Source organism: Pedobacter sp. WC2501 (genome assembly GCF_052682415.1).
Window position 1 is genome coordinate 343,463 of sequence record NZ_JBQZFI010000001.1, and the last position, 922,746, is coordinate 1,266,208.

The following is a 922,746-nucleotide window of genomic DNA, read 5'->3' on the forward strand; positions in this document are numbered from 1 at the left end:
CAGCATATTTTTAAGTTCGAGTTCTTCTACAGCAGTTTTGGCGATTTCGAACTGATCCTGAAGTTCAGCTTCTGAAGCATCTCCGGATTGAAAAAACTCAAACATCACCACTGCATCCTCAACCGCGTTGCTGGTTTGGTTAAAGCCATCTGTCCATTTTTTCTTTGAACTGATTTCGGCAAGAATTTTTTCTGCTTTTTTAGGGTCGTCCCAGAAATCGGGCGCCATTGTTAATTTTTCTTCTTCGCGAATGGCGTAAAGTAGCTCATCAACGTCAAAGATACCTCCTCAGCGACGTTACTCTGTCCCTTAAATCCTGAATATTTTCTTTGGTCATGGAACAAATATATAAAATCGCTTTGAGCATAGCGCATGGCGGAAAGCAATTTCAATTAAAACTGATCCTTTACTGTTTGTTAACCAATTTTATTTCTTTATTCATGCACCATGACTAATAAACCAATGACAAATGAACTCATGAACCTCTTATTTTTTCATCGACATATAATCCAGCGTTAGACTGGAGAGTAATTTAACCCCTAAAACAAAACCGCTTTCATCAAGGTAAAAATCCGGTGTATGGTGAGATGCCGCTTTCAAAGGATCTTTACCTTTTGGCATGCCTCCTAAAAACACAAATAAACCAGGTACTTTTTCCTGGAAAAAAGAGAAATCTTCTGCACCGGTAACCGGTGGTTTTAATTTCACGTGATTTTTACCTGCTGTTAATTCCATGCTTGGCAACATCTTTTCGGTTAGTGCAATATTATTAAAGGTAACCGGATAGTGATTACTGTAAGGAATTTTCACTTCGGCTGTTGCCCCACCTGCCTCAGCTGTTTTCGTAGCGATGGTTTTAATCCTTTCGATAAACATGGCCTCATCTTCCTTACTAAAGTTGCGCACTGTACCTAACATCTCTACCTTTTCGGGGATAATGTTCGATCGCACACCACCATTAATGGCACCAATGGTCACTACTCCAGGGTTTTCGGTCACATTTAAATTTCTACTTACGATAGTTTGCAGGCTATTAATAATCTGTGCAGAAATCACCACGGGATCTATACTACTCCATGGGTATGCCCCATGTGCCTGCCTTCCGGTAACCGTAATTTTCATATCGTTTACGGCGGCCATGGTTCCACCCGGGCGATAGGTTACATCGCCAACCTCAGTTTGAGAGTTGATGTGTAAACCGAAAATCACATCAACTTTAGGGTTTTCGAGCACACCTTCCTTAATCATCAATGCTGCGCCACCTTCATCTCCCGCAGGTACGCCTTCCTCAGCAGGTTGAAATATAAATTTCACCGTCCCTTGAATATCTTTTTGCATAGACGCCAGCACTTCTGCTACCCCCATTAAAATAGCCACATGACTATCATGTCCACAGGCATGCATTACACCAACCTCTTGCCCGTTATACTGTGTTTTCACTTTCGAGGCAAATGGAACATCTACCCGCTCGGTAACCTGTAAGCCATCCATATCAGCACGTAAAGCCACTACTGGCCCGGGTTTACCTCCTTTTAACACACCAACTACTCCTGTTTTGGCAACACCTGTTTTTATTTTTATGCCTAAAGATTCTAAATGTTTTGCAATAATACCGGCTGTTCTTACTTCGGTATTTCCCAACTCTGGATGTTCGTGAAAGTCACGTCGCCAGGCAATTACTTTTTGTTCAATGGCATCCGCTTTTTTTGAAACCAATGGCCTTAAATCTGATTTTTGTGCAAAAGAATTTAACGCCAGTAGCGAAAAACCGATCAGGGATATTTTCTTCATAAATGAATGGTTTAGTTTAGGTTGCCCTAAGATAATCATTTTTAGGAAGAGATGGGGTTGGTTTTACCTGAACAGATAAAAACAGTAGTCTGCAGGTATCGGTGCTAAATTTTCCAAAATGGATTTTAGAGTTGTCAACTTTAATGGCAGGTTTGCTATTAAAGTTGACAACTCTTCTTAGTTTAATCAACATTAAAAATTCTTATTGATTTAGAACATTAAAAAGGCCATTTTAAATTTTTGCTTTATTACTTTTACAAAAAAACAAAGATTATGTTACCTAAAGTAAATTTCACAGAAACTGAGGCCTATAAGTATTTAGCCGATCATTTTATAGATATTAATCAAAAAAGCATTAAAGATCTTTTTGCTGAAGATGTAGATCGTTTCAATAAGTTTTCTGTTTTTTTTGAGGATATCATGCTGGATTACAGCAAAAACCGCATCAGCGATGAAACATTAGCACTATTGATTCAACTGGCACGCGAGTGTAAACTGGATGAAGCGATAAAATCAATGTATAACGGTGATAAGATTAATGAAACCGAAGACCGTTCGGTACTTCATATTGCCTTACGTAATTTAAGCAATACGCCAATTTTAGTTGATGGCAAAGATGTAATGCCTGAAGTAAATGCAGTATTGGCTAAAATGGAGAAATTTAGCAACAGTATCATCAGCGGTGAATGGAAAGGTTATACTGGTAAAGCCATTACTGATATCGTAAATATTGGAATTGGAGGCTCTGATTTAGGCCCTGTAATGGTTACCGAAGCTTTAAAACACTATAAAAACCACTTAAATATTCACTTTGTTTCGAATATTGATGGTACACACATCGCCGAAACATTAGCGGGTCTGAATGCCGAAACAACGTTATTCCTGGTAGCATCAAAAACATTTACTACACAAGAAACCATGACGAATGCACATTCTGCACGTACCTGGTTTTTAGAAAAAGGCGGCAAAGAAAGTGATATTGCTAAACACTTTGCAGCATTATCGACCAATGCCAAAGACGTTTCTGCTTTTGGCATCGATACAGAGAACATGTTTGAGTTTTGGGATTGGGTTGGCGGTCGTTACTCTTTATGGAGTGCTATCGGCTTATCCATTTCATTAAGTATAGGCTTCGATAATTTTAAACAACTGCTGGCTGGTGCACATGCAACTGATAACCACTTTAAAACTGCCGAATTTGAAAGTAACCTACCTGTAATATTAGGTTTGTTAGGTGTTTGGTATATCAATTTCTACAATGCAGAAACGCAGGTTATCTTACCTTACGACCAATATATGCACCGTTTTGCTGCTTATTTCCAACAGGGAGATATGGAGAGTAATGGTAAACATGTTGATAGAAACGGCAACGAGGTTGATTATGAAACCGGACCGATTATCTGGGGCGAACCAGGTACAAATGGTCAGCATGCCTTTTATCAGTTAATTCATCAAGGTACCCGGATTATTCCTGCCGATTTTATTGCTCCGGCGCAGAGCTTAAACCCACTGGGCGATCATCACCCTATCTTATTATCGAACTTTTTTGCCCAAACAGAAGCATTAATGAACGGTAAAACCGAAGAAGAAGTAACAGCCGAATTAAAGAAGGAAGGTAAATCTGATTCAGAAATTGAAAAAATTGCTCCATTTAAAGTATTCGAAGGCAATCGTCCAACAAACTCAATATTGTTGAAAAAAGTAACTCCATATACTTTAGGTAGCTTAGTAGCCATGTACGAGCATAAAATATTTGTTCAGGGAATTATCTGGAACATCTTTAGTTTCGATCAGTGGGGAGTAGAACTTGGCAAACAATTGGCCAAAAAGATTCTTCCTGAACTGACTGACAACGAAAAAGTTTCGAGCCACGATAGTTCAACCAATGGCTTAATTAACCAATACAAAGCCTGGAGATAAAATAAACAAAAAAGCGAGTATAAATGCTCGCTTTTTTTGTTTAAATCCATAATTTAGGTCCGTTCTTATAATTGTTTCACGCTAGTAAAAAATCCAAATTAACTTATTAATAAAATAATTGCTCGCTTTCGCTTTTGATTATTTTTAATCATTTTAAAAAAACTACTAATGAAAAAAAGAATTCTCTTTGCTTTGGCCATTTCCGGTCTGTGCTTAAGTGCTTCTGCCCAAAAAGTACAGTTTACGGAATTCAACCTGGACAATGGTCTCCATGTCATCCTACACCAAGACAAAACCGCTCCCGTTGTTGCCGTTTCGGTAATGTATCATGTTGGTTCTAAAGATGAAGAAACCCAACGTACAGGCTTTGCCCACTTTTTTGAACATTTATTATTTGAAGGCTCCGACAACATTAAACGCGGTGAGTTTATGAAACTGGTCAGCAGTAATGGCGGCCAGAACAATGCCAATACTTCTCAAGACCGTACTTTTTATTATGAACTTTTTCCATCAAACCAATTAGAACTCGGTTTATGGCTAGAAAGTGAAAGAATGTTACACCCGGTAATTAACGAAGGTGGCGTAAAAACACAAAATGAAGTAGTAAAAGAAGAAAAACGTTTACGCATAGACAATGCGCCTTATGGAAAATTTACAGAGAAAATTTTCGGCCATTTGTTTGATGGTCATCCATACCGTTGGCAACCGATTGGTTCAATGGAGCACTTAGACGCTGCAAAACTGAGCGAGTTTATTGCTTTCTTTAAGAAATACTACGTGCCTAACAATGCCGTTTTAACCATTGCCGGCGATTTAGATGTAGAGAAGACCAAAGCTTTGGTAAAATCATATTTTACTGAAGTACCTAAAGGTGCCCCCATTGTTCGTCAAGAATACAAATTGCCAGAAATTACCAAAGAAATTATCGATACCGCTTACGATGCCAATATCCAGATCCCAGCCATCTTTGCAGCTTATCGCGTACCGGGTATGAAGAGTAGAGAGAGCAAGGTGTTGGGCATGATTAGCTCTATTTTATCAGAAGGTGGAAGCTCAAGATTAAGCACTAAAATGGTCGATCAAAAGAAAACAGCTTTACAGGTTGCTGCTTTTAACTATTCACTTGAAGATTATGGTGCTTATATCACCCTGGCATTACCCAATAGTAATACACCCCTTAACGATTTATTAAAAGACATTGATGAAGAAGTTTTACGCCTTCAAACCGATTTAATCAGCGAAAGTGACTATAAAAAACTGCAGAATAAATTCGAAAACAACTATGTAAGTGCAAATAGTAAAATGTTGGGTGTTGCCGAAAATTTGGCCAATGGCTATACTTTCCATGATAAGGATACAAATGATATCAATAAGGAATTAGAGGTAATCAGGTCCATCACCCGCGAGGAGATCAGGGATGTTGCTAAAAAGTACCTGAACAAAAACCAAAGAGTTGTATTGTATTACTTACCTAAGAAATAAGCTGACCGCTTTTCATTTTAATTATTAAAAACATGAAAAAATTATTCATTATAGCTGCAGTTTCCTTATTGGCTCAAGGTATTTCAGCACAAACTATAGATCGAAGCCATAAACCAAAAGCAGGTCCGGCACCCGTGATTACTGTTGGCGATCCTGTTATTTATAAATTAGCAAACGGCATCACCGTCCTGGTGGTAGAAAACCATAAGCTACCTAAAGTATCAGCAAGTTACAGTATAGATGCAGGCCCCATTACCGAAGGTGCAAAAGCCGGCGTAGTGAGCTTAATGGGTAGTATGCTAAATGAGGGAACCACAACTAAAACGAAGGCACAATTTGATGAAGCGGTAGATCAGCTGGGTGCTGATGTAAGCGCAGGTGCAAGTGGTGGTTCGGTATCGGCCTTAACCCGTTACTTCCCTCAGGCATTTACCCTAATGACCGAAAGCATCCGTAAACCTGCTTTTCCAGCAGAATCTTTTGAAAAATTAAAGTCGCAGGCCATCACTGGATTAAAATCCAACGAGAAAAGTGCAAAAGCCATTTCGGCCCGTGTGGTAAATGCTTTAGCTTATGGCAAAAACCACCCTTATGGCGAGTTCGAAACCGAAGCTTCTTTAAATGGAATTACTTTAGATGATGTTAAAACAGCTTATAAAAAATACATTACCCCATCAAGAGGTTACTTAACCTTGGTTGGCGATATTAAGCCTGAAGCAGCAAAAGCATTGGCAGAGAAAGCTTTTGGCGATTGGAAAGGAACAGCTTTAAGCTTACCGGCATTGACCAAAGTTGCTAATCCTGCCAAAACAGAAGTGGATATCATCAATGTAAGCAACGCTGTTCAATCTGAAATTACACTGGTAAACCTAATCGACCTGCCAATGAGCAGTCCTGATTATTTCCCGGTTTTATTGGCAAACCAGATTTTAGGTGGCGGTTCTGAATCGAGATTATTTGGCAACCTTCGTGAGAAACATGGCTTTACTTATGGTGCATATTCAAGCACTGGATCAGGCCGTTTCCAATCCAAATTTTCAGCTAATGCAGCAGTCAGAAATGAAAAAGTGGATAGTGCAGTAGTAGAATTTTTAAGAGAAATTAACACCATCCGTACCACAAAGGTTACTGCTGATGAATTACAGAATGCAAAAAATCTTTTCAATGGATCATTTGCACTAGGCTTGGAAAATCCGGCGCGTACAGCAGGCTTCGCAAGCAATATCTTAATTAATAACTTACCTAAAGATTTTTACCGCACTTATTTACAAAAGATTAATGCGGTAACTACAGATGATATTTTAAGGGTAGCCAAAAAATATTATAACCATGATAATACCCGCATTGTTATTGTAGGTAAAAGTGAAGCTTTTGTACCGGGATTATTAAGGGCTAAATTTAACCCACAAGTATTCGACAATTATGCAAATCCCGTTAAAGCACTTGATGTTACACTTGCCCCTCCTCCTCCGGTACCAGCCCAGATTATCAGCAACTATATTAAAGCCATTGGCGGTGCAGAAGCAATCAAAAAAATTACTTCATTACAACAAAATGGTGAAATGGATATGCAAGGTCAAAAGCTTGCGGTTACCATTAAAAATATGGCGCCTAACTTAAGCAGCATGGAAATTTCTATGGGTGGCCAGACTGCGATGAAACAGGTTTACAATGGTAAAACAGGATATGCAATGCAAATGGGCCAGAAAGCTGAATTAACCGGCGATGATCTGACTGAAAGGAAAGATGATAAAGGTTACGGTGCTCAACTGTACTATGCAACTGACGGAACGAAAATTGAAACAGCTGGGACAGCGAGGGTAGGTACAGCCGATGCTTTTAAATTAAATATCACCACTCCATCTGGCAAAAAGAAAACTGAATACTACGACACCAAATCGGGTTTGCTTTTAAAAGACGAAAGCACCACGACCAAAGGCGGTGCTGAAATTAATCAGTCTACGGAATATTCAAACTACAAAAAAGTAGGCGATGTATTATTTCCGTTTACCTTAACTCAATCGGTATCAAGCCCACAAGGTACCCAGGAGTTTTCAGTTGTAATTAAAGACATTAAAATCAATCCACCTTTAAAGGCCGAAGATTTTAACTAGGTTTTAGATAGAATTTATCTCGAAAGCCGTTCCAATGTAAAATCGGAACGGCTTTTTTTATTTTTTTTATTCCCGCAGGCAACCAATCCTTAGAAAGCTACGTAACGATTAAGATTTCAGCAGAAATTACATAAAACCGTGCTTATTATCAATAATAGTTATGCTTTTCAAACAAACAGAACATAAATTTTAAAAAAAATCGGCCGTTCCCGTAAAATTCCATTGAGCCGCAATCATAAATGAATATATAGAAATGAATCTTCCAACAATTTTAATCTTAAATAAACACCTATGAAAAAACAAAATTCAATCTTTTTATTAGCCGCAATTACGGCCTTACTATTTGCCTGCTCAAAAAGGCAGGCTGAGGAATTAAAACCAGCAGCTCCTACAGGTCCGACAGCGGTAACCACTTCCAATGTAACCTACAACAATTTTGCCGGCGCACTATTTCAAACTAAATGTAATAGCTGCCATGGCCCTAATGGGGGATTGAAAGGCGTATGGGCCTTAAATGGTTTAGCCTCTATAAAAAATGATGCACGAGTAGCAAATGCTGTTCTGGTTACCAAAACAATGCCACAAGGTGGATCCCTAACAGCCAGTGAAAGAGAGTTATTACAAGCCTGGGTTGATAAAGGTATGCCAGAATAACAAATAAACATTAACGCTAAATCAAGATGTTTCCATTAAAAATTTAAACAAAACACCGATGCAAAAACTATTTTTCACCCTAATAGCCTTGTTATTATGTACAGGTATAAAAGCGCAGATCTGGGTAAGTAAAAGCGTAACTTCTTCATTTTTCTCTTCAACACCTGTAGAAGATATCGATGCACAGAGTAAAACAGGTGCTTCGGCACTTAATACCAAAACCAACGATATCATTTTCAAAATCAACAATACTTCTTTTCAGTTTAAGAAAAAACTGATGCAGGAGCATTTTAACGAAAATTATATGGAGAGCGATAAGTTCCCAACTTCTGATTTTAAAGGAAAAATTCTAGAACAGATCGATTTTTCAAAACCTGGTACTTATCCCGTTACGGTTAAGGGTAACCTGCAAATCCATGGCGTAACCAAAGAATATACAACAAAAGGATCGTTAGTAATTACCGGCGATGAGGCAAAAGCTACTTCTACATTTAATGTAAAACTGGCCGATCATGGTATCAAAATCCCAACGATCGTTTTTAAACAGATTGCAGAAACCATACAGGTAAAAATGACCGCTATTTATCAACCCAAAAAATAAAACTTATGAAAGTTCGTCTAAAATCTCTTTTATACCTATCTATTACCCTCTTGCCTACTTTGGCTTTTGCACAAGATTCGCTCGAAAAAGCATTGCAGATACCTGCTGAAAAAAAGAATGTACAGGCTACTTTTAAGGCAACCAAACTGATCAATATCCAGACCAATGAAACCATTTATAAAAATGAACTGGATTTTAGGGTAGATCACCGTTTTGGCGATATTGCAGGTAGTGCAGGTGGTACCAAAAACTTTTTTGGGCTGGATCAATCAACAGATATCCGAATTGGCTTCGAATACGGGCTCAGCGACAGGCTTTCCGTTGGTTTATCAAGGGCAAAAGGAGCCGGTGTAGTTACACAGCTTTACGAAGGGAATTTAAAATACCGTTTAATGGAACAAACCGCTGATGACAAAGTGCCCGTTGCAGTAACGTTATTCGGCAGCACTACTCTTTCGGCAGCGAAAGCTTCAACCGACCCCACCGCGGCAAATGCATTTGGCGAATTCCAGGATCGCTTAACCTACGTGGTGCAAGCCGTAATTGCGCGTAAGTTTAATTCAAACTTTTCAATGCTGGTAATGCCATCGTATGTACACCGCAATTTTACCGTTTTTGGTGACCAGAACGATATGCTTGCCTTGTCGGTTGGTGGTCGTATCAAAATTACCAAACGCATGGCTTTTGTAGCCGATTATACCATTCCATTCAGGGATAAAAATAAAGAGGCTTATCTCGAAAGTACATTGGGAACCAAATATTACAAAACGCTTGGTGCCGGACTTGAGTTTGAAACCGGAGGACATATTTTTCACCTCAATTTCACCAATGCCACCGCAATACAGGAATCGCAATTTATTACCGATACGAATACTTCGTGGCTTAAAGGGCAATACCGCTGGGGCTTTAGTATAGCACGTAGGTTTTCTTTTGATAAGAAAAAAGCAAAATAGATCAGATTCAACCAAAGTTTATCCGCTTACTGTTTTAGGAAACACATTGACCGCAACAGCTTAAGCTTTTGTTTTAAGAATTAAGCAGTGCCAATTGGTACTGCTTTTTTTATGATTATGATTAAACGGTTACGTTTTGTCCTTTTACATCAAAGGCATCACGTAAACCTATGGCAAGTACATTAAAGGCATATACCGTAAACATAATGGCTAAACCGGGCAAAACGGCGAGATAAGCTGCATCCATAATGATATAACCATAATGTTCTTTAATCATGCTCCCCCAGCTTGGCATGGGTGGTTGCGCACCAAAGCCTAAAAAGCTCAAGCCGGTTTCTAACAATATAGCAGATGCAAAATTGGATGAAGCCACAACTAAAATCGGACCGGCGATGTTTGGCAATATGTGTTTGATAATGGTTCGGCTGGTGCTAAAACCTAAGGCTCTGGCAGCTTCAACAAACTCTACCTCTTTTAAAGCCATCACCTGCCCACGCACCAATCGGGCTACATCTACCCAGGTTGATAAACCAACTGCAATAAAGATCTGCCAAAAACCTTTCCCCAAAGCAAAAGATATCGCAATAACGAGTAGTAATGATGGTAGCGACCAAACCACATTCATAAACCAACTGATTGCGGCATCTATCCTGCCACCAAAATAACCCGCAATGGCTCCTAAACTCACGCCTATAAAAAGTGAAATGAGCACCGCCATTAAGCCCACAGATAATGAAACGCGAATGCCTAAAATCAACCGGCTTAATAAATCACGTCCATAAATATCAGTCCCTAAAATATAGGTGCGTGTATAAATGTTATTTTCTTCAAAGAGCGCTTGTGGTGTTCCTATTTTTGAAGGTAAAACACAATTTAGACATAAATCTTTCAGTTCATATCTGGTTTCCTTAGCTTTTTCATCCTCGCCAATATATTCCTGTACAAAAACATCTTTATCTTTTATCTTGTAAGAAGTAATCGGGATGCTTTTAAAATTAGGCGTTTGCCCATTGAGCATTCTCTCGAAAAGGTTAACTTTTTCTACTTTAGGGTTCCTGCTGATGATTAAAAACGTAAAGGTGCTTCCGGGTTTCTTTTTGTTTAATTGAAGTGTTTGCACATTTGCATCTGGAGAATGATCGGGCATAATTAAATAACCCAAAATACCCATCAGCATTAATAGCAGGATAAAGACCAGCCCGCTGAAGGCCAGCTTATTCCGCTTAAACTTTAACCATACTTTTTTTGATGGGCTATTATCCATTATCGAACCATTCTGCCTTTCCAATTGTATTTTCCGCTGTTTCCGGCAATACCAATGTACACCATGTAAATTACATGAAGTACATTTAAAACAGGTATTAAAATGAGTAAACTGCGCCTTTTGGCAAAGCCAGTTACGTCCCATAAAAATAGTGTTTCTAAAATCATTTTAACCAATAATTGATAAAATGTAATGGTTAAAAACCCTGGAATAAAGAGTCCGGTGATAAAATTTGCAAGAATAGATAGGTTGAAGATCCAAATCAACACACCCAACACGATAATAGCCTTGTTTTTATAACGGGTACTCTTTGAAGCCCAACGTTTGCGCTGCTGTATAAACGAGCCTAAGGTTTCTTTTGCATGGGTGTATACAATGGCTTCTCTATTTTTAAGGAAACCAATCTGATCTGGATATTTGGCCGCAATTTTATGCAACAGCAACTCATCATCGCCTGATGCCAGATCATCTATTCCCTGAAAGCCACCAACTTCATAAAAAGTTGTTTTTTCATAGGCCAAATTTGCACCGTTACAAGTAGATGGCTGTTTGTTTCCTATAGTAGATGCCCCTAAGCCAATAAGATAAAGAAATTCTAAGGACTGTAATCGCTCAAAGAAACTTTTCTCCTGAAAATAAGCTACAGGCGAAGAGATCATTTTATAGTTCTTTTGCTCGTATAAATTTACAATGGTAACCAGCCAATTATGTTCCATCCTGCAATCAGCATCAGTAGTAATGATCAGATCGCCGGAGCAGGTGCCGATAGCTGTTTGTATTGCTTTCTTCTTATATGAGTTTAATGCCCTATCCTCATTTAACTTAATTAGTTTCACATTACTGTCGGCATAGCTCAACACAATTTCTGCCGTTCTATCAGTAGAATGGTCATCAATAATAATAATCTCCGTTAAAGCTTTAGGATATTGTTGAGCAATCAGATCATTAATCGTTTTGGCGATATTCGCTTCCTCATCCCTTGCAGCAACTATAATAGAAACTTTGGTTCGGGGATCAGATTTTTGTGGCGTGAAATAGATCAGGTTATGCCACCCCCTGATAAAATTAAGCACCAAAAAACCATAAATTAAAGTTAAAGCAGCAGAAAATAGACTAGTTAGATTTAAGATTTCCAAAAAAATTGAGTTTAAAAACGAAATAAGTGCCTAAGATAGCAGGAATTATAATATTTATGAGCCAAATACTGGCAGTACATGCAATAACAGCTACGTGCTGATCCGTTACATGTTTAAATAGCTCAACCGCAGTGACACTTCTAATACCAACATCAAAAAGATCCAGTGAAGGCAGTGCCGACTGTACCAAAAATAGCAAACAGGTCATCATCACAATATCTGCATAATGTAATCCAGGTACCAGCCAGATAAAAAGGATGAAATATTGCGAACTGAATATCAGGTAACGGGCAAAACAATAAGTGATAATTCTGAATAGTTCCCTCTTTTTGTACCTAGCTAAAATGCTATAAAATTTCTTGTATTTCCTGGTGAATTTGAAGGATAATAAAATCCCATTTAACCAACGGATGTTAAAGTAAAAAATCAGAAAAAACAGGCAAAAAATTACCGCAAAAAAAACCAATGCAATAAATAGTACCCTATCGATCGGGATAAAGCGGTACACGAAAAAGCAGGCTGCAATGGCTCCAAAAACATTGGTCAGCACCAATTGACCAATACTGCCCACACTCATAGCCACTATCCCAACAATTCTTCTCCGTGGAGAGAGGAAAAATACACGGCCACCATATTCTCCTAATCTGTTTGGCGTGAAAATAGCAAGCGTTAAACCACAGAAAACAGATTCGATGGCCTTGTAAAAACTGATGGGTTCGATATGGCTCATTAAGTATTGCCATTTACCTGCCTCTAAAAACCAGTTTACAAACATCAGAAGTACCACTATACCGATTATCGTGATTATTTCTGTTTGAGGGATATCTTTTAATAGTGTACTGAAATCGTGCAGATTTTTATTCGCAACGAGTTTATGGTAAATAAACCAAAAGGCAAACATTACAATTGCGACTTTGATAAAAAGCGATAATATTTTTTTGTTCTTGCCTGTCAAGATTATCTTTTTAGTTTGCAAATATGCTTAATATTGCTGTAATGTTGAACGAAAAAAAGGAGCGGGTTATAATGGGCATTGATCCAGGAACGGCGGTGATGGGTTATGGCGTAATTTTAGAGAAGGGAAATAAAACGGAATTGATCAGTTTGGGAGTGGTTAAAATGACCCACTTAGACGATCCATTCCTCAAACTTCAACGGATATTTGAAAAAACAGTGGTTTTAATCGATCAATATAAACCTGATGTCCTAGCTATCGAGGCACCATTTTATGGTAAAAATATTCAGGTTTTATTAAAACTCGGCCGTGCGCAAGGTATTGCTATTGCAGCCGCGTTGTCCAGAAATATTTCAGTTACCGAATATTCTCCACGTAAGATCAAACAATCCATTACCGGTAGTGGTAATGCCACGAAAGAACAGGTAGCAGCCATGCTGCAGCGCTTACTCAATTTTAAGGAAACACCAGAGTTTTTAGATGCTACCGATGGTTTGGCTGTTGCTGTTTGCCATTCTTTTCAGAAAATTACCACAGGTGGTAAATCAAAAACCTATTCGGGCTGGGAATCTTTTGTAAGTGATAATAAAACTAAGGTTAAAGGTATAGCAGTTAAGGCAAAGAAGTAATCTTAAATGAATTCGATGAGGCTGTCTCATAAATGTAGAATTGTCATCCTGAGGGCTAATTAATTGTTTAAAATCAATATGAGTGACGTATAATTGTCTTCTCTTGTCCCAAGGCGCGGTCTTGCCTCGGCTCGCCGCCGCCGAACGGCTCTTTCTTTTTGGCATCAAAAAGACCAGCGCAGCTAGCTTGAACACAATTGAAAAAATAAAAGCAAGTGAAAAAACAAAAACTGCCGGCTGAAAATTTTTCTTTCAAAGCTAGTAGGTTGGCTTGGACAGTGCAGCCCGAAAAATTTGTTAGGCCGGATTTAAGTAGAACGGAGATATGGTGCTATGGCCTAGCTGGGCGGAAATACTAAAGTAATTAAGGTATTGATTAATAATAATTTGTAAAATAACGTCAATGGTAGCTTGTCGAAGGACCTGTTTTTAAATGTTTTACAAGGCGTTTCGATACATTGGTCAAGCTCAGTACAAGTTGAGCTCAACGTGACAAATTCGATTGAATTACAATTATGATCCAGCCTCATTAAAACAATATAGTCCATCGTTATCAACGATTTCATGGTCGGTGACTCACCGATCATCAGAGTGAAGCAATCCTTTTTTGTTAAAGCATAAATGGTCCGTACTGACACGAACCATGGCGCAGTAATGAAATAAGCTATTTATTGTTGGCAGCCTGATCAATCCTATTTTTAGTCGCTTCTTCGATTTTTAATTTATTCCTGCGAATAAAATATTTTATAGTGAAGAAGATTGCAAAACCAACCAATATCAACATCCATAAATTGGAAATTGCGATGATGATTTCTTTAAAAATCGTCCACCCGTTTACAATACCCAACCAAAGTCTGTTTACAAATGCCGGGCGGTAGTCGTACAGATTATCATTGGCCACAATCATGGTTTTTACTGTATTGTCCTGATAAAAATTAAGGGTAATGGTACTGAATTTCACACGGCTATCAATCTGCATGTTCTCAATTTTCTTATCTACATAATCATCTTTGATGTAAAGTGACGATTCTACATTGGCGCTTTTTTTCGAGGCTACTTTATTAATTTTTTCAATCGCATCTACTCTGTTCTGCGCCTTTAGTTTATTGGCTAAATAAGCAATACTTTGATCATCCATCTTCATTGATTGGTGATCGACAAAAACAGCCATTCTTGCAATGGTATTGGTAAATTCATCCAGCTTCTCTGACGGAACTTTTGCCACTAGATAACCCTGGGTGCGATAGGAAGTAATTTCTTTTAGTGAATCGGTAGATTGTTTAACCTTATCGGTTTCCTGGATGGTACTTTCGATCGAAAACTCTGCAACAGTTCCCCCTTCCGCTTTAATGGTTTTGCTCAGCTGTTCTTTCGTGTTTTGAACGTCTTTCACCCTAAACCGCATATCAGCAGTTTTGATGATTTTCTCAGCGGCAGTACTATCCGCAGATTCTTTGCTCAACGGCTCCAGCACCGCGGTATCAGCGCTTGCATACTTTTCATTCGATTTCTGGCAGCCAAAAATTGTTAAAACTATGGCTATAGCAATAATATTCCTTTTCATGATTGTGTGGTTCTAAATAATAATCATTTTAAATATTTGCTTCAAATGGCCATAAGAAGTGTAGCGTAATTGGTTAGTTTTAACGCTGTATTTACCCTTAATACAAAAATTATATTTAGGTAACCCAATGTTGGTTTTAGCGCTGTGGGAAGGGTGTTTTGAGGAGGGAATTATTAAAAATTCTTAGGAATTGAAAGCAGTTTTTTTCGTTGTAACACAGAACTGTTGTTATTAAACCTGATAAAGCGAAAAGACCACAGCGAGGTACGAGCGAGGACTTGAAGCGATAGCAGGACTGCGCTCTGCCATTAAAACAGAACTGCTCATTAAAAAAAAAATTGACAACCTAAATCAACTTACTACAAGCCAGCTGAGATTCATAGCAGTCTTTTTTTGAAAAGCAGGTTACTGTGCACATCGGTCCCGAAAGCCCTGCCATCCACTTTATCCCGATGAAAAATCGGGATGTCCGCTCCTGTCAGGTTTAGATTATATGGTTCTACCTTCCTATTCTAAACCCGAAAGGCGCGCTAAATTTTATTTAAACCTGTCAGTTGGGCGATGAAACAAAAAAGCCGGTCATGAATGAACATGACCGGCTTTATATTTTGATAATAGAACGCTTATGCGTCTAATATTTTGAATACACCTTTAATGGCAATAATTGCACCAATGAACAAAACAATCCAGGATGCTAATGATACTTGCCACGAATCGTAAGCGAAACGTGCGTAAGTACCCACCATGCAAACCAGTACACCAAAAATCATTAATTTATAAATTCCTGGCTGGTTAGCCGTTTTCATACTTTCTGTATTGTGCTTTAATTCGTTGTTCTCCATAATGTTTATTTTTATGATGCTGCAAAAGTAATACTTATTGCTGAATAATTATAAAACTTAGTAACTTTTTAATCGTTCTAATCTTTGTTTCGCTTTATCCTTATCACTAAGTTTTTCTCCCTGATACAAAGGCTTTTCCCAATCGCCGTACATTGGGTTGGGCAACACAATATACTTTGTTCCAAATAGGTGCTGATTTGTGTTTACCTGCTCGAAGGTATTTTTATTTTCGCGATAAAAAATGTTACTGAAATCGCTTAAATTATCGCCACATAGCAATAGAATATTGTGCGTTTCTGTAATTTTTTGGCGGCGCGGTTCTTTATTTGAGGTTCCTTTTGAAACCACTAAATGTGCATCATCTGCATAAGGAAAGCCAAAGTGCTGCAAATTTTTTAGCGTAGCTGCATAATCTTTTTCATCGCGGTTGCTTACATAAAAGGTTTCGATGTTCTTTGATGCTGCAAACTTTAAAAAAGCCAATGCACCCGGAACAGTGTCGGCCTGGGCCAGACTTGTCCATTCGGTCCAGTCTTCAGATACATAACTTAGTCCTTTTTTAATTTCGTGCCCCTGGAAAGCAGAATTATCCAAAACGGTTTCATCAATATCGACAATTACACAATTTGGTTTTTTACTGGTATCGGCCCATAAAGCTTCTTTTAACGATAAATGGGCAAAGTTATAAGCCTGGAAACATAAGGCCCTATACTCGCCCGAAGTTTGCTGCCAAAGCACTGCATTGGTATAATCACGGGCAGGATTTTGAGCTTTAACAAAAAACGGAACAGTCAATAAGATAATGAGGATGTATTTTTTCATAACCTGATATTAGGCTACAAAGATATTAAACTCCTGTGATGCAGCATTCATTTAACCGTTCAAAAAAATTCCCCTATCAGCTTTCGATATTAATGATGTTTCCGCATCGGGGTAAGCATGCGTAAAAGTAAGTGGAATTTTATTTTTCCCTCTTTCGCTCCATTTAAACTCAACAGCCAAAAGTTTTTCTTTTGTTTTTTCTATATAATCAATTTCCTGTTGTTGCGTAGTACGCCAGAAAAAACATTCTGCTTCTATCTGGTTCTGGTGCAAAAACTTAATCCGTTCAGCAATCATATAATTTTCAAATAGTGCACCAACATCATTCCTGTTTGCTATCGGATTAAAATTCCGCGTAATGGCATTTACAATACCTGTATCATAAAAATAAATCTTTTTGTTTTTTTTAATTTCGTTGCGCACATTACCCGAAAAGGCAGGTAAGCTAAAAACCACGAAAGATTTTTCGAGTAGACTGATGTACTTATCTACGGTTTTTTGATCCGCCTTTACCAGTTGTGCCAGTTCAGAAAAGTTAACTTCGCTCCCAACCTGCAAAGCCAGTGCCTTCACAATTTTTTCGAAAAGTAGCGGCTTTTTAACATCTTCCAAAGTAAAAAGATCTTTATATAGATAACTATCTGCGAGTAATTTTAAATGCTCCTCTGCGTTCTGCGGGTCGTTAATAATCTCGGGATAGGAACCATAAATTAAACGTCGCTCCAGCGATCTTTCTTCGGTAATAAAGTCAGTATCATTTACCAGCTCTGCGTATGAAAATGGCAAAAGCATCATTTCATATTTTCTACCGGTTAAGGGCTCGTTTATTTTCCCTGATAACTCAAATGCTGATGAACCCGTAGCAATAACCTGAACAGGCTTAAAGCGATCCACAATAATTTTAATGAGCAAACCTACATCATTGATTCTTTGGGCCTCGTCTATAAAAAGCACTTCGTAGCCAGCGAGCATTTGTGCTATTTGTGCCGCATTGGGTTTAGCCAAAGCTTCGCGTACGTCTGCATCATCCCCATTAAGGTACAGGGTCTTTTTAGCCACCTTAGCTAATAACTGTTCAACAAAAGTTGTTTTACCGGTTTGGCGTGGTCCAAAGATGATAAAGGCTTTCCCTTTAAAAAGCCTTGCAAAAGCATAATCCAACTGTTTACGAACAATCATAATAAAAGATTCTTACACAAAAGTATAATAATTTTGGATTACAATCCATAAAAAATATAATAATTTTGGATTACAATCCGTAAAAAATATAATAATTTTGGATTATGATTCAATTACTTATAAAAAAACCCATCTCAATTAAGAAATGGGCTTTGTATTATTTGACTGAAGACTAAAGACTTCCGACTATAGACTAACTTATCCGTTCAATGCTGCTGCACCACTTACAATCTCAGTTAACTCAGTTGTAATTGCTGCCTGACGTGCCTGGTTGTATGAAAGTTTTAAAGCTTTCAATAACTCACCCGCATTTTCAGTTGCTTTATCCATTGATGTCATACGTGCGCCGTGCTCAGAAGCATGAGAATCTAAAACAGCTTTATATAACTGAATTTTTACTGATTTAGGAATTAACTGCTCTACAATTTCTTCTTGAGAAGGCTCTAAAATATAATCAACGTTTGTTGTTTTCTTATCAGCTTTCTGATCCACTGCTGTTTCTTCTGCTTTAGGCAAAGGCAACAACTGCTCAGAAGTAATAATTTGAACTGCCGCATTTTTAAAACGGTTGTAAACAACCTCTACCTTATCAAAGTCTCCTTTAACAAAGCCCGCCATAATTGCATCGGTAATCTTAGTTACGTTTTCGAAAGTTAGAGCAGCATACACTTCATTATTATTACCAATTACGTTATAGTTACGTTTTTCGTAAAAATCCTGAGTTTTCTTACCAATAGAAATAATGCTCACATTACCGTTTTTCAACTGTTCGCTATATTTCTCAGCAATTAAATTGTTGGCCGCTTTAATTACGTTCATGTTAAAAGCACCAGCCAAACCACGGTTTGAAGATACAGTAACAATTAAAACCTTATTGGGCTCACGCTCCTGGATAAAAGGCGATGACGATCCCTCTAAACTTGCTGACAGATTACCTAAAATCTCTTTCAGTTTAGTTGCATAAGGACGTAAAGCGATAATTGCATTGGTAGCACGTTTCAACTTTGCTGCCGAAACCATTTTCATAGCCTTGGTAATCTGCTGTGTTGACTGTACCGATGCAATCCGGTTTCTTACTTCTTTTAAATTAGCCATTCTTTAAGTATCGAGTATTAAGTATCAAGTATCAAGATTGGATTCATTTATCTGTCTTGCTACTTGATACTCGCTACTTGTATCTAATTAATATTTACTTGAAATCTCTTTTGCTACGGTATCTAATACACCAGTAATGGTATCATCAAATTTACCAGCTTTTAATGCCGCTAAAGTTTCTGGATGACGCATCTCCAATTGAGTTAAATATTCTGTTTCGAATTCCTTTACTTTATCTACTGGTACACTACGCATTAGGTTTTTAGTACCTGCATAAACGATAGCTACCTGTTTTTCAACTGTAAAAGGTGTAAACTGAGCTTGCTTTAACATTTGTACGTTACGTGCACCTTTATCCAATACCGATTTCGTTGCAGCATCCAAATCAGAACCGAATTTAGAGAAAGCCTCTAACTCGCGGTATTGAGCCTGATCTAACTTTAAAGTACCTGCTACTTTTTTCATCGATTTAATCTGCGCATTACCACCTACACGTGATACTGAGATACCTACGTTAATTGCCGGACGGATACCTGAGTTGAACAAGTTCGACTCTAAGAAGATCTGACCATCAGTAATCGAAATTACGTTGGTTGGAATATATGCAGAAACGTCACCCGCTTGTGTTTCGATAATTGGAAGTGCAGTTAATGAACCACCACCTTTAACGATATGTTTAATCGACTCAGGTAAATCGTTCATTGCTTTAGCGATATCATCGTTAGCGTTGATTTTCGCAGCTCTTTCTAATAAACGACTGTGTAAGTAGAAAACGTCACCTGGATAAGCTTCACGGCCCGGTGGACGACGAAGTAATAAAGATACCTCACGGTAAGCAACTGCCTGTTTAGATAAATCATCATAAACAATTAAAGCTGGTCTACCTGTATCACGGAAAAACTCACCAATCGCAGCACCTGCAAACGGAGCATAAAACTGCATTGGAGCAGGATCTGCAGCCGAAGCAGCAACAACAACTGTATATGGTAAAGCGCCGTTTTCTTCTAGTGTACGTACAATATTGGCAACAGTAGAGTTTTTCTGACCGATAGCAACATAAATACAGAACACAGGCTGGCCTGCTTCATAAAATTCTTTTTGGTTAATAATGGTATCGATACAAACGGCAGTTTTACCAATCTGACGGTCGCCGATAACCAACTCACGTTGACCACGACCGATTGGAATCATTGCATCGATTGCTTTAATACCAGTTTGTAAAGGCTCATTTACCGGTTGACGGTAAATTACACCTGGTGCTTTACGCTCTAAAGGCATTTCGTAAGTTTCACCTAAGATCGGACCTTTACCATCTAAAGGCTCACCTAAAGTGTTCACTACGCGGCCAAGCATACCTTCACCAACTTTAATAGAGGCAATTTTTTTGGTACGTTTAATCGTATCACCTTCTTTGATCTCGTCTGAAGCACCCAAAAGTACCACACCAACGTTATCTTCTTCAAGGTTTAATACAATACCTTGTAAGCCGTTTGCAAATTCAACTAACTCTCCCGATTGAACTTTAGTTAAACCGTAAACACGGGCAATACCGTCGCCCACTTGCAACACGGTACCAACTTCTTCCAGTTCGGTTTCTGATTTGAAGCCCGCCAATTGCTGTCTGATAATTGCCGATACTTCGTCTGGTCTTACCTCTACCATAATTTTACTTTATATCTTTTTATAAATGTTTAGTGCTTAGCGCATGGCGCTTGGCGTTTTCCGTGCCATACGCTTATCGCAATATTCTTTCTGTTTGGCGGTTTGCGCCTGGCGTTTTACCACCTACACTTACGCTTCACTTTATTTTTTTTAGACATTTTGCGAATCAACGCTAAACGCCTTACGCAAAACGCTATTGCGCAAATTCTTTTTTAAGTTTACTTAAACCGCTGGCAATACTTGCATCAAATTGCTTATCGCCAACTTTTAATATAAAACCACCAATTAGCTTCTCGTTAATTTTTTCGTTAACAATCACCTGGTTGGCACCTAATTCTTTTTTTACAATCGCTATAATCTGTTCTTTAGCGTCCGGGCTTAAAGTAGATGCAGTAGTTACATCAGCAGTAACAATACCCTTAATTAAATTATATTGTTGTATAAACTGTTTTGCTGTTGCAAATAAAATCGCCGAACGACCTTTGCTTACCACAATCTTGAAAAACGAGATGGTTAGTTTGCTTACTTTATCTGCAAAAATTCCGTTTAAAATACCAGTTTTTTTATCTAAAGGTACAATCGGGTTTTTTAATATTGCTTCTAGTTCGGGGGTTTCATCAACCACTTTTTCAAACAAAACCATATCATTATAAGAAGTTTCTAAGTCGTTGTTTTCAACGGCTAAGTCTATTAATGATTTGGCGTATCTGCCTGCAACTTTAATTTCTGACATATTCTTAGGTGTGAGATGTGAGATGTGAGATGGAAGATGTGAGAACGAGTCTCCTATCTAATATCTATTGTCTCAAATCTATTTTCTCAAACTAGTTTAATTCAACGTCTTTTAATAAATTAGCTACTAAAGCCTCCTGTTTGGTTTTATCATCTAACTGAGTACGTAATACACGTTCTGCAATTTCTAATGATAAAGAAGAAACCTGGTCTTTAACTTCAGCTAAAGCTGCTTTCTTTTGGTTTTCGATTTCGATTTTAGCTTTCTCGATCAATTTAGTACCTTCAACCTGAGCTTGTTTTTTAGCTTCGTTCAAGATACCATCTTTCAAGGTTTTAGCTTCCTTTAAAATCTCATCACGTTCAGCACGTGCCTGTTGCATCAAATCTTGATTCTGACTGGTTAAACGAGCCATTTCTTGTTTAGCCAATTCAGCTTTATTAAGGGCTTCATCAATGCTTTGCTCACGTTCATGAATGGCACCTAAAATAGGTTTCCATGCAAATCGTCTAAGTAATATCAATAGACACAGAAACGATATTCCAGTCCAAAAAACTAATCCTATGCTTGGGGTTACTAAATCCATCTTATCTAATTTTTTTAATCTTAATCTTGTTAATAAGGCGGGGTAAATAACCAATCGTTAAATACCCTGCCTAAATCTTCAGTTTGAATTATTTAAGGCTGTTACCTAATAATGCAACTACCACACCGAATAAGGCAACACCCTCAATAAGGGCAGCAGCGATAATCATTGCAGTCTGAATTTTTGACGCAGCTTCTGGTTGACGAGCAATACCTTCCATTGCTTTACCACCTACTTGACCGATACCGATACCTGCACCGATTACTGCTAAACCGGCACCAATTGCCGCGATTGAACCTACCATAACTAATTTAATTTATATTAATTGTAAAAAATAGTTTTCTATTAATGATGTTCTTCTACTGCCATACCAATAAACAAAGCAGTAAGTAATGTAAAAATAAAGGCCTGTAAAAATGCTACCAGCAATTCCAATATATCCATAAATATTACGAATGCTACTGAAACCGGAGCAATAGCCAGAGTTTCGAAAATAAAGATTAACGAGATTAAACTCAATACGATAATGTGACCCGCAGTAATGTTTGCGAACAAACGTACCATTAATGCAAATGGCTTAGAGATGATACCAACAACTTCTACAACAACCATTAATGGCCACAACCAAAATGGAACATCAGGTAAAAAGATGTGTTTCCAATAATACTTGTTACCGTTCAAATTTACAATAAGTAATGTACCTAAAGCCATTACAAATGTTAGGGCAATGTTACCTGTTACGTTAGCACCACCTGGAAAAATCGGCACCAAACCCAATAAGTTGTTAAATAAGATAAAGAAGAATATGGTTAACAAATAAGGCATGAATTTAGCATACTTGTGACCAATATTTGGTTTAGCAATATCGTCTCTAACAAAAACAATAACTGGCTCAATGAAAGATTGCAAACCTTTTGGTGCTTTACCAACACGTCTTTTATAGGCGCCTGCCACTGATATAAACACAATAAGAATCAACAGGATAGCCACAAACATTGCTGCAATATTCTTAGTAATAGAGAAATCTAAAACAGTTTTACTTGCCTCTTCGTCAATTTTTCCATTTGCACCAACCACTTTGATGTGATCTTCTTCCAAACGGTAATTATTAAATTTACCATTATAATCGTGCTCACCATGATGAAAATTAGCAGAAGAGAAAAGCTCTAAACCACTAGGCGTATATAAAATTACTGGAAGAGGAAACGAAGTGTGTCCCCAAAGATGCCACATGTGCGAATCAGCAATGTGTTCCATAATTACAGCTGTAGGTTCGAATTTCTTTTCTTCATGCCCAGCAGCACCATGCTCACCAACAGCTGCATGAGCAGAGTCGGCTAAAACACTATCAACAGGAACAACAGCGCTATCAACCTGAGCGAAAGTATCAATTTTGATAGATAAAAACGCGATTAAAAGCGTAAAAACAATAGTTAGCCTTTTAACTTTAGACACAAAAACTCGGTTACAATCCATTTATTGGCAGTTTTTTACTTTAAATTTTGGTGGCGCAAGTTACGTAACAAACAGTAAATTTCAAAGGCCGTAAACAATAAATATAAAGAAAAAAAATTAAGCAGAAATACAAGCCCGATTCCCTTTGCTTTTATACTGTAAATCAACACAAAAGCCATACAAAAAATCATCTTTACCGCGATCGATCCCATAATGGCCATAACACCCACTTCGGGATCCCGTTTTACACCAATATCAACAAGCATATAAGCGATATAAGTGATACCGGCCAAAAACCCAAACATCACCCAAAAGTTGTTTATAAATAATTGTTGTTCAGGAAAAATTAGGGGTAAAACAGCAACAACACCTATTAATAGGCCTACAAAAATGAAATAGATACTGGTAAATTTGGCTAGAGTCAAGGTATAAATTCTTAGCAGATAAAAACTTTTGCAAAGATAAGGTTTTTAGTATCAAGTAAGTAGTGAGAAAAGAATTATTGTTAGATTGGTGAAGTGTTTAAATCGGTTAATTGAGGTAAATACCCTATTGCTGAATTGTTAAATTGATTAATTGTTGGCTGCATCTTGTTCAACAATCTAACAATACAGCCATTTAGCAATTATTTTGTCGCCTGCCTGATGGCCTGATATAACGCAATCCCTACACCAGCTAAAGCAAAAGCAGCAGTAATTAAGTTAGTTTTACTGTTTCTGTGTTCATCAATCTTATAACCAATAAAAGTAAGCAGGCCAATGGTGGCGATCATCTGGAAGCCGATAGCAGAATATTTAGCAGCTGCATTTACCTTCTTTTTTGTATTTTCTTCTTTCGGATTTTCCATTTTTTAATGCAATAATTAAATTAACTTTGAATAATTAAAATTTGTTGCCAAATAAAATATTTTTCTACATATATTGTTAATTGTATACCCCACTTAAGAGATTTATCATACTTGAAAAATTACGCTAACAAAAACTTAAATCCCTTCTTCATCCTCATAAGTATCTTTATTTATGGCTGTGTAGCAAATAAAGATACAGCAGTAGATCGCAGGTTTCAGAACTTGACAGCAAAATACAACTATATATATAACTCAAATGTTTTACTAAACGAGTACAATGAGAGCCTGTTACAAAGTTATGCGGATAATTATGAAAAAATCCTGCCTGTTTACCTCGATCCTGAGCCGCAAATAAATCTGGTTTTAACACCTGGCGTTGCCAATAAACAATTGGACGATGTGATCACAAAAGGACAAACCATTATCAACGACAAAAGTTTTAGCAATTATATTGACGATGCTTATATGCTTTTAGGCAAGGCAAATTACCTGAAAGGCAATTATTTTATCGCTTCTGAATACTTCGATTATACGGCAAAAACCTATAACAACGACCTGAAAACGTTCATTACGGCGATGAACTGGAAAGCGCGTAGCCAAATGCAGCTGAACAATATGGTACTGGCTGATAAAATTATCGATACCATGTTACGTGCTTCTGATGAGTTGAAGAAAGATTTGGCAGAACCATTGGCTACAGCCGCCCAAATGCGTATTTATCAGAACCATAATAAAGAAGCAATCCTATTTTTAGGATCGGCAATTGCACTTCCAGCTGAAAAACAGCTTCGTATCCGCTGGCGTTTTATATTGGCGCAGTTGCAGGAAAAAGAGAAAAATCTTCAGGATGCATATGCCAATTTTACCAAGGTTGAAAAAAGCAATGCCCCTTTTGAAATGTATTTTCATGCCAATTTAAACTGCATTAAGCTGAAAGCATTATTAAGTGGCGTTAAGCTAAATAAAGAGGAACAGCTTTTAGCATTACTTAAGGACGATAAAAATTTTGACTATACCGATCAGATTTATTATCAGGTTGGAGAACTTTTTTCTGCAGAAGGCAACTTTGTAAAAGCTGAAGAGAATTACCACAAATCAGTTGCAAAAAGTACCAGGAACCAAACTCAAAAGGCGTTATCTTACTTAAGAATTGCCGATTTAAACTTTAAAGAGTTTAACAACTATATTAAAGCAAAACTGTACTATGATAGTACCGTGATGATTTTACCCAAAAACTTTCCTGATTACGGCAATATCGTTAAAAAGGCCGACAATCTTCAATATTTGACAGATAGGTATACTATTATCACCAAAGAAGATACCGCTCAGGCCATTGCCAAACTTCCTGCCAACCAACGCGAGGCAAAGGTAAAGGCTTATTTAACACCAAAAGTGGAGGTGGTAAATACTGGAGTTGTAATTAGCAACCAGTATTTAAACGACCCAGATTTTCCTAATCAAACGCTAAATGCTTCGAACAATGTTGCTGGAAATACCTTTTATTTCAATAATAATGCTGCAATAAGCAATGGCTTTGGTGACTTTAAAAAACGTTGGGGCACTAGACAGCTGGAAGATAACTGGCGCCAGAGTGTACGTTCATCTGCACAGGAAACCAACCAGGTTTTAGCGGGCGGAAAGGTAGCTATAGAAATTATACCTGCAAATGGCCAAACCAATGTGGCAGCCACCGACCAAACTTCATTAGAAAAGCAGTTTCTGGATGCTTTACCTACTACGCAGGCGCTATTGGCTATATCCGATCAAAAAATTATAGATGCCTATTTCGAAATCGCCAGTTTTTACCAACAGGAACTGAACGATAAACCAGAGGCCAATAAAATATACCTGGAACTGATCAAAAGATATCCTGAGAATAATCACCTCGTAGCCATTTACTACAGTCTTTATCTCAATTATAAAGGTTTAGATGAAGTAAAATCTGATCAGTATAAACAATTGGTACTTACAAAATTCCCTGAATCTAATTTTGCGAAAAATATTTTAGACCCAACCTATTCTGCCAAGCAAACACAGATGGAAAACATGGTCATCAACAATTACAATGCAGCTTTTGATGCTTATGCAAAAAAAGAGTATGCCAATGTAGTTAAACAGGCTGATGATAATATTTCAGCTTTCCCAAATAACGATCTGGCACCGCAGTATGCTTATCTAAAAGCAATAGCAATTGGCCGTACCGCAAAAGTTGATGCCTTATTGACTGAATTTAACCTGATCACTACCAATTATCCAAACGATAAAATTATTACGCCATTGGTTCGTGATCATTTAAAATATATTGAGGCAAATCTGGATGAATTTAAACAAAGGCCGGTTGCCCTTATTGATTTTGATGCAAATGAACCCCGTTTTGTAAGTCAGGCCGCCCCGGTTGCTGTTCCAACAAAACCTTTGGTAGTTGAAAATCCTGTAGCAAAAAAGGCTGAACCAACTCCTGTCGCCAAACTTGTTGAGGTTAAACCAGTTGATCCAACTAAACCTGTTAGCATTTTCAGTGCTGCAAAATCAGAAGAGTATTATTATGTAATCGATGTGGCCGATGCCACTTTAACCTTAAGTTCATCGCGTTTCGGGATCGGTCAGTTTAACCGCGGAAATTATCCCGACAACGATTTGGAACATAAATTGGTAGAACTGGATAACGATCAGTTGATTTACATTACAAGTTTTATCGACCTTGAAGATGCTAAACTTTACGAATCGAGCATTACAGGCCAGCTAAAGAACATTATGAAGGTTCCGGCCAACCTGTATAAGGCTTTTATCATTAGTAAAGAGAATTTTGGTAAGCTTACCGATAGACAGCGGATTAATGAATATCTGGAGTTTTTAAAAGACAATTAAAAAAAACAACATGAAACTGTTTTTTATTTCAGTGCTGCTCGTTACGGTTGTTTGCTCTTGTAAGTTTGCTGAAGATGGAAAAAACAGCGGGAATAAAAGTGTAAAACCAACATTAAAGATTAGGTACCTCCACGAAAAAGACCCGGATTTTAACCTGCTTAATAATGCCATTGTAAATATTAGCAAAGGAAAAACAAAATTATTGATCGATGTTAGGACTAAGTCTTTGGAGCATTATATTTTTGCATTCAAAGAAAATATCATCAAAATAAGTAATCATGGTGGCGATAGTGTGGATGTATATGGTTTAGATAATAAACCGGTGAGAAAGGATTACGTTGAGCCGGTTTCCGATACCACAAAAATGCTAAGTGCGTTTATAATTAAAGAACAAAACAATAAATACATAAAAAAATCCACTTTCCAAGATTCGGGTAGCGAACTTTATTATCCTACCTTTGAATATAAATATTGCCTGGTAGATGATATAGACAATGACGGACAACCCGAATTCTATTTAACTTATTTTGGTGAAAGCGACGGATTAGATGCAAAACCGTTAAAAGTGATTACCTATTATCAATTCAAGAAGGTAAAAGCAACAGCATATTACCCGGCAGGGAATGAAGAAGATGAATATTACGTAGATTACGACAAAAACTGGAAAACACTGCCAAAAATAATTCAGAAAAAAGTAAACCATATTTTGGAATCGCGGAAGAGTGAAACCAAACTATGACTTAATGAATTATAACAACAAATATATTAACCTGATTTATTAAAATGAACAAATCCCTTTCTGCACAAGAAACAAAAAGATATAGTTTACTCATCTGGAAAATACTGATCGGCGGAATTGCGCTCTTCGCTATTTTCATTTCGATGATCGGATTAGGTCTTTTTGGTGCACTGCCCTCTTTCAGAGACATAGAACACCCGAAAAGCAATCAGGCTTCCGAAATTATTGCCGAAGATGGCCGTCCATTAGGCACTTATTTTGTTCAGAACAGATCAAATGTTACTTATAAAGACATTTCTGAAAATGTAATTAACGGATTAATTGCGACAGAAGATACACGTTTTAAAGAGCATTCGGGCATAGATTTTAAACGTACTTTCACCATTATCGGTTATAATTTAATCGGTAAAAAACAAGGTGCAAGTACCATTACTCAACAATTGGCTAAAAATCTCTTTCCAAGAGAATCAAACTTAAATTTTTTTTCCCTGGTATTAACCAAATTTAAAGAATGGATTGTTGCCGTTAAACTGGAACGCAACTATACCAAAGAAGAAATTATAACCATGTATTTAAATACGGTCGATTTTGGTAACCAGGCTTATGGCATTAAATCGGCAGCCAGGGTTTATTTCAATACCACTCCTGATAAGTTAACCTTAACACAGGCCGCAACTTTAGTGGGCATGCAAAAAGGGATTACCATGTATTCACCAACCCGCCATCCTGAACGTTCAAGAGACCGTAGAAATACTGTAATGGCTTTGATGGTCAAAGCTGAGCTCTTAACCCAATCGGAATTTGATGAACAAAAAGATAAACCGCTCAACCTGCATTTTAATGCCGCAACTGTTAATGATGGTATTGCACCATACTTCCGTTCGGTATTGAAAAATGATATCAGAAACATTTTCCAGGAGCAGTCGATTACCAAACCGGATGGTACCCCTTACGATTTAGACCGCGATGGTTTGAAAATTTATACCACATTAAATTATGACATGCAGGTATATGCCGAGGAAGCACAAAAAGAATATATGAAAGTGCTACAAGCACAGTTTATCGCCAGCTGGAAAGGCAGAAATCCTTTTAAGGACAAAGCTTTACAGATTGAGCAGGGCGTTAAAAGATCAGACCGTTATAAATCGTTAAAACTGGAAGGTAAATCTGATGATGAAATTAAAGATGATTTCAATACCAAAACAGAAATGACTATTTTTACCTGGAAAGGTAACATCGATACCGTAATGAAACCGATCGATTCGGTACGTTATTACAAAATGCTTTTGCGGAATGCCATGATGACGATGGATCCAACCAATGGACATGTGAAAGCATGGGTTGGTGGAATTAATTACGAACACTTTAAATACGATCAGGTTAAAATGGGAACCCGCCAAGTCGGTTCAACAGCAAAACCATTTACTTATGCGGTTGCGATTGAAAATGGTTATTCACCTTGTTACACCGTACCAAATGTTCCGGTAACTATAGACGGTTATGGTGAACCATGGACGCCAAGAAACTCGGGTAAACCACTACCAGGCAGCATTACCTTACAAAAAGCACTGGCTTACTCACAAAACTTTGTTACCGCTTATTTAATGAAACAGGTTGGTCCTGTGGCAGTATCTACATTAGCCACGAAAATGGGGATCCCTAATGTTCCGGCATTCCCATCTATTTGTTTAGGTACGTTCGATTCTTCAGTTTATAATATGGTGGGCGCTTATGGTGCTTTTGCCAATAAGGGCACTTATACCAAGCCCATTTATTTATTGAGAATTGAAGATAAAAACGGTGTGGTACTATTTTCTCAAAAGGAAATACCAAAACCTGTAATGAGTGAAGAGGTTGCTTATGTAATGACCAGAATGCTGAAAGGTGTGGTTACGAACGGAACCGGATCAAGATTGAATTATAAATACAAGGTAAATGCACCGATCGGAGCAAAAACAGGTACTACCCAAAATAACTCTGATGGTTGGTTTATGGCTATTACCCCACAACTGGTAACCGGTATCTGGACAGGTTGCGAGGACAGGGCTTTCCATTTCATTAGCACCAGCCAGGGTGAGGGTGCAAATACTGCTTTGCCAATTTTTGCAGGTTTTATCAAAAGAGTATATGCCAATCCGGCCTTAAAAATTAGTCATGCTGATTTTGAAGCGCCAAAATCTGGTGTTTCGATTACCTACGATTGCAACCAATACCAGCAACAGGAAGAAGGTGCAACCGAATTGGATGAGAAGTTGGGTTTTTAACGTTTTGTGGTTGCGTGAAGGATAGCAGTGGAAATCCTTTTGTTGCCGCCTCGAGCGCGGCCGAAAGGCAACAAAAGATTGTAACGGATAGCCTGACCCTTTGCGCAGCTTAGGGACAGGCCCAAATTGTAAAATGTTTCCCTTTGGTTCATTTTAATCAAAATTATCCCTCTCGAATCCTATTTTTGTAAATAATGAGCAGTTTCGACCATAAAACAGCATTAACAGCTATTCCACATAAACCCGGCGTATACCAGTATTGGGACGCAGATGGAAAGCTCATGTACATTGGTAAAGCGAAAGACCTGCGCAACCGTGTAGGTTCATATTTTAACAGCGACAGAAACCAGTTTAATGGCAAAACAAGGGTATTGGTATCCAAGATCCGGAAAATTACCTTTACGATTGTTGATACAGAGATTGATGCCTGGCTACTCGAAAATAGCTTAATTAAAAAACATCAGCCTAAATTTAACATCAACCTAAAGGACGACAAAACATATCCCTGGATTATTGTTAAAAACGAGAACTTTCCCCGCATTTACTGGACACGTAAGGTAATAAAAGATGGATCCACCTATTTCGGTCCTTACGGCTCGATAGGCATGATGCACACCATTTTGGACCTGATTAAGGAAACCTACCCCCTTCGTACCTGCAGCTTGCCCTTAACGGAAAAAAATATAACTGAAGGAAAATTTAAAGTTTGCCTGGAATATCAAATTGGCAACTGTAAAGGTCCTTGTCAGAATTACCAGACCGAAACTGATTACGATAAAAACATAGGTGAGATTAAAGAAATCCTGAATGGTAAAATCGGGAATGTAATCAGGGATGTTAAAGGGGTTATTAAATCGGCATCAGAAAATCTGAACTTTGAACTGGCGCATCAATATGCAAGGAGATTAGAAGTACTGGAAAAATACCAGAGCAAATCGACAGTGGTAAACAGTGCCATAACTAATGTGGATGTGGTGAGTATTGCTTCAGATGAACGTTATGCTTTTGTGAACTACCTAAAGGTGATGAACGGAACAATTATCCAAACACAAACCATTGAGGTTAAAAAGCAGTTGGATGAAAGCGATGACGAGATTCTAACCTTGGCGATGTTGGAGTTCAGAACAAAATTTAACAGTACCTCGAAAGAAATTATTGTTCCTTTCGAGCCCTCATTAGAGGATGAAAGTTTAAAGTTTACCGTTCCTAAACTGGGCGAAAAGAAGAAACTTTTAGAACTCTCGCAAAAGAATGTACTGTTCTTTAAAAAAGAGAAACTTAACCAATATGAAAAGCTGAATCCAGATTTACGTACTGACCGGATTTTAAGCACCATGCAGAAAGACCTGCGTTTAACCCAGCTTCCAAAACATATTGAATGTTTTGATAACTCCAACTTTCAGGGGAAGTATCCGGTTTCAGCAATTGTGGTATTTAAAGATGCCAAACCATCTAAAAAAGACTATCGCCATTTTAATGTGAAAACGGTTGAAGGTCCCAACGATTTTGCGACGATGGAAGAGGCTGTTTTCCGCCGCTACAGGCGAATGTTGGATGAAAACCAGACTTTGCCACAACTCATCATTATTGATGGCGGTAAAGGGCAGCTTTCGTCGGCTGTTAAGAGCTTAAAGTTATTGGGAATAGAAAATAAAGTGACGGTGATCGGTATTGCCAAACGTTTGGAAGAACTGTTCTATCCAGGTGATTCTTACCCCTTGTATTTAGATAAAAAATCGGAAACACTGAAAGTTATTCAACAGCTTCGTGATGAAGCCCACCGCTTCGGAATTACCTTTCACCGCAAGAAACGCGATCAGGGTACACTTAAAACGGAACTGGAGCAAATTGGAGGCATTGGTAAAACAACAGCTGATAAATTACTTACCCATTTTAAATCAGTTAAAAAGATTAAAGAAGCTACAGAAAAAGAATTGGCAGAAGTGCTAAACAAAAAACAGATGATTACCCTTCAAGCTTATTTTAATCAGGGATAACGTTTTAATCCTATTTTTTTGAGGAAGAATTAAGATTTCTCCTAAAATGAAATAATTGGAACGGACGTCGAAATGATGATATCTCAAAAAAGGCTCCGATTTTCATCGAAGCCTTTTATTATAAGATTAATATTCCCAAAGTCCTTGTTCGTAATCCAGAACAGATTTTTTAATCCTTTCTGATTCGTACAACCTTTCCCTGGGATCGCTAATAATGTCTCTGATTTTATTGTCTCCTGGATTTGATTCTTTAACAATATAACTACTGAATAAGCGGCGAATAAAGAAATCATCGAAACTTAATGATGAAGCATCATTATTGGTATTAATTAAACGTTTCTTTGTTAAAATTTCTCGGGCTTCCGGATAGTATACCCAAAATACAGGTTGCCATTGTTTGGAAACCTCGTTGTATTTTAATGGCGCTATCCCCACAATACGCGGTTCGAAAATAGAACGTTTGGTATCGAAAATCCAGTCTTCTTTTATTCTGAATTTCAGGAATAACTCTGGGTTAAAATCATTAACAACCGTAGTAACGGTTCCGGTTTTATTGTTCGAAACCTCTGCTGTTCCTAAAGCTGATTTAGCCGCAGAATCTGCAGACATTGGATTAAGGAAAGCATCGTCTTCGTTTAAAGCACTATCAATTGGGGAGTATGCTGTTAGTTCGTCTTTTTTAATTGCTGCAATCAAAACATCAATTAGGCGTGATTTAGGCGATTTTAAGGCCGAGTTAACCGTATCACGTAAATCAATTTCTCTCCATATCCGTTTTGCATAAAAAACATCCTCCTCCCTCACATCAGCCAAAGGAACCATTTCAGTACTGTCAATGTCCTTACGGGCATAGAAACCATCTTTAGGTGGTACCTTTAGTTTCTTCTTAGCTGTTTTCAAGGGAGCTTTCACCGTATCTGCTACAGGAGCAGCAACTACTGGCGCAGCCTTCTTTGGCGCTAATTTGGTTGGCTTTTTTTGTGCAAAAGCAAACGCGGTTAACAAAACTAAAATAGCAATACTTAAAGTCCTTTTCATCTTCTTTTTATTTTACACTAAACGCTAATGAAGGCAAAATTCTTTGACGGCCATCTGGTCCTACAGAAACAATATCTTCAAAAAATACCCTTGTTCCAGGCGTAATTGAATTTATGGCACCTTTAACTGCACCAGCGAAATTCCCACCACTACCAGCAATGGTAACAGCATCGGAACGTGGTTTAATAATTGTTAATTTATAACGTTGTATTTTAAACTTAACGTCAAAAGGAAAATCATCCAGATCTGCTTCAATTTCAGTTTCACTTTTTAACTGTACTGAAGCGATATCGCCACCTGCGCGTCCACCAACTTTGGCAATCGGTGCCGGAATAGCTTTCACCCTGAATTTTTGTGAGCCTAAGCTAATGGTTTTGCCAGCGTTGTTTGCAGATACGTTGATTGATACTTCCTGGCCAACCATGCTTCCTGGAACATTCACGTTATAATTTCCGTTACTACCAGACATTGAACCTCCTGAAATTGAAGCACGCACACTTTCTAATGGAAAGCCAGCTGCTGAAACTGTAAATGGGTTCGCAATACCTGCATAAATTACATTCAATTTAGTTGAAGAAACGGATGCTGATGGTTTTGCTACCTGATAGGTTTGCGGTTGAGTTTTATATTCCTTTACCTGGCCATCAGTTTGACGAACGCGAACAGTACCCACCCAGGTAAACTGACCAACGCTACTGGTACCACCTGTATAAGTTCCTTTACCATCTTTAACGGATAATTTACTTCCATTAACGGTAATATCGGGAGTTGATCTGGAATCGCTCGCTGTTAAAAATACTTCAGCAGTATAGGGTTGACCCTGGATTACGTAAGAAGTAGGTGCTACTGCAACTGCTGCAAACTGATCCAAATTAACCTGTGCTTTATCCATATTTCCAAACAATTTCTTCACAACTTCTGCTTCAGCATTTTTAGTATCCGTTTGCAGTTTAGTTAAAATAGTCATAGCAGCGGTTAATGGTGTTCCCTCACCGAAATAAGTTTCTTGCCAATTACCCTTTCTTTTTCTTGCCGGATCTTTAGCTTCAAGTGAGAAAGAAACATTCGCTCTATCTGCAGGATCTAATAAAGAGATTAATTTCTCTCTGGTAGCATTAATTCTCTTTTTTAACTCATCTGCTTTCTTTTGGTTAATCATGATATTCTGTGCAATATCCTGATTAGATCTATTTACCAAATCTTCAGTTTCAGGATCGATCCCGTCACCTGCCTGAGTAAATTCTTTTTTAATGCTTTCAATATAATTGTTTAAGTCATCAGCTGCTTTCTGAGCTTGTTTAGCCTTATCATAAATAGGCTGAGCACGCGCAGGCTCTTCTTTCAACTTCGAATTTTCGAAGGCAGAAAACAGCTGATTAATACTTGTATTTACATTGTTTTTAGAAGTATCCAAACTATCGTTGATATTTTTGAATGCGTCTAAAATGGTATCTGATACGTTTAAGGCGAGCATGGCCAACAATACCAAATACATGATATTGATCATCCGCTGCCTTGTTGTTTCTTTTCCGCCTGCCATATTTGATGTAGCTTTTCTTTAAAAATTAAAAACTAAACAAATTATATACGTGGGCCGTTCATAGCCGATAACATATTGCCATAAATTGCATTAAGCGATGATAGGTTTTTAGCCAGCTTATTCACCTCTTCTTTAAACTGTTTCGAATCTTCCATCGATTCGCTAAAGTTCTGCATGGTTAATGATAAGTTTGAATAGAATTCGTTCATCGATTTTAGATGTGCGCTCGAATCTCTTAATTCCACTTCGTAAACGGCATTTAAAGCCGACAGGTTCTTAGCCAAATTATTCACCTGATCGTGGTAAGCCTGAGAATCTACGTTGCTTTCGCCCATTGCTTTTAAATTAGCCGTAGCTTTTTCAAAAGATGCACTCAAATTATCAAAACCAGCTGATGCGGTTTTAATCTTACCTGTAAATTCATTTGTTGCAGTAGATGCATCTGCAACGTTAGAAATTGTTGCTACCTTATCACCAAACGTACGCAAACCAGCACCCAGGCTTTCGATCAATTCCGGGCCAATTTTAGCATCAGATAACATTTTATCTAAAGCTGCTGTATTTGCTGGCGCAACGGCTGCAGCAGGCCTTGCTGAAGCCGTTGGTAATTCCCCTTTAAAATCTGCTTTTAGTTCAGGATAAACTCTTTCCCATGCTGGTTCTGGTTCTGGTGGAAAAAACCCCGTTAAGAAGAATAAAAATGCCTCTACACCAAGACCAATACCGATCATATAGTTACCCATAATCCCACCAATATGTAGAATTTTAAATAACGCTCCGATAATTACAATACTTGCTCCCCATGAAATCGCTACGTGTAACCAGCCTGGTTGTTTCTTTGCTGCCATAAATTTTGATATTTTTCTTTAGTTTTTAGTTTGTTCGGTTTAACGTCTTAAATCGGTACCAGGGTAAGATGAAACGCATCTGAAACCAATATATGACCTTTGTGTATCCTGATATTCGTATGTTGCTACAGCGTTTTGAAGAAAATAGCCCGTATCTTTCCACGAACCGCCTTTAACAACTTTACGTTTTTTATATTTGCTGTCGGTTGCACCAGCATCATAAGTAAAATTTGGATTCAGGTCATGCAATAGTGGGCTGGCACCTTTATTATATGCAGTTAAAGTCCATTCGGAAACATTACCTGCCATGTTGTATAAGCCATAATCGTTAGGAAAATATGATCTTACGCCTACTGTATAAATACCACCATCGCTAGAATAATCACCACGGCCTGGTTTAAAGTTAGCCTGTAAACATCCTTTTGTATTCCTGATGTAAGGACCTCCCCAAGGATATTTGGTCTTGGTATTACCACCTCTTGCAGCATATTCGAATTCTGTTTCAGCCGGCAATCTATAATCCGATCTTGATCCTACAGGTAGTTTCCTTGCTGTTGCAACACCATCGTATAATTTGGTTCTCCAGTGTGAGAATGCTTTTGCCTGCTCCCAGCTTACACCCACTACAGGATAATCATCGTAAGAAGGGTGGTTGTAGTAACCACGCACCATAGGGTCATTTTGTGAGTAAGAATAATCTGTTTTCCAAACCATTGTATCAGGATATATAGCAACGGTATAGCGATCAATATAATCCTGGCGTTTGCTGTTTGGGTCTTTATGCCCTAAAGCAGCTTTTTCCATATTTAATTCTGCATAAGAATATTCGAATTTACGAACATCTAATTCTTTTTTTCCCGGAAGGGCGTCCAAACCTGAGTAATACATACCGTCTAATTGGCTCACCTGGGCTGCTGCTGCACCCCTGCCCTTATTACGCCAAATATTGGCACCATTTGGCCCAACCTTTTTCCAGTCGATATATTTCTCTCCACCTACAGCTGCTGCTGCATTCCCCCTTGGGGTAACCATAAATTGTTGCGGGTTACCCATCATCACAATTGCAATCGAATCACGCACCCAGTTAGTAAACTGACGGTATTCTGCATTGGAAATCTCGGTCTGATCCATGAAGAATGCGCTGATGGTAACCATTTTACTCGGCCCATTCTGAGAGAAAGTGATATCTTCATCCGAACCTCCCAGTGGTGTATGCCCTGGTGGTACATAAACCATTCCTAATGGGATTCTATCGTTTTTAAATTTTCGGTTATAAGCGCCAACCAGCTCGCCTTGGCCACCATGACCACAGCTTGCTAGCATTACAGTTATACCTAAAATAGCTAGAAGGTAGATTTTCTTCATATTTTTATATTGTGCATAGCACGATTAGGAGCAATTTTATCAAAAATCACTGAAATTATCTATAAAAGCAAATATTTTATATTAAATCCTTACCTAAAGGCGATTAAAGTTAGATTAACAATTATCCAACACCCTTGTGTATTATTCAAAAATATGCGTAACTCTCTTATTAACAGTAAAGTTACGCATTTGTTTTGTCGACTTATAATAAATTATTTATCGTATTATTTGTTAGATATTTTAATATAATTTTCAATGGCCATCGTCATTGATGGAACGCCGGGGGTTGGCGCAGCAATATCCACTATCAAATCCATATCGGCACAGGCTTTACTGGTATTGGTTCCAAAAGCAGCAATCCGGGTGTTATTCTGTTTAAAATCGGGGAAATTTTTAAACAAAGACTGAATACTTGATGGGCTAAAAAACGCGATAACATCGTAGAATACTTCAGCTAAATCAGATAGATCGCTTACTACCGTTCTAAATAAAACTGCAGGTGTAAAATTATACCCGCTTTTTTCCAAAAACTTCATTGTGTCTTCGGTAGCCATATCAGAGCAAGGATATAAAAACTTTTCATTTGCATGCTTCTTTAACACCTCTGCTAAATCGGCTGCAGTTTGTTTACCAAAAAAGATTTTACGCTTTCTGTATTGGATATACTTCTGCAAATACAAAGCAATGGTTTCAGAAAGACAGAAATATTTTAATTCTGCCGGCACCTCATAACGCATTTCTTCACAGATTCTAAAAAAATGATCTGCTGCATTACGGCTGGTAAAAATTACTGCCGTAAAATCGGCCAGGTTAATCTTATCCTTTCTGAAGTCTCTTGCTGGTACACCTTCAACATGAATAAAAGACCTGAAATCAACTTTTAAGTTGTGTTTTTTGGCCAAATCGTAGTAAGGAGATTTTTCTGTTTCAGGTTTTGGTAAAGTAACCAAAATACTTTTTACTTTGCGGATTCTAGAGTCGTTCTTTTCTTGCATTTTCCTTTTCCTGCTACAGTCCTATCGTTTTAATTAGTATTAGGACGGGACATATTTCGAGGGCGCAAAAGTACAAAAATAAATGCATTTTAGAAAACTTATTATTAGAAAGTATCGTTATACCTGCCCGCAAAAGCTGAAAAGTAAAAATGATGCCTAACAACAAGAATGCCAATACGATATAAACTGCACCGTATTTAAGTGGTGACAGGGCAAAAGCAACCACTAAAGGAATAAACAGCAACGATGCATTGAAGTAGCTGAGGTACAAAATTGAGATATATTCACCTACCGGTTTCTGCACATTAAATAGATAACCTAAAAAGCGCAAGAGGATTAATTTTAGCGCATAAAAAACAATTATAGTTATGGATATGCTAAAGAAAAATTTAAACCCATCTTTAGCCTGATACATATCATTCCACTGCGCCACCAGAAAAAAGAACATCCCAAAAACGAAACCAAACTGTACAAAAAGCAACAAAAATGGCCATGAGCTAAAGAGGTTATCTTCTTTGTTAATATTATTCAAAATCCTGTTACTAAAAAACGATTGAACGATTGCCGATAGCTGCTTCGAAAAAGCATTTTTCAGAATCGCAAAAATGATAAGCATTCCAAAAATAAAGCCCAGCAAACCTACGTTTCCCTTAGGGATTTTTGTACCCAGTTGGTAAGGATTAGCTTTTTTCTTTAAATGCTGGTATTTCTGGTGCCATGCCCATAAATCCAGCTTTGGAGAAAGATATTCCTTTTCAATAGTATCTAAAAGTGCGCTTTTATTAATTAAACGATCAGGAAGTACCCAGGTGTGGCGAATTAATGAATCGGTAGTAAACTTCTGTTTGGCCAATGTTGCAGAATCAGGCCGGTATCTTTTATATTGGTATTGATTTGCAGCTACACTATCAGTTTGAACAGGAATTTCTTGTGCTGCTACAAAATGAGCAGCGTATACAAACGCAAACAAAAAGAAAATAAATTTCGGCATGCTGTAAATCAAAACTTAAGAATGCAAAAGTAGTCGAATAATCATTGTTTACCTAAAGAAAATAAATGGATTGATGAAGAACTTATTTAGGAACAATGACTACACACCTAATAAGCATCTAAAAAGTAAAGCTATTACTTGACAAAAACAATTAAAAAGCAAAGCTATTACTTTACTTTATTAGGATTTGGTAATTTCAATACGTAATCACCGATCATATATTATGACAATAAAGAAAACTTAACTTCGCTATCTTTGCATCAATGTCTGGTATCTATATTCATATCCCTTTCTGTAAAAAGGCTTGTCACTATTGCGATTTCCATTTTAGCACCTCTTTAAAATATGCTGACGAAATGGTGGAGGCAATTTGCAAGGAAATAAAAATGAAAAAAGACCGGATTAGCGGTCAGGTGGGAAGCATTTATTTGGGTGGCGGCACCCCCTCAATTTTATCTCAGGTGGATTTGCAAAAAATTTTTGACGCCATTAACCACACTTTTTCGGTTGACGCAAACGCTGAAATTACCATCGAAACCAATCCTGATGATTTAACCGCTCAGAAGTTAAAAGAACTCAAACAATTGCCGGTTAACCGCTTTAGTGTGGGCATTCAATCTTTTTACGATGAAGACCTGACCTGGATGAATCGGGCACACCAGGCCCAAGAAGCGGAAGACTGCATCAGGAGAAGTCAGGATGCTGGTTTTGAAAACTTAACACTTGATCTGATTTACGGATATCCTTTATTAACGGATCAAAAATGGTTAAACAATATCCAAAAGGCAATTGAGCTTGAGGTTCCGCATATTTCGGCCTACGCCTTAACGGTTGAACCCCGGACAGCTTTAGCCCATGCCATTAAAAATAAAAAACAAACACCCGTAAGCGATAACCAAAGTGCAGCTCAGTTTGTAATTTTAATGGATAAACTGGTTGACGCCGGATTTGAACACTACGAAATTTCAAATTTTGCTAAGCCAAACCACTATGCTGTGCACAACACCAATTATTGGAAAGGCGTAGATTATATTGGCATCGGTCCATCGGCACATGGCTTTAATGGACAGAACCGTTATATGAACCCTGCTAATAATGCCTTGTACATGGAAACATTGGGTCATGGCAAGCTTCCTGAAATTGTTGAAGAACTGAGTTTAAACGACAGGTTTAATGAATACATCATGACTTCGTTAAGAACGATGTGGGGAACTGATTTACAAAAAATAAATACCGATTTCGGTAAAGATTTTTTAGAAGAGACAAAACATAATCTTAAAAATTTCGAAGATAAAGACTGGCTGATGATTGATGGCGATAAGATTTGTTTAAGTCAGAACGGGAAATTATTTGCCGATCATATTGCTTCGGAATTATTTGTTGTAGGAGATGAATGAGTGAATTGAGAAGGATTGAATTAGAGAATGACTGATTTAGCGATCAAAACAACATTCACTCATTCAAAACTCAATCATTCAATAATTAATTAAAATATATGTCAAAAATTGTATGGATTACAGGCGCATCATCAGGTATTGGCGAAGCCTTGGTATATGAATATTTTAAAGCAGGCAACAAACTGATTATTTCAGGAAGAAACCGCGACGAATTGTTCCGCGTTAAAGGAAACTGCCAAAATTCATTTAATGTCCACGTTCTACCATTCGATTTAAGCGAAACAACTACACTCGAAAACAAAGCTGCCGATGCCATCCGTATTTTTGGTAAGATAGATCTATTGATCAATAGCGGAGGTGTGAGCCAGCGAAGTTTAGCCTTAGAAACCAACCTGGAAACTGAACAACAAATTATGAATACCAATTTTTGGGGAACGGTAGCATTGAGCAAAGCAGTTTTACCCTCAATGATTGCAAATGGTGGTGGACAAATTGCCGTCATCAGCAGTTTGGTTGGAAAATTCGGCACAAAATTCCGTTCTACTTATGCTGCTTCTAAACATGCATTACATGGGTATTTTGATTCGCTCAGATCAGAAGTTTACGACAAAAACATTGATATTACGATTATCTGCCCAGGATTTATTAAAACCAATGTAACCTACAATGCGCTCACCGAAGATGGCAAGCCACTAAATATCATGGGCGAAGCACATGAAAATGCGATGACACCTGCCGATTGTGCCAAACAGATTGTACAGGCCATCCGTAATAAAAAAGAAGAAGTTTACATTGGTGGAAAAGAAACGAAAGCGGTCTTATTGAAACGCTTTTTTCCAAAGCTTTTTTCTAAAAAGGTGAGAACGGCGAAGGTGAATTAACCAGGCGTTTTGCGGTTGGCGTTAAGCGTAAATCGCGGATTTCAAAAAGCAAGCGAATAGAAATAAAACCAACTTAACTAAACCCGGTTGAAGCGATATACTTTTGGTGTTATTCTGAGCGTAGTCGAAGAATAGCCAAAAGATTAAGCGAAAAACGGGAACCGCCTACCCGAAGAACCACTAACTCATTTTTACAAATCAAAAAAAATAAAAATTAAACAACTAATAATCAATTACTTAAATAATAATTTTCATTTCTAAAAACCAAGTATCTGTAAGCCGTCGTAAATGGAATCAAATAACAGAAACTTAAAATTAGAAATAATGAAAAATTTAATCTTATCCGTATTTGCCGTAATTACAATGGCATTCACAACACAAGTTTACGCTCAGAAAAATCCAATGGTTGGTGGCGCAGCAATGTATGCAACTAAAGATATTGTAGACAATGCGGTAAATTCAAAAGACCACACTACTTTGGTGGCAGCAGTTAAAGCTGCAGGTTTAGTTGAAACTTTAAAAAGTGCTGGTCCTTTTACTGTTTTTGCACCAACAAACGCTGCGTTTGATAAACTTCCTGCAGGAACTGTAGACAAGCTGGTTAAACCAGAAAACAAAGCAACCCTGACTAAAATTTTAACTTACCACGTTGTTGCCGGTAAAATGGATAGCAAAGCAATTGCAAAAGCAATTAAAGCTGGCGGTGGCAAAGCCGAACTTACAACAGTAGAAGGTGGTAAACTTTGGGCTTGGATGGAAGGTAAAAAACTAGTTCTAAAAGACGAAAAAGGTGGAATGAGCACTGTAACCATTGCAGATGTTTACCAGAAAAATGGTGTAATCCATGTTGTTGATACTGTTTTAATGCCGAAATAATATTTAATATATCCTTATCATCAACACAAACGTTCTGGCGAAAGTCAGAACGTTTGTGCTTTTATATAAAAGAGAAGACTGAGCCAAGCCTCTTTTTAATTTAGAAAAAATATTGACTAAATTTTTCATCATTAATTACTCGGGATAAAAGGTTGTATAACTTAATTTTACCGCGTAAATTCGCAGACTTTTTGGTAGCTACTATCAATATAAGTACCTACAGCAAAAAGAATAGAAGCGAACGATTAAATTGGGTGATGAGGTTTGGATTCCAAACTCAACACTCCATACACCAAACTTAAGTATGCATTCCAATATTATAAAAATCCAAAAAGAAATAGAGCCACTTAGGCAAGAGATTATTAACCATAAGGTTTATTCGGCAATTAGTGAACTGGAAGACCTCCGCATTTTTATGGAACACCATATTTTCGCAGTTTGGGATTTTATGTCGCTGCTTAAGGCTTTACAGATTAACCTTACCTGCACCAGCTTGCCTTGGTTCCCGGTTGGTGATCCGGTTACGCGACAATTGATCAATGAAATTGTTGCGGGAGAAGAATCAGATGTAGATGCTGGTGGCGCTATTAAAAGCCATTTCGAACTTTATTTGGATGCCATGGATCAATGCAGAGCAAATACAAAACCCATTAATGATTTTTTAAATGCCTTAAAAAATGGCAAAAATTTTAATGAAGCGTTTGAAATTGCCGAAGTACCTGCAACTGCAAAAGATTTCGTGAATGCTACTTTCGAAACCATTAATAGTGGAAAAACACATTTACAGGCATCAAGTTTTACTTTTGGCCGCGAAGATTTAATTCCAAACATGTTTTTTAGTTTGGTAAATGACTTGAATAGCACTCAAGCTGACAAAGTTTCAATCTTTAAATATTACCTGGAGCGCCATATAGAAGTGGATGGCGATCACCATAGCCATTTAGCACTCTCCATGACGGAAAAGCTTTGTGAAAAAGATGAAGCCTTTTGGATCGAGGCAGAAGAAACCGCAAAACAGGCATTACAAAAAAGGATAGACCTTTGGGATGCTGCTTATGCTGAAATTGTTAAAAATAAAGTTGAAGCCTAATTATTAAATTGTTAAGTATTTGCTAATTTAGATTACGTGATTTTAGTCACATTTACCTGTTAACATCAATTTTGTAAAATAAAATTTACACATTTGTTGTTCGGCACAAATAACCGATTTTAAGCGCATGAGTTTCATTTTAAAACCTGTTGATATCGTTGAGAGCATCACTCCCGAAGATTTTAAGAAAAATTATCTGAAAACCAAACGTCCGTTAGTAATCAAAGGCCTAACTAAAGATTGGCCTGCCAGAGAAAAATGGACAACTGAATATCTAAAAGAAATTGGTGGCGAGCTTGAAGTTCCACTTTACGACAACTCCAAAGCCGATCCGTCAAAACCAATTAACGCCGCTACGGCACACATGAAATTTGGCGATTACCTTGACTTAATCAAACGTGAGCCAACCGAACTGCGTATATTCTTTTTTAACCTGTTTAAAAAAGTACCTAGTTTAATCAATGATGTAAAAATCCCTAAAGATTTAATGGGTGGCTTTATTGAAAGTATGCCTGCCATGTTTTTTGGTGGTTCTAACTCGGTAACGTTTTTACATTACGATATCGATTTACCACATATTTTCCATACCCACTTCGGCGGTAGAAAACATATTGTCTTATTTGATAATAAATGGAAAGACAGATTGTATTGCCTTCCAAATGCAACTTATGCTTTGGAAGATTATGATGTAGCCAACCCTGATTTCGAAAAATTTCCGGCACTAAATGGTGTTGAAGGTTATGAAGTTTTTTTAGAGCATGGCGATACTTTATTTATGCCAACCGGAATGTGGCACTGGATGAAATATCTTGATGGTTCATTCTCACTTAGTTTAAGGGCTTGGGATCAATCAATTACACGTAAGGTAGCCAGCGTTTGGAGCTTATTTACACATGGTGCAATTGACAGCTTGATTAAAATGACTTTCAAAGAAAAATACGCCCATTGGAGAGAGAAAAAAGCAGTTAAAATAGCTGAAAAGGCTTTAGCCAAAGGCAGACCGTAAAAACACTAATAATTAAAATACAACGGGGCATTGGTAACGATAGCCCCGTTTTTGTTATTATTGCAACTCACAGTGCAAATTAAAAATCAGATTACGAATGGATACCAATATACTTACTGAAAAACAAAAAATGCTGGCAGGCAAAGCTTATCAGGCTGGAGGCGAAGAACTTTCGAAAGAAAGATTAAAAGCACGTGAAATTGTTTTCGAGTTTAATAACCTTGCACCAAAATTTATCAAGCAGCGAAAAGAATTATTAAAAAGATTGTTCGGAAAAACAGAAAGAATGTTTTATGTAGAACCCCCGTTCAGATGCGATTATGGGTATAATATCGAAATTGGCGATAACTTTTATGCAAACTTTAACCTTGTTATTTTAGATTGTGCCAAGGTAAGTATTGGTAACAGCGTTTTTATTGCACCAAATGTAGCCATTTATACTGCCGGTCATCCAATGCATGCGCATTTAAGAGATCAGGAATACGAATGGGCACAAGAAGTTACTATAGGCAACAGTGTTTGGATCGGTGGAAACGTAGTGATTAACCCCGGCGTAAAAATCGGATCGAATGTGGTTATCGGATCAGGAAGTGTGGTTACGAGGGATATTCCTGATAATGTTTTTGCTGCAGGAAACCCATGCAGGGTTATCCGCCAGTTAACAGATGCGGATAAAGATTATTACTATAAGGATTTTAGGTTGGGCGAGTAAATAATCGTCACCGTTTGCAACGGGGATGCATGAGAAGGGCGATTTTATCGCCCTTAAATACTGCTACAGCATTAAAATACTCAACTTGCCAGTCGCAGTTAAAAATAAGGACATATTTAGATTAATTGTCCAACTTTAATTATTAATAACCTCTCAATAATCTACCTTAAAAGAGCTGATCATCGAATCGACTAGCTTTTGATGATTCTTAGCTTCTATTGCTTCGCCAAAGAACATGAAAGAATAGGTTTTACCTTTGAGTTTAAAAAGCGTGATACTCCCAATATTTCTATTTGCTATGATTGAGGTTTCAAAACCGATCCTAAGCACGTCTTTATTTCCAATTTTAATACCACGGGCGGTATCGAGTAATACAAATGCTATCTTTCTTTGCTGATAACTACTTCTGCAAGAACGAATAGTTTTTTCCAGGAATGAGTTTAGATTAAGGTCTTTATTAATTTCCGTCAAAATCAGATAAGCATCCTTGCTTAAGGGCTCATCATTTTCCGCGGAGATCAGGCGGATACCTTTTGCTCCTTCAACCGCCCTGTCTTTTTTTATTTTCCAATATTTGTTAGGTAACATGAAACTCAGCCCGCTTTTTTTATAAAGTACAGGTTGATCTTTACGACTTGAAGAGTAATTGCACGAAGCAAACAGTAGCAAAGAGATGATGACTCCAAATATATTTTTCACTTGTAAATACTGCTTATGAACTATGATCGGCAACTACTTTCCATTCACCTTTAATCTTTTTAATTAAAAGGGTAAAATAACCTTTAAGTTCGTCTTTTTCTCGTTTAACATTCCAGCTGCCCAATACAAAAGCCAGATCAGGATTTAAAAAATCGACTTTTTTAATTCCAAACACTAAAAAACCCATTGCCGATTTATCCGGATAGCCTTTTTTATAATTATCAAGCGTTTTTTGCCAGCCATAAGTTGCTCCGCTTTTACCTACAAAAAGTAAACTATCCGATTTTTCATAGCCCTGCATAAAGGCTTCAACATCTCCTTTGTTCCAATCTGTACGTTGCTTTTCTAGTAAATTAAGTATGGCCTGTTTATCTTTCGCATTTTGAGCAAAAGCGCTAAAGGAAGCTAAAAACAATGCAATTACAAGTATTTTTTTCATGGTTAATTGAGTTGAGGTAAAAATTAAAGATATGAAACAAATTATTTTGTTCAATGCGTAAAAATTCTTTATTTACGTATCTATAAATCTTCTATGCAAAATAAAGTAATCACGATTGGCGAAATACTCTGGGATGTTTTTCCAGAAGGCAAAAAAGCTGGCGGCTCGAGCATGAACGTTGCGCTTAATTTACACAAACAAGGGATAGAGAGCCGCTTTATTAGTGCCATAGGAAATGATGAAAACGGCAAGGAACTATTCAATTTTCTAGCCAGCAATCATTTTGCAACAGATTTGATTCAAGTTAACCATGAATTACCAACCAGTACAGTGGTGGTACAGCTGGACGAAAATCATCAGGCTACTTATACCATTAAACAACCCGTGGCATGGGATGAGATTAAAATCACCGAGGAAAACACATCAGCTGTAAAACAGGCAGATGCATTGGTATATTGTAGTTTAACCTGCAGGGAAGAAAAATCTAAAAAAACCATTCTGGCACTTTTAGAAAATGCCAACACTAAAATATTCGACATCAACCTCCGGGCTCCTTTTTATTCAAAAGAATTAATTGGGAAGCTGTTGGCAAAAGCAGATATCCTTAAAATAAACGAGGATGAAATTGTTTGGGTAAAAGAATCGTTTGGTTTAACGGGCAATACTGATGAACAGTTGTTAAAACAGCTATCCAGTCAGTTCAATATTGAAATCATCTGCCTGACATTAGGTGATAAGGGTGCTTGTGTTTTAAAAGATGGTAAATTGTTTAAACATGCTGGTTACAAGGTACAGGTGGCCGATACTGTTGGTGCAGGAGATGCCTTTTTAGCCACATTTATTGCCTGCTACCTGCAAGGTTATCCCATGGAAACCACTTTGGATAATGCCTGCAAAGTTGGCGCATTTGTAGCATCGCAGCCTGGTGCAAATCCTGAATATAATAAAAAGATTTACCACATGGCGCTGGGATAAGCTTTTATAAGACCTTATAGGTTTTGAAAACCTATAAGGTCCCTGTCTATTAAAGCGGTGGGTTTTGCGTTAGGGATTGTAAGGGTTTAGTACCGATCCTTCATCGGTACCGGAGCGAAGCGCAGCCCTGCAAAACCCGCCCCCTTGCGCAGCTTGGGGAACGCCCTGATCAGTTTGACAGTTTCCAGTTGGCAGTTTTCAGCTTTTACCTTTCTTCTTGCCTCCAAATATGACACCGCGCTTAAATTAATGCAAAGCGAAACTTTTATCTTCGATAAATCGTTAATATAAGCACATGAGAGGTTTTCGTTTTTCTGATTATAAGCCGGGCGATGCGCCAAAGGGTGGGTTTGATGAGTTGCTGAAATTATTCAGCGAACTGCTGAATTATACAGCCGGAGATGCGGCGGAGGCTTTAAGCTGGCTGAACGAACTCGACAAACAATATAAATTAACCAATAATGATTATGGCATCGGTAATTTTATCGACGATCTGAAAGACAAAGGTTATCTTACGGAAGACAATCAATCCGGAGAGTTTAAAATTACAGCCAAAACAGAACAGACCATCCGCAAGTCTGCCTTAGACGAAATTTTTGGCAAACTGAAAAAATCTGGTCGCGGTAACCACAACAGTAACCAATCTGGTATTGGCGAGGAGAAAAATGCGGACAGGCGTGAGTATAGTTTTGGCGATAGTCTGGATCAGATAGATATGACTGCTTCTATTCAAAACGCTCAGATTAATCACGGAATTGGCGATTTCACTTTAACAGACCGCGATCTGGAAGTAGAAGAAAAGGATTTTAAAACCCTAACTTCTACGGTATTGATGATCGACATTTCGCACTCCATGATATTATATGGCGAAGACCGCATTACCCCGGCAAAAAAGGTTGCCATGGCTTTGGCTGAGCTCATTAAAACGAAGTATCCAAAAGATACTTTAGATATTGTAGTTTTCGGAAATGACGCCTGGCCGATTAGTGTTAAAGACCTGCCTTATTTACAGGTTGGCCCTTACCACACCAATACTTATGCAGGATTAGAATTGGCTGCAGATTTACTCCGTAGAAGAAAAACCCATAATAAACAGATTTTCATGATTACGGATGGAAAACCAACCTGCTTAAAGGAAAATGGCAAATACTATAAAAACAGTATGGGTCTGGATAGAAAAGTAATTAACAAAACCCTGAACATGGCGGCGCAATGTAAGCGTTTAAAGATTCCAATTACTACATTTATGATTGCGAAAGACCCTTACCTGCAACAGTTTGTGCGCCAGTTTACCGAAATTAATGGTGGCAGGGCTTTTTATAGCTCGTTAAATGGCTTGGGAGAGTACATCTTTGAAGATTACATTAAAAATAGAAGAAAAACTGTAAAATAGTCGAAATTCTTTAGTCCGAAGGCGGAAGATATAGTGCAAACGCTAATTATCCAAACTTTGGACATCGGAATCTCAGATAAATAAAAAAAAATGCAAGAAAAAACATTAGGCGAATTAAAAACTACAGGATATAAATCGAGATCTGTAAAAGAAGAGCTCAGAGAAAATCTGATTAAAGTCCTGCGTGATAAGAAAACAGAGTTTGAGGGCATTATCGGTTATGATGAAACGGTAATTCCTGAGCTGCAAACGGCCATTTTGTCGCGTCATAATATTTTACTTTTAGGCTTACGCGGGCAGGCAAAAACACGTATTGCCCGTTTAATTGTAAACTTACTGGACGAATATGTACCTTACGTTGCCGGAAGTGAAATTTTTGATGACCCGTTGAACCCAATTTCATGGTATGCTAAAAACGAAATTGCCACTAAGGGTGACGACACCGAAATTGCCTGGTTGCACCGCAGCGAAAGGTATACTGAAAAACTGGCAACCCCAGACGTTACGGTTGCCGATTTAATTGGCGATGTTGACCCTATAAAGGCCGCTACCCTAAAGTTAACCTATAATGATGAACGTGTAATCCACTTTGGTTTAATTCCACGTGCACACCGCAGCATTTTCGTGATTAATGAGCTACCCGATCTACAGGCACGAATCCAGGTGGCATTATTTAACATGTTACAGGAAAAAGATATCCAGATCCGCGGTTTCAAATTGCGTTTGCCTTTGGATATTCAATTTGTATTTACTGCAAACCCTGAGGATTATACCAATCGCGGAAGTATTGTTACCCCGCTAAAAGATAGGATTGAAAGTCAGATTTTAACCCATTACCCAAAGACTGTCGAAATTTCGCGCAAAATCACTTTCCAGGAAGCCAAATTAACAGCTGATCAGAAAGCCAATATTGAGGCTGATGGGTTGGTGAAAGATTTGATAGAGCAGATTGCTTTCGAAGCCCGTAAAAGTGAATATATCGACCAAAAATCGGGTGTATCGGCGAGATTAACGATCTCTGCTTATGAAAATTTAATCAGCACCGCCGAAAGAAGAATGCTGATCTCAGGCGAGAAAAATACTTTTGTACGTTTATCTGATCTTGCAGGAATTATTCCAGCCATAACGGGTAAAATAGAACTGGTGTACGAGGGAGAACTTGAAGGACCAGCTCACGTAGCAACGACCTTAATAGGTAAGGCAGTTAAAACCTTATTTGCCCGTTATTTCCCCGACCCTGAAAAGGCAAAGAAAAGTAAAACGGCAAATCCTTATACTGAAGTAACCGAATGGTTTACTGAAGGCAATAATGTTGATGTTACAGATACTTTAACCAATTCGCAATACAAGAAAGCATTAATGCTGGTACCGGGCTTATACGATCTCGTCAGGAAATTTCATCCCAAACTGAGCGAAAACCAGACGCTGCTCTTAATGGAATTTGTATTACATGGTTTAGCCGAATATTCACAACTGAGCAAAAACTTTTTAAATGGTGGCTTCGGCTTTTCTGATATGTTTGGCAGTTTATTTAACGCCGAATTTGACGAAGAAGAGGATGAAGACGATTTTAGGTAGATATTTTTAGCTTCGCTACAAATAATAATAATTAATGGAGTTTAACGGATATCTTTTATCGCTGAGGTTAAAACAAGAGAACCTTCCTAATGGATATCCGTTTAATATTCCATGCTTAAAATCCTTTGAAAAATTAGACTTCCATCCTAATGTTACATTTTTTACCGGTGAAAATGGGGTTGGAAAATCGACTCTGATTGAAGCCATTGCGGTAAGCTTAGGTTTTAATGCCGAGGGTGGAAGTAAAAATTTCAATTTTACAAGTAAGGCAACACACTCAGAATTACATCATTATTTAACCATTAGCAAAAGTTTCAGAAAACCCAAAGATGGTTTTTTCTTACGGGGCGAAAGTTTTTATAATGTTGCAAGTGAGATTGACAAACTTGATGAAGAACCATCCTTCGGACCAAAACTTATAGAATCATACGGAGGTGTTTCTTTGCATGAACAATCTCACGGGCAATCATTTTGGTCACTATTTATGAACCGATTTGGCGGTAGCGGTGTTTATATTCTGGATGAACCCGAATCTGCCTTATCAGCCACGAAACAAATTGCAATGCTATCAAAACTTGACAATTTGATTGATAAAAATGCACAGTTCATTATCACAACTCATTCCCCGATTTTGCTCGCTTATCCAAATGCAACGATTTACGAAATGGCAGATGGTAAAATAACGAAAGTAAAATATGAGGAATCTGAGATCTACAGGGTTTATAAATCCTTTTTAGACCATCCGAAGCGAATTTTAGATAATTTATTTAGTTCAAATACTTAATTTAGACGGATCATAAAAACCTGCCTTATTTTTTAATTTAAATCGAATAACCCGATATATGGGAAGATTACCTTTCATCATTGCAGCCTGCATACTCATTACAGCTTTTGATATTTATTTTTTTAAAGCCATTGTTTCAGTTTTTAAATGGAAACCAAGAACGAAAAAAATCTTCGGTATTTTATACTGGAGTTATAGCATTCTGTTAATTATTGGCGTTTTCGCAGGAATTTACCTTAATCTTTTCCTTACGCTTAGAGCCATCATTCTAGTCGCTTTCTTTTTAACAGTAGCCTGTAAAATGGCGATGCTGCCATTTCTGATTCTGGATGATTTACGAAGATTATTCATCAAACTTTTTAGAAAAAAACAGATCATAGAAGATCAGCCAATTAGCGCGGCAGAACCCATATCACGTTCACAATTTTTGGTAAAAGCAGGCTTAGTTGCTGCTGCCGTTCCTTTAACCTCATTAAGCTGGGGCATTATTTCTGGTGCTTATGATTACCAGGTGAGAAGGGTTAACTTAATTCTTCCTAATCTGCCAAAGGCATTTGATGGCATTACCATGGGGCAAATTTCTGACATTCACTCGGGCAGTTTCTACAACAAAACCGCAGTAAAAGGCGGTGTGGAAATGTTATTGGGAGAAAAGCCTGATTTTATCTTTTTTACCGGCGATTTAGTAAACAACCTCACCAACGAAGTAAGAGATTACCAGGATATTTTCTCGAAAGTAAAAGCACCACTAGGCGTTTATTCATCTTTAGGAAACCACGATTATGGTGATTATTATTTCGGCAAGGAGTCATCGCCAGCTAAAGTAAAAAACCTGAAAGACATGGTTGATGTCCACAAAATAATGGGTTACGACTTATTGATGAACGAAAACCGCAGACTGAAGGTTGACGGAGAAGAAATCGGCATTTTAGGTATCGAAAACTGGGGAATGGGTCGCTTTCCAAAATATGGAAAAATGGAACTTGCCGTTCAAAATACGGATGATTTACCTGTTAAACTTTTGTTAAGTCACGACCCATCGCACTGGCGCGGAGAGGTTTTACAGAAGTACCCTCAAATCGACGCCATGTTCAGTGGCCACACGCACGGCATGCAGTTTGGCGTTCGATTAAAGGAGATGCAATGGAGCCCGGTGCAATACATTTACAAAGAATGGGCTGGTTTATATCAGGAGCAAAAACAACAGCTTTATGTTAACGTTGGCTACGGCTTTTTAGGTTATCCGGGCAGGGTTGGGATTTTACCTGAGATAACTATTTTTACTTTGAAAAGAGCTTAGACTAAAAATGATTGAATTTCGAATGAGTGAATGATTGAATATTTTGGTATGACGCCTAAACATTCTCTCATTCAAAACTCAATCATTCAATCTTTTTCTTATCCCGCGTTAAAGCGATAACCTACTCCCCTAACAGTTTGTAACAACTGCGGATTATCAGGATTCAATTCTATTTTTTTACGCAAGCGCACAATATGCATATCAAGCGTTCTGGTATTCACATCAGAGTTGTAGCCCCACACCACCAACATTAATTCATCACGGTTGATTACTTTGCCTGGATTACGCAGGAAATAAAGGAGGATGCGGTTTTCCAATATCGTTAATTCGATTTTCTTTCCATCCCTAAACAATGTATGGATGTTAGGGTGATGTTCCATATTGCCAAAACGGTGAATTTCAGCAGAATCTTTGTTTACAATAAACTTCACCTTGCTCTCCAACATGGCTACCAAAACATCCATATTAAATGGCTTGGTAATATAATCAGATGCACCAAAATTATAAGCATCAATTTTATCTACATCCTGAGCCTTTGCGGTCATCATAATCACCAGGTTTTCGAAACCTTGCTTGCGCACATTCTCACAAACCTCTGCACCCTGTTTGCCAGGCATCATCCAATCTAATAAAACAATATCAGGCTGATCGGCTAAAATCATTCTTTCACCAGCTTCGCCATCATTTGCTTCGAGCATAGTATAACCTTCAGCCTTTAAACGGTGGGCGACCAGAAAGCGAAGATTTTCATCATCTTCTACGATTAATATTTTTACTTCTTTAGACATTTATGTGTGTTTATATTGTAATATTGAAATGTTGCCATGCTTGAAGGTTAATTCAACTTTACACCTTCCAACCTTTAACTCTTCAACCTCTAAAATTTAACTATTGTATGGCAACACGATTTTAAACTCCGTACCGCTTCCTACTTTACTTTTTACAGAGATTTCTCCCTCCATAAAGTTAACCAGTTCTTTGCAGAATGCCAAACCCAGGCCTACGCTACCCATCTGGTTATATTCATTCTGTATCCTGAAAAACTTCTTAAATATATTGTTTAATTCTGACGATGCGATCCCTATCCCTTTATCGGCAAAGCGGAAAACCAATACTCCTTTAATCAGCTTTGCGCTAATGTGTAATTTTTTCTGTTCTGGTTTTGAATATTTGTAGGCGTTCTCCGCCAGGTTATCGAATAAACTCCCTAATAACACCGGGTCGGTAATAAAGGTTTTAAAGCCAACCACCTCGTATGTCATTTTAAAATCAGGGTGTTTTAACGTATGCGATTCAATCGTACTTTCAATAAAATCCACAATATTAACTTCTTCCTGGTTCAGTTTAATTGCCTTATTTTCAATCTGGGTAAAGGCCAGTAATTTATTCATTAAACCATTCAGTTTGTCGGCTTCTTCGTCCAGAATCTTGCCGTAGAGCTGCTGCTCTTTTTGACTTAATATAGCAGCACTTTTAATATTGTTTCCCGCAATCTTAATTACGCTAACGGGCGTTTTAAATTCATGCGTAAGGTTATTCACAAAATCGTACTGCAACTTAAACATTTTACTATTGATGTTCAGATTACGGTAAATCAAAAAAGCAACCAATAAAAGCACCCCATATACCAGCAACAACACCAGGGCAATTGGCATGAAGTAAATAAAAATTTCTTTCTTGATGTAAGATTTTGATGAAATGAGGTATAACTTAAAATCAGAAAATGCACCCGGCAGCGCTATTTCAGTATTAATATTTTCGTCTGAGGTATCAATCGGATCATACGTTAGCGGTTCAATCCTGATCGTTTGGTACAACAATGGCCTGGTATTGATGATTTTAATTTTATGTGCATCAAGATTAAAAACCAGTACATCCTGTTGATAAACAGGTGCCGGATTTAACTTCCGCCTGATCATCTCTTTATAAACCCTTAAATCCTCCCGTCGGGGAATATTTAAGTAAGTGATTTTATTTTCATTAGAATTAACAATAGAAAAGTTGGTAAACAGTTCTTCTTGTGTAGGTACTGATACGGTATCAAGATCTTCAACAAAAGTGGCAAGTTTAATTGCGATTGCATTAAAATCACTTCCCACATTAAAAGATCTCGTATCATCTTCTGAATACAACTTTACCGAATCGGGCTTTACCCCTTTCCCAAACTGCAAAATAGCTTTTGGACCAATACCCAGATGATTTGCATTGATCCCATCTTTAACAGGAATATTCTTTACTTCTGTATCGTAAAAAGTAACCTTCGAGATAAAAGGATATTTTAACATCACAGTATCTACAAATTTTGCTGCAGTAGAAGAATCCAAATAGCCATTGTAATAAGAAATCTCAGGCATTTTATTCTGGAAAAAATCATTATAAGGCTTAATACTCTGTTCAAGCACATTTACCTTTTCGGAAACAAAATCATTCTCTATTGATTTTTTGCTATAGTTGAACGCAAGGAAAAGCGATAGGATAAAAAGAATGGAGATGAGTACAATGAAGGTTATACCCAAGGAGAAATTTTTACGGTAACTGCTTTTTTTATCTAAGGCCATACCTATTTCTTACCTAGATTTTCTTTTAAAAACTCTTCCAGGGCTTTGTACAAAGCCGTTCTGCTTTGCTGGCGCACTACAGGATCAGGACCTTCCTCTTTCTCGATATAAGTAACCTGAACATTTCTTTTTTTAAGTTCTTTGATAAACTGTACCCCTTCTGCTACATTAACACTTGGGTCTTTAGGGTTTTGGGCAATAAAAACAGGAGACCTGAACCGGTCTGCATGAAACACAGGTGAAGCAAAACGCATATAATCGGTTTCGGTTATCGGATTGCCTACAATTTCATAATACATCTGTAATTTGGCCTTTAAAAATGGAGGAAAAGTTTTCAGGTAACTAAACAGGTTAATCACGCCAGAATTTGATCCGCCACACTTATAAAGATCGGGATTTTTATACAAACAATTTAAAGCAATATAGCCCCCAAAACCATTACCGTAAATGGCAATTTTTTTAGGATTGGCAATTTTTTCCGTAACCAGCCATTTAACACCGTCGTTAACATCTTCCTGTATTTTATCGCTCCATTGTTTAAAACCTGCTGCAAAAAATGATTTTCCATAACCGGTAGATCCGCGGTAATTTACCTGCAAAACGGCATAGCCACGGTTGGCTAAAAATTGTACTTCAGCATTGTAGCCCCAGCTATTTCTCGATTTAGGACCATTATGTGGCAGCACAACTACAGGTAAGTTAACCGCCTTTTTATTTTTAGGTAGGGTTAAATAGCCATTAATTGTTAAACCATCGCGGCTTTTGAAACTGATCGGCTTCATGGCATTCATATCTTCCGGTTTAATGGAAGGACTCACATCGGTAAGCTTTTTAAGCCTTTTGTCAACGGCCGTATACAAATAATAAGAACCTGGATTTTTATCGGTAAAGGTGCGTATCACAAAAACTTTATCCGTTTTATCCCTATCAGTAATTATCCATTCGGTACCGGGTAAAAGTTTATCAATCCTTGAGTAAGCCACTTTTGTACTGTCATCAAGGTAAAATTTTTCTCTTTTCCAGGTTTCGCAAGTTGCAAAAAGCATTTTTTTCCGGAAACGGGAGTAGGTTGCATCTACTACGTTTAAGGTATCGTTTGCAAAAAGAACCTGTTTTTCTTTACCGTTTTTTAAATCAAGCGCTACCAATGCATTTTTATCGCGGTTAACACTTGAGATCGCATAAAGCACATTGGGTTGATCTTCTGAAAAGGCAATTGGCTGAAAAGTAGTTTCGAAATTATTGGTAATTACGGGTGCAAAAGCCTGATTTTCCTTTTCGCGGTACAGCAAGGTTTCGTTCACCCCATCGCTGGCAATGGCAATTTTAAGAACACCTTTACTATCGGTCATCCATTTAGTAATATTACCAGGATTTTTTGCAGCGATCTCCATTTTCCCATCACGCACGTTTAAACGGTACACATCAAAAACGGTCGAATCGCGTTTATTGGAAGCTACAATAATATATTTATCGTCAATCAGTTGATCCTCTATCACCCTCAGCCTGTTTTTTTCATTAGCACTCAACTGCACCTGCTTGCTCCCATCTTTATTGATCACAAAAATATCAGACTTGCGTTCTTTAGATCCATCCTCGGTATAATAAATCAGTTCATTGTTACTGGTCCAGAAATGGAAACTGATATTCTTGCCATTCAGATGGGTTAGCTGAATGCTATTTCCAGTAGCTATATCCTCAGCAAAAAGATCAAGTTTTTTATCATGAAGCTTTAAATAAGATAAACTTTTCCCATCCGGAGAAATGCGATAGTAGGCTTTATCCTGCGTTTTAAAAAAATCGTCCACAGGAATAGTATCATGGTTTGTGCCTTTACAAGCCCAAATCAATGCAACCATTAACAAGAGAAAAATCCTTTTTAGCATAAATAAATTCCTTATGGGATGGCAAAAATAAGCATCACAACTACTTAACCCCGATTTACACCAACAATGTTACCTTATGCAATCAATAATAAGTCGTGGTTCAATTTAGTATTTATAAAATATCTACAAAATAAAATACAGGTAACATTTAAAATACGTTTAATATCAATTGGCGGTTTAGCTAAAGAAGTATTAAAATGTTACATTTAAAACTTATAATTTAGGGTTTATGAACCGCTTGTTTTTCATCGTAGTCTTATTTCTATCGCTTGGGGCCAATGCGCAGATCTTTCGTCCCAATCAGCAGGTTGCACCAGATGAAAGTAGTCTGGCTATTCAATATTATCAGGATGGAGAATATGAAAAAGCAGTAGTGCTGCTCGAAAAACTTTATGCTATCCCTAATAATGAGGCTTATTTCGACATTTATTTTAATACGCTATTAAAATTAAAGCGTTATGATGTTGCCGAAAAAGTAGTTAAACGTGAGGTTAAAAAAAATCCACAAAGCGAGCTTTATCCCATAGCCCTGGGCAAACTTTACCAGGAAAAAGGCGATGTACAGGCAGCCAACAAAATTTTTAATGAGGTAATTTCAAAACTGCCAAAAGAAGAATTCAGGATCAGAAACCTGGCCAACAGCTTTTATCGTTTCGAAAATTATGATTTTGCTGTTCAAACCTTTAAACAAGGACGAAAATTGCTGGGTAACGAGCAGGCTTTCACTTTCGAACTGTTGAATATTTATCGTTTTAAAAAGGATAAACCAATGCTCATGCAAGAGTATCTTGATGTACTTGCAGCGATGCCACAGCTTTTACCACAGGCAGAAGCTGTACTATCTTCTATTTTTGAAGATAAAAACGATTATCAAACTTTTCAGACAGCCATTTTAAAAAAAGTACAGAAAGAGCCTGATGCCGAAATTTATATCCAGTTACTTACCTGGAACTATATTCAACAACAGGAATTTGACATGGCCCTGCGCCAGCTTATCGCATACGATAAACGTACCAAAGCTGACGGGGGTACCCTGTTTAACGCCATTTATACCTTTGTTGATAATGGCGCTTATGAAACAGCGATTAAAGCCTACGATTATCTGCTAACCAAAGGGAAAGATAATCAGTATTATCTTCCTTCAAAAATAGAAATGCTGAATACCAGGTACAACTTACGTACTACAGGGAAATATACAGTTGCGGATCTTGATCTGCTGGCGAAAGACTATCAGGCATTGTTAAGCGAAAACGGCAAGAACAGGAACACACTTTTTGCCATAAAAAAACTGGCAAACTTGCAGGCTTATTATTTAAATCAACCCGGCAGTGCTGAAAAAGAACTGGAAGAAGCAATAAAAATGCCTGGGATTAACGATCAGGACTTAGGCCAGCTAAAACTCGATTTAGGCGACATTTACATTTTAACCAACCAACCCTGGGAAGCTTTTTTAGTGTACGAGCAGGTAAGCAAACAGTTTGAAGGTCAGCCTGTAGGCAACGAAGCCCGTTTCCGCAGCGCCAAACTCTCCTTTTATCAGGGCAATTTCGAATACAGCAATGGTCAGTGTTTGGTTTTAAAGGCCGCTACTTCACAACTGATTGCCAATGATGCATTAAACCTGAGTTTATTGATTAGCGATAATATCCAAACACCAGCTGATAGCAATGCCTTAAAAATGTATGCTGATGCAGAGATGCTTTTATTTAGAAATCTACCCGAAAAAGCAGTAAAAAAAATGGATAGCATTGCGATTGCCTATCCTCAAAATAGCTTAACTGATGCTATAATGATGAGTAAAGCGCGGATTTTTATTAAAGCGAACGATTTTCAAAAAGCTGCTGATATCCTCAAAAAAGTAACCGAAGATTTTAAAGAAGGGATCTGGACAGATGATGCACTATTTACACTAGGTGATCTGTACGAAAAGAAACTGAACGATATTGCACAAGCGAAAATATATTTCCAAAAGCTGATTACAGATTATCCTGGAAGCATGTTCAGCGCTGAGGCGAGAAAAAGATTTAGGAATTTACGGGGAGATGGGGTTTAATTAGTTCAGTGGTTCATTAGTCATTGGCTCATTCGTAATGGTTAATGAACTCCAACGCCTATCTCTATTAGTGTTTCCAATTCCAAACCACTACATTCCATTCTACATCGCTACTATCTGTATAAGTGTAAATCACTTCAAATCCGATACGCTTGTGAGCATTCATCGACCGTAAATTAATACTGGCAATTTCAGTGATTGCGAAATCGTACTTCTTTTTAAAGTAATCTTTATAGGCGTTGTAGCATTTATCAAATAAGCCTTTCCCTCTATAATCGTGCGCTACGCAAACCTGCCCAACTACAATATAATGGTAATTAGAAATGGGTTTCTCCTGATACATGATGTGATCGAAACTTTCGTACATTTCAACCAGTTTTGGAATGTCATTTTTAGATTGTTCGGTCATGGCCAACACATAAGCAACAAGCAATTCACCATCTTTTGCAATAATATTGGGTTCATGCTGATGCATTTTTTCCAGATCATCAAGCGAGTGCGAAACCGTAACAAAGCCTTGCGCTTTAATTTGCTCTGGTGTTAAATCCTGCTTTAGGTTTTGCTTTTGAAGTTCAAGAATTCCTTGAAGATCTTTAGTTAAAGATGTGGTGATGGTAATCATTATGATACTGCAGATAACTTATGCTTCCATTACAATGATAGTTAACATTAACAACAAAATGAAGCAATTTCCGGCTAAAATTAAAACCCTGGTACGGTAATTAGCCCATGTAAATGTAATTGCGCCTTGAGTTATCTGTTTTTGAGCGGCGTTATTTCGTATCACTAAATAAGGATACTATGAATTTAACTGGATAATAACACTTGAAGAATAAAATCTGCTTTACTCAATTTTTTAACATTTATATATTATCTACCTTTGTTGCATGTTTTTATATAATGTTACGCTCATCCTCGAAGATGCAGCAGCCGAAGAATGGTTACAATGGATGCAGGATATTCACATCCCTGAAGTGATGGCAACAGGTCTGTTTGTTTCTAACCGTTTATTAAAGGTTGTTGATTCACCTAATGAAGGGGTTACTTACTGTACACAGTACGTTGTAGAAACACTAGATAACTACAATAAATACCAGGAAACATTTGCACCAGCTTTACAGGCCGGATTAAACGAAAAGTTTAAAAACCGTTTTGTTGCCTATAGAAGTTTGATGGAGTTCGTCGCTTAGACTTCGGACTCCCGACTAAGGACTCCGGACTTATTTAAGCTTCTCGTTATTCTTATGCCTATCCGCATCTCGAATACTCTTTTTCTCCAGGTTCTTCTCTAAAGCATCGGTTAAGTTTATACCGGTCTGATTGGCTAAACAGATTAATACAAACATTACATCAGCCATTTCATCGGCCAGGTTTACGGCTTCATCACTCTTTTTAAACGACTGTTCGCCGTATTTACGGGCCATAATCCGTGCAACCTCCCCAACTTCTTCCATTAAAATGGCGGTGTTGGTTAATTCATTAAAATAACGGATCCCTGTGGTATTAATCCAACGGTCTACTGTTTCCTGTGCTTCGTTAATAGTCATTTTTTTCTTCTTCTATTTCTGATTTTATGATACCTGTAACTTCTTTTTTTGCGCCTTCCAGTAAAAAAACTGCCGCACCTTTTTCTCTGGCATAAGGATTTTTCAATTCGCCAATTTTAGTGATTTTATCAAATAATGGTTGCTCTCTCTTCCTTTGAGGATCTTCATCACCAACCCATTCTATTAAAATTAAATCTTTAACCGGCTTATCCATTTTAAACCAATACAGGTAATCGGCATTGTACGATACCGCATTGATGTTTTTATATTTTGAATAATAATTGATTGCACCGGCCTGTCCATAATTATCGGCACGTATCAACAGAGTAGATTTATCTTTAACCTTTCTGTAAGCAATATCAACAAGTGCGGCCAATTCTTTCCAGCCCTGCATATCCGCATAATCCTGCGGCAGGTCGTGATTTTTTCCATCTTCCCAGCGCAATGCCCCTACCCGCTCGAACCTTTTATGGTGTGCAATAATTTCGTCAGGGCTATAAACCGGCATCAAAAGCGGTAACAGGTAAATAAACGTGCCTATATTAAAAGCGAAAAGCAAGCCCGTAAGTATAGGTTTCTTCGCTAAAACCCGACTTAAATAAACAGCACCAAAAGCCAATAAAACCGGGTATAAACCCAGGGCATAATAATCTTTTGCTTTAAAATAGCTAAATACGATTAGGGTAATGATGTAGGTCGAAATAATCCAGCTGTATTTCCTGAAATCTTTATAAAAAATCAAACTTCCGATCCCCGCCAGAAGGATAAAAATTGAACTGATAAAAAAGAGAAACTGCCCGATAAAAAAATCGATCCGGTTTACATGCACCAATTGCGTGGCCCGCAAAAGTTTCATGTGGGTTAACACGGGGAAGTGATGGTTAATCTGCCAGATTATATTGGGAAAAATAATTAAAAGCGCCAGTAAAACTGATAGGTAAAGGTGTTTATCAGCAAATATTTTTCGATTTGAGGAAATAACTATAGCTGGTAACAAACCAATTATCAGAAAAAGAACATTATACTTGTTTAAAAATCCCAAAGCCACAAAAACAGCAAAAGCATACAGATATTTTGCTTCTTTTTTATCGAAATATTTCAGTAAATAATAAAATACGGCTGTCCAGGATAAAACATCGAAAGAGTTGGGCTGGTAAAGGGTATTTAGCCTAAGCAGAGAAGAACATATACAGGCTACGGCAACCAAACATTTGGCCAATAAATTCCCTTTTAAAAAATCGACAATTTTCCAGCAATACAATATGGTTGTGGCTCCTATTAATGCAGGCACTAGCTTTACCATAAAAACACCGTTGCCAAAAGCTTTAATCAGCCATGAAAAAAGCGAGGTTAAAGGCGGAACTGAGGTAAAACCTGCAGCCAGGTGATTCGCCTGATCTAAATGCAGGAATTCATCACGTTGTAATTCGTAAACCGAATTAACCAATACAAAAGATAAAATTAGTTTTAGCCCTAAAAAAAATACCAGACAACCATATTCAGTTAAACGGCTTAGGTTTTTATCCTTCATATTAGCTTAGGTTAAAAGTTTTGGAATAATTAATATTGTTTTTTGACCATTCAAGGCTTAATAAGTTACGCCATAATGTTCAAAATTATTCCTTATCTTTAGTATCAATCAATATCGTAACCGGACCATCATTCAACAAAGCTATTTTCATATCGGCACCAAAAATTCCCGTTTTTACTTTTTTACCCAATAAAGCCGATAGTTTTTCGATCATTTTCTCATATAGCGGAATGGCTACATCTGGTCGCGCGGCCCTTGTAAAACCTGGACGGTTCCCTTTTTTGGTCGAGGCGAATAATGTAAACTGACTAATTAGTAAAATATCTCCGCTCACGTCGGCAAGTGCTTTGTTCATCATGCCATTTTCATCACCAAAAACACGCATGCCGATAATTTTCTGTGCTAACCAATCCAGATCTTCCGCTGTATCGGCATCCTCAATCCCCAATAACACTAAAAATCCAGTTTCAATTGCTCCTGTAATCTCACCATTAACGGTGCAACTTGCTTGTGTAACTCTTTGTAAAACTGCCCGCATTTTATAGTACTTTTGCTAACAAAATTGATATGCGCAAGATAAGTATTTTAGTGATTTTTATATTTCTCTTCTTTGGCTGCAAACAAAAAACAGTTGTTAACCCTACTTTTTATTACTGGAAAACAGATTACCAGGACAAGAAAGTAGAAACTGCTTATCTCAATCAGTTTAAATCAAAATCTTTGTATGTACGGATCATGGATGTAGATTTTAATCCCGATCTGCAACTTCCCGTACCTGTTTCACCTATTAAATTTTCGGATCCTATACCTAAAGAAACCGATATTATACCTGTAGTATTTATTGTTAACCAGGTTTTTAATAAGATTGACACCATGCAAACTATCGTAATGGCCGATCGAATTGCCAAATTTGTAGCTGCAAAGGTAAAACAGGCCGGAAAGCCAAGCTATCGTGAACTTCAGATTGATTGCGATTGGACCAAGGGCACCAGAAACAGGTATTTTAAATTTCTCGAACAATTAAAGGCAAATCCGCTTTTAAAGGGAAAGACCATTTCGGTAACCCTACGCTTGCATCAGGTTAAAAATATTGTATCAAGCGGTGTGCCGCCAGTAGAAAAGGCTATTTTAATGTGTTACAACATGGGTAACCTGCGTAAATACGGTGATCAAAATTCGATATTGGACCAGCATGAAATGGATCTATACCTCAAAGATTACCTTGAACAATACCCCTTGCCACTTGATGTTGCCTTACCTCTTTTTGAATGGGCGGTGGTATTCAGGAACGGACAATATGCAGGTATTTCTAAGCGGATCAGCAAAACTCAGATCGATGATAAGAAGCTTTTTAAACAGCGCGAAAATTCCATTCTATACGATTTACTGACTGATTATCCTGCCGCCGGGCTGAAAAAAGGAGATGTGGTAAGATGGGAACAGGTTTCCGCTAAAGATTTACTTGCTACCTCCAAATTTTTATCCCGATATTTGGCTCCAAGAGACCGGAATCTCGTTTTCTACCATTTAGACACCGACCTTTTAAAACATTTTACCAATGAAGACCTTCAAAAAGTTATCGCTAGTTTTTAGTGTATTCCTGATTACCTTTTTCGGCGAAATTGCCGTAAATCTTGCCTGTGGTGGTGAAATAGATCCTTACGATTATTATGTCACTTATTTTCACAACAATGTTGATGGTGATGAATATTCACCTTTTGCCTACAATCAGATGGCTTACCTGAATAGCGAAACGGACATAGAAAGTGAGCCAGATATCAATAGCCGCGAATGGGCTAAATACCTTAATGTTAAAAAAGAGGATGTATTAAAGGTAATGTATAAAACAGATAGTGCTACTGATGTAAAGCTGGTAAATTTTGACGGCAACATTTCACAACTACCTGATAGTTTACAACAGAACAGTTTTATTCAAGCGTTAAGCAAGCGCAAGGAACCCTTAAAGTATTACCTTTTCGCCAAGAGTTGCGAACCTTTAGCCAATGTAAATTTCAACCTTTGGGATTCAAAACCACGCGATACCACATCAATGGAATCAAAAGCCAAAGAAGCTTTAAAATTAACCGAAGCTGCAAAAGACGATTTTCTGAAATTACGTTATGCTTACCAGTCTGAACGTATGTTTCATTTTGCAGGTCTGCATACGGAGAGCAAATCAACTTACGAAACGTATATTAAAACCAGTAAGGTAAACAGTGCAATTAAGGGTTGGGCATTGGCATTATATGCCGGATCGATTCGCAGGTTGGGCAATCCGGATGAATCTGCCTTTTTATTCTCCAAAGTTTTTGCCAGCAATCCTGAGCGGAGAATACAGGCTTATAAAAATTATTACTATACAAGTTCGCCTGTTCAAGGTGCTTTAAAATATGCCAAAACCAATAACGAAAAAGCCAATATCTGGGCCATAAACGGATTCGGAAATGCCGATTCGGGAATAGAAAGTTTGAATAAAGTTTATCAATACGAACCGAAAAGCCAGCTGAACGGAACATTACTGGTACGCGAAGTAAATAAGTTAGAGCAAGATCTTATTGAAGCAAATGACATTGCCAAAATTGGTTATAACTATTACTTTTCGGATAACGGCAATCCTAAATATAAGGACAGTTTAAAAACGGTTAATCTAAAATACCTAAATGAAATCAGGAATTTTGCCGTAAAACTGTCCACAGAGAAGAAATATCCACAGCCGGAATTGGGTACATTAACAGCTGCCTACTTATCGTGGATGGAGAATAAAGATTTCATGGCTTCAAATTACCTTGCGCTATTAAAACCTGATAAATTACCAGAAAGATTGCGCGACCAATATCGCATTACCGATTTATTAATTAAGGCTAAAAACATCAAAAAAGGCAATCCTTTTAATGAAAATGACCTATTGCCTACTTTAAAATGGCTGGATGAAAAACGTTTCGCAGAAAACAAAAGTCAGTCAAACGGACAGTATTATGATAGCGATCAGGCTGAAAAGCGCTTTAGCAGAACGACCAGGAATTTCTACCAACAAATACTGGCACCAGCTTATTTGAATATGGGCGATACGGCAAAAGCAGCACTAGCAATGGTTAAAGGTGATCTAACATTTAAAACCCTGAAAGAGAACTCTCTTTTCCAGAATATGAGCTACCAGAGCATCGCTTTTTGGCAGAAAAACTTAAGTCCGAAAAGTATGCAGGGCTTAGCTGTTTATAAAACCAAGTCCACAGGCAACGATGTTACCGGTTTATTGGCTTCGGCTTTAAACCAGCTTAAAAACGATGATTTTTATGAGCTTTATGGTACAACTTATCTGCGTACGCATCAATATGATAAAGCAGTACAAATGTTTGCAAAAGTTTCAGCAGGCTACAAATATTTTAATCCAGATAATTGGTATGCAGATGAAGCCAATACTAAATTATATGCCAATCCTTTTATTGAGACCATTAACGATTTCCCTAAAAAATATGTAACAGCCAAAGCATCTATTACCAAAAAGGCTTTTGCTGCAGAAATGCTTCGCTTGCAGAAATTAACAATTAGCGATAAAAAGAATGCTGCGCTTTACTATTATAAAATGGCTAATGCCGTTTACCAAACTGGTTACTTTGGCAACAGTTGGTTTTTAATCAGTTACGATTGGTCGTCTTACGACAACAGCAACCCAGCGAAATATGTGTACGATGGCGATTACAAAAAAGCACAGACTGCAAAAGCATGGTATTTAAAGGCCAGGGCACTAAGTACCAATGTCGATTTTAAAGCAAAATGCACCTTTATGCTGGCAAAATGTTTGCAAAAACAAATCATCATGAATGCAAACCCGCTTTCATTTTATTATTACGATAAAAAGGATGTAAAATGGAGAAACTTTATCAAGGCAAATTACAACAACCCTTACCTAAAAGAATTAAGATTTAATTATGCAAAAACGCCTTTTTATGCTGTTGCAGCAGGAGAATGCAGTTATTTAGGAGATTTTATTATGCCAAAAACTCAATAAGCACGTTTGACCATTAAGAAGTTCAGGTAGTTAAGAACCATGCGATAAAACCTTAATGACCTTAACTCCTTAATGGTAAAAAACCTAAAACAGTGAAACTTTGCAGCACAACACTTATCTATTTTAATAGATTTCTCGGCTTCCTTGCACTTCGCTCGAAATGACGAACCTATGGTTACCACCTAATCAGCGCACTGGCCCAGGTAAAGCCCGAACCAAATGCAGCGAGGCAAACCAGATCGCCATCTTTAATTTTACCCGCTTCCCAGGCTTCGCATAAAGCAATCGGTACGGAAGCCGCTGTGGTATTGCCATATTTCTGGATATTATTAAAAACCTGATCATCACTTAGCCCCAGCAACTGCTGCACGTACTGGCTGATACGCAGGTTTGCCTGATGTGGCACCAATAGATCAATATCCTTCTCGGTTAAATGATTAGCTGCCAAAGCCTCTTTAATCACTTCTGGGAATTTTACCACTGCCTTTTTGAAAACTGAGGGGCCATCCATGTAAGGCAAAGCGGCTCCGCTATCCAAAATTTCCTGTGTCATAAACAAACCGCCCAATTCCTGTTCGGGATAGGCAGGCTTATCTTTCAACCATTTATTGGCATGAGAACCTGGATAATACATGGCCAAAATTTCGGCATCGGCACCATCACTATGTAAATGTGTACTTAAAATTCCTTTTCCCGGCTCGTCCGTAGGCTGTAACACCACTGCGCCAGCACCATCGCCAAAAATTACCGATACATTACGACTCCTGGTTTCGAAATCCATCGCAAATGAGTGTTTTTCGCTTCCCACTACCAAAACATTTTTATACATGCCGGTTTTTACAAACTGATCAGCCACAGAAAGGGCATAAACAAAGCCCGAACATTGGTTGCGGATATCTAAAGCTCCGATCTCGCCCATTCCCATTTCACGCTGCAACAATACACCACAGCCAGGAAAATAATAGTCCGGACTTAACGTAGCAAAAACAATAAAATCGACATCCTCAGCGGTAATTCCTGCCCTTTCGATTGAGATTTTGGCGGCCTCAATACCCATTGTAGTAGTGGTTTCCTCGTTACGATCTGCAAAACGGCGCTCTTTAATACCGGTACGCTCCTGGATCCACGCATCGTTGGTATCCATAAAACGGCTTAAATCATCGTTGGTATATACATTTTTCGGAACGTAGTAACCTATTCCGGCTATTTTAGACTGGTGCATGCTATTATTTATATTTTGGTTAAACAAAGTTAGTTAATTAAAAAAGATATGAGAGGTGCGATTTGAGACGTGAGATTTCATTGCAATATTCTAAAATCTAATATCTCAAATCTAATATCTCAAATCTTCTAAATTATTGTTTATTTTTGCACCATGTCTACAGAAACCAAAGAAGAGACCTTTACGCTCGAAGAAATTTTAACTTCCCTAAAAACCGTACATCGCCTTATTTTGTGGAATGATGATATCAACACTTTTGATCATGTGATTTACTGCATGATGAAATACCTGGATTATAACGAATCGCAGGCCGAAAAAATTGCATGGAAAGTGCATAATGATGGGAAATGTCCGGTTTTAGAAGGCTCATTTACCGAAATGGAAGTTTATCGCAAAATTTTACAGCAGGAAGGCTTAACTGTTTCTGTTGATTAAGGCTACTTCTTTTGCGAACAATCCTCGCAACAACGTCATTTCGAGCGGAGTGCAACGCAGTCGAGAAATCTATCTAGGCAGATCTCTCCATTTCGCTTCGCTACAGTCGAGATGACGACTTATTCTGTAAAATTAACTCTCTAATCTTTTTAAAACCTCATTTAACCCAGCCTGTGTGGTCTGCGTTTTATCTTTAGCGTACCAGCCATGAAGTTTTTCTGCCAAAATTGGCATTTCAGTGCTTTCTTTTCTCCACTCTTTTAAAAGCTCCTGCAAAATTTGTGGTCGTGGACCCCAGGTCGCTAAAACCTGGTCTGCTGATTCATTTAACACAATTAAAACCGGGATTGCTCTCCCACCGTTGGTTAAATGCGCATCTATCAATGGAAGGTTTTTATCTCGAAGAACAAATTTCAGATCAATTTTACCTAATGAAGCAGTCGCGATTTTATTGAACACCGGAACAATCTGGGCAGCATCTCCACACCAGCCTTCGGTAATCACTAAAAATTTATAATTTTCTTTGAGATGATCAATGGTTGAAGTCAACTCATCGGTTAAGCTAACTGTTTTATCCACGCGACTCATTCTTTGCACATTCATTTTAGTATAGTGCAAATCGTAAGTTACATCACCTGTAGCTTTTCCCTCCAACAGAAGTTGATCAATCAATGCACGATAGGTTTGATAATCCATTCCTTGTTCGCTGAAAATTTCGCTGTAATTAACCATGATATTTAAAATTATGTCGCAAAGGAAAGGAGAAAATCAATCAAAATAATCACGGATTTGCAAGAATCGCTTCGCGGATAATTACACAAATTTTAGGATTACAGTGATATTTTTTCACTCCTGTCATGCTGAGGTACGAAGCATCTGCATCCGATGAAACAGATGCTTCGTGCCTCAGCATGACAAAAAAATTGCTAAGCCTCCATCAACTTACTCACATGCTGCGTTAAGGCCACAAAATCTGCCACGGCTAACTGCTCGGCACGTTTCTCGAAGTAGATATGATCGTCCATTTTATCTTTAGGCATCACAGCAGAAACAGCATTACGCAAAGTTTTTCTCCGTTGGTTGAAACCTGCCTTAACCACACGCCAGAATAATTTTTCATCGCAATCTAAAGTCTCCACTTCATTTCTGGTTAAACGGATTACTGCAGAGTGTACTTTGGGTGGTGGATTAAATGTACCCGGTTTAACCGTAAACAGGTATTCGATTTTATAATAGGCCTGAAGAAACACACTTAAAATCCCATACTCTTTGTTACCTGCAGGTGCTGCACAGCGTTGGGCAACTTCTTTTTGAAACATCCCAACCATTTCAACAACCTTGTGGCGGTTATCTAATATTTTAAATAAAATCTGTGATGAGATATTATATGGAAAGTTACCGATAATGGCGAACTGGCCAGGAAAAATAGCATCGAAATCAAGTTTCAGAAAATCGCCATTAATCAACCGATCGCCAAGCTGAGGGTATTTTTCATTTAAAAAATGGAAAGATTCGGTATCAATATCGATAAGATAGGTTTCCAGATCTGTACGCTGCAGCAAAAAATCAGATAAGATTCCCATTCCCGGCCCTACCTCTAAAACCTGATTGTATTTATTGGTATTTACCAAAGCCTCTACAATGCGGTTGGCAATGCCTTTATCGGTTAAAAAATGTTGTCCTAAATGTTTTTTCGCTTTTACTAAACTCATACCTTAAAATTAATCGAATATTTTAACCGCAAAGGGGTGCTAAGATTCGGCGCTACAGACGCAAAGATAGACTTATTATTTCTTTGCGAATCAATCTCTGTTCTTTGAGGTTTCATTTTTTTTAAAGGGTTTAAACGAAAATCAGTAATTTGCGCTAAAATTTTCCAGTAATTATGAGCGATAAACTTAAAATTGGCATCAGTATAGGCGACGTAAACGGTATAGGTTTAGAGGTAATCATTAAAACATTATCCAACCCTGCTATTTTAAATTATTGCACTCCAATTGTTTATGGCCATACCAAGGTTTCATCTTTTCACAGAAAGGCGAATAATCTGGGCGATTTCAGTTTTAATGTAGTGAACCATGCCAACCAGGCACAGCCAAAAAAGGCAAACATGATTAATTGCTGGGAAGAAGATGTAAAAATCGAATTGGGTCAGGTTACGGGTACAGGCGGAAAATATGCCCTTTTATCTCTTGAACGCGCAACAGCCGATCTGGTAAATGGCGATATCGATGCCTTGGTTACTGCGCCAATCAATAAACACAACATTCAATCAGAAACTTTTGCTTTTCCGGGACATACAGAATATCTTCAGGAAAAAAGCGGAAGTAAAGATGTGCTGATGTTTTTGATCAGCGAAAATTTACGCGTGGGTGTAGTTACTGGCCACATTCCTGTAAAAGATGTTCCAACCTCGATTACAAAAGAGAAAATCATCAGTAAATTAAAGCTGATTAACGAAAGTCTGAAAAAAGATTTCTGGATAGAAAAACCAAAAATCGCCGTTCTGGGTTTAAATCCACACGCTAGCGACAATGGTTTATTAGGCGCTGAGGAAGCTGAGATTATTACACCAGCCATTCAGGAAGCCTACGATAAAGGTATTGTTTGTTTTGGACCATACCCTGCTGATGGCTTTTTCGGCAATGGCAGCTACAAACAGTTCGATGCCGTTTTAGCCATGTACCACGATCAGGGTTTAATTCCTTTTAAAACGTTAGCTTTTCACAATGGTGTAAACTATACCGCTGGTTTGAACTTCGTGCGTACCTCTCCCGATCATGGAACAGGCTACGATATTGCAGGTAAAGATTTAGCGGATTCCACTTCATTTACAGAGGCTTTGTTTTCAGCCATCCACATTGTAAAAAACCGTCGGGAGCAGGAAGAAATGTTAGCTAACCAGTTGCGTTCAGGCGGAAAGGTTGTAGAAACCCAGTTCGATATTAAAGATGATGCTTCTTAAGGAGTAGAAGGTTGAGGGTAGAAAGGTTGAAGGTTAGCTGAAAGACCAAAGCAAATAAACGTTAGGATATAATAACCATGTCTGCCGACTTCGGACACCCGACCCCGGACTTAAAAGGAGTAGAAAGACTAAAGCTGAAAGACCAAAGATACATTAAACTCAGATGCACTAACGTGGCTTAGGTGGTCAACATTTTTTTTTACAATCACTTTTTTTGCAAAGCAAGGTCTTGTGTTACATCGGTTCCGAAAGTCCTGCTTTTCCTACAAGCCCAATGAAGAATTGGGGCTTTTCGTCCAATCAGGTTTATTTTAGTTAAAATTGTGCATCAAATTAAAAATGAGCGGCACTAAAAAAACCAATTCCATTCTCCCTACAATTGTTATTGCGCAGTTTCTCTGTACATCTTTGTGGTTTGCTGGCAATGCGGTATTACCCGACATTGTTAAAAACTTCCCAACCGAAACCAACCTTTTGGCCAACCTCACCAGTATGGTGCAGTTCGGTTTTATAAGCGGAACTTTAGTATTTGCCTTTTTTGCCATTTCTGATATTTTTTCACCCTCAAAAGTGTTCTTTATCTGTGGAATTGCAGCTGCCTTGTTTAATCTTGGCATCTGTTTAGAACTACCAGATGTGCATTTATTACTGCTCTTTCGCTTTTTAACTGGTTTTATGCTAGCTGGAATTTACCCCGTTGGCATGAAAATAGCATCCGATTATTTTAAAGACGGACTAGGAAAATCCTTAGGTTTTTTAGTTGGTGCTTTGGTTTTGGGTACTGCTTTCCCTCATTTATTAAAAACATTTACAGCAAATTTTGCCTGGCAATATGTAATCTTTGCTACTTCGTGTTTATCTCTAACTGGAGCAATTGCTATTTTATGGTTTGTGCCAAACGGCCCATTTAGAACTGCCGGACAAAAGTTTGATTTCCGTTCTTGTTTCAATGGCTTTAAAAATCCAGGTTTTCGGTCTGCCGCTTTCGGCTATTTCGGGCACATGTGGGAACTGTATACCTTTTGGGCTTTTTTACCAGGCATACTGTTGCTTTACAATACTAAACATGCTCATACAACTTTAAATATCCCGCTGTTTTCGTTCTTAATTATCGCATCAGGAGGTTTATCCTGCATGATTGGCGGTTTGCTCTCACAAAAATTTGGTGCAAAACGAGTTGCCACCATTGCCCTTTCCATTTCGGGGTTATGCTGCCTGCTCTCGCCTCTTTTCCTATTCAGCGGCTCAGTCTATTCTTTTCTTATATTTTTATTCTGCTGGGGTTTATCCAGCACAGCCGATTCGCCACTATTTTCTTCCTTAATTGCTAAAAATGCGCCAGAAAGTTTAAGGGGAACTTCATTAACGCTGGTCAATTGTATTGGCTTTGCGATTACGATTATTAGTATCCAGGCAGTCAACTTATTATCAAAACAGCTAAATGTTCAATATCTTTATATGGTATTGGCTATTGGACCTGTTTTGGGATTGGTTGCTTTAGTAGGTAAAAAACGAATTAGGCACAATTTCCAAAATCTCTTATATTGCAGAAAATTGAAATAAAAGCTGCTTATGGGACTTGACATTCATCTAATTACCGATAATCAGGAAGAATTATTCTCTCTACAAAACTCATACAGCCATACCGATTATTTCAATCAACATAGCTTAAGCAGAACTTTTTGTAACCTAATGTTGAGGGAAAACGTTATTAGCGGGGAAACTGAGCTTGATCAAATAAGTCGAATGATCAAAATAGACATTTCAGCTCTTTACGATATGGAACAATACTGGAACGAAGAGTATATAGATTACAGATTATCTGTTGCTGAAACTGAAAAAGAAAAACAAGTGGTTTTTGAGCAAATCGCTTCAAGTAAAGAAAAACTTAATGGAAACATAGATCTCGTTTTGGAAACTATAAAGACGATGATCGAAAAGCTTTCACAATTTTGTAACCTAAGCGAGAAATTAAATAGTTATGGTAACGATACTTTGGGCTATGAATATTATTTTACCGACTTTGATCTTGATAAAGGAGAAGGATATATTGGTAATAATTTTGGTCAGGATTTAAGAAATTTTAGAAAATTCTTAGAATATGCAAAAGCCAATGGTGCCAATACAGTTTGGTTTAATTACGGATAAAAGAATATAGATATGGAAATTAAATTATCACCTATTATAAAACCCGAAGAATTAACCTGGTTAAACCAGGATGATGAGATCGTAATCATCGATGCCAGTGCTGGTTCAAAAGCCAGATACGATGAACAACATCTAGCCGGAGCCCTTTTTGCTGATGTAAATGAAGATTTAGCCAGCATTGGCGATTTTGCAATTGGCGGACGTCATCCTTTACCAACTCCTGAACAGTTTTCCACTGTGTTACAAAAACTCGGGATCACTGAACATAGCCACGTTATTGTATACGATGATAAAAACGCTGGTAACGCAGCGGCGAGGCTCTGGTGGATGCTGAAAGCAATCGGTCATAAAAAAGTACAGGTTATTGATGGTGGATTCCAGGCGGCTGTTAAAGCTGGTTTCCCAACTACCGACAAAGTGGAGATCCCAAAATCGGTTGAACCATACGAAGTAAAAGAATGGGCTTTGCCTTTATCCGTCATCAATGAAGTTGAAAAAGTAGCCAAAACCGACGATTACATTGTGATTGACGTACGCGATGCCAACCGTTTTGCAGGCCTTACCGAGCCTATCGACTTGATTGCCGGACATATTCCGGGCGCAGCCAATATTCCTTATACCGAAAATTTAGACGCAAACGGTGCTTTCCTTGCTCCTGAAGTATTAAAAGAAAAATACGAAGAAGCCCTTGCGCATGTAAAACCCGAAAATGTGATTGTACATTGTGGCTCGGGCATTACCGCCTGCCATACACTACTGGCTATGGATTATGCAGGCCTACATATTCCAAAACTTTATGTAGGCTCATGGAGTGAATGGAGCAGGAATAATAAGGAAATGGTTTTGGCAAACTAGCCATCTTACAGACCTTACAGGTTTCAGAAACCTGTAAGGTCTTTCAATTGACTTTTTGTTGGTCGAGATTTGCAATCCCGGCTAAATGAACTGTGGATTTACAATCCACTTAATGAGTAAAAATCCTCTATTCTATGTCGGGATTACAAATCCCGACTAGCAAGAAACCTTTAAGGTCTCTCAGTATTTGGATTAACTTTCTGAAAACCTGTCCGATTAACGCCAACAATTTTTAAAAAACATTTTTAATCTAATTTTTTTATCCCTACATTTGCAGGCTAAAATTTTACAGTACTTTGAACCCACTAAAACAATTTTCATTACCGTTTACCGGATTAAAATTGGGAGCCCATCAGTTTGATTATGAGCTCGATGACACCTTTTTTAATGCATTTGAGTATTCGTTAATTAAAAGTGGAAATTTAAAAGTAGACCTGGAACTTGAGAAACAAGAGACCATGTTACTTCTAAAATTTAAAGTTATTGGTACCGTAAATTTAGATTGCGATAAATGTTTATCTGAGTTTTCATTCCCGGTAAATCTTTACGAACGTCAGATCGTAAAGTTTGCAGAAGCCGAAATGGAAAGTGATGATGAAGAAATTATCTCATTAAGCCGTAAAGATACCGAGATTGATATATCGGGTCCTTTGTACGAAATGATTAACGTAGCGGTACCTTATATCAAAAACTGCGAGCAGGCAGGTAAAGATTGCGATCAGGAAATGATTGATCGCTTAAATCAGTTATCTATCCAAAAGCAGGCTGAAGAAAATGAACAAACAAGCGACCCACGTTGGGAAGCCCTTAATAAGTTAAAAAAATAATTAGATTATACAGCAATGGCACATCCAAAACGGAAAATCTCGAAACAGAGAAAAAATAAAAGAAGAACGCACTATAAAGCTGTTACTCCTTCTTTAGCAACATGCTCGGCAACAGGTGCTATCCACGTACCTCACCGTGCTTACAACGTTGATGGTAACTTATACTACAACGGCAAACTGGTTATCGAAAATACTCAGATAGGGTAATTTTCTTAAAAAATTGTTTGTGTTTTCAGCGGCTTTAGTCATACCTTAGTCAACTGAAAAATTCAGGATTACACCTGACTTAACACAAACAGATTTTTTCTATGAAAATAGGCCTCGACATAATGGGCGGAGACTATGCTCCCAAAGCAATTGTTTTGGGAGCAATAGCTGCTCATCAATCGCTTAACGCTGGAGAGCATTTAGTTCTTATTGGCGATACCGAACAGATTAAACCCATTCTTTCAGAAGAAGGTTTTAATCCAGATCATTTTGAATACGTTCATACTGATGAAGTAATTGGTATGGGCGAACATCCCACCAAAGCAATCGTTCAGAAACCGAATTCGAGCATAGCTGTTGGTTTTAACCTTTTAAAAGAAGGTAAAATCGATTCTTTCGCAAGCGCTGGTAACTCTGGAGCTATGTTGGTTGGCGCAGTCTTTAGCGTTAAAACCATCCCTGGCATTATCCGCCCTTGTTTATGTACAATTCTTCCAAAAATTAAAGGCGGTACCGGCTTACTGTTAGATGTAGGTGCAAATGCCGACTGTAAACCTGATATTTTATTACAATTTGGCGTTTTAGGCAGTTTATATGCAGAAAATCTGTTGCAGATCAATGATCCGAAAGTTGCCCTGATAAATATTGGTGAAGAAGATGAAAAAGGGAATATGCTAAGCATGGCTACTTTCCCGTTAATGAAAGAAACCAGCCTGTTCAACTTTGTTGGAAATGTGGAAGGTAGGGATTTATTTAATGATAAAGCCGATGTGATTGTTTGCGATGGCTTTACCGGAAATATAATGCTAAAATTAGCAGAATCATTTTACGTACTTACCATCAAAAAAGGACTTAAAGATGAGTTCTTCGATCGTTTTAATTATGAACAGTACGGTGGAAGCCCGGTTCTGGGTGTTAACGCTCCTGTTGTTATCGGACATGGAATTTCCAGTCCGCTAGCTGTTAAAAATATGGTTCTCCAATCCAGGGAAATGATTACTACCGGATTGGTAGAAAAAATTAGAATGGCATTTAAATAATTTATTAAATTCTTAAAATGAGTAAAATTCACGCTGCTATTACAGCAGTAAATGGTTACGTTCCCGACTATGTGCTTACAAACACAGAGTTAGAAACCATGGTTGACACTTCGGATGAATGGATTACCAGCAGAACGGGAATTAAAGAACGTAGAATTTTAAAGGGAGAAGGTTTAGGTACTTCTGATATGGCTGTTCATGCTGTAAATGGCTTACTTAAAAAGAGGGGAATTGATGCAAGTGAAATTGAACTGATTATCTTTTGCACCACTACTCCTGATTTCACTTTCCCTGCAACAGCAAACGTCTTAGCAGATAAAATCGGCGCTAAAAATGCATGGGGTTACGATTTACAGGCCGCTTGTTCTGGCTTTATTTTCGGACTTGCTACCGGTGCATCATTTATCGAATCAGGTAGACATAAAAAAGTTTTAGTAGTTGGCGGCGATAAAATGTCATCAATCATTAACTATGAAGACCGTACAACCTGCATTATTTTTGGTGACGGTTGTGGCTGTGCCCTATTAGAGCCAAATGAAGAAGGATTCGGTATCCAGGATTCTATTTTAAGAACAGATGGTTCCGGAAGAGATTTCTTAGGCATGAAAGCTGGTGGTTCAGTCAAACCTGCAACCCACGAAACCATTGATGCCAGAGAGCATTTTGCTCACCAGGAAGGACCAACGGTATTTAAATTTGCGGTAACCAATATGGCTGATGTAGCTGCCGAAATTATGGAGCGCAATGGACTAACCGCTGATGATGTGGCATGGTTAGTACCGCACCAGGCCAACAAGCGCATTATCGATGCTACTGCAAACCGCATGGGCGTTACAACTGATAAGGTGATGATCAACATTGAACGTTACGGAAATACAACCAATGGAACAATTCCTTTATGTTTATGGGAATGGGAAAGCAGGTTGAAAAAAGGTGACAACATCGTTTTAGCTGCATTCGGTGGCGGCTTTACCTGGGGTTCAGTATACCTTAAATGGGCTTACGACACCAAGTAATTGAGTTGGGAGTTTGGAGCTTAGAGTTGATTAACTGCTTGATAAAGCATCATGGCCATCAACTATTAAACCATCAACCTTAAGCGGTTGCAAAGAAAAATAAAACAAAAAAAGTATAACTTAGTTAATTCAATAAACACTATTTTTTACATAAAAGCCTAAAAAATGGATATCAAACAAATACAGGAACTGATTAAATTTGTTTCTCGTTCTGGAGTAAATGAAGTTGCTATTGAGCAAGAAAACTTCAAAATCACGATCAAAACAAACCAGGCACCAACAGTTGTGCATGCTACCGTACCGCAAGCTCCGCTTGTACAGGCTGCTGCCCCTGTTGCTACAGCTCCTACTGCTCCAAATGCAGCAACACCTGCTGTACCTGCCGCAGAAGACACTTCAAAATATATTACTATTAAATCCCCAATGATCGGTACTTTCTATCGTTCAGCTAGTCCGGAAAAACCAATGTTTGTTAACGTTGGCGATGAGGTTAGCACAGGTAAAGTAGTTTGTATTATTGAGGCAATGAAACTTTTTAACGAGATTGAAAGTGAAGTTTCAGGCCGTATTGTCAAAATATTGGTTGATAATGCATCACCTGTAGAATACGACCAACCGTTATTTTTAGTAGAACCTATTTAATAATAACGTTACCTTACGCCTCGGTCTGTGTCCTCACTGACCGGAATACCGTAAAATTATGATGATCTTCAGTTTTGCATTTAACAAACTGAAAAATATAAATGGTTCGTGGCGACACGAACCATGGCATTTAATTTAAAATTTGATTATATCGGTTTACATTACGCTAAATGATCAGTGTAATCATATCATCGGTGTAATCATCAATTAAAAAATTATGTTTAAAAAAATACTAATTGCCAACAGGGGTGAAATCGCTTTGCGTATTATCCGTACCTGTAAGGAAATGGGCATCAAAACGGTTGCTGTTTACTCTACCGCAGATCGCGAGAGTTTACATGTACGTTTTGCTGATGAGGCTGTTTGTATTGGCCCCCCACCTAGTAAAGATTCTTATTTAAATATCCCAAATATTATCTCGGCTGCAGAATTAACTAACGCCGATGCCATACACCCAGGTTATGGTTTTTTATCAGAAAATGCTAAGTTTTCTAACATTTGCCGCGAGTACAACATCAAATTTATTGGTGCTACCCCAGAGCAGATTAATGGAATGGGCGATAAAGCTTCGGCGAAAGAAACCATGAAAATTGCGGGTGTTCCAACAATCCCGGGATCTGAAGGCTTACTTAACAGTGTTAAAGAAGGTATTGCAATTGCCAATGAAATGGGATACCCTGTAATCCTGAAAGCAACTGCCGGTGGTGGTGGTCGTGGTATGCGGGTAGTTTGGAAAGATGAAGATTTCGAAAATGCCTGGGATAGTGCCCGTCAGGAATCTGGTGCTGCTTTTGGTAATGATGGTTTATATTTAGAGAAATATATCGAAGATCCACGCCACATTGAAATCCAGATTATAGGAGACCAGTTTGGTAAAGCCTGCCACTTATCGGAACGCGATTGTTCAATTCAACGCCGCCACCAGAAATTGGTTGAGGAATCTCCTTCTCCATTTATGACTGATGAACTTCGTGTTAGAATGGGTGAAGCCGCCATTAAAGGCGCTATGGCTGTAAATTATGAAGGAGCAGGTACAATCGAATTTTTGGTTGATAAACACCGTAATTTCTACTTCATGGAAATGAACACCCGTATCCAGGTAGAGCACCCGGTTACTGAAGAGGTAATCAACTTCGATTTAATTAAAGAACAGATTAAAGTTGCTGCGGGAATCCCGATTTCAGGCAAAAACTATACACCGGAAATGCATGCCATTGAGTGTCGTATCAATGCAGAAGATCCAGCGAACAACTTCCGTCCTTCACCAGGTAGAATTACTAATTTCCACTCTCCGGGTGGCCATGGTGTTCGTGTTGACACACATGTTTATGCAGGATATTCGATTCCTTCTAACTACGATTCAATGATCGCCAAGTTGATCTGTGTAGCGCAGACACGGGAAGAGGCTATTTGTACGATGGAGCGTGCATTAAGCGAATTCGTAATTGAAGGTATTAAAACTACCATTCCTTTCCATTTACAATTGATGAAAGATCCTAACTTCAGGGCAGGAAATTTCACCACAAAGTTTATGGAAACTTTCGAGTTTACGGAATAATATAAACGATTATAAAAATTTAAATCCCATTTTGGTAAAACAGAATGGGATTTTTTCTTTATTAAAAATTTTAGAACTATTTCAGTAATTTGAATTATGGAAACATTAATTGTACATCCGGAAAACAAGGCTCAATTAAATGCTGTAAAGCAGGTTTTAAAAGCCATGAGGATTCCTTTTGAAAAAGAGGATAAACCTTACAATCCAGAATTTGTTGCTAAAATAAAAAAATCAGAGCAAAACTTTAAAGAGGGAAAATTTACTAAGATAGCTATAGATGATTTATGGAAATAGCTTTTGATGAGATAGCCAAAGAGAACCTAAGTTACTGGAAAAAAGTGGCAATATCGCTATTCAAAAGAAAATAGAATCTCTTCTTATTGCCATACTAGAATCACCATTTAAGGGTATCGGAAAACCTGAACAACTTAAATATGATTTTTTAGGGATGTGGTCGAGGAGGATAAATTCAGAGCACAGAATTATCTATCAGGTTATGGAAGTTGAACAAATTATTAAAATTCACTCCCTAAGAGGACATTATAAATGATTAAGATATTGATCTACACAATATATTAAAGCATTTCTCATAATAATATAAACTATTTCTATATTTAACACGTAAATACCATTCTATTCAAATAGAATGGTATTTTTGTTTTCAACATGAGCGACACTAAAAAAAATCTACTTACAAAAGCTATCGGGCAAAAGAGCACCACATTAGAGGCAGAAATGTCTTTCTTCGATCACCTGGATGTTCTCCGTAAACACTTAATCAGAGCCGTAATTGCCATTGCCGTTTTTACGGGTATCGCTTTCTATTTCAATGAGGAAATCCTTGATAAAATTATTTTCGGGCCTAAAAAACCAGATTTTTGGACCTACCGCATGATGTGTAAACTGGTAGAGCATTTTCCATCATTGGGTAAGGATATGTGCATCAAGAAAATCAATGGTGAAATCATCAATACCGAAATGGCAGGTCAGTTTAACCTGCAGTTAAATGTTTGTGTAATGTGTGGCATTGTGGTTGGTTTTCCTTATTTATTATGGGAAATCTGGCGTTTTATTAAACCAGCACTACACGAAAATGAGCGTAAATCGGCAAGTGGCTTTGTATTTTTCGCTTCGGTACTTTTTATTATTGGTATCTTTTTCGGATACTTTGTCGTATGTCCACTATCGGTTAACTTCTTAACAGGTTATACCGTAAGTGCCGAAATCAAAAACACCTTCACAGTCGACTCATATCTGTCATCTGTGGCAACTTTAACTTTAGGCACCGGAATTATCTTCGAACTTCCGGTTATTATTTTCATCCTGTCGAAACTTGGATTGATGACACCAAAGCTGATGAGATCGAGCAGAAGGTATGCCGCAGTTATTATCTTAATCATTGCAGCTATTGTTACGCCAACACCTGATATTATGACGATGCTGATTGTAGCTACACCATTGTTCTTACTTTATGAGCTGAGTATTTTTGTATCGGCCTACATCGAAAAAAAGAAGAAAAAGGCTGATGCTGCTTTCTACGCTAACTAACAAAAACATTACGAATAGATTTTATAATTCTCTATAAATTTGACAATGTCTGATACAAAAATCAAAATTGCTATTGGAGCGGATCACGCTGGGTTTGAATACAAAGAAATATTAAAAGATTTTTTACAGGATTACGAAGTAAAAGATTTTGGTACTTACTCAGAAAATTCTGTTGATTATCCTGATTTTGCACATCCTGTTGCCAGCGCTGTTGAAAGTGGAGAATTTACCTATGGTATTTTACTTTGTGGATCGGCAAACGGTGTAGCCATCACCGCGAACAAACATCAGCATATCAGAGCGGGTTTATGCTGGGAAAATGAAGTTGCCTCTTTGGTACGCAAGCATAATAATGCCAATGTGTTGTGTATTCCAGCAAGGTTTGTTTCAGAAGAACTGGCAAAAGAAATAACGACAACTTTTTTAACCACTGCATTTGAAGGTGGTCGCCATCAGAACAGGGTAGAGAAAATTTCGTGTTAACAACAAACTCAACTAACTATTATCATAATGAACAAAAAGTTTTTAACCCTTGGTTTGGTATCACTTGTTTCCGCAAGTTCCTTTAGCCAGATAAAGCCTCTTATACCGAATAAGGATGCGATAAAATTCAGCAAGGCAATTAGTACGGAAAATGCTTACAAGCACCTTTCGGTTTTAGCGTCTGATGAATATGAAGGCCGTGAAACAGGTACTAAAGGCGCCTGGATGGCAGCAGATTATATCCGCAATTATTTCAAATCTTTAGGCCTAAAAGCACCTGTAAATGGCAGCTATTTCCAAAAGATCGATCTGGTTAACGTTACGCTAAAAGAAAGCCATGTAACAGTTAACGGTCAGCCGAAAGAATACCAGAAAGATTATATCGTTTCGCCAAGCTTAATCAGCGATAAGGGTTTCACTTTTTCTACCGATCAGATTGTATTTATTGGTTACGGAATCAAAAAAGACAATTATAATGATTTTGCCGGAACTGATATTAAAGGCAAGGTAGTGATGATGTTTAACGGCGGTGATCCGACCATTAAACCAGGTGCCAGAATTGACAGGGCAACTTACCGCGCTATGCTGGAAGGAAGAGCAAAATATTTTGCAGAGAATAATGTTAAAGCCATTATCCTGATCGATCCGAGTGTTGATAGAATTACCGAAAATAGCAAGCAAGCTCAAAATAACGGTCGTGTAATGGTGAAAACCAATGCAGCTATTGAGGCTCAGAAGCAAAACGAAATTCCGCGCATCTCGATATCTGTTGCTTTAGCAGACGATTTGTTAAAAGCATCGAACACTACAGTAGTCGATTTGCAAAAGAAAATAGTAGATAGTCAGTCGCCTTCCTCTCAAGTTTTAGATGTTCCTTTTTCAGCAAGTGCCGCTAAAAATGAGGCATCAGTTAGGTGTGAAAATGTTTTGGGTTATTTAGAAGGTTCTGATCCGATACTTAAAAAAGAAGTATTAATTCTAACAGGTCACTATGATCATATTGGTTTGGAAACCGACCCAAACGCAAAAGACAAAATAAACAATGGGGCAGATGATGATGGATCGGGTACTACCGGTGTATTATTGATGGCTAAAGCCTTTGCCGATGCCAAAAAAGCAGGTAAGGGTGCTAAACGCAGTATCCTTTTCATGACTGTTGTTGGAGAAGAAAAAGGCCTTTGGGGTTCTGAATGGTACTCCGAGCATCCTGTTTTCCCGGTAGCCAATACCATTGCTGATTTAAATACTGATATGATTGGCCGTACTGGTGAAGAGTATTTGGGCAAACCAGATTCAGCAAACTACATTTACTCAGTGGGTTCTAGAATGTTAAGCAGCGACCTGGCTAATTTAAGCGAGCAGGTTAATGCTACTTATACCAAAATGAAACTGGATTATAAATATGATGATCCAAAAGATCCTGAGCAGATTTATTACCGTTCAGATCATTATAACTTTGCTAAATTAGGCATTCCGATCATCTTCTATTATGATGGCATGTTACAACAGGATTACCACAAACCTGGTGATGAAGTAAGCAAAATTAACTTCCCACTTTTGGCTAAAAGAGCAAAACTGACCTACTTTACCGCATGGGAATTGGCAAATAGACCTAAACGCCCGGTAGTAGATATGGACGGAAAAGGAAATCCAAAGAAATAATGATTAAAAATAGAGTCCCGGTTTTACACCGGGACTTTTTTATGCACAGTGATTTGCAACTTTATATTTCAAGATTAAAATGTTATTTTTGATAAAAGCTTGTTTATGGATCAGTTGAATATTTTAGAAAAAATTAAAATGATTCCTGTTGCGTATCAGCAAGAGGTAGAAGACTTTATTGATTTTATTTTACAAAAAAAAGCAAATAAAAAAGAGGAGGAGAATAGCCCCAGAAAACTCGGTTTACTTAAGGGGAAGATGAAGATGAGTGATGATTTTAATGCACCATTGGATGATTTCAAAGATTATATGTAGTGAATAAGTATTTGCTTGATACTCATGTTTTACTGTGGATGCAAGACGATAATATTGCATTATCTAAAGAAGCAAGAAAAATTTTAGAAGATTCAACCACACAACTTTACTTAAGCATTGCAAGTTTATGGGAGATTACCATAAAGCAATCTCTTGGCAAATTGCAATTACAATATTCTCTTGAAGAATTAATAGATTCGTGTAATGCTAATAAAATCAATACCCTCCCAATTGATTTTGAGACATTAAAAATCCTTAAGACGCTTCCTTTTATTCACCGCGATCCATTTGACAGAATTATTATTGCAACAAGCATGGAATTAGATTTAGATCTTATATCAAGCGACGAAATAGCTAAAAAATATATTACTGGTGTAATTTGGTAAAAACCTCTCTCTCCGCAATAATCGCCTTTGTTTCAATTTTCTAAAAATAAACTCAACAGGGTTTCCTATCTTTGGTTTTTAACAGAGTAGCCTGAAACTAAAAGCAGCTATTCTTCGTTACCCCTATAATGAAATTGCCATTGATGAAAACTGCCGAGGAATTTTTAGAGAAGTCTGATGAGAAAGCTTTCGATTTACCGCACCGTAAAACCATAAATTATAATATTGGCAAATACAATGCGGCAGTTGAACGCGGTTTATCAAAATTCGAAAACCTCGAAGCCTCGAAAAAAAAGGCGCATGTAATTAAATGGCGTGTGATGGAAAACCTTGATAAATTCCTGCCAGAATTCGAATCAAATTTTCAACGCCGTGGCGGCAAGGTAATCTGGGCCAGTGATGCCGAAGAAGCCCAACAGGAAATCCTCAACATCATCAAAAGAAACAATGGTAAAACGGTCATCAAATCCAAATCGATGACTACCGAGGAGATCCATCTAAACGACTTCCTTGAAAAGAACAACATCGAATCTTTAGAAAGTGACCTGGGCGAATATATTGTCCAATTGCTTGGCCAGGCGCCATACCATATTGTTACCCCGGCCATGCACCTAAGTGCAACAGATATAGCGCAGTTATTTCACGATAAATTTGGCACCCCTATTGATGCCACTCCTCCGCAGCTGGTACAGAAAGCAAGAGAATTACTTCGCGATAAATACCTGAATGCTGATATTGGCATTAGTGGCGGTAATTTCCTAATTGCTGATACCGGCAGTATTGCCTTAACAGAGAATGAAGGGAATGCTCGTTTAAGTACCACTTTCCCTAAAATCCACATTGCTATTGTGGGTATTGAGAAAGTAATTCCTTCGATGGCAGATCTTGATCTGTTCTGGCCTTTACTGGCATCGCATGGAACGGGGCAAAACTTAACGGTTTATAATACCATTTTAAGTGGCCCGCGTCAGCCGAATGAAACGGATGGACCGGAGGAAATGTATGTAATTTTATTAGATAATGGCCGCACCAATTTATTGGCACAAAAAGACCAGAGACAAGGCTTGTACTGCATCCGTTGTGGTGCCTGCTTAAATGCTTGCCCGGTTTATAAAAACATTGGCGGTCACACTTATAACACCACCTATAGTGGCCCAATCGGTTCGGTAATTACGCCTCATTTAAAGGGTATGGAAGAGTTTAAACACTTAAGCTATGCTTCCAGCCTTTGTGGTAAATGTTCTGAGGTATGCCCGGTAAAAATCGATATTCATAAAATGCTCTTACTTAACCGTAGAGATGCCGCAGCAGGTCACGACAATGGCAAAAAAGAAGAAATTGGCTGGAGCATGTTCAGCAAAATGATGCAAAAACGCAAATGGATGGATTTCTTCGGTGGAAAGTTTAAAAATTTTATGCTCAAAAGTTTTTTCAAAAAGAGCTGGGGCAAATACCGGGAGATGCCTAAAGTTGCCGATAAATCTTTTGCTAAACAGTGGGAAGAGCTGAAGAAAAGTCGGGAGTCCTGAGTCCAGAGTCACTAGTCAAAATAACCAGATATGCAATTTAACAGAGGTGATAAAGACGACAAGTTCTTACTGAACTTATACAGAAGATTGCTTTACCCCCGGATGGTTGAAGACAAAATGCTCAAGCTGCTGCGTCAGGGTAGAATTGGCAAATGGTTTTCGGGCATTGGCCAGGAAGCCATTGCAGTTGGCAGCACTTTAGCCATGCACACTGATGAATACATTTTGCCTATGCACCGCAATCTGGGCGTTTTTACCTCCCGCGATATTCCTTTAAAAAAATTAATGGCCCAATGGCAGGGCAAAATTACCGGCTTTACCAAAGGCCGCGACCGCTCCTTCCATTTCGGCACACAAGAATATAAAATCATTGGGATGATATCTCACTTGGGGCCGCAAATGGCCTTGGCTGATGGTATTGCACTGGCTGATGTTTTAGCCAATAAACAACACGCTACTTTAGTTTACACCGGTGAAGGTGCCACGAGTGAAGGCGATTTCCATGAAGCCGTAAATGTTGCGGCAGTTTGGAATCTGCCCGTTATTTTTTTAATCGAAAATAATGGCTATGGCCTTTCCACTCCAAAATCGGAGCAATTCAGGTGCAAAAACCTGGTAGATAAAGCCATTGGTTATGGTGTAGAGGGCATTCAAATAGATGGAAATAATATTCTGGAAGTTTATAATACCATTGATCAACTGGCGAAGGAAATCAGAAAAGATCCCAGACCCGTTTTAGTAGAGTGCCTGACTTTCAGGATGCGTGGTCATGAAGAAGCATCCGGCACTAAATATGTTCCGCAGGAACTGTTGGATGAGTGGGGGAAGAAAGATCCTTTGAGTAATTATGAAGCCTATTTAATTGAGCAGGGTATTTTAACCTCAGATTCCATTATCGACATCAAAATTCAGGTTAAAAGAGATATAGAACTGGAAATTGAAGAAGCTTTTAACGAAGGGGAGCCGATTGCAAATGCCAACCAGGAAGAGGCAGACATGTATTTTCCCTACACACAGCAGGTTATTGCACCCAATCCATCTTCTACTGAAAAAAGATATCTTGATGCAATAACAGATGGCTTGGACCTGGCCATGCAGAAATACCCAAATCTGGTTTTAATGGGGCAAGATATTGCAGATTATGGAGGGGCTTTTAAAATTACGGATGGTTTTACTGTTAAATATGGAAAAGGCAGGGTGCGTAATACCCCTATTTGCGAATCTGCCATTGTGGGTGCAGGCTTGGGCTTATCTATAAATGGTTATAAAGCTGTTGTAGAAATGCAGTTCGCCGATTTTGTAACCGTCGGCTTTAATCAGATCGTTAATAACCTGGCCAAAACGCATTACCGTTGGGGCGAAAAGGCTGATGTAGTGGTGCGTATGCCTACAGGTGCAGGTACAGGGGCAGGTCCATTTCATTCACAAAGTAATGAAGCGTGGTTTACCAAAACACCAGGTTTAAAAATCGTTTATCCGGCTTTCCCTGAAGATGCAAAAGGTTTGCTATTGGCGGCGATTGAAGATCCAAATCCTGTATTATATTTTGAGCATAAATACCTCTACCGAAGTTTAACAGCTCCTGTTCCGGATGGTTCTTATACCACAGAGATCGGTAAAGCAGTCAGGCTTGCCGAAGGAAGCAAGTTCGCGATCATTACTTACGGACTAGGTGTACACTGGGCGTTAGATTACCTAAAGCAATATCCTGAAAGCAGCGCAACATTAATTGACCTGCGCACACTACAGCCCTGGGATAAAGAAGCTGTAAGGGCAGCAGTTAAAGCAACAGGAAGGGTTTTAATTTTGCATGAGGATACCTTAACAAATGGTTTTGGCGCCGAACTGTCTGCCTGGATTGGAGAACATTGCTTTTCTCATCTTGATGCCCCGGTAATGCGCTGTGCAAGTTTGGATACCGCCATTCCAATGAATAAAGTATTAGAAGAAGATTTTTTGGCTAAAGCAAGATTAGCAGAAACGATTGATAAATTATTAAAATATTAAGAGCGGTTTAGTACCCTATCGTCATGTTGATCCGATAGCTATCGGATTTATTTGAGTTTCATTAAAGACCCTGAAATAAATTCAGGGCACGACATCAAAAAACAGAAAAATGAGCAATTTCAAAGTCGAAGGGAATATCATTAACATCACAAAGCGGAATATTTTCTTTGGCGAAGTAGCCGTTGAGGATGGAAAAATAAAATCTATCTCAAAAATTTCTGAACAGAAAGAAGGAGCACATTTTATCTCACCAGGTTTTATAGATAGCCATGTGCACATCGAAAGCAGTATGTTAATTCCAAGTGAATTTGCACGATTGGCGGTTGTTCATGGAACGGTTTCTACGATTAGCGATCCACACGAAATTGCCAACGTATGTGGTATGAAAGGTGTTGAATTTATGATCGAAAACGGAAATATCGTTCCTTTTAAATTCAACTTCGGCGCTCCAAGCTGTGTCCCTGCTACCATTTTTGAAACCGCTGGCGCAGAACTGAATCATGATGATGTAAAATCACTTTTAGAGCGACCGGAAATAAAATACCTGAGCGAAATGATGAATTTCCCTGGTGTACTTTATAAAGATGAAGAAGTTTTAAAAAAGATTGCTGCGGCTCATGCGCTCGGTAAACCTGTTGATGGGCATGCTCCTGGTTTACGCGGTGATATGGTTCAGCAATATATAGATGCCGGAATTTCTACTGATCACGAATGTTTTACTGCCGAAGAAGCTTTAGACAAATTACAGCGTGGCATGAAAATCCTCATCCGTGAAGGAAGTGCAGCCAAAAATTTTGAAGCGCTGATCGATTTGCTTAATGATTGGCCGGAAATGATGATGTTTTGCAGTGATGATAAACATCCCGACAGTTTAGTAGAAAGCCACATCAATCAGCTTTGTGCAAGAGCAGTAGAAAAGGGAATTGATATTTTCAATATACTACAGGCAGCCTGCATTAACCCTATTCTTCACTATAAATTAGATGTTGGAACATTACAACATAACGATCCGGCAGATTTTATTGTAATCGAGGATCTAAAAAACTTCAAAATTAAACAAACCTATATTGATGGATTATTGCTTGCCGAAAATGGCAAAACCGTGGGCGATTGGGTAAAACATGTAGAAGATAAAGCATCGGTAAATCATTTCAATTGCAGTTTGAAAAAGGAAGAAGATTTTATTTATTCCTTTACCGGACAAGAAGAAATCCCTGTTATCGAAGCTTTAGACGGACAATTGATTACAAACAGGTTATCTGCTAAACCAAAAGTTTTAAACCAAAATATTATTAGTGATCTGGAAAATGATGTCTTGAAAATGGTGGTGGTAAACCGCTACCATGATGCTACTGTTGCTGTATCTTTTGTAAAAAACTTTGGCTTAAAACAGGGAGCCATTGCTTCAAGCGTTGCTCATGATAGTCATAATATTATTGCGGTTGGTGTAGATGATAAAAGTATCTGTGAAGCCGTAAATCTGGTGATTAACGAAACTGGTGGTGTAGTGGTACTGGGGAATAGAAAACAAAAAGTTTTAGCTTTACCGGTAGCAGGCTTAATGAGTAACCAGAATGGTTACCAGGTTGCAGAAAGTTATACCTTAATAGATCGATTTGCGAAAGATTTGGGTTCTACTTTGCTTGCACCTTTCATGACGCTTTCTTTTATGGCTTTATTGGTGATCCCGCGCTTAAAATTAAGCGATAAGGGTTTATTTGATGGCGATGAGTTTAAGTTTGTATAGATAAACTATTGAAAATCGTCATCTCGACTGAAACGCAGTGGAATGGAGAGATCTATCGAGGCAGATTTCTCGACTGCGTTGCACTTCGCTCGAAATGACGATTTTTGAGAATTCTAATTGCATTCAGAATGACAGCAATTCAATCTTATTCTACCACAAAAACCTCGGCCAAAGGATTAAACAGATACAACCGCTTATCATCTAAACAAACACAACGGTACCGTTTCCTAATTTGCTCGCCTTTGGTAAAACGCCGGCCATCTTTGATTTTAAAGTTGGTATTAATGGGAAGCTGCTCTAAATGTAAAGTCTCCGTTTTATTACTGTCGTATTTTTTTAAAGCACGCGATAAATGCAGATCAGAACAACTCGACGCTGCCGGGTTCGACATGTAGTTATCTATTGCTTTATGGATATCGGCAGGAAAGATATTCAGCTCAAAAAAGGGAACCATCATCCGTTGGAAATTCTTTTTCCATTCTGATCCATGTGGTTTTACTTTATTTTTAAAATCGTTCCAGGTGAGTAAATGTGCAAATTCGTGAACAGTAGTAACCAGGAAAGCATAATGATTCAGGTTAAAATTAACCGAGATGCGATGGCCTTTGCCCTGATAAGGATGGCGGTAATCGCCTAGTTTGGTAGAACGGGTTTTAGCGATTTTAAATTCGCACTGAAAATAATCGATCCATTTTGCAATTAGCGGTGCCGCTGGTTCCGGCATGTACTGCGCTAAAACTTTAACCTTTTCCATTTAACCGCAAAGTTCGCAAAGTTTTCCGCAAAGAAACAAAGAAAAGTTATAAGCCATTCACTACACGTTTTAATCCATCCTTTAACCTAATTACGTTAAAATTCATCAAAAGACCTAATTTGTAATTACCTAACTTCATATAAGTTAATGTTTGTGCCAAATGAATCTCATTAAAGGCTTCTATACTTTTCAATTCTAAAACCAATTTGCGCTCAACCAAAATATCAATTCGATATCCACAGTCTAGTTTTACTTCTTCGAAAATTAAAGGCATTATCTTTTCCTTTTCAACAAATAACCCTGCCTTGAGAATTTTATAATACAGACACTCTTTATAAGCGCTTTCCAACAGACCAGGACCTAAAACACTATGAACTTCTATTGCCAATCCGATTACAATTCTTGATAATTCATTCTCATCCATATCTTTGAATTTGCTTTTGCGCCCTCTGCGTTTTTGTCCTTAGCGATCTTTGCGGTTAGATTTCGATCTATTCCTCCGATGGGAACAACGATGCCAGCACCAACTTAATCTCTCCAAAGGAATAATCCTTTCCTAAAAACTCCCTTATCGTAGCCATCGACTTTGTTTTCTGGCTTTCCACCGCATCACTGATGTTTCTGATCTTATTGGCTTTTACCAATTTGGTTACATCCAATTGTTGTGTAGAAACATAATAGGCTAAATGGCCTTCAATTGTACCAACGGAAAAGCCTCGCTCCTTTGCAATTTCGTCAATGGTTTTACCCTGCTCATAAAGTTCGAAGCTGACCAGTTTAGTGTCGATTTTTGGTTCTTTTTTCTTCTTCTCAGCTGCAGATTTTACTTTCAGTGTTTCTCCTTTTAACTGGATTGCCTTTTGAAGCTGGTTGTTTCTTTCAACCGTATTCAACAGCGCATCGGTATCAGCTTTACTAAACTCTTTACCTGCAATGAGCGCTTGCAACAATGCTTTACTTTTATGCATTTTTTTCAATTGCTCATACACTAAAATTTCGAGTTCTAACAGCTCTGTAACATAGGTTTTTATCTGTTTTTCTTCTTTTATCACTTCGATTTGAGCCAGAAAACGATCAGAAATCTCTTTAACCAATGGATTAAAATATTTTAATGCGGCCTCTACCCTCTTCGATACATTAAATAAAGTATGTTCGGTTTGCTGCGCGAAAAGATTTTTCAGCTGATTAACGAATGTATCGGCCGTAGCAGTTATTTTTTGAAAATCCGTATAAACTACATCAGTCCAATCTTCGTGTCTTTGCTTGGCCGATTTTTCGCTTTTATCAAAGGTTTGACGGTGTTCTTTTAAGTAGTAGCGGATCAGGTTGAGATCGAATGCCGCGAGCAGATAACTACGAATAAAGGTATAACTTTCTATACTAATCTGCTCATTCAGCACTTCCGAAGGTTGTTTTGTTTTAGAAAAGTAGTGCACATTCTTGTCTTGTTGCAAACCACTATCGCGAAGATGAGAAGTTAAAACCAACCCCTTTAATGAGCGTAAACGCGATAAGGCGACATAGGCCTGACCAGGTGCAAAAGCATCACCTACATCAATAATGGCCTTATCGAAAGTCAAACCCTGACTTTTATGCACGGTGATGGCCCAGGCCAATTTAATTGGATATTGGATAAATGAACCAGCTACATTTTCTTTGATCTCGTTGGTTGCTTCGTCCAGTTTATATTTAACATTCTCCCAGGTGTAGGGCGAAATCTGGATCACCACTTTATCTTCCGGTAGCTCAATTTCAACTACATCTTTTTCGATATGATGTACCACACCGATTTTACCGTTGTAATACCTTTTCTCGGCTGTCATATCATTTTTAATAAACATTACCTGCGCGCCAACCTTTAGCTCTAAACTTTTATCATTTGGATAAGCATATTCATTAAACTCTCCCTGAACTTTTGCTTCGAAAAAATATGATTTTGTTTTCAGTTGGGTCAACCTTTCGCGGTTAATGTTATCTGCTTTATTATTATGGGTGGTTAAAGTGATGTAATTTTCATCGGCAGAAGGTTTAAAATCCTGCTTAAAATGTTGCCTGAGCAATGCGGTATCTTCAGCAGTAATTTTATTGTTCCGCAGGTTGTTGAGCAGATCAATAAAAACCGAATCATCCTGACGGTAAATTTTATCCAGTTCGATATAAACCGGCGCATTATCCTGCAGAGCCAAGGCATCGAAGAAATAAATGCTTTTATAAAATTTGGCCATAATACGCCATTCATCATTTTTTACCACGGGCGGCAACTGGTGTAAATCGCCAATGAATAATAACTGTACCCCACCGAATGGAAGATTCCTGTTACGGCGTACATAACGCAAAGCGAAATCAATGGCATCGAGCATATCTGCCCGCAACATACTTACCTCATCTATAACAAGTAACTCCAGTTCCTGCAACATGCGCCGCTTATTGCCCTGCATGTTTAAGTGTTTTACTAAAGTTTTGGGCGTATTAAAGTTGAAATTAATATTTTCGTTAATCAGCGCTCCCGCAGCATCAGGGAAAAATGCTCCAAAAGGAAGCTGAAAAAGCGAGTGGATAGTTACTCCAGCAGCATTAATGGCTGCAATACCCGTAGGTGCTACAATTAAAGCCTTTTTATGCGTAAGCTGGATCAGTTTCCGCAAAAAAGTTGTTTTACCTGTTCCGGCTTTTCCGGTCAAAAAAACATGTTTCGAGGTATAATTAACAAATTTAGCCGCAATTTCTGCGGGCATAGAAGTTTCTTCCAAAGTAGGCATCGGCAGTAAAATTTTAGTTAGCAATAAACGGAGGGATGAATAAAGCTAAACATTTTAGCACAAAACTAAAGAATGATTGATGAGAAATTTTAATTTTAAGTGGATATTTTTCGTCACCACCTTTATTTAATCAATAATTTCTTGATTAGCGGAATAAAAAACCTTAATATTTTTCTGCCGCTCTATGCCGCGGAGGCATAGGTACTTTGGAGCGCCAAAGTACCCAAAGCGCTTTGTCAATCCAGCAATGAGCCTTTTGCACAATCCCATGCACATCAAAAAAACAGTGGCACTTCGTTTTGCGTTCAATATTTTTTTGAAAAAATTAAATCATAGTTTATGAACACAAAACCACTGCGTTTCAGGTTTGTTAGTGCCAATTTACCTGAACTGCAACTGTTTTTTTGATTTCCCGGCTCTTGGGATTGACAGGCGTTCTTCGGTAAAACCTGTTTACTTTCAAAGCAAGCTAGCGTAACGCCTTAAAAAGATGGAGCCACACAGAAGGAAGAAAGGTCGGGATTAGAGTGTATGGCAGGACTGCAATAACGAAAGAACAGCTGTCACTACTTTTCCAAATCATTTTCTAAATCTATTCACCACAACAATAAAACAATACAACAACCTAACAATTAATGATAAAGCTTTTTATTATCTTTGCGTCCTGATGAAACAACAATATTCAAATCTTATCGCTGTTAAATTCCTTTAACCAGGTTTCATCATCTTTTACACCCAAAATTTTATTATGCTTAACCCTGAAATAGAAAAACGTAAAACCTTTGCCATTATTAGTCACCCCGATGCAGGTAAAACCACGCTGACAGAAAAATTTCTGCTTTTTGGTGGTGCCATTAACACTGCAGGTGCGGTAAAAAGAAATAAGGCGAACCAGAGCAATACCTCCGATTTTATGGAGATTGAAAAACAGCGTGGGATCTCGGTAGCAACTTCGGTGATGGGTTTCGAATACAGCGGTAAACGTATCAATATTCTGGATACGCCTGGTCACAAGGATTTCGCGGAAGATACTTACAGAACTTTATCTGCGGTAGATAGTGTGATTTTGGTGGTAGATTGTGTAAAGGGCGTGGAGGAACAGACTGAAAAACTGATGTCGGTTTGCCGGATGCGTAACACCCCGGTAATCATTTTCATCAACAAAATGGATCGCGAAGGTAAAGAGGCATACGATTTATTGGATGAAATTGAAGAAAAACTAAACATTAGCCTATGCCCGCTTTCATGGCCTATTGGCCAAGGACATACCTTTAAAGGCGTTTACAGCATTTACAACAAACATTTAAATTTATTTAATTCGGATAAAACCAAAGTAACCGATTCGGTTGTGGCGGCAAGCGATTTAAATGACCCTTCTTTATTAAATTACCTGAAAGAAAACGAGATCAATACGTTGAAAGACGACGTGGAACTGGTTGACGGCATTTACGGCAAAATTGATAAAGATTTATATACCGATGGTCTGGTTGCCCCTGTCTTTTTTGGCAGTGCGATTAACAACTTCGGGATCAAAGAACTTCTGGATACATTTATCGATATTGCACCAAGCCCACGTCATAGAGAAGCGGAAGAACGTGATGTACTGGTAGATGAGAAAAATTTCAGCGGCTTTGTATTTAAGATCCACGCCAATTTAGACCCAAAACACCGCGATAGGATTGCTTTCTTAAGGATCTGTTCCGGCAAGTTTGAACGCAATAAATTCTATTACCACACCCGTCAGGATAAGAAATTAAAATTCTCTAATCCGATGGATTTCATGGCTAACGAAAAAAGTATTGTAGAAGAGGCTTGGCCAGGCGATGTGGTAGGTTTATACGATAGTGGAAACTTTAAAATCGGTGATACTTTAACCGAAGGTGAAAAACTGCAGTTTAAAGGCATCCCTAGTTTCTCTCCATCTATCTTCAAAGAGGTAGAAAATATGGACCCAATGCGTACCAAACAATTGGAAAAGGGTATTGAACAGCTAACCGATGAAGGAGTTGCACAGTTATTTGTGATGCAACCTGGAAACCGAAAAGTAATCGGTGCAGTTGGTGAACTTCAGTTTGAGGTAATCAACTTCAGGTTAGAGCATGAGTATGGCGCAAAATGTCGTTTCCGTACCTTGAGTTATACACGTTCAAGTTGGGTAACCTCTACCGACAGAAAGAAACTGGATGAATTTGTAAAACGTAAACAACAGCACATTGGTTTTGATAAAGAAGCCAACCCGGTTTATCTGGCCGATAGTGAGTATATGATTAATTTAACAAAACAGGACTATCCTGATATCGAATTCCATAAAACGAGCGAGTTTAAAAGCTAATTCAAGATTGCCGGAAGAGCTTTTAATAACAACATAAACCTTGCTGGTTTTTCAAAACCTGCGAGGTTTATTTGTTTACGCAATGGCAACACAATCATAACCTAAAAACAACTTCCCGAACCTAAAAACTGTGTAGATTCGGGCATTTACACTTACCTTGAATGAAAAATAAAATAAATTACTTTTTGGTTGTCTCTACGCTTTTATTTGCTGTTTCCTGTAAGAAAACTAACGATACAATTCCTGCTCCTGTTCCCGATCCTGTCATCCCTACCGAAATAGACAAAACAGAAAGTTTAACCTGGGAGTTCAATTCTTTTATTGTTGATGACAGTAATGTAGCACAGATATTTCCCGGGGCAATATTTAACATCAAAAAAAACGGGAACGATCTTCAATTCGTTTCCCTAAAAGATAAATATACTCAATTACCCATAACGGCATCAACCTCAATTACTGGCACGGCAAACAAATTCTTTAACGATATTCCGTCTGCCGAAAAGATTTCTGCTTATACGAAAAATCTGGTCTTCAAAAATACCTCTGAAAGCCAGGCTTATTCGGAACAAGAATTTAAGGATTATAATGTAGTAAAATACTTCCTTTCAAACAATGAAGATGTAAAAGCAATCTTTGAAAAAATCGGAATCACTACATCCACCAGGATTGCCAAAAAGCATGCTACTTATTTTTTCTCCAATAATGGAAAATTTTCGCTTGATATGAACCTTCCCGGTAAAACAGAATTGTTATCTGTAGAAGATGCAGCCAAAATTAATGAAACGAACAATGCATATTACATTAATAGTGTTGTATATGGCAATAACACCTTGATTTTAGCAGAAGCCGATGCCGATTTTGCCGCATTGAAAACTGCACTAAAAGCCGTGCTCTTAAAACAAGAGTTAACATCCGCACAAATTCAATCTTTAAGCACAGCAAAAGTTACTTTTTATGCCAGGGGAGGAAGCGAAAAATCGTTTATCAGGATTGCTAAAAATCTGAACGAGATCAAAGCACTGGTGCAGGAATTTGAGGCATTTAACAATACAGCTATTGCTTATCCCGTATCTTATTCATTACACTCGGTGAAGGATTTTACTCTGTTTAAACATCAGATTACGGTTAACATTATTAATTAACGGTTAATGTCCAAATCTTAGGGGTTCAATATTTCGGCATTGGTACTTTCTTTCATTGCGTATTGCTTATAAGTTTGCGCCAATCTTCTTTTAATTTTTGAAATCAACAATCTTGGCGAAAGCACCTTAACACACTCACCAAAGCCCAGAATTTCACGCTCCAGTTCGTAGTTCAAAACCACATCAATCCTAAACGTTGTTGTTTTATCGTTTTTACTTAACACCACCTGCGAAGAATGTAAAGGTTTGGTAACTACATAAGGCGCATGGTCATTGGTAAATTCCAGAATGACCTTTTGAGCCCGGTCGCTTTCATTTTTGGTTACCCCGATTAAATCATCGTAATAGCGGTCGAAATCTATCCCCTGGTAAGCAACGAATTCTTCATTGGGCAGTTCCTGAAATTCTATGATTCGATCTAAAGCTAAGTTCAAAATTCCTGATCTTTTTTTTGCTTTACAGATCAAAAACCATCTGTTTCTGTACTCTTTTAACAGATACGGATAATAAATTCCCTGTTGCGATTGTTGCGCCCTGAACGATTTATATTCAATCAATAAAGAACGCTTATTTAAAACTGCCTGGTACAATGGTGGAATACATTCCAATCCTTTTACCAACTTATTACTTTCCAACTGGATGTTATTACCGCTTTGTTTGGTCGATTTATAAAGGTTATTTTCCAAACGGGCAATCATATCGCTCATTTCGTCGAAATAATTAAAGGCATTAAACTGTTTCAGCACACCGACAATTTCCTTCATTTTATCTACATCAGCGTTATTGATCGGCGCTTTGGTAATACTGAAACCAGCATCTTCGTATGCATAAAAGCGTTTATCCTTCACTACAATCGGCGCATTGTAGCCCAACTTATCGCTTCGCATCAGTTGGATATCCGCCTGGATGGTTCGCTTGCTTACTCCTGAGGTAATGCCTTCGAGTTCGTAAAGGGTTTCGGAAACCTTTTCAATGAGATCATCGAGCGTCCATTTTCTGAAACGGTTTTTCAAACAATCGTCGATGGTTTTATACCGGATAAGTGCTAATTTATTTACTGCCATTTTTAATCAATTTGAGTGTCAGGCTAAAAATCTGATCGGAAAACTTAACTAAATATAGCAAAGCATTCATCATCTACGCAATACAATTGCGTAATTGGAGGATAAAAGAAATAATATAATGGAAAAATTAAAATTATCACCCTAACTATCAACCAATTGACACATTACAGGCAAAATAAATTTTACTACGCAAATCTGTCGCGCAGTGGTGGTGGCATCTTTGTAATGTCGCAAGTCGATAATGAGGTTCTTTGAAAAATATAAATAATAAATAACTGATTTACAATACAATTAAACTGTTTCAATAATACGCGCTCGCCGCCATGCTGATCATTAGAACAGCAAAATATGAAGCCCCTGTTCCGGATACGCGGAACGGGGTTAACAGCGGCAATTAAATAGTTTAGGTAAATCAGTACATATAAAGAAATTCCGATGAATAATCGGAATGGCAATACTAAATAAAACTTATCCATTGTTGTGGGTTTCAGAATAGCCCCAAAGTATTCGGGCAATTGCGTAGAATATACTGATAAGAATTATGATAGATTGTCTGAAACACGTTGTGTGTCGTGGGTTCGAATCCCACTTCCGAGCAATCGGAATAGCTCAGGGGTTAGAGTAACAACACCAAAATGCAGGTTCGAATCCTGCTTCCAACCGTCACTTGGAATAGCAAAATGGTAATGCAATGGATTAGGGTTCCATCTAAAAAGAAGGGCAACTTTTCAAACCGCCCACCAGAATAAGCGTTGCGCAACCGCATTTGGCTTTAGGATTTTTCGAAATTCAAAAAGCAAATCTGCATTTGCTCAGTGAGAATCAGTGCAACAAGAAGAGATTTAAAAATCAAATGGGGTAAATCGGGAAGGAAAAATGCTCCAGGGGAGTATAAAACCTATAAGACAAGCCTCCTTTCATTTTTGAACAAAGCTTGATAAACTTTTACTTCCGCAAAAAACAGGTAAATGTTCTTGTGCAACGCTTTTAAAAGAATAAATAATTAACCATACTCATTTAAGTCCTCCCTTTTTAGGAAAGGATTTAGGTGGGATTAACATCAGAAAACATGAAAAGAGTAACCATTAACACCAATTATGTTGGATTGGTGTTTAAAAAAGGAAAATTAAAAAACGTTTTAACCGCAGGAACTTACTGGTTAGGTTTCGGCGAAGACATGACTTTGTACGACATGGCCAAGGAGTACCATTACTCGGTTGCCGAATTGGATATTTTGTTGGAAAATGCAGATTTTGTGAATTTGATTCACCTGGTAAGCGTTGCCGACAACGAATTGGCCTTGGTTTACCAAAACAAAAACTTCAAATCTGTTTTAACCGCTGGCAGACATGCCATCTGGAAAGGTTTATCAGAATATAACTTTGTTAAGGTAACCATCAGTAACATTAATATTGACCAAGCAATTGATAAAAATTTATTGGAGAAAGCACCATTATTAAACTACATCAGAGCTTATAAAGTAGAATCATTCGAAAAGGCCTTGTTATTTATCGATGGTAAATTTGAAAGTATATTGGAGGCGGGAAACTATGTTTACTGGAAAAACAGTACCACCATTCAAGTTTTAAAAACCGATATGAGGCAATTGAATATGGAAATCATCGGACAAGAAATCTTAACCAAAGATAAAGCACAATTGAGGGTGAATTTCAGCACTCAATATAAAGTTGATGACATCATCAAAGCCTTATTGGAGAACAAAGAATTCGAAAAACAATTGTATATCACTATGCAATTGGCATTAAGAGAATCTATTGGCCTTATGACTTTTGACGAATTGATGGAAAGCAAAGAAAAAATTGCCGAAATGGTAATGGCCATCACTTTGGATAAAGTTGAAAACCTGGGTGTAAAATTAACGAACTGTGGTGTTAAAGATATTGTTTTACCTGGTGACGTTAAGGAGATTATGAACCAGGTTTTAGTTGCCGAAAAAAGGGCACAAGCCAATATCATTACCCGAAGAGAAGAAACGGCCTCGACCAGAAGTTTGCTGAATACTGCTAAATTGATGGAAGACAATAACATCTTGTATAAGTTGAAAGAGATGGAATACGTTGAGAAAATCGCGGAGAAAATCAATAACATCAGCTTATCGGGCAGTGGACAAATTGTAGATCAATTGAAACAGATCTTCGTAAAATAAATTAAATTTAGAAACCCCTCGGTCAGGTGAATGTTGCCTGCCGGGGACTAATTAAGAATGAAATGAAAACTACCATAATAAACAGGCTTGCAGAAATCGAACGATCAAATGATATCAAAATATTATTTGCCTGCGAATCGGGAAGTCGCGGATGGGAATTTCCATCACCGGACAGCGATTTTGATGTTCGCTTTATTTATGTTCGCCCGCTTAACTACTATCTTTCTGTTTCAGAAAAGGATGATCAATTGGGTTTTCCGATCAACGACGAACTTGATATTTATGGTTGGGATATAAAAAAGGTACTTAAACTGATCCGGAAATCGAACACTACTCCATTCGAATGGCTGCAATCGCCTATTATATACGGAGAACAAGATGATTTTAGAAACAAGCTATGGACATTGTGCCAGTCTTATTTTTATAGAAAAACGAATATTAATCATTATTTAGGAATAGCACATAGTGCATTGGATACGATAATAAATGGTGACGAAATTAAGATCAAAAAACTTTTTTACGTACTGCGACCTTTACTTTCGGCAAAATGGTGTTTAGAGAAAAATACAATTGCTCCAATGACCATTGATCCACTTTTAACCTTAATGCCAGAGTACCTTCAAACATTGGTTAAAGATCTGATTGTGCTAAAATCTACTTCTGCAGAGGCTTTTATCATCAAAATAGACCCCAACTTGCGAAGGTATATTGATGATGAATTTAAAAACTGTACTGAAGGGGCTAAAGATTTGCCGAAAGAAAGTTTTGATACCGAAATGCTCGATACCTTTTTTAGAAATACAATAAACCATTATGACGATTAAAGATTTAAAAGATCAGAACCTACTTTTGTTTGAATGTTTAAGCGGTAGCAAAGCTTACGGATTGGATACGCCGCAGTCAGACACTGATCTTAAAGGAATATATTATATGCCAAAAGACATGTTTTTTGGGTTGAGATATATCCCTCAGATAAGCAATGAAAGCAACGACGAAGTATATTATGAAATCGGACGGTTTGTTGAGTTATTGATCAAGAACAACCCGAACATCGTAGAAATTTTAGCTACTCCAGAAGAATGCATTTTATACAAGCATCCCATAATGAATAGGCTAAATATCGATATGATTTTGTCGAAACTATGCAAAGATACCTTTGGTGGATATGCATTAACACAAATCAGAAAAGCAAAGGGCTTGAACAAGAAAATATTAAACCCGATGCCAAAAAAGAGAAAAACGGTCTTGGATTTTTGTTTCATTACAGAGAATTATTCATCGGTTAAAGCAAATACGTGGCTTAAAAAACATAATATTTCTAAGGTGGATTGCGGCTTATCTAAAATTCCAAATGCTAAAAACCTTTATGCGCTATTTTATGATGCAGAAAAGAAATTTGGTTACAAAGGGATTGCAAATAAGGAAAACGCTAATGATGTCTCAGTATCCTCTATACCTAACGGAGAAAAAGAAATTGGGTATTTGTTTTTCAATCAGGATAGTTATTCTTCCTATTGCAAGGAACATAACGAATATTGGGAATGGGTAGAAAAGCGGAATGAAGAACGCTATAAGTTAAATAAGACACATGGCAAAGATTATGACGCGAAAAACATGATGCATACCATAAGGCTTTTGCAAGTGGCACTAGAAATTGTGCGTGATGGAAAACTTACTGTGAAACGGCAAAACAGAGATGAACTTCTTTCGATAAAAAGAGGCGACTTTGATTATGATGAAGTATTAAAAATGGCAGAACAACTGATGCTAAAAATTGAGCAAGAAACGCTTACAAGTAAACTTCAGGATAAACCAGATGAGCGACAAATTGAATGTTTACTTGTAGAAATGCGAGCAGCACTTTATGCCAATTAAAAAAACAAAACAATGAACAACAACATAACAGGTAATAACCTGATCGAAATAGGTTATACCGAAGGAAAAATAGTAGGCCTGGCTTTAGCTATCGTGAAAGAAAATTTTGCGGATATTGAAGAAAAAGAATTATTGGCCTTATTTAAAAAAGTAAAAGATTATCCGGAAAGTTTTTTGGATGACGAAGTATTAAACACTTTAGCAACAGCCGTGATTGAGGAAGCCAATCCAAAATCAGACGGAACTATTGAACTGATTAACAATGCTAAAGATTATTCAATTTTCGGCGCTGATTACATTGAAGAAGGCGCAAGAAACCAAATGGATATTGCCATGAAATTACCGGTTACGATAGCAGGTGCATTAATGCCTGATGCCCACCAAGGCTATGGTTTGCCCATCGGCGGCGTATTGGCTACCAGAAATGCGATTATTCCATACGGTGTTGGGGTAGATATCGGTTGCCGAATGGCTTTGAGTATTTTCGATATTCCAGAGAAACATTATTTCGGGAAAGATGCGATGTACAAACGCGAATTGATTGCTTTTACGAAATTTGGCGCAGGTCAAAATTTTAAAGGGACTGAAAAAGCAGATCATGAGGTTTTAGAAAACGAAGCTTTCAATTCCACTCCTTTTCTTAAAAACTTACATGGAAAAGCCTGGGCTCAATTGGGTACTTCGGGTGGTGGAAACCACTTTGTAGAATGGGGAATTATTGACTTTGCGGAACGTGATGAGGTTTTAAATATCGATAAGGGCCGTTATGTGGCTTTATTAACCCACTCTGGTTCCCGTGGATTTGGTGCGACTGTTGCAGGACATTATACCAAGCTGGCAAAAGATATCTGTAAACTTCCTAAAGAGGCTGCAAACCTGGCTTATTTGGATTTAAATTCTGCCGAAGGACAAGAGTATTGGATTGCCATGAATTTAGCTGGTGATTATGCTTCAGCCTGTCATGAGGTGATCCATAAAAGGTTGACTAAAGCCATTGGCGCTAAAGTTTTGGCCAAAGTGGAAAACCACCATAATTTTGCCTGGAAAGAAATGTTTAATGGTGAAGAAGTGATTGTTCACCGTAAAGGAGCTACACCGGCTGGTAAAGGCGTAATGGGGATTATTCCAGGGAGTATGACCGCACCAGGATTTCTGGTTAGGGGAAAAGGCGAAATGAGCGCGATAAATTCAGCATCCCATGGTGCAGGACGCCAAATAAGCCGAACCAAAGCGATTCAATCGATTACCAAATCGGATATGAAAGCCATTTTAAAGGATCATAATGTTACTTTAATTGGAGCCGGCTTAGATGAGGCACCAATGGCTTATAAAGACATCCACCAAGTAATGGCCGCACAAACTGAACTTGTTGATGTAGTGGCCAAATTTGAGCCTAAAATGGTGAGGATGGCTGATGATGGAAGCAGGGAGGATTAGTTTGGAGTCCTTAGTCAAAATTCTAAATTAACCTCGTTGGTTTTAAAACCTGCGAGGTTTTTTTATGTGATTTCGAATAAAAAAATTAGAAGAACATTGGTTCTTGTCTATTGTCCCAAAAGAAAAGAACTTCAATTCTATCGGGTTTAACCTCATAAAATACAGAAGAAAGCTTTTTAATTAATCCTTGTCGGATATTAGGATCAAATTCAGTCTCTTTATAGATGAATGGCGAATTGCCAATTAACTCCAATGTTTTAATGGTATTCTTTTTAAAATCACTTAATACTTTTGCCCCTAGTCTTTCATCTATCTGAGCACATATTGACTCAAAAGTTTTTAATGCTGTTTCTGATATGACTACAGGCAGAGGCGCCATTAGATTGTAGAGATTTTCTCTTTAAATTCTGCTAAAGAAAAGCTTTTCCCTGCTTTGATATCATCTTGTCCTTGCCTTATTCCTGACTTAACATGCTCAGGCAAGGCATCGTTCTTTTTTATTTCATAAGGAACATCAAAAGCTTTAAGAAATGCCTTTAAAGCCTTTTCTTGTATTTTATCCGGGCGTACAAGGTAAGTTTCCATATCAATGTGATTTTAAACTAATATACAAATTTAAAGATTATTAAATAAACGTATCGAACTTAAATAGTCGCTGTCAGAGGATTCAAAATAAATTATGCTGTCTCAAAGTCATTTTTGATAAAAAAGAAAAAGCCTGAAAATTTAATCCTGTTTGAGAATTATGGTTTTGACCTGAAATAGCCTTGTTTAAATATTCGCATTCTGCAGCGGATAATATTTAACTACACTTTTCACTTTTTTATCTTTTGCTTTACCCGTTAGGTTGGTCACGTTAATTATATTGATATACTTTGTCGGATCTCCTGTTGATTCGAAAATAATTACTTCTGCATAATTTGTTTCACTATGCAAGGAAGGATGATCATTCAAGACCGTAAAATCTCTTTTACCAAGCACATTTAAAATCTCTTCTTTATTTACAACTACAGGAATACGGTTATGGATTTTACGTCTTTTCATCCACTGGTCATTTATTTCCGAGTATGGCATGCTTGCCTGACCATTCAGAACGGCAAAAATGGCGCCCCCAAGAATAACGACAAACTCTCCAGCCCAGATAATCCACAACAATACGCCACTAATGGTACCTGTACTTTCGATGCGAAATGTGCCTATTTTATTCAGATTAATAATTTCCTGAATCAAAATATTAGGATGGGTAAAAAGGAAAAAGAAATCAGAAGCCAAAACCGTTAAATCTGCACGATCCAGGTTAAAAGTAAAACCCTTATTACTGTAGGCTAAAGTATCGAAGAATACCCATTGAATATAAAAGGCGAATAGTCCACAGAAGATTGCAATGATGGTAACGATCTTTTTATTCCTGAGTTTTCCGATTCTGACACCAATATCAATACTAAAACCCAATCCCATTCCCAAAAACACAGCGATAATAGCGATGAACCAAATATTGGGAATCAGCCTGCCAAGAATAATATAAAAAAGAGGCAGGATAAAAGATGCCAAAATACCGATGGCAAGTGAAGTAAGAATAGCTGATGGCGAAGCGTATCCTTGAGGCGTGTATTTGGGTTCCATAAAGCGTAAAATGAGATTTTTATTTGAACACCCATCTCCCGTAATTGTTTGAATGAGTGTCCAATTTTATCTATTTTAACTTGCTTAATGCTTTTTTAATCCTTGGCAACATATCTTTAATATCTTGTAAAGTACAAGCCCCTACCGATGCCCTGAACCAAGGCATTCTATCTTCATTCCCAAATGCAGAGAAAGGTACCAAAGCTGCTCCTGCTTCTTTGATCAGGTAAAAATTAACATCCGCACTGTCTTTTAAAAACTGCCCCTCTTCAGTAGTTTTCCCGATATAATCGATTTTAATAGTTAAATAAATCGCGCCCATTGGCTCAACAGCATCAACATTAAAACCCTCAGATTTTAATTCGTTAAAACCATTATACAGTGCATTTAAGCTATCCTGAATTTGACCTTTAAAACTGGTTAAGAAAGTATCAACCTGTGCTTTATCATTAAAGTAATTAGACATGGCCACCTGCTCGGCTTTTGGTGCCCAGGCACCCATGTGACCGACCAAAGCTTTCATTCTATTGATAATATCCTCCGGACCAAAGCCCCAACCCACACGTACACCCGTTGCAGCTAAACATTTCGAACTGCCATCAACAAAAACGGTAAACGGTCTCATCTCCGGGCGCAAAGAAACTGGATTTACATGCTCTTTTCCGAAAGTTAAAAGTGAATAAATCTGATCGTACATCATGTACAATGGCTTTTCGTCGGCACCCCGTGAAGCATTTTCTGCCAATACCGCATCACAGATTTCAGCAAGCGAATCTGCATCGAACATCGTTCCGGTTGGATTTAATGGAGAACATAAAGCCAATAAAGTTGCTCCCTTTAAATGCGGTTTTAATTGTGCAGCTGTTGGCATAAAATTATGCGCAGCATCGGTTTCTACTGCGATGGTTTTGGCAGATGTTAAATGAGAATAATGGTTGTTGTTCCAGGATGGAGCAGGAAAAACCACGGTATCTCCCGGATCAACCAACGCCAGATAAGTAGCATAAATTAAAGGACGTGAACCACCAGAAACTAAAATGCTATTGGTGTTGTACTCCAATCCGAATCTATCCTTCAATAATTCTGAAACCGTTTCGCGTAAAGGCAAAACTCCATCAGCTGGTGGATAATTGGTTTGGTTGGCATGGTAAGCATCAACGATTCCAGCCTTTAATTCGGTTGGGATCGGATAAATGTTTGCATCAAAATCGCCTATGGTTAAATTAGCGATTGAAGCACCTTTGCGCTTCATTTCGTTAACTTCATTACCGATTTTTATAATTTCTGAGCCGATTAATGAACTGGCCAATACTGAAACTTTCATTTGTTTATATTTTATTTCTCTGGTGGTGAAACAATCATAATTCGTAAATTATTCCTTGTGGAATCATGATGGCTTCATGTATATTAAAACTGCTATTAGGAGATTATAATGCCTTAATTATTTTCTGAAGTTCTTTTTTATCAATAGTACTTTCTTCTGATTTATCATATAGGGTAAGCATATTGATAATGACGCCATCAGGCATATTTGAAACTAAATAAGTTATTATCCTAAATCCTCCACTTTTACCTTTTCCTTTGCTTTTTACGGCTAGCCTGATTTTGTACAGCCCTGCGCCCAGATCATTTCCCTGTTCAGGATTTTCTAAAAGTTTTTCTTCTAGTTCGTAGAGATCGTCTACTAAAGAAAGATATTTCTTTTTGTAAATTTTAGCTTTTTTGATAAAAACGTCTGAATAAATAACTTCATTAGCCATTAAATATCTTTTAGGCTTAAAGGCTTACGTTTTCCTTGCTGCATTTCCTTAATTTCTTTTAAAGCCTGAGCAACTTCAGAAGTAATCTGACTTGTTGGTTCTACTTTAACTTTAGCACCAATTTTGCTGAGGAACTCTTTTACGAAACCTTCGTCTTTATCCTTAATTTCTATTGTTAAAGTTGTCATAATTACAAAATTAGCAAAATTTATTTAACCAAATCTTCAATAGCTTTATTCACTTTTCCGAAACCAAATTGAGACAAAACATCCTGCATTGCTGCAGTAATCTGCTCATTACAAAGGTTGCCGATGCTTCCTTCGTGTGTATGATGTATCTGGCCAGAAGGTGCAAAAGTACCATTTTCTATCTGTTCGCCAACAATTTTATAAGCTTCTCTGAATGGAACACCTTGCAGCGCCAAATCATTCACTACTTCAACGCTAAACAGGTAGTCATATTTTTTGTCTTTCAAAATATCATCCTTGATGGTGATGTTCTGGAACATAAAAGTGGCAATTTCCAAACATTCGTTTAAAGAAGTAATCGCCGGGAACAAATTTTCTTTCAACAGTTGTAAATCGCGGTGATAACCTGACGGCAAATTGGTAATCATCATTGCTATTTCATTTGGCAAAGCCTGAATTTTATTACAACGCGAACGGATCAGTTCGAAAACATCCGGATTTTTTTTGTGCGGCATAATGCTCGAACCTGTGGTTAGTTCTGCCGGAAAACTGATGAAGCCAAAATTCTGGTTGATGAATAAACAAACATCCATGGCCATTTTAGCCAGCGTTGCGGCCACAGCACTCATGGCCTGAGCTAAAATTCTTTCGGTTTTACCACGGCCCATCTGTGCATAAACCACATTGTAGTTTAAACTTTCAAAGCCTAATAATTCGGTTGTTAAAGTTCTGTTTAAAGGAAATGATGAGCCATAACCAGCAGCAGAACCCAATGGATTTTTATTGGTGATTTTCCAGGCGGCAAGCATCAATTCCATATCATCGGCAAGGCTTTCAGCATAAGCACCAAACCATAAACCGAAAGATGATGGCATGGCAATCTGCAAATGCGTATAACCCGGCACTAATTTGTCTTTATGTGTATTGCTCAGTTCGATCAATTGCGTAAACAAAGTTGAAGTTTGGTTAACCATATCTTCAATACACGCCCTGAAGAACAATTTTAAATCAACCAGAACCTGATCATTACGCGAACGGCCACTGTGAATTTTTTTGCCCGCTTCGCCAATACGTTGGGTAAGCAGCCATTCTACCTGCGAGTGTACATCTTCTACACTGTCTTCGATGGTAAAATTTCCAGCTTCAATTTCAGCGTAAATATTTTTCAGCTCTTGTTGAACGGTTTTCAATTCCTCAGCAGTTAACAAATTAATGGTTTCGAGCATTTGCGTATGTGCCAAAGAACCCAAAACATCAAATTTTGCCATTTGCAGATCCAGTTCGCGGTCTTTTCCTACCGTAAAGCTTTCTACAAACTGATTAACATCTATATTTTTTTGCCAAATTTTCATTATAATCTATTTAACCGCGAAGGGCGCTAAGTTTTCGCAAAGTGCGCCAAGCATTTATTGTAATTCCAAACAAGAAAATTCATCCTGTTTTATAAAATCACTTATTAATTCTCTTTTTTCTATTAAAGTCTCTGCAATCCCGCTCGTTGTATTGTTTCCGAAACGAAGCCAAATAATTTTAGGTGGATGACCATACAGATTTGAAAACTCATAGAAATCTGCGTCGAAAGTTACAATTACATAGTCATTTTGACCAGCAAAAGTCCAGATTTCCTTGTCTGATTTGTTTTCTAATTTCAAACGTCTTATTTGATCACAAGCTGGGAAATCGGCTTCTAAAATTTTTTTTATCCTATGAGAAATGTTTTGATCGAACAATAATTTCACTAGGCAACTCTTATATTATGTTCCCTATCTGCAGAGTAGGCAAGACAGGCCAATACTTCCTCTTCTTTAATTTCGGGGAAATCATCTAAAATGCCCTGAATGGTCATTCCGTTTGATAACCAACTTAAAACATCATAAACAGCAATCCGGGTCCCTTTAATACATGGCCTGCCAAAGCGTTTATTCGAATCAATCTCTATGAAATTAGAATAAGTTTTCATAATGTAAAGATAAACAATATTATAAGAATTTTTATTTAACCGCGAAGGGTGCTAAGTTTTTTGCAAAGCACACAAAGCTATTTAATAATTTTACCACAGCGTTCACGGAGTTTTTCACAGAGAACACAAGGCTATTTTTACCACAAAGACACTAAACACAAAGGTTTTTGAATCTTTCAAAGATAAAGGGGCTTTTAAGTTACACATCAGAACCTTCCGCCCTCAACCTTAAAACCCTAAACCTTGAATAACCGGTTTGAGCATATTTACATATCCTTCAACACCTTCAGCTACTTCGCGTACATATAAAAATTCATCAGCCATGTGCGAGCGGCCAGAAAAACCCGGTCCACATTTTACGGAAGGAATATCCAACAAAGCTTGATCGGATGTAGTTGGCGAACCATAAGTGGTTCTTCCCAATGCAACACCAGCCTGAACAACCGGATGGTTTTTATCAATCGACGATGGTTTTAAACGGATAGAACGCGGGGTAACATCGCAATCAACATTTGCCCGGATAATCTCTAAAACTTCTTCGTTGGTGTAAGCATCAGTTACACGTACATCAACTGTGAAAGTACAGTTTGCCGGTACAACATTATGCTGCGAACCTGCATTGATAATCGTTACCGTCATCTTCAACGGACCAAAAACCTCAGATACTTTAGGAAACTGATAGTTTCTAAACCATTCGATATCTTTTAATGCTTTGTAAATGGCATTTTCGCCTTCTTCACGGGCAGCATGACCGGCTTTTCCATGCGATACACAGTCCAAGACCAATAAACCCCGTTCAGCAATGGCCAGATTCATTTCTGTTGGTTCGCCTACAATACCAAATTCCAGCTCGCCTAAATCAGGCAGAACCAATTCTAATCCATTGTTACCAGAAATTTCCTCCTCGGCAGTTGCGGCCAAACAGATGTTATATTTTAAATTTTCGTGCTCGTAGTAGTATAAAAACGTACCAATTAAGGAAACCAGGCAACCACCAGCGTCATTGCTTCCGAGGCCGAATAATTTATCGCCTTCAATTGCCGCATCATAAGGATCGCGGGTATAACCAGAATTTGGCTTAACCGTATCATGATGAGAGTTTAAAAGTAAAGTTGGTTTAGCTGCATCGAAATGTTTGTTGTAAGCCCAAACATTGTTCATTTTACGCTGGGTCTTAACCCCTCTCTCCTCCAAAAACTGGGCAATTAAATTCGCCGTCCTATCTTCTTCCTTACTGAAAGACTGGATGCGGATCAATTGGCGCAACAAATCCAGGCTTTCTTTTTGTATATTTTCTAGTAACATAGTATCAAGTAATTGGTAGCAATATCAAGAATAAACCCATCTTTAAACTTTCTACCTTTTATTTTGCTTTCAATTTTACATTTGCGATTAAGACCTTATGTCCTAAACCTTACACCTCTAACCTTCTTTAGTGTACAAATTTCCAGCTTTTAAGGCCGAAAGTTTAATACCCTTTATCAGCGATGAGCTAAAACCGTTATGTTCCATTTCGTTTAAACCGGCAATGGTACAACCTTTCGGCGAAGTTACCTTATCTATTTCTGATTCCGGGTGTGTTCCGTGCAATAAAAGCAAATCGGCTGCTCCTTTAGCCGTTTGAACGGCCATTTTCAAAGCCTCATCGGCATGAAAACCAATTTCTACACCACCTTGTGATGCTGCTCTGATTGCCCTTAAGAAAAACGCGATCCCACAAGCGCATAATGCCGTTGCAGAAGTCATTAAATCTTCATTAATTTTAACAACAGAACCAACCGTTTCAAACATTTTGGTCACATCAGTAATATGCTCTGCTGATGCATTATCGCTGGCCATACAAGTCATGGATTGCCCGATGGCAATTGCCGTATTAGGCATTACACGAATCACTTCAACATTTTCGCCTAATTTTTCCCTAACCGCAGCGCAGCTTACACCCGAAATTACCGAAATAACCAAATGTTTAGCGGGAATAATTGAAGGCTGGATTTCGTCTAAAACAGTATTTAATTGTTGGGGTAGAACGGCTAAAATTACAACATCAGCATCAACCACAGCTTGTTTATTGTTATTGCTGATATTAAAACCCGCTTCTGCAAATGATTTTAAATGATCGACATTTCTACGGGTAAGCGTAATGTCGCCTGCTTGAGCAAAGTCGGCTTTCACCAAACCTTTTGCTAAAGATAAACCAATATTTCCGCTACCAATTATGGCTATTTTCTTCATGTGGTTCGTTTTATGTTATTTCAGTTGGTTATTGATTTATTTCTTTCGAAAAGCAATTGCAGTAATGTTATTGACGTTCAGTCCTGCTATCCGTTACAAGTCCCGATGAAAAATCGGGAGCTTTCCACTACTATCAGGTTTAGTTTGCAAAAAGCAGTGTTTAATTGGTTTCTTTTCCCCTCTAAATGCCTATAAATCTACATTCATAAAGTTAGCAAAACAAAGAATTACAAATGCAATTCGGTGTCTTTGTATCTTGGTGGTTAAAATATTTTAGCGATGAGTTTATGCACTTCACTAAAAACCTTACACCCTCAGCCTTCCTACCTTTAACCTCTTTTCCCTTCCACCTTATTTCAGCATTTTGGTTCCAAAAGTGCCTCCTGCAAGTTCAGAAAGTTCATCGGCTTTACCGATATATACTGCTGAAACTCCTTTTTTAATTGCTTCAAAAGCGTTATGTAATTTGGGGATCATTCCACCCTGCACCGTTCCATCTGCTTTTAAACCGTCAAACTCATTAGCTTTGATTTCTCTAACTACAGAACCGTCATCATTCACATCTTTAAGTACACCTTTTTTCTCAAAGCAATATACCAAACGTGTTTCATATAAAGCAGACATTGCCACAGCAACAGAAGATGCAATAGTATCGGCATTGGTATTTAAAAGTTGTGTAGCACCGTCGTGTGTAATGGCACATAAAACAGGAACCAATCCGGCCTTCAGCAAACTATCTAAAGTTGTTGAAGAAACAGAATTTTCATCCAAATCACCCACAAAGCCATAATCAATTACGGCTCCTGCCACTGGTCCCGCATCCGCACCATAAGTTTTGGCACTAACCGGCCGTTTTTTTGCTTTGATCACATTACCATCAGCACCGCTTAAACCAATAGCATTACTACCCTTGGCCTGTAGCTGGGCAACCATATTTTTATTGATCAGTCCGGCATAAACCATGGTCACAACCCGCAATGTTTCAATATCGGTAATTCTTCTACCCTCAACCATCTTTGCTTCGATGCCGAGCGATTCGCCTAATTCAGTTGCAATTTTACCACCACCATGAACCAGAATTTTATCTCCCGGCAATGCAGTAAAGTCCAGCAAAAACTGATGCAAGTTTGCTGAGTTATCGATTACGTTTCCGCCGATTTTAATGATTGTGAGTTGTTTATTCTTCATTTTTATAGAAAATTTCTGAAAGCTGGTGTAGTTTTTCTACAAGCAACTTTTTATCAATGAGTTTAGTTTCATAATCTGCAATTAAAGAAGGTGACAAATTTCTGGCTAGCGCATATTCCACAACTTCAACATCTTTGCCTTTGCACAATAAAATGCCAATACTCGGATTTTCATGCTGACGTTTAACATTCCTATCTAATGCTTCCAGATAAAAGTTCAATTTCCCCAAAAATTCAGGTTGAAATTCTTCAATTTTAAGCTCGAATAAAACCATGCATTGCAAATCACGGTGGTAAAATAATAAATCTGTATAGTAATCTTTATTCCCTACCTGCAGCCTGTATTCACTCCCCATATACGTAAAACCCTTTCCCATTTCTAATATGAAATTTTGGAGATTTTTAATCAGCGCTTGCTGTAAATCACTTTCAGAGTGTATTTCTGGCAGCGCTAAAAACTCGAAAATATAAGGATCTTTAAAAATGCCCGCTGGTAATTTTGAAGTAACCGCCGTACTAAACTTATTGCCGAGCATGGTTCGCTCAAAAGTAGCTGTATTTAACTGGCGTTCCAGTTCTCTGGTGGATAATTTATCTTTTATACTTTGATAAAGGTAAAATAGTTTTTCTTCGCTTGTTTTTGTTTTAGCTAAAATTAGTAAATGGTTTGTCCAACTAATTTGTGTCAGCAGTGCTGACACAAATTTATCTTGCTCATTTACAACACCTTGAAATTGTGTCATCAGTGGCGACACAATTTCCGGATCACTGTAAACTTCATAAAATTGTTTCATTCTATAAAGTCCGCGACGGTTAAATCCTTTTAACAAAGGTTGTTTCTCAGCAATGTAATTCGCTAAATCATCTACAGTTCCATCACCCCATCTGCCGTTCGCAACTTTTTCGGAAACAATTTGTCCAATACTAAAATATAACATTACGAGTTCTGCATTTGCTTTACTGTAGACCCTATTCCGGGCTTCAGTAATAAGCAAAATGACCTGCTCAAAATCTGATGTTATACTTTTTATTGGCTTATTCATTTAGTAATAATAATTACAACTTTTCCAGCATCGCTTTTATTACCGCCTGTGCTGCCCATAAACGGTTTCCGGCTTCATGTATTACTAAGGAGTTTAGTCCGTCCAAAATCTCTGATGATAATTCTAAATCACGACGAACCGGCAAACAGTGCATTACTTTAGCATCGTTTGTAAATTTCAGCTTTTCGTTGTTCATCATCCAGCCATCAGGATAAGTTAATACTTTTCCATACTCTTTATAACTACTCCAGTTTTTCACATACACATAATCAGCACCGGCTAAAGCTTGTTCTAAATTATACTGAATATCGGCATTAGGCGTAAAATCTTCCGAAAGTTCATAACCTTCTGGCTGTGCGATTGTAAAATCGATCATACCTTCTGCCTGGGCTTTGCACATCCATTCTGCAAAAGAATTTGGCACCGCCTGAGGTAATGCCTTAACGTGGGGTGCCCAGGCTAAAACTACCTTAGGTTTTCGGCCATCGGGTTTCTTTGTCCAGGTTTCGTGAATGGTAATAATATCGGCGAAGCTTTGTAAAGGGTGACGTGTTGCGCTTTCTAAACTCACTACAGGTACTGCACAATATTTCACAAATTTATTGAAGAAATCTTCGCTATAATCCTCTTCACGGTTATTCAGTTTTGGAAAAGAACGCAAGCCCAAAATATCGCAATACTGGCCCATTACCGCAGCAGCTTCACGAATATGTTCAACGGTAGAACCATTCATTACCACTCCATCCTGCGTTTCTAATGCCCAACCTTCTTTATCCATGTTCATTACCATCACATTCATACCTAAGTTTAAGGCCGCTTTTTGTGTACTTAAGCGGGTACGTAAACTGGGGTTCATAAAAACCAAACCTAAGGTTTTGTTTTTACCTAAATCCTGGTGAGCATAAGGATTAGCCTTCAATGCCAATGCATCATTTACAAACTGTTTGATGCTTGGGACATCGTGTACGGAAGTGAAAAGTTTCATTTTTAGTATAAATTAATTTATCCCGATCCGTCACCCTGAATTTATTTCAGGGTCTTTCTATAAAATAGATGCTGAAATAAATTCAGCATGACGATCGACCAGATACATAGTTTTATTTTACCAATTGTTTAAAAGCCACTAAAAACTCATCAGCATGTACTTTAGTTAAATTTAATGCCGGCAATAAGCGGATTACATTGGGTTTTGCCTCCCCAGTAAAAATAAAATGCTTAAACAAAAGTTCCTTTTTAACATGGGCAAGTTCTTCTGGCAATTCGATACCAATCATTAAGCCACGACCACGAACTTCTTTCACTTGCTCAAATTTCTTTAATTCAGTGATAAGATAGTTCCCAACTTCTTCAGCATTTTTGATCAGGTTATCTTTTTCCATCACTTCCAAAACAGCTAAAGCCGCAGCGCAAGCTAAATGGTTACCACCAAAAGTTGTACCCAACTCTCCGTGCCAAGATTTAAATTTCGGCGCTATAGAGATTCCCGCTACCGGAAATCCATTACCCATTCCTTTTGCCATCGTATACACATCTGCTTCAACTCCTGAGTAATCATGCGAGTAAAACGAGCCTGTACGTCCGTAACCGCACTGCACACTATCAGCAATATAAACTGCATTATATTCATCACAAAGCGAACGTATTTTTTGCAAGAAACTTTTAGAGGCTTCTTTAATGCCGCCAACACCTTGGATACCTTCAATAATTACCGCTGAAATATCATTACCCTGTGATTTGAAAGTTTCTTCTAAAGCGACTTCATTATTGAAAGGCAAAAAGATTACATTTTCGGTCTGATTAACCGGTGCTACAATTTTAGGATTATCGGTTACGGCAACCGCTAAAGAGGTACGTCCGTGGAAAGCGCCTGTAAAAGCAATTACCTTTTTTCTTCCGTTATAAAATGAAGCCAGTTTTAAAGCGTTTTCATTTGCCTCAGCTCCCGAATTACATAGGAACAATTGGAAATCTTTTTTGCCTGATACTTCGCCCAGTTTCTCAGCAAGTTGAACCTGTAAAGGAATTTTCACCGAATTAGAGTAAAATCCAACTTTGTTCAACTGCTCAGTTAAACGGCTTACATAGTGCGGATGGGTATGACCAATTGAAATCACGGCATGACCGCCATATAAATCTAAATATTGTTGTCCGTTAGCATCCCAAACATTGCTGCCGGCTGCTTTGGTAATTTCTATATCGTTAAGTGGGTAAACGTCGAATAGTTGCATTTTTATTAAGGTTAAAGACTAAAGACCAAAGACCAAAGCTTTCTGTAATTTTTCATATAGCAGTAAGCCAAGATCCATAACATCTAATCTTGGTTATTGACGAAGGTGTTTAATTAAGCCAATTAACATTGCTTTAACTTCACCGGCCATTTTATAAATTTCTAAATATTTACTTTCTTCAAGATAATCTAAATCTTTTGCAAGAAAACAGGCATACTCCATTTCTTGTACTGAGCCCAATGCATTGTCAAGAAAGTGAGCAAAATCTTTTTCGGTCCGCCGTCCTGCTCCCTCTACAATGTTTAGTGGAACAGAATATGCAGCTCTTTTAACCTGACTTTGCAAATCATATTTTTCATGAGCAGGAAAATCAGGCAAAATAAATTTATAGACATGTAAAACCATTAAATGTGATTTTTTCCAAACGTCTAATTTTTGATAGTCTCTCATTTGATGTTTTAGTTATTCTTCATGCTACCTTCGCTTTAGACTTTAGTCTTTCAGCTTTGGTCTCTTCTACTTAGAAATTGGCTGCTTTTAACCTAAGTCCCGCTGTTTCATCTAAGCCGAACATTAAGTTCATATTCTGAACCGCTTGTCCGCTGGCGCCTTTTAACAGATTATCAATAATACTGATGATGAATGATTTACCACCATGTTTTTCGATGTGTACCAATGCCTTATTGGTATTCACAACCTGTTTTAAATCGATGTTTTTCCGGCTTACGTGCGTAAAGGGATGAGCACTATAATAGTCTTCGTAAATGTTTTGTGCTTCTTCTAAACTTAAATCACTTTCCAGGTACATGGCAGCTAAAATACCTCTGGTAAATGCACCACGCTGCGGGATAAAACTTAAAGCTTCAGAAAGTGACGGTTGCAACTGCAACAAACTCTCACTAATCTCATTTAAATGCTGATGTTCAAAAGCCTTATAAATAGAAAGGTTATTAGTTCTCCAGCTGAAGTGCGAAGTAGTAGATAAACTCTGTCCCGCACCGGTAGATCCGGTAGTAGCATTGATGTGAACCTCATTTCGAATTAACCCTTTAGCGGCCAATGGCAACAAGCCCAATTGGATACAAGTTGCAAAACAACCCGGGTTTGCAATATTTTTAGCTGCTTTAATTTTATCACGGTTCAGTTCTGGCAATCCATAAACAAATTCGCGGTTTTCGAATTTAGCTTTTTCATGTAACCTAAAGTCCTGAGATAAATCTATAATCTTGATGTTATCGTTAATAGGGTTAGCGGTCAAAAACTTCTTCGCATCACCATGGCCAACGCATAAAAACAATACGTCAATATCTTGTGGAATATCGCTTACAAATTTTAAATCCGTATCACCGATCAAGTCAGTATGTACATCTGAGATCAGGTTTCCGGCGTTACTGGTACTATTTACGAAAGCAATTTCAACATTTGGATGGTTAACCAAAATACGCAGCATTTCGCCGCCAGTGTAACCCGCTCCGCCAATTATTCCTGCTTTAATTTTATTCATCACTATGAGTTTAGTACTATTTTATAAAGAAAAAAATCTTCGTCGTTTGCCTGTTTTACAAAACCTATGTTCTCATACAAATGCTGTGCGGTATAATTATCTACAGCAGTTTCCAATTGTACAAACGTAGATCCATTGGCTTTGGCAAACTCCATGGCGGTTTTAATCAATTTTTCACCGATTCCCTGCTTGCGGTAAACCTCATCAACATACAGATCGTTCAAAATCCAGTTTTTGCTTAATTTTGCCGACGAGAATTTCGGGTATAACTGCGTGAAACCCGCCGGTTTTTCAGTATCCAGGTCTATCGCTACAAAAATGACCGATTCGTTATGTTGCAAACGCTCATCAATAAAAGCTTTGGCCATTCCGATATCTGAAAACTGCCTATAAAACATGCGGTACTGGTTAAACAGTCCAACTACGAGGTGGGATTCTGTTAATCCTATTTGTTTTATCGTTATATTATTCACAATCAGTTCTGTCATTTTGGGTTGATGGATAGGAAAAAAGTATAAATTCTAAATCATCTATACCATCATTCATAATTTTATGTTTATCGCCAGCTTTAATCTGTAAACCTTTGTTGGTATCAACAGTAAATGTTTCGCCTTCAATTAAAAATGTTGCCTGCCCTTTCAATATAAAGAAAACCTGTTCTGCATAAGTATGAAAATGTAATTTCTCAGCAGTTTGAGGCGGCATTAATTCTTGTTTAATTGCTGCATCTGGCTTGCTTACAAAATTCCATCCATCACAATTATCGCCCCATTTATAGTGACTTAAACAATTATCTTTAGAAAGGATTTCGCTCATTTTTTAAGGATCAAGTATCAAGAAAGAGCAAAATGCATTTTACCTCTTCCATCATACATCTTACATAAAACTAGGCTTCTTCACCATTCACCTTGTGCCAGATCATTACCTGGTTACCAAATATTTTAGAGAAACCTTTAACATCTTCTCCGCTCCAGGCATTGTTCATTTCACCGTAGCTACCAAATTTATTACTCATTAAATCGTGGTTAGATTCAATACCAATAATCTGGAAACGGTATGGCAACAATTCAACAAACACTTTACCGCTCACAAATTTCTGGGTATCAGCTAAAAAAGCCTCAATATTCCGCATAATCGGATCGTGGAACTGACCTTCGTGTAACCAGTTGCCATAGAAAGATGATAATTGTTCTTTCCAGCTTAACTGCCATTTGGTTAAGGTGTGTTTCTCTAACGTATGGTGTGCTTTGATAATGATAATGGGACCAGCAGCCTCAAAACCTACGCGACCTTTAATACCAATGATGGTATCACCTACGTGGATATCACGACCAATGCCAAAAGGTTGAGCAATGGCCTGTAATTTTTGAATTGCCCTTACAGGTGCTAATGTTTCACCATCAATCGCTACCAGTTCACCTTTTTCGAAAGTAAGTTCAATTTTACGCAATTCGGTTTCCGAAACCTGGGTTGGCCAAGCGCTTTCCGGCAACGTTTCGTGAGAAGTTAAAGTTTCCTTTCCTCCTACTGAAGTTCCCCATAAACCTTTATTGATCGAATATCTTGCTTTTTCAGCGCTATACTCTACACCATGTTGTGCTAAATATTCAATTTCCGCTTCGCGGGATAATTTTAAATCTCTGATTGGCGTAATGATTTCAACCTCTGGAATAAGGATATTGAAAATCATATCGAAACGTACCTGGTCGTTACCTGCACCGGTACTTCCGTGAGCCACATAATCTGCACCAATTTTTTTTACATAATTGGCAATAGCTGTTGCCTGACTTACGCGTTCAGCACTAACAGATAATGGATAAGTTGCATTTTTTAGTACGTTACCAAAAACCAGGTATTTAATACAACCTTCATAATAACTTTCAGTTTCATCTACAACAGCATGCGATTTTACGCCCAAAGCATATGCTCTTTTCTCTATTTCCTGCAGTTCTTCATCAGAGAAGCCACCGGTGTTTACAATTACCGAGTGAACTTCCAATCCGCGATCCTGTGCCAGGTAAATACAACAAAATGAGGTATCCAATCCTCCGCTAAATGCTAAAACAACTTTTTTCATGCTATTTATTAAATAAAAAGGTAAATAAAAATAAAAGGGCTTTTAAGCCAGTTTTGGGCTTAGGTTTAACAACTAAACGTTGTTTAATACGCATAAAGCGCTCGTATAACTTGGGTTTCTTTTGCAGTTCTTCAGCAAATTGCTTGGCTACTTCGTGTTTTTTCTCAGCCGGATCGTAAAGCATGGCAGTACACATGCAGTTTTTACGTTCTTTCATTTTTAAAATTTCGAAGTTTACGCAACTCTGGCAGCCTTTCCAAAATTCTTCATCTTGGGTAAGTTCGCTGTAAGTTACTGGTTCGTAACCCAGGTCTGAATTTATTTTCATCACCGCTAAACCAGTTGTTAAACCAAAGATTTTTGCTTTGGGATACAACTTTCTCGATAAACCGAAAATTTCATTTTTAATGGCTTTTGCTAATCCGGCTTTACGGTATTTAGGGCTTACTACCAAACCACTATTGGCTACAAACTGGCCGTGGCTCCAGGTTTCTATATAGCAAAATCCTGCCCAGGAACCATCTTTGTGGAAAGCAATAACCGATTTACCTTCTTGCATTTTATTGGAAATGTATTCAGGCGAGCGCTTGGCAATGCCCGTTCCACGAGCTTTTGCCGATTCGGCCATCTCGGTTACTATTTCTTCTGCAAATACACGATGTTCAGGAAGTGCAACCTGCACTATAAATTCGTTAATATCCATTCGTTTTCTAACGAAAAATTATAAGTATTCTTGTTAATTGGGTTTTTAGAGAGGATCAATTCCTCGTTACGTTTAGCGTAGGTACTAAATACGTGGAGTGAAATTTTGCCGGCTTGCGGGACAATAAAATACGGGTTGAAAATGATTAATAAACAAACCCTTCCCAGACACCATTTGTGTTGAGGAAACTGAAAGTTTATGTAAAATCTGTTTAATCATTTCTTGCGTATTAAAACGGCTTTAACTCTATTGAGGTGCAAAGGTTTAAATAAAAATCGAGTTACACAATATTTTTTAACTTTTTTACACTTTTATAATTATTACGGGAAAAGAAAAAGCCCCGAAATTTCGGGGCTTGGATCTGTTATTTTTTGGATAGGCCGACTGAAACCCTCGTTCCGTCTAAAAAGAAATTTAATTTCTTTGGTACTGTTGCTGCAGGGAGTTGAAATTTCCAGATGGTTTCTGTTGAAGCTTCAGCATCCGGTTCAGCACTACCGCTTTCCTTATGACCAGGAACTGATGTTCCATTATCTAACTCCAACCTTGAATCGGATGCAGAGATAGAAAAATATTTCTTTGCATCCAAAGTACTTTTGTTCGTTATTTGAAGTTTAACAGTAAGCTCAGAACCTGTAGATTTCCCTTCAGCATCTTGTAGGGCTACAGCACTGGCACCTGTTACCTTTACCAGAGCTTCTTTGGATTTACCAAGTATTGCACTATCAGGGCTAACCGTATAATCAGCACTTTCTGGCGCATTTTCTTCTTTCGCCGGAACACTAACTGTTGTTTCTGTCTTAGTAATTGTTGTATCCGCCGGTTTATCTTTTGACGAATTGCTACAGGAAGAAAATGCAAATACGCCAGCAGAGATGATTGCTAATTTTGAGATGTTCTTTATCATTTTTAAAAGGTTTAGTGGTTAATCAAAATTAAACTTATAAGTGTTATTTAACATTAAAATTATTAAACGTTTATGTAAACTCCATATAAACAGTTAATTCCATTTTTTGTTTTCATCTCCCCTTCATCATTCCGTTAATAATTTTAACATCTGTTTAACAACATTTAACATCCTTCTATGCTGCTTAAATCCAATATTTACATACCTGTAGCGAATGCGATGTGGCTATCGTTTTATGGGTACTCCTTAAATATTAAATAAATTTTAAACGTATGAAGAATTTTACACCATTTCATTTTAAATCGATCCCTTTATTTGTTCTAATTGCTTTTACAGCACTAACTTCATGTAAAAAAACCGAAACTACCGATCCTACCATCTCTTATTTAAGGGTAATCAATGTATCTCCATCTTTGGCTACCTACAATGCTTACTTTAACGGTAATATGGTTAATCCAGCAGCTTTGCCATTTGGAGGCGCTGTTAATTATCTTTCATACGCAGCTGGCGCTTACAGTTTAAAATTTACAACGGCCAGCAGTACGGAGAGCCTGTTAACCAAAACCATTACCTTGAATGCAAGTACCTATTACTCTTCTTATTTGATTAATAAACCTGCTGCATTAGATGTTTATACCATTGGTGATGACCTTTCTATCCCATCAACTGATAAAGCTTACATCCGTTTTATTAACTTATCGCCTGATGCCCCTGCCCTGGATCTGGCAAAAACCAGCGCAACTACCATGTTGGTTACCAATAAAGCTTACAAAAACGCAAGCGGTTTCGTTGCTGTAGATGCTGGAACTTACACATTGGATGCAAAAGAAAATTCATCGGGAGCAGTTAAAGCGACTTCCGAGAGTACCAGTTTTATAGCAGGTTATCATTATGACATTATTTGTGGTGGTTTGGCAGCACCTGCAAATGATACGGAACGACCACTGAGTTTGCAGGTTATTCTGATCAAATAAAAATGATTTCTGTAGTATTCGCCTTTCATAAAAACGGCAATTTTCACATCGAAAATTGCCGTTTTTAGTTTGTATTTAACAGGAAGCTATCTTCCTATCAGGAAAAACGATATTCTTCTCTATTTTTTAGTTACATCAGGGAATTTAACTTCCACAATATAAGTACCTTCCATTTTAAGTCTCCAAGACCACCTTAGGTTTACAGAAAAAACTGGCGATGAAGGAAAACCATCAACAGTTACAAATTGGCTTGGAATACGGTAATACATTAAAAATCCCCAATCTGTTGTTGATGTTACATATTTAATAGGTGGTTAACATTTAGCTTTTAAATACATGACTTTTGCAATTTAAAATACTCTTCTATTGACCCAAATCTCACATTCAAGCCAAATGATCCATATTTTTAGTCATTTTTGGAATATATTAAGCTAATTAGTTAGCTGATAGATTTTGATAAGAAAATATCAAAGGAAAATCCACGGAAAATAGCATCTAAAACGTTAAACTAATCTTTTAGTACAAAAAGATACAGAACTAAAACTTTCCATAAACACCTACTAGCGCACCCTATTTAGAATAGTTCAAAATAATTTGGATTATACAATTTTCTAACGTTATTTTGCAGTTGTTTAGAATTAATCCAAATAAATATTATCATGTTTAAAATCAAACTATCCTGTTTAGTATTTCTATTAACCTTTACCAGTATAATCTCATTTGCCCAGCAGTTTTCGACAATTAGGGGTACGGTTACCACCTCTAACGGAAAACCAGCGCCCTATATTTCAATTGGATTAAAGGGCAGAGGGCAGGGCACTATATCAGATGATAATGGCTTATACACCATTCACCGTGTTAAAGCCGGCACTTATATAATTAAAGCTTCAGCAGTTGGTATCGATGCCTCAGAAAAAAGCGTTACAATCGCGGCAGGAGAAACGAAAGTTATCGATTTCGTTTTGAAAGAAAATGACCAGGCGCTGGAGGAAATTACAATAGCAGGTATTAATCAAAAATACAAAGTAAGTTTACCTTCTGCTACACTTAGGTTAAACGAGCCGTTACTAGAGGCGCCACAAAATATTCAGATCGTAAGTAATCAAATCCTTAAAGACCAGCAGATCATTAGCATGAGCGATGGGTTGATTAGAAATGTAAGTGGTGCAGTTCGCCTTGAACACTGGGGAGATATGTACACCAATATTTTAATGCGCGGATCGCAAATTCAGGCCATGCGTAATGGTTTTAATGTGGTTTCTTCTTACTGGGGGCCACTGACGGAAGATATGAGCTTTGTTGACCATATTGAGTTTGTTAAAGGTCCTGCCGGATTTATGCTGGGCAATGGCGATCCAAGCGGAATGTATAATGTGGTAACCAAAAAGCCTACTGGTTTAAACCAGGGAGAGGTTTCGTTTACTGCCGGAAGCTTCGATTTATACCGTACAACAATTGATCTTGACCATAAGCTAACAGCAGATGGTAAATTCTTATTCCGTTTAAACGCTGCGGCGCAAAACAAAGCTTCATTTAGACCATACGAAAAAAATGACCGTTATAGTTTTGCACCTGTACTGAGCTATCAGATCACGCCAAGCACTAAGCTAACAGCAGAATATACTTTGCAAAATGCAAAAATGACTGAAGTGGGTTCTTATTACATTTTTAATACCGCCGGGTATGCCAGCTTACCAAGAGAATTTACCTTAACACAACCTGGGGTACAACCCACCCGAATCAACGATCACAGTATAACATTGAACCTAACACAACAATTAGGTCAAAATTGGAAATTAACTGCTCAGGCAGCTTATTACAAATATTTACAAAATGGTTCAAGCTCATGGCCATCGGCGGTATATCCAAATGGCACTATCATTCGTAATGTTGGTATTTGGGATGCTGAAAGCAGCATGAAGTTAGCTCAGTTGTTTGTGAACGGAACAGTTAAAACCGGAGGTATTGTACACCGTATTTTAGCTGGTTTTGATGGGGGTAAGAAAAATTATATAGCCGATTGGGGTCAATCTCACGATTTAGACCTGGCCAGTTCTCCATTTAATTTATACAACCCTAATTATGGCTTCCCATCAAATGGTTATCCAAATTTCGACCGTACTACTCCGTTAGAAGAAAGGGCAATTGCAGCAGGCGGTTTAATGGATCAAAAATACCTGAGCGGTTATGTGCAGGATGAATTAGGATTTTTCGATAATATTGTTCGTTTAACACTTGCTGGCCGTTACACCTATGTTAATCAATCAGCCTATGGCAGCCCTGCAGACAAAGCAAAACACGTTACCCCTAGGGTTGGTTTAAGTGTATCGGTTGATAAAAACACCTCTGTTTACGCCGTTTATGATGAGGCCTTTACTCCACAGACCGGCTTTTTCCGGGATGGTGGTACCGCAAAACCCATTACCGGTAACAATAAAGAATTTGGCATCAAAAAAGACTGGTTTGATGGCCGCTGGAATACTACCCTATCTCTTTACAGGATTACCAAACAAAACGAGATTACAGGCGATCCTAGTAATAAGGCAGGAGAAACTTTTAGCATCGTAATTGGCGAAAAAAGAGCCCAGGGCGTAGAATTTGATATTCGTGGCGAATTGGCCAAAGGATTAAACTTAATTGCAAACTATGCCTATACCGATGCGAAAGTAACAAAGGTAACAGATGGCGTTGAAGGCGTTTATGTTGGTCAGGTGGTACCGGGTTTTTCAAAACATACCACTAACGCATGGTTAACCTACTCATTACAGAACGGAGCGCTTAAAGGATTCGGCATCTCAGGAGGCTTTACCTATCTTGTCGACAGGGCTGTTGGCACCTACAGTGGTGAAAATGCAAATGAGAATCTTCCCGACTATTTTAAACTTGATGGAGGTTTATTCTGGTCGAATAAAAAAATAAAAGTCACTGCAAATGTATTTAACATTCTGGATAAGTATTTATACAGCGGCGCGTATTATACCAACTATTGGAACGCACCAACTTACAGCCAACCGGTTTACTCATGGCAGGCCGAAGCTCCAAGAAACTACAGAGTAAGCGTAGCCTATAAATTTTAAATTAAATTAATCAGGAGAAGCTGGATCAGATCAGTTTCTCCTGGTTTTAAAACCCAACCAGAAAACATGAAAACTAAAATCTCATTACTATTTTTATTTCTAGCCTTTAGCATTTCGAGTGCATTTGCACATGCTTTATGGATAGAAACAGCTTCAACAGGCAAAAAAGGGCAGGTACAGGAAGTGAAAGTTTTCTTCGGAGAATACGAAAGCAATGAACCTGATTCTGCCGCAAAATGGTTTAGCAACTTAAAAGATTTTAAACTGGTTCTAACTGCTCCAAACGGAACAACGAAAGTTTTAGCTTCTGCTGCCGATGTAAGTTTCTTTAAAGCAAGCTTCACTCCAGATCAGGAAGGTACTTATAAACTTTCTGTGGTTCATGAAGTTGCTGACATATATGAAAAAGCTAAAATTGAATATTATGCTTTTGCAGATGTTGCAGTAGGAAACGCAAAAATTAACAGCGCTTTCCCCGCTACCGCAGCATTAACCATCAGACCAGATAAGCATGCTTTAAGTGTAGGTGAAACATCAATTCATCAGGTAATTTATAACAAAACACCTTTTGCAAAACAGAAGTTAACGGTTGTAAATGCTGAAAGAAAAGCACAGCCTACCGAAACCGATGCAGAAGGAAAATTCACTTTCAAGCCAGAACAAAAGGGAAATTATTTTCTGGAAGCCTTTACAGAAGATAAAACACCTGGAAAATTAAATGGAAAAGATTACGATAAAGTTTGGCATTTAGTAACCTATACTACTAAGGTTAAGTAGTCGTAAATTTTAAAAAAATTTAAAGCCAATTAGTCTCGAAAAAGACTAATTGGTTCTTTTATTCATACAGCTTACTAAATGACATCAATAAAACCATCAATAAATTCAAAAAACAAAAAATCGCGACTACGACGGATTAGTGACTGGCTGCACCTGTGGTTAGGCATCATATCCGGCCTGATCGTATTGATGTTGGGCGTTACCGGATGTATGTATGTTTTTCAAAAGGAAATTACTGAGCTGATCCACCGCAAAGCATATTTTGTTGATGTTCCATCAAACCTTAAAACCCTGCCATTAAGTTTGCTGCAAACCAATGCCGAAAAAGCATTGGGAAATAAAAAGAAAATTGATTTTATTTCTACTTATAAAGCCCCAGAAAGGGCATGGGAATTTGGCACTTATAAAGCTGGTGATCCTAAGGCTTTCTGGTACTTCGATTCAGTTGATTATTACGATCTGGTACTGGTAAACCCTTACACAGGAAAAGTAACCTTGGTGGCCGATCATAAATATGAGTTTTTTGCAGTGGTTAAAATGATTCATTGGAGTTTGCTGATCAATCATCCCATTGGCCAACAAATTATCGGTTGGTCTACTTTTATTTTTGTGTTCCTGCTCATTTCAGGCATGGTGATGTGGTGGCCTAAAAACCTCAAAAAATCAAACTTCGATAAGAGTTTTAAAGTAAAGTGGAAAGCCAAATTTAAACGTATTAATTACGACATGCACAATGTACTGGGCTTTTATGTCATGATTATATGCCTGATGCTGGCTTTAACGGGCTTGGTGTGGGCTTTTCAATGGTTTCAGGGAGCAGTTTATGTTGTCGCATCAGGAACCACTACCCCACCAAAAGTGGTAGAAATAAAATCTGACTCAACAAAAACCAGTAATGCTGTTCCATTCGATATTGCCTTTGATCAGGCCAAAAAGATTTTTAAAAACGAAGATCGTATTGGTATGTCACCAGCGGGAGGCGGTACAGCAACTATTTATGCCACAGGTTACCGTGGTGAAGAAACTTACTGGAATTATGATATTTTACAGTTCGATCAGTACTCGGGCAAATTATTACATAGAACAAATCAATCAGAAAAAAACGGAGGTGAAACAGTAATTGGCATGAACTACGATATCCACGTTGGAGCTATTTTAGGCCTTCCCGGAAAAATAATGGCATTTTTTGCCAGTCTTATTGCAGCAAGTTTACCTATAACCGGATTTATTATCTGGTGGGGAAAAGGAAAAAAGAAAAAAAATCCCGCAATGGCGGAAAAACAAGTACATCCTAATTAATAATAAACATGAAATTTTTAAATCTATTTTTAGTCTTAAGCGGTTTAATTACCCTTAATACTAATGCGCAAACAAAAGTTGACTCGCCGGAAGAAAAGCTAGAGAAGGATCGGAAAGCAATAAAATCTTTAGCCGGTTTTTATGAGGTGAATTTCAATTATGGCGAAGTAACCGCACCTGATCCAAATTACAAATTCAGCAAACCTTACGAAAGCCATGGTAACGAATGGGCCGAAATTATTGTTGACGAACCTAAAAGAATTGTGATACAACACATGCTGGCCATTAACGATACTACGGTTATTAAACACTGGCGTCAGGACTGGACTTATGAAGATACCGACATTATGCTTTATACAGAAGGTAATGCATGGAAAAAAGGCAATTTAACACCAGCAGATGTAAAAGGCAAATGGACCCAAAAAGTTTATCAGGTTGATGATAGTCCACGTTACCAAGGTTACGGTACCTGGAGCCATGTTGGCGGTCACGATTCTTGGTCGAGCGAAACCGATTCTCCACTTCCGAGAAGAGAATCTACCGTACGTAAAGATTACAATGTATTAAACCGCGGCAGCAGAATAACGATTACCAAAGATGGTTGGATGTTTGAGCAGGACAATAAAAAAATTGTGCGCTCTGCCAGTGGCGATAAACTTTTAGCCGTTGAAAAAGGCTATGAGGAATTCACCAAAATAGACCCTAAAACTTTCGCTAATGCACAAAAATGGTGGGCCAGCCAAAAATCTTACTGGGCTGATGTGCGTGGCGTTTGGGCCAATATTATCGGATCTCAAAACACTTTCAAAGTACAAACCATGGCCAATGGCAAATTGCTTTACGAAACACTTTTTAGCTTGGGCGATCAATCTATTAAAGAAAAATGGTCAGCAAACCAGAACAAAGAAAAAATTAAAACCGCTTTACAGCCTTATCTGGTAAAGTAAAGCAGTTAAATTATAATGAATTGTTGATGGTTAATGGCAATGGTCTATTAACTGTCAACCATTTTTTGTTAAACGATATCCCCAGTTAGAGGTACTAAAGTGGCTTAGGTGGTCAATATTATTGTGAAAATTAAAGTTTGGCGCGCTTCGGTTGCTAAAGACCTGCTATCGCTTCAAGTCCTCACTCGTGGCTCGCTCTGGGCTTTACGCTTGATCAGGTTTATTTAACTTAGGCCTGTAATTGTCGGTACTAAACACACTATGTTAGTCAAGCTTTACAAGCAGGTTTTACCTATCATAAAGCCAGAAGGCTTGTAAAAATCTCAATTATGCTCTATATTTAGCAAATATCTAATATTAATCTCATGAACTTTTTCAAAAACTATTTTCTGGCGGCTGGCATTGTTTGGACACTATGTGCATTGTCAATTCTATTTTTAAATTTTAACTTCCAGGCAAAGGAAATTACCATAACACTTATTATTCCGCTTTCATATGCTATTTTCAGGTTGTTTGATCAACCAAAACAATTACCCAAAACAGAGTAATACCCAATACGATTCAATATTTGATATGAGATTTTTCTTCTTAATTGTATTTTTTCTCTTTTCAAAGTACAGTTTCGCACAAGATTCTACCTATACCAGAAGGATAATCAACACCCTTACTTCAAAAGAATTTTGGGGCAGAGGATATACGCGGGATGGGATGAAAAAATCTGCAGATTACCTCGTAGCGGCTTATCAAAAAATTGGGCTATTACCGATGGGTATAGCATATAAACAGTCTTTTAATTTCCCTGTAAATACTTTTCCCGGAAAAATGATGGTAGCCATTAACGGCAAAAAACTTATTCCTGGCAAAGATTTCATCGTAAACAATGAGAGTCCTGGCATTAAACAAACGGCACGTTTAACTCCGATTGATAGTCTTAATTACCAGGCTACACCTTCATTAAATGTTTCACTAAAAGATAAATTAACCTGGTCTGTAGCTACCGAAGTTGGAGAAGTAACCACCATTCAGCTCAATAAAAAGACCTTTACCGCAATACCGAAAGAAATCAGTGTTGATATTGAAAACAAATTCATTCCAAACTTTGAGGCGGCAAACGTTTGCGGCTTAGTAAAGGGTACTAAATTCCCCGATTCCATTTTAATCATTACCGCACATTACGATCATTTGGGTGGTATGGGGGCTGATACCTTTTTCCCTGGAGCAAATGATAACGCGGCTGGCGTGGCTACCCTATTAAGTTTAGCCAAATATTACGCTGCCAATCCCCAACCCTTTTCTATTGGCTTTATCTGTTTTGCTGGCGAAGAAGCTGGATTATTGGGCTCAAGATATTTTGTAGAAAATCCTTTGGTTCCCTTAAGTAAGATAAAATTCCTCCTCAACCTCGATCTGGTTGGAACAGGCGAAGCTGGGATGACCGTTGTTAATGCATCTGTTTACCCTAAAGCATTTGCTATGCTCAACGCCATTAACAATAAAAATCAGTATATCTCCAAAATAAACCCGAGAGGTAAAGCAGCCAACAGTGATCATTATTTCTTTACTGAAAAAGGTGTTCCTGCATTTTTTATCTACACCCAGGGTGGCCCATCTGCCTATCATGACATATTCGATAAACCCGAAACATTGCCCCTTACCGAGTACAAAGATTTATTTAAATTGATCGTTGGCTTTAATCAAAAACTAATGGAATAGCTGCCCTTTTTTGGATTAGTCAATGTAATTTCTCGTTTAGTATCTGCAGAAGCCTAAAGAATTAGTTTTTTGATTATGCCGTTAAAGTTAGTTTTACCAAATACTGATCTTCTCCATCATCAAAAATCAATTCAGCATTCCATCCAGTTTCGTTTGCAGTACGTTTGATAGTTTCTTCATCTATATAAATCCAGTTGAACCAGTTGCCTTTTTCGCCTTTATATTCGTACTGATAAGATACCTCGCCATAATATTGGTTTTCTGGTTTAGGCATATCTTCGTATAAATAAGCAATATCAGAAGAATCGAAAATTACCTGTCCATTTGGGTTGATGAGGTCTTTTAATTTGATCAGAAAATTTTTAAACCCAGGTAAAGTTCCAGTGAGGCCGATACCGTTCATGAGCATGATAATGGTATCGAACTTCTCCTCATAGGTAAAAACATCCTGTACGAATGCTTTTTTCACACCACGGTCTTTCATAATGCTCACCGCTGCTTCAGAAATATCAATAGCCGTAACATCAATATTAAATGCCTGTAGAAGCAGGGCATGACTACCTACACCAGCACCAATATCCAACACCTTGCCACTGCACATGTGCAAAGCCTGAAGTTCTAAAACAGGCATATCTTCATCATCACGAAAGAAAAATTCTAAAGGCATTTCTTCTGGCTCACCATACGAATTGTGCAGCCAAAGAGTTTCTGCCTCTCCCGTTCTATAAATATCTGTTAGCGCTTTACCAAAAACATCCATGGGAGCAAAGATAAGGAAAATGGAAGAGGTATGAGGGAAGATGGAAAATTGCCATGCTGTGCATTGTCCGCAGTTGGTCGGGATTTGTAATCCCGACTAGGAGATTTGTTACTCTTATAAAATCAAATTGAAATCTCAAACGGTCTGGATTATAAATCCAGACCAACGATTAATCGTTACTCCAACTCAAACACCTGATGGTATTCTGGTATGGCTACATGTTTAAAACCATTATCTTTTAACCTCGTGGCAAAATGCTGTTGTACCTCATACTCCCCATGTACCAGAAACAATTGTTTCACTTTCGCCGGATCCTGGCAAGATAAAAAGTGTAATAAATCTTCATAATCGCCATGTGCACTCATCGATTTTATCGATTGTACTTCAGCTTTAACATCATATTCATCACGGAAAATTTCAACTACTTTTTGTCCGGCAATTAACCTGCCACCGAGTGAATTTGGTTCACAATAACCCACCATTAAAATGGTATTTTTCTGGTTACCAATATTGTTTCTGATGTGGTGTTTTACCCGACCAGCCTCTGCCATGCCCGATGCCGAAATAATTACACATGGCCTTGGATCTTCATTTAAAGCTTTCGATTCTTCTACACTCTCAATAAAACGCAAGCCCTTAAATCCGAATACATCATGGTCTATTTTTAAGGTTTCTTTAACCCCGTTATTATATACTTCAGGATGGCTTTTAAGGATTTCTGTTGCTTTTGACGATAACGGACTATCTACATAATAAGGAATATCAGGTAATTTACCTTTTAGTTCCAATCCGTTTAAGGCATAAAGCAGTTCCTGTGTGCGGCCTACGGCGAATGCCGGAATAATTACTTTACCCTTTTTTACTTTGCAGGTATTGTTGATGATCTCCAACAGCAGATCTTCGATCGGATCGAGATCTTTATGCAGTGAATCGCCATAAGTAGATTCCATTAGAATATAATCGGCCTGATCAAACTGCTGGGGATTTTTTAAAAGCAGATCACCATAGCGGCCAACATCGCCCGAAAATGTAATCCGGGTTGGTTTGCCATCTTCGGTAATCGTAAGGTGGACTGCAGCACTGCCCAAAATATGACCAGCATCTGTAAATTTCAAGTGTATTCCCTGTTCAATTTCAAAATCTTCTTCATACTCCACAATCTTCATCAGACTAAGTGTTTTAATAACATCATCTTCTGTATAAAGCGCTTCTTCCATTTCTTCGCCGTGGCGGAGGTGGCGGTTTGCATATTCAGCGTCCTGCATCTGGATTTTGGCAGAATCCATCATTAAAATGCGGGCAAGATCCATTGTAGCCGGGGTACAGAAAATTTTACCTTCAAAACCTTCGGCAACCAGTTTGGGCAATAAACCGCAATGATCAATATGGGCGTGTGATAAAACGAGGTAGGTAACTTTTTTGGCATCGAAACCAAAGTAATCGTTTAATTTATCGGTAACATGACCCATTCCCTGGAATAAGCCACAATCTAATAATATCTGGGTACCGTTTTTTAAGGTAATAAGGTGCTTACTCCCCGTAACCGTACGGGCGGCACCATGAAAAGCAATGTTCATCAAGATGTTGGTTAGAAAATATATAGAATAAAAATGCCGGATATTTCCGGCACTTCCAATTCTTTACGCATTTATTTCTGCTACTTTATCTTTAACCTTATCTGCAACGCTTGTGGCTTTATCTGCCAAACCTGCTAATTTATCTTTAGAAGCATCTAAAAGATCAGCAAAAAAATCTGATACTTTATTTTTCAGATCGCTGCTCGAATCTGATGATAATGCCAATGCGATGGTTGCTCCTAATGCTGCTCCGGCTAATACGCCTACTATAATTTTTGTCTCTTTTTTCATGATCTTAGTAATTTACTTATTAAACATATTTAACCCACAGGTGTTTTTATTTTTTTTATCTTACAAAAACCAAACCACAATGAAGCGCATATTTTTTATAGACCTGGACAATACCATTTATTTTACCAAGCCGAACGAAGAACAGTTGATGGCCGAATTATACCGTTTCTTGGAAAGTGTGGATTTAGGCATTAGCAAAGACCATTTTCAACTTGCCAAACAGGAAATGTTAAAAACGCCGTTTCTGAAAGTGGCTAAAAAATACGGTTTTAAAGAAGAAGTAATGCCTGATGTGATTTCTTATCTCCAAAACAGAGAAGTAACCAAGCCTTTAAAACCGAGCGACGATTATCACCATATCAAAAGTTTAATCGGACGGAAATTTATTGTAACGGCCGGTTTTCCAAAACAACAGCTTTCAAAAATAAAGATGCTGGGCATTGCAGATGATTTTGAAGAAGTGCATGTAGTAGATGTTTCTATAGCTAACAAGAAAAAAACTTTTCAAACATTGATCGATCAACATCAACTTGACAAAAATGATATTTTAATTATTGGCGATGATGCCGAATCGGAAACTAAATTCGGACTGGAACTGGGAATCAGCACTTTTTTACTCGATCCAGAAAACCTGTACCCAAATGCCAAAAGCACTTTTAGGGGGAATGATTTAAGTAATTTGCATGCAGCGGCAGGTCAAGCTTAGTTACGTCAATTCGAGCGGAGTGCAACGTAGCCGAGAAATCTAAATATCGGAAGCTAACTTATATAAATCCCTCATTAAGCTGTACTCAAAGGATGACAATCGTACTTAAAACTTAAATGTTCTAAGGTGACTCAGGTGGTCAACATTAAAATGAAATGCTTAAAAACCAGATATTACTAAAACAGTTTCTAATTGTTATGACCACTTTAGGTATCTAAGCACACTTCAGAAAAGTTAATCAATAAAAAAGTCCCGATTTTCATCGGGACTTTCCATTTATCCTCTACCACCTCTTGATGGTCTTCCACTTTCACCTCCACCTCTTTGTTGTTGAGGCGGAGCTTCTCTTCTTTGTTCTTGTCTTTGTTGCTGCTGTTGAGCTCTTTGTTGTTGAGCCTGAGCATCACGTTGTGCACGCTCTTGTTGCTGTTGTTGTGCTTGCTGGGCACGTTGCTGTTGTGCCTGTTCATTACGTTGTTGTTGAGCCTGTGCATCGCGCTGTGCTCTTTCTTGTTGTTGCTGCTGGGCTTGTTGCGCACGCTGCTGCTGCATTTGCTCATTACGTTGTTGTTGAGCTTGAGCATCGCGTTGAACCCTTTCTTGCTGTTGTTGTTGAGCCTGTTGAGTACGTTGCTGCTGCACCTGTTCGTTACGTTGTGCTCTTTGCTGATCCATTTGAGCACGTTGCTGATCATTCTGACCTTGCTGCTGTGGCTGCATATTACGTTGGTTACGTTGTTGATCGACGCTCATGCGGTCTTGATTACGCTGCTGTCTGATCTGATCTAAACGTTGCTGATCCTGGCCACGATTTGCATTATCCTGCCTGTTCCCGTTATCAATTCCGTTAGTGCCACCACGACTAATACGTCCGTTTGCATCCCTGTTATAAGCCTCGCCCCTGTTATTAGGCTGATTATTATTATCTCTGCCTACCGTGCCATTATTTCTATCTGGTTGTGTAGAAGTACGATTATCTCTTGATCCAAAACGGTTGTCGTTATTGCCTGGATTACCGCCTCTTTGATCGCGATTGGTATACCCTTCGTTTCTTCCGCCTCTGCTAATACCAGCATTACCTTGTTCAAATCTTCTTGGTGCAGCATTACGATTATCTACCGCATTACGTTCAGGTCTTGGTCTGTAAATAGAAACCTCTCTACCACCAACCCTGCTTGCGCCCGGTCTTGAACTTTGCGCATAACGGTAAACTGTTACATCCCTATTGGTGGCACGTCTGATATCTTCAACCCTTGGACCGCCATAATAAGTTCTTCTGTTATATACATAAGTATTATTGATGATGGTGGTGTTGCGGATATATACATTATTGCGACCGTAATCATATCTTGGGAAAGTATTGATATAAATATTACGTTGTGGAATAAAGTTCCAGCAAAATTCTGGTACCGCATAACGGCGGCCAAAGCTTAAATTAATGCTGATACTTGGTGCCATAGGTGCCCATCCGTAATAACCATCGCCACTTCTCCAATCTACCCAGGCTGGCCCCCAATTGGTATCAGGTAACCAGATCCATTGCCTGTAACTGTTAATTACCCAACGGCCATAGTGGAAAGGTGCCCAGCCCCAATCGTAATTAGAAACCCAGGTATTGCCATATTCTGTCATTGCCCAACGCCCGTTTGTGTAATATGGACGAAAATCGCTTTGATTTACATCCGGACGCCAAACATAACCATATTGTGGATCCTGAATCCAGGTACCATAAGGCGAAAGTTCATCGTAAAAAGTCTGTAAAGAGATATTGCCAGTACTGTAACCATCATTCTGGTAATCGTTTTGATAGTCTTGTGCCCTGACAAGGGTTGTGGTTCCGGCAAGGAGCGCAAAGAGCCCCAGCACAAGTGCCGTAGATTTCAGTGTTTTCATTTGTGTGTTTATTTTTAATAACCTAATGTGTGTGTATCAATTAGAGAACCAAAATTAAAGAAGGTTTAATATGCAAGCATAGTTTTAGCGTTTTCCTTCAAATATTGCGTTGCAGGGCATATTTAACTAATATTTAACGTTTTAAGTGAAGTTTAATTGTGCAGAAAATTAGTCAGTTAGAAATAAAATTTGCTACACCTTTGCTTACAAAAGAGATTATATTGCTAATACAGCAAACTTTAGAACTTAAATTCTATTTATTGTGAGTATTTTTGTAGCATGCAAAAAGGCACTTTATACCTTATTCCCGTACCATTGGCTGAAGAGGTAGCACACAAAACGTTTACTCCTTATTTGGTTGATACCATTAACCAGATTGATACCTACATTGTAGAAAACAGTAAAACAGCCCGTAAGTTTTTAAAGGAAGCTGGATTAAAAACTCCTCAAAAAGATCTGATCGTACACGATTACGGTAAACATAACCGCACCGATTTAGGTCAGTTTTTTGCAGAGCTTAATGCCGGAAAAGATGTAGGTTTGATGAGCGAAGCGGGTTGCCCTGGCATTGCCGATCCAGGAGCCGATATTGTTGCCGAAGCACATAAACGCGGTATTAAAGTAGTTCCTTTGGTTGGTCCAAGCTCGATTTTACTGGCCTTAATGGCATCGGGTTTTAACGGACAAAGTTTTGCCTTTTGGGGATATTTACCAATCGATAAAGAGCAACGAACCAAACGGATTAAAGACCTGGATTTATCAGCAAGTCGCTATAAACAAACACAGATATTCATCGAAACACCTTTCCGCAATAACCAGCTTTTTGAAGAAGTGCTGAAAAGCTGCAAGCCCAATACACAGGTATGTGTAGCTAGCAATCTTACCTCAGCAGATGAATTTATTAAGACCCAAAGTGTTTACAATTGGCGAAAAGAGGAAATAGACCTGCATAAACAGCCAACTATATTTTTGTTGTACTAAGTTGTTCATTCGTTCAGTAGCCATTGGCTCATTGGTCAATGGGTGATAGTTTAATAGTTCATAGCCAAATCGCCATTGCGAGAGAGCCCTTCAACCGACAAAGCAATCCTACTACTATGGGTTATCGCAACCGCATTAACTAACGACTTTGAAAAAATCAAAACATATCCCGCACCAGATTGGTTGTTAATGTAGCGTTCTGTAATATTATTCACTAAATTTTATAATTATGAAAAATACGGGCACACCAAAAAACAACCCCACAGTTCAGGGCAGTTCAATAGCAGATCGGGCAAATCATGATGTTAAAACCGATAAAAAAATCCAGGGCATTACCAACGGCGGGGGACAACGATCTGATCAGACTTCGAACAAGGACAATCAGCGGAAATACGATAATAAGAAATAATGAAAAAAGGTGATGATCTTGCAAGATCATCACCTTTTTTGTTATTCATAAATCCCTAATCCATGGGATGCCCGGGATAATAGCCCTCTGTAGCAATGATATATATTGCATCTTCTACCAACGGAAGTTTAGGCAGGGCAAAATTCGACCTGCCATAATCTACTTCGCGCAATACCAATCTTATCTGATCACCCTGTCAGGAGAAAAGGCAATAAAATATTCAGATCCGGTTTCGATACTAACATTAAGGTTGGGCACATTAACTTTGGGCTGCTCTTTAAGCTGCGATAATACACTCGCTGTAAAATCGTGTATCTTTTTGGGATCTATATGACAGGAAACTGTAGGGAAGAAATCGTGCTCTATCGCGGCCTTTCCCTCCTCACTTACCTGGCTAAATTTCCACGATTCTGTAGCCCGAAAACCATTTTCGTTGTTAGCATTATTTAAATGGTATAAAAACACTTTTGCCTGTAAGGCTATACTCTCATTTTGCATACTATAAAATTTTGGGCTTTTTGGCCATAATTTGGTAAGGTAAGAAGAATTAACTGGTAGTACACTTTTTTTGATTGGTAAGCGATATGGGAATTAACCTTGTTTTTCTGTAAAATCCCTTATTCAACTCAAATATTATAAATAAAACAGACCTTAGTGTAAATTTTCAAATACATATATCACTTTAGAACATTACAGAGCATATTACTTAAGTTTTCGTGTAAAATTATCCTGCAGGCAAAAAATAATGTAACACGTTCTGTTACATTTGTTTAATCAGCGCTTAACGGACTAACTAAACTTAAACCTTATGAAAAAAAATCTAAAACAGATCGCCATCGTTGCATTGGTTGTAATGGTAATTGCAGCCTGTAAAAAAAATCAAGAATCATCAACCACCGAACCACAAGAAACAGTAAAAAATACCGACAAAGTTTTGCAGTACATTAAAGACCTGGGCTTCCCTTCAACAAGTATTGTTGATAATGGAAATGAATATGTTGTTGAGGAAGATATTACCTTCCCTAAAAACATGGAAATCCCTGCAAATACGGGGCTAAAAACCGAACAGTATTATACCGGAAGTATCGTAAATGCAACGAAAAAATTGAATATCAGGATTTTTGTAGATGCATCTATGACCTCTATGAGCAGTGAGATCAATAGTGCTATTGCGCAATGGAATGCTGTTCCAAATTCGACCTTACGCTTTAGCGTTGTAACAACTGCACCTTATGACATTCTGATCAAAAATGAAAATTTAGGAAATGGTGTTTGCGGCCAGGGACAGTTCCCTTCGGGAGGAAGTGCAGGCGCTTTGGTTAAAATCAATAAAAATTACATTGCAGGTAATTCTTTTGCACAACGTGCCAGAACAATTTGTCACGAGTTTGGTCACTGTATCTCATTCAGACATACTAACTGGGCTGCTATCGGTGAATCAAGTGCAACAAATGTACCTGGCGTAACCGGAACCGATGCATCATCGATCATGAATGGTGGTCAATGCGGATCAGGCGCCACAGTATTATCACAAAAAGATAAAGATGCTACTGCCGTATTATATTAAAATTTGCTAAAAACAACTAAACAAACCTAAACTAGTTTTTAAGGAGCTGATCATTAACAAGCCCGGGAGCTCATTTTAGCATCCGGGCTTATTCTTTTGATAAGGCAATAATGTCTCTTCCCTCTAAAATCCGCCTTTCGTCGTTATGGCTCAAGGTATTGATCATCGCCTGTCCCAGTTCAGCCATGGTACAGAAACCACTGGGGTAAACCGCCCTACCAATCGGAAATAACCAGTTAATATATTTATAGAATTTATGTGCATATTTCTGGCCTGGCAAAGGCTTGATAAAACCCGGACGAAAATTAAAAACCTGTTCGAAAGGTAATTTTGTTAAATCGCTTTCTGTTTTGCCTTTTACCTGTGCCCATTTCAAACGGCTATGCGCATTAGTTCCCCCACCAGAAACATAACAAAAAGTCATATCACTATTGAGTTTGCTCAATGTTTGCGCAACATGCATAGTGAGTGTATAGGTCATTTTATAATAGGTTTCCTGATCAGCACCTACTGAAGTAATGCCTAAACAAAAGAAACAGGCATTATAACCCGTTAACTGACTTTCTATCTTCGAGAAATCGAAAAAATCAGGATGGATAATCTCTTTCAGCTTTGGATGGCTATAACCACAAGGTTTGCGGTTAATCACTAAAACGCTATTAATTTCGGGACTGTTTAGGCATTGCATCAATACCCCTTCTCCAACCATCCCAGTAGCACCGGTAATAATAACGTTGTTTTGATCTCTGGTTTTTCCCATGATTAATGATTTACAAATTAAACCGCTTAAAAGTGGCATTGTTTAGCACAATATACAAAAAGAGCAAACTGTTAATTTGCTCTTATAATATTATCTTGCTGTTGGACCTTTCATCTGGTAATCTTTAGGTGGTTCTGCACCTAAAAGGTTTTGTACAAAGTAATCCCAACGGCGGCGCATCATATAAGGAGAATAAGTACCATAACCATGTGCACTGTTTGGAAAAATCACAAGGTCGAAAGATTTATTTGCTTTTTCGAGTGCCTCTACTACCAGTAGCGTATTGTATGGCGGCACGTTATCATCCATCATACCATGTACTAACATCAATTTTCCTTTCAGGTTTTTAGCATAGTTCTGGTTGGCCTGCGCTTCATAATCCGAATTTTCGACCAAACCATTGTAACGTTCGCCCCAATCGTCTTCGTAGTTTCTATTGTCATGGTTACCTGATTCTGAAATTCCTACTTTGAAGAAATCGGGATAACGGAACATCGCAGCAGCAGTAGCAAAACCACCACCAGAATGACCCCAGATACCTACTTTTGTAGTGTCAATAGGATATTTTGCTGAAAGCTGCCTGATGGCTGCAATCTGATCTGGCAAGGTATTCTCTGCCATGTTGCCGTAGCTCATGTCGTGGAAACTTTTAGAACGGTCAGGGTTACTGGTTCCCTCTATTACCACAACGATAAAACCCAGTTCGGCCAAGGCCTGGTTATCGCCACGCGAAGCCGCAAATGCCCAACTGCCTACACTACCGCCCTGCGGACCTGGATAAATATAATCGATAACGGGATATTTCTGGCTGGCATCCATTTTTGTTGGTGTAAAAACCAGACCATAGATATCTGTTTTACCATCTTTTGCTTTCACTAAAACCGGAGTTGGTGCTTTCCAACCTGTGGCGCTTAATCTCGAAACATCAGTTTTTTCTAAAGTATTGATCAGTTTTCCGTCAATGCTTCTTAAAACGGTAACTGCTGGTACATCTGGCTGCGAGTAACTATCTACAAAATAGTTGAAAGATGGAGAAAATACTACCTGGTGATTACCGGCTTCTGGCGTTAAAAGGGTTAAATTTTTCCCATCGAAACCAATTTTATACAGGTAACTGAAATAAGGATTACCTTTTTCGCGGCCATTGGCAAAGAAATAAAGGGTACGTGCTTTTTCGTCTACTTTAACCAATCGCGTAACTACGAAATCGCCCTTAGTGATCTGGTTTTTCAATTTTCCGTTACCGGAATCGTATAAATACAAATGTCCCCAGTTATCTCTTTCCGAATACCAGATGATTTCCTTCGATGCCGGAAGATAACGCCAGTTAATGGCGCCCTGACCCGATTCGAACTGTGTTTTTACCGTTTCTTCGAAAACTTCCCTCACAGCACCGGTTGTTGCATTGGCAATACGGAATTTTTCGTTTTTATGGTCGCGGGAGGTAGACACAAATGCCACCTCAGATCCATCAGCTTTCCAATCGATATCATCAAAAGTACCGCTGCTCGAAATGTCATCGCTTAAAGTTGCACGATGTTGATCTGCAGGAATGTTAAGCGAAATTACTTTTGGATTTTCTACATCAACGATCACCCTTCTGATAGTCGCGATCTCTTTATCACCAGGCAAAGGATATTTCCATGCTTTTAATACTGGTGCGCCCACATTAGTGGTTACAAGATACATATCTTTTGAATTTCTTTGATCTTGCTGAAAAGTAGCTATCTTTTTCGAATCAGGCGACCAACGCAAAATTGGCGCATCGCTGTGTTTCCAACCTGCATTATCGGTAGCATAACCATAATCTTTAATGCCATCGGTGGTGAGTTGTGTTAATTTGCCAGAGGCCAAATCTTTCACAAAAAGATTATAATCTTTAATTAAAATAGCTTTTTTTCCATCAGGTGATACTACCTCATTTCGGCCGCCCATACGTCGCGATGGCATTTCGCCACCTTTATAATCAGTAGTGGGTGTTTTAGTTTTCTTTGCAGGATCTACCAGAAAAGTCTGTTCGGTACCATTGGTTTTTGTGCTGTACCAAAATTTATCGCCTTCAAGCCAGTTCGGCTGCACGTTGGCATGGTCGATATACTTTGCGGTGTTGTAGCTCATAAAACTTTCCGCTCTTTCATAATCGCTAACGGTTAAAGCTTTTTGCTGAGCATTTGCTGTTATGGCCAAAGTACAAGCCGTTACAGTAAGCCAATATTTATTTATCATGTTAGTTAATCTTGCGATAAAAATAATACTGTTTTGGCAAATGATTGGTATTAATCGTGATACAAAATGGGCATAGGGCGCAGAGGAACGTGCAAAGAACCAGATAAATTACTTCAGACTTTCAGATAACTGACCTGGGGACTAAACTACACTTTCTCTTAACCGAAGAATGCTAAGAGAACGCGCATGCGGACACAACGCTAGCCGTCTATCTTCATACATTAACTTCCAACATCGAACTTCCGAATAATCCTATCGTTTATTAAATTTCCAGTATCTCAACGTAACCATCTATTCCATTAACCCTGATCTGTTGTCCGTCTTTGATCAGTTTAGTCGCGTTTTCCACCCCCACTACTGCTGGCAAGCCATATTCTCTTGCAATTACAGCTCCATGCGTCATTAATCCACCAACCTCGGTAATCAGGCCTTTTATGGAAACGAATAAGGGCGTCCAACTAGGATCGGTAAATGGGGTAACGAGTATATCTCCATCCTCCAGATTGGCATCTTCCATGTTTAAGATAACGCGAGCCCGCCCTTCAATCACACCGGAGGAAACAGCTAAACCTATAATGGCGTCGTCAGGAAGATTTTCGCGTTTGTATTTACCCCTTATAATTTCTCCGTCGGATGTAATTACCCTGGGTGGAATTAATTTTTCTTCCTGTTTAAATACTTCTTTTCGTTTATTTAAAAGCTGAATATCTAATTTATTGGTGCTTACCGTTTCATGTAATTCATGAAAGTTGAGATAATAAACATCTTCTCTCTCATTAATTACTTCGGCTTTTAAGAGCTGTTCACCTTCTTTCATTAAGGCTTGCTTATAAATGAAAAAACGGTTAACGATTCCGTATTTTGGATACTCGCGATAACCAGCAAAATTCCGGAGCAAGCCAATCATTTGTTTTGTTTCCCTTACTTTTTGTTCGCCGTCTGGCAATAACGCCAATTTATACAATAATTCATTTTCCTTTTTTAAAGCTTCCTGTTGCCCCTGCTCAAATTTTCGTTTGCTGGCATTGGTCTCAAAATTTTTGATATTACTAAGGATCAAGGGAATGAGTATTGATGGTTTTTCGCTCCAACGTGTATTCGTAATATCAATCTCTCCGGCACACCGCATTCCATACTTTTCGAGATAAGCATAAATAGCATCCTGAGCTTCCTTTCCGCCATCCAATTGAATCAGTCCATCTAAAAAATCATCTTCCTTTGCCTCTTTTAAGTAATTAATTAGCTCGGGATAAGGGCGAATTATATCTGCAACATCCAATAGTGCCAAACCCATTTCTGAAGTAATATTGTTGGGCGCCGACTGAGACAGTGTGTCTGCAGGATTCTTTTCGCCTAACCACTCATTCATCTTTTCATTGATCCAGGATGCGGCGTTCATTGCAGCGATGATTACATTAATATGTTTCGAATCAAAGGTCATCTTTTTCGATAGCTCAATGTCTTCCAGAATAAAGTCAAATAGCTCCGTTCCTGATTTCGTTTGGATATTTTTCTTCAGTGCCTCTACTGATGTCTGATTATGTTTAATCAGGTCGGCGACAATAGCGGGGTCATTTCCTATTTGTGCCAAAATAGCAGCAGCCGACATGCCCTTAGTGCTTTTAACCAGCATCGGTTCGTTTCCATCGTCTGGTAACGGTTTAATGAAATCACCACGTTCTGTAATGGTGATCAATGCATCTTTAATAAGCGGATCATGTTGGCCCATCGCATCTAATAAACTTTCCCTACCAACTGGTGTAGCCAAATTATCCGTTACATCAACAAACAACCTTCCGCCGGCACTAAACATGGGCCTGGCCGCTCTTAATTGCCATAATGATAGCCCTAATGGTTTCATGGCATCTGTCATCATTTGCTGATGACCCACAGATATAAATACACGATTTTCAGCATCATTTGTTTCAGGGATGGGGTATAATGTGGTAATTGGCCTGCTCTGAACAATATAAAAGATTTCATCAAGCAAACACCATTCGATATCCTGTGGTTGGCCGAAATGTACTTCGATTTTTCGGCCCAATTGCTCCATCTGTAAAATCTGTTCGTCTGTTAGCACTTGCTTATTTTGAGCTTCTGCCGAAAGCTTGTGAGATTCAGTACCTCCATCTTTTAAAGCATAAATGGCAAGTTTTTTGGCTGATATTTTTTTATGGATAAGCGTACCATTGCTTACCTGATAATTATCGGCATTAACCAGGCCTGAAACCAGTGCCTCACCCAACCCAAAACTGGCATCAATAGATAACATTTTTCGATTTCCAGAAACAGGATCTGCTGTAAATAAAATTCCTGCAGCCTGCGGAAAAACCATTTTCTGCACAATGACAGACAATTGAACTTTACGGTGATCAAATCCGTTCTGAATGCGATAAATTACAGCTCTATCCGTAAATAATGATGCCCAGCACTTGCTGATATGCTTAAGAATATTTGTTTTCCCGATGATATTCAAATAGGTATCCTGTTGCCCTGCAAAAGATGCTGTTGGTAAGTCTTCTGCAGTCGAACTCGATCTGACAGCAAAAGATTCCTGTTCGTAAAAATTAGTAAGATAACTTTCAATCTCTTTCCTTACATCGTCCGGAATGGATATGTTTTCGATAAGTGTACGTATTTCTGCACTCGTTTTACCAATCGAATCCAGGTCTCTTGTTTTAAGCTGACTCAATTCATCCAATAAACCAGTAAGCTGCTCATTGTTTGCTGTTATTTTTTTATAAGCTTCGATTGTTATACAAAATCCATCGGGCACTTGTACCCCCTCAATTCTGGATAGTTTGACAAGATTTGCAGCCTTACTCCCTACGCCTGAAATATCAGACCTGTCGATTTCCTGAAAACAAATTGCGTATGTACTCATTTATTTTGTTGTTCTTATTTGGTAGAAATTTTGTTCTTCCTTCATATTTCGAAAACAATTAAACCTTGTTTATCAATGCCTTAAACTCAATTAAAAGAAAGTAAAAAGCCAAAAATATAAGCTATAAAATGCGGAAACAACCTTTTTAAACTATATTTTTCAAAGCGCAATAATGCTTGCGGGATCTGCGTTATCCTTACAACGAATGGGTTACAAAAAGTCGTTTTAGAGTGGGGGTTTTGACCAAAAAAGACTCAACTTATTTGTCGGGCTTCTTTCATTTTAAGACAGTGTCTTAGTGAAAAATCCGGAAAACAAAAAGCCCGACTATCATTGGGCTTTGTTTTTGCTGGCGGAGAGGGCGGGATTCGAACCCGCGGTACCTTGCAGTACACACGCTTTCCAAGCGTGCTCGATCGACCACTCTGACACCTCTCCGTGTTGGATTGCAAAAGTATATTTTTTATTGATAAAAAAAATGCTCCCGATTAAAATCAGGAGCATTTTATAAAAATTATATTAGAAATTAATCTATAACCGTAATTTTCAACATATTGGTTTTTCCTTTTGCTTCCATTGGGATAGCAGCAGTATTGATTACGATATCGCCTTGTTTAACCAATTTTTTGCTTTTTAAGAATTCGTTCACCTCAATGATGGTATTGTCGGTGCTTTCCCACTTATCGTAGTAGAAACCTCTAACGCCCCAAAGCAAACTTACTGCATTTAATAAAGCCCTGTTACTGGTAAAAATAAACGTTAAAGCTTCCGGACGGTGACTCGAAATTTCGAAAGCAGTATAACCGCTTAAAGTCATCGATACAATACCTACTGCATTGGTCTGTTTCGCTAAGAAACAAGCCGAATCGCAAATTGCATCGCTTAAGAAAGATGGAGATTTTGGTTTTAAAAACTTATCAGGATTGAAAGGATAGTTGTTTTGCTCAATGTTCTGGATGATTTTTTGCATGGTTTCGATAACAATCAGCGGGAATTCACCAACTGAAGTTTCGCCACTTAACATTACCGCATCAGCACCATCCAAAACAGAGTTAGCTACATCATTCACTTCTGCACGTGTTGGGCGAGGTGTAGTGATCATACTTTCTAACATCTGTGTAGCCACAATTACCGGTTTAGAAGCTGCCCTACATTTAGCAACAATCATTTTTTGTAACAATGGAACTTCTTCCATCGGACATTCAACACCTAGATCACCACGGGCAACCATAATTCCATCAGAAACAGCGATAATTTCATCGATGTTAGCGATAGCTTCCGGCTTTTCTATTTTAGCAATTACACGGGCAGTTTTGCCACGCTCTGCAATAATCTTTTTAAGTTCGATAATGTCATCAGCCTTGCGCACAAAAGATAAACCGATCCATTCTACATCGTTTTCTAGAACAAATTCTAAGTTTTCACGGTCTTCTGGTGTTAATGAAGGGATAGAAACTTTAGTATTTGGCAGGTTTACACCTTTTCTTGAAGTTAAGATACCACCGTGAACGATTTCGCAAACAACTTCATCTTTCAAGTTGGTAGAAATTACTTTCATTTGAAGCTTTCCATCATCCAAAAGGATAATTTCGCCAGCCTGAACATCCTGGGGGAAGCTTTGGTAAGTGATGTAAATCCGTTCTTCGTTACCAATACATTCGGTAGTGGTAATTACGGTAGTTTTACCATTAATCAGGTTAATACCACCTTCTTTTACTAAACCGATACGGATTTTAGGCCCTTGTAAATCGGCAAGGATACCTACATTATATTCGTATTTTTTATTTAAATCGCGGATAGTATCCAAAACAGCCTGATGATCTGCTTGTGATCCATGTGAAAAATTTAGACGGCAAACATCTAAACCTGCGTTAAACATACTATATAATACATCTGGTTTTGCTGATGCAGGCCCAAGCGTGGCAACAATTTTAGTTCTCGAATGAAAAGGTTTCATTTATTAATTGATTTTAGCAATGCAGTTTAAGAAAGCAAATTATTATCTAAAATAATCAAACTGCATTAAATTTTATATATTTTGTTTTTTTGTTCTTTGTTTTGTAACCATCAAATATAGTGTATTTAATACACCATGTATATAATTTTTATATTACCAAATTCTCGCGACTCTTTAACTTGGCTGGATCTATCTTTGCAGCCACCTGTATATCAGGCAGTTTATTCAATCCGTTAATTAAATAATCCAAATCTTCCTTGTCAATAAATTCTTTAATAATAATAAAAAAATCCACTTTGCTCATCTCCGGAATTAGAAAACCATCGCTGCTTTTATTGCAAATTAAGTAGTATTCTACCTCACCTTGCTCTACAAAAAAGTAATATTTGGAGAAAGACCAGGCCGGTTCGTCGATATTAAAAAATATTTCGTGGTCTTCTATTTTTTCAAATTGTGTATTTAACCGGGTATTAATTTTGTGGCAAAGCACATAGTCTTTTAGGGGTGCTGTGATCGCAATTAGTATAAAATCAAGGTCTAAGGTAAGTTTTAGGTAAGTCTTATTCAAAGCGAAATAAATTATTTACAGAACGAAATTAAAAAACTAATTCTATATTCGCTGTGTTATTGAGGTACCAAAATTACGTATCGAAATAAAAACATTTGAAAATTGTAAGAATTTATTTTTCTTTGCACAGAATTATTTAACCATTAAATTATAAAATTATGTCTGATATTGCTTCAAGAGTTAAGGCTATTATCGTAGAAAAACTAGGTGTTGACGAAAGCGAAGTTACGCCAGAGGCTTCATTCACCAACGATTTAGGTGCAGATTCTTTAGATACCGTAGAGTTGATTATGGAATTTGAAAAAGAATTCAATGTAGCTATTCCTGATGATCAGGCTGAAACCATCGGTACAGTTGGCCAGGCGATTGCTTATTTGGAAAAAAACGTTAAATAGAATTACGCTTTTTCAGTATAAATGGAATTAAAAAGAGTAGTAGTAACAGGGTTGGGTGCGCTCACTCCTATAGGCAATAATGTTCCTGATTTTTGGGAAGGATTGACTAACGGGGTGAGTGGCGCTGCTCCTATTAAGGGTTTTGATACTGAAAAGTTCAAGACCAAATTCGCATGTGAGGTTAAAAATTTTAATCCTGAAGATTTTCTGGAGAAAAAAGAAGCCCGCAAGCTAGATCCGTTTGTACAATATGCTCTTGTAGCAACAGATGAGGCTGTGAAAGATGGTGGTTTTGATTTTGAAAAATTAGATACCAACCGGATCGGAGTTATCTGGGGCGCAGGCATAGGTGGATTGAAAACTTTTTTGGATGAGATTTCGAATTTCGCCAAGGGAGATGGTACACCAAGATACAATCCATTTTTTATCCCTAAAATGATCGTAGATATCGCCCCAGGGCATATCTCTATCAAATACGGCCTGCGTGGGCCAAATTTTGCAACTGTCTCGGCATGTGCTTCTTCTACAAACGCAATGATAGATGCATTTAACTATATCCGTTTGGGTATGGCTGATGTAATTATCAGTGGTGGTTCTGAAGCAATTATCAATGAGGCAGGTATGGGTGGTTTTAATGCCATGCATGCATTATCAACACGTAACGATGATCCGGCAACGGCATCACGTCCTTTTGATAAAGATCGTGATGGCTTCGTAGCTGGTGAAGGTGCAGGAACCATTATTTTAGAAGAACTTGAACACGCAAAAGCAAGGGGTGCAAAAATTTATGCAGAACTTGTAGGCGGTGGAATGAGTGCAGATGCAAATCACATCACAGCACCTCATCCTGAAGGTTTGGGCGCTAGAATGGTAATGACTAATGCACTGAAAGATGCTGGTTTAACAACTGCTGATATAGATTATATCAATGTACACGGCACTTCTACTCCACTAGGTGATATTAGTGAAACCAAAGCCATTGGTACATTATTTGGTGAGGATGCTTATCGCTTAAACATTAGCTCAACCAAATCAATGACTGGCCACCTTTTGGGTGCTGCCGGAGCTATTGAGGCTATTGCAGCAATTCTTTCTGTTAAAAATGATATTGTTCCTCCAACAATCAATCACTTTACAGATGATCCTGCATTTGATCCTAAATTGAATTTTACTTTTAACAAAGCGCAAAAACGTACTGTCAGAGCTGCTTTAAGTAATACATTCGGTTTTGGTGGCCATAATGCCTCTGTTATTTTCAAGAAATACGAAGATTAATTTAGAACAGCATTGCTATATAATTTTGTATGCTAATTAAAAATAGATAACTTAGTTAAATATGCTAGTTAGCCGTTAATTGTGTTATTTATTTAATGCCGATATTAAAATTATATAAACTTTATCTCTCTCCTGAAAAGGAGTTTGTTAAAAAGCTGAAAAACATTTTAGGCTTTGTTCCAGGCAATGTTACGCTCTATAAAATGGCGTTCAGACATCGTTCTGCGGCAAAAATTCTAAAAAATGGAAGCAGGAGCAGCAACGAGCGTCTGGAATTTTTAGGCGACGCTGTTCTGGGCTCTGTAATAGCAGAGCTGCTTTTTAAACATTATCCCTACAAAGAAGAAGGTTTTTTAACCGAAATGCGCTCGAAGATTGTAAACCGGGCTAATTTAAACCAGCTGGCGAAAAAAATTGGTTTTGATAAACTTATTCAGTTTGATCAACGATCGGTTAGCATACAAACCAAACACAATTCGATGTTGGGCGATGCTTTTGAAGCCATTATAGGTGCCATTTATATGGACAAGGGGTACAATTTCACGAAAGAGTTTTTATTGCGCAGAATTGTAAAACCACATATCGATATTCATACCCTTGAACTCACCGAAACCAATTTTAAAAGTAAATTAATTGAGTGGTGCCAGCGCCATGGTAAGGATGTATTGTTCGAACTGGCAGAAAATGGTGAAGGCGAAAGTGCCAAACTATTTACCATTAGCGCGGTAGTAGAAGGCGAAAAAGTGGGTACCGGAAGAGATTATAACAAGAAAAACGCAGAAAAATTAGCAGCTGAAAAAGCTTGCGAAACATTAAGTATATAAAATTTCACTGGTTCACTTGCCATTAGTTTAGCTGTTTACGATCTTTAGCTTAATTGTTTTATTGCTGGGATTGTTAAATTGTTGGGAATAATCAATTAATTTTCGATACGGGTTAAAACTTCAGACCTCCGACTTCGGACTTTATTCTATACACCCAAAACTCCAAACGCCCAACTCAAAACTCAGGACTAACCCCTACTTTCCTTTCCCCAGCGTATCTGTAAATTTCTTTGAGGATTCTTTAATATATTTAATATAATCGTAACTGTTCCAGTATTGCGCTTTATCAAATTCGGGCCGGCAGTTTAGCATGTACTTTTCCAATGTATCGCCTCTTAATTCGGTATTGTTTTTAATAATGCTCTGGTTAAAGTACACATCAATCTGCGATTGTTTGATTTCATTATCTGCATATCTGCCAAATCTCCGTGCATTTTTAGGGTCGGTGCCAATTAAGTTGTATAGCGCATTTAACGGACTGAATATAGCAGACAAAATTGTTGTTTTTCCACCATTGTACACTCCCTTGTTTTTAAACTCCTGCTTAATTTCATCCAGATCCTGTTTTTTGGTATTTCCTCTGATGGTTACATCATCCAGGGTGGTGCTTCCTCTAACCAGGTAAATTACCAGATCTTTTTCGCTGTTTACCACTACACGCTGATCGATCAGATCTCTTTTGATTACCAGCAGCGTATCGCCGATTCTCGCTTTTAACTGGAACAAACCAATATCATTGCTACCAACACCAATTCCCGTTCGCAGGTTAGTAATTTCTGATAATGCAATCCTGATATTTGAGCCTTTTTCGATCACCACACCTTTCACAATAAAATCCTGTGCTTTTGCGAAGAAGCTGACCGAGGTAAAAACGAAGAGTATAAAGGCAAATTTAAAGTTTCTCATGGTGTGTTAATTTGTATGTTTCAAAGTATCGGTATATTTCTTCGCCGATTCTTTGATATATTTAACAGCATCGTAATTGCTCCAATTAAGAGTCATGCTGCGCGTTGGGTAATAATCAAGCAAAAACTTGTCCAGATCTTTCCCGGTTAAGGAAGTATTATTCGACACCAAAGTTTTATTAAAAAATTTATCTACTTCGATCAAACTTAGCTCCTTTTTATAATAACGGTTAAAATTACGTGCTCTGGCTGGCGTTTTTCCAAAAAGCTCATAAAAAAATGTTATCGGATTTCCTCCAAATGGGTTTAGCAGAATTAATGGCGGTTTACCTGCATAAAAAGAGCCGTTGTGCTTCAAATCGCGTTTAATATTTTCCATCTCCTGCTTCCTGGTCTATCCTTTAACTGTAACCTCCTCTAACATTGTGCTTTCCCGAACCAAAAAAACAACCATGTCATCATCTGTTTTAACCACCACTTTTAGCTCAATCAAGTTTCTCTTTTGAATAAATAGCGTATCGCCAATCCGGGCACTTAACTGAAACATTCCAATATCGTTACTGGTTGCGCCCGTCTTACTACGGATGTTCGTAATACTGGCCAGAGCAATTCGCACATTTGAGCCTTTTTCAATCACCACACCTTTGAGCACAAAATCCTGGGCCTTTATTTTTAGACCTTGCATTAAGATAATTGATAGAAGAATAATTTTTAAAATGCTTCATTGTGTAAAATAATGGCAAGTTAAATTATCTGATAGCGCAGATTAGGTTTCTATTTTAACAGCAGATAGGTTTTTGTTGTTTGTTTCCAGCCTTACTTGTTACATCTTGACCATGAAACTAATATATTCCTTAATGAAGATTAAAAAATACAACCCTATCTACCAATATTTTTGTAAAATTAACATTTGTTAACCTTGCAAACTGTTAAATAAACGTTAATAATCATAAGAAATGAGCAGGTAGATTTTTATTCATTTATTCAACATTATATTCTTTATGCCCATAATTATCGTTTTCCACATTCAGGGACAAAGGTTCTGCATCCTTTAGTTAACAGGCCCTGCCAAAAACTACTCCAAATTGTACATAACCCGATCGATAACTATCGGATGCAGCAGGCATCCAGATTTTTCATCGGTGTAAAGTGCAATATCATTAAGTTAAGCCATTAGGCATAAGAAATAATTTAACCACAGATAGGAAGGATGCACACAGATATGAAAATCCGTGTTTATCTGTGCTCATCTGTGACTAAAAACCCTTAACTTAATGAAATTGGGATTAAGCATAAGCGGGGCTGCAATTCCAAAAAAACACTGACCGCTGATTTTCTAAATAATAAATGTTTTATTCTACGAGCTATAGCTCTGCTCCTCTCCCATTATTATTTCTCCTTTCGGCTTAAAACCCTATCTTTGCGCATGATAAAATCCATGACAGGATACGGCTTAGCAACAGCCGATTATGCAAACGCAAAGTATAGTGTCGAAATCAAATCGCTCAACAGTAAATTTCTGGAGCTGAATTTAAAATACCCTAAAGCTTTTTCTGATAAAGAGTTGATTCTACGCAACATCTGCAGTAAAGATATCGAAAGAGGAAAAGTAAGTTTAAGCATCAATGTAGAACGCGCCAATGGCGAAGTTACAGGTGCAACAATCAATACCGCACTATTAAGTCATTACTACAAACAGCTTATTGCTGTTAACAACGAATTAGGCGCTGACAGCAGCAATTTATTGCAAACCGCATTAACTTTTCCAGATGTAATCAGTTACAAGGAAGAAAGTGTAAGTGAGGATGAGTGGAACAATTTATTTCAGATTTTCAACTCGGCTTTGGCCAATTTTAACAAATTCAGAGAAGATGAAGGCTCAGTTTTAAAAGCCGATTTAGAACTGAGAATTAAAAACATTCTTTCTTATTTCAAATCAGTTGAGGAATTAGAACCTAAAAGGATTACTGCAATCCGCGATAAATTTACTCAGTTTTTAGACGATGCCGTAGGCAAAGTAAATATAGATCAGAACCGTTTCGAACAGGAACTGATTTATTACATCGATAAAATCGACATCACCGAAGAAAAAACACGTTTAAAAAGCCATTGCGATTATTTCTTGCAAACTTTAGCAAGCAAAGAAGCAAACGGAAAAAAAATGGGTTTCATTTCTCAGGAAATTGGACGGGAAATTAATACCATGGGAGCAAAAGCAAATGACGCCCAGATGCAACAATTTGTTGTAGGTATGAAAGAAGAATTAGAAAAGATAAAAGAACAGTTACTGAATGTGTTGTAGCGTTAGGCGGAAAGCAACAAGCGCTTAACGCCAGACGCCAATCGCAAAATTTTTAAAAATGCAAGGCAAATTAATTATATTTTCGGCACCATCAGGAGCAGGTAAAACCACTATAGTACATCATTTATTAACGAGATTTCCTGAGCTGAGCTTCTCTATTTCTGCGACTACACGCGAATTGAGGGGTGCTGAAACACATGAAAACGATTATTATTTTATTAGTAAGGAAGAGTTTTTACACAAAGTTGCCCGCCAGGAGTTTGTGGAGTTTGAAGAGGTTTATAACGGCACTTTTTATGGCACTTTACGTTCAGAAATTGAGCGCATCTGGAATGATGGCAAACATGTAATTTTCGATATTGATGTAGAAGGCGGTATCCGTTTGAAAAGAAAATATGAGGAAGACGCTTTGGCTATTTTTGTTCAGCCTCCATCTTTAGATGTTTTAAAAGAACGTTTAAGTGGTCGCGGAACAGATAGTCCTGAAAAATTACAGGAACGTTTTATCAAAGCTGAAAAAGAGCTACTTTATGCTGATAAATTTGATGTGATTTTAAAAAATTACGATCTGGCTACAGCCTGTGCAGAAGCGGAGAAGTTGGTCGGAGATTTCTTAAAAAGTTAGCAGTTTATAGTTTCCAATTCTCAGTTTTGGGCGCTTTAAACTATTGTTCAGTTAAATATTAAGTCACTTTATGGGCGATTTTTCTGATTTATTGGTTTATAAGAAGTCATTTGAGTTGGCCATGAACATTTTCGAGCTCAGCAAGTCTTTTCCAAGAGATGAGATGTACTCATTAACAGATCAGATTAGAAGGTCTTCGCGATCTACAAATATTTGTTTAGTTGAAGCTTATAGAAAACGAAGATATAAAGCTCATTTTATTAGTAAACTTTCGGATAGCGATATGGAGAATAGTGAGACCAAAGGCTGGTTAAAGTTTGCATTTGAATGTAAGTACATTGCTGAAGAACAATACGAAAAATTAACATTACAAAGCGACGAGGTTGGAAAACTGTTAAATCATATGATAAATTTCCCCGAGAAATATGGTGTTGTTTAATTTTAATTGGCATATTCAACTGAAAACCGCCAATTGAAAACTGTAAACTAATAAAATGAAAACTGGTCTTTTCTTTGGTTCATATAACCCCATCCACACCGGACATTTAATTATTGCCAATTATATGGCTAACCATACCGAACTTGATGAAGTATGGCTGGTGGTTTCTCCACATAATCCATTAAAAGATAAAAGTGGTTTAACCAATATGTATGACCGCTTGGAAATGGCCAAACTGGCTACTGAAAATGCAGAACATATCCGCGTAAGTGATATTGAATTTGCATTGCCGCAACCTTCTTACACTATTGATACACTTACTTATCTCCATGAAAAATACCCTGAAAAAGAATTTATGCTGATTATGGGTGCTGATAACCTCGTTTCATTTAAAAAATGGAAAAATTACGAGGTGTTATTAAAAAATTACCAAATTTATGTGTACCCCCGTCCTGGAGCAAATGTTAGCGAATGGGAAAACCATCCTGCAATTACTTTTACCAATACCCCTTTAATGGAAATATCCTCCACCTTTATCCGAAAGGCTATAAAGGAGAAAAAAAACGTTCAGTTTTTTCTTCCTGATAAAGTAATCGACTTCATAGAGGGTAAAGGGATGTACAGATAGCAACAATCTTTATTACCATAAATCAACAGGCTTACAACAAATTGTATTAAATCGATTACTTGGATTGGTTTTTGTTTAATTAGGCTTTAGATGATTAATTTAGCAGCTGATACAACAAAACACGTGAGAAAAAATTTATTTATATTTATTGCCCTTTTCGGCACTGCATTTTCTGTAAGTGCGCAACAAAAAACCTATTTAGAATTATTGGCCAACCAACCGAAATGGGTTGATTCGGTTTTTAACAGACTTAATCGCAGAGAGCGTATTGCGCAAATGTTCTTTGTTAGAGCACACACCAATCTGGGAAAAAAATATACCGATTCAGTTGGTCAGGTAATTAAAAAAGAACAATTAGGCGGAGTGATCTTTTTTCAGGGAGGCCCTGGCCGACAGGTTTTAGCCACCAATGCCTATCAGAAACTAAGCAGAGTGCCACTTATTGTAGCAAATGACGGAGAATGGGGCTTGGGCATGCGTTTGGATAGTACCATTTCTTATCCTTATCAAATGACTTTGGGTGCCATTCAAAACAAAGAGTTATTGTATAAAATGGGGCTTGAAGTGGCTAAAGATTACAAGCGGATGGGGATGCAGATGAATTTAGCTCCTGATGCCGATATTAATAATAACCCTAAAAACCCCGTAATCAATTACCGTTCTTTCGGCGAAAACAAATATAACGTGGCCAATAAGGTTGCCGCATATATGAAAGGTATGCAGGATGGCGGTTTATTAACCACGTTGAAACATTTCCCCGGCCATGGCGATACTGATGTAGATTCGCATTATGATTTACCGCAGCTTACTTTCTCCGCTACACGCCTGGATACTTTAGAAATGTATCCTTTTAAAGAGCTGATTAAACAAGGTGCTTCGGGTGTAATGATTGCCCACATGAACATTCCCTCGTTAGATAATACGCCAAATTTACCTTCTACCCTATCCAAACCGATTGTTACTGGCATTTTGAAACAGAAATTAGGCTTTAAAGGATTAATCATCTCCGATGCGATGGATATGAAAGGTGTGGTAAAATACTTTAAAGATGGCGAAGCCGATTTAATGGGCATCATCGCAGGTAATGACATTATTGAGCTGTCTGAAAATAGCGATAGAGCTATAAAACTGGTGCGTAAAGCGGTAAGACAAAATCGCGTGAGCATGGCCGAAATTGACCAAAGCGTGCGTAAGATCTTAACGGCAAAATATTGGGCTGGCTTAGCCAAGCGCGATACCATCGTAACCCAGGGTGTTGTTGCTGGTGTAAACCGCAATGCGAGCAATGCATTGGTACAGGAACTGGCCAATGCATCAGTAACGCTGTTAAAAGGCAAAGATTATATCAAGCGGCTCATCCCCATCAGAAGAACGGCCATTATCAGCATTGGCGTACCTTCGGTTACCACTTTCCAAAAAGAGGTTTCGAAAGGATATTACAACTCTGTTTATTATGTATTGGATAAAGATGCCAGTGCCACACAGATTTCGAACATTGCCCGTGAAATCGGCGCATTTGATCAGGTAATTGTAGGCATCCATGATAACAGATCAAGACCTGCTAATAACATGCCTCTAAATGCAGGTGTAAAGAATTTTATTAAAGAATTATCAGCTAAAAATGCTGTTTTTGCCTTGTTTGCAAATCCATATAACCTCGCTGGCTTATCTGGATTAGAAAATAGCAAAGGTTTAGTGGTAGCCTATCAGAAAGAAGATTTCATGCAAATTTCAGCTGCCGCTGTGATTAATAACAGGTTAGTACCAACAGGTAAATTACCGGTAAGTGTTGCTCCATTTTATAAATTTGGTGAGGGGCTTTAATCCCTCCCTCTTCTAAAAAGGAGGGCTTAATATTTTGTCATTCTGAGCGCAGCGAAGAATCGTTAGAAGCATAGGCATGTTAGCCAAGGATGCGCAAATTTGCAAGGAATATACTTTTCTTTGGTCATTAAGCTTTGGACTTATGCTTTTCAGCTTTTCCCAAAACAATTTCGCCTTCAAAACGATTATTTAATGATAAAACCTCAATGTTATGATAGATCCAGAAGACGATAATTATTCAAATGATCCAAACGATGCTTTACGCAGAGAAGACGGCGTAGAAAATATCAACGAAATTAGTGGCGATGATAGCAGTATTGAGCATGATAAAGATCTACTGGAGCAAGCTGACGAAGCTTCAAGAGCCTCTTATGAGCTAAACCTCGATGATGAAGTGGACGAAGATGAGCTAAACGATTAACAAGAAAGCCGCCCTGATGTAAAAAATCGGGACGGCTTTGTTAATTTTTAGGTTTCAGTTTTATCGCTCGGACTTAAACCTTACAACCTCTACCTTAAACCTTTACTTAGCTTTCGCTTTATAAGTTTCAGGGTTTACCGCCGTGGTGGTCCAGCCTTTTAAAAACGAGGTGATTTTTTTAACGTCATGTCCAACTTTCTTTTTACCATTTGCCGATACTTCATCCGTTTCTAAATAAGATGAATTCTCAATGTGCAATACTTTTCCTTTGCCGTCTAAAATTAAAAATACTGGAAAACCAAAACGTTGTGGGTAACCTAAGCTAGCCAAAACGGTTTCGTTTTTATTCTCCGGGCTATAATTAACCAAAACGGTTTCAAAATTATCGTTAATGTATTTTTTCAGTACAGCGGTGCTGTCAACCAGATTGTGAAATGCGATACACCAGGTACACCAATTGCCTCCAACCTGCAATAAAACATGTTTATTTTCTTTAGCCGCTTTTGCAACAGCAGCAGCAATTTCCGCCCTGGCATCGGCCTTTGGGTTATAAATATGAACACCTTCTTTTTTCGCCTGACTAAATGCTGCAGTCGAAATCAATATAGCAGTTAATAAAATGATTAATTTTTTCATGATTTTCGATGAATAATAATGTCAAATGTAATAAAGGCTAGCAACTTTGTAGATGATTAGCCAATTCTTTACAGAGCGGAAACACTGGTTATTAATGGATTTACATCCTGCAAAGTAGGTTCAATCGGTTTTTAATTTTATATCTGATATTCTCCATCATCCGTCTCACATTTTCCATCTTCCATTTTTACTTATCTTTACCTTGTAATGGATTTTTTAGACATACATACCCACAAAGTTGCCACCCAGCCAGGGGTAATCAGCATTCAAAGTTTGTCGTTAACCAGCGATATCTTTTTAGCGATGCCTAAAACTAAGCCAATTTCTGTTGGACTTCATCCCTGGTTTGCGAAAATTGATCAACTCAAGCTGCAGATGAAATACCTAAGTGTTGTAGCCAATCAAACAAATGTAAAACAGATTGGAGAGTGCGGTTTAGATCGGCTAAGGGGTGAAAACCTAGAAAATCAACTCATTATTCTTGAAAAACAGATCGAATTGGCAGAAAAAATCAATAAACCATTGATTTTACATTGTGTTAAATGCTTTTCAGAGTTAATTGCCATTAAAGAGCGATTAAAAGTTAAAGTGCCCATGGTTATTCACGGCTTTAATAAAAACGAAGAACTTGGCAAACAACTATTAGATAAAGGATTTCTACTTTCTTTTGGTTTGACGGCCTTGAAGGAAACCTCCGGTGCGGCAAAACTGATTCAAAGTACCAATAATTTTTTCCTGGAAACAGATGATGCTGATATTTCGATTAAGGAAATTTACCAGGCCGCAGCCATTTTAAAAAAATGTACAGTTGATGAACTTAAAGCTCGTATTTTTGCAGACTGGAATAAATTGAATTTAATATAATTTTTTTAACACTATTTAAAAACTAACATTTTTAGTAAATTAGTATACAGGTTATTCTCATTACCTAAATTTTATATTAAAGATTACTATAATTCCTTTAAATTGATTTAATGCAACTAAAAAAAGAGCTTTTACAACAAATACAATCCATCATAACCTACTCAAAAGAACGAGCAGTACGTTCAGTTGAAACAGAAAGGATGATTATGTATTGGAAAATCGGTAAAGTTATTTTTGAAGAGGAACAATCGGGTAAAGATAGAGCCGGTTATGGCGAATACCTCATTAAATCTATATCCGATGAGTTTCAGCCACAACTAGGAACAGGATTTTCAATTCGTCAATTGGAAAGAAATAGGCAGTTTTATCGTGCTTTCCCAATTGCGTCTGCACTGCGGACGCAATTCAGTTGGACACACTATAAAATCCTGATAAGCATTGATAATCAAGACAAAAAAGATTTCTACATTGCTGAGGCTGAAAAAAATAATTGGTCAGCAAGACAACTAGAAAGACAGGTAAATAGCCAATTATTTGAACGCTTATTACTGAGCAACGATATTGAATCTGTTTTAGCCATAGCTAGAGCTGAAAAACAGCCAACAGAACCAACGCAGATTATCAAAGACCCAATGGTATTAGAATTTCTGGGTCTGAAAAAAGAAACAGCTTACTACGAAAAGGATTTAGAGACAGCTATTCTTACGCACCTACAAGATTTTCTGTTAGAAATTGGAAACGGCTTCTCATTTGTGGCACGACAGAAACGCATACACATTGATGGAGATGAATTTTTTATTGACCTGGTTTTCTACAATCGGCTTTTACAGTGCTTTGTAATAATTGAGATTAAAACAACCAAGCTTAGCCACCAGGATATGGGGCAATTACAAATGTACGTAAACTACTACGATCGTTTTGAAAAGCAAAATTTCGAGAACCCAACCATTGGTATTCTATTATGCACCGATAAAAACGATGCAGTAGTAAAAATATCACTGCCTGAAAACAATAAAACTATTATAGCAAGTAAATATCAACTTTATCTACCTACAGAGCAGCAATTAATGGATGAAATGAAAAAAGAAATTGAAAAAATAAAGAATTTATAGAATATATTATGTCTGATGTTAGCTGGCTTTCACGCTCTGCCCTCCTTCTTGGGAATGATGGAATAGATAAACTCCAATCGAAACATGTTTTGGTAATCGGTTTAGGTGGAGTGGGTTCTTTTGCTGCCGAATTTATTTGCCGCTCAGGAATTGGAGAAATGACTATTGTTGATGGTGACGTGGTAGATCCAACCAACCGAAACAGGCAGCTACCCGCTTTGGCAACCAATCATGGTGTAAGTAAAGCCGCAATTATGCAGGAACGTTTACTGGCTATTAACCCTGAATTAAAGCTCCATGTGGTTAATACCTTTCTAACACCTGAAAAATGCAGGGAAATTTTAGAATCGAAATTCGATTACATTATGGATTGTATTGATAGTGTGATGCCTAAAATTACTTTATTGGGAACTGCATTGGAAAAAAACATCCCAATCGTGAGTTCGATGGGTGCTGGTGGTAAAATGGATCCGACACGATTGAGAATTACACTTCTTCCTGATACTTATCAATGTGTATTCGCAAGTTATGTACGCAAAAGGTTGAATAAACTTCCTAATGCAGGAAAAATAAAAGCAGTTTTTTCTACAGAAGAAATGGATAAAAATTCTATGATCATGACAGATGGAAGTAATTTCAAACGTTCTGCTTATGGCACAGTTTCTTATCTGCCCGCAGCATTTGGTGGTGCATGTGCATCGGTGGTGATCCGCGATTTGCTCGGCCTGCCCATCGAAATGGCCGAACGTCCGGCAAGGATCAGTCATAAAACACTTAATAAAAGGAAAAATAAAAAATCCACATAGAAATTGAATTGTTGATATCCTGATTTCGTGCAGATTTTAAATTGTTGTAAGTTAGGGTAAAATAATAATGAGTCTATAGTAGCCACCCCGCCCTATGGGCACTCCATAAAATCCAAAGCAAAAAATGCAAAGGAAAACTAACACCCCAGCCGATTTAGGCATCCAGCATTCCCCTCTCCCAGAGGGGTGTCCGCAGGACGGGGTGTTAAAAAAGAATTTGCAAACTGAAATTGTAGTAAACGGCACAACCTTAAGCACAACACCCATTATTGATTTACCTTATCAACCCCGACTAAAAGAACGAGCAAAAGCACTTCGGCAAGCTGGAAATTTACCAGAAGTCTTATTTTGGATGCAGGTGACTAAAAAGCGATTTCATAAAATAGATTTTGACAGGCAGCGTATAATCGGAAATTATATCGTTGATTTTTATATCAAGCGGCTTGGCTTGGTAATAGAAATTGATGGCTGTAGTCACGATGACAAACAAGTTTATGATAAATTGAGAGAAGAATATTTAATTTCATTAGGATTAAAAATATATCGGATTACAGTTGATGATGTGATGAAACAAATGGATTTTGTAATCATGGGCTTGGAAGAGTATATTGTTAAAGAATATGGAACGTAACTATCTTAAACACTAATTAAAAGAGATTAAACCACCCCGCCCTATGGGCACCCCTCCAAAAGAGGGGAATGAATAAAACAATATGCCCCAACCCCTAAAAATTCTTCAAGCCTCCGCAGGTTCTGGTAAAACGTTCAGTTTAACTGCACATTACCTTACGCTGCTTTTCAGCGGCGATAATAAATACCGCGAAATCTTAGCGGTAACCTTTACCAATAAGGCCACGGAGGAAATGAAAACCAGGATTCTGGAGGTATTATTAGGATTGGCAAAGGGTAATCCATCAAAAAAAATTGAAGATTATCGGAAAATCATTTTACTCGCCTATCCGATATTAAACCCTCAGGAACTGCAGTTTAAAGCAGATAAAATTTACCGCAAAATTTTGCACGATTATAGCCGTTTTTCGGTAAGCACCATTGATGGTTTTGTGCAAAAAGTAATCCGGGGTTTTGCCTTCGAACTGGGCCTTAATGCCGATTATAATTTAGAAATGAATTATGATAAGGTGAAAGATGATCTTGTAAATAAACTGGATGAAGCTTTAGACCATAACAAACAGCTTTTGCAATGGATTATCGACCTGGCCATCGAACGCATCAGCGACAATAAAAGCTGGAATTATAAATTCGAACTCTATAACCTGATCGGCGAAATATTTTCGGAACGTTTCCAGATTTTTGAAGATGCGGTTAGCACTTTAGGTTTAGAAAACATCGACGAATTATTTAAAAAATACATCAGTATTACCAAGGCAGAAATCAAGAACTTCGAAGAGGAATTGGTTTCGCTGGCAACAGAAGCAAACGAAGCTTTAAATGTAATCGGGGTAGAAACTGAACACCTAAAAGGAAAATCAAGAAGTCCGCTGGCTAAAATTATTCTGGTTGCCAGGGGCGATTTTTCAAAGATTGAACCACTTTTCAATTTAATTGATGAGCCTGAGGAATGGTTTCAAAAGAATGCGAATTTTCCTGAAGCTTATGATACGGTAAATCCGATACTGCAAAAGTTAAAAGCGCATTATTTAACGCATTTACCGAACTACAGTTTGGCTATCGCTTTTAATAAAAACCTCTATTATTTAAGGTTGATGCAGGAAATTGCTGTGTTATTGAAAGAATACCGGGCCGAAAATGATAACCTGCTGATCAGTGATGCACAAAAACTGATATCGGGAATTACAGAAGATGCCGGCGACAATCCTTCTTTTATCTGGGAGAAAGTTGGTAACCGCTACCGTAATTTTTTATTCGACGAGTTTCAGGATACCTCTACAAGCCAATGGGGAAGTTTTAAATCGCTATTGACCAATGCAATGGCTACGCCTAGTCAGGATTTAATTGATCACTTGATTGTTGGCGACACAAAACAGTCTATTTACCGCTGGCGCAATGGAGATTGGAACATTCTTCATAAACATGCTAAGTTAGATGTTGGTGCTGAAAATGTATTGGAAGAAAGTTTAGAAGAGAATTACCGGAGTGCTGAAAATATCATCACTTTCAATAATTTTCTTTATAAGGCTATCCCATTAACGTTGCAGAACGAACTGAACGAAAACCTCGCTACCAAACCAGAAAGCATTTCCAAATGGTGGCAAGAACAGCACTACCAACAAATTATTACCGATATTTACGGTGGCTCTACCCAAAACTTTGCTACCAATACCTTAAAAGGTGGAACGATTAAGATTAAAAAGTTTGGTAAAGATCATGCACCTCATGAAGCTCGGTTTACAGAAACTGTTTTTAGAGATATAGCCTTAGATGATATTGTTGAAGAAATAAATCACCTCAAAAACGAACAGCAGTATGCGCTAAAAGATATTGCCATTTTGGTTCGTTCGAACAGCGAAGCTTTATTAACTGTTAAAAAATTAATGGAATATAGCTTGCCTGTTTTGTCTGGTGATGCACTATTAATTTCCAACAACTCGGCCATACAGCTCATTATTAACACTTTAAAAGTGCTTATTGGTTTAGAAGCACAAACAGCATTATATAAAGCCAACTGTATTGCACTTTATCATTCTCTGCACGAAAAGGAGATTGATGCCAATTATTACTTCAACCTTAGCAACAAACCTTTAAGTACACTTACCACCATTTTACCGGTTGCGCTATGCGAAAACTGGCAAAGCTGGCTTCAGCTTCCACTGCCCGAGCTGGTAGAGATATTAATTGAAAGTTATGGATTAAAAAACTTAACCGCCAACCTTCCCTATCTGCTGGCATTTAGAGATCTGACTGCTTCTGCCGGAAAACTGGGTGAAAAAGGTATTATTTCATTTTTAACCTGGTGGGAAGAAGACGGCATTAAAAAATCATTGCCTTCACCAGAAGGTGCTGATGCAATACAGATTATCACTATCCACAAATCGAAAGGTTTAGCTTTTAGGGCTGTTTTTGTTCCTTTTTGTAATTGGGAGATCAAAGGCAAAGCCAATAGCACTTTTTGGGTTTCATCAGAAGAAACAGTTTATAAAGAATTGAAAGGTATCCCCTTAAAATACAATGAAGCATTGGCCGATTCGGCAATTGCAAAGGCATATTACGAAGAACTTCTTTATAACAATATGGATGCCCTAAACATGCTTTATGTAGCTACCACACGATCAAAAGATTACCTTTATATTGCTACAATGGCCAAAAAGGAATTGAAATTATCCAATATGGGTGATGCAATCAACTTTACTTTTGATGAGCAGTTTGATGAAAACGGCGTGTACGAAATTGTAGAACCCGTAACTGTTGAAAGTAAAACTGAAGATTCGAATTTCATCAACTTAACTAGTTATCCAACCACAACCCGTTTATCGGAACTCTATGTTCCCTCTGCAGAAAAACATTTAAGACACTTGGTTAACATTGAAAAATCAGGCCGAAATGGATCATTATTACACGATATTCTAGCCAGTGCAAGTAATGCAAAGGAAGTAGAAGATTATACAATAAACCTGGTTTTGCAGGGCATTATCAAAGAAGAAGAAAAGCAGAAATTAACCGATTCTGCACTGGAAGTATTGAACAATCCCGAACTGCAGGCCATTTTTGCTAACGCAAGCGAAAGCATTGTAGAAAAAAACATCATTGATGTCAACGGTAAACTGCACCGTCCTGACCGGGTATTGATCAACGCCGATGAAGTAATAATCCTTGATTATAAATTTACTTTGGAAGAAAGCGATAAACACATCGAACAGATAAATAATTACAGAACCTTACTTAGTGAAATGGGGTATCAGAATATCAAAACCTATCTTTTCTATGCAGTTAAAGGCAAATTGAAATTAGTATAATATGGAAAAAGTAAACGATTTATATGGCAACATATTAAATATACTGAAAAGATATAGGGCCGATGCTTACAAAGCAGTGAATACGGCCATGGTAATTTCTTATTGGCAAATCGGTAAAGAAATAGTTGAAAATGAGCAGGGAGGGAATGTAAAAGCTACTTATGGGAAAGAGATTATTAAAACATTGTCAAAAAAATTATCTTCAGAATTTGGCAAAGGATTCTCTGTTGCAACTCTTGAGAGTTTTAGGAAATTTTACCTTATCTATTCAGATCTTGAAGACACCAATAATCCAATTTCCTACGCACTGCGTAGGAAATTGGAAACAACTGATAATCAAACAAATGAAATATCGTACGCACTGCGTAGCAATTTGAGCTGGACACATCACCGACTAATTATGAGAGTTGATGATGTTCAGGCAAGGACATATTATTTAAGTGAAGCAGAAAGTCAACAATGGAGTTCACGAGAGTTGGAAAGAAATATTAATTCATCTTATTTTCAAAGGTTATTATCCAAGCAAAAAGAAATAGCTCCAACTGATAATAATACGCAGTTTTCTGAAAACTTCATTAAAGATCCTTATGTTCTAGAGTTTCTAAAAATAGAGCAACCCTCCACATTGAACGAGAAAGAAATAGAAACCAGGATAATTAATCACCTACAGCAATTTTTATTAGAGTTAGGTAAAGGATTTTCTTTTGTAGGCAGGCAGTTTAGAATAAGTACCGAAACCAGTCATTTTTATATTGATCTGGTTTTCTATAATTATATTTTAAAATGTTTTGTGCTGTTTGATTTAAAAACCAATAAACTTACCCATCAAGATGTTGGCCAAATGGATATGTATATCAAAATGTTTGATGATTTAAAGAAACAGGAAAACGATAATCCAACAATTGGCATAATCCTTTGTACTGATAAAGAGGAAACGGTTGTTAAATATTCTATGTTGAAGGATAGCAAACAATTGTTTGCCTCAAAATATCAAATGTATTTACCAACGGAGAAACAGTTGGCAGATTGGATCGAAAACGATAAAGCAATTATCGAATTGCAATTAAAAAACCAAGGTAACGATTAAAACGATCTACATGAAACCATTTTTACAGGAAGTTGCCGAAGATTTAGTTACCCGGTTTGGAAATCAGCTGGAAAACTGTGCGATTGTTTTTAACAACAAACGTCCATCTGCGTATTTGCAAAAACACTTTGCTGATATCATCGGCAAACCGTTTTTTAGTCCTTCATTTTTTACCATACAGGAATTCTTTGCCAGTTCTACCAGTTATAAAATAGCCGATTTTTACCTGCAGTTTTTTACCCTTCACAGAATTTATAACCAACTGCTTGCAGAAGAGAAGCTGGAAAACATATCAAGTCACAAATTTTTTCCTTTAGCAAAGATCATCTTAAGCGATTTTAATCAGATTGATGCCGATCTGGTTGATGCTGAAAAATTATACCGTGATCTGGAAGATATATCGGTTATAAACAAGGATTTCGATTATTTAAGTCCCGAACAATATGAATTTCTTTCCCAGTTCTGGACTTCCTATTCAGAAGGAAAACATAAAAAACAACAGGAGCTTTTCATCAAGATGTGGCGAAGGATGCCCAAACTTTACCATAAATTCCATGCAACGCTCAAAGAACAGGGATATTTAACTAATGGTTCCGTTTACCGCCATCTGGCTGATGATATTACGAATCACCAGGAATTTATTTCGAATTTCGATAAAGGTAAGATCATTTTTGTTGGGTTTAATGCATTAAGCAGGGCCGAGGCTAAAATATTTACCCAGCTACAAGATGCTGAAAAGGCATTATTTTATTTTGATGCCGATCCCTATTATTTAGATGATGTTTCGCAGGAAGCAGGTTTGTTTTTACGTAAAAATATCAACCAGCTTGGATTGAAAAATGAATTTGCTGGACAAGAAAGTTTAATGAAATCTGTCCCACACCAGGTCAATATTTTCAAGGTTCAGGGACAATCTGCACAGGCCAAAATCCTGAACAATATTTTAGCTGAAGATTATACAGCAGCTGAAACTGTTGGAAAAACAGTAGTAGTTTTGGCAGATGAAAGCCTGTTGATCCCCACGCTGCAAACCATACCTACAAATCTGAACGGAAAAGAAATCGACCTCAACGTAACCATGGGGTTTGCTTTATCAACCTCAAGCATTTTTGGTTTGGTTGATTTATGGTTAGGGAGTCAGCTGGAAATTTTACAGCGGGACAAAGTAAGTTATAAAAATGTAGAAGCTTTTTTAACGCATCCTTTAACGGGCCTTACCCAGAAAATGCGTGATAAAATTTTAACCGCACTATTGGAAGAAAACAAGGTAGAGATCGATCATAAACGCCTGTTAAGACAAAGCGGACTGTTTGAAACTTTTTATAAGAAAATCGATGATCCGCAGCATGTGGTTACTAATTTACTGGATGTACTGGATTATGTGTTAACCCGCTTATCAAATGCAAAAACACTTAAAAAAATCGATGCGGAACTGTTTGTAAAAACCATACAGGAGTTGAACCGTTTGCACGATACGTTTAGCAACCATATCGGGAAAGAGGAAATTCCTTTTGTAATTTACCTCGTCCAAAAATCGCTTCAGGCCATCGCTGTACCGCTTTCAGGAGATCCGCTAAATGGCATTCAGGTGATGGGATTGCTCGAAACCAGGAATTTAAACTTTGATAAGGTGGTAATTTTAGGTTTTAATGAAGGTATTATTCCAAAATCATCCATTGGCAATAGTTTTATTCCCGATTCTATACGTCGTGTTTACGGCCTTCCTGTTCTTGAAAATCTTGATGCCATTTCCTCGTACATGGTATACCGTCTATTACAACGGGCAAAGAATATCAATTTTGTCTATAACAGCCTAACCGGCGAATCTACTTCGGGTGAAGCCAGTAGAATTTTAAAGCAGCTTGAGTATGAAAGCGGCTTCGATTTTGCCTATAATGAACTTAATCTGGAGGTAAAAACCGAAGCATTTAAAGAAGTTCGTATCGAAAAAACTAATAATGCTTTTATTCAGGAAACCCTCCAAAAGTATCTCGACAAAAAGAAAGTGCTTTCGCCTTCGGCACTCACTCAATACATTTCCAACCCGATAGATTTCTTTTTCAATTATATTGCAGGTATTAAAGAACCTAAAGAGATCAGTGCAGTGGTAGAAGCCAACGAAATTGGTTCGATCCTGCACAAAGTGATGGAATATTTTTACGAGGATTTAAGGTCTACTGAAATTACTGCCGAACGTATTAAAGAGAAACGCAAACAGATTCCTAATCTGATACAAAAAGCGTTTAATGCTGTGATGTTCAAAAATCCAGATATGATAATGGAATACAAAGGCATGCAAAAGGTTATTTTATCTATTGTAGATGCGTATGTGAATATCATTTTAAATCAGGATGAAGCGCAAACCCCTTTTAATATTATTAGTTTAGAACAAAAGGTAGAGGCTGAAATCAGTTTTCCGTTAAGAGGGAATGAAGCCAGCGTTAAAATTTTTGGCTTTATCGATCGTGTTGATGTTAAAGACGGCGTTACTAAAATTATTGATTATAAAACCGGTAGTGACAAGTTAACTTTTAAAGATATTCCAGAATTATTCAACTCTGACGGCAAACATATTAATAAAGCGTTGATCCAAACCTTATTATACACTTATGCGTACGAACAATTTTCGGGCAAAAGTTTTGTAGAGCCAAATTTATATGTAGTAAAAACCATGAGCGCAGATGGCGTTTGGTTTAAATCTGGCAGGCAAAATCTATCGGGAGCCTATTTAGAAGAAATCAAACCAGAATTCCTTGCCGAATTAAGAAAAAAACTGACCGAACTTTTTGAAGCCCCGTATTTTGTGGCCAGCGCAGTTGAGGATAATTACAAATACTCTATTTATAAAACCTTGTTTGGGAAATAGTTAAAAGCAAAAAAATGTCTAAATAGAACTTTTTTCAACAACTTTCTGGGAGGAACCTAAGGTAGTATAAATAGGGGTATTTTTTAAATGGCACGTTGGTTTATAAAAATTCCCAGTAATTATCCCTATTTATTACATGTGCCGCCTCAGGAACATATTTTTCCATAAAAGCATTAGGAAACTTTACTTTTACTTTAGGATTCCATTTTAGCTCAAAAACTGTTATTTTGTTATCCTGTTCCTCAATATAATCTATTTCTGTTTTACTTACGGTTCGCCAAAAATAAGTATTTCCATAAAATCCACTATAGGCCAGGTTTTTTTTTCGTTCACTTATAATAAAGTTTTCCCACAAGGCACCTATATCATTACGTTGAGCAATCGGCGCAAAATTATTGATGATGCTGTTTCTGATCCCATTATCATAAAAGTAGATTTTCCGGGAAGAGCTAATCTCATTTCTTAAATTTCGGGCCAAAGGATTTAAGCGAAAGACCACAAATGATTTTTCAAGCAGATCGATGTAATTGTTAACCGTTGCCTTGTCAATACCTACAGTTTGCGCAAGCTCATTATAAGAAACCTCATTTCCCACCTGCCAGGCAAGGGCCTGCAAAAGTTTTAAAAGCGCATCCGGTCGACGAATACCACCCGCTTCTAAAATATCCTTATATAGATAACTTCCAGCAAGATTATTTAATATTTCTATCGCATTTTCAGTATGATTAATTACATCAGGATACATGCCAGTTATCAAAAATTCCTCCAAACGTGGGTGAATTTTAGCAAAGGAATATTGATCCTTCAATTCCCGCCAAGACAAGGGGTATAATCTGTACTCCCACTTACGACCTGTAAGGGGTTCATTAATCTGACTTGCAATTTCCAACGCTGAAGAACCAGATATGAAGAGTTGGACATCTTTGTTAGCATCAATGATCATCTTTGCAGTTAAACCTATATTTTCAAGTCGCTGTGCCTCATCAAATACAACAACCTTAGCATCGCCGATAAAAGTATTAATAAAGGCTTGTGTTGGATTGTTCCATAATAGTCTTACGCCAGGGTCATCTCCATTGATGTAGAGATAATCACTAGTTAAAGAGCCAGCGATTTTATTAATCAACGTAGTTTTACCTACCTGTCTTGGGCCAAGTACAACTATTGCTTTTTTAAAATCAACCTTGCTTTCTAAAGTTGGTTGTAATGTTCTTTTAATCATAAATTCTCAACTCCCCAAATATAGCTATATTTGGGGAATATAATCTCCAAATATAGCTATATTTGGGGATTACAATTAATTTAATTCAAATGTAACCTAAGGATAGTAAAAGAATATGTTTTTTAATAAAGAAAAGACATTTATATTTTCGTTGTAAAAAATATTTTTTTTGCTTTTATCTTTAATCTTATCTTTAAAAATGCTAACCTTAAATTTCACAAAATTCCCGGTTCTTGAAACTGAACGTTTAATTCTCCGTGAGCATGATCTTGCTGATGCCGAAGCACTTTTTGCCATGCGCACAGACGAAAATGTAATGAAATACATCGACAGGGAAAGACCAAAAGACATTTTTGAAATTAAAGATTTTATCTCCCGTTTCAGAAATGGTTATGAAAATGGCGATAACCTGGCCTGGGTAATTTCTTTAAAAGAAAAGCCTGAAAAAATGATCGGCTCTGTTGGTTATTGGCGCACCGATTTTGCCAACCACCGTGCCGAGATCGGCTACATGCTGCACCCCAATTATTGGCGACAAGGAATTATCTCCGAAGCACTGAAAAAATCAATTGCTTTTGGTTTCGAAGAAGTGAACTTGCATACCATTAGTGCCAATATTAACATAGAAAATGATGCTTCTAGACAGATGCTGCTCAAACATGGCTTTGTAAAAGAGGCTCTTTTTAAACAGGATTATTATTTTAGGGGCCAATTTCTTGATAGTGAAATTTATGGATTATTAAATCCTAATCATTAAGTTTAGATATAATCGGAGCCAAATGTTTTTAATGAAGATATTTCGGAAAAAGCAAAAGCTTTGATACAATAAGCTTATCAAAAACACAATCGCCCAATATTATTTCTTCTTTTGACAAATAAACAAAAAACACCGCTTCAAAAAGGCTAAATAATTAAGAGAATTACCTATAATTATTACAAAACATAGGCATTATAGCCTTTGGTTTCAAAGCGATTAATAATTATATTTGCCACCGTTATTAAAATTTACAATGAGAGAAATCCAATTTAGAGAAGCACTACGCGAAGCCATGAGCGAAGAAATGCGTAAAGATGACCGCGTTTTTTTATTAGGTGAAGAAGTAGCAGAATATAACGGTGCGTACAAAGTAAGTCAGGGTATGCTTGACGAATTTGGTGCGAAACGCATTATCGATACCCCGATTGCCGAACTAGGTTTCGCAGGTATTGCAACTGGTGCAGCAACAGCAGGCCTTATTCCAATTGTGGAATTTATGACCTTTAACTTCTCATTAGTAGCTATTGATCAGATTATCAATGGTGCTGCTAAAATTTTATCAATGAGTGGTGGTCAGTTCTCATGCCCTATGGTTTTCCGCGGCCCAACAGGTAACGCAGGTCAATTAGGTGCACAACACTCTCAAAACTTCGAAAACTGGTTTGCAAATACACCAGGGCTAAAAGTAGTAGTTCCGGCTACACCTTACGATGCAAAAGGATTATTAAAACAATCAATTATAGATCAGGATCCGGTTATTTTCATGGAATCTGAAGTAATGTACGGCGATAAAGGCGATGTTCCTGCAGAGGAATACTATATCGAACTTGGTAAAGCTAAAGTAACTAAAGAAGGTACTGATGTAACCATCGTAACTTTTGGTAAAATGTTAACCCGCGTTGTAAACCCAGCTGTAGAAGAATTAACTAAAGAAGGAATTAATGTTGAGGTGATCGATTTACGTACTGTACGTCCTATCGATTATGATACCATTATCAACTCGGTTAAGAAAACAAACCGTTTGGTTGTGGTAGAAGAGGCCTGGCCATTGGCATCTCTTTCCGGAGAGATTGCTTTCATGGTACAAAAACATGCATTCGATTATTTAGATGCACCAGTTTTACGTATCACTTGTGCAGATGTTCCACTTCCATACTCACCAACTTTAATTGCAGCAAGCTTACCAAATGCTGAGCGTGTAGTTAAGGCGGTAAAAGAAGTAATGTACGTTAAAAAATAACTATTAGTCGAAGACCAAAACATATAAAATCCTCCAAAGCAATTTGGGGGATTTTTTTTTATTGGATCTGTTTAACAGGGGTATTTACATCTTGTAGTACAAAACCTAGCGGTTTTCTAAAGGCAAGCTAAAATTGGCAGTAAGGATAATTTTATATAATTTGATCCCAGCATGTGGAAAAAATTTAACGCTATTATAATTTTTATCATCTTAGCTACAATCGGGCTGATGTTATTCTTAATTTTATCACCGCTGATTATTTTATCACTGGTCAGCGATCATAAAGCAAACAAAAAAAATGAAAAATTATATCTCGATTATCTTTTGGAGATAGATGGGCATAAACTTTTTTGCTACAATAACAGAAAAGATTGTCGCAAATTTATTGAGAAAGAGATCATTCCATACTTACCTGCTGATGTAAAACTGATTTTTCTTGACGGAAGATTTCCAGTATCAGAATATTCGCATCAATTTGCTTCAACCGTATTATATAAAATTCAAAATCAGGTAGGTTTTCCCTATCTTTTAAAAGTTCAGGGCGGTACACTTATTGAAAAATCAATCAATAATGAAGTCTACAACAGTTTAAATCAAGTGCATGATATCCAAGTATTATATACTGCAATTAATAAATTTTATCAATAATTTCGCCTAAAATTCAATCACACCATGTCAGAATACACAGCCGATCAAACATTCGAAAAAGCCAGTTTTACCATACGCTCACTCCCAAAAGCAGAGTATGAAAACTGTAAATTCATCAATTGCGATTTTTCCAGTTCAGATTTAAGCGGTGTAAAATTTTTAGACTGCCAATTCATTTCCTGCAATTTAAGTTTGACGGGCTTAACTAAAACATCATTTATCGATGCTGATTTCCAGGATTGTAAAATGCTTGGTTTAAGGTTTGATAACTGTAACGATTTCGGCCTCGCATTTAGTTTTACCAACTGCAAATTAGATCATTCCTCGTTTTATAAATTAAAATTAAAAAAAACCAATTTCAAAAACTCACAATTACATGAGGTCGACTTCTCTGAATGTGACTTAAGCAGTGCAATATTATACAATTGCGATTTATTAAATGCTACTTTTGACAGAACAATATTAGAAAAGGCAGATTTTAAAACGGCTTACAATTACTCCATAGACCCTGATAACAACAGGATCAAAAAAGCAAGATTTTCAAAATCCGGCCTTGCGGGCTTATTGCATAAATACGACATCCTAATCAGCGAATAACTTCTGATAAATTTTGTAAATTTAGCTTACAAAACTACCGAGGATGGAACAGCCTAAACCAGAGAACATCGATAAATACATCGCTATTATCCCTGTTGAAACACAAAAACTGTTACAGCAAATCCGTGAAGCAATAAACAAAGCCATACCAGAAGCCAAAGAAAATAATCAGTTATGGTATGCCTGGCTTTAAACATAAGTACGCCGAGGATTAAATTCACTAAAAACGTTGCTGTTCCCGACGAGCTGGGTAAAATTCAAATTGGAAGACTAGAACTTACTGGACAGATTACAGAAGCTAAAAAGCAAAGACTTATAAAACTCTTTCCCAATAGCTTGCCGGTTATGAATGGAAAAATGATCGAACACAGTGAACATAACCATTCCCATTTTCAAAAACTTACTCACAAATTTCGGTGGATAACTTCGTTCTAAAAATATTAATCCCGCAAATCCTGATTAGCTTTGCTTCTTTTAATTTTCACCTTTAGTAGGTGTTAACCTATCATAAAATAAGTGCAGCTGAATTAAAAGTTGCAGAAAAACAGGCAGAGGCAATCATAAATCCGTCAGATACAATATTCGCCTATAGAGCAAATAAAATGATTCTGTAACCATATATAATCTGCACTGCCAGGTTACCCGATCTTGCGATGCCCGTTTGATATTCATAGTGCAATGAATTATTTATTGCGGAAAGAAGTATTATTTATTTTTCTCTATTCTTTTTCCCGGCAATGTTCTCAGTATGCTCAGTCTCTAAATAATTTTTTCCATTTTCCGACTTTATCCAGGCATATCTGGCAGTCACACAATGGGGACAAAAATATTTTCTAATGGGAAGAAAAAAAAGCACATTTTTGATCAGCCAGGGTCTGGGGATTTGATAGTGGTACTTCGTGTTGCATTTCCAACATCGGGGATATGAATTAGACATTAGTTTATTATTAATTTATCTGGTTAGCCCAATCAAAAAAAATACAAATATTGTGCCAAATAATAAATCATTTTAAGAGGTGTTTATGTCAAAAAAAATAAGACATAAACTACTGGTTAGGTAAATTTTGGAATCTTTCAACGGTTTATAGTGGAAAAATGGTCTTAAAAATCCCATAAATCCTGATTAGCTTTGCTTCCTTTAATTTTTACCTTTAGGATATGTTAACCCACCATAAAATAATTGCAGCCGAATTAAAAGTTGCAGAAAAACAAGTAACCGCAACTGTAGATCTGTTAGATGAAGGCGCAACTGTACCATTTATCTCGCGTTACCGTAAAGAGGCCACAGGTAGTTTAGACGAAGTTGAGGTAGCTGCTATTCGTGACCGGGTTTTGCAACTGCGGGATTTAGATAAGCGCCGGGAAGCAATTTTAAAATCGATGACCGAGCTTGGTAAGCTGACATCCGAACTGGAAAAAAAGATAAACGAAGCAGAAACCATTTCACTTTTAGAAGACATTTACCTGCCGTTTAAACCTAAGCGTAAAACTCGTGCATCAGTTGCAAAAGAAAAAGGATTAGAACCCTTGGCTCTTCAGATATTTGAACAGAATGCTTTTGATTTAGCTGCATCTGCTGAGAAATTTATTAATACAGAGAAAGGTGTAAATTCGCTTGACGAAGCTTTAGCTGGCGCAAGGGATATTATTGCCGAAATGATTTCTGAAAATGCTGAGGCACGCACCAAAATGCGTACTTATTTTCAGGAAAAAGCTGTTTTTAAGTCAGAAGTGATTAAAGGAAAAGAAGAAGAAGGCATTAAATATAAAGATTACTTCGAATGGAGCGAACCGGTTATAACAGCAGCATCACACCGTGTTTTGGCCATGCGCCGTGGCGAAAAGGAACTGATTTTAAGATTAGATGCACTTCCACCAGCGGAAGATGCCATTGCTATTTTAGAGAACCAATTTATTTTAGGCAATAATGCCGCTTCAAAGCAAGTTCAACAAGCTTTAGAAGATGGTTATAAACGCTTGTTGGAACCAGCAATGGAAACCGAGCTTAGGGTTTTCACCAAACAAAAAGCAGATGAGGAGGCCATCCGGGTTTTTGCCGAAAATGCACGTCAATTGTTATTGGCAGCTCCAATGGGGCAAAAAAATGTATTGGCCATTGACCCAGGTTTTCGTACCGGCTGTAAAGTGGTTTGTTTAGATAAACAAGGCCAGTTGTTAGAAAACACTGCAATTTATCCGCATACCGGACAGGGAAATGTTAAAAATGCCGAATTTACAATCCAACAGCTTTGTGAAAAACATAATGTTGAAGCCATTGCAATAGGCAACGGAACTGCAGGTAGAGAAACGGAAGCTTTTGTACGCAGTTTAAATTTGCCACATATAACCATAGTAATGGTAAATGAAAGTGGCGCTTCAATTTATTCAGCGTCGGAAGTGGCCAGAGAAGAATTTCCTACTCAGGATATTACTGTACGTGGAGCAGTTTCAATCGGTCGCCGTTTAATGGATCCGCTAGCAGAACTGGTAAAAATTGATCCAAAATCTATCGGCGTTGGTCAATACCAGCACGATGTTGATCAAAATAAATTACAGGCAAGTTTAGATGATACCGTAATCAGTGCGGTAAATGCTGTTGGAGTTGAATTAAATACGGCATCCAAACAAATTTTAGCTTATGTCTCTGGCCTGGGCCCCACTTTAGCTCAGAATATTGTAGATTATAGAAACACGAATGGTGCTTTTAAAAATCGGGCAAGTTTGAAAAAAGTTCCCCGTTTGGGCGATAAAGCTTATGAGCAGGCAGCGGGTTTCTTACGTATTCGCAATGCCGAAAATGTTTTAGATACCAGTGGTGTTCACCCTGAGCGTTATGCCGTGGTAGATCAAATGGCGAAGGATTTAGGCACAACTATTTCGGCATTAATGAAAGATACACAATTGCAAAAACAGATTAAACCTCAGCAATACGTTACGAATGAAATCGGTTTACCAACTCTGAATGATATCTTAAAGGAATTGGCTAAACCTGGCCGCGACCCGAGAGAGCAATTCGAGGCTTTTAGTTTTACTGATGGTGTAAATGAAATTGCCGATTTAAGAGTGGGTATGAAACTTCCCGGAATTGTAACCAACATTACCAATTTCGGTGCCTTTGTAGATATTGGTGTCCATCAGGATGGACTGGTGCACACCAGTCAGCTGGCTAATCGTTTTGTAGCGAATCCAAATGACATCGTTAAAGTACATCAAAAAGTAGAAGTAACGGTAATGGAAGTTGATGCTGCCCGCAAACGTATTTCCTTATCGATGAAAACAGAAGTTAATCCGAAGTCAGAAGTCCGCAGTCGGGAGTCCAGGGAGCATAAACCTAAGCCGGATTTCAAATCGAACAATAGTAAACAAAACTTCAAGCCTCGTAATGAGCCAAAAGATGCGGATGGCGATCTACAAGATAAATTAGCAAAACTGAAGGGGATGTTCAAATAGTTATTCCATAGTTACTGAACGACACAGAGCTTGGCCTGTGCCGTTCAGTACGGGGATTTAATTATGAGCGATTAATAGTCGAATTGATGGGTATAATCTTTATTAACATCTACTGTAACACCATCATCATTGGTGATCACTTTACCATCTATCTCTGCTTTATAGCTGATCTGGTAACTGGCATTAAAGTTAAGGCACTGCACACTGGTAGTAATTACATCAACCGGTAACACAGTCTCAATTACATAGGTTTTGGTACTTCCAGTGAAATCGTCTTTCCCTAAAGAAATTGCAGCTTCATTATTTCTGGTCACTCCATTTACCTTCCAGATGGTTTTAGTGCCTTTAGTATCACCACCTACAATCACGAAAGAAACATAGTCATCAGATGAATTCACACCGTTTGCGGTGATGGTAAATTTTGCGGTTTTACCACTTGTTGCGGGAGTAGTTTCCGAATCTTTTTTACAAGAAAATAATAACGTCAGAACAAGCGCAAGAGATAATAATTTTGATCCTTTTTTCATAGATTTTTAGTTGTTTTATTACTACGAGAGCCAAAAAAAATGCCAAAACCTGTGGCTATACTCAAAATACTATATTTCAGGTAAAAAGAACTACCTGTTTTTAGGTAGTTTTAGAATACTTTATTTGTTTTGATAGCTGGTATGCTAAAATTATCCTGTTAAGGTGCCTTATCTGCGACACAAATTCCTTTATCGCAGCATCCGGGCGATTAGTTTTCAGAAAGTTATTCGATTAAAAAATCTTTAAGACCAGCTGCTCTTAATTCCAGGATAGTTTGCGGATTACACTTTCTGAAATCTTTACAAACTCTTAAAGATAAAAATCTACTTTTTAGTTTTGAAAATAGTGACCAGAGGAAAAATGACTTAATTGTCTTAGATTGTAAAAACTACAAACCCGCAAACTTATCCCGATGTTCTAACCTTGTTCTAGGTAAACTATCAGGATAATTATTCTGGATAAAAGCTATCATTGCTTCTCTTACATGGCAACGTAAATCAAAAGCCCTGGAAGAATTTGAAGCACTCATTAAAAAACGCACTTCAATAACACCATCTTTTGTACTATCTGTAACTTGTACTACATTTACGCGCTTATCCCAAAGCGGATCAGCATTTAAAAGCCGGGTTAATTCCTGCCGCATCGGTTCAATCGGGATGGTATAGTCAAGATATAAAAATACCGTTCCAAGCAAATCAGCTGAAACACGCGTCCAGTTTTGGAAGGGCTTTTCGATAAAATAGGTAATTGGCAGAATTAACCGTCGTTGATCCCAAATATTGATTACCACATACGTTAGGGTAATTTCTTCTACCTTACCCCATTCGCCTTCTACAATTACAACATCATCTATCCTGATCGGCTGGGTAAAGGCAATCTGGAAACCTGCTAATAAATTCCCAAGCGATTTCTGCGCTGCAAAACCGATGATAATCCCGCCTATTCCAACTCCGGTAAGCAGCCCCGCCCCTATTTTACGCATACTTTCAAAACTTAATAAAATAATAGCAGCAGTAATTAAAATAATAAGCGAAACAATAAACTTTCTAACAAACTCCAACTGCGTTCTGATTTTGCGCTCTTTCAGGTTGTTTTCCTTGTTTAGATCATATTTAAGGTAGAAATAATCTTCCAAAACGTTAATTGTCCTTACCAAAATAAGCGCAAAAGTAATGGTCAGGGCAATCTCTAACATTTTGGCTATGGGAAGACGATATGTTGGCGCCATCTCCATCAGCGTTAAGGAGAAGTTAAGTAACAACAGGGGAATAAAAATAGCTACAGGCCTCCTCAAATGCTTTACTGTAGATTTTATAATGATAAAATCCCACCAACGCGAAAGCAGGATAAAAGTTTTGTGAATGATAAACTTGATTAAAATACCAAGAGATACCGCTATCAAACCAATGATTAGGTTCTTAAAAAATAAAGGGATAGGATAACCGAAAACCTGGTCGAAAAATTGCATAAAAGAATCTGCTGGTTAATAAAAACGGCAATTAGCCATTAGATATTCTTATAACAGCTATATTTTTGGATTGTTTGCCAATGGAAAACCAATAGCCGCAAATAAATTATTTACATTAGCATTTTGTAGATCTCCAAAAAAAGAAAAAGATGGATTTTTTCGATGCCCACAGTATATTTTTCACAGTTCTTGGCTATAAAATGAGCTATTTAGAATTCTTTGCTGTAATTACCGGGATTATTTCCGTTATACTTTCAGCAAAAGCCAGCGTGTGGAGCTGGCCCATGGGTATTGTCAATGTATTTTTATCTGCCTTTCTTTATTACCAAAGCCAGCTTTACCCCGATATGTTTTTAATGATTTTCTTTTTTGTAACCAACATCATGGGCTGGTGGCGATGGACAAATCCAAAGCCTGGAGAAGAAGATAAAAATAAAGAACTCAAAATCAGTTTTATGCCTGTAAGGCAGTTTTTAATCCTATTGGCTATTGGCATTATTGGCACATTATTAATGGGTACATTGGCTAGTCAACTTCACAACTGGCTGCCGCTATTATTTAATTTACCCAGCGCTTATCCTTTTATTGATTCTTTTATTTTTGTAATGAGTGTGATCACCACATTCCTAATGATCCAGAAAAGAGTAGAATGTTGGATTATCTGGCTGATTATAGATATTGTAGCCACTTACCTCTACTTTTTAAAAGGCATAAAGTTTATGGGGGTAGAATATTTCATCTTCACCATTATTGCTGCTTTTGCATTGTGGCATTGGATAAAAGAATATAGAAGCTACGCTAAAACGGCATGAAAAGAGGTTTAGTGATTGGCAAATTTATGCCTATTCATAATGGGCATATTGCGCTTATTAATTTTGCGGCTTCGCAATGCGACGAGCTGATTGTATCAATGAGTTTCACTCCTGCTGACAAGATTGATCCTGTTTTACGTTTTGAATGGATTAAAGAGATTTTTAAGGATCAATTCAAGGTCAAACCCGCTATTATTTCTGATGATTTTGATGATGAAACACTACCATTGAATGAAAGGACAAATAACTGGGCAATCAGGATGCAGGAGGTATATCCAAAAATTGATATTCTTTTTAGCTCCGAGTTTTATGGTGCACCATTTGCCTCAAACTTACAGGCTGAACATATCTTATTTGACGAGCCGAGAAAATCAATCCCTGTTTCGGCAACCCTAATCAGGAATCATCCTTTTCAATATTGGGAATTTATTCCAAAAGAAGTCCGCCCATATTTTGTAAAGAAAATTTGTTTCTATGGGCCAGAGAGTACAGGAAAATCGACAATGGCTGAAAAAATGGCCTTACACTATCAAACGACATTCGCTCCTGAAGTTGCGCGCGAATTAATCAACTCGAACGATATCACAATTGATGACATTATTGAAATCGGAACAGCACAAACCGAAAGAGTCAAAGAAAAAACAAACAGTGCCAACAAGCTTGTTTTCTGTGATACCGATTTAATTACCACGAAAATTTACTCGCAATATTATCTGAACGAAGTTCCACAGATCCTGAATGACCTTGAAAAAGAAATCTTTTATGATTTATATTTCCTATTGGATATTGATGTGGAATGGGTTGCTGATTATCTCCGTGATTTTGGAGATAGGCGGCTGGAAATGTTTAATCTGTTTAAGAGTGAGCTTGAAAAGCGTGGAATAGCCTACATTCAGATCAGCGGAGATTATAAAACTCGGGAAGAAAAGATCAGGAAAATTATAGATTCGATTTTGGTTTAAATAAATCATTTTTTTATCTTTAGATTCAATTCAAAATGATATGACAGCTAAACAAGTGCTTCCTATCATCCCTGACAATACTGTAGTTAATAAAATTTACGAGCTAAGAGGCCTCAAAGTGATGCTTGATAGTGATCTGGCAGAGCTTTATGGTGTAGAGACTAAGGTTTTAAATCAAAGTATCCGCCGAAACATAGAACGTTTTCCCGATGATTTCATGTTCCAACTGACCAGTGAAGAATGGGAATCTTTGAGGTCACAAATTGTGACCTCAAAAGCTAAAAGAGGTGGAAGGACTTATTTACCCAATGTTTTTACCGAACATGGCATATTAATGCTATCAAGTGTATTGAATAGTAAGCAAGCGATTCAAGTGAATATCCAGATTGTAAGGATTTTCTCACGCATACGCCAGTTTATTGTAGATAATGTCGAGCTCAAACTTGAAATCGAAGAGATTAAAAAGACGTTGAATAATCATGATAAAAACATTGAATTGGTTTTTACCTACCTGGATAGACTCATCGATAAGAAAATTGGACCAAGGAAAAGGATTGGTTATATGCCTGATGATTTATGATTTTAATGATATTTAACAAATCTTGAAGTCGCAAATTGCGACCTCAAGATTTGACCAGAGAAATGGTGCCGTAAGTTTAATCATTATATAGTACTACCTACTTAAACTTCTCAACGGAATTGCAGCGGCATCCTTTCAAATTTGCAACGGCTTCGTTTACTATGTCATTCTGAGGCACGAAGAATCTGCAACCGATGAAACAGATTCTTCGTACCTCAGAATGACAAAACCTATTTAAAAGATTTAGTGTAAGCCCGGCTGGAACCAATCAAAGAATTTCTGGTTTTGTTTTTCACAACCTCAAAAACGATACGGCATATTAAATGCCTAAATAAATTAAGCATAACGATAGCGAGGTAAAATCCAAAACTTTTTTCGATCAACTATTTGATAATAAAAGTATTCTATCTATCTTTGCAGTCCCAAATTTAATGGGAATAATAAATTGTTTAATAAATTAAATACAAGCAAGTGAATACGTTAAGTTACAAAACTGTCTCGGCCAATGCGAAAACTGTTAACAAACAGTGGATTGTTGTTGATGCGCAAGGCGAGATTTTGGGGCGCTTGTCATCGAAGATCGCTATGATCATCCGTGGTAAAAACAAGCCTGAGTACACCCCACACGTAGACTGCGGAGATAACGTTATCGTTATTAATGCAGACAAGGTTAAATTGACAGGAAACAAATTCAGCGAAAAGCAATATGTTTCTTATACTGGTTATCCAGGTGGTCAACGTTTTATTTCTCCTAAAGAGTTAATGGCGAAACACCCTCAACGTGTAATCGAGAAAGCGGTACGTGGTATGTTACCGAAAACTAAATTGGGCAAAAAATTGTATACCAATCTTTTTGTGTATGCTGGTGAAACTCATCCGCATTCGGCTCAATCTCCAAAAACCATTAAACTTTAAGAAATGTCAGTTACTAACACTTCAGGAAGAAGAAAAACAGCTGTTGCACGCATCTACTTAAAAGATGGTGCTGGCGCAATTACCGTTAACGGTAAAGATCACAAAGTATATTTCCCTACTTTACCATTGCAATATATCGTAAACCAAAGTTTAGAAGTTTCTGAACTTACCGGCCGTTATGATATCACTGTAAACGTACAAGGTGGTGGAGTAAAAGGACAAGCAGAAGCTGTTCGTTTGGCTATTGCTAAAGCGATTGTTGAACTAGATGCGGAGAAAAAACCTGCTTTACGTGCTAAAGGTTTAATGACACGTGATAACCGTATGGTTGAGCGTAAGAAACCAGGACGTGCTAAAGCTCGTAAGAAATTCCAATTCAGTAAACGTTAATCACAGGAGGCAAAGACAATGGCAAGAACAACTTATCAAGACTTATTGGATGCAGGTGTACACTTTGGTCACCTTACCCGTAAATGGAATCCAAAAATGGCTCCTTATATTTTCATGGAGCGTAATGGAATTCACATTATAGATTTAAATAAAACTTTAACTAAAACTGAAGAAGCTGCGGCTGCGATTAAACAAATCGTAAAATCAGGACGTAAAGTATTATTTGTTTCAACAAAAAAACAAGCAAAAGGAATCGTAGCTGAACAAGCTAAAAAAGTAAACATGCCTTTCGTAACTGAACGTTGGTTAGGTGGTATGTTAACTAACTTTGCTACTGTTCGCAAGTCAATCAAAAAGATGTCTAACATCGATAAAATGACTAAGGACGGTACTTATTCGATCTTATCTAAAAAAGAGCGTTTAATGATTCAACGTGAGCGTATTAAATTAGAGTCACTTTTAGGTGGTATTGCTGATTTAAACCGTTTACCTGCAGCTTTATTCTTAATTGATGTTAAGAAAGAACACATTGCAGTTACTGAAGCGTTAAAATTAAACATCCCTACTTTTGCGATGGTTGATACTAACTCTGATCCTTCTAACATCGATTTTCCTATCCCGGCGAATGATGATGCTACAAAATCAATCTCTTTAATTACTGATGTAATTATCAAAGCTATTGAAGAAGGTTTAGATGAGCGTAAACGCGAAAAAGATGATGAGGCTGAAAAAGAAGCAGTAGCAGCAAAAGTTGCAGCTGATGCTCCTGAAGCAAAAGAGCCAAGAGGAGCTGGTGAAAAAAGACCAACAACTAAAAAGGCAACTGCTGAAGCGGAAGTTGAAGCTCCTTCATCAGAAGAAACTAAAACAGAAGAATAGTAATATTTTTTAATTGCAGGTTACTGGTTTCAGGTTTTAAGTTGGCTTAACATGAGTTTAACTTGGCGCTTGTAACTTGTAACCTGTAATTGTTATAACAAGATTGTAAAATTTAAAAAAGGAAATAAAATGTCTACAGTACAAATTACTGCCGCTGATGTAAATAAACTACGCCAACAAACTGGTGCTGGTATGATGGATTGCAAAAAAGCATTATTAGAAGCTAATGGCGATTTCGAAGCTGCTGTTGATTTATTGCGCAAAAAAGGTCAAAAAGTATCTGCCGCTCGTTCTGGCAATGCTACTTCTGAAGGTCTGGTATCAATTGCTGTTTCAGCGGATGGCACAAATGGCAAATTAGTTGCTTTAGCTTGCGAAACTGAGCCAGTTTCTAAAGTTGAAGATTTCCGTAACTTAGCTCAGGCTGTTTTAGCTGCAGCAGTTGCCAACAATCCTGCTACTACTGAAGAATTATCAGCGATTACTTTGGAAGATGGACGTACAGTTGCAGAAACCATCACTGAACTAACCGGTAAAATCGGAGAGAAAATCGTTATTCAAGAATACGCAAATATATCTGGCGAAAAAATCGTTTCTTATATCCACTCTAATGGTAAAATGGGCGTTTTAGTGGTATTTGAAGGTGCTAATGGCATAGATATTACTGAAGCTGGTAAAGATGTTGCTATGCAAATTGCTGCAATGAACCCAGTTGCTGTTGATAAAGACGGTGTTGATCCTGCTACTATTCAACGTGAAATCGAAATTGCTAAAGACGTTATCCGTCAAGAAGGTAAACCAGAAGAAATGGTTGAGAAAATTGCTGCTGGTAAATTGAATAAATTCTACAAAGACAGCACTTTATTAAACCAGGAGTTTGTTAAAGATAGTTCTGTGGATGTTCGTAAATACTTAGATAACACTGCTAAAGGATTAACAGTATCTGCTTTCAAACGCGTACAATTAGGTGCATAAGCATTTCTAAAATAATTAAAAGCTCCTGGTGAAAATCAGGAGCTTTTTTTATGCCTTTATATCCTGTCCATCACCATGAATTTTTCAGGGTCTAATTTATTGAGAAAAGTGCTGCAGTATATTTACTGCTTAGCTTTCCGCTGCGCTACAGGTCAATATGATGATTGCATTTCCTACTTCCAACCTTTTCCTGATTCAATAGTATTCGAACAGTTTGGAGTATAGTGTTTCGGTCAACGTGCATCATTTTGGAGCACTCAAAGTAGCCGCACTCGGCTTTAAAAAACTTCTTATACCGGGCTGACTTTCATTCATTTGGTTATTTCATCTTATTATCCAAATATATAGTCACAATATTTAACTTTGATCGTTTAAGATTAAATTTACTCAACGTTTGATATGCCTAAAGTAATTTCCAACACCTCCTATTTTCAGGGTAACAATTTAAAAAAGAATCAAGACATCATTATCGATGGTGATATCATTTCAGCTATTAAAGAAAGTGATCATAATGGAAACGACCATTCGATTGTTGTTCCAGGTTTTATAGATTTGCAGATTTATGGAGCAGGCGACAGGTTATTTTCTGCCGAGCCAAGCATCGAATCGTTAAGCATTATGGAAGATGACCTGCTCAAAAAAGGAACGACTGGTTTTTTGGCCTGCATGGCAACAAACTCTCAGGAAGTTTTTAACGAATGTATCAAAGTAGCTAAAGCACATCGCTCAACAGCCAGGAATTGCCTGGGTTTGCATTTAGAAGGGCCATTTTTAAATCCAAAACGTTTAGGCGCGCACGTACCTGCCTTTGTACGAAAGGCTTCCTTAGACGAGATTAAGAAACTAATCGATTTTGGAGATGGTGTTATTAAAATGATGACGATAGCACCGGAAATCCATGATGATGAGGTAATACAATACTTACTGGATCAAGGTATTGTGGTTTCATTAGGACATAGTAATGCAACTTTTGAGGAAGCTACTGCGGCGTATAATAAAGGCATCCAAACCACTACCCACCTCTTTAATGCCATGAGCCCCATCCACCATCGAGAACCTGGAATACCTACAGCTGTTTTTAGTCATGCTAAGGCGATGGCCAGTATTATCGCCGATGGACAACATGTAGATTTTGAGGTGGTTAAATTTGCGCAGAAACTATTAAAAGAGCGTTTATTCCTCATCACCGATGCTGTCACGGCTTGTTCAACCGGTCCTTATCAGCATATCCAAAAAGGAAATAAATATGTAATGCCTGATGGAACACTTTCTGGTTCATCGTTAACCATGTTAGAAGCTGTTAAAAACTGTGTAACATACTGTGGCATCAGTTTAAATGATGCAATTAAAATGGGAACAAGTTATCCTGCCAAATTAATCGGAATTGAAAACTTAACGGCAAATATTGCGGCTGGTGAGCAGGCAAATTTAGTCGTGCTTGATGATGACCTAAACTTAAAAGAGGTTATTTTTAAAGGTAAAAAGGTATAATCAAACCAACATGTTCAAAAGAATTCTTCCCGCAATTATCTTTCTATCCATTTATACCGGTAATTTATGGGCGCAGGAAAAGGGATCTGCATTTACCATCATTCCACTTGGTGTAAAAGGCGGCGATGATGAGAGCAATTTATCATCGTACATGATAACACCAAAAGGAAGCGACAAATATGTTTGCCTTGATGCGGGAACCATAAATGCAGGCATACAAAAAGCAATCGATTTTAAATCTTTAAAAGGCAATAGCGAAGAAATCCAGCGTAAGCAGATTAAAGGTTATCTCATCTCCCATGGTCACCTGGATCATTTAGCTGGTCTGATTATCAATTCGCCCGCAGATACATCCAAAAACATTTATGGTTTACCCTCCGTCCTCAATATTTTAAGGGATAAATATTTTACATGGGATGCATGGGCTAATTTTGCCAACGAAGGCGAAAAACCACAGCTAAAAAAGTATACTTATTTCCCACTGATTGAAGGTAATACTTATCCCTTAGCTGGCACAGAAATGAAAGTAAAAGCTTTTGAACTGAGCCATGGCAAACCTTATAAAAGCACTGCTTTTCTAATCAGCCATGATGATAGTTATGTACTTTATCTGGGAGATACCGGCGCCGATGAAGTTGAAAAATCAGATAAACTAGCCAACCTGTGGCAGGCCATAGCGCCACTGATTAATGCGGGCGAGCTAAAAGCCGTCTTTTTAGAGGTTTCTTTCCCGAACGAACAGCCAGATAAACAATTGTTCGGACACCTTACCCCAAAACTTTTCTTTAGCGAACTGTCGAAACTTGAAGCTTTAATCAATGAGAAAGCATTTAGAAAAGTTTCTTTTATTGTAACCCATACTAAACCACCACTTCAATCTGCAGAAAAAGTAAAACAACAATTGATTTCGGGGAATGTAAAAGGCTTAAAATTAATCTTCCCGGAACAAGGCAGGCGCTTAACAATTAATTAATATAGGCAAAATAAGAACTATAAGGCCTAATTACGCTGTATATTATATGAATTTACAATAACACAATTTTATCTACACAACTGTATTTATTATTCGTCAAACCTATAATAATATAATATTGGCTTAAACTCTACGTAATTTTACATGTATACCTTTGGTGGAGGAAAAGGAACCTTGTAATTTAAAGACTAATGCACCTCCATAATAACACAAAACACATTGCACTTTCATTGTTTTTATGTTTTACTATTCTATCTTGTAAAAAAGAGACAGGTAAGTTCCTCCTAGAAAAAGATAACGAAGAACAACAAATTCTGGATTCGATATACCTATATGCAAACCAGATTTATTTCTGGAATGACCAGCTTCCAAAATACACCAACTTCAATTTTAAAAAATATACCACTGGTTCTTCCATCGCTAAGTATAGCCATGAAATATTTGATCTTACCAGATATGCCTTGAATCCTGAAACAGGAAAATCATTTGAATTTAATCCGGATAATGTCTCTGAAGCTAAATTCTCGACAATAATAAGTAAGTCAAATTCTGGGGACCAAAATAATTACAGCCTCACAGATCTTGGTTATAATTATGGGATTACACTTGTTGCAGTTGGAAACAGCGCCATCTACATAGAATATGTAATTAAGAATTCTCCCGCAGAAACAAATGGTATAAAAAGAGGGATGAAAGTGGAAGAAATTAACGGAAGAAAAAGTGAAAATACTGAAGATTTCTATAAATATGTTAAAACAGCCTTCGATAGTGATAAGGTAGAGCTTATTTTAAACGGTAAGCCTAATGCCTATAAATCTGAGAAATATACGATTAAGCGAATGGCCTACATTGCCGATCCGGTAAACATGGTATCTGTTTTAAAGATAAATAATGTCAATATCGGCTATATTTCTTACCTGAAATTTTCGAGCCCTAAGGGTAGAGATGAAAGTTTAAACAATGCATTCTCTTATTTTAATAACGAAGATGTAAAGGAATTAATTATTGACCTGAGATATAATGGCGGTGGCGATATTTTAACCTGCGAAAATTTCGCCAACCTAGTTGCACCACAAAGTGCAAACGGGAAGGTAATGCGAAAAGAGAAATATAATACCCTTATGCAAAAAGGAGAGGCAACCTTATTAACAAAACAACCTATTTTAAATGATGACGGAAGTCCGGCATTTATTATTAATGGCAGAACCGCTACCCTTGCAGATGGTGATTATTCTATAAATGCAAACACATCGCTTTTTAAAAAAACTGCTGGTCTTAATAATTTAACCAGGGTATATTTCATTGTTAGCAAGAAAACAGCATCGGCAAGTGAGTTATTAATTAATTGCTTAAAGCCCTACATGGATGTAAAGCTGATTGGCACAAGAACAACAGAAAAGCCAGCAGACCCAGTTAAAACTTTCGGAAAACCAATTGGTTTTTTCCCGGTAAAAATAAAATCATATTCTCTATACCTCTCTTTATTTCAAAATCTAAACGCCAACAACGAGGGAAACTATTTTAACGGAATGTCAACGAATATCACTACTGACGATGATGTGGAAACTGATTTTGGCAATATTGAAGAAAAAGGCCTTAGAAGTGCATTGGATGATATGGCTTATTCACCTAAAGTAGCCGCAGTAAAAAATAAAGCACTTGAATCCAAATCAGCAATGGGGAGTAATATCTCGAATGTAAAAAGGGAAGTATTTGGCGCAGGTGAATTACAGGAACTTATTAAATCGCAGTTTAAACTAAGAAAATGAAAAATAAATAAACAATCCAAAAATCAATCTACTATCAAAAAAAAATGAAAAACAATTTAAAAACGCTTATCGCCTTAGCTGCTGTTGCAGTTTTATCGGTAACAGCCTGTAAAAAAAATGTTGAAGAACAAATCTCTTCAAATGGAAAAGAAATTAATACGATTAGAAATCTGTCAAAATTCCCTGACACAATTATTAGCATTACCGGTCAAGGCAATCCTGTTAAGAGCTTAATTAACAGTAATAAAAAAAGCTATACAGAATTGATTAAGGATAGTGTTTGGGCTGGTGATGCAGGCCATAGCCTGGTAATTGAATCTGATGAACAAGTTGTCTTAACAAATTATTCACGCTACATCTATCCGGGTTCCTTACTACAAGGAAATTCAATCTCCGATCTAACCTACAAACCATTAACACAATACCAGAATAAAATTAAGCCCATTACCGTTTCTGTCTCAGCACATGCAGCAAATGTTTCAGGTGTTATTAATAAACCAAGTTTATCAGGTACCCGCTCTTTCCTTGAATCTGTTTATTCAGATAGTTTCTCCGGTAAAGAAATTACAAGCTTTAGTTTCGACATGAACCAGTTTACTTATTACGATGAATTTAAACTTGCATTCGGCGCAAACATTAAAGTAGGCAATATTTTTAATGCGAACGCATCTATAAATAAGACTAAAATTGAGAAGAAAACCGGACTTATAGCAAAGTTTGTTCAGCGCAACTTTACCCTGGATATGGATCTGCCAGATGGAAACTTATTGGATAGTTCAGTAGATCCAAGCCAGCTGGGTCAATATTCCCCTGTTTATGTAAGTTCTATAACTTACGGAAGAATGGGTATGATCAAGGTTGAGTCTGATTATAATTATTCATCATTAACAAGAGCTTTTAAAGCTGCATTTAATGCCGGTATAGTAAGCGGCGGGGCATCTATAGCAGATTCTTTAAAAACTATTATCGATAATTCTTCAATTGAAATTTATAATGTTGGTGGCGAAGGGGAATCTGTGGCACAATCTATTAACGGCTACGATGCATTTAGGCAATACATAATTTCTGGCGGAAATTATACACCGCAAACCCCTGGTCTCCCATTATATTATACATTGAGCTATTTAAGCGATAATTCAATTTTCAGAACCAGGTTCCTGGTTAATTTCCCTAAAAATTAATAACACTGTCCATATCTGATCGCCCTGCCTTGACATAAAATAAATTGCCGGGCATGGCGATCTTTTAAGTTTAGATAACATTTATTTAATGAAAAAATATATACTACTTGTAGCTTGTTTCGCTATCATTCTAGCATCGTGTAGAAAAAACGAAACCATTTTAATACCGAAAACCACATTTAACGGGAAGTTTGCAGATCCGGTTATTGATATCAATATTGAAGGTAGCCCATCTGCTTACGCAGGTCAATCAATAAAGAACATCCTAGACCAAAAAAAACTAAGCGGTGCCGATATTTATAAAGACAGTTTATGGGCTAACGACTTTGGAAGAACATTATTTGTAGAAACGGATGAAATTGCCCTAATGAAAAATTCTGCCTATGAAAGATATATATATGCTGCATCTCTGCTTCAGGGAAACTCAATAGCTGATTTAAATTTTATGCCAATATCCGAATTTCAATCTTCGGTAAAACCTGTTACGGCTTCAGTTTCATTTCAGGCAAAAAGAGTAAGTGGTATAATTACTAACCCTACACTTTCGTCAACAAGAAATTTCGTAAGTGACATTTTAGCCCAAAATGATATAAGTACCCAAGTTGCAGGATTCTCTTATAGTTTAGAAAAATTTACTGCTTATGATGAGTTAAAACTTGCGTTTGGTTCGAATGTAAAAACAGGAACTCTTTTTGGCCATAAAACATCAAACAGTACAGAAACCATTGATAAGATTTCGAAACGAACTGGCATTTATGCTAAATTTATTCAGAAAAACTTTACCTTGGATTTAGACATTCCCGCTGACGGTAAACTAATGAATGACGGTACTAACCTAGATGCACTAAACCAAAAATATCCTACCTATGTTAGCTCAATTACTTATGGGCGTATGGGTATAATGGCCATAGAATCAGATTACACTTATGAGGCTGTTAACAATGCCTATAACTCCGCTTTCAAAGCCCTCTTCGTTTCTGGAAGCAGCTCTACAACGGAAGAAGAAAAAAGAATAATCGACGAATCTTCCATGAAGATTTATATTATAGGTGCCGATGGCAGCGATGCTGTTGAAACAGTTAATGGATTTGATGCCTTTATACAGTTTATTATTAAGGGTGGGACTTTCTCTGCATCAAATCCAGGGGTGCCAATATACTTTAGTTTAAGTCACCTTGCTGATCATTCTGTAGTGAAAACTAAATTCAGGATTAACATCGATACCCAGCCTGTATACGCTAGAATAGAATATCAGAATAAAGATAAATATAGCAATTATAATGGTTGTGATGTCTATCTTTGCTTTTATTCAGATATGACTGGAACTAGCTCAACAGTCCCACAAGATTATGTTAAATTTGAATGGAAAAAAGAAACTACTAATGCTGGCTCAGTGGAGGGGCCATATGATCATCAACCATGGTGTTCTTCAACCACTTACGATAGCTTAACTTTAGTGAATACCTTTAAACAATCAAAAATTCTTATAAAAGAAAATCATACATACCAGAGTTCGTGGGATGACACCTATCAGGAAGATTATGGTTCCGGGGGGAGTGGTACTTTACACCGAGAAGGTTATTATTTATCTAATTATTCCCTTAAAAATGGTTCTTTTTATAAAGTACTAGCTCCTTTAAGATGATACCATCAAAAGTTAAATACACTTGGAAGCACAATGGAACGGAGTTATGTCCTAGTTGCAACTTTTGGCACTAGTGTTGCTTTTGTTGGCGATAGTTCCTCTTCTGATGACGGAACCGGCGATACAAATGATAATTTATTTAATGGTTGGTCTGGTGATGTACCATCCGGATATAACTCCCATCCGGCTTTACATGTAAATGCTTCATTATAGCTTGCTAAAGCCCAATAATTAATCAAATAACAGAAAGGGCGATATGAAAATATTGCCCTTTTTTATTTATATCCTCAACCTAATTAAATATTTACATCAAATATTAAAACGATAGCCCGTAAGTAAAAAATTGTTAATATTTTTGAGGTCATGAAATACAAACGCATCCTATTAAAGCTTAGCGGAGAATCGCTAATGGGCGACAAACAATATGGAATTGATAATGAACGCGTTAAGCAATACGCTGAAGATATCAAAGCCGTACACGATAAAGGTTTAGAAATCGCAATCGTAATTGGAGGAGGAAACATTTTTAGAGGTTTAAGCGCCGAAAAAAGTGGGATGGACAGGGCACAGGCTGATTACATGGGCATGTTGGCTACAGTAATCAACTCTATGGCCTTACAAGATGCTTTAGAAAAAGTGGGTATTAAAACGCGTTTACTTACTGCTATTAAAATGGAACAGATTTGTGAGCCATTTATCCGCAGAAGGGCTGTTCGACATTTAGAAAAAGGCCGTGTAGTTATTTTTGGCGCAGGAACCGGAAACCCATACTTCACCACCGATTCAGCTGCAGCTTTACGTGCTATCGAAATTAAAGCTGATGTTGTTTTAAAAGGAACACGTGTTGATGGAATTTATACCGCAGATCCTGAAAAAGATCCATTAGCAACTAAATACAACGAAATTTCTTTTAGAGAAGTTTACGATAAAGGCCTGAACGTAATGGACATGACAGCCTTTACCCTTTGTGAAGAAAACCAAGTGCCGATTATTGTGTTTGATATGAACAAACATGGCAATTTCATGAAAATCGCTAATGGCGAACCTATCGGAACCCTGGTTAAATAAGAAATAAAAATTATTATTTTTGTAGAAATACACACAATTATGAACGACCTCATACAATTACAATTAATGGATGCTCAATCTGCAATGGATAAAGCAATCGATCATTGTGAATCTGAATTAACTAAAATCAGAGCTGGTAAAGCATCAGCTGGAATGTTGGATGGTATTTTCGTAGATTATTATGGCGCAGCTACAGCACTATCACAGGTAGCCAGCATTAATACGCCTGATGCCAGAACAATCGTAATCCAACCTTGGGAAAAATCTCTTTTAACTGCAATTGAAAAAGCTATTCAGGTAGCTAATATTGGTATCAATCCGCAAAATGACGGTATTGTTATCCGCCTGGTTGTACCGCCTTTAACAGAAGAGCGGAGAAAAGACCTGGTGAAAAAAGTTAAGGAAGAAGCCGAAAGAGGTCGAATTACCGTTCGTAACATCCGTAAGGATGCCAATACCAAAATTCAAAAACTGAAAGGTGAAGGTGTTTCTGATGACGAGATTAAAACAGGTGAAGGCGAAGTGCAAAAATTAACCGATGCCTATATCATCAAGGTTGACAAACATGCCGAAGCCAAAGAAAAAGATGTAATGACAGTTTAATCTGTATAAAATATATCGAGAAAGGGAATGGATTTAAATCTATTCCCTTTTTTATTCTTATTTCTTTGCGCTTGAGCCTCTAACGTTTAAGACGGTAGGTAAAGATACCTGCATGTTTTCGATGGATTTGCCAGACTTTTTAAGCTTATTCAATAAAATCTTCATTACGTTTTCTGCAATGGCCTCAAGGGGCTGTGCAATAGCCGTAACCGGAGGCTCACAAAATTCCAGGATTTCGAAATCATCAAAAGAAACAACAGCTATGTCTTTATGGATCTGAATACCTAATTTTCTAAAAGTTCTTAAACCATCTAAGCAAATGTAATTAGCTGCAAAAACTACCGCATCAAGCTGCTTCTCTTTAAAAAATTTGATCATCTCCTCAATGGAGTCGGCAGAGTTTACATATTTGATCTTCTTTACAATTGACGGCAATTTATATTTTTCGACAGCGCTTTCATAACCGGCCAAACGATCTACCATCTGTTGCTGTAAGGTATCAATGGTTACAAACCCTATTTTTTTGTAATTATTTTTAATGAGGTGTTCAGTAGCTTCGTAGGTACTATTTAGATTATCAATTATTACATAATCTGTTTTAACATCCGGTACATACCGATCAAAAAGCACTACCGGAGCATCTGTTTGAATCAATTTTTTAACTTCTTCTTCCAATCCCTCAGGCAAGGCCATAATATAGCCATCAACATGCCTGTCTTTAAAAATCTGCAACAGTTCTATTGCCTTCTCAGTATCATTTCTGGTACTGCTAAAAAGAATTTTATAACCAAGACTTGAAGCAATTTCATCAATTCGGCGTGCTATACCAGAGAAAAAAGGTTCAGAAATGTCATCAACCAGGAAACCTATGATTTTTGTCTTACCTGTTCTCAAACTTGTAGCAAGGGCATTGGGCTGATAATTTAATTCGGCCACAAGGTCTAAAACCTTTTTAGTAAGCGATTCGCTGATGTTCTTCTCTCTTGCTTTTCCATTAATTACGAACGATACGGTTGTAATGGAAATATTTAATTGTTTAGCGATATCTTTAATTGAAATACGTTTCTTCATCACAGGTATTGAACGAATAAATTTGCTGGTAATATAAGAATATTACTATAAATATATGATGGATATGAAAAAACTCGCCTAAAAAGAAAAAGAGCAACCTATCCAGGATTGCTCGATTAACTAACTTATTATTCATAAAAAATGCTGTTGGGGAAGGAGTCGAACCTTCAAGGGGTAGTTAGCTACAGTTCAAAAAATTAATTTGTGGTCAACCCAATAAACTGCGTTTGTCCCATTATTCCCCACCACCGAGACAAGGAGGCGTGTCTGCCAATTTCACCACCCAACATTTCAAAAGTTAACAGTTCTCAATTTCCAATTTTCAGTTTTAAACTGCTAACTGTAAATTGCCAACTGAACTGGCTGTAGGGGAAGGAATCGAACCTTCAAGGAGTGGTTAGTACCGAAACCGGTATATTCCCATTATTCTCCGCCACCGAGACAAGGAGGTGTGTCTGCCTGTTTCACCACCCTACATTATGTTATGCAATTTTGAAAGAACGTTCCCTTTTTGTTAATTGCTTGATACAAATGTAAAGGAACAAGCAATACCTTGCAAATATTTTAAACATTTAATTTTATTTTTATAATATTGATAAATATTTGTAAATTCGCTTATCATAATTCAAAAATATGCTTAAAAAAGACAATTCCAATTTAGAAATTGACAACCTCGACATCGACATATTAAAACAATTGATGCAGGATGCCACTAAACCCTATACAGAAATCGCTAAAGATCTTATTGTTTCAGGTGGAACGATACACGTTAGGATGAAGAAACTGCAGGAAATGGGCATTATTAAGGGCTCTCATCTTATTATTGATCCACAAAAGGCGGGATATGATATTTGCGCCTTTTTAGGCATTTACCTGGAAAAAGGAATTCAGTACAAAGATGCAGTTGCCCAATTGAGCAAAATTAAAGAGGTGGTAGAATTGCATTATACTACCGGTGCCTATAGTATGTTTGCCAAAATCATCTGCAGGGATACCAATCATTTACGCCATGTTTTAAACGAAGAAATACAGGCTGTGAACGGTATCCAACGTACGGAGACTTTAATATCGCTGGAAGAAAGCATTAAGCGGCAGATTGAACTAGGTTAAGCGGAAAGACTAAAGCAGAAAGATTAAAGGTGAAAGACCACAATCTGTGTAATCATACCTGAGTTCGGATGACCTTATATGTCTTATATGGTAAAAACCTTTAGTGATTTTATTTGAAAATGAACGCTCAGTAAGATTTCGGGAACAGCAGCCCTGTTATCCGCTATAGCCCCGATGAAGAATCGGTGGCTGACGCTTCTCCCGGGTTTGGAAACAAGGGTTGTGCAGGGTAAAATTCCTAACCGAAAATAAAACTACCTAACGCCCCACCCAGACCCGATTGAAGTGAACACGAAGCCGCAGGCAAAGTAAAACGGAAAGCGGGAGGAAACCCAAATAATTATACAGGCCTTGCTCTCCTAATCTTAATAATCATATTTATAAGGGGGCCTTCGACTACGCTCAGGGTGACAAACGCTAGAGTTAAGCTACTATAAAATAGTCGCCTTCTAAGCTCCAGTGAAATTTACATTTAGTCGAGATAGATTTAGCTACGCTGAGCACTGCGTGGTTCTCGACTGCGTTGCACTCCGCTCGAAATGACGAAATTCTTTATTTCAATAGCTGATAAGCAACCAGCGCGGCAACATAGGCCATAGCCGTCATGTAAGCCAATTGGATTACCGGCCATTTCCAGCCTTTGGTTTCGCGGTAAACAATAGCTACTGTGCTCATGCATTGCATGGCAAAAGCATAAAAAAGCATCAAAGAAATACCTGCGGCAAAAGTGTAAACAGGTAAGCCGGTGCGGTTATTAACCGAAGCCGACATGCGCTCTCTAATGGTGCCTGTATCTTCATCACCGCCATCAACACTATAAATAGTGGCCATTGTACCCACAAAGGCTTCGCGGGCAGCAAACGAAGTAATTAAACCAATACCAATCTTCCAGTCGTAACCCAAAGGGCGGATGGCAGGCTCGATCCAACGACCGAGAATACCCACGTAAGAGTTTTCCAATTTCTCGGTAGCCACCAGGGTTTTAATGTGATCTGTATTTTTTGTTGTATCAGTTAGAACAGATTCGTATTTTTTATCAATGTTCTCAAAGCGGTCTCCAGGCCCGAACGAAGCCATTACCCAAAGGATGATGGAAATGGCGATGATTACTTTACCAGCCTCAAATACAAAGGTTTTCGATTTTTCGTACATGGTATAAAACACATTTTTCCACCTGGGCATGCGGTAAATCGGTAACTCCATGATAAAATAAGACCTTTCTTTAGTTTTGATAATGAATTTCATTACCCATGCTACCAATACCGCAGCGATAATACCTACCAGATACATCACCATTAGCGCCAGTCCTTGAAGGTTAAAAACACCTAAAACGGTTTGAGAAGGGATAATTAAGGAAATAATCAGGATATATACCGGAAGCCTTGCTGAGCAACTTACCAAAGGGGTAACCATGATGGTAATCATCCTGTCCTTCCAGTTTTCGATATTTCGGGCAGCCATAATAGATGGAACAGCACAGGCCAAACCACCAATCATCGGTACTACCGATTTACCGTTAAGGCCAACCTTGCTCATAATTTTATCCATCATAAAAGTAACACGAGCCATATAACCCGTATCTTCTAAAATGGATATAAAAGCAAAAAGGATCGCAATCTGTGGAATAAAAACAAAAATGCCACCTAAACCTGCAATTATACCATCCAACAACAAATCGGTAAGCATGCCTGCCGGTAAATATTCGTGCCCAATGCTGGTAATAAAACCAAAACCAGTCTCAATCCAGTCCATTGGATAGGAAGACCAGGCAAATATGGCGTTAAAAATTACAAAAAGAATAAGCAGGAAAATGGCAAATCCCCATATTTTATGGGTTAAAATAGCATCCAATTTATCACTTAAAGAAAATTTCTTTTCTGTACCCCTGTCAATAACCACATCAGATAAAATCGTACCCAGCTGTTTATACCTTGCAATAGTTTCTGCAGCCTGAACCTTCGAAGATTCGAAATGGTGGGCTTGTTCTATTTGTTCAATTTCTTCCTGCTCTTTTTCGGTGAAGAAAGTAAGGTATTCGTGCTGATGAAGCACCTGAAGGGCATAATAATCGTTATCCGAATTCAGTTTCGATTTGATGGCATTAATGGCTTCGGGTGCCAGAAAATTCACATCAACATCCTGAAACTGGGTGGCAATTTTATTGGTATTGGCAATGGCTTGTTTTAACTTATCAATTCCGATGTTGTTTCTTGCTGAAATGGAAACCACCTGAACGCCCAATTTTTGTGAAAGTTTATCAAGGTCGATCTCAATGCCCTGTTTAGTGGAAAGATCGATCATGTTCAATGCTAAAATCATCGGGATGCCTAAATCGGCCACCTGCGAGTACAAAAGCATGTTTCGCTTTAGGTTCGAGGCATCGGCAATCAATACGATTACATCGGGATGGCTGTTGTTATTTTTATCGGCAAGTACCTGAAAAACGATACTTTCATCAGAACTTTTTGGATATAAACTATACGTTCCTGGCAAATCAATGATCTCTGCTTCTTTACCATCAGCAAGTTTAGTAAAACCTGTTTTCTTATCGACAGTGATGCCTGGAAAATTTCCAATTTTTTGATTTAACCCTGTTAAACGATTAAATAAAGTAGATTTACCTGTATTGGGATTACCAACTAACGCAACTTTAATATCCAAACCCAGCTTATTTATTGTATAATGATCACATCGGCTTCGCTTTTACGCAAACAAAGCTGATAACCAGCAACACGTATCGCCATTGGATCGCCCAGAGGAGCAAAACGCTCTACCTCTACTACCTCGCCCGGCAAGCAGCCCATCTCCATTAACTTTACAGACATATCTAAATCTGTAAAAGCTACAATTGTTCCCTTTTCTCCAACTTTTAGGTGCGACAGTTTCATGTGCTAAATTTGGCGCAAGTTAACCTTTCTTTAGATTTATTCCAAATAAGATACAGGGTATGGGATATAAATTACAGCGCTTTTACCCTAAAATGATCTAGTTTCGTTGTCTGCCCCCGCCAAAGCCTCCACCATCGTTACCACCACGGCCTCTGCCCCCTTCCTCATTCCCCCTAATACGATTTTTACCACCCATACGGTTTAAGGAATAGGTAAATGAAAACATAAAATAACGCTTCAATACGTTGTAACTTTCATCACGGATAGTGTTGTTGTTGGCCGTACGACTTACACCCTGGTTTTCGTTCAGCAAATCGTTTACGGCAGCTTTGAAAGTGCCACGGTTTTTAAAAAATTGTTTACTCAGGTACGAATTCACCAAAGTAAAGTAGGTATCGAAATTCTCTCCCCTACCTGTATTCTGGTTGTAATCTGCATCTACTGACCAGCGGATATCGCCCGGGAACATATAGCTGATACTGATATTGGGACTAAAAGTATAATAGCGTGTATTAGAATTAGGTTGAACCGAGTAAGTTGCCCGGTTAATTGAGCCATTAACGCCTGCGGTTAAATCGAGCTTATCCAAATTGGAAACCAAACGGTAACCATTGTTAATCGACCAGCTATTGGTGATATTTTTCAAGGTATTGGTAAAGTTTACATCCCGATCATAGTTGCTACTGATGTTGATATGAAAATTAAGCTTATTTTCTGCCATGATGGGCAAACTTAATGAGGAGGATAACGACCCGGAATAAACACCACTTACGTTTACGGGCAGTACTGCAAATTTACCCTGGTTAACCCCGCTTTCGATTAAACTGCTGCTATTGGCAATTTTATTGGAAGTCTGGGTCAGGTTTATATTAACAAATAACGACCTGTTTTTTCCAACGGTAAAAGTGTTGTATGCAATACGCAGGGTATTGTTAAATTCGGGTTTTAAATTGGGATTTCCCAGTGGGATACTTTGTGTATTGGTATTATTGGGAATGGGCTGCAATTGTTGTATGGTAGGCTGATTGGTACTACCACGGTAATTGAAGACCAAACGCTTACTATTGCTAAAATTATACCTGAACATGGCCGAAGGCGTATAGTTAAATATGTTCTGTTTTAATACGAATCCCTGGGTAATATTATTGTTTTTACGATCGGTATTCTGAATGGCCATCCCCACATTCCAGTTGTATTTTTTGGCCATTTTATTAAAACTGAAACCAGCTGTATTGGTTAAGGTGGTATTTTCATAAACGTTACTTAATGAATCATTTAACAAATCATAGTTCAGCGTAGCCGGGTTAAAATCGTAAGTAAAACGATTAGAAGTATTATGGTTATAGCCGTTCTGGTAGTTAAACTCAAGGCTCAGGGTTTTATTTAGAGGCTCTGTATAAACCAACCGGGTATTCTGACTAATAGATTCACTTTCCTGATCATTGAGCTGGTTAATAACCTTTACCGTTTTAACACTGTCTTTTTCACGCGTTTCGGAATTGTAATTATAATTATCGGCGTCGTTATTATTAATGTTCGTGTTAAAATTCAGCGACAATGTTCTTCCGCGGCGCATAAACTTTTTACGCAACAAAATATTATTACTGATAGCGGGCGCTGTATTATGATTGGTTAATTGCTGGGATCCGCTTGTGTTATAGGTGCCAAAATCGCGGGTATAAATACTGCTGTTTAGGCTCTCGTTATCGGTATAACTTAAATTGGGCTGCACTTTAAGTGAGGTTAACGAATCGATTTTGGTATCGATCATAAAGTTTAAGCGGTGGTTTAAACGGTCTGAAGTATTGGTCTGGTTATTATTAAAAATCGTTGTTACATCGCCCAACAGGTTTTGGGTTACGCTGTTCCTGAGGGTCAGGTCATCAGATTTATTCACAAAATAACTCAAACTCACTTCAGTTTGGTCGGCATATACATCCGAGAAATTAAATCCTCCCGCTTTGGTATCAGTAATTCCGCCACGTCCGCCATTGCTACCCCCATTTCCGCCACCAAAATTTTGTTTGTTCACATTATTAAACTGGGCAACTACACTCAATCGCTTATCCTGATCAAAATGGTTGATATTTGCGTTTACATCATATCGGTCGTTAGAGCCATAACCACCTGTGCTGTTCCCGAAATAGCCGTTTTTCTTTTCTTTTCTGGTCGTGATATTAATAATTTTGGTTCTTGAGCCATCATCAATTCCGGTAAACTGTGCCTGATCGGAAAGTTCATCGATAATCTGGATTTTATCGATCATATCGGCCGGAAGGTTTTTAGTGGCCAATAAAGGATCATTCCCAAAAAACTCTTTGCCATCTACCTTAACTTTGGTAATGGTTTCTCCCTGGGCTTTTACCGTACCGGCTTTATCTACCTCTACTCCTGGTAATTTCTTTAACAAATCTTCTACTACAGCATTCTCTACCACTTTAAATGAACTTGCGTTAAACTCAAGCGTATCCTTTTTTACCACAATGGGTGGAATTTCTGCTTTAATATCTACCGTTTGAAGATCGATTGCTCCTCCTTCTAAAACAATATCGCCCAGGATGACATCAAGTTTATCTGCTGAGATGGTAAAATCTTTAGTGATATTCTTTAAGCCTAAAAACGCAGCATATAACCTGTAAGTGCCGGGTTTTAAACCCTTAAAAACAAACTTCCCATCTTCTGTGGTACTTACAGCGCCTGCCATGCTCGAGTCTGCCAGATTTCTAACAGCCAAAGAAGCATAATCAATTGGTTTTTTATCCTTTGATTGAATAACCCTTCCGCTAACTGAACCCGTTTTCTGGGCATAAACATAAAAAGATGATAAAATAAGCAGGAGCGTAAAAATATGTTTCATTCGGTTAGTTTGCCTTATAATATAGAGACAGCATACTTTTATAAAGGTTTATTTTTACTTTGGTAACATTTGAAATACATAAATGTCAATTGTACATTTAATCCAAAGGATTGAGTAACGGTCGGTGAGACACCGACCGTTATAAAAAGAGTTATAAAACAGAAGAGTCCTGGTTAAAACCAGGACTTTTATTATCATATTGGTGGTCGGTGAGCCACCGGCCATTAGAAAAGATTACATCCTCGGACGGCCACCGCCGCCACCATTACCGCGTTGGCCTGGCATCTGCATATCGCCACTTATGTTTCTACCACCTATACGCGTTAAGGAGTAGGTGAATGAGAACATATAATAACGCTTTAATACATTGGTAGTTAAATCGACAATCGAAGTACCAGTAGCCGTTCTGCTTACACCAGTGTTCTGGTTAAGTGCATCATTTATAGAAAATTTAAATGTTCCTCTGTTTTTAAAAAACTGACGGCTGATGTAAGGATTAAGAATGGTGTATTCCTGGTTAAATTGATCGCCGCCACCAAAGTTCCTGAAATAATCGATATCGATTGCTAACCTGATATTGGCTGGCAATACGTAACTTACATCAAAACTTGGGTTAATGGTGTAATACTGCGTATTGGATGATGGCCTTGCAGAAAAAGTAGAATTGGTATAGCTACCAGTTATACCTCCCGTTAAATCGAATTTATCAACATTGGTAACCAATTTATAACCGTTTGAAATGGTATAACTGTTAGTCACATTTTTTACCAGATCGGTGCTTTCTTGGTCCGCAATAAAATTCACATTTCTGTTATACGATCCATTTCCAGAAATATTCAGCGTTAACTTACGTTCTGCCATTAAAGGCAGAGACCATGTTGCATTGGCATTACCTGCATAAACGCCATCCACATTAATGTAACTTACCTGTTGAACACCACCTGATAAAGGCACTACAGTATTTCCAATGGCATTAAAGGTTTGGGTAAGATTTAAGCCCGCAAAGAAAAACCGGCCATTTTCGATATTAAAGTTGTTAAAGTTGATCCTCAACTGGTTATTGAACGATGGTTTTAATGCAGGATTACCTATATAACGTGTCTGAGAATTTGTATTATCCAGAATCGGCTGAATCTGATCGATAGTTGGTTGTGAGGTAGAGCCTCTATAGTTAATGAACAAACGTTTACGGTTACTAAAATTATACCTGAACTGCGCAGAGGGGGTAATATTAATAAAATTCTGCGTACGTCTTAATCCTGTGGTTAAATTGGTGTTTACCCTGTTGGTCTGCTGTGCAGCAACCCCGATGTTCCAGTTGTATTTTTTCTCGGTAGTGGTTAAGCTTACACCTGCCGCATTGGTTAAGGTACGGTTGTTATAAATATTAGAAAAGGTATTATCTACCAGATCGTATTGCAGGGTTAAGGGATTGTAATTAAACACATCTCTATGCGAATCGCTATTCGAATAACTGTTCTGATAGTTCAGCTCTACACTCAGGGTTTTATTTAATGGTTCGGTATAAACCGCCCTTGTGGTATTATTTATCGAATGGCTATTGGTATTATTCAATTGATTGGTAATGGTGTCTCTTGTTGCTGCCCCTTCCGTAATTTTATCATTTCTATAGTTCAGGTTTGTACCGTCATTATCGTTTATGCTGGTGTTCATATTCAATGATAGCGTACGGCCTCTGCGTTTAAAACTTTTGCGGATCAGTAAATTATTGCTAAAGGTAGGCGTAGCAGCAGTTGTGGTATTCCTTTGCGTACCAACAGTTGAGCCGTCATCAAGCGTCCTGGTATAACTATTAAAATTGTTTCCATCTGTTTCGGTATAAGCTAGGTTCGGCTGAATTTTAATAGATAAAGATGGATTTATCTTGGTATCGACCATGAAATTGAAGCGATGGTTAATCCTGTCGGAAGTATTATTTATATCTTCAGCAATGTTATTCGTACCTCCTGCAAGATTTTGAGTGTTGGAGTTCTGGATATTTTCAGAAATTGCTTTATTAAAGAAATAACTGGCCTGAAACTGGGTGCCGTCTTTATAGGTGTCGGCAAAGTTTAAACCTGCTGCATTGGTAGTGGTGATCCCACCATTTCCGCCGCCGGAACTTGCTCCGCCACCAAATCCACCACGGCCGCCTCCACCTCCAAATCCATTACCTACACCTCCGCCCTGGCCAAAGTTCTGCTTGTTTACATTGTTAAACTGACCGATAAAGCTGATCTGCCTATCATCATCAAATTTGTTTACGTTCAAGCTGGCATCATAACGATCGTCAGAACCATAACCTATGGTACTGTTACCAAAATAACCATGTTTCATGCCATTTTTAGTAGTGATGTTTAAGATCTTGTTTCTTGTTCCATCATCAATACCGGTAAACTGCGCCTGTTCAGAAAGTTCATCAATTACCTGGATTTTATCAACCATATCAGCCGGAAGATTTTTAGTCGCCAATAACGGATCATTGCCAAAAAATTCTTTACCATCAATCTTTACTTTGGTAATGGTTTCGCCCTGGGCTTTAACACTGCCATCTTTTGCTACCTCAACCCCTGGCACCTTTTTCAGGAGATCTTCTACCACGGCATTTTCGCGCACTTTAATCGATTTGGCATCAAACTCTAAAGTATCTTTCTTTACCACAATCGGGATAGTAGCGGTTACGTTAACATCTTTTAAATCAACGCCATCATCATTCATGGCAATTTCGCCGGCATTTACAGCCGCCTTAGCCACTTCTATATCTTTGGTTGCTGTTTTTAAACCTAAAAAAGCGGAATAAATCCTATACTTACCCGGAGCTATGGCTTTAAAGCTAAAACTTCCGTCAGGATCGGTTTGACCGGATGCCACAACACTCGAATCTTTTAAACTCTTAATTGCGATTGTAGCAAAATCAACCGGTTTTTTATCTTTCGCGTTAATTACTTTTCCGCTTATCGAACCAGTATTTTGAGCCTGGGCGATGTAACCACAAAATAGAAGAACAATGAATATTGCCCGCTGAACGTTTCTTTTCATCAAAAAAATTAGATATTATAATATAAAACTAAGCTATCAGACTGTAGAAAAGCCGAAAGGTTTGTTAAGGTGTATTAAAAGCTTGGTAACATTTTAAATACAGCTTGAGGAAGGCAGTCAGATCAAACAGGAAATTGATCGGTAAGAGGATTATTTTTGTGTTAAAGGATAGCTGTTATAATACACTTTCGGGCAATTACAGTTCTTTTTAAAAATACTGCAGCCGCTTAAACCTATAGCCGCGATTAAACAAATGATGCTAACTTTTCTTCTCATTGAAATTTAATTTATGGAGCAATACATAACTAAAAACTGCCATTGATGCGCCTAACATATCACAGCCAAAATCCCACCACTCTGCAGAACGATAGGTAAAAACTTTCCATTGTAATAGTTCAATTCCGCCGCCGATGATAGCACAGACAAGTAAAACCTTAAAAATGGTTAAGGTTCTGAAAGCATAGGTATGCTGGTATTTTATTTTACCATAGAAAAGTAATACGGATAAAACAAAGAAAAAGCCCATGTGGGTCATTTTATCAAAGCCTTCGAAGAAAAAGCCGCTTTTTCCAACAGAATCGGAAATGTGCATATTGCAAAACACCAAAACAACAACTGTCCAAAGAATGGCCCATTTTTGCTGTTTTAGTGTTTTGTACAAAATATTAGAATTAGGCACCTACAAGTTCCTGGTAAGCTTCTGCTGTTAATAAACCATCTACTTCAGCTAAATCAGCTAAAGATACTTTTACCATCCATCCTTGTCCATAAGGATCAGAGTTAACCAATTCTGGGTTATCGTTTAATTCAGCATTAACTTCCAATACTGTTCCGGTAACTGGCATGTATAAATCAGATACCGTTTTAACAGCTTCTACAGTACCAAAAACTTCTTCTTTAGCTACCTCGCTACCTACAGTGTTAATATCAACATAAACGATATCGCCCAATTCGCGTTGTGCAAAATCAGTTACGCCAATATAAGCTTCGTTACCTTCAACTCTAACCCACTCGTGGTCTTTAGTGTACTTCAATTCTGATGGAAAATTCATTATTTATATATTTTTGAAAATAAGTTATTTAGTTCGTTGCTCTATCAGGCTTACACGCATAGTTGCAAACATTTAAACGTTTCCTATCGTTTACGCTCCAAAAATACGATTTACTTTCACATCTCGCAATGCCCGGCAAATTAACTTAAAAATATTAATTGTGTCAGCATTACGCGCTGTAAGCAAAGGGTATGAATTTCTGGCTATGTTAGTTCAAGTGGTTAGTTACATAAGGGAATTCAATACAGGTTGATTGCCAGCTGGTGGTTCTGTTATACTTCGTTAACTTTAAGCTACGTAATTCCACTCAAAACTTTATTCCCCAACCATAGCGTTTCATTCCATCGTAATTATCCACACCAGTAATGAGATGATAAGTAATAGTGTAAATATTGATCCGATTATATTAAAGTTGCTCATAATATTTGGTTAGTTATAGATAACAAATTAATACATACGAAATGTTTTATAAAATGGTTGTCCGCTTTGTTCATTTTTATAATCAGTCGATCTGACCATTAGCATTTTAAATCGATCAGTATAATTTTACTCCTCATAATTCATAGTGGTGGGTAAAGGTATCTTTCTCAACTTCACAGGAAATAAATAGGCCAATCATGAAAAATTTCCTTTTCATATTAATTGGAAGTGTAGGTGTTTGAGGAACTTTTTAAAGCGCAAGCATGTTACTATTGAGTATATGTGACTAACCTATACGACTTTAACAATCAGATTGGGTTTTCGTATTTCTTTATGATCCAAAGACCCAATTCCATAGTCTTTTCCACTTATTATGAAATTACCATACTGATTTTCGGTCAGAAGTTTGAATTCGCTCTGGTGTCTAACTTTTGGGGGCACTATACAACACAGATAGGCATCGTAACTATAGATACGTCACTAGTTCTGATGTGCTATTGTTATCGATTTCTTTCTATCTTGAGTGCGTTTTTTCTGGTAATGGAAATCAAATATCATTAGCATCAGTGCCAAAATCAACAAAGCAATCAATACCCAGTCCACTGTTGGACGGTCTCTCATAAGAAATAATTGGTTAGACTGCAAACATAGTAAAAAACTTAAAGTAACACAAACACCGCAGAAGGTATGGGTTTATTAACCTTCAGGAACTTGTGCAGATACATTTACCTGGAGCAGAACCAAGGGTCGAGAGCAATTTAAAGGAAATGTAGCCGTATTTGTGGAACCGCTCCTAATTTTACCGGCTATAAGAAACTCCAAAGGAGTTATTGTTTTTTTGGACTTGTCTGTTCTGACTGGCCATATCGATTAAAATCATAATTAAAGCACAAATTAATAACGAAATTAACATCCAGTCTGTTGTGAATTGCTTTTTCATAATCTGAGTATTTAAATATGTGCAAATTTAGAAAAAAGTGAACCGCAGTTCAAAAAAAAGTAATTGGACATCATAAATATTAAATCCGGCGAATAAGCCCAAACTCCCATTTCAAACAAAACTCTCAATCGTTTAACGCAAAAATAACCACAACAAAAAACTAATTTTCCCATTAACAATAAGATTTCGTCACTCCTGACTATTTACACATACACATATACTTTACTACAAATCCATATTAATATATTGAAATACAATAAAATAGCACATTTTAAAACGCATGTAAGCTTAAAAAAATAAAAAATTTTATAAAAATAAAACCGGATACATCAAAAATTACGTATATATGTAAATCTAACCATACAAACATCTAACCAAAAACCAAAATATGAGTAAGCTAATTATTATTGCAATTATTTTTTGCACGCTATTTTGGACAGTTCTTCTGTTAGTACAACCTATTATTATGCTTGCTTTTATCCTATTGACCAGCACTGTATTTTGGTTGAATACCAGGCATGCAAAAAACATAGAATAAAACTGGGTCATGAGGCTGTCTAATAGAATGTCATCCTGAGCTTGTCGAAGGAACTGTTTTAAATGTCTTACCAGGCGTTTCGATACTTCGTCAAGCTCTGTACAGGCTGAGCTCAACGCGACAAATTAATTGAATTACGATTTATGATACAGCCTAATGGCTCGAAACAGGCTGCATTTCCGTAGCCGCTATCAATGAACCTTATGTCCGTTGTATATTGCTATATCATGGAAAGAAAAGTATAGCCGATAGCAGTCGTCTCTATAGTGGTGAAAATTGACAGATTAGCAGTACATGTGTATAAAAATATGCATCCCAATACCTATACGAGAAATTCTTTCAGACTATCTGTATGACAGGTATATTTTTAAAAGAAAATTCACATGCAACACCTGATCATTTATGCAGGCTTTACTGCTTCTTAACACCAGGACTATATTTCTAATTTAATGTAAACCTTAAACTAAATCCGAAATTACTGAATGAGGTATTAAAAGTTTGTGAAGTATAGGGTTTGGTAATGTTCGAATCGTAAAATAACTTGATATTAAACTTCTGGTTTAACACATAATCGACACTTGGCCTAAGCGTAATATTTTTTGCACCTGAAGAAACTTCGGCTTCAGTAACATCGGCACGGTAAATCACCGTTTTATTATCGCGGATAGCTACATCTAACTTGAAATCCATGTTGTTATCCATTTTCAGGCTTTTAAACCACCCAAATGGGAAACGGAATTTGTTGGTACGGTAACCCAATCCTAAAACCATATTGTTTTCTGATAACTGTGCCAGCTGACTGTTTGATAAACTCAATCCCAATAAACGCGATCGGTTTAATTCGAAAGAAGCGGTCAGGTTATTTTTAAACCTCGTATCAACACCAACCAAAGGAGAAAAATATTCTGAAATGGTTACCTGAGCAAACTGGTATTCTGGTAAAAAGTTATTATTTACATCCCTACTACTCACGGCACCGTTGGTTTCCTGGTAACGCAATAATGAGTTAAAGCCATTAATATTATAGGCCGAACGATAGCCATGACGGATATCGACAGACGAAAATTTATCGGCAATAAAAGGAATACGTGTCAAACCGCTATAAGTTAAACTCCAGTTTGGAAGCGGTATTTTCGGGAAAGCATTCATTTTCGTCTTACCTGCATCTTTACCCGAATAAGCAGCCATAAAAGCAGAGATAATTACATCCTGGCTCTCCTTACTGTAACCATCAGCATAACCTCCATTGATGCCACCCGAATTTGGGTTTTCAGCGCCAAGCCTTCTGGAAATAATTATCCTATTGGCCATAAACTGATTAAATAGTCCTGAGATAATGGTGGAATTACTTTCTTTAAATGCCGTGCCTAAAGCGATGTACGATACGCTATAATCTCCCGTGGTAATTGCACTCAGATTCTCGAACGAGGATACGCTGGCCACGTACCTGAAATTTGTAGAAAAGTTTCTTGTTTGTGCTTTATTGGCTTTTAACGTGATCCGTAGATCTTTAAAAGGCTCGAGTAGACCAGTAAATTGAAAATCCTCTCTTAAGGTGTTTACGTACAGTTGGTTCTGTAACGTATCGGTTGTTAACCAACCATTATTCAGTGCCATATCCCTGATATCCCGCTGACTACCAAAAGCAAAACCTAAACCTGGTGCTCCTGTTGCATTGTCGATACCGAAATACTTCGTGGTTGGCAAATAACCAGGGAGAAAAATACCTTTAGTTTGTACGAAACTGGCATTAACGTTTTTTAAACTGGTTAAAATGTTGATGAAAAAGTTCTTCGCTTTACTACCGTCCTGATCATTACCAGCATTCCTGATAAAGCCAAATTTGTTGTACAATGTAGTTAGGTTTAATGTTGGGTTAACCTGTACAGTCCTGCTGTTTTGTACGGTATTACCCAAGTTAATATTTGGATCCAATAATGTAGAAAGCGGTTCGGTTTGCCAGTTAAAGTTGGTACCATAACGGGTTTTTACGGTAACCCAGTTTAGCCCTGGTATTTTATCAATTGGCAAATTATAGGTAACGTTTAAATTGTGGTTATAATCGGTTGTGCGCCCTAATCGTTTTAAGTTTTGCCAAACAGTATCGCGTTTCATGCCGTCAATTCTTCCATCCGGTTCGTCAATAATCGAATAATTTGTGGCATTAAAATCTAACTGTAACGAACGGGTAAGGTTCCATGCGATACCATAAACCCGGCTCATGGTAAAGTTTTTGTTAAAGGTGGTACCATAACCACTCTGATAAAGCCCGATGGTGTTATTCGGATCGTTATTCCGTAAGGTATTTTCTGAATATAAGCGGTCTACATCAATCCTGAAATTAATCGCGCTTGGAAAAATACTGAAGTTAAAATCCTTCAATAAGGCCAGCATGTTAGATTTTATGATTTTTTCAAACGGCGCTATCGTTTTCGCTTCTTTACTATAACTGTACTGTAACGATGCCCTATAGGTATTCTGAATACTGCTTTGATTAATAAAATCGCGATGATTATATTGGGTATAAGCATAACTTGCAGCAAAATTCTCAATATCCCAAAGACGGACAGGTTTATTGTTATTGATCCGTTCTTTTCTAACATTGGTAAAGTTTATCCCTCTTCTAACGGTATAATCCTGTGCAAAATTTAAAATCGAATCTTTTTGTTCTTTTGTAGATTGCTCCAAAGCATTTTTAAGCTCGATATCTGGTGTCCTTGGATTGTACTGAGGAGTAGAAACTTGTTTAGAGTAACTCACAAACATCGGGATTTTCACGCCCGATTTTTGCGGCAGAAACCTACCTAATTCCATTGCAGAAGAAACATCAAGCAATACATTATCTGCACGGTTCCGCTCGCTCACTTTCGAATCGATCGAACCAAAACCGATGGTAGATTTACTTCCGGAAATATTTACATCGGCAAAATCGGCTAATTTTAAGTTCAATCTTCCGGTAGCTGCCCAACCACCTCTTTCATCGAATTCAGTTAATCTTAATTCGTTAAACCAAACCAACGCATTTTTATCAAGGCCATCATCATTACGTTCATCATTGGCGGCACGGAGCGGATTTTTAACACCCACCATATATACCCTAACTTTGCTCATATCAGGCTGCCCTTTAACTACGATCGTTCTCGTTCCGTCGGTATAGGTAAATGGTACATTTGTCGGCCATGGTCGTCCGTTAGCTTGTTTGGCAACATTACGGGCTAACTTTGCATTTTGAAAAAGCGTTAAATCAATATCCATTCTGTTGGCTTCCGGCCAAATGGCATCAGGATCGCTTGTACCGGGATTGGTCACCTTTAACGGGATTACATATTCATAATAATTATCCTGGTTATCGGTTCCGATTCTTAAGAATGCAGCAACATCATTATCATTTAAAACCTGGTTATTAACCGCCTCGGCATGAATAAACATTTCCAAATGTTTGTAAGACCTGAAATCGCTATAGGCTGTTTTAAATGCACCTCTACCATAACCATCTCTTAACGATTTTACGATAACGGATAGTGATTGCTCATTTAAACGTGTATCGCCACGATAGTTGCTATAGTCACGCTCACGAAGAATACCAGGAGGGGTAACATATGGAATTGGTGAACGTTTTCCATTTTCTTCGATATTCACTGTCGATACTTCAATAGTAGAATTATCAGGCGTAAGTGCAGGCAAAGATGGCTCGACGATTACTTGCGCAGCCTGGTTCGATGCATTGTACGCTCTCCATTCCCCGCGGATCAATTGTAATTTCGCGAAACGCATTACGGCAGTATCAGCAAAATTGGTCATAAACATCCTAAAGAAACGGATAGATTTAAAATCCTGGATACCACCAACCCGATCCTGGTACTGGCTAATCGGGATCCTGAATTGATACCATGAAACAGCCTGCGTATTTCCATTGGCCAGTTTTACCTGCGAAGTTACTTTATCGGTAATAAAATTCTGTCCAACATTTAAATCTCCCGGGCGCATCGAAACTTTATACTGAAAATACTCATCACTTTGCGTCATGTTATTATCGCGGTTGATGTCTTCCCCATCGGGTAAAGAAGTGGAAGCGGAATTTTCAAGCCCTAATTCTTCTTGCGATTGCTGCGAAGTTTTAGAGTTCCCTTCAGTTCCGTTATACTTTTCGTAACGTTTAAGAATACCTGCATTAATCTGATCTAATGCCGGCCCCCTGAAATAAGTATAATTATCTGATGATGGATCGGCATCAAGAGCAGTTGAAGCTGTTGCGTCTAATTGCGATTTGATCTGAGTGATTGCGGCAGCAAATTTTACTTTTTCATCAGCATCAGATAATCCGTCCAAACCTACATCCTGTGCTCTGCGCGAATTGGCATTGTTATCGAAAGCCTGTACAACGGGTTGTAATTTCGGCACGCGTCCCCAAACGGTTTCATCATATTTGCCCGGATCGTTTGTTGCGGGCAAACCATTTTCTAAAGATTTTCTACCATCTTTAAGAATATCTTCTGAAATATTCCCCAGGTTGAAATAGATATCACCACCTGCCGAATTTGGCTTATAAATAAATGGATCCATTACCCAAAATTCGATGAAACCAACATTTAGCGCTTCAAAATCGTTTGTTTCAATCTTCCGCTGAAAACCTCCCCAATTATTTCTCGGTTGCAACAAACTTCCATCTGGCCTAAAATCAGTGGTACGGAAATTATAAGGTCCCCTAACGGTTGGATAAAAGGCCACATCCAAAGTGGTAAGGTTTAAGGCTTGCCCGGTTGCAGTTTCCTTAAATGGAAAAACCTCCTGCTCAATTACCTCTCTCACATAGTGATTGGAAAGTTCTCCCCGGTTGCCCCTGATATTGGCAGGAGTGGTAGATGCCGCCGAATTATAAAAAGTTGGGTCGATGTTATAAAATGCAATTCGTGCCCGGCGGTAACCATAGGATAAATCGTTGGATTTATCGAATTCCGGAAAAAGCTGTGGCGTACCAGACAGCTGCCAGGCAATGGCACTTTTTAAATCGATCACCGATCTAGATGCTTCGAAATCATCCAAATAACTTACCCCGTTTTTACTGCCGGCAAAATTAAGCGCCCTTGGGTGACCGGGGATCAGTTGAGCAAATTCACCGTAAAACGTTACACTTGATGGTGCTTTAGTTGAAATAAAAGGAAGTTTATCAACCAGTTTTGTTAAAAACCGCGAAGGTGAACTATAGTTAATATCTGCTCCCCAAATGGTATTCGAGATGGGTTCTTCGCCGATGTTTACCTTTTGGGTTAAAGGTTTTTCGGTCAGGTTCATGATCGTACCCCCCAGGTTTAGTTTATTGTTTACACGGTAATCTAAACGGGTTCCGAAAAGCGACCGCTGTTGCAGACCAAAGGTTTCACTATTTTCTGTGGTAATTCTAATCGGCTGACCAGATACCAAAAGTGCCTGGTTGATGATACTTACACGTCCACCCTGATAATCGACCGTAAAGTCTACTCCTTCTGTCAGCGGCATTGTTCCTGCAAAAACCTTTACCGATCCTTCCGGAACATTGATGGCATTTAAGCTAAATTCAGAAGAAATATCAGATTGGTAATTTACCTTGATGGTATACCGGTTCTGGTTTTGAAACAACTGCCTGGCGATGGTTTGTGTTGAATCGTAAAGCGCGGTAAACGTATATTTATTGATTAATGCCTGTTCGCTTGGCAAAAACTTTGCAGCCAAATCTTTACCAAATGGTTCAATCACAGGGAAAATAATCCTCCCATTTGCCGGATCGATAGTGATATAACCCGAATTGGTATTGGTAACCAATGAGGTCTGCCCATTGCTACCCGTACCAAACATACTGGCCTGGTTGGCATTGCTTGCTGTAGAATAAGATCCAAAGGCATTGTTTGCAGCCACGAAATCGAAAACACCATCTGGTCTCCGCTCATTCTGCTGATTTAAACGATCGAATTCGGTTAGGGCAATCCACTGTTTATTAGCCGTATTCTGACCTTCTGTCATTACCGGATTATCAACACCTGTTTCGTTATCTATACGGTAAATATCAAGTTTAAAATTCTGACTGCTGATCTGATATCCGCCGATAGAATAAATATTTTTCATCATCAGATCCCATGTTGGCAGCTGGATCTTAGTGGTTTCGTTCTTTAACAATTTGGCATAAAGCACTTTTGGATTAGCCGCATCAAAAGAAACATCGGTAGAAAACTCACCCACCTGGTACTCCACCCCGTTATAGGTATAGCGGTAGGCAACTGCTAAAACCTCATCGGCATTTAGCGGATTATTTAACGATAAATAACCCAGTTGTGGCTGAAAAGTAAATTCGCGATCTGTTAACTTCCTCGCATAAACCAATTTAGCAAAATTATCGGTATTACTACTGTTAGCTGGCGTTGTTTGGAAGAAAGAAAGGACAGCATTAGAATTTGTCTGCCTGATAGCCCCACCCTGATAAGCATTTAATTGAGAGATCAAGTTGTTTGATTGCTGTGGAAAGCCAGTAGCGGTAGTTCCTGCAGGCAGACCGGAAGTACCTCCGGTAATTAAATTATTGTTAAAAGGAACGTTTTCACCCAAATCCATCAAACCCAATACATCTCTGGAGTCGGTGGTATTTCCTGCTTTATTGGTAATCCAAACTTCAATTTTGGTAATCTGGATCGGAGAGGTAATAATAGGTGCGTTAGCCAGGTTCTTGTTATAGTTATTTCTAAAATATTGCGAAAGAAAATAGTGTTTATTGGCTTCGTAGCTATCTATATTTACCGTAGTGGTATTTTGCTGTGCCCCATTGGTAATTTTAATCTCTCTAGATTGTGATTTTTGTTGGGTATAAACACTCGTTACGTTTAAACGCCCGAATTTTAGTTGTGTTTTTATCCCAAAAAGCGCCTGTGTTCCGGTAATCAATGAGGTATTTAAAGGCAAACTCACATTACCGGCTTCTATTTTTTGAATAATATCATCTACACCGCCTGTATAATCCAGTTTGATTTGGTTTTCAAAATCAAACTGCGCTTCTGTATTGTAATTACTTTTTATTTTTAGCTTGGTTCCAATATTTCCAACCAGGTCCATCTGGATCCTCTGGTTAAAATCGAAATTGGTTTGTACCCTTTGTCTTTCGTTAAAAAGCGGATTTTCATTTTTATTTACCCTTCCTAAAAAAGTAAGCTCGGCCTCACCGCGGGGCTGAATATCAATCGTTGTGCCTCCAAACAGTTTTTCAAAAGCTTTACTGTTTACCTGAATCTGCGGAATAATGCCGGTGCTTCTATAATCGCTTACTTCCGCATTAGAAATGCTGCGCCAGTTACCCCTTTTTATTTCACTGTTTACCAGCCGTTGGTACTCATCAATGGTAAGGTATTGGGTGTTGAGAACGAAGTTTTCGCCAATAAGTTCTTTAACAACATAACGCCTGTTTTTTGCATCGTATTCTACAACACGCTTTAAATTACTAGGGGATGGATAAAATGGATTAACTGCCGGACTAAGGCCTAACCTTTCTTTTTCCCGCAGGCTAAAATTGTTTTTTGGGGTAATAGTATCTGTTTTGCTTGGAACAACTTGAGCATAAGTGGTTTGAGAAGCAATTATAAAAAGAAGAATGAGAAAAAGAAATGTAGATATTCTCTTCAAAGGCGTTAAATCTATAAAGTTTTCAAAGCTTGTTTAATTAACTGCTCTACCGAAAGGCTTCCCTCTGTCACTTTTAATATTTGGTCTATAGTTTTTTCGGCGGTTTGTTTGGCGAACCCGAGCATTACCAATGCTGATAACGCTTCATCTTTAACGGTATTGTGCTGAGGCATAGAAATTAATGAATCAGCACCTTCTTTTTTTAACTTATCCTGCAGTTCTAAAACCAGGCGTTGTGCGGTTTTTACACCCAAGCCCTTAATCCGCTGTATGAGTGGCAAATCTGCTTTAACAATAGCAGTTTGAATCTCAACGGGAGTGATGGAGGATAAAATCATCCTTCCCGTATTCGGTCCGATACCCGATACCGAAATTAAATGTAAAAATAAACGGCGTTCGCCTTCATCAGCGAAGCCGTATAATGTATGTGCATCTTCTTTTACATGCAGCCAGGTGTATAATTTGCACCTTTCTGCATCGCCCAAAGCGCTGTATGTATTTAACGAAATGTTTATATGATAGCCTATACCTCCGGCTTCAACCACAACATAGGCTGGGTTTTTAAATGTCAATTTACCATCAATATAGGCGTACATGTAATATTACTTTTTAGTTGTTTTCCCAAATATACCTTTTCGTTTCGATGTTGCAATTTCTTCTTTTGCCTGCACATCTACAACAGCTATGGTAACCATATTAACGATTTCACGTACAGAACTACCTAATTGAACAATATGAACAGGTTTATTCAGTCCTAATAAGATCGGGCCAACTGCTTCGGCACCGCCAAGCTCTTGTAACAATTTGTATGCAATGTTTCCCGACTCCAGATTTGGGAACACTAAAGTGTTTGCCGGGGCATCTGCCAATGTGCTAAATGGAAAATTATCCTGCAGCAGTTCGTTGTTAATGGCAAAGTTTCCCTGCATTTCTCCATCCACCACAATTTCTGGGTGATTTTGGTGAAGAAGCCTCACCGTTTCCCTTACTTTGTTTGGGGTTATCCCATCGTTAGAACCAAAATTTGAATAAGATAATAAGGCAATGCGTGGTTTGATGTTAAACTGTTTAACAGATTTATCGATCAACAGCGTGATATCCACCAGCTCTTCTGCAGTTGGATCTACGTTTACAGTGGTATCTCCAAAGAAAACAGGGCCTTTTTTGGTCATCATCATGTACATACCTGCAACGCGTTTAACGCCTGGTTCTACACCGATCACCTGCAGGGCAGGTTTAATAGTAGCACCATAATTTTTGGTCAAACCCGAAATCATGGCATCGGCCTCACCAAATTCAACCATCGAAGCACCGTAATAGTTACGGTCTCTCAATAGTTTTGTAGCATCACGCATCGAAGAAACTCCCTTGCGTTGGCGTTTTTTGAAAAGTGCTTCTGCATATTGATGGGTTTTTTCAGGATTTTGCATCTGATCAATAATCTCTACTCCCACAAGCTCCAGCGCATGCTCATCTATAATGGCTTGTATTTTTTCTTTATTCCCCAAAAGAATGGGAATGGCGATATTCTCATCTTTTACAATCTGGGCAGCTTTTAAAATTTTATAATTATCAGCCTCCGCAAACACCACACGTTTAGGATCCATCTTCGCTTTGGTAGTTACCGCCCTCATGATGGCATCATCCAAACCTAAACGTTTCCTTAATTCTTCATTGTAGGCATCCCAATCGGTAATAATTTTTCTGGCCACGCCACTTTCAATTGCAGCTTTTGCAACTGCAGTTGATACTTCGGTAATTAACCTGAAATCAACAGGTTTTGGAATGATATAATCACGTCCAAATTTTAAATTACGTGCATTGTAGGCCAGATTAACGGCTTCCGGAACCGATTTTTTGGCCAGTTCGGCAATTGCCCTTACCGCAGCAATTTTCATGGCTTCATTAATACTGGTTGCCCTAACATCAAGCGCTCCACGGAAAATATAAGGAAAACCCAGTACATTATTCACTTGGTTCGGATAATCAGAACGACCTGTAGCCATGATCAGATCTTTACGGGTTTTAATTGCCACTTCATAGGCAATTTCAGGATTTGGATTCGCCATCGCGAAAACAATTGGGTTTTTGGCCATCCCCACCAACATATCCGGAGAAATGACGTTTGCTGCCGAAAGTCCGATAAAAACATCAGCCCCTTTCATAGCCTCTCCAATATTAGAAATACCTTTCCTGGTGGTCGCAAAGCTCATGCGGATATCATCCAGATCGGTACGGTGGATATCAATTAATCCATTGATATCGAACATCACCAAATTCTCTTTTTTAACCCCTAAACTCAGGTACATTTTAGAGCAGGAAACTGCAGCAGCACCAGCGCCACTCACCACAACCTGGATTTTATCTATTTTCTTTTTTTGAATTTCGCAGGCATTTAATAATGCTGCACCAGAAATAATGGCTGTTCCATGCTGATCATCGTGCATTACAGGGATATTCATCTCCTGTTTTAAACGCCGCTCAATCTCGAAACACTCTGGTGCCTTAATATCTTCCAGATTGATCCCTCCGAAAGTTGGCTCCAAAGCTTTAACGATTTTTACAAAATCATCTACATTTTCGGTGTCCAGCTCCAAATCAAACACATCGATGTCGGAGAAGATTTTAAATAGAAGGCCTTTGCCTTCCATTACTGGTTTACCTGCTTCAGGACCGATGTTGCCCAGCCCCAAAACGGCTGTTCCATTACTGATTACTGCAACTAAATTACCTTTTGCGGTATATTTATAAACATCCTCTTTATTGTTTGCTATTTTTAAACAAGGCTCAGCAACTCCTGGAGAGTATGCCAGGGTTAAATCCCTTTGCGATGTTGTGGGTTTTGTGGGTACTACTTGTATCTTTCCCGGACGGCCTTGCGAATGGTAATCCAACGCATCTTGCTTTCTATTCGTATTACTCATTAAGTAACTTATTAGTGACGTCGCAAAGGTACAATTCTTTTTATGAGGCTTAAAATAAAAAGCCGTTCAAAAAAGTTAAATAAGACGCGACGTTAAGCAGCTAGTAATGCCAAACAGATTGAGTAGTTGTTACGATAATATTTCATAAACAACTGATCGCCAATAAAGTACTATAATTAAGTTTAATATATTATCCCTTGGTAATCTTCAGTATCATCCCAACTTGCAAACCTGCTTTTGATAAACGGTTATCTCTCCTGATACTTTGAACAGTTGCACCATCAAATTTCTCTGCAATTTCAGAAAGGGTATCGCCGGTTTTAACCTTGTAACTTAAAAACGATGATGGTACTTTTAATGGTGTACGGTTTTTGGCGTAGATCTTTAATCTTTGTCCTGGCACCAGCGTTTTGCTTTTTAAACCATTCCAAACCCTTAAATCCTGTACTTCTACTCCATATTTATCGGCAACAGTTGTTAAGCTTTGTCCTGAAGTAACTTTAAAATACACCACAGCCGATGTAGCTACAGTTTTAGCTTTTTTCTTTCTTAAATCTCTTACATCGTCGGTACTGGCAGCCACCACTTTCATGTTTAAACCCACTTCCTGGTTGTTTAGCACATCATAAATACCTGCGTAGTCGATATCCCTTAACTTGGGCATCACAATACGTTTCGGCTCATCATCGGTACCATTTACAATCTTTTTCTTGTAAGATGGGTTTAAGGCCATAATCGCTGACTCGTCAACATTTAATACTTTTGCAAGTGTAGATAACGACACGAAACGGGTAGTTTGAACGGTGTCGGTCTTCAGGAACATGTTCGAAGCCTGTGCCGTAATCTGATGTTTGTGGGAATAGTTCATCACATAAACCGCAGCAATAAATGCCGGCACATAGTTTCTGGTTTCCTTAGGCAAAAACTGTCTGATTACCCAAAAATCTCTTGATCCCGCTTTTTCAATAGCACGATTAACGTTCCCTTTTCCGCAATTATAGGCTGCAATGGCCAACAACCAATCGCCAAGTTCTTCAAAAGCATCTCTAAAATAGGCTGCCGCAGCATAACTGGCCTGGATCGGATCTTTGCGTTCATCTACAAAATTGTCCATCTTTAGTCCATAGGCCTTACCAGTACCAAACATAAACTGCCAGATCCCTGTTGCCCCTACTCTCGAAATCGCATGCGGATTCATCTGCGATTCGACGATAGTTAAATATTTTATTTCCTGCGGAATGTTATAGTCTTTTAAAGCCTTATCAAAAATCGGGAAGTAATAGCTTGATAAGCCGATCATTTTGCCGAACATATCTTTGCGTTTGGCATAAATATCGATATACTGCTGAACGTATTCGTTGTATGGAAGGGGTACCGTTTTAGCAATAGAATCTAGCCTGAGCTTATAGATAAAGTTCTGCCCCATGGTTAATGGGTTTTCAGAAACAAGCGGTACAGCTACGGTATCGGTATTGATAAAGATGTTGTTATGAATCTTCGGAAGACTATCCAGTTTGAGTGTTTGTTGCGCAGACGAGGAAGAAACGTATCCTAAACAAGCACAAATTGAAGCAAAAAGTAATTTTTTAATCATGGGCTATTGGTTCAAATTTTCATTAACCGTGGTTTGTGTCCTCACAAACCTTTATACAGATTCATTTTTCTTTCCATATCAAGGAAAGTTAAGAACCTGTGAACCTTCCAGATAATGCCTGGAAAACAGTTAATAAAATGCCACTGCCATACTTAACTATAATGCTTTTACATTAAGATTGCTTCGTAATTGCAATGACGATAAAACTATGATAAAAATGCCTGAGAAAAAGCCAGAAGCTTATCTTCCTCAAAATGTTTGGCTGTAAATTGTATACTTAACGGTAAACCTGCCACATTATTGCCTATTGGCAAAGCAATTGCCGGATTTCCGCTTAAAGAAGGCAATACGGTAAAAATATCGGCCATGTACATCACAATTGCATCCTGAACATGATCACCAATTTTAAAAGCTGCTGTTGGCGCCACAGGAGACAGAATAAAATCGTAATCCTGAAACAGAAGATCCATTTTTTCCCTGATCAATCGACGGACCTGCTGTGCTTTTTGATAATATGCATCGTAATATCCTGCACTTAAAACAAAAGTACCCAAAAGGATGCGGCGTTTTACTTCTTCGCCAAAACCTTCGGCACGGGATAATTTATAAAGTTCATTCAGGGATTTCGCTTCCATATTACGATGTCCGTAATGAACACCATCATAACGCGAAAGGTTGGAAGAAGCTTCGGCCGTTGTTAAGATATAATAGGCCGGAACCAGATAATCCAACAGATCAAAAGAAACATACTCAACAGAGTGCCCATCAGCCTTAAGCTGTTCGATTGATTTTAAAATAGCAGATTTGATTTCGGGATTAAGGGCTTCGCTCTCAATAGTTTCCTTTAACACTGCTATTTTTTGTTTTTTACGCTCATTTAAATGAGCAGGATAATCGGGTACTGCAACAGGAGAAACGGTAGAATCATAATCATCAGCACCAGCCAAAACCTGTAAGAGCAAAGCAGCATCTTCTACTGAAGATGTAATGGGACCAACCTGATCGAAAGAGGAAGCATATGCAATCACACCATACCTTGAAATACGTCCGTAGGTTGGTTTAAGTCCAATTTGTCCGCAAAAAGCAGCTGGTTGTCTTACCGAACCACCAGTATCGGTACCCAGGGCCGATAAACACATATCGGCCTGAACAGCAACAGCAGAGCCGCCCGAAGATCCACCCGGAACAAGTTCGGGATTTGCCGCATTTTTAGCAACCCCATAATATGACGTTTCATTGGAGCCGCCCATAGCGAATTCATCACAGTTTAAACGGCCGATAATAACGGCATCTTCCTTTAACAAACGTTGCACAACTGTAGAAGAATATGGAGATACAAAGCCTTCGAGCATCTTTGATGATGCCGTAACGATATGGCCTTCATAACAGATATTATCTTTAATACCAATTACCATCCCTGCAAGTTTACCTGCAGTACCATCTTCTATTTTCTGCTGTATCGCTTTCGCCTGAACTTCGGCCGATAAAAAAAACACCTCATTAAATGCATTGAGGTGTTTATTTTGTTCAATTTGCTTAAAATAATAAGCTAATAAATCGGGTAAAGTTAATTGCTTTTGCGAAATGAGTGTTTGAATCTCCTTAAGAGAGCTGTATTTCTTCAAAACTAAAAATTATTGCAATTAAACAGTTTTATCACGGTTAGACGGATCTACTTGCTCGCCATCAACACCATCTTTACCATCTTTAAATTCTTTAACACCTTTACCTAAACCTCTCATCAGTTCAGGAATTTTTTTACCACCAAATAATAACAATACCACTACCGCAATAATGATAATTTCTGGTGTTCCAAGCATTGCTGCTATTGTTGTATTTAACATAACCTTTTTGTTTAAACTTTTTCTTTGTCAGTTATAATTTTTTCATCCGTAGGCTTTGCCAAATCGATATGTGGCACACTTGACTCAACCTTTTCATCAACAGGTGATTCCTCTGTTGGGTGATGACGTTGACTATGGGTATTTACAGCTGTTTCTTCCGCTTCTTCTTTATCTAAGTCCATAGCATTAATATTTCTATGGATTTCACGCTTAACACCATCAGAGGCATCTTTAAACTCTCTGATCCCTTTCCCTAATCCCCTTGCCAGTTCTGGTAATTTTTTACCTCCGAACAACAATAGAACTACCACTAAAATGAGTACGATCTCCGATCCCCCCATGTTTAAAAACTCTAATAACGTGCCTTGATACATCACTAATATAATTTATACAAATATAGACATTTTAAAAACTATTCTTTTATTTACTGATCCATGCTTCCGGATTTAAAGCTGCCTGTCCCCTTCTGATCTGAAACTTCAGAACCGCATCATCACCAGTGTTGGCAACAACCCCAATGGTTTGTTTGGTATCGACAGAATTACCTACACTCACGCTAACCGATCTCAGGTTCTGATATACTGTAAAGTATTCACCGTGGTTGATTAAAACCACCGTTCTACCCATCATTACCTGAACCGCAGCAACCTTACCTGCAAACACAGCCCTAACCGGCGCCCCGTCGGTAGTAGTAATATCTACCCCATCGTTGGTATAACTTGCCTGGTCTATTTTATGCATACCGAACCTTTCGGTTATTGTTCCTGTTGCTACCGGCCAAGGTAACCTTCCCCTGTTATTTTCAAAACCTGCCGACAATCTCGCTGCCTCTGGTGTTGCGGTAAGCAATTCTCCGGTCGATTTCGCTTTGGCTGTAGGAGCAGCCGGAGCAGTTGGTACCGGCTTGTTTTCAGCCTTGGCTTTTGCTGCCGCAATCCGTGCTTCTTCAGCCGCCTTTCTTCTTGCCTCTTCTGCGGCCTTCCTTCTCGCTTCTTCAATTGCCCGCTGAATTGCAGCACTAATGGCCCTGTCTATCTGCGCTTGTTGTTTTTTACGGCTGGTAATATCCTGTTTATACTGCCTTTCGTCCTTGCTCAGTTTGTTTAACTCTACTGATTGTTTACTTTTATCTTTACTTAAACGCTCACGCTCTCTTTCCTGTTCCTTCAATAAATCACTTTTTTCTCTAAGTGTTTTATCCAGCACTTTAATCTTTCCGTTCAGGTCCTGCTGCGTATTTTCAATGTATCCAGCTTGTTTTTTACGGTATTGACTAAACTGCTGTAAATATTTGATCCGTTTATATGCCTGGTTAAAATCCTTCGCTGCAAAAATGAACATCATTTTATCGTACGAATTTCTGTTGCGCTGGGCAAATCGGATCATGCCTGCATACTCTTTTTTAAGATCGCCTAATTGACCTTGTAATGTATGTACGGTATTTGTGTTCTGAGAGATTTGGTTATCCAGATTTTTTATTTCAGAGTTAATGGTACCAATTTTATCCTGGCGCAACCTAATCTGGGCATTTATGGTATTAATCTGCTGGATAGTAAGCTTTTTACCACTGGCAGTTTTGTTTAAATTCTTCTGAAGCTGTTCGATTTCGCGTTGTATAGCTTCTTTTTTCCTTCTGAGCTGGCTTTCAGTTTGTGCAACTGCAGAAAGAGTTAACACGCTTAAAAAAAGGATAAACAGGAGTTTTTGTAGCTTCATTAAGCCAAAAGTATAAAAATTTTACAGTAAAAAGTATTAAAAATTGAGATACTAAAGTCATAATCACTTATTACAGAAACGTCTTCACTTAATCTTCATATAATACAAAGATTGCCAAACAGACTCTTGCAGTGCAGCAGATCTATTTGGCAAACCATGATATTTAACTGTAATTGAAGTGCTATTTTACAACCTTAAATCTCTTTGGTACATTAAACGGAAAATCGACAGGAACATTGCCATCAATTTTTACAAATTGAAGATCGATATTTATTTTTTTTGCTTTAGATAGCGTTTTAATCTGTAAAGCACTTGGGAATAAAGATTCGTTTAACTTCTGATAATCGGAATAGGTAACTTTTAGTGCCTGTCCGTTTCTAACGTCATTTAAGTTCGTTTCAGATACTTTGAACAGCGTGTTAAAAAGCAGTTTGTAATCTAATTCTGATTTACTTCCAGAAACCACCCAAACACCATTTTCCTGCTTAACATCCGATTGTGCTGTTAAAAATTCGCCCATCGCATTGCCCGTTAAAATGGACTGGAGCGTATTAAAATTCACCTGTTTGTTGGTGAAATTGTAAATATAACTAAACGGCTTTTTTAAGTATTCGCTTTTTATCCGGTTCATGATCTTGATACTATCGGGCGTAATCAAAGCCCTTGCCACCTCTGCCATCCCACCTAAAGCCGTAATGCTTACCCAAATGGTCTCCTTGTCTTTCATTTTGAAATTCATGGTAACATCATTTGCATCGCCGGCAATATCTAAAGTCGCTTTTGCTTTTAGAGAAAGTGTATTGAATTTAAGTTGTTTGCTGTTTAACAAGGTTAAGGCTTCTGCTTTAGAATTATCTGTTTTGGTTTCCGTTTTGGTAGGAGGAGCCACCACAATTTCTTTTTTAGGTTTACATGCCGAAACAAAAATTACAGCTCCTAACAGGACTGCACTATTTAAAATATTTCTTTTCATTTATCTTTTTAATTAATACTTCTGATCCGTTTCCAGCCTCTTTTGCTTTTTGCCATTGGATTAATGCAGCATCCTTTTCACCTTTCATAAAAAGTATATCGCCATATCGCTCCAGGTAAACACCATTTTTACTGCTATTGTTTTGCAAAGCCTTTTCAATCCAGGTTTTCGCCAGGTCGTACTTTTGCTGCTTAAACAGAATGAAAGCATAAGTATCTGCAATTGAGGGATTATTTGGCATTGCATTGGCAGCTGTTTCCGCATATTTCGCCGCTTTTGTTAGTTCATCATTTCTTAACGCCAGATAGTAGGCGTAGTTATTCATAATGAGGTAATTATCGGGTTCCAATGATATGGCTTTTTCGAAAGCTGTTTTAGCCAGGGGAAAATTATTCTGATTGATGTAGATATCGCCCTGAAGTGCATAAATCTGCGCCTGCAGGCTTTTGTTCTCCACATCCAGCTGTAAGGACGTTTTTAAATGGTTTTGAGCAGGTTCATATTTACCGGTTTTAAACAGCGCATAAGCCATATAATAATATAAACTGGCCTGATTGGGATAAATGCTTAAAGCTTCATCGCCAACTTTTATGGCCTCCTCGTAGTGCCCAAGCAGTGTCTGAATATTAATTACCTGTTCCCAAACTACATAAACCTGTTCGTTAAGTTTTAAAGCAGCCTGATATTGAGCCAATGCTTCTTTCAGGTTATTCTGCTGATAAAGCACATCGCCATAAAGCGCCAATGCCTTTGCATCAGCGGGATTTTTTTCGGCTACCAGTTTACTCAGTTCAGTTACATTTTTGGCTACGATGGGTTGGTTAAGATTAGGGAAAAGTGCAGCGATGATTTTCAATTTTTCGCTGAGCGGCATTTCACTGCTTTGAAATGCCAATTTTAAGGAAGAAAATGCGGCCTGGTCGTTTTTCTGCTTGCGGTAAATGTCGGCCAAAGCCAGGTTAATCTCAAAATTATTGGGTTCCAACTGCTGTGCTTTGGTTAATACCTTTAATGCTTCCGGATCATTTCCCTTCTGCAAAAGTAAGCCTGCAGCATATAAATAGTTTTTCACGTCGGCCTGGTTGCCTTCCAATAATTTTACAATATCACTTTCTGTAGCATTTCCATTCGCCTGAAAACGTTTTCTGGCATTCGTCAGATCTCTTGAATCGCCGAATTTAACCTGTATTTCATCATAAGTCTTTTTTGCTGCATCTAACTGATTGGCTAAAAACTGCGCATTGGCTTTGTCAAAATAATAGGCATCGTTTTCAGGATCAAGACGGATCAACTGGTTAAATACCTCAATCAGTTCGGGCATTTTATTGGTGCGTTTATAGATCTCTCCAAGTAAACGCCAATACCACAAATTACCAGTATTTATTTTAATTGCCCGTTTTATGTTTTCTTCAGCTTCCGGGAGTTTATCCAAACGCAGGTTTGCATTGGCCAGTTCAAAATAGGCAGCATGGTTATTAGGATCCAACCCAACAATTTTATTGAAATTGGTAGCAGCAACGACATAATTTTCAGACATTTTCTCCCGCAGGCCTGCAAAAAACAATTGCTTTACCATATTGCTGTCGCGATTGGTAATCGGCATATCCGTTCCCTGCCCAAAAGCCTGGAAGCTCAATAAAGTAGCTCCAACAAGAAAATGTACTTTGTATTTCATCTCATTTATCAATCCAAAAAATTCACTCCAGCCTAAGGACTTTTGACTTAAGACTGTGGACTATTTCCCTGTATGTCCGTAACCGCCTTCGCCGCGTGCAGTTTCGCCTAGTTCTGTAACAGACTGCCAGCTCACAGTTTCGTGTTTGGCCACTACCATTTGGGCAATTCTATCGCCATTAACGATCTTAAAATCTGTATCTGATAAATTTACCAATAAAACTTTTATTTCGCCACGGTAATCGGCATCAATTGTGCCTGGTGAATTTACAATGCTAATACCGTGCTTATAGGCCAGGCCGCTTCTTGGTCTGATCTGCGCCTCATAACCAATCGGCAATTCAATAAACAAACCCGTTGGCACCAATAGGCGCTGCAAAGGCTTAAGTATTATTTCTTCTGTGATAGCTGCCCTTAAATCCATACCAGCTGCATGTGCAGTTTCATATTGTGGAAGAGGATGTTCGGATGTATTGATGATTTTTATTTCCATTTTATTAGATATGAGATTGGAGATACTAGATTTGAGATGATTAATTCTACTGATTTACTTCTTTAGCATTTTCGCTACATTATCCTTCTCAAAATAGAAAATACCCAGAAGAAATAGCACTAAAATTCCGTTTCCAATATAAATATTGCGTTTAAAAACCCAAAAAGATAAGTACACCATAACAATAGAAACCAATATATAGATACTCATTGCTTTGAGTTTATAAGGTATGGGGTAATGCTTTTGTCCAAGTACATAAGAAATAACCATAATGATGAGATAGGCAAACATTGATACCCATGCTGAGCCCATATAACTGAATTTGGGAATCAGGATAATGTTCATGATGATGGTGAAAACAGCGCCGACCAAAGAAATATATAAGCCGTACCTGGTTTGATCGGATAAACGGTACCAGACTGATAAATTCATATAAATACCTAAACAAACATAACCGAACAACAAAAATGGAACTGCGTTGAGCCCCACCCAGTACCTTGAATTGATAAAATATTTGATGATTTCTATATTGGCTGTTAAGCCTACAAAAAGGATGGATAAAGCGAGTACAAAGTAATATAAAATGTTGGCGTAAGTTTGTTTTGCATTTGCATTTTTAGCATGGCTAAAGAAAAATGGTTCGGCACCTAACCTAAAAGCCGTATTAAAAATACTAATGAAGATGGCCAGCTTACATACGGCTCCATAAATACCAACATCATGATTGGCAATACTTTCCGGCAGGTATTTACCCAATAAAATTTTGTCTAAATTTTCATTGATAATAAACGATAAATTGGCCACTAGAACAGGCCAGCTATAGCCCAGCATATTATTGAATAAGCTTTTACTAAACTTAAACTGGATTTCTAAAAACTGTGGAATAAGCATGAGTAGCGTAACAATACTAGCGATTAAATTGGCTACGAATACATAACCCACCCACCGGCCTTTATACCATGAAGTAAACCATCCGCTCATTATATCGTGCTTGATGAGGAATGGGATAACATAAATGAAGACCAGATTTAAGCATACAAATGTACCTATATTGAGAAACTTGATTAAGCTATATTTAAATGGCTTTCCATCGGCCCTTAATTTGGCGAATGGAATTACACTGATGGCATCTACAAATAAAATCCATGCGAAATAATGTATGTAAGATTTTTGATCGGCCAATTCGGCGATGTTTCCGTCTAAAGTATACCTGGCCAGATAATCGGAAAAAATTAATGCGGTGACTAAAAATAGGATTGATATAAAAGCGATTACCAAAAAGCTGTTGTTGTACACTTCCTGCTTCCGGTCTTCATGTTTATTTAAATACCTGAAAAAGGTGGTTTCCATCCCAAAAGCCAATATTGGATTGATAATGGACACATAACTGAACATTTTGGTAAAAACACCATAAACACCAGGAGCGAAAACACCCGTGTAAACAGGCGTTAAAATAAAATTGAACAACCTCGAAAAAATGGTACTGATACCATAAATCATGGTTTGCCCAAGAAACTTTTTATATACAGACATTTAGTATCGAGATAAAAGTATCAGGTATCAAGATTATACAAGGATAGCGATCCTGCTACTTGATACAGAATACTTGTTACTTTTTAAAGATTTCAAAATTACGATAGTTTTTCACTTCGCCATCGCTTACCTCCACATTTTCTACACGTGAGCGGTCTGGCCCTTCATTGCACCAGTTTACAAATTCCTCCAAAAAGATTTCTTCACCTTCTGCTTCTATATAAACCGATCCGTCTTTTTCGTTCCTTACAAAACCATTTACCATCATTTGGTTGGCGATAATTTTAGTCGTTTCTCTAAAGCCAACGCCCTGCACTTTACCTGTTATTTTTATATTGATGTGTTTCATTTATTGTTGTAAAGTTGAAATGTTTACCGGTGCAAAGGTAAATGAATTATCACAATTCTTTAACACATGAATGATGGCACCGAACTGACTTAACGAATCTATATGCGATTATTCGGCTAAGTATTATAAAATCCATCACGTTTTATCTTAGAACTACTAATTCTGCGGGTATGAATTATAAATAAAGTTGAAACTATTTGCCAATACTCTTTTGCATACTGGCTTTGCTTTTTACAATCAGAATCTTTATAAAAAAACAGGTGATTTATCTGAAAAACCAAAAACTATAATTAGACTGGTTATCATTAACACTAATTTTTCCGGAATAGGCTAACATTTAGGTAATTTGAATTTTAAAACGGAGACGATAATGAGTGTACATATAGGATTGATGATCTGGAAGGAAATGAAAACCAAAGAGATTCCTGTTTCCATCTTTGCAGAAAAAATGGCCATTAGCAAAACCAAAGCACAGGAAATCATCAATAGTTCTACATTAGACGTTTCCTTGCTGGCCAATGTGAGTGAAATACTGGGCTACAATTTTTTCAGCTATTACGAAAAAGGTAAATTATTTTCCGAGCTCAGTAAAAAGGAAACACAATCATCAGCAGAAGAGATCAAAAGGCTTAAAAGCCTGCTAAGTGAGAAAAATAAAACCATCGAACTTAAAGATAAAATGATCCAAAACCTCACACACACCGTTTCTTTACTCGAAAAAGTGCAGTACCGTTAAATTAGAAGCATATGATTGTTGTCGCATAAGGCATTCAAATGAACAACAATACTACCAATCGTCAATTTGCCCCAAGACCTAATTTTACACCCTAACTATTTTTAGACCCGGCCTTATGCACGATAAGCTTATTCAACTTATTACACAAAATCACTTTCTGAGACATAAACTGATGCACTTTGCGCATGCAAAATTTTGAGCCTTGCATTCTGGCTAACCACATGCCAAATCCCACATCAATTTTAGAAAATGATGTTTCAGCGAACTAAGCTTTCACCCCGTCTCAAATTTACTTAACATAAAATTCTATAAATTTGATGAATCTGAAACGGACTTTGACAATGAAGATTTATATCAACCGAAAGCATTTATTTAAGGAAATTGATTATCCAGATCGCTACAGCGGGAAAAATCTTTTTAAAACTGTGTTAGTTATTTTTGGTGTTATCTTCGGATTTTTGATCCTTCTGAAGCCTTTTGAAGTAAATGCATCGCAACAGAAAGTTAACTATATCATCATATGCTGTTCCCATGCATTATTACCTTCAATGATCCTGTATTTTTACTTTACTACAGTTAATTATTTACGCGCAAAGGATTCCGAAAATGAAAGCTGGTCTTTGATATGGGAATACACACATATGGGCATTTTACTTCTTTTCACGGGGATATGTAATTTCCTGATCCGCGATTTAATTTACTTAAATGCAAATAATTGGACATGGTATTATTTATGGGAAGAGCTGAGAAACTGTTTTATAGCAGGCATACTTTTGTACTTTTTTATGAGGCAGGCGATATTCTATTTTGATTCAAAAAAAGACTCTTCCCTAATTTTCCAGTTTACACCGCTACCTCCTCTATTAGAAAATAATACAGCCAATACCTTAGTTCACATCAAAACCCAGGTCAGGCAAGATGATTTCAGTTTAGATCTAAATGATTTACTTTTTGCTAAAGCAGACGGGAATTACATCGAAATAACAACCTGCAATAATAACCAACTAAATACAGAGCTAAAAAGAATTTCCCTGACACAATTTGAATCACAGCTTTTAGCAAATCGTAATTTCTTCCGCTGCCACAGAACCTTCCTGGTAAACATGCATTATATAAAAAACGTGTCGGGAAACTCGCAGGGCTACATGCTTTCCTTTGATCATACTGTTGATCAGGTACCCGTTTCAAGGTCGCAGCTTATTACGTTTAATGCACTTTACCAAGAACTCCATCTTACCCCAAAGCACCTAGCCTAGTTGTTAATCACAAAGATTTGCTGCTGGTAACATCGACAATAAACTACTTCGTTTCCATTGTATGTTTGCGTAAGTACTGGGTTAACCAAACCTGATAAACCAAGAAACACATTCTGTTATGTCACCAAAAATATTACTTCAGCAAATCACTCCAGAAAAAGCCAGCAAACTATTTTATATTGATAACCTTAAGATATTTCTAACAGCGTTAGTAATATTACATCATACTATTATCGTGTATTGCGCTCCAGGTGGATGGTACTATACTGAAAAAACAACTCAAATGGCTGCTATTATACCATCAACAATTTTTGTAAGCTTGAACCAATCATTTTTTATGGGCTTTTTTTTCTTACTTGCGGGCTACTTTACGGCACCATCTTACGATAGAAAAGGCGGCTGGCAATTTTTAGGAGACCGCATCTTAAGACTGGGGATCCCATTGTTGTTTTATTCTTTTGTGCTGTCGCCATTATTGGGTTACCTGGTTTATTATTTCGCACAGGATAATCACATTACCTATCTGCAATATCTTTCAGGGTACCACAGCTGGATTGATTTTGGAGTACTTTGGTTTGTCGCTGCCCTATTACTGTTTACACTGCTTTATGTTGGGGCGAAACACCTCATTACCATTAAATTTAAAAATCCTATACCAGCACCTGGTACTGGCACTATTTTAATTTTTGCTGTTTTCCTGGGAATTCTCACCTTTTTAGTTAGGATTGTATTTCCGGTTGGTTGGGTCCTTAAACCATTTGGATTTCAGTTAGGTCACTTTCCACAATACATTGTTATGTTTATTATCGGTTTATTGGCATATAAAAATCAATGGTTTAATGGTTTATCTGTAAAAACCGGTAAAAGCCTCAGGCGATCTGCATGGATAGGTTTGATGTTTTTTCCTTTGTTCTTTCTAATCAGGGCTAAGCTAAATATGCCTATTACCTGGTATTCAGGCGGTTTTCACTGGCAATCGCTGCTTTATGCTGTTTGGGAGCAATGCATAGGATTTTCGATTCTGACAGCGTTATTGAGCTTGGGCAAAAATTCGTGGAATCAATCATCGCCATTATTGAGTAAACTATCCAGATGTGTCTTTTCGACTTATATTTTCCATCCATTGGTAATTACAGGAGTTTCACTTACGTTTAAATACTGGTTGGCAGATCCGGCTATCAAATTTTTAGTTCTGGCCCCATTTATAGTAATGGGAAGCTTTTTATTGGGCTCAATTATGCTGATGATTCCTGGTGTAAAAAGAATTATCTAATTACCAGGCCGGAAACAGAGAGGCATTTGAAAATAACTTAGATGTGTGAAATAAGCCTTATTTTTGCAAAATACGATGTTGATTTAGCTATTCAATTCGTTTTGAAGCTGCCCAAGCTGGACTATTTTTACTTTGAATTCCTGCCATATTTCTTCAAGGATTTCTTTTGCAGGTTTAACTTCATTCAGCATTGCCGAAACCTGACCGATTTCGAGTTCCCCATTTTCCATATCGCCTTCAAACATTCCCAGTTTGGCCCTGGCATGGCCCAATAGATCAGCCAGTTTATTCCGGCTTGCTCCATCCGCTTCGGCATTGGCAATAGCATCGGCAAATTCATTCTTCAGTAATCTTACCGGCACCAGTTTTTTCATTGCAAGTTTAGTATCGCCCTCATTAGCTGCAATAATTTTATGCTTAAATGCCGGATGAGCAGACGATTCTTCAGCCACTGCAAAAGCTGAACCGATTTGAACGGCATCAGCACCTAAGGCAAATGCAGCCAGCATGGCTTTACCACTCCCGATGCCACCAGCTGCGATGACAGGAATATTAACAAGTGCTTTAATTATCGGGATTAAACACATGGTGGTAGTTTCTTCCCTCCCATTATGCCCACCCGCCTCAAAGCCTTCAGCAACAATCGCATCAACACCAGCTTCCTGCGCTTTTATGGCAAATTTTGTATTCGCAATTACGTGAACCACAGTAATACCCTTTTCTTTTAAAAAACTGGTCCATGTTGCAGGGTTACCGGCAGAAGAAAATACAATTTTTACCTTCTCTTCAATTACCACATCTATAATTTCCTGAATATTAGGATAGAGCAATGGAATATTAACACCAAATGGCTGTTGAGTTGCCAATTTGCATTTTTGAATATGCGATCTTAAGACTTCAGGATACATTGAACCTGCTCCAATAATGCCCAGGCCTCCTGCATTAGAAACCGCTGAAGCTAGTCTCCAGCCACTGCACCAAACCATTCCAGCCTGAATAATTGGGTATTTGATATTGAATAGTTTACAGATTGGGTTCATGAGGAATTTTGTTTAGCGTGATGAAAAACTGCGCCATGGTACGTGGCGAAGAGGAGGTATAAATCGCATTTATATTTTATCTAATATCTCGGGATTGGCAATATTTGTAGGCTTTCCGCTGATATAGTTGATGATATTTTCGAATGCTTTGCTAAAATACAATTCATAACTGTTTTTCTCTACATAGCCAAGGTGAGGTGTACAAACCACATTCGGTAGATTAAGGAGCTCAAAACCGATATCATTAATAGGTTCGCTTTCATAAACATCTAAACCTGCAAATCCTGGCCTGCCTGCTTTTAAAGCTTTAATAAGGCTTCCTTTTTCTATAAGTTCTGCACGCGAAGTATTAATCAGCACTGACGAAGTTTTCATTAAATTTAAGTCATCCAATTTTACAATCCCAGTGGTTTCTTTATTTAAACGTAGGTGAAGTGTAATCACATCGGCCGTTTTAAAAAAACTGGTTTTGCTTTCTGCTGCCTCAAAGCCATCATTTATTGCGTTCAATATGGATTGCTCACGACCCCACACCAAAACCTTTGCACCGAAAGCTTTTGCATAACCAGCAATGATTTTACCAATTTTTCCGTAACCCCAAATCCCAATGATTTTTCCATTCACACTTTCGCCGATATTCTCCTGCCAATTGCCTTTTTTCATTTCCTCAATAGCATTGGGAATTTGCCTTAAAACATTCATTAACAAAATCCATGTTAATTCGGCAGGGGCAATTGGAGAACCAACCCCTTCGGCAACTGCTACATTATATTTAGAGCAGGCATTTAAATCTAAATGATTGGAAATTTTCCCTGTTTGACTAATTAGCTTCAGTTTGGGTAATTTAGAAAGTAAGTCATCAGTAACGGCTGTCCGCTCCCTGATCAAAACCAATGCTTCAATGTCTTTTATTTTTTCTGCCAGGACATCGGGATCTTTCTCGGTTTCATTAAAAATGATAACTTCCTGCTGCTGTAATAAATTAAAACAAGACAAGTTTCTAACTACATCCTGATAATCATCCAATATGGCTATTTTCATATTCTTTGTGTATTAGATTAGTTATTCAATTATTGAAAAAGGTTCCCCGATGATCTTGATAATAGTCAGTTGAGACAAGTATAATAGTATAACCAGTTTTCAGCCTAATAATATATATTTGACATTAAAAATATTGGTTTTTTAATATCGAAACCCTAAATCACCTTAAACAACTTAAAATAAGTAGAATTAAACGCAATTCAATCAAATCAACCGCTTTACTTTGTCACTTTCAATTTTAAAATCAGCTGATAGCTGGATTAAATTCAATCCTGGCTTTTTACCAACTTCTATTGTACCAATTTGTTGATCAAGCTCCAGAAATTCGGCCCCGTTTATTGTTGCCCAGCTCAACAGTTTTTCAAAAGTAACCTGTTTACATTTCTGCAAGGTGAGCATTTCTGATAGAATATTAAGTTGATGGTTGCTGGCCAAACTATCTGTTCCCAAGGTGATCTTTAAGTTTTCATCCATTAACAGATCAACATCAGGTAAAGCATTTTCGATATACAAATTGGCCTGAGGGCAAAGGCACCAATATAAATTATTGTGATGTTCTTTTGCAAAGGCAATATCTGCTTTACTTGAAACCGTGTTATGCACCAACAATGTCTTTTGCGCATTAATATAAGGTAGCCAACTCTGTAATGATGTTTTACGGGTTGGCTCGAAGAAAGTGATGTCCAGTCCTAAAAATTCATAGAGATCTAAAAAACCACCTGTTTTATTTTCGAAAAAAGCATTTTCGTTGTCAGTTTCCTGATTGTGAACACTAATAAAGGTATTATCCTTTTCGGCTTCCTCTTTAATCAATTTAAACAATTCTGAAGATACTGAATAAGGTGCATGCGGAACAATAGATGTTGTTAGTGGTTTAAAATCCTGTTTAATTCTCTTCACATTATCCATTATAGCAATGGCCCTATCGGGATTAAAACCCATGGCCTCTATAAAGGTGTGGTAATGGATTTTACTCTTCTCTTTTACTTCTTTAGATGAAATTTGATTGGAAATATCGCCAACGGCTACAATCCCATTTTCGAACATTTCCTGGTCGGCTGCATACATTGCCTGTTTAATCTCCGCTATATCACCCTGTCTACTTTTAATAATATGTTGTACAAATTCTACCAAACCCGTTTGCTCAGGGATTTGATTCAACATATGCGATAATTCTAAATGGCAATGAGTATTAATAAAGCCTGGAACGATTGCTCCTTTATACTTTACGATATCCAAATCAAGGTTTTCGGTATCTTCTCTGGTTAACACTTCCTTGATTTCGCCATCTGAATTTACAACTACCACTCCGTTTTTAATTGGTGGAGTTGAAACAGGAAAGATTAAATCAGCTGAAAAATATTTTAACATATCGCAAATTAGCGGAATAAGCGGAGCAAATAAAATGTTTTTCTATGGCTCTCCCATTTTGACAATAAAATCATTTTTGAAAATTACTATTCTAAAGAAATTAGAAATGTGAGAAAGAAAAAGAGCCTCCTATCGGAATCGAACCAATGACCTACTGATTACAAGTCAGTTGCTCTACCAGCTGAGCTAAGGAGGCTTTTAATCGGGCTGCAATGATAGAAAAAAATCTTCTTTTTTCAAAAATTGAAAATTATTTTTTTGAGAATATTCAGTGTGCTGTCAGATGTTACCATCTAACATCTAATTAACTCGAAGAAATTTTTAAAATCCGTCAGATGGTAACATCTGACGGCAAAAGAGTTTATTAATCATAAATAACGGCGAAACCTGTAGTCATTCACCACAAAGTGTGGACAAACTCCACAACAATAAAACTATGGCACAGTATTAAATACCTGAAAATCAATAGTTTAAATAAAAAAGTATGTTTGGCACCATTATGAAACATTAGCAAGTATTGTTACACAAATTAAATTTTAAAATATATACTATGAAAAAGTTCGTTTTAGCAGCTACAGTATTAGCATTAGCAGGATTCTCAACAGTAAAAGCAAGTGAAGTAAACGATTTTAAAACTAATGCAATTGTTACAGTTCAAGATAGCGCAGTGAAAACTCCGGTTAAATTGGAAGAACTTCCTGAGCCAGTAACAACCGCATTAAAATCTGATGCATACAAAGGCTGGACCGCTACAGAAGCTTGGTCGGTTAAAGAAGGCACTAAAGAGTATTATTTAATTAACGTAAAAAAAGAAACTGAAACCGGTTCGGTAAAAATCGATAAAGACGGTAAACCAGTTCAATAATCAATACAAAATTAACGCTACATAATTAACAAGTATTTAAACAGTAACGAAAGTTACCAGTCATATTCAAAACATAACATCATGAAAAAGATCATTTTAGCCGCTACTTTAGCATTCGCAGGATTCACAGCAGTACAAGCAAACGAAGTAAATACAATCAAAAATGCTGCAATTGTTGCAGTTCAAGATAGTGCAGTGAAAACGCCAGTTAAATTGGAAGAACTTCCTGAGCCGATTACAACAGCATTAAAATCTGACACCTACAAAGGTTGGACAGCAACTGAAGCTTTCTCTGTTAAAGAAGGTACTAAAGAGTATTATTTAGTAAATGTTAAAAAAGAAACAGAAACAGGTTCACTTAAATTTGATAAAGACGGTAAACCAGTTCAATAATCAGAAATAAATACGCCATACAGGCATAATCAATATAAGCGCAGCCTTCGGGTTGCGCATCACTAAAAATATATATACCATGAAAAAATTAATTTTATCAGCTGCGTTCTTAGCTTTTGCAGGATTCTCAGCAGTACAGGCAAGTGAAGTAAATACAATCAAAAACGCTGCAATTGTTGCAGTTCAAGATAGTGCAGTAAAAACGCCAATTAAATTGGAAGAGCTTCCTGAGCCGATTACAACAGCATTAAAATCTGACACATACAAAGGTTGGACAGCAACTGAAGCTTTCACAGTTAAAGAAGGTACTAAAGAGTATTATTTAGTAAATGTTAAAAAAGAAGCAGAAACAGGTTCACTTAAATTTGATAAAGACGGTAAGCCAGTTCAATAATTTAAAATAAATACGCCATAAGGCATAATCAATATAAGCGCAGCCCTCGGGTTGCGCATCACTAAAAAATAATATATACCATGAAAAAATTAATTTTATCAGCTGCGTTCTTAGCTTTTGCAGGATTCTCAGCAGTACAGGCAAGTGAAGTAAATACAATTAAAAATGCTGCTATTGTTGCAGTTCAAGACAGCGCAGTGAAAACTCCGGTTAAATTGGAAGAACTTCCAGCTCCAGTTACAACCGCATTAAAATCTGATGCGTACAAAGGATGGACCGCTACAGAAGCTTGGTCTGTTAAAGAAGGAACAAAGGAATACTACTTGATCAATGTTAAAAAAGAAGCAGAAACTGGTTCTGTTAAAATTGATAAAGACGGTAAGCCCGTACAATAAAACCCAAATAATTACATCTACCTATGATAAGAAAGCCGGATTATGTCCGGCTTTTCTTATTTTTGTTACATGGCGAGAATCCTGATTTTAGAAGACGATACCACATTTGCTCAATTACTTGATGGTTTTTTAACCAAAAACGGTCACGAAATTACCCTTGTAACCCAGGTAAAGCAATCATTTAAGCAAGTTGAAACCAATACATTCGATTTACTTTTAATCGATTACCGCCTGCCAGACGGAACCGGATTTGAAGTGCTTACTCATCTTCGTGATCTGGGTCTTTCCATTCCGGTAATCATCATGACCAGTTTTAATGATGTTCGCACAGCGGTAAAATCTATCCAATTGGGTGCGTTTGATTACATTACCAAGCCAGTTAATCCAGATGAGTTATTAATGGTGATTAAAAATTCTTTAACTAAAAAGGATTTAAAAAGTGTTGAACCAAAAGAAACAAATAGCGATTTTATAAAAGGGAAAAGTGCAATTGCAGATAAACTGTATGAACACATTAATTTGGTAGCCCCTACAGACATGTCGGTAATTATACAGGGTGAAAGCGGCACAGGGAAAGAATTTGCTGCCAGAACCCTGCATCAACAGAGTAAACGTGCTGATAAACCTTTTGTGGCAATAGATTGCGGGGCATTATCTAAAGATTTGGCGGCCAGCGAATTATTCGGACATGTTAAGGGTGCTTTTACCGGTGCTTTAAATGATAAAAAAGGTCAGTTTGAAGCGGCCAACGGAGGAACGTTGTTTCTGGATGAAGTAGGTAACCTGAGTTACGAAGTGCAGATTAAATTGCTTAGGGCTTTACAGGAAAGGATAATCCAGCCTTTAGGCAGTACCAAACAGATTCCAGTTAATGTTCGCATCATCACGGCTACCAATGATGATCTGGCCAATAGCATGCAACAGGGAGAATTTAGAGAAGATTTATATCATCGTTTAAATGAATTCAAAATACAGCTTCCTCCATTGAGAGAGAGGGGTGGAGATTTAGAACTGTTTATCAATCACTTCATACAATTATCAAACCGTGATTTAGACCGGAATGTTAAAAGTGTATCTGCTGAAGCGAAAGCATTGTTGTTGAGCTATGATTGGCCAGGAAACCTGCGCGAACTCAGCAATGTGATTAAACGAATGGTTTTATTGAGCCCGGGTGATATTGCCCAGATTGGTGCATTACCTGATGAAATGATGATTTCTGTCCATCAGCAATCAGCCCCAGGCAATTCATCCGATCTGAAAGCAGTTAACGAACAGAATGAAAAAGCGTTGATTACAGAAACGTTAATTAAAGTGAGACATAACAAATCAAAAGCTGCTAAAATCTTAAACATTGATCGTAAAACACTATATGCCAAAATGGAACGCTACGGGATAGAGTAGTTACCCGGCATTAGCATAGTCCATTTTTTCCATAAAAGCAATTAAACTATCCAGCTTTCCGATCTGTAACAGCACTTCAGACTTAGTGTTCTCTGTTAACCCTTTTTCGGCTATTTCTATTTCTAAAACTCTAAAGGCATTGGCCAATGTCTTCGAACCCATCTGTGCCGTACGCCCTGCAAGGCGATGAACCAATAACCTGCTTTTATCCTGGTCATTTTCATTAAGGTATTTTTTGAGTTCGGCAGCATCATCGATCGAATCTTGCTTAAAGCGGTTTAAGATTTTTTCCAGCATCTCCTGATCACCAAAAGTCATTTTTTCTATGGAAGAAAAATCAAATTCGGGCTGTTCTGTTAATACTTCGGTTTTATCAAATATCGAAAGAATATCGACCGCCCTGAACGGTTTCATAATCAGGCCATCAAAACCCTCACTCAAAACCATCTCACGCTCTTCGGGCAAAACCTGTGCAGTAATGGCATAGAATTTAATATTTTGCGGCAGTTTCTTTTTTAATAAATGGCACAGTTCGAAACCTGTCATTTCAGGCATACGCATATCAACCAAAACATACTTTAAATCGGGTTCAGGTTCAGTATTTAAAATATCTGCTACCTGGGTAAAACTTCTATAAGGAATTTTGTTTTTCTGAAAAATCATTCCACATAAATCGAGAATTAGTTTATCATCATCAATTACCCAAACCGTTCCCGGGTTTACAATTGCATAGTGCTCTAAATCTAAAGCATCATTTACACGCTCAGTGGTATTTTCATATTTCATGTAAATATTAAATGTGGTACCAATGCCCGGTTTACTTTTCACATAAATTCTTCCTCCCTGGGTTTCAATCAAAGATTTAACAATAGGCAGACCCAAACCTGTACCGGCCGGGTTAATAATATATTTTTCAGGAGATTCTATCTGCTCAAATTCATTAAATATTTTAGGAATATCTTTTTCATCAAACCCTATTCCGGTATCCTTTATGTTAAAATGAAAGTGCAGATCCTCACCTTGTTTTTTGTAAGATACAGCAAGTTTAATTTCACCTTTAAGGGTAAATTTTACAGCGTTACCCAATAAGTTAAATAAAATCTGCTTTAGTCTAAAAGCATCCCCCTTTACAAACTCCAAATCGGCAAGATCAAGTGCTGTATTTAACTGAAGTGATTTCTGTTCCGCTAATGGCCGCATTACTGAAACTACTTCATCTAAGGCTTTTTTGATATTAAATACCTGATTATTGAAGCTAAACTCTCCAGAAATAATACGGTTATAATCTAACACCTCGTTAACAATCTGAAGTAAATGGATGGAAGACTGATAGATGGCATCTACATCTTTTTTGTTGGGCACATCCTGCTGGGTAATCAGTTCGGCGTAGCCTAAAATAGACTGCAGCGGGGTTCTGATCTCGTGGCTCATGTTTGAAAGGAACCGCTGCTTCGCTTTACCATGGTATTCTGCTTCATCTTTAGCCAGCTCCAAAGCCTTTCTATACCTGTTGCTTTTTGTAATATCTGCTAAAATTAAATACAGCAGAATAACCGTTAACAGAAAAAAGATAATGATAATGGTAGTGATCTGAGTAATTCCATCATTAACCACTTCTTTAGCCTGTATACCATTCAAATCTATCTGCGCTACCGCTTCACCCTCCACCTCTCTTAAAATCTGCAGCATTTTAGCCGTTAAGGCATTACTTGCACTTGATAAGTCAGCCTCCCGTTTTAAAAATTTCTGGCTTTTCTGACGCTGTTCCAGTTCGATATTCCTTAGCGACCCCGTCATGCTTTTCATGATGCTGTCTTCGGCTTTTGCATTTAAAGTATCACGCTTAACCTTAAATTCTTCATTGATGATTTTATAAACATCGGATTTCTTTTTCCCAAAAAGTTTACTCAGGAAACCCCTCGATTTTTGTTCTTCTTCAGGTGCAACCGTAGTGGTTGATGTGGTCGTTTCGGTAGTTAATACTGCGCTATCTGTTTGCCTGCTGCGTGTAGCCACCAGCTCATTCAATTTCTGGACCTCGTCAGAGAAAGATTTGGTGTTTACCAGTGTTTCCCTTACTTTAAGGTAGTTCACAAATTGTTTATCGCGATCGGAAAGTAAATTTTTGATCGATTTTATCCTCGACAATTGCGCAGAGTCTCCACGATATAATTTACGCAGCGTATCTAAACTTGATCTTAATTTACGTGATTCCTTTAAAAAACTATAGGTGCCCTGCTTATTAAAAGCTTCATCACGTTGCAATTGATCCAGCCTGGCTATCTTATGCGATAGATCATTAACGATCCTTAACCGGTCGTTTGGCGCAGAAATTTCTTCCACGGTATTCAGCATCCTGGTAAAAGCAAACTTGCTGATACCCCATGCCAATAGCAGCGCAAAACAGGCGAACAGAAAACCTATGATCACTTTACTTTTTATTGCCCGGAAGAATCGTTTCTGAATAACAGCCGCCATTAATTAGATTGTATTGGTTTAACCTTTATAATAACGGTTTAACCTTTAAAATTGATATGTATTTATCTTTTACAAATAACGTACCACAAGAAAAATTGATTAAAAAACTTTAATTTTAATCACCTCAAAAAACAAACTATGAATCGTATCGACCGACTGTTCGGAATTTTAATCCTGCTTCAATCCAGAAAATACATTACCGCAGAAAAAATTGCAGAAAGATTTAATATGAGCATACGCACAGTTTATCGTGATATTAAAGCATTAGGCGAACAAGGGATACCGGTAAGTTTTGAGCAGTATAAGGGTTATTACCTGGTGCAGGGCTATTTTCTGCCGCCTGTTTCTTTTAATATGAACGAAGCCAATGCGCTGCTGCTGGTTGAAAGTTTAGTGAATGGATTTGCTGACAATTCTATTCGCTTGCATTATTCTTCAGCTTTGACAAAAGTAAAGGCTGTATTAAAAACGGGTCAGAAAGAAAAGCTCGAAACCTTAAATCAGCATATTAAATTGCAAATCCCGAAAAGGCTAAATTTTAACTTCGAGTACCTGTCGCTTATTCAACACGCCATTGCTGAAAAACACCTGATCGAGCTTGATTATAAAAACAATAAAGACGAGATAAGCAAAAGAGAGGTAGAACCAATCGGATTAATCTTTTATGCTTTTAGCTGGCATTTAATTGCCTGGTGCCATTACCGGAATGAATATCGTGATTTTAATCTTACCCGGATCATCTGCCTCAAAAATTTGGGGATTCCTTTCAGAAAAACGCAACACATGCCATTAAGCGATTACATGCATCTGCTTCCTGTAAATTATTAAGCCCCCGTTTCAATTCAATTAAAAATCCTCGTCATCTCGACTGAAGCGCAGCGAAATGGAGAGATCTATGCTCAATAGATTTCTCGACTCCGCTCGAAAGGACGACCTCATGTAAAATTATTTTTCCACACTGCCATAGGGTTGACAGTGGCCACTATTTCCTTTGTGTAAACAAACATCAAAAATCATGAGCATCGCTAACCTATTACTTATGGAATTACACACAATAGAAAAAACAAACCTGAAAAATATGGACATTATTAAATTATTATTGAAAGAATTAGCAGATGAATTTAATACGACAAAAAAATTCCTGGCTATTGTACCGGTAGAAAAATTTGACTGGGCACCGCACGAAAAAAGTATGAAAATGAAATCGCTCGCCGTTCATATTGCTGATTTGCCGAGCTGGGTTTCAATGGCTTTAACTACTGAGGGACTGGATTTTGAAACAGCACCTTATGTAGAACAACCTGTAGAAAATGCGGATGATCTGGTTAAAATCCTGGAGAAAAATTATGCACTGGGAAAAGCAGAATTAGAAAAAGCAACGGAGCAAGATTTAAATGGCCGCTGGGTATTGAGTATGGGCAAACAGGTTTTGGCCGATTATTCTAAATATGAAACCATCCGCCATTCACTTAGCCAAACCACTCATCACAGGGCACAGCTGGGCGTTTACTTAAGATTACTTGATATTCCTATCCCAGGCAGTTACGGACCAAGTGCGGATGACCAAAATTTTTAGTTTTTAATCATTCAGAATAAGCTATCGAAACCTGCTGCGTTTCGATAGCCTGTTTTGAAATGACTTCGCGATTACCACACTACCTTGATTTTCAATCTGTGCTTTGCTACTTTTAACAATGAAAAAAATATTGGCAATCTCCGGAAGCACGAAAGCAGTATCAACCAATGCACTTTACATCACTGCCATCTCAAGGCTTTTGAACAGCGAGTTCGAGGTAATCAACTTTTCATCCATCGCGTCCATTCCACATTTCAATCCTGATTTAGACCATGAAAATCCACCACAGGCTGTTGAAGCGCTTCGCTCAACCATCAAAAAAGCAGATGGAATCATTATCTCTACACCAGAATACGCAATGGGCTTACCAGGCTCATTAAAAAACCTGCTTGATTGGACGGTAAGCTCAGCATCATTTTCGGGTAAACCCGTTTTAGCACTTGTTGCTTCAACTCAGGGCGAGAAAGCCTATCAATCCATCATCGATATTTTAACAGTAATTGAAGCGAGGGTATCGCCCCAGCTTATTTCATTTGCTAAAGCGAAAATCAATGATGAAGGATCGATTATCGACAAGGAAACTTTAACCGCACTTAAAAGCACAATCGATTCATTTGTTGCCAGCATGAAGAATGGATAACACGATTTATTTCCGTAAAATTGCAGTATGAACAATAACTCTGCAACCCGTTTAAATAAATTCATCAGTGAAAGTGGATTATGTTCACGCCGTGAAGCAGACCGTTATATCGAAAAGGGTACAGTTTTCATCAATGGAAAAAGGGCTAAAGTAGGCGACCAGGTTTTTGCGGGCGATAAAGTGATGGTAAACGGCCATAATATCGAACCAAAAGAAGAAAGTAATTTCATCCTATTGGCCTTTAACAAGCCTGTAGGGATTACCAGTACTACTGAAGGTAGCGTCCGCGATAATATTGTAGATTATGTTAACCATAGCGAAAGGATCTTTCCAATTGGCCGGTTGGATAAAGATTCGTCAGGACTGATTTTCCTGACCAACAATGGCGATATTGTTAACAAAATTTTAAGGGCAGGGAATAAACACGAAAAAGAATACTTGGTTACCGTTAATAAACCAGTTACCGAAGATTTTATTTTCGAAATGAGTAACGGAGTTCCAATCTTAGGCGTAAATACTCGTAAGTGCAAAGTACGCCAGATCAGTACCTTTGTTTTCAATATCATATTAATTCAAGGTTTAAATAGGCAAATTAGAAGAATGTGCGAGCATTTTGGTTACGAAGTAACCAAACTAGAGCGAACACGCATCATGAATATCAGCCTTAAAGGCATCCCAACAGGGGAATTTAGGGAACTTACCGAAGAGGAGATGAAAGCGATTACCAAAAGTGTCGAACATTCGTCTTCTGAAGCTAAACCCAAAACAAAGAGCGCCAGCAAGAAAAAAACCAATGCCTGGGAGGAAATCACTGAACTTAGAGAAGAACAGCCCCAAAAAGCATTCAAGCCGAAAACACCTGCTCACAAATCATCAGGCAAGAAAGCAGCTGGCCACTCAAGCTCAAAACCCACTGGCAAAAATAATAGCACAAATAGAAATTCGAGACCAGCAAAAGGCAAGCCTGCAATCAAGCCAAACTCAAGAGGCAGAGGAAGATAAAGCTAATTAATTGTAAAATTTGGCATCTTGCAGGCCCCCTCAACCTTCTACCTTTCTGCCTTACAGCTTTTTTAAGTACCTTTGCAACAAATGGTAACAGCAAAAAAAACCGATATCCGTGCATTAGATCTACCTCAATTGCAACAACATCTTGTAGCGATGCAACAGCCTGCATTTAGGGCCAAGCAGATCTACCAATGGCTTTGGGAAAAATCGGCTACAAGTTTCGAGCAAATGAGTAATCTTTCTAAAGATCTTCGTAAGGCTTTGGACGATTCTTTTGCCATTAATGCTGTTCAGGTTAACAACTCTCAGTTCAGTAACGACCATACCATTAAAAATACTTTCAGGTTAGCAGATGGTAATATTGTAGAGGGGGTTTTAATTCCTCTGGAAGATCGCATGACTGCTTGTGTGAGTTCGCAGGTGGGCTGCAGTTTAACCTGTAAGTTCTGTGCCACTGGCTATATGGACCGTAAGCGTAATTTAAATGCTGATGAGATTTATGACCAGGTAGTATTGATTGATAAACAAGCCAAGCAGAATTATAACAATCCCCTTACCAATATTGTGTATATGGGCATGGGAGAGCCACTATTAAATTATGCCAATGTATTGAAGTCGATTGAGCGTATTACTGCTCCTGATGGCTTAAACATGAGCTATAAGCGCATTACGGTTTCTACTGCCGGTATTGCTAAAATGATCAAGAAACTAGGTGATGATGGTGCAAAATTTAATCTTGCATTATCCCTACATGCAGCTGATGATAAAAAGCGTAATGAGATTATGCCCATTAATGAAGCCAACTCATTAAAAGCATTGGCAGATGCGCTTAAATACTATTTCGCTAAAACGAAAAATCCGGTAACTTACGAATACATTGTTTTTAATCACTTTAACGATGAAATCTCTGATGCAATGGATTTAGCTAAATTCTGTAAACATATTCCCTGCAAGGTAAATCTGATCGAATACAACCCCATTTCTTTCGCCGATTTCACCAATGCAGAAGGCGACAAGATCGATGCTTTTTCTAATTACTTAAAAAGCCAGGGGATTAATACCAATATCCGCCGTAGCCGTGGTAAAGATATTGATGCCGCTTGTGGGCAATTGGCCGTTAAGGAAGAAGCGAACGCTTAAGCCATTTACTACAATATCATTAATACAATCTCTTTCATTTTTTGGAGCGCAGTTTCCTATGCATTTAGGTTGGGTTCCGTCCTGCTTTACGCTTAATCCTTTTGGGAAACCATTCTAACATAAACAATCATCTTTTCCCAAAAGGGATACCGCTTCCATCAGGGCTATTTAACCCTGGACAGAAGAAGGAAAACAGGTAAGATGTAAAACGGATGATGAAGTGGTCTCTGCGGAGATCAGCATGATCTGCGGGAACAACCCTTAACTTTTCTTAACGCTTTAATGGTGGGAAAATTTTATAGCTCCATTTACCACTAAGAAAATAAGAACATTAAGAAATAGAACATTTGCCTAATCCTTTTTATTTAACGTTTGCTAGAACTGAACAGGTAAGATGTAAAACGGGATGATGAAATGGTCTCTGCGGAGATCTGCGCGATCTGCGGGAACAAACCCTTAACTTTGCTTAACGCCTTAATGGTGAGAAAAGTTTATAGCTCCATTTAACATTAAGAGATTAAGGACATTAAGAAACAGACCTTTGCCTAATCATTTTTAACGCCTTAACAGTTTTAAATAATACACTTCAAAAAGCCCATAAACGAAGAAAACCCTTCAACATTTCTGTTAAAGGGTTTCTTTTTAAGATCTGGCACCGACCTACTCTCCCACGTGTTACCGCAGTACCATCGGCTCTGGTGGGCTTAACTTCTCTGTTCGGAATGGAAAGAGGTGGACACCACCGATATAGGCACCTGAATATTTTTATTTAAGACTAAAGAAGAAAGCTTAAAGAATAAAGCGTAATCCACCTTTGGTCTTTGCTCTTTCAGCTTTTAGCCTTTTAGTATTTTAGTATTCAATTTCGCTGGCCTTAAACACAAGGCCTTGTATATAACAAGAAAACCCTTCAACTTACCGTTAAAGGGTTTCTTTTTAAGATCTGGCACCGACCTACTCTCCCACGTGTTACCGCAGTACCATCGGCTCTGGTGGGCTTAACTTCTCTGTTCGGAATGGGAAGAGGTGGACACCACCGATATAGGCACCTGAATATTTTTATTTAAAGCTTAAAGGAGAAAGCTTAAAGGTTAAAGCATAACCTGCCTTTGGCCTTTGCCCTTTCAGCTATTCAGCTTGAAATGACATATTATTGAAAGAAGTTATTATGAAGAACAAACAACGAATGTTGTTGCTTTGAAAGCTTCGGATGATTAGTACTACTCGACTGTGCTGTCGCCAGCTTTACATCTATAGCCTATCAACGTAGTAGTCTGCTACGGTCCTATATGGAATTCTCATCTCGTGGCTAGTTTCGCACTTAGATGCTTTCAGCGCTTATCTATTCCCAGCGTAGCTACTCTGCAATGCCCCTGGCGGAACAACAGATTCACTAGAGGCTAGTCCAACCCGGTCCTCTCGTACTAAGGTCAGCCCCACTCAAAATTCCTACGCCCACAACAGATAGGGACCGAACTGTCTCGCGACGTTCTGAACCCAGCTCGCGTGCCACTTTAATCGGCGAACAGCCGAACCCTTGGGACCTTCTCCAGCCCCAGGATGTGACGAGCCGACATCGAGGTGCCAAACCTCCCCGTCGATATGAGCTCTTGGGGGAGATCAGCCTGTTATCCCCAGCGTACCTTTTATCCTTTGAGCGATGGCCCTTCCATGCAGAACCACCGGATCACTATATCCGTCTTTCGACCCTGATCGACTTGTCTGTCTCACAGTCAAGCAAGCTTATGCTATTGCACTCCGCGTACGGTTACCAAGCGTACTGAGCTTACCTTTGAAAGCCTCCGTTACCTTTTTGGAGGCGACCACCCCAGTCAAACTACCCATCAAACAATGTCTCCCTCATAAAGGGATTAGACACCGAATACAGAAAGGGTGGTATTTCAACGTTGGCTCCACGACGCCTAGCGACGCCGCTTCAAAGCCTCCCACCTATCCTACACATCCTGTATCCAATGTCAATGTTAAATTGTAGTGAAGGTGCATGGGGTCTTTCCGTCCCGTTGCGGGTACCCGGCGTCTTCACCGGGACCACAATTTCACCGAGCTCATGGCTGAGACAGCGCCCAGATCGTTACACCATTCGTGCAGGTCGGAACTTACCCGACAAGGAATTTCGCTACCTTAGGACCGTTATAGTTACGGCCGCCGTTTACTGGGGCTTCGATTCAATGCTTCTCTTACGATGACATCCCCTCTTAACCTTCCAGCACCGGGCAGGTGTCAGGCCTTATACTTCATCTTTCGATTTTGCAAAGCCATGTGTTTTTGTTAAACAGTCGCCTGGGCCTTTTCACTGCGGCTGACATTGCTGCCAGCGCCCCTTCTCCCGAAGTTACAGGGCCATTTTGCCGAGTTCCTTAGCCATGATTCACTCGAGCACCTTAGAATCCTCTTCCCGGATACCTGTGTCGGTTTGCGGTACGGGTTTTTATAACCTGGAGCTTAGCGGTTTTTCTTGGAAGTCTGATTACCTGCGCTATCCAATCAGCCGAAGCCTCTTGGTACTATCGACTTTCAGCAAGACCGGCGGATTTGCCTACCGGTCCTATACCTACAGCCTTTAACGATCTATTCCGTCAGATCGCGGCAGTGTCACTACTCCGTCCCCACATCGCAGTTATAAAAAGTACTGGAATATTAACCAGTTGTCCATCGAATTTCCCCTTCGGGTTCTCCTTAGGTCCCGACTAACCCTGATCCGATTAGCGTTGATCAGGAAACCTTATCCTTTCGGTGGGCGGGTTTCTCGCCCGCCTTATCGTTACTTATGCCTACATTTGCTTTTCTATAAGCTCCAGCACCCATTACCAGGTACCTTCGCTGCCGATAGAATGCTCCCCTACCGATATATTTCAATCCCATAGCTTCGGTGTACAATTTAATGCCCGTTTATTATCCATGCCCGATCGCTCGACTAGTGAGCTGTTACGCACTCTTTAAATGAATGGCTGCTTCCAAGCCAACATCCTAGCTGTCTGTGCAATCGGACCTCGTTAGTTCAACTTAACTGTAACTTGGGGACCTTAGCTGATGGTCTGGGTTCTTTCCCTCTCGGCGCGTGACCTTAGCACCCCGCGCCTCACTGCCGACTATATTATATAGCATTCGGAGTTTGTCTGGATTTGGTAGGATTTGACTCCCCCGCACCCAATCAGTAGCTCTACCTCTATATAACTCAACGTCGACGCTGTTCCTAAAAACATTTCGGGGAGTACGAGCTATTTCCCAGTTTGATTAGCCTTTCACCCCTACCCACAGATCATCCGGAAACTTTTCAACGTTTATCGGTTCGGTCCTCCAGTACGTGTTACCGCACCTTCAACCTGTCCATGGGTAGATCACAAGGTTTCGCGTCTACCTCCTCTGACTATACGCCCTATTCAGACTCGCTTTCGCTTCGGATCCGTGCCTGAAGCACTTAACCTTGCCAGAGAAGAGTAACTCGTAGGCTCATTATGCAAAAGGCACGCCGTCACGCCACCTGGACGCTCCGACCGCTTGTAAGTACACGGTTTCAGGTTCTATTTCACTCCCCTGTTCGGGGTTCTTTTCACCTTTCCCTCACGGTACTGGTTCACTATCGGTCTCTCAGGAGTATTTAGCCTTACCGGATGGTGCCGGCAGATTCCCACAAGGCGTCTCCGACCTCGCGGTACTCAGGATACTGCTAAGCTAGCATTCTATACGTGTACCGGGCTATCACCGTGTATCGCTGGGCTTCCCATCCCATTCCACTTCTGTTTGCTAATGCCACGTTGCAGTCCTACAACCCCCACTTTGCCGTAACAAAGTAGGTTTGGGCTCTTTCCCTTTCGCTCGCCACTACTTAGGAAATCATTGTTATTTTCTCTTCCTCTGCTTACTTAGATGTTTCAGTTCGGCAGGTTTGCTCATTATATGTGACTAGTCTTCAACTAGCCGGGTTGCCCCATTCGGAAATCTTCGGATTAATTCCTATTTGCAAATACCCGAAGCTTATCGCAGCTTATCACGTCCTTCATCGCCTCTGAGAGCCAAGGCATCCCCCGTGTACTCTTTATTACTTTCTTCTACTCATATGCCTTTTGCGCCATATGGTATGCTTTTTTGCTCTTGTTATGATGTCTCATACTTAATTCCGGCTTGCGCTTTGTTAAGTGAGCACAAACACAACAGTCGCCTATTGTTGTTTGCTCTTCTTTTTTAACTTCTTCCAATATGTCAAAGAACTTTACTAAGACCAGGTAAAGGGTATAAAGTCACAGGTTTCATTGTCTGCTCCTAAGCCTTTAGCTTCGTCTTGTTAGTAAAAACTGCGGTCTCGAACCGTTTCATACTTTTTTCACCGTATGTGCCCCGTGGCGTTTCTTCTTTTCTTAACCTTTATGTCAATGTATATTACCTATCCCGATAATAAGGTGTGTATTTCTGTTTTTTGAAAGCTTTCCTGCTTTGGTCTTTAAGCTTTAATGCCCAAATGTGGAGAATAACGGAGTCGAACCGTTGACCTCCTGCGTGCAAGGCAGGCGCTCTAGCCAGCTGAGCTAATCCCCCAGAGTATTGGTTTCCAGTTTTCAGTCCTTAGTTTCCAGTATGGTAACTGTTAACTCCAAACCGCCAATTGTAAACTTCAATGGTAGTCCCGTCCAGATTTGAACTGGAGACCCCTACATTATCAGTGTAGTGCTCTAACCAGGCTGAGCTACGGGACTGTTTGGTTAAGGTAGGCTTATTTAGTCGCAGTATATAGTATCTTACCGCTACTGCTTCCCTTTTGGCTTACCCTTCTTGTCTCCGTTAAGCTTACCTTATAGTAGCCCACCGTTTTCTTCTGGGTGTTTCTTTTTTCTCTTTTTAGTATAAAGTATCCGGTATCTAGTATCAAGACACGCCTTCCAGCTTTAGTCTTTTTCCTTTAACCTTATACCTTATTTAGAAATATCATGTTGCGTGGCGAGTAGGTGAGTCTACTCCAGAAAGGAGGTATTCCAGCCGCACCTTCCGGTACGGCTACCTTGTTACGACTTAGCCCCAGTTATCGGTTTTACCCTAGGACGCTCCTTGCGGTTACATACTTTAGGTACCCCCAACTTCCATGGCTTGACGGGCGGTGTGTACAAGGCCCGGGAACGTATTCACCGCGTCATTGCTGATACGCGATTACTAGCGAATCCAACTTCATGGGGTCGAGTTGCAGACCCCAATCCGAACTGTGAATGGCTTTGTGAGATTCGCACCATATTGCTATGTAGCTGCCCTCTGTACCATCCATTGTAGCACGTGTGTAGCCCCGGACGTAAGGGCCATGATGACTTGACGTCGTCCCCTCCTTCCTCTCTGTTTGCACAGGCAGTCTGTTTAGAGTCCCCACCATAACGTGCTGGCAACTAAACATAGGGGTTGCGCTCGTTGCGGGACTTAACCCAACACCTCACGGCACGAGCTGACGACAGCCATGCAGCACCTAGTTTCGTGTCCTTGCGGACTGGCCTATCTCTAAACCATTCACTAACTTTCAAGCCCGGGTAAGGTTCCTCGCGTATCATCGAATTAAACCACATGCTCCTCCGCTTGTGCGGGCCCCCGTCAATTCCTTTGAGTTTCAATCTTGCGACCGTACTCCCCAGGTGGAACACTTAACGCTTTCGCTTAGCCGCTGACTGTGTATCGCCAACAGCGAGTGTTCATCGTTTAGGGCGTGGACTACCAGGGTATCTAATCCTGTTTGATCCCCACGCTTTCGTGCCTCAGCGTCAATAAGACCATAGTAAGCTGCCTTCGCAATCGGTGTTCTGAGACATATCTATGCATTTCACCGCTACTTGTCTCATTCCGCCTACCTCTAGTCCATTCAAGCCCATCAGTATCAAGGGCACTGCGATAGTTGAGCTACCGTCTTTCACCCCTGACTTAACAGGCCGCCTACGCACCCTTTAAACCCAATAAATCCGGATAACGCTTGGATCCTCCGTATTACCGCGGCTGCTGGCACGGAGTTAGCCGATCCTTATTCTTCCGGTACATTCAGCTCTTTACACGTAAAGAGGTTTATTCCCGGATAAAAGCAGTTTACAACCCATAGGGCAGTCTTCCTGCACGCGGCATGGCTGGTTCAGAGTTGCCTCCATTGACCAATATTCCTTACTGCTGCCTCCCGTAGGAGTCTGGTCCGTGTCTCAGTACCAGTGTGGGGGGCCATCCTCTCAGATCCCCTAGTCATCGTCGCCTTGGTGGGCCGTTACCCCGCCAACTAGCTAATGACACGCATGCCCATCCCAATCCTATAAATATTTGAACATTGGATAATGCTATCCTGTGTTTTTATGCGGTGTTAATCCGGATTTCTCCGGGCTATCCCCCAGATTAAGGTAGGTTGCATACGCGTTACGCACCCGTGCGCCACTTTCAAATCCAGCAAGCTGGATAATCTCGTTCGACTTGCATGTATTAGGCCTGCCGCTAGCGTTCATCCTGAGCCAGGATCAAACTCTCCATTGTAAAATGTGTTGTAAGATGCTGACCAGTTTTAACTATTGTTAAAAATAGTCTTCTTTTTGTTATGTTGTCTGTTAGACACCACCTTTAAAATAAAGCTACGTAATCATGTACTTTGACCAGTACTCCATTACCTCGCTACGCTACATTGACATCTCTTTTAAGAACTTATTGACCTGTAAACCTCACGGCCGGTCATTTATATATCTTCAAACTTCAGTCCGTTCAAGTCTTGTTAGTCTTAAACGTGCTTACGTCTGTTTCAATCTTTTTTCCTATCTTCCCGACATCCGCCGTTCCGATTTTTTTACCCTTCCTTTCGGTTGGGAGTGCAAAGGTAAGGAACTTTTCCGGACTTCCAAATAAAATAAATTTTATTTTTTCAAGCCTTATTCTTTCCTTGTTTGCTTTTCAATAGGCCAGGCTTAACTGGCTTTCCGTTCTTCCGAACCGGGCTGCAAAGGTAGCAATCTTTTTCTCATCTGCAACATTTATTTAAAATAAATCCTGCTCTCCTCATCCCTATGCCGTCTTTTCAGTTTATTAACCTCTTCCTCCGAAGCGGGATGCAAAAGTAGGAAAATTCTGTACAATGCCAAAGGTTTTTTGTGGAATAACGAAGGGTTTAACGTAAGTTGATGGTTTTCAGCAGGAAAAAGTTTTGCCTCCAGCAAAACTTTTTGGTAAATCGGGTGTTTGCACCTCTTATAAACCTCGCAGGTTTTAAAAACTTGCGAGGTTTGACCTAAAAACTTACGAAGTTCCCTGCACCCTGCCATTAGAAACTTCGTAAGTTACCCCTGCCCTCCGCCACCTAAACCCGCTTTCCGTTTGTAGTGCCGGCTTCACGCCGGCACTACAAACGGAAAGCGGGGACATACCTATATAGTAGCACAACAACTGCTTTGCTAAAAAATAACCATTTAACTATATTTCACCCTAGCCTTAAAAACATAGTATTCCTCGTAAATATTTTATAAATTAGTTAGATGCTTCTGGTTAAACAATGGACTTCTGATTTGTTTGGACTGCTATTTCCAAATTTATGCAATGCATGCGGCACTGCTTTGTTTCGCCATGAAAAGTTGATTTGTTTAAAATGCTTATACGACCTCCCTTTTACCGACTATCATCAATATGCTGATAATAGGGTTGCCAAGCAGCTATGGGGCCGCTTACCACTTAATGCTGCAATGGCCATGTTATATTTTAGAAAAGGAGCGAAAGTTCAAAACTTAATACACAACTTAAAATATAACGGCAGAACAGATGTTGGTGTGTTATTAGGCAATATGCTGGGAGAAAGGCTGAAAACCGCAACGCTTTACCAGGATATTGATCTGGTTATTCCAGTTCCTTTACATCGCAAAAAATATAAGAGCAGGGGATATAACCAAAGTACCTTTATTGCGGGAGGAATTGCGGCGCAGATGGGGATTGGCATTAGCGAAGATCACCTGATCCGGAAGAATGCTACCGAGAGCCAAACTAAAAAAAGCAGGTATATCCGTTACGAAAACATGAGAGATGTGTTTAAGGTAAATTCTCCTGAAGACATCATCGGCAAACATGTTTTACTGGTTGACGATGTAATTACCACCGGGGCAACGCTTGAAGCCTGTGCCAACGTACTCTTAGCTATAGGAGCAATAAAAGTGAGCATAGCAGCACTTGCATTCGCAGAATAATTACCACTATACAATTTAAGTGCTATTGTAAGTAGCCAAACATTTTTCTAAGTTTGATTTATGCGTTTAAATATTGGTTTAGTGCTTTTGATTTCATTCTTTGGTTTAGCTTGCCGGAAAGGAGAGCGTATTACCACAGATTCAAATGCTAAACTCAATATCTCTGATAAAGAAGTATTATTTGATACCGTTTTTACTTCGGTGGGCTCAACAACCAGAAGAATAAAAATTGTAAATAAAAATAATGACGCGGTTAAAGTATCCGAAATCAGATTATCAGGCGGGAATACTTCGGCCTTCAGTATCAATATTAACGGAGAGCAAACGCAGCGTAAAAATGATCTCATCATAAACGGCCAGGATTCTATAAATCTTTTTGTCAAGGTTTCAATCGATCCAAATTCAACCAATCTACCCTTTCTGGTCCAAGATTCTATTCTATTAAATACAAATGGAAATAAACAGGTGATTCAGCTTTTAGCTTATGGACAAAATGCTATATTTATTAATGAATCTACAGTTAATGCGAACACCATCTGGACAAAAGCCTTACCCTATATTATCAATGGGTCATTAACCGTTAAGAGTGGCGCTTCATTAACCATCCAGCCTGGAACTAAAATTTATTTCCATAAGGATGCCAATTTAAACATAGAAGGAAATCTGATCGTTAATGGAAACTTTACTGAGCCTGTACTATTTTGTAGCGACAGGCTTGAACGAATTTATAGCGATGAGCCCGGGCAATGGAAAGGAATTTCCTTAAAACGCACCGGATATGGACTGATTAAAAATGCGATCATTAAAAATGCATCTGTTGGCATTACCTCCGATTCTTTATCTGTTAACAACAACCCCAAATTAATTTTAAGCAATAGCATTATTAAAAACATGCAGGTGGCAGCTTATATTGGCTACCATTCAGAACTGCTCGCATTTAATAATGTGATGTATAACTGCGGCAATTATTTGATATATGGCGTTGGGGGAGGGTATTATAATTTGAAACAGAATACCTTTGTTGGTTACAACATAAACTTTCCCCGTAAAACTGCTTCATTGAGCTTTTCAGATTATTTATCCGTAAATGCTTACAATAAACTTCAAATCGATTTAACTAATAACATCATTTGGGGAAGTTTAACTAATGAACTCGATATCCAAAAGAAAAGTTCTGCAATGGTGCAGCTCAATTTTTGGAGTAATTTAATCCGATGTACCAACAGCACTTATAACAGTAATGGCAATATTTTGAATATTGATCCATTATTCATCAACCAGGAAATGGAAAATTTTGAGCTCTCGGCGAATAGTGTAGCCAGAAAGAAAGGCGCTGATTTGAATACCGATCCTTATTTTACCGGTTATCTTAATAAAGATATCAAAGGCAACACAAGAATTTATCCCTCAACCTTAGGTAGTTACGAAAAATAATCACTTTTTTTTATTTTTCAAAAACAAATCACCTGGAAATCTCGTTTATATATACGAGAGCGTTAATTTAGATGGTAAGGGTCGATATTTCTTCTAAAGAATATCGGCCCTTTACTTTTTTAATAAGATTTTAAATTGCCACTCCCATTATTTTAGTCCATTTTTGCCTCTATCCCGATTATTTTTTTTTTTTGAAAGCTTCCGTTGTTGCAAAATGGCAGCCTGCGGTCCCGCTTTTCCTCCTGCCGTTTTAATTTACCGATATCAAAAATATACGGTTCAAAACGGCATCCGTTCAATCGGGCTTAGTTAACAAAGTCAGTATATAAATACCTCTATAATCAAAAAAGCAGCTACAAATTAATGCAGCTGCTTTATCTGTTGTTATGTTGTAAATTATTCTACGGTTACTGATTTGGCCAGATTTCTTGGCTGGTCTACATTACAACCACGCATTACCGCAATGTGATACGATAATAACTGAAGCGGAATAGTTGCCAAGAGCGGTAAAAAGGCTTCATTGGCATCAGGAATTTCAATACAGTAATCGGCCATTTTTTTCACCTCGGTATCGCCCTGGGTTACAATCGCAATTACTTTGCCTTTCCTTGCTTTTACTTCCTGTATATTGCTGATCACTTTTTCGTATGATGAATTCTGCGTAGCAATAAAAACCACAGGCATTTCTTCATCAATTAAGGCGATAGGACCATGCTTCATTTCTGCTGCAGGATATCCTTCTGCATGGATATAGGAAATTTCTTTAAGTTTTAACGCACCTTCTAAAGCTACAGGGAAACCACTTCCTCTACCTAAAAACAGACAGTTGGTAGAATCTTTAATCTTTTCTGCTACCTCTTTAATCAGGTCGTTCGATTCTAAAGCAATCTGGATTTTATCAGGAATATTATCGAGTTCGGTTAAAAGTTCGATCAGCTTTGAAGTAGTAATGGTTCCTTTTTGTTGTGCCATATAAAAGGCCATCAAAGTTAAAACCGTTACCTGTGCAGTAAATGCCTTTGTAGAAGCGACTCCGATTTCAGGACCAGCGTGAGTGTAAACACCCGCATGCGTTAAACGTGGAATGGAAGCACCCGCAACGTTACAAATTCCGAAAATAGTTGCCCCACGTTCTTTAGCCATCTCTATAGCTGCCATGGTATCAGCTGTTTCTCCAGACTGCGAAATGGCAATTACCACATCTTTTTCAGTAATAATCGGATTTCTATACCTGAATTCTGAAGCATATTCAACTTCAACAGGAATACGGGCATATTCTTCAATCAGGTATTCGCCAACCAAACCTGCATGCCACGATGTTCCACAGGCTACAATAATGATACGATCTATATTTTTTAATTTCTCTGCAAATTCTTTAATGCCGCCAAGCTGAACCTTTCCTTCTTCAGGATAAATACGGCCACGCATACAATCTTTAATCGAACGCGGCTGCTCGTAAATTTCCTTGAGCATAAAATGATCAAAGCCACCTTTCTCCAGCATTTCTAACTTTAACTGCAACTCCTGGATTAATGGCGTTTGCACCACATTATCCAATCTTTTAACTAAAAGATCATCTTTAGTAATCAGCGCAATTTCATTATCATTCAGATAGATTACATTTTTGGTGTATTCAATAATCGGTGTAGCATCAGAAGCGATAAAGTATTCTCCCTGGCCCACACCAATTACCATCGGACTGCCTTTTCTGGCTGCAATTAAACGATCAGGGTGATCCTGATCCATAATTACGATGGCGTAGGCGCCAATCACTTCCTTCAAAGCCAGACGAACGGCTTCCAAAAGATCTATATTTTCAATTTCCTGGATTTCTTCTACCAGATGAATGAGCACCTCCGTATCGGTATCGCTTTTAAATTCGTGCCCGCGGTTAATCAGCTCTTCTTTTAAAGTAGCATAGTTTTCTATAATGCCATTGTGTATAATTGACAGTTTACCATTGTTTGAAGTATGTGGATGGGAGTTACGGTCAGAAGGAACACCATGGGTTGCCCAACGGGTATGGCCCATACCAATAGTACCAGACTTATCCTGGTCTTTAGCAAACTCTTCTAAAACGGCTACTTTACCAGCTTTTTTATATATATGCTCTCCGCTTTCGTTCATTAATGCAATCCCCGCACTATCATAACCACGGTATTCTAATCTTTTTAGGCCTTTAAGTACAATTGGCCAGGCTTCTCTATAGCCAATATAGCCCACTATTCCACACATAATTTATATCTATTAATTTGGGATAAATATATAAAACAAACGTTTGTTTTAAAGCATTAAGCACTAAAGATCTTTTTGTTTAAACAAAAAAGCAGCTACAAATTAATGTAACTGCTTTTTATATATCATCACTAAATCGAATTACCTGTCCCTATTTATAAAGTGGAAATGCACTCACCAATTTAATCACTTCAGCTTTCACTGCATTTAAGTTGGCTTCATCTTCCGGATTAGTTAAAACCCTGTCGATTAATTCAACAATCTGCTCCATTTCGGTTTCTTTTAAACCACGGGTAGTAATGGCGGCAGTACCCACACGGATACCTGAAGTTACAAACGGTGATTTATCATCAAAAGGCACCATGTTTTTATTCACCGTGATTTCTGCTTTCTCTAAAGCATTTTCGGCTACTTTACCGGTGATGTTTTTATTGCGCAAATCAATTAACATCAAATGGTTATCCGTACCTCCAGAAATAATACCATATCCTTTTGCTACAAATGCTTTAGCCATTGCCTGTGCATTAGCAGCTACCTGTTTAATGTATGTTCCGTACTCCTCGCTTAAAGCTTCGCCAAAGGCAATTGCTTTAGCTGCAATAATATGCTCTAAGGGACCGCCCTGCGTACCAGGAAAAACCGCCATATCGAGCAGGTTACTCATTAAACGGATTTCGCCTTTAGGCGTTTTCAATCCCCATGGGTTTTCAAAATCCTGTCCCATCATAATCATACCGCCACGTGGCCCACGTAAAGTTTTGTGGGTGGTAGTGGTTACAATATGGCAATGCGGAAGAGGGTTGGCTAACAATCCTTTTGCGATTAAACCTGCCGGGTGAGAAATATCAGCCAAAACCAAAGCACCAATTTTATCAGCTACTGCACGGATAAAAGCATAATCCCACTCTCGTGAATAGGCAGAGGCACCGCAGATAATCAGTTTTGGCTTTTCAGCTAAAGCAACCTCTTCTAATTTTTTATAATCAATTAATCCAGTTTCTTTTTCTACCCCATAAAATAAAGGTTGATATAATTTACCCGAAAAGTTAACTGGCGAACCATGTGTTAAGTGCCCACCATGAGAAAGATCAAATCCTAATATTTTATCACCTGGTTGCAGAACAGCAAGCATTACCGCTGCATTAGCCTGTGCTCCAGAATGTGGCTGAACATTTACCCAAGCCGCGCCGAACAATTCTTTTGCCCTATCAATAGCAATCTGCTCTACCACATCTACTACCTGGCAACCGCCATAGTAACGTTTTCCTGGTAAGCCTTCCGCATATTTATTGGTCAGTACCGATCCGGCAGCTTCCATTACCTGCTTGCTTACAAAATTTTCTGATGCAATAAGTTCTAAACCATGCTCCTGGCGGTTTAATTCTTTATCGATAAGTTCAAAAATTTGGTTGTCGCGTGTCATTGTATATTTAGGTTTGTATTTTTTCTGCAAAAGTAAGGATTTCAAATTTAATTTAGGCCGTATCAGGATAATGCTTTCACATTAAAGTTGTTAAAGCCACTTCCAATGGTTATCTCTACCACTTGTTGCTGCAACATCTCTAAAATAGCCAGGAAATTATAAACAAAATGCACTTTATTTTCTGAGTTTTTAAGCACGAGGGCAAAATCGATCTGTTTATTGATATCGAGCAAGTTGACAATAAAGTGTTTTTGCTGTTCGATGGTGTAGGGATATTGGACCACAGTATGTTTAACTTCTTCACTGCGCAGCTCATACTTCTGCATGGTCCGGTGATAAACGGTTAACAGCTTATACAGATCCAATGATAAAAGCTCGTCCTGATTTGTAGACGAGGCGGCAGCCAATGTAAGATCGTATGAAATGTTACCCCTGTGGTTTTGCTTTAACCGCTCCTCTTCATAAACCTTCATTTCTTCTGCTGCAGATTTAAACTGTTTATAGGCAATCAGCCGTGCAATAAGGTCCTGCTCTGAGTTGATTTCGTTCCCAACCTCATCTACTTCGATCCTTGGCAATAACATTCTGGATTTAATCCGCATCAGGGTGGCAGCAACCAGAATAAATTCGCTGGCTACTTCTACATTTAAGGCAAGGAGTTGGTGGATATAAGCCAGAAAGTCGTTTGTGATCTTCGCAATCTCCACATCCTGTATATTAAGTTCATCGCGTTCAATAAAGAACAACAACAAATCGAAGGGACCTTCAAATACCGGAAGCTTTATTTCAAAATTTTCTGCCTGCATGTGTAACAACAAACATAATGAAAATTTTTACGCCCTTAAAGGCTAAACCGAATTCAAAACGGCCCATACTCCTCATTATTGGCTCTACCCTAACGCCTTACCGCTAAACGCTAATCACCAAACCCTTACCGCTAAACCCCAGCCGCTTAACCCGCTATAACAAACTGCTATTTTTCTCTTCTATATTAAAACAAATTTACCTTACTTTGTATCTTGTTTTTTCCCCTAAATTTCGAATGCAAGTAAAAGCTGGCCCCCTATTATCTAAAATTAACTATCCTGCTGATTTAAAGCAATATAGTGAAGCTGACTTAGTACAAATAAGCCAGGAATTACGACAATATATTATTGATGTAGTGAGTGTTAATGGTGGCCATTTTGGCGCCAGCTTGGGTGTGGTAGAATTAACCGTAGCCTTACACTATGCCTTAAATACCCCTTACGATAAGTTAGTTTGGGATGTAGGCCATCAGGCATACGGGCATAAGATCTTAACTGGCCGCCGGGATTTATTCCATACCAACCGTGTATATGGTGGCATTAGCGGTTTTCCAAAAATTTCCGAAAGTGAGTACGATACCTTTGGTGTTGGCCACTCTTCTACTTCCATTTCCGCAGCTTTAGGAATGGCGGTGGCTTCACAATTAAAAGGCGAAACCAACAGGCAGCACGTGGCTGTTATTGGCGATGGTGCCATGACAGCTGGTTTAGCTTTTGAAGGATTAAACCATGCAGGGATCGAAAACAGTAATGTACTGGTGATCCTGAATGACAACTGTATGTCTATCGATCCGAATGTTGGCGCGCTTAAAGAATATTTAACCAGCATCACCATTTCAAAATCTTATAATCGTTTTCGCGATGACATTTCTCATGTACTTACTGGGCTTTCTAAGCTTGGGCCCAATGCACATAAGTATGTAAAAAAGATTGAAAAAAGCATCAAAGGAACTCTACTCAAACAAAGTAATTTATTTGAGGCTTTAAACTTTAGGTACTTTGGTCCTGTTGATGGTCATGATGTGACACGTTTGGCGCAAACCATAAAAGATTTGTCTGCTATTCCGGGTCCTAAACTTTTGCATTGTATTACAGTAAAAGGAAAAGGTTTTGCACTGGCAGAAAAGGACCAAACCAAATGGCATGCCCCGGGTTTGTTTGATAAGATTACAGGCGAAATCAAAAAAAGTATTCCAGATAAGCCACAACCACCAAAATATCAGGATGTTTTCGGACATACCATGGTAGAACTGGCTGAGGCTAACGATAAAATTGTAGGCATTACCCCGGCAATGCCGTCGGGTTCGTCATTAAACATTATGATGAAAGCCATGCCAAAACGTGCCTTTGATGTAGGTATTGCAGAACAACATGCGGTAACTTTCTCTGCTGGCCTGGCCACGCAAGGATTGGTTCCTTTCTGTAATATCTATTCAAGTTTCATGCAAAGGGCATACGATCAGGTAATCCACGATGTAGCCATCCAGAAACTAAATGTAGTTTTTTGTCTGGACAGGGCTGGCCTGGCTGGTGCCGATGGTGCAACACATCATGGCGCTTATGATATCGCCTATATGCGCTGTATCCCAAATCTAATTGTCTCTTCTCCCATGAATGAAGAAGAGCTTCGTAACCTGATGTTTACGGCTCAACAAGAAAATATAGGGCCTTTTGTAATCCGTTACCCACGCGGAAATGGGGTAATGCCCGATTGGAAGAGACCTTTTAAAGCGTTGAAAATTGGTGAAGGGCGTAAAATTTGTGATGGTGAAGACGTAGCCATATTAACGATTGGCCACGTAGGTAATTTTGCTGTTGAGGCATGTACAGAATTAAATAGCGAGGGTTTTCATCCGGCGCATTATGATTTACGTTTTGTAAAACCATTAGATGAAGCTTTATTAAATGAGGTATTTTCTAAATACAAAAATGTCATCACTGTTGAAGATGGCTCATTACCAGGGGGAGTAGGTACTGCAGTATTGGAATTTATGGCCGATAATAATTATAATGCCAAGGTAGTCAGACTTGGAATCCCTGATAAGTTTATCGACCACGGAGAACAACCCGAGCTTTGGGCAGAATGTGGCTATGATAAAGACTCCATTGTTAAGGCAGTTAAAGAGGTTGCAGTTAAGCGCGTTACCGATACAATGGCGGGCTAAAGCCCGTTTATATCGGTAACATCAAGCTGATTGAGTGCTGACGGTGCAGAATTGACCAACATATAACTCCAACAGCCAACAGGCTCCAAAAAAAGGTCGTCATTGCGAGGCACGAAGATAACCGAACGATTGAGCTCATGAATACCTTTAAAAACAACTGCAAAAATGAATAATCTTAAAGCATACGCTGTTAGCGATCGTTGTAAGATTGCTTCGTCGGCTGAAAAAGCCTTCTCGCAAAGACGATTCCTCTCCAGAACATAACAATAGAACCCTCTGTCACTCATATTGATTTTAAACAATTAATTAATCCTCAGGATGACAAATCCTATATTTATGAGACAGCCTCATAACGATCGTGCTAGTTTCACAGGCTTAAAATCAGTCAGTATAAATAAATATTAACCGAACTGAGGCCTATAAGTCCTACCAGATTAATCCGCCTAATCCTGATTCCTTCTTTTTATTTCAGTTTGGAGATCCAAAATTACCCGATTGATCACATGATTAACCTGGTCAATCATTGGGATAAGTTCCGAAACCGGGGCATTTTCATCGCTCAGGGATTCAATATCCCTTATCACACGCTGGATTGAGATAATTCCGAGGTGATCAATAGTAGATTTAAGTTTGTGAGCCTGCTTTGAAATAGTTTGAAGTTCTGTATTTTCCAAAGCATTGTTTAGATCATTGAGGGCAATGGGCATCTGATCACAGAACAGCTGAATCATTTTGGTCACAAAATCCTCCCTCCCTTTACTAATAACATACAGGCCATCCAGGTTGTAAAGTGGAAGCGCAGCCTCAGGGTGATCAGGCGTTACTGTTTTTTTCACCATCCATTTATCGATTACCTTAACAAAAAGTTCTTCGTTTATCGGTTTTGTAATATAATCGTCCATTCCCGCAGCAATACATTTTTCCCTTTCCCCGCTTATTGCGGAGGCTGTGAGGGCAATGATAGGCCCTTTATAGCCCCCATCCCTTAATAATCTTGTTGTATCGTAGCCATTTAGGACAGGCATTTGAATATCCATAAGAATGAGGTCAAAATCTTCTTTATCTACCATTTCAAGCGCTACCTCTCCACTCTCGGCAACCATAATCTGGGGACCAAAGTTCAATAGTATAGTTGAAGCAACAAGCCTGTTCATTTCATTATCGTCAACTATGAGAATTCTCTTACCCGAAAACAGGTCATCACTAAGCACTAATTTTGGCTCCACGGGAAGATCGGTATCAATACCTTTCTTCAGCCTGATGACAAAAGAAATGGAAGAACCCCTCCCTTTTTCACTTTTAACATTAAAATATCCTCCCATCTGGCTAACCAGTTTTTTAGATATACTCATTCCCAAACCAGTGCCGCCATATCTCCTGGATACAGATTCGTATTCCTGGCTGAAATTGTCAAAAAGAAGCTTGATGAATTCGGGTTCCATTCCTATTCCTGTATCCTTCACCAGGACCTCAATTTCCTGAGCATCATCGAAATCAGCCAGAAGGCTTAGCGTAAGTGATACAGATCCTTTATCGGTAAATTTTATGGCGTTGCTTAGCAAATTCAATACTACCTGACTAATCCTGAAAGGATCTCCTATCAAAACGGGTATGATATCATCATAATCGGGTTGAAGATAATGGATGACCAAGCCTTTTTTTTCAGCCCTGTGTATAATCACCTGAATAACCTCCCGGAGCACTTTTGAAATATTCAGCCCGATATATTCGAGATTCACTTTACCGGCCTCAATCTTCGAAAGATCTAAAATATCATCAATAATTACCATTAGGTTTTTTGATGCTGTTTGTATGGTCTGGATGCAGTAATCCTGCTCAACAGTAAGATTAGTCCTGGAAAGCTGGTTAACCATGGTGATGATTGCATTCATGGGTGTTCTGATCTCATGACTCATATTCGCCAGAAACATGTCCTTGCTATTGGCCGCTTTTTCAGCCTTTAATTTTGCAGCGTTCAGTTCGAGTTCCTGTCCCTTGTTGCGGGTTATTTCAAAATTGACCAGGAGAGAACCGATTACTTCACTTTTATCGTTAAAATTTATGGTCCTGCATACCAGCCACCATTTCCGCTCGCCTTTCGCATCCAAATACTGGATTTCACTCAATTCTGAAGTGATGCTTTCATAATTTATCGCATCACCCTCGCTTGAGAATAGCTTACCGTTAAACAGTTCTGAGACTGATCTGCCCTTAATATCCTCAAAATCATATCCTGATATTTCACAAAAGCTGTTATTTGCATACACGATCTGCTCTTTCATATCCAGTTCCAGCAAACCAAGCTTCATATTTGCGATAACATTATGGTAACTGCGTTCGTTAACCGAAAACGGAAAGCTTTCTATTTGGGGATCTTTATTGCCATCAAGCTCAAAACTTCCTTTAGCTGGCATCCCCTTATCAAGAGTTGATTGCCCTGATCCCGCGAAAAAAAACAAATTTTGATCAAAGATTTTCTCCCATCTCCCAATGATCTTTAAAGGCTGTTTTTTCATGGTCATCCCGGTGTTCCCTAAATCAGGATATTGATCATCTTCACCGATATGGAGATCTTCGAAATGATCGGAAATCGGCTCACCGATATAGTTACCGATAATTTCTTCCAGGTTATTTCCCAGTTCTACTATATTCATATCTGCATCAACGATGACAAAAAACGGAAATAGCCGGTTAAGCTGGCCGCTGTCTAGGGACAAAAGGTTTCTGTTTATCATTTTTATACTACAATAGCGGTAAATTAGACTATATCATCCAGGCAGGACATAATACCTTACCTTATTTCCCTGCCAATTAGAACAATAACAGTAAGCCAAAGTTCTATGAAAAGAAAAATTATACTTAAGCCATATCAGCTTATCTGATGGATTTTTAATACTCCATAAAAGAATAAAAAAAGTTATTTATTTTTTTTTCTTTATAATTGCATTGAAATGTCGCCGTGCCTAAATTAGATTTATTATTTATCAAAACTAAAATTATTTCGAATTTATTAACGGGTTAACTAAGATAATAATTTATTGAAAATCAATTTTACATTCAAATGGTTGGCCACTACTTTCATACAGGGACTCTGCCAAAGAATTACATAAAAGTCCTATTCCATTAACGCTTCTTCAATAATGAATCAACAGAATAACCCTAAAATACATATTCTCCTTGTTGAGGATGATGAATTTATGCAGGCAATACTTGAAGAGATATTGCAGACTAAATACCGCATAGATATTAGGCCTGACGGAATGACTGCACTCACTTTCTTACAGAACGGAAACCTTCCTGATCTGATTATATCTGATTTAAATACACCCAATATGAGTGGCCTTGAGCTGATCGAACAGCTAAAGACCAGTGACTTTTTCAGTTCCCTGCCAATTATGATATTATCAGGAGAGGAGAGTTCGGATAAACGCATAAAATGCCTGGAAGCTGGTGCCGATGACTTCATGGTTAAACCCTTCAATCCTGCTGAACTGGAAGCCAGAATAAAAATGGTGCTAAGACGGGCCGGAAAAAGCAATTTTTGATGGCAGAGGAAGATATTAACGGCCCGGTTGAGCTCCCCATCATAGCCATGGTAGGCTTCGAGGACTATACACAACGTGCCTTTTTTGAAAACTGTAGATTTGAAGGGGCACGACTTGCCTATTTTGACAATGGCTTGAAGCTGGCGCAGGAATGGGCTGAACAGGAGCTTGAAATCGTAGCCATCATATCTAACAGCGAAATCCTGTCGAACGGTGGCCTTACGCTTATCGAAACCCTCAAAAATATACAGCTGCCAAGCGTACCTTTTTTTCTGGTTGTAAAGTATTTCAATCCGAATTTAAGGATCCTGGCCCTTACAGCAGGGATCTCCGATGTATTCCGCCTGCCTATGCATCAAACCCGTGTAGAAAAACGTATTAATTTTTTTATCCGGAACTGGGCGGCGCTAACCAAAAGCCTTGCCATCAGGCCAAATGTGGTACGCCCAATCGGATTGGCAAAAAGAATCTTTGACATTTTCTTTGCCGGTGCTGCACTAATCATGTTATCTCCTTTACTGCTGCTGGTTATGCTTTTAATATGGCTGGAATCAAAAGGGCCTGTTTTTTACTACTCACGGCGCGCCGGTACGGGATTTAAAGTATTTAAATTTTATAAATTCCGCTCCATGTATATTGATGCAGATAAAAAGATTAAAGATCTGATGCATCTTAATCAGTATGATGTAGACCGGGCTGAACAAAAAACAACAGCCGGCGATACCGTCCTTTGCCAGGACTGCTTACAGGCTGGAAAATGCCAATATCCGTTATATGGCGATGGTGTCCAGTGGTGTGAAAAAGACGGGGGTTATTTTAGTATTGCCAATAGCGGATCTGCATTTTTCAAAATCGCAAATGATCCAAGGATAACAAAGATCGGCAATTTCATCAGAAACACGAGTATCGATGAACTGCCACAGCTCTGGAATGTAATTAAAGGAGACATGAGCATTGTTGGGAACAGGCCATTGCCAATTTATGAAGCTGAAAAACTTACGACAGACAGGTATGTACTGCGATTTGCCGCACCGGCAGGAATAACAGGATTATGGCAAGTAGAGAAACGGGGAAAAGGAGAGATGAGTGAAGAAGAGCGCCTGCTTCTTGACAATACCTATGCAAAGAACCAAAGTTTTTCGAACGATATTAAACTCATCCTAAAGACGATCCCAGCCCTTTTCCAGAAAGAGAGCGTTTAACCTTCAGCGAATCTTTGAGGGAGAAATAAAAACCCTATTGTGGTGGTTCAAATAATTCTGTAAAACTTTCCCATTCCCTGATTTCCAATGCTGTTGGCTGAAGGAAAAGGCAAAACTTCTAAGAAAATCATTTTTCCCCCATTTTTGCTTTTGATATTCAACAACTAATCGTATATTAATAAATACTAAAAAAACTGTAAATTCAGTTAACTTAATTGCCGGGTACATGGCATAAAAATCAGGCTATTAAAATAATTTGTTTTTATTTCTACTTATAATTTAAAGTGAAATAAACAATGATTTACCTGGCAAAAAAATCGAAATGCAAGAAAATGAAAATGCTCGTCTGGAAGCACTTTATAATTACGAAATCATCAACTCTGGACAAGAGAGAGGATTTGACAGGCTTACCGAGATCGCATCGTTAATCTGTGAGTGTGAAATATCATTAATTTCTTTCGCGGAAAAGGATAGGCTCTGGTATAAATCAGCGACCGGTCTTGCCATAGAAGAAGTTCCCAGGGGCTTTGCAATATGTGAGTATGCCTTACTTGGCGAGGAGGCGTTTATCGTCGAGGATACACTCGAAGATGAACGTTTCCGGCACCATGCGCTTACTGAAGACGGCGTGAAAGTGAGGTTTTATGCGGGATATCCTTTAATAGATCCCGACGGCTTTACCCTCGGTTCAATATGCGTAGCAGACCAGGCACCCAAAAAATTAACGGCTACGCAGCAGCGAATATTGTCATTACTGGCCGAAGAGGCCATATCGCTAATCATAGAACGCCGCAAAAAAGAAGAATATAAGAATTTCAGTACACTGTTTAATGACTCTGAAGATCTGATCTGTATTTTGGCTCCGGATGGAAAATTCAAAAAAGTAAATCCAGGCTTTAATAAACTGCTCGGATTCGATGAAACGGAACTGAAACAAAAAACGATCTTTGACTTTATTCCACCCCAGGGTTTGAAAGAGGGAATAGAAGTTTGGGAGCAGCTAAAAAACAGTCAGCCACTTGATGAGCCGACACATACCATGCTCACCAAAGACGGGCAACACAAAACCATTGAATGGACAGTAACTGTTGAAAAGGTAAACGGAAACCTTTTTGCCATTGGGCGTGATGTGACCACCGAGGTCGAAAAAAACAGGGCGCTGAAAGTCAGCGAACAGAAATTCAAGGCTTTCTTTGAAAGCTCACAGGGATTAATGTGCACCCATGATCTTGATGGAAATCTCATCTCACTCAACTCCGCAGCCGCAAAAATACTTGGTTATAAAAGAAAGGAGCTCAAGGACAAGAGCCTTTTTGATATTGTTCCGGCCGAAAGGCATGAAAATTTGCGTCAGTACCTCTTAGAAATTGCAGAACACGGCCATTCGAAAGGACACATGATCGTGAAACAGAAGTCGGGAGAAGAGCGAATCTGGCTATATTCAAATGTGCTACAGAAAGACCTCGACAACACGCCTTACATTGTGGGTAATGCAGTTGATATCACCGCTCAGAAAAAACTTGAGCATGAACTGATCCATACCAGAAACCTTTTGGAGGAAACAAGCAAACTTGCAAAAATAGGCGGATGGGAACTGAACCTGAATCAGGAAAAAGTAAACTGGACGGCAACCACCAGGGAAATACACGGTGTACCAACGGATTTTATACCGACATTGGACAATGCACTTAGTTTTTATAAGGAAGGGGAGAACCGGGAGAAAATACAGCAGGCCGTTACGGAATGCCTGCAGACCGGCAAAGACTGGGATCTTGAACTTGAGCTTAGGGATTTTAGCGGCAAGGAAATCTGGGTAAGGGCTAAGGGGTACGCAAAATCCCCGGAAACTGCAACAGACCGGATCTATGGTACGCTGCAAAATATAGACGAACAGAAGCGTGCAGAACTGGCACTTTTGGAATCCAAAAAACTGCTGGACGATGTACTGTCAGCCTCCACCGCGGTGAGTATCATCGCAACCGATACAGAAGGAATGATTACCGTCTTTAACCGTGCATCAGAACACTTGCTCGAGTATAAGGCAGAGGAAATGATCGGCAGGCAAACACCTGAAATACTCCATGACAAGGAAGAAGTAGAAGAACTTTGTACAAGTTTCTCCTCAACACTCGGCCATGAAGTTAAAGGCTTTGATGTTTTTAAACAATGTGCAGACAGTTCACAACAAGAACGGCCCTTTACTTTTATAACCAAGTCTGGTAAACGCTTGAGGATGTCACTATCCATTACTTCGATAAGGGATTCAGAAGGCAAAATTATTGGATATCTCGGAATATCTACCGATATCAGCCAAAAAGAAGAAACTGAAAAGGCACTTGCGCGGGAAAAAGCAATATTGCTTGCTTTCATTGAAAACGCTCCGGCTTCGGTAGCCATGCTTGATCAGAATATGTATTTCCTTGCAGCCAGCCGCAGATGGGTTAAAGATTATACCCAGATTACAAGTAATATTGAGGGCCTGTGGTATTATGATGTTTTCCCAAACCTTTCCGAAGAACGTATAAATAATCATAAAAAAGTACTCGGTGGCCAAATCCTGAAAAAGGATGAAGATGTATACATTGACATGAGGACCAATACACCACATCAAATCGCGTGGGAAATGCGGCCATGGCACCAGCTGGACGGATCTATTGGCGGGATGATGATTTTCACCCAGGACATATCAGCATCAGTGGAACACAGGGAAGAAATGACCGTCGCGAGGCTGCGTGCCGATCATGCAAACGCCGCTAAGTCCGAATTTCTGGCCAATATGAGCCATGAAATAAGAACGCCGCTGAATGGGGTGATAGGTTTTACCGATCTGGTACTGAAAACGCAGTTAAATGATACGCAAAAACAATACCTCACCATCGTAAATCAGTCTGCAAATGCTTTATTAAGTATTATCAACGATATTTTAGATTTCTCAAAAATCGAGGCCGGCAAATTTGAGCTGGATATCGAAAAATGTGATCTGTACGATATTGCCTGGCAGGCCAGCGACATTACCACTTACCAGATCCAGGCCAGAAACCTGGAGATGCTGTTAAACATCCCTCCCGATCTACCGAGATTTGTCTGGACTGATGCGCTGCGTTTAAAACAGGTTTTAATAAATCTATTGGGGAATGCAGCCAAGTTTACCACGAAAGGAGAAATAGAACTTAGAATAGAGAAGCTCGGCAAGGACGGAGATCATCATTCATTCCGTTTTAGCGTCCGGGATACCGGTATAGGGATCGAAAAAAACAAACAGGCAAAGATTTTTGATGCTTTTTCCCAGGAAGATTCCTCGACCACCAAAAAATATGGAGGAACCGGATTAGGACTTACGATTTCCAACAAGTTACTCAAGATGATGGGGAGCCATCTCGAACTAAAAAGTTCCCCGGGAGAAGGGAGTACTTTTTTCTTCGAAGTAAACCTTAAATCTGAACAGGGAGAACCAATAGAATGGAGAGGAATAGAGAGCATCACAAATGTACTTGTTGTTGATGACAATGATAATAACAGGGCGATATTGGTGAATATGCTCTCCCTTAAAAACATTCAGGCCGACCAAGCCAGAAATGGCTTTGAAGCGCTCCAGTTCCTGGCAGAAGGAAGAGTTTACGACGCGGTATTGATGGACTACCAAATGCAATACATGGATGGATTGGAGACTTCGGCAAAAATCAGGGAAAGTTTCACCCTTGATCAGGGCAAACTGCCATTAATCCTTCTTCATAGTTCCTCAGATGACGAAAAGATTATCAAAGCCTGCAGGGAATTACAGATCGAGCACCGCCTGTTAAAACCGATCAAAATGCATGAGCTTTTCCGGGTGCTATCCAGGCTCAAGACCAATGAAATTGCCGCTGATGATTTAGATCTTCCAAGCCTCCCTGATGAAAACACTAAACATCAGTATAAATTTATGGTTGTAGAGGATAATGAAGTGAACAGGTTTCTGGCTCGCGCACTGATTGAAAAACTTCATCCCAAAGGCATTATACTTGAAGCTGAAAACGGCAGTGTAGCACTAGAGCTATTCCAAAAGGAATCCCCCGATCTTATCTTCATGGATATCCAGATGCCAGAAATGAACGGGTATGAATGTACAGGCAAAATAAGAAAGACCGAAAGTGGCAAAAGAACGCCTATCATAGCCCTTACTGCAGCAAATGTAATGGGAGAGCGGGAGAAAAGCCTGGTAGCAGGAATGGACGACTTCATCACCAAGCCCGTTTTGGAAGAAAATATCGAAACCATATTAAAAAAATGGCTGCCTGATGGTAAAAAGCCTGATGCACATCTCATTGAAATAACCAGGCCTGTACATTTCGATAGTACAAAACTTGAATCCTATCTGAATAATGATAGTGAAAAAATAAAAAAAATAATCGGCATTACCATCACTCAGCTTGAACAGACACTTTTGCAGCTGGACAAAATGCGCGTTCCTGCAGATTCGGAAATGATCATCTCACTTTCACATAAGATTTATGGTATGTCCTCATCAGCAGGGCTCAACAACCTTACAGGAATCAGTTCCAGTATCCAGAAATTGGATATTTCAGACGATATTTCTTTAAAAGCAGGAGTGGAGCTGTTAAAAAAGGAAATTGAAATACTTATTCCGCTATTGAAAAAAAGGTACGCTGTTGACTAATAACCTGAGTTCGATTAATAATATGGCTTTCAGGATTATGCTTTAGCTATTTTAGTATTGGTGTTGTCACCCTGAATTCAGTTCTGGATCTTAATAGCAGAAAAGATGCTGACCACGATTAGCTATTAACCGCAGTCGATTATTAGAGCCTGTTTAAAAATTAAATAAAATTAATTTGTATGTCAGTCTGAGCGTAGTCGAAGACCATTTCAGCGCATTAATAAAAAAAAATCATTAAGCTATCACTTACAGCTTCCAAAAAATTCGTCATTGCGAGGAGGCACGACGAAGCAATCTATCATCCGGTGACCCTTGCTATAAGATTGCTTCGTCGGCTGAAAAAGCCTTCTCGCAATGACGATCCCCGGGGAGATTTATTCCCATTAAATTCTATTGTCATTTATATTGATTTTTATAAAATAAATTATCCTTCAGCGTGAAAGTAAAATGCTATGTAATATTTGCTATAAAAATTTAAACAGGCTCTTAATATTTCTTTAAAGGTCTACTACAGACATTTTTCGTCATAGCCGTCACCCTGACCTGTAGCGAAGCGGAAAGCTACGAGTAAACCGAGCCTTAAGCGAGCTCACCGAAGGTAATTTATTTCAGGGTCTATTAGCAGAAAAGATGCTGACCACGATTAGCTATTAACCGCAGTCGATTATTAGAGCATGTTTAAAAATTAAATAAAATTAATTTGTATGTCAGTCTGAGCGTAGTCGAAGACCATTTCAGCGCATTAATAAAAAAAATTCATTAAGCTATCACTTACAGCCTCCAAAAAATTCGTCATTGCGAGGAGGCACGACGAAGCAATCTATCATCCGGTGACCCTTGCTATAAGATTGCTTCGTCGGCTGAAAAAGCCTTCTCGCAATGACGATCCCCGGGGAGATTTATTCCCATTAAATTCTATTGTCATTTATATTGATTTTATAAAATAAATTATCCTTCAGCGTGAAAGTAAAATGCTATGTAATATTTGCTATAAAAATTTAAACAGGCTCTCAATATTTCTTTAAAGGTCTACTACAGACATTTTTCGTCATAGCCGTCACCCTGACCTGTAGCGCAGCGGAAAGCTACGAGTAAACCGAGCCTTAAGCGAGCTCACCGAAGATAATTTATTTCAGGGTCTATTTAGCAGAAAAGATGCTGAAATAAATTCAGCATGACGATCGCCAAGGAATATGTGCTAAAACAAATACTATTTAATTTAGATGGTCCACACGATAGGCCTACGTGTGATCCGAGAGCTATCGAATGACGGCTGTACTAATGGATTCTGCCTATGGAAGGGTTATAAACAAAGCACTTCAGAACTATAGTTTTGAAGCGCTTTAAAGTATTTTTTTCTTCCGGGAAAAGTATCTTGCCCGCTAAAAATCGTGGTATATGTTTCTGAAACTACTTCTGATGCCGAAGGTTAGCAAGCTACTATTTTCTACAGTAGTACTACTCTCCCGGCGGAATGCCCCGGCCAGTTCCAGGCGGAGGTTATATTTTGGATTAAGCAGATAAGACACCTGAGCACGGGCAAAATAGAGATTGGTCTTTATTCCCTGACCAACTTTACTGCCGTATTGCACAGACCGCGTATCATAACTTTTAAAGATATCGCCACCATAGTTTTGGCCATCAGGGTCTTTCCCGTACCTCGAATAAAGTGCTTCCCCCTGTACATCGAAACGCTTATAACTATAGTTCAATATTCCTAAAAATTCCCTAAAATTAGCCCCAAAAGGGTGTGCAAGAGGTTGGTTGTAATTAGAATAATTTGATACCCTGTCAAAATGGGCGTAAGTATATGGACGGGCAGTATTAAATTCTGCCAGATAATTAAGATGCTTTACCTTAAAAAGATCGGATCCACGTAATCCAAGCTGAACGGCATATTTATTGGCCCAGTATCCATTTCCGGCGAAAAATTCCTTTGCGGTGAACTCATCAAACATAAACTGTCCATAAAGTGCGGTATTCTTCAAAACTTCGTATTTCAGATTAAAACCCAGCCTCATCTTATCAGGCGAAGTTGTATTGGTATTTTCTACTGGTCTTAAAAAGATAAAAGGATGTACGTAATTAAAATCAAAACCCCGTTTGCCTTCAACTTCAGCATCAGCCCAGGTCACAGCCTGAAAAAATCCCACAGAGAACTTTTTGGTAACATTCCAATCCACATAATGGGCTGCCATCCATTTACCCCTATCGCCCAGCCTGCGGTCAGCAGTAAGTTTGGGTGCGCCGGGATCGAGCATATAGGCAAAGATCGTTTGGTATTGGACAGCACCAAGCGTAGCCCTTACCCTAAAAAAAGAATAATTGGAAGACACATCAGAAAGCAGCATGGAGCGGTATCCATCCCCAATGAAGTTCTTATCATATCCTAATGAAAAGTTAAGGTGTGTATTCGGCGTATAAGACAATAATGCCGTAACGTATGACCAGTCCTGTGTATCGGTGCCGAGTTTGCCTGAGCCCTGGCCCGGAACAACCTGATTGGTGACAATGTAACGGTTTACATAATCAACAAATTTACCCTGGTTCTCAAATCCGTTCAGATAAAAAGAAAACTGTTTTCCTACCGATCCACCAACCTGAAACCCTCTGGTGTTCAGCCAGGTATTCCTTTTACCACTAAAGTCCCTGCCAACCTGGAAATCGGGCAGAAAATCAGCATAAACCTTGTAATCCTCACCATTAAATTCTAATAAATGTTCGTTGAATAATTTCCTATGCACCCAGGAACCTTTATTCAGCGTATCCATTCCAATTTTCATTAACGAATCGTAAGATGCCGCAATTTCAACCCCATCGGAGTAGATGCCTTTTATTGAGGAGTGTAACTTGTTATCCTGGCTATAGATCTGCTGATTAAATTTCTGATAAAACTGATAATCATACGGGATATTAACATTTGGAGTAGATTGACCCCATGAGGTGATCACAGAAAAGGCCAGAACAGCCAGGACAAAAATTTTCTTCATTTTATTAATTAACCAAATGGTCAAGCTCTTCAAATATCGAGTTCATACTCTTAAATTCCGGAACCATTTTTTTCATATTCATCACCACCTGCATGTCATCATCCTGCTTAGCAGATCTGATCAGCTCGGCGATGTTACTTGCAACCTCATCAAATACATATTCCCTCACTTTACCTATCATAATTTTCTCATGATGGGTAGGCATTGTATTCTCATTATCATTTAACAGTTCTTCATAAAGTTTTTCTCCCGGACGAAGACCTGAAAATTCTATTTTAACATCTACATTGGGTTCAAGACCGGCTAACTTGATCATCTTTTTCGCAAGGTCTAAAATCCTGACAGATTTGCCCATATCGAAAACAAATATTTCCCCCCCGTTGCCCATACATCCTGCTTCAAGTACCAACCTGCAGGCTTCAGGAATTGTCATAAAGTACCTGGTAATATCAGGATGCGTAACGGTGACAAGACCTTTTTCGATCTGCTGTCTGAAACGCGGAATAACCGAGCCATTCGATCCCAGCACATTGCCGAATCTGCTGGTAATAAACTTGGTGACTGGCCTTTTTTCCAGTCGGTTAATGTAACTCAATCCATTACTGAATAAAAAATCACGTTGGCCAAGCGAATTGTTGAGCGACTGAACATAAATCTCTGCAATTCTTTTAGATGCACCCATGATGTTGGTTGGGTTTACCGCTTTATCGGTCGAAATCATCACAAATTTCTGAACGCCATATTTAACTGCTTTATCCGCAACCGTTTTTGTACCCAATACATTTGCCTTAATCGCTTCGGCAGGATTCTCCTCCATTAAAGGAACATGTTTGTATGCAGCGGCATGATAAACGTAATCCGGACGATACATGTTAAAGAGTTTGTCCATACGCTGTTCATCTCGAACGTCGCCAACAAAAGATTGATAATTTTTAGTACGGTCGCCTTCATCAAGTTCCAGATAAAGATCATGTAATGCCGTTTCTGACTGATCGCATAAGATGATCAGACCAACATCAAACTTGGATAACTGCCTCACAATTTCACTCCCAATAGAACCTGCAGCGCCGGTAATCAGTATTCTTTTTTTGTGCAGCATCTTTCCGATCCCTTCAATATCGATACTTATCGTTTTTCTGTTCAACAGATCTTCGATATTCAATTTTTGAATCTGCGCATGCTGTAATTTTCCGTTGGTCCATGCGTCTGCCGGTGGAATGTTTAACACCTTGATATCATGTTCTAAACACAAGTCAACAATAGCATCTCTTTTTTCAGTAGGAATACTGTAGGACGCAAAAATAATTTCATCTATCTCGTGTTTGACAATTAAATGCGCCAGATTTCGGGCATCCAGAATATTGACACCATCAATTGCCTTACCGATCTTACGCTGGTCGTCATCTACAAAGGCAACAATGTATTTATTCACTTTCTCGTCATGATCAAAAGTTCTTTTGGTAGCCATACCCGCTTCTCCCGCACCATAAATGATGACCTTTTTTTTGTCCAGTTTCAGATTTTTAATGTACATAAAAATATACTTAATGAAAATCCGGTAGGTAATTAAAAAAAGAAAACTGAATAATCCTCCAATGATCAATATCGTGTTTGGTATAAGTGGCTTGGTTAGAAAACTTATAGCGAACAGGTTAAAGATGAAATAAACACCGGTGGAGATCATGACCGAGCATAATATCCTAACTGAGTCCTGAGCACTGGTATATCTGATTATACCAGAATAGCTTTTGGTTAATAAGAATACTATCGAATTGATAAACATTAACAGCAGCAGATTGCTTGACAATCGGGGTATATCCACTGATGTTAGGTTTAAATTAAACTTTAACATGTAGGCGAAAACCATCGCCAATGAACAACAAATCAGATCGAGGGTAAAAATAACCCACCTTGGGACAATATTAATTTGTGTAAACAATTTTTTATAGGCTAAGTGTGTATTTCAAAGACAAACACCATCCGCAATAATCCTGCCATTCTATTGCCAAAGTATTTGCCTACACGCCAAGCGATGAAATATTTTAAAGAATTGCTAAATCAAGCCACTTACGACCACAGGTTTTTTGGATAATCACCGCCGGCAGTTAACTGATCAAGTTCAGACCGCACAATCTCAGCATCTTCTTTAAAAGTCACGCCAAACCACCTGGCATCGGTTTTAACAAGACTAACAACTCCTTTACCCTCATTGATCAGCTTATCTACAACCTCGGGAATCAAAAATTCCGCTTTCAGATCTCCATCATGCTGGTCCAGGAACTTATAAAATTCATCTTCGCTCCACGCTACGAATGATGGTGTAAAACAGAAAAAATTCATACTTACTGGTGTTAGTAAATCCATCTCTACCTCATCTCCCTCATTAACCCTGAATGCCTTACCATCACGTTTGAAAATTTCTTTTCTTTCGGTAATCCCTACAACAAAATCCGCTTGATCTACCCTGATTTCCCCACGAGTCACCGCACCATGCTCACTCAGCGTATTTTTCAACTGGTAACCCAGGCAGGCATACTTTCCGTCTTCAACTGACTCCGTTAAAAACCCATAAGCTTTTTCGAAAGCATCCAGTCCATAGAAATCATCCGCGTTAATTACCGCAAAGGGTGCATCAAGCACATCCTTGCAACACAATAAGGCATGCTGTGTTCCATAAGGCTTAACACGGTCTGCAGGTAAAGCCCGGCCGTTCCTGAATTTATCCAGGCTTTGATAAACATATTCGAGCTTAACCTTACCCAGAAGTTTTGGTTCTATTGCAGCTTTGAAAGATTCGGCAAATTCTTCTCTGATAATAAAGATCACTTTATCGAATCCGGCTTTAATGGCATCAAAAATTGAATACTCCATGATGGTTTCGCCGGATGGGCCGAATGATTCTGTTTGTTTACTTCCGCCGTACCTGCTAGCCATGCCGGCTGCCAAAATTACTAATGATGGTTTGAGATTAGTCATTTAAACTTTTTTTTTAAAATATAAGCGCTAAAATACATTTTTTAACTCAAAAAAGATCAGATAATGCCAAAAAAGTGACACAAGTCACATCTATTATTTCTAAAAAATAACAAATTATTAACATTAATTTAATATTAACGAATAACACAAGAGCAAAATTCTAAAATACTTGACTTAAGTCATTTATAATGATTAAAATCATGAAAAACAATAACAATCATCCCTCTCTATACCTAAAAAGAAGTACTTAATTTCCTTATCTTTGTGCAATATCTGAATCTTTACAGATTTTCACCAAACAACAAGCTATCCTTATTATCATGGCAACATCTGAAGTAGTCAAACAAGAGCATAAATGTCCGAAATGTCAAAATGAATTAAATCGAATCCCAAGAAACTTCATTTTAAAAAAAATACTGCCTTTCATTCCGCTTAAACATTTCATGTGCTATAGATGCAAGCGAAAATTTTATAGAATCAGTTCCTAAAATTGAAACTGTTCAAATTTATTAGGTAATCTAAGTCGATTACCTACTCAGTAATATAGTATATCAAACAGTTTGTAAAATTTGACCCAGGTAAATTTTTTATCTAAAACCCATTAATTAAATAATACTAGGAGCCTGTTTAATTTTTTAAATATTAAATCAAATAGCCTTTTGCTGTCACGCTTAGTATAATGGATTGCTTTTTTTAATGCGCCAAAATAGTCTTCGAGTGCGCTATCAATGACAGATTTAAAAAATCGCCGTCATTTCGATCCGATAGCTAGCTATCGGAAGAAGCGCAGCGAAATGGAGAAATGATACTTCGAGACCATCCACCTTCTTTATCCATCTGTCCATTCATATTGATTTTTATAAAATAAATCATCCCTCATCAGACAGACATACGAAATAAATTTTATTTAATTTTAAACAGACTCTAAGAAATCCTGTATTGGATTTTCAGAAGTCCAATCTGTAAAACAATAACTAACAGGGAAATTTAAATTAACAATCAGCCATTTAACCAATTTAAAGGCTCAACTGATCAATAGGCGTTATCTTCTCCTCTTAAGGCATTAATTACCGTCATAAAAATAATTTTCACATCAAGCATAGCAGTCCAGTTTTCCAGATAAAAGATATCGAATTTTACCCTGTTCTCCATGGCATTATCCTCCTTTGTTTCGCCCCTAAACCCATTAACCTGCGCCCAGCCAGTTATTCCTGGTTTTAAAAAGTGGCGAACCATAAACTGACTGATAATCTTCTTATATTCTTCGGTATGTTTCAGCATATGCGGACGTGGGCCGACAACACTCATTGACCCAACAAAGACATTAAAAAACTGTGGCATTTCATCCAGACTTGTTTTACGAAGGAAGTGCCCAATTTTAGTAATTCGATCGTCATCCTTAGTAGCCTGTTTATGATCACTATCCTTATTGATTTTCATGCTCCTAAACTTCCAACACCAAAAGGGCTCATCATTCCTTCCACTTCGGAGCTGCTTGAACAGTACAGGTCCGGGACTTTGGAGTTTAATCAATATGGCAATTATCGGATAGAGCCAGCTCATTACAAATACAATAACAAAGGCACTAAAAATCACATCAAAAGCACGTTTCTTAAATCGATTACCCATGATCTCTAATGGTTCATTCCGCAAGGTGATCATCGGAAATTCCCCCCCCATATACGATATCGTATAAGGGGCGGCCAATGCTCCACCAATATCAGGAACAAATTTCAACCTAACACACTGCTGATCTGCAACTGATACCAATCTGCTCACGTCATTCATCCTATGTGGTGCTATCGCTACATAGATTTCTTTCACACCAGACTCGACAGCTTTTTTTATTTTATCTGAGATCCTGTCATTACCATCCATCGAATCATAGATATCATCATCATCACCAACAAATCCAAAGAAGTCTAAACTTCTTTGCTTATGAATATAGCCCGACAACCTTGTAGCCGTTTCATTTGACCCCATTACAGCCACTTTTTTTGCTGCATTGAATTTGTTGATCACAACGTACTGAATAAATGTTCCGACGAATCTATTCAGGATAAATGCACCAACCAGTATAATATAAAAAATAATCAAAAAAGTTCTTGAAAATTCATATTCTGCAGAAAACAATAAATAGGATAGGTATAAAACAAAGTGAAAGGCTAGCGTACGATATGTACCCCTATAGATGCGCTCAATTTTTCTAGCTCCATAAGAGGAGTAAAGCCCAAAGATTGCAGATCCGAAGAGCCAAATCAAATTGCAAACCACCACATGGTGTCTATCAATTTCATTGTGCACGGTTTTACCTAAAAGAGGTGTGATATAATAGGCCGAAAAATACACTACATTAAGCATAATTAAGTCCGTAACCGGCAAAATATACTTCAGCAGATATAAGTATCTCGTTGGGGAGTTCATGCTTAGATAATGAGATTAGACAAAATCAAATTTAAACAAATGTTTTGGGACTAAGTGCTATTAGAAGTAAAAAGTAATTGATATTTGTAATGAAAAATATTTGCAAACCGAAATTACGCGCAAAATTTAGCTAATGGTTCATTAACTGTTATTAAATTGATGTTATACGCCAATTCCATTTACCTGAAAACCAATTTCTTTAAGCGATTTGTGGTCTAAAACATTTCTACCGTCGAAAATTTTTGCCGGTTTGAGCATTTTAGAATAGATCCGGTGCCAATCATAGTCCTTAAATTCATCCCACTCTGTTAAAACGGCTATTGCATGTGCCCCATCACAGGCCTCATAAGGATCCTCAAACACAGTTACTCCGCTTGTATTTGATTCGACAGATCTGGTTTCTAAATATTGCAGATCATGATAGATCTGATCTCTTTGTACTTTAGGATCGTAAACCTGAATATATGCTTGTTCGTTCAACAACTCATCGGCTACGTAGATAGCGGCAGATTCCCGTGTATCGTTGGTATCTTTTTTAAATGCCCAACCCAGGAAAGTAATTTTTTTACCAGAAACTGTATTGTACAGGCTCTTCACTATATTTAGGGCAAAACGTTTTCTTTGGTGGTTGTTCATAATGATCACCTGTTCCCAATAATCGGCTACTTCCTGCAAACCAAAAGACCTGGAGATATAAACCAGATTTAGGATATCTTTTTGAAAGCATGATCCCCCAAAACCTACTGATGCCTTTAAAAACTTCGGTCCTATGCGACTATCTGTACCAATAGCCCGGGATACTTCATTGATATTGGCTTCCGTTTTTTCACATAGTTCAGATATGGCGTTAATAGAGGATATTCTTTGCGCCAAGAATGCATTCGCTACCAGCTTAGAAAGCTCGGATGACCAAACATTTGTAGTAAGAATCCGTTCCCTGGGAATCCAGTTAGCATAAACATCCACAAGGGCAGCAATGGCATCCTGGCCTTCTTCGGAGTCGTCCCCTCCGATCAGTACACGATCAGGAGACAATAAGTCTTCTACTGCAGTACCTTCAGCCAGAAATTCCGGATTAGATAAGACCTGAAATTTTACGCCACTCCCTGTGTTATGAAGAATATCACGTACAGCTTCTGCTGTACGAACTGGCAAAGTTGATTTTTCTACAATGATTTTGTCAGAAGTGGATACCCTCGCGATTTGTCTTGCACAAAGCTCTATCCATTTTAAATCAGCGCCCATTCCCTTACCAGAACCATACGTTTTAGTTGGTGTGTTTACGGAGATAAAAATCATCTCGGCCTCAGCAATGGCTTGATCTACATCTGTCGAAAAAAATAGGTTTCTGCCCCTGGCTTCGGCAACAACATCACCTAAACCCGGCTCGTAAACAGGGATATTATTAACATCAGGATCATTCCAGGCAGCAATTCGCGCTTCATTCAAGTCTACAATTGTAACTTTAATATCAGGGCACTGTTTTGCTACCACGGCCATAGTAGGCCCACCAACATATCCTGCACCAATGCAACAAATGGTTTTTATTTTCTTCATTCTTAAAATTGTTATTATTCAGCATACAATTATATAGAAAAGCCGTGATAATTTTATAAATTTTTCTATTATGGCAGTGTAAATTGCATTACAAAAGTCAACATTTTAGAGAATCGAAATAAAAATGGATATATTAACAAGGGGAAAGCATTGAATCTTTTATTAGCAAAAGATATTGGCTACGCTATATTCTTTCACAGGAACATGCAAATGGCAAGCCATTAATCCCATGGTATAAAATGTTAGGTGTGCTTATCCAATCGGCATAGATACAGGAGTTGCCGCCTCGTAAATGAAAAAAAATAAACAAAGACCTTCTGGATAGCACAAAAGAACCAGCTTAAAGATCTCCGCTGACCAAATTATAACTCCTTTCGACAACGAGTAAAGGTGTGGTATTAGCTTACGAAGAAATAATTAAAGAAAAAATGCAGCTGAATAGCTAAAATAATGTTTTTCTAAAAATTAATATCACAAAAATAAGCTCTGCTAAACTATTGCTATTCCAGGTTAAAATTATTGCGTTTATTAATTTCTTTCAATCCGTCATAAACTAATCGTGCTACTTCCTTAGCGCCATCCGGCTGAAAATGAGTATGGTCTTTTAGCCCTTTTGGATAAGCTTCATATTTCCCCGAATCTAAATTCATAAAGTAATTTTTGGTAACAAAATCGCTCCCTTTTGTCATGAAAAATGCTGCAGAAAGTGAAGTTAGGTCTATTATGGGCACATTTAATTCTTTAGCCACATCTTTCATCGCCTGTGGATATTCGCCGTGGGCGTTCCCAAGTTTTCCATCTTTCCATGGGAAATCCATTGCAACTGGGGTAACAAGGACCGGCAAAGCGCCTTTAGTTCTTGCTTCTTTAACGTAAATTCTTAAAAAGTCTTTATATTGGGGAATAGCCACATAACGATCAGGTCTACCTTTTGCTTCATCATTATGACCAAATTGAATCAGTACCAAATCATCCTTTTCCAAAGTAGACATTACATCTTTCCACCAGCCTTCTTCGAAAAAAGTCCTGGTGCTTCTACCGCCTTTGGCTTTATCAATAACAAGCGCACTATCACTTTTTATAAGTTTATTTAATTTTTTTAGGTTATCCTTTTTTAAGAATTGTTGAAAAACCTGCCCCCAGCCCGTCATTGGATATCTCTTTTGCATGTAAGCGTCGTCTAGGGAATAATCTGCAACAGTAGAATCGCCTATGAGATAAACCTTCACAGGTTTTGGTTTTATGCTACTAGACATTAACATAATAGCTACTCCAAGGGAGGCAAGAAAGAATTTATATTTTATCATTAGCTTTATTTTAAAAGTTGTACTCGGAAACAATCATATTCGATAATTCCGGAATCATTGGTTTTCGTATCTGTCTAATATCAGTAATCTCCTCATTGCACTGATTGAAAAAGTTTGCTAAGTCCCAATAGACATGGTTTTTTCACAGAACAGCTAAATGAAATACTTGTTGTTATGGTATGCAACTCCATCATGCTCAAATAATAAACCAATTCAGAATAATTATTTATCTAATTGTAAGATAATTCGCTATTTTTAATGAAAGAACTTCCAAACTGAAAGCAATATGTTAGGACTTTGTAAAACTCAAAATTAGTCCTTTGCCAATTTGGCTTGCTGCCACTCTAATTGTATTGCCCGACCTCAAAACCTCGCTTGTTATATCTTTGTCTTCTACAAACAACTTCGTTGTTGAGAAGGCCTTTAAGAATATACTGCCTTTTGGCATAGTATAAATGCCTTTTGATGTTAAAAACACTATGAAAATTTTATTCGTAGACGGTTGAATAAGGGCAATAAGATCTTCATTAACAACTGCATGCGTACTCGTATAATTGGATCCGTCCCAATTACGATCTGAAATTGCTGTTTTGTTCAAGTTTTCCCAGTTAGTTAACAATCTGATAAGCTTTAGTTCCGGAGGAACTTCACCGATCGACTGATAATTTGGCGCCGAACCGCTACCCCCCATTCTACCAAACCAGCCAAAGCCTGCTCCAACTTTTGCAGCCTGACATGCAATAGATTTACTCTCGGTAAAAGTATAATAGGATGGGCTGGTACACATCACATAACTTTTTCCAATGAGTCCATTTTTATAAATACTGGAATCATTTAAAAAATCAGTTCCTTTGCTCTCCTGACAAAGGATAGTAGGCATTACAGATCGTGGATCTTTAAATTTCTCTATTTTCGAAATCCAATCGGTATAAATCTTCGATGGTTCCATAATAACATCTACATTTTTATACTTTGCTCTTGCCCTTGCGAATAGATTTTTATAAAAAATATAACGCCCCTCTTCGTAGCTAAAGTACTCATTATTTTTGTTGAAGGAAGTTTTATTAGCTGTAGATAGGTCGTCCCAATATACAGATGTTACCTGCTCACGTTTAGAAGTTTTGGGCGATATCGCCCAAAAGTCACCGCTAAGCTGCGGTACGTCCCAGGCAAAACCGCCGAAATAGAATAATGGATTCCTCTCTTGAATAATAGCAATCTTTTGCATAATCGAATCAATAGCCCACTTTACTACTGATTTTTTCTGAAAGTCTAATTCAACAGAAAATTCGTCTGGACTAAATTGCCACCCCGTTGCCATATTCAAAGGGAAACTCTTACCATTTGGTATCAATCTACAAAACTTCTCATAGAAATTAACCTGACTTTTATTGTAGCTTTTAGTTGTATTAATAGCTCGTTTATAAATAGTGTAATCTGGAGATTCAATATAAAATCGGAATCCACTTGACAATGGGTCTTTCTCCATACCAGGCTGATAAAAAACATAATCATACCCCATCTGTTTGGCATACACAAGGTTTTCATGTGCTGTCCCCCTCCATGCTATTCCGTAGAAATTACGAGCATCAATACCAGCACTTTGTGCAAAGCTTGAACTAAAAAAGGACAAGAACAAAAGAAGAAATAGGAACGATTTCATAGAAAAAATTGTTTAAACCTGCTTATAAACCTCAACTGTTTTTGCTGCAATATCTTCCCATTTATATTTATCCATATTGTAGCTGGTAGGCTCACATCCAACTTCATGCCAGTTTTGCAGCTTTTCACAAAGTGCATCTTCGTTTCCAACCGGAAAGTAGCGGTCTGCTGGTAACTCCACCTGCATATTTGCCGGAATGTCGGAGGCCAAAATAGGAAGTCCATACGCCATTCCTTCTAAAAGTGCAATAGGAAGTCCCTCATAAAAAGACGGTAAAATAAATAAAGAACAATTAGAGAACAATTGTGCCAGAGCATCACCCTTAATAAATCCTGGCATAATAATACCAGCTAATTCGGCCTGTTCTTTCAGTGAGCGAGAATATTCACTCTCATGGTCTGCATCTCCCGCTATCACCAATTTATATTTTAAAGATAACCCCGATTTTTCGTATGACCTAATTAAATAATCAAACCCTTTCTCTGGTACAAAACGCCCCAGTGTAAAAAGATAAGGCTGCCCATCGAGACCATATTTCTGAAGGTATTCTGGTTTAACTATAGGCTTACCGATAATTGATACCCCATTAGGAATTAGTTTTGAATCATAACGGCTATATTTATGTTCTATTCCTTTCCGTATTTCTTCTGAAATAACAATAACTTCATTCGCAAATTTAACTCCTGCCCATTCTCCAACTTTTAGAAAAGCTTTAGCTAAACGCCCCCATTTTTTCCTTTCGTAATCAGGCCCATGGTGGGTCATCACAACATTTAAGCCAAGTAAACGAGCAAATGGGGCGACCAGATTAGGCCCTACTGCATGAATATGGAGGACGTCTGGTCGCTTTATGGCAGCCCATAACACAGCAAGGAATGAATGGACTATTGCCTCAAAAGCTTTGCTTTTTGGGGCATAAATTGTTTTGAGTTTAACTCCTTTAAAATTGTCTTTTGCCGATTCAGTTATATAACCACTTCTGCCAATTACGGTCACATCTAAGCCAAAATTATTCACCAAAACAGGGTATAATTCCTCACAATGTGTTTCAACGCCACCTAAAATATGCGGTATGCCACGCGTCCCACAAACAATGATTTTCTTCATTTTCTTTTATAATTTATTCCCAAAAGGAAGCTAAAGACACGAAATCTTGAAACTACCTTTTCTAAGATATAAGGTCCAATGATTCCAACCGCAATTACTAAACACGCTATTATTATAAACGTTAATTCATTTCCAACGTATCTGCCTATTGGCATTCTATTAAATAATGCTTTCGCAAAGCCTTGAAAAGTAGTATGAAACAAATATATGGTGTATGAGCTAATTGACAATTTAAAAAGTAAGCTTGACAGCGAGCCCTCCTTCTTAGATAGCATCGTAGAAATAGTCATCAATATATAAATACCGAGAAGGGCAATGGCCAAATATTGCGTTTTGGACAGGAAAACATTTGCGAGCGGATACCTAAATTTCATAAAAAATAAGACGCCAAACGCACCAAATGCCATTATAAGTAACTTAACAGAAAAATACCTTTTAATATAATCTCCATACATACTTGAAACCATTCCTACAACAAAAAACAAGAAGATTCCCTTAAATTTGTCTAGGCTTAAGTAATCTGTAAAGTGCACCGGAATGAAAAACAAGATCAATGAGATTGCTAAAAGAAATAACCTTTTGTAAGTATTATCAAAAAAAGGCACAATTAAAAAAATCATAAATAATACATAGATAAACCATAAAAAAGCGCCGGCAGTCATGGGCTCGTATATTTGTCTATAAAATGCATCAACCCCTACCGGACTATCTAAAGATAAATTTCCCGGCGACAAAAGCTTGAGTATAATCACTAGAGATGAAACAGTGAAGTAAGGAATCATTAACCTTTTAAACTTTTTACCAATAAACTCAACGTAATTTACTGGTTTGAAAGTAGAAATATATACATACCCGCTTATAAACATAAATGCTGGCATATGAAATGAGTAAATAATTTTATTCATCATCACATACCAATCTGGAGAATTAGCTGGAAGATAATGGCCAATAACCACTAATACAATACATACAGCTTTTACAATGTCAAGTTCAAGAAATCTTTTTTTATTCATTATAAATAATTTAGATGAGCATTTTATATCAGCTATCGATTAAGCCTTTATATCTAATTCGGAATTTGTCTATAGAATAATTTTCTATCAGATGTTCTTTACTTTTGGCGCCCATCACATTTCTTTCAGCGCCACTTTCTAATAAATAAACTAACCTATCAGAAATTTCATCAAAGTTGCCAACACTGACTAAAAACCCACTTTTTTTATCTAAAATTAATTGATAATTGTCTCCGACATTTGTGGCAACTATAGGCAGGTCCGCATTCATTGCCTCCATAATCGAGTTACTTGTACCTTCGAATACTGAAGTCGACAGATAAATATCGGCGACTTCGAGTAATTCAGCAATATTCTTCGGATCAATGTAAATCTCTACATTATTACTTAGGTTCAATTCTACTACTTTTGCCCTGATTTCTTTTTCCATCTCGCCATAACCGACAATCTGATATAAGATATCCGGGTACTTTTTACGCACAATATCTATAGCGCTTAATGCAGTAAAATAATCCTTTTGCTCAACAAATCTCCCTACACTTATAATTGTCAGACGTTCATTCTTATTTTTATTATTATTAGCAGGTCTTATGTTTTCAAAACAATTGGGAATTACAATCATTTTATCCACCAAAAAGTCTTTTTCCCTAAAATATTTCTCTCCTGAATAGCAATTCAAGATGGCTTTACTTGCCAAATGATTGCATAAGAATCTATCGACGATCAATTTTTTAGGTGGTAGATATGCATTCCTAATTCCCGTATAAACTCGTTTTACACCAGTTAAACGGGAAGCGGCTACGGCGTAAAAATTCGCTGCGGTTAAATAGCTAAAAACAAAATCGATCTTGTGTATCTTCAGGTATTTGCAAAACTTGGTGAATCGTGAATACAGACTGCCATTAAAGGCAACTACCCTGATCTGTGGACTTTCAGAAAGAAGCTTTAAATATTTAGGCTCCTGATATTTATCATTTAAAATTACATAATGCACAATATAATCTCCCGCCAGGGCCTTGGCAAGAAGCACAGATTGCTTTTCAGCACCACCACTAGTAAGATTTTTAACAACAATTACTATGCTTTTCATACTTTCATCGATTTTTTCTTATATTACTTTGTTGATGCACCTAAATGACCAAATACCTATGTTAGGTGTTATACTATCACGCCTAGTTAATATGTTTTATAATATCTGAAATTTTCACCTGCTTAATTTCCTTAGCTGGGATACCTCCAATCATCATATTCTCATTGTAAAATGATTTACCAACAGCTGCATTAGCTGCAATAGCACAATTGCTTGCGATGGTAATATTCCCATATATTTTTGCCCCGGGACCTATATATACATTGTCTCCTATAACAGGCGCCTCAGGTTGCCCCCCAGAAGCACCAATGTTTGTACAAGCTTGTATTCTACAATTCATGCCGACCCTCGCATTTGGATTCACTACAATTGTACCTGTATGAACAATTGCTAAACCAGGGCCAAAAACGTTTTCAGGTATAGACAAACCTAGCTTCAAACTATACTCACGAAATTTATACCTCATATAAAAATAAATACACTTATTTAAGAAGCCTTGTTTACAATTTTTATAATACTCTAGCTTCCGAAGCTTCCTCTGGAATTTGTAGGTATAATGTGGAACAAAAAAGTCTAGAATCTTCCTTTTAGCCCCCCAATCAGCAACTCCAAGAGCAATAGCATCCTGTTTTAAATAGTATTGATAATCTTTTCTATTTTTGATCATAGTTATTTCAAAAATTAAGTTAAGGGTCTAAATAATCTTATTAAACAAAGAATGATATTCTAAAGCACATTTCTCGATAGAATAATTTTTATTAAATACATCCTTTAATTTCCCTTTATTGACTTGATCTTTAAATTGGATGTATCTTTCTATTGTCTTAACGTAGCTATCCAGTGCAAAATCTGGTGAGATAAAGCCTGTTATGCCATCATTAATAATATCAACAGAACCACTTACTGGAGTACTTATCGGTGTACAGCCACATGCAAATGCTTCTAATAAGGTTATTGGCATTCCCTCAAAAATCGAGGATAAGCAAAATGCATCACAAAGATTAAAGTAATCTGCTACATTATTCTTTGTCCCAAGAAAATGAACTGATGGTCCTGCTAAAGCGATCAACTCTCGTCCCATATCAGTACTTTGATAATTATCACCAATGACCAATAATTTGAGATGATAATCTCTGGCAGTCAAAGCATTAATAGAATCAATTAATAGCTTAAGGTTTTTCTGCTTCGAACATTTAGCGATTACCAAAAGTATTAGGTCATCCGCATTTGCTTTCAAAGTATCTATCTCAATTTTAGTCTCCTCATATTGTGGTGTCTTTACAGGTACAGCTCTTCCATTATATATCAGGACATCATTTGTGATACCTGAAAATTCATGAAGCGAAGTACGATTGGAGTCTGAAATGGTCACAATCTTTAACCTATTTGATTTTGAAAACAATTGCGCTATTGTTTTCCTTACGCCATTAAGCAGAATATCAGCCCGATTGTGCAATGTATAAACAAAACGGCATTTCCGATTTAAAATAAAAGCAAGAAAAATATAATGAATTTGACAGTGAACATGAACAACATCAGGTTTTAGTTCATTTATTTTCTGACTAAGTTTCAGTAAATAAGAAAATTTTGCTCCATCCCCATAATTCATTTTTATCAAGCGTACGCGATTTGACAACTCATGCTCATAAAAGTCTTCGTTTCTTTCACTCCGATTTTTAAGTGAGATGACAGTAACATGATTTGCATCATTAGCAGAAAGTTCATTACTTAAATCGACTACTAAGCGCTCTGCACCACCTGGATTAAGCGAATGTATAAGTTGTAGAATTTTCATCAATTAAATCAGATTCTTGTTTTTAAAATTCAAAGGTAGTTCTCTTTCCTTTATTAATTTTGCCGGGATTCCACCAACTATCCAATTATCTGGCACATCAGATAATACGACTGAATTTGCTAAGATAGTTACATTGTCTCCTATTGTTATAGGACCAAATACCTTGCTTCCCAGACCCAAAAAACAGTTCTTACCTATTTTAGGAGTGCCGCCTTGCTCGTCCTGGCCCACAACTACGCCTGGGTATATACACGCCCCCTCACCAATTTTAGCTTTATTATTTATAATTATATGCCCAAAATGATAAAAAATTAATCCCGGACCACATGTATTTAATCCAATTTGAAAACCCAACTTATAAGAGAGCCTCCTCATTTGGTACGTATGGTAAGCTTTCAAAATTCTTTTTATTTTTGATCCAATTGTATGATTAGCATAGTATTCGGCTTTTCTTAAATGAATTAGGTAGCGTGCAATCAGAGCATTTTGACGAACCAATATTCTATCAGAAAAACTAGGTTTATAATGCTCCATATCTAGTGTAAGCCAGTTATTCAAATCATTTCTATCTTTAATCATCTCATTCATAATTGTCTAATTTGCTCCAGTTTTTATCCTAAGTAAATAAAAATATAGTCTTAAAAAATAGTCAATCGCAAAGAAATTATTAAATTTCATAAGGGGCTTGACTAAAATGCTATTTATTCTATTATTCAAAAAAAACAATTGGTTATGTCCTTCCACATCCACCATCCTTCGAAAGTAGTTCTTTCTTTCGGAAGTGCTAAATCTTCCCGACGAGTAAATTAGATTAAAGTAGTAAAAGTATATGGTCTGAAGGTTTGCTAGTTTTAAATCGGTGATACTAAAATGGAGTTTAATAAGTACACTCTCAATTTTCAAGAACTTATTGTATATATCCAAAAGTTCTTCAGGGCTACTATTATGCCTATTAACCGTTACAGGAGGCCTGTAGTACAAATAACCTATCTCTTCACTTATGTAGATAGAATTAACATTTGTAATGAACTCAAGAACGAACAGCGTGTCTTCAGCCAATTTTATTGAGGTGTCAAACTTAAGTCCATTTTCAACAATTAAGCTTCTTTTAAAAAGCTTTCCCCAAGCAGTCCTGATAAGACGATGATTTATTACCTCATTGACTGTAGCTTTAAATTGATTGCCAGCATCCAGATGAATAGTTTCTAAAACATCTTGTCCATCCATATAAATGGATCTGTAACCGCAAAGAGCAAAATCAACATCGTCCTTCTTTAAGAGAAGGTCAAGATAATTGGACGTAATTTCATCATCAGCATCAACGAAAGTCACATATTCAGCTATACTACTTGTCAGACCGACGTTCCTTGCATTACTCACTCCTCCATTCGAAATATGGATAGAGTGAAATCGTCTATCAGACATTGAAAAATGATCACATATATCTTTTGACCCATCTTTACTTCCATCGTTGACCAGAATTACTTCAAAATTATGATAGTTTTGCGCCAAAACACTCTTTAAACACCGATCGAGTGTCTTTTTCGCATTGTAAACTGGGATTATGATCGATACCTTAACCATTATGCTTTAAAATGGATTCCTCTATACATCTTACCAACTCAGCATTCTCTTTATTTATTTTTCTGACAAACAGTTTACCTGATCCCATGATTTCATCTAAGTCCTCCAATTGCCATTCATAGGGCTTCCCTCGTCCCCAATCTATTAAGCGCATACAGCTTTTAAATTCGTCGTCAATAGAAAAGACATGTTCACGAAATTTAGAATTATAGGCTAATGTTTGTTTATAATACTCATCTGGTGACTTGCTATATTTCATTTTTGACAAAATTAGGTTTTCATTTTCTAACAAATAGCCTACAAAATCTCTTGTTACACTAACCCAATTGGTGCCATTCTTAATTTCCAAATTTTTATGTGCAGAAAAATGGTTATAACGCAAATACGTTTGGAAAAGAATAAATAATCGCCTAGTATAGTCTATAATTTTATTCGGATTTCGATAGCTTTTGGCAAATAAATGAATATATTTTATCCTTGAAGCTATGGCTTTTTTTGCAAATCCGATGAACTCTTTGCCTTCATTATTTTTAAAAAAACGATGAATTTCATCTTGCGATTTTAAAGGCAAATCCGCTCCTGATAGCAGATGAAAATATTCATATTTTCCTTTTTTATAGGCATCATCAAATAGTATATATTCAGCTTCAACCTGAGAAATATTTGCCCAAATCACATCCACTCGTTTGGATGTAAAATATAATCTTGATTTTTGGACGCAACTAAATATTGTATCTTCAAAATTTAAATCAGTTTTAGTATCAATGTGAATAAAAATATCGTTACGCTCATCATCTAACAGACTAATTAAGGTTCTTAATACTAATGAGTTCTCATGAGCCATTATTAAGTAAGCATGATGGCTCATCTTTTTATTGCTTTAATATTTTCTTTTTCTATCAGAGCAAACAGTAGTGGAAATATCAAAAAGTTACCTGTAGAGTAAAATTCATGTGTAGTAATGGACGACGCGATCAATGAAACCATCCACATTCCAGCGTAATAATAATTTGAATTAACCTTCAGTAATACAGCCTTAATACTCATGAATACCATGCACAATACTGTAAAAATGCCAACTAACCAGCTTAATCCAATAAGCCCCCAATCTTGGTACCAATAACCTAATACCTCTAATTCTTCAACTGACTGAGAATACTGGGAGCCCTTAAAAGGCATACCACTACCGAAAAATCGTTCAACATTGGAGCTAAAATATTCTGTTTCATGATAGACTAAATTAATAGTTCGTATATAATCAGCATTACCAAAATTTTGGTCTGAGTTTCTCTTTTGCATATTTTCTAAAATTGCATTAACCGGTGGAGTTAATGCCAAAATACCGCCGAAAATAACAAATAACACCGCATAGACCATCAATTTTAAGCTAAAGCCATATATCCGAATTAGCAGAATACCAGAAAATAATATAGAAACAAACACCATTGTACGATATCCATTATTAAAATTAATATATAAACATACTACAGCAATAATCAGATAAGTAGCCTTTTTATTAAGTAGGTACTTATTAACTCCATATAAAGTCCCAAGTGAGGCCAATCCCTGGCCTAATAGAGCTATTCTTCGCCCTGCAGCTTGATTATCAACAACCCTTGCTGCCACGAAAATAATCTTTGGATATACAACTAGTTGAATGAGATAACACACAATAAAAATTACAATCAAACCATAAAGCAATTTTTCAATTTTTGCAGAAGATAAATCTATTTTTTGAAAGAAAAAATAGATTACTATACAGAGCAATGGCGCTGAGGAACGTAAGCTTTCTGTAATATTTTGTGATCTATAAACTTGTGATGATATAGCACTTGCAAAAATTCCGATTACTATTAATAAAACATAGATGGTAAACACACCTTTAAAACTGGATTTAAATAACAATAAACATGTTATAACCCCCAGAAACACAGTTCCTCCTATCTCCGTAATTCCAAAAAAATTAAGAAGAAAAAGAAACAATAAAGTCAGTACAAATTGGTTCTGAAAAGGCCTATTAGGTAGTTTATCCATTAATTTAACTAATATTTTGAAATAATCAAAAGTAACTCATTTCTAATTTACTTAAGCAAATAAACTTATTCCGACAATGACTTTTCAAGGAAATTTATTGAGGCTTTTTTTAACGAATCTAACCTCTCTTTACTATCCTCAAAAGAGATTTCCTGATATAAATCAATACTCTTTAACTCCTCGGTTCCTAAAAACCGATTAATTAATCCCAATTGGTTTAAAAGGAAAGTAGCCCTGTTGTCATTCTTGTTATGCATATTACTCTTCACAAACCAAAATTTCTTTTCAAATAAGGTACCAAACACAGTTCCATGAAAGGATGTGGTAAACACCAAATCAGCATGCATCATAAGGTTCATCATTGCAAAGGGTCCAAATCTTTTTGACAATTTAAATCCATATTTAAATTTTCTACCCGGACCCCATGGACCGGCATCAATAATATAAACAGGTAAATTATGCTTTTTGCTAATCTCCTCTACAAACTCATTTACTTGGTCATTGTAATTAAAAGCGTAATAGAATATGTATTTCCCCTTAACCAATGGTTTACTGAGATCGAAAGAATCTTCCCAATCCTTCTTTTCAAGTAATAAGGTTGGATCTAATGTAATCTCTACCGGACGATCATATATTTCCTGAATGAGTTTTTGGGCATTACCCTCTCTAACTGATAATGAAGAAAAATCAGAAACAAGTTTCTTATAATGTGCCCGATCAGCATCCTTTTCTATAATATTCGTCGCTCCTAAACTTGTAGCATAAGCAATTTTTTTTCCTTTTGTTACAAAACTTAAAAAATATGCATCGTCAAAATCGGCTGCCCTGGTATTCCAGACCTGATCACTCCCACAAACATAATAATCATATTTACCATCTATCGCTTTAAGTTCTTCTGTATACTTAAAAGCTTCTTTAGCAACAGGAAGGTGTTTATCAATAAAGTTATTGAAATCTTTTTGTTGTTTTTTAAGAAGGGGATAAAAACTTAATTTTAAAAGATTACCAATAATGTTTCTGGGAGCGTTAACCTTTTTCAGAATGGAGTACATTTCATGCTGGCCCTCGTTAGAAAAATTGATGAACTCGCTATCTAATCCGATTTTCTCATTAATAACTTTTTGAAGGGCATATGCTTGTAAAATGGATCCACAATTATGTGAGGCATGATAGGTAATAAGTCCTACTTTCTTCATACTATATTTATTTTTTAAATTTTATATTAATGAAATTTTTAAGAGTTTTCTTTTCTTCACCATTAATTCCAATAATCAACATTGTTAATAGAGTGATACCACAAGATATTAAGGTGGTTATTATTAAATACGCCCAACCACCTGTATGTATATAATGAATGATTAAAAAGATAATTGGCAAAGAGACAGCTAGAACGACCCCAACCCTTAGCAATACTTCCTTACAATAAATTAAGACTGGCAGGTCCACTCTTTTTGTAACATAGATTATTTTCCATAGATATACCAGAAAGTTGACAACAACCCAAACCGCATATACAATATCAGGCTCATATCCAATTTTGGTTAATAGGTATACTACAGGTACGGCTGCAACGGAAAGTGCGCTATAGATAATCTGGTAATACTTAATCTTTCCGGTTGCATTTATGGCAATGCCAAGTGGAGCAGAAATAGAATCGACTAACAAGTTCAGCATACTTAAGTTACAAAATACAATTAAATGTGCAGGTACGGTATCCAGCCACTTAGTAATTACGAATTCAGAATTAATTAAAAAAGGAATTGCAATTAGATACATCAAAAAGAAGGAATACTTAGATGTTGCAAGCAATAAATTACGAAACCTTCCATGTTCATCAGCGGCATATGATTTTACAATCTGAGGGCTAAAAGCAACCTGAAAATTTGTTAAAAAACTATTGACTGCATTTCTAACCTGATTTGTGAGCCCTAAGGAAGCATTAACGGTTACGCCATAAAAGATATTAAATATAATGTTCATCCCCTGGCTAATGGAAACATTAGCAATACTTCCAAATAACGTCCAGGTAGAAAAACCCAGGATCTGATTGTAATCGGCTTTATGATAGTGAAATTTGAAATCGCAGATCTGAAAATTCCTTTTGCAATAAATCACATACAGGATGAGTACTACGATAGAAACACCCATTACCAGAAACGAATATGTTATAAGTTTATCAAAATGAATAACCAGTAAAAAGTATACGATAAGTAGTTTCAATACAACTTCCAATATGCTTAAATATGCATAAAAAGACATTTTTTCGTAAGCTACTACAGTGGCATTATATGGAACGCGTATAATGTTAAAACAAAAAGCTAAAAGCGAAAATTGAAATACACCCAATGCAGCACCAGCACGTCCAACAGGAATATTCAGCTTGTGGTTTAGAAACCATATTCCTACCGTTTCTGCAAGAATAATAACGATTATACAAAAAATGATATAAATAGACAAGCTAGATTTAAAAATCTTCTTTTGAGCTTCAATATCACCTTTACCAATTTCGAAATTTAAGAACCGTTGAGTGGATCCAAGCAGCGCACCATTCACAAAGGAAAATAGGACAATGATACCGCCAACAACATTATAAATACCGAAATCTGTAACTCCAAGTGTTTTTAGAATAACCCTACTTGCATATAGACTAACAGCCATTGTCATCAGCATCCTAAAGTATAAAAGGAGCGTGTTTTTTGCTATGAGTTTATTAGATTTTTTATTTTCTTCTGACATGAAATACTAAAGATGTAAGTTTTGTTTTAAACCTGATATTTCAATTGAGATAAATCGGCAAGAAGATTTTTAACCCCCTCAAAATTACTCACTTGAGGCTCCCATCCCAAAAGCTTTTTTGCTTTAGAAATGTCAGCCATGGTATATTCCATATCAGCACTATGATTTGGCAAATAATTAATTATGGCTTTCTTACCAATAATTTCTTCCAACCAAAGTATAAATTGATTGATTGTAACAGGTTCATTGCCTCCACCAAGATTTATAATCTCATATCCTAAATCCTTTTCGGCCAAAACTGTTCCGCGGGCAATGTCATCAATGTACGTAAAATCACGTGATTGAGAACCGTCACCAAACAGAGTGATGGGGGTGTCCTCGTGGATCCATTTCGCAAAGCGATAAGGCGCCATATCGGGCCTGCCGCCCGGACCAAAAACAGTAAAATAACGCAAAATAGATACATCTATTCCATATTGTTTATGGTAGGTATAGGCATAAACTTCTGCAGCCTTTTTACTAGCTGCATATGGAGAAATAGGAGTATTTACAGGCAAATCCTCAGTAAACGGCATCGGTAAACCTGCATATAAACTTGATGTAGAGGCCAAAACAATTTTCTTTACACCATGGGTGCGCATTAATTCAAGTAAATTTAAAGTACCCTCAGCATTGGTACGCATATAAATCCATGGATTTTCCATACTGTAACGAACACCGGCTCTGGCTGCCAAACTGAATACTGTACGGAATTCATACTTTTCAAAGATAAATCTTAAATCGTCCAGCGACTCGATGTCAAGTTTATGGAAAATAAATTTGGGATATTTTGCTATTTTAGATAAACGATCCTCCTTCAGCGTAACATCATAATAATCATTCATATTATCAATGCCTACAACAGTCTCGCCTTTTTCTAAAAGCATTTCACATACTTTGGATCCAATAAATCCTGCTGCGCCTGTTACTAAAACTTTGTCTTTCATTAATTGATATATTAGCTTCGTTTCATTAATCGTTTCCAAAAACTATCTTTCTTCTGCGGCTCGTGACCATACGTACCATAGCCATAGCCGTAGCCGTAGCCGTAGCCATAACCATAGCCATAGCCATAGCCTTCATGTACCTGAATATCGTTAACAACTATTCCAATATCCTTCATTTTCTGATCCATTCTTAAATTTTCAACAATACCGATCTGCTCTTTTAAGGTATAATTCTGACGAATCAAATACATACAGAAATCTGCGATATTTGCCAATAATTGGGCATCAGTTACAATACCTACAGGCGGGGCATCAATAATGATGTAATCAAATTCTTTTTTAAGCTCCTCTATCAGGGTAATTGTACGCTCATTCATGATCATTTCTGCAGGATTTGGAGGGACAGGACCTGAACTTACGATAAACAAATTATCATGCAATGCTAAAGGCTTAACAATGTCACCAGTTTGTATAGAATTGTCAATAATGTAATTGGTAAAGCCTATTTGATTTGCAATCCCGACCTTTGCAGACAATCCTGGCTTCCTTAAATCAAGCTCCATTAAAACTACCCGTTTATTGGAAAGTGCCAATATATTTCCAAGATTTATTGCCACAAATGATTTACCCTCTCCTGACATACTTGAAGTAAGTAAAATTACTTTCTGATCAGTATTTTTCAAATAAAATGACAAATTAGTTCTTAAGGCCCGAAACTGCTCTGAAATAGCCGAGCGAGAACTATTGGCTACAACTAAGTTATCGTTACCTTCATCATGACTGATTTCACCAACAATAGGGACTAGTGTCCTCTTTAATATATCATCTTTAGTTTGTATTTTATTATCAAGCAAATCTTTGATATAGATAAAACCTATCGGAATTATTAAGCCTATTACCAAGCCCACCAAATAAATTACTGACCTCTTTGGACTAAATGGAGTCACTTCAGATTTTGGAGGGTCAATGGTTTTAGAATTTGAGATATTCGACGTTTTAGAAATGGCTGTTTCTTCCGATTTCTGCATCAAGAAGATATATAACTCTTGCTTTATTTGCTGTTGCCTTGCCAAATTCAAATAATTCCGTTCTATTTCTGGAACATTTTTAACCTGACTATCAGCCTTACCAATTTCGGCTTTAATTTTATCTCTTGTGATAATTAAGCCATTTAATGTGCTAGCGAGATTTGAAACAATGTTAGCCCTTGAATTTGCAATTTCTTTATCAAGCAAGATAATACTGGGATTAGATTCGGTTACGCCAATTAATTTCCTGGCCCGCTCTTGAGTTAACTGATTATAACTTTCAACTGCACCATTAAACACCATATCCGTAGGGATTAACGAGCTGGGTAATACCCTTTTATTTTTCGACTCATCTCCCATATACTCCTGCAAACTTTTAAAGACACTTATTTGAGTCTCAACCTTTGATAACTCGGAGATATATTGGGAGGTTGATTGCACTAAAACTTTTGATTGCTCAGCCATGTCGGCCAGGGAGTTCTTCTGCTTAAACCCCTGAATGTTCCCTTCAAGATCGCCAAGTTCACGACCAATAGAAATTAATCGGTTTTGAATAAATTTGACAGTACTATCAGCCACTTCATTTTTATCATTTATATTTTGCTCAACATATTTCTGAATCAATTTATTCAAAATGTCTTCGCCTTTTTTAGATATAGGGTGTACCAATGTTAGATCGACAATGGTAACTTGCTTATTCTTCACCTCAACTGTCAGGTCCTGCATTAAAGAGGCCACTTTTGAATCTACCGATTTAATTGTAAAGCTATAATCTCCTGCACCAATTGGGATATTGTGATTTGGAATGATGTTCAGTACCCCAACCCCTTCCAACCTGAAGGACTGACCATAGTTCACTAAAGTATCGATCATGTCGCTTTTTAGTGAAATTTTATTTTTGGAGAAACGAACCTTCACATCCGCACCCTTAACTGTATCTAGTAAAGAAACCACATTCACTTTAAATGGCGAAACATATAATTCCATACTTTTGACTGTACCAGCTTTATAATAGGTGACATTTAAATCCATGTCTCTTACAACCTGTTCCATCAGGTACCGAGTTTTTAAAACTTCCGCTTCATTGTCTACTGTACTTTTACCTCCAAGTATTCCTCCCAAATCACCCAACACAGAGTTCTCCCCTAATAAACCTGCTCCTTTTTTCTCATCATTGACCAAGATTCGTGCAGAAATCTTGTACATTGGAGTTTTGTAACGGCCGTATAAAACTGATAAGGCTAAGCAAATTATCGCAGAAAGTAATATCCAATACCATTTGGACAATATTTTACCAAAAAATTGTTTAAAATCAATTGCGTCTTCCGTCTCTTCTGAAAAATTATCTTTTATATTAATACTCATTATCTATTATAATTGATTAAAGCCTTGTTATTAATGCTATGAGAACAGTTAGTGCTGTACCTATCAATGCAAATGTTTGTGTCCGGGCACTGTTTAATGATGCTGCCTTCCCTTTGTTTGGTTCAATGTAAAGTACATCATTTTGCTTGAGGTAGAAATATGGACTATTGAAAATTTCTTTAGAATTTAAGTTTAAACGGGCAAATTCTTTTTTGCCTAAATTATCCCTGATAAGAGTTACATTTTCCCTTTTACCATAAATGGTCAGATCACCAGCCATACCCAGAGCATCAAGCACACTTACTTTTTCATTCGGAATAACGTAAGAAGCAGGGTGCGCAACCTCTCCTAAAATAGTTACCTTAAAATTTGCAAAACGAACCTGAACGTTAGGATTTGTATATACAATAGCCGCCTTTTCCTTGATTAGATCTCTTGCTTGGAAAGTGGTTAACCCAGTAACAGTTATCTTTCCGATTACTGAAAGATCAATCTGTCCATTTTTATCAACAAGGAAACCGGAAGTTGGCGGAGTAGCACCTAAACCAGTGACAGAGCCAGTGCTAACGCTTATGGCTTGGCTTGCCGCCTGATTGACTACCATACCCGTGGTTGGATCGATAGTAAAGATTGAAATAGATAAAATATCATCAGACTGAATTACTGGATCAGTAAATCTAGCAGTATTGGCCAATTCAGACTGTTTTTCTAAACTAATATCTTGAAAATAAGCTACTTTTTTTGTAGTTCCGCACGACACGATAACTAAAATTGTTAAGAGTAAAAAGCATTTTAATGCCAAGTTGTTTTTCGGACATCTTTTCATAGTAAGAAAGGTGTGTTTTTATTGTTTAGTTATTTGTGAACAAACTTAGTGTTTTATAAATACATTAAATATACCTAATTTAAGGTATTATAATCAGCCATTAAACAATAGCTGATTTTTGAAAGGATAATTACCTATTTTTTCATGAAGATATCCACTTAGTACTGCCTTAGTCAATGCTTCAAGGTGTCTATCATGATGCAAATCCGTCCCAGCCAGATCATACATTTTATGCTCAATCAAATAATCAGCAACTTTTTTCACATCTTTTCCATAGTACCCTGTTATCGAGAGCAAATTCAATTGTAGCAGAACGCCCATGTCATGATAGCGACCAAACCTTTCATAGGCTTTATGGTAAAAATTATACCTTTCAGGATGAGCTAAAATAACAGTGTATCCCTTAATCTGAAGATCGAAGATAATTTGCTCTACATTTGGTGTTTCGTTCAGATAAGACATTTCTACCAGAATATGTCTATTCGGCAAAGACATCATCATATCGCTAATCTCGAAGTTTTCATCTAACATATATTCCGCCGCTGCAGAGATACTGACGTCTAAATTAGCCTTTCGTAATGCAGCTTTGGTTAGCTCCAAAGCGGTATTTATAGTTTCAGCGGTATTTGGATATAGTTCCTTAAATATATGTGGAGTACATATAAACTGATCAATCCCTAATTCATTAAGTTTTGATATTAACGATATTGATTGTGTGAGATCTGGTGATCCATCGTCTATTCCAGGCAAAAGATGTGAGTGCATATCGACACCCAACCACTTCAAATCTCTTACGACAGGTTTTTTATTTTTGAGAAAGCTGAACATCAATTAAGCTAGAAACATGCAAGTAATCGTTATACGGAATAAATTCATCGCAAGTTAACAGTTTTTTTGCAGAAATATTAAAACATATATTTTTTTTAATTATTTCTTAACACTATCAATGACAATTATCACATTTTCACCAATTAATTCAAATTATTTTATAAAAAATAATCATATTGGAAATAATATTAAAAAATATAAGCTAAGCCAAGCTTCATATTGTAGGTTCCCTAGATCCTGCTGATCTCAATTGCAAAATTTATCTGCTGCAAAAGAGACATATTAATAATGATGTGAACGAATATAACCAAGTTCTGAATTCAATACAAATTTTCGATATTCCAATCAAACTTGCCTGAAAGAGATAGGTCGATCCATTTCCTTCTATTGTCTGTCGTGATCGCAGTTTAATACAGGTCGTTGTGATTTACAAGCCTCTCGATTTGCAAACCGATTCTCTTCATGCCTTTTACCCAGCTCACATCTAAAGATTGCGGGTTACTCCCCGGAACAATTCCTGCGCCAGTAACCAAATGTCATTAAGTTAAGGTTTTAACCACAGATGCACACAGATAAACACGGATTTTTATATCTGTGTGCATCCTTTTTATCTGTGGTTAAATTATTTTCACCTACGCCAATGGTTTAAATAATGACATTGACTAAGAACCTGCCCTATATTGGTATAGCCGTATCGGCTTAGCTATAGACCAAAATAACACCAGGGTATGTTTTTCTTTACCTTTTATTTAGCTATTGTTGACCTGCCAGGCGAAAGTAATGCCAATTTGATACATCGCCCACCTATAACGGGGCTTTGATTTAAGTAAAGCGCTTTCGAAGCAGGGGTAAAGTACATACGAAGCAGGGTGCAGGCTGGCCTGGCCGGAAGGTGGCTAAAACGTGGGGTAAATGTGGCGTAAAGGTGGGTTTTTGGATATTTTTTCGGATCATTAATCAGGTAGATTAAATTGAGTGATCATCCTTTTGTTTAACCTAATATACCAAAATTATGAAGATCCAGAATAGAATAATCAAAATAATTGGCGGCCTGGCGATCTTGTTTTTTACAAATGCGGACTAAGGATGTTTAAGATAAAACGGAAGCCGGTAAGAAAAGCATCGCAGGCCTGATTGCCTATTCATTCTTTCCTAAAAAGCCTGCCATTAATGACCAAACCATCAACGCAGATTTTCGCATGCTGATTAATCGAACTCAGGTTTTTAACCTGAGTTCGATTAATATTTGAATCATAGTGAGTGTTTACAGCCGCTTTACCTCACGCGATCGTCATGCTGAATTTATTTCAGCATCTTTCCTGTTAAACCGCCTCGCTATAAAGACCCTGAAACAAGTTCAGGGTGACGACCGTTCATGCAGGGCGCCAAATAACCCAAATTAAAGCAGATTATTAATCGAACTCAAGTTAAAAGGGTCAGGATTGGACGGGATAATCAATATTTATTGTAAATTTTTAACCAAATTTAAAGACATTGACCCTAACAGCTAGTATAGTATTTTTTCTTTTATTTTTTCACAAAGAAAAACATCAGAGCCATCAGTTAAAAGATGGGTTTCATAGGTTGCTTAGGGCCTGAACATCTATCCCCTATTAGGAACATCAGTTCATCGCTTTTAAGCGATAACGTTTACAGAATTTTTGATACCAGCGTTTCGATACGCTCAAGGTGATATTAAAGGGATTGATAAACGCCAGCTCATCGGAATGCGCTAAAAATTATAGAGCACACCTACTTTAATTTGTAAATTATTTGCATCTTTTTTGTTCCACTGCCAATAATCAGGACCGGCCTCCCAATTATACTGATAGTTTAATGATCGAATATAGGTTAGCTGGGAATTGACTACAAGTTTATCGAAATTCCATGCGAATTTGCCCCCAAACGCCAAATCAACCCAATGCCTGTTGATATATTGTGATTTTTCTCCTGATGCCTCTGCGTAACTGTACAATAAATCGTTATTATTAACCACTCTTTCTAATAACAAACCTATTTTTTTAAGGCCCTTTACCCATGCCAAATCCAAAGACTGCATATTGCTACCGGGACCGATGCCTGCACCAAGAACCTGCCCTTCATTGGTGTAACCGTCAATTACCTGATAATGTGTGTACCAGGTTTCGCTCGCTCTGCTTTCTCTGGTGGTGCTTTTTTGCAATTGGGTAAACTCTAACCCAATTTGAATAAACTCATCCTCCTGAACCAATGGTACTAGTTTTCTAAAACCGGCCACGTAGGCCCTGGTATGCTCAGGCTCAACAATCGCATCCCTTAAATTGTAAGCATGGTCATTACGGCCGTATTGCAAGTAAACTTCGGCTTTGCTTTCGGGTAACACGTAACGGGCAGAAAATGAGATATACTGGTCTTGTTTAGATTGATCTTCGGAATTAGTGCGATCGGGATTATCAAAATCTTCCTTAGGCAAGGCCTTAAATATGGGAAAATAATGGGCAAAGCCCTTTCCGATATCCTTACTATTTACTATAAATGACCTGTCTGCACCAAGGTATAAGCCTGGCACCCATTTCGGCTGATAGGTAACTGCAATCGCCGAAAGGTACCTCCAATCGTTAGCTTTGCGCACAAAGCCCGTACCTGTTGGTGGTGCTACGCCAGACTGTTCTAGTTTCCCTGCTATGATTTGCGCTTCAAAATCACCGATATAGGTTTGAATGGGTCTGGTTGTATTTAAACTAAAATGCTTAAAGCCAGATGCATTATTAGTCATTAGTAAGGAATTCCTAACACCTGGTCCCCACCATAGGTTTTCATTAGATAGGCTCAGCGCCACCGGACCAACATTTACGCCTATACTGCTTTGACCCCAGCTTAGCTTACTATATTTCCCATCGCCAAACCGGTCTGGCAAATCGATTTTGTTATAATAATACTGGGCAACTACCTTTTTAAAAACCGGTCCATTGGCATCGCTCAATTTTTGGAAGTTGCTATTCTCTGCAAAGACGTACTCCGGCCTTAATTGAATAGACAAGGGACCAATTTTGGCGAATACACCTGCAGACACCTGAGTTTGGTACCCTTTAGCTTGCACCATAGATCCATCATTTATCCCATAGGGATGGTGCGTATTCAGTTGCTGTTGCACAACTGCAGGCAATAAGTAAAATGCGATCTTACCTTCGTTTGCCACATAAATTTCTTTCCGAAACTGGGTAAGATAGAGTAATTCGCCATTTTTCTGCTGACCCAAAGCAAGGTTATTGGTAGCTGAAATATGCATAGGTCTGATCATGTATGAGGCATTGGAGCTATCAAGTCCTAGCAATTGTTGCCTTCTATATGCATCCTCAACATTCTCTAACAACCCTACAGGAATAGTTTGAGCGTAACTTGGAACCGCGAATAAACAGATGAATGATACAATACTTAAACCGAGAATTCTGACTTTTGAATGATGCATATTTTTTACGAAATGTAGACGAAGTTAGTCAATTTAGGCCATGTTTGAGAATAGTGTAATTAATTTTAATGTTTTGCAAAAAAATAAATTTATAAGACAAAGTTTTAAACTTGATTTAAAGCCATTTTAATTTTTTTACGCAGGCGAAGGAGTAGGTAATACTGTGCAACTGTTGATAACAATCCTACCTTTTTAAAATGATGACGTAGCATAAAGCTAATTAATGTGCGGTTGCTTTGCTTCATTGCAGTTAAAAAACCCGCGATAATCGGTAGGCTGGTTTTGTTGAAATGCGGTTTGTAGGTTTCGAAGAAAACATCCATCATTTGATATTGCTTTGTGAGTGCAGGTAATTGAGTAGTAGTGTACAAGTATCTTTTAAAACGAGAGCCCATCGAGCGGCTGTCTAGGTTCGTACTGAAATTTTTACTATGCTGGCGATAGGCCAATAATTTCTGGGGTAATAATATTGCTTTGCCGAACGAGCAAGCCACCAGCGCAATCCAATAATCATGATAGACTGCATTGCTGGGAATGATATTGATTTGATTGATTAATGCCTTGTTGAGCATCATGGTACAACCATAGGCGTAGTTGCCAAGCAACAACATCGGTAGCGTTAAGGTTGCAGGCATATTCAACTCCTCATTAATTTTGACACCCATCTCATCAACAAACTGAAAGTTAGTGTATACTAATATCGGAAAGCTTTTCAATTCAGCTTGTTCCAGTAGTTGCATGTAGGCGAGGCTTGCCTCTACTTTATTTGCGCACCAAATATCATCCTGGTCGGCAAACATCATATAATCTGTCTCCCGTGCACTAATGTAGTTAAATAACGTGCCAAAATTAAGCACTGGCGATCCATGCTCCCCCTCTAATTCCAATACCTTAATCCGTGGGTCTTTAGCAACGTATTTTGCTAAAAGGTTTCGGGTTTGGTCAGTAGATTGATCATCGCGGATATAGAGTTCCCAATTGGTATACGTTTGAGAAATTATACTCTCCAGCTGTTCGCTTAAAAATGCTGAACCATTGTAAGTGGCCATCAAAATTGTAATTGTAGTTTTCATTATGCCTGCCTCATTTTTTATACAGTCTGACCATCATTTTGAAGCAGCCTTTGCGAAGCAAATGAAAGTTTTGCAAAGGATGACGAATAAAATGTTTCATTATATATCTCATTCCAATATGGAGTTCAAGTGAACGGATATGATGCAAAGCCAATAGGTCTGCATTGTTTTTTTTGAGTTGCCCAACACCATGCCCGTCAGGCTGACTAACAAGTTTAGCTTCCATCTTGTTCCTTACCGCTACTTCGGAAAGGGACATTCGCCGGTGGTTGTTCATCATACTTTTATGGTGGACCCTAACTTTTGTGAAGGAACTTTCCACATGGTCAAAAATAAATTCCGGATTTAATAATGCAATATTAAACCAAAAAAGCCAGTCTTCATTGCTATCCAGGCCGGGATCAAATTCTCCGGCTTTTTTAACAAGGGCAGTATGTACAAGGGCACTACTTACGGGAAAAACATTGTTTTTTATCAGGCAGTTTAAAAGCTTAAACCCCGACAGCGTTTCCTTTGCAAGGTACCCCGGCGGATATTTCTCTACAGAAACGTAACGTCCATCCTCCTCTCTAAAAAAATAGGATTGGGAGAAGACAAGCGCACAATCCTGCATTTGCAGCAAGGGCAGCTGGACAGCAAATTTATCTTTAGAGAGCAGATCATCTGCATCTAAAAATTGAATGTAAATCCCGCGGGCCTTTTTTATACCAACATTACGGCTGGCAGAAAGCCCAGAATTGGATTTATAAACATATTGGAAGTTTTGTTCAGGATGCTGTTTTATATAATCCTGCACCACTTCCGCTGTAGCATCAATTGAGCCGTCATCCACCACAATACATTCCCAGTGTGAATACGTTTGTGCGGATATGCTTTCCAGGGTTTCTGTAATCAGGTGACCATAGTTATAAGCGGGTACGATAACAGAGATCAAGGGATTATTCATGAACTTCCTCTATTTTTTGTTTCATAATTGCCCAACGATGGATCCATTGATGCTTAAGCAGTACTTCCTGATGGTTGCGCTCAATAAGAGGAAAATACATTTCATAATTTTGGATGATTTCCAGGAGCTGATCAGCTGCCCGGTGCATCTCTATTTCTAAGATGGGTGTATAATCAAATAATTCTCCCATATCCGATGGCATCAGTCCGACAATTAAACATTTTGAAGCCATGGCTTGAAGGTATCTTAAGGTCATTGTGGATATATACTCTGCGCGTTCAGGATGGGTAACGTCAGAAGGGACGCAGATCACAATTTTTGTTTGGGCCAGGGCTTGTACAAATGAGGGCTTATCCGGATATAGCACCGGCAGATTTTGTTTTCGGTACTGGTGGTTTTTCCCAGCGTGAGCGAGTGGCATCTGAATTAAATCGTGGTACTCCTGATACATTCGCCCAAACTCCAGTACGTCAATCGTTTTATTTTCATAGGATTCAAAATGGTATTCGGAAGCATGGAGTGCTTCGGGCAGCCACATACTTTTACAGGTACTTTGGGGATCTTTTTCCAGGTGGTCTTGCCAGACTTGTTTGGAGGAGAAAAATACATATCTGATGTTAAAAAAATTGAGCATAGGGAATATCCAGGATTGGAATCTTGGCCAGGCATCGTGCATGTAAATATAATTTTGACGGGAAAAAAAGACGTAAGGTAGCATGAGCCTAAAATCGCCACTGATCATGGCCGAGAAATTAACTTGCTCCCGGTGCTTTAAATTGATACGGAAATGGAACAGGAAAGGCATAATACTGAGTGCACGTACAAGATACGACTTCAGTCGTCCATATCTGACCACTTCCCGACTCACCGCCAAGGCAGGATCCTGCTCAATAACATGGTAAAGTTCCTGAATGCCATCCAGAAAGAAATCTGCTTCTTCGGCCTGCAGGAGCCGCATTTTTTTACAGTTCATACCCATAGGCGCTAATGTGATTTTTCCAGAAGTCCAGGTCATATCTCCACCAGGCATGACAACCAAAAGGAACCCTGTTTCCGTTCATTTGATATAAGCCTCTGGGATTAACTTCAAAGCTAAATGGGATAGCTGCTGAAGCAGGCGGCACCCTGAAGTTTTTAAAAGCTTCAGGGATCAATACCGCCCAAAAAACATCTTCATTAACTACTGGCTGAAATGGATAAAAAGAAAAGTTGCACATAAAATTATACTTGATATCTCTCCACAAATTAATATAAAAAGGTTTTTTGTCAGAAAAAAAAGGATGTTCGAAACTCAGTTTCTTAAACCGCTTTACTACCTTATAGGAACTTGAAATTTTCCGAAGACTGAAACCGCCATTTCCCTGGCCTGCAATAGCAAAAGTTCCATCACTATTTTTTTTCATAAAAGGTGCTCCAATATAATCATAACCACAATTACACCAGTATGCTAATTCATTTTTAAAAACAAATGCGTCTAATTGATAAATAAGCATAAATTCGTAATCCAAAAATGCTTTATAAAAACCTGGTTTTTTCATTAGCAGATTGTATCCGGTTGTACTGAAAAAAAAATGATTGTTAAATGTTTTATATTGCGCTTGCTTCTCTTTGATAAATACGTTATTGGCGATCGTTGCTTCCAGCCGGGCTGGAATAACAAAATAAATATCATACTCGCCCAGCACATTAAAACACTGTTGAAGCGAAATCAACTCAAATGCATTGAGGACTTCCTTGTAAATTGGAATAACTACACATGCTCGCTTCATTTTATTTTATTAAAAATCTTAATCCAGGGTAGCCCGACAACACCTCAATCACATCCTTGTTTCTCCAGATGAACAACTGTACCAGCAAATAAACTATTGCAGAAAGGCCAACGGTAAAGGTAAGGACTAATATGGGGATTATCGTAATTTGCAAAATAAGGTATCTGATTAAAAAAAACGTTAGGCTAGCCAGAACACTCTTCATGAAAACCCGGACAGGCAATACGACCGAAAAATGTTTTCTAACATAAACATACAATACCAATGTAACTGAAAATTCGGCAAAGAGTGAGCTAACAGCAGCGCCTAGTTGCAAGAGTTCGGGAATGAGCAGAAAGTTTAGTGAAAGACTAATTATAACCCCCACAATAGAGGCATACAAAATTTTTTTTTCCTGCATTAATGGCAACAGAATTTGGTTGCTGAACACTTGGGCCAGACCTATTACCACAACAAGAAAGGACAACACCCTTAATGAATTTACGCCAGGCAAATAGGCCTGCCCGGCAAATACGCTAATGATTTCGTTTGCCAGGCAAAAAATACCGATAGCGATCGGTACACTAAGGAAACAGACAAAGCGTAGCGACTTGTTTAATAGACTAGCGGCGGCTGCATTAGCCTCTTGATTAAACAAAAAAGTAAGACGGGGTAGCAAAACAAGAGAAACCGCTCCCAATACCGAAAGTGAAATTTTTGCAACCCGCATGGAAGCTGCATAATAGCCCACAGTAGTATCATTGGTTAAAAAGCTTAAAATAACCGTATCAAACACCAAATATATGGTGGTAACTAAAGCACTTGCCAATAGCAGAAACAGCGGCATAAGGTGTTTCCTGATGGTTAGATTTTTAAAAGAAATATGGATCTTTTTGCGGATGTAATACATATTAAATGCGGCTGAAGCGAGCATAGCAATTAGGTTCAAACCATAATAAATGCTACTATCTTCCGGCCCCTTTACAAATATAAATAATAAAAGAACGGTACATGATCTGATGATAACGGTTCTGATGGTGATATACTTAAATTCTTCTAAACCTTGAAAAAACCATTCTGCAATAAAAACATTTCCTAATACAATAGCCATCCCTATCTGGTATAGCATCAAATTTGAATAAAGTTTATCGATAGAAATGGTTAGAAGAAAAAATAGGATAATTGCAACTATAGCAGTAACCAAATGAATGAAAAGAAGTGATGAAAAGGTTTGCCCCAGAAGTTGACGGTTATGTTTAACCTTTGCCACCTCACGTAAACCATAAAGTGGAATACCAAGACCTGAAAATATCAGAAAGTAAACGGTGAAATTATCTGCCAGACTGACTGCTCCCAGCGCTTTTGGACCTAAAATTCTAGATGCATAAGGAAAGGTAATTAGAGGAAAAGCAAATTGAGTAAGCGACAATAGCACATTATATCCAGCATTTTTTCTTAAGACAGCCATCCCTCAGTTTTTTTAAAAATAAAGCCCCACCATTTAAATAAGTACTTTGCATAAACTAATGGGGTAATATTGAGAAGACCATTACGTTGACAAGAGATGACAATTTCCTTGTTCTGTTTAATGATACTCGCTAATCCAGACGTGCTTATACCCCCTAAACGCTTTTTTATTGCTAATATAGCTAACATTAAATAAATATCCATAGTTATAAGATAATCAGCCTTACAGATTGCCTCAAACACTCTACGCTATTTGCAAATAAAAAAAGTTAAGCTTTAGTAGGTGGCTTCTCTCTGAGAAGCAATCTGCCTTTTCCTTCTAATGCAAACCTTAACGCGACAAATAACAAACCCAGCAATACGACTCCAATTATTGCCCAGGTAAGGCTTGGTTCTGCCATAATGAGTATGGTATTAAAAATCAATTGAATAATAGCATAACCTAATGCTACCATAGGATGAGGGATGCGCCTTTCATTAGCTAGAAATTGATAAAAATGACTTCTATGTGCTTCGAAAATATTTTCTCTACGAACTAAACGAAAAACAATAGTGGAAATGGTATCTAACCCATATAAAAGTAGTAGTAGTAAATAGGTGACCTTGCCTGAGGCGACCATCAAACTTACCATAAAAAAGATAATAATGAAAGCAATTCCCACACTACCAACATCCCCGGCAAAGCTTTTTGCTTTGGTACGAAAATTAAAAAACATAAATACAGTCACCGCTAATATAGCTGTAATCAGTAGGTCCTTTGACACGAAATCCAATGCTACATTAGTATCCAGGTAATACAATGTGAGCAAAGTAACAAAAGAATAAATGCCGGTAAGTCCGTTTATACCATCCATAAAATTAATGGCATTAATGATCCCAATCGCGATTACAAAAGCGATAGGTCCGATATAAACAGGCAATTGAAATAATCCAACTTGATAGAATAATAGAGATACCGCTATAAAATGACAAATAATTCTAAATCTGTTGCTAACTGGTTTGATGTCATCGGCAAAACTAACACTACTAATAATGACCAAACCCATCACAAAAAAAGGATAGCTAAAATCAAAAACGAAGCAATGCAACAGTACGGCGATGGTAAAAATAATTCCTCCGCCACGGATGGTTATCTTACTGTGCGAACTTCTAAAATTGGGCTTATCAATAATGTTATATCGATCTGCTATTCTAAAATAGAATAGTTCAATTAAAAAAAATAATACTAAGAATGTGGCACTTAGGGTAATGGTCATCTGATAAGTAAATATTTACACTATAGTTTTTAAATTAACATTAAAAAAAGCTCTGCTTTCATTCTCATTTTTCGGAAAACTATAAAATTATAGTCAAATGCTGCCGAACATAGTTCCCTAGATACCCATTTCCACCAGTTAGTAAGCAAGTATTAGATACAGTTTCTGTTGAAATATTTACAGCCATTTAATTAAGTTGTAATAACTTTCAAATTACTCAAGGTTTCGTTTTACTTCCATTTGAATGAGCAAATGAATTGGCTGTTTTAACCAGCCCTTCCTCAGCACTTAAAGGAATTGTAACGCCTAAAGCTTTTTTTATTTTAAAGTTGCTAACTACATAATTTTCAGTCAATTTATTCAGCCTTTCAGTATTTATCGGCAACCTTAGCAAGTTGCCAATTCTTGCAACTTTGTTAATGAATGATTTAGAAATATTCCAAAAAGAAGGCTTTTTCCCCATTGACTGCGCCAATAAGTTTACGACCATTGTAGTCGATAATGGTTTGTCATCCGCAACATTATAAATCCCTGACGGAATATCTTTTTCTAGTAAGGATTTGATTACAAAACACAAATTTTCAACACTCAAAAAAGATCTTTTATTTTCAAATGCTGCTAATGGATAGGGTATACCTTTTTGCACAAATTTATATAACAAGTTTAGATTTCCTTTATTACCTGGCCCGTGAATCATACAAGGACGTAAAATGTAATAAGATTTACCATCCGGCAAGGGCTGGCTTTGTATGTATTTTTCGGCCATTAGCTTTGACTTACCATAATGTGTTTTAGGGTTCGGCATTATATCTTCCACTAAAATACCATCAACCTCATCAGCTGCGGCTTTTACAGAACTGATAAAAATAAATTTTTTAGCTTCAGACAATAAGAAAGCATCATAAAGCTTTTTAGTTAGCTCAAAGTTTACCTGATAATATTCACCGGGATTAGAAGTTTTTTTGAGATCGTGTGCTTTTCCTGCCAGATGGACAACCGCTTCATCATCTTGAGCAAAAGAAATGACTGATGCTAATTCTTCCCGACTTACAGCAGTCGTATCGATGCTGTAGTGCTTTAAGTATGAAACCAGGTTATTACCTACAAATCCAGAAGTACCAGTTATCTTAACTTTATTCATTAGTAAAAATTTTTTCCAATTTGTTTAACAGTAATTCACGTTCGAAATTAACATCAAAATAAGCTCTAGAATTTTCTCCCATTTTGTGTATTGCATCAGGAGACATACCCGCCATTTCTATTGCCTTATCTGCTAACAATTGAGGATTTTGAGCATCACTAACTAAACCTGCTTTAGCTTCTATAAGTATTCTTCCACCCTCACCATCTAGTGAGGCAAGAATAGGTTTGCCACAAGCCAAATAAGATTGAATTTTTGAAGGTATTGTTAAACTGAAAATATAATCTTTTTTTAGGCTAACCAGTAAGCAATCTGCGCAAGAAAAATAATTTGGCATTTGCTCAACCGGAAACGAGCCCAGCAGATAAAGCTGATTTTCTAAGTTTAACTCTTTAATTTTTTGTTCTACAAACTCCTTCTTTCTTCCATCCCCAAGAATGATCCATTTTATGGTTGGATTTATCTTCGCAACAATTTTTGCACTCTCAATGATGGTTTCAAAATCTTGTGACTCACCAATATTGCCAGCAAACATAATCTTAAATCCAATTGGAAGGGTTTTTAGAATGTTATGATCAGGTTCAATTACTTTAAAAAAACTTTCTACAGAATTAGGATAATAGATAATTTTACTATCTGCCACTTGTTGCTCAAGCAAAATCTCTCTAAATGCTTCTGACTGGATAAGAACTTTGTCGCTTTTTTTGTAAATCCATCTGGTTAGTTTTTCCAATAACTTTATTATTAATATGTTATTTATTCCTCCAGCAGCGGTTACACTTTGCGGCCATAAATCCTGAACCCAGAAAAAAATGGGTGTGTTCTTTCTGATTTTATATGCAATTGCAGGTAATCCTACGGTAATCGGAGAGGGTTCATAAACTAATATCTTATCAAAATCACCTTTGAGAAAAATAGCCTTAAAAGAACTAAATAATGCAAAAGAAAAATAATTAATCATTAATCTAAAACCACCTGCTGCTCCTCGCGGAATAAGTTTGCTGCGATGAATTTTTATTCCTTCCCATATTTCTTCTTTTTTTGAAAAAAAAGAATAGCCTTTATAAAAATTTCCATTAGGATAATTTGGTTTACCAGTTAAAATCTCCACACTATACCCTCTTTGAGCTAGTCCTAAAGCAATATCATTTATCCTGAAATTTTCTGGCCAAAAATATTGGGTAACAATCAGAATTTTCATCAATTAATAGAACTTATAAAGAGCATGTTTCTCATCAATCCAGACTTTCATTTCATGTAACATCTGTTTATATGATGGAACAGTATAACTAAATGAAGCATTGGTTTTTATCAATGATTTATCTACTTTGTAATCATCATAAGGCTCAACTTCAATATCAGTTTTATCGAATATTTCCTTAAAAAGATTTACTAAATTATATTTATTAATTTTCTCATTATTAACCACATGATGTAAACCTGTAATTCCTTCACTGATTGCAGCGACAATCACCTTTGCCAGTTCAACCGTGGTTATTCCAGTCCAATAAGCATTTGTATAACCTTTAATTTTACCCTGCTGATTCATAAACCAATGAAAAAGACCAATACCATCCTCTTTCAGTTCAGGTCCTATTATAGAAGTACGAATAGTTAAGTTATTCGCATAGGTAACTTCGCCTAAAGCTTTTGTTTCGGCATAAAAACCTTTCCCATCTTTAAAACTATCTTCTGTATAACCACCTTTCTTACCATCAAATACACAATCTGTACTAATATGAATTAATCGGAAGTTAAGCGCCTTACCATTTTTCGCTAAAAAATGAGGAAAATAGCTATTTAATAAAATAGATTTCTCTGGATTATCTTCAGCATCCCTGTTTAAAATACCAATGCAATTGATTACATAATCTGGCATTTCCGTTTTTAACACATCTGTCAAAGATGCCAAATTAGTAACGTCGATCTGATGTGTTGGCAAATGGCCATCACTCCCTCTTGCAATATCTACCACACTAAAATCAGTATTTTCTTTGAAGTAATTATAGATGACGTGACCTGCCATCCCTTTTGAGCCTATTATTAATACTTTTTTCATTTATTCCAGGTTACGCGATTCACAATTGAGGTATAACTTTGTATAGCTTTGATTACTCTATTTGAAGTGTTTTCAACATTATATTCCCAAGGTAATTCATCTCCACTGCCTTGAGTTCCTTTAACCACTTCTATAGCTTGCAAAATTTGATCTTTACTTATGCTACCTAAAACTATCGATCCGGCATCAATAGCTTCTGGTCTTTCTGTACTCGTTCTAATACTTATCGCCGGGAAATTCATCATTGCAGATTCTTCACTAATTGTTCCACTATCCGATAAAACAATATATGACATCTGTTGTAAATGAACATAATCAAAAAAACCTAAAGGCTGCACATTTTTAATAAGAGGATGAAACTTTATGTTTTTTTCTTTTATACGCTTTTGTGTTCTGGGATGAGTAGAAAATATTATTGGCATTTGATACTTCTCTGCGACGGCATTTAAGCTTTCAGAAAGAACATCAAAATGATCTTTTAAATCAATGTTTTCTTCACGATGGGCACTTACAACAATATAATTCCCACTTTGTAATTTAAGTTTTTCAACAACTTTTGAATTTTCAATCTGTAATGCATATTTATTAAGCACTTCCTTAAGAGGTGATCCTGTTACAAATACGTGATCTTTTCTAAATCCTTCACTTAATAAGTATCTTCTGCTATGTTCTGTATAGCACAAATTAATATCACTGATGTGATCTGAAATTTTTCTATTAATTTCTTCCGGCACATTTTGATCAAAACATCTATTACCTGCCTCCATGTGAAAAATTGGGATTTTCAATCGTTTTGCAGCGATGGTAGATAATACGCTATTTGTATCACCAAGAACAAGTAATGCATCTGGCATTTCATCCTGCAATACCTCATAAGATCTGGCAATAACATTCCCTATAGTCTCACCCAAATTTTTACCAGCAACACTTAGAAAATAATCTGGTTTTCTAAGCTCAAGATCCTCAAAGAATATCTCATTTAATTCATAATCATAATTTTGACCTGTGTGAATTAGAATATGCTCGAAAAACTGATCGCATTTTTTTATACATTCGGCCAGTCGTATAATTTCTGGTCTAGTGCCTACAATTGTGGCTACTTTTAATTTCTTCATATCTGAATATTCTATATCCACTTGTTACCATTTATACCATAAACCCTTTGCAAATCTATAGTCATCCGCTATGGATTGTTCAAGAGTTACATCAGAAAAAATCATCAACTTTGAGCATGGTTCTAAAGCCTGAAAGCCTGTAGCTATGCCAGCGCTAATATTCAGGATTTCATTATTATTAGCATGCAAAGCAAATTTTTTATAGGGTAAGTCTTTTGAAGGTTGATCCCAATCATCAGGCTCAACCAGTATTACTTTAAATGATCCTTCCAAAACATAAAACCACTTCTGCTCTTTCTTATGGCCTTGCCAGGCCCTAATTGAATGTGTATCAATAGGTTCAGTAATATAAAAACGTCTAATAGGCGTCATGTCAAAATCATTAAAGAACGTTAAATTGCCTCTATTATCTTTATGATTTTGTCCTTTTATTAATGGTACGTTCATTTTAAAATTCAGTTATCCAGGGTACTGAACGACACTTTTTTCATTAAATACCTCTTTTCTGATCAAAGGGAGTCTGGAAAGCAATTTCTTCATACCTTCAACATTTTCTTGTTTTGTATTGTGTGAGTGATAATCTTCAATTATAGAAATATCTTTTTCGCCTTCAGAAAAATATTGTGCATAATTTAAATCCCTATTATCTGCTGGCACACGATAGAACTCGCCCATATCTTCCGCTTTGAGCATTTCTTCGCGTGTGCAAAGTGTCTCGTAAAGTTTCTCTCCATGTCTTGTGCCTATTACCTTAATCTTAGTATCAGAATTACATAGCTCTTTTAGTGCCTGGGCCAAATCGCCTATAGTACCTGCGGGCGCTTTATTTACAAATAAATCGCCTTGATTACCATGCTCAAAGGCAAATAGCACTAAATCAACGGCTTCATCTAACGACATCAAAAAACGGGTCATATTCGGATCAGTGATTGTAATATTCTCTCCATCCTGTATTTGCTGTAAAAATAATGGGATTACAGATCCCCTGGACGCCATTACATTTCCATATCTGGTTAAACAAACCGTAGTTGTATTATTTGAAATATTACGTGAAGCAGCTATAGCAACTTTTTCCATCAAGGCTTTAGAGATACCCATAGCATTAATTGGATATGCTGCCTTATCGGTACTCAAACAGATTACCTTCGTCACTTTATTGGCAATCGCTGCATCAATAACATTCTGAGTACCAAACACATTAGTCTTTGTAGCTTCCAATGGAAAAAACTCGCAAGAAGGAACTTGTTTTAAAGCCGCCGCGTGAAATACATAGTCAACACCTCTCATCGCATTCTCTACGCTAGTATAATCACGTACATCACCTATATAAAATTTCAGTTTGGGATGGTTTAAAGCAACTCGCATATCATGTTGCTTTTTTTCATCGCGAGAGAAAATACGAATTTCACTGAAGTGGTTCGTGTGTAAAAAACGACTCAAAACTGCATTTCCAAATGAACCCGTTCCTCCTGTTATGAGAAGTGTCTTATTATTTATTTTCATTATCTTTATTATGAATTTAATGATGCTAATTAAAATTAAGGGCTAAAGTACAAAATCTTACCTTTCTTGTAACAACTTTTCAAAGTTTGAGAGCAAAGAAATGAAGCTAGAATTTTAATTAGTTTTTTAAGTTTAGTTAATTGTTCTTTATGAGCTAGCCTTAACCACAATAAATACTTTCTTAATTAAACCATAATTTTAAAAAATCACTTTTAGCAGTAAGTTATTCATTTTAAATATTAACATTTTTCCCTGGTATTTACAAAATTGCACTGGTTAAATATTTACACAAAATTTCCGAAAAACCGGCTTCGTTGATTTTGTACTAATATGTGTAATATACCGCCCCATGATTATTTTAGATCCTTTATATAACCAAAATTTGACAGTTTATGAAATCTTATGATTTTTAGACTTTTAAGAATTGAATTATAAGTTCAAATTGATCTTATTATATACTCGAATCTTAACAATTGGTTATATATTTTCAGCTGAAGTGACAATGTTAATCAATTCCTGAACGTTATTTTTTATTTCCGGAATGGTTTCCCTTATCTCTTCATTCAACGTTTTTTCAAAAGCATTAATAATGCTATTTGTGATTATTGGGTCAAAAATTACAGATGGTTTGCAGATTTCGTATGTATAAGGGAGATCCGCTCCTATTACCTTACATCCACATTCTATTGCTTCAATTAGACCTAGACCAAAACTTTCCGTTAGGGATGGAAAAATAAGAAACTCAGATTTTAAATATTGTTCATGAAGTGTATCTCTGTCGACATAACCAATGTTCTCGATAGGATAACCTTCACGAACTTTTTCTGAGATTAAATTTAATAAATAAGAATAATCACCGGCAAGCGTTAATATCAATTTGCCTTTCTGATTTCTATTATAGAATTGACAAAAAGCATCAATCAATCTTTCATGATTTTTATGTGGAGTACCATTGCTGACATAAATATATGTGAACTTTTCTCTAATAATATCTTCTTTTAAACTTCCAAATTGCTCATAGAAAGGCAGCACTTTAACTTGATCTGGGCGTATATTAAATTTTTTTTGAAGTTTTAGCTTAATCAGAGAAGATTGAACGAACCAAAAAGAAGTATTTACTTTGAAATGGCTTAAAACCATAATCTTGATTTGAAACTTTATTCTATCTAGAGTAGAAAATTCTTTTGGAACATCCAAGTACATAGGATTATGAAAATAAGTATATACAATGGAAGTAAGCTTTATATTGGGGGGTAAATTCCCAAAACAAAATACTTTTGAAAATTGAGCAGTTCTATTTTTATAAAACGAATATCTTCTACTAATACCTGCTTCTAAATAATAAATTTGATTCTCTGATTTAATAGCTTGATGTCTGTCACGTACTCTAGAATCTAGTAGATAAAATATTTTCGTGTCTGTTTTTTCCAATTCATATATCAGATAGTCAAGCAGCACCTTTCCCCCACCATTATTTATATATATCGCATCAATCAAAATCATACCAACTATTGAATTTACCAAACCGTGACCAATTATCTAAAAATTACTGACTTAATCTTCTTGTAAATATTTTCTAATGCTATGATAGGGTTACTATAATATCTTTTGATAAATCTAAAACCCCTTAATAAAAGCGACGGTTTATTATCGACCCAGCTGCCATTACACAAATGAAGTGCGTAGGTTTTTTCAAGTGAAAATTCACCGGAAGGATTTGTAAACGTTACAGGAGAATAGATTTTCATACCATCTTTCAGGTTTTGCTGTATTGGTTCATATTTAAAACCCCAATTTTGCTCTGCAATTTGAGCTATGCGCGAAGTAATCGTGGTTTTATCCATTTTACCATCACTTCCTATGAAAGAAATGGAATCATAAAGCATTAAACACTCTTTTATAAATGGATGATTTGAAACAGCGCCCATTACAGCAGCTTCTATAGCTATATAGTTGGTGGGTTTAAAATATTCAATACAAGAGAAAAAAGAGTTATCTAGAAAGCCGTCAAAACTTTTATAAACCCGCACATCAGAGTCTAGATATATACCACCAAATTTATATAAAGCAAATAACCTTACATAGTCTGCAACGAATGCCCATTTCTTATTTTTCAAGGCTTCCATCGCATAATTACTATTAATCTGCTGTTCAAATCTAATATTATCCCAAAGCATAATTTCGTAATCAGGTAAGAACTCTTTCCATGACCTTATACATCTATCGATATTTTCTGGATATGGGTCACCACTAATCCAGCAAAGGTGAATTATTTTGGGAATTTGTCTCATAAAAAAAAGTTAAATAATACTGTTTTGTAAGGCATATATGCCTCTGCATAAACTGTGACCATTTCATAATGTCTCCACAGAGAAAATAGCGTGTATACCATAAAAATCCATGCTCGATTCTTATTGTTGGCGACATAAAGAATAATTGGCACCAATAAAACTTCAACATATAAAAAATATATAGAACCTCTTATAGCTGCTTGTGGCAAAAAACCTAGGCCTAGATATAAAACAAGCGCAAGGAAATATATATTGATAAAAAGAGGTCCATATTTCGGGAATTCTAAGGCTATTTTATCACGATATCTATAGGCTAATATGAAAGTGAAAAATCGTATTACAATCGCGGTATTGAGCCCAAAATGTATTTCCTTTTCTGTTGCCAGATAAATCTCGAGTTTCCAAGCTATGACCGCTGGCAAATAAGTTACAATTTTCTTAAATATTTCGTATAACAACAAGTTTGAAAAAATTGCCATTACGCCAATTAAAATATATGTGCTCCTCTTATAATAATCATTCCTGAGAAATCTTATTATTATGACTAATATAGCAGTATAATGAAACATAGTTGCTACAAATAATAACCACCAAAATTTCTTGTTATTATGATTAATCATGGCCCATAAACAAATTGCAAGAGCTAAAGACTGACGGATAGACCCCATTATTCCTGAATACAGAAACATTCCTGCAAAAAACAGAAGAGTTACGTACGGATAGGGGGAGTATTTTCGAAAGAAAGGAAATAGTACTGCAATATTGGCCGCTGCCATTACAACTAATAATGTTTGATAAGGTAGACTAGATAAAGTGATATTAAGAACTGTAAAAAACGGTTCAACAAATACTTTTGAGGGGTCAAAAATCTCAATAAAGGAAAGCTTTTTTATAGCATCGAAAATCTCCTCATAACCGTCATAATCATTACCCATAGCACGAAAACCAGCAACAAAAAAAATAAAAATTGCAAATAAAAAATAAAAATAATTATATAAAGTATCTTTTCTTATTATGAAATCAACTAGTGACAACAAAAGTAAATAGATAAAGATTATAATGTAAAGAAGCATTATTTGGTCATGATTTTTCCAGTTACTATTTTAACGAAAACTACGATACGGTAATAAAAATATTTTGAAGCACTACCGTACCCATAACTTTTGAGGTCAGAGGCAAGTTTAAAATGATAAGATAAAAACGACTTTAAATTTAGCAGTCTACGAAATTGATTTTTAAACATTGTACCACTTGAATCCTTGTCAGTAACATTTTCGCCATGTCTACGATATATCAATAAAGGCTGATGAATGGCAAATATTTTACCAAAACGTGCTGTCTGAAATGCTAGCCAACCATCATGAGCATCATGAAATGAAGTTGGTTCAAGGCCATGTTGCTTGCACGCGACATTAAACATCGCAGTAGCCCCACCAACTATACGCAAAGGGACGTGTTCAAATTTCGAAATTGAGTCTGGATTAAAACGGGAATATTTCCAATGTGAAGGAAAAAGTATATTCAAATTGCCATCAGCAATTGCCTTATCCGTATGAACCAAAATCGGTACATTGGGATATTGATTCTCCTTAACCTTAATGAAATTATAGCTAATCTCAATTTTTTCGGGTAACCAATAATCGTCAGCGTCACAGAACATGTAATATTCAGAATCCACAACCTCTAATAATCTAAAAAAATTCTTATAGCAACCTAAATTATGCCCTCCTTTATCAATTTGAACTATATTATCATACTTTTCACAATAATTAGAAATTATTTGATTCGTACCATCGTTAGATCCATCATCACGAATGTATAATGTCCAATCGTGATTTGTTTGTGAAATAAGTGAATCTATTTGTGTTGGGAGATATTTTTCGCCATTATAAACTGCCAATAAAATTGCTATGCTTTTAGTGTTTTTATACATTGTATTAACATTAAAACTATTACCTTTTAAACTTTACTTTAAACATTTCTATAATGCCAATCCTTTCATTCAAAACCTTAAAGCAGTAGCAAATCATTATGATTACGAAAAAGAAAGAAATTGTGTACTGACTCCAACCTTGAAACAATAGAGTTGAAATAAACGGAAGCAATGTTAACATCAATAAAATACCTAGTGTTTTTATAAATTGTTTTTCAAACTTGAACTCATATTTTATAAACACAACCACGTATAATAATATAGCCACGACTACCGAGCCTGTTAAAAATGAAATTCCAAGTCCTTGTAAACCCCATTTTGAATAAGCATATATATTAAAAATAAAAACCAAACCATTACCTAATAATGCATCGTAGATAAAATATGCTTTTTTATCTCCCTTAGATAAAATGATATAAGACATCGTTAGCCAAATACCTCGAACTAAAAGAGAAAGAGACATCCACCGTAGCATTGGTACAATTACCAAAAATTCAGTGGATAACAGAACTCTCACAATTAAAGGCGCAAAAACAATTAAAATTATCATAATTGGAGCTATTATGAGTGATATTAGCTCTGACTGTTGATTAACCAAAATATTAACTTTTTCCTTTTCAGCATGTACCGCTGCCAAACGTGGAAAAAAATCAGATGCTAAAACCGCCGTTACAACGGCAATACTTTGAGCAATAATTGATGAAACGCCCTGAAAAAAGCCAAGATCTTCTATTCTTCCATATCTACCTATATAAATATTTGTAACATACGTAAAAAATGTTATTGTTACTGAGCTAATCATTAAAACAGATCCTAATTTCAAGATAGGTAAGCTCAGATTTACAGTTTCTTTAAATTCCAACTTATCAATTTCCTCCAATTTGATTTTATTCGAAAAATAAAGTTGCACCAAATAAATTAATATGGAACTTGAGATCAAAGAAAGCACTATTCCTAATACACCAAAGAAATACAGTAATGGGATGCTTGTAAGCAAACTCAAAACAGCTCCTAAAATTGATGCTTTCGCTAAATAAGTTAGATTGCGTGTTCCTTGCAAAAAAGTTACCTTTCCAGTAGATAGCGCTGTAAAAAAAACATAAATAGATAGTAATGCGAAATACCATGAATGATCGGTGTCCTGAAAAGCAATTTTACTAAACCAAACTGCTCCAGCCAAAAAAATTAACACCATTAATATGCCAACAAAAAATACAATTTTAGAAAAAACTTGATTGGTTATCGTCAGCCTTTTTAGATCTTTACTTTCAAATGCTTGTGAAAAATCACGCACTGCGCTTTGGAATACACCAAAACTTAATAAGTTAAAAACAACTGCAATTGTAGACTGAAAAATAGCGTTTATTCCCATTCCAGCACTACCTAAAAATATTGCAACAAATTTCGATCTCAAAATAGAAATCAGCATCTGTACAATTTGAGCACCACCAAAAACTGAGGTGGATTTTACCATATTTTTATAAGATGAACTTTCCATCAACAAATTAAATTAATACACGAATAGCACTCAATCATTAATTAAACATGATAAATGATTAATAAAAATATTGTCCCTAAAATTTACTACCCATTTAATGTTACCGCTTTGATTAATTCCGGAATAAAAATGTTCAATATGGACATTTTATAAGATTAAAAAAGTTAGCAGAATCTTTCGTCATATTGGTAATATCCACTAATAATTTCACTCCTAAAAATTAAATATGATTATTAACATAAGCTAGCTAACAATGTCTTTAAATATTTTCATCAATAACAAAGACAAAATAGATAAAAAACAAAAGACAGATACACCCACAAGTATACCTTTAAGCGTACCAATTTTTTGTATATTGAGAGGGTAAATAGGTCTGTCGATTACTTCTAATAGTGGAGCTTCCTTAAGCAAGGACATCTTCGCCATCTCCAAATTTTGCACTACAGAACTTAAAATCGCTTTGTTTGTTTCTGCAGAAAACTGGGCTTTTTGTGCAGGTGCAACTCTTTGAACCTGTTTAGTCGGATTTAAATTTGGAGTGGCATCTGCAACAGCAACTGCAGTATAAATAGCCCCGTTCATTACAGCTCTTACAGAATCTGTTTTACGTTGCATAATCTGTACATTTTTTAATGATTTTTTTGTTTTGGTTTGTAAATAAAAATTGTTTACATTTTTTACAATTGCATCATTGAAAGTTTTAGCAAAAACTTCATCTTTAGCTTTAACGTCCACTTTTATAATATTTAGCTTTTTGTCCAGTTTTGCAACATTTAAATAATTTTTTGAAATGTCATCAACAATTATGGTTACTAAACTATCTCTTAAACGGTTCGACTTTAAATAACTATTCCCTTCTACTAAACTATCAGCCTTAAATCCTAATTTTATTAGCTTCGGATTTTCTACCCACTGTTTATTAAATTGAATATAGCGCTCCATCAAAGTCTGGGTTTTACCATTTACCTCAATCGTCGTCAATAGAGTCTGTTGCAGCATCTTACGCGACTTATACAATTCTAGGATGTTATCCCCCTGAAAAATCCCTCCACCACCGTCACCGAGATCAACTCCGGCCATAGATGCAAGGCCTGCAAGATTACCTAATCCACCTCCACTTTTTTCCTCTTCAATTACAAAAGTAGAAGTAGCCGTATAAATAGGTTTTTTTATAGTTGCATACCAAAAACCTAAAGCACCTCCTAATAAACCAAAAACAAAGATAATTATCCATTTAGATAAAAGATATCTCCCCCATTCTTGAATTTTGAAGATAAGTTCTTTTACGGATGTATCCTCGTTAGGATGACTTGTATCTTTTTGACTTTGTGTAGTCATAACGTTCTTCATGTTTAAAAAAATCCTTATCCGAATTCTGGGATAAAAAGTATTATCTCAACAAACTCACAATAATTGCTCCCAATGAAGCAACAGCCGTGCCAATTCCGATCCAGCTTTGCGCCGTTAACCGTTCTCTTTCTGCTCTTTTTGGAACCAATATTTCTGCACCTGGTTTAACAACAGGATAATTGCTGAAGAACAAAAATTTACTTACCGCAGCCGCAGAGCCGTTAGCATATTTAATATAGGTCCCGCCTTTTCTAGCATTCGAAGTAAAACCGCCCGCACCATTGATATATTGCCTTAAACTTTTTCCCGGAAGATAGACTATACTATTTGGATTAAGTACTTCTCCTGTAATCCGAACGGTCTGTAACGTTCTTGGAACACGAATAATATCCCCGTCTTCGACAATCAAATCATATTTGCCTAGTGGTTTTTCGATTATGCGCTCCAGATTAATACCGACTAAGTCACTTTGAATCAGTTTCTGTTCAATCTCTGCAGATAGGGTATCTTTTGTACCTGCTTCCTGCGCCCGTTTTAAGTTAAGGTATTTCTTTTCTTCTTCTTCTTTATTATTAATTGCATTCTTATCTGTTGGATTTACTTTTTCGGCACCCGGGCGTTTCAAACTAGCACCCTCAGCATAAGCATAAGAAGTGAGTCCACCGGCTCTTTTGATCACATCAGAAATACGCTCATCTTTATTGGTAATGGTATATACGCCAGGATAGAGCACCTCGCCCTCCAACTTGATCTGCTTCTGAACGGAATAACCTTCAGAATTTCTTACGGAAACAATATCAAAAGGCTGCAGCACAAAAGTTGGCCCCTCAATTTTCAGGTTCCGGTCAACCGAAAGGGTAAAGATCTCTGCCGTACGCAAAGTTTTACCTGCGGTATCTGCAGTTTTTACCCTTCTGGAGATTTCAATCCGGCTGGGTGTAGCACCTTCTTTAAAACCGCCAGCCATTTGGATCAAAGCCTCAACACTGATATTATCTGCATACTCAAATGTGCCGGGCTGCCTCACCTCTCCCTGGATACTTAGCTTATATTCATCTCTCAAATCAAACAAAGACGATATGGTTACTTTATCTTCTCTTTGAAGCGGAATATCGGCTTGTGCGCCTGATATGATCTTAGCTACGTCAAAAGAAATCAAACTTGCGGTATTGTCGAAATTCAAACGGTTGATATATCCTCTGTTTAAAAACGCATCTTCTTTCAAGCCGTCAGCTTTCGTAATCAAACCTTTCAAGGTGGCACCATCTTCTAATGAATACATCCCAGGACGAAAAACGGCTCCTTCGATTTGCACCTTATTGGCGAAACGATCTAAAATCGTATCTACGATAAACTTATCGCCGTTTTGAGGAGTATAGCTATTGAATTGCGTGCTGGAAACATCAATGATCTTCCGCTCTCTATTGGTATTTTGCAATACTTTAATATTGGAACTGTAGGCTTCAGTAGAGAAGCCGCCAGCAAAGCGCAAAACATCAGCAAGACTTTCACCAGATACCACTTCGAATAATGCTGGCCTTTTAACCTCTCCTGATACTTCTACCCGCTTATCATACACCGGAATGTTAATCACATCCTGATCCTGCAAGCGGATATTTCCTTTTTGGACACCATTGAGCAGGAAGTCGTACACATCAATAGTGGCTGCCGCTTTGTTCCCCCTGATGACCTGGATTTTACGGAAAGATCCGTTTTCATTAGGCCCCCCTGAAGCATTTAAGGCATTAAATACTGTTGAAAGGGAAGAAAGGGAATAGGAACCCGGTTTCACAACTTCTCCAACAAGCGTAATTTTAATGGTACGGATATTCCCTAAGTTTACAGCTACAGTAGTTCTGCCTGTTCTTAGTGAAGGATAAGTGGATGCAAGACTCGACCGGATTTTACTAATCGCCTGCTCGATAGTCAAACCACCTATAGCGATGTTTCCTACATATTGCAGACGTATGATACCATCAGGGCTAACTTTCAATTTATAACTGGCCTCATTATCGCCGCTTAAATCGACCAAAAGTTCATCATCCGGACCAATTACATATCCTTTTGGAGTGGCCATGCGGAGATTGGGTTCAAATGTGAGATTGGTACTCGCAAAAAGTTCCTTTCCAAAAATTTTGGGCTTCAAACCTTCGAAGATATTGGTCTGCGATTGTGAATAATCTTTATTATTTGTCTTTTTATTACGATCTGTATTTTTTGTTGAATCCCTGTTGATCTTAACCGCTGTTCGTGACCGATCGTCACTTTCTTCTCCATCGCTATTCGACGTGTTATTGCTTTGTGCAGTACCACTGGTTGTCCCATCCTGCTTTCTGATTTTCTCTACCCTTAATCGTAGTTTTTGAATTTCTTCAGCTTTCATCCCTTGTGCTGCAGCCATCTGCTCCAACTGTGCATCGTTATAACCGATAGATTCCGCACGTTGCATTAATTGCCTGATCTGCGTATCAGTGAGGTCATCGACCTTTACATTTGCATAATTGGTCTGAGCCATTGACTGCTGGAATACAGTAAGTATGATCAGAAAGAGTAAGGTTGTAAATATGTTTTTCAACTTCATTAGGTATAGGAAGTATTATTTAATTTATTATGATTATTCGAAATAGTTCAGTGTACTGAACCCGCCTTCTTTTAAATACTGATCTTTTTTCATCACTTGCAAATCTGAATGCACCATTTCTTTCACTAACGCTGGAAGATCATATTTTGGTGTCCAGCCCAACTGCGTTTTTGATTTTGTAGGATCGCCCAGGAGCAAATCGACCTCCGTTGGCCTGAAGTATTTTGCGTCGACCTGGATCACCGTCTGGCCTGGCTTTAAAGTATTTGCATCTAAGCCCAAACTGATCATCTGTTCCTCATCAACACCAATTACTACGCCTTTTTCATATTCGTCTTTTCCGCTGAATTCCACCTCTATTCCCAGTTCTGCAAAACTCATTCTCACAAAATCCCTGACTGTGGTAGTCACCCCTGTTGCAATAACGTAATCTTCGGCTTTTTCTTGTTGCAGAATCAGCCACATGGCCTCAATATAATCTTTAGCATGTCCCCAATCCCTTTGTGCGGATAGATTGCCCAAATAAAGACATTCCTGAAGCCCAAGGGCAATTTTAGCTGCGGCCCTGGTAATCTTACGGGTCACAAAAGTTTCTCCCCTTAACGGGCTTTCGTGGTTAAAGAGAATGCCGTTACAAGCAAACATGCCATAAGCTTCCCGATAATTTACCGTAATCCAATAGGCATACATTTTCGCCACAGCGTATGGTGAACGTGGGTAAAAAGGCGTGGTTTCGCTTTGAGGAACGGCTTGTACGAGTCCGTAAAGTTCAGAAGTAGAAGCCTGGTATATTTTAGTTTTGGTGAGTCCAAGAATCCTGATGGCCTCTAGCAACCTCAGCGTTCCTATTCCGTCTGCATTGGCGGTATATTCGGGCATCTCAAAGCTCACATGCACATGGCTCATCGCTGCGAGGTTATAAATTTCATCCGGCTGGGTCTCCTGGATAATCCTGATCAGGTTTGTAGAATCTGTCAGGTCACCAAAATGTAGTTTGAAATTAACATTGTTTTCGTGCTGATCCTGATAGAGGTGATCGATCCGGTCAGTATTGAATAATGACGACCTTCTCTTTAAGCCGTGAACCATATAGCCTTTCTTCAGCAGAAATTCTGCCAGATATGCTCCATCCTGGCCCGTAACACCTGTTATTAGCGCAACTTTCATAAACTATTTTAATAACTTTTTAAGCGAGCAAACATACATAATTTTTTCTAGCTTAAGGATAGGGTAGGTACGCTCATTTAGAAATAACGGTGTTTTTCCTTACTCTCTTTCCGAGTATTAATTCGTAAATATAAATACCTATCAATGATCTACTTCTGATAAATATCTTTACTTTTGATGTTGATATCCTAATCAAATGAAAAAAATTGTACTCCTTTTAATTCTTCTGGCGCAATCATCGCTCATTTTTTCTCAGACAAGTGCAGACTACAACTACTCCATCGGTTTAAGGGCCTACAGCATTATGCAATTGCCCAAAGTACTCAACCAGACCAACTACCAGGATTTCAACCATACCTTTGCGAACGCACTATTGATGAAATTCAATGATAACCAGATCAGCTACCGGGTTGGGGGAAATTTTTACAGAAAAGACATCACCTTTCCCAATACCTGCGCGAACTGTGAAACTGCAGTAGGGACACTGACCGATTTTGCGTTTAAAGTTGGCTTTGAAAAGAATTTTACCTATTCGCGCATTCAGCCCTATTTTGGCGTGGACCTAGGCTATCGCTCTAATCGGTTTAGTGGAAATACCTATCCGGGCAGCACCATGTTTGCTGGCACAGCGAGGTATGCGGAATCATCAAAAAACGGGTTGGTCATCTCTCCTATAATCGGCGTAAAGGTAAACGTAGTGCCTTTTATGAATATTTTTGCTGAGAGCAGCCTGGACTACTTTTATTCTTACGAACGCCAGGATTTAACAGATGCAAACGGAACTTCCAGAACGGTGAATACCTATCAAAAATCAGAGTTTTTACTCAACCTCTTCTCTGCCGGATTCCAGTTTAACATCAGCAGACGAAACTAGATTTAAAATATAACTAATTAAATACTTCAATAAATGATCGTCATCTCGACTGTAGCGCAGCGAAATGGAGAGATCTATCTAGGCAGATTTTGCTTCGCAGAGCTTTCGGTCTCTTTAACTGCGTTTCACTCCATCCGAAATAACGGTAACTCAAAGAAATTTTACGCGTAGATTAATTGCTGTCGTTATATTGATTTTTACATAATAATTAATCCCTTAGTGTAACAGTTATAAAAATTTAAACAGGCTCTGGGATTGATAGCTATACGTATGGGATAAGCTGATGTACATCTCCTGTTTAGTATCAGAACTTAAATAAGGCTTAAATTTAAAATATTGTGCCATAAGCCCACGAGCTTATTTTCTGACCGCCTTTTCCCAAATCACGGATTGTTTGCCCAAAAAGTAGCGATAAGTTCCTGCAAGTACCGCATAATTCATCATGCAGAAATAATAAGGAACGAATAAGATTTTCAATCGGATTTTCTTTTTCTCCAACCAAAGCCCGGAAAGAGCCATCAGGTAAAACAAGGTTTGCAGCAAAAACAGCATGTAATATACATCGCCACCGCGCTGTGTTACAATTATGATGTTACTGAGATAGCCCGCAATAAGTGCCAGTGGTGCCAACGTCCACCTGAGCACACGGTGACTGATGTACTGGAAAGTAAGTACAGGATGTTTGAAAGGATTCATCAGGGATTTTAACCAGACTACAGATTGAATTCCACCCGCTCCAATCCTGACCTTCCGCTTGAGTTCTTCACCGATATTTGCAGATGAGGTTTCCTGTGCGAAAGCTTTCGGTTCATAAATTATCCTGTAGCCTTTTTCCGCGATCCGCATCGAGATCATAAAGTCATCAAGTACACTCTGTTGTGGAACGGGAACATATAGTGACCTGCGGATACTAAATAGTTCACCAGCCGCGCCCACTACGGTATGCAGTTCTGAATCCCATTCTTTCAATTTCGATTCATATTTCCAATAAATCCCCTCTCCGGCAGTAGCATCGGCGTGTTTATCAGCATATACTTTTTTTTCTCCGGCAACCCCACCGATACGTTCATCTGCATAATGTTTGCAGAGGTGAAACAATGCATCGGCATTGAGGAAGGTATTGGCATCAGTGAAAACGACAAGATCAGTATCAACATGATCCATTGCGCGGTGTACCGCTGCTATTTTTCCTTTACGATCGGAGGAATGCATCAGTTGAATCTGCTCATAACGTGCAACAATTTCTGGCGTACGGTCTGTTGAACCATCTGTAGCAAAAATCAGATGGAGTTTTCCCGGAGGATAATTAAGTTCCAGTGTATTTTTAATCTTTTCCTCAATAAAATCCTGCTCGTTGAAAGCCGCTACAATAAGGGTACAGGTTGGCAGCTCCTGGTAACTAAAAACTTTTGGAACGCCTGGAGCAAATACACGTTTAACCAAAATCATAAAATATAATAAAATCCCGTAGCCGACATAGGTATAGAAGACCAGCAGAATAGAGATAATAAAGAAAATATGCATAAGATAAAATAGATTTGGTATGTGTTACAACTATTGAAATGAATCGGTACTGTTGCTAAGGTTCCAATAAATAGCCCTGCACATCGCAGAGATATGCTTAAGCTTCCCCCTAAACAGAAACTGTAAAAAGTTTCTCGGAAACACAATCAGTCCAAAATAAATGCAGAACAGTACCTGTTTATAAAAAACGAAATGTTTTCTTACCAGCAATATACGGTTTCTGTTCATATAGTAAATTTTCAGGGGGCTATCTGCCCCAACTGAAACGGATTCTTTATGGTAAATCTGGGCAGCCGTATTCACCCTGATTTTAAAACCTGCTTTGCGGATGTTCAGGCTCCAATCCATTTCCTCATAATAGAGAAAAAAGTTTTCCGCCATCAGTCCTGCGCGCTGACAGGCTTTACGGGAAACCATCATGGCAGCACCATGCGCAAAAGCGGTGATAGAGATCCTGTTGTCATACTGCCCTTTGTCATCCTCGAACTGACCCAGGCACTGGTTTCTTGCGGTAATGGAGGTGAGCTCTGTAAAACCAATGTACTGGATTTTGTTAGGCTGGTCGAAATAATTGATCTTTGGACAGACTATGCCCGTATCAGGAAATTCCTGAAAAGTTCCAACCAGTGTTTCCAACAGGCCGGAAGTAAATTCAGTATCATTATTAACCAGGAAAAGGTAATCTCCATCTGCTGCCCCTATCCCCAAATTGTTTCCCCCTGCGAACCCAAGGTTCACCTCCGAGTGAATAAATTTAACCTGAGGATAACGCTCCTTCCAAATGGGAATAAAATTTTCACTGCTGCCGTTATCAACAATGATGATCTCTACGTTGGAATAAGTATTTGTTGTGAAAATGGAGTCCAGTAGTTGCCGGGTTACCGCTGGCTGATTATAATTGACACTGATAATGGAAATTTTTTTGCCTGGCAGATGTTCAGTCAGATTCATAATCGGTTGGTTACGCGTTTGGAAAGTTGTGGCCCATTTTAAATTGCTCTTCTATCTCCCTGTTTAGATCGGTATCTGACAGGTTACCCAGTTTATCTGCCTTCTATTATTAACAATGATCAAATTTATAATATTAATAGCCTCATTTCGATTATTAATACTCCTTTAAAGTATACTACATACATTTTTCGTTCATAGCGTCACCCTGACCTGTAGCGCAGCGGAAAGCTATGCAGTAAACCGAGCCTTAAACGAGCTCACCGAAGGTAATTTATTTCAGGGTCTATTTAGCAGGAAAGATGCTGAAATAAATTCAGCATGACGATCGCACTAGTTTCAAGGGCTTAAAATTAGTCATTATAAATAAATATTAATCGAATTGAGGTTAATAGCACTAAAAAGACTTAAAATTTCAGGAAAGGCAGACTATAGCGCATAGCTGCATTCTGATATCCCGCTTCTCTGATCTTCAAATACAGTCGGCAGCACTGATTTACAACTGAGCGCTCTGCTGAAATGACCCGATTATTTAATAAAAAATTGCATTTATAAGTGTTCATTTATATCTTCGATTTTTTGAAATTTAGAACTGCATGCTCTTTAATTCCCTCAGTTTTTTCCTGTTTTTTTCCACCGTACTCTTACTTTACTATTTTTTGCCAAAAAAATATGTGTGGATGATGTTGCTGGCTGCCAGCCTGTTTTTTTATATGTGCTGGAAATGGGAATACATCTTTCTGCTTTTCTTCCCGGCAACCATAGATTTTTTCGTCGCCAAAAAAATAGAGAAAACCGCACAGCAGCGGCGGAAAAAGCTACTTCTTTGTATCAGTATCATCACCAACCTTGGGCTTCTTTTCTACTTTAAGTATTTTAATTTTTTTCTTGATAGCATTAATGCAACATCGGCAATGTTTGGAGGTTCATTTTTGTTGCACAGTGCAAAGATCCTTCTTCCTGTTGGGATCTCCTTTTACACCTTTCAGAGTATCAGCTACACGGTAGAGGTGTACCGTGGAAATATGCCTGCAGAAAAGAATTTTGGCAGGTTCGCTCTTTTTGTATCCTTTTTCCCGCAGCTGGTAGCGGGTCCGATTAACCGGCCACAGGTACTTCTTCCGCAGGTTAATAACTTAAAGCCTCTTGAGGCAGATAACCTGATTATTGGCGCCAGGAGAATATTGTGGGGGCTGTTTAAAAAAGTAGTGGTAGCAGACCGGTTGGCTTTTTTTGTTAATCTGGTCTATAACAATCCCGAATCATACCATGGCTTATCCATTCTTTTTGCAACAATATTTTTTGCCTTTCAGATTTACTGCGATTTTTCGGGTTATTCTGATATTGCCATAGGCGTTGCCAAAATGATGGGCGTTGACCTGATGAGAAATTTTAACAGGCCTTATTTCTCTTCATCCATACGCGAATTCTGGAGTAAATGGCACATTTCCCTATCTACTTGGTTCAGGGATTATCTTTATATCCCACTAGGGGGCAATAAGGTGGGAATGGGCCGCTGGATATTTAACTTGTTCATTACTTTTCTGGTATCGGGGGTTTGGCACGGGGCGAGCATCAACTTCATTATCTGGGGTGCACTGCATGGCCTGCTGATCTCGCTTGAATCCTTAAATCAGAGAAAGAAGTTCTTCAATTTTAAACTCCCACGATGGATGGGTACAGTCTGGACATTCTCCGTGGTCTGTTTTGCATGGATTTTTTTCAGGGCAAACAACCTCCATGATTCCTTCACCATCATTGCAAATCTTTTTGACTATGGCCATTCCTTTATCGCAGAGGTAAGGCAATCAACAGGGACTGATCTGTACAACTTTGCTGTAGGATTTCCCCTGATCTTCTTACTGCTCATTTTTGAAGGCTTTTGGGGAAACCAGAGGGTACAGTATTATTTCCATGCTTACCGATCGGTACGCTTTTTAAGCTATCTTACCTTGATCCTGCTCATTGCGCTGTTCGGGGTACTCGTATCACAGAGCAGTTTCATTTATTTTCAATTCTAGCCATGAAGAATTTTTTTATTCAGCTATTTAAATTACTCCTGATCTGCTATCTCATCTTCTGGTTGCTGGATGAAGGTTTTACCTATGTATTTCAGAAAGGAAATTACACCAAGATCCAATGGCTGGACAAGATCAGGAATCAGGACTTCGATTTTGCCGTTCATGGAAATTCAAGGGCATATACCTCCCTGGATCTGAAGATGATAGAAGAACAGACCCATAAGAAAGGGATCAATATTTCAGTAGACGGAAGTTCGATTACTGATCAATACCTCATGTTAAAGCTATTTATATTAAAAAATAACAAAATCAAAAAATTATACCTGCAGATCGATCCCTTCTCATCAAATACTGAAGAGATTTTTGATTTTGCTGTTCCTAAATTTTTTCCCTATCTCAAAGAACCTGTAGTATTTGATCATTTTAAACAGTTTGGCGATGAATGGTACGCTTACAGATATATACCCTTTTACAGGTATGCCAAATACAACACGTTATGGGGAATTCATGAGGTAATCAATGACGGGTTTAATCTGCTGCCCCAGGACTTTGACAGCTATGGGGATTTCTTTTATCCTAATGTTAACTATAAAGGCCCTACAAAGCTAAGAGACCTGACTTTCGAATTGAAAGGGAAATACAAATTCCTGAATGACATCATTACACTCTGCAAGGCTAACAAAATTGAACTCATTCTATTCACCGCACCCGTAGCTGATATTAAGATTGATCAAAAGTATGAGCAGAACATCGCAGAATTCACCCTGCAGATGAAAAAGGAGAAAGGCGTTGAGTATTTAAATTTTGGAGACCTTTACAAGCACGATCCAACATTTTTTTATAACGAAATCCATATTAACAGAAAAGGCGCAGAAGATTTCACAAAACGTATGATGCCTGTTTTTGCAAGGTAATCACTATTGTTAGCCTCAATCAATTAACCTTTTAACCTGAGTTCGATTAATCAAAATGCGAAAATCTGTGATGATTGTTTAGTTTGACAATTAATAGCGGGCTTTTTAGGAAAGAATGAGTATGCGATTAGGCCTGCGATGATATTAGCGAATGACCTATGTCTTGAATGTTCTATCTGGCATATGTTTTTAAGCTCATCATTAACGGTTTCTATCACAGACCTTTTACGGAGCATAATTTTGTCGTTCATCTCTATAAATTCTCCTAGCCCATCATTACTATCGCAGTTAAGAAAATATTATATATTTGGACATGAAGTTGGAATGCGCTATTCAAAGGAATAATAACAATTATAATTTGATAAGATTAATAGCTGCATTAATGGTTATATATGGCCATTCTTTTATATTATTCGATCCTAAAGGTTATCCTGAACCCATAGGCGAGATATTAAAAGACGAGTATAGCGGCAGTCTTGCTGTCGCATTATTTTTCTTTTTCGGAGGCCTTTTCGTAACCCAAAGTTATGAACATTCAAAACCAAGATCTTCTTACTTACTAAAGAGACTATTTCGGATCTGGCCTGCATTAATTGTGTGTACAGTAATTACAGTATTTATTGCCGGCCCACTTTTAACTGAATTACCTGTTTATGACTATTTTACATCAAAAGAAACATGGAAATATTTGTTTTTAAATTGCACAATCGCTTATAGGGCTGCGTACGACTTGCCTGGGGTATTTATAAATAACCACTATCCAAATAATGTAAATGGTTCGCTTTGGACTTTAACGGCAGAAGTGAGATATTACGGCCTTATGTTCTTTTTAGGTTTCTTTAACATATTTAAGAAACCCCTGCTGTTGGTGACTTTTATTATTGGCATTGTTTTGTTATTTACTATAGATGGACTTACTGCAATTGGGGTGATGGTCTCAAGTATAACGCTTAAATTACTAATCATCTTTCTTGCTGGATCATTATCTTATGTTTACCGACGATTAATTATTATAGACTATAGAATTGCTCTGCTCTTAGTTTTGATCACCTTAGTCTCCTATTTTACCTATTTCCATATTATTATTTTATATGTTACAATGATTTATGGTGCATTAACCATTGGGATCTCCAAGATTTTTAAGAAATTGAATTTGCCAGGCGATTACTCTTACGGAATTTATATCTATGGTTTTTTGGTACAGCAGATTGTGGCCGACAAAATCCCAGAATTGTCCAGTTATCAAAGTATGCTTATTACCATTCCATTAAGCTTTATTTTGGCGATACTTTCCTGGAATATTATTGAAAAACCCGCAATAACATACCTAAAGAAAAAAGATAATCAGTTTCTGCTGGAAAACGGTATTTGATCACCTACTTTAACCAGATTCTACTTCTACATGTCATTTGTTATAGTCGACAGACAAAATGCTCATCACTAATACATTTGTTATCAATTAACCTATAAACTGGAAGAAATTTCTGAAAGCAGCTAAAATACAGCACATTGATTCCTTATAGAGAGCACGCCCTTTCTGAGTTCAACAAAGCGTTTATAGGATACTGTATTTGGCAATTCGCTTTGCATGTGCTTTGGAATTAACCGCCAAATACCCTCGATATTCTTTTCAAAGAGCCTTTTATCAGTCCGCCGTCAATCTGTATTCTCCTGTCAGTGGTCCATGTTAGCGCCCTGATATCGGTAACGAGGTGGAGTTTGCCAAAACCCTTATTGCGCAGTTTTAGTGCCAGCCATCCATCTTCGTTGGTGCCCTGTGGGTGGTCAAAACCATCTACTGCAATTCCCTGCTCTCTTCTAAAGCCCGAATTGAACCCGTACACATTTACGGCCTCGTCTTTAAAGATCTTGTTGATCCATCGTGAAAACCTTGCCACATGCTCATAAATGAAATAGGTTCCGCGTCCGGTTGCTGCAATTGGCAAAAACGCGAATCTTCCGTAGGTAAGTGAAATCCCTGCATTCTCCAGGGGGCTGGTCATCTGTTCAATCCAGTCAGCAGGATAAATGGTATCAGCATCTGCATTCAGTATGTATTTACCCCTGGCAACTGCAAGACCTGAATTACGTGCAAAAGTTATTCCCTGCCTGCTTTCCAGGATACATTTTACGCCGGTGCTCTTCACAAGCGCTTCAGTGCCATCTGTAGAATTATTGTTCACCACAATTATTTCTACCACTCTTTTTGTTTTGTTGGCAGCCAGAGAGGAAAGGGTAGGTAGGATATTATCCTCCTCATTAAATGCCGGCATCACTACCGACACTTCAGGGATACCATTAGAGATGGTTTTGTAAGCGGCATTAGCCTGAGCGCCCAACTCCTCCAGGGTAAACCTTTTATCAATAAACTGGGTAATATGTTCGGGAACTTTGATTGGCCACATGGTTTGATTTTTAAAACACAATATTAAATAAATACTTCAATAGTTTAATATTGAGGATACATTTGAATAGGCAACAGGTACCAAATTTCAAATTTTAGATCGCTAGGTTGTAAAAAGATGAATAATAATTTTAATTCCCTAAATTTGCATGTTCTACCGAAACAAAAAAGCCTCTAATTCAAACGAATGTCCAAACAAAGAGAAACTATCCATATTGTTATAGCAACAGATAACCACTATGCAATTTTATTGGCACCCCTGATCAGATCGGTACAGAACAACCACAAAACCAGTGAACAGATTGCTTTTGCGATCATTGATAATGGAATTTCCAGGATAAACCTTCAAAAGCTAAGATCAATGGTTGATGGTGATGATTATACCCTCACCTTTCATGATATGCAATCGGTACTTCCTGAAGGTATACACCTTCCCCTTGACGGTACGGGGATGCCGCAGATTACCTATATGCGTATGTTTGCGCCTTATATTGTTGGGAGTAGCGCAAAACGGGTGATCTATCTGGATGTTGATATGATTGTAAACAGGGATATCTCTGAGTTATGGTCGGTGGAACTGGATGGTAGAACCGTCGGCTGTGTACAAGACCATTCGGCAACGGTAAGTTGCGAATGGGCAGGAATACCCAACTACCGGGAACTTGGGCTTGATCCGGAAACGAAATATTTCAATGCAGGCCTGCTGGTAATTGATATTGAAAAATGGAAAAAAGAAAACATCCCGCAAAAAATACTGACCTGCGTTGAGGAAAATAAAGATTCGCTACTTTTAGCAGATCAATATGCCCTTAATGTGGTTTTCGCCAATAGCTGGAAAGAACTCGATCACCGTTGGAACTGTAAGGCTGGTGTAGACGTAAAGGATCCCTTTATTATGCATTTTATTGACATTAAGCCGATATATTCATCTTACAACGGAAGTCAGTTTTACAAAAATGAATTTTTCCGGTATCTTAAAATGACACCCTGGGCAGACTTTAAAATTGTCCCCAATTATGTAAGGATTTTCAGAAAAGGGTTTTACAAAGTAAAAAAAACAGTCAAAAAAATCTTTGCTTTGAAATAATATAATAATTTTATCAATGTTCACCATCCGTTTTCGTCACTGTACCTTTAAAAGGTCAAAAAACGGAAACGGAAATCTTTGCCAGTTAACACGATCAATACATGCAGTCAGAAGAGTTCTATTTTTCACAGGTCACCTTGCTGGTCACCCATTACAACAGGCCCGCATCGCTGGCCCGGTTACTTTCCAGTTTCGCTTCACTGGGCTGCAGGTTTGGGGAAATTATCGTATCCGATGACTGCAGCACAGCGGAAAATCTTATGCTGGTAAAAAAACTCCAGGCAGAATTTGAATTCAAGCTCATCACCACGCCAACTAATGCGGGCCTGGGAAATAATATTAATAAAGGACAGCGGAATGCGACACTTCCCCTGACACTTTATGTACAGGAAGATTTTGTTCCCCTTGCCCTGTTTCCGCAGAAACTCTCTGCATCAATCCGTTTTATGCAGGAAGACAGTTCACTGGATATCGTTCGGTTTTATGCCTATCAGCGTTTTCCATTTCTGAAAACATTTGCCGAAGGGTTTTCTCAAATGTATTTTAATCCTGCTGACATCCTGAGCACCTATAATAAATTCTACCTGTACAGCGACCATCCCCACCTTAGACGAAGTGATTTTTTAAACAAGTTTGGAAACTATAAGGAAGGGGTTAATGTAGAAAAGGCAGAATACAGTATGATGATGTCGTTTCTGAAACGTAAGGGCAAAGGATTATTCTATGAGGACTTTAAAGGTCTTTTTGATCAAAAAAACTCGACTGAAGAGCCCAGCACCTTTAAACGGAACTGGAAGAGGCATCCCTCCAATATTTTGATAGGGGCGGCCAGGCACCTCTACAGGCATATAAAATTCAACCTCAACTATTATTTTTAAGATTGGCCGGCACGGTCTTATCTCTTTGATTAATGTTAACTTTATCCAATAGGTACCGACTAAATACCATGGAACCCTGGCTGGCATTAAAAAAGAAAAATGAGTGGCTACAAAATACCGTTTGACATGCTAAGGAAAATAATCATCAAAATTTTAGGTTTATATACAAAAATCCGGCATCGTAACGTTCCCGCGAGTTACCGCTATTTTTTCAGGGATACCTATCTTTGCCAGGTGACCCAGTGGAAATATTTGATCAGGGATTATGTGATTAAAAAGCCCTATAAAAAAATAAGCTTTAGTGGGGAGTTTACGCCTGACATCGCCTTTGCACTTCCATTTGCCTACTGGCATTTCAAGAACGGGACATTATTGCAGACCGAAGGGGCAAAATATACTTCCGAGTTGTATTTTTTCTCAGCCGAACACCTTGAAACTTTTGCATCCCGGACGACAGCCGGAAACTATAATTTTGAAACCCCGAGGATTCTTTATAGCCACAATTACAACATGTGCAAATGGGCCCAGGTTCCTTTAAAAGAGATATATCATAATGATATTTATCGATATGACAAACCTATACTGATTATCGCCAACCGCTATAATATGGAATGGGATGGCCCACCGATCAGCTTTTTCAGCATGCCACTTTTAGATGAACTGTTTAACAGCTATAAATCTGAATACCAAATTATTTACAACAGGCCCAGACCTGAAAATATTACAAACGACAACAGCGATATTTATGATTTAGACGAATACGACTGGATTGAACAGCAGCACCCTGAGGTACTGTTGATGGAAAATCTGTTTAAACAGAATTTGGGCAAGGCCAATAACTTTAACCATTTCCAGTTTATGGTTTACGCAAATGCAGAACATTTTATATCCACGCATGGCGGAACAGGTGCGCTTGCAAGTTATTTTGGTGGCATTAATATTATTCTGTCCAAAAAAGGTCCCGAACATTATTTTGGTTGTTTCACCAAACTCTATCCTAAGTTTTCAGGCGCGGCGATATACCATGCAAAGAGTGACCAGGATGTACTGGATTTTGCAAAAAAACATTTAAAAGGCAAATCATTATATCCAAATCAGGCTTAAATGAGCGGGACAAAAGATAACTATTGGATTAAATCGGGAATTATCAACATCCTGCAAAACTTTTCAGGCACACTGATCAACCTGGCGATATTTTTCGTATTGGTAAGGCTTCTCACCAAAAATGATTACGGGGTATGGGGAATTTTCCTTCAAACGGTCACCATCCTGGAAATCATCCGCAACGGCCTTATCCAGAGTGCGCTCATTAAATTTATGTCTGGGTCTGAAAAAAAAGAACATTCAGACATCTTTTCGGCAACACTAACCATCAGTGGCAGCCTTACCGTCCTTTGCATTTTGTTGAATCTGATTTTCGCAGGCTATCTCTCCAGGCTGCTCAAAGCACCGGAACTTGAACCCATGTTCCACTTGTATAATATTGTATTTATCTTTTCAGGGATCCTGACACAATTCAACTGCATTGAGCAGGCCAATTTTAAATATACAGGTGTACTTTTCAGTGGCCTGGCAAGGCAATCCGTCCTTTGTGTGTTCCTCTTTATCTGCCTCTTTTTTAACCTTAAAACCGACCTGATCACATTGGTCTATATACAAATCTTTGCTGTACTGGTAAGCATCGCCATATCCTGGTTCTATGTAAAAAAATTCATCAGCTTCACTTATAGGTTTAGTAAGCATTGGATCAGCCGGATTTTCCATTATGGCAAATATGCATTCGCCACATCAGTCAGTTCTATTCTCTCGGGCACGATAGATCAGTGGATGCTCGCAGGTATCATTTCCCCAGCGGCCTCCGGCTCATTTAACATTGCGGTGCGAATCGGAAATCTGATCGATATCCCCACCAATGCTGTGGCCACCATCGTGTTTCCGCAGAGCTCCAAACGTATTGAAACTGAGGGGAAGGAGGCCATTAAATACCTTTACGAAAAATCTGTAGGCACAATCCTTGCCATGGTAATTCCCGCTATCATTTTTATCTACCTATTTGATGGCCTGATCATCAGACTTTTGGCTGGAGACAAGTATGCCGATACCGTTCCTATACTCAACATCACTTTACTTTATTGCATCTTCGGCCCCTTTGGCAGACAATTTGGGGTAATTATTGATTCCATTGGCAAAACGAGGGTCACTTTCATCATTGTAATTGTTAATACCTGCGTAATTTTGACGCTAAACTATTTCCTCATTCATCGATATGGCGTAATTGGAGCTGCATACGCCACCCTTATTGCCAACATTTTCGGTTTTACCGTGTCCCAGATTATTCTCTGGAGAGAGCTTAAGGTAAATGCACTCAATGCATTTGTTTACGCCTATCGCTTTTATCCGGAATTCATCAATAAATATATATTAAAAAAAGCGAAGCTATGATCGGAGTAAAATTTATCGGAAGGCTTGGAAACCAAATTTTCCAATACGCTTTTTTCCAGTACTTAAAAACAAACAACAAAGACAAATCGTTTTTTTTTGTAAATCCCCATCATGCCTACCTGACTAAATATTTTGATCTCGGGACTTATCAGAACCTAACCTTATCATCAAAGCTCTATTCGGTATTTACCCGCGCATTACCAAAAATATTGAGATTCAACGAGATTTACATCGAAAGTATCCAGGTTCCACGACCGGTAGAAGTGAAGGAACAGAGCATCTACAAGGGCTTCTTCCAAACCGATTTTTATGTGAGGAATATCCCGCAGGGACTCAACATACAGATCAAAAAAGAATTCACCGACCGTTTTGAGGCTGAATTTGGAGAGGTTTTCCGGACAAACAAAACCATTGTCGTCCACATCAGGAGAACGGATTACCTGAACTATGGCAAAAGAGATATATCCCTGCCGATGTCCTATTTCAAGACCAGGCTGGATGCCCTGGGCGATACAACAGATTGTGTGATCTATTTCGTTAGTGATGATATCGAATTCGTAAAGACCTACTTTGGCGAACAGCCAAATTATATATTCTCCTCAAATAATGAGATAACAGATTTTCAGATTATAAAAAATGCAGACATCGCCATTATTTCAAACAGTAGTTTTGCCTGGTGGGCTGCTTATCTATCAGAAAAAAATAATACGGTATATGCACCTAAAAACTGGTTAGGCTTCCGCATCGGCAAGGAGCATCCAAAAAGGGTAATGACCGATAAATTTATCTGGTGCGACGTATTAACGGAGCATTAATTTAACAGGAACGGATGAAGATACTTCATATAACGGCTTATATTACCGGTGGGGCAGGAATTGCAGTTATGCGTCTTCATCAGGCGCTTTTAGAACAGGGCATCGAGTCAGAAGTTCTTTGTATGCATGCCCTGAATGAGAATCTCACACCAGGTGTTTACAGGACTGATCAAAAAAGACCATTTATTGACCGTGTTTTTAATAAACTGGGCATAGATAGAAATACAAGAATTAAAGGTGGACGGAAAGGTAAATATGAAATCTTTAGCTTCCCATTTTCCCATTACCGACTGGAGCACGATGCGAGGGTAAAACGTGCCGACCTTATCCACCTCCACTGGATATCTGATTTCGTGGATATCCCAACATTCTTTAAGGCGGTGAAAAAACCAATGGTATGGACCGCCCATGATCTAAACCCCATACTCGGCGGATTCCACTACGAACAGGACGTCCTTCGTAATCCCGACTTCAGGGATGCGGAAGACCTGCTCCGCACAAAAAAACAGGAAAACATTCGCTCGTCCGGCGTCAGATTTATTGCGAGCAGTAAGCTCACCATGCAAAAAATTGAACAATATCTCCCTGGTGTACCATGCAATCTGATCCCCTGTGTCCTTGATATTACCGGTTTTAGGCAAATCGATAAAACGATTTCAAAGGAAGCCCTTGATATCCCCGGAGATTCACTGATCCTTGGAACTGGCGCTGACAATCTCGGAAACTACAGAAAAGGTTATTGGCTTTTGCTTGAGGCCATTGGAGGATTAACACCTGATGAGAAAAAGCTGATCACCATTTTGACATTCGGGGCAGTCAAGGCAAAAGTTGAAGACGACACCGAGCGCAGCATCAATGTAATCCGTTTCGAACCTGTACACGATAAAAGATTCCACTCATTGCTTTATAGCGCAATGGACTTTTTTATCAATCCCTCCCTGGAGGAAACGTTTGGGCTTACCGGCACGGAGGCGATATTGTGCGGCACACCCCTTATTGCATCTGCAACAGGAGGAATGATCGATTATATTGAGCCTGGGGTGAGCGGAAATTTATTCAATCCTGGTGATGCTGCTGAACTTCGTAAACTGATCAGGGCAGCGATAATGTCAAAAAAAGAAAAAGCGGTAACTTTCAATAACTGTAGGGAAAGCCTTCTTGAATGGTACAAACTTAACGATCCGGTAAGCAAGCATATCGACCTGTATAGAGAAATGCTGGAATAAGGCAAAAAGGTTAATCCTGACCTGTTTTTTCGCGATAAAACCCGGCAACCAGACTACTCAGTTCTGCCATACGCCTTGACCAGGTATTATCCGCAGCAATTGATAACCTGTATGCTTTTGCCTCCTCGCTGTCATTTGTCAGATAAAAAGAAATCGCGGCCGAAAATTCATCTGCATTGTGGCAATAGCTGACGGAATCAAAAGTAAATTCCAAAAGATCCATATTAAAATCTGTCGAAACCACAGGCTTGCCGGTTCCCAGGTACTCAAACAGTTTGAGGGGAAAAATTGTTGCGCTCACTTCATCCTTCTTAAAAGGAACCATTGCAATATCGAAGCCCTTCACAACTGCCGGCATCTCGTCGTAGCGCACACTGTCTCGAAAATAAACGTTGTCTAGTTCTTCGAACTTAAGGGGAACGAACTCCCTGGCAGTAGGTCCCACCAGCACGAAACTCTTATCAGGGTTCATCGTCGCGACCTGTATTAACAGATCAAAATCAATGCGGCGTTCAATTGCTCCTAAATAGCCGATCACCGGCTTCGGGATATCAGATACTGATGAGTGGGGCAACAGATCCGGATCCAGCGCCCGTGAAGAAACCGTAAGGTCGGCCGCATTGGGAATAAAGAAGGTCTGCTTTTTCTTTTTGATTTTGTCCTGGTAAAGTGCTTTACTTGTGCAGATCACCAGATCGCTGTTGTTAATGAGCAGATTTTCAGAAAGAAATCCATGTCTTTCATCGTATTCGGTAATGATAGGGTCTACACAGTGGTAAATCTTCAGTATCGCCCTGGATAACATTCTAGAAACACCAGGATAGTGGAAATTAAAAGAATTAATAAAGATAAATTCATCAATGCCCCTCTCTGCCATGATACGGTTAATCCTGGCAGAAATCCTGCGTTCGTTCCACAGCAATAACCAGCGATAAATGCGCCCTTCAGGTAAAAAATTAATAGAGAGCAGCAGTGGCAGAATCAAAATCTTTAAACGGGGAGATCCCGTATCGAGAATACCCCTGGCGCCCTTTTTGAAATGGGGAATCCTTAAGGCGATGTCTGATTGTTGATTTTTTTTAAAGTAATCTTTGAGGGTATAGGGAAAATCCACATAATACACCTCGTTGTTTTGCGCCAGAAACTTTGCTGTATGATAACTGGTGGATTCAAATTTCCAGTCAAACCTGGTTGCACCCAATATCACGATTACCTTATCCTTTAGTTCCATATTATAGTTATTCCTTCATAATTATAGCCTTTTCCAAATAGAGGAGATCCTCTGGCCAACCCTCGAAGGCCAATTTTTATCCATAAAAGGCTTTTCAACACATAGAAAAAATACAGCGCTTAATGCCAATACTACTGGAATAAACAAAGTTAACTGCAAGAGCAGATTAATGGTGTAATAACGCGTGAAGGTCAGGTGTTTACTTAATACAATAAAGAATTCTGCAAAAGGAAGGTGAATGAGGTATATCGTATAACACATGCCTCCAATAGCCATAATCCATCTATTGGTAATCAGGCGGTTAATGAGGTTCCCTTTAAATGCAGCAATAAAAAAAACGAAAAGACAGATGACTACCGCCAATCTGTTGATGAACTCGAAACCCCAGCTCCACAAACCAATAAGCCCTACTAGAGCGAGTAAGGCCACAATATCATAAATCTTGCTTTTCCTGATTGAAGCCCAGTCGCAGGTATAAAGATCTGCAACCATAAAACCGATCAGAAAATAATGCAGATGGCCCAGGATCGAAAGACTGAACGGTGGCAGATACCATTTAAAATACTGCTGCAGTAACATCAATACCAGGATAAAGCTAATATTCAGACCCCGTCTAAGCCCCTTTTTGGGTATGGAGAAGAAAAAATAGGAAAGAAAGGGTGCAAGGATATAGAACTGGATTTCAATTTCAAGGGTCCAGGTAGGGGGATTGAACGGAGACCAGACACCATAAAAAATAGCGTGAGTATAGGTAATGTTGGCAAAATAATGCGGAAGATATTCAAAAAAAGACACATGGCGCTGCAATACATAAACCAGAAAGAAAATACTGATCCAGAAAATGTAGGGAGGTTCAAGCCGGGTCAGCCTTCTCCAGAAATATTCTCCAATGCTGATCTTTTTTCCGCTAGCCAGATGGTAGGAGGCAAATGGGAGTGCTAAAATAAATCCACTAATCACAAAGAAAATGTAAACCCCTAAAAACCCTCTGTAGGCTAAAAAATTGGCAAATGTATCTTCTCTCGGAGTGATAAAATCGACAGTGGTATTTCGCTCGAACCGCTCATTTAAATGTTGTATGAGCACTGGAAGGATCGCAAAAAATCGCAGCCCGTCAATTTCGCTGATGAGTTTCCTTCCAGAGGTAACCCTGGCCAGTTTATCGGGTATTGATTGCAGGAATTTATACATTATTCTTACTTTTCTTATATCCTTTAATAAAACCAAATACAAAAAATACAACTGCGGGGATGACCAGGATTTCAAGTGGCATATGGAAATTAATTAATTTTTTGGGGTTCAATTTTTTTTCCATCCATACTATTGGCCATCAGTACAAATGACCATGACATATAGAGAATGACAACCGATGGGAAGCCGTTCATCACCTCATTGGCATAACTGCAAAAAAACAGGCCCGCTGTGCCTGACGTCAGCGCAATGCACTTCACCTTGAGTCCTTTATCCTGGATATTCCATACGGTGCCACAACACTTTCCAATCATGAACATGATCAGGGAAAACCATATCACAAGTCCCACTGGCCCATACATTACCCAGATCTTAACCCAATAACTGTCAGGCGGAATGTTAGATAAATATTTCTCTGAGTTAAACTTAATTCCGTTCAATCCTATACTGCCCACCCCTGCACCGAAGGGTTTATTCTTCATCAGCTCCTTCAGTTTAGCCTGGTTAATCAGTCTTGCATTAAAAGAGTCGTTTTCGGGGTCTACCGCGGTGCGCAACCTTACAATCTGGTAATTCCCACTTCCAAGAGTCGTATATTTAAGAAAGCAAAACATAGCCAGCACCAGCAAAAGACCCGAAAACAGGACCTTAAAGTTTTTGCTTAATGAAACGGCGAAGATAGCCGCAACCACCAGTGCGAAAAAGGCTCCCCTGGTACCAGAGAGGAGCATCCCATAAAAAAGTATTATCCCGGAAATCCCTAATAGAATCTTTTTCCATCTTTTAAAAGGCCCTAAGGCCATAACAAAGGCTATTGCGGCCATTGCCGCCTGAGAGGCACCAAACTGACCTGCATCGGTATAAAATGAAAATACCCGGAGCCTGCCATCAATGATATGGGTGGTTGCCCCTCCTTCATCAAGCCACCGCTGCTCACCGGCAGAAACACCCAAAAAGTATTGTTTCATCCCATAAAGGGCACCCAGCACAGAAAGGGAAATGATAATCATAAAAAAAATATCAAGGTCGCGCTTGCTATTAAACAGTAGAAAGCCTAGGGGAGCGATTAACAACCAGTTAAGCGCTGTAAAACGCACCTCATTTAACCAGCCTAATAAACTGGCACCCTCAGGGTTGACCAGTTCTAAGATATTGAGCGAAAACCAGATCAGTGCAATGATAAGATGATCATTGTTGATTTCCTTCCATTTGATCTGTTTATAGTTATAAAGCAGCGAGAGCCAGGTGACTCCGAGCAGAACTTCCATTAAGGGTCCAAAAGGTAGCCCCGTATTTTTCAACAGCCCCGCAATAAAGAAACAGTACACCAGGTAAGCGATAAAGCCTACTTTTGGATTGGAAAATAATGCAATAGCAAATATGATGCTCCCTGCAAAAAGCAATGCAAAGAAAATGGCGAAATATTCAAGCTTAACGGTGAGCAAAGCCGAACCGACAGCAAATGAAAGCATAGCAGTAAGGATTACCAGCTTTCTTTTCGTCTCGTATGACAGGCTGGACCACATCATCTGCTATTCTTTTTGAGGCTATGCCTGGTTGCCACGTTTGACTTATCAGAAACGATAGACCTGGCCAGGGAGACAAATTGATAAAACATAAATTTAGGAATGAAAACCAATGCCTTACGAATTTTTTTATCCGTTGTTTTGCTTAAAACCGGAATCAGAAAGCTGATTACATAGATGATCAGCGAAAAGAGAATCACTATAGCCAATACCTGACTGGTAAATATGCTGATGACCATTAATAAAACCGCCAGGGACAGGAATATAAACAGCGGTGGCCTCAACAAAACAGTACCAAAGATAAACTGATTAAGATTAGTGTGTGCGATACCCTGATAGAGGATTGAAAACCCAAACTTAAAGTACTTAAACCAAGTCGTTATCCAACGCGATCGCTGACTGATCAACTGTTTTGGAGCGGAAGTTTTCTGGTCGTAAACAATTGCATGCTGAGCAAAGGCAATCCTTTCGCCGCTTGCAATCAGCCGCGCCTGGAGTACTTTATCAAATCCGGCACCCTTGATATCAATATCTTTTAGCATGCTTACGTAGAGCTGTGAATCAAATGCCATGCCCGAGCCGGCAAGTGTTGCAGATGAACCGAGGTCAAAGATTACCCTCCCATCATAAAAATGATAATAAATATCCCGCGCCGCATCCAGGCATGCAATTGTAGTCTCCAGGTTTTTTGCCGATCTCAAACCCTGTACTGCACGGAAGCCCAGTTCAAAATACCTGTTTAGCTCATTGATCAACTGCGGATGGGCGAGGTTATCGCTATCCATAATTAATATTGTTTCGTGTTGACGCGTAAAATGCTCAATGGCATAAAAGTGAGATGCGGTATTGCTGGCCAAAATACTTTCGGGAAACAGCACCTCAATACGATCATCAGTAAAAATAAGTGCCTCTGATGGCTTACAATTGTCTGCAACCACATAGATCCGAAAATTGACGTAATCCATATCCAGGAGGGACCTAACCGCATCGGCTACAAAATCTACCTGTTCATAGGCCGTTAAGATGATTCCGTAATCCCTTTGATTGGATCCCGGATTGACGGGTTTTGTTGGGTTGACCGAAAGCTTCCAGCATAAAAACAGCATCATTGGAAAAACAAGATAGAAGCAAATGATGATTCCTAGAATGTACAATACTCCATATCCTATTGCAAACCCGTCCATTATCCCATCGTTTTAAAAAACTCCAGTTCGCCCGAACCCATTTCAGCCATATTAAGTATCCATCCCCTAAAAGCGCCGCTTTCTTTAAGCATGGCAAGGTAGGCATTTTGGTCCTCGTTGATCGATTCTCCGGATTTAAACACCGCGATAGCATCATTTGTAAAAGAAAGCCATTCCCTTACAAGGCTACTGCCATTGATAGCTGCAGCATCAATAATGATCAGGTCATAAATTGTTTTTGCCCTATCCAGCTGGTCACTGATCTGCTGGGCGCTTGAAAGTTCAAGAAGAGATCGTTCATTTCCCCTATTGGTTAGCACTGAAATAGACTCTTTTTGCTCCTGTTGTCCAAATTTTTCCTTTCCCTGCAGAAAATCTTCTACATAGTGTCCGCTCACATGATCTGGACTTAGCGATGGATGTGTAAAATTTCCGTCTATTAATAATACCTTTCTGTTTGTTTTTTCCCATGACCTGGCAAGGCACCTGGCAAAAAAGCTTTTCCCCTCAGACGGACCAAGGCTGGATATTACAATTACCTTGTCCTGCATAGCTGACTCCAGCTCATACCTGATCGAACGTATACTGGCCCAAAAATCACGATGGGCCGGATCCTCCCAGGAGCTGTTCAGCGATTCAAGTGGAGCCGGGAGCTTTGGTATTGTTCCAAGTACGGGCACTGAGGTCTTGGCGGCTAGTGTTTTTGCATCAAATATCCGGCTGTCTGCAATGAAAACCACAAATAGTGCCACAATACAGAAAACAAGGCTCACAACGCCACTGAGTACAACCAGCGAAAACTTCTTAGATGGCTGCATAAGCCCGCCAACGCCCATCTGAACAATATTCATCTTAGATTCAACCCCAGATTCCAGGTTACTCTGATTATATTTGTTCAGGATATCCAGGTACTCTTTACTAGCAATATCAACACTCATCTCCAGGGTCTGTACCTCTGCTTCCTGTGGCACTAGATTCCCAAAATCCCTGGTCAGTGAATTAATTTTATTTTCAAGAGAATTGATTCCATAACGGGATAAATCCATCTGTATTTCCAGATTGATCTTTTGATTGACCAACTCTTGTTTAGCATTCAGGGGATTGTTGATGTACTGATCAGAAGATTTGTTGATCTGTTCACTCAACTGATTTCTCAGCGAGTCATAACTGTTTTTATACTTTTCGTCCAAATCATTTTTAAGATAGAGGTCGTAAAGGCTGCTTAACTCTGCCTTCGTTTCAACCAAGCCCTGATTTACTTTAGAAAGCCTAGACTCGATATAACTCCGCTCTTTGGGATTAAACTTTGCATCAATCTCATTAAGCGCACCGGCGTAAGCAGCAGTCTTCTCAACAGCTTCCTGTTTTTTCGTGTCGTAGTCTAAGATTAGGGCATATAACTGCTTTGACTGTTCGGTGAGATTTAAGACCTTGTTTCTGATCTTATAATTCTTCAACCGGGCCATCCTGGCTGCCAGGCTATCCGTTTTTTCGGTTAGCATATTCCTCAAAAAAATATTCGCCTTGATTTGCGAGGCTTTGATGAGCGAAATGTAACCTTTAATAAATTCCGAAGACAGGGTATTTACAATATAGGCTGCAAGTTCAGGGCTTTCCGCTTCTGACTGCACGGTGATGAAATCACTTTCTCCGGAACGGAAAACAGATATTTTGTTTTTAAGTCCGTCAGCATCGTAACCCATTGATTTGAGCACTCTGGAAAGCCCTTCCTGATCTGGAATGGTCAGATCAAGTTCCTCATTCTTTTCGTATTTTTGACGGTAAACCTCAACGGCATGGGTAACGGCATCTTTATTCAGCGTTTCAACAAGGTCACTTTTGGGCTTAAAAGGTTTTTGAGCAGTCAGATCGTGTATCATCAATAGGTAAGAAACCTGATTGAGTACCCTTTTCATACGGATCATTTCGATAAGATTGCTGAACTGCTGACGCACCTGCTCTCCTTGAACCGCCTCAATGATTACAGACTGTTGTTGTGTTTCATCAACAATACCTGTTGAAATCTGTGCCTGGGATACGTACGAACTCTTTAGGTTCCGCACCAAAAATGTAGTGATGATAATGGTAATCAAGGGAACCAATATCAGTGCCAGACGATAGCGTTTGGCAAATTTCAAAAATTTATATCCTTCAGCCATTATTTTATTTCTTCCAACTTTTTGACTGTTAATTCCTCCAGTGATATTTTTGCATTGAGGTAGCTGGCTTCCATCTGGAGCTTGGCCTGCAGGGCATTGCTTAATGAATTTGATGCGCTGTTGTATTCTGCAAAGGTTATCTCAGCCTTTTGATATTTGATTTTCATGTTCTCAAAATTACTCTGTGCGGTGATATACATGTCGTTAATAGGCGCCAGCGATTTTTGAAACTGAAGAAGTGTAACATAGCGGGATTTTACCTGGGCCTCTAACTCAAGATAATATTCTGCCTGATTAGACTGTGCAATTTTTAACTGTTCTTTTGCTTTTTTGATCTGACTTGGCTTGGTGAGCAAAGAGCCGGGGTTTATGGAAATACCAAACTGATACCCGGTAAGCAGATCAGCGGTCTGAAGGTCAACCACGGTATTGGCTGTTGCCTGGTTTGAACGTGCCACATACTGAAAGGACAGGGGCTCCAACCACGAAAGTCGCGCTCCGGAAAGGTCGCTTTTGGCTACATTGATCTGGTTAGTAAGAGAACCAACCCTCGGATAGTTGGCTTTTGCCGTTGCCACAAGTTTCTCCATGTACAGGTAAGAAACTTCGCTTAAAATACTTTCTTGAGCGAGAACAGTGTTTAACTTAAGCAGGGCGCAGATAAAAAACACCAGTAACGGCTTGAGTTGGTTTCTAATCATAAAACGAGTGCAGTGAAGGTCAAATATATGGTTATGATTTAAATTATGCTAATATTGTAAAGATAACCACAACTAAGATTTGCGATGAAATCACTCTTAAAAGTAGTAAAGGGTAATGAAAGACTAAAAAAAATCGTGCACTGGATGATGATCCCGACCGGAGAGGCCCGCCCAAGAACATGGGTAAGTCTTTTTTTAAACCCTTTTTTTCATAAAAAAGGTAAAAATAGCCGCATCAGGTCAAGAACACGGCTGGACGTTTTACCATTTAACAATTTCGAAATGGGCGATAACTCCATAATAGAGGATTTTTGTACCATTAATAATGGGGTTGGGGCTGTCTACATCGGAAACAGGACACTCATTGGGATGAGTAATGTACTTATAGGGCCCGTAAATATTGGGGATGATGTGATTATTGCCCAAAATGTTGTCATTAGCGGCCTTAATCACTCCTACCAGGACATTAATCTTCCCATCTCTAAACAACCGGTAATTACCTCACCTGTAAAAATTGGCGAAGGCAGCTGGATCGCAGCCAATGCGGTGATTACAGCTGGAGTTACCATAGGTGCCCATGTGGTAATTGCGGCAGGCGCGGTGGTTACCAAAGATGTTCCGGATTTTTGTGTTGCGGCTGGCAATCCTGCGAAGGTGATCAAACGCTATGATCCAAAAACAGAATTATGGTCTAGAATAAGTTAAATTATCAGCCTGCTTTATGGCAGGCTTCAATCCTACCTTACCGAAAATCAATGGATTATATTCCTTATTGATTTGAGAATTATCAATAATTTCGGCGAAATGTACTGGAGTGTGAAAATTTGCTTTTAACTTTGCAAGTTAAAGACCAACAAACTATTAATCCAAGTTTATGATAAAAATGTTACGCTCCACGATATCCGTCGTGTTGTTTCTATGTATCTATCAAAATGCCTTTGCCCAATTCCCTTATGTGGAGAGTTTCCGTAACGCTACCTCACAGGGTATCATCTTTGGGGGTTCACCATCAGCTTTTCTTACCGCAGCCGGCAGTGCTTACAATGTAGGTACCTCCAGCCATACAGGCACTCCTCTGGATGCAAATGGAAATGGATACCTAAGGCTAACCAGTAATGTTCAAAACCAGAAAGGCTATGTCATCAATACCACCAATTTCCCTTCAGCGAATGGTATTACTGTTAGCTTCGAATATTATATATACGGGGGCACAGGTGCCGACGGCATCAGTCTCTTTCTTTTCGATGCGAATGCAAATCCCTTCGTTATCGGTGGATTCGGCGGCTCTCTCGGATATGCACAGATCACCACAACAACTCCAGTTTCTCCAGGAGTGAGTAATGGCTACCTGGCCATCGGCCTGGACGAATACGGAAATTTTTCCAATCCAACTGAAGGAAGGCAGGGCGGGACAGGATTTAAGCCAGGCTCGGTAACGCTTAGGGGCAAGGGAAATGGTGCAGCACTGACCTCAGGTAACTATAGCTACCTTACCACTGCCGAAATGGAAAAATTCGGCTTCTCTCTTGTTGGGGACGGGGGGCAACGTCAACCTGATTCAACCAATGCAGGATATAGACGAGTATACATGGATCTGGCCCCACAACCAGCCGGAGGTTATAACATAACGGTAAAAGTTACCCGCGGGGGCGTAAAGCCGATTACCACAACGGTAATCGATAATTACTATTACGCTGAAGCCGCTCCGGATAATCTTCGTTACGGGTTTGCATCCTCAACAGGTGACCAGACGAATTTCCACGAGATCAGGCAGGTGCACATTGATGCGCATGATCAGTTCGGCTTAACCAATCCCCTGGCCAAAAATGATGCCTTAACGCTCTGTCAGGGAAACCAGGCTGTGGTAGACGTAACAGCTAATGATACGACAACCAACACAGGTGCAGTATTGAATAAATCGACAATTGATCTCGATCCGAACCAGAATGGAATACAGACTACCTATACCGTTTCCGGCAAAGGAACTTTTTCAGTAAATTCTCAAGGGAGTGTCCAATTCATACCTGAACAGAATCTCTCTGGTACGGTATCTGCATCCTATACGGTAAAAGATTCATACGGAAGAACATCCAACCCGGCAACTATTTCATTAACTTACGTTGCTGCACCAAATCAACCCGATGCGGGCACTGACCAACTGCTCAATATTTCTATGCCTACCACCACTTATGTACTGCAGGGCAATAGTGCCGGGGCCAACAGTGGAATATGGACACAGTCTTCAGGACCAACCGGGGCATCGCTACTAAATGCCCAGCAGCCGAACACCACTATAAATAACTTAACTGGCGGTATTTATGTATTCAAATGGACGCTAACCTCTCCCGGAGGATGCCAGCGCTCAGACGAGGTTCAGCTTATTGTTAACCATATACCTATAGCCATCAATGATACCATAACGACAAGCAGGGATACCAATATTCCAATCAGCATACTTCGCAATGATACCGACGCCGACGGCAACTATACGATAAATCCCTCAACGATCCTCATCAAAAGCCAACCGATGCACGGAACACTTGTTGTTGATCCTGTTAGTGGCATTGTTACTTACAGACCTGCGGCCAATTATAGTGGCTATGATTCATTTGTATATACCGTAAAAGACAATTATGGTGCCGAATCCAATACGGCAATCGTAAACATCGCCGTAAATATTAAGCCTGTTGGCGTGGCGGATGTTGCCAATACGGTAACTGATCTACCTGTAAATATCCATGTGATGGATAATGATCCTGGTAAAGCGGGATCAATTGTCATCAAAAAAACAGATCCGCTGAAGGGGACGATAGTGCTCAATACTGATGGAACTTTTACCTATTTGCCTAACGCTGGCTTTAGTGGAAAAGACAGTTTTACCTACAGCATACAGAATAAAGAGGGCTTACAGTCTGACCCAATCACTGTGACCATTAATGTGAAGCCCTCCGGCAATCCTGATGTAGCCTCTACTGTAGCGGGCAACCCTATTGCTATTCCGGTAAAGGAAGATGATCCCTCTAAAACAGGCACTACAATCTCCCTACAGCTAGCCCCACCGAATGGCACTGTAAGTTTTAATGCATCAGGAAACCCGGTTTACACTCCCAATCCAGGTTTTTCGGGAAAAGATACGTTCACCTACATCCTTAATACTGCGGATGGACTTTCTTCGGATCCCATTAGCGTAACGGTTTCTGTAAAACCCCTAGGTTCTCCGGATGTTTATACTACTCCTTTTAACCAGCCCGTTGAAATCCCGGTAAAAGAGAATGACATTAGCAAAAACGGCACAAGTATAGTATGGATAACGCCCCCTGCCCACGGCAATGTAAGCTTAAACCCTACTACCGGACTACCCCTTTACACACCTGCCGCAGGTTTTAGCGGTCAGGATGTTTTCACCTATATCTTAAGGACTGGTGACGGCATTGATTCAGACCCAATAACCGTAACAGTTAATGTGAAGCCTTCCGGCAATCCTGATGTGGCCGCTACTGTAACAGGAAGTCCCATTACTATCCCCGTGAAGGAAAACGATCCCGCTAAAACCGGCACCACAATTTCCCTTCAGCTTCCCCCACCGAATGGTACTGTAAGTTTTGATGCATCAGGAAACCCGGTTTACACTCCAAATCCAGGTTTTTCGGGTAAAGATATCTTTACCTATATCCTGAAGACCGCTGACGGACTTTCCTCGGATCCCATCAATGTAACGGTTTCTGTAAAACCCTTAGGTTCTCCGGATGTTTATACTACTCCTTTTAACCAGTCCGTTGAAATCCCGGTAAAAGAGAATGACATTAGCAAAAACGGTACTAGTATAGTATGGATGACGCCTCCTGCCCACGGCAATGTAAGCTTAAACCCTACTACCGGACTACCCCTTTACACACCTGCCACAGGTTTTAGCGGTCAGGATGTTTTCAACTATATCTTAAGGACTGGTGACGGCATTGATTCAGATCCGATAACCGTAACAGTAACTACAGGCCCGGCAGTCGTAATAACTGCACCGGATATTAGCGTGGAAACGCCGGTAAATGGCCCGAAATTGATCAATGTTACCCTGCCTTCAGGTGGAAAGATTACCATAACCGATCCTCCTAAGCATGGCACAATCACTTATGACCCCATCACTGGGCAACCGATTTATACGCCTAACCCAGGCTATTCCGGCCCTGATGAGTTCACCTATATCATCGTCGATAAAGATGGAAACCCATCTACACCAGGCAAGGTTACTGTTGTGGTGCTTATTCCAGGTAAAATCGGACTGGCAAAACGTTTAAAATTAGCACCCGTTCGAAATCAGGATGGAAGTTATACTGTGAGCTACTCATTTGTGCTAACCAACTTCGGTGAGATAGCCATTAGAGATCTTAACGTAACTGACGACCTGTTTGCAACTTTTAGGGGAAATACCATAGCAGTGCAAAAGATCAGCGCAAGCGGCGGACTCTCTGCAAATAGTAGTTTCAACGGCTCGTCTGATAAAAATATGCTAACAGGGAGCAATACCCTCGCTAAATCTGCTTCGGGCACGATTGATCTCGAAGTCAGGGTAGCTCTGGACAAGTATGACGGAAGCTTCAGTAACCTCGCCACTGCTGAAGGGTTTTCAGCAAGTGATAACAGCAAAACTACAGATGTTTCTACAGATGGGGCTAAACCAGATCCCATCACCACAGGAGATGTCAGTCCATCGCAGCCAACCGTAGTTAATCTGATCAGGGAAGATCTTTTCATCCCCGGAGGATTTTCTCCAAACAATGACGGCATCAATGATTATTTTGTTATAGGCAATACCAACGGCAAAAAGATCAACCTGGACATTTTCAACCGCTGGGGAAATCTGATCTACCGGTCGAAAAGCTATCAGAACGACTGGAACGGAAAATCAACAGAAGGTATCCATGTCGGAGAAGAAGTTCCGGCAGGAACCTATTACTATGTTTTGACCATTGATGGAACGGATAGGCGTGTGGGCTACATTACAATTAACAGATAAGATGAAAAGATATATTATAATTTTAATATTGAGCCTGCTTTTTATTAAAAGTTGGGGCCAGCAGGATGCGATGTATACACAATATATGTTCAATACCCTGGCAATAAATCCTGCCTATGCCGGAAGCAGGAACCTGGTGTCGGCAACTGCACTCTACCGTAATCAGTGGACTGGAATAGAGGGAGCACCCAGGACTGGCACCTTTAGTATCGATGCTCCTGTTTTAAATAAAAGATTTGGCGTAGGCCTGCAGGTTTTTAGCGATAAACTGGGTATTACACAGACCACAGGTGGTTCTGCCAGTGCTGCATACCGGATAAGAATGGAAAAAGGAAGTCTGAGTTTTGGCCTGCAAGGTTCTGTTAGCCATTACAGTGCGAGACTCAGTAGCGTTTTATTAAATTCAACTACGGGCTATGATCCTGCGTTTATGAATGATGCAAGTAAAACACTTTTTAACTTTGGAACCGGAATATATTACAATTCGGATAAATTCTACCTGGGTCTGGCTGCGCAAGACCTGCTCAACAATAGCCTCAACAACGCCTCGGGCGGAGACAACTTACAGGCCAGGCAGGTTCCCCATCTTTTTCTGACCGCGGGTTATGTATTTCCACTTGCTACAGACTTCAGGCTGAAACCCTCATTTTTGATCAAAGGAGTTAAAGGTGCCCCTTTAGAAGCTGATGTAAACGCAACGCTATGGATCAAAGATGTACTGGCCATTGGAGCCGGTTATAGGACAAGTGCGGACGTAACCGCTCTGCTCGAAGTGCAGGTTAGCCCCCAGATACGTATTGGCTATAGTTATGACAGAAGCACCACTGAACTGCAAAACTTTAATTCGGGCAGTCATGAGATTATGCTTAGGTATGAATTCGGATTTGAAAAAAACAAAATATTATCACCAAGATTTTTCTAAGTTATGAAACTTGACATTAAAGTAGCGTTATCAATATACCTGGCCCTTACTTTCTTCCTGTGCACCGCAACGCATGCCCAAAACAATCCACCTAATCAGAATGATCTGAATATGGCGCGTAAAAGTTTTAACTCGCTGGAATACGTGTCTGCAATAAACAAACTAAAGAAGGTGCTGGCAAAGGATTCATCCAATCTGGAGGCAATGGAAATGCTAGCTTATAGTTTCAGGATGACAAAAAATTATCCCGGAGCACTAAAAACATATCGGAAACTGACCGGACAACCGGCCATGAAGAACGAATGGGCATTATATTATGCCGAAAGCCTCGCTAACAACCAGCAGTATGAAGAATCGGAGAGGTGGTATAGAAAATACCTCTCATTGGTACCTGTTGATAAAAGAGCAGCGGCCTTCGCATCCACAAACCTGTCTAAGATCAATAAAAACCCCAATCACTGGCAGATAGGTTTTTTGAATATTAACACCCAGGCTTCAGAATATTCGCCTGCTTTCTACAAAGAGGGTCTCCTGTTTTCAAGTAACAGGCAATCAGAAAATTTTTCAAAGCACATCTTTAAATGGGACAATACGCCATTTAGTAAGCTCTATTACGTCAATAAACTCGCAGATTTAAAAGTAATTAACCCGGATAGCCTGATCAATTCAAAAAGTAGCGATAAACAGAAAATCAGATATAATGATGACGATACGCCACAAACCAGTAATGATAACAACATCTTGTCTGCCTACACCGGCACCATAGAGAGAGATACTTTAAACCTGATTTATGGCCATAACAAAATGGTAAAAAAACTGGGAGGAGTATTTAATAACCGATATCACACAGCAGCAGCGGCAGTATTTCCCGATGGATCAATCATTTTTACGGGGAACAATTATTTACATGGGAAAACTTCCAAGAGTGCCGATGGAACCATCAAACTGAAACTTTACACGGCGTATGGGCCTGATCTTAATTCAATCAAAGAATTCCCCTTTAATAGCGATGAATATTCGACCGGCCACCCGGCGTTGAGCCCTGATGGCAATATCCTTGTTTTTTCTTCTGACCGTCCCGGCGGCTTTGGTGGGACAGATTTATATTACTGCGTAAAAGCCGGGCATGGGGAATGGACGAGTCCTGTAAATTTGGGCAAGCTCATCAACACCGAGGGCAATGAAATGTTCCCAAGTTTTGACCACGATGGGAATCTCTTTTTCTCTTCAACCGGACTTGCAGGCCTTGGAGGATTAGACCTGTTCCAGGTGCCTCTCAAAGAAATGAAACCAAGCACTTCGCCTGTCAACATGGGATCTCCCATTAACTCATCTAAAGATGACTTTGCGCTCATTATAACCCCCGATGGCAAAAAAGGATATTTTAGTTCTAACAGGGAAGGAAATGACAATATTTATGACTTCAGGCGATCTACTTATAAAATTATTCTACAGGGAACCCTTACAGATGCAAGGACCCGGGTTCCCCTTGCCGGAGGCCGTATCCTTATGCACCATCTTGATGGTAATGATACCCTTAAAACCGATAATAAAGGGCGATTTAAAAGAGAGCTCCCTGCAGAGACAGACTATGAAATCACTGCTCAAAAACTAGGTTATATCAACAATATCCAGTTTACCACCTCGGTAGGGATACAAAAGGATTCAGTGATTAATCTGGACATCAGACTCAATAGAACGGAAAGCGTTCAACAGTATGTCTTAAACCATTGCGACTCACTGAAGAAGGTCTTTTCTGTAAAAAACATATATTATGACCTGGACAGGTCCGAAGTCAGAAATGATGCCAGGGGCGCACTTAACGAGCTCGCTGAACTGATGAGAAAATACCCGGAAATTACGATTATAACGTCGAGCCACTGTGATAGCAGGGCATCAGAAGAATATAACAGAAACCTGTCTTTGAGGCGTGGCGAATCTGCTAAGCAATATCTGATCGCACGCGGAATCCGCTCAGAGCGGATCAAGGTGGAATACTATGGAAAAACCAGACTGGTCAATCGCTGTTATGATGGAGTCAATTGTTCAGAGGAAGACCAACAGCTCAACAGACGAACCGAATTTGATGTAATTCTCCAGGGCGTTAATATCACCAGAGAGAACTGTGCAGACAGATAAAGCACAAAGGGTGTAACACTGTCTGTAAATATTATAAACCATTGAAAAAGCTTATCAGAAGTGATAGGCTTTTTCTGTTTTATAAATAGGATTGAAAGATTACACATTTTCTTTTTGCTTCATCGCGGGGAATGTCGCGAGAAGGATTACCATGTCCAACCTTAGAGAATATTTTTTGGCGTAAAAATTATCAAGTTTCTTACGCTCTCTCTCAGACATTTCCCTTTTCCCACGCCTGCTTACTTGCCAGAGACCGGTAAGCCCAGCGGGAGCCAGAAAACGTAAAGCCCATTCATCAGAAGTTAGCGACTTTGCCTCGTAAAGTGGCAAAGGACGGTTTCCAACAAGAGACATATCTCCCTTGATCACATTGAAAAGCTGTGGTAGCTCATCTAAGCTATATTTGCGTAAAAAAGCACCCACTTTTGTAACCCTGGGATCATCCTTTATCTTGATGAAGGTGGCTGGAGTACCATCATTGGGAACATACTGATTGAGTTCAGAAAGTTTGACCAAATCATCACTGCTATGGTGGCGCATAGAGCGGAATTTAAAAAAATCAAATATCTTATAGCCTGCCCCCACCCGTTTGCTCCTGTATATGATCGGCCCCCTGGATTCCAACCGGATGAGAAGCGCTATAAGCGTAAATAAAGGAACCAAAAGCAGAAAAAAAAAGCATGATATACAAAGATCGAAAATCCGCTTTTTTATTGGGAACTCTGCCTTTAATCTGATTGCAGCGGCACCACTCACACGAGGCTGAAAAGAGCGTAGCCGGATCAGGAATTTAATTCTGTTGCAAAGGTCATTTACGGGGATTGGTGAAATATACAAATCTCCAACATTAAGCATCAGTGCAATCCGAGATAAATTTGGACTTGGTGTGGCAGATAAAAATATAATGACGATCTCCCTAAGCAAGGTGTTTAGCTTTAGTTTCTCTACAAATCTAAAACATTCACCGCCATCATCCACTTCTATCAAGATTGCATCAGGAAGGCTCAGCAGGGTTTGCTTTGAAATATATTCTCCCAGGGTGGCAATTTCTTTATGCGTTTCGACCCTAAAATGGAGTTGCAGTTCTGAAAAGAGATCAGTTAGAAAGGCTTCTCCAGCATAGATAACGTGGGTATAATCACTATTAACTATGGCATGGGCTTGATCAGCAACTGACTGCATGGTTTGCCAGGATGTTACTCATTGCCATTTCGAGATCGATCGGGTTGAATGGCTTGGAAAAGTATGCATCAACCTTAAAAGGGATCGCACTTATTTGAGCTGAAAGATCTTTGATCCCTGATAGAATGATGATCGGAATATGCCTGTAAAGCCCACTGATCTTTAGATTGCTGATCAGGTCAGGTCCGCTCATGTACGGCATATCGATTTCCGAGATGATGATGTCAGGCATATTTCCCTTATGCAACCATTGCATAGCTTCAACCGATCCCGGTTGCATCGAAAGCTCATATCGATTTCCTAAAATCACTCCTAATAAGTTTAGCATATGAATTTCTGCATCAATTACCAGAATTTTCTTTAATTCCATATTGTTGGTCTAGATTAACCAAATTTAACCAGAACCTGTATAATAAAAAATACATTTGTTTCAATTAATATATTTTTTGACATAGATCAAATAGAATATATCATTTTTGATACGAAATGACATTAGTTTTAATAATATTAGGCGGTTAAAATATCCTGCCAGGTTGAAAGGACTGAATCTAATGTATTTAATCACTCTCAAACAGCAAATATTACATAATATTCATCAACAAGCAGACTCAGATTTCGACAAGTTACATGCTGGATAACTGGAATTTCAGGAATAATGTTTCAAGGAAAGATGAACTAAGAATAGATGTTAAATGAAGGGCTGTATGGAAAACATGTGTCAAAAAACCGCTTCACAAGCTGCAAACAAGTATTGGTATCTTAAGCCTATTGGAGGAGATAATAAACCCAGTAAAGATGTATGCGAAGGCTAATAACCGGTGATTTAGTAGGCTTTCTGTTTCAAAAAGCTCAAATTAAGAAACCCTCAAAGATTTTTAATGGCACCAAAGTATGCAGCTTTGATTTCAACAGCCTGCAGGCAATCTTCAATAAATCTTATCCTGAATTGTACCTCATCTGAGACATTGAGTCCTTGATCAGCGTGTACAATAAAAAAAATTATATCCTGATCATGATCATCTATGATCTCGCCAACCCCATTAGAGAGATCCATTTTTGATATCTTTCCAAACCTTAACATATTCAAATTTACCTATGAAGTGACACATTAAGTAATATTGCCTACAGAAACAATATATAATTTAACCTAAAAGGCAATCAAAATTTAAAAAATAAACAAATATTAACATTAAGTTAACGATACGTAGAAAAATCAGCATCAAAATAAATCAAAAACTTAGAAATTGCCCTGATTCTATATCCGCACCGCTAAAATAATAAATAAAATTGATGCATAAACAGAAAAAAAGTAAAATAACAGTACAACAACAAACACTATATGACAAATATTAGCCATAGATACGGTATAAATTTGACAATCATTAAAACAACAACAGAAATTATCTTGAGTGCTAACTATTTTTCAAGCGGATCAAGTTGATTGTAGAAAACTCATTCAAATGAATTCAAGTATTGTCCATTAAGTCAATCATTCCCCAGTTAGATCTCAACTATAGTCTACCATCAACCAAATTGCGTGGAATAAACGATTTGGTATCAAAAATAACCGCTCCTTCCTTTCTAAATTTCTCATATTCGACACTAATGAACTGATGATGGGAAACTGCCAGAATTAAAGCGTCATACTGATATCCAAACTGCTTTACCAACTGAAAACCATACTCCTTTTCCACTTCCTGTGGATTGGCCCAGGGGTCAAAAACATCAACATCCAGACCGAAAGAAAGAAGTTCCCGATAAATATCGATTGCCCTGGTATTGCGGATATCAGGGCAATTTTCTTTAAAAGCAAAGCCCAGGATCAAAACTTTGGCACCATTGATCCTTTTATCCCTGGTGATCATCATTTTGATCACCTTGTTTGCAACGAACATCCCCATATTGTCGTTAACACGCCTTCCTGAAAGTATCACCTCTGGCTTATACCCTAAGGATTCAGACTTGTAGGCAAGGTAATAAGGATCAACACCAATACAATGACCACCAACCAGTCCAGGTTTATAATTTAGAAAGTTCCATTTTGTAGACGCGGCGGCCAGTACATCAGCGGTATCTATCGCCATTTTATCGAAAATTAATGCCAGTTCATTGACAAATGAAATATTGACGTCGCGTTGTGCATTTTCTATCGCTTTTGAAGCTTCTGCAACTTTAATACTCGGTGCCAGATGTGTACCAGCGGTAATAATGGAAGCATAGAGCTGATCAATCTCAGCAGCAATTGCCGGGGTAGAACCCGAGGTGACCTTTTTTATTTTAGTCAGGGTATTAATTTTATCACCGGGATTAATTCGCTCCGGCGAATAACCACAGAAAAAATCAACATTATATTTTAAGCCTGAAATCTTTTCTAAAACAGGTACGCAATCTTCTTCAGTACATCCGGGATAAACGGTGGATTCATAAATTACAATGTCGCCTGCTTTGAGCACAATGCCCAACATTTTACTGGCAGCAAGCAAAGGTCCTAAATCAGGTCGTTTAAGATGGTCAATAGGTGTAGGTACAGTAACGATGTAGATGGTGCAACTGGCCAGATCAGGGAGGCTGGCACTCAGTGTTAATCCTATTTCAGATGAAGAAAGTACAGACTGCAAATCATCTAAGTTTGCTTCATTTGTTCGGTCCATCAGTTGATTTAACTCAGCTACACGAAGCTCATTCGTATCAAAACCGACAACTTTATACTTTTTAGCAAATTCTATCGCCAGTGGTAGCCCAACATAACCTAAACCAATAATGGCAATCTGCTTTTTTGTATTCATTTTTCTTTCGGTGATTGAGCAAAGATAAGATAATTGGAGAATGCTTTAATCGGATTGAATTAAATGAAAGCAATCTTTTAGAGATAAAGGATGCAAATAAAATGCGCAAACCGTGTTTAAATGAACTTATGGGCTTATATGGTAGGGAATTTACGTATAGGCGAACATCCTTGGCTACACTCAGGACGTCAAAAATCTAAAAAAAAATCACCAATCATGCTATGGGCATTGATTGGTGAATATTAAGGGGATATAAATTACAGTAAACTATTATTTAATCTGTTTTAAGAGATAACTTCCGTAACCACTTTTAACAAGCGGAGTAGCAATAGCTTTAAGCTGCTCAGCATTGATGAAACCCATGCGATAGGCAATCTCTTCAATACAACCTATTTTTAAGCCTTGGCGTTCTTCAATAATCTGCACAAACTGCCCGGCCTGCATTAATGAGGTAAATGTACCCGTATCTAACCAGGCTGTACCACGACTTAATACGCCTACTTTAAGCTTACCCCGTTCTAAATAAATGCGGTTAACATCAGTAATTTCATATTCACCCCGAGGAGAGGGCTTAATGTTCTTTGCGATTTGGACTACCTCATTATCATAAAAATATAAGCCAGGCACTGCATAATCCGATTTGGGCTGGACAGGTTTTTCTTCAATAGAAATAGCCTTTTTATCTGCATCAAACTCTACTACGCCATAACGTTCAGGATCAGATACCTGATAGGCAAATACCACACCTCCGTCCGGATCAGAACTGGCCTGTAATAATTTCGCCATCCCATCACCATGAAAAATATTATCACCTAAAACTAAAGCCACTTTATCTTTACCGATAAATTCTTCGCCGATTACAAAAGCCTGGGCTAAACCATTTGGTTCAGCCTGTACAGCATAACTAAATTTGCAACCTAATGAAGCACCATCACCCAATAACTTCTCGAAATTTGGAAGATCATGCGGGGTAGAGATAATTAAAATTTCTTTTATCCCAGCCAGCATCAAAGTAGATAAAGGATAATAAATCATCGGTTTATCATAAACCGGCATCATTTGTTTACTACAAGCAAGGGTTAAGGGATGCAAACGGGTTCCGCTGCCACCAGCTAAGATTATACCTTTCATTAGTTTAGATTTGAGATTTGAGACATTAGATTTGAGCGAACACTCAAACTAACAACTTATATTATTTATCTATTTATTAATTTGTTTTATACACTCCACCAAACTATCTCTCCAATAAGGGATATCAATATTAAATGTACTTTTTATTTTAGATTTATCCATTACAGAAAACGCCGGCCGGGTAGCTTTAGTTGGGTAAGCAGAACCTGGAATAGGATTTACTTTAACCCTGGTTTCGCTAATGTCAAAAATAGCCTTTGCAAAATCGAACCAGGAGGTTACCCCTTCATTGCTGAAATGATATACCCCATAAGCAGTAGATGAAGAAAGAACAATGTCAAAAATTGCATTTGCCAGATCAATAGCATAAGTTGGTGTTCCCACCTGGTCGGCAATAATATTCAGTTCATCACGTTCTGCACCAAGTTTAAGCATGGTTTTCACAAAGTTGTTGGCATATTCAGAATATAACCAGCTGGTGCGGATGATAAAATGAGCCGGTAACTTAGCTTTTACCGCTAATTCACCATCTAGTTTGGTTACGCCATAAACATTGATAGGTTTTGCTTCGTCATCCTCCTTTAACAATTTCACTTCATTACCTTCGAAAATGAAATCTGTAGAAACATGGATTAAAGTAGCACCGTTTGCCAAGCAGGCAGAAGCCAGATAGGCAGCACCAGTTTCATTAATGGCTTTAGCAAGATCAACTTCATCTTCTGCTTTATCAACAGCAGTATATGCCGCGCAATTGATTACAAAACCTGGTTGCTCTTTCGCCAAAAGATCGTTCAAACCACTTTCATTTAGAATGTTGGCGTCCTGTTCTGCCGGAAAAACAATTTCAGTTATTCCTCTTCGCTCAGCTACAACCTTTAAACACTGGCCTAACTGTCCGCCAGCACCAATTACTAATATCTTACTCATATATGTTGCAATTCGGCAAATGGTTTTAAAAGTAAGTCTTTATCAGAAACAGCCTGATCTTCTTCAGGAATTAACCAATCGATATTCAGATCAGAATCGTTATAGATTACCCCTGTTTCTGATGCTTTATTGAAAAAGTTGTCACATTTATATAAAAACTCTGCGGTTTCAGTTAAAACAGAAAAACCATGTACAAAGCCTCTAGGGATGTATAATTGTAGTTTATTTTCGGCACTTAACCGTACGGCAATGTGTTTTCCATACGTTGGCGAACCTGGGCGTACATCTACCGCAACATCCAACACTTCCCCTTTGGTTACCCGTACGAGTTTGGCTTGGGCAAATTCACCGGTTTGCGCATGCAAACCACGGATAACCCCATAAGAAGAATAAGATTGGTTATCCTGAACAAATCTTCCAGATAAACCCGTTTTATCTTCAAAGGTATGTTGATTGAAACTTTCAAAAAAATATCCTCTCGGATCTTCAAATACCCTTGGTTTGATAATCAGGCAGTCTTTTAATCCTGTTTGTTCAATTTCCATTATTTACTGCTGTACTGTTGTTCGTAATAAGATTGATAATTACCAGAAGTAACATTATTTAACCAGTCTTCATTTTGAAGGTACCAGTCAACTGTTTTGGCCAAGCCCTCTTCAAACTGTAAGCTCGGCACCCAATCTAACTGATTTTGCAGTTTACTGGAATCAATGGCATAACGTAAATCATGACCAGCACGATCGGTAACATAAGTAATTAATTTAGCCGATTCTCCAGTTTCGCGACCAAGTTTTTGATCCATAATGGTACAAAGCAGATTGATCAGATCAATATTTTTCCACTCGTTATGTCCGCCAATATTGTAAGTGTCACCAGTTTTCGAATTATGGAAAATTACATCAATTGCCCTGGCATGATCTTCAACCCATAACCAATCGCGCACATTTTCTCCTTTACCATAAACAGGTACAGGTTTGTTATTTTTAATATTGTTGATGGCCAATGGAATCAATTTCTCCGGAAAATGATGAGACCCATAGTTGTTAGAACAATTTGAAATCACGCAGTCCATACCATAAGTGTCATGATATGCCCTTACAAAATGATCTGAGCTCGCTTTTGATGCAGAATACGGACTATGCGGATCGTAGGCTGTAGTTTCGGTAAACATACCTTCCTCACCTAAGGCGCCATAAACCTCATCCGTACTTACATGGTAAAAACGTTTCTTGTCATAATCACCTTTCCAGTATTCACGGGCAGCATTTAATAAATTTACAGTCCCAATCACATTGGTAATCACAAAAGCAGTTGGATCTGAAATAGAACGGTCTACATGGCTTTCAGCTGCAAGGTGAATTACTGCATCAAAGTTTTCGGCTTTAAACAGATCGAATATTGCAGTAGCATCTGCAATATCTTCTTTTACAAACCTATAATTCGGTTTATTTTCAATATCGGTTAAGTTAGCCAGATTACCTGCGTAAGTAAGTTTGTCTAAATTGACGATTTCGTATTGAGGATAGTTGTTAACAAAACGGCGAACTACATGAGAGCCAATAAAGCCCGCGCCACCAGTGATTAAGATTTTTTTCACAGTTATGATATTATTCAATCCGCTAAAGTAAGTTAGATTTAAGCAAAAAACAATTTAAATATTACATGCCTAATATAAAGTATCCTCGGATGCACAGTAAGAATGATAAAATAAACTTGAGCAAATTATTTTTCATGTTAGCAGACAATCCTGGCTGAATAGCTGATTGGAATATTTAACCCCTTAATTATTCTTTACAATAACATAGTTGAAGTTTACCTGAAGATGTCTTAACTACAATAAAATTGATATACCCATGGCCAAAGTCTCATTAACTGTGATAAGACACATTCCCTTTTTGAACGTATCAAATTAATTGTCAACATTAATATTGATGATTAACGCGAAATATTTGCATCATCATATACAATTTAAGATACCTTAACGTTATAGTTGCACTCAAATAACTATTTAATATGATTAATATGAGCACATTATTTTTAATCACGGCAGCATTTTATATTATTTCCTTTGGATTCATGTTGTACTGCTATTTGTCCGCTGAGCAGATCCCCAGCGATGACGAAAAATTTTAACCATCTTTTTTCCCGTCATCAAAATTAACGTATCCATTTAATGCATCGAATGTTCTCAGGGGCAATGATTCATACGGCCAAAATTTAGCATCATTAATTTTTTAAAACACATCTTTATTTGTTGACTATCCACTAAATTAATTAGGCGTAGTTCATGTTTAAATAGGACAATGCAATTAAAAGAAGATAAGTAAAATCTGATGAAGTATATGTTCAAATAGGATGCTTAGCCTAGGTATGATAAAGCGTATTTAGCATATAATAAATAATTTACCATCTCTCCATATACTTACTAATACAATAAGAAAACCTACATCGCCGCCACCGAACTTTCTAATTCCTTATACCAATCTTCCCCATATTTACGGATTAGTGGCCCCTTTAAAAAACTATATACCGGAACCTTAAGTTCGCGGCCAAAGGTGCAGGCGTCATGGCAGATATGCCAGCGATCGTAATTGAGCACCTCAAATTCTGGATATTTGGTTATCCGGATAGGATACAAGTGGCAGGAAATCGGCTTCTGCCAGTCTACTATACCTTGCTCGTATGCTTTTTCAATAGCGCATTTGGTAATGCCACCTTCAAAAAGCACATAAGCGCATTCTTTATTTTTATCAACACAAGGAGTGGTTAAATCGCCATCTTCATCAACTACATAAACGCCTTGTTCTTCAATCGCTTTAATACCCTTTTCGTTGAGCAGGTGTTTTATTTTTGGATAAATCTCTTCCAAAACAGCCTTTTCATCATGATCCAAGGGTGCACCAGAATCACCTTCCACACAACAGATTCCTTTACATTTGCTTAAATTACAAACAAAGTTTTCTTTCAATACATCTTCGTGCACCAGCACCTGTTCAACTTCTATCATCATTATTCTTTTGCTAAAGCATATTTCAGCCCATTGGCCGATTTTAATTCCATTGTGACTGCTCCGACCAATATTTCCACCTGCGCCTTTACAGGCACCCGATTTCCATCATCGGTTACCCAAAGGTATAATCGGCTATCCTTTTTAAAAATACGTCCAGGCTTAATAGACGGGCTAAATTTCAAACAGCGGATATTGCCCAATTTACTCTTAACCGTTTCTTTGCCTACGTACTCTACTTCAAGCGCTGAAATTTCATCGCCTAAAAAATAGTTCAGTTTAAACTTATCCCCAACTTTGATTTTGCTCATATCCAGGCTCCGGGCAAAGTAATAAGCCGAAACCAGATCAAAAGTCTGATCAGTTGGTGTGGTAAAAGTTCCCCTGTTAGAAACTACTCTTTTAGCACTTTGCGTAAAACGCGCTTTATCCTGCCGCTTGTAACTGGCCTCACGGATATTCTCCTGGTAGAAGTACGGCAAAAGGCTGGTTTTATCAATATACGAATCGTAATGATCCCTTATCTTATAAAAAACATCAAAAGTTCCCGAGGTTTGTGCATCAACGGTAAGTTTGTAGGTAGGTTTGTTATCAAACTTTAAATCAGAATTAGCCACCTTAATAGTAGCTTCTGCCGCTGTGATGAACCCATACCTTAGTTTATATTGCAAAACTTCGCCTTCCTGAAATACAGCTTCTTTCTTTAGGGGAAGTTCCTGAGCCATTGTGAAGAGACTGCATAGGCCGGCCGTAACAGTTAAAAATAATTTTTTCATTGCTTTTGTACTCATTTGTGTGTGTTGCAGGGAAAACCATTTCCTAAAACCAGGATAAGTTCTTTCCTGTATGAAGATATACAAAAAGCAATCCAAAATTTAATCTTTTCTTTTATATACAGGCACAGTAGAGCATGGCTCTCCAAACATAATGCTTTTAACTACCGGGGTAAGCAGATTGGTAACTTCTACATAAGCAGCAACCGGCACATCAATTTCGCCGCATCCTTTTACCACCACACGTTCGTTTGCATAAACCTGCGGATTAATTTTAGCTAATGCCTTGGTAAATAAAACAGCTTCCAATGTGTTTAAGTCCCCGAATACTACTTCATTAGCATAAGGTTTTAGCTTATTGGCCAGCAGCATATATGCCCAGGTAGGTACAATAGCATCAGCAGAGCAGGTGATGGCCACATTCTTATCCTGATACTGTGTCCAATCGTGCTCCTTTATAAATGCCCGGAAATCTTTTTCCCTCAGTATTAAGCCGTGAAACAAATTATCTACGATATCGTAAACTACCCTTTCGCCTTTAGGATAAAAATCTTCGAGGTTTAAAGTAATTAAACCACTATTGGCAACTTTATTTATGATGTTTTCTTGAATTTCCATGGCCTTAAATAAAAAAAACCGTCCCGACTGATCATCGGAACGGTTACAAAATTACGTATTTTCTAATTAATAGAATTTCACACGATTGTCTTTTATCTTGGCATTTTCCTGTAAAGCCTGGAAAGCTGATCCCAATGAACGCTGACCTAAACTTAACAACATGCTTTCTTTTTGTTTAAACATATTTGCAATTGGAGCCGGGTTTGTAAATCCGTCAACAGTAAATACATATACGCCACGCTCACCTTGAACAGGAGCAGATAATTTGCCTGGCTGTGAACCGAATACACTACCTACCAATGCATTTTCCTGGGCAACACCTGGAATTACAGGGTTAGCAAATACTACGTTCTGTACTGGATTAACCGGGCGGGCAACTTTAGCCGCAATCTGATCGATACTTCCCTTACCTGCATTGGCTAATTTTTCTTTCAATTGTTTTGCTTTAACCGCATTGATTACCATCGGTTCGATTTCTTTCTTCACATCAGCTAATGATAAAATACCTTTCGGGCTGATGTTGGTTAAGCGTGCTACCACGTAAGCATTGCTCATGGTATAAATTTCAGGTAAAACATCACCTTTATCTGCTGCGTAAGCATCCTGGATTAGTTTACGAGGGTTATCTAAACCTGCAGCAAATCCCTGTGTTGCGGCTACCTTATCAGCAACAGCTACTTTCAATCCTTTTTGGGCTGCAAATTTACTGAAATCGTTACCTTTTACATCTGTTAAGAAACTGCTCGCAGCTTTATAAGCAGCGGCCTGGGTTTTGCTACTTGCTGCCAATGCTTTTTCTACATAAGCCAATTTAGCTACCTTAGAAGAACCGATCTGTTTTTCGATTTTAAGAATATGGTAACCGAATTGAGATTTTACAACTTTAATATCTCCTGCTTTACCATCAAAAGCGGCATTTTCAAATTCAGGAACCATTGCACCACGTGCAAAAGTACCCAGCTCACCACCTTTATCTTTAGAACCATCTACACTGTAGTTTTTAGCCAGTTCGGCAAAATTACCCCCTTTTAAAATTAATCCTTTTAATGAGTCAGCAAGTTTGATCGCTTTATCTTCGCCGCCAACTTTAGCCGGATCGATTAAGATGTGGCTTGCTTTTACCGAATCAGGAGAGATCCGGGTAGCAACCACTTTCACAATTTTGTATGAGTTACCGCTTAATTTCGGACCATAGAAACTGCCTGCAGGTAAAGCAAATACTGCCGAATCAACAGCCGGATCTAATTTACCTTTTGTGATATAAGTAAACGGAACTTTTACTTCTGAATTAATCGCTGCGAAAAGTGAATCGTTTTTAGCTACCTGGAAATCAGCGGCAATTTTATCTACCTGAGCTTTGATTGCCAATGAATCGGCTTTATTTGGGCTGATACTGAAAGTAACATACTCAAAAGCACGTGTTTCCTGCGGATTGTTGAAACGCGCTTTGTTCTGATCATAATATTCCGAATAATCAGCATCAGTTAATTTAACTGACTTATCAGGAACTGAAGCATAATCCAGGCTTACATATTTAAAGTTAGCCAGTTTGTTACGGTTGTTATACTCATCTGTAGCTTCTAATGAAGTTACATAAACCGAGTTACGGATTAAGTTAGAATATTTAGTTTGTAATGCCTGGTTTTTAATCTCTTCCTGTAACATGGTAGATTGTTGCAAAGCCTGAGGTTCTTTCGATTTCAAAAAATTCATCAGGGTAGCACGGTCCAACTGTCCGGTTTGAGGATTAGAAAAATACTGTTTAATTAACGGGCTAGGATTCTGGCCTTGTAATAAATCCAACAACTCATCTTCTGATACCGTTAAACCTAAACGATCATATTCTTTAGTTAACAAAACTTTTGCCAGCTCTGCATTCCATGCCTGATCAACAGCCATAGCGGTCATCTGTGCATTAGCACTTCCACCGTATTGTTGTTTCATCTGGTTTACACCCTGATCAACCTTTGGTCCGAACTCATCAATATTGATGTCGTTACCATCTATAGACCCTACAACCTTTTGATTTGCCGACCAAAAAGGTTTACCCACGTTAATTGCATCACCTACTAAAAACGCAACAATTGCAAAACCGATTGCAAAGACCAGAATATAGCCTGCACGGTTGCGCAAAAATGTCATTAATCCCATATTGTAATTATAAATTTATTTAGTTCTTTTTTAAGAGGGCGCAAGATACAAATTTGCCTTAAAAAAGAAAACACAAAATTTTATTTATCAAGCGCTTAATTATTAAGGGGATGGAAGAGGTAAAATGGCTAATGGAGGATGGAAGATTTGCCACTAAAATTGACTTCAAAGCTAATGCGAATTCAACAGATGCTTAATCCCTCATCCATCTTATCCCACATTTTACATCAATTAAGGCGCTACGCCTTCTTTCATATTCAATTCACCGTTTCCACTATCCATTTCATAGGTACTAAAATCCTGTGGTGCCTTGAAATTTATCCCTTCTCCTACGCTTCCGTCTACTCCCTTAACATACACACGCTGATTGGAATAGAAAATTTTCTTCGATTCATCCCAGATCAGTTCCTGAGAGGAGAAGGTATCACCTTTACTACTTTTCACCACTACGTTCTTCCTGAATTCGGTTTTGAGCTCGTTATCTCTCCTGATGGCATAATCGCATACCAGATTTCCATCAATGGTCCCGTTAGGATTATAGAAATCAATGTTTACACCTTTAATCATCTCCTGATAAGGGCTTCCATTAGCTGGCGTAACCTTATCAAGTATCGGGGCAGCACCTTTTGCTTTGATCCTTGCAGAATCGCTGTAGATAATATCCACACCTATAGTGCGGTCGCGGGATAGGATGGTCTTATTTATCGAAACTGAGTTTGCTTTTTTTAGATCATCGTCTCCACAGGAAGCCAGAAAAAAAGGCAACACCAGAAACAGACCATATAAAAATGCTTTCAGTTTCATTAATCAACACGGTACTTACGGAACCAGGTATCGTTCAAAGTAAAACCTAAATGGAAATTAATATATTGCTCTTTAACCAGGTTATTGTTTAATGTTCCTCTTTGTCCGAGTTCTGTTGTAAAATTGATTTTATAAAATGCAGTACCGCCATTAGCAGTAGGTAGCGGGAAACCAAAACCTAATGATGCTCCCATTTGTTTGATATCCTGGTTACCGATCTTGATATAAGTTTTATCATAATTAACACCAATGCGGTAATCTATACGTTTCAGGTAACTGTTGTAAGAAAATGCATCTGGTGTCCATTGTCCTCCCAACGAAGCACCCCAGCTATCTTGCAAACCCTGGTTAACATTATTGATACTTGTTGCAGACCATTTACTCATTCTAAAATCGGCACCGATTAACCACTTGTCATTCTGTTGTATAGCGATCCCAAAATTGTGTGTTAAGGGTAAAGTAAGGTTAGATTTACCATTATTCACCGTATTTAATGTATCTGCTGCAGTGCTTTCATTCCCATCCTGATCTCTTGTATACAGCGTAGCGTAAGAAGTTAATGTTGAATTTACTTTCCCAGAAGTGCTTCCAGAGTAACCTAAGGTAACAATCGTTTTCTTACCCAATGTAAAATCGTACTGAATACCATAAGAATAGCTTAACCCCCCAACACTATTTTTGGTCTGAAGTTTTGCATTATAAGAATTTGCACTATTAAATTCAGTGGCACGGCTGGTTTGAAGATTTCCGAAAATATATTCCAGGTTACCACCAATCCTTAAATGGTCGCCAAAACGGTAACCATAGCCCAAATAAGCTTTTGATAAACCACCTTCTCCTTCATAAAGTTGATTTAGGGTTGTGGTATCAACTTTCACGGTGTTCCTGTAATTATAACCCAGATCTGAATAGGGTAAAATACCAAAACTCAATGCCGATCTTCTGGTAACCGGGGCCGCAAATGCCAGGTGACTAAATGTAGAATTGAAACTAGATTCGCTTAAGTTATTGCGTGTTAAGTTGGTTACACTTGCACTCATACCAATATCGATCGTGGTTAATGAGATACCAGCATAAGATGCCGGATTCTGCATATTGATGTTATTAAAACCAGTAACTTTACTTACAGCAGTAGAAATTCCGCCCATTGCCCTAAACTGGGGCAATAAAGATCCTTTTATATTTCCAAGCCCATATCTTGAATATGGTGATGAAGTGGTAACCTGCGCCTGAGCACTTAAACCACAAACTAGAACGAGTATGGCTGCAATATAATTTATTCTTTTGTACATTTTAATCTGCAATAGCTTCATTTAATCCTTTTAATACTAAGTAAGGATCTTTTATAATTTGAGGCGCAAAGATGCTGTTTTGTAATTGTTTATACAAAAAATTAGCATCTCCCCCTGTTATAATTACCTTCAGAGCACTTTCTTTTTTATTATTTAGGGCGATAAAGCCTTCAATTTCGTTTATTATTCCCTGTAAAACGCCGTTCTTAATTGCCGATTGTGTATCAATACCTTCCACAATACCTTCATTTGCATCCCACTCCACCAAAGGCAAACGGCCGGTAAATTCGTGTACAGCCTTAAACCGCATTTTAATACCCGGACTTATGCTACCGCCAAAATACTCCTTAGCGCTGGTTAAAACATCATAAGTAATACAGGTACCCGCATCAACCACTAAACTTGCATTTGCCGGATATAAGCCATTTACAGCTAAAATAGCCGCCCATCTGTCCAGACCTAAAGTAGCTGGCGTTTTATATCTGTTTTGTACTCCAGTCGTCAATAAAGTTGAAAAACGGATATACTCAGTATGCTTTTTTAAAAATACTTCTAATGGTCCGATTTCCTGGTTAACACTACTGATGACCGACTTCGCCGGCGAAAACTTCTCAATCAATTGAGCCAAATCAAGTATCCCAATTTTATTGAAACGCTGATGGTGAACAATTTCTTTATTTGCAAAAACACCAACCTTAACAGCAGAATTTCCAATATCAATGCTTAGCCTACGCATTTAAAATCTCCCACAGCAAATAATGTTTTCTTAGAAATTCCAATGACTCCATTTTTTATCCATCTTGATTAAAACTAAAAAGCTTTAATTCTAAAATCATGCACAAAGCTATTAATCTTTGTTAAGTTTCGTTCTAGTTTTTTGTTAAAAAAGGTTAAACAAACAGAAAATACTGTATTGAAAGCACAAATAAAACGAACAATGTTTCGTAAAACCAACGTTTTTTGGCATTGCTAAAATAGTACGCCAACAGTACCGATCCTGGTGGTACACAAAGCAAAAAATGCCAAGTCCTGAAATCGGGTTTCAGGTAAAAACTAGCTGCAGAAACAATAAACATGAAAAATAACAGCTGAAAACTTTTTCTTGTACTGATAAAACTCCTGAAGAAATTTTCACGCAGTTGTAGTGATGCCAATATGATAATTACCGTAACCGGGATGAGTACCAAATAATCGTTATAGTTAATTTTAAATACCGATGGAAACTTATTACCCAATGGTTTCCAGATTTGATAAAACGAGCTTAAATTATCTTTCCAGTAATAAAATACAGCCAAAAAAAAGAATACGGTGATAAAACCAATTAAGCCCGCTACCCATTCGCGCCAATTAAATGACCTGAAAAGCAACAACGCTAAAAAGATCATCAGCAACATGGCCATAAACGGAAAGTAGATCAGTGTTCCAACCCCTATAATCATCCCAATATCGAAAACAGTGGTAATGGAATTCGCACTCTTACCCAGTTTTAAAAACTTATCTATAATCCAGATCAACAGGAAGTTGCATAACAACGCCGGACTAAGGATCATAAAAGGCATGAACAAGCTCGTTCCGGTGATAAACATCAGTCCTGGCAGGAAACTGGGTTTGGCTAATAAATTATGGTTATTTACAATCCGGTTGAAAATTAATGCTTGCACATAAACCAGAAGTGCCGCAATAAAAATATTGGTATAGGGGGTAAAGGCATTATCTAAATCTACATTGATCAGCAATCGGGCAAAAGGTTCCAAAAAATCAAAGTTCAGCTTATCGTGCGTTTCCTGAAAAATGGCAATACGCAGAAAGAACGTATATGCCAGCAAGAATACGAGGTTAATTGGATTTAGCTTTCTAAACTGATTAATCATGCCTTTTTAAAGAGTAGGCAAAGTAAAGAAAATAATTTAAGAGTAAGGAAGAAAGATGAAGAGCGGAAAGGCTAAAGCTTAAAGCTAAAAGACCAAAGCTTAAAGCGGAAAGAACTAAAGGGAGAATTTATAACCTGAGTTCGATTAATAATTTTTAGAAAAAAATTAGTCAATCAAAGCAATTATGTTTATATTTAAGTGTCTGAAATTCAAATATTTAAACACAAAAAACAGATGATTGACTACTCTAAAATTAGTGATATTTTTTGTCTTGTAGATGAGTTCTGCAAAGATTTTGATCAAACCACCAGTCCTTTTCTTTTGGGCAAGCCCTCCAAGCGTCCTGCGACCATGTCTAAAAGTGAAGTAATCTCTATCTGTCTGCTCTTCCATCTAAGCGGGTTCAGGTGCTTTAAACACTTCTATTTGTTTTATCTCCAAAAGCATATGCAAAGCGAATTCCCAAATACTGTGTCCTATAACCGCTTTGTTGAACTCAGCCAGAGCGTGCTCATGCCAATGACGATCTTCCTTAAAACCTGCTGTTTAGGCCGTTGTACGGGTATTTCATTTGTGGATTCCACCCCCATTCGGGTCTGCAACAATAAGCGTATAAAAAGAAACAAGGTATTTAAGGGGATAGCGGAGGTCGGGAAATCCACAATGGGCTGGTTCTATGGGTTTAAACTACACATCGTAATCAATGACAAGGGAGAGATATTAAATTTTGCCATCACCCAGGCCAATGTGGACGATAGAGAACCACTGAAGAACGAAAGCTTTTTAAAAGCTGTATTCGGAAAGCTTTTCGCCGACAAAGGGTATATATCCGAACATCTAGTCAAAATACTGTTTGTCAGTGATATACATCTGGTTACCAGTATCAGGAACAATATGAAAAATAGCCTGATGACCATGAACGACAAAATTATGCTCCGTAAAAGGTCTGTGATAGAAACCGTTAATGATGAGCTTAAAAACATATGCCAGATAGAACATTCAAGACATAGGTCATTCGCTAATTTTATCTCAAATATTATCGCTGGCCTAATCGCATACTCATTCTTTCCTAAAAAACCCGCTATTAATTATCAAACCAAACAATCATCACAGATTTTCGCGTTTTGATTAATCGAACTCAGGTTTATAGTCAGATAATTATAGAATTGTCAGTCTGAGCGGAGTTGAAGACCATGCGACAAGTGAAGAAGTATATACTGAACAGCGAATGTCTTATTTTTTTTGAAAAGCAGGTTCCTGTTCGTTTCGCTTCCGGTAGCCCTGCCATCTGCTTTACCTCAAGCGTTCGGTGCCCGCTCCTGTCAGGTTTAGGTTACACAGGATTCTGCCACGGATTAAAATAAGCCTAAGACCAAAGCGATAGGTAACGAGGGAAGGTATATGGGCGATGTATAGCTAACCATCCCTAAAAGCGCTGCTTTACATTAAATAAACCCGGGAGTAGCGGCAGCCCCGATCCTTCATCGGGCTATAGCGAATAACGGGGCTGTACAAGCCAAAAGTTACCGTCATTCATTTTCAAAATCAAACAGGTAACTCTAGTGACTAGATTCATTGGAATCCTTCGAATACGCCCAGGATGACAATAGAGGGTAAACTGACTAAAGACTCAAGACTAAAAAATTAAACCCTCGCGTATTTCTTCACCATATCATCTATAATCTGCGCAGTTTCATCCGGAAAATTAAATTCATGCTGTTGAGGATTTTCAACCCAGTTTTTAATAATAGGCAACCAGTTATGTGTACTGCCCCAAATTACAGGCAAACCAAACTGTTTTAAAGCATAGGCGTTGCATTGCTGCTCAAACTGGAAACGCATAGGAGCTACCAATAATTTTTTCTTCAAATAAAGTGCTTCCGCCGGGCCTTCAAAACCGCCGCCCGTAAATAGCCCTTCGCAGGTGGCCAAACTTTTATTAAATTTTTCGTTATTAACAGGCTCTACAAAAACATTCCCTTCCTGGTAGGCAACTTTGCTGTGTTTAGAGAAAACCTGCCAGGTAACTTCAGGCAGTTGTGTAAAAAGCTTTACCAGGCGTTTATCGTCAATGGCAGGAAGATAAACGGTATAATGCCCTAAATTTTCACTTTTCAGATTTCGGATCTCTGCCCTGATTACCGGAGTGTGAATAAAACTATCGTAGCGATCGAAATGAAAACCAATGTGGTACTTGGTAGGTGCATAGCGGCTCAAAATAAGCTTGCCCCAATCCAAAGTTCTCGGGCGCGGTACTTTTTTAGATTTAAATGCTGCCTGATGGCTCAATGAAACACATTCAATTCCTTGCAACTTACAGGCCCAGGCACTCACCGGCTCAAAATCATTAACAATTAAATTGTAATCTTTAAGTGGCAGCTGCTTCATATCTTTCCTGAAACGGAAAAGATTCATGCTCATCCAGGTTTTAAAATGGTCTACACCACCTTTTTTTCCAAAGATAAAACTGAAACCATGTAATTGGTATTTTACGGGCTGACTGAGTTTCACATCGGCCTGGGTACCGCTCACTAAAATATCCAATTCGCCATATTTTTGAAGCAAAGGAATAATTTCCCTGGCCCTGCTGATATGACCGTTACCTGTTCCCTGTATTGCGTAAAGTATCTTCATTTGTGCCCGAATATCTAAAATTATTGGGCAATTTCATATTTTATATTCTGTAAAAGAATATTTATATCAAGTTTACTTTTTAAATCCTCGGCATCCGAAAGAATTCCCTCATCCAACTGATCTTTTGTAAAGTGTTGATGCTCATACTTAAATACCGTCCAGTTTTTATCCTGATATTCTAAAGCCGTTAAACTTTCTACCCAATCACCGCTGTTCAGGTAAGTTACTTTTCCATCTTCAGTGGCAATTTCGCGTTGCTCGGCCTGATGAATGTGGCCACAAACTACATACTGATAACCTTTTTCGATGGCCAGTTCTGCTGCAGTTTGTTCAAAGCTATTAATAAACTTAACGGCATCTTTAAACTTAGCTTTGATTTTTTTCGAAAAGCTCATCTTCTCCCTTCTAAATGCGGTAAGTACCCAGTTTACGAAGCTATTAATGAGGATCAGCGTATCGTAACCAACCGCTCCCAATTTAGCCAGCCATTTAGAATGCTGCATGGTGACATCAAAAACATCACCATGGAAAAACCATGCTTTTTTACCATCCAGTTCTAAAATCAGCTTATTTTGAAGGTGAAAAGTACCCATCTCCATGCCGTCGAATTTGCGGAGCATCTCGTCATGGTTACCGGTCAGGTAATGCACCTGAACACCCTCAGAAACAAATTTCATCAGCTTACGGATCACTTTCATGTGCGACTCAGGCCAGTAACTTTTGCTAAACTGCCAGATATCGATGATATCACCGTTTAGGATCAATGTTTTGGGTTTAATACTTTTCAGATACTTTAAAAGTTCTTTTGCATGACAGCCATAAGTACCTAAATGTACATCGGAGATTACGACTACATCGACATTTCTTTTATCCATAAAAGGGAAATTTTAGGGGGAAGGGTATTGTTACCGCCCGGTTAAAGCAGTTCAGAGATAAATTAGTTGTGTTACCACTCTTCTTCCTCATCGAGTTTTACCTCAAAAGGGCTAAAGAAATAAAGTACAACAATTAATAAGCATACGGCAAAGAATGACTCCAACATATCATCTGATTTATATTATAAAGGTAAGACTCTGTATATCAAACAAATGTTACGACATTGTTAAATTATTATTCTATTTGATAAAGATTGTTAAAATGACCCGCTGAATGTTAATTGTATAAAATTGAGCTTAGAATTAAATCTAACTGGACTAATTAGTAAACGGGTAAAGATTGAGCATTTAGTTCCTTTTCATAGATCCTGAAATGAGGCTGTCTCATAAATATGTCATCCTGAGGGGTAATTTATTTTATAAAAATCAACATGAGTGACGTTTAATTGATTTCTTTTGCCCTAAGGCGTGGTCTTGCCTCGGCTCGCCGCCGCCGAAGGGCTCTTTCTTTTTGGCATCAAAAAGTAACAAAAAATGCCGGCTGAAAATTTTTCTTTCAAAGCCAGTTGTACGGACAGAACAGTGCAGCCCGAAAAATTTGTTAGGCCGGATTTAAGTAGAACGGGAATACCGTGCTATGGCCTAGCTGGATGGAAATACTAAAGCGATTAAAGTGCTGATTATAATATTTTACAAAATGACGTCAATGGTAGCTTGTCGAAGAACCTGTTTTAAACGCCTTTCAAGGCGTTTCGACAGGCTCAACATGACAATTTGATTGAATTACAATTTACGATACAGCCTCCAGGGGGACGAATCCCAGGAGATATTCCGTGTTTCTGTGTTTCCGTAGCAAGAAACCGCTGCAAAAAAATTCTGGCAACAAAAAGCCCCGCAAGATTGAATCCTGCGGGGCGTAAATCTATTTAAAGAAATATTAAGCTTTAACCGCTTTCTTTTTCTTCTTTTCTTCTGAATAAAATCCAAAGCCCAATCCGGCCAATAACAAGATCGATCCTGCTAAAGAGATTTTCTCTCCCGTGTAATACGATGTTGGATGGAAAATAAACTCAAGCTTATGGTTACCTGCCTCTAACTGCGCTGCACGTAAAACATAATCAGCCCTAAAGTATGGCTTCTCAACTTCGTCGATATACATTTTCCAGCCTTTATCATAATAGATCTCTGAAAATACTGCAATCACGTCTTTAGCGGTTGAATATTCGTAAGTTAAATGATCAGGGTTATAGTTCGTTAATTTAATAAAACCCTCCTGGCCAGTTCCTAAACGTTTAGTATCAATCGAATTTTTAAAGCTTTCGTCAACAATAGCCTCTTTCTTCGCATCAAAACTGCTGATTGCTTTCATTTCTTCGTCAGCATTTTTAGCAAACTGAACACTTTGTACAAACCATGCATTACCTGCAGCCGTAGCGTTACGTTGCATTTTATACGATCCGTTCTGCGGATCCTGTGTAATAATGTACTTGGTATTTAACATATCCAGAACGTCCTGGTTAATGCTTTTTGTTAATTGGTTATCAACCAACTCCTGAAAACGTTTTAACCTCGCCGAGTGGAAACCACCAACTGTTTTGTGGAAATAAGAAGTTTCAGCACTTTTAAACGGATCGCCTAACGATAGGTCGAAAACCCTGAAGTTTGGATCTTTATCTGCTGAGATAAAATTATCTACATCCCTTGGCTGGTAGTGGTTATCTAAATCAGATTTGCTTACAAAATTTTGGTTGTTCAAATAACGGCGGTCAACCTGCCATAAATCGATCAGTACAAATAAAGCCAACAAACCGAAAGCCAATTGCATGTTCATTTTTTTGGTGATAAAAGCCCAGGTAATACCAAAACCAATGGCTATAAATAATAACGAACGTAGCGCATCAGTACGTGCTAAACTAACTCTGTCAGCTTTAACTGCTTCCAGGATCTGAGCTGTCAACGCGGTATTATTTTGTGTGATCTGATTTAACCACCCTGTTAACTGCGTTTGCGCAGCATTTGTAAAGCTAAAAAATGCTGTTGGGGCAATGGCAATTAAAAGAGCAAAACCTCCGGTAATTCCAGCCGACCAGGTAAGTCGCTGAACCAGGTACTTTTGATCATATTTGCCATCTTGTGCCTCTTTAACAGCTAAAATTGCCAATAACGGAACTAATAAACCAACTACTGCAAGAATAGATTCTACCGCTCTAAACTTATTGTACATTGGCAGATAATCAAAGAAAATATCAGAGATTAACGGGAAATTCTGCCCAAATGAAAGAAACAATAGCAAAATACTACTTCCCAATATCCACCACTTCCAACGGTGTTTAACAATAAATAAACCAAAAACGAATAAAAAACAGATGATAGCGCCAAAATAGTATGGACCAGCAGTACCAGGTTTATCTCCCCAATAATTAGAGCCTGCATTTTGTGCAATTGCATTTAAGGCTTTCTCCGTTTCCTGCCCATAAATTGGCGCCAGTACATTTGATACGGTCCCATCCTGCAAAATCTTAATAAACTTTCCGTTTGGATCTAGCTGGCCGCCACTGGCACCACCATATAAATTTGGAATCAGGAAAGTGAAACTCTCTCCAACACCCTGACTCCATTGATAAGCATATTCTTTATCCAAACCATTTGCAGGTTCGGCTTTATCAGTAGTTAAATTAGATTTTCCACGAATAGTCTCTTTACCATACTCGTAGGTTGTCCACAGGGTACCTGCATTTACCAGAACTGATAAGAAAATACCTGCGACAATATAAGCAACAGATTTACCAAATGCCGGAAGCTGTTTTGCTTTAAAGGCATGATAAAGTTCTATACAGCCTAGAATAAACAACGCTATAAATAAATAGTAGGTCATTTGGATGTGGTTAGATCGGATCTCTAAAGCCATAAAAAGCGCCAGTAAACTCCCACCAACCAAATACCGGCCTCTTAATGTGAGAATAATGGCGGCTAAAATAGGTGCAAAAAAGCCAATGGCTAATGCCTTATTGCTGTGCCCAGCTGCAATAATGATAAAATTATAAGATGTAAACGCAAAAGCGATTGCCCCCGCCGCAGCAAGCCAAGGGTTTATTTTTAACACACAAAATAGTAAGTATGCGCCTAAAAGGTATAACAAAACTGTTCCAACAGGATCTGGGAAAATACCTTTAATTACATCGATGCCGTATGTTGTAATATTAAGAGGATACTGTACCCAAATTTGATAAGCTGGCATACCACCGAACATCTGATTGGTCCAAAGTGGGCCTTTACCATCTTTCGCCTTAATATCCATAATTTCTTTTTGCATGGCCTTAGCCTGCAAAACATCGCCCTGTTGTGGTGCTTTACCCTGCAAAACAGGACTGAAGTAGGCAAAAGTGATGACTACAAAAAATGCAATAATGGCTAAGTGAATGCCATTTTTATTAAACCAGTTATTCATTAAGGTTTGTTTAAGTTTAAACGAACGTCAAAAATAAAAAATTGGGCGGTATAAAAAAGCAATAAATTAAATGCATGCTGAATAAAAAATTAGATTTGTGATAAAGAATAAAAATTCAACCTATTTATTATGAGAAAGTTTGTCGTTACAGCTGCTCTTGCTTTATTATCTTTTTCTTCGTTTTCGCAGCTGGTCAGTTTAAATAATGATGAAATCAAAAAGCTGAAAACGCAGATCAAAAACGACGGGGAAACCCAGAAACTATACCTGGGCTTTGAAAAATCGGCATTAAATTATTTAACTGCGCAACCCAACCCAATTGATACCATCCGAACTGAAGGATTATTAAAGGGAAATCCAAAAAAAGAAAAAACCAGGTTAGCCCTGGCAGACATGAACAAAATGTTTGCACTGGCCTTACAATACCGGATTACCAGTGATCAAAAATATTTAAACAAATGTGTAGAATTTCTTGGAGCATGGGCCAAAATCAATAAACCAAATGGCGATCCTATTGACGATACCAATCTGGATAAAGCCATTGAAGCTTACGATCTGATTAAAAAAGATATCCCTGCAACTGATAAAAAACAGATTGAACAATGGCTTACCGAAACGGCCTGGGCAGAAATTAACAGCAAACGGATGAAAGCGGGCAGAGCTACTGCCATTAATAACTGGAACGCGCACCGCCTAAAAGAAGTTGGCGAAATCGGTTACACTTTAAACAACCAGGATTTGATCAGATGGGCCATCGACAATTTAAAAAGCCACATCAATATCAATCTATATCCCGACGGAACAAGTTTGGATTTTAAAGAGCGTGATGCCATGCATTACCACATTTACGACCTCGAACCTATGCTAAAGCTGGCCATTATGATCGACAGGGCAAAGGGCGCCAACTTTTATACTTATGAGTCGCCTAAAGGATCTTCGATCAAAAAATCTGTAGAATGGCTGATCCCATACCTCAATGGTGAAAAACAACACGAAGAATACGTAAATACAACCGTTAAATTCGACCGCGACCGGGCCAGGAACAATGAGCCTGGATTTGCTCCCGGGACTATGTTTAAACCAGATTTGGCTTTACCCGTATTAAAACTATCTGTCTATTTCGATAGGACACAGGCTGATCTGTTAAAAAAAATAAATAACAATGAGGCTACCTGGCAGATGGTGCTGGATGAGATTCAACGCGATAGCAAATATTCTCCAAACAAATAAACTTTCAATAATTTTTGAAAGTTTAAAAATAACTTTATATTTGTACATGGAATTAGCAGCAGCAAAATTAAAATTTATAGAAGCCTGGGGCAAATTAGGCTCCGAATGGGGAATTAACCGTACCATGGCCCAGGTACATGCGCTGTTATTAATTTCGCCTGAAGCGTTAACCACCGAAGAAATTATGGAGCAACTCAGTATTTCAAGGGGTAATGCGAACATGACCCTCCGCGACCTGATTGGTTGGGGATTGATTGAAAAGCAACATAAGGCAGGTGAGCGGAAAGAATACTTTTTTGCGGATAAGGATGTTTGGAATATTGCCCGCCAGGTAGCTAAAGAGCGCAAGAAAAGAGAACTGGAGCCTGTTTTAAAAATTTTGAACGAACTCTCTACGGTTAATGGCGATGAGAAAGACCCGGAGTTTATTACCTTCAAAAAATCGGTAAAAGACATTAACAAACTGGCCGGAAACGTAGATAAAACTTTAGAAACGATGCTTAAAGCAGAAGAAAGCTGGTTCTGGGGTTCGGTGCTGAAAGTGTTTAAATAGATTGGAGAGGGGAGACAAGAGTAGCAAGATAGAAGTAGCAAGTATCAAGACAGATAGAAATTCCGTCATTGCGAGGCTCGAAGCAATCTTACAACGGTAGCGTGAAGGTGATGGTAAGAGAGAAGTAGCAAGTATCAAGATAGACTTACCCTAAGCCTTACACCTTAAACCCTAGACCTTAAAAAAGCCTTACCTATTGTTCGGCTTTATTTTTTAATCAAAACTTTCATATTTTACTGAAAGTATTAAAATTTAAATAAAAATGAAACCGCTTAAAAACCACGTAATTTTATTTGACAATGAATGCCCTTTATGTTATGCCTATACTAAGGCTTTTGTAAAAACAGGTATGCTGGCTCAAGATGGTCGTGAAGCTTACCAAGAAATACCCCAAAATATTTGCCCACTGGTAGACCGGCAAAGGGCTGCCAATGAAATTGCACTGGTTAATACAGAAACTGGCGAAGTTACATACGGCATCCAGAGTTTATTCAAAATTATTGCATACGCTATGCCCTTTTTTAAGCCTTTATTTTTGTTTAGTCCATTTGTTTATCTGATGCGTAAATTTTATGCATTTATTTCTTACAACCGTAAAGTAATTATACCAGTTGCAGTAAAAGAAAATAGCTTACAGCCAACTTTCAAACTCCATTACCGCATCATCTTTCTGCTTTTAACCTGGTTTGTTACTGCTTATATATTAACAGATTATGCGCATCTGCTTACCGGTTTTGTGCCCCTCGGCAGTAAATACCGCGAATACTTAATCTGTGGTGGCCAGCTATTTTTCCAGGGTGCAATCATTGGCTTTTATAGAAAAGAAAAGCTTTGGGATTATTTAGGGAATATGATGACCATTTCTTTCTCAGGCTCACTTTTACTTTTGCCCATTATAATTCTGGCAAAATACATCAGCTTTCTGCCCTTATTTTTTCTTTTATACTTTTTAATGGTTGCGGGATTGATGTTTTTAGAACATATCCGTAGAAGTAAATTATTAAAGCTAGGTTGGTTAATGAGCATTACCTGGGCGCTTTACCGCTTAATTGTTTTGGGTTTAATCTTAATTTTATAATCATATCATGAAATACAGAAAAATTGTACTGGCCGGCGGAAATGGTTATTTGGGCAGTGTATTAGCGAAATATTTTAGCAGCCATGCTGATGAAGTGATCATTCTGTCAAGAAAAGTACAAGCCGGAACGGGCAATATTAAAACGTTGGTATGGGATGGTAAAAACATGGGTGAGTGGGCGTACAGCTTACAAGGGGCTGACCTCCTGGTTAACCTTTGCGGTAAAAATGTAAACTGCAGGTATACTGAAAAAAACAAAAAAGAAATTTTTGATTCAAGATTGATTCCCACCCATTTACTGGGCAAAGTGATCGGAGAAATGGAAAAGCCGCCAAAACTCTGGATCAATATTACTTCTGCAACCATTTACCGCCATGCCGAAGACCATCCACAAGATGAGTTTACAGGCGAAATCGGTGAAGGTTTCTCTATTGAAGTTTGCAAAGCCTGGGAAAATAGCTTTTTTGAAACAGACACGCCCAATACCAGAAAAATAGCCCTTAGAATGGGTATTGTTTTAGGCCTGAAAGATGGGGCGTTTCCTCGCTTACTTAACCTGGTGAAATTGGGTATGGGCGGTAAACAGGGCAATGGTGAACAGTACATGAGCTGGATCCACGAAGAGGACGCTGCAGGTAGTATAGCATGGCTCCTTGATCACCCAGAAATTGAAGGAATTGTAAACTGCACGGCACCAGAAGTGATTAAAAACCATGTTTTTATGCGTAGCATCAGAAAGGCCTTTGGTCGCAATTTCGGCCTGCCTGCTCCAGCCTGGTTATTGGCTATTGGTGCAAAAATCATCGGAACGGAAACGGAACTGATTTTAAAAAGCAGGTGGGTTAAGCCAGCAGTGCTACTAAATAGTGGATTTGAGTTTAGATACGCAAAGATTGATGAGGCAATGGCAGCGCTGAGCAGGAAGCGATAAGGTAATTATAGCTAAAACGGAAGTGTATGCCCACAATTATCTTCAAAACGTTGATTAATGCACCGATTAGGCGCTGTTTTGATCTGGCTAGAAGTATTGATCTTCACTTACAGTCGATGAAATCGTCTGAAGAAAAAGCAATAGCTGGAAAAAGTAGTGGTATGATTAACCTGGATGAATCCGTTACCTGGAGCGCCAGGCACTTTGGCATTCCGTTCGAAATGACCAATAAGATTAGTGCGATGGAATATCCAACGTTCTTCATTGACGAGATGATTAAGGGACCTTTTAAAAAACTCCACCACCAACACCAGTTTAAAATTATAGATGCTCAAACAGAGATGACTGATATTTTTGAGTTTCACGCACCGTTTGGCTTATTAGGCCGGCTTCTAGAAAAAATATTTCTTAAAAATTATATGTTGAAGCTTATTGAGAAAAGAAATAAGATGATCAAATTTCAGGCTGAAATGGCATGTTGAATTTTAACAAAAAACCCTGAAACAAGTTCAGGGTTTAATTTTATTTCACTTCTTCGTAGTCTACGAAGTCGCCGAGTTTATCTGTTTTACTTTGATCAGGCTTTGGAGGCATATAATCTATTGAAATAGAGCCTTCTGGTTTTGACCGTCGTTGTTGTTGCTGTCCTGTTGCCTGACTCTGCATTTTACTGGCCAGGTTATTAAACAGCATTGGCAGAATTAACCTGATCAACATCCTGATCAGCCAAAGTACCAATATTGCTATGAAAATAAATTTTACTAAACTTAACATTCTTTAAATTACTGTTGTTACAAATATAGACGTCGTAACATTTATTTTGTTACTTATTTAGCCTTTAATTGCAATCCTATTACAAATATAATACGCAAATCAGCTAAAAAGGTTTTAATATCGCCGATTAATCTTCAACTATTTCTGCTACGCGGCCAACCTGCCCATCCTCGAGCCTCACTTTTATCCCCCTGGAATGAAATGCCGATGAAGTAAGCAGATCTTTCACCACGCCATAAGTGATGTTTCCAGAACGTTGATCTTTCTTCAATATAATCCCGACTTCTAATCCCGGATAAATGTCCTTTCTGTTTTGACCGTCCATTGTGCTTTATTGTTTGATGATGAAAACATCAAAAATCTGTAATTATTTTGAATGTTAAGGTAATTTACTAAAATCTATTCCCGGTTTCTTACCCGGCAATTCTAATTTAAATGATCTAAAAATCAATCTTTAAAACCAAATCGTTACTTGCTGAACTTTTCGTTAAACATTTTCTCCAGCGCAAACATTTCGTCGCGCAACTTTGCAGCTTGTAAAAAGTCCATATCCTTTGCTGCTTTCTGCATATCCTTACGGGTAGTATCAATTGCCCTTTGCAGTTCGGCCTTACCCATATACTGCACAATCGGATCTGCAGCAATACTGATTTCTGCATTTTCTACATAAGCCCTTGCTTTATTGTCGCTTGCTTTTTGAGAGAAATCGAGTACCGATGTTTGCTCTAAAATTGCTTCTCTTGATTTTCCGACAGTTTTTGGTGTAATACCATGTTCAAGGTTGTATGCAATCTGTATGTCTCTACGTCTGTTCGTTTCAGAGATGGTTTTCGACATACTATCTGTAATGCCATCAGCATACATAATTACACGCCCTTTATCGTTACGGGCCGCACGGCCAATGGTTTGGATCAATGATTTTTCAGACCGTAAGAAACCTTCTTTATCTGCATCTAAAATAGCAACCAAAGTAACTTCAGGTAAGTCCAAACCTTCACGTAGCAGGTTAATACCTACTAAAACGTCAAATTCCCCTAAACGTAAACCGCGTAGAATTTCTACCCGCTCTAAAGTTTTAATTTCGGAGTGGATGTACCTGGTTTTAATGTTTAGGCGATCAAGATATTTTGTCAATTCTTCAGCCATGCGTTTGGTTAGCGTAGTAACCAAAATACGTCCGCCATCTTTTATGGTAATGTCTATTTCATCCAAAAGATCATCAACCTGGTTAATGGCAGGTCTGATCTCTATAACAGGATCCAACAATCCGGTTGGCCTGATCACCTGCTCTACTACCACGCCTTCTGATTTTTCCAATTCATATTCAGCCGGAGTTGCACTCACATAAATGGTTTGTGGTGCAAGGGCTTCGAATTCATTAAAATTTAAAGGGCGGTTATCCAATGCGGCCGGTAAACGGAAGCCATATTCAACTAAAGATAATTTTCTCGATCTATCGCCACCATACATGGCCCTGATCTGAGGAACGGTAACATGACTTTCGTCAATGACCATTAAATAATCTTCAGGGAAATAATCCAGCAGACAGAAAGGACGCATACCAGGCTGCCTTCCATCAAAGAAACGCGAATAGTTTTCAATCCCTGAACAATAGCCCAGTTCTTTCATCATTTCAATATCGAAATTGGTCCTTTCTTCCAAACGTTTTGCTTCCAATAAATGCCGATCTGCAATTAACTGGTTCTTACGGATTTCCAGCTCTTCCTGTATTCCCCAAATCGAAGAATTGAATCTATCTTTTGGCGTAACGAAAAGGTTGGCAGGATAAATAGCCATATCTTCCAGTTTTTCGAGTGTTTTGCCTGAAACAGGATCGATTGCCGAAAGTTCTTCAATATCATCGCCGAAAAAAGAAATGCGGTAGGCATGATCCAGATAGGCCGGATAAATATCTACGGTATCGCCCTTTACCCTAAAAGTTCCCCTTTTAAATTCGGTTGTGGTACGCGAGTATAAAATCTCTACCAAACTATGCAAAAATGCATTTCTCGAAATCCGAAGCCCTACACCGAAGCGGAAAACCATCCGGGAAAAATCTTCCGGATTACCCATACCATAAATGCATGATATGGATGACACCACAATAATGTCCCGTCTACCGCTCATTAGTGATGACGTGGTACGTAAGCGCAGTTTCTCAATTTCCTCGTTAATGCTCAGGTCTTTTTCAATATAGGTATTGCTCGAAGCGATAAAGGCTTCTGGCTGATAATAATCATAATAAGAAACAAAGTAATTTACCGAGTTTTCTGGAAAGAAATTTTTGAACTCTCCGTAAAGCTGTGCTGCCAAAGTTTTATTGTGACTTAAAATCAAGGTAGGCTTTTGGGTCTGCTCAATTACATTGGCCACGGTAAACGTTTTTCCAGATCCTGTTACGCCCAATAAGGTTTGATAATGTTCGTTAGCATTTACACCATCCACCAGCTGTTTAATGGCACTAGGCTGATCTCCGGTAGGTTGGTATTCTGAGGTGATTTTAAATTTCATGAGTATATCAAATATACGATTTAGGGACTAAAGAGTAAAACAGGCGAAAGTCAGGAAAGTTGGAGATTGATCGGTTAATAAAAGTTTTAAGATTATACATATGATTTATGATGAAAATTAAATATTATGTTTAGAACGTTTAAATGGCTATCAACCTAGTAAATCGAAAGTTTAACTTTTGATTTACTAGGTTTGTGTGTATATTTGTTTATGCTAATTATTAGAAATCTTGCAGCACAGTTAAAGAATAAGCTTAAAAAGTCTCCCGCAATCGCAATCCTCGGGCCACGGCAGGTTGGAAAAACTACTTTAGCAAAAAGTTTAAGCAGCGATTACATCTATCTTGACATGGAAAATCCCCGGGATGTGGCTAAGCTCTGGGATGCCTATACTTTCTTAGAAAGCTTGCAAGATTATACCGTAATTATTGATGAGGTTCAATTATTGCCGGAATTATTTTCTTTATTACGCCCTTTAATTGATGCAAAAAGAACTCCTGGAAGATTTATATTGCTTGGATCTGCTTCTCCTGAATTGGTTAAGGGAGTTTCTGAAACATTAGCCGGAAGAATTTCTTACAATGAATTATGTTCCATAGGATTAACTGAACTGCCAAATGAATTAAGCTTTGAGCAACATTGGTTTCGTGGTGGGTTTCCAGAATCTATATTGGCAGAAACCGATCTGTTAAGTAAAGAATGGATTGATGATTTTATTGTAAGTTATGTAGAAAGAGACTTGGCTAAGATGTTTAACGTAGAACTAGCGCCAACTTTACTAAGAAACTTCTGGAGTATGCTTGCTCATTTGAATGGAAATTTATTTAATGGAGAGTCTTTCGCTAGATCGTTAGGCGTAAGCGCACCTACTGTTAATAAGTATTTAGATTTTTTAGAGGGAGGATTTTTGATCAGACGTTTGCAGCCATGGTTTGTTAATGCGAAGAAGCGCTTGATTAAGTCGCCTAAGACATATATAAGGGATACGGGAATTCTTCATCGTTTATTAAATATCCCAGGTTATAACGATCTTTTTGGTCACCCAGCTGTAGGCGCATCCTGGGAGGGCTATGTAATTGAGCAGATTTATCAGATGAAAGCAAAGCAGACTGACCTTTTTTTTTACAGGACACAAACCGGAGCAGAATGTGATTTAATCCTCGTTCAAGGCATTACACCAATAGCATGTATTGAAATTAAACTGTCGAATGCTCCAACAGTATCAAAAGGGTTTATTAGCTGCATAAAGGATCTGGAACCGAAGTATAAATATATCATTACGCCAAAAAGCGAAACGTACCTATCATCACATGATATTAAAATAACCAACATTAAAACCTTTTTGTTAGATATTCTACCTCAAATTCAATAAAAACTCCCCGTTGAATTTTCTTCAACAGGGAGTTTAATGAAATCTCGTCATGCAGAAGCTTTAAGATTCCCAATCAAGCTGGGAATGACGATCCGCGATAATGATGACGCTATTATTTTCCTGCGGCGGCCTGCATTGGATTTTTACCAACCGACTGGCCTCTTACAGCACCGCCGGCTTTCATTTTGTAAACTTTGAATTTGCTTTCTTTTGCTTTACCGCCCCAACTATTGTTTGAGGTATCAATATCAGCAGTTTCACGCAATGGGTCGACTAAAATTGAAGCAACTTCTTTGTTTTTCACATAGAATTTCGAAGTTTTCAGTTCATTATGTCTCCAGATCTGTGCCGGGATACGGTCGATCTCTTTGGTGCCATCTTTATAGGTAAACTCCACAATAACAGGCATTACTAAACCACCTTTGTTACTAAAGCTTAATTCATATAAAAACTGGTTGGCATATTTACTTTGATCGGATTCTGCAACAACTTCTAAAGGTGGTGTCATATCCATTTTTGTAGCTACAGTAGTGTCAACAGTTACCAATCCTCTATCGTATTTATAATAAAAATCCTGTGCCGCAGTATTCTTATCAACATAGAAGTTGATTTTTTTATCCTCGCGGTTTCTGATTTTTGAAATATCTTCAAAAGCATTCACCGCAGGTTTATCAATTTTAACCATCCTCGATCTGGCAGCAGGAACTTCTTTAGGGAAATCGGCTTTAGCAAATTTCACACTATCCAATGAGATATCGCATGGATCTGTTCCATAAAACCAACCTCGCCAAAACCAATCTAAATCTTCGCCACTGGCATCTTCCATGGTACGGAAAAGATCTGCCGGTTGCGGATGTTTAAAAGCCCATCTTTTTGCATATTCTTTAAATGCGTAATCAAATAGTTCTCTGCCCATAATGGTCTCGCGAAGTATATTCAGGCCTGTAGCCGGTTTTGAATAAGCATTTGGGCCAAAACGAGCAATGTTTTCAGAGTTGGTCATAATGGGTTCTAACTCATCTTTAGGCAGTTTCATATAATCGACAATGGTGTAGGCAGGCCCTTTTTTGCTTGGGAATTTGTTATCCCAAAGCTCTTCTGTTAAATACTCAACAAACGAGTTCAAACCTTCATCCATCCAGGTCCACTGGCGTTCGTCGCTGTTTACAATCATCGGAAAAAAGTTGTGCCCAACTTCGTGAATAATTACACCAAGCATTCCGTTTTTAGTGCTTTCGCTATAAGTTCCATCTGTATCCGTACGGCCATAGTTAAAACAAATCATCGGATACTCCATTCCATTGGCTGCTTCGATACTTTGCGCAACCGGGTAAGGGTAAGGAATGGTAAAATCTGAATAGGTTTTAATGGTGTGTGCTACTGCACGTGTAGAAAATTTACTGTACAGGTTGTAAGCTTCTTTTCCATAAAAACTCATACACATTACGGTATTGTTGTTGGCCTGGATTTTTTGTGGCATGGCATCCCAGATGAACTTACGGGAAGAAGTCCATGCAAAATCGCGAACATTACTGGCGTTGAAAACCCAGGTTTTTTTAGCAGTTGATTTTTTGGTTTCCGCTGCTTTAGCTTCAGCCAAAGTTTGAATTTCGACAGGTGCAGTCGCCGTTTTTGCAGCATTGTACCTAGTTAATTGCGTAGGGTTTAAAACTGCGCTATAATTGAGACATTCGCCAGTTGAGCCTACAAGGTGATCAGCAGGAACGGTCATCTGGACTTTAAAATCGCCAAAAGTTAAAGCAAACTCGCCTCTTCCTGTAAACTGGTGATTCTGCCAGCCTTGAAAATCGCTGTACACACACAAACGTGGGTACCATTGTGTCATGGTAAACAGGTAATTGCCATCAGCCGGGAAAAACTCGTAACCACCGCGGCCACCAACACTCATTCTGTCGGTAATTTTATAGTTCCAGTCGATATTGAAAATCAATTTCTGTCCGGTTCTTAAAGCTACTGGCAAATCAATCCTCATCATGGTTTTATTAACCGTGTATTTTAGGTTTTTACCTGTTGCATCCGTTAATTTGGTAATGTTGATCCCATCGCCATTGTTCGCAGTTGCACTTATCTGGTCTAAATTTTTGGTTGTGCCCATAAGAGGCATTTTGGTAGCATCCTGATAGTTTGCGTTCTTATCGGTGCTATGCTCGTTTTCATCAAGCTGCAACCAGATGTAAGTTAGAGGATCAGGAGAGTTGTTGGTATAGGTAATGGTTTCAGATCCCGTAAGCAACAGGTTTTTTTCATCCAGTTCACATTTAATGTTATAATCGGCACGTTGCTGCCAGTATTTAACGCCCGGTGCGCCACTGGCGGTACGTTGTTCGTTTGGTGTTGGCAAAATAGTGCCCAACTGCTCAAACTTATTTCCGTGATTGCTCCCAGGGTTATTCTGAATATTTTGAGCCATAGCTAAACTTCCAGAAAGAAATAGCAGGCCGGTTAAAGTAAATAGTTTATTCATTATGTATTTATTAAAAAGGAATTCGTTCTAAAGCCATTTTTAAAGCCAGGCTAAATACAGCTGCTGATATAAATAAAACCCAGCTCATACGTTTTATGCGGGTGTAATTGAAAATTAAAAAAGTAATTAAAAGAATGATAATCACCATAAAAATCTGTCCTGCCTCAAGCCCTACATTAAAGCCAAATAAGCCCCAACCAATGTTCTGGTCTTTTGCCAACATAATCCTTATGGAATTAGCGAAACCCATGCCATGGATCAATCCAAAACCCAATGCCAAAAAGTAATTGATCTTAATTGATTTTAAGGAGAAATTTTTTCTGAACAAATTGCTGATTGCCGTAATTACAATCGTACATGGGATTAAAAATTCTACCCACTTACTATCAAACCTGATGATATCCAATACGCTTAAAAGTAAGGTAAATGAATGACCAATAGTAAAGGCCGTAACCAATATGAGCACCTGCTTTAAATTGACATAACTATAAATAGCCACCAGGGCTAAAACAAACAGCTGGTGATCTAAAGCGTCGGTACTGATAATATGCTCCCAACCCAATTTAAAATAAAAGACAAAATCTTGCAACTGCATGAAATAATAAGCTAACTATTGGATTTAAAATAGTTTATAAAGCTTAAAATTATGTTTTTAATTGCAAAAAGCCCAAACATCCTTAAAACAAAAGCATAAATACCAAATTTGTTACTAATTTTTATGTTATTCGAGGCAATTGCCTGGTTTAAGCTTTAAATCTTAACTTTGCTGGCTATAACACCTTAATACTGATGCATAGATTAAAATATATCCTTTTGTTATTATGCTGTGCTTGCTGTTCGGTCAAAGCAGGTATAAAACACCCACTGCATGTAAGTACTACCGAAGTAAACTTTAATGCAAAGGATAAAACTTTAGAAATAAGCTGTAAAATCTTCTCAGACGATTTCGAGGCAATTTTAGCCAAACTATACAAACAGAAAATCGATCTGAGCAATCCGAATATGAAAGGTACGATGGATGAATTGGTCAAAAAATACCTGCTTTCTCATTTACAGCTAAAAGCCAACGGCAAAGCTGTTGCCATGAACTACATCGGATTTGAGATCGACCATGAGGCCACTAATATTTACCTGGAAGTTGAAAAAGTTGCCGCTATAAAATCTGTTGAGGTTAACGATAGCATTTTATACGATATGTTTGATGATCAGATGAGTATCGTACATGTGGTGAAAGGTAGCACCCGTAAAAGTACTAAAATACTTTACCCTGAAAAGAAATTCACGGCAAACTTTTAATTGTAATTTTTGTATTAGATAATGATTCAGTGTTAAATTACCGTTAATTTTAATGATCAATATTAGTTAAGTTAATATAGGCTGAGAAATATTTCTTGTAATCTTTTTTTAAATACAGCGTTGTTAAAAATAAGTTATGCATCTAATCATCTTCTCCAACATATTAACGCCTCGGATTAAATATATCTTCAATTTCATTTTTAAAGATATCCTTAAAGCAGAATTAGAATTTACGGGCAATAGCACATATTTTCTGCAGAGCGAACACATCAAAATCAGTTATGGCGATGAACCCTTAGGCGAAGAACTTTTCTTTAAAAGTACACCTTTGCTTTTCTCTAATAAATTAGAAGAAATTAAACCCAAAACCGTTTCATTTGGAGAATACCAGGTTCCTTTTCCGGTAGAGCAATCTGCCTTACCATTCGATGTTTTTGCTGCATCCTTTTTTATGATCAGCAGGTACGAAGAATACCTTCATCAGCGAAATACAGAAGAAGAATTTAAGCCCTCAAAAAGTTATCAGCATAAATGGAGGGTGCTTGATAAGCCGATTATTGACGAGTGGGCATTAATCATTAAAAGTATCATCAGGAAAAAGCATCCGGCTTTTAAGTTTCAGGAAAAGAAATTTCAGCACCAGCCTACCATCCATTTTAATATGTTAACCCATCTGCCTGATGGTTTCTTAAACAAGACGAAATTTATTTTCAGTGCTGTATTTAAAAAAGAGAATAACTACCTGGGTTCGAAATTTGACAGGTTAACAGGAGTTGCGATTAATAATGAACAAGTGCTTGAGCAGGTAAAGGAAATCTTTGTTTCAAAAAAAAGCAATCCCCTTTATTTTCTCGATTTTCCTGATGTTCCGATGGATTACATCAGGGCAGACAACATTGCTAAAATCTTGAATAATCAATCAGTTGGATTGTTAAGGCCATGCGCCAGCAACACTCAAAAGATAACTGAAATTAAAGAAGGTTTGGTTAAGCTTAAAAAAATCCATCCAAACCTTACTACATCAACCAGCCAACAGTTAGAAGTATTAAAATTCCCGATCTGTTATTTAAATATTCTTAATTCGGGCATTACTTCCGATTATTCTATGGGTTATAGCAATGCACCAGGATTTAGGGCGGGAACGTGCACTCCATTTAACTGGTATGATCTCCAGCTCGAGAAAGTAACACCTTTGGTAGTCCATTCCTATTGCTTAACCGATCATATCTTTCAATTTTTAACCCATGAAGCGGCAACAGAAAAAATACATCAATATATTGATGCAGTAAAAATGGTAAATGGCACCTTTTATAGCAGCTGGAGCTTGAAAAGTTTATCAGATCATCCTAAATACAAGAAGTTAAAATCACTTTTCAGAGAAATGCTTAATCATGCAGGGAATTGATTTTAGTTTAACATTATTTGACTCAGAATTGCTAATTTTAATTATTAATCCCTAATATTTCAAAAAAACACATAATGATTTTTGATGTAAGCAAGACAAAATCTATCGCCAATACTTTTATTGCCGAACTTCGTGACGAGCATATCCAGAAAGACTCAATGCGTTTCCGCAAAAACCTCGAAAGGCTTGGTGAGTTCTTTGCCTACGAGATCAGCAGATCATTGACATACACTCATCAGGAAATCGTAACGCCTTTAGGGGTATCATCTTGTGAAGTTTTAAGCCAACAGCCTGTTTTAGCTACCATACTCCGGGCAGGATTACCACTTCAACAGGGCCTGCTCAACATCTTCGACAAAGCCGAATGCTGCTTTATTTCTGCTTATCGCAAAGTAGATAAGGGCGGCGATTTTGTAATTCAAATGGATTACATTTCTACTCCGGATTTAGAAGGAAAAGTTTTGATTATGGCCGATCCAATGCTGGCCACCGGGCAAAGCATGGTGATGTGCTGTAAAGAGCTGATGAACCGCTACAAAATTGCCGAGCTTCATATCGTTGCTGCAATAGCGAGTGCAGAAGGTGTTGCCCATGTACGTGCCAATCTGCCTAAAGCAAAACTTTGGCTTGGGGCAATAGATGAGGAAATGACCAGTAAATCTTACATCGTACCGGGTCTTGGCGATGCCGGGGATTTAGCTTATGGAGAGAAGATTTAGGTTAGTTATTAGTCTGAAGTCTTTAGTTCCGAGTCTTGTAACGCTCAATATAAAATGAATATCCTCTTTGTTTGCAGTAGAAATAAATGGCGTAGTGCTACTGCCGAGACCATTTATAAGAATCATCCCGAACACCAGGTACGCTCAGCTGGCACGGAACCATCGGCAAGGATTAAAATCAGTACAAAACTGATTATCTGGGCAGATCTGATCTTTGTGATGGAGAAAAAACATAAACAAAGGATTTTCGAACGTTTTCCTGAAGAAATGCAAGAAAAGGAAATTATTACGCTCGATATTCCGGATGATTATCAGTACATGGATGAGGAGCTTATTGAGGAGCTAAACGCAAAGGTGGCTGAATATTTATAGTAGTTCTTATTTTCTCTTTTAATAAGCAATCGAATAACATACTTTAGTGTCTTCTGAGATTTATATATTTGAAGAAGACTAATTTATATATGTTCTTAAATCAATATGAATATTTTGCTGAAAAAAATTTCCTAACTTATCAATTTACGAGTGAGGGTGTAAATGGTTCGATTCAAAAAATTGTCCAATACTCAAAGTTAAATATTCCAGGAATAGGTACTGTTTACAATCTGGGGTTTGGCGATCTTATGGAGGATGGTAATATAAGCGATATTACAAACAGCAATAATGGAGACATGGAGAAAGTGCTGTCTACCGTTGCAAATACTGTTTATGATTTTTTGGACCATTACCCTGATGAGTTGATTTTGCACATGGGAGTACACCCATAAGAACAAGATTATATCAGCGAAAACTAATGCAAATGCTACAAATAATTAGCACGGAATTTGATGTATATGGTTTAGGAGACGAAGGATGGGAAGAGTTTACAGGAGAGGAAGCATATACAGCTTTCTTGATAAAGAAAAAATAAACTGTTATATTTGGTAACAACAAGGAGAGGAGAGACAATATGCCTACTACAATCAAAAAGGGACATCAAAACATAGATCATGGCAATGCTATTATCAGTACGCATGTGAAAGGATATGAGAATGATCAATACTTTGTTAAAAAGACTGAAGAAGCGCTGGAAATACTAAAGAAATTTGGGCTACCCAACCCAAAGAAAAAATAATTACAATGCCTGGCTTTCAGGCATTTTTTTTGACCGATTAAATCTGGTTCTATTAGGAACCTAAATACTGAGATTTAATTATCAATTTATAGGTGAAGAAACTAAACGCAAAGGTGGCTGATTATTTATAAATCAAAGATCATTAAGCTACCTTTGTGAAAACATCACAAATGAAAAAACATATCTTCTTCGACCTTGACCATACCATTTGGGATTTTGACCGCAATGCCGAAGAAACATTAAACGAGCTTTATCACACTTATAAACTGGATGAACTCGGTCTTAAATCCTGCGCCGATTTTATCTCCACTTACACCGAAAACAACCATCAGTTGTGGGCCGACTATCACCTGGGCAAAATCACAAAAGATTTTTTAAGATCAGAGCGCTTTAGCAAAACGTTTATTCAGTTGGGAATTCATCCTGATGTTGTTCCTCATCAATTTGAAGACGACTATGTAAATATTTCACCAACTAAAACAAATTTATTCGAAGGGGCAGAAAACGTTTTGGGCTATCTTCAGCAAAAGTATACCCTGCATATTATTTCTAATGGGTTTAAGGAAACCACCTTAACCAAAATGAATCTTTCGAATCTTAATCCATATTTCGAAAATGTAATCATTTCGGAAGATGTGGGGGTAAATAAACCAAATCCTGTCATTTTTGAATATGCATTGGATAAAGCAAAGGCTTTGAAGACTGAAAGCATTATGATTGGCGACAGTTTAGAAGCCGATATTTATGGTGCTTTAGGTTTTGGTATGGAGGCCATCTTTTTTAATCCTTTGCAAAAAGAAAAACCTGAAGATGTAAAACAGGAAATCTTTCATTTAGAAGAATTGTTAAAACTTTTTTGATCCTACTCCTTTTTTGTTTGGTTTTGGCATTTGTTTGGCATTAATTCAAAACACACACAAATGAAACCTTAATTAAAATGAAAAAAACCATCTTTTTAGGACTGGCAATGTTATTTGCTACCCTAAGTTTTGCTCAAAACAACCGCAGATCTGCCGAAGTTTTCTTAGAGATCCTTAATCCTGGCAAATACAACGTGTATTTAGACGAAGAACTTGTCTCTTCAGCCACTGGTAGATTTCGCTTTTACGATGTCTACAATTCTACACCAGTACTATCTATTATTCAGGGCAATACGGAAATCTTAAAACAACGCGTAAGAGTGATTCCGGGACAAAGGCTTGTTTTAAGTCTGGAAGGTAAGGAATTAATCACGCTGAAACAGCTCAATATCTTTCAGAACAGGCAATACGCCCTAGACGATTTTGATGGGTACACCGGAGATTATAATACAGGTATTGTTCCGCCAGTGCTGCCGCAGCCAGATCCGAATTACCGTTTATTATCGGCAGAGGCTTTTCAGGAATTTTATACCAGTTATAAAAAATCCGATTTTGATAACGAAAGAGTAAGATTAATTAATGCAGTAAGTAAAAATGCTTCGTTTTCCAGCAGTCAGAGCAAACTTATCCTTAAAACATTCACATTTGATCAAGAACGTTTGAAAATTGCCAAAAGCCTCTATCAAACCGTTGTAGACCCACAAAATTATTTTACAATTGCTGAGACTTTTGAATTCCCTTACTATAAAGATGAATTTTTAAAATATTTGGAGAAACCGTAATTCAGACTATCTTTATTAAATGACGGCTGCAAAAGTGAAGGCATCGATACATCAGGTGGTCGATGCCTACAAATCGAAATTATTGCGTTACCCTGAAGATATTTTCCAAACTACCCCTCCAATTTCTGGCTGGAGTTATAGCGAGGTATACTCACATATATTTGATTCGAGCCTACTTTCAATAATTGCCTTTGCACACGCAGCAAATGGCAAAGGCGAAAACAAATCGACTCATTTTATGGTAAAGCTGATTTTATTACTGGGTACGTTACCTCCTGCAAAAAAGTATAAGGTGCCTAAACGGCTGGCAGAGCGTGTAAAAAAGATCAGTAAAACAGAAGCCCTCGATTTCATTTTAGAGTTTGAAAAAGCTTTGGACGATAACTACCCATTACTTGCACATGCAAAAACCAACAGCAAAACGAAACACCCAAGATTAGGTTATTTAAATGCTAAACAATGGCTTAGGTTTATAGAAATACATTTAAAACACCACCTAAAACAGTTAGAAAGAATAGAAAAGAGCTTTCAGGCCTAAATTAATTTCGCCATATTTGGTTAATCCTAAAATATGTGCTCGTGAAATATATTTTTTATCTCTCCATGCTTACTATACTTTTGCCTGTAAGGCCAGCGAAAAGAAAGAAAGCACTAAGGCTGTTATTCAAACGCGTGAGCTAAAACTGCCAAGACAAAAATGTTAGAAACAAAATTGAAAGCTAACCTCCACATATCCAATAAAAATATTTGAATTTAGGGTACCACACTTAACGCACATTTTTTTACATCTTTGCGGTAATGAAATTACCCGCCATAAAAGGTTTTGATGAAGAAGCATTTAACAAGTATTTAAAAAATACGGGACTGTTAATGCTTGGTAGAGTTGGCAGTTTGGCTATTAAAATGGCTGTTAGCATTATGGTAGCTAACTACTTGCTTGCTTTTAACAATGGCATTTTAACAAGTGCGATTGCTTATACTTATCTTTTTGCATCCATTGCTGGTCTTGGCCTCGATCAGTTCATTGTAAAAGAACTTCATCAGTTTCCGGGAAATAGAGATACCATACTAGGGACTGCATTTTTATTAAAGGTTATTGCTGGTCTGGTCTGCATCCCTGCTATTTTTTTAGCCTGGACCATCCGCCCGCTTTCTGACATTCCATACCATATTATATTAATATTATCTTTTACGGGCTTGTTTCAATCTTTAACCGTAATCGATTCTTATTTCCAGTCCGAAGTCCAGTCGAAATATATTATGCAGGTACAGATTGTTGGAAATGTCATATCAGCGCTTACCAAAGTTGCGCTGATTGTATTTTCTGCGAAATTGATCTATTTTGCTTATTCATTTCTTTTTGATACCGCCCTGCTATCGATAGGTTATTTTTACGTTTACCAACGGAAGGGCAGAACCATTTTTAAGTGGAATTTTAATAAAGAATTAGCCATCAAATTGCTCCACTTTTCGTGGCCGTTAATTATTTCGGGAATCATGGTTTCGGTTTACATGAAGATAGATCTGCTGATGTTAAAAGAAATTATGGGGCAAAAGGGAACTGTAGAGGCCGGAGCTTATGCAACCGCGGTTAGCTTAAGCGAAGCCTTAAACTTTGTACCTGTGGCCATTGTAACCTCGCTTTTTCCTGCAATTTTAAATGCCAGAAGAGATAATTCAGAGCGGTACCAAAAAAGGCTTCAAAATTTATACGATTTAATGGCTTGGCTAAGTCTTGCGTTTGCTTTATTTGTAACCTTTGCTGCACCGTATATTTATTGGTTATTCAACCCTGAATTCGCATTTGCCGCGCCAGCGTTAGCCTTACATGTATGGGGAAGTATTTTTGTTTTCTTAGGTGTAGCGAGTGGTCAGTATCTAATTGCGGAAGGATTTAGCCGTCTTACCTTTATCCGTACGGGTTTTGGAGCAGCCGTTAATATTGTATTAAACTTAATCCTGATCCCAAAAATGGGTATGATCGGTACGGCTATAGCTACGGTAATTGCTTATTTCTGTTCTACTTTTTTTATTCTGCTATTCAAAAAAACGCGGCAACAAGGTTTGATGATGTTAAAATCACTGTTCCTTATTACCGCGTTCCAAAAAATATTTAAAAAATAATTATAGGCGATAAACGCAGGTGCGTAAAGTTTTTGCAAAAAAGGTGTAACCCTTATCCTTTAGAAATTTGTATATCGGCGAATTATTCAACTCATCAACATTAACATTCTCTTCTACCAAAATAACACTTGGTTTATACTTATCCCAGTTATTGGAAAGTAAAACCTGGTAATCCAAACCTTCAACATCAATACTTAAAAAATCAATAGTGGTAGTGGCCGGCAGATATTGATCCAAAACATCAGCTAAAGGCAGTACATCAATATCAAGTTCTTTTATAATTTTATACTTACCGGATTCGGCGTCGATCCTTTTAGAAACTTCTTCAGAAAAACTATTCAATGCAGGTTCGTTAAAACAGTAAAACTTAAGTTTGGTTTTTTCGGGACCTATGCCAATGTTTAAATTAATGTCTCTTTTTCTGAATGTATTAAAAGCGCCAATAGCCGAGGGCGTAGGTTCAATGTTGATCCCCTTCCATCCACGTTTATAAAAGTAATTGGTATTGGAATACCTTACAGGATGATGTGCGCCAACATCTACAAAGAAGCCTTTATACCCTTTTTTCTGCTCATAAATCGCTTTAAGTATCATATCCTCACCATCTTGTGAATATGATTTGCTATATGCGAAATAATTAACTGGCAAATATTTTAATAGGGCTTTCTTTATCGCTTTAATCATGGACAAAAATATAAATATAAACTAAAAAAGCTGTATAGTTTAAATACTGCATAAAGTTTATTAAATCCTAGCTTTTGTCAGGGTTAGGTTTGCGTTCTATAATATATAGTATAATCTTTTCAATTAACTTATAACTTTTTTATACTTCGATAGTATCTACATAAACTTAACAGAATGAACCCGAAATACATCAAGTTCATTCTGTTAATTAAACTTTGCACTATTTTATCTTTGGATAAGATATATTACTGAAAAAAATCAATGATTTAATCCATAGATTTTAGTGGAATCCAATAGTTTAAATCAGTTGATGTTCCAACAGACATTTTATTATCAGAATACCATGCATAAAACCACCCGGAACTAGCTGCAATACCTATATCAACGATTTCATTATAATTTTTTCCTGGAGGAAGCGCATAATTTTGAAGACCAACATATGCGCCAAGGTCTGTAGAGTTTCCTTCAGAAAATGTACCATCACTATAAAATGCAAAGCAGTGATCGTTAGATTTTAAGATTGCAATGCCTATCACATCTAAAGGTGTTTTCCCTGCCGGAAGAATATAACTTTTTGGCAGGATATAATCTCCGAAATTACCAATACTCTGACCTACCGACATGGTACCGTCTTTGTACCACACGTAACTACGGCCTGAGCTAGAAATCGCCATATCTATAACATCACCAAAGTTCTTACCAGAAGGCAGAAAATACTGTTGGGTAGGGCCATTAATTGAAGTTGAATTGCCTTTAGTAACCAAGCCAGATAAACCCCAAAAATATACACCATCATCTACGCCTATGTCTATCCCTGCCATTGTGGTTAATGTTCCTGATGGACCTGAAGTTACTACAGGATATAATGAAGCAATAGCCTGTTTATCTTTAACTGAGAAATAAGCAGCACCGATACCACACTGACCTCCATTCATTATAGAAGATGGATCTGTGCCACCAACATTCGGAACGTCTATCGCACTTGCTGGAGTTCCAATATCATCAGTACCGTTTTGTGGTTCGCCATTTGCAGACCAATTTGTGTGCCTGAATCCAACGCAATGGCCTATCTCATGGGCAATTGTCCGCTGTCTCTGGTCAAAACTATTTCCAGAGATATAAGTCTTGTTAATCTTAATTAATCCTCCGGCATTTCCATTAATAGGAAAACGGGCAACACCGCAATAACCATTTCCTAAATTTTCATCCATAATGAGAATATCATAGCTACCACTTGTTACAAGATTAAAATGAATATTAGAACTTGGTACAGTATTCCATTGGCTAACTGCAGAATTGACTTCCGCACTTAAAGATGCCATAGATGCATCAACAAAAATTCTGATATTGGTTCTGTTAGCAGAACTTACGAGATTTCCAGTATAATACTGTTCTGTTTTTGGCCCTGAAGTTGAAGGGATAATCATATCCTTTGAGAAGGCAATATCCTCTTCTACAAGATATTCTTTGCCGAGATCTTTAATAGCTGATGCTGGGAAACCTAGGCTTCTAATGTAGGAGTAAACAGCATCTGTTTTTTTTACTTCCTCCTGGCTAACATTACTTTCTCCTTTTTTACAGGCGAAAATTGAGATAGAAATAGCTGGGATCATGAGCAACCTCACAATCATTTTTCTGTTTTTCATAATGGTTAATTTAGATTATAGACAATTATCTACTGAGCACTCATTTGGCATCAGAAGAATTTTAATTTTTCCTTATTTTAATTAATCAGATTACAAACGTATACTGTGTTGAAAGAAAATATTACGCTGCAAAAAACTACATACAAATAAAATAAAGTTTTACATAAATACAAATTATTTTTTTTACGTTAAAGTATTATTAATAACACAATAATAAATATACAGCATAAAACTTTTATATTTCTGACTTATTATTACTGATAGGTATTTATTTCTCAAAAGTTATATTTCTGCTTAATAACTCATATGTTAAGCGAAGAAGTAAAAACGGCCTACGATAATTTTATAGCAATAGCGATGTGGCCTGGAGAATGCTTGGTGCAAAATATAAAGCCCAGAACATTGTTGATGTACGCAAAGGAGTAAAACCTAAAAAAGTACCTGAGGTTAGTGCCGGAGATGGAAGTATCTTACATTTTTTAAATGAATGGCATTTCGCACCAGAACTTTATGCTTAGCAATTGCACAAAGTGGTGTAGATATTATAAGGGATCGTAAGCTCGCCAGTTTAAAAGAAGCACAAACTTTCGATGGATATAAAATTCCTTATGGAGATGATACTTTCGACCTGATTATTCTCGCACATGTTTTAGAACACGTAGAACACGAAAGGATCTTGATCCTCGAATTGAAGCGGGTTGCTAAATATATTGTAGTTGAAGTGCCCAAAGATTACCGCTTTGGCTTAGATCAAAGGATGAAACAAACGGTAAAATTTAATGCGTTTATCAATAGAAAAGCACCAAAAACATTTTCTAAAAACTTAAAAATTGAACTGGAATACGGGATTAAAAAAACCTTAGGCAATTTGTTTGTGAAGAAAAAACAAGAGCAGTTTGCCAATGCCTATGCCGTGTTAACCAAAAAATCTGACCATAACCTGCAGATATTTTAGTGATTAAATGTGAATACCGAGGGCAAGATATATCCAAACTTATATGAACTTTAAACTTCTTATATGGTAAAAATACCTAGCCCGTATTGATAAGCTTAATTGATAAATATAAAAATGCAAAGCCTTGCCCAATAGCACTTTTCTTATACAATCGTCCGCAGCATACCGAGCGTACGTTACAATTTCTGCAACAAAATGAGTTGACAACACAAAGCAATTTGTATATTTTTTCTGATGGTGCCAAAACCGGTCTGGATAAAAAAATAGTTACTGCAATAAGAAAAATCATCAAAAAAAATCGTTAGGCCATAATTGAACTGCTATTTTAATTAGTTGTAGATTTGTGTTATTTTTATTTTTTCCCATAATCTAAAAACACTGTTTTACCGCTCTTATAATGCACAATAAAATCCCGCCACTTTATAGGTTATTATATCTTTTGGCATTTTTTATCTTTCCTTTTAACAGTTATGCACAACAGCAGCCCATTCCGGATTGGGTTAAGGATATTGGCGGTTTTGGGGAAAGTAAGGTGACCGGTGTTGCTGTTGATAAATTTGATAATGTTTACATTGCTGGAAATTTCAGAAGTACAATCACTGTAGATTTATCGGGCGTTTCTGCACCGGTTAATCTAACATCGGATGGTGATTATGATGTTTTTATTGCTAAGTATACACCTGATGGAAAATTAATCTGGGCAAAAAGCATTGGCGGATCAGAGCTTGACCAGGTGAATAATTTAACAGTTGATGATGAATCAAATGTAATTTTTGGCGGCCAGTTTAGTTCGTCGAGCATGGATTGTGATCCGGGATCGGGCACCTTCAATCTTAACAATGCCGGCGGAAACGATGCTTTTATTGTAAAGTTAGATCTGGATGGCAATTTTAAGTGGGCAAAAAATGTTGGCAGCTCATCAACCGAATATGGGCATGTTGTTGCCGCTGATCGTTTAGGTAATGTTATCTTTGTAGGCTCCTATTCATCTAGCATAAGCCTCGGCGGTTTTAACCTAACAGCCAAAGCAGGCTTAGATGGCTTTATGGCAAAATATGACAAAAACGGTAATATTCAATGGGCTTATGGTTTCGCTTCGTTCGGTACTGATGAGATCCGGCATGTAATAACCAATACAAACAATGAAATTATCATAATGGGCTATTTTTCGTCCGGCATAGATTTAAACCCCAAAGGTCCGGTCAGCAATATTACAGGTACTTCGCCAAATTACTTTATTGCAAAATACACGGAAACCGGCCAGCTAATATGGTCCGACAAAATTGATGGGGCCTCTGCAGTTGTATCCTCTTTAGCCTCGGGGCCAAACAACGATATTTACCTAACTGGTGTTTATAGCGGTACGGTAACCCTCGGCTCTCCTACAAACAATGTTACCTTAACATCAACAGGAGGGAAAAATCTTTTCGTTGGAAAGTACAGTTCTTCAGGCGCAACATTGTGGGGCAAAAACATCGGTGGCAATAGCCCAATACCTTATAGTTATTATATTACCGCTGATGTAGATGATAACGTATATATTGGAGGTTACTTTGATGGAACCCTGATTTTTGGTGATGCCAGCTTAAATAAAACATTAACCTATCACGGTGGAAGGGATACATTTTTTGGAAAATATACAGGAGCAGGTAATTATGTGTGGGCATTTAATTTTGGCAGTAGCTGCTCGGGAAACTTTGGACATAAAATTGCAGTCGATTCAAAGAAGAATGTTTTACTTGGCGGATCATTTTGTAGCACTGTAGATTTTAACCCCGGAATATGTGATCTAAAGATTACTGCAAAAAACAGCACTTCAGATGGCTACATTTCAAAATACAACCAAATTAAGTTTACCGGTGATGCAAACATTGTTTCATTTGAACTTGCAGAACAAACAACACCTGCATTAATAAACACACAGGATAAAACGATAACCATTAAGGTTAGGGCCGGGACCAATGTTACTGCACTTAAACCAACGGTAACAACCGATATAGGTGTTATTGCGCCACTATCAGGTGTAGCCAATAATTTTACCCAGCCACAAAAATACATCATTACATCTAATTGCCAGGATTATACATGGCTGGTTACCGTACAGGTAGAAGAAACAAACGAAATAACAATTTGCTCAGGAGCTACTCAGATTCTTGCAGGCATTCCGGCCAATACCAAACCCTCAAATACATATCTATGGCAGATTAAGGATCCAGCAGGCAATTGGATAGCCGCACCTAACGCCAGCGCGGGCATTGATTATGAACTGAAAGGGCTTACCAATTTTACCAACCAGGATATTACCTATCAGTTTAGACGGAAGGTGTTTACGGCAAATACCGAACTTATCGAACCGGAAATAAATATTATAACTCACCCTGCTACCACTAACAATTTAATCAGTACAGTACAAAACCTACTATGTAGTGGTCCATCCAATGTAGTAATCACCGGAACAGTTCCACAGGGAGCAGAAAATGAAACAGCGGTTTATAAATGGCAGGAAAGCGACGACGAATTAACCTGGCGGGATATAAATAACGAAACTGGGAAAGACCTTTCGGTTACCATTGCCAAAACAAAATATTTTAAACGCCTTACGTTCTCGGCAAATTGCATTAGTTATAGCAATACGTTAAAAATAGAAGTTCAACCACAGGTTACAGCTTCATTTGCAGGAAATAACTTTGCACTTTGCAATAACAGTACAGTTACCTTAAATGCAAATACAGTTGCCCTGAACGAAACTGGTATATGGCAGGTGGTAAGCCCGGCAGACTACCATCCCTTTAATGCTGCTAATGAGCATAATCCTAACCCGCAGATTAGCAATATACCCAATGATGTTGATGTAGTTTTAAAATGGACAATCAATCAGGATATCTGCTCAACATCCTCATCATCTACTATCACCATCCACAATTACAGTGAAGCTATTTTAACTTTACCCAGTAATTTGACCATTAACGAAGGTCAATCGGTACAGATTCCCGCTACCATAACACCTGTTGTTAATAACTACATATATACATGGAGCCCAGATACTGGCCTCGATCATCCGGATGTACTGGCGCCTATAGCGAAACCTGATAAAACAACTATTTACCACCTCAAAATTACCTACGGAAATAATTGTATTATTGAGAAAGATATTAGAATAGGTTTAGATAAAACAACTAAGCTTGCAATTTGCTCAGGCGAAACCGTGCAGCTTACCGGCGAAGCTTTTATTGGAACCAGCCCTGGCATACAATGGCAGTTTTTTGATTCGGGAGCTTGGGTAAATATCCAGAATGCTAACAATGCAGATTTTTCTTTAAAAACGATTGAGCATTTTGAAAATACGCCCATAGTTATGCTGTACAGAAGAATGATTACCACAAGCGGCACCACCTATTTCGACTCTAAATACGAGATTACCACCACTCCACATACCCAAAATAACATCATTAGTACTGAAACGTTAAATTATTGCGGCAACACAATCGAACGCCTTAGCATTACGGGTTCCGATCCTGTTGGGGCGGCTGGTATGACCATACATTATACCTGGGAATTGAGCAATGATGGGGCAAACTGGGGTACTATCGTAAATGAAACAGCAAAAGATATTGTATTGAATAACCTAACACGCACAGGTTATTTTAGAAGAACAACATATAGCAATTCTTGCCCTGCGCTAAGTAATGTGTTAAAAATCACTGTTAATCCATTACCAACCATTGCAAACGCCGGTGAAAATCTTGATCTATGCGGAAAATCATCTGTTGTTTTAAGCGGAAATAAACCTGGTGAGAATGAGGTGGGTACCTGGTCTGTTATTTCACCTATAAACTTTAATCCATTTACTGATGCAGGTATTAATGATCCAAATGCAGTTATCAATAATCTTCCTTCGGGTCAACAGGTCGTTCTTCAGTGGGAAATTGTAAACAACAATTGTAATACGACTACCAAAGATGAAGTAGAAATCATTTCATATCGGGACATTGCTGTAACTGCACCTACCAAGCTCACCATAGATTACGGTAAAGTAGTTAATTTAAATGTAATTACAGATTTAGGGAACGAGCCTTACAGTTTCGAATGGCTACCCAAAACTGGTTTAAAAAATCCGTTAAGCTTAAGCCCCGATGCCAGCCCAAGAGAAAACACAACCTATACCTTAAAAATTAATTACGGACTTAACTGCAGTAAAATAATTCCGATAGAGGTAATTGTTTTAAACACAATAGAAATTCCGAAAAGCTTTTCACCAAATGGAGATGGCATTAACGATAACTGGAACATTGGGAACATTTTAAACTATCCCGGGTCTAAAATATCAGTTTACAATAGGTATGGAACGCCGATGTATCAGAATGCAAGTAATTTAGCCGCATGGGATGGAACATATAAGGGCAACCTGGTACCTGTTGGTGTATATTATTACGTTATTGAACTTAAAGATAAGTACCATTCCGTTTATAATGGGAGCATTACAGTTTTACGGTAGTATAGTATTGTAAAAAAAACACGGTATTTACTAATTTTGACTATTTTTATCGCAATTAACAATACAAACTGCATGTTAAGCGAAGAAGTAAAAACGGCCTACGATAATTTTTATACCAATAGCGATGTGGCCTGGAGAATGCTCGGTGCTAAATACAAAGCCAAGAATATCGTCGATGTATGCAAAGGACTAAAACCTAAAAAAGTACTTGAGGTAGGTGCCGGAGATGGCAGTATCTTACATTTTTTAGATGAATGGCATTTCGCACCAGAATTATATGCTTTAGAAATTGCACAAAGTGGTGTCGACATTATAAGAGCCCGTAACCTCGCCAGTTTAAAAGAAGCACAAACTTTCGATGGTTATAAAATTCCTTATGAAGATGATACTTTCGATCTGATTATTCTTGCTCACGTTTTAGAACATGTAGAACATGAGCGGATCCTGATCCGTGAATTGAAAAGAGTTGCAAAATATATTGTAGTAGAAGTCCCTAAAGATTATCGCTTTGGTGTAGACGAAAGAATGAAACATTTTTTAGATTATGGACACATTAATATGTATACGCCAACTTCTTTAAGGTTTTTACTGCAGAGTGAGGGTTTACAAATTTTAGAAGATAAGGTATCGATGACTGCGCCGGAAACAGTAAAGTTTAATGAGTTTATCAATAGAAAAGCGCCAAAAACATTTGCTAAAAACTTAAAAATAGAACTGGAATACCGGATTAAAAAAACCTTGGGTAATTTGTTTGGGAAGAAAAAGCAAGAGCAATTTGCCAATGCCTATACTGTGTTAACCAAAAAATCAGATCATAACCTGCAAATATTTTAGGTAACAGTAGGATGCAACTCAGTGATCGTCATTTCGAGCGAAGTGCAACGAAGCCGAGAAATCTATTTTGATAGATCTCTCTATTCCACTACGTTTCATCCGATAGCTATCGGATCGAGATGACGGACACTTTAATTGAAGATCGGTAATTAAAATAAAACAAAAATGCAAAGCCTTGCCCCAATAGCACTTTTCGTATACAACCGTCCGCAGCACACTGAGCGTACATTACAATTTCTGCAACAAAATGAGTTGGCAGCACAAAGCCATTTGTATATTTTTTCTGATGGTGCCAAAACCGATCTGGATAGAGAAAAAGTTACTGCCGTAAGAAAAATCATCAAAAAAGCAGATGGTTTTAAGTCGGTTAAAGTAATCGAAAGTAAGATTAATGCAGGCTTAGCCAATGCGGTAATTGCAGGAGTAACCCAGTTAATAGCAGAATACGATCAGGTAATTGTATTTGAAGATGACCTCATTACCTCTCCACATACCTTATCCTATTTCAACAACGCTTTGAACCATTACCGCGAAGAGGAAAAAGTAATGCACATCGGGGCCTATATGTATCCTTTAAAGTCAGATAACCTTTCACCATCTTTTTTTTACAGGGCAGCCACAAGCTGGGGTTGGGCAACATGGGGAAGAGCATGGAAAAATTTTGAACCAGATATTAACATTCTTATCAAACAGTTTGATAAAAAGAAAAGGACTGCATTTTCCATCGACAATAAAATGAATTTCTGGAAACAGATGCAGGAATTTAAAAAAGGTAAAAACAATAGCTGGGCCATAAGATGGTATGCTTCAATTTTTTTAAAAGGAGGTATTACACTTAATCCATCACAATCACTCGTTAACAATATTGGCCATGATGGCACCGGCGTACACTCTGGAATAAACGACATCTATAACGTAATTATCAATCCCAAACCAATTGTAGAATTCCCTACTGTAATAGCCGAAGACCCCATCGCATACAAAGCCATCAGGAGCTTTTTGATTAAGCGAAAAGGCAATATGGTAACACGGGTCAGGCGTTTTGTAAAAGAAAAGCTGACCCAGTATTTTTCTAAAAAATAATGCCCGGCAGTCTGTCCATCATTAGAAATAGCTGATATAGCTCACCGTTGTAGGCAATTAAAAAAAATTACAAACCTTTTTTAATTGCTCATGTTGCTTTTATACATCGAAACTATAAAAATAAAAAACATGAAAACGACAACAGAAACAGCAGAGGTATTAAACGATTTGATTCAAATTAATAACGATCGTATTGAAGGTTACGAAAAAGCCCGCCAGGAATTAAAAGATGAAGATGCCGATTTAAAGACGTTATTTCTAAATATGATAGGCGAAAGTCAAAAATATAAAATGGCACTGGCAACAGAAGTATCGGCTTTAGGTGAAGATATTGAAACAGGAACAACCAATTCGGGTAAAATCTACAGGGCCTGGATGGATGTTAAAGCGCTTTTTACCGGTCACGACCGTAAAACTGTTTTAAATAATTGTGAGTTTGGCGAAGATGCCGCTCAAAATGCATATAAAATGGCCTTAGAGGAAGAAAATATCCCTTCAAATATCAGAGAACTGATTTCTGAGCAAAAAGCATCATTAAGAACATCTCACGATGAAATTAAAAGATTACGTGATGCTCAGGCATAAATAAATTAAAACATAAAATAAAAACCTCCTTCGAATGATTAATTCGGAGGAGGTTTTTTATTACAGCCGTCATTCCCGCGTAGGCGGGAATCTTAAAGCTTATTGCATTATGCGATTCCCAATCGCCCCGATAACTATCGGGTTGGAGATGACGATTATCGGTGGAAAAACTCAGTCGAGAATCTATGATTCTAATTCCCGGTCTAAATGTTCAGTAACGCGCTGAATCGTATTATCAATAGTGTTACTTAAAATAGTGAGGTAAGAACCCTTCTTAGCGGTTTCAATAGCGATTTGCAAACATTCCGTACTCTTATTGTTTACAATAATCTCTTTATCAGGATCAACCTCTCTGATTCCTTTTATCAGTAAATCGACCAGTTCCTGCTGTTGTCTGCCACGGAGATATTTCTCCTGACAAATGTAGATCTTATCAAACATTTGTGCAGAAATGCGGGCAGTTTCGATAATATCCTCGTCTCTTCTGTCCCCTGTTGCTGAAATAATACCTACTTGTTCTGTAGCTTCAACGCCCTGCAAGAAACCTTTTACACCATTAAATCCATCAGGATTATGCGCAAAATCAACCAGCACTTTAAAATCTTTAAATCTGAAAATATTCATCCTTCCTGGCGTATGTGCTGCTGAAGGAATAAAGGTTTCTAACGACAAACGGATATCTTCAGGTTTGTATCCCCATAAATAGGCTGCTAACGTTGCTGCAAGTACATTCTGAATCATAAAGTTTACAGAACCACCAAAGGTTAAAGGAATATGGGTGGCTTTATCTACCCTTAATTTCCAGTCGCCGGTTTTAATGGTGATGTACCCGTTTTCATAAATGGCAGCAATACCGCCTTTTCTACAATGTTCTTTAACTACAGGATTGTTTTCATCCATGCTGAAGTAAGCAACATTACAACGGGCCTCTTTAGCAATGCGCACGCAATAACCATTATCGGCATTCAATACAGCCCAACCTTTTCGGCGTACCGCACCAATTACAACCGCTTTAACACGGGTTAAATCGTCAAGATTATGAATGTCAGAAAGGCCAAGGTGATCTTCCTGAATGTTGGTCACCACGCCGATGTCGCAGGCATTAAATCCCAATCCTGCCCTTAAAATTCCTCCACGGGCAGTTTCCAATACGGCAAACTCTACTGTCGGGTCTTTTAAAATAAACTCTGCACTTACCGGCCCTGTTGTATCACCCTTCATCAGCATCGTATTGTGCACATAAACGCCATCACTAGTAGTAAAACCTACACGTTTACCGTTGCTGCGGATAATGTGCGCAATTAAACGTGTAGTGGTAGTTTTTCCGTTGGTTCCGGTTACTGCAATAATCGGGATTTGTGATAATTTCCCCTGTGGATATAACATATCAATTACTGGTGCCGCAACATTGCGTGGTAAACCTTCGCTCGGCGCCAGGTGCATCCTAAAACCAGGAGCGGCATTAACTTCTAATACCACACCACCATTTTCGGTTAAGGGTTGGGTAAGATCCTGCGCCATGATATCGATACCGCAGATGTCCAATCCGATTACCCTTGAAATTCTTTCACAAATAAAAATGTTCTGTGGGTGAACAATATCTGTTACATCAATAGATGTTCCTCCTGTACTTAAATTGGCTGTCGATTTTAAATAAACCACCTCTCCTTTTTCCGGGATAGTCTCTAAAGTATATTCTTTTTTTGCTAATAAATCCAGGGTATCACGATCGACAGCGATTTCTGTTAACACATTTTCATGGCCATAACCACGACGTGGATCTTCATTCTCCTTATCAATTAATTCCTGGATGGTATGGATACCATTACCTTTTACATGAGCCGGATCACGTTGTGCCGCGGCAACCACCTTATGGTCGATTACCAGAACCCGGAAGTCAAATCCGGTAATGAATTTTTCTATAATTACCCTTCTCGAATACGTTTTGGCATATTCAAAAGCCGCCACAGCATCTTCCATTGTTTTCACATTAATGGTTGCACCTTTACCGTGGTTGCCATCAAGTGGTTTAAAAACCAGAGGAAATCCAACCTTTTTAACAGATGCTTCGAGATCGTCAGGATTTGAAATGGTTACCCCTGAGGCTACCGGAATGGCAGCTTCGGTGAGCAAACGTTTCGTTTCTTCCTTGTTGCTGGCAAGATCTACAGCAATACTGCTGGTTTTTTCAGTCATGGTGGCCCTAAAACGCACCTGATTTTTACCATAACCCAGTTGTACCAATGAACTTTTATTCAATCTTATCCATGGAATGCTTCTTTTTACCGCTTCTTCCACAATAGATCCTGTACTTGGGCCTAGGGCTTCCAGTTCACGTATTTCCTTCATCCTGCGGATATCGTGTTCTAAATCGTACTCTTCATTATTGATCAAAGCTTCGGCAATTCTCACCGCGGCTTCCGCCGAGTAAACACCTACTTTCTCCTCCAGATAACTGAAAACCACATTATAAATGCCTTCGGTTTTGGTCATGCGCGTTCTGCCAAAACCAGTTTCCATACCAGCGAGTGTCTGAATTTCCAGTGCAATGTGTTCAATCACGTGCCCCATCCAGGTGCCTTCTTTCACTCTTGTAAAAAAACCACCTTCAACACCTTTCGAGCAACGATGGGTAAACATGCTTGGCAACAGTTTCTCAATCCTTTCACTAAATCCTTCTATTACATTTGTTGGTTTTTGCTCTAAATCCTCTAAATCCAGTCGCATCTGAATTAATTTCTTCCGGCTAATAGACCATATGTTTGGTCCTCTTAATACTTGTATATTTAATATCTTCATGTAATGTTTTGTTCGTTTTTTATGTTGCAGAAGGATTTATGAATCGCTCTTTATCCTCAATTTTTAGAATGAAATTGATGACTGTAAATTATGCATTTATTTTGAAAATAGAGGTTCCATTTAGCTAAATCAATTTTAAGGTGTATTTGTTTTATTTTCAAGTACAATCCTGTTAATTTTATGTTATAATATTTCAACTTTTGTTAATAAACTGAATATTCTTTACAAAAAAAGTCGTGTTTTTTATCTTAAGCCTATATATTTGGGTTTTTTGATACAAATATAATACACAAAGAATGGTTCCGAAAGGTAAACTCATCATCATTGGTGGCGCAATAAACACAGGTAGCTTCGCAGAAACGCAATTCGGACTACCTGAGAATATGAATTTTTTTGAACGTGGAATTTTAAAACGGATTACTACAGAATCATTAAGAGATACGCAATCTCGTTTCGAGATCATCACTACAGCATCATTAATGCCCGAAAAAGTGGGTGAAGAATATATTAAGGCTTATGCACAATTAGACGTGCATAATGTTGGTGTTCTTAATATTTCCAACCGTGAAGAAGCCAATTCTGATGAAAATTATGAGCGTATCAAAGCCGCAGAGGTAATTATTTTTACCGGCGGAGATCAGCTCCGTCTTTCTTCAATCTTTGGCGGAACAAAAATCCATCAGATCTTGTTAGAAAAATATAGAAATGAACCTGTTGTTATTGCCGGTACTTCTGCCGGGGCTGCTGCAAGTTCTAAAAATATGATTTACCAAGGCAGCAGTAAAGATGCTTTACTTAAAGGTGAAGTTAAAATTACAGGTGGATTAGGCTTTATTGATGATGTTATTGTAGATACGCATTTTGTTCAGCGCGGAAGAATCGGTCGTTTGTTATATGCCGCTGCCAGTAATCCCGGTATTTTAGGGATCGGTCTTGGTGAAGACACAGGGCTCTTTATCTCTGATGGCCATATAATGGAGGCCATTGGCTCTGGCATGGTAATTTTAGTAGATGGCCGCACTATGGCCGATACCAATTTAACTGATGTAGAAATGGGGCAACCTGTTTCGATTAAAAACATGGTGGTACATGTGATGTGCGATGGCGACGTTTATGACTTAACAGACCATAGCTTAGTAATTCATCACCCAAAGGTAATTCCGATAGCCTAATTCAGTAACAGTTAACAGTGGGCGATTTTCAGCTAGGATTTACCCAATCTTGATACCTGCTACTTAATACTTGATACTAGAATACTCAAAAAAATGAAACTAATCATACATGGCGGCTTCTTCAGCGAATCGTCTACCAACCAGGAAACAAAAAAAGCAAAACAAGATGCTTTGGCTTCAATTGTTGCGCTCGGACATGAATATCTAAAAACGCATACTGCTTTAGAAACTGTTGTTTATACTGTTGCGCTGTTAGAAGATAACGAGCTGTTTAATGCTGGTATTGGTTCGCAGATCCAAAGCGATGGAAAAGTGAGACTGAGCGCAGCGCTAATGGATGGTAAAACTGAAAAATTTAGTGGGGTAATTAATGTTGAAGATGTTAAAAACCCTATACAGATTGCGCAGAACCTACTAACATACGATGACCGGGTGCTTAGTGGTGACGGTGCCCAGCAATTTGCAAGAACAAACGGATTTGAATATTTCAATCCGATTACACCACAGCGCCAGTCAGAGTACGAAGCCAAATTAAATCAAAAGAATAATAAAGGAACTGTAGGCTGTGTAGCACTCGATGCAGATGGAAATTTAGCAGCAGCAACATCTACAGGTGGAAAAGGATTCGAAATCCCTTGCCGGGTGAGCGATTCTGCAACCGTGGCAGGCAACTATGCCAATCAATATGCGGGTATTTCTTGTACCGGAGTAGGCGAAGATATTGTTAGCGGTGCCCTGGCCGCAAAAATTGTAACCCGCGTTACAGATGGTTTTTCTTTAAAGGAAGCTTCTGATAAATCCTTTGCTGAACTTAAAGCTTTTGATGGCTTTGCGGGCATTATAGGCATTTCTGCAGCAGGTGAAGTATACCATTGCGACTCTCACCCTTACATGGTTTGGGCATCTTTTGATGTTAATTTACAGGTATTTAGCTGAAATTGGATTTAAAGTATTATTTTTGTTGCATGACCAAAATTGTATTGGCTTTAATTGGCCTTTTTACATCATTACAACTACAAGCTCAAAATATAGATAAATCTGAGATCCAGGAACCCAATGGTAGTGCGATAAATATAGCAGTATCCAAATTTGAACTGGAGGATGGGAATTCTTTTTTTGAGGAAGCAGAAGATTTTGAGCGAAAAGGTGATTACAACGAAGCGCTCACCTTATTTGGTAAAGCAGCTTTTGAATACAATGCCGTAAAAAACTTCAACAGGTACGGACAAGCGGTTATCAAGATGAGCAGTATGCATTATCAACTCGGCCGTTTTACTGATGCGGAGCAGATTCTCTTAAACGTTGCCCTAAAAAATTATTCTAAAACTGGAAACAGAGCAGGAGTAATGAACACCTACAGTCTCTTAGGCAAAGTTTATCTGGCCAATACCAAGTACACCCAATCAATGTGGTTCTATACCCAGCAAGGTATCCTGGCAAAACAACTAAAAAGCAACAATGCTTATATCGAATCTATTTTAGGCATTGCCCAGGTTAAAATTAAAAAGAAAGATTTTACACTTGCCCTTAGAGATCTGAAATCAGCAGAATGGCTGGCCAACTCCATCAAAACCACTCAGTATAAAACGCAGATTAAAGATGCCAGGGAAACAATTGCGAGCAAAACCACCAGTAAAAAAGTAAACCCGAGCTAGGCAAACGCTTTAATTCTGCTACACATTCCTATCTAAAGTATATTATAGCCCCTCAAAGGTCTGTATTGGTCAAATTTTGCCTTTTCATTAAAACAAAAAATAACGCTCAACGTTCTACGTAAGAAATTGTTAAATAAAAAGCTTTTAGTTAGATTTGATAAAGTTTTAACAAGAGACGGTAATAATGCTGTCTCTTTTTTGTTTTTTTGCTAAAATGGTATCATATTGGCTATATAGAATTGGAAATGGATTTTAAATCATTTAAAGAGATGTTAAAGAGAATATTTTTTGTAATTTTTACTGCAGCAGTACTTGCTTGTCATGCTGCACCTAAAACTCAGCCTATAGTTGAGGGGGTTACCAATGTGAAACCTGATGAGCAGCAACAACTTGTTATAAAAGAGGTTGTAAATTTGATTGAGAGTTACAATTATAAAAAAATTCAGATCAACGATTCTATCTCTTCGATCATTTTAGATAAATACATCAAATCGCTTGATCAGGGAAAAAATTACTTTTTGGCTTCAGATATCAAGGAATTTGAAAAATACAGGTATACTTTGGACGATGACTTCAAAAATGGCGATCTGAGCGGCCCGTTTTTCATTTATAACGTTTATGCCAAAAGGTTAAATGAATATTTTACTTATTCCCTGGCTCAGATTAAAACAAAATTTGATTTTAATCAAACCGACAGTTATCTATATGATAGAGAGAAGCAGCCTTGGGCAACTTCTTCAACAGCATTAAATGATACCTGGAAAAAACGTGTTAAATACGAATTAATCAACTTAAATTTAGCTGGAACAGCTGAAGCAAAGAATGTAGAAACATTAACTAAACGTTACCAAAACCTACAATCGCAAACTTCAAAAACCAATAATCAAGATGTTTTCCAGATTTTGATGGATGCTTTCACCGAATCTATTGATCCGCATACCAATTATTTTAACCCAAGTAACGCAGCAGCATTTAACGAAGATATGTCTCGTTCTTTCGAAGGTATTGGTGCCCGTTTACAATTAGAAAACGAGGTAGTTAAAATCTCTGAAATTATTGCTGGTGGACCTGCATTTAAAGGGAAACAACTGAGTGCTGGCGATCGCATTATTGCTGTAGCCCAGGGTGATGGAGAATTTGTTGATGTGGTAGGTTGGAGACTGGATAACACCGTATCGAAAATTAAAGGTCCGAAAGGAACTAAGGTGCGTTTAAAAGTTATCCCTGCCGGAAAAGAAATGTCATCTAAACCAGTAATTATTGAATTGGTTCGCGATAAAATTGTTTTGGAAGAAACATCTGCCAAGAAAAAAGTTAAAACCATCAACAGCAATGGCAAAGATTATAAAATCGGGATTATTACCCTACCAGCATTCTATGCTGATTTTAAAGCGGCAAATGCAGGTGATAAAAACTACAAAAGCACTACCAGAGATGTTAGAAAATTAATAGACTCGTTAAAAACTTACGATAAGGTAAATGCAATCGTAATGGATTTACGTGGAAACGGTGGAGGCTCATTAGTTGAAGCCATTTCATTAACTGGTTTATTTATCGATAGAGGCCCTGTAGTTCAGGTGAAAGATTTACGCGGTAAAATTGAAGTGGACGAGGATGAAAATAGCGGTGTAACCTGGGACGGTCCTTTTGGTGTAATTGTAGACCGCTTAAGTGCATCTGCATCAGAAATTTTCGCCGGTGCAATACAGGATTATGGCCGTGGAATTATTATGGGTAGCCAAACTTATGGTAAAGGTACCGTTCAATCTTCCATCGATTTAAATAAACTGGTAAACCCAAGCATGTTGCAAAAGATAGCAGGATTAATTTCTAAAGATAAAACCGTTGGCACCTCGCCAAGCGGAACAAGCCCGGCTGACATTAACTTAGGTCAGATTAATTTAACCATGGCTAAATTTTACCGTGTTGCGGGAAGTAGTACTCAACATAAAGGGGTAACACCTGATGTGGTTTTCCCTTCACTTTATCCGATGGATAAAATTGGAGAGGATACTGAATCATCTGCCTTACCATGGGACGTTATTCCAAGCTCAAACTTTAAAGCAGTTGCTAATCTGACTCCGGTTAAAGCGCAATTGGTTAAAAACAGCGAGCAGCGCATCGCAAATTCATTGGATTTTAAATACCTGAAACAAGATATTGCAGACCTTAGAAAACGCGATAGTGAAGTTTCTATAACTTTAAACGAGGCAAAACTTAAAGCTGAGCGCGATGCGCAAGAAGCTAAAACACTTGCCAGACAGAATGAATTAAGAGCATTAAGAGGATTGCCAGCCATTAAAAAAGGAGATAAAATTACCAAGCAAGACGCTTTTGATTTTATCGAAGATGAATCGTTGAAAGTAATGGGCGATTTTATGCAACAATCTGGCAACTATGTGATGAATCTTGGTGTAGCTTCACCTAAACTTTAATAAAAGAAATCTAACAAAAGCGAGCTATCTTATTGAGGTAGCTCGCTTTTTTTTTAAAATCATTTTTCAATTAAACGATTGTCTAAATGCTGAAGGTGTAAGCTTTGTTTTGGATTTGAACAACTTAGTAAAGGATTGTAAATGTTCGAAGCCAAGTGCATAAGCGATCTCACTAACAGAAAGATTTGTTGTAGAAAGTTTTTCTTTTGCTAAATCAATCAGTTTCTGATGTAAGTATTGTTGAGTATTTTGTCCAATAAGTGTTTTTAACAATCCGGATAGGTATCCTGGTGAAACGTTAAGTCTCTCGGCGATGTAAGTTACTGTTGGTAAGCCCCTGTTACCAGGATCATCGTGTTCGAAATAGTCCTTAACAATATGCTCTAATCGATCAAGCAGCTGATGATTGATTGCTTTACGTGTTATAAATTGACGACCATAAAAACGCTGTGCATAATTAAGCAGTAATTCTATTTGCGCGATCACCACATTTTGAGTAAAATGATCGATATTGCTCTTGGTTTCATTTTTCACCAATGTGGCGATCGAATTAAGCACCGCCTCTTCAGTTTCAGAAACATGTAAAGCCTCAAATAGTGCGTAACTAAAAAAGTCATAATCCTTAATTGTTTTAGCTAAATGTGTCTGCCAAAGCAAGTCGGAGTGAAAAAGTATCATCCAGCCAGTTGGCCGATGGGTTTTATCCTGATTAATCTCAACGGTGAAAACCTGTCCAGGAGCCATAAAAAACAACACACCATCATCAAAATCACTCATTTGTTGCCCATATTTAATTTTCGCATCAGGCACACGCTTGAGTGCAATGGAGTAAAAATCAAAAATTATTGTTTTTGACCGGCCATTGACGGGCATATTAACCTCCTCCATATTAACAACACTAACTAAGGGATGACCTGGTTTCGGCAATCCTGCAAGTTTATGATATTCTGATATGGTTTTAAAACGATAGCGGTTCGAAGTTTCCATAATACAATTTACTTAAAATAAATGCCTTGCTCCAAATCTTGAATCAAAGTGGAACATTCAGGTTCCCAATTTAAACGTTCCCTGGTTAAATGCCCGGAAGCCGGTCCATCTATACTTACGAAATGTTCAAACCAACCAAAGTGTGCGGCTGCTTCATTTTTAGATATAGAAACGACAGGTAAACCAAGTTGTTCGCCAATGGCCTCTGCTATTGCTTTAAGGGTTATCGATTCTTCAGCCACCCCGTGAAAACGTGCTCCTGGCATAGCTTGTTCCAAAGCCAGCCTATAAAGTTTCGCGGCATCCAGCCTATGAACACCTGTCCATCGGTTTTCTCCACCACCAATATAAGCCGATGAACCTGTTTTGCGGGCGATATCAATCAGTATGGGTACAAAGCCATGATCATCACCTTCTCCGTGTACAGATGGCGATAAACGAACCACTGATACGCGAATATTTTGAGAAGCGAGTGCATCTACTGCCTTTTCCGAAGCAAGCCTTGGGTTCGCGCCATTATAATTGGGCAGCATATCTTCTGTGGCCAACATGCCCGGATTAACGACAAGAGTCCCGGAAGTTACAATAAAGGGTTTATCGGTCCCTGCAATTGAGTTTCCAATGGTCTCTATTGCAGCCCTATCGATTTCGCAAACCGCTGCAAATCGGGAAAAATCATGGATAAAGCCAGTATGGATAATGCCATCTGCTAATCTGGCGCCCTCCTGCAGACTCGCCAAGTCTTCCAAATCACCTTTATGTACTTCAGCTCCGGCAAGTACTAGTGCTTTTTCAGCCGTTTCATTCCGCGCCAAGCCCAAAACCTCGTGGCCTGCATTAATTAATTCTTTGACTACCGCAGAACCGACAAATCCGGTTGCGCCTGTTACAAAAACTTTCATATTAATTGATTTTAAGTTTTAAATAGTGTATAACAATTACACATTGATTACGATATGAATCGCATCTAATGATCACTCAAAATTCAATCAATTCTATAGAAACAATTTAGGCTAATCAATTCTTCGTTTAGCCAAAACGACTAATTAACGCAAAAAAAAGACCGCTGCTATCCGCAACAGTCTTTTTTGCATGAAATATACCTCTAGTTCTTCTTAGGATTCTGACTCAATTGCATGGCCATCATTTCTTTCATGGTTTTATTCATTCCCTCAGTACTGCCATCTAAAAAGATTACGTTACCATCGCCATTTTCAGCAAAGTGTTTGATCGATTCCGTCCACATGGTGAATAAGATTACCGAAATGTCAAGGTTAGCCTGTTCCATTTCCTGGGCGGCTTTGCTCATACCATGGGCAACCTCTGCACGGAACAACGCAATACCTTGTCCGCGAAGTTGTGCAGCCTCACGTTCTGCCGTAGCAGCAATTTTGATCGCATTACCGTCCGCTTCAGCAGCTTTGGTTTTGGTAATTAATAATGCCTGTCCTTCATTTTCAGCAGCTGCTTTCAAGTTGTTCGAAGCTACTACACGACTCATTGAACGCATAATTTCTTCATCAAAGGTAATATCATTCAATTGAAGATCCTGAAGATGGTAACCCCATCCGTCTAAAACCTGATCGATCTGTTCCTTAACGTGAAGTACAATTTCATTACGTTGTGCCAATACATTTGCCTGCTTTTGCGTAGCCACATAAGCCCTGATAGAACCTTCAATGGTTCTGATTAATGCTTGCATTAAGTTGGTCGCATCTACAAATTTAAAGGCTACGTTTTTTATTGTTTCCTCGTCCTGGTTCACTACGGAATATAAAAGCATGGCCTTAAAATACACATTAGCCTGATCTTGAGTTACTGCTTGAAACGATAGTTCCACGGAGCGGTTTTGAATGGAAATACGAGAATAAATCTGCTCTATTAATGGGATTTTAAAATTTAAACCTGGCCTTAATTGACGGCGGTACTTACCGAAAACCGTTACCACCGCAATGGTTCCCTGTTTAACAGTAACGAATGAGCTGAGTAAGATAATAAATCCTACGACAGCTATAATGTAAATGGTATATTGCATAAATAGATTTTTTTATGAAGTTATAAAAATTCATACAAACTACATCAGGCATTTTGTAGCTTTAAGCTTTCTAACTAACTTATGCATAATGAAAATTAAATTATTTCTTCCCGCAGCAGGTGTTTTGCTAATTGCGGCATGCCAGAATAAGAGCCATCAGGAAACTGATACCGTAAATGCGCGTACTGAATTTTTCGATAAGGCCGGAATGGATACCACCGTAAAACCTGGTGATAACTTTTTCCTGTATGCCAATGGAAAATGGATGAAAAACACAGAGATTCCTAAAACCGAAACAGGCTGGGGTTCTTTTTATACTTTATATAATGATAACCTAAAAAATCTGAACAGCATTCTTGAAAATGCCGCTAAAGCTAATGCGGCGAAAGGAAGTAGCGAACAGAAGGTGGGCGATTTTTATACCAGTGGAATGGATACCCTTACCATTGAGAAGCTGGGTATCGAACCTATAAAACCGCTCTTAAATAAAATAGACGGGATTAAAAACGAGAAGGATTTAATCAATTTTGCTGCTGAAGGCTATAAAAATGGCGAAGGAGATTTATTAGGCTTTGGCGTAGAACCAGATGATAAATTAAGCAGTAAAAATGCTTTATCATTTTCTCAGGCCGGTCTTACCCTGCCAGATCGCAGTTACTATTTAGAACAGGACGATAAAGCAAAAAAAATCAGAGTGGAGTATATCAAATACATCACAAAGATTTTTAACCTTTCAGGCGATTCTGCGAATGCAGCTAAATATGCCGACAATATTTTAAAACTGGAAACAGCAATTGCACAGTCCCATTCAACGCCTGTTCAACTTCGTGATCCACAGAAGAATTATAACAAAATGACGGTGGCTGATTTTCAAAAACAGACCCCAAACATTGAGTGGAAATCTGTTCTGAACAAACTAGGGGCAAACACAGATACCCTTATTGTTAGGCAGCCAAAATACTATCAAACCTTATCAGCCCTGGTAAAAAGCCAGCCTATCGAAATCTGGAAAGAAAAATTAAAGTTTGATGCTTTAAATAGATCAGCCAATGCTTTTACTAAAAAATTCAGGGACGCCAAATTCGACTTTTTCTCTAAAACACTTTATGGTCAACAGGCACCAACAGAAAGATGGAAAGCTATTGTAAATGCTACCGATGATCATTTAGGAGAACTATTAGGTCAACTATATGCTGAAAAGTACTTCAAACCAGAGGCGAAAGAGCGCATGTTAACCCTGGTAAATAATTTGCAGAAAGTATATGCTGAAAGAATCCAGAAGGTAGATTGGATGACACCGGATACCAAGAAGAAAGCTTTAGAAAAACTTAACGCATTTATCAAAAAAATCGGTTATCCTGATAAGTGGAAAAAATATGATGATGTAGAGGTGTCTAAAAATACCTACTACGCCAATCTTCAGTCTGCTAATAAACATGCCTATAAAGAAATGATGTATAAATTGGACAAAAACGTCGATAAAACTGAATGGGGAATGACTCCGCCGACAGTTAATGCCTATTACAATCCGTCTTTCAACGAAATTGTTTTCCCTGCTGGAATTTTACAGTTCCCATTCTTTGATTTTGCAGCAGATGATGCCATTAACTATGGTGCAATTGGTGCCGTAATTGGTCACGAAATGACACATGGTTTTGACGATCAGGGTCGCCAGTACGATGCTGTAGGCAACTTAAAAGAATGGTGGACAAAAGCCGATGCTGATAAATTTAAAGCTAAAGCCGGTAAAGTAGAGACATTTTACAATAACTTCTCGCTATTGGACAATCAGCATGTAAACGGTTCATTAACCTTGGGTGAAAACCTGGCCGATATCGGTGGATTAAACATTGCATACGATGCCTTTAAATTAACCGAACAAGGAAAAGGCGATAAAAAGATTGATGGTTTTACGCCCGATCAACGTTTTTTCTTAAGTTTTGCACAGGTTTGGAGAATCAAAACCCGTGATGAAAGTATGCGTGTAAGATTAAAAACAGATCCACATAGCCCAGAGATGTTCCGTGTGAATGGCCCTGTGTATAATATGGAAGCATTTTATAAAGCATTTAACATTCCTGCAACTGCAAAAATGTATGTTGCACCTGCGAACAGGTTAGGAGTTTGGTAGATTAAGCGCTTAAATTTTTGTTAAAAAGTCCATTTCGATAGCCGAAATGGACTTTTTTTTTGCTTTAAAACAAATAGGGGAAAAATTTGTCTTTATCTTATTAAATAATCACCACATGAACGTAAAACGCACTTTTGGCACCATATTAACTGTACTTGGTATAATTGGATTGATATATGCTGGATATGGCTTTGTAAACCACAATCAAAATACAAGAGGATTGATGGTATATGGAATCATCGGACTGATATTCTTTGTATCGGGTATTGGCTTAGTAAAGAATACGAAGGATGAGAGTTAATTAACTCTTCCTTCTAAACTTCCCCGATAAAATAAAAAGTAAACCTGCTAAGCCAAGATAAATTCCATCTTTAAAGTTTGTGGCGTTTATAGCTTCTTAAATAACAGCAATCATTTTTGTTTCTTTTTGTGTTTAATGATCTGGTATTGGCTAAAAGCCACCAGGCAGCCTGCTAAAATGATAATCCCGGCAGATAGTAGGTTCTTTGGATTTTGCTGAATGTAGTAAGCAGCGGCCAGAACTAAAAGTGCAGCTGCAATGCCAATGATGTAATGAAGTATTAATCCCGTTTTCATAAAGCAAATATTCTGAATTAAATTGAGATTGGTGTCGTAGGAAATTAATCTTTTAAACTGATTCTGTTGTCAGCGAACTTCAACTGGTGACCAACGAAATCAATATCTGTCAACTCTTTAATCCGTTTAAAGGCGCTATGGTTATCATCCAGGGTTAAACGGTTGATCTTATCCTGTTTAACTGATACAATATCGGCATAGAGAAAATCACCCTTTGCATTTATTTTTAGCTGCAGCAAGGGAGCAATACCATTATTACCCTTTAAGCTGAACATTCCATAGGTACAAAAATTACCCAAACTGTAAGCAATGAATTTATTTTTATAAACTTCGACTGCCCGGCTTACATGCGGACCATGCCCCAGCACCACGTCGGCACCTGCATCAATAACTGCATGTGCAAAGGCATAAACATTTCCCCTGTTTTCTTTATAAAAAATCTCATTCTTACGTGGAACATGTTCAAATCTTGCTCCCTCACCTCCGCCGTGAAAAGAAACAATCACAATATCAGCCATTAATTTTAAACGGGCCACCAAAACTTTCGCACTATCAATCTTATTAATCGATACTGTATTCTCATTCGGGGCAAAAGCACAGAACGCATACTTTACACTATCTTTTTCAAAAACTTCAAAAGGTTTATTTATCTGTCCTGCATAATGGATCTTCAGTGAATCTAAAATCCTTGCTGTATTTTTCCTTCCCTTTGCGTCAAAATCACCAACATGGTTATTGGCGATGCTCAAAACATTAAATCCTGCACCCTTATATATCCCGGCGTAGCGCTCCGGCATTCTAAAAGCGTAACAGTTGTTTGGATTAATGCCATTACATTTGTTCGAATTGCCCGAATTAAGAAAACAGCCTTCCAGGTTTCCAAATACAATATCGCCTCTTAATAAACTATCAACCGCCTGGAAACTATTTACTGCATCATCGGGCGGGAGATTGGTTTTGGATGGAAATGCAGAGCCAAGCATAATATCGCCTACAGCGGTAATGGATATCGTATCCTTTATTTTTCTGATGACGGTATCTTGTTTGGCTACAGCCGGAGTAATCTGTGCATTATTGCTGGTGCAGCTAATTAAAATAATTAGCGCAAGAGCGGACATCATTAGCGTATTGATAAACTTCATCAGGTTTTTATGGTTTACAGCAATCGTCATGCTGAATTTATTTCAGCATCTATTCAATTATTAAAATGCTAAATAATAAAAAAATCCTCCAAAATTTCTTTAGGAGGATTATGTATGTTTTTTACTGTCAACCGAAAATGGCCAACTATAATTGAACTATTCTACTGTAAATTCTTTCTTAAACGATTCTAAAACGCGGCCACCTTTGTAAAAATAACGGCTGTAATAAGGTTCGTTAAGGTTGCTGATGACCACACCACGAGAACTCGATGCATGTGCAAACCTGTTATCGCCCAGGTAAATACCAACATGTGAAATACTTCTGCTTTTAATTTTGAAGAAAACCAGATCGCCTTCTTTTAAATCTTCTTTGGATAATGGATCTACCATGCTGAAAATATCGCGTGAATTTCTTCTGATGGTGGTGTTGAAAACTTTGTCGTAAATTGCTTTAGTAAAAGCCGAACAATCAATGCCTCTTTTACTGTTTCCACCATAACTGTATGGTGTTCCAATCCATTCGTATATAAACTTGTACAGTTTTAAATTCGAGGTCGCATCTACCGCAACACCCATTACCTGCGAAAAATATTGTGATGCAAGGTTATCGGGATCATTTAATTCTTTACCGGATTCTTTTGTTTTTGTTTGCGCAAATGCGTTGGAGAGCGTGCAGATAGCGATTAGGGTAGAAAACAAAATTTTTTTAATCATGTTATACAGTTATGTTTGGGTATTCACTTACACATTAACGTACACCACATGGGCTTATTGTTGGTTGTCAAAAGTATTGATTATACAAATGTTATCCAAATGTAATGTTATAAAAAATGAAAGTTATTAACATTTTTGTTTTTTATCCACCAATATTCATTAGAATTTCCGCAGATAAAACATGTTTTACCAAAAGCGGTTTCTTTTTATTTTTCCGTTAATCATTAAAATGCTTTATTTTTAAATTATGGAAATAAGCACGAATACAGAATTAAATTTTAGAATAAATTGATTCCATATTATGATAAAGGGTGTTGATTTAATTATAAGAAATCGCAGTTAAATCGATAATGATAATCAATATTTATATTTAATTGTAAAACAACTGTTAAATCTGATTACAACCCTAATACTATGATGTTTTTACACTAAAAAGTGCCAAAAATTACAATAAAAAAATTAGATTTGCTGTCGCAAAAAACAAATATCCTAAAATGAGTGCAGTAGAAATAAATAAAGATACCTGGTTAAAGTGGTTTGAGTCGATGTTGCTGATGCGCAAATTCGAAGAAAAAACCGGCCAGTTATACGGACAACAAAAAATACGTGGCTTTTGTCATTTATACATTGGACAAGAAGCTGTAGTTGCAGGTGCAATATCTGCGATGCAAAAAGGCGATTCAATGATTACCACTTACCGTGATCACGCCCATGCCTTAGCTTTAGGAGTTAGTGCTGATAGTATTATGGCAGAAATGTACGGTAAGGCTACAGGTTGCTCTAAAGGTAAAGGTGGTTCAATGCACATGTTCAGTAAAGAGCATAACTTCTACGGTGGTCATGCAATTGTTGGCGGTCAGATTCCATTAGGTGCTGGCGTTGCTTTTGCAGAAAAATACAAAGGAACTGATAATGTTAACATTTGTTATATGGGCGATGGTGCTGTGCGCCAGGGTGCATTAAACGAAACTTTTAACATGGCCATGCTTTGGAAATTGCCTGTTATTTTTGTTTGCGAAAACAATGGTTATGCAATGGGTACCTCAGTACAACGTACTACCAACATGACCGATATTTATAAAATAGGTTTAGGTTTCGATATGCCATGTGCACCAGTTGACGGTATGGATCCGGTTGCTGTACACAATGCAATGGACGAAGCAATTCAACGTGCGCGTAAAGGTGAAGGACCTACTTTCTTAGAAATGAGAACTTACCGCTATCGTGGTCACTCTATGTCAGATCCGGCAAAATACCGTACCAAAGAAGAATTAGAAGATTACAAAGCAAAAGATCCGGTTGAACATGCGAGAGAAACGATCCTTAAAGAGAAGTATGCAGATCAAGCCTGGATTGAAGAGGTAGAAGCTAAAGTAAAAGGAATTGTAGATCAGGCAGTAAAATTTGCTGAAGAATCTCCTTGGCCTGATGCATCCGAACTATACAAAGATGTATATATGCAACAGGACTACCCTTACGTAATGGACTAATATTAATAAGATTCAATTAATTAGATATAATGGCTGATGTAATTAAAATGCCCAAAATGAGCGACACCATGACCGAAGGGGTTTTGGCGAAGTGGCATAAAAAAGTGGGCGATAAAGTGAAAAGCGGCGATGTTTTGGCAGAAGTAGAAACTGACAAAGCAACAATGGATATGGAATCTTATTGGGATGGTGTCCTTTTATACGTAGGTATAGAAGAAGGAACAGCTGTTCCTGTTGATGCGATCATGGCCGTTATTGGTAAAGAAGGCGAAGATTATAAAGCTGCATTAGAAGCAGAACAATCTGGAAGTCAGGAGTCGGCAAGCCCGAAGTCTGAAAGCAAAGATGAAGCTCCTAAAGCTGAAGATAAAAAAGAAGAGGCGGCACCTGCTCAGGGTGGTGGCTTAAGTGAAGAAGAATTAGCAGCAAAAGGTGTTACGGTTATCCGCATGCCTTTGTTAAGCGATACCATGACTGAAGGCGTAATTGCTGAATGGCATAAAAAAGTTGGCGATAAAGTAAAAGATGATGATGTTCTTGCTGATGTAGAAACCGATAAGGCTACTATGGAAGTAATGGGCTATGCAACCGGAACTTTACTACACATTGGTGTAGAGAAAGGTGCTGCTGCAAAAGTAAACGGAATTATCGCCATTGTTGGTCCTGAGGGAACTGATGTAAGCGGAATTTTAGCTGGAGGAGCTGAAAGTCCAAAGGCGAAAGACCAAAGCGAAGCACCGAAAGAAGAAAAACAAGCTACAACTGCTGATGCTAGCGCATCTGCTCCAGTTGCAGAAAGTTCATCAGATAGCCGTGTTAAAGCATCTCCTTTAGCTAAAAAAATTGCTAAGGATAAAGGGATCGATTTAGCACAGGTTGCAGGTAGTGCAGAAGGTGGTCGTATCATTAAAAAAGATATCGAAAACTTCAAGCCATCAGCTGCTCCAGCTAAAACTGAATCTGCATCAGCTCCGGTTGCTGAGAAAGCTGCAGCTGCTGCGCCAGTTATCCCTACATTTGTTGGTGAAGTTAAGTACACTGAGCAACCTGTTTCGCAAATGCGTAAAGTAATTGCAAAACGCTTAGCTGAAAGTTTATTTACTGCCCCACATTTTTACCTAACAGTAAGTATCGATATGGACAATGCAATGGCTGCACGTACGGCAATCAACGCAGTTGCTCCTGTTAAGGTTTCTTTCAACGATATCGTAATTAAAGCGGTTGCCGTTGCATTGAAAAAACACCCTGCTGTTAATTCATCATGGGGTGGCGATAAAATCAGATTTAACGAACATACTAACATCGGTGTAGCTATGGCTGTTGAAGATGGTTTATTGGTACCGGTAGTGCGTTTCGCTGATGGCAAATCTTTATCACACATCTCTGCAGAAGTAAAAGATTTTGGTGGTAAAGCAAAAGCTAAAAAATTACAACCTGCAGATTGGGAAGGTTCTACTTTCACTGTTTCTAATTTAGGTATGTTTGGTATTGATGAGTTTACTTCAATTATCAACTCTCCTGATGGTGCAATTTTATCAGTAGGTGCTATACAACAAGTTCCGGTAGTTAAAAACGGTGCTGTTGTTCCTGGTAATGTAATGAAATTGACTTTAGGTTGCGATCACCGTGTAGTTGATGGTGCAACAGGAGCACAATTCTTACAAACTTTAAAAGGTCTATTAGAAGAGCCAATCAGGTTATTAGCTTAGTCAGTTAGCAATTCACAGTTTTCAGTTTATACTGACTACATATTAAAAGCCATCCTTTTCGGATGGCTTTTTTGCGTTTAAGGCTTTTAGTAATTGGCGACTTAATTTCCTATTTTTGATTAGAACCTTAACTTAAAATAAATGAAAAAAATATTTCTTTTTGCTGTCTGCATTACTGCAATGCTTGCCTGTAAGCAAAAAAACAGTTCTGATAATGGCGCAGAAAACAAAACCTTCGCGGCCCTTTGCGAGCAATATTATCAGGATGGATTAAAAATAAATCCTTTAAGTGCTACTTACATCGGAGATGAACGTTATAACGATCTTTTGGCAAATGATGGATCGCAAGCTTATTTGAAAGAGTTTAAAAGCTACAATCAGCGTTATCTGGATAGCCTGGGTAAATATAACCGCGAAAGCCTTGACGCAAACGATAAATTATCTTATGACTACCTGAAAGATCAACTGGAAATTAATCTGGAAGGATTAAAATACCATTCTGAATACCTCCCATTTAATCAAATGTTTGCGCTCCCCTTAACCATCGGCCAATTGGGCTCGGGCACAGGAGCACAACCTTTTAAAACTGTAAAAAATTATGAAGATTGGTTAAAACGGGTCGATGCATTTTCGGTGTGGGCCGATACGGCCATCGGAAATTTTAAAAAAGGTGCGGCAGCAGGCATTGTATTACCAAAAGCATTGGTGATAAAAATGATTCCTCAAATGCAAAGCATGGTGGCAGCCAAACCCGAAGAAAGTTTATTTTACGGACCTATTAAATTAATGCCAGCAAGTTTTTCTGCTTCAGATAAACAAAAGTTGACAGAAGCGTACCGCACATCGATCACCAAAGTAATTATCCCTACCTATAAAAAATTGGCCGACTATCTAAAGAACGAATATCTGCCGAAAACACGAACTACATCTGGCTATTCGGCTATGCCCGGCGGATTGGCCTGGTACACTTATCTGGTAAAACAACAAACTACTACTAACAAAACACCAGAAGAAATCTATCAAACAGGCTTAAAAGAAGTCGCCAGGATTAAAGGCCAAATGGATAGCATCAAAAATCTGGTAGGTTTTAAAGGCGATTTGAAAGCTTTTTTCGAATACATGAAAACGGATAAAAAATTCATGCCTTATAAAACACCAAAAGAAGTTTTAGCCGCCTTTGAGAATATCCATCAACGTATGAAACCCAATTTGAAAAAAATGTTTGAGGTAGAGCCCAAAACACCGTTCGAAATCCGGCAAACAGAAGCTTTCAGGGCTGCATCGGCCAGTGCGGAATATAATCAAGGTTCTGCAGACGGATCACGTCCAGGGATCTTTTATGTGCCCATTTTAGATGCGAAAACATTTAACACCACTTCGGGTATGGAATCGCTGTTTCTACATGAGGCAATTCCAGGCCACCATTACCAGATTTCATTAACGCAGGAAAATAAATCGCTTCCTAATTTTCGCCGTTTTGGTGGACATAATGCCTATGTTGAAGGTTGGGCTTTATACTGCGAATCGTTAGGGAAAGAACTGGGCCTATATCAGGATCCTTATCAACACATGGGTGCACTGGGCGATGAAATGCACCGGGCCATTCGCTTAGTGGTTGATGTAGCCATTCATACCAAAAACATGAGCAGGGAGGAAGCCATAAAATACATGACAGACAATGAAGCGATTAGTACTGAAGGTGCCACCGCAGAAATTGAACGTTACATGGGCATTCCCGCACAAGCTTTAGGTTATAAAACCGGTGCAATGAAAATAAGGGAATTGAGAAGCAGATACGAGAAAGAATTAGGTCCGAAGTTTAAATTAGCAGCTTTTCATACGGCTGTTTTAAAAGATGGATCTTTCCCATTATCTGTTTTTGAAACTAAAATGGATGCTTGGGCCGAGAGCCAGAAGTAGTTTATATCTTTTTATTGATACTGAAAGTGTTTCCCGCAGATTTCGCAAAAAACGCAGATAAACCATTCATCTCAGCGTTTTTCGTAGCGATCGGCAGGAAACACTTATCAAAGACCATTCACTTTTCTCCAGATTGACTGTGATATGTTTGAAGAATTAAAATTAACAAGCAATCCAAGTCGTAAGCCAGAAAGTTTCAGATAAGTAAGTACCTGCTTATGGTGAACTGGCGCAAGTATTTCTACTGATTTTACTTCGATAATGACCAGATCGTTTATTAATAAATCTATCCTATAGCCGGCATCAAGGGTTATGCCTTCAAAAACAACCGGTAATTTTACCTGTTGCTTAACATCTAAGCCATTTTCGGTTAAAACATAAGTCAGGACCGTTTCATAAACAGATTCTAATAAACCGGGGCCTAATGCATTGTAAACTGTAAATATTGCACCTCTTATTTGATAGGAGATATCATTCTCATCCATAGTATAAAAATTTAATGGGTATCTTAAATGAGGATGATTAACTAAAAATATTATAATCTCTGTAATTATCAAAATATAAATTCAGTTTAAGAAAAAGAGCAACTCTGCGTTTATCTTCTTAAATCTGCGGGAGAAAAACCTGATAAACCTAAACCCTTTTCCAATTCCTTTGTTAATTATTAAACACCCAAAAATCATGGACAAAGAAAAACTGATACAAGAAGCTTACTTAGTTGCACATAAAATAGAGGAGAACGGCAATTTCCCTAACAATCCCAAATTACCATTAATGATTTACAAAGGTACGTTCAGGTTACATCCTGATGATACTGAAGAAGTGATCAAAAAAGTTTTTGCGCAGAATGGGTACACCAATGCCTGGGTAGATGGCATTTTCGACTATCACCATTACCATAGCAATACACATGAGGTAATGGGCGTGTTCTGTGGCAAGGCCGATGTACAATTTGGAGGGGATCATGGCGTTTGTATAGAGCTGGATAAAGGTGATGTCATTATCATCCCTGCAGGTGTAGCACACAAAAAACTGAATTCAAGCGACGACTTCACTGTTGTTGGCGCATATCCAAATGGTTCAGATTACGATATGAAATATGGGAAAGCAGAAGAGCGACCTGAAGCAGATGAAACCATTGCCAACGTGAAAAATCCAGACAACGATCCTGTTTATGGAAGTAAAGGTCACTTATTTGAGTGCTGGTACAATCAAAATTGCGAAAATGTGTAAAACTCTTTCGTTTTAACCGTCTAAAATTCTTTAATTTTCGGGTTTTAAATATACTACCCTTATTATAAATGAATTTTAGATATATATGTTCAGTATTAGCCCTCTCTGCAACTTTATTAACTGCTTGTTCAAGCAAAAAATCTGAAGAGAAAAAGGCTGCTGAAAAAAAAATCCGCACGAAAGATGACGATAAAGCGGATAGCCTTTTATTGGTTTATAACCCACAAAAAGGCGACAAATGGATTGCCGATTTTGTAGATAATCTACATAAAAAATATGGTTTTAACGGAAATATGCTGGTGGCAAAAGACGGAAAAATCCTTTACGAAAAAGCGATCGGTTGGGCCGATTACCTCCACAGAGATAGTTTGACTATCAATTCAGAATTCGAATTGGCCTCCATTACCAAAACATTTACCGGCACGGCGATTATGCAATTGGTAGAGGCCGGAAAACTTTCGTTAAACGATAACGTAAAAAAGTTCTATCCTAATTTCCCATACGAAGGCATTACTGTAAAACTATTGCTTTCTCACCGAAGCGGGATGATGAACTACGTTTACTTTATCGATGACATTTGGCGCAAGGAAAAAAGAAATATGAAAAAAGGGGTTACAAATCAGGAAGTAATGAATGTTATCGCCGAGCGAAAACCTAATCCATACACCAAACCTGATAACCGTTTTCACTACAACAACTCAAACTTTATGGTGTTGGGTGCGATTATAGAAAAGGTAACAGGACAGCGTTATTCGCAGTATATGATGGAACATGTATTTAAACCGGCAGGATTAAAGCATACTCACGTATATAGTACAACCGAGTATGAAAAAATCCCGGTTGACGTAGTTGGCCACGACCGCAATAGTTTTAGATACTCTGTTGCACAGAACTTTCTGGATGGGCCAGTTGGAGATAAAGGCATTTATAGTACGGTACACGATTTGGTGCTGTTTGATAAATATTTGAAAAATGGAAGATTATTAAGTAAAAAGAGCCTCGATTCTGCCTACACCGGACACAACAAGCCTATTAATGGCCACTTCAACTATGGTTATGGCTGGAGAATGTTTGATGGCGAAAAAATGGACAAAGTGGTGTACCATACGGGATGGTGGCATGGTTTCCGCCATATTTATGTAAGAGATCTAAACAAAAATATTGTTATTGTGTTTTTAGGCAACCTGACCAACGGAAGTTTAATGCATCTCGACGATCTGTATAAACACTTCGACATGCCGATTATCCGTAAGGGGGCATACCATGGCAACGGCAGTTTGCCAGGTTCAGACGAAGATTAAACTTATGGCAAAAACAAAATGGATTATCGAACCGGGTACATTAACCATCTATCCTAAAAGAAATTTAAGGATAGTTGGGCTTATTTTTTTTGTACTGTTTGCGGCCTTTATTTTCTATTTATCAAGATCAGTACAAGGTTATTCTGCCGGCCTCACTCTTGGGTATTATGGCTTCCTGTTATTAATTCCGTTACTGCTGATTTTTATTGCCGAAACAAAAGTAATTTTTGATGGGAACAGCAGGGTTTTATATAAAAAAATTGCCTTTTTACCAACCGGATCAATCCCTTTTGATGATATCGCTTCAGTAGAACCATACGAAGTATTAGGGAGCGGTTTTAATTATAAACTATTCAAAAAAAGTAACAGACATGGCAGAGGCTTACTTGTTTCTTCCGGATATAGTAAAGCCAACAATGCCAACCTGATCGCTTTTCAGCAGGAGGTTTTACCAAAGATTGATGAGCTTGTGTTCGCCAATGCACCGGTAATTCCCAAGCAGACCATTTACGATTTTAAGTTTTTCAAAGAAGAAGGAGGTGTTTACCTCTTGCGGGATAATAAAATAGGAAGTTTTATTTTTGGGTTGATTTTTATCGGTGCTACTGTTGCTATATTGTTTAGCCCCGATTTTTTATCAAACGAAGGATCTATTCAAAAAATACTCATCACCTATTTCCCAGCGGCGATAGGCTTGGCACTTCTTTTTGCAGCAACCTCCAACATCCGCTTTGATAAAAGCCAAAGGAAAATTATCCGTTCTACTTTTGCTGGCCGTTTTAAAAAAGAATACCCATTTGATGACCTGATCCGTTTTCAGGTGATCCGTAAAACAACCAATCTTATTTATTCAGGTACCGAAGTCAGGGCAGAGATTTTTTTGCCTGCCAAAAATAAAACAACCATTTTAAACCTTAAAAGCTTTATAGGTACTAAAAAGATTGAGCGCTTCCTTGATGAGGCCAATACGATTTTAGGCCGGATTTAGTTTCACTATAAAACAAAACGATTATGTTCGATAAATTATTTGCGGCTCAACAAAAGGCCGAAGAAGTTAAAAAGCGTCTGGATACAATCTCGGTGTTTGGCGAAGTTGAAAATGGTGCAATAAAAATCACCGCTACAGCCAACAAATCCATCACAGGAATTTCCATTGATGAGGAGTTTTTGAAAAATGCCGATAAGGAAGAATTGGAAGAACTTTTATTAACTGCGATTAACAAAGCTATGGCAAGCGCCGAACAGGTTAGTGCTGCCGAAATGCAGGCCTCTGCGCAGGATATGCTTGGAGGCTTAGGCGGTATGTTTGGGCAATAATATATCGTCAAAATCAATCTTGACACTCAAATCAATCTACTTGATACTAAAACTATGAAATACACTTATTATGGCCAATCATGTTTCTTACTCGAAGCAGCTGGCAAAAAATTATTATTCGACCCATTTATATCCCACAATCCACTAGCTAAAAATATAGACATTAAAGCTATTGAGGCTGATTATATCCTGGTAAGTCATGGTCATAGCGATCATGTAGCTGATCTGGTAAGCCTGGCGAAGCAAACCCAGGCAACCGTTATAGCGATGCCAGAAATTATTGATTGGATTTCTAAACAGGGTGTAGAAAAAGTGCACGGAATGAATTTTGGTAAATTTACTTTCGACTGGGGAACTGTACGCATGGTGCCAGCTACGCACTCATCGAGTTTACCAGACGGGAGTTACGGTGGTAACCCTGCAGGTTTTGTACTTGAAGTTGATGGCAAACAGATTTACTTTGCTGGTGATACTGGTTTAACCATCGAAATGAAGGTATTAGCTGATATTTGCAACCTGGATTATGCTATTTTACCGATTGGTGGAAATTACACCATGGATGTTGATGATGCTTTGGTGGCAACGAAATATTTCGATTGCGATAAGGTGATCGGCGTGCACTACAATACTTTTCCGGTAATTGAAATTGATACCAAAGCTGCTTTAGATAAATTTGAGCGCGAAAACAAAACTTTATTGTTGCCAGAAATTGGTGAGACGATAAGTTTATAGTTTCGGCGAACCGTCATTCCCAACTTGATTGGGAATCTTAGTGCAGTAAGCTTTAAGATTCCCGCCTGCGCGGGAATGACGACCTTTTTCATAGATGCAGATCTGAAACTCTTTCAATCTGACGCCATTAAAACAAAAAAGGGCCTCCGATTTTCATTGGAGACCCTTCAAATTATAAACCTGAACCTAATTCTTTTTAGCAGTGGCAGCTTTGTTTGCTTTGTAACGCATATCTGCTGTACCATCTTTTTTAGTTGGACCAGCAACTTTAGTTACTGCTTTTGCTTTATTTTCTTTAAAACGTTTATCTGGCGTACCATCTGCTTTTACTTTAGTAGCTGTAGTAGTGGTTTTAGTCTCTACTTTTTTAGCCTCTTGTTTTTCGCCTGCTTTAACAGGTGCAGTTGTTGTTTTTACTTCTTTTTTGGCAACAGTTTTAGCTTTAGTAGCTGTAGCTGGTGTTTGAGCAAATGCTGTTGTTAAACCAAATGCTGCGATTGCGATTAAACTCAATAACTTTTTCATAATTCTTTGATTTGTTTTTTAGTTGTTATGAAATTTCTTCGTTTAACTCAGAGGTTTCATAACTTTCGATTTTTATTTTACTCGTTTATTTTGTTGATATAAAATTCATAAATCGATATGAAGTTTTAATGAAGATAATAACTATTTTATTTTTTAATGCGCAGCCAGCCAGTTTTCACCCTCACCAATTTCTACAACAATTGGTACAGTTAATTTAATGGCATTGGCCATTTTATCCTGAATAATTGCTTTCATCACTTCTTTTTCAGACCTTAATACATCAAACACCAACTCATCATGCACTTGCATAGTCATGGTAGATTGCAAATTTTGTACTTTCATCTCTTTGTGGATATTGATCATAGCAATCTTGATCATATCGGCAGCAGAGCCCTGAATAGGCGCGTTAATGGCATTTCGTTCAGCAAAACCTCTTACTGTTTGATTGGCTGAGTTAATGTCTCTCAAATAGCGTCTTCTACCCATTATGGTTTCTACAAATCCATTTTCGCGGGCAAAATTCATGGTATCGCTCATGTAACGTTTAATACCAGGATATTGCGCAAAGTATTGTTCAATAATTTCGGCAGCTTCTTTACGTGGAATACCCAGGTTCTGCGACAAACCAAAAGCCGATTGACCGTAAATAATGCCAAAGTTAACGGCTTTTGCATTTCTACGCTGCGTTCCATCTACTTCTTCAATGCTTACACCATATACTTTTGCTGCTGTTGCCGTGTGGATATCGATGCCTTTGCTGAAAGCATCGAGCATATTTTCTTCTTTGCTGATTTCGGCAATAATGCGCAATTCTATCTGCGAATAATCGGCCGATAACAAAATGTGGTTTTCATCTCTTGCAATAAAGGCTTTACGCACTTCTCTTCCACGTTCAGTACGGATCGGGATGTTCTGTAAATTCGGGTTATTGGAACTTAATCTTCCGGTTGCTGCAACGGCCTGATTGTAGGATGTATGTACCCTTCCCGTTTTAGGATTAACCATTAGTGGCAAAGCATCAACATAGGTTGATTTAAGTTTCTGTAACTGGCGGAAATCTAAAATATCCTTCACGATATCACTTTTACTCGCTAGCGCCATTAAAACATCTTCTCCGGTTTGGTACTGACCGGTTTTAGTTTTTTTAGCTTTAGGGTCGAGCTGAAGTTTATCAAATAAAACCTCTCCCAGTTGTTTCGGCGAAGCCAGGTTAAATTTAATTCCGGCTTTGTCATACACATTCTGTTCGAACTTGATAATTTCAGTTTCAAGCTCTTTAGAATAGGCCTGTAAAGTTTCGATATCAATCCGAACGCCTTCCTTTTCTATATCTGCCAATACATAAACCAAAGGATTTTCAATTTCTTCGGCAAGTTTGGCTGCATTTAACTCTTTTAATTTTGGTTCAAAGATGTGTGCTAACTGCAGAGTTACATCGGCATCTTCAGCTGCATAATCTACAACATCTACCACAGGAACATCACGCATGGTGCCCTGGTTTTTACCTTTTGCACCGATTAGTTTAGTAATTGAGATTGGTGAATAACCAAGGTAATTCTCTGATAATACATCCATCCCATGTCGGGTATCGGGATCGATCAAATAATGCGCAAGCATGGTATCGAAAAGTTTGCCTTTTACTTCTACGCCATACCATTTTAAAACCAGGATATCGTATTTGGTATTCTGGCCGATTTTCTCGATGGCCTCATTTTCCAATATCACCCTAAATTCATCAACAATTAATTGTGCTTCTTCCCTTTCTGCAGGCACTGGGATATAATAACCTGTCCCAGGTTTAATGGAGAATGACAAACCTACTAAATCGGCCATGTTTGCATCAGTACCAGTAGTTTCGGTATCAAAGGAAATCCGCTTTTCGGCAAGTAACAATTTGATCAGATCAGCACGCTGCTCAGCAGAGTCGACCAGCTGGTAATCGTGTTCAGTATTTTCAATGGTTTTGGCTGGAAGTTTTTCTGCTGGTTCTTCTTCCAGCGTATTGGTATATTGTATGGTTTCTCCCGATTGATTGCCGAATAAATCTGTTTGCGTACCCTCCTGAAAGCGCGCTGTGGTTACCGAAAATTCATCACCAAATACCCTGCGCCCTAAAGTCCTGAATTCTAATTCGGTAAATAATGGCTCTAATAAATCACGGCTCGGATCGCAGAGCTCTAAACTGGCTTCATCTAATTCAACGGGAACATCCAAGAGAATTGTCGCTAGTTTTTTAGACATTAATCCCTGTTCTGCAAAGTTTTCTACATTTTCGCGTTGTTTCCCTTTTAGCTCGTGGGAGTTTGCAATAATGTTCTCCATAGAGCCATATTGTTTGATCAGGGCTTTTGCGGTTTTTTCGCCGATGCCCGGAATACCTGGGATATTATCTACAGCATCGCCCCATAAGCCCAGGATATCGATCACCTGCAATACATTTTCGATCTCCCATTTAGCCAATACTTCTTTTACACCCAATATTTCCATATCGTTACCCATGCGGGCAGGTTTGTAAATAAAAATATTTTCAGAAACCAGTTGTGCAAAATCCTTATCAGGGGTCATACAGTAAACCTGATAGCCTTTTTGTTCGGCTTTTTTGGCCAGTGTACCAATAATATCATCTGCCTCATACCCATCAGAAGTAATTACGGGGATATTGAAACCAGTAATCAATTTAATTACATAAGGCATTGCTGCTGCCAGATCTTCAGGCATGGCCTGGCGGTGTGCTTTATACGCTTCGAAAGAGGTATGCCTTTCAGTTGGGGCTTCAGTATCAAAAACTACCGCGATATGTGTTGGTTTTTCTTTCTTCAAAACATCTAATAAGGTATTGGTAAACCCCATTACTGCCGATGTATTGATACCTGTGGAGGTAAAACGCGGATTTTTACTTAATGCAAAATGCGCCCTGTACATTAGCGCCATACCATCCAGGAGAAAGAGTTTTTTATTCATGTGATTACACTGATTTAATGATTACACCGACAAATAGATTTATCGGATGATAAAAGTAACCAAAGTTAAAGGTTTAGAAAAGATAAACCCCAATTTAAGAGAAAAAGAACGTCAATAATACCAGGATAAAATTAAAGCATCCATGTAATAACATCGAATAGCCTAAACCATATTTGATGCGTATGAAACCAAGCGATAGGCCTGTAAATATTTGTGAGCTCACGAATAGCGGAAAAGCGGGATCGCTCAGTGTTAAACCTTTAATATTGCCCAGGTGTGTTAAACCAAATATGATAGCAGCATAATAAAAGAGATAACCAAACGATCTCCGTTGAAAAATCAGCCTCTTGCGAATGTCTATTCTTTTAAAATATCCATGAACAATTAATGCTGCAAAAGAAAAAAGATATAAACAGGCCATGTAAGAAAAATGCTCTTTAAAAAGTAATTTGATATCAGGCCCAAGGTAAAACACACAAAATATATTGAAAGATATTTCTTTCTCAGGTGCCATCTGAATAAAAATTCTTCTATAATCGGAGCAAAAATACAGACCAAAACTATTGTTATTGCTAACCCAAACTTTTTCATGATATCAAATACCTGGACATACTCTTTAATCATTTTAAAATATACCAGAATACAATAGGCGCTTAAAATAAGAGTAGCAAATAAGATGTCGAGTAGGAGCAACCATAAGAGATCTCTCCAAAGAGATTTATTATCTTTACTCAGTTTTAGAAGTTTTGGCTTTTTTAAGAAATGCAAAAATGCAGAGAGCGTTTCAATCATTACTGTTTTTGGATATTATTTTTAAATAATTTACGTTGTATCCCGATATTACTAACTTATGAAGATTTTTAACCTTTTTATTTTATTTTTTTCAATAGCGTTCACCACTTATGCACAGGATTTTATCGTTAAAAATAACGACGATGTAATCCGCGGAACGATAAAAGGAACCGATTATTTTTCGGTGTTTATCAGTGCCAATGATGAGGCTGATGTGATTTTGCCGGCAAAGGATGTGAAAAATTTCTTCTGGAATGGCGATAGCTTTGTGAGCAAGGGATTTGCAAATGGGCGCAATTTCGAATATCGTTTTGTTAAAGTAATCGAAATGGGAACTGTTAACCTTTATTCCTTTGGCGGAGGCACCCTGGTTCCTCAGGTGAAAGAGAAGAAGGTAAAATTCAGGCCTTCAATTGGTATTGGAACAGGCACCGGTGGGTACGGCGGCATGGGTATGGGTGGAGGCATCAGCATCGGCGGCGGACGTAATGCAGCACCTGAAAGACCTGCAGGCGCACCTGTTGTGCGCTACTTTATTGAAAAACCTGGCGCCGGACCTTTACAGGAAGTGCCTATGAAAGCGATAACAGAGGACAGCAAAAAGATTGAGGTGAAGAATATTCTATTGCAGAAAATGGGAGACCAACCTGCCTTAAAAGCCAAGGTAGAAGCCGGAACCGATTTTAACAGCAGAGAGGTAATTGAATGGGTTAAGGAATATAATGCAACAAGGAAATAGCGCCAGGATTAATAATAGATTTTTAGGATTCCAGGATTGTCTAAATAATATCTTCATGCTTTAGCTTTACATATATGGCTAAACTGATAAGCTTATCATTTTTAATTTCACAGTTCTCCATTGTTTTGTGATAGTCAAAGTCAAGTTTTTGCAACACTTTTCTGCTGTTTTCATTTTCAGTTTCAACCATAGCCTCGATTTTTCTTAAGCCTAATTTCTCAAAGGCATAATTACAAATGGAATTTGCTACTTCTTTAATGATGCCTTTTCCCCAATGTTCGGGCAACAGCCAAAAACCGATTTCAGCCTTTTGATCCGTTTTACTTAAATCATTAAGTCCAATGGCACCTAAGCAAACAAGGCTTTCTTTATCACAAATTGCCCACCAAATACCTGTTTCATTCTTTTGAAGCTCATTGAACCAGATCAATTGTTCATTGGTTTCCTCCAGGCTTGCATAGCGCACACCATAATAGCGGATCACATCCGGATGGGATAATCCTTCAAAAACAAATGCCAGATCGTCAGAACAAAATTGCCTCAATAAAAATCTATCCGTGTGTATTGTAGCTGAAGCAAACATTATCTGGCGCAGCAGTTTAATAAGTGGTCATTCACCATGCCAGTTGCCTGCATATGCGCATAACAGATGGTGGTGCCAAAAAATTTGAAACCACGTTTTTTCATGTCTTTACTGATGCGGTCGGAGAGTTCAGTTCTTGGTGGAACATCACTCATTTTTTCGATGTAATTTTGGATTGGTTTACCCCCTGGTACAAAACTCCACATATATTTATAGAAACTCCCAAATTCTTTCTGAATCCCGATAAATAATTTAGCATTGGTAATGGCACCGTTAACTTTTAAACGGTTACGAATAATGCCTTCGTCATTCATTAACCTTTCTACATCTTTTTCAGTAAAGGCAGCTACTTTGTTAACCTCAAAATTGGCAAAGGCTTTACGGTAGTTTTCCCGTCTTCGAAGGATAGTAATCCAGCTTAAACCTGCCTGCGCACCTTCGAGGATCAGAAATTCGAATAAAATTTTATCATCGTAAACGGGCTTTCCCCATTCTTCATCGTGGTATTTGATGTAAAGTGGATCGGAAGTGGCCCAGGTGCAGCGGGTTATTGAGTCCTTAGTCGTGAGTCCAGAGTCGTGAGTCATATCATGCGAATTTTGCAGGATTGTTAATCATGAAGTTTAATAATTTGCTTACCTCTTCACATTGACTATCCAGCTGATTGAATTTTTCTTCAGAGATGTAGTTACATGCAAGCACTACATCTAACCAAACCTGCGTTTCACCATTTTCCATATCTGCGTCTGATAGTTTGCTGATAAAATGATTTGGATACCTTCTTTTTTTATATGCTTCACCGATACTGCTACAAACAGACCTATAAGATCTACGCATCTGATCTACTAAGCTGTATTGCTCTGTTTTAGGAAAATCTTTCGTTAAATTAAAGATGTCCATCAAAAGAGCAAACCCTTTTTTATAAGCGATTAATTCTCTAAACTTTCCCATGTTTTTTTAAACTAATATAATAATTTGGGAAGAGAAAGAGACTACAGACTTAGGGCTTAAGACTCTGGACTAGAACTTAACTCATCCCAATACTCCACAGCCCTTCTATAGTGCGGAATTACAATGCTGCCGCCCACAAGATTGGCAATCATAAAAATTTCGTTCATTTCGTCGCTGTTTACACCCGCGTCGAAACATTTGCCCAAATGGTATTTAATGCAGTCATCACAGCGCAAAACCATTGAGGCTACCAGGCCCAACATTTCTTTTGTTTTAACATCCAGAGCACCGTCAGCATAGGAAGTGGTATCTAAAGCGAAAAAACGTTTGATGTTTGTATTCGCCGTTTCCATGATCCTATCGTTCATTTTTTCACGATAACCATTAAATTCTTCTACTAACTTTCCCATGTATACTAATTATTGAATGAATGATTTTTTTAATGAGAGCATGATGTTCATATTAATTTAATTAGTCAAGGTTGATTTCTTCCAGCGGGTTCCAGAAAACCTTTTTAAAGTTAAGCACCTTATCATTTTTAACTTCAACGCCTTCCTTTCTTAACAACTCTTCCATTAGCTCAGGAGGTCTGAAATGAAACTTTCCGGTAAGCAGGCCACTACTGTTTACCACCCTGTGTGCAGGCACTTGAGGATGGGCTGTTCCGGCATAAAGCATGGCATGCCCGACCATTCTTGATGATTTTGCTGCACCCAAACTTTTCGCGATAGCTCCATAAGAAGTAACCCTTCCCTTCGGAATTAAACGGGCAATCTCATAAACCTGTTCGTAAAAGTTGGTATCCATTATTCAAAAGAAAATTGAATATAATTAATATTCTTATCGTGTAGCAAGTATTTTTTCTCGTAATAGGTTTTGATCGACAATACTTCATCAACCAGATCTGAAGTATATAAATGATCGGTATTTTTTTGTACGGGTAAACTTAATTCTGCAACCTTTTCGCAGGTGTAAGCATACAGTTGGTCGTTATCTGTTTTCAGATTAACATGCCCCCCCGGTTTTAAAACAAGTTTATAACGGTTTAAGAATGCGGGAAAAGTTAAACGTTTTTTCTCACGGCTATCCTGTGGTTGCGGATCAGGAAAGGTAATCCAGATCTCATCAATTTCTCCCTCGTTAAAATAATCCAACAAATTTTCAATCTGTATCCTTAAAAAAGCCACATTATCGATCCCGTCTTCAATAGCTGTTTTGGCCCCTCGCCAAATGCGGTTACCTTTATAATCAATGCCGATGAAATTCTTATCCGGAAACAACCTTGCCAGATTTACCGAATACTCTCCTTTTCCACATGCCAATTCGAGCACAATGGGATTCGCATTTTTAAAATGTGCTGAAGCCCAGTTTCCCTTTAAAGCTTTTCCTTGTTCTAATTGATATACGTTTGCAAATGTTTCGATTTCTGCAAAACGCCTAAGTTTATCTTTACCCAAAAGTTTTTTTTCTGCAAAAATACAATTAAATCAATAATCGAAGTTTCTTTTGCCAGAAAGATTAATGGCAATCTTATTTAGGAATCGTATTTTTGCAGCTTATAAAAATTACCGTGGAAAAAAACGCAAAAATATATGTTGCAGGTCATCGTGGTATGGTGGGTTCGGCCATTTACCGTAAACTGCAAAAAGAAGGTTACGAAAATATCATTATTAAAACGTCAGCCGAACTTGACCTGCGCAACCAGCAGGCAGTTACTGATTTCTTTGCAAATGAAAGGCCGGATTATGTATTTCTTGCTGCTGCAAAAGTTGGCGGCATTGTAGCCAATAATACCTACCGGGCCGATTTTCTCTACGAAAATTTAGCCATACAAAATAATGTGATCCATAATGCTTATGTAACCGGCGTTAAGAAACTAATGTTCCTGGGGTCGAGTTGCATTTACCCTAAAATGGCTCCACAACCTTTAAAAGAAGATTATCTTTTAACCGGAACTTTAGAACACACCAACGAACCTTATGCCATTGCAAAAATTGCAGGGATCAAAATGTGTGATGCCTACCGCGATCAGTATGGCTGTAATTTCATCTCAGTGATGCCCACAAATTTATATGGCTTTAATGATAACTATCATCCTCAAAATTCGCATGTTTTACCAGCTCTGATCCGTAAGGTACACGAGGCAAAAGCGAACAACGAAAAGGAAATTATTGTTTGGGGATCCGGATCGCCTATGCGCGAATTTTTGTTTGCAGACGACCTGGCAGATGCCTGTTATTTCCTAATGCAAAACTATAACGAACCGCACCTGATTAACGTGGGAACCGGACACGATTTAACCATTAAAGACCTCGCTTTATTAATTAAAGATGTATTGGGCTTTGAAGGCGAATTAGTATTCGATGCCACTAAGCCGGATGGCACACCACGCAAGCTGATGGACGTAAGCAAACTCCATAACCTGGGCTGGAAACATAAAATTGAGCTTAAAGAAGGTATTGCCCTGGCTTATCAGGATTTCGAAAGCAGATATTAAGAAATGACTGAATAAGAGAAGGATTGAATGACAGAATGTTTTAATCCACCCCCATTCAATCAATCACTAATTCTCTCATTCATTAATTTTATATAGTTAGAATTTATATCTTTGATAAGATAAATAAATTTTAACTATATGACTTTAGTTCAACTAGAATATATCGTTGCTGTAGATACTTACAGAAGTTTTGTTACTGCTGCAGATAAATGTTTTGTAACGCAACCCACCTTAAGTATGCAGGTGCAAAAACTGGAAGAATTAATTAGTGTTAAAATTTTCGACAGGAGCAAGCAACCCGTAAGTCCGACCGAAATCGGTGCCCAGATTATTGCTCAAGCCAGGATTATTTTACAGGAAAGTGGAAAAATAAAAGAACTGATCAGCAGTCAGCAGCAGGATGTTTTAGGAGAATTAAGAATAGGCGTAATCCCAACTGTTGCACCATACCTGCTTCCCGAAGTGATTTCGGCCATGCTGGATAAGTATCCTGAATTAAAACTTTTAATCTGGGAATATACCACCGAAGACATTATTCATCACCTAAAAACAGGAGTACTCGATTGCGGTATTTTAGCTACCCCACTTACCGACCCAAACATTACTGAAATCCCATTATATTACGAAAACTTTGTAAGCTACATCAGCAAAAACAGCAAACTCTATAAAAAGAAGGCCGTTGATGCTGAAGATCTGAACGAAGAAAACATCTGGCTCTTAAACGAAGGCCATTGCATGCGTAATCAGGTATTAAACATTTGCCGCTCCACAAAAAACAACAGATTACAAGGCTTGGAGTATAATACAGGTAGTGTAGAAACCCTGGTGCGTATGGTTGATTTAAATGGAGGTGCAACACTATTGCCCGAACTTGCTATAACAGAATTAAATGCAAAGCAAATCAACAAGGTTCGTCATTTTAAATCGCCTGAACCTGTACGTGAGATCAGTCTGGTCACACATAAAAACTTCATTAAAAAACGGATGCTTAACGCCTTAAAAGATGAGATTCTGGAAATCATCCCAAAAGCAATGAAGCAAAAAAAGAAAAAAGATGTTGTTGGGATTTAGGCTTCTTGCGAAGTTTAAATGGGCAGTGCGCAGGAAAAACTTCGCAAGTCTACCCCCGCGATCGTCATGCTGAATTTATTTCAGCATCTTTGCTATAAAGACCCTGAAATAAATTACCTTCGGTGAGCTCGCTAAAGGCTCGGTTTACTTCGTAGCTTTTCGCTTCGCTACAGGTCAGGGTGACGACTATTGATTAAATAGTACCTATATAGATAATCCCTGCATCTTTTAATTACTTAATCGATTACCAAAGCTAGTTTGAAAAAAATACTACTGATTTTGTTTTTCTACCGGAGGAGCAGATAACAATCCTTTTATATCACTCTCCACTTCTTTTTCTTCGCCTTTTTTCTTTTTCTTGTTTTTAGCTTTTAAGCCTTTGCCGCTTAAACGTTCTTCAATCACTTTATCATACTCCGCCTGCTGCTCTGGTCTTAAAACATTGCGGATATTCTTCGAGGTCTCATTCTGTAATTTATAGAATTTATCCACATCCTCTTCACGTGAGTTGCCTGCCTGTTGCCTTTTAATTAAATCTGCCTGTTCTTTTGCCTGGTTAAAAGTAAAACTGTAGATAACGCTTTTTTGCGTGCCATTTAGTTTTAACCTTTTGTCAAGATCCTCTACATTCTTTTGTGCAATTTCTGAAGGAGTAGGCACTTTATTTTGCTGCGCACTTACCAATCCATTTACACCAATCACAATTAAGAATAAAATTACAAGCCTTTTCATTTCGAATATTTTATATCTGCGAAGTTACTTAATTATCTTAAAACAAGGAAGTCCCGATTTGCACCGGGACTTCTTTTAAATTTTATGGAAGATTTAGCTTACAAAGCTTTTTTGTAAAGTTCAGCAACTGCATCCCAGTTCACTACATTCCAAATTGCCGCTAAATAATCAGGACGTTTGTTTTGGTATTTTAAGTAATATGCGTGTTCCCAAACATCAATACCTAAAATTGGTGTACCTTTTACCTCAGCAACATCCATTAAAGGATTGTCTTGGTTTGGTGTAGAAGAAACCTGAAGTTTTTTATCAGCACCTACCGATAACCAGGCCCAACCAGAACCGAAACGGGTAGCACCAGCTTCTTGTAATTTAGTTTTAAGATCAGCAAACGAACCAAAAGTTTCGTTAATTGCTTTAGCTAAATCGCCAGTTGGCTCACCACCTTTATTTGGACCTAAAATGTTCCAGAATAAAGAGTGATTATAATGACCACCACCATTGTTTCTAACAGCAGCAGGGAATTTTGAAATGTGTTTTACAATTTCCTCGATGCTCGAAGTCGCCTCTGGTTTACCTTCTAACGCTTTGTTTAAGTTGGTAACGTAAGCCTGGTGATGTTTATCATGGTGGATCTCCATCGTAGTTTTATCGATATGCGGTTCTAATGCATCGGTTGCGTAATGTAACGCAGGTAATTCAAAAGCCATAATGTTTATGTTTTAAGATTTAAAAATGTTTCTTGTAGCAAATATAACATTAGAACGTTAAGATTTGTTCATGTTATTATCATCAAATCATTTTCTGGGTTAATGTTGTAATGTTGAAGGTTTTAATATTGGAAGGTTTTTAGAAAAAATTACCATAATCTCGATTTGCAATCAGGATGCATGATAAGGCGGATTGTATCGCCCTTTATACCTTAAACGCATACAAATGCGGGTCTTACTAAGAGGCTGTCTCATAAAACTGTAGTTTAATTGATTTGTCACGTTGAGCCTGTCGAAACGCCTTGTAAGACATTTAAAACAGGTCCTTCGACAAGCTCAGGATGACAATTCTATATTTATGAGACAGCCTCCTATTAGGCTATCAACTACATTACCATGGACCATTAACTCAAACTACCTCTTCTTCGCAAAGAAATCCTTCATTAACGCTCCGCACTCCTCTGCCATTACGCCGCCTTTTAACACGGTTTTAGGATGGAGCAGGTTTGCATTTTTGGAGATGAATCCTCTTTTTTCTTCTCGGGCACCATACACAATGCGGCCAATCTGTGTCCAGTAACTCGCACCAGCGCACATTACACAAGGTTCGATGGTTACATATAAGGTACAATCCCTTAAATATTTCCCTCCGATAGTTTGTGCCGCTGAGGTAAAGGCCTGCATTTCTGCATGTGCAGTTACATCGTTAAAGCGTTCGGTTAAATTATAGCCCCGGCCAATAATCCTGTTTTTACTTACTACTATAGCACCTATCGGAATTTCATCATCAGCTAAAGCTTTTTTTGCTTCTTCCAAGGCTAATTTCATATAATGGATATCTTCTTCTTCAGAATCGGTATTTTCGAAATTGTAAAAACTCATGGTGCAAATATAGGGTAAGACTTCTGAAGTCTCTAAAGTCGAATATCCTTACTTTTGTTTTGGAGCACAGGGTCAGTGCATATAGGCTACTTCAATCAGGGCTATTTGGTAAGGCCGTGCTTAATAAGAGAACTTCGCGGTATAAATAGATACCCTATTCTCCCACAGATCGCCGCAGATAAAAATCACAGATTTAAAAGATTTATATTACTAAAAGGATCTGCGGTTTCTTATCCTTTTAAATCTGCGTGAAATGCCCCCGCGAAACTTCCAAAGTTTACATGGCCAAGGCCTCAGGCAAAACTTCGGAAGCCTCAAATCATTAGATAAGTTTGCTACCGTTAGGCACTTTGCTTTGCACCGTAGTTAATACGATATCGCCATTTTCATCGGCAAAACCTGTAACTAAAAATTCTGACATGAATTTGCCGATCTGTTTTTTCGGAAAGTTAACCACCGCTACAATCTGTTTTCCAGGTAATTCTTCCAAAGTATAATGCTTGGTAATCTGTGCACTACTCATTTTAATGCCAAATTCGCCAAAATCTACTTTAACTTTATATGCCGGCCTTCGGGCTTCAGGAAATTCGAAAGCCTCTAAAATGGTTCCCACCCTTAATTCTACTTTTTCGAAATCGCCCCATGTAATCTGTTCCATAAATAATCAATGTGTTAATGGCAAAAATATAAATTATTAAATAATTCTCCATTAGCTCCAAAATAAAGCTTAATTCAATTCAAAAGATTGCATTTAATTCAAACGATTTTATAAAAAATTTGCGTTTTATATTTTTCCAACTATCTTTATGCAACCGTTTGCATAACCAAATATTAAAATTAGATGAAAGCATGTATTTATTAGGAATTGATTTAGGTACCTCATCCATAAAAGTTGCCATTGTTGACGCAACTACACAAAGAAACATAGCTACCGCTCAATATCCGGAGGAGGAAACAGCTATCAAATCTTTACAGTCTGGCTGGGCAGAACAATCACCTGATGATTGGTGGCAAAATGTTCAACAGGCTATACTGAAATTAAATTCGACAGGTCTTTTTGATCCAAAAGAAATTAAATCCATTGGTATTGCGTACCAAATGCACGGATTGGTTGTTGTAGATAAAAATCAGCAGGTGCTCCGTGATAGTATTATTTGGTGCGACAGCAGAGCAGTTGAACTGGGCAATAGTGCTTTTGAGGCTATTGGGCATGAAAAATCCTTGAAACATTTATTAAACTCTCCTGGAAACTTTACGGCATCAAAACTGGCATGGGTAAAAGCAAATGAGCCAGATATCTATAACCGCATTGATAAGATAATGCTCCCTGGCGATTTTATCGCCATGAAATTAACGGGAGAAATTACAACAAGTATTTCGGCACTATCTGAAGGGATTTTCTGGGATTTTGAAAACCACGAAATTTCTAAAGATGTAATGGAGTATTATGGCATTTCAGACAATCTTATCCCTACTGTAAAGCCCTTATTCTCCGAACATGGTTATTTAAAAGCCGATATTGCCAATTCTTTGAACTTACCAACAGGTATTCCCGTTGCCTATAAATCTGGCGATCAGCCGAATAATGCGCTTTCTCTAAATGTATTAAAACCCGGGGAGGTTGCAGCCACAGCAGGAACATCTGGGGTAATTTACGGCGTAAGCGACGGGCTTACTTACGATAAACAATCAAGAGTGAATACCTTTGCGCACGTAACCTATTCAGAAGAAAAAAAGCACACAGGGGTTTTACTTTGTATTAATGGTACCGGCAGCATGTACCGCTGGGCAAAACATAATTTCGCGCCACAGTCTAGTTATGCCGACCTGAATATCCTGGCGTCGAAAGCGCCAATAGGTAGTAATGGTTTAAAAGTACTTCCTTTCGGTAATGGCGCAGAACGAATGTTAAACAACCAATATACAGGCGCAGAGTTATTGGGCATAGATTTGAACCTCCACAATCAATCAGATATCTTCAGGGCGATACAAGAAGGGATTGCCTTCTCTTTCCGTTATGGATTGGATATCATGCGGGAAAATGGCATGCAGCCTAAAGTCATCCGTGCCGGAAGGGCCAACCTGTTTTTAAGTGATGTATTTGCACAAACTTTTGTAGATGTTACAGGCATTCCGGTAGAACTTTACGAAAACGACGGCAGTGTAGGCGCAGCATTAGGTGCAGGTATAGGCGCCGGAATTTTTAAAAGTGCAGAGGAAGCTTTTAGCAACCACGAAGTAATTAAGACTTTAATACCACAACATTCAGCTGAATATGAAGCAATCTATCAGGATTGGGAAAAAATATTAGAAAAACAATTAGCAATTGGTTAATGGTTCATAGCCATCGGCTATCAACTATGAACCAACAACCACGAATCAAAAACAAAAAACATGACAAAAGTAGTAACAGGAGCAACTGAATTTTTCAAAGGCATTAACCAGATCCAGTTTGAAGGTCTGGAAAGCGATAATCCATTAGCATTTAGATGGTACGACGCCAACAAAGTAGTAGCAGGCAAAACCATGAACGAGCATTTTAAGTTTGCTTGTGCTTACTGGCATTCATTCAACGGTAATGGTGCCGATCCGTTTGGAGGAGCAACGCATATTTTCCCTTGGGATGAAAAGAAAGATGCTGTAGAAAGGGCAAAAGATAAAATGGATGCGGCCTTTGAGTTTATCACCAAAATGCAAATCCCTTATTATTGCTTCCATGATGTAGATGTGGTAGATTATGGCGACGATATCGCAGAAAACGAACGCAGATTACAGGCCCTTGTTGAATATGCAAAGCAAAAACAAGCAGATAGCGGTGTAAAACTATTGTGGGGAACTGCCAATTTATTTAGCCATAAGCGTTATATGAACGGTGCATCTACCAATCCTGATTTTCATGTGCTGGCACACGGAGCTGCCCAGGTTAAAGCAGCTTTAGATGCAACTATTGCTCTTGGTGGCGAAAATTATGTTTTCTGGGGAGGAAGAGAAGGCTATATGAGCTTATTGAATACCAACATGAAACGTGAGCAGGAGCACCTGGCTAAATTTTTACATGCATCTAAAGATTATGCACGCAAACAGGGCTTCAAAGGAACATTCTTTATTGAACCGAAACCATGCGAGCCTTCTAAACACCAATACGATTACGACGCAGCAACAGTAAAAGGCTTTTTACAACAATATGATCTGTTGGCTGACTTTAAATTAAATTTAGAAGTAAACCATGCAACACTTGCAGGTCATACTTTCCAGCATGAATTACAGGTTGCAGTTGATAATGGCCTATTAGGTTCTATTGATGCAAACCGTGGCGATTATCAAAACGGCTGGGATACCGATCAGTTCCCGAACGATATTAACGAACTAACCGAAACCATGTTAATCATTTTAGAAGGTGGTGGCTTACAGGGTGGGGGTGTAAACTTCGACGCGAAAATCCGCCGTAACTCTACTGATCAGAAAGACTTATTCTATGCGCATGTAGGTGGAATGGATATCTTCGCAAGGGCATTAGTTACTGCAGATGCCATTCTTCAAAAATCTGATTACAAAAAAGTAAGGGCCGACCGCTATGCTTCATTTGACAGTGGAAAGGGTGCCGAATTTGAACAAGGCAAACTAAGTTTAGAAGATTTAAGGAATTATGCTGCAGAAAATGGCGAACCAGAGGTACGCAGCGGAAAGCAGGAATATCTTGAAAATCTAATTAACAGGTATATTTAAATTCATCTTTATATATGTATTCTTCGTGGTCTTCACGGATCATGGAGAATACATATATTTTTTTTACAAAATTAAAAATTACTCAACGCCTTTATTGGCAGGCATTCCATTGCACTGCAAATTGAAATGACCATATACATAGCTCACCTGAGCTCAACAAACCTGAATTTTAGGAAGGTCAAATTAATAAACGTCATTTTAACATTTTTTAATTCAAAAAAAGCAGAGATTAATTTATGATTTTACTACATTTAGACTTCAAAACCAAATAAATTAAATGAAAGTCACAGATTACATTATTTTTCTAGCCTACTTTGCCATTGTAGCAATTTATGGTTTCTGGATTTACCATCGTAAAAAGCAAAAACAGATGAGCAGCAAGGATTATTTTCTTGCAGAAGGTTCACTTACCTGGTGGGCAATTGGCACATCTTTAATTGCCTCGAACATTAGTGCCGAGCAATTTGTAGCCATGAGCGGCGATGGATTTAAAATGGGATTAGCTATTTCTACTTACGAATGGATGGCTGCTGCAACATTGGTAATTGTTGCTACATTTTTTATCCCTGTATATCTTAAAAATAAGATCTACACCATGCCCCAATTTCTAAGTCAACGTTACAATGGTACCGTAGCCATGATTATGGCTGTGTTTTGGTTGTTATTGTATGTTGTGGTAAACTTAACCTCAATTTTATATCTGGGTGCTTTAGCGGTAAGCAGTATTTCGGGTATTGGCTTTTGGTATTGTATGATGGGATTAGCCATTTTTTCGGTAATTATAGCATTAGGTGGTATGAAAGTAATTGGTTACACGGATGTAATCCAGGTAGCGTTTTTAATTTTCGGCGGTTTAGCAACTACTTATTTAGCACTTAATTTAGTAAGTGATCATTTTGGTGGCCACGGCGTATTAGATGGTTTAGCATTCTTAAGAGAAAAAGCACCAGACCACTTCCACATGATATTTAAGAAAGACAGTGCGAATTATGCTTCATTACCTGGTATGACGGTATTGCTTGGCGGGATGTGGATTGTAAACTTAAACTATTGGGGTTGTAACCAGTACATCACCCAGCGTGCTTTAGGTGCTGATCTGAAAACAGCCAGAGCAGGTATTTTATTTGCGGCGTTTTTAAAGCTGCTAATGCCACTAATTGTGGTATTGCCGGGTATTGCAGTGTATATGTTATACCAGGAAAAAACAGGTATTGATGTAAATTCAATGATGCCTGGCGGAGAACTTCGCCCAGATAGAGCTTATCCTACTTTATTGAGTATTTTACCAACAGGGCTAAAAGGTTTATCTTTTGCCGCTTTAACTGCAGCAATTGTTGCCTCATTAGCTGGTAAAATTAATAGTATTTCTACTATTTTTACTTTAGATATTTTTAAGAAACACATTAATAAGGAAGCCAGTGAGAAAAAACTGGTAAGTACCGGACGCGTAGTTGTAATTATTGCAATGGCTATCGCAATCGCTATTTCTCCCTTCTTAGGGATCGATAAAAAAGGTGGTTTCGAATTTATTCAGGAGTATACAGGTTTTGTAAGTCCAGGTATTTTTGCCATGTTTATTTTGGGCTTCTTCTGGAAAAAAACCACTTCAAATGCAGCCTTATTTGCTACTATAGGTGGCTTTGGTTTATCGGTATTGTTGAAATTCTTACCAGGAATGATGGATTTGTCTTTCCTTCACGATTTTGGATTCTCGGTAGCCAATGCAGATGGAATTTATGAAATACCTTTCTTAGATAGAATGGGTATTGTATTTGTAGTCTGTATTGTAGTGATGTTTGCCATCAGTATGTTCGAAAACAGTAAAGGCGATAAATCTAATGGTTTAGAAGTAGATTCGAGCATGTTCAAAGTTCATCCTTCGTTTGCCGTTGGATCGATACTTGTGTTCGGAATTTTAATTGCACTTTACTCGACTTTCTGGTAAAATTAAATCAAGAATATGCAAAAGGCTCGCAATGAAAGTTGCGAGCCTTTTTTGTTCGTCCACTTGCTGGTATTCTTAGCAACCATCTTAACTAGAATCTATTTCAGTGACGGAATATAGATAGACTATAGATGGAACAGAGTTCGTGACTTGTTTAGAGGTATAATGTTTAAACTCGATTTCTTCGTTAACCTTAGAGATACTCTGCGCAACGCTAAACAGGCTAGCCTCAAGAAGTAAGTAGCTTAGCAATCTATTCGAGTCGCTTAGACACACCAACCGACAATAAATTCCGCTTCAGGAAATGATTAGAATTAGAACAGCAAATTGGTCTTAGGGCACCAGGGAAAGAAATGAATTATTGTGCGCAAGGTCCATCAGGAATTTCTTTACTGATTTTAAGTACTTTCATCACCACTAAAGTAGAATCAAAATCACTGGAAACTATGCCGGTATCTGACTTTGCAAAATAGCCTTCCAATTCTACATAAACCGGCTCGTATGGTTTTTCGAAGCCTAAGTTGCTATAAGAAAGCTCCAGGTTTTTTACACTGTCTTTAACCCAATATTCACGCCCGTCCTCGCATAAAGTAAAAGATTTAACTTCAGGACCAAAACTATACAAACCTTTAACGGTTTTCAGATTACTTTTTTCTCCTTCGGCTTTATCGTTCCTACAAGCTGTAACGGCTACGCCAAGGAGCACAACGAGTACAATTGCTTGCTTAAATAACTTCATTTTATATAGTTTGATTAATTTGATCTATCTTTTTAACACTTAAATTGGATGACAAAGCAGATGCCAAAAATGAGAAGATACCTACCGTAACGAAAACTAAAACAAAATCTTTCCATTTTAGCGCAATCGGGTAAGAACTTACCAGTGTTTTGTTCACTTCATCGCCCATTTTAATTAAACCATAGGTATGCTGAAAATAGTAAAATATGATACCAATAATTAAACCCAATACGCAGCCAGACATGGTGATCATCATGCCTTCAAATAAAAATATACGTTTGATTAAATTCTTTCCTGCACCTAAACTGCTCAGAATGGCAACATCCTTTACCTTATCGATTACTAACATGGTTAACGACCCTATGATATTAAATATAGCAATAATCAGGATAAAAGTAAGAATAATATATACTGCCCATTTTTCGGTATTTAAAATGTGGTAGAGTGATTTATTTTGTTCGGCCTGATTTCTGACTTCATAATCTTTACCCGCCTTTTCGATTATTTCCTTTTTAAAATCGTCTACGTCGACACCCGGCTGGAGATTGATCTCAATAGCAGACACATTTTGATCTTCTCCGAGCAGTTCACGGGCAAAATCGAGTGGAACAATAATACCATTGTCGAAATCTTGCTGCACCTCAAAAACGCCGCTCACCCGGATATTCTTTACCACAAAATCGTCGGCCGGATTTATCGTATTTGCTGCGATATCTTTCTTTGGCGAATAAATTTCTAACTCTGTAAATGGATCAACAGTATTCACGGCCAGATAACTTTGTAAAGCAGAACCAATTACGGCATTATCGCCGCTTCTGTTGTGTAATACAAAATGACCTTCTTTAATGGTACTATCTAATTTACTGTTCTTCAAATAATCTAAACTTACGCCCTTAACCATTCCAACAGCCTGTTTGTTGTTGTATTTTAGTAAAGCATTTTCTTGCAGCACCTCAGTAAAAGCAGCAACATCTTTATTTTTTCTGAGTTGATTAAAATAGCTTGTATTTGGATCAAAAGTTTTACCCTTAGCTGGTGTAATGGCAATTTGTGGGGTAATGGTATCGAACATATTCAATACCACTGTTTCTAAACCGTTAAATACCGAAAGGATAATAATCAAAGCAGCGCTGCCAACCATTACACCTACCATAGATATGCCCGATATCAGGTTAATGGCATTGGTTGATTTCTTGGCAAAAAGATACCTTTTGGCAATATAAAACGATGTATTCACGCTGGCAAAGATAGGTAAAAGGTTGAGGGTTTAAAGGTAGAAGGTATAGGGTTGTAAGCCTCTACACTTAAAAAAACTTAAAAACAATAATTAATATTAAAAAAACGGATTGTTTTGCTTTTCAAAACCAATGCTTGTAGCTGGTCCATGGCCAGGATAAACTTTGGTTTCATCAGGTAATACAAAAAGTTTATCGGAAATGTTTTGGATTAATTGCTGATGGTTGCCCCCTGGAAGATCGGTACGGCCAATACTGCCATAAAAGAGTACATCGCCACCCACCAAAATATGATCAGCAGCGCTGTAAAAGCATAAATGCGCAGGCGAGTGGCCTGGTGCAAAAATTAAGCTTAAAATACTGTTGCCAAATGATATGGTACCGGTTTCGGGTAAAAAAGTATCAGGTTGCGGAGAAACCTCGTAACGGGTAAAACCCATTGATGGTGCATAACCGGGAACGGCATTTAAAATTGGCAATTCGCCCTGATGAAACTGTGGTTTTAAGCCATAGGTATCGAACACAAATTTATTGCCGAAAACATGATCGAGATGACAATGTGTATTGAGCAATAAAACAGGTTTTAAGTCTTCGTTTTTAATGAAGGCTGCCAATTCATTTTGCTCAAAACCTTCGTACATGCCCGGATCGATAATGACACATTCTTTGGTTTCATCGTAAAGCACATAGGTATTTTCACTATAAGCGTTAAAGGTGAAGGTTTTTATTGTAATCATAAATTTTAGAAAAAACCTGCTTTCAAGGGCAGGATAACAAATAATAAATTAATTTTTCCACCTAAAGGTAGAAATCAGCGTATCGATATCCTTTTTAATAAATTTAACAACGGGCTCAATAGAATCGTATTGTGGGCGTTCATTAAAATATAAAGCTCCTCTAAAATAATGCCTGGCACTATCGGTTAAAAAAAACTGGACGGAAGAAGCCGTATTCCCTTCAATGGCGTAGTAAATACCATAAACTTTGTGATCAGGAAAATTGATGATTTTTTGATCAATTGCGCTTGCTTTTATCGTATGTTTAAAGGCAAGTTTCCGTGCGTCTTCTACCATTTCGTCATATTCGACTTTACCTGAAACATCATAATAGGTTAAATGCAAAAAGCCATTAAACTGTTTAAAGTGTAAATTGTACCAGTTTTTCTGGGCATCACGGCTTTGATCCTGCTCTACAGCAGCATAAGTAGGGTATTTGAACGAAAAGGGAACTGGCCTGGTAAATGTGATGTAGTTCTTTTTAGGAAAAATAATCCTGAAATAAGCTTTTGGCTTCGGACTATAATCATGGTTCTGGCAAGCTGTTATGAATAAAAGCAGTACAAATGGAACACAGATTAGTGGTTTAAGTTTCATAGCATTTTATCGAAGATTGTTTCCCCGAAAAGTCGGGGCAGGCTGTCGTTCCTGCTGCAAAACGGCAAGTTAAATTATTTATTCCAGATTGTCCAGGCTTTTTCTGCTTGTTTGTACAGCATTTCCAAACCGTTTTTAATTGCCGCACCATGTTCGGCAGCTTTAGCCAAAAATGCGGTCTCCAGCGGATTGTACACTAAATCGTAAGCTAAATACTCAGACCCAAGCAAACTGTAATCAATTTCGGGAAAGGTATCTACATCTGGCGACATTCCGAGTGGTGTGGTATTGATCAATAACTGGTGTGATGCTAAAATCTCTTGTGTAATTTCTGAATATAGAATAGCACCAGGAGCCACTGTTCGTACTACAACCTGATATTGGATATTTAACTTTTCTAAAACGTACTTTACCGCCTTCGCGGCGCCGCCATCACCAAAAACAAGTGCTTTTGTGTGTTGCGGCTTTAACAATGGTCTTAGCGATTCTTCAAAGCCATACGCATCGGTATTATAGCCTTTTAAATAGGTCGCACCTTCAAAGGTTTTGATTGAAATACAATTTACGGCACCAATTTTTTCTGCAGCTTCATCTACTTCATTTAAATAACAAAGCACATTAACTTTATGTGGAATAGTTACATTAAGGCCATATAGTGATGGGTTTTCACTCAGCAGATCGGGCAGCGATTTAATATCGGCAATAGGGAAAAGCTCATATTGATGATCGGTTATCCCCTCATTTTGAAATTTTTCTGTGAAATATTTTTTCGAGAAAGAATGAGAAAGTGGGTACCCGATTAAGCCGTATGTTTTCATATTGATATAATAAGCAAACCTTACAGGTTTCAAATACCTGTAAGGTTTATTTAACTATGCGCTTAGCAATGACGAATTTTGTCTTTATTTTACCTGGTTCAGGAAAAAGTCGAAAGTGTCTCCACGTAATCCTAAACGAATGGTTTCTAAAGGAATTACTTCAGCCGGGGCAATATTACCAAGGTTTACATTGCTACCAATTAATTTAATAAACCAAACCTGCTGTTCTTTTTGAGGGGCTTCCCAAATAATGGTTTCTTCAGGAATCTGGGTTAAAATTTCATCAACCAATCCTTCACGTACTTCGCCGCTTCCACGGTAAATACCTACATTACCACCTTCGCGGGCCTCGGCAATTACTTTCCACGAACCTGCCTCAATTTCAGCCTTCATTAATTTAATCCACTTATATGGCGCAAATATCTTAGCAGCATCTTTACTTCCTACTTCAGAAATAACGGTTACCTGTTTAGACAGTTCGCGGATAAACTCACATTTTTTATCGTGCTCAATTTCGATAGAACCATCAGAAACTTCTGCATATTCCATCCCGTATTGATCTAAAACACGTTGATAATCTGAAAACTGATTACGGATAATAAAGGCTTCAAATAATGTTCCACCGAAATAGGTAGGAATGCCTGCACTTTTATATAAAGCTAATTTTTCTTTAAGCTTCGGTGTTACGTGTGATGTTGCCCAACCTAATTTTACGATATCTGTATGTACGCCGGCAACTTCAATAAAATCTTCAACCTGGCGCAGGCTCAATCCCTTATCCATAACCATAGTTAAGCCTTTTTGGCGCGGTTTAGCTGGACGTTCGGGAACGTTTAATAATGGATAATTCATATGCGTACAAAAGTGAAAAAAATTTTGAGATTTATTTGTTAAATTTTTCCCACAAGGTCGTTACCTTATATATCTGTTTATAACGGTCAAAATGGCACTATTATCCTGCAATTGCGGTAAATATTCAAATAGAATATAGTGTTTTTCTGGGTCGGTTGTTAAAGCCGTTTCCAAATATCCCAGTGCATCGCTATAATTCCCCTGGGCAAAAAGATAGGCTACCATCCGGTAATACAGTTCTGCTGCTTCCGGATTATTCTTAATCGCCTCGGCCATTGTTTCCGATGCTTCCAGTAATTTTCCCTGCTCGTAAAGCACGGTACTAAAATCTAACCAGGCTTCAATATCCAAAGGATTATACTCCAATACCTTTTCATAAGCTTCGATCGATTCATCAATCTGCCCTAATTTATAATAAGCATCTGCCATGGCAAACCAGAAATCAGGGTTCTCGGCCTCTAAATCGATCGCCTTTTTATAAAAGTGCAGCGATTCGAAATAACGTTCTTCAAAATTCAGTGTAACACCAATCCCAAACCAGGCATCTGCCATTTTAGGATCCATTTTTACCGACTTTTTATAATAAGAACGTGCTTCGTCCATTTTTTCCAGTTTCTCGCAACATTCGCCAATAGCACAATAAGTATCGGCATTAGGCGGTTCATATTCGAAAGTCTGTTTATAAACCTCTATCGCCTCATCGTATTTATCCAGCTGTACAAGCGCATTTCCTTTGTTAAAATAAGCTGAACTGAAATCTTCTTTGATTAATATTGCATAATCATAAGCGTCAATCGCTTTTTCAAAAAGGTTCAACTTGTGGAAACTATTGCCCAAATTGTACCAGGCGGCATAAGAATACGGATCAGTATCGATATATTGCTGGTAAAACTTAATACTTTCTTCTTGTTTATCTAATACATCATAACAGAAAGCCAACTCATATAAACCATCCTGATTCTCCATATTCTGCTCTAAACTAAGCTTAATATAGGTAATGGCGCTTTCATAATCGCTCATGCTCTGGTAAACATAAGCCATCTGTAATAAAATCTCATCCGTACTCTCGGCCAGTCCCAAAGCTTTTTCATAATTTTCCAAAGCCTCGTCAAAACGTTCGGTATTTTGAAAAATATTACCGCGAAGCAAATAAATATCTGGTTCAGATGGCTCTAAAAGCTCGGCCTTTTGTAAGGCAATAAAAGCCTTTTCGTTGTTGTTGGTTAAGATGTAAAGGTGAGCCTGTTTAATTAAAAATACTGTTGCATAGGGGTGTTGACTGATTGCAAAATCAACTACTTGCAAAGCTTTGACCGGATCATTTTTTTCAATGTAGAAATCTACAATGTATTCGAAGGCTCCTGCATCGAAGAAATACTGATCCTGGTTCCGGAGCATTTCTTCGTAACGTTCAACCGAGCGTTGTGCATCTTCGTTGGATTCAAAAAAGAATTCTTCTTCCATATATTATACTATTAAAGAACCGTGCCAATTAGCAGAAAAACACATGATAAGTTTACCAATTTTAATTATCCGTTTTTAAAATAATTATTAACATAAACCTGTTAAAACAGCGTAAACAGCTGATTATAAAGTGTATTAACTGTGATTAAGATGTGTGGATAATCGATAGATTTTTTGCAACATCGCGGTTCCTTTTCCCTTCTTTTACAAAAATACTATAAATTTATGGCATATACGTAATGAAGAAGTCAGGAAAGGATTAGTCGTTTTTGCCCTGTTTGCTATAAATACCTTTGCACAAAGATTGGCAGATTGTTTATATTCTTGATACAAGGAGAAAAGAGGGGTGCAACTAATGATTGTTTAGGCCTCAAAGATTTTATTGCAGGTCAGGCTATCATAGAATTCGTCATTGCGAAGAGGTACGACGAAGCAATCTTACTACTATGGGTTATAGCGATTGTTGTAAGATTGCTTCGTCGGCTGAAAAAGCCTTCTCGCAATGACGAATTGTTGATATTATTTTTCTTTTTCTAAATCTGTTGCACCTTTTTTAAATAATTCGGCCTGTTTGTCCAGTTTTGCTTTTGCTTCTCCGTTTGCAGCAGCTGCCTGTTTAGCTTTACCCTGTGCAGTTGCAGTATAAGCCCCGGCCAACTGCTTGTTTAAATAGGGTTGTAATTTTAATCTTTCAATGGCCTTACTAATGTTTGTTATACCTTGCTCAGTAACTGCAGGGTTAGTGTTGGCTCTCAGATACTGAAAATACTGACCAACTACACCAAAAACTTTATTCCTATCACCTGTGAGCATAATGTTATCGTAAAATGCCTGATAATCATCCTTTGGTTCGTTGATGTATAAGGATGCGATTGAAGGCGCAATATGCGCTCTTGTATCTTCATCTAAAGAGGCTATGGCTGGAATGGTTTCCTGCGGGGCCAGTTTGGCCAGGCCATCAATACCAGCAGCAATTACCTTGTACGATCTATCTTTCAAACTTTCTAACACTAAATTTTTATAAGCCTGATCGCCAGTTGCTGCTAGTTTCACAATTGCAGCTGATCTTGCTTCGGTATTTTTATCTGTTTTGGCGATCTGAAGTAAAACCGGCAAAGCTGCTGCTTTAATCTGAGCATCTTCTAAGTTAATGCCATCTATACTTAAAGCGCGTAAATCTGCAGATTTATCCTTTAAACCTTCTAACAACACCTGTTGACCGCTGTTGGCTTTGCTTTGCATAATGAATTGTAAGGCTTCAATTCTATTGGCATAACTTGGGGCATTTTTGTACTGGAAATAATAGTTTTCTGCGGTTTTATTGTCGTTGGTTTCGCCAACCAAAATTTTATCTACATCAAAATCGATTAAATCGGGTTTGGCACTTACATCAAAGCTAAAATTTTGCTCACGACTATTAATCAGAATTTCTTTCCTGATTTTTTTACCTCCTGCGTAAATATCAATTTTTATAGGCAACGTAAAGGTCTGCACGCTCGAATCCTGTGTTTGTTTAACTTTAATTGTTGCCTTGCCGTTTTCGTAACCATAATCGATACTTAAAACCGGGTGACCACCATTGTAATACCATTGATTAAAATAAGGGCTCCAATCTTTTCCGGTAACATCTTCCATCGCTAAACGCAATTGATGTGTTTCGCCGTTTTTAAAGGCATTGGTAGTGAGGTAACGGTTAAGCGATTTGTAGAAAGCCTCATCACCCATCTGGTTTTTTAAGGCATACAAAATAATAGATCCTTTAGCATAGCTGATATTATCGAACATATCTTCCTTATCATTATAATAGAAGCGGGCTAAAACAGGACTTTCACCTTTTTTAGTCGAACCGAGGTAAGATTGCAATTTTTCGTAACGCGATTTATCTTCAGCATCCTGGCCTGCATCATGCCCATGCCAGATTACCTCGCCAAAGGTGGCGAAAGATTCGTTCATGGTTAAGTTAGACCACGATTCGGCCGTTACGTAATCGCCAAACCACTGGTGAAAAAGTTCGTGTGCAATGGTTCCTTCTTCATTTTCATCCAATAACTCCCGATCGGTTTTTTGTACCTGTTCGCCGTGCAAAGTAGCGGTAGTATTTTCCATAGCGCCCGAAACATAATCTCTGGCTACTACCTGTGCATATTTGTTCCATGGATAATCCACACCTAACAAATTGCTGTAAAACCGGATCATCTCAGGTGTTTTACCAAAAATCTGTTTGGCGTAAGGCGCGTATTTTGGCTCCAGGTAATAATTTACTTCCTTGCCTTTATAAGTATCTTTTGTGATTTTGAATTCGCCCACAGCCATCATAAACAAATATGGAGCGTGGGGCAAATCCATTTTCCAGGTATCAGTTCTTGTTCCATCTGAATTTGCTTTCTGGCTCACCAATTTTCCGTTAGAAAGCGTTGTATATTTCGATTTTACGGTTATCGAAATCTCTTCGGTTGTTTTCTGATCAGGCTTATCAATAGTGGGAAACCAGGCTGAAGATGATTCCGTTTCACCCTGTGTCCAGATCTGTGTTGGCTTATTTTTATCGGTACCATCCGGATTGATAAAATACAAACCTTTAGCATCGGTTATGGCCGCACTTCCTTTTACTTTTAATTCATCTGGTTTAGCGGTGTAGGCGATATAAACCGTGTACTTTTCGGTATTGGTGTACTTTTTATTTAAGGTGATATAGAGCTTGTTATCTTTATAAACATATTTAAGCGGAGTATTTCCTTTTGCGCCAACCAATGCAACGGTTTTAATATCCATTCCCTGAGCATCAAGGGTTAAAGAGTCTGTAGCATAAAAATGAGGTTTTAAAGTAATCCATTCTTTACCGTTCAGGTATCGCTTAGCATAATCAAAAGATACATCAAGTTTGGTATGTACCAGATCGTTAACTTTGGTTGCAGTTACACGGTAAATATTTAAGTTGTTCGATTTTTCTGCAGGCTGCTCCTGTGCAAAAAGTGGATTAGCCATCAAGGCCGAAGCCAGCATCATACCACAGGCAATAATTTTTTTATTCATTTTTATGTTGTTACGGTTAGTACACTTTAAACAAGCTATTCGTGCCAAAGCTAAAACGCAAATGTAGTTCCCTTTCTTTTGTTTTTACAAACATTAAAAAAATTAATTGGTTGCCACAGGCTGCAAAATGTAACCTTTAAGCTGTAACCCTTTTATTAAACCTTCGACACCTACTAAATGGCCAGCTCCAACAGCTATAAACAGCGACTGGTTTTGCATTAAGGCAGGTAATTGATCTAACCATCTTTTATTCCGGTTTTTCAACAATTCGGTCATAAATTCTTTGGTTTCCTCATCCTGTATTTTGAAAAAATCGGTTAATTTATCGATATCCTGGGCAATATAATTAGTTTTCAGTTCCTCCATTTGTTGTTTGCTTTTATCCGCTTCCCTAATTGATTTTAGCAATGCTTTTTTTTGTTTTTGCAGATCGCTATCAAACAAAAGTGCACCCTGATATTCGGCAGTTTCCAAACCATATAACGACTTCCCGTTTTTCCTGGCATATTTCTGAAAACTGTCATCTATCCCTTCGCTTATACCATTTAACATATCGGGACTTTCAAAAAGCACCATCATTATCGAGATCATTGCAGGTTTAAACTTATTCATCTGCTCTAGTTCAAAACCTGGTTGTTTGGTTTTAAAATAATCTTCAACCTCTTTAAACTCTGCCTTTGTTAATAAATGATCCAGCGTATTATCTTTCATTATTAAAAACGGGGCCATTTTAGATTGCATACTACTATCCATTACAATTTCGCCAACTACTGCGTCAGCCGATTCCAATTTCTCTTGCAAAACCTTCATGGTATCGGCAAATTTTGCACTGATTAAATGATAGGTGCCAAACAAATAGGAGGGCTTTTTTAATCCGTTACCGGAAATTTCCCACAGCAGGGTGTTAGTAGCCTTTTTAGTTTGTGCGTTAAGGCTGAGTCCGAACCCTAAAAGGGCGATGAGTAATAATTTAAAGTTTTTCATTGAATAGTAGCGTTGAGTAAAATTAGGGTAAGATATTAGAATTATGCTAAAGTTAAGCTACTGTAGGCCAATAGAAAAATGCTCCCTGATAAAATATTGTTTTCGCAAATACAAATCCTTATTTTAGTCAAATATGAAAAAGGCGCTTTTATTCCTCATTACAATCTGCATCACTACTCTTGTTTCTGCGCAGCAATATGTTATTAATGCACAAATTACTGGCTTTGAAAGTGGAACTAAGTTTTATTTAAACGACCCTGAGCTTGATACCGACATTGATAGTGCCATAATCGAAAATAACGTTCTAAATTTCAAAGGCACCCTTACAAAAACGCCTCAATCGCTATGGGTAAAAACAATTGTAGCAGATGAGTCTTATTACTTTACCTTACTGATGGGAAATGAAAAAATTAATGTGAAGGGAGACATTAAGGATTTTCCTTTTGATCTGAAGATAACGGGATCAAAAACGCAGGATATGCACAATAAAATGATAGACTTGACTAAAGCAGGCTATAAGCAACGGAATAAATTAGTAGCAGAATATTTTGCCCTGACTAATGATAGTGCGAAATTAAAAGCTAAAGCAATATGGAAGGTTATTGGGAAAATAGATAGTACAGATAAGGTTACGAGAATGAATTTTGTAAGGCAGAATTTAAATAGTTTTGAAGCGCTTGATGCTCTTTTCTATCTTAAAAATGACTTTCCAAGAGATACAATACGTAAATTTTATAATTCACTTCATTCAGATTTTAAGAATACGTTATATGCAAAAAGAATTGATACGTATTTAAAGGTTGGAGACATTATCGATAAAGGAGATAGTTTTTACAATTTTAATGCTTTTGATAAAGATGGGAAGAAACATTCTTTATCTGAAGTATCAGGCAAATATATATTACTAGATTTTTCATCTACATTCTGTGGCCCTTGTATTTCTTCTATTCCAGAGCTAAAGGAGATCTCTCAAAAACTCAGTGATAATTTATCAGTGGTTTCCTTTTCATGCGATGCCGGGAAAGAAACCTGGCTGAAAGGCTTAAATAGAGACCAAACAAAATGGCTAAGCCTCTGGGATGGGAAAGGATTTTATGGTGAAACAATCATCAAATATGGTATATCAGGTTACCCTACTTTTGTACTCATCAATCCACATGGAAAAATCGTCTCCAAATGGTCAGGCTATGAAGAGGGAGCGCTATTTAATAAAGTTCTTGGACAGATCTCTACAAAATCCAATTAATATTTTGTTTTGCACTTAAGCCTAAACCCAATGTAACGGGTAAAAGAGAATCACAAATAATTTAATCTTTCTATTAAGTAAAGGTTTTAAACAAATTGCGATAAGATAAGTGCTAAACATACCTGCTTTCCTTTATTTTTTTGTTTTTTTGTGTAAATCGTTAGATATATGACTACAGATATTCAATCCATTTTAAATAAGTTGGGCGTAAAAGCGGTCAATTCAGCCTATAGTACAGGTAGCCATTGGGGAGGCGAATCGAATACCGATACATTAGAAAGTTTTTCTCCTGTTGACGGTAAACTGATCGCTTCGGCAAAAGTTGCAGGCAAAGCAGACTATGATACTGTTGTTGCGAAGGCACAAGCAGCTTTTGCGGATTGGCGTACGGTTCCTGCTCCAAAAAGAGGCGAAATTATCCGACAGTTTGGCGATGCTTTACGTGAACATAAAGACGCCTTGGGTACTTTGGTTTCTTACGAAATGGGAAAAAGTTTACAGGAAGGATTTGGTGAAGTGCAGGAAATGATCGATATCTGCGATTTTGCAGTGGGTTTATCGAGGCAGCTTTATGGCTTAACGATGCACAGTGAACGCCCGAGCCACCGCATGTACGAACAATGGCATCCATTGGGAATTGTAGGAATTATTTCCGCCTTTAATTTCCCTGTAGCTGTTTGGAGCTGGAACACTGCTTTGGCTTTGGTTTGTGGTAATGTTTGTATCTGGAAACCTTCAGAAAAAACACCCTTAACCGCCATTGCTTGTCAACATATTATTGCAAAGGTTTTTAAAGATAACGATATCGCCGAAGGCGTTTGTAATCTCGTTTTAGGCGATAGGGAAGTTGGCGAACTCATGACAAATGATGGCCGTATTCCTTTAATTTCTGCCACCGGATCTACACGAATGGGCAAGGCAGTTGGAGCTGCTGTTGGTGCGCGGTTAGGAAAAAGCTTGTTGGAGCTTGGCGGTAATAATGCCATTATTATTTCAGAACATGCCGATTTAGACATGAGTTTAATTGGTGCTGTATTTGGTGCAGTTGGTACCGCGGGCCAGCGTTGCACTTCTACAAGAAGGTTAATTATCCACGAAAGTGTATATGATGCTTTTACAGCGAAACTGGTTAAAGCTTACGGACAATTGCGCATTGGCGATCCTTTAGATCAAAATAACCATGTAGGCCCACTGATTGATACCGATGCGGTTGCAGCCTACCTGGATTCTATAGCAAAGTGTAAAGCTGAAGGCGGTACTTTTGTAGTGGAGGGTGGCGTTTTATCTGGCGATGCCTACACAAGCGGGTGTTATGTAAAGCCATGCATTGCGGAGGTTCAGAATGATTTCAAGATTGTTCAACACGAAACGTTTGCGCCAATTTTATACTTAATTAAATACAAAACATTAGACGAGGCCATTGCCTTACAAAATGCTGTTCCGCAGGGATTATCATCGGCCATTATGACCTTGAATTTAAGAGAGGCAGAGCAGTTTTTATCGGCCAAAGGATCTGACTGTGGTATCGCAAATGTAAATATTGGTACTTCAGGTGCAGAAATTGGCGGTGCTTTTGGTGGCGAGAAAGAAACAGGTGGTGGCAGGGAAAGTGGCTCGGATGCCTGGAGAGCTTATATGCGCAGGCAAACCAATACCATCAATTATTCGAATACACTGCCCTTAGCACAGGGGATAAAATTTGATTTGTAAAAGCGACCTTAACGCGATAAACCTATACGAAACGGTATTTGATTTCAAAATGCCGACAAACAATAATGGCCAGTCTGTTTAAACACTGGCCATTTATCGTAATAGTTTTAGCTTAAAGCTTTTTAATGAGCAGATAACTTTTTGCCTCAAACCATGGATTGGCATCATGATCATTTTCGTAATATGTACCCTGCAATGAAGTAACCACAATAGTATAATTATATCCGTTAATGTTTTTAGAAACACGCATCAGCTTTGCCGGGTACAAGTATTCCTGTTTTTTGTTCGAAGCTTTTAAAGTCCCGTTTTTATATACTTTGATCGCTTGAGCAAATAATCCTTTTAAATCGATGTGGAGTACCTGTTGATTATTAACCAATAGCGAAACTTTTGACCCGATTTGGTTTGTCGTTAAATCTGTTCCGTAAAGGCGTGTTACTTTTTCCTTCGGGTATCCGCTTAGTTCGATCATATAATCATAGCCGCTAATATTTAAAACCTGGTTTTCATCATTTTGGAGGGTAATACTCAGTCCCGGGTCATACTCCAGATCGCCCTTAACCTTAAAAATTGCCAATGCTGTATCAACCTTGTTCATCCGCATGCTATAGCGAAAATTATTTGAACCATCTATCTTTTCCTCTATTTTACTCAGGTCTTTTCTGGTAAAAGGTTGGAGCGTTTTTAATCCATGTGTGTACACCAGATACCTGATTACAGCTGGCTTTTCTTTAATATCGTCTTTTTTCTTGCTGTTCATGATCCGCTTTAAACGGCTTAACTGCGAATATTTGGACACAGAAAAAGCACTCTGCGGACCATAAGTAGCCAATAGCGAAATGATGCACAAACTTATTGGGATTACCTTAATGTTCTGCTTTTTACTAAAAAGAAAATATATGGTTATACCTGCAAGCCACAGTGCCAGTGCCGTTAAAATATACCGACTCTCTGTTATACCATAATGACCCACTCTTTTCCAAACGGCGAGCAATAAAAGCACCACCAATGGAATCATCATGACATAAAAGAACCTGGAAAATAATTTAATCCAATTATTTCCTGCTGTTTCTTTAACCGGATAAACCAGTAGTAGCGACAGGATCCCAAAAACTGAATAGCCTAAAATCAGGCTTGATACCAAGCCTTTGGGCAGCTCCCATAAAACAGCAATTTTAATCTCATATACCAACAAAATTGCTAAATAGATCGTTACCAGCGGAATCAGTACAAACTGTGCAAATATTTTTAAACCTTTTGGATAGCTTTGATCTTCTTCGAGCAATTTATAATCCTTTGGGATTCCTGCTAAAAAGAAAATAGTATTAAACCCTGCACTAATAATGGCAAATAGGGTCATGTATGTTTGCCATCTGATGTTGGCATTAAACAACCCATCAATGGCAACCAAGGCAATTGCCAATCCCGCATAAAGTACAGCTGAATAAAGCGCAGAAGTTAGAAACCTTAAAAAAAGTGCTTTGTTAAACTGCCAAAAACCATTCATTTTTTCATGACCGATAAATGGAGCAAATGCCACAAGCAAATGAAAGGCAAAGGCGAATAGGAAAATGCGGTAAAGATCTGCCGAATAGTTTGTAGGATCGAGGCTGAAGTAAAGCAAAACGCCGATCAGTAAGCCTCCTAAACGCAGTAGCATCTTTTTCTTTAATGGGTATTGGTTACGCTCTGAAATTAAATCGAGCGCTAATATGAGCGTAAGTGCCAGATTTAAAATAGCAACGGCCTTTATTAAATGATCTTTAAAATTTTCATGCTGTTCTGAATAGTCCTGATAATTAGAAATATGGATATAATAACACCAGCACAATGTTGCGGCAACCGCAAAAATAAATTGCAATGGGAAACGCTTAATTACGTTTACAAATCCGTTATATAACTGTTGGAGAGAAGGTAATTTCATCTGATTTTTTGATTAAAGATATCATCTTTTATGCTTAATGGCTATACATGAATTTTCAAATTGTTAAAAAAGGTTAAACTATCACAGACAACTAATATATTAGTTATATTCGATAAACAAAACCAAATCCTATCTATGAAACCGCTGTTACTCTCATTGTTCTTTTTTATTTTTACCACTACTTACTCAAAAGCACAGGGTCTTCATACCATTAAGGGCCGAACGATTGACACTGCATCGACAACGCTGTTATCCGGAACCTCCATTGCCATTTTAAATGCAAAAGATTCTACTTTGGTAAAATTTACCCGGACAGCAGAAAATGGTTCATTCGAGCTTAACGGAATTAAAAACGGGAAGTTTATCTTATTGGTTTCTTATCCTAAGTATGCAGATTTTGTAGATCATTTTACGCTCGATTCTACCACTCAGGTTAAAGATTACGGAAAAATTAACCTTACCGGGATGGCCAAAATTCTCGCTGATGTAATTATTAAAGGAAACAGAACAGCCATAAAAATTAAAGGTGATACTACAGAGTTCGATCCAAAAGCATATAATATAGAACCCAATTCGAAAGTAGAGGATCTGATTAAACAGTTTCCGGGCTTTCAGGTAGATAAGGATGGGAAAATTACAGCTCAGGGTAAAACTGTTCCGAAGGTATTGGTAGATGGAGAAGAATTTTTTGGCGACGACCCAACATTGGTCACGAAAAATCTTCGGGCTGATATGGTAGAATCTGTTCAGCTTTATGATAAAGCCAGCGATCAGGCTAGTTTTACAGGCATTGATGATGGCGAAAAAACCAAGACATTGAACATCAAATTAAAAGAAGATAAAAAGAACGGTTATTTCGGTAAGGTGCAGGGTGGTTATGGCACCAAAGATTTTTACCAGGGACAAGGAATGTTTAATAAATTTTGGGGCAAAAAGAAATTTTCGGCCTACGGCATTTTAGGCAATAACGGAACGGTAGGTTTAGGCTGGGATGATCGGGATAAATATAGCGGCTCGAGTGGCTTAACGGTGAGTGATGATGGCGGAATGTATTTCAACTATAGCGGGGGCGATGATTTCGATTCGTATGATGGCAGGTACAATGGTCAGGGTTTACCAATGGCCAGGACAGGTGGTTTGCATTTCGATAACAAATGGAATAAGGATAAAGAATCGTTAAATACGAATTACAAAATTGGATCAATCAGGATAAAAGGTAGCCGGAATTCGATCAGCCAGAATAATTTAGCATCAGGTTCGCAGTTTAGCACTTCAGATGAAGATTTTGATAACGACATGTTCAGGCAAAAACTAGATGCGACCTACGAAATAAAAATCGATACCACCTTAACTATGAAAGTGAGTGTAGATGGCGCTTTGAAAAAAAGCAATACTTCAAACCATTATAAAACGACTACAAATGGAGAAAATGACTATTTCTTAAATTCATCAGATAGAAAGATCACCAACGAGGCAGACGACCAGAATTTCAACATGAATTTGTTGTTAACCAAAAAACTGAAGAAAAAAGGGCGTACATTATCTTTAAACCTCAACCAATCAATTAATAAAAACAGCACTGAAGGCTATTTAAAATCTGAAAATAATACACGTATTATAGAAACAGGGACAATATTGGATAGTCTTACCAACCAGTTAAAGGTAAACGACATCACAAACAATTCGTTTAAATTAAATGCAGCCTATACCGAACCGCTCTCTAAAACCTTAACGGTGATTGTGAACTATGGTTTAACGTTGATGAATGGAAAATCAGACCGAAGATCGTTTAATCAATCAGGAAGTGGCAGGTATGATATGCTGGATACATTATACAGTAACAATTTTGAACTGAACCAGACCATTAACCAGGGTGGTGCCATTTTCAATTATAAAAAGGGTAAAACGGTAATCAATTTCGGTTCGAAATTTAGCGGAGTAAACTTTAAACAGGATGATGTTTACCACAACAGAACATACATCAGAAATTTTGTGAATTATATGCCTCAGGCATCATATCAGTATCGTTTTTCTCAACAGAAATCGCTCCGGATCAATTATGACGGAAATACCAACCAGCCTTCACTCGATCAGCTACAGCCGGTTAGGGTAAACAACGACCCTTTTAATGTAGTTAAAGGAAATCAGGATTTAAGGCCATCATTCAGAAGCAGTATTAATACAAATTACAACTCTTATAAAGTGTTAACCAATCAATCCATTTGGTTGAGTGGTTCTTATAGTTTTACCTCAAACCCGATCATTAGTGATGTGAATACCGATGGTGCTGGTAAGAGTACTTACACTTATATCAATTTTTCAGATAAAATGCAGACAAACTTTTACCTGTACGGACAGATTGGTCGGAAAATTAAGTTTCTGGATATGAATGTTGGTTTAAATGTGAATGCAAACGGAAATTCTAACTATAACTACATCACTACTAACCAGAACAGGGTATTAAATAACACCAAAAATTATACTTATGGTGGAGGTTTAAATATTTCAAAATACAAAGAGAAAAAGTATAATTTTTACGTCCGTTTTGGTCCTACATATAATATTTCGAGGGTAAGCGTAGGCTCCAACAGTGATGGTATAGGATACACTGGATATTTCTATGGAAATGTACAGTTGCCAGCCAAATTCGAAATATCTTCGGATGGAGATTATCAGTATAACGGTAAAACACAGGTGCTTAACAAAAGTTTCGAACGTTTTATCTGGAATGCATCGCTAGGTAAAAAATTCTTTAAATCAGAAAGCTTAAAATTCTCTTTAACGGTGAACGATATTTTAAACCAAAATGTAGGATTCAACCGCATGGCAACCAATACCAGCATCAGCGAAACACGTAACACCACCATCCAACGGTATTTAATGTTCTCGGTATCATGGGACTTCAACAAAATGGGCGGCGGCATTAAAACACAGAAATAATCATGAAAACTACACTAAAATATATCATCCTTTTTGCTGTTATTTTCATCAGCAGCGATCTTTTTGCACAGAATATACACTTCGTACAAAATGGCATAATTGAGTTTGAAAAGAGATCAAATATGTATGCTTTGATCCAAAAGAAGATCAATAAAGACAATGAAAGCTATCTGAATGAGGCTTTTGAGCAGTATAAAAAGAACAATCCTCAATTTAAGGCTGCCAAAAGCACTTTATATTTTACTAAAGATAAAAGTTTATACAAATGGCCAATGGTAGAAGAAACGGTAAACAATAACTGGTTGGCGTCTGATGTGCTGGCGGACCTGAAAAATACCATTGCCACAAATTTTGATCAGCAAAGCAGTATCACACAAAAAAGCGTATATGAAGATACTTACCTGGTTAAAGACAGTATACGTAAAATCAACTGGAAAATTACCGACGAAACAAGAGAAATTGCAGGTTATGAATGTCGTAGGGCAAATGCCATTATTATGGATTCGGTTTACGTGGTGGCTTATTACAGTAATCAGATTGCCGTTTCCGGTGGCCCTGAATCTTTTACCGGATTACCTGGAATGATTTTAGGTTTAGCTTTGCCTCATGAAAATGTAACCTGGTTTGCAACTAAGGTAACTGAAATTACTGTGCCCGAAAAAGATTTAGCAGCCCCTACAAAAGGAAAGCCGACTGATAACAAAGGTTTAAAAGCAATATTACTTGGCGCAATGAAAAACTGGGGCGAATATGCACATCCAATATATAAGGCTTTTTCACTTTAGTGTCATAGATTTCATTCTTATAATTATACCTATTTTAGCTAATCAATTAGTATGGAAATGGGTAGCGCACTTTATAAGCACATTAATAAATTTATTGATCTGAGCAGCGATGAACAGGAAATTCTTGCACCGTTTCTAAAATCTTTTCCTGTTAAAAAGAAGGCTTTTTTATTAGAACAAGGGCAAACCTGCCGGGCAAACTATTTCGTGGTAAAAGGCTGCCTGAGGCTTTATTTCATTGATATAAAGGGTGCTGAACAGACGACTCAATTTGCCATAGAAAACTGGTGGATTACCGATCTAACCAGCTTTCTTTTCCAGGAACAATCTGAATTTTATATCCAGGCGGCTGAAACTACCGAAGTCATCGCTATCGAACATCATCATTATGACGAGATGTTCCATAAACTACCTAAGCTTGAAAGGTACTTCAGATTAATCCTGCAAAAAAACCACCAGGCATCACAACGAAGGATAAAATTTCTTTATAGCCAAACAGCTGAAGAAAGATACCGCCATTTTAACAGTTTATTCCATGAATTTGTACAGCGTGTGCCGCAATACATGCTGGCTTCTTATTTGGGTTTTACTCCAGAGTTTTTGAGTAAAATCAGGGCAAAGAAATAGTTTTTGTATTCTCCCACAGAGGCACATATTAACACTAAGGATTTTTAATGCTGTGTGCCGGCGAGGAATCGTCATTGCGAGGAGGCTTTTCAGCCGACAAAGCAATCTTACAACTATCGCTAGTAGCGAGCGCTTTAAGATTGCTTCGTGCCTCGCAATGACGATCTTTCTATTGGGTCTGTCGATGGTAGCGTAGTCGATTGCTTTATTAATGCGTTGAAATAGTCTTCGACTACGCTCAGACTGACATACGAATTAAATTTTATTAATTTTAAACAGCCTCTAACTTTACGAAAGTCTTTGTGCCTTTGCAGTTAGAAAAGTCTTTTCTTAAACTACATTAAGTTTTTTCAGGATCGGGATGCTGAACTTTACATCGTAATCAAAAAACAAATAAAATGGAAAGTAGAATTGATATCCCAAAAGTAGAACCTGCAGCTTACCAGGCCATGTACGGTTTAGAGAAATATTTATCAACCAGCAAACTTGATCCAATTCTTTTAGAACTGATTAAAATGCGTGCATCGCAAATTAACGGCTGTGCATTTTGTTTAAATATGCACTCAACCGATGCCCGTAAAATAGGGGAAACCGAACAGCGTTTGTATTTATTAAATGCCTGGAGAGAAACCACCTTATTTACGGCACAAGAAGAAGCTGTTTTGGCCTTAACAGAAGAAGTAACCTTAATTAGCCACCATGTTTCTGATGCAACTTATCAAAAAGCGGCAAGCTTTTTTAATGAGCAGGAATTAGCACAGCTAATTATGGCTATAGTTACCATTAATGCCTGGAACAGACTGGCCATTACTGCTAAAGTGATGGTTGGATAATTAGATTTCTCTTTCAGTTTATCACAAAGACACGATAACACCTGGTTAATGTTTAAAATAACCTTGTAATTTGTGTCTTTGTGATTTAAAGTTAAATCCTAAAGGGGCAAATTTACAGCACCCTTAACAATAGTCCTTTTAAGTATTCTCCTTCAGGAAAAGAAATCCGAACCGGATGGTCTTCGGGTTGGCAGAATTGTTTAATAATCTGTACTTCTTTGCCGGCATCAAGCGCTGCCCAGGCAATAATTTGCTTAAACGTTTCAATATCAACTGCCCCTGAGCAAGAGAAAGTAGCCAATAAGCCCCCTTTTTCCAGCAATAGCATCCCTAAACGGTTTAAATCTTTGTAGGCTCTGGCTGCACGATCTAAAGCTGAACGCGAAGGTGCGTATTTAGGCGGATCAAGCACAATCACATCAAACAATTCACCCGATTCTTTAAAAGCCCTGAGTTGTTTATTTACATCCGATTGGATGGCCGTTACTTTATTTACATCAAATTTGTTTAAAGCCACGTTTTGCTTTAATGTCTCTACGGCCAAACCAGAACTATCAACACTAGTAATACTTTTCGCATCATTTGCCAAACTGTTTAGACTAAAACCTCCGCTATAGCTAAAGCAATCCAAAACTTTTTTGCCTTTTGTATAACTGGCTAAAATATTTCTGTTATCCCGCTGATCACAATAAAAGCCTGATTTCTGGCCTTCAACAATATTAATATGATAAATAATGCCATTTTCTTTTACCTCTAAAAATTCCGGCGGATTTTCACCCCAAAGTAATCCGTTTTCAATAGGTAAACCTTCGTGGGTACGTGCGGTTGCATCACTTTTATCGAATATCCCGCTTGGTTTTAATTCTGCTTTTAGTATTTCTACAATCTCTGTTTTAACCTTTTCAATTCCGGAACTTAAAATCTGAAGAGAAAGAAAATCAGCATATTGATCAACAATTAAACCCGGCAGAAAATCGGCTTCACTAAAAACTAAACGACAGGTATTGGTCTGTTCGCTTAAAATAAATTGACGTGAAGCAATGGCTTGTTTTAACCGGTTCTGATACCAGTTGTGATCAATCGTTTGTGTTTCGTCCCATTCTAACAGGCGAACAGCAACACGCGAATTGCTATTGAAATATCCATAGGCCAGAAATTCATTATCGAAAGCAAATACTTTAACTACATCACCATCTTCAGGCTTTCCCTTAACTTTTTCTAATGCGCCGGAAAATACCCATGGATGTCTTTGTAATGCCGCTTTTTCTTTGCCCTTTTTTAATATGATCTCTACCATGCTGCAAAGGTAATAATTTGCAGGGAGTTTGCCGTAGAGCGTTTCATACGAAACGCTTATCAGAACGTCTGTTAAATAGGGTGCTTATTTGAACGTAGCGTTAAACGCTAACCACCACACGCTTAGCGCTGGACACTCAACGTCTTGCGCCACACACAAACCGCTTGTCGCTCAACGCTTCTTCACCAGTTCCGTATCCAAAACCTTGGTTTCGAACTCGGTAACAGGCCTTTTAGCTTCGATCATCGAAATCAATAATTCTGTGGCCACCTGTCCCATTTCGAATGCAGGCTGTTTAACTGAGGTTAAGGATGGCGAAAATAATTCAACGAGATTGGAATTGGTAAAACCTGCAATCGCAATTTTATGTGCCACTTCAGGATTGGTTTTCTTCAGGGCCATAATGCAACCTGTGGTTAAGCGGTCGCTCGAGATAAAAATCCCATCAGGCATAAGCGGCAAAAGCTCTTTCACCGCTTCTTCCAATTCTGCACTGTGCATACCGCCATGCTGGCAATATTTCACCAGTTCGGGCCTAAACTCAATATGATATTTAACCAAAGCTGCTTTATAACCTGCTAACCTTTCTTTCGTTATTGAAAGGTTTTCTGAATTCGTTAAATGGGCAATGGTTCTTTTTCCTGATAAAATAAGGTGTTCTGTGGCATCGAAAGCGCCCTTAAAGTTATTGGCAATTACTTTATGGGTTTCAAAATCGTCGGGCACGCGATCAAAAAACACAATTGGTAAACCCTTAGCGTATAAATGCCTTAAATAATCAATATCCTGAGTTTCCGAAGAAAGCGCAATTAATAAACCATCAATAGAACGAGATGCCAGGTGTTCAACGTTTAGTTTTTCCTGCTCGTACGACTCGTGGCTTTGAGAAATAATTACATGGTAATCTTTATCATAGGCAATTGATTCAATGCCATTTATCACCTGAGAAAAAAAGTTGTTGGCAATTTCACTTACAATAATGCCGATAGAATAGCTACGGCGTTCCTTTAAACTTCTGGCAATCGGATTGGCACGATAATTTACCTTTTCGGCATAGGCTAAAACCAGCTTTTTAGTTTCCTCACTAATTTCGTAACGGTCTCTTAAAGCCCGGGAAACCGTAGATGTAGAGAGTCCTAATGCTTTAGCAATATCTTTTATGGTAGATGTTTCAAATCTCATATTCGTATGCGTACAAGTTACAAAAAATATCTATTAAGGTTTATTTACTCAATAATATTAATAAACGTTAAGACAACGCTTTTGGGAACGATTGCACAGATTTTTAGTTAAAACTGTTTTCAAGCGGTTTTTAGTTCGTAAAATTGTTACCGTATAAAACCAAATATTAACTATGAATATGTTCTTTAAATAAGAATTATATTCTACACGCAAGCTATTGTGTGGTCAAAAAACCAAATTCAAAATGTTATGAGCAGAATTTTACTCTTACTCAGTATTTTTACTTTTTATGCCGGGATAACCAACGCTCAAACCAAGCAGGTAAGCGGAACGGTTTCCGAAAAGGGAGGCGAAACGATTCCAGGTGTTAGTGTTCTCATTAAAGGAACTAAAACCGGAACCCAAACAGACGATAATGGAAAGTTTAACATAACTGTTTCTCCTGGCGCGGTATTGATTTTTAATTACATCGGATACACTTCTAAAGAGGTAGCTGTAGGAAGCCAAACTAATTTAAAAGTATTGCTCGAATCAAATGCTAAAGACCTCGATGAAGTTGTTGCAATTGGTTACGCAACGGTAAACCGCAGGGACCTGACAGGTTCTGTCTCCTCTGTCGGCGCTAAGCAACTGAAAGATATTCCAAATAACTCTCTAGCTGAAGCTATTTCGGGAAGACTTGCAGGTGTTCAAATCACAGTTTCAGAAGGAACTCCAAATGCGAGTGCACAAATCAGAGTGCGCGGTGGTGGTTCTATCACACAAGATAACACACCTTTATATGTTGTTGATGGTGTTCAGGTAGAAAATGCGCTATCTGTTTTATCTCCTCAGGATATTGAAAGCATCGACGTTTTGAAAGATGCTTCGGCAACGGCGATTTATGGATCCCGCGGGGCAAATGGTGTTGTATTGATTACCACAAAAGGCGGTCGGCAAATGAAAACAACCATTAATTACAATGGCCTGGTTGGTTTCAGACAATTGGCAAATAAGCTTGAAGTAATGAATCCTTACGATTTTGTGAAATATCAGTATGAGGCAAGTCGCGGTAATGTAACAAGCGAGAGTTTGTATGCCGGCTACTATGGTACTTTCAATGATCTGGAAAGTTTTAAAAACACGCCATTTGTCGATTGGCAGGAAGAACTATTCGGCCGCAATGCATTAATGCAAACACACAATGTTAGTGTTACCGGTGGTGATGCAAAATCTACATTTAATTTAAGTGTAACTTCCAATACTGAAGATGGTGTAATGCTTGCTTCTGATTTCGACAGAAAGTTAATCAACTTTAAGTTCGACCATAAATTTAATGATCAATTAAAAGTTGGTTTCAATGTTCGCTACAACAACACGGTTGTAAATGGCGCAGGTACCAGTAGTGAGGGATCGTCATCATTAAACAGATTGCGTCAGGCAGTTAAATATCGCCCATTATTAGTAAAAGGTCAGGATGTTTATGCTTATGACCCAGACTACGCTAGTGAAACAAATGGCAACAGTTTATCGCTGGTAAATCCATTATTGTTAAATGATGCAGAGTATAAAAAGGCTTTCACAAACGTAACCAACTTCAATGGCTATTTTAACTACATCATTTACAAAGGCATATCATTTAAAAGTACTTTAGGTGTCGATTTTAACAATAACAGAACTAATGTTTTTAACGATATCATCACAAATGAGTCCAGATTAGTTGGTTCTTCCCAGCCGATAGCATCAATCGCAACAGCAAACCGCCAAACGATTAACAATTCCAATGTGCTTTCTTATACCAATTCTGGTTCGAAAACGGAATTTAGCAAACACCACAGCATCGATGCATTAATTGGCCAGGAGCTTTATCAGGACAAAGTTCAGGCCTATTATACGGAGAACAGGTTATTCCCTATAGGGATAACTGCCGAACGTGCTTTAGCAAACATGGCTTTGGGTACAACGCCGGCAGGTGCTGCAACGTCGAGTGATTTAACGGCCAGATTATTTTCAGTTTTCAGTAGGTTTAATTATTCATTTGATAAAAAATACCTCTTAACCTTGACCATGAGGGCAGATGGTTCATCAAAATTCGCTGAAGGAAACAAATGGGGTTATTTTCCATCGGGTTCAGTTGCATGGAGAATCTCTGATGAAAAATTCATGGAGAACTTTAAAAATTCAATCAGTTTAAATGATTTGAAATTAAGGGTAAGTTATGGAGAAGCCGGGAATAACCGTATTGCTGATTTCTTATACACGACACAGTTTAAACCAAATGCTTTTTACGATATAAACAATACTTTGGTAACAGCTTTAGTTGCTACAGAACTTGCAAACCCTAATTTGAAATGGGAAACTACAGTCTCCAGGAATATAGGCTTGGATGCAGGTTTCTTAAATAACAGGTTACAATTCTCACTGGATTTGTATAGCAATAAAACAAATGGTCTTTTGGTTAATAATCCTTTCCCATCAACCAGTGGTTATGCTTTCCAATTGCAGAACATTGGTTCAACAAGCAATAAAGGGATAGAGCTTCAGATTAATGGCACACCAGTACAAACCAAAAATTTCTCCTGGTCTACCAATTTCAATATTTCCTTTAATAAAAACAGGGTTGAAAGCTTAGGGAATTATCAAAAATCTTTCTTAATTAATTCGGGTTGGGCAGGCACGAATGTACCAGCTGACTATCAGGTTGCAGTTGGCCAGGCAGTAGGTAAAATGTATGGTTTAGTAGCTGACGGTTTTTATAAAATAGAAGATTTTAACTATGCGAACGGTGTTTATACCTTAAAACCTGGTGTTCCAAATAATACCAGCGTAACATCACTAACTCCAAAACCGGGCGTAATTAAATTTAAGGATTTAAACGGGGATGGTATTGTAGACATTACTAACGACAGAACAATTATTGGTGATGCAAATCCGAAATTTACGGGTGGCTTTAATCAATCATTCACTTATAAAAACTTCGACTTAAATGTATTTGTGAATTTCCAGGTTGGCAACGATGTGTTAAACGCAAACAAACTTGAGTTTACAAGTGGTTACACGCCAAATGGTAACTTACTCGCAACGATGAATGGCAGATGGAGAAATGTAAACGATCAGGGTGTTGTAGTTACCGACCCAACAGAATTAGCCGCATTAAATGCTAATGCTACTTTATGGAGCCCGTTAACCAGCAACAGTTCGTTTTTCGTAAACTCTTATGCGGTTGAGGATGGCTCATTCCTGAGAATCAATAACATCACTTTAGGTTATACATTACCAGCTGATTTATTGAAAAAGTTTAAAATAAACAGAATGCGTTTATACGCAACAGTGAACAATCTGGCAGTAATTACAAACTATTCGGGTTACGATCCTGAAGTGAATACCCGTCGTACTACAGGTACAACGCCAGGCGTAGATTATTCGGCATACCCACGTAGCAGAGCATTTATATTCGGTCTAAACTTCACGCTATAACATCTAATTAGAGCAACAATGAAAACTAATTTAAAACTTATTATAAGCGGACTTTTTATGACCGCTACTATCTTCACAATATCTTCCTGCAAGAAGTACTTAGAAATAGAACCTATTTCATCTTTCGGTAACGACTATGTTTTTAGCAATGTTACCAATGCACAAAAAGCACTTTTGGGCGTGTACTCGTCACTAGGTGGAGACCAGGGCTATGGCATTCGCCTGAGCATGTATTACCCTTACGATAACGATGAAATGATGGGTCAGGGTGGAACGCCATACCCTGATAATGAGCGGAGAGATATCGCGCATTATAACGTTCAGCCAGCAAATACACAGTTAGCCGGGCCATTTAACCAGTTATATATTGGTATTGAAAGAGCAAATATTTGTATCGATAACATCCCTAAAATGGATGCTTATACAAACGGAAGCACATCTGATCAAAAGGAGTTGAAAAGATTATATGGTGAAGCTTTGGCATTACGTGCTCAATTTTATTTCGAAGTGGTTAGAAACTGGGGCGATGTTCCGTCTCAATTTACTTCGTCAATCAATGTTTCTGATCCTTATTACTCCAGAACGGATAGGGATACCATTTATAATCGCATCATTAGAGATTTAGCTATCGCGGCACCACTTGTGCCCTGGCGTACAGAATCATCGGTAACGAGCGATAGAATGAGTCAGGGTGCAATTAGGGCACTAAGAGCAAGATATGCCCTTTTCCGTGGCGGATATTCTTTGAGACAAGATAAAACGATGAAGCGTAATGCAGATTACAAAACATTCTATCAGATTGCTAAAGATGAATGCGCTATCATTATGGCAAGAGCCGACCATAAACTTAATCCAAGTTTTCAATCGGTTTTTAAAGATGGTGTAAATGCGCATAAATTCGAAGCTAACGGAGAAGTTCTTTGGGAAGTTGGTATGACTGGAGGAAGCACTGGAGTTGGAGATAGTAAATTAGGTTACTACAATGGCCCACGTCAATTTACTGTTGCAACGCCTGGCACAACTGCTGTTGGTAATGCTGCCTTAACCATTTTGCCAACTTATTTTTATGCTTTCGATGCAAACGATAAAAGACGCGATGTTACCTGTGCGCCTTACGACATCAATCTGGATATGACTTTACGTCCACGTTCTTTGGTAACCATGCTCGATGGAAAGTTTAGAAGAGATTGGCAGGTGCCTGCGGTAACCACGAGTGCTGCACAATACTTTGGCGTTAACTGGCCGGTTATTCGTTTTTCTGATGTGCTGCTCATGTTTGCAGAAGCAGATAATGAATTGAATTCAGGTCCGACTGCTGCTGCAAAAGCAGCTTTTGAACAGGTAAGAACCCGTGGTTTTGGAGGTAATTCGGCCTTAATCGGAACCACACCTTCAGATTATACAGGCTTCTTCAATGCAATTGTTAAAGAACGCCAATTTGAGTTTGGCGGGGAAGGAATTAGAAAATACGATCTAATCAGATGGAATTTACTGGCTTCAAAAATTGCAGAAACCAAAGCGAATTTAGCATTGATGGCAGCAAAAGCAGCACCCTATAATACTTTGCCTGCAACTATGTATTATACACCGAATCAGCCTACAGTTGTGTGGTTAAATTCATTTTACGCACCATCTCCAGCTGCGCCGGCAGGTTCGGCAAGTGTTGCCTGGAATGCCACAACGATTAATACAACTTTATTGGCGTATTATTCGATTGCATTTACACCAAATAAAAGCGAGTTGTTGCCTTTGCCTCAATCGGTTATTGATGCAAACCCTAAATTGGGTGGACAATGGTACGGTTATTAGTATGAATTAAAAAAGTAATTTAAATTGAAAAGGGCGATGTAATTATCGCCCTTTTGCTTGTTAAAAAATTTATAAATTGCCTCAAAACTTAATGTTTATGTTAGCTAAAAAAAAATCGTGTCTTCTTTGGAAGTTTAAGCTTCTCCTGGCTTTCATTACTGTTTTAAGCACGACCACGAATGCTCAAGATAAGGTTTATCCATCCGAAATTACTGTTGATAAAAGTGGAAACGGGAATTACAAAACGATACAGGAAGCGATTAATTCAATTCGCGATTTAGGCGAGAAAGAAGTTAAAATTCAGGTTAAAAATGGCACCTATAAGGAGAAATTAATTATTCCCTCATGGAAAATCAGGATTTCGATTGTTGGAGAAGATACTGAAAATACAATCATCACCTTTGATGATTATTCAGGGAAGGCCAATCCATCAGGTAAGGATGCTTTTGGCAACCCTAAGTTCAGCACTTATACCTCATTTACTGTATTGGTCCAGGGCAATGATATCCATCTCGAAAACTTAACCATTATCAATTCATCCGGAAGAGTTGGTCAGGCTGTTGCCTTACATGTAGAAGGCGATCGATTTATCGCAAAACACTGCAGGTTTCTGGGCAATCAGGATACGCTTTATGCTGCAATCGAAAACAGCCGTCAATTCTTTCAGAACTGCTATATCGAAGGCACAACCGATTTTATTTTCGGCAAGGCCACAGTGGTCTTTCAAAATTGTACCATCAAAAGTTTAAGCGATTCTTATGTTACCGCAGCTTCGACCTCCGCGCAACAGAAATTCGGATTTGTTTTCATAAATTGTAAGCTCATTGCAGATGAAACTGTAACCAAAGCGTATCTGGGCAGACCATGGCGTCCGTATGCAAAAACGGTATTCTTAAACTGTGAAATTGGAAAACACATTTTACCCGAAGGCTGGAATCCATGGAAAGGCGACAAGATGTTCCCAGATAAGGAATTAACGGTTTTTTATGCTGAATATAAAAGTAAAGGTGATGGGGCATCGCCGAAAACAAGATTAGCCTGGACGAAACAGCTTACTGATAAAGAGGCCAAAAGCTATACTTTAAAAAATATACTGAGCGGAATAGATCAATGGAATCCAATCACAAATTAATTAAAATGAAAACGAATTTCCTTAAGATTTTTGCGGCAGGAGCCTTAGTCGTTTTATTCTCTTTTACTTTTGTTCAAAGGAAAACAAAGCTGTACATCATCGGCGATTCTACCGCGGCCAATAAAGAAGAAAAAGCATATCCGGAAACGGGTTGGGGCATGGCTTTACAAGCTTATTTTAAACCTGATGTTACGGTTGATAACCGGGCTTTAAACGGTAGAAGTACCAAATCCTTCAGGGCTGAAAAACGTTGGACCCCAATTTTAGCACAACTAAACCCAGGCGATTATGTTTTTATAGAATTCGGGCATAACGATGAGAAAGTTGATAAACCTACGGTCGGTGTTTCATTGGCTGATTTTAAGACCAACCTGGTGAATTATGTAAAAGAAACCCGGAGCAAAAAAGCATTTCCTGTTTTGCTCACGCCAATCTCCCGCAGAAGTTTTAAAGACGGAGTTTTGATAGATTCGCATGGTGATTACCCGGGCATAACCCGCCAGGTAGCCGATTCGTTAAATGTACCCTTAATTGATATGCTGGCTAAAACAGAAAGTTTGTTAAACCGTTTGGGCGAGGAACCATCCATTAAATTATTCAATTATGTTGATTCAGGAAATGTAAACTATCCTAACGGCAAAAAAGACAATACACATTTAAGCCCGGAGGGAGCCAAACAGGTAGCAGGTTTCGTAGTGCAAGGGATAAAAGAGTTGAAACTGAGTTTGGTAAAGAGTTTGAAGTAAAAAATATAGTTGTCATCCTGAACGCAGCGAAGGATCTTTTTTTACCACAGAGTGCATTAAGAAATTCACTGAGTACACAGAGTTGGGCGTATAAATATGATCATCGTCCTCGTTTGCAACGAGGATGCCTGAGAATGGCGATTGTATCGCCAATAGCATAATACCGCATTGCAAATGCGGATCTCGCTAATCCTCGTTACAAACGAGGACTATAGACAAAAAGCCGCAAATCCATGATTTACGGCTTGCTTTTTATAAACCGGTTCTTTAAAAAACATAATTTGTCATCCTGAACGCTAGTGAAAGATCTTTTAGTTAAGCGTACTAACCTCTCAAATGATCTAATCTTTAAGTGATAACTTAATTTGGGTTCTGCCTTTCATCGTTTGGGGATTCTTCACTGCGTTCAGAATGACAGCTAAGCATACAAAACAAAAAGCCGCAAATCCACAGACTAACATCCATGTTTTTGCGGCTTAGTTTTATAAACTGATCTTTTAAAAAATATACTTCGTACTTAAAAAGTTAGAATCATCTCCCCTCACAATTTCGTTCAGTAACTTTTTATTATCCTCTGTAAACTTAGTGGCTACTAAAGACCGGATTGAGAACGAACGTAAGGCATCCACTACAGAAAGTGTTCCTTCAGCACTGTCTTTACGACCAGTGAAAGGGAATACATCTGGTCCACGCTGACATTGACAATTAATATTGACGCGACTCACCTGGTTAACCAAAGGATCGATCAACGAAGAAATTACCGCAGCATTATTGCTGAAAATACTCACTTGCTGGCCGTGTGGCGAACCGATTAAATACTCGATAGGTTCTTCCAGATCATCAAAAGGCACAACCGGCACAATCGGACCAAACTGCTCTTCACGGTACAGTTTCATGTTGCTGTTTACGGGATAAACAATGGCGGGATAAACAAAAGTTTCTAAAGTCTGCCCACCATTTTTGTTAACCACTTTCGCCCCGTGTGAAACGGCATCGTCAATACATTCTTTTAAATACTCGGGCTTGTTCAGCTCAGGCAGCGGTGTAAGGTTTACCCCTTTTTCCCAAGGCATGCCAAATTTCAGTTTTTCTACTTCTGCAGATAAACGTTTTAAAAATTCCTGCGCTAAACTGCGGTGTACATAAACGATTTTAATGGCTGTACAACGTTGTCCGTTAAAAGAAAGCGAACCTAAAACAGTTTCAGAAACCGCCAGATCAAGATCCGCATCTTTAGTGATAATGGCCGCATTTTTGGCATCTAAACCTAAAATAGCCCTTAAACGGTTTACTTTAGGGTGCAGTTTTTTAAGTTCGTTGGCCACTTTACTCGAACCGATCAAAGTAAGCACATTAATTTTTCCAGATTTCATTAATCCCGGAACGATTGTATTCCCACGACCGTAAATCGTATTTACAACACCCTTAGGAAAACTGGAACGGAAAGCCTCTAATAAAGGATAATGTAATAAAGTACCGTGTTTAGGTGGTTTGAACAAAAGCGTATTGCCCATAATCAAAGCCGGAATCAAAGTAGTAAAAGTCTCGTTTAAAGGATAATTAAACGGCCCCATACAAAGCACAACCCCAAGCGGAGAGCGGCGCACCTGGGCCACAATTCCCTGCTCAATTTCAAAGCGCGACGACTGCCTGTCGATATCTTTCAATGCATCGATAGTTGCGTAGATATATTCAACTGTCCGGTCGAACTCTTTTACCGAATCGGCATAAGATTTTCCGATTTCCCACATAATCAGTTTCGCAACAATTTCCTTTTGCTCAATCATTTTATGGGTAAAGTTTTCCACGCAGCTAATCCGATCAGCAACACTCATGGTTGGCCATTGCCCACGACCATTATCATAAGCGGCTACGGCGGCATCTAAAGCTTCTGTCGACTCTTTCTCCGTGCAAACAGGGAAACTACCGATGCGCTTACGTTTTAAGCCCTCAGGGGTTTTTACGCATACCGGAGAAAAAACCTCATTAAATGGCCCGTTCCATGGTTTCATCTCTCCATTTGATAGAAACTCCTTTTGATTGATTTCTTCCGTGAGCCTAAATTCATCTGGAATCTGGCCCTCTTCAACGAAAATACTTTCGAGGTTTAGCGTTGTACTCAATTTAATTTGTTGTTAGGGTTAAATTAATGTTAAATCTATCGTTTAAGTATAGATTCGTTTGTATAAAAAGGCCGATGATCCAGAAAGCTTTCCTTAACATCAGCCCCTGGTTTATTTTAGTTCGATTACTTTATATTTTGGCACTAAGGATTTCATTACTGTCCAACCGATTAAATAACATACGGCACAGATGGAAAAGATAATGAAATAACCGGCTTCTTCACCTTTAAAACCCATAAAAACGATCTTGTTTTTGCCCGTATAATCGAACAGCAAACCAGAGCCTTTATTGATGATGAAAGAGCCTAAACCGCCGGCCATACCACCAATACCGGTAATGGTTGCAATGGCTTTTTTAGGGAACATATCGCCCACAGTAGAAAATATATTTGCCGACCAAGCCTGGTGGGCTGCACCTGCAATACCAATAATGATTACCGGAATCCAGTAAGTAATGTGGCCTAAAGGTTGCGCCGCTAAAGCCAACAGTGGGAAAAATGCAAAAATCAACATGGCCCTCATCCTACCTTCATAAGGATTCATACCTTTTTTATCAACGAAATAAGTAGGTAACCATCCTCCTATAATCGAAAGCAGCGTAATCATGTAAAGTACAAATAATGGAAGTGCACTTTGAGTAGAATCCATTCCATAAACCGATTTCAGGTAGGCAGGTGTCCAGAATAAAAAGAACCACCAAACCCCATCGGTCATAAATTTACCAAAAGCAAATGCCCAGGTCTGTTTGTATTTAAAACAATCGATAAACGAAACTTTTTCTTTGGTTTCTTCAACGTAATCGGCCAATTTCCGGTCGTTGATTACGTCCTGCTGGATATAAGCCAGTTCCTCTGCGCTAACCCGCTTATGCAACTCTGGTTTATTGTACACAAAAACCCATAATCCCATCCACACAAAACCCAGTGCACCGATAATGATGAACGACATTTCCCAACCATAAGCTTTAGCAATAAAAGGAATGGTAATGGGGGCAGCCAATGCACCAACCGTAGCACCGGCATTGAAAATACTGGTTGCAAATGCCCGGTCTTTTTTAGGAAAATATTCGGCAGTGGCTTTAATTGCTGCAGGAAAGTTCCCTGCCTCACCAACCGCCAGTACAAAACGGGCAAAAATAAAGAGGGTAACACTTACCGAAACCACTAAACCGGTATCGTTAATACGGGCAATAATTTCTTTTGCGCCTTCAAAGCCTACAAACCAGTTACCATTGATAATACCTGCAGTTGCAATACCACAGAAAGCATGTAAACAGGCTCCAATCGACCAAACACCGATGGCCCATAAAAAGCCTTTTTTAGTATCCAGTTTATCAACTAAACGCCCTGCAAAAAGCATCGATATGGCATAAAAAATAGAGAACAGGGCCGTTATATTTCCATAGTCGTTATTGTCCCAATGAAATTCCGGTTTAATAAAATCTGTCCAGGTTAACGAAAGGACCTGTCTATCTAAATAATTTATCGTAGTGGCTAAGAATAACAGCAAACAGATGGTCCATCTATATTTGCTTGTTTTGGGTTGGTTCATTTGGTTAGGTTTGTTAAATTTTATTTGCTCTGCTGAATTAGATCGAGCGCTAATTTGGTATTGTCGAATAACTCTTCGTAAAGCCCTTTACTCATCACATCTTTACTGATTAATTTACTACCCATACCAACCGCACAAACGCCAGATTTAAACCAGGTTTTCAAGTTATCAGCATTAATTTCTACCCCACCGGTAGGCATAAACAGCTGTCCTGCGAAAAGATCTTTAATTGATGAAATAAACTCAGGGCCTAAAATATTGGCAGGGAAAATTTTGATCAACATGGCTTTATGCTCTTGAGCTACACTGATTTCAGTTGGCGTCATACAGCCCGGAATCCACAGCATCCCGATTTTGTTGACAATTTCTGCAACAGCCGGATTTACGATCGGTGCCACAATAAAATCTGTTCCCGCTTCGATAAAAGCATTTGCATCGGCAGGGGTTTTAATGGTTCCTATACCCAGATAAAGATCTGGCATTTCGGCATCGCGTACTTCCTTTAATTTTTTAAAGTTCGACAGGGCTGATTTACCGCGGTTAGTATATTCGAAAACACGTACACCCGCTTTATACAAAGTGCGTAATATTTCAACGCTACCTGCTTCGCTATCCTGATAAAAAAGCGGTAACATGCCTTGCTCTAAAATGGCATCTAAAATTTTGTGCTTGTTGCTAATCATTGTGTATTATTCTTTTTTCTATGTCTGCTACGGTACTGATTGTAGCATCACTTGGAATGTATAATTTATCGTAAGCTGCTGCGGTGGCAAAGTTTAAAGTTTCTTTGACCGGTAACTGGTTGTAAAAACCGTAAATCAAACCTGCCATAAAACAGTCACCACTACCCACTTTATCTAAAATTTCGTCCGAAACATATTCTTCAGAAACCGTTAGTTCACTATCGGTATAAATGGCAGTATAATACCTGATACCTTTGCCATGATCAAACCTGAAGGTATTGGCCACCGCTTTACATGCCGGAAACAAACTTAATATTTCTTTAGAAGTATCTGTTGCCTGTTGTAGTAACGTTTCTTTTGCATAACCCTCAGTTTGTGTTAAATCTTCGTGAAGCGCAGTACCCAACATTTTATTGGCCGCCCAAACATTCCCCATAATCAAGGTACAATATTGAGCCAGTTCTGGTAAAACATCAATGGGATCTTTACCGTATTTCCAAAGTTTGGCGCGATAGTTTAAATCAAGTGAAATGGTAATATTTTTTGCACTTGCCACTTTTAAAGCTTCTAAACAAACATCAGCAATAGATTGGTTGATTGCTGGACATATCGCACTGAAATGGAACCAGCTTACATCTTCAAAAACTTCATCCCAGTTGATCTGGCCAACCTTTAATTCTGCATAGGCCGAATTTGCCCTGTCGTAAATTACACCGGCATTTTTAAGGTCTTTTCCTTTCGGGAGATAATATAAACCCAAACGTTCTCCATGATAAACCATTGGTGTGGTATCGATATTACGGGCATCAAGATAATCTACAATTTCGCGGGTGACCGAATTATCTGGTACAGCCGATAAATAGGCCGAAGGAACATTCCAAAGGGCAAGTGCAGTGGCTACATTCAGCTCTGCACCACCCACATAAAACGGGAGTTTGTTTTCTTTTAACCAGGCACCATCCATATCGGGACAGATGCGTAACAGGATTTCACCAAAGCTTAAAACTTTTTTTCCTTTTTCTGATGAAGCGAATATTTGGGTGCTCATTTTTATATTTATCGGCATATTTCATGCTGTTTTCTGCAACCGCATGAAAATGGAAGGAAAACGATTGAAATGATTTGATTCCAATGAAATACCCTCCTAAAGCCTGATTTTGGGTTAAAATTTAAAGTAATTTTTTGCGTTAAAGTACGAAATATCCTGAACAATTTTGCCCACCCATTCCAAATCGTTAGGCAATTCGCCATTCTCAATATCTTCTCCAAAGAGGTTACAAACAATCCTTCTGAAGTATTCGTGGCGTGGAAAAGAAAGGAAACTGCGCGAATCGGTAAGCATACCTACCAGGCGGCTTAAAAGCCCCATGTTGGATAGTGCGTTTAACTGTTTGATCATACCGTCCTTCTGATCCAAAAACCACCAGGCCGAACCAAACTGAACTTTACCTGCAACCGAACCATCGTTAAAATTACCGATCATGGTGGCAATTAATTCGTTATCTGCTGGATTAAGATTATAAATAATGGTTTTGGCCAGTTTATCCTGATTATCCAAACGGTTCAGGAATTTAGAAAGCATACGGGCCTGGCTAAAATCGCCGATTGAATCCCAACCGGTATCCGGACCTAATTGTCTTAACATCCGGGCATTGTTGTTGCGTAGAGCACCAAGGTGATATTGTTGCACCCAGCCTTTCTCGTGATCCCATTCTGCAAAATAAACCAGCATGGCCGATTTAAATTTCAGGTTTTCCTCGTAAGAGATATCTTGTTTAGCGCGAATTTTATTAAAAATGGATGAAATTTCGGCTTCAGTATAATCCTCGGCATAAATCTGCTCTAAACCATGATCAGAAACTGAACAGCCATTATCAGCAAAGTAATCGTGACGGCTTTTTAAGGCATCGATATAATCCTGAAAACTGCTGATGGTTTTATCGGCAACGCTTTCTAACTTGTTGATATATTCGTTCAATCCTTCAATATCATCGCTGTTCATCGCTTTATCCGGACGGAAAGCAGGTAACATTTTCAAATTTGCACCCTCTCTTGCCAATTGCTGGTGGAAGTTTAAGCTATCCAATGGATCATCGGTTGTACAAACAGCTTCCACATTCATTTTGGCCAATAAACCACGTACAGAGTACTCTGGCGTTTGCAGTTTTGCAGAACATTCATCATAAATTTTCTGTGCCGTTTTGCCCGAAAGTAAATCGGTTACACCAAAATATCTCTGAAGCTCTAAATGTGTCCAGTGGTATAATGGATTACGCAAAGTATAAGGAACAGTTTCAGCCCATTTCTCAAATTTCTCATAATCTGATCCAACACCAGTGATGTATTTTTCATCCACACCATTGGCACGCATGGCCCTCCATTTGTAGTGGTCGCCGGCAAGCCAAACCTGACTGATATTGGCAAACTGGGTATTATTGGCGATCTGCTCCGGAATAAGGTGATTATGGTAATCGATAATCGGCAATGATTTTGCAAAATTGTGGTAAAGCTTTTCTGCTGTTTTGCTTTGCAAAAGAAAATTTTCGTCTAAAAAAGATTTCATACTATATGATTTGAGACACCAGATAATCGGTTTGAGATGATCAAAACGAATATCTATTAATTTTTTATTTAGCCCCGGTCTGTGTCCTCACAGAACGGAATTGAATTTATTATCCCTGGTCTGTGTCCCCATAAACCGGAACTCAATTTATATTTTATCTATTGGTGGTCTGTGAGGACACAGACCACGGCATTTGGACTCATGACTCCGGACTACAAACTCACTCCCCTTTTCCATGGAATAAAGTCATCCTGGTTAAGCAACACTGCCTTAGGGATTACTTCGCCACTAGCCGCTTTAATGCAATATTCCAGGATATCTTCTCCCATTTGTTCTATGGTTTTTTCTCCTTCGATTACCGGACCACAGTTAATATCGATGATATCACCCATGCGTTTTGTCAATGCATTATTGGTTGACACCTTAATGGTCGGGCAAACCGGGTTTCCCGTTGGCGTGCCTAAACCTGTGGTAAATAAGATTAATGTTGCACCCGATGCTGCTTTACCTGTGGTAGCCTCTACATCATTTCCAGGCGTACAAACCAAATTTAACCCTGGTTTAGTGGCGGGTTCGGTATAATCCAACACATCTTCTACTGGTGAGGTTCCGCCTTTTTTAGCTGCTCCGGTACTTTTAATCGCATCGGTAATTAAACCATCTTTGATATTTCCCGGCGATGGGTTCATAAAAAATCCAGAACCTACATTTTCCGCAGCCTGGTTGTAAGCCGTCATTAACTGGATAAATTTGCGGGCAGCAGTTTCGTCTTTTGTTCGGTCGATTAACTGTTGCTCGGCACCGCAAAGCTCAGGGAATTCGGCTAAAAGCACCGTTCCGCCTAAAGCCACCAATAAATCGGAAGTATAACCTACCGCAGGGTTGGCACTAATACCACTAAAACCATCGCTGCCGCCACATTTTACACCCAAAACCAGTTTACTTAACGGCGCTGGCTGACGCTCGATTTTATTGATTTCGGTTAAACCGATAAAGGTTTTACGGATGGCTTCCTTAACTAATTGTTCTTCGCTCTGCGATTGTTGCTGCTCAAAAATGAATAAAGGTTTATCGAAATTTGGACTACGCTGTTTTAAATCATCCATAAAATCCTTAACCTGTAAATTCTGACAGCCCAGGCTCAACACAGTTACACCAGCCACATTCGGGTGATCGGCATAAGCTGCCAATAACTTGCTCAGCACAGCAGCATCCTGACGGGTACCGCCACATCCACCCTGATGGTTTAAAAACTTAATGCCATCAACATTTTTAAAAACGCGGCTGGCCGATGGATTGGCTAATCCGATAGAATTTGGATCGGCCTCTTCTAAAATCTCGCCGTTTTTATAAGCCTCTACCAACTGGTGGGCATACGATTTATATTTATCGGTAACGGCATAACCCAATTCATTGTGCAAAGCCTCACGGATGACATCTAAATTGCGGTTTTCGCAGAAAACAGTAGGGATAAACAACCAGTAATTGGCAGTTCCTACGCGACCATCGCTACGGATATAACCATTAAAGGTTCTGCCTTCAAATTTGGAAACATCGGGCGCATGCCACTCGTAATGGTATGGACGAAATTCGTAAGGATCAGACGCATGTTTGGTGTTTTCGGTATCCATTAAACCACCTTTAAGGATGAAATGTTGTGCCTTTCCTACCAATACGCCGTACATGATAATGTGATCGCCGGTATTCATATCCTGCATAAAAAATTTATGCTTGGCCTGGATATCATCCTGTAAAATATACTCCTGCCCATCGTGAATAACGGTTTCGCCTTTTGCAAGATTTTGCAGGGCAACAAGAACGTTGTCGTTAGGATGGATTTTTAAAATTCTAGTAACCATTTTAAATTGTTCTTTCTGAATGCAAGTTACTTAAAGTTTCTTTTGCACCCTTATTTTGTAATAATTCAACGTATGATTTTACGGCTGCGTTAAAGCCGGGATAATTGTTCAGGTTTTTATCCCAAAGGCGTCTGTCGCCTAAGGTATTATCTACAACGGTTTCAGGATGTTTCCAGTATTCATATAAAACTTCCGCAAATTCATCCTGTATCGGGAAGGTTTTTCCGTTAGCGTTAGCCGTATAAATATCCCCATCTTTGTTTACATTCATAAAGAGAATATAAGCGGCAACACCCAAAGCGGTAAGTTGTGGCACTTCATTTTTTAAGGCATAATATCTTCTGATAAGCGGCATGTTGCGCATCTGCATTTTTGAAGTGAAGTTTAAGGTAATAGCCTGCCATTGGTGCTCTAAAAAAGGATTACTGAAACGGTCGACCACACTTTCAGCAAAGGCAATTGCTTCATCATAGGTAATATCTTCATTTACCACAACAGGGGCTATTTCGTCTTTCATCAGTTTTAACACATTGGCTGAGAAATCTTCATTGGCCATAGCTTCTTTTACCGTATTAAAGCCTGCTAAAATGGCCAAACCGCAGCTAATGGTATGTGTGCCATTAAGTAAACGGAGTTTTAGTTCTTTAAATTTATCCATGGAAGGAACAATGAAAATACCTTTATCTGCTTTTGAGAAGGATAATACCTCTTTTACTTTTTCGCTTGATGATTCGATTGCCCAAAGCCTGAAAGGTTCGGCCATGATCATGAGTTCGTCTTCGTAACCCAATTCGCTTTCGATGGCTTTTTGTTCAGCTTCCGGAAGTTTTCCAGGCACAATACGATCAACTAAAGTTTTACAGAAATGATTGGCGGTTTTCAACCAGTTTTCGAAATCCCAGCCCAATTTATTCTGGATGGCAAGATCCAGTAAAATCTCTTTCAATTTATCGGCGTTATCGCTGATGAGTTCCGTAGGCACGATCACCATTCCGCTTTCTGCTGAACCATTAAAGGCTTTATATCTTTCGTGCAGAAAAGCCAATAATTTGCCCGGGTAAGATTGTGGTGGATTATCGGTGATTTTATCTTCACTTTTAACAATCCCAACTTCAGTGGTATTCGAAATTACGACCTGCATTTCTGGCTGATGGGCGGCTTTCAAAATTTCGGCCCAATCTTGTGAAGCAGACAAAACCCGGCTGATTGAAGCGTTGATTGAGTTTTCTTCAACACTAACACCATCTTCAATACCTTTTACACAAAGGGTATATAAATTGTCTTGCTTCGCAAATTCGTCAGCACCACCTCTTGAAGTAGATTTAACGACCAAGACCCTACCGTTAAAAACACCTTTTTGATTGGCTTTATCGATAAAATAATCTGGCAGACCGCGCAATAAAACACCCGTTCCAAACTGGATTACTTTTTCGGGCAAGGCTAAAATTTCGGCAGTTGGTTTTATAACCCTGTCGCCGTTAATGTTTTTTAAATTTTCTCTGTTTAAAATCATTTTAATGTGATTTAACCACCAAGGCACTAAGGCACTAAGTGGGATTATAATTTTCTTTTGACGAGTTATGATTTATTTATTTCCCATTCGTGCTTAACCACTTCGGGTATTCCTTTTCAATTAATTTTTCTCCCCAGTTGCCATACCAGGCATAACCGTTGCGCCTTTCGGGACTTAACTCTTCCAATTTTGTTTTAATTGTATTGTCACGGTCGCCGAAAATCGGGGTGTTTTTATCAAGGTCGTAAAAACGCGCCCAGGTGTTGGCTGTATGATCCGCAACTAAAGCTGAAATATTTTTGTTCCGATCGAAACGGTAGCCAACTATTTTATAAGTATCAAACCATTTCACTGCTGCTGCAATTGTATTTTTTACTTCTGGTGATGGGTTTTTAAGCCTCATGAGGAAACGCACAATACCCACCGATTCACTTGTGCTTAACGAGGCCGGCTCAAATGCCCTGGCTTTTGCAGGCAACATCGAATCTTTATCGTATTGCGCAGCCCAAATGGTTAACGTCCCGTTCTGTTTTACCTGTGTTTTGATGATACAATTAATGCCTTTTGCAATGGCTTTCTCTGCTTTTTTTACATAATCTGGATTTACAACTTCGAAATCGTTCGTTTGCGTGACAATATCCTGTAAAATGTTCAGAACATTGATCATCGCATCATCATTGTAAGTAATTTCAGATCGGTACGAAGCTTTATCAGGATAATATTGTGGCCAGCCACCATTGGCATACTGAGCAGATAAAATATAATCCAATCCTTTTTCAGCTGCCTTTAAATAAGCCTTATTCTGTGTTTTTTTATAAGCTTTTACCAGGTAAACCACTTCTCTGCTGGTGGCTTTATTATCGAAAGTGGCATGTAAATCTTTCGTCGCTTTTATTTTGGCCAATAACTCAGGGGTTAAAGCAGCACCATAGTTAACCACACTTTTATCATCCAGTTGCTTTGGCCAGCCACCATTGCCTAATTGATAAACGAGCATTTTATCTGCCATAGAATCAGTAGGCTGCTGGGCATAACACGATAGTAATAAAGTGCTGCAGACTAGGGTGAACCATATTTTTATTTTCATCATTTTGTTTGTTCCTTGGTCTGTGAGGACACAGGCCACTAATTTTCTTTTTGTTTCCTGTGCCATGGTTATTGTTTACCACAGAGACACAGAGTATTTTTTCATCCAATATGTCACGTTGAGCTTGTCGAAACGCTGTTTGCAGTAATTTTAACAAGTCCTTCGACAGACTCAGGATGACAGTTCTTCGCCATGGTTCGTGTCTCCAAGAACCATTATTTATCTGTGTGCATCCTTTTCATCTGTGGTTAAATCCTACTTCTTCCTGGGCACCTGTTTAATCAGCCAGTTCACCAAATCATTCGTGGCTTTAAAATTTTCAAATTCAGCAGGTAATTTTCTACCGTCAATATATTCATTATAAAACCAGGGATCGCCCACTGCGAAAACTGTTCCTTTACCATATTTTGCAGTAGCAACAATCACATCTCCTTTATCAGTTAAAGCAGAGACAGCGGGATTTTTCGCCACAATGGTAGAAATTTCCTTGATGTACACTTTTTTGGCCGTCTTGAAAATAGAATTCCCTGCCGGGATTTTTATTGCACCCTGTTCAAAATTTGCGCCCTGAACTTTATTGCGGCTATCTTCATTAAAATGAATTCCAAAGGTTTCAGGTAGTACATTAAATTTCGAAATTTCGCAGTTGCCTACATCGTTCAAGAGCAGTACCAAAACGCCACCAGCTTTAACCCATTCGCTAACCTGTTTGGCATGGGCAGCATTCATGAAATTCGGGTTAGCCGTTTCTTTTTCGGTATCAGGATCTACAATAATGTAAATGTTAGTTCCTTTTAAATTTGAAGTCGTAGGAGCTGCTTTAAGCGTTCTGGTTTTTACACCAGCATTGTTAAATACTTTACCGAATAAAGAGAATCCATTGTTATCATCTTCTTCCCAAAGGTAATGGAAAGGGATTTTATCTCCGGTTGGGCCGGTCATGTATTCGTTGTTGAAGAAATTATCGACCGTAACCGTTAAATTTTTTCCAGGTTTTGGTAAAGCATCAACTTCCATCTCAGCAGCTGCACACACAAATGCACCCATTCCTTTAGGGTCGTTGGTGATTACTTTTTCACTGATATAATAATCGAAGCTGCCATCGCGGTATTTAGGTTTTCCACCTAAACCAGATACAGAAACGGTTTTGGTAAGGTTTACCCTTTCATCGCCTGCTTTTTCTATAAATTCTTTCTTTAAACCTGCATAACCTTTATTAGCTGCTGCCATAAACGAAGGTGCCAACCAACCTTTACGTACTCCTTTGGCTAAGCCGTACACAAACATGCTCGATGCCGAACTTTCCAGGTAATTCCCTTTACGTGCTGGCATATCCAAAATATCAAACCAAACACCCGATTTCGGATCCTGGTATTTTACCGCCGCTGTTGCTGTACGGTTTAAAATGGCCAGTAATTCTTTCCTTTGTGGATGATCGGCCGGAAAATTATCCAACACATCTACCAAGGCCATGATGTACCAGCCCATTGCCCTGGCCCAAAAATTTGGCGAACGCCCGGTTTTTTTATCCGCCCATTGTTCTGTTCTGCTTTCATCATAGCCATGGTAAAGCAAACCTGTTTTTGCATCACGTGAGTTTTTTTCCATGAGGATAAACTGTTTGGCAATGTCATCGAAAGCGGCATCTTTTTTCATCAATTTGGCGTATTCTGCATAGAAAGGTTCGCCCATGTACAAACCATCCAGCCACATTTGGTTTGGATAAATTTTCTTATGCCAAAAGCCACCTTCTTTAGTACGCGGCTGTTTTTGCAGCTGATCGTATAATTTAGTTGCAGCTAACAGGTATTTCTGCTGTCCGGTAACTTTGTACAACAACAATAAAGCGCGACCATTTTTAATGTTATCGATATTAAAATCATCTGGTTTATAGGTGGTGATATTTCCCTCTTTATCCAGATAAGCATCCATAGAACTTTGGATGTATTTGAAATATTTTCCATCACCGGTATTGCGCCAAACCGATGCAGCACCTTCCAAAACCACTCCCATATCGTACGACCATCTAGGGCCTTTGGTCCTTTTAAAACAGTAGTATCCTGCCATAGCTGTTCCATTGCCGTTAGGGTTAACTGCTCCGACAGTTTCTTTTGGGCAAATCCACTTTGTGTTAAAATAGAAAAACCAATAAGTGCAGCGGCTGTATATAAGATTGATTGCTTCATGATGCTGTTATTTTGAAATTTCCAGTGCTTTTTTATCTACCTCAGTGCCCAAAACGGAAGCTGTTTTCGCTTTAGAAACATCGGTTCCGCTAATTTTTACCCCTTTTGATTTTTCGCCTGAAACATCAAATAAAATTTTGCTGTTCATTGGATAGCTGAGCTTGCTGATGTTGATATTAGAACCGTTCTGGATCATCACTACCGGACTGGTATTATCAGTAATTACGTTTACGTTTTTCAGGAAAATTCCTGTTGCCTCGATAATTTCGATACCCTTCTTAGCTTTTATAGTTACGTTTTCCAAATGCACATCTTTGATGTTCATCTCTGGTAATCCCCTGAAAAATATTGCCTTTTCGGCACCATTGGCTACTACATCTTTAATGTAAAAGTTTCTGAACTGCGGAGTGGCTTCTGTAACCGGAACGGTAACCGTTTTAATCGCTTCTCGTTTTTCGCCAGCCAAAGGAACCGGATCAACCGCAGCATAATACATATCGAATAGAATGGCTTCGCCAGGAATATCGACCATGTTGATGTTGTTGATATAAATATTTTCTACCACACCACCTCGGCCACGGGTGGTTTTAAAACGCAGACCGATATCGGTACCGATAAAAGAACAGTCGTACACCCAGATGTTTTTTGCACCACCGCTCATTTCGCTACCGATTACAAAACCGCCATGGGCATGGTAAACGATATTATTTCTTACAATTACATTTTCAGTTGGTACACCACGTTTACGGCCAGCCTCATCACGGCCAGATTTGATGCAGATGCCATCATCACCTACATCAAAAGTGCTGCCTTCAATCAATACATTTTTGCACGATTCTACATCAACGCCATCGCCATTCTGTGCAAACCAGGGATTTTTCACCTGTAAATTTCTTAAGGTTAAATCCTCGCAAAGCAAAGGATGTAAATTCCAAGCTGGTGAATTTTGAAAGGTAACACCTTCTAAAAGAATTTTTTTACAACCCGTTAAAACCAATAAGTTCGGACGGAGAAAATCTTTGATATCTTCATAATCTGCTGCTGTTTTGCCCGCTTCAATTACTCCTGGATTTTTAGTATTGGAGCCTTTAAGTGTTTTTTCAGATGGATACCACATTTTGCCATCTGCTTTAACTATTCCTCCGGATGCAACGAGGTTTTTCCACTGTGTTTCTGTGAGTTTATCTTTTTTAACCATGCGCCAGGCACCACCGTTGCCATCAATGATCCCGCTTCCGGTAATGGCAATATTTTCGAGGTTTACACCCGAAATCGGACTCTGGTTTCGCCATGCAGGCTGACCTTCCCAATTTCCCTGAACGAGTTTATACTGGTTAAAATCGGCCGTAAACTGAAGAATAGCGTCGCGTCTTAAGTGCAGGTTAACATTGCTTTTTAACTCAATAGGCCCGGTTAACCACAAGCCTGACGGAATTAACACCACTCCTCCGCCTTTTTGGCTAACGCTGGCAATGGTTTTATTAATGCTTTCGGTATTTAAGGTAATGCCATCACCTTTTGCCCCGAAACTAACAATGCTCGTGGTATCTTTTTTAAATTTAACCTGCTGAATAATGGGTAAGCTATGCTTTTGTTGAGCCATAGCAGTTGCAGAAGATAAAATTAAGCATGCGAGAGCTACTTTTATATGGCATAAACGACCAGAAATATGTTTCATTATTTGCGCTGTTAAATTATACTTGGTTATCGTAATAACAAGTGTACGTTGTTTGCACTTAAAACAGAAGAGAAATCTATGCAATCGTTACCGGAAAACCAGGTAAAAAACAGCCTTCAGAAATGAATTTAAAAACTGTATACCAGCATGTTACGCTCCTTATTTTATCTCTGGATTCCATCCACGGAAAACGTTTTCTAAAATATAGGTCTGGTATTCTATCTCTGTTAATTGGTGCGACCATTTTACCCTGTTTTTTGGATCGGCGCCTTTCCCCTTGCTTTTATATTCTGCATAATAAGCCGTTTTCTCATTACTTTCTTTCTCCCAGTTGTTCCAACCAGCGGGGTGGATAAAATCAGGCAGTTCGCAATTGAGGTAAACAACTTTAGCATAAGGTCTCCAGGGGCGGCCCAGGTAAAAACTATTGGCAGGGGCATCTCCCTTGATTTTACATTTGTTGAGTACGTAGCCAAATTTTGTGGTATCGGCAGTTGAAGCAGCCGTAATATAACCCGCCTTTTTGCAGAAAATGGTGCAACTTTCAAACCAGGCTGTCGAAGCCCCGAAAATAAAATCGACCGTACCTTCAATATAGCAGTTTTTATAGTATTGGCGGTTGTTGGCTCCGTAAGTGTAAAGTGTATCCTGGAAACCCAAAAAACGGCAGTTGGTGAAAATCAGTTTATCGCCGCCCGCCCAAATGGCCACGGCTTGCCCAACAGGGCCTGACGAATTTTCGAAAGTGATGTTCTCAGCAGAAAAGCCTTCGCCATAAATGTAAAAGCTGGAAGAGCCGGAAGTACCTTTTTCTTCACCAAAAATATTTTTCTTCTGTGCATAATCATCATAGGTTAAAATAGTTTCGTTTAAGTTTTCCCCAATAAACTTTACATTCTTTTTAGAGGCCGCCAAGATAAGTTTTTCTTTATAAATGCCTTTTTTAATAAAAATTACGGTTGTTTTGTTCCTGAAATCCGGCACAGCATGTATCGCTTCCTGCACAGTTTTAAAATTCCCACTTCCATCAGCTGCCACCACAAAATCGGGTTTAACATCCAGTGCATAAACCGCTGATGAAATGATTGTCAGTAAGAATAGGATGATTGCTTTCATATGAATTTGGTTAGGCTTAAATTAAAATCGGCCACGTAAAAGTATAAACTTTGTAACGCAGCCGTGTTTTAAAATATATGATGAACAATTTTAAACATTAATATCGAAGCGGAAGAAGTTTTCAGAAGATTAAACGTTGCAAACGATGTCGGGAACGATTGCACGGTATCAGCTTGTCTAATACTTTCGGCCAAGATAAAAACTATAATTCCTCGGAACGTTCCGGTAAGTGATCGTACTCACCTTTCCATGCATAAAAGCCAAATATCATCAATCCCAAACTAATTGGGAGGAAAATAAACAGGATAATTGCCCATTGCAGGATAGTATTGGTACGTTCGATATCTGTATGGGTCAAGCCCACTTTATCAATCGCCTGTAAAAACAAAAAAGTCATTGCCAATGGCCCTAAAACCATCCAAACCAATCCTAAAAATTTCTTTAACGTATTCATCTTCTTCGTATCTAGTCGTTAATATTTTCGTCTCTTTTATTCGATAAATAAATGGTGCCAATAACCAAACTCAATGTGGCTATGCCTATCGGATACCAAAGGCCAGATAATGGTGTAGAACCAGAAAAGCTTGCAATTAGCGTTGCAATAAAGGGTACTAGCCCGCCAAAAACACCATTACCGATATGATAAGGCAGCGACATAGAGGTATACCTGATTTTTGTCGGGAATAACTCTACCAGGAAAGCAGCAATTGGCCCATACACCATGGTTACGAGCAAAATCTGGAAGAAGATTAAGCCAACAAATTTCCAGAATACTGGCGTAGGCAAAACTTTGTCTTTTATTACTTCCTTACCTAAAAGAATCCCTTTTGTTGTAGAAACCGTATCAGTTTGCACCCTGTTAAAGGACGCACCGTTTCTAAGCATTACTTTAGTAGAAACGGTTCGCAAGCTATCAGTTGAGTTCACAATTAAAACAGCAGTTACCGGAGCCGGCGTATCAGATAAAATATCAGCCTGTTCAATTTTTGTATAATCGGTATCATCTAAAAACATTTGATAGATGGGGCGATAAAAAAGAATGCCTAAAAGCATACCGCTTAACATGATCCATTTCCGGCCAACCTTATCACTCCAGGCACCAAATACCACAAAAAATGGCGTGGCAAAAGCGATTCCCCAAAGTAAAATATACCTCGAATCATTAAAATCCAGCTTACAGGTATTTTCTAAAAACGATTGTGCATAAAACTGACCGGTATACCAGATTACCCCTTGCCCCATGGTAGCGCCAAATAATGCCAGGAGTACCATTTTAAAATTCGCTTTATTGTTAAAGCTTTCTTTAAGTGGATTTTTTGAGATATTTCCTTCAGCTTTCAATTTAGAAAACATAGGTGATTCGTGCATTTTCATGCGGATGTAAATCGAAACCACTACCAGTACAATCGATAACAGAAAAGGAATCCGCCAACCCCAATCGCCAAAAGTTTCTGCACCTAAAATATTTTTCGTGATGACAATAATTCCTAACGAAAGAAACAAACCCAATGTTGCAGTAGTTTGGATCCAGCTGGTAAAAAACCCGCGTTTGTTTTTGGGTGCATGCTCTGCCACATAGGTAGCTGCACCACCATATTCACCACCCAAAGCCAAACCCTGGATTAACCTTAATATTAAAACCAAAATGGGCGCGGCATAACCTATACTTTTATAAGAGGGAATTAAACCGATAAAAAACGTCGAGCCGCCCATGAGTACCAAAGTGAGCAGAAAAGTATATTTCCGGCCGATTAAATCGCCAAGCCTGCCAAAAACCAATGCACCAAATGGGCGAACAATAAAACCAGCTGCGAAAATAGCCAAGGTGTTGATTAAAGCGGATGCCCCGGCATCTTCCGGAAACAGCTGATGGCCAATGATAACCGCAAGGCTGCCAAAAATGTAAAAATCATACCATTCAATCAATGTACCTAAAGATGATGCACCGATAACTTTAAAGATATTGTTCCTGGGTAAAGTGTCGCTCATAAGTGATTAGAATATTTGGTTTCCCAAGATAAACATTTGAATGACAATCGGCAACCTGTACCGTTTGTCATTTAATTTGTTACATTACCAAACATTTCGGCTTTAGTTTTGTATTTTCATCCGTAACGAATTTATTTTCCATTAGATTATATGCTTTTAATACAAAATATTAGATTAAGTAGAATTTTAAGAAATACGTGGCAGATTGATCTGATCATGGTTGCCTCTTGTACTGCAGCTTACTTTGTACGCGAGTATTTAATTGCCCATCATTTCTCCATTCCATCCATTATTCCAACGGTCTTAGGTACAGCTATCGCTTTTTTCATTGGATTTAACAATAATCAGGCTTACGATAGGTGGTGGGAAGCCCGTAAAATATGGGGAGCATTAGTAAATGATTCCCGCTCCTTTGCTAGGGCTTTGATTAACTATGTCGATGAAGATGATGAAAGTGTAAAAAGGATGGTTTGCAGGCACATTGCGTTCTTATATGCTTTAAAGGCCAATTTGAGGGGAACGGTAGATGAAATTTACACCAAATATTTACCTGAGGCGGATTTAAAAGAAATTGGGAGACACAACAATATACATAATGCCATTTTAAATATTCAATCAAGAGATTTGCAAAAATTATCGAAAGCAAATGCTATTGATGGTTTCCGTTTTATTGAGATCAATGAGATGCTTACACGATTTTCCGATTCTATGGGCATGAGCGAACGCATTAAAAACACCATATTCCCTACTACTTATTCCTACCTTACTAAAGTATTTATCTGGTTATTTGTAGTAACGTTTACCCTGGTAATCAGTCAGGATGCAGGGCCTGCAGCCATATTTTTAGGCTGGTTAATCGGTTTTGTATTTGTATCCACGCAGATTAATGGAATGAGCCTGGTTAACCCTTTCGAAAACAATTCGGCAGGTGTTCCGCTTAACCAAATTACCAGGACAATAGAGATCAATCTTTTGCAAATGCTCGAAGAAGACGAGATTCCTGAGCCTGTTAAACCTATAAATAACGAATATGTGCTTTAAGCGATTTGGGAGCTTCCATAATTCCGACTAATTGTTTAACTCAGTTTTTAATTTCTCCTCAAAAAGCATCGATTTCACTTTGAACTGTGCGTCAGAAAAAGAAATATTAGCTGTGGCATAAATAATCTTTCCATCCTTTCCAACCAATACATTCGATGGAAAACCATGGTTAATGTTTAGTTTTCTGATCTCGTCTTTGCTCAATGATACAATTTCGTATTTATAGCCGTTCCGTTTTTGAAATCGCCTGGCACTGGCAGGGCCATCATGTGTAATGCCGATAAACCTTACAGCCTTTTTGCCATATTTGGACACCAAATTATTTAATTCGGGCATTTCAGCAATGCATGGAGGGCATTTTTCAAACCAAAAGTTAATGACAACTACCTGGTTTTTTAAATCGGCATTGGAGAACAGCTTTTTATTGATGGTTAAACCCTTAAATGAGGGTAAGTCTTTACCCGTTAGATCTTCGAAGAAAGTTTCCTGCGTAGCCCATTTAACTGGCACTTCTTGTGCAAGTACTGTAAAAGAAATAGCAGAGAGCAAAATAAAAAGGTAAATCTTCATCAGGGCTAAATATAAAAAAGTCCCACCAATACGGCAGGACTTCAAGATTTGTTTGGTTTAAAAAATCTTATTTAAAGGTAACGGAACCATATTCAGTTTTGATGGATACGTTTGCTGCACCACCGCTACCAATCTTGCCCGAATACTTTTTAGTTTCATCATCTTTACTTACCAAGTTTGATGTTACGTTTGAACCGTATTTAAAGCCAGCATATGAAGTGGAAACATTGAAATTTCCATTGTAACGATCTGCAAAGCCCAATCCAACACTTACATATTCGCCTCCGAAGGTGAAGTTTTTACAGGCAGGGGTAATCTCGCTCACGTTTAAACGGTTGTAATCCATGTTGATATTTGCATCACCATTCAACGTGCCCAAAGTCACATTAGAATATTCTGCATTAACTGCAATTTTACCCGCCGATGCAATATTTAAATCGCCATAAGCTTGTTTAACCACCGAATTTCCTTTAACCGTATTGATATTCACCTTGGCATATTCGGCATTCAAAAGCAAGTTACCACCAATGGTACCGATGGTTAAGCCTTTACCATATTCCACTTTAATATCAGCAGATTTCCTGATGGTATTGATGTTTACAGCAACATACTCTGCATCAAGCTGTAACGTACCCACAGCGCCAATGGTTACCGGGCCATTATATTCATGTTTTACCACTGCAGCATTCAGGTCCTGGATATCGCATTTACCATATTGAACATTGATGTAGTTATTTACGTTGCTTAAATTGCCAGCCACCAGATTTCCATATTCTACCTTTAAAGAAGTCGGACCGGAAAAATTACCCAATTCTACATTGCCATATTCTTGTGAAACCGTTAACGGATTTACTGCTGGCATATACACCACGTAGTTTACTTTTACTTCCCTCCGCCATGTGGTTACTCCATTTTTTACCCCTCGGCCATAACGTCCGTTTCTATCACCCATATTCGTTCTGAAAGTAACTACGTCACCGTTTTTAGTCGCATCAATACTTATCCCATCAATCAGTTTTTGCGCATCATTATCCGAACTGCTGTAAGCTTTAATATCTACATCAACACGCACTTCTTTTTTGTCCCAGGTTTTAATAGTGATCGATCCGTATTGATTGTTTAAATTAATCTTGTCGTTATTGTCTACATTAAAACTCTTGCTAAAAGATTTTGAACGTTCGGCATCGCCCCCCGTTTGTTTATACCTCGAAGTATTAACCATCGCTACCATCGATGACTTTTCTATATTTTCTACAATCACTTTCTCTGAAGGGCTATTTATCACCCCTTCTTGCGCATTGGTTTTTACGGCAATTAAAGCCATAATGGCTAAAAATATTCTTATTGTTTTCATGTTTTAATTGTTTAAACACCTATGCGCTTAAAACCTGCCGGCTGGCCATAAGCTTTCGATGTAGTGAGCGTTCCCCTCTTAGTATCAAGTTGCGTAAATCGGGTATCAAGACGGACTCTGCTATTACTATAATTTCGTTTTTGCTGCTTTCAGCTTAAATCTGGTTAACTCTTTTGTAATCGTCAACCTGGTTAATAATCAATAATTGTTGTTTTAATAATTGCAATTGTATTTCGCGGTTTTTTACCATGGCCTTTACTACAAAAGTTTGGTTAGGCGAGGTTGGCAGTTCTGCTTTTAACCTTTCGTAATCTTCATCAAGCTTTCTCAAATCAGCGGTAAATTTTTTATAAAGTTCCGGATTTGCTGAGGCAAAAATAGCCAGACTATCTCTTTTTTCGGTAATTAAACCAGCAAAATGAATATCTTTCTTGGCGTATGAGCTACTAACATCGGCTATTTCTAAATCTTTGTTTTGTGATTTTCCTACGTACAACCAAGCTAAACCGAAAACGACCACTATTGCTGCTGCAGTACTTATCCATAAATACAGCTTTACCGGCTTTTTTTTCTTCTTATTGTCTAAACCTTGTTCAATTTTTGCCCAAAGTTCTGCCGATGGCTCCATGATATCGAAAGCTTTACGGTTTTCTTTTACAAAGGTTTCTAATCTATTATTCATCTCTCATCCCTTTCGTTTCTAAAATACTTTTTAACTTCTTTTTAGCCCGCATGTACTGTGTACGGCTGGTATTTTCACTTATTTTCAAAATGTGTGCAATCTCTTCATGGTCATAACCTTCTAAAAGATATAAACTTAATACAATCCGGTAGCCATCTGGCAATTGGGTAATGGCTATTCTTATTTCCTCAGCCTGCAATTGCATTTCACTATCATCAAAACTATCTTCATCCGGTACTTCCGATATTTCGTCTGTACTTACAAATTCCATCTTGCGCTTACGCAGGTAATTGATAGATTTGTTGATCACAATCTGCTTTAACCAAAGCCCAAAGGTTGTTTCCTGCCTAAAATCAACAATTCTTGTAAACGCATCTAAAAATGCTTCCTGTAAAACATCTTCTGCCTCTTCCTCATAATTTAAAATGCGCAACGCCACATTATACATGGCCTTTGCATACAGCTTGTACAATTCAAACTGTGCTGCGCGGCTTCCCTGCATGCATTTTTTTACGAGTTCCAGATTTTTATCGATGTATACGGCTTCCAAAATTTCGAATATTCTGATTATAAGACATAAGGGATTTTAAAACGTTGCATCAAGGTAGAAAAAAAGTTATAGAACTTTTAAATCAACCAAGGCAACCATCAAGTGGGGTATTCCTGACTAATGCGAAAACAACTATTAATTGAAAAAAGTGTGGCTGTTTATTCTAATGAAATATTAAAATAGGGTCTTTTTCAAATTACAAGAAAAGTCACGGTAACTGGAATCAATATTTGGTATATACTTTACGAGCCTGTTTAAATTTATTCAGGAACATTTCATCAACTTTTCAACACATAAAAATTATGTATCCATTTTTAAACAGGCTATAAATATGAATCTTTATCCGGATAAATTTACAGATATGATTTATGCCGAGAATTTAGTAATTTACAAGAATGACACAAAGAAATTAATTAACCAATTTAATTTTAATAGATTTTCTGGCTGGTGCTTCAAACCTATACGTTTTTATTTGATATGGGCTAATTTCTACATCAATATTAACAGTATTAAGTCCTGAATAACCTGTATTGTGCGTATTAACTATAATTAAATTTTCTTTGCCATCTTCGATTGTTAAATTGAAAGTGCGGCCAGTGCGGTTAATCACATATTTTTCTACAATGCTTTTATCATTATAAACGATATCAATCTCATCATTATCATCAATATTTCCATCGTAAAAGCGGATACGGACTTTTTTACCATTGCAAATAACTTTATTTACTTCTGTTATAGACAATTCTGTTATTGTATTTAGGCTCTTTTTTATGTTTTCAAGAGTATCACTAACCTTTTTTATGAACTGTGTCATATTTACAGAATCAGCCATTATAGCACTCTTGCGAACTAAGTAAATCTTACCGGTAGCACAAACTTCACCTTTTTCATCTTTGCCAATAAATTTACCATCCAATACATCTATTTTTCCTTTTGTCTTTTTGTTTAAAACAGCGTTAACAAAACAAAATGTTGTCTTTTTATTCTTTATATCAGTTTCAATTATTTTGTGTTCAGAAAACTTAAAAAGACTTCCATTTTTTGAAACTTCACCACTTAAATTTGCTTTTGTTTCATTATTATTTCCCGTGGTGGTAATGGTTGTTCCTATGATTTTATTATCATTTACAGTTATGTTAATTTCGTACGCAAAAGATCCAATATCATTAACTCGAATTACCCCGATATATTTGACATTATTAAAATTTTGAGCAAATGAAAAACTACAATAGAAACTTAAGAAGACAAGAAAAATTATTCTACGCATTTTTTTTGTAAAAAAAGATTTTGTAAATATTTGTTTGCTTAAATGTTTCAAACAAATACTGTAAATACAAAATGGAAATTATTGGAAAAACTATAAAGGCAACTTTATTAAAATTTGCAGCACCTAAAAAATCTAGATGTATAATATGCATACAAGCTCGCGTCATTCCACAACCAAAACAATTCTCTCCGGTTAGTAGTGTAAATAAACATAAGCTTTGTCCTTTATCAAAAAAATTCCTGGGGAGTAAAAATAAAATTAAAGGAATAACAACCAAAACAATTGCTTTGGTTGTTATAAATAATGAACTATCGAAAAACTTATAAAGTTTCGTCATAAGGTCCATCTTTTGGCTCTAAATTACCTGTGGCAATTCTGATAAGGTCTATTAGTGCCCAAATACCGCAACCACCTAAGGTTAGTAATTGAACAATACCCTGCCATGTGTAGCCTAAGTAAAAACGGTGGATACCAAGCGCGCCAACAAGAATTACTAATAACAAAGCAATAACTTGGCTTTTACCTCCATTACGAAGTTTTTTCCAAAAGCTTTGTTTAATTTCTTTCTTCGCAACTTTAGCTGCTTTCTTTTCGTTGGATTTAACTTCACTGGAAATGCCAGTTTCAGTGTCAGTCAACTTTTGAGATACAACCGCAGATTGAGTTTTTACTGTTTTTGTTGTGTTTACCGGGAAGGCAGCCCAAGCCGAGGGCACAGTGATTAAGGCGATAGCCAAAACCACCATTGAGGTTTTAATTTTTGAAAGCATAATTTACTTAATTTGAATGGTTCCTCAAATTAACAATAATTAATTTTTAATAACAACTATTTTTTAGTGATTTGATTCAAGCAGTATTCGTAATTTGCATAACCTCTGTCATTATCGAACCATGCAAAAATCTTTTAGGTCATCTATCTTTGCATGTCGGTTTAAATCCTGTTTGAACCAGATCATAAATAGCATTCCAAATAAACCGTAAACTATGTTTTTGCTTCCGTTCATCTAATTGTAAGGTCTTTTTTATAAATTGCCACTGGATTATTGCTTAAATCTGTCGGATAAGTTTTTATACTAAATTGAGTTTATAGTGATTCACAATTAGTATGTATTTGGCCGATAAGAGATAACCATTTTTTTAAATTTTAACAAGCAACAATCTTATTTATCCATTTTTAAACAGGTTCTAAATTTATGTCATGGAAACCGATTTAATCCTTTCAGCAGTTAATGAGCTTCACCAAAAAGAAAATCAGGCTTTAGAAAGCAAAGATGTTACGGCTTATACCGAGATGTTTGATGATGGCTTAAGCTTCACTCCTTTTGAAAAACCAACCATAAACAAACGCGATTTTACCATCGATTTAAAAAAATATTTTAGTGGAATTAAAGAAATCCATTCCAGTTATTACCGGATAAAATCATCTATGGAAGAGGAAGTTTTTACCGAAAAAATTGCCCGTAAATCTGTTCTTTTAAAACCTAAAATGCTTGTTTTTTCTAAAAAGCAAACCATCCAGACAGAGGAAATATACCACTGGAAAAATATTAAAGGTGAATGGAAGGTAATTGCTCTTGAAATTGTGCTGGAGGAGAAATATTAAAACAAATAAATAGCGAGCACCATAAATAGAATTGTTATCCTGAAAATGCAACATTTCGGCGGGCAGACTAACATTCAAAGTATTTCATCAGGTCACAGATCTAACATTATCTCCTTTTTTGACCTACATCAAAGTTTAAGATTTTTAATCGCTGCACCTTTGCAACATTATAAAATTAAACAGATCAAAAATGAAAAAAGAACATTTCAAATACATCAACACGCTTTTTGTGGTGATTCCGATGACCTTAATTATGGCATTTGTAGGGTTAATGCGCAATTATGGCTTTGGCGAAGACTGGTTTATCAAATTCTTAAAAGCATGGAGTATTATGCTACCTGTAGCCTATTTTGCGGCCTTTATCATTATTCCCAATGCGCGGAAACTGGCCGAAAAGATCGCTTCTAAAAGCTAAACATGTTACATTTGATTAAGCCTAAATTAAATGCATAAACAGCTTTCCGCTTATATCAGAGACAAAATTACGATCAGCGATGAAAATTTGGAGATTGTATTCTCTTTTTTCAAAACCATGCAGGTAAAGAAAAACGAAATCCTGATCAGTCCCGGCGAAACAAGCCAAAGGATTTATTTTGTTGGCAAAGGCTGTTTGCGAATTTTTTTCCTAACCGATGGAGGTACCGAAGCCACCAGGCATTTTGCTTTCGAAAACCAGTTTGCTACGGCTTTGGTCAGTTTTATTACCAGCCAAAGTTCTAAGGAGTTTGTGCAGGCCATAGAAAACACTGAACTGTATTACATCAGGCAAAACGATTTTTACCACTTGCTTAAAATCATCCCCGAATGGGAAAAACTCTACCGCCATTACCTGGAGTATGCCTACGTAACCAACACCAATCGTTTAATGTCGTTTATTACGCTGGATGCTACTGAACGTTACCGCCAGTTACTTGTGCAAAATCCAGGCGTGGTGATGCGTATGCCCAACAAAATGGTAGCCTCTTATTTAAATATTTCTCAGGAAACGTTGAGTAGATTGAAGTCAAAAGCATAGTTTATTCAAGGATAGTATTTTTTAAGCATTAGCAGGTTTGTTAACTTACCTGTCTCTTTGTGATCTTTGCGTCTTTGTGGTCAAAAAAATAATAAAATCATTAGCACAAAATTTCCTTAAATCTTCTATCCTAAACTTTAAAACAAAATCGGTATTTTTGCCGCTCAATTTAGATTATATATATGTTAAGAACAGTAACTTGTGGTGCATTAAACCTAAATAACTTAGGCGAAAGTGTTACGTTATGTGGTTGGGTACAAAAATCAAGAGATTTGGGCGGTATGACTTTTATCGACATCCGCGATCGTTATGGTATTACCCAGTTGGTTTTTAACATGGACGATAATAAAGCGCTTTGCGAAACTGCACGTACTTTGGGTCGCGAGTTTGTAATCAAAGCTGTTGGTACTGTTGTAGAAAGAAGCAACAAAAACCCTAAAATGGCAACCGGTGATGTAGAAATTAAAGTTTCTGCTTTGGAGATTTTAAATGCTGCAAAATTACCTCCGTTTATGATCGATGACGATACCGATGGTGGCGATGAGTTGCGCATGAAATACCGTTATTTAGATTTACGCCGTAACCCGGTTCGTAATAACCTGGTTTTACGTCATAAAATGGCACAATCGGTTCGCCGTTATTTAGATGCTTTAGATTTTATTGAAGTAGAAACACCTGTTTTAATTAAATCAACACCAGAAGGTGCCAGGGATTTCGTAGTGCCTAGCCGCATGAATGAAGGTGAGTTTTATGCTTTGCCTCAATCGCCGCAAACCTTTAAACAATTGTTGATGGTTTCTGGTTTCGACCGTTATTTCCAGATTGTAAAATGTTTCAGGGATGAAGATTTAAGGGCCGACCGTCAGCCTGAGTTTACCCAGATTGATTGTGAAATGTCTTTCATCGAACAAGAAGATATCTTAAATACTTTTGAAGGTTTGATCCGTACTTTATTTAAAGAAGTGCGCAATTACGACTTACCAGAAGTACCACGTATGCAATATGCAGATGCAATGCGTTTATATGGCTCTGATAAGCCTGATACCCGTTTTGCCATGCAGTTTGTAGAGCTTAATGATCTGGTTAAAGGAAAAGGATTTCCCGTTTTCGATAACGCAGAATTGGTAGTGGGGATCAATGCGAAAGGTGCTGCAGGTTATACCCGCAAGCAATTAGATGAATTAACCGATTTTATTAAACGTCCGCAGATTGGTGCTACAGGTTTAATTTATGCCCGTCATAATGATGATGGAACCATTAAATCATCTGTAGATAAATTCTTTAACGAAGAAGATCTTAAACAATGGAGCGAGGCTTTTGAAACAGAAAAAGGTGATTTATTACTAATCTTAGCCGGCTCTACAGACAAAGTGCGTAAACAGTTAAACGAGCTTCGTTTAGAAATGGGTAACCGTTTAGGTTTACGTGATAAAAATACATTCTCTGCACTTTGGGTACTGGATTTCCCACTTTTAGAATGGGATGAAGAAACTGAGCGTTACCATGCTATGCACCATCCGTTCACCTCTCCAAAACCTGAAGATATTGCCTTATTGGATACCGATCCTAAAAACGTAAGGGCAAATGCCTACGATATGGTAATTAACGGGACCGAAGTTGGTGGCGGGTCGATCCGTATTCATGATCGGGCATTGCAGGCTTTAATGTTTAAACATTTAGGCTTCAGTGCAGAAGAAGCACAAAAACAATTTGGTTTCTTAATGGACGCTTTCGAATTTGGTGCACCTCCACATGGCGGAATCGCTTTTGGTTTCGACCGTTTGACTTCAATTTTTGCTGGTTTGGATTCTATCCGAGATGTCATTGCTTTCCCTAAAAATAACTCAGGCAGAGATGTCATGATTGATAGTCCGAGTACAATTGATGAGAAACAATTGAAAGAATTGAAGATTAAGACTGATTTGTAGATTAATTAGTTCACTAGTCATTCGTTCATTTGTCATGGAGTAGAATAGCATGACTCACAAGGCTATGTGTTACATGTCTAAACAAACAAAGCCTCAGGATTTGGAATCCTGGGGCTTTGTTATGATATCATTTTTACGCTTCGCTAACGAATGAACCAATGGCTAATGAACCATTAAACTAATACGTTTCACTATCTGGCGGGATGCCATAATCGATAAACTTCTTGTCCTTTTTTTCTTTCTTTTTGCCAAACCAACCTTTAACCGAGTTAAAAATGGCTGACAAATGTTCTGCGTCTAAAGATTTACCTACTTTACCCGAAATCAATCCTACAGCTGCTTTTGTTAAAAACCCAGCACCTCTGAAAATGGTTTTATTCATCACCATCGGCAAAAGCAATGACATGGCCGTACCACTGATATTTAATTTTTCGTCTGCTTTGAACAGGTTATTAGGGGTAGCATAGCGCTTAATCAATGCACCAAGCGTAAACTGCTTTAAGAAAGTTTTCGTATCCGTTTTAAGCATATTCTGCTTAAGCGTATATTCAACCTTAAGTTCTAATTTTCTTGCCTGCAGGTCTTCTAAGTTTCGGATTTCTTTATAGCTTCTCATCTTCCTCCTTATCTGCAAGTTTATCAAAGTATTTTCTAATCGCTATATTGATAATTGCTTTTTCAATGTATTTGTCTTTGGTTAAATAAACAATTATAGCCAGTAAAATATAAAACAAGGAAACACAGCCAAAGCCTCCTGCATTGCTGCCTAAAAGGTCAGATAAATACAAGGCCAAAGTTACAGAGCCAAATAAAAAGGCTAAAATAAAGCAAACAATAACAGCAGTACTGGTTACCAGATCGGCAAAAATTTTGGATGCTTTTTCTACAATATAAAGCCTGGTGTACTCTACTTTGGCTTCTAAAAAGCCCTTGGCATCGTCTACAAGATCTTCAATGCTTTTATCTTTATTCTCCTGCATAATTCAGATGAGATTTAGCCGGGCAAAATACCCGGCCATGCAATAATTTATTTATTAAGCGTGCTCTACGTCGTCGCTGTATTCTTCTTCTACGCTTCTCAATTTGGTTTTAATCGAGCTTACTACTTTGTCTTTCAGGCTAGCCAGATTATTAATCTCGTCTGCAGCTTTGTCTTTGATAGAATCGCCCAGATCTTTTAAAGATTGGCTTAGTTTATCGCGGGTTTCATCACCTTTATCTGGTGCGAATAAAATTCCTAAGGCTGCACCGGCAGCTAATCCTGCTAAAAGCGCAACTACAACTTTTGAGTTATCATTCATAATCAATTTATTTAAGGGTTAACAATTATGTACAATATAAAGCTACTACATTATTTATTGTTAAGCTATATTATAACTCACTATGCTCATCATTTGTTTTAATTCTTTCCAATCTTTCTGATGCAAGCGTACTGGTTTCGTAAATCTTAACAAGCAATATAAAATAAGACAACAGTAGCGGACCAAATACAAGTCCCAATATTCCGAATAAAGGGATACCAATAATTACGCCAATTACTGTAATTATGGGATGAATATTTCCAACTTTTTTTGCAATAATAAACCTTAGCACATTATCGATATTGATAATGACTACAAAACCAAAAATAAGCATGGCCCAGCCAGCAAAATTATTCCCATTTGCAATCTGCAATATTGCAGCAGGAACAAAAACAACAGGGGGCCCTAAAACAGGTACAAAAGAAATAAATGTTGTAATTACGCCCCAAAAAACCGGGTCTTTATAACCCAAAACATAAAAAGAGACGCTCACAAGCGAACCTTGAACGAGGCAGATCAGACCTTGCCCCAATACATTTGCATAAGTTGTATTTCTCATTTCATCGCCAAAACGAAGAGCGTTCTGCTCCCTGAATGGTGCATATTTAATCAATGAAAATTCGAATCTTTCGCGCTCTATTAACATAAAGTAGAGTAAAAAGTACATCACGAGTAAGCTTAATACAATATTTACTGCACTTGATATTAAAGACGGAAAAAGCTGAGTAGCCCAATTTCCCAAACGGTTTAATCCATCTTGAATAACATCCTGGTTAATTTTAACCGGAATAAGGTGTTGCAATTTAACCAGTAGATTTTTGAAAAAAACCTCATTATTTCTCAGTTCTGAAATTTTGCTGATAACCATACTGCTTAATGCATAAAAAGGCATTACAATAAGTATAATAGAGATGGTGATGAGAAAAATGGCCGTAACTCTTCTGTTCCACCCCTTATTTTCTGCCAAATGGATATAGGCTGGCCGCATTATTGTATAAAGCACTAAAGTACTTAAAATGGCACTAAAAATACTTTGCAAGGAATATGCAATTAACACCCCAAGCGCAATAATAATAACCAGGTTAATGTTATTGCGTTGTTTATAAGAGAATACTGACATTTTTAGACAATAGGATTAATCTTTAAATGCTAAAATGGCTGATTTTGTTTTTCCTTATTTAAAATTTATTGACTATCACCAATCTCAATAAATTTGATTTTATTGTATAATGTTTTTCTGTCGATATTTAAGATTTTTGCCGCTTTGGTTTTATTAAAATTAACCGCTTTCAGCACTTCTAAAATAGCAGAATATTCCGCTTCCTTGGCCGCATTCCGCAAATTAAGGGTCTGATCATGATTTAATGTTGGCGGCAAAAAAGGCACTTTTTTTTCGTGCAGTATTTTAGCATAATCAATCCTTCCAAGCTCCAGCGGTAAAACGTGAGTTTCTATCCAATCACCATCAGTTAATAAAGCAATGCGCCTGATCACATTTTTCAGCTCGCGTACATTACCTGGCCAATTGTATGCTAATAAACATTGCTTCACCTCATCAGAAAAGCCTTTAATATTCTTGTTCAGCTCTTTATTTACTGTAGCCAGAAAGTGCCTGGCAAAAATAAGGATATCATTATCCCGGTGTTTTAGTGATGGTACATGTATAGAAAATTCATTAAAGCGGTGGTATAAATCTTCCCTGAATGCACCCTTTAAAATCGCTTCCTTTAAATTCTCATTTGTAGCTACAATAAGCCGCACATCCAGCTCAATTTCCTTTGTACTTCCAATCCGCTTTATTTTCCGCTCCTGAACCGCCCTGAGTAAAGTTGCCTGGATCTCATAGGACAAATTACCAATCTCATCAAGAAATAATGTGCCACCGTTAGCTTGCTCAAAGTGACCAATTTTAGTAAAAACTGCTCCGGTGAATGCGCCTTTCTCATGTCCAAAAAATTCACTGGCAGCTAAATCTTTGGTTAAAGAGCCGCAATCCATAGCGATGAAAGGCTTTTCGCTACGCGAACTATTTAAGTGAATGGTTTTAGCAACACATTCTTTCCCTGTGCCACTTTTACCTGTTAAAATAACTGTATACCCTGTTTTTGCGATGAGCTGGATTTGTTTTAGCAACAAAGCAGAATTCTCGCTCTCCCCATTTATATACTCGGGGCAATTTAGCGCATCGGAAATGACATTGCCACTAATACCTTCAAAATTTTTAGGTAATTTTATTGCTCCTTGGGTTTCCAGGGCTTTATTTATGGTATTTAAAATTTCATCAGGGTAGAGCGGCTTCACAATATAATCATAAGCCCCCAGTTTTATCAATTCTACGGCAAGTTTAATATCCGAGTAAGCTGTAATAATAATTACACCTGTGTTTGGGTAGTTCTCCTTAATGTGGATTAAAATCTCTTTTCCATCTGTATCATCCAAACGATAATCACACAATACCAAATCGAAATGCTCTTTTTCAAGAGTTTGTAAAACCTTTTTACCAGTTGTTACATTCGAAACTTCAAATCCTTTTTTAGTTAAAAATTTGGAGAGCAATAAGCCAATGCTAATTTCATCGTCAACAATGAGTATCTTTTTCATGAGCAGCGTTGTTATTATAAAAACCCATATGCAACGATAAATACATGAGGGTTAATAATTAATTAACATAATTACTCAAAAAAAATTGCATTGAAAAGCTTTTGCAACATTTTTGCGATACAAAAAGTAAAATTAATACTACACTGATACTACTTTCCAGAAAAAATTGCTTTTCTCTTTTCAACAAATGCTTTGACGCCTTCCTTAAAATCCGCAGTTTCGAAACATTTACCAAATTCTTCAATTTCGGTAGCGTATCCATTGTTATTATTTACTGCTGCAACTACAGCTTTTATTGCAGCCGAGATGGCCAGCGGTGCACGTTGCTTAATCGCATTTAGTATTTCTTCAGCCTTGCTAATCAGATCAGGCTGTGGAACAACATAATTTACAAGGCCTATTTTTTCTGCCTCTGAAGCCGTAATCATATTTGCCGTCGTAATCATTTCTATTGCTTTACCTTTTCCAACCAATTGGGTGAGGCGTTGGGTACCTCCATAACCAGGAATCAATCCTAAAGTAACTTCGGGCAAGCCTAATTTCGCATGATCTGATGCAATACGCATGTGGCAGGCCATAGCCAACTCCAGTCCTCCACCTAAAGCAAATCCATTAATTGCTGCAATAAATGGCTTTGAGGAATTTTCAATGGCATTAAAAACCTGATCGTGACCAAGCTTTGCCAAATCTTCTCCCTGCTTACCGCTATAATCAGAAAACTCTTTAATATCAGCTCCTGCAACAAAGGCTTTTTCACCTGCTCCGGTTAAAATAACACCCTTTACCTGGTCGGTTTTACCTGCGTAAGCAATTACATCCGCTAGTTCAGCCAAAGTATCTTTATTTAAGGCATTTAACGCCCTTTCGCGATTGATGGTCACGTATAAAATGTTTTCTTTTATTTCTGAGATTAAATTCTGGTATGCCATAGCTTAAAAATTTCTGTTTTCTGTAACCCAATTCTGAATATATTCTACAATACTGGCCATTGTTGTGCCTGGGGGAAATAACTCTCCAACACCCATACCTGCCAGTTTCAACCGATCTGCCTCAGGGATAATTCCTCCACCGGTTAACAACACATCATCTAACTGTTTTTCTTTCATAAAATGAATAATCTTTGGAAAAACCGTCATATGTGCTCCCGATAGGATAGAAATCCCGATGGCATCAACATCCTCCTGAAGCGCTGTATTCACCACCATTTCCGGCGTTTGGCGCAGGCCGGTATAAATTACTTCCATGCCGGCATCTCTTAAGGATGTTGCGATTACTTTGGCTCCTCTGTCATGGCCATCCAATCCAACTTTAGCTACTAAAACGCGGATAGGCCGATTTAATACTTTGCTCATCATTCATATTAAGTTGATGTAAATGTATCGATTTTGGCTCTCAAATTAATCATTAACTAAAACAAGTAGAATTGGACTAATCTTTTTACATTTGCATTCCTAATTTACAGGTTTTTATGAGTGAAGAAAAGTCATTGAACTTTATTGAAGAAATTGTTGAGAACGACTTAAATAGTGGTAAGTATGAAACTTTGGTTACGCGTTTCCCGCCTGAACCTAATGGTTATTTACACATCGGCCACGCGAAAGCAATATGCTTAAATTTCGGACTAACACAAAAATACGGCGGCTATACCAATCTGCGTTTTGACGATACCAATCCGGTTACGGAAAAAACAGAATATGTAAACAGTCAGCAGGAAGATATCAGGTGGTTGGGTTTTAACTGGAAAAATGAATTATATGCCTCAGATTATTTTGATGAGTTATATGGTTTTGCCGTTAAACTGATCGAAAAAGGTTTGGCTTATGTTGATGAGAGCACTGCAGATGAAATTGCAGCCTTAAAAGGTACGCCAACTGAACCAGGACAAGACAGCCCATACCGTAACCGCAGCATTGAAGAAAATTTAGGCCTTTTTACGAAAATGAAAAATGGCGAATTTCCTGATGGTGCTTATATTTTGCGGGCTAAAATCGATATGGCGAGTCCAAATATGTTAATGCGCGATCCGATTATCTATCGGATCAAACATGCCGAACATCACCGTACAGGCAACAAATGGTGCATTTACCCGATGTACGATTTTGCCCACGGACAAAGTGATAGTATCGAAAACATCACGCACTCTATCTGTACACTGGAATATGTTTCACACCGTGAACTGTACGATTGGTTTATCGAAAAATTAGAGATTTTCCCTTCAAAACAATATGAATTTGCCCGTTTAAATCTTACCAGCACGGTAATGAGTAAACGCAAGCTTCTTCAACTGGTTAACGAAAATTTAGTAAACGGATGGGATGATCCGCGCATGCCTACGATTAGCGGTTTGCGTAGAAGAGGCTTTACATCAAAAAGCATCCGCGAGTTTTGCGAACGTATTGGCATTGCCAAACGCGAAAACTTAATTGAGCTAAGTTTATTGGAATTTTGTATCCGCGAAGATTTAAACAAAACGGCTAACCGGGTAATGGCGGTTTTAGATCCGATTAAATTGGTGATTACGAATTACGAAAAAGGTACTGAAGATTTAATCGGCGAAAACAACCCTGAGGCTGAAGATGGGGGCGGTACACGTGTGATTCCTTTTAGCAATGAACTTTGGATTGAACGTGAAGATTTCATGGAAGTGCCGGCAAAAAAATGGTTCCGCCTGGCTCCTGGCGCAATGGTGCGCTTAAAATTCGCCTATATTGTTAAATGCGAAGATTTTGTGAAAGATGAAAACGGAAACGTTACTGAAATCCGTTGTACTTACATTCCCGAATCGAAAAGCGGAAATGATACCAGCGGCGTAAACGTTAAAGGAACCATCCATTGGGTAAGTGCTCCACATGCCAAAACTGCCGAAATCCGTTTATATGATCGCTTATTTACTTCAGAAACACCAGATGCAGAAGAAGGCGACTTTAAAGATTATTTAAACCCTGAAAGTTTAACGGTATTGCCTAATGTTTATATCGAGCCAGCATTAGCTGATGCAGATTTGGATGGCCGTTACCAGTTTATCCGTAAAGGTTATTTCTGTTTAGATAAAGATTCTACAACCAATAAATTGGTTTTCAATAGAACAGTAACCTTAAAGGATACGTTTAAGAAACCTAATTAATAAGTATTTTTAAACCACAGATAAACACGGATGAACACAGATTTATCCGTGTTTTTTTTGCTAGAATTTGGCTGCAAATGCATGCATAGAAGAATGTGGCGTAGGAAATATAGTCTTGTTTTTTGCGCTATGAACTTCGGACCTCTGACCAAAGACCTTCGGACTTATTTATTCCTCTCGCCTAATATTTGGTGTAAACATTATAAAGCACCAAAACATCTACAGGCGTTAAAGTTGGCGTAATATCACTCTGGATAAAATGGATTTTGAAAGCAGTAATTGCAGCAGGCAGGTTACTCGTATCATAACCGATATATTTTAGCGCCATTTCGGTATTAAAATCTACCGGTGGGTTTTTCAGCACATCACCATACCAATAACCAAAACCTTTATCAGCCAGTTTTTTCCAGGGGAAGTTTTTTGGATCGTTTTTACGTTTAGGTGCAATATCAGCATGACCGATAAAATTTGCGGTAGGAATCCCGTATGTTTTCTTTAAAGTCGCCAATAACTTTAACAAGCTATTGATCTGAGCATCGGGCCAGGGATCTGTTAAGCCATTATTATCCAATTCAATACCGATCGATGAAGAATTCAGGTCGGTATCTTTTCCCCATTTACTCACACCAGCATGGTTTGCCCGTAAATAATCATTCACCATATGCACTACTTTACCATTACGACTAATCACATAATGCGCGCTGGTACCTGCTTTAGTGGAAAAAAACGTTTTAACAGTTTGTGCCAAACTATCCTGAGCGGTATGATGAATCACTACAAAATTTGGCTTACGTATCCCAAAATTTACAGAACCAATCCATTCCTGATTTGCTGCCTCCAACGAATCGTAAAGTTGACCAACAGGCGGCGTAGTGTTTATTATTTTCGAAAAATCTTTCGCCTTTTCCTTGTAGATCTTTTCCGTTGCAGCGTATTTGCTGCTTCCGCAGGCAGATAAAATGAGTACCAGAGAAAAAGCGGAAATAGATAATGATTTTGATGACTTGGAAAATAACATGGCTTGAACGGTTAGCTAATCGAAGTTACAAAGTTATGTTAAACTTCACCCAATACATCAAACTTTATACAAAGCTTTCAAAATTTACTAATTTAGCGGCCATATACTTTAATATGAAGAATTTACACAAATCAACACTGTTTTTATCAGCAGTAGCTATTTCAGTTGGGGCCTTATCGTCCTGTACTGGTAATAATAAATCTAGTAATGAAAAGGCTGTGGTGGTACAAAAAGATAGTCTTACCAATTATGTTGCTCAACGTTTACCCATTTACGAAAGGGTAAAATTAACCACTAACATTAACGATTTAAGTGTTAACGACCGTAAAATTTTGCCTTTGTTAATTCAGGCAGCAGAAATTATGGATCAGCTATATTGGAAACAAGCCTACCCACAAAGAGATAGCTTGCTGGCCACTATTAAAGATGAAAAAACACGCGATTTTGTTAATATCAATTATGGTCCATGGGATAGATTAAATAACGATAAACCATTTGTCGTAGGTATTGGCCCCAAACCGGAAGGGGCATCCTTTTATCCATACGGAATTACAAAAGAAGCCATAGAGAAATCGGACCTTGCGGATAAGTTCGGCGCGTATTCTGTCATTCAAAAAGACAGCACCGGCAAATTATCAACCGTACCTTATCATGTATTGTATGCTGCAGAGTTACAAAAAGTAAGTTCTTTGTTAAAACAGGCCGCTCTGATTGCTGAGGATGCCGGTTTAAAAAAGTATTTAAACTTAAGGGCAGATGCTTTGGTAACAGATAATTTTACCGCAAGTGATTATGCCTGGCTGGATATGAAAACCAATGGCCTGGATATCATTATCGGCCCGATTGAAAATTACGAGGATAAACTCTTTAATGCCCGTACCAGTTACGAAGCTTATGTTCTAATCAAAGATAAAGAGTGGAGCAAACGCCTGGCGAAGTATGTAAAAATGCTCCCGGAGTTACAGAAGAACCTGCCTGTAGCAGCAAAATATAAAACAGAAACACCTGGAACTGACTCTGAGTTAAATGCTTATGACGTAGTTTATTATGCAGGTGATTGTAATGCCGGATCGAAAACCATTGCTGTTAATCTTCCAAACGACGAAAAAATTCAACAGGAAAAAGGCACGCGCCGTTCGCAGCTGAAAAATGCAATGCAAGCGAAATTTGATAAAATCTTGGTACCGATTTCAAAAGAATTAATAGAAGCAGATCAGCAACAATACATTAAGTTTGATGCTTTTTTTGCAAACGTAATGTTTCACGAAGTAGCGCACGGTTTAGGAATTAAAAAAACCATTACCGGAAAAGGTTTTGTACGTGCCGCATTAAAAGAACAATATAGCTGGCTGGAAGAAGGCAAAGCTGATATTTTAGGTTTATATATGGTAACCGGCTTACTTAAAAAAGGTGAGTTAACAGGTGATATAAAAGATTATTACACCACATTTATGGCTGGTATTTTACGCTCAGTTCGCTTTGGTGTTTCTGAAGCACACGGAAAAGCGAACATGCAGTGCTTTAATTATTTCCAGGAAAAAGGAGCTTTTGAGCGTACGACTAAAGGCACTTACAAAGTAAACTTCGAAAAATTTGCAACGGCCATGAATGATTTAAGCGCATTTATTCTTACACTTCAAGGTAATGGCGACAAAGCCGCGGTAGAAAAAGCACAAAAAGAAAAAGCGGTTATCCATACAGAACTTCAAACAGATCTGGACCGGTTGACCAAAAAAAATATTCCGGTTGATGTTGTTTTCGAACAAGGTGTTGATGTACTTGGCGTAAAATAAAAAATTTCTTTTACGAGGAATTAAAGGCCATAGATATGCAGGCGAAAGCTTGTTTATCTGTGGCTTTTTTTTTGGTTCATTAGCCATTGGTTCATTTGTGAGACCCGGTTAATCGGTTAATTGCATAAGCGGCTTAAAAATAGTTGGGATACCTTTATGATTAACAAGCTCCAGTAGAAAGATCGTCATTGCGAGAAACGAAACAATCTTAATGCGCACGCTAGTAGCGATCGTTTTAAGATTGCTTCGTCGGCTGAAAAAGCCTTCTCGCAATGACGGTGCCTCGCAGCCTACAGTTCGTTAAAAATCATTTATCACTCATGTAGATCTTAAATAAATTATTCCTCAGGGCAACGACCCCATTCTGGTAAGGGCATTTCAATTTTGACTTCTGACGCCCGAACGCAACTTTTTTTAAATCCTTGTAACCTTTTTAAAAAACAGTCGTCTTATCTATAACTAAACAATTGGAACCTTTCGTTTCCAGCTAAACTTTAAAATAAGCAAGCAATTAAACTGAAGCGCATGCAGATGCGGTATAGGAATTTTTTGCCCATTTTTTAAAGAATAAATACCTAAACATGAAAACACTATACAAAATAGCAGTTACTCTTACGCTTCTTTTTATTGTTACAATAGGTTTTGCGCAAACAAATCCTAAACCGAACATGAGTGGGGTAATTTTAGATGAGACCAAAAAACCTGCAGATTATGTTACCGTCGTACTCTTTAAAGCATCTGATTCCAGCGTGGTTAAAACAGCATTTACCGATCAAAACGGGATATTTACTTTTAGTGTTTCGGGCAAGGGAAGCTATTATTATAAAGCCAGTAACATGGGTTATAAAACGCTTAAAAGTAAAACAATTGTTTTAACAGAAGATAATCAAAAAGTAGATTTCGGGACGGCACAGCTTGTTGCAAGCACTCAAAACTTAAAAGAAGTGAATGTAGCGATAACCAAGCCTTTAATCGAAAGGAAAATGGATAAGATCGTAATGAACGTTTCCAATAGTGCTATTATGACAGGTTCTACTGCGCTGGAAGTTTTACAAAAAGCACCGGGCGTAACAGTAGATCAGAACGATAAGATTTCGATGATGGGAAAACAGGGGGTATTAATTCAATTGGATGGCAAACAAACTTACATGAGTAGTGCCGATGTGGCCAACCTGCTACGGAATATGCAGAGTTCTGACATAGAAAGTATTGAGTTGATTACCAATCCATCTTCCAAATACGATGCCTCAGGAAACTCAGGAATTATAAACATCAAAACGAAGAAAAACAAAAATGGCGGAACAAACGGCAGTATAAACGGATCATTAGGATATGGTAAAAACCTAAGGGCAAATGCAGGTTTAAACCTGAACCACCGTACACAGAAACTTAATCTTTTTGGCAACTACAACTATGGTAAGTTTGAGCGTGATAACCTGATCGCTATTGACCGGATTTCGAACGGCACACCCGATATTTACTTTATGCAGGTAGGCGAGAGCAAAAGAAAACAATATAACAATAACCTTAAAGCAGGATTAGATTATTTTATTGATAAGAAAAACACCATTGGTATATTGGTAAATGGTTATTTTAACCATGGTACCGAAGCATCCGCAAACAATACTTTAATTGGTACATCTTTTCAAAAAGCAGATTCAAGTCTGATAACCAAATCATTGCAGGCAAACAAATACAATAATGTTTCTTATAACTTAAATTATAAATCTGTTCTGGATACCGCGGGCTCAGAAATCTCGGCAGATGTAGATTATTCCAAATACAAAGGAAACGATGGTTCTGATTATGAAAACGATTATCGGTTTCAAAACGGAAACAGCATCCGCCCGATCATATATACAAGGAACAACACCCCTTCGATTATTGATATCAAGGCATTTAAAATCGATTATAATGTTTCGCTAAACAAAACGGTTAAACTTGAAGCCGGGGTTAAAAGCAGCTGGGTTAAAACCGATAATGATTTACAGGCAGAAGTGTTAGTAAGCAATGCCTGGCAGAACGATGTAAAACGAAGTAATCAATTTGTTTATGATGAAAATGTAAATGCGGCCTATACCAATCTAAACAAACAGTTTAAAAATACCAGTATACAGATTGGCTTAAGGATTGAGCAAACCAATTCGAAAGGAAATTTGATTACTAAAAATACCGTTGTAGAACGAAATTACTGGGATTTCTTTCCAACATTATTTGTTCAGCAAACGCTTTCTAAAAACAACCAGTTAGGGTTTTCTTATAGCAGAAGGATAGACCGCCCGAGTTATGATGCCTTAAATCCATTTATTTATTACTTAGATGAATTTACTTATAACAAAGGGAATCCATTTTTAAACCCACAGTATACACATAATTTTGAGCTCAGTTATACCCTGTTGCAAAAATATATGCTCTCGATAGGTTATAGCAAGATTAACGATGTAATTGCTGAGGTAATTTTACCAGATGCGGCAAGTAAATCATTGTATCAAACCAATGCAAATATTGCCACAAATATTAGCTATAACGCTAATTTGAACGTACCTGTGCAGCTTACGAAATGGTGGCAGACCAATAATAACTTAAATGTTTTTTACCTGAGTTTTGAAGCACCTGATCTGGCCGGCAGCGCTTTAAAAACCGGTAAAACTTCTTTTCAATTTAAATCTCAACAGACCTTTACCATTATGGATGGTTTTACAGCAGAAATAAATGGCAGCTACGAATCGCCATTAGATTATGGAACCCTAAGTTTAAAAGCCCGTTATTATATTGATGCAGGTTTAAGCAAATCGCTGTTCAACAAAAAAGCAAGTTTGAAGCTAGCCTTATCAGATGTATTTAATATGTCTGAAAATAATTTATCAAGTGCCTATCCGGGTTTAACTTACTCCGTACATCAGAAAAATGAAACTCAAATTGGCAGGATCAGTTTTACCTATCGTTTTGGTAAGAATGAAATCAAACCCGCCCGTCGCCGCTCAACAGGTACCGAGGCAGAACAGGGAAGGATGAAGAATTAGGGTGATTTTACCGTCATTTCGACCGTAGTGGAGAAATCTTTGGGCTATGGTAAAAGATTTCTCCATTTCGCTGCGCTTCAGTCGAAATGACGATCCGACTATGCGTCGCCCTGAATTTATTTCAGGGTCTACCTTGCTGTAAGGATCCTGAAATAAATTCAAGATGACGATAATTGGAGAAGATTTAAAACTTATACTCCATAACATAATCGTCCATAAAGTAGCCCTCACCTATATCTAGCTTTACCGATTCTTTAATGGTGAAACCTCCTTTCAGATAAAAGTCTTTGGCTTTATTATGCTTGTTCACATTCAATTGCAGGGCGCTTCCTCCTGCATCTTTTACCTGGTTAAAAACCTCATTAATTAAGATTTTCCCAACGCCTTTACCATGTGCAGATGGCAGCACATAAAGCTTGTGCAGTTTGTAAATACGCGCATCATGCCCAATAATAGAATATCCTGCAAACCCGAACTGATTTTCGCCTTCCTCCGCAATGAGGAAAATATGCCCTTCCATCAATTGTTTCAGTAGCTCCCCTTTGTTATACATTTTATCCAACATATAATCAATCTGCGCCTGCCCGATAATATCAAGATAGGCTGATGGCCAGGTTGCCGCAGCAATATCCCTGATGATTTCTATATCTTCTTCTTTTGCTTTTCTGAGGGTAATCATAATGGTTCGCTAATAAAAATTGGTTGTCCTGAAAAGGTAAATTCTACAAAGCCATCTTTAACTACAATAAAAATTTCTTCTTCATTCTGCGCGAGGTTGGTTACTTCCATATATCGGTTACCATGGATCAGAAACTCACTTCCCGCAGGTTTCCAAACAGAGAATCCCGATTTTATAGGATAGTGCTTTGCTCTTTCGGTAAATACCACCAGATTAATTTTATCTTCAAATCCTGCAAATTTTTCAAGATCGAATTTCTTCGTAATTACATTTACCGCAGGGTATTTCTCTTCGTACAGATAATTAACGGCTACCATTAAAGCATCAACAGGTCCCTGAACAACTTTTGTATCTTCCTGTGCTTCCTGCCCATTCCCGTTTACCAGCACATCTACCTTTAAACCTAAAGAAAAAATCTTATCGTAATTTTCTCCGTTAACCAAAAGGGTAGGGCTCCATTCGAGCAGTTGGCCCAAAAGCTCTTCGTTAAAATTCCCAAGCTCATCAATATATAAAGCTGGCTCTTGTTTTTCTTTTACAATATGGTGTGAAGACATAATGCGAATATAGAAATTTCGCTTTAAGTACGGTATAGGAAGAATCAGCCGGACGTAAAATGATTAACGATTGTATGGATATTCACTCACCCAATGGAAACCCCTATTAATGAGCTTAAAATCTTTAAGGTCTTTCCGCTTAAAACTTACCGATATAGAATCTTTCTCTGTCAGTCCCGAAAGCATCAGCCTTTCTTTTCCAATAAAATTATAGTTTAAAACATATTTAGTAGGGTCTTTATCAGTTGATTTAAGTATCAATTCTTTTTTCTTCTGATCAAAAACAGTAGTGAAATTAATGGAACTATCGTTCATCTTCTTTATCCTTGCATACCCTGAATAATTAATAATCATCTGTCTCCATCGCGTACTATCCGTAGTTAAAGGCGCTAAGGTTTTACCTTTAACTTTCATGCTTTCAACATTATAAATGCCATACATAAATGGTTTGGGTGCCGCACTCCCATAAGTTTTTCTCTGTTCAATTAATGATGATATCAGGAATACCAGAGAAGCAGTAATATACAGGTATTTTGCTCCATAAGCCGTAAAGTAAAGCCATCTCTTTTTAAACTTTGGACGATACATTTTTTCGAGCTGCTGGCTTTCATATCTGATAAAGAAGCGATATAGTTTTAAGAAATGTGGCGCCAGAATAAATACACACATCACCACAAGTGCGGTTGAGAGTAGTTTTACAGGAACATCGAAAAAATAATTCATCGACATGACATGCGCTGTTGCAGCCAATGATATAAAGGCACCCACAACAACCGTTCTACGGAACAAAAGCATGATGGCAGAAACTTCTATAATACCCATAAAAATATTATAGCCTTTAGAAAAACCGAGGAAGGTCCATGCAAGCCCCATTGGCGACGCATTTCCGAAAGGTTGAAGCAACCTCATTAATGAAGGATCAGGAAACTGGAGTTTGATTACTTTTATAGCGCCGTATAATATCAAAGTAAAGGCTAAATAAAATCTTACCAGTACCACAAGCCAGTAATAGGCTGTATTGTAGCTTTTGCGTTTGCGGTCTAAAACTGACCAAATGACGCTACCAATTACCGATACTAAAAATATAAAGAGTAATAATACCCAATCATAAGAGGTATCGCCACTACCATTGGTGTAAATTGTAAAATCGTAATTATAGTGGATAATGTGTTTAGAGAACCAGGGAATAAGATCATGCAATACCAGGTTCGGCAACTGCAATACACTTGATAGGAACGTAAAGGCTCCATTATTATTCAAGATGATGAAAAGAGACAAGAGCAGGAAAAAGAACCTGAAAGAGATTTTTTTATAAATGTTCCAGGGCGTATTGTTTTGAAGAGCATTTTCAGACATATTTTGTTGGGTTTTAACCAAAACTAAATATTATCTCAAGGGCTTCAAATTATAAAATGTTAATTAACAGCGCTTTCTTTAACAACTGTGTAAAAATCCTGATAAGTTTCAATAAAGTCGTCGGCAAAATTAATGGCTCCGGAAACGGCTATACCATAAATACCGGTTTGCATTAAAGCTTCCACATCGTATGTTTTAATCCCACCCACAGCCAATACCGGAATGCTGATGGCCTGGGTCTTCAATTCTTTTACTACGTGCTGATAGCCCTCAATGCCTAGGAGGTTATAATTGTTGGGTTTGGTTTCAGTTTCTGCAAATGGACCATAACCAGCATAATCGGCACCTTCTTTTGCAAGCCTGATTAAATTATCTACAGTATTCGCCGATCCTCCTAATGTGATATCATCGCCAACCAATTTACGCAATGCAGTAAAATCTGCATCCATATCTTCGATATGAAACCCTTGGATATCGGCCTTTCCATTTAAATGGATATGATCGGTAACGATTAAGGTAGTACCCCAGTCATCACAGATTTCTGCAATGGCATTAATATCCTGCAGAAGTTCTTCATCCGTTTTACTCAGGCAACGGTATTGAATCCATTTTGCACCGGCCTCGCAGGCCTGTTGCACCTGTTCAATGTGGCTTAAATGCGGGATATCGTGCGTAATGTAATGGAGCTTTTCGATGTATTTCATACTAATTTCTTGCTATAGGCAATAAGAGTTGACAACTTTTTAGGCAACTAGCCTGTGTAAGTTGCCAACTCTGAATGACAGATTAAAATTTCACATTCAAACTTAGTAAAAAGTTACGGGTAGCCTGTGGATAGTAATAGTTAGTTCTACTTAATTCGCCGCCAAGTAAATAGGGGTAAGTTCCACCATTGCTTTCATACAAAGTGCTGAATACGTTATTGATGAGCAAACTCAATCCAACATTTTTTACAGCTGCAAACGATGTGTTATAGCTTAAACGGATATCATTAACAAAAAAACTCGATAGTGTGCGGCTATCAGCAGAAGTATTATCCAGGTATTGTTTGCCCACATATTTAGTTAACAAAGCTACACTTGCATTTTTTAATACATTGTAATTGATTTCACTGGAAGCAATAATTGATGGCGAAAAAGCAATGGTGGTATTTTTATAATTGTTAACCACTACCGGATTAACTGCTTTTGGGTCTTCATCATAAATATATTCTTCAAAATTTTTGATCTTGTTTCTGCTTAAAGTTGCAGTTGTAGCCCACGAAAGGTTTTTAAGAATTTGCCATTTTCCATCAAACTCTATACCTGCCCGGTAACTATCGGGAACATTTTGGCGTGTCTGCCCGCCAACATCATTTAATTTTCCGGTATTAATCAGCTGATCTTTATAAAACATTGCAAAACCGTTTATGCCAAAAGAAATAGTAGAAAACTGAGTACGATAACCGGCCTCTACATCTGTTAAATGTTCAGGTTTAGGTCTGCTGTTGATATCTGAATCTGTAAAATCTCTTCTATTGGGCTCCTTATTCCCAACAGCAACTGATGCATAAACATTGCTTTTGTCGGTAAAATTATAGGTTAAACCTGCTTTTGGATTGAAAAAATCTAAGGTTGCATTTTGTTGTGCAGGCGTTCCGTTCGGATCTATTCCAAAATAAGAATAGTAAACCCGCCTGTATTGAAGATCGGCGAATAAATTAAATTGATCAATCTGATAATTTGCCCTGCCAAAAATATTGAAATCAGATTTGAAAGCATCGTTATCATTATATCGGTGGCGAATAGATCCGCTGCCATCGTAATTGGCAAATTGTGCCCAGATTACCTCATCAAAATGCCTCCCTTTATATTCATTGTAAGCACCGCCCAAAACAAAGTTTAAGTTGTTTTTTGGAGTATAGCTTAAGGAGTAAGTGACTCCATAAAAATCATTATCCAACCATAAGCGGCGAACAAGGTCAGATGTTTCTTTCTGTTCGGCACCAACTACAACAGGATTTATTTTATAAAATTTTAAACTATCATTTTTAACAAATTCTTCATAGTAGCCTCTTCCATAAGTATAATGTAAGGCTGCGTTGGCAACTAATTGGCTATTAATGTTTCTGGTATAAAATAACTGATAATGGTCTTGTTGATAATTGTCAGTTTGGTTATCATAAGTGAAATCATTGTGTGTGCGATCAGTTTCCAATGCCTCCTGGCTAATACCGTTCCAAGCCTGGTAGGTTTTTTCAGTCCCACTAAAAACATTGGCACGAAGAATGTCTTTTTTACCATAATAAGCACCAGAAACAAAGAAAGATTTTAGGTTTGATGATGCCCGGTCTACATAACCATCAGACTTTATTCGTGATAAGCGGCCATCAAATGTAAATTTATTATTAATTAAGCCTGTTCCTACACTTACCGTATTTTTCCAGGTATTATAAGAACCATAGGTATTGTTCAGTTCTGCATAGGCAGAATCTCTACGGGTAGTGGTCTGGATGTTTAAACTGCCCCCAAATGCACCTGCGCCATTTGTTGACGTACCCACCCCACGCTGGATCTGGATATTATCAACCGACGATGCTAAATCTGGTAAATTGATAAAAAAACTTCCCTGACTTTCTGCATCATTAAGCGGAATTCCGTTTAAGGTTACGTTAATTCGAGTAGCATCACTACCTCGAATCCGCATTCCGGTATAACCAATTCCCGTTCCACCATCAGAACTTACTACCACAGATGGCGTTTGATTTAATAAATATGGAAGATCCTGGCCTAAATTATTTTTAGCCAACTCTGCTTTATCTAAATTACGAAAAGTCGTTGCCGAATTTTTAGAAGCCCTTGTTGCGCTTACCACAACTTCATCTGCCAAAAAGTTTTGCTGAGCCAATGTGAAATTTAATGTTGTGGCTTGGTTAAGGTCTACAGTCTTTTCTTCTGATTTATAACCTACATAGCTTACTACAATAGTGTATTTTCCATTACCGAGGTTTGTAATGGTATAATTTCCACTAGCATCACTTACAACCGCTGTTTTTTGATTTCTTAATTTAACCGTAGCACCCGGAAGCGCCTGCTGGTTTTGGTCTGTTACTTTACCGGTAATTGTAATTTGCGCCGATGCAAAGAATGGCAACATTGCAACAAGCGCTGCAAAAAGTAAATTTTTCAATGTTTTTGTTTTTAGTTAAACCCATCGGAAAAGGGGCATTGCCGATTTTCAGTTAAACTTCCATAACTCCAATCCCTACGCCGGCATTACCCGGATCAGGTGCATTCGAGGCTGATGGCTGGAAGGTTTTAAGGCTGATGGGATTTACCCTCTACCTTTTTACCCTCTACCTTTTACCTCAAAATGGGTATGATCTCAGCCTGTTTTTGTGTTATATAAACAAGGCACCCCTAATGATGCTGCAAATGTAGAAAATATTTAACAATAAGCATGTTTTTTGATGCTTTCTGAGTTATATAATCTAACAACTGATTAATAAATGTGAATTTTAAGCATTTTAGGTTTAGAAACGGCATGTTCTGCTCGATTGGCATTTTCAGTCCCGTTCCGTTTGTAGTACCGGCGTGAAGCCGGCAGCTGCTATCAGGTTTAGGTGGCCAGGCTGGTATCAATATTAACGGATGATCACCAAACGTTCCTACGGAACGAAAACGCCAATTGTAAATTGGCTACCCGGCAGGCGTCCCGAAGGGACGGCCTGTGATTCTTTTACTTTCCCGTCCCCATGGGGATGACTCCTAGGTAGAAAAAATATTTTATTTTTTCGTTCCGTAGGAACGTTTCGTGTTTAGGCAAACCCTTGTTCAATAAACCCGACAGCAGCGGCAGCCCCAAATTTTTCATGAGGGCTATAGCGAATGGCGGGACAACAGGCCGCCATGAACCACAAGCCATACTTTTCCAAAAAAATAATATCCTTTATTATCTCTCAAGGAAATCATCAATGGCTTTAATCGCATTTGCCAGCCTTTCATCACCGAGTCCGCCAACTACTTTATAATTTGCACTCAATGCTTTCAGCTCCTTATGCCAAACTTGCATAAAGTATTCGCGCTTATCTGGGAAATCGCGCAGCGGATCGTCCTGCCAGGGCAAATCAATATCCATTAACAGGTACAGGTCGTATGGCTTTTTGGGTAATGCATCCAATACAACCTGGGGGGTTTCACCAAGCACTTCATCACTCCATATCTTTACCGTAATAAAAGTGGTATCACAAATAATAAAATCACTTTCGGTAATCACTAAAACTGCGTCTTCTAAAGCTACCTGTCCGTAGTACATGTTCACTTCATCTTGTAGCGTATAATCGGCAACCAGATTTTCACAATAGTAGCGGGCATATTCAGGCACCCACGAAACTTTGTAGTATTTAGCCAGCAGCTGAGATATAGTAGATTTTCCCGTACTTTCCGGGCCAACAATAGCAATCTTTTTTATGTTTCTATTCACGATACGTTTTCTGAATACGATCAAATGTAAAAGAAAAAGCCTTAAAAGAAAAAATCCGGTTGAGGAGGGCTCCTCTAACCGGATAATAAACCAAACAAACTATTTATGAAGAAATCCTCATGGCGGTTAACTACTCCGCGGAGGAAGCTTTAGATCATTGTCTAAAGTATATACAAAACGCATATATGTTCTGCTTATTACAACATCATTGCCAATATTTCGATCATCACAACTTCGTGACTTAATTCTGACGTGTAGCGCCACTTTTACGAAATTCTTTTAACACTAATTAACATTTACAATAAAACCGTACGCACACTCTTTACGTTCGTGTATAATTTATAGTACAATCAGATAAATAGTGTTCATTATTCAAAACTATATGTACTAAACGCTGTTATGTATTTTAGACATTAAGCAACAAAATCATTATATCATGAAAAAATTGTGTGTTGTACTATCTTTTCTTATTGTATTTGCTTTAGGTTCAATTGCCTTTACTCATATTAAATTAGGCGGAATAATCGGAAAAATTACGCCAGGAGATGCGGCTTTTACAGTTTCGCTTGTAGCGGCGACAGATACGCTAAAAGCAGAGATTAGCCAGGGTGTTTTTACGTTTACAAACCTTAAAGAAGGTGTTTATAGTGTTGTGGTAAAAGCCAATGCGCCATATAAAGATGCAATAATAGAAAGGGTTGCCGTAAAAGATAGCGCTACTACAGATTTAGGCGAAATTAAATTACAACAGTAACTCATTTCTCAAAAGAAAAATCTAAAATGAGCACTTAAATAGGGCTCTTTTTTATTTTAAAAAAAACGCCTTAAAATCATATCTAATGATGTATCTTTGCATCCCGACAGAACAGTTGGGATTTTTCTTCTTACAAGCATTAGACCTTCTTGCTTCTTCACCTTCGGGTTCAACACTTTAGAATTTTAATTATTGTTTAAGCTTTATCATGCCTAAAGACACTTCCATACGCTCAGTACTGATTATCGGATCTGGACCAATTATTATTGGCCAAGCCTGTGAATTTGATTACTCAGGTTCGCAAGCGGCGCTTTCTTTAAAAGAAGAAGGGATTACCGTTTCTATTATCAACTCCAATCCGGCTACCATTATGACGGATAAAGTTATCGGCGACCATGTTTACCTGCGTCCGTTAACCGTTGATTCCATAGAGGTTATTTTACAAGAGCATATCGACTCTGCAGATTTACCTAGAATTGATGCTGTACTTCCTACAATGGGAGGCCAAACTGCACTAAACCTTTGTAAAGAAGCGGAAGAACGTGGCGTTTGGGAAAAATATGGTGTAAAAGTGGTTGGTGTAGATGTTGCAGCAATCGAAAAAACAGAAAACCGCGAAGCTTTCCGCCAGTTAATGGTTGATATCGGCGTAGGTGTTGCTGAATCTAAAATTGCCAACTCATTTTTAGAAGGTAAAGAGGCTGCACAAGAAATCGGTTATCCATTGGTAATCCGCCCTTCGTACACTTTAGGTGGTTCTGGTGGTGGTTTCGTACACAAAAAAGAAGAATTCGATGCCGCTTTAAAACGTGGTTTAGAAGCTTCGCCAACACACGAAGTGCTTGTAGAGAAAGCTGTTTTAGGCTGGAAAGAATACGAGTTGGAGTTGTTAAGAGACAGCAATGATAACGTGATCATTATCTGCTCGATCGAAAACTTCGATCCGATGGGTATCCACACGGGAGATTCAATCACTGTTGCTCCGGCAATGACTTTGTCTGATCGTTGTTACCAGGATATGCGTAACCAGGCGATCAAAATGATGCGTGCAATCGGCAACTTTGCCGGCGGCTGTAACGTCCAGTTTTCGGTTAACCCGGCAAACGATGAAATTATCGCTATCGAAATTAACCCACGTGTATCGCGTTCATCAGCTTTGGCAAGTAAGGCAACCGGTTATCCGATTGCGAAAATTGCAGCTAAACTGGCTATCGGTTACAACCTGGATGAAATTGAAAATCAAATTACCAAAACAACTTCAGCATATTTCGAACCTACTTTAGATTACGTAATTGTTAAAGTACCGCGTTGGAACTTCGATAAATTTAAAGGTGCTAACAAAGAGCTTGGCCTGCAGATGAAATCAGTAGGTGAGGTAATGGCAATTGGCCGTACTTTTATCGAGGCATTACAAAAAGCTTGTCAGAGTTTAGAGATCAACCGCGCTGGTTTAGGTGCAGATGGCAGACAGGTACGCAATATTGAAGAGATTATGGACGGCCTGGAGCATGCTTCATGGAACCGTTTATTCTTAATAAAAGACGCCATGACAATGGGTGTACCTTTGGAATCTATCCGTAAGGTAACCAAAATTGATAAATGGTTCTTAAACCAGATTCAGGATCTTGTATTGCTTGAAACTGAATTAAAAAGATATTCGCTTAACAATATCCCTCAGGATTTCTTTATAACACTTAAACAAAAAGGATTCTCTGATATCCAGATCGCCTGGTTGTTAGGCAATGTTACGGAAGATGAAGTTTACGATCGCCGTAAAGCTTTAGGTATAAACAGGGTGTATAAAATGGTTGACACCTGCGCTGCTGAGTTTCCGGCCAAAACACCATATTACTATTCTACTTTCGAAGAAGAGAATGAATCAAAACCTTCTGACAGGAAAAAAGTAATTGTTTTGGGTTCAGGACCTAACCGTATTGGTCAGGGTATCGAATTCGATTATTCATGTGTACATGGTTTATTGGCGGCAAAAGAATCGGGTTTTGAAGCCATCATGATTAACTGTAATCCTGAAACGGTTTCTACCGACTTTAACATGGCCGATAAATTATACTTCGAGCCTGTTTTCTGGGAACATGTTCGCGAAATTATCGAGCTGGAAAAACCTGAAGGTGTAATTGTTCAGCTAGGTGGTCAAACTGCGCTGAAAATGGCAGAAAAATTAACTGAAAAAGGCATCAAAATTATCGGAACATCTTTCGAGAACATGGATATTGCCGAAGACCGCGGCCGTTTCTCTGATCTATTGAAGGAATTAAATATCCCTTATCCAAAATATGGTGTTGCAGAAAATGCCGAAGAGGCAATTGTTGTTGCAAATGAGGTAGGTTATCCGGTATTGGTCCGTCCGAGTTATGTATTAGGTGGCCAGGGTATGAGCATTGTAATCAATGATGAAGACCTTGAAAAAGCGGTAGTAAAATTATTGGGCGATTTACCGGGCAACCGCGTATTGATCGATCACTTTTTAGATAGGGCAGAAGAAGCAGAATCCGATTCAATTTCTGATGGTGAGGATGTACACATTGTGGGAATGATGGAGCATATCGAGCCTGCAGGTATCCACTCAGGAGATTCGTTCGCAGTATTACCTACATTCAGCTTATCCGAAACGGTAACTAAAGCAATGGAAGAATACTCGATCAAAATTGCCAAAGCATTGGATGTAAGAGGTTTATTAAACATTCAGTTCGCTATTAAGGATGAGAAAGTATATGTAATCGAGGCAAACCCAAGGGCATCACGTACGGTTCCTTTCATCGCAAAAGCTTACGATGTTCCATACATCAACATTGCGGCCAAAATTATGTTAGGCGTAGCAAAACTGAAAGATTTTACCATCGTTCGTAAACTTAAAGGTTATGCTATTAAAGAACCGGTTTTCTCTTACGAGAAATTCCCAGAGGTAGCGAAAGAATTAGGTCCTGAAATGAAATCTACAGGTGAGGCTATCCGTTTCATCAAAGATTTAGAAGATCCTTACTTCCGCAAGCTTTACAAAGACAAATCAATGTATTTGAGTAAGTAATCTGCTTATAAAGGTTTATAAAATAGCAATGGCCAGTGAAAAAATCACTGGCCATTTTTTATAATATTGTATTTGGCGACTCGTCATTCCCAACTCGATTGGGAATCTTAAAGCCTATTGCATTAAGATTCCCGCCTGCGCGGGAATGACGACCGTTCTGTTCTATAACAGCCGCTATTATTGCTTCAACTTCGGTATTCTCGTTGGTGTATCTGTTCCGTTTACAATGCTGGTTGCACTCTTAGCAATTGCTTTAATGGTAGAAAGGATATTCTCTACATCTAAAGAGCTGTATTCGTCCTTCACGCTGTGGTACAATTTATCAATATCAATTTTATCAGTACTAATGGTATGTGCCGGTACGCCTAAAGCAGCCAAAGTTGCATTATCGCTTCTATAAAATAAGTTTTGATCCGGATATGGATCTGGATGGAAAGTAAATTCAGTTCCTGCTAAGTTTTTCTGTAAAATCTTACCGAAATCAGATCTTTCGTAACCGGTAATAAAGGCCGTATTCTTGCCAAATTTCGAATCCTTACCAATCATCTCAATGTTAAACATGGCTACAACATCATCAGGATTTAATTTTTCTGAGAAATATCTTGCGCCAAAACCACCAATTTCTTCAGCAGTAAAAGCAACAAAGATCAAGCTCCGTTCGTTATTTTTTTGGGCTTTATAATATTTCGCCAAGGCAATCATTGCTGTTGTACCCGATGCATCATCATCGGCTCCATTGGCAATACTATCGCCATCTACCGGTTTTAAGAAACCCAGGTGATCATAATGACCCGAGAAAATTACAATTTCTTTCGCTTTTGATTTACCCGGAATTACGCCTGCTACATTGAACAATGGCATTTTGGTTACTTTGCTTTTAAAAGTGGCCGAAAAATCTGTCGCGGCATCTTTACCTAAAACAAAAACCTGTACAGCACTGGTAGTTGCTTTTACATCTTTTTCATCAACAGTAGTTGGTTTGCTGAAATGATCTTTGTAACGGTTAAAAAGATCAGCAAACTTATTGTCGACTAAAACGATCTGGTTTTTATCAGTATTCAGCATGGTTCTGAACTGCTCTACAAAAGGCTTTTCAGGATCTAATTTAACAACAGTGGTATTGGATTTATCAAGCGTAACACTTTCTGTGGTAACGCCGGTCACCATTATATTTTCTAGTGCAATTTCCTGTCCGTCTATTTTAACGCTGGTACTTTGGTTAGCAACCTGGTATTTGTTAAAAGTTTGGCGGAAAGTTTTTTCACCAGCCAAAGGCTGCAGACCGATTTTCTTAAATTCTGATTCGATAAATGTTGCGGCTTTATCAATCCCTGGCGTAAAGGTTGCACGCCCCTGCATATCATCTGCACTTAAGGTTTTAATCAGGTGATCGGTGTATTCGCGGGTGATGATTTTATCAATGTTTTGCGCTTTAAGCTGCAAACTTGCCATCCCGACAAGGGTAAGGAGGAATATTTTCTTCATATAATAAGTTATAGAGGTGTGAATTTAGGATTTTTGGTTGATAATTCTGAGGTTTTGTGGTTTGATAGGTTTTTGGTTCATGGCTAATAGCCTAATGGTTTATAGTGTATCGCTTTTGGACATGATCTATGATCCATCTAACTATGAACCATTCGCTACCTCTTCCATTAGCCATCTTCCATACTATTCTCCGTCCCAATCGTATTTTTCGAGATCGCGATATGCTTTTCCTTTTATAATTTCCTTCTTTTTTGACGACTCGGAATCAACCCTCGTTTCGTGAATATTATCGGCCACCTCAAAATGAAAGTCCTTATCTCTTTTCGAATGATAAATAGATACCTCGTCTCCATCCGCTATCGCATAATCATAAGGGCCACGGGCACTCATCAGTTTTACAAATACGGGCAAACATTCAAAAAAGATAAACAGCAGCCCGATAAAAGTAACCGCAATTGCCGTATTGTTATCCCGGGTACCATCTACATTAAATTTAAGCTGACCTAATGCCCAGTTGCGATCAGCAAAACCGGCAATATCCGATAAACTGTCTAACTGTTTTTTGGTGTATAGCTTTTCAGTAAACAGGCCATCAAATTCTTTGCGTTTATCTACAAAACCTTCCGATTTATTGATGTTGGCTTTCAGCGTATCTAATTCTGCCGTGCGTTGTGCAATTTCCGCTTCCTTGCGTTTGGCGTATGGCCCATAGCCCATTACACCCGATGTTTCGGTGGTTTTATTTCCGAAAATCTCGAAATTAAGCTTTTGTCTATCCGCTTTAATTCCTTTCTCAAGTGAATCCCGGGTGGCTTTCTGCTGATTTAACCTGCCAAATTCTACCTGATATTTTTTTTCGAAGGCTTTGTTCAAGGTGTCGATTTTAGCACGCTGGCCATTCAGGTAACTCACCTTTAGACGTTCTTTAATTTCTTTATCGAAAATTTTAAGCTCTATGGGTCTCGAAATAACCATACCGATCATAATGGCCAATAGAATACGCGGTGTAGCCTGTAATAACTGTTTATTGGTGCTGGCACTTTTATTAATGCTCGATACAATATAGCGGTCCATATTAAAAATGGCTGCTCCCCATAAAAAGCCGAAAACAATAGCGAAAATTACGGCCAGATCGTCGCCTTTAAATACAAAATACATGGCATAACCTCCAGAAAGGGCAGCAAATAAGCCTGTAAAAAAGATGGTGGCACCAATGCCAGTATATTTATTTTGTTCTGAAGGATACTTTTCCAGTGTCGGGATATGAGCGCCAGAGCAAAACCAAAAGAAACGGTTCAGTTTGTCCATTTATAACTGTTTATAATTAAACGCCTAAGGGTTAAAGTTGTTACAGTTTAAAACAAAATTTATGGTATTTTTTTGATGGCGACCATAAAGTTGATTTTCCTATATTTGCATAAATACATTTTATAAAATGAAAGAAATATCGGTACAAGAACTAAAAGAGAAAATCGATAACAAAGAAGATTTTCAATTGATTGATGTTCGTGAAACATTCGAATACGAGGTTTCCAATCTCGAAGGTGAGAATATCCCTTTGGGTGGAATTTTAATTGAGGCTGATAAGGTTGCGAAAGATAAGCCGGTAATTATTCAGTGCCGTAGCGGAAAAAGAAGCGCAGCAGCAGTAATGCAGTTGGAGCAGCAATACGGATTTGATAATCTTTATAACTTAAAAGGCGGTATTTTAGCTTGGCAAGAAGCTTTTGATCCGGGCATGCCGGTATATTAATGATAGAATGAATGAGTTTTGAATGAGCGAATGTTAATCACATAACACTTATTCAAAATTCATTCTCTCATTCAATCATTCTCTAATTTTGTCATTCAATCATTTCCACCGTGGGTAAAAAATTTGCTTTAAATATCTTCTATAACTTAGCCATTATCCTTTCTATTTTCGGATTGGTGTGGTGTTACAACAATGCTAAATATCTTCCAGCTGGTTTTTTGGTAGGCACAACGGCCTGTTTGTTTTACTTTAAATACCAACTTACTAAAGACATCAGAAAAAGTTTTAAAGAAAAAGATCAGAAGTAGCAATTTAATGATAGAATGAGTGAGTTTTGAATGAGTGATATCGTGATATAACGCCTATCCAAATTCATCTATCTTATCTCGCTCAAGATCCTCAATCATTCTATAATCCTGTCATTCATTATTTCTACTTAAAGAAAAAGATCAGGAGTAATACCTCCTAAGCCTAAACCTGGCAGATTTTCTAAGATATACTTCCCGTTTTCGAAAGCTGGATCAGTAAATGGGTTATTTTTGGTCAGCCATGGCCCATCTAAATCGGCCCAGTTACATAAAGGAGCCAAAGCAGCGGCAGCCAAAGTGGCGCAACTCGTTTCGCTCATACAACCGATCAGCACTTTCATCCCAAAAGAGCGGGCTTTCAAAATCATCTGATGCCCTTCATACATGCCACAGCTCTTCATCAGTTTTACGTTAATGCCATGATAAGCCCCTTTCAGATTGTCCATGTCGGCTAAGCGCTGTACGGCTTCATCGGCAAGTAATGGAATAGGGCTACGCTCTGTTAACCAGGCATTACCGTCGAGGTTGTTTTTATCCATAGGTTGCTCAATCAATACCACACCCTCGTTATGCAGCCAATAAATTAAATCTATCGCTTTTATCTTATCTGCCCAACCCTGGTTCGCATCTACATATAAGGGTACATTGGTCATGCTCCTTATGGTTTCGATAATTTCCTGATCGTTATCCCTCCCCAGTTTAACCTTAATCACTTTAAAAGCTTCGGCATCTTTCAGTTTTTCGCGGATTACTTCAGGCGTATCAATGCCAATGGTATAAGAAGTTACCGGCATGTTAGCAGGATCTGCGCCGTAAATTTCATAACAGGGTTTATTTAACAGTTTCCCTTTAATATCGTTAAGCGCAATATCTATCGCCGCTTTAATAGCTGGCTGACCTGGAGCAAGGCTGTCCAAATAACTAATAATTTCTTTGAAATCGAATGGATATTGGATTTTGTTCCAATCTACAAGCTGCAGAAAAGCTGCTGCACTTTCGTAGCTCTCGCCCATATATGGCACCATAGAAGCCTCACCATAACCAACCACACCTTCATGCGCTATCTTTAACAACATTAAGGGCGTACTGGTACGGGTAAATTTCGAAATCGAAAAAGGATGTTTTAATTCTAATTCAAATTGCCTGCAACTAATCTTCATTGTCAATCGTCTTCTAAATAAATAAGGTAATTATCGCTTTACAAATTATCTTTGTTTTATTAACGCAACTACCACTGCCATGAAAAACAATTCAAGATTACGGTATTTTATTTATTTATCCTTAATAATTATTGGAGGATGTACCACCGGAAAAAATGCCTTACAAAAAGGTGATTACGATTCATCTGTTGAAAAATCGGTAAGCAGGCTGCAAAACTCACCAAAAAACAGCGAAGCCATGCAAGTATTAAAAACGGCTTACGATTTAGCAGTAAAGGATCATTTAAGAAAAATTGAAGAGGCAAAAGCATCTAACGACCTTTTCAGATGGGAATCGATAATGTACGATTATCAAAAAATCAATCAATTGGCTGATGATATCAATAGTTGTCCGGCCTGTTTAACGGTTGTTCCAGGTCCGACAAAATACATCAATGAACTTGCTGATAGTAAATACAATGCTGCAGCAGCCAGATATAACTCTGGTTTAAGCTATTTAGGGGAAAATAATCGCCAGGCGGCTAAAAAAGCCTATTACGAATTTGAGAAAACACAAAATCTCCAGCCAAACTATAAAGATGTAAAAGCTAAAATGGAAGATGCCTATTGGGCAGCAGTGGCAAGGGTGGTGGTGCAGCCGATTATTGTAAACAGTGGAACGTATAAGTTGAGTGCTGATTATTTTCAACAACAGATTGATCAGTTTATTGGAAGTTACTCCAGGAATAAGTTTGTGATTTTTTACGGCGAATCACAAGCTACCGAGCAAAAAATTGTTCCTGACCAGGTATTGAGTTTAAACTTTGACGATTTTGTGGTAGGCCAGACCTACGTAAAAGAAAGGGTAGAAAAATTAAAACGCGACAGTGTGGTAATTGGCGAAACACGCGATAAAAAACCCGTTTATGGTACAGTAAAAGCAAACTTAAGTATTTTTGAAAAGAATATCTCGTCGTCAGGATTACTGGATATGAGCATTACTGATTGGAAAACAAAAAAATTGGTTCGCCAACAGAAATTCCCTGGTACTTATGTTTGGCGCGATAGCTGGGCTAGTTATAAAGGGGATGACAGGGCTCTAAGCAAACAACAATTGGCCATTACCAGAAGAAAAGAACAATTACCGCCACCACCAAGTGCTTTATTTTTAGAATTTACCAAACCGATTTATACGCAGCTGGTTGATGACATCAGTTATTATTATAATAACTACTAGCTTAACTGCCCCCAACGTTATTAAGTTAAGGGTTTTTAGCCACAGATGAGCACAGATAAACACGGATTTCATATCTGTGTGCATCCTTACTATCTGTGGTTAAATTATTTTCTTCTACCTAATGGCTTAACTTAATAACATTGCTCAGCCATCCTTGAAAAGGAGGGGAGTTAAAATCTTACGCTGTTAATGGATGTAGATTAGTAATGTCTTTAGTTGGGATTGTATCACAAGACCATTTCACCTCAGATGCTGTCATGTTGAGCCTGTCGAAACACCTTAAAGCGTATTATGCAGGTCCTTCGACAAGCTCAGGATGACAAATCTATATTTATGATACAACCTCTGCAGAGGTAATAGGTAAAGCAAGCCCTTAAATAGGGTTGTAATCCCTGCGTTAAAATAAAACATCATTGCTTAGCCCTAAAAATATAATGGCTAATATTGCAGTAATGAACACTGGCTTATACAATCCTTTCCAAAACTTCGATTTTTTATATAAAACCTGCTTTTTAAGCGGAAAAACATTTAATTCCCCTGTAATTCAGGTGCCTTTGCTTCCCAAATGGTTGCTTGAACAGGCGGCTTTAAGTGGTGAAGAGCAGATCCAGTTTTTGGATGAGAGTATCCGTTCGTACAATACGCTGGTTATCCCAGTAAATACTGAGATAAACGAGCAGTTTTTAAACCCTTTGGAAGATAAAATCGAAGCTGCATTTGCAATAGGTTATGATGCCGTTTCTGTATTGCCTGAACTGGATCTTTTCAACTGGATCGGAAAATTTTTATATGGTTTTGTGTATATCGAAATGCATTCGGCTTTACGGAAGGAAATGACTGCCGATGGCTTAAACATGTCGCAATCTTTGATGATGAAATTTGCCAACCTGAATTTCATGATGCAAAACCTGTATACCAGCCTGGAGTTTGAAGATTTTTCACCATGGTCTATCACGGTAGTAAAACTCGAAAACGGAGAAACGCCATTCAGTTTCCGTGATGAGATTAATACTTTAACTTTCTCGTTAAAAATGAAAGATTTTGGCATCATTGCCTGTTTACAGGATAACGGCACCAATAAACGCTATCACCAGGACCTCATTAATGAGATAAAAGGTAAAGCTTTAACCGCCGAACAGTTTGAAGAGCTGAGCGCGCGCTTTTATTATTCAGCCTATCTTTTTAACCGTTTACCAGAATATACTTTTATGCCTGTTGAAGGCACCACTTATATTGAAGCAATGCCTTTACGTGGAAACATGACCAAGCCGCTTTTTGATGTTTGGCAACATAAAGTATATGCGCAGGTACTGGAAAACTTCTGGAAACCCTGGGGTTATGTGGTATTCGAGATCATTAAAAATCCTGATGAACCGATGAGTTTCTTCGAGAAACCTTATTTGCCTACGGCAGGGTAATTTTTTGAGTTTCGTCATACCCAGCTTGACTGGCCATCTTAAAGCAAAAAACATATAGCATTTTGCATTAGGATTCCCGTTTTCACGGGAATGACGATTCTTTCTAATGAATATTATCTCCCACCAGTTAACATCATAATAAAGTTCTGCAAGATCCCAGGAACAAAGATAATCGTAAAAATCAATCCGGTTAGGGCTCCGAAAAAGTGTGCGTCGTGATTGATATGATCTCGTGAATTACGTGAAGCATAAGCACAATAAATTAAATACAAAACCCCAAAAACTACAGCTGGAATCCCGATCGGGATAAACATGATGTAAATTTTAGACATTGGATTAAATAAAATATAACTGAAAAGTACCGCACTGATTGCTCCTGATGCGCCCAAACTATTATAGTTAAAATGATCTTTATGTTTAAAAACCGTCGGCAGATCGCTTAACACCAAACCTAAAAAGTAAAGTATTCCAAAGCGCCAGCTCCCCATTGAACTTTCGAGTGCAAAGGCGAAAGCATAAAAGGTAAACATATTAAAAAACAAGTGCATCCAATCTGCATGCACAAGCCCGCTGGTAATCAAGGTATATACATTCTGTCCTTTTGATACACTAAAAGGATGCAGCATAAACTTTCCGTAAAGGGAATGATCATAGAAAGCGTATAGGCTGGTAATAATGGTAAAAACAAAAATTATTGAAGCAACTGGTGCGATATTGAAGTATTCCATTTTGGGTTATTTTAAATCAAGTTTTACGTCTGTAACCAAACGGGCTACCGGATATCTATTGTGTGTTTTTTCGTAATAATCAGAATTTTTATACACAAAATCAAGCTGTGCAGCTGCATTCTTCGCAAATTCGGCATCTGAAGCCTTTCTAGCTTCGAGTTTATTTTTTAAATCAGGGTTATTTTTTAGGAGTTCTGTAGCCGTATCTTCAAAAACATAGGCCGAATAGTGCTCTTTCATATCCAAAATAGAATCGAAGAAATTCCAGTTGAAATAAGAATCTGTAGCCTGAGGTTCTAAGGTTTCTACAATATACCGGTTACTTGGCTGGTTTACATAAATCACATAATCGCCGGTGTAGTATTGCAGTTTCTGAGGAATAGTAATCACTTTTACACTGCTGTGCAGATAATGACCTTCATAAGGGCGGGTTCCGGTTTTAAAATCACCGATATAATAATTGTCTACCGCAATTTTCTGGTCGCTTTTTAATTCCCTGATTTTAACATGATTTAGCTTAAGCAGCTCAATAACACGATCCCAGGCTTTCGGAATAATGTAGGCAACAGGTTTTTGAACAGATAATGCAGGTTCAAACTTGTTCCATTCTTTAATGGTTTTGGTGTAAGGCTTGCTGCGATCGTAATATAAACGATCAGCGCCACTTACCGTGCTGGGCTTTTGCACGGCCCCAAAGCCCTTAAAGATCAAATCGTTTACCTCAGTCTTATTCAACTTCCATTCTAAAGGAAATTCCTTTTGTGCAGCTACAAATTCATCAGCCTTTCGCTTATTCTTCCCAATAATTTCTGCATCTCGTTCTACAACCTGAATGTAGGTTTGCAAAAGCTTGTAAGTGGCATCCACACGCAAATCGTACGATTTTAACATATGCGTTTCTGGCATAAAACCAATGGTATTGTGCAGTGTGGTATACCCAGTTGAATAACGAGGAGGATCAATAAAACCTGTTATTCCGCTTTCCGGGGTTTCACCTATCGAGTTTACATAAGGAATCATCGGATAACCCAACTTTTCCATACCAGTATATAGATCAGGCACCAAAGTTTTGGTTAAATAATCAGAAAGTATGGGGTTTAGTTTATCTTTTTGTGTTGGGATAAGCGTCATCACATATTGATAATCGGCACCATTGCTGGTGTGGGTATCTACAAATATTTCGGGCTGCCAGGTATTAAAAATGAGTTGAAATGTTGCCGAATTTTTCGAATCAGTTTTAATGAAATCACGGTTCAGATCGAGGTTTTTACTATTCCCTCTAAAGCCATAAGCAACTGGTCCGTTCTGGTTAGCCCTGGATGTTCCGCTACGGTTGAAACTGCCATCTATATTGTAGATGGGAATGATGCAGATCACTACATCTTTTGGCAATTTACGAGCTTTAAGGAGATCGCGGGCCAACATCATTGAGGCGTCAATTCCCTCTGGTTCTCCAGGATGGATTCCATTATTGATCAATAACACCCTTTTGTTGCTTTTCCTGATCAGTACCGGATCGAAAACCTGATCATGCGACAATACCAATACGTGTAAAGGTTTTCCAAAATCAGTACGCCCATAGGAAAATAGTTTGGCTTCGGGATAAGTTTTAGCCAGGTTTTTGTAATAAGATATTGCTTCGGTATATGTTGTGGTTTCGATTTTCCCGCTTAATTCGAAAGGTGTTTTTTGTGCGATAGAAGTTAATGAAAAAGAAAGTATAACAACTGATAATAATATCCTCATGCTAGTGATAAAATAAAGTTTACAGCGTTTTGCGGTAAGCGCGAACGCTTCCGAACATATATCTAAAGCCCACAGTAACCGAATTGTACATATCAGGATAGGTATTATTGGATTTTAGTTTCGACTCGCTATAACCGTCCAACCCTTCACCAAAAGTGATGTTAGACTGAGCATTAACATTGATTACATACCTCATGTAACCGTAGTTGTCTTTTATGTAGTAGTTAAAACCCAAATTTATGGGCAGTAACAGGTTAATGCTTTTATCTTCTCCGTCAAAGCGGCTATTGTCGGAAGTGGAAGTCTCTCCAGGTTGAGATCTTACTATGTAGGAAATATCATTATTTATCGCTCCCAATCCGAAGCCCAGATATAGCCCTCTCATATTATACAGTAATCCTCCCTGGTTATAATTAACAAATTCCCCGAGCATCAATTTTAGATTAGCCGTAAGTGCTGTGTATTTGTTGACAAACCTACGACCGGACGGATCCTTAACTGCAATTCCTCCTTTGATCCTTCCGTATTGCCCTTCCAGACCCATTGTTATGAAAGGGGTCACGTGATAATCAAAAACACCGTATATAATTTTTCCGTAGTCTCCCTGATATACATCAGTATATGATTTATTCATCCCGCCGCCAAAACCATACGACATTTTAAAATAGTTGGATTGGGCAAAAGAAAAACTTCCAATAAAAACAAGCAGAAGGGTTATGTAGATAGTTCTCAGCAAATTAAAAATCATATCTTTTTTTACAAAAATAATATGATTATCGGATATCTATAACTTTTACCTTTGAATTATGAGCACATACAACAACTTTAACAAATCGCTTGAGCAGCGATTTATAAAATATGCAAAGATTGATACCCAATCTGATCCAAATTCTCCTACCTGTCCATCAACCCTAAAACAGAAGAACCTGGGACAAGTGTTGGTTCAGGAATTGTTAGAAATTGGCATTTCTGATGCCGAAATGGATGATAATGGTTATGTGTATGGTACAATTCCATCAAATACCAGCAAGGAGTTACCGGTAATATTTTTCTGTTCACACATGGATACCTCGCCTGATTGTAGCGGAGAAAATGTTAAACCGATTATTCATGAAAATTATCAGGGACAAGACTTAATTCTGCCAGATGATCACCATATTGTAATCAAGCTTTCAGAACACAAAGACCTGAAACATCAGATTGGAAATGATATTATTACCGCTAGCGGAACAACTTTATTGGGTGCGGATAATAAAGCAGGATTAGCAGAAATTATGGAAGCAGCTGCCTTTTTAATGAAAAACCAAGAGGTAAAACATGGAACCATCAAACTTCTTTTTACCCCGGATGAAGAAATTGGCAGGGGTGTAGACAAAGCTGATTTAAAAAAATTAGGTGCCGATTTTGGTTATACGATAGACGGAGAAACATTAGGCTCTATTGAAGATGAAACTTTTTCCGCGGATGGTGCTACCCTTAAAATTTATGGCGTAAGTACACACCCGGGCTTTGCAAAAGGAAAAATGGAAAGCGCTATAAAGATCCTTGCTGAAATTTTAGATTCGCTGCCAAAAGATACACTTACACCAGAAGCTACTTACCAGAAGGAAGGATTTATTCATCCGGTAAGTATAAACGGACAGGTAGAAGAGGCAGAGGCACAGTTTATCATCAGGGATTTTAATGATGAGAAACTAGCCGCACATGGCCAGTTTTTGGAAGAAACCGTAAAAAAAGTAATGGCTAACTATCCAAAATCTACCTACGAGCTCAATATTAAAGCACAATACCGCAACATGAAACAGATTTTAGATCAGCATCCTAAAATTGTTCAATATGGTATTGAAGCCATTGAAAGAGCTGGTGTGGTTGCCAAACAACAAAGTATCCGTGGCGGAACAGATGGCTCGCGACTTTCATTTATGGGTTTACCATGTCCCAATATTTTTGCCGGAGAACATGCCTTTCATAGCAAACAAGAATGGGTAAGCGTACAGGATATGGAAAAAGCTGTACAAACCATTATTAATATTGCGTGTATTTGGGAAGAGAAGGGGTAGTCCTAAGTCTTGAGTCAGTAGTCTTGAGTCTAATCCTTAATTGATAAGGACTCACGACTTTGGACTCAGGACTAATAAGAAGCTTGTCCAATATCCAATCTCGCTATTTTTCCTTCTTTGTTTACCTGAAATTTAAAGCACGTTTTAAAATCGCCCCATTGGTCGGAGTGGAAATGACCATATACTTCCAAACCATTGTTTTCAACTTTATCTATACTGGTAAAATGCTCATGCCCCAGTGCTTTCTTGAAGAAATTATTAAACCTCATCTGGTTCCCGTCATCATAAAAGGCAACTTCGGCAGCAAATAAAGAAAACCAAGTTTTCTCGTCGCCTTTTTGCAACGCAATAATCGCAGCCCTTACTTTTACATTTGATAATTTGGTTAAATCTATCGCCATAGGTTCTGATCTTGTTTTGAGGGAAAGTAAATTTGCGGATAATAAAACAAACGGGGGCATTAAGCTTAGCTTTAAGCCGTGATCAAAATTAATAAAAAAGATATTTTTAAAGCCCATCTTTTTGCTAATTTAGCTTGTAATGATAACTCTCGAAAACGACTATATAAAAGTTAGCCTGGCGGCTAAAGGCGCAGAACTTCAAGGTTTATTTAGTAAAGAAACCAAGCTGGAGTATTTATGGAATGCCAACCCAAAGTATTGGGCAAAACATAGCCCGGTTTTATTCCCCATAGTTGGCTCGTTAAAGAACAATAGTTTTAACTATCAGGGTAAAAATTATGAGTTACCCAGGCATGGGTTTGCCCGCGACCATATATTCAATTTCGAAAAAATAAGTGATAGCGAAGCTGTTTTTACGTTAACTCAAAATGAAGATACCTTAAAAGTATACCCTTTTTATTTCGAGCTGAAACTGAGGTATCGGTTAATCGACAGGAAACTGAATTTAACTTATGAGGTAATAAACACCGGTACTGCCGAACTTTTATTTTCAATTGGTGCACACCCGGCATTTGCGGTGCCCAATACCCCAAATACTGTTTACGAAGATTACTATCTGGCTTTTAATGCTGATGAGAAATTAAGCTATTGGAAACTTGAAGATGGCCTGGTGGCCAACGAAACCAAGAATATTGAGCTTAATGCACATAAGCTAAAGCTTAAACATGATCTGTTTTATAACGATGCCCTGGTTTTCAAAGCCCTGCAAAGCAACTGCATTAGTTTGCTTAATACTAAAAATGATTATGGTCTGCATTTCCATTTTGAAGATTTTCCATTTTTTGGAATATGGGCGGCAACCGATGCGCCGTTTGTATGTTTAGAGCCTTGGTGCGGAGTTGCTGATGGCGTTAACCACGATCAGGAATTAACACACAAAGAGGGTATAATAAAGCTTGATCCAGGCAAAAACTGGTCTCGCTTTTGGGAAGTAGAGTGTTTTTAGATGGTTTATTTGTGCGAAGCAACGTGCAGTTCTTTATGAAAGATTGGCCGTCGTTTTTGCTAACACTTTACCACTCCACACTCATCTTCAAATTAAAGGGCACCTTTAACCATTCTATTTGCGTGGTATATGCCTCAGCTTGTTGTTGGGAACGTCAACATCTTACGAATAGAGTATTGGAGATAATCAAAAAATTAAAAGAGGCTGTATCACAATTATATTCGCTTCGAATTTGTCGCGATGAGCTTGTCGAAATGCCTTGTAAGACATCTAAAACAGGTCCTTCGACAAGTTCACGATGACAACTCCATATTTAGGATACAGCCTCTTCTAAATGTAATGCTTTTACCAGTCAGCATTTAATACTTCAATAGCCTTATCCAGCAGTTCATCTTTTCCTGCTGAAATACCTGCAATGGTTGGATAGATTTTATAATCAATTTTTACACCTACTCTTTGTGTTGGCGTACCATTGGGATAGAAAACGCCTAAACCTGAAATCATTGTGTTTAACCCACCAGGCAACACAATTGATGATACATTCCCGTCGGCACCAGCCGTAGTACTTCCAATTACCTTAACATTAGGTGTACTTTGAAAAGCCATGGTGGTATATTCGGCCTGGCTTTGGCTTGTTGCATTTACAATTACCACTATTTTGCCTTTGTATGCTTCACTTGATGATTGCCCATTCTTTATTGGAGATCCGAAACTAAAAGCCCCAGGATAGCTTGGGCTGCCGGCAGTAAACTTAACAAATACACTTTTCTCATTTTTGATATAATTACCGAATGTAAAGGGCATAAATTCGGAAGGATAACAGCGCATATCAACAATAATTCCTTTGGTATTGGCAAAAAGCTTCTTGATTGAGGGCAATTGATCATTTTTATATTTACCCGGGTAAACATAACCGATATTCTGATTAATCAATTTAAATGCCTCTGCTTTTTCAGCCGCTGGGTTTCTATAGGCTAAGGCCAGTTTTCCCATTGGTACAGTATAATCGAAAAGCTGGTTACCTCTTTGTACACTGATTTTAATGCTGTTATCATTGCTCCTTAGCAGATAGCTCCCCGGCAGATCACGGAGCTGGGTATCATAATTTGATGCAGCCGTTATCGGCAGGTATTCTTTAGTCAGGTATGAAATATCTTTACCGTTGATGGCCGTTATTACATCGCCTACTGCAAGTTTACTTTTTACATCCAGAGTATCGGTATGCAAGGCCGTAATAATTAGCTTGTCTTCTATAAATTTGGCCTGAAAAGGCGCTGCAAGTTTGCCTTTAAAATCTTTCAATGCTTTACTGCCCGACCATAAATTTGCATGTGTATCGTGTACACGTGCAATTAAACTTAATGCAGCTAAACTATAATCCTGCTCATTTTTTGCACCTAAAAAAATCGGCAGGTTTGTGGTAAGTATTTTATTCCAGTCTTCACCAATAACATCTTTATAAGGGAAAAAATAATTGATCATGCCCCAATAACGATAAAGCGACAATAAACGGTAACCCGCATCGGGGTAGGTCATCGAAACATATGCCTTCTCGTTCTTAAAGTTCGGATTTCCAATGCTTGGATCCATTTCAACATAATAATTCGGACCTGTATTCCGGTTATTTTTGATGTAGGTTAATTTGTCGCCAAGCGATTTGCTTAATACTGTACCATTAAGTAATGAACCATAATCTGGTGTAATCTCATATTTTTTAGAAGCTATTTTAGCACAGGTTTTACAGGGTTCTGGTTTCGGTAATTTATCAAGGTATTGCTCTAAAGTTATGCTTAGCTCCTGATTGCTCTTAGCGACGATTACAGATGGTAAAAACCTAAAAAGCTCAGCATCCCAGTTATAATCCCCCTTGGCTATGGATGGGTGATGGTATTTTAAAAATGCCCAAAACTGTCCGGCAATCATCAGGTTCGTTGTTTTTTGCTTATTAAGCTCAAATTGTTTGATACCAGAACTGTTTTGAAAAGCGGTATCCAGTTCTGCCTTCGCTAATTCTATTTTCATGAACTTAGCCAGTTCTATGGGCTTTCCATCTATAAAAAGTTCCAAATGATCAAACCAGGCTTTTCCGTCTCCGATTAATAAACCACCAACATGAATCTCTCTTACCTCATCATTTTTGTAATCGAGTTTAATGCTAAATAATTGCCAATCGGTACTTCCTTTAACGCCTCTGTTGTTCATATTATCGAAGCCCATTGTTTTATGCTCTTTTCCGTCAAGGCGCATCCAAAGGCCAGCATAACCTGTTTTTACATTTTCTGTTTTAATGTAGCCCTTCAATTCGATCACTTTGCCTTCAAAAGCCTGGCTAATCGGAAAGTCGATTGCACCAAAATTGGCTTCCTGGCCAACCTGATTGATAGATAGGCTATATTTTCCCGACTGTTTTATGGTACTGTCTAAAACTACCTGATATGCTTTTTCCTGATTTTGATTAAAGGAAAATAACCATGATAAGGGCTTTTTGGTGCTTGGGTCTATATCTTCAAAATCGCCATTGAACCTGAATTGTGCCTGTACACAACACGTAGAAAAAATGCATAGAAATAAAAGAGCTTGCTTCATAGAACTGATTAAATTAGAGGTCTGTGCAAATTAGGTATTTAAATTATTTTTAAAAATCTTTCTCTAAAATACTAGTAATAATTTCAGTTTATGTATTTATCAAGTAATCGGGACAGTACGAAATAATAAAACTGGAAGTACACCAGGAGCAGCTTTCCAATAAAAAAACGCCTTTAAAAAGAACGCTTTGATTCAAATCTAAAATTGTTGTCGGGAGAATTGAGCGCCAATTCAAATGATTGTTAAACCTATATAAATATGAAAAGCATTACCCGAAGATTTTATTCTGTTTTATCTCTCTGTAAAAATATACTTATCTATTTATCTACTGAATAAAATGTGACTTTCTAATACACCCCGTTCTATGTACTCCGTGCCTTTTCTCTGTGTACTTTGTGGTAAAAAAGGAGACTCAGAATTTTAAAGCGATAACCTGCTTAAAGTTTCTCTGGTTACCCCGAGATAAGATGCAATAAGGGTTTTCGGAATCCTTTGCTGTAAAGATGGATATTGGTTGCGCCATTGTTTGTAACGCTCGCCGGCATTATTACTCAATAAAGCCAATACCCGCTTTTGTAAAGCCATATTGCCTGTTGTATACTTTTTCCTGAAAAAATATTCCATTTTGCGTGAAGAATCGCAAAGCTTTTCCTTGTTTTCAAAAGAGATGGAAAGTGTTTCAGTATCTTCTATACAATCTACATTTAAAGTGGCAGGCATGCTGGTATTAAAAGCATGTGGGTCTGAAAACCACCATTCTTCCATGGCTAACTGTAAAATATATTCTTTTCCTTCATTATCGGTATATGAAGATTTTACAATGCCTTTCACAACAAAATGTTCCTGACTGGCAACATCTCCTGCCTGAATAATATACTGGTGTTTTTTGTATTTCCGTTTGGTAAAAAAAGATGCAGCATGCTCAAATTCCTCATCTGTTAAACAAACGATCTGATGAATATGCGCTCTTAAAAAATCTAATTCCATGTTTCTGATACAAACAAATGTACTCTTTATTCCAGATTTTTAAACCCAATACACTTGTTTTGACCAAATATTGGCGTGATAATCATCACATCAAAATAGTGATATATGTCCTTTACAATAGTTTAACACTGCATTATGTTTGCAATACACAAACACACAATAACCAATTATAACACACAAATGAAACTTAAATTACTAGCCTTAATTTCTATATTATCTTATTTATTTAGTCCAAAGGCCCATGCACAAAGTTTAGCGAAAATGAACTGGTTTAACGAACCCGAAAAATGGGAAATTAAGGATAAAAATACCTTTAGCATGTTCGTTCCTGCCAAAACCGATTATTGGCGCATTTCGCATTATGGTTTTACGGTTGATGATGCACCTTTTTACTATGCTACTTATGGGGACGAGTTTGAAGTGAAGGTAAAAATTACCGGAAATTATGTAACCACTTTCGATCAGATGGGATTGATGCTCCGCATTAATGAAGAAGAGTGGATTAAAGCCGGAGTGGAGTTTGTTAATGGAAAACAGAATGTAAGTGCCGTTGTAACGCATAAAACCAGCGACTGGAGTGTGGTAGAATTGGAAAAAGCACCTGCATCAATCTGGATGAAAGCGATTAGAAAACTGGATGCAGTAGAAATTTTTTATTCATTTGATGATAAAAAATATACCATGCTGCGTACCTGTTATTTTAAAGATAATGCGCCGGTAATGGTTGGCCTTGTGGCTGCCTGCCCTGATGGGAAAGGTTTTAATGCCACATTCGAAAATTTTAAGGTTACGCCCACGCCAGATCAGCGCAGGTTGGATTGGGCAAAAAAACAACAGAATTAATAGTTTTTTCCAATAATGTGGTCGTCATTCCCAACTTGATTGGGAACCACGGAGTGCTCATGAATGCCTTTGAAACAAGGGAAACTTATGAATAATCTTAATGTAAAATGCTTTAAGATTCCCGCATGCGCGAGAATGACGACCTTTCTAGCAATTGTGATTAAATCTGAGCCAACTGATCAACTAATTCCTTAAAGCTTGGTCGCTCTAAAGGCACTGTAGCCAAACAGGCATCTTTAAGTTCGCTGATCATTTGATAAACTTCCTCACTTACTTCTTCGTTTTTTAAGGAAAGTAAATCATCGAGCAGAAAGCCATAAGCACTTACCTCTATCCGTTCCAGTATATCAGCCGTTTCGGTAGAAGTTTTATCGTAAAAACTGGCTGCACCGAAATCGCCGAACAAAGTGCTGCCCTCATCATCGATCAAGGTATTGTGTGCATATAAATCGCCATGCATAATACCTGCATGATGTAGTTGAGCCGCTAGGGAAGCAATGGTTTTAGCGATGCAGATGATCTGTTTTTCGGAAAGTTTCCGATCAGTAGGAAAAACATCCCTGGTACAGCTTTCTAAACTTGGCGGATTGCCAAGATTATAAAAATGATGCGGGATCAAGTCCATTACCAGTCCTTTTTTATCATCCGGATGGTGCGTAATCTGCCCAATCAGGTTAACCAAACCCGGATGGTAGCCTGCAGCAATATAAGCTGTCATTTCATCTTCCGGCAAACCGTCGCTGGTTACATTACCTTTAAATAGTTTAACAGCTACTTCAGTAGTTTCTTCTCCAATGGTTCTGTTGGCTTTCGAAATCACGCCCGAAGCGCCTTCGCCCAACAAATGGCTGATTTCTAAATCATGCCAGTTAATCAATGAAAGTGTTTCTACAGCCGGCGTTTTGCTAAAATTATTCCCTGAAAATGCAATCCACGATAGTTTTGGCAGTTGCATAATCCATTGCGGCAATTCATGCAATTTATTCGCCGCAATCCGCAATAATGCTAAATTCTGGCAATTGCTTAATTCATCGGGCAGTGCTGATAATCGGTTTCCAGAAAGCATCAATTTTTGCATCCTTTTGCAAAGGCCAATTTCTTTCGGCAGTTCAGCAATATTGTTATTGGTTAAAATTAACCATCGTAAATTCGGGTTGATCGACTTTGGAGGTACGATTTCAATCCGGTTGGATTTGAAACCAACAATATCCAGCGAAGGGCAATCGGCCAGTACTTCTGGCAAAACCGTAAAAAGGTTTTCGGAACAGAAAAAAATCCTCAACTTTTTTAAACGGCCAAAATCGGCAGGCAAGGCACTTAGCTTATTACAAGATAAATCCAGCACTTCCAAAGTATCGGCCAACTCGAATATTTCCCTGGGGAATTCCGTTAAATTTTCAGAAAGCTTTAACGATACTGCTCCTTTAAGTCTACCACTTTGAAGTGCTAACAGATTTTGCATAGGTGTACTGGTTTCTAGTTAAGACAACGAAGATAGGGGTTTTTCTTAAGTCGGGACTTGATCAACGCTTAATCCCACATGCGTTCTTAATCCTAAGGAACAATTATTTAATAAAATAAATAACTTTGCAGGGCTTTTAGGTTTTGGAAATGACACCGTGTAGTCGAAGTGAAGAATTATTAATTGAACCATATAAGACATAAAGGTTCATATAAGATGAATATCCTTACATGTTCTTCAATGTCTTATATGGTAAATACGCCCAGCTCTGCGGCTTTTGCGTCTTCTCTCTGTGCACTTTGTGGTTAAAAAAAAATGTAAGACGGATGATGGAATTGATTCTGCTCTACCATTTATTAACCCATTTAAATAATTATCATTCACTCTCTATACAAAAAAAACTAAATAGATTTCATCTATATCTAAACCTCGTCCAATACGCAACAACAATTAAACCCAGCGCATCTTTTTTAACAACATAACCCAATTTATTTTTTTATTTGCATTAGAAATTTAATCGCATATATTTACAAAAAACTTTAGGGGTGCCTACGTGCTGAGAAATACCCTTTGAACCTGATGCAGTTAGTACTGCCGAAGGGAAAAGTGAAAGCAATCTTAATATCGCTTTCTTTTCGACCTCCATTTTGGGGCAATCTCTATAGTTTTTCCAATTTTTAAAAATATGGAAGTAACTATAAACAATCAAAACTACCTGCTTAACGAGGCCTGTTCCATCGAACAGATGCTTGCTGCTGTCATTTCGACCGAAACAAATGGCCTTGCCATAGCCGTTAACCAAACCATCATTTCCAAATCTCTTTGGGATACGTATGTGCTAAATCCCGGCGATCAGATTATACTCATTAAAGCCACTCAGGGGGGGTGATAGAATTATTAAATGAGAGAATGACAGAATGCGCCATGTCTTTCACTCACTCATTCAATCACTCACTCTCTCATTCAAACATTTCAAAATGAAACAAGAAAAAACACCAAACCAGGAAGTCATCAGCCGCAGTCCATTTCCGGCTTCACGCAAAATATTTGTGCCGGGCAAAATTCATAATATCCAGGTGGCCATGCGCGAAATCAGTTTAACTGAAACTAAAATCCACAATGGATTTGGCTTAACTGAACCTAATCCGCCTGTAACTGTTTATGATACCAGCGGGCCATATACCGATCCCAATGCTGTTATTGATGTACGGAAAGGACTTCCAAGATTAAGGGAGCAATGGATTAAAGACAGGGAGGACGTAACGCAACTTGACCAATTATCTTCAGCTTATGGGCAACAGCGCCTTGCAGATGAAAAACTCGATGCTTTGCGTTTTAATTATACCAATAAACCTTACAAAGCCCAGCCGGGTGCCAATGTATCGCAGATGCATTATGCAAAAAAAGGCATCATTACAGCCGAAATGGAATACATTGCCATTAGGGAAAACCAGCAGATCGAATTGCTGAATGCGCAATTGGGCGATCAGCACGAGGTAATGAACCACCAGCACCAGGGCAATAGCTTTGGCGCAAATACACCAAAAGGCTACATCACACCAGAATTTGTAAGGGCAGAGGTAGCCGCCGGACGTGCGGTAATCCCCTGCAACATTAACCACCCTGAACTCGAACCCATGATTATCGGTCGTAATTTCCTGGTAAAAATCAATGCCAATATTGGCAATTCCGCGGTTACCTCCACCATCGAAGAAGAAGTAGAAAAAGCCGTTTGGGCCTGTCGCTGGGGTGCCGATACCATTATGGATTTATCAACAGGGAAAAATATCCACGAAACCCGCGAATGGATTATCCGCAATTCGCCAGTACCCATCGGTACCGTTCCTATTTATCAGGCCTTGGAAAAGGTAAACGGCAAAGCGGAAGACCTCACCTGGGAAATCTTCCGCGATACGTTGATTGAGCAGGCAGAACAGGGCGTCGATTATTTTACCATCCATGCCGGGGTACTGCTTCGTTATGTGCCATTAACGGCGAAAAGAATTACCGGAATTGTTTCGCGTGGCGGATCAATCATGGCGAAATGGTGTTTGGCACATCATAAAGAAAACTTCCTCTACACACATTTCGAAGAAATCTGCGAGATCATGAAAGCTTACGATGTAGCATTTTCTTTAGGTGATGGTTTAAGGCCGGGATGTATTGCCGATGCCAACGATGCCGCACAGTTTTCGGAGCTCGAAACCCTGGGCGAACTCACTAAAATAGCCTGGAAACATGATGTACAGACCATTATTGAAGGCCCCGGACATGTACCCATGCACCTGATTAAAGCGAATATGGAGAAGCAGCTTGAACATTGCGGCGAAGCACCTTTTTATACTTTAGGCCCTTTAACGATAGATATTGCTCCGGGCTATGATCACATTACCTCGGCCATTGGCGCGGCTATGATTGGTTGGTTCGGAACAGCGATGTTGTGTTATGTAACCCCTAAGGAACATTTGGGCTTGCCGAATAAAAAAGATGTGAAAGATGGTGTAATTACCTATAAAATTGCAGCTCATGCGGCCGACCTGGCAAAAGGTCACCCCGGCGCGCAATACCGCGATAATGCTCTGAGTAAAGCGAGGTTCGAATTCAGGTGGGAAGACCAGTTTAATTTGTCGCTCGATCCGGATACGGCAAAAGAATTCCATGATGAAACCTTGCCAGCAGAAGGTGCTAAGATTGCACATTTCTGTTCGATGTGCGGCCCAAATTTTTGCTCGATGAAAATTACACAAGATGTGCGCGAGTATGCTGCAAAACAAGGAGTAGCTGCAAACGAGGCTTTGGCTAAAGGCATGGAAGAAAAATCGAAAGAGTTTACTGAAAAAGGAAGCGAAATTTATTCTTAACCTACCATGGAACTGATTGTAATCGCTAAACCGACCTTTTTTAAAGAAGAAAGTAATCTGATCAACCAGCTTTTCGAAGCCGGTTTACAGGTTTTTCACCTACGCAAAGAAAATGTTGATGAGGCAGCATACCGGAAGATTATTGAAGGAATTTCACCAGAATATCACCCACAAATTGCTTTACATCATTTCCATTCGCTTGCTAACGATTATAATATCCAGCGGATCCACCATAGAGAAAATTTCAGGAAGGAAAGGGATAATGTGGAATTGCCAGAAAATAAGATCTTCAGCACTTCTATCCATCACCTTGCCGATATCGAACAGATAAAGCAATATCAATACAGCTTCTTTGGCCCTGTATTCAATAGCCTTTCCAAACCTGGTTATCAAGGTGTAATTCCATCAGATTTCCGTTTGGAAAAACAACAAGCCATCCCGAAAATCATCGCACTTGGTGGCATCGGTTTAGCAGAAATCGATCAGGTAAAAACAATGAATTTCGATGGTGTTGCACTATTGGGGAACATCTGGAATGATCCTTCCCTAGCCCTAACTAATTTTAAAAAAGCCCGGGCTAAATGCCTTGCTTATGCTCAAAATTTAACAATAAAACAATGATTCAGCACTTACAATATATCTCGCAAGCCCCTAAAACAGGCACCCACATCGATACCATTGAGCAGGTGCTCCAGGCTGGTGGAAAGTGGATCCAGCTCCGCATTAAGAACCAGGCCGAGGCCGAAATTCTGCCATTTGCAAAAGCTGCGCAGGCCTTATGCGAAAGTTATGGAGCCAAACTAATTATAAACGATTATCCGCACCTGGCAAAAGCCGTAAACAGTTACGGCGTGCATTTAGGCCTGCAGGATATGCCTGTTATGGAAGCCAGAAAAATTATCGGTAAACACCAGATCATCGGAGGTACCGCAAATACTTTCGAACATATCCAGCAAAGGGTAGCTGAAGGAGCCGATTATATCGGTTTGGGCCCATTCAGGTTTACCCGTACAAAAGAAAACCTGAGTCCGATTGTAGGGTTGGAAGGTTACCAACAATTGATGGAGCGGGTAAAAAAAGCTGGAATTACCACCCCGATTATAGCCATTGGTGGTATCGAAGCAGCAGATATTCCGGCTATACTCGAAACCGGAATTTACGGAATTGCCATCTCGGCAGCGCTCACCAACCAAACACAAACGGCTGCGGTTCTTGAAGAAATCAGCAGTAAATTCAGTATTCATTCGATTTAAAAATTACAGATATGTTAACCATAGCAGGTCAAACTTTTAGCTCCCGCCTCTTTACCGGAACCGGAAAATTCAGTTCGGCAAGAGAGATGGAAAACGCCTTAATTGCTTCGGCTTCCGAACTCGTTACGGTAGCCCTTAAGCGCGTAGATTTAAAAGGTAAAGATGACGATATCCTTCATCACCTTAAATATCCACACATTAATTTGTTACCCAATACTTCTGGCGTGCGTAATGCAAAAGAAGCCGTTTTTGCCGCACAACTGGCACGCGAAGCCTTAGAAACCAACTGGATCAAGCTGGAAATCCACCCCGATCCAAAATACCTCATGCCCGACCCGATTGAGACCTTAAAAGCCACTGAAGAGTTGGTTAAACTCGGCTTTGTGGTGTTGCCTTATATCCATGCCGACCCGGTTTTATGTAAACGTTTGGAAGATGTGGGTACAGCGGCTGTAATGCCCCTCGGTTCTCCAATTGGCAGTAATAAGGGATTAAGAACAATCGATTTTTTAGAGATTATTATTAGCCAGAGCCGGGTACCGGTAATCGTAGATGCAGGTATTGGAGCGCCATCTGATGCGGCTAAAGCTATGGAAATTGGTGCAGATGCCGTTTTGGTGAATACCGCCATTGCCATAGCTAAAGATCCAACCAATATGGCCATTGCATTCAAATTAGCGGTAGAAGCCGGTAGAATGGCTTTCGAATCCAAACTAGGCGCTCAGCAAAATTATGCTGCGGCAAGCAGTCCACTAACCGCATTTTTAGATGAAGAGTTTTAACGAGGTATTCGAATCCTACAATTGGGATGATACCAAAGCCAGTATTTACGATAAAACGGCTGCTGATGTAGAGCGGGCTTTGCGCAATACACAGCGGAATCTGGAGGATTTTAAAGCGCTGATTTCTCCCGCTGCATTGCCTTATCTTGAGGATATGGCGCAGATCAGTCAGCGTTTAACTTTAGACCGCTTTGGTCGGGTCGTCCAGATGTACATTCCGCTTTACCTCTCTAACGAATGTAATAATATCTGTACCTATTGCGGTTTCAGTTATGACAATAAGGTAAGGCGGAGAACGCTCAACCCAATGGAAATTATGCAGGAAGTAGCCGTAATTAAAGGGATGGGCTACGACCATGTGCTGCTGGTAACTGGAGAAGCCAACCAGACTGTACATACCGATTATTTTAAAAAAGTATTGGATTTGATCAGTCCGCATTTCGCGCACATTTCGATGGAAGTACAGCCATTAGATGTGGCCGATTATGAAACGCTTATCCCGCACGGGCTAAATACGGTACTCGTTTATCAGGAAACCTATCACCAGGACGATTACCGGAAACACCATCCAAAAGGTAAAAAATCTAACTTTTTATACCGTTTAGAAACCCCTGACCGTTTAGGGCAGGCAGGCATCCATAAAATGGGACTAGGCGTATTAATCGGCTTGGAAGACTGGCGGACAGATTCATTTTTTACGGCCCTGCATTTATCTTATCTTGAAAAACAATATTGGCAGAGTAAATTCAGTATTTCTTTCCCCAGGTTGCGGCCTTTTAGCGGTGGTTTGGAGCCAAAAGTGGTGATGAATGACAGAGAATTGGTGCAACTGATCTGTGCTTACCGCCTATTTAACAGCGAAGTAGAATTGTCAATCTCCACCCGCGAAACGCAGGCATTCAGAAATCAGGTAATTAAATTGGGGATTACTGCCATCAGTGCGGGTTCTAAAACCAATCCTGGCGGTTATGAAGTAGAGCCTCAGTCTTTAGAGCAGTTCGAAATATCTGATGAAAGGTCGGCACAGGAAATCGCTGAGATGATCAGAAAACAGGGTTATGAGCCAATTTGGAAAGATTGGGACAGGAGTTTGATCAGTAAATCATGTTAATAAAAGAAGAACTAAACCGCTATAACAGGCAGATGATTTTGCCTGAATTAGGCTTAAAAGGGCAAGAAAAATTAAAAGCCACCAAAGTATTGGTTATTGGTGCCGGTGGTTTGGGCTGTCCGGTATTGCAATATTTGGCCGCAGCCGGTGTCGGAACAATTGGAATTGTAGATGACGATGTGGTAGAACTGAGCAACCTGCACCGGCAGATTTTATATAACCATACGGATATAGGTCAATCTAAAGCTGAAGTGGCAGCTGCAAAACTCAAATTGCTTAATCCGCACATGGCTTTCACTGCTTATCAAGAACGTTTTAAGCGCGATAACGCAATGTCTATCTGCCAGGATTATGGGCTGGTAATTGATTGCTCCGATAATTTTACCACCCGTTACCTGGTTAACGATACCTGTGTAAATTTAAATAAAACACTCGTTTTTGGCTCCATTTTACAGTTTGAAGGTCAGGTTGCGGTATTTAACCATCATGGAGGTGCAAATTACCGGGATCTTTATCCTGCACCACCAAGTGAAAATATAAATTGTGTAGAAGGTGGAGTAATCGGCATTTTACCCGGAATAATTGGTTTGTATATGACCAATGAAGCCATTAAACTAATTTGTGGCATCGGTGAAACTTTAGCCGGCAAATTAATGACCATCGACGCATTGAACAATACTGTAATGGTATTTAAAATTGCACAAGAAAAACAAGTCAAAACAATTAAATCTGAAGCTACAGTTCGTGAAATAAAGGAAATCGATAAAACGACTCTTGATCAATGGCTTTCTGAATCTCCTGATGAAATTTTCCTGATCGATGTACGAGAAGATTATGAACATGAGGAAAATAATATTGGCGGAGTAAATATTTCCTTATATGAATTAACATCATCGCTAAAAAGCATTCCACAGGGCAAAAAAGTAGTTTGTTATTGCCAAACCGGGCAAAGAAGTAAAATGGCGGTTCAGTTGTTGAATGGAGCTTATGAAGGGGAGGTTTATAGTTTGAAAGAGGGGCTTGTTTAGTTCATTAGTTAATGGTTCATTCGGTTAATTGTAGGCCAAACCGAGTATCCCATTCCATATTATTTGACCATATAGGCTTCAGCATCTTTTAATCAGCGCTAATCGCTCCCCGCCAAACGCCTGACTGTTTCCATCATTCATCATCATTTTCCATGTTTTAACCACAAAGGACACGGAGAGCAGGCGCAAATATCACAGAGCAGGGTAAAAAGCAGGCGTCATTCACGCGCAGGCGGGAACCACGAAGTGCTCAGCGAAGCTAATCTTAAAGCACGCCACCATTTAAGGAATATAAAACCCTTGAGCTTATATGAATCTTCTATGTCTTACATGGTTAAAGTAAAAAGACCTTCCTGAGACAGATCTATGCTTGTAGATTTCCCGACAGTATTACACTCCGATCGAAATGATGACACTCCGAAACCCTCAGGATGGCGCTGTGCCCGGGAATAACCTGTTGATCTACTTTGAACCCCAGACTACTAACTTCCGACTAAAAAACGGCTCAATCTTTGCTTCTCCCCAAGCTTAAATTTTATAAGGAAAACCCATTCAGATCATGAACAAATTACAAGCACTATCCCAAAAATCAAGATTCGCTATTTTAATTCTCACTACACTTTTTTTATCTGCCTGCTCCGAAACCCCGGAACGTTTCTTCGACATCGCCATTCTTAACACCAATATGATCAACGATTTTGCCAGCGCCGATCTGGCCCGTCATATCAACGATGAAACGAAAGAATATCCTGATATTCCATCCAGTAAAAAGAAAGGCAACGAAGCTACCACGAGCCTCAACAACAAAATTTTATACCTCGAGCAATCGCTCGAGAAGGTAAAAAAACTCTCTGCCTCTGGCGATGAAGAAAAAGAAATTAAAGCCCTTTCGCAGCAATTATACGAACTCGTAATCCCCGTTTATAAAAACGAGTACCTGGCTTACGCCAAACTGTGCGATAGCAAAGGCAGCCAAAGCGCCAAAGATGAAATCATTAAAAATATCGACCAGAAATATGGCGCCCACTTTGAGCAAAACTTTAATGCCTTAATGGAAAAAGGGAAAACCTATGCAAAAAAAAATAACATCCAGGTAAACTGGGGCCAATAAAACAGGTAATGTTTAACTCAGGTGTGATGCATTTGGGTTAAACCATTATTCAGGCCAAGACTCCCAACCAACTTCTGCAGATGCTACGCACTAGTAGCCTGCAGCTCATTGCTGCGAAACGCTGTTATTTCTCCTTCCTCAATCTTTGTTTCTTCCTTAGAGGACTTAACTTCTTTCTTTAATCTGCTTGCACCAAAGCCGCATAATGTTATAAAAATGACAGCATACAACAACCAAGTTAAACGGGTTTGCAGGTACCTGCTATTGGAGATGTATTTTGATAAAATTATAGGTGTAAGCTTTTTTAGCATCCTTGTCGTGTCAGCAGGATATGTACCCGCAGCCGTAAAAAACTCATGATCCTTTACAAAACCTTTATACCATACTTTACCCAACGAATAGCTGGTTAGGGTATCTGATAGATTAATCTTCCTTTGATGCTGTAACTTTTTAAGATCCAATGGGATTATCGTAGCATTAGCAATTTGTGCATCGCATTTTACCGGTTCGTAGTGATCTTCATTCCAATACATACAGCCCTCATCTGCTTTTGGCATCTTAACTATTGTCGCACTACGCTCCCAAATAGCAAAAGAAGTGGTGCCAACAAATAGTAAAATAATACAAGAGATGATGATATGATGTTGGGAGAAGCGTGGACGATAAGTGGTTTCTTCCCGTGGTGGTTTTGGTTGGAGTATGGGCGGATTTGTTGGGCCTATAACTACAGGAGGAGTTTTATTTCCATTTGCTATTTTCTCAATAATAAGTTCTTTTTCCTCATCACTAAGTTCCATCCATTCATATTGTGTAGGGAAGCCTATTAACCAGGCAAGAAGGTCAGTATTCTCTTCTTTTGTCTTCCCTGTCTCTCCTTTGATATGATTGCATAGGGCCTTGTAATCATCAGGCTCTGAATCATCTATCACTTTCCGAAAATCATCACACTCCATCTTATCTTTTTTAAAGAACATGGAAAGTATATCGGCATCTTTTGGAGTATATCTATCGTCATAAACCCTTAAACAAGCTTTTCTTAATCTTGTAGTAGTTGCTTGGGGCAAAATTGCGCGCAGCTTCCCATTATCCTTCATCTTTTTATAGGCAGCCAATACTATGTCTTGATAATCTTCAGGCATTTTTCAAAAAATTTAAGCGTAAAAATAGAAATGGAATTTTTGGAATCCTTACGGGTTTCCGGAATTCTTTGGAATTTAAAAAGAATTCTTCAGAATCTTTGGAATTATCTGAAAACTAGCGATTTGAAGCTTGGATATTTGTCCCAACAATTAATTCAAGCAACGATTCAAACGATAATCCAAGCAAAGAACTAAATGTTAAAAACGAGTAGAAATCGCGGTAGTTATTAGCCGGTTTGGGAAGCAGTTATTGGCTCCCGCGACAGACACTCAAACACTTCCCAAAAATTTCAGAAGGCCTTCTGATTACAAATCGTAGCAACCTCCAAGTAAGGATCTCGGAGGCCTACATAGTAATTAATTCTAAAAATTTTAAGTCATGTTTTTATATTTTTTTATTGCGATCCTATTGGGATTGGCAACGCCTACAAATACAAATCACAATTGCAACCATAACGGAGGTACAACAGTAACTACTGCAAATGATACCGGTGGGGAAACTGGACAGATCCCTCCACCAAAAATAAATTAATGCAGAAAGCAAGGCGGTATATCTGCCTTGCTTTTTTTTAAAATTAAATTTACACAATCACTCTAAAGCTATATATTCCGATTCCAATAAGCAATCCTTATTGTTTATTTTTTAACTTAGAGGAAAACTAAAATTGTGAAACGCCTCTCCACCTTATTCTTATTGTTGCTCATAGGCTCTTGCATAAAGCCTTCGTTAAATGAGGAAAGTAAAAAAGAAAACCCTTTATACGATAAAGCATTCGAGTACAGAGAATCTGGAAGAATGGATAGTGCATTTAGCTATTTCAATCAGGCTAAAGATTTATTCTTAGCTCAGAAAGATAGTGTTGGCGCTGGAAAATGCCTCATAAATATGGGAATTATCTCCACAGATAAAGGTGATTATTTTGGTGGACAAGAATTATCAATAAATGCACTCCAATATCTTAATGAAGAAAAAAAAGAACAATCGAAATATTTTAGATCTAATTTTAACAATCTAGCTATTGCTACCTTTAAACTGAAGGATTACGCACGCGCACTAAGATTATACGATGATGCCATCAAATTTTCTGATGATTCATTAGATATTCGAATCTGCCTAAACAATAAAGCTAAGGTTTATCAGGATATGAAGGATTATAAAATGTCTTTAGAAATATATGAAGCAATTTTAACTGGAGCACATAAGAACCAAATAGAATACGCCAGAGCATTATCCAACCTCGCTAAAACCAAATGGCTGATCAATTCCAACTATAATGCTGAAACAGAATTTTTAACTGCTTTAAAGATCAGACAGGAAGAAAAAGACCTTTGGGGCCTAAATGCCAGTTATGCACACCTCGCTGATTATTACACCGCAAAGAAACCTGCTATAGCTTTGGCTTATGCTCAGAAAATGTATCAGGTGGCTAAGCAGCTTAAGAGCCCTGCCGATCGGCTACAAGCTTTACAAAAACTGATTACATTAAGTTTGTCTAACAAAACGAAGGAGTATTTCGAAACTTATCAAAAATTAGCTGACAGTCTGGAAACGGCCCGTAATGCAGCCAAAAATCAATTTGCCCTCATCCGCTATGAAACGGAAAAAAATAAAGCTGATTTTCTAAAGGCCAAAGCAGAAAATATTGAAAAACAAAAAGATATACTGCTACGAAATATTGGTATTGCTACTTTGGCACTCTGTTTAATAATGGGATATTTCTTATACCAAAGGAGGCAGAAAAACTTAAGGCAGGAAAAGGAGATAGAAGTTAAGAAAACAGAACTCAAATATGTTAAAAAAGTACATGATGGTGTCGCGAATGGACTCTATCGGATCATGAATAAACTTGATAACCAAGAGGCATTAAAAGACAACCCAATTATCAACGAAATAGAAGAACTTTACGAACAATCGCGTGATATTTCTTACGAAAGGCCTAGATTGAAAAATCAGCCTTTTAACGAAAAAATATCTGAGATATTAAAGTCATTCGCTTCCGAAAATACGAGGGTAATACTGGTCGGGAATTCGGCCCCATTATGGGAAAAAGTTTCCGAACAGGCCAAAGATGAAATAGAGCATATCCTTCAGGAACTGATGGTAAACATGGGCAAGCACAGCCAGGCAAGCGATGTGGTGATTAAATTTGAGCAGGTACAGCAAAAAATAAACATTTTTTATACCGATAACGGTATTGGCATTGCAGGTAAGCCGCAACCTAAAAATGGCTTAACAAATACGGGAACCCGTATTGATGCAATTGGTGGTACAATTACCTTTGATACCAAAGTTGAAAAGGGGCTTAAAATCCAAATCTCTTTTCCGGTTTCCTAATTGTATTAAATATGTTTAAAAGAATACTTATTGCCGAAGATCAAGAAACACAGAATATTTCCCTGCAAAAAACATTGGCCGAAATGGGTGTCGAAAAACCCGAATATGTATATTATTGCGACGATGCACTTACGTGGATCAAAAATGCCGTTAGGGAAGAGCGACCTTATGATCTTTTAATCACCGACCTCTATTTCGAAGAAGATCATAACCTGCAAAAAATCGACGGAGGTGCCGAACTCATCAAAGCCGCAAAAGAGGCGCAACCCAATTTAAAAACCCTGGTATTTTCCGGAGAGAACAGGCCAGCAGTTATCGACATGTTATTTAAAGAAATGCATATTGATGGGTATGTGCGCAAAGCCCGTCGCGATGGGCAGTACTTACGCCTCGCCATATCTGCGATCCATAACCATAAAAAATATCTTTCGCCTGATTTAAAACAGGCCAGAAAAGAAAATAATTCTCACGATTTTACCGACCTCGATATTGCAATCATCTCTCAACTGGTTGATGGAATGCCACAAAAAAACATCCCATACTATCTACAGGAGAACAACATCAAACCCTCAGGCCTGAGCAGTATCGAAAAACGCCTTAACCTGATGAAAGAAGTACTTGGCTTCTCCAAAAATGAGCAGCTTATTGCCTATTGTAAAGACATCGGGATCATTTAATCATCCAACAGCATCTTTCCTCCAACCATGGGTCGATTAACTTCGTTTAGTCACTCACGCGGTTATCCTCCAACAAATTCGTCATTCTGAACTTGTTTCAGAATCTTTCAAGCTGCCATCTTACGCTGCGGTACTCTCCTTGTTTTTGTCTATGCGAAATTATGGTCAAAGAAATCTCGTTTAATGTGGTTAAGGGTTAAGGTTATCAACCAAATGAATTAATCTCGCTACGGTTTCCCGTAAGAAAAACAATCTCAATCGTTCTACTTTTGATCAAAACCCAAAAGTCAAATCAAATGGACCTTAAGCTTAAATTAGAACAACTTCATCAACGGGTGGTAGGATTAAAAGATCAGATCAATACCGAAGAGGCTACGAAAAATGCATTTGTAATGCCATTTATTCAAATTCTAGGTTACGATATTTTTAACCCTACAGAGGTTATACCCGAGCACATTTGCGATATCGGCACTAAAAAAGGCGAAAAGGTAGATTACGTGATTCGCAAAAACAATGAGCCCATCCTCATTTTCGAATGTAAACATTGGAAAGAAAGTGCCGATGCACATAACTCTCAATTGCACCGCTATTACCATGTTTCTAAAGCACGTTTTGGTGTATTAACCAACGGTACTATTTATAACTTTTACGCCGATTTGGAAAAACCGAATATTATGGATGAAAAACCTTTCTTAACAATCGATATTGAAGACCTGAAAGATAATGCGATTAAAATCCTCGAAAGCTTTACCAAAAACGAATACAATTTAGAAACGATTCTTGATTCGGCCGAAGGTTTAAAATACATCAAAGCCATCAGAAAGGAATTTGAAAAAGAAATCGACACCCCTTCTGATGAAATGGTAAAATTACTGGTGAACCGATTTTTTGATAAACCTTTAACGGCAAACCGGATGATCGCCTTTAAAGAATATACCAAAAAGGCCCTGGCCATTTCCATTAACGAATCGATCAGCGATCGTTTGAAATCTGCCTTGAACATCAATGAGAAAATAGAGAAAAAGGAGGAGGACAAAGCAATTCTTGTTATAGAAGATCCTGATACATCAAAAATCGTAACCACGGAAAAAGAGTTGGAAGCCTTCCAGATTGTAAAAGCCATTTTACGCGAGAAGATACCTTCGGCACGGATTGCAGCCCGCGATACCCAATCTTACTTTGGCGTATTACTAGATGACAATAACCGGAAACCCATCTGCAGGTTTCACTTTAATACCGCGAATAAATACATCGAAACTTTTCAGAATGGTAAAGATGCCGGTGAGAAAAAACAGTTGTTTAACCTTGATGAACTTTACGATTACAGGGCTCAATTGCATCAAACTTTAGAAAATTATTAATTGTCGCTCATCAATCAAAAATGCAGGGATTGCTCCACCGTTTGTATTGGGAGCAGGCAGGGCAATCTCTCATTTTTAAACGTATAAAATCCTTCTCTATTTGCCATCAGGAGCGGAGTCGAAGGATCTTTTATAACGATTAACAACTGCAACTTCTTTATTTTAACCATATAAGAAATATAAGATCATTTAAGTTTACGAAACCCTCACCGCTCATCGTCCTTTCAACCGAAGTGGATAAATCTGATAGAAAAGAAATTTATAAATTTTGCTTTACGGTTTCCCTTTGGGAAAAGGTTTCTTGACACGATAGTTTTATAGTCTAAAAATAATTTAAGATGAAAAAGTATTATGTAAACAAAAATGCCCAAAGTAACGGCGATCATGAAGTTCATGATGAAAATTGTACTTACCTACCTTCCAGTGATAACAGAAAGTATTTGGGCGAATTTTCTTCATGTAAAGGTGCGGTAACAGAAGCGAAAAAAACTTACAGCAAATCAAACGGTTGCAGAACATGTTCTATAGACTGCCACACCACTTAAAACTGATATAGCTGCTTCTTTAGTTTTTATACCCCCCGTAAAAACACACAATCAACTGAAAATCAATATGTAAATTTTCTTAAATACTTTGTTTTTTTACGGTTTTCCGTAAGGTTTGGGGTTTAGGCTTGTATACTTTTGAAGTATAAACTTAAAAACAAACTTATCATGGAATATAAAGTAGTGCCATTCACCGCAACACTGAATCAAAAAAATGAAACTACAGCTGCGGTTGCTATTCAATTAGAAAATCTAATCAAGCAATTTACTAATCAAGGTTGGGAATATATCAGATTGGAAAGTGTTTCAACCTATGTGCAGCCTGATCCAGGTTGTTTTGGATTAGGTGCCAAACCTGGTTATTTAGCTTCTTATCAAATGGTTGTTTTCAGCAAAGGAGTATTATGAAAATAATTTTACTCTCTATCATAAGAATATACTGGGCAGTATTCCCTAAAGATAAAAGGCGTAAATGCATTTTCAAATTGAGCTGCTCTAAGCATGTTTATCAGGTTACCAAAAAAGAAGGCCTGCTCGAAGGATTTAATGCATTAAAGTATCGATATAAAAACTGTAGAAATGGGTATCATATTTTCGAAAATCATATCGACGGGAGTAAGATGATGATATTACCCAATGATCAATTGCTTCAAGAAAATGAGATTGCAGTTAGATTTTACTCCTGCAGCTAAGATTTAGTCTCTAACATTAATTGAATTCCTATACTTTTTCATCAATGAAACCATTCCTGATTGTTTGCTCAATCTGCTGTTTTGTAGCAATATTGAAGTTGCCCATTGAATTTTATACCTTTTTAAGAACCATTGTTTCATTGGGAGCGGGATTGCTCATTTACAGTTGGATCAAACAAAAGAACTATTCCTTTGCAATTGTTTTCGTGCTTGTGTTGATTCTTTTTAATCCTCTGTTTCCCATTTACCTGCATCGGAAAAGCATCTGGATTCCACTTGATATCATCACCGGACTATTGTTTTTAATTATTGCCTTTTTTAAGAAAAGTGAGCCTGTAAAACAAGAAGAAAAAGCCACTGAAATTTTACCCGTTCAAAAAACATACTCCAGAGACCGGATTGTTTCGGTGAAAGGAGAAATACAATAATCACATCATAAATCACCTCAAAACTTAATGTTATGATTGCCCAGATAGAAGAATTTTTTAACCCAAAAACAGCCGATCCGTCTCAGGATGAAAATGTGGAGATCAAGGAGCCGGCTACCGAACAAGAGGAGGAAGTAAGAAAAAGAACTTACCACGAAGCAGGCTTTAGGGACGGATCGCGAAACAGTGGTAGCCCACTGGCGCTTTCGATATGTTTGAACGCCATTTACGCCAGATTTCAAAATGAAGAAAAAGAACTGGTAGAAAAGCAGCAACTGGCGAAAGAGCCTTACATCAACGAGCAGAAAACCAAAGAAACCGAAATCAAAACACTGGTAATCAGCAAGGAAAGTAAAGAACAGCAGATTAACAAGGTAGAAACCGATATCAGGGCGGTAAAAGATAATATCGAAGAGCTAAAATTCGAAATCAACGACCTGCCCCGGAATCCTGAAAAATACCACATCAGTGCATCAAAAGGTGCTTCAAGTAAGTTCTGGATCGGTTTAATCATCCTTATGCCTTTAAGCCTGTATTTATTTACTTTTTATATTTCTACCTCTTATTCTGCCTTTTTTAAACCCTTTGATGCCAATAGCACCATCATTATGAATGTGCTCGATTCTAAAGCTTTTGAAAAGGCCTGGCACGATGGTTCACTCGAAGGTGCTTTTGTAACCTTTATCCCTTTTGTGTTTTTAGGACTGGGTTATTTAATCCACATGTTCGGAGAGGTTAAAAGCATTGGGAATTACATTAAAATTGGTCTGTTGTTGCTTACTACCTTTGTTTTCGATGCCATTCTGGCTTACCAGATAGAGGAAAAGATTTACGAGCTAACTAAAACATTTGATACACCTGAATTTAATATCCCTATTGCCTTTGGCAAAATCCAGTTCTGGGGAATCATTTTTGCCGGTTTTGTGGTGTACCTTATCTGGGGAGTAGTATTCGATTTTATCATGAAAGAACACCGGGAGAAAGACAAAATCAAACACGAACAACTGCGGAGAAAAAAAGATATCCAGATCCATCAGGATAGGATAAGCGATATTGAAATCCAGAAAGCAAAATTGATAGAAGAACTTAACGACATTAAGAAAAGTTCGCTGGAGGCACAGGGACGTATTATTACATTACAACGGATAATCGATGCCGTAATTATTCCCACCAAGGAGTATGTGCTTTATGCTTCCGAGTATATGAAAGGCTGGATTACGTTCGTGAGTGAAAAGCTCCATATTTCAATGCACGAAAAAATTGTTCTTCAAACTGAATGTATTGCCTGTTACAACGAAAACCTTAAAAACGTAGGGGCAAGCGAAGATTCGCAAAATTCTATTTACGTCACTACTTTATAACCCGCAGCATCATGAAGTCAACATTACTAAACATATTACTGCCGCTCTTAATTACAACTGCTTTTGCAAAAGAGGGTCAAGCCCAGCAAGCAAAACACAACCTTAACATCAGCTTTTTATTGGATTTATCTGATCGGATCGATCCTAAAAAGAATCCCGGGATTTACCAACGCGATCTTCAATATATAAATTCAGTACAAAAAGCATTTATTAACCATGTAAGAGGAAAAAAGATGCTCCTGTTAAAAGACCAGATGCAGGTTTTCTTTAATCCCCTGCCCAATATCCCCAATATTAATCAGCTTAGTGAACAGCTAAAAGTCGATTTTAACCCCAAAACCAGTAAAAAGGATTTCCTGAACATTGATAAGGTTTATACCAATAATCCTGCTAAAATTTACCAGAGTGCTATTAAAGACCATAATTATGTGGGCTCAGATATCTGGAGGTTTTTTAAAAGCAATGTGCAGCTGTATTGCATTAAACCAGAACATCGGAATATTTTAGTAATACTAACTGATGGCTATATGTACCATAAAGCCAGTATCATGCAGATAGGAGGCAAAAGTTCTTATATCACCCCAGAATTTCTCCGTTCGAAAAAGCTCAACTCTGCCGGTTACCAAAGCATTATGAAGAAAAATAACCTTGGTTTCATTGCTTTCCCTTATAATTTAAAAGAGCTCGAAATTATTGTTTTGGGCATTAATCCATCAGTTAATAACCCTTACGAAGAAGATGTCATTAAACAATATTGGACAGATTGGTTTAAAGCGATGAAAGTGAAGAAATTTGATTTACTAACAAATGATTTGCCGGCTGCGTTGGACCCTGTTATACAGCAGATTATTAAATAGATAAAAATTATAACTATTATTAAATATCCATTCATTTTCTTAAATCATCCCCTCATCATGAAAACCCTCTCCTTATTAATCTTTTTCGTTATCAACATCACTTGTAAAGAAAACACAACCGTGTACATTTGCAACAGTCCCGGTGCTAAAAAATACCATTATAACAGCAACTGCCGTGGATTAGGTAATTGCACTTATCGGGTAGTTTCAATTGAAATAGAAAAAGCCAAAAAAGACGGAAAAACATTATGCAAGTGGGAAAAGTAAGTGTATTGGTTTTATTATTATTAACACTGCAAAGCTGTTTCATCCAGCCAGGCGAGAGCAAACCTTTAAACAATTCTCACCTTTCCTTTACCGCCAAAGTGATCCGCATTATGGATGGCGATACTATGGAAGCATTATACCAAAACCAGCCCATTAAAATCCGTTTGGCCCATATTGATTGCCCCGAGAAACGTGGCCACCAGCCTTTCGGGAATAAAGCCAAACAAGCCCTGTCTGATTTATGCTTCGGACAGCTGGTAACGGTGCAAGGCCAAAAATACGATCGCTATAAAAGGTTAATTGCTGTAGTGATTAACAGCAAAAAACAGGTGGTGAACCAGGAAATGATTAAACAGGGCATGGCCTGGCACTATAAAAAATATTCGAATGATCCGCTTTATGCTCAATTGGAGATAAACGCAAGGAAAAATAAAATAGGTTTATGGCAGGAAGCAGATGCAGTAGCCCCATGGGAGTGGCGGGAAAAAAGGCATGCTTTAGCTCAATAATTAATGCCTCTTTTTTACTAAAAACATTATAAGCTATAATTAAAATACTAACTTATAAGTATTGCTATGCTCAAAAACCAGACCTGGATTCAAAAAAACATCCCTTTTTTAAATAAACAATTATCAAATAAATCTCTTAATATGAACTGTTTTATTACTTGGCGAATCCTACTCCGTAGAAAAGGTGAAGCCATTTACAGAACCACACAACACTCGCTCACTATAGGCTTTGTAGATGTACTGCATAGGGTACCGCCGACTTTTAAAGATTTTATGGCAATTGGAAGGTTTAAATAAAAATAAGCAGCCAATACGAATTGTAATCAATACGGCAACCGATACACCTAGGTAGATTCATGATTTTAAGAATTTCTATAATACTAATGGTAGCTATCATATTTTTATCAGTTCGGTAAGGGATCACGATTTTTTTTGCCAAGAAGGGATTTTTTTGCTATTATGAGTATAAGCCATTCCGCTCATCACATTTTAGAAATACCATTGGGGAAAGTTACTAGAAAAGGCGCAAATTTTACAACAGCTTTAACTTGGTACCAAAATCAACTAGATAATTTAATCGAACATATACTACACAATAATCCATACAATATTAATTATGCCAAAACTGTTGCACGAAGTGATTAGGGATGTATTAATTGATGCCAAGAGAGCTTTAACCACATCAGAAATCGCAAAAATTATAGCTGAGCGCCAGCTATGGGAAAGACCTAGTGATGGGCAGTTTCCCGAATCTTCACAGATAGCAGCAAGGATCAAAAACTATAGTCTGCTGTTTGAAAGAAAGGATAATTTAATAGGGTTAAGGGTTAAGATAGATGACAAGAATATGAGGTTGTTTAGGTTAACCTATAATACTAATGATTGGGTAAAGCCCTCTGGACATAATTGGAAAGTGCAAAATCAAGGTAAGTCAGACGTGGCATACGAACTTCAGTTCGGTTTCGGTGGAGAAGAATGGTTATTAAATCCCAATTTTACATTAAAAGGCTATCAATACGGATACATTAGGGGTGTAGAAGATCTAACAGCCGATACGCGTTTAATTAATAAGGCATACCTATTTACAATAGAACGTACAACTTCTGAACGGTATTTGGTTGCCGAGCTAATACATTTAGAAATACTAAGAATTGGTGCGGCTTTTAATCAAGGCAAAAAGTTGTTCGATCAATACCACACACAGATGGTTAATGACTTAAAAAAGGTTGATGCCGATCTAAAAGGTTTTGGTAATAACTTTTATCCTAATGTAAGGTTTAAGCTTGAGGAAGCCAAGATATACTCAGAGCCTATTTCAGTACCAGGTTTAAAGGGAGATAAATATAATCGCTTTTTGCCTTATCATGTTGATAGCAATTTATTAAAGATTTTAACTGAAAGTTTACCCGAGGATAAATTTGTATTTAAACCAGGTATAGCGAAAAATACTGAAACTTTTACCCGTACACAGGAGGCAAAGGAAAGTACTGTATCCAGGTTACATACAGATATTACCAACGATCTCGTTAATCACCTAAGCCCAGAATATACTGTTTCAATGAAAAATTTATCTGTTGAGATATGTGAATTCGGATCCAATAAAGCAGATGTGGTTTTAAAGGAAAAAAATAATTCTTATACAATAATGGAAGTGAAGACTAGTTCTAATGCCCGAAAGAATATCCGCGAGGCTTTGGGCCAATTGCTGGATTATGCTTACTGGTATGACCATTTTTAAAATTAAGTCTTTAATCATTATAGCACCTAACTCCTTAACAGTTATCGAAAAAGAAGCCTTCGTTCGTTTAAAAGCCGCATTGAATGTTAACCTTCAATATTGGCAATATAGGAAAGGAGAAAAAGAAAAATTCTCTGTGATAAGGTAGATTAGTTGAGAGTTTAGCTTGCAGGCCTATAATTATTTTAAAATTACGCCAAGATAAAAACAGATTTCTCATATTAAAACCAAAAATAAAGTTCGCTATGACTTGTATTAAAATGACAATTAGCGAAGAAAATGCCAACATCACATGCAGGATAAATAAAACAATGTAATAGAACATATTATATCTCAGCTTGTTTTTACCTTATGGGCATAAAAGAATATCCTAAAGGGGAGGACTCCATAAAGGTTCCCCGCTTTGAAGAAGACGCAGGTTTCTATACCACCATCGAGCGGAGTAAAATAATGGCCAACATTAAGGGGAAAAACACCAAAGCCGAGGTGCTTCTTAGAAAAGCATTATGGGCTAATGGCATCCGCTTTCGAATCCACGTTAAAAACATGCCTGGAAAACCTGATATTGTTATCCGAAAATACCGCCTGGCGATATTCGTAGATGGGAGTTTCTGGCATGGTTTCCAATGGCAGAAAAAGAAACTTACAATAAAAAGTAATGCCAAATTCTGGATTCCAAAAATTGAAAGAAATATGCAACGCGATCGGATAAACCAAAAATCGTTAGAAGAAGCAGGATATACAGTAATGCGTTTTTGGGACCATGATATCAAAACTGATCTTAAGAAATGTTTAAATCAGGTTTTCCTTTATATTGAGTCTGCAAAAGATAGGCCGATACCAGAACTATCGTAAATTAAACTGGTACTTCGCTTGTAGGTTTGAAATACAAAGCCCGCAATAATTGGTTTTTAAAAGTAATCTATATCATCTATAATAATTTGTCACCAAAATGTTTGGTTATTTTACAGAAAGCAATAGTTTTGCGGCTCGTTTTTTGTAGAAAGAAAACGAATATCATGTAATTAAAAAAGGAAGTAACAATCCTTATAAAAGAAAAATTATGGACAAATTTAAAAAAGTACAAGACCTAATTGCTTCAGTTGAAGCAGACGTAACTAAATTTTATGATGGCGGTAACGCTGCAGCAGGTACACGTGTACGTAAAGCCATGCAAGACTTAAAAGTTTTAGCCCAAGAAATCAGAGCTGAAGTAACTGAGAAAAAAAATAGCGATAAATAATCTGTTATTGTATTGAAAAAAAGCCTGCGGACTCCGCGGGCTTTCTTGTTTATGCTTAAAAGGCTATTATTTAGTTACTATCAATACCTACGCTTTTTCGATTATGCCCTTTAGGTTTAACTTGGTGCTGTAAAATCTTAATTTAATCACAGGCAATCTTTGATTAAAATTATAAACTAATACAATGTGGAAAACCAATTTTATTAGTATTCTTGTGAAATCTTTAAAAGCAACTATATTTGTAACCATGTATAAGGTTGTGTAGTATGGTTATAAAAGATAAATACTCCTTAAAAGAAGTTTCTAACGTGCTCAATAAAAGTATGGAAACTTTGAGACGGTGGGATAGGGCTAAAAAATTGGTCGCTCACCGCGATCTTATGAGCAATTACCGATATTACTATTTAAGCCAACTGATACAATTCGAAGAATTTCAGGATATGACCAACTCTACAGCCCAAACGAAAAATACAATTATGCCTAAAGCAGATCATCAATATACCGTTCTCGAACTCTTTGCAGGCGCCGGTGGGTTGGCAATAGGACTGGAAAAAGCTGGACTTAAGTGTCTTGCCCTTAATGAACTCGATAAATATGCAGTTAAGACCCTTCAGGTAAACAGGCCGAAATGGAATGTTATTCCTGGCGACATCAGGGATATTTCTTTTACAGAATATCGTGACAAGGTAGACGTAGTAACCGGAGGCTTCCCATGCCAGGCATTTAGCTATGCGGGAAAAAGATTTGGTTTTGATGATGCCAGGGGAACATTGTTTTATGAATTTGCCAGAACGGTCCAGGAGACCAATCCAAAGATATGTATAGGTGAAAATGTTAAAGGGCTTCAAAACCATGATTCTGGAAGGACATTAAAAACAATGATTGCTATTTTGGACGAAATTGGTTACAGAGTGGTAGACCCAAAGGTGCTCCGCGCAATTTTCTATAATGTTCCCCAAAAACGTGAGCGGTTAATATTAGTAGGTATTAGAAAGGATATAGACATTGATTTTGAATACCCGCAAGCTAATAAGAAGGTTTATAACCTGAGAGATGCCCTGAAAGCAGGCTCGCTTTTCGATAGTGATGTTCCTGCAGATTCGCCGGGCACGAAATATCCAGCCTCTAAAAAAGCGGTGTTGGATCTTGTTCCTCCTGGAGGGTATTGGAGAGATCTGCCATTGGAAATCCAAAAGCAATATATGCAGAAAAGTTTTTTCCTGGGAGGTGGAAAGACAGGGATGGCCCGAAGAATAAGTTGGGACGAGCCATCGCTCACTTTAACCTGTAGCCCGGCACAAAAACAGACCGAGCGATGCCACCCAGATCATACCAGGCCTTTTACTGTACGGGAATATGCACGCATACAAACGTTTCCAGATGATTGGGAGTTTCAAGGCCCGGTTTCGGCACAATATAAACAGATCGGCAATGCTGTTCCGGTTAATCTTGCAGCTGCAATCGGGGGATCACTGGTAACCTTTTTAAATAAAGTATATGCTGAACAAGTTGCACAAATAGCTGAATTGGTTTAAACCTCGTCAGGGTCAGGAGTGATTATACTTGCATTTCGGTCGAAAATTTTATCAAGGGAGGCTTCCAGTGTTCTCTCTTGGTTTATCTCTGCAAAAGATTCCTTGATCAAATGGAAGGTACCGGTGTAACCAGAGAGAAAATCCCAAAAATCATCCTCTACCCAAGCTTCCAGCCCAGGAGTTAGGGGTTTGGCTCCAGCTTTGGTCTTATCCCAAAAATCACCATCATAGGGATTGTACGGGAATACTATCCTTCCCCGCGCTTGTCCGTCTGGTTTATTGGAATAATAATAAGCGTACCAATTCATTATCTGATCCAAAAATTTCTTGAAATCACCTACATTAGGTTGAACGGTTTTAGTGTCGAAAAACCAATCCACGCCATCTTTAAAAAGCCAAATATCTACTCCAGAGCCTGTAGGGGCCTTTGAGAATTCGGTTATTCGATTCACTAAAAATGGCTGGCAAACATTTTTGATCGCTTGATGGCTCGATTCGGCATTAAAACTATTGGTATAATTCTGGCGATCGTTGCGGATTAGGCCTAATGTGGCATCTAGAGATGCAGGCATAATTGTTGGCTTCTGTAGCTTTTGGTTAATAACGGTGAAACCATTTGCTTTCGCTATCTCTTTGGCCAACGGTTCCCATAATGTGGTTCCCATAGAAGTTTCCATACCGCCAACAATAGATCTAATTTTCCGCTCTTTAGGCATTAATAAATCTAGGATCTGAAAATTGCTTTTTTTCTTAAGGGTTCTGTCAGTAAAGTTAATAATGCTTTTAATCGTAGCAGTCTTAATAATTGTTTTGAGAGCGTCTTTTTCCATCTTGCAATTTATGCCTTTTTACAAATAAATACAGCATTAAGTTAAACTTAAAAACAAGTATAAAATTAATTACAATAGGTTTTAGCCCGAACGGAATTTAAAACCATTACTGGAGGATAACATATGCAATAGTCCAGGGTATGATAGCTGATCTACAATTAACTTGAATATTATTGGGAATGTTAAACAACTTTTAGTGTTGTTTTGCGCTAAAACTTACAGGTAAAAACCACATTCTCTACCAATTTCAGCCACTTCATGGGTTTGACCAACCGAATAACAGCATAGAAACATCTTCCTGCTAAAATTAGCGAAAGCACCTACAAATTTAAGGTAAAAGATGGCACCTTAAAGCCTGTAAAACTACCGGGCGGCGATCGTTTTTATCTGAAAGATCTGCTGGCTGCCTACCTGGAAAGCCAGCGAAAAGGCCGTACCTGATTACCCCTTCTTTACCTTTTGTTTACCCTTTCTTCGTACCAGGTTAACCCCAGGGTTACCCCACGGTTACCCTGGCTTTACCTTTTGGTTACCTAAAAGGTAAAGCCAGGGCCTTGTTTGGCCGAAGGGTTGCACTAGTTCTGGTTATGCTGCCCTTAATCTGGCTGCCACAAGCAGTCAGGTTCCTGCAATACGGGCCAGCTATAATGGCTCATTTTAGCTCATTATTTGTGTTAATTCGTCGCAAACTGGAAAGCACACAGTTAAAAACGAAGGCGCAACACATTACTAAAAGCAAAAAGCCGTGTTGAGCCATGATGGGCATAGGGCTGGTAGTGGCACTTGGCCTGGCTTACTGGCTAATGAGAAAATGGCGTTTCGCCTGAATGTTATAAATTCCTTGCCTAAATATCCAGGCAAGGAATTTATAATTTTTTACCGGTTTAAAACCAAGGTTGCTGGGTAGAGGTAACAGCAACGACTTATGCCCATTTTTAAAACTTACAATATTATGGTTTCGCATTATACAGGAATATTCTTTAAATCACTCCCTTAAACAAAAAAAGCCGCCCAATGGGCAGCTCAATTCATCTGATTGATAGTTTTATTTTGCTAAAACCATTGCATTTTGATCTGCTTCCATGATCGCTTCAGAAGCATAGGATTCAGATTTAAGACTGGCAAAACCAGTTAATTTTACATTTTTTATATTACTTGCAATCATTGTACTTTGGCCAGCAGTACCATTTAATTTTAATACCGCATCATCTTTAACAAGGGTATATAAACTGCCTGCTGTAGTTTTAATTTTTGCTGTAGCACTTTGGTTCAAAAATAACTGAAGGTATTTTACATCAAAATTATTGCTGGTTACCACCACCGATTGGCCATAAGCTTCAATTCTTTCCAAATCTTTTACGGTAATATTTAGCGTTACCTGGCTTGTTTCTAATGAATTGATAAATAAGGTTTTTCCATCAGTTGATACTGAGGTTTTTGCAGCGTCGTAGTTGCTTGCACCTTCTACATTTTGCTTGTCGCCTTGGGTTAATACGATTTTCACATTCCCGCTCACCCAGATCCGGTTGAATGTTGATAACGAAGAAGTTTTTGTTTCTTCTTTGACAGGCTCAGCGGCAAAAGTTGCCATGGCTGATGAAGTAAATACTACTGCTGTTAATGCTGCTGCGAATAAGGTTTTTGCTAGAGTTTTCATATCTTTTATATTTTAGGTTTTTGCTATTGTTTTGTTATTAAGACGCAGCTATACCTGAAACGTTGCAGCCAAAAAGCCTGTATTATACCAGCATCGGTAACCGCTAGACCAACGCCTGTAATTTCTAGACGAACTGTTCGTAACTTTCCATTACGACTTGCAGAAATCCACTATTTATTCTCATTACTTATCATTTTACAGTCTTTTTAAGAAAAATGCTAATGGTTATTTCAATTGTTTATAGCTCCTTGAACATGGAAAACAGCCCCTTTAGCCTAGATAAGTAAATTAAGTAATTGAATGATTTGGCAAACAGGTTGGCATAACAAATATGGAGGATGTGCATGTAGCCCAGGTTAAAATTATTGTTTGGGATAACGACCAGTTATAAGTAATTCGATCTGACTTTCTTTTGTTATTCCAAAGACCTGACTGTTAAAAGCTGGCCTCCAAATATCAGAAATGCTGTAATTAGCTTGCTGTATTAAGCATATTAGATATTTAAACCTATGCTAAAATGGTATTCATTCATTTAGCGACCACGTAGTTCTACCTGGTTTTACTTTCCCGTATTTTTTCGGTTAAACAGATGTTTCTGATAGTGTTAATTTGAGAAAATTAAGCGGAGCACGAATCGGCTTAATAGAAAAACATGATGAAAACAAAAAACCAGGCAAGCGACTGAACCACCTTATCAGCACAGCTCTTTTAATACAACCGAACCCAATACCGCTGCCTGTAAAGCATCAAAACGCTATGGCCGCAGGTGTGCCATATCCTGAACCTAAAATACAATCAAAACCAACAGATATTTCAAGCCTCTTAAAATCATGGAAAACAAACTCATCTTTAATCAGTATGATATGGTGGTATCTTTTACGGAAGATACGCTAAATCAGGAACTCAAAAAACTCGTTACCGGTGGAACAATCAAGCCAACGGTAGTATTATCAAGAACCGCAGATAATAGCGGTAATTATAACTATACGGTATGGGATAACGAGAGCCAGGTCCCGGCAGGAGCGGAGTACATCAGCGGAAATATTACACCTGCTGTACGTATAGATCAATCTGGCAGCAATATAGTTCTGGTATTAAATTTTGATGCCGGCAAAGCTTCATTTATTGATAAAAATGGCTTTGGCCCCTTGGCCGAACTTAAACAGTATGATATGACGGGATGGAAGTATGGCTTTAACGTTAACCTCGATCTTTCGGAATTTAAGCCCGATGGCACAAAGATACCTTCGCCGGCGGTAGCGGAGCAGCTTAATAACTTTAGTGCTGATAACCTTTCAATCAGCTGCCTTTTTATGGATTTTGTTTCTACAGACCTGAAAAGCACCATACCGGCTGAAACTTCGTGCCCGGCAGAAATGACGGAGTTTATGAGCTTTTATTTTGAACATTTATCAGCCAGCGGCAATCCCTACATATTAGGCTATAATGCCAATGCAAATAATAATAGCACATTTTCGCAAAATATCCCCGCCGAACTAACACCTACCGGAGCCAACTATTCAATGTTTGCTGACCATGTGAACACTGGCACAAGCAACCTGAACTACGCCATGGTTACCAAAGGCGGTTTTGTTAATATACAGGGCAGTTCGCCAACACTTGATAGCAACTGGTTTTCGGCAAACAGCAACCCTGATGGCAAAATAATCATTTCACACCTCCGTTTGCTGGAGGCTTTGATCCTTGTTCCGTTCTATAATAATTTGCAGCAGCAGGTATTTCAACAGGTTTCGCAACATGTAAGTGTTGGTCCCGGTCAGCCCTATAATGCAGCAAAAACCGTGAGCGGCAGCAACTGGAGTTTCAACATGTCAAATGTTAACGGAGGCGATGACCAGTATGTAAACACCTTTACCGTTGGCCTTCAAAATGCCCCTGATTCAATTGTTCTAAGTATGAACGGAGCCATTAATATTTATAAAGAAGTATCTAAAGATGCCTTTTTTTGCACAGCCAGGGCGCATGCAAGCGCCAACATCCAATGGGCCGGAACGGTTACACTAAACATCAGAAACGGGCAGTTGAATTTGGATAAGAGTTTCGGTATTACCAGCAAAAATTCTGACCATGGTACCAATACCTGTGCGGATGCTTTTTCGTGGATGGGCAAAATATTGGGTGGCTTTCTTGACCTGTTTACATTTTGGACCGATGGCGGTGCGCTGTCGAATCTGCTGGATGGCGCGATGAGCGTTGATATACCAGGCATTGGCGATATTTCTATCGGCCTGGACAATTTTTCGAGTGTAATTACAGGCCTCATTATTATGCCAACGGGTTCAAATTATCAGCTGTCAGCATCGCCTGCATCACCAACTATTGATAGCGACGGCAACGTTTACCTCGATCTGTCAAAAACAAATTAATTAACATAGTTAAAACTTAATCGTGATGAAAAACACAAGTATTTTTGAACAATTTGACATGGTTGTATCCATGACTCAACAAACCATTAACGATCAGCTTACGCATCTTTCAAGAGTTGGTACCATCCACCCTTCGTTTATTTTAGTACAAACAATTGAAAAGGGAAAATATGTTTATAAAGTATTGGACGATGCAAGCCAAATTCCGGATGGCTGCTCATATATCAATGCCAATATTCTGCCGCAGATTAATATTTCAAACAGTGGTTTAGATATCACCTTTGTTTTAAACATGGTTTCGGGCACAGCTGCGTTTTGGATCGGACAGGGGCCTATGTCACAACTTACCAATTTTGATATTGCTGATTGGGCTTATGGCATTGATGTGAATATGGACCTGTACAAACTGGAGCAGGATGATATTGGCAAAAAGATAGTTGTACCACCCTTAGTTGAAGCACAGCTAAAAAACTTTACCGATAATATGTTCAGCGTAAACTCATTGCTGATGGATTTTGAATCGGTTGATTTGCTGCAGTTTAACCCAACCCATACCACAGCAGGCAGTTCGGGCGACATAGGCATTGAGCAAATGGTGCTGTTTATGCAATTTTATTTAAAATGGTTAATTGCAACAGGCAATCCTTATGTTTTGGGCTATGCCATAGCCCAGACAGACCAAACCCAGGTTCCGGTTACTGAAGTTGTACCTGACGAGCTTAAGCCGGTAGGCACCACCTATTCGATGTATAGCGATGCGGTAATACCAGGAAAGAGCAACCTGAATTTTGTATTGGCTACCAAAGGCGGTTTCGGCCATATTTCAGGCTCGCCCGGAACTTTTGATACCAACTGGATAGGGGATAATGAGGATATAAATGCCAAAATGATTATCTCGCATAACGACCTGGTTGAAAACCTGATATTAAGACCCTTGTATGAAAACTTTCAGAGCGGCGTATTCGACCAGATAAAAGATAACATAAACGTGACTTCGGGAAATACGTATGAGCAAGGCCGCGCTTTTACAGCAACGGGCATTAGCTATACCATATCAAATGTGAGTTCGGGCAATGACCAATATGTAAATACTATCGACGTGAGCTTTAACAACAACGCTACAAGTGTTGATATTGTATTGAAAGGGCATGTACAGTTGTATAAAGAAGTTGATAAAGACATGGGGCTTTGTACCGCAAAAGCATATGCAGGTGGTACGGTTGACTGGTCGGGCCTGTTTACTATCGAAGCAACAAAAGATGCATCCGGTTACCCTACCTTAAAGGTTACGAACAGCAGTAAGATTGACAACCTCACTTCCGACTCTGATCAGAATACATGCGCTAAGGCTTTTGCCTGGATAGGTAAAATATTGGGTGGAATTCTGGATGCCCTTACAGGCGGCCTCGACCAGGGATTTTTTACCGGCTTGTTTGATGGCCTGTTGGATTTACATATTCCGCAAATCGGCAATATGGGTGTTGCCTTTGGCAATTTATCTAATGCGGTGCGCACTACTATTTTACTGCCCGGCGGACAGGTATTTTATTTCAAAACCCCATCTATCGACTCAGAAGCTAATTTCTACCTGTCATTAACCTACAAAACAGATCATTAATTGCTTGTTTTTAATCTTCTCAACTATTAAAATATGGAAACCCATTTCAATGACATTTTAACATTGCCATCAACTGGTTTACAGGATGTAAAATCAGCACAGATACTTGTTTCATGCGAACTGATGAAAAATCAGGTCAAAGCCTCGCCAATTGAACCCAATGATAATATCCTGGTGGCACAGGACAGCAAAGGGCAGCCCTTAATATTTACCATTGGTACAGATGGTATTTTACGCTTATTGCAATTTTCGGCAGGATCAGTCGATGGCTTTTCGTCCATCAACTTAATGGATGGTTTTAAAGACTATGACAAGGCCATAACCTTTGATATCAGCGAAGATTTAAAAGGCCGGATTTCAATAGCCTTTTCCTTATCACTTAAAACTACTGGTTTTACGGATGTTTTTATTGCTGAAAATATTCCGAATAATGCAGACTGGTCTACATTCGCTACTTTATGCAAAAAGGCGCAGGGTATTGATGCCTCGTTCATTGCCGATCACATTCGGCTGGGAACAACCGACATCAATAATAACGCCATGGTACTGGCAACCGGTAAAATAAACGATAATGAATATTATTACGAGATCAATGGCACCGATTTTACCGCCGTTAAAATGGAGCTACCGGAAAATGTGCACCAGGCCACCGAAATTGAAATTGGTTTTGCCTTCGGCCAGAAAGCCAAGTTTTTTTTATACGGCATAGGCGATTCGCAAACATTGGAATGTACTACCATTGCCGATAAGTTTGAAGGCAGTTTGGTGTATGATTTTAGTCCCGGTAATGCAGAGATACCCCTGCAATACCAAAAAATGACCTATAACTGTATGCAAACTGCCTATGGTACACAAACAAACCCGATGTTGATTTCCTCAGACCTTTATATCGGCACAGCGCAGGGCATATTTCTGTTTAACGGATGTAAAATTAAGGATGGCGGTTTCCAGGTAGTTACTGATAAAATAAAAGATGTACACCAGTTGTATATCACCCAGGATGCATCCAGCATATCTGTTTGGGCAATGGTAAGCCCTAATAACCTCTACTATATTTATGGCAAAAAGAGCAGCGCAGGATATACATGGAACGATCCTATCCTGTTTAATACCGAAACAATCCACATTGCACCAATAAGGAATAAAATTAAACTCAGCAATGAGCTTTACCTGGTTGACCAGAACGAAAACCTTATTCATTGCTGGCAGGACCCCGCGTCAACCATCTGGAATCAAAGAACCATTAATGTAAAAGCAAGCGATTACCTTATCAACCTGGATTCGTTTACTACCAAGGTAAAAATTACCGACCAGGATGGTAAAATCCTTCCCAACCAAAACGTCTTCATCACTTCGTCTGAGTGGCTTTTTGTGAATATCAACGGCAAAATTTATAGCTTGGATATGGACAACCCGGCAATAGTGGCTACAGATGGTCGCGGGATGATCAATATCATCCAGCTGACAGATAATATCGCATCGCCGATTTTTCACCTGGATGCAGCATTTTTGGATAAAATAGTGAACATTTATCCAAATGGTAAAATTCAGCATGGCCTTTCGCAAATAAGCTCTGGCGCCGACTTGCAGAATGCGAAGGACGTTGATGGAAATCCAGTTTTAACGCAAACGCAATCATCAGATACCCTTGATGGCGTTTCGTCCAATTTAAGCCAACTTACCGGCGCCGCGGCAACCCATAAAACAGGTGTGGTAAAGGATGGTGACTTGTTTACTTCGTTAACGGATAAGGGTACGAGGGAAACAGGCAAGCTTAATCTTTCGCATCTGCCGGATAACTTTATAATTGGGATGAAGTTGGAAAACGGAACCTGGAAACCCCATACCGATGCTGGCGGATTTATTAGGGCGGGCGGCATCGGCGACGATTTTTTAACTGCCGTGGGCGATGCTTTTAAATGGCTGGAAACTGCTTTTGTAGACGGAATAAAACTGGTAGAAAAGGGAGTTACCTACCTAAAAGACGGTGTAAGTTTCGTGGTTAAAAAAATAGGGGATGCCCTACACTTTGTGCTGAGCATCGCGGATAAAATATTAACCATTGTACTGGATACCCTGTTAACTGTATTTAAAGCAATAAACTGGGTACTGAAACTGATTGGTATTGATCTGCAGGCCATACTGCGTTGGTTAGGCCATTTGCTGGGTTTAGACGATATCTGGAAAACTCATAAAGTAATTGCTGCGTTAATGAATAATGGAGTTAATTATGGAGCAGGTTTGCTGGAAAGTAAATTGCAGGATCTGGAGTCGTTTTTATCAACAACTTTAAATAATGCCGAAGATATGATCCTGAAACAGGTATTACCTGCCAATATCGCCAGCCAGTCGCTCAGCCAGTCAGGTTCAATAGATAGCCCCTTAAATTCGTCGGCAGGCGATTGGATATTCTCGCAAATATTTAATAATAACTTATTCGGCGGCGGCTCATCAGGTAGTGTTAGCCACAATCCGTTTGAGCAATTTGTTAATGATGTTATACAACCAACCGTTTCTGTTTTGATTAATGACCTGGAACAGTTTTTTAAGGATTTTACAGGTTTATTATCGGGGAATATTGCCGATGCTTATAAATTGATAGCAGATCTGATAAAACTGGTCATCGACCCAATAAAAACCATCATACTGGGAATACTGAAATTTTTAAAAGACCTGGCGGGCGATTTAGCGGCTGCTTTGACAGAGATTGTCGATATTCCGTTCCTTAACACGATGTACAAATTTTTTACATCGTTATTGGGCGAAGAAGAAGACCTGACCATAGTTAATGCAGTAGCCTTCATTATTGCCATTCCATACACCTTTATCTCCAAAACTATATTGGGTCATGCTCCATTTGCCCATGATGATTATGGCATGCAATCACCAGATTATTATAAAAATTTGTTTAGTGAACAAACCTCGCCATTTTTACTGGCAGGGAGTTCATCAGGCGCAATAGCTTATTCAAAAATAGGCGGAAGTATTGCATCCGTGGCAGGCATAGTGGCAAGCATATTAACCCTCATTGGTTTTATGGAAGATGATGACGGTGAAAATCAGGGGTTAAGTACATTAGACAAAATTGCCATGGGGTTTTCGGTGCTTACGGCAGCATTGTCTTTTCCGATAAAGAAAGATGATCAAAACCACGACTCTTATGTCTTAAAAACCTGTACCTGGGTATTGGCCATTATTAAGGATTTGGGGTTTAAGTTTATTCCCAAAAAAGAAATAGCGGCCGGCGCCGAAGCTATTGCAGATGGTGTTATATTTTGTATGGCAATGCCCGCCGATTCGCTCAATGATGAAAATGCGCTAGCTTACTCCCAGGATGTGCTTAGTAATTGCGGTGGCGCAGCAGCAGCCGGTGGCATGGCCTTTAAGAAAACCGAAGCAGGGCTTATAATTGGTGCAGTTGGTGCAGGTATAGCTTACATTGGCGCTATTATCGGGCTGGTAAATTGCCTACAATCTGACGGAATAATTCATAATGTTAACCCAGGCGGCTAATCCAGATGACTGTTTAATACAAAAACCAGGGGCCTGCCAGCTCCTGGTTTTTAATTTACTTGCAAAATGGTTGAATCAATTACTTTTAATATAGACAAGCAACTTAAAAGCAACTGGTGCTGGGCGGCCGCCGCGGAATCTATAGCCCGTTATTACGGGAAAACCGAGTTTCAGGATCAGGTGCAATTAGCATGGCGGGTTTTGGGCAAAGAATGCAAATGTGCAGGCGTAAGCTGTTCGATTTGTAACATACCGCAGTTTATTGGCGAAGTACTTGAAATTGCAGGTTTGCAAAAAAAAGCAATACCGGAAGCAGTATCAAAAGATCAATTAATTGAAGAACTGATCAATCAACGCCCTGTGATTGCTGTTATTAAATGGAATAACTCGGCAACAGGCCACCTGATAGTTGTAAGCGCCGTTAACTGCGACCAACATTTTACTGTTTGGGATTCCCGGCAACCTCAAATGTCCATTTTATCTTATCAAGATCTGTTAAATAATTACCAGGGCAAATCAACATGGGTAAATACTTTTTTTACCAAAGCAGATTAGTATTTAACTGCGAAGGTCAGTAAAGTCGTGAAATACTACAACTCACATTTTTCGTCAAAAATCAACATCGGAAACCAATTAATGAACTCAAGATATAGCTATAAAAGCTATTTAAATTTAGTCAATTTTTTTCGGGATAGGTCCTACAGTAGTTTGTTATAAATACTTGCTATTTCTCAGGCATTTGCTTTCAAGGAGTTGTTGAATTTGGCACTATATATCTGTAACATTATTATTGAATGAAATTTAACTCGTTTCGTAGATAAATATCTCAAATATTTGTAGATTGCTTTGAATTAACCTCAATCTATCAAACAATGACAAACCTGTTTTTTTTAAGTGCCTGATACCTGCTGAAGGAGCCGGCACAATGTAATTTTTTCAGTAAAACAGCGTTCGCGGGTTTTTATTTCAATGCTGCCAGCAATTTATATTTTTACAGCAACCTCTAAACTAACATATACCTAAGCCTATGGTTGATAAAAAAGATTGATAAATATTACAAAATAATTTACTTACATCAATTACGTTTTACTGGCTGGCCGCAAAAAAGGCGAGTGCTAGTAACTGATCCTATAAAAAAATATAACAATCGAAAAAAATGGACAAAATTTATAAAGATTACGTCAGCAATAATGAGATAGAATTGCACAGCATTCATGATAAAACTATTAGCCTAAAAACGGCAAAAAAACGCGTAAAGCGATGGCTGGAAACGATTGGCGGTATGCCTGAATTTAAAGATAACCCTAAAAAAATACCAAGGGCAATACTAATCTCAATGGATGACATCAAACAATTACAAGAAAAATATACCGGTGCAGTTGGAATAAGGGTGTATTTTGGCCTTGGCGGAGAAGCGCAGCCCACCGTTGGCGATCTGGACGGGCTTATAGTTCCAGTATTGTTAAAAGACACAGGTGAAGCAATAGACCCGATTGCAAATGATCCTACCGAAACAGACCTATTGGTATACGACTTTACTACCCCTTGTCCGCCGGTTTGCAATATGTCAAGTGAGTTATATATCCCTTTTCCTACATCCGACTGACCCTGCTGATCAATATTTATGCAGCTATTTTATATTGCTATAATAGTACCGGCACTAGTACTGCTACCCATAGTTGCCGGTTTGATAATAAAAGTCTATAAAACCAGAAGCTTTAAAATAATATTATTCTACCTGGTTTTTAGCGGCATAACTAATGTTGCCGAGCGGCTGCTGGGCATGCGGCATATCAATAACCTGCCATTATTGCACGTTTATACCATAATTGAATTTTTGTTTATCATGCGATTTTTTCAATTAGCCTTAAACCACCCGGCGGCGGTTAGGCTTGCCGGGTGGTTAATGGTTATTTTCCCCGTTTTTGGTATCATTAATTTTGTTTTTATACAGGATATTCATCGGTTTAATTCGTACCCGCGGCCGGTTGCCGCATTAATTATTATTGCATTCTGTTTGTTTTATTTTTTAAAATACAGCGAAACCGAAAATCAAAAATCATGGGTATATTATCCGCTCACCTGGATGGTAAGCGGCTTGCTGGTTTATTTTGGCAGTTCTCTTTTTTATTTTGCGTTTCTGAATGTACTTATTGAAAAGGTGAGCTCAACTGTGGCTTATCTTTTTGTTACCATACACGCTACCCTTGTGATGGTGATGTACCTGTTATTTACCACCGGGTTTTTATATGCAAAAAACGAGCGATAATATTTTTATACTGTTGCTGCTAAGCATCGGCGGAGTTTTTATGCTGGTTGTTTCATTTGTTGTGATTTTCATCAGGCACCAAAACAAGCTGCTGCGGCAGCAAAGGCAAATACAACAGGCCGAAATTGCCCATCAAAAAGAACTGTTGCAAACGGTTATCGAATCGGAGGAGACCGAGCGTAAACGAATAGGACAGGATCTACACGACGATGTGGGCACCGCGCTCTCGAATCTGCGAATCACTATCGAGATGTTTAACCGCAGCACATCCGCAGACCTCGACAGGTTTAAAAACTCGTGTAAATCAATTATTGATAAGGTAATTTTGGATGTGCGTAATATCTCGCACAACTTGTCTCCGGCGGGCATCTTGCTTTATGGTTTTATTGGCGCGCTGGAAGAATTAAGCGAATTTGTAACACTACACAGCGGTCTGCAGGTCAGCATCAGCAATAAAGCCGGTGACCTCCCTGATCGGCTCAATGAAGCCGCAGCTATTTCATTGTACAGGGTAATGGAAGAGTTGCTGAATAACACGATTAAACACGCTGGGGCTAACCGGGCATACATCAGCTTTGAAACCGAGGGCGGTTACATGAGCGTGAGCTATCAGGATGATGGGCGTGGAATGCCAAAGAATATCAAAACAAAAAATGGGATTGGTCTGCAGAATATTGAAAGCAGGCTCGGAATTATAGGAGCTGATTTTACCATGGGCCAAAACCAGCTTAGCGGGTTTAGTATGCTGATCAAAATAATACCCGTTATTTAACATGGAAAATATCAGAATAGCCATTGTGGATGATCAAAATATTTTCAGGCAGAGTTTGGGAATGCTGATTAATAGTATCCCTGGCTTTGAATTGGTTACCGATGCGCATAGTGGGCCTGACTTTCTGGAAAAATTAAAGGGCCTGCACACGCTGCCCGATATCGCCCTGATAGATATGAGCATGCCCGGTATGAATGGTATTGAGCTGAATGAAATTTTACAGAAACAGTACCCCCAAATAAAGATTGTGGTATTATCGGTTCTGATACAGGAAAGGCTTATCTCAAAAATGATAGCCGCCGGCGCCGATGCCTATCTTGAAAAAAACTGCAATAAGGACGAATTGATAACCACTATCAATACGGTGCACACGACCGGTTTTTACATCAATCAGCAAACCATGCAGGCTTTACAGCATACAGCAAATTTCAAGAACAAAAAAAACAGGGAATTGGCGGATATAACTGCAGATATTACAAAGCGAGAAAGGGAAGTGCTTGAGATGATATGTAATGAACTTAGCGCTGCTGAAATTGCCGGAAAATTATATTTAAGCGTACGTACGGTTGAAGGGCACCGCAATAACCTTATTCTTAAAACCGGGTGCCGCAATACCGCCGGCCTTGTGTTGTTTGCTGTAAAAGCAGGTATATTTAGCCTGGATTTATAATTATTGCAAAACCAAAGTTTTGCAATAATTATAAAATGATAAGATACACCAACGAAAATATTTAATCCTGATAGAGCTACTTTAAGGCAAATTTGCTTACAGCAATAGTTTTGAAGTTAATCGCTTAGAAAAAACAATTATTTTCATTCGCTTGCTCCGAAATTGCGATTAAACCGTTGCTATTTCAAGTTTCCGCACAGATCCTTCTACTTTTACCCAATGACCATTTTCAAGATATTCATATACGGCTTTACCACTTTGCCAATCGTCAGTTAAAAGCAATGATGCCTTTAAATTTGGAGCAGGGAGGCCTATCGGCTGAAAGTAAGCATACCCGGTTAAATTTGCCATAATTGATGTTTTATGAGGCATAGTGGTCTGAAAATGGTATTCACCCCTGATTTCGTCGTCAGCATCGATGCCCGGTCCACGAAGAGTGGCCGAACCAGTTATCCTTTTGGACACTGTATTGACGATTAAATTAAATTCGATGATTGGAGCAGTACCTACCGGAGATTCGATTAGATAGATCACATGAAAAGTACCGGTTTTTGTTTTTTGTTCTGACATGACTTTACATTTAAAGTTTTTTAATTTATTTCTTATGTCAAAGTAATGAGGAATGCCTGACCGTTCCCAGCGTAGAAAAACGCGAATGATAAAACAGGTATTTATACTCGTTTTTGCTGTATCTGCTATTAAGTTGGGCATCCCGGATCCTATTTAAATTTAGCACTGAAAACTGATGAATTCTGCAAGATCAAGATAGCTGATGCCTCTGGCATGATCTGCTCCATCTTGCTGTCCCAGTAATGTCATTGCTGAAGCAAAATGAATGCATTTTCAGCTGGGGGCTCTGCCCAATCTCCTATAATAAATTGCATAGTATTTACAGGAGAAATTCCAATAAAAATCCTCGGAAACCTTAATTTTATATTGCTTGGCTAATTGAGTATCCCATGAGGATCAATCACGTCAGATTTGGATGTTGCTTCAAGTTGCTCGTAAGCGGTCATTGGAGGAGCAAACATGTTTTGATCGTAATTTAAATGGACTATCCGGATCAAGCTTAAAACGTATTACACCAATGCGGTGCTGATCGTAAGGATCAAGGATAACCTTAGCCTCAAGTTAACATCATCTCCTCTTGAGATCTCGTCCAACTGAAGCTGCTTCACGTCAATATAAGAAAGTCCGGTATAGCAACTGAAAATACCTTTTTTTATTAAACTACTGTCCTTTAATTCTTTACAAGAGTAAGTGAATTTTCGTCTCACTAAAACCAGTCATTCAGAATGAACAACCAGGGGTCTTAATGTGCTATAAAAACCGAAAAAAGGTCTTGAAAATCAACGACTTCCGCGACAATGTTCTGGTTTATATCTAAGGAAGTGGTTCCGACGAAGCCAGAACAAGCTTTATTTAAACAACCTCCTGACTAACAATTACTTGCAAAACACAATTTCGACTCACTAACGATCCAAAATGACTGTTATTGGGCTCAAATGTTATCACTCAAATTTACGAAATGAATTCGTTTAACACAAGAAAAATCATCTAAACACAACTGGCTACAAAATATCAAGAAAATTAATAAATGGTTTTCGCGAACATTTCAGTAACAACAACACATCCCTAATTCTATTACAATTATTAATTATATTTACCCTAATTCTGTAGCAGAAAATCTATTAATTAACCCTAATTCTGTGACGAAATATTCACTAATTAACCCTAATTTTGTAACAACAAGTAGTTTTGGAATTAAAGTTTTTGTCAAATGTTCGATAGGATAATATTTACAGAGTTAGAAAAATGGCTTACCAAATCAAATCGTAAGCCATTAGTGATACGAGGCGCTAGACAGGTAGGTAAGACGACCGTTGTTGGGCAATTTTCAAAAAAATTTAAGCAGTACATCTATCTCAATCTCGAGCTTGCTGTTGACAGAAAGCCTTTTGAAGAGTTCACAACGATCGAACTACTCGTGCAGTCTTTGTTTTTTATTAAAAATCAGTCACTTACCCAAAGAAACGATACACTTTTGTTTATCGATGAAATACAGGAAGTGCCTGAGGCCTTAAACATTCTACGTTATTTTTATGAAGACCAACCAGGGATTGCAGTAATAGCCGCGGGTAGTATGCTCGAAACGTTATTTGATAAAAACATTAGCTTTCCGGTCGGAAGAGTGGAATATATGGTTTTAAGACCTGTTTCTTTTCCAGAATTTTTGAGTGCTATGGATGAGCGGGAAACGATAAATTATTTACAACAGGTACCCGCACCACCCTTTACACATGATAAACTCATGCAGCTATTTCATACCTATGCACTTATAGGGGGAATGCCAGAAGTTATTAAAGAGTATAGTAAGAACAAAGATCTACTGGAGTTGTCATCAATCTTTGATTCGTTGATTACGGCATATATGGACGATGTAGAGAAATATGCTGGCACAAATGCACAGGCATTACATATAGGTCATGCGATAAGAGCATCATTTGGACAGGCCGGTCAGCGTATTAAATTTGAAGGTTTTGGAAATTCGCCCTACCGGTCCAGGGATATGGGAGAAGCATTAAGAACGCTGGAAAAGGCGCTGTTAATTGAGCTCATTTACCCGTCAAGTGACGTAAAACTGCCTTTGCTGCCAGACTATCGGAAATCTCCAAGGCTTCAGGTGCTGGATACTGGAATGCTTAATTATTTTGCTGGCATACAGACAGAGATTTTAGGAACTGATGATTTAAATAAAGTTTATCAAGGGACCTTAATTGAGCACTTGGTTGGTCAAGAGTTATTAGCTACACAGTTTAAATCCTTAAGTGCACTCCATTTTTGGGTACGGGAGAAGACTACTTCAAGTGCGGAGGTGGACTACGTTGTACCTTTTGAAGGGCAACTAATTCCGGTAGAAGTGAAATCAGGAGCTGAAGGTAAATTAAAATCCTTGCATATGTTTATGGATCTGTCCCCACATAATATGGCCATCCGATTTTATGCAGGCTCGCTGCACATTACCGACGCCGTTACCCCCGGCGGAAAGAAATATAAACTATTGAATCTCCCTTATTATCTGGTATCTCAAATCGAGAATTACCTAACCTGGTTCAAAACACAAATCTAGATTAGCAGTTTACACGATTTTTTTCAAAAGAATTAAAATAGATTAGAGCATAGCATTTATTATCAAATCTTAGGATCATAGCTGTATATTCGAAAAGTAGTACAGAAAGATTATAATCGAATCCTACGTAAATGGAAAATTTGACTCAAGAACAAATTAATTTGTATAAGTCCCTATTTAAGGGAAGAGAAGATGTTTTCGCATTGCGATGGGAAAAAGAAAAGAAAATCGGATACTCACCAGCTTATTCGTATGACCCATATCTGTATAAAATTCACAAAATGAAAGGTGGAAGTTTTCAGAACTATACAGAAAAAACACATCAAGCGCTAGACAATATCCAGATCGCGAATCATCTAAATGGAAAACAATTTGTTGGAATTTATCCTCTTTTACAAAACAACACATCGTGGTTTATAGCTGCAGATTTTGATGAAAAAAATTGGATAAACGATTGTCGCTTATTTATAACTGAATGCAAAAAAAATAAAATCCCTTGTTACCTTGAGAGATCAAGGTCTGGCAATGGCGGGCATGTATGGATTTTTTTTAACAAGCCTTTCCCTGCTTACAAAGCCCGGAAGATTCTGTTAAAACTTCTTGAAAGCAGTAATGTAGTGTCAATTTTCGATAAAAATGCGAGTTTCGACAGGATGTTTCCAAATCAGGACTACCTTTCTGGAAAAGGGATTGGTAATCTCATCGCCCTACCACTTAATCAAACAATTAGTAGCCAAGGAAATAATTGTTTCATAGATCCCGATACCCTACAAAAATATGATGACCAATGGGGGTTTCTAAAAAAGATAGAGCGTATCGACATACAATATTTAGAGGATATATACACATCGCTTTTCAATGAAGCAGCTAATGAAAATGTGTCCCCTACAAAATTGACAATCAGCCTTTCTAATGATGTTAAAATCAGTAGAGAAGGCCTGACACCAGCCTTGACAGAGTTTCTAAGGGAATCATTAAATTTTCCGAATACAGAATTTATCATTAGAAAAAATAGCGGTAAGAGCACATTTGGTTTACCCAGATATTTTAGGTTTATCCGAGAAAATGCCAGTGGTTTTTCAGCTCCTAAGGGCTTCATAGGAAAACTTATCAGATTCTGTTTAGAGCAGAAGATTGATTATGATCTTAAAGATCTAAGAACTCTAAGACCTGAAATAATTTTTTCGTTTTACCCAAAACTCCGAGAGTATCAATTCCCAGTTATTGCGGCAGCGGAAAAGAAAAATATTGGAATTATTGTAGCTCCGCCTGCGACAGGAAAAACTGTAATGGGCTTAAAAATAATTGCATCAAAACAGCAACCTGCGCTTATATTGGTACACAGGAAACAATTGGCAGATCAGTGGGCGGAAAGAATCGAAACATTCTTGGGTATACAAAAACAGGACATAGGCACAATCGGCCAAGGCAAAAGAAAAATCGGCACCCACGTAACGATCGCAATGATCCAGAGCCTGGTTAAAGAGCTTAAAGGCGAAAATGCAGTTAAAATAAAATCCTCATTCGGGACTATAATTGTGGATGAATGTCATCATATCGCGGCTGAAACCTTCAGTGACACGATTGGTCAACTTAATTCATATTATCTTTATGGCCTCACGGCTACGCCATTTCGTAAAAATGATAATGGAAACTTAATCTCTGTACATCTTGGGGAAATAATATCGGAAATAGAAAGCAGTAGCATAAAAAACGAACAATCACCGGAAATAATTATAAGAAATACAGCACTTGATGTACCATATAATGCAAAAACAGATCGTTTTGAAACACTATCAAACATACTGATACATGACAGTTTAAGAAATAATTTAATTATAGAGGATATTACATTACAAATTGGCCGAGGTAAAAAAGTAATTATTCTAACAGAGCGCAAAGAACATATTGAAACTTTGCACCAGCAGCTCAAAAGAAACTTTGAGGTCATCACACTTAGCGGGGATGACTCAGAAGCTAACCGGAAAATGAAATGGGGAGCTTTAAATTCCGGAAATTATCAAGCCCTTATTACCACTGGTCAATTTTTTGGAGAGGGTTCAGATCTGAGTAACGCACAATGTCTGTTCCTTGTATATCCATTCTCATTTGAAGGCAAATTGGTGCAGTATATCGGAAGAGTTCAGAGGTCTGAAATTAAACCAATAATCTATGACTACAGAGATATAAAGATTGAATATCTAAATCGAATGTTTCTTAAAAGAAATGTCTACTACAGAAAATTAGAAAAAACACTAACTCTATTTGATGATTTTGATGAGCAGAAAGAATCACTGAAATCACAGCAAGAATCAATTATAGAAAAATCAATAAATATTCCCATTGAAAAGCTTGATTTCCTATATGGAGCAGTTGCTTTTGATATATCAGTGAAAGATTATGGAAGTGAAATCAATTTTGATATTGAAAATTTGACGATAAGGCCGGAATTTGACGTTTTGAAACCATACTTTGAAAAATTTTTAAAATCAAAGTCTGTTAGAGCCGAAATTTCTTTAGTCCTAAGAAGTGGTGATATCATAGCTAAATCGGCTAGGTCAGATGATATAAATAAATTAAGCAGGGAAATTATTGAGGCGGCCAGATTCCGGTATGTAGAAAATACTTTGTTTAAGCGAAATTCAGGATATAAGATAGATACCACTCAAAATGGGGGAGCAATTTCTGAAGGTAATAATTTGCCTTATGAATCCGGCGAGGAGTTACTTAATGATGTTTTGAATAAAGGAAATTACAGGCACCAAAGACAATTGAGGTATTTGGCTGAATTCCATGCCACTCATATATTAAAAGTTAGATTTGTCTTAAGTCCATTCGCATTCTTGTTTCTCTTGGATGGGAAAGATCACTTCCATATGATAATGGAAACATTAGACAGTGAAGAAGCAACATATATTTGGCGTATCAATAAAAGTGTTGGTGATTTAAAAATCGAACTTGAACGAATAAATGAGTATGTCAGAGTAATAAGAAATCAAGGTAGGCTAGCTTACTTAACTTCTGCGCCATCAAACTTCAGCCGCATCCTACATGACTATTCAGATGAGCGGAAAGGATTTGTAATCTGGAAAGACACTCTTGAAGAACAGATAATTTGATTATCTCGGAAACAATAGCTCATACCCCAAATACAAATGAGTATAATCATGGATAATTAGTTGTTTACATTTGTAAACATTTTAACTGCAATAACCTCATGAAATTTAAAACGCTTCTCACATTGCTTATATTTAATGGCTTGAGTTCCCTTTTTGCCCAGGCGAATGGAGCGCAAACTCCTGCATCATAACCATTTCTTAAATGCCATAAAAAATGATAATAGCTTCGTTATCTCCTTAAAAAGTGAAAAAACATATAACAGCAGTCCGCCTTCTAAGTCCATCCGATAAACATTTAACCCTCTAAAGACAATGTCTCGCAATCAATATATTACAAGGCTTTTGGTTATAAGTTTATTTATATTAACTCACAATCTGACATATGCTCAAAGAGATAAACCCTTTAAAAATGATTGGGCTAGAGATGAATTGAGAGGTAAGGTTAAACAAATTGATCATTACATCGATAAAAAGCTTCAAAAAAGAATAACCTATAACTTATCTGGATTGCAGACGAAATACCAATCTTACAGTCAAAGTATGCCACAAAAGATTTTCTCTTCTTATGAATCATTTTATGATACCAAAGGAAATTTAATTAAGAATATTGGAGGTGATTTCACCACTATTAATAAATACGATGAACTAGGAAATCTAATTGAGAATAGAGTCCTTTTGACGGGTAATCAGAAAACACGCAGTCTACAAACTTTTAAATATGCAAATCGAAATATAATCTATTCTAAGCAGACTAATTTTTTATATAACAGCATTGAAATTGATTTTATAAATGAGATTGAGTATTTATATAATGAAAAAAAGCTCCTGATTGAAGAAATAGTGACTTTTACAAGAGCAAATAAACTACTTCTAAACGAAAAGATTTTATATGGTTATGACAACTTAAACCGCCGGAGTAGTAAAACGAAGTTTAATGGAAGAGGCGATACCACACAGAAATTCGAATATGATAGCGTAGGGCGAACAATATTAATGGGTTCAAGATTTCCAAATAAAATTCAACAAACTAGTTCATCGGATTATAATGAATATTACAAATACGATAAAAATGGTAACCGAGTTGAGATATCCAACTTTAGCACCAAAGGAATTCCAATTTATAAAGGTGAATATAAATTTGATGTGAGTGGAAACTGCATTAATCATGCACATTACATGAAAAATCAACTTACCGGAGAAACTGCTTATTTATATAATAGCAATGGGTGGCTAACTGAGGAGATCAGGTATACTTATGGTGAGCTAAAAGAAAAGATTTTATATACCAGAGATAACCATGGGAATATTATAAAAAGAATACATTTTGATGGAAAACAGAAACAGACCTTATTGCTAGAATATCGTATTATCTATTATTAGTAGACAAGAAAAACTTATGAAACAGGATCTATCTTCGGATACAATTAAATTCCATGCGCAAGCCGTTTCAACACATGATCCCCTTCAAGCCTATGCATGCTGCTCCTAATCGCATCAGCACTACCAATACCTGAAAAGTCGGATGGAAAAAATATCTTTCCGCATTTATTCTTAAATATCATATTAACTGTCTGATTGTGTGCTGAATATCTCTTCTTAAAATAAATTATTTTGTCACAAATTAATGAAATATTTGTGACAGTTTCTACTACCTTTTTTTGGCTCAATTCGCGATTCGCGAATTGAAAATCTTTTAAATTGAACGCTGGAGATAAGATCGTGAAATACCCACTATATGCTGCCTAATTCAAAGCATTCCTGATTTAGTTGTTATCAAAAGGTGTCGTTATAGATTTTCTCCATTTCCGCAAATTCTTCCTCGGTAATTTCCTCAAAATTTTTCTTCCTGCGTTTTGGGAAAACACCCTTATTTTGATGTAAGAAGATGATAATTTCGTTTAATCTTCTATCAGGCATGTCAATTAGGTTTTGCAGTTCCCGCTTTAACTCATCATACCGTTCTAAAAAATGAAGTTCTTCAGATAGGTCCTGCTTAATTGTCGCTTGTATAGTCGTAGCAAGATAAGCACATTGTTGAGTTAGATCAGGGTATCGAAAATACGCACTGACTTCCTTGGGATTAGTGATTATTATTTCCCCTTGTTCGTCCCGTTTGAACTTTATTCTCTGCATTAAAGGTTTGGAATAATTCTCTAGCGCTGCATCATAATCTCTCATATTGTTGACCATATGCGCAGATACAGGTATGATTAACCCATGCTCCGACAGTCCATCACGGGTCAGCATATCATGAATTAAAAACCTATGGATTCTTCCGTTTCCATCCTCAAATGGATGAATAAATACAAACCCAAACGCGATGATAGCCGCCCTCACTACAGCAGGCTCACCAGTTGTTTTTTCTTCCAACTCAATTAGACCCTCCATCATAGATTTAACCATATCAGGCGGAGGACATATATAATGATAAATTTCCTCCATTCGATAGTTGGTTTGCCCAACAAAGTTCTGAAAATTTCGGAAACCTTTCTGAGCATAGCGTTGATCGACAATGGCATTTTGCAATTCAGTTAGGCTTTTGACATCAAGCACTTCAGCGCTCGGAGCAGTTCCAGCTTTATACAAAATAGCTATAAAGCGGTCGATTCTTTCAGGCGACGGCTTTTCACTCTCTATTTCGTATGAGGACTTGGTTTCTTTCCTATATAAATATTGGGTTGCCCTTTTAAGGACTTCAGGGGAAAACTCTTCTTTTAATTCTTCAATCTCTGCTCTATAATCAATATCTAAGACATCCTCTATGGCCTTTGTACGACGGACAATCGGGCAGAATTTTCGTCCTCCTAAGAGGTTATCATTAATTCTCCACCTGCTATTCTTGATCTGCTTTCCTGTAACATACTGTTCTTCATCCAATAAATTCACGTAGTTGCCGCTGGGTTCAGCAGTAAGGTCAAGTTGTTTACCAGTCAACCATTCATAAAGAAACCCTAGCCTCCTGCTGTATTTACCTGAAGGGCTAGCGGATATAAACTTATCCAGTTCTTTTCGATCTGCACGTGCAAATACCGCACTTAGGAAGTCAAGATTAACATCCTCATATTTTAGAAGGAACTCCAGATGGCTCGGTACCGTATTGCCCCCAGGAGCATATTTCGGCCCAAACTGCTGATCGATGGTACCATCAGCTGCCATCTCTATCTTATTTTGAGTTCCGATAAAAGACCGTTTTGTTACTCCGTATCCTTCCAAGTTCAAATGCTCTTTTAACCATTCACTACCTACTTTGTTCCTTGCCATTTTTTTCAGTAAAACGTATATTCTTTCAGTAAATTTAATAAAATACCAATATGATTCAGTAAAACAAATACAAAATCAATAAAAATATTATGAAAGAGTTTCCATTAAGTAAAACAAATCTAGTCTTTGTAAAACGAATAAAATCAATTAGCTATTGAGTAAAACTGATTACAAACAAGTAAAACAGATATATTTAAGATTTCTATAAGTAAAACAATTACACAGACCAAACTCGTGTATGAGGTTAACAATGCTTTATCTGATATTCAATTCCAAAATACGTTTGTTCTAACCAAATATCACCATTTTTCTCCTGCACTTGAAGCGTCTGATGAACTCATTCCGCAAGTGCTGCTCGACCAATAACCTTAATGTTATTTTACTTAACGGTAAGGTTTATAATGGAAGGGCCAATTGACCCGAGTTTTGTGATTCAGAATGGAGAGCCATTTACGTAACCCGTAATGACAACAGCTAAGCTCTCATTAGGTGCACAACACCAACAATGAAACCAATGTTGAACGAACCGGGTACCGGCCATCCAACTATCGTGCATTCATAAAGTTTTAGAGGAACTTTCAACGTTGTTATCCTTAAAAAAAGATACACTACTTTTTGATTTCATGACTGCAAATATTTATCTGTACAAATACACTGCTTTTGTCAATATTAGCAGTATATTTTCACGTAATCAAATGCTGTCTTTTTAAAAGGATCGAATCATAATGGGATCGTATCGATCCATATCGGATCAGAATCTAATCATTTGCCTTTCAACAAGCGAAATCCCAATCTTGATCGAACTGACCGACATCAATGTCGGTCAGTTGTGATACCATATTTCAAAATTTTCTTAATCTGATTGTTACTTCAATCAAATACATCAGAAATGATTTAGGGTTGACAAGACAAATTACAGCCGATTTCCCGTTACCATTACCAGCAATCTATCTAAAAAGCTTCATAACTTTCATATCACCATTATCCCCCTCATCTTCCTTATTTCGTTCCAGAAGTTTCTCCTGTAATGCAGACATCTCAGTACTAACTTTCGTATCGATCACCTTCGCATAATGTTGAGTTGTTTTCAGGCTATTGTGCCCAAGCATCTGGGATACAGTCTCAATCGGAACACCATTTGAAAGCGTAATAGTCGTCGCGAAAGTATGACGAGCCAGATGATAAGTGAGTACTTTAGTGATGGTACAAAGATCTGCGATCTCTTTCAGGTACCCATTCATCCTCTGGTTGGTTAGCACTGGCAACGCCACTTTTCTCCATCGGCATATCCTATGATTTTTATATCTGTCAAGAATTACTTTTGCCTCATCCAACAAGGGGATGTGACAGGGTGTTTCCGTTTTCTGCCGTTTGATGAATATCCATAAATTACCATCATCACCTTTTGTGATCTGATCCGACCGAAGCTGCTTCACATCAATATAAGAAAGGCCTGTATAGCAACTAAAAATAAAAATATCACGAACGATGTTTAAGCGCTCAAGTGGAAATTCCCTGTTTTTAATTCTATCCAACTCTTCCATATTTAGAAAAGTCCTTGCCTTAGCTTTAGCCGTATTGCGATAATTTAAAAACGGATTCACAACAATCCACCCGGCACCAAGGCAATACAGCATGATTTTTTTCAGGTGAACAATATATTTCCGGGCAGACATGGCATTATTTCCTCGCTCTATCCTGAGGAATAATTCATAATCGGTGATAAATTTAAAATCCACCTTTTTGATGTTGATGTCCTGAACCTCATATTTGAGCTGGAGAAATTGTTTAACATATCTGATGGAACTTTGATAGGTTTGAAACGTAGCATAACTGTATCCTTTACCAATCAGTTTTTCCATATTGTCATTGTGCTTCTGATACACTTTCAGCAGGCTATGATTAGACGAATTTTTCCCGGTAAGATGATCGCGTAAAATCAACGCTGTCACCTCATCATCCTTTTCCACAAGAGTGGCATGAAACCGTCGAACTTTTGAGGCGATCGTGTCCAAATAATCATTAAGTTCCCGGATCTCCTCGCGCAGGCCGGTGCCTTTCCCTTTAAGTGCCGACCAGAAGCTGGGAATAATTTCCCTGCCGACAGAATATTCCGAATGTTTCCCTTTCACGGTAATCCGTAAATAGATAGGCATCATCTCGCCCTTGATAAAATTTTTTGGTCTTTTCAGATAGAATAAAAGATGAAAATTGTAACTCATAATGATACATTTAAAATTAAACAAATGTACATTTGAGCCAGTGAGTCATCAAGATGTTCGTCAGTCGAACGGCCTGTAAACCAATATCTTACAAAATAATCCAGCACCCGAACATTTCGGAATAATTCTGGTTTTGATATTTTAATCAATCTACTGACCTACAGCGCTTTACAAGAAATAGCAAATGTTCGTCTCATTAAAACCAGTCATTCAGAATGAACAACTATGAGTCTTAATGTGTTATAAAAACCAAAACAAAGCCTTGAAAATCAACGATTTGCGCGGCAATGTTCTGGTTTATATCTAAGGAAGTGGTCCCGACGAGAATCGAACTCATATCTAAAGTTTAGGAAACTTCTATTCTATCCGTTGAACTACGGGACCATTTGTTGCGCAAATATAACAAAAGTTTTGTCGCAAGAGAATTCATTTTAATAAGCTTTTACCTAAGAAAACTGTCTTTAAAAAAATAAATTATAACAGACGCCCTTTAGGATTATTGCATGGGGTATACAATATAAAGCCATTTGAAATTAATCAAATGGCTTTAAACCTTATTACCGGTAATACTACCTGATTACACTACCTTCTTGGAACTTTTCTACAGGTGCCACAAAAGTGAGTTTGCCTTCGGCATTTTCTGCCATCAGGATCATTCCCTGCGATAGAATTCCTTTGATTTCGCGTGGAGCAAGATTTACGATCATACTTACTTGTTTCCCCACTATATCTTCAGGTTTATAATATTCGGCAATGCCAGAAACCACGGTTCTTTCATCAATGCCTGTATTTACCGTTAACTTTAACAGCTTTTTAGTTTTCTCCACCTTTTCTGCAGCAACAATGGTGGCTACACGGATATCCATTGCCGAGAAATCGTCAAACTGGATATTTTCTTTTGCCGGAATAGCAACGACATTATTAGCAGCATTACTGGCTTTGCTTTGATTCAATTTCTCGATTTGGAAGTCGATTTCTGCATCTTCAATTTTATCAAATAAGAGTACCGCTTCTCCGATATCGTGACCACGTTTTAACAGGCTAACCGTACCAGCATCATCCCAATCATGACCGCCATTTTTAAGCATCTTCATTAACTTTTCTGCTGTAAATGGTAAGAAAGGTTCAATCAGGATCTGAATATTGGCCGCTATTTGAAGTGCAATATGCAAGATCGTTCTAACACGGTCTTCGTCGGTTTTAATGAGCTTCCAGGGCTCTGTTTCCGCCAGGTATTTATTTCCTAAACGGGCAACATTCATTACTTCAGATAGCGCTTCTCTAAAACGGTAGTTTTCGATAGATGCAGAGATTTTTGCCGGGTAACCCGCCAATTCATCAATTACAGCTTGATCTACTTCGGTAATCTCCATGCAGGTTGGCACCGAGCCACCAAAGTATTTATGCGTAAGCACCATAACCCGGTTTACGAAATTCCCAAGTATAGCTACCAGTTCATTGTTGTTTCTTGCCTGAAAATCTTTCCAGGTAAAATCATTGTCTTTAGTCTCAGGCGCTGTTGCAGTTAATACATAGCGCAATACATCTTGTTTCCCTTCAAACTCTCTTAAATATTCATTTAACCAAACTGCCCAGTTTTTAGAAGTTGATATTTTTTGACCTTCCAGGTTTAAGAACTCATTTGCAGGCACATTATCAGCCAGGGTATATTCGCCGTGCGCCATTAACATTGCCGGGAAAATAATGCAGTGGAAAACGATGTTATCTTTACCGATAAAGTGAACCAATTTAGTTTCGTCGCTTTTCCAGTATTCTTCCCAACCACATTTATCGTTTTCGAAACTGCTGATGTAATATTCTTCGGCTTTAGGGTTCCACACATCGAGTTTGGCATAATTACAAAGCTCTTTAGTAGCTGAAATATACCCAATAGGCGCATCAAACCACACATAAAGCACTTTACCCTCAGCATCGCGAAGCGGAACACGAACGCCCCAGTCTAGATCACGTGTCATTGCTCTTGGCTGCAAACCTGCATTTAACCAGCTTTGGCATTGCCCGTATACATTCGGTCGCCATTCTTTGTGGCTTTCGATATAGGTACGTAAACGGTCTTCGTATTTATCAAGCGGTAAAAACCAGTTTTTGGTTTCTTTTAAAATTGGTTTATCGCCTGATAGGGTAGATTTTGGATTGATTAGATCGGTAGCATTAAGGGTAGAACCGCAATTTTCGCATTGATCGCCATAAGCATTTTCATTACCACATTTAGGACAGGTACCTGTAATGTAACGATCGGCCAAAAATTGTTTTGCCGTAGCATCGTAATATTGTTCGGTAATTTCTTCTGTAAAAACCCCTTTTTCATAAAGCGTTTCAAAGAAATCAGCAGCAGTTTGGTGATGCGTAAGCGATGAAGTGCGGTGATAGATATCGAAAGATACGCCAAACTCTTTAAAAGAATCGCCAATAATTTTATGGTACTTGTCTACCACTTCCTGAGGCGTAATTCCTTCTCTTTTGGCTTTTAAAGTAATGGGCACACCATTTTCGTCAGAACCACAGATGAATTTTACATCGCGTTTATTCGACCTTAAATAACGGGCATATATATCTGCAGGGATGTAAACACCAGCCAGGTGCCCAATATGAACTGGCCCATTGGTATATGGAAGCGCTGCAGTTACGGTATATCTTTTTATTTTACTATTATCCAAAACAATTTTTATTAATTTGGCAAAGATAAGTGTTTTGAAGATGATTAAGCAGCCCCCGTATTTAAAAAAAGGAGATAAGATTGCCCTGGTATGCCCGGCAAAGAAATTACCTAAACGTATAGACCATGCCATAGCGTTATTGGAAAGCTGGGGTTTGGAGGTTATTATTGGCGAAAGTGTATACGCCAGTCACCACCAGTTTGCCGGAACCGATGCTTTGAGAACTAAAGACATTCAGCGTTTTTTAGATGATCCGTCTATAAAAGCCATTATTTCAGGCCGTGGGGGGTATGGCACCATCCGGATTATTGATGACCTGGACTTTACAGCGTTTAACAAGAATCCTAAATGGATTGTAGGTTTCAGCGATATTACGGTTCTGCTATCACACCTTATTGCACAATGTAATAGCCAATGTATGCACGCGCAAATGCCCTATACATTTGAGGAATCTACGCCAGAAGCTTTACTTTCTTTACAGAAGGCTTTATTCGGCCAAAAACAGTCGTACGAGTTTGAGAGTACATTTAAAAACAGGGCAGGAGAGGCAACAGGAATTTTGATTGGCGGAAATTTAACTTTATTGGCCATGTTACAGGGTTCGGTATCAGAGATGGACTTTCAAGGTAAAATTCTTTTTATAGAGGACGTGGGAGAACACGAATATAGCATCGACCGCATGTTACGCATGTTAAAGCGAGCAGGTAAACTCAGCCATTTAAAAGGATTAATTGTTGGTGCCTTTAATGAAATTGAAGAAGAAAAGATCTCTTTCGGGCAAACTGCCGATGAGGTAATTTGGAATGTTGTTAAGGAATATGATTTCCCAGTCTGCTTTAATTTCCCAACGGGACATATTAATAATAACCTCAGTATGGTTTTAGGTGCTGAGGTGAATTTAAAAATAGAAACAAATAACGTTCAATTTAAATATTTATAAGATGGCTATTTTAGACAATTTAGGAAAATACCGCAATACAGGCTTGTTACTGATCCGTATTGGCTTAGGTGTAATGTTTATTATTCATGGTTTCCCGAAACTTGCAGGCGGGCCAGACGGCTGGACGGGCTTAGGAGGAAGTATGAAAGTAATTGGCATAAACTTTTTACCAGTATTCTGGGGTTTTATGGCCGCCGTTTCCGAAACCTTTGGTGGTTTCCTTTTGATTGTGGGATTATTCTTCCGTCCGGCATTAATGTTATTAATCTTTACGATGATTATCGCTGCACTGGTTCATTTTGGCAAAGGTGATGGCTTAGATGGCGCTAGTCATGCAATAGAATTGGCTATTGTATTTTTCGGACTGATTTTTATTGGCCCGGGGAAATATAGTGTGGATAAGAAATAATCCGAATATGATATTACAACAAAAGCCAGCATAATGCTGGCTTTTGTTGTAAATAAACTTAGCAATCAAATTAATTAGGAACAGCCAACTTGTTATTTTGAATTTCTGTTGCCGAAATTGGCCAGATATAACCAGCAGTATTGAATGGAATAGCCGGAGCAGTACCTTGAGGGCCACTTTTTGCCACAAAATTTGCACCTAACCGCATCACGTCCGGAGATCGGAAACCTTCTCCCAAAAGCTCAATTCTTCTTTCAGCAAGGATTGTGTTTTTTAAGTTAGCAGGTAATAAATCGTTCGCAGGAAACACATATGTTGGGTTTGAACGCTGTCTCACTGCTGTTAACAGAGAAATAGAACGTGCCGGATCAGAAACTACGGTCGCCTCTGCCAGGTTTAGCAATACCTCGGCATATCTAATTACCGGAACGTAATCGGTATATGGCGATGGTTTTTTAAACTTAGTTAAATAGGTGTTTGCACCTACTGCGGTGGTAAGTCCCTTTCTGGCATCAACTGATGCTGCCGCAAATGCAGCGTTACCAAATATCCCTGCAGTGTTCAAGAAATATTCCTGATTTCCACCAGCACTTTCAATATTGTAATAATAAGCCAATTGATTTTGTGTTCCAGGTGCATCAAGATCAGACATAGGAAAAGTTAAAAGGGCTTCAGGCCCAACGTAATTCCCACTAAATACCGTTGCAATATTGGTTTCCAATTTGTTGGCCACACCGGTTGATGCGGCAAAAGGAGCTGTAGCACTAACAATTTTATTGGCTTCAGTTACAACCGATGACAAATTACCCATTGACAGATATACCCTAGTTTTTAAAGCAATTGCTGTATTTCTAGATGCCCTGGTTGCACCAACTAGTGCCAAAGACAGATCAGGCTCGGCTTCATCTAAATCTTTTAAAATTTGGGTATATACCTCGGCTACCGTGCTTCTTTTTAAATCGTTGCCTGTTAAATCTTTTTCAGCCTTAAGTCTTAACGGCACACCTAAACTAGATCCATTATCTGTAATGTAAGGTTTAGCATAAAGCTGCAATAAACTATAATAAGAAAGCGCACGCATTACTTTAGCCTCAGCAATGTACTGTTTAGCTACCGCTGGAGAAAGTATCGCTGCATTTGCAGTAATTCCTTCCATTACCAGATTTGCCCTATTAATAGCGGTATACATTGCTCCCCATAAACCTGTAACCTCGCTTGTATTTGATGTTACGTTAAATCTCCATGTTTCTAAATTGGTTACCCCATTTGGTTTGTTTACGATAAAATCTTCTCCCCTAATATCGTTATAAATAAGGTAGCGTCCGCCATAAAAGTTACCGTTCTTAACTCCGGCATAAACACCACGAAGTTCAGAAAGAATACGGTCGGGGCTAGCAAAAGCCTCTTCAGTTGGCAATAAAGTTTTTGGAGCTGTATTTAGGAAATCCTTTTTACACGAAGTAGTAAACAACAATGGTGCAACTATAAAAAGGTATTTTATTTTATTATTTATATTAATCTTCATGATTGTCTATTTTTAAAATCCAACATTGATACCAAATGTAAATGTTCTTGCAGATGGAACTGAGTTTCGATCTACCCCAGGCGCTAAACTACCACTGTTACCAGTTACCGTAGAGTTCCCATTAACAGAAACTTCAGGATCTGGTCCTGGATAATCAGAAATGATCCAAAGATTACTCGATTGTGCATACACCCTTACATTAGAAATCCCGTACTTATTTAAAAGTGATTTAGGTAAGGTATAACCTATTGCCAGATTACGAACTTTTAAGAAATTACCAGAAAATACATTCTGAGACTGTGCAAAGGCTGAACCATTTGATACATTATCTCCATAAACAACCCTGGGAATATCAGTAATCTGACCTGGCGTTGTCCATCTGTTCATCATACCTGCTTCATTATTCCAGAAACGTTGATCGCGAAGCCCCGCTAAAGAGCCATAATAAACCTTGTTACCTCCGGAGAATGTTAAACCTAAAGTTAAATCGAAAGCTTTATAACGAAAGTTATTATCTAAACCACCAAACCATTTTGGAATAGCCTGTCCCGTTATCGTTGCATCTAGAGCAGCGTCGATTGCTGGCGCATTGGTACCAGCATTTGGTCCCTCCAGGTATTGATAACGGGCTGCTGCTGCTCGTTGGAAGCTAAATCTTAATTTCTGCCCAAATCTATTTACAAAAATTCGCTCACCTGTAGCTGGGTCAACACCTGCGGTGGGCACCGTATAAATTGATCCGATTGGATAACCGACACGGGTAATATTAGCTGTTTCCAACTGAGTTACGCCAAAAAGATCGGCATTATTATTACCTAATGCAGTTACCTCATTTTTCAGCGTACTGAAGGTAAATGATGTAGACCAGCTAAAGTTATCAGTATCAAAGTTTTTTGAATTAACAGTAAATTCAAAACCCTTATTATACATTTTACCTACGTTTGTTGTAATTGCATTATTCGGTATCCCTTTAGAGGGTGCCTGAGGGGCATTTTGAATTAAATTATCTATGTTATTGTGATAATAATCAACATCTAATGTGAAACGGCCGCCTAAAAACTCCAGGTTCACACCAACATCAGCTTTTTTACTGGTTTCCCATGTTAAATTAGGATTTCCAGCTTGAAAAAAAGACAATGCACCATCTGAGCCGTATAACCCTGGACTATATAAAAACAATGCAGGATAATTGCCAATATTGATATTACCAACTTCGCCATAACTACCCCGAATTTTAAAGCGGGTTAAAATTTTACTGATGCCTGAATTTTTGTAAAAAGATTCTTCTGAAAGCGCCCAACCGGCAGAAGCACCTCCAAAGTTACCATATTTGTTGCCTGCTGATAAACCAGAATATCCATCACGACGGAAAGATCCTGTGAGGTAATATTTCTTTTTGTAATCGTAGTTTACACTACCGAAAAATGAGCGAAAAGCATTATCAAATTGTATTAAGTTAGCGGGTGTAATTGCCCCAAACGATCCCTGATAATCCTGGATGAACGGATCGATAACATTTTGGCGTGTTGCACCATAACCGTACGACTTAGTATACTGATCTTCTGCACCGATAAAAGCGCCGAGGGTATGATCGCCAAAGGTATTGGCATAATTTAAAGTATTCGACCAATTCCATCTGCTATTTTTAACATAATTACTGGTTGCACCACCATTGTATGCAAATCCATCACCCTGTAATCTGTTTACAAAAACATTATTATCAAGTTTTAAATTATCAATGCTATAATTGGTTTTAAATGTTAAGCCCCTTAACAACTGAACAGAGACATATCCGTTTGCAATTAATCGATCGCTTTCTGAAGTGTTTTTATCAAGATTTACCAAAACAGCTGCGTTAGGATAATTTGATGCAATTAGGTTTGCGCCCAAACCTATAGCTGAACCGGCAACGTTAAAGGAGCCATCTTCGTTATATGGTGAAACGTTTGGAGGAAGTACAATAGCCAATCGACCTAAACCACCTGTATTAAATGATGAGCCTGGGGTAGAACCGGTGTTAGGCGCCCGGTTTAAAGTGTTACTATATGAGAAGTTGGTACCAATGGTCACATTTTTGAATAACTTATGGTCAAGATTTACACGTCCATTTTTTCTTTCAAATGAGTTATTGATAATGAAACCTTCCTGATTACTGTATCCTAATGAAACAAAATAAGAGGTTTTATCTGTTGCTCCAGAAAAATTCAAGGCATGATTTTGAGAGGTAGCGGTTCTATAAGCATAGTCATACCAGTTGGTTTCTACCTGGGTACCATCCGATTTTGTTTGCAAAAAGAATGCAGGTGCTAAACCAATGTTGGTTCTCGCCTCATTCTTAATTTGTACATACTCGGCTGCATTTAATAATGGGTTTAGATTCTGTGCTTTGGATGTACCTACCCAGCCTTCATAATTAACTTTTGTTGTTCCTTGCTTGCCTTTTTTAGTTGTGATTACCACAACCCCATTGGCTGCCCTGGAACCATAAATAGCTGATGATGCAGCATCTTTTAAAATATCAATAGATTCGATATCTGCAGGATTAATGTCTCCTAAAGCATTTCCAGCAGCACTGTTTGTTGATTGATCGCCAGTGAACACCGGAATACCATCTACAATAATTAGTGGATAAGAACTTAAAGAGATGGAATTTACCCCACGCACCCTAAAAACCGGAGGGTTATTTAGCAATCCGTTTGGCTGAATAATATTCACACCTGCAGCCTTACCAGCCAGTGCTTGTTCGAAACTCTGTACGGGTTGATTTTTTAATTTTTCTCCGCTCACACTAGCTATTGATCCGGTAACATCCTTTTTTGATTGTGTGGTATAACCTGTTACCACTACATCAGATAATGTTTTAGAATCGCTTTGCAACTGTATATTAATCACATTACTATTACCGATGGCTTTGGTTTGACTTAAGAAACCAATGTAGGAGAATTCTAGAGAGGTAGCTTTGTTAGCGACTTTAAGGGAGTACCTACCATCTGCACCTGTTGTGGTTCCGCCAGTTGCACCTTTGATTTTTACACTTACGCCAGGGAGAGGTAGCCCGTCTTCCTGAGCCGTAACTGTTCCAGTGATTGTTCGATCTTGCGCTATTGCTGAGGTGGCAATAAACAGCAATATGAACAAACTTTGTAGAAGTTTTTTCATAAAAAAGTTTAGTTTAGTTAATAATAATGCAATATAAGTTTTAGTGTTTTGTAATGCAAATTTTACAATAAAAAATATTATTTTTTACCTCAACTAAATCTAGTTAAACAAATTGATTATTAGAAAACAATGCGTAATCCTCCCATTTATATACCCTACGCAACTAATGTGGTTCTCGAAAGCTGCTTTTTAGTTTGATATTTACCTGGAAATGGTTTTATGGGCTTTTAGCACCCATTTATTATTCTATGTTGATACTGATCCGGTGCAATAAATAGCATAGAAAGAATAATCTCTACACGAGTTTTTAATAAAAGTTAATTTAGTTTCGGTTAATAACGCAATATAGCATTTAGAAAAACGACATGCAAATCCAAAAAGACAAAAAATAGTTATTTATTTAACAAAAAATAAGCAAAAGTTAAGTTTTTAAGCCCCCGCCAACAACAAAGCACAATAAACTGATATGGTCATTGGCAATAATTGAAAAAATTCATCCAAAAAGATACAATTAGATTAAAACATTATTAAAAAAGAGTAATAACTTATAAAAAACCTGCTATCGCAGACATTTCTTTGCTAACAATAATATCGTTTATTGAGCATATTACCATTATACAACTTAATACTCTTGCAAAAACTTAATTAAAATAGTATAAGTTTGAAATTATCATACTTTGTCGCCCTCTCACACCTCCGTATGTAGTTTCGTATACGGCGGTTTCGCTAGAGTAACTTCCAATGAAGCTTCTTATACTTCCATCACACTTACTCCACTCTCTCTCCCTGCTTACGAAAATTTGAACATCATCAGCTGAGCATATAAAACTCAAACCACGACGGCTTAATTCCTGATCCAGTTCATCTAATCATATTGGATAGAATTGGACTTAGAAGATCCCTTGGAAAGTAACTTTGGTTCCCTGTTCGTTAAGTCCTCCTTTCATTATACAGCTGTTAAGAACCTATTGATTACACCCAGAACGCTAATGCCTCCGGGTGTTCAGCATCAACATCAATCGATGATGGCTTACCTCATCAAAAAACTTTTCCAGATCAATATCAATTATAGTTCTCTTAACCGATATATAGAGCATAAAGGATTGTTTAAGGGCCTGTCGGGCAATGTGTTTTGGGCGGAATACGTACTGCTGCCACTAAAAATAGCGTCAGATCATGCTAAAGGCTTGGGAAATCGATTGTTGAACCAAATGATCCTTTACATTGGAATACCCAACTGGCAATGACCACAGTTGATCAAGGTTTTCACCTAAGCACTTGCCAAGCGCGCTGACCTGCATGCGATTCGGCCCTGAACTTCCGCCTTTGCAGACAACCTATTTACATGCCTCAATAAGATAATAACCTGAGTTCGATTATTATTATACAGTATTTATCAACTTTATCCATTCTTTGCCAGGCCTCAATTTATTGTGACTTCATTTCAATATCTTGAATATAGGAAAGCCCCTCAAGTGAGCTACTACTTAGCTTCCGCTACACCACTGGTCAGGATAAACAACCCCTTGATACAAAATGGCCAAACAGAAAAAATAAAAGAACATCATTTATTAAGCTCAGTAGGATTGAATGTTCGTAACGTAATTTGAAATAAGGATGTAATATAAAACTTGAATACCTTATCCACAATGAAAGCTCAAGTGAGCATACGTGAATCAAACATAAATCCAGGCACTTTTATACTTTGGGAAGGATTAAGCGCAATAAATAAACTTAGAAATAATGTATACTAACAAAAATAGGGCAATTTATTATCTATAAATTGCCCTATTTTTTTTTAAAAGTTTCCTGATCTATAAATCAAACCAAACCTTATCATAATACTTAGGTTGCGGATTTGGAATATTTGGGTTTGCCGCAGTTTCATCAGAAGATAAGGTGAATCTTCTGAAAAGAGGCCCTGGTGTAGCGTCTTTTGGCAATGTCATTGCAGGAACCTCACTACCTTCAGGCCCAGATCTTCTCCATTGCACGAAAGCTTCTAATGGCCTATCCATTAAATCTAACCATTGTTGAATATGAATCTCTTTAACAGGGTTAGATACCGTAGTTAAATTCGGCAATTGTGTTGTTAAATACGTTTGAATAGCTGTAGGATCTGCCTCATAAAATTTCATAGCTTCTCCAACACCTTCAGTAAAGAGCTGATTCGCTTTAGTTAAGTTAACAGGCACACCTAATCCTCTAGCATAAGCTTCTGCTTCAAGCAAGAGAATTTCTTGATAAGAGAATACTAATGAAGGAGCATCTTTTCTATACAAATATTTACTTATTAAGGATACATTATCATTAGCATCCTCATTTGCTGGTACACCAACATAAGTTGTTGAAGTTGGACCAAGGTCAAAATATTTAGGCAATCTCGGGTCATTCTTAGGCACCATTAGATCTGTCACTAATTTACTTGCATAAGTAAATGGATTTTCACCCAAAAACAATCTGTATTTAGGATTTTCGTTATTTACTGTGGTGGTATAAGTTGTCTTCCAGTTTTCAGCTTTTGATGAAATCATACTATTTGGAGCCAACAACAACTGTCCGATAGCTGCAGCTTTGGTTGGATCTTTGTCTACCATTACCATTAATGTTTTAAACTTAATGGTGTTCGCCAATTTTTTCCAAGAAGCCATAGCTCCTCCATAATAAATATCATAATCAGCTATTTTCAGGGAACTGTTTAAGTCAATCTGTGCATTAGCTTGATCTAAAAGTGCTAAAATACCTTCTAATACATCCTTTTGTGCATCATATTTTGGGTAAGGATATTCTTCTGGTTGCCATGCTTGAGAAAAAGGAACATCTCCATAAAGTGTAGTGGCCTCATACAACAACTGTGCTAATACAATTTTACATTGTGCAGCAGCATTATTATTTACAGGACTTGATGACTCCGCAATTTTTATTGCTTGTTTCAAATTATTCCCTGCAGTGCTATAATAAACCTTCCAAGTATTGCCAACAATATTTGTACTTAAATTATATAAATTAGACGAACCCCAGTTATCAGAAAAATCACCACCAGACGATAAGGTCTGACCTAGAAATCCTAATGCAATGTAAGAATCTCCACTATTTTTACTTACATCCCATGCCGTAACAGCATAGCCAAAAAGTAGTTTTGGATCAACCTTCGTTGCTGTTAATGGGCTCGTATTAATATCCAAATATTTTTTACACGACTGTCCTGCTACTGCAATAAGCAATAGTAAAGAGCCTGCTAGTAATTTATTTTTTAATTTCATAACTCTAATGTTCTTATTTTTTATAAAGTCAATCTTAAATTCATCCCTAAAGATCTTGTAGACGGGATACTATTAAACTCGACACCCTCACCAACACTTCCTGATCCAAAAAAGTTTAATTCCGGATCAACATGTGGTACATGACTCTTTATTAACCATAAATTTCTACCCTCTACCCCAAATTCAATGCCTCTAATAAATGAGGTTTTTAATACTTTAGCAGGTATAGCATATGATAATCTTACTTCTCTTAACTTAACAAATCCTGCATCAAACACATTTGCTTCTGTATTTGTTACGTTGCCTTCCCAAACCCAATAGTTTTGAGCATTTATACCAGTAGTGTTTGGAACATACGCCCCATTTACCAGGTTTACACCAGGAGTAACAATTGGTGCAGATCTATCTCCGGTTTCTTTAGCTAAACCACTAGCTCGTAAGTTAGCTACAGTACCAGAATAAAATACGCCACCTTTACGAATATCGATCAAAGCACTCAAGGAAATACCTTTATAATTAAAAGTGTTGTTGATACCCATAGTCCAATCAGCGTAAATGTTGCCTAATCTTTTGTTAGCAGTAGCTTTCTTTAAACCACTTGTTTTATCAACAATGAATTGCCCGTCTGCCGTTCTATCCCACGTTGAACCATAAAGGCCAAAACTTTGCCCTACATCGGCTTTAATTTGTAAGCCACTATAACCACTTGCAAGGCTATACTGCGTTAATCCAGGAGATAATTCTACAACATTTTGATTGTTCTTTGCAAAATTAGCATCAATTGTCCATTCGAAGTCCTTTGCTTTAAGTGGTACAATATTTAACGCAACTTCAATTCCTGTATTTTTTACAGCTCCAACGTTAACATATTTTGAAAAATAGCCAGTAGATATTGCTACATCAATTGGTATTAACTGATCACGTGTTACAGTATGATAATAGGTAAAATCTAAGCCTATTCTGTTTTTCAAAAACCTTAACTCACCACCTAACTCATAAGAATTCTGTTTTTGAGGCTTTAAAGCATTGTTTGGCAGAATTCTTGGTCCAGTAAATGCTGTTTCAATTGGTCCTGCTGGAAAAACTGTAGCAGTTGAAGATACATATTGTAAAAATACAGTTGATATTGGCGTATATTGATAATCTAGATTATATGCAGCCAAATCACTTCCAACCGAAGCCCAACTTGCTCTTAATTTACCATAACTCAACCAATCCATATTTTTGTCTTTCAACAATTCAGAAAACACAAATGATCCACTTACCGAAGGATAGAAATATGATCTATTCTCTAACGGCAAGGTAGACGTCCAGTCATTTCTTCCAGTTATGTCTAAATAAGCAAAATCCTTGTAATTAATGCTTAAATCACCATAAGCTCCTAAAAGTCGTCTATTGCTATATCCAAGTGTAGGTGTTTTACTAGAAGCATTAGTATAGTTGTACAATTGATCAATTGTTAATCCTACTGCCTCAACATTTGTACTTTGATTTAAGCGTTGATTAATGTTACCCCCCAAAATCAATTTGAACTTGAAATCTTTAATCAAGTTATTCTGTTCGATTGTAGCAATTAAATCGTCGTTGATTTGCTTATTCAACAGGTCAAAATTATTGAACTTACCTGTTAGAAAACCAGCTGTTCCTTTACGAACAAGGGAAGCTCTTTTTTCAGTATAGATATCTGCACCAAAATTGTTACTAATAGTAATCCAATCAACTGGCTTATAAGTTAACAAATAAGTACCTAAAAACCTGTCGACACTGTTACTGTTTCTATTGTAATTCATTATCCAATAAGGATTATTTGCATTACGATTCGGACTTAAGAATATTTGACTTCCTGTTGTCGGATCTTCATAATTATCCCTTAGCTGGTTAATATCAACTGTTCTAGGTAAACCATAAATTGTTGAAATTATTGCATTAGTGTTATTAGAACTTTGTGCAGGTCTTCCGTCAGACTTTAAATTTGTATATGATCCAGTAAACCTCCCTGAAAGTGTTTTACTGAAATCTCTTCCAGCATTTACAGACAACGTGTAACGATCTAGTTTGGATTGAGGAATAATGCCTTTCTCATTTGCGCTTGAAAAACTTACCCTGAAATCAGAATTATCTCCACCTCCAGAAAATGAAATATTATTAATGGCAGAAACACCAGTCTGGAAGTAATCCTTTACATTATCTGGATAAGCTTGTAATGTTACTGACTGACCTAAAAAATTTGTAAATTTTTGGTTGGCTACATCAGAAATTTTAGGACCCCATCCATTAACGCTTGAGCTTTGGGCATTAGGAGTAGGACTATATACCCCTTGATTACCTTGTGCAAATTCATTTTGTAATTCTGGCAAAACCAATGGATTATCAAACCTAACTGATGAATTAATGCTTATTGATGATGCTGCACCTTTTTTACCTTTTTTTGTTGTAATGATAATTGCACCATCCTTAGCTCTAGCTCCGTATAATGCAGTTGCAGCGGCACCTTTTAAAACGGTCATAGATTCGATGTCATCAGAACTTAAATCACCCATTCTATTACCAAAATCCACATTACTAGCTGTGGTACCTCCCGCTGAGGTAGTTTCTGTAACTGTTAAACCATCAATTACATACAATGGATAACCACCGTCCAAAGAGTTTACCCCTCTAATTACGACCTTAGTAGACCCTCCAACTGTTCCAGATTGAGAATTTACCCTAACCCCCGCAGCTTTACCCGCTAATGAATTTAACACATTTGATTCACGGGCTTTTGTCAAATCATCAGATTTTAGCGTTGTCGAGCTGTATCCCAAAGATTTAGAAGTCCTAGTAATACCCAGTGCTGTTACCACCACTTCACTTAATGCTTTTGAATCTGATACCAGAACTACATCTAGAGAATTTCCCGTTGAAATAGATTTACTCTGAAAAACATAGCCAATATAAGTATAATCTAAGGTATTTGAGCCGGAAGGCACCTTAATAGAATACTTTCCATAGGCATCTGTTACGGTACCAACCTGAGTGCCTTTCACTCTTACACTTACTCCCGGAATAGGTAGTTTGTCATCCGCAGAAGTAACCGTACCAGTAATTGTTCTATCTTGAGCCATTGCGGTAGATGCAAAAAACAAAAGTACGAACAAACTTTGTAGAAGTTTTTTCATGAAATTTAAATTAGTTAATGATTAATTATTTAAACCGCTAATATAATAGAGCTGAGCAACAATTTAACAAAATTTAACAAATTCGTTGCATAATGACTTTTTTTTGACAATAATACCGTCTGATTAAAAAGGCGATTTTGGGGAAATTTTCTACAAAAACAACGTAAGCGGTAATAATATATACCATTTTTTAGCCTAAAGCAGGCAAAAATTAACATTTTGAATGTATAAACAGCATGAGTACGACTTAAAAAAACTGTGCCAAAAAAGATCAATATAATGTAAATTACAATTATTACTACGAAGAAAAGGGCTACAGTTTGGCGATAACCTCTTTATTAACAAATGCAATTACGAGGTCTATAATAACAATCGGTATTTAAGGAAGATCTTCTAGAGATCCTGTTTATGAAATCGGCTGCAGGAAAATTTCCTTCATCAGGTGTACCGAAATAAATAAGGGCTGTCCGAAAAGATCGGACAGCCCTCTAGCGTCTTATAAATAAAATTATGGAAAGCCTTCTAAAACGACCGCGATATAGCAGAACCGCTTAAAATTGTATTTCTGTTATCAAAACGTTATTCCCTTTTAAAACTTATCCCAGAATAACTTAGTTGTAACATTGTCACCACCAATCTTTGCAGCCGCTGCAGCCCTGTTGATATTATTTACATTTTGTTCTTTAACAGGATAAGTAAACCTCACTGGAAAATCAGTCAATGCATCAGCGGCTGGTTCCAGCTGAGGAAAATCTAACCTCCTCTGTTCCACCCAGGCATCCATACCCCTGTTGTACAAAGCGATCCATTTTTGTGTGCCAATCTTCTGCTTCCATGTTCCTGTTGCAGTAGAATAGGCCACAGCAGGCTGAGCTAAATAAGTTGCAGCACTGGCTTGTGTTCCGCCCCAATCTAAAATTGATGCCGTAACAGCGTTAGAATAAAATGTTGCAGCCGTTCCGCTTACACTATAACCTCTTTCTACGGCTTCTGCCAATAAAAACTGAACTTCAGCAACATCAATTAATGCTCCTGGAAAATCAGGTTTGGTAATGTTAACAGCGGGTGCCGAAAAATTCGCATAAGGACTACTCTCTCCCGGATTTCCACCAGAATACATACCATTCCCATCTAAAGTAAAAAAGAAAGGTCTTCTTGGGTCAGCCAGGTTATTCATTTCAGTAGTTAGCGTATTGTTTGCTACAAAATCTAAACGGCCACTTTGCACTAAATCGACCCAAATTGGATTTGTGTTGGGTGTGATTGTAGTGTAAGGATATCGCGCATTATCTGTATTCCCGGTTGTAAAAGTAAACACGCCTGAAGCTACAGCACTTTCTGCTGCAGCTTTTGCCGTAGCATTGTCAGCATCTGCTATAGTTAGGGCAATTTTTAATTTCAAAGAATTTGCCATTTTTTTCCAGCTTTGTGCATTTCCTGCGTAAATGGCATCAGCAGAACCTAAAGATGTAGATGATACATCAAGTGCAGTAATGTCTCCATCCAGCCTCCTCAACAAATCTTTGAAAGAGGTAAGTCCATCATCGTATTTCGGAAAGGTATTATCAATTTTTAATGCATCCGCATACGGAACATCACCAAATGTGGTCAAGAGGTAGTACCAGGTATAAACTTCCATGATATCAGTTATGGCCAGTTGATTTTTAAGATCTACAGCAGATTTTCCTTCTGTAGCAGCCACTGTCTTCGATTCGCTGAAATTTTTCAATACATCCCTGTAAAATGCATTCCATAAATTATCAGGTATTGTTCTGGTTTGTAAATCATATTGACTTTCGTCTATATATGTTGTTTCCTGCCATTGCTGTTCAATTAATCTGAATATGTTTAAATTCACACTAGATGAAGTTACGGTATTAACTAATCTGCGCTGGGCATTTGTAAATAGAGAAGCGGAAGATACGGTTAATGGCCGCTTCGGATCTACATTTACAGTAGTTACATCCTTTTTGCAGGCTCCAATCAGCAGCACTGCAACCAAGGCTAAAAATATCTTTTTCATATTGTTGTTCGTTAAAATCTAACTTTTAAATTAAAGGCAAAACTCCTCACACTTGGGTAAGACCCTACCTGGTATCCCTGAACGTTACCAAAGCTTAATCCATCTTCCGGATCAGCATTTGGCAGGTTTTTATGAATAATCCACAGGTTTCTTCCAATCAAAGAAAGATCAACGCCTTTAACCGGACCGAATTTACTTACCAAAGTTTTAGGTAATGAATAGCCCAAAACCACTTCTCTTAGTTTGATAAAACTTGCATCATAAACAAACGCTGCTGCTGGCAAGCGCCTGTAACCGTAAGAACCATATTCAGCGTTTGTAACCCTTGTGGTGTTAGGTGTTCCATCAGCTTTAACACCTGGATTAATAAAACCACCACCCTGACTAATTTCATTACGAGATGGGTTACCAAGATCATTCAAACCTACTGTTTCTACGTAACCACCTGTTGCTAATCCATAATATTGGTCAAGTGAGAACACACTTCCTCCATGCCTCATATCAATTAGGAAGCTTAAATTGAAATCTTTATAACGGAAACTATTATTGATACCACCAATCCATTTAGGATTCATGTTTCCAATCACTTCATTAGAAGTTTCAGACTGTGCATATCTGCCATTTGCTAAAACAACTTTTTCTCCATTAAGATAAACAAAGTTTTTACCTCTTATGGTTCCATATGGCTGATCAAGTGTAGCATTAACACTCACACCACCCTGAAAACTTTGTATTAATAAGTTCTGCGCTTCGTTACCAGTGGCATCTTTAAATAATTCAGTAACCTTATTACTGTTTTTTGTCCAGTTTACATTAATCTTCCATTCAAAGTCGCTTGTTTTAAATGGTGTTCCATTTAATGACAACTCTACACCTTGATTAATAACACTTCCAGAGTTTAAATATTGTGAATTATAGCCTGTTGAAGTAGAAAGACTAACAGGAATGATTTGATTTACCGTTTTCGTATTATAATAGGTGAAGTCAATACCAACTCTGTTATTTAAAAATGAGGCTTCTAGTCCAACTTCTTTACTCTTTGTTTTTTCAGGTTTAAGATTCGGATTATTTTTTGTTGTGGGCACGCCAGTTTGTGCACGTCCGTTAATTGGCGTAATAAGTGAATAGGTATCTAACAAGCTATAAACTGGTGCATCAGATCCAACCTCTGCATAGTTGGCACGCAGCTTTCCATATGATAACCATTTATAATCTTTCAGCATCTCTGAAAAAGTGTAACCCAACGAAACAGAAGGGTAATAATATGCATTGTTTGCTTTTGGTAACGTAGAAGAAACATCTCTTCTGATGGTTGCATCAACCGTCAACATATTTTTATAAGTGAAAGATGCTCCACCAAACAAACCGTGAACTTCTCTATTTTGATCCAATTCTACGGGAGCTTCGATAGGATTAGATGAGTTACTTAAAGAATAAATGCCAGGAATACCTAAACCTCCATTAGTTATTGCATAAGTAGATTGTGTTCTTTGCTTTCTGATGTTCAATCCTAATAATCCTTTAAAATTTAGATCTTTAGAAATATCTTTATCAAAATTGGCTAAGAAATCAATATTACTTTCTTTATAATCTTCCAGATATTTAGAATAAAAAGGTACATCCAAACTTCCTATGGCTTGTCTTTCTTCCTGTATCTGATTATAAGTATCCATTGAATATCGACCTAATAAGTTTAACCAACTTGTTACCTTATAATTTAAGTTAACATTTCCTAAATAGCGGTTACGGGTATCAGTTTCGTAATTCTCATATCTGGCAAAATATGGGTTATCCCAATAAATCGGCTTCGAACCTGTTAAGTCAGACCAATTCCAGGTTACATTTTTACCAGTCCTTTGGTAAGCTTGTTCCAATTCTTTAACATCTACGTTGGTTTGCCACCATTGCCTGAAGTTAGTGGCAGGATTATAAACACCATTTCCGTTATAACCCGTTCCATACCTTCCTTTACCATCAACATTAAAGTAATTTACATCAGCTCCTGCTGTTAATTTATCGGTAATGTTATAAGTTGCACCAAAGTTGAATACATTTTTCTGAATTCTTGAATTTGGAAGTATCCCATTCTGATCATCTCTGTTAAAACCAAGTTTAATACTACCCTTATCATAGCTATTGGTTAACATAATACTTTGATTGTTAGAAACTGGTCTTTCGAAAAAAGTAGTTGGATCATTAGCCGCAGCTACCCATGGTGTAGCTTTTTTATAGTTTGGAGAAGATGGATCGAAGGCGTCCCATTGGTATACCAACAAATTTGGATCAAATTTACCTCCATAAGAAGCATCTTCGGTTAGCGGCGCAACCAAATCAGGGATTCCATCGCCATTAATGTCTGAAGAGTTGAAGTAGGAGTCTCCATTTGGGCCATAATAGGGGCCATAACCACCTCCATATTGTTTTTGATATTTCGGAAAAGTTGTTTTATCGATTACAGAATAATTAACGCCTGCATTAACCGTAATATTCAGACCAGATTTTCCCTTTTTAGTCGTAATTAAAATTACGCCATTACTACCTCTTGAACCATAAAGTGCAGATGCAGCAGCCCCCTTTAATACTGTAATATTTTCTACATCATCAGGGTTGATGTCTGATGCCGGATTACCATAATCATAACCACCACCACCACTTGCCTGACCGGTAGTATTCATATTGTTATTGGCTACCGGAACGCCATCAATTACAAAAAGGGCCTGATTATTACCTGTAATGGATTTTACACCACGTACTACAATATTGGTAGAGCCACCCATCGTATTATTTTGACGAATTTCCAATCCGGATACTTTCCCTGATAAACTGCTTCCAATATTAGGAGACCTGTTTTCACTTACCGCTGTACCATCAAGTGTTTGGGCAGCATAAGCTACTTCATTTCTTTTACGTTGAATTCCCAATGCAGTAACCACTACCTCTCCTAAAATTTTAGCATCAGGTGATAATACAACATTGATAACATCCGCACTTCCGATGGGCTTAGGTTGCGAGGCAAATCCAATGGAGGAAAATTCTAATGTTTTTGCATCTGATGCTACTTTGATGGCATATTTACCACTTGCATCAGTTGAGGTGCCCCCTGTGGCTCCCTGAATTTTTACGCTTACTCCAGGGATTGGCAGTTTGTCTTCTGAAGACGTAACTGTTCCGGTGATAGTTCGATCCTGTGCCAATGCCGCTAGTGCAAAAAACATACAGATGAACAAACTCGGTAAAAGTTTTTTCATAATTAAGAAATAGATTAGTTAATGTTCGACTAATCTAAGCGTTAAGATTCAGTTAAAAAATTTTTTTTTAACAAATTTTAACAAACAAACACCTAAAAAAATCAAACACTTGATATTCAGATCGATAATACACTATAATTTTACTTAAAAAACAAAAATAAAATCATAAATAGTATTTATCATACATAAATAACCTAAAAATGTATGTTTTTTTAAGGTTAAAAAACCATGAAAAACAACAAAACAATATCAAAGCATCAAAAAACCACCCACACACAATGAAAATCAGTAAAAAAAGACATGAATATCATGGGTTTTTCTTCACAAAACACAAAAAACCACCAAAACACTATAAAAAACCAGTAAAAAAACCTAAAACACGCTAATAATTAAAAAAATATTCATGTGAAGTTAAATTCGAGTTACTTTGGCAAAAAAAATGGAAATTCCAATTGACTATTTTCATCGCTAACCGATCCGAGGATAGACCGAACTAAAGAGCATCTTTTAAAAGATATTATTTTCATTAAGATATTAGCCGTTATTTGCTGACCTTAGAATTGGAATGAGATAGCGTCCTGCGGGGAATCAAAACAAGAATGACTCTAAGATTAAAAGCCATTGCCTGCATGGAGAGTATCCGCTACCTCAAAGCTTTACAAACTGAACAAAAGAAATCGATATGATATTCAAGTCTGGATGCCGATGTCTTCAGGATAGCTCGTACGGTTTGTTATCACTGAGGGGATTGAAAAGTCACTGCATAAACTTTTTGATCTTACTTTCCTAAAAGATAGCAGCAGGATAGAGAATGCTGCTAAAAACTTTCTGTAATTTAAAGGATTGCCCTTAACCTGATCAAAAATGACATTATCAATGAGAGAAGCGTTAAAGGGAAAAGACTTATTGCAGGACGGGATAATGACCGTTTACTCAATATTCTCAAAAATTAAATGCGTTTGCCCATACAATAAACCTTATCCTTTATAAAAACAGATTATATATTGCTTGCACTAATAACTACAAAACAGGACATTTCCAAAAAGCGTCTTACCGCCTTCCCAAAAATTCCTGAAAAGAGGATCGTTAGCCAGATAAACTACCTGTCCACGTCCGAAATCTTGTACCCCGATTAAAAGACCGGTTTTAAGCTCTTCCCTTGCTTTTTTACCTACTACACCGGCCATTAAGCTTTTTTCGTTAATTAATCCCACATTCCAACCTTTAACAAAAGGCTCGTAGATCTTACGGTCTGTTTTTAAGCTATAATAGGCTTTACCCAAGCCATAAGAAAACGGGTGACTTGCATCGAGACTGACCCGGTAAATTGCACCCGGTATCGTCGTTTCGAAATCATCTTTATTCTTATTCTTGAAAAGCAGTTTATTTACTTCTGGCTTTTCATCCTTTTTTACAACAGCCTCCTTCTTTTTAATATCAAAACCTTTTTTGTCCAATACACTTTCGATGGCATCTTCCATTAAAATCAACCTTCCTCCCTTATTTAGCCATGCGCTTAAACCATCACCTATAAAAGGACTGTAACTTCCTTCAGGCAAAATCAAGGTATTTACCTTATTAATATCCAGATTATTCAGGTCTTTAGCATTAATAATACTGGGCGAAAGGTTTAAATCGTGTTCAAGAAAAAACCAGGCTTCGCCGAAAGCGAGTGAAGAAACCTCCATACCAGACACAATGGCAATTTTAGGCTGTTTTAACAAAGGGTAAACATTAGAACCAAAATCTTTCCCTTTTTCTACAAAACCACTACTAACAGCCTGTATTGGCATGTTCAAAGTTTTGGAGATAGATACAACCTTATCTTTCATCCCTTTTACCAGTCTTTCGTTTTCAGCCCTCAACACAATTAAGGTTCCGGCAGGATAGTCTTTACCATTTACGGCAAATGCCTGATCGGCTTGCCTCACTTTTATATTTTCTTTTTGTAGCGCTGTTAAAACCTGAACATCTTCGCTTGTTCCCCAACTAAATAACCAGGCCAGCGGTTTGTCAAGCTCATTATTGATTATTCTGGGCTCTTCAATTGCTGAATATTTCCCTTTAATACTTTCTTTACTGGCATAACCTTTTAATCCGTACACATAGGGGAAGGCCCAGGCCGTAATATCATAAGTATTAGAATCGGTTACAAAGGTTTGTGGCTCTAATAAAACGTTAGCCAAAACTGCTCTTGGTTGCTGAATGTTAACAATTAAATCATTTCGGGCAATGGTAAAATTTTCTTCCTTTTGGGTATCGTAATCGTAAGCTTTCCCGGTTTTATCTCCACCATAAGCAAATTCGATTTTATTTTTGGTTAACAGTTCTGCCAGTTTTTTTAAGCGTGACAAATTAGTCGCTTTTATAATATAACTCTTATAAACACCCGGACTACTGGCTAATTCTTGTTGGAAATACTTTTTATACTCTTCTAATAATTTACTATGATTTAAGGAAGTTACTTCAAGCGTCGACATTCCTGTTGTAAAGTGATGTGCGATGCGGTCTTTCAAGGTTAACGTATCGCCATCGTTGGTTACCACTGATAAGCCGGCCCTGATTCCGCCCTGCTCATAGGTCATACCTATTGATCCATTATACAAAGGATAAGTATCGCCATAAGAGGGATAAAGCAGATCGAAACGCTCTTTGGTGAAATATTGCCAGCCTTCGGCATCAAAGTATTTGGCATTGTTTTTACCAACAACTACCTGGAAACTTTTTTGCCATGGTGTAATGTCCTGATGAACTGGCTCTGCTGCTGGTGCAAAATAGTAAGGCTCATTATAACCCTGTTCATGAAAATCAACATGCACTTGCGGCATCCATTGGTTATATAAGGCCAACCTTTGCTGGCTCTCAATTTGTGTTTGCCAGGCCCAGTCGCGGTTTAAATCGAAATAATAATGATTTGGTCTGCCGCCCGGCCATGGCTCAATGTGCTCTCTTGACAATGGGTCGGAATTGGGTGTTTTACCTACCACACTATTAAAATAATTCACATAACGGTCTCTTCCATCTGGATTTAAACAAGGGTCTATTACCACAACTGTATTTTTAAGCCAATCAGTTGCAGGCTTATTATTGCCCGAAACCAAGGTATAGAGCATCTTCATGGCGGTTTCAGTTGAGTTTGCCTCATTACCATGCACATTATAACTTAACCAAAGTATAGCAGGCTGATTGGTTAAATCGACACTATTATTGGTTCCGGTTGCCAGAATTAAATTGTTGTTCCTGATCTGTTCCAGTTTCGTTATGTTTTCTGGCGAAGAAATAAGTGCAACCATTAACGGCCTGCCCTCATTGGTTTTGCCATATTCTATAAGCTTCATGTTTTTAGCAGAAGCCGCAGCAGTTTGCCTAAAATACTCAGCTACTTTATGGTGTGGGGTAAAGTGCGAACCTAATTCGTAACCCAAAAAATCGTCGGGACTTTTTATTTGGCCATAAACACTTATATTAATAAATAAAGCGATGCTGAACAGAACGTATCTCATGAAAAAATAATTGTTTAACCAATAATACACAAAATATTCTTGATTTTGAACAGCTGCATTTATATCATTTTGTGTTCAATTACCGCTTTCTGAATAAAAATAAAGCTCCCATTGCCGGAAGCTTTATTTTATTATACAATCAGATCATACAGCAATGCTAAATGGAACAGCTGTATGAAAGCTAAATCTAATTAGCCCACCAAACTTTTGTTGAAGTAGCAATACTTTGCTGTGGTTGCGGATTTGAGGTGATTTCTTGTGAAGGATAAGGAAAACGTTGTGGGATATATGGCTTAAAGGCATTCGGTACCACAGATAAACTTGGATACCCTGTTCTGCGCCAATCGTTATACACTTCAAGAGATAAAAAATCGGCAATATATTTTTCACTAATTATTGTTTTTAAAGGAGCTGAAGGATCAAGTGTTGCATGGGCAGCAAGATAGGTAGCCTTATCTGCAGCAGGTACCTTTAACATATCCATGTGTGCTGCAATGGCACTGTTATATATTGGCGTTGCAGCAGCTGCTCCCGATTTATAAAGCGTAGCCTCTGCTTTAATAAATAATGCTTCTGCATAAGTAGCCAGATATACTGGGGCTGCCTGTGCTATTTTTTGTTTATTCTCATCTCCATCAACATACCCTCCATAAAAGATACCTACTGTAGCATAAGTGGCCGGATCTGTTGCGGCAGCTGTACCACTTGTTCTTCCAACATAGTCATTACCCGATCCTGGGGTTGCCATTATTTGCAGACGAGGATCGTTATTTAAGTTTAACATATCGACAAAATTTGAAGATAAAACAACGCCACCAGCTCCTGGCAGAGTATTCTGATACCAAGGGTTTTCAGCCTTTGCACCACCAGCATAGGTTATTTTTGCATTATCATCATTTGAAGTAAAACCATTTTGAAGTGCAGTAAGCGCCAAGTCTGCTTGAGTAGCTGCACTATAGCCTGCTGCTTTGCTTAAACGCAGATAATATCTTGCTTTTAGGGTATAGGCAAATTTCTTCCACGCATCTAAATCTCCACCATAAATAAGGTCATCACCTCCCATAGCCTTATTTGTGTTTGGTGTATTTAACTTTACAATAGCGTCATCGAGCGTTGTTTGAATAACCTTATATATACTTTCTTGCGAATCGTAAACTGGCTTAAGTCCATCCAAAGCATTAAATGCCTGCGTGTAAGGTATATCGCCCCATAAGTCAGTACAAACAGCTAAGTTATAAGCCAATAATATTTTGCCTACGCCCGAATAACTGGTGTTATTTTTCTTATCAGCATCACTAATCATGTTACGCAAATTGTAAAAAATTGCAGGATAAAGATCGAAACTCCAGGTATTGTTTACATCTGTTGGGGTAATGCGATAAGTATCAATATTTGGCGATTCTTGGTTTAGTGCCAATTGTTGTGTCCAATAAGCTGTAGTAACCGATGGATAACCAGCGGCAATTTGCGTAGTGGTATAAAGTTCGACTGGGGTTAAGATTAACGATTCCTGTACTTTTAATGGATTATTGGGGTCTTGATTAATATCAAGAAATTTTTTACAGCTGCCGAATGAAAGTAGCAATAAAGTGGCTATTGAATAATATATAATTTTCATGTTCTTCTAGATTAAAAGGTTGCTTTTATTGCAAAATTATAACTCCTGTTTGTTGGGGTAACAAAATTGGTAAAACTTGCGCCATTACCTGTTCCATACAAGCTCACTTCTGGATCCGAACCCGTATAATGAGGGGCGTAAATCCATAAGTTTCTGCCTGTAGCCGCAATGCTCAATCCTTTAAATGGTGTTTTCTTTAAGACTGCTGGATTAAAAGCATAAGATAAGGTTACCTGTCTTAATTTATAATAAGTACCATCTTCAACACCTGTTTCATCAACAACGCTTTCATTGTTTTGGTAATACCCTTGGTCGAGCTTAGCTACAGTTGTATTTACAGCACCATCGCTTTCTCTAATCCCATCAAATATCTTAGTTGCTGTTCTATCTTCAGTTTTTTTGGTTGTACCATAAAAATCTAAATAATGACCATCTAAATTATATACGTCTCCACCATAGCGCATATCAAATACAGCAGATAAACTAAATGCTTTGTAAGTGAAACTTGTTGTTAGCCCTGCATTCCACTTTGGAGTTGTATTTCCAATTACACCAAGTTGATCATCAATGATTGGATAACCTTCATCATCAATCAACATTTTACCATCATTATTTCTTTTATACCTTGAACCGAATATTACTCCATAAGGTTGGTTTTTATAGGCAAAAATACCTGGATTTGTAAATCCGGCAAACTGGATATTATCTAAGTCTTTACCCAGTTCTGTAACTTCATTTTTAATTTTAGAGAAGTTAAGGCCAATATTCCAGGTAATATTTTTTGTTTTAACAGGTGTGCCGTTAAGAATTAATTCAATCCCCCTATTATACATGCTGGCAGCATTAATTGTTGCTGCATTAAAGCCAGAAGAAGGTGTGATTGGTGTAGTAGTAATTAAATCAATACTTTTTTTATCAAAATAAGTAGCCTCGATACTCAATCTACTTTTAAACATCTTTAATTCCAGACCCGTTTCGAATTCCTTTAAACCCTCATTTTTTAAATTAGGATCGCCATAAGTATTAGTCATTAAAAACCCGTTGTTTTTATCGTAAGGGAATTCGATATTCGAAATTATAGGATGTAGATAAGGTGTAGTTAGTGCGTAAGGCCCTACATTATCATTTCCTACATAGGAATACGACACCCGGATTTTACCAAAATTCAAAACAGCATTGTCCTCTAAATGAAGGGGTTCAGTAAAAATAAAGGCTGCAGATGCTGAACCGTAAGGATAATAGTTTTTATCTTGACTTAAGACCGAGGTCCCATCGTATCTACCCGTTAAAGACAAGGATATCATTCTTTTATATTCGGTAGTTAACTGGGCATAATAACCAACTTTTCTATTGGTATAATTATTTATTGATGATAATTGGGTAGAAGCATTGTTAATATTGTAAAAATCAGCCGCTGATAAACCTACTCCCTTATCAAACACAACCCGCTGAGAGTTGCTCAGAATGTTGTTACCAACAAGGATACTACCAAACCAATCCTCATTAAAGTTCTTTTTGGCCTCAACAATAATATCATTGTTAAACTGTTTGTAGTTGATTTCGCGATTATACATCTTGCCATCAGCAGATTCTCCACCCACTATCCCTTGTGCTTCATGGTAGTTACTGGCGTCATTGTAAATATCAGCACCGCCACGCTCGGTTATGGTTAACCATGGTAAAGGATTATAACTTACAGTAAGCACTGGTAAAAAACGGTTAACTGCAGAAACAAACTTGGTATTATCTACCAGCCAGTATGGATTATTTCTGGCCGCCCGGTATACGCGCTGAGAACCATCAGGATTTGTTGTTGGAAAAGGATTCCATGAGATAGGAGCAGCATAAACGGTCCAATATGGGCTAGCAAATCCATTACCTTCAGCCAAACGATCGTTTACAGAATTAACATAGTTAAACTGACCGGTAAGCGTAATGTCTTTTGTAATTTTATTAGAAAACTTTGTAAATAGTGAATGTCGGCCAAAATCCGTTGACGGCACAGTTCCATTCGTTTTTAGATAAGAATAGGAAACCAGGTAAGTAGAATTATCTGTTGAACCATTTACCGCTAAGGTATTATCTGTTGTAAAACCTGTTTTGAAAAATTCTTTCCTAGGATCGTGCTTCTGTACAGGCTGCCCATTTACCATTAGGCCATCAATAAGTGGCCCCCATGAAGATGAACTTAACTCACCATTGTTCCCATCCACATAAACGCCATTACTACCTTGAGCGTACTTATCTTGAAATTCAGGTAAAATCGGATTGTCAAACGTTACGCCAGAACTTAAGGTTACAGATGGCTTTCCTTTTCCTGTTTTTGTGGTAATAATAACAACACCTCTTGCCGCCGCTGCTCCATACAATGCACTTGCTGCGGCTCCTTTTAATATCGTTACGCTTTCAATAATGTTCGGATCGATATCAATGGCACGATTAGATGTCCCTCCGGCGCTTAATGCTCCGTCAGGATTGCCCGCTTCAGAATTATCGATAGGCACACCATCTAGAATAAAAAGTGCTCCATTTTCTCCCGTTAAGGATGTATTCCCACGAATTACAATTTTTGAAGATCCCCCCGCCGCGCCGCTGGAGTTCGTAATCTGAACACCTGCAACTTTACCAGCTAAGGCGTTAACCAGGTTATTTTCTTTCGCATCGACCAAAGCACCACCACTAACTTCCTGTGTAGAATAGGTTAGTGTACGTTTCTCTCTTTTTATGCCTAAAGCCGTAACAACCACCTCGCCTAAAACTTTAGAGTCGGTAGCCAGCATTACATTTATTACATTGGAAGCGCCTATGTTTACGGTTTGCGTGGAAAATCCGATAGATGAAAATTGTAAGCTCTTTGCCTCTAATGAAGTTTTTACGGAAAACTTCCCATCTGCTCCAGTTGACACACCTATATTAGTGCCAATTACTTTAATACTTACCCCAGGAATTGGTGTGCCATCATCTTTAGCAGTAACTTTACCCGTAATGGTTCTCTCTTGTGCTTTCGCAACAGATGCAAATAGCAATAGGACGAACAAACTTTGTAGTAGTTTCTTCATGATATAAATTAGTTTAGTTAAACAATGATTGAAAAGCGATGCTTAAAACAAGTGCAATTCGTTTATAAACAATGAATTTAAGGTGTTTTTGAAGGAAATTGATGAAGAAATAATGAAGATTGGAAAAAGAATGTTTTATTTGGACTTGATTCGTAATTTTACCTGCGCAATTCATTTGAAATGACAAATACAGAAACCCTTTATCAGCATTATTTACAGCATAAAATTATCTCTACCGATACCAGAAACATCACACCCGGTTGTCTCTTTTTTGCATTGAAAGGAGATCTTTTTAACGCTAATGAGTTTGCCGCCCAGGCTATTGAAAAGGGAGCAGCTTATGCAGTTGTAGATGAAGAAAAGTATGCAACGAACAGCCAATGCTTATTAGTAGAAGATGTATTAAGTACCTTGCAAGACCTCGCTCGCCATCACCGCAAACAACTTAACATTCCAGTTATTGGCTTAACAGGTAGCAATGGAAAAACCACGAGCAAAGAACTGGTAAATGCTGTTTTAGCCGAACGATACAAAACCTTTGCAACCTTTGGCAACCTGAATAATCATATTGGTGTTCCATTATCTATCTTATCCATTACCGATGAGGTTCAGGTTGCGGTAATTGAAATGGGTGCAAACCACCAAAAGGAAATAGAATTGCTTTGTACCATTGCACAGCCTACCCATGGCATTATTACCAATGTAGGCATGGCACATTTAGATGGCTTCGGTGGGTTTGAGGGGGTAAAAAAGGGAAAGGCTGAGCTTTACACCTATTTAAAAGAAACCCATGGATACACTTTTATCAATAGAGACAATCTACACTTACTTGAAATGAGCACTGCTGCAGGATTAAATAAACTGATTTATTACGGAACAGAAAACGGCAATACTATTAAAGGTACATTAAAAAGCAGCGACCCTTTTATCGAAGTGGATTGGACTAACCACGAGGTTTCGTCAGCCGTAAAAACCAATTTAACAGGTAGTTATAATTTTGAAAATATACTGGCAGCAATCTGTATAGGCGACTTCTTTGACATGAGTCCTGAAGAAATCAACACCGGTTTATCGAACTACCAGCCAAAAAACAACCGCTCGCAACTCACCAAAACTGAAAAAAATACAGTCATCTGCGATTTTTACAATGCCAATCCAAGCAGCATGACTGCGGCATTGAATAATATTACCGTGTTATCGGCCGATAAAAAAACAGCTATTCTGGGTGATATGTTCGAATTAGGACCAGAATCGGCTGGTCAGCATGAAATTATTGCGAAACAGGCGGCAGAAAGTGGTTTGGATCAGATCATTTTTATCGGAAAAGATTTTTATGCATTTAGAGATGCAATTAAAGGTGTGTTTTTCGAAACTCCAGACGAGGCAGCCACTTACTTGCAGGAAAATCCGGTTGAAGATCATTTGGTATTACTCAAAGGCTCGCGGGGAATGCAACTGGAAAGCCTGTTAAAATACCTATAACTTACTTGGAAAATTGAATTTCATACCTTTCACCAGTAATTTCTAAAAGTTCAGGTTTCATTTTATCCGGATAGCGAATCAGCAATATTCTTTTTAAACTTTTTGAGGTCCTAAAGATGTTTTATTTTTTGCTGGGATTGCAACAACTGTAGCTTGGTATACAAAAGAACCCGGATATTTTACCTTATTTACAAGATCCAATAATGAAACTTCTGAGAAATCTATATCAATGGTTTCGTTTGTTTTATTAGTCACTTTCACCTTTACACTAACAAAAGTATAGCCTTTAGCGACTATTCTGCTGTTTCCCGTGGCTTGCTGGCTTGCAGAACTCATTCCATAAACTTCATATTCAATATTATTTTTGTAATTGAAGTTGTTTTTGACTGGGCTAAGCTGGTAGATTTCTACACATGATGAAAGTGTTTAGATTAAACCCAAAAAGATTAATCTAAAAAGAGATGTTTTCACGAGTTATTAATTTCAATTGCTTAAGGATTCACTTACAGTTAAACCAACATCACTTACCTCTAAGAGTGGATTATCGCGCATATTCTGCTCAATTTCGATTTCAAACTTGCCATTTCTTGGAAAATGATAGTTGGTAAGCATGGGTAAGGTATAACTGAATACATTTCCGGAACCGCTACCCAGCCATTCGCCATCATTTTTGGCGAGTTTATACTGATAACGCCTGGTTATTACCTTTTTACCGTCTTTAAAATGAGCCAAAATAAATATATTGGCATATTTATAATCTGCGGTATGCCTAATCTTGAAGTAAATATTATAGGCTTTGGTATTGTCTTTTATTTCAAATGTAGTCGAAATATGGTTGCGGTAAGTCCATCGACGATCGGCAATCTCAACATTGCTGTCGATTAAGCTGGCCATGCAGCCCACAAATAGGGTAACCATTAATAAAAAGCCAATCGAAATTATCAGCTTTTTATTCAGCAGCAGGTTTATTTTCTGAGCCATTATTGTTGTTTCGGCGGTTATTATTTTTCCTACGGTTATTTCTATTCTTATTTTTGCTCTGTTCTGGCTTAACACCCTCTGCAGCTACATTTCCTTCAGCTTTCACTAATGGCTTTTGCGCTTGTGGCTGCTGTGGTTTTGGTTTATTATTTTGAGGTTTTGGCCCATTAACATGCTGTGGTTTTGGTACTGCCTGTTGCTGCGGCTTCTGCCCGTTAGGCTGTGGTTTCCCGCCTTGTTGGTTCTTCTGGCCGCTTTGCTGGGCTTGCTGTTGCTTAATAGGCGCAACATTCTTATCACCAGCAGGAATTCTTTCCCTCTTATTCTGGCTGTTGCTGCGGTTATTTTTCTGATTGTTGTTCCTGTTCTGGTTATTTTTACCTCGGGAACGTTCGTCCAAGCGGGTTAAACTATCCTGACCAACTACGTTTTCGTAATCAAAAGACTTTTCTACCACAACCGGCGCGGCAATCTGAACGGCCTCTTCTTTTAAGTTAGGTGCTTTTTTACCCGCCTTGTTCATCGCCATGATCTCTTTTACACGCACAGCTTTAACCGGGATCCAGTTTTCATCACCCTGATAACTGAACCACATGATTTTTTTGAAAATATCGGTTTTCTGGTGACGGGCATAACCAGCTTCAGTATCCAGGTTTTCGATTCTATCGGGAATATCTTTTAAAGCATCCAGGTAGGTATCTAACTCATAGTTTAAGCAGCATTTTAATTTACCGCACTGACCAGCAAGCTTTAACGTATTTAATGATAAATTTTGATAACGTGCCGCAGCAGTAGAAACGGTTTTAAAATTGGTTAACCAGGTAGAACAGCATAATTCGCGACCGCAAGAGCCAATTCCGCCTAAGCGGCCAGCTTCCTGGCGCATCCCAATCTGACGCATTTCAATACGGATACGGAAACTCTCGGCCATTTTTTTAATCAGCTCACGGAAATCCACACGTCCATCAGCCGTATAAAAGAAAGTGGCTTTGGTTTTATCGGCCTGATAATCTACATCACTGATTTTCATCTGCAAACGGAGATCCAATGCCAGTTTACGGGCTTTGTGCATAGTTTCCCATTCCATCCCTTTAGCTGCATTCCATTTCTCTACATCAGCTTCAGTAGCTTTACGGTAGATTTTTTTGGTTACCTGATCAAGTGCCGTTTTACGGCGTTTCATCTGGATCCTTACGAGTTCGCCCGTAAGCGAAACGTGCCCTACATCAAAGCCACCGGTTGGCCCTTCAACAGCAACAAGTTCTCCAATTTCCAGATAAATGTTATCGTTATTGAGGAAAAACTCTTTACGTGAGCCTTTAAATTTGATTTCGGTAACCTGAAAAGGTTTATAATTAGAAGGCATATCCAAATTAGACAGCCAATCGTGAACTTCCATTGTTTGGCAACCACCGGTGCCACATGAGCCATTACTTTTGCATCCATTAGGGGTGCAACCACCACCTGTTGAACAACTTCCACATCCCATATTAATTGTATATATATTGAGTCCCCGCAGGGAGCGTTTTAAACTTGATAATTTTTACCAATTGTAAAGATACATCTAAAAACAGAATTTTCGGGTTTGCGTTTCTTTCAATGTGGTAATGTGCCTTTTCCAGTTCGCCAATTATGGCTTCTGCCATAGGTAAGGTAAGCACGTGTGTACTGAGTTTTTTTGCGGTTTCAAAGGTCAGTGGGGGTAATTTCACCAATTCTTCGGCACCACTTAAAATTAAACAGCATTCGCGTAAATAATTTACGCCATATTTTAAAAAATTCTTCTGGTTTTCTCTTCCCCACTTAGCTGCCTCGTCGGTAAAATCGATTAAATCGGGCACTTTATTGCCAAATCCCATTCTTAACCAGGCCGTAAATGTACCAGAACTGTCGCTTTGCGTATCTGCAGCCAGGGCTTTTGCTTCAATTAAATTCCCATCCGCCAAAAAGGAATAATCAATAGCCTGATGCTCGGTTAATCCACTTGCATTTAATAAATATCTGGTTACCTCTTCTGATGAAAGCTTCGGAATCTTTACAATTTGCGTTCTGGATAAAATGGTGGTTAAAATCTGGTCCTGACTTTGGGCGATTAAAATAAACAAGGTATTTGCAGGCGGTTCTTCAATCAATTTAAGCAGCGCATTTCCGGCTTTATCCAGGTATTCGGGTAGCCACATGATTAAAACTTTAGTCTCCGCCTCAAAGGCTTTATAACTTAGTTTTTTAATAATATCATGGCACTCGGCGATGTTAATATTGGCCTGTTTATTGGCTGCATCGAGTTTAGAGCGCCAGATATCCATATCAAAATAAGGATCATGCATTAACATGCCCCGCCATTCTTCCAACACATCTACAGCAGTTTTTACACTGGCAGAAGCAAAAAACGGATAGGAGAAATGCAGATCGGGGTGAATGAGGCGTTCGTATTTTCTACAGCTTGAACACTCGCCACAGCTATCATTTTCACCTTTATTAAGGCAATTGATGTATTGTGCATAGGCAATAGCCAGGGGCACAGCGCCAGAACCAGCAGGCGACAAAAACAGTTGCGCATGGCTAATGCGGTTTTCCTTAACCGTTTGCACCAGTTGTTGCTTCACTCTTTCCTGTCCGATGATTTCTTTAAACTGCATTTGGTGCAAAATAAGAAATAGATATGAGATTCACACATTCGTCATCACGTTCTTACTTTTGAAATACACTTTTTGATGTTCCGGAAACCTTAGGAATTTAGATTGCCGGAATCATTTCAATAGATTTTTTCCGTTAATTGATGTGCCCACATTATTTTGAAAAGCAAGGTCCTGTGCGTTTTGGTTCCGAAGATCCTGCTATCGCTTCAAGTCCTCGCTACGCTGTGGGCTTTACGCTCTATCAGGTTTATTTAACTAAATCAGTAATTCTTCGGAACATCAAATAGCACACGCTGCAACTTTACCCAACCCGCACCGGTCTGCATCAACTAAACCTGATGGAAGCGGCAGCCCAATGTCATTTAGTTAAGGTTTTTAACCACAGATGGACACGGATTTTTATATCTGTGTCAATCCTTTTTTATCTGTAGCTAAATTATTTTCACCTGTGCCAATGGCTTAAATAACGACATTAAGCGGCAGCCCTAAAGCACAAAGGCTAAATCATACAGCAGGACAGGACATATCCAAGTAATACAGGTTTTGCTTTACAAAAAATAGAACAAATCAATTTTAAGTCAATAACACGCAGGTTAACAAAGCATTAACCATCAGTCTTACCGATTATTTCAAAAACCTTACCTTTGGCTTTTATTTTTAAACGGTGATAAACGCTTTGCGCCAAACACCCAACGCTTAACATTGTATGGCAAGGATCCTCGCATTTGATTATGGAACAAAACGCATCGGCATTGCGGTAACCGATCCTTTGCAGATTATTGCAACAGGGTTAGATACGGTGCACCCGAAAGATGTGATCGAATACATTAAAAAATACATGCTTACCGAGCAGGTTGAGGCATTTGTACTCGGCGATCCGAAACAAATGGATGGTTCCCCATCCGATTCTGCACAACATGTAAAGGGCTTTGCCACGCTGTTGAAAAAATCATTCCCCGATATCCCCAGGCATTGGGTTGATGAACGTTTTACCTCTAAACTGGCCCACCAGGCGATTATGCAAAGTGGCCTAAAAAAAATGGACAGAAGGGATAAAGACAGGGTTGATACCATTGCTGCAACCATCATTTTACAATATTTTATGGAAAGTAACCGTTTATAACCAACAAATGAGCCTAATAAACGACGATTTACAGGATTTACTAATTACTTATTGCGAACCTGAAAGCGAACTGCTTCAACAGATAGACCGCGAAACCAACCTTAAAGTTTTAATGCCCCGTATGCTCTCAGGCCATTACCAGGGTAGGGTGTTGAGCATGCTCAGCAAAATGATTTCCCCTAAAAGGATTTTAGAAATCGGCACTTTTACCGGTTATGCTACTTTATGCCTGGCAGAAGGACTAACCAAAGAAGGCCTGCTGTATACCCTGGATATTAATGAAGAACTGGAAGATATGGTTCGTCGAAATTTCGCCAAATCACCATATAACGATCAGATTAGTTACATCCTTGGCGACGCTACCACTACAATAGCAAGTTTAGATGAAGTTTTCGACATTGTTTTTATCGATGCAGACAAGAAAAACAACGGCACCTATTATGATCTCATTTTTGATCGCGTTCGCCCTGGCGGGATTATCATTGTTGATAACGTGTTATGGAGTGGAAAAGTACTGCAGGAGAAACAGGATAAAGACACCAGAAATATTACTAGTTTTAACGATAAAATCGCTGCAGATGAACGGGTTGAGAAACTGATATTGCCTGTTCGGGATGGTTTGTTTGTGATCAGGAAGAAATGATGACGGCATATAGTTAATGGCTCATGGCCTGCTAAGCCAGGGCCATCAACCATTAAACCATGGTATATTAACCAAAAAAGAAATGAAGAAAATCTTTACTTTTTGCCTGTTCCTTTTAACGGGGATTATTGCAAAAGCGCAAGACACAGAAGAATATATTGCAGCGCACGTAGCATATGCACAGGGTTTAATGCATGATCATAAAATTCCGGCCAGCGTTATTTTAGCCGTTGCCATACATGAATCTGCTGCCGGAAACAGTAAAATTGCGCAGCACCTCAATAACCATTTTGGTGTAAAAGGGCCTAACAACAATGCAGATATCCATTCTTCGTACCGTGATTATTTAAATGCGGACGAATCTTACAGCCATTTCGTTGAAATAATGGAAACCCGTGAGCCTTTTAACAATCTATTTGCAAAGTACGATCAGTATGACTACAGAGGTTGGGCTTATGGCATCCGCCGCTGTGGTTATGCAAGCAGTAGAAGATGGGCCAGCCAGGTTATTGGACTCATTAAAAAATATGAGCTTTACCAATACGACGAAAGGCCCGAAGGATACGAAGAACCTGTTTATGCCACCCCGGTACGTCACCGCACCAGAAGCAGAAGAACAACAAAAACCTATACTGTGAAATCAGGCGATAACTTAGGTATCATCGCAAAAAAGAAAGGTACAACAGTAAAAAAACTGATGCAGAAAAACGGAATAAAAAAAGCAAACTTAAGACCAGGACAGAAGATTAAGTTTTAGTCTTAAGTCCGTAGTCATGAGTCCTAAGTCTAATTTCCTATGTGCAATTTACAGTTCACAATTAACCAGTTAACCGATTAAAAAATTAACCCCATATGCGTTCATACCATCATTACCTTCTAATCGCGGCAATCCTTATTTTTTTTAGTTCTTGCGGTTCCAGGAAATTTTCTAAAAACAATAAACAGATCGAAAAAGCAGCCAACAAAGCCAATAACAATTCGTACAGAAGTTACAATACCTTAAGTTATATTGATGAGTTTAAAGGCGTAGCGGTAGAAGAAATGAATGCAAACGGTATTCCAGCAAGTATTACTTTGGCGCAGGGAATTTTAGAATCAGGTAGTGGAAATAGCGATCTGGCTAAGTATGCGAACAATCACTTTGGCATTAAATGCACATCAGATTGGAAGGGAAAAAACTATTTCCGCGATGATGACCAGAAAAACGACTGTTTTAGGGTTTATAAAGATGCCCGAGAATCTTTCAGGGATCATTCTGAATTTTTAAAACGCAAACGTTACAGCTTTCTTTTCCAGCTAGATAAAAACGATTACAAAAGCTGGGCGCAGGGATTAAAAACAGCGGGATATGCAACCAATCCTAAATATCCTGATCTGTTAATTAACACCATCGAAAAATACCAGCTTTACCAGTATGATCAATCAGAAAGCGAAAAGCAGAAGATCGCACGGGAAGATCGTGTCTTTACAGAAATCAATCAAAATATTCCACAAGAGAAAGCTAAGTTTGCACCAGTAGAAACGCCACCAGCAGGCGCTAAACCGATTATTGCCGATGGCACTTATACCGTTGTTAAAGGAGATACGCTGTACAACATTGCAAAACGCTTTAATTTGACCGTTGATCAGTTAAAAATGCTCAACGAAATGAGTACCGACGCCATTAAGCTGGGCCAAACACTTAAGGTTAAATAATGTTAAGTACAAACATAGCCTGCCAGATATTTGTAGTTTTGTAGCTTAATGAAATTTTTTATTCCCTTTATACTTGTTTTCGGCTTCTCTACGTGGCTCCATGCACAGAATAAACCTGTGCAGGGAATAGTTATTGATAAAGAAACCAAGCAACGTTTGGCCAAGGTTTATATCTACAACATTCGTACGGGTGATGGTTTATACAACAATACTAAAGGCGAGTTTAGCACCTTTGCTTTACCTGGCGACACTTTAGTTGCAGCTTTATCCGGCTATGGTGTTGATACTATTGTTTTTAAAGGACAAACGGCCGCATATTTTCAACTCAGGTCGCTTGGAATCAGACTGCGCGATGTCGTAATTCAACAAAAAAGATTAAGTCCACAGCAGCAATACGAAAAAAATGTTCAGGAATACCGCTACCAAACCATGAAGGGAAGCAGTAAAGATTTATTGAATTTAGGCAACGGTGGTGTTGGCTTAGGCATAGATGCCATTTACAACCTGTTAAGCAAACAAGGAAGAAATGCCCGTCATCTTCAAAAAATCCTGGAAAAAGATTATCGTGAAGACCTGATCGATTATCGTTTCAGCGCCAGTCTGGTTAGCCAGGTATTAGGCATAAAAGATGCCGAACTTACCGATTTTATGCAGCAGTATCGCCCTACCTATCAATTTGTTTTAGATGCAACAGATTATTCCTTTAATCTTTTTATCAGGAATGCCTATAAAAGCTACAGGTTAAATCCTAGGGCACTACAATTGCCAGCATTACCTAAAATAACAATTGATAAGCTGTGAAGGCGCCCATCCTGATAGTTAAAAAACTTCCGGCAGCCGGTATGGCAATCTTTCCATTTATTCTTTTAAAATCGGCCAAGCTTAAAAACGATCCGGAGATGATCAACCACGAGAAAATCCATTTGCGCCAGCAGATTGAACTGCTTATTTTACCTTTTTATCTGTTGTATCTTTTTAATTACCTAATCAACCTCTTTAAGTACCAAAACCACGATCTGGCGTACCGGAACATTATTTTTGAAAAGGAAGCTTATGATCATGAAACCGACTTTAATTACTTGAAAAATGGCAATTGGTATGGCTGGATCAGATTAATATAACAGGGCGATTTTCTGTCCAAATTGAATTGCCGATCTGGCAATCATTTTGTTAAATGCTTTTTATCTCTAAATTTTTTCTTTTTCTTTGTAATAATGAAGAACTGTTTAGCTGCCATCATCCTGATTCTAAGTTTCTGCTCTACCCAATTATATGCACAGGAAATTGATACCATTCCCATCAATACCAAAGACCTGAACATTAAGTTGAAACGCAGTCCACTGCCAAGCAGACAGGGCCCGTTAAACTTTGAGCCGGTAAAAATTAAGCCTTTGGTTGTAAACGCCAGGATTAATTACTGGAAAACAAGAACCAACATTGGCATCAATGTTAACCAGGCCCAATTCAGTAACAACTGGAAAGGTGGTGGTACCAACTCGGTAGCCGTTGGCGGTTTGTTAAACTGGAAAGCAGAATACAACAAAGATAGTTATAGCTATGTAAGCGAGCTTGTTTTGCAATATGGCAAAATCAAAAATAAAGATCAGCTGCAAAAGAAAACCAACGACCGTATTTTTTGGGATAATAAAGCTTCTTTCCAACTTTCCAAAAGCTGGTTCTTCTTCGGATCGTTAAGTTTTGAATCCCAATTTGATAATGGTTATTCTTACAGTATGGTAAACGGCCAGGAAACCGCAACGCTGATTTCAAAATTTATGGGCCCGGGTTATTTAACAGAATCTATCGGTTTCGAGTATAAACCCGTTAAATATTTTTCTACCCGTATAGGTACCGGTACTGCGCGCCAAACTTTTGTATTGGATGAAAAACTTTTTCTCGACCCGGTTAATAATGCCAATCCACCAAAAGCCAGTGTTTTTGGGGTAGATTATGGCAAAAAAGTACGTAATGAGCTGGCTTTTCAGATTGTAAGTGCAATTGATAAGGATATATTTACCAATACAAACCTTAAGGCACGTTATCAGATGTTCATTCCGTATCAGGATTTCAAGATGAGCAATATTGATCACCGGTTAGATGTTGCATTAACGGCAAAAATCAATCGTTTTATGAACACAAGTTTAACTGGCGTACTCCTGTTTGATAAAGATACGGGCACCAATAAAATACAGGCCAACCAAACACTGGCCCTTGGTTTTGGCTTTACGTTCCCGAGGTAAGTCTACCCTCAACCAACCTTACCCATTTCCCAATAGGGCATGGTAATAATCTGTCTAAAGCTTACGCCCCTTTGCTTTAGGTAACGTTTAAACTGCTGTACAGATTTCGCCCTGCCCGTTAAATAAAATGTAGCATTTTGCCACATTTCCCAACATAGCGGGTGCATATTATCCATCCAGGTAATGGCATTTTTAGCAGGGGCGTTCAGGTCAGATGGTACGGTATCAATTAACAATTTAACGTGTTTAACCGAATGCAGGTTTTCTTCCTGAAGTTCCAACACCCCAAAATATTCTACATCTTCATCAATCACCTTTTTACCTAACGATTCGTACAAACCAAGGCTGGTTTCATCGCCAAAAAAGAAATGCTGATTGGATGCTTCATTATATTTTACCTTTGCCCGGTCTACAATCAGTTTTAAACGGTCTCCTTTTTGGATGTTTACGGCCAGATGATGACCTGGGCCTTGCCTGTTCAGGTAAAAAATCACTTCACAGGTTTCGTGTGCTTCGTCAAAGCCTGATAATGTATAATGCCTGTACTCGTTGGCGTTAACCCTAAACAGTACCTCCGTTCCGGGAATAAATTTAGCATCGAAAAAATCACCTTTAAATGTAACGCACTTTAAGTTGCTGCTTAACATTTTGGTTTCTGCAACTTCTACTTGATATATTTTATTGCTGATCACTTTTTCCATTGTGTCGGCCAGCCATGAAGGTAATTTAGCCATCGTATTCTTTTGTTTAGTAACTTTGAACAAAAATAATGGTCTAACAAACGGATCTTTTTATACCAAAAGGATTAAAGTTTATATCAAAAGGATTTTATGGCCTTAAACATTTACGACAGTGACGATAAATACTATACTGTTGGTAGCAAGTTCGACAATACAGAATTTAATCAGCCACTGGTAACCGAAAGAAGGGATAAATACAGTTTTCCTTTTGGCGATGCAGAGATCGTACAGATTGCTTTTTCGGGCATTTATATTGTTTACGGCGATATGGTGGTGAAACAGAGCCGCCTGCGCATCAAAGCTTTTGATGAACCTGATTTGGTAGAGCTCCACTTTGCACTCACCGGTGGGGGCATTATGGAAAATTACCTCACCAATAAACGTCTGGATATTAAAGCAAATCAGCATAACATTATTTATAGTCCTGATTTTGACGGGATGGCAGAGTTTGATATGGGAGGTCCGCATAAATTTTTTGAAGTAAATTTCGAAAGATCACGCTTTATTGATTTAACCTGCGAAAGCAGCAACCTGTTAAAGAATTTTGCCGAAAACATCATGAACAGCCGTTCGGTAGAAATTTCATCAGAAAACCTGCCCATTACCCTGGCCATGCATAGCTGCATTAATGATATTATGAACTGCAACTTTACAGGTGGATTAAAATTATTGTTTCTTCAGTCTAAATGTTTGGAACTGCTGGCACTACAGGCCCAGGCTTTTGAAGAAGCGGCTAAAAAGACCGAAAGACCGGCCCTCAAATCCGCTTATGATAAAGAAAGGATTTATTATGCCCGGGAATACCTGCTGGCCAATGCCAATCATCCGCCATCATTAATCGAATTGGCCAAAACCGCAGGCATAAATGAATTTAAGCTGAAACATGGCTTTAAAGAAGTCTTTAAAAATACTGTTTTTGGTTATTTGAGTGACTACAAACTACTGAAGGCCAAAGAGCTACTAGCAGATAGCAGCAAGGACATCAAAAACATTTCAGATGAACTGGGTTATTCTTCGGTACAACATTTCAGTAATGCCTTTAGCAAGAAATTTGGCATAAGCCCGGGGAAAGCGCGTTAAGTTAGTTATTAGCCTAAAAGTGATCGCCACCCTGATCTGTAGCGCAGCGGAAAGCTACGTAGTAAACCGAGCCTTTAGCGAGCTCACCGAAGGTAATTTATTTCAGGGTCCTAACTGCAAGAAAGATGCTGAAATAAATTCAGCATGACGAAAAGGAGTTTAAACCTTTTTCCTTTTTTTCTTAAAGTCCAGATAATCTACATAATACAAAACCTTAACCGAAAGGCTGTTATTTTGCGGGGCGTTTAAAATCCCGCTCAGGTTTTTATTGTATCGCTGGGTGTAATAAGAGTCGTAAGTTTCTGCCGCATCTTTATAGGATACAGATAAAGTGCTGCCTGGCGCAAACTGCCAGGTATAAATTAAGTCAATGTTAAATACATTGTAATTTCTGTCCAATCCATTTAGCGGCGCTCCGGTATAATCGGTTAAATTGCCATCAGGTTTAAGCAAGAAATATTCTTTATTCCTTCTGTCGCTCCAATAATGTCTCAGAACCACCGTAAATCCCATTAAATTGGTAAAAGTATATTTGGCATCGAAAGAGTTTTCTACCGTTCTGCGGTCGTATTTGGAGAAAATGGCTTTATTACCCTGTGCCGTTACCCAGTTTACATAATTATAATTCGGGTTAAAATTAAGGTCTAAACCAAAAGCAATTTTATCGTTTATCCGCAGGTTTTGGAAAAAGTAAAAATTGTACTCTTTGCCCTTAAAAAGTTCCTGTTCCCTGTAACGGATATTTCCACCAAAGTTATAAGCTTTTGCACGATTGGGATTAATATATAAAACGAAACTATAGCTTTCAGGGGCTTTATATACCTGTCCGTTTCTGGATTCGTAGAAATCGTTTTTTGCAGCGGTATAGATCCCGTTTACTTCTGCCGACCAAAGATTTTTAAATTGAACATAAGGTCCGCCTTCTACTGAAAAAGTTTGGAAGCTGCCTGGTGTAGCCCTCCTCGAGTATAAAACATTAAAGTAGCTTAATAACTGATTGTACCAACTGCTTGGTTTATAAACATTATAATGAAAATCCGCCACCTGATCTAAAAAATTGTTATTGGTAAAAAAACCTAAATCAGACGGATCGAATTTATCATCGGCGTATTGCTGTGAATAGCTCCAGGTAAAATTACCACTCTGCTTGCCAAACTTAAGCCCATAACTGTATCCGGCATTGGTTTCATTACCTTTTAAATAGCTCATTTTAGCCGCACCGTTAACAAAATACTTATTGCCTTTATTGTTTAAGTTAAAAAGTAAGGCCGTTACGTTAGCATCGTAGGCAGCGCCCCGCCTTAACACATTGGTATTGATAAATGTTGCCGAACTATTGTTTTTTAGCGATTGATCGAAAACCAGAATATTGTAATTGGTAAGCGGTTGGGTTTCGACCATCCGGAGGTTACCCTGAGCATCTTCCACTTCGGTTTCCATGCCGTTGGTAACCGCATTAAAAATTCCGATACCAAGGCCTTTCGCCGTCCGTCCAGATATTTTTGTAGCATTCAGCACCTTGGCTTCAGTTTGATCTTTCACAATTTTATCGCTGCCTACGCCACTATAATTGTAATAGGACGGAATAGAACCAATCCGTTTCGAATAAAAAAGATCCCCCTTGTTAAAAAGTTCTGTTCCTTCGGTAAAAAACTGGCGGTTTTCGTTAAATTTTACTTCAAAAGGGGTAAGGTTCAGGATCCGGTTATCAGATTGCACCTGACCGAAATCGGGTACCAGCGTCATATCAAGGGTAAAACTGTTGTTGATCCCGTATTTTACATCCATCCCACCATTAAACCGCGAGGTGGTGTTTTTTACCCCTGGCAAATTAACCGGATAATGGTTTACATACGCCGAAATATAAGGCGAAAAAGATAACCTTAATGGCGGTTTAATATCTTTTATCCCTGTCCAAAGGCCTTCCTGATTGATGAAGCCATTTACTTTCGGGTCGACAAAATTCCAAAAAGTTTGCGTATTGCTCCGCTGTATCCTGCGGCTAAAGTTCAATCCCCAATGCTGAACATCTTTACTCGAAAAACGAAGGGCTGAATAGGGAATTTTCATTTCACAGGTCCAGCCTTTATCATCCAATTTAACGGCACTTTCCCATACCGCGTTCCAATTTGCATCTTCATCACCAACCTGCGAATATTTAGCATCAAACTGTACACCGGCAGCGGTTACGAAAAAGCCGTTCCCATTCATTTTATCATAAAAAGGATCAAGAATTATCGAAATAAAATCGGCGTTACCAATATTATCCCTCGAAACCAGTTCGTGCGAAACGCTATCAGGATGATCGTACATCCGCGCATAGACGTAAACCGCCACATCATCGTAAAGCACCTTCATTTCGGTACGCCGGTCGTGGGCTTCTATCTTTCCTGGATCTGGCCTGATCTGAATAAAATCAGTAGCAATGGGAACATTATTCCAGCATTCATCATCTAAAACACCATCTATTTTGGGGCTTTGCAGCGTTCTTTTCGCTTCCAACTGGCGCTGTTTCGAAATATCCTGAGCCTGAGAAAAAGCAAAAGAAAATATAAAAAGAAGGATGATACAGCGTTTCATTCGTTTAGGTTAGTTGGGTATAAGACCATGCCTTAACCAGAATGTTGCACCAAATGAAAAAAACATAAAATTTAAGTCATTCAACGATTTAAATTTTATTGATTTTCAGCGCAATATTTTGTCCGTTATTTCCTTTCCTCCTGACAGGAAACCATTGTGCTTAAACCCGACAGAAACGGAAATACTTTTTGTTGCACCGCTCCCAAACTTAGCTATCGTGTGCACATCTCAGCTAATTCATATTTAGCGCCGTTGTCTAGGTCGATCGTCATGCTGAATTTATTTCAGCATCTTTCCTGGTAAATAACGAGCTTTTATAGCTTAAAGACTTTAGTTTGGAGATAAATTGATTTTTTCCGTTCTATACCTTATCGTATCGACACAATTGAGTAAAATATTCTTCTATCGCTCTATGCCGCGGGGCATGGTACTTTGGAGCGCCAAAGTACCCAAAACGCTTTGTCAATCCAGCAATGAGCCTTTTGCACAGTCTTACACACATCAAAAAAACAGCGACACTTAGTTTTGTGTTCAATATTTTTTTAAAATTAAATCATTGGTTATGAACACAAAACCACTGCGTTTCAGGTTTGTTACTACCATTTTTACTGTTGTGCACCTGTTTTTTTGATTTCTCCGGCTCTTGGGATTGACAGCGTCCTTGGTTAAAATTCGTGCTTTATTAAAGTTGTTAGCAAAACGCCAAAAAAAACTTAAAAAGACGTGTCCACACGATAGCAAACTTAGCTGTGTTGCTGAGGCATAAAAAGATTGAAGTGAATGGCGGGAGTACAGCACCTATGAAAACCAAACTGCTCATTTTCAAAAAAAGATTTTTGACTTTGAGGTGCAGCGATTTACAAGCAAAATTTGATACATTTGCCTTTTATTAAAAACAAGTAGCTTTTTGCCCTTTGGCATGAAGCTTTTAGCTTAAAAAAAGATGTTTGATAATTTACAGGACAAGCTAGACAGAGCGTTTAAAGTATTAAAAGGACAAGGCAGCATTACGGAAATCAACGTGGCAGAAACCATGAAAGAAATCCGCAAAGCATTATTAGATGCCGATGTTAACTATAAAACAGCAAAAACATTTACTGATGATGTGAGGCAAAAAGCCTTGGGGCAAAACGTACTTACTGCGGTTTCTCCAGGTCAGTTGCTTACTAAAATAATGAACGATGAACTTGCAGCCTTAATGGGTGGCGAAGTTACAGAGTTAGATACAAAAGCAAACCCTACCATTATTTTAATTGCAGGTTTAAACGGTGCGGGTAAAACTACTTTTGCAGGTAAACTGGCCTTGCACTTAAAAGGCAAGGGCAAAAAACCTTTGTTGGTAGCAGGCGATATGTACCGTCCGGCGGCTGTAGATCAATTGGAGGTTTTAGGAACTTCTGTTGGCGTATCAGTTTACGCAAACCGTGCATCAAACGATCCTGTTGGCATAGCTTTAGAAGGTATTGCACACGGTAAACAAAATGGAAATAACGTAATCATTATCGATACCGCAGGTCGTTTAGCGATCGACGAATCTTTAATGAACGAAATATCTGAAGTTAAAGCTAAAACTCAACCACACGAGATTTTATTCGTAGTGGATTCAATGACTGGTCAGGATGCGGTAAATACAGCCAAAGTATTTAATGACCGTTTAGATTTTACAGGTGTTGTTTTAACCAAATTGGATGGCGATACCCGTGGTGGTGCGGCCCTTTCCATTAAATCGGTGGTAAACAAGCCGATTAAATTTATAGGTACCGGCGAGAAAATGGAAGCTCTGGATGTTTTCTATCCAGATCGTATGGCATCGCGTATTTTAGGTATGGGTGACGTGGTTTCGCTTGTTGAACGTGCACAAATGCAGTTCGATGAGAAAGAAGCAGCAGAACTGCAGAAGAAAATCCGTAAGAATAAATTTGATTTCAACGATTTCTACAACCAGATTCAGCAGATCAAGAAAATGGGTAACATGAAAGATCTGATGGGTATGATTCCAGGCGTGGGCAAAATGATGAAGAATGTAGATATCCAGGATGATGCTTTTAAATCAATCGAAGCCATCATCAATTCGATGACACCATTTGAGAAAGAAAACCCGGATAGCATTCAGCAAAGTCGTCGTTTACGTATTGCAAAAGGTTCAGGAAGTAAGGTAGAAGAAGTAACCAAGCTGATTAAACAGTTTGAAGATATGCGTAAAATGATGAAGCAGTTTTCTAACCCGGCAGCCGCAGCGGCAATGATGAAAGGTATGCCTAAAATGCCGTTTGGCAGATAGGTTTTTAGCTGAAAGGTTAAAGACCAAGGCTTAAAGCGCAAATAACATATTGCAAATATTAAATCCCGATCAAAAATGGCCGGGATTTTTTGTTTTACGGCGTAGCGTAATCCGACCCTATTAACTGTCATCCTGAGCATAGCGAAGGATCTTTTAAAATTATGTTTTATGAAATGTTGGGTCCCGTTCGTTTGGCTGTCACCTCTCCCGCTTTCCGCTATAGTCCCGACGTGAAGTCGGGAGCTACCGCTCCAATCGGGTTTAGGTACAACAGTTTGATGCCTGTAGTGCCTCGTAGCAACAGACCATTCATGGTAAACCTGACAGTAGCGGGCATCCCGATTTTTCATCGGGATAAAGCGGATGGCAGGGCAAAAGTTGCCAAGAATTACTGTTCATTCATTTCCAAATACCCACATCTAAATAACAGTCATCTCAACCGTAGTGGAGAGATCTATCCGTTTTTTGTTAAGATTTATGTACCTAATTGAATCTAAACTTAATAGAGATACTCCCTTTAGAACGCACTTTTCTGGATTTTAAAGTTGCTGGAATCCACATTTTAGAAGCTCTCAGTAATCTCAATGCCTCTTCATTACACTTAAAATTTAAACCCAGTGTAACTACTGCATCTGTTATTCTACCATCCTTTTCAATTACGAATGACAAATACACCTTTCCAATAGCCCTATCCTTTTTAGGCATTTCAGCATATCTTGAATTAGTTAAAAGATATCTTCTCCATGCGGTTTCTCCATTAGGAAAGTGAGCAGGTGCATCTACTTCATTTAAAGAGTAAACATTGTTTTCCTTTGCTTTTTTAGATCTATTTTAATGGTATCACCCCTCCCTTGTGAAAAAAGTTGTTGACTCGAAATCAGAAAAAGTATAATCAATAAAATTTTCAGCATTGTTAGTATTTAATAGTTAACTAAATTTAAAGATTATTAATTATATTAGCTATATCAATATTCATCCCGAATAATTTACATCCGAATTTATTTAATTAAAATTAAATGCTTGTAAAAACATACGGGAGTGCTGTTTATGGGGTAAATGCACTAACCATAACAATCGAAGTGAATATTAGCGCGGGTACCAAATACTATATGGTAGGCCTGCCCGATAATGCGGTAAAAGAAAGTTTGCAAAGGGTGGCCAGCGCTATTAATGTTTCAGGTTTTCGCATGCCTAAACAAAAAATAGTGGTAAACCTGGCACCTGCCGACATGAAAAAAGAGGGCTCATCATACGATCTGCCAATTGCCATCGGTATTTTAGCGGCTTCAGGTCAAATCCCAGCCGACGAATTAGAAGATTATTTTATTATGGGCGAACTTTCTTTAGATGGAAGCATACAGCCCATAAAAGGAGCTTTACCAATTGCCATACAAGCACAACAGGAAGGTTTTAAAGGATTCATCTTACCGAAGCAAAACGTTCGTGAAGCAGCCATTGTAAACGATTTAGTGGCTTATGGCGTAGAAAACCTGGCCCAGGTAATTGCTTTCTTTAATAAAAGCGAAGCGCTGGAACAAGTTAAAGTGAATACCAAAGAAGAATTCTTAAAGAACATCAATAATTATGAACACGATTTTGCCGACGTTAAAGGCCAGGAAAACATTAAAAGAGCATTGGAAATTGCGGCTGCAGGTGGTCACAATGTTATTTTAATAGGGCCGCCAGGTGCAGGTAAAACCATGCTGGCCAAGCGTCTGCCCACTATATTACCCCCATTAAATTTAAACGAAGCCTTAGAAACCACGAAAATCCATTCTGTTGCCGGAAAACTCTCTGCAAGCGATGCATTAATGACAAGCCGTCCGTACCGCTCACCGCACCATACGATTAGCGATGTCGCCCTGGTAGGCGGCGGAATCAATCCACAACCCGGAGAAATATCGCTGGCCCACAATGGTGTTCTATTTTTAGATGAATTGCCCGAATTTAAACGAACTGTTTTAGAGGTAATGCGTCAACCTTTAGAAGACCGTAAAGTAGCTATTGCAAGGGCAAGGTTTTCGGTAGAATACCCAGCCAGCTTTATGTTGGTAGCCTCAATGAACCCCTGCCCCTGTGGTTTTTACAATCACCCGGAGAAAGATTGCGTTTGTGCACCTGGTGTGGTGCAAAAATACCTGAGTAAAATATCCGGACCGCTTTTAGACCGGATAGATCTTCATGTAGAAGTAACACCCGTTAACTTTACAGAATTAGCCTCCACTGCAGAAACAGAAAGAAGTAACTTTATCAGGGAGCGTGTAATTAAAGCACGGGAAATTCAGGATCTACGTTTTGCAGATAGGGAAGACCTGCATTGCAATGCCCAAATGAGTCCGAAAATGGTTCGCAAAGTTTGTCAGATCAGTGATGAAGGAAACATTCTCCTGAAATCAGCCATGGAAAAATTAGGTCTTTCGGCCCGTGCCTACGACCGGATTTTGAAAGTTGCCCGGACCATTGCCGATTTAGATGGAAGTGAAAACGTAGAAATGGAACACTTAGCAGAATCTATTAATTACAGAAGTTTGGATAGGGATGGCTGGGCGGGCTAAATTTCCTGTTCTTCAAAAATGATGTTAAAATATATTTGTTATCTTGATAAACAGTATGTTTATTAATCTACAGAAACAATGCCATGATAAAATTTATTTTTGCGCTTTTTATATTATTTATTACACTCCATGTTACCAGTCAAACGCTGCCCGATTTTAATCCGCCCAAAAATTATAAATTGGTACTCGAAGCCAGAGGCGATTTAGACAAAGATGGCAAAGAGGAAGTGGTATATGCTTTTGATACCGATAAAACGGATGGGAAAGACGGCTTAAAGAGAATTCTCTATATCTGTAAACAGGTTGATGGTAAAATAAAACTATGGAAAAGCAATGGCACCATTTTATGGAGCAGTAAAGATTGTGGTTTTTGTGTAGATGCGGGCGTAAACCTTTCGATAAAAATTAAAAACAATACCCTGATTACCGAACAGACCTTTAATCACAACACCAGGCATTATAGCACCTGGAAAAACATTTACCGTTATCAAAATAACGATTGGTTTGTAATAGGTTCTACCATGAAAGATTATGATACCTGCGATTTTGATTACCAATATGATATCAATTTTTCTACCAAACAAGTCAATGTGGCTTACACTTACGGAAGTTGTGATGACGACAAAAAAATACCCAAAGATAGTTTTTACAATTTTAAATATCCGTTTACGGCTATCCCCAAAATGGATGGTTTTACCCCTGGTAAAGTAGAATTAAAATTTCCGGCCAACAACAAATATTTCTATTATTGATTATAAATAAATCCACCATGAAAAATAGTTTATTCATCCTGTTTTCGCTGATTTCTATTCAGCTATATGCACAGGCAGATCATCCTCAAATCCCTAAAACAGGCACTAATGCAGATGCCTTTGTTCCAAAAGGATGGAAAGTAATTTATCAGGCCAAAGGCGATTTAAATAAAGATCATTTACCTGATGAAGCAATCATTATTCAGAATACCAATCCAAAAAATATTATCAAAAATGACGGTATGGGCCGTGACACACTGAATGTGAATCCCCGCATGCTTTTGGTACTGATAAAAACATCCGGAAATTACAGCTTACTGGCTCAAAACACCAATTTTATCCCAACTGAAAATGACATAGAGAGCACTTGTCTCGCCGATCCTTTACAGGAAACTGGTGCCATCAGCATAAAAAACGGAGTACTGATTTTAAGTTATCAATACTGGTCAAGCTGTGGTTCTTACGGGGTGAGTAATGTCGCTTATACATTCAGGTTCCAAAATCAAAAAATGGAACTAATCGGCTTTAAAACGGGGGGCTATAGCCGATCTTCAGGAGAAGAAAGCACTACCAGCCTTAATTTCTCTACACGAAGAAAAAGTGAAACCTCTGGCGGCAATATGTTTAGCGACAAAACCAACAAACCAAAAACGGTATGGAAAAAGTTTAATTGGGGCAGATTGTTTACACTTGATGAAATGACGGAAGAACTTGCCGAAAAACTTTCAGAAATTTAACATAAACCTGTTATAAGATACCAAATATGAACAGGATGTTTTTTTTATGCTTTATATTTATTTCCAGTCATTCGTTTGCCCAAAAAGTATTTAATCAGCTAACCGCAACAGGAATCTGGCAATACATTTATCCTTTTAAAAATAAAGACTATGTACTCGCTATACAGTATTTAATTACTGAAAAAGAACCTTCTGGAGAATTATACCATGCCAATATCTATTTTGGTAAAAGAGGCGTAAAAACCGATAAAATCTTTTGGAAAGAAAACATAGAAATGCGCCACATCACTGATAATATCACTTACGAAGACTATAACAACGACGGGATAAAAGATCTGTTAATTTTCGAAGATACAGGTGGAAGGGGAGGAAATTCGTTTTACAATCTTTACCTTGTTAATCCCAAAAACCATACCTTAACCAAGGTCAAAGATTTCGACAATATTGTTAACCCCAGCTATAACAAAAAATACAAAGTGATTGTGAGTTATGGTTTAACAGGTACTAATTATTATCAGTTGTATAGACTTAATAAAAAGTACATACCATATAAAATTGGCAAACCTTTCGACGATACTGACAATTTAGATCTGGATAAACAGATTTCCATGATCTTAAAAAAACAATAACCCAAAACCACAGATCAAAGAGATAAACGATTAACGTATCAATAAATGAACATCAAAAAAATCATTAAATTGCTCTTCTATGCCTTTATTTTGGGTGTTATTGTAGTATTAAGTGTAAACTTGCTCATAAAACACCAGACTAATCCGGCGATTTATTCGAGTGAACAAGATGTACCAAAAACTAAAGTGGGTATTATTTTTGGAGCAGGAATAAACAACAATAAACCCAGTAAATATTTAAAAGACAGGCTTGATGCTGGCATAAAACTTTATGAAAATAATAAAATTGATAAAATCCTGTTATCTGGAGACAACGGGAGTAATGCGCACGACGAATTAACAGTAATGAAACTTTACTGCTATGAACATGGTGTTGATACCAATAAAATTTACCTCGATTACGCTGGTTTTGATAGCTACTCTACGCTGTACAGGTCAAAATTTATTTTCGATATTGATACCGCGATCCTGGTATCGCAAAAATATCATCTAAACAGGTGTATTAATATAGGCGATAAACTGGGTATTAAGTCTTACGGTTTTGCTGCAGACCAGGGAACATACCAGGGTTTCAAATATGCATCCTTTAGAGAGTACTTTGCCGTTGTAAAATCAACAATCGACTTAATAATTGGTAGAAAACCTCATTTTTTAGGCGAAAAAGTTAGCATTAATGGTCCATCAAACTATACCAAAGAATAATATAAAGTACCTTACCATCATTTTTGCTTGTAATCCTATTTTCAAAAAAGATAGCCATCCTAATCACCTTATGTAGCTGATTTGCTAAAAGACAAGACTAAACTTAAAAGGTTTAAATGTTAGACTTTATCTATAGCTAAATTGGAAAAGTTCTTTTAAACTGAACAGTTTTACCATGCTAAAACTTTAACGCAACTCCCAGATTGACGCTTAAAATATTTTCACTTTCTTTCTTTTTCATAAATAACCAAAACGCTGTATTACAGTACTTTAAATTGAAAAATAATTTCATTTCACTATATTTTAAAGACTTATTCAGCCAATAGTCACAACGCTTTGGCACAGTCGTTGTCATAACACTGTTACATTTATGACCTATTTAAAATTAAAAAAGTGAAAGAGATGAAAAAGACAGTTCAAATTTTCAGTATGCTTTTAATAGCATTAACCGTAATGGTATCATGTAAAAAAGATACTGATCCTGCAGATCGGGATTTCTTCGTGGGTACTTACAAAGGAACCGTTTCCTATCGTAGTGGAGAGACTACAACTAACAGTAGCGATGGTAAAGTAACCGTAAGCAAAGTTGGTGAAACGTATAATTTTTACTTTGGTAACGGCATTCCTGACATTACAGGTGTAAAGTTTGAAAAAACAGGAGACAACAGTTATGTAAGTATTGGATCGGGTTTAACCGGTATTAGTATTGATGCCAGTAACCTTAAAATGTTAGTTTCGAAAGATGGGCAAACCTGGACAGCAAATTGCACTAGGTAAACCATTTAACGACACAAGGCCCGATCAGTAAAAAATCGGGCCTTCTTTTTTTTGCCATTCCTCATTCCAAAACCAAAAAACGAGTTTCATGCTTAATTTAATTAAATTTATAGCATGAGTTTTGAATTAAAAACACACCTCGAAGAAATCGTTTCCCTCACCGATCAGGAGTTTGAGCATATAGCAGCACATTTCAAACCTAAAACGCTTAAAAAACACCAGTACCTGATCCAGGAAGACGAATTTGTCAATCACATTTATTTTGTAGTTAAAGGTTTATTAAAGGCCACATTTACAGATGCCAATGGCAAAGAGTATATCATCCAGTTTGCGATGGAAAACTGGTGGCTTTCTGATTTTAGGGCTTTTTATGGTCACGTCAAATCGATTACCAATATCAGCTGCTTAGAAAACTCCGAACTACTCTCCATCAGCAAAGACAATTTAGATCAGCTTTGCAGAGAAAGCCATAAAATGGAGCATTTTTTCAGGATAAAAAACAGTTTGGGCTATGTAGCTTTACAGCAAAGGATTTTATCACTTTTAACCACAAGCCCGAAAGAGCGTTTTGAACAACTCGCTCAACAGTCTCCGCAATTGATGAAAAGGGTTTCAAAAACAATAATCGCAGCATACCTGGGCATTTCCAGGGAAACCTTAAGCAGGCTTTCCGCAAAAGTGTGATTCTGCTCACATTAAATTTGTGATTGAAGTCCTTTGCTGCCTTAATCAACAGCACTAATTTTGTGATACACTTAGCATAAAAAATATGAATAAGAAAGTTTTATTCGTGCTTACAAGCCACGACGAATTAGGAAATACAGGTTTAAAAACAGGTTTTTGGTCAGAAGAATTGGCAGCGCCATATTATGCCTTAGCCGACAAAGGTATTGATATTGTATTGGCCTCACCAAAAGGTGGTCAGCCACCAATTGACCCTAAAAGTGAAGATCCTTCTTTTCAAACCGAAACGACGAAAAGAATGGATAAAGATACGGCTCTTTTGGCCAAATTAAAAAATACCATCCCATTGGCCGATATCGTGATGAATGATTATGATGCAGTTTTCTATCCTGGTGGCCACGGACCACTTTGGGATTTAGCAGAAAGCGCAACTTCACAACAGCTCATTACCGAATTCTATACTGCCGAAAAGCCTGTTGCTTTTGTATGTCATGCTCCGGGAGTGCTTAAAGATGTAAAGATAAATGGTGAATACCTGGTGAACGGAAAAAATGTAACCGGGTTTACCAATACCGAAGAAGAAGCTGTACAATTAACAAACGTAGTGCCTTTCTTAGTAGAGGACATGTTGATAAAAAATGGTGGACATTACAGCAAGATCGCTGATTGGAATCCCTATGCTGTAGTTGATGGCTTATTGATTACCGGACAAAATCCTGCCTCATCAGAAAAAGTTGCAGAAGAATTATTAAAGCTTCTTGCCTAAATTTAAATCCTCAACACGGACTGGTTTAGCCAAACCCTGTTGAGGATTTTTTATTATAGCTCGTCTTCTTCCTCGTCTTCAGGTTCAGGCACATATTTTTCAATCGCCTGGCCAATTGCATTCACCTCTTCATCTTCCTCAAAAATGGGAAGTTCGGTTTTATAATCCATTTTCAACCAGATAGATGAAGTATCTTTTTGAATCTGAATGTATTCTCTTCCATCTTTAAAAATGGTATACGAATCATTTCCCTCCGGGAAAACTGAATAATTAATTGGTCCTATTTCTATATCAAAAGGTTCTTGCATAGCGGATATTTTTCTTCAAAGATAAAAAATCTTTCTTTGGGTTAAGCCAGTTAGATATAATGACATTCTTATCTTTACGGCATAAATTTACATTATGGATTTTTCAAAAGCAGATAACAAAGTTGCCCGAAAATTATTCGAGGTAGCTTTACAACGGGAACTAAAAAAAGAAATGCAGGCCTTTTCTGAAATTTTAGACCAATGGAAAACACAACAACCTGAAGATAATAAAGCCGATTATTATAAAATTTTTACTGCTGTAACAGATTTCGACAAACACATCGCCAGAAGATACGACGGGCTTAGAAATTCATGGTTTTTTGATACCGTCATCGCTATGCTTTTAGACAAAACAATCACAGAATCCGATTTAGAAGGTTTTTCTGAGGAAGCAAAAAGTGGAATATTAATGGTGTTAAAATTTAGACAACAAGACTAATAATAATTTAAAATATTACGCATGATTGTTTAAAAATCCCATCATTTATACTACTTTACGGCTAAAGATTTTACGCGATAGATAAGAAGATGAAGTTAACGTTTTGGGGCGCAGCACAACAAGTAACAGGAAGTATGCACCTGCTCGAAATTGGGCACTATAAAATACTGATAGATTGTGGATTAGATTACGAGAAGGAAACCTACCAGGAAGAAAACCAACAATTCCCCTTCGATCCGGCGAGTATAAACCTGGTAATTTTAACTCATGCACATATTGATCACTCTGGTAATCTGCCTACATTGGTTCGATTGGGTTTTGATGGTCAGGTACTTTGTACACCACCAACTGCGGATTTAACTTCTATATTATTATTCGATTCTGTTGAACTTTTTTTAAGAAAAGCGGGCAGAAAACTCAGAACTAAACGTGGTAATTTTAGCGGACCCAAACCGTTGTACCTGCACAAACATGTAATGGATACAATTGATCGTTTTGTAACCATTGCTTTTAATAAAGCTTTTAAGATTAATGGCGATATCAGCTTAACCTTTGTTCCTGTTGGACATTTACTGGGTGCAGCAGCAGCCATTCTAACCATAAATGATCACGGTATAGAGAAGAAAATTGCTTTTACAGGCGATATCGGCAGAGAGAACTACCCGGTACTAGTGAATCCGGAGCCCTTACCAGAGGTTGACTATCTGGTAAGCGAAGCAACTTATGGAGGGAGAATGCACATCAAAGATCAAACACTGGAAGAAAGATTGGTTCAGGAAATTACCGAAGCCTGTATTAAAAGTCCTGGACGATTGATTATTCCGGCATTTAGTATTGGCCGGACCCAATCGCTGGTATTTGCCTTAAACCAGATATTCACCAAAAAACTATTACCACCTGTTCAGATTTTTGTAGACAGCCCAATGGCGATTCAAGCCACAGAGGTTTACCGCAAACACCATAACCTGGTAAATCAGGAAGCGAAAGATTTTTACCAGACGATGGGCGATGAATTCGAATTTGAGCACCTGGCTTACGTCCAAACCATGAAAGAAAGTAAAGACGTTTCTAATTATTTCGATCCCTGTATCATTATTTCCTCTGCTGGCATGTTAGAAGGTGGAAGAATTCAGGATCACCTGTATTATAACATCCAGAACTATTATTGTACCATACTTTTTATTGGTTACTGCGCAAAAGGAACGCTTGGTTATAAGTTATTAAGCGGAGCACCTATCGTGCGCATTAAAGATCGTGAAATGATGGTTTACGCCACCATCCGCCAGACCGATCTGTTAAGCGGCCACGGCGATCATAACGATTTAGTGAAAACAATTAAACAAACCGGTCAGCCTAAAAAAGTTTTCCTGGTTCATGGTGAAGATAAAAGTCTGCAAAGTTTATCACTGGCATTGCAAGAAGATGGTTTCAATGTGGTGGTACCTGAAAGGGGAGAGGTTTTTGAACTTTAGTTCAGTTGGTCATTAGGTTGATAGCCCATGGTCCTTTGGCCCATAGTTGATGGCCGTTGTGGCTAAAAAACCATGGCCATGAACTATCAACCAAAAAAAGATTCTTCGCTGCGCTCAGAATGACAACAAAACATCATTATCCCCTCACTTGCCCATCACCCCTTACCACCCATTTATAACTGGTTAATTCCTCTAAACCCATTGGCCCGCGGGCATGAAGTTTTTGTGTGCTGATACCGATTTCGGCACCAAGACCAAACTGTGCGCCATCGGTAAAACCTGTAGAGGCATTGGCATATACCGCAGCGGCATCTACTTCATTTAAAAATTGGGCAATATTTTCTGCATCTTCAGAAATAATGGCTTCACTATGTTTGGAGCTATAATCAGCAATATGGTTCAATGCCTCTGCTAAATCCGCGACAACTTTAACTGCTATCTTTAATGATAAAAACTCCGTCCCAAAATGCTCAGGCGTGGCTTGGTTTAGTAAGTGAGCTGGATAAGAAGATTTTAATACTTCATAGCTTTTCTCATCAGCAAATAACTCCACATTACCCTCAGCTAAAGGAGATAAAAGCGCAAGCAGATCATTCATTCTGTTTTCGTTAACCAGTACACAATCTAAAGAATTACAAACGCTCACTCTTCTGGTTTTCGCATTAAAAATAATTGCCTTACCTTTCTCTAAATCGCCCGATTCATCAAAATAAGTGTGCACAATCCCAGCTCCGGTTTCAATTACGGGGATTTTACTATTTTCCCGAACGTAATTAATCAACGATTGGCTTCCTCTCGGAATCAGTACATCTACAAAACCCCGAGCATTTAATAAAGCTTCGGTTGCAGTCCTTTCCGCAGGCAATAAGGTTAAAACATCGCGGTTTATTTTATGATTATCTAGTACCTGATGTATTACATTTGCAATCGCCAGGTTGGAAAATTCAGCATCGCTGCCACCTTTTAATACCGCAACATTCCCTGTTTTAAAGCAAAGCGAAAACACATCGGCAGTAACATTAGGCCGCGCTTCGTAAATTACCCCCACAACACCCAAAGGCACACTAACCTTTTGGATGTGAAGCTGATTTTCCAGCGTTTTATCAGAAAGGATTTTACCCAAAGGACTGTTTAAGCCTGCAACATTTTTAAGATCGTTTGCAATATCTGCAATGCGTGCTGCGCTCAACTTTAGCCTGTCGTATTTGGGATCTTCGACGGGCATTTTAGCTAAATCCTTTGTGTTTTCAGTAAGGATTTCTGCTGTATTAGCCACTAGAGCTTCAGCCAGATCTGTTAGAACTGCATTTGTTTTTTCTTTACCAAGGCTAATCAAAGTACGACTAGCCTGTTTTGCTTTTTCGAAGTATTGTTTGTAATTCATGTTGTTAATTATTAACCGCAAAGAGCGCTAAGTTTTTCGCAGAGAACGCTAAAGTTAATTGCATATTTACAACCTTGTTTACCCTACCTCTGTGTGCCTTCGCGCATCTCTTTGCGTCCTTTGCGGTAAAACCCTTTAAATAGCCGAGTAGAAATAATCATAATGCACCAAAGCCTTTTGCTTCTTCAGTCCAATACGCTCTCTGGCTTTATCAGAACCATATTCTGCTATTCCCAAACCGATCAGGCTATTTTTTTCGTCGATAATTTTAATAATATCACCTTTTAAAAAGTCTGTTTGGATTTCGATGATCCCTATGGGCAATAAACTGGTGGCTTTACCGGAAGTTAATACCGTTTTGGCACCATCGTTTAGCTTTACCACACCGGTTGCTGCTGTTTCAGAATGGGCAATCCATTTTTTCTTGCCTGATTTGATTTTCTCTGGAACAAAGCGTGTATGCACCAGTTGATTGTTTAATAGAGAAATCAGCACATCATCTTTCGTTCCATTGGCAATATGAACAGTTATACCCAGTTTAGCTACTTTTTGTGCCATGGTCGATTTGGTAATCATTCCGCCACGGCCAAACTGCGATTTTCCGGTTTGTATAAATGAAGCCAGGTTAGCAACCGAACCGTTAATTTCCTCAATAACTGCTGAACCTTCAATTTTCGGATCGCCGTTGTAGATGCCGTTTACATTTGACAGAATAATCAGGGCATCCGCGTTTAACATCGAAGCAATTAATCCAGCCAATTCATCATTATCGGTAAACATTAGCTCTGTAACCGAAACCACATCGTTTTCATTCACAACAGGAATTACCTCGTTTTGAAGCAAAATCTGCAAACAGTTTTTCATGTTTAAATAATGTGCCCGGTCGCGGAAATCTTCCTTCGTAACCAAAACCTGAGCGCATTGTATAGCATGTGCTGCAAAGAAATTGGAGTAGGTATTGATCAATTTCACCTGACCAATGGCCGCCAATAGTTGTCGGGTAGTTACGGCATCCTGTTTTTCGGATACTTTAATCAAACTTCTTCCCGATGCCACCGCACCTGAAGAAACCAAAATTACTTCAATACCCTGCTTTTTAATTTCTGCCAGTTGATTTACAAGGTGTTTGATCCTTGCCTCATCCGGCAAACCATTCGCCTGCGTAATTACATTCGAACCAACTTTAACAACTATCTTTTTGTACCCTAATTTCATTATAATTTCAAACTGTTTGGATGTGGCAATTTAACATCAATTTTTCTAATTCGGATGATTATCTATAGGCTTGATGGATTTTTGCGAAAATGGAAATGAGTTTGGGTTGAGCGTTTGGAGTCGATTAACTGTTTTAAGTCCGAAGTCTGAGGACCGAGGTCAGAAGTGTTAGTTGCCTACAACAGTTAACCGATTTAAACAATTAACCGATTAACCCTCCACAACAATTTAAAGGTAACAATCTAGCCATTCAACGATTAAACAATCTCTTTTACAATTAACCAACCACCCCACTAATCAACCAATGGCTAATGAACTATTGAACTAAATTATTAAATTGCATTTGAACCGAAATCAACCCGCTATGAAACGTATCTTACCCGGCCTTATATTGCTTAGCGCAGCTACGGCCTGTAATCACCCTCAAAAGAAAGAAATGAAAGCAATAACGTGGCCTGATGCAAAGGCACCCATAGCGGAAATTATTCCGCACCAAAGAGTTATACACGGTGATACCGTAGTAGATAATTATTATTGGATGATAGATTACTTTAAAAAAGGACCAGACAGTACGAAAGTTGTCGATTATTTAAAAGCCGAAAATGCTTATCTGGATACCATGATGAAGAGTACCGATCAATTTCAGGCTGATTTATTTAAGGAAATGAAAGGCCGGATCAAAGAAAAAGACGAATCGGTTCCGGTTTTTAGAAATGGCTACTACTATTACTCACGCACAGAGGATGGACAGCAATACTTTAAATACTGCCGTAAAAAAGGAAGTTTATCTGCCGCGGAAGAAATCTTGCTGGACGTAGATCAACTGGCAAAAGGCCATTCCTATTACAGCGCAACCGGATTTAGTGTTAGTCCCGATAATAAACTTTTAGCTTTTGGTGTCGATCAGGTTTCGCGCCGCCAATACACCATTAACATTAAAAATTTAGAGACTGGTGAAATGTTAAAAGATGTCATTACCAATACAGAAGGTGGGGTGGCTTGGGCCAATGATAATAAAACATTCTTTTACACCTCAAAAAATCCTGTTACGTTACTTAGTGAAAAAATTAAAAAACATGTACTCGGTTCAGATGCCAAAACAGATGCGGTAGTTTACGATGAGAAAGATAACACCAACTATATCGGTGTAGGTAAATCGAAAAACGGAAAGTATATTTTTATCGCTTCGCAGGGAACGCTTACTTCGGAATATAAAATAGTAGATGCCGACCATCCGGAAAGCCCTTTTAAAGTTTTTGCAGCGCGATCAAAAGATGTATTGTATGATGTAATGCCTGTTGACGGCAAATTTTTGATCTTAACCAACTGGAACGCCAAGAATTTCCGTTTAATGGAATGTCCGCTGGATAAAACCGAAAAAGAAAACTGGAAAGAGGTGATTGCACACCGTGCAGATGTTTTATTGGAAAGTGTTGAAGAGTTTAAAGATTTCACTGTTTTATCTGAACGTAAAAACGGATTAACGGAGATGCACGTGCTTAAAAAAGATAAAAGCGATTATTACATCAAATTTGATGAACCAGTTTATGATGCTGGCGTGGGCTCAAATCCCGAATACAACAGCACCACATTGCGTTATGCTTATACCTCATTAACTACTCCAAACTCTACCTACGATTATGATCTGGTAAAAAAAGACCAGAAACTAATGAAACAACAGGAAGTTCTGGGCGGCTATAATCCGAAAGATTATGTTACTGAGCGCGTTTTTGCCACGGCGAAAGATGGTACCAAAGTGCCAATTGCCCTGGTCTATAAAAAGGGCTTCGAAAAGAATGGGAAATCACCTCTGTTACTTTATGGCTATGGTTCTTATGGCTCAAATTCGGATGTTTATTTCTCTTCGCCACGTTTGAGTTTGTTGAATAGAGGCTTTGTATTTGCCATTGCCAATATCCGTGGTGGACAGGAAATGGGCCGTCGATGGTACGAAGATGGAAAACTGATGAAAAAGAAAAATACCTTCACCGATTTTATTGCTGCAGGAGAATATTTAATTGATCAGAAATATACCTCAAAAGGCCATTTATATGCCCATGGCGGCAGTGCTGGCGGTTTATTAATGGGAGCTGTAGCCAACATGGCGCCCGATTTATGGAACGGTCTTATTGCTGATGTTCCTTTTGTGGATGTAATTAATACCATGCTGGATGAAAGCATTCCACTTACCACAAACGAATTTGATGAGTGGGGTAATCCAAAACAAAAAGCAGCTTACGATTATATGAAAAGCTATTCGCCTTACGAAAACGTAGAGAAAAAAGCTTATCCGAATATGCTGGTTACAACTGGTTTGCACGATAGCCAGGTGCAGTACTTTGAACCGGCAAAATGGGTAGCTAAATTAAGGGCAACCAAAACCGATAAGAATGTTTTACTCCTTAAAACCAACATGGAATTTGGTCATGGGGGTGCCTCCGGCCGTTTTGATTATTTAAAAGATGTTTCCTTACGCTGGGCGTTTTTATTCTCGCTGGAGGGGATAACTAGATAGTTTTTTCTTATTATTTGTCATGTTGAGCTTGTCGAAGAATATTTCGATGGTGTTTCGACAATCTCAACATGACAACCCTATTTAAATTTTGATATATCTTAAACCCACAATGAACACTAAACTAAAAACACTCCAAATCATCCACCTCGCGCTATGCTCAGGTGTTTTCCTCTTCACGTTGGTAACCATTCTCATTAACCGCGAACTCATATTTTTTGATGCGAATCCACAAACTACAGCGCCCTTTAACCCAATATTTCCGATTACGGGACTGATTACCATATCAGGAAGCATTTTCTTTTATAGAAATTTGATCGCTAAAATCGATAAATCTGCCTCTGCCGATACTAAGATCAACATGTACCAAAGTGCCTTTATCATCAGCGCAGCACTTTTAGAAGGTGGGGCACTTTTTAATATTGTAGGCTTTTTTATCACGCAGAACTCTTTCTTTTTAATTTTTGGTCTAGCTAATTTTGCTTTTCTAGTCCTAAAAAGACCAACCAAAGATAAATTGATTTCCGCCTTACAATTGCAATACCCGGATACCGAGTCTTTGTAAGCAATTAGCCTTATCTTTGCCCCTTAATGGAATACAATGTTCACACTTTGCCAAATGGCATACGCATATTGCATGTGCCCGCGGCCTCTGCCATATCTCACGCATGCATCATCGTTAATACAGGATCGCGAGACGAGCCTGAAAGCAAAGCAGGTTTAGCACATTTTATTGAGCACCTGATCTTTAAGCGTACCGAAAAACGAAGTACCAACCAGATTTTAAACCGGCTGGAGAGCGTTGGGGCCGACTTAAACGCCTATACCACAAAAGAATATACCTGCGTACATGCTTCTTTTTTAAATCCTTACTTAGATAGAACTTTAGATCTCTTTAACGACATTATCTTCCATTCTACTTTTCCTGAAGCAGAAATGGATAAAGAAAAAAGTGTAATTCTGGACGAAATTTCATCTTATTTAGATCAGCCCGAAGAAGCTATTAATGATGATTTCGAAGATATGCTTTTCGCAGGGCATGCATTGGGAAACAATATTTTGGGTACAACAGAATCTGTTCAAAACTTTACCCGTGAGGATGTCATCAATTTCAGAAAAGCCAATTATCGTACCAACGAAATTGTGGTGGCTGTTTTAGGAAATTATACTTTAAACAGCGTTGTAAATAAAGGAAGCAAGTATTTTGCTGATGTTGAAGAGAATAATCCGGTTAAAAAAAGAATTAAACCAGGCATACTTCCACAGAGCAATACCACCATTTACAAACCAATTATGCAGGCGCATTGTATTTTAGGTACACAGGCCTATTCTACCTACCAATCGCAAAAAGTTCCTTTAATGCTGCTTAACAATTACTTTGGTGGTAATGGAATGAGCTCTGTCTTAAATTTACAGATCAGGGAGAAATACGGAATTGCTTATACCATCGAATCCAATTTTTCGCCCTTGAGTGATACAGGTATTTTTTCCATTTATTTCGGAACAGATAAAGAAAAACAAGCTAAGGCACTCTCTTTAATCTTTAAGGAGATTAAAAAGCTCAGAGAACATCCTTTAAATGAATTGCAGTTACAAAAAGCCAAGAATAAATTTATCGGACAGATTGCTTTGGGAGAAGAAAATAGGATTGGTTTAATCATTTCAATGGCCAAAAGCCTGATCGATCACAATAAGATCGATTCTCTGGAAACGGTTTTTGAGAAAATAAATGCAGTTACAACCAGCCAAATGGCAGAAGTTACGAATGAGATTTTAAATATTGAGCAACTGAATATCTTTACTTTCTGCCCAATAGAGGAATAATTCTTATTTTTGTAAGTCAAAACCTTCTGTTTTCATCCTGAGCCTGTCGAAGGACTTAACTACGGGTCTTCGACAAGCTCAGACTGACAACAATTTTGCAATAATTAACAAGCTCAGACTGCGGTCTGAAAAAATATAATACAATGAAATTACCAATAGTAGCTTACGGCGATCCGGTTTTAAAAAAGGTGGGTACCGATATCGATAAAGATTATCCGGAATTAAAACAATTAATCAGCGATATGTTCGACACCATGTATTACGCCAATGGGGTAGGTCTTGCTGCACCTCAGATTGGTTTACCGATCCGTTTGTTTATTGTAGATACAGGAGAAGATGAAGAGGGTAATCCAGGCTATAAAAAAGTATTTATCAATGCCAAAATTTTAGAAGAAACAGGCGAAGCCTGGAGTTTTAACGAAGGTTGTTTAAGTATTCCTGATATCCGCGAAAACATTATGCGCAAGCCAAATATCAAGATTACCTATTTCGACGAAAACTGGATAGAGCATACTGATGATGTTGATGGAATGCCTGCACGCGTAATCCAGCACGAATACGACCACATCGAAGGAAAACTCTTTACGGATAAAGTAAGTGTATTGCGTAAAACCATGCTTAAAAGCAAACTGGATGCGATTTCAAAAGGAAATATCAAAACAGATTACAAAATGAAGTTTCCGAATAAGAGTAAGAAAAGATAGGCTTAAAATGGAAGATGTAAGAGGGAAAATGGAAACGTTTTCCCTTTTTTTATTTAAGGTTCGTCGCTATTAATTGCCTTTATGCGTCCTCCTGAACTTGTTTCAGGATCTTTATAGCAGCATAGATCCTGAAATAAATTCAGGATGACGGCTAGCTAAAATAAAATTAGGGTAATAATTATCTTTTGCAATGAACCTCTGTACCAGACTAATTCGTCCGGCTCTTATCACCATCAAAAATCTGCTGCATCAGCTTGCCCCAGGCGAAAGGATTAAGTAGTGGATTGGTTTGAACCATGTTTTTATTAATCATCCTGTCAAAATTATAGCGGTAATTCTGACTGCCGATTTCCTGTCCGTCACGCGGTAGCGTTTGAATCAAGCCATCAATTGACGAACGCGAAAGGTTCTTTTTAGCAATGGCCATATCATCATCCGCCAGTTTCATCGATAAAAACTCGCGGGTAAATTCTTCAGTTGTAGCCCATGGGAAAACACGCACCGAAGGTAAATCGATCACATTAGCTTTCAATTTAACCATAATCGTATACTTGCTATCTGGTGTACTTTCCGGAATCACTGTAGAAAACTTTTTGTAACCAATGGCTGTAAACAAGATCGTATCGCCAGGATTAACAATAAAGGTAAAATATCCTCTGTAATCGGCACCAACCCTTTTACTCTTGGCAGAAAGATTGGTAATGGTAACATAAGGTATCACATTTGAACTATCGATATCGGTAATAATCCCAGAAAATTGGATGAGTTTATCCTGTTCCGGCTTTTGTTGCGCAAAAGCGGTTACAGAAAAAATTAAGCAAATCAGGGCAATACAATATCTCATTAAGACAAAAGTAATTTTATTAATAAAACTTCCTTGTTAAATAGTGTTAAAGCTTAATCTTGCTCGGCCATGTTAACGGCAACTACCGACGTAATCTGCGGAACAGCTTTCATAATCGCTTGTTCGATTCCAGATTTCATAGTCATGAAACTCATCGGGCATGAACCGCAGTTGCCCAAAAGCTTAAGCTTTACTGTTCCTTCAGATGTAATTTCTTCAACAGAAACATCACCTCCGTCAGCCTTTAAATAAGGTCTGATAGTTTCTAATGCCTGTTCTACTTGTTCTGTTAAATTCATTATATATATTTTAATTTATAAAAATAGTAATTTTTTAGCAATTCACCATTTGCGCGTTATTAATGGATATTTGTTGCGCAATTTTACTGGCAATATCTCCAAATACAACATCCAATAATGGGTTTTGATTTAATGCCACTGGTTTCCCCTGATCTCCAGCCTCCGAAATGCTTTGAATAATTGGGATTTCTCCTAAAAACGGCACATCAAAACGTGCTGCAAGTTCGGTGCCACCGCCTTTTCCGAAAATATAATATTTGTTCTCCGGCAATTCTGCTGGTGTAAAATACGACATGTTTTCTATAACCCCTAAAATCGGGATGTTAATTCCCGGCATCCTGAACATGGCCAAACCTTTGTGTGTATCAGCTAGCGCAACCTGTTGCGGCGTAGTAACCACCACCGCCCCTGAAATTGGGAAACTTTGCGTGATGGTGATGTGGATATCGCCTGTTCCTGGTGGAAGATCTACAATCAGATAATCCAGTTCCCCCCAATTGGTATCGTTAAACAATTGTTTTACTGCGTTAGATGCCATTGGTCCACGCCATGGCACGGGTTGTCCGGGATCTGCAAAAAAACCTAAAGACAATAACTTTATCCCGTATTTTTCAATTGGTAAAATTTTGGTTTTACCATCAGCGGTTTCTTCGGCACCAGGCTTGGCATCAACCAGATCGAACATGGTTGGTACCGATGGGCCATAAATATCTGCATCAATAAGGCCAACTTTGGCGCCATCTTTAGCCAATACAACAGCAAGATTGCTCGCTACAGTAGATTTACCAACTCCCCCTTTTCCAGATGAAACCAAAATAATATTTTTGATGTTATCTAACGATGATGAATTGCTGGGTTGAGTAACCCTTGAAGTTACATTGATCACCACTTCTGCCATTGGAGATACAAAATGTTTGATGGCATTTGTACAGGCATTTTTCAGCATTTCCTTCATCGGACATGCCGGCGTAGTAAGCTCTAATGTAAAATTGACCTGGTTATCTGTAATCTGTAAATCTTTAATCATGTTTAAAGTAACCAGATCTTTTTTAAGATCGGGATCTTCAACATTTTTAAGCGCATCTAAAACTTGTTGCGGGCTAATCTGCATGGTATTAATTTAAATTCAAAATTAACAAAACATAGCCACAAATACTTTTATTTAGGCTTTTTAACTGTAATTTTAACACGAAATAAACATTTAATTGTTACGTTTAAGCAATTAACCATTTTAACGACTATATGCAGATACCAAAAATTAAGATCCCCAAAAAATATTTAAAAATCGGAGCCTGGGTTTTAGGTGTTTTTTTAGTTGTTTGTATTGCTCTAGGGGCGGTAGCCTATAGCAAAAGGGAGGCGCTTCTTAAAAAAATGGTGGCTAAAGCAATTGCCAAGGCCAATAAAGATTATGACCTGGAGGTTAAAATCGGATCAGTAGGTTTTACCGGGCTCAGCACAGTTAAAATGACCAATATTTCTGTTGTGCCTAAAGAACGTGATACCCTTTCAAACATTAATGAGCTGAGTGTTAGTGTTAAACTTTTACCGTTAATATTCGGTAACGTAAAACTTTCGGAAGTAAAACTGAAAGACGGTTTTGTTAATGTCGTGCTTAAAGATTCGACTACAAATATCGATTTCATCTTAAAACGGAAGAAAAAAGACAGCACGCAAACCAATCGGAAAGCTAACTTATCAGAAATAGCCAGTAACATTTTAAATCAAGTTTTATATAAAATCCCTGACGATATGGATGTGAAAAACATGGTTTTTAAGTTAAACGATCACGATACGGCCAGGTTAAGTTTTGCAACCAATGCTACGATAGATGGCGGCGACTTAAAATCAACCATTGACGTGAACAACAACGAATCTATCTGGCATGTTAATGGTTATGTTAATCCGGGCAGTAAAAAGTTAAATTTTACGGCCTATGCTGATGGAAAAAAGCTGGAATTACCTTACCTCAATAGTAAACTACATGCCAAGCTTAGTTTCGATACCTTGCAAACCGAATTAAAAAATGCCAAATACAGTGGCGATGATTATAAGATATCTGGCTCGTGGTCAGTTAAAAACATGTTGATTAATCAACACCGCATTGCTTCAAACGATATTATTATCCAAAGCGCAAAACTAGACGCCGATATCTTAGTTGGACCCAATTACATTGCTTTGGACAGTACCTCAACCGCTTATTTGAAAAATGCACAGATCCATCCTTTTGTTAAATATACTTTAGGAAAGAATAAAATATATGAACTAAAGCTAAATGCTGAAGAGCAGGATGCGCAAGGGATTTTAGATGCATTTCCACAAGGCTTGTTCGAATCGCTCGAGGGACTTAAAGTACAAGGCAAAGTTAAATATAACCTTAACTTTTACCTGGACACCAAAATACCTGATAGTGTGCGTTTCAATTCTACACTAACACCTGTTAATTTCAAAATTGTGCAGTGGGGAAAAACCAACCTGCAAAAAATCAACAATACTTTTGTATATACACCTTACGAATATGGCAAACCGATGCGTGATATTACCATTGGGCCATCGAATCCTAATTTCACGCCATTATCAGCCATTTCAAAGAATTTTATCAATGCCGTTTTAACTGCGGAAGATCCTTCATTTTTTACGCACAATGGTTTTGTTGAAGAATCGATCCGAAAATCGATCGCCGTAAATTTTAAGGAAAAGAAATTTAAGCGTGGTGGCAGTACCATCAGCATGCAACTGGTTAAGAATGTATATTTAAGCCGTCAGAAAACTTTAGCCCGTAAAGCCGAGGAGATTTTAATCGTTTGGCTCATCGAACATAACCACCTGATCAGCAAACAACGGATGCTGGAGGTATACTTCAACATCATGGAATTGGGAAAGAATATTTATGGGATAGGGGAAGCATCAAGGTACTATTTTGGAAAACAACCTGCCGATTTAACTATTGGCGATGGGCTGTTCCTGGCCAGTATTGTACCTAAACCGAAAGCGTCGATGTATAAATTTATGGCCGATGGTAGCCTGAAACCTTATATGTTCAACTACTTCAGGTTTATGGGGAATATTATGGCCAGAAAAGGCTTAACACCTGGAGATACCTCGGGTTATGGCTTTTATAATGTACGCCTGAGAGAAGGACTCCGTCGTTACTTAGCACCTGACACCGCCGTGGTTGATACCTCTGCGTTTGACGATGATGGAGATGGGTTACCGGTTATAATTGTACACGATAAAAATAAAAGTTTCTTCGAACGCCTTTTTGGTGGTGGAACTAAAAAAGACACTACGACAAATAAACAGACCACCACACCTGCCGATACCACCAAAACTAAAAAGCAATTGAGGCAGGAGCGAAGGGAAGAACGAAGAAGACAAAAGGAATTGGAAAAGGCCCAGCAGTAACTAGTTTACAGCTGACAGTTTATAGTTCAGCCAAACGATAAACAATTAATAAGTTAACCAATTTATACAATTAACCATCCGATAGCGGCATGCACAAAATAAAAGTAGAGGATAAGGAGTTCGAGATATTTTTAGAAAATGATACCTTAAATAAACGTATCCGTTTATTGGGCATCCAGATGAATGTAGACTACGAAAATAAATGCCCGTTATTTATCGGTGTACTAAATGGCAGTTTCCTATTTATGGCTGATTTGATCAAAGAGATTAATGTACCTTGCGAAATTGCTTTTATGCGTGTAGCTTCTTACGAAGGCACAGCAAGCTCTGGAAATGTAAAAGAACTGATCGGATTGCCGGATAACATCGAGGGCAGAGATATTGTTATTGTAGAAGATATCGTTGATACAGGATTAACCTTAACGCATATTTTAAAAACGATAGAAGAAAAAAATCCAGCTTCAGTAAAAGTTGCATCTCTTTTACTGAAACCTAGTGCTTTAAAATATGAAATTAAAGCCTTAGAATATGTTGGTTTTGAAATACCTAACGAATTTGTGGTGGGCTATGGATTGGATTATAATGGTCTTGGCAGAAACCTGACTGATATTTACAGAGCAACGGGCGCATAATTTTTAAATTGGATTAATTTATTTTTCGCACCTTTGTCCAATAATTTCTAAAACAATGACCATACATAAAGAAGGCTACACTACCATTGCCTTAAGCATATTATTGATCTTCGTAATCAACGCTGTAGTGGATTATAAATACCATGACATCACCTGGTTACGCTGGTTTATTTATATCTTTTCGGCAGCATTACTGATAATCGTATTGCAGTTTTTCCGTAATCCGAGCCGCAGCTTTTCTTCAGGCGATAACTTGGTTATTTGCCCTGCAGATGGTAAAGTAGTGGTAATTGAAGAAACTGAAGAAGGAGAATATTTTAAAGATAAACGTTTACAGGTTTCGATTTTTATGTCGCCAGTAAATGTTCACATTAACCGTAATCCAATTTCGGGAGTGGTAAAATTCTTCAAATATCACCCGGGAAAATATCTTGCAGCGTGGAATCCAAAATCATCTACCGAAAATGAACGTACAACCACTGTTGTCGAGCATAAAAACGGTACACCTGTATTGTTCCGTCAAATTGCAGGCGCTTTGGCCCGCAGGATTGTATGGTATGTAAAAGAAGGCGATCAGGTGATACAAACTGAACAGTTCGGTTTTATCAAATTCGGATCGAGGGTAGATGTTTTTCTTCCGGTAGGCACCAAAGTTAATGTAGAACTTAACCAGGTTGTAAAAGGCGGAATCACCACATTGGCAACTTTAAGCTAAGGATATAATATTTTATAAAAAAGCTGGTTTAGTTAATGCTAAACCAGCTTTTTGTTTTTACTACTATTGGGTTAATGCGTCAGTCTGTTAGGAACACAGACCACGGGAACTAAAAGGATTTTGAAACATTGAAGAATCCACCTAAACCTGATAGCAACGGAAAGCCCGGATCCCGATTTTTCATCGGGAGAGGACTTGTAGGCATAGCAGGAACAAACTTTAATCATTCCTACAGGCTTTGCTTTCCAAAAAAACGCAACTATTTTTCTTTCTGTATGGCAATTTCATTAATTTACGCCGTGGTTTGTGTCTCCACAAACCACGAGATCAGAACTAATCTGTAGCATCATTACCGACTTCTTTTTCTGCGGTATTGCCAATCGGCCTGTCGCTAATTAACCGTTGTGTTGGGTAAGCAAAATCAGATTTATTACGGATCACGATATCCATAATCTCTAGGTTGATTTCCTGTCTGATTTTAAGGAATTCGGTATAATTAAGTACCGTTACAAAATAATTAACCTCAACATTCAAACCCGAATCGCCAAAGCTTTTAAAAGAGGCATTTCCATCATCGCTGGTGCCCTCATGATTATTGATGTAACTTTCAATTTCGGTGATAATTTTTCTTAACGAATCGGAACTGGTTTCATACGTAAGTCCGATTACAAATGATACTTTACGTGAATTTCTCAATGAAAGGTTTTCTAAAACCCCATCTATCATGCCCCTATTGGGTAAGGTGGCCATGGTTTTTTCGGAAGTTCTGATCCTTGTGCTTCTGAAGCCGACTTTTTCTACAGTGCCTTCCACACCGTCAACCTTCACCAGGTCGCCAACGGTAAAAGGTTTATCTAAAAAGATTGTGAACGAACCTATTAAGTTCTCTAAGCTCTCTTTAGCCGCCAATGCAATAGCAATACCACCAATACCCAATCCGGTAATCAGCGTCAATACATTAACCTCGAAAACAAAGCCCAGCAGGGTAAAAAAACCAATAAAGATTACAACCGTTTTTAACAGCTCTTTTAAAAAGGGCACCAGTTGATCGTCGGCCTTATTTTCAGTAAGCGATGCTTTATATAACCAAACGTGGCTAATGAAATCAATTATCCTTAAAATAATCCAAAAAACAGATAGTATGATCCCAAACAAAAATATTCGGTCGATACAATCACCAATGGTTACCGGAATCAACTCTTTAAACTTTCCGATTAATTTACTATAATGGAATACAGCGACCTCTAACGGATGTTTTAACTGGTTAATGGAAAGATAAAGTGTAGTTAAAAGAATAAAAACCTCTATCGGCTTAAGTAAAAGCCCAACAAATGCTTCGTCATGAGATTGATTAGAGAAATTTTTAAAGAGCCTAAACAGCAGTTTACTTAAAAGTTTTGATACAATCCTTTTGAATATTAGGCCTAAAAAAAGAATGCCACCTAAAAGAAAATAGGCTTTTACAGTATTGCCCCAAAAAACCTGGTCGAAAAAAGCAGAATCTAACATTTAACAAAGGTACAAACAAAAAAACCTCCACGAAATGAATCGTGAAGGCTATATCTTATAATAAAGAATATTATTTTCTCAAAGATTTGATACGGGCAGCTTTACCAGTTAAAGCACGTAAATAGAACAATTTCGCTCTACGAACTTTACCATAGCTATTTACTTCTACCTTCTCAATGTTTGGAGAATTGATAGGGAAAATACGCTCAACCCCAATACTGTTGCTCATTTTACGAACTGTGAAAGTTTCGTTAGCACCAGCACTGTTACGTTGTATTACAACACCTTGGTAAATTTGGATACGTTCCTTATTACCTTCGCGAATTTTATAGTGTACGCTCACTGTATCGCCAGACTTGAACGCAGGAAAATCTTTTTTCGCGATGGCCTGCTCTTCAACAAATTTTACTAAATCCATGATTTTAAGCTATTAAATCGATATTTCATCCCGTGAAAATCGGATTGCAATATTAGGGATTATTTTTGATAAAAAAAAACCTAATTTAATTTTTTCCACATTCTTTACGAATTCCACATTCCATTGTGTTAATTGCTTCTATTCCAAAAGGTCAGGACGGCGCGTTTTAGTCCGTTCTAAGGCCTGTTCGTGTCTCCACTCATTCACTTTTGCCTCGTGGCCACTTAATAAAACATCTGGCACTTTATATCCGCGCCAATCTGCCGGCCGCGTATAAACTGGTGCATCAAGCAATTCTCCCTGAAAGCTATCAGATAGGGCAGAGGTCTCATCATTTAAAACACCGGGGATTAAACGCACCACAGCATCTACCACAATCGCAGCAGGAAGCTCACCACCGCTTAAAACATAATCACCCACAGAAATCTCCCTCGTTACAAAGATATCGCGTATACGCTGATCTATGCCTTTATAATGGCCGCATAAAATAATGATGTTCTTTTTAATAGAAAGTTCATTGGCTGTGCTCTGGTTTAAAGTAACGCCGTCGGGACTCATGAAAATAATCTCATCGTATTCGCGCTCAGCCTGAAGTTTTTCGATACAGGCCGCAAAGGGTTCGATACTCATCACCATGCCGCTTCCTCCGCCATATTGGTAATCATCTACACTTTTTTGTTTATTGGTGGCGTAATCCCGCAGGTTATGTACCACGATTTCCGCAATGCCTTTTTTTTGTGCACGTTGCAAAATAGAATGGGCAAACGGGCTTTCTAATAAAGCGGGCAGAACTGTTATAATATCGAAACGCATAACGCAAAGGTAAGGCTTTAGTCTGAAGTCTTTAACCTGAAGTCGAATTTGCTACGCTCAGTATCAATTTTGACTCTTATAGCAACTCATTGCTGTAAATATTAATCCAACGTATTAACCTTTACCAGATCGCTCGCCCACTGCAACGGCTTCCTACCGTTCCGTCCATCAACAACACCGCTTACTTTCATCGTTTTTTGGTCATTGCCTAAGGTATAATAGTTTGCATATTGCCTGCCCTTAAGATCGTAAGTAGCATCGGGCCTTGCATCAGAAATATTTAGCACATACATGTTGCCGGATAAAATTTTAAATGTGCCGCTATGCGTAACGACCTGTACACCACCTTCCTTGGCGAGATTGTAAAAACTTCCATCCGCTTTAAAAACGATTTTACACCCCGGATTACTGGTATCGTTCCAGATACCAACAAAGGGCTTAATTTCTTTTAAATTTGCCTGTTGTACGGTTTTACAAGAAATGATTGTAAGCACGGCGAGAAAAACCATGGCGATTTTTAATGTTCTTTTGAGCATGTTAATTTGATTAGAATGAAATCTAAATTAATAATTTTTCTTCAAAAAACATATACTGTTAATCACCTTCTTCTAGTTCAAATATCTCCTCAACGGGTTTATCAAAAACGCGAGCTATTTTCAAGGCCAATAAAACATATTTCCCTGATTCGATGGCATTTATGGCCTACCTGGAAACCTGAATTAAATATTTTAATCAAATTTTTTACTAAAAGACTGCGTTATTTACAAACAGAGTTAGGAGCAGCAAAAATTAGAAAATATTTTTTGATCTTTTAGCTTTCCAGATAAATATCGAGTAAACCTTCGGGTAAATCGAGGGTTAGTGTTTTTTCATCCTCGTCGTATTCTACAATAAAATCTTCATTTAAAGGGAACAGAATTTCGGTTTCTTTATACATCACTGTAGCCACAAACTGTTGTGGGTACTCGTTTACTTCCAAAATTTCGCCTAGTTCTCCCAAAGTTTCATCTATTGCTAAATAACCTTTAAAATCGGTATAGAAAAATTCTCCTTCTTCGCGTTCTGGCATTTGTGACAGGGGCAGATACAGTTTCTTTTTTAGTAGCGGCTGTACTTTATCGATATGATCAGCATCATCAAAATTAAAATAACCAGTTTTATTGGCTTGTAATTTTGCCGAAGCCACAAAATACGGAACAAGCTTACCATTCATATCGGCAAATACCACATCAAATTCGAGTTGTTCGTATTCATCAAATTCGAAAAATACCTGAACTTCTCCCTTTAAACCCCTCGTTTTAGTAACGTAACCTATATAAAATGCTTCTTCGTGTTTCATAGTATTACATTGTCATCCTGAGGCACGAAGGATCTGTTTCATCGTTATCAGATCCTTCGTGCCTACCATTGACATTATTTTTTAAGTTATTATCAATCAGAATTTTAACTACTTTCTCATTTCCATCCGGCTAGGCCATACCACGGTATTCCCGTTCTACTTAAATCCGGCCTAACAAATTTTTCGGGCAGCACTGTTCTGGCTGCAGAACTGCCTTCAAAAGAAAAATTTTCAGCCGGCATTTTTTGTTTCTTTTTGATGCCAAAAAGAAAGAGCCCTCCGGCGGCGGTGAGCCGAGGCAAGACTGCGCCGTAGGACAAGAGAAAACAATTTTACGTCATTCATATTGATTTTAAACAATTAATTAATCCTCAGGATGACATTTTTAGTTAAAAAAATAGCGTTCCGAATATTCGGAACGCTATTTTATGAAACAAAATAATTAAAATTATTCTGCTCCTTCTTCTTTAGTAGCTTCTGCTGCAGGAGCTTCTTCAGTTGCTTCAGCCTCAACAGCTGGTGCTTCTTCTTCAACAACCTCTTCTGCAACTGGTGCATTTTTAGCTGCGATAGCTGCTGCTTTATCTTCTTTTTTCTTAGCTTCTGCTGCTAATGCTGCTTTACGCACATCTGCTTTAGAAGTAGCTAAACCTTCTGTTTTACCAGAAATTTTACCTGCTTTAGTATCTAACCAAGCAGCAAATTTCTCGTCTGCCTGTTCTTGAGTTAAAGCTCCTTTTTTAACACCACCTTCTAAGTGTTTTTTGTATAAAACACCTTTGTAAGAAAGGATAGCACGAGCAGTATCAGTTGGTTGTGCACCACTGTTTACCCAAGCTAAAGTTTTTTCGAAGTTAATTTCGATGGTAGCAGGATTGGTATTTGGGTTGTAAGAACCTAAACGCTCAATAAATTTACCATCACGTGGAGAGCGAGAATCTGCTACCACAACGTGGAAAAAAGGTTTTCCTTTTTTACCGAATCTTTGCAATCTGATTTTAGTTGCCATTTTCTTTTGTATTTATGTATTCAACATAGTTCCCGGAGCTTCATGCTGCGGGGCTGCAAAGATAACTAAAATACTGTAAATTAAAAACATAGTTTAATTTCTTTGTTTTCAGGATATTTGTGCCCAAATATTTGCAGGTACAGAATGGAAAGAATTGCGATTGATATGGACGAGGTGATTGCCGACGCCGTTGGGAAATTTATTAAATTATATAACCGGGATTTTAATGTTCCGCTCGATTTAAAGATCGATGCAGGAAACGAAATTTTCCACCATGTTCCACAGGATGTTAACCAAAAATGGTTCGAATATATCAATGAACCTGGCTTTTTTCGCGACCTTGAGGTGATTGAAGATAGCCAGCGGGTAATTAAAGCCTTACAAGAAAAATATGATGTGTATATTGTTTCGGCAGCAATGGAGTTCCGCAACTCATTGATCGACAAATACGATTGGATGGCCGAACATTTTCCTTTCATTGATTGGCAGCATATTATGTTCTGCGGAAATAAAATTGTGAATGTTGACATCATCATTGACGACCGCATTAAAAACTTTGTAAATTTTAACGGTCGCCCTTTATTATTTTCCTCGCCCCACAATTTGCTTGTAACAGAATACGAACGTGTGAACAACTGGGAAGAAATAGCGGGTTTGTTGCTATAATATTAATTCATAGGGGTCGACTTAGGTCGACGCCCATGAATGCAATTCATCATTATAATCCTAAAAATTAAATTCACCTACCAGGTTTCCCCCGCTACTATCAGCTGCGAGCGGCAATACAATTACTTTTCTTTGCTGTTTACCAGTAGCGTATCGGGTATAAATCTCAGCGGTAACGGTTGTTGGACCGCTAATATTAATCTGGTTATCGCCATAATAATTCACCTCAATTTTATATTTTCCTTTTATCGCTTTTTTAATCATAAACTGCTCCGGGCCATAACCTGAAGTAAAATCGTTACTAATCCTGCCACCTATTTTTGTTTTTGAATTCCCATAATACCCTTTTTCTCCTGTTGGATCAGTTAACCAAAGGTCGATATCGGTATCATTTTTATTCCAGTTAAGCACTACACGCACATCAACAGGCAACGACTGGATCAAACGTTTATCAATTTCTTTTGTACTGAGTTTATTGCCATGTTTTGCCAGGAGGTTATTCATCTCCGAAATGATGATTTCTTCGATACCCTGGTCTCTATCGGCAATCTGGGCATTATAACTTTGGGTAAGTACCTTATATAAATTATCTAACGCTGGTTGATATTGCCCGTTATCGGCCAGCGCCAGCGCATAATCTCTATAACTCTGTGCATCCATAGGGCGCCATTGCAAAACTTTTTGGGTAATAAAAAGCTCATCTTTATAATTTCCGGTCTGCTTTAATTTATAGGCCAGGGTTTTATATAGATCGGCATTCTCCAAATCTAAATCGGCAATATTGCTTAAAATGGTCAATGCCCTTATACTATCTTTCTGCTGGTAAAACCAATTCGCCACATCAAAATAAAACATCGGTGTTAAAATGTATTTTGAGCGCATTTTTAAATAAGCCTGGTAAGCACTATCTGGTTTACCAACCAAATTTTTCATATAATCCTTATCGCTTTTAAATTCGGGGATGATGATGGCGGGTTGTTGTGCTACTACAGGTGGCGGCATTTTCATTGCATTTACTTTTGTTACTTGCACACCTGCAACCTTACCCTCAAGAAATCCATTTGAGGCAGTCCCCCTAATGGTTGTGACAGATCCCGCTACAGAAGTTTTTCGCTGAGCAGCATAGCCTACAACCACCACTTCATTTAATTGATTCGTTTCTTTATCTCTTCTGGCAGCTCCAGTAGCTGGAGCAGGCGTTACCGCTTGTGGTGTAGGTGGAACTACCATTTCAGCTACTTTCACAGCTTCTCGCCTTGGTGCGTCACCAACTGGTTCGCTCATTACGATATCAGCTGTCGGAATTCCATTTACATCCCTCTGCCCAGGGTCAGGGTATCTCTCTTTCTTCTTTCCTGGTTCTTTATAGTAGAAGTCGGTATTCCACCAGGTTTTCAGTTCTTTGGTCATGGCTACCGCAGCATCGATCAAATCTTGCTTACGTTCCAAAATAGCCGTTCTGCGTTGCTTCAAAACCGCATTATAGGCCTGTTGAAGTTCAATAGGAGGCACAATATCATAACGCAGGTAATCATCAAGATTTTCCAGCACGATGAGGCTGGTATTGCGGGTGACAATACCAAACTGTTTACTTAAAACGCTGATATCATCTTTGTTTTCTTCGTACTGGATATCCATTTCGGTAATTTTCTTCTGCGCCCAAACCCGGCTCAAGTCGATACTGCTAAAAGTATGTTCTGTGGCATTCAAGCGAACTACCTGCTCAGCTACTACGGTATTTCCAAATCCAAACTGCAAGGTAAATTCGGTATTAAAATCGCTCATGATGCCCGCCAATGAAAAATGCCCATTTACATTTACTTTCATTGATGGATAAGTTTGCCGGATGTTGTTTCCATTTTTGATCCCCAGAAACTGAAGATTTTGTTGATTTAATTGTTTAAAAGCATTACTAACTGAAATAGAATTGAGGTTTACAAACTGCCCGCCAGTTTTTAAGGTGATGTATTTTAAAGTGCTGTAATCTGCTTTTAGCGCCGTATTAATACAATGAACAGGTTTATTTAAAGCAATCCTATTGCTTCCGAAGGTAGATAAGCCATCTGTAAATAAAAGATATTCGTCTGCCTGGATGGCCTTTGCATTTATTGCGCTGAAATTTGTGCCGCCATCGTAAACCAGTTTTTTCAGTTTATCTTTTAATGCAGACCAATTGCCATTTGATATGACGAATGTTCCGGCATTTTTAAAACCATTATTTACCAGGCCCAATTGGATAGTTAAGTTTTGTTTTTGCCTGATGATTAAATCAAGCAATTCCATTTCTTTATCGGTATTGCGTTGAAGGCCACTTAATGATACATCCCAGAGCAGGCCAATATGATTGGCCCACTGTCGCTCCCGGCTTTCAATTTTAGGAAAAACATTCACCAGAAAATAGTAGCCAGATGATGCTTTTTGCATTTGTACCTCAGGGAGGTTATTTCGCTTTGGCAGATTAATGGTGAGGCCATTTTTGGGCTGGTAATTGGCTTTATTAATCTCGCCAACATAGGTATTCCCATTGGCCTTTAAATCAAAACTGCCATCAGGCTGTTCGCCAAGCTCTGGTTTGATAACACTTTCAAAAACAGTGGTTTTTAAGCTGAAATTTTCAATGGCCTGATTATAATCTAAGGGCAGGTGATACCTTAAAACATTGGCGTTATTAAAACTTAATTCTTCTTCATAACCCACAATGATGGTCCTACTGCCATTTGCAGGCAAAGGATAAATCCTGGTACGGAAATTATTCCCTTCAACTTTCTCCAGCAACCCCGGATCGACCCGTCTGCGCTCAATGCTTTCGAAAACTTCGGTTGCTTTTGCTTTTTCCACGGGTACGGCTTCGCGCATTTTCCCATTGATATCTAAAGCATAACGGCTAATACTCACTCCCTCCGGCATGGGGAAAGTAAGTTCGCCCTCTAAAACGCGGTTGCTGCTATTATGAAAGGTCATGGTCATCACCGTTGTGGCAATATTTCCTGTTATCTGTACATCGATATTCAGTTTTTTAAGTTTAACGGCTTCTTTCTGTTCTGCAGTTTCGGCCTGTTGTACCTTTAACACTGGCATTTGCGCCTTAGCAAAAAAAACCACCAATAATAAGGGGAGGAGGAGTAAATTTCTAGATGTGCTCATAACATTGATTTTTAATAGTGATGCAAAAGCATTGGCGATTTCATAAATTTATTTTTTAGAAGCGCTTAGCTTCCTTAGATTTAGCAGCACAAAACCATTTTAGAAATGCTAAAAAAGCTTTTCTGAAAATTGTAACATTTTTTAAAAATTTTGTTCTAATGATTAAAAACTGAATCTATGTTAGTAACCACAACGCCTACGGTTGAGGGCAGAAAAATTATAAAATACATCGGTTTAGTAACCGGAGAAACCATCATTGGCGCAAATATTTTTAAAGATTTATTTGCAGGTATAACGGATATAGTAGGGGGCAGATCGAGTTCTTACGAACGCGTTTTAAGAGAGGGTAAAGATACCGCAGTTAACGAAATGCAGCAATACGCAGCCGCTCTTGGTGCAAATGCTATTGTTGGTGTTGATTTAGATTACGAAACAGTAGGCAGCGGCGGAAGCATGCTCATGGTAAGCGCCAATGGTACTGCGGTAATTTTAGCAGATTAAGAAATTGCTTATTGCTAAAACTAAGCAAAAACAAGAAAGTCTTTCCGGTGCGGGAAAGACTTTTCTTTTTTACATTCTGTTTCCGTTTTAAAACGAAAGTATATCGATGAGTTTAAGCCATTTGGCACTCACTTTTTCGGCATTAATATGTTTAATGGCATGATCAAAGGGGGTAAAAATAATTTCGCGGTTTACCTGGCCGGCCATTACACCGCTTTCGCCATTAATTAAACCCTCTACAGCAGCAACACCTAAACGGCTTGCCAATACACGGTCCATACATGTTGGTTTACCTCCACGCTGAATGTGTCCTAAAACCGAAACCTTTGTATCGTAGTGTGGGTATTTTTCCTGCAAAATTTCGCCAACTTTAAATGCACCTCCTGTATCATCGCCTTCAGCAACAATAATAATTTTTGAGGCTTTATCCTTACGGCTATGCTCTAATTTATGTAAAATATCATCGGCGTTCATGTTCGCTTCTGGAATCATGATGGCCTCTGCGCCCACGCCAATTCCACTTCTTAAAGCAATTAATCCGGAGTCACGACCCATCACTTCCACAATAAAAAGCCTGTCGTGCGATTCGGCCGTATCCCTGATCCTGTCTACCGCATCAATAACAGTATTGATGGCAGAATCATAACCGATGGTAAAATCGGTACCTGCCAAATCGTTATCAATTGTTCCTGGTAAACCTACAATCGGAAAATCGAACTCTTTAGAAAAAATATTGGCACCAGTAAATGTTCCGTCACCACCAATTACAACCAAGGCATCAATACCTTTACCTTTCAGGTTTTCATACGCTTTTTTTCTGCCCTCAACGGTTCTAAATGCTTCACTGCGCGCGGTTTTTAAAATGGTTCCTCCGCGTTGGATAATATTTGCTACAGATTTGCGGTCCATAGGTATAAAATCATTGTTTATCAGCCCTTCGTAGCCACGGATAAAACCAGTTACTTCAATATCATAGTAAATAGAACCCCTAACTACAGCTCTAATTGCGGCGTTCATACCCGGCGAATCTCCGCCAGAGGTTAAAACACCAATATTCTTAATCTTATTCATTTGTTTGTTTCTTGGCAAATCCTGATAATCCATTATCCAGATATTGCAAATATTTGTCTATATCAAATTCTACTCCAATAGGAGGCGAAACTAATTCTTTTTCATCAGTACCCAAAAGTACATAATATGGTTGCGAAATGGTATTAAATCTTTCAGCCTGCAAATGTTTGAATTTTTTACCAACGGTATTCACTTTTGTGCCTAAAATTTTAGAGTCAAATTGTTCTGCTTCAGGCAAACTGGTTTTATCATCTGTATAAAGCGATACCACAATATAATCTTCTTTCAATTTTTTAAGCACTCTTGGGTCAGACCAAACACGGGCTTCCATTTCTCTGCAATTTACACATCCATGGCCTGTGAAATCTAAAAACAATGGTTTTTTTACCTCTTTAGCATAAGCAAGGGCTTCCTGGTAATCGAAGAACCCGTCGATATTATGCGGAATGTGCAAGAATTCTGAATATTTTCGTTTAGCATGTGTAATTGCTGGGCTTGAGCCACCGCCACCATCTTGCCCGATTACAAAATCCTGAGTGGATAAAGGCGGCACCAATGCACTCACTGCTTTTAAAGGTGCTCCCCATAAGCCTGGAATGAGATAAATGGCAAATACAAAAGTTGCTGTTGCAATAAATAATCTTGGCACTGAAACATAAGGAAGGTCGCTATCATGAGAAAACTTAATTTTTCCCAATAAATAAACGCCCAAAATTAAGGCGAGTACAATCCAGATGGCTAGGAATATCTCACGGTCCAATATTCCCCAGTGATAGGCCAAATCTGCTGTCGAAAGGAATTTTAATGATAAACCCAATTCCAAGAACCCAAGAAAAACTTTGATTGAGTTTAACCAACCACCTGATTTTGGTAGCCCCGTCATTAAACTTGGGAAAATAGCAAACATGGTAAAAATTAACGCCAATGATAACGAAAAGCCGAACATAACGATAACAGGTGTTAACAGATCGGTATTAATGGCAACCAATGAGGTTCCAATTAAAGGCCCTGTACAAGAAAAGGAAACAACCGCCAGGGTTGCTGCCATAAAAAAGATTCCGCTTAAACCTTTAGCATCCGATTTTGCATCGAGTTTATTTACAAATGAGCTAGGCAGCGTAATTTCAAAAGCGCCTAGAAATGATACACCAAAAACGATTAGAATGAGGAAGATGAAAATATTAAAAAATCCATCGGTCGAGATCTCATTTAATGCACTGGCGCCCCAGATCAAGGTAATAATCACGCCTAAACCCACGTAAATTACAATGATCGATAAACCATAAATAATAGCACTCCTGATTCCTTTTGCCCTGCTTTCGGCTCTTTTGGTAAAGAAACCGACAGTAAGCGGAACCATCGGAAAAATACATGGAAGAAAAAAAGCAGCAATACCGGCCAAAAGGCCTAAACCAAAAGTTACCCAAAGCGATTGTTTTGGAGCATCTTTGCCAGCTACAGTAGCTTTTCCTGCTTTAACCGTATCCTTCTTAAGGGTATCTTTTTCCGTTTTTACCTGCTTATTGGCAGCACTATCCTGTGCTGAACCTACTTCGGTAAAAACAATATCATCAGGAGGAGCGGTTGCTATGGTATCTTGTGTTACGAGGGCGTAACTCTTAATAGCTGGCAATGCAATAAACATTGTAGCCATTAACAACAATAATAAAACCTTTTTCATTTGTGTGTTTTGTGTGTGTGTTTTGAATCCGTGAAATTAAGAATAATTTTAGAAACGATTTTTTTTAAACCACAACACCTTGTAGATTTTACTTTAAAAAGAAACAGTCCCGGATTTTCGGGACTGTTTGCAAATATTTTGAGGTCAACTATTTAACCGGAATACTGAACTCAACTTCTTCTGGCGGAAGACATTGTTTATCGTTACAAACCATAAACTCTACTACACCTTTAACTACTGTAGTGGCTTTGTTTAGCTTAATTTTTTGTTGAAAAATTACTGCTTTTTCAAAATAACTTACATTCATTTTAAAAGTGCTTTCATATTTAACAATAGCTTTAGGCTCAATTGTTTTACCAACAAGACTGAAATCTTTAGAAGGCGTAAAAGTAAAAGTGGTTTTTACCGGCCCTCCGTCTTTCACATTCTGAGAATAAATGTGCCATCTGTCATCAATTGTCGCTTTTAAATAAATTATAGCTTCAGTTTTACTTACTTTCTTTGCAGAGTAAGCCCATGTTACCGGTTTTTCAATTTGAGCGAATGCGCCAGCAATAGTAAAAAGTACCATCGAAAGCACCAGGGTGATTTTTTTCATTTGTGTTTATTTTGTGTGTGTAAATTCAATTTCTTTAAAGTTAAAAACTTTTAAACCTTTTTCAGTATCAACGTTTAGTCTGCCGTTGTCTTCAACTCCTTTAATGATTCCTTCAAAAACCTCGCCGTTATATTTATATAACGCAGAAACCTGATAGTTATATAGCCTCGCAAGGTAATCATTTTGTAAAATACTGTATTTCCCTGCCCTCAAAATTAAGTAGTATTTTTCCATAAAAATGAATATTTTCTCCATAATATCCATTAAAGGCACATCTCTTTGTAAAATTTGAATGACGGAAGTGGCACGCTCACTTATACTTTCAGAAAATTCTGATTGATTTACATTTAAGCCAATGCCAATAACTGATGATTTAAAAGAATTGCCTGTCAGTGTATTTTCGATTAATATCCCCCCTAATTTCTTATTACGGTAATACATATCATTGGGCCATTTTACCTTGATCCCTTCCGGGACAAAATAAGCTAGGGCATCACTAACAGCCAAACTAACGGCAATATTTAAATAAAACTGCTTATCTAGCGGCAAAAAAGAAGGCTTTAAATAAATGCTTGTACTAATATTTTTACCTGCCTGGGTTTGCCAAATGCTTTCCTGCTGCCCTCTTCCGGCAAACTGATTGTCTGCCATAATTACAGTCCCTTCGGCTAATGGCTCGGATTTTGACACCAACTTTTTTAAAAAGTTATTAGTAGAATCAACTTCTTTTAATTTGATTAAATTTTGACCAACAAATAGTGTCGAAAAAGTGTTATTTTGCAAGTGTTGAATTTATAATATTGTAATTCCAAAATTAAAGCATTTTAATGGTAAAAAAGAAAATTGTAGCCCTTTCTACATACCTTTCAGAGTTAGCCGTTCACGGCATACAAGAGAAAAAAGGAGAAGATATAGTGCGGTTAGATCTTAGAAATATTCATACTTCAGTGGCTGATTACTTTATTATAGCGAGTGCCAACTCTGGCACCCAGGTAAAAGCTATTGCCGATAGTGTAGAAAAAGAAATATATAAAGCCACTCAGGCCGATCCGAGACATAAAGAAGGTTTCGAATCAGCAGATTGGATTATTCTTGATTATTTCGATGTGGTTGTGCACATTTTTAAAACCGAAAAGCGCCACTTTTATGGCATAGAAGAACTTTGGGGAGATGCAGAAAGCACAAATTATCAAAGCGCATAACCTAATAGAACCATTTTGACAAAGACAAATGAACGATAATCAAAATACCAACGAAAAACAGGGGAGAAGAATTCCAAACATCCCTAAAAAACCACAAAAAGGATCAAAATTTAATATTTTCTGGGTGTATGCGGCCATTATCATAGCCATTATTGCAGCACAGTTTTTATTTACTACCGATGGCGGTAAAGAAGTAACATACCAAAAGTTTGAACAGCAGATGTTACTTAAAGGTGACGTGCAGAAAGTTGTTGCTTATAAATCCGACGATTTAGTACGTGTAGAGGTTTACATCAAAAAAGATAGTTTAAACAAGAAGAAGCTTTATGATGCTTATAAAAGTAATAGCACTTTTAATGTAAACAGTAACAATGCTAGTCCTGTTGTATATTTCAATGCCGGAACGATGGACGGGCTGGATAAACAACTTGCCGATTCGCAAAAGGATCTTCCTGCCAACCAACCAAGAGTTCTTGCAGAGAAAACCAGCCGCAGCAATCCGTTGGCAAGCTGGTTTTTAAGCATCATTTTACCTGTATTGCTTTTAATCGGTTTCTGGATTTTTATGATGCGCAGAATGGGCGGCGGTGCTGGCGGTGGCGGTCAGATTTTCAGTATCGGAAAATCAAAAGCTACTTTATTTGATAAAGAAAGTCAGGTAAATATTACTTTCAACGATGTTGCAGGTTTAGAAGAAGCAAAAACAGAGGTAATGGAAATTGTAGATTTCCTTAAAAACCCTAAAAAATATACTGATCTGGGTGGAAAAATCCCGAAAGGTGCTTTATTGGTAGGTTCGCCTGGTACTGGTAAAACCTTATTGGCTAAAGCGGTTGCAGGTGAAGCACAGGTTCCATTCTTCTCGCTGTCAGGATCTGATTTTGTAGAGATGTTTGTTGGAGTTGGCGCATCTCGTGTTCGCGACTTGTTTAAACAAGCAAAAGATAAATCTCCTTGTATCATCTTCATTGATGAAATTGATGCTATTGGCCGTGCCCGTGGTAAAAATGGTGTAATGGGAGGAAATGACGAACGCGAAAACACCTTAAACCAGCTTCTGGTTGAAATGGATGGCTTTGGCACCAATACACATGTTATTATCTTAGCTGCAACAAACCGTGCTGATGTTTTAGATAAGGCATTATTAAGAGCTGGTAGGTTTGACAGACAGATTTATGTTGATTTACCGGATGTTATTGAGCGTAAACAAATTTTCGAAGTTCACATCACCCCCCTTAAAAAATCAGAAGAGCTTGACACCGAATTTTTAGCTAAACAAACGCCAGGATTCTCAGGCGCAGATATTGCAAATGTTTGTAACGAAGCGGCACTAATTGCTGCTCGGAAAAATAAATCGGCAGTGGATAAGCAAGATTTCTTAGATGCTGTGGATAGAATTGTAGGTGGTTTAGAAAAGAAAAACAAAATCATCACACCTGCTGAAAAACGCGCTATTGCGATTCACGAGGCTGGTCATGCCACAGTAAGCTGGTTGTTAGAACATGCGGCGCCTTTAGTTAAGGTTACGATTGTGCCACGCGGACAGAGCTTAGGTGCGGCCTGGTACTTACCAGAAGAACGTTTAATTGTTCGTCCACACCAAATGCTCGATGAAATGTGTGCAACTATGGGCGGTAGGGCAGCTGAAAAAGTGATGTTCGATACCATTTCTACAGGTGCATTGAGCGATTTAGAAAAAGTGAATAAACAAGCCAGGGCAATGGTGACCATTTATGGCTTAAACGAAAAATTAGGAAACATTACTTATTATGATTCATCTGGCCAGAACGAGTATAATTTCTCTAAACCATATTCAGAGGATACCGCTTTAACGATCGATAAAGAAATTTCGGCATTAATTGAAGGTCAATACCAGAGAGCAATTTCTTTATTGGAAGAAAATAAAGATAAATTGATTCAATTGGCTGATATTTTAATCGAAAAAGAAGTTTTATTTAAAGATGATTTAGAAGTGATTTTCGGAAAACGTTTATTCGAAAGTCAAGGCGAAAGCGGCACACCGGGACATATTACCCCTGTTGAGGCTTAAATAAATAATTTCTATTATTACATTTGCTACCCTGGTTTAATCATTAGGGTAGCTTTTTTTTATATGAAGGATAATACGACAGCGAAAGAACAAATACTAAAAAAGATAAGGAAAGCACTATTAGAGAAGCGCGAAAACCCATATCCTAATTTAGAAGAAAGTGCATTGTATAAGAAAAATACAGATGAGCTGGAGATATTATTTGCCGAACAGCTAACTGCCATATCAGGTAATTTTATCTTCTGTGAGGATGGGATTGATTTTTTTGAAAACATGTTGCAGCTTGCCGATAAGTTTAAATGGCGTAAAATATATTGCTGGGAACCCGAATTACAACAGTTTCTAAGCAAATACGAATTCCCTTTTTACCAAACAGATAAAGATTTTGAGCAGGCAGAAGTAGGCATTACCCTTTGCGAAGCATTGGTTGCGCGTAACGGAAGTGTAATGGTGAGCAATAGCGGTGCTGCAGGTAGGAGGTTAAGTATTTTCCCACACCACCACATTGTAATTGCAAAAACGAGCCAACTGGTGTTAGATCTTAAAGATGCCTTTCAATTGTTAAAAAACAAATACGGCAACCAGATTCCATCCATGATCAGCAATATTACCGGACCGAGCAGGACTGCCGATATTGAAAAAACATTGGTTTTAGGCGCTCACGGGCCTAAAGAACTTTTTGTGTTTTTAATTGATGATTTTAGTTAATTACCACTCGTAATAGGCTTGGAGGCTTACCCATGTATGCCATCGGGTAAACTCGCTTACGGTATTAAACTCTGGCGATCGTCCAACAGCCATAGCTGAGAGCCTTATTGCCTTTTTTTCACACATTGGTATTTTTGTACCAAAACCTAAATTCCAGTCCAGGGTAGCTTTGTTTAATTGCTTAAAGCTTAAAGTATAGGGACTGTCCCTAAACTGCCCCATCAATAGGGCATTGTAAAGCCATCCATTACCTTTTACACCCGCCAAGAGATATACCTCACCCAAATTCTCATTCAACCTCGTGAATTTTTTTGTTGAATTTGCCATAGGCAAAGTATTTACAGCCCAATTTTTCTTATCAAGCAAACCCAACCTCGCATTAAAACCTAAGCCTGTACTTACATAATAACCTAAACGCAACTCGGCATTAGTACTTAACTGAAAAAAGCCCACATCATTTCCATCTCGCTTACCAATAAGTAACCAATCTTTTTTTCCAGTAACCAAAAGGGTAGGCTCTCCTCCCTTTGATATCTGACCTTCCCATCCATAAGGAATATCGGCTGTATTGCCGAACCAATGATCGCGGTGAATGGTTGTTTGTACTGCTTTAGAAACGTTTAAGCCTATTGCCCCCACATTAATACCTAAAGTAATTAGTTCATTCCCTGCATCATCCTGCAAGCCCAAACTTGTACTAATAACGTTTAAGCTTGCAAATGGCCTATCGTTTTCGCGTTTAAATTCGCTTACTGGATCATGTAAATTACCCAAATATTCTGGCGTAAATGTGGTATTAGCAAGCATTATTGTTGCATCGTAAATGCTGGAATCCTTTATAATAATGTCCAAAACCGTCTTTGCTAAAAATTTATGTGTAGCATAAATCCATGTCTTCCCGAATTTTTTATCTTGATAAATGAACCCAGCGCCCATGGTGTAGTTCCTATCCGTAGCATAAGATGGTTTTACGAACTTTAGAAAATAATCCTGGTCAACTACAATTCCTGCACGGTGCAATGGCTTTTCAGATTCTTGTGCCAAAGAAACATTGTCTATTAAAAGCATTAGAAATAATGATAGAAAGATATTTTTCATAAGAGAGATTACTAATCTATTGTAAAGTTACCCGTGCTTTAACTTATTGTGTCTGATCATTAGAGGCCGACGTTTTACTTTCTCCAAATAAACTGAATCCGAAAGCAAAACCGAGCCATGGTTTTCCCTGATAACCCCAATTTGCTCCTGTAGATTTATCGATAAAATCAAGTCCCGTAAATATCCCGATCTGGAATTTATCATACTGGTACATATAACCAGCTGATAATGATATTGCAGATGCGCTATTATCTTTATCTACTTTAACTCCGCCCACAGATATTCCACCCAATAAATTACTAGCTGAGTATACCGTATTTACATGCTGCCACTTAATGCCAGCAGATATACCAAAGTTAATTTTTTCCTCAAAAGTAAATGGGGCTTTAGAATTACCAAATCTTGCTTTTATAGGTAATGTTAAAAAACCCCAGGTAAAACCTCTCTTATGTGGGTAGATTGATTCGCACTTATTATTAAAATCTTTTAAAGAGATAAAAAATTGAGTATTGTTAGCCCAAAGATCTACGTAAGCAAGATCTCTATACCGGCTTAAAATATCTGCCGTTTCTACACCATTTTCCATACCTAATTGGGCTTTACTTATTTTATAATATTCGCCGGGTTGTGCATCCTGACTGCTTCTTATCTTTTCTGTATCCAAAGATTTATAAAATTTTTGTTTGGTAGCATCAGATTTAAAATCCCATACTGAAATAATATATCCACTATCAGCAATCTCATATATATAAAATTTTGTGTCATCATTAAGCAAAAAAGATAAGTCTTTTACCTCTTTTTTAATTGGGTCATACACCTTTACCAGTACACTTGCTTTAGTTACATAAGATTGGCCGATAAGGTTGGTTCCTTGACCATTGGTTTGACTATATGCTTTAACAAAAGATAAAACAAACACTGTAACAAACATTAAATTTTTCATAATAGCGCTAATTTAGATTTTGAATAATATTTAATATTGTAATTACCTCGAACTCTGAAACCTTTTCACCACCAACTCACCTTCAGCATTTATGCAATAGATGTCTTCATCATAGTTAGAATATCTTCTTGATAGCACCGGTTTTAGCCCTTCATCTTCCAGTTTATGGTGATCAAATGTCAAGTAAAGTTCTACTCTGGAGCGGTCTTTATCCAAAGTGATGGTTTTTTTCGTTTTTACATTGTAAATATCTACTTCCTGAATTCGCCTGTAATTATAGCCCCAGCTAGAATCCTCTCCAAAATCTTTGCTTCTGCCAATCACAAAATAATCGTTCATTAGATGAAAGATGGTACTGATGCTCTTATCATTAAAAAGCCGTTTTCCCTTCAGGTCAACTATATCAGCAACCTTTCTCGTTTTACCATTGGTTAAGGTGTTTTCTTCATTCAAAATCACGATTCCTATATTCTTAGGAAAATTATTTTTATTGTCTCCAAAAGCAGCGAAAGTGCTGTCATAATCCTTGCTTTTTAAAACCGTATCGCCATTTTCGTTCAAAAAATAGTTTAAACTTTTACCACTCATCGACATTGATCCTGGATAGTCGGCAAAAAACAAGATATCTTTTGTGGGTTTAGATGGTACTTTTTTTACGGGCACTTCAGTCTTTTTGCTTGCTGTTACAGGCATTTTTCCCATCGTTACGCGTACTTCCGTCACTTTATTTTTCTCTGCAGTCTCGGCCAGTTTCTTTTTAAAGTCTGCTTCCCTTTCAGCCTTAAGCTTTGCATTTCTAATTTTGCCTGCTTCATAGGCTGCTTTATCATCTGCTATCTTCTTTTTTCTAGCATCCTCATCTTCTTTTGCACAGGCCGGGCACATATTTTTCCCTTCAGAATTGTTCGAGCCTTTGGGTGCGAACCTACAGTTATATCTGTTATATTCACTTTTCGGAACATGAGATTGCGCATTTGCTATCTGTACCATAAAAAGGAATAAAATAGTAGTTAAGAAATTTTTCATTTTAAGTTCGTTTAATTTATTGTAAAAATACCCGATGAACCAAACGATTTATATACCCTTTACTCGGTATATTTAGTATCTGTTTTATATATTATATTTATAAAATATTGATTGCATCTGCTAATTCTCTCATCAATGAATAAAGTTTTCTTCTTATTTCTATTTTTCCTAAATCCACTCCGGGTATGCTTTGCCCAGCAGGGAAACCCAATTTTAATCGATACGGCCAAAAAATTCAATATTAGCAAACATGGGTATTTCTTTGAGGACAAAAATTTAAACCTGAACATCGATTCTGTTATAAAATATAAGCAGGCCGGTAAACTCACCCCATTAACAGCAGGAAAAGTTTTTAGTAAAGGTTATACCCAATCTTATTACTGGGTTGCTTTTGATATCGAAAACACCTTAAATCAATCTGTACACCTGATGTTTAAGGAGCAGAGCTCAAGCATTAATCAACTCCAGCTGTTTAAAGTAGATGAGCAGGGAAAGATTTATCCACTAGGTTTAACAGGCGATCATTTCCCTTTCAAACAACGCCCTTATCGCAACAGAAGCTTCATTTATCCAATGATTCTTTTGCCACATGAAAAAGCCACTTTTTATTTGTGGGCAGATAAACGCGGACAGAATATGTATATGCCGATGTCTATCGGACGCGATGTTGATATTATTCAGGCAGAAATTCCACAGCACACCTTATTTGGATTTTACACAGGCATTTTTGTTTTTGCGGTGATTTTCAACTTATTACTTTTTGTTTCAGTTAGAGATAACATCCATTTATATTATGCCATTTACATTTTTTGCACCCTGATTTTTATCCTGGAAGAAGAGGGCTTGGCCTTTCAATGGTTTTACCCAAACTTGCCTGGACTTCAGGATTATATGCGATTAATTATGGCATCACTGAGCTGTGGCCTGTTAATCCAGGTGATGCAACTGTTTGTAAATCAAAATCGCTCAAACAGTAAGTTATACCGCTTTACAAACTATTACAAAAGATTCTGCTGGGCCATGTCGATCATTCCGGTTTTTATGCTCTTCAAATCATTCATTATTTTAGAAAAAACGGTTTTTTACATCAACAATTTTCTTGCGCTCCTTACGGTAATCATTATTATTATTTGTGTGGTAGAAAGAATAAGATCAGGCTACAAGTTGGGCTGGTATTATTTTATTGCAACCGTGATGTTGTTATTTGGGGTTTTTAATTATGTTTTTAACACTTTAGGACTCACCAACTTTAATTTATTAAAGCCAAATGGTTTGGTTGTAGGTTTAACAGCAGAAATTATTTTCCTTTCTTTTGCACTAACACAACGCTATAACTTTTTAAAGAAGGAAAAAGAAATCCTGCTCGAAGAAAAAAGCAAACACCAGGTAGACCTGGCCGATGGCATTTTTAACGCACAGGAAGATGAACGGACACGTTTGGCCCGCGATCTTCATGATGACCTCGGCGGCACACTTTCCATTATAAAACTAAATATCACCGCTTTTCAGCACAAAATTTTAAAACTTACAGAAAATGACCGCATATTTTACGACCAAACCATTAGCATGATTGAAAAGGCATGTGCCGACTTAAGGGAAATTTCGCACAATTTAATGCCTAAAAACTTTGAGCAACTGGGTTTAATTGAAACCCTGAAAGAAAACTTCATCACCTTAAATCACTCGGGTAAAATTGCTTTCGAATTTGTTTACCAAGTAGAATACCCCATCGAAAGCAGCATGGAAATTACCATCTACCGTATGGTTAACGAACTCGTAAATAATATCAACAGGCACTCATTGGCAACAAAAGCAACCATTCAGATTTTATCTTTTGATGAAAGGATCAATATCATGGCTGAAGACAACGGTATTGGTTTTAGTCAGGAAGAGGATAAAAAGGGATTAGGTATCCAGAATATACGCTCGAGAGTAAGCTATTTGAACGGGAAAATTCAGGTAGACAGTAATCAAAATGGAACCACAATCGTTATTGATATCCCGCTGAAATAATGGACAAAATTGAACAAAAACCGACCACATTAATGATCGCAGATGATCATAAACTATTTGCCGAAGGATTATCGGCCATCCTTTCTGAACAACCTGACTTTAAGATAATCGGCATGGCATCAAACGGAAAGGAAATCCTGCACCTTTTAAACCACCAAATACCGGATATTTTAATCCTAGATCTAAATATGCCTGTTTTAGATGGAGAAATTGCCGCCGAAAAAGTGAGACAATTATTCCCTTCAGTAAAAATTATGGTATTATCAATGTACTATACGGTTAAATTAGCAGCAAAATTAGAAAGTATAGGGGTGAAGGCTTTCGTTCAAAAAGATACCGATGCAGAAACATTGTTTAGAATTATATCAGATTTACAGCTCGGTGAAAAATATTTTCAGAAAATAAAATCTGATGTCCAGCCATCTGTATTTAACGATGGAGATCATTTTCAAAAAAGCCACAACCTAACAGCGAGAGAAATGGAAATCCTTAAATTGATCAGCGAAGACTATTCTTCACAACAAATTGCCCAAAAATTATTTATAGCTTTAAATACCGTTGATACCCACCGTAAAAATATGGCACAAAAGCTAAACGTGAAGGGAAAAGCAGGATTATTAAAGTTTGCCCTTGAAAATAAGCTGCGCTAAAATTAAATTTATTTTCGAATATCGAATATAATTGATATTTTTATACTACATACCGTTTTGGTATGCGGTATTATAATTATGAACAAAGCAATAAATACGGTAATTACCGGTACTGGGAGTTATATTCCACAAAATATTATTTCCGGTAATGAATTCTTAAACTCAACATTTTTTGAGAATGGAAATCTATTAGAGAAGGAGAATTCAGAGATCATTGATAAATTCTCTGAAATTACAGAGATCGTAGAAAGACGCTACGCCAGCCCTGAGCAGTTAAGTAATCATATTGGTGCTAAGGCCGCAGAAAAAGCCATTGAAAATGCAGGAATCGATAAAGAAACCTTAGATTATATTATATTCTGTCATAATTTTGGTGATATCCCTTTAGGTAGCAACCGAATTGACATTTTGCCTTCTTTAGCTTCAAAGGTAAAACAGCAACTGGGCATTGAAAATCCAGACTGCGTTGCTTACGACATCATTTTTGGTTGCCCGGGATGGGTTCAGGGAGCAATACAAGCCGATTATTATATTAAAAGCGGAGATGCAAAACGTGTTATGGTTATTGGTGCAGAAACCTTAAGCCGTATTATCGATCCACATGACCGTGATAGCATGATCTTTTCAGATGGTGCAGGCGCTGTAATCTTCGAAGCAGAAGAATCAGAAGAAAAAAGAGGAATACTGGCACATAAAACAGAAACGCATGCCGTAAATTATGGCAATTTATTAACCATGGGCAAGAGCGCTCATCCTGATGAAACCAATGGAAACCTCTACTTGAAAATGAATGGACGTAAGCTTTACGAGTTTGCAGTTGTTCAGGTACCTCAGGTGATTAAGAAGGCCATTGATAAAGCAGGATTAAGCGTTGAAGATGTAAATATCGTATTTGTTCATCAGGCCAACGGCAAAATGGATACTGCCATAATGAAACGTTTATTTAAGCTATATGGTAAAGATACCGTACCAGAAAACCTGGTTCCAATGACAATTTCATGGTTAGGAAACAGTTCTGTTGCAACTGTACCAACCTTACTGGATCTCGTTTTAAAAGGTGAAGTTAAAGGCTATAAAGTTAAACCTGGTGATGTAGCTGTTTTCGCTTCAGTAGGAGCGGGGATGCATATTAATGCTTTTATTCACCGATTCTAATTTGCCAGCCGTTTTAAACCGGCCCTAGCCTGGCTTTCAATACTGCTTTCAAACTCATGATTTTTCATGGCAATGGCAGTATTGAAAGCCTCTTTTGCTTTCGCAATATTTTTCCTTCTTTCATAAACCTTACCCATCTGCACCGCAGCATTTGCAGCAAAATAATACTTCAGGTTTTTTCCTTCGTTAATTGTTTCCTGGTAAGCTGTTAATGCCTGATCGTCTTTCCCAAAATCATCATAAATTCTACCTAAACGGTAATTCAGTTCTGTTTTGTCTTTATCGTTGTTATAATCCGTTACCTTCTTACCATCAAGTATCTGCAGGGCTCTGCTTAAATAGCCACCATCAAACAATAAGCGGGCCTTTAACAGGTCGATTGTTGGCGTACCTGAAGCCGCTTCGGCTTTCGCCTGTTTGTCTTTTTCCATGTAGGTATAACCATTTTTAATTGCTTTAGCTGCAAATGCCGTATAAGCCACTTTATCTCCCTTTAGAAGAGAGATCCAGCCCAAATGAAGGTAAGCGTCCTTCACAAAGTTAACACCCTTGGTTGTCTGCAAAAAGCGGTTAAAATACATCCCTGAATTAAGATCAAGTTTATTCAGGTGCGCAATGCCCTCCAGATAATCCAGATAAGGAAAAGGCTGATAAACGCCTCCTTCAGGCCGCTTCGCTAAAATAGCAATGGCTTCTTCGCTATGCCCGTTTTTAATGCACACATAACTCTGCAAATAACTTTTTAATAAACTGGTATCGGCAATCCTTACGGTATATTTCATTGTTTTTGCATAGGCCTGCGGGCTATGCGCCACATCGGTTAATACATAGGCATAATAAAACACCACTTCTTCATAAAAAGGCTCGTACGATGATTTTGGTAAGTTATCGGCTAGTTTTTCGAACATATTTAACCCACTCTGCAGATTTCCCTTAATGCCAAAGGTTGAAAGCGCCGTTTTTAAAGCACCATCCGGAAGATTGCCTAGTACGGCATTAATCAATCCTAAGCCTTTTAAGTTTAAGTGAAAATTCGGAAACTTCTTATTGTTCTCTTGCAACAGGCTGTTTGCTTTTTTAACCTCCATAGCTGCGTTAAAATACTCTCCAAAACGTCCGCGGATGAGCGCCCATTGCAAATTAATCTCCGCCTGGGCATACAGGTAGTATGGAGAATTTTTATCATCATCACTTATTTGATCCAGGCGTGCAGATTTATTGCCTTTTAAGCGATCAAAATCAGCTTTGCTCTCTGAAGTTAAAACTGTAAAATAATCTACATAGTTTTCTAAAAGGGGAATAATGGAATTATTGGGATGCTGTTTCTTTTCGGTTGAAATATATGCTCTTGCGTTACCGAGTTTCAATTCGAAAATGCTCTTGTAAGCGTTTAGACAATTGTTGTTAAAATCGAAGTTAGCAAGTGAAAACAAAGGAGAGAAGAGCAGGGCAGAGGTTATAAAAAAACGGAAGCTTTTATTCATTAGGGATTCTATTTCGGATTGGTTCTGTGCTGCCGCAACAGCTTCACATGTTAACAAATATCTACATTAAACGCTTAAAAGTTATTCTTGTTTTGTGTGAGCAAAAAAACAGACCTAAACAAAAAACGTCCCGATTAGATCGGGACGTTTAATTATTTTTTTTGTGATGGATTAACCTTCGGCTACTTCGTGTGTTAAAGCCTCATCAACCAGAATACGACCGCAGTGTTCACAAACGATAATTTTTTTACGTTGACGGATATCTAACTGACGTTGAGGTGGGATCTGGTTAAAACAACCTGAGCAAGAATCACGATCGATGGTTACTACCGCTAAACCATTTACCGCATTTTTGCGTAAACGTTTGTAGGCAACCAATAAACGCTCTTCGATCTGAGGCTCAGCTTTATCAGCTTTCTTTTGTAAATCCTGCTCTTCTTTTTCAGTTTCTGCAGTAATTACATCCAATTCTCCTTTTTTAACTTCTAAATCTTTCTTTCTGCCATCTAACTCTGCTTTTGCTGCTTCGTAAATTTCAGTTTTAGAAGTGATTTCGAAACCGTGTTCTTTAATTTTCTTTTCAGAAACCTGGATATCTAAACCTTGAATCTCAATTTCCTTAGTTAAAGCATCGTATTCACGGTTGTTTTTAACTTCTTTTAATTGAGTATCGTATCTTTTGATGGCAGCTTGCGCATCTTTAATTGTATTTTTACGGGTTACGATCGAATCTTCAAGATCATCAAGTTCGCCTTTGATTTTTGCAATTCTAGTTTCTAATCCTAAAACGTCATCCTCAAGATCGGCAACTTCCATTGGTAATTCACCACGTACCTGGCGGATCTTATCAATTTTTGTGTGGATATTTTGTAATTCGTATAAAGCCTTTAGCTTTTGTTCTACGGTTTGTTCCATTAAAACAAGTAATTTATGGGGTTTGTATTTTGCTCCGTTAAACGGATTGCAAAGTTAGTAAATTTTTTCTGAATAATTTCAAGCAATAAATTTGAGGTAAATTGTTCAGTTTCAAAGTGTCCGATGTCGGCAATGATCAATTTTTCCTCTGCATCAAAAAACTCGTGGTATTTAAAATCTGCGGTAATAAAAGCATCCGCACCGGCAGCAATAGCCTCCCTTAAAAGGAAACTTCCTGAGCCACCGCAAACCGCCACTTTTTTAATCCTTTTGCCAATTACATCAGTATGCCTAACCACTTTAGCCTGCATCCTGTCTTTTACCAGGTGTAAAAAATCGTATGCATCCATGTCGTATTCCAACCAACCCACCATGCCCGAACCAACCAGTTGGTGTTTGTTTTCGAGTTTATAAATATCGTAAGCTACCTCTTCGTAAGGATGGTTTTCGAACAAAGCAAGCAAAATTTTGCGCTCGGCCTGTGTAGGGTACACCATTTCGATCCTTACTTCATTTTCCCGGTGCCGGATACCTTTTTCACCCACAAAAGGGTCTGAATCTTCGTTACCTTTAAAGGTGCCAAAACCATCGGCATTGAAACTGCATTCGCTATAATTGCCAATGTTTCCTGCTCCTGCATAAAACAATGCAGACCGCAGTTGTTCAGCCTGTGCCTGTGGACAATAAGTAACTAGTTTTTTTAACAGTCCGGTTTTTGGCGAAAGTACCTTGGTGCCTGTTAAACCCAAACGTTCACAGATCCTCGCATTTACGCCGGTATGGACACTGTCTAAATTGGTATGAATGGCATAAAGTGCAATGTTGTTTTTTATGGCTTTTAACACTACACGTTCCACGTAGTTTTTGCCGTTTAGCTTTTTTAGTCCTTTAAAAACAATCGGATGATGGGTAATGATGAGGTTACAGCCGGTAGAAATGGCTTCGTCAACAATTTTCTCCACGCAATCTAAAGCCACCAGAGCAGCACGGATTTCCATATTAGGATCGCCCACAATCAAACCGGAGTTGTCATAATCTTCCTGATAATTAAGTGGCGCAATGCTTTCTAAATAATTGGTAATTTCAGCTAATTTCATTCGATAAATATAGAAATTTCATTGTTTTCTTTTTCTGTCATGCTGAGGCACGAAGCATCTTTTTCATCGGCAGCAGATGCTTCGTACCTCAGCATGACAGTTCATTTAACAGAAAAAAATCCGCATTCAATTTATTTGGATACGGATTTAAAGTATTAATATTTAATTCTGCTAAAATTTTCCTGCCTGTTGAAATCCACCACCCATTCTCACCATCTGCAAGCTTTCGAAAACCATTTTCTGGTTGTGTTCAAAAGCTAGTGTTTTGTGGTTTACTACGTCAATAATTGATCCGATGAAGCATAAACCTGCAGTTAAAAGGTACAAAATCCCCATGCCAATTTGGCCAATGATAAACCTTTGCAAACCTGGAACAGCAAATAGCCCGATTAAGCAGAAAATCAACATGTCAGATGGGTTTTTTCTTTTGCTGCTGTAAACCATCAGGAAATTACGCAACTGCTCTTCAGTTAAACCGGTTGTTGCTTGTTGTAAATATGAGTATTCCTCTGGTGTTATACCTGGTAACGACATTAGAGGTGATTGAAATATATCCATGGTTTCTATGTATTTGCGGTTGAAATTTTAAATTTATTTTTATTTTTTATCAATGTGTAAATCCTATAAACTATTGTTAAAAGTGCCGGAAACCCAAACCAGTGTCCGGAAAAGCTTTCGGTAAATTCGCCATGTAAAATATGACTGATTGACCTGCCTATACCACATCCCGGACACCAATCCTTAAAGCCTAAATTAGCTAAAGGACAAAGTGTAAAATGATGCTCGTGGCTATTCGCTGTTGCCAGTAATACTAAAGCCGCTATCCAGAAAAAAAGTTCTAGTGGAAAGCTCTTAACGTATTTCATCAGTTATCATTTATTTTCAATGGTGATGAAGCTATCATGATTTATTTTTAGTGTTAGTGGAAATCATGATGGTTTCACTTTTTATATAATTTAGAGGTTGTAACACCACCTTTGTTACATCAATTTGCCCTTAATCGACGAATGGAGGATATATTTCGACCAAACGAGAAATGGAATCTAACAACAAGAACTTATTTCTTATCCCGATTTAATTTTCACATCGCAACCCTGCCAAAAATAGTTAAAAAAACCTTTACACAAATTGCGGGTTAATATTAAAAGATAAGCTTATTTTTGTGCCTTGAACATTCGCGATTTAATAAACAGATACAAAACCGACGATAGGGTAACTCAATTTACCAAGACGTTAAACAGCACTAAAAACCCAAAGATACAATTAAAGGGATTGGTGGGTTCTGCCGATGCTATTGTTGCCCTTTCTTCTTATTTCCTGTTACACAAACCCATCCTGTTCGTTTTACCGGATAGGGAAGAGGCGGCTTATTTTCAATCCGACCTGGAAAGTGTGTTGGACAAACAGGTTTTACTTTTTCCTTCTTCGTACCGCAAATCTTTCGATTTTACGCAGGTAGATACAGCCAATGTATTGGCCCGTGCAGAGGTGTTGAACGAACTGAACCACGATTCTGAATACGGAAAAATTGTAGTTTCTTATCCAGAAGCTATTGCCGAAAAGGTTATTGATCGCTCTGCATTAGAAAAAAACACTCTGGAAATTAGTTTAGGTGCTAAATTGGGCATCGATTTTATCAATGAGTTTTTAATTGATTACGATTTCGACCGCAGGGATTTTGTTTACGAACCGGGCCAGTTTTCCATCCGTGGGGGTATTGTAGATATCTTTTCTTTTTCATCTGATTTGCCTTACCGCATTGAGTTTTTTGGCGATGAGGTAGAAAGCATCAGAAGTTTCGAAATTGAAAGTCAGCTTTCAGTTGCCGATGTTAAGTCCCTTACCATTGTGCCAAACGTTCAGGCTAAATTTTTAACGGAAAGCAACATCAGCATTCTTGATTATATTGATCAGGACACCCAGCTTTGGTATAAGGATGTCGAGTTTACCCTCGATATTGTTAAAGCGGGATATAAAAAAGCGGTTGAGCTTTGGAAAGCGCTTTCGCTTGATGATAAGAATAAAAACCCAGAATGGATTGATCCGAAATTTGCTTTTAGCGACGAGAAATTATTGGGCGATCATCTTCAGGATTTCCCTTTGGTAGAATTCGGCAAACAGTTCTTTTATAAAACAGATAACCGTTTTGAATTTGAAACCAAACCACAACCATCGTTCAATAAAGATTTCAATCTGCTGATCCATAACCTAAAGGAGAATGAAAAGGCAGGGATTATCAATTTTATTTTTACCGATTCGCCAAAGCAGATTGAGCGTTTATATGCTATTTTAGAGGATATTGATAAAACGGCCAAGTTTACGCCGATCAATAGCATGTTGCGCGAGGGTTTTGTTGATCCACAGATCCAAACGGCATTTTACACCGATCACCAGATCTTTGACCGTTACTATAAATACAAGCTTAAAAAAGGTTATCAGAAAAGTCAGGCCATTACCCTGAAAGATTTAAGAGAACTGAAATCTGGTGATTACGTTACCCATATCGATCATGGCATCGGCAAATATGCCGGACTTGAAAAGGTTGAGGTAAATGGTAAAACCCAGGAGATGATCCGTTTAATTTATGCCGATAACGACCTGCTTTATGTTAACATCAACTCGCTTAACCGCATTGCCAAATACAGCGGTAAGGAAAGTGGCATACCTAAGATGAATAAGCTGGGCACGGATGCCTGGGACAAGCTAAAAAAAACTACTAAAAAAAAAGTTAAAGATATCGCCCGGGATTTGATCAAGCTTTATGCCTTGCGCAAAACCCAGGCCGGAACGGCATTTTCGCCAGATAGCTATTTACAAACTGAACTGGAAGCTTCTTTTATTTACGAGGATACCCCTGATCAGTTAAAAGCGACACAGGATGTGAAAAAGGATATGGAATCGCCACATCCAATGGACCGTTTGGTTTGCGGTGATGTGGGCTTCGGGAAAACTGAGATTGCCGTACGTGCCGCATTTAAAGCAGTAGCAGAGGGTAAACAGGCAGCGATCCTGGTTCCTACAACCATTTTGGCCCTACAGCATTTTAAAACGTTCTCTTCCCGTTTAAAAGATTTCCCGGTTACAGTTGATTACATTAACCGTTTTAAAACCAGTAAACAGATCAAGGATACATTGGCCGAAGCTGCTGCAGGTAAAGTTGATATTTTGATCGGTACACACCGTTTGCTGAGCAAAGATGTAAAATTTAAGGATCTCGGCATCATGATTATTGATGAAGAGCAGAAATTTGGCGTTACTGCAAAAGAAAGGTTAAAGGCTGTAAGGGTAAATGTTGATACCTTAACCCTTACGGCGACTCCAATTCCGAGAACCTTGCATTTTTCTTTAATGGGGGCAAGGGATTTATCGATCATCAGCACACCACCACCAAACCGCCAACCAGTTAGCACCGAATTACATGTTTTTAATGATAAACTGATCCAGGAAGCCGTTCAATTCGAATTAGACCGTGGCGGACAGGTATTTTTTATCCATAACCGGGTTAACGACCTGATGCAATTGGGCGGATTAATCCAGAAGTTGGTTCCAAAAGCAAGAATTGGGATTGCGCACGGACAGTTAGATGGCGATCAACTGGAAGATGTCATGCTCGATTTTATTAATGGCGAAAAAGATGTTTTGGTGGCCACTACCATTATCGAAGCAGGCTTAGATATTCCGAACGCAAATACCATCATCATCAACCACGCACATATGTTTGGTTTGAGCGATTTGCACCAGATGCGCGGCAGAGTAGGCCGGAGCAATAAAAAAGCTTTCTGCTATTTACTTTCGCCACCTTTATCTACTTTAACCTCCGAATCGCGTAAACGTTTAAGCGCTATCGAAGAGTTTTCTGATCTTGGCAGTGGTTTTAATGTAGCCATGCGCGATTTAGATATCCGTGGAAGTGGTAATTTACTGGGTGCAGAGCAAAGTGGTTTCATTGCCGAAATTGGTTTTGAAATGTACCACAAGATCTTGGACGAAGCCATACAAGAACTAAAGGAGGCTGAATTTAAGGGATTGTTCGAAAATGAACCTGCCCGTCCGTTTGTGGGCTTTACGCAGGTAGATACCGATCTCGAACTGTACATTCCGGATGCCTACATTACCAATATTACTGAGCGCTACAATTTATATACAGAACTTTCTAAACTTAATAACGAAGCAGAACTGGCTATTTTTGAAAAGCATCTGGCAGATCGTTTCGGACCAGTTCCTCCACAGGTAAAAACCATGCTGAGTGTAGTACGTTTGCAATGGTTGGGCAAGAAACTAGGCTTCGAGAAAATCAGTTTCAAGAAAAATAGTTTGCGGGGATATTTCTTAAGCGATAAACAATCGGCTTATTTCGATTCGAATACCTTTACCAAGATTTTAACTTTTGCACAAAACCATCCACGGATGTGTAATTTAAAAGAGGTAAAAAATACGTTAAGGATTGCTTTTGATAATGTAAAAACCGTTGAGGAAGCAATAGAAACGTTGGAACTTATCGACTAAAAACGTTAATTCAGTCAGTTCGTTGACTGAATTAACGTTAATTGAGTCAGTCTATTGACTGAATTAACGTTTTTTACTACATTTGACTTAAATGGAAAGTCAAATTGTAAGATCTTTGAAGCCTGTTATCCTCAATAAAATTGGGAAAAATAAGGTCATCTTAATTTTCGGCACAAGAAGGGTAGGCAAAACCTGGTTAGTAGAAAGCATTATTAAAGATGCCAATATCAACCATCTTTCTTTAAATGGAGAAGATCAGGATGTACAGGTGTTGCTGTCAACCCGTACAGCGGCAAATTATAAAAGGGTTTTGGGTGATGCCAAACTGCTTATTATTGATGAAGCCCAGGTTATCCCCGAAATCGGAAAAATATTAAAGTTACTTATCGATACTTTCAAAGACCTCACCATTATTGCAAGTGGTTCATCTACATTTGATCTGTCGAATCAAACTGGTGAACCTTTAACCGGAAGAAGTTTAACCTATTATCTCTACCCAATAGCACAGGTTGAATTGAATAAAAAGGAAAATGCCTTGCAAACTACCCAAAACCTTGAAGAAAGATTAATTTTCGGTTCTTATCCGGAATTGTTTCATCTGAACTCATTGGCTGAAAAAGCGGAATATTTAACTGAATTGGTTAAATCATATTTATTAAAAGACATTTTAATGTATGAGAACATCCAAAATAGCGCTAAACTGCTGGAATTATTAAAGCTTATTGCTTATCAGGTAGGATCGGAAGTTTCTATTGATGAGATTTCCCGTACTTTGGGCATTAGCAAAAATACAGTAGACCGTTATCTTGATTTACTTTCAAAAGTTTTTATCATCTATAAAGTTGGTGGATACAGTAATAATTTACGGAAAGAGGTTACAAAATCATCCAAATGGTATTTTTACGACAATGGCATCCGGAATGCAATCGTTAATGATTTCAGGTTATTAGCATTACGTAATGACCAGGGTATTTTATGGGAAAATTACTGTTTTAGTGAGCGGATCAAAAAAATGGAGTACGAACAGCAAAATTCCACATATTACTTTTGGAGAACTTATGATCAGCAGGAAATAGACCTTATTGAAATTAATAACGGAGAAATTTTAGCTGCTGATTTCAAATGGGGAAACCAAAAGAAGAAGATACCTGGCTTTTTTGCTAAAAACTATCCTCAAGCCACCTTTTCTGTAATTAACAAAGAAAATTATTTAGATTTTATATTATAATGTTAGACCCAACCCTACTGCTCGATTTAGTGAAAATGCAAATGCCTTACGGAAAATATAAAGGTTACCTGATCTGCAATATACCTGAAAGTTATTTGCTTTGGTATAAAGATAAGGGCTTCCCGAAAGGTAAATTGGGCGATTTAATGGCTACGATGTTTGAAATACGGGTGAATGGTTTGGAGTATTTATTAACGCCGTTGAAGAATCAAAATCGGTAGTTAAGAATGATAGTATAGATGAATCGTCATTCCCAACTTGATTGGGAATCGTAACGCCTTAGTAGGGTTGCATTAATATTCCCGCCTGCGCGGGAAAGATGACCGTTCTCTAGAATCTGTCACTATGAGTGGATTCGAAAGATCTGTTACAATTTTCATCCTGAACTAGTTTCAGGATCTAACAGCATAACCATTTAATAGATGCTGAAATAAATTCAGCATGACGAGGAAGGTAAATTCTCCGCAGATCAAAATGACTTTCGCAGAAAAAAATCTGCGTTGATCAGCGTAATCTGCGCGAAACAAATCTATATCTCACAACCATTCTCATCACAAACTGCATCATCATTTTTATTTAATGAAGTAAGTGTGGTTTTAGGCTGGGCGGATTTCCATTCTGTGAAGCTTTGGGTAAGCGCATCGGTAAAAGCCTGAACAGGCTGAGCACCCGAAACACCATATTTGCGGTCCATTACAAAATAAGGAACGCCACGGATGCCTAAATTCTGGCTTTCATAAATATCATAACGCACAGCTTCAGCAAATTGATCGCTATTTAAAACTGCTATAGCTTCATCCTTATCCAAGCCAATTTCTACTGCAAGATCAACTAAAACATCGGTTTCTCCGATATTTTTACTGTTTACAAAATGTGCTTCAAACAGTTTTTCTTCCGCTAAATCTTGTAGACTATGTTTTGCTGCCAAATGGATCAAACGATGTGCGTTAAAGGTATTTGCTGGAATATTAGTATCAAAATCGATGGTTAAACCTGCGTTTGCAGCCATATCAACAACCTGCTTAGTCATTTGTTTGGCTTGCTCAACCGGCATTCCTTTACTTCTCGAAAGGTAATCATACACCGTCTCATTATTGGTATTGTGATACTCCGGATTGAGCTGAAAACTCTTCCAATCTATTTCAATTTCATTTTTGAAGGGCAATTTTTCTATTGCCTGCTCAAAATGTCTTTTTCCAATATAGCAAAACGGACACATTACGTCCGACCAGATTTCTACTTTCATAACACAAAATTAAGTGGATTATAATTGGCTATAGTAAGGCCAAAGTAAAAATAGGCTGAATCATAAATTGTAGTTCTATCGAATTTGTCACGTTGAGCCTGTCGAAACGCCTTGTAAGATATTTAAAACAGACCCTTCGACATGCTCAGGATGACAACAATATTTATGAAACAGCCTCTTCTTAAATTTATTTATACAACTGGTTAAATATCAACTTAAAAGTACCATGTGTTTGTGCTCTAAATGTAATTTCAGGTCCGAAGGCAAGAAATCTACCCTTTCCAACTTTTGCTTCAAAAGCAGTTACACCATCTTGCAGGTAAGCTTGCCCCCAGGCCCAGCCGCTGCGCAAAGGTGTGGAATTTTCGAACCACATTAAAGGTTTAATCTTACCAGAAGCAATGGCGTCGCCAGTGAGTTTAAAAACCGGACTATTATCGAAGTAAACGTCAGCTTCCTTTTCCATGCCCCAATTGGTAGGCAAAGAAGTATCTACACCAACATTTAACACACTTCCCGGAACATAATATTTTTCAGCAGGTAATCGTTTTTCTTCTCCGTTTATAATTTCTACCATTGCATTACGCACAGGAAGGTTTAAGTGATAAGCCAGGTTGGTACTGCTACCAATGGTTACAATATTACCACCAGCCTCTAAAAATTTCTTTAACTCAGGGATTGATTTATTAGTGCTGATCCTGCCTAAACGGTTTCTAAATTCCTGAGGGATTTCTTCCGCCTTTGGCCCAAAAGATCTGTTTCCAAATCCTCCGCCCTGAACTGATGGAATTGCACCACCCACAAAAATGATTACATCATATTTAGATTTTAAATTTCCCGCATCAATGTCCTGCGGATAGATTACCGTAGCATTATAATGGTACTGTTCCATTAAAAAACGGACCCATCCTGAGGCCATAGAACCACCATAAGTATCCCAAAGGGCAATTCTTTTGGGAAAGACTTTAATTTTATCCTTTGGAGCCGCGGCAACTTTTAGCATAATGTTTGCCTTTTCCAATACCGATTTTCCTGCTGATGAAACATAAAAATCGCCATTTTCAGTAGAGCGGTAAACCTCAACTTTGTTTTTCAATAAATCATTAACTGCGGTATAAGAATCATTTTGTGCAGCACTTAATACATAACCTGATCCATTTGGCCGTTTATGCTCTGGTTTTAAGAGTTCCCCATAAGGATTTTTTTCAAACGGTCCTGAAAAATCGTCAAGAATACGGTCGAACTTCACATCCATCAGGTATGCCAAAGTCCATCCGGCGGCATCATAAGGAGGAATTGGTGCACCGCCTTCGTATTTGAAATCATTTGGGTGATCTTGCGGTTCAAACATATCCAAAACGTGCGGACGGAAAGCCTGATCGGTTTTTACCACATAACTTCCGGCAGGGTAATTTTTCCCCGCAACGGTAAATGAAGCCGTTGCTTTTTGCACTACAATTCCCGTTCTGATCAATGCATTCAAAAACTTAATGGCAGAGTTAAAATCGGGCTGATCGGCAATTAAAATGTATCCGCGTGGATCTCTGTTTGCCGGAGCTTTCATCACCGTATCAAAAGCTTTCATGCTCATCTGTTGCCTTTGGCCAAAATCAGCATCTCCACCGGCGATCGGAGCACCTTTTTCGACCTTTGCAGCGTTATTAATGGCTTCTATTTTTTTTGGAGAAAAAGACCAGGTATCTTTTTTACCGCGCTCAATAGAATTTCTTCCCATCTGGTAAATGTTGTACAACAATTCGTCGCGGTAACGTTGTGCATAATTTAAAACAGCATAGTTTAACGATACCGAATAGTCGATAGAGTTTTTAAAGTACCATTTCCTTGGGGTGATCGGGTTTGGCGAATCGCCGTTCGGCAATAATCTCGAAGGAACCAACGGAATTTCAGAAGGGGTGGGATTCCCGATAATTTCTGTCAGGAGTCCGATCATGTTATGAAAATAGGTAGTAGTTCTTAAACCGCCATTGTACCAGGTAGAATAAACCGATCCTCCACGCTGCGTATAACCAGGCTTGTTTTCTACATTCATGCGGTTGTGCATGGCCGCACCAACCGCATCTAAACTGGTTAATAGTGTTGGATCGAAAACATAATTAAACGGATCACGGTAGGGCGGCCCTGCAACAACGGTTCCTGCCGGACCAGCCTGATGATGGTTATACATAATCTGCGGGATCCATTCCACAAAAAGCTGGCGACCGATATTTTGTGTTTCTTTAAGGTTTAACATAAAGAAATCGCGGTTGTTATCATGTCCCGCATATTTTTCGTACAAAACAGGAAGTCCGGAAGTTGTTCTTTTCTTCGGATCTTTATTCCTCATGTACCAATTGCTTACCAGTTCCTGACCATCAGGGTTTGCATGAGTAAATAAGATGATTACATTATCCAGAATACGCAAAGTTTCTGCATCAGTTCTGGAGGCAAATTCATATACCGTTTGGATCAGTTGATGAGTGCCAACTACTTCATTTGCATGTAGTCCGCCATCTATCCATACTACAGCCTTACCTTCCTGCGCCAATGTTTTGGCCTGCTCAGGGGTAATTTCAGCATGAGCCAGTTGTTGCGAAATTTCTTTATAACGATCTAATTTTTTCAGATTTTCAGGTGAAGAAACAATCAGCATATATTGACTTCTGCCTTCTTCGGTTTTCCCAATATCAACTAGTTTAACACGGTTAGAAGCTGTTGCAAGCTTTTTAAAGTATGCTTCTGTCTGGGTGTAATTGGCCAGTTGATAATCGTCGCCGATATCAAAACCAAAATGCGATTTTGGCATGGGCACTTCCTGCGCCAGTACCACACAGCTATTTACCATTAAAAAAGCAATGCAAAGCCCTTTAAAGTAGGTTTTTATCATAAGAAGAAGTTTAGTCAGGTAATCAAATATAATAGAGAATCTGCACCAAAAAGGGCATGCTGTAAATTTGTTACAAGTGATTTAAGATACTTTAGACTTAATATTTATAAAAAATCCGTGTTTATCTGTGTGCATCTGTGGTTAAAGAAATAAATACCATCAATTGGAAGGAGGCGAAATCAATGCTTACAAAAATACCTTAATCTTTAAATCCTAATCCATACATTTGCCTTGATGTAAGTTCTTAACTTTATTTTTCATCAACCGATACAGGTTCCCGGAATTACACCCGGGATTAATAGGGAATCGTGTGCAAATCACGAGCTGTCGCGCAACTGTAAATTCTGTTTTTTAACAAAAAAACAACGGTCTTATCATTCATGCCACTGTTCCGTTTTACCGGGATGGGAAGGCGATAAGATCGGGAATAAGTCAGGAGACCTGCCTATATTGAATTGACGGTACTTTCGCGTTATAAAGTAATTGGTCAGGTCTGATTGTACACGATAAAATTAAAATTTTATATGCCTGCTTTAAGCTTTTTGCCGATGAGTGGGCAGGCTGTGCCATAACCTTTCCTTTTTTATTTTAACAGAAAAGTATAAATACTGATTTGAGCTTTTAAACGATTTATTTACTTAATCTTTAAAAGAGATGCTAACGCAAAATCTGGGCTATCCGCGAATAGGTAGCCAAAGGGAATTAAAGAAAATCTGCGAAAATTACTGGGCAGATAAAACTGGGTACAAAAATGTACTTCAGGTGGGCAAAAACATTCGCCACGAAAACTGGAAACTTCAAAAAGAAGCCGGAATTGATATCATTCCATCGAACGACTTTTCTTTTTATGATCATGTTCTTGATCATTCATTAACCTTTGGGGCAATACCGAAAAGGTACAACGAAGTGATCCTGAAAAAAGGAAATTCTGAACTTGATCTCTATTTTGCTATGGCAAGAGGTTATCAGAAAGAGGGATTGGATGTGGTAGCAATGGAAATGACCAAATGGTTTGATACCAATTACCATTACATTGTGCCCGAGTTTTACAAAGACCAGCCTTTTAAACTTTTCTCTACCAAAATTATCGATGAGTTTTACGAGGCAAAACAATTGGGTATTACCACCAAACCTGTTCTAATCGGCCCGGTTTCTTACCTTTTACTGGGAAAAGAAAAAGAAACCGGCTTTGAAAAAATAGACCTGATCAAAAATCTGCTTCCGGTTTATATCGAGATTTTATCCCGTTTAGATGCTTTGGATGTAGAATATGTTCAGTTTGATGAACCATTTTTGACTTTAGACCTTACCGAAAAAGACAAAAAAGCTTATGAATATGCTTACAAGGAAATTAGAAAGGCTTTCCCAAAATTAAAAATTGTTTTAGCCACTTATTTCGAAGGCTTAGGCAATAATTTAGCCCTTACTACTTCATTACCGGTAAATGTTTTACATATCGATCTGGTACGTGCAGAAGATCAATTGACAGATGTCTTAGCCTCGTTAAAAGAAGACACCATCCTTTCACTAGGTTTGGTAGACGGAAGGAACATCTGGAAAAATGATTTCGAAAAATCCGTATCCATAATTAATCAGGTGGTAGAAAAAAGAGGATTGGATAAAGTGTGGATTGCACCATCCTGCTCATTAATTCACTCACCGGTTGATCTGGACAATGAAACCAACGAGAAAAATTTATCGGCAGAAATTAAACAGTGGCTGGCTTATGCAAAACAAAAAATCGCCGAAGTAGATACCTTAAAAAAACTGATCAACAACGAAAGCCCTGCATCTACCCTGCAAAAACTTGAGGAAAACAAAAAAGCGATCGCTAACCGTAAAGTTTCTAAAATCATCCATAATCCGTTAGTAAAAGCGCGCGTTTTGGCCTTAAAAGAGCAAGATTCGGAACGTTTAAGCCCATTTTCGACTAGAAAAATAAAACAACAGGAGCTTAATTTGCCTATTTATGCCACTACAACCATCGGATCTTTTCCGCAAACGGCAGAGGTAAGAAGCTGGAGAGCAAAGCTTAAAAACGGAACTTTTACTGTCGGGGAATATGACAATCTAATTGCCCAGGAGACCGAAAAAGCGGTAAAATGGCAGGAAGAAATCGACCTGGATGTACTTGTACATGGGGAGTTCGAGCGTAACGATATGGTTGAATACTTCGGTGAGCAACTGGATGGTTTTGCTTTCTCTAAAAATGGCTGGGTACAAAGTTATGGCTCACGCTGTGTAAAACCTCCAATCATTTTTGGTGATGTTTCCCGTCCGAAACCTATGACGGTAAAGTGGACCGCCTATGCACAGTTACTTACCTCAAAATACATGAAAGGGATGTTAACTGGTCCGGTAACGATTTTACAATGGTCATTTGTTCGAAATGATCAACCACGATCACAAACCTGTACACAGATTGCCCTGGCTATCCGTGATGAGGTTTGCGACCTGGAAAATGCAGGCATTAAAATCATTCAAATTGATGAGCCAGCCATTAGAGAAGGTCTACCATTGCGTAAAGCTGATTGGCAAACTTACCTGAACTGGGCGGTTAAAGCCTTTAAAATTTCGGCGAGTGGTGTGAAAGACGATACGCAAATTCACACACATATGTGTTATTCTGAGTTTAACGATATCATCCAGAATATTGCCGATATGGATGCCGATGTGATCACGATCGAAACCTCGCGTTCGCAAATGGAGTTATTGGATGCTTTTGCTGATTTTAAATATCCAAACGAAATTGGTCCGGGTGTGTATGATATCCACTCACCAAGGGTTCCAAAACGCGAAGAAATGGTTCAGTTGCTCAAAAAAGCAAAGGCTGTTATTCCCTCTGAACAACTTTGGGTAAACCCTGATTGTGGCTTAAAAACCCGCGGATGGGACGAAACCAAAAAAGCATTAATCGAAATGGTTGAAGCTGCAAAAGAGATGCGTAAAACTGAAGAAGTATTATCAGCTGATCTTCAGGCAAATTAATTAGCCGCATTTTTTATCCTAGAGCGACGACAGTTTTCTCTGAAGCAAATCCTTACTTTGACAACTTTCTAATCAGAAAGTTGTCAAAGCTTTTTACTCATCATATATTTACCCCATGACATTAGAAGAAAGAATAGAAAATTCAAAAACCAGTATTTTTAAAGCCGTTTTCCCAAATACAACAAATCATTATGATACGCTTTTCGGAGGAACAGCGATGCATTTAATGGACGAAGTTGCTTTTGTCACCGCAACCCGTTTTAGCCGGCAGATTATGGTTACCGTAAGTAGCGACAGGATTGATTTTAAAAAACCGATTCCCGCAGGCACCATCATAGAGCTTATTGGTAAAGTAAGCCATGTGGGTAACACCAGTTTAAAAGTTAATGTAGAAATTTATATCGAACAGATGTATGCCGAAGGAAGACAACTGGCCGTTCATGGCGATTTTACTTTTGTAGCCATTGATGAAAACAAAAAACCAGTGCAGGTAATCAAATAATATTATAAATCATCTCTAAAGTGATATAAAAATCATCAGATTTAAATCTCTAAATTTGATTATGGAGCATCAACATTCGGAAGAAGAATTAAAGAATATTGCGAAACAATTAAGCTGTCCTGAAGGTGAACACGGCATTAAAACAGGAGAGATGATGCATGCCAGTAATATCGGCATGACTACTTCTGCAATTGAGGCATTACATCTAAAAAGCAATGAAACTGTTTTAGAAATCGGTCATGGCAATGGCGGTCATATCGCTAAATTATTATCAAAAGCAGAAAATCTAACGTATTACGGAGCCGATATTTCTGAAACGATGATTGCTGAAGCAAAAGAAATCAATCAGGATTTTGTTGATAAAGGTACTGTCCGTTTTGAACTAACGGATGGAGCTACGCTACCTTTTAAAAATAATCAGTTCGATAAAATTTTTACCGTAAATACCCTCTATTTCTGGAGCAATCCAAGCGAATACCTTAACGAGATTAAGCGCACTTTAAAACCAAATGGCATTTTTGCCTTATGTTTCGCCGATAAAACCTTTATGCAAAATCTTCCTTTTACCTCTTATGGTTTTACGCTTTATGAAGTAGAAAAAGTAATGCAATTATCAGAAGAAGCGGGTTTCACAATTAAAGATACTGCTAAAAAATTAGAGCGGTTGCGAAGTAAAACAGGTGAGCAGATAGAAAGGGAATATTATGTTGTAACGGCTACAGCATAAGAAACACATTATAGTCCTCGTTTATAACGAGGATTAGCGAGAATAGCGATTGTATCGCTAATAACAAAAACTACATTACAAATGTGAATCTCATTCATCCTCGTTACAAACGAGGACGATAGATAAACCTTTAATATAAAATCAGATACAAATAAGCATAAACCACCGGAGCAGCCAATAACAATCCATCAAAACGATCTAATAAGCCGCCATGCCCAGGTAACAATCCACCACTATCTTTTGTATCCAAACTGCGTTTGAGCATCGATTCTACCAAATCGCCCAATGTACCAAAACTTGCAATTAATACAGCCATACCAGCCCAAACCCAGGCCGGGCTTTCAGTAAAGAGAAAAGATAAACCAAAACCAACCAAAACACTAGTGAACATACCCCCAAAAAATCCTTCCCAACTTTTCTTTGGTGAGTGACGTTCGAACAATTTGCGCTTACCATATTTTACACCAAACAGGTAAGCACCTGTATCATTTGCCCAAAGCATCAATAAAAACGCGAGTGGTAAATGAAAGTTATATTCATTCCAGTTTTTTAAAAAGCCCAGGGCGTGGAAAAAACAGAAAGGAATGGTTACATAAACAAACCCAACAAAAGTGTAGGAGATATTGGCGAATGGAATTTTGTTTTTCTTGTACAGCTCAGTAATAAAAACTGAGAAAATGAGAGGAATGCAAAGCAACAGGTATTTAACATCATATGCTAAGTAATGTAAGCCTGCAGCCATTAAAAAGATTAAAGATCCTGCTGCCAAACCAATATTCCGGTGCGGTCTGATACCTGAATTTTTAATCAGCTTATAAAACTCGAACAAGGATAAAACACTTAGAATGAGGTAAAAGACTGTAAATGCATAACTCCCCAAAAAGATAGAGCCAAGCATTACTATGGTAAAAAAGAAAGCGGTTATTGCCCTGGTTTTCATTTAAGGTAATAGGTAAAGGGTGTAAGGTTTAAGGTCATTGTCACTATTCAATTTCGTTTTCAACGATGTATTCTATGGCTTTATCGAAATCTACCTTATTCACCAAAACATTTATTTCGCCAATATTATAAGCCGAGAGCTGTTTATTTATGGTTACTGCCGGGATGCCAGCCTCTGTTAGTCCCTGTTTTAATACCTCTGCCCCAAAGGCATCGCTGGTGGTATATACTTTAACCCAATTTTCGCTCACGTGTTGCGTTATCTTTAAAAAATTTAAACAAAGCTATGGTAATTATTGCACTAATTAAATAGCCATACCATGGAAAACCAATCGGTTCATCAGCTTTATCGAGTGGCATGTGATGTTTTTGCATATAAAAAGCAGCACAAACTGCATAAGCATTGTTTAAAAAATGCGCCAGCATGGCATACCAGATGCTTCCGCTATAATAATATAAATAGCCAAAGCCAGCACCCAGTAACATGCGCGGCAAAAATCCATAAAACTGAAAATGGATCGCACTAAAAATAATGGCCGTACTCCAAATGGTGATGTGATGATTGCCCAGCATTTTTTGCAACGAACCCTGTAGCCCTGCCCTGAAAAAGAGTTCTTCGCCAATAGCAGGCAATACCGCAATCATAATCAGGTTAACCACAAAATCCCAGTTGCTCCTCACCGTGATGAGTTGAATGGTCATTTTCATAGCTTCCTGTTCCTTCATCTTCATCCAATTTTCTACCCCCTTTAAAAACTCCGGCAACACCATTTTTTGATTAAGTACAGCTACCCATTCCATAGCAGGCATACTCACCACCATAATGGCAAAAACCAAAACAAAAGGAAGAAAATTAGGCTTATTAAACCCATAAAAAGTATTTGGTTTTTGTCCTTCTGTATAAGCTAAAACAATAGGAGGTAAAATAAACATTCCTATAGAACTAGAAATCTGGATTATTTTTAAGGCTGTGATAAATTTAGGATCGCCACTCATAATTGATCCAAATTCGCCAAAGATAGAGGTGCCATAAACAATTGCAATGGCTATAAAGCCTAATAATGTGCATATTACCGCACCAGCTGCCCAGTAAACGCAAAGTAAAAATATCTGTAAAAGTGGGTGGCTGCCTTTTCGGATGGGTGTTACAAAATTCATTATTTGTACCTTTGTGTGTTTTATTAATCGTTGAAGATAGAAAATGTCTGTTAAGATAGGAAATATAGATTTAGGTGAGTTCCCCTTATTGCTCGCTCCGATGGAGGATGTAAGCGATCCGCCGTTCCGTTACGTATGCAAAAAAAACGGGGCTGACATGATGTATACCGAGTTTATTTCTTCGGAAGGCTTAATTCGCGACGCGGCAAAAAGCAGACAAAAACTTGACATTTTCGAATACGAAAGACCGATCGGCATCCAGATTTTTGGTGGAGATATCGATCACATGCGCGAAGCCTCAGAAATTGCTTCTGCCGCAGGTCCGGATCTTGTGGATATTAATTATGGCTGTCCGGTAAAAAATGTGGTTTGCAAAGGTGCTGGCTCCAGCTTGCTGCAAGACATTGATAAAATGGTAAAAATGACTGATGCAGTAGTTAAAGCTTCGCATTTGCCTGTTACCGTAAAAACCCGCTTAGGCTGGGATGACAATACCAAAAATGTTTACGAAGTTGCCGAGCGACTTCAGGATGTGGGTATCCAGGCACTTACCATTCATGGCCGAACAAGGGCTCAATTATATAAAGGCGAGGCAGATTGGGCGCTTATCCGCGAAATTAAACGCAATCCACGCATCAAAATCCCGATTTTTGGCAATGGAGATGTAGATAGTCCTGAAAAAGCGGCCAACTGGCGTATGGAATATGAGGTAGATGGCATTATGATCGGTCGCGCAGCCATTGGTTACCCCTGGATTTTTCGCGAGGTAAAACACTTCTTCAAAACCGGCGAACACCTTGCCGGACCAACGATTGAAGAAAGGATTGAAGTTTGCCGTACCCATTTGGATAAATCACTGGAATGGAAAGGTCCAAAAACAGGAATTTTTGAAATGCGCCGCCATTATGCAAACTATTTTAAAGGTCTGCCAGATTTTAAACCTTACCGTATGCGTTTGGTGGCAGAGCCTGATATCAATAACATTTACAGCATTTTAGAAGAAGTGGCAGAAAAATTTGCCAACTATGATGCTACAAAGGTAATGGCTTGATTTTTGAAAGCTTTTTTCATACATTCGTTATCATCATGGTTACAGCTATTACAGACGGGGTTAAAGTTTCAGTTGAAACAGTTTACCAGCCAGAATATTCAAATCCGGCCAACGAGCATTTTATGTTCGCTTATCGCGTAGAAATTTCCAACCTTTCTGATTATGCTGTGCAGTTAATGCGCCGCCAATGGTTAATTTTCGATTCGAATTCCAGCCGCAGGGAAGTAGAAGGTGAGGGTGTTGTAGGTTTGCAGCCTATTATTCAACCTGGCGAAACGCATGTGTACGTTTCAGGTTGTAACCTAAAAACTGATATGGGCAGCATGAAGGGCACTTATCTCATGAAACGCGATATAGATGATTCAGAATTCGATGTCGATATTCCTGAATTTCAATTGGTAGCCCCTTATAAATTGAATTAATATTTCCTTATTTTGGTCACCTTGAGCGTAGTCTAAGGGCGAAACCAGTATTCATTTTTTAGAAAAGCAATTTCAGCATTTCATTTTTAGGGTTAGTCCTGCTTTTGTTTCAAGTCCGCACTCGTTCCTCGCTTACGGGCTTTCCATTTCAATCAGGTTTAAATTGCAATGTTTCTGCCAATATCAAAGGTTTAACAGCATGGCTTAAAAGTCCTTTTTCTGCACCCTGCACCCATAAATATTACAACCTATTGTGCCACCTAAACCCGATCGAAGCGAGATGCCGATATTTTTCTATCGGCAGAAGCGGGAGCGAAGCTCTCCTATTACCACAAAACCTGCTTTCCAAAAACAGCATTTATATCATAGAAAGACGATTTCAGCATTACGTATAAATACTTCCTCTGCACCCTGGAATCCTAAATAGTATAACCTACCGTGCCACCTAAACCCGATCGAAGCGGGATGCCGATATTTTTCTATCGGCAGAAGCGGGAGCGGGACCAGAGGCAACCTAAGAACCACAAAACCTGCTTTCCAAAAAAACTTCATTAAAATACCTTCAAACCAAAAACGGCCAGGATTATTATCCCAGCCGCGTTGTATTTTTCATAATGGGATATTTCTTAATCCCTGCTTCTTCCAAAAAGCATTGATGCATAATATAATAAATTTGCAAGTGCTCCAACCGCTGCTACTACATAAGTCATGGCTGCCCACCAAAGTGCATCTTTAGCCTGCGCATTTTCTTCCTGTGTTTGCATTACACCATTATTATTTTTTAGCCAGGCCAATGCACGGTTACTGGCGTCAAATTCGACTGGTAAGGTAATGATACTAAATATGGTTACCAATGCTAAACCTACTACACCAATGGCCAAAACAATTGGGTTTCCGGTAAAACCTATTAACAATACTCCAATTAATAATACCCATTGTAAAAGATTAGATGATATGCTTACTACCGGCACCATGCTGCTTCTTAACTGTAACCAGTTATAGGATTTCGCCTGTTGCACTGCATGTCCACACTCGTGAGCCGCTACTGCCGCCGCCGCGACGCTGCGGCTATAATATACGTCTGTACTTAAATTAACGGTTTTATCTGATGGATTGTAATGATCTGTTAATTGCCCTTCGGTACTCATCACCTTCACGTCGTATATCCCATTATCATGTAGCATTCTTTCTGCTACCTCCTTGCCCGATAAACCTGAGCTTAATTGCATTTCGGCATACATTGAAAACTTGTTTCTAAAACGCCATTGTACAAACATGCTCAACAATAATACCGGGATGATTAATATTAAATAAACTCCCATTTTCTTATGTATGTTTTTCGTGTAGCCTATATCAAAAAGCGTTCCCATATTATTTTGGTGTTAAAAAATAGTACATTTATGCTATGCCTACCGAGCTTTCATACTGGGAAAAAGAATCATTTTTTTGTAATTATGATGCCATTGTTATTGGTAGCGGCATCGTTGGATTAAACGCAGCCATCCACCTCAAAAAAACAGCTCCTTCCTTAAAAATAGCCATACTCGAAAGGGGATTTTTACCTACAGGTGCCAGTACAAAAAATGCCGGTTTTGCTTGTTTTGGGAGCATTTCTGAACTGATTGAACAAGAAGAAATGATCGGTATCAATCGGCTTGTAACACTCATCGAAAAACGTTGGAAAGGCCTGCTCAAACTTCGCAATTTACTGAGTGATAAAGCCATAGATTACCAACGTTTAGGCGGATACGAATTATTTAAAAATGAAGATGATCTTTTGGCTGAAACAGGTGTATCCAAAATTGAACATTTTAACCGTCTTGTTAACGATGTTGTTGGATCGAACGCTTTTGTTTTAAGCAATAAAAAGATCCGTTCCTTTGGTTTCGAGGGTGTAAGTACTTTAATCGAAAACCGCTATGAAGCACAAATTGATAGTGGTAAAATGATGTTTGCTTTAATTCAATATGCACAGCGGCTCGGCATTAGCATTTTTAATAATTGTAGGGTAGATCGGATTGAAGAAGAATCAAATGGTTCCCGCTTGATCACCAAAAACGGAAACTTTTTCTGTAAACGATTGATTGTTACAACCAATGCCTTTATTAAAGATCTTTATCCTGATATTGATATTAACCCGGGCCGCGGTCAGGTTTTAATTACCAAACCCATTAAAAATTTAAAAGTGGCAGGCACCTTCCATTACGATAAAGGTTATTATTATTTCAGAAATATAAACGGGCGGATTTTACTGGGCGGTGGCCGCAATATTGATTTAAAGGCCGAAGAAACCACTACATTCGGACAAACCGAACCCGTACAGCTGGCCTTGGAAAATTTATTAAAAAACGTAATCTTACCCAAAACCAATTTCGAAATAGATTACCGTTGGAGCGGCATTATGGCCTTTGGTAAAGTACTGGAACCTTTCATATCAGAAATCCGCCCAAATGTATTTTGCGCCACAAGGTGTAACGGCATGGGCGTTGCTATTGGCGCTCAAACAGGAGAAGATGTAGCAAATTTATTGTTGAATAAATTATAGTTGTTTTTTACCACAGAGAACATAGAGTTTGGCTTTTGTTAAAGATCCTTCTAAAAGGCATCGTCATCTCGACTGGAACGCAGTGGAATGGAGAGATCTACCTCGATAGATTTCTCGACTGCGTTGCACTCCGCTCGAAATGACGACTTTTGGAATATAGCCAAACGCTTTACTTGAACACCACCGTTTTATTCCCGCTTACAAAAACACGGTCTTCAAAAATAAGCTCCAGGGCTTCTAATAATACTTTTTTCTCTATCTCTTTACCAGCACGAACCATTTCTTTTACGCCAAAATTATGATCAACGTGATTGGTGTGTTGGGTAATAATCGGACCTTCATCCAAATTATCGGTAACAAAATGTGCAGTAGCCCCGATAATTTTTACCCCACGCTCAAAAGCCTGCCGATAGGGATTGGCACCTATAAAAGCTGGTAAAAAGGAATGATGAATATTGATGATTTTACCAGCAAAGTCTTTTACAAAATCAGTTGAAAGAATCCGCATAAATTTAGCTAACACCAAATAATCTATCTCAAATCGATTGATAATAGTTTTTACTTCAGCCTCGAATTCACTTTTATCCTTATTGTTATGATCCACGAAAAAATAAGGAATGCCTAATTTTTCGGTAAAATCCCTCAGGCTTTCATAATTGCCAATGACACATTGAACGTTGGCACCTAAAGTTTTAAACTGGTTTTTAATCAGTATTTCTCCCAAACAGTGGTACTCCTTCGTTACCAGAACGGCAATCTGTTTCTCCTGTTTGGTAATTAAATTTACCTCTGCAGCATTGGGAAGATTTTCTAAAAGTTTTTCCTTTAATTTTTCCGCATCTTCTAAATCTCTGGTACAGGCAATTCTTGTAAAAAATGCTTTATTGGCTTCATCAACAAACTCGCGCATGGCGATAATATTCAATTGATGTGCAGCCAGCACACGGGTAATATTGGTAACCAAACCAACTTGATCAGGGCAGGAAATTAGGACTGTTAATGCGTTCATTTATAAAATGCTAATGCCCAATTATAGAAAAATTTTACGGTTTTATGTGGTTCAAACTGACTAATTTTTTTTGGTATATCTATTTTAAATCTCCATTTTTGCTAAAATTTTTATCATTATGGAGATTATCGGCATTGCTTTACTAATTGTTATTTTAATTGTCCTGGTCATTTTATTGCTAAAGAAACCACAAACTGCGTTATCGATTGTCTCGGTAGAAGATTTTGAGCGGATGAAAAGCGAAAATGAAGTCTTAAAAATTAGTTTAGCCAAAGCTGATGAACGTGTTTCTAATTTATCTACTGAAAAAGATCACATTACTGCCTTGCTTAAAGAAGAACAGCAACGCTTAATTGATGAATTACAGGCTGAACGGGATCGGCTTGCCGACGCCAACCGTGAGCTGGAAAGCACCAGATCATTCTACCTGGCCGAGAAAGAAAAACTGGTGGAACAAAAATTAAGTTATGAGCAGTCGCAACAAAAATTGAATAAAGATTTCGAATTGATTGCCAATAAAATCCTGGAAGAGAAATCGACCAAATTTATCGAGCAGAACCGTACCAACCTGGATATTATCCTCAATCCTTTAAAAGAAAATATCAAAGCTTTTGAAGATAAGGTAGAAAAGGTTTACAAAGCCGAATCGGACGAAAGAAATATATTGAAAGGTGTAATTTCAGAACTACAGATTCAAAGCAAACTTATTCAGGAAGATGCCAATAATTTAACCAAAGCTTTAAAAGGCGACAGTAAAAAACAGGGAAACTGGGGCGAGATCATTCTGGAAAAGGTGCTGGAGCGCTCTGGTTTAGTTAGGGATCAGGAATACCGCATCCAGGCTTCTCATACCTCCGCCGAAGGCGGCCGCTATCAACCCGACGTGGTAATCGACCTCCCGGATGATAAACACCTTGTTGTTGACGCTAAGGTAAGTTTGGTCGCTTATGAACGATCTGTATCAGCAGACACAGATGAAGAGCGTGAAGGCTATGTAAAACAGCACCTGGCCTCCATTAAGAATCACATCCAGGAACTATCTGCTAAAAACTACCAGGATTTATATAAAATCAATTCTCCGGATTTTGTTTTATTGTTTGTTCCAATCGAATCTTCTTTCAGTATCGCGGTTCAAAAAGATGCAGAACTTTTCAACTTTGCATGGGACAGAAGGGTAGTAATTGTGAGTCCATCTACTCTTTTGGCCACTTTACGCACCATTGCCAGTATGTGGAAACAGGAACGCCAGAACCGCAACGTAATGGAAATTGCCCGTTTAAGTGGAAGTATGTACGATAAATTTGTGGGTTTTGTGGCCGACATGGAAAACATTGGCAAATACATCAAAAACGGACAGGATGCTTACGATAAAGCCATTAACAAATTATCAGTCGGCGCCGGGAATTTAACCAATACTTCTGAAAAGATTAAGAAATTGGGTGCGAAAGCTACTAAACAGATTGATACAAAATATTTGGATATTAACGAAACGCAAGATTTATAATTTTCATAAAAAAAGGCGAAGCCTCCGGATTTCTAGAATTTATACCAAAAAAGCTCTAAAATAACAATGCCGTCATTTCGAGCGATGTGCAACGAGTCGAGAAATCTATGCAGCAGATCTCTCCATTTCGCTACGCTACAGTCGAGATGACGACGTGTCGTTTTTAACTAAAGTCTATTTATTAAAAGCATTCCAGCCCTGGGCTTTCAGCTCATGCACTTTTTCTGATTTAGAAACCATTTTGCAGCCCGAGTTTTTATCGGTAACATGTCCAATTACGGTGATGTCTACATCATGTTTCAGTTTTTTATAATCTTCCTGACTGATGGTAAACAACAATTCATAATCTTCACCACCACTTAAAGCACAAACCGTAGGATCTAAACCTAACTCGCGGGCAGTTTCATAAGTCATTGGGTCTAAAGGAATTTTCTCCTCGTAAATAGTCATTCCTTTATCAGATTGTTCTGCCAGATGCAGTATTTCAGAAGCTAAACCATCAGAAACATCAATCATTGATGTTGGTTTGATATTCATTTCATCTAAAAGTGCAACAATATCCATCCTTGCTTCTGGTTTCAATTGTCTTTCGATGATATAATCTTTACCTTCTAAATCTGGTTGGATCTGTGGGTTTTCCAGGTAAATTAATTTCTCTCTTTCTAAAATTTGCAGCCCTAAATAAGCACCACCCAAATCACCAGAAACACATAACAAATCATGTTCCTGAGCACCATTTCTGTAGACCACCTTATCAGCATCAGCATAACCAATACTGGTAATACTGATCACTAAACCTTGTTTACTTGAGGAAGTATCGCCACCGATTAAATCAATGTTATATTTATTGCAGGCCAGCTCAATGCCCTTATAAATTTCTTCTACAGCTTCAAGTGGAAATTTACTTGATAAACCCAGCGAAACCGTAATCTGACTGGCTTTTCCATTCATCGCATAAATATCACTCAAGTTTACCTGCACTGCTTTATATCCCAGGTGCATTAAAGGCACATAAGCCAAATCGAAATGGATTCCTTCCAACAATAAATCGGTCGAAATCAAGGTCTGTTTTCCTTTTGCATCCAAAACGGCTGCATCATCTCCCACACCTTTTACCGAATAATCGTTTTTAATTTTGAAATTAGTGGTCAGGTGTTTAATTAACCCAAATTCTCCTAATTCATTAATATCTGTACGCTCTTTATTTTCAAACATATACAATAGTTAGAGGCGAAGCCCCATATTTTTATTTTTTAAAATCAATTGTCATTCTGAGCATAGCGAAGAATCTTTAACTGCACCAGCTGGTGTTTCATAACTTGCAGATCCTTCCTGCTTCAGGATGATAAATCCTTATTTTCCATCCAATTTTTACCTTCCGTAAACCTGGCAATTAACATCGCTGCAACATTATCGCCGGTAGCATTCAACAAAGTAGCCATCGGATCAACCAAAGTTCCTATAATCATAGCTGGTGGCAAAGCTTCTGGTGGCAATTGGTAGGCCGAAATCATCAATAATTCTCCAATATAGCCACCATTTGGTATTCCACCCTCTACTATACTCACCAAAACCGTGATACCTAAGGCTAAAATAATGGTATCTACATGTACCAAATCTTTACCAAAAATGGCAAAAACCACCGCAATTTTTATGATTGAACTAATGCTCGAACCATCTTTATGCAAAGTTGATCCCAAAGGAATCGTCACATTGGCGATGTAAGCAGGCACCCCCATTTTTGTTGTTCCTTCTAAATTCGCCGGAATAGTGGCAATACTACTACAGGTACCGATAGAAGTTAAAGAAGGTACAATATTATTTTTCCAAAATACTTTTATGGCTTTAAATCCACCCGCAACGAAAGCATATAAAGTAAAAAAAACGATAAAATAAAATGCCCCAACACCATAATACAAACCTAAAGCTTTTGCATAGGTTCCAAAAAGCTGTGGACCAAAAACACCAACCTGATAGGCAAAATAGGCACCTAAACCTATCGGGCCGAGTTTCATGATTAAAATAATGAGTTTTTTCATCACTTCATTACCAGAAACAAGGAATTTTTTAAAGCCTTCACCTTCCTTATCCGCGTATAAAGTAGAAAATCCCACCAAAACTGAAAAAATAATCAGTGCCAGCATATTTTTTCTACTTCCGATCTCGAAAAATTCACCTACGGTTAAAAGTTGCGTCATTTGTTCGCCAAATGATTGAATTTTTTCAGGTTCTGTCGGTATTGTTGCACTTCCCAATTGTTGATGGATCGGAAAAAGCCATGTAGCTGCCAATGTTAAAATTGCAGAAATCAATATAGTTCCAAGAAAAACCAAAACCATTACGGTTAATAATCTCCCCAGTTTTTTAGTCTTATCTATGTTTGCAATGGCTGATGAAACTGCAAAAAATACCAATGGAATAACCGCAGTAAACAACAAGTTCAAAAATATATCACCAAGGGGTTTTATACTTTCAACACTTTTCCCAAAAATTAAACCCACTATGCTTCCAACAGTAATACCTGCCAAAAGCCATAATAAGCCTGAGTAATTTTTAAGGATGTTGTTTTTTTCCATATACTTATTTTCCGTCATTGCTTCGTCGTTCCTTCTCGCAATGACGATTTATCTTATTACAACCCCAATTCAGCCGAAATATCCAACATCCTTTGGATCGGTTTACGGGCAAGTTCAATAATATGCTCAGGTACAGTTACTTCAGGCAAACCATTTTTAATACATAAATATAGTTTTTCTAAAGTATTTCTTTTCATGTATGGGCAATCGTTACAGGCACAGCTGTTATTCGGCGGAGCCGGTATAAAAGTTTTTGTCGGATTTGCTTTTTCCATCTGGTGGATAATTCCACTTTCGGTAGCTACAATAAATTCGGTAGCAGGATTGGTAATCGTATATTTTAAAAGCCCCGTTGTTGAACCGATATAATCCGCCATTTTCAAAACCACTTCTTCACATTCCGGGTGCGCAATAAATTTCGCGTTCGGGTGACGTTCTTTCAGTTTTGTAATTTTCTCCTGCGAAAAAATTTCATGTACCATGCAGGCACCGTTCCATAATACCAAATCCCTACCTGTTTTTTTCGCAACGTAAGAACCTAAGTTACGATCTGGGCCAAAAATGATTTTTTGATCTTTCGGTAAACTCTCCACAATCTGTACCGCGTTGGTACTTGTACAAACAATATCACTTAAAGCTTTTAATTCGGCCGTGCAGTTTACATAGGTGATGACCAGGTGATCCGGATATTTTTCCTTGAACTTTCTAAATAAATGCGGCGGACAACTATCTGCTAATGAGCATCCTGCCTTTACATCAGGTAATAAAACCGTTTTATTAGGCGATAAAATCTTCGCCGTTTCTGCCATAAAATGCACACCTGCAAAAACAATTACATCTGCATCTGTTTTTGCAGCCTCTTGTGATAACCCCAAACTATCGCCAATATAATCCGCAATATCCTGTATGTCAGGTTCTTGGTAATAATGTGCTAGGATGATGGCATTCTTTTCCTTTTTTAATTTCTCAATCTCTGCAAAAAGATCAAGTGTAGGATCAATTTCTTCTTCTGCGAAACCTTTTTTGTTGATTTCTTCTAAGACATCTATGTTCATTTTAAAATTTTCCTTTTTTGAATTTTGACGTTGGCCAAAGATAAAGCTTTCCACGTCTCAATAATTAATAAGTTATTTTAAATAAATAAATCTTGTTTGTTTATTAGTGTGTTAGTAATGTTGGCAAGTTGATAAAATTCTTTCTTTTATATAAGTTGTTAATCTTTTACTAACATTTAGATTACATTTTTATAATATCATAAGTTTGATTTCCAGGGTTATCGAAAATCGGTTCAATTTTTATCAATACTGGAATGTTAATTGTTTATAAGTGGGTAAAAAGTTAATTACTTGTATAAAGCTGCTTAAAAATAGCGCAAAAGATTGTGGCAAATTGTGTTTTTAGAGTAGCTTTAAACATTCAAATTTATTTGTTAGGATAATTTAGACACAGAGTTAATATTTATTAACTAGTTGTTAACATCGTGGATAAAGTAAATGTTTTTATTAATGAGAAAAGTAGATTTTCTGGTAATCGGTTCAGGTATAGCGGGTTTGAGTTTTGCACTTAAAGCTGCAAAGTTCGGTAAGGTTTTAATTGTTACGAAGTCTAATGAAGACGAATCGAATACAAAATACGCTCAGGGCGGCGTTGCAGTTGTGGTGGATAAAGGTGATTCTTTTGAAAAACATATAGAAGATACACTGATTGCAGGTGACGGATTATGCGATGAAAAAATTGTGGAAATCGTTGTAAGAGAGGGGCCTCAGCGCATTCAGGAGATCATTGACTATGGTATAAATTTCGATAAGGATAACGCTGGTTTTTACGATTTAGCTAAAGAAGGAGGTCACTCAGAACACCGTGTTTTGCACTATAAAGATATCACCGGATATGAGATTGAGCGGGTATTGCTAAGTGAAATTCATGAGAATAACAACATAGAGATATTAACACATTACTTTGCGCTGGAGTTAATTACCCAGCATCACCTTGGTGAGTTTGTGGATAAACGTACCGAAGATATTAACTGTTATGGTATATATGCCTTTAACACAGAGCTTAACGATGTGGAAAAGATTGTGGCAAATGTGACTGTGATGGCTTCGGGCGGTGCCGGACATGTGTATTCGGCCACAACAAATCCGGTTATTGCAACAGGAGATGGTATGGCAATGGTTTACCGGGCAAAAGGAAAAGTGAGGAATATGGAGTTTATTCAGTTCCATCCAACTGCTTTGTATCATCCCGGAGAGTATCCATCGTTCCTAATATCAGAAGCGGTAAGGGGTTTTGGTGGCGTTTTAAGACGTAAGAATGGCGAGGAATTTATGCATGAATATGATGAGCGTAAATCCTTAGCACCACGCGATATTGTTGCACGTGCGGTAGACAATGAAATGAAGAAATCAGGTGATGATTTTGTTTATCTGGATATCACAATGCGTAAGAAGGAAGATATTCTGAAACACTTTCCTAATATATATGCTAAATGTTTATCTATAGGGATTGATATGACAAAAGATTATATACCGGTTACTCCTGCATCTCATTATATGTGTGGTGGTATTCTGGTTGATGAATATGGTCGCTCTTCAATTAAAAATCTGTATGCCTGTGGAGAGTGTTCTTCAACAGGTTTGCATGGTGCTAACCGTTTGGCTTCCAATTCTTTATTAGAAGCAACAGTTTTTGCACACCGTATTTATCAGGATGCTATTGAGAATTTTAAAAATAATGTAATTCCGGATCATATTCCAGAATGGGACTCTAAAGGGGTTACCCAAAGTAATGAAGATGTATTGGTAACACATAACCTAAGAGAACTGCAAAAAGTTATGGGCGATTATGTTGGTATTGTACGTTCTGATTTTCGTTTAGAAAGGGCACATCGCCGTTTGTTTTTAATTTACCAGGAGACAGAAGAATTTTATAAAAAGAATAAGGTTTCGGTTAAACTTTGTGAATTAAGAAATGTAATTCAAACGGCTTATCTCGTGATTAAATCAGCGATGCAAAGAAAAGAGAGTAGGGGATTACATTATACTACAGATTATCCGGAACATGCTAAGGAACTGGTAGATACTGTTTTTTAGTAGAATATCGTCATGCTGAATTTAGTTCAGCATCTAACATGCTATGTAAATAATCCTTTAAAGACCCTGAAATAAATTCAGGGTGACGTAAAATAATATTATGCCTTTAATACTACCCGTAAAAGATAAATATCCTGAAATAGGAAAAGATAATTTCATTGCAGAGAATGCTACCATAGTTGGTGATGTAATAATAGGTGATAGATGTTCAGTATGGTTTAATGCTGTTATTAGAGGCGATGTAAATGCGATTACGATCGGAAATGAATCTAATATACAAGATGGTGCTGTAATCCATGCCACCTACTTAAAAGCATCTACACATATCGGTAATAGGGTGTCTGTAGGTCATAATGCAATCGTGCATGGTTGTACTGTTCAGGATAATGTATTGATCGGCATGGGCGCTATTGTAATGGATCATGCGGTTATAGAAGAGTATTGTATTATTGCTGCTGGATCTGTAGTATTGGAAAATACCATTTGCGAAACAGGCTATTTATATGCCGGTACACCTGCAAAAAAAATAAAGCCCATTACTGATGAGCAAAGGGCTTTGTTGAATAAACTTCCTGATAACTATGTCATGTATTCGGGTTGGTTTACCACCTAGTATCCGTCATGCTGAACTTGTTTCAGCATCTTTGTTGCTTTTTTACTTAGTTGGAGGTGCAGGTATTACCAATGGATCTTCTCTTTCCCAATTAGGTTTTAAATCCATTAATGCTTTTAAGTACCAGACTTTTTCGGGTTGGTAACCTCCTTTAACACTTCCTGTATCCCAGATTCCATTTTTATTGTCATCGTAAATTACCCTGAGCATATACTTACCTGCAGGGTATTTAGAAAAAGTAACTTTAGTATTTTTACTGACCGGAAAAGATTTTATAATATCTTTTTTCTCATTAAGAAATTGAATTACATAGCTTTTCGACGTATCCGGAACAGTTACATTTAATACCAGGGTAGTGTAGGCGTCTGAACTCTCCAGCGTAAATTTTTTGGATAAATCTTTATTTTTTGCATTAAATAAAGCCGTAAATGCACCTGCGCCTAGTTTCAAGTCGTAAGTTCGTTTAGTTTTCCAGGGATATTTCAGGTAATATTTCTGTTGATCTACACTGTCTTTTACCAATTCGAAATTGGTTCTTTTTACAGAATCCTCCAATAGGGTAATCTTGGATGGATCAGCACCTGTCATCGGAAATGGAAAAGTAAGTGTTAATTGCTGAAACGGATTTAATTTACCTCCAGACAGGTTATCTGCTATGGTTACATCGCGTGTATAAGTATCTTTTTTACCCCTGGTAAAGTTTAAGGTCTGCAAAACCTTGCCTTGATCCTGAATAGCAACTTTTACTGAATCAAAACTCATGTCTTTTAACCATATTTTTGCCGTATCATTATTTTTAGTAAAGTGGACGTATTTGCCTACGTCAACCGCAGGAGGATCGGTAACCGTAATTTTAGGGCTTTTAAGCTGCTGATTAAAGATAATAGATATGCTACCATCATTATTTAGTTTCCGGTCTAATACACGGAATTCTGGTGCCAATTCTTTAAAGATCTGCAGATCTATGTTCTCTATATTCTTATCAATTATAACCGGCTCTTTTATAAATCCAACTTCATCTGAAATCTGCTGGTATATTTTATCACCACCACCATTACTTTCTTTAATGGCATAAACTTTATATGTGCCCTTTCTTAAGTTGTTCAGTTTATAAAGTCCGGCGCTATCTGTAGTGGTGTAAATAGAAGGACGTCTTTTTCCGAAAATGGTATCGCGTTCAATGGGTAGTATAAATACGGTAGCTTCTTTTTCGGGTTCATCAGTTAGCGAATTGATTACCTTGCCACTTAATGATAACGAATCTATTTCTGGGCCGGTTGAAAAAACGTAAGATAGATTTTTAACAACATTTCCTTCGTTAACATCGGCAACAGATTTTCCAAAATTTAAAGTGTACGTCGTATTTTTCTCTAAAGAATCTTTAAGGTTAATTTCTAATCTTTTTTGTCGCTTTTTTAATTCTGGAAGTTTTTCCTGATCGGGTGAAATAGAAAATTCTTTAAACTCATCTTTAAGATTAAAATATTCATCAAACTCGATCACAATTTTTTTAGCATTAAAATTCCTCGTTTGATTTTTTGGAGTCATGCTTAAAACTTTTGGTGGCTTTGTATCTTTTGGTCCACCTTGTGGTGTTTGGATACTCGCACAACCAAAAAATAGGAGTGAGGTTAACACAACCGCTAAATTTTTAAAGTTAAAGTATTGATTTTTTAAATTTGGCATATTTTAAACGTTCTGACGAATTTTTATACTTTTTGGAACCGTAACATTAAAAAATATTTTTTTAAGCTTATATCGCTTTATTTTGAGTCTGTTTTAAATTAGTTAAAGCATTGATAATCAATTACTTATTGATATAAACCATTAAAACCGATATATCTGAAGGTGAAACGCCAGAAATTCGTGAAGCTTGACCTAAAGTACGTGGTTTGATTTTAAATAATTTTTCTCTGGCCTCTTTTGAAATGGAAACAATTTTATTGTAGTCGAAATCTGGTTTAATTTCTTTGTCTTCCATCTTCAGCATTTTGGCTACAATTTCATTTTCTTTTTCAAAATAGCTTTCATACTTAATTTTGATTTCGGCTTGTTCAATAGTCTCATTGTCTAAATCTTTTGTCGCTTCTGCAAGCGCTTTGCTTACCTTGATCAGGTCGGGTAAACCAACATGAGGTCTACCAACTAGGCTGTGTATTTTAACATTTTGATTTAAAACACTTGATCCTAAACTTTCGAGCATTGGATTGGCATCGCTCATTTCTATACCTTGGTTTTTGGTGAACTTAACCAAAGCATCAGCATTTGCAATTTTCTGATTTACTTTTTCTAAACGCTCGTCAGAAATTAAACCCAATTCATGTCCGATAGGAGATAGGCGGATATCGGCATTATCTTGCCTTAATAATAAGCGGTGTTCTGCTCTTGAGGTAAACATGCGATAAGGTTCTTCCGTTCCTTTCGTTACCAGGTCATCAATTAAAACACCGATATAACTGTCAGATCTTTTCATGATCAGTTCATGTTTATCAGTGATTTTTTGATGTGCATTTATACCAGCCATGAAACCTTGACAAGCTGCTTCTTCATATCCTGTAGTTCCATTTATTTGTCCAGCTAAAAATAAATTGCTGATCAATTTAGTTTCTAAAGTTAAAGACAATTGGGTAGGTGGAAAGAAATCGTATTCAATGGCATAGCCGGGTCTGAACATTTTTGCCTGCTCAAAACCTGGTATTAATCTCAGTGCTTTAAATTGTACATCTTCCGGAAGTGATGTTGAAAATCCATTTACGTAAATTTCACAGGTGTTCCATCCTTCAGGTTCAACGAAAATCTGATGTCTGTCACGCTCAGCAAAACGATTAATTTTATCTTCAATAGATGGACAATATCTAGGGCCTAAACCTTTAATTCTCCCGGTAAACATTGGTGATTTTTCAAAACCTTCTTTTAAAGTTTCATGAACATCTCCATTGGTATAAGTAATCCAGCAACAACGTTGATCAGTTGAAACTTCGGTATCGGTATAGGAGAATTTACTTGGATTTTCGTCACCCCATTGTTCTTCCATTTTGGTGTAATCCAAACTTCTTCCATCAACACGTGGGGGAGTACCGGTTTTCATCCTGCCTGCTTCCATACCTAGTTCTACCAGTTGTTCGGTAATACCGGTTGATGCTCTTTCAGCTGTTCTACCTCCTCCGAATTTCTTTTCTCCTATATGCATTACCCCGTTCAAAAAGGTTCCGTTGGTAAGTACTACTGCTTTACTTTCTATCTCGATACCCAGAGAAGTCTTAACGCCGTATACCGTATTTTCTTTTACCAATAAACCAACAACACTGTCTTGCCATATATCAAGATTTGGTGTTCGCTCCAATGCTAAACGCCATTCTTCTGCAAAGCGCATTCTATCAATTTGTGCTCTGGGACTCCACATCGCAGGACCCTTAGATTTGTTGAGCATTCTAAATTGAATGGTCGATTTATCAGAGATGATACCTGAGTAACCACCCATTGCATCCACCTCACGAACAATCTGTCCTTTAGCCACACCACCCATAGCAGGGTTACAACTCATTTGGGCAATGGTGCCCATGTTCATTGTAATTAATAAAACAGATGATCCTAAATTGGCAGCAGCAGCAGCAGCTTCACAGCCTGCGTGACCAGCACCAACAACAATCAAATCGTATTTTGCAAACATTTTTATTTATATTTCTTAAATTGTTCCACGTGGAACAATTGGTTTTAATTTTTCATGAGATGCCGAAATAAGTTCAGCATAGTGTATAGACTTCTTTACTTTAATTTTTATAATCATTGTTACTTCAAACCTAGTCAAAGACCCTACCAGTCTATATTTAATATTCAAATAAACTTACAATTTTTTTAACGTTCCACGTGAAACATAACGTGTATATTAAGTTTGAATTGCTTTATTATTTATTCTGAAAGTTCTAGCCAACGCATAGTATACTCATCAAGTTTACTTTGAAGCGTCTCAATTTTATTGGAAATTTCTTGAATTTTTACATAGTCACTTGCATCGATTTTAATTAAACTTTCGTTAAGTAATGCTATTTTTTTCTCTGTTTCCGCAATTCCTTTTTCGCTATCTTCTAATTCTTTTTGCTCTTTGAAACTTAATTTTTTTACTGTTTTTATAGGCGCTTGTTCAACGACAGGAACAGGGCTTTTCTTGGTTTCGACTTTTGTTTTTGGTTGATCTAAACTTAAACGGTATTCAGAATAATTGCCATTATAAATTTTAACTACGCCTTCGCCTTCCATGATAAAGAGTTGATCACTCATTTTATCCAGCAGGTATCTATCATGTGAAACCAGCATTAATATACCTGGAAAGTTTTCTAAGAATTCTTCAAGAACATTCAGCGTGTCAATGTCAAGATCATTGGTTGGCTCATCCAAAATTAAAAAATTTGGATTTTGCATGAGTACCTTCATCAAGTTCAAACGTTTCTTTTCGCCACCACTTAATTTCTCAACCATGCCATGTTGTTTCTTCGGCGGGAAGAGAAATAAGGTTAATAGTGCAGAGGCTGTAATCACAGAACCGTCAGCCATCTTAATATATTCAGCATCTGATTTTACAATATCAATTACCCTTTCCTTCGGATCAAAAGTTAAACCACCTTGTTTGTAATAACCAAAAACAGTTGTATCTCCAGTATCAACTTTACCGGCATCTGGTTTTAATTGACTAGTAATGATATTTAGCAAAGTAGATTTACCAGTACCATTTTTTCCTGCTAAACCAATTCTATCTCCTTTTTTAAAGGTATAACTAAAATCGTTGATGATTGGACGGCCATCAAATGCTTTTTTGATGTGTTGTACCTCAATAATTTTCCCTCCTTGACGAGACATCTTCATTTGGAGGTTAATACTCTGATTATCAGACTTTTTCTTTGATTTTTCCTCTAAATCATAAAAAGCATTGATTCTGGCGTTAGATTTGGTTCCACGTGCCTGTGGCATGCGTCTCATCCATTCCAATTCTTTCTTTAATAGCTGTTGGTTCTTATGTAAAACTGTTGCGTCTAAGGCTTCTCTTTCGCTTTTCTTTTCTAAGAAGTAAGCATAATTTCCATTATAGTTATAAATCTTACCTCTATCTAACTCAACAATGGTATTACAAACATTATCCAAAAAGTACCTGTCGTGCGTAACGAGTAAAATCGTTTTTTGCCCGGTAGTTAATAATTTCTCCAGCCATTCAATGGTGTCAATATCCAAGTGGTTGGTTGGCTCATCAAGCACCAGAATTTCCGGATCTTCAATTAAAAGTTTAGCCAGAGCCAAACGTTTTTTTTGTCCACCAGATAAGGTAGATATTTTCTGTTGAAGATGAGTAATGCCCATTCTGTTTAAAATGGTTTTAATCTCGTGCTCATATTCCCAGGCATTATGTTCACTTAATTCTTCATATAAACGGTTAAGCGTTTTTTCGTCTGGATTAGGGTTTTCGATTAATTCTTCATATTCCTTAATCAACTGTTGTTGTTTATTCTCCAAAGAGAATATATGGTCGCTGATTGAGAAGCCTTCGGTAAACTGCGGCTCCTGATCAAGAAAGCCAATTTTAACAGCTTTATTTTTTACAATTTTACCTTCGAGCGGAGGGAACCTTTCTGCCAGCAATTTCAAAAGTGTACTCTTGCCCGCGCCATTAATTCCTACCAACGCCACGCGCTGACCAGAGTTAATACCTAAGGTTAAATTTTTAAATAGCCATTCGTCATGATAACCATGCCCTAAGCCTTCTGCCGCAATTAGTGTGCTCAATTTTTTTGTATTTCGGATTTATAAAGGAAAATTAGTGCAAAGGTAAGGATAAATTAGTTGCAACGGCATATTCTAAATTTAAAGGACCTTTATACCAGTTAAAATGGCAGAATATTGATGCATTAGTTTATCTATTCAGTGGTTCATTGATATTAGTGAATAGTTTCTTTAAAAGAAAACAGCGGCTGGAATCGCTCCGCCGCTGTCTCAATCATTAACTAAAACTAAACTTTATCTTGATAAATGTCCAGGATATATATCCTAGCATGATGTAATTGTTGTTTTTTGAATATAAGACTGCGGTTGACAGAAAATGTTGCAGGGAATTCAGGTATATTATACCAGTACATACTAATTGTCGACGAACGCCCGTAACTGTTAGACGAACGCCATTAAATATTGAGATGGGATTATTTACTTGTCTTAGCAAGCCATGGAAATTATGGAGTACAAAGTCCAAGAAAGGGTAGGATATGGAAATGGGGTGTTGTGATAATCATTAAAAGATTTGCTTCGCAGAGCCTCCGGGTTCTTCGCTGTGCTCAGAATGACATCATGGGGAAGATAAGGGTATACTAAACTAATCCAACTACCGCTCTATAACCAAGATATTCATCTTCTTTTTCGGTCATCAGGGTTTTGGCAACTTTTCCTTTGTCTTTGTAACCCAGTAAATGTAGGGTTCCATGGATCATAATGCGGCAAACTTCATCAAATTCCACTGTTTTGAAGGTTTTGGCATTTTCTTTAACACGTTCAATACTGATGAAAATATCGCTTACAATCTTTTTTTCTTCTTCAGAATTATCAAAAGTAATAATATCGGTATAGGTATCGTGGTTTAAATATTGTTGGTTGATGCCCAACAGGTATTCGTCGCTACAAAAAATGAAATTAAGTTCCTGCAAATTAAATCCTTCTTTCTCGATGGTAGCTTTAATCCACTTCTTTACTTTTAGTTTCTGAGGAAGATTATAGCTAACTGATTCAGTAAAAAATGATATTGCAGGCATTATTTTTTGGTTTTATGGCTGCAAACTTAAGAAATAGTTGTCGTTATCTCAACCACGCAGCATCCGTTATCAATACAGATTTAAATAAAAAGGTCCGTCATTGCGAGGCACGAAGCAATCTTAATGCACAGGCTATTAGCGATCGTTGTAAGATTGCTTCGTCGGCTAAAAAAGCCTTCTCGCATCATATTAACGCACGATATTCAACGATTTCAAATATTCAGCGATCTTGTTTTTATAGTAATAATTTAAACTAGGAGGTACTTTCTGTAGCATATCATTACCATTTTGTTGCTGTTTTTTAAACTGATCGACCATTTTTTGATAGGATGGGGGGAATACCTTAGCGGCTTTACTTTCTCTTTTTGAATCTTCTTCCTGATCACGTTCAGCTTTTTCTGCTTCTAGTAATTTGGTTAATAATTCTTTTTGCCTGTTTAAGGTTTCTTGCTGCAAACGTTTGTTAACCAGATCGCTTTCAGTCTGTTTCATTTCTTTAATGGCTTCGTTTAGGTTGCCCATTTTACCTGTGCCATCTTTGTTCTCTTCACGGTTGATCTTTTCGAGTGCCTGGCGGATCATCTGTTGTTGCTGTGCCATTTTACCAAACTCCTGGCTCATTTGTCCTTTACCAACTGTACCTTGATTGCCCCCTTGTTTTTGCATCTGTTCCCTGGCTTTTTGCATGCTCTTATTCAGTTGTTCCTGCATTTGAGAGAGCTGCTTCATTCCTTGTTTTTGTTTCTTTCCGCTGCCGCCTTTACCGTTCTTCTGCATATTTTGCAGTTGACTTAATGCTTCGCTCAACATCAAAGTTAAATTATTGATAGAAGTCATGGTAAATTGCTGGAAACGATTAGCCTCAGATGTTCTTCTATCACCCAAATTTTCCAAACTTTTATCCAGGTTGAAGTTAATCTTATTCATCTCCTCGTTAACTGTCGATTCTATCTGGGGAACACGTTTACTTAGGCTGTATAAGCTGTCAGCGATAGTTTTAAGGTTGTCTTTAATGCTGCGCTGTTTCTGAACGTTGCTGGTATAGGAAGGATCTGCCGCGGTCATTTTCTTTAAAGCAAGCATTACTTTTTCCTGATCAAAAGAAGTGGTCAATAAATTTTCCAATAGGCGTCGTAACTCTTTAGCATTCAGGTTATTTTCCATTTCTTCACCCTGCTGCTGCATATCACTCATTTTTTTAGATAGTTTTTCCATCTGCTCACCAGCTTTTTGCTGTTTTTGGCTAGCGTTTTTTGAATCCTTTTTATCTAAAGCATCTTTACTATCCTGCTGTTCTTTTTGTATATCCTGAACATCTTTTTCAGGATTTTCGAAAGGATTGGGCCTTTCAAGCGACTGATTTTTTTCTTGCAGTTTTTTCAGGTCATCTTTCAGGTCTTTCATTTCCTTGTTAAGTGCATCCTGTTTCTGCTTTAACGATTCATTGTCCTGTTTTTTGTCTTTTGTTTGTTCTGCAAGCTCTTTTTGTTCTTTAGCAAGTTCATTTAACCGATCGATATCTGTTTGAAGATTTTGTTCAAATTCCAACTGTTTATAAAGTTCTAAAATCCTGTCGAGTTCATTTTTGAGGGTTTTATTGTCCAATTGCATTTTAGAAAGCTCCTGCTGTGTTTGATCTTTATTTTTCTCATTCATCAGGTTCTGCAGCTTTTGCAAAAGTTCTTTGGTTTTTTCATCCAATACATTATCAAAGAGGTCTTTGATCTGTTTTTGTTTTTCTAAAAGTTCTTCTGTTTGTTTTTGATCTTCCTGCTGCTGAATGTTTTTGTCGTTCTGTTCTTTAATTTCTTTTACAGCTTCATCAAGTTGTTTTTGTTTGTCCAAAAGGGCTTCAATCTGCTTTTTATCTTCGAAAGATATCTGTTTTTTATCAATCAGGCTTTCAGCTACTTTTTTGCTCTCTTTTTCGATGGTATTGGCCAAACGTATGGCTGACTGCACTTTCTTTTTTAGAGCCTGGTTGCTGGCGTTTACCTGTTCTGCAGTTTCTTTTTTTGTAGGCTGTTTAAAGGTTTTAATTTCTGACCGGGTAACTTTTGCGCCATTTACGCCATCATTGTCGGCTACTTCAAAGTAATACTCAATCTCCTGGCCGGGTTTGGCGGTGGCAGTTTTTAAATCCCAGAAATAGAAGAAAGTATTTTCTGTCGCATTGCTTTTAATCGCAATATTTTTGGTAACTGTGCTTACAATCCGGTTGTTTTCTTTAATGTTATACTTAAAACTTAAGTGACTAAAACCATAATCATCAGTCACTTGTCCGCTGAAATATAAAGCCTTATTGCTTACTGAATCGGGTTTTTCTTCAACAGAAATGCCAGGGGATTGATCTTTAATAACCGTAATTTGATGAGAAAGCGAATCTCTGATTGTTACATATTGGTTTTTAGGTGTGATGCTATATTTCGAATTATTCCTGATGGTGGCATTAAAGACCGATTCATTCTCCTCAACTTTTAAAACATTTTCGGTTCCGTTTAAAATAAACAGCATTGAACTGCTCTGACCGGTTTTAAAGTTCCAGGTAACTTTTGTGCCTTCGGGTAGAAGCATATCGCCAGCATTGGCAATCAACTCCTGTTTTTTGCCCAGATAAGCAGGGTAATTTAAAGTTGTGGTTGCATTTAGTAGTTCGGGGCGCGGTTTAACCAAAACGGTAAATGCAGCTGAGCTAAAGCCACCTCCTTTAAAAATCAATTTTTTATCGCTCTGTATATTTTTGATGTTGTAATTAAACTTACTGATGTTCTCTTTTTCGAGTTTATAGGTATTTTTTCCATCTTCAACGTAAATTTCGGCTGGAAGCTCGTCGCCGGTCAGTTTAACATTTAGTGTTAAATCATCACCCTGGGTAACGGTTAAACTCTTATTCAAAACCGTGAAACTGAAAGGCGCTTTAGGTACAATGTATTCATCGTACTTAAAAAAACTGTTTGTACCCTCGCGTAAAATAGCAGGTGCGATAATGGCAATTAACAGAATAATAGAAAGGGGAACAAAAAGATACTTTAAATACTTCCGGTTATCGTTAATACTAACGGCGCTGTAAAACGGAACAGGTTTAAGTTCGAGTATCTTTTGATCGATACTCGCGAGAATGAGGTGGTTATTTTCAGGATGTTTTTCAGATAAATGATGAAGTTGCAGAGTATTGAGTAATTTATCCTTAATATCGGAAAAGTGATTTCCGATGATAACCGATGCTTCGTCAAAAGTGAGGTGCTTACCTAGTTTTAACATGGCCAGCAAAGGTTTAATGATTAAAAAACCAACTAACAATACACTAATCAGTAAATAAGCAAAGAATACAAAGGTTTTAAATCCAGCTGTTGGGTTAAGGTAATAAAGGCTTAAAAAAACAACGAGGTACAGCCCTAAAAGTATGGCAGCGGCATAAATACTGCCACGCAAAATCTTATTTAAATAAAATTTGCGGATAAACTCATCTATCTTTCGTAATAAATCGCTGTAGTTATTGCTCACCATATCACTGTAAATGTAAAAATTGTTCCAGTCAATTGAAAGGAAAGTATATTTAGGTAACGTGTTTATTTCAAATAGTTTATCTGTTTTGCGATGATGAAGATATTATTTTTTATTCTCTGGAAAACAGGAGGAAGTGTTTCATAGCTGTTTTTAGTCCCGCTTTTTGCTGCAACAAAAGCAGAAAAAGCTTTTGGTTTCCGCTTCAATCGGGTTTATTTAACAAAGTATAAAGCCAATGGCCAGATGTACACACTGTGTTTATCTATGTGCGTCTGTGGATTGAAAATATTAATTTAAAAACTTTATCTTGTTTTTATTAATACAAAGGTTACATAGATTTTAAACTAGTGTTCTCATAAAAATCTACTTTTGATTTTTTGTATAATCATACCAAACATGAAACGAGTACTTATTTCTGCACTGATGTTGTTCATTTTTACTGCTTCTTTTGCTCAAAAATTTAACTGGAATAAAAACCAGGTAATTGCACACCGTGGCGCCTGGAAGAAAAATAATTTTCCTCAAAATTCCATCGCTTCTTTAAACGAAGCCATAAAACTGGGCTGTTATGGCTCAGAATTCGACGTATGGATGACGGCGGACGGTGTTCTGGTCATAAACCACGATCCGGAATTTCAGGGTTTAACGATTGAAAAAGTTAGTTATAATGAACTATTGACCAAAACCATGAGCAATGGCGAGAAAATTCCAACGCTTGAAGCTTATTTGCTGGAAGGCAAAAAGCAGAAAAGTACTAAACTGATTTTAGAGATCAAACCATCGCTCATCAGCAAAGAACGCGGTATCGATGTCACCAATAAATCCGTAGAAATGGTGCAGAAGTTAAAAGTTACCGATTGGGTTGAATACATCAGTTTTGATTACGATTACTGCAAGCGCGTTTTAGCATTATTACCAAAAGCAAAAGTGGCTTATTTGAGGGGGGAAATCAGTGCTGAGCAGGTGAAAGCCGATAAGTTAACAGGTGTTGATTATCATTATAGCGTTTACCAAAAGGATAACTGGATAGAAAATGCACAAAAACTGGGCTTAACCGTAAACGCCTGGACGGTAAATGCAGTACCTGAGATGCAGTGGCTTTTAGCCCATAAGGTAGATTACATTACGACTAACGAGCCTGAATTGCTTTTCGAAGAAATAAAAAAAACACCTGTTGCAGAGGGATGGAAGCTAAAATGGGCAGATGAATTTGATGATGCCGGATTGCCTTTAAGCAAAAACTGGAGTTATGATGTTGGTGGAAAGGGTTGGGGCAATAACGAACTTCAATATTACACTGATGCCGATAGTGCAAACGCCGTGGTAAAAAAAGGAAACCTGAGTATTACTGCGATAAAGGCTGATAAAGAGGCCAACCATTATACCTCAGCCAGGCTGGTCACAAAAAACAAATTTGATTTTAAATATGGCAGGGTAGAAGTACGTGCCATGTTACCAAAAGGCAGGGGCTTGTGGCCTGCAATATGGGCTTTACCAACCGATTCAAAATATGGTAGCTGGCCAAAAAGTGGCGAAATTGATATCATGGAACATGTAGGCTACGATCCTGATAGCGTGCATGGAACAGTACATACTGAAAAATTTAACCACGTTATTAAAACACAGGTTGGCAAGGCTTTAAAAGTTAATAATCCTTATACGGAATATCATGTTTATGCGATAGAGTGGTTTGCAGATCATATTGATTTCTTTATTGACGATCAAAAATACCTCACTTTTAACAATACCAAGAAAGGGTCTGGCGATTGGCCTTTCGATCAAAACTTCCACTTAATCTTAAATGTAGCTGTTGGTGGTGGCTGGGGCGGAAAAAAAGGAGTAGATGATGCTGTTTTCCCGGCAGCAATGAAGGTTGATTATGTAAGAGTTTTTCAGAAGTAATGGTTTGTTAGTTCAATAGTCATAATTAAACTAACCAGAACTCCGGATTGATTAGCGCTATAAATTAACTGCCCACTGAAAATTGCGAAGCTATATTGTGTAATTTATGGACTCACGTAGAGAATTTTTAAAAAAAGCGGCCTTGTTTGCCGGAGCCACTGGCATGGCCAACACCTTACCCAGTTCGGTGCTAAAAGCTATGTCCATTAATCCAGAGCCTGGCAGTACATTTTACGATGCGGAGCACATTGTTTTCCTGATGCAGGAAAACAGGTCCTTTGATCACATGTTTGGTAAAATGAAGGGGGTACGCGGCTTTAATGACCCACACGCACATATCCAACCCGATGGGAACAAAGTTTGGCTGCAAAAAGACGGACAGGGCTATACATATGCACCCTTTCATGTCGACATTAACAAAACAAAAATTACCTGGCAGGGCGGCTTACCCCACTCATGGAATGACCAGGTGGCAGCCCGGAACGGCGGACGTTACGATAAATGGTTGCCTGTTAAAAGCCCAATGACGCTGGCTTACTATGACCGGAATGATATTCCTTTTTATTATGCTATGGCCGATGCCTTTACGATCTGTGATCAGCATTTTTGCTCATCGTTAACCGGAACTACGCCAAACAGATTGTTCTTTTTTACAGGAACCGTTCGTGGAGAAAAAAGTGCAAATCAGATTGCGGTAGTTAATAACGATCAGGCTGAATCGCAAAATAATGTATTTGTAGACTGGCCAACTTTTCAGGAAACGTTGGAAGATAATGGTATTGATTGGCGCATTTACCAAAACGAACTGTGGACCTCCAAACTTCCGGAAGGCGAAATAGACGATTGGTTAGGAAATTATGGCGATAATCCTGTTGAATACATCAGCAGGCACAACGTGAAATTATCAGCTTATTTCAGAAAAAATGGCGATAATACGGTTAAACCGGCATTATCTGCTAAAGAAGTTCAGGAGAAATATGATAAATTATCTCAAAAAGAAAAAAATCTGATCGATAAAGCTTTTACCACCAATATTTCTCAAAACGATTACTTAGAACTTGAACCTTTCACGTTTAATAATGATCAAGGCCAATCAGAAACTATAAATGTTCCGAAAGGAGATATTTTTCACCAGTTCAGAAAGGACGTAGATAGTGGAAAATTACCAACGGTTTCATGGTTAGTTGCACCTCAACGTTTTTCAGATCATACCAGTTCGCCTTTATATGGAACATGGTATGTAAGTGAGGCTTTGGATATTTTAACTAAAAACCCTGAGGTTTGGAAAAAAACAATTTTTGTTTTAACCTATGATGAAAATGATGGCTATTTCGATCACCAGCCACCTTTTGTCGTTCCAGATCCTGATGATCCAAACAGTGGGAAGGTATCTTCCGGAATTAATTATGCAACAGATTTCGAGCCTAAGAAGGGGAGTCCGATTGGTTTGGGTTACCGTGTACCTTTGGTCATTGCCTCACCATGGAGTAAGGGTGGTTTCGTCAACTCGCAGGTTTTCGACCATACTTCATCATTAATGTTTATTGAAAAATGGCTGGCTAAAAAAACAGGCAAAACCATTAAAAGTAATAATATAAGTGATTGGAGAAGGAATGTCTGCGGCGATTTAACCTCAGTGTTTAGGCCGTATCATGGAGAAGAAATCAAATCTCCCGAACCCCTAAAACGCGATGTTGTGGTTACCAATATCGGGAATGCAAAAAATAAGCCTTCCCAGGTTGGCCCTACTGCACTCAATAAAACTGAAATTGCAAAAATAAATAAATTCGAAGCCTTTTCTGCTGAAACATCTAACCATGCTCCTAAGCAGGAGAATGGAACGAAACATGCCTGTGCTTTGCCTTATCATTTAACGGTTGATGCAAATTTGATTAACAATGAGATCGTACTTACTTTTCAGTCGGTAAAAACCTTGTTTGGAAGCGAAATAGAGACTGTTGGTGCACCTTTTAACATGAATACCATTGCTAAATTTAAAGGTGTTGCAGGCAAAACATGGGCCTATGCCGTAAAAGCTGGCGATGTATTAAAAGACAGCATTAAACTGGATGATTTTGATAATGAAATTTATGATCTTACAGTAAGTGGTCCGAATGGTTTTTACAGGAATTTCGCTGGCAGCAAAAGAAATCCATCTGTTGTTATTAAAGCATATCCGGAGCAAAGTGGTATGGTAAGCAAAAAACTTACAGGTGCCCTGGTTTTTGCTATCGAGAACAAAGGCGCTGGCATGGTAACACTTCAAATTGTAGATAATAAATACAAATCGGGAAGTAAAACGGTAACCATCAAGGCCAAATCAAGTACAAGGATCTCGTTTAATCTGGCTAAAAATGCCAATTGGTACGATTTCAGTATTGTGCAGCCTGGTAATGTTACATTTAAGCACCGTTATGCTGGTAAAATAGAAACCGGAGAAATTACAAAAACCGACCCGTACATGGGTAATGCATTATAAAATCCCCCTAAAAAGCTATCGTGTGGACACATCTACGTTAGCCTGTATTTGTTTTTAGTAAATATTCCTAAGGAGATCGTCATGCTGAATTTATTTCAGCATCTTTCCTGCTAAATAACCAGCTTTGATATCTAAAAAGCTATAGGTTAGAGATAAATGTAGATTTTTTCTCTCTATGCCTTACTGTGTCAACACAATTGAGTAAAACATTCTTCTATCGCTCTATGCCGCGGGGCATGGTACTTTGGAGCGCCAAAGTACCCAAAGCGCTTTGTCAATCCAGCAATGAGCCTTTTGCACAATCTCACACAGATCAAAAAAACAGCGACACTTTGTTTTGTGTTCAATATTTTTTAAAATTAAATCATCGGTTACGAACACAAAACCACTGCGTTTCAGGTTTGTTAGTGCCATTTTTACTTTTGTGCACCTGTTTTTTTGATTTCCCTGGCTCTTGGGATTGACATCGTCCTTGGTTAAAATCCGTGCTTTATTAAAGTTAGTTAGCAAAACGCCTAAACTAAACTTAAAAAAGATGTGTCCACACAATAGCTTAAAAAGGGGATGGCTTTTGACAGAAACTATGTTATTTGTATGATATGCAGAGTAAACCGTCAATATATCATAAAGACATAATATTGCTAATCAGCGACTTAAAGGACAACTAATTTTTATAGCCTGCTACTGGTTAGGGTCGGGTGATAAAAAAAACGATTTAAACAAAAAAGTCCCGGCAACAACCGGGACTTATATTTTTATTTCTTTTTAACTTAAAAATTAATCGGTAATTCTACCTGCGTTCTGTCCCAGCCAATAACTAGATGAGCACCTCCATTCACATCAATAAAGGTTAACGAAAAATATTCGATCGGTTTAGCCAGGGTTTTTACCGGAACATTTACACGAACAATATCTTTAGCTTGATTGTAGGTAAAAGCCCCCCATTTATCGGTTTCACTATTTACAATAATAGTCCAGGTATCTTTGTTAGGAATAGCGAACAGGCTATAGGTACCTGCTTTGATTTTCTTGCCGCCAATGCTTACTTTTTTGAAGAAACGAACTTCTGTACTTTCGTTCGCACCAAAACGCCAAACATTACCATATTGTTCTAAAACGCCAAAAATATCACGTCCTTTCTTTTGTGGGCGCGAGTAAACAATCTTTATAATCGGTTTTGTTGGATCTCCGGCTTTTGCCTTTGGGACATTAAGCGGAAAATAAACAATGTCTGCAGGACTTGGGTCTGCAGCAGGAAATTTTACTTCAGCGGGAGAGGCTTGTTGGGCCTTGGCGCTAAAACAAAAAAGAGCGAAAACAACAATGAAGATATTTTTCATTTGTAGGTTTTTGTTTTCAGTTGCGATGAGCATTCATGATTTTACAGTCATTTGTAAAATCATAACGGTCTCATTTGCTTTTGGATTAATTTTAAATCCTTGTAAGGATCTAATTGTATAAAAGGGCTAAAAACTAGTATTTTCTTCCTTTTACAATAGCGTTTAAAAATAAGCCTGCTGTTAACAAACCTAAAACACCACCTAATAAAGCGAAAATATAGTTTTGCGTAATGATTGCTCCAGTTAGAACTCCGAAGAATAAACCTAAAGCATAATATAACCAGTTGAAATTATTGCTGCTGTTCTCTTGTACACTCATGTTTTCTGTTATTTGGAGGCAAAGTTAGTATTTATTTTAAATTTTAATTTGTCATTATGTCTAAATTATAATTAATTATCAATTCCAGCCCATCTGTAATAAATATCTCTCTTCTGACGGCTCTCACCTTGATTCGGTATCCATCGGATTTATGACAGAATCCATTAACACGGCCGTCATTCCCGCGCAGGCGGGAATCTTAAAGCACTTGCATTATGATTCCCAATCGAGTTGGGAATGACGATCTCGTGCAGCCTGCCAGGGTTACGAAGATCACATCTAGTAAAAGAGCTTATTTCGTTCTCTAGGGTAATCATTTTAATTAAAAATCGAGGTTTTATCAAGAGAATGTAAAAGAAGTAGATAAACATTTGGAAGTTAATCAATCGTTTGATTAATTTTGTGTCGTTAAAAAGAAATGAAAACAGAAAAAGTAGATAAAAGACAGGCCATTCTTGAGGCAGCTGAAAAGCTGTTTTGCGAGACCGGGTACGAGGGTACTTCCACCCGCCAGATTGCTAAGGAATCTGGAGCGAACATGGCAATGATAAATTATTATTTCGGTTCTAAAGAAGGGGTTTTTGTGGAGATTATGAACGAGCGTATTGCTGGTTTTACTTCTCAGTTAAAAATCATCAATGAAGATAAGATTTCGGCATTAGAAAAATTGCACAGGGTTATAGAGGGCTATGTAAATAGGATATTGAATAACACCGCATTTCATAAAATGATGCACAGAGAATTGTCTTTAACCCAAAGGCCAGAAATGTACGATAAGATTAAAGATGCCATGAGCCACAACATGCAGATTATCGATCGGATTATCACAGATGGGATTGAAGATGGCAGCTTTAACAAGGTAGATGTACGGATGGTAATCGCTACCATTATGGGCACTATAACCAATATTGTTATTTCCCCCCATAAGGTAATGTCATGTTCAAACTTCGACCTGAACAACCCGAAAGACAAAAAAATTATTAAAGACAGGGCGGTTGCCCACTTACAAGATCTAACAACAGTTTATTTAACAACAAAAAGATGATACCCAAATCGATTAGATTAATGCTTGTGGCATCATTAATTCCGGCAGCTTTATTTGCACAGAGCAGCAAGGAATTAAATATCAACCAGGCAATAGAACTTGGCATAGCCAATAGTAAAAACTTAAAACTTTCTCAGAACAAAATTGATCAGGCTGTTGCAAAGTTGGAGGTAGTTAAAGACAATGCTTTACCAACCGGAAATGCAAGTTTTATATACAACCACGCTGAAATCCCTACCACTACTTTTACTTTACCAGGTAGTGAATCTTCTCTTCGCCTGCCTAAAAGAGCCGATGCTTTTGTCGGAACTGCTGCAGTACAGGAACTTGTTTACGGTGGTGGTAAATTGAAATATGCAAAAGAATCGACCAAATTATTGGCAGAGGTTGCACGTTTGGATGCCGATAAGAGTAAGGAAGAGATCACTTACGCAGTTATCAATACCTACTATTCTTTATATAAGGTTTTACAGAGTAGAAAAGTGGTTGATCAGAATTTAGAATCGATCGCTGCTCAGATTAAACAGGCACAACGTTTCTTCGAACAGGGCATTGTAACCAAAAACGATGTACTGCGTTTCCAATTGCAACAGGCAAACGTGACGTTAACACAAATGGATATCGAGAGCAACCGCAAAGTAATCAACTATAATTTAGATATTCTTTTAGGTTTACCAGAAGATACCGAAGTTAAAATTGTTGACCCAACCTTAGGCTTAAAAACACCGGGTTCTTTAAATGAATACATTGGTCAGGCTTTCGCTAACCGCCAGGAATTAAAACAACTTGATATTCAGAACAAAGTGGCCGATTTTAACATCAAAACCATTAAGGCAAATACTTTACCTACTGTTGGAGTTGGCGCAAACCTTTATTACATTAACCCAAGCGGTAACTTTATTCCGCCGGCAAACCAATATTTAATGCCGATTACTTTAGGTGCAACGGTTTCCTGGAATTTCGGAAACCTTTGGACCAATAAAAACAAAGTAAGCCAGGCAAAAATTGAACAAAGCGAAATTACCCTTCAGAAAGATATTTTATCTGATCAGCTAAAAACCGACATCAACAAAAACTTTCAGAATTACCAGGTTGCCATGAACAAAATCCAGGTTCTGGAAACGTCAATTGCACAGGCTACCGAAAACGATAAACTATTGGCATCGAAATATAAAAACAATGTGGCTTCGGTTACTGACCGCATTGATGCTGAAACCTTATTATACCAGGCAAAAATAAACTTGGAGATAGCTAAGGCAGATGCAGGTCTGGCTTACTATACACTATTAAAATCAACAGGAAAAATAACGCAATAAATACAGCAATGACAACTGAAAAGAAAAAAAAGAACATAGTAGTACCCATCATTTTAGGTGTTTTACTAGTAATAGGTGTAATCTTCGGGATTATAGAATGGAATTATTATAGCAAACACGTAGATACGGATGATGCTCAGATTGATGGTGATATCAGTCCTGTTGTTGCGCGTGTTGGTGGTTATGTAAAGGATATTAATTTTGAAGAAAATACACATGTAACTGAAGGACAGGTTTTAGTGAAACTTGACGATAACGATTACAAAGTGAAATTAGAGCAGGCACAATCTGGCCAAAAAGGAGCGAGTGCAGGTGTAGGAGTGGCGCAATCGCAAATTATCGCAACTCAGGCAAATACCAGTACTGCAAAAGCGAACGTAGCTGCGGCAAGGGTTAAATTAAACTTGGCCAATAAGGATTACGAACGTTATGCAAACCTTGTAAAAGACGGATCGATTACCCAACAAGCTTTCGATCAGGCTAAAGCCTCAAAAGAATCTGCGCAGGCAGCTTACCAGGCAGCAACCGATCAATACAATGCTGCAGTTAAACAGGTTGGTACTACACAATCGCAATTGGCTGTAAGCAGCAATGTAATCAGCCAGCGCCAGAGTGATATCGATTTTGCAAAGCTTCAGTTATCTTATACCGATATTAAAGCCCCTGCAACTGGTATCGTTTCTAAAAAGAATGTGCAAAAAGGACAACTGGTTCAGGCAGGCCAATCATTGTTTTCTGTTGTTAACGACGGAAGCATTTATGTAACTGCAAACTTTAAAGAGACGCAGTTAGAGAAAATTAAATCAGGTTCTAAAGTAGAAATAGAAGTAGATGCTTATCCTAAAGAAAAAATTCAGGGAGAGGTTTATAACTTCTCACCAATTACAGGTGCTAAAGGTTCATTATTGCCTCCTGATAATGCTACGGGTAACTTTGTTAAGGTTGTTCAACGTGTTCCGGTAAAAATCAAAATCCATCCATCAAAAGAAATGCAAGCTAAGTTACGCCCAGGAATGAGTGTTAAAGCTTCAGTTTCTACTAACTAATATTTAAAATGGCCGAAGTAGGTTTAAAAAAGTGGATTATTACCTTTACGGTTATCACAGCTTCTTTGTTGGAGCTGATTGATACAACGATCGTAAACGTAGCAATCCCTCAAATACAGGGAAACCTGGGTGCTACCCTTGAGGATATCGCCTGGTTATCTACTGGTTACGCCGTTGCGAACGTAATCATCCTGCCCATGTCGGGATGGTTAGGAAGTCGTTTCGGGCGTAAAAATTATTTCTTAACCTCCATTATCGTTTTTACACTTGTTTCATTTTTGTGCGGTAACGCAACATCACTAAACGAACTGATTCTATTCAGGATATTACAAGGTGTAGCTGGCGGGGGATTAATTTCTACCGCACAGGCAATCTTAATTGAAACCTGGCCACGTGAAGATGTGGGTATTGCAACAGCTCTGTTTGGTTTAGGTGCCGTTGTTGGCCCAACCGTAGGCCCAACCATTGGCGGTTATATTTTAGAGATTGCTGATTGGCCTTGGATTTTCTACGTAAATATTCCCGTCGGGATACTCGCCGCCTACTGTACCTACACTTTTATTCGAGAGACACCGAAAGACGGAAAAGGTAAGCCTGTAGATTGGTGGGGAATTGCATTGTTGGCAGTTGCTGTAGGTAGTTTACAAACCGTATTAGAAAAAGGCGAAAGCGAAGATTGGTTTTCTACACCCTATATCACCGCACTAGCTGTAGCTTCTGTTTTTGGTTTATTGCTGTTTATCTGGCGTGAAACGAGCACTGAATATCCGATTGTAAATCTTCGTATTATGAAAAAAAGAAGCTTTTCAATAGGTATGTTTACCTCTTTTGTTCTAGGTTTCGGATTGTACGGCTCTGTGTTTGTTTTTCCTGTTTTTGCACAAAATCTTTTAGGTTTTACGCCTTTACAAACAGGAAAGCTGTTTATCGCCGGCGGTATTTGTACCATTGCCATGATGCCGTTCATTGGTATTATGCTTAAAAAAGGGGTTCCGGCACAGTTCATGGCTACAGGAGGAATGTTTTTATTCTTCGTGTTCTGTTGGATGTTAAGTAATTCTACTTTAGCATCGGGAACAGGAGATTTCTTCTGGCCTTTGGTGATCAGGGGATTTGGTATGGCTTTATTGTTCGTGCCACTAACAACTTTGGCTATGCAGGATTTGTCAGGTCCTGAAATTGGTCAGGGTTCAGGGTTAAACAATATGAGTAGGCAGTTAGGAGGTTCTTTTGGTATTGCGGCATTAACAACGCTAATCCATCTTCGTTCAGGTTTCCACAGAAGCAGTTTACTCGCTAACATAAACGAATATAACCCTGCTTTTGTCCAGAAACTAAATGCTTTAACTTCAGGTTTTATGGCTAAAGGTTCTTCGTTTATAGATGCAAAACTAATGGCGATGAAAGCTATAGAGGGTTCGGTAATTAAACAAACAATGTTGTTAACTTATAATGATGCTTATTGGGTTGCAGGATTGATTATGTTATTCTCAATACCTTTATTATATCTTCAGAAATTTAAGAAAAATGCAAACATTGTTACGGATGCGCATTAAAATTTGCAAAGAAATGCCGTAAATAATGGCAAAAAATAAAAACAGCCGGTGTGTTTTATTACATCGGCTGTTTTAACCCAAAAAATTAACAATCAATGCAATGCCCTTAAACATTGCAAATGTCTTACTTAACCACATCGTGGCCAAATAAGATTTTAAAATTAAAATTTATTCTACAATTTTCCAAATTGTAAGCATTAGAATTTTAATACCTTATGCATTTTTTGTAGTATTACAGTATACAAAACTATTGCCTAAGCTATGCCCAAACTTCGTTTAACAACGCAACGTGAATCTATTTTTAACAATGAGGTAATCTCAAAATTCGAACTGTTTAACAGTTTATTTCTCACCTTGCCTTTTTACAAAATTAAGGATACCGGAACATTGCTTCCCCTTTTCTTTAAAAGCTGTGAAGAAGGAATTGCGAACGGAGAAAAACCTGCACAGATTATCGAAGAGTTTTTTGCCAAGTACACCAGCTATACCGAGCGTAAAGATATTGTTGACCTTCTTTTCCGGTTTATCCAGTATATAGAGCGTCAGGTTGTGCTTTTTGATGCTGTTGAAGATGCTTCTTTTACCAAGTTAAATACCACTGATGAGCAGAGTACATTGGCTTTTATTTTAAAAAAGAATGCCGATAATAAACCTGCACTGGCTAAAATTGAAAAACTGATTGATGAACTTTCGCTCCGTTTGGTTTTAACCGCACACCCTACCCAGTTTTATCCCGGCAGCGTTTTGGCCATCATTACTGATTTAACCAAGGCCATTAGGGATAACAACATCACCGCAATGAACTCGCTTTTACAACAGTTGGGTAAAACACCGTTTTTTAATAAAAAATCGCCAACACCTGTTGATGAAGCCTTAAACCTGGCCTGGTTCCTCGAAAATACTTTTTATTTTGCTGCGGCAAATATTCAGGAAGAAATAGATCAGAACCTCGATGAATACAACCTCGAAACCAAGAAAATTTTAGAACTTGGTTTCTGGCCGGGAGGTGATAGGGACGGAAATCCGAATATTCATGCCGATACCACTTTGGAGGTTTCTAAAATGTTGCGACAGATCCTTTTCCGCTGTTACTACCGTGATTTTAGGGTAATTAAACGCCGCATTACTTTTAGGGGAGTCGAAGAAAATATTGCAAAACTGCATGATGTGCTTTATCAAAATGCTTTTGATCAAACCTGCGAACTTCATGATATTTCTGATGAATTAAGGGACAACCTGAATAAAATTAAAGAAACCTTATTGGCGGAACATGAAGGTTTATTTGTTGACCTGGTTAACGACCTAATTCGTAAGATAGATCTATACGGTAACTATTTTGCTTCTTTAGATATCCGTCAGGATAGCCGCGTGTTGAGAAGCGTACATGCTTACTGCCGCGAAAATAAGCCGATTTCTTCATTATATCCTGCTGATTACGATAAATTATCAGAAGCTGAAAAACTAAACCTGATTTCTTTTAAAGAAGCAACCGTTGTTTATGCAAGCGAGCCTGATGCTTTAATTAAGGATACCATTGAGGTAATTAAAGAAATAAAGGGAATTCAAAAACGCAATGGCGAAAAAGCTTGTCACCGTTTTATTATCAGCAATTGCCAGCAAGCCAGCGATATTTTACAGTTGATCGAACTTTTCCTTTGGAACGGTTGGAGCAAAGAATCATTAACGATTGATTTTGTGCCGCTTTTTGAAACCGTTAACGATTTAAAAGGCGCTGCTGCTATTATGGATACCTTGTATAGCAATCCTTTTTATAAAGCGCATTTAGCGAGTCGTGGCAATAAACAGGATATTATGCTTGGTTATTCAGACAGTACCAAAGATGGCGGTTATTTAATGGCCAACTGGTCTATTTTTAACGGAAAAACCTCATTGTCGGCTATTTCTGCTAAACACAATATTCAATTGGCATTTTTTGATGGTCGTGGCGGACCTCCTGCACGTGGTGGTGGCAAAACACACCGTTTTTATGCCTCAATGGGTAAAGAAATTGCGAATAAAAACATGCAACTAACCGTTCAGGGGCAAACCATCAGTTCGCAATATGGTTCTGTAGAAAGTGCTGAATTTAACATTGAACAATTGATCAATGCTGGATTAACCTCCGGACTAAAGGAAAAACACAACATTCTTTTAGACCCTGAAAATAAAGCGCTGCTCGATGAAATGGCTGAAGAAAGTTATAAAGCTTTTGTGGATTTGCGTGAGCACCCATTATTTGTGAGTTATTTAGAGAAATTATCCCCTTTAAAATTGTTATCTCAGGCTAATATCAGCAGTCGCCCAGTAAAAAGAAACGGAGGCGGCGAAATGAAACTCGAAGATTTAAGGGCCATTAGTTTTGTAACGGCCTGGAGTATGCTGAAACAAAACGTTCCAGGTTTTTATGGGATGGGAACAGCTTTGAGAACTCAGGAAAAGGCAGGTAATTGGGATAAAGTGGTTAAGGTTTATCAGGATTCTGATTACCTGAAAACCATTGTAGATAACTGTATGATGAGCATGAGCAAATCAGACTTTGTAATTACGGCCCATTTGGCCAACGATAAAGAGTTTGGTGCCTTTTGGACTCAATTACACGAAGAGTTTAAATTAACCAAAGAGATGCTCTTAAAACTCTCAGGACAACCAACATTAATGGCTAATTATCCTGTAGATAAAAAATCGATTGCCACTCGTGAGAAAATTATTCTGCCTTTGGTATTGATTCAGCATTTCGCTTTAGAAAAACTTCAGCACGATCAGAATGAAAAAGACCAGCAAGCTTTAGAAAAGCTAGCGGTAAGAACAGTATTTGGTATTGTAAATGCCGGTAGGAATTTGGCCTAATACTTTCTGCCAGACCTCGAAGGTTTCAAAAACCTGCGAGGTTTAAAAATATAACGTCCAAGGCCTGTGTTCTCACAGACCTTTTTTATTACCTGCTGTCATTCTCAAAGGGTAGTCATTTCGACCGCAGTGGAGAAATCTTTTAACCATAGTTTAGAGATTTCTCCATTTCGCTGCGCTTCAGTCGAAATGACGGTCTTATTATTGGATCAGTTAGAATTACAAGACCCTGCAGCTCAAGCCTGATTGGACGAATACAGATTTTTCTATCGGCAGTAGGGAAAGGTACTGATGTGATCAATGGAAAACAGAACCTTACTTTCCAAAAAATAAGAATTTTTGGTGAATTTGTAATTCTGGAGGAACGAAGAATCTCAAACATAAGAAATAATGGACTCAGTAATGATTCATAAATTCTGTGTCTGCTGCTATGAGGCAGATTCTTCACTGCGTTCAGAATGACAAACCCATTTAAAAACAAAAAATCCCTCGCTGATTTTCATCTACAAGGGATTTTATATTTCGAAAAAGCCAGCTTAAGGCTTAAGACGATTATCGATCAATCGAACCCATCACTTTTTGGCCGAAAGCATTTAATGCGTCCTTTTCTGCTGCACCTTCACTCACCATCTGGTGTACTTCAAGCGCACCACAGATATTGGTAATCATTTCGCCTGCAACATCAACCTCGTGCTCACTAACGCCTCTAAACTCGCAAAAAGCCTCTAAAACTTCCAAAGTGGTCTCCAATTGTGCTGGAGTGGTATTTTGAAATAATTGTCTTATAACCGGAATCTTCATTACTTTATCTTGTTAAATAGTTCAATTAAACCTTCTGCTTTGTTGGTTTGCACCTGATCTACCAAGCTACCGCCTTCAAAAGCTGCAAAAGTTGGTAAATTATCAACGTTCGCAAATTTGCGTGAGTTTGGAAGTTTTTCGGCATCAACAATTAAGAAAGCTACATCTTCATTTTCTGAAGCCAGTTTTTTAAACTTAGGTTTCATGATTCTGCAGTTTCCGCACCAGGATGCAGCATACTGAACCATCACCTTTGAGTTATCGGCCAGATACTGTTGAAGATTATCTTCTGTTAATTCTAAAAACATAACGTTTATTTAATTAGTTAGCGGCTAAATATTCAGCTACGCCAGTTCTGTTTGCATTCATTGCTTCTTTTCCTTCTTCCCAGTTTGCAGGACAAACTTCACCATGTTTCTGCACGTGAGCGTAAGCATCAATTAAACGTAAATATTCTTTAACGTTTCTACCTAGTGGCATATCGTTAACACTTTCGTGGAAAACTTTACCAGTTTCGTCGATTAAATAAGTAGCCCTGAAAGTTACATTAGAACCTGAGAAAGATTCGTTTCCTTCTTCGTCGTAGTTAACTTCCTGATCTAAAATATCTAATATACCTGATAATTGTCTGTGTGTATCTGCTAAAATTGGATAAGTAACACCTTCAATACCACCATTATCTTTTGGGGTATTTAACCATGCGAAGTGAACTTCGTTGGTATCGCAAGATGCACCGATTACAATTGTATTTCTTTTTTCAAACTCAGGTAAAGCAGCTTGGAAAGCATGTAATTCTGTAGGGCAAACAAAGGTGAAATCTTTTGGATACCAGAATAATAACACTTTACTATTTTTGTTTACAGCTTCTTCAAATACATTGATTTTCAAGTCATCACCCATGTCCGACATTGCATCAATACTAACACTCGGGAATTTTTTACCTACTATTGCCATAATTTTTTGTCTTTAATTTTGTTGGTACAAAGGTAAGGCTAAAAGAGGTGTCAATCAACCCCGATCTACTAATAGTTAATTGTATTTATTGATAACGATATAGATGAAAACTATATTGTTTATGTGAAGTATAGCGGGGTTCTATTTTTTATAAAATGTCCATCATCTCGACTGAAACGCAGTGGAATGGAGAGATCCATCTTGATAGATTTAGCTTCGCTGAGCACTTCGTGGTTCTCGGCTACGCCTCTCTTCGCTCGAAATGGAAGGTTACTTCTTCAAAGTATTCTCATATAGCTTAAATATCCTTTTATACTCATCTGTCCAGCTGCTTGGCTCGATAAAACCATGGTCCTCTACCGGATAAACGGCAAGTTCCCAATTGTTTTTACCCAGTTCTATAAAACGCTGTGTAATCCGCACAATATCCTGAAAATGCACATTTACATCCACCATGCCATGTGCCATTAAAAGATTGCCCTTTAATTTATCGGCGAAGTAAATTGGCGAACTTCTTTTATAGGCAATCGGGTCGTTATAAGGCTCGTTTAAAATATTTGAGGTATAGCCATGGTTATAATGTGCCCAATCGGTAACCGAACGTAAAGCAGCACCACTTGCAAAAACATCCGATTCGTTGAACATGGCCATCAGCGTGATAAAACCACCATAAGAGCCGCCGTATAAACCAACGTGCTGCGGATTAACACCATATTTCTCTACCAAAAATTTAACACCATCGGCCTGGTCGGTTAAATCTTTTCCGCCCATGTGGCGGTAAATGCCGGTGCGGTGATCGCGGCCATAACCAGAACTTCCGGTATAATCGATATCGATTACGGTATAACCATTGTCGGCCAGCAAATTGTTAAACATAAATTCGCGAAAGTAGGTGCTCCATCCAAAGTGTACGTTTTGTAAATATCCTGCACCATGCACAAAAACTACCGCAGGATGGTTAGGGTGTGGATTGTCTGATTTATAAACCCTTGCATAAACGTCCGCACCATAACGGTTTTTAAAAGTAACCATATCGGGTTGACGCCATTTGTAAGAATTAAATTCGGCAGAAGTAGATTGCGTAACCTGTACGGCTTTAGCCCCCGCTCTATTTGGCTGGAGATACAGTTCTCCGGGTTTGTCCATGAAAGAATAATTAATGGCAAGGTATTTCTCATCAGGAGAAAGGGTAATGTCATTTAAGCCCTTCATGGTGGTAATTTGAACAAGTTCACCGCCATTTACACCAATTTTAAAGAAATTGGTAATCCCTGGGTGTTCTTTATTCGCTTTGATATAAAAAGTATTTCTATCTTTTGATAACTGTACCGATTGTACTTCCCATTTGCCGGCAGTAAGTTGTTTTTTATCACCTGTAGCTACATTAACCACATAAAGGTGCGAATATCCTGTCGCTTCGCTTTGATAGTAAAAGCGGTTATTATCGATCCAGCCTGTGCTGCCCTGGTAAAAACCGCTAATGCCTGGTCCACCAATCCATGCTTCGTCGCGCTGGCGGTCGACCAAAGAAAATTTTCCTGTTAAGGCATCCAGCTTCAGGATCCAGCGGTCTTTATTATCGGTAGAAGTAGCCATAACAATTGCAGAATTTCCATTATCATTCCAAAACGGACCAAAGAAATTTACAGGCCGGTCGGCATTTTTCTTTTTTAAGGTATCCAGTTCCTTTGGATAATCTTTCAGGTAATCAGGCAAGTCTTTTATACCGGTAATGGTTGAGGTTTGGATCGCATAAACAGTATCCCGTTGTGTATCATAAATAAAACCCAGCGAGGTATTTTCATTTTCACCAACTTTTGTTCTACCCTGAATATCTTCGGTATAACCTGAAGAAGTAACATAGTTCGGAACAATGGTATTGTGGTTGTTCTGTGCCGGCGTAGTTAATTTATAAGTAATAAAATGTCCATCAGGGCTAATGATTACGCCATTTAAAAACTTGTCTTCAGTATATAGCTCTTTTAACGGTTTTGTATCTGCAGCGGTACTTCCAAAGCGGCCTCTTCCACCGCGTGAACCGTTTTTGGCTTCTGCATTTCGTTTTTTAATAATATCGAAGAGTTCGGTTTGTTGTGCTTTTAACCATTTATCCTGTTCGGTAGTAGGTTTGCTTTCTGCTCTTCCGGCTTTTTTACCTTTAACAAAATTGGTAAGCTGTTTGGTTTCTGCTGATTTTAAATCAACCACGAAAAGATTATCGCCCAGTTGGTAAACAACATTTCCATTGGTTAAAAAAGCCGGACTGCTTTCCCTCTCCTGAGTACTGGTTAAGCGCGTTTCCTTATTCGTTTTGAAGTTCTGTAAATAAATATCTCCGCTTTTTTCTACCAAACCAAGGGAGCGATCGGCATTGTAGGTGTAGTTTAAACTCAATAGTTTTTCATCTTCCTTTTCCGCGGCTTTAACAGGTTTTGAAGAAGCAGCCGAAACTTTGAATAATTCTTCTTTGGCTTTATTTTCAGGGTTCCAGTTAAAATATAGGGTTTTGCTATCTGCCGTCCAGCGGAAATTAGTTGGCGAAATACCCATCCATTTTGGGTCGCGCATAATTTTTTCGACAGTTAAAGGGGCCAGTTGTTGTGCAAAAGCATACTCGCCTGTGCAAAGCAAAAGGAAAAGTAAATATTTCTTCATGAATTTTAGGTTTGGATGCAATTTAGGCAAAGCGCCACCTAATTTTAAAAGGAAATGGAAATGTTACAACCTCACCCTTCAAATGTCAGTGCCCATTGCAAAGGCTGTGCGCTCCCTCTCCTTAAGGAGAGGGAGCTAAAGGCAGGATTGGCTGCACGAGCGTTGATAGGGTGAGGTTAACGGATCACCCTGCCAGTTTTATCTACATTGACAACATCAAAAGGCTTTAAATATTCGTTTATGATGACTGCAAATTCGCGTCTGCTCAATTCTTTTTTAAGATCGTAATTACTGCTAAACCTATAATTTTTGTTCCATTTTTTCTGAAGTTCGGCTTTTGTAGCATCAACTGATTTATTCCCCACATAACAAACCAGGGAAATGGTGTTTTCTAAGTTAATGGGGATATTCTGATGATCGTCGAACCAGATCTGTGCTTTATAATAATATTCTTTGATCGGTTCTTTTATCTCTTGATAAGTAACTTCTTTTTCAGGTGCGAAATAAGCTTTTCCCTTTGTGATTTCTGCTTTAATAATCCCTGTAATACCTACTTTTTGAATGGCTAACCAATTGGAATCCGTCATTTTTACATCTTCAAAGGGCATTAACGCGTGCTTATAGGCCAATAATTCTCCCTGGATTCTTTTTAAATTTGACAAACTGATTTTGGTGTCGAAAAATGCGGCATAAGCTGCGGTTGCCCCGGCTGCTTGTCCAATTTCAAATTGATCTTTAGAGATATAAAGCAAATTTTCCTGATCTGGGATCAATAAGCTGTACAGGGATAAAAAGCTGGCTCCTGAAGAAATCCTGGATATAGTTGTCCGGTAAGTATTTTCGTTATAGTTTAACGGACTTGAAGATGCAGGATTTAAAGTGGAGATTTTTAGTTCCGAAAGCAATTTTTCAGGGTTGTCGGCTAGCACAAGAATTTTGGCTTTAATGCTTTTATCTTTTGTGAGATTTACTTCCCAACCACTGCCAGAACGTTTAATTTCTGTGTAAGTTGTGTTGTTGATGACGTTTAAAAGTAAGGTGCTATCTACCACAATTACTTTTGTCCGGCTTTTTTTATCCGGTTTAGGTTTTGGGCTTTCCAGGCTTTTCGCATTTTCAGTTTCCCGCTTTAAAAAACTTTGGTAAAAAGGCAGTAAAGCCCTTTTGGCTTCAGCTATTTTATTTAAATCCAACGGTTCTTTTTGGGTAAGCTGGATGGTTTTTACGCCCGATTTAAAAGACTGAAAAGATGCGGCATAAGCAGCATCGCCGTTGCCGATAACCAGTACATCTGTTTTTATGGTTTGGGCATGGATAACAAGTGGAATTATGAATGCGAAAACAAAAAACAATCTTTTCATCTTTTATTATTAAAATTTGCTGCAATATGCTTTAAATGAATGAATTTTTAATGAAAAGGCTGTGTTTTAACTAAATTTAACTCGTAATTTAAGGAAAATCGATAAGTGTAAAAGCAAGTAATAATAAGTGATTATGGAACAACGGATAAAGTCGGTTTTCGATTTACAGCAAAAATATAAATTCGATTTACGCAAAACAGATGTTAAAGCCCGTATCGGGAAGTTAAAATTACTTAAGCACGCTCTGGAAAAAGCCGAAGAGGAAATATTCTGCGCTTTAGAAAAGGATCTGCGTAAAAACCGTTTCGAAAGTGCTGTAACTGAACTGTACTTTACCTATGCTGAAATCGACTTTGCCATCAAAAAATTGAAAGGGTGGATGAAACCGAAATCAGCAGGCCGAACCATGAGCAATTTTTTTGCGAGTAATAAAATCTATTATGAACCCAAAGGTGTTTGTTTGATTATTGCCCCATGGAATTACCCATTACAATTGATGATGAGTCCTTTGGTTTCGGCAGTAGCGGCAGGAAATTGTGTGATCCTTAAACCGTCCGAATTAAGCGAAGCAACAGCCGGCGTGATCAGTAAATTAATTGCAGCCACTTTTGAACCCAAGGAAATTGCCTGTTTTGAAGGAGATGCCAATGTTTCTAGCGAACTGCTAAAACTCCCGTTTGACCATATCTTTTTCACCGGAAGCACCGCAATTGGTAAAGTAGTAATGGAAGCTGCGGCAAAAAACCTGACCTCGGTTACTTTGGAGCTTGGAGGAAAATCACCGGCTATTGTAGACGGAACCTGTGATATTAAAAAGGCTGCTGAAAAAATCGCCTGGGGTAAACTGGTTAATGCAGGGCAGACCTGTATTGCACCGGATTATGTCCTCATCGAAGAAAATAAGCAGAGTGATTTTATTGAACATTACAAAATTGCAGTCGGAAAAATGTTCGGTGAAGGCGCTGGAATTAATAAAAATGATTATGCCAAAATCATTAACGATAAACAGTTTAAGCGTTTAAATAAACTAAAAGAAGATGCGATTGCCGATGGAGCAGTATTAGCTTTTGGTGGAGAAACAGATGAGAAAAGTTTAACCCTAATGCCCACAATTTTAACTTCAGTAAATGAAAAAAGTGCCATCATGCAGGAGGAAATATTCGGCCCGGTTTTACCTGTAATTACCTTTAAAAACCTGGAGGAAGCTATTGATTTACTGAATAGCAAAAACAAGCCTTTAGCACTGTATATTTTTTCTGGTAGCGGGCAGAACCAGCGTAAAATCATAAACGAAACCAGCGCTGGCGGAACCTGCGTAAACGACGTGCTGGTTCACATCAGTAACCCTAATTTGCCTTTTGGTGGTGTTAACAGCAGTGGGGTAGGAAGCTGTCATGGTATTTTTGGTTTTAAAACCTTTTCGCATGAGAGGTCTGTTGTTTTTCAATCAAAATTGGGTTTAACCAAAATGATTTATCCTCCGTATGCGCCAAAAATGGGGTTATTGAAATGGTTAAAGAAATTGATGTAGATGAAACCTCCTTAAATAAAGTGAAATAAAGAAAGAATCGTCATTGCGAGGTACGAAGCAATCTTAATGCGCACGCTGTTAGCGATCGTTGTAAGATTGCTTCGTCGGCTGAAAAAGCCTTCTCGCAATGACGACCTCGTGCGGCTTGTAGTGATCTTTGCGGTTAAAAACTCGATAATTCTCCTTATTTTGGTTCCATGGATTTAGAACAACTTAAATACCCGATCGGTCAATTTGCTATGCCTGATATTTTCGATCAAAAACAAATTGATACCTGGATTTCTGAAATAGAGGCATTACCTGGCCAGATTAAAAAGGCTACAGAAAATTTAACAGATGAAGAACTGAATCAAACCTATCGTCCAGGAGGCTGGACATTGAGGCAGGTTGTTCATCATGTTCCGGACAGTCATCTCAATGCCTATATCCGTTTTAAGCAGGCCATTACTGAAGAAATTCCGGTAATCAGACCATATTATGAGGAACGCTGGGCAGAAACCGAAGAAGCAAGAAATGGTGACATCAAATTGTCGATTGAGCTGTTAACTGGTTTACATCAGCGTTGGGTTGCTTTTTTAAAAACACTGAAAGTAGAAGATTACCAGAGGAAATACATTCATCCTGCCCAGAATAAAGAACTCACTTTGGCCAATATGCTGGGCATGTATGCCTGGCACGGAAAACACCACCTGGCACACATTACCAATACCATAACAAAATGAAAAGAATCTATTTATACTCCTTGATTTTATTTTTTGTTGGATTTTACGGCAATGTTAAAGCGCAAAAAGATCCATCAAAAATCTTTTCTTTTGTATTAGGTTCATGGGAAATGCAGACTCCCAAAGGTAAAATTGTGGAACAATGGAGCCAGGGTGCCGATAAAATACTGAAAGGCAAGAGTTATCGTGTCAATGCAAAAGGAGATAGCGTTCTTACCGAAACCTTACAGATCAGAAAAATAGGAAAAGATGTTTTCTATTGTTCAACGGTTGCTAATCAGAATGAAGGTGAGGAAGTCTGTTTTAAGCTTATTTCCACAAAAGATCAGATCTATATTTTCGAAAATACGGCACACGATTTTCCGCAAAGAATAGTTTATCAAAACCAGGGGAAAAATGAAATGCTCGCCTGGATTGAAGGTGAACTTAATGGGAAAAGCCGAAAATCGGAATTTAGATATAAGCGGCAATAGACGATTCGTCATGCTGAATTTATTTCAGCATCTTTTTAGCATGAAAGACCCTGAAATAAATTCAGGGTGACGATCACGTTAAAAAAGAGATAATATCTAACTACATCAAAATTAACATGGCTGCGCTCATGGCAATCATAATCGCATCTTCAACAATGGTTACTGTACTCATGGGCAGGTTAAACACCGCGCCCAGGCAAGCGCATTGAATTTTCTTTTTGTTTAAAACGCTTTCTAAAACTCCAAGGATACTGATGGTCATTACGATCAGGGTGACCCAATTCACAATAACAGGCGATAGGTTTAATGCAAAGGATAAGCCTAAGCCTAATTCGATAAAGGCATAGATATAACCCCAAGCGCTGAATTTTTTAGCCACGATGTCGTACATGGCATAACTTTCGGCAAATGCTTTTAAGTTGAGCATTTTAAAGAAAGAAAAGGTAAGGAAGAAACCTGCCATAAAAACGCGCATAAACACCATAAAATTGATGGCATTGGCCTGCCACGAAACCACTAACGATATTGTGGTTACATACCCAAAGATCAACAGAATGGGTTTGTAGGTTTCGGCCCAGGATTTTGTTTCTTCAAGCGTTTCATTATGATGCGCGGCAGAAATCTGATATTTGCTGTCAGTACCGCCTAAAGCTTGTTGCAAGGTATCTAAACCGATATGTTTATCCATGCTAACGGTAGCAGTATTGGCGTCTTTAGAAACCTCAACCGAGGTTACATCTGGTAATGTAAGCAGGTTACTTTTAACTTTATTTTCGCAACCGCTGCAGGTCATGCCTGTGAGTCGATAGGTATGTGTCATGATTGAATTCTTTATACAAATTTACCGCTTCAGGTAGCAATAAGCGTTACAGAATAATCATAAAGTTTTATAGAGTTTTAGATTGTTGTCATTCTGAACGCAGTGAAGAATCTTTTACTGTAGAGAGGAAGTTTTCATCGTTTAAAGATGCTTTGTGTCTCAGCATGGCAAAATTTATCCCACCAGAACTGATGTCATCGTTAACGAACCTCCAACTGCTTTATCATTAAAAAACGAAACCTCTTCCTTATCGTTTTTCATTCCAAGCGTATAAATGAGGGGTAAATAATGTTCCGGAGTAGGGATAGCCAGCATCGCATCACTGCCAAGGTTGCGGTAATTGATTAAAGGTTGAAAATCGCCATTTGCAATTAAATTTTTGAATTTATCGTTCATTTCAATTGCCCAATCGTAACCGCCGCCATTAATCATTTCCCAGCTTAACATGCGTAGATTGTGCACCATATTTCCACTACCTATAACCAATATCCCTTTTTTGCGGAGTGCATAAATTTCTCTGGCAATTTCATAATGTTGTCCAGGCGATTTGGTATAATCAATACTCAATTGCAGAACAGGGATGTCCGCATTTGGATACATGTGCTTTACTACTGTCCAGGTGCCATGGTCTAAACCCCAATCGTGGTCTAAACCAACAGGAGTTGAGGGTATTAGACCAGGGATTTCTGCAGCAAGTTTCGGATCGCCAGGAGCAGGATATTGAACATCGAAAAGTGCCTGAGGGAAACCACCAAAATCGTGGATGGTACTTGGGAAACCCATTGCAGTTACAAAAGTACCGTGGGTGTACCAATGTGCCGATACTACCAAAACTGCTTTTGGAACAGGGATATGTTTGGCCAAATCTACCCAACTCTCACTAAACTCATTATTTTCAATCCCGTTCATAGGAGACCCATGGCCAATAAAAAGCGTTGGCATTAAATCCGTTTGAGGCAAGCGTTGAGTAAAATTTCTGAATTGGGATAGTGCAGACATAATATCGGGTTTGTCATGCTGAGCCTGTCGAAGCACCTACATGCATTTCGACAAGCTCAATGTGACAGATTTTTATCAGATCATCAATATGGATAAATAATGATCCTATATTTATTTTCCCTGAACAAACTCCAGGTTTAATTTGATCGCAACATCTTTTGCAACACCTGCACCAGTTGGATCATATTTAATATTATAATCTAAACGGTTAATGGTTGTAGTTGCACCAAAACCTGCTTTAGTGTTACCTTGCTGGTCTTTAGCTGTACCACCATAAACAACCGCAAATTTTACATCTTTAGTTACATCACGGATGGTTAATTTACCACTTAACTCATAATTGTTACCACTTAATTTTTTGAAAGAAGTGCTTTCGAATTTCATCGTTGGAAATTTCTCTGCGTTAAAGAAATCATCAGTTTTTAAGTGACCATCTCTCATTTCAACACCTGTAGTAATGCTGCTTACATCTACGGTAAAGGCAATTTTAGCATCAGTTAAATCTGGTTTAGATGCAGAAACTGTCCCGTCGAATTTTTTGAATGAGCCATCAACAAAAGAAATGCCCATGTGTTTAACCGAAAAGTTTACAAATGAGTGCATTGGATCTATCTTCCAGCTGGTTTGTGCAAATGATGCCACACTAATTGAGGTAGCGATCAGAAATAAGAATAATTTTTTCATATTTAGTGATTTTATTTAGATGCAAAAATAGCTGATTATCAGTCGATCAGTCTTGACGTATGGTAAGAAATTGGATAGAGGGGGTATCGGTTAACTGTTGGAATGGCTAAATTGCTGGGATTGTTGAATTGATAAGTGGTTGATGGTTTTCTGGTTCATAGTTCATAGACAATAGGCCGATTAACCATCAACCATGATCTATCTAACCATTGACCATAAACTTTAGCCCATCCTCCATCTTACTTCTTCCATTTTACATTATCAGACCTCATCCAGCGTTTTCCTGCTGTCTTTTGATGTTGCTTTATAAACTGAAGGCGTAATTTCGGTTACTTTTTTGAATTGTGCCGATAGGTGAGCTACACTGCTGTAATTTAGCTGGTAGGCAATTTCGCTAAGGGTGAGTTCGCCGTAGGTAAGCATTTCTTTTGCTTTTTCTATTTTTTGAGCAATGAAATACTTCTCAATCGTTTGGTTTTCGACCTCAGAAAAAATGCTGCTTAAGCTCGTATATTCCTGTTTTAACTGCTCGCTGAGGTAGGCAGAAAGATTGATCTTTAAAGGTTCTTTGGTATAATGTACGAGGTTAATGATGGCCGTTTTAATCTGTTCTGCAATTTGAGTTTTTTTATCCTCCAGCAATTCGAAGCCAAAATGGGTCAGTTGTTCCGCAATTTTGATTTTATCCTCTGCTACTATGTTTTCAGCAAGGGTAACTTCGCCAAGCTCAACCAATAGCGGTTTAAAGCCAAGCTTTTCCAGCTCGGCCTTAACCACCATTTTGCAACGGTTGCATACCATATTTTTGATATGCAGTTTCATTAGTTCGATTTTATGGTTTCAGAAACGTCGCCACAATCAAACATCATGCTTCCATAATATGGATTTTCGATGTTTTCTTTTTCATTTAACCAGCTCGCCTTCGCCATTGGGCAATGTTGAATATAAACGTTTTGACTATTAAATTTCAGGCCTTTCAACGTTTTGATCATTGCATAAGAAATCCCTTCAAAGGCTTTTCTCTGTGTTTTGATGTCGTTTGAACCTGCAAGTAGCGCGGCTTTACTTTTAATAATGGCCGCTTGTTCCATAAATATTTTATGTTGATCGGCTGGTAAATCTTTATGATTAACGGCATTTACCTTTGCCGATAAAACTTTCACTTTTTCAATAGCTAAATCTTTTTTATCGGTTGCCAGCGCATTTTTTACATCGTAATATGCCGTTAATACTTGATTTAAGGCTGTGTCTGTTTTGCTTTGTGCATAAGTAAAAGCTGTTGTTGCGATCGTCATGATGACAACTAATCCTAATATTTTTTTCATCTTTTTTATATTGTTTTTAATGCTGATGAGGCGATCATGGTTTCATGTTCAGTTTAATATGAAAACCATGATCGCTTCGTTATTTTTTTATTTTAAAACGTTAAAGAAGTTAAATTCTGCCCGAAGCAGGTACATGTTTTTGGTGTATCGGTTATCCATATTTCCGGCTGCCTGAAAGCGGTAGCCAAAATCGATGCGGGTTGTACTGTTCAAAATCATTTGTACAGCAGGAGCGATATCCAGATAAGACTGGCCACTGCCCGGATCGGTTTTACCCAGCAATTCTAAATATACATTAAAATTGGGCTGTTTGTAATCCTTATAAACTACTGGTAAAACCAAATAACCCGACGATAAACTGTACGACAACATGTTCTTTGGCTGCGGCATTCCAGCAATCTGCCTGTCGCTGTTTTCAAAAGCATGTGCATAACCCAAGGTTGATGATAATGCCAGTTTGTGCAGCAGCTGTGTGAAGATCAATCCACCTTGTACGCCACTATTGTCACCCTCAAGATTAATATCTCTTGTGTATGTTGGGCGCCTGCTGGTGCTTGCCCTTCCAAAAGCCGATGCCCTGAAATGGCTATGCGCTTCATCTAAGGATAAAAGCCGGTACTTGGCGTATAAACTTCCTCCTTCTAAACGGTATTTTCCATCCATATCCGAGAGAAAAGCCTGTGCATGCATCATCAGATTTTTGTTGAAACCGATCATTACCTCCGGGATCGTCCGGCTTACGTAACCCGGATAGTTGAACATGCCCTCGTTGGTAAGCCTTACACCGATTGATTTAGTAGGCATATTACTTGCAGGCTCTGTAAATACATACAGTTCTTGTGCCGAAACACTGGCATAAGCGCCGATCATCATCAGCGCCAATACGAATATCCGCCTCATCTTACGAAAGAACTAAATGGTAAATACGGGTTTTTTTACCGTTTACAATACCGGTGCCGCTTGCATAAGCATCAGAATTAGCAGTGGTTGCCTGTTTTTTAAATGCAGAACCAGATATGAAATCTTTATCCACTACGCTGGCCTTTACGTTGCCACTAAGCGTTTTACCTTTTACATTTACAAAACGGTACACATTGCCGTTAACAATAGCCTGACCTTTGTCGTCTACCTTAACATCATTAAAATTGAAGTTAGCCGTTAAACCGCCTACTGAAAAACCTGCATCCTGAACTTTTTTGCGGACCAGATCAAGGTTAACGTTGGCGTCTTTTTTAAAGGTTAAAACAAAAATGTTTTTATTTAAATCAGGTTTAACGCTACTGATAAAGCCGAGGGTTTCTAAAGATTTTTGTGTTGCGTTTGAGCACATAGAACAGGTTAAACCGGTTACCTGTAAATCTGCTGTAGAGATTTGTTGTGCCGAAACATTAACGGCGAAAAATAGCATAACGATGCTGAATATTTTTATTGCTTTCATGATTTTTTTGAATTAGAATTTAAGGAAATGTCACATTGAGCCTGTCGAAATGCAAAATGATGCATTGACGAGCCGATGTTTAAAATCCTAATTCCTAAAAATGCAATTGAAAATATGCAAAGCAATCCGCGAGGATAATGGCGGTGCTTTGTTCGAAATTTTACTAAAAAACTTTGGACCAATGCTGCTTAGAAATGCTAAAACAGGAGGGTGTAGAAAAAGCTGGATAGAAAACAGTTTTGGCATTTGTAACTCGGCCTCTGCATGGTGACTATCTTTTACTTTAACTGTGACCTGGGTATTTTTGCAACAACCGTCATCTTTCTTTTCAGCAGGAATATCCTTGCAGAATTTGCATGAAATCTCATTGCTGAAAAGTTTAACGTTTTCCAGTTTGCCCCCACAGAAATGGAGACTTAAAGCCAAACCCATAACACTAACTGCATAGAATACAGCCAAAGAAAGTGCTATTTTTTGTTTTAACTTCATTAATACAAAGGTAAAGCAAAAATTATCGAATAAAGCGGTTATTTCTTTACTGAATTTCATTTTTTAGCTTAATTTAGCCTCAAACACCAGTTAAATGAAGAAAATATTATTATTCCTCTGCACCTTTTCGATGCTTTCAGCCTTTGCCGCAAAGCCCAAAAATAAATATGTACGCATTAAAACCGAATTTGGAGAATGCATTATTAAGCTATATAACCAAACGCCTCTACACCGTGATAATTTTTTAAAACTGGTTAAACAGGGATACTACAATGATGTTTTGTTTCACAGGGTGATCAAAGATTTTATGATTCAGGGTGGTGATCCGGATTCTAAAAATGCCAAACCTGATTCTTTATTGGGTGAAGGAGGGCCGAAGTATACCATCCCAGCTGAGTTTAATGATAGCTTGTTTCACAAAAAAGGCGTTCTGGCTGCTGCCAGGGAAGGCGATGATGTTAATCCATCAAAAGCATCAAGCGGTAGTCAGTTTTACCTGGTACAAGGAAAGGTTTTTACCGATCAGCAGTTAAACAGTGTAGAAGAGAAACGTTTAAAATTTAAAATCCCTGAATGGCAGCGTGAGGTTTATAAAACAATAGGGGGCACCCCGCATTTAGATCGCAATTATACTGTTTATGGCGAAATTGTGGTTGGCTTGGATATGGTAGATAAAATTGCCGCTCTGGAAACCGATAAAAACAACCGCCCAAAACAGGATGTAAAAATGGAAGTTACCGTTTTAAAAAGAAGAGCCGCGAAAAAATTGGAAAAACAATTATTGCAGATACCCTGAAAGATAAGATGATTATGTAATCAAGGGGGCTTGTCTGTTGTCAAAAAAGAATAAAAGCCGAATTTGTTTATCTTGGATCTCATAAAAAACAGAAGTCTGATTCGTTATTCTTCCTTTTCTACATTGATCGAAAATAGAAGCCTCAAAAATTTCAGGTTGTACTTTTATTATTTGAATGATTTTATTCGTCTGTTTTAAAAATTTTTTCGCTGATTGTTCGCTGAATTTATCAAGAATAAAGAAGAAGATTGCATCAAAAGTTTCTTTTGCTTCATCGGTCCAGAATATTGGTAAACTCATAAATATTTAGCATACCGTTTCATTACTTCATCATGAGGCGTTAACTTTCCCTCTTCAGCTTGTTTTAGTCCTCTTTTAATGCCTTCTTGAACATGTTTTGGTAATTCTTCTAAAACAACCTTTTCATTGTAGTTTAAAAGCATCTCTATCTCTGACAAAAGGTCTTCATCGTCCGTTTCCAATACTTTTTTTGCGATTTCTATTTTTAACTCCTCGATGCTCATAAACAAATTTAATGAAAGCAAATCTCAATTACTAAGCATTTATTCAATTAATTTCTAAATTTACCGCCCACAACAATTGAAATTTACTGAATGAAACTATCATGATTTACTATCACTCAGTGATAAAAAATCATAATTGCTTCATCACCATTGAAAACTGAATTTAACTGATGAAAATTATTTCCTATAACGTAAACGGAATTAGGGCAGCAAGTACCAAAAACTTTTTTGGCTGGTTACAAGCTACAAACGCTGACATGGTCTGTTTGCAGGAAGTAAAGGCGCTGCCTTCGCAAATCCCTGAAATTATTGCACTGATTGAGCAGTTGGGTTATCACCATTATTGGTTCCCGGCAGAGAAAAAAGGATATAGCGGCGTAGCCATTTTGTCTAAAATTAAACCTAAACATGTAGAATTTGGCTGCGGTGAAGAATGGATCGATAAAGAAGGACGGATTTTAAGGGCCGATTTTGATGATTTCTCATTAATGAGTTTATACATGCCCTCCGGATCTAGCGGAGATGAAAGGCAGGTGAAAAAGTACGAATTTATGCGGTTTTTTGACGGGTACATCGGAGACTTGCGTAAAGAGATCCCAGATTTGATAGTAAGCGGCGATTATAACATCTGTCATACTGCTATTGACATCCATAATCCAAAATCGAATGCAAATTCTTCAGGGTTTTTACCAGAGGAAAGAGAGTGGATGCAATTATTTCTGGATAACGGCTTCATCGATACTTTTCGTCATTTTAATAAAGACCCGCATCATTACACCTGGTGGAGTTACCGTGCCGGATCGAGAGGAAAGAACCTGGGTTGGCGTATCGACTACCATCTGGTTACAAGACCAATGGAAAGCCGTTTGAAAAATGTAATGATTTTACCCGATGCCATACATTCAGATCATTGCCCGGTTCTATTGGAAATGGAATAATGTAAGATGTAAAATGGATCAGGGGTTTACAAAATCAGATCCTGATTACCCGATACTTTTACTCATACTCAATAAACGAACCAAATGCTAATCACCAATATAAAAGGCCTTGTAGGTCTTCACCCTAAAAATAAATTAGTGCTTCGTGGCAGCGAACTGAATCATTTACCTGTTCTCGAAAATGCATGGCTTTTGATAGAAGAGGACCTGATCAAAGATTTTGGTGAAATGGATTCAATCCCCTCTCACATCTCAGGTCTCACATCTCAAATCTCTGCCGAAGGCAGATACATTTTCCCATCCTGGTGCGACAGCCATACCCATATTGTTTTTGCGGCCTCACGGGAAGAAGAGTTTGCCATGAAAATACAGGGCAAAAGTTATGAAGAAATTGCGGCGGCAGGTGGTGGGATTTTAAATTCGGCCAATAAACTTCAAAAAGCAACGGAAGATGAATTGTTTGAAAGTGCAGTAGTTAGGTTAAAACAGATGATTCTACAAGGAACAGGTGCGGTTGAAATTAAAAGTGGATATGGACTAACCACAGCGAGTGAAATAAAAATGCTTAGGGTAATCCGCAGGTTAAAAGATGAGTTTCCAATCCCTATCAAGGCAACTTTTCTGGCTGCCCATGCCTTTCCTGTCGAATTTAAAAATGATCATCAAGGTTATATCAGCTTGATTATTAATGAAATGTTACCTCGGATAGCAGAAGAAAACCTGGCCGATTATATTGATGTTTTCTGCGAAAAAGGTTTTTTCTCTGTAGAAGAAACCGATCAGATACTCAAAGCAGGAGCAAAATATGGTTTAAAACCTAAAATACATGCCAATCAGCTTTCTGTTTCGGGAGCTATTGAGGTGGCGGTTAACAATAATGCCATTTCAGTCGATCATTTGGAAGAAAGTAACGAGGAAACCATCGATACGTTAAGAAATGCCGATACCATTGTAACATTACTGCCTTCTTGTTCGTTTTATTTAGGTATTCCATTTGCAGATGCTAAAAACTTTATTAAAGCCGATTTGCCTGTGGCTTTGGCTACCGATTATAACCCGGGATCAACACCTTCAGGAAATATGAATTTTGTGGTGTCGCTGGGCTGTATTAAAATGAAAATGTTTCCGGAGCAGGCCATCAATGCGGCTACTTTAAACGGAGCGGCAGCAATGGAGATCAGCGAAAGTTATGGAAGCATTGCCATTGGAAAAAAAGCAAATTTATTTATCACAAAACTAATGCCCTCAATAGCCTATTTGCCGTACAGTTTTGGTGAAAGCCAGGTTGATACGGTGATTTTAAATGGCGAGATTTATCATGGATAACCTTAAAATATATTCGCAAAGCGACATTGAGCATTTGATTATCCATCGTGATGGCGAAACCAAGCTTGGCGAAAGGGTTAATACCTATCAACATGAAGCAATCTCTATAGAAGGGTTAGAAGCGAACAATTCAAAATTTGTGTTGCTGGGAATCCCTGAAGATATAGGGGTAAGGGCTAATGCAGGTATTGCGGGAGCAGCATCGGCATGGCGCGCAAGTTTAACAGCTTTTCTAAATGTCCAGAGTAACCGCTTTTTAAGTGGTGGAGAAATTTTGGTATTGGGGCATTTTGAAATTATTGAACCTGAAGATTCTTCTATTGAAGCTTTAAGAAATAAAGTAGCCGAAATTGATGAATTGGTTTATCCGGTCATAGAAAAAATTGTAGCTGCAGGCAAAATTCCTATTGTAATTGGTGGAGGTCATAACAATGCTTATGGCATGATTAAAGGTACTTCTTTAGCCTGTAAAGGCTCAATTGATGTATTAAATGTAGATGCGCATGCCGATTTAAGGGAGTTGGAAGGCCGGCATAGTGGCAATGGATTTTCTTACGCTTTAAAAGAAAATTACCTGAATAATTATTTTATGTATGGTTTGCATCAGAATTATAACAATGAAGCTATTTTAAGCCAGATTGATAACAATCCAAAATTAAAGGCGGTATTTTTTGATGCTATTTTAATGGGTGCCGATGTCAATGGTTTTTTTGATGGATTAGGGCCTGCTGCGGGTTTAGAAATCGACTTAGATTGCATTCAGAATGTACTTTCAAGTGCTGAAACACCCTCTGGATTTGCCGTTAACGATATTCGAAAACTGATTTTAACCCATGCTAAGAAATTTTCTTACTTGCATATATGCGAAGGCGCCACGCGGATGCTTGATGGGAGGGTGAGTAAGCTCACATCTAAGTTAATCGCTTATTTAGTGAGTGATTTTGTGAAAGCAAATATTTCTTAGGTTTAGGCAGGGATGTATAGAAAACACGGGGTATCTAATTCGTTTCGTCATCCTGAACTTATTTCAGGATCTTTCTTGCGATAAATGCCTTATAAATGGACCCTGAAACAAGTTCAGGGTGACGATTGTAGGTAGGGCTCTACAAATGCTCCGCTTCGTATTTCTCACCAGCCTTTAACATCAATTCAATCTGTTTCAGGTCTTCGGCGGTTAATTCTTCTTTTTCTTGTAATTCGAATACCGCAATCATGTTGTCTTCGTATTGTTTTTCGGTTTTGATAACGATTTCCTGTGGCATGCCGGTAAGCTTAAAATTTTATAATTTCTGTTGGTGTTATGCAAAAATCTAATTTGATGTCGTGTTCATTTACATCATCGATTTTCTCAATTGCAGGATGCAAAGATAAACCTATTTTCTGAGCATTTATATCCTGGAGAAAGCGATCATAAAAACCTTTGCCATAACCTACGCGGTAGCCTTGTTTATCAAAGGCTAACAGTGGAATAATGACCATATCTATTTCTCCTTCGTGAAGGTTTCCTTTTTGTGGCTCTAGAATATTGTAAAGGTTTTTTTTCAGGTCTCCTTCACCCAGGTATTCGTGGTGGGTCATCAGTGCTGTTTCAAAATCGGCCTTAGGCACAATGATTTTAATTTCAGGATGGGTTTCGTTGAGCCACTCGATCAATAAAAAAGTATCCGGCTCTTTTTTTTCTGTAATGGGTAAAAAGATGTGCAGGGTTTTAATTTGGCTAAAATCAAGTGTTTTAAACTGTTTTAAAAGCGATTCGTTTAACGCATGATACATTGAGTCATTTAGTTGCAATCTGTCTTTTAACGCTTGTTTTCTGATTTCGGCTTTTACCATAAAACAAAGGTAATATTTTTCAAGCCTCGCAGGTTTCGAAATCTGCGAGGTTTTGTGACTTAAGGCCTAAAGGCCTTGGTTAAATAAACCCGATTGCAATGGTAGCTGATGGCTTCACGCCGGCACTACAAGCGGAGTGTGACTGTCGTAACCCAATCACACGAACCCTGCTTTTTCAAAAGAAGATGACCACCTAAGTCACCTTAGTACATCTAAGAGATGCGGTTTATTTAGCATTATGGGTTTAAACCTCACTGATTTTGAGGAACAAAAAAAGCCTCTGAAATTTAATTTCAGAGGCTTTTAAGTGTGTGTTTAAATTATTTTACACGCTCAACATATTCGCCGGTACGGGTATCAATTTTAATTTTATCACCTTGGTTTACGAACATCGGTACTTTAACCTCAACACCGTTTTCTAATGTTGCTGCTTTTAATGCATTTGTAGAAGTATCGCCTTTAACAGCAGGCTCCGAATAAGTAATTTCGAATTCTGCAAAGTTTGGCAACTGCGCCATAATTGCTTCTTCGCTTTCCATTGAAACGATGATGTTCATGCCTTCTTTTAAGAATTTAATAGCAGAACCAAATAAAGCTTTCTCAACATTAAACTGTTCGTAGCTGTTGTTATCCATTACTACCAAATAATCACCTTCTTCGTATAAATATTGGTAATCACTGGTTTCTACGCGACAGATTTCTACAGCCTCGTCGGTATTCATACGTGCCTCAACAATTCTTCCCGATTTAATGTTACGGAATTTACCGGTATAAAATGCGCCACCTTTTCCTGGTGTACGGTGATTCCATTCGTCAACAGTAACCAGTTCGTTGTTAATGCGAAGGATGTTGCCTGTTTTAATTTCTGATGCTTTTGCCATATTGTGTTATCCCAAATTGGGTTTTGTATTTTAGTTTTTCGTGACGGCAAAGGTAAAATTATTTTGATAAAAACCTATAAAGGTTTAAGGCAGAAGGCTTAGGGTTTAAGAAAATTTAAACCTTCTGTTATGCTATTTTACCCGCTCCATATATTCACCTGTTTTGGTATCAATCTTCACCTTATCTCCTTGATTAATAAACAAAGGAACCCTAATTTCAGCACCAGTTTCTACAGTGGCATATTTTTGCGCGCTGGTTGAGGTATCGCCTTTTACAGCAGGTTCAGAGTAGGTGATTTCTAGCTCTACACTATTAGGAAGCTGGGCAACGATCGGTTCATCGCTTTCAAAAGCAATGGTTACATTCATGCCTTCTTTCAGGAATTTAATCGAACTGCCAAAAAGCAGCTTTGGGATATTGTACTGTTCGTAAGTGTTGTTGTCCATCACTACCAGGTAATCGCCATCCTCATACAGGTATTGATAATCGTTCGTTTCTACTCTGCAAATGGTCACCTCTTCATCTGTCCGGAAACGGTATTCTACAATTTTCCCGGTTTTTACATTGCGCATACGGGCCTGATAAAAAGCCCTTAAATTTCCTGGAGTACGGTGGATATATTCTTCTACGCTTACCAACTCTCCGTTAAAACGAAGCACATTTCCGCTTTTTACTTCTGATGCTTTTGCCATTTATAATGAAATATTGTTTTGTCAATTGTTTTGAATACCAAAGTTAAAAAAAGGAATGATGATTTGAAAAGCGAAACCAGCATTAATCGGGTAGGACGGTCCCGCTTTTTCTTCAATCTTTTTGTAATTATATGTGCAAACTTATTGAAGTGGCTGCACCAAAAAGTATTTTCGTGCAATCGGGTTTAGAAATGAGAGGCTTGTGCATAAAATAATTGCCGCCGAAACGACAAAAAACTCCGCATAAAAGAAATGCCTTTGGGAACCACTCCAAAGGCATAATCAACCTAAACCTCAAACTAAACTATGAAAAACTCTTTGCCTTTTAAGGGCTATATTTTTGATTCCGCAATGCGGAAAATATGAACGTTTCCTGGAAGAGATAAATTAAATAATTGTTTCTCTTTTTGGTGGTGCAAAGGTAAGAACAATTTATCAATTACAAAATATTTTTTGAAAAAATTATTTTTAGTACAAATGTATGACAAAACATACGTTTAAGAAAAGGCTTTTTTGGATGTTAACCTACTTATAGTCTGATATTTGTAGTTGTGCCGAGCAGAATTCGTATTCTTGTATTTGATTTGAACCAATTATGGTAAGCCGCTCTTTTCCAAAATTTTCGATCAGTTCACGGTACCAACTTATACCCTGAACATCTAAATTACTCGTCGGCTCGTCTAAAAATAAAATAGGTGTATCCGCACAACATGCCAAAGCTAGTTTGGTTCTTTGCTTCATTCCAGACGAAAAGTACTTGATTTGTTTGTTTGCTGCTTTTTCTAATCCTAATATACTGACCAGCTTTTTTGCATCCAGGCCAGAAGCAAAATTTTTGAACTTAAAGTGGAAATCGATGCTTTCTTTTAGTGTAAAAGTTTCAACCAGTTCAAGATATGGTGCTGCCAAACTGATGTACTTGTAAATATTTTCTACAGGGATATCTTTTGTGTTTGAAAATGAAATTTGGCCCTCAGAAGGGGATAAGCTACCCGTTAGCACACTTAATAATGTTGATTTGCCAGAGCCATTAGGCCCTAATATGGCATAACTATTACCAGAAGAAAATTCAGTGCTTAAATTCCTGAAAATCCACTCTTTATTAAACCTTCTGCCAACATTTTGTAAAGTAATATTCATTTGCAGTGGGGCGTTTAGGGTTTAGCGCTAAGCGGTTTACTCATACAAACGCTATTGTCAACGCCAATGTACTGGCCATAGTTAGGGATAATATGATATCCTACTTTTTGATAAAGTGCGATGGCCTCCGGTTGTTTTTTGCCAGTTTCTAAAACACATGCGTCAAAGCCGAGTTCGGTAGCCCAGCTTTCCAGTTCATGTAAAACTTTAGCAGCTATCCCTCGTTTCCTGTAATCGGGATGCACAAACATCCTCTTTACTTCTGCTTCTGTTGCTGAGAAAGGTTTTATGGCACCACAACCAACGGGTACATCATTTTGGTAGGCAACAATCACTTCTTTAATCGCATCAACTTTGTTAAACTGCGCATAAAAAGTATGATCGTCACCATCTCTAACAGCTAAATCCTGATCCAGCAAAACAACCAATTCTCTAAAATCGGTATGGTCTGAATCTGTTCTGATTAGCGTTAAATCACTCATTATATTTTTCGATTTTGTTTAAGGCTGGTTTTCACCTTCCGCCTTAAACCTTTCAACCCTCTACCTTACTAACTGCCCATGCCAAAACCCTTCATTACCCCACGGTTAGAATTGCGGATAAAATCTACAATTTCATCACGGATTTCCGTTGGTTTAAATTCGGCTTCGATCATGTCTAAAGCTTTCGTTACGTTATTGTGTTTAACGAAAAGTACACGGTAAATTTCCTGAATCTCATCAATCTGTTCGTTGGTAAAACCTCTTCTACGCAACCCCACAGAGTTAATGCCTGCATAAGAAAGTGGCTCACGAGCCGCTTTAACATAAGGCGGAACATCTTTACGTACCAATGAACCACCGGTTACAAAGGCATAAGAACCAACTTTAACGAATTGGTGTATAGCAACCAAGCCTGCCAAAACTACATTGTTTCCAATAGTAATGTGGCCAGCCAATGTGGTGCTGTTGGAGAAAATACAGTTATTACCCACCTCGCAATCGTGCGCGATGTGCGAATAAGCCTGAATCAGACAATTACTGCCTATGGTGGTTTTCCATTTATCTTTAGTGCCACGGTTGATGGTAACGCACTCACGTATAGTGGTATTATCGCCGATTTCTGCAGTAGTTATTTCACCGGCAAATTTTAAATCCTGTGGTTCGCCAGAAATAACGGCACCAGGGAATATGCGGCAATTTTTACCGATACGTGCGCCATCCATAATGGTAACGTTCGATCCGATCCATGTTCCCTCTCCAATTACAACGTCTTTATGTATGACTACAAAAGGTTCAATTACAACGTTTTCGGCAATTTTTGCCTGAGGATGTATATATGCTAGGGGTTGTATCATTGTTGGGCGGGTTCTGCTTGTTTAATTTTTGAAATTTGAGCCATCATTTCGGCTTCGACAACGATTTTTTCGCCAACCATACCTACACCTTTCATCTGGGCAATGCCCCTTCTGATGGGTTCAAGTAAATCGCAACGGAAAACAATCGTATCGCCAGGAAGAACCTGTGCCCTAAAACGTACGTTATCTATTTTTAAGAAATAGGTTAAATAATTTCTGGGATCCGGAACTGTACTTAACACTAAAATACCACCAACCTGGGCCATAGCCTCAATCTGGATTACACCCGGAAAAACCGGTGCGCCGGGAAAGTGACCTTTAAAAAACTCTTCGTTCATAGTTACGTTTTTAACGCCTACCACATGATTTTTCGAAAGCTCTAATATTTTGTCTACAAATAAAAATGGCTGACGATGAGGCAAAATATCCATAATCTGAACCACGTCATATAATGGTTTTGCACTTGGATCGTAAACCTTCTGTATTTTTTTGTTTTTCTCTTTTTTAATGGCTGCTTTAATTTTTTTTGCAAAAGCAACGTTTGCCGCATGGCCAGGGCGGGCGGCCATAATGTGGCCTTTTAAGTGCATACCAACCAAGGCTAAATCGCCAATCATATCCAAAAGTTTATGGCGGGCAGGCTCGTTCTGGTAACGCAATTCCATGTTGTTTAAAATCCCTTGTGGGGCAACATCAATATCTTTACGGTTAAATAATTTAGCCAGGTGGCTTAATTCATCTTTGGTAACCTCTTTATCTACAATTACAATGGCGTTATTTAAATCACCACCTTTAATTAGATTGTGCGATAACTGGTATTCTAATTCGTGTAAGAAGCAGAAAGTACGGCAGGATGCAATTTCTTTTTTAAACTCTGCAATGGTATTAATGCCGGCGTGCTGGCTGCCCAAGACAGGAGAGTTATAATCGATCATGCAGGTAAAACGGTAATCGTCTAACGGCATGGCCACAATTTCTACTTTTCTGTCTTCTTCAGTATAAGTAATATTGTGTGGAATGGTAAAATACTCACGATCGGCATTTTGCTCAACTGTTCCTACTTCTTCCAATAAATCAACAAACTGAATAGAACTCCCGTCCATAATTGGAGTTTCTGGTCCGTCTAATTTGATCAGTATGTTGTCAAGGTCCATACCCACTAAAGAAGCCATTACGTGTTCTACCGTGCTTACGCTGGCACCGTTTTGGGTAAGTGTTGTTCCGCGTGAAGTATCAGTTACGTTATCTGCATCAGCTTCGATAATCGGGTGGCCATCTAAATCAATACGCTGAAATTTAAAGCCATGATTTTCGGGGGCCGGGCAAAATGTTAAAGTCACATTAGCACCTGTGTGTAAACCTACACCAGAGGCTGATATTTCTTGTTTAATCGTTTTTTGTCTAACGTTCATTGTGTATTGTATTCTTTTCCAGTTCAGCAGTAAGCTTTTTCAATTCCTCTTCGAGCGCATTTATTCTTTTCTCTACATCCGGAAGATGTTTGAAAATGACAGAGGCACGCATCCAATTGCGCAATGGTTGCGCCGGACTACCATGCCATTGTTTATTTTCTTCAGTGATATTAAAATTTATACCGGCCTGAGCGCCAATCTGTGTGCCCTTTGCTAAGGTTAAGTGCCCGGCTATACCAACTTGCCCGCCAACAACACTGTTTGGTCCAATTTTTGTACTTCCTGATATACCCGACTGTGCGGCTAAAACAGTGTTTTCGCCAATTTCTACGTTATGGGCAATCTGGATCAGATTATCGATTTTTGCGCCTTTCTTTACAATTGTTGATCCCATTGTTGCACGATCTACAGTTGTATTTGCGCCAATTTCTACGTCGTCTTCGATTATAACGTTTCCAATCTGCGGGATTTTATTGTAAGTGCCGTCTTTTTGTGGGGCGAAACCAAAACCATCACTTCCAATAACGGTATTAGCATGAATAACCACCCTGCTACCGATTATAGAATTGTGATAAATTTTTACACCGGGAAAAAAAGTGCTGTTATTGCCGATTTTAGAATTAGCGCCAATAAAGGTTTGTGCATTTATTTTACAGCCATCGGCAATCTCTACATTTTCGGCAACGTAGGCAAAAGCATCAATAAATACGTTATTGCCGATTTTTGCTGTAGGATGAACGAAGGCAAGTTTATCAATCCCGGATTGTATTGCCGAAGCATTAATGGCTTCATTATATTTATCCAGTAAAATTGTAAAAGCACTATATGGATTTTCAACACGTATTAGTGTGCTGGTATAAGGCTGGGTAGGAGCAAAGTCTTTTGATACGATAACAACTGACGCCTGAGTAGAATACAAAAAGTTTTCGTACTTAGGGTTAGAAAGAAAAGACAAAGAGCCTTCTTTCCCGTCTTCTATTTTAGAAAGTTCGGTAACGGCTACATCGGGGTTACCATCAATGGAACCGTTCAGAAACTGACTTATCTGCGTGGCAGTAAATTGCATCGTACAAAGGTATGTGTTAAATTGATATGAACAAAAAAACCTGCTCAGGTTAAACTGTGTATATTTACACAATAATAAGACTTAAAACGGCACTAAAAGTTAAATATTTTGTTAAATAACCTTAAATCCCTCTGGGGTAACAGAGGATATATTTTTCTACAGTTTTTTGCAGTGACTCCAGGTTAGATAAATCAGAAGCCTTTGCAATATCAACAATATCGTTATTCTTCATTAAAATCTTAATATTTCCGACCCCTGCATTATATGCACGGTTTTGGATAGAATCGGTAAAAACAAAATACCGGGCCTCTTGTGGCTTAATTTCTAACAAACTGACTGCAGCACCTTGCAAAAAGTTTACACGGTCAATATTTGCCTTTTCGTTGCCCATTTCCACTTTGTAAAGGTTTCTGGAAGTAAGCATTTTACACAATGCAGACAAAATTTTATCGTCATGTTTGGTCCAAACCTTAACGGCGGCATAAATATCCTGATCATCAAGGTTCGTAAAATGTTCGAGATTTTCGTGCTGCGCAAAGAAATTTGCCTCGTTGATATCGTTTTTTAGAAAATAATTTAAGGATGGTGAAGCAAATAAGTTTTCGCCAGCTGCGGATAATTCTTTTGCACGTTCCAATAATTTCACCAAAATCATCTCGCCTGATATTACTGTTTTGTGCAGATAAACCTGCCAATACATCAGCCTGCGGGCAATTAAAAATTTCTCAATCGAATAAATGCCTTTCTCTTCAATCACCAGGTCATCATCGTAAACATTGAACATTTTAATAATCCGATCGAAACTTATTACGCCCTCGCTTACACCTGTAAAAAAGCTATCGCGGTTTAAATAATCCATTCTATCGAGATCTAACTGACCAGAAATCAACTGATGAAGAAATTTTTTAGGGTAGGTGCCGTTAAAAATCTCAATGGCATGGGTTAAACGTCCGTCGAAGTGTGCATTCAGATCATGCATCAGTTTTGCGGAGATATCTTCGTGCCTGATTCCGGTAACCAAAGAATGCTCCAGTGCATGTGAAAAAGGGCCATGTCCGATATCGTGTAATAAGATGGCCAAAATGGCTGCTTCTTCTTCGCCATCGGTTATGGTATGTCCTTTACTTTTTAACAGATTGATGGCCAAACTCATTAAATGCATTGCGCCCAAAGCATGGTGAAAACGAGTATGTAAAGCTCCCGGATATACCAAATGCGTCATCCCCAACTGTTTAATGTAGCGCAAACGCTGGAAATAGGGATGTGAGATCACATCGTAAACCAATTCGGATGGAATACTGATGAATCCGTAAACCGGATCATTTATTATTTTCTTCTTATTCAATCGTTAAAAATAGTTAAATAGCTAGATACGGTACAAAAATTGCTATTTTTATTCACAGTTTGATTTACCTGCCAAAATTAAAGGGCAATACTTACCTATTTTTACAAAAACATGCAAGAAACTAAAATATTATGGGCCGATGATGAAATCGATCTGTTAAAACCTCATATATTATTATTAAATGATAAAGGTTACCACGTAACCACATTTACCAATGGAAATGATGCTTTGGAAGCATTTGGGAAAGCTCACTTCGACCTGGTTTTTCTTGATGAGAATATGCCGGGAATGAGTGGTATCGAAACTTTGTCGGCCATTAAAAACCTCAACCCAGATGTTCCGGTTGTGCTGATTACCAAAAGTGAAGAAGAAAACCTGATGGAAGATGCGATAGGGAGCAAAATTGATGATTATTTGATCAAACCTGTGAACCCTAAGCAGGTTTTGCTAACCATTAAAAAGTTGATTGACAATAAACGTCTGGTGAGTGAAAAAACATCTATGGCCTATCAACAGGATTTCCGCCGTTTAGGAATGACTTTGGGTGACAGGCTTAATTATGAAGAGTGGATTGACGTTTACAAAAAAATCGTTTTCTGGGAGCTTGAATTGGAAAAACTGGACGATCCGCAGATGCATGAAATTTTAACCATGCAAAAGCAGGAGGCCAATACACAGTTTACAAAATTTATTGAAGAAAATTACCTGGATTGGATTAAGAACAAAGACAAGGCTCCTTTGCTTTCGAATGAGTTATTAAAGAAAAAAGCCTTTCCGCATATCAACGATAATACGCCGGTATTTTTTATCCTGATTGATAATTTACGTTATGATCAATGGAAAATCATTAATCCGTTAATTTCTGAATATTTCAGGATTGATGAGGAGGATATGTACACGAGTATTTTGCCAACGGCGACACAATATGCTCGTAACGCTATTTTTTCGGGTATGATGCCTTTAGATATGGAGAAACGTTTCCCACAGCTTTGGCAGAACGATGATGATGAGGGAGGAAAAAATATGCACGAAGAGGCTTTCCTTGCAGACAACATTAAACGTAACTTAAGAAAAGACTGTAAGTTCAGTTATAATAAGATCTTAACTTTTGAGCAGGGGAAGGATCTGGTTGAGCAGACCAATAACTTATTGCAGAATGATTTTAATGCCATAGTATTCAACTTTGTTGATATGTTGAGCCATGCGCGTACGGATATGCAGATGATCCGTGAATTGGCTAATGATGATGCAGCTTACCGTTCGTTAACCTTATCCTGGTTTGAGCATTCTCCACTTTGGGATTTATTGAAAAAAATATCTCAGAAAAAGGTAAAAGTGATCATTACCACCGACCATGGGACCATCCGCGTTAAAAGACCGGTTAAAGTTATTGGCGACAGGAGTACAAATACCAATTTACGTTACAAACAGGGCAGGAACCTTAATTTTAATGCAAAAGAGGTATTTTTAATTAAAAACCCTCACGATGCTTTATTGCCAAAAATCAACATCAGCAGCAGTTATATTTTTGCAAGAGAAGATAGTTATTTCGTTTATCCGAATAATTACAACCAGTTTGTAAACTACTATAATGAAACCTTCCAGCACGGCGGGATCTCGTTAGAGGAAATGATTATTCCGGTAGTTACTTATTCGCCGAGGTAGTTTAAGGATTTGAGATATTAGATTTGAGACATGAGACCGTTCATTTTCAATAGGATCGTCCTCCTGAACTTGTTTCAGGATCTGTCGCGATGGTAGGGTCTTCGACAGGCTCAGACTGACAAATCACAAATAATCAGGCAAAAGCAATGCAATTATGTATTACTTTTGCCTTTATTTTTTTTAAAATGGATATCGAAGTAAATAGTTTAGCCGATTTACCTGTGGTAGCACAACAGCTTTCAAATTTTGCAGGCAATGAGAAAGTCTTCATTTTTGAAGGCGATATGGGAGCTGGTAAAACCACTTTTATTAAAAATTTCTGTAAACATTTAGGGATTGTCGATGTAGTTTCGAGTCCGACTTATTCTATTGTGAATGAATATGAAAGTCCGAATGGTCTCGTTTTTCATTTCGATTTTTACCGTATAAAAGATATCCGCGAAGCATATGATTTGGGTTATGAAGAATATTTTTATGGCGGTAGCGTTTGTTTAATAGAATGGCCAGAGCGGGTGGAAGAATTATTACCGGAAAAACTTATAAAAGTGGAGATTAAGGTGCTGGATGAAAACCGCAGATTGTTCAGATTTTATAAGGGATAACAATTAGTTATCAATAAATTAACAGATTTTCCTTATCTTGAACAACCTAAAACTATCATAATTTTAATTCAACATGGCTACAGGATTACGCGAAGGAATGGCCGATATAGCTCGTCAGGGTTTACTACAAACGCAAGAAGCAAAGTTAGAAACCAGAAATAAAAAAAACAGTCTATACATAGGAATACCAAAGGAAATTTCTTTCCAGGAAAATAGAATTGCCTTAACCCCTTTATCTGTTGCTTTATTGGTAAATAATGGGCATCAGGTTATTTTAGAAAGTGGTGCAGGTATCGCTGCTAATTTTTCTGATACCGAATATGCTGAGCAGGGCGCCAAAATTGCCTATAACAAAAAGGAAGTTTTTGATGCTGATATTCTGGTGAAAATTGCACCTCCCATGCTGGAAGAGATTGAAATGATGCATAAGGGGCAAACGCTTATTTCATCTTTACAAACCGGAACGCTAAAGCAGGATTATCTGAAAGCATTGATGCATAAAAAAATTAATGCGTTATGTTTTGAGAATCTTCGTGACGAAGGTAATATACTCAGTGTGGTACGTGCCATGAGCGAAATAGTGGGTTCGACCTCTATTTTAATTGCCGCAGAATATTTAAGCAATGTAACTGGAGGTAAGGGTTTAATGTTAGGAGGCTTTACTGGGGTTCCTCCAACCGAAATTGTTATTTTAGGTGCCGGAACAGTTGGGGAATATGCAGCCAGAACAGCTTTGGCATTAGGGGCTGAAGTAAAAGTTTTTGATAGTTCTATTTATCGCTTACGCCGCCTGCAGAATAATTTGGGCAGCAGGGTGTTTACCTCGGTCATGCAACCTATTGTTTTAAATAAAGCGATTATAACCTGCGACGTAGTAATAGGCGCCATAAGGGCTACCCACGGGCGGAGCCCTTGCATTGTAATGGAAGAAACCGTTGCCCGCATGAAACCACACTCTGTGGTAATTGACATCAGTATTGATCAGGGTGGTTGTTTTGAGACTTCTGAAGTGACCAACCATACCAATCCGGTATTCAGAAAATACGATGTTATCCATTATTGCGTGCCAAATATTGCCTCGCGTGTGCCAAGAACAGCATCTTATGCTTTGACGAATATTTTTGCACCCATTTTATTAGATATCGGTGAATTTGGAGGTTTAGTGAATATGGTTTGGAATAAACCAGGTATCAGGGAAGCACTTTATATTTATCAAGGTAATTGTACAAATAAAGATCTGGCCGATATGTTTAACCTGCCGTTCAAGGATCTTGAATTATTGGTGGTTTCGAATCAATAAAAAGATATAAAATGGGAGATGTAAGAGGGATAATGGGAACAATTGATACCTGATCACGACACTTGATAATATTATGATAAAATTCAATCTGCTAGCTCTATTCTTTTTTCTTTCGGTTGCTGTAAATGCCCAAAATAAATCCCTGGCGATAAAAAAGCTGGTTATAGTAAGTTCTTATAACCAATATCTGGCTTCTGTAAAATCGAATCAGAATAATGGACTGGTTGAAATCAAAAAAGCCATTCCCAATATTAAACTTGATATCCGCTACGCTACTAAAAATAACTTTATGCGGCAGGTAATGTATAAACAGGCGAGGGCTTTTGCCCGAAAACCGGTGGTAGAATCGTTAAAAAAGATCCAAAAGGAATTAAATAAAAAAGGCTACGGGTTAAAAATATTTGATGGCTACCGTCCTTATGCCATTACTGTTGAGTTTTATAAAAAAGCAAGCGATAAGAATTTTGTGGCCAATCCGGCAAAAGGATCTAAACACAATAGGGGCTGTGCCGTAGATTTAACGCTGATTAATCTGAAAACAGGTAAGGAATTGGTAATGCCAACGCCCTATGATAGTTTTTCAGCTACGGCTGCGGCAAAATATGAAAATATATCACCAGAAGCCAGGAAAAACCGCGATTTCCTGATTGCTATCATGGCAAAATACCAGATGAATGTGCTGGAAAACGAATGGTGGCATTATGATTTCTCAGGGTGGAGAAATTATGATTTAATGGATATTCCTTTCGAAAAGCTTTAGCAGTTCATTGGTTTAGTATTCATTAGTTCATTAGTTTGGGTGCCAAGTTCTAATCTTTAGGACGAGCGTCATCCTGAACTTGTTTCAGGATCTTATCCTCATTCTTAAGACCTTAATTTCATCCGTGGTGTAAAATGTTACCATCTTGCACTAAATTCAGCTCTCCAATTGCCAGGTGGTAACACCTGACATCACAAATTACAAATGGTGTGGCCTACCGTATTGATCCATTTTAACCCTTGCTTTATCTTCTTTTACCGATAATTCGAAAATGTAATCATAATCATCGTCGGTTAATTCTTCTTTTGGTCTTTTGCCACCAAGAGCTTCAATAATTTCGAGTACGGTATTGGAATGAGCTGCAACCATCACCGTTTTACCCACATAATTGGTTTTAATGCTATCCACAAGCGATTTAATGTCTTTATAATTAATCACTTTTGGGATCACCAATGAATCTAAGGTTTGATGTGTTCTTTTAGTCGGAGTGGCGAAGGCGACATCAAATTTTACCTTTTTTAAATATTTTGCTAGATCGGCAACACGGATTTTTCCTTCATCCGATAGGCTGGGATCGGTATCCTGTGGGTTTGATTTATCCTTCTCAGCATGTCTAACAATCCAAACAGTGGTGGTTTGTGCTGAAATGACATTAATAAAAAGTAGGCTTAACGACAGGAATACAAGCAGTTTTTTCATGTCATAAATATTCAAAAATTAATTGGATAAGGAAAGGTTAAAAATTTAAGGCCCTTATTAAGTTATCAAGATCTTCTTTTTCATGCCAACTGCTCAAAACAATTCGATTTATCGGTTTGGATTCGGGTTTTGGATAAGGAAAGGATGAAATCAGGATATTTTCTTTTAACAAGCGGTTTACCAAAGTAGCATCTTGTGCTAAGAATGCTGGAAAGGCTGGTTCAAACGCCCATGTTTCATTTAAATTGGCAGTAAGTAACTTTATATTTTCCTGTAATCTTGCCCGTGCATTATGGTATATTTTTTCGGCATGGATAAACGCAAAAAGACTGGCTGCAGATGGAGGGGATGCCCCAACAAAAATATTGCTGTTTTTTAGTTTGGCGATAACGGCATTTGAGCCCAGAACCAATCCAGCATCAACCCCTAATGCTTTTGCCATTGAGGCTACAACAACCCGTTCGATATTGGCTTTAACTGGAAGGTTGATAAACGCACCCATTCCATCATTGTTTACCCCTATGCCATGCGAATCATCAACAATTAAGATAATCTTTTTTTCTGGCTGTATTTCGGTTAAAAAGTTAAAATCATAAATTTCAGGAAACAGATTGTTCATGGAGTTGCTGATCAGCACCCATGTTTTTTCTTCTGACGTATTGATGAGGTTTATTGTTTCCTTCTTCCAATCATTAAATTTTTGCTGATTTGCCAGCTGATCGGTTAACCAAAGCGCAGGATGCGTGGCGGGAGCATAAACTACTTTACCTAATGAAGATAAACCTTTAATGGTAAGCTGTGCGGCTAAATATCCGCTTGAAGTAATTAATGCTGCTTCTGCTCCATACCGCCCGGCAGCTACTTTTTCTGCTTCATCATAAATACCCAGTTGAATATTGTTGGTACGGCTGGTACCGTTGTTTAAGCCAAATTTTTTGATCCCTTCCAGATGTAAATTGATAAAATCCTGATTTTTGGGAATACCCAGATAGGCCGTTCCGCCAAAATACAGGTAAGAATTTCCATCAATATTGATCGTATTTGAAAAAGGCTGATTGATCGATTTAAAATTTGGCATTAAAAATTTTCATGTATGTAGGTTACTATCCTTACCATCTCGGCACGTACTTCTGCGGTTGGTTTTGCAAAATTATTGTTCATAAAGGAGTAGATATAGGTTTTACCCTTTTTGGTAATTACATATCCGCTTTGATTGTGAACCCCTCCAAGTGAACCTGTTTTTGCGAAGACAAAAGGTTTGTCGGTTTTAGGGTAGGCGTTCTTTAAAGTGCCACTTTTTCCTCCTGCAGGCAACATGTTAAAAAGCTTTTCCGGATTGTTTACAAGCTTATAAATGGAATCGAGTAAGTACACATTATCACGGGGTGTAAATAAATTCTGACGGGACAAGCCAGATCCATCAGCCCACTTTACTTTGTCGGGTAAAAAGGAAAGGTAGTTTTTTGTAATGTAATCAATAGCTTTCGTTGTGCTCAATGTATCGCCAATTTGATTGGAGCAAACCAACAATAAATGTTCGGCCATAAAATTATCGCTGGGCAGCATCATATGTTTTAAAACCGAATCGCGTTTTGCACCAGTTAAAGTTTTGGCATCTGAAGGAATTTTAAGATCGATTAGGTTAACAGGCTTGTGTAGGGTATCAGATAATACTTCAACAGTAACCTGCGCACTGGTTTTATAAGGATTTTGCTGGTTATAGCCCGGTTTTACAGTAACTGCAGGATAATTGAAGCTATTGGTTAAAAAATCGCGTTTTACCTGAAAATCGCCTGTGGTTTTTGTCGAATCGACTTTAAAACATGGTGCAAAAACCTTGGGCTCAATGTTGATTTTATTCGGCCCTGTGTAAGTAGAGGTTACCATGTTATCCATAATCGGCATTTCGGTAATTTCGGGCTGATAATAATAATCGTAATCGTCCCAGGCCCAGCCTTCGCCAAAGAAATTGCCCGCATAGCGTCCTGGAGCAAAAAACAGCTTTTTATTGGAGGCAAGCAGGAAATTATAAGCAGATTTATCTTTCACGGCGAACTGTAGAAATGAAGGATCACCTGTTCCCCAAAAAATCAACGAATCGTTCCGTTCGATATATTTTAATGCCGGCATTAAATCAGGCAACATTTTTAAACTGGCAAAAAAGGTGTACAATTTTGTGTTAGAGGCCGGTGTAAAATATTTATCTGCATCTTTCTCAAAAAGCATTTTTTTATCGGTAGGGTTATAGAGTGCAAAACCAACCTGGTACTGCTTAATTACCTGCGAGTTTTTGAATTCTTTAGCTACTTTTTTCGAAATGATCTTATTGGTTGAACAACCTGTTAACAGACAAATAGATAGAACAAACGCAAGAAAACTGAAATTATGATTTTTTAAGGGGAACATGTGCTAAATTTAAGGAGCATAATTATCAACTAATTTATTAAATTTAGTTTAATGTTAACCAAATATCGGCCCGGTGTAATAATTTGTTTACGTAAACTAAGCATTTGCCTGGGCCTGGTATTTTTTGCGCTTTCAGTTTCGGGGCAGGAATTTCTTTTTAAAAGAAACCGGCAAAAGCAATCTATTTCTTTTAAGTGTATCAAAAACCTGATGGTTATTCCGGTATATGTAAATGGAAAAGGGCCATATGATTTTGTTCTTGATACCGGAGTTGGCCCCATGATTATTACTGACCCATCTATTATCGATTCGTTAAATTTTAGTGGTCTCCGTAAAATTAAAGTTTCTGGCCTGGGCATCGAAACCGTTGAGGCCTATGTATCTCAAAGCCTTGATGTAAAAGTAGGCAGTACAAGCATTAAGTATATACCAACGGCGATCTTAAAAGAAGATCTTTTTAATTTATCGGGACATTTAGGACTGAAAATTTATGGCTTGTTGGGTTTCAGTTTTTTTAACAGCTTTATTGTTGATATCAGGTATAGTGAAAATAGGCTCATTATTTATGATCACGATGCTAAGATTAAATACCGTGGTAAAAAAATACCTATTGAAATAGAGAACCAGAAGCCGTATATTTTGGCTGCCATTGATGCTCCAGGTAACAAGACAGTTGAAGCCAGGTTTTTAATGGATACGGGCGCCAGCCATGCTTTATCGCTCGAAATGTTAAATGGAACTGAATTCCCGCTACCTGAAAAAAAAATTAAAGCTAATTTAGGCATGAGCCTTAGCGGCCAGATTAAGGGATATGTTGGTCGTGTGGGTAAATTTAATATTGGCGGCTATGTTTTTAAAGATGTTGTTGCCGGATTTCCTGATTTTAAAAGCATTGCAAATAAGATCGATTTATCCAAACGGAATGGGAATTTAGGTGCTGATTTACTTCGGAAATTTAATATCCAGTTTAACTATCAGGATGGCTTTATTTATGTTAAGCCGAATGGGTTAAGTAAGGTTCCTTTCGAACACGATATGGTGGGTATGGTGCTTTATCTTGATCAGAAAGAATATAAAAGAGTTCTGATTGGAGAAATAGACGAAAATAGTCCGGCAGAAAAAGCAGGTTTATGTCCTGATGATGAAATTATTGCGGTAAACTTTAAAAACATTGATGCTTATTCTTTGAACGATCTTACCGAAATGTTTAAATCGAAAGCAGACAGAAATATAATTTTCGAAATTTTCAGGGATAATCAAGTCTATTTTAAAGTGGTTCGCCTCGAAAAGAGGATCTGATAAGCGTAATTTTCCAGTTACAAATGTTTTGCCGTGTAACAACACTTTAATTTTAACCTCTCATTACCAAGCAAACTAACTTTATAACACATGAAGAAAAATTTTAAGGTACTTGCCCTTGCAGGTATCGTAGCACTTGGTGTAGCCGGATCAGGTTCGGTATATGCCCAGAAAAAATCTAAAACAACTAAAGGTGCCACTCCAGCAACGCCAACCGCAGCCCCGGCAGCAGCCCCAAAAAAAGAAGGTATTAAACCATTTTCTGAAGTAATTACTGCAAAAGCCAGAACAACTAACGGCTTATTTAAAACACACAAAGTAGACGATAAATGGTATTTTGAGATACCAGACTCAATGATTAATCGTGAAATGCTTGTAGTTACCCGTTTGGCAAAGGTGCCGGCCGACGTAAAAGTGGGCAACCAGCAATATGGTGGTGAAGAATTGAACGAGCAGGTATGGAAATGGGAGCGCAGGGGAAAACAAGTTTACATCCGCGTACCAAGTTACTCAACTAAGGCCGATCCGAACAGCGATATGTACGAATCGGTTCAAAACTCTAATCTTGCACAGATTTTAGCCAGCTTTGAAATTAAAGCGTATAATAAAGATACCTCTGGCGTTGTAATTGATGTTACCGATTTTTATAACGGTGATGTAATGGCAATTGGCGCTACAGATCAGATCCGTAAAGCTTATAAAGTTACGATGTATGACGCAACACGTTCTTATATTGATACAGTAAAAACCTTTCCGATCAACATTGAAGTAAAAACTGCTAAAACATACCGTGCAGTAGAATCTCCAACAGATAATAGTAATGGAGCCGTTACTTTCGAATTCAATACGTCGATGTTGCTATTGCCCAAAACGCCTGTAAAAGCCAGGATAATGGATAGCAGAGTTGGTTTTTTCGGTCAATCTCAAATTGATTATGGAAGCAACGCACAAAGGGCAGAGCGTACAGCCTATATTCATCGCTGGAATTTGGTTCCGAAAGATACAAATGCTTATAAACGTGGCGAATTGGTAGAACCCGTAAGACCTATTGTAATTTATATTGACCCTGCAACACCAAAAAAATGGGTGCCGTTTTTGATCCAGGGGATTAATGACTGGCAGGTAGCATTCGAAGCGGCTGGTTTTAAAAATGCCATAATGGGTAAAGAAGCACCAACACCGCAACAAGATCCTCAGTTTAGCGTAGAAGATTCCAGATATTCTGTAGTGCGTTATTTTGCTTCAGATATTGCAAATGCTTACGGTCCACATATTAGTGATCCTCGTACCGGTCAGATTTTAGAAACGCATATTGGTTGGTACCATAATGTAATGAACCTATTGCGTAACTGGTATTTTGTACAAACGGCAGCTATTAATCCTGAAGTACGTAAAGCGCAATTTACCGATGCACAGATGGGCGAATTGATCCGTTTTGTTTCTTCACACGAAATAGGCCATACTTTAGGTTTGCCACATAACTTTGGCTCAAGCTATGCTTACCCGGTTGATTCGTTACGTTCAAAAACGTTTACAGATAAACATGGCACCGCACCATCAATTATGGATTATGCGCGTTTTAATTACATTGCTCAACCTGGCGATGGCGTAACCAAACTTCACCCTCAAATTGGAGAATACGATAAATGGGCAGTGAAATGGGGATATTCCTGGATTCCCGGAAACAAAACTGCAGAACAGGAAAAAGAAATTTTAGATCAGTGGACTTTAAAAAATGCAGGTAATCCCCTGTATTTCTATGGCCGCCAGGGAACTTCATTAGATCCTCGTTTGCAGAGCGAAGATTTGGGCGACAATGCGATGAAAGCGAGTACTTATGGTATTGCGAATTTAAAACGTATTCTTCCGAACGTAGAAAAATGGACCTATCAAAAAGGAAAAGATTACAGCGATTTGAAAGAAATTTATACTGAAATTGTTGGCCAGTTTAACCGTTATATGGGACATGTGGCAACAAATGTTGGTGGATTAAGCGAAAATTTTAAAACCTACGATCAAAAAGGACCAGTTTATGCTTACTTGCCAAAAGCCAAACAAAAAGAAGCTGTTGCTTTTTTCAATCAACAATTATTTACCACGCCACTTTGGTTAATCAGCAACGATCAATTAAGTAAATTCGATAATGGAGTGCTTTTAAACCGCATTAAAGGTGTTCAAACGAATACTTTGGGGAATCTGCTATCAGCATCCCGTATCGCGCGTTTGTTAGATAATGAAACTAAAAACGGTGCAGCAAAAGCTTATACGTTACCTGAATTATTTACAGATTTAAGGTCATCGGTTTTTGTTGCTGGTAGAGCAGATGCCTTTAAACGTAACCTACAGCGTGCGTATGTAGACCGTTTACAAGATTTAATGACAAAAGATTCGGATCTTCCGGTTGGATTCCCTGTTGATTATGTTGCAAGTTATGGTTTAACGCCAATCAATGTAGGCTTATCAGATATCAGACCGCTGGTTAGAGCAGAGCTGAAAACCTTATTGGCTACTACAAAAGCCAGGGCAGTAGCAGGCGATGCCATTACGAAAGCGCATTACGAAGATTTGAATATCAGGATTAAAGATATTTTAGATCCGAAGAAATAATTAGTGAGTGAATTAGTGGAGGATGTAATTAGAGAATGATTGAATAGCAATTCGCCCATTCAATCATTCTCTAATTCAAAATTCAAAAAGGCGGAGTCGATCATTAATTGATCGCTCCGTTTTTTTTCAACCAAACCTCGCAGGTTTTCAATTCGATTCGTCATCCTGAACTCGTTTCAGGATCTATTTTTGAGATTAAATTCATAGGATCTTCACCAAAAGGATCATTCCTCGAATGATGTGTGGATAAAACCTGGCAGGTTTAAATATTGTATAATTCTTGATGCTTTAACTTAAACAACATAACAGTTTTTTAATTTTATACCAAAATAAGGTTATGCTTAAAAAACTCTTCTGTGCACTTGCATTATTTACTTCTGGTTTCTCAGCCTTTGGCCAAAATGCCGACTCTATTACCCTTGTAAAAGCTAAATGGCAGAGAGACAAGATTGCCAAACAGGTAATTTTATTCAGACATCATTTTGATCAGAAAAACCTTTTCGCTGCTAATGAAAATATTTCGTTTTTAGAAATACAAAATACTGGACGCAAGGCGGTTTTTGCCATGGGTGCAGAAGAAAAGGAGCTCATCACTACGAGTAATTTTGGTTTAAGAGATACGGCTATTGCTGCGGTAAACGGCAATTTTTTCGATGTAAAAAATGGAGGCTCGGTAGATTTTGTTCGCGTTAATGGAAAAACCATTAATAACAACCGCCTAGATAAAAACGGAAACCGGGCCAGGCATCAGGAAGCAGCGGTGGTAATTGAAAACGGAAAAATTTCGATCAAAAAATGGGATGGAACAAGCGATTGGGAGACAAAACTGAGCGCTCAAAATGTTATGTTAAACGGCCCTTTATTAACTTTAAACCATGTTGATGAAACTTTAGATACCGCTGGTTTTAACCGCTTACGCCATCCCCGTACCTGCCTGGGTATAAAACCGAATGGAAGGGTAATTTTATTGACCGTTGATGGTAGAAACGAAAAGTCAGCAGGCATGAGTTTGTTAGAACTAACCAGATTAATGCGCTGGTTGGGATGTACTTCTGCTATAAATTTCGATGGCGGCGGCTCTACCACTTTGTGGGTAAATGGAATGCCCGATAGTGGTGTAGTCAATTATCCGACAGATAATAAAAAATGGGACCACGAAGGGCAGCGGAAAGTGGCCAATGTAATCCTGGTGAAAAAACAAACCAGAAGGTAGACCCCTATCTGTAACAAGCATGTTTAGCTCTGGTTAAAAAAACTTATTTTAGCCCAATATTTTTATTGAAATGATTAAAAATACAATATATTTTTCCTTTTTTGTGCTCATGCTCAGTGCCTGTAAAATGGGTACTAAAACCAGCGATCCGACACTTCGGGATTTTACTTTTGAACCGGTTAAAGGCATCCGTTATGTTGAAGTAAAACGTCGGTTTAAAGATGGATATTCTTTCAATAAGGAAGGTTTTATGCAAAAGCCATCGTGGATAATCCAAGTAGTTAAAGAAGACACGATGTCGGCCTGGAGCCCGCAGAAACATAGGATGCAGAATTTTTACCTGCAGTACGATCACGGAAATGTATATAACTTCGCAGCCGAATTTTTTAAGGTAAAACACATCAGTAAAGATAGTTTGGTTTTTCAAAGGATCCAGGTTGATGGAAAAGTAATCGCCTCAGATGTCCGTTCGGATGTAAATATGACTTTTTATGCACAGGATTATATTAAAAATAATTTGAAGGCCAAGGCTGCCGATCTGCAAAAACCAACCAAGGCCGATACTGCTTTTATAGAGAAACGATCTGCTCAGGTTAACGCCAATAGTGATAGTGCTTTTGCCGCTACAAGCCCGGTTCAATTTATTCCTAAAAGCAAAATTGTAAGGGTCGAAAAAATCAGTACGGTAGACCGTACGAATAACAGAACCGAGGCTTACGATTATATGTTTCCACAATATATTATCCGGATAGACAGGGCTTATAAAGATTTTGCTTATCAAGTTGCTGCGGTTGTCGATTTTCAAGGTGGGATCCATGTAAAAACGGTTTACAACGTACTTCCTGAGAATGCTGAAGCAAAAAAAAAGGTAGCCCAGGGAATAGCCGATATTTATGTTAGAAACCTTTTTGATGTGGCTCCGGGAACAACACTCGGGATTCCACATAATAGTGAAATTACTTTAACAATAATTGGGAAGGCAATTAAAAAGCCTTAGTAATCTGCTATTTACAAAATTTTAACGTTAAAAAAATGTTAAAATTTATTTTGATTTTAAAAATTAAAACTTACCTTGCATACTTAATTTTAATATTTAATACAATGCAAGAAGGCACAGTAAAATTCTTCAATGTAACTAAAGGTTTTGGCTTTATCGTACCTGCAAATGGAGATAGCGAAATTTTTGTTCATTCAACAGGTCTTATCGACGAAATCCGTGAAAACGACAAAGTACAGTACGAAGTTGCTAACGGTAAAAAAGGCTTAAACGCCGTTAATGTGAAAGTAATTTAATTTATTTATCATATTTACAGAGAAGGCTGCTTTCTTGTGATGGCGGCCTTTTTTATTTTAGTTTTTTTACCTCACAGATCATGACTTATTACTTCATCATTCCTGGTTTAGGCAATTCTGGCCCGGACCATTGGCAAACGTACTTCGAAAAATCAGGAGATCATTTTATCCGCATTAACCAAAAGGAATGGGATACACCGGCAAATCAGGATTGGATTGAAAATATAGAATCAGCACTCACCGGATATAATTTGGATGATGTGGTTTTAATTGGTCATAGTTTAGGCTGTACAGCCATTGCCAATTGGGCAAAAGCTTACCAAAAGAAAATTAAAGGTGCTTTATTGGTTGCGCCAAGTGATATAGAAGCACCAAAGTACAATTTTGATACGCCTGGTTTTGATCATGTACCTTTGGATAAGATCTACTTTAAAACCATTGTTGTAGCCAGCACAAATGATGAATGGGTAACGTTAGAAAGAGCTGAGCTTTTTGCCGAAAATTGGGGAAGTGAGTTTATTAATATCGGTAATGCCGGACATATTAATGCCGCCGCGGGCTTTGGTGAGTGGCCAAAGGGATTGGAGATTTTGAAAACTCTGGGTTAAAATTTATCTTGCTGAGTTCCCGCAGATTCAGCGAAAGGCAGGTGAACATAAATCTGCGTAAATCATTTTAATCTGCGGGAGCTATTTAAGCTATCTTACTTCTGAGCAACTTTCTTCCTTAAAAACTGATCAAGAAAAATTAATCCAATTACCAGGTCTGCAAAAAGGAAAGTATAAATAGCCGCAGGTGTAATGTATTTCTCTAAGTTGAAGTCTAGATTCACCTTCAAATCAAATTTGGGCACTTCGAGGTTAACGTTATAAAATACATAACCCAATAAGGCTAGCAGAGAAATCACGAAAAAGCCGCTAATACCGTAAATAATCTTTTTATCCACCTTGGTTTTCATGGCCACCGGTGCAGGGACCATGGCAACGCTTTCCATTACGTTTCGGGTAAAAGACATAGAGGGTTCATCAAGATCCAGCCCGTCAAATACTAAATTAAGTTTTAGCAGATCCTCATACTGCGATTTAACCTCAGCATTTAATGTGATTTTTTCTTCGATGGCTTTTTTCGAGGATTCATCTAAATTTCCATCTATGTAATCCCAAAGCTGTTGTTCTATTGTATTCATAGTAACTCCTTTACTTCATCTTTTAACAAATATTGTAATTTTTCTTTAAGTCTTTGCCTGGCCCTATGCAACTTTACTTTTATCGTGTTGGATTCCATGTGCAATGTTGCGCCAATTTCTTCTAAACTCTGTTCGCCTTTATAAAACAGCGTAATAATAACCGCATCATCTGGTAAAAGCTGAGCAATGGCCTTATTTAAAAAAGCATGGCTATCCTGTCGTTCATACCCATTAGCGTTAAAGCTGGAGGTTTGGTTTTCGAGCTGTAAAATGGTACCTTCATCATGTATTGATGTAGTATCTAAACGGTTTTTTCTTAAAAAAGTCATGGCCGTAGTATAGGTAATGGTGTACAGCCAGGTGCTAAATTTAGCCGTTTGCTTAAAGGTGCCTAATGCTTTATATGCCTTTACAAAGCAATCCTGGGCAATTTCTTCGGCGTCTTCCCTGTTTTTGGAAAATCTTAAAGCAAGTGTAAATACAAATCGCTGATGGCGTTTCACCAACAAAGCATACTGATCGGTTTCGCCGTTCAATACTTTTTGGATCAGCTCTAAATCTGTAGGTTTTTGCTCCATCTTTAGCTGTAAGACTACATTAAAGATAAACAGGTTACACGTGAAACCTATTTAATTTATTATTTTGTAAGTAGCCAGATTTTTCGGAGTGAAAGGTTGGGTTTATGCACAAAGTTGTGGCGCCTTGAAAACCCTAAAAATTAAATACTGTTTCTGCTAACTAGCCCCGGGTAAAGTGGTTACCCTGCAGGCTGAGGAACGAAGCCGAAGCGTATAAGCGTAACACGGGAAACAGGTTGGTTTCTTGCACGGGTGTTGCGCTCCAGAAAGAAATAATATGACGTAACTGCATTTTTTAGGTTTTGGAAACGAAAGTGCAGTTTTTCATTGGAGATTGCAGTCCTGCTCTTCGCTTTACTCCGTTGCACTTCGTGTTCGCTACGATCAGGTTTATGCACAAAGTTTTTATGCCTTGAAAACCCTAAAAATGAAATGCTGTTTTTGCCAACTAGCTCCGGGTGAAGCGTTGCCCCAATGTCATTATTAAGCCATTGGCACAGGAGAAAATAATTTAACCACAGATAAAAAGGATGCACACAGATATAAAAATCCGTGTTTATCTGTGTGCATCTGTGGTTAAACCTTAACTTAATGACATGGGCATTGCGCTAGGCCCCGGCTAAACTTGCGAAGTTCTGCCTACGCTTTAGGCCTGTTAAACTTCGCAAGTTATCCACTAATGCGAAGCGAAAAATTTTAAGCCGGCAATAGAACCGATCAGGGTACAGATAAAAAAGATCCGCCAAAATGTTGCAGGCTCGTCGAAGTAAAAAATCCCGATAATTACTGTGCCTACGGCACCAATGCCCGTCCAAACAGCATAAGCAGTTCCCATGGGTAAAGTTTGTGTGGCTTTGTTTAACAGTAAAAAGCTTAAGGTGATGCAGAGAAAAAATGCTGCGCTCCATTTTATGTTCGAAAAATTGTTCGATAATTTAAGGCAGGTGGTAAAGCCAACCTCAAAAAGGCCGGCAATAATTAAGATAATCCAGTTCATGATAAATGTGTTTATGCAAATTTAAGGCACATTTATCGGGCAACATTTTACAAATGTTAAAAAATCATTTTATTTATGGGCGGCTCTTATTCTGCTCAGGGTAACCTGTGTTACACCCAGGTAAGAGGCAATATGTTTTAAGGCTACTCTTTTAATCAGCTCGGGAGATTGATCTACAAAATCCTGATAACGTTCTGCTGCACCTTTAAAAGCCCTGTCAATTAATCTTCTTTCAGTTGCAATTAGCTCCTGTTCTGCAATTTTTCTGCCCCAATTGGCTATTTCTAAATGTTGGTTGTAAAGCAAAAAAAGATCAGTTAGCCTGATTTGAATTAAACTGCAGTGCTCCAACAGCTCAATGTTCTCATACCCGGGACTATTGTTAATATAGCTGTTAAAAGAAAAAAGCACAGCACCGCTTTGTCCAAACCAAAAGGTTATCTGCTGGTTCTCGCCATCGGAGTAAGCTCTGGCAATGCCTTTTTCAAGAATATAGAAATGAGGTTCTATCTTATCAGCGCGGACGATAATCGTTCCTTTTTTATGCATAACAGACTCAATATGCATAGAAAGCTTACGCAATGAATCATCACTTAATGAGGCAAAAACAGCTATGTTTTTAAGTTTTTCAATCAAAATTTAAAGTCTTAAAACAAAAATAGCAATGTTTTAACTGTGTATGGACTGGCGATTGATAATTATTTATTGATTATTTTTTAATTAGTGATGCATAATTTGTTTTTTCCTTCTTTTCCTTGGTCATTGAAAATTGATTATTGAATATTTTTCACCATGGGGTGTAACCTGATTAAAAATCATGTAGTCATAATACACAGAACACGGTTCAATTTAAACAATAGAATATTTACAAATTAAAAAATTATAATTATGAACGGTATATTAGTTCCCATCTCACTTTTTTTAGGTGCATTCGCAATGGTATTTGGAATCCGCTATCTATCAAACAAAGAAAAAATGGCAATGATCGAAAGGGGGATCGATCCGGGTGTGCACAAGGCAACGCCAAAACCGTTTTTAAGCTTAAAGTTTGGTTTATTATTGGTTGGCTTAGGGCTAGGCTTATTAGTTGCACTCTTCACAGTTAGAGGGATGTTTGGCAGCGACATGAGCCACAGCGAAGAAGGACAATCAGTAGCCATTTACTTTGGTTGCATCGGAATTTTCGGTGGACTCGGTCTGATTGTTTCTTATGTGGTAGAAAAGAAATGGCTTGACAATAATAAGGTTTAATCGGCAGAGAAGTCAAGTTTAATAGCAACAGCGCTATTAAACTTGACTTCTCTTGATTCTTGTGTCGTCAGATGGTAACATCTGACCGCAGATTATTGCGGCTTATTAATAATCGCAACCGTTAAACGGCTAATGCAATTCATCTTTCCGCGTTCATCATAAATCTTAATTTCCCAAACCTGAGTTTTAGCCCCAATATGTAAGGGTTTGCAAATGCCTTTAACTAAGCCGCTTTTTACAGGCCGCAAATGGTTGGCGTTTACTTCTAAACCAACAGCAACATATTTCTCAGGGTTTATACACATGTAAGAAGCAATGCTGCCCAGGGTTTCGGCCAAAACTACCGAAGCACCTCCATGCAGTATGCCTGCAGGCTGGTGCGTACGTTCGTCAACAGGCATGGTGCCAACAAGAAAATCCTCACCAATTTCTGTAAAACGGATATCAAGCAAAGCACCCAGGTGGTTTTTAGGGCGTTCATTTAAGTCTTCAACAGTAAAGTTTTTAAACCACATGGTAACGTTCTTTTAAAATGGAAACATGATGGATAATATGGCCACCCGCAATAAACAAAATAGATTTTACATTAATTTCTCTGCCCGAAGCAACTCCCTTTCTGTTTAATTCTTCTTCGTTTAAAGATTTAAAAAGATATAAATTGGCTTTTCGTAATGCAACAAACTCTTCAATCAGGTCTTCCAGATCGCGTTCGGCAAAGCGGGCATTCAGTACATAGTCGTCTTCCTCGAAACCTGGTAAAAGCTGCTGTTCTTTTCGTGCAAAACAGGTAATCCGGTAAGCAAAAACGCGTTCAGTATCAATAATATGGCCTAACATTTCTTTTAGTGTCCATTTACCTTCGGCATAAGCATAATCCGCTTTATCGGCGTTCGCCCTGAACAATGCCGGAAGACTTTGAACCTGATCGTTTAAAATTTCGAAAATATCTCGATCAACTTTGCTGATATAGGTTTCGCCCCAAGTAGGATATTCGTTAGGCTGTGGTCGGTTCATATCTTAAACTGCTTTTTAATATTATTCTAAAAGTTGTGCCTTTGCCCAGTTCTGAGTCTTTTACAAAAATTTCTCCGCTGTGGTAATTTTCCACAATCCGTTTGGTGAGCGATAAACCTAAGCCCCAGCCGCGTTTACGCGTGGTATAGCCGGGTTGAAAAACCGCATCGAATTTAGATCTTGGAATACCCTTTCCGGTATCGCTCACATCGATAAATACCTGCTCTTTGGCTAAATTTTCTATAATATTGATTGAAATAGAGCCTTCGTTTTCGATGGCGTTTGCCGCATTCTTTAAAAGATTTTCAATCACCCAATCAAACAAGGGGACGTTTAACATTGCCCTTACCTGTTCATCTCCGGTAATACTAAATTTAACCTTGTCTGAAGTGCGCACTTTAAAATAACGGATAAAATCGCTCACCACAATGTAAACCGTATGGTCTTCAAGTATAGGTTTTGAACCGATTTTCGAGAAACGGTCGGTAATAATTTCCAATCGTTTAATATCATTTTCCATTTCGGCAATCAATGGATCATCTTCTGCATCAAATTTAGATTTCATCAGTTCTGTCCAGGCCATGAGCGATGATATCGGTGTACCCAATTGGTGTGCGGTTTCTTTGGCTAAACCTACCCAAACATGGTCTTGTTCATCTTTCCGTGCAGAACTGAATGCCGCATAAGCGGTTAAAAGGAAAAGGAAGATAACCCCCATTTGAATGTAGGGGAAATACCTTAACTGCGTTAAAATGAAAGAGTCGCGATAGTATGCCTTAAATTTTCTGCCAAAAATATTCATTTCGTCCGGTGGATGCTGGGCTTTCATCTGCCTCAACTGCCGTACAAAATATAAACTATCGTAAGTGAGTTTAGTATCTGCAACGGGATAATTGGTTTTAGTACTGTCTAAGCCAAAAAAAGAAGTAATCATTCCGGCAGAATCGATCATGATTACAGGGGTTTTCGTATTTTTTCTTACGGTTTCCACCACATCACGGTAATCATCGTTGTCATAAAGAAACATGGCGCGTTCCTGAATCCGCACCCAAAGGTGAAACTGGTCTGCCTCTTCACGTTCCATTTTTTTTACAAAAGAATCGGTGTAAAATACTGATGCAATGCCAATTAAGATGGCAAAAATGAGAAGGAAAAACTTCCAACGGCGTTTCTTTTGATAAGGATTCATGCTTTAGCTAGCCAAATTACAATAACAAAACGGAAAAATCATAAAACCATTATGCTTTTTCACAACCTTGCAACAATCATTTTGAATGCATGGTAGCTTCATCACAGATGAAAACGCTATAAAATGGATGAAAAATATATCTTTGTACCGAGCATAGTGCATGGCGCATTGAGCATGGATTGCACCATGGCTCTAAGCTGATAACTCCCTGCTCTTTGCTTAATCATGGATAAAAAAGTTAGAGTAAGATTTGCCCCAAGCCCAACCGGAGGTTTGCATTTAGGCGGTGTGCGCACTGCCTTGTTCAATTATTTATTTGCCAAAAAAAATAATGGAACTTTTGTACTTCGTGTAGAAGATACTGATCAAAATCGCTTTGTAGAAGGCGCAGAACAATATATTGTAAACTGTTTAGATTGGTGCGGTATTACGCCAGATGAAAGTCCTGCACATCCAGGTGCTTATGGCCCGTACCGTCAAAGCGAACGCAAACCCAGCTACCGCAAATTTGCCGAACAGTTAATTAGCGATGGTTACGCTTATTATGCTTTCGATACCCCTGAAGATTTAGATGCCAAACGTAAAGAAATTCCTAATTTCCAATATGGGCAGGCCACGCGTATGCAGATGCGCAATTCTTTAACCCTTACCATTAATGAGGTTGAAGAGTTATTAGCGGCCAAAACACCACACGTGATCCGTATTAAGGTGCCAGCCGATGAAATTGTACATTTTAATGATTTAATCCGTGGTGACGTAAGTTTCGAAACCTCATTAGTTGACGATAAGGTATTGTTAAAAGCCGACGGAATGCCAACCTACCATTTAGCTGTTGTAGTTGATGATAAGGCGATGGAAATTAGTCATGCTTTTAGAGGAGAAGAATGGTTGCCTTCGGCACCTGTGCATATTTTACTTTGGAGATATTTAGGCTGGGAAACGGATATGCCTGCATGGGCACACTTGCCTTTAATTTTAAAGCCAGATGGACATGGAAAATTAAGCAAACGCGATGGCGACCGTTTAGGTTTCCCGGTTTATGCCATGAACTGGACCGACCCTAAAACAGGCGATATAACCAAGGGATTTAAAGAAATGGGTTTCATGCCCGAAGCTTTTATTAATATGCTGGCACTTTTAGGCTGGAATGATGGTACCGACCAGGAGCTATTTTCTTTAAAAGAGCTGGAAGAAAAATTCTCGATAGAAAGAATTAGTAAAGCAGGCGCAAAATTCGATTTCGAAAAAGCCAAATGGTATAACCATGAGTGGATCAAAGCGGAGCGCGCCGAACGTTTAGCACCGGGCGTTAAAACTGAGCTCGAAAAAGCAGGTATTGAAGTTAACGATGATACTTTTCTAAATACGGTTATCGATCTAATTAAAGACCGCTGTACTTTATTGCCAGATTTTGTGGCGCAGAGTAGTTATTTCTTTACTTCACCGGCAGAATATGATGTGAATTCGGTAAAACCAAAATGGACAGCCGACAAAGCTGATTTCTTTAACAGTTTCGCCGATAGCTTAACATTAACTGATGCATCTACAACCGAAACAGCTTTTAAAGCCCTGGCCGAAGAAAAAGGGTTTAAACCGGGCGAATTGATGTTGCCTTTCCGCATTATGCTGGTGGGTGGTAAATTTGGACCAGGGGTATTCGATATAGCCTTATTGTTAGGCGCAGAAGAAACTAAAGCAAGAATAGCAAAAGCAATAGCTGTTTTTAATAGCTAATGTAATTTGGCGGAAATAAAAGATGCTATCTCATATCTTGGAATAGCATCTTTTTTTGGATTTGATTTTTTTTTTTCTGAAATGGAAGATAACCTAAGCTATTCCTGCAGAAATAACAGAGCAGATTTGTAATCAAGGGGCTTCCAATTGCCAAGCTTCTCGTTGGGAGCTATACCTTTTCTATCTAATATCTCAATATTAATGCTTTTCAGCTGATCAGGTTTTTCATCTTCAAAAAGATTGGATAATGGGGCTGTTTTTCCGTTGTAGTTTACATAGGTTGGGTTGGCAATCCCATAATTTTTTTCCTGTACTAATTTTATAAATTTAACAACCAAATTCTTTTCTTTTTTTTTATCTTTTTCAGCTTTTAGTTGATCCCATTGCACTTTAAAGGATGTATTTGAGGTCTCATTTGATGCCATAGTATTTTTATTTTGGCGGCAAGATATATTCAAAAATAAGATGATAATAAAGAATATTTTTGCTTTCATGATTAATGTATATTTTTTTCTCTTAACGTTTTTTCGAGCCATAGAATATATACCGCACGGTGTCTTTGCCTTATCGTCTCGCCAGAATTCATCACCGATTCTAAATCTGAGATATGCACACCTAAATTATATTCATCATCTAAGCCCAGCATATGGCCAAACTCATGAATAATTCCTCTTTGATAGGTTCTAGCACTTTTTTTAACATAGTCAAAATCATTGTTGTCAAAATCGCCTGTTCTTAAACTGCTTGTAACATAACTTTGCACCCATTCACCTTTTCTTAATTTTACGACATTTAAAGTCCAGTGATTATAAGTGAATATGGCGGCTCTGTTAAGTGAAAACCTGAAATCTAATGAAATAGTCTTCCTGCTACTCAAATTATATAACGTCTTAATATTTGATGAACCCCACTTTTTATTAACCTTTTCCCTAAAATTCTTTTCAAAAGTGTCTTTATCTATAAAAGTCCAATATTGATTAGTCCGATCTGTATAAGTTATTTTTATTCTCATATAAATGATCAAGATATAATTGCCATTTGGACTTTGAACAAAAAGCATGTCAAATGCAGGGGTAATTCTATTATTAAAAGATAAATCTCTTACCGTTGGTGGAGTTTCAATTGCTGCAATTAATCTTTCCCCATGCTTGAGCACTTCCCATGTATTAACCATAGATTGACTTATTAATGTTATTATTGTCGTAGAGGGTCTATTAAAGTTAACAAATACTTTTATAATAAATGTTTTTTAAAGCTTTTGCTTTCTTGCCAAAAAGCAAAGATGTTCTATAGCCACAATCCAAAAGAAAAAATCAATAAAAATAATTTATACTTTAGCATAACAATTATCCCATAATTAAGGTTAATCATTAAACTAAAAAATTAAATTATGCAATGGTTTGGTAAAGGAAGTGAAGATGTAGAAGACAGGCGGTCTGGTGGTGGCGGCAAAACAATCCTGGGTGGTGGTATCGGTATCATTGTAGTGGTATTGGGGCTTATCTTCGGAAAAGATTTGACAGGATTAGTTGGTCAATTGCCGGGGGAAGTTACCGGACAGCAAACCGAAGCAAAAACTGGCGTTCCAGAAGATGCTGAAGGTCGCTTTGTATCCAACGTTCTGCAATCTACCAGAGAAGTTTGGGAGCAGGAATTTCAAAAAATGAATCAAACTTATGAAAATCCTAAATTAGTGCTGTTTAGAGATGGTGTACAAACCAACTGTGGTTATGCGCAATCTTCCGTTGGTCCTTTTTATTGTCCTGGCGACCATAAAGTATACATCGATTTATCATTTTATGATGAATTAAAAAACCGTTTCGGTGCTGCCGGAGATTTTGCACAGGCCTACGTAATTGCACATGAAGTTGGCCACCACGTTCAAAATTTATTGGGAATTTCGGAAAAGTTAGACCAGGCACGTGGTCAGGTTAGTGAAAAAGAATATAACCGCTTATCAGTAAAATTAGAATTACAAGCCGATTTTTTTGCGGGACTTTGGGCGCACAATGCCCAGAACCTTAAAGATTTCAAATTGGATGAAGGGGACATAGAAGAAGCGCTAACGGCTGCCAATGCCATAGGCGATGATAAATTGCAAAAACAGGCAACAGGCGAAGTTAAACCCGATTCTTTTACCCATGGTACCTCTGCGCAGCGGATGTATTGGTTTAAAAAAGGCTTTGAAACAGGAGATATTAAACAGGGAGATACTTTTAATTCAAGTAATTTATAAAAAAATCAAAACTTTTTTAAAAGCGAATTGTTTGTTTACAGTTAATGAGATTTTTATCTCAAAACCAAACTAATTATCCCGGCTTCTTATTTGTTTTAATAAAGATGATCCTTATAGTTGATGACAGGCCTGAAAACCTGATCTCGTTACAGAAAGTACTCCAGGCACACAATTTTGAGGTTGATACCGCATCATCTGGCGAAGAAGCCCTGAAAAAAGTATTAAAAAATAATTACGTCCTGATTATTCTTGATGTGCAAATGCCAGATATGGACGGCTTTGAGGTAGCTGAAGCCATTTCTGGTTTTAGCAAGGCAAAAGATACCGCCATTATATTTCTTTCTGCAGTAAATACAGAGTTAAAATTTATTACTAAGGGATACCTGAGCGGTGGATTGGATTACATCACCAAGCCAGTTGATATTAATGTGCTGCTCCTTAAAATAAAAACATTTTATCGCATTTACGAGCAGAATAGAAAGCTTAACGAGGTACAGGAAAAACTGCTTGAAGAAATTGAATTCAGGAAACAGGCCGAACATAAAAAAGACGAATTTATCAGCATAGCCAGCCATGAACTTAAAACGCCCTTAACAAGTGTAAAGGGCTATATCCAGTTGTTGCAGCGTAGTATTAACAGAGATGATAAAACCATGGCGCAGAATCATCTCGAAAAGGCGAGTATCCAACTCGAAAAACTAAACGAATTAATTGCCGATCTGCTCGATATCTCAAAAATTGAAAGCGGAAAAATGAAGTTTAACATGAAAAGCTTTTGTGCTGATAACATGGTAAATAATGCGATAGAAATGTTGCAGCAATCTAATCCCGATTTTAAGATCAGTAAACTGGGCAAAACAGACGAAATGATATTTGGTGATGAAATGCGCCTGGAGCAGGTGGTCATCAATTTTATTACCAATGCCATTAAATATGCCCCGGGTACCAATCAGGTTAATGTAATCACACACATTAAAGATGAAAAATTTTATGTGGCTGTAAAAGATTTTGGAATAGGTATTTCAAAAGAACAGCAGCATAAAATTTTCGATAAATTTTATCGGGTAGAGGACAACAGTAACCGCTTTAACGGACTGGGGATTGGTTTGTATATCTGTTCAGAAATCATTAACCGACATGGAGGCACAATCGGTGTAAATAGTGTGCCGGATGAAGGTTCTGAATTTTATTTTATTATCCCTACTACAGAAGAAGAAGTCCTTAAAAATCAAGTTTAATTATCCTTAATCCATATAATGAAAACAACTCTTAAAAGTAATTTACGTTTAGGCCTTGGCTTATCGCTAATTATTCTATTTATCAGTTCGCTGGCCTCTTATGTAAGTATCGGCAACCTCATTAAAAGCACCGAACTGGTTAAACATAGCGACGAGGTTATTTTAAATGCTGAGAATATTATATCCTATTTAAAAGATGCCGAGACCGGACAGCGGGGTTTTTTATTAACCGGGAATAAAACATTCTTAACGCCGTATTATGGTGCCAGCGATTCGGCTGCTTTGATACTAAAGAAAGTTGAACTTGATACAAAAGATAATAGCATTCAGCAAAAAAACATAGCAACACTTAAAAATATTCTTTTTAAAAGATTAGATATCATTAAATCGACCATAGAAATTAAAACTTTGGACGGTGTCATTGATCAGACTGTTTTATTTCAGGGCAAGGTTTATATGGATGAGGCCAGGGCTGTTGTAAGTAAAATAGTAACCGAAGAGAAAAGGCTCCTGGAAGAAAGAACCAATGAATTAAATAAACTTACTTCTTATATTCCTATTCTAATTTTAATTGCAGCGCTCCTTGCTATTCTTATCACCTTGTTTTTTTATCGGAGAGTATCAATTGATTTTGATGAACGTGTTAAACTTCAGCAGGAAATTGAAGATAAAAAATACGAGATGGAGAAACGTATTGCTGCCATTAAGGAAATTGCCTATCAAATTTCTAATGGCAATTATGGTGTAAAACTTGATAGCCAAACCCAGGATGATATCGGCGAACTGTCTGAGTCGCTGAATACCATGTCATATTCATTGAAAAAATCTTTCGATACGTTGGAAGAAAATGAATGGATACAAACTGGTGTGGCTAACCTAAACGTGAAAATGGTTGGCGAAAAAGACGTTTTCCACCTGGCAGAAGATATTATCGAATTTTTGGCTAATTATACCAAGAGCCAGGTAGGTGCCGTTTATTTATTTAAAGATGATGGATATCTGCATTTAAAGGGACAATATGCTTTAAAGAAACAAGACCTAACCCAAAGTTTAGAACTTGGCCAGGGCTTAATTGGCCAGGCGGTTAAATCAGGTAAACCGATATTGCTGGATGATGTTCCTCAGAATGAACTCACCATTACGCATGCTACTGGAAATATTAAACCTGCTCAGGTAATTGTACTCCCAATTATTAGAAATGAAATTTCAATAGGTGGTTTAGAGCTGGGTACTATTGGTAAATACAGCGATCTGCAATTACACTTTTTAAACCTGGTTTTATCTGATGTGGGTACCGCATTGCTGGGTGCACAGAACAGGCTAAAACTGCAGCAATTGTTGGAAGAAACACAGGCACAATCAGAAGAGTTGCAGGTTCAGCACAATGAACTGGAAGGTTTAAATGCAGAGCTCGAAGCACAGGCACAGAAACTTCAGGCCAGTGAAGAAGAATTACGTGTACAGCAGGAAGAACTGTTGCAAAGTAACCAGGAGCTGGAAGAAAGAAGCAGCTTACTGGAAGAAAAGAACGAACTGATAGAAGAGCGCAATATAGAAATTCAACAAAAGGCAGAAGCACTGGAGTTGAGTACAAGGTACAAATCAGAGTTTTTGGCCAATATGTCGCACGAGTTAAGAACACCCCTCAACTCAATCCTGTTATTATCAAGGTTAATGGCTGAAAATGAGGCCATGGATACTGAGCATCAGGAATACGCAGAAGTTATTCAAAGCTCAGGTCAGGGCCTTTTAAGTTTAATAGACGAAATTCTGGATCTTTCTAAAATTGAGGCAGGTAAAATGGAACTCGACCGGACAAATATTCAGGTTGACGAGATCATTTCCGGCATGCGTTCGCTATTTAATCCTTTAGCTAAAGACAAAAACCTGAACTTTGTGATCGAAAAATCGGCAGAAGTTCCTGAGTTTTTTCATACTGATAAAATGCGCCTGGAGCAGATTATTAAAAACTTGCTCTCAAATGCCATTAAATTTACTACGGTAGGTACGGTAACCCTGAATATCAATACAAATGAAAAATTAGGTGCGCTGGTATTTAAAGTTACCGATACAGGTGTAGGTATTGCGCCCGAAAAGCAAGGCATGGTATTCGAAGCCTTTCAACAGGCCGACGGCTCTACGCGCCGCAAGTTTGGTGGCACAGGCCTTGGGCTTTCCATTAGCAGAGAGCTGGCCAAACTATTAGGCGGATATATTGATTTAAAAAGCGCGGAGGGGAAAGGAAGTATCTTTACACTTACCCTACCCATTGATAAAAATAAAGGTTTTGAAGGTGTAGTACCCCAAGCAGAGAAACCTGTAATGGCCTTAGAGGCTCCGGTAAAAAAAGTTAGCCATTTAACGGTTAACAATATTCCGCAAGAAATTGAGGACGATCGCGATAACATTCAACCCGATGATAAGGTAATTCTTATTGTTGAAGACGATACGCCTTTTGCTAAGACGCTTTTAGATTTTACACGCAAAAGAAACTATAAAGGTTTGGTTGCTGTTCGCGGTGATGTAGGGATTGAAATGGCTAAGACTTTTAAGCCGCTTGCCATTTTACTCGATATCCAACTTCCAATTAAAGATGGCTGGCAGGTAATGGAAGAGCTGAAATCGGATCCTTCTACACGCCCAATTCCGGTACACATCATGTCTTCTCTGCAGGTTAAGAAAGAAAGCTTGTTAAAAGGTGCGGTAGATTTTATTAATAAACCTTTTGCCTTTGAGCACATGCAGGAGATATTTTCAAAACTGGAGCATGCCTTAAGCCGTCATCCGAAAAAAGTGCTTATTGTAGAAGAAAATGAACAGCATGCCAAGGCGTTAAGTTATTTTCTAAGTAATTTTAATATCCAGACAGAAATTGTTAACCAGGTAAACGAAGGTGTTTCTGCCTTGCATAGGCCAGAGGTTAACTGTGTGATTTTAGATATGGGCATTCCGGATAAGCATGCTTACGAAACACTTGAAGTGGTGAAGAAAACACCCGGCTTAGAGAATTTGCCAATCATTATTTTTACTGGCAAAAACCTTTCAAAAGGAGAAGAAAACAGGATTAAACAATATGCTGATTCGATTGTGGTAAAAACGGCACATTCATATCAACGTATTCTGGATGAAGCAGGCCTGTTCCTTCACCTGGTAGAAGAAAAAAGCAAGGAGAAAAACAAAACACCTAAAAAGTTTTCCGAACTACAGGATGTATTGGTTGGAAAAACGGTTCTGGTAGCGGATGATGATGTGCGCAATATCTTCTCCTTAACCAAAATGTTAGAGCAGCATCAGATGAAAGTAGTGGCCGCCATTGATGGTAAGGAAGCCCTGAAACTATTAAATGAAAATCCCGAAATTGATGTTGTTTTAATGGATATGATGATGCCGGAACTAGATGGCTATGAAACTACAACAGCCATCAGACAGGATATCAAATACCGCAACCTGCCAATTTTGGCTGTTACCGCAAAAGCGATGATGGGTGATCGTGAAAAATGTATTGCTGCAGGTGCATCCGATTACATCAGCAAACCAGTAGATATGGATCAGCTGATCTCGTTATTAAGAGTTTGGTTATACGAAAATCATCATACATCATAACCCATTTTATTTTTATGCCTCAAAAATTAATTCTCATAATTGATGATGATAACCGAAACATTTTTGCTTTAAAAGCTGTTTTAAAGGCCAAAGGTTTTGATTGTTTATCTGCTATAAGTGCCAAAGATGGTTTTTCTATTTTAGAAAAGCACGATAATGTTGCCATTGTTTTAATGGATATGATGATGCCGGATATGGATGGTTATCAGGCTATTGCAGTGATGAAGAAATCGGCTAAAATGCAGGATATACCTGTGTTGGCCGTAACCGCCCAAGCCATGGTAGGCGATAAGGAGCGTTGCTTAAGCGCAGGTGCTTCGGGTTATGTTTCAAAACCGATAAATGTTGACGAGTTACTAATGCAAATAGAAAATTTTACTAAATAGCCGGTGATCAGTGACGCGATAGATAATGAGCAGGTAGAAATCCTATTGAATGATGTTTTAGAAAATCACGGTTATGATTTTCTGGAATACTCCCATGCATCTATAAAAAGAAGGATTATACGCCTTTATGGAATGGATAATTTTGTGAGTTTTGCCGAATTTCGTTATACAGTTAAAACAGATAAGCAATACTTCAAGCGTTTTTTAGAGGAAATTACGGTTAATGTTACCGAAATGTTCCGCGATCCTTCCTTTTATAAATCTTTACGGAATGATGTACTTCCGGTACTTGGCACCTATCCTTTTATCCGGATTTGGGTGGCGGGCTGCTCTACCGGAGAAGAAGCTTATTCGCTTGCCATTGTTTTAAAAGAACTTAATTTGCTTCATAAATCACTTATTTATGCCACTGATATTAATCCATCGGTTTTAGAAAAAGCAAAAAAAGGCATGTTTCCATTAACTTATTTAAAGCAATATTCCGAAAATTATCTGCAATCGGGAGGCTTAAAAGATTTTTCTACTTACTATACCGCGAACTACTCTTTGGCCAAATTTGATGAAAGTTTAAATCGGAAGATGATCTTTTCTACGCATAACCTGGCTTCTGATCATTCTTTTAATGAGTTTCAGTTAATTTTATGTAGAAACGTTTTAATTTATTTCGATAAAGAATTGCAGCATAAAGTATTTAACCTATTTGATGGTAGTATAGAAAAATTGGGTTATCTTGCTTTGGGCAGTAAAGAAAGTTTGGAGTTTTGGCCGAAGGCCAAAGAATACAAAAGGATTAAAATGGAGAAAATATGGCGGAAACTATAGGTTCTACTCCTTGTAATGCATTAATTATTGGCGGTTCGGCTGGTAGTTTAGATGTTTTGCTCGAAATTTTTCCGGCCTTACGCAACGATATTCATTTCCCTATTATAATAGTGGTTCACCGTAAGGCAAGTAACGAGTCTCTTTTAACCGATTTATTAAAATCGCGGACAACATTGGCGGTTGGTGAGGCAGAGGAGAAGGAATTTTTAATACCGGGTAAAGTTTTTATAGCGCCTGCAGACTACCATACGCTGATAGAGGAAGACCGAAGTATTTCTTTAGATTACTCTGAAAAAATAAACTATTCCCGACCATCAATTGATGTTACCTTTCAATCAGCAGCTGAGGTTTTTAAAGAAAAATTAGTCTGTATTTTACTTTCAGGATCTAATGCTGATGGGGTAGAAGGGTTAAAAATTGTAAACAATTATGGTGGTAAAGTCGTTATACAAAATCCAAATACGGCCATAATGCCGTATATGCCACAGCAGGCGGTTATTAATGTTAAGCCGCATGTAATATTGGATAGCCTGGATATGGCTGATTATATAAATAAGTTAAATGATTAATTGCTTTTTCGGAGGTTAATATGATAGTTACAAAAAAAATATTTGTTTTTGATGATAATAGGGATATCCTTGATCTCTGTACATTTATTTTGGAAGATGCCGGGTATGAGATAAAGACATCTGAAAATGCCAATAATATAGAAGAGCAGGTTGCAGCATATATGCCTGATTTAATTTTTATGGATAATTGGTTACCCGATCTGGGAGGAATACAGGCAACCAGGGCTTTAAAAAGCCATCCTGGTTTAAAGCATATACCGGTAATTTATTTTTCGGCCAATAATGATATATCTTCATTAGCCGACGAAGCCGGCGCAGATAGTTACCTGTCGAAACCATTTGATATTGCTGCGTTAGAAGAAATTGTAAAAAAACATTTGAGCTAGCGCGGAAAACTTACGAAGTTTCAAGAGGCTCGCGTGCAGGAAAAACTTCGTGAGTCTCTAGGCCTTGCTAAACTCCCGATATAAAGCTCCACTCGAATTGTCGTCATTTCGAGCGGAGTGCAACGAAGTCGAGAAATCTATCGTGGCAGATCTCTCCATTTCACTGCGTTCCAGTCGAGATGACGACTTTTTTTAATTCTTAGAAATACCCTATCTGTTATTCCTTACCCCAAATCCTTGTATTCAGATCCAGCTCCTTAACAATATCATACATAAACTTTATGGTAGAAATATCCTGATTTACAGTTTCGGGATTTAGTAAAGATTTAAAAATCGGTGCCTCAAAGTAATTCCGGTTCAGGGGGAAAGCGATATACATCCTCGATTCGATAAAGGATAAACTGATGTTGTACTTGCTTTGATGATTGAGGTTTAGTATTCGCTCCATCAAGGCAGGCGTAAGGATATACCTGGATTCAACCTGATCTGAACCATAAGTTACAAAGGTCTTATCAAATTCTACATTCTCCAGTTGGATAACGTCATTATTGCCAAAAGAAAACAGGTTTTTTGAAAACCATGCACCAAAGGCTGCTCCGATGTCCTTTGGTCTGACGATGGTTACGCCATTAAATTTCTTGTTAAAATCGGCAGCAAAGAGGATCCCTCTAAAAATGTCGTGCCACTCTGTTCGCCTTCCGTCTTTTGTTTGGGTTACTGTTTTATATTCAGCATGTACTTCAGCAAAGTAAAACCGGGTTTTATCAGCACATCCCATTACTAAATCTTCTGTTTTGTAGCGATCAGGCTCATTGCTAAACAGCTGTGTGTACATAAACTCCGAAGCTTCAATTCCCTGATAGGGATTAATCGATAAACTTTCGTCTAAAAATTTAAGGGCAGCACCAATTACATTCGTTTTATAGGCATTTTGGTAAGCTGTTAGAGAATCGTTGATTTTGAAAAACAAAACACCACCATAAATGATAGGTATTAAGCCAGCGATTACAGCAGGAATAGGAAAACCCAAAACGAAGCCCAAAATGCCAAGCACAATACCAGTAACAATAAAAATATAGCCTTTGGTTTGGGTACCGGCAATTCTTTTGCGTTCTACCTCCATTGTAGCCAAAACTTGTTGTAGGGCTACATTATTTGCAATATCGAACGACATTAGTTATTGAAAAGTTCTTTTGCGCTGATGTTTTTACGTTCTTCTTCTGCGGTTTCTAAAACGGCTATTGGCTGAAAGTTCAGCATCCCGGCAAATAAGCTGCCTGGAAACATCATAATCGAATTGTTGTAATCGGTTACCGAAGCATTATAGGTTCTTCTGGCAGCTGCAATCTGTTCTTCACTTTCCGCCCAGGTGGTTTGCAGGTTAATAAAATTGGTATTGGCTTTCAAATCAGGGTAATTTTCAATGTTGACCATTAAACCCCTCACATTGCTGCTCAATTGTGAATCCAAATCTGCTTTTTCTGCATTGCTGATATTCGGTAAGCCTGCTTTTGATCTCAGTTCAACTATTTTGGTTAAGGTTCCCTGCTCGTAATTAGTGTACTGTTTAACCACTTCAACAAGGTTTGGAATAAGGTCGAACCGTTTTTTTAGCATTACATCAATGGCCGAGAAGGCATTTGTTACCTGATTTTTCTTCCCAATGAGGGAGTTGTAAAAGAAAATCCCGATAAGAAAGATGAATCCGATAATAACGAGGGCAATAATCATAAATTTTAGTTTAAGGTTTAGATAATAAAGATAAGAAAAGGTTACAACATCTTATCGCTTTTCATTTTGTTCCCGTTCACGCTTTATCCGGCGTTCTAAACGCTTCTGTTTTCGTTGTAAATGATTGGCCCGCATGGCTTTAAACTTTGCAATATGCTCACGTACTTCATTCTGCTTTTCTTCCGTAATACCGATGCTATATTTTATGCCTGTAAAAAGGCTCTTCCAGATCATGTTGAAAAAAGAGGAATTTGAAGGCCTGCTGTAATTTACGGTTACAGGTACAAGCTTGCCATCTGCACCCGGGTTTTCAGATTTTATGATTAAAGCATTGGCTAAGAAAGAAAGAAAACCGCGGGTAACCAGGTGATCTTTTTCGGGATCATTTTTCATCAACGCAACAGACAGGTCGTAGTAAGAGAATGCTACCGTTCCTTTTGTGCCTGAATCGTTTGCTTTAAAATCGAACTTCAATTTATCTACATTCCCGCGGTTAATGCGTACCAGGCCAAGTGGTTTGGTAATCTGATTTAAAACCCGTGCATTAAAATTGTGTAAAACTCCGTGGTAAGAAAATGCACCATCTTTAGCAGTAAGATTGAACATAAAGTTCACATCAAGTTTTCCCTGGCCAAATAAATAAGTATTTAAGTCAACTTCCATTATTGGGTTTATGGCCTTAATATTATCAAGATTGGTGGCATTTTTTATAATTCCTGAGGTGTTTTCAAAACTGATCCGCCCTCTTTGATTACTTTCACTGTTAAAAACCGAATAGTTAACGTTTACATCCTTCAGCTTGATTTTCTGGACGAGAATAGGGGCACGCACAAGCTGCAAAAGCTGATGGGGAAATTTACCAATCTTATTCTCCTGTGGTTTACCTGGAAGCCCATTCTGGTTAAAAACAGATATAAAACCGTTAGCAATGGCCATTTCTTTTGCCCACAGCTCCTGTTTGCTGATGTATAGCGGTAAGTCGATGCCGTTGAGCATAATATTGCGCATGCCAATATCAAAACGTTCCCTGGCATAACCTGCAACCTTACCGAATTTCATTTCATCATATAATGGAACCAGCGCAAAGCTATTAATCCTTAGCCTACCTGTAGTAGCCCTGAAATCAAGCTGATCAAGCTTAATGTCGTACATTTTATCAGGCGTGCGGTACACATAGTTATTCAGGTTGATTACGATATCTTTTAGCAGGTAAAACCGGCTCGGATCATCTGCAGAGGTAGAATCAACCAACAAATCGGTTAGCGTAATGTTAAGGTCATCAATAGCGAAAGGCACCGAATTGGCTACATTTTTATTCACATACTTAAAGCTTACGTCTTTAAAACGGATGGTTTTAATGCTAAACTCTTTCAGGTTTTTGGAGATAATCTCGTAAGGTGATTTAATAGGCCTGGGTGCACGTCCTTCATTAAAAGCAAATTGCTGATTCACCATGGTTACCTCAGGTTTATCAAATATGATTTCCTCTAACTGCAGTTTTTTTTCGCGGTATAAGGTTAACGGGTGGAAGCGCTTCACCACCAGTTTTTTTAAAGAAACAGTATATAAATTGTTTGGCGCTCTTTTTAAGGCAATGAGCTGCTTAAACCGATTGGTATCAGGTGTTATTTTTACGTTCTGTAAAGTGGCATTGCCCGTAAAAACATTGGTAGAAACCTTGGTAAAACTAATGGTATATAAACTGTCGGTTGATTTATAGAGCAGTGTTTTAATCCTGTCGGTTAAAATCGGGCGCGATTTCACATTTAACAACCAGGCTATACCTGCAAGTACGATAAAAACACTGAGTAATGTACACGCAATCCATTTAAAAACTTTATAACGGTATCTTCTGGTATCAGGCATTAAAAAATGAGAGGCTGTGGTTTTATTAGCAATATACGGTTATAAACATATATTTGAAAAATGTAGGTTAGTTTTTTTCTCTCCTGGCTTTTCTTGCTGCCTTTCTATCTGCCCGTTTTTGTTCCCTTATTTTTTTTGCAATTACTTTTTGCTGTTTTACCGGATTCTTTTCGGGCACTACGCCAACGCCTACAATATCTTTTATCCCCACGAAAACTGTTTTCCACATCAGGTTAAAAAAGGAAGCCGAATTAATCCTTGTATTGGTCATGCTTGCCGTTCTTGGCGCTTCACCTTTTTGTGGATTTTCATCTTTAACTAAAATGGTGTTAGCCAAAAAAGACAAGAAATCTTTTTTCTTGGTTCCTTCCCCATCAATATTATCCGATAGTAATTTCACCTTTAAATTGCTGTACAACATACCCATCGATCCCGTTGCAGATCTTAAATTTCCGTTCGCCTTAAAATCAACCTGTTGTATGTTGCCGCTTTCTATTTCAACCAGCCCCAGCGCTTTAGACAATGGATTTAGGTTTTTCATATCAAATTTGCCCAAACGCCCGCTGTAGGTAAAAGCGCCATTTTTATCGGTTAAATTGAAATCAATTTTTACATTCAGCTTTCCGGTGCCCATTAAAAGTGTGTTTAAATCTGCCAGGGCATGATTCTTTTTGCTCAATTGTAAGCTATCGTTGGTTACATTTAAAATGTTTCCTGTTAACGCCTTAAAGTCAACCGATCCGGTTTTTTTACTTGCAGGGTTAAACTCAGCATATTTAAGATGAATATCTTTCAGCTTTACCGTATCAATCAGGATGGGCATGTTCAACCTTTTCAATGCCATATGTGGATAGTTTTGGCCTTTATCAAAGCCCGGCGGCGGTGGCGATTCGCGGCTCATAAAAACTTCTACATTTGCCTGACCAATTTTCAACGATTTTGCATGTAGTTTTTCGTCGGTACTTAAACCAATAAAATCCACGCCATTAAATTCTATTTTATCAAAGCTTAAATTGTACCGGTCTTTCTGGATCTTGTATTTTCTTGCAAAAGTAAGTTCATCGTACAATGGCGTAAGTTTAAATCCGCTAACCGCTATTTTTTTTGATGCAGTAGAACCTTTAATGGTATCCACTTTCATGGAGTACATTTTATCTTTAGTTACCGATTTATAACCCGCAATCTGAAATGATGCATCTTTTGTATAGTAAAACCTTGTTGTATCACTGCCTGAAAGCGAATCTAATAAGAAATCATTGATGTTAATATCAAGGTGTTTGATCGAGTTTTTGGTTTTTTTGGCTGCGGTTTTGTTGATATAATCAAAATCCGCATCCACAATTTTGATGCTTTTAACATGTACCGATTTAAAGGTTTTGGAAATCTGCTCATAAAGCGATTTTTCATCTTTTATGCTATCTGGTTTCTTGGTTATTTTATTAAAAATCATGTTGATAGATGGCTTTTGTAAAAGGATTTCTTTTACATCTATCCGCTTTTTAAAGTAGGCAGTTAATATGCCTACACGGCTAATCTGCAGTTTCTTTAATTTAAGTTCGAAAGTATGGGCGGGAGCCAATTGTTTTTTCTTTAAGCTATCAAAAACAGCAGTATCGAGGGTTAAAACAACGTCGCGCAAGGCTAAGCTGCCTGTAATTACATTTAAGTTAATGCTTTTAAAATCTATTCTATATAAGTGATGGGAGCCATTATAAACACCCGCTTTAATTTTTTCAGTTAATATAGGCTTCCATCTGGCGCTTAAAAACATAGCACCAAATGCAACAATTAAAACCAATATGCCGAATATGCTTCCTATCCAGATCCAAATTTTATTTTTATGTTGAGCTGTCATTTATTATGGCTTATCAATAGGTAACATATAGAAGAGCGAAAGGTTTTTTTAGGGGCAAGGCAAAAGACTAAAGCAGAAAGACCAAAGAGGAGATACTGTTGGATGCTATATTGTAAAATTATTTCTGGAGCGCAAGGGCAGGATAAGCAACATCGTTTGTTCCTTTGCTGTGCTTGTACGTTTCGGCCGTCATACTCCGAACTTGCAGCGTACCGATCAATATCATCAATTTAAGGTTTTTAACCACAGATGTACACAGATAAACACGGATTTTTAAATCTGTGGTTAAATTACGCCTACCTAGCTAATGGCTTAACTTAATGACATTGTGGTACCACTTCGCCAAAGGCTAAATGGGTTAGGTCTGCAGCAGGGAAAACCGCTCATATTAGCAAGAGCAGCTGTAATCTAAACCCGACCGTAGCGGGATGCCACAATTTTTTCAATTGGGGCAGAAGCGGGGGCGGGGCTGCAGTCCTCCACAGGCACAGAACCTTACATTTCCAAAAAAAAAATATCCTATTGAATTGATACACATTGTTTTATGTAAAAATGATTTTAGGAGCGCAAAGACTGTTCAATAAACATCGTTTGTTCCTTTGCTGTGCTTGTACGCTTCGGCCGTCGTGCCTCCTGGCCTGCAGGGTACCGCTTCGCCAAGGGCTAAATTGGTTAGGCCTGTGGCACGGAAAACCCCTCATAATCGTAAGAACAGCTGTAATCTAAACCCGACCTTAGCAGGATGCCACAATTTTTTCAATTGGGCCAGAAGCGGGGCTATAGTCTTCCAAAAGCATAGAACCGTACATTCCCAAAAACGTTATCAGTATGTAAAAATGTAGATTAATACGGCTTGCTTACTGTTTTATCATAATCATACTGTAAACATTTAAACAAACTATGTCAATTTGTCACTTTTAATTATATTTATGTATTTTTGCAATCCCCAAATGTTTTTAAATAATGATTGATTTACAAGTACAGGATAAGACGCACGATGAAACCAGGCAAGGTGAAGCTTTAATTTTAGATACCCCGATTAAAGCCGATGCCCGTAAATTATATATCGAAAGTTATGGTTGTGCGATGAATTTTGCTGATAGTGAAATTGTTGCCTCTATTTTATCCGAAACTGGATTTGAAACCACAGGGGATTACCACCAGGCTGATGTAATCTTTATTAATACCTGCTCGATCCGCGAAAATGCAGAAACCAGGGTTAGAAACCGACTATCACAGTTCGGTGTCGAAAAACGCCGCAACCCGAAATTAATTGTTGGAGTTTTGGGCTGCATGGCAGAACGTTTAAAATCTAAATTTTTAGAAGAAGAACGTTTGGTTGATGTAGTAGTTGGCCCTGATGCTTATCGCGATCTGCCTAACTTAATTGAGCAGGTAGAAAGCGGACATAAAGCAGTTAATGTTTTATTGTCTCGCGAAGAAACCTATGCTGATATTAGTCCGGTTCGTTTAAACAGCAACGGAATAACCGCTTTTATTTCCATTACCCGTGGTTGTAATAACATGTGCTCTTTCTGTGTGGTTCCTTTTACCCGTGGCCGCGAACGAAGTCGCGATGCCCATTCTATTATAGAAGAAGCGAGAGGCTTATTTGAAGCTGGTTACCGGGAGGTTACACTTTTGGGCCAAAACGTAGATTCGTACACCTGGACATCAGAGGATGGAACAGAAACCGTTAACTTTGCGCAGCTTCTGGAGCAAACAGCATTGGTTAGCCCAGATTTAAGGGTACGTTTCTCTACTTCGCATCCAAAAGATATTACCGACGAAGTTTTACATACCATTGCTAAATACGATAACATCTGTAATTATATCCACTTGCCAGTGCAATCGGGGAATACCCGCATATTGGAGTTAATGAACAGGACTTATACCCGGGAGTGGTATATCAATCGTATTGACGCCATCCGCAATATTATTCCGGGTTGTGCAATTTCTACCGATATCATCGCAGGTTTCTGTACAGAAACTGAAGAGGAACATGAGGAAACCCTGAGTATGATGGATTATGTGCAATATGATTTTGCTTATAACTTTACCTACTCTGAACGACCAGGAACTTTAGCCGCCCGTAAATTGGAAGATGATATTCCTGAGGAAGTGAAAAAACGCCGTTTAGCTGAGATTTTGGCCAAACAACAGGCACATTCGTTAATGCGTTTGCAAGAATGGGTGGGTAAAACTGTTCGGGTTTTGATTGAAGGCACTTCTAAGAAATCTGATCTCGATTATTGCGGAAGAGGAGATAGCGGAGCAATGGCCATTTTCCCTGCAATTGATGGCGTTAAACCCGGTCAGTATGCAAATGTGTATATCGAGAAATGTACATCTGCTACGTTAATTGGTAAAATAGTTTAAAAAAGTGGAGGGTAGAAGGTAAGGGGCGTAAGGTCTCATATCTCATATCTCAATACTCAAATCTAAAGAATGGATACACAAAATATTAAACAACGGTTCGGTATTATTGGCAATTCGCCTCTACTTAACCGGGCCATAGATATTGCAAGCCAGGTAGCACCAACTGATATGTCGGTGTTGATAACAGGCGAAAGTGGTAGTGGTAAAGAGGTATTCTCGCAGATTATCCATCAAATGAGTGCCCGTAAACATGGTGCCTTTATTGCGGTAAACTGTGGGGCTATTCCCGAAGGAACGATTGATTCTGAGCTTTTTGGTCACGAAAAAGGATCATTTACCGGTGCGCACGAAGCCCGTAAAGGATATTTTGAGGTGGCAAATGGCGGTACCATCTTTTTAGATGAGGTTGCTGAATTACCTTTAGGTACACAAGCACGTTTATTGCGTATTTTAGAAAGTGGCGAATATTTGCGCGTGGGTTCGTCTAAAGTACAGAAAACAGATGTCCGCATTATTGCTGCAACAAATGTTGATGTATATAACCGCGTTAAGAACGGAAAATTTCGGGAAGATTTATATTACAGGTTAAATACTGTTCCATTGCGCATACCGGCTTTGCAAGAGCGTAAAGAAGATATTTATTTATTATTCAGAAAATTCGCTGCCGATTTTAGTGATAAGTACCGTAGTCCGGCATTACACCTCGAACCAGATGCCGTTCAGATTTTAACCAATTACAGCTGGCCGGGTAATGTTCGCCAGTTAAAAAATATTGCTGAGCAAATCTGCGTATTGGAAAAAGACCGGAATGTTACCGGACCGGCCATTTTAAACTATATCCCGAACGAAGCTGGAAGTAATTTGCCAATGGCGATTAACGCTCAGTCGAAAGAAGATTTTACAGAAAGAGATATTTTGTACAAGGTGCTTTTTGATATGAAAAAGGATATGGTTGAGCTTAAAAAACTAGTTGCCGAAATTATTCAGCATGGCGGAAATACCGCTACCGTTTTGGCAGATAATCCGCAATATATCAATCAGCTGTACCGCGATGTAGAATTACCGGCAGGTCAGGAGCATGCCTTTACCATTCAGCAACCTACACCAGGCAATAATAACAACAACAACAATGCTGATTATTTTGCGCACGATGCAGAAGAAGTAGAAGAATCTTTGTCCTTAGTGGATAAAGAATCAGACCTGATTAAAAAAGCATTAAAAAAACACAAGGGTAAACGTAAGTTTGCTGCTCAGGAACTGGGTATTTCAGAACGTACCTTGTACAGGAAGATTAAAGAATTGAACCTGTAATTTTAAAATTGCTTATTTCAATCTCCAGCGAAAGCACATTTCCCAAAACTTAGATAACATTTTCGATAATGATGAAAATTAGAATATTTACCTTAATCCTGCTTGCCTCGGTTTTTAGCGCGTGCTCTTATAAATTTAGTGGAGCATCAACAACAGGTTTAAAAACGGTGGTGGTTCGGGTATTTGAAAATAATGCACCGTTAGTGGTGCCAACATTGAGTAACCAGATCACAGAATCGTTAAAAAGCCGGATCCGTAACCAGACTAAATTGATTATTTCTCCAACAGGTGAAGGAGATGCATCATTTGAGGGGAGAATAACAGGTTACGATATTAAACCGGTTGCGCTTCAAAATAGTGCTACGCCAACCTCGGGTGCAAACAGATTAACCATAACCGTTTCGGTAAAATATAAGAACAATATAAAAGAACACGAAAAAGAAAGTTTTGAGGAGAGCTTTACCAGGTATTTTGATTTTCCCATCAATGGGGCACCAATTCAAACGTTATTACCTGGTGCTATCGAAAATATTAACAAACAATTATCCGAAGATATTTTTAACCGTGCATTTGCGCAGTGGTAAATAAAGCAGGATTCTAAAAGACAAAATTTTCAAAACCCGTCTACATTTTTTTAACTTAGCGGCAAACCTCGATAATGGATAACAAAAAGCTACTGGCAGATTTACTTGCGCAGCCTGGAAAGGTTAGGCCAGAGCATGCATCCATGTTGCAGGAAATGGTGCAGCAATTTCCATATTCACAGCCCATTCATTTGCTTTTAGCCAAAGCCAATGCTTCATTTATTCCAAAAGCTGCATTATATGGTCAGGGGCATGTGTTGTTCCATGTACTAAATATGGTTTCAGTCCACGAGGATCAGCAGGAAGAGGAACCTGAAATCGATATAGTCGTTACAGAGCATACGCAGGATGAACCGGAAGTTTATGAAGAAACAGGTGAATCTTCAGATGATATCCCTTTATCTGCCAATCAGGATATAAGCATAGAAACACCAAATCGCCTGCCAGGTATTGATAGCCATTTAATGGACTTGCCTGCAGATGACGATTCTTTTATTGAAAGTGTAGCTGCCACCGATTTCTTCGCTTTTGAACAGAAGTTAAGTACCGATGTGGTTACAACCGCACCAGAAATTGAAACTGTTGTTCCAGACGAGCCTGAAAGAAATTTTGTTTCACAATATAACGACGATAAGCTTCCATACACGTTTTTATGGTGGTTGGCTAAAACCCGTAAAGAACACGAACAGATCTTTCAGCCTTATGCTCATCCTAACGCCAGTAATGTAAAACCACAGCCACAAAATAACCAACAGCAAGAAAGAGCTGAGTTTCAACAGCAGTATGTGGAGCATATCTTTCACATCCAAACGCCTTTCGAGGTGGCAGATCATTTAGCAGAATACCCTTCTGCCGAAATTAAAGATGCAAAGGGTGCCGAAATCATTGAGAAATTCTTAAAAGAAGATCCAACCATCAAGCCGCCTAAGCCAGAACAGATTGATAATGAAAATAAGGCAAAGAAAAGCGCAGAAGACAATTATGACCTTGTTTCGGAGACTTTAGCTAAAATTTATATTGAGCAAATGCTTTATCACAAAGCCATAGATACTTATAAAAAATTAAGTTTGAAATATCCGGAAAAAAGCCGTTACTTTGCCGACCTTATCCAATCTATAGAAAAGAAATTTTAAAATATAATATTACCATGGTAACCTTTTTAATCATTTTATTAATTATTGCGTGTGTAGCCTTAGGCTTATTTGTTTTAATACAAAATCCTAAAGGTGGAGGTTTAGCTACAGGCGGTGGCGGCAGTAACATGTTTGGTGTACAACGTACCGGCGATGTTTTAGAAAAAGGATCTTGGGTATTGTTAACCTTAATCGTAGTGTTAACCCTTGCCGTTACTACAATTGCTAAAACCAGTGGCGGTAGTGCTGCAGTTGGAAACTCTGCTATTCAGGAGCGTTTAGATAAAACGCCATCACCATCTCCACTTGGCGGAAATTTAAACAGCACTAAACCTGCAGCTTCAACTCCAGCTAAAACAGATTCGACAAAGAAATAAGTAATACTTACCCGTATTTTAGAAAGCTTTCCTTAAAAGGGAAAGCTTTTTTGTTTTTTAACGATGCTGTATCATAGATATAGAATTGCATCCTGAGGGTTAATTAATTGTTTAAATCAATATGAGTGACAGAGGGTTCTATTGCTATGTTCCGGCGAGGAATCGTCATTGCGAAGGCTTTTTCAGCCGACGAAGCAATCTTACAACGATCGCTAACAGCGTGTGATTTAAGATTGCTTCGTGCCTCGCAATGACGACCATTCTATTGGAGTCTGTCAATGGTAGCCTGTCGAAGGACCTGTTTAAGATGCCTCGCAAAGCGTTTCGATACTTCGTCAAGCTCAGTACAGGCTGAGCTCAACGTGACAAGTTCGAATGGAATCACAATTTATGGTACAACCTCTTTTGTTTTTAACATCCCGTAAAAAATGAATCAATCCCCTTTATCTCTTAACACACATTTAACATAAAAAGCTTTAAATTGCAGCATGAAATTAAGTGTGCTGGTATTATTTACTGCTCTCGCCGTTGGTCTTTCCATCGGGATGGTTAATTTTTATTTTCAGCATAGCCTGTATTATATGGCTATTTCTTTTGGCGTGTCGTTTTTATGCAGTTTTTTGGTTTTTTATTATTTGCTTGAGAAGTATATCTACACCAAAATTAAACTCATCTACAAGCTGATCCATAACCTAAAATTAGGTAAAGATTTAAAAGATGCGCTTGGCGAGTATGTGAGTTCAGATCCGATTAATGATGTAGAACAAGAAGTAAAAGAGTGGGCAGGTGCAAAGAAAAAAGAAATAGATTTATTAAAAAAACAGGAACAGTTTAGAAGAGAGTTTCTTTCAAATGTTTCGCATGAATTTAAAACCCCGCTTTTTGCTATTCAGGGTTATATTGAAACCCTACAGGATTGCCTGGTAGATGATCCTGATCAGGCTGTTTTATTTCTGAAAAAAGCAGAAAATAATGTAGAGCGATTGAGTTATTTAATTAATGATTTAGACGTTATATCAAAGTTAGAGACTGGAGAATCGCCAATTAACTATCAAAAATTCGATTTTGTACAATTGGCAAAAGAGGTAATGGAAAACCTCGAAGATCGCGCTAAAGCTAAAAATATTAAGCTTTTTTTTAAAGATAAGTATACTGCCATTACCTTAGTTTCTGCTGATCGCGAAAAGATCAGGCAGGTTTTAATTAACTTAATGGTAAATAGCATTAAGTACGGCATTGATGGCGGGGAAACGGCCATTAAGATTTTTGAACTGCACGACCAGGTTTTGATAGAAGTTACTGATAACGGTATTGGTATAGAAGAAAAACATCTGTCGCGCCTGTTTGAACGTTTTTATCGCATTGATACCCATAGGGCAAGAGAAGTAGGGGGCACTGGTTTAGGCTTAGCCATTGTAAAACACATTTTGGAAGCACACCAACAAACCATTTCGGTAAGAAGTACACCGGGCATAGGTACTACCTTTGCTTTTACGCTACAAAAAGGAGGCTAACCTTAATGCCTTGATGATCATTCTTCAATTTTTGCCACGGAAATAAGGAACGCACGCAAATACGGCATCTGATTTCATTCTGAAAAGCAATTTACCACTGTTGATAAACCCGATATTAGCGAATATCCTGATTTAAGCAGTTATCTTAACTATTTTATGGTGCGCATGCTATTTCGCACAGGTTTCATCGGGATAAAGCGTTTACCGAGACCATTGTAAGTGAGAACTTGTTCAGTATTGTTTCCTAAATAACCTATTTATTTCATTGTCAGCTACCTGAAAGTATAGAAATAACGCTTGCCTGACTAAATAAGGTGACAATTAGTTAATATAATTAAGAAATTAACATTAACTTAACATTGGGCTTGTAGCTTTGCAACATATTAAAAATTAACATGAACAATATTTTTAAGTTCTTTACACCTCAAGACAAAAAGTTTCATCCACTTTTCGAACAAGCAGGTAGCAATGCATTAAAAATTGCTGAAACACTTTTAGAAATGGTTAGCACGGCTGATGCTGAAAGCAGAAAAACAATTTTTAAGGAAATTGAGCGCTTAGAGCACGTTGGTGATGATATTACCCATTCAATTTTTCTTGAGTTGAGCAGGAACTTTATCACTCCATTTGATAGAGAAGATATTCACCAATTGGCAACCGCCGTTGATGATGTTGCCGATTATATTTATGGTACTGCAAACCGTATGCAGATGTACAACATGAACACCATTAACGAGCCAATTGTTAAAATTGCTGAGCTTTTGGTAGAAATGTGTACCGATATTGATAAAGCAATTAAAGAATTACGCAGTTTCAAAAACATCCGTGTAATTGCTGATGCTTGTATCCGTATCAACAGCGGCGAAAACCAGGCTGATTATGTATTTACATTAGCGGTTGCGCGTTTGTTTGAATACGAAACCAATGCGATTGAATTAATTAAACAAAAAGAGGTTTTACAAACGATAGAAAAAGCGACAGATAAGTGTGAGGATGTGGCAAATGTGCTTGAAACTATCTTGGTTAAAAACGCTTAATAAAAAACAAACATGGTAACTACCTTATTGGTTGTTGTTGTAATTCTGGCTATTGCTTTCGATTACATTAACGGCTTTCACGATGCCGCTAACTCGATTGCAACAGTTGTTTCTACAAAAGTTCTTACGCCTTTTCAGGCGGTTTTATGGGCTGCGTTATTCAATTTCGCTGCTTACTTTTATTTTACCGACCACAAAGTGGCCAATACCGTTGCTAAGACGGTAATCGAAAATTATATCACTTTAGAAGTTATCCTTGCAGGTTTAATTGCTGCAATTATCTGGAACCTTTTAACCTGGTGGTATGGTATTCCATCAAGTTCATCGCACACTTTAATTGGCGGTTTTGCTGGTGCAGGTATGACACATGCTTTACTTACAGGCGCTAGTCCGCTTGACGCTGTAAACATGGGTTATGTAATAAAAATTGTTTCTTTCATTGTTTTGGCCCCGATAATCGGTATGGTGATATCAGTTGTATTAACACTGATCATTATCAATATCTGTCGTTATGCTAAGCCATCAACTGCTGAAAAATGGTTTAAACGCCTACAATTGTTATCTTCTGCTGCATTAAGTTTCTTCCATGGAGGTAATGATGCTCAAAAAGTAATGGGTATCATTGCAACGGCATTAATTGCATCGAAAGTAATTCCAAATTTTGAATCTATGCCTGCTTGGGTACCTATCTGCTGTTATTCAGCAATCTCTTTAGGTACCATGAGTGGCGGCTGGAAAATTGTGAAAACAATGGGTTCAAAAATTACTAAAGTTACCGCACTTGAGGGCGTTGCTGCTGAAGGTGCTGGTGCGATTACATTAGGCATTACAGAACATTTCGGTATCCCGGTTTCTACTACACATACCATTACGGGTTCTATTGTGGGTGTGGGTGTAGTGAAAAGCGTTTCTGCAGTACGTTGGGGGGTAACCATCAACTTAATCTGGGCATGGATTTTAACCATTCCGGTTTCGGCTACATTAGCAGCCATTATTTATGCCGTAATTTATTACTTAAAATAAAAACAAAATCTTTTAATATACTCAGAAGACCAAGGCATTAGCTTTTGGTCTTTTTTGTTTTTAACCGCAAAGAACGCTAAGATTTCGCAAAGCGATGTTTTGTTTTACCACAGAGGCCATTGAGTTTGCACAGAGCAAACAGGGAAGGTTGTCTTGACTGAAACGGAGTGGAATGGAGATATCTTTTTACTAAGTTATTGAAATCAAATTTAAAGATTTTGCTTCGCAGAGCCTTCGGGTTCTCCACGGCAGTCGAAATGACGGCTTTACTTTGTGAATGTCATCCTGAGTGAAACGAAGGATCTTTAACTGTACTTTGCTATTCATTAAAAGATTCTTCACTGCGTTCAGAATGACAGTAGAATTACGCGCTTCGCTGTTAATAAAGCCATAGAATGCACACACCATATATCTAAATTTAGATTCCAACTCTACCCCTGTCTGTGGTTGTTCTAAACTACGCTAAGACTGACAAGTATTTAATCATTCTCTTTGTGTCCTCTGTGCATTTTCTCTGCGCACTCCGTGGTGAAAACAGGTGAGTTTTACAAATTCTTCTTCATTTCCTTCGCTACTTCTTTTGCAACCGGATCTTCACTTTTCTCTAGCTTTGCTATAATACTTTCCTGATTTTTTGTTGAGTGGTTTTGGCTCATTTTAAAAACATGGTCGATGTGCTTCACCAAAACTTCGAATCCTGTAATTGCCTTTAAATGCTTCTGAATATATGCTTCATCCATTTTATTAAAGGCAGCAGGACTTGTTTCAGGATTTTCATACTGATTTGTTAGTTCTTTTACGACCTGATAAGTTTCTTCAGAATCCATAAGTCTTATACTGCCTTTGGCCTGAACCGTTTTATAATTCCAAGTAGAAACTGAGGCAGGTTTTTCATAAACTGATGCGCTGATATAAGCATGAGCACCGGTAAAAACAGCCATCACGCTCGGATTTTGCTCAAATGCCCTATAATGATCGGTTTTGGTCATGATGTGGCCGATAAGTTTTATCGAATCGTTGTGGATTACGGTTTGAACCGGTACCTGTGTAACAACCGGATATTCACCATCAAAACCGATTAATGTGATAAAGTTATTTTGCTGCATAAACTCAAGAATTTCATCTTGATTGCCTGCTGAAGAATATGAAGTTTTGTACATGAGTTGTGCTTTGTTGCGGCAGAGGCCATTGAATTTTACACAGTATAACACTAAGGGGTTTTAACTGTAATTTACACCGATCTCCGTGACCTCTGTGTCTTTTCTTCGTATACGCTGTGGTTGAAAAGGAAATTAAAACTTAATGCTGATTTCTACTAAATTAGTTCCGTTTTTAGGTAACACCCAATCCGGACCTTCTTGAATCAAACGCTTCGCTTCCAAATCGGCTTTTCTATTTAGTGATTTTATAACAGCGATGTTGGCTGGCCGTCCGTTGCGTTTAACTTTAAAGCTTAAAATTACAAATTGCTCGGGGCCTTTAGGATTATAAAGCTTATTATTTTTCTCCAAGTATTGGCTGTAGTTAATGGTGGAAACCGGAACAGGCTTTGTAATATCACCGGCAGATTTTCCATCCAGGTTTTGTTCTGCACGCAGCGTAATTTTAGGGGCAGCAATATTTTCTTTTTTATGCCCGTTTGAACCCGTAATTAAAGCAATTTCGTTTAATGATTTATTGCCGCTCAATGCATTTTTAATCGCATTAGGGTCTTGCAAACCAGCTACGGGCAATTCTTTAAAACCGATAGCATTAATCAATAAGTCTTTATCTTTTGCATTGCTATCAGCAGGTAAATAGAAATAGCCTTTGGAATCGGTTGCCGTTACATTTTTAGAGCCAGCTAACTTTACAACTGCTCCCTGAACAGGTTGACCATTACTTTGGTCTACCACGTTGCCACTAAATGCAATTTTACTGGAACCTATTGCGGGTTCTGCTGCCACCACAGTCTCACTTAACGTAACCGGGCTTGGTTTGTAATTGTCAAAGCCTACACGGCTCATCGCTTTAGCACGACTATTATCGGTTGCAATTTTTGCAACTTTTACTTCATCAACTTGTTGTTCTGCCTGTATTGCAACAGGATTTTTTTTAGTGTTTTTTGCCAAATCACCTGTTTTTGCGTCTGCAATTGCTTTATCAATCAAAGTTGCCTTTGTAGTATTTTGAGTAACGGTATCTTCTTTGGCTTTAGGTTGGATAGAAGCAACACTCGCTGAACTATCTAACTGAACCAACACACCTTCTTTTTTATGAGCAGCAAGTTCTGCATTCCTGCGGTTGGTTTCGCGCATAAAAAATAAAATGCTTACCGCAATAAAAGCCACAGTTGCGGTTGCCGCAATACTTAACCTTTGGGTAGTAATGCCCCACAGTTTGCGCTTTACAGGCTTTTCTGATATGCGATCGTACAGCTGTTTTTGTAAAATAGAAAGCGTTTGTTTGCGTTTGGGCGATTGCTTGAGGCCTTCTAATGCTTCGGCAACGAAAGGGTCCTCCAAAGCCTGTCTTTCTACAAAATGCATAGCCTTAGCATCAAGCTTACCATCCAGGTAATCTTCCAATACATCAATATCTAACCAATCGTTATTCACTACTGTTTTTCTCTATACAAATCTTTAAATTCCGCTTACCATTTTGGATGTAACTCTTAACTTTCAGCATGTCGTAGCCAGTAATGTCGGCCACTTCTTTATAACATTTTTCTTGTAAATAAAATAAATCTACGCTTTTTCGCTGTTCTTCGGGTAAAGTTTCCATACACTTTTCCATAATGGTAAGCTGCGTTTCTTTTGTGTTGTCTATATCCAGATGCACAAACTCGCTATTTTCCACAAAAGTATCGTCTATGGAGACATTATTTTGCTTCGCCGATTTCCGCAATGCCATTAAGCAATGGTTCCGCGTTAAAACATGAAGCCAACTTTTGAAGTTTTGTACCTCGTGTATTTTCAGCTTTGTGACCAGTTCTTCGAAAATCTGCATTACGGCATCCTTGCTTAGTTCTTCATCTTTGAAGTAGTTTAAGCAAACCCCAAACACCAAATGCATATATTTATTGTAAAGCGAACCCAACGCGTCTAAATCGCCCGTATTTTTATACTCGGCAATCAGTTTGGCGTCTTCTTGCTGGGTATTTCCAGCTGTGTTTTTTATAAACCTCAAAAAATATGGTAGCTATTTCGAATTATCTTTCAAGTATAAAAAATATTTCTGAGTGATGAGACATAAACTAATTTTTTAGGAAGAGATGGTCCTAAATATTTTACGTTGCAGGCTGTCTTTGTAATCATTTTAAATATTGTTGACGTGTGCAAAGGTTTATCTTTGGGATAAAATTATGGCAGTTGTTTTGCTAAGCATGATTAAACACACAAAATGAAAAGGATCAATATTTTATCGATATCAATAACCATGTTAGTATTTGCAAGTCTAAATGTTAGCGCGCAGATTAAATTGAGTGATATATTTAAAAAAGTAACCCAAAAGCCGGGTACTACGACAGCTGCCACCGGAACGCCGTCTACTTTCGAAATAGGACAGGGGATTAAGGAGGCGCTACAAATTGGTGTTTCTGCTGGTGCAGACAGGCTTTCGGTTAAAGATGGCTTTTTAGGCAACCTGGCCGTTAAAATCCTGATGCCTCCCGAAGCACAGAAGGTTGAAAAAACGTTACGTAGCATCGGTTTGAACAAACTTTGCGATAATGTAATTGTGAGTTTGAACCGTGCCGCCGAAGACGCTGCTACCGAAGCGAAGCCTATTTTTATCTCTGCCATTAAACAAATGACATTAACCGATGCCACTAATATTCTTTTGGGAAATAAAGACGCCGCTACTGAATATTTTAAAAGGGTCACCACTGCACAGCTGATTCAGAAATTCAGTCCGATTGTAACCACAAGTCTAAATAAAGTAAACGCTACCAAGTATTACAGCGATTTAACTACACAATACAACCGCTTACCTTTGGTAAGGCCTGTAAATACCAACTTAACCGAATATGTTACGCAAAAAGCAATAGATGGTTTATTTGTTGAAGTTGCAAAGGAAGAGCTTAAAATCAGGGGTAATTTAAGCGCAAGAAGCACTACCTTATTGCAAAAAGTATTTGGTTACGCGGATAGGAAAAAGATTTAAATATGATGTGATTCGTGAGTATACGAACCACGGCGGAAGAGATTTAATCTGTTTAATTTGATTGCCTCGGTCTGTGGCCGCACAGACCGATATTAGATAAGTGTAGGTATTGATTGTTGCTCGTGAAGAGGCGAACCACGGCAAATCGACTAACATAAAGTTTGTATTAAGTAAAATATAGCTTCTCCAGGGTATCCCTGAATAATAGACAAAAAACTATTTGTAAAATTGTACATGTCGAAAATCAGCACCACATTAATTTCTGTTTTAATTCCGTGCGTTGCATTAATTACTTCCTGCAGCAACAATAAATCTGAAGAAAATGCTAAAGCCGTTTTAGATACGGTTTCTTTAAGCAGTAAAAATTTCGCGCTAGCCTATCAGGATGGAGATAAAATTGTAGCCACAAGTATCGATACCATGAAACAGATTTCGTTTGGTGGTGCTACCGATCCTGCTATTTCTCCTGACGGAAATAAACTGGCATACACGCTTAGCGATTCTGCCGGAAACCGTTCCATCTGGGTTGCCGATATGGAAAACAAGAGCCAGGGTAAATTGCAGGTAAACAGCAAGAATTATTATCAGGCCATGTGGTCGCCTGATGGACGTGCGGTTGCCTTCAATATTTTCAACAGCAAAAACCTATGGAAAATAGGTGTAATTAAAACCGATAATTCTGATTATGTGATGCTTGATAGCGCATCTAAAATAAATGTTTATGCGCCAACCTGGAAAAATGAAAAGGAAATCATCGGGCATGATCTTACCAGGCTCTACACCTTTGACCTCAGGGGAAAGTTAATCGATACTAAACTGATAGCCGATTTGATCGGGAAAGAGTTTTCTATTGCAAGTAGCAACCGGTTTTTTAATACAAAAGACGGATTGAAACTGGTTTTTAATGCAGGAAATACCGATGTTTTGAATGGATTAAAAGCACCAAGTGAAGCCGTTTATGTTTTAGATCTGGCCAGTAAAAAAGTACATCGGATTTCGCCAAAGGGCATAAATGTACCTTATGTTTTTCTTACCGCCGATGACCGGATTTTTTATAGCGGAGCTGAAAAACCGTTTACACAAAGCAAAATTTATGTTTCTGATTTAGAAGGAAATATTAAAACGGTAGTGGATAAAGGAAATAACCCAACTGGAGCATTGAAATAACCTATTTATCATATTTAGATTAACATGCTAAATAAAACAAGAATTATTATTGTAGGGATTGGTGGCGTAGGTGGATATTTCGGAGGTTTGCTGTCTAAGCAATACGCTGGTGGAAACAACGTAGAAATTGTTTTTGTTGCGCGTGGTGAACATTTAAATGAGATCCAAAAAAAGGGCTTAACTGTAATAAATGGAAACGAAAGTTTTGTAACTCAGCCATATCTGGCTACCGATGATTATAGTAAGGTTGGTTTGGCGGATTATATTATCATCTGCACGAAAAGCTACGATTTAAAACAAACTATTGGAGAGCTAAAACCTTTAATCGGGCATAACACGATATTATTGCCGCTTTTAAACGGCGTTAGTGCGAGCGATGAGATTCTAGAAATCCTGCCTCATGTAAACGTTTTAAAAGGCTGTGCATTTATTGTTTCCAAAATTAAATCGCCGGGTATCATCGAAAATTCTGGCAACATCCAGAAGTTATCTTTTGGAATGGATGGATCACTTAGCGATGAGGTTTTACATCTGAAAGATTTAATGGTTGATGCAGGAATTGATGTAACGGTTTCAGATAAAATTTCTACAGCCATCTGGGAAAAATTTATATTTATTTCTCCTGCGGCCACTTCCACATCCTACTTTGATAGCACTATTGGAAAGGTACTGGAAGAAAATATTGAAACCGTTCTGAAATTAATTGAAGAAGTGAAAAGCCTTGCCCTGGCTAAAGGCGTAACAATTAGTGATGATATTTCTGGTAAAACATTGGCTACGATGAAATTGATGCCCTACGAGGTTACCTCATCCATGCACCGCGATTATCTCAATCAGAAACCGCAAACAGAGGTTGAGTCGTTAACAGGCTATATTGTGCGGGAGGCCGAAAAATTTGGCATTGCTGCACCAACTTATCTAAAACTATACGAAGGATTATTTAAAAAATAATCGATATAAGGTGTTAAAAATCAGGTTCTTTTGATTTGTAAAAATCCATTAATAAAGAAAATTTAAAGTAATATTGAGTTTCATCCGTTTACTGGGTTGTTAAGTAAAATTTAGTGCCAACAAACGAACCTCAAAATATCATTTCAACGGTTGCCAATTATGGTAAGCGCTTATTCAGTTTCATCCGGGGAAGGGTGAATACGGATGAGGATGCGGAAGATATTTTACAGGATGTTTGGTTTCAACTCAGCAATCAGCCCGAGGCTGGCGCCATTGAGCAGATTAGTGGCTGGCTATATCGGGTAGCAAGAAATAAAATCACCGATAAGTACCGTAAACAAAAAGAAGAATCACTAGAAGATTTCACTTTCGAGGGTGAAGACGGCGAAATCAATTTTAAAGAAATTTTACTTGCTGAGGCTTATTCGCCTGAAGAGGAAAGTTTAAAGAAACTGTTCTGGGATCAACTGTTTTTAGCCTTGGAAGAGCTGCCGGAGAATCAGCGTTACGTGTTTGTTCAAAACGAATTGGAGGAACGTACTTTTCAGGAGCTGGCCGATGAAAGCGGAGAGAATATCAAAACATTAATATCAAGAAAGGGTTATGCGGTAAAACACCTGCGTAACCGTTTACAAAATTTATATCAGGAATTTATTAACTATTAAATTTGCAGACATGATGAATAGAAATTTTAATCGGCGCAAGAAATTTATTTTCTTTTTACCCGTAGCGGTGCTTATTGCAGCGGTATTGGGTTATGTGGTTATGTTTTTATGGAATTGGATTTTACCTGAGGTGGCACATGCAGGCAAACTTAATTATTGGCAAGCTCTCGGTTTACTTGTGCTGTGCAGGTTACTTTTTGGGAACTTTAATAAAGGTGGTCATGGAGGACATAATGGTTTTCGCGAGCGCGCCCGTGGAATGCGTGCCAAATGGGATTCGATGAACGAAGAGGAGCGCGTAAAATTTAAGGAAGAATACAAGCGGAGATGTGGCGGATGGGGCCACCACCGCAACAAGGAATAGGCAAAGGCTCCGAAGAAATTCGGAGCTTTTTTGTTTTATTGTCGTTATGAAAGGTACTGACAGATTTCATAAGAATGGTCGTCATTGCGAGGAGGAACGACGAAGCAATCTTAATGCACTCGCAAATAGCGATAGTTGTAGGATTGCTTCGTGCCTCGCAATGACGACTTTTCTTGTGATTCGATTGGTTGGTAGTTCAACAACCGAAAGGATTATCTACTAAAAGATCCTTCGACTACGCTACCATTGACAGAATCCATTAGCACGGCCGTCATTCCCGCGCAGGCGGGAATCTTAAGGCACTTGCATTCATTCTATCGGTTGGTGTCTCACCGACCGACGAGTTAAAGATCCTTCCCTGCGTTCAGGATGACAAAACCCTAAGAAATAAAAAAAATCAAATAATTTAAAGTAAAAATAAAGCTGCTTCGTCTTCCTATATAAATAACAAAAACAAAAGTATTGCTTATTCAACTTGTTTAAGCTGAATTGATTACAGTGCTTTAAAATTATAAAAAGATGAAACCATCATGATTTTCAAAACCCAAAGTAACGGGAGAAATCATGATAGCTTCATCACAAATAAAAACATATATAAAAAGATGAAAAAAATATTAAAAACTATAGGATTCGGCATTGTACTTGGAGCAGTCGCTTTCTTTATACCATTTGTGTTTAAATTTATATTGGCCATCATGCTGATCGGTTTAATGTTTAGGATCCTTATCGGTAGGCGTCGCCATTATTTTCATAGCCGCTTTAACGGTTTCGAAAACCATTACAACCCAATTGTGCCGATCGATAACCAATGGTACAGGCCAACGGTACAAGGCAATGGAACAGTTAACAACATTAACGTAAATTATTAACCGCCATGAGAGCATTTAGAATATTATTGGCATTGGCTGTTGCTGCAGGAACTTTTTACAGTTTAAATGTACTGGCCATTCAGCATGGATACCGCGATCGGTTAGATTTTAAAAATAGGTATTATCATGAGGATTGCCAGCAAGAACATCATAGAAACCATAGTTACAGTCACCACAGCAGAAAAATGGATGATACCATGATTATCCCTGCTGACAGTATGAACCAAGTAAAAAGATAACATTATGTCACAGGTACTTTTTTTAAGCGATCCATCTCAGGCCGATGTTAGTCCGATTTTAGGCATGGCCAACGAACTGATTGCCCGGGGTGAGAAAGTTACTTTCTTTAGCTCGGATGAATTTAAAGCCCCTATAGAACAAATAGGTGCCGACTTTAAAGCCTACAGTCAGGAGCTCAATGTTTTTCAGGAGAAAAGGGCTGTTGATGACGAAGATAAACCCAAATCAGGATTAATCAGCGCACTGCTTGAGCCAATGAAATTTATCGACGATATTTTGGTTCAGATAAGGGGTTTAAAATTTGATTACGCCGTTTTTTCACCATCATATCCCTATGCAAATATCATTACACAGCTGTTGGGTATCCCTAAAACAGAGCAAGTGCTTCATAATTAATATTGGCTCAGGCCGATAAATAAACACAATAAATAACAATAACAATTAAAAACAATGTACAAAGAACATAGATGCCATTCGGGCAAGATACATAGTCGCTTCGGCGCAGGAGAGGGAAGATTTGGAAGACATTTTGGTGATCCTTTCGGTCAACATAAACACAGCATGTTTAACGAGGGCTTTAGAAAAGTATCAGCTAACATTGAAGAAACAGACATCAGCTTTATTATTGAGCTTTTTGCGCCTGCTTTGGTTAAAGAGAATTTAAAGGTGGTTACCAAAGATGATGTATTAACCATTTCTTACCAACCTAAAGAAGAAGCCGATTCGGCCAAAAAGTATAGCCGTAGAGAATATAGCAACGGCAGTTTCGAAAGAGCTTTTGGTTTAAACGGAAAGGTCTTAGTGGAAAATATTTCAGCCAGTTATGCTGATGGAATTTTGAAGATTACGCTGCCTAAAAACCCTGAAACGAATACACCAGAGAAAGATATTCTGGTAGACTAAGTTTCGTCTATTATAATTTCCAAGCCCCGATTGTTTAGAACAGTTGGGGCTATTTTATTTTATGGTAAACAGGAAGAGCTTCTTTTATAATGCCTTTCAAATTACTAAGCAAACGGATATTGAAATCGGGTTTGCTATTCGCGGTATTTTAAGGTACTTTTGCTAAAAGACATAAACACAATAGATTGAATTTTAACGACTTTAATTTTAACCCCGATTTATACGAAGGCTTAATGGCTATGGGGTATAAAAGCGCTACTCCAATACAAGAACAAGCCATCCCGGTAATTTTAGACAATCATGATCTGATTGCCTGCGCTCAAACTGGTACAGGAAAAACGGCCAGCTACCTTTTACCCGTAATGGATAAAATTAGCAAAGCTGCTGACAGACATAATAATACTTTAATCCTGGCGCCAACACGCGAGCTTGCTCAACAGATCGATTTACAGGTTGAAGCATTAGCCTATTTTACCAATATCAGCTCTTTAGCGGTTTATGGTGGAGGAGATGGTATTGCTTATGAACAACAAAAACGTTCTATGCGCGATGGCGTGGATATTATTATTGCCACTCCAGGCAGATTAATGGCACATTTATCTTCAGGTGTGTTAAAACTGGAGCATTTGCAGCATTTGATTTTGGATGAAGCAGATAGAATGTTGGATATGGGCTTTTACGACGACATTGTTCGCATTATCAGCTATCTGCCAAAGAAAAGGCAAACGCTTTTATTTTCGGCTACGATGGCGCCGAAAATAAGAACCATGGCGGGTAAGATCTTGCACGAACCGAAGCAGATTACCATTTCAATTGCTAAACCTGCTGAGGGAATCGATCAGCAAGCTTATAACATTCACGACCAACAGAAACAGGCCTTATTAACCGATATTTTTAAAAGCGGACAATACAAGAGCAGTATTATTTTCGTTTCGACAAAGGAAAAAGTAAAAGCCTTATACAAAACTTTTAAGGGATTGGGTATTAAAGCTGAAGCTTTTCACTCCGACTTAGGGCAAAAGGAACGTGAAGATATTTTACTGGCTTTCAAAAACCGTAGATTACCGATTTTAATCGGAACAGATGTGTTATCCCGCGGAATTGATGTAGAGGGAATCGACCTGGTCATCAATTATGATGTTCCTGGCGATCCGGCCGATTATGTACATCGTATTGGCCGTACGGCAAGAGCTGCAACCAAAGGAACGGCCATTACATTGGTTAACGGTAGAGATAAGCGTAAGTTCGATAACATCGAAAAATTAATCGAGAAGGAAGTTCCCCGGATGCCATTGCCAGAAAGCATAGCTGCAATGGAAATTACGCATGTGGAAGAAAAGAGACCTCAAAATAAGGGTAAGAAAAAGGTTTGGAACAAAAAGAAAAAACCAAAACCTTCAGTATAAATTTATTTAAAACGCCATAAGTATTCTTATTGGCGTTTTTGGTTTATAAATTATCTTTGCGCTAAGCAATGGCAAACTTCATTCTTATAGGTTTATGTATTTTGGCGGGGATTCTTTTCAGAAAAAGTAAATCGTTGCCTAAAGATGCCCACAAAGGCATTAATGCCTGGATAATCTACATAGCGCTACCTGCTGTTTCTTTTAAATATCTGCCACACATTACCTGGACTACAGATCTATTGTTTCCTGCACTCGCACCAATTGGTGTCTGGCTTTTGGGTTGGTTATTTATTACCCTGTATAGCCGTATCCTGAATATGAATAAGGCCACTTCCGGCGGCTTAAAACTCACCAGTTCTTTAAGTAATACTTCATTTGTAGGTTTCCCTTTAATTGTGGCTTATTTCAGTGAAAAGGAACTGGCTATTGCCATTATCTGCGATCAGGTTACCTTTATGCTTTTATCTACCATTGGTGTAATTGTAGCTATCCGCTCTTCGCAGAATCAAAAGTTAAACCCGAAAGTAGTGCTGAGAAAGGTACTGACCTTTCCGCCGCTTATTGGTTGTGTGCTGGCACTAACCCTACCACGCTTTATTGATGTTTCTTCGTTAGATCCATTGTTCGATAAACTAGCGGGAACGGTTGGTCCACTGGCATTGTTTTCGATAGGTTTACAACTAAAATTTGGCGGTTGGTTTAGCGAGTTGAAACACATCAGCTTTGCTTTATTGTATAAACTGATTTTAGGGCCTTTGGTAGTTTTGCTTGTAGCACTTGTTTTAGGTATGCATGGAATGATTACCAAAATAACCATTTTCGAAATGGCTATGCCAACGCTGCTGACCGCTGGCGTAGTAGCCGATCAATATAACCTTAACCCGAAGCTTTCTAATCTGGTGGTGGGGATAGGAATATTGCTATCGTTTATCACTACAGGTTTATGGTGGTTGGTGCTGACTTATTCGGGGCTGGTTTAGAATTATCTCGGTTTAACCGCAGAGTAATGCAAAGAGAAGGCACAAGATCACAAAGACTTTTTTGTGGACTTTAACCACAGATAAAAAGGATGAACACAGATAAGGGCTTAAACTTAATTCGATATGTCAACCTGAGGGATATTTATTGTATAAAACCAATGCAAATGACAGGAGATTTTAATGAATTAATATATTGCGAGGAATCGTCATTCTGTCGGATTCTCAACTAAACTTCCTCTAAACGCTTATCCATCATCCATTATTCTTTGCGCTCTTTGCGAAAACCTTCGCGCCCTTTGCGGTTAAAACCAACAAAAAAGCCGCAAAATTTCTTCTGCGGCTTCTTGAATAATTTAGGATTAATTACAAAGCTAATTTTTTAGCAATTGCAGATGGAATACCCGCTTTGTTTAATAAAATTGCTGTCGTTTTATATTTTACGTAGTTTTTGGTTACGTATAAGTATCCTTTATAATCGTTACTTGCTCCCCAGGAGTTTTTAACAATGTAATATTCTTTACCTGTTTGATCTTTGGCTAGGCCAACAATGTGCATACCATGATCATCAGTGGTTTGATAGTTATCGAAAGCAAGCTGACGGTTCTCCTGCGTAATTTCCATCTCTGGCTGCGGGCCGTTAAACATGTCTGCTTTTTGTTTCACGGTCATATCAGCAAAAGGTGTTTGCGGAACAAAAGCCACACCGTTTTTCCAGCTGAAGTTTTTTTCGCTTACATCTGTAGCCCATGCAACAGTGTAACCACCTTTTAAAGCGTTATCAATAATGTCGGTTAACTCGTTTACTTTAACATTATAAACCTGGTCGAAAGACCAGTTATCAGGCACTAATAAAGTAAACTTGCTGTAGAAAGGATGATCGTTGAACGATGAAAGTTCTACATAGTTATCGGCATTTAAACCCACTACTTCCTGGGCGAAAGTTTTTGGCGTGTATTTTTTGCCATTGTAGGTAAAGTTTTCAGGTACAGCACCTAAATAAGCGTCAATTACACCAGTATAAGCTTTTAACCAGTTTGGGGTTAACTCGCCATTAGCATTTTTTACAACAGCTTCTAAAACACCTTTTTCGATATCGCCAAGCTCTGCAGTTTTATTGATTTTAGTGCCGTAATTTAATCCGGTGTATACTTCTTGTGGAACTGCGCCATATTTTCTATACATGTTGATTACGTCGTGCAAAGCACCACCATCGCCTAATGAAACCGCACCATGCATACGCACGTAATTTTTACCTTTTTCTACATAGGCATTGCGGGCCGAAAAAAGCTGAGACAAGGTTACTGGCTGTTTACCCGCTTTAATCATTTCTGATTCTAAAAATGAGTTGGTAGAATAGCTCCAGCAAGTTCCTGAAGATCCTTGATTCTGAACCGGGGTATTGGCCAGGTTAATTACTTCTGTAAATTTAAAAGAAGCAGTACTGTTTTCGCTTTGGTTGTTTTTTAAAGAATTAACAAGATTGTCTTGCGCATAAGTCGCCGATATAGATAACGACAAAGCCAAACCAATCACACTGATTTTTGTGTAGTTGATCATTTTTTATGAATAATTAATAAAGTCAGCGAATGTAAAAATACTTGTTGATTTGTCAACGGAAAGTTTGTAATAAAACGATAACATCAGTCATTTTATTGCAACAATGTTGAATTAACATTCTGGCAAACTGATCGGAATATTGGTTGCCAAGCCTCCATCAGATGTTTCTTTATATTTGGCATTCATGTCGAGGGCAGTTTCCCACATCGTATTTACCACAGCATCTAAACTTACTTTTGCCTTATCAGGATTGCTTTGTAGCGCCAGTTGACTAGCTGTAATGGCCTTAATGGCACCCATGGTGTTTCTTTCGATACAAGGGATCTGTACCAAGCCGCCAATCGGATCGCAGGTTAAACCCAGGTGATGTTCCATGGCAATTTCTGCGGCCATTAAAACCTGTCTTTGCGAGCCACCTAAACACTCCGTTAGCGCTGCGGCAGCCATAGCTGAGGAAACGCCAATTTCGGCCTGACAACCACCCATAGCGGCTGATATGGTTGCTCCTTTTTTGAAAATACTGCCTATTTCTGAAGCACAGGCAATAAACTGGATGATTTTTTCTTCGCTGTAACCATCGCAAAAGGTAATGAAATATTGCAATACGGCTGGAATTACCCCTGCAGCACCGTTGGTAGGGGCAGTTACTACACGACCAAAAGATGCGTTTTCTTCATTAACGGCTAAGGCAAAACAGCTTACCCAATCTAAAATATAATTAAAACCGTTTCCACCTTTTCTAATGGCTTCTAACCAGCTATTATAATCTGAATATTCACTTTTTCCTATTAACCGTTTATTTAGTGGAAATGCCCGTCGTGCTACATTTAAACCACCTGGTAAAAAGCCTGTCGTATGGCAACCACGGTAAATACAATCGCGCATTACGGCGAAATGTTGTAGAATACCTTTTTTAGTCTCTGCTTCAGTGCGCCAGGCCAATTCGTTTTCCATTACGATTTCGCTCACTTTTAAACCGGTTGACAGGCACCAGTGTAACAGTTCTTTTGCTTTTTCTACAGGAAAGGGAAGGTCTACCTGGGCTTTATTGCTATTGTCTTCACCTTCTTTGATTACAAAACCACCCCCGATGGAGTAATAGGTCTCAGAAAAAGCTTTACCATCCTTTAAAAATGCCTGGAAAGTAACCGCATTTGGGTGAAAAGGTAAACTTTCGGCAAAAAGAAAAAGAAGATCGTTATCGTAATCGAAATCAAGAATTAAATGACCAGCGAGATTTAATTTCTTATCTCTTTGGATGCTTTCGAAAGTTGGGGTAACCGCATCAACATCAAAAGTTACCGGATCAGCTCCTGTTAAGCCGAGTAAAATCGCAACATCCGTTCCGTGGCCTTTACCTGTTTTGGCAAGCGAACCATAAAGCAATATTTTGATACCCTCAACATCATCAATCAAGTTGTTTAGCGCAAGAGAAGCAGTAAACTGTTGTGCTGCCCGCCATGGGCCTAAAGTATGTGAGCTGGATGGGCCAATGCCTATTTTAAAAATATCGAAAACTGAAATTTGTTCCTTGATCATTATGAATATAGTTACACAAAGCTATGATTGTTTTATGATTTTGGATAAATTAATTTTGGCTGGAGATGAAAATGCTTTACCTTAGAAAAATCTAATCCGAATGCTCTAAAAATGGTGTTTTCCAAATATAATGGATGTTGCTTTTTGCAATGCTTTAAATAAATCGATAATATTATATTTACGCCATTCTAAAGTTAAACAGCCTCATGAAGTGTTTTTGCACCGTTATCTTTATTTTATTTTTTGCTTATTTATCAAGGGCACAAAGTCCATTTTCAAACTTTCCTTCTGACCCTGTTAAAATATATGCTTCAGCTGTAGACCGTCTTCAGTATGATAACTTGATAGAACCTGTAAATGGATTAAAATTATCGGTAAAAGAGATCAGTAAACTTGAAAAATACCGCAAAAAACTTTCCTCTATCGTATACCTGGAGCTTGAATTTAACAATCAGGACGAGCTTAACCAGCTGGTAAATACTCTCAAAGAATTTATTAACCTTAAAACCGTTCAGTTTAACGGCCCTTTTTATTGGAGAGAGAATTCAGTTGAGCAGATGGTACTACCAGAAGCAATTTCGAGAAATAAGCAAATTGAAGCGGTAAAATTTTATGGAAAGGTAAATTTCGACTTGCCTACAGCACTCAATACTTTAAGTAAACTGGACAATTTAAAAAGACTTATTTTTGAATATTCAAATCTTAAAACAATACCTGTTGAACTCCTTCAGATCAAAAAACTTGAAACTTTACAACTCAGCTCATCAATAAAAGAGCTGCCCCAGTGGTTTTCTCGGTTGGATAACCTTCAGTCATTAAAGCTTGTTTTTGATAGTTTAAATTACAATCAGGGATTTGGTATACTATCAAAACTTAAAAATTTAAATTTTTTAGTCCTCGGTTATCCTGTGGTGAAGTATAATATTTCAACGGGTCTAAAAAATAGCAAACTCGAACATATTCAGATTTTTTCAGCGGATTTAACCGATGCGAATAGTTTTTTTCAGGCGATATCTGCCAGTAAAAATTTAAAAACCCTGGAGATAAGGGGTGCGAAATTTGATAAAATGCCAGCCAGCATTTCAAAATTTAAAAATCTTGAAGCATTTAAGATTTATAGCAACGAGGCAATTGAAATGCCGGATGAAATCGGCGATCTGAGCAAACTTAAATTACTATCCATTTCAACGAAAATGAGTGCTATACCCATTACTATTGGAAAACTCAGTAACCTGGATAGCCTGTGCCTGAATTACAATAATTTTTCTGAAATACCTGATGAGTTAGGACGGTTAAAAAAATTAAGATTTTTAGATTTAAGCAGTAACAAATTAAAACTGCTTAACTCCAAAATAGGAGATTGCACGGCTTTGCAACATTTATGGCTTAATGCCAATCCTTTGGTACAATTACCAGCGACAATAGGTAGTTTAAAAAATCTTACTGTTTTAGAAGCTCAATATTGCAATCTTCAATCAATTCCCAGTACGATTAGTAGCTTAACGAAGCTTGAAAGCATTAATTTAAACGATAATCTGATCGGTGATTTTCCAGAAGGCCTGATTTCTCTAAAATCGTTAAAGGTGTTAAATTTTGGTTATAACCAAATTTGCATGCTGCCATCTACAATAGGCAATTTATCACAATTGAATGTGTTGCTGCTAGGTTCAAATAACATTAAAACCCTGCCTGAAAGTATAGGCAAATTAAACGCCTTAAAAAAACTTGATTTAAGTTTCAACGACCTGGATTCGCTTCCCCATGAAATGGAAGATCTTTCTGCTCTGGAAGAAGTTTATCTTTCAACCTCTAAAATAGATGAGGCCAGAAAAAACAGCTATATGAGAGGGATTTACCGAAAAGAAGACCCAAATCCAAAACGGACAATCTCCGTAAACCACTTAAAAAACTTCCCTCGTAACCTCAGTAAATGGGGAAACCTTAAAAAAATATTTTTAAACAATAATACCGACATCAATTCAATACAGGTATTTGAAGGATTGTTTTCTTCTCCATCTAAAGCTTATATTGTTGAACTAGAAAATTGTGGAATACAGGAGTTGCCAGTAGCCGGCTGGAATCATTTTTTTGCCAGTAATTTAAATCTGGGTGGAAATAAGATTTCGATAGTGCCTGAAGATATAAAATCGGCACCATATCTCTATAAAATTAATTTGAACAGGAACAGACTTAAAGCACAACCTGTAAACCTGAATCAATATGTTGATAGTAAATACGAAAAACAACTTTGGTTTATTGATTTGGGGATTATTAATGAAAATGATCTGTCCAAAACAGACTCCATGGTGCTGGCACTAGTGAATAAAAGTAATAATCATTATTATCGAAAAGAATTTAACAGCTCAGTTGATCTCGCAAATAAGGCGATGAAAATTAATGAAAACCTAACCCTATCTAAAATATTCATGAATAATTTAGGTGAAGCGTCTTACGAGATAGGTGAGTATGAAAAGGCAATAATCTATTTAACCAAAGCGATACAACGTGATACTGCAGGAGGAGTAAGGATTATGAACTTCGTTATTCCTGATTTTGAATTCCGTGCCAAGAGTTACCTAAAATTAAAAGATACGGTTAGCGCCATTAAAGATTATGAAACCCTGGCCGAAAATTTTAGTGATAGCTGGGGCGACGTGGGGCTTTTGTACAGAACTATTGGCAATAATGCCGCTGCAGATGATGCGTTTAAAAAAGGGATAAAGAAATATGAAGATCAGATCAGTTATGCAAAAAAAAATAAACAGGCGGCAGAAATGCTGCAGCTAAGTTTACTGGAACTGATGATTGTTAAGGAAGATTTTAAGAATGCTGAAAAATATTCGGATGAGTTGGGGAAGGAATTTAGCGATAATGCCCATAAAACTTTACTCCATTACTTAAAGGCATGTTCGCAAATAGGAAGTGGTTCATTTGATTATTACAGTTTGCCCAAACTCTACAGTGCTATCGCTTTAAATAAAAAATCGATCACGGGTTGGGGTTACGAACTGTTTTTTAAATGGCTAAGGATAACTAAAATCCCCAAGGACAAAGCAATTTCGATGAGAGAAATAACGGATCGCATCAAGCCGTAAATTTAAAAATCAAACTCAATAATATCATCGTCCTTCAGCATACGCTCTACAAACTTCTGGTGGTTTTGTGGCGTGCCGGTAGCCGTCCAGTTTCCAGTGATAATATTGTCTACCAATTGGTGTTTTCCTCGCTGTGGTTTCAGTTTACTCTCGCGGAAAACTTCTTCATAGCTCTCTAAATTAGCATGTGTATGCTGTTTTTTAACGATGCGATAAATCCGCTTGGTGAAACGGCGGTCGCCAATTTCTTCTAAAAAAGGGAAGATAATCAAAGCCAGCATGACCACAATGGTAACACCGATGGCCTGTTCGTAATAACCTGATCCAACAGCCATTCCAATTGCGGCAACTATCCAGATAATACAAGCCGTGGTGAGCCCTTTCACGCGATTTTCTTCTTTGAAAATCACTCCGGCACCTAAAAAACCTATTCCCGTAACAATGTTCGAGGCAATACGGTCTTGACTGGTTGGCCCAATATTGATGGATAAGATGGTAAAAAGAGTGGCACCCAAACCAATCATCATCATGGTTTTGAGTCCGGCAGATTTACTTCTGTATTCCCGCTCAGCTCCGATTATGCCGCAAAGTAGGGTAGCCAATAAAAATTTATTGATTTCACTTTGGGTAATGAAATGGTTTTGGTCTATGATTTCGTTCATTGCCTTGAATTATTAAAGGCAAATTAATAAAAATCATAACATCTCAGGCCATTTGCCCTACCACCATTTGAACTATTTGGAAAATATTTTTCGTAACCCACACCAATTTCAGATGTTCCGCCCGTGTTACTGTAGTTAATTTTAGAAGTTGTAGCATCGTGACTAATCCCTAACCTGAATTTTTCACCATTGGTTCTTCGGTTAAAAATATCGAAGATTAAAGAAAATACAATTGCATCATTTCCATTCGAATTGCCATCGTTGCGATACCAGATACCTGCATTTATTCCGGCATATTTATATTGCATGCCTAAACTGAAAGATTTTACGTTACCTTGTTTGTAAGCTACAATTGAAGGAATCAGGTAATTTCCATCTCGATCGTACTCATCGGGCACCAGGGTTATCTTATAACTTAAATTTCCTGAAATACGCATCGGTAATTTTGCCTGAAAACCCGATAATGATTCATCCGGACGGTTAAGGTGATGTACTGCTAATCCCATCATAAATTTACCCACCACAAGGTTGGCACCAGCATTAGCATCGAAGTAATATCGACTATCTACACTTGGTCTTTCTGCGCCCGAAACACTGCCCGGAATATAACCTGTACCGATATCGATCTGATCGCCAAACACCAGTTTATCCCAATTTAGTTTTTGGTTGGTAATGCCTCCTTGTAAACCAAATGATAAGGCAAAATCGTCTCCACCGATAATATAGGAATAGCTTAGGGCAACGTTGTTCTTTAGCAGGTAGGCCGTGCCCTCGCTGCTGCGGTTAAAAATAATCCCAATGCCGCTGTTTATTCTACTAAGATTGAGATCGCCTGAGGCCGACATGTATGAATAATCGCTGGCCAAACCCGTCCATTGATTACGGTAAAGTGCGTTAAACCTGATATCGCCTTCAAACTGGCCGGTAAGTGCAGGATTTAGATAAATTGGCGCGTTGTAAAACTGCGAGTAAATATAGTCCTGTGCCATGGAAACCATTGGCAGTAAACAAAATAAAAATATTATTGCCCTTCTCCTCATCATCTATCTGATTAAATATATTACACCTGTTTTTTTCGGAGGAGATGAATCGTAGGTCATCCCTTTCCAATCACTTCCATTAATAAATTTGATATCTACTTTCCAGTAATAAACACCCTGTGGCTGATCCTGGCCTTTATAAGTGCCATCCCAACCCTCTGAGGGTGCGCCATCATCCAATTTTGTTGTTTCCCAAATTAACTGCCCCCATTTGTTAAAAATAGACATGTTCCATTCTTTTATACCCCGGCCTTTTGCTTTAAAGGTTTTAATTTCATTTTTCGCGCTTGCTGGCATAAAAGAGTTAGGGATGTTTAAGTTGCCTGGTACACTAATAATTCTAACTGATTGGAAGGTAGTAGCTGAACAGCCCACCTTATTTAATACTTTTAAGGTTACGGTGTAAGTACCTTCGTTGGCATAAGTATGGTTAGGGTTTTGTAAGGTTGATGCCGATCCGTCGCCAAAAGACCATTCCCAGCTAACCGCATCTGTGCTGCTATCTTTGAAGCCAAAAGTATAGTTTGGAACAGTTGTTTCATTACCTGGGGTAACTGTGAATGTTGCTACAGGTGGAGCAGCAATTTTGATAAAATCAGCTATTGTAGTCGTATTGGTACAGCCTTCTGCACTGGTGGCGGTAAGTGTAACAGAATAATTTATACCTGAACCAGTGTAAGTATGTTGTGGTTCAAATTCATTTGAAATTGGAGAGCCATCGCCAAAGTCCCACTGGTAGCCGATTGCACCTGTACTTGTATTTTTAAATTGAACTGCAAATTTGGTGCAGTCAGTTGTTTTATCGGCAGTAAAATTTGCTGTTGGCTGAGCAAGTATGGTTACGGTTTCTGTAGTGAAATTCTTCGAACAATCGTTTTCGGCATCTAACCTGATCGTATATTTTCCCGCTTTGGTAAAAGTATAAGGGAAAACACCGGTTGTATTGGAGGTAAGTTTGGTTATGTCGCCAGTATCTTCGTTGGTAAACGTATAAACGAAACGGCTTGCTCCACTTGTATTGTTCACAAAATTTACGGTGAAAGGTGCACAGCCTTTTTTCTCGGTTCCATTTACCACTAATTCTGGTATAATATTATTAGGCGAAACCACAATAGTGTTAGTAGAAGAGCTTGTTCCGCAGGTATTTTTAGCAGTCATTGTGACGATGAAATTCTTAACCAAAAGCGTGCTAAAAGTATGGCTTACTGTTCTTCTGTCAGGATAAGTTTCTGATGGTGTACCATCACCAAAATCATAAGTATAGTCTGTTCCTGCGCTTTCTGGAGAGGTATTTGTAAAATTAACGAGGAGGTCAGCGCATCCTGTTGTTTTATCAGGAGAAAATATAGCAACAGGTTGTGCATGTACAATAACTGTTGCAGATGTTACAACAGGCGGGCCGCAGGGTATGGTCGTTGTTAGGGTAATGTTATAAGTTTTGTCTTTCCCGGTTGGATCAGCCAGAAAAGTTATTGCTGCGGGTTGCGCCAGGGTAGAGGATTGTCCATTGCCGAAATCCCAGGCATAGGTTGCGCCATTAAGCGGATTGGTCGTATTGGTAAAGGTAACATTAAGCGGTCCGCATCCTTCACTAACACTTGTTGTAAAAGAGGGTGTAATTACTGGAAGCGCGCTAAATATTTCACTTTTTTCATCGGTGTTACAACCCAGACTACTGGTAACAACAAGTTTTATGGTTACGCTTTCATTGCCATTCATAATGGTGTAACCTGGAAATGTTGACCCTACCCCGATTTGTACATTATTGGCAAACCACGTATAAGTGCTGTTTCTGTCGGGATATAACGTTGCCGCAATATTGTTTGCATCTAGAATAAAAGGTGCACAACCAACATTTTTATTATAAGTAATTTCTGCTTTAGCATGTGGATTAACCGTTATCTTAATTTGGTTGCTTAAATTGTTACCGCATGGGCCACTGGTTACCAATCGCCTGTAATAAATGCTTGCACTTGGTGTTGGCGGTGTAAAGCTTACACTGTTTGCCCCCAATACATCGCTCCAGGCAGTTCCATTTAAGCTCGATTGCCATTGATACGCGTAAGTTCCGTTGCCACCACCTGGCGTATTACCTGTTAAAGCTGCCGCAGCTGTGCCGATACAGATGTTTTGATCGGCAGAAATGGTATTGTTGGTTAGGCCTGGTAAAACAGTAACCTGCAAAGAATTACTGATAGAGGTGCAGACGGTGCTGTTCACCAATCTCCTGAAATAGGTAGAAACTGTAGCTGTTAAGGTTAAATCTTTATTAATGGCTGAAGGGATGTTGGCCCATGTATTGCCATCGGCACTGCTTTGCCATTGGTAGTCAAATGTTCCAGCTCCACCAGTTGGTGTATCGCCGGTAATCGTGATGGATTGTCCTTCGCAAGCCGGAGTTGCAGATGCGGAAATATTATTGGTAACTGGGAGATAATAAGTAATGGTTACATCATCGGTAGAGGGAGGACAACCACCGAAACCGGTGATGGTCCATCTAAAAGTATAAGTTTGGCCGGGTGCGAGGCCAGTAACGGTGGTATTGTAAAGTGCAGGATTAGTTATCGTGATACCGGATTGTGCTGACGTTAGCGTCCACATACCACTGTTAGGCGCAGGATTGTTGCCGGCTAAGGTAATGCCGTTACCACTACACAGGCTTTGATCTGAGCCTGCATTTGCCGCAACGGTGCCCGGATTTACAGTAATGGTAGTTGTTGTTGATATGGCTTCTGCACAACTACCGCTTTGTACTACCGCACGGTATTGTGTAGTGATGGTAAGATTAGAAAACACATAAGGATTTGCTGTTGAGGTAATGGTAGACCAGTTTGCCCCGTTATCGATAGATCTTTCCCAACGGATAACATTTCCTACCATCCCAGTTAGATTAATGTTTCCGCCATTTGCACCCGCACATACATTCGCATCTCCGGTTGTGGTACCCCCGATACTGAGCGGATTAACCGTGATTTGAACATCATCACTGGATGTTGAGCAACTGGCATCGCCAATGGTCCATCTTAAAGTATAGGTATTTCCAGCCTGTAATCCCGAGACCGTAGTATTACTCTGTGTATCATCTGCGAATGTTACGGTTGTAGGCGCAGAAACGATAGTCCATTTACCCGTACCCACTACCGGACTGTTTCCTTTTAATGTATAAGATGTGGCATTGCAGACCTCATCATCCGGACCAGCGTTTGCCAATGTTGCATTGGGTAGAACCGTAATCGTAATGGTAGCCGGTGTACCCGGACAGCCGCTTGTAGATATTGGGGTGATGGTATAAGTTACTGTACCTGATGTGGTACCCGAATTGGTTAAAATATCATTAATCTGGGTTTCTGCCGATGCTGCTGCTCTATTGCTGTTACCAGTTATTGCGCCTGTTACCGCACTGGTATAAGTATAATTTATGTCGGCTAGATTTGCTGATAGGGTGATGGCTGATGAAGTGGCATTACAAATTGTTGAATTTGGCGCTGTTGCTGTTGCAATGGGATTAGGCTTAACCACAACAAGTAATAAAAAAGGTGTGCCATCGCATCCTTCTAAATGAGGTGTAATAGTATAGGTAACATTTGCATCTGCATTGAGGTCGTTATTGGTGAGTACGTCGTTAATATCCCCGGTTCCGGTTGTTGTATAACCAGCGGCAGAAGCTGTTCCAGTAGCTGTCCAGGTATAGGTAACGCCTGTTACTGCAGAAGTTGGTGTATAGGTTACATTATTGCCCGTGCAGATGGTTTTATTTGCTGCGCTTGTTAAACTGATGTCTGGCTTTATTTTTAAAATAATTTCATCATCGATCTGGTTACATGGAGCAGCCAGCGCAGTAGTAACCCTTAAGGTTAAAGTGACTATACCCGCTGTTTTTTCGGTTGCGGTTGGGGTGTAGGTTGCGTTTAAATCGTTTCTGCCGGGATTAAATGTCCCCTCGCCCCCAATCCAGCTTTGCGTGGTAGTGGTTCCGGTTACCGTTCCGCTTAAAGTAAAGCTTGGGTCATTGAAGCAGATGCTTTGGTCATCACCAGCATTAACCACAGGTGCTGTACTGAAAGTGAGCACCTGGCTATCAGTTGCTGTTCCACAGTTGTTTTTGTGTATAACGGTTATAGTATAAGTATCGTAGCTATCAAACTTAATGGATGGGTATTTTGTATTCGCCGTTGTGCCACTGGTAAAGCTATAGGTCCCTGCTCCCGATGGTACAACTGTCCAGGTATAAGTGTCTGGTAAATCTTGCGTGGTGCCTGTAATTAACGTTTGGGTTGGTCCCGTTGTGGTATTGTTAAAATCGTAAGTAGCAAGATTACACAGCGTGATATCGGGCGAAAGTGTAGCTGCCGGACTTTCATTTACCACAACAGTTTTTGGCTGGCTTACAACCGGGCCACATGATGGCGTAGAAATGCTTAACGTAATGGTATAAGTGCCAGGAGTGGTAAAGCTGAAAACAGGTTCCTTGCTTGTTGCACTTGTACCTTCTGTAAAATCAACAGCAGGAGAAACAGACCAGGAATAACTGTTGGCCGCATCGCATATGTTATCGAAAACTGAAAGATCAGAAGCTTTTAAGGTTGTTCCGGCACAAATGGTTGTTGATGGTAAATTAAAATCAGGTTTAGGAGGATCCTGGATACAGATGGGGTATGTTACGGCTTCAGCTGGACAAGGCCCCAGGCTTTTAGACTCTAATTTTACTTCATGATTTCCATGAGTTAAAAACTTATGTACAAAAATATAAGATTTAGGTTGGTTTGCCCTAATGAGGACACCATCAACGTACCAGTTAAAGGTTACATTGTTAGGGGTACACGCCGCAGTATTTGTTTCTGGATTTTCGCCTAATGTTGATGTATTTACAAAAGAGATATCAGTATTGGTGCAGCCAATAGGAGTAAAGCTAAAGTTATTTTCAGGTTTTTCAACGACTTTGGCAGATGATGAGACCGGAGTTCCGATTTTGCCGCAAAAATTATTTAGTACATTAATGGATACATCAAAAGCATTGTAAATGGTTCCTGCGCTCGATGTGGAAACACTACCGCAAGACGATCGCGCATAAGTGTGTTTAATTTGTCCATTATTGCTAATAATCTCACAAAGGGTGTAGGTACTTGCAGTCTGGTCTCCCCATGTTATGGAATAAATATCCCCGGGAAAATTGTTTTGAATACCCGAAACTGATGTTACATCAACATTAAATGTAAAGTCTGCAGATGGCAGACATAATACTGGATTTCCAGTGCTGGCAAAAGCTGTTACTGCTTTGTTATTAATCAGCAGATAAGCTTTAGTGGCTACACTTCCATCAGGCATTTTTGCCTTTGTTATGATGGTATAATGTACTTGTTTGGCAATAAAAGTTTGAAGTGGATTGGTGAAATTCAGTGTTTGAGGAGTACCCTGGTTAATTTCGTCAGTTATTTCTGCAGTTACTTCACTGCCAGCTGTAGATTCATTTTCAAGAACGAATGAATTGTCTGGCCGGCTACTACAGGTGCCAAAGGTTTCGTCGTTCGTTGCATTTAGCAATGTTGAGGTTAACTTTGCCTCAACCGCTGTTCCTGCTTTTATTTCAAAAGCCGATGAGGCCGCGCTTACAGATACGGGACTGGTGGATTTTACCCTGATCCTATAGCCTGTGCCGGAAGCAAGTACAGCCGGAAGTTTGCCGTTTACGTAAGTGCTGTAAAACCCTGTATAACTTCCGATGAGGGTTTCGGTACTGAAATCTCCATTTTGATCTGATAAGTAGAGTTGGAATTGATTATCCTGCGATATACAACTAACAGGTATAGTGAAAGGAACAGCAATGGTACTGCCGGGGGTATATGGCCCTGGATCTATTGTGCCAATGCTCACCTGGGCAAAAACGGTTAATTGAGACAGAAGTGCCCCAAAAAATAGAACAAAAGAAAACCATTTCCTTTTACAACGAATCTTCATAGACATCTAACACTAGGGATTGATTTTATTGCGTTCAGGAGACCTTGTCAGTTTAACTTGGTTTATCCAATATCAAAAATGAGTACTAGACCTAAGACACATCAATAAATATACGGTATAAAGAACGTAGTTTATTAATTATATAAGCAAAATTTTACACCAAAACGAACTAAATTTGTAGGTTGTAAAGCCGTTAAAACGTCGTTTTCGCTAGTAATTGGGCATAAAAAAACCCTCAAGGTATTAAACCTTGAGGGAATATTTTACACGAAATGTTTTCGGGATAGAATATTTTACATCATGCCGCCCATTCCGCCGCCGCCCATTGGAGGCATTGGAGAACCACCTTCTTCAGGTTCGTCTGCTAAAACAACTTCTGTAGTTAATAACATCGCTGCAATAGATGCTGCGTTTTCTAAGGCTACACGGCTCACTTTAGTTGGGTCGATAACACCTGCTCCAATTAAGTTTTCGTAAACATCAGTACGTGCATTATAACCGAAATCGGCTGTACCTTCTTTAACTTTTTGAACTACGATAGAACCTTCAATACCTGCGTTTTCGCAAATTTGACGTAATGGCTCTTCAATCGCGCGACGGATGATCTGGATACCAGTGTTTTCATCTTCATTAGCACCTTTTAAGTTTGCTAAAGCTTCAACAGCACGGATAAAAGCAACACCACCACCAGCAACAATACCTTCTTCTACAGCCGCACGGGTTGCATGTAAAGCATCATCAACACGGTCTTTTTTCTCTTTCATTTCAACTTCACTAGCTGCACCTACATAAAGAACTGCAACACCGCCAGCCAATTTAGCCAAACGCTCTTGTAATTTTTCTTTATCGTAATCAGATGTAGTTGTTTCAATCTGAGATTTAATTTGGCTAACACGAGATTTAATATCTTCTGAGTTACCAGCACCATTGATTACAGTTGTATTGTCTTTGTCAACAACAACTTTCTCAGCAGAACCTAAATAAGTTAAATCAGCATTTTCTAATTTATAACCTCTTTCTTCTGATACCACAATACCGCCAGTTAAGATTGCGATGTCTTCTAACATTGCTTTTCTTCTATCACCAAAACCTGGTGCTTTGACAGCAACAACTTTTAACGAACCACGGATTTTATTAACTACTAAAGTAGCTAAAGCTTCACCATCTAAATCTTCAGAAATGATTACCAATGGTTTACCAGTTTGAACAGTTTTTTCTAAAACCGGCAACAATTCTTTCATGTTGCTGATTTTTTTGTCGTAGATTAAAATGTAAGGATTTTCTAATTCAGCTTCCATTTTATCTGCATTGGTAACGAAATATGGAGATAAATAACCTCTGTCGAATTGCATACCTTCTACTGTTTTAACTTCAGTTTCAGTACCTTTTGCTTCTTCAACGGTAATTACACCATCTTTACCAACTTTGCTCATTGCCTCAGCAATTAGCGCACCGATTACTTCATCGTTGTTAGCAGAGATAGACGCAACTTGTTTGATTTTATTGTTGTCTTCACCTACAGTTTGCGATTGTGCTTTTAAGTTTTCTACAACAGCAGCAACAGCTTTATCGATACCACGTTTTAAATCCATTGGATTTGCACCAGCAGCAACGTTTTTAATGCCTGTAGTGATAATTGCCTGAGCCAATACAGTAGCCGTAGTCGTACCATCACCAGCGATATCAGCTGTTTTTGAAGCTACTTCTTTAACCATTTGAGCACCCATGTTCTCAACAGCATCTTTTAATTCGATTTCTTTCGCTACAGTAACACCATCTTTAGTGATTGCCGGTGAACCGAATTTTTTATCGATAATTACGTTACGGCCTTTTGGACCTAATGTTACTTTTACTGCATTTGCAAGAATATCAACACCTCTTTTCAGGGCGTCGCGTGCTTCTACGTTATATTTTACTTGTTTTGACATTATTTTTTAAATTTTGAATGATTGTATGAGAGAATGATTGAATTTGTATTCTTTTCATTCTAACATTATTATTTTATTTGTTGATTAATGCTGAATTTTCTCATTAGAAATTCAGTCATTTAATCCTAAATTATTACCCAACAACAGCGTAAATATCAGTTTCGCGCATAATAAGGTAATCTTTACCTTCATAAGGGAACTCAGTACCGCCGTATTTACCATAAATTACAACATCGCCAACTTTTACACTCGCTTTTTTACCTTCAGAATCTTCTTCAGAAACAGATACTACAGTTCCTTTAGATGGTTTTTCTTTTGCAGTATCAGGGATATACAAACCTGATGCAGTTTTTTCTTCTGCCGCAGCCGGTTCAACGATTACTCTGTTCGAACTGCCAGCAATTGGTTTAAGGTTTAACGCCATAACTTTTATTAATTTTTTATTTTGATTTGAATTTTTAACTAATCATATAATTAACACTTTTTATGCCAAGTGATTTTGAGGGACAAATTTTCACCAAACTGTCAATCTTTTCACACTAATGAAGAATGCGGGTGTCAGCATGGCAGTAAGTTTTAGTTTTTTTGCCAAATTTATATATATCCAGAGTTGACAACTTACCAGCCTGGTATGCTATTAAAGTTGTCGACTCTGTTAGCTAAACCGGCGCTTTTTCTGTCAAATATTTCCAGTACCTTTTGGGTACATGCTGCACATGCAATCTGGTGTTTTTGCGGGCTACAATATTTGCACTTTTAAAATAATCTTTCCAAAGCGTGGCATATAAAGCTTCACCTTCATCCATCAAAATTGATGGAGGGTTTTGTTTATTTATACCGTTAGTAAAACTAATTGTAATTTCTTCCACAGTGGTTAAATTATAGTGCAGGCCATACTTCCGTTTTAAATCATAAATCACCCATTGTTGATCGGCATATCGGTTTTTAAAATGATTGGATATTAAAGGCAAAACATTAAAATCAGGATCGATACTGGCATAAAATATCCCGTCGCCCGTTTTTTGAAAGCGGATAAATGCCTCCATCCTGTGTTTTTCCCGCTCTACACTTTTGGCATATTTAGCTAAGGCAATTACATGTTCGTTGCCATAATTATTTTCGGCACCTAACTGATTTTGAAAAATATATAAGGTAAACTGAAAAAGGTGATTGTAAGCTTCAGGAATTTCTGATAAATAACTGCAATAATATTTGCGCAGCCAATCCTTTCTCAGTTTCTTTTCCAATCCCGCCCAAACCCGGTCGGCTTTTTCCGCATCAGTGGTTACGGTAAAGCTTTCTGCAAAAGCTTCCGGCTGAAACATTTCGGTTGATTTGAGCATCACTTTGCCAGGCTTGCGTTCAAACCATTCAAAAGCGGCAGTTAAAAGCCCTTGAAGTGAACCATCGAATATGTAAGTCATTGGTTGTTTAGTTTAATTGTCATTCTGAACGCAGTGAAGAATCCCAACCCTATGAAAAACAGAACCCGGAATTAGTAAGATCAAAGCAGCTGTTTAATTAATGAACATTGCCAGAACATAACAGATTATTCATCGTTGTTAAGGCTTTATGGCATTCATGCTTGCTTCGCAGGTCTTCACTACATTCAGAACGACAGCGCTTTTAAAACAAAAGTATCTGGTTGTTATCTGTTTTTAAATATTTGCTTTGGCTCTCTGCCAAAATAAAAGCTTTAATCTGAGTACCCTGATAATCTTTGAGCTGATAGGGACTGTCCAGGCAAACAATAAAATGTTTGGCCCGGTTATAAGCCACCCCGATTTTCTTTAATTGATCAATCCTTAGTTTTCCGAATTTTCTGGCCTGTACAATCTTTTTAGCCGACATTACGCCAACACCCGGAATACGAAGAATCATTTTATAATCAGCCGTATTAATATCGACAGGGAAGTGTTGCATGTTACGGATCGCCCAACTAAGTTTTGGATCAATATCCACGTCAAGATTTGGGTTGGCATCATTTAAAATTTCCTGCACTTTAAAACCATAGAAGCGCATTAGCCAATCGGTTTGGTACAGGCGGTTTTCCCTTAACAGCGGTGGCTGTGTGCCTAAAACCGGCATTCGGCTATCGTTACTAATGGGTACATAGCCAGAATAGTATACTCTTTTTAAAGAAAAATTTTTGTAAAAGGCATTAGCAGTATACATAATATCTTTATCGCTTTCGGACGTAGCACCAATAACCATTTGAGTGCTTTGCCCTGCCGGTACAAATTTCGGAATGTGTTTAATTAGTTTTTTATCTGCCGAGAACTGCGCAATCTGCTTTTGCACAAAGTCGAGTGGCTTAATTACGTCAGCATGATTTTTCTCTGGCGCCAAAAGTTTTAAACCAGCTTCGGTAGGCATTTCTAAATTGATGCTCATCCTATCAGCGTAAAGGCCTGCCTCTTTAATCAGTTCATCGCTGGCTCCCGGAATGGTTTTCAGGTGGATATAACCATTGTAATTCTGCTCCAAACGCAATTTTTTTACCACCAGGAGTAAACGTTCCATGGTAAAATCGGCATTTTTAAAAATCCCTGAACTTAAAAACAGACCTTCAATATAATTACGTCGGTAAAAATTCATGGTCAGTTCCACCACTTCATCTACAGTAAAGGCAGCACGTTTTATATCGTTACTTTTCCGTGAAACACAGAACAAACAATCGTAAATACAATGATTGGTTAGCAGGATTTTTAATAATGAAACACATCTGCCATCTTCTGTATAGGTATGGCAAATGCCTGAGGAGTGGCTGTTGCCAAGCCCCTTTGTATCATTCTTTCTCGTGCCGCCGCTTGATGAACAAGAAACATCATATTTGGCGGCGTCAGCAAGAATATTTAATTTTTCACGAATGCGATCAGACATAGGAATTGTTTTACTAACAAAGATAGTTTAATAACTAAAAATATTAGTAAGTTGATTTATCTAATCTATTCGAATTTGGAATAATCGTAATAACTAAAACTGTCAGAAAGATTCAATTTATATTCAGTGGTAGTTGATGTGTAATATTGTTAGAGCCTGCTTAAATTTTATTCAATTACATTACTTCTCCTAATTTGTCACACTGAGCGAAGTCGAAGTGCTTCTCTTAACTATAAAAAAATTGTCTTCGACTACGCTCAGACTGACATACGAAATAATTTTATTTAATTCTTAAACAGGCTCTTAACTTCTGAGAATATTTTAGTTCAGAGAAGAAGTGATCGGCTTCTATTGTGGTTTTTAAGCGGACTAAAACAGTATAAATAAGGATCATTTTTATAAAGCTAAATCCTAATGCATCGTTTTGAAATACTTACTAATAGGTTTTAAAATAGCCCTTTTGTGGGTTATTTGCCTTCCCATTCTTTATAAAAATGTTCCAGGTAGAGCAGCATAAAATTGTGCCTTTCTATTGCTATTGTTTTTCCAGCTTCAGTATTCATCATATCTTTCAACAGTAGCAGTTTTTCGTAAAAATGATTAATCGTAGGGGCTGTTGTATTTTTATAACTTTCTTTGTTAAGGTGCGCTTCTGGTAAAATAGCCGGATCATAAAGCACCCTGTTTTTGAATCCTCCGTAGGTAAATGCCCGGGCAATTCCAATTGCTCCAATAGCATCTAAACGATCTGCGTCCTGTACAATTTGCATTTCTTTTGAAGTAAAACCTTTACCATCAAAACTATTTTTGAACGACATGTTCTGTATAATTAACTTAACATGCGCAATAACCTCATCTTCAACAGCAATAGATGCTAAAAATGAAGCAGCCATGTTTGGCCCCAGTTCTTCATCACCGTTATTGAATTTAGGATCAGCAATATCATGCAGCAACGCGGCAAAAGCTACTACAAGTTCATCACCATTTTCTTGTTGATTAATGGTTTGAGCGGTTTTAAAAACACGTTCGATATGAAACCAATCGTGCCCTGCTTCGGCATTGGCAAGTGTTTCCTGAACAAAATCGATGGTTTTTTGGATGGTCGCCTGCATAGTTCTAAATTTATCCCAAAGGTATTGGAATTATTTGCAGGGTAAAAGAAATGATATCAACAACAACCGGGAATTAACCCACGGACGTTGTTCTGCGTTCATCATCAGCAATAATTTTAATTAAATCATTGTGGTTGAGGGTTAATAAATGAGAGACTTCAACTTCTAAAATTGCTGCGATTTGAAATAAACGGTCGATAGTAAGTTTACTATAGCCCAACTCAATCTTGCTGTATGCATTTTGAGAAATTTTTAATTTCGCCGCCAGATAATCTTGAGTATAGTCTCTGTATTCTCTAATTTTTCTGATATTCCCGGCAACATTCTTTGTCTTTAAAGCCAATACATTTTCCATAAAAGAGATAAATTTTTTAATGTTTTTTATTACGTACGAAACTTTTATTCCTATAGATTTTAAAAATGTAAATTTTTAGCACTATTAAGAATTATACGAACCGGGATAGACGACTAAATATGATAACAAAAAACAGCATAAAATGTTTAGGTGTTTTGTTTTTGCTGATCGTCAGGTTGTTAAAGTGATTTGTTTTTTAGACAGCTGAAAGGGAATGGGAGCGATACGGGATATTTAAAGACATGTGATAGTTGCGGCCAAACCTGCAAGAGAAAAAGATCAGGGTAAGAAATTAACTGTAAAGGTTAATATAACCCCCAGTCGTCTTCAAATTCGTCTTTTTCGAAATGTTTAACCCATTCGATAAAAAGTAGACGAAATTTTTCAATTTCGTCTAAAACAATGTCTTTATATTCTGGGGTGCAGATTTCGAACATATCTGCTGCTCTTACCTGGGTTTCTAATTCACGGCAGTTGGTTCGGATAATAGAAGCATTTTCCATTCTCAAAATATACATATCTGCACCTTCTGCTCCAACAATTTTAGGGCAAAGCATCAGTGCATTCTGCATAATTAAGTTGGCTGTCATTTCGGCCATTTCTCCCTCCAGTGTTTCGCAGAACAGGGCGGCATATTTGTACACAGCTCTTGCCTGGTTGTAAAGACTTTTAGCCCTGGTTACTTTCAGTCTAACCTTTTCGGCATCAACACTTGATAGGTTTTCTTCATCCTCATCATCCCGGCCAAATCGGCTAAAATGCTCCCATTCGGGCATATGATCCATGTCATCAAATTCCATATTTTTCAAAATTTTTACGTTATGGTACGTAAGAGATCGTAATATATTAATTTTCAATGAAAAAGACTAGGCATCAATTAATGGCGCGCGGCGAGAGCCATCATATAACTCATACTCTAATAAACGACAGTCTAGTTTGCCATTATAAAATTCTACTTTTTTAGCAGCTTTTAATCCAATTTTCTTTGCAAGATCAGGATTTCCGGTGAAAATATATCCCGAATAACCTTTACATTTCGTTTTCATAAAATCGCCCATGCGTTTATACGTCAATTCCAGCTTGCTGTGTACACCCAAGCGTTCGCCATATTCAGGGTTAAAAACAACAACCCCTTTGCCATCTTCAGGAACGGGCGTTAATTCAAAATCACAAACTTCGAATTCAATTAAAGTATCAACACCTGCCGTTTTAGCATTTCTGCGGGTTACTTCAACTGCATCTTCCGACAAATCGGAAGCTATAATTTTAAGATCAATATTTTTAATTACCTGGTCTTTTAAAATTCTGCGTTCAGCGAAAAAATCTTCTTCGTTATAACCTAATATATGCATAAAACCATAATTCATGCGGTATAATCCCGGGGCACGGTTGGTGGCAATCAGGGCCGCTTCAATAGCTAATGTTCCTGAACCGCACATGGGGTTAATGAATGGCGATTTTTTATCCCAGTTGGTTGCTAAAATAACCCCAGCAGCCAAGGCCTCTAACATAGGTGCCTTTCCAGGGATTTTCCGGTAACCGTGTTTGGCCAGCGTTTCGCCAGAAGTATCCATAAAAACATCGGCGTCGGCATCTTTCCAGTATAAATGCACCACCGTTTTGTTTGCGTCCGATCCGGAGTTAGGGCGGATGCCTTTTTTCTCTTTCATACGGTCTACAATGGCATCCTTTACTTTTAAGTTTGCAAAAAGCGGCGTGGTAATATTTGGGTTATCAACATTTGAGGTTACGGAGAAATAACCTGAAAAATCAATCAGTTCTTCCCACTCAATAGCTGCAATTTCATTATATAAATCGTCTGGTGTAATGGCTTTGAAACTTTTTATGGCATATAGAATCTGACTGGCGCAGCGTAAGTTCAAATTTAGCTTAATGCACTCTGTAAGGGTAATATTGAGCTCAACACCTGTAGCAAAAGATCGCTCGATGGTATAACCTAAAGCTGTAACTTCTTCTTGTAAGTAAGGCGAAAGGCGCTTATTGCAGGTAATAATTACCTTGCTTTTATTGTGGAAAACTTGCATCATAATATATGCGAAGTTATCAATAAAATTATAGAGATTTGATGTTTATAGTACATTAAGTAGTATTAGTTATGGAAATTAAAGGAAAAGTACACGAAGTGGGTGCCACACAACAAGTAAGTGAAACGTTTAAAAAACGTGATTTAATAGTAGAATACGCAGAAAATCCAACATACCCAGAATATATTCGTTTTGAGGCTTTACAAGATAAAACTGCATTATTAGATACATTTAAGGCAGGAGATGAGGTTGAGGTTTTCTTTAATTTACGTGGTCGCCCTTGGACAGATAAAGCGGGTAAAACATCATATTTTAACAGTTTGGTTATTTGGCGTATCAATGCGGTTGCAGCAGGTGCTCCGGCAGCTACCCCAGCTTATGCAGCTCCGGTTGATGTAAGCAATGCGCCAGGTGAAGATGATGATTTGCCTTTCTAAATAAAGAGTCTTTTTTAAGCAAACAATTTTGAACCATGCCGAGGCTTAGCCTCGGCATTTTTTTTGCCCATGCAAAACTTCCAAAGTTTACCCAGCCTGCACATAGGAAACTTCGGAAATCTTTCCAGCGCTTAGCGCTGTTAAAATATGTTAAAAACAAACACTTGGCTTAGCTATTCAGTATTTTTGATATCTGTTTAGATTTAAGAAGATTATGTTCCGGTTTTTTTAGTTAAAAACCAATCCAGTTCCATGAAGAAAAGAAGTTTTTGGTTAATTACGGTTTTAATGACGGTAGCGCTACTGGGCGTGTTTGTAATGCAATTGTATTACATCCGGGAATCGTATAAACTAAAATCCCAGCTTTTTGACGAACAGGTAAATCAAACGCTAACTTCGGTAGTCAATAAAATACAACGTAGAAATGTTGCCGATCACCTCAACCGCAAAGATGCAGAAAACAAGCTGAAACAGCTCCAGGATTCAAGGCAGCGTGTGCTTGATATTAAAGATTTAAGACAGCAATATGTACAGGAAGCTGAGCTTCGCCAGGTTAAGCGCGAAAACCAGATCGAAAATTACCTTAACCAGCAAGATAGTATTATACGTAACGCTTACCGTGCACCCGATGTAATTTCAGAAAAGGAATACAGTTCTTTAACCTCGAAAAACGGCGATAAGCTCGACCTGCAGATGGATGCTTTCGTGGACATGAAAAGCCTGATTATTAAAGGTTACAGCATGCGCACCAAGCCTTTTTCTACGCCGCCAAAAGCATTCGAGTTTAAAAGTTTACAAAGTTTGCCCGATACCTTAAGGTACCTGGTTTTCGATCCGAGGGATGGTAGCCCGGGTTTTGCCAATGTTCCGAAAATACCAAGCGACTTACAGAAAAAGTTTAAACGGGAAGATGAGATTGCTAAAAAGCAGTTAGAACTAAAAATTGCAGCGCTGGGCAAAGATACTTTTTCGTATACAAGGTTAAGTGTGGTTGAGGATGTGTCTAAAGAACTGCAGGAAACCAATGTGCCAATTTATAAACGCATTAATTTTAGTTCTTTAGACCGCTTATTGAAGCAAGAGCTCCTTGCCAATAATATTTCATTAGTGCCTTCTTACCGGGTTTCGTTAGCCAGAAAAGATTCGACCATTTTTATGGAGGCTTCTAACGTTAAAGGAGAGTTTTTGCCCGAAAATACCTATAAAACACCTTTGTTTGGCAACGATATTTTTCGCGATCCCGGAATGCTCTATGTCAGTTTTCCGAATAAAAATTCGGCCATTATAGCTAATCTAAGTGTTACGCTAGCCTCATCAATTGGTCTGTTGCTGGTGCTTGTTTTTATCTTCTCTTATACGCTTTATGCTATTTTGAAACAGAAAAAACTGTCGGAAATGAAAACAGATTTCATCAATAATATGACGCACGAGTTTAAAACGCCTGTGGCCACTATTATGATTGCCAGTGAAGCTTTAAAAGATCCGGAGGTGACAGAAGATAAAGCACGGTTAAAACGTCTGGCAGGAATTATTTATGATGAAAATGTTCGCCTGGGAAGTCACATCGAACGTGTTTTAAGTATTGCCCGTTTAGAAAAGGGTGAGCTTAAAATGGAGAACACCGAAGTAGACGTGAACGATTTAATTGTGATTGTGTTGGATAGCATGGAATTGCAGTTGCAGAAAAGGAATGCCATTATCAATGTACATACCGATGCAGAAAATGCTGTTGTATATGGCGATGAGCTGCATCTATCCAATGTAATTTATAACCTAATTGATAATGCGAATAAATACAGTAGTGATACCCCGGAGATTACCATTAGGACCCGCAATGCCGGCAAGAATTTAATTATCGAAATAGCTGATAAAGGAATAGGCATGACCAAAGAGCAGTCTAAAAGGATTTTTGATCAGTTTTATAGGGTACCAACAGGTAATTTACATGATGTTAAAGGCTTTGGTCTGGGTTTAAATTATGTTCAGGACATTATTAAAAAACTGAATGGAACGGTTAAGGTAAGTAGCGAAAAAGATAAAGGAACAACCTTCGAAATATCTTTACCTTTATAAAAGCCTGCTTTATTGATATATTAAAATTGAACGGTTTATGGTTTGTATTGTGGCGTATTAATTTAATCTACAGCATCAATTAAACCGTTGTGCATATTCAGAATCAAACTCCCAATGTGGCTAATGCTACTATTGAATAAAAACAAGAAAATGAAAAAAATACTTCTGGTAGAAGACGACCCCAATTTAGGTTTATTGTTACAAGACTATTTGCAGTTAAAAGGCAAGTTTGATGTAGTATTATGCACTGATGGTGAGGATGGATTAAGGACATTTAACAAGCAAAACTTCGATTTATGCATTTTGGACGTGATGATGCCTAAAAAAGATGGTTTTACATTAGGTAAAGACATAAGAAAGGTAAATACACAAGTGCCCATTATTTTTGCAACTGCGAAAACCATGCTGGAAGATAAATCTGCGGCCTATGATTTAGGTGGTGACGATTACATTACCAAACCTTTTCGGATAGAAGAGCTTTTACTGCGTATTAATGCGATGTTTAAACGCGTAGCCAATAAAACAGATAACAGCGATGAGGCCGCCGAAACACAGTTTTCTATCGGTCGATATCATTTTGATTATACTACCCAGATTATTACCGATAACGATCATCAACAAAAACTCTCTACCAAAGAAGCTGAGTTGTTGCGTTTGTTGTGTTTAAAAAAGAATACCGTTTTAACCCGTGAAGAAGCATTGTTAAGCATCTGGCATGATGATAATTACTTTAACGGAAGAAGTATGGATGTGTTTTTAAGTAAGTTGCGCAAGTACCTTAAGGCCGATCCAATGGTAGAAATTATTAACGTGCATGGAAAAGGGTATAAGTTGTTGGTGAGTTAGCACGGTGTTTAAATGTTGTAACGTTCCGCGCTATCGTCATTTCGAGCGAAGAGCAACGCAGTCGAGAAATCTATTAGATGTACCTTTCCAGCGCGTCATCACCCAGGACTTGTTTCAGGGTCTTTCAAGCGAGATTAGATCTCTCCGTCGCGGTTGGGATGACAGGACGAATTAAATATACAAATTCTCCTGAATAGCAGGAATGATTCCGCGTTCCTGCGCCAGTTTAAACAAGGTATCAACTGCTTTTCGGCCTTCTTCGCCAAGGTTTATGCTGTATTTATTCACATATAATTCGATGTGTTTGTACATCACGCTTTCTTCCATGGCCTGGGCATGCTGGCGGATAAAATCGATCCCCGATTGTGGATGTGCAAAGGCAAACTCAACCGACTGGCGGACTAAACGGTTCACTTTTAACTGCAGATCATGGTCTAAATTACGGTTAATTACGATTCCGCCTAATGGAATGGCACAACCCGTTAGTTTTTCCCAATAATCGCCCAAATCAACGATTTTTGTTAATCCCTTATCCTGGTAGGTAAACCTGTTTTCGTGGATAATCAGTCCTAAATCAATCTGTTCGTTAAGCAAAGCCGATTCAATTTCCGAAAAAACAAGTTCCTGTTTGTTTTGTAAATGGGGATAAGCAATTCCCAGCAAAAAATTCGCGGTAGTATATTTTCCTGGTATGCCAATCCTCAGTTCTGAATCTGGTGTTTGGAGTTCAGCATCGTTTTCTCCATTAAAATCCTTTTTACTGATCAATAGTGGGCCTACGCCGAATCCGAGGGCACTTCCTGCATCCAATAAAGCGTATTGATTGGCTACGTATGCAAACGCATGAAAACTTAATTTGGTAATGTCTAATTCGCCCCTGAGTGCCTTTTGGTTTAAGGTTTCTACATCATCGTAAGAAACCTCAAATTCTAATCCTTCCGTATCAATTTTATGGTGAATTAATGCGTCGAAAATAAAGGTATCGTTAGGGCAGGGAGAAAATCCAAGTGTAAGTTTCATCTATTTATTTTTTTGTTTTCAGTTGTTAGATGGAGCCTTTGACAATTAAAGTAATTATTTTAATTGTGTCGGGTTCATAAATCAAAATTAAGTACTGCAGTAAACTAATCAGTCATAATCAATTCATTTCTCCAACAAAAGCGATGGCCCAATCGTTTAAGTTTTTAATGGCCAAACCGATTTTCCAGTTATCTTTATTTCTCGGTTCTACATAATTCGATATACTTCTAATCTGTAAACAATCTATATTTAATTGTTTGCCAGCATAAAAAACAGCAGCACCTTCCATACTTTCGGTAGTTGGATTTAACCTCTTGATTAAATTTTTGATGCTTTTTTCGCTTCCCGTTACACAGTTGACGGTTATGCCTTTTGCTATAGGTAGGTTAAGGTTTTTTTGTGTCTTCGGGGAGTAATGGTTCTCCCCAAAACCTAAATCGCTTATGGTTAAAAATTCGTCGCCATTTTCAGCGCCCAGTTCGGCAAAAGTATCATCGGTAATATTTAATACCGTACCTAAGGCCATATCCCGATCGAAGCTTCCGGCAATGCCGAAATTTACCACAAGGCTATATTTTGATGAAAGATGTTTGCCCAGGGCAAAGGCTGTTGCTACCATCCCAACTCCGGTAATCAGCAAATCGAAATTTTTACTTTCCACAAAATCTCCGTCCGGTAAATTAAAATGCTGGTAAAAGAAGGTAAGCTCTGCTTTTGTGGCAGCAACAATTAAAATTTTCATGCTGTAAAGTTAGCAGATTGTTTTCTTTTAGCTTTGGTCTTTAGTCTTTAAGCTTAAACCTTTATCCGTATATTTGCATTTTATTTTATAGTAATGATTTACATAACGAGAAAAGCATCATTTAATGCGGCGCATAAATTGGCCCGTACCGATTGGGATGATGATAAAAATAATGAAGTTTATGGTAAATGTGCCAATCCCAACTGGCATGGCCATAACTATTGGTTATATGTTACCGTTAAAGGCGAAGTGAATCCGGAAACAGGTTTTCTGGTTGATTTGAAATGGCTGAAAGACGTAATGAACGATTATGTTGTAGATAAGGTTGATCATAAAAATTTAAATCTTGATGTAGATTTTATGAAAGGCAAACTGGCTTCGACCGAAAACCTGGCCATTGAAATCTGGAAACAACTCTGGGCTCCGATTGCAGAGAGCGGCGCGGTTTTACATTGCGTAAAAATCTACGAAACCGAAAATAATTTTGTTGAGTACTTTGGTTAAAAACCTAAATTAATGAGCAATAAAGACGTATTAAAAGGCGAATCGAGAGACGGTTATGTGAAAATAGACCGTTACAATGAAGATAAAATTGAAGCTGTAGCTACACATTATAAAGATATTCTTGGCCATTTGGGCGAAAATCCGGAACGCGAAGGTTTATTAAAAACGCCTGAACGAGTGGCTAAAGCATTGCAATATTTAACACATGGATACGATTTAAAGCCTGATGAAATCCTTAGATCAGCCATGTTCGAAGAGGATTATAGTCAAATGGTGGTGGTGAAAGATATTGAAGTGTATTCGATGTGCGAACACCACATGTTGCCTTTCTTCGGGAAAGCACATATTGCCTATATTCCTAACGGACACATTGTGGGTTTAAGTAAAATTCCTCGTGTAGTTGATGCTTTTGCCCGCCGTTTACAGGTACAGGAACGTTTAACGAACGAGATTAGAGATTGTATCCAAAATACGCTTAGCCCCATGGGCGTTGCGGTGGTGATTGAGTGCAGGCACTTATGTATGTCTATGCGTGGTGTACAAAAGCAAAACTCGGTAACCACAACATCTGCCTTTACAGGAACTTTTTTAAGTAACGATAAAACAAGGTCTGAGTTTTTGAGGTTGATTACAGCGAGTTTAGATTAATAGTATTTAGTAGAAAGTATTAAGTATCATGATGGGCGGCTAGATAAAAAACGCTAAGCGCCAACCGCGATACGCCAAACTAATTATAATGAAAGCATATATTTTTCCCGGACAGGGAGCACAGTTTGTAGGTATGGGTAAAGATCTTTACGAAAATCCCAAAGCCGCAGTATTATTTGAACAAGCCAATGAAATTATCGGTTTCCGCATTAGCGATATTATGTTTAGCGGAACAGATGAAGAGCTTAAGCAAACCAATGTAACCCAGCCAGCGATTTTTTTGCATTCGGTGATATTAGCCAAAGTGTTAGGAGAAGATTTTAAACCAGATATGGTTGCTGGTCACTCTTTAGGCGAATTTTCTGCTTTAGTGGCTGCAAATGCATTGAGCTTTGAAGATGGATTAAAACTGGTTATTGCCCGCGCAAATGCCATGCAAAAAGCATGTGAGGCACAACCATCAACCATGGCGGCTATTTTAGGTTTAGCTGATGATGTGGTTGAAAAAATCTGTGCCGAAATCGATGCAGTAGTGGTGCCTGCAAACTACAACTGCCCCGGGCAATTGGTAATTTCGGGCAGTATAGAAGGTATTGATCTTGCATGTGCCAAATTAACTGAAGCCGGAGCAAAAAGAGCATTAAAATTAAATGTAGGTGGTGCATTTCACTCTCCTTTAATGGAGCCGGCAAAAATCGAATTACAAGCCGCTATTGAAGCCACCAATATTGCATCACCAATTTGTCCTGTTTATCAAAATGTTGATGCTAAGCCATATACAGATCCAGAGGAAATAAAAGCTAATTTAATTAAACAATTAACCGGTGCTGTGCGTTGGACACAGACAGTAGGTAACATGCTTGCTGATGGTGCAACTGAATTTGTAGAGGTTGGTCCGGGCAATGTATTGCAGGGATTGGTTAAAAAAGTAAGCCGCGAAGTACAGACAAGTAGTGCTACGATAGCTTAATTTATTCAAATAGAATATGTAACGCCATAAACACGACTGTTTATGGCGTTATTTTTTGTCAATATTTAATATCTTTATCCGTAGATGAAAATGAGCTTTGGTGTAAAAATAAGATTTCTATTGCTTGTTTTGGGCTGTTGCCTCATGGCAACTTCTATTTCGCTAAGCAGGTTTACCACCAGGGGTGAGTTGTTAGAACACGATGCAGAAGAAATTCAACAGAAAATTTTAATTAAAGAGAAAGCTGTTCAAACATTTTTGGCCAATAAGCAGGAAGTTGCCAAAGCCAAACAATTTCATCTGAATCCTAAAAATGCGATTGATTTTATTACATCTTTTCGCGAGAATAATGGAATAAATCTATTAACCTTTCAAAATAATCAGCTTAAGTTCTGGAGTAGTTATAAGGTTTCTGAAATAGATCCAACTACCATAAAAGAAGGCAGTTCTGTACTGTTTTTTTATAATGGCTGGTACGAGGTGATTAAAAGTACCCAAGGAAATTTTAGTCTTATTTTCCTAATCACTATTCAATCTCAATATCCTTTTAAAGAAACAAAGTATTTTAAGAATGATATTGATCCTGTTTTATCCAAAACAAAAATACTAACTTTTGCCTCTTTTACAGACAAGGATGTTTATGTAATAAAAAACCTCGAAAATAAATTTTTATTCGGGCTAAAAGTAAAGCCAGGTTATGCAGAAACCCATTATTCGGGTACGCAATTATGGTTGTTTATCGCAGGTATGTTATGCATCTGCATGTTTTTTAACTCTTTAAGTTCGTTCGTTGCCAGGCGTGGACATATTGCCTGGGGTACTTTTTTGCTGTTGTTTTTCTTCTTAACCTTTAGGTTAACAGATTTATACTGCGGTTGGTTCAATCATAGGTTTACCTTAGATCTGTTTGATCCAAGAATATATGCAGATAATTTCCTGATGCCTTCTTTAGGCGATTTTCTGTTGAACGTCATCGCACTCACCTGGTTACTCTTGTTTATGTATAACCACAAGGAACAATATAAGTTTCCGGAATGGGTTAAGCGGAGTAAAATAATTGGAATTGTTATTCAGGCCGGATTAATGGGGTTTATAGGCCGAATTGTTTGGGATACCGATGATATTTTCTTCGGATTGATTTTTAACTCAAAAATTAATTTCGATATCATTAATATCCTTAAACTCAGCGGGACTAGCTGGGTAGGGATTGTGATTTTATGTTTAGCCTGGTTTCAGATTTACCTCATAACTGCTGTCTCGGCAACAATAAGCAGTCAATTAAATGTGAGCAATAAAGAGCGGGTTATTATTTTCCTCATCGGCTTTGCTGGCGTTTTTATTTACAAGTTAGTCGTAGATTTTAATGCCTTTTTTATCGTTTTTGCGCTAGTATTATTTATAGTAGCGCGGGCAGTTTATTTAAAAGAGAAGAATTTTTCAATCGGCATGTTTGCCATTGTGTTTTTTTGTCTGGCTTTTAATACTTCTATTAAATACACCAAATATAAAGATATTAAAGAAAGAAGTTTGCGCGAGCCTTTGGCCAGAAAAGTGCAATCGTCAGAAGATCCGAATGCAATTGTTGCTTTAGGTACTTTAGGCGATGAAATTGTTAAAGATAATTTTCTGACGAGCTATTTTCGTCAAAACCGGAAGGGAGGTTATGCGGTGCTCAAAAATCATATTAAAGATTATTTTGACGGCTATTTAAACCGGTACGATTATCAGATTTATCCCTATGATAAAACGGGGACTGCAATAGAAAATGCTGGTACGCCACCGATTAATAAGTATAAGAACCTGGTTGAGGCTGGCTCTGTTAAAATCGATGGGTCTAACTTTTTTTATCAGGTGAACAATACATTCGGTTATCAGGATTACTTTGGGATCATCTCGGTTGTGAATAATGGCGGTTTATTGGGTACGCTTGTTATTGAACTCCGGTCGAAACCATATAATTATAATAATCGGCTACCCGATCTCCTGGGAGATCAAAAATTGATCAAAGACGAAGATTTTAAAGGTTATTCCATCGCCTTGTACAGCAATAATAAATTGCTTAATCAGTCTGGAAATTATACATATCCTTTGGATGGAAGTACTTTTAAAGGTAAAAAAGATGACTTTATAATCAGTAATGATGATGAATTTCATTACAGCCATTTAATTTATAAACCTACTGACAGCAAAATGGTTGTGATTAGCAAAGAGAAGGTGGACTATGTAGAACGTTTGGCTGCACTGTCGTTTTTCTTTCTAATATTTATCATCTTCTCCTTGTTGCTTTATGGGTTAATATGGTTAATCAAAAACCTTGATGATGATAAAGTAGGCTGGTTCAGTATCAACAGATCTTTAATGATCAATGCCAACAAGATTTTGTATAAAACCAGAATCCAGGTATCTATTGTATTGGCTGTAGTGGCAACGCTGGTTATTGTAGGTTGGGGAACTTACTACTATATGAACAATGAGTATCGTGGGCAGCAGGATGCGATATTAAAGGATAAAATAAGGAAGGTCCAGCAGAATTTCGAAAAGCAGGTTTTTAGTAGTGGTATTATTGAAAACGATGAGAATGCTGCAGCAGATTTTAACAATTTTGCCGATATCAATAATGCCGATTTAAATTTATATGATCTGAGCGGCAGCCTGATCATGACGACCTATCCCAAGCTCTATAATTATAAAATTATCGGTAAAAAAATGGGGCCGAAAGCCTTCTTTTCTTTAAGCGGTTTACACCGTTCAGAATATATTAATCCTAAAGAGAATATTGGGAATTTAATTTATGCTGCTGCATATGCCCCCATCAGGAATGCGCAGAACAAAACAATAGCATATATTGGTTTGCCAAATTATTCTAACGAAGAGGAGTATAGTGATAAACTTGCACTTTTTGTAAGTAACCTGATTAATCTTTATGCGTTGGTATTTGTGGCTATTGGGGTATTGGCTGTATTTCTGGCCAATCAGATTACCAATCCCTTAACTTTTATCCAGGAAAGTATCAGTAAAACTAAAATAGGGCAAAAGAACGAACCTATTGTATGGCGCAGGCATGATGAGATCGGCTCTTTAATTAAGGAATATAACCATATGATTTCGGCCTTGGAAGATAGTGCAATCAAACTGGCCCGATCGGAAAGGGAGAGTGCCTGGCGAGAAATGGCAAAACAAGTTGCTCACGAAATCAAGAATCCGCTAACGCCTTTAAAATTAGGTGTTCAATTGCTAGAGAAGTCGTGGAAGGAGAAAGATCCGAACTTCGAACTTAAATTTAATAAGTTTAGTAAATCATTTATAGAACAGATTGATAGCCTTTCGAAAATCGCATCTGAATTTTCTAATTTTGCCAAAATGCCTGATACCAAGCTGGAGCGGCTTTCTTTACTTCCAATTATTGAGCAGGCAAGAGAAGTGTTTAAAAGCACCGAAAACGTCACTATCGATGTGCTCAACAAAAGCGACAGAGATATCGAAATCATGGCTGATCACGATCAGCTGTTGAGAACGTTTAATAACCTGCTTAAAAACGCGATAGAAGCTATAGATGAAGAAACCTTATGCTGCATTACCATTGTTATATATGTAGATGCGAAAAATGCATATATAGAAATAAAGGATAATGGAAAAGGTATACCACCTGCCCTGCAAGATAAAATATTTGTACCTAATTTCACTACCAAAACATCAGGTACAGGCTTAGGATTGGCATTTGTGAAACAGGCCGTAGAAAATGGCGGCGGTTCAGTTAAGTTTACTTCTATAAGCGGCCTGGGAACAACGTTCTATTTGAACTTTCCATTAGCATAAATTAAAAATAGGTAGATAGGTAAAGATGGTGAGTTATCTCAGCTCCACTTGGGCCTTCCCCATGGTATTGCCATCAGCATATAAAATTACGGTATATATGCCCTTTATAAATGGCTTTGGGTTTGCCCAGTCGATAACGTAGGTACTGTCATCGTTATTATAATCAATAAAAATAGAATGACTGAACTGCATATCCTGCCCATCAGCCTCAAAATGGTTTCCCTCGTCTGCAAGCAGATTTCCTGCCGGATCAAATACCCGAAGGTAAATGTTATGATGTCCTTTTTCTGCTAAATGATTCGGCACAACGTTAAAGCGTACACTTAATTTCTCTGCTGTAGACGATTTGCTAACTTCGACTTTTTTGCCGCTTGATTTTGTTCTGAAGGCAATAATTTCGGCCGATTGAAGCTTTAATGCTGCGGCAGTTTTAACTTTCGCATTTAAATTCGAGTTTTCGTTCTCTAAGTTCGATGCCTTATTGCTGATGTTTCTCAGCGTATTTTGTAAACTATCGCGACTGTTTTTTAGGAAAATATTGTCTTTCTGTAACTGAATAATCTGATCATTGTAGTTCTTTACAAATGTTTTCAGCTCATTAATTTGTGTATTGGCTTTGTCAATTTCAGCCTGGGTGATTTGGCTTTTTTCTAAAGCCGCTTTAAGTTCTTCGATTTTAATGCGGGCAAGCTTCTGTTCTTCAACAAGCTTATCATTTAAATCCAGGTTCAATGCATTAACCTTATCCAATTCAACCTCAATCTTTTCTACCTCAAGCCTTAGTTTATCCTTTTCCGCACTAACGGTAACAAATTTTTCACTTTGCTTTCGATCTTTAAAAAACAAGTAAGCATTTGTGCCTATTAAAGCAGCAATAACGATGACCAGGAAGTAAATTTTGTTTCTATCACCCTTATTAATCTTTTGTGGTTCCATTTAATAACGCTGTATCTTCTGTAAATTAATATACTTTTGCTTTCCATAGGTAAATGGGGTACACAATTAATTTTAGCAGGGCGCAAATTAAAATTTTTAATAAACTTATAAGAGTTTTTAAAAAAAATCGTTTACTTGCTAATGTTCATTTGTATTCAAATTTACACAAACACACAACCTGAATAAAAAATAAGACACAAATAATGCTTAAAAACTTCCTATACGCACTTTTATTCTTAACTGTACTACCTTATATATTAAATGCACAACCTTTAGCAAAAATTGCACCAAAAAGAGAGTTTAGAGGTGTTTGGGTGGCTACCGTTACCAATATAGACTGGCCTTCGAGGCCAGGATTGAGCATCGATCAACAAAAGCAGGAACTGATCGGGATTTTAGAGCGTCATAAAAGCCAGGGGATGAATGCCATTATTTTGCAGGTTAGGCCAGCAGCCGATGCATTTTATGCAAAATCCAGAGAACCCTGGAGCCAATGGCTGATGGGGAAACAGGGCTTGGCGCCAGCTCCTGGTTATGATCCTTTGGCTTTTGCCATTAAAGAAGCCCACTTCAGGGGAATGGAACTCCATGCCTGGTTTAATCCTTATAGAGCCAGTATGAGTAGCTCGACTGTGTTAAGCGAAAACCATGCTTATCGTAAACATCCTGACTGGTTTTTTACCTATGGAGGTAAAAAGCAGTTTGATCCTGGTATTCCAGATGTAAGGGAATATATTGTTCAGGTAATTTTAGACGTGGTGAAGGGATATGATATTGATGGTATTCACTTCGACGATTATTTTTACCCCTATAAATTAGAGGGGCAAACGATTAATGATGGGAATACTTTTTACAAATACCCTAATAATTTTTCCGATATAAAAGATTGGAGGCGCAACAATGTTGACCTGCTCATCAAGCAGCTTGATGATAGTATCCACCACTATAAAAAATGGGTGAAATTTGGGATTAGCCCGTTTGGGATCTGGAAAAATAAATACGAAGATCCCGAAGGTTCTGCTACCAGTGGTTTATCTAATTATGCCGAACTTTTTGCAGATAGCCGTAAATGGGTTAGAGAAGGCTGGGTAGATTACATTAATCCTCAAATTTATTTTACGTTTACCAGAAGAGTGGCGCCTTATGGGGTTTTAGTCGATTGGTGGAGTAATAATAACTTTGGCAGGCATGTTTACATTGGGCAGGGTGCTTACCTGGTAAATTCGCGTGCTGAAGCGGCCTGGAAAAACCTGAGCGAAATACCCAGACAGATCAGATACCTGAGAGATAATAACCGAATTCAGGGGAGTGTATTTTTTAGTTCTAAATCCTTAAGTACGGTCGCTAAAGCAGTTGGCGATTCGCTAAAAAACGATCTTTATAAATACCCGGCTCTGCCACCGCAAATGCCATGGCTGGATGAGGTACCGCCAAACGAGCCTCAGGCATTAACAGCTGATGCACTAAAAGATGGTGTACATTTAAAATGGCAGCTTCCGTTAAAGGCTAAAGATGGGGAAACGGCATCGGGATTTGTAGTTTACCGATTTAATGAAGGAGAGAAAATTTCGATACTTGACCCTAAAAACATTGTTAAAATAAGCTTTGAAGATTATCTTTCATTCATTGATACCAGCGTAGAAAGTGGAAAACGGTACAGCTATCTCGTAACGGCATTAGATCGATTAAAAAATGAAAGTGAGCCCAGTGGGCCGGTTGGAGTTGAAATTCCTTTAGCGAAGGAATAATATGTTTAAATCTTCTTGTTGGTCGATTCTCTTTCTACAACGGCCGGGTCGAGTACAATATGCTCCATATTGGCATACGGGTTCTCCTGATTAATCATTTTCAGAAACATTTTAGCACACTCCTGGCCCATTTGCGAGGCATGCTGGTCAATTGTTGATAGGTTAGGGGTGATGTATGCGGAGAATGCTTCATTGGCAAAACCAATTACACCAACCTGAGGTGGTGTTTCATCTATCTCTTTTAACTTTTTAATTACCCCCAACGCCGTAAAATCATCACCGGCAATAATAGCATCGGGTTTATTGCTGCTACGCATTAACTTGCCTGCACCAAATCGCCCGTCTTTAATGGATAAACCACCAAAAATAATACGGTCTTCTATTAGCGGGAGGTTATGGTCTGCTAAGGCTGCTTTGTAGCCTTCCAGCCGATCGTTAAATATTTTAATCTGGTGAACAGTGGTTACAAATGCAATTTTTTGATAACCTTGGTCGATTAAGTGTTTTGTAGCAATATAGCCTGCCTTAAAATCGTCAAGCGTGATGGTCGGAACTTTTAAATCTATATTAACACGGTCAAATAATATCAGGGGCTTATTCTGCTTAATAATTTCGCCAAAGTGCGAAGTGTCTTCCGTTTCTAAAGACATTGAAGCCATAATGCCATCTACCTGTGCTTCCAGTAAGGTTCTTACGCCATTAATTTCATTCTCAACAGATTCATTAGATTGATAGATAATTACGCGGTAGCCACTGTCTTTCAGGCCATCTTCTATGCAATGAATAATAGATGCAAAGAAATGTGCCTGTACGCTTGGCACAATAACACCAATGATATGGGTTTTACCGGATTTTAATGCTGATGCGAGTTTATTTGGGCTATAGTTTAATTTTTTAGCCATTTCAACAACAGCCTTTCTAGTGGTATCACTTATTGCCGGAAAGCCACTAAGCGCCCTGGAAACAGTTGATACTGTAATATTTAGCGCCTTGGCGATATCATATATGGTAGTTTTCTTTTTCAATTGAGAAGAGAGGGGAATCAATTATAGCATTTTTTTACTAAACCTTAATAATAATGTTTTTTTTGTACATAAAATATAATAATACATAAAAACCCAATACATAGGTTATGGCCCAAACCAAAGAAGCATTTATTGGGCTGAAAAATGGCGTATAACAGGTTTCATAGAACCGAACCAATAATCCTGTTTTAGTACCATCTGCATCAGTAATCTGGATCAGGTTTAATACTCTTGGCATTAATCCAGCCAGAAAGAAAACGGTAATGGCATTCACACCATACACAACAAAGGGTGTGGTAAATTTTTTGTAGCCCTGCACATCAATAATCCAATAGCAGAGCGCCAATCCTATGGAAGCCAGGCCACCGGCATATAACACATAAGAGCTTGTCCATAACGCTTTGTTAATTGGGAACTGCAGGTCCCAAAGTAAGCCTAAAACTACTGCCGCAATCCCCGTGGTAAATAACCAGGCCACTTTAGTTGGGTTGTCTACATTTTTTCTGCGCATCCAAACGCCAACGAGGATACCAAATAAGCAGGTTCCTATCGCTGGTAACGTGCTTAAAATCCCCTCCGGATCCCAGGTTTTTGATGAAGCCCAGGTATGTGCCTCTGTTAAAATTCCGCGATCTATCCAGGCTGCTAAATTGGTTTCTTTTTCCAGGTTAGGGTACCCAACTCCAGGAACTGGTATAAAGGTCATTAATGCCCAGTAAACGGCGAGGATTACAATTAATGTTTTAAATATGGTTTTGTTGGAAACCTTAATAAAAATGATGCTGCTAATGATGAAAACAATGCCTATCCTTTGCAAAACGCCCAACAATCTAACGGTTTGAAAGGCCTCCCAGATGGATCTGTTATCCATTATTGCACTCATAAGCTTTCCGAATATAGCGAGGAAGAAACCAAGTAAATAAAGTATAATACCACGTTTAATGGCTTTAATAATTGTTTTTTGATGTGTAGATGGATCTGCTTTACTACTGCTCATGGCAAAGGCAACAGAAACGCCAACAATCCATAAAAAGAATGGGAAAATCAAATCTGTAGGTGTACACCCGTTCCATTCTGCATGCTCTAAAGGCGCATAGATGTGTCCCCAATTGCCCGGATTATTCACTAAGATCATCGCGGCTACGGTTAATCCTCTAAAAAAATCCAGCGATAGCAATCGTTGTTTAGGTTCGGTCATGATTCGCTTATTTGGGTTCAGCAAACTAATTTAGAGTATTGTTTTTAGATTGAGAAATAAATAAGACTTGGCGGGATAAGATCTGTCATCCTGAACGAAGTGAAGGATCTTTTCCAAGTGTAGCTTAATGTAGTTAGTGTCTCCTCTTTAACAGATGCTTCGCTGCGCTCAGCATGACAGTTTGAGGATATTTATTTTTTGCCGCGGAAACTCAGAAACACGAAGTGATTTGATCAAGCCAGATTGTTTCACAGAGGAAAGTCTGGATCACAATGGCAAAGCCTTATGTTCAATAAACCTGACCGATATCGTTATCCCGATTTAAGGTTAATTTGTTTTATCGTTTTTTATCGGGATTAAGCAAAGGGCAGGACTATAGTGACCGAAGAACTGCAGACACTGCTTCCAAAAAAAGAGATTTTGGGAATTAAACTTTGACTAGGTTGTTTAGGGTGACGGCGACCGGTAGGGAGGTCTCTCTCCGGAAAGTTCACTGCGCTTCATTAGATGACTTGACTTTTTTAAAGATGCTTCGCGATGCTCAGCATGACAACTTAGAGGAACAAAAAAAATCCTGCTTTGAGCGAACAAAGCAGGATAGTATTTATTTTAAACTAGTCTTCAAATTTCCAGCGAACAAAAGCTTCCATAGCTTCGTATTCTGCAAGTCCAAGTTCGTCATAAGCCTTTGCGGTTTCACGGTTACGATCTTCTGCCCGTTGCCAGAACTCTCTTGAATCATCGCCAGGGAAAACCGCCCTGTCTTTCTGACTCTGGTGTTTGAAAATTGCATATTTCTTGCGTTCAAGCTCCTGTGGAGAAATTGGAACCGCCATTTCGATTTCATAAGTTTCAAATTCATGCCATGCACCACGGTACATCCATAACCAGCAATCCTGTGCCCAGGCTTCAATTTTACGTAATCGTTTTAATGCTTCTAAAATAATTTTGAAACAAACAATGTGCGTTCCATGAGGATCTTCAAAATCGCCGGCAGCATAAACCTGTTGAGGTTTAACTTGTTGCAATAGGGCTATTGTAAGTTCAATATCAGCATCAGTTACCGGATTTTTCTGAACTTTCCCGCTTTCGTAGAAAGGAAGCGCCTGGAAATGAATATGGTCATCTTCTAAACCGCAATATCTTGCACCAGCAATAGCTTCACCTTTTCGAATGAGCCCTTTAACCGTTTGGATCTCCGGTGTATCAATCTGGTTTGGTTTTTTCTGCTCAATAAAGGCTCTCATCTTGTTATAAAGATCCTTTAAGTGCGTATTGTCCATCCCCATTTTCTCCGCGAAATCTACATTAAACTCCACAAAACGAAGTGCGTCGTCATCCCATACTGCAGTATTACCCGAGGTTTGGTAAGCTACATGTACATCATGCCCCTGATCAACCAGTCGTAGAAAAGTACCGCCCATCGAGATCACATCATCATCCGGGTGAGGAGAAAAAATAATTACGCTCTTCTTAGCTGGTTCGGCTCTTTCCGGACGCTGAGAATCGTCAGCATTGGGTTTGCCACCCGGCCAGCCAGTTATAGTGTGTTGTAATTTATTAAAGATATGGATGTTGATGTTGTAAACCGGTCCTTTTTCAGTAGCCAGTTGTGCCATACCGTTATTGTTGTAATCGTCTTCCGTTAATTTTAAGATCGGTTTTTTTAATGTGTTGGCCAACCAGATCACTGCCTTGCGGATCAATGCATCAGTCCAAACGCAGTCTTTAACCAACCAGGGCGTATCAAAACGGGTCAATTCCGAGGCAGCAGGTGCATCGAGGATAAACTCTACATGGTCAGAAAGTTGAAGGTATGTTGCCGGAACTTCGCCTGAAATTTCGCCTTCAACGGCTTTTTTGATGATTGAAGCTTTTTTACGGCTCCAGGCCATTAATATAATTTCTCTTGCTTTGAAAATTGTACCTATACCCATGGTAATGGCTTTTGTTGGTACAAAGGTTTTTCCACCAAAATCGCGTGCAGCATCACGGCGTGTCAAATCATCTAAGGTGACTAAACGTGTGCCAGAATTTGGCGCAGAACCCGGCTCATTAAAACCGATGTGACCTGTACGGCCGATTCCTAAAATCTGGATGTCAAGACCACCAAGATCGCCGATTTTTTTTTCGTATTCTAGGCAGAAAGCAGGAATATCTTCCAGTGCAAGCGTACCATCAGGGATGTGAACATTTTTTTTGTCGATATCGATATGATTGAAAAGGTTTTCGTTCATAAACGTAACATAACTTTGCGCTGCGGTTGGCGCCATTGGATAGTATTCATCCAGGTTAAAAGTAATTACGTTTTTAAAACTTAAGCCCTCTTCTTTATGCAGTCTAACCAGTTCGGCATAAACTGCAATTGGGGTAACACCTGTTGCTAAGCCCAGTACTGCAGGTGTGTTGTTTGCTTGTTTTGATTTAATGAGCTCGGCAATGCGATGTGCCACATTAATTGAAGCAATTTTTGGATTTTCGAACACGCTTACAGGTAATTTCTCGAAACGTGTCTCCTCCAGTAGATTTAATCTAGCCATTTTTTTTATATGGATTTTAATGTACGGAGCAGTAAATATAGAGAGTTATGCCCAATTTCTAACAAAGGTTATTTACATTTATTGCAAGTATTTACATAAAATCCAATTAAGGGGGCAGACAAACGTTTGATCTTTTAAGATAAAAATTAATATGAACAGGCAGATCCAAAAATTATATTCAAAAGCAGGCAAGTCAGAACGTTTAATTATTGGGTTGATGAGTGGAACTTCTATGGATGGACTGGATATTGCACTCTGTTTGGTGAAGGGAAGCGGTGCCGAAACTGATATCCGTGTTTTAAAATTTAAAACCGGCGATTATACAGATGATTTCAGGGCAAAAATAAAAGTCATTTTTTCTAAAAAAGAAGTTGATTTACAATTGGTGTGCCTGATGAATGCGCACATTGCAAACATTCATGCTCAATTGATCAATGAAGCAATAAAAGAATGGGGATATGAAAACAAGGACATTGATTTTATCGCCAGTCATGGACAAACCATTTTTCATGCACCAAAATCTTTGCACAAACTGGCCGATTATCCTAATGGCACACTACAGATTGGTGATGGCGACCATATTGCCATTAAAACCGGAATTATTACGCTTTCCGATTTTAGGCAGAAACATTTGGCTGCGGGGGGTGAGGGTGCACCTCTGGCTGTATATGGAGATTATTTAATGTTTTCGAAGGTTGGTGAAGATAGGGTGATGCTAAATATAGGTGGCATAGCAAATTTCACTTACTTGCCAGGAAGTACCGATGCCAGCGAAATTTTTTCCACAGATGTTGGCCCTGGAAATACTTTGATGGATCAGTATATGCAACAATATTTTAATCAGTTTTATGATAAAAATGCAGCTGTTGCACTGAGCGGGCATTCAAATTCCAAACTATTGTCGGCGTTGCTGGACTGTGATTTTCTTGGTCTGGATTTTCCTAAAACCACAGGGCCCGAATTATTTAACCTGGAATATTTAATAAAGGCACAAGAACAGTCTTCAACAACAAATCTGGGCAAAGAAGATGTAATGGCAACCTTATGCCATTTTTCCGCAGAAACCATTGCCAATGCGATAAAACGTTGTTTTGGAGAGCATGCCCGGGTGCGGGTATTTATGAGCGGTGGTGGTATGCACAATCCGCTGCTTGTTCAGCTTCTTCAAACACAATTGCCTTTTTGCAAATTCTTAAGCACTGAAGATTTAAATATTAATCCCGATGCAAAGGAGGCTGTTTTATTTGCTGTTTTGGCTAACGAAACGCTGTGTGGAGAGCCGATTAATTTTGGTAACCGGCAAGGTGTGCCTTCGGTTTGCATGGGTAAAATCAGTTTGCCTGCTTAAGTAGTCGCAATTTTGTAGATAAGTTTGTACAGGTTGAAAAATTGGTTTATATGGTATTTTGTTAAATTTGTTTTAACACTAATCTGTTAACAAGCCAAATTTGCGATAAGATTTTTATAAAATATTCAATTCCTTTTCCCGGTAACGCGAAAGCGATTCGTGACCTAAATCCAGCTCGGTGATCAAATAGCTAATGCTTTCTATCGGGCAAACCCTTAACCGTAAAGCAATATCCAGTTTCTCGGAAATGCAAAGCACTCCTGTTTTTTTTGCGCAGGCCAACATGGCTTTTTTGAGCTGGTTGATTTCCCAATACGTATCTGTCAGGCCTTCATCCGGATGGATAGCACTCGTTCCCATCAGGCATAAATCGGCCTTTATTTCCGATAACTGCGTAATTACCTGTCCACCATAAGTAACCTGCGAATTTTTAGAAAACAAACCACCAATCAAAATCACTTCGATATTATTGTATTTTGCAAGTTCTACTGCAACCAACGGGCTAATAGTGAAAAAAGTGGCAGATAAACCCTTTGGAAGCAGCTTTACAAACTCTAAAATTGTGGTTCCGCCACCTGTTAAAACCACCATGCCATCCTTTATCAACTGAACTGCTTTTTTGCCGATGGCGATTTTACTGTCGCGGGCATATACCGTACTGTCATCAAAAGAACTGTGGTATGATTTGGATAAAGCCCCTCCATGAACCTTGTAAAGCAGATTTTCATCAACAAGTTCCTGTAGGTCCCTTCTAATGGTATCTTCCGAAACATTAAGCAATTGAACCAGGTCAGAAGTTAATACGCGGTTATGTAAATTGATCTGGCGCATAATGAAGTCGTGGCGTTCTTTTTTCAGCATAAAGTAGGTGTCTGGTTTCAGACGAATGTATAAAAGATTTTTAGAATATTAAATATTGCGTGTTTTTGCGTGTTAATGCAATTTATTGTTGTTAGTTGCTGGTAAATAGTTTGTTAAATTGTTTTTTTATTCCAAAACATTTATGATATTAGCATTAAAATGCGTTATTGTGCGTGTTTTGCAAAACAACTAATTAACTAACCACTACAACTAACAAATCATTTCATCCCCTAAACAGGCAGTTTATGAAAAAAAAACTACTACTAATTTTTATTGGTACGTTCTTTTTGCTGGCGCATGCTATTGCGCAGCAAATAACCGTTACTGGTAAGGTTACGTCGGCCGACGGACCTATACCCGGTGTTTCCGTTAAATTAAAAACAGGAACTACCGCGGTACAAACAGATGGCAATGGATCATATTCTATAAAAGCAAATAAAGGGGATATCCTGGTATTTTCTTTTATAGGTTATGCTACTCAGGAAAAAACTGTGGGGGCGGGTAACACCATTAACGTTTCTTTGGCCTCCGATTCACAAGGGCTTCAGGAAGTTGTTGTTGTGGGCTTCGGTACACAGAAAAAGGCAAACTTAACGGGGGCCGTAACCACGGTAGATGTGACAAAAACCTTTGGAAGCAAACCATTAAACGATCCAACAAAAGCTTTGCAAGGTGTTGTTCCGGGTTTAACCATTACTTACGGCAATGGTGGGTTAACTGCGGGGCCGAACATTAACATTAGGGGCGTTGGTTCGATAAATGGAAATAGCAGACCTTTAATTATTGTCGATAATGTGGAAACACCTGATCTTTCCATCATTAACCCGGCTGATATTGAAAGTGTTTCTGTTTTAAAAGATGCAGCATCAACTTCGATTTATGGAGCAAGGGCGGCATTTGGGGTGGTTTTGATTAAAACCAAATCGGGAAAGAAAAACCAGCCAACAAGGATAGTTTATACTAACAATTTCTCTTGGAATAAGCCAACAGTATTGGCCGATTTCGCAGACCCTGTTCCAGAATTGCAGGCACTTTATGATGCATCGGTAAGGGCAGGTACAACCTCACCTGAAACTTTTGGTATGCAGTTAACTAAACTCAGAGATGGCATTGCCAACTGGCAGAATAAATATGCGGCTACAAATACAGGGAATGACATGATTTTAGGTCAGGATTTTGATTATGTGGATGGCCGTGTTTATTTCTATAAAGTTTGGGATCCTAAAAAGGAAATGCTAAAAAATTACACCGCTCAATCTAGCCATAATTTAAGCTTACAGGGTGGAAGCGATAAAATTGGATATTATTTATCTGGAGGTTATGCAAATGAAGGTGGGATTTTCAAATTAAATCCTGATGAGCTTAGTAAATACAATATTAGTGGTTCGATAAATGTTTCGGCAACCAAATGGTTGGATTTAGATGCTAAATTTCTTTATAGAAACTTTAAATATGATTATCCATATCAGTACCAAAACTACTGGTACTATTTCTGGAGATGGGGTTCTTACTTCCCGTATGGTAAATACAATGGGAACTATTTCAGGCATACACCTGCTTATCTGGCCAATGCACAAACATCTAGCGTTACCGAAAATTATAGCCGGGTAGATTTAGGGGCAACCATTAAAATTACCAAAGATCTAAGTATCCGTGCCGATTATACACTAGGCCGATCGAATGCACTAAGGCACGAGGTTGGCGGGCCAATTAATGCGATCGATTTCTGGACTGCAGGAACGCCACCACTTGTTGCCAATATCGCAACGGCTTCCCAAGACATAGTAAGTTATGGCGAAACCAGAAATATGGTTAATACACTAAATGCATATGCAACTTATCAAAAAACATTGGCTACAGATCATAATATCAAAATTACGGCAGGCGTAAATTCCGAGAATTATGATAATGTTCAATTTACTGCTGCAAAAAATACGGTTTTAGATCCAACTAGGGGTGAATTAGCCTTAGCAGTCGGCACACAACTGGCGAGTGGTTATCATGGTACTGTAAATGGTACCATATCATATCCTGTTGGTGCTTATGCCGGATATTTTGGCCGTTTTAATTACGATTATAAAGGGAAATACCTATTAGAAGTAAATGGGAGATACGACGGTTCTTCAGCATTTTCTAAATTAGATAGATGGGGTTTTTTCCCTTCAGCCTCTGCGGGTTACCGTTTAACGGAAGAGAAATTTATGAGCTTTATTAAGCCTTATGTCGATGATGTTAAATTAAGAGCATCTTACGGTTCAGTAGGAAATCAGAATGTAGGTGGTCAGTATTATATTCCTGCAATGGCCGCATCAGGTGTTAATTGGGTTACCCCTACAGGAACAACATTAACTACAGGTATTGCAGCGCCAATTCCGGTTGCCCAATCTTTAACCTGGGAGAAAATTCAAACACTTGATTTTGGTACCGATATCCGTTTCCTGAAAAATTATGTTGGTTTATCAGTTGATTATTACCAACGCGATACCAAAGGCATGCTGCAGCAAACTTCTGTTCCAGCTACTTTTGGATCTGCGGGACCACGAATAAATGCAGGCAATTTTAGAAACCGTGGTTACGAAATCAGTTTAGACTTAAATTATCCGGTTAACCAGGATCTTAACCTTTATGCCACATTAACCCTGGCAGATAATAAAACGGTATTTACAAAATGGAATAATCTGTCTAACTTAATTTATCAGAACAATGCCAATTATCAGAACGTTGGTTATTATGTAGGGCAGCAATATGGTGAAATCTGGGGCTTTGAAACTGAAGGGTTTTTCCAATCTGCAGACGAAGTGAAAAACTCTGCTAGTCAGGTGGCATTGCAAAACGGAAACTTTATTTACGGGATAGGTGATGTGAAATATAAAGATTTAAATGGTGATGGGGTAATTAACCAGGGTAAGGGTACCGCCGACGATCATGGTGATTTAAAGGTTATCGGCAATAGCCAGCCCAGGTATCAGTATAGTGCCCGCTTAGGTGGAACTTTTAAGGGCTTTGATATCGATGTATATATTCAGGGCGTTGGCAAACGTGATTATTGGGGCCTTGGTACCATGATTATTCCTGCCTATGGCAATGCCGATATTATGTATGCCAACCAGTTAGATTACTGGACCCCTACAAATACAAACGCATTTTATCCTCGTCCTTATATCGGTAACAGTGCAACTAAACTTGCTCAATTTCCTGCAAGTGGAAACAACTTTTACCCTCAATCTAAATATTTATTAAACCTGGCTTATGCCCGGTTAAAGAATGTAAGCATTGGTTATACCTTGCAAAATAATTGGTTAAAAAAATACGGCGTCGAGAAATTTAGAATTTACGTGAGTGGGCAAAACCTTGCAACAATTTCAAACGTAGGTGCGCCAATAGATCCTGAAATGACAGATGGAGAAGCTGGTTATACAGGACGTACCTTTCCGTTTAACAGACAATATTCTTTCGGTGTTAACTTAACATTATAATAAGACCCATGAAATTAATTAAATCAATACTATATCTATCATTTATTGCAATCTTAGGAATTAGTTGCTCCAAAGATTTAAATGTAGATACACCGGATCAGTTTTCTGATGACAACTTTTGGACGAGCGAAAATAACGTTCGAACCTACAACTGGGGCTTTTATGCCTTATTTACAGGTTTTGGAACAGGTACAACGGGCGATTTTTATTTTTCAACCCTATCAGATGATCAGAATGCGGCGACCTTCCAAAATTTTGCATTAACCGCACCAACAACTTCGACAGATTGGGATTGGACTTATGTTCGTAAAGCCAATGTTATGTTAGAGCGGATTAATCAGGTACCGATGAGTGATGAAGCAAAGAAACATTGGAACGGAATTGCGAAATTTTTTAGGGCTATGGATTACTTCAATAAAGTAAAAACTTTTGGCGGAGTTCCATACATTAGTAAGTCTTTAGATGTTGCTCAAACAGATGTACTTTACAAACCTCGTGATACCCGTCAATTGGTAATGGATAGTGTTTTAAGTGATCTCAATTATGCTGTAGAAAATATTCGTGTTAGCGATGGCGATAATGTTGTAAACCGCGATGTTGCGCTGGCATTAAAAGCCAGGATTTGTCTTTTCGAAGGTTCTTACCGGGTTTACCACACTGAATTATCTTTGCCTGATGCAGATAAATTTTTAACACAGGGTAAAGATGCGTGCGAAAAACTAATGACAGGTAAATATATACTCAATGCCGATTATAGAAGTATTTACAGTTCAATGGATTTAGCGGGAAATAAAGAGGTTTTGCTTTATAAAAGATATTTAGCTGGTGTATTAACGCACTCTGTAATTGGTTATACCAATGCTACCACCCAAATGAGTGGTTTAACTAAATCAGCTGTTGAGGCTTATCCTGCAACCGATGGTTTGCCAATTAGCCAATCTCCGCTTTACCAGGGCGATAATAATATTACTACAATAAGGGCAAATAGAGATAATCGTTTATTGGGTACCATTGATAACTTTTTGTGTTATAACGGTACTTTGGTAAACGGTTACAGTTCGAGTACAGGTTATCGTCCGTCTAAATTTCTAAATTCGGCTTCTAATCAATTAGCACCCTTTAATGAAACCGATGCGCCTATTTTTTATTACCCTGAAGTTTTGCTTAATTATGCAGAAATTACCGCAATCCTCGATCAAATAGGTAAGCTTACTTTTATTCAGGCAGATATGGATAAATCAATTAATCTTTTAAGAACCAGAGCAGGAATTACGAAGCTTACAGTTACCGGTGGTGGTACCGTAGCTGCTGGGGCAACAGCTATTGCTGATCCGAAAAGAGACGCTGATGTTTCTGCTTTAATGTGGGAAATACGACGTGAGCGTAGGGTAGAATTAATGATGAACGGATTTAGGTATCAGGATTTGATGCGCTGGAAAAAAGGGAAATACTTGGATCGGGCTCAAAACGTTGAGGCTTTCTTGGGCGCGAAAGTGCCTGATAATGGTAAAATTTTAAGAAATGCTGAGGGCTATATTGTTCCTTACGCTACAACTTTAACCAGAACGTTTGTTGATCCAAAAAACTATTTATCGGCAATTCCAACTGGTCAGATTAGTTTGTATCCCTCAAATACATTACAACAAAATCCAGGCTGGTAGTTTATAGAGAAATATTTTATAACCTCCTCAATTTTAAAGTTGAGGAGGTTTTTTATGTCTACTTTGTACTCAACCATACCACTTTACCATCCATGGTACTGGCTACAATGTTTTTACCGTCGATCACATTCACCGTATTGATCATTGAATTATCTATTTTATGTGCCCAAACCGTACTGTGCTGTTTAGGATCGATGGCATAAATAACGCCGTTTTTTGTTCCAAAAAATACCTTCCCGTCTTTCTCGATCAACATGGATGGTGCGTGTTCATATCCAAAGCCTGCATTATATCGCCAAAGTAATCCAGGATCTTGTGCCTGCGCTTTATAAGCTACGATTTCATCCTGCATGGTTTTGCCATAAATGATGGTACTGTCTGCAGATTGACCAATCGATTCACGAACCGTGGCTTCTTTGTTCCTCCAAAGTGTATTGCCATTTTTGGCATCAATCGCTGTTAAATAGCGATCGGGTGCAGCAATATAAACAATACCTTGATAAGCGACAGGGGTTACCATTGCTGGAGAAAACATCCTGTTAACCTGGCCATTGTTCCATTTCCACAATAATTTTCCGCTATTAATATCCAGGGCATACAAATGCCTTCCCCATGAACCAAATATAATTTTGCCCTGATAAATAAGCGGTTTACCTACAATTGTGCCTTCAACTTCATTAAAAGTCCAGATTTCTTTTCCCGTTTTAGTATCTAATGCCCTGAAGGTATTGTCGCTGCCGCCTATGTAAACCTGTTGGCCACTAAGCACCGGTGAACCTAACACCGAATTTGTTGTTCCTTTGTGCCAGATTTCTTTTCCTGTTTTTGCATTTAATGCGTAGATGGTTCCGTCGCCAGAGCCCAAAATAACGGTATTGTTTATCGCCACAGGAGAAGAGTATATAGCCCCTTTGGTTTTAAATGTCCATGCTTTTTTCCCGGTATTCTTGTTTAAGGCTTCAACTAAACCTAAGCTGTTTCCAAAAATAACATTGTTTGAAGCATAGGTTGGGGTGTTTACCACGTTGGCGTTAGAGTGATATGTCCAAACTTCTTTTGTGCGTGGATATTTCTTATTAATGGTAAAATCAGGCCGTTCATATTTTTTTGTATCGCCCTGGAAGCTTTTTAATCCGATTTTTCGCCATGCAGGTAGAATATCCTGAGTTGGTTTTTTGACTTGAAAAAATGCACTATCCCTGGTCATGGTTACAATGTTGTAACCTCCAATACTGTCCTTTGCCCTTAAGTTAGAGCGGCCCATTGTAGCTTCAATACCTTCAAAATTATAAGTGTGGTTATTATGCCCATGGCCGCAAATGGCATATTGAATATTATATTTCTTTAACTTATCTGTTGCTTCGTACCAGTTATCCAAGCTGTTATCCAGTGGGTAGTGATTGGCAAATATTATGGGCATATTTTTAGGTGTTGCTTTAAGCACGCTATCCAGCCAAACAGTAGCATCTCTTGGAATGTGCCCGTCACTCATCCTTACATAAGGGCCAGATGCACATGCAATAAAACGGTAGCCATTATGGTCGAAAATAAATTTATCGCTACCAAATTCTCTGATAAAATTTACACCGCCTGATTCAGACCATCCGGTATCGTGGTTTCCAGGTATAATGTGGTATGGTTTATTTAATCCCGATAGGATATCTTTAGCCAGTTTAAGTTCACTATTGGTGCCCATTTCGGTTATATCTCCAGTAATGATTACAAAATCGATATCATTTAAAGTATTTAAATCAATAACAGTTCTGTTAAGATCTTCTTCGCCTGTTGATGATCCAACATGGGTATCAGTTACAAAAGCATACTTAAAATTTTGGGCTTTTACAAAGAGTGAGAACAGAACAGCAAAAAGTAAAAGAATTGAATGTTTCATTTGTTTTTCGTTAATGGTTTTACCATAAAAATCGATATTTTTTAGTGTTTAAACCGACTTGTAATGCCAATTTTACGTGTTAACGTAAGCTTCAATAGACGGGCAATACGTTGAGATAAATTAAGAATGATAGGTGGTACAAACTTCTTCTTTCCTGTTTTCATTCCTCCTGGTAGGTCATAACAGGATATCAATGTTATCCTTAAATCCAGCGGCGAGCCGGGGTACAGCTACGCCTTGATGAAAAAAAGAATAACTTATTCCTTGAAAACGATCTGTTGACACATCTTACCCTTTCAATTGGAAAGCCATTAAAAAAGGCGGCCACTGGCCGCCTCTTATACTTGATTTTTTTGTAAAAATTACAAAATCTTAAACCCTAAACTCAATTGAAATAAGTTAGGTTTCTGTGTGTACTTTTCACTTTTACTGATGTTTGATAAACCAGCTTCATAACGTAAATCAACCGAGATGCTGCCTACATCTACACCCGCACCAAACTGTGCCCCCAATGCCTGGTTTTTGTAGTTGCTAAAATCTGTTGCCTGTTGGTAAGCTGAGCTAAAAGTCGAATTTTCATCCAGGATAAATGAAACTACCGGGCCGGCCATTACACGGAAGTTTAAGTTTTTGGCACCGAATTTTGTTCCAAATAAAACAGGAACATCTAAAGTGGTAAATTTTACTTTTCCTTCAGCAGATACTTCGTTGCCGTTGTCCTGTTGGATGCTGATAAATTTGTTGCCTTTACTGCCAATGTAAGCCTCAGGCTGTACATAAAAACTGGCACCGCCAATACGTGCCCAGGCACCGACCTGATAGCCTAAACGGTTTTCTTCGCTTGCAAAATCTGCATTTAATTTGGCTAAATTTACACCTGCTTTAACTCCCAGGTTAAACGTTTGTGCCTTTGATGTTGCCCAACCCAGGGTCAGGAAAACAATGGAGAAGATAATCTTTTTCATGTTGTTTAATTTGCTTTCTTAAGATTAGTGATTCCATAAATCGCTGCAAATGCCGTTTTTATGGTGTTTTTGCAGGTTCTGGTTTCAATTTTAAAATTTACATTTTATGGGCTTTAATACCCGGTTGAGTTTTATAACGCTGTTTTAACACAATTATCGTGCAAAAAGAATCCGTGATTCTCCACTTTTTTTATCACATCACATAAAAAAGGTATCAACCTGAACAAATAATTTTTACTTTTGCATCAAATAAAATATGCCATGGCTAATTTTCAACTGACTTCTGAAACTGCATTTAAAGTAAAAACTAAGTTTTTAAGGAAATACCGCGATCTGGCGAACGAACCTTTAGAATTTACACCAGGCAAAGAAGATCAATTGGTTGAAGATTTAATGCGTTTGGTGAAACGCGACCGTACTTACATCGAATTTACCATTCAAAAAGCACTTGCCGATACTAAAGGAAACAGACTTTAGTTTAATTTCTCTATCAGGTAATTCCTGTTTCTTTTTTAGCGTAACGCTTAATTTACGCATCACCCAAATAAGCTGTTTTTAATATTTACGGCTTTTTGTACATTTACGTTTGTACAGAATTACTAAATAATCTTTCAAATAGGTAATAATCTATTGTTCTGCACTATTAGAATTAAAATAAACAGGGGAATGAAGAAACTAAAATATGGTCTTTTAGCAGCAGGTTTTGGGGTGGCTGCTTTATCTTTTTCATTTAAAGAAGATTTATTTCTGGTTTCTAAAAACCTGGATATTTTTGCCTCACTCTATAAAGAAATCAATATCAACTATGTAGATGATACCAATGCCCCTCAGTTGATGAAAACAGGTATTGATGCCATGTTAGATAGTTTGGATCCCTATACCGAGTATGTTCCCGAATCGGAAATTGAAGATTACAAATTAAAATATGTAAGCACGCAGTACGGAGGTATTGGCGCCAGTACTGTTTTTATCGATGGAAAACTGTTTATTAACGATGTTAGTGAAGGTTATCCGGCAAATAAAAGTGAGATTAAGGCGGGAGATCAGGTGGTAAGTATCAACGGAATTGCGGTAAAGGGCAAAGACCGCCAGGAAATTAGTCAGCTGTTGCGTGGCCCTAAAGGAACACCAGTTGATTTGTTAGTGGTTAGAGATGGAAAAGAAATTACTAAAAAACTTGTCCGTGATGAAATAAAACAGCCTAACGTTTCTTATGCTGGAATGGTTGGCGATGGAATCGGTTATATCAAACTTGATAAATTCCTGGAAAATTCTGGTCAGGAAGTTAAAGATGCCCTGCTGGCCATTCAGAAAGAAAACCCCAAAGGTGTAGTTTTAGATTTGAGAAACAACGGTGGTGGTATTTTGCAGGAAGCGGTGAAAATTGTGAACCTCTTTGTAAATAAAGATCAGCTTATTGTTACCCAAAAAGGCAAAAATATAGAGAAAACCATTGCCTATAGGACACTTTTAGCGCCAGTTTCTACCTCGGTTCCGTTGGTGGTGCTTGTAAATGGAAATTCGGCTTCAGCCTCCGAAATTGTTGCTGGTTCGCTGCAGGATTTAGATCGTGCCATTGTAATTGGGCAGCGCAGCTATGGTAAAGGTTTGGTGCAGCAAACTTTCAATCTGCCTTATAATAGCCTGGTTAAAGTAACTGTTGCAAAGTATTATACACCATCAGGCAGGTGTATTCAAAAATTAGATTATGCACATAAAAATGCAGATGGTATTGCCGAGCGTTTTGCCGATTCTACCATGATCATGTATCAAACCAAAGCAGGAAGAAACGTGTACAGTGGTAATGGTGTTTATCCAGATATTGTGGTTGATGCAGCCAAATTAAGCCCGATTACCATTTCAATGCTTAATAAAAACCTTTTCTTTAACTTTGCAAATCAATACAGGAAAGAAAAACCAAGTTTAGCTTCAGCCAAAACTTTCCAGTTATCTGATGCAGATTATGCTGCATTTTCTGGTAGCCTTGCCGATAAGGATTTGGCTTATCAGAGCCGTACTGAAAGATTGCTTTCTGATTTACGTGTTGAAGCCGAAAAGGAAAATAAATCTGCAGAAGTAAAAACCGATCTCGAAAACCTAAAATATAAACTCACCTCTTCTAAAAAAACCGATCTGGTTAGTCATAAAGCAGAAATTAAAAGAGTTTTAGAAACACAGATTGTGAGTCGTTATTTTTACGAAAAAGGAAGAATTGAGCAGAGTTTTCAGTACGATAAAGAACTGGCAGCAGCGAAAAATCTTTTTACCAACCAATCGCAGATGCTGGCCATCTTAAAAGGAGACGGAAATTACAAGGTAATTGGAAAACCAACCAAAGCCACCGCATCAATAGACTAAACCTAAACTACCTATACTGCTTTCCTGATGAAAAAATTAACCCTAATAGGCCTTGTGCTATTAATCGCATTACAGTTAAAAGCACAGGATTATACACCTGCGGCCTCTAACTTAAAACAAAGAGCATGGTTTAACGATGCCCGGTTTGGCTTATTTATCCACTGGGGGCCTTTTAGCATACCCGGAAGTGGTGAGTGGGTAATGAACGAACGAAAGTTGACTGTTCACAATTACACCAACCTTAAAGATTTTTTTAACCCGGTTGAGTTTAATGCAGAACAATGGGTAAGTATGGCAAAGAATGCCGGAATGACGTATATTACACTGATCACCAGGCATCATGATGGCTTTAGTATGTGGGATACCAAATATTCTGATTTCAACATCATGAATACGCCCTATAAAAAAGATATCGTAAAAATGATGGCCGATGAGTGCCACAAGCAAGGCATAAAACTATACCTGTATTATTCACTTTTAGATTGGCGTAGGGAAGATTATCCGCATGAGACCGGACGGACAGGGCAGAACTCAGGCAGGACTGGCAAAGGCGATTATGCCAGTTATTTGCAGTTTATGAAAAATCAATTGACCGAGCTGTTGACCAATTATGGTGAAATAGGCGGAATCTGGTTTGATGGGCATTGGGATCAAACAGAACCGGAAGGATCAAAAGACAGGATCTCGCGTATCGACTGGAAATACAACGAAATTTATGGCTTAATCCACAAACTTCAGCCACAGTGTATGATTGGGAATAACCACCACCTCACACCCTTTGCGGGAGAAGATTTCCAGATGTTTGAGCGCGATCTTCCCGGCGAGAATAAGTCAGGTCTAAGTTTTCAAAAGGCATCAGATAAATTACCGCTTGAGACCTGTGAAACCATTTCAAACTCCTGGGGATATAATTTGAGCGATACCTATTACAAATCAAATAAAGAACTGGTTCATATGTTGGTTAAAGCAGCAAGTTTGGGTTCCAATCTTTTACTGAACATTGGTCCGATGCCGAGTGGTAAAATCCAACCGGAATTTCAAGATCGATTAGCCGGTGTAGGCGACTGGCTTAAAATTTATGGTGAAAGTATTTATGGTACTAAAGCAGGGTTTATTAAACCACAGGCCTGGGGAAGTATTACGCAAAGCGACAACAAAGTTTATATCCACCTGGTTGATGGAAAAACGACAATGCTTGATTTAGACAACGTTCCGGTAAAGAAAATCAAAAAAGCCTATTTGCTAAAAGATAAAAGTCCCGTAAACTATACTTTTAAAAAATCGAAATTAACCATTACCACGGTTCCAAATGCCTCAGAGCCCGATCAGGTAATTGTTTTGGAGATTGGGTAACAGGGCGTTTATATATGCTGTCATCCTGAACGAAGTGAAGGATCTTTCAAATTTAACGAACGGTCGTCATCCTGATCTGATTGCTATCGGATTTATTTCAGGATATAAAGATGCTGACCAAGACTTAGCGCAATACAATTTGAAAATACAATTAGCACACGCGTACTATATGTCTGAAAACGATGTATTCCTATCTTTTACTTAATTTTAGCACAATTATTTCCCCTTTTTATGGGAAATAACGTAAAACGTTTTACTTTTAGATTTTTAATCTATAGTAGGAAATTATAAATACACATGCAGTTCAGGAAAACCTCATCTATTCTACTTCTAACAGCCTCTCTCTTTACCAATAGTATCTTTGCACAACAAAAAACAAAATTAACCCAATATGTTGACCCAATAATTGGATCGGCAAAACACGGTCACGTTTTCGTTGGTGCCAATGTTCCTTTTGGTGCAGTACAACTTGGACCGAATAATATTTTTGAAGGCTGGGATTGGTGCAGTGGCTACAATTATAGCAGTAATACCATTACTGGTTTCGCGCATACGCATTTAAGCGGGACGGGTATTGGCGATTTAGGTGATATTTCGATTATGCCTTCAACGGGTAAACTGCTTTTAGAAAAGGGTAAAACAGCCGATGATCAGCAAGGTTATCTTTCTAAATTTTCTCATCAAAATGAAGTGGCTAAAGCCGGTTACTACAGTGTATTGCTTGATAAATACCAGATTAAAGCAGAATTAACTGCGACAGAAAGGGTGGGTTTTCATCAATATACTTTTAAAAAAGGTGCTGAAAATCCCCATATCATTATCGATTTAATTGAAGGCATCGGGTGGGATGCACCTGTATCTGCTTCGCTTAAGCAACTTGATGCTACAACCCTGGTAGGGCATCGTAATTCGAAGGGCTGGGCTAACGATCAACGTTTGTATTTTGTAATCAAACTTTCGCAACCGATTAAAAGTTTTGCGCTTTATGATAGCACAGTAGTTAAAAGTGGTAAAACGTTATCTGGTAAAAAACTTAAGGCAGCAGTTAGCTTTAATGCCATTAATAATGATAAACTGCAGATTAAAGTTGCTTTATCTCCTGTAAGTATCGAAAATGCCATTTTAAACCTGAAAACAGAATTGCCAGGCTGGGATTTTGCTTCAACCGTTAAAAGCGCCGATGCAAAATGGGAGAAAGAACTATCTAAAGTTAAAATAGAAGCATCTAACACCACTAAAAAGGTATTTTACACGGCATTATACCATACTATGGTGGCACCATCACTATTTAACGATGTAAATAAAGATTACCTCGGTACAGATAAAAAGGTATACAAAAAAGCCGCTTTTAACAATTTAACAACTTTTTCCCTTTGGGATACCTATCGTGCAGCAAATCCGCTTTTCACTATCCTTCACCAGGATAAAGTAAACGATGTGGTAAATACGATGTTGGCCATCTATAAACAGCAGGGAAAACTTCCTGTTTGGCATTTAATGGGTAGCGAAACCAATACCATGGTGGGTTACCATGCCGTGCCGGTTATTGTTGATGCCTATTTAAAAGGATACCGGGGCTTTGATGTAAAGCTGGCCTACGAAGCGATAAAACAATCGGCCATGCAAAAAACAGATGGCATAGAATATATTCAGGAGCTTAAACACATTCCAGCCGATAAAATAAACGAATCAGTAGGTAAGGCTTTAGAATATGCTATTGACGACTATTGCATTGCACAAATGGCTAAGGCATTGAACAAAACAGCAGATTACACTTATTTTAGTAAAAGATCGAAACTGTACAGTTTATATTTCGATCCAAGCGTTCAGTTTATGCGGGGTAAACTGGCCAACGGAAACTGGAGAAGCCCTTTCGATCCTTTTTCATCCAAACACCGTGAAGATGACTATGTAGAAGGAAATGCCTGGCAATATACCTGGTTGGTACCACAAGATGTAGAAGGTTTGATCAGCCTTTTTGGAGGAGATAAAGCCTTTACGAATAAACTTGATTCGCTATTTACTTTACCTTTAGATTTGGGAACCAACGGTTCGCCGGATATTAGTGGATTGATTGGTAATTATGCACAGGGAAATGAACCAAACCACCACATTACTTATTTATATACTTATGCAGGCCAGCCATGGAAAACTGCGGATCTGATTCGTAAAATCGACAAAGATTTTTATTCCGCAAAGCCTGATGGTTTGTGTGGCAATGAAGACGTGGGGCAAATGAGCGCCTGGTATATTTTTACGGCAATGGGTTTTTATCCGGTAAATCCGGCAAACGGAGCTTATGTTTTCGGAACACCTTTGGTTAATGATGCGGTTATTTCGCTACCTGGGAATAAGAAGTTTAATATAAAAGTTGTAGATAATAGTGCAGAGAACAAATACATTCAGAAAATTGTGCTGAATGGCAAGGCTTATACTAAGTCATATATCTTGCACAAAGCGATAACAGCTGGTGGAACTATGCAAATTTACATGGGCAATAAACCATCGGCAAGCTGGGGCGTAAAACCTGAAGACTGGCCGATATCCGGAAAATAATTCCAGATAAAGAGTGAGGTTATATTCTAAGTCTGCTTTACCCGGAATTGTCACGTTGAGCCTGTCGAAACGCCCTGTAAGGCGTTGTGGAAAGTTCTTCGACAGGCTCAGGATGACAGTTAATATTTATAATACATCCTCATTAAATTAACCATAAACAAGTATCAACTAAAATATCTTAAATAAATGAAGAAAATATTTCTACTTCTTTTGTGCTGTTCAGCCTTCATTGTAAATGCACAGCAGCGATACGAGCTAAACTCGGGCTGGGTTTGTACAAATATCAAAGATGTGCAAACTGCTAATGGTTCAGAAATTTCTAAACCCGGTTTTTCGCTTAATAGCTGGATACCTGCAACAGTTCCTGGAACGGTTTTAACCACTTTACTGAACAATAAAAAAGTTCCCGATCCATTTTATGGGATGAATAACGAAAAGATTCCTGATGTATATAAAACCGGTAATGATTACTATACCTATTGGTTTGTAAAAGATTTTGAAGAACGTGCTACAGGTAACGAACAGGTTTGGCTACAGTTTAGGGGAATAAATTATAAAGCCGAAATTTATTTAAATGGGAAAAAAGTTAATCCGAAAACCCAGGTAGGGATGCACCTTAGGGCACAGTATAACATCACTAAACTGTTATCTGCCAATGGAAAAAACAGATTGGCTGTAATTGTTTATCCGCCAGATTTTCCAGGTAATCCTAACGGTGGTCAGGGTGGCGATGGAACGATTGCTAAAGGTTTAACCAATCAATATACAGCTGGCTGGGACTGGATTCAGCCTACCCGCGACCGTAATACCGGAATTTGGGATAAAGTGACCATTGAGAAGACAAAAAGCATCAATATCCAGAACCCGCAGGTAATTACCCTGGTGCCGGGTAAACGTTTACCAGAAGGCAAACAGAATCCGGCAACCGTTAAAGTTTCAGTTGAAGTAGAAAACCCAACAGGCCAGGCGGTTTCGGGTACTTTGCAGTATCAGATTGCCGGAAAGTTGATCAAACAATCTGCTACCATTGCAGCCAATAAAACCACCACTGTTAAACTTCCTGATTTACAGCTCGAAAACCCTAAATTGTGGTGGCCAAGCGGATATGGAGCACAAAACCTATATGATGTAAAAATCGAATTTGTAGCGGCCAACCAGGTATTAGATCAGGAGCAACTTAAAGTCGGTGTACGCCAAATTGATAACATCTGGAACGAGCATACTAAAAGTATGGGCGCCTATGTAAATGGACAGAAGATTTTCATAAAGGGTGGTAACTGGATTATATCTGATGCGATGCTCCGCTTTAGCGATGCCCGTTACGATGCAGAAATACGTTACCACAAGGATATGAACCTCAATCTCATCAGGATTTGGGGAGGAGCAATTTTGGAACGCCCTGAGTTTTATAACGCCTGCGATAAATATGGTTTGCTGGTTTTTCAGGATTTCTGGTTCAGTGGCGATTGCAATGGCCGTTGGGTAGATCCAATGAAAAAGGAAGACCAATGGACACGCAGAAATTATCCTGATGACCATAACCTTACCTTAACAGCCATTGAAGATCAGATTAAGATGATCAGAAACCATGCATCACTTGCTTTCTGGTGCGGTGGAAACGAAATTACCCCGCCCGAAGATATTCTGGAGCCTTTAAAGAATGATATTCTGCCCCGCCTGGATGGTACAAGAAAACTTTTCGATTTTTCTAATAGTGATGAAATGTCGTTCAATTCGATTGGTGGAAACGGTGATGGTCCGTATGGGATACAGGACATTAAAACTTTTTGGGGTACAAAGACTTTTCCTTATAACTCGGAAGTTGGATCGGTAGGAGTCGGCGATTACGCTTCACTACTCCGTTTTATTCCGAAAGAAAATCTAATTGCGCCACAGTACAAAGCTAAGCCCGATTCGGTATGGGATTACCATAAATATATCTCATACGAGCAATACCTGAATCCTTATGGCAAACCAAAAAGTGCGGAAGATTTTGCAATGAAAGCTCAACTGGCCAATTACGACCAGTACAGGGCATTAATGGAAGGTTTTTCTAACAAAATGTGGGATTGGTACACAGGTTCCATTATCTGGAAAACCCAAAACCCATGGACAGCAATGCGCGGACAGATGTACGATTATTATCTTGATCCCAATGCTTGTCTATACGGCTTGAGGAAAGGTAGCGAACCCTTACATGTGATGATGAATCCTCTGGATAGTATGGTTACTATTGTAAACAACGGATTTACGACCAAAAACAACCTGATGGTACAGGCTAAAGCTTATGATATGGATGGGAAAGATTATTTCTACTCTCAGGCCTTCAACTCGGTTGGTCCATCTTCAGTTAGAAGACTTTTTCCTATGAACGAGTTTTTAACCAAGCTGGATAAAAAGGAAGGTGTTTTTATTTCGTTAAGGATTTTAGATCAGAAGCAAAATATTTTAAGTGAAAACCTTTATTGGCTTGCCGGAAAAGACGGCGAATATTCTGGTTTGAAAAACATCAAAAAGACGCCATTAAAAGTTGCAGCTGTTGATCAGAAAAACGGAAAAGTGGCTGTAACCTTAAGTAACGCAGCTGGAAATCCTGTTGCGTTTTTTAATCGTGTTGCTTTAATCAATGCGAATAGCAATGAGCGGATATTGCCAAGCTTTTATGATGATAACTATGTAAGCATCTTGCCGGGCGAAAGTAAAACGGTAACGGTAGAATATACAGGAAAACAAAGTAATCTGGCTGTAGAAGTGTATGGCTGGAATGTAGAAAAGCAGAAAGTAACTATTCAATAAGTTGCCATTTAGACCTCGCAGGTTTTTAAAACCTGCGAGGTCTGTAACAAAAGAAAGATACTCCGTTAGGTAGGATTTGTAATCCCGTCTTTAGAAATAAGGATTTTCAAACCTTTATATAATAAATTATGCTGACACGAAGGTTTTGGAAATGTAAGGTTCTGCTTCAATGGCGGGCTTAGTCCTGCTATCGCTGCAAGTCCTCACTTCGTACCTCGCTCCGGGCTTTACGCTTTATCAGGTTTAGCAACATGGGTCGTTGCATCTAAAACAGCAATAAATCCGCGTTAGAGATTGTAAGGGTTCAGTACCGGTTCTTCATCGGTACCGGAGCGCAGCGCAGCCCTGAAAAGCCCGACCCTTGCGTAGCTTGGGTAACGCCCAAATCAGTTAGCAGTTTTCGGTTGGCCGTTTGCAATTCTTTAAATTTTAATGTTCTTAGTGGATTAAAAATCCACAATACAGAGAATCGAGATTGCAAATCTCGACTAACGAAAAGATCTAAAACAAAAAAGGCGACACTTTACGTATCGCCTTGTTTGTTTTAATATGTTTTACACTCTTAGCTTACGCCGTGTAATTTCACTTTTAATCCGTCCATATTATTATTTAACTGCAATTGGCAGGCTAAACGCGAGTTTGGTAACAGGTCAGGCAGAGTATCTAACATGGCATACTCATCGTCTGTCATTTCGTTAAGTTTTTCTTCACCTTCCAACACATCAACACAGCAGGTAGCACATAAAGCCATTCCGCCACAAGTAGCAAGAATATCGTACTCTGATGCCTTTAAAAATTCCATCAGGCTTAAACCCATGTCAGTTGGCGCAACGTGTTCGGTAACCGAGCCATCCGGCTCTTGCATGTATATATTAATATTGTTTTCCATTTTTCAGCTTACTTATATTGATTCACAAATATAGTAGAAAGCTTAAAATTCTGAAACTCCGTTTACCGTTGTATATTTCATGGTATATTTCACACCGGGGTTCATGTAAGAATAAGCGCTATGGCTCATTAATGCAGCCTCGTGGAAACCACAAAGAATCAATTTTAATTTATTGGTGTAGGTGTTGATGTCGCCAATAGCGTAAATTCCAGGAATGTTTGTCGAATAATCATCAACGTTAACCTCAATTGCACTTTTGTTAATATTTAAATTCCAGTCTTCGATCGGGCCTAATTTAGGACTCAAACCAAACAAAGGAATTAAATGATCAGCCTCTACCACTGTTTTTTCCATGGTACGGTTCTGCACAATTTCAACTTGCTCTAGTTTGTCAGTTCCCTGTACCGCTTGTAGATTGCTGTTTAAAATCAGATTGATTTTTCCACTTTCTGCCAATGCCATTACTTTAGCAACCGAATCTGGAGCACCACGGAAACTTTCGCTTCTGTGCACCAAAGTGAGTTCAGAACAAACTTCTGCCAGGTAAATGGTCCAGTCTAATGCAGAGTCACCACCACCGGCAATTACCATTTTCTGGTCGCGGTACTTCTCCGGATCAAGGATCATATAGTTTACACCCTTACCGTTCTCAAAGTTCTCTAAATTTTCTACAGCAGGTTTACGTGGCTCAAAGCAGCCTAAACCACCGGCAATTACCACAACTTTAGCTTCGATAACAGTACCCATATTGGTGGTTAAAACGAAATCTGCTTCGCCACGCTTTTCTAAACCTTCAATACGCTCGCCTAAAGTAAACGTTGGATGGAAAGGTTTCGCCTGCTCCATTAAGTTATCGATAAGTTCCTGAGCCAACACAGAAGGATAACCAGGGATATCGTATATCGGTTTTTTAGGGTAAATTTCAGACAGCTGACCACCAACCTGAGGAAGGTAATCAATTAAATGACAACGCATTTTTAATAAACCGGCTTCAAAAATGGCAAATAAACCAACCGGACCAGCGCCTATTACGGCTATATCAGTAGTGATCATTAAAGAAAAATTTGACGCAAAGTTACAAAATAAAGTCTTATCAATTCTGCTATTTAGAAATATTCTAGATAATTTTGCAATCGTATTATATTCAGTATTTTATATGCTTTGGGCTAAACTGAATGCAAAAGTTAAAGGTATTTAGCTTTTTAAAGCAAATTATAATTGGTCTATGGGTTTACTAGGAAATTGTTTTCTTTCTTTATCCGAATCATAAAAAGCTAATATTTTAGCTTTGCCAATAACCCGTTCTCCTTCATGGATATGCCATACCTGACCAAGATTTAAATAGGGGTGGAGTAAAGGGAAATCAAGAAACCTAACTTTCACATTCTTTTTCTCCCCAGGTTCTATCGTAGGCCACTCGCTAAAATTAATATCCCCAATAAAGGTTTGTAACATTTGGTTTTGTTTATATTCGAATACATGATTGGGTCTGAAGCCTGATATAATACCCGATTTTCTTCCTCCATCATTTGTTGGCTTCAATTTCAGTTCTGCCTGCACTAAAATTAATGAATTTGAATTTTCATACTCTATTTCGTTGAAACTTACTAATGTGTATTTATTGTATGCCATTAAATCAAAAACTTTTGATTCGCCTGTTGCCAACCATTTTTTATAAATAAGTACTCCATTTTGATATAGATACAGCTCATTATTTTTGATCTCTTTATGAATCTTCATCATAGTTTACAGCTTTACCAACTCATTCCTAAATTCTGGAATACAAAGCTACATACATCAGCCGCTTCTTCAATTAATTTTGTGGTTGGCTTGCCTGCTCCATGACCCGCTTTAGTTTCTATTCGGATTAAAACCGGATTTGCACCTTTGTATTTCTCCTGTAAGGTTGCCGCAAATTTAAATGAATGTGCCGGTACCACGCGGTCATCGTGATCTGCTGTAGTTATCAATGTGGCCGGATAATTCACCCCGCTTTTTATGTTATGGAGCGGTGAATATTTAATCAGGTAATCAAAATCTTCCTTTTTATCGCTTGTTCCGTATTCAACAGCCCAACCCCATCCAACGGTGAACTTATGGTAGCGAAGCATATCTAATACGCCAACAGCAGGTAAAGCCACCTTAAATAAATCGGGTCTTTGCGTCATGCAGGCACCGACTAAAAGTCCTCCGTTTGAGCCACCCGAAATGGCAATTTTAGATGGGTTGGTATATTTTTCCTTAACCAGGTATTCGGCTGCGGCAATAAAATCGTCGAAAACGTTTTGTTTTTTGGCTAACATGCCACCTTTGTGCCAGGCTTCGCCATATTCGCTCCCACCCCGTAAACTGGGTTGAACGTAAATGCCACCACGCTCTAAAAATAACATCCGCGAGAGACTAAACCCCGGGGTTAAACTAATCTGGAAGCCGCCGTATGCATAAAGATAAACCGGATTGTTGCCATCCAGTTTAATGCCTTTTTTGTGTACAATAAACATGGGTACTTTTGTGCCATCTTTTGATGGATAAAATACTTGTTTGGTTTCAAAATCGTCTGTATTGAACTTTAATTCTGATTTTTTATATAAAATCGATTCAGCTTTGCCCACATCGTAACGGTAAATAGTGCCGGGAGTGGTGAAATTGGAAAAGGTGTAAAAAAATTCTTTATCTTCTTTATAGCCACCAAAGCCTCCAACGGTTCCAATTGCTGGCAGTTTTACTTCGCCGATTTTCTTTCCTGTTAAATCAAACTGAATAATATTGGTGCTCGCATCTTTTAAGTAAGAAGCCCAAAGAAATCCTCCGCCAGTACCAATACCCTCTAAAGCCAATTTCGATTCAGGGATAATTTTCTCCCAGTTTTTAGGATCTGCATTTTTTGGATCAATTAAAACTACTTGTTTGTTCTCTGCGCCAAGGTCGGTGTTTACCAGTAGTTTTTCACCAATATTATCAACAACACTGTGGTTGTTTTCGAAGCCCTTAACCAGTAGGGTAATTTTGCTGTCAGGCGCTTTTAAGTCCTGGTAGTATAATGCATTGCCTGAAGTGCCGGCACTGGCATAAACCACCAGAAAACGTTCATCTTCGGTAACATTGGCACCGAAATATAGATTTGGATTGGTTTTATCTTCAAAAATTAACTGATCATTTTGTTGCTGATCGCCCAATTTATGGAAATACACTTTTTGGTATTTATTGGCTGCAGAAAGATCGGTTCCTTTAGCAGGTTCGTCAAATTTACTGTAGTAAAAACCATCGCCTTTCCAGGCTGCGCCAGAAAATTTTGTCCATTTTAGCTCATCGGCTAATTTGGTTTTGCTGGCTATTTCTATTATGTAAATATTGCTCCAGTCTGATCCAGCTTGCGCAACCGAATAGGCCAGGTATTTTTTATCGTGAGAGAAGCCCAAAAGCGAAACGGCTGCTGTTCCATCTTTTGTGAGTGTATTTGGATCAAGAAAAACTTCTTCTTTGCCATCTAATCCTTTTTTAATAAACCAGATACTTTGGTTTTGAAGACCATCATTTTTAGTGAAAAAATAGTATTCGCCAACTTTAAATGGCGCACTTTCTTTAGGATAGTTCCATAATTGGGTTAAGCGTTTTTTAATGTCAGCACGATAGGGAATCTGCTCGAGATAGTTTTGGGTAACCTTATTTTCGGCTATAACCCAGGCTTTTGTCTCTGCCGAAGTATCATTCTCCAGCCATCTGTAAGGGTCGGCAATAGTGGTGCCGAAATAATTATCTTTTGTGCTATCTTTTTTTGTTTCAGGATATTTCATCAATGTTATTTTTTCTGCAGGTTTTTTGCCCTGGTTACAGGCAAACAGACTTAATGCAAATAAGCTTAATAGAATTTGTTTTTTCATAGTGAAACAGATTTATTTACTAATATATGTTTTTACCTTCGGCTTGATTACACAGATTAAGGTATTTTAAGTTTTAGTTTTTGTACTGGTTTTTCAGCCTTATCTTCGGGTTTTTACCATTGAGAAATTAAGGGCATTAAGTTTTTTGCCACGGAAACACAGATTTACACGGAGTTTGGCTCGTTATTTTATTCTTTCGCCTTAGTCTTTCAGCTTTTTTCCTTCGGCTTGATTACACAGATTTAGGGTTGCACAGATTGAGGCATTTTAAGTTTTAGTCTTTATACTGGTTTTTCAGCCTTTACCTTTTGGTTTTTACCATTGAGAAATTAAGGGCATTAAGTTTTTTGCCACGGAAACACAGACTTACAAGGAGTTAAGCACATAACATTAGTCTTCTCCTTCGGGTGGTTACACCGATTTGTCAGGCGATTTGAGCTTTAACCTCTGGTCTTTAAGCTTTAGTCTTTGTACTTTGGTCTTTAAGCTTTGTGCTTTGGTCTTTCTTCTTTAGTCTTTAAGCTTTTTGCCTTACCTTTGAAAAATCCATGGCAAAAAATATTTATTTCGCTTCCGATTTTCATTTAGGTACGCCCAATTATGGCGAAAGCCGTGCCCGTGAAGTGCGCATTGTAAGTTGGTTGGATTTTATAGAACCAAATTGTGGCGAATTATTTTTGATGGGCGATATTTTCGACTTCTGGTTCGAGTATGCTAAAGTGATCCCCAAAGGATTTATTCGCCTGCAGGGTAAATTGGCCGCTATGGCCGATGCCGGGATAAAAATCTATTTTTTTAAAGGTAACCATGATATGTGGGTGCGCGATTATTTTACTAAAGAAATCGGCATGGAGATTATCAGCGATGAACTGATCATCGAAAGAGGAGGTAAGAAATTTTATCTACACCATGGCGATGGTTTAGGCCCCGGAGACAACAAATATAAATTCCTAAGGAAAATTTTTAGAAGCAAACTTTGTCAATGGTTGTTTGCCCGTTTGCATCCAAATCTGGGTATTGGCATCGCAAATGGATGGAGCCAGGGCAGTAGGGCTGCACAAACCGAAAAAGAAGTTTTTTTAGGCGAGGATAAAGAATGGCTGGCCATTTATGCCAAAGAACAGCTGCAGAAAGCACATTTCGATTACTTTATTTTCGGACATAGACACTTGCCGCTTGATATTGATTTAGGCAAGGGAAGCCGCTATGTGAATATTGGAGAGTGGCTTAATTATAACTCTTATGGGGTTTTTGATGGTGTGGATTTGAAATTGGAGTATTATAGTCCAGATGCGTAATTTTTGAGCCGTTTAACTATTTGGAATTGCACGTCGCCTAGATGCATGATCCACTGTTCTTAAACCCGATAAAACGAAAAGCCCGGAGCGTAGCGAGGACTTGAAGTGATCGCGGGGCTACTGGCCGCCATAGGTGAGGAACTGCCCATTTCCAAAACCTCTAAGTCAACTTTAGCATTTCCGACTAACGGGCAACATATTGATTTTTATTTTACCTCGCATTACGTCCAAGCGATTAACCAGTTCAAACCCTTAACCAATTAACCTCTAATCCTAAACAAACTAATTCAGCTTTTTTCCTTATTTTTGCATTTCCTGAATTTTTGGGCCTATGCTAACCTTCAGGAAATTTCAACAAGAATAAATATGTTAGATAAATTAGAAGCTATAAAGCTGCGTTGGGAAGATGTAGAAGAATCGTTGAGCAATCCGGATGTAATTCAGGATATGAAACGTTTTGCGGCTTTAAATAAAGAATATAAAGATTTGGGCAAGATTGTAGATGAATATAAAATCTACAAGAATGTGATGAGTAATATTGATGCGAATAAAGAAATTTTAGCTACCGAGAAAGATGCTGAAATGCGCGAAATGGCAAAAGAAGAGCTCGATCTTTTGTTAAAACAGCAGGAAGAGATGGAAAGCAATATCCGTTTGATGTTGATTCCTAAAGATCCTGAAGATGCTAAAAATGCAGTTTTTGAGATTCGCGGTGGTACCGGTGGCGATGAAGCAGCTTTATTTGCGGGCGATTTATACCGCATGTACACCCGTTATTTCGAAACTAAGGGTTGGAAAGTGGAGACTGTTGATGTAACAGAAGGTACGGCGGGCGGTTATAAAGAGGTAATTCTGAAAGTGAATGGTGATGATGTTTATGGTCAGTTGAAGTACGAAAGTGGTGTACATCGCGTGCAACGTGTGCCAGATACCGAAACACAGGGCCGTGTGCATACCTCGGCTGCATCTGTAGCAGTTTTGCCAGAAGCAGAAGAAATTGATCTGTATATTAACCCTGCCGATATTGAGCTGCAGACTTCGCGCTCGGGCGGTGCCGGTGGACAGAATGTAAACAAGGTAGAAACCAAAGTGCAGTTAACGCATAAACCATCAGGCATTGTAGTGGTATGTCAACAAGAACGTTCGCAATTGGGTAACCGAGTAATTGCGATGGAGATGTTGCGTAGTAAGCTTTACGATATCGAATTGCAGAAAAAGAATGGTGATATTGCTGCTAAACGTAAAACAATGGTGTCAACAGGAGATCGTTCGGCTAAGATCAGGACTTATAATTATCCTCAGGGTCGTGTTACCGAACACCGTATTGGATTAACGATGTATAACCTGCCAAGTATTATGGATGGAGATATCCAAGAGATTATTGATGCACTGCAATTTGCTGAGAATGCGGAAAAAATGCAGGAAGGTGCTGTAGGTTAGATAATTACGATTATTTTAAAATAAAGTTTGCAAATAAGAATTTTGTCTCTATATTTGCAACCTCGAAAGGGGAAAGAGGTTTAAACTTTTAAAAAGTAAACAAAAGGAGTGGTAGTTCAGCTGGTTAGAATGCCTGCCTGTCACGCAGGAGGTCGCGGGTTCGAGTCCCGTCCATTCCGCAACAAAAGCCTTAACTTGCAAAAGTTGAGGCTTTTTTGTTTAATAACTGTTTTGATTAAAATATGTAGAATGAGGTTCAGTGTGTTACGTATTTATTAATTAAAAAGTCGGTTACTATAGTGATAAACTGAATATAGTGTATATATTTGCATTCCCGAAAGGGAAAGAGGTTCGAACTTTAAAGAAGAACAAAAGGAGTGGTAGTTCAGCTGGTTAGAATGCCTGCCTGTCACGCAGGAGGTCGCGGGTTCGAGTCCCGTCCATTCCGCGAAAATAGTTTAAATTTAACTAAAGCCTGTAAATTAAATATTTACAGGCTTTTTCGTTTTCTGGAAACACCAAATTATTCATTTCGCAAAAAAAAGGTGAGCATCTCAAAAAGATGTCACCTTGAGTATTAATTTATTATATAAAATTAATTGTAGGAGAATTTTAAAGAGGTACATTGATTAGAAGTATCGTCCTTGCGATCGAAATAGAGAAATCTTTAAATTTGATCCTGTCAATTGTTTGTAGTGGAAGAGCATTCATTTGCGATTATCAATCTCAAGAAGCCTTCGACTACGCTCAGACTGACAACAGAGGTGCTTAACTTAATGAAATTGAGGCAATGTAAACTACAGATCGGTAGATAGTGCTTACCTATTTGCTGATTTTTTTTTCAGCAATTCTTCGTATGCAGGTTCCTGACCTTTTTCCGCACCATTAGCAATCTTTATCCCGGCTTTCTCAAACTCACTGATCAATCTTTTATCGAAATCTGCGATGTATGATGCAAATGATAAAGAATCTTTTTGTTCAGGAATTGTTTTAAATGGGATATGCGGTTCTTTAAACCTGTGCAAAATGGCTTTAGTACTATCGTTTCCTTCCAAAAGAACTGAGTCACCATAGTTTGTAATCTTGGCCACATAATCCTTGGTAAGGTATTTTAAGGAATCATTTTCTATTTTATAAGGAAGCTTGAACCGACCCACTTTCTGATTGTAGAAAACTACATTTTGCGAATCAATATCAAATTCGCTATATCCATTTGCTGTGGAAAACCGATGCCATTTTCCGATCAGTAATTTTTTATTTCCATCTATATTTTTAGGATTTGGCGAATGGCACGCAGCGAGGATAAAAATGAAACAAGCAAGGAAATAAAGTATCGATCTCATGGTAAGTAATTGTTAAATAATATTAAAAGCATTTTTAATCCAGGTAAGTGATCAGGATTACCTGCAGTACATACTGCCCAGCTTATTGCCGGGCAGTAATGTGGTTGTGAGCGTTTTAAAACAAATGTTTACTGTGCCCAAATGGTACAGTTGATATTGCCATTCGTATTAGTACCCCATGTTTCCGAAACCATAATTGCAGGAATATTTAACTGACCAAGGGTATATCCGTAACTTTGCCATTTGTTGTAGTGGTTAGCAAAAGTAATGACGTGATTTTGTCCGGTAGAAGTTTTTGTAACCCTGGAGCTATAAATCTGTCTGAAACCGTCACCACCGTCGATATTTTTACCTGTCATCCATCGGGTCCATACGTTATAAGCTGCACCATCGGAGTTAAATGTCCCCAGGAAAGTACCTGTATGAGGTGAAACCGAACCCCAGGTTTCATTCACATAATACTCATAATAAGGGCTTCTGCTCCATCCGTACCAGCCAAAAGTACCACCTCCGGAGTTTGAATAAGTACTCAGGTTATAGCCTATTTTATAGGTTGTTGACCCTACCGAATAACCTTTACCGCAAGTAAAATTACCATTAAATCCGTTCCAGTTAATGCTGTAATTTCCGGCTGCACCATTAGCGTAATTGACTGTGCCGGTTGCGCCGTCACTTTTCCAAAGCGACCAAAAGAAGCCGTTATTTGTACCCGATTGGTAGGTTTCTACCGTTGCGCCTGGTTTGGTAGAAGCATCGACTGGAGCGGGCGCCATTTTTTGGTCTTTTTTACAGCCTGTTAAACATGCAGCGCTTGCAAACACGATGGTTGCAGCCATAACAAAAGTAACCTTCCTGGTTACACTTGTCAGTGAGTTTTGTTTTTTCATACAATGTATATTGGTTAGGGAAGCAAAGTAAATGTATTTAGGCCTGAAGAATGACTAATAATCAACAAATTTATAATACAAATGTTCATACTACGATTGTCTTCTTTGTTTTATAGTGTCGTGGCTGTCTCGTCTTGCTGTTACTTGTCATTGATGCAAAGCAGATATGAGAGTAGACGATAAAAAAGTAAGGTCGCTTTTCAAAACAGTTGGTTATAGACCTGAGTTCGATTAATGTTTAAAAATTAATGTACTTTATTAGGCCGAATTAGCTAGCCGTTTCGTCATGCTGAATTTATTTCAGCATCTTTCCTATTAAACCGCCATGCTATAAAGACCCTGAAACAAGTTCAGGGTGACGACCGTTCATGTAAGGCGCCAAATAACCCAAATTAAAGCATATTATTAATCGAACTTAGGTTATAGGGAAGATCCGCACAAAAGGCCAGAATAAGATCAATGAAGACCTTAAATTATATATACAAAAAAAGCTGTACCCGGTTAAGATACAGCTAATTATAAAATTTACTCCGAGAAATAATTTTAATCCAGCAATGTCCAGGTTTTTCTGGCTTGTACTTGTTGTACAACCTGCTGTTCAGCAACCACAATATTTTCTTTGCGCTGTCCGATATATTCTAAACCACTCAATTTATTCCAGAGGGCTACCAACACATTCATAAATTCGTTGGCCATTACCATGCTGTTATTAATCTGTTTATGATCGTAAACCAATTCAATGGTTTTTGCTAAAAGCTCTTCAAAGTTTCCTGGAGTTACATCTTTCCACTCGTAAAAATATTTAAGCAACTCTTCTCGTTCACGCGGATCTATCAGTTTTATGGCTGTAAAAAAAATATGTGCCAAACTAGAAAAGTAACCTGCTAAAACAACAGGCGATTCGCGGTGTGCAATGTTTCGGTATTCGTAAAATAAACCTGCAATATAATCTACAATCTTTTCAGAAATCAGACGGATATTCTTGCCAAGAGGCGTGATATTATCGCGGCCTGCTGTTTTATCAATAATCTTAAATGCAGCCAATTGTAAATCATTCAATAAAACACTGAATGACTCATAATATCTGATTAACGCCGGATGGCTTGTTATGGTTGAGCTTGGCGGGATATAATTATTGTTGATCGATAATCTTCCGTTCTCATAATAAACCTGTCCAATCGTTAGAAAATAACTGTCTGCCGTTTGCGAATTCACCTCACTTTCTGGTAAAACAGCGATGGAATAACTTTTAGTTAGTTCAGGGTAGCGAATTGGGCTCTCTTCAGGATTTGGTGTGCCAGCTGGCACCCGGTTAAACGGACTCACTACCAATAAAATAAAGTAGTTACGTGGCTCCGACTGCCCAAAATAGTGGTTGTGTACCAGCGTATCCATATTATCTGACTGTACAATATCAATGTGGCAACCTTCGGGAGTAATGGCATTACAATACCTTACCCTTACCTCAATATGGTTAGTTGCTTTTTCGATAATTTCAATATCATGCGAACTTTTATAACCTGCAAAAGGGGGTAAAAATCCGTAATTGCTGTTGTTTAAATGTAGAGAGGCGGCATCGCGTACAAAGTCTTGCAAGTAGAGATCACTCAAGGTGAAATGATCACTAGAGAGCTTCATGCCATTAATCCAGTTAATGGATTTATATTTTAGCGGCTTTATCATGGTAGATGTTTTTGATTATAGATTAGATAAAGATAGCACTTTCTCCAACTTCATTGGGTTTGTTTATGTTTTCAGATACCCGTTTAGCGTAAATCGTCATTTTTTCGGTAATGCCGTTTTCAATGATATCCAAATCCGGATCAATAAAGATATTCCGTTTAAAGAACGAAGTTTTAATAAAGAAGATCCATTTATAATTTTCCATATCCTCGCTCCTGAATTCCACCGGGCTTTTGGCAAACTTTAAATTGTAATCATCAATAAATTTGTGGAACCAGATCCCGAAGTTCATGTTTTCTACCGCTTTTACTTTTACTTTCAAAGGTTCCGGATCGCTGCTTTTTTTGTAAAGTTCAAGCTCCAATACCAATAAACGGTTAAAGTCTACATGGTCCATGTTGATGTCCAGTGGCGTATCTGGGTACCTCCAGATTTTGTAAATTTCAGATGGAATCCCCAGTAAAGAAACATAAGCCCACCAAAAAATAAGCGGCACAAAGAAACAGGCAATACTGCCGGCACCGAACCACCCAAAGTTTACCGCACTTAACCAGTTAAAGGCCAGTTGGAATAAATAAACCGATAAAATGGTCGAAATTAATGTGGCAAAAAAGATAAAAACTTTACGCTCCAGCACATCCTTAGGGTAGTATTTGGTTAACAGGTAAACGAAAACCGTACCCATTAAAAGGTAAAAGATGCAGCAAATGATATAACCCCAGGGCATGAAATTAAAGTTTAGAAAGCCTAAAAACCCCGGGATGGCTAAAATAATGCCGATTAACAGAACACTTACGATGAGTCGTTTGTTATTGAGAAACTGGTTCTTCTTGTTGATGATAGAAAGCACCGCTGTTGATACCATGAAGATCAGCGGGAATAAGAGAAAGCGGATAAAAAATGATTGAACGTCCATTAAATTTTTATAGATGTGATGTAGTACAAATATAGTATCTTTAGTATTTGATTATGATTGTTATTTTTTCGGTAATAAAAATTTAACCTATAACAAAAATGAAGCCTTAAAGTTTAATGAAAAAAGAAACTTTGATTAATAACGAACTATTTACAGATTATAAGGCCGTTGCCCACGCTGCCGATCTGATTGAACGTAAGGTAATTGATGCCGATCGGATCGAAATTATTCCATTGGGACCTGATAAACGTGCCTTTGCAAAAGATATCGAGGATACTACGACTTATTATTCTGATAAAAGAAGACAGGATCGCATCCGCATCAGTACCAACCGCGAAGGTTTGTATGATATGCTACCCGAAGGGCTTTTCCACCGCCCGCCAACCGGTAGTGCGGGCATGGACGAGGAATCGATGATCAAAGACATCAGGGATAGGAGGGAGGAAGAAAAAGAGGCCAGGTTATTTTTTACTCCTTTTGATGCCGAGATTAATTATGTAAGGATCATGACCGAGCTATATGAGAATATGCTCGATAAAAAAACAACCTATTCCGATTTAAGTCAGATTTTTGAATTTGGCTGGGATGAGTTTAATTTGCTCAATAAAGAGCAGAGTATTATCTGGATGCACCTGCTGCCCGAAATCCAGCAGAAAAGAAACAACATTGATTTTGTATCGAAGGTGCTAACCGCGTTATTTAACCTGCCACTTACCATTGTAGATGCTACCGCGAATATTGCCCCGGTAAAAATTGCTGAAGAAATGCAGATGCAGTTGGGCGGGAGCGCATTGGGTATCGATACCATCATAGGCGATAGTTTTACCCCCGAACACGAAGCGTATAACATTAATATCGGCCCTACTTTACCACAGGAACTGATTAAATTTATTCCTGGACAAAAAAACAGGGCCATTTTGGATATGGCTATCAGTTATTTGATGCCGGTTGATGCCGAAGTAAATGTAGAGCTCCTTACCGCACCCGATTATCAGGAAACGGTATTGAGCGAGGATGGCGAAAGTGCTTATTTGGGTTATACAGTGTATCTTTAAATAATCTTTAAATAATAATGCCCTGCGTAAAAGCGAAAGAGGTTGCCCTTGCGAGGCACGAAGCAATCCTACACGATCGCTACTTTCGTAAAACCGTCGAGCGGAAGTGCAAGGAAGTCAAGAACCACAATTGTTCAGCGTAGCTAAATCTGTTTAAATAGATCTCTCCAACTCGCTTTGCTGCGGCAGAGAGGACGACTTTTGTATAAAAAAGATTTATAACTCCATCAAAACCTTAAACTGCCCTATAAATCGTAGGCTTCAACAGCAAACGGTAATGTATATTCATAGTACTTCTTAAATTCAATTTTGCCAAAGTCAAGCTCAACAGCTCTTCCCAGTCCTGTGTACTCAGGTTTAGCTGATCTGCGGGCTCGATCAGAATATCGGTGGTTTTAATAAAACCCGCATTCGGTTTATTATCCATAATCAAACCCTTGGCAAGCGTAATGCCTTTTAACTTATTGCCCAGTTCGTAACGGCAAAAATTGATCACATCGGCCTTGGTAATAATCCTGTCGGCAGTGGTTAAGCCATATTTATAAGCCTGCACCCGGTTGGTGGCATTCAGCCGTGACCGGCCGCCTTTGGTCTGGCTTAATAAAAAGATACTTTCAGCATTTACTCTATTGTTATCATATACCACTAAACGGCTACCCGCATTGATGTGGTTGGCTTCTTCTGCCTGGGTAACCCAGATATCCAGAAATAAAATATCCGCATCATCAATCGGTTTCAATACAATATAACTTGGCAACTCTTTAATATCTTTCAATGCGGAACGGCTTTTTTGTTCAATCAGGGCAATATTCTGCTCCAGGTTTTTAAGGATGGTACTTAAAAAATCGGGACCATAAGCTGTAAAAGCGGCTTTTTCATCGCGTAAAAGCTCAAAAAGATAATCAACTAGTTCTTTTGCATTCCTGGTATCAAAACGCTCCGTTCCTCCGTAGCGGATCGAGAAAGAACCATCGCCTTTTTCATTCTCGTTGGTGTAGGGAATTTCGTTATAACTTTTCCCTTTGTTATCCTTCAGGTTTTCTACCGCAAGCATCTGATCCAGCGATTCCGTTTTAATCGGGATAATATTTTTCATCGTTTTAAGCCGGTGTTTAATCTGGCTTAACCGTTTATTAACTACCGGGAACGCGTTGATATAAATATGAAGCTCGTTCAGCATTTCCTGGTTTATCGCTGCCGGAAAAATTACTTTAAGCCATTTTACCGAATTATCGATCTGATTTAAAACAGCTGGCTGGAAGAGGTTGGAAAATACTAGAGGGAGTTCCCCGCTTTCGTCGATATTAAAATCGTTAAGGTCGCCCAGGGTAATAAACCTATTGCTGTAAAACTGTAAAACATCTGCTTTAATCAGATTAAGCAATTGCTTGTGATGAAAGGGTGCCTGTACCTTACCTGTTAAAGGCTCATCCATAAAACGTTCGGTATAGGCCGCGAGTTCGTTATTTTTGTAGAACCATTTTCCCAGCGAGAGCAAATCATAAGTGTTTTCAGGCACTGAATAATTTTTCCAGTCGAAAAATAAGTTCAGTTTATTAAAATCCATCCAGTCTTTAATGCCACTAAAACCGATATACATCGTGTTTTTCTCTACCGAAGCGCCAGAAAGTGTATTGTGGATGGGCTGTTTACCCAATTGTTCTACATTAAAAAGGGTATTTCCGGTAACAATATATTTTATAGCTGCATTATTTACTTTTACGGTGTGTAGCGGACTAAAAAAAATATCGGTTTTTTTTGCCTTATCGTTTTCCTGAGGAATGTTTTTCTTAAATGCAAACTGCGAATAAGGAGAAAGATAATCCTGCTGCTCAATCGGCCTGGCGTGCATAATGGCATGGGCAGGTAACGAAGAAGTTAAATGATCGGGGGCTAAAATGCGGCTGATCTTATCAAAAATCCTGTTCTCTAAATTTTTAACATCATTGGCAACGTTAAAAAGTTCGTTGCTCAAGGCCTCAATAATCAGCTTGACCAGCGGATCAAAGTCGTTACTGTCTTTAACATTCCAAAAATCTTCGGCATTTTTTAAAATTCTATTGCGGACTTCATCTTTCGATGAGTAAAAAACTGGTTTCATGTGTAGAATATTTGGGGCGTTTTAGATTAGGTGGATAGCGGGCTGAGGAATAATGCGGTGTTGAAAAAATATTTTTCTCCTGTGGTTTTTATTAGTGCCCGTACACTAATATCCACCTTTTTTTTGATCTCTGTTATCTTACGTAAAGGATATACATTTTCTACTTCCGTAATGCGCACTTCAACCGAAGTATTATAGATCCTGAACTCATAATCGGTAATGGATTTAAGCAACGATTTGCGGAATTTTTCCTCCCAGATGCTTTCACTCACGATTAATTCGAAATCAAGGTCCCATATTTCACAGCCAAAATCGTTGCGGAACCGGTGCTCCCCATACCGCGTAAAAATGATCAGTTCGATATGGTGCGAAATCGATCTTCCAAGGTCAGTTGGCTGAAGCCCAGTACCTGAGAAAAGAGACTTAAATCTGAAGGGTTTGTTATAAAAATTTTCAGACATAAAGGGTTTGGCTTAAAGTTTGCTAAAAGTAAAAGAAATAAAATCGTTTTTATTATCAAACAACAAATATCAAAAATTGTTATAGACAATATTAATTTGAAAAAGTTTGAGTGATTTAAGGTGAAAGAGATGTCAGATTAATACGATAACTAATGCTATGTGAAAACTATTAATGCTCTATGAAACCCATCAATGCCATCGAAATCAGAACTTCTTATACGAGGTTTATTATCAACTTTGTATTTCTAACGCTTTTCTCCATTCTCTGTATCTATCTCTTTTTTGCCGCATCCGACTATGAGTATACTTTGCTCGATAAAAAGGTAAAGGAAAGCGATAAGCTATCTTACCTAAGAAAAGATATCAATACAAATTTTGACCTTATTCAGGTCCGTTTCAAAGAACTTGCCCAATATCGCGATTATAATGCAAATGAAATGAGCAAGCAAAGTATCCTGCTTAGTGATATTCAGAGCGCCAATAACAAGATAAAAGAATTAATCTCAAAAAAAACAGAACCAAGTCCAAGTTTCGATCTGTACGGAAAACTAAACAATAATGTTGGTGCAATGGCCGATTTACAAGATTCGCTTTTCCAATCAAGGAGTGATATACAGCGGTACAAAGAACGTATAAACGAGTGCCAAAAGGCAAACCAATCTGCAGCACAAAGAATTAGAAACGGTAGGTAAGGCAAGTAATTAAAACATCATGATTAAAATAAGCATAAAAGAAAGACGTGAACAATTCTTGTTTTTTACAGCGTTGTTCGTTTTCACTGTTGGGCTTTTGAGCTTTGGGATTTTTTATAGCGATAAGTCGAAGTATGAAATTTCTAAAACAGAACTGGAAGTTAAGATTAACGAGAACGAAGCATTCGAAAATATGGTGAAAGAAACTATGCCAACGATTGATACTACGTTTAAACAGATTACACGTTATAACCCAAATGTGCAGGCCGTTTTTTTAAAGAATGATATCCAGCTTTCATTAGGTTCAATCAAAGCTGCGTTTGACCGTAAGGCATCAGATTCACGCTATAAAATCTTTGTCCACACCGCACAGTTATACGATAGATTATTTTACGATAGACAAGAACAAAACAGAAATATTTCAGATATCGAGCTGCATAAAAAACAGTTAGATGATTGCATTACCAACAGACGGCAATTACAGCAAACGATATCTGCTAGATAAAATACCAAAAACAACCTATAAAAAACGCTACCTATGTCTGACACAAACACCAAGCAAGTTAATTCAAATTCGCAAGGCTATGTTATTCTCTACATCCTGCTGGCTGTACTACTCTTAACAGGCCTCATTTTTTTATTTAAAAGTTCATTGTTCGAAAAAAGGACAATTGATGCGAGAATCCTTAAGGATGAAATTTATTTAAATGAAGATTTAGTTTTTACCGATAATACCCCAAAGGCCTCAAAATGGTTATGGGAATTTGGTAACGGTGAAAAGGCCACAACAAAAACCGGTTCTTACCATTACACCAAGCCCGACACCTACATTGTACGCCTAACAGTCGACGGCGAACTCCGTCAGGAATTTCCGGTTACTGTACGCGATACCGTTCATACTGCACCTGTAGATAGTGTGTTAACCATTAGTGGTCCAACCGCTGGTTTGGTTAACGAGGAGATCAGGCTTGAAGGTGATGGAGAAGGAAAAGACTTCGAATGGTCGTTCGGCGAAACCGGCCGTGTGGATGTAAAGGGGAAAACGGCCTTGTACACCTACCGCGCACCAGGGAAATATGTAGTTCGTCTTCGGTCGGATAAAGCCCGTAAGCCCGCTTTTTTAACCATTTTAATTACTGATCCAAATGCCGAAATCGTAGATGACCTTGTTGCTCCTGGAGATGGAGAACGTAAAACCATCGACGACATCAGGGCACGTCTGCAGGCCATTGCCAACGGAGCCGATTTTAACGCTAATTATTACTATCTCATTAACAAATACATGTGCAACAACGAAAAAGTAACTGTAAATGTAGAAATGAATGGCAAGAAAAAACAGACTGATATTTATTCGTACTGTATGGGACTGACTTTTGGAGGAGAAATAGCGGTAGATGAAGCGCAACTGACCATTAAGCCCAACTCTACCTGTGCCAGTTTATTAAATATTAAACAACACTCTGGAACGGCCCAGCCTGAAGCAACAGCAGCTACTGATGCTCCGGCAAAAACAAAATAGATTAACCTCTTAACCTAATTTTAAGCTCATCTACATAGAATATGAAAAAATATTATGCCTTAACCATCCTGTTTTTAGGAATATCGTTTGCCTATGCACAATCACCGGCATCCTTTGGCAAAAAAGTAAAATACATGCCTAAATCATACGAAAGGCCAGCTGAAACCATAAATGTTAACGATAACACCCGCAGCAGCAGTTTGCCGTGGATTGTTTTTTCCGATCGTGAAGATAATTATACCACAACAGCGCCGGGTGGAAGCCTGATTATGAAAAAAATCAGCTTTATGGAACCTTTTTATGTTTCAAAAGAGCAAAATGGCTATCTGAAACTGATCAAGTATAAAGCGGGAATGATCAGGGGAAGAAAAATTAACGATAAAAAAAGCGCCATCAGCTACGGATGGATTGCCAAATCTAAACTACTTTTATGGCAACGTGCATTCTCTAATCAAAAAACGGGTTATGCTGAGAAGGCTATTGGTATAATTAACGGAAAAAATGCATTAACCGAGCCGAAATTCTATTTTGATACTACCGATTCCATTTTGGTTTACAACACACCTGAACTTAAAGACAGACGCAGCAAAGTGAGATTGCACGAAATTGCCTACATCTATAAAAAATCGGAAGATGGCAAAAAATACCTGATCGGTTCTGACGATCAGTTGGTTGCAGATACTGCCTTAAAAAGTATTTATGGATGGGTTTCTGCCGAGGCGATACATAGTTGGGGAGATCGTTTGTACATCACCTCCGTTAAACCAGGCGATTATGACATGGATGATTCTACCGCAGTAGCCCTTAAAAATGGTGTCGATAACGGAACAAGTTTCGTAATAGATCCCTTATTGCCAAGAGAAAACATGATCCTGCGTAGTGTTCCTGTTGTTTCAAATGATGAGGGCGGCAGCATGGTGGGGATTGCCACAGATGTTTACAACAAAAAAGACAACAAGATATTAACCATTAACGGTTCTGCACTTTCTTATCAGGATTACCTGAAGCTGCGCAAAAATAAAACAAAAGTAAATGTTGTTTTTGTAGTGGACGGCGGAAGCCCGATGACCAAATATTTCTCCGGAATGACGAATACTATTGCTTCTTTCGAAAATATTATGGGCGATTTTGGTAAAGGAACTAAAGTAAACTTTGGCGGTGTAGTATACCGTGGTGAAACCGGATGTGGACAACAGGGTATTTTTGTTAGCCCGATCCAGGATGATTACAGACAATTGATGACATTCTTATCAAACCAGGCAAAAAATACCCTGAGGTGTAATGGCGAGATTTCGGAAGAACCAGTTTTTAGCGCATTAAAAGCCGGAATAAACTTATTTAAAGCAAAAAAGAACGAAACCAACTTAATTATATTGGTGGGTAGTACCGGAAATTCAGGCGGAACCAACAATTACCTGATTAACGAGCTGAGCGAACAGGTTGCCCTTGCTGATGCCCGAATTTTAGCTTTACAGGTATATAGTGATTTTAACCAGTCATTTAACGATTTTGTTATTCAATCGCGCAAACTCGTATCGGAGTCTGCTATCCGTTCTGCAGAATACAGAAAAAACACGATGGTAAAAGGCGAAGGTTTAAAAAGTTTCCAGCCTTATAATACAAGTTTGCAGGATTCTATTTCTTATTATTTAGATTATCCTAAAAACAGTTTAATCCAGGGTGGGGTGGTTTTCCCAACCAAAGGATCAGTAAATTCAAACCAAAGTATGACGATTGCCTTGCGCCGTTTTGTAAAAGAAACCAGTTCAGACATCTATAACCAGATCAGCTCATTGGACAGTGCATTCCGTTTAACCGGTATATCACGTAAAAACCTAACTGCTGATGTAGAAAGCTTATTGCCACAACCTGTTGGTGCAGAGGTAGCAGACCGCATGCCGCATAATGCTTTTAAATATTATACTACTGCTAACGTATCTGCTGATGTGGTGAAAAATAACCGCTCTAGTTTACAATATGCAATTGTGTTAAATAATATGGAGTATAAGCAGATTATAGATGTATTTTCGATTATGCTGGGGCAAAACCTTCAGGCCGATCAATCTTCTTTTAGAAGGAAGCTGGTTAGAAACTATGTAAAAATGCCTAAACAGTTTTTGGGTATGAAAATACCATCCAGTGATATCAAGGCAATGACTTTAAGTAACTACATCAAGCTGGTTACGGGTTTGCCTTTAAACAATGAGTTTTTAGCCAAATACAAGGTAAGTGATTTAAAGAACACCTCTAAAATGCCGCTAGATGAGTTTGAAACTTATATTAAATTATTAAATCAGTCAGTTCAGCAGATTAAAAGAGCTACACAGATTGAACAACAGTTTATTTCAAACGGCAAAATATACTATTACATTACTGAAAATAATTTTAACCCGGCAGTATTGCCTACAACCAACTAAAGGCTATGGCAGTTACAAACTTAAGCGAATCGGTAAAAACCGCACTGCACATTGCACAATCGCTGGCAAAAGAATACAGAAACGAAGTGTTTTCTGCAGCTCATTTGCTCAAAGGATTAATGCATAAAGATGTTGGTTTAAGATCATTTATTACTTCCATTGGGAAGGATGAGGAATACATAAGTGAGTGGGCCGAAGTCCGGATTGATGAGCAGGCGAAATCAGCAGGTCTTAGTGACACGGTTAGTGGTGCACCAGAAATTGCAGTAATTTTTGAAGAAGCAGATAATGTGCGCATTAAGCTGGGCCTTGATTTAATTACACCAGTTTGTGTATTAACCGCACTCGCAAAACCTGGTATCGGTTTTCAACCAGATCAGTTAAAATCTTTTCCGATCAAAGAACGCGAAATTTTGGATCTCTATGTAAAGGATGAAGAAATTTCGAGGGTAGTTTCACCGGATAAAACAACCGCTGGTGCCGAAAATAAAAGTACAGGCAATGCGCTGCATAAATATTGCATAGATCGCTTACAACTAGTTCGGGATGGTAAAACAGATCCGATCATAGGCCGCGATAAAGAAACAAGGCAGATGATGGAAATCCTTTGCCGCAGAACTAAGCCAAATGTAATTCTTACAGGCGATGCCGGCGTGGGTAAAACAGCTTTGGTAGATGGCTTTGCTATTGATATTGTGAACCAGAACGTTCCCGAAAGTTTAAAACCAGTTCAGCTTTTCGAATTGGATTTAGGTTCGTTAATCGCGGGTGCATCTTACAAAGGAGAAATCGAAGACCGTTTAAAAAACATCATCAAAGAAATAAAACAATTTGAAAAAGCGGTGCTCTTTATTGATGAGATCCATACTTTGTTGGATAGTAAAGGGCCATTAGGTGCTGGAATTGGCAATTTATTGAAACCAGAACTTGCCCGTGGCGAAATAACGGTAATCGGTGCCACAACTATCGATGAATACCGTAAGATTATTGAGCCGGAACAGGCTTTTAGCAGGCGTTTTGAAGTGCTTCAGGTAAATGAGCCAAATGAAGAGAGCACCATTAAAATGTTGCAGAAACTGGCTGTAAAATACGAAGAACACCATACTTTAAGCATTGAGCCTGATGCTTTGGACGAATGTGTACGCCTGGCCAAACGTTATATGAAAGATAGAAGGCTCCCTGACTCAGCTTTTGATCTTTTAGACAGGACTATGGCGGCGATGAAAATGATGAATGATACCTCTGATCAGGTAATTGATAGTTTGGAAACAGAGCTGGAAACACTGAATGCAATTGAGGACCAATCAGAAGCTGATCAATTTGCAGATTATAAATGGCTTTTTTCATTACTTCAGAATAAGTTAAGTCCGGTTTTATTAGGCCGTTTAACTGATGAGACACAGACCGATGCTTTCGAAACTGCTGACGAATACCAGGGTTATATCAATAGCAGCCTTCAGGAATTAAAAAAATATGCTGCAGAAAAAAGCGATCGCATAACCAAACAAGATATTGCTTCTATAGTGGCCTATAAAACAGGCATACCTATGGGTAAATTGCAAGCCGGTGAAAAAGAAAAATTGCTCAATATGGAGCAATACCTTAAAAAACGTGTGGTAGGGCAGGATCAGGCTTTAAAAGCTGTTTCTGACGCCATCCTGGAATCGCGTAGTGGCCTGAATAAAAAAGGACAGCCCATCGGATCCTTCTTTTTACTGGGGCCAACCGGAACGGGAAAGACCGAATTGGCTAAATCAATTGCCGAATTCTTGTTTAACGATGAAAAGGCGATGATCAGGTTTGATATGTCTGAATTTAAAGAAGAGCACAGTGCCGCCCTGCTTTACGGGGCTCCTCCGGGATATGTCGGTTATGAAGAAGGTGGATTGTTGGTGAATAAAATCAGGCAACAGCCATATTCTGTACTATTGTTTGATGAAATTGAAAAAGCACACCCTTCGGTTTTCGACACCTTTCTGCAAATTTTGGATGAAGGACACATGCACGACCGCTTGGGTAAGGAAGGTGATTTTAGCAATTCCTTAATACTATTCACCTCGAACATTGGTAGTGAATGGATTGCCGAACAGATTGGAAAAGGTGTTATCCCCGCTTCGAACCAATTGATGGAGGTAATGGCCGGACATTTCCGCCCTGAGTTTTTAGCCCGGATTTCTGAAATTGTTCCATTTGCACCGATTAACGAAAGCAATGTAGTACGCATTTTTGAAATTCAGCTGAGCAGTTTAGTGCAATCGCTGAACAAATTGGGTATCGAATTTGAAATAGCAGATGATGCTAAGAAAATGATTGCTTTAGATGGTTTTACACCAAAATATGGTGCAAGGCAGTTATCTGCTGTTATCCGGAATCTTTTACGCCGCCCCATCTCCAAATACATCATTTCTGGCGAACTGAAAAAAGGTTCGAGGATTGTGGTAAGCAAGCATCCCGAAGAAGATAAACTCCAATGGGATATTATTCAGCCAGAAGTCGTTACATTAGAACAAAAATTGAGTTAAAACGTTAACTATTATATTATTAAAACAAATTAATCGTAAACCTAAATCTACATACTATGTTTAATTATGAAATTGGTGGTAACGAGCGGAAAATTGACACCTCAGAAGCTTTCGCAGAAATTGCCCACAACAAAACACTTTTTGTACAAAAACTTACCGATAACGATCCGATAAAACCTGAAAAAGTTGAAGGATTAAAAACAGTAAAGGATGTATTCGAACATTATAAACCAAATGTAAGGGTCGCTTTCGAAAAGCAGGACGGTTCTACCGTTGGCGAAACCATAAACTTTAAAGATCTGGGCGATTTTGGTGTGAAAAACATCATCAACCAAAGTAACTACCTCACCAATGTGAATATTGAGAAAGAAATGTCGCTTAATGTCATTAAACAATTAAAATCGAACAAAACCTTAAAGGCTACACTTGATGATGAAGAAACTAAATCGGCCTTCATCAATGCTTTAAAGAACTTTGTTGATGAATTGGAGCAGAATAAATAATCTAAACGCTGAAAAAACATGTCAAACCCTCAAGAATTAAAAGCAGACCAAAATACGTCCGAAGCAGGTTTTAAACCAGCAGAAAGCAAAACGATAGAAAAAACATCACTAAAAGATAACTTAGAAAAACTGGCCCGGGTTGGCGGTTTTGATTTGTTAGAAGCGACAGTTGATGGCCTTCAGAATTTAAATCCTGAAAGAAAAGCACGGAAGCAGATTTTTTTAACCGGCGATGAAAAGAAGAAAGAGCGCGAAGAACTGAAAAAGAAAATCCAGCTTTGGATAGATGTGCTTGAATCTTCTACCTCTGTGGCTGATATGGTTGAAAAAAGTACAGAAAAGCTGAATGCTGCAGAAGAAAACTTAAATAAAAATATTGGTACAGCGCTGGAAAGCACCAGAGAACTGGAGCAGGCTTACCGTTCGGTGCATTTGTTCTATAAAAATACCGAATCTGATAAACTTAAAAACGTAGTGCTCTTAAATGCATCAATGGATCAGATCAAAGATCTTGATAATCCTCGTTTTATAGAATATGTAGATGATGAATTAAAACAGAATTACGACCGTTTGGATCTCCGTAATAACTATTCGTTAATGGTGGTGCCAGGTTACATGGGTTCAAATAAAGTGTTAGAAAGATGGGGTAAGATTGCACACAACAACAAAGCCATGTTGGTAACCGATTTTGCAGATCTTGATCAGCCTGATGATGTACTTGATCTATTTACAGCAGCTAACTTTACAGGAGCTGACGCCTTTAGATCGAATGTAATTATGACCTGTAACTGGCTTGTTGGCCGCGGTAAGGTTGCCGAAGTGGGCGAGGAAGACGATTTAACTGTACCTGGATCAGCTGCACTTGCAGGTAAAATGTACTATACCTTAATGTCGCAGGTTACTGCAGGTAAAAAACATGGTGCCATAAATGAAGTAGATGGTGTAAAATTTGATTTAAAGAAAAGTGAAATCTCTCATCTGGAGAGAGTAGGCTTGGTACCAATGGTTAACGAATATGGTAAAGTAATGGCTTTTTCTGCCAAAACCTTATTTAATGGCGATAACATAGGTTTACAGACCTATTCGGTTGTACGTGTATTCGATTACATTACCAAAGTATTATTCGATTTCCTGAACAGAAGGGCATTCGAAAACTGGACTTCTAAAACAGAACAGGATTTACGCGGCCAGATTGTGAAATTTTTAGATGGTATTCAGGGTGCTGACCGTTTGATCGAAAGATTTAAGATCATGCGTTTCGAAAGAGATGAACAACAAAAAGACAGAATCCACCTGGATATCCACATTACACCATATTTTCCGGCCAAAAGTTTTGTGGTAAAACTGGATGGACATAAAGGTGAGGATGAGAGTACCACATGGAGTTCAGAGTATAATCAGCAATAGTTTTTGATAGCTGAAAATAAAAACCCAACCATAGCGTTGGGTTTTTTTATGGGTTTATGCATAACACTTAACAAATTCTTTATAATTTTGTAATGCATCGGCCTGATCAGATTAATCAAAAAAAATGAAGCAAGTACTTATTCTGAATGGGGATATTGAAAAAAACGCATCTACAAATTTCCTGATTAACGCCTATAAGCAAGGGGCAGAAAGTGTTGGTGCTACCGTAAGGGAGTTGGCCATTATCGATCTGATATTTAATTCGAACAAGCTGTTTAATAACAGACAGATTGCCGAGTTAGAACCCGATTTGCAGAAAGCCTTAACGGCGATTAGGCAAAGTAATCATATTGTGCTTTTTTGTCCGGTATACGTAGATCATATTCCCGCAAAAATTAAAGGCTTTTTCGATCGTTTATTTATGCCCGATCAGATTTTTACTGCGCAGCAGCAAAATGTAAATAATAACTTTAGCGGCCGTTCTGGAAGAATTGTATCTATTTTAGATGAGGCAACCTTTAAAGAATGGAAAGCAAATAAGAAAACAACTTACCTTTCCATCAAAAAAGTTGTTTTTGAGAAATGTAGAATGAGTCCTGTACTCACCAATACAATTGGCGAATTGCATTCGCTTGAAAATCATTACAGTCAAAAATGGCTGGCTAAGATGGAAAAATTTGGATCACAGTTGATTTAATTCACCATGGCCTGTGTCTCACAGGCCATCTTAATGAATTAGTACCCAGCTTGTCCTAAAATGCTACACTTTGTGTATAATCGCTACAGTTTTGTAGTGCGCCTACGCGTTACAATGTATTTGTAACACTAAAAATAGATTTGGATTTTCCACATCTTTTCCACAAAAACACAATGTATAACTGCGTTTTTAGGCAATAGACATAAATTTCCTGTTTTTTGCCATTTGTTTACCACTTATTAATGAGTGTTATATTCCCAATTTTGGCCTGATATTTGGTTGAATCAATAGAGTAGCAGAAGCTACAATAATCAATTTTTTAACCTTTAAATTTTAAAACTATGGCTTTCAAAGCTAGATTAAATTTTTCGGGCAAGGAGTACGATGTACTTCACTGTGCCTATGCGTTAAACCGCGATGTAGATGCTAAAGGAAGACCTTCTTCCGGAGTTTACGGCGGTACCATCGACATTGAGATCGAATCAACCGAAGACACCTCAATAATCGAGGCGATGGTAAACAACCAGTACAAACCTATTACGGGAACCCTTCTGATCAAGAAAACAGAGGAAGATGCCAAAATGAAAGAAGTTAACTTCGAGGATGGCTACATTGTTAAATATTCCGAAGGGATCAACATTGTTGGCGATCATGCGATGACACTCAAATTCCAGATTTCAGCAAGAAAGCTTAAATTAGGAAGCGCAGAGCATGTTAACGATTGGCCAAAAGCCTAGAGAGAGGTAGAAGGTGTAAGGTTTAGGGTATAAGGAAAATAAACGCCAACCCCTATGCGCTTAGCGCCAAGCTCCTCGCAATTAATTTATCTTTCACATTAAAACTTTACTACAATGGCATTCAAAACCCGTTTAAACTTAGGATCAAAAGAATTTGATGTACTACAGTGCAGCTTTTCATTAAATAGAGATGTTGACGCCAAAGGCCGTCCATCATCAGGTGTTTATGGTGGTACCATCCACATCGAAATCGAATCAACTGAAGATACTTCAGTGATCGAATCAATGGTTAATAACCAGTACAAGCCACTTTCTGGGACATTGGTTTTCAAAAAAGGCGAAGAAGATTCAAAAATGAAGGAACTGTCTTTCGAAGATGGTTACATCATTCAATATAATGAAGGTATTGCGGTAAATGACAATACACCCATGACTTTAAGTTTCGTAGTATCTGCCCGTAAACTAAAACTCGGCAATGCAGAACACGAAAATGATTGGCCTAAAGCTTAGTCCATCAAACATAATTAAACTGAAGCGACCGGTTTATATCGGTCGCTTTTAGTTAGCTCCTATTTTTTTTCTACTTAAAAACATCTAAAATTAATACTTTTCAGTCCTGTGGAATATCCACATGGCATCTCAATTAAAGCTCAATTATGTCTAACCAAAGCAAATATATTAGAGTAAAAAACGATTACCGCCCTGGTAAAATGTTTGGTTCGGCACCCATTCACAAAACTCATCTGAACATGCCTTATATAAAATGGAATCATATCTATTAGATAAGTATGCATTAAAAAACTAGGCAACTGAATTTAGCTTAGGGTAATTTTTGTGACAAAGATTAATTAATATGGAAAAGAAACTCATTGCAGAAATCAATATAGAGGATAAGGAAATTACCCACTTTGCTTCCTTCAGCCTCACACAGGCTTTTAACGAACACCATTATTTCGAGCTGCGTTTTAACCATGATCAAATGGGTGCGCCCGGGCTGATTAGTTTGGACGATAGCCGGGATTTTGTGGGTAAAACCTTAACCGCATCATTTGGTCATTCTCCAGAAGGCATGCAAAACTTTGTTGGCCTGATTTCTAAAGTCGAACTATCACAGAATCATGGTTATCACGGCATTGTAATCGTAAGCGGGTATAGTCCGACCATTTTAATTGATCGCGGACCAGATTTAGGTTCATATTTGGATAAAGACCTGAATGAGATCGTAAAATTAGCAACAAAGGATACACCTGCCAACGATTTAAAAGTAGTGGCCAATGCTGCAAGAACCACACCGATTGATTACATCATTCAATATAGAGAAAGTGATTTTGCCTTTTTAAACCGGCTTTCGGCCGAATACCACGAATGGTTTTTCTATGATGGTAAACAGCTTAATTTTGGCAAGCCGGATGTACAAAAAGAA

General features: G+C 38.2%; 777 protein-coding genes, 10 tRNA genes, 4 rRNA genes, 4 pseudogenes and 2 riboswitches (2 of these 797 only partly in view). Of the genes and pseudogenes, 378 read left to right on the forward strand and 417 right to left on the reverse strand.

Annotation, left to right across the window (positions count from 1 at the left end):
* Both prfB and ACUN24_RS01475 read right to left on the reverse strand, forming a co-directional pair.
* Positions 1-337, reverse strand: a protein-coding gene (gene prfB / locus ACUN24_RS01470; RefSeq protein WP_132399187.1) for a peptide chain release factor 2 whose coding sequence is annotated in 2 segments (ribosomal slippage) — positions 1-276 and positions 278-337 — 1,074 coding nt in all; it reaches 738 nt to the left of the window's first position. Because the reading frame shifts where the segments join, the coding sequence is not laid out codon by codon here.
* Positions 338-486: 149 nt separating this feature from the next.
* Positions 487-1,791 (reverse strand): amidohydrolase, encoded by a 1,305-nt coding sequence (locus ACUN24_RS01475; RefSeq protein ID WP_445560938.1) that lies wholly within the window; start codon positions 1,789-1,791, stop codon positions 487-489.
* 273 nt (positions 1,792-2,064) lie between these two features.
* Here ACUN24_RS01475 and pgi point away from each other — a divergent pair, with 273 nt between their 5' ends.
* From pgi to ACUN24_RS01505, 6 genes are all read left to right on the forward strand, one after another.
* Complete coding sequence (pgi, locus tag ACUN24_RS01480) at positions 2,065-3,711, forward strand: glucose-6-phosphate isomerase (protein ID WP_445560939.1); 1,647 nt, start codon at positions 2,065-2,067, stop codon at positions 3,709-3,711.
* Positions 3,712-3,879: 168 nt separating this feature from the next.
* Positions 3,880-5,193 (forward strand): M16 family metallopeptidase, encoded by a 1,314-nt coding sequence (locus tag ACUN24_RS01485; RefSeq protein ID WP_445560940.1) that lies wholly within the window; start codon positions 3,880-3,882, stop codon positions 5,191-5,193.
* 32 nt (positions 5,194-5,225) lie between these two features.
* Positions 5,226-7,307, forward strand: coding sequence for a M16 family metallopeptidase (locus tag ACUN24_RS01490; RefSeq protein WP_445560941.1), 2,082 nt, complete (start codon positions 5,226-5,228; stop codon positions 7,305-7,307).
* Positions 7,308-7,598: 291 nt separating this feature from the next.
* The gene (locus ACUN24_RS01495) at positions 7,599-7,961 is read left to right on the forward strand and encodes a hypothetical protein (RefSeq protein WP_445560942.1); all 363 of its coding nucleotides are present in this window, start codon (positions 7,599-7,601) and stop codon (positions 7,959-7,961) included.
* Positions 7,962-8,019: 58 nt separating this feature from the next.
* Positions 8,020-8,562: a YceI family protein gene (locus ACUN24_RS01500; RefSeq protein WP_445560943.1), complete on the forward strand. Its 543-nt coding sequence runs from the start codon at positions 8,020-8,022 to the stop codon at positions 8,560-8,562.
* A 5-nt stretch (positions 8,563-8,567) separates the two neighbouring features.
* Positions 8,568-9,515: a DUF5777 family beta-barrel protein gene (locus ACUN24_RS01505; RefSeq protein WP_445560944.1), complete on the forward strand. Its 948-nt coding sequence runs from the start codon at positions 8,568-8,570 to the stop codon at positions 9,513-9,515.
* 121 nt (positions 9,516-9,636) lie between these two features.
* Here ACUN24_RS01505 and ACUN24_RS01510 read toward each other — a convergent pair whose 3' ends face one another.
* Genes ACUN24_RS01510 through ACUN24_RS01520 form a run of 3 tightly spaced genes read right to left on the reverse strand, consistent with a single transcriptional unit; the run spans position 9,637 to position 12,870 of the window.
* Positions 9,637-10,779, reverse strand: a complete 1,143-nt coding sequence (locus ACUN24_RS01510) for an ABC transporter permease (protein WP_445560945.1) — start codon at positions 10,777-10,779, stop codon at positions 9,637-9,639.
* Entirely contained in the window at positions 10,779-11,915 is a 1,137-nt protein-coding gene (locus ACUN24_RS01515; RefSeq protein ID WP_445560946.1) for a glycosyltransferase family 2 protein, read from the reverse strand. Before ACUN24_RS01515 ends, ACUN24_RS01510 begins: the two co-directional genes overlap by 1 nt.
* Positions 11,893-12,870 (reverse strand): lysylphosphatidylglycerol synthase domain-containing protein, encoded by a 978-nt coding sequence (locus tag ACUN24_RS01520; protein ID WP_445560947.1) that lies wholly within the window; start codon positions 12,868-12,870, stop codon positions 11,893-11,895. The genes ACUN24_RS01515 and ACUN24_RS01520 overlap by 23 nt, the downstream gene beginning before the upstream one ends.
* Before the next feature lie 41 nt (positions 12,871-12,911).
* On the opposite strand from ACUN24_RS01520, the gene ruvC reads away from it, so the two are divergent.
* Entirely contained in the window at positions 12,912-13,499 is a 588-nt protein-coding gene (ruvC, locus tag ACUN24_RS01525; protein WP_187591872.1) for a crossover junction endodeoxyribonuclease RuvC, read from the forward strand.
* A gap of 664 nt (positions 13,500-14,163) precedes the next feature.
* Here ruvC and ACUN24_RS01530 read toward each other — a convergent pair.
* The 12 genes from ACUN24_RS01530 to ACUN24_RS01585 form a co-directional block, all read right to left on the reverse strand.
* The gene (locus ACUN24_RS01530) at positions 14,164-15,063 is read right to left on the reverse strand and encodes a DUF4349 domain-containing protein (RefSeq protein ID WP_445560948.1); all 900 of its coding nucleotides are present in this window, start codon (positions 15,061-15,063) and stop codon (positions 14,164-14,166) included.
* A 623-nt stretch (positions 15,064-15,686) separates the two neighbouring features.
* On the reverse strand, positions 15,687-15,905 hold the full coding sequence (locus ACUN24_RS01535; RefSeq protein ID WP_029278686.1) for a hypothetical protein: 219 nt from the start codon (positions 15,903-15,905) through the stop codon (positions 15,687-15,689).
* A 57-nt stretch (positions 15,906-15,962) separates the two neighbouring features.
* Entirely contained in the window at positions 15,963-16,727 is a 765-nt protein-coding gene (locus tag ACUN24_RS01540; protein WP_445560949.1) for a 5'-nucleotidase, lipoprotein e(P4) family, read from the reverse strand.
* A 51-nt stretch (positions 16,728-16,778) separates the two neighbouring features.
* Positions 16,779-17,906 (reverse strand): ATP-binding protein, encoded by a 1,128-nt coding sequence (locus ACUN24_RS01545; RefSeq protein WP_445560950.1) that lies wholly within the window; start codon positions 17,904-17,906, stop codon positions 16,779-16,781.
* A gap of 198 nt (positions 17,907-18,104) precedes the next feature.
* Entirely contained in the window at positions 18,105-19,001 is an 897-nt protein-coding gene (atpG, locus tag ACUN24_RS01550) for an ATP synthase F1 subunit gamma (RefSeq protein ID WP_121284030.1), read from the reverse strand.
* A gap of 87 nt (positions 19,002-19,088) precedes the next feature.
* A complete protein-coding gene (atpA, locus tag ACUN24_RS01555; RefSeq protein ID WP_121284031.1) occupies positions 19,089-20,663 on the reverse strand; it encodes a F0F1 ATP synthase subunit alpha in 1,575 nt (524 codons plus the stop codon).
* A 193-nt stretch (positions 20,664-20,856) separates the two neighbouring features.
* Positions 20,857-21,396: an ATP synthase F1 subunit delta gene (gene atpH, locus ACUN24_RS01560; protein ID WP_445560951.1), complete on the reverse strand. Its 540-nt coding sequence runs from the start codon at positions 21,394-21,396 to the stop codon at positions 20,857-20,859.
* Positions 21,397-21,487: 91 nt separating this feature from the next.
* Positions 21,488-21,982: a F0F1 ATP synthase subunit B gene (locus tag ACUN24_RS01565; protein ID WP_445560952.1), complete on the reverse strand. Its 495-nt coding sequence runs from the start codon at positions 21,980-21,982 to the stop codon at positions 21,488-21,490.
* A gap of 88 nt (positions 21,983-22,070) precedes the next feature.
* Positions 22,071-22,286 carry an ATP synthase F0 subunit C gene (atpE, locus tag ACUN24_RS01570; protein ID WP_055912908.1) on the reverse strand — a complete coding sequence of 72 codons (216 nt, stop codon included), beginning with the start codon at positions 22,284-22,286 and terminating at the stop codon, positions 22,071-22,073.
* Positions 22,287-22,327: 41 nt separating this feature from the next.
* Positions 22,328-23,458 (reverse strand): F0F1 ATP synthase subunit A, encoded by a 1,131-nt coding sequence (gene atpB / locus ACUN24_RS01575; protein WP_445560953.1) that lies wholly within the window; start codon positions 23,456-23,458, stop codon positions 22,328-22,330.
* A 14-nt stretch (positions 23,459-23,472) separates the two neighbouring features.
* Positions 23,473-23,862, reverse strand: a complete 390-nt coding sequence (locus tag ACUN24_RS01580; protein ID WP_445560954.1) for a hypothetical protein — start codon at positions 23,860-23,862, stop codon at positions 23,473-23,475.
* Between the two features lie 200 nt (positions 23,863-24,062).
* Positions 24,063-24,284: an AtpZ/AtpI family protein gene (locus ACUN24_RS01585; RefSeq protein WP_445560955.1), complete on the reverse strand. Its 222-nt coding sequence runs from the start codon at positions 24,282-24,284 to the stop codon at positions 24,063-24,065.
* Between the two features lie 111 nt (positions 24,285-24,395).
* On the opposite strand from ACUN24_RS01585, the gene porW reads away from it, so the two are divergent.
* From porW to uvrC, 4 genes are all read left to right on the forward strand, one after another.
* Positions 24,396-27,152 (forward strand): type IX secretion system periplasmic lipoprotein PorW/SprE, encoded by a 2,757-nt coding sequence (porW, locus tag ACUN24_RS01590; RefSeq protein ID WP_445560956.1) that lies wholly within the window; start codon positions 24,396-24,398, stop codon positions 27,150-27,152.
* 10 nt (positions 27,153-27,162) lie between these two features.
* Complete coding sequence (locus ACUN24_RS01595) at positions 27,163-27,891, forward strand: hypothetical protein (RefSeq protein ID WP_445560957.1); 729 nt, start codon at positions 27,163-27,165, stop codon at positions 27,889-27,891.
* A 44-nt stretch (positions 27,892-27,935) separates the two neighbouring features.
* Positions 27,936-30,155 carry a transglycosylase domain-containing protein gene (locus ACUN24_RS01600; protein ID WP_132399153.1) on the forward strand — a complete coding sequence of 740 codons (2,220 nt, stop codon included), beginning with the start codon at positions 27,936-27,938 and terminating at the stop codon, positions 30,153-30,155.
* A 194-nt stretch (positions 30,156-30,349) separates the two neighbouring features.
* Entirely contained in the window at positions 30,350-32,152 is a 1,803-nt protein-coding gene (gene uvrC, locus ACUN24_RS01605; protein WP_445560958.1) for an excinuclease ABC subunit UvrC, read from the forward strand.
* A gap of 126 nt (positions 32,153-32,278) precedes the next feature.
* Here the strand turns inward: uvrC and porN are convergent, their stop codons facing one another.
* The 6 genes from porN to ACUN24_RS01635 all read right to left on the reverse strand — a co-directional run bounded on the left by porN (position 32,279) and on the right by ACUN24_RS01635 (position 38,929).
* Positions 32,279-33,190 (reverse strand): type IX secretion system ring protein PorN/GldN, encoded by a 912-nt coding sequence (gene porN, locus ACUN24_RS01610; protein ID WP_445560959.1) that lies wholly within the window; start codon positions 33,188-33,190, stop codon positions 32,279-32,281.
* A gap of 7 nt (positions 33,191-33,197) precedes the next feature.
* Entirely contained in the window at positions 33,198-34,730 is a 1,533-nt protein-coding gene (gene porM, locus ACUN24_RS01615; RefSeq protein ID WP_445560960.1) for a type IX secretion system motor protein PorM/GldM, read from the reverse strand.
* Between the two features lie 41 nt (positions 34,731-34,771).
* Positions 34,772-35,578, reverse strand: coding sequence for a type IX secretion system motor protein PorL/GldL (gene porL, locus ACUN24_RS01620; RefSeq protein WP_445560961.1), 807 nt, complete (start codon positions 35,576-35,578; stop codon positions 34,772-34,774).
* Positions 35,579-35,617: 39 nt separating this feature from the next.
* Complete coding sequence (porK, locus tag ACUN24_RS01625; protein ID WP_445560962.1) at positions 35,618-36,943, reverse strand: type IX secretion system lipoprotein PorK/GldK; 1,326 nt, start codon at positions 36,941-36,943, stop codon at positions 35,618-35,620.
* Between the two features lie 224 nt (positions 36,944-37,167).
* On the reverse strand, positions 37,168-37,938 hold the full coding sequence (locus ACUN24_RS01630; protein ID WP_193424203.1) for a uroporphyrinogen-III synthase: 771 nt from the start codon (positions 37,936-37,938) through the stop codon (positions 37,168-37,170).
* Positions 37,939-37,951: 13 nt separating this feature from the next.
* Positions 37,952-38,929 carry a DUF4271 domain-containing protein gene (locus ACUN24_RS01635; protein ID WP_445560963.1) on the reverse strand — a complete coding sequence of 326 codons (978 nt, stop codon included), beginning with the start codon at positions 38,927-38,929 and terminating at the stop codon, positions 37,952-37,954.
* Positions 38,930-39,192: 263 nt separating this feature from the next.
* On the opposite strand from ACUN24_RS01635, the gene hemW reads away from it, so the two are divergent.
* From hemW to ACUN24_RS01665, 6 genes are all read left to right on the forward strand, one after another.
* Positions 39,193-40,326 carry a radical SAM family heme chaperone HemW gene (hemW, locus tag ACUN24_RS01640; RefSeq protein WP_445560964.1) on the forward strand — a complete coding sequence of 378 codons (1,134 nt, stop codon included), beginning with the start codon at positions 39,193-39,195 and terminating at the stop codon, positions 40,324-40,326.
* Between the two features lie 98 nt (positions 40,327-40,424).
* Entirely contained in the window at positions 40,425-41,207 is a 783-nt protein-coding gene (locus tag ACUN24_RS01645) for an SDR family oxidoreductase (RefSeq protein ID WP_445560965.1), read from the forward strand.
* 324 nt (positions 41,208-41,531) lie between these two features.
* Positions 41,532-42,083 (forward strand): fasciclin domain-containing protein, encoded by a 552-nt coding sequence (locus ACUN24_RS01650; RefSeq protein WP_445560966.1) that lies wholly within the window; start codon positions 41,532-41,534, stop codon positions 42,081-42,083.
* A gap of 304 nt (positions 42,084-42,387) precedes the next feature.
* Positions 42,388-43,173, forward strand: coding sequence for a DUF3050 domain-containing protein (locus tag ACUN24_RS01655; RefSeq protein WP_445560967.1), 786 nt, complete (start codon positions 42,388-42,390; stop codon positions 43,171-43,173).
* A gap of 127 nt (positions 43,174-43,300) precedes the next feature.
* Positions 43,301-44,179, forward strand: a complete 879-nt coding sequence (locus ACUN24_RS01660) for a cupin-like domain-containing protein (RefSeq protein WP_131529445.1) — start codon at positions 43,301-43,303, stop codon at positions 44,177-44,179.
* A gap of 97 nt (positions 44,180-44,276) precedes the next feature.
* Positions 44,277-44,891, forward strand: coding sequence for a sugar O-acetyltransferase (locus ACUN24_RS01665; RefSeq protein ID WP_244094991.1), 615 nt, complete (start codon positions 44,277-44,279; stop codon positions 44,889-44,891).
* A 153-nt stretch (positions 44,892-45,044) separates the two neighbouring features.
* Here the strand turns inward: ACUN24_RS01665 and ACUN24_RS01670 are convergent, their stop codons facing one another.
* Complete coding sequence (locus tag ACUN24_RS01670) at positions 45,045-45,479, reverse strand: hypothetical protein (RefSeq protein WP_445560968.1); 435 nt, start codon at positions 45,477-45,479, stop codon at positions 45,045-45,047.
* A gap of 124 nt (positions 45,480-45,603) precedes the next feature.
* Positions 45,604-46,029, reverse strand: coding sequence for a YybH family protein (locus ACUN24_RS01675; protein WP_445560969.1), 426 nt, complete (start codon positions 46,027-46,029; stop codon positions 45,604-45,606).
* Between the two features lie 93 nt (positions 46,030-46,122).
* Here ACUN24_RS01675 and ACUN24_RS01680 point away from each other — a divergent pair, with 93 nt between their 5' ends.
* From ACUN24_RS01680 to ACUN24_RS01700, 5 genes are all read left to right on the forward strand, one after another.
* On the forward strand, positions 46,123-47,004 hold the full coding sequence (locus ACUN24_RS01680) for a carbohydrate kinase family protein (RefSeq protein WP_445560970.1): 882 nt from the start codon (positions 46,123-46,125) through the stop codon (positions 47,002-47,004).
* Between the two features lie 295 nt (positions 47,005-47,299).
* Positions 47,300-48,397 (forward strand): vWA domain-containing protein, encoded by a 1,098-nt coding sequence (locus tag ACUN24_RS01685; RefSeq protein WP_121284053.1) that lies wholly within the window; start codon positions 47,300-47,302, stop codon positions 48,395-48,397.
* Positions 48,398-48,487: 90 nt separating this feature from the next.
* Positions 48,488-49,975 carry a magnesium chelatase gene (locus tag ACUN24_RS01690; protein WP_445560971.1) on the forward strand — a complete coding sequence of 496 codons (1,488 nt, stop codon included), beginning with the start codon at positions 48,488-48,490 and terminating at the stop codon, positions 49,973-49,975.
* A gap of 34 nt (positions 49,976-50,009) precedes the next feature.
* Positions 50,010-50,759, forward strand: coding sequence for an AAA family ATPase (locus ACUN24_RS01695; protein WP_445560972.1), 750 nt, complete (start codon positions 50,010-50,012; stop codon positions 50,757-50,759).
* Positions 50,760-50,817: 58 nt separating this feature from the next.
* A complete protein-coding gene (locus tag ACUN24_RS01700; RefSeq protein WP_445560973.1) occupies positions 50,818-52,059 on the forward strand; it encodes a metallophosphoesterase in 1,242 nt (413 codons plus the stop codon).
* Positions 52,060-52,157: 98 nt separating this feature from the next.
* Here ACUN24_RS01700 and ACUN24_RS01705 read toward each other — a convergent pair whose 3' ends face one another.
* The 3 genes from ACUN24_RS01705 to ACUN24_RS01715 form a co-directional block, all read right to left on the reverse strand.
* Entirely contained in the window at positions 52,158-52,847 is a 690-nt protein-coding gene (locus ACUN24_RS01705) for a response regulator transcription factor (RefSeq protein WP_193424223.1), read from the reverse strand.
* Positions 52,848-52,943: 96 nt separating this feature from the next.
* A complete protein-coding gene (locus ACUN24_RS01710; protein WP_445560974.1) occupies positions 52,944-54,617 on the reverse strand; it encodes a sensor histidine kinase in 1,674 nt (557 codons plus the stop codon).
* 2 nt (positions 54,618-54,619) lie between these two features.
* Positions 54,620-56,503: a S9 family peptidase gene (locus ACUN24_RS01715; RefSeq protein ID WP_445560975.1), complete on the reverse strand. Its 1,884-nt coding sequence runs from the start codon at positions 56,501-56,503 to the stop codon at positions 54,620-54,622.
* A gap of 229 nt (positions 56,504-56,732) precedes the next feature.
* Here ACUN24_RS01715 and ACUN24_RS01720 point away from each other — a divergent pair, with 229 nt between their 5' ends.
* Positions 56,733-58,556 (forward strand): tetratricopeptide repeat protein, encoded by a 1,824-nt coding sequence (locus tag ACUN24_RS01720; RefSeq protein WP_445560976.1) that lies wholly within the window; start codon positions 56,733-56,735, stop codon positions 58,554-58,556.
* A gap of 67 nt (positions 58,557-58,623) precedes the next feature.
* On the opposite strand, the gene ACUN24_RS01725 is transcribed toward ACUN24_RS01720, so the two are convergent.
* Positions 58,624-59,178, reverse strand: coding sequence for a GNAT family N-acetyltransferase (locus tag ACUN24_RS01725; RefSeq protein WP_445560977.1), 555 nt, complete (start codon positions 59,176-59,178; stop codon positions 58,624-58,626).
* 265 nt (positions 59,179-59,443) lie between these two features.
* On the opposite strand from ACUN24_RS01725, the gene ACUN24_RS01730 reads away from it, so the two are divergent.
* Positions 59,444-59,746: a DUF4286 family protein gene (locus ACUN24_RS01730; RefSeq protein WP_445560978.1), complete on the forward strand. Its 303-nt coding sequence runs from the start codon at positions 59,444-59,446 to the stop codon at positions 59,744-59,746.
* A 30-nt stretch (positions 59,747-59,776) separates the two neighbouring features.
* Here the strand turns inward: ACUN24_RS01730 and ACUN24_RS01735 are convergent, their stop codons facing one another.
* The 3 genes from ACUN24_RS01735 to dtd form a co-directional block, all read right to left on the reverse strand.
* The gene (locus tag ACUN24_RS01735; protein WP_445560979.1) at positions 59,777-60,103 is read right to left on the reverse strand and encodes a nucleotide pyrophosphohydrolase; all 327 of its coding nucleotides are present in this window, start codon (positions 60,101-60,103) and stop codon (positions 59,777-59,779) included.
* Complete coding sequence (locus ACUN24_RS01740) at positions 60,093-61,634, reverse strand: glycosyltransferase family 39 protein (RefSeq protein WP_445560980.1); 1,542 nt, start codon at positions 61,632-61,634, stop codon at positions 60,093-60,095. Before ACUN24_RS01740 ends, ACUN24_RS01735 begins: the two co-directional genes overlap by 11 nt.
* 85 nt (positions 61,635-61,719) lie before the next feature.
* Positions 61,720-62,172: a D-aminoacyl-tRNA deacylase gene (gene dtd, locus ACUN24_RS01745; protein ID WP_445560981.1), complete on the reverse strand. Its 453-nt coding sequence runs from the start codon at positions 62,170-62,172 to the stop codon at positions 61,720-61,722.
* Positions 62,173-62,201: 29 nt separating this feature from the next.
* On the opposite strand from dtd, the gene ACUN24_RS01750 reads away from it, so the two are divergent.
* Both ACUN24_RS01750 and ACUN24_RS01755 read left to right on the forward strand, forming a co-directional pair.
* Entirely contained in the window at positions 62,202-63,227 is a 1,026-nt protein-coding gene (locus ACUN24_RS01750) for a hypothetical protein (RefSeq protein ID WP_445560982.1), read from the forward strand.
* The gene (locus ACUN24_RS01755; protein ID WP_445560983.1) at positions 63,193-65,643 is read left to right on the forward strand and encodes a hypothetical protein; all 2,451 of its coding nucleotides are present in this window, start codon (positions 63,193-63,195) and stop codon (positions 65,641-65,643) included. The genes ACUN24_RS01750 and ACUN24_RS01755 overlap by 35 nt, the downstream gene beginning before the upstream one ends.
* Before the next feature lie 175 nt (positions 65,644-65,818).
* On the opposite strand, the gene ACUN24_RS01760 is transcribed toward ACUN24_RS01755, so the two are convergent.
* Positions 65,819-66,865: a 3-oxoacyl-ACP synthase III family protein gene (locus ACUN24_RS01760; RefSeq protein ID WP_445560984.1), complete on the reverse strand. Its 1,047-nt coding sequence runs from the start codon at positions 66,863-66,865 to the stop codon at positions 65,819-65,821.
* A gap of 153 nt (positions 66,866-67,018) precedes the next feature.
* Between ACUN24_RS01760 and ACUN24_RS01765 the strand changes: the two genes are divergently transcribed.
* Positions 67,019-67,300, forward strand: coding sequence for an ATP-dependent Clp protease adaptor ClpS (locus tag ACUN24_RS01765; protein ID WP_029274160.1), 282 nt, complete (start codon positions 67,019-67,021; stop codon positions 67,298-67,300).
* Between the two features lie 132 nt (positions 67,301-67,432).
* Here ACUN24_RS01765 and ACUN24_RS01770 read toward each other — a convergent pair whose 3' ends face one another.
* Positions 67,433-68,032, reverse strand: coding sequence for a thioredoxin family protein (locus tag ACUN24_RS01770; RefSeq protein WP_445560985.1), 600 nt, complete (start codon positions 68,030-68,032; stop codon positions 67,433-67,435).
* A 194-nt stretch (positions 68,033-68,226) separates the two neighbouring features.
* Positions 68,227-69,012 carry a 16S rRNA (adenine(1518)-N(6)/adenine(1519)-N(6))-dimethyltransferase RsmA gene (gene rsmA / locus ACUN24_RS01775; RefSeq protein ID WP_445560986.1) on the reverse strand — a complete coding sequence of 262 codons (786 nt, stop codon included), beginning with the start codon at positions 69,010-69,012 and terminating at the stop codon, positions 68,227-68,229.
* Positions 69,013-69,185: 173 nt separating this feature from the next.
* On the opposite strand from rsmA, the gene pdxA reads away from it, so the two are divergent.
* The 20 genes from pdxA (at position 69,186) to ade (ending at position 88,235) form a co-directional block, all read left to right on the forward strand.
* Entirely contained in the window at positions 69,186-70,265 is a 1,080-nt protein-coding gene (gene pdxA, locus ACUN24_RS01780; RefSeq protein WP_445560987.1) for a 4-hydroxythreonine-4-phosphate dehydrogenase PdxA, read from the forward strand.
* Positions 70,266-70,604: 339 nt separating this feature from the next.
* Positions 70,605-71,828, forward strand: coding sequence for an MFS transporter (locus ACUN24_RS01785; RefSeq protein ID WP_445560988.1), 1,224 nt, complete (start codon positions 70,605-70,607; stop codon positions 71,826-71,828).
* A gap of 9 nt (positions 71,829-71,837) precedes the next feature.
* Positions 71,838-72,413 carry a hypothetical protein gene (locus tag ACUN24_RS01790; RefSeq protein ID WP_445560989.1) on the forward strand — a complete coding sequence of 192 codons (576 nt, stop codon included), beginning with the start codon at positions 71,838-71,840 and terminating at the stop codon, positions 72,411-72,413.
* Positions 72,414-72,425: 12 nt separating this feature from the next.
* Entirely contained in the window at positions 72,426-73,268 is an 843-nt protein-coding gene (locus ACUN24_RS01795) for a sulfurtransferase (protein ID WP_445560990.1), read from the forward strand.
* A gap of 296 nt (positions 73,269-73,564) precedes the next feature.
* A complete protein-coding gene (locus ACUN24_RS01800; RefSeq protein WP_445560991.1) occupies positions 73,565-74,095 on the forward strand; it encodes a YceD family protein in 531 nt (176 codons plus the stop codon).
* Positions 74,096-74,110: 15 nt separating this feature from the next.
* Positions 74,111-74,302 (forward strand): 50S ribosomal protein L32, encoded by a 192-nt coding sequence (rpmF, locus tag ACUN24_RS01805; protein WP_025143959.1) that lies wholly within the window; start codon positions 74,111-74,113, stop codon positions 74,300-74,302.
* A gap of 101 nt (positions 74,303-74,403) precedes the next feature.
* Positions 74,404-75,342, forward strand: a complete 939-nt coding sequence (gene plsX, locus ACUN24_RS01810; RefSeq protein ID WP_445560992.1) for a phosphate acyltransferase PlsX — start codon at positions 74,404-74,406, stop codon at positions 75,340-75,342.
* Positions 75,343-75,359: 17 nt separating this feature from the next.
* On the forward strand, positions 75,360-76,358 hold the full coding sequence (locus ACUN24_RS01815) for a beta-ketoacyl-ACP synthase III (RefSeq protein ID WP_445560993.1): 999 nt from the start codon (positions 75,360-75,362) through the stop codon (positions 76,356-76,358).
* A 165-nt stretch (positions 76,359-76,523) separates the two neighbouring features.
* Positions 76,524-77,000: an acetyl-CoA carboxylase biotin carboxyl carrier protein gene (gene accB, locus ACUN24_RS01820; protein WP_121287613.1), complete on the forward strand. Its 477-nt coding sequence runs from the start codon at positions 76,524-76,526 to the stop codon at positions 76,998-77,000.
* 217 nt (positions 77,001-77,217) lie between these two features.
* Entirely contained in the window at positions 77,218-78,558 is a 1,341-nt protein-coding gene (accC, locus tag ACUN24_RS01825; protein WP_132398213.1) for an acetyl-CoA carboxylase biotin carboxylase subunit, read from the forward strand.
* 96 nt (positions 78,559-78,654) lie between these two features.
* Entirely contained in the window at positions 78,655-78,852 is a 198-nt protein-coding gene (locus ACUN24_RS01830; RefSeq protein WP_445560994.1) for a DUF2683 family protein, read from the forward strand.
* Positions 78,853-78,943: 91 nt separating this feature from the next.
* Complete coding sequence (locus tag ACUN24_RS01835) at positions 78,944-79,108, forward strand: Txe/YoeB family addiction module toxin (RefSeq protein ID WP_445565119.1); 165 nt, start codon at positions 78,944-78,946, stop codon at positions 79,106-79,108.
* A gap of 116 nt (positions 79,109-79,224) precedes the next feature.
* A complete protein-coding gene (tatC, locus tag ACUN24_RS01840; protein ID WP_445560995.1) occupies positions 79,225-80,106 on the forward strand; it encodes a twin-arginine translocase subunit TatC in 882 nt (293 codons plus the stop codon).
* A 45-nt stretch (positions 80,107-80,151) separates the two neighbouring features.
* Positions 80,152-80,589 (forward strand): ribose 5-phosphate isomerase B, encoded by a 438-nt coding sequence (gene rpiB, locus ACUN24_RS01845; RefSeq protein ID WP_445560996.1) that lies wholly within the window; start codon positions 80,152-80,154, stop codon positions 80,587-80,589.
* A 27-nt stretch (positions 80,590-80,616) separates the two neighbouring features.
* Positions 80,617-82,251 (forward strand): M28 family peptidase, encoded by a 1,635-nt coding sequence (locus tag ACUN24_RS01850; protein ID WP_445560997.1) that lies wholly within the window; start codon positions 80,617-80,619, stop codon positions 82,249-82,251.
* 105 nt (positions 82,252-82,356) lie between these two features.
* Entirely contained in the window at positions 82,357-82,566 is a 210-nt protein-coding gene (gene vapB / locus ACUN24_RS01855; RefSeq protein WP_445560998.1) for a type II toxin-antitoxin system VapB family antitoxin, read from the forward strand.
* Positions 82,566-82,952 (forward strand): type II toxin-antitoxin system VapC family toxin, encoded by a 387-nt coding sequence (locus tag ACUN24_RS01860; protein ID WP_445560999.1) that lies wholly within the window; start codon positions 82,566-82,568, stop codon positions 82,950-82,952. Before vapB ends, ACUN24_RS01860 begins: the two co-directional genes overlap by 1 nt.
* 140 nt (positions 82,953-83,092) lie before the next feature.
* Positions 83,093-84,481: a LutB/LldF family L-lactate oxidation iron-sulfur protein gene (locus ACUN24_RS01865; protein WP_445565120.1), complete on the forward strand. Its 1,389-nt coding sequence runs from the start codon at positions 83,093-83,095 to the stop codon at positions 84,479-84,481.
* Between the two features lie 30 nt (positions 84,482-84,511).
* Positions 84,512-86,488, forward strand: coding sequence for an alpha-ketoacid dehydrogenase subunit alpha/beta (locus tag ACUN24_RS01870; RefSeq protein WP_445561000.1), 1,977 nt, complete (start codon positions 84,512-84,514; stop codon positions 86,486-86,488).
* Positions 86,489-86,597: 109 nt separating this feature from the next.
* On the forward strand, positions 86,598-88,235 hold the full coding sequence (gene ade, locus ACUN24_RS01875; protein WP_445561001.1) for an adenine deaminase: 1,638 nt from the start codon (positions 86,598-86,600) through the stop codon (positions 88,233-88,235).
* 145 nt (positions 88,236-88,380) lie between these two features.
* Here ade and ACUN24_RS01880 read toward each other — a convergent pair whose 3' ends face one another.
* The 3 genes from ACUN24_RS01880 to ACUN24_RS01890 all read right to left on the reverse strand — a co-directional run bounded on the left by ACUN24_RS01880 (position 88,381) and on the right by ACUN24_RS01890 (position 91,748).
* A complete protein-coding gene (locus ACUN24_RS01880) occupies positions 88,381-88,989 on the reverse strand; it encodes a SprT-like domain-containing protein (protein ID WP_445561002.1) in 609 nt (202 codons plus the stop codon).
* Between the two features lie 46 nt (positions 88,990-89,035).
* Positions 89,036-89,413 (reverse strand): GxxExxY protein, encoded by a 378-nt coding sequence (locus tag ACUN24_RS01885; protein WP_445561003.1) that lies wholly within the window; start codon positions 89,411-89,413, stop codon positions 89,036-89,038.
* A gap of 67 nt (positions 89,414-89,480) precedes the next feature.
* Entirely contained in the window at positions 89,481-91,748 is a 2,268-nt protein-coding gene (locus ACUN24_RS01890) for a helix-turn-helix domain-containing protein (protein ID WP_445561004.1), read from the reverse strand.
* A 748-nt stretch (positions 91,749-92,496) separates the two neighbouring features.
* Between ACUN24_RS01890 and ACUN24_RS01895 the strand changes: the two genes are divergently transcribed.
* Together ACUN24_RS01895 and ACUN24_RS01900 are read left to right on the forward strand one after the other, a co-directional pair.
* Complete coding sequence (locus tag ACUN24_RS01895) at positions 92,497-94,080, forward strand: peptide chain release factor 3 (protein ID WP_121287591.1); 1,584 nt, start codon at positions 92,497-92,499, stop codon at positions 94,078-94,080.
* 161 nt (positions 94,081-94,241) lie between these two features.
* Positions 94,242-95,222 (forward strand): thiol-activated cytolysin family protein, encoded by a 981-nt coding sequence (locus tag ACUN24_RS01900; protein ID WP_445561005.1) that lies wholly within the window; start codon positions 94,242-94,244, stop codon positions 95,220-95,222.
* 17 nt (positions 95,223-95,239) lie between these two features.
* Here the strand turns inward: ACUN24_RS01900 and ACUN24_RS01905 are convergent, their stop codons facing one another.
* Positions 95,240-96,286, reverse strand: a complete 1,047-nt coding sequence (locus ACUN24_RS01905; protein WP_445561006.1) for a helix-turn-helix transcriptional regulator — start codon at positions 96,284-96,286, stop codon at positions 95,240-95,242.
* Between the two features lie 597 nt (positions 96,287-96,883).
* Here ACUN24_RS01905 and ACUN24_RS01910 point away from each other — a divergent pair.
* From ACUN24_RS01910 to ACUN24_RS01930, 5 genes are all read left to right on the forward strand, one after another.
* Positions 96,884-96,945, forward strand: a tRNA-OTHER gene (locus ACUN24_RS01910).
* A gap of 410 nt (positions 96,946-97,355) precedes the next feature.
* Positions 97,356-98,453: a slipin family protein gene (locus ACUN24_RS01915; RefSeq protein WP_445561007.1), complete on the forward strand. Its 1,098-nt coding sequence runs from the start codon at positions 97,356-97,358 to the stop codon at positions 98,451-98,453.
* A 62-nt stretch (positions 98,454-98,515) separates the two neighbouring features.
* Positions 98,516-99,277 (forward strand): nucleotidyltransferase domain-containing protein, encoded by a 762-nt coding sequence (locus tag ACUN24_RS01920; RefSeq protein ID WP_445561008.1) that lies wholly within the window; start codon positions 98,516-98,518, stop codon positions 99,275-99,277.
* Positions 99,267-100,328 carry a DNA polymerase beta superfamily protein gene (locus ACUN24_RS01925; RefSeq protein WP_445561009.1) on the forward strand — a complete coding sequence of 354 codons (1,062 nt, stop codon included), beginning with the start codon at positions 99,267-99,269 and terminating at the stop codon, positions 100,326-100,328. Before ACUN24_RS01920 ends, ACUN24_RS01925 begins: the two co-directional genes overlap by 11 nt.
* A 12-nt stretch (positions 100,329-100,340) precedes the next feature.
* Positions 100,341-101,765, forward strand: coding sequence for an RtcB family protein (locus ACUN24_RS01930; protein WP_445561010.1), 1,425 nt, complete (start codon positions 100,341-100,343; stop codon positions 101,763-101,765).
* An 85-nt stretch (positions 101,766-101,850) separates the two neighbouring features.
* On the opposite strand, the gene ACUN24_RS01935 is transcribed toward ACUN24_RS01930, so the two are convergent.
* The 22 genes from ACUN24_RS01935 to ACUN24_RS02040 form a co-directional block, all read right to left on the reverse strand.
* A complete protein-coding gene (locus tag ACUN24_RS01935; protein ID WP_445561011.1) occupies positions 101,851-102,144 on the reverse strand; it encodes a type II toxin-antitoxin system RelE/ParE family toxin in 294 nt (97 codons plus the stop codon).
* Positions 102,144-102,350, reverse strand: a complete 207-nt coding sequence (locus ACUN24_RS01940; protein ID WP_193422141.1) for a DUF2683 family protein — start codon at positions 102,348-102,350, stop codon at positions 102,144-102,146. Before ACUN24_RS01940 ends, ACUN24_RS01935 begins: the two co-directional genes overlap by 1 nt.
* Before the next feature lie 186 nt (positions 102,351-102,536).
* Positions 102,537-103,388, reverse strand: a complete 852-nt coding sequence (locus ACUN24_RS01945; protein ID WP_445561012.1) for a hypothetical protein — start codon at positions 103,386-103,388, stop codon at positions 102,537-102,539.
* Between the two features lie 70 nt (positions 103,389-103,458).
* A complete protein-coding gene (locus ACUN24_RS01950; protein ID WP_445561013.1) occupies positions 103,459-104,712 on the reverse strand; it encodes a pyridoxal phosphate-dependent aminotransferase in 1,254 nt (417 codons plus the stop codon).
* Between the two features lie 103 nt (positions 104,713-104,815).
* Positions 104,816-105,148, reverse strand: coding sequence for a type II toxin-antitoxin system RelE/ParE family toxin (locus ACUN24_RS01955; RefSeq protein ID WP_445561014.1), 333 nt, complete (start codon positions 105,146-105,148; stop codon positions 104,816-104,818).
* Positions 105,148-105,336: a hypothetical protein gene (locus ACUN24_RS01960; RefSeq protein ID WP_445561015.1), complete on the reverse strand. Its 189-nt coding sequence runs from the start codon at positions 105,334-105,336 to the stop codon at positions 105,148-105,150. Before ACUN24_RS01960 ends, ACUN24_RS01955 begins: the two co-directional genes overlap by 1 nt.
* A 20-nt stretch (positions 105,337-105,356) precedes the next feature.
* Positions 105,357-106,688: an argininosuccinate lyase gene (gene argH / locus ACUN24_RS01965; protein WP_445561016.1), complete on the reverse strand. Its 1,332-nt coding sequence runs from the start codon at positions 106,686-106,688 to the stop codon at positions 105,357-105,359.
* A 54-nt stretch (positions 106,689-106,742) separates the two neighbouring features.
* Positions 106,743-107,075 (reverse strand): DUF5615 family PIN-like protein, encoded by a 333-nt coding sequence (locus ACUN24_RS01970; RefSeq protein WP_445561017.1) that lies wholly within the window; start codon positions 107,073-107,075, stop codon positions 106,743-106,745.
* Positions 107,075-107,296 carry a DUF433 domain-containing protein gene (locus tag ACUN24_RS01975; RefSeq protein WP_445561018.1) on the reverse strand — a complete coding sequence of 74 codons (222 nt, stop codon included), beginning with the start codon at positions 107,294-107,296 and terminating at the stop codon, positions 107,075-107,077. The genes ACUN24_RS01970 and ACUN24_RS01975 overlap by 1 nt, the downstream gene beginning before the upstream one ends.
* Before the next feature lie 228 nt (positions 107,297-107,524).
* Entirely contained in the window at positions 107,525-108,601 is a 1,077-nt protein-coding gene (locus ACUN24_RS01980) for a M20 family metallo-hydrolase (protein ID WP_445561019.1), read from the reverse strand.
* Positions 108,602-108,718: 117 nt separating this feature from the next.
* Entirely contained in the window at positions 108,719-109,528 is an 810-nt protein-coding gene (gene proC / locus ACUN24_RS01985; protein ID WP_445561020.1) for a pyrroline-5-carboxylate reductase, read from the reverse strand.
* A 351-nt stretch (positions 109,529-109,879) separates the two neighbouring features.
* Positions 109,880-110,716 (reverse strand): acetylglutamate kinase, encoded by an 837-nt coding sequence (argB, locus tag ACUN24_RS01990; protein ID WP_445561021.1) that lies wholly within the window; start codon positions 110,714-110,716, stop codon positions 109,880-109,882.
* Positions 110,706-111,758 carry a PDDEXK nuclease domain-containing protein gene (locus tag ACUN24_RS01995; protein ID WP_445561022.1) on the reverse strand — a complete coding sequence of 351 codons (1,053 nt, stop codon included), beginning with the start codon at positions 111,756-111,758 and terminating at the stop codon, positions 110,706-110,708. The genes argB and ACUN24_RS01995 overlap by 11 nt, the downstream gene beginning before the upstream one ends.
* Before the next feature lie 13 nt (positions 111,759-111,771).
* On the reverse strand, positions 111,772-112,743 hold the full coding sequence (locus ACUN24_RS02000) for an acetylornithine carbamoyltransferase (RefSeq protein WP_445561023.1): 972 nt from the start codon (positions 112,741-112,743) through the stop codon (positions 111,772-111,774).
* A gap of 112 nt (positions 112,744-112,855) precedes the next feature.
* Positions 112,856-113,986 carry an aspartate aminotransferase family protein gene (locus ACUN24_RS02005; protein ID WP_445561024.1) on the reverse strand — a complete coding sequence of 377 codons (1,131 nt, stop codon included), beginning with the start codon at positions 113,984-113,986 and terminating at the stop codon, positions 112,856-112,858.
* 93 nt (positions 113,987-114,079) lie between these two features.
* On the reverse strand, positions 114,080-114,436 hold the full coding sequence (locus tag ACUN24_RS02010; RefSeq protein ID WP_315419804.1) for a four helix bundle protein: 357 nt from the start codon (positions 114,434-114,436) through the stop codon (positions 114,080-114,082).
* Between the two features lie 70 nt (positions 114,437-114,506).
* A complete protein-coding gene (gene argC / locus ACUN24_RS02015; RefSeq protein WP_445561025.1) occupies positions 114,507-115,490 on the reverse strand; it encodes an N-acetyl-gamma-glutamyl-phosphate reductase in 984 nt (327 codons plus the stop codon).
* Between the two features lie 2 nt (positions 115,491-115,492).
* Entirely contained in the window at positions 115,493-115,978 is a 486-nt protein-coding gene (locus tag ACUN24_RS02020) for a GNAT family N-acetyltransferase (protein ID WP_445561026.1), read from the reverse strand.
* Complete coding sequence (locus tag ACUN24_RS02025) at positions 115,956-116,306, reverse strand: cupin domain-containing protein (RefSeq protein ID WP_445561027.1); 351 nt, start codon at positions 116,304-116,306, stop codon at positions 115,956-115,958. Before ACUN24_RS02025 ends, ACUN24_RS02020 begins: the two co-directional genes overlap by 23 nt.
* A gap of 70 nt (positions 116,307-116,376) precedes the next feature.
* Positions 116,377-117,567 (reverse strand): argininosuccinate synthase, encoded by a 1,191-nt coding sequence (gene argG, locus ACUN24_RS02030; protein ID WP_445561028.1) that lies wholly within the window; start codon positions 117,565-117,567, stop codon positions 116,377-116,379.
* Between the two features lies 1 nt (position 117,568).
* Positions 117,569-118,270 carry a GNAT family N-acetyltransferase gene (locus ACUN24_RS02035; RefSeq protein WP_316847784.1) on the reverse strand — a complete coding sequence of 234 codons (702 nt, stop codon included), beginning with the start codon at positions 118,268-118,270 and terminating at the stop codon, positions 117,569-117,571.
* A 364-nt stretch (positions 118,271-118,634) separates the two neighbouring features.
* Positions 118,635-119,177: a hypothetical protein gene (locus tag ACUN24_RS02040; protein WP_445561029.1), complete on the reverse strand. Its 543-nt coding sequence runs from the start codon at positions 119,175-119,177 to the stop codon at positions 118,635-118,637.
* 272 nt (positions 119,178-119,449) lie between these two features.
* Here ACUN24_RS02040 and ACUN24_RS02045 point away from each other — a divergent pair, with 272 nt between their 5' ends.
* The 6 genes from ACUN24_RS02045 to ACUN24_RS02070 all read left to right on the forward strand — a co-directional run bounded on the left by ACUN24_RS02045 (position 119,450) and on the right by ACUN24_RS02070 (position 127,964).
* Complete coding sequence (locus tag ACUN24_RS02045) at positions 119,450-120,151, forward strand: DUF4397 domain-containing protein (protein ID WP_445561030.1); 702 nt, start codon at positions 119,450-119,452, stop codon at positions 120,149-120,151.
* Between the two features lie 659 nt (positions 120,152-120,810).
* The gene (locus tag ACUN24_RS02050) at positions 120,811-123,228 is read left to right on the forward strand and encodes a TonB-dependent siderophore receptor (RefSeq protein WP_445561031.1); all 2,418 of its coding nucleotides are present in this window, start codon (positions 120,811-120,813) and stop codon (positions 123,226-123,228) included.
* Between the two features lie 66 nt (positions 123,229-123,294).
* Positions 123,295-124,005 (forward strand): DUF4198 domain-containing protein, encoded by a 711-nt coding sequence (locus ACUN24_RS02055; RefSeq protein ID WP_445561032.1) that lies wholly within the window; start codon positions 123,295-123,297, stop codon positions 124,003-124,005.
* A 78-nt stretch (positions 124,006-124,083) separates the two neighbouring features.
* Positions 124,084-125,304, forward strand: a complete 1,221-nt coding sequence (locus ACUN24_RS02060; RefSeq protein WP_445561033.1) for a PepSY-associated TM helix domain-containing protein — start codon at positions 124,084-124,086, stop codon at positions 125,302-125,304.
* A gap of 8 nt (positions 125,305-125,312) precedes the next feature.
* A complete protein-coding gene (locus tag ACUN24_RS02065) occupies positions 125,313-126,251 on the forward strand; it encodes a DUF6607 family protein (RefSeq protein WP_445561034.1) in 939 nt (312 codons plus the stop codon).
* Positions 126,252-126,824: 573 nt separating this feature from the next.
* On the forward strand, positions 126,825-127,964 hold the full coding sequence (locus ACUN24_RS02070) for a M28 family metallopeptidase (RefSeq protein ID WP_445561035.1): 1,140 nt from the start codon (positions 126,825-126,827) through the stop codon (positions 127,962-127,964).
* 73 nt (positions 127,965-128,037) lie between these two features.
* Here the strand turns inward: ACUN24_RS02070 and ACUN24_RS02075 are convergent, their stop codons facing one another.
* The 3 genes from ACUN24_RS02075 to ACUN24_RS02085 all read right to left on the reverse strand — a co-directional run bounded on the left by ACUN24_RS02075 (position 128,038) and on the right by ACUN24_RS02085 (position 130,592).
* Entirely contained in the window at positions 128,038-128,724 is a 687-nt protein-coding gene (locus tag ACUN24_RS02075) for a class I SAM-dependent methyltransferase (protein ID WP_445561036.1), read from the reverse strand.
* A gap of 176 nt (positions 128,725-128,900) precedes the next feature.
* On the reverse strand, positions 128,901-130,301 hold the full coding sequence (locus tag ACUN24_RS02080) for an MBL fold metallo-hydrolase RNA specificity domain-containing protein (RefSeq protein ID WP_445561037.1): 1,401 nt from the start codon (positions 130,299-130,301) through the stop codon (positions 128,901-128,903).
* A 63-nt stretch (positions 130,302-130,364) separates the two neighbouring features.
* A complete protein-coding gene (locus ACUN24_RS02085; RefSeq protein WP_134204220.1) occupies positions 130,365-130,592 on the reverse strand; it encodes a YtxH domain-containing protein in 228 nt (75 codons plus the stop codon).
* Positions 130,593-130,671: 79 nt separating this feature from the next.
* Here ACUN24_RS02085 and ACUN24_RS02090 point away from each other — a divergent pair, with 79 nt between their 5' ends.
* Positions 130,672-131,298: an HAD family hydrolase gene (locus tag ACUN24_RS02090; protein ID WP_445561038.1), complete on the forward strand. Its 627-nt coding sequence runs from the start codon at positions 130,672-130,674 to the stop codon at positions 131,296-131,298.
* A gap of 276 nt (positions 131,299-131,574) precedes the next feature.
* Here ACUN24_RS02090 and ACUN24_RS02095 read toward each other — a convergent pair whose 3' ends face one another.
* Entirely contained in the window at positions 131,575-133,191 is a 1,617-nt protein-coding gene (locus ACUN24_RS02095) for a DUF6600 domain-containing protein (protein ID WP_445561039.1), read from the reverse strand.
* Positions 133,192-133,470: 279 nt separating this feature from the next.
* Here ACUN24_RS02095 and ACUN24_RS02100 point away from each other — a divergent pair, with 279 nt between their 5' ends.
* Both ACUN24_RS02100 and ACUN24_RS02105 read left to right on the forward strand, forming a co-directional pair.
* Entirely contained in the window at positions 133,471-134,172 is a 702-nt protein-coding gene (locus ACUN24_RS02100) for an SAM-dependent methyltransferase (protein WP_445561040.1), read from the forward strand.
* Between the two features lie 229 nt (positions 134,173-134,401).
* Positions 134,402-134,581, forward strand: coding sequence for a hypothetical protein (locus ACUN24_RS02105; RefSeq protein WP_090765130.1), 180 nt, complete (start codon positions 134,402-134,404; stop codon positions 134,579-134,581).
* 180 nt (positions 134,582-134,761) lie between these two features.
* Here the strand turns inward: ACUN24_RS02105 and ACUN24_RS02110 are convergent, their stop codons facing one another.
* Positions 134,762-135,079, reverse strand: a complete 318-nt coding sequence (locus tag ACUN24_RS02110) for a hypothetical protein (RefSeq protein ID WP_445561041.1) — start codon at positions 135,077-135,079, stop codon at positions 134,762-134,764.
* 310 nt (positions 135,080-135,389) lie between these two features.
* Here ACUN24_RS02110 and ACUN24_RS02115 point away from each other — a divergent pair, with 310 nt between their 5' ends.
* Positions 135,390-136,148, forward strand: a complete 759-nt coding sequence (locus ACUN24_RS02115; RefSeq protein ID WP_445561042.1) for a M57 family metalloprotease — start codon at positions 135,390-135,392, stop codon at positions 136,146-136,148.
* Positions 136,149-136,236: 88 nt separating this feature from the next.
* Here ACUN24_RS02115 and ACUN24_RS02120 read toward each other — a convergent pair whose 3' ends face one another.
* The 6 genes from ACUN24_RS02120 to ACUN24_RS02145 form a co-directional block, all read right to left on the reverse strand.
* Positions 136,237-136,908: an epimerase gene (locus ACUN24_RS02120; RefSeq protein WP_445561043.1), complete on the reverse strand. Its 672-nt coding sequence runs from the start codon at positions 136,906-136,908 to the stop codon at positions 136,237-136,239.
* A gap of 90 nt (positions 136,909-136,998) precedes the next feature.
* Complete coding sequence (locus tag ACUN24_RS02125) at positions 136,999-139,134, reverse strand: DPP IV N-terminal domain-containing protein (RefSeq protein ID WP_445561044.1); 2,136 nt, start codon at positions 139,132-139,134, stop codon at positions 136,999-137,001.
* A gap of 262 nt (positions 139,135-139,396) precedes the next feature.
* Positions 139,397-142,018: a phosphoenolpyruvate synthase gene (ppsA, locus tag ACUN24_RS02130; protein WP_445561045.1), complete on the reverse strand. Its 2,622-nt coding sequence runs from the start codon at positions 142,016-142,018 to the stop codon at positions 139,397-139,399.
* Between the two features lie 350 nt (positions 142,019-142,368).
* A tRNA-Ser gene (locus ACUN24_RS02135) sits at positions 142,369-142,456 on the reverse strand.
* Positions 142,457-142,544: 88 nt separating this feature from the next.
* The gene (pyk, locus tag ACUN24_RS02140) at positions 142,545-143,975 is read right to left on the reverse strand and encodes a pyruvate kinase (protein ID WP_193422212.1); all 1,431 of its coding nucleotides are present in this window, start codon (positions 143,973-143,975) and stop codon (positions 142,545-142,547) included.
* Positions 143,976-144,123: 148 nt separating this feature from the next.
* A complete protein-coding gene (locus ACUN24_RS02145; RefSeq protein WP_219076898.1) occupies positions 144,124-144,543 on the reverse strand; it encodes an IPExxxVDY family protein in 420 nt (139 codons plus the stop codon).
* Positions 144,544-144,701: 158 nt separating this feature from the next.
* Between ACUN24_RS02145 and ACUN24_RS02150 the strand changes: the two genes are divergently transcribed.
* The 3 genes from ACUN24_RS02150 (at position 144,702) to rnc (ending at position 147,037) form a co-directional block, all read left to right on the forward strand.
* Positions 144,702-144,938, forward strand: coding sequence for an acyl carrier protein (locus tag ACUN24_RS02150; RefSeq protein ID WP_008508386.1), 237 nt, complete (start codon positions 144,702-144,704; stop codon positions 144,936-144,938).
* A gap of 21 nt (positions 144,939-144,959) precedes the next feature.
* A complete protein-coding gene (fabF, locus tag ACUN24_RS02155) occupies positions 144,960-146,213 on the forward strand; it encodes a beta-ketoacyl-ACP synthase II (RefSeq protein ID WP_445561046.1) in 1,254 nt (417 codons plus the stop codon).
* Between the two features lie 95 nt (positions 146,214-146,308).
* Entirely contained in the window at positions 146,309-147,037 is a 729-nt protein-coding gene (rnc, locus tag ACUN24_RS02160) for a ribonuclease III (RefSeq protein ID WP_121287475.1), read from the forward strand.
* A gap of 195 nt (positions 147,038-147,232) precedes the next feature.
* Here rnc and ACUN24_RS02165 read toward each other — a convergent pair whose 3' ends face one another.
* From ACUN24_RS02165 to ACUN24_RS02175, 3 genes are read right to left on the reverse strand one after another with little or no spacing between them, the layout of a single operon-like run.
* The gene (locus tag ACUN24_RS02165; RefSeq protein ID WP_445561047.1) at positions 147,233-147,943 is read right to left on the reverse strand and encodes a hypothetical protein; all 711 of its coding nucleotides are present in this window, start codon (positions 147,941-147,943) and stop codon (positions 147,233-147,235) included.
* A 6-nt stretch (positions 147,944-147,949) separates the two neighbouring features.
* A complete protein-coding gene (locus ACUN24_RS02170) occupies positions 147,950-148,321 on the reverse strand; it encodes a hypothetical protein (protein WP_445561048.1) in 372 nt (123 codons plus the stop codon).
* Positions 148,322-148,336: 15 nt separating this feature from the next.
* On the reverse strand, positions 148,337-148,627 hold the full coding sequence (locus ACUN24_RS02175; protein ID WP_445561049.1) for a hypothetical protein: 291 nt from the start codon (positions 148,625-148,627) through the stop codon (positions 148,337-148,339).
* 753 nt (positions 148,628-149,380) lie between these two features.
* Between ACUN24_RS02175 and ACUN24_RS02180 the strand changes: the two genes are divergently transcribed.
* The 6 genes from ACUN24_RS02180 to ACUN24_RS02205 all read left to right on the forward strand — a co-directional run bounded on the left by ACUN24_RS02180 (position 149,381) and on the right by ACUN24_RS02205 (position 154,181).
* Positions 149,381-150,244 carry a YicC/YloC family endoribonuclease gene (locus tag ACUN24_RS02180; protein ID WP_445565121.1) on the forward strand — a complete coding sequence of 288 codons (864 nt, stop codon included), beginning with the start codon at positions 149,381-149,383 and terminating at the stop codon, positions 150,242-150,244.
* A gap of 58 nt (positions 150,245-150,302) precedes the next feature.
* Positions 150,303-150,869 carry a guanylate kinase gene (gene gmk, locus ACUN24_RS02185; protein WP_445561050.1) on the forward strand — a complete coding sequence of 189 codons (567 nt, stop codon included), beginning with the start codon at positions 150,303-150,305 and terminating at the stop codon, positions 150,867-150,869.
* 70 nt (positions 150,870-150,939) lie between these two features.
* Positions 150,940-151,308, forward strand: a complete 369-nt coding sequence (locus tag ACUN24_RS02190; protein ID WP_445561051.1) for a four helix bundle protein — start codon at positions 150,940-150,942, stop codon at positions 151,306-151,308.
* 55 nt (positions 151,309-151,363) lie between these two features.
* Positions 151,364-151,936, forward strand: a complete 573-nt coding sequence (nadD, locus tag ACUN24_RS02195; protein WP_445561052.1) for a nicotinate (nicotinamide) nucleotide adenylyltransferase — start codon at positions 151,364-151,366, stop codon at positions 151,934-151,936.
* Positions 151,937-152,026: 90 nt separating this feature from the next.
* Positions 152,027-153,760: a glycoside hydrolase family 3 protein gene (locus tag ACUN24_RS02200; protein ID WP_445561053.1), complete on the forward strand. Its 1,734-nt coding sequence runs from the start codon at positions 152,027-152,029 to the stop codon at positions 153,758-153,760.
* 211 nt (positions 153,761-153,971) lie between these two features.
* Positions 153,972-154,181, forward strand: coding sequence for a hypothetical protein (locus tag ACUN24_RS02205; RefSeq protein WP_445561054.1), 210 nt, complete (start codon positions 153,972-153,974; stop codon positions 154,179-154,181).
* Between the two features lie 102 nt (positions 154,182-154,283).
* Here the strand turns inward: ACUN24_RS02205 and ACUN24_RS02210 are convergent, their stop codons facing one another.
* Complete coding sequence (locus ACUN24_RS02210) at positions 154,284-154,817, reverse strand: thioredoxin family protein (RefSeq protein WP_445561055.1); 534 nt, start codon at positions 154,815-154,817, stop codon at positions 154,284-154,286.
* A gap of 207 nt (positions 154,818-155,024) precedes the next feature.
* Here ACUN24_RS02210 and ACUN24_RS02215 point away from each other — a divergent pair, with 207 nt between their 5' ends.
* The 7 genes from ACUN24_RS02215 (at position 155,025) to ACUN24_RS02245 (ending at position 165,484) form a co-directional block, all read left to right on the forward strand.
* Positions 155,025-155,681: a TatD family hydrolase gene (locus tag ACUN24_RS02215; RefSeq protein ID WP_445561056.1), complete on the forward strand. Its 657-nt coding sequence runs from the start codon at positions 155,025-155,027 to the stop codon at positions 155,679-155,681.
* 110 nt (positions 155,682-155,791) lie between these two features.
* Positions 155,792-156,793 (forward strand): PDDEXK nuclease domain-containing protein, encoded by a 1,002-nt coding sequence (locus ACUN24_RS02220; protein WP_193422233.1) that lies wholly within the window; start codon positions 155,792-155,794, stop codon positions 156,791-156,793.
* A gap of 8 nt (positions 156,794-156,801) precedes the next feature.
* The gene (locus ACUN24_RS02225; RefSeq protein WP_445561057.1) at positions 156,802-157,599 is read left to right on the forward strand and encodes a tRNA threonylcarbamoyladenosine dehydratase; all 798 of its coding nucleotides are present in this window, start codon (positions 156,802-156,804) and stop codon (positions 157,597-157,599) included.
* Positions 157,600-157,816: 217 nt separating this feature from the next.
* Positions 157,817-158,230: an endonuclease domain-containing protein gene (locus ACUN24_RS02230; RefSeq protein ID WP_445561058.1), complete on the forward strand. Its 414-nt coding sequence runs from the start codon at positions 157,817-157,819 to the stop codon at positions 158,228-158,230.
* A gap of 82 nt (positions 158,231-158,312) precedes the next feature.
* Positions 158,313-161,531 carry a UvrD-helicase domain-containing protein gene (locus ACUN24_RS02235; RefSeq protein WP_445561059.1) on the forward strand — a complete coding sequence of 1,073 codons (3,219 nt, stop codon included), beginning with the start codon at positions 158,313-158,315 and terminating at the stop codon, positions 161,529-161,531.
* Between the two features lies 1 nt (position 161,532).
* Positions 161,533-162,618: a PDDEXK nuclease domain-containing protein gene (locus tag ACUN24_RS02240; RefSeq protein ID WP_445561060.1), complete on the forward strand. Its 1,086-nt coding sequence runs from the start codon at positions 161,533-161,535 to the stop codon at positions 162,616-162,618.
* A gap of 10 nt (positions 162,619-162,628) precedes the next feature.
* Complete coding sequence (locus ACUN24_RS02245; protein WP_445561061.1) at positions 162,629-165,484, forward strand: PD-(D/E)XK nuclease family protein; 2,856 nt, start codon at positions 162,629-162,631, stop codon at positions 165,482-165,484.
* A 100-nt stretch (positions 165,485-165,584) separates the two neighbouring features.
* Here ACUN24_RS02245 and ACUN24_RS02250 read toward each other — a convergent pair whose 3' ends face one another.
* Positions 165,585-166,706, reverse strand: coding sequence for an ATP-binding protein (locus tag ACUN24_RS02250; RefSeq protein WP_445561062.1), 1,122 nt, complete (start codon positions 166,704-166,706; stop codon positions 165,585-165,587).
* A 199-nt stretch (positions 166,707-166,905) separates the two neighbouring features.
* On the opposite strand from ACUN24_RS02250, the gene ACUN24_RS02255 reads away from it, so the two are divergent.
* The 6 genes from ACUN24_RS02255 to ACUN24_RS02280 all read left to right on the forward strand — a co-directional run bounded on the left by ACUN24_RS02255 (position 166,906) and on the right by ACUN24_RS02280 (position 173,398).
* Positions 166,906-167,463 (forward strand): GNAT family N-acetyltransferase, encoded by a 558-nt coding sequence (locus ACUN24_RS02255; RefSeq protein WP_445561063.1) that lies wholly within the window; start codon positions 166,906-166,908, stop codon positions 167,461-167,463.
* Between the two features lie 253 nt (positions 167,464-167,716).
* A complete protein-coding gene (locus ACUN24_RS02260; protein WP_445561064.1) occupies positions 167,717-168,703 on the forward strand; it encodes a pyruvate dehydrogenase complex E1 component subunit beta in 987 nt (328 codons plus the stop codon).
* Between the two features lie 171 nt (positions 168,704-168,874).
* Positions 168,875-169,351, forward strand: a complete 477-nt coding sequence (locus tag ACUN24_RS02265; protein ID WP_445561065.1) for a hypothetical protein — start codon at positions 168,875-168,877, stop codon at positions 169,349-169,351.
* A 24-nt stretch (positions 169,352-169,375) separates the two neighbouring features.
* Entirely contained in the window at positions 169,376-169,948 is a 573-nt protein-coding gene (locus ACUN24_RS02270; protein WP_445561066.1) for a pentapeptide repeat-containing protein, read from the forward strand.
* 43 nt (positions 169,949-169,991) lie between these two features.
* Positions 169,992-170,141, forward strand: coding sequence for a hypothetical protein (locus ACUN24_RS02275; protein WP_445561067.1), 150 nt, complete (start codon positions 169,992-169,994; stop codon positions 170,139-170,141).
* A gap of 965 nt (positions 170,142-171,106) precedes the next feature.
* Positions 171,107-173,398, forward strand: a complete 2,292-nt coding sequence (locus ACUN24_RS02280) for a Tex family protein (RefSeq protein ID WP_445561068.1) — start codon at positions 171,107-171,109, stop codon at positions 173,396-173,398.
* Positions 173,399-173,469: 71 nt separating this feature from the next.
* Here the strand turns inward: ACUN24_RS02280 and ACUN24_RS02285 are convergent, their stop codons facing one another.
* Positions 173,470-173,925, reverse strand: coding sequence for a hypothetical protein (locus ACUN24_RS02285; protein WP_445561069.1), 456 nt, complete (start codon positions 173,923-173,925; stop codon positions 173,470-173,472).
* Positions 173,926-174,314: 389 nt separating this feature from the next.
* Positions 174,315-175,394: a mechanosensitive ion channel family protein gene (locus tag ACUN24_RS02290; protein ID WP_445561070.1), complete on the reverse strand. Its 1,080-nt coding sequence runs from the start codon at positions 175,392-175,394 to the stop codon at positions 174,315-174,317.
* A gap of 200 nt (positions 175,395-175,594) precedes the next feature.
* On the opposite strand from ACUN24_RS02290, the gene pnuC reads away from it, so the two are divergent.
* The 15 genes from pnuC (at position 175,595) to frr (ending at position 189,637) form a co-directional block, all read left to right on the forward strand.
* Entirely contained in the window at positions 175,595-176,206 is a 612-nt protein-coding gene (gene pnuC, locus ACUN24_RS02295) for a nicotinamide riboside transporter PnuC (RefSeq protein WP_445561071.1), read from the forward strand.
* Positions 176,203-177,168, forward strand: a complete 966-nt coding sequence (locus ACUN24_RS02300) for an AAA family ATPase (protein ID WP_445561072.1) — start codon at positions 176,203-176,205, stop codon at positions 177,166-177,168. Before pnuC ends, ACUN24_RS02300 begins: the two co-directional genes overlap by 4 nt.
* Before the next feature lie 40 nt (positions 177,169-177,208).
* The gene (locus tag ACUN24_RS02305) at positions 177,209-177,748 is read left to right on the forward strand and encodes an ORF6N domain-containing protein (protein ID WP_445561073.1); all 540 of its coding nucleotides are present in this window, start codon (positions 177,209-177,211) and stop codon (positions 177,746-177,748) included.
* A 471-nt stretch (positions 177,749-178,219) separates the two neighbouring features.
* The gene (gene rplM, locus ACUN24_RS02310; protein ID WP_116248884.1) at positions 178,220-178,663 is read left to right on the forward strand and encodes a 50S ribosomal protein L13; all 444 of its coding nucleotides are present in this window, start codon (positions 178,220-178,222) and stop codon (positions 178,661-178,663) included.
* Positions 178,664-178,666: 3 nt separating this feature from the next.
* Positions 178,667-179,053: a 30S ribosomal protein S9 gene (gene rpsI / locus ACUN24_RS02315; protein WP_025145383.1), complete on the forward strand. Its 387-nt coding sequence runs from the start codon at positions 178,667-178,669 to the stop codon at positions 179,051-179,053.
* 18 nt (positions 179,054-179,071) lie between these two features.
* A complete protein-coding gene (gene rpsB, locus ACUN24_RS02320; protein ID WP_121287425.1) occupies positions 179,072-179,932 on the forward strand; it encodes a 30S ribosomal protein S2 in 861 nt (286 codons plus the stop codon).
* Positions 179,933-180,061: 129 nt separating this feature from the next.
* Positions 180,062-180,907 (forward strand): translation elongation factor Ts, encoded by an 846-nt coding sequence (gene tsf / locus ACUN24_RS02325; protein WP_445561074.1) that lies wholly within the window; start codon positions 180,062-180,064, stop codon positions 180,905-180,907.
* A gap of 399 nt (positions 180,908-181,306) precedes the next feature.
* Positions 181,307-182,398: an N-acetylglucosamine-6-phosphate deacetylase gene (nagA, locus tag ACUN24_RS02330; protein WP_445561075.1), complete on the forward strand. Its 1,092-nt coding sequence runs from the start codon at positions 181,307-181,309 to the stop codon at positions 182,396-182,398.
* Positions 182,399-182,408: 10 nt separating this feature from the next.
* Positions 182,409-183,371: an MBL fold metallo-hydrolase gene (locus ACUN24_RS02335; RefSeq protein WP_445561076.1), complete on the forward strand. Its 963-nt coding sequence runs from the start codon at positions 182,409-182,411 to the stop codon at positions 183,369-183,371.
* A gap of 191 nt (positions 183,372-183,562) precedes the next feature.
* The gene (locus ACUN24_RS02340) at positions 183,563-185,140 is read left to right on the forward strand and encodes a S41 family peptidase (RefSeq protein WP_445561077.1); all 1,578 of its coding nucleotides are present in this window, start codon (positions 183,563-183,565) and stop codon (positions 185,138-185,140) included.
* A 44-nt stretch (positions 185,141-185,184) separates the two neighbouring features.
* Positions 185,185-186,321 (forward strand): thiol-activated cytolysin family protein, encoded by a 1,137-nt coding sequence (locus ACUN24_RS02345; protein WP_445561078.1) that lies wholly within the window; start codon positions 185,185-185,187, stop codon positions 186,319-186,321.
* Positions 186,322-186,409: 88 nt separating this feature from the next.
* A complete protein-coding gene (locus ACUN24_RS02350) occupies positions 186,410-187,966 on the forward strand; it encodes a thiol-activated cytolysin family protein (RefSeq protein ID WP_445561079.1) in 1,557 nt (518 codons plus the stop codon).
* 33 nt (positions 187,967-187,999) lie between these two features.
* On the forward strand, positions 188,000-188,179 hold the full coding sequence (locus tag ACUN24_RS02355; protein WP_445561080.1) for a hypothetical protein: 180 nt from the start codon (positions 188,000-188,002) through the stop codon (positions 188,177-188,179).
* A gap of 150 nt (positions 188,180-188,329) precedes the next feature.
* Positions 188,330-189,034, forward strand: a complete 705-nt coding sequence (gene pyrH, locus ACUN24_RS02360) for a UMP kinase (RefSeq protein ID WP_445561081.1) — start codon at positions 188,330-188,332, stop codon at positions 189,032-189,034.
* Positions 189,035-189,073: 39 nt separating this feature from the next.
* Positions 189,074-189,637: a ribosome recycling factor gene (gene frr, locus ACUN24_RS02365; protein ID WP_445561082.1), complete on the forward strand. Its 564-nt coding sequence runs from the start codon at positions 189,074-189,076 to the stop codon at positions 189,635-189,637.
* Positions 189,638-189,694: 57 nt separating this feature from the next.
* On the opposite strand, the gene ACUN24_RS02370 is transcribed toward frr, so the two are convergent.
* The 3 genes from ACUN24_RS02370 to ACUN24_RS02380 all read right to left on the reverse strand — a co-directional run bounded on the left by ACUN24_RS02370 (position 189,695) and on the right by ACUN24_RS02380 (position 191,185).
* Entirely contained in the window at positions 189,695-190,708 is a 1,014-nt protein-coding gene (locus ACUN24_RS02370) for a LacI family DNA-binding transcriptional regulator (RefSeq protein ID WP_445561083.1), read from the reverse strand.
* A 144-nt stretch (positions 190,709-190,852) separates the two neighbouring features.
* A tRNA-Asp gene (locus ACUN24_RS02375) sits at positions 190,853-190,997 on the reverse strand.
* 71 nt (positions 190,998-191,068) lie between these two features.
* Positions 191,069-191,185 (reverse strand) — tRNA-Asp (locus ACUN24_RS02380).
* Between the two features lie 156 nt (positions 191,186-191,341).
* Between ACUN24_RS02380 and ACUN24_RS02385 the strand changes: the two genes are divergently transcribed.
* Positions 191,342-191,818: an Lrp/AsnC ligand binding domain-containing protein gene (locus tag ACUN24_RS02385; protein ID WP_025145395.1), complete on the forward strand. Its 477-nt coding sequence runs from the start codon at positions 191,342-191,344 to the stop codon at positions 191,816-191,818.
* A 552-nt stretch (positions 191,819-192,370) separates the two neighbouring features.
* Here ACUN24_RS02385 and feoB read toward each other — a convergent pair.
* The 20 genes from feoB to ACUN24_RS02485 form a co-directional block, all read right to left on the reverse strand.
* Positions 192,371-194,485 (reverse strand): ferrous iron transport protein B, encoded by a 2,115-nt coding sequence (feoB, locus tag ACUN24_RS02390; RefSeq protein ID WP_445565122.1) that lies wholly within the window; start codon positions 194,483-194,485, stop codon positions 192,371-192,373.
* Between the two features lie 5 nt (positions 194,486-194,490).
* Positions 194,491-194,706 carry a FeoA family protein gene (locus ACUN24_RS02395; protein WP_055913318.1) on the reverse strand — a complete coding sequence of 72 codons (216 nt, stop codon included), beginning with the start codon at positions 194,704-194,706 and terminating at the stop codon, positions 194,491-194,493.
* Positions 194,707-194,803: 97 nt separating this feature from the next.
* The gene (locus tag ACUN24_RS02400) at positions 194,804-197,563 is read right to left on the reverse strand and encodes a TonB-dependent receptor domain-containing protein (protein WP_445561084.1); all 2,760 of its coding nucleotides are present in this window, start codon (positions 197,561-197,563) and stop codon (positions 194,804-194,806) included.
* Between the two features lie 234 nt (positions 197,564-197,797).
* Positions 197,798-200,602: an outer membrane beta-barrel family protein gene (locus ACUN24_RS02405; RefSeq protein ID WP_445561085.1), complete on the reverse strand. Its 2,805-nt coding sequence runs from the start codon at positions 200,600-200,602 to the stop codon at positions 197,798-197,800.
* A gap of 259 nt (positions 200,603-200,861) precedes the next feature.
* Positions 200,862-201,263, reverse strand: coding sequence for a VanZ family protein (locus ACUN24_RS02410; protein WP_316846038.1), 402 nt, complete (start codon positions 201,261-201,263; stop codon positions 200,862-200,864).
* 10 nt (positions 201,264-201,273) lie between these two features.
* Positions 201,274-201,654 carry a glycine cleavage system protein GcvH gene (gene gcvH / locus ACUN24_RS02415; protein ID WP_147224488.1) on the reverse strand — a complete coding sequence of 127 codons (381 nt, stop codon included), beginning with the start codon at positions 201,652-201,654 and terminating at the stop codon, positions 201,274-201,276.
* Positions 201,655-202,873: 1,219 nt separating this feature from the next.
* On the reverse strand, positions 202,874-203,014 hold the full coding sequence (locus ACUN24_RS02420) for a hypothetical protein (RefSeq protein ID WP_445561086.1): 141 nt from the start codon (positions 203,012-203,014) through the stop codon (positions 202,874-202,876).
* Between the two features lie 979 nt (positions 203,015-203,993).
* Positions 203,994-211,193 carry a T9SS outer membrane translocon Sov/SprA gene (sov, locus tag ACUN24_RS02425; RefSeq protein WP_445561087.1) on the reverse strand — a complete coding sequence of 2,400 codons (7,200 nt, stop codon included), beginning with the start codon at positions 211,191-211,193 and terminating at the stop codon, positions 203,994-203,996.
* 11 nt (positions 211,194-211,204) lie between these two features.
* On the reverse strand, positions 211,205-211,789 hold the full coding sequence (ruvA, locus tag ACUN24_RS02430; RefSeq protein ID WP_445561088.1) for a Holliday junction branch migration protein RuvA: 585 nt from the start codon (positions 211,787-211,789) through the stop codon (positions 211,205-211,207).
* A gap of 6 nt (positions 211,790-211,795) precedes the next feature.
* On the reverse strand, positions 211,796-214,117 hold the full coding sequence (locus ACUN24_RS02435; RefSeq protein WP_445561089.1) for an NADP-dependent malic enzyme: 2,322 nt from the start codon (positions 214,115-214,117) through the stop codon (positions 211,796-211,798).
* A 190-nt stretch (positions 214,118-214,307) separates the two neighbouring features.
* Positions 214,308-215,711 (reverse strand): transglycosylase SLT domain-containing protein, encoded by a 1,404-nt coding sequence (locus tag ACUN24_RS02440; RefSeq protein WP_445561090.1) that lies wholly within the window; start codon positions 215,709-215,711, stop codon positions 214,308-214,310.
* A gap of 206 nt (positions 215,712-215,917) precedes the next feature.
* On the reverse strand, positions 215,918-217,336 hold the full coding sequence (gatA, locus tag ACUN24_RS02445; RefSeq protein WP_445561091.1) for an Asp-tRNA(Asn)/Glu-tRNA(Gln) amidotransferase subunit GatA: 1,419 nt from the start codon (positions 217,334-217,336) through the stop codon (positions 215,918-215,920).
* A gap of 18 nt (positions 217,337-217,354) precedes the next feature.
* Positions 217,355-217,555, reverse strand: coding sequence for a Sec-independent protein translocase subunit TatA/TatB (locus ACUN24_RS02450; protein WP_029287719.1), 201 nt, complete (start codon positions 217,553-217,555; stop codon positions 217,355-217,357).
* A gap of 11 nt (positions 217,556-217,566) precedes the next feature.
* Entirely contained in the window at positions 217,567-217,929 is a 363-nt protein-coding gene (locus ACUN24_RS02455) for a Sec-independent protein translocase subunit TatA/TatB (RefSeq protein ID WP_219076873.1), read from the reverse strand.
* A gap of 46 nt (positions 217,930-217,975) precedes the next feature.
* A complete protein-coding gene (locus tag ACUN24_RS02460; RefSeq protein WP_445561092.1) occupies positions 217,976-219,271 on the reverse strand; it encodes a murein hydrolase activator EnvC family protein in 1,296 nt (431 codons plus the stop codon).
* 181 nt (positions 219,272-219,452) lie between these two features.
* On the reverse strand, positions 219,453-220,244 hold the full coding sequence (locus tag ACUN24_RS02465; protein WP_132398023.1) for a DUF4292 domain-containing protein: 792 nt from the start codon (positions 220,242-220,244) through the stop codon (positions 219,453-219,455).
* Positions 220,222-221,919 carry a tetratricopeptide repeat protein gene (locus tag ACUN24_RS02470; protein ID WP_445561093.1) on the reverse strand — a complete coding sequence of 566 codons (1,698 nt, stop codon included), beginning with the start codon at positions 221,917-221,919 and terminating at the stop codon, positions 220,222-220,224. Before ACUN24_RS02470 ends, ACUN24_RS02465 begins: the two co-directional genes overlap by 23 nt.
* A gap of 60 nt (positions 221,920-221,979) precedes the next feature.
* Positions 221,980-222,411 (reverse strand): dUTP diphosphatase, encoded by a 432-nt coding sequence (gene dut / locus ACUN24_RS02475; RefSeq protein WP_445561094.1) that lies wholly within the window; start codon positions 222,409-222,411, stop codon positions 221,980-221,982.
* 54 nt (positions 222,412-222,465) lie between these two features.
* Positions 222,466-223,944, reverse strand: coding sequence for a lipopolysaccharide biosynthesis protein (locus tag ACUN24_RS02480; protein WP_445561095.1), 1,479 nt, complete (start codon positions 223,942-223,944; stop codon positions 222,466-222,468).
* Between the two features lie 76 nt (positions 223,945-224,020).
* Entirely contained in the window at positions 224,021-224,293 is a 273-nt protein-coding gene (locus tag ACUN24_RS02485; protein ID WP_445561096.1) for an acylphosphatase, read from the reverse strand.
* Positions 224,294-224,663: 370 nt separating this feature from the next.
* Here ACUN24_RS02485 and ACUN24_RS02490 point away from each other — a divergent pair, with 370 nt between their 5' ends.
* The 3 genes from ACUN24_RS02490 to ACUN24_RS02500 all read left to right on the forward strand — a co-directional run bounded on the left by ACUN24_RS02490 (position 224,664) and on the right by ACUN24_RS02500 (position 227,558).
* Positions 224,664-225,029, forward strand: a complete 366-nt coding sequence (locus tag ACUN24_RS02490; RefSeq protein WP_445561097.1) for a hypothetical protein — start codon at positions 224,664-224,666, stop codon at positions 225,027-225,029.
* A gap of 341 nt (positions 225,030-225,370) precedes the next feature.
* The gene (locus ACUN24_RS02495) at positions 225,371-226,285 is read left to right on the forward strand and encodes a LytR/AlgR family response regulator transcription factor (protein WP_445561098.1); all 915 of its coding nucleotides are present in this window, start codon (positions 225,371-225,373) and stop codon (positions 226,283-226,285) included.
* Between the two features lie 118 nt (positions 226,286-226,403).
* Complete coding sequence (locus ACUN24_RS02500; protein ID WP_445561099.1) at positions 226,404-227,558, forward strand: acyltransferase family protein; 1,155 nt, start codon at positions 226,404-226,406, stop codon at positions 227,556-227,558.
* Positions 227,559-227,641: 83 nt separating this feature from the next.
* On the opposite strand, the gene ACUN24_RS02505 is transcribed toward ACUN24_RS02500, so the two are convergent.
* The 4 genes from ACUN24_RS02505 to ACUN24_RS02520 all read right to left on the reverse strand — a co-directional run bounded on the left by ACUN24_RS02505 (position 227,642) and on the right by ACUN24_RS02520 (position 231,206).
* Positions 227,642-228,598: an NAD(P)H-dependent flavin oxidoreductase gene (locus tag ACUN24_RS02505; protein WP_445561100.1), complete on the reverse strand. Its 957-nt coding sequence runs from the start codon at positions 228,596-228,598 to the stop codon at positions 227,642-227,644.
* A gap of 69 nt (positions 228,599-228,667) precedes the next feature.
* Positions 228,668-229,639 (reverse strand): D-2-hydroxyacid dehydrogenase family protein, encoded by a 972-nt coding sequence (locus ACUN24_RS02510; RefSeq protein ID WP_445561101.1) that lies wholly within the window; start codon positions 229,637-229,639, stop codon positions 228,668-228,670.
* A 204-nt stretch (positions 229,640-229,843) separates the two neighbouring features.
* Entirely contained in the window at positions 229,844-231,010 is a 1,167-nt protein-coding gene (locus ACUN24_RS02515) for an amidohydrolase family protein (protein ID WP_445561102.1), read from the reverse strand.
* Between the two features lie 123 nt (positions 231,011-231,133).
* Positions 231,134-231,206 (reverse strand) — tRNA-Thr (locus ACUN24_RS02520).
* Positions 231,207-231,560: 354 nt separating this feature from the next.
* Here ACUN24_RS02520 and ACUN24_RS02525 point away from each other — a divergent pair.
* The 5 genes from ACUN24_RS02525 (at position 231,561) to ACUN24_RS02545 (ending at position 234,458) form a co-directional block, all read left to right on the forward strand.
* Complete coding sequence (locus ACUN24_RS02525) at positions 231,561-231,875, forward strand: hypothetical protein (protein ID WP_445561103.1); 315 nt, start codon at positions 231,561-231,563, stop codon at positions 231,873-231,875.
* Between the two features lie 81 nt (positions 231,876-231,956).
* A complete protein-coding gene (locus ACUN24_RS02530) occupies positions 231,957-232,268 on the forward strand; it encodes a hypothetical protein (RefSeq protein ID WP_121287365.1) in 312 nt (103 codons plus the stop codon).
* Positions 232,269-232,347: 79 nt separating this feature from the next.
* Positions 232,348-232,662, forward strand: a complete 315-nt coding sequence (locus tag ACUN24_RS02535) for a hypothetical protein (RefSeq protein ID WP_121287363.1) — start codon at positions 232,348-232,350, stop codon at positions 232,660-232,662.
* 80 nt (positions 232,663-232,742) lie between these two features.
* Positions 232,743-233,057 (forward strand): hypothetical protein, encoded by a 315-nt coding sequence (locus ACUN24_RS02540; protein WP_057931901.1) that lies wholly within the window; start codon positions 232,743-232,745, stop codon positions 233,055-233,057.
* A gap of 69 nt (positions 233,058-233,126) precedes the next feature.
* Entirely contained in the window at positions 233,127-234,458 is a 1,332-nt protein-coding gene (locus ACUN24_RS02545) for a sigma-54-dependent transcriptional regulator (RefSeq protein WP_445561104.1), read from the forward strand.
* Here the strand turns inward: ACUN24_RS02545 and ACUN24_RS02550 are convergent, their stop codons facing one another.
* The gene (locus ACUN24_RS02550) at positions 234,459-236,936 is read right to left on the reverse strand and encodes an ATP-binding response regulator (protein ID WP_445561105.1); all 2,478 of its coding nucleotides are present in this window, start codon (positions 236,934-236,936) and stop codon (positions 234,459-234,461) included.
* 138 nt (positions 236,937-237,074) lie between these two features.
* Between ACUN24_RS02550 and ACUN24_RS02555 the strand changes: the two genes are divergently transcribed.
* From ACUN24_RS02555 to rlmN, 5 genes are all read left to right on the forward strand, one after another.
* Positions 237,075-237,764, forward strand: a complete 690-nt coding sequence (locus tag ACUN24_RS02555) for a helix-turn-helix transcriptional regulator (protein ID WP_445561106.1) — start codon at positions 237,075-237,077, stop codon at positions 237,762-237,764.
* 211 nt (positions 237,765-237,975) lie between these two features.
* The gene (locus ACUN24_RS02560) at positions 237,976-238,512 is read left to right on the forward strand and encodes a DinB family protein (protein WP_445561107.1); all 537 of its coding nucleotides are present in this window, start codon (positions 237,976-237,978) and stop codon (positions 238,510-238,512) included.
* A 118-nt stretch (positions 238,513-238,630) separates the two neighbouring features.
* Positions 238,631-239,152 carry an NADPH-dependent FMN reductase gene (locus ACUN24_RS02565; protein ID WP_445561108.1) on the forward strand — a complete coding sequence of 174 codons (522 nt, stop codon included), beginning with the start codon at positions 238,631-238,633 and terminating at the stop codon, positions 239,150-239,152.
* A 27-nt stretch (positions 239,153-239,179) separates the two neighbouring features.
* Positions 239,180-240,154 (forward strand): 23S rRNA pseudouridine(2604) synthase RluF, encoded by a 975-nt coding sequence (rluF, locus tag ACUN24_RS02570; protein WP_445561109.1) that lies wholly within the window; start codon positions 239,180-239,182, stop codon positions 240,152-240,154.
* A gap of 90 nt (positions 240,155-240,244) precedes the next feature.
* Complete coding sequence (rlmN, locus tag ACUN24_RS02575; protein WP_121287348.1) at positions 240,245-241,300, forward strand: 23S rRNA (adenine(2503)-C(2))-methyltransferase RlmN; 1,056 nt, start codon at positions 240,245-240,247, stop codon at positions 241,298-241,300.
* Positions 241,301-241,947: 647 nt separating this feature from the next.
* On the opposite strand, the gene rrf (ACUN24_RS02580) is transcribed toward rlmN, so the two are convergent.
* The 6 genes from rrf (ACUN24_RS02580) to ACUN24_RS02605 form a co-directional block, all read right to left on the reverse strand.
* Positions 241,948-242,059: ribosomal RNA gene (gene rrf, locus ACUN24_RS02580) — 5S ribosomal RNA — on the reverse strand.
* Between the two features lie 182 nt (positions 242,060-242,241).
* Positions 242,242-242,353, reverse strand: a 5S ribosomal RNA gene (rrf, locus tag ACUN24_RS02585).
* 142 nt (positions 242,354-242,495) lie between these two features.
* Positions 242,496-245,370: ribosomal RNA gene (locus ACUN24_RS02590) — 23S ribosomal RNA — on the reverse strand.
* A gap of 410 nt (positions 245,371-245,780) precedes the next feature.
* Positions 245,781-245,854: transfer RNA gene (locus ACUN24_RS02595), tRNA-Ala, on the reverse strand.
* A gap of 80 nt (positions 245,855-245,934) precedes the next feature.
* Positions 245,935-246,012: transfer RNA gene (locus ACUN24_RS02600), tRNA-Ile, on the reverse strand.
* A gap of 264 nt (positions 246,013-246,276) precedes the next feature.
* Positions 246,277-247,798 (reverse strand): 16S ribosomal RNA (locus tag ACUN24_RS02605).
* Together the 16S, 23S and 5S rRNA genes with 2 tRNA genes alongside form the textbook arrangement of a ribosomal RNA operon.
* A 986-nt stretch (positions 247,799-248,784) precedes the next feature.
* On the opposite strand from ACUN24_RS02605, the gene ACUN24_RS02610 reads away from it, so the two are divergent.
* Complete coding sequence (locus ACUN24_RS02610; RefSeq protein ID WP_445561110.1) at positions 248,785-249,483, forward strand: ComF family protein; 699 nt, start codon at positions 248,785-248,787, stop codon at positions 249,481-249,483.
* Between the two features lie 60 nt (positions 249,484-249,543).
* Positions 249,544-250,917: a hypothetical protein gene (locus tag ACUN24_RS02615; RefSeq protein WP_445561111.1), complete on the forward strand. Its 1,374-nt coding sequence runs from the start codon at positions 249,544-249,546 to the stop codon at positions 250,915-250,917.
* Positions 250,918-251,313: 396 nt separating this feature from the next.
* Here ACUN24_RS02615 and glmS read toward each other — a convergent pair whose 3' ends face one another.
* The 3 genes from glmS to ACUN24_RS02630 all read right to left on the reverse strand — a co-directional run bounded on the left by glmS (position 251,314) and on the right by ACUN24_RS02630 (position 255,381).
* The gene (glmS, locus tag ACUN24_RS02620; protein WP_445561112.1) at positions 251,314-253,152 is read right to left on the reverse strand and encodes a glutamine--fructose-6-phosphate transaminase (isomerizing); all 1,839 of its coding nucleotides are present in this window, start codon (positions 253,150-253,152) and stop codon (positions 251,314-251,316) included.
* Between the two features lie 151 nt (positions 253,153-253,303).
* Complete coding sequence (glyA, locus tag ACUN24_RS02625; protein WP_445561113.1) at positions 253,304-254,575, reverse strand: serine hydroxymethyltransferase; 1,272 nt, start codon at positions 254,573-254,575, stop codon at positions 253,304-253,306.
* Between the two features lie 62 nt (positions 254,576-254,637).
* Positions 254,638-255,381, reverse strand: coding sequence for a segregation and condensation protein A (locus ACUN24_RS02630; protein WP_445561114.1), 744 nt, complete (start codon positions 255,379-255,381; stop codon positions 254,638-254,640).
* A gap of 236 nt (positions 255,382-255,617) precedes the next feature.
* Between ACUN24_RS02630 and dxs the strand changes: the two genes are divergently transcribed.
* Positions 255,618-257,546: a 1-deoxy-D-xylulose-5-phosphate synthase gene (gene dxs / locus ACUN24_RS02635; RefSeq protein ID WP_445561115.1), complete on the forward strand. Its 1,929-nt coding sequence runs from the start codon at positions 255,618-255,620 to the stop codon at positions 257,544-257,546.
* Positions 257,547-257,989: 443 nt separating this feature from the next.
* On the opposite strand, the gene ACUN24_RS02640 is transcribed toward dxs, so the two are convergent.
* Positions 257,990-260,281, reverse strand: coding sequence for an ATP-binding protein (locus ACUN24_RS02640; RefSeq protein WP_445561116.1), 2,292 nt, complete (start codon positions 260,279-260,281; stop codon positions 257,990-257,992).
* Positions 260,282-260,686: 405 nt separating this feature from the next.
* Here ACUN24_RS02640 and ACUN24_RS02645 point away from each other — a divergent pair, with 405 nt between their 5' ends.
* From ACUN24_RS02645 to ACUN24_RS02655, 3 genes are all read left to right on the forward strand, one after another.
* Positions 260,687-261,091, forward strand: coding sequence for a response regulator (locus tag ACUN24_RS02645; protein WP_445561117.1), 405 nt, complete (start codon positions 260,687-260,689; stop codon positions 261,089-261,091).
* Positions 261,091-262,293, forward strand: a complete 1,203-nt coding sequence (locus ACUN24_RS02650; RefSeq protein WP_445561118.1) for a sugar transferase — start codon at positions 261,091-261,093, stop codon at positions 262,291-262,293. Before ACUN24_RS02645 ends, ACUN24_RS02650 begins: the two co-directional genes overlap by 1 nt.
* A 322-nt stretch (positions 262,294-262,615) precedes the next feature.
* Positions 262,616-266,950, forward strand: a complete 4,335-nt coding sequence (locus ACUN24_RS02655) for a PAS domain S-box protein (protein ID WP_445561119.1) — start codon at positions 262,616-262,618, stop codon at positions 266,948-266,950.
* Positions 266,951-268,332: 1,382 nt separating this feature from the next.
* Here ACUN24_RS02655 and ACUN24_RS02660 read toward each other — a convergent pair.
* The 43 genes from ACUN24_RS02660 to gmd all read right to left on the reverse strand — a co-directional run bounded on the left by ACUN24_RS02660 (position 268,333) and on the right by gmd (position 322,835).
* The gene (locus ACUN24_RS02660) at positions 268,333-269,940 is read right to left on the reverse strand and encodes a gliding motility protein RemB (RefSeq protein WP_445561120.1); all 1,608 of its coding nucleotides are present in this window, start codon (positions 269,938-269,940) and stop codon (positions 268,333-268,335) included.
* Between the two features lie 4 nt (positions 269,941-269,944).
* Positions 269,945-271,879 carry a polysaccharide biosynthesis protein gene (locus ACUN24_RS02665; protein WP_445561121.1) on the reverse strand — a complete coding sequence of 645 codons (1,935 nt, stop codon included), beginning with the start codon at positions 271,877-271,879 and terminating at the stop codon, positions 269,945-269,947.
* A gap of 128 nt (positions 271,880-272,007) precedes the next feature.
* On the reverse strand, positions 272,008-272,916 hold the full coding sequence (locus tag ACUN24_RS02670; RefSeq protein ID WP_445561122.1) for a nucleotidyltransferase family protein: 909 nt from the start codon (positions 272,914-272,916) through the stop codon (positions 272,008-272,010).
* A gap of 1,032 nt (positions 272,917-273,948) precedes the next feature.
* Positions 273,949-275,340, reverse strand: coding sequence for an undecaprenyl-phosphate glucose phosphotransferase (locus tag ACUN24_RS02675; RefSeq protein ID WP_445561123.1), 1,392 nt, complete (start codon positions 275,338-275,340; stop codon positions 273,949-273,951).
* A 162-nt stretch (positions 275,341-275,502) separates the two neighbouring features.
* Positions 275,503-276,897: a UDP-glucose 6-dehydrogenase gene (locus ACUN24_RS02680; protein ID WP_445561124.1), complete on the reverse strand. Its 1,395-nt coding sequence runs from the start codon at positions 276,895-276,897 to the stop codon at positions 275,503-275,505.
* A gap of 500 nt (positions 276,898-277,397) precedes the next feature.
* Entirely contained in the window at positions 277,398-278,204 is an 807-nt protein-coding gene (locus ACUN24_RS02685; RefSeq protein WP_445561125.1) for a rhamnogalacturonan acetylesterase, read from the reverse strand.
* 289 nt (positions 278,205-278,493) lie between these two features.
* The gene (locus ACUN24_RS02690; RefSeq protein WP_445561126.1) at positions 278,494-279,867 is read right to left on the reverse strand and encodes a hypothetical protein; all 1,374 of its coding nucleotides are present in this window, start codon (positions 279,865-279,867) and stop codon (positions 278,494-278,496) included.
* A gap of 12 nt (positions 279,868-279,879) precedes the next feature.
* Positions 279,880-280,974, reverse strand: a complete 1,095-nt coding sequence (locus tag ACUN24_RS02695; RefSeq protein ID WP_445561127.1) for a glycosyltransferase family 4 protein — start codon at positions 280,972-280,974, stop codon at positions 279,880-279,882.
* The gene (locus ACUN24_RS02700; RefSeq protein WP_445561128.1) at positions 280,971-281,987 is read right to left on the reverse strand and encodes an acyltransferase family protein; all 1,017 of its coding nucleotides are present in this window, start codon (positions 281,985-281,987) and stop codon (positions 280,971-280,973) included. The genes ACUN24_RS02695 and ACUN24_RS02700 overlap by 4 nt, the downstream gene beginning before the upstream one ends.
* A gap of 28 nt (positions 281,988-282,015) precedes the next feature.
* Complete coding sequence (locus tag ACUN24_RS02705) at positions 282,016-283,077, reverse strand: glycosyltransferase (protein WP_445561129.1); 1,062 nt, start codon at positions 283,075-283,077, stop codon at positions 282,016-282,018.
* Between the two features lie 82 nt (positions 283,078-283,159).
* On the reverse strand, positions 283,160-283,744 hold the full coding sequence (locus tag ACUN24_RS02710) for a serine O-acetyltransferase (RefSeq protein ID WP_445561130.1): 585 nt from the start codon (positions 283,742-283,744) through the stop codon (positions 283,160-283,162).
* Between the two features lie 27 nt (positions 283,745-283,771).
* Positions 283,772-284,872: a glycosyltransferase gene (locus ACUN24_RS02715; RefSeq protein ID WP_445561131.1), complete on the reverse strand. Its 1,101-nt coding sequence runs from the start codon at positions 284,870-284,872 to the stop codon at positions 283,772-283,774.
* A gap of 3 nt (positions 284,873-284,875) precedes the next feature.
* A complete protein-coding gene (locus ACUN24_RS02720) occupies positions 284,876-285,460 on the reverse strand; it encodes a serine O-acetyltransferase (protein WP_445561132.1) in 585 nt (194 codons plus the stop codon).
* 6 nt (positions 285,461-285,466) lie between these two features.
* Positions 285,467-286,456 (reverse strand): glycosyltransferase, encoded by a 990-nt coding sequence (locus ACUN24_RS02725; protein WP_445561133.1) that lies wholly within the window; start codon positions 286,454-286,456, stop codon positions 285,467-285,469.
* Positions 286,449-287,324, reverse strand: coding sequence for a beta-1,6-N-acetylglucosaminyltransferase (locus ACUN24_RS02730; RefSeq protein ID WP_445561134.1), 876 nt, complete (start codon positions 287,322-287,324; stop codon positions 286,449-286,451). Before ACUN24_RS02730 ends, ACUN24_RS02725 begins: the two co-directional genes overlap by 8 nt.
* Complete coding sequence (locus tag ACUN24_RS02735) at positions 287,321-288,490, reverse strand: hypothetical protein (RefSeq protein WP_445561135.1); 1,170 nt, start codon at positions 288,488-288,490, stop codon at positions 287,321-287,323. Before ACUN24_RS02735 ends, ACUN24_RS02730 begins: the two co-directional genes overlap by 4 nt.
* A 65-nt stretch (positions 288,491-288,555) precedes the next feature.
* Positions 288,556-289,686, reverse strand: coding sequence for a polysaccharide pyruvyl transferase family protein (locus ACUN24_RS02740; RefSeq protein WP_445561136.1), 1,131 nt, complete (start codon positions 289,684-289,686; stop codon positions 288,556-288,558).
* A 7-nt stretch (positions 289,687-289,693) separates the two neighbouring features.
* On the reverse strand, positions 289,694-291,226 hold the full coding sequence (locus ACUN24_RS02745; RefSeq protein WP_445561137.1) for a lipopolysaccharide biosynthesis protein: 1,533 nt from the start codon (positions 291,224-291,226) through the stop codon (positions 289,694-289,696).
* A gap of 26 nt (positions 291,227-291,252) precedes the next feature.
* Entirely contained in the window at positions 291,253-292,212 is a 960-nt protein-coding gene (locus ACUN24_RS02750) for an SDR family NAD(P)-dependent oxidoreductase (protein WP_445561138.1), read from the reverse strand.
* Positions 292,213-292,223: 11 nt separating this feature from the next.
* Entirely contained in the window at positions 292,224-294,605 is a 2,382-nt protein-coding gene (locus tag ACUN24_RS02755; RefSeq protein WP_445561139.1) for a GumC family protein, read from the reverse strand.
* 16 nt (positions 294,606-294,621) lie between these two features.
* A complete protein-coding gene (locus ACUN24_RS02760) occupies positions 294,622-295,431 on the reverse strand; it encodes a polysaccharide biosynthesis/export family protein (RefSeq protein WP_445561140.1) in 810 nt (269 codons plus the stop codon).
* A gap of 93 nt (positions 295,432-295,524) precedes the next feature.
* A complete protein-coding gene (locus ACUN24_RS02765; protein WP_445561141.1) occupies positions 295,525-296,259 on the reverse strand; it encodes a tyrosine-protein phosphatase in 735 nt (244 codons plus the stop codon).
* A 1,732-nt stretch (positions 296,260-297,991) separates the two neighbouring features.
* Positions 297,992-299,707, reverse strand: a complete 1,716-nt coding sequence (locus ACUN24_RS02770; RefSeq protein WP_445561142.1) for a capsule assembly Wzi family protein — start codon at positions 299,705-299,707, stop codon at positions 297,992-297,994.
* 104 nt (positions 299,708-299,811) lie between these two features.
* Positions 299,812-300,780, reverse strand: a complete 969-nt coding sequence (locus tag ACUN24_RS02775; protein WP_445561143.1) for a glycosyltransferase family 2 protein — start codon at positions 300,778-300,780, stop codon at positions 299,812-299,814.
* A gap of 10 nt (positions 300,781-300,790) precedes the next feature.
* The gene (locus ACUN24_RS02780; RefSeq protein WP_445561144.1) at positions 300,791-301,726 is read right to left on the reverse strand and encodes a glycosyltransferase family 2 protein; all 936 of its coding nucleotides are present in this window, start codon (positions 301,724-301,726) and stop codon (positions 300,791-300,793) included.
* Positions 301,719-302,741 carry a glycosyltransferase gene (locus ACUN24_RS02785; protein ID WP_445561145.1) on the reverse strand — a complete coding sequence of 341 codons (1,023 nt, stop codon included), beginning with the start codon at positions 302,739-302,741 and terminating at the stop codon, positions 301,719-301,721. The genes ACUN24_RS02780 and ACUN24_RS02785 overlap by 8 nt, the downstream gene beginning before the upstream one ends.
* The gene (locus ACUN24_RS02790) at positions 302,689-303,495 is read right to left on the reverse strand and encodes a DUF5672 family protein (RefSeq protein ID WP_445561146.1); all 807 of its coding nucleotides are present in this window, start codon (positions 303,493-303,495) and stop codon (positions 302,689-302,691) included. The genes ACUN24_RS02785 and ACUN24_RS02790 overlap by 53 nt, the downstream gene beginning before the upstream one ends.
* Before the next feature lies 1 nt (position 303,496).
* The gene (locus tag ACUN24_RS02795; RefSeq protein WP_445561147.1) at positions 303,497-304,942 is read right to left on the reverse strand and encodes a flippase; all 1,446 of its coding nucleotides are present in this window, start codon (positions 304,940-304,942) and stop codon (positions 303,497-303,499) included.
* Between the two features lie 268 nt (positions 304,943-305,210).
* The gene (locus ACUN24_RS02800; RefSeq protein ID WP_445561148.1) at positions 305,211-306,197 is read right to left on the reverse strand and encodes a UDP-GlcNAc--UDP-phosphate GlcNAc-1-phosphate transferase; all 987 of its coding nucleotides are present in this window, start codon (positions 306,195-306,197) and stop codon (positions 305,211-305,213) included.
* Positions 306,198-306,414: 217 nt separating this feature from the next.
* On the reverse strand, positions 306,415-307,338 hold the full coding sequence (locus ACUN24_RS02805; protein WP_445561149.1) for an NAD-dependent epimerase/dehydratase family protein: 924 nt from the start codon (positions 307,336-307,338) through the stop codon (positions 306,415-306,417).
* The gene (locus tag ACUN24_RS02810; RefSeq protein WP_445561150.1) at positions 307,331-308,539 is read right to left on the reverse strand and encodes a glycosyltransferase family 4 protein; all 1,209 of its coding nucleotides are present in this window, start codon (positions 308,537-308,539) and stop codon (positions 307,331-307,333) included. The genes ACUN24_RS02805 and ACUN24_RS02810 overlap by 8 nt, the downstream gene beginning before the upstream one ends.
* A gap of 3 nt (positions 308,540-308,542) precedes the next feature.
* Positions 308,543-309,397: a dTDP-4-dehydrorhamnose reductase family protein gene (locus ACUN24_RS02815; RefSeq protein WP_445561151.1), complete on the reverse strand. Its 855-nt coding sequence runs from the start codon at positions 309,395-309,397 to the stop codon at positions 308,543-308,545.
* Positions 309,394-310,512 carry a non-hydrolyzing UDP-N-acetylglucosamine 2-epimerase gene (gene wecB / locus ACUN24_RS02820; RefSeq protein ID WP_445561152.1) on the reverse strand — a complete coding sequence of 373 codons (1,119 nt, stop codon included), beginning with the start codon at positions 310,510-310,512 and terminating at the stop codon, positions 309,394-309,396. The genes ACUN24_RS02815 and wecB overlap by 4 nt, the downstream gene beginning before the upstream one ends.
* A gap of 24 nt (positions 310,513-310,536) precedes the next feature.
* Complete coding sequence (locus ACUN24_RS02825) at positions 310,537-310,959, reverse strand: WxcM-like domain-containing protein (RefSeq protein ID WP_445561153.1); 423 nt, start codon at positions 310,957-310,959, stop codon at positions 310,537-310,539.
* A gap of 12 nt (positions 310,960-310,971) precedes the next feature.
* Positions 310,972-312,015, reverse strand: coding sequence for a polysaccharide biosynthesis protein (locus tag ACUN24_RS02830; protein ID WP_445561154.1), 1,044 nt, complete (start codon positions 312,013-312,015; stop codon positions 310,972-310,974).
* A 477-nt stretch (positions 312,016-312,492) separates the two neighbouring features.
* On the reverse strand, positions 312,493-313,539 hold the full coding sequence (locus ACUN24_RS02835) for a glycosyltransferase (protein WP_445561155.1): 1,047 nt from the start codon (positions 313,537-313,539) through the stop codon (positions 312,493-312,495).
* An 11-nt stretch (positions 313,540-313,550) separates the two neighbouring features.
* Positions 313,551-314,306: a glycosyltransferase family 32 protein gene (locus ACUN24_RS02840; RefSeq protein ID WP_445561156.1), complete on the reverse strand. Its 756-nt coding sequence runs from the start codon at positions 314,304-314,306 to the stop codon at positions 313,551-313,553.
* On the reverse strand, positions 314,303-315,379 hold the full coding sequence (locus ACUN24_RS02845; protein ID WP_445561157.1) for an EpsG family protein: 1,077 nt from the start codon (positions 315,377-315,379) through the stop codon (positions 314,303-314,305). The genes ACUN24_RS02840 and ACUN24_RS02845 overlap by 4 nt, the downstream gene beginning before the upstream one ends.
* Positions 315,379-316,239, reverse strand: coding sequence for a glycosyltransferase family 2 protein (locus tag ACUN24_RS02850; protein WP_445561158.1), 861 nt, complete (start codon positions 316,237-316,239; stop codon positions 315,379-315,381). Before ACUN24_RS02850 ends, ACUN24_RS02845 begins: the two co-directional genes overlap by 1 nt.
* Before the next feature lie 19 nt (positions 316,240-316,258).
* On the reverse strand, positions 316,259-317,737 hold the full coding sequence (locus ACUN24_RS02855; protein WP_445561159.1) for an oligosaccharide flippase family protein: 1,479 nt from the start codon (positions 317,735-317,737) through the stop codon (positions 316,259-316,261).
* Between the two features lie 243 nt (positions 317,738-317,980).
* Positions 317,981-319,075: a lipopolysaccharide biosynthesis protein gene (locus ACUN24_RS02860; RefSeq protein ID WP_445561160.1), complete on the reverse strand. Its 1,095-nt coding sequence runs from the start codon at positions 319,073-319,075 to the stop codon at positions 317,981-317,983.
* Between the two features lie 52 nt (positions 319,076-319,127).
* Entirely contained in the window at positions 319,128-321,668 is a 2,541-nt protein-coding gene (locus tag ACUN24_RS02865; RefSeq protein ID WP_445561161.1) for an SLBB domain-containing protein, read from the reverse strand.
* Between the two features lie 33 nt (positions 321,669-321,701).
* Complete coding sequence (gene gmd, locus ACUN24_RS02870; protein WP_445561162.1) at positions 321,702-322,835, reverse strand: GDP-mannose 4,6-dehydratase; 1,134 nt, start codon at positions 322,833-322,835, stop codon at positions 321,702-321,704.
* A gap of 196 nt (positions 322,836-323,031) precedes the next feature.
* On the opposite strand from gmd, the gene ACUN24_RS02875 reads away from it, so the two are divergent.
* On the forward strand, positions 323,032-323,709 hold the full coding sequence (locus ACUN24_RS02875) for a hypothetical protein (RefSeq protein ID WP_445561163.1): 678 nt from the start codon (positions 323,032-323,034) through the stop codon (positions 323,707-323,709).
* Between the two features lie 357 nt (positions 323,710-324,066).
* Here the strand turns inward: ACUN24_RS02875 and ACUN24_RS02880 are convergent, their stop codons facing one another.
* Together ACUN24_RS02880 and ACUN24_RS02885 are read right to left on the reverse strand one after the other, a co-directional pair.
* Positions 324,067-325,233 carry a glycosyltransferase family 2 protein gene (locus tag ACUN24_RS02880; RefSeq protein ID WP_445561164.1) on the reverse strand — a complete coding sequence of 389 codons (1,167 nt, stop codon included), beginning with the start codon at positions 325,231-325,233 and terminating at the stop codon, positions 324,067-324,069.
* 30 nt (positions 325,234-325,263) lie between these two features.
* The gene (locus tag ACUN24_RS02885; protein WP_445561165.1) at positions 325,264-326,184 is read right to left on the reverse strand and encodes a glycosyltransferase family 2 protein; all 921 of its coding nucleotides are present in this window, start codon (positions 326,182-326,184) and stop codon (positions 325,264-325,266) included.
* A 656-nt stretch (positions 326,185-326,840) separates the two neighbouring features.
* Here ACUN24_RS02885 and ACUN24_RS02890 point away from each other — a divergent pair.
* Together ACUN24_RS02890 and ACUN24_RS02895 are read left to right on the forward strand one after the other, a co-directional pair.
* Positions 326,841-328,202 (forward strand): MBOAT family O-acyltransferase, encoded by a 1,362-nt coding sequence (locus tag ACUN24_RS02890; RefSeq protein WP_445561166.1) that lies wholly within the window; start codon positions 326,841-326,843, stop codon positions 328,200-328,202.
* A gap of 2 nt (positions 328,203-328,204) precedes the next feature.
* Complete coding sequence (locus tag ACUN24_RS02895) at positions 328,205-329,116, forward strand: hypothetical protein (RefSeq protein WP_445561167.1); 912 nt, start codon at positions 328,205-328,207, stop codon at positions 329,114-329,116.
* A 50-nt stretch (positions 329,117-329,166) separates the two neighbouring features.
* Here the strand turns inward: ACUN24_RS02895 and ACUN24_RS02900 are convergent.
* Positions 329,167-329,373: pseudogene (locus ACUN24_RS02900) on the reverse strand (transposase); the annotation flags it as partial.
* 101 nt (positions 329,374-329,474) lie between these two features.
* On the opposite strand from ACUN24_RS02900, the gene ACUN24_RS02905 reads away from it, so the two are divergent.
* Entirely contained in the window at positions 329,475-330,488 is a 1,014-nt protein-coding gene (locus tag ACUN24_RS02905) for an acyltransferase family protein (RefSeq protein WP_445561168.1), read from the forward strand.
* Positions 330,489-330,717: 229 nt separating this feature from the next.
* On the opposite strand, the gene ACUN24_RS02910 is transcribed toward ACUN24_RS02905, so the two are convergent.
* The gene (locus ACUN24_RS02910; RefSeq protein ID WP_445561169.1) at positions 330,718-331,521 is read right to left on the reverse strand and encodes a glycosyltransferase family 2 protein; all 804 of its coding nucleotides are present in this window, start codon (positions 331,519-331,521) and stop codon (positions 330,718-330,720) included.
* Positions 331,522-331,707: 186 nt separating this feature from the next.
* On the opposite strand from ACUN24_RS02910, the gene ACUN24_RS02915 reads away from it, so the two are divergent.
* The 6 genes from ACUN24_RS02915 to ACUN24_RS02940 all read left to right on the forward strand — a co-directional run bounded on the left by ACUN24_RS02915 (position 331,708) and on the right by ACUN24_RS02940 (position 337,968).
* On the forward strand, positions 331,708-332,607 hold the full coding sequence (locus ACUN24_RS02915) for a glycosyltransferase family 8 protein (protein WP_445561170.1): 900 nt from the start codon (positions 331,708-331,710) through the stop codon (positions 332,605-332,607).
* Between the two features lie 101 nt (positions 332,608-332,708).
* Positions 332,709-333,485, forward strand: coding sequence for a glycosyltransferase family 2 protein (locus tag ACUN24_RS02920; protein ID WP_445561171.1), 777 nt, complete (start codon positions 332,709-332,711; stop codon positions 333,483-333,485).
* Between the two features lie 126 nt (positions 333,486-333,611).
* Entirely contained in the window at positions 333,612-334,589 is a 978-nt protein-coding gene (locus tag ACUN24_RS02925; RefSeq protein ID WP_445561172.1) for a hypothetical protein, read from the forward strand.
* Entirely contained in the window at positions 334,590-335,927 is a 1,338-nt protein-coding gene (locus tag ACUN24_RS02930) for a flippase (RefSeq protein ID WP_445561173.1), read from the forward strand.
* Positions 335,924-336,742, forward strand: a complete 819-nt coding sequence (locus tag ACUN24_RS02935) for an alpha-1,2-fucosyltransferase (protein ID WP_445561174.1) — start codon at positions 335,924-335,926, stop codon at positions 336,740-336,742. The genes ACUN24_RS02930 and ACUN24_RS02935 overlap by 4 nt, the downstream gene beginning before the upstream one ends.
* 14 nt (positions 336,743-336,756) lie before the next feature.
* Positions 336,757-337,968, forward strand: a complete 1,212-nt coding sequence (locus tag ACUN24_RS02940; protein WP_445561175.1) for a glycosyltransferase — start codon at positions 336,757-336,759, stop codon at positions 337,966-337,968.
* Positions 337,969-337,978: 10 nt separating this feature from the next.
* On the opposite strand, the gene ACUN24_RS02945 is transcribed toward ACUN24_RS02940, so the two are convergent.
* The 6 genes from ACUN24_RS02945 to ACUN24_RS02970 form a co-directional block, all read right to left on the reverse strand.
* Positions 337,979-339,199 carry a glycosyltransferase family protein gene (locus ACUN24_RS02945; protein ID WP_445561176.1) on the reverse strand — a complete coding sequence of 407 codons (1,221 nt, stop codon included), beginning with the start codon at positions 339,197-339,199 and terminating at the stop codon, positions 337,979-337,981.
* A 21-nt stretch (positions 339,200-339,220) separates the two neighbouring features.
* Positions 339,221-340,390 (reverse strand): acyltransferase family protein, encoded by a 1,170-nt coding sequence (locus ACUN24_RS02950; RefSeq protein WP_445561177.1) that lies wholly within the window; start codon positions 340,388-340,390, stop codon positions 339,221-339,223.
* 89 nt (positions 340,391-340,479) lie between these two features.
* Positions 340,480-341,919 (reverse strand): O-antigen ligase family protein, encoded by a 1,440-nt coding sequence (locus ACUN24_RS02955; RefSeq protein WP_445561178.1) that lies wholly within the window; start codon positions 341,917-341,919, stop codon positions 340,480-340,482.
* On the reverse strand, positions 341,916-343,100 hold the full coding sequence (locus ACUN24_RS02960) for a glycosyltransferase (protein WP_445561179.1): 1,185 nt from the start codon (positions 343,098-343,100) through the stop codon (positions 341,916-341,918). Before ACUN24_RS02960 ends, ACUN24_RS02955 begins: the two co-directional genes overlap by 4 nt.
* Positions 343,100-345,259 (reverse strand): exopolysaccharide transport family protein, encoded by a 2,160-nt coding sequence (locus tag ACUN24_RS02965; RefSeq protein ID WP_445561180.1) that lies wholly within the window; start codon positions 345,257-345,259, stop codon positions 343,100-343,102. The genes ACUN24_RS02960 and ACUN24_RS02965 overlap by 1 nt, the downstream gene beginning before the upstream one ends.
* The gene (locus tag ACUN24_RS02970; protein WP_445561181.1) at positions 345,259-345,960 is read right to left on the reverse strand and encodes a TolC family protein; all 702 of its coding nucleotides are present in this window, start codon (positions 345,958-345,960) and stop codon (positions 345,259-345,261) included. The genes ACUN24_RS02965 and ACUN24_RS02970 overlap by 1 nt, the downstream gene beginning before the upstream one ends.
* A gap of 84 nt (positions 345,961-346,044) precedes the next feature.
* Here ACUN24_RS02970 and ACUN24_RS02975 point away from each other — a divergent pair, with 84 nt between their 5' ends.
* The 4 genes from ACUN24_RS02975 (at position 346,045) to ACUN24_RS02990 (ending at position 354,032) form a co-directional block, all read left to right on the forward strand.
* The gene (locus ACUN24_RS02975; protein ID WP_445561182.1) at positions 346,045-346,665 is read left to right on the forward strand and encodes an acyltransferase; all 621 of its coding nucleotides are present in this window, start codon (positions 346,045-346,047) and stop codon (positions 346,663-346,665) included.
* 169 nt (positions 346,666-346,834) lie between these two features.
* Positions 346,835-350,971 (forward strand): Ig-like domain-containing protein, encoded by a 4,137-nt coding sequence (locus ACUN24_RS02980; protein ID WP_445561183.1) that lies wholly within the window; start codon positions 346,835-346,837, stop codon positions 350,969-350,971.
* A gap of 1 nt (position 350,972) precedes the next feature.
* On the forward strand, positions 350,973-351,893 hold the full coding sequence (locus ACUN24_RS02985) for a PorP/SprF family type IX secretion system membrane protein (RefSeq protein WP_445561184.1): 921 nt from the start codon (positions 350,973-350,975) through the stop codon (positions 351,891-351,893).
* A gap of 3 nt (positions 351,894-351,896) precedes the next feature.
* Entirely contained in the window at positions 351,897-354,032 is a 2,136-nt protein-coding gene (locus tag ACUN24_RS02990) for an OmpA family protein (protein ID WP_445561185.1), read from the forward strand.
* Between the two features lie 99 nt (positions 354,033-354,131).
* Here ACUN24_RS02990 and ACUN24_RS02995 read toward each other — a convergent pair whose 3' ends face one another.
* The 16 genes from ACUN24_RS02995 to ACUN24_RS03070 all read right to left on the reverse strand — a co-directional run bounded on the left by ACUN24_RS02995 (position 354,132) and on the right by ACUN24_RS03070 (position 370,574).
* Complete coding sequence (locus ACUN24_RS02995) at positions 354,132-355,214, reverse strand: sugar transferase (protein WP_445561186.1); 1,083 nt, start codon at positions 355,212-355,214, stop codon at positions 354,132-354,134.
* Positions 355,198-355,584 carry a response regulator gene (locus ACUN24_RS03000; RefSeq protein WP_445561187.1) on the reverse strand — a complete coding sequence of 129 codons (387 nt, stop codon included), beginning with the start codon at positions 355,582-355,584 and terminating at the stop codon, positions 355,198-355,200. Before ACUN24_RS03000 ends, ACUN24_RS02995 begins: the two co-directional genes overlap by 17 nt.
* A gap of 495 nt (positions 355,585-356,079) precedes the next feature.
* Complete coding sequence (locus tag ACUN24_RS03005) at positions 356,080-356,268, reverse strand: hypothetical protein (RefSeq protein WP_445561188.1); 189 nt, start codon at positions 356,266-356,268, stop codon at positions 356,080-356,082.
* A gap of 457 nt (positions 356,269-356,725) precedes the next feature.
* Positions 356,726-358,000: a nucleotide sugar dehydrogenase gene (locus ACUN24_RS03010; protein ID WP_445561189.1), complete on the reverse strand. Its 1,275-nt coding sequence runs from the start codon at positions 357,998-358,000 to the stop codon at positions 356,726-356,728.
* Between the two features lie 270 nt (positions 358,001-358,270).
* A complete protein-coding gene (gene rfbA, locus ACUN24_RS03015) occupies positions 358,271-359,131 on the reverse strand; it encodes a glucose-1-phosphate thymidylyltransferase RfbA (RefSeq protein WP_445561190.1) in 861 nt (286 codons plus the stop codon).
* Between the two features lie 69 nt (positions 359,132-359,200).
* Entirely contained in the window at positions 359,201-360,058 is an 858-nt protein-coding gene (gene rfbD / locus ACUN24_RS03020; RefSeq protein WP_445561191.1) for a dTDP-4-dehydrorhamnose reductase, read from the reverse strand.
* Positions 360,055-360,603 (reverse strand): dTDP-4-dehydrorhamnose 3,5-epimerase, encoded by a 549-nt coding sequence (rfbC, locus tag ACUN24_RS03025; protein ID WP_445561192.1) that lies wholly within the window; start codon positions 360,601-360,603, stop codon positions 360,055-360,057. The genes rfbD and rfbC overlap by 4 nt, the downstream gene beginning before the upstream one ends.
* Complete coding sequence (gene rfbB / locus ACUN24_RS03030; RefSeq protein ID WP_445561193.1) at positions 360,603-361,655, reverse strand: dTDP-glucose 4,6-dehydratase; 1,053 nt, start codon at positions 361,653-361,655, stop codon at positions 360,603-360,605. Before rfbB ends, rfbC begins: the two co-directional genes overlap by 1 nt.
* 846 nt (positions 361,656-362,501) lie before the next feature.
* Positions 362,502-363,065, reverse strand: a complete 564-nt coding sequence (locus tag ACUN24_RS03035) for a DUF3109 family protein (protein WP_090498026.1) — start codon at positions 363,063-363,065, stop codon at positions 362,502-362,504.
* A gap of 2 nt (positions 363,066-363,067) precedes the next feature.
* Entirely contained in the window at positions 363,068-363,841 is a 774-nt protein-coding gene (locus ACUN24_RS03040) for a DUF3108 domain-containing protein (RefSeq protein ID WP_445561194.1), read from the reverse strand.
* Between the two features lie 99 nt (positions 363,842-363,940).
* Positions 363,941-364,456 (reverse strand): DUF2480 family protein, encoded by a 516-nt coding sequence (locus tag ACUN24_RS03045; RefSeq protein ID WP_445561195.1) that lies wholly within the window; start codon positions 364,454-364,456, stop codon positions 363,941-363,943.
* A gap of 66 nt (positions 364,457-364,522) precedes the next feature.
* Positions 364,523-366,607, reverse strand: coding sequence for a peptidylprolyl isomerase (locus tag ACUN24_RS03050; protein WP_445561196.1), 2,085 nt, complete (start codon positions 366,605-366,607; stop codon positions 364,523-364,525).
* Between the two features lie 231 nt (positions 366,608-366,838).
* Entirely contained in the window at positions 366,839-367,411 is a 573-nt protein-coding gene (locus ACUN24_RS03055; RefSeq protein ID WP_445561197.1) for a hypothetical protein, read from the reverse strand.
* Positions 367,411-368,724 (reverse strand): OmpP1/FadL family transporter, encoded by a 1,314-nt coding sequence (locus ACUN24_RS03060; RefSeq protein ID WP_445561198.1) that lies wholly within the window; start codon positions 368,722-368,724, stop codon positions 367,411-367,413. Before ACUN24_RS03060 ends, ACUN24_RS03055 begins: the two co-directional genes overlap by 1 nt.
* The gene (locus ACUN24_RS03065; protein WP_445561199.1) at positions 368,705-369,439 is read right to left on the reverse strand and encodes a type III pantothenate kinase; all 735 of its coding nucleotides are present in this window, start codon (positions 369,437-369,439) and stop codon (positions 368,705-368,707) included. Before ACUN24_RS03065 ends, ACUN24_RS03060 begins: the two co-directional genes overlap by 20 nt.
* Positions 369,440-369,593: 154 nt before the next feature.
* On the reverse strand, positions 369,594-370,574 hold the full coding sequence (locus tag ACUN24_RS03070; RefSeq protein ID WP_121285978.1) for a DUF6427 family protein: 981 nt from the start codon (positions 370,572-370,574) through the stop codon (positions 369,594-369,596).
* 234 nt (positions 370,575-370,808) lie between these two features.
* Between ACUN24_RS03070 and ACUN24_RS03075 the strand changes: the two genes are divergently transcribed.
* On the forward strand, positions 370,809-371,702 hold the full coding sequence (locus ACUN24_RS03075; RefSeq protein ID WP_445561200.1) for an IS982 family transposase: 894 nt from the start codon (positions 370,809-370,811) through the stop codon (positions 371,700-371,702).
* Between the two features lie 516 nt (positions 371,703-372,218).
* Here ACUN24_RS03075 and ACUN24_RS03080 read toward each other — a convergent pair.
* The 3 genes from ACUN24_RS03080 to ACUN24_RS03090 all read right to left on the reverse strand — a co-directional run bounded on the left by ACUN24_RS03080 (position 372,219) and on the right by ACUN24_RS03090 (position 377,531).
* Positions 372,219-373,208, reverse strand: coding sequence for a glycosyltransferase family protein (locus ACUN24_RS03080; RefSeq protein ID WP_445561201.1), 990 nt, complete (start codon positions 373,206-373,208; stop codon positions 372,219-372,221).
* Between the two features lie 20 nt (positions 373,209-373,228).
* A complete protein-coding gene (locus tag ACUN24_RS03085) occupies positions 373,229-374,083 on the reverse strand; it encodes a UDP-2,3-diacylglucosamine diphosphatase (RefSeq protein WP_138818935.1) in 855 nt (284 codons plus the stop codon).
* A 937-nt stretch (positions 374,084-375,020) separates the two neighbouring features.
* Entirely contained in the window at positions 375,021-377,531 is a 2,511-nt protein-coding gene (locus ACUN24_RS03090; RefSeq protein ID WP_445561202.1) for a YfhO family protein, read from the reverse strand.
* 129 nt (positions 377,532-377,660) lie between these two features.
* On the opposite strand from ACUN24_RS03090, the gene ACUN24_RS03095 reads away from it, so the two are divergent.
* From ACUN24_RS03095 to ACUN24_RS03115, 5 genes are all read left to right on the forward strand, one after another.
* The gene (locus tag ACUN24_RS03095; RefSeq protein WP_445561203.1) at positions 377,661-378,761 is read left to right on the forward strand and encodes an alginate lyase family protein; all 1,101 of its coding nucleotides are present in this window, start codon (positions 377,661-377,663) and stop codon (positions 378,759-378,761) included.
* Positions 378,762-378,807: 46 nt separating this feature from the next.
* On the forward strand, positions 378,808-379,314 hold the full coding sequence (locus ACUN24_RS03100) for a GbsR/MarR family transcriptional regulator (RefSeq protein WP_121285963.1): 507 nt from the start codon (positions 378,808-378,810) through the stop codon (positions 379,312-379,314).
* Positions 379,315-379,576: 262 nt separating this feature from the next.
* Complete coding sequence (locus tag ACUN24_RS03105) at positions 379,577-380,392, forward strand: DUF393 domain-containing protein (protein ID WP_445561204.1); 816 nt, start codon at positions 379,577-379,579, stop codon at positions 380,390-380,392.
* 7 nt (positions 380,393-380,399) lie between these two features.
* Positions 380,400-381,323, forward strand: coding sequence for a TIGR01777 family oxidoreductase (locus tag ACUN24_RS03110; RefSeq protein ID WP_445561205.1), 924 nt, complete (start codon positions 380,400-380,402; stop codon positions 381,321-381,323).
* 26 nt (positions 381,324-381,349) lie between these two features.
* On the forward strand, positions 381,350-381,805 hold the full coding sequence (locus tag ACUN24_RS03115) for an SRPBCC family protein (RefSeq protein ID WP_445561206.1): 456 nt from the start codon (positions 381,350-381,352) through the stop codon (positions 381,803-381,805).
* A gap of 40 nt (positions 381,806-381,845) precedes the next feature.
* Here ACUN24_RS03115 and ACUN24_RS03120 read toward each other — a convergent pair whose 3' ends face one another.
* From ACUN24_RS03120 to uvrB, 3 genes are all read right to left on the reverse strand, one after another.
* Positions 381,846-382,097, reverse strand: coding sequence for a DUF4834 family protein (locus tag ACUN24_RS03120; protein ID WP_445561207.1), 252 nt, complete (start codon positions 382,095-382,097; stop codon positions 381,846-381,848).
* 127 nt (positions 382,098-382,224) lie between these two features.
* Positions 382,225-382,422, reverse strand: a complete 198-nt coding sequence (locus ACUN24_RS03125) for a YwbE family protein (RefSeq protein WP_090497912.1) — start codon at positions 382,420-382,422, stop codon at positions 382,225-382,227.
* A gap of 143 nt (positions 382,423-382,565) precedes the next feature.
* Positions 382,566-384,608: an excinuclease ABC subunit UvrB gene (uvrB, locus tag ACUN24_RS03130; protein ID WP_445561208.1), complete on the reverse strand. Its 2,043-nt coding sequence runs from the start codon at positions 384,606-384,608 to the stop codon at positions 382,566-382,568.
* A gap of 210 nt (positions 384,609-384,818) precedes the next feature.
* Here uvrB and ACUN24_RS03135 point away from each other — a divergent pair, with 210 nt between their 5' ends.
* Positions 384,819-385,979 (forward strand): ATP-binding protein, encoded by a 1,161-nt coding sequence (locus ACUN24_RS03135; RefSeq protein ID WP_445561209.1) that lies wholly within the window; start codon positions 384,819-384,821, stop codon positions 385,977-385,979.
* A gap of 112 nt (positions 385,980-386,091) precedes the next feature.
* On the opposite strand, the gene ACUN24_RS03140 is transcribed toward ACUN24_RS03135, so the two are convergent.
* Together ACUN24_RS03140 and ACUN24_RS03145 are read right to left on the reverse strand one after the other, a co-directional pair.
* Positions 386,092-388,464, reverse strand: a complete 2,373-nt coding sequence (locus ACUN24_RS03140; protein ID WP_445561210.1) for a M1 family metallopeptidase — start codon at positions 388,462-388,464, stop codon at positions 386,092-386,094.
* A 10-nt stretch (positions 388,465-388,474) separates the two neighbouring features.
* Entirely contained in the window at positions 388,475-389,059 is a 585-nt protein-coding gene (locus tag ACUN24_RS03145; protein ID WP_445561211.1) for a HupE/UreJ family protein, read from the reverse strand.
* A gap of 194 nt (positions 389,060-389,253) precedes the next feature.
* Here ACUN24_RS03145 and ACUN24_RS03150 point away from each other — a divergent pair, with 194 nt between their 5' ends.
* The 10 genes and pseudogenes from ACUN24_RS03150 to ACUN24_RS03195 all read left to right on the forward strand — a co-directional run bounded on the left by ACUN24_RS03150 (position 389,254) and on the right by ACUN24_RS03195 (position 396,761).
* Positions 389,254-389,760: a DUF6702 family protein gene (locus ACUN24_RS03150; protein ID WP_445561212.1), complete on the forward strand. Its 507-nt coding sequence runs from the start codon at positions 389,254-389,256 to the stop codon at positions 389,758-389,760.
* Between the two features lie 136 nt (positions 389,761-389,896).
* Complete coding sequence (locus ACUN24_RS03155) at positions 389,897-391,165, forward strand: DUF7033 domain-containing protein (protein WP_445561213.1); 1,269 nt, start codon at positions 389,897-389,899, stop codon at positions 391,163-391,165.
* 74 nt (positions 391,166-391,239) lie between these two features.
* Positions 391,240-391,884 carry a uracil phosphoribosyltransferase gene (upp, locus tag ACUN24_RS03160; protein WP_315421352.1) on the forward strand — a complete coding sequence of 215 codons (645 nt, stop codon included), beginning with the start codon at positions 391,240-391,242 and terminating at the stop codon, positions 391,882-391,884.
* Positions 391,885-391,938: 54 nt separating this feature from the next.
* Complete coding sequence (locus tag ACUN24_RS03165; RefSeq protein WP_445561214.1) at positions 391,939-392,256, forward strand: low molecular weight protein tyrosine phosphatase family protein; 318 nt, start codon at positions 391,939-391,941, stop codon at positions 392,254-392,256.
* 89 nt (positions 392,257-392,345) lie between these two features.
* Positions 392,346-392,791, forward strand: a pseudogene (locus ACUN24_RS03170) (DUF6934 family protein).
* Positions 392,792-392,830: 39 nt separating this feature from the next.
* Complete coding sequence (locus tag ACUN24_RS03175; RefSeq protein WP_445561215.1) at positions 392,831-392,995, forward strand: hypothetical protein; 165 nt, start codon at positions 392,831-392,833, stop codon at positions 392,993-392,995.
* Between the two features lie 170 nt (positions 392,996-393,165).
* Positions 393,166-393,855: a YjjG family noncanonical pyrimidine nucleotidase gene (locus ACUN24_RS03180; protein WP_219076783.1), complete on the forward strand. Its 690-nt coding sequence runs from the start codon at positions 393,166-393,168 to the stop codon at positions 393,853-393,855.
* A gap of 77 nt (positions 393,856-393,932) precedes the next feature.
* On the forward strand, positions 393,933-394,637 hold the full coding sequence (locus ACUN24_RS03185; RefSeq protein ID WP_445561216.1) for a DUF4476 domain-containing protein: 705 nt from the start codon (positions 393,933-393,935) through the stop codon (positions 394,635-394,637).
* Positions 394,638-394,656: 19 nt separating this feature from the next.
* Positions 394,657-395,175 (forward strand): hypothetical protein, encoded by a 519-nt coding sequence (locus ACUN24_RS03190; protein ID WP_445561217.1) that lies wholly within the window; start codon positions 394,657-394,659, stop codon positions 395,173-395,175.
* A 260-nt stretch (positions 395,176-395,435) separates the two neighbouring features.
* Positions 395,436-396,761, forward strand: a complete 1,326-nt coding sequence (locus ACUN24_RS03195) for a flippase (RefSeq protein ID WP_445561218.1) — start codon at positions 395,436-395,438, stop codon at positions 396,759-396,761.
* Here ACUN24_RS03195 and ACUN24_RS03200 read toward each other — a convergent pair whose 3' ends face one another.
* Both ACUN24_RS03200 and ACUN24_RS03205 read right to left on the reverse strand, forming a co-directional pair.
* Positions 396,762-397,445, reverse strand: coding sequence for an FkbM family methyltransferase (locus tag ACUN24_RS03200; RefSeq protein WP_445561219.1), 684 nt, complete (start codon positions 397,443-397,445; stop codon positions 396,762-396,764).
* 266 nt (positions 397,446-397,711) lie between these two features.
* Positions 397,712-399,091 (reverse strand): M57 family metalloprotease, encoded by a 1,380-nt coding sequence (locus tag ACUN24_RS03205; RefSeq protein WP_445561220.1) that lies wholly within the window; start codon positions 399,089-399,091, stop codon positions 397,712-397,714.
* A gap of 359 nt (positions 399,092-399,450) precedes the next feature.
* On the opposite strand from ACUN24_RS03205, the gene ACUN24_RS03210 reads away from it, so the two are divergent.
* The 7 genes from ACUN24_RS03210 to ACUN24_RS03240 all read left to right on the forward strand — a co-directional run bounded on the left by ACUN24_RS03210 (position 399,451) and on the right by ACUN24_RS03240 (position 407,043).
* Positions 399,451-399,609 (forward strand): hypothetical protein, encoded by a 159-nt coding sequence (locus tag ACUN24_RS03210; protein ID WP_445561221.1) that lies wholly within the window; start codon positions 399,451-399,453, stop codon positions 399,607-399,609.
* On the forward strand, positions 399,579-400,046 hold the full coding sequence (locus ACUN24_RS03215) for a class I SAM-dependent methyltransferase (protein WP_445561222.1): 468 nt from the start codon (positions 399,579-399,581) through the stop codon (positions 400,044-400,046). Before ACUN24_RS03210 ends, ACUN24_RS03215 begins: the two co-directional genes overlap by 31 nt.
* 86 nt (positions 400,047-400,132) lie before the next feature.
* Complete coding sequence (locus ACUN24_RS03220) at positions 400,133-400,351, forward strand: hypothetical protein (protein WP_445561223.1); 219 nt, start codon at positions 400,133-400,135, stop codon at positions 400,349-400,351.
* A 92-nt stretch (positions 400,352-400,443) separates the two neighbouring features.
* Positions 400,444-404,541 (forward strand): T9SS type B sorting domain-containing protein, encoded by a 4,098-nt coding sequence (locus ACUN24_RS03225; protein ID WP_445561224.1) that lies wholly within the window; start codon positions 400,444-400,446, stop codon positions 404,539-404,541.
* A 72-nt stretch (positions 404,542-404,613) separates the two neighbouring features.
* Positions 404,614-405,375, forward strand: a complete 762-nt coding sequence (locus ACUN24_RS03230) for a class I SAM-dependent methyltransferase (RefSeq protein WP_445561225.1) — start codon at positions 404,614-404,616, stop codon at positions 405,373-405,375.
* A 165-nt stretch (positions 405,376-405,540) separates the two neighbouring features.
* Positions 405,541-406,458 (forward strand): glycosyltransferase, encoded by a 918-nt coding sequence (locus tag ACUN24_RS03235; protein ID WP_445561226.1) that lies wholly within the window; start codon positions 405,541-405,543, stop codon positions 406,456-406,458.
* Between the two features lie 129 nt (positions 406,459-406,587).
* Positions 406,588-407,043 (forward strand): PA2169 family four-helix-bundle protein, encoded by a 456-nt coding sequence (locus ACUN24_RS03240; RefSeq protein ID WP_445561227.1) that lies wholly within the window; start codon positions 406,588-406,590, stop codon positions 407,041-407,043.
* Between the two features lie 183 nt (positions 407,044-407,226).
* Here the strand turns inward: ACUN24_RS03240 and cphA are convergent, their stop codons facing one another.
* Positions 407,227-409,842, reverse strand: a complete 2,616-nt coding sequence (gene cphA, locus ACUN24_RS03245) for a cyanophycin synthetase (RefSeq protein WP_445561228.1) — start codon at positions 409,840-409,842, stop codon at positions 407,227-407,229.
* A 296-nt stretch (positions 409,843-410,138) separates the two neighbouring features.
* Here cphA and ACUN24_RS03250 point away from each other — a divergent pair, with 296 nt between their 5' ends.
* The 4 genes from ACUN24_RS03250 (at position 410,139) to ACUN24_RS03265 (ending at position 415,104) form a co-directional block, all read left to right on the forward strand.
* Positions 410,139-411,014, forward strand: coding sequence for a cyanophycinase (locus ACUN24_RS03250; protein WP_132395464.1), 876 nt, complete (start codon positions 410,139-410,141; stop codon positions 411,012-411,014).
* Positions 411,015-411,107: 93 nt separating this feature from the next.
* Positions 411,108-411,950 (forward strand): isoaspartyl peptidase/L-asparaginase, encoded by an 843-nt coding sequence (locus ACUN24_RS03255; protein WP_445561229.1) that lies wholly within the window; start codon positions 411,108-411,110, stop codon positions 411,948-411,950.
* A 29-nt stretch (positions 411,951-411,979) separates the two neighbouring features.
* Positions 411,980-412,669 (forward strand): hypothetical protein, encoded by a 690-nt coding sequence (locus tag ACUN24_RS03260; protein WP_445561230.1) that lies wholly within the window; start codon positions 411,980-411,982, stop codon positions 412,667-412,669.
* 269 nt (positions 412,670-412,938) lie between these two features.
* Positions 412,939-415,104, forward strand: coding sequence for a carboxy terminal-processing peptidase (locus ACUN24_RS03265; protein WP_445561231.1), 2,166 nt, complete (start codon positions 412,939-412,941; stop codon positions 415,102-415,104).
* Between the two features lie 66 nt (positions 415,105-415,170).
* Here ACUN24_RS03265 and ACUN24_RS03270 read toward each other — a convergent pair whose 3' ends face one another.
* The 3 genes from ACUN24_RS03270 to ACUN24_RS03280 all read right to left on the reverse strand — a co-directional run bounded on the left by ACUN24_RS03270 (position 415,171) and on the right by ACUN24_RS03280 (position 418,126).
* On the reverse strand, positions 415,171-416,091 hold the full coding sequence (locus ACUN24_RS03270; protein WP_445561232.1) for a helix-turn-helix domain-containing protein: 921 nt from the start codon (positions 416,089-416,091) through the stop codon (positions 415,171-415,173).
* 8 nt (positions 416,092-416,099) lie between these two features.
* The gene (locus tag ACUN24_RS03275; RefSeq protein ID WP_445561233.1) at positions 416,100-416,993 is read right to left on the reverse strand and encodes an SDR family oxidoreductase; all 894 of its coding nucleotides are present in this window, start codon (positions 416,991-416,993) and stop codon (positions 416,100-416,102) included.
* Positions 416,994-417,196: 203 nt separating this feature from the next.
* Complete coding sequence (locus ACUN24_RS03280; RefSeq protein WP_193419204.1) at positions 417,197-418,126, reverse strand: SPFH domain-containing protein; 930 nt, start codon at positions 418,124-418,126, stop codon at positions 417,197-417,199.
* 88 nt (positions 418,127-418,214) lie between these two features.
* Here ACUN24_RS03280 and ACUN24_RS03285 point away from each other — a divergent pair, with 88 nt between their 5' ends.
* Positions 418,215-420,257 carry a M13 family metallopeptidase gene (locus tag ACUN24_RS03285; RefSeq protein ID WP_445561234.1) on the forward strand — a complete coding sequence of 681 codons (2,043 nt, stop codon included), beginning with the start codon at positions 418,215-418,217 and terminating at the stop codon, positions 420,255-420,257.
* A gap of 115 nt (positions 420,258-420,372) precedes the next feature.
* A complete protein-coding gene (locus tag ACUN24_RS03290; protein WP_138818968.1) occupies positions 420,373-420,558 on the forward strand; it encodes a hypothetical protein in 186 nt (61 codons plus the stop codon).
* A 110-nt stretch (positions 420,559-420,668) separates the two neighbouring features.
* On the opposite strand, the gene ACUN24_RS03295 is transcribed toward ACUN24_RS03290, so the two are convergent.
* From ACUN24_RS03295 to ACUN24_RS03305, 3 genes are all read right to left on the reverse strand, one after another.
* Positions 420,669-420,854 carry a hypothetical protein gene (locus ACUN24_RS03295; protein WP_147230237.1) on the reverse strand — a complete coding sequence of 62 codons (186 nt, stop codon included), beginning with the start codon at positions 420,852-420,854 and terminating at the stop codon, positions 420,669-420,671.
* Positions 420,855-420,898: 44 nt separating this feature from the next.
* Complete coding sequence (locus ACUN24_RS03300) at positions 420,899-422,026, reverse strand: CapA family protein (RefSeq protein WP_445561235.1); 1,128 nt, start codon at positions 422,024-422,026, stop codon at positions 420,899-420,901.
* A gap of 126 nt (positions 422,027-422,152) precedes the next feature.
* Positions 422,153-422,710, reverse strand: coding sequence for a C40 family peptidase (locus ACUN24_RS03305; protein WP_121285873.1), 558 nt, complete (start codon positions 422,708-422,710; stop codon positions 422,153-422,155).
* A 494-nt stretch (positions 422,711-423,204) separates the two neighbouring features.
* On the opposite strand from ACUN24_RS03305, the gene pdhA reads away from it, so the two are divergent.
* From pdhA to ACUN24_RS03320, 3 genes are all read left to right on the forward strand, one after another.
* Positions 423,205-424,200, forward strand: a complete 996-nt coding sequence (pdhA, locus tag ACUN24_RS03310) for a pyruvate dehydrogenase (acetyl-transferring) E1 component subunit alpha (protein ID WP_121285870.1) — start codon at positions 423,205-423,207, stop codon at positions 424,198-424,200.
* 29 nt (positions 424,201-424,229) lie between these two features.
* Positions 424,230-425,909, forward strand: coding sequence for a 2-oxo acid dehydrogenase subunit E2 (locus ACUN24_RS03315; protein ID WP_445561236.1), 1,680 nt, complete (start codon positions 424,230-424,232; stop codon positions 425,907-425,909).
* Between the two features lie 141 nt (positions 425,910-426,050).
* Complete coding sequence (locus ACUN24_RS03320) at positions 426,051-427,829, forward strand: DUF885 domain-containing protein (RefSeq protein WP_445561237.1); 1,779 nt, start codon at positions 426,051-426,053, stop codon at positions 427,827-427,829.
* A gap of 107 nt (positions 427,830-427,936) precedes the next feature.
* Here ACUN24_RS03320 and ACUN24_RS03325 read toward each other — a convergent pair whose 3' ends face one another.
* The gene (locus tag ACUN24_RS03325; RefSeq protein WP_445561238.1) at positions 427,937-428,314 is read right to left on the reverse strand and encodes a GxxExxY protein; all 378 of its coding nucleotides are present in this window, start codon (positions 428,312-428,314) and stop codon (positions 427,937-427,939) included.
* Positions 428,315-428,510: 196 nt separating this feature from the next.
* Between ACUN24_RS03325 and ACUN24_RS03330 the strand changes: the two genes are divergently transcribed.
* From ACUN24_RS03330 to ACUN24_RS03350, 5 genes are all read left to right on the forward strand, one after another.
* A complete protein-coding gene (locus ACUN24_RS03330; RefSeq protein ID WP_132395476.1) occupies positions 428,511-429,062 on the forward strand; it encodes a cupin domain-containing protein in 552 nt (183 codons plus the stop codon).
* Positions 429,063-429,130: 68 nt separating this feature from the next.
* Positions 429,131-430,363, forward strand: coding sequence for a serine hydrolase domain-containing protein (locus tag ACUN24_RS03335; RefSeq protein WP_121285857.1), 1,233 nt, complete (start codon positions 429,131-429,133; stop codon positions 430,361-430,363).
* 4 nt (positions 430,364-430,367) lie between these two features.
* Positions 430,368-431,351: a hypothetical protein gene (locus tag ACUN24_RS03340; protein WP_445561239.1), complete on the forward strand. Its 984-nt coding sequence runs from the start codon at positions 430,368-430,370 to the stop codon at positions 431,349-431,351.
* Positions 431,352-431,374: 23 nt separating this feature from the next.
* The gene (locus tag ACUN24_RS03345) at positions 431,375-431,680 is read left to right on the forward strand and encodes a YbaB/EbfC family nucleoid-associated protein (RefSeq protein WP_121285851.1); all 306 of its coding nucleotides are present in this window, start codon (positions 431,375-431,377) and stop codon (positions 431,678-431,680) included.
* Between the two features lie 54 nt (positions 431,681-431,734).
* The gene (locus ACUN24_RS03350; RefSeq protein WP_445561240.1) at positions 431,735-432,412 is read left to right on the forward strand and encodes a metal-dependent hydrolase; all 678 of its coding nucleotides are present in this window, start codon (positions 431,735-431,737) and stop codon (positions 432,410-432,412) included.
* Positions 432,413-432,598: 186 nt separating this feature from the next.
* On the opposite strand, the gene ACUN24_RS03355 is transcribed toward ACUN24_RS03350, so the two are convergent.
* From ACUN24_RS03355 to ACUN24_RS03365, 3 genes are all read right to left on the reverse strand, one after another.
* Positions 432,599-432,937 (reverse strand): hypothetical protein, encoded by a 339-nt coding sequence (locus ACUN24_RS03355; protein ID WP_445561241.1) that lies wholly within the window; start codon positions 432,935-432,937, stop codon positions 432,599-432,601.
* A gap of 153 nt (positions 432,938-433,090) precedes the next feature.
* Positions 433,091-435,898 carry a DNA polymerase I gene (gene polA, locus ACUN24_RS03360; RefSeq protein WP_445561242.1) on the reverse strand — a complete coding sequence of 936 codons (2,808 nt, stop codon included), beginning with the start codon at positions 435,896-435,898 and terminating at the stop codon, positions 433,091-433,093.
* Positions 435,899-435,992: 94 nt separating this feature from the next.
* On the reverse strand, positions 435,993-436,412 hold the full coding sequence (locus tag ACUN24_RS03365) for a CPBP family glutamic-type intramembrane protease (RefSeq protein ID WP_445561243.1): 420 nt from the start codon (positions 436,410-436,412) through the stop codon (positions 435,993-435,995).
* Positions 436,413-436,748: 336 nt separating this feature from the next.
* On the opposite strand from ACUN24_RS03365, the gene ACUN24_RS03370 reads away from it, so the two are divergent.
* A complete protein-coding gene (locus ACUN24_RS03370; protein ID WP_445561244.1) occupies positions 436,749-437,429 on the forward strand; it encodes a hypothetical protein in 681 nt (226 codons plus the stop codon).
* Between the two features lie 40 nt (positions 437,430-437,469).
* Here ACUN24_RS03370 and ACUN24_RS03375 read toward each other — a convergent pair whose 3' ends face one another.
* The 6 genes from ACUN24_RS03375 to trmB form a co-directional block, all read right to left on the reverse strand.
* Positions 437,470-438,012 carry a GNAT family N-acetyltransferase gene (locus tag ACUN24_RS03375; RefSeq protein ID WP_445561245.1) on the reverse strand — a complete coding sequence of 181 codons (543 nt, stop codon included), beginning with the start codon at positions 438,010-438,012 and terminating at the stop codon, positions 437,470-437,472.
* Positions 438,012-438,599, reverse strand: coding sequence for a DNA-3-methyladenine glycosylase I (locus tag ACUN24_RS03380; protein WP_445561247.1), 588 nt, complete (start codon positions 438,597-438,599; stop codon positions 438,012-438,014). The genes ACUN24_RS03375 and ACUN24_RS03380 overlap by 1 nt, the downstream gene beginning before the upstream one ends.
* 1 nt (position 438,600) lies before the next feature.
* On the reverse strand, positions 438,601-438,963 hold the full coding sequence (locus ACUN24_RS03385; RefSeq protein ID WP_445561248.1) for a four helix bundle protein: 363 nt from the start codon (positions 438,961-438,963) through the stop codon (positions 438,601-438,603).
* Between the two features lie 56 nt (positions 438,964-439,019).
* Positions 439,020-439,373, reverse strand: coding sequence for a carboxymuconolactone decarboxylase family protein (locus ACUN24_RS03390; protein ID WP_025141457.1), 354 nt, complete (start codon positions 439,371-439,373; stop codon positions 439,020-439,022).
* Between the two features lie 61 nt (positions 439,374-439,434).
* The gene (locus ACUN24_RS03395; protein ID WP_445561249.1) at positions 439,435-439,770 is read right to left on the reverse strand and encodes an MGMT family protein; all 336 of its coding nucleotides are present in this window, start codon (positions 439,768-439,770) and stop codon (positions 439,435-439,437) included.
* Positions 439,770-440,420 (reverse strand): tRNA (guanosine(46)-N7)-methyltransferase TrmB, encoded by a 651-nt coding sequence (trmB, locus tag ACUN24_RS03400; protein ID WP_219076752.1) that lies wholly within the window; start codon positions 440,418-440,420, stop codon positions 439,770-439,772. Before trmB ends, ACUN24_RS03395 begins: the two co-directional genes overlap by 1 nt.
* A 113-nt stretch (positions 440,421-440,533) precedes the next feature.
* Between trmB and fcl the strand changes: the two genes are divergently transcribed.
* Positions 440,534-441,460 carry a GDP-L-fucose synthase gene (fcl, locus tag ACUN24_RS03405; RefSeq protein WP_445561250.1) on the forward strand — a complete coding sequence of 309 codons (927 nt, stop codon included), beginning with the start codon at positions 440,534-440,536 and terminating at the stop codon, positions 441,458-441,460.
* Between the two features lie 138 nt (positions 441,461-441,598).
* Positions 441,599-442,531: a LysR substrate-binding domain-containing protein gene (locus tag ACUN24_RS03410; protein ID WP_445561251.1), complete on the forward strand. Its 933-nt coding sequence runs from the start codon at positions 441,599-441,601 to the stop codon at positions 442,529-442,531.
* A gap of 270 nt (positions 442,532-442,801) precedes the next feature.
* On the opposite strand, the gene ACUN24_RS03415 is transcribed toward ACUN24_RS03410, so the two are convergent.
* The 4 genes from ACUN24_RS03415 to ACUN24_RS03430 all read right to left on the reverse strand — a co-directional run bounded on the left by ACUN24_RS03415 (position 442,802) and on the right by ACUN24_RS03430 (position 445,510).
* Positions 442,802-443,263: a hypothetical protein gene (locus ACUN24_RS03415; protein WP_445561252.1), complete on the reverse strand. Its 462-nt coding sequence runs from the start codon at positions 443,261-443,263 to the stop codon at positions 442,802-442,804.
* A 98-nt stretch (positions 443,264-443,361) separates the two neighbouring features.
* The gene (locus ACUN24_RS03420; protein ID WP_131526311.1) at positions 443,362-443,970 is read right to left on the reverse strand and encodes a superoxide dismutase; all 609 of its coding nucleotides are present in this window, start codon (positions 443,968-443,970) and stop codon (positions 443,362-443,364) included.
* 414 nt (positions 443,971-444,384) lie between these two features.
* The gene (locus ACUN24_RS03425; protein ID WP_445561253.1) at positions 444,385-444,852 is read right to left on the reverse strand and encodes a nucleoside deaminase; all 468 of its coding nucleotides are present in this window, start codon (positions 444,850-444,852) and stop codon (positions 444,385-444,387) included.
* 322 nt (positions 444,853-445,174) lie between these two features.
* A complete protein-coding gene (locus ACUN24_RS03430; protein WP_445561254.1) occupies positions 445,175-445,510 on the reverse strand; it encodes a tRNA-binding protein in 336 nt (111 codons plus the stop codon).
* Between the two features lie 191 nt (positions 445,511-445,701).
* On the opposite strand from ACUN24_RS03430, the gene ACUN24_RS03435 reads away from it, so the two are divergent.
* The 3 genes from ACUN24_RS03435 to ACUN24_RS03445 all read left to right on the forward strand — a co-directional run bounded on the left by ACUN24_RS03435 (position 445,702) and on the right by ACUN24_RS03445 (position 450,523).
* Complete coding sequence (locus ACUN24_RS03435; RefSeq protein WP_445561255.1) at positions 445,702-447,186, forward strand: xylulokinase; 1,485 nt, start codon at positions 445,702-445,704, stop codon at positions 447,184-447,186.
* A 60-nt stretch (positions 447,187-447,246) separates the two neighbouring features.
* Entirely contained in the window at positions 447,247-448,578 is a 1,332-nt protein-coding gene (xylA, locus tag ACUN24_RS03440) for a xylose isomerase (RefSeq protein WP_445561256.1), read from the forward strand.
* 277 nt (positions 448,579-448,855) lie between these two features.
* Positions 448,856-450,523, forward strand: a complete 1,668-nt coding sequence (locus tag ACUN24_RS03445; RefSeq protein WP_132395496.1) for a sodium/sugar symporter — start codon at positions 448,856-448,858, stop codon at positions 450,521-450,523.
* A gap of 358 nt (positions 450,524-450,881) precedes the next feature.
* On the opposite strand, the gene ACUN24_RS03450 is transcribed toward ACUN24_RS03445, so the two are convergent.
* The 9 genes from ACUN24_RS03450 to ACUN24_RS03490 all read right to left on the reverse strand — a co-directional run bounded on the left by ACUN24_RS03450 (position 450,882) and on the right by ACUN24_RS03490 (position 461,021).
* Complete coding sequence (locus tag ACUN24_RS03450) at positions 450,882-451,262, reverse strand: hypothetical protein (RefSeq protein ID WP_121285797.1); 381 nt, start codon at positions 451,260-451,262, stop codon at positions 450,882-450,884.
* A 1-nt stretch (position 451,263) separates the two neighbouring features.
* Positions 451,264-452,499: an ABC transporter permease gene (locus ACUN24_RS03455; RefSeq protein WP_445561257.1), complete on the reverse strand. Its 1,236-nt coding sequence runs from the start codon at positions 452,497-452,499 to the stop codon at positions 451,264-451,266.
* Positions 452,500-452,595: 96 nt separating this feature from the next.
* Positions 452,596-453,234, reverse strand: a complete 639-nt coding sequence (locus ACUN24_RS03460; RefSeq protein WP_445561258.1) for an MBL fold metallo-hydrolase — start codon at positions 453,232-453,234, stop codon at positions 452,596-452,598.
* Between the two features lie 48 nt (positions 453,235-453,282).
* Positions 453,283-453,870, reverse strand: a complete 588-nt coding sequence (gldD, locus tag ACUN24_RS03465) for a gliding motility lipoprotein GldD (RefSeq protein WP_445561259.1) — start codon at positions 453,868-453,870, stop codon at positions 453,283-453,285.
* A gap of 74 nt (positions 453,871-453,944) precedes the next feature.
* Positions 453,945-454,688: a shikimate dehydrogenase family protein gene (locus ACUN24_RS03470; protein ID WP_445561260.1), complete on the reverse strand. Its 744-nt coding sequence runs from the start codon at positions 454,686-454,688 to the stop codon at positions 453,945-453,947.
* An 84-nt stretch (positions 454,689-454,772) separates the two neighbouring features.
* Complete coding sequence (locus tag ACUN24_RS03475; protein WP_121285787.1) at positions 454,773-455,540, reverse strand: phosphosulfolactate synthase; 768 nt, start codon at positions 455,538-455,540, stop codon at positions 454,773-454,775.
* A gap of 60 nt (positions 455,541-455,600) precedes the next feature.
* On the reverse strand, positions 455,601-457,004 hold the full coding sequence (locus tag ACUN24_RS03480; RefSeq protein ID WP_445561261.1) for a tetratricopeptide repeat protein: 1,404 nt from the start codon (positions 457,002-457,004) through the stop codon (positions 455,601-455,603).
* 519 nt (positions 457,005-457,523) lie between these two features.
* Positions 457,524-460,037 carry a M1 family aminopeptidase gene (locus ACUN24_RS03485; protein WP_445561262.1) on the reverse strand — a complete coding sequence of 838 codons (2,514 nt, stop codon included), beginning with the start codon at positions 460,035-460,037 and terminating at the stop codon, positions 457,524-457,526.
* 102 nt (positions 460,038-460,139) lie between these two features.
* The gene (locus tag ACUN24_RS03490; protein WP_445561263.1) at positions 460,140-461,021 is read right to left on the reverse strand and encodes a TraB/GumN family protein; all 882 of its coding nucleotides are present in this window, start codon (positions 461,019-461,021) and stop codon (positions 460,140-460,142) included.
* A 133-nt stretch (positions 461,022-461,154) separates the two neighbouring features.
* Here ACUN24_RS03490 and ACUN24_RS03495 point away from each other — a divergent pair, with 133 nt between their 5' ends.
* Positions 461,155-462,267, forward strand: a complete 1,113-nt coding sequence (locus ACUN24_RS03495) for a thioredoxin-like domain-containing protein (protein ID WP_445561264.1) — start codon at positions 461,155-461,157, stop codon at positions 462,265-462,267.
* A gap of 168 nt (positions 462,268-462,435) precedes the next feature.
* Complete coding sequence (gene amaB / locus ACUN24_RS03500; RefSeq protein ID WP_445561265.1) at positions 462,436-463,977, forward strand: L-piperidine-6-carboxylate dehydrogenase; 1,542 nt, start codon at positions 462,436-462,438, stop codon at positions 463,975-463,977.
* Between the two features lie 112 nt (positions 463,978-464,089).
* Here amaB and ACUN24_RS03505 read toward each other — a convergent pair whose 3' ends face one another.
* Entirely contained in the window at positions 464,090-465,901 is a 1,812-nt protein-coding gene (locus ACUN24_RS03505) for a DUF4153 domain-containing protein (protein ID WP_445561266.1), read from the reverse strand.
* Positions 465,902-466,036: 135 nt separating this feature from the next.
* Between ACUN24_RS03505 and ACUN24_RS03510 the strand changes: the two genes are divergently transcribed.
* From ACUN24_RS03510 to ACUN24_RS03525, 4 genes are all read left to right on the forward strand, one after another.
* Entirely contained in the window at positions 466,037-468,841 is a 2,805-nt protein-coding gene (locus ACUN24_RS03510; RefSeq protein WP_445561267.1) for a TonB-dependent receptor, read from the forward strand.
* A gap of 2 nt (positions 468,842-468,843) precedes the next feature.
* Positions 468,844-469,626 (forward strand): GLPGLI family protein, encoded by a 783-nt coding sequence (locus ACUN24_RS03515; RefSeq protein ID WP_445561268.1) that lies wholly within the window; start codon positions 468,844-468,846, stop codon positions 469,624-469,626.
* A gap of 51 nt (positions 469,627-469,677) precedes the next feature.
* Positions 469,678-470,253 carry a Crp/Fnr family transcriptional regulator gene (locus ACUN24_RS03520; protein ID WP_445561269.1) on the forward strand — a complete coding sequence of 192 codons (576 nt, stop codon included), beginning with the start codon at positions 469,678-469,680 and terminating at the stop codon, positions 470,251-470,253.
* A gap of 398 nt (positions 470,254-470,651) precedes the next feature.
* The gene (locus ACUN24_RS03525; protein WP_131526332.1) at positions 470,652-471,086 is read left to right on the forward strand and encodes a carboxymuconolactone decarboxylase family protein; all 435 of its coding nucleotides are present in this window, start codon (positions 470,652-470,654) and stop codon (positions 471,084-471,086) included.
* Between the two features lie 112 nt (positions 471,087-471,198).
* Here ACUN24_RS03525 and ACUN24_RS03530 read toward each other — a convergent pair whose 3' ends face one another.
* Positions 471,199-472,383, reverse strand: a complete 1,185-nt coding sequence (locus tag ACUN24_RS03530; RefSeq protein WP_445561270.1) for a class I SAM-dependent rRNA methyltransferase — start codon at positions 472,381-472,383, stop codon at positions 471,199-471,201.
* A 171-nt stretch (positions 472,384-472,554) separates the two neighbouring features.
* On the reverse strand, positions 472,555-473,565 hold the full coding sequence (locus ACUN24_RS03535; RefSeq protein ID WP_445561271.1) for a LacI family DNA-binding transcriptional regulator: 1,011 nt from the start codon (positions 473,563-473,565) through the stop codon (positions 472,555-472,557).
* 249 nt (positions 473,566-473,814) lie between these two features.
* Between ACUN24_RS03535 and ACUN24_RS03540 the strand changes: the two genes are divergently transcribed.
* The 4 genes from ACUN24_RS03540 to ACUN24_RS03555 all read left to right on the forward strand — a co-directional run bounded on the left by ACUN24_RS03540 (position 473,815) and on the right by ACUN24_RS03555 (position 480,708).
* Complete coding sequence (locus ACUN24_RS03540; RefSeq protein ID WP_445561272.1) at positions 473,815-477,021, forward strand: SusC/RagA family TonB-linked outer membrane protein; 3,207 nt, start codon at positions 473,815-473,817, stop codon at positions 477,019-477,021.
* A gap of 18 nt (positions 477,022-477,039) precedes the next feature.
* Positions 477,040-478,830 carry a RagB/SusD family nutrient uptake outer membrane protein gene (locus ACUN24_RS03545; protein WP_445561273.1) on the forward strand — a complete coding sequence of 597 codons (1,791 nt, stop codon included), beginning with the start codon at positions 477,040-477,042 and terminating at the stop codon, positions 478,828-478,830.
* A gap of 97 nt (positions 478,831-478,927) precedes the next feature.
* Positions 478,928-479,962, forward strand: coding sequence for a pectinesterase family protein (locus tag ACUN24_RS03550; RefSeq protein WP_445561274.1), 1,035 nt, complete (start codon positions 478,928-478,930; stop codon positions 479,960-479,962).
* Positions 479,963-479,967: 5 nt separating this feature from the next.
* Entirely contained in the window at positions 479,968-480,708 is a 741-nt protein-coding gene (locus ACUN24_RS03555) for a rhamnogalacturonan acetylesterase (RefSeq protein WP_445561275.1), read from the forward strand.
* Positions 480,709-481,205: 497 nt separating this feature from the next.
* Here the strand turns inward: ACUN24_RS03555 and ACUN24_RS03560 are convergent, their stop codons facing one another.
* From ACUN24_RS03560 to ACUN24_RS03620, 13 genes are all read right to left on the reverse strand, one after another.
* Complete coding sequence (locus ACUN24_RS03560; RefSeq protein WP_193419252.1) at positions 481,206-482,831, reverse strand: NADP-dependent glyceraldehyde-3-phosphate dehydrogenase; 1,626 nt, start codon at positions 482,829-482,831, stop codon at positions 481,206-481,208.
* Between the two features lie 111 nt (positions 482,832-482,942).
* On the reverse strand, positions 482,943-484,382 hold the full coding sequence (locus ACUN24_RS03565) for an MFS transporter (RefSeq protein WP_315417651.1): 1,440 nt from the start codon (positions 484,380-484,382) through the stop codon (positions 482,943-482,945).
* Between the two features lie 20 nt (positions 484,383-484,402).
* Positions 484,403-485,065: a bifunctional 4-hydroxy-2-oxoglutarate aldolase/2-dehydro-3-deoxy-phosphogluconate aldolase gene (locus tag ACUN24_RS03570; RefSeq protein ID WP_445561276.1), complete on the reverse strand. Its 663-nt coding sequence runs from the start codon at positions 485,063-485,065 to the stop codon at positions 484,403-484,405.
* The gene (locus ACUN24_RS03575; RefSeq protein ID WP_445561277.1) at positions 485,058-486,113 is read right to left on the reverse strand and encodes a PfkB family carbohydrate kinase; all 1,056 of its coding nucleotides are present in this window, start codon (positions 486,111-486,113) and stop codon (positions 485,058-485,060) included. Before ACUN24_RS03575 ends, ACUN24_RS03570 begins: the two co-directional genes overlap by 8 nt.
* Positions 486,114-486,227: 114 nt before the next feature.
* On the reverse strand, positions 486,228-487,628 hold the full coding sequence (uxaC, locus tag ACUN24_RS03580) for a glucuronate isomerase (RefSeq protein ID WP_445561278.1): 1,401 nt from the start codon (positions 487,626-487,628) through the stop codon (positions 486,228-486,230).
* A 212-nt stretch (positions 487,629-487,840) separates the two neighbouring features.
* Positions 487,841-489,487: a UxaA family hydrolase gene (locus tag ACUN24_RS03585; protein WP_445561279.1), complete on the reverse strand. Its 1,647-nt coding sequence runs from the start codon at positions 489,485-489,487 to the stop codon at positions 487,841-487,843.
* Between the two features lies 1 nt (position 489,488).
* Positions 489,489-491,000 (reverse strand): tagaturonate reductase, encoded by a 1,512-nt coding sequence (locus ACUN24_RS03590; RefSeq protein WP_445561280.1) that lies wholly within the window; start codon positions 490,998-491,000, stop codon positions 489,489-489,491.
* A gap of 76 nt (positions 491,001-491,076) precedes the next feature.
* Positions 491,077-492,090, reverse strand: a complete 1,014-nt coding sequence (gene pelA / locus ACUN24_RS03595; RefSeq protein ID WP_445561281.1) for a pectate lyase — start codon at positions 492,088-492,090, stop codon at positions 491,077-491,079.
* Between the two features lie 252 nt (positions 492,091-492,342).
* Complete coding sequence (locus tag ACUN24_RS03600) at positions 492,343-494,154, reverse strand: glycoside hydrolase family 88 protein (RefSeq protein ID WP_445561282.1); 1,812 nt, start codon at positions 494,152-494,154, stop codon at positions 492,343-492,345.
* A gap of 126 nt (positions 494,155-494,280) precedes the next feature.
* The gene (locus ACUN24_RS03605) at positions 494,281-495,951 is read right to left on the reverse strand and encodes a glycoside hydrolase family 28 protein (protein WP_445561283.1); all 1,671 of its coding nucleotides are present in this window, start codon (positions 495,949-495,951) and stop codon (positions 494,281-494,283) included.
* A gap of 159 nt (positions 495,952-496,110) precedes the next feature.
* On the reverse strand, positions 496,111-497,067 hold the full coding sequence (locus tag ACUN24_RS03610; RefSeq protein WP_445561284.1) for a pectinesterase family protein: 957 nt from the start codon (positions 497,065-497,067) through the stop codon (positions 496,111-496,113).
* Between the two features lie 202 nt (positions 497,068-497,269).
* Positions 497,270-497,521: a DUF6814 family protein gene (locus ACUN24_RS03615; protein WP_445561285.1), complete on the reverse strand. Its 252-nt coding sequence runs from the start codon at positions 497,519-497,521 to the stop codon at positions 497,270-497,272.
* Positions 497,522-497,532: 11 nt separating this feature from the next.
* Positions 497,533-499,056: an MFS transporter gene (locus ACUN24_RS03620; protein ID WP_445561286.1), complete on the reverse strand. Its 1,524-nt coding sequence runs from the start codon at positions 499,054-499,056 to the stop codon at positions 497,533-497,535.
* 150 nt (positions 499,057-499,206) lie between these two features.
* Here ACUN24_RS03620 and ACUN24_RS03625 point away from each other — a divergent pair, with 150 nt between their 5' ends.
* Positions 499,207-500,097 carry a bestrophin family protein gene (locus tag ACUN24_RS03625; RefSeq protein ID WP_445561287.1) on the forward strand — a complete coding sequence of 297 codons (891 nt, stop codon included), beginning with the start codon at positions 499,207-499,209 and terminating at the stop codon, positions 500,095-500,097.
* Between the two features lie 27 nt (positions 500,098-500,124).
* On the opposite strand, the gene ACUN24_RS03630 is transcribed toward ACUN24_RS03625, so the two are convergent.
* From ACUN24_RS03630 to ACUN24_RS03660, 7 genes are all read right to left on the reverse strand, one after another.
* Positions 500,125-500,667 carry a TlpA family protein disulfide reductase gene (locus ACUN24_RS03630; RefSeq protein ID WP_445561288.1) on the reverse strand — a complete coding sequence of 181 codons (543 nt, stop codon included), beginning with the start codon at positions 500,665-500,667 and terminating at the stop codon, positions 500,125-500,127.
* 67 nt (positions 500,668-500,734) lie between these two features.
* Positions 500,735-502,021, reverse strand: coding sequence for a hypothetical protein (locus tag ACUN24_RS03635; RefSeq protein ID WP_445561289.1), 1,287 nt, complete (start codon positions 502,019-502,021; stop codon positions 500,735-500,737).
* A 154-nt stretch (positions 502,022-502,175) separates the two neighbouring features.
* Positions 502,176-502,703 carry a hypothetical protein gene (locus ACUN24_RS03640; protein ID WP_445561290.1) on the reverse strand — a complete coding sequence of 176 codons (528 nt, stop codon included), beginning with the start codon at positions 502,701-502,703 and terminating at the stop codon, positions 502,176-502,178.
* Positions 502,696-503,253, reverse strand: coding sequence for an RNA polymerase sigma factor (locus ACUN24_RS03645; RefSeq protein ID WP_445561291.1), 558 nt, complete (start codon positions 503,251-503,253; stop codon positions 502,696-502,698). Before ACUN24_RS03645 ends, ACUN24_RS03640 begins: the two co-directional genes overlap by 8 nt.
* 409 nt (positions 503,254-503,662) lie before the next feature.
* Positions 503,663-504,520 (reverse strand): hypothetical protein, encoded by an 858-nt coding sequence (locus ACUN24_RS03650; protein ID WP_445561292.1) that lies wholly within the window; start codon positions 504,518-504,520, stop codon positions 503,663-503,665.
* Positions 504,513-504,671 carry a hypothetical protein gene (locus ACUN24_RS03655; RefSeq protein ID WP_370629751.1) on the reverse strand — a complete coding sequence of 53 codons (159 nt, stop codon included), beginning with the start codon at positions 504,669-504,671 and terminating at the stop codon, positions 504,513-504,515. Before ACUN24_RS03655 ends, ACUN24_RS03650 begins: the two co-directional genes overlap by 8 nt.
* Positions 504,672-504,840: 169 nt before the next feature.
* Complete coding sequence (locus tag ACUN24_RS03660; RefSeq protein ID WP_445561293.1) at positions 504,841-505,290, reverse strand: TM2 domain-containing protein; 450 nt, start codon at positions 505,288-505,290, stop codon at positions 504,841-504,843.
* Between the two features lie 428 nt (positions 505,291-505,718).
* On the opposite strand from ACUN24_RS03660, the gene ACUN24_RS03665 reads away from it, so the two are divergent.
* From ACUN24_RS03665 to aspS, 4 genes are all read left to right on the forward strand, one after another.
* The gene (locus ACUN24_RS03665; protein WP_445561294.1) at positions 505,719-506,123 is read left to right on the forward strand and encodes a hypothetical protein; all 405 of its coding nucleotides are present in this window, start codon (positions 505,719-505,721) and stop codon (positions 506,121-506,123) included.
* Between the two features lie 190 nt (positions 506,124-506,313).
* A complete protein-coding gene (locus ACUN24_RS03670; protein WP_193419270.1) occupies positions 506,314-506,538 on the forward strand; it encodes a DUF2798 domain-containing protein in 225 nt (74 codons plus the stop codon).
* Between the two features lie 30 nt (positions 506,539-506,568).
* Positions 506,569-507,138 carry a Crp/Fnr family transcriptional regulator gene (locus tag ACUN24_RS03675; protein WP_445561295.1) on the forward strand — a complete coding sequence of 190 codons (570 nt, stop codon included), beginning with the start codon at positions 506,569-506,571 and terminating at the stop codon, positions 507,136-507,138.
* Between the two features lie 182 nt (positions 507,139-507,320).
* A complete protein-coding gene (gene aspS / locus ACUN24_RS03680) occupies positions 507,321-509,066 on the forward strand; it encodes an aspartate--tRNA ligase (RefSeq protein ID WP_445561296.1) in 1,746 nt (581 codons plus the stop codon).
* A 178-nt stretch (positions 509,067-509,244) separates the two neighbouring features.
* On the opposite strand, the gene ACUN24_RS03685 is transcribed toward aspS, so the two are convergent.
* The 7 genes from ACUN24_RS03685 to ACUN24_RS03715 form a co-directional block, all read right to left on the reverse strand.
* Positions 509,245-509,682, reverse strand: coding sequence for a hypothetical protein (locus ACUN24_RS03685; protein WP_445561297.1), 438 nt, complete (start codon positions 509,680-509,682; stop codon positions 509,245-509,247).
* Positions 509,669-510,046: a phage holin family protein gene (locus tag ACUN24_RS03690; RefSeq protein ID WP_445561298.1), complete on the reverse strand. Its 378-nt coding sequence runs from the start codon at positions 510,044-510,046 to the stop codon at positions 509,669-509,671. Before ACUN24_RS03690 ends, ACUN24_RS03685 begins: the two co-directional genes overlap by 14 nt.
* A gap of 54 nt (positions 510,047-510,100) precedes the next feature.
* On the reverse strand, positions 510,101-510,367 hold the full coding sequence (locus tag ACUN24_RS03695; protein ID WP_025142262.1) for a YtxH domain-containing protein: 267 nt from the start codon (positions 510,365-510,367) through the stop codon (positions 510,101-510,103).
* A 70-nt stretch (positions 510,368-510,437) separates the two neighbouring features.
* Positions 510,438-511,487, reverse strand: coding sequence for an AI-2E family transporter (locus ACUN24_RS03700; protein WP_445561299.1), 1,050 nt, complete (start codon positions 511,485-511,487; stop codon positions 510,438-510,440).
* 65 nt (positions 511,488-511,552) lie between these two features.
* Positions 511,553-512,968 (reverse strand): sigma-54-dependent transcriptional regulator, encoded by a 1,416-nt coding sequence (locus tag ACUN24_RS03705; RefSeq protein WP_445561300.1) that lies wholly within the window; start codon positions 512,966-512,968, stop codon positions 511,553-511,555.
* Positions 512,969-513,117: 149 nt separating this feature from the next.
* The gene (locus ACUN24_RS03710) at positions 513,118-513,897 is read right to left on the reverse strand and encodes an enoyl-CoA hydratase/isomerase family protein (protein WP_445561301.1); all 780 of its coding nucleotides are present in this window, start codon (positions 513,895-513,897) and stop codon (positions 513,118-513,120) included.
* A 3-nt stretch (positions 513,898-513,900) separates the two neighbouring features.
* Positions 513,901-514,323, reverse strand: coding sequence for a cobalamin B12-binding domain-containing protein (locus tag ACUN24_RS03715; RefSeq protein WP_244094977.1), 423 nt, complete (start codon positions 514,321-514,323; stop codon positions 513,901-513,903).
* 113 nt (positions 514,324-514,436) lie between these two features.
* Between ACUN24_RS03715 and ACUN24_RS03720 the strand changes: the two genes are divergently transcribed.
* Entirely contained in the window at positions 514,437-516,092 is a 1,656-nt protein-coding gene (locus ACUN24_RS03720; protein ID WP_445561302.1) for a glutamine--tRNA ligase/YqeY domain fusion protein, read from the forward strand.
* Between the two features lie 181 nt (positions 516,093-516,273).
* On the opposite strand, the gene ACUN24_RS03725 is transcribed toward ACUN24_RS03720, so the two are convergent.
* A complete protein-coding gene (locus ACUN24_RS03725; protein WP_445561303.1) occupies positions 516,274-517,110 on the reverse strand; it encodes an N-acetylmuramoyl-L-alanine amidase in 837 nt (278 codons plus the stop codon).
* Between the two features lie 113 nt (positions 517,111-517,223).
* Here ACUN24_RS03725 and ACUN24_RS03730 point away from each other — a divergent pair, with 113 nt between their 5' ends.
* Together ACUN24_RS03730 and ACUN24_RS03735 are read left to right on the forward strand one after the other, a co-directional pair.
* The gene (locus ACUN24_RS03730) at positions 517,224-518,903 is read left to right on the forward strand and encodes a dipeptidyl-peptidase 3 family protein (RefSeq protein ID WP_445561304.1); all 1,680 of its coding nucleotides are present in this window, start codon (positions 517,224-517,226) and stop codon (positions 518,901-518,903) included.
* 581 nt (positions 518,904-519,484) lie between these two features.
* The gene (locus tag ACUN24_RS03735) at positions 519,485-521,926 is read left to right on the forward strand and encodes an outer membrane beta-barrel protein (RefSeq protein WP_445561305.1); all 2,442 of its coding nucleotides are present in this window, start codon (positions 519,485-519,487) and stop codon (positions 521,924-521,926) included.
* 184 nt (positions 521,927-522,110) lie between these two features.
* Here the strand turns inward: ACUN24_RS03735 and ACUN24_RS03740 are convergent, their stop codons facing one another.
* The 6 genes from ACUN24_RS03740 to ACUN24_RS03765 form a co-directional block, all read right to left on the reverse strand.
* Positions 522,111-522,605, reverse strand: a complete 495-nt coding sequence (locus ACUN24_RS03740; protein WP_445561306.1) for a GNAT family N-acetyltransferase — start codon at positions 522,603-522,605, stop codon at positions 522,111-522,113.
* On the reverse strand, positions 522,602-523,162 hold the full coding sequence (locus tag ACUN24_RS03745; RefSeq protein WP_445561307.1) for a thiamine pyrophosphokinase: 561 nt from the start codon (positions 523,160-523,162) through the stop codon (positions 522,602-522,604). Before ACUN24_RS03745 ends, ACUN24_RS03740 begins: the two co-directional genes overlap by 4 nt.
* Before the next feature lie 63 nt (positions 523,163-523,225).
* Complete coding sequence (locus ACUN24_RS03750) at positions 523,226-524,518, reverse strand: hypothetical protein (RefSeq protein ID WP_445561308.1); 1,293 nt, start codon at positions 524,516-524,518, stop codon at positions 523,226-523,228.
* Positions 524,519-524,577: 59 nt separating this feature from the next.
* Positions 524,578-525,222, reverse strand: coding sequence for a thiamine phosphate synthase (locus tag ACUN24_RS03755; protein WP_445561309.1), 645 nt, complete (start codon positions 525,220-525,222; stop codon positions 524,578-524,580).
* An 82-nt stretch (positions 525,223-525,304) separates the two neighbouring features.
* Entirely contained in the window at positions 525,305-527,686 is a 2,382-nt protein-coding gene (locus tag ACUN24_RS03760; RefSeq protein WP_445561310.1) for a TonB-dependent receptor, read from the reverse strand.
* Positions 527,687-528,448: 762 nt separating this feature from the next.
* Positions 528,449-528,979: an AAA family ATPase gene (locus ACUN24_RS03765; RefSeq protein ID WP_445561311.1), complete on the reverse strand. Its 531-nt coding sequence runs from the start codon at positions 528,977-528,979 to the stop codon at positions 528,449-528,451.
* A 436-nt stretch (positions 528,980-529,415) separates the two neighbouring features.
* Here ACUN24_RS03765 and ACUN24_RS03770 point away from each other — a divergent pair, with 436 nt between their 5' ends.
* The gene (locus ACUN24_RS03770) at positions 529,416-529,733 is read left to right on the forward strand and encodes a carboxypeptidase regulatory-like domain-containing protein (RefSeq protein ID WP_445561312.1); all 318 of its coding nucleotides are present in this window, start codon (positions 529,416-529,418) and stop codon (positions 529,731-529,733) included.
* Between the two features lie 208 nt (positions 529,734-529,941).
* Complete coding sequence (gene carB, locus ACUN24_RS03775; protein WP_445561313.1) at positions 529,942-532,779, forward strand: carbamoyl-phosphate synthase large subunit; 2,838 nt, start codon at positions 529,942-529,944, stop codon at positions 532,777-532,779.
* 177 nt (positions 532,780-532,956) lie between these two features.
* Here carB and ACUN24_RS03780 read toward each other — a convergent pair whose 3' ends face one another.
* Together ACUN24_RS03780 and ACUN24_RS03785 are read right to left on the reverse strand one after the other, a co-directional pair.
* On the reverse strand, positions 532,957-534,264 hold the full coding sequence (locus ACUN24_RS03780; RefSeq protein ID WP_445561314.1) for a M20/M25/M40 family metallo-hydrolase: 1,308 nt from the start codon (positions 534,262-534,264) through the stop codon (positions 532,957-532,959).
* Positions 534,265-534,447: 183 nt separating this feature from the next.
* On the reverse strand, positions 534,448-535,572 hold the full coding sequence (locus ACUN24_RS03785) for a DUF4407 domain-containing protein (RefSeq protein ID WP_445561315.1): 1,125 nt from the start codon (positions 535,570-535,572) through the stop codon (positions 534,448-534,450).
* Between the two features lie 127 nt (positions 535,573-535,699).
* Between ACUN24_RS03785 and ACUN24_RS03790 the strand changes: the two genes are divergently transcribed.
* Positions 535,700-536,017: a rhodanese-like domain-containing protein gene (locus tag ACUN24_RS03790; protein ID WP_445561316.1), complete on the forward strand. Its 318-nt coding sequence runs from the start codon at positions 535,700-535,702 to the stop codon at positions 536,015-536,017.
* A 110-nt stretch (positions 536,018-536,127) separates the two neighbouring features.
* Positions 536,128-536,325, forward strand: coding sequence for a DUF6358 family protein (locus ACUN24_RS03795; RefSeq protein ID WP_029277955.1), 198 nt, complete (start codon positions 536,128-536,130; stop codon positions 536,323-536,325).
* Positions 536,326-536,453: 128 nt separating this feature from the next.
* Here the strand turns inward: ACUN24_RS03795 and ACUN24_RS03800 are convergent, their stop codons facing one another.
* A complete protein-coding gene (locus tag ACUN24_RS03800; protein ID WP_445561317.1) occupies positions 536,454-537,485 on the reverse strand; it encodes a dipeptide epimerase in 1,032 nt (343 codons plus the stop codon).
* 79 nt (positions 537,486-537,564) lie between these two features.
* Here ACUN24_RS03800 and ACUN24_RS03805 point away from each other — a divergent pair, with 79 nt between their 5' ends.
* Entirely contained in the window at positions 537,565-538,701 is a 1,137-nt protein-coding gene (locus tag ACUN24_RS03805; protein ID WP_445561318.1) for a hypothetical protein, read from the forward strand.
* 434 nt (positions 538,702-539,135) lie between these two features.
* Entirely contained in the window at positions 539,136-540,119 is a 984-nt protein-coding gene (locus tag ACUN24_RS03810; RefSeq protein ID WP_445561319.1) for a hypothetical protein, read from the forward strand.
* A 113-nt stretch (positions 540,120-540,232) separates the two neighbouring features.
* Here ACUN24_RS03810 and ACUN24_RS03815 read toward each other — a convergent pair whose 3' ends face one another.
* From ACUN24_RS03815 to ACUN24_RS03825, 3 genes are read right to left on the reverse strand one after another with little or no spacing between them, the layout of a single operon-like run.
* Entirely contained in the window at positions 540,233-540,847 is a 615-nt protein-coding gene (locus ACUN24_RS03815) for a rhomboid family intramembrane serine protease (protein WP_445561320.1), read from the reverse strand.
* A 6-nt stretch (positions 540,848-540,853) separates the two neighbouring features.
* Positions 540,854-542,593, reverse strand: a complete 1,740-nt coding sequence (locus ACUN24_RS03820) for a M14 family metallopeptidase (RefSeq protein ID WP_445561321.1) — start codon at positions 542,591-542,593, stop codon at positions 540,854-540,856.
* Between the two features lie 19 nt (positions 542,594-542,612).
* Positions 542,613-543,341 (reverse strand): hypothetical protein, encoded by a 729-nt coding sequence (locus ACUN24_RS03825; RefSeq protein WP_445561322.1) that lies wholly within the window; start codon positions 543,339-543,341, stop codon positions 542,613-542,615.
* A 58-nt stretch (positions 543,342-543,399) separates the two neighbouring features.
* Between ACUN24_RS03825 and pepT the strand changes: the two genes are divergently transcribed.
* On the forward strand, positions 543,400-544,653 hold the full coding sequence (gene pepT / locus ACUN24_RS03830) for a peptidase T (protein ID WP_445561323.1): 1,254 nt from the start codon (positions 543,400-543,402) through the stop codon (positions 544,651-544,653).
* Between the two features lie 71 nt (positions 544,654-544,724).
* On the opposite strand, the gene ACUN24_RS03835 is transcribed toward pepT, so the two are convergent.
* Positions 544,725-545,054: a hypothetical protein gene (locus ACUN24_RS03835; RefSeq protein WP_445561324.1), complete on the reverse strand. Its 330-nt coding sequence runs from the start codon at positions 545,052-545,054 to the stop codon at positions 544,725-544,727.
* Positions 545,055-545,193: 139 nt separating this feature from the next.
* Between ACUN24_RS03835 and ACUN24_RS03840 the strand changes: the two genes are divergently transcribed.
* Positions 545,194-546,060, forward strand: a complete 867-nt coding sequence (locus ACUN24_RS03840) for an aldose 1-epimerase family protein (RefSeq protein WP_445561325.1) — start codon at positions 545,194-545,196, stop codon at positions 546,058-546,060.
* A gap of 345 nt (positions 546,061-546,405) precedes the next feature.
* Here the strand turns inward: ACUN24_RS03840 and ACUN24_RS03845 are convergent, their stop codons facing one another.
* Together ACUN24_RS03845 and ACUN24_RS03850 are read right to left on the reverse strand one after the other, a co-directional pair.
* On the reverse strand, positions 546,406-548,646 hold the full coding sequence (locus tag ACUN24_RS03845) for a S41 family peptidase (RefSeq protein ID WP_445561326.1): 2,241 nt from the start codon (positions 548,644-548,646) through the stop codon (positions 546,406-546,408).
* A 420-nt stretch (positions 548,647-549,066) separates the two neighbouring features.
* Positions 549,067-549,633 carry a Crp/Fnr family transcriptional regulator gene (locus tag ACUN24_RS03850; RefSeq protein ID WP_445561327.1) on the reverse strand — a complete coding sequence of 189 codons (567 nt, stop codon included), beginning with the start codon at positions 549,631-549,633 and terminating at the stop codon, positions 549,067-549,069.
* 180 nt (positions 549,634-549,813) lie between these two features.
* Here ACUN24_RS03850 and ACUN24_RS03855 point away from each other — a divergent pair, with 180 nt between their 5' ends.
* Complete coding sequence (locus ACUN24_RS03855; protein WP_445561328.1) at positions 549,814-550,476, forward strand: DUF1349 domain-containing protein; 663 nt, start codon at positions 549,814-549,816, stop codon at positions 550,474-550,476.
* A 160-nt stretch (positions 550,477-550,636) separates the two neighbouring features.
* On the opposite strand, the gene ACUN24_RS03860 is transcribed toward ACUN24_RS03855, so the two are convergent.
* A complete protein-coding gene (locus ACUN24_RS03860; RefSeq protein WP_445561329.1) occupies positions 550,637-551,938 on the reverse strand; it encodes a protein kinase in 1,302 nt (433 codons plus the stop codon).
* 531 nt (positions 551,939-552,469) lie between these two features.
* Positions 552,470-552,558: riboswitch (TPP riboswitch) on the forward strand.
* Positions 552,559-552,623: 65 nt separating this feature from the next.
* Here ACUN24_RS03860 and thiS point away from each other — a divergent pair.
* The 8 genes from thiS to ACUN24_RS03900 all read left to right on the forward strand — a co-directional run bounded on the left by thiS (position 552,624) and on the right by ACUN24_RS03900 (position 560,084).
* Positions 552,624-552,827 (forward strand): sulfur carrier protein ThiS, encoded by a 204-nt coding sequence (thiS, locus tag ACUN24_RS03865; RefSeq protein WP_445561330.1) that lies wholly within the window; start codon positions 552,624-552,626, stop codon positions 552,825-552,827.
* Positions 552,828-552,915: 88 nt separating this feature from the next.
* Positions 552,916-554,799, forward strand: a complete 1,884-nt coding sequence (thiC, locus tag ACUN24_RS03870; protein ID WP_445561331.1) for a phosphomethylpyrimidine synthase ThiC — start codon at positions 552,916-552,918, stop codon at positions 554,797-554,799.
* Positions 554,800-554,805: 6 nt separating this feature from the next.
* Positions 554,806-555,420 (forward strand): thiamine phosphate synthase, encoded by a 615-nt coding sequence (locus ACUN24_RS03875; RefSeq protein WP_445561332.1) that lies wholly within the window; start codon positions 554,806-554,808, stop codon positions 555,418-555,420.
* Positions 555,417-556,052: a thiamine phosphate synthase gene (locus ACUN24_RS03880; protein ID WP_445561333.1), complete on the forward strand. Its 636-nt coding sequence runs from the start codon at positions 555,417-555,419 to the stop codon at positions 556,050-556,052. The genes ACUN24_RS03875 and ACUN24_RS03880 overlap by 4 nt, the downstream gene beginning before the upstream one ends.
* Before the next feature lie 11 nt (positions 556,053-556,063).
* Positions 556,064-556,834 (forward strand): thiazole synthase, encoded by a 771-nt coding sequence (locus tag ACUN24_RS03885; RefSeq protein ID WP_445561334.1) that lies wholly within the window; start codon positions 556,064-556,066, stop codon positions 556,832-556,834.
* Positions 556,821-557,945, forward strand: coding sequence for a 2-iminoacetate synthase ThiH (gene thiH, locus ACUN24_RS03890; protein ID WP_445561335.1), 1,125 nt, complete (start codon positions 556,821-556,823; stop codon positions 557,943-557,945). Before ACUN24_RS03885 ends, thiH begins: the two co-directional genes overlap by 14 nt.
* On the forward strand, positions 557,939-558,973 hold the full coding sequence (gene moeB, locus ACUN24_RS03895; protein ID WP_445561336.1) for a molybdopterin-synthase adenylyltransferase MoeB: 1,035 nt from the start codon (positions 557,939-557,941) through the stop codon (positions 558,971-558,973). Before thiH ends, moeB begins: the two co-directional genes overlap by 7 nt.
* 559 nt (positions 558,974-559,532) lie before the next feature.
* Positions 559,533-560,084, forward strand: a complete 552-nt coding sequence (locus tag ACUN24_RS03900) for a hypothetical protein (RefSeq protein WP_445561337.1) — start codon at positions 559,533-559,535, stop codon at positions 560,082-560,084.
* Positions 560,085-560,167: 83 nt separating this feature from the next.
* On the opposite strand, the gene ACUN24_RS03905 is transcribed toward ACUN24_RS03900, so the two are convergent.
* Entirely contained in the window at positions 560,168-561,223 is a 1,056-nt protein-coding gene (locus ACUN24_RS03905; protein WP_445561338.1) for a hypothetical protein, read from the reverse strand.
* Positions 561,224-561,602: 379 nt separating this feature from the next.
* Here ACUN24_RS03905 and ACUN24_RS03910 point away from each other — a divergent pair, with 379 nt between their 5' ends.
* From ACUN24_RS03910 to dcm, 16 genes are all read left to right on the forward strand, one after another.
* Positions 561,603-561,755, forward strand: coding sequence for a hypothetical protein (locus ACUN24_RS03910; RefSeq protein ID WP_445561339.1), 153 nt, complete (start codon positions 561,603-561,605; stop codon positions 561,753-561,755).
* Between the two features lie 135 nt (positions 561,756-561,890).
* Complete coding sequence (locus ACUN24_RS03915) at positions 561,891-563,558, forward strand: tetratricopeptide repeat-containing sensor histidine kinase (protein ID WP_445561340.1); 1,668 nt, start codon at positions 561,891-561,893, stop codon at positions 563,556-563,558.
* Positions 563,559-563,569: 11 nt separating this feature from the next.
* On the forward strand, positions 563,570-564,235 hold the full coding sequence (locus ACUN24_RS03920; RefSeq protein WP_445561341.1) for a response regulator: 666 nt from the start codon (positions 563,570-563,572) through the stop codon (positions 564,233-564,235).
* Positions 564,236-564,531: 296 nt separating this feature from the next.
* On the forward strand, positions 564,532-565,596 hold the full coding sequence (locus ACUN24_RS03925) for a type I restriction endonuclease (protein ID WP_445561342.1): 1,065 nt from the start codon (positions 564,532-564,534) through the stop codon (positions 565,594-565,596).
* Between the two features lie 338 nt (positions 565,597-565,934).
* Positions 565,935-566,141, forward strand: coding sequence for a hypothetical protein (locus tag ACUN24_RS03930; RefSeq protein ID WP_265819481.1), 207 nt, complete (start codon positions 565,935-565,937; stop codon positions 566,139-566,141).
* Positions 566,142-566,309: 168 nt separating this feature from the next.
* Complete coding sequence (locus ACUN24_RS03935; protein WP_138819092.1) at positions 566,310-566,549, forward strand: hypothetical protein; 240 nt, start codon at positions 566,310-566,312, stop codon at positions 566,547-566,549.
* Positions 566,546-566,833 carry a membrane protein insertion efficiency factor YidD gene (yidD, locus tag ACUN24_RS03940; RefSeq protein ID WP_445561343.1) on the forward strand — a complete coding sequence of 96 codons (288 nt, stop codon included), beginning with the start codon at positions 566,546-566,548 and terminating at the stop codon, positions 566,831-566,833. The genes ACUN24_RS03935 and yidD overlap by 4 nt, the downstream gene beginning before the upstream one ends.
* Positions 566,834-566,877: 44 nt before the next feature.
* Entirely contained in the window at positions 566,878-567,261 is a 384-nt protein-coding gene (locus ACUN24_RS03945) for a DUF6804 family protein (RefSeq protein ID WP_445561344.1), read from the forward strand.
* 32 nt (positions 567,262-567,293) lie between these two features.
* On the forward strand, positions 567,294-568,622 hold the full coding sequence (locus ACUN24_RS03950; RefSeq protein ID WP_445561345.1) for a hypothetical protein: 1,329 nt from the start codon (positions 567,294-567,296) through the stop codon (positions 568,620-568,622).
* Positions 568,623-568,633: 11 nt separating this feature from the next.
* Entirely contained in the window at positions 568,634-569,479 is an 846-nt protein-coding gene (locus ACUN24_RS03955; protein WP_445561346.1) for a hypothetical protein, read from the forward strand.
* 57 nt (positions 569,480-569,536) lie between these two features.
* Positions 569,537-569,746: a hypothetical protein gene (locus tag ACUN24_RS03960; RefSeq protein WP_445561347.1), complete on the forward strand. Its 210-nt coding sequence runs from the start codon at positions 569,537-569,539 to the stop codon at positions 569,744-569,746.
* The gene (locus ACUN24_RS03965; RefSeq protein ID WP_445561348.1) at positions 569,728-570,255 is read left to right on the forward strand and encodes a thermonuclease family protein; all 528 of its coding nucleotides are present in this window, start codon (positions 569,728-569,730) and stop codon (positions 570,253-570,255) included. The genes ACUN24_RS03960 and ACUN24_RS03965 overlap by 19 nt, the downstream gene beginning before the upstream one ends.
* Before the next feature lie 616 nt (positions 570,256-570,871).
* Positions 570,872-571,993, forward strand: coding sequence for a hypothetical protein (locus ACUN24_RS03970; protein WP_445561349.1), 1,122 nt, complete (start codon positions 570,872-570,874; stop codon positions 571,991-571,993).
* Between the two features lie 351 nt (positions 571,994-572,344).
* On the forward strand, positions 572,345-572,848 hold the full coding sequence (locus ACUN24_RS03975; protein WP_445561350.1) for a very short patch repair endonuclease: 504 nt from the start codon (positions 572,345-572,347) through the stop codon (positions 572,846-572,848).
* Positions 572,849-573,056: 208 nt separating this feature from the next.
* Positions 573,057-573,236 carry a histone H1 gene (locus ACUN24_RS03980; RefSeq protein ID WP_445561351.1) on the forward strand — a complete coding sequence of 60 codons (180 nt, stop codon included), beginning with the start codon at positions 573,057-573,059 and terminating at the stop codon, positions 573,234-573,236.
* Positions 573,237-573,502: 266 nt separating this feature from the next.
* Positions 573,503-574,771, forward strand: coding sequence for a DNA (cytosine-5-)-methyltransferase (gene dcm, locus ACUN24_RS03985; RefSeq protein WP_445561352.1), 1,269 nt, complete (start codon positions 573,503-573,505; stop codon positions 574,769-574,771).
* Here the strand turns inward: dcm and ACUN24_RS03990 are convergent.
* Both ACUN24_RS03990 and ACUN24_RS03995 read right to left on the reverse strand, forming a co-directional pair.
* Positions 574,768-575,601 (reverse strand): TdeIII family type II restriction endonuclease, encoded by an 834-nt coding sequence (locus tag ACUN24_RS03990; protein WP_445561353.1) that lies wholly within the window; start codon positions 575,599-575,601, stop codon positions 574,768-574,770. The two genes, dcm and ACUN24_RS03990, sit on opposite strands and share 4 nt — an antisense overlap.
* Before the next feature lie 1,045 nt (positions 575,602-576,646).
* Positions 576,647-577,258 carry a GIN domain-containing protein gene (locus ACUN24_RS03995; protein WP_445561354.1) on the reverse strand — a complete coding sequence of 204 codons (612 nt, stop codon included), beginning with the start codon at positions 577,256-577,258 and terminating at the stop codon, positions 576,647-576,649.
* 830 nt (positions 577,259-578,088) lie between these two features.
* On the opposite strand from ACUN24_RS03995, the gene ACUN24_RS04000 reads away from it, so the two are divergent.
* The 8 genes from ACUN24_RS04000 (at position 578,089) to ACUN24_RS04035 (ending at position 588,487) form a co-directional block, all read left to right on the forward strand.
* The gene (locus ACUN24_RS04000; protein ID WP_445561355.1) at positions 578,089-579,645 is read left to right on the forward strand and encodes a hypothetical protein; all 1,557 of its coding nucleotides are present in this window, start codon (positions 578,089-578,091) and stop codon (positions 579,643-579,645) included.
* Positions 579,646-579,670: 25 nt separating this feature from the next.
* The gene (locus ACUN24_RS04005; protein ID WP_445561356.1) at positions 579,671-581,263 is read left to right on the forward strand and encodes a hypothetical protein; all 1,593 of its coding nucleotides are present in this window, start codon (positions 579,671-579,673) and stop codon (positions 581,261-581,263) included.
* Positions 581,264-581,296: 33 nt separating this feature from the next.
* The gene (locus tag ACUN24_RS04010; protein ID WP_445561357.1) at positions 581,297-584,776 is read left to right on the forward strand and encodes a hypothetical protein; all 3,480 of its coding nucleotides are present in this window, start codon (positions 581,297-581,299) and stop codon (positions 584,774-584,776) included.
* Positions 584,777-584,842: 66 nt separating this feature from the next.
* Entirely contained in the window at positions 584,843-585,331 is a 489-nt protein-coding gene (locus ACUN24_RS04015; RefSeq protein ID WP_445561358.1) for a papain-like cysteine protease family protein, read from the forward strand.
* Between the two features lie 601 nt (positions 585,332-585,932).
* Complete coding sequence (locus ACUN24_RS04020) at positions 585,933-586,382, forward strand: hypothetical protein (RefSeq protein ID WP_445561359.1); 450 nt, start codon at positions 585,933-585,935, stop codon at positions 586,380-586,382.
* 18 nt (positions 586,383-586,400) lie between these two features.
* Positions 586,401-587,045 carry a hypothetical protein gene (locus tag ACUN24_RS04025; RefSeq protein ID WP_445561360.1) on the forward strand — a complete coding sequence of 215 codons (645 nt, stop codon included), beginning with the start codon at positions 586,401-586,403 and terminating at the stop codon, positions 587,043-587,045.
* Positions 587,026-587,817 (forward strand): sensor histidine kinase, encoded by a 792-nt coding sequence (locus ACUN24_RS04030; RefSeq protein WP_445561361.1) that lies wholly within the window; start codon positions 587,026-587,028, stop codon positions 587,815-587,817. The genes ACUN24_RS04025 and ACUN24_RS04030 overlap by 20 nt, the downstream gene beginning before the upstream one ends.
* Before the next feature lies 1 nt (position 587,818).
* Positions 587,819-588,487, forward strand: coding sequence for a response regulator (locus ACUN24_RS04035; protein ID WP_445561362.1), 669 nt, complete (start codon positions 587,819-587,821; stop codon positions 588,485-588,487).
* 168 nt (positions 588,488-588,655) lie between these two features.
* On the opposite strand, the gene ACUN24_RS04040 is transcribed toward ACUN24_RS04035, so the two are convergent.
* Positions 588,656-589,057, reverse strand: coding sequence for a DUF1842 domain-containing protein (locus ACUN24_RS04040; RefSeq protein WP_445561363.1), 402 nt, complete (start codon positions 589,055-589,057; stop codon positions 588,656-588,658).
* 1,210 nt (positions 589,058-590,267) lie between these two features.
* Between ACUN24_RS04040 and ACUN24_RS04045 the strand changes: the two genes are divergently transcribed.
* The 3 genes from ACUN24_RS04045 (at position 590,268) to ACUN24_RS04055 (ending at position 596,116) form a co-directional block, all read left to right on the forward strand.
* Entirely contained in the window at positions 590,268-591,617 is a 1,350-nt protein-coding gene (locus ACUN24_RS04045) for an ATP-binding protein (protein ID WP_445561364.1), read from the forward strand.
* Between the two features lie 131 nt (positions 591,618-591,748).
* Positions 591,749-594,736, forward strand: coding sequence for a TOTE conflict system archaeo-eukaryotic primase domain-containing protein (locus tag ACUN24_RS04050; RefSeq protein ID WP_445561365.1), 2,988 nt, complete (start codon positions 591,749-591,751; stop codon positions 594,734-594,736).
* A 312-nt stretch (positions 594,737-595,048) separates the two neighbouring features.
* Entirely contained in the window at positions 595,049-596,116 is a 1,068-nt protein-coding gene (locus ACUN24_RS04055) for a hypothetical protein (protein ID WP_445561366.1), read from the forward strand.
* Positions 596,117-596,160: 44 nt separating this feature from the next.
* Here ACUN24_RS04055 and ACUN24_RS04060 read toward each other — a convergent pair whose 3' ends face one another.
* From ACUN24_RS04060 to metG, 5 genes are all read right to left on the reverse strand, one after another.
* Positions 596,161-596,298 (reverse strand): DUF6088 family protein, encoded by a 138-nt coding sequence (locus tag ACUN24_RS04060; RefSeq protein WP_445565123.1) that lies wholly within the window; start codon positions 596,296-596,298, stop codon positions 596,161-596,163.
* A gap of 211 nt (positions 596,299-596,509) precedes the next feature.
* Positions 596,510-597,997, reverse strand: a complete 1,488-nt coding sequence (locus ACUN24_RS04065) for a Fic family protein (RefSeq protein ID WP_445561367.1) — start codon at positions 597,995-597,997, stop codon at positions 596,510-596,512.
* Between the two features lie 947 nt (positions 597,998-598,944).
* The gene (locus ACUN24_RS04070; RefSeq protein ID WP_445561368.1) at positions 598,945-600,219 is read right to left on the reverse strand and encodes a site-specific integrase; all 1,275 of its coding nucleotides are present in this window, start codon (positions 600,217-600,219) and stop codon (positions 598,945-598,947) included.
* Between the two features lie 312 nt (positions 600,220-600,531).
* Positions 600,532-600,603 (reverse strand) — tRNA-Arg (locus ACUN24_RS04075).
* A 185-nt stretch (positions 600,604-600,788) separates the two neighbouring features.
* Positions 600,789-602,897 (reverse strand): methionine--tRNA ligase, encoded by a 2,109-nt coding sequence (metG, locus tag ACUN24_RS04080; RefSeq protein ID WP_445561369.1) that lies wholly within the window; start codon positions 602,895-602,897, stop codon positions 600,789-600,791.
* 40 nt (positions 602,898-602,937) lie between these two features.
* Between metG and ACUN24_RS04085 the strand changes: the two genes are divergently transcribed.
* Both ACUN24_RS04085 and ACUN24_RS04090 read left to right on the forward strand, forming a co-directional pair.
* On the forward strand, positions 602,938-603,837 hold the full coding sequence (locus tag ACUN24_RS04085; RefSeq protein ID WP_445561370.1) for a S66 peptidase family protein: 900 nt from the start codon (positions 602,938-602,940) through the stop codon (positions 603,835-603,837).
* A gap of 1 nt (position 603,838) precedes the next feature.
* Positions 603,839-604,246, forward strand: a complete 408-nt coding sequence (locus ACUN24_RS04090) for a DoxX family protein (protein WP_445561371.1) — start codon at positions 603,839-603,841, stop codon at positions 604,244-604,246.
* Between the two features lie 70 nt (positions 604,247-604,316).
* On the opposite strand, the gene ACUN24_RS04095 is transcribed toward ACUN24_RS04090, so the two are convergent.
* Positions 604,317-605,771 carry a RagB/SusD family nutrient uptake outer membrane protein gene (locus ACUN24_RS04095; RefSeq protein WP_445561372.1) on the reverse strand — a complete coding sequence of 485 codons (1,455 nt, stop codon included), beginning with the start codon at positions 605,769-605,771 and terminating at the stop codon, positions 604,317-604,319.
* Between the two features lie 12 nt (positions 605,772-605,783).
* The gene (locus ACUN24_RS04100) at positions 605,784-608,930 is read right to left on the reverse strand and encodes a SusC/RagA family TonB-linked outer membrane protein (protein WP_445561373.1); all 3,147 of its coding nucleotides are present in this window, start codon (positions 608,928-608,930) and stop codon (positions 605,784-605,786) included.
* 902 nt (positions 608,931-609,832) lie between these two features.
* On the opposite strand from ACUN24_RS04100, the gene ACUN24_RS04105 reads away from it, so the two are divergent.
* Complete coding sequence (locus ACUN24_RS04105) at positions 609,833-610,177, forward strand: hypothetical protein (protein WP_445561374.1); 345 nt, start codon at positions 609,833-609,835, stop codon at positions 610,175-610,177.
* A gap of 567 nt (positions 610,178-610,744) precedes the next feature.
* Here ACUN24_RS04105 and ACUN24_RS04110 read toward each other — a convergent pair.
* The 4 genes from ACUN24_RS04110 to ACUN24_RS04125 all read right to left on the reverse strand — a co-directional run bounded on the left by ACUN24_RS04110 (position 610,745) and on the right by ACUN24_RS04125 (position 620,622).
* A complete protein-coding gene (locus ACUN24_RS04110) occupies positions 610,745-612,193 on the reverse strand; it encodes a SusD/RagB family nutrient-binding outer membrane lipoprotein (protein ID WP_445561375.1) in 1,449 nt (482 codons plus the stop codon).
* Positions 612,194-612,213: 20 nt separating this feature from the next.
* Positions 612,214-615,351, reverse strand: coding sequence for a SusC/RagA family TonB-linked outer membrane protein (locus tag ACUN24_RS04115; RefSeq protein WP_445561376.1), 3,138 nt, complete (start codon positions 615,349-615,351; stop codon positions 612,214-612,216).
* A gap of 589 nt (positions 615,352-615,940) precedes the next feature.
* The gene (locus ACUN24_RS04120; protein WP_445561377.1) at positions 615,941-617,374 is read right to left on the reverse strand and encodes a SusD/RagB family nutrient-binding outer membrane lipoprotein; all 1,434 of its coding nucleotides are present in this window, start codon (positions 617,372-617,374) and stop codon (positions 615,941-615,943) included.
* Between the two features lie 11 nt (positions 617,375-617,385).
* On the reverse strand, positions 617,386-620,622 hold the full coding sequence (locus ACUN24_RS04125) for a SusC/RagA family TonB-linked outer membrane protein (protein WP_445561378.1): 3,237 nt from the start codon (positions 620,620-620,622) through the stop codon (positions 617,386-617,388).
* A 471-nt stretch (positions 620,623-621,093) separates the two neighbouring features.
* On the opposite strand from ACUN24_RS04125, the pseudogene ACUN24_RS04130 reads away from it, so the two are divergent.
* Positions 621,094-621,174, forward strand: a pseudogene (locus ACUN24_RS04130) (hypothetical protein); the annotation flags it as partial.
* Between the two features lie 461 nt (positions 621,175-621,635).
* On the opposite strand, the gene ACUN24_RS04135 reads toward ACUN24_RS04130, so the two are convergent.
* The 3 genes from ACUN24_RS04135 to ACUN24_RS04145 form a co-directional block, all read right to left on the reverse strand.
* On the reverse strand, positions 621,636-624,125 hold the full coding sequence (locus tag ACUN24_RS04135) for a M14 family metallopeptidase (RefSeq protein WP_445561379.1): 2,490 nt from the start codon (positions 624,123-624,125) through the stop codon (positions 621,636-621,638).
* A gap of 187 nt (positions 624,126-624,312) precedes the next feature.
* Positions 624,313-625,743, reverse strand: a complete 1,431-nt coding sequence (locus tag ACUN24_RS04140) for a SusD/RagB family nutrient-binding outer membrane lipoprotein (protein WP_445561380.1) — start codon at positions 625,741-625,743, stop codon at positions 624,313-624,315.
* 11 nt (positions 625,744-625,754) lie between these two features.
* Positions 625,755-628,802, reverse strand: coding sequence for a SusC/RagA family TonB-linked outer membrane protein (locus ACUN24_RS04145; RefSeq protein WP_445561381.1), 3,048 nt, complete (start codon positions 628,800-628,802; stop codon positions 625,755-625,757).
* Positions 628,803-628,982: 180 nt separating this feature from the next.
* Between ACUN24_RS04145 and ACUN24_RS04150 the strand changes: the two genes are divergently transcribed.
* Positions 628,983-630,284 (forward strand): UDP-N-acetylmuramoyl-tripeptide--D-alanyl-D-alanine ligase, encoded by a 1,302-nt coding sequence (locus ACUN24_RS04150; RefSeq protein ID WP_445561382.1) that lies wholly within the window; start codon positions 628,983-628,985, stop codon positions 630,282-630,284.
* Positions 630,285-630,377: 93 nt separating this feature from the next.
* Here ACUN24_RS04150 and ACUN24_RS04155 read toward each other — a convergent pair whose 3' ends face one another.
* The 4 genes from ACUN24_RS04155 to ACUN24_RS04170 all read right to left on the reverse strand — a co-directional run bounded on the left by ACUN24_RS04155 (position 630,378) and on the right by ACUN24_RS04170 (position 633,904).
* The gene (locus tag ACUN24_RS04155; protein WP_445561383.1) at positions 630,378-630,620 is read right to left on the reverse strand and encodes a hypothetical protein; all 243 of its coding nucleotides are present in this window, start codon (positions 630,618-630,620) and stop codon (positions 630,378-630,380) included.
* 147 nt (positions 630,621-630,767) lie between these two features.
* Positions 630,768-631,265, reverse strand: a complete 498-nt coding sequence (locus ACUN24_RS04160) for a gliding motility lipoprotein GldH (protein WP_445561384.1) — start codon at positions 631,263-631,265, stop codon at positions 630,768-630,770.
* On the reverse strand, positions 631,234-632,754 hold the full coding sequence (ricT, locus tag ACUN24_RS04165) for a regulatory iron-sulfur-containing complex subunit RicT (RefSeq protein WP_445561385.1): 1,521 nt from the start codon (positions 632,752-632,754) through the stop codon (positions 631,234-631,236). The genes ACUN24_RS04160 and ricT overlap by 32 nt, the downstream gene beginning before the upstream one ends.
* 1 nt (position 632,755) lies before the next feature.
* The gene (locus tag ACUN24_RS04170; RefSeq protein WP_445561386.1) at positions 632,756-633,904 is read right to left on the reverse strand and encodes a DNA polymerase III subunit; all 1,149 of its coding nucleotides are present in this window, start codon (positions 633,902-633,904) and stop codon (positions 632,756-632,758) included.
* Positions 633,905-634,610: 706 nt separating this feature from the next.
* On the opposite strand from ACUN24_RS04170, the gene ruvX reads away from it, so the two are divergent.
* The 7 genes from ruvX to ACUN24_RS04205 all read left to right on the forward strand — a co-directional run bounded on the left by ruvX (position 634,611) and on the right by ACUN24_RS04205 (position 639,605).
* Positions 634,611-635,027 carry a Holliday junction resolvase RuvX gene (gene ruvX, locus ACUN24_RS04175; protein WP_215165363.1) on the forward strand — a complete coding sequence of 139 codons (417 nt, stop codon included), beginning with the start codon at positions 634,611-634,613 and terminating at the stop codon, positions 635,025-635,027.
* Positions 635,028-635,034: 7 nt separating this feature from the next.
* Positions 635,035-635,670: an O-methyltransferase gene (locus ACUN24_RS04180; RefSeq protein WP_445561387.1), complete on the forward strand. Its 636-nt coding sequence runs from the start codon at positions 635,035-635,037 to the stop codon at positions 635,668-635,670.
* 82 nt (positions 635,671-635,752) lie between these two features.
* Entirely contained in the window at positions 635,753-636,427 is a 675-nt protein-coding gene (locus ACUN24_RS04185) for a glucosaminidase domain-containing protein (RefSeq protein WP_445561388.1), read from the forward strand.
* Positions 636,428-636,522: 95 nt separating this feature from the next.
* The gene (locus ACUN24_RS04190) at positions 636,523-637,365 is read left to right on the forward strand and encodes a glucosaminidase domain-containing protein (RefSeq protein ID WP_445561389.1); all 843 of its coding nucleotides are present in this window, start codon (positions 636,523-636,525) and stop codon (positions 637,363-637,365) included.
* A 48-nt stretch (positions 637,366-637,413) separates the two neighbouring features.
* Positions 637,414-638,166: a hypothetical protein gene (locus ACUN24_RS04195; protein ID WP_132395708.1), complete on the forward strand. Its 753-nt coding sequence runs from the start codon at positions 637,414-637,416 to the stop codon at positions 638,164-638,166.
* Positions 638,163-638,486: a hypothetical protein gene (locus tag ACUN24_RS04200; protein WP_445561390.1), complete on the forward strand. Its 324-nt coding sequence runs from the start codon at positions 638,163-638,165 to the stop codon at positions 638,484-638,486. The genes ACUN24_RS04195 and ACUN24_RS04200 overlap by 4 nt, the downstream gene beginning before the upstream one ends.
* A 93-nt stretch (positions 638,487-638,579) precedes the next feature.
* Complete coding sequence (locus ACUN24_RS04205) at positions 638,580-639,605, forward strand: DUF3078 domain-containing protein (RefSeq protein WP_445561391.1); 1,026 nt, start codon at positions 638,580-638,582, stop codon at positions 639,603-639,605.
* A gap of 8 nt (positions 639,606-639,613) precedes the next feature.
* On the opposite strand, the gene ACUN24_RS04210 is transcribed toward ACUN24_RS04205, so the two are convergent.
* The gene (locus ACUN24_RS04210; protein ID WP_445561392.1) at positions 639,614-640,339 is read right to left on the reverse strand and encodes a hypothetical protein; all 726 of its coding nucleotides are present in this window, start codon (positions 640,337-640,339) and stop codon (positions 639,614-639,616) included.
* A 96-nt stretch (positions 640,340-640,435) separates the two neighbouring features.
* On the opposite strand from ACUN24_RS04210, the gene ACUN24_RS04215 reads away from it, so the two are divergent.
* Positions 640,436-641,425 (forward strand): helix-turn-helix domain-containing protein, encoded by a 990-nt coding sequence (locus ACUN24_RS04215; RefSeq protein WP_445561393.1) that lies wholly within the window; start codon positions 640,436-640,438, stop codon positions 641,423-641,425.
* A 159-nt stretch (positions 641,426-641,584) separates the two neighbouring features.
* Here ACUN24_RS04215 and ACUN24_RS04220 read toward each other — a convergent pair whose 3' ends face one another.
* On the reverse strand, positions 641,585-644,005 hold the full coding sequence (locus ACUN24_RS04220; protein ID WP_445561394.1) for a DUF5916 domain-containing protein: 2,421 nt from the start codon (positions 644,003-644,005) through the stop codon (positions 641,585-641,587).
* Between the two features lie 943 nt (positions 644,006-644,948).
* On the opposite strand from ACUN24_RS04220, the gene ffh reads away from it, so the two are divergent.
* Together ffh and ACUN24_RS04230 are read left to right on the forward strand one after the other, a co-directional pair.
* Positions 644,949-646,286: a signal recognition particle protein gene (ffh, locus tag ACUN24_RS04225; RefSeq protein WP_121285452.1), complete on the forward strand. Its 1,338-nt coding sequence runs from the start codon at positions 644,949-644,951 to the stop codon at positions 646,284-646,286.
* Between the two features lie 173 nt (positions 646,287-646,459).
* Positions 646,460-646,777, forward strand: coding sequence for a hypothetical protein (locus ACUN24_RS04230; protein ID WP_445561395.1), 318 nt, complete (start codon positions 646,460-646,462; stop codon positions 646,775-646,777).
* Here ACUN24_RS04230 and ACUN24_RS04235 read toward each other — a convergent pair.
* A pseudogene (locus tag ACUN24_RS04235) lies at positions 646,770-646,997 on the reverse strand (energy transducer TonB); the annotation flags it as partial. The gene ACUN24_RS04230 and the pseudogene ACUN24_RS04235 overlap by 8 nt on opposite strands.
* Positions 646,998-647,302: 305 nt before the next feature.
* On the opposite strand from ACUN24_RS04235, the gene ACUN24_RS04240 reads away from it, so the two are divergent.
* The 8 genes from ACUN24_RS04240 to ACUN24_RS04275 all read left to right on the forward strand — a co-directional run bounded on the left by ACUN24_RS04240 (position 647,303) and on the right by ACUN24_RS04275 (position 653,888).
* Complete coding sequence (locus tag ACUN24_RS04240; protein ID WP_121285450.1) at positions 647,303-648,841, forward strand: YifB family Mg chelatase-like AAA ATPase; 1,539 nt, start codon at positions 647,303-647,305, stop codon at positions 648,839-648,841.
* An 83-nt stretch (positions 648,842-648,924) separates the two neighbouring features.
* Positions 648,925-649,593 (forward strand): hypothetical protein, encoded by a 669-nt coding sequence (locus tag ACUN24_RS04245; RefSeq protein WP_445561396.1) that lies wholly within the window; start codon positions 648,925-648,927, stop codon positions 649,591-649,593.
* Between the two features lie 17 nt (positions 649,594-649,610).
* Positions 649,611-650,330 carry a hypothetical protein gene (locus tag ACUN24_RS04250; protein WP_445561397.1) on the forward strand — a complete coding sequence of 240 codons (720 nt, stop codon included), beginning with the start codon at positions 649,611-649,613 and terminating at the stop codon, positions 650,328-650,330.
* Positions 650,331-650,356: 26 nt separating this feature from the next.
* Positions 650,357-650,959, forward strand: coding sequence for an XAC2610-related protein (locus tag ACUN24_RS04255; protein WP_445561398.1), 603 nt, complete (start codon positions 650,357-650,359; stop codon positions 650,957-650,959).
* Between the two features lie 45 nt (positions 650,960-651,004).
* Entirely contained in the window at positions 651,005-651,661 is a 657-nt protein-coding gene (locus ACUN24_RS04260; protein WP_445561399.1) for a SanA/YdcF family protein, read from the forward strand.
* A 402-nt stretch (positions 651,662-652,063) separates the two neighbouring features.
* The gene (locus ACUN24_RS04265) at positions 652,064-652,438 is read left to right on the forward strand and encodes a hypothetical protein (RefSeq protein ID WP_121285445.1); all 375 of its coding nucleotides are present in this window, start codon (positions 652,064-652,066) and stop codon (positions 652,436-652,438) included.
* A gap of 114 nt (positions 652,439-652,552) precedes the next feature.
* A complete protein-coding gene (locus ACUN24_RS04270; RefSeq protein ID WP_445561400.1) occupies positions 652,553-653,122 on the forward strand; it encodes a Crp/Fnr family transcriptional regulator in 570 nt (189 codons plus the stop codon).
* An 85-nt stretch (positions 653,123-653,207) separates the two neighbouring features.
* Positions 653,208-653,888 carry a type 1 glutamine amidotransferase domain-containing protein gene (locus ACUN24_RS04275; protein WP_445561401.1) on the forward strand — a complete coding sequence of 227 codons (681 nt, stop codon included), beginning with the start codon at positions 653,208-653,210 and terminating at the stop codon, positions 653,886-653,888.
* A gap of 53 nt (positions 653,889-653,941) precedes the next feature.
* Here ACUN24_RS04275 and ACUN24_RS04280 read toward each other — a convergent pair whose 3' ends face one another.
* Positions 653,942-654,196, reverse strand: coding sequence for a hypothetical protein (locus ACUN24_RS04280; protein ID WP_445561402.1), 255 nt, complete (start codon positions 654,194-654,196; stop codon positions 653,942-653,944).
* Positions 654,197-654,290: 94 nt separating this feature from the next.
* On the opposite strand from ACUN24_RS04280, the gene ACUN24_RS04285 reads away from it, so the two are divergent.
* On the forward strand, positions 654,291-654,635 hold the full coding sequence (locus ACUN24_RS04285; protein WP_445561403.1) for a hypothetical protein: 345 nt from the start codon (positions 654,291-654,293) through the stop codon (positions 654,633-654,635).
* 89 nt (positions 654,636-654,724) lie between these two features.
* The gene (locus ACUN24_RS04290; protein ID WP_445561404.1) at positions 654,725-656,107 is read left to right on the forward strand and encodes an MBL fold metallo-hydrolase RNA specificity domain-containing protein; all 1,383 of its coding nucleotides are present in this window, start codon (positions 654,725-654,727) and stop codon (positions 656,105-656,107) included.
* A gap of 136 nt (positions 656,108-656,243) precedes the next feature.
* Here the strand turns inward: ACUN24_RS04290 and ACUN24_RS04295 are convergent, their stop codons facing one another.
* Positions 656,244-657,491: a glutamate-5-semialdehyde dehydrogenase gene (locus ACUN24_RS04295; protein WP_445561405.1), complete on the reverse strand. Its 1,248-nt coding sequence runs from the start codon at positions 657,489-657,491 to the stop codon at positions 656,244-656,246.
* Between the two features lie 135 nt (positions 657,492-657,626).
* Positions 657,627-658,706, reverse strand: coding sequence for a glutamate 5-kinase (gene proB / locus ACUN24_RS04300; RefSeq protein ID WP_445561406.1), 1,080 nt, complete (start codon positions 658,704-658,706; stop codon positions 657,627-657,629).
* Positions 658,707-659,070: 364 nt separating this feature from the next.
* On the opposite strand from proB, the gene ACUN24_RS04305 reads away from it, so the two are divergent.
* From ACUN24_RS04305 to def, 4 genes are all read left to right on the forward strand, one after another.
* On the forward strand, positions 659,071-661,221 hold the full coding sequence (locus ACUN24_RS04305; protein ID WP_445561407.1) for a S9 family peptidase: 2,151 nt from the start codon (positions 659,071-659,073) through the stop codon (positions 661,219-661,221).
* A 109-nt stretch (positions 661,222-661,330) separates the two neighbouring features.
* Complete coding sequence (locus ACUN24_RS04310) at positions 661,331-661,783, forward strand: hypothetical protein (RefSeq protein WP_445561408.1); 453 nt, start codon at positions 661,331-661,333, stop codon at positions 661,781-661,783.
* A 26-nt stretch (positions 661,784-661,809) separates the two neighbouring features.
* Positions 661,810-663,042, forward strand: a complete 1,233-nt coding sequence (locus ACUN24_RS04315) for a M16 family metallopeptidase (RefSeq protein WP_445561409.1) — start codon at positions 661,810-661,812, stop codon at positions 663,040-663,042.
* A gap of 143 nt (positions 663,043-663,185) precedes the next feature.
* The gene (gene def / locus ACUN24_RS04320; protein ID WP_445561410.1) at positions 663,186-663,746 is read left to right on the forward strand and encodes a peptide deformylase; all 561 of its coding nucleotides are present in this window, start codon (positions 663,186-663,188) and stop codon (positions 663,744-663,746) included.
* Between the two features lie 208 nt (positions 663,747-663,954).
* On the opposite strand, the gene ACUN24_RS04325 is transcribed toward def, so the two are convergent.
* The 3 genes from ACUN24_RS04325 to ACUN24_RS04335 are packed head-to-tail and all read right to left on the reverse strand — an operon-like array spanning position 663,955 to position 666,000.
* Positions 663,955-664,590, reverse strand: a complete 636-nt coding sequence (locus tag ACUN24_RS04325) for a hypothetical protein (protein ID WP_445561411.1) — start codon at positions 664,588-664,590, stop codon at positions 663,955-663,957.
* 53 nt (positions 664,591-664,643) lie between these two features.
* Positions 664,644-664,889, reverse strand: coding sequence for a NifU family protein (locus tag ACUN24_RS04330; RefSeq protein ID WP_029274884.1), 246 nt, complete (start codon positions 664,887-664,889; stop codon positions 664,644-664,646).
* A gap of 34 nt (positions 664,890-664,923) precedes the next feature.
* A complete protein-coding gene (locus ACUN24_RS04335; RefSeq protein ID WP_445561412.1) occupies positions 664,924-666,000 on the reverse strand; it encodes an Mrp/NBP35 family ATP-binding protein in 1,077 nt (358 codons plus the stop codon).
* 131 nt (positions 666,001-666,131) lie between these two features.
* Between ACUN24_RS04335 and ACUN24_RS04340 the strand changes: the two genes are divergently transcribed.
* The 3 genes from ACUN24_RS04340 (at position 666,132) to ACUN24_RS04350 (ending at position 669,641) form a co-directional block, all read left to right on the forward strand.
* Entirely contained in the window at positions 666,132-668,294 is a 2,163-nt protein-coding gene (locus ACUN24_RS04340; protein ID WP_445561413.1) for a transglycosylase domain-containing protein, read from the forward strand.
* Positions 668,295-668,383: 89 nt separating this feature from the next.
* Positions 668,384-668,926 (forward strand): hypoxanthine phosphoribosyltransferase, encoded by a 543-nt coding sequence (hpt, locus tag ACUN24_RS04345; RefSeq protein ID WP_445561414.1) that lies wholly within the window; start codon positions 668,384-668,386, stop codon positions 668,924-668,926.
* A 55-nt stretch (positions 668,927-668,981) separates the two neighbouring features.
* Positions 668,982-669,641 (forward strand): phosphatidylserine decarboxylase family protein, encoded by a 660-nt coding sequence (locus ACUN24_RS04350; protein WP_445561415.1) that lies wholly within the window; start codon positions 668,982-668,984, stop codon positions 669,639-669,641.
* A 333-nt stretch (positions 669,642-669,974) separates the two neighbouring features.
* Here ACUN24_RS04350 and ACUN24_RS04355 read toward each other — a convergent pair whose 3' ends face one another.
* From ACUN24_RS04355 to ACUN24_RS04380, 6 genes are all read right to left on the reverse strand, one after another.
* Positions 669,975-671,150, reverse strand: a complete 1,176-nt coding sequence (locus tag ACUN24_RS04355) for a mechanosensitive ion channel family protein (RefSeq protein ID WP_445561416.1) — start codon at positions 671,148-671,150, stop codon at positions 669,975-669,977.
* Positions 671,151-671,220: 70 nt separating this feature from the next.
* Entirely contained in the window at positions 671,221-671,568 is a 348-nt protein-coding gene (rplS, locus tag ACUN24_RS04360; RefSeq protein WP_025141628.1) for a 50S ribosomal protein L19, read from the reverse strand.
* Between the two features lie 138 nt (positions 671,569-671,706).
* Entirely contained in the window at positions 671,707-672,381 is a 675-nt protein-coding gene (trmD, locus tag ACUN24_RS04365; RefSeq protein ID WP_132395756.1) for a tRNA (guanosine(37)-N1)-methyltransferase TrmD, read from the reverse strand.
* A 101-nt stretch (positions 672,382-672,482) separates the two neighbouring features.
* Positions 672,483-672,917, reverse strand: coding sequence for a hypothetical protein (locus ACUN24_RS04370; RefSeq protein WP_445561417.1), 435 nt, complete (start codon positions 672,915-672,917; stop codon positions 672,483-672,485).
* A gap of 275 nt (positions 672,918-673,192) precedes the next feature.
* Positions 673,193-673,720 carry a ribosome maturation factor RimM gene (gene rimM, locus ACUN24_RS04375; RefSeq protein WP_121285403.1) on the reverse strand — a complete coding sequence of 176 codons (528 nt, stop codon included), beginning with the start codon at positions 673,718-673,720 and terminating at the stop codon, positions 673,193-673,195.
* 448 nt (positions 673,721-674,168) lie between these two features.
* Positions 674,169-674,729 carry a 30S ribosomal protein S16 gene (locus ACUN24_RS04380; RefSeq protein WP_445561418.1) on the reverse strand — a complete coding sequence of 187 codons (561 nt, stop codon included), beginning with the start codon at positions 674,727-674,729 and terminating at the stop codon, positions 674,169-674,171.
* A gap of 144 nt (positions 674,730-674,873) precedes the next feature.
* On the opposite strand from ACUN24_RS04380, the gene ACUN24_RS04385 reads away from it, so the two are divergent.
* Positions 674,874-675,395 (forward strand): 5' nucleotidase, NT5C type, encoded by a 522-nt coding sequence (locus ACUN24_RS04385; protein WP_445561419.1) that lies wholly within the window; start codon positions 674,874-674,876, stop codon positions 675,393-675,395.
* Positions 675,396-675,455: 60 nt separating this feature from the next.
* Here ACUN24_RS04385 and ACUN24_RS04390 read toward each other — a convergent pair whose 3' ends face one another.
* The gene (locus tag ACUN24_RS04390) at positions 675,456-678,539 is read right to left on the reverse strand and encodes a VIT domain-containing protein (RefSeq protein ID WP_445561420.1); all 3,084 of its coding nucleotides are present in this window, start codon (positions 678,537-678,539) and stop codon (positions 675,456-675,458) included.
* 177 nt (positions 678,540-678,716) lie between these two features.
* Here ACUN24_RS04390 and ACUN24_RS04395 point away from each other — a divergent pair, with 177 nt between their 5' ends.
* The gene (locus ACUN24_RS04395; RefSeq protein ID WP_090497467.1) at positions 678,717-679,040 is read left to right on the forward strand and encodes a heavy metal-binding domain-containing protein; all 324 of its coding nucleotides are present in this window, start codon (positions 678,717-678,719) and stop codon (positions 679,038-679,040) included.
* Positions 679,041-679,127: 87 nt separating this feature from the next.
* Here ACUN24_RS04395 and pfkA read toward each other — a convergent pair whose 3' ends face one another.
* The 4 genes from pfkA to ACUN24_RS04415 form a co-directional block, all read right to left on the reverse strand.
* A complete protein-coding gene (gene pfkA, locus ACUN24_RS04400) occupies positions 679,128-680,111 on the reverse strand; it encodes a 6-phosphofructokinase (protein ID WP_445561421.1) in 984 nt (327 codons plus the stop codon).
* Positions 680,104-681,792 carry a protein-disulfide reductase DsbD family protein gene (locus tag ACUN24_RS04405; protein WP_445561422.1) on the reverse strand — a complete coding sequence of 563 codons (1,689 nt, stop codon included), beginning with the start codon at positions 681,790-681,792 and terminating at the stop codon, positions 680,104-680,106. Before ACUN24_RS04405 ends, pfkA begins: the two co-directional genes overlap by 8 nt.
* A 148-nt stretch (positions 681,793-681,940) precedes the next feature.
* Positions 681,941-682,390, reverse strand: coding sequence for a protein-disulfide reductase DsbD domain-containing protein (locus ACUN24_RS04410; protein WP_445561423.1), 450 nt, complete (start codon positions 682,388-682,390; stop codon positions 681,941-681,943).
* A 6-nt stretch (positions 682,391-682,396) separates the two neighbouring features.
* Complete coding sequence (locus ACUN24_RS04415; protein WP_445561424.1) at positions 682,397-683,173, reverse strand: biotin--[acetyl-CoA-carboxylase] ligase; 777 nt, start codon at positions 683,171-683,173, stop codon at positions 682,397-682,399.
* Positions 683,174-683,217: 44 nt separating this feature from the next.
* On the opposite strand from ACUN24_RS04415, the gene rsfS reads away from it, so the two are divergent.
* The 3 genes from rsfS to ACUN24_RS04430 all read left to right on the forward strand — a co-directional run bounded on the left by rsfS (position 683,218) and on the right by ACUN24_RS04430 (position 686,350).
* The gene (gene rsfS / locus ACUN24_RS04420; RefSeq protein ID WP_057930976.1) at positions 683,218-683,592 is read left to right on the forward strand and encodes a ribosome silencing factor; all 375 of its coding nucleotides are present in this window, start codon (positions 683,218-683,220) and stop codon (positions 683,590-683,592) included.
* Between the two features lie 28 nt (positions 683,593-683,620).
* Entirely contained in the window at positions 683,621-685,642 is a 2,022-nt protein-coding gene (ftsH, locus tag ACUN24_RS04425; RefSeq protein WP_445561425.1) for an ATP-dependent zinc metalloprotease FtsH, read from the forward strand.
* Between the two features lie 63 nt (positions 685,643-685,705).
* Positions 685,706-686,350, forward strand: coding sequence for a LutC/YkgG family protein (locus ACUN24_RS04430; protein WP_445561426.1), 645 nt, complete (start codon positions 685,706-685,708; stop codon positions 686,348-686,350).
* On the opposite strand, the gene ACUN24_RS04435 is transcribed toward ACUN24_RS04430, so the two are convergent.
* From ACUN24_RS04435 to ACUN24_RS04445, 3 genes are read right to left on the reverse strand one after another with little or no spacing between them, the layout of a single operon-like run.
* Positions 686,351-687,448: a lipid A-modifier LpxR family protein gene (locus ACUN24_RS04435; protein ID WP_445561427.1), complete on the reverse strand. Its 1,098-nt coding sequence runs from the start codon at positions 687,446-687,448 to the stop codon at positions 686,351-686,353.
* Between the two features lie 43 nt (positions 687,449-687,491).
* Positions 687,492-688,391 carry a hypothetical protein gene (locus ACUN24_RS04440; RefSeq protein WP_445561428.1) on the reverse strand — a complete coding sequence of 300 codons (900 nt, stop codon included), beginning with the start codon at positions 688,389-688,391 and terminating at the stop codon, positions 687,492-687,494.
* Between the two features lie 42 nt (positions 688,392-688,433).
* On the reverse strand, positions 688,434-689,417 hold the full coding sequence (locus tag ACUN24_RS04445; protein ID WP_445561429.1) for a cell envelope integrity protein TolA: 984 nt from the start codon (positions 689,415-689,417) through the stop codon (positions 688,434-688,436).
* A gap of 135 nt (positions 689,418-689,552) precedes the next feature.
* Here ACUN24_RS04445 and ACUN24_RS04450 point away from each other — a divergent pair, with 135 nt between their 5' ends.
* The 3 genes from ACUN24_RS04450 to ACUN24_RS04460 all read left to right on the forward strand — a co-directional run bounded on the left by ACUN24_RS04450 (position 689,553) and on the right by ACUN24_RS04460 (position 693,235).
* Positions 689,553-691,430, forward strand: coding sequence for a sensor histidine kinase (locus ACUN24_RS04450; protein WP_445561430.1), 1,878 nt, complete (start codon positions 689,553-689,555; stop codon positions 691,428-691,430).
* The gene (locus ACUN24_RS04455) at positions 691,430-692,080 is read left to right on the forward strand and encodes a response regulator transcription factor (protein WP_445561431.1); all 651 of its coding nucleotides are present in this window, start codon (positions 691,430-691,432) and stop codon (positions 692,078-692,080) included. The genes ACUN24_RS04450 and ACUN24_RS04455 overlap by 1 nt, the downstream gene beginning before the upstream one ends.
* A 78-nt stretch (positions 692,081-692,158) precedes the next feature.
* Positions 692,159-693,235, forward strand: coding sequence for a 3-oxoacyl-ACP synthase III family protein (locus ACUN24_RS04460; protein WP_445561432.1), 1,077 nt, complete (start codon positions 692,159-692,161; stop codon positions 693,233-693,235).
* Here ACUN24_RS04460 and ACUN24_RS04465 read toward each other — a convergent pair.
* The 5 genes from ACUN24_RS04465 to ACUN24_RS04485 form a co-directional block, all read right to left on the reverse strand.
* Complete coding sequence (locus tag ACUN24_RS04465) at positions 693,232-694,719, reverse strand: tetratricopeptide repeat protein (RefSeq protein WP_445561433.1); 1,488 nt, start codon at positions 694,717-694,719, stop codon at positions 693,232-693,234. The two genes, ACUN24_RS04460 and ACUN24_RS04465, sit on opposite strands and share 4 nt — an antisense overlap.
* Positions 694,720-694,890: 171 nt before the next feature.
* A complete protein-coding gene (locus ACUN24_RS04470; protein ID WP_121285379.1) occupies positions 694,891-695,634 on the reverse strand; it encodes a zinc ribbon domain-containing protein in 744 nt (247 codons plus the stop codon).
* Complete coding sequence (locus tag ACUN24_RS04475; RefSeq protein ID WP_445561434.1) at positions 695,634-696,731, reverse strand: Nif3-like dinuclear metal center hexameric protein; 1,098 nt, start codon at positions 696,729-696,731, stop codon at positions 695,634-695,636. The genes ACUN24_RS04470 and ACUN24_RS04475 overlap by 1 nt, the downstream gene beginning before the upstream one ends.
* A 171-nt stretch (positions 696,732-696,902) precedes the next feature.
* On the reverse strand, positions 696,903-697,289 hold the full coding sequence (locus ACUN24_RS04480; protein ID WP_090497432.1) for a TM2 domain-containing protein: 387 nt from the start codon (positions 697,287-697,289) through the stop codon (positions 696,903-696,905).
* A 5-nt stretch (positions 697,290-697,294) separates the two neighbouring features.
* Entirely contained in the window at positions 697,295-697,597 is a 303-nt protein-coding gene (locus ACUN24_RS04485) for a DUF2752 domain-containing protein (RefSeq protein ID WP_445561435.1), read from the reverse strand.
* A gap of 301 nt (positions 697,598-697,898) precedes the next feature.
* Here ACUN24_RS04485 and mfd point away from each other — a divergent pair, with 301 nt between their 5' ends.
* The 3 genes from mfd (at position 697,899) to ACUN24_RS04500 (ending at position 702,686) form a co-directional block, all read left to right on the forward strand.
* Positions 697,899-701,237: a transcription-repair coupling factor gene (gene mfd, locus ACUN24_RS04490; RefSeq protein ID WP_445561436.1), complete on the forward strand. Its 3,339-nt coding sequence runs from the start codon at positions 697,899-697,901 to the stop codon at positions 701,235-701,237.
* A gap of 91 nt (positions 701,238-701,328) precedes the next feature.
* Positions 701,329-702,465, forward strand: coding sequence for an ATP-binding protein (locus ACUN24_RS04495; RefSeq protein WP_445561437.1), 1,137 nt, complete (start codon positions 701,329-701,331; stop codon positions 702,463-702,465).
* Positions 702,465-702,686, forward strand: coding sequence for a DUF3820 family protein (locus ACUN24_RS04500; protein WP_029274918.1), 222 nt, complete (start codon positions 702,465-702,467; stop codon positions 702,684-702,686). Before ACUN24_RS04495 ends, ACUN24_RS04500 begins: the two co-directional genes overlap by 1 nt.
* 308 nt (positions 702,687-702,994) lie before the next feature.
* On the opposite strand, the gene ACUN24_RS04505 is transcribed toward ACUN24_RS04500, so the two are convergent.
* The gene (locus tag ACUN24_RS04505) at positions 702,995-703,711 is read right to left on the reverse strand and encodes a DsbA family oxidoreductase (RefSeq protein ID WP_445561438.1); all 717 of its coding nucleotides are present in this window, start codon (positions 703,709-703,711) and stop codon (positions 702,995-702,997) included.
* Between the two features lie 187 nt (positions 703,712-703,898).
* Positions 703,899-706,595 carry a M14 family metallopeptidase gene (locus tag ACUN24_RS04510; RefSeq protein ID WP_445561439.1) on the reverse strand — a complete coding sequence of 899 codons (2,697 nt, stop codon included), beginning with the start codon at positions 706,593-706,595 and terminating at the stop codon, positions 703,899-703,901.
* A gap of 254 nt (positions 706,596-706,849) precedes the next feature.
* Positions 706,850-707,058, forward strand: a riboswitch (cobalamin riboswitch).
* 191 nt (positions 707,059-707,249) lie between these two features.
* On the opposite strand from ACUN24_RS04510, the gene metE reads away from it, so the two are divergent.
* From metE to ACUN24_RS04525, 3 genes are all read left to right on the forward strand, one after another.
* On the forward strand, positions 707,250-709,583 hold the full coding sequence (gene metE / locus ACUN24_RS04515; protein ID WP_445561440.1) for a 5-methyltetrahydropteroyltriglutamate--homocysteine S-methyltransferase: 2,334 nt from the start codon (positions 707,250-707,252) through the stop codon (positions 709,581-709,583).
* A 115-nt stretch (positions 709,584-709,698) separates the two neighbouring features.
* The gene (locus tag ACUN24_RS04520) at positions 709,699-710,085 is read left to right on the forward strand and encodes an acyl-CoA thioesterase (protein WP_315417399.1); all 387 of its coding nucleotides are present in this window, start codon (positions 709,699-709,701) and stop codon (positions 710,083-710,085) included.
* A gap of 61 nt (positions 710,086-710,146) precedes the next feature.
* A complete protein-coding gene (locus ACUN24_RS04525; protein WP_445561441.1) occupies positions 710,147-710,812 on the forward strand; it encodes a class I SAM-dependent methyltransferase in 666 nt (221 codons plus the stop codon).
* Positions 710,813-710,942: 130 nt separating this feature from the next.
* Here ACUN24_RS04525 and ACUN24_RS04530 read toward each other — a convergent pair whose 3' ends face one another.
* Genes ACUN24_RS04530 through ACUN24_RS04540 form a run of 3 tightly spaced genes read right to left on the reverse strand, consistent with a single transcriptional unit; the run spans position 710,943 to position 712,909 of the window.
* Positions 710,943-711,752, reverse strand: coding sequence for a phosphatidate cytidylyltransferase (locus tag ACUN24_RS04530; protein WP_132395804.1), 810 nt, complete (start codon positions 711,750-711,752; stop codon positions 710,943-710,945).
* Positions 711,753-711,795: 43 nt separating this feature from the next.
* Positions 711,796-712,002 (reverse strand): putative signal transducing protein, encoded by a 207-nt coding sequence (locus ACUN24_RS04535; protein WP_193419430.1) that lies wholly within the window; start codon positions 712,000-712,002, stop codon positions 711,796-711,798.
* Entirely contained in the window at positions 711,983-712,909 is a 927-nt protein-coding gene (locus ACUN24_RS04540; RefSeq protein ID WP_445561442.1) for a lysostaphin resistance A-like protein, read from the reverse strand. Before ACUN24_RS04540 ends, ACUN24_RS04535 begins: the two co-directional genes overlap by 20 nt.
* 43 nt (positions 712,910-712,952) lie before the next feature.
* On the opposite strand from ACUN24_RS04540, the gene dusB reads away from it, so the two are divergent.
* Together dusB and apaG are read left to right on the forward strand one after the other, a co-directional pair.
* Positions 712,953-713,960 carry a tRNA dihydrouridine synthase DusB gene (gene dusB / locus ACUN24_RS04545; RefSeq protein ID WP_315417390.1) on the forward strand — a complete coding sequence of 336 codons (1,008 nt, stop codon included), beginning with the start codon at positions 712,953-712,955 and terminating at the stop codon, positions 713,958-713,960.
* Between the two features lie 35 nt (positions 713,961-713,995).
* Positions 713,996-714,382: a Co2+/Mg2+ efflux protein ApaG gene (apaG, locus tag ACUN24_RS04550; RefSeq protein WP_147226950.1), complete on the forward strand. Its 387-nt coding sequence runs from the start codon at positions 713,996-713,998 to the stop codon at positions 714,380-714,382.
* A 626-nt stretch (positions 714,383-715,008) separates the two neighbouring features.
* Here the strand turns inward: apaG and ACUN24_RS04555 are convergent.
* Positions 715,009-715,704, reverse strand: a complete 696-nt coding sequence (locus ACUN24_RS04555) for a zinc metallopeptidase (protein ID WP_445565124.1) — start codon at positions 715,702-715,704, stop codon at positions 715,009-715,011.
* Between the two features lie 83 nt (positions 715,705-715,787).
* On the opposite strand from ACUN24_RS04555, the gene ACUN24_RS04560 reads away from it, so the two are divergent.
* Positions 715,788-716,927, forward strand: coding sequence for an NAD(P)/FAD-dependent oxidoreductase (locus ACUN24_RS04560; RefSeq protein WP_445561443.1), 1,140 nt, complete (start codon positions 715,788-715,790; stop codon positions 716,925-716,927).
* 169 nt (positions 716,928-717,096) lie between these two features.
* Here ACUN24_RS04560 and purU read toward each other — a convergent pair whose 3' ends face one another.
* The gene (purU, locus tag ACUN24_RS04565; RefSeq protein ID WP_445561444.1) at positions 717,097-717,936 is read right to left on the reverse strand and encodes a formyltetrahydrofolate deformylase; all 840 of its coding nucleotides are present in this window, start codon (positions 717,934-717,936) and stop codon (positions 717,097-717,099) included.
* A gap of 118 nt (positions 717,937-718,054) precedes the next feature.
* Between purU and ACUN24_RS04570 the strand changes: the two genes are divergently transcribed.
* Positions 718,055-719,440, forward strand: a complete 1,386-nt coding sequence (locus ACUN24_RS04570) for a DNA recombination protein RmuC (RefSeq protein WP_445561445.1) — start codon at positions 718,055-718,057, stop codon at positions 719,438-719,440.
* Between the two features lie 174 nt (positions 719,441-719,614).
* Here the strand turns inward: ACUN24_RS04570 and thiL are convergent, their stop codons facing one another.
* The 3 genes from thiL to nadA form a co-directional block, all read right to left on the reverse strand.
* Positions 719,615-720,655 (reverse strand): thiamine-phosphate kinase, encoded by a 1,041-nt coding sequence (gene thiL / locus ACUN24_RS04575; RefSeq protein ID WP_121285346.1) that lies wholly within the window; start codon positions 720,653-720,655, stop codon positions 719,615-719,617.
* 122 nt (positions 720,656-720,777) lie between these two features.
* A complete protein-coding gene (locus ACUN24_RS04580; RefSeq protein ID WP_445561446.1) occupies positions 720,778-722,016 on the reverse strand; it encodes a dicarboxylate/amino acid:cation symporter in 1,239 nt (412 codons plus the stop codon).
* Positions 722,017-722,072: 56 nt separating this feature from the next.
* Complete coding sequence (gene nadA / locus ACUN24_RS04585) at positions 722,073-723,071, reverse strand: quinolinate synthase NadA (RefSeq protein ID WP_445561447.1); 999 nt, start codon at positions 723,069-723,071, stop codon at positions 722,073-722,075.
* Positions 723,072-723,521: 450 nt separating this feature from the next.
* Here nadA and nadB point away from each other — a divergent pair, with 450 nt between their 5' ends.
* Positions 723,522-725,108: an L-aspartate oxidase gene (gene nadB / locus ACUN24_RS04590; RefSeq protein ID WP_445561448.1), complete on the forward strand. Its 1,587-nt coding sequence runs from the start codon at positions 723,522-723,524 to the stop codon at positions 725,106-725,108.
* A gap of 100 nt (positions 725,109-725,208) precedes the next feature.
* Positions 725,209-725,721 (forward strand): gamma carbonic anhydrase family protein, encoded by a 513-nt coding sequence (locus tag ACUN24_RS04595; RefSeq protein ID WP_445561449.1) that lies wholly within the window; start codon positions 725,209-725,211, stop codon positions 725,719-725,721.
* A gap of 42 nt (positions 725,722-725,763) precedes the next feature.
* On the opposite strand, the gene ACUN24_RS04600 is transcribed toward ACUN24_RS04595, so the two are convergent.
* From ACUN24_RS04600 to ACUN24_RS04620, 5 genes are all read right to left on the reverse strand, one after another.
* A complete protein-coding gene (locus ACUN24_RS04600; protein ID WP_445561450.1) occupies positions 725,764-727,407 on the reverse strand; it encodes an Ig-like domain-containing protein in 1,644 nt (547 codons plus the stop codon).
* A gap of 121 nt (positions 727,408-727,528) precedes the next feature.
* Positions 727,529-729,391 (reverse strand): tRNA uridine-5-carboxymethylaminomethyl(34) synthesis enzyme MnmG, encoded by a 1,863-nt coding sequence (gene mnmG, locus ACUN24_RS04605; RefSeq protein WP_445561451.1) that lies wholly within the window; start codon positions 729,389-729,391, stop codon positions 727,529-727,531.
* Between the two features lie 239 nt (positions 729,392-729,630).
* Positions 729,631-731,493, reverse strand: a complete 1,863-nt coding sequence (locus ACUN24_RS04610; protein ID WP_445561452.1) for an ABC-F family ATP-binding cassette domain-containing protein — start codon at positions 731,491-731,493, stop codon at positions 729,631-729,633.
* A gap of 575 nt (positions 731,494-732,068) precedes the next feature.
* A complete protein-coding gene (gene ybeY / locus ACUN24_RS04615; protein WP_445561453.1) occupies positions 732,069-732,506 on the reverse strand; it encodes an rRNA maturation RNase YbeY in 438 nt (145 codons plus the stop codon).
* Between the two features lie 189 nt (positions 732,507-732,695).
* On the reverse strand, positions 732,696-736,013 hold the full coding sequence (locus ACUN24_RS04620) for a DUF4175 family protein (RefSeq protein ID WP_445561454.1): 3,318 nt from the start codon (positions 736,011-736,013) through the stop codon (positions 732,696-732,698).
* 396 nt (positions 736,014-736,409) lie between these two features.
* On the opposite strand from ACUN24_RS04620, the gene ACUN24_RS04625 reads away from it, so the two are divergent.
* A complete protein-coding gene (locus tag ACUN24_RS04625; RefSeq protein WP_445561455.1) occupies positions 736,410-737,915 on the forward strand; it encodes a glycerophosphodiester phosphodiesterase family protein in 1,506 nt (501 codons plus the stop codon).
* 106 nt (positions 737,916-738,021) lie between these two features.
* Complete coding sequence (locus ACUN24_RS04630) at positions 738,022-740,394, forward strand: phosphocholine-specific phospholipase C (protein ID WP_445561456.1); 2,373 nt, start codon at positions 738,022-738,024, stop codon at positions 740,392-740,394.
* A 770-nt stretch (positions 740,395-741,164) separates the two neighbouring features.
* Here the strand turns inward: ACUN24_RS04630 and ACUN24_RS04635 are convergent.
* Both ACUN24_RS04635 and ACUN24_RS04640 read right to left on the reverse strand, forming a co-directional pair.
* Positions 741,165-741,734 carry a DUF2911 domain-containing protein gene (locus ACUN24_RS04635; protein WP_445561457.1) on the reverse strand — a complete coding sequence of 190 codons (570 nt, stop codon included), beginning with the start codon at positions 741,732-741,734 and terminating at the stop codon, positions 741,165-741,167.
* A gap of 133 nt (positions 741,735-741,867) precedes the next feature.
* Positions 741,868-742,053: a hypothetical protein gene (locus ACUN24_RS04640; protein WP_025141696.1), complete on the reverse strand. Its 186-nt coding sequence runs from the start codon at positions 742,051-742,053 to the stop codon at positions 741,868-741,870.
* A gap of 418 nt (positions 742,054-742,471) precedes the next feature.
* On the opposite strand from ACUN24_RS04640, the gene ACUN24_RS04645 reads away from it, so the two are divergent.
* The 5 genes from ACUN24_RS04645 (at position 742,472) to ACUN24_RS04665 (ending at position 749,863) form a co-directional block, all read left to right on the forward strand.
* Positions 742,472-743,098 carry a TetR/AcrR family transcriptional regulator gene (locus tag ACUN24_RS04645; RefSeq protein WP_445561458.1) on the forward strand — a complete coding sequence of 209 codons (627 nt, stop codon included), beginning with the start codon at positions 742,472-742,474 and terminating at the stop codon, positions 743,096-743,098.
* The gene (locus ACUN24_RS04650; protein WP_445561459.1) at positions 743,095-744,414 is read left to right on the forward strand and encodes a TolC family protein; all 1,320 of its coding nucleotides are present in this window, start codon (positions 743,095-743,097) and stop codon (positions 744,412-744,414) included. Before ACUN24_RS04645 ends, ACUN24_RS04650 begins: the two co-directional genes overlap by 4 nt.
* A gap of 8 nt (positions 744,415-744,422) precedes the next feature.
* Positions 744,423-745,460, forward strand: a complete 1,038-nt coding sequence (locus ACUN24_RS04655) for an HlyD family secretion protein (protein WP_445561460.1) — start codon at positions 744,423-744,425, stop codon at positions 745,458-745,460.
* Positions 745,461-745,468: 8 nt separating this feature from the next.
* Positions 745,469-747,016: a DHA2 family efflux MFS transporter permease subunit gene (locus ACUN24_RS04660; protein ID WP_445561461.1), complete on the forward strand. Its 1,548-nt coding sequence runs from the start codon at positions 745,469-745,471 to the stop codon at positions 747,014-747,016.
* Positions 747,017-747,277: 261 nt separating this feature from the next.
* Positions 747,278-749,863, forward strand: coding sequence for a phosphoenolpyruvate carboxylase (locus ACUN24_RS04665; RefSeq protein ID WP_445561462.1), 2,586 nt, complete (start codon positions 747,278-747,280; stop codon positions 749,861-749,863).
* 552 nt (positions 749,864-750,415) lie between these two features.
* Here the strand turns inward: ACUN24_RS04665 and ACUN24_RS04670 are convergent.
* The 5 genes from ACUN24_RS04670 to ACUN24_RS04690 all read right to left on the reverse strand — a co-directional run bounded on the left by ACUN24_RS04670 (position 750,416) and on the right by ACUN24_RS04690 (position 755,634).
* A complete protein-coding gene (locus ACUN24_RS04670) occupies positions 750,416-750,664 on the reverse strand; it encodes a DUF6952 family protein (protein ID WP_010599336.1) in 249 nt (82 codons plus the stop codon).
* Entirely contained in the window at positions 750,664-750,972 is a 309-nt protein-coding gene (locus tag ACUN24_RS04675) for a thioredoxin family protein (protein WP_025141703.1), read from the reverse strand. Before ACUN24_RS04675 ends, ACUN24_RS04670 begins: the two co-directional genes overlap by 1 nt.
* A 13-nt stretch (positions 750,973-750,985) precedes the next feature.
* On the reverse strand, positions 750,986-751,618 hold the full coding sequence (locus tag ACUN24_RS04680) for a peroxiredoxin (protein WP_039479644.1): 633 nt from the start codon (positions 751,616-751,618) through the stop codon (positions 750,986-750,988).
* Positions 751,619-751,888: 270 nt separating this feature from the next.
* Positions 751,889-754,273, reverse strand: coding sequence for a prolyl oligopeptidase family serine peptidase (locus ACUN24_RS04685; protein ID WP_445561463.1), 2,385 nt, complete (start codon positions 754,271-754,273; stop codon positions 751,889-751,891).
* Positions 754,274-754,449: 176 nt separating this feature from the next.
* On the reverse strand, positions 754,450-755,634 hold the full coding sequence (locus ACUN24_RS04690) for a hypothetical protein (protein WP_445561464.1): 1,185 nt from the start codon (positions 755,632-755,634) through the stop codon (positions 754,450-754,452).
* 133 nt (positions 755,635-755,767) lie between these two features.
* On the opposite strand from ACUN24_RS04690, the gene ACUN24_RS04695 reads away from it, so the two are divergent.
* The 3 genes from ACUN24_RS04695 to ACUN24_RS04705 all read left to right on the forward strand — a co-directional run bounded on the left by ACUN24_RS04695 (position 755,768) and on the right by ACUN24_RS04705 (position 758,360).
* Entirely contained in the window at positions 755,768-757,165 is a 1,398-nt protein-coding gene (locus ACUN24_RS04695; RefSeq protein ID WP_445561465.1) for an aldehyde dehydrogenase family protein, read from the forward strand.
* 197 nt (positions 757,166-757,362) lie between these two features.
* On the forward strand, positions 757,363-757,887 hold the full coding sequence (locus ACUN24_RS04700) for a YfiT family bacillithiol transferase (protein WP_445561466.1): 525 nt from the start codon (positions 757,363-757,365) through the stop codon (positions 757,885-757,887).
* A complete protein-coding gene (locus ACUN24_RS04705) occupies positions 757,884-758,360 on the forward strand; it encodes a DUF6265 family protein (protein WP_445561467.1) in 477 nt (158 codons plus the stop codon). Before ACUN24_RS04700 ends, ACUN24_RS04705 begins: the two co-directional genes overlap by 4 nt.
* Before the next feature lie 100 nt (positions 758,361-758,460).
* Here ACUN24_RS04705 and ACUN24_RS04710 read toward each other — a convergent pair whose 3' ends face one another.
* From ACUN24_RS04710 to ACUN24_RS04745, 8 genes are all read right to left on the reverse strand, one after another.
* Entirely contained in the window at positions 758,461-759,180 is a 720-nt protein-coding gene (locus ACUN24_RS04710) for a heavy-metal-associated domain-containing protein (protein ID WP_445561468.1), read from the reverse strand.
* 174 nt (positions 759,181-759,354) lie between these two features.
* Positions 759,355-760,179 carry a 4,5-DOPA-extradiol-dioxygenase gene (ygiD, locus tag ACUN24_RS04715; protein WP_445561469.1) on the reverse strand — a complete coding sequence of 275 codons (825 nt, stop codon included), beginning with the start codon at positions 760,177-760,179 and terminating at the stop codon, positions 759,355-759,357.
* 111 nt (positions 760,180-760,290) lie between these two features.
* Positions 760,291-760,863, reverse strand: coding sequence for a YceI family protein (locus ACUN24_RS04720; RefSeq protein WP_315417316.1), 573 nt, complete (start codon positions 760,861-760,863; stop codon positions 760,291-760,293).
* A gap of 261 nt (positions 760,864-761,124) precedes the next feature.
* The gene (locus ACUN24_RS04725; RefSeq protein ID WP_445561470.1) at positions 761,125-761,685 is read right to left on the reverse strand and encodes a helix-turn-helix domain-containing protein; all 561 of its coding nucleotides are present in this window, start codon (positions 761,683-761,685) and stop codon (positions 761,125-761,127) included.
* Positions 761,685-762,188: a DUF3347 domain-containing protein gene (locus tag ACUN24_RS04730; protein ID WP_445561471.1), complete on the reverse strand. Its 504-nt coding sequence runs from the start codon at positions 762,186-762,188 to the stop codon at positions 761,685-761,687. The genes ACUN24_RS04725 and ACUN24_RS04730 overlap by 1 nt, the downstream gene beginning before the upstream one ends.
* Positions 762,189-762,275: 87 nt before the next feature.
* Positions 762,276-763,088 carry a hypothetical protein gene (locus ACUN24_RS04735; protein ID WP_445561472.1) on the reverse strand — a complete coding sequence of 271 codons (813 nt, stop codon included), beginning with the start codon at positions 763,086-763,088 and terminating at the stop codon, positions 762,276-762,278.
* Position 763,089: 1 nt separating this feature from the next.
* The gene (locus ACUN24_RS04740) at positions 763,090-763,626 is read right to left on the reverse strand and encodes a heavy-metal-associated domain-containing protein (protein WP_445561473.1); all 537 of its coding nucleotides are present in this window, start codon (positions 763,624-763,626) and stop codon (positions 763,090-763,092) included.
* Positions 763,627-763,713: 87 nt separating this feature from the next.
* Positions 763,714-764,175: an HYC_CC_PP family protein gene (locus ACUN24_RS04745; RefSeq protein ID WP_445561474.1), complete on the reverse strand. Its 462-nt coding sequence runs from the start codon at positions 764,173-764,175 to the stop codon at positions 763,714-763,716.
* Positions 764,176-764,209: 34 nt separating this feature from the next.
* On the opposite strand from ACUN24_RS04745, the gene ACUN24_RS04750 reads away from it, so the two are divergent.
* Complete coding sequence (locus ACUN24_RS04750; RefSeq protein ID WP_445561475.1) at positions 764,210-764,911, forward strand: peptidylprolyl isomerase; 702 nt, start codon at positions 764,210-764,212, stop codon at positions 764,909-764,911.
* 12 nt (positions 764,912-764,923) lie between these two features.
* On the opposite strand, the gene ACUN24_RS04755 is transcribed toward ACUN24_RS04750, so the two are convergent.
* Both ACUN24_RS04755 and ACUN24_RS04760 read right to left on the reverse strand, forming a co-directional pair.
* A complete protein-coding gene (locus tag ACUN24_RS04755; protein ID WP_445561476.1) occupies positions 764,924-765,211 on the reverse strand; it encodes a type II toxin-antitoxin system RelE/ParE family toxin in 288 nt (95 codons plus the stop codon).
* A complete protein-coding gene (locus ACUN24_RS04760) occupies positions 765,208-765,435 on the reverse strand; it encodes a hypothetical protein (protein ID WP_445561477.1) in 228 nt (75 codons plus the stop codon). The genes ACUN24_RS04755 and ACUN24_RS04760 overlap by 4 nt, the downstream gene beginning before the upstream one ends.
* A gap of 170 nt (positions 765,436-765,605) precedes the next feature.
* Here ACUN24_RS04760 and ACUN24_RS04765 point away from each other — a divergent pair, with 170 nt between their 5' ends.
* The 3 genes from ACUN24_RS04765 (at position 765,606) to ACUN24_RS04775 (ending at position 768,663) form a co-directional block, all read left to right on the forward strand.
* A complete protein-coding gene (locus tag ACUN24_RS04765) occupies positions 765,606-766,373 on the forward strand; it encodes an exodeoxyribonuclease III (RefSeq protein ID WP_445561478.1) in 768 nt (255 codons plus the stop codon).
* Between the two features lie 84 nt (positions 766,374-766,457).
* Positions 766,458-767,699, forward strand: coding sequence for an imidazolonepropionase (hutI, locus tag ACUN24_RS04770; RefSeq protein ID WP_445561479.1), 1,242 nt, complete (start codon positions 766,458-766,460; stop codon positions 767,697-767,699).
* Entirely contained in the window at positions 767,692-768,663 is a 972-nt protein-coding gene (locus ACUN24_RS04775) for a formimidoylglutamase (protein WP_445561480.1), read from the forward strand. Before hutI ends, ACUN24_RS04775 begins: the two co-directional genes overlap by 8 nt.
* 139 nt (positions 768,664-768,802) lie before the next feature.
* On the opposite strand, the gene ACUN24_RS04780 is transcribed toward ACUN24_RS04775, so the two are convergent.
* From ACUN24_RS04780 to ACUN24_RS04825, 10 genes are all read right to left on the reverse strand, one after another.
* Positions 768,803-768,961 carry a hypothetical protein gene (locus tag ACUN24_RS04780; RefSeq protein WP_157255332.1) on the reverse strand — a complete coding sequence of 53 codons (159 nt, stop codon included), beginning with the start codon at positions 768,959-768,961 and terminating at the stop codon, positions 768,803-768,805.
* 10 nt (positions 768,962-768,971) lie between these two features.
* Positions 768,972-769,532, reverse strand: a complete 561-nt coding sequence (locus ACUN24_RS04785) for a 5-formyltetrahydrofolate cyclo-ligase (protein WP_445561481.1) — start codon at positions 769,530-769,532, stop codon at positions 768,972-768,974.
* 320 nt (positions 769,533-769,852) lie between these two features.
* The gene (efp, locus tag ACUN24_RS04790; RefSeq protein WP_108197094.1) at positions 769,853-770,413 is read right to left on the reverse strand and encodes an elongation factor P; all 561 of its coding nucleotides are present in this window, start codon (positions 770,411-770,413) and stop codon (positions 769,853-769,855) included.
* A gap of 132 nt (positions 770,414-770,545) precedes the next feature.
* Entirely contained in the window at positions 770,546-771,106 is a 561-nt protein-coding gene (efp, locus tag ACUN24_RS04795; protein WP_132395886.1) for an elongation factor P, read from the reverse strand.
* Positions 771,107-771,631: 525 nt separating this feature from the next.
* On the reverse strand, positions 771,632-772,246 hold the full coding sequence (locus ACUN24_RS04800) for an ABC transporter ATP-binding protein (protein ID WP_445561482.1): 615 nt from the start codon (positions 772,244-772,246) through the stop codon (positions 771,632-771,634).
* 14 nt (positions 772,247-772,260) lie between these two features.
* Positions 772,261-772,728 carry a GNAT family N-acetyltransferase gene (locus ACUN24_RS04805; RefSeq protein WP_445561483.1) on the reverse strand — a complete coding sequence of 156 codons (468 nt, stop codon included), beginning with the start codon at positions 772,726-772,728 and terminating at the stop codon, positions 772,261-772,263.
* A gap of 68 nt (positions 772,729-772,796) precedes the next feature.
* On the reverse strand, positions 772,797-773,582 hold the full coding sequence (gene lpxA / locus ACUN24_RS04810; protein WP_025141731.1) for an acyl-ACP--UDP-N-acetylglucosamine O-acyltransferase: 786 nt from the start codon (positions 773,580-773,582) through the stop codon (positions 772,797-772,799).
* On the reverse strand, positions 773,579-774,994 hold the full coding sequence (locus ACUN24_RS04815; protein ID WP_445561484.1) for a bifunctional UDP-3-O-[3-hydroxymyristoyl] N-acetylglucosamine deacetylase/3-hydroxyacyl-ACP dehydratase: 1,416 nt from the start codon (positions 774,992-774,994) through the stop codon (positions 773,579-773,581). Before ACUN24_RS04815 ends, lpxA begins: the two co-directional genes overlap by 4 nt.
* Positions 774,984-776,060 (reverse strand): UDP-3-O-(3-hydroxymyristoyl)glucosamine N-acyltransferase, encoded by a 1,077-nt coding sequence (gene lpxD / locus ACUN24_RS04820; RefSeq protein ID WP_445561485.1) that lies wholly within the window; start codon positions 776,058-776,060, stop codon positions 774,984-774,986. Before lpxD ends, ACUN24_RS04815 begins: the two co-directional genes overlap by 11 nt.
* A gap of 121 nt (positions 776,061-776,181) precedes the next feature.
* Positions 776,182-777,405, reverse strand: coding sequence for an HD domain-containing protein (locus tag ACUN24_RS04825; protein WP_445561486.1), 1,224 nt, complete (start codon positions 777,403-777,405; stop codon positions 776,182-776,184).
* Positions 777,406-777,516: 111 nt separating this feature from the next.
* On the opposite strand from ACUN24_RS04825, the gene porX reads away from it, so the two are divergent.
* The 4 genes from porX (at position 777,517) to ACUN24_RS04845 (ending at position 781,732) form a co-directional block, all read left to right on the forward strand.
* Positions 777,517-779,070 (forward strand): T9SS response regulator signal transducer PorX, encoded by a 1,554-nt coding sequence (gene porX / locus ACUN24_RS04830; protein ID WP_445561487.1) that lies wholly within the window; start codon positions 777,517-777,519, stop codon positions 779,068-779,070.
* A 185-nt stretch (positions 779,071-779,255) separates the two neighbouring features.
* Positions 779,256-779,672, forward strand: coding sequence for a tRNA (adenosine(37)-N6)-threonylcarbamoyltransferase complex ATPase subunit type 1 TsaE (tsaE, locus tag ACUN24_RS04835; protein ID WP_445561488.1), 417 nt, complete (start codon positions 779,256-779,258; stop codon positions 779,670-779,672).
* 73 nt (positions 779,673-779,745) lie between these two features.
* Complete coding sequence (locus tag ACUN24_RS04840) at positions 779,746-780,972, forward strand: alanine dehydrogenase (RefSeq protein WP_445561489.1); 1,227 nt, start codon at positions 779,746-779,748, stop codon at positions 780,970-780,972.
* Positions 780,973-781,045: 73 nt separating this feature from the next.
* Positions 781,046-781,732: a M15 family metallopeptidase gene (locus tag ACUN24_RS04845; protein WP_445561490.1), complete on the forward strand. Its 687-nt coding sequence runs from the start codon at positions 781,046-781,048 to the stop codon at positions 781,730-781,732.
* Between the two features lie 198 nt (positions 781,733-781,930).
* On the opposite strand, the gene ACUN24_RS04850 is transcribed toward ACUN24_RS04845, so the two are convergent.
* Genes ACUN24_RS04850 through ACUN24_RS04860 form a run of 3 tightly spaced genes read right to left on the reverse strand, consistent with a single transcriptional unit; the run spans position 781,931 to position 784,837 of the window.
* Positions 781,931-782,431 (reverse strand): phosphoglycerate mutase family protein, encoded by a 501-nt coding sequence (locus tag ACUN24_RS04850; RefSeq protein WP_445561491.1) that lies wholly within the window; start codon positions 782,429-782,431, stop codon positions 781,931-781,933.
* A 37-nt stretch (positions 782,432-782,468) separates the two neighbouring features.
* Positions 782,469-783,509 carry an aminotransferase class I/II-fold pyridoxal phosphate-dependent enzyme gene (locus tag ACUN24_RS04855; protein WP_445561492.1) on the reverse strand — a complete coding sequence of 347 codons (1,041 nt, stop codon included), beginning with the start codon at positions 783,507-783,509 and terminating at the stop codon, positions 782,469-782,471.
* A complete protein-coding gene (locus ACUN24_RS04860; protein ID WP_445561493.1) occupies positions 783,509-784,837 on the reverse strand; it encodes a D-alanyl-D-alanine carboxypeptidase/D-alanyl-D-alanine-endopeptidase in 1,329 nt (442 codons plus the stop codon). Before ACUN24_RS04860 ends, ACUN24_RS04855 begins: the two co-directional genes overlap by 1 nt.
* A 51-nt stretch (positions 784,838-784,888) precedes the next feature.
* Between ACUN24_RS04860 and ACUN24_RS04865 the strand changes: the two genes are divergently transcribed.
* From ACUN24_RS04865 to ACUN24_RS04890, 6 genes are all read left to right on the forward strand, one after another.
* A complete protein-coding gene (locus ACUN24_RS04865; protein ID WP_445561494.1) occupies positions 784,889-786,136 on the forward strand; it encodes an aspartyl protease family protein in 1,248 nt (415 codons plus the stop codon).
* Between the two features lie 90 nt (positions 786,137-786,226).
* Complete coding sequence (locus tag ACUN24_RS04870; protein ID WP_445561495.1) at positions 786,227-788,743, forward strand: zinc-dependent metalloprotease; 2,517 nt, start codon at positions 786,227-786,229, stop codon at positions 788,741-788,743.
* A gap of 337 nt (positions 788,744-789,080) precedes the next feature.
* Positions 789,081-789,956 (forward strand): phosphodiester glycosidase family protein, encoded by an 876-nt coding sequence (locus ACUN24_RS04875; protein ID WP_445561496.1) that lies wholly within the window; start codon positions 789,081-789,083, stop codon positions 789,954-789,956.
* Positions 789,957-790,026: 70 nt separating this feature from the next.
* Entirely contained in the window at positions 790,027-790,953 is a 927-nt protein-coding gene (locus tag ACUN24_RS04880; RefSeq protein WP_445561497.1) for a hypothetical protein, read from the forward strand.
* A 104-nt stretch (positions 790,954-791,057) separates the two neighbouring features.
* Positions 791,058-791,249: a cold-shock protein gene (locus ACUN24_RS04885; protein ID WP_025141747.1), complete on the forward strand. Its 192-nt coding sequence runs from the start codon at positions 791,058-791,060 to the stop codon at positions 791,247-791,249.
* Positions 791,250-791,329: 80 nt separating this feature from the next.
* Complete coding sequence (locus tag ACUN24_RS04890; protein WP_445561498.1) at positions 791,330-791,857, forward strand: RBBP9/YdeN family alpha/beta hydrolase; 528 nt, start codon at positions 791,330-791,332, stop codon at positions 791,855-791,857.
* 95 nt (positions 791,858-791,952) lie between these two features.
* Here the strand turns inward: ACUN24_RS04890 and ACUN24_RS04895 are convergent, their stop codons facing one another.
* From ACUN24_RS04895 to ACUN24_RS04915, 5 genes are all read right to left on the reverse strand, one after another.
* On the reverse strand, positions 791,953-792,435 hold the full coding sequence (locus ACUN24_RS04895; RefSeq protein WP_445561499.1) for a hypothetical protein: 483 nt from the start codon (positions 792,433-792,435) through the stop codon (positions 791,953-791,955).
* On the reverse strand, positions 792,432-793,013 hold the full coding sequence (locus ACUN24_RS04900; RefSeq protein WP_445561500.1) for an RNA polymerase sigma factor: 582 nt from the start codon (positions 793,011-793,013) through the stop codon (positions 792,432-792,434). Before ACUN24_RS04900 ends, ACUN24_RS04895 begins: the two co-directional genes overlap by 4 nt.
* Positions 793,014-793,173: 160 nt before the next feature.
* Complete coding sequence (locus ACUN24_RS04905; protein ID WP_445561501.1) at positions 793,174-793,305, reverse strand: hypothetical protein; 132 nt, start codon at positions 793,303-793,305, stop codon at positions 793,174-793,176.
* Positions 793,306-793,689: 384 nt separating this feature from the next.
* Entirely contained in the window at positions 793,690-794,010 is a 321-nt protein-coding gene (locus ACUN24_RS04910) for a DMT family transporter (RefSeq protein WP_445561502.1), read from the reverse strand.
* 69 nt (positions 794,011-794,079) lie between these two features.
* Positions 794,080-794,646 (reverse strand): Crp/Fnr family transcriptional regulator, encoded by a 567-nt coding sequence (locus ACUN24_RS04915; RefSeq protein ID WP_445561503.1) that lies wholly within the window; start codon positions 794,644-794,646, stop codon positions 794,080-794,082.
* Between the two features lie 252 nt (positions 794,647-794,898).
* On the opposite strand from ACUN24_RS04915, the gene ACUN24_RS04920 reads away from it, so the two are divergent.
* Positions 794,899-795,261: a DUF6249 domain-containing protein gene (locus tag ACUN24_RS04920; protein ID WP_445561504.1), complete on the forward strand. Its 363-nt coding sequence runs from the start codon at positions 794,899-794,901 to the stop codon at positions 795,259-795,261.
* Between the two features lie 92 nt (positions 795,262-795,353).
* Here the strand turns inward: ACUN24_RS04920 and ACUN24_RS04925 are convergent, their stop codons facing one another.
* From ACUN24_RS04925 to ACUN24_RS04935, 3 genes are read right to left on the reverse strand one after another with little or no spacing between them, the layout of a single operon-like run.
* A complete protein-coding gene (locus ACUN24_RS04925; RefSeq protein ID WP_445561505.1) occupies positions 795,354-795,776 on the reverse strand; it encodes a hotdog fold thioesterase in 423 nt (140 codons plus the stop codon).
* A complete protein-coding gene (locus ACUN24_RS04930; protein ID WP_445561506.1) occupies positions 795,766-796,275 on the reverse strand; it encodes a DinB family protein in 510 nt (169 codons plus the stop codon). The genes ACUN24_RS04925 and ACUN24_RS04930 overlap by 11 nt, the downstream gene beginning before the upstream one ends.
* The gene (locus ACUN24_RS04935; protein ID WP_121285252.1) at positions 796,256-797,464 is read right to left on the reverse strand and encodes a sensor histidine kinase; all 1,209 of its coding nucleotides are present in this window, start codon (positions 797,462-797,464) and stop codon (positions 796,256-796,258) included. Before ACUN24_RS04935 ends, ACUN24_RS04930 begins: the two co-directional genes overlap by 20 nt.
* 225 nt (positions 797,465-797,689) lie before the next feature.
* On the opposite strand from ACUN24_RS04935, the gene gltX reads away from it, so the two are divergent.
* Complete coding sequence (gene gltX / locus ACUN24_RS04940) at positions 797,690-799,198, forward strand: glutamate--tRNA ligase (protein ID WP_445561507.1); 1,509 nt, start codon at positions 797,690-797,692, stop codon at positions 799,196-799,198.
* A 98-nt stretch (positions 799,199-799,296) separates the two neighbouring features.
* Here gltX and ACUN24_RS04945 read toward each other — a convergent pair whose 3' ends face one another.
* Complete coding sequence (locus ACUN24_RS04945) at positions 799,297-799,692, reverse strand: hypothetical protein (protein ID WP_445561508.1); 396 nt, start codon at positions 799,690-799,692, stop codon at positions 799,297-799,299.
* A gap of 2 nt (positions 799,693-799,694) precedes the next feature.
* Complete coding sequence (locus ACUN24_RS04950; RefSeq protein ID WP_445561509.1) at positions 799,695-800,372, reverse strand: hypothetical protein; 678 nt, start codon at positions 800,370-800,372, stop codon at positions 799,695-799,697.
* A 216-nt stretch (positions 800,373-800,588) separates the two neighbouring features.
* Here ACUN24_RS04950 and ypfJ point away from each other — a divergent pair, with 216 nt between their 5' ends.
* The 7 genes from ypfJ to ACUN24_RS04985 all read left to right on the forward strand — a co-directional run bounded on the left by ypfJ (position 800,589) and on the right by ACUN24_RS04985 (position 808,438).
* Positions 800,589-801,434 carry a KPN_02809 family neutral zinc metallopeptidase gene (gene ypfJ, locus ACUN24_RS04955; protein ID WP_445561510.1) on the forward strand — a complete coding sequence of 282 codons (846 nt, stop codon included), beginning with the start codon at positions 800,589-800,591 and terminating at the stop codon, positions 801,432-801,434.
* Between the two features lie 104 nt (positions 801,435-801,538).
* Positions 801,539-802,672, forward strand: a complete 1,134-nt coding sequence (locus tag ACUN24_RS04960) for a hybrid sensor histidine kinase/response regulator (protein ID WP_445561511.1) — start codon at positions 801,539-801,541, stop codon at positions 802,670-802,672.
* Between the two features lie 18 nt (positions 802,673-802,690).
* Positions 802,691-806,275, forward strand: a complete 3,585-nt coding sequence (locus tag ACUN24_RS04965; RefSeq protein ID WP_445561512.1) for a response regulator — start codon at positions 802,691-802,693, stop codon at positions 806,273-806,275.
* A gap of 14 nt (positions 806,276-806,289) precedes the next feature.
* Entirely contained in the window at positions 806,290-806,661 is a 372-nt protein-coding gene (locus ACUN24_RS04970; RefSeq protein ID WP_132395941.1) for a response regulator, read from the forward strand.
* A 3-nt stretch (positions 806,662-806,664) separates the two neighbouring features.
* Complete coding sequence (locus ACUN24_RS04975) at positions 806,665-807,483, forward strand: CheR family methyltransferase (protein ID WP_445561513.1); 819 nt, start codon at positions 806,665-806,667, stop codon at positions 807,481-807,483.
* Positions 807,468-808,052, forward strand: coding sequence for a chemotaxis protein CheB (locus ACUN24_RS04980; protein ID WP_445561514.1), 585 nt, complete (start codon positions 807,468-807,470; stop codon positions 808,050-808,052). Before ACUN24_RS04975 ends, ACUN24_RS04980 begins: the two co-directional genes overlap by 16 nt.
* 20 nt (positions 808,053-808,072) lie before the next feature.
* The gene (locus ACUN24_RS04985; RefSeq protein WP_445561515.1) at positions 808,073-808,438 is read left to right on the forward strand and encodes a response regulator; all 366 of its coding nucleotides are present in this window, start codon (positions 808,073-808,075) and stop codon (positions 808,436-808,438) included.
* Positions 808,439-808,655: 217 nt separating this feature from the next.
* On the opposite strand, the gene ACUN24_RS04990 is transcribed toward ACUN24_RS04985, so the two are convergent.
* The 4 genes from ACUN24_RS04990 to ACUN24_RS05005 form a co-directional block, all read right to left on the reverse strand.
* On the reverse strand, positions 808,656-809,612 hold the full coding sequence (locus ACUN24_RS04990; RefSeq protein WP_445561516.1) for a DUF3137 domain-containing protein: 957 nt from the start codon (positions 809,610-809,612) through the stop codon (positions 808,656-808,658).
* Positions 809,612-810,169: a LemA family protein gene (locus ACUN24_RS04995; protein ID WP_445561517.1), complete on the reverse strand. Its 558-nt coding sequence runs from the start codon at positions 810,167-810,169 to the stop codon at positions 809,612-809,614. Before ACUN24_RS04995 ends, ACUN24_RS04990 begins: the two co-directional genes overlap by 1 nt.
* A gap of 51 nt (positions 810,170-810,220) precedes the next feature.
* Positions 810,221-812,035 carry a hypothetical protein gene (locus ACUN24_RS05000; RefSeq protein WP_445561518.1) on the reverse strand — a complete coding sequence of 605 codons (1,815 nt, stop codon included), beginning with the start codon at positions 812,033-812,035 and terminating at the stop codon, positions 810,221-810,223.
* 67 nt (positions 812,036-812,102) lie between these two features.
* Positions 812,103-813,890 carry a hypothetical protein gene (locus ACUN24_RS05005; RefSeq protein WP_445561519.1) on the reverse strand — a complete coding sequence of 596 codons (1,788 nt, stop codon included), beginning with the start codon at positions 813,888-813,890 and terminating at the stop codon, positions 812,103-812,105.
* A 963-nt stretch (positions 813,891-814,853) separates the two neighbouring features.
* On the opposite strand from ACUN24_RS05005, the gene miaB reads away from it, so the two are divergent.
* The 8 genes from miaB (at position 814,854) to ACUN24_RS05045 (ending at position 823,248) form a co-directional block, all read left to right on the forward strand.
* Positions 814,854-816,269 carry a tRNA (N6-isopentenyl adenosine(37)-C2)-methylthiotransferase MiaB gene (miaB, locus tag ACUN24_RS05010; protein ID WP_445561520.1) on the forward strand — a complete coding sequence of 472 codons (1,416 nt, stop codon included), beginning with the start codon at positions 814,854-814,856 and terminating at the stop codon, positions 816,267-816,269.
* Positions 816,270-816,338: 69 nt separating this feature from the next.
* On the forward strand, positions 816,339-817,580 hold the full coding sequence (locus tag ACUN24_RS05015) for a sigma-54 interaction domain-containing protein (protein ID WP_445561521.1): 1,242 nt from the start codon (positions 816,339-816,341) through the stop codon (positions 817,578-817,580).
* 68 nt (positions 817,581-817,648) lie between these two features.
* The gene (locus tag ACUN24_RS05020; RefSeq protein ID WP_370629749.1) at positions 817,649-818,164 is read left to right on the forward strand and encodes an LptE family protein; all 516 of its coding nucleotides are present in this window, start codon (positions 817,649-817,651) and stop codon (positions 818,162-818,164) included.
* Positions 818,165-818,238: 74 nt separating this feature from the next.
* A complete protein-coding gene (locus ACUN24_RS05025; protein WP_445561522.1) occupies positions 818,239-819,297 on the forward strand; it encodes a hypothetical protein in 1,059 nt (352 codons plus the stop codon).
* Positions 819,298-819,311: 14 nt separating this feature from the next.
* Positions 819,312-819,674, forward strand: a complete 363-nt coding sequence (gene secG, locus ACUN24_RS05030; protein WP_132395957.1) for a preprotein translocase subunit SecG — start codon at positions 819,312-819,314, stop codon at positions 819,672-819,674.
* A gap of 488 nt (positions 819,675-820,162) precedes the next feature.
* Positions 820,163-821,188: a sensor histidine kinase gene (locus ACUN24_RS05035; protein ID WP_121285232.1), complete on the forward strand. Its 1,026-nt coding sequence runs from the start codon at positions 820,163-820,165 to the stop codon at positions 821,186-821,188.
* 395 nt (positions 821,189-821,583) lie between these two features.
* Positions 821,584-822,225 carry a DUF47 domain-containing protein gene (locus ACUN24_RS05040; RefSeq protein WP_193419515.1) on the forward strand — a complete coding sequence of 214 codons (642 nt, stop codon included), beginning with the start codon at positions 821,584-821,586 and terminating at the stop codon, positions 822,223-822,225.
* A gap of 12 nt (positions 822,226-822,237) precedes the next feature.
* Positions 822,238-823,248: an inorganic phosphate transporter gene (locus ACUN24_RS05045; protein ID WP_121285230.1), complete on the forward strand. Its 1,011-nt coding sequence runs from the start codon at positions 822,238-822,240 to the stop codon at positions 823,246-823,248.
* Between the two features lie 545 nt (positions 823,249-823,793).
* On the opposite strand, the gene ACUN24_RS05050 is transcribed toward ACUN24_RS05045, so the two are convergent.
* The 3 genes from ACUN24_RS05050 to ACUN24_RS05060 all read right to left on the reverse strand — a co-directional run bounded on the left by ACUN24_RS05050 (position 823,794) and on the right by ACUN24_RS05060 (position 826,416).
* On the reverse strand, positions 823,794-824,408 hold the full coding sequence (locus ACUN24_RS05050; RefSeq protein ID WP_445561523.1) for an FMN-binding negative transcriptional regulator: 615 nt from the start codon (positions 824,406-824,408) through the stop codon (positions 823,794-823,796).
* 132 nt (positions 824,409-824,540) lie between these two features.
* The gene (locus ACUN24_RS05055) at positions 824,541-825,845 is read right to left on the reverse strand and encodes a carboxypeptidase-like regulatory domain-containing protein (protein WP_445561524.1); all 1,305 of its coding nucleotides are present in this window, start codon (positions 825,843-825,845) and stop codon (positions 824,541-824,543) included.
* Positions 825,838-826,416, reverse strand: a complete 579-nt coding sequence (locus ACUN24_RS05060; RefSeq protein ID WP_315417233.1) for a sigma-70 family RNA polymerase sigma factor — start codon at positions 826,414-826,416, stop codon at positions 825,838-825,840. Before ACUN24_RS05060 ends, ACUN24_RS05055 begins: the two co-directional genes overlap by 8 nt.
* A 213-nt stretch (positions 826,417-826,629) precedes the next feature.
* Here ACUN24_RS05060 and ACUN24_RS05065 point away from each other — a divergent pair, with 213 nt between their 5' ends.
* The 11 genes from ACUN24_RS05065 (at position 826,630) to ACUN24_RS05115 (ending at position 834,936) form a co-directional block, all read left to right on the forward strand.
* The gene (locus ACUN24_RS05065) at positions 826,630-827,391 is read left to right on the forward strand and encodes a DUF4197 domain-containing protein (RefSeq protein ID WP_445561525.1); all 762 of its coding nucleotides are present in this window, start codon (positions 826,630-826,632) and stop codon (positions 827,389-827,391) included.
* A gap of 234 nt (positions 827,392-827,625) precedes the next feature.
* A complete protein-coding gene (locus ACUN24_RS05070; protein ID WP_445561526.1) occupies positions 827,626-828,558 on the forward strand; it encodes a TolB family protein in 933 nt (310 codons plus the stop codon).
* Between the two features lie 24 nt (positions 828,559-828,582).
* Complete coding sequence (locus ACUN24_RS05075; protein WP_445561527.1) at positions 828,583-829,509, forward strand: ketopantoate reductase family protein; 927 nt, start codon at positions 828,583-828,585, stop codon at positions 829,507-829,509.
* A 113-nt stretch (positions 829,510-829,622) separates the two neighbouring features.
* Positions 829,623-830,174 (forward strand): RNA polymerase sigma factor, encoded by a 552-nt coding sequence (locus ACUN24_RS05080; protein ID WP_057933206.1) that lies wholly within the window; start codon positions 829,623-829,625, stop codon positions 830,172-830,174.
* A 10-nt stretch (positions 830,175-830,184) separates the two neighbouring features.
* Entirely contained in the window at positions 830,185-830,538 is a 354-nt protein-coding gene (locus ACUN24_RS05085; protein ID WP_227256101.1) for a hypothetical protein, read from the forward strand.
* 602 nt (positions 830,539-831,140) lie between these two features.
* Entirely contained in the window at positions 831,141-831,407 is a 267-nt protein-coding gene (locus ACUN24_RS05090; RefSeq protein WP_445561528.1) for a hypothetical protein, read from the forward strand.
* Between the two features lie 5 nt (positions 831,408-831,412).
* Positions 831,413-831,646: a hypothetical protein gene (locus tag ACUN24_RS05095; protein WP_445561529.1), complete on the forward strand. Its 234-nt coding sequence runs from the start codon at positions 831,413-831,415 to the stop codon at positions 831,644-831,646.
* A 4-nt stretch (positions 831,647-831,650) separates the two neighbouring features.
* On the forward strand, positions 831,651-832,043 hold the full coding sequence (locus ACUN24_RS05100) for a hypothetical protein (protein WP_445561530.1): 393 nt from the start codon (positions 831,651-831,653) through the stop codon (positions 832,041-832,043).
* 54 nt (positions 832,044-832,097) lie between these two features.
* On the forward strand, positions 832,098-832,550 hold the full coding sequence (locus tag ACUN24_RS05105) for an Hsp20/alpha crystallin family protein (RefSeq protein ID WP_445561531.1): 453 nt from the start codon (positions 832,098-832,100) through the stop codon (positions 832,548-832,550).
* Positions 832,551-832,735: 185 nt separating this feature from the next.
* On the forward strand, positions 832,736-833,956 hold the full coding sequence (locus ACUN24_RS05110) for a DEAD/DEAH box helicase (protein ID WP_193419527.1): 1,221 nt from the start codon (positions 832,736-832,738) through the stop codon (positions 833,954-833,956).
* 68 nt (positions 833,957-834,024) lie between these two features.
* Positions 834,025-834,936: an AEC family transporter gene (locus ACUN24_RS05115; RefSeq protein ID WP_445561532.1), complete on the forward strand. Its 912-nt coding sequence runs from the start codon at positions 834,025-834,027 to the stop codon at positions 834,934-834,936.
* A gap of 363 nt (positions 834,937-835,299) precedes the next feature.
* Here the strand turns inward: ACUN24_RS05115 and ACUN24_RS05120 are convergent, their stop codons facing one another.
* Positions 835,300-836,493 carry a C1 family peptidase gene (locus tag ACUN24_RS05120; protein ID WP_315419142.1) on the reverse strand — a complete coding sequence of 398 codons (1,194 nt, stop codon included), beginning with the start codon at positions 836,491-836,493 and terminating at the stop codon, positions 835,300-835,302.
* A gap of 111 nt (positions 836,494-836,604) precedes the next feature.
* Complete coding sequence (locus tag ACUN24_RS05125) at positions 836,605-838,032, reverse strand: L-serine ammonia-lyase (RefSeq protein ID WP_445561533.1); 1,428 nt, start codon at positions 838,030-838,032, stop codon at positions 836,605-836,607.
* Positions 838,033-838,238: 206 nt separating this feature from the next.
* Here ACUN24_RS05125 and ACUN24_RS05130 point away from each other — a divergent pair, with 206 nt between their 5' ends.
* Entirely contained in the window at positions 838,239-841,127 is a 2,889-nt protein-coding gene (locus ACUN24_RS05130) for a leucine-rich repeat domain-containing protein (RefSeq protein ID WP_445561534.1), read from the forward strand.
* A gap of 2 nt (positions 841,128-841,129) precedes the next feature.
* Here ACUN24_RS05130 and ACUN24_RS05135 read toward each other — a convergent pair whose 3' ends face one another.
* The 11 genes from ACUN24_RS05135 to ACUN24_RS05185 all read right to left on the reverse strand — a co-directional run bounded on the left by ACUN24_RS05135 (position 841,130) and on the right by ACUN24_RS05185 (position 857,107).
* Positions 841,130-841,789 carry an MgtC/SapB family protein gene (locus tag ACUN24_RS05135; protein WP_445561535.1) on the reverse strand — a complete coding sequence of 220 codons (660 nt, stop codon included), beginning with the start codon at positions 841,787-841,789 and terminating at the stop codon, positions 841,130-841,132.
* Positions 841,790-841,812: 23 nt separating this feature from the next.
* Positions 841,813-842,832: a PorP/SprF family type IX secretion system membrane protein gene (locus ACUN24_RS05140; RefSeq protein WP_445561536.1), complete on the reverse strand. Its 1,020-nt coding sequence runs from the start codon at positions 842,830-842,832 to the stop codon at positions 841,813-841,815.
* Positions 842,833-848,784: a PKD domain-containing protein gene (locus ACUN24_RS05145; protein ID WP_445561537.1), complete on the reverse strand. Its 5,952-nt coding sequence runs from the start codon at positions 848,782-848,784 to the stop codon at positions 842,833-842,835. It lies immediately after the preceding gene.
* Positions 848,785-849,077: 293 nt separating this feature from the next.
* Positions 849,078-850,712, reverse strand: a complete 1,635-nt coding sequence (groL, locus tag ACUN24_RS05150; protein ID WP_445561538.1) for a chaperonin GroEL — start codon at positions 850,710-850,712, stop codon at positions 849,078-849,080.
* A gap of 133 nt (positions 850,713-850,845) precedes the next feature.
* Positions 850,846-851,136: a co-chaperone GroES gene (locus tag ACUN24_RS05155; protein ID WP_025141798.1), complete on the reverse strand. Its 291-nt coding sequence runs from the start codon at positions 851,134-851,136 to the stop codon at positions 850,846-850,848.
* 235 nt (positions 851,137-851,371) lie between these two features.
* Positions 851,372-852,136 (reverse strand): TIGR03915 family putative DNA repair protein, encoded by a 765-nt coding sequence (locus ACUN24_RS05160; RefSeq protein WP_445561539.1) that lies wholly within the window; start codon positions 852,134-852,136, stop codon positions 851,372-851,374.
* A 202-nt stretch (positions 852,137-852,338) separates the two neighbouring features.
* Entirely contained in the window at positions 852,339-853,595 is a 1,257-nt protein-coding gene (locus ACUN24_RS05165) for a putative DNA modification/repair radical SAM protein (protein WP_445561540.1), read from the reverse strand.
* 467 nt (positions 853,596-854,062) lie between these two features.
* Positions 854,063-854,707, reverse strand: coding sequence for an HD domain-containing protein (locus ACUN24_RS05170; protein ID WP_445561541.1), 645 nt, complete (start codon positions 854,705-854,707; stop codon positions 854,063-854,065).
* Between the two features lie 73 nt (positions 854,708-854,780).
* Positions 854,781-855,062, reverse strand: coding sequence for a helix-turn-helix domain-containing protein (locus ACUN24_RS05175; protein WP_445561542.1), 282 nt, complete (start codon positions 855,060-855,062; stop codon positions 854,781-854,783).
* Between the two features lie 305 nt (positions 855,063-855,367).
* Positions 855,368-855,862 (reverse strand): hypothetical protein, encoded by a 495-nt coding sequence (locus ACUN24_RS05180; RefSeq protein ID WP_193419536.1) that lies wholly within the window; start codon positions 855,860-855,862, stop codon positions 855,368-855,370.
* Between the two features lie 66 nt (positions 855,863-855,928).
* Positions 855,929-857,107, reverse strand: coding sequence for a THUMP domain-containing class I SAM-dependent RNA methyltransferase (locus tag ACUN24_RS05185; RefSeq protein WP_445565125.1), 1,179 nt, complete (start codon positions 857,105-857,107; stop codon positions 855,929-855,931).
* A 71-nt stretch (positions 857,108-857,178) separates the two neighbouring features.
* On the opposite strand from ACUN24_RS05185, the gene ACUN24_RS05190 reads away from it, so the two are divergent.
* From ACUN24_RS05190 to ACUN24_RS05200, 3 genes are all read left to right on the forward strand, one after another.
* Positions 857,179-857,544 (forward strand): DUF3127 domain-containing protein, encoded by a 366-nt coding sequence (locus ACUN24_RS05190; protein ID WP_057933226.1) that lies wholly within the window; start codon positions 857,179-857,181, stop codon positions 857,542-857,544.
* Between the two features lie 252 nt (positions 857,545-857,796).
* Positions 857,797-859,617 carry a sensor histidine kinase gene (locus tag ACUN24_RS05195; RefSeq protein ID WP_445561543.1) on the forward strand — a complete coding sequence of 607 codons (1,821 nt, stop codon included), beginning with the start codon at positions 857,797-857,799 and terminating at the stop codon, positions 859,615-859,617.
* A 150-nt stretch (positions 859,618-859,767) separates the two neighbouring features.
* The gene (locus ACUN24_RS05200; protein ID WP_445561544.1) at positions 859,768-860,463 is read left to right on the forward strand and encodes a response regulator transcription factor; all 696 of its coding nucleotides are present in this window, start codon (positions 859,768-859,770) and stop codon (positions 860,461-860,463) included.
* A gap of 171 nt (positions 860,464-860,634) precedes the next feature.
* Here ACUN24_RS05200 and ACUN24_RS05205 read toward each other — a convergent pair whose 3' ends face one another.
* On the reverse strand, positions 860,635-861,483 hold the full coding sequence (locus ACUN24_RS05205; protein ID WP_445561545.1) for a menaquinone biosynthesis family protein: 849 nt from the start codon (positions 861,481-861,483) through the stop codon (positions 860,635-860,637).
* A 118-nt stretch (positions 861,484-861,601) separates the two neighbouring features.
* Positions 861,602-862,225: a futalosine hydrolase gene (mqnB, locus tag ACUN24_RS05210; protein WP_445561546.1), complete on the reverse strand. Its 624-nt coding sequence runs from the start codon at positions 862,223-862,225 to the stop codon at positions 861,602-861,604.
* A 93-nt stretch (positions 862,226-862,318) separates the two neighbouring features.
* Between mqnB and ACUN24_RS05215 the strand changes: the two genes are divergently transcribed.
* From ACUN24_RS05215 to ACUN24_RS05230, 4 genes are all read left to right on the forward strand, one after another.
* Positions 862,319-862,729, forward strand: a complete 411-nt coding sequence (locus ACUN24_RS05215) for a 6-pyruvoyl trahydropterin synthase family protein (RefSeq protein WP_029274209.1) — start codon at positions 862,319-862,321, stop codon at positions 862,727-862,729.
* A 12-nt stretch (positions 862,730-862,741) separates the two neighbouring features.
* Positions 862,742-863,377, forward strand: a complete 636-nt coding sequence (folE, locus tag ACUN24_RS05220; protein ID WP_445561547.1) for a GTP cyclohydrolase I FolE — start codon at positions 862,742-862,744, stop codon at positions 863,375-863,377.
* Between the two features lie 88 nt (positions 863,378-863,465).
* Positions 863,466-864,347, forward strand: coding sequence for an ACP S-malonyltransferase (fabD, locus tag ACUN24_RS05225; protein ID WP_445561548.1), 882 nt, complete (start codon positions 863,466-863,468; stop codon positions 864,345-864,347).
* 144 nt (positions 864,348-864,491) lie between these two features.
* Complete coding sequence (locus ACUN24_RS05230; protein ID WP_445561549.1) at positions 864,492-868,163, forward strand: ATP-binding protein; 3,672 nt, start codon at positions 864,492-864,494, stop codon at positions 868,161-868,163.
* A 33-nt stretch (positions 868,164-868,196) separates the two neighbouring features.
* Here the strand turns inward: ACUN24_RS05230 and ACUN24_RS05235 are convergent, their stop codons facing one another.
* Positions 868,197-869,099 (reverse strand): hypothetical protein, encoded by a 903-nt coding sequence (locus ACUN24_RS05235; RefSeq protein WP_445561550.1) that lies wholly within the window; start codon positions 869,097-869,099, stop codon positions 868,197-868,199.
* A 203-nt stretch (positions 869,100-869,302) separates the two neighbouring features.
* On the opposite strand from ACUN24_RS05235, the gene ACUN24_RS05240 reads away from it, so the two are divergent.
* Complete coding sequence (locus ACUN24_RS05240; protein WP_445561551.1) at positions 869,303-870,847, forward strand: glycoside hydrolase family 10 protein; 1,545 nt, start codon at positions 869,303-869,305, stop codon at positions 870,845-870,847.
* Between the two features lie 5 nt (positions 870,848-870,852).
* Here ACUN24_RS05240 and ACUN24_RS05245 read toward each other — a convergent pair whose 3' ends face one another.
* The 3 genes from ACUN24_RS05245 to nagB all read right to left on the reverse strand — a co-directional run bounded on the left by ACUN24_RS05245 (position 870,853) and on the right by nagB (position 875,610).
* On the reverse strand, positions 870,853-871,893 hold the full coding sequence (locus ACUN24_RS05245; protein ID WP_445561552.1) for a LacI family DNA-binding transcriptional regulator: 1,041 nt from the start codon (positions 871,891-871,893) through the stop codon (positions 870,853-870,855).
* Between the two features lie 16 nt (positions 871,894-871,909).
* Positions 871,910-873,070 carry an acyltransferase family protein gene (locus ACUN24_RS05250; RefSeq protein ID WP_445561553.1) on the reverse strand — a complete coding sequence of 387 codons (1,161 nt, stop codon included), beginning with the start codon at positions 873,068-873,070 and terminating at the stop codon, positions 871,910-871,912.
* Positions 873,071-873,684: 614 nt separating this feature from the next.
* Positions 873,685-875,610, reverse strand: a complete 1,926-nt coding sequence (gene nagB / locus ACUN24_RS05255) for a glucosamine-6-phosphate deaminase (RefSeq protein WP_445561554.1) — start codon at positions 875,608-875,610, stop codon at positions 873,685-873,687.
* A gap of 151 nt (positions 875,611-875,761) precedes the next feature.
* Here nagB and ACUN24_RS05260 point away from each other — a divergent pair, with 151 nt between their 5' ends.
* Complete coding sequence (locus ACUN24_RS05260; RefSeq protein WP_445561555.1) at positions 875,762-876,958, forward strand: anhydro-N-acetylmuramic acid kinase; 1,197 nt, start codon at positions 875,762-875,764, stop codon at positions 876,956-876,958.
* Positions 876,959-877,072: 114 nt separating this feature from the next.
* Here the strand turns inward: ACUN24_RS05260 and ACUN24_RS05265 are convergent, their stop codons facing one another.
* Entirely contained in the window at positions 877,073-877,819 is a 747-nt protein-coding gene (locus ACUN24_RS05265; protein ID WP_445561556.1) for a DeoR/GlpR family DNA-binding transcription regulator, read from the reverse strand.
* A gap of 245 nt (positions 877,820-878,064) precedes the next feature.
* On the opposite strand from ACUN24_RS05265, the gene ACUN24_RS05270 reads away from it, so the two are divergent.
* Positions 878,065-881,295: a SusC/RagA family TonB-linked outer membrane protein gene (locus ACUN24_RS05270; protein ID WP_445561557.1), complete on the forward strand. Its 3,231-nt coding sequence runs from the start codon at positions 878,065-878,067 to the stop codon at positions 881,293-881,295.
* An 8-nt stretch (positions 881,296-881,303) separates the two neighbouring features.
* Positions 881,304-882,956: a RagB/SusD family nutrient uptake outer membrane protein gene (locus ACUN24_RS05275; protein WP_445561558.1), complete on the forward strand. Its 1,653-nt coding sequence runs from the start codon at positions 881,304-881,306 to the stop codon at positions 882,954-882,956.
* Between the two features lie 58 nt (positions 882,957-883,014).
* Here ACUN24_RS05275 and ACUN24_RS05280 read toward each other — a convergent pair whose 3' ends face one another.
* A complete protein-coding gene (locus tag ACUN24_RS05280; protein ID WP_445561559.1) occupies positions 883,015-884,847 on the reverse strand; it encodes an outer membrane protein assembly factor BamB family protein in 1,833 nt (610 codons plus the stop codon).
* Between the two features lie 362 nt (positions 884,848-885,209).
* Entirely contained in the window at positions 885,210-885,812 is a 603-nt protein-coding gene (locus tag ACUN24_RS05285) for a porin family protein (protein WP_445561560.1), read from the reverse strand.
* Positions 885,813-886,073: 261 nt separating this feature from the next.
* Between ACUN24_RS05285 and ACUN24_RS05290 the strand changes: the two genes are divergently transcribed.
* The 5 genes from ACUN24_RS05290 to ACUN24_RS05310 all read left to right on the forward strand — a co-directional run bounded on the left by ACUN24_RS05290 (position 886,074) and on the right by ACUN24_RS05310 (position 894,875).
* Positions 886,074-886,289, forward strand: coding sequence for a hypothetical protein (locus tag ACUN24_RS05290; RefSeq protein WP_010599278.1), 216 nt, complete (start codon positions 886,074-886,076; stop codon positions 886,287-886,289).
* Between the two features lie 189 nt (positions 886,290-886,478).
* Positions 886,479-888,170 (forward strand): S41 family peptidase, encoded by a 1,692-nt coding sequence (locus tag ACUN24_RS05295; protein WP_445561561.1) that lies wholly within the window; start codon positions 886,479-886,481, stop codon positions 888,168-888,170.
* Positions 888,171-888,197: 27 nt separating this feature from the next.
* Positions 888,198-889,523 (forward strand): alpha-L-fucosidase, encoded by a 1,326-nt coding sequence (locus ACUN24_RS05300; RefSeq protein WP_445561562.1) that lies wholly within the window; start codon positions 888,198-888,200, stop codon positions 889,521-889,523.
* Between the two features lie 297 nt (positions 889,524-889,820).
* Positions 889,821-892,079: a GH92 family glycosyl hydrolase gene (locus tag ACUN24_RS05305; protein WP_445561563.1), complete on the forward strand. Its 2,259-nt coding sequence runs from the start codon at positions 889,821-889,823 to the stop codon at positions 892,077-892,079.
* A gap of 186 nt (positions 892,080-892,265) precedes the next feature.
* Positions 892,266-894,875: a glycoside hydrolase family 2 protein gene (locus ACUN24_RS05310; protein WP_445561564.1), complete on the forward strand. Its 2,610-nt coding sequence runs from the start codon at positions 892,266-892,268 to the stop codon at positions 894,873-894,875.
* A gap of 562 nt (positions 894,876-895,437) precedes the next feature.
* On the opposite strand, the gene ACUN24_RS05315 is transcribed toward ACUN24_RS05310, so the two are convergent.
* The 4 genes from ACUN24_RS05315 to ACUN24_RS05330 all read right to left on the reverse strand — a co-directional run bounded on the left by ACUN24_RS05315 (position 895,438) and on the right by ACUN24_RS05330 (position 899,645).
* On the reverse strand, positions 895,438-895,764 hold the full coding sequence (locus ACUN24_RS05315) for a 2Fe-2S iron-sulfur cluster-binding protein (protein ID WP_025141835.1): 327 nt from the start codon (positions 895,762-895,764) through the stop codon (positions 895,438-895,440).
* 42 nt (positions 895,765-895,806) lie between these two features.
* The gene (locus tag ACUN24_RS05320; RefSeq protein ID WP_029274634.1) at positions 895,807-896,817 is read right to left on the reverse strand and encodes an NAD(P)/FAD-dependent oxidoreductase; all 1,011 of its coding nucleotides are present in this window, start codon (positions 896,815-896,817) and stop codon (positions 895,807-895,809) included.
* Positions 896,818-896,976: 159 nt separating this feature from the next.
* Complete coding sequence (locus ACUN24_RS05325) at positions 896,977-897,507, reverse strand: hypothetical protein (protein WP_445561565.1); 531 nt, start codon at positions 897,505-897,507, stop codon at positions 896,977-896,979.
* 11 nt (positions 897,508-897,518) lie between these two features.
* Positions 897,519-899,645, reverse strand: a complete 2,127-nt coding sequence (locus tag ACUN24_RS05330) for a prolyl oligopeptidase family serine peptidase (RefSeq protein WP_445561566.1) — start codon at positions 899,643-899,645, stop codon at positions 897,519-897,521.
* A 548-nt stretch (positions 899,646-900,193) separates the two neighbouring features.
* Between ACUN24_RS05330 and ACUN24_RS05335 the strand changes: the two genes are divergently transcribed.
* The 4 genes from ACUN24_RS05335 to ACUN24_RS05350 all read left to right on the forward strand — a co-directional run bounded on the left by ACUN24_RS05335 (position 900,194) and on the right by ACUN24_RS05350 (position 902,831).
* On the forward strand, positions 900,194-900,943 hold the full coding sequence (locus ACUN24_RS05335) for a UDP-2,3-diacylglucosamine diphosphatase (protein ID WP_445561567.1): 750 nt from the start codon (positions 900,194-900,196) through the stop codon (positions 900,941-900,943).
* Positions 900,944-901,309: 366 nt separating this feature from the next.
* A complete protein-coding gene (gene prfA, locus ACUN24_RS05340) occupies positions 901,310-902,383 on the forward strand; it encodes a peptide chain release factor 1 (protein ID WP_055904375.1) in 1,074 nt (357 codons plus the stop codon).
* Positions 902,384-902,488: 105 nt separating this feature from the next.
* Positions 902,489-902,562, forward strand: a tRNA-Asp gene (locus ACUN24_RS05345).
* Between the two features lie 195 nt (positions 902,563-902,757).
* Positions 902,758-902,831, forward strand: a tRNA-Asp gene (locus tag ACUN24_RS05350).
* Positions 902,832-903,201: 370 nt separating this feature from the next.
* Here ACUN24_RS05350 and ACUN24_RS05355 read toward each other — a convergent pair.
* The 4 genes from ACUN24_RS05355 to ACUN24_RS05370 all read right to left on the reverse strand — a co-directional run bounded on the left by ACUN24_RS05355 (position 903,202) and on the right by ACUN24_RS05370 (position 907,212).
* On the reverse strand, positions 903,202-903,726 hold the full coding sequence (locus ACUN24_RS05355) for a hypothetical protein (RefSeq protein ID WP_445561568.1): 525 nt from the start codon (positions 903,724-903,726) through the stop codon (positions 903,202-903,204).
* Between the two features lie 128 nt (positions 903,727-903,854).
* Positions 903,855-904,613 (reverse strand): glycoside hydrolase family 11 protein, encoded by a 759-nt coding sequence (locus ACUN24_RS05360; protein ID WP_445561569.1) that lies wholly within the window; start codon positions 904,611-904,613, stop codon positions 903,855-903,857.
* Positions 904,614-905,156: 543 nt separating this feature from the next.
* Positions 905,157-906,296: a hypothetical protein gene (locus ACUN24_RS05365; protein ID WP_445561570.1), complete on the reverse strand. Its 1,140-nt coding sequence runs from the start codon at positions 906,294-906,296 to the stop codon at positions 905,157-905,159.
* A 22-nt stretch (positions 906,297-906,318) separates the two neighbouring features.
* Entirely contained in the window at positions 906,319-907,212 is an 894-nt protein-coding gene (locus ACUN24_RS05370) for a TssN family type VI secretion system protein (protein ID WP_445561571.1), read from the reverse strand.
* Between the two features lie 116 nt (positions 907,213-907,328).
* Between ACUN24_RS05370 and ACUN24_RS05375 the strand changes: the two genes are divergently transcribed.
* Complete coding sequence (locus tag ACUN24_RS05375; protein WP_445561572.1) at positions 907,329-908,267, forward strand: type VI secretion system baseplate subunit TssG; 939 nt, start codon at positions 907,329-907,331, stop codon at positions 908,265-908,267.
* A 235-nt stretch (positions 908,268-908,502) separates the two neighbouring features.
* On the opposite strand, the gene ACUN24_RS05380 is transcribed toward ACUN24_RS05375, so the two are convergent.
* On the reverse strand, positions 908,503-910,368 hold the full coding sequence (locus ACUN24_RS05380) for a type VI secretion system baseplate subunit TssF (RefSeq protein WP_445561573.1): 1,866 nt from the start codon (positions 910,366-910,368) through the stop codon (positions 908,503-908,505).
* A 26-nt stretch (positions 910,369-910,394) separates the two neighbouring features.
* Entirely contained in the window at positions 910,395-910,829 is a 435-nt protein-coding gene (locus ACUN24_RS05385; RefSeq protein ID WP_138819422.1) for a GPW/gp25 family protein, read from the reverse strand.
* 179 nt (positions 910,830-911,008) lie between these two features.
* Between ACUN24_RS05385 and tssO the strand changes: the two genes are divergently transcribed.
* The 11 genes from tssO to ACUN24_RS05440 form a co-directional block, all read left to right on the forward strand.
* Positions 911,009-911,521, forward strand: a complete 513-nt coding sequence (tssO, locus tag ACUN24_RS05390; RefSeq protein WP_219076320.1) for a type VI secretion system transmembrane protein TssO — start codon at positions 911,009-911,011, stop codon at positions 911,519-911,521.
* Between the two features lie 19 nt (positions 911,522-911,540).
* Positions 911,541-912,026: a type VI secretion system transmembrane protein TssO gene (locus tag ACUN24_RS05395; RefSeq protein WP_445561574.1), complete on the forward strand. Its 486-nt coding sequence runs from the start codon at positions 911,541-911,543 to the stop codon at positions 912,024-912,026.
* A 33-nt stretch (positions 912,027-912,059) separates the two neighbouring features.
* Positions 912,060-913,040: a PKD domain-containing protein gene (locus ACUN24_RS05400; protein ID WP_445561575.1), complete on the forward strand. Its 981-nt coding sequence runs from the start codon at positions 912,060-912,062 to the stop codon at positions 913,038-913,040.
* A gap of 41 nt (positions 913,041-913,081) precedes the next feature.
* Complete coding sequence (gene tssR, locus ACUN24_RS05405) at positions 913,082-915,457, forward strand: type VI secretion system protein TssR domain-containing protein (protein WP_445561576.1); 2,376 nt, start codon at positions 913,082-913,084, stop codon at positions 915,455-915,457.
* Positions 915,458-915,462: 5 nt separating this feature from the next.
* Positions 915,463-917,979 (forward strand): ATP-dependent Clp protease ATP-binding subunit, encoded by a 2,517-nt coding sequence (locus tag ACUN24_RS05410; protein ID WP_445561577.1) that lies wholly within the window; start codon positions 915,463-915,465, stop codon positions 917,977-917,979.
* 56 nt (positions 917,980-918,035) lie between these two features.
* Positions 918,036-918,482 carry a hypothetical protein gene (locus ACUN24_RS05415; RefSeq protein ID WP_445561578.1) on the forward strand — a complete coding sequence of 149 codons (447 nt, stop codon included), beginning with the start codon at positions 918,036-918,038 and terminating at the stop codon, positions 918,480-918,482.
* Between the two features lie 18 nt (positions 918,483-918,500).
* Positions 918,501-919,889, forward strand: a complete 1,389-nt coding sequence (locus ACUN24_RS05420; RefSeq protein ID WP_445561579.1) for a DUF5458 family protein — start codon at positions 918,501-918,503, stop codon at positions 919,887-919,889.
* Between the two features lie 124 nt (positions 919,890-920,013).
* Positions 920,014-920,586, forward strand: a complete 573-nt coding sequence (locus tag ACUN24_RS05425) for an NAD(P)H-dependent oxidoreductase (RefSeq protein WP_445561580.1) — start codon at positions 920,014-920,016, stop codon at positions 920,584-920,586.
* Between the two features lie 341 nt (positions 920,587-920,927).
* Positions 920,928-921,323, forward strand: a complete 396-nt coding sequence (gene tssD / locus ACUN24_RS05430) for a type VI secretion system tube protein TssD (protein WP_445561581.1) — start codon at positions 920,928-920,930, stop codon at positions 921,321-921,323.
* Positions 921,324-921,437: 114 nt separating this feature from the next.
* A complete protein-coding gene (tssD, locus tag ACUN24_RS05435; protein WP_025145659.1) occupies positions 921,438-921,833 on the forward strand; it encodes a type VI secretion system tube protein TssD in 396 nt (131 codons plus the stop codon).
* Positions 921,834-922,176: 343 nt separating this feature from the next.
* On the forward strand, positions 922,177-922,746 hold the 5' portion of the coding sequence (locus ACUN24_RS05440) for a type VI secretion system Vgr family protein (protein WP_445561582.1). Its footprint extends 1,293 nt past the window's final position; 570 of the gene's 1,863 nt are visible here — the first part of the coding sequence; its start codon is at positions 922,177-922,179; the stop codon falls past the right edge of the window.

Coding starts and splice junctions, on each gene's coding strand:
- efp (WP_108197094.1), bottom strand. CDS start 770,413: ATGGCAAAAGCATCAGAAATTAAAACAGGCAACATCCTTCGCATTAAC.
- ACUN24_RS03545 (WP_445561273.1), top strand. CDS start 477,040: ATGAAAACTAATTTAAAACTTATTATAAGCGGACTTTTTATGACCGCT.
- ACUN24_RS04865 (WP_445561494.1), top strand. CDS start 784,889: ATGTTAACCAAATATCGGCCCGGTGTAATAATTTGTTTACGTAAACTA.
- ACUN24_RS04410 (WP_445561423.1), bottom strand. CDS start 682,390: ATGAAAAAAATCACCCTGGTGCTTTCGATGGTACTTTTTACTATTGCT.
- ACUN24_RS04755 (WP_445561476.1), bottom strand. CDS start 765,211: ATGAGTTTACCAATATTCTGGACCGATGAAGCAAAAGAAACTTTTGAT.
- ACUN24_RS03115 (WP_445561206.1), top strand. CDS start 381,350: ATGCCCACAATTATCTTCAAAACGTTGATTAATGCACCGATTAGGCGC.
- ACUN24_RS02970 (WP_445561181.1), bottom strand. CDS start 345,960: ATGATTAGAAACCAACTCAAGCCGTTACTGGTGTTTTTTATCTGCGCC.
- ACUN24_RS03965 (WP_445561348.1), top strand. CDS start 569,728: ATGCAAGTGGGAAAAGTAAGTGTATTGGTTTTATTATTATTAACACTG.
- ACUN24_RS01830 (WP_445560994.1), top strand. CDS start 78,655: ATGGAAACATTAATTGTACATCCGGAAAACAAGGCTCAATTAAATGCT.
- ACUN24_RS01870 (WP_445561000.1), top strand. CDS start 84,512: ATGCAATTTAACAGAGGTGATAAAGACGACAAGTTCTTACTGAACTTA.
- ACUN24_RS03920 (WP_445561341.1), top strand. CDS start 563,570: ATGTTTAAAAGAATACTTATTGCCGAAGATCAAGAAACACAGAATATT.
- ACUN24_RS01750 (WP_445560982.1), top strand. CDS start 62,202: ATGCGCAAGATAAGTATTTTAGTGATTTTTATATTTCTCTTCTTTGGC.
- ACUN24_RS03445 (WP_132395496.1), top strand. CDS start 448,856: ATGAAAGTCACAGATTACATTATTTTTCTAGCCTACTTTGCCATTGTA.
- ACUN24_RS02280 (WP_445561068.1), top strand. CDS start 171,107: ATGTTAACCCACCATAAAATAATTGCAGCCGAATTAAAAGTTGCAGAA.
- ACUN24_RS02690 (WP_445561126.1), bottom strand. CDS start 279,867: ATGAAATCGTTCCTATTTCTTCTTTTGTTCTTGTCCTTTTTTAGTTCA.
- ACUN24_RS02640 (WP_445561116.1), bottom strand. CDS start 260,281: ATGATAAACAGAAACCTTTTGTCCCTAGACAGCGGCCAGCTTAACCGG.
- ACUN24_RS03625 (WP_445561287.1), top strand. CDS start 499,207: ATGCTTTTAATACAAAATATTAGATTAAGTAGAATTTTAAGAAATACG.
- ACUN24_RS04385 (WP_445561419.1), top strand. CDS start 674,874: ATGGAAAGAATTGCGATTGATATGGACGAGGTGATTGCCGACGCCGTT.
- ACUN24_RS04960 (WP_445561511.1), top strand. CDS start 801,539: ATGATCCTTATAGTTGATGACAGGCCTGAAAACCTGATCTCGTTACAG.
- ACUN24_RS01655 (WP_445560967.1), top strand. CDS start 42,388: ATGCATTCCAATATTATAAAAATCCAAAAAGAAATAGAGCCACTTAGG.
- ACUN24_RS02845 (WP_445561157.1), bottom strand. CDS start 315,379: ATGCTTCTTTACATTATAATCTTTATCTATTTACTTTTGTTGTCACTA.
- ACUN24_RS04700 (WP_445561466.1), top strand. CDS start 757,363: ATGGATTTAGAACAACTTAAATACCCGATCGGTCAATTTGCTATGCCT.
- ACUN24_RS03935 (WP_138819092.1), top strand. CDS start 566,310: ATGGAATATAAAGTAGTGCCATTCACCGCAACACTGAATCAAAAAAAT.
- porM (WP_445560960.1), bottom strand. CDS start 34,730: ATGGCAGGCGGAAAAGAAACAACAAGGCAGCGGATGATCAATATCATG.
- ACUN24_RS03275 (WP_445561233.1), bottom strand. CDS start 416,993: ATGAAAGTTTTTGTAACAGGCGCAACCGGATTTGTCGGTTCTGCGGTA.
- ACUN24_RS01760 (WP_445560984.1), bottom strand. CDS start 66,865: ATGCACCAGTCTAAAATAGCCGGAATAGGTTACTACGTTCCGAAAAAT.
- ACUN24_RS01715 (WP_445560975.1), bottom strand. CDS start 56,503: ATGCTAAAAAGGATTTTTCTCTTGTTAATGGTTGCATTGATTTGGGCT.
- ACUN24_RS05040 (WP_193419515.1), top strand. CDS start 821,584: ATGAACAATATTTTTAAGTTCTTTACACCTCAAGACAAAAAGTTTCAT.
- ACUN24_RS01945 (WP_445561012.1), bottom strand. CDS start 103,388: ATGGAACCCAAATACACGCCTCAAGGATACGCTTCGCCATCAGCTATT.
- ACUN24_RS03910 (WP_445561339.1), top strand. CDS start 561,603: ATGTTTTTATATTTTTTTATTGCGATCCTATTGGGATTGGCAACGCCT.
- ACUN24_RS03300 (WP_445561235.1), bottom strand. CDS start 422,026: ATGACGATTGCTGTAAACCATAAAAACCTGATGAAGTTTATCAATACG.
- ACUN24_RS03175 (WP_445561215.1), top strand. CDS start 392,831: ATGCCTACTACAATCAAAAAGGGACATCAAAACATAGATCATGGCAAT.
- argH (WP_445561016.1), bottom strand. CDS start 106,688: ATGAAAATTTGGCAAAAAAATATAGATGTTAATCAGTTTGTAGAAAGC.
- ACUN24_RS01665 (WP_244094991.1), top strand. CDS start 44,277: ATGGATACCAATATACTTACTGAAAAACAAAAAATGCTGGCAGGCAAA.
- ACUN24_RS05105 (WP_445561531.1), top strand. CDS start 832,098: ATGTACAAAGAACATAGATGCCATTCGGGCAAGATACATAGTCGCTTC.
- ACUN24_RS04020 (WP_445561359.1), top strand. CDS start 585,933: ATGGACAAAATTTATAAAGATTACGTCAGCAATAATGAGATAGAATTG.
- ACUN24_RS04460 (WP_445561432.1), top strand. CDS start 692,159: ATGAACAAAGCAATAAATACGGTAATTACCGGTACTGGGAGTTATATT.
- ACUN24_RS03970 (WP_445561349.1), top strand. CDS start 570,872: ATGCCAAAACTGTTGCACGAAGTGATTAGGGATGTATTAATTGATGCC.
- ACUN24_RS02855 (WP_445561159.1), bottom strand. CDS start 317,737: ATGGAAAGTTCATCTTATAAAAATATGGTAAAATCCACCTCAGTTTTT.
- ACUN24_RS05050 (WP_445561523.1), bottom strand. CDS start 824,408: ATGTACAAAACTTCATATTCTTCAGCAGGCAATCAAGATGAAATTCTT.
- ACUN24_RS02025 (WP_445561027.1), bottom strand. CDS start 116,306: ATGAGCGAAATCCTTTCTAAAGATAATTGTTTAAGTCACTATAAATGG.
- ACUN24_RS04440 (WP_445561428.1), bottom strand. CDS start 688,391: ATGAAAAATTTAATGTTTGTTACAGTGTTTGTTTTATCTTTTGTTAAA.
- ACUN24_RS04280 (WP_445561402.1), bottom strand. CDS start 654,196: ATGCAAGAACCTTTTGATATAGAAATAGGACCAATTAATTATTCAGTT.
- ACUN24_RS01510 (WP_445560945.1), bottom strand. CDS start 10,779: ATGGATAATAGCCCATCAAAAAAAGTATGGTTAAAGTTTAAGCGGAAT.
- ACUN24_RS05285 (WP_445561560.1), bottom strand. CDS start 885,812: ATGAAAAAGATTATCTTCTCCATTGTTTTCCTGACCCTGGGTTGGGCA.
- ACUN24_RS02875 (WP_445561163.1), top strand. CDS start 323,032: ATGAAAAAAATTGTACTCCTTTTAATTCTTCTGGCGCAATCATCGCTC.
- ACUN24_RS04465 (WP_445561433.1), bottom strand. CDS start 694,719: ATGAATAAAAGCTTCCGTTTTTTTATAACCTCTGCCCTGCTCTTCTCT.
- secG (WP_132395957.1), top strand. CDS start 819,312: ATGGTAACCTTTTTAATCATTTTATTAATTATTGCGTGTGTAGCCTTA.
- plsX (WP_445560992.1), top strand. CDS start 74,404: ATGAAAATAGGCCTCGACATAATGGGCGGAGACTATGCTCCCAAAGCA.
- ACUN24_RS05320 (WP_029274634.1), bottom strand. CDS start 896,817: ATGATCACTACTGATATAGCCGTAATAGGCGCTGGTCCGGTTGGTTTA.
- ACUN24_RS03450 (WP_121285797.1), bottom strand. CDS start 451,262: ATGAAGTTATTTAAGCAAGCAATTGTACTCGTTGTGCTCCTTGGCGTA.
- ACUN24_RS03610 (WP_445561284.1), bottom strand. CDS start 497,067: ATGAAAGCAATCATCCTATTCTTACTGACAATCATTTCATCAGCGGTT.
- ACUN24_RS03690 (WP_445561298.1), bottom strand. CDS start 510,046: ATGCAGGAGAATAAAGATAAAAGCATTGAAGATCTTGTAGACGATGCC.
- apaG (WP_147226950.1), top strand. CDS start 713,996: ATGGTTACAGCTATTACAGACGGGGTTAAAGTTTCAGTTGAAACAGTT.
- ACUN24_RS04875 (WP_445561496.1), top strand. CDS start 789,081: ATGCTTAAAAAACTCTTCTGTGCACTTGCATTATTTACTTCTGGTTTC.
- ACUN24_RS02565 (WP_445561108.1), top strand. CDS start 238,631: ATGAAAAAAATATTGGCAATCTCCGGAAGCACGAAAGCAGTATCAACC.
- ACUN24_RS02715 (WP_445561131.1), bottom strand. CDS start 284,872: ATGAAAATTCTACAACTTATACATTCGCTTAATCCAGGTGGTGCAGAG.
- ACUN24_RS02885 (WP_445561165.1), bottom strand. CDS start 326,184: ATGAATCTGACTGAACATCTGCCAGGCAAAAAAATTTCCATTATCAGT.
- ACUN24_RS02805 (WP_445561149.1), bottom strand. CDS start 307,338: ATGAATAAAGTTAAGATAACTGGTACTTCTGGATTTGTAGGTAATAAC.
- ACUN24_RS04625 (WP_445561455.1), top strand. CDS start 736,410: ATGAAACGAGTACTTATTTCTGCACTGATGTTGTTCATTTTTACTGCT.
- ACUN24_RS03815 (WP_445561320.1), bottom strand. CDS start 540,847: ATGGAATACTTCAATATCGCACCAGTTGCTTCAATAATTTTTGTTTTT.
- ACUN24_RS03550 (WP_445561274.1), top strand. CDS start 478,928: ATGTTAGCTAAAAAAAAATCGTGTCTTCTTTGGAAGTTTAAGCTTCTC.
- ACUN24_RS03695 (WP_025142262.1), bottom strand. CDS start 510,367: ATGAATGATAACTCAAAAGTTGTAGTTGCGCTTTTAGCAGGATTAGCT.
- ACUN24_RS04215 (WP_445561393.1), top strand. CDS start 640,436: ATGGCCTTAAACATTTACGACAGTGACGATAAATACTATACTGTTGGT.
- pepT (WP_445561323.1), top strand. CDS start 543,400: ATGAGCACATACAACAACTTTAACAAATCGCTTGAGCAGCGATTTATA.
- ACUN24_RS04170 (WP_445561386.1), bottom strand. CDS start 633,904: ATGCAGTTTAAAGAAATCATCGGACAGGAAAGAGTGAAGCAACAACTG.
- ACUN24_RS01915 (WP_445561007.1), top strand. CDS start 97,356: ATGAAAAGAGTAACCATTAACACCAATTATGTTGGATTGGTGTTTAAA.
- ACUN24_RS03730 (WP_445561304.1), top strand. CDS start 517,224: ATGAAGAATTTACACAAATCAACACTGTTTTTATCAGCAGTAGCTATT.
- ACUN24_RS05160 (WP_445561539.1), bottom strand. CDS start 852,136: ATGACTTACATATTCGATGGTTCACTTCAAGGGCTTTTAACTGCCGCT.
- ACUN24_RS04045 (WP_445561364.1), top strand. CDS start 590,268: ATGTTCGATAGGATAATATTTACAGAGTTAGAAAAATGGCTTACCAAA.
- ACUN24_RS03180 (WP_219076783.1), top strand. CDS start 393,166: ATGAAAAAACATATCTTCTTCGACCTTGACCATACCATTTGGGATTTT.
- ACUN24_RS03755 (WP_445561309.1), bottom strand. CDS start 525,222: ATGAAATACATCGAAAAGCTCCATTACATTACGCACGATATCCCGCAT.
- ACUN24_RS02935 (WP_445561174.1), top strand. CDS start 335,924: ATGATCGGAGTAAAATTTATCGGAAGGCTTGGAAACCAAATTTTCCAA.
- dtd (WP_445560981.1), bottom strand. CDS start 62,172: ATGCGGGCAGTTTTACAAAGAGTTACACAAGCAAGTTGCACCGTTAAT.
- rsfS (WP_057930976.1), top strand. CDS start 683,218: ATGGTAAAAAAGAAAATTGTAGCCCTTTCTACATACCTTTCAGAGTTA.
- ACUN24_RS01850 (WP_445560997.1), top strand. CDS start 80,617: ATGAACAAAAAGTTTTTAACCCTTGGTTTGGTATCACTTGTTTCCGCA.
- ACUN24_RS03750 (WP_445561308.1), bottom strand. CDS start 524,518: ATGTCTGAAAATGCTCTTCAAAACAATACGCCCTGGAACATTTATAAA.
- ACUN24_RS04905 (WP_445561501.1), bottom strand. CDS start 793,305: ATGCAGTTACGTCATATTATTTCTTTCTGGAGCGCAACACCCGTGCAA.
- pyrH (WP_445561081.1), top strand. CDS start 188,330: ATGAAATACAAACGCATCCTATTAAAGCTTAGCGGAGAATCGCTAATG.
- gltX (WP_445561507.1), top strand. CDS start 797,690: ATGGATAAAAAAGTTAGAGTAAGATTTGCCCCAAGCCCAACCGGAGGT.
- hemW (WP_445560964.1), top strand. CDS start 39,193: ATGTCTGGTATCTATATTCATATCCCTTTCTGTAAAAAGGCTTGTCAC.
- ACUN24_RS01675 (WP_445560969.1), bottom strand. CDS start 46,029: ATGAAAAAAATACTTGTAATTGCATTGTTTTTAGCTTCCTTTAGCGCT.
- ACUN24_RS04885 (WP_025141747.1), top strand. CDS start 791,058: ATGCAAGAAGGCACAGTAAAATTCTTCAATGTAACTAAAGGTTTTGGC.
- ACUN24_RS02750 (WP_445561138.1), bottom strand. CDS start 292,212: ATGAAAGACAAAGTTTTAGTAACAGGCGCAGCAGGATTTATTGGATCC.
- metE (WP_445561440.1), top strand. CDS start 707,250: ATGCTAACGCAAAATCTGGGCTATCCGCGAATAGGTAGCCAAAGGGAA.
- accB (WP_121287613.1), top strand. CDS start 76,524: ATGGATATCAAACAAATACAGGAACTGATTAAATTTGTTTCTCGTTCT.
- ACUN24_RS04970 (WP_132395941.1), top strand. CDS start 806,290: ATGCCTCAAAAATTAATTCTCATAATTGATGATGATAACCGAAACATT.
- ACUN24_RS02470 (WP_445561093.1), bottom strand. CDS start 221,919: ATGAAATACAAAGTACATTTTCTTGTTGGAGCTACTTTATTGAGCTTC.
- ACUN24_RS05375 (WP_445561572.1), top strand. CDS start 907,329: ATGAAAAAAGAAACTTTGATTAATAACGAACTATTTACAGATTATAAG.
- ACUN24_RS02010 (WP_315419804.1), bottom strand. CDS start 114,436: ATGAGAGACTATCAAAAATTAGACGTTTGGAAAAAATCACATTTAATG.
- ACUN24_RS05125 (WP_445561533.1), bottom strand. CDS start 838,032: ATGATCAAGGAACAAATTTCAGTTTTCGATATTTTTAAAATAGGCATT.
- ACUN24_RS01740 (WP_445560980.1), bottom strand. CDS start 61,634: ATGAAGGATAAAAACCTAAGCCGTTTAACTGAATATGGTTGTCTGGTA.
- ACUN24_RS04705 (WP_445561467.1), top strand. CDS start 757,884: ATGAAAAGAATCTATTTATACTCCTTGATTTTATTTTTTGTTGGATTT.
- gldD (WP_445561259.1), bottom strand. CDS start 453,870: ATGAAACTTAAACCACTAATCTGTGTTCCATTTGTACTGCTTTTATTC.
- ACUN24_RS04600 (WP_445561450.1), bottom strand. CDS start 727,407: ATGCCAAATTTAAAAAATCAATACTTTAACTTTAAAAATTTAGCGGTT.
- ACUN24_RS04335 (WP_445561412.1), bottom strand. CDS start 666,000: ATGCAGATTAGCCCGCAACAAGTTTTAGATGCGCTTAAAAATGTTGAA.
- ACUN24_RS02925 (WP_445561172.1), top strand. CDS start 333,612: ATGCTAAGGAAAATAATCATCAAAATTTTAGGTTTATATACAAAAATC.
- ACUN24_RS04880 (WP_445561497.1), top strand. CDS start 790,027: ATGATTAAAAATACAATATATTTTTCCTTTTTTGTGCTCATGCTCAGT.
- ygiD (WP_445561469.1), bottom strand. CDS start 760,179: ATGTCTGCACTATCCCAATTCAGAAATTTTACTCAACGCTTGCCTCAA.
- amaB (WP_445561265.1), top strand. CDS start 462,436: ATGACTACAGATATTCAATCCATTTTAAATAAGTTGGGCGTAAAAGCG.
- ACUN24_RS02850 (WP_445561158.1), bottom strand. CDS start 316,239: ATGTATAAAAACACTAAAAGCATAGCAATTTTATTGGCAGTTTATAAT.
- ACUN24_RS04270 (WP_445561400.1), top strand. CDS start 652,553: ATGAGTTTTGAATTAAAAACACACCTCGAAGAAATCGTTTCCCTCACC.
- ACUN24_RS03905 (WP_445561338.1), bottom strand. CDS start 561,223: ATGCCTGAAGATTATCAAGACATAGTATTGGCTGCCTATAAAAAGATG.
- ACUN24_RS02740 (WP_445561136.1), bottom strand. CDS start 289,686: ATGAAGAAAGTAGGACTTATTACCTATCATGCCTCACATAATTGTGGA.
- ACUN24_RS04390 (WP_445561420.1), bottom strand. CDS start 678,539: ATGAGCACATCTAGAAATTTACTCCTCCTCCCCTTATTATTGGTGGTT.
- ACUN24_RS04645 (WP_445561458.1), top strand. CDS start 742,472: ATGAAAACAGAAAAAGTAGATAAAAGACAGGCCATTCTTGAGGCAGCT.
- ACUN24_RS02335 (WP_445561076.1), top strand. CDS start 182,409: ATGTTCAAAAGAATTCTTCCCGCAATTATCTTTCTATCCATTTATACC.
- tssR (WP_445561576.1), top strand. CDS start 913,082: ATGAAAAAATATTATGCCTTAACCATCCTGTTTTTAGGAATATCGTTT.
- ACUN24_RS04455 (WP_445561431.1), top strand. CDS start 691,430: ATGGACAAAATTGAACAAAAACCGACCACATTAATGATCGCAGATGAT.
- ACUN24_RS01565 (WP_445560952.1), bottom strand. CDS start 21,982: ATGGATTTAGTAACCCCAAGCATAGGATTAGTTTTTTGGACTGGAATA.
- ACUN24_RS02235 (WP_445561059.1), top strand. CDS start 158,313: ATGCCCCAACCCCTAAAAATTCTTCAAGCCTCCGCAGGTTCTGGTAAA.
- ACUN24_RS04260 (WP_445561399.1), top strand. CDS start 651,005: ATGAACATCAAAAAAATCATTAAATTGCTCTTCTATGCCTTTATTTTG.
- ACUN24_RS04670 (WP_010599336.1), bottom strand. CDS start 750,664: ATGAAGATTCCGGTTATAAGACAATTATTTCAAAATACCACTCCAGCA.
- ACUN24_RS04800 (WP_445561482.1), bottom strand. CDS start 772,246: ATGAATATTACTTTACAAAATGTTGGCAGAAGGTTTAATAAAGAGTGG.
- ACUN24_RS02260 (WP_445561064.1), top strand. CDS start 167,717: ATGAGAGAAATCCAATTTAGAGAAGCACTACGCGAAGCCATGAGCGAA.
- ACUN24_RS02275 (WP_445561067.1), top strand. CDS start 169,992: ATGGAACAGCCTAAACCAGAGAACATCGATAAATACATCGCTATTATC.
- ACUN24_RS04680 (WP_039479644.1), bottom strand. CDS start 751,618: ATGGCAATAGTAGGTAAAAAATTCCCGAGTGTTAGTATTGATGCAATG.
- ACUN24_RS03270 (WP_445561232.1), bottom strand. CDS start 416,091: ATGGAAACTTCGAACCGCTATCGTTTTAAAACCATATCAGAATATCAT.
- ACUN24_RS03110 (WP_445561205.1), top strand. CDS start 380,400: ATGAAATACAGAAAAATTGTACTGGCCGGCGGAAATGGTTATTTGGGC.
- rfbD (WP_445561191.1), bottom strand. CDS start 360,058: ATGAGTAAGATATTAGTAATTGGTGCTGGCGGACAGTTAGGCCAGTGT.
- ACUN24_RS02095 (WP_445561039.1), bottom strand. CDS start 133,191: ATGAAAACACTGAAATCTACGGCACTTGTGCTGGGGCTCTTTGCGCTC.
- ACUN24_RS04090 (WP_445561371.1), top strand. CDS start 603,839: ATGGCTATTTTAGACAATTTAGGAAAATACCGCAATACAGGCTTGTTA.
- ACUN24_RS03930 (WP_265819481.1), top strand. CDS start 565,935: ATGAAAAAGTATTATGTAAACAAAAATGCCCAAAGTAACGGCGATCAT.
- rsmA (WP_445560986.1), bottom strand. CDS start 69,012: ATGAGTTTAGTAAAAGCGAAAAAACATTTAGGACAACATTTTTTAACC.
- tssD (WP_025145659.1), top strand. CDS start 921,438: ATGGCATTCAAAACCCGTTTAAACTTAGGATCAAAAGAATTTGATGTA.
- ACUN24_RS05240 (WP_445561551.1), top strand. CDS start 869,303: ATGCTTAAAAACTTCCTATACGCACTTTTATTCTTAACTGTACTACCT.
- ACUN24_RS01490 (WP_445560941.1), top strand. CDS start 5,226: ATGAAAAAATTATTCATTATAGCTGCAGTTTCCTTATTGGCTCAAGGT.
- ACUN24_RS03125 (WP_090497912.1), bottom strand. CDS start 382,422: ATGGACGGTCAAAACAGAAAGGACATTTATCCGGGATTAGAAGTCGGG.
- ACUN24_RS01955 (WP_445561014.1), bottom strand. CDS start 105,148: ATGGCTAATGAAGTTATTTATTCAGACGTTTTTATCAAAAAAGCTAAA.
- atpE (WP_055912908.1), bottom strand. CDS start 22,286: ATGGTAGGTTCAATCGCGGCAATTGGTGCCGGTTTAGCAGTAATCGGT.
- ACUN24_RS04370 (WP_445561417.1), bottom strand. CDS start 672,917: ATGCTCAAAAGAACATTAAAAATCGCCATGGTTTTTCTCGCCGTGCTT.
- ACUN24_RS05305 (WP_445561563.1), top strand. CDS start 889,821: ATGCAGTTCAGGAAAACCTCATCTATTCTACTTCTAACAGCCTCTCTC.
- thiL (WP_121285346.1), bottom strand. CDS start 720,655: ATGTTTGAAAATAAAGAGCGTACAGATATTAATGAATTAGGAGAATTT.
- ACUN24_RS02930 (WP_445561173.1), top strand. CDS start 334,590: ATGAGCGGGACAAAAGATAACTATTGGATTAAATCGGGAATTATCAAC.
- ACUN24_RS04110 (WP_445561375.1), bottom strand. CDS start 612,193: ATGAAATTAAAAAATAAATTACTAGCAGGCTCTTTACTATTGCTTATT.
- porL (WP_445560961.1), bottom strand. CDS start 35,578: ATGGCAGCAAAGAAACAACCAGGCTGGTTACACGTAGCGATTTCATGG.
- glyA (WP_445561113.1), bottom strand. CDS start 254,575: ATGACACGCGACAACCAAATTTTTGAACTTATCGATAAAGAATTAAAC.
- ACUN24_RS05300 (WP_445561562.1), top strand. CDS start 888,198: ATGAAAAAATTAACCCTAATAGGCCTTGTGCTATTAATCGCATTACAG.
- lpxA (WP_025141731.1), bottom strand. CDS start 773,582: ATGATACAACCCCTAGCATATATACATCCTCAGGCAAAAATTGCCGAA.
- vapB (WP_445560998.1), top strand. CDS start 82,357: ATGGATCAGTTGAATATTTTAGAAAAAATTAAAATGATTCCTGTTGCG.
- ACUN24_RS01535 (WP_029278686.1), bottom strand. CDS start 15,905: ATGGAGAACAACGAATTAAAGCACAATACAGAAAGTATGAAAACGGCT.
- ACUN24_RS02560 (WP_445561107.1), top strand. CDS start 237,976: ATGGAATTACACACAATAGAAAAAACAAACCTGAAAAATATGGACATT.
- ACUN24_RS01755 (WP_445560983.1), top strand. CDS start 63,193: ATGAAGACCTTCAAAAAGTTATCGCTAGTTTTTAGTGTATTCCTGATT.
- ACUN24_RS03675 (WP_445561295.1), top strand. CDS start 506,569: ATGCATAAACAGCTTTCCGCTTATATCAGAGACAAAATTACGATCAGC.
- ACUN24_RS02055 (WP_445561032.1), top strand. CDS start 123,295: ATGAAAACTAAAATCTCATTACTATTTTTATTTCTAGCCTTTAGCATT.
- ACUN24_RS05100 (WP_445561530.1), top strand. CDS start 831,651: ATGTCACAGGTACTTTTTTTAAGCGATCCATCTCAGGCCGATGTTAGT.
- glmS (WP_445561112.1), bottom strand. CDS start 253,152: ATGTGTGGAATAGTGGGCTATATTGGCTATAGAGAAGCCTGGCCAATT.
- ACUN24_RS03290 (WP_138818968.1), top strand. CDS start 420,373: ATGAACGTAAAACGCACTTTTGGCACCATATTAACTGTACTTGGTATA.
- ACUN24_RS01545 (WP_445560950.1), bottom strand. CDS start 17,906: ATGATTGTTCGTAAACAGTTGGATTATGCTTTTGCAAGGCTTTTTAAA.
- ACUN24_RS04255 (WP_445561398.1), top strand. CDS start 650,357: ATGAACAGGATGTTTTTTTTATGCTTTATATTTATTTCCAGTCATTCG.
- ACUN24_RS03010 (WP_445561189.1), bottom strand. CDS start 358,000: ATGAATACAAAAAAGCAGATTGCCATTATTGGTTTAGGTTATGTTGGG.
- ACUN24_RS03320 (WP_445561237.1), top strand. CDS start 426,051: ATGAAAAAAATATTTCTTTTTGCTGTCTGCATTACTGCAATGCTTGCC.
- rfbC (WP_445561192.1), bottom strand. CDS start 360,603: ATGGAAATTGAACAAACAGGATTAAAAGACTGCCTGATTATCAAACCA.
- rimM (WP_121285403.1), bottom strand. CDS start 673,720: ATGAAACACGAAGAAGCATTTTATATAGGTTACGTTACTAAAACGAGG.
- porN (WP_445560959.1), bottom strand. CDS start 33,190: ATGAAAAGGACTTTAAGTATTGCTATTTTAGTTTTGTTAACCGCGTTT.
- porX (WP_445561487.1), top strand. CDS start 777,517: ATGCAAGAAACTAAAATATTATGGGCCGATGATGAAATCGATCTGTTA.
- ACUN24_RS01630 (WP_193424203.1), bottom strand. CDS start 37,938: ATGCAAGAAAAGAACGACTCTAGAATCCGCAAAGTAAAAAGTATTTTG.
- ACUN24_RS03575 (WP_445561277.1), bottom strand. CDS start 486,113: ATGAGCACCCAAATATTCGCTTCATCAGAAAAAGGAAAAAAAGTTTTA.
- ACUN24_RS05230 (WP_445561549.1), top strand. CDS start 864,492: ATGGCAACTTCTATTTCGCTAAGCAGGTTTACCACCAGGGGTGAGTTG.
- aspS (WP_445561296.1), top strand. CDS start 507,321: ATGTTAAGAACAGTAACTTGTGGTGCATTAAACCTAAATAACTTAGGC.
- ACUN24_RS03900 (WP_445561337.1), top strand. CDS start 559,533: ATGAACAAATTACAAGCACTATCCCAAAAATCAAGATTCGCTATTTTA.
- ACUN24_RS02385 (WP_025145395.1), top strand. CDS start 191,342: ATGCTTAAAAAAGACAATTCCAATTTAGAAATTGACAACCTCGACATC.
- ACUN24_RS02815 (WP_445561151.1), bottom strand. CDS start 309,397: ATGAAAAAAGTATTAATAATAGGCTCAAAAGGGATGGCAGGTCACGTC.
- ACUN24_RS04325 (WP_445561411.1), bottom strand. CDS start 664,590: ATGAGATATTGTATTGCCCTGATTTGCTTAATTTTTTCTGTAACCGCT.
- miaB (WP_445561520.1), top strand. CDS start 814,854: ATGATTGATTTACAAGTACAGGATAAGACGCACGATGAAACCAGGCAA.
- argG (WP_445561028.1), bottom strand. CDS start 117,567: ATGAAAAAAGTTGTTTTAGCATTTAGCGGAGGATTGGATACCTCATTT.
- ACUN24_RS01680 (WP_445560970.1), top strand. CDS start 46,123: ATGCAAAATAAAGTAATCACGATTGGCGAAATACTCTGGGATGTTTTT.
- ACUN24_RS04115 (WP_445561376.1), bottom strand. CDS start 615,351: ATGAAAAAACTTCTACAAAGTTTGTTCGTACTTTTGTTTTTTGCATCT.
- ACUN24_RS05365 (WP_445561570.1), bottom strand. CDS start 906,296: ATGATAAAGCCGCTAAAATATAAATCCATTAACTGGATTAATGGCATG.
- ACUN24_RS04640 (WP_025141696.1), bottom strand. CDS start 742,053: ATGAGTGTACAAGAGAACAGCAGCAATAATTTCAACTGGTTATATTAT.
- trmD (WP_132395756.1), bottom strand. CDS start 672,381: ATGCGTTTCGATATTATAACAGTTCTGCCCGCTTTATTAGAAAGCCCG.
- ACUN24_RS03510 (WP_445561267.1), top strand. CDS start 466,037: ATGAAACCGCTGTTACTCTCATTGTTCTTTTTTATTTTTACCACTACT.
- ACUN24_RS02175 (WP_445561049.1), bottom strand. CDS start 148,627: ATGCAAGGTCTAAAAATAAAGGCCCAGGATTTTGTGCTCAAAGGTGTG.
- ppsA (WP_445561045.1), bottom strand. CDS start 142,018: ATGAGTACATACGCAATTTGTTTTCAGGAAATCGACAGGTCTGATATT.
- ACUN24_RS01980 (WP_445561019.1), bottom strand. CDS start 108,601: ATGTTACTAGAAAATATACAAAAAGAAAGCCTGGATTTGTTGCGCCAA.
- hutI (WP_445561479.1), top strand. CDS start 766,458: ATGCTAATCACCAATATAAAAGGCCTTGTAGGTCTTCACCCTAAAAAT.
- ACUN24_RS02650 (WP_445561118.1), top strand. CDS start 261,091: ATGGCAGAGGAAGATATTAACGGCCCGGTTGAGCTCCCCATCATAGCC.
- ACUN24_RS04990 (WP_445561516.1), bottom strand. CDS start 809,612: ATGTCGTTCGATATTGCAAATAATGTAGCCCTACAACAAGTTTTGGCT.
- ACUN24_RS05205 (WP_445561545.1), bottom strand. CDS start 861,483: ATGAAACTTACACTTGGATTTTCTCCCTGCCCTAACGATACCTTTATT.
- ACUN24_RS03090 (WP_445561202.1), bottom strand. CDS start 377,531: ATGAATAACTGGTTTAATAAAAATGGCATTCACTTAGCCATTATTGCA.
- ACUN24_RS05070 (WP_445561526.1), top strand. CDS start 827,626: ATGTCGAAAATCAGCACCACATTAATTTCTGTTTTAATTCCGTGCGTT.
- ACUN24_RS04735 (WP_445561472.1), bottom strand. CDS start 763,088: ATGAGGCGGATATTCGTATTGGCGCTGATGATGATCGGCGCTTATGCC.
- ACUN24_RS03155 (WP_445561213.1), top strand. CDS start 389,897: ATGCATCTAATCATCTTCTCCAACATATTAACGCCTCGGATTAAATAT.
- ACUN24_RS04780 (WP_157255332.1), bottom strand. CDS start 768,961: ATGCCACAGGAAATCGTTATCAAAACCGAAAAACAATACGAAGACAAC.
- ACUN24_RS01725 (WP_445560977.1), bottom strand. CDS start 59,178: ATGATTACCATCACCACATCTTTAACTAAAGATCTTCAAGGAATTCTT.
- ACUN24_RS03700 (WP_445561299.1), bottom strand. CDS start 511,487: ATGTCAGTATTCTCTTATAAACAACGCAATAACATTAACCTGGTTATT.
- ACUN24_RS02000 (WP_445561023.1), bottom strand. CDS start 112,743: ATGAAACTTTTCACTTCCGTACACGATGTCCCAAGCATCAAACAGTTT.
- ACUN24_RS04405 (WP_445561422.1), bottom strand. CDS start 681,792: ATGAAAAAGGTTTTATTATTGTTGTTAATGGCTACAATGTTTATTGCA.
- ACUN24_RS05235 (WP_445561550.1), bottom strand. CDS start 869,099: ATGGAACCACAAAAGATTAATAAGGGTGATAGAAACAAAATTTACTTC.
- ACUN24_RS01940 (WP_193422141.1), bottom strand. CDS start 102,350: ATGGAAACTTACCTTGTACGCCCGGATAAAATACAAGAAAAGGCTTTA.
- ACUN24_RS03080 (WP_445561201.1), bottom strand. CDS start 373,208: ATGAAGATACTTTACGCAATACAGGGAACAGGTAACGGTCATATCAGC.
- ACUN24_RS04520 (WP_315417399.1), top strand. CDS start 709,699: ATGACATTAGAAGAAAGAATAGAAAATTCAAAAACCAGTATTTTTAAA.
- ACUN24_RS04635 (WP_445561457.1), bottom strand. CDS start 741,734: ATGAAAAATATCTTCATTGTTGTTTTCGCTCTTTTTTGTTTTAGCGCC.
- ACUN24_RS03285 (WP_445561234.1), top strand. CDS start 418,215: ATGAAAATTAAATTATTTCTTCCCGCAGCAGGTGTTTTGCTAATTGCG.
- ACUN24_RS04145 (WP_445561381.1), bottom strand. CDS start 628,802: ATGAAGAAACTACTACAAAGTTTGTTCGTCCTATTGCTATTTGCATCT.
- ACUN24_RS02825 (WP_445561153.1), bottom strand. CDS start 310,959: ATGAACGTACCATTAATAAAAGGACAAAATCATAAAGATAATAGAGGC.
- ACUN24_RS04895 (WP_445561499.1), bottom strand. CDS start 792,435: ATGAATACAATAGAACAACAGCTTTGGGATTACATAGATGGAAATTTA.
- ACUN24_RS05190 (WP_057933226.1), top strand. CDS start 857,179: ATGGAAATTAAAGGAAAAGTACACGAAGTGGGTGCCACACAACAAGTA.
- gmd (WP_445561162.1), bottom strand. CDS start 322,835: ATGAAAGTTGCGCTAATAACAGGTGTTACGGGCCAGGATGGAGCATAT.
- ACUN24_RS03330 (WP_132395476.1), top strand. CDS start 428,511: ATGGACAAAGAAAAACTGATACAAGAAGCTTACTTAGTTGCACATAAA.
- rpsI (WP_025145383.1), top strand. CDS start 178,667: ATGTCAGTTACTAACACTTCAGGAAGAAGAAAAACAGCTGTTGCACGC.
- ACUN24_RS02060 (WP_445561033.1), top strand. CDS start 124,084: ATGACATCAATAAAACCATCAATAAATTCAAAAAACAAAAAATCGCGA.
- ACUN24_RS03980 (WP_445561351.1), top strand. CDS start 573,057: ATGGACAAATTTAAAAAAGTACAAGACCTAATTGCTTCAGTTGAAGCA.
- ACUN24_RS02190 (WP_445561051.1), top strand. CDS start 150,940: ATGGGCGATTTTTCTGATTTATTGGTTTATAAGAAGTCATTTGAGTTG.
- ACUN24_RS03415 (WP_445561252.1), bottom strand. CDS start 443,263: ATGAAAAGGCTTGTAATTTTATTCTTAATTGTGATTGGTGTAAATGGA.
- ACUN24_RS02655 (WP_445561119.1), top strand. CDS start 262,616: ATGCAAGAAAATGAAAATGCTCGTCTGGAAGCACTTTATAATTACGAA.
- ACUN24_RS04330 (WP_029274884.1), bottom strand. CDS start 664,889: ATGAATTTAACAGAACAAGTAGAACAGGCATTAGAAACTATCAGACCT.
- gcvH (WP_147224488.1), bottom strand. CDS start 201,654: ATGAATTTTCCATCAGAATTGAAGTACACTAAAGACCACGAGTGGGTT.
- ACUN24_RS04815 (WP_445561484.1), bottom strand. CDS start 774,994: ATGAACGTTAGACAAAAAACGATTAAACAAGAAATATCAGCCTCTGGT.
- ACUN24_RS02515 (WP_445561102.1), bottom strand. CDS start 231,010: ATGTTAAAATATTTTTCAGCTGATTTAATCTTTCCTGTTTCAACTCCA.
- ACUN24_RS04310 (WP_445561408.1), top strand. CDS start 661,331: ATGAACACTAAACTAAAAACACTCCAAATCATCCACCTCGCGCTATGC.
- ACUN24_RS03950 (WP_445561345.1), top strand. CDS start 567,294: ATGATTGCCCAGATAGAAGAATTTTTTAACCCAAAAACAGCCGATCCG.
- ACUN24_RS02775 (WP_445561143.1), bottom strand. CDS start 300,780: ATGAAAACTACAATTACAATTTTGATGGCCACTTACAATGGTTCAGCA.
- ACUN24_RS03350 (WP_445561240.1), top strand. CDS start 431,735: ATGAAATACACTTATTATGGCCAATCATGTTTCTTACTCGAAGCAGCT.
- ACUN24_RS03710 (WP_445561301.1), bottom strand. CDS start 513,897: ATGGCATACCAGAATTTAATCTCAGAAATAAAAGAAAACATTTTATAC.
- ACUN24_RS02790 (WP_445561146.1), bottom strand. CDS start 303,495: ATGAAGCGAGCATGTGTAGTTATTCCAATTTACAAGGAAGTCCTCAAT.
- gmk (WP_445561050.1), top strand. CDS start 150,303: ATGCAAGGCAAATTAATTATATTTTCGGCACCATCAGGAGCAGGTAAA.
- ACUN24_RS01935 (WP_445561011.1), bottom strand. CDS start 102,144: ATGGCGCCTCTGCCTGTAGTCATATCAGAAACAGCATTAAAAACTTTT.
- ACUN24_RS04665 (WP_445561462.1), top strand. CDS start 747,278: ATGCCCAAACTTCGTTTAACAACGCAACGTGAATCTATTTTTAACAAT.
- ACUN24_RS03995 (WP_445561354.1), bottom strand. CDS start 577,258: ATGAAAACTCTAGCAAAAACCTTATTCGCAGCAGCATTAACAGCAGTA.
- ACUN24_RS05165 (WP_445561540.1), bottom strand. CDS start 853,595: ATGTCTGATCGCATTCGTGAAAAATTAAATATTCTTGCTGACGCCGCC.
- ACUN24_RS04595 (WP_445561449.1), top strand. CDS start 725,209: ATGCCTTTAATACTACCCGTAAAAGATAAATATCCTGAAATAGGAAAA.
- ACUN24_RS05175 (WP_445561542.1), bottom strand. CDS start 855,062: ATGGAAAATGTATTGGCTTTAAAGACAAAGAATGTTGCCGGGAATATC.
- tsaE (WP_445561488.1), top strand. CDS start 779,256: ATGGATATCGAAGTAAATAGTTTAGCCGATTTACCTGTGGTAGCACAA.
- ACUN24_RS03475 (WP_121285787.1), bottom strand. CDS start 455,540: ATGAATTATCCATTATTAAACGTTCCCGAACGTCCAGCTAAACCGCGC.
- ACUN24_RS04850 (WP_445561491.1), bottom strand. CDS start 782,431: ATGAAAAAACTGCTTGTATTCCTGTCGTTAAGCCTACTTTTTATTAAT.
- ACUN24_RS02480 (WP_445561095.1), bottom strand. CDS start 223,944: ATGTCTGTATATAAAAAGTTTCTTGGGCAAACCATGATTTATGGTATC.
- ACUN24_RS04900 (WP_445561500.1), bottom strand. CDS start 793,013: ATGGAGCAAAAACCTACAGATTTAGAGCTGATCCAAAAAGTATTGAAC.
- ACUN24_RS03470 (WP_445561260.1), bottom strand. CDS start 454,688: ATGAAAACATACGGCTTAATCGGGTACCCACTTTCTCATTCTTTCTCG.
- ACUN24_RS01905 (WP_445561006.1), bottom strand. CDS start 96,286: ATGGCAGTAAATAAATTAGCACTTATCCGGTATAAAACCATCGACGAT.
- ACUN24_RS03055 (WP_445561197.1), bottom strand. CDS start 367,411: ATGAAACTGAAAGCATTTTTATATGGTCTGTTTCTGGTGTTGCCTTTT.
- polA (WP_445561242.1), bottom strand. CDS start 435,898: ATGAATAAAAAACTCTTTCTCCTGGATGGTATGGCGCTAATGTACAGG.
- ruvA (WP_445561088.1), bottom strand. CDS start 211,789: ATGTACGCCTATATTGATGGTAAATTGACATTTAAAAACCCAGCCTAT.
- ACUN24_RS02545 (WP_445561104.1), top strand. CDS start 233,127: ATGGCGAGAATCCTGATTTTAGAAGACGATACCACATTTGCTCAATTA.
- ACUN24_RS04985 (WP_445561515.1), top strand. CDS start 808,073: ATGATAGTTACAAAAAAAATATTTGTTTTTGATGATAATAGGGATATC.
- def (WP_445561410.1), top strand. CDS start 663,186: ATGAAATTACCAATAGTAGCTTACGGCGATCCGGTTTTAAAAAAGGTG.
- ACUN24_RS04185 (WP_445561388.1), top strand. CDS start 635,753: ATGAAGAAAATCTTTACTTTTTGCCTGTTCCTTTTAACGGGGATTATT.
- ACUN24_RS02085 (WP_134204220.1), bottom strand. CDS start 130,592: ATGAAAAAAGAGACAAAAATTATAGTAGGCGTATTAGCCGGAGCAGCA.
- ACUN24_RS03825 (WP_445561322.1), bottom strand. CDS start 543,341: ATGATTTTTAATTTGCTGAGAACTATCTACATAACCCTTCTGCTTGTT.
- ACUN24_RS02670 (WP_445561122.1), bottom strand. CDS start 272,916: ATGACTAATCTCAAACCATCATTAGTAATTTTGGCAGCCGGCATGGCT.
- ACUN24_RS04350 (WP_445561415.1), top strand. CDS start 668,982: ATGACCATACATAAAGAAGGCTACACTACCATTGCCTTAAGCATATTA.
- ACUN24_RS03005 (WP_445561188.1), bottom strand. CDS start 356,268: ATGGATCTCTCTAATGGGGTTGGCGAGATCATAGATGATCATGATCAG.
- ACUN24_RS03370 (WP_445561244.1), top strand. CDS start 436,749: ATGAAGATTTTTAACCTTTTTATTTTATTTTTTTCAATAGCGTTCACC.
- ACUN24_RS04495 (WP_445561437.1), top strand. CDS start 701,329: ATGGAAAGTCAAATTGTAAGATCTTTGAAGCCTGTTATCCTCAATAAA.
- ACUN24_RS03315 (WP_445561236.1), top strand. CDS start 424,230: ATGGCTGATGTAATTAAAATGCCCAAAATGAGCGACACCATGACCGAA.
- ACUN24_RS02345 (WP_445561078.1), top strand. CDS start 185,185: ATGAAAAACAATTTAAAAACGCTTATCGCCTTAGCTGCTGTTGCAGTT.
- frr (WP_445561082.1), top strand. CDS start 189,074: ATGAACGACCTCATACAATTACAATTAATGGATGCTCAATCTGCAATG.
- tatC (WP_445560995.1), top strand. CDS start 79,225: ATGAGCGACACTAAAAAAAATCTACTTACAAAAGCTATCGGGCAAAAG.
- ACUN24_RS01880 (WP_445561002.1), bottom strand. CDS start 88,989: ATGGAAAAGGTTAAAGTTTTAGCGCAGTACATGCCGGAACCAGCGGCA.
- ACUN24_RS02660 (WP_445561120.1), bottom strand. CDS start 269,940: ATGAAGAAAATTTTTGTCCTGGCTGTTCTGGCCTTTTCTGTGATCACC.
- ACUN24_RS01920 (WP_445561008.1), top strand. CDS start 98,516: ATGAAAACTACCATAATAAACAGGCTTGCAGAAATCGAACGATCAAAT.
- ACUN24_RS03395 (WP_445561249.1), bottom strand. CDS start 439,770: ATGGATACCAACTTTTACGAACAGGTTTATGAGATTGCCCGTTTAATT.
- efp (WP_132395886.1), bottom strand. CDS start 771,106: ATGGCAAAAGCATCAGAAGTAAAAAGCGGAAATGTGCTTCGTTTTAAC.
- ACUN24_RS01495 (WP_445560942.1), top strand. CDS start 7,599: ATGAAAAAACAAAATTCAATCTTTTTATTAGCCGCAATTACGGCCTTA.
- ACUN24_RS02255 (WP_445561063.1), top strand. CDS start 166,906: ATGCTAACCTTAAATTTCACAAAATTCCCGGTTCTTGAAACTGAACGT.
- ACUN24_RS04890 (WP_445561498.1), top strand. CDS start 791,330: ATGACTTATTACTTCATCATTCCTGGTTTAGGCAATTCTGGCCCGGAC.
- ACUN24_RS03280 (WP_193419204.1), bottom strand. CDS start 418,126: ATGCAATATACCATTTACATTATAGCTGTCGTAGGATTTATTATCTTA.
- ACUN24_RS04445 (WP_445561429.1), bottom strand. CDS start 689,417: ATGAAAAATTTCTTAACTACTATTTTATTCCTTTTTATGGTACAGATA.
- ACUN24_RS01505 (WP_445560944.1), top strand. CDS start 8,568: ATGAAAGTTCGTCTAAAATCTCTTTTATACCTATCTATTACCCTCTTG.
- ACUN24_RS04120 (WP_445561377.1), bottom strand. CDS start 617,374: ATGAAAAAGATATTTTTAGCCTTGGTTGCAGTGCTGCTGATTGGAGCC.
- dcm (WP_445561352.1), top strand. CDS start 573,503: ATGGTTATAAAAGATAAATACTCCTTAAAAGAAGTTTCTAACGTGCTC.
- ACUN24_RS05260 (WP_445561555.1), top strand. CDS start 875,762: ATGAACAGGCAGATCCAAAAATTATATTCAAAAGCAGGCAAGTCAGAA.
- ACUN24_RS03190 (WP_445561217.1), top strand. CDS start 394,657: ATGACGGCTGCAAAAGTGAAGGCATCGATACATCAGGTGGTCGATGCC.
- groL (WP_445561538.1), bottom strand. CDS start 850,712: ATGTCAAAACAAGTAAAATATAACGTAGAAGCACGCGACGCCCTGAAA.
- ACUN24_RS03520 (WP_445561269.1), top strand. CDS start 469,678: ATGGAAATGGGTAGCGCACTTTATAAGCACATTAATAAATTTATTGAT.
- ffh (WP_121285452.1), top strand. CDS start 644,949: ATGTTTGATAATTTACAGGACAAGCTAGACAGAGCGTTTAAAGTATTA.
- ACUN24_RS05180 (WP_193419536.1), bottom strand. CDS start 855,862: ATGGAATTTGATGACATGGATCATATGCCCGAATGGGAGCATTTTAGC.
- ACUN24_RS02395 (WP_055913318.1), bottom strand. CDS start 194,706: ATGAAACTGTCGCACCTAAAAGTTGGAGAAAAGGGAACAATTGTAGCT.
- ACUN24_RS04210 (WP_445561392.1), bottom strand. CDS start 640,339: ATGGCTAAATTACCTTCATGGCTGGCCGACACAATGGAAAAAGTGATC.
- ACUN24_RS02340 (WP_445561077.1), top strand. CDS start 183,563: ATGCACCTCCATAATAACACAAAACACATTGCACTTTCATTGTTTTTA.
- ACUN24_RS04690 (WP_445561464.1), bottom strand. CDS start 755,634: ATGAAAAGATTGTTTTTTGTTTTCGCATTCATAATTCCACTTGTTATC.
- ACUN24_RS02910 (WP_445561169.1), bottom strand. CDS start 331,521: ATGTGGCCAATCAAAGTTCCCGAACATATTACCCAGTTTATTGATAAA.
- ACUN24_RS04540 (WP_445561442.1), bottom strand. CDS start 712,909: ATGAATTTTGTAACACCCATCCGAAAAGGCAGCCACCCACTTTTACAG.
- ACUN24_RS05025 (WP_445561522.1), top strand. CDS start 818,239: ATGGATAACAAAAAGCTACTGGCAGATTTACTTGCGCAGCCTGGAAAG.
- ACUN24_RS03255 (WP_445561229.1), top strand. CDS start 411,108: ATGAAACTAATCATACATGGCGGCTTCTTCAGCGAATCGTCTACCAAC.
- ACUN24_RS02040 (WP_445561029.1), bottom strand. CDS start 119,177: ATGATAAAGAACATCTCAAAATTAGCAATCATCTCTGCTGGCGTATTT.
- ACUN24_RS01735 (WP_445560979.1), bottom strand. CDS start 60,103: ATGACTATTAACGAAGCACAGGAAACAGTAGACCGTTGGATTAATACC.
- ACUN24_RS01815 (WP_445560993.1), top strand. CDS start 75,360: ATGAGTAAAATTCACGCTGCTATTACAGCAGTAAATGGTTACGTTCCC.
- ACUN24_RS01475 (WP_445560938.1), bottom strand. CDS start 1,791: ATGAAGAAAATATCCCTGATCGGTTTTTCGCTACTGGCGTTAAATTCT.
- ACUN24_RS03515 (WP_445561268.1), top strand. CDS start 468,844: ATGAAAACTACACTAAAATATATCATCCTTTTTGCTGTTATTTTCATC.
- ACUN24_RS01765 (WP_029274160.1), top strand. CDS start 67,019: ATGTCTACAGAAACCAAAGAAGAGACCTTTACGCTCGAAGAAATTTTA.
- ACUN24_RS02865 (WP_445561161.1), bottom strand. CDS start 321,668: ATGAAGTTGAAAAACATATTTACAACCTTACTCTTTCTGATCATACTT.
- ACUN24_RS04760 (WP_445561477.1), bottom strand. CDS start 765,435: ATGAGCATCGAGGAGTTAAAAATAGAAATCGCAAAAAAAGTATTGGAA.
- ACUN24_RS04140 (WP_445561380.1), bottom strand. CDS start 625,743: ATGAAAATTATATATTATTCAATAGCCACTTTATTGCTACTTTCATTC.
- ACUN24_RS03850 (WP_445561327.1), bottom strand. CDS start 549,633: ATGGAATTAGATTTTTTAAGAGCGCATATTCATCAGATCGTTTGTTTA.
- ACUN24_RS03195 (WP_445561218.1), top strand. CDS start 395,436: ATGAAATTACCCGCCATAAAAGGTTTTGATGAAGAAGCATTTAACAAG.
- ACUN24_RS01695 (WP_445560972.1), top strand. CDS start 50,010: ATGGAGTTTAACGGATATCTTTTATCGCTGAGGTTAAAACAAGAGAAC.
- rplS (WP_025141628.1), bottom strand. CDS start 671,568: ATGGATTTAGTAAAATTTGTTGAAGAGCAGGCCATCGCGAAAAAAGAT.
- ACUN24_RS05170 (WP_445561541.1), bottom strand. CDS start 854,707: ATGCAGGCGACCATCCAAAAAACCATCGATTTTGTTCAGGAAACACTT.
- moeB (WP_445561336.1), top strand. CDS start 557,939: ATGTTAATAAAAGAAGAACTAAACCGCTATAACAGGCAGATGATTTTG.
- ACUN24_RS03495 (WP_445561264.1), top strand. CDS start 461,155: ATGAAAAAGGCGCTTTTATTCCTCATTACAATCTGCATCACTACTCTT.
- ACUN24_RS02505 (WP_445561100.1), bottom strand. CDS start 228,598: ATGAACCCAATCTGTAAACTATTCAATATCAAATACCCAATTATTCAG.
- ACUN24_RS04305 (WP_445561407.1), top strand. CDS start 659,071: ATGAAACGTATCTTACCCGGCCTTATATTGCTTAGCGCAGCTACGGCC.
- ACUN24_RS04925 (WP_445561505.1), bottom strand. CDS start 795,776: ATGTGGTTTAAAAACTTTACTGTTGAAGACTTAAATGAACGCCCTAAA.
- ACUN24_RS03225 (WP_445561224.1), top strand. CDS start 400,444: ATGCACAATAAAATCCCGCCACTTTATAGGTTATTATATCTTTTGGCA.
- ACUN24_RS02115 (WP_445561042.1), top strand. CDS start 135,390: ATGAAAAAAAATCTAAAACAGATCGCCATCGTTGCATTGGTTGTAATG.
- ACUN24_RS04150 (WP_445561382.1), top strand. CDS start 628,983: ATGACAAATACAGAAACCCTTTATCAGCATTATTTACAGCATAAAATT.
- ACUN24_RS02695 (WP_445561127.1), bottom strand. CDS start 280,974: ATGAAGAAAATCATTGTTTGTGGGACGCGTGGCATACCGCATATTTTA.
- ACUN24_RS03135 (WP_445561209.1), top strand. CDS start 384,819: ATGCTAATTATTAGAAATCTTGCAGCACAGTTAAAGAATAAGCTTAAA.
- ACUN24_RS02980 (WP_445561183.1), top strand. CDS start 346,835: ATGATAAAAATGTTACGCTCCACGATATCCGTCGTGTTGTTTCTATGT.
- ACUN24_RS01795 (WP_445560990.1), top strand. CDS start 72,426: ATGGAAATTAAATTATCACCTATTATAAAACCCGAAGAATTAACCTGG.
- ACUN24_RS02685 (WP_445561125.1), bottom strand. CDS start 278,204: ATGATAAAATATAAATTCTTTCTTGCCTCCCTTGGAGTAGCTATTATG.
- ACUN24_RS03840 (WP_445561325.1), top strand. CDS start 545,194: ATGATAACTCTCGAAAACGACTATATAAAAGTTAGCCTGGCGGCTAAA.
- ACUN24_RS05140 (WP_445561536.1), bottom strand. CDS start 842,832: ATGATGAGGAGAAGGGCAATAATATTTTTATTTTGTTTACTGCCAATG.
- ACUN24_RS04190 (WP_445561389.1), top strand. CDS start 636,523: ATGCGTTCATACCATCATTACCTTCTAATCGCGGCAATCCTTATTTTT.
- ACUN24_RS04995 (WP_445561517.1), bottom strand. CDS start 810,169: ATGATTATTGCCCTCGTTATTATCGGATTCATCTTTCTTATCGGGATT.
- ACUN24_RS04265 (WP_121285445.1), top strand. CDS start 652,064: ATGAAAAAGACAGTTCAAATTTTCAGTATGCTTTTAATAGCATTAACC.
- ACUN24_RS02800 (WP_445561148.1), bottom strand. CDS start 306,197: ATGACCATTACCCTAAGTGCCACATTCTTAGTATTATTTTTTTTAATT.
- atpB (WP_445560953.1), bottom strand. CDS start 23,458: ATGGATTGTAACCGAGTTTTTGTGTCTAAAGTTAAAAGGCTAACTATT.
- ACUN24_RS03735 (WP_445561305.1), top strand. CDS start 519,485: ATGAAAACACTATACAAAATAGCAGTTACTCTTACGCTTCTTTTTATT.
- ACUN24_RS03620 (WP_445561286.1), bottom strand. CDS start 499,056: ATGAGCGACACTTTACCCAGGAACAATATCTTTAAAGTTATCGGTGCA.
- ACUN24_RS02200 (WP_445561053.1), top strand. CDS start 152,027: ATGATTAATTTAGCAGCTGATACAACAAAACACGTGAGAAAAAATTTA.
- ACUN24_RS01635 (WP_445560963.1), bottom strand. CDS start 38,929: ATGCCGAAATTTATTTTCTTTTTGTTTGCGTTTGTATACGCTGCTCAT.
- tsf (WP_445561074.1), top strand. CDS start 180,062: ATGTCTACAGTACAAATTACTGCCGCTGATGTAAATAAACTACGCCAA.
- ACUN24_RS03335 (WP_121285857.1), top strand. CDS start 429,131: ATGAATTTTAGATATATATGTTCAGTATTAGCCCTCTCTGCAACTTTA.
- ACUN24_RS05095 (WP_445561529.1), top strand. CDS start 831,413: ATGAGAGCATTTAGAATATTATTGGCATTGGCTGTTGCTGCAGGAACT.
- ACUN24_RS05355 (WP_445561568.1), bottom strand. CDS start 903,726: ATGAGATCGATACTTTATTTCCTTGCTTGTTTCATTTTTATCCTCGCT.
- proB (WP_445561406.1), bottom strand. CDS start 658,706: ATGAAATTAGGGTACAAAAAGATAGTTGTTAAAGTTGGTTCGAATGTA.
- ACUN24_RS02105 (WP_090765130.1), top strand. CDS start 134,402: ATGAAAAATACGGGCACACCAAAAAACAACCCCACAGTTCAGGGCAGT.
- ACUN24_RS03960 (WP_445561347.1), top strand. CDS start 569,537: ATGAAAACCCTCTCCTTATTAATCTTTTTCGTTATCAACATCACTTGT.
- tssD (WP_445561581.1), top strand. CDS start 920,928: ATGGCTTTCAAAGCTAGATTAAATTTTTCGGGCAAGGAGTACGATGTA.
- ACUN24_RS03095 (WP_445561203.1), top strand. CDS start 377,661: ATGAGAAAGTTTGTCGTTACAGCTGCTCTTGCTTTATTATCTTTTTCT.
- ACUN24_RS03410 (WP_445561251.1), top strand. CDS start 441,599: ATGACTTTAGTTCAACTAGAATATATCGTTGCTGTAGATACTTACAGA.
- ACUN24_RS02555 (WP_445561106.1), top strand. CDS start 237,075: ATGAATCGTATCGACCGACTGTTCGGAATTTTAATCCTGCTTCAATCC.
- ACUN24_RS03100 (WP_121285963.1), top strand. CDS start 378,808: ATGGAATTAGCAGCAGCAAAATTAAAATTTATAGAAGCCTGGGGCAAA.
- ACUN24_RS03530 (WP_445561270.1), bottom strand. CDS start 472,383: ATGGTAGAGATCATATTAAAAAAGGGCAAAGAAAAAGCGGCATTACAA.
- ACUN24_RS04965 (WP_445561512.1), top strand. CDS start 802,691: ATGAAAACAACTCTTAAAAGTAATTTACGTTTAGGCCTTGGCTTATCG.
- ACUN24_RS05330 (WP_445561566.1), bottom strand. CDS start 899,645: ATGAAAAAACAAATTCTATTAAGCTTATTTGCATTAAGTCTGTTTGCC.
- ACUN24_RS02270 (WP_445561066.1), top strand. CDS start 169,376: ATGTCAGAATACACAGCCGATCAAACATTCGAAAAAGCCAGTTTTACC.
- ACUN24_RS03140 (WP_445561210.1), bottom strand. CDS start 388,464: ATGAATAAACTATTTACTTTAACCGGCCTGCTATTTCTTTCTGGAAGT.
- ACUN24_RS01925 (WP_445561009.1), top strand. CDS start 99,267: ATGACGATTAAAGATTTAAAAGATCAGAACCTACTTTTGTTTGAATGT.
- ruvX (WP_215165363.1), top strand. CDS start 634,611: ATGGCAAGGATCCTCGCATTTGATTATGGAACAAAACGCATCGGCATT.
- pdhA (WP_121285870.1), top strand. CDS start 423,205: ATGAGTGCAGTAGAAATAAATAAAGATACCTGGTTAAAGTGGTTTGAG.
- dut (WP_445561094.1), bottom strand. CDS start 222,411: ATGGAAATAAAAATCATCAATACATCCGAACATCCTCTTCCACAATAT.
- ACUN24_RS02710 (WP_445561130.1), bottom strand. CDS start 283,744: ATGATCAAAAATAGAAAAGATTATCAATACTATTTAAAACAGGATGCT.
- uvrB (WP_445561208.1), bottom strand. CDS start 384,608: ATGAAATTTAAAATCACCTCAGAATACCAACCTACCGGAGATCAGCCT.
- ACUN24_RS05155 (WP_025141798.1), bottom strand. CDS start 851,136: ATGGCGTTAAACCTTAAACCAATTGCTGGCAGTTCGAACAGAGTAATC.
- ACUN24_RS05115 (WP_445561532.1), top strand. CDS start 834,025: ATGGCAAACTTCATTCTTATAGGTTTATGTATTTTGGCGGGGATTCTT.
- ACUN24_RS03585 (WP_445561279.1), bottom strand. CDS start 489,487: ATGGTTACTAGAATTTTAAAAATCCATCCTAACGACAACGTTCTTGTT.
- ACUN24_RS02495 (WP_445561098.1), top strand. CDS start 225,371: ATGAAGATTTATATCAACCGAAAGCATTTATTTAAGGAAATTGATTAT.
- ACUN24_RS04560 (WP_445561443.1), top strand. CDS start 715,788: ATGCCTACCGAGCTTTCATACTGGGAAAAAGAATCATTTTTTTGTAAT.
- ACUN24_RS03145 (WP_445561211.1), bottom strand. CDS start 389,059: ATGCAGTTGCAAGATTTTGTCTTTTATTTTAAATTGGGTTGGGAGCAT.
- ACUN24_RS05120 (WP_315419142.1), bottom strand. CDS start 836,493: ATGATCAACTACACAAAAATCAGTGTGATTGGTTTGGCTTTGTCGTTA.
- ACUN24_RS03685 (WP_445561297.1), bottom strand. CDS start 509,682: ATGAGAAGCTATAAAGAAATCCGAAACTTAGAAGACCTGCAGGCAAGA.
- ACUN24_RS01710 (WP_445560974.1), bottom strand. CDS start 54,617: ATGGCCTTAGATAAAAAAAGCAGTTACCGTAAAAATTTCTCCTTGGGT.
- ACUN24_RS01595 (WP_445560957.1), top strand. CDS start 27,163: ATGAAACTGTTTTTTATTTCAGTGCTGCTCGTTACGGTTGTTTGCTCT.
- ACUN24_RS02205 (WP_445561054.1), top strand. CDS start 153,972: ATGATAGATCCAGAAGACGATAATTATTCAAATGATCCAAACGATGCT.
- ftsH (WP_445561425.1), top strand. CDS start 683,621: ATGAACGATAATCAAAATACCAACGAAAAACAGGGGAGAAGAATTCCA.
- rpmF (WP_025143959.1), top strand. CDS start 74,111: ATGGCACATCCAAAACGGAAAATCTCGAAACAGAGAAAAAATAAAAGA.
- dxs (WP_445561115.1), top strand. CDS start 255,618: ATGCAAGTAAAAGCTGGCCCCCTATTATCTAAAATTAACTATCCTGCT.
- ACUN24_RS02450 (WP_029287719.1), bottom strand. CDS start 217,555: ATGTTAAATACAACAATAGCAGCAATGCTTGGAACACCAGAAATTATC.
- ACUN24_RS04950 (WP_445561509.1), bottom strand. CDS start 800,372: ATGGTTAATACATGGGAAGTGCTCAAGCATGGGGAAAGATTAATTGCA.
- ACUN24_RS02990 (WP_445561185.1), top strand. CDS start 351,897: ATGAAACTTGACATTAAAGTAGCGTTATCAATATACCTGGCCCTTACT.
- ACUN24_RS01995 (WP_445561022.1), bottom strand. CDS start 111,758: ATGAATAAGCCAATAAAAAGTATAACATCAGATTTTGAGCAGGTCATT.
- ACUN24_RS02550 (WP_445561105.1), bottom strand. CDS start 236,936: ATGGCGGCTGTTATTCAGAAACGATTCTTCCGGGCAATAAAAAGTAAA.
- ACUN24_RS04030 (WP_445561361.1), top strand. CDS start 587,026: ATGCAAAAAACGAGCGATAATATTTTTATACTGTTGCTGCTAAGCATC.
- proC (WP_445561020.1), bottom strand. CDS start 109,528: ATGAAGAAAATAGCCATAATTGGTAGCGGAAATATTGGTTTATCTTTA.
- ACUN24_RS04220 (WP_445561394.1), bottom strand. CDS start 644,005: ATGAAACGCTGTATCATCCTTCTTTTTATATTTTCTTTTGCTTTTTCT.
- ACUN24_RS05020 (WP_370629749.1), top strand. CDS start 817,649: ATGATGAAAATTAGAATATTTACCTTAATCCTGCTTGCCTCGGTTTTT.
- ACUN24_RS02485 (WP_445561096.1), bottom strand. CDS start 224,293: ATGAAACACATCAATATAAAAATAACAGGTAAAGTGCAGGGCGTTGGC.
- ACUN24_RS02075 (WP_445561036.1), bottom strand. CDS start 128,724: ATGGATGTTTTTGGTAAAGCGCTAACAGATATTTATAGAACGGGAGAG.
- ACUN24_RS04050 (WP_445561365.1), top strand. CDS start 591,749: ATGGAAAATTTGACTCAAGAACAAATTAATTTGTATAAGTCCCTATTT.
- mqnB (WP_445561546.1), bottom strand. CDS start 862,225: ATGAAAATTTTAATTGTTGCTGCCACAAAAGCAGAGCTTACCTTCTTT.
- ACUN24_RS02405 (WP_445561085.1), bottom strand. CDS start 200,602: ATGAAAAGAAACGTTCAGCGGGCAATATTCATTGTTCTTCTATTTTGT.
- ACUN24_RS02465 (WP_132398023.1), bottom strand. CDS start 220,244: ATGAAAAGAAATATTTTAAATAGTGCAGTCCTGTTAGGAGCTGTAATT.
- ACUN24_RS02440 (WP_445561090.1), bottom strand. CDS start 215,711: ATGATTAAAAAATTACTTTTTGCTTCAATTTGTGCTTGTTTAGGATAC.
- ACUN24_RS02070 (WP_445561035.1), top strand. CDS start 126,825: ATGAGATTTTTCTTCTTAATTGTATTTTTTCTCTTTTCAAAGTACAGT.
- ACUN24_RS04840 (WP_445561489.1), top strand. CDS start 779,746: ATGGCTACAGGATTACGCGAAGGAATGGCCGATATAGCTCGTCAGGGT.
- ACUN24_RS03705 (WP_445561300.1), bottom strand. CDS start 512,968: ATGAAAAAGATACTCATTGTTGACGATGAAATTAGCATTGGCTTATTG.
- ACUN24_RS02510 (WP_445561101.1), bottom strand. CDS start 229,639: ATGAAAATAGCCATATTGGATGATTATCAGGATGTAGTTAGAAACTTG.
- ACUN24_RS01960 (WP_445561015.1), bottom strand. CDS start 105,336: ATGACAACTTTAACAATAGAAATTAAGGATAAAGACGAAGGTTTCGTA.
- ACUN24_RS03590 (WP_445561280.1), bottom strand. CDS start 491,000: ATGATTTTAAACAGAGAAAATTTAAAAAACATTAACGGCGACAGGGTT.
- carB (WP_445561313.1), top strand. CDS start 529,942: ATGCCTAAAGACACTTCCATACGCTCAGTACTGATTATCGGATCTGGA.
- ACUN24_RS03835 (WP_445561324.1), bottom strand. CDS start 545,054: ATGGCGATAGATTTAACCAAATTATCAAATGTAAAAGTAAGGGCTGCG.
- ACUN24_RS05270 (WP_445561557.1), top strand. CDS start 878,065: ATGAAAAAAAAACTACTACTAATTTTTATTGGTACGTTCTTTTTGCTG.
- ACUN24_RS01720 (WP_445560976.1), top strand. CDS start 56,733: ATGAACCGCTTGTTTTTCATCGTAGTCTTATTTCTATCGCTTGGGGCC.
- ACUN24_RS04015 (WP_445561358.1), top strand. CDS start 584,843: ATGGTTGAATCAATTACTTTTAATATAGACAAGCAACTTAAAAGCAAC.
- ACUN24_RS04430 (WP_445561426.1), top strand. CDS start 685,706: ATGAAGGATAATACGACAGCGAAAGAACAAATACTAAAAAAGATAAGG.
- ACUN24_RS05275 (WP_445561558.1), top strand. CDS start 881,304: ATGAAATTAATTAAATCAATACTATATCTATCATTTATTGCAATCTTA.
- ACUN24_RS03265 (WP_445561231.1), top strand. CDS start 412,939: ATGTTAAAGAGAATATTTTTTGTAATTTTTACTGCAGCAGTACTTGCT.
- ACUN24_RS02355 (WP_445561080.1), top strand. CDS start 188,000: ATGGAACGGAGTTATGTCCTAGTTGCAACTTTTGGCACTAGTGTTGCT.
- ACUN24_RS02610 (WP_445561110.1), top strand. CDS start 248,785: ATGCTTCTGGTTAAACAATGGACTTCTGATTTGTTTGGACTGCTATTT.
- ACUN24_RS03250 (WP_132395464.1), top strand. CDS start 410,139: ATGGTTCCGAAAGGTAAACTCATCATCATTGGTGGCGCAATAAACACA.
- ACUN24_RS03640 (WP_445561290.1), bottom strand. CDS start 502,703: ATGAATAATAGATTAGAAACCTTTGTAAAAGAAAACCGTAAAGCTTTC.
- ACUN24_RS02795 (WP_445561147.1), bottom strand. CDS start 304,942: ATGGCTGTCTTAAGAAAAAATGCTGGATATAATGTGCTATTGTCGCTT.
- ACUN24_RS04035 (WP_445561362.1), top strand. CDS start 587,819: ATGGAAAATATCAGAATAGCCATTGTGGATGATCAAAATATTTTCAGG.
- ACUN24_RS01930 (WP_445561010.1), top strand. CDS start 100,341: ATGAACAACAACATAACAGGTAATAACCTGATCGAAATAGGTTATACC.
- ACUN24_RS01540 (WP_445560949.1), bottom strand. CDS start 16,727: ATGAAAAAATACATCCTCATTATCTTATTGACTGTTCCGTTTTTTGTT.
- ACUN24_RS04000 (WP_445561355.1), top strand. CDS start 578,089: ATGGAAAACAAACTCATCTTTAATCAGTATGATATGGTGGTATCTTTT.
- ACUN24_RS04380 (WP_445561418.1), bottom strand. CDS start 674,729: ATGGCAACTAAAATCAGATTGCAAAGATTCGGTAAAAAAGGAAAACCT.
- ACUN24_RS03235 (WP_445561226.1), top strand. CDS start 405,541: ATGCAAAGCCTTGCCCCAATAGCACTTTTCGTATACAACCGTCCGCAG.
- ACUN24_RS03715 (WP_244094977.1), bottom strand. CDS start 514,323: ATGATGAGCAAAGTATTAAATCGGCCTATCCGCGTTTTAGTAGCTAAA.
- ACUN24_RS02940 (WP_445561175.1), top strand. CDS start 336,757: ATGAAGATACTTCATATAACGGCTTATATTACCGGTGGGGCAGGAATT.
- ACUN24_RS04650 (WP_445561459.1), top strand. CDS start 743,095: ATGATACCCAAATCGATTAGATTAATGCTTGTGGCATCATTAATTCCG.
- ACUN24_RS03780 (WP_445561314.1), bottom strand. CDS start 534,264: ATGAAGAAAATATTCCTCCTTACCCTTGTCGGGATGGCAAGTTTGCAG.
- ACUN24_RS05075 (WP_445561527.1), top strand. CDS start 828,583: ATGCTAAATAAAACAAGAATTATTATTGTAGGGATTGGTGGCGTAGGT.
- ACUN24_RS01975 (WP_445561018.1), bottom strand. CDS start 107,296: ATGAAAACTTATTCTAATTTCATAGAGATTGATTCGAATAAACGCTTT.
- wecB (WP_445561152.1), bottom strand. CDS start 310,512: ATGAAGAAATTAAAAGTAGCCACAATTGTAGGCACTAGACCAGAAATT.
- ACUN24_RS04500 (WP_029274918.1), top strand. CDS start 702,465: ATGTTAGACCCAACCCTACTGCTCGATTTAGTGAAAATGCAAATGCCT.
- ACUN24_RS02830 (WP_445561154.1), bottom strand. CDS start 312,015: ATGAAAATAAATAATAAGACACTTCTCATAACAGGAGGAACGGGTTCA.
- ACUN24_RS05310 (WP_445561564.1), top strand. CDS start 892,266: ATGAAGAAAATATTTCTACTTCTTTTGTGCTGTTCAGCCTTCATTGTA.
- ACUN24_RS02420 (WP_445561086.1), bottom strand. CDS start 203,014: ATGAAAAAGCAATTCACAACAGACTGGATGTTAATTTCGTTATTAATT.
- ACUN24_RS02700 (WP_445561128.1), bottom strand. CDS start 281,987: ATGAATAAAAAAAGATTTCTTGAACTTGACATTGTAAAAGCTGTATGT.
- uxaC (WP_445561278.1), bottom strand. CDS start 487,628: ATGAAATCTTTTTTAGACGAAAATTTTCTTTTGCAAAGCAAAACAGCA.
- ACUN24_RS03655 (WP_370629751.1), bottom strand. CDS start 504,671: ATGCATATTATACATCTAGATTTTTTAGGTGCTGCAAATTTTAATAAA.
- ACUN24_RS05250 (WP_445561553.1), bottom strand. CDS start 873,070: ATGACCGAACCTAAACAACGATTGCTATCGCTGGATTTTTTTAGAGGA.
- ACUN24_RS05380 (WP_445561573.1), bottom strand. CDS start 910,368: ATGAAACCAGTTTTTTACTCATCGAAAGATGAAGTCCGCAATAGAATT.
- rfbA (WP_445561190.1), bottom strand. CDS start 359,131: ATGAAAGGTATAATCTTAGCTGGTGGCAGCGGAACCCGTTTGCATCCC.
- ACUN24_RS05370 (WP_445561571.1), bottom strand. CDS start 907,212: ATGGACGTTCAATCATTTTTTATCCGCTTTCTCTTATTCCCGCTGATC.
- ACUN24_RS03240 (WP_445561227.1), top strand. CDS start 406,588: ATGAAAACGACAACAGAAACAGCAGAGGTATTAAACGATTTGATTCAA.
- ACUN24_RS02535 (WP_121287363.1), top strand. CDS start 232,348: ATGAAAAAATTAATTTTATCAGCTGCGTTCTTAGCTTTTGCAGGATTC.
- ACUN24_RS04285 (WP_445561403.1), top strand. CDS start 654,291: ATGGATTTTTCAAAAGCAGATAACAAAGTTGCCCGAAAATTATTCGAG.
- ACUN24_RS03745 (WP_445561307.1), bottom strand. CDS start 523,162: ATGTCTTCACACCATATTGTAAAAGAAAAACAAGAGCCAGCTTTATAT.
- ACUN24_RS02265 (WP_445561065.1), top strand. CDS start 168,875: ATGTGGAAAAAATTTAACGCTATTATAATTTTTATCATCTTAGCTACA.
- ACUN24_RS03045 (WP_445561195.1), bottom strand. CDS start 364,456: ATGGAAATTCAAGAAAACATCATAAATAAAGTTGCCAATAGTGGTTTA.
- ACUN24_RS04580 (WP_445561446.1), bottom strand. CDS start 722,016: ATGGAAAAAAACAACATCCTTAAAAATTACTCAGGCTTATTATGGCTT.
- ACUN24_RS01645 (WP_445560965.1), top strand. CDS start 40,425: ATGTCAAAAATTGTATGGATTACAGGCGCATCATCAGGTATTGGCGAA.
- ACUN24_RS02680 (WP_445561124.1), bottom strand. CDS start 276,897: ATGAAGAAAATAAAAACCATTTGTTGCATTGGTGCAGGATATGTTGGT.
- thiH (WP_445561335.1), top strand. CDS start 556,821: ATGAAGAGTTTTAACGAGGTATTCGAATCCTACAATTGGGATGATACC.
- ACUN24_RS04745 (WP_445561474.1), bottom strand. CDS start 764,175: ATGAAATTCAGTAAAGAAATAACCGCTTTATTCGATAATTTTTGCTTT.
- ACUN24_RS02005 (WP_445561024.1), bottom strand. CDS start 113,986: ATGCAACTATTCGACGTTTACCCACTTAACGATATAGAAATTACCAAA.
- ACUN24_RS05200 (WP_445561544.1), top strand. CDS start 859,768: ATGAAAAAAATACTTCTGGTAGAAGACGACCCCAATTTAGGTTTATTG.
- ACUN24_RS05045 (WP_121285230.1), top strand. CDS start 822,238: ATGGTAACTACCTTATTGGTTGTTGTTGTAATTCTGGCTATTGCTTTC.
- ACUN24_RS04340 (WP_445561413.1), top strand. CDS start 666,132: ATGCAGATACCAAAAATTAAGATCCCCAAAAAATATTTAAAAATCGGA.
- atpA (WP_121284031.1), bottom strand. CDS start 20,663: ATGGTAGAGGTAAGACCAGACGAAGTATCGGCAATTATCAGACAGCAA.
- dusB (WP_315417390.1), top strand. CDS start 712,953: ATGTCTGTTAAGATAGGAAATATAGATTTAGGTGAGTTCCCCTTATTG.
- ACUN24_RS02150 (WP_008508386.1), top strand. CDS start 144,702: ATGTCTGATATTGCTTCAAGAGTTAAGGCTATTATCGTAGAAAAACTA.
- ACUN24_RS02305 (WP_445561073.1), top strand. CDS start 177,209: ATGACAGCTAAACAAGTGCTTCCTATCATCCCTGACAATACTGTAGTT.
- fabF (WP_445561046.1), top strand. CDS start 144,960: ATGGAATTAAAAAGAGTAGTAGTAACAGGGTTGGGTGCGCTCACTCCT.
- ACUN24_RS05295 (WP_445561561.1), top strand. CDS start 886,479: ATGAAGAAACTAAAATATGGTCTTTTAGCAGCAGGTTTTGGGGTGGCT.
- ACUN24_RS03070 (WP_121285978.1), bottom strand. CDS start 370,574: ATGATTAATCAGTTTAGAAAGCTAAATCCAATTAACCTCGTATTCTTG.
- ACUN24_RS05400 (WP_445561575.1), top strand. CDS start 912,060: ATGTCTGACACAAACACCAAGCAAGTTAATTCAAATTCGCAAGGCTAT.
- ACUN24_RS01600 (WP_132399153.1), top strand. CDS start 27,936: ATGAACAAATCCCTTTCTGCACAAGAAACAAAAAGATATAGTTTACTC.
- ACUN24_RS03150 (WP_445561212.1), top strand. CDS start 389,254: ATGCATAGATTAAAATATATCCTTTTGTTATTATGCTGTGCTTGCTGT.
- ACUN24_RS03485 (WP_445561262.1), bottom strand. CDS start 460,037: ATGAATAAAAAAATTATTGCCTGTGGTATGATGCTGGCTTCGGCCTTG.
- ACUN24_RS02435 (WP_445561089.1), bottom strand. CDS start 214,117: ATGAGTAATACGAATAGAAAGCAAGATGCGTTGGATTACCATTCGCAA.
- ACUN24_RS05290 (WP_010599278.1), top strand. CDS start 886,074: ATGGCTAATTTTCAACTGACTTCTGAAACTGCATTTAAAGTAAAAACT.
- rnc (WP_121287475.1), top strand. CDS start 146,309: ATGCCGATATTAAAATTATATAAACTTTATCTCTCTCCTGAAAAGGAG.
- ACUN24_RS01785 (WP_445560988.1), top strand. CDS start 70,605: ATGAGCGGCACTAAAAAAACCAATTCCATTCTCCCTACAATTGTTATT.
- ACUN24_RS02400 (WP_445561084.1), bottom strand. CDS start 197,563: ATGAAACATATTTTTACGCTCCTGCTTATTTTATCATCTTTTTATGTT.
- ACUN24_RS02730 (WP_445561134.1), bottom strand. CDS start 287,324: ATGAGCCATCATGCTTACTTAATAATGGCTCATGAGAACTCATTAGTA.
- ACUN24_RS04775 (WP_445561480.1), top strand. CDS start 767,692: ATGGATAACCTTAAAATATATTCGCAAAGCGACATTGAGCATTTGATT.
- ACUN24_RS01500 (WP_445560943.1), top strand. CDS start 8,020: ATGCAAAAACTATTTTTCACCCTAATAGCCTTGTTATTATGTACAGGT.
- ACUN24_RS02995 (WP_445561186.1), bottom strand. CDS start 355,214: ATGCAGTCAGTTGCTGATCAAGCCCATGCCATAGTTAATAGTGATTAT.
- ACUN24_RS02530 (WP_121287365.1), top strand. CDS start 231,957: ATGAAAAAGATCATTTTAGCCGCTACTTTAGCATTCGCAGGATTCACA.
- ACUN24_RS04240 (WP_121285450.1), top strand. CDS start 647,303: ATGCTTGTAAAAACATACGGGAGTGCTGTTTATGGGGTAAATGCACTA.
- ACUN24_RS03375 (WP_445561245.1), bottom strand. CDS start 438,012: ATGTTTGCTTCAGCTACAATACACACGGATAGATTTTTATTGAGGCAA.
- argB (WP_445561021.1), bottom strand. CDS start 110,716: ATGAAGAATAAACAACTCACAATCATTAAAATCGGCGGAAACGTAATC.
- ACUN24_RS04620 (WP_445561454.1), bottom strand. CDS start 736,013: ATGGTGAGCAATAACTACAGCGATTTATTACGAAAGATAGATGAGTTT.
- nadA (WP_445561447.1), bottom strand. CDS start 723,071: ATGAACATAGATGTCTTAGAAGAAATCAACAAAAAAGGTTTCGCAGAA.
- ACUN24_RS04435 (WP_445561427.1), bottom strand. CDS start 687,448: ATGAAAAATATCTTTCTATCATTATTTCTAATGCTTTTAATAGACAAT.
- pyk (WP_193422212.1), bottom strand. CDS start 143,975: ATGAAACCTTTTCATTCGAGAACTAAAATTGTTGCCACGCTTGGGCCT.
- ACUN24_RS04805 (WP_445561483.1), bottom strand. CDS start 772,728: ATGAGTGATTTAACGCTAATCAGAACAGATTCAGACCATACCGATTTT.
- ACUN24_RS01690 (WP_445560971.1), top strand. CDS start 48,488: ATGCAAGAAAAAACATTAGGCGAATTAAAAACTACAGGATATAAATCG.
- ACUN24_RS02615 (WP_445561111.1), top strand. CDS start 249,544: ATGCGTTTAAATATTGGTTTAGTGCTTTTGATTTCATTCTTTGGTTTA.
- ACUN24_RS03035 (WP_090498026.1), bottom strand. CDS start 363,065: ATGATAGAAGTTGAACAGGTGCTGGTGCACGAAGATGTATTGAAAGAA.
- ACUN24_RS03460 (WP_445561258.1), bottom strand. CDS start 453,234: ATGATTACAATAAAAACCTTCACCTTTAACGCTTATAGTGAAAATACC.
- ACUN24_RS04100 (WP_445561373.1), bottom strand. CDS start 608,930: ATGAAAAAACTTCTACAAAGTTTGTTCATATTGCTGTTTATTGCCACC.
- ACUN24_RS03230 (WP_445561225.1), top strand. CDS start 404,614: ATGTTAAGCGAAGAAGTAAAAACGGCCTACGATAATTTTTATACCAAT.
- argC (WP_445561025.1), bottom strand. CDS start 115,490: ATGAATAAAATTAAAGCAGGAATAATTGGCGGAGCGGGTTACACTGGC.
- ACUN24_RS02705 (WP_445561129.1), bottom strand. CDS start 283,077: ATGAAAAGCATAGTAATTGTTGTTAAAAATCTTACTAGTGGTGGTGCT.
- ACUN24_RS01650 (WP_445560966.1), top strand. CDS start 41,532: ATGAAAAATTTAATCTTATCCGTATTTGCCGTAATTACAATGGCATTC.
- ACUN24_RS04485 (WP_445561435.1), bottom strand. CDS start 697,597: ATGAAATACGTTAAGAGCTTTCCACTAGAACTTTTTTTCTGGATAGCG.
- ACUN24_RS03725 (WP_445561303.1), bottom strand. CDS start 517,110: ATGTTATTTTCCAAGTCATCAAAATCATTATCTATTTCCGCTTTTTCT.
- ACUN24_RS03885 (WP_445561334.1), top strand. CDS start 556,064: ATGTTAACCATAGCAGGTCAAACTTTTAGCTCCCGCCTCTTTACCGGA.
- ACUN24_RS03555 (WP_445561275.1), top strand. CDS start 479,968: ATGAAAACGAATTTCCTTAAGATTTTTGCGGCAGGAGCCTTAGTCGTT.
- ACUN24_RS03390 (WP_025141457.1), bottom strand. CDS start 439,373: ATGGGAAAGTTAGTAGAAGAATTTAATGGTTATCGTGAAAAAATGAAC.
- ade (WP_445561001.1), top strand. CDS start 86,598: ATGAGCAATTTCAAAGTCGAAGGGAATATCATTAACATCACAAAGCGG.
- ricT (WP_445561385.1), bottom strand. CDS start 632,754: ATGGGATGTGGAAGTTGTTCAACAGGTGGTGGTTGCACCCCTAATGGA.
- ACUN24_RS04095 (WP_445561372.1), bottom strand. CDS start 605,771: ATGAAGATTAATATAAATAATAAAATAAAATACCTTTTTATAGTTGCA.
- ACUN24_RS03635 (WP_445561289.1), bottom strand. CDS start 502,021: ATGAAAACAATAAGAATATTTTTAGCCATTATGGCTTTAATTGCCGTA.
- ACUN24_RS02100 (WP_445561040.1), top strand. CDS start 133,471: ATGCAAAAAGGCACTTTATACCTTATTCCCGTACCATTGGCTGAAGAG.
- ACUN24_RS03800 (WP_445561317.1), bottom strand. CDS start 537,485: ATGAAGATTAGTTGCAGGCAATTTGAATTAGAATTAAAACATCCTTTT.
- ACUN24_RS02810 (WP_445561150.1), bottom strand. CDS start 308,539: ATGAAAATTCTGATTGTTACCCAATATTTTTGGCCAGAAAATTTCAGG.
- ACUN24_RS03720 (WP_445561302.1), top strand. CDS start 514,437: ATGAGTGAAGAAAAGTCATTGAACTTTATTGAAGAAATTGTTGAGAAC.
- ACUN24_RS03540 (WP_445561272.1), top strand. CDS start 473,815: ATGAGCAGAATTTTACTCTTACTCAGTATTTTTACTTTTTATGCCGGG.
- ACUN24_RS03355 (WP_445561241.1), bottom strand. CDS start 432,937: ATGAAAAAGTTATTGAGTTTAATCGCAATCGCAGCATTTGGTTTAACA.
- pdxA (WP_445560987.1), top strand. CDS start 69,186: ATGAGCGATAAACTTAAAATTGGCATCAGTATAGGCGACGTAAACGGT.
- xylA (WP_445561256.1), top strand. CDS start 447,247: ATGACAAAAGTAGTAACAGGAGCAACTGAATTTTTCAAAGGCATTAAC.
- ACUN24_RS02760 (WP_445561140.1), bottom strand. CDS start 295,431: ATGAAAAGATGTCCGAAAAACAACTTGGCATTAAAATGCTTTTTACTC.
- mnmG (WP_445561451.1), bottom strand. CDS start 729,391: ATGTTTGCAAAATACGATTTGATTGTTGTTGGTGCTGGTCACGCAGGC.
- ACUN24_RS03480 (WP_445561261.1), bottom strand. CDS start 457,004: ATGGAAGAAGAATTCTTTTTTGAATCCAACGAAGATGCACAACGCTCG.
- tssO (WP_219076320.1), top strand. CDS start 911,009: ATGAAACCCATCAATGCCATCGAAATCAGAACTTCTTATACGAGGTTT.
- ACUN24_RS04085 (WP_445561370.1), top strand. CDS start 602,938: ATGATTAAGCAGCCCCCGTATTTAAAAAAAGGAGATAAGATTGCCCTG.
- nagA (WP_445561075.1), top strand. CDS start 181,307: ATGCCTAAAGTAATTTCCAACACCTCCTATTTTCAGGGTAACAATTTA.
- ACUN24_RS03435 (WP_445561255.1), top strand. CDS start 445,702: ATGTATTTATTAGGAATTGATTTAGGTACCTCATCCATAAAAGTTGCC.
- ACUN24_RS04315 (WP_445561409.1), top strand. CDS start 661,810: ATGGAATACAATGTTCACACTTTGCCAAATGGCATACGCATATTGCAT.
- ACUN24_RS03215 (WP_445561222.1), top strand. CDS start 399,579: ATGGCATTTCGCACCAGAACTTTATGCTTAGCAATTGCACAAAGTGGT.
- thiS (WP_445561330.1), top strand. CDS start 552,624: ATGGAAGTAACTATAAACAATCAAAACTACCTGCTTAACGAGGCCTGT.
- ACUN24_RS04860 (WP_445561493.1), bottom strand. CDS start 784,837: ATGTTCCCCTTAAAAAATCATAATTTCAGTTTTCTTGCGTTTGTTCTA.
- ACUN24_RS04195 (WP_132395708.1), top strand. CDS start 637,414: ATGAAATTTTTTATTCCCTTTATACTTGTTTTCGGCTTCTCTACGTGG.
- ACUN24_RS04010 (WP_445561357.1), top strand. CDS start 581,297: ATGGAAACCCATTTCAATGACATTTTAACATTGCCATCAACTGGTTTA.
- ACUN24_RS02285 (WP_445561069.1), bottom strand. CDS start 173,925: ATGAAAAAAGGATCAAAATTATTATCTCTTGCGCTTGTTCTGACGTTA.
- ACUN24_RS04785 (WP_445561481.1), bottom strand. CDS start 769,532: ATGGTAAAAGCCGAAATCAGAAAACAAGCGTTAAAAGACAGATTGCAA.
- ACUN24_RS02240 (WP_445561060.1), top strand. CDS start 161,533: ATGGAAAAAGTAAACGATTTATATGGCAACATATTAAATATACTGAAA.
- atpH (WP_445560951.1), bottom strand. CDS start 21,396: ATGTCAGAAATTAAAGTTGCAGGCAGATACGCCAAATCATTAATAGAC.
- ACUN24_RS03975 (WP_445561350.1), top strand. CDS start 572,345: ATGGGCATAAAAGAATATCCTAAAGGGGAGGACTCCATAAAGGTTCCC.
- ACUN24_RS02045 (WP_445561030.1), top strand. CDS start 119,450: ATGAAGAATTTTACACCATTTCATTTTAAATCGATCCCTTTATTTGTT.
- ACUN24_RS01950 (WP_445561013.1), bottom strand. CDS start 104,712: ATGAAAGTTTCAGTATTGGCCAGTTCATTAATCGGCTCAGAAATTATA.
- ACUN24_RS05265 (WP_445561556.1), bottom strand. CDS start 877,819: ATGCTGAAAAAAGAACGCCACGACTTCATTATGCGCCAGATCAATTTA.
- ACUN24_RS04160 (WP_445561384.1), bottom strand. CDS start 631,265: ATGGCTCAGAAAATAAACCTGCTGCTGAATAAAAAGCTGATAATTTCG.
- ACUN24_RS03955 (WP_445561346.1), top strand. CDS start 568,634: ATGAAGTCAACATTACTAAACATATTACTGCCGCTCTTAATTACAACT.
- ACUN24_RS01730 (WP_445560978.1), top strand. CDS start 59,444: ATGTTTTTATATAATGTTACGCTCATCCTCGAAGATGCAGCAGCCGAA.
- ybeY (WP_445561453.1), bottom strand. CDS start 732,506: ATGCCTGCAATATCATTTTTTACTGAATCAGTTAGCTATAATCTTCCT.
- ACUN24_RS03040 (WP_445561194.1), bottom strand. CDS start 363,841: ATGAAAAAATTATTTTTAACTGTTACGGCCGGCCTATGCAGTCTCTTC.
- ACUN24_RS03205 (WP_445561220.1), bottom strand. CDS start 399,091: ATGAAAAACAGAAAAATGATTGTGAGGTTGCTCATGATCCCAGCTATT.
- ACUN24_RS03525 (WP_131526332.1), top strand. CDS start 470,652: ATGGAAAGTAGAATTGATATCCCAAAAGTAGAACCTGCAGCTTACCAG.
- prfA (WP_055904375.1), top strand. CDS start 901,310: ATGTTAGATAAATTAGAAGCTATAAAGCTGCGTTGGGAAGATGTAGAA.
- nadB (WP_445561448.1), top strand. CDS start 723,522: ATGAGAAAAGTAGATTTTCTGGTAATCGGTTCAGGTATAGCGGGTTTG.
- ACUN24_RS02460 (WP_445561092.1), bottom strand. CDS start 219,271: ATGAAGCTACAAAAACTCCTGTTTATCCTTTTTTTAAGCGTGTTAACT.
- ACUN24_RS05015 (WP_445561521.1), top strand. CDS start 816,339: ATGGATACACAAAATATTAAACAACGGTTCGGTATTATTGGCAATTCG.
- ACUN24_RS01705 (WP_193424223.1), bottom strand. CDS start 52,847: ATGTCTAAAGAAGTAAAAATATTAATCGTAGAAGATGATGAAAATCTT.
- ACUN24_RS02785 (WP_445561145.1), bottom strand. CDS start 302,741: ATGACCTGGACTTCTGGAAAAATCACATTAGCGCCTATGGGTATGAAC.
- ACUN24_RS03880 (WP_445561333.1), top strand. CDS start 555,417: ATGATTCAGCACTTACAATATATCTCGCAAGCCCCTAAAACAGGCACC.
- ACUN24_RS04685 (WP_445561463.1), bottom strand. CDS start 754,273: ATGAAGAAATATTTACTTTTCCTTTTGCTTTGCACAGGCGAGTATGCT.
- ACUN24_RS05315 (WP_025141835.1), bottom strand. CDS start 895,764: ATGGAAAACAATATTAATATATACATGCAAGAGCCGGATGGCTCGGTT.
- ACUN24_RS03790 (WP_445561316.1), top strand. CDS start 535,700: ATGAAAGAAATATCGGTACAAGAACTAAAAGAGAAAATCGATAACAAA.
- ACUN24_RS05135 (WP_445561535.1), bottom strand. CDS start 841,789: ATGAACGAAATCATAGACCAAAACCATTTCATTACCCAAAGTGAAATC.
- ACUN24_RS03490 (WP_445561263.1), bottom strand. CDS start 461,021: ATGAAAAACTTTAAATTATTACTCATCGCCCTTTTAGGGTTCGGACTC.
- ACUN24_RS04155 (WP_445561383.1), bottom strand. CDS start 630,620: ATGAGTTCTGCAAGCCAGCAAGCCACGGGAAACAGCAGAATAGTCGCT.
- ACUN24_RS03990 (WP_445561353.1), bottom strand. CDS start 575,601: ATGGAAAAAGACGCTCTCAAAACAATTATTAAGACTGCTACGATTAAA.
- ACUN24_RS03810 (WP_445561319.1), top strand. CDS start 539,136: ATGGCTAATATTGCAGTAATGAACACTGGCTTATACAATCCTTTCCAA.
- ACUN24_RS02985 (WP_445561184.1), top strand. CDS start 350,973: ATGAAAAGATATATTATAATTTTAATATTGAGCCTGCTTTTTATTAAA.
- ACUN24_RS04660 (WP_445561461.1), top strand. CDS start 745,469: ATGGCCGAAGTAGGTTTAAAAAAGTGGATTATTACCTTTACGGTTATC.
- ACUN24_RS02630 (WP_445561114.1), bottom strand. CDS start 255,381: ATGCAGGCAGAAAATTTTGAAATAAAGCTTCCGGTATTTGAAGGTCCC.
- ACUN24_RS04005 (WP_445561356.1), top strand. CDS start 579,671: ATGAAAAACACAAGTATTTTTGAACAATTTGACATGGTTGTATCCATG.
- ACUN24_RS02945 (WP_445561176.1), bottom strand. CDS start 339,199: ATGGAACTAAAGGATAAGGTAATCGTGATATTGGGTGCAACCAGGTTT.
- ACUN24_RS02350 (WP_445561079.1), top strand. CDS start 186,410: ATGAAAAAATATATACTACTTGTAGCTTGTTTCGCTATCATTCTAGCA.
- ACUN24_RS05385 (WP_138819422.1), bottom strand. CDS start 910,829: ATGTCTGAAAATTTTTATAACAAACCCTTCAGATTTAAGTCTCTTTTC.
- pgi (WP_445560939.1), top strand. CDS start 2,065: ATGTTACCTAAAGTAAATTTCACAGAAACTGAGGCCTATAAGTATTTA.
- ACUN24_RS04275 (WP_445561401.1), top strand. CDS start 653,208: ATGAATAAGAAAGTTTTATTCGTGCTTACAAGCCACGACGAATTAGGA.
- ACUN24_RS02180 (WP_445565121.1), top strand. CDS start 149,381: ATGACAGGATACGGCTTAGCAACAGCCGATTATGCAAACGCAAAGTAT.
- ACUN24_RS03075 (WP_445561200.1), top strand. CDS start 370,809: ATGATTGACTACTCTAAAATTAGTGATATTTTTTGTCTTGTAGATGAG.
- ACUN24_RS02050 (WP_445561031.1), top strand. CDS start 120,811: ATGTTTAAAATCAAACTATCCTGTTTAGTATTTCTATTAACCTTTACC.
- ACUN24_RS02960 (WP_445561179.1), bottom strand. CDS start 343,100: ATGGACGGGTTTGCAATAGGATATGGAGTATTGTACATTCTAGGAATC.
- ACUN24_RS05145 (WP_445561537.1), bottom strand. CDS start 848,784: ATGAAGATTCGTTGTAAAAGGAAATGGTTTTCTTTTGTTCTATTTTTT.
- ACUN24_RS02745 (WP_445561137.1), bottom strand. CDS start 291,226: ATGTCAGAAGAAAATAAAAAATCTAATAAACTCATAGCAAAAAACACG.
- porK (WP_445560962.1), bottom strand. CDS start 36,943: ATGAAGAAAATCTACCTTCTAGCTATTTTAGGTATAACTGTAATGCTA.
- ACUN24_RS04355 (WP_445561416.1), bottom strand. CDS start 671,150: ATGTTAGATTCTGCTTTTTTCGACCAGGTTTTTTGGGGCAATACTGTA.
- ACUN24_RS05360 (WP_445561569.1), bottom strand. CDS start 904,613: ATGAAAAAACAAAACTCACTGACAAGTGTAACCAGGAAGGTTACTTTT.
- ACUN24_RS05130 (WP_445561534.1), top strand. CDS start 838,239: ATGAAGTGTTTTTGCACCGTTATCTTTATTTTATTTTTTGCTTATTTA.
- ACUN24_RS03305 (WP_121285873.1), bottom strand. CDS start 422,710: ATGATTAAAAAAATTTTGTTTTCTACCCTAATCGCTATCTGCACGCTC.
- ACUN24_RS01670 (WP_445560968.1), bottom strand. CDS start 45,479: ATGTTACCTAACAAATATTGGAAAATAAAAAAAGACAGGGCGGTTGAA.
- ACUN24_RS02920 (WP_445561171.1), top strand. CDS start 332,709: ATGCAGTCAGAAGAGTTCTATTTTTCACAGGTCACCTTGCTGGTCACC.
- ACUN24_RS04250 (WP_445561397.1), top strand. CDS start 649,611: ATGAAAAATAGTTTATTCATCCTGTTTTCGCTGATTTCTATTCAGCTA.
- ACUN24_RS01895 (WP_121287591.1), top strand. CDS start 92,497: ATGCTTAACCCTGAAATAGAAAAACGTAAAACCTTTGCCATTATTAGT.
- ACUN24_RS05395 (WP_445561574.1), top strand. CDS start 911,541: ATGATTAAAATAAGCATAAAAGAAAGACGTGAACAATTCTTGTTTTTT.
- ACUN24_RS05195 (WP_445561543.1), top strand. CDS start 857,797: ATGAAGAAAAGAAGTTTTTGGTTAATTACGGTTTTAATGACGGTAGCG.
- ACUN24_RS03365 (WP_445561243.1), bottom strand. CDS start 436,412: ATGGCACCTGAGAAAGAAATATCTTTCAATATATTTTGTGTGTTTTAC.
- ACUN24_RS04505 (WP_445561438.1), bottom strand. CDS start 703,711: ATGAAAGTAGAAATCTGGTCGGACGTAATGTGTCCGTTTTGCTATATT.
- ACUN24_RS02035 (WP_316847784.1), bottom strand. CDS start 118,270: ATGGATATTAACGAATTTATAGTGCAGGTTGCACTTCCTGAACATCGT.
- ACUN24_RS03000 (WP_445561187.1), bottom strand. CDS start 355,584: ATGGAATTAAAGAAAATTCTGGTAATTGATGCAGAAATTCATATGCTA.
- ACUN24_RS03770 (WP_445561312.1), top strand. CDS start 529,416: ATGAAAAAATTGTGTGTTGTACTATCTTTTCTTATTGTATTTGCTTTA.
- ACUN24_RS04910 (WP_445561502.1), bottom strand. CDS start 794,010: ATGAACTGGATTATCTTAATTATTGCCGGCCTTTTTGAGGTTGGCTTT.
- ACUN24_RS04920 (WP_445561504.1), top strand. CDS start 794,899: ATGAACGGTATATTAGTTCCCATCTCACTTTTTTTAGGTGCATTCGCA.
- ACUN24_RS05215 (WP_029274209.1), top strand. CDS start 862,319: ATGATTTACATAACGAGAAAAGCATCATTTAATGCGGCGCATAAATTG.
- ACUN24_RS04450 (WP_445561430.1), top strand. CDS start 689,553: ATGAATAAAGTTTTCTTCTTATTTCTATTTTTCCTAAATCCACTCCGG.
- ACUN24_RS03630 (WP_445561288.1), bottom strand. CDS start 500,667: ATGAAGATTTACCTTTTTATTTTGCTCTCTGCTATTTCTTTTACAGTA.
- ACUN24_RS03200 (WP_445561219.1), bottom strand. CDS start 397,445: ATGATTAAAGCGATAAAGAAAGCCCTATTAAAATATTTGCCAGTTAAT.
- ACUN24_RS02225 (WP_445561057.1), top strand. CDS start 156,802: ATGTCTGATGTTAGCTGGCTTTCACGCTCTGCCCTCCTTCTTGGGAAT.
- ACUN24_RS03165 (WP_445561214.1), top strand. CDS start 391,939: ATGAATATCCTCTTTGTTTGCAGTAGAAATAAATGGCGTAGTGCTACT.
- ACUN24_RS02250 (WP_445561062.1), bottom strand. CDS start 166,706: ATGATTAAAAGAACATTACAACCAACTTTAGAAAGCAAGGTTGATTTT.
- ACUN24_RS04525 (WP_445561441.1), top strand. CDS start 710,147: ATGGAGCATCAACATTCGGAAGAAGAATTAAAGAATATTGCGAAACAA.
- ACUN24_RS03050 (WP_445561196.1), bottom strand. CDS start 366,607: ATGGGATTAATGACATTTTTGCGCAACCGTGCAGGCTATATTCTGGTC.
- ACUN24_RS03670 (WP_193419270.1), top strand. CDS start 506,314: ATGAAAAAAGAACATTTCAAATACATCAACACGCTTTTTGTGGTGATT.
- ACUN24_RS04480 (WP_090497432.1), bottom strand. CDS start 697,289: ATGGATATATTTCAATCACCTCTAATGTCGTTACCAGGTATAACACCA.
- pelA (WP_445561281.1), bottom strand. CDS start 492,090: ATGATGAAAATAAAAATATGGTTCACCCTAGTCTGCAGCACTTTATTA.
- ACUN24_RS04740 (WP_445561473.1), bottom strand. CDS start 763,626: ATGAAAGCAATAAAAATATTCAGCATCGTTATGCTATTTTTCGCCGTT.
- ACUN24_RS02720 (WP_445561132.1), bottom strand. CDS start 285,460: ATGAATGAGATGATTAAAGATAGAAATGATTTGAATAACTGGCTTACA.
- ACUN24_RS03535 (WP_445561271.1), bottom strand. CDS start 473,565: ATGAGATTTGAAACATCTACCATAAAAGATATTGCTAAAGCATTAGGA.
- ACUN24_RS02840 (WP_445561156.1), bottom strand. CDS start 314,306: ATGAGACAAATTCCCAAAATAATTCACCTTTGCTGGATTAGTGGTGAC.
- ACUN24_RS01660 (WP_131529445.1), top strand. CDS start 43,301: ATGAGTTTCATTTTAAAACCTGTTGATATCGTTGAGAGCATCACTCCC.
- rlmN (WP_121287348.1), top strand. CDS start 240,245: ATGGTAACAGCAAAAAAAACCGATATCCGTGCATTAGATCTACCTCAA.
- ACUN24_RS04295 (WP_445561405.1), bottom strand. CDS start 657,491: ATGAATTACAAACAATACTTCGAAAAAGCAAAACAGGCTAGTCGTACT.
- ACUN24_RS03600 (WP_445561282.1), bottom strand. CDS start 494,154: ATGGCAGGATACTACTGTTTTAAAAGGACCAAAGGCCCTAGATGGTCG.
- ACUN24_RS04730 (WP_445561471.1), bottom strand. CDS start 762,188: ATGAAAAAAATATTAGGATTAGTTGTCATCATGACGATCGCAACAACA.
- ACUN24_RS01585 (WP_445560955.1), bottom strand. CDS start 24,284: ATGGAAAATCCGAAAGAAGAAAATACAAAAAAGAAGGTAAATGCAGCT.
- ACUN24_RS02675 (WP_445561123.1), bottom strand. CDS start 275,340: ATGAACTCCCCAACGAGATACTTATATCTGCTGAAGTATATTTTGCCG.
- ACUN24_RS04980 (WP_445561514.1), top strand. CDS start 807,468: ATGGCGGAAACTATAGGTTCTACTCCTTGTAATGCATTAATTATTGGC.
- ACUN24_RS03805 (WP_445561318.1), top strand. CDS start 537,565: ATGAAAAACAATTCAAGATTACGGTATTTTATTTATTTATCCTTAATA.
- ACUN24_RS03565 (WP_315417651.1), bottom strand. CDS start 484,382: ATGAACCAACCCAAAACAAGCAAATATAGATGGACCATCTGTTTGCTG.
- ACUN24_RS01790 (WP_445560989.1), top strand. CDS start 71,838: ATGGGACTTGACATTCATCTAATTACCGATAATCAGGAAGAATTATTC.
- ACUN24_RS05065 (WP_445561525.1), top strand. CDS start 826,630: ATGAAAAGGATCAATATTTTATCGATATCAATAACCATGTTAGTATTT.
- ACUN24_RS03945 (WP_445561344.1), top strand. CDS start 566,878: ATGAAACCATTCCTGATTGTTTGCTCAATCTGCTGTTTTGTAGCAATA.
- ACUN24_RS02490 (WP_445561097.1), top strand. CDS start 224,664: ATGAGTGTACATATAGGATTGATGATCTGGAAGGAAATGAAAACCAAA.
- ypfJ (WP_445561510.1), top strand. CDS start 800,589: ATGCAATGGTTTGGTAAAGGAAGTGAAGATGTAGAAGACAGGCGGTCT.
- ACUN24_RS05005 (WP_445561519.1), bottom strand. CDS start 813,890: ATGACAGCTCAACATAAAAATAAAATTTGGATCTGGATAGGAAGCATA.
- ACUN24_RS02950 (WP_445561177.1), bottom strand. CDS start 340,390: ATGTATAAATTCCTGCAATCAATACCCGATAAACTGGCCAGGGTTACC.
- ACUN24_RS04125 (WP_445561378.1), bottom strand. CDS start 620,622: ATGAAAAAACTTTTACCGAGTTTGTTCATCTGTATGTTTTTTGCACTA.
- ACUN24_RS05410 (WP_445561577.1), top strand. CDS start 915,463: ATGGCAGTTACAAACTTAAGCGAATCGGTAAAAACCGCACTGCACATT.
- nadD (WP_445561052.1), top strand. CDS start 151,364: ATGAAAACTGGTCTTTTCTTTGGTTCATATAACCCCATCCACACCGGA.
- ACUN24_RS04475 (WP_445561434.1), bottom strand. CDS start 696,731: ATGAAATTAGCTGAAATTACCAATTATTTAGAAAGCATTGCGCCACTT.
- ACUN24_RS05415 (WP_445561578.1), top strand. CDS start 918,036: ATGTTTAATTATGAAATTGGTGGTAACGAGCGGAAAATTGACACCTCA.
- ACUN24_RS04725 (WP_445561470.1), bottom strand. CDS start 761,685: ATGAAACTGCATATCAAAAATATGGTATGCAACCGTTGCAAAATGGTG.
- atpG (WP_121284030.1), bottom strand. CDS start 19,001: ATGGCTAATTTAAAAGAAGTAAGAAACCGGATTGCATCGGTACAGTCA.
- ACUN24_RS02880 (WP_445561164.1), bottom strand. CDS start 325,233: ATGCATATTTTCTTTATTATCTCTATTCTGCTGGTCTTCTATACCTAT.
- ACUN24_RS02120 (WP_445561043.1), bottom strand. CDS start 136,908: ATGGGAAAAACCAGAGATCAAAACAACGTTATTATTACCGGTGCTACT.
- ACUN24_RS03660 (WP_445561293.1), bottom strand. CDS start 505,290: ATGCTTTCAAAAATTAAAACCTCAATGGTGGTTTTGGCTATCGCCTTA.
- ACUN24_RS02955 (WP_445561178.1), bottom strand. CDS start 341,919: ATGATGTGGTCCAGCCTGTCATACGAGACGAAAAGAAAGCTGGTAATC.
- ACUN24_RS03430 (WP_445561254.1), bottom strand. CDS start 445,510: ATGGAACAGATTACATGGGGCGATTTCGAAAAAGTAGAATTAAGGGTG.
- ACUN24_RS02215 (WP_445561056.1), top strand. CDS start 155,025: ATGGATTTTTTAGACATACATACCCACAAAGTTGCCACCCAGCCAGGG.
- ACUN24_RS04930 (WP_445561506.1), bottom strand. CDS start 796,275: ATGAACCGACCACAGCCTAACGAATATCCTACTTGGGGCGAAACCTAT.
- ACUN24_RS02975 (WP_445561182.1), top strand. CDS start 346,045: ATGAAATCACTCTTAAAAGTAGTAAAGGGTAATGAAAGACTAAAAAAA.
- ACUN24_RS02725 (WP_445561133.1), bottom strand. CDS start 286,456: ATGGTTAAGGTATCGATCATAATCCCAGTTTACAATGCGAAAAAGACA.
- ACUN24_RS01900 (WP_445561005.1), top strand. CDS start 94,242: ATGAAAAATAAAATAAATTACTTTTTGGTTGTCTCTACGCTTTTATTT.
- ACUN24_RS05425 (WP_445561580.1), top strand. CDS start 920,014: ATGAAGCAAGTACTTATTCTGAATGGGGATATTGAAAAAAACGCATCT.
- ACUN24_RS04675 (WP_025141703.1), bottom strand. CDS start 750,972: ATGTTTTTAGAATTAACAGAAGATAATCTTCAACAGTATCTGGCCGAT.
- ACUN24_RS02090 (WP_445561038.1), top strand. CDS start 130,672: ATGAAGCGCATATTTTTTATAGACCTGGACAATACCATTTATTTTACC.
- ACUN24_RS03420 (WP_131526311.1), bottom strand. CDS start 443,970: ATGGCTTTTGAATTACCTGCGTTACATTACGCAACCGATGCATTAGAA.
- ACUN24_RS04530 (WP_132395804.1), bottom strand. CDS start 711,752: ATGAAAACCAGGGCAATAACCGCTTTCTTTTTTACCATAGTAATGCTT.
- ACUN24_RS04750 (WP_445561475.1), top strand. CDS start 764,210: ATGAAGAAAATATTATTATTCCTCTGCACCTTTTCGATGCTTTCAGCC.
- ACUN24_RS02165 (WP_445561047.1), bottom strand. CDS start 147,943: ATGAGAAACTTTAAATTTGCCTTTATACTCTTCGTTTTTACCTCGGTC.
- ACUN24_RS02455 (WP_219076873.1), bottom strand. CDS start 217,929: ATGTATCAAGGCACGTTATTAGAGTTTTTAAACATGGGGGGATCGGAG.
- ruvC (WP_187591872.1), top strand. CDS start 12,912: ATGTTGAACGAAAAAAAGGAGCGGGTTATAATGGGCATTGATCCAGGA.
- ACUN24_RS04205 (WP_445561391.1), top strand. CDS start 638,580: ATGAAGAACTGTTTAGCTGCCATCATCCTGATTCTAAGTTTCTGCTCT.
- ACUN24_RS02210 (WP_445561055.1), bottom strand. CDS start 154,817: ATGAAAAAATTAATCATTTTATTAACTGCTATATTGATTTCGACTGCA.
- upp (WP_315421352.1), top strand. CDS start 391,240: ATGATTTTTGATGTAAGCAAGACAAAATCTATCGCCAATACTTTTATT.
- ACUN24_RS03665 (WP_445561294.1), top strand. CDS start 505,719: ATGGAAACCGATTTAATCCTTTCAGCAGTTAATGAGCTTCACCAAAAA.
- ACUN24_RS02780 (WP_445561144.1), bottom strand. CDS start 301,726: ATGAATAATCCCTTGATCTCTGTTATCGTACCCGCTTATAACTATGGT.
- ACUN24_RS02110 (WP_445561041.1), bottom strand. CDS start 135,079: ATGCAAAATGAGAGTATAGCCTTACAGGCAAAAGTGTTTTTATACCAT.
- ACUN24_RS02065 (WP_445561034.1), top strand. CDS start 125,313: ATGAAATTTTTAAATCTATTTTTAGTCTTAAGCGGTTTAATTACCCTT.
- ACUN24_RS03295 (WP_147230237.1), bottom strand. CDS start 420,854: ATGAAAACGGGATTAATACTTCATTACATCATTGGCATTGCAGCTGCA.
- ACUN24_RS03345 (WP_121285851.1), top strand. CDS start 431,375: ATGTTCGATAAATTATTTGCGGCTCAACAAAAGGCCGAAGAAGTTAAA.
- ACUN24_RS03120 (WP_445561207.1), bottom strand. CDS start 382,097: ATGTTAAGTTTAGTAAAATTTATTTTCATAGCAATATTGGTACTTTGG.
- ACUN24_RS02765 (WP_445561141.1), bottom strand. CDS start 296,259: ATGTTCAGCTTTCTCAAAAATAAAAAACCTGTCGTAAGAGATTTGAAG.
- ACUN24_RS04720 (WP_315417316.1), bottom strand. CDS start 760,863: ATGAAAAAATTATTCTTATTTCTGATCGCTACCTCAATTAGTGTGGCA.
- ACUN24_RS03260 (WP_445561230.1), top strand. CDS start 411,980: ATGACCAAAATTGTATTGGCTTTAATTGGCCTTTTTACATCATTACAA.
- ACUN24_RS02300 (WP_445561072.1), top strand. CDS start 176,203: ATGAAAAGAGGTTTAGTGATTGGCAAATTTATGCCTATTCATAATGGG.
- ACUN24_RS01700 (WP_445560973.1), top strand. CDS start 50,818: ATGGGAAGATTACCTTTCATCATTGCAGCCTGCATACTCATTACAGCT.
- ACUN24_RS01890 (WP_445561004.1), bottom strand. CDS start 91,748: ATGCCTACTTTGGAAGAAACTTCTATGCCCGCAGAAATTGCGGCTAAA.
- ACUN24_RS03340 (WP_445561239.1), top strand. CDS start 430,368: ATGGCAAAAACAAAATGGATTATCGAACCGGGTACATTAACCATCTAT.
- ACUN24_RS02290 (WP_445561070.1), bottom strand. CDS start 175,394: ATGCAATTTTTCGACCAGGTTTTCGGTTATCCTATCCCTTTATTTTTT.
- ACUN24_RS05035 (WP_121285232.1), top strand. CDS start 820,163: ATGAAATTAAGTGTGCTGGTATTATTTACTGCTCTCGCCGTTGGTCTT.
- ACUN24_RS03855 (WP_445561328.1), top strand. CDS start 549,814: ATGAAACTTAAATTACTAGCCTTAATTTCTATATTATCTTATTTATTT.
- ACUN24_RS02645 (WP_445561117.1), top strand. CDS start 260,687: ATGAATCAACAGAATAACCCTAAAATACATATTCTCCTTGTTGAGGAT.
- ACUN24_RS01770 (WP_445560985.1), bottom strand. CDS start 68,032: ATGGTTAATTACAGCGAAATTTTCAGCGAACAAGGAATGGATTATCAA.
- ACUN24_RS04935 (WP_121285252.1), bottom strand. CDS start 797,464: ATGAATCCTTATCAAAAGAAACGCCGTTGGAAGTTTTTCCTTCTCATT.
- ACUN24_RS02770 (WP_445561142.1), bottom strand. CDS start 299,707: ATGCATCATTCAAAAGTCAGAATTCTCGGTTTAAGTATTGTATCATTC.
- ACUN24_RS03650 (WP_445561292.1), bottom strand. CDS start 504,520: ATGCGTAGAATAATTTTTCTTGTCTTCTTAAGTTTCTATTGTAGTTTT.
- folE (WP_445561547.1), top strand. CDS start 862,742: ATGAGCAATAAAGACGTATTAAAAGGCGAATCGAGAGACGGTTATGTG.
- hpt (WP_445561414.1), top strand. CDS start 668,384: ATGCACAAAATAAAAGTAGAGGATAAGGAGTTCGAGATATTTTTAGAA.
- ACUN24_RS03845 (WP_445561326.1), bottom strand. CDS start 548,646: ATGAAGCAAGCTCTTTTATTTCTATGCATTTTTTCTACGTGTTGTGTA.
- uvrC (WP_445560958.1), top strand. CDS start 30,350: ATGAGCAGTTTCGACCATAAAACAGCATTAACAGCTATTCCACATAAA.
- ACUN24_RS04055 (WP_445561366.1), top strand. CDS start 595,049: ATGTCTCGCAATCAATATATTACAAGGCTTTTGGTTATAAGTTTATTT.
- ACUN24_RS02860 (WP_445561160.1), bottom strand. CDS start 319,075: ATGACTACACAAAGTCAAAAAGATACAAGTCATCCTAACGAGGATACA.
- ACUN24_RS03860 (WP_445561329.1), bottom strand. CDS start 551,938: ATGCAAAATCTGTTAGCACTTCAAAGTGGTAGACTTAAAGGAGCAGTA.
- ACUN24_RS05325 (WP_445561565.1), bottom strand. CDS start 897,507: ATGATGAAGATTCATAAAGAGATCAAAAATAATGAGCTGTATCTATAT.
- ACUN24_RS02370 (WP_445561083.1), bottom strand. CDS start 190,708: ATGAAGAAACGTATTTCAATTAAAGATATCGCTAAACAATTAAATATT.
- ACUN24_RS02020 (WP_445561026.1), bottom strand. CDS start 115,978: ATGACAGAACTGATTGTGAATAATATAACGATAAAACAAATAGGATTA.
- ACUN24_RS03605 (WP_445561283.1), bottom strand. CDS start 495,951: ATGAAACATATTTCTGGTCGTTTATGCCATATAAAAGTAGCTCTCGCA.
- ACUN24_RS03820 (WP_445561321.1), bottom strand. CDS start 542,593: ATGAGGATATTATTATCAGTTGTTATACTTTCTTTTTCATTAACTTCT.
- ACUN24_RS03325 (WP_445561238.1), bottom strand. CDS start 428,314: ATGGATGAGAATGATATCTCCTATCAAATAAGAGGTGCAATATTTACA.
- accC (WP_132398213.1), top strand. CDS start 77,218: ATGTTTAAAAAAATACTAATTGCCAACAGGGGTGAAATCGCTTTGCGT.
- ACUN24_RS04855 (WP_445561492.1), bottom strand. CDS start 783,509: ATGCCAAATTTTAAATCGATCAATCAGCCTTTTTCAAATACGATCAAT.
- ACUN24_RS04230 (WP_445561395.1), top strand. CDS start 646,460: ATGTTGGGTCCCGTTCGTTTGGCTGTCACCTCTCCCGCTTTCCGCTAT.
- ACUN24_RS04065 (WP_445561367.1), bottom strand. CDS start 597,997: ATGGCAAGGAACAAAGTAGGTAGTGAATGGTTAAAAGAGCATTTGAAC.
- ACUN24_RS02080 (WP_445561037.1), bottom strand. CDS start 130,301: ATGAACATTGCTTTTCATGGTGCCGCCCGTACGGTTACGGGGAGTAAG.
- ACUN24_RS05085 (WP_227256101.1), top strand. CDS start 830,185: ATGATGAATAGAAATTTTAATCGGCGCAAGAAATTTATTTTCTTTTTA.
- ACUN24_RS03385 (WP_445561248.1), bottom strand. CDS start 438,963: ATGGGAAAGTTTAGAGAATTAATCGCTTATAAAAAAGGGTTTGCTCTT.
- ACUN24_RS02500 (WP_445561099.1), top strand. CDS start 226,404: ATGTCACCAAAAATATTACTTCAGCAAATCACTCCAGAAAAAGCCAGC.
- ACUN24_RS04025 (WP_445561360.1), top strand. CDS start 586,401: ATGCAGCTATTTTATATTGCTATAATAGTACCGGCACTAGTACTGCTA.
- ACUN24_RS03925 (WP_445561342.1), top strand. CDS start 564,532: ATGGACCTTAAGCTTAAATTAGAACAACTTCATCAACGGGTGGTAGGA.
- ACUN24_RS04870 (WP_445561495.1), top strand. CDS start 786,227: ATGAAGAAAAATTTTAAGGTACTTGCCCTTGCAGGTATCGTAGCACTT.
- ACUN24_RS01685 (WP_121284053.1), top strand. CDS start 47,300: ATGAGAGGTTTTCGTTTTTCTGATTATAAGCCGGGCGATGCGCCAAAG.
- ACUN24_RS02735 (WP_445561135.1), bottom strand. CDS start 288,490: ATGGATAAACTACCTAATAGGCCTTTTCAGAACCAATTTGTACTGACT.
- ACUN24_RS04630 (WP_445561456.1), top strand. CDS start 738,022: ATGGACTCACGTAGAGAATTTTTAAAAAAAGCGGCCTTGTTTGCCGGA.
- ACUN24_RS05000 (WP_445561518.1), bottom strand. CDS start 812,035: ATGCCTGATACCAGAAGATACCGTTATAAAGTTTTTAAATGGATTGCG.
- ACUN24_RS03570 (WP_445561276.1), bottom strand. CDS start 485,065: ATGATTAGCAACAAGCACAAAATTTTAGATGCCATTTTAGAGCAAGGC.
- pnuC (WP_445561071.1), top strand. CDS start 175,595: ATGAGCTATTTAGAATTCTTTGCTGTAATTACCGGGATTATTTCCGTT.
- ACUN24_RS03060 (WP_445561198.1), bottom strand. CDS start 368,724: ATGAAGCTATTGCAGATTAAAATGTACAAAAGAATAAATTATATTGCA.
- thiC (WP_445561331.1), top strand. CDS start 552,916: ATGAAACAAGAAAAAACACCAAACCAGGAAGTCATCAGCCGCAGTCCA.
- ACUN24_RS03505 (WP_445561266.1), bottom strand. CDS start 465,901: ATGAAATTACCTTCTCTCCAACAGTTATATAACGGATTTGTAAACGTA.
- ACUN24_RS03085 (WP_138818935.1), bottom strand. CDS start 374,083: ATGGATAAAAGAAATGTCGATGTAGTCGTAATCTCCGATGTACATTTA.
- ACUN24_RS02125 (WP_445561044.1), bottom strand. CDS start 139,134: ATGATAAATAAATATTGGCTTACTGTAACGGCTTGTACTTTGGCCATA.
- rpsB (WP_121287425.1), top strand. CDS start 179,072: ATGGCAAGAACAACTTATCAAGACTTATTGGATGCAGGTGTACACTTT.
- ACUN24_RS03615 (WP_445561285.1), bottom strand. CDS start 497,521: ATGAATACGTTAAAGAAATTTTTAGGATTGGTTTGGATGGTTTTAGGG.
- lpxD (WP_445561485.1), bottom strand. CDS start 776,060: ATGCAATTTACTGCCACGCAGATAAGTCAGTTTCTGAACGGTTCCATT.
- ACUN24_RS04710 (WP_445561468.1), bottom strand. CDS start 759,180: ATGACACATACCTATCGACTCACAGGCATGACCTGCAGCGGTTGCGAA.
- ACUN24_RS04555 (WP_445565124.1), bottom strand. CDS start 715,704: ATGGGAGTTTATTTAATATTAATCATCCCGGTATTATTGTTGAGCATG.
- ACUN24_RS04470 (WP_121285379.1), bottom strand. CDS start 695,634: ATGGAACAAACCGTAGAACAAAAGCTAAAGGCTTTATACGAATTACAA.
- ACUN24_RS04510 (WP_445561439.1), bottom strand. CDS start 706,595: ATGATAAAAACCTACTTTAAAGGGCTTTGCATTGCTTTTTTAATGGTA.
- ACUN24_RS02170 (WP_445561048.1), bottom strand. CDS start 148,321: ATGGAAAATATTAAACGCGATTTGAAGCACAACGGCTCTTTTTATGCA.
- ACUN24_RS04180 (WP_445561387.1), top strand. CDS start 635,035: ATGAGCCTAATAAACGACGATTTACAGGATTTACTAATTACTTATTGC.
- fabD (WP_445561548.1), top strand. CDS start 863,466: ATGAAAGCATATATTTTTCCCGGACAGGGAGCACAGTTTGTAGGTATG.
- ACUN24_RS04060 (WP_445565123.1), bottom strand. CDS start 596,298: ATGATATTTAAGAATAAATGCGGAAAGATATTTTTTCCATCCGACTTT.
- ACUN24_RS01530 (WP_445560948.1), bottom strand. CDS start 15,063: ATGAAAAGGAATATTATTGCTATAGCCATAGTTTTAACAATTTTTGGC.
- ACUN24_RS04655 (WP_445561460.1), top strand. CDS start 744,423: ATGACAACTGAAAAGAAAAAAAAGAACATAGTAGTACCCATCATTTTA.
- ACUN24_RS04945 (WP_445561508.1), bottom strand. CDS start 799,692: ATGAAAGCAAAAATATTCTTTATTATCATCTTATTTTTGAATATATCT.
- ACUN24_RS04290 (WP_445561404.1), top strand. CDS start 654,725: ATGAAGTTAACGTTTTGGGGCGCAGCACAACAAGTAACAGGAAGTATG.
- ACUN24_RS02915 (WP_445561170.1), top strand. CDS start 331,708: ATGTCCAAACAAAGAGAAACTATCCATATTGTTATAGCAACAGATAAC.
- pfkA (WP_445561421.1), bottom strand. CDS start 680,111: ATGAATAAGATTAAGAATATTGGTGTTTTAACCTCTGGCGGAGATTCG.
- rluF (WP_445561109.1), top strand. CDS start 239,180: ATGAACAATAACTCTGCAACCCGTTTAAATAAATTCATCAGTGAAAGT.
- ACUN24_RS04395 (WP_090497467.1), top strand. CDS start 678,717: ATGTTAGTAACCACAACGCCTACGGTTGAGGGCAGAAAAATTATAAAA.
- ACUN24_RS02220 (WP_193422233.1), top strand. CDS start 155,792: ATGCAACTAAAAAAAGAGCTTTTACAACAAATACAATCCATCATAACC.
- ACUN24_RS05185 (WP_445565125.1), bottom strand. CDS start 857,107: ATGCAAGTTTTCCACAATAAAAGCAAGGTAATTATTACCTGCAATAAG.
- rpiB (WP_445560996.1), top strand. CDS start 80,152: ATGTCTGATACAAAAATCAAAATTGCTATTGGAGCGGATCACGCTGGG.
- ACUN24_RS03065 (WP_445561199.1), bottom strand. CDS start 369,439: ATGCGTAGGCTAAGCATTGATATTGGAAATTCTGCTGTTAAGGTTGGT.
- ACUN24_RS04765 (WP_445561478.1), top strand. CDS start 765,606: ATGAAAATTATTTCCTATAACGTAAACGGAATTAGGGCAGCAAGTACC.
- ACUN24_RS02540 (WP_057931901.1), top strand. CDS start 232,743: ATGAAAAAATTAATTTTATCAGCTGCGTTCTTAGCTTTTGCAGGATTC.
- ACUN24_RS03105 (WP_445561204.1), top strand. CDS start 379,577: ATGAAACCGCTTAAAAACCACGTAATTTTATTTGACAATGAATGCCCT.
- ACUN24_RS03740 (WP_445561306.1), bottom strand. CDS start 522,605: ATGATTACCCTCAGAAAAGCAAAAGAAGAAGATATAGAAATCATCAGG.
- ACUN24_RS02245 (WP_445561061.1), top strand. CDS start 162,629: ATGAAACCATTTTTACAGGAAGTTGCCGAAGATTTAGTTACCCGGTTT.
- nagB (WP_445561554.1), bottom strand. CDS start 875,610: ATGGCTAGATTAAATCTACTGGAGGAGACACGTTTCGAGAAATTACCT.
- ACUN24_RS04570 (WP_445561445.1), top strand. CDS start 718,055: ATGGAGATTATCGGCATTGCTTTACTAATTGTTATTTTAATTGTCCTG.
- ACUN24_RS03380 (WP_445561247.1), bottom strand. CDS start 438,599: ATGACTCACGACTCTGGACTCACGACTAAGGACTCAATAACCCGCTGC.
- ACUN24_RS02755 (WP_445561139.1), bottom strand. CDS start 294,605: ATGAGTATTAATATAAAAGATAATTTTTCAGAAGAGACGGAAGACGCA.
- ACUN24_RS03785 (WP_445561315.1), bottom strand. CDS start 535,572: ATGGACAAACTGAACCGTTTCTTTTGGTTTTGCTCTGGCGCTCATATC.
- ACUN24_RS03185 (WP_445561216.1), top strand. CDS start 393,933: ATGAAAAAAACCATCTTTTTAGGACTGGCAATGTTATTTGCTACCCTA.
- ACUN24_RS05335 (WP_445561567.1), top strand. CDS start 900,194: ATGGCAAAAAATATTTATTTCGCTTCCGATTTTCATTTAGGTACGCCC.
- ACUN24_RS04135 (WP_445561379.1), bottom strand. CDS start 624,125: ATGAGATACGTTCTGTTCAGCATCGCTTTATTTATTAATATAAGTGTT.
- ACUN24_RS04040 (WP_445561363.1), bottom strand. CDS start 589,057: ATGTCAGAACAAAAAACAAAAACCGGTACTTTTCATGTGATCTATCTA.
- ACUN24_RS04245 (WP_445561396.1), top strand. CDS start 648,925: ATGATAAAATTTATTTTTGCGCTTTTTATATTATTTATTACACTCCAT.
- ACUN24_RS05420 (WP_445561579.1), top strand. CDS start 918,501: ATGTCAAACCCTCAAGAATTAAAAGCAGACCAAAATACGTCCGAAGCA.
- yidD (WP_445561343.1), top strand. CDS start 566,546: ATGAAAATAATTTTACTCTCTATCATAAGAATATACTGGGCAGTATTC.
- cphA (WP_445561228.1), bottom strand. CDS start 409,842: ATGAAGATATTAAATATACAAGTATTAAGAGGACCAAACATATGGTCT.
- ACUN24_RS02895 (WP_445561167.1), top strand. CDS start 328,205: ATGAAGAATTTTTTTATTCAGCTATTTAAATTACTCCTGATCTGCTAT.
- ACUN24_RS02965 (WP_445561180.1), bottom strand. CDS start 345,259: ATGGCTGAAGGATATAAATTTTTGAAATTTGCCAAACGCTATCGTCTG.
- ACUN24_RS03875 (WP_445561332.1), top strand. CDS start 554,806: ATGGAACTGATTGTAATCGCTAAACCGACCTTTTTTAAAGAAGAAAGT.
- ACUN24_RS02525 (WP_445561103.1), top strand. CDS start 231,561: ATGAAAAAGTTCGTTTTAGCAGCTACAGTATTAGCATTAGCAGGATTC.
- ACUN24_RS05090 (WP_445561528.1), top strand. CDS start 831,141: ATGAAAAAAATATTAAAAACTATAGGATTCGGCATTGTACTTGGAGCA.
- ACUN24_RS01885 (WP_445561003.1), bottom strand. CDS start 89,413: ATGGATGAGAATGAATTATCAAGAATTGTAATCGGATTGGCAATAGAA.
- ACUN24_RS04070 (WP_445561368.1), bottom strand. CDS start 600,219: ATGAGTTACAATTTTCATCTTTTATTCTATCTGAAAAGACCAAAAAAT.
- ACUN24_RS03425 (WP_445561253.1), bottom strand. CDS start 444,852: ATGAGTTTTTACAATTTCGAAAATACCGATTCTGAAGAAGAAGATATC.
- ACUN24_RS04695 (WP_445561465.1), top strand. CDS start 755,768: ATGGAACAACGGATAAAGTCGGTTTTCGATTTACAGCAAAAATATAAA.
- ACUN24_RS01485 (WP_445560940.1), top strand. CDS start 3,880: ATGAAAAAAAGAATTCTCTTTGCTTTGGCCATTTCCGGTCTGTGCTTA.
- ACUN24_RS05280 (WP_445561559.1), bottom strand. CDS start 884,847: ATGAAACATTCAATTCTTTTACTTTTTGCTGTTCTGTTCTCACTCTTT.
- ACUN24_RS04845 (WP_445561490.1), top strand. CDS start 781,046: ATGATAAAATTCAATCTGCTAGCTCTATTCTTTTTTCTTTCGGTTGCT.
- purU (WP_445561444.1), bottom strand. CDS start 717,936: ATGAACGCATTAACAGTCCTAATTTCCTGCCCTGATCAAGTTGGTTTG.